The organism is Flavobacterium aestivum (genome assembly GCF_026870175.2).
Lineage (GTDB): Bacteria > Bacteroidota > Bacteroidia > Flavobacteriales > Flavobacteriaceae > Flavobacterium > Flavobacterium aestivum.
Genome location: NZ_CP113977.2, coordinates 2,075,681 through 2,998,426, shown reverse-complemented (window position 1 = coordinate 2,998,426; position 922,746 = coordinate 2,075,681). Strand labels below are relative to the sequence as shown.

Below are 922,746 nucleotides of genomic sequence, written 5' to 3'. Positions count from 1 at the left end.
AATAAGCACCTTCGTAATTATCCATCACCACGCTGCTTACCAATTGATCAGGAAAGTATCTGTCTATCAACACTACCGGCACTTGCATTTTTAGAAGATTATCGATAGTCTTCTCTAATTTTTCGGTAGGAGCAATAATAAAACCGTCTACATTAGCTTGCAAAAGACTGCTTACCAGTTCGTCTGCACGCTGATCATCCCCTCCTGTACTACAATAAAAAACGCGGTAATTTAAATTTCTGGCTTCATCTTCTACAACTTTTGCCAAATCAGAAAAGAATTGGTTGGATATATCCTCTATGATTAAACCAATAGATCTGGTTTCTCCAGTTCTAAGGCTACTGGCAATCATATTAGGTCTATAATTTAGCTCTTGAGCCACTGCCAAAACTTTATTTATGACTGTGGCGCTAATTCCCATTTTCTCACCAATATTATTCAACACAAATGAAACAGTTGAAACCGAGACTTCGGCTTTCGACGCAATATCTTTCATTGTGATCTTTTTCATGTGTTGATTTTTTATTGTTTCAGAATAAACTTAGCTTGTATGATATTATTGGCTTTTACCAATTTCATCTGCAGTCATCAAATAATTTAGCTTAGCTTTATGATTATTTAACTATTTCTTAGCAAAGCAAATATATAAAAAAGTTTTACTAAATCGATTTAGGAGTCTGTTATTTTAATCATTTTAAAACTTTTTCGACGAAATACCAATTTTATCGATTAAATACATAATTCAGCTTATTTTTTCTTTAAAAAGAAGAATTCTGAAGCCTATATTAAATTTTAACTTTAAGATTAATAGGAAATTACTTTTTTAAAAAAGTATTCAATAATATGGGACTAAATTAAAAATATCCAGCATAAACATTTTTTGATATATTTGCTAAATCGATTTAGTAAAAATATATCTCTTCTCAATCAAAAGGGGTTTTAGCTCTAAAAACTATCTCATTATGATGGCTTCTTAACAGAATTGTATAATTCTAATAAATACAAACAGTCATCAAATACTCGCTTCATACAACCAACCAAAACTATTATCAATTAGAAACTATACACATGATGAAAAACAATTTCTTAATCTATTTCTATTTTTTTGCTTTTATATCAATAGTAGATGCACAAGAATTAAAATCACCTAATGGCAACTTAAATCTAAAATTCAATTTAAATACTAATGGAACTCCCTCCTACTCCTTAAGTTATAAGCAAAAGGAAGTTATTAAGGAAAGTAAAATGGGATTTGTCATAAAGCCCAATATTTCATTCAATGAAAACTTTAAAATTACAGAGACGACCTTTCATACAGAAAACAATACCTGGGAACCTGTTTTAGGTGAACAAAAAACCATAAACAATCATTATAATGAAATGATTGTGCATCTCACTCAAAACAAAAGTCAATGGAAAATGACATTGTACTTCCGCTTATTTGATGATGGACTAGGATTTCGCTACGAATTTCCCGTACAGGACAATCTGCGTCATTTCATTATTCAAGAAGAAACCAGTGAATTTAATTTGGCTGGCGATCATAAAACTTTCTGGATACCTGGGGATTATGACACCAACGAATACAAATACACCACATCTAAAATATCCGAAATATCCAAACTCATAAAAGAAGCCTCAAAGGAATCCTTAGCTGCGCAATCACCTATAAAAAACTTAGCGGTACAAACTCCCCTAATGATGAAAACCGAGGATGGGCTATACATCAACATTCACGAAGCTTCACTGAGTAATTATCCTGCTATGTTTCTGAACATTGACGACAAAACATTTACCGCCAGCTCTCACCTCACACCAGATGCTGTGGGCAACAAAGGGTATATTCAAACTGGTAGTCATACTCCTTGGAGAACTATAGTTGTTAGTGATGATGCCAGAGATATCCTTGCTTCTAAACTTATATTAAATCTAAACGAACCCTGTGCTTTTGAGGATACCTCTTGGATAAAACCCGTAAAATACGTTGGGGTTTGGTGGGAATATTTTATAGGAAAAGGATCTACATGGGCTTATTCTAACAATCAGGATATTGTGATTGGTAAAACCGATTTTACTAAACTAAAACCAAATGGTACTCATGGCGCAAATACAAAACATGTCAAGGAATATATAGATTTTGCAGCTGCCAATGGTTTTGATGCCGTATTGGTTGAAGGTTGGAATGAAGGTTGGGAAGACAATACCGCTTTCAAAAAAGAGCGTATTTACAGTTTCACAAAATCATATCCTGATTTTGATGTCAAAGAGTTGAGTCAATATGCAGCTCAAAATGGTGTTAAGATAATTATGCATCACGAAACCACATCATCTACTGCCGAATACGAAAGACAATTAAACGACGCTTTTCGTTTTATGGATGACAACAACTATAATGCTGTGAAAACGGGTTATGTAGGTCCAATTATTCCACGAGGAGAGCATCATGACGGTCAGACGATGGTAAACCATTATACTTATGTAGCACAAGAAGCCGCAAAACACCATATCATGGTTGATTCCCATGAAGCTGTTAGACCAACGGGATTAAGCCGAACGTATCCGAATTGGTTTGCTCAGGAATCCGCACGCGGAACAGAATTTGAATCTTTTGGAGGTAATAATCCAGATCATACTACAATTCTACCCTTTACCCGATTAATGGGTGGTCCCATGGATTATACTCCGGGAATTTTTCAAGGAGATTTGTCGGTTTATGGAACAATGAAAAATAAATTGAGTTCAACTCTTACAAAACAATTGGCCTTGTATGTAACAATGTACAGTCCTTTGCAAATGGCTGCCGACTTGCCCGAAAATTATATGCGCTTTAAAGATGCTTTTCAATTCATCAAGGATGTAGCATTAGATTGGGACAACTCTTATATACTAGAAGCTGAACCGGGAGATTATATTACCATTGCCCGAAAAGCAAAAGGCAAACAAGAATGGTTTGTTGGTGGTATCACTGATGAAAATCCGAGAACGGCTATGATTGATTTTAGTTTTTTACCCAAAGGGAAATCATATAATGCTATTATTTATGAAGACGACAAAGAAGCCCATTATCTTAACAAACCACAATCCTATACTATCCGCAAAATAATCATTAATAATAAAACAAAACTAAAACAACCACTTGCTGCTAGTGGTGGTGTAGCTATTTCCATAAAAGAAAAAAAGTGAAATGTGAAATGTGAAAAGTGAAAGGTGAAAGGTAAAAAAGTGAAATGTGGAAAGTGAAATGTGATAAGGTGAAATGTGATAAGGTGAAATGTGATAAGGTGAAATGTGATAAGGTGAGATGTGAAAAGTGAAAAGTGAAAAGTGGAAAGTGGAAAGGAAAGAGTGAAAGGAAATAGAAAACCTTAATTTATTCTTGAATTATTGATGTAAAAATCTGAATATCAATCATTTTATTTTCTTATATTTACATATAAACATTTCCTTACGATACTATATTTCATCAAAACAAATACTATCTAATTATGAAAAAAATTAGCTTCTGTTTATTTATGGTAATAGGATTAGTATTTTCAGCTCAAGCTCAAGAAAATATTTCGGAAAATACTATTGGAGTGCGATTTGGAAACCATTATGGTTTAGAAGTAGAAATAACCTACCAACGAATGTTATCTCCCAAAAATCGGTTAGAGCTTAACACTGGTTGGAGTAGCAGTAATCACACCGAAGCCTTTAAGTTGTTTGGAATTTATCAGTGGTATTGGAATATAGAAAAGGGATTATATTGGTATACTGGCGGCGGCGGCGGATTCGGTACCTGGAATACAGATAATGATTATGACAATCCCTACGCAAATGACAATGGTTTTTTTATGGTTGCCACTGGAGATATCGGAGTCGAATATCACATCAAGGGCGTCCCAATTCAGCTCTCTCTAGACGGAAGACCCGAATACGTTTTTAATAGTTTCGAGAAAGATAATTTCGGTTTTAATGCAGGTGTGGCAATACGATATAAATTCTAAAAAAAATCCATCTTTAATTAATTCTAAAGATGGATTTTTTTTTTAACCTATTTGTATTTATTTATGGCTTTATTATACAAATCTTCATATATCGGCAGAATGTTTTTTATATCAAATTTCTCGGCTACATGTAAGGCATTCTTTTTAAATTCGTTCAAAACACTATCTTCTTTTAGTATTTTAAGCGCATTTTGGGACATTTCATCAATATCCCCTACATTACTTAAATACCCAGAGACTCCTTCAAAATTTACTTCAGGTAAACCACCCGAATTACTTGATATAACAGGAACTCCACAAGCCATTGCTTCGAGTGCCGCTAATCCAAAACTTTCCGTTTCTGATGGTAGAATAAATAAATCGGTAAGACCTAAAATTCTGTCTATTTCGCTACTGTTTCCGAAAAAGATCACTTTATCCTGTATCCCTAACTTTCTACACATTTTTTCGGCCTTTTCTTTTTCGGGGCCATCTCCTACCATCATTAATTTGGCAGGAATTTCTTTTTGAACTTTGTAAAATATTTTAATGATATCCGGAATTCGTTTTACTTTTCTAAAATTACTAATATGCGTAATTACCCTTTCCTCTGGATTTGCGATAACTGAACGTCTACAAGGAACCGTAGGATCGTATTTATTTTTGTCCAATTCGATGAAATTAGGAATCACCAGAATCTCATTTTTTATATTGAATAACTTCAGTGTATCATCTTTCAAACTTTGAGAAACCGAAGTCACAAAATCCGATTTATTGATACTAAAAGTCACTGCTGGTTTGTAAAACGGATGGTTACCAACAAGTGTAATATCGGTTCCGTGAAGGGTTGTTACCATTGGGATATCAATTCCTTCATCTTTCAGCATTTGTTTGGCCATATAACCCGCATAAGCATGTGGAATAGCATAATGAACATGCAGTAGTTCTATTTTATGCAATTTCACCATATCTACCAGTTTACTGGATAAAGCCAATTCATACGGCTGAAAATGAAAAAGTGGATATTCTGGAACAATAACTTCGTGATAATGTACATTCGGGTTTAATAATGCTAAACGTACGGGCTGACTGTAGGTAATGAAGTGTATTTCGTGACCACGTCTAGCCAATTCTAAACCTAATTCTGTAGCAACTACGCCACTTCCTCCAAATGTTGGATAACAAACAATTGCTATTTTCATGTATGATTTTTAAGTGCAACGAAAATAAGAAGATTCGATGTAGATTATTATAAAAAAAAAGTTAATTTTTATCTATTCAAACTTCATTCTCTGAATCCGAACCGCATTCAAAATTGCTAACAACGCAACTCCAACATCGGCAAAAACAGCTTCCCACATTGTAGCCAAACCTCCTGCCCCAAGAATTAAAACAACTGCTTTCACAACGAATGCCATAGTGATATTTTGCCACACGATTTTTTTGGTTTGTTTCCCTATGTTTATTGCCGTGTAAATCTTTCTGGGTTGGTCATTCTGAATGACAATATCTGCAGTTTCAATAGTTGCATCACTTCCTAATCCGCCCATGGCAATACCTGCATCAGCAAGAGCTATGACCGGAGCATCATTTACTCCATCACCTACAAAAGCTACTTTCTGATTTTGTGATTTTAATGCTTCTACCTTTTCTGCTTTGTTTTCCGGCAATAAATCACCGTAAGCCAAATCGATATTCAACTCTTTTGCAACCGCTTTTACAACTGCCTGTTTATCGCCCGATAGCATGACAGTTTTGACATTTATTTTATGCAAACTCTGAATTGCATCTTTCGCATCTTCTTTGATTTCATCAGCTATTAAAAAATAGCCTGAATACACCTTATCAATAGCAACAATTATAATGGTAAATGGCGAATCATCAATTTCTAAATCATAATTGATATTGAACTGCTGCATCAACTTTGCATTCCCCACAATTACTTCTTTGCCGTTAATTTTCCCTTTAAGTCCATGACCTGCAATTTCTTCTACATCAGTAACTTTTAGATTTTCATTCAATGATTTAGAATATTCAACAATCGCAGTTCCTACCGGATGGGTCGATTTTGATTCTAAAGCTGCTGTATATTGTACCAGATCTTCTTCTGGAATTCCTACCGGCACTACTTTTTGAACTTTGAAAACACCTTTGGTCAACGTTCCGGTTTTGTCCATAACCACTACTTGTATAGCTGTCATTATATCCAGAAAATTAGAACCTTTGAATAATATTCCATTTTTACTCGCAGCTCCAATTCCTCCAAAATACCCCAACGGGATAGAAATCACCAATGCACATGGACAGGAAACCACCAAGAATACCAATGCTCGATACAACCAATGACTAAACACATAATTAGAAACGAAAAACATAGGCAGCAAACAAATTGCCATTGCTAGATACACTACGATTGGCGTATATATTTTAGCAAACTTTCGGATAAACAATTCGGTTGGTGCTTTTTTGGCTGTTGCTTCCTGCACCATTTTTAGGATTTTAGAAAGTTTACTATCGGTATAAGCTGTAGTAACTTCGACATCAGCAACAGTATTTAGATTAATCATTCCTGCCAAAACAGTTTCATTCTTTTTTTTTGTATCTGGCTTACTTTCACCAGTTAGAGCCGCAGTATTAAAAGTAGCACTTTCAGATAGTAATTTTCCATCCAGGGCTAATTTCTCGCCTGGTTTTAATTGAATGATTGTTCCAATAGCAATTTCGGATGCCTTTTTCAGAACGGTTTTATTTCCCTCCAAAACGGTAGCCGAATCCGGTCTTTGATCCAATAATAATTTAATGTTCGACTTGGCTCTTTGAACGGCCAGACCTTGAAATATCTCTCCAATACTATAAAACAACATGACCGCTACACCTTCGGGAAACTGCCCAATACCAAATGCACCGATAGTCGCGATTGACATCAAAAAAAACTCCGAAAATAAGCTTCCTTTTCTAAAACTTTCAAACGCTTCTTTCAGAACAGGAAAACCAACAGGAATGTAAGCAATACTATACCACGCAATTCGAACCCAACCCGTAAACCATGTTTGAGGAAAATAATGATCAAAAGCAATACCGATCAGCAGCAAACAAAAGGAAACTACCGCTGGAAAAAACATTTGAAATTTACTGCCAGTACCATGTTCATGTGAATGATCATGGTCATGGCTATGTCCATCATCATCGGAATGTAAATCCTCACTGTGACTGGAACAACAACCATTTGGCTTATTCAATTTACTATTTTTAGTATTTTTAAAAGTAGTATCCATTATATTAATTTATATCAAAATTAAGCATATATCCAATAGTAACCACTGTAAATCAAGTTGTTTTACTCTTCTCCACTTCCTTTTGTTAATTCAGACAATAAATAATAAGCCCCTTTGATTACCACTTTGGCATCGGCTGGAACTTTATCAATTGTCTTAACTTCTGTAAAGCCCAAATCTGTGGTACCAGTATTCACTTTTATTTCTTTAAACGTATTTTTCCCTGTTGAAATAAAAATAAAATGATCGTTACCATTATTCACTATAGCTTCTGTTGGCAAGGCTGTTGTGTTATTATTATCAATTTTTACTCGCGCCTCTACATACATTCCCGGCAAGAGAGTCTCGGTAGTTTCGTTTATTTTGGCATGTACCAATACCGCTTGCTCGTTAGGTTCGAATGCTTTGTTGATAGCATAGATTTTGGCAGGATGTGTATGAGAAACGTCATTTGCGTCACTAAATGTAATTGACTGCCCTATTTTTATTTTGTGGATATCTTTCTCAAATACTTTCAAATCCAAATGTAAAAATCGGTTATCAATAATTTCAAACAGTACCGCATTAGCATCAGCATATTTTCCCATACTTAAATTAATATGCTGAACATATCCGCTTATTGGTGCCGAAATTGCAATACTTGAAGCAATATTTTTTGATGTTAGCTTACTTGCGTTGATGCCCAATTGAGTCAATTTAGAGCGCAATGTTTCTTTTTTGGCCTGTGCAATTTGCAGCTCCCTTTGTGCTTGCTGATAGGTTTTACCTGCATTGATATTATCATCTCTTAACTCTTTTTGGCGTTGGTATTCTTTTTCCAAATAATTAAGATTGGCATTATTTTCTAAATAATCCTGTTGTAGTTGTATCACTTCAGTATTTACAATAGTTGCCAAGGTTTTTCCAGCCGATACAAACTCCCCTTCCTGAACCAAAATATTTTTTACAACTCCACCCGTCAAGATGCTTACTTGTGCTTGATACTGTGGCGGCAGCGATAATTTACCGTTAATTTTTAGTGTTGTAGTCAGGTTTTTGTTTTCAAAATTACCCAACTGTAAATCGATGGCTTTTATTTGTTCATCTGTAAAAGTTACCACAGATTTTTCTACTGCCTCCTTTGAATCGTTTGTAGAAGCCTCTTCACTTGAATTATTTTTGCAAGAGGTTAAACCAAGAAATAAAAAGAGTATGATTGTTATATAATTTTTCATCGATGTATTTTATTTATTTAATAAATATTGAATATTGATTATCGTTTGATTGTAATTGTTCATTACCGTCAAATAATCATTTTTAATTTTGTTAGCATCTTTCAGGTTTTGGGTATATTCAATATAACCAATATCTCCTGATTTGTATAGCCGCTGTGCCGAATTGACAATGGTTTCCGCCATAGGAATTCCCTCTGTTTTATAATAATTGAGTTGTTCCAAATATTGTTTTTGAAGCTGATATTGCTGCAAATAAATAGTTGCCAATTCCTGTTGCGATTTCTCCAATTCTTTTTTAGCAATTTCGGTTTCTAATTTAGCCACTTGTGTTTTTGCCTGAATTCCATTTCTGAATAATGGAATATTAACACCTACGCTCCCAAAATAAAACGGATTTTCCTTGTCTAAACTTTGCGCATTAACTCCCAAATTGAATGATGGATTTGCCTTAGCTTTTTCTGATTTTATAGCTAACTCTTTTGCAATAATTTGCTGTTGCAAAAGCTGTAAAATCGGATGGTTTTTAACCAATGTACTATCGCTTAAATTAATTTCCGGCAATGCTTCATATTTTGTTGGAGCTTGATAATTGGTGCTGTTTCTTGTCCATTTTTGCAATTCTGTCAAATAAAATGACACTTGAGTGTTGGCCTCTGCCAATTGCATTTTTAAATCTTTACGCTGTAAGGCAGAGCTGATTTTTTCGAGTTTATTGCTCTCTCCCACTTGAAATTTCTTGTCAGCATACTTTTCATATTCAGCAAAAATTGTATCTATTTCAAGTAACAAATTATACTGCTGCACATTATAAATCCAAAAGAAATAAGCACTTGAAACGTTCTTAATCAATTCGCTTTTGGTAACCGCTTCAAAGGATTTTGCTACGTTTACATTTTGGTTCAAAAGATTTCTATCCGCTTTATTCGATAATTTAAACCCTTGGGCCACTCCCACATTATAATCAAACAATTTACTGTTTATTTGCCCCAAATTACTATTGATATTAAATGGATCCAGAATAGTAGCTGTTTTTGTTAATGCCTGTTGTTGCTCCGTTTGCAAAGTTGCCTGTTGCATCGTTGGGTAGTTTTTGGTAGCCAAATCCAATGCGTTTTGCAAAGTAAAAGTCTGCGCATTTATCGAAGGACAAAAGGCAAAGAGCAAAAGGCAAAAGGCAATTGAATTCAAACGGCAAAGGGCAAAAAATAAAATCTGCTCTCTACAATTTTCCTTTATGTTTTTATTATTTAAGTTTTTCATCATTTAATATTTGTACTGTTGATTCTTTGAAATTTAAAACACTTATTTACAATATTTTAAATTATTTCGTCATTAATTATCTGTCATTTGAATATTGACTTTTGTTTTTTTTACATTTCGGGTTTCGCCAACTGCCTACTGCTTACTGCCTACAGCCCTTTTCACCCTCATAACTAAATAATATAGAACAGGTAAAACAAATAGAGTCAACAATGTTGAAGTCAATAATCCTCCAATTACTACAGTTGCTAAGGGTTTTTGAACTTCAGAACCTGCACTTGTGCTCAAAGCCATAGGCAAGAAACCTAATGAAGCTACTGTGGCTGTCGCCAAAATAGGTCTTAATCTGGCGCTGCTTCCTTTATAAATGCGTTGCAGTAAATCCTCTTCTCCTTCGTCTCTTAATTGATTGTAATAGCTGATTAACACAATACCGTTAAGAACAGCTACACCAAAAAGGGCTATAAAACCAACTCCTGCCGAAATACTGAAGTTCATTCCCCTAACCCATAAAGCAATAACACCACCAATTGAGGCCAAAGGAATTGCCGAGAAAATTATTGTTGCTTCCTTGAGTGAACGGAACGACAAAAAGAGTAAAAAGAAAATGAGCAAAAGCGCTACAGGAACTGCTAATAACAATCTTCCTTTAGCTTCTTGAAGATTTTGAAATTGCCCACCATATTTTATAAAATAACCTTCGGGTAGTTTTAGTTTTGCATCCAATTTCTTTTGAATTTCCAAAACTACACTTTCTACATCTCGCCCACGTACATTGGCTTCAATCACAATTCTTCGTTGTGCTTCTTCACGACTTATTTGTGATGGTGCGGTTTTAAAAGCGATTTCCGCTACTTCATTCAACGGAATTTGATTTCCTCGTGGTGTTGGAATCAATAATGATTTTAAAGCATCAATATCCGTATCGCTATTTTTAGGAATACGAACTACCAAATCAAATTTGCGTTCCCCTTCATACACTACTCCTGTTGTTCCTCCAGCATAAGCGGTATTTAAAATCCGATTTACTTCGGCAATATTCAAACCATATTGTGCTATTTTGTTTCGGTTGTATTTTACGACCAATTGTGGCATTCCTGTCACTTGTTCAACCTTTATATCAGTCAAACCATCAATTCCACGGATAATGGGGACAGCTTTATTTGCTTCCGAAAATAATTTATCCAAATTATCACCAAATATTTTTATGGCAATATCCGATTTTACCCCCGCAATCAATTCATTAAATCGCATTTGTATAGGTTGTTCAAACGATAAATTACAACCTGGAATTTGACTTAATTTTTCGTTCATTTTCTCGGCCAACTCTTCTTTATTGTCGGCTGTTGTCCAATCCTTTTTATCTTTCAGAACCATGATTATATCAGCACTTTCTATCGGCATTGGGTCTGTTGGAATTTCGCTGGTACCTATTTTACTAACTACTTCTTTTACTTCTGGAAATTCAAGTGCCAATTTTTCTAATTGTGTACCAACCTGAATACTTTGTGGCAAACTACTTCCCTGTCTAATGGTGTAATTCATGGCAAAATCACCTTCGTCTAATTCAGGAATAAATTCGCCTCCCAATGAATTAAAAATGAATAATGAGAGTATGAATAAAGAAACTGCAATCCCGATAACCGCTTTTTTCTTTTCTAGCGCAATTACCAAAATTGGTTGATACCAATTGTTTAATTTATTGATAAATCTGTCCGTAAAATTAGGTCCTTCACTCACCTTTTTGCTTAAAAATATACTGCTGGCCCAAGGAACGTAAGTAAGCGAAAGCAGTAATGCACCAAGGATTGCAAAACTTACCGTTTGTGCCATTGGCATAAACATTTTGCCCTCTACACCACTTAACACAAACAAAGGAATATAAACAATCAAGATTATGATTTGTCCAAAAATGGCACTACTCATAATTTTTGATGAACTTTTTATTACTTCATGGTCCATTTTGTTTTGAGAAAGAACATTGTTCTTATAGTGTTTAGAAAAAATATGCAAAGTGGCTTCGACTACAATTACGGCTCCATCTACTATTAATCCAAAATCTAAAGCTCCCATACTCATCAAATTCGCACTCAACCCAAAGAGATTCATTATGATTATGGCGAAAAGCATAGCCAAAGGAATAACTGAAGCCACAATTAAACCTGCTCGCAAACTACCTAAAAACAATACTAAAACTAAAACTACAATCAATGCTCCTTCCATTAAATTGGTAGAAACGGTGCTAACTGTTTTCTCAATAAGTTTGGTTCTGTCTACAAAAACATCAATTTTTACACCTTTTGGCAATGCTTTTTCTATTGACTGTATTCTTTCTTTTACCCGTTCGATCACTCTAACGGCATTTTCCCCTTTTTGCATCAAAACAACACCACCAACCGTTTCGCCTTTTCCGTTTCTGGTCATTGCTCCATAACGAGGTGCAAATCCAAATTTAACTTCGGCAATGTCTTTTATCAAAATAGGAACTCCCGAACTGTTCTTTACTACAACATTGTTAATATCATCAATATTCTGAATCAGTCCTTCTCCGCGAATAAAATAGATATTGGGACCTTTATCGATGTAACTGCCTCCCGTGTTTTCGTTGTTGCTTTGTAAAGCATCAAATACATCTATAAGCGTAAGATTATTGGCAGCCAAACGTTCTGGCTTTACCGAAACCTCATATTGTTTTAGCTTTCCACCAAAACTACTTACATCGACAACTCCAACAGTTCCTAACAATTGGCGTCTAACAATCCAATCTTGTATTGTTCTTAGTTCAGTTAGATTGTATTTGTCTTCGTATCCTTTTTCAGGAACCAATACGTATTGAAAAATTTCTCCAAGTCCGGTTGTTGGAGGCAATAATTCGGGCATGCCATATTGTTTCGGAATATTATCCGCAGCCATTTGTATTTTTTCATCAACACGTTGGCGAGCAATATTTACGGGTACATTGTCTTTGAACACAATTGTAATTACTGACAAACCTGAACGACTTGTGCTTCGTAATTCAACCATATCCGACAATGATTTAAATTCCGTTTCTAATGGATAAGTTATAAATTGTTCTACTTCTTGAGTAGCAAGATTTGGCGCAGTCGTTATCACTTGCACCTGATTATTAGTCACATCCGGCAATGCATCTACACTTAATTGTGTGAATGAATAGACACCAAACATAATAAATATGGATAACAGAACTCCTGTAATCAGTTTGTTATTTACTGAAAAATTAATGATTTTATGTATCATTTTTTTAATATAATGAATGAGAAATCAGACCTAGAAGGGTCATTTTATTTTGTGGTGAAGCCACAACTCTCTATCCTGATCTCCAAAACTGTTGGAGTCAGGTTTTCATTATACTATCTGAGGGGGTTGCCAAATACTTCCGAAGAAATTCGAAATAAAAATCGATTTGTATTCAGGTATTTTGTTTTCTACCATCTTTTTGATAACAACAAAATTAAGAGTACAAACTGTGTTATCGAAGGCAAAAACTTGTGAACTGCAACAATTGCAAATACAAAACGGTGAACAAGTATCGCTATGCTGATTATGCTCTAAACTACTTTTTTCTACAAGTGTCTGTGATGAAGTATTCCCTTCCCTATCTGCACATGGCAAACAAGAAAGCAAGAGAAAAATAAAAGATAATATAATACTAGTATATTTCAAGAATACAGAAATAGGATTATGATAGTAGCAAATTTAAAGTATATTTTTTGAAAAAATAACGAAAAGCCTTTAAGTTTTAATAAAGAATTACTCCCAAAGCTTTTTTTGATGTGGAGATCTCTTTTTATTAATCCATTTATTCAATTTATAACACAAAAAAGCCGAACCACTACCCACAATTGCACCTGCCAGAACATCGGTAGGATAATGTACTCCCAAGTACATACGTGAATATCCTACAGCACCTGCCCACAAGAAAGATGGAGCAATTACATACCATTTTGGATAAGCCATACTTAATGATGTTGCTGTAGCAAAAGCTGATGAAGTATGAGCTGAAGGAAAAGAATAGCTTGATTCCTCTGTAACATTATCTATTTCTGGATAGGTTACATAGGGTCTTTCCCTTTTTGTAATTTTTTTTAAGGCAAAAGAAATAAATGCTGATGCTGCCAAAGATTCCCCTATAAAAATTGCTTTTTTCTTTGTGACACTATCTTTTTCTATTAATCCAACTGTATAAATAATTACAGGTGTACCAATACTCACCGGCAAAGCACTATTAGTAATCCCAATCATTGTTGATTCGAGATTAGTATTTCTGTTTAGATTTATTTTTTTTAAAAGATCTATATCAGAATTTTGAGCATTAGAAATTGAAAAACAAAAAAACAATGCAAAAAGGGAAATAATTTTAGACATATTGATTTTATAAATTAGTTTAAAAAAATCGACTATGCCAACTATCCATAGCGGGAACTTCCCAAGATTCTTTGAATTCTTCTATATTGTTAACCAAATTATTAAAGACTATTGTATTTTCGGTAACGGCTTTATCTTTTACCATTTTCTTGAAATCAATCAATGGTTTGTGTGCGATGTGTTCTCCTAGCTTGAAGGTCACATTCATTTTATCCAATAAATCTACATTGTATTTTTTCTCTAAGCTTTGGATAAACTCAACTGATGAATCAATAGAACAACCTGTTGCTGCTTGCACTTCCTGATTTACTGCGATTATAATAAATCGATTGTATTTCAACAAACAAGAAGATTCCAGGCTACTTCCATGAGCTGCCCATTCGTTAAGAAACGATTTCAAATCAGTTTCGATTTCAGAAAATTCATCATCCGAAAATTTTCTATTCGATTGATAAATCCAAATTCTGGATTCGTCCGGTAAATTTTCAAAAGGAACGTACATGATATTGTTATTTTAGATTTTTGAATTTAGATTTTTACTCCTTGTCTTTTGACTTTCGACTTTCGAATTTTCACTTAAAAAGAAGAAATATATCCAAACCCTACTTGCTTTCCGTCATAATAAGGAATAAACGCAGATTTCTTGTTTGGATTACTTTTTGATGTGAATAATTTATTTACTGTTGGAAACAACCAATACCCCGCTTTCGCACTCAGTATTCCGATTCCTGCACCTGCAACTACATCTGTGAGCCAATGCCGATTATTATACATTCTAAATGCTCCTGTAAAAGTGGCTATAGCATATCCTGAAACTCCATACCAAATAGAGACATCTTTATATTCCTGATATAGAAATTCGGCTCCCATAAAGGCCGTTGCCGTATGTCCTGATGGAAAAGAATTATTGCTTGTAAGATCTGGTCTTTCAACTTTAGTAACAACTTTTAATCCTGTAACAACTGTAGTCATTATCAAAAAGGAAGTACCAAGAATAATCGATTTATCTTTAAGATTATTTTTTCCTTCAACTCCAAAAGCGCCTAAAGCATAAACTGAAGCTGCTGGAGCGTATTGTAGAAAATCATCAATTGTTATTCGCTTATCGATGTGCTCTGTGACTTCTTCACTGATTTCAGAGTTCAGCTTTTTCAATTGGTCACTATTGATTCCAATTGCTCCAAACCCTATAAAAGTAACTGGAAGTATTAATTGCTTGACATTAAACTTTAATTGTTTAGCGGCACTCGAATCATGAACTATTGAATCTTGAAAATTTATTTTAGATGTTGTTTGTGCAAATAAGGAACCCCATACCGGCAATAACATTAGTAAAACAAATTTTCTTATCGCCATTTTTACAAATCCTGAGCGTTGGCAATCAATTCGGCTACATCCATTACTTTAACATCGCCTTCTCTTTCTTTATTTTTAACACCGTCTGTCATCATGGTGTTACAAAATGGGCAACCTGCTGCAATAATATCTGGTTTTGTTTCTAAAGCATCTTCTGTTCTTTCAACATTGATTTCTTTATTACCTGGTTCAGCATCTTTAAACATTTGTGCACCTCCAGCTCCACAACATAAACCGTTAGCTTTTGATCGTTTCATTTCGATCAATTCAGCATCCAGTTTCTGAATTAAATCTCTTGGGGCCTCATATACATTATTCGCTCTACCTAAATAACAAGGATCATGGAAAGTAATTCGTTTTCCTTTAAATTGTCCTCCCTCAATCGTTAAACGACCTGAGTCTAATAATGATTTAAGAAATTCTGTATGATGCACTACTTCATAATGTCCTCCCAATTCAGGGTATTCATTTTTCAAAGTATTAAAACAATGCGGACAAGCAGTAACAATTTTTTTGGCTTCATAAGCATTTAGCACTTCGATATTCATCATCGCTTGCATTTGAAACAAAAATTCATTTCCTGCTCTTTTTGCCGGATCTCCAGTACAACTTTCTTCTGTACCTAAAACAGCAAAAGAAACATTGGCACGATTTAGAATTCGCACAAATGCTTTTGTTATTTTCTTTGCTCTATCGTCAAAACTTCCTGCACAACCTACCCAAAATAAAACTTCTGGTTGTTTTCCTTGGGCTAGCATTTCGGCCATTGTTGGCACAACTAAATTTTCTGACATAACTTTTATATTTTTTTACAACAAAGGCAAGAGCCTCAATTTGCGTGTATTTTATATTTTTTTAATTAAAACAAATTTGAAAGAAACTAATTTTCGTCTTTCCAATTCAAACGATCTTGCTGACTGTATTGCCATGGTGCTCCATTATTCTCAATATTAGTCATCATCGCATTTAAAGGCATTGGTGCAGCACTTTGCTCCATAACCAGATAACGTCTCATATCCATGATGATAGAAAGTGGACTAATATTTACTGGGCATTCTTCTACACAAGCGTTGCAAGACGTACAAGCCCATAATTCTTCTGGAGTAATATAATCGTTTAATAATGATTTATTATCCGGTACAAAAACACCTTTATTGGCATCGATGTTTTTACCTACTTCTTCCAATCTATCTCTGGTATCCATCATAATTTTACGAGGAGACAATTTTTTACCTGTTTGATTGGCTGGACAAGAAGAAGTACAACGACCGCATTCTGTACAGGTATAAGCATTTAATAACTGAACCCAGTTTAAATCCTGAACATCGCTCGCACCAAATTTACTTGGGGCTTCATTTTCAGAAACTGGCGCTGCTGCAAAAGGATCAGCATTCGGATCCATCATTAATTTTACTTCAGCAGTTACAGAAGCTAAATTATCAAATTGTCCTTGAGGTTTTAAATTAGCAAAATACGTATTTGGGAAAGCCAATAAGATATGTAGGTGCTTAGAAAAATATAAATAATTCATAAAAACCAAAATCCCTACAATATGCAACCACCAAAAGCCTTCATTTAGCATCATGACTAACTCATTAGACATACCGTTGAAAACTGGTGCAATAAATTGGCTTACAGGAAATGAACCTGCTTTTATAAAATGAGAGAATCCTCCAGGAACATTTTGTAAATGCAAATCAGAAGCATTCATTAATAAAAACAAAGTCATCAAAGTGATTTCAAAATACAAAATGTAATTAGCATCACTCTTTGGCCAACCTTTCAAGTCTGAATGAATAAATCTTCTTAGTTTAACTATATTTCTTCTTATCAAAAATACACTAACCGCAAATAATACTAAAAAAGCCAGTATCTCAAAAGAACCTATTAAAACATCATATACAACTCCGATAGGAGCAAAAATTCTATGAGTTCCAAACAGACCATCAATGATGATCTCTAATAATTCAATATTGATAATAACAAATCCAATATAAACTATTATGTGAAGTATCCCTGCTACGGGTCTTTTTACCATTTTAGATTGCCCAAGAGCAATCATAGCCATATTTCTCCAACGTGCCTTTGCATTATCTTTACGATCTACATCAGTACCCAGATTTATATTCCTAATGATTTTTTTTACATTTGAATAAAAATACCCGAATCCAATAATCAATATTATGGCAAATAATATACTACTAAGATAACTCATATACTAGTTTTTTACTTTTGTTATAGAATCGTTTGGAGCAACATATGGTTTGTTTTTCTTTCCAAAAACAGAAACATTTACATATCGTGTTGGATTTAATCTAACATCCTGTAAAAGCAATTCCAACTCTTTGGAAGTTTTTTCCAGGTTTGCATATAAGGCGTCGTCCTTCATCATTTTACCCATAGTCCCTTTTCCAGATTCTATACCTTTCATTAAACCATCAACTTTGTTTAATGTTGTATTCAAATTTTTAACTGTTTGTCCTAAATCAGCTTTATTCAATGAATCTGAAATCTTAACGAAATTATTAGAAACTTTATTAAAATTAGAAACTACTCCTTTTAATTGTCCTTTGTTTTCATCCAAAATCACATTCGCACCCTCAGCTACTTTATGAAATTGCTCCATAGTTGCGCTAAGTTCTGCTAAGCTCTTTTTTAAATCAGCTTGACCTTTGGCATCAAGAACTGTATTAAAGCTTGTAATTAATTGATCTGCACTAGCCATCAATTTCTCTACTTTAGCAATAACTGGTGCTGCCTTGTCTCCCAATGAAGTCATCAAACCTGCTTCTATCTCACCAACCAGATAATCTCCATTTTCAGCAACAACTTTGTCTTTAAAATTAGGATGAATAGCTACCTGTTTCCCGCCTATAAGACTTCCGTCATATAGTGTGGCTGTACTTGATTTTGAAATAGGAAAATCGGTGCTTAATTGTAATTCTACCAATAGATTCCCTTTCTCACTAATTGTTATTGCTCTAACCTTACCAACAACTAATCCATTTATAGTTACTGGAGCTGAAGGTGCTAATCCTTCAACATTTGAATACTCAACAAAAAATGTTTTATAATTATTAAAAAGGTCTTTACCCTTTAGAAAACTGTAACCCCAAATGAATAATAAAATTGAAGTAAGTACTAAAATTGCAGTTTTAATTTCTCTTGTAATTTTCAAAATTTATGTCTTTATTTTTTTGCAAATCTAATATAAAATATTCGAAATTGTAATTATTATTTAATCGCTTCCTGTATGCTTATTTTTTTTCCATTTCTAAGTGCAACTAAAAAAGCTGAATCATAACCTTTCGATTTAGCCTCCATTAATTGATTTTTTGCTTCTGCATAATCTGTTGTTTCACCAAAAAAATATTTATAAATCTTATCTTCATAGACCATTGAAACATTTTTCAACCCCTTAAAGTTTTTAGGTAACAAAGCTATATTTTTTTTGCTGGCTGATAATTGAACTTTATAAACAGCCCCTAAAGTGTCTTTTTTTATAATTGGAGTATTAGTTTCTGAAGAATCGTTCGTTTTATTTTTACTTTCCATTAATTTTTGAGAAGGCTTTTCTTCTAAAGTCTCATTCCCCCCATCTCCAAAATATTCTAGTTTATAACTGATAATTGCATCTGCAATTGCTCTCGCGATTTCATCCTGACCAGATTCGGAATTTAATAATTCTCCCTCAACAGGATTAGACACAAATCCAGTTTCTATTAATACCCTAGGCATATAAGCTTTATGTAGTACCATAAAAGGAGCTTGCTTTACACCGCCATGTCTTAACTTTTTACCTAATTTTCCAAAAGCATCTTCTACTTTACTTGCCAATGAAATACTGTTTTCCAGATACTCTTCTTGCATTAAAGTCATACCAATCATTGTTTCTGGAGAATTAGGATCAAAACCTTCATATTTTTGTTTATAATCTTTCTCCATTGTGATTACAGAGTTCTCTTGTTTCGCAGCTTCAAGATTTGATGCAATCTTATTCATACCCATAACATAGGTTTCTGTTCCGTCTGCAGCAGTATTTTTGTTTGCATTACAATGTATTGACACAAAAATATTGGCATCTGCTCTATTGGCTATATTGGCTCTTTCTATCAAACCGATAAAAACATCTGTCTTTCGAGTATATATAACATCTATTTTAGGATATGCCTCTAAAATCTTACCTACTTTTAAAACTATTGCCAAAGCAATATTTTTTTCAACTCTTCCGCTATAAACAGCTCCAAAGTCATGATCCCCGTGTCCGGCATCCAAAGTCACTTTAAAATTACCGAACTGACTATAAGAATCAGTAGACATAATTACTATTAAAAATGTTAATGCAATTTTTATTTTATTTAATTTATACATCCAATAGTGTTATTTAATTATAAGACTTCCGTTATAAATTTACCAATTGATTATTTTTGACAAAAATTTATATGTAATTTTGACCCACGAATACGCAAGCCTACAATTTACAAAAATAGCATTTAAACCTTTGCATACAAACTTATTTAATATCGTTTTACTATCAATTTTCCTATCAATAGGATCTAGTAATTTATATTCTCAGGATATAAAAAAGAAACAAACGCCACTACCTTCTAAGAAACAAGAAGTTAAGTCTCCTAATACTAAAAACAGTATTGAAGAATCTGTTACTGATGTAAAAAAAGACACAGTAAGATTAGATACTGTCAAAGTAAAAAAAGGAGTTCTTGACGGTAAAGTTAGGTACAAAGCTGAAAACTATGTCAAAATAGATCAGAAGAAAAAACTCATCACCCTGTACGACAAATCCGAATTATACTACCAAGATGTAGAATTAAAATCGGGTATAATTGTTATGGATTATGATAAAAATGAAGTTTATGCTGGAAGAATAAAAGATTCTACGGGGAATTACACACAATTTCCAAATTTCAAGCAGGGTAATAATGTTATTGAGCCAGACTCTATTCGTTTTAATTTCAAAACCAAAAAAGCTCTTATTTGGAATTCAAGAACCAATCAAGGAGAATTTAATGTAAAAGCTGCTATCACCAAAAAAGAAAATGACTCTGTATATTTCTTAAAAGGCGCCCGATTTACAACCGCAAAGGATATCGATAATCCTGAATATTATTTTCAGACTAATAAGATTAAATTCACCCCTGGAAAAAAAATCGTAACTGGATTTACCAACATGGTAATTGCTGATGTTCCTACCCCATTATTTCTTCCGTTTGCTTATTTTCCTCTTTCAAAAGAGACAAGTACTTCGGGAATTATTCTCCCTTCATATAACAATTCTAACACTAAAGGATTTTCTCTTCAAAACGGAGGGTATTATTTTGCTCTAAGTGATTATTACAATTTGGCATTAACAGGAGATTATTACACCAATGGAAGTTATGGTTTAGCGGCTCAATCTTCTTATGCTAACAGATATCATTTTCAAGGAAACATAAACATTCGATTTGAGAATAACATTGTCAGCGAAAGAGGATATCCTGATTATTCGAAGACCAAAATATACAATATTCAATGGTCACATTCTCAAGATTCAAAAGCGAATCCAAATTCTACGTTTTCAGCATCCGTGAACCTTGGTAGTAGTGAATACTTCAAGAAAACCATAAATCAAATCAATGTTGGTTCTTCTTTGAACAACACTTTGAGTTCTTCTATCTCTTATAGCACCGTATTCCATTCAATCCCTGAAAGTAGAATATCGCTAACAGCAACGCACTCACAAAATACGCAAACCAAAGAAATCAACATGACACTGCCTACATTGCAGTTTAGTATTGATCGTATGTATCCGTTTGCATCGAATGATGGTGCCAAAAAAGGTATAATCAAAAACATTAACTTGCAATATAATTTGAACGGAAAAAACAGTTTTAAAACTACCGACTCATTGTTTTTTAAACCTGAAATGTTTAGAAATGCTGATATAGGTTTCCAACACTCTATTCCGTTAAGCACTAACTTTAAAGTGTTTAAATATTTTAGTGTAAGTTCTTCTTTAAACTATCAAGAAGTTTGGTACTTTAAAACCATCAATAAAAGATATGATGATCTGCTAAATACTGTTGTAACTACTGACGTAAAAGGTTTTGATGCATTTAGAACTTATTCATCATCTACAAGTTTAGGAACAACCATATACGGTACATTTAATTTTGGCAACGACAAAAAAATACAATCCATCCGACACGTAATGCGTCCGTCGATTTCACATAGTTACACTCCTAGTTTTGAAAAATACTATGACACCTATGCTACAGATGCAAGCGGAACCATGCAAAAAGATTATACTCGTTTTGAAGGAGGAATTTATGGTTCTCCGGGTATGAATAGTTCAAACTTTTTAGGAATAAATCTTAGTAACACATTTGAGGCAAAAGTCAAAGACAGAGACAGCACAAAAACGGAACCTAAAAAAATTATGCTGCTAAACAATTTAAACTTGTCTACCAGCTATAATTTTGACGCCAAAGAACTTGCCTGGTCTCCTGTAAGAGTTAGTGGTGGAACTCAATTTTTCGATAATAAATTGTCTGCCAATTTTGGCGCCACATTAGACCCATATGCTATTGACAACAATGGAAAAAGAATTAACATCTATAACATTGATAATGGCGGAAGCTTATTTAGAATGACCAGTGCGAATCTGACCATGAATTATTCTATTAATAATAAAGGAGAAAAAAAGGAAAAGAACTCTCAAAATCTTAGAAACGGAGGAAGAGGTGATGATTTATTTGGTTCTGATATTGACGTAGGAAATGTTAGAAAAAGTCAATTTGATGATGAGAATGGAGAAGATAAAATATCCGAGTTTTTTAGAGCAAAATTGCCATGGGATATGACTTTTGCCTATTCTCTTACTTATGGAAACAACAATAGAGAGAAAAAGATAATCGGAAATTCAATCATGATTTCTGCCAATGCCGACCTTACTCCTAAGTGGAAAGCTGGTATCTCAACAGGTTATGACTTTGTACAAAAAGGAGTAACATTTACACAACTTCGATTTGAAAGGGATTTAATGAGCTGGAGAATGGATTTTAACTGGACTCCTTTTGGTGACAATGCCAGTTGGAACTTTTTTATTGGAATCAAATCGGGTATTCTTAGTGATATCAAATGGGAAAAAAGAAACCTTACTAATAAATAAATCTAAAATTAACCAATCGTGAAAAAAATAATTTACACCGAAAAGGCTCCAGCACCAATTGGACCTTACAACCAAGCCGTTTTAAAAGGAGACACATTATATACTTCAGGGCAAATTGCATTGAATCCAGCTACTATGGAACTTGTGACAGATAACATTGAAGTAGAAACCAAACAAGTAATGGAAAACATGAAAGCCGTTCTTGAAGCAGCCGGAATGACATTTGAAAACGTGGTAAAAACAACCATTTTCATCATGAATATGAATGATTTTGGAAGCATCAACACCGTTTACGGATCTTATTTTAATGAAAAAACCGCTCCAGCTCGTGAAACGGTTCAAGTGGCATGTTTGCCAAAAAATGTAAATGTAGAAATATCTATGATTGCTGTGCTATAGCATCTATTAATAATTGTGCCGTTGCTTCATTAGTAGCCAGCGGCACATTATGCACATCGCAAACACGTATTAGCATATTTACATCTGCTTCATGAGGATGGCTGGACAATGGATCCTTAAAGAAAATTACCATTTGTGTTTTACCCTCAGCAACTCTCGCAGCTATTTGAGCATCCCCTCCTAAAGGTCCAGACAGCATTCTTCTCACTTTAAATCCAACATCTTCAGCTTTACCTCCTGTGGTTCCGGTAGCAATTAGATTTATTTTTTCTAATTGTAAAATGGCTTTATTTTTCAATAAAAACGCTACTAAATCTACCTTCTTACCATCATGGGCGATAATTGCTATTTCCATAATTATATATTTGATGCGTGATAAGCGATCAAACCATCTATGGGTCTTCTTAAAACATTACCCAACTGTAATTCGTATTTCTCAAAAACAACAGCTAATTCATCTTTTAAATAAAAAGCAATTGATCCTACAAAATGTACTGGAACTTCTTTACAATTGTCAAATTGCTTGATATAATTTTTTACAAAAGATTTCATTCCTTTAAAAATTATCTTTTTACAAAATTCATGCTCTTTATTTTGAATTAAGAATTTTGCAAATGTTGCCAAATATGCATTTGGATTTGACTCTTTGTATAATTTACTTTTAATAAAATCAGGATCTACGTTGTATTCTTTTTCAAAAACTTCCGCTAACTCTTTTGGCATTTTATTAAAATAGTATTTTCTAATTAATTCTTTTCCAAAAACATTACCACTACAATCATCCATTACGATATACCCCAAAGATTGTACTTTTTGATGAAGTATATGTCCATCAAAATAACTACAGTTAGAACCAGTTCCTAATATACTAACAATTGCTTTTTCTCCTTTTTGGCTTGTTGCATAAACAGCTGCATAAGTATCTTCTTCTACTACAATTATGGCGTTTGGAAAATACCCCTGAAAAAGTTGAGAAAGCATCAATTTCATTCTATCAGTTCCACAACCTGCTCCGTAGAAAAACAAATGAGTTGTTGTTTTTTTATTCTGTAAAATATCAAATCGATCATTTAACCTTTCTATGATTTCATCACCGTTAAGAATTTCTGGATTTAAACCTAATGTTTGTGTAGTAAACAAAACTTTACCCTCCTCATCTATAGCAATCCAATCTGCTTTAGTAGAACCACTGTCAACTATTAATTTCATATGTAGATAATATTTGTTTTTTATTTGAATATGGTATCGCCAGATCTTTATTCTTTTTTGCGACTACTGCAGTCATGGCGATTTCATATGTAAATAATATTTATTCTTTTATTGGTCTTATGTAATTGCTTCGCCTATTCGCTATCGCACGGATCACTCATTATCATTGGCATCTTGGAACCAACTTTAAGTAATGTTCATTCCATAATTACTGGTTAGTTTGCTATGAATTTTGTCGTTTTTTCTATAAAATTAAATACCAATTTGAATGCTATAGAACCGAACAAAAAATAAAATCCCATTAATTTTACCTAATGGGATTTTGTAAATTTAAAAAATTATTTTAAACCTGAAATGTGTACAGACAAATCAATCAATTTACTTGAATATCCATATTCATTATCGTACCAAGAAACTACTTTAAAGAAAGTTGAATTCAAACCAATACCGGCTAAATTATCAACTATAGATGTTCTTGGATCTGAAACGAAATCTTGAGAAACCACTAAATCCTCAGTATATCCTAATATACCTTTCATTGTTGTTTCTGAAGCTAATTTCATAGCTGCCATAATCTCTGCATAAGTAGTTTCTTTAGCAAGTTTTACGGTTAAATCTACAACAGAAACGTCTGCAGTTGGAACACGCATAGACATACCTGTTAATTTTCCGTCTAATTCAGGAATAACTTTCCCAACAGCTTTTGCAGCTCCGGTACTTGAAGGAATCATATTTACAAGTGCTGATCTACCACCACGGAAATCTTTTCTAGATGGACCATCATTTGTCATTTGAGTTGATGTTGTAGCATGTACAGTTGTCATCAAACCTTCAACGATTCCAAAATTATCATTCAATACTTTTGCGATAGGAGCTAAACAGTTTGTAGTACAAGAAGCGTTTGAAACTACTGTATCTGTAGCCAAAGCTCTAGTGTGATTTACACCCATTACAAACATTGGGGCGTCTGCAGATGGTGCTGAAATAATAACTTTTTTTGCTCCTCCGGTAATATGTGCTTTTGCTGTTTCAACAGTAGTAAAGAAACCAGTACATTCAGCAACTACGTCAACATCAACTTCATTCCATTTTAAATTTGCTGGTTCTCTTTCTGCAGTAACTCTAATATGTTTACCGTTTACATACAATTTTCCTTCTTTTACTTCAACTGTTCCGTCAAAACGTCCGTGTACAGAATCATATTTTAATAAGTAAGCTAAATGATCAACCTCTAATAAATCGTTTATTGCAACTACCTCTACATTATCCCTATTGAAAGATTCTCTAAAAACAATCCTTCCGATTCTTCCAAATCCGTTAATTCCTAATTTTACTTTTGACATTTTATTTAATTTTAATTATAGTTTACTTTTTTATATAATAAAAGAGAGGAATCAAGAGTGGCTATTTCTCTATTTTCATATTCTAAATAGACATTATATCAGAAACACGTAACAGTTCCCTATCTATTTCAGAATTCCCTTTTATTGCTTGTTCCAAAGGTGTTAATGTGATCTTGTCACTTAATAAACCAACCATAAAATTTGATTTTCCTTCCAGCAATGACTCAACAGCTTTCACTCCTAAACGACTTGCTAAAACTCTATCAAAGCATGATGGCGCACCACCTCGTTGCATATGTCCTAAAACAGATACACGAACATCATATTCTGGTAAATTTGATTCTACATAATCCTTAAGTTCAAAAACTGTTTTACCAATTTTATCCCCTTCTGCAATTACAACTATACTTGATGATTTCCCTGCTGCTTTACTTTTTCGTAAAGAGTCTAATAAACGATCTAATCCTAAATCTTCTTCTGGGATAAGAATTTCTTCAGCTCCTGCTCCAATTCCTGCATTCAAAGCTATATGCCCTGCATCACGCCCCATAACTTCTACCAGAAACAATCTGTTATGAGAGCTGGCAGTATCACGAATTTTATCTATTGCATCGACAACGGTATTCAAAGCTGTGTCATATCCTAAAGTATGACTTGTACCAAATATGTCATTATCAATAGTACCAGGTATTCCTATTACAGGAAAATTATATTCAGAGTTAAACAATAATGCTCCTGTAAATGAACCATCACCGCCTATTACCACTAAAGCATCTATACCGGCCTTAACAAGATTGGCATGGGCTTTTTCTCTTCCTTCTGGTGTTTTGAATTCTAAAGATCGAGCCGATTTTAAAACGGTCCCTCCTTTATTGACAATATTGTTTACACTTCGAGGTCCCATCTCTTTGAAGTCTCCTTCTATCATACCTTGATAACCTCTATATATACCAACACATCCTATATTATGAAAAGCACATGTTCTTGCTACTGATCTAATAGCGGCATTCATACCTGGAGAGTCTCCTCCTGATGTAAGAACACCTATTTTTTTTATTGTTTTTGACATTTTTTTAAGTATTAAAACGTAAAATTAGCAAACATCAAGGACATTAATAGTCAGCTTTCTAACATTTTAATAATTGGTCCGAAATTCAAACGTTTTCGTTGATAAGTTTTTTTTAAACAAAAAAACTTGAGCTTTTTTCTTTATTTTAAAGGGAAAATTCAGATTCAAAAAAGCGCTTAAATTTCAAAAAACAGCAATCTAACCCACTATTACACAGCAAGGTTAGATCATTTCAAAAAGCACACACAGTCTTTCAGTAAAATTTAGTAGTATAAATTTTACTGAAATAAAAAAAGCAATTATAAAGTAGAATTGTTTTAGTCCTCCTCTGGAAGTAACCCGTCCTGATTTACTTTTGGTTTTTCAGTTTTGGGTGGAGTGGGTTTAGAAAAATTAATGAAATCAGGATTCAAATTAGAATCTGGATTTTCTACATCTATTTTTTCTTTAGCGGGAATTGTTAATTTTTTATTTTTAAATAGTTTATCGACCAATTCTTTGAATGTATCAAAATCGACTTCATAAATAAGTCCACCTCCTTGGGTATAACCTATTTCTTGTCCAACATAGTTTATGTCGTTTTCTTTATTGAATACATGCAAATTAAAAGAACCATCATCATTCACTCTATATCTAATATCTATATCACCAACAACTGTTGATTCATTGACACCTCCAAATGGAACACCAATCTTACCATTAATCGTTATTCTCTCATTTACTTTAGAAGAAACAATAGCTTCAAACCTTCCGTCCGTTTGCTTACCAGGTCTTTTATCTGCCGTAACGACATTAAAATTCATTTCGAAAGTTTCATCATTCGATTGTACAATATTCCCTAACATCCCAGAAGCTGTTTCATAAATACTCGACGCTCCTACTTGACTAGTTCCATCTTTACTTAAGAAACTACCAGTAGACAACAAATACAAAGCTTGCGTTTGACGTACATCTTTATCGGCTAACTCAGTTTGTAGCTCGGATTTTAAGACATTACTTACCGTTGGGAACTCAATCATAAAGTCTGGTTCCGGTCTTGTTAAATCGCCACGAATACCAATAACAACATCAACGGGTACTTTCCTGTTTATACTGGAACTTTCTAAAAGTAATGCTGGATTTGCGGAAATTTTGTAAACCGCTTCTAAATTCAATTGTGCTTTCATTGGGTTTCCTTCCCAAATAATAGATCCTCCTTTTTTTACTTTGAATTTCTTGTCGATTATCCCTCCATATTTGAAATTGTAGGTTCCATCAAAAGGCAAGAAATCCCCCCACATATTAAATTTACCTAAAGTATTAATTTTAAATAGTAACGTTCCATTTCCTCTTCCTTTCATTCCATGTCCGGAATTTCTATCTAGTATTACTTCGACCTCCGCATTTGGGGTTATCTCAAAATCAAACTCTAATTCAAGTCCATTGTATTTTTTGGTATTCTCTACAATACCTTTTTGTAAATTGTATTTCTCTTTAGGTGTCACAAAATGAATAAAACTGTTTTCACTTACACTTTCCGCATTATTAATTGGTATTTTTACTGCTGTTCCTTTTTCTGACTTAGCATCTACTTTTATAAATAAAGCATCTGTAGGCCCTTTAATTGTTGCTCTACCATCAATGAATGCCGTTCCAAAGTAAGCTGCATCCTCACTATCCTTTGTATCCAGAGCAAGGAATCTTTTAGAATTTACAGTCAAATCCAGTTTCCAATCCGAAAAATTATTATGCTCCACTACCCCATTCAACGTTCCAATCGTTTTGTATTTTGTATCGGTAAGGGTATTGTTTCTGAATAAGAATTTTTCTCCTGTTAAATCTATGATTGATTTATCATTTAGTGCGTAGTCAACATTTAAATAAGGAATCGTTAATCCTCCCCCATTCACAAAAAGCCTTCCATTGATTTCTGGCTTTTTCAAGTTTCCTCCTATACTGGTATTTCCGGAAACATATCCTCTAATATTAGATACGACATCACCACCAAGTGAACTTAGTGTGCCTAGATTAAAACGATCAAATTTTAAATTTAAATCAAGTACGGTCTGCTCGTTCTCAATTTCAAAACTACCATCGGCAATAAAGGACTCAAAGTTTTCATTTTCAACAGTAGAATACAATGTGAATTTTTTCAAATTTTCGTCTCCTTGAATATCAAAATTCAAAGTTCCTAAATCATGGTCATTCACCTTCAAATTATCGACAGATATTGAAGCTGTAGGCTCATACACCAATTTGTTTTGTTTGTAATTGACCTCTCCATTTAGATTTCCGTGCACTGTAAAACTCTTTTGTGCCGATATCCAATCGTTTATATTAACGTTTTTAAAGTGCAGTTTTAAATCTTTATAATCTTTCCCTCTAACAACACCATCAAATGTGATTTCCTGATCTTTATTTGATAGAACAAAATCGTCTAGCTGAAATTCTTTCAGCTCTTTATCAAATATAACTCGATTATTAGATAAATTAAATTCATTCAAAAACCACAAGCTATTTTTTATTTTAATTTCAGATTTACTAAAACCAATAACGTTTTTATTCTCTTTATTAATGGTATGATACAAATCTAAATTAAAATTATCCTCTCCTTTTGTACCACCTTTAAACTCCGTACGGAAGAATAATGTATCTTTTGAAGTCACATTTATCAAACTAAAATCACGTATTTTATACATCTTAGTTTTAATACTGTCTAACTCAACATAAGCATTATAAAGCGGATTCTTATTATCAATAGAAACTCTAATATTATCAAAAGTATTATCAGCAGCTTTAATTACAGGAGAATTAAAATTGAATTTAAAATCATTATTATCCGAGTCTATACTCCCTTTTACAATTGTATTGGGACTAATTACTATTTCAGGAAAAAAGACTTCAACGATTTTACTGTTAATCGAGAAATTAAATTTTAAAAACTGCCCTTTGCTTACTTTTATAGGCCTATAATTGGTATAAAGACTTCCCAGAGAATTAGAAACTAATTTCTTTAAATCAGAAAATTTATATTTACCGACAACTTCCCCATCTGTAATATCCGGAGAATCTACTTTTATTGTACGAACCTTTCCTGCATCAAACTTTGAATTGACATTGAAATCATTAAACTGGTATGTATCTTTAGTATTGGTATAGGTAGCATTATTTACATAAATATTACCTTGCATATCATCAATTGAATTCCCTTGTGTATTAACAATTATGTTACCTTTAAAAAGAGAAACAGAATCATTTACAAATTTCAGTTTATGCAATTCCGCTCTTTCAATATTGATATTAAAATCATGTTTACTGTCTTTTTTACTAAAATCAAGTAATCCATCAAAATTCAACTTTAAATTAGGGTCGTTAATCTTAACGTTTCCTTTGTATAAAGGCAATTTAAAATTTCCGTTAAGAGCTATGTTGGTATAGCTATACTTGTTATAATCTAATCTGGAGACTGATCCTTTTAGGGCAGTATTTAAATATTTTTCGGAGAATCCTTTTCCATCTACATCTAAATTTAAACTTACTTTGGATAAATCCTTATTGTCAAGGAGATTCCCAATATTAAAATTATTCAAAACAACATAACCCACATAAGCAGCTTTATCGCTTTGATTCATGTCTTTCATCTTAAAATTAGATTTTACATGTCCTAAAGCGGTATTCATTGCAAGATTTGCTTTTATAGATGTAGTGGTAACCTGAGCATTCCCAATTATAGAAACATCTCCAAACTTTTTCAAAATAACGGGAAGCTTTTTTCCTAAAACATTAGGCAATATACTTACCAAATCATCATAATTTGAATTCAGTTTATCAAACTTACCATTCATATAAAATTCCTGGTTTTTGTCACCAAGAAGATTTTTGAAGTTAATAAACCCTTCTAATTCAGTACCACGATTGTCTTTTAGCTTTAAATCCAGTAATTTTAAATTATTAAGAGGACCTTTTATACGACCTTTAATTTTAAAATATTGATATTTCCCTAATTCATCATAAAAACAACGAACATCATTTGATGCCACAATTCCTGACTTAATTTTGAAATCAAAATCTACTTTATCAGTGAAGAAAGCAAAATCATCAATATTATAATTCAAGGCAGCATCACCTTTTATACTCGATTCTTTGGTTTTTAATTCCATATTCTCGAGTTTCATTTGTTGCTGAGTAAAGCTATAATTCCCTTTTAAATTCTCAACATACAAACCTCTATGATCCAAAAAGGACATTTTTTTTATGTTTGCATAAACCTCAGGTCCATAAATTTTTAAATTTGTAACTGAGAGATTAAGCCTTGTAAAATCAACATCTTTTGGGTTCTCTCTATTTTCATCACTAAGAATGAAGTGACCATTTGTCATATCAACTTTAGTGGCTTTTAGCAAGAAGTGTTTTTTAGAAGGAGGAGCACCGGTTTCAAATGAATCGACAAAATAATCTAGATTCGTCTTCTTTTCATTTTTATAGGTTTTTAGATTAAATAAAACACCGCTCATCGCTAAATCTCCAAATAGCAAATCTCCATCCAAAAGGTTTTTAGCTCCCAAAATAGAAGTATTTATCCTTTTAGTATAGATTAAAGTATCTTTATGATGATCTAATATTATAACTTCTTTAAACTTAACACCGCCAAACATGGTGAGTTGCACTTCCTCTATTCCAATATGAATCTTAAAATCTTCATTGATGCTTTTAATGAAATATTGAGCCACTGAAGTCTGAACTCTAGGCATTGTAAGTGCTATAAAAAGTACTAGCAAAAGTAATATTAGTCCAAGTAGCGTACGGAATATTATTTTCTTAATCTTTTTGATACGAATCGTTTTTTAATTTATTTCTCCAAAATAACATTTTGCCTATGGAAATGATAATACCTTAAATAAAAAATCTTTAATTTTGGCATCGCTGTAAAAATACTATTTTTATGGTAATTCATCAAATTTAGTCCGAAAATCGTCCTTTTATATATGCAAAATTCAGAGGTTTTTATTCTTGCCATAGAAAGTTCATGTGATGATACTGCTGCAGCCGTTTTACATAACGACAAAGTATTGTCTAATGTTGTAGCTAATCAGTTAATTCACAATCAATACGGAGGTGTTGTCCCTGAGCTTGCTTCTAGGGCACATCAGCAAAATATTGTGCCGGTAATTGATGCTGCACTTAAAAAAGCAGGTATTCAAAAGGAACAACTTTCAGCAATTGCTTTTACTCAAGGTCCTGGACTTATGGGTTCACTTTTGGTTGGAAGTTCCTTTGCCAAATCAATGGCACTTGCTTTGCAAATACCGCTAATTGCCGTAAACCATATGCATGCCCATATTCTAGCTCATTTTATAGATGAAGAAGGATATGACAAACCTACTTTTCCATTTTTGGCACTAACAATAAGCGGAGGACATACTCAAATTGTAAAAGTGAACAACTTTTTTGATTTAACAATTATCGGAGAAACCACAGATGATGCCGTTGGTGAAGCTTTTGATAAAAGTGCAAAAATCCTGGGGCTTCCCTACCCAGGCGGACCATTAATCGATAAATATGCACAACTGGGAAACCCAAAAGCATTCCCATTTACAAAGCCAAAAGTACCAGGTTTGGACTTTAGTTTCTCTGGATTAAAAACAGCTATTTTATATTTTATCCAAAAGAAAAAGATAGAAAACCCGAATTTTATCGAAGAAAACCTGAATGACATTTGTGCTTCTATACAAAATACTATTATCGAAATTTTGATGGATAAATTAAAAATGGCAGTCAACGAAACCGGCATCAAACAAATTGCCATTGGCGGAGGAGTTTCTGCCAATTCAGGAATTCGAAACACACTAAAAGAAACTGAAAATAAATACGGCTGGAAAACATTTATTCCTAAATTTGAATATACTACTGATAATGCTGCAATGATTGGAATTGTAGGCTATCAAAAGTTTTTATCCGAAACGTTTGAAACAAACGCAGTTGTTTCAAAAGCACGAATACAATTTTAAGTTATGCAATTATTTTATAATCCGACTATTACCGAATCAACCGAAAGCTTTTCTTTTGATAAAGAAGAAAGCAAACATATAATTAAAGTTTTACGTAAAAAAGATTCAGATATATTATTTGTTACCAATGGATTAGGCCTTTTATTTAAAACAGAAATAACTTTAGCATCCGATAATAAATGCACAGTGCAGGTATTATCTATTGAAAAAACAGAATTACCTAAATACAAATTACATTTAGTTGTAGCACCAACTAAAATGAATGATCGTTACGAATGGTTTCTTGAAAAAGCAACCGAAATTGGTATTCACGAAATCACACCAATTATTTGTGACCGATCTGAAAGAAAAGTAATAAATGCTGAGAGATACGATAAGATTATTTTGTCGGCAATGAAACAATGCAACCAATTGCATCTTCCAATATTAAACCCTGCAGTATCATTCAAAGAATTCATAAAAAATAAAAATGAGGGAATGCAACTAATTGCACATTGCGAAGAAACAGATAAAAAAACACTTAAATCAGTCTTAAAACCTAATGAAAATTATACTATTTTAATTGGTCCGGAGGGTGATTTTTCTGAAAAGGAAATCGCATTGGCACTAGAAAACAATTATATTCCAGTTTCATTAGGCAATACTCGATTACGTACAGAAACTGCAGCCGTTGTTGCCTGTCATAGCGTGGTATTTGTTAATGAAGAATAAAATCAAATTAGATATAAATTGCAACTATAGCTCATTAGCATTAAAATAATTAAATGAAAAAAATATATTTATTTTTCCTTTTTATTACTTTCAACTGTTTTTCACAAGAAATTGCTCTTGTAAAATACAGCGGAGGTGGCGATTGGTATGCCAATCCAACCTCTTTACCTAATCTAATAAAGTTTTGCAACGCAAATATCAATACAAAAATTAAATCCAAACCAAGAACTGTAGAACCTAGTAGTCCTGACTTACTATCTTATCCATTTGTTCATATGACCGGACATGGAAATGTAGTATTTAGTGATGCAGATGTCTTAAATTTAAGAAATTATCTATTAGCTGGTGGATTCCTTCATATTGATGACAATTATGGTATGGATCAATATATTCGAAAAGAAATAAAAAAAATATTCCCAAATAATAATTTAGTTGAGATACCTGCGACTCACATAATATTTCAAAAACCATTTTCTTTCCCTAATGGATTACCAAAAATCCATGAACATGACGGCAAAAGAGCCCAAGCATTTGGGATATTTGTTGGTACAAAATTAGTTTTGTTATATACCTACGAATGCGATCTTGGAGATGGCTGGGAAGATGCAGAAGTTAATAATGATCCATTTGAAGTTCGAGAAAAGGCATTAAAAATGGGTGCCAATATCATTAATTACATCTTTACCAATTAATTATTCCGATCACAAAATTTAAACATTTTTCATTAAAAATGTTTTTTTTAAAGTTTTAAAAACCAAAATCTGCGATAAAATTCTTATTTTTAAAAAATTAACACTAATTTTCTTTATTTTTAAAAATCTAAAAGTGTGATTAAAAATTAATTAACAAGAATAATAGTATTTAAAAAAATCAAGTCACTGTTCATCAGCCCAATAATTATGCGGATTCAAATATTTTACAAAAAAATAACGCTAAATATTATTGTGTAATTATTCTTTTTGTTATAAAATTGCGACATAATTAACTAACCAAACTTTTTTATAACAAAAAAACCAATTATTTATGAAAAAATTAATTTTATCAGCAGCAGTAATGCTAATGTTTTTTTCTTGCCAAAATGATCAAACTGATCTGGGAAACACTTCAACCAATGCAATTACAAAAAGAACTTGTGCTTCACAAGATGTACTTGAAGCACAAATGAAAGCAGATCCAACATTGGCTATCAGAATGAACCAAATCGAAGCCTTTACTCAAAAAGCAATGCTTACTAAACGTTTAGTGAACGGAAAAGTAGTAATACCTGTAGTTGTAAACGTTTTATACAGAACTACTGCAGAAAATATTTCGGATGCACAAATACAATCACAAATTGATGTATTAAACAAAGATTTTACTGCAACAAACCCTGACTTTACTAATACTCCAGCTGAATTTGCAGGTGTAGCTGCTAATGTTGGTATCACTTTTGAACTAAAACAAATCATCAGAAAATCAACTACAAAAACTTCATGGGGTACTACTGATGTAATGAAGAATCCTAAAAAAGGAGGTATCGCTCCTACATCACCAAGCAACACTCTTAATCTATGGGTTTGTACTATTGGAGGCGGAATCTTAGGTTATGCTCAATTCCCTGGAGGAGCTGCTGCTACTGATGGAGTTGCAATTGATTCTAAATATTTCGGTTTATCAGGTACTGCAAACTACCCTTACAATTTAGGAAGAACAGCTAGCCATGAAATTGGTCACTGGATGAACCTTAGACACATTTGGGGTGATGCATCATGTGGAGACGATTTAGTTGCTGATACTCCAGTTGCTAAAACTTCAAACTATGGAGTTCCAGCTTACCCACACGTAAGCACTTGTCTTCCTGCTCATAATGAAATGACAATGAACTACATGGATTACACTGACGATAGAGGTATGTTTATGTTTACTAATGGTCAAAAATCAAGAATGAGTGCTTTATTTGTTTCTGGTGGAGCAAGATCAGGCTTCGGCATATAATAATTTATCTTTTATTTTAGAATTTAAAACTCGCTACTTGTTAGCGAGTTTTTTTTATTCAAAATCTATCTTATCTGATATAGTCAAAGTCAAAAAACTGCGTTCATTTATCACTAAACATAATTATACAATTTATTTATAATTTAATAACAATAAATCGTAAATTAGCCTGTAAATAACTGATAATCAATTTTTTTTAAACATAAAATAACTATTATGAGAAAAATTATTTTATCCGCAGCAGCATTTACAATGCTTTTTTCATGTCAAAATGACGAAAATACACCCGTAGCGCCTTCAACAGAGGCAATTGCTCTTCGCAATTGTGCAACGCAAGAAGTTCTTGAAGCACAATTAAAAGCCGACCCCACTTTAGCATTGAGAATGAATCAAATTGAAGCCTTTACCCAAAAAGCAATGCTAACTAAACGTTTAGTAAACGGTAAAATAGTTATTCCTGTAGTTGTAAATGTTTTATATAGAACAGCTGAAGAAAATATCTCAGCAACTCAAATACAATCTCAAATTGACGTATTAAACAAAGACTTTACTGCAAAAAACTCTGATTTTTCAAGCATCCCAGCTGAATTTGCAGGTGTAGCTGCCAATATTGACATCACTTTTGAATTAGCAGGTATTGTACGAAAATCTACAACCAAAACATCATGGGGTACAAGAGACGCTATGAAAAGCTCTAAAAAAGGTGGTATAGATCCAACCACACCTACTAAAACATTAAATATTTGGGCCTGCAAAATTGGAGGAGGAATTTTAGGATATGCACAATTTCCTGGTGGCTCTTTAGCGACAGATGGAGTTGTAATTGATTCTAAATATTTTGGGCTTTCAGCCAGTAATAGCTACCCTTATAATTTAGGAAGAACTGCAACACACGAAGTTGGACACTGGATGAATTTGCGTCATATTTGGGGCGATTCCTCTTGTGGAAACGATTTAGTTTCTGACACCCCTGTAGCCAAAACTGCAAATTATGGTGTTCCAGCGTACCCTTATGTTAGCACTTGTTTACCAACTCATAATGAGATGACAATGAACTACATGGACTATACTGATGACAGAGGAATGTACATGTTTACCAATGGTCAAAAATCAAGAATTACTGCTTTATTCGTTTCTGGCGGAGCAAGATCAGGTTTCGGAATATAATTACATCTAGTAATTTTAGTTTTTAAAACTCGCTACTTCTTAGCGAGTTTTTTTATCTTTATAACCTAATTTAACGATATGATTACATCCAAAATTCTAGCAATTGGAATCTTAAGAGCAGTTGGTACTTTAATTTTAGCTTCATTATTACTTTATTTTCTGTATCAAATTCAATCTGTACTAATTTATCTTTTAGTTTCATTAATACTAACCTTAATTGGAAATCCAATTTTAGATTTTTTCAAAAAAAGACTAAAATTCAACCATACCTTTGCTACAATATCTGTTTTAACTATTTATATCCTGATCATTTTAGGTTTTATAATGATGTTCATTCCTTTAATTATATCTCAAGGGCAAAATTTATCTCTTCTAAATACTGCTGAAATTGAAAAAAGCAGCATAGAACTTATCAATCAAATAAATATTTTTTTAGAGCACCATCATATAGACTCTAAAGAAATTTTTGATGTGAAAAACTTTAAATCGGCCATTAATTTCAATTTAATCCCTAATTTTTTAAATTCAGTAGTAGGGACAATTAGTAATTTAGGTATGGGCTTGGGTTCTGTACTATTTATTACCTTTTTCTTTCTTAAAGACAAATCAATGTTCTTGAATGGAGCCAAACTACTTATCCCCGACTCTCACGAAGAGAAAATTTTAAACTCTATAGAAAAAATAAACCTATTACTTTCTAGATATTTTATAGGTTTACTAATTCAGCTGTTTATAGTTTTCATATTATATACTATTGTTTTATCTATTTTTGGAATACCCAATGTATTAGTAATTGCTTTTTTATGCGCAGTTTTAAACATCATTCCTTATCTAGGTCCACTAATAGCCTCAATTTTAGCAGCTATTTTAACCATGATAAGCCATTTGGGTTCTGATTTTCAAACTGAAATATTACCAACCACTATTTATGTATTAATAGGCTTTTGGCTTGTTCAAGTAATAGACAACAATCTTTCTCAGCCTATTATCTTTTCTAAAAGCGTAAGTTCACATCCCTTAGAAATTTTTCTAATTATATTAATCGCTGGATTTTCATTTGGAATTTTAGGAATGATTATAGCCGTTCCTTTATATACCATAATAAAAGTAATTAGTAAAGAATTCTTTCCGAACAATCAATTTATCCAACTAATAACTAAAAACATATAAATTGAATTTAGATATTTTAAATCCTAAAATACAGGATTTTATCAATTTAAATATTGGAGTGGCCATATCAAAATTGGCACTTCAAAAAAATCCATTTCCTACTGTAGAATGGGCTGCTATTTTAAATCAAATAGCAGCAAAAACAAAAGCAAAAGAAAAGCTTCCTACTTGGTTTTCGACCTCAAATATTATCTATCCAAGTAAAATTTCTGTAGAGCAAACTTCTTCAGAAAAAACTGCAGCTTATAAAGCCTCTATTGTATCGGGTGAAAATTTAATTGATTTAACTGGAGGTTTTGGCATAGATGATTACTATTTTTCTAAAAAAATAAAAAAAGTGGTCCACTGTGAAATTAACACAGAACTATCTGGTATTGTACAGCATAATTTCAAACAATTAAATATTGAAAACATCACTTGTCATGCAGGTGATAGTTTAGAGATTTTAAACTCTTTAAATTTAAAATGGGATTGGATATACATCGATCCTTCAAGAAGAAGTGACACAAAGGGAAAAGTTTTCATGCTAAAAGATTGTCTACCAAACGTACCTGAATACCTAGATTTATATTTTACCAAATCCGATGCTGTATTAATAAAAACTGCTCCAATACTTGATATTACAGCGGGATTATCTGAATTAAAATATGTAAAAGCAATTCACATTGTTGCAATAGACAATGAAGTAAAAGAATTACTTTGGGAATTAAACAAAGGTTATGTTGGAAATATCAAAATTAAAACTATTTCTATAGCAAAAGATAAAACGGAATCTTTTGATTTTGTTTTAAACGAAAAACAAGAAATTCCAACATACAGTTTACCTCTAAAATACTTATACGAACCCAATAGCTCAATAATGAAATCAGGAGGGTTTGATGAAGTCGGAGCCTTTTACAGGCTAAACAAACTTCATAAACACTCCCATTTATATACTTCAAATGATCTAGTTTCTTTTCCGGGAAGAATTTTTAAAATTGAAAATTCCTTTATCTATAGCAAAATAGAAATGAAACAGTTTTTAGAAAATAAGAAAGCAAACGTAACCACAAGAAATTTTCCGGAAACTGTTGAAAACATAAGAAAGAAATGGAAAATCAAAGAAGGTGGAAATGTATATTGTTTTTTTACAACAGATGAAAATAACAATAAAATTGTCTTAATTTGCAGCAAACTATAATAAAAATGAAATACATACTTACTCTAACTTTCAGCTTTTTAAGCTTTTCTTTATTTGCACAAAAACCATGTCAATACACTACAAACGTTACCGATTCTATTGGGACCTATAAATCAACCCCTGAATATTTAATAAGTGAAAAGATTTTTGCAGGAAATTCAAATTATATTTTCTACTCATTAGCATTAACTGATGGTTTGCCAACACTTAATGTTCAATTTATTCAAAAAAGTAAAGAATTTATGAAAGCAAATTGCTTTGATAAAGAATCAAGAATATATCTTCAGCTTCAAAATGGTAAAATAGTTACTCTAAAGCATATCGATCAGGATAATTGTGGCTCAATGCTTCGAGACGAAAAAGGATTTGACAATAGAGTAAAATCTGGAATTTTCATGTTTCTGAAGGACAATTATGAGGAACTAAAAGTTTCTCCTGTTTCATTCATGCGAATTAAATACTCAACTGAAGCAGAAGATTATGTTTTCAAAAAAGAATTTACGGCTGAACTAGATGGAAAAGTATATCGTCCCGAAACCTATTTCATTGACAATATTCGCTGCATAGAATAAAAATATCCTTACTTACAAAAAAACATTTTAAATTGGCATATTTAACCCCATTTTAAAATGTTTTTTTATTGATACTATCAGCTATCTTATTTACAATTCCATTTGACATTAGAGACTTTATCATTTAAAGCTGCTTTTAAATTGTAATGCCACCATTCTGAATCAAAAGAATTGAAACATTCTTTTTCCATACTTTTTTTCAAAAGCTTTCTATTTTTCTTTATTTCATTCGAAAAATTTGGATAACCATGACTTGCTTCTACCCCAAAATAATCGAATGTAGTTCCCATATCCAATTCTTTACCATTCAAATCTACGAGCGTTATATCTACAGCTCCTCCTCTATTATGAATAGATCCTTTGGCCGGATTAGCAACATACTTTGGATTAGGCACGATTTCCCACATTCTCTTTTGAATATCTAATGGCCTGTAACAATCAAAAATTTTAATTCTAAAACCTTTTTTCATCAATCGCTGATTAGCAAGAACTAAAGCCTTTACTGTTTTGTATCTTAAAAGGCATTCTGCACAATCATACACTTTAGCTTTCAGAAAATTATCCTCGGTCGCATATTTCATGTCATATACAAAATCAGAACTGAAGTCTTTTAGATTTACAAAAGTGGTATCATTAACCACTGCTAGCGGTTTTGAGGAACTTTCCACAATTTGTGAGCTACAGTTGACTATGTATAAAAGAAAAAAGAGAAACCTCAAAGGTCTTAATAAAGGAATCATACCAAATAAATTTTCATAAAAATAGGAAAATTAAAAAGGAACTGGAAAGTATTTAAAACAAAAAAACGACACTATTTCTAGTGTCGTTTTAAGTGAACGCAGAAGGATTCGAACCTTCGACCGCCTGCTTAGAAGGCAAATTTTATTTACACATAATTAATTAAAAATCAATAAATTACAAGCCTAGATACAGTTAAAATATGTGAAAAATTTGTGATTACAAAGACAAAAACCTCTTTAGCATATATACCAAGTTATCACATAGCCCGTGATTAGCTAGGCTCTAAACTCCAATATCATCAAAATAAAAAAGCAGCTCATCTCTGAACTGCCTCCCTAACTAAAACCAAAATAAATAAAAAAAACTATTCCTTTTTTTCAATCTTTAATATTCGACTTTCCCCACATTCATCAAACACTTTCGAAGTAAATTGTTTCTTTCCTAGAAATCTTGTTTTTATCCCTAAAAAATTCCATTGTCGTCTTTCCCAATAAGCTACAGCATTTGACTCGTTTTTAAACTCTCGATCATTTACAACAACCTTAAGTTTTTGGCCATCAAAAGAAACAATTCCTTTTATAGTTTGGCATTTTGTCGTATCGCTCCACGCCTGGCTTTTTGGAATACTCTTTTTTATCGATTCAACCAAACTAGAGATATCAGTTTCTCTTTTTGCAGTATCTCTATAATGATAGTTAGCCGAAACAATGCTTTCAATTCGATTAAGCTTAATTCCTGATTTTTCGAGCTTCTTTTTCAAATCCGAATTCTCATATTGAAAATACTCTTTTATCTCATTAGCACTTAAAATTTGATTAGTATATTTAATACTATCCGATATTGTCTTTTGGCGATTATTTTCTGTTTGAATTTCTACTTCAATAGTTTTGTATTTCCAATCTTTATAAAACCAAATAGCTGCTGAGATACCAGCAATTATAAAAACAGTCCTTATTGTTTGAATGTATGGAGTGATAAAATTCATTTTTTTTTAATAATTTAAATATCCCTTAATAACACTTCTTTTTCTAGTTTTACGACATACCTCAATACCCTCTCGACTTCCTGTATCATTTGTATTTCCTTCAATAGTGTAAATATTTGCAGCATCGAATTTCTCAACTATACCAGTATGCCCCAAGCCCTTCCCGAAATCCATTATAAAAACTGATCCTATAGAAGGCACTAAAGCTTTCATTTCCTTTGGCGCATCGTTCCACGCTTTTAACACACCACCCGTCTTAATTGCTGTGTTTTTTACCACTAAAGCTTCAGCCGCTTTTTTTGAGCACCAAAACACAAAAGCCATACACCAACTAGCCGGAAATCCAATTCCAACACTTTCTAAATAATTTTTAACTGGTTCTCCCCAATTTGACCCTAATGGATTTTCTTGTTTTCCAATTTGAGTAATTGCTATTTCTAGCATTTTTTCAGATAGTTTCATATTTATTCTTTTACTTCGTTCGCAATATCTTTCACTCCTACTATTAAATTTCTAATTCCTTTCGGTAAATTCAAACCACATTCCGGTAGGTTTTCCCAAAAAATGGAAAAAAATTCATTAGCACAGAAAACCAAAAGACAAATAGTTGTAACATCTATTTGCGAATCTGTCAAATACTTAACAGATATAGTTTTTAACATAAACACCTGTTGAAACTTTAAAATTATCAACGGAAATCCACCGTAAACAATCCCTTTTACAAAGCATTTTTTGAATTTATCACTAGAAAAACCACCTGACTGACCGAAGAAATATCTCCCTTCAGCCGCTGTTTTTTTCCATTTAAAATAAGAAGCTAATAAACCGCTGAATAAATCAATCAAAAAAAGCCACACTAAAATCCAAACTACCGATTCCAATCTTACAACTGGAGCAATTACTATTGATGGAGGAACAACTACTAATGAAACTGGCTTAATCATCGGGTGCGCAAAAACTTCATGTATATTCATTTTTTTTATTTTAAGGTTAATTATTAATTGATTTAAGGCTATTATTAAATTATTCAGCTATTGCATTTAAGCAATGTTTTTCACTCAGAATCGCAACAAGTATTTTCCCTGTTTTAGTTAGCGTTCCATCCCGTAGATTTTTACCAAGCGCACTAGATATCGTTTCATTTTCAGCACCAAACTTGTAACCGTTTGCTGTTATCAATGTTTTATTCCAAAGAGTCCTAAACTCTCGATTTGCATATTTATCCAAGGATAATGCTGATGAACGGAAATAACCTTTTTTATCTTCTACAAAAAATAAGTTCAGAATTGACAACGGCCAAAACAAACAGTAAGCAACGATGAAAAGAATAAAGCCTAGCATTACTCTACAAACTGAAATTGATTGCCAATATATTCACTTTTCATAACTACAGTATTTAATATCCATGCCCTTACAAAGTCATTCACCGGATGCAATTCAGGATTCTGAAAAGAGCCACCAAATAAATAAGTCAATGCGTCTTCATAACTAGCACACCCCCAATCTACCATTATATAATCAGTTGGATACTGCCCCCCATTTTGAGCAACATACTCGATTAATCCATGTACTTCTTCTGAATTATTAAACTTAAATGTAGCTTTTCTATTAGTAGAATTAGGATCATCATTCATACCCTGAAAAGCGATATAGCTTGAAGCTAAAACAATTGGACAACCATTTTTGATATAATACATATCGAAATCAATTCGTAAGCGCGAGTCTTTTCTCTTTAACTGAATCGAAGTTTCTTCAATAAAGACATTTTGAAAAGTACCTTCTGTGATTATTGGACTGACATAATTTTGGGCGATTAGTTTCATAATTAGTATGTGTTATTTGAAGGAATAGTTGTTTGAATATTTGCGTTTGAAGATATCGCTCCAAAATCGTGAAATATTGAAGCATTTTCTTTTACTATCAAATTAGCCGGTTGCGCTGAATTCGCGTCTGCCTGAATCATATACGTATTATTCATCAACCTAACAGAGTTTTTAAATATAATTTGATACAATCCTGCCGCTGTCACACCAGGTAAGTTTACTATTTTCATTAATACCACACCCGCCGTACTACTTGATATTACAAAATTATCCAACACTAATTGCACCCCATATTCTCCTGCTCTTAAATCAGATTGAATTATTCTAACAATTGAACTACCAGCCGCTATTGATATATTGCCATTTTGTAATAAAATTGTATTTGAAATATATGTCGCCACAAAAGGCCTGCTACGACCTTGATTAATCAGATCAGTTCCAATAGTATTATTAAATGTAATTGTAAATCCATTTCCTAACAACTTCGGGCTTACTGGTACAGCTGATGCACCAACTATTGTTGTATCATGACCATTTATTCTTGTATTATTATAAGTAACATTCTTATCAAGAATTAACTCATTAAATGCTAATATTGTATTTGCACTCGTAGATGTTATCCCTCCTACTCTACCACTATTCCTAATTGTAATTATTTGAGTTGATGCAGTATTGTTTATATAAGACTCTATTGACAAGAAACTTTTATGTATACTTTCCGCTTGATTTGTATTAAAAAAATCTACTCCATAAATATTTGTTGCATTATTTGTAACTACACCAAAATTCATTATCGCAGCATTTGAAAATATCTGATTACCAAAGCATGTTTTTGAATTGTTAGTTGTATTCTGCCAATTAAAAAATCCATCTTGACCAATGCATGATCTAAACCATCCTCTATCATTTGCTGGAGAAAATAAATTTTGAGCATCATTAAATGTCACATTATTTACAAAGTGATCTATATATGTTGTGGCAGTATCTTTATATGAATTACTTCTTAATACAGAACCAACAATTGTTTCAAAAACCAAGTTACCGTTAAACATGTCAAAAATCCATTGCTTTGTTATAGAAAAACTATTTTGAATCTTTATAGTACCTCCATTATTATTAATAATATTAAATCCTTGCAATGTAAAAGTGTTTGTTTGAACATAAGTCCCATTATCAAGGACCTCTATATACCAGTTTAAACCTGAATGAGATTGAGCCGCTAACCAAGTAGTACACGCATTTAATGTTAAAAATGGTTTAGACGAATCAGTAGGAAGCGCCGTTGAATCATTACCCGAAGCACTTAAATATAAAACATTAGGCTTTCTCGCACCTGGTATTACAGTACTCCCATCAACAGACCACGTATTGATAGCCACTTTTTTAATTTCAAACGATGTTCCAGTTATAAAAACTAAATTGTTTTGAATAAAAGTAATTCCTGCACCTCCAATTGTAACCGTTCCAGCACCCTGTACGGTATACCTAAAAGTCACCCCTATCGGAACAGCCTCCACAGCATTTGTTGGAACTGTAAATGCTATTGGATTTGCATTGCTAAAAACCCCAATAGTTTTATAATCATTTACTCCCAGAGCATAGGTTATTCCAGTTATTGAATTAATCCCTAAAATCCAATCCATTTTCAAAGCTATAGCAGCTACATTATCAGTAATTAACTTCCCAACATACTCAAATCGAATTGCTGTAGAGTCATTCGCATTAATATTAAACTCAATTACTTCACCACTTTTTACAATAAAATCCGATCCGTTCGGGAAAAAGTATTTAATATTACCCGTTCCCGCCAAATGCCAAAGTTTTACATCATGACCAGTTCTATTTTTAAAGAAATGCGGTTTACCTGGTCTAATAAATGACGCGGAAGCTTGCGCGGATTTTACGTCAGTAGCCGAACCAACCAATGAAATAGAGCTTCTATCATCTATCAAGTCCACATGATCTATGACCGTTGTCGTACCGTAGTTAGCAATAAAATCTTGCGATTCCATTTTTTTAACATAGGCATCACCAACAACAGGAGGCGTCACAACACCAACTTCAGAATCAGTAACCAAAACAAATCCCGCATGCACCATATTAACAGGAAGAGGCGGAGTCATAGGATCAGAAACACTTTCAGGACCCGCTATACGAATAGCAGTATTTGAAGTTGTCAAAGCAACCAAATCTAATCTCATCTTTCCAGTAGACGAATAGGGGAAATTTAAAGTAACCGCTGCTGGATTCGTATAATCAATAGCATCAATTATCCATTTCCAATAAACATTCATTATTTTATCCTGTCCCGACTCTACCCATCCAGTAGATTCAACAATACCATCCTTATGTGATATTTTTGCATCCAAATATTTAAAATTATCATTGATAATTTGTGCCGCTTGCCTTGCTGGTGTTCCTGTTTTATCGTTTGGTAACGCTCCTTTATATATTTCTTGCATAATCGTTATTTTTTAAACGTATCCGATAATTAATTTTATAGACCAATTTGCCGTAGCAGCTCCCGAAAAAATAACATTATTAGCTATTGCATTTGCCGCCGAATCGTAAGGAGTCATTATCGTTAATTGATCATTTACCATTACTCTTACAACATCAGGATTTACATTATTATACTGCACCCCAATTCCCTGAGCCGATGTTCTTCCCGAATCCTGTGGATAAGGCGTTGGAGCTGTTACTGTATCACCTTCAGCAAAACCATTATTTGCTGCTTTACAAACCAACATTGCCAAAACACCTGTAATTACTTTTGGAGAAGCTAAACCCGTGGTAACACTATAATTCCGATCAGTCAAGAAGGAATCTAGCATTACCACTTTTGATTTAGTAATACTGTTTTCTAAATTTTCGATATAATCCAAAATTGCATATTCTACATCACGATGTTCAGTTGCCTGTATATCGGATGCTGATCCTAAGTTTGTAGTTACTAATTCACGTATCGCAGTAATTGTCATATTTTCTATTTATAATCAGTTATTGAATAATCTTTTACCGAGTAATCCCGAATCACTATTGGTGTTATCGGAATAATATCAAAATCAAAAGTATCTACCATACTATCAAAACTTATCGTAGTACTATCGAATGTAAAATACCCCGGAACTGGATCGATAATACTTTCATCCACATCAGGAAATTTATTATTCCCTATCCCTATTCTTTGAATGTTATTTGCCATAATAATTAAGGAATATAAAAACCATGCACAGGCTGGCCAACTAATGGCAATCCCGAAATATCTCCAGCACCATTAACAAAATTTATTTCAGTTATTTTAAAATGTGAACTTCCGTAATGAATTTCCGGAAACTCTCCCCATTGTTCAATTTCAAATACAATTTCATCCGTTGAAATATACCCGACAGAAAAACTTACTTCTTCATAATTTGCCAAATTCAGCAAACTATATTCAAAAATCAACACATTGTTTTTTCTAATTCTAAACCAAACATTTCCATCCCTATATGAAAACAATCCAGCCTTACCCTTTAATACCAAATTAAAACTAGGGTCAATATTCGGAGCAATATTAAATTTGTATTTATAATGCAAAAGCACTGTACCAGGAGGAACAATAACAGTTTCTTGCAAAGAAACCACATAGCTCTTTTTACGAACCAATCTAACAGAATCTACAGCCGTTGCACCATCATTGTCAGTAACTTGAATTTGGTATTCGTATAAATCTTCGGTTAAATTTTGCAAATCGGTAGCTAATTGCAAAGGAGTCATAATCACATCACCAAAACCACCTATTATTTTAGTCCATTTTTGAGAAGCTATATAACCATCCGTATCATAAGCCGTTGCTAATAACGAAGCGGTTGTTTGCGAATTACTTAACTCTATATCTACCCCCGCATTTACTATCGGAGGGATATTTTCGGGGTTATCTCCTGTATCACCACTATCACGATATATAGCACGAGATAGCGTTAACGTTGTTTTATTTTCGTCAAGATTCCAAGAACAATTCGTAGGCACAAACTGTTTGTCATTAACATAATGAAATAAAACCAAATCATTGAATTTTACAGCATCTACCGCCACAGCGTCTAATTTCTCTGAAGGCACATTATACATTCTACGAACAACATTAGCCACCGTTTTAGCATATCTATTCGTTTCTATTTTATAAATAGAATCCGTCCATTGCAACCAAGCAACACGGCTATTTACATAATCATCATTTTTATATACTTTTACCAAAAAACTACCCGATGCGATTGCAAAATCAGTTTTTACAACCATTTGCTCACTTGAATTGTAGTTATAGATCACTTCTAAATTTTCTAACACAGCACCACCATATACCGTAGTATCAATGTTGTCTTTAATCAAATTAGCGCCATCCAAATTAACCACTGAATAATAGTTTCCGCTTTGTGAAAAATTATAGATTATTGGAATTTCGATTGTATTAAAAACCTCCGTAGCTTCTTTTAATTTCGCTAATCGAAAGCAATTACTAAACGCCGTATCATCATCAGCATAAGTCAACTCTACATCTTTATCAATGGTATATTCATCGTTAATCAAATCCGTAAATTCTAATTTTTCACCAAAACTTACCGGAGCGATTGCCAGTTCTCGAATTTCAAAACCTTTAACATTTGATGTATAAACATCTTGACCCGAACGATAAATTTTTATATCAATTAATCCCGCTTCAGGAATAATCACTTCAAAATCTAATTTCGCTTCATCGTCTTTAAAAATTAAATTTTCATTCTCCGGAATCGTTGTTTTATTATTCGAAAAAAGAATTGCATCATTTAATAAAATCTCATATAAAAATGGATTATTATTTGCCATTACATCAGTAGGCGTTAATCCAGTTAAATATTTTAATAACTTAAAAACAGCTTTGATTGTTAATTTTTGATATTTATAAACAAAAATTTTATTTTTTAAGTTTATAAAATCAGCCGCATTGAATGGAGTTGTTGTTGGTGGGACAAACTCAGGAGTATAATACTTCATTAAAGAAACATAATAATCTGGCGCAATCGCCTTAGCATAATACGCATTATTACCATTCCAATCTGTAGCGTATATTTCACCTTTTACACCACTTACTACAACCCAACCCTCATTTTTTTCTTTAGCAATAGTATTAGGAAAACTTTGAGGCACTCTAGGATGCATTACAGTAATCATGTTATAAGGTGGCACCATTGTAACATTTGGATTAGCCAAAGACGTAATTTTTTTAATCAATTTCAACCCTTCCAAAACCCCTTTTTCATTACCTTGAAAATCGTATAATTTAGCCTTATACGAACGAACAGAACGTTGATTAATCCCTTCAATATTCCAACGGCCGTCCGCTTGAAAACACACACAAAGCATGTCATTCATTAAAGTTTCAAGGATGTTATAAGAATCTTTCTTTTTATTATTATCAATAAAACTTCCTGTATCAATAAAAATGTTTTTATAGCTTTTTTCTAAACTGTTTTCTATAGCTGGATTAAAAAACAAATCCATTTCTAGCCCAGTAAGCGAAAGAATTTTACAAAGTATATCGATTATGCTTTTTTCATCACGATAGTAGCTCTCAGGCAAGTATTTACCTTTTAGACGCCCCAACCCGCAGGTACCCTTTATTTTTACAAAAGTTACCCCATTCGTATATGGCTCTGAGTATGTATCAGGAATTAAATGACCTCGCCATACAAGTCCATCATCTGCATATTTACGCAATTCAACCTTGAAACGAATTTCATTACCAGTAAAAAATTTAATAAACTTCGCATCGACTTTTTCTCTATGAGCAATATCAAATTCAAGGCTAGAGCCAACAATTTTAAGCTCGTCTTTCGCGTCTCCACCATTCCAAAAAAGAGTCACCCCCGACTTAGAAGCCACTTCGATAACAAAAAGACTTTCGTTAAGTACCTGGTCGATTATATCAATGTAATAACCTTTCATTATCCTATACGGTTTTTAAGTTCCTCGGTGCGCTTGAACGACAACCAAATATCATTTCCTTTTAATTTTACATCAGCAATGAATGCACCACCACCCGAGCCGCCGCCATCCGAAAGCATTCCATGTAAACGACGTTGTTGATCGCTATTAAAAATCATTTCACCACTATTTACTCGAGCCAAAATTTTATCACCATAAAAAGATGTCCCACCAACTATTCCTCCAGTTTCAAATTTTGGGATTGCAGCAAAAGCCGCCAAAACACCACCCACAGCTGTAGCAATAAACGCTGGCGTTGTAAAAACTGCCGCTGGACCCGTAGCCGTTCCCGTGGCCGTAGCACCCGCTATGGATTGCGAAATTGCCGAAGCTAACATCATCGCAATTAATTTTGTCACCGTTTGAAGCATTCCCGAAAGAAAACCACCAAAACCATTTTTAGCAAGCCCTAAAGATTCTACAAGCGAAGCAGACAAAGAAGAAAACGCATCCGAAACAGACTGACTCGTTAACTCACCTACTTCAATTAATCTTTTTTGACTTTCAGTAAGTTGATCAACTTTTGTTTTCGCTTCATCAACTCCCTCTATCGCCTGTATTTTCATTTGCGTATTATTAACCTGAGTGGTTAATTTTCCATACTCCTCAGCCGTGGTTGAATATTGCTCCCTTAGTTTTTCAAAATAAGATTGCTGGCTTTTTAATTGCTCCAATGAAAATTCAGGAATTTCAGTATTAGTCTGCGCATCATCAGCAAGAGGCGCTTTTGGTAATTTTATTTGCTTTTTTTTACTTATTTCTTCAATCTTTTTTTGATAATCATCAATTAAGGATTGTTTTTTTAGCCATTCTGCATTACTTAAGGCGTTGTTTTTTTGATCTTCTTGCTGTAGCTTAATTAAGCTTTCATAATACGCAATCGTACCAGGACGCAATGCCTCAATACTATCCTTAATAGCATCGGTACCTATTTTAATATCCTTTAGTTTTAAAGCTTCGTTTTCTTCAAGTTTCCCAGTTTTTTTAAGATATTCCTCTTTGGCTGAAAAAAGAACTTCATCAGCTTTTAAATTATCCTGTGTGAATTTTTTAAGATCTGCATTTTGGATTCTTAACAAGTCCGTTTGCGCTTTTATCAATTCCGATTTTGTAACGGTAACCGCTGCCGTTTTTTCGGAAGCACTCGCTTCCTGCAAAACAATAACATTAGCCCCTTTACGGATTCTTGCAATTTCATCCTCGGTAGCAGCTATTTTATTTCGCAACTCCATTTCTTGACCCACACGATCATTAGCACGCTTTTGCAACTCATTATCTACTGCCGTTGCACGGCTTTTATTAAAAATAGCTTCACGCAAATTTTTATAGGCAGTTTCGGCTTTTCCATTTAATATAATTTCATCTTTCAGATTTCCAAAATAAGCTGGATATAAAGCCTGTAAATCGTCAACTGCTTTTTTGCGTTCTATAGTCTCCGATTTTACATTGGTAGCAGAAGCGTATAATTTATCTAAAGTACCCACTTCAGCCGCTGCGTTTTCGTTTCCTTGCTTGACCGCTTCATTTAAAGCCATTTGCGAAGTAACCGCCTTTTCAGTATTGTTATTCAATAATATAATTGCTGTAGCCGTTGCGGCAGCTATCAAAGCCAAAGCCGTTAAAGGATTCGCCATCATCGAAGCAGAAAGCGCAGTAAAAGCGGTTCGCAATGCAGTAAACCCAACCACCAAAGGCGGTATTCCCGCAGCAATAGAACCAATAACCACAAGCAAAGGACCTGCCACAGCAACCAATCCAGCCACCACCAAAACAGTTGTTTTAGTTCCTTCGGAAAGCCCCATCAATCCTTTTACCATGCCGTTTACAGCGGTAACAAATTTTGTGTAGTACGGCAAAATAACTTGCCCAAATTGCTGACCTAGTTGCTTAAGAGACTCTGTAAAAATACGGGTTTGATTTGCCGAACCACCTCCAGTTCTTGCAAAATCACCCTGCGCATTTGTAGTCACACTCATTATATAGGCGTATCTAAGATTTACCTTAGATGCTTGATCCATATCTTTTATTGAAGTACGTATCCCCTTTGACAACGCAAATTGCTGTAAATTTTGCTCGGTCATTACGATTCCGAGCTTTTTAAGAGATTCCGTTTCTCCTGTAAAAATCCCTGTCAAAGCAGTATTTGCCTGATCTATACCAATGTTTTTAAACGATGCCATATCACCAGCCAATCCCACCAATCCAGTAGACATCTTAGCCGCTTGGTCAGTAGTCAAATCCATAGACGTACCCATATCACCATACGCCGCCGCCATATCCAAAGCGGTACCTTCGGCAATACCAAAAGTTTCTAGTGATGTTTTCCCGAATTTTTTAACCGATTCTGAAGAAGTATTAAAAGCCACATCGACTTTATTCACACTTTCAACATAATCTGAAGCCATTTTTGTTGAAGCACCACCAGCAGCTAAAATAGGAGCAGTAAGCCAAGTAGTCATTCCACGACCTACTTTTTGCATTTTTTGACCAAACTTATCAATTTCACGTAACGAGTTTTGCATCCCCGTAGAGAACTGCTTTAAATCGACTTGAAATTTTACGTTAATCGTTGCTAAACTTGCCATTCTTTTTTACTTAAGCTTGTAGTTCGTTTTCTTGTTTTTGAGCGTCGTAACGACCGAAAAAAGCTTTACTAATTCGTTCGACTTCCAGCATTTTTTGATACTCTTTTTCGGAAATTTTACTTAGAAGGTCTTTTTCCCATGGAAATTCCAAAATATCCAACTCTTTAAAGTTGTCTTTTGCATAAGGAGCCATCGAAGCATACATAATTTTTCGGGTGATAACCCATTGTTCTCTGCTTTTAGCATCTTCATATTTCCTGAAACCGTTTACAGTATTCTGAAATTGACGATACGTAAGACTGTAGAAGTAAGTAAGTGACAACATTAGCTGCCCTAAAGCCAATTCCTCCAACCTATCCCAAGTTTCAGGCTCCGAATCTATTTCCTCGGTTTCCTCGGAGCCTTCGTCTTTTTTTCAGATTGTTCTGTTTGCTTAAAAGCTTCAGTAATCCCTTTTGCCATTCCATCGGCAAGCACCATTAATTCTGACACAGATAAGTTTTCGATGTCCTCTTTTTTGATTTTTACCACATTTTCAGGATGGCAGTCTATCGATTGAAAAAGAAGCTCAAAAAGCACATCGTAGATATCCAGTCTTTGAGTACTTATTTGCTCAATCAAAGCAACTCTTTGCATAACTTCAGGTAAGGTTTCGAGGTTCCAAACCTGACCCAAAATGCGAAACACCTTTAAAGAGAAGCTCATTTTAAATGAGCTTCCGTTTATTTCTACTACAATATCTTTCATTACACTACAATTGCTTGATTTAAATTCCCGTTACCTTTGAATGAAATAGAAACTTTTGCAGACGAACCCACATCAGCCGTAATACTTGCGCTTTCGATATACGCTTTCCCAGAATATATAACATCGCCTGTTTTGTCCGTAGTGAACTCGATGTCAATTTGAGCACCTGATAGTTTTTTTGTCAAAATATCATTAAAGCTTACGTGAGTAGTATCACCAGTAGGCAAGTTTGCCAATAACGCTTCGGCGCTTCCGCTCCAAGTGTAATTTGATGGAATTGATACCGTACCATCTGTGTCTTTTGTAGCGATCTCTTCTAATTTGGTAGAAAAATCTAATTTACACGATGTTGCGTGCATTAGTTTTTTAGCATCAAATTTGAATCGCAATAGTTTTCCGTTGTAAATTTCGCTTGCCATTGTTTCTAAGTTTTTTTTATAATAAATTAAAATTCACGATTCCTGAGTATGTATAACTTTCCTCGTTGTATTCTATCTTTGAAGACAGAAAATTGTATTCTTCTTCTATCTTTTCAATCATCGTATCCGTAAAGCTGCAACAGGCATCATACGCATCTTGGTCAAACCAAAAAATTATACTGATATCAATTAGCGAACGATCCTTAGTTTCCGGTGTTCTTTCGTCTAAATAATAAGTTGCTAGAGGTAAAGTATTTCCCTCTAAAGCCACAATCGGGAAAAGAAAAACCTTCCCTTGATCTCGTTTCATCACCGCATTAAACTCCGGTAAAGACGAAAAAAAACTATATATTTCCTTTGAGATACTACTAAACATCAGTTACTTAATTTATTGATTCTACGTTGTATAAATACCTGCATTTTACGTTCTGCATCAGCTGTTACAGGACCATTTGTTGAGGCATAAGCTTTTGCCATAAAAGGATTTGCTTTTGTTTTTCCTACCGCTGCATGATCGTTGGCACCCGCTTTGCGTTTACGCTTAAATCCTTTTCGGTACACGTTTTTACCTTTTTCGACAAAATGCCCGTACCAACCATCAAAAGAGCCTTTCGCACGTGGACCAACATAAATTGTTGGATTTTCCTGTTTTCCGGTGATGTTACCTAACGATTTTTGCAGATTACGAGGGTCAATCCATTTTCCACGAGCCTTATGTCTTTTAGGAGCGATTGGCACTAATGTTCTTGCCGCTTGCAAAACAGGTTGAGCCACTTGCCTCAAAATGATTAAGACTTCTTTTCGTTTATCTTTATCATTAGCTAAAAGCCTTATTCTTGCTTCCAGTTCCTTAAAACCAGTTACTTCCATCAATCCACTACTCATACGCTTTTACCCTTATTTCCAAGTGTTCTCTACGCCCGATTTCAATTACATGAATTACTTCATACCTCATTGAATCATCCATTAAAACAAGACTGTTTGATTTTTCTTTTACAATAGCATTGAATCGTATCGTGTAGGTGCGGTTTACCAAATGTTTAATTTTTCCGTCAGTATCTTCAGAACCCGAAACCTCCTGCATATACGCCCACGCGCTCGTCACTAAAACTTCACTTCTCTTTTCAGCCCCCGAATCTGATCGAAGAGGATTTTTATCGAATAAAGATATTCTTCTATCCATTTGACCGATGTAAGGATTCTTTCTCATAATTTCAATACTTGCGGTACGCTCTAGCCAAATTATTAGAAGCAGGATTATTACCTTGCTCACGATCTTCGCGACGTTCAAAAAAATCAGATAACCTTAACATCATAGCCTGTATTAAAGGAGTAGGACAAGTAGAGGCTGTAAATCCTTGTTTTACAGTCACAATAACAGCATCGTCTCTTTTTTCCGTTTCAGGCATAGTTAAAAACTTTATATCGAAACATTCCACAACTGTAGACACTTGTAATTTGTACTGCTCAGAAGGCAAAAGTTTTAACTCAGTAGCACCAGGTGCGTAATACTCAACTTTAGCTATTTTGTCGTTTTCCCAATTGCGCTCAAAGGTTATCTTTGGCTCAAACTTAGCTAGTTCCATTACGAAATTAGACTCAGCAATCACACGATTAATAAAGTTCGAAACTGCGCCCTGTGCTGCATCAATGCTAGATAGTATCAAATCTTCTTCATCCGTAACAGTCTCTTCAACTTTTAATTGTTTTTTAGCTTTAGGCATTGTAATAATTGGTGCCGAAGCTGTTATTTCTCTATAAAAATTAGTTACCATCGTGAGTTTTGAGATTATTTTCTATTTAGAAACCTGCTTAGCTTTCGCATCTGCTTCCTGTTTAGCTTTCGCTTCTGCTTCTGCTTTAGCTTTATCTTCAGCTTCTGCTTTAGCTTTATCTTCAGCTTCCTGTTTAGCTTTAGCTTCGGCTTCGGCTTTAGCTTTATCTTCAGCTTCCTGTTTAGCTTTAGCTTCGGCTTCGGCTTTAGCTTTATCTTCAGCTTCCTGTTTAGCCTTATCTTCAGCTTCCTGTTTAGCTTTAGCTTCGGCTTCGGCTTTAGCTTTATCTTCAGCTTCCTGTTTAGCCTTATCTTCAGCTTCCTGCTTAGCTTTCGCATCTGCTTCCTGTTTAGCTTCCGCTTCTGCTTTAGCTTTATCTTCAGCTTCCTGTTTAACTTTAGCTTCGGCTTCGGCTTCGGCTTTAGCTTTATCTTCAGCTTCCTGTTTTGCTTTTGCTTCGGCTTCATCTTCCAACTTGACATCTTTAGCATAACCCAACTCAATAAGTTCCTCTGCCTGTTTTTCGTCAATTTCTAAAGTTTGCCCTTCACGATGAGGAAACCCAAAAGGTATCAGCGGAAGAACTGCTATTATTAATTTACTTGCCATTTTATCAGTGTTTTATGATTTATAAAAAACTGTAAGTGATACACTTACAGTTTTTCAACAACCGGATTAAGATAATTTAAAGAAACTGTTTACTGCGAATGCTTTTTTGTTTGCCACTTGTACATCAGCCTCCATATTAACCGTAACTTTCAAACTGTTTGCAGAAGCAGCAGTAAGAGGGTCAACAACAAACTGAATTCCGTCCCATTGACCAACAAATAACTGCGACCAATCACCAAAAATCATTGTATGCAATTCAGGAGTTCCAGCAATAGCTTTTACCAATGAAGTCGCTACCGATTTTTGACCACCTATTTTTCCGTTTTCAGCAATAAAACCGATACCATTAGCTTTCTGAATAGTCTCCAACAAAGCCATCAAAGCCGGATCACATAAATATCCTAAAGACTGTTCTGTAGAATCAGCTGATTGTATTTTACCCTTCAACTCATTAACCAACGCCCATGTAGGCAATGTAGCCGCAGCATAACTTCCAGCCCCTAATCCGGTCATATTCAACAAACCTCTAGGGTCTTTTACACCTAAACCATTGATCGCAGCATTATTCAAAGCACTAGCCGCAGCGCTTCCTAAGTTTTTCATTACCATTGCTTGTGCATCAATAGAAGCATTATTGATTAATCTATTAGAAATCAATACCACCGCAGCTGCTCTTTTAGGGTCTAATTCAGGACCATCTACTGTAGCTTTTTGAGAAGAAGCATCTTCTGTCTCATTTAACCATGAAAAAGCATAGTTAGCAGCAACAGGAAGAGGTAATTTACCGCCTGATAAACCAGTTAATACCGTAGCACCCAATTCCTCAATAAACAGCTTAGGAATAAACGAATCAACAATTCTAGGCGCTTGATTTTGCACCAATTTACCGCCGTAAAGACCTCCGTCCTCTGAAACTGTTTGAGCACTAGAACGCACCATAGAAGCAGGCATACTAAACGAATGACCACTCACTTCTTTACCAGCCGAACGCAATTCGTTTACCCCGATTTCGTTTACCTCTTTTTCAACACCATCCCATTTACCACTACCAGCCATACGAAGAGCAGAACCTATGTTGAAACGTTTTTTAATTTTTTCCATCTCTCTTTGCTCTCCATCTTTACCGTCACCACCTCCGAAAGAAAATCCAGCATCACCGGAACCTTCCAACGAGCGAAGATTTTCTTCATAAGCCACTTCATCTTTAATCTGACCCGTTAAACCGTCAATATCCTTTTGAAGTGCTCGAAACTCTGTAGTTTCCTCCTCAGTCATATCTCTTTTTTCAGTTACCACTTTTGAGCGTAACGTTTTTTGAGCTTCAATCTTTTGAGCTCGCTTTTGTTTTAATTCAGCAGATCTTTTCATTTGCTAGTCTAAATTTGAGTTAATAATAATTTGAGCGTCAAAAGCGTTGAGCTCTTTATTGTTGTCTGCACGAGTTTCCTCTTGTACAGGATTTGGTTTTACTTTTTCTTTAAAAGCATCTAAGCTTCTTTTTGCCACTTCGGTATCTGCATAAGCAGGATATGTTACTGGAGAAACATCGTACAGGCGTTTGAACTTTACAATTTCACGCACTGCCATTTCACCATCAACTTCCGTCCAAATTTCCTCTTCAATATCAAATGCAAATGAAGACTGAGAGATATCACCCAATTCGATTGCGTTTTGTAAATCACGTGCGTATTGACGATCAGGCGTTTCGTAAGAATACTTTAAACCAACCTTATCAACCGAAAGCGTCAAAGTTCCTTTTCCTTCAAAACAACGAGCTAATACATAGTTTGGATTGTGATTAAAAAGACAACGAACATCATCTTTCAAAACATCGTCGAACGCCCCTTTTCTAATTTTTTCACGGAATTGATAGTAATAACCTATTACCGTATCAGAATTAAACTTCGCAGCATAACCTTCAATAATAGCAGCCGAATTTTCATCCGTTCTTTCTTCTTTTTTTATGGTTCTAACCTCAGAAGAAAAAAAACGTCTCTCAGCAGTTTCGCTTATCTTTTGGATATAATCTTTACTTTCCATCATTTAAATTTTTGTCAATTTGTGATTCTGTGAATGTGTTTACTGGAGTTAAGAATTCATCTAACAAATCAGGACCTGCGTTTCTATCTTCCAACTCTCTACATTCTTGCCTGCTGTAAATACCACTCAACACCATACGAGAGTAGAACTCAGCACGAGACTTTATGTCCGCACGAAGCAATACACCTAGATTCCCACGCACGTAATAACCGTTTTGCAATTCAGTTGGCGTTATTAACTTTTTAGCATATTCCTGCTCCCAATTAGTAATATGTGGTTGGATTGTATCCGAAACATGATCCAGCGACTGCTGCTCGATATTGTTATTAGTTGATTGCTGCAAGGATTTTATTTTATGAGGCGCAATGTTTAACCAACGAGCTATATCCTCAATACCGAATCGGGATTGCTCAATTATTTGAGCTTCCTGTGGAGTAATATTTATTGGTTGGAATTTAAAACCATCATCTAAAACAACGATTCTATCAGGAGACTTTTCACCCATTGCCGACTTCCATCCTGCAATAATTTTATCCTTTCCTTTTTCAATAGTTTTCTCAGTTTGGATTACTCCTTGACGAACACCTTTGTTTTGAAAATTAGTTGCAGAATATTCCTGTACCTCAATTGCTAGACCTAATTGCTGCGCCGCGTAAGTTATCACCCCAACCCCAACGATTCCGTTATGAGAGAAGTTTTTGAAATGCAAAACTTCAGAAGATAATAACGGCTGATCATAACCTTTTACATCGTACAACAATTCGCCTTTTTTTAAGCGAATATCACGAACATCGTCCCAGTTGATAACATCAGTAGATACCGGATAACCAGTCGCATTGACATTGATTTTCGCCAACGCGTTGCCACGAATTAAATAAGATATTGCCATTGTTTTGCGAAAAACAAAGGTTGTCATTAAGTAATTTGGCTCGGTAGCGATTAGCTTGTTTGCCGGATGATCTGTACGTGAAATTCGGTTTTTACCGTCTTTTTGGTAGATCGCAAAAGGAATTTTGGCAATATCATTTGAGATTTGATCTACACCATTGTAAAATGCAGAAAGTTTTAAAGCTGTTTTAGTATTCATCCCGTATGGGTTGCTAGAACCCAACGAAAAGAAACCGCCATAATTCCCAAAGAAAGAACTGTCTGCGGATGCACTCCTTTTGGATGGAGCGAACATTTCACTAAAAGCACCGTTTAAACTCATTTTACCGTTTTATTTTGGGTAAAATTATTTTAACGGTGCTTTTTAAATGGTTAACATTGTTAACTTTCAATCTATACACGCGATTAGGGTGGGTATAAACAAATAAAAACTTTTTTTTATAATTTAATATACCACACCGTACGCACTTAAACTTTTATATATATATTTGTAAAAAATAAACCGCCTCAGTTTTTACACTTAAGCGGTTCTTTTTAACTATGCAACCTTATCGGTCCATAATTTCACAAAGTCGTATATCAGGCGTCCAACCATATAAATCTGACCGAGTGAGCTTCCAAAATTCGAGCCATTGACTTTCCGGGTCTTTAGGCTCTTTTTTTTCTTCTTCATTATCTTACAAAGGTTATGATTTTATGCGGTTTTTAAAAGTCAAACTTATTCACAATAGCTTTGAGTTTTTAACAAATTACCTAAAAAGGACGGCGAATCCTACAAGTTTCAAGTGCTTAACAATCAGCCTATTATGAAATATATAAATAAAAAAAAGCCCTTAAAACAAGGACTTTGAAAAAGATTAAATTTCGTTATTTACATCCACTTTTCCATATTACCAATACCATCAGCGTCGCAAATATCCTATTTGACGATGGTTTTTCCTATTGGAAACTTTTAAAATTTATAATACCAACTATCATTTTGTTTTTCGAAAGTATATTTTAATTTACCCACTGCCACAGTAACCGTTTCAGGATGGTAACTTTTAGCGTTTGGAAGTAATTTTATTGCTTTAGCTAGATTTTCGGCTTTTAAGTTTTCGTACATTAGATTTTAGATTACTGATTAACGATTTATGATTTCAGATTTACTTACATACCTCCAGGCTGTTTTATTTCGGATTTGATATAAAAAAAACCTACAGCCAGCTCAATAACTATCAACAAAACCAACAAGAAGTAACGAACAGGATTTTTACTAAAAAAATCAAGCTCAAAAAACGCACTAGTTACAAATGCGATTAAAAAAGTAGCAAGAATTATATATACAATTTTCATTTTATTTTTTTATTATTACGGTTAGTAATTACTTTGAATGTGTTAAAATCGGAATAACGGTATTTTCCGAATAATTCGAAATAGGTTTCGTTTACTTCATTAAAGGCTGATTTGTTGGATGGTGCGGTTTTTAATTTTTCGAAAAACTCGGAATAGAACCCTTCTATCGTTGAGAGTTTTTGCATTATTACTACTTTTTTTTCTAATTTTTCAATGTGAATTCTTAAGGCATTTTCTTCAGTAGGTGTTAGCATGTTGATTTATGATTTTATAGTTAACAATAGAATTCTACATCATCACGGTTGTAGTAACTTTCATTAGTTTCTTCGGGTTCCGACATTGACCCTCCAATTGCATTTATAGCTGCAATAATACCATCCACACGTCGACCATTTGCACCGGAATAACCTTTATGCACTTTCATGTTATCATTAGCATCGTAATAAATTACACATGAGGCCAGCATCCAAGCCAAAACAGGATTTCCGTCGTGTTTTAATTTTCCTGACAAAACCAATTTTTCAAACTCTTTGGTAGGAGCAGAAATCGTGCCAATTGCTTGCGAAAATTCGGAAACATTAAGACCTTCAGCTTTCAAATCTTGTGTTAGTTTTGTGGCGTTATACGGGTCAAATTCTAACCGTATAACCTTATGTTCGTGATACGTGGTTCTTATCACGTCTTGAATAACATTATAATCTATGACATTACCAGGCGTTGCAATTAACCAACCATTATCCGCCCAATATTGATACGGCACACGATCTTCTTTTGAACGTTTAATTATGGTGTCTTTAGGGCAAAAAAACCAACACCTCAAGTATCTTTCCTGTTTTTCGTCGGGCTCAGAAATCAAGACATAAGCACTTAAATCTATTGTTTTTGACAAATCCAAGCCACCAAACGAACCGTAGGTTTGAAACTTTTCCAACGGAATGGTATCGACTTTATTTTTCATCCAATCCTCATTGAATATCCAATCCAACAATTGATCGACCCACATATTCAAGTTTTTAGTCTTGAAATTTCGGATTTTGGAAGGCTGATTAATTGCTTTTACAAATTCCTTTCTGATAGCATCAATTGCCAAACCATACCCTAACAAAGGATTAGCTTTTGCCCATAATTCTTCATTTTCCCACGATTCTTCAGTTTTTAAATCTTCCTGATCGATATCATGGATCATAATCCAAAGGGAATTATCTACTTTTCGACCTTCTAAAACTTCAATTACTGAATCTTCATAGCGCTTACAGGCCGATTGCACGTTTGCACCCGCTGTTGTGATGTGATAAATTAAAGCTTGTGTACGCTGAACGGTTGATGATTCTAGGTTTTCTTTTACTGTATCATCTTTATGCGCGTGGTACTCGTCAATAATTCCGAAATGACAATTGATTCCGTCCTGAGTTTTTGAATCCCCACCCAAAGCCCGCATTTTTGCATTGGTTTTTTTAAATCCGATGATTCTTTGCATAGCATAAAACCCCATTCTACGCAATGCTGGATTTGACACCGGACTTTCGATATACATACGAGCCTGTTCCCAACACAAACGAGCCTGTTCTTCTTTGGTTGCTCCTACGTAAATTTCGGCTTCCATTTCAAGGTCAAAACTCATTCCGTATAGCGCCAATCCCGCCATTTCAGCAGTTTTACCGTTTTTTTTAGCCCGTTTATCGTAAACCGTATTGATACGGCGATATCCGTTTTTTTTATTAATCCATCCAAAAACATTATACAGCGTGAATTGCTGAAAAGGAGCCAAAACAAACGGCTGTCCCGCCATTTTTCCTTTGGTATGATTTAGAAATGTTGGAAAGAAATTAATTATTTGCATCCCTTTATTATGATCTAAATAATAACCATCAGCTTCAGCAGTTTCAATCCATTTATAAAACCTTTCTACAGCTTGTTTTATCCTTTTTCCGGTAACTATTTTTCCCATACGCACATCATTTGCGTATTGAAAAGGAACGGAATCTAATTGTTTTTGTGTTGGCTGCATTGGTTCATTTTTGGTATTACTTTCTTATTATTATTGTTTTCAAATATCACTAAAAATCATCAAAAAGCGCATATATGCGCTGGTTTGTTTTGAAAGATAAATGCAATTTTATTGCGTGATAAATAAAAACGAAATTCTGTTTATAAACTCCGTTGGTAAAAAACTAAGAGAGAAAAGATTAGCTAAAAATCTCTCTCAAGTCAATCTTGCCTCTGACGCGAATATTCCCGAAAGTCAAATCGGACGAATAGAAAGAGGCGAGATTAATACTACTATTGGCACTCTTTTTAAAATTTGTAATGCTTTGGGAATTGAATTTAAAGAACTGATTGAGTAGGTTGATTAGCATTTGTCTGTTGGGCGTAGTTATCAGTAATTGTCAGAAAACCTCGTGAAGAATAGGATTTCCTTTTTTATAGACACGTTTTATTTTTGTATCAGGCTCTAAATCTTTACATTCTGATACAGGGAAGCATCCATTTTCTGAATTATCCAAATCGATGTAATAATCTTCTTCTAATTGTTCAGCTTCTATTTCAGTAATTACATATTCGGCATCTTCTCTCCAAAGAATTACTTTTTTTTCTAATTCAGATTCAGGCAAACTATTGCAAAAATCTTTTAATTCTCTCCAATTCATAATTTTTAATTTAACTGTTAATATTTAGTGTAAACAACTACTGGTACCATGTGTTAGTAGCAATTATTTTGTGAATAAGGCGATTTAAGATACTCAAAGAAACTCATATCTGAATCCAATGATAAATAATGCTGGTAACGATTCTTAGACGCTAAATTTTTAGGTTTTGGGGGTTTATAATTAAACGTCTCTAAATATTCTACTTTCCAAGTTGGATGGCATGGTAATGCCATTAATTTTTTATCATCATAGAACACAACCCCAATATAATTACCTTGATCTTTGGTAATAACTCCTTTCTTACCATTTACCAAAACTTCTCTGAACATATCAGCGGGTACTTTGTAATAATTTTTAATATATTCAAATTCCATAATTTAATTATTTTTCATGAATTATAATACAGTTAATCAATTATGTCGAATTTATTACCAAAAGGAAATTTAATAATCGTTTCTTTTTCCGTTTGAATTATATGTAATTCAGTTTTAATATTGGTTTGCAGCAAAATAGCGTCTTTACATTCGGCCTTTGCTAAATCTTCAATTTGATGAAGTGATATTGTTTTTGGCATAATATATAATTTAATGATTAGTAACTAAGTGATTAATCGCATTGCTCCAGCAGATATAATCTTATCCGTGATTTGCTTTTAAAAACTGGTCAAACATATCGACTTGTGCTGGATCAGTCGCTTTAATCTCAACCAACTTACTACGGTCCTTAAAGCTAAATCCAAAGTGCTTAGATAGTTCGTCTATTTCCTTTATCATTTTTTCACGAATTGTCACATAGCCGGAAACATTGGTTGCACCTCCTTTAAAAGTTTGTATTAAACCACCATCAAAACCAAGATCAGAAATCTTTTCTTCCGCTTGTATGTAGTAATCTACAGACTTCGCCAAACGATGCAAATGAATCAAATCAGGCTTTGTTAATTTTTTAGTATCAACTAATTGTTGTCCAAAAAATTTATACCAAAACATCTGATCTTTTGATAAATTAAATTTTGAAATTGGCGCAGGAAGTTTATCTAAAATCACATAGAGATTTTTATTTACTTCGGCAACCTCGCCATCACCAGTTATTATTTTCATATTAGACATATACTTAATTATTAATACATTAGACCCCCCTACCTAAAACAACACTCCGAGTAAAATTCCAGCTAAACAGCGATGTACGCCATGCGCGCCCGCTAGAGAATTTACCCCATACCCCTCTTTGCACGATGTGACTCACTTCCCGATTTCCTGTTATGGCACTCATGACTCATACTCTGCAACTCTTTCCAATCATACGGATCAAGCCCGTTGCTCAACAGATAACCCAAGCCTTTTATGTGGTCACACACTTCAGCTTTTCTTACAACACCATCACGATTACAATCTTCGCACTCACAAATCGGATTTGCTTCACGATAGGCTTTAGATACATTGCGCCACTTACGAGCGTTATAAAAGCTTTGGTAGCTTATCTTACGATCGAATGCAACTTTAGTCCGAACCCAACTTCTCACTACTTTTTTAGGTTTATTTGCCATGATTAGAAATCTATCCCGTTATTACTCTTTTCAGGCTCACCAAAAGCATCAGCAGGACTAACACAAGGCAACGCTTTAACCTCATAAACATCTACATCTTCACGCATATCATCTTCACACTCCACATCAACAAACTTCGTCTTATCACCAATCCATTTCAATAACGTTGTATTCGTTGAACCACCTCTATATTTCGCGAAAATCACTTCACTATTAGCCCCAGCACTTATAAGTGGTTGCATAGACGTATCATAATCATCAACATCGATATCAATCTTATAATACTCAGGTCGGTAAAGAAATTGCACAATATCAGCATCCTGTTCAATCGCTCCACTCTCCCGCAAATCCGAAAGCATCGGCCTCTTACTCGACCCACGAGTTTCTACAGCTCTAGACAATTGAGACAATGCAATCACAGGAATATCCAACTCTTTCGCCAATGCCTTCAACCTTCTTGATATAGACGATATTTCAGCTTCACGGTTTCCTTTTACAGTTCTGTCAGTCATCAACTGCAAGTAATCAATGATCGCTATTTTAATATCATACTTTCGAACCAGTATTTTAATCTTAATCACAACATCAGATATATCCGTTTTCCCACTATCATCGATATACAAAGGATACTCTTTCATGCGTTCCTGATGATGCGTATAAGTAGAAAAGTATTCTTTATGTTCAAATCCAGTTTTAAGGAGTTGTTTCAAATGAAAATTAGTATCAATCGCCACCGCTCTAGCAGTTAACTGCTGCATACTCATTTCTAAAGAAATAAACCCAACACCAACACCAATCTTACAATTTTCAATAGCACACTTCAAAACATAAGCAGTTTTTCCCATTCCAGGACGTGCCGCAATTATTATTAATTCTTGATTCCTATAACCACCTGTGTACTTATTTAACCTTCTAAATCCTGTATGAACACCAACCAACTTAACCTCTTCTTTATTCGCCGTCAACAACTCAACTTCTTGTTTTAGATTCTGCAATGCAGCAGGAAAAGACATAGTATCACGACCCGTGCTTATATAATCAACAACATTATCAAACTCTTTTTGCCAACGCCCCATTAATTCAAAAATATCTGTTGTTTCATCATAAGCCAAAGCAATTATTTGACTTGAAAACAATATCGTTTGACGCGCCATATATTTCTGCAACACCAATCTACAGTGGTATTCGGTGTGAGCAGACGAAGCTATTTTACCCGATAATTCCATCAGATACCAATCCCCTCCAGTCGCTTCTGATAAACCTAATTTTCTCAACTCAGCCGATACAGTCATTAAATCAATTGGATTCCCAACTTTATGTAAACTTTGAATCGCCGTAAAAACATTTTTATTTGAATCCTTATAAAAAACTTCAGGCTTTGAAATAATCATCAATGCTTCGTCAACCGAATTTTGAAAACACAACATAGAACCAATCACAGCATCTTCAATTTCAACACATGCTGGTGGTAATTTTCCTTTATCTATAAATTGTTTATCCATAAACTAAAAACCTCCTATTTTTTCTTTTTTTTGATTTGGATTCAATTCAATCACAGGTTTATCAAACTTATTTTGATTCGACACCCAGTTAATCGCAAACTTTATAAAACGACCTTCTAAAACATCGCCATCATACTCTAATTTTTCCTGCAACACAGTTGCTTCAAAAAGTTGCGAGAATTTGACGAAGTCAGTAATTTGATTTTTAAATTGCATCATCAGTCTTTCAAATCTTGAAGGATAATTATTTTCCAAAAAAGCGAGCGAATCCCCTCTTTCTTCTTTTTTACTATTATCTTTCTTGCTTATATCTTTATTACTATTATTTACCGATTTCCCAATGATTGGATTTCCCAATATTGGATTTTTCAGTGATTGGATTTCCAACGATTGGAAATCGGCTATTGGCTTGTCAGAAATATTATCAAAATAAAGACGATAATCAACAACAAATCCATTACCAGTTTGTTGCTTTTTTCTTATCAAATACCCGAAATTTTCCAACTCTTTCAACCCTTCAGAAATGCTCGATTTAGCCTCTTTGCATTGAAAAGCAATTTTATCAACAGAGAAATTCCAGCCATCAGGTTTAGACTGCATAAAAGCAAACAAACCCTTTGCTTTTAACGAAATTTTATTATCGTTTAACAACGTATTTGGCACCATTCCGAAAGGAACAATTTGCTTGGTTAGTTTCGCCATTAATTAATTTTTTAAATTTTAATTAGAATGATTTATGCAGCTTCTATTTGAAGTTTATTCAGACTTAAGTCCAAACCCTTCAATTTCTTCTGTCTTTCAACCATACGAGATATTTTACCCATATTTCGCTTTACTATTTCAATGATCTCATTATGATATTGCGTTATACCATTATCTTTCCCCCTGCATTGTATAATTGAATAACTAGCTAAGGATATTTCAATCGTCTCAATCCTTTTACCATTTACTCGAGCAGACATTAATAATATACCAGGCTTTTTATGATAACCATTTGCATGAACACAATGTTTCAATATTTTACCCTCTTCCTTAACATCTTCATCTTCAATTAACGGAACTATTAAAACATCTCCTTTCTTTATAATAAAATCCTTAAAGACCTCTACTTTAATGCTTTTTAATGCTTCTTCTGCTTCAGCCTTCAGCCGTTCACTTTCCTGTCTCTTAATCTCTCTTTCCGCACGTGCTTTATCAATTTTTACTTGTTTTTTAGCAACATATTCATTGTGCGACTTCTTAAGATTTTTCGGTAAAATAAATTTTGGATTAGATACATCCTTTCCAAATTCCTTAAGCAACTGAAGATAATCATACCAAATACCAGCATCATTTAGTTTGTATTTATGACGAAGTAAAATTTTAATTTGAGACCAATACGAATGGTATCTTTCATCTTTATGAACAGCATAAAAAAGAAGTTCTTTTTGTTTTGCCTTCAAAAGAGTTTCTACTTTTGGACTCATTTCAAGCTTTTTTAATAACAATCTCCAATCGCAATTATGAAAATCATTACCTAAACCATACTTATTAAATCTCGGTAAAAATTCCGCTCCTGGACAATTGTAATCCGATACAAAGCGATCATATTCCGTTTGTCCATATTTGCGATTATTATACCTAACTTCATAACCTGAAGAACTAAAACCATCACCGGTCCAAGTTGTATTTAAACCAACAACCACTTCTTTGTTTTTGTCGTAATCTTTCCATTCTTCAAATAATTTTCTAAAATGGTAACTTGGTTTTTCGTTTTTATACATACTCTTCCAACAGGAAAAATATCTTATAACCTGAAATCTACCCACCACCTGGACAACAGAATATGTTATTATTTTAGTAAATTGACCATTGTTAATCGTTATTTTATTTAATTTCTTATTGCATGCCGGACATTCAACACCAATCGCTTCTTCTTTCCAAAGATCCATTTCAGGCTTCCATAAGTGATTACATTCCAAACAAACAAGGTTTTTATAATGAGTAGTATAATAGAAATGATGTCTTGAAATAACAAACGGTTCTTGCTCAACCGGTTTAGAAAGGTTTTTACTAAGATTCCAAACCTCTAACTGTAATCTAGTTTTCGGTATCATAAGCTGCTAAATAAATCTATTTCTTCATTCACAATCACACCTTCTTTTTTCTTTGTTTTTTTCAGGATCAGTTTCTCTTTTTGATCAGAAACAACTTTTTGAAAAGCAACCTGTTTCGCTTCTCGCCTCTCTTCTTCAGAAAGCTTTACTTTTCCTGCTAGATTTTTTTTAGCTTCACATTTCGCTTCTTCTATCGCTAGTTCCATACCTCGCTCAGTAGCCTTAACCTTATCTTCTGCCGAAAGTTCCACGGAATGATTCACAATCACTTTTCCACTTACGGATTTGATATTTTTTACATCATCTTCATCGTAGTAATGAACCGCCCAACCAAAAACTTCATTATCCGAATAACCAGCACAACCACCTTTTTTAGCGCACTCCATAATATAACTACAGCACTCATCAAGGCTTTTATTTTCCTTCTTATAAGTAACCGCAAACAATTCATCTTCTATAGCTCGTTTCTCAAGATAATTTTTAATTACTTCCTTAAATCCTTCTGATGTTTTCATTTTTCAGCTATTAATTGATAAACATTTTCAATTTTAATTTCAAACCCAGGAACCGTTTTTATCAAATATTCCATTTCAGTAATAACCGTTGGCACATACAAATAAGAAATCTGATAATTAGCCCCCAAAACACGCGCATCGTATTTTTTAGTTTTAGACAAAATAAAAACAACCACCTTCTTTACCAATGAATCACGAAGGCTTACAATCTCAGAAACCCTACATCCAAATTCAAGACTTATAGCTAACTCCAATTTCTCCGCGTGGACTGTATCAAAAGTGATTGTTTTCATATTTTAACCATTAACAAGTTTTACAAAAGCTTTACCAGTAAATTCCAAATCCTTTCCTTTAAAAAAAGGAACCGTATTTACACACCATTTCACAAGACAGGCATAATGAATTTTGCCTTTTACATTTCCTTTTCTATTTTCAATAATTTCAAGTACTTCATAAGAAGAAACACTTGTATCTCCCGGATTACTAATAATTATATCTCCAACTCTTATTTCAGCATCAGAATAAAAAGTCACTTTATTATTTAAGTTTCTTTTTTTTGGATTGGTTTCCCAAATCAGCAACCACACAAACAAATTATTTTGATAAATTTTCATAATTCAATTATTTTACATTTATATTAAATTATCACTCAAATTCCCTAATCTCTTTTTAGCTCTTTCAGCAAAAACCTTATTTCGTTGTCTCTGATATCCAACAAACCAAATACACCCGCGCAATACGATACACCCCAACACAACGTCAGCAATAAACAATACCCAAAAGGTAATTTCACTAGTCATTATTTCATCTATAGACATCGGCCACATAATTTACATTGTTCAATCATTTCAAAAAAAGCCTCAGGACAACACAACTTATCCTCTTGACATACTACAACACGAGGTTCCTTTACCTCGATTTCGTTTATTTCTCTTTGTTCATCTTGACTAATCACCATATCCAAGTCTTTTAATTGCAGATGTTAACACCATTATTCTTTTTTGACCCGTTTGTTCTTGAAAAATTTCATCAGACTTAATCTTACCCCTAGAAATCCAACTTTCAACCCCTTTTTTACTTTTAAGCGGAAGTAATTTGAAATCCACAATTTCCTTTAAGGAGAGCGCTTTTTTACGCATCATTCGTTTGCGATCCAAATCTTTTGAAGCCTCAAACTCACGAGCCGAAACAATAATCAAACCCATAGATTGCAAGGATTCAATAAAATCACTAGCGTTGATATAAGTATTTTGCTTCATAATTACGATGTTTTTAACCCTTCAAAAATTTTCACTAAATCCTTATTCAATTCAGCATCTTTCACACGTCCAGCCCAAAAATTGTTCAACTTTTGCATACCGGGCAGTGTATGATATGATTTATCAACATCCATAATCAGCTCCACAAAATATTCACGTTTAACAAAACCAATCTTCTTGAAGTTGTTTAAAATCAGTACCGCAGTAGCCAGCAATGCCATATCTTCATCCACAGGCTCTATTAATATTGTATTTTTCATATCTTTGTCTTGACTTGTCAAGTTTGGCACATAAATTGATGTACAATCTATCATTGTTTGACAAGACAAATCTATGTACAATATTTTACATTTTAAAATTAATTGTACAATAATTTACATTTTTAACACAGTTTTAAGTATTTTACCACAAAAAAAAGAACCTATGAAAGATTTGAATATTAAAGAATTAAGGAAGAAAAAAGGCTACTCACAGACAGAATTAGCTGGAAAAATAGGGGTTTCAAGACAAACCATTGTAAACTACGAAAAAGGCGAAGTAATACCTGAATCGAAAAAAGAATTATTGTACAATATTCTACAAAGCGAAAATGTAGATTTTGTAAATGAAGAAAGAGAACAATACAAACCCACAACCACCGGATATGGAAAAAAAATACTTGAAATAGAAGAAGAAATAAAAGTAAGAATGGACACTATCAAACTTTTGAAAGATCAAAAACAAGATTATAGCCACCAATTAAAAATAATAGAGCTACTAAAAACACAAATCAGCATCATAAAATCAGCCGAACATAATCACAAAAATAATTTATAGAAAAAAGCTTATATTTGAAGAAATAAAACTTTAGATATGAGAAATTTAATTCTAACACTATTTTTTGCAACATCATTTTGCAGCGCACAAAAAGCGATTTATAACAAAACCAAGGAAGAAGGGAAATTTACAGAATACCAAACCAAATCAGGTAATCTAATCAAAATTGGGGACACAATTAATATAGGCTACCCGATGGGACAGGAATTTACTTTTTTAACACAAGGAAACATACACGTTGCTTCTTTTTTATCAAACAACAAAGTTGTAGTTTCTAAAATAAAATCAGTCGGCAACCCAACCCGCGGCTATAAGATTTACACCTTATTCGGCGGTTATGGCACATCTGTTTATATCGACTATGAAGCAGCCTTAGAAACTGGAGAAATTAAAAACCCATTCATTACCCAATAATATCAAATAGAGCTTTGTCCCGAACAGCTTCGGGATACTTGTCTTTATAATAATTATCAACATCATCACGTTCGTGCCCCATTAACTCACGAATAACATCAGTATCAATATTCAGCGTTTTTGCCAAATTCGCGAAAGTATGGCGAGCCACTTTTATACCCAAATTTCCATCATCTGGTGACACTTCAATTTTTTCAGCTTTTTGCACTAAAACAATATCCCGCTGGTAGTTTCCACGAAAAGTAATATAAGATTCATTTTCTTTTTTCCAAGGAAACAACCAATCAGCCTCACCTGTATATTTATCCAAAATAGCCTGAGCTTTCGGATGCACTTTCAAATCAATTCGGGTACCAGTATTTGTTTTAGTGCGATCAAAAACAATGCGCCCTTTACGTATTTGTCTTTTTTTAAGATAATACAAATCTATCAAGTCGCAGCCACCAAAATAGAACTGCAACAAAAATAAATCTACATACTTTTGTTTTGCACTCTTTAAATCCAATTGCTCCAGTTTCCCCAAAGCATCACGATCCAAGTACTTTTTCTTAGAATCATACGAGCGAGTTTTTAAACCATCAAAAACCCCAGTAAATGGCTTTTCATCTGCAAATTTATGCTTCAGGATTCCCTTATTATATATAGCCCGCAAAGTTCGCAAATACAAATGAACCGTAGCCTTAGAATTCCCTATACCGGTATTATAATTCTTAAACGCCATTAAAATAGAATAATCCAAATTTTGCAAAGTCACGTTTTTGCCAAAATTCTCAAATTGCGCGATCACATTTTCATAACATCGCACATTTCCAAGCAGCTTATTTTTAGCCTTCAAATCATGTTTACCCACTTTTTCAGCCACATCTTTCATTTCAGCAATCAATCCTTCAGCAAAATCAATAAATCCAATTTGCGAAAAATCAACCGCAAATAATTCTTGATACACTTTTTCAACATCATTATACCCATTAAGAATCAATTTGCGTGCCCTAATTTTCAACTCCATTAATATAGGCGCCAAAACATCGTAATCAGGATGCTTTTCAGAAATAGTTTTCCCGTCCTGAATAAAATGTTTCTCTTTACAAAAAGCAATGTTTTTTGTTTTACGTTTGTTTTGATGCGCAATCTGCACCGCCAAAGGAAACCCTTCAGGAGTTTCTTTTTTAGCCGTCAATAATTTAATTTCAATTACCATGATATAAAATGTTGAGTTGTGAAAAAGTTGTGATTTTCTCTTAAAAAAGCTCGTTTTATCGTGGTAAAAGTAGGAAAATAAAAAACACAAAAAGTATAAAACGCAAAAAACCCACTGGATTCAGTGGGTTTTTAAGTGAACGCAGAAGGATTCGAACCTTCGACCGCCTGCTTAGAAGGCAGGTGCTCTATCCAGCTGAGCTATGCGTCCATTATTTCAATTTGTCGGGGTGGCAGGATTCGAACCTGCGGCCTCCTGCTCCCAAAGCAGGCGCGATAACCGGGCTACGCTACACCCCGAAAATTCAATATTATACATATCCTTTATGAAAATACCCTTGGTATTTGAATTTTGCTAAAATTCTTAACATTAAGAAAATATGCGGAGAGACAGGGACTCGAACCCTGGCGACGATTACTCGTCGACAGATTAGCAATCTGCTCCATTACCGCTCTGGCACCTCTCCAAAAACCTTCAAAACTCTTTAGGAAACGTGTCCTGTTTTGCGGTTGCAAATTTAAGACATCTTTAGACTTCTCACAAGTATTTCGACACTTTTTTTTAATATTTTTTAATATTTTTTTAAAAATACTTCACTATCAAACACATAGAATTAATAAAAAAACTCACATAAAAAGGCAACAATGCTTCAAATGTAATAAATTCGACTCATTTATGCTTAATCATAGCTAGCGAGAGATTAAAAAAACAATTAACCTTAACTTCACTTATTAAAGAAACTCCTACTCATTTTCAAACTTCATCTCGAAAGCATTTGAAACGATTATATATTAATATCAAAGTAAGAATGCAAAAGAACAGGCAAATTAACCATTTCTTAAAAATCAAAAACAAATACTAATTCCCAAATCATCTTTGGATTGTAACATTAACAAATAAACTCTTTTTAATGATTTAATTAAAAACAAAGAATAAAACACTAATTAATTAAATATATCTTAATTTAAATCCTTGAATAATTTTAATATACTAAAAAAAGTTTAAATTTGCTATATAAATCAACATATAATAAACATGAGCAAAAGAGTTGTTATCGTTTCTGCAGTTAGAACACCTATCGGCAGTTTTATGGGAGGATTGTCTACAGTTACTGCACCTAAATTAGGAGCTGCTGCAATTAAAGGAGCATTAGACAAAATACAATTAGACCCAAAATTAGTTGACGAAGTTTTTATGGGTAATGTAGTACAGGCCGGAACAGGACAAGCTCCAGCTCGTCAAGCTGCAATTTACGCAGGACTTCCTGTTGAAGTAGCTTGCACAACAGTTAATAAAGTTTGCGCTTCAGGAATGAAAGCTGTAATGCTAGGCGCTCAAGCCATTCAGTGCGGAGATGCCGAAATTGTAGTTGCAGGAGGAATGGAAAACATGAGTATGATTCCACACTATATGAATTTAAGAAATGGCACAAAGTTTGGTCCAAACACTATGGTTGACGGATTACAAAAAGACGGACTAACTGATGCATATGACAATAATGCAATGGGGGTTTCTGCCGACTTATGTGCTACAGAATACAATATTACTAGAGAAGAACAGGATAAATTTGCAATCCAATCGTATGAGCGTTCAGCTACAGCTTGGAGTCAAGGTAAATTTGACAACGAAATTGTTCCAGTAGCGGTTCCTCAAAGAAAAGGTGAACCAATTATTATTTCAAAAGACGAAGAATTTACTAATGTTTCATTAGAAAAAATCCCAAACTTAAGCGCAGTATTCACAAAAGAAGGAACAGTTACAGCTGCAAATGCTTCAACTATCAATGATGGTGCTGCAGCAGTTGTATTAATGAGCGAAGAAAAAGCCATTAGTTTAGGTTTAAAACCTCTAGCTTACATAAAAGGATATGCTGACGCTGCTCAAGAACCAAAATGGTTTACAACAAGCCCCGCAAAAGCAATACCAAGAGCATTAGCTAAGGCTAACTTAACTCTTGACGAAATCGATTATTTCGAATTTAACGAAGCTTTTTCTGTAGTTGGATTAGCCAATTCAAAAATACTTGGACTTGACAATAACAAGGTTAATGTTAACGGAGGAGCTGTTTCTTTAGGTCACCCTCTAGGATGCTCTGGAGTGCGCATAATAGTTACTTTATTGAACGTATTAGAGCAAAACAATGCTAAATATGGCGCTGCTGCAATTTGCAATGGCGGTGGAGGTGCATCTGCATTTGTTATCGAAAGAAACATCTAACACCCCTTCTTTCAAAGAAAATTGAAATTATTAAATAAATACGAATCGAAAATTACTATTTTTACAGTAATTTTTGATTCGTATTTTTAATTTCTAATTTATATAAATGTTCGGAATTTGTAATTTAGCCATAATACCCCTTCGAGCTGAAGCCAGTGATAAAAGCGAAATTGTTTCTCAAGTTTTATTTGGTGAACATTTTGAAGTTTTAGAACAATCTAAACAATGGTCTCGTATTAGAATACAATTTGACAATTATGAAGGCTGGATAGACACTAAACAATTTCAAGAAATTACTGAATCAAATTTTAAACAGTTATCAACGGATGCAATAATTCTAAATGCCGATTTAATAGAATATATTACAACTCCATCAAACTCATTAATTCCTATCCCTCTTGGGTCATCACTATCCTTTTTGAACTATAGTGAAATAAACACTTCTAATTTTGATTTTGAAGGCACAAAAACAAGCGGAATTAAACCTAAAAAATCCTTATTGAACTCAGCCTTTATGTATTTAAACGCCCCTTATCTTTGGGGAGGAAAAACACCATTTGGCATTGACTGCTCTGGTTTTACCCAGATGGTTTACAAACTCAATGGCTACAAACTATTACGCGATGCATCACAGCAAGCTACGCAAGGCGAAGCTTTAAGTTTTATTGAAGAAAGTGAACCAGGCGATTTAGCTTTTTTTGACAATGATGAAGGTAATATTACACATGTTGGTATAATTATGGAAAACAATTATATTATTCACGCTAGCGGCAAAGTAAGAATCGATCGTTTAGATCATTTAGGAATTTACAATACCGACACAAACAAACACACTCATAAACTTCGGGTAATTAAAAAAATAATTTAAAAAAAGGGGACAAAATTAAATTTTGTCCCCTTTTTCATTTTTATTTAAACCGAACTAAAATCTAGCTTTTAGCTCATTATATTCCGCCGTCATATCTAATGATCTGTAAACTCCCAAAAGAGATTTAGCCACATCTTGATTTTTAGGCTCAATCATTAGCGCTTTTTTAAGATAAGGAATCACACTTTTAACCAAATCATCTTTTTTGGTCTTCAGCTTATCATACTGCTGCATATCTGCAGGAGAATTTCCTAGATTATTCATCTGATCTGTCAATGTCTTTTTAGATTCTAATCTTAAATAAGCTATATTTATATATGCATCAATATAATTAGGCTCCGCTTCAAGAACTTTATTATAACACATTTCAGCTTTAACCGCATCGTTCTTTTCAAGATAAAGAAATGCTAAGTTTTTGTTTATCTCAGTTCTTTTAGAAGCTGACACAGCATTTCTTGGCTTTTCATAAGCTCCTGAATTAATCCCTTCATCCCTAACACTAGTTGACACAAAAGATTCTTCAGCTTTTGTTTTCTTATTTGTAGCATAAAGAACCATTCCTTTTCCAGAATAATTAATCTTCTTTAACTCTTCATAATATTTTAGAGCATTATCATAATTTTTTGCAGACATAGAAGATGAAGCTGCATTATACAAATTCAGAGTATCTTTTTTATCAAATAAATACACACTATAACTTTTGTCGGAACTTTCATTAAACTTACCAGCTTTAAAATCAGTAGCAGCCCCATTCATTAATATAGACTTTATTTCTCTAATTGCCACATTAGCCTGCATAGTATACTTAAATTTACCGGATTCAGATTCAGCTTTTATCAAATCTTGATATGCTTCACCGGCTAATGCCATATTCTTTACTGCATCAATATTTTTTCCAGCCATAGCCTTCAATACATTTCCCTTCAAAAAATAAAAATCAGATTTCTCTTCATCTGTAGAATTATAAACAAGGTATTCTGAGGATTTTAAGATACCAAACGCTTGTTGATACCTACCTCCATCATACTCTACCTGAGCTCCTTTAATTTGACTTTTTTGGGCATAGATTCCTGCATTTATCAATAACACTATTGATAGCATTACAAATTTTCTTTTCATTGGTTTTGGTTTAATTATTAAAACAAGATTCTGGGGGCGCTTTACTTTAAAATAAATCAATAGATTTTTTTCAATTAAGATTAAAAACTATAAAAAATATTTCAATAACTAATAAATAGAATTTAAAAAAGAGATTTTAAATATTTTAAGATATCGCTAAAACATTTTGGGATGAACTTCCTATTTTCATTTTACTTATTTAGTTCTTTAGGAGAATAAGTAATCGAAGTAACTTTAAAGTATTTTTATGTCATAAATTATTTTTTTGTAAGTTAAAAAATCACGGCTCAAAAATTTCATAATGTCTTTAAAAATAAAATATATATTTAACAATATTCAAACTACATCGTTTTTTTATCAATTAATATTTTATTAATAAAACATATTAAGCCTAAAAATAGAATTAAATTTTGATTACACAAATGAATTTTAAAGAAAAATTAATCTAAATATAACATACTATTTTTAATTAAGAAAAAACTGTATATTTTAACACACAAACCTCATAAACATTTCAAAAGATAAGATCGTCAAAAAAAGAAGTCCTGCTCAAAATTATTTGAGCAGGACTTCTTTTTTATCAAAATATGAAAACTACATTTTAGCCTTCAAAGCTTTATATTCTGCTGTCATTTCTAATGCACTATAAACATTTAATAATGTTTTAGCAACATCAACATTTTCAGGAGCTAACTCAACCGCTTTAGCTAAATAAGGAATAGTACTTCTAAACAAGTCTTCTCTTTTCTTCTTTAGCACATTATAACGCTTCATATCTTCAGCAGAAGTACCTAATTTATTCATATCATCAATGATTGGTTTTTCACCATCTAACTTCATTGCAGCCATATTAATATAAGCATTGATATATTTAGGATCTAACTCTATAACTCTGTTATAAAACTTTTCAGCTTCAGTAAAGTTCTTTGCTGATGCACTAACAACACCTAAATTGAATATTAAGTCTACATCATTTGGATTTTTCTGTAATGCTTCAGCAATTAATTTCTTGTAAGTATCCATATCTTTTGCCTCAAGATATAAATTAGCCTCTGTCAATATCAATGAAGTATCATCTGGATTTGCTTTTCTAGCATCAGAAACCGCTTTTTTAGCCGCATCCATTTTTCCTTGCTGTACATAAATTAAAGCAATATTTTTATATATCTCGCCTCTTTTTGAAGGCACAGCCTCATTTCTTGGTTTTTCATGAGTTCCCATTTTCACCAATCTATCTCTATCTGCTGCCGTATTGAAAAAATCTTCCTGACCATTTACCTTATTTACTGCATAAAAGTAATTAGCTTTTCCAGAATAATTCAATGACTTTAATTCTTCATACAACTTAAGAGCATTATCATAATCTTTTGCACTTACATAAGTAGATGCTGCGTAATAAAGATTAATAGTGTCTTTTTTCTCTAACAAATAGGCATCATATAATTTTTTGGCACCTTCTGCATTTTTATCAGCTTTTGTATCTGCAATCGCACCATTAATCAATTTCCCTTTTATATCAGTAATTGAAGCAGCTGCCTGAGTAGAATACTTAACTTTCCCTGAAGCTTTTTCAATCTCCAATAATTCTTTGTATGCTTTTGCAGCTTCACTTAAGTTCTTATCAGCCTCAACATTTTTATTTGCCAAATCAAAATACGCATTTCCTTTAACAAAATAATATTGCGCTTTATCAGCATCTGGAGCATTAACAACCTGATGCTCTACACCAGTTAAAATAGTGATTGCCTCATCTGACTTACCACCTTTCACTGCTTTTTCAGCAGCTTTTATTTCATTTTTTTGAGCAAAACTTGCTACTGATAAAAATAATGCTGACGCTATTATTACATATCGATTTTTCATATTAATCTATTTTATATTTATTTTTTTTATTGCTACTTAATTAAGCATCGTCATCTGAATCGTCTTCGTCAGATTCATCTTCTTCAACTTCCTCGTCTTCATCCTCATCTTCATCTTCTTCGGTTGCACCTTCGTCTTCAAGAACTTCCAAAACAGGTTTTACTCGCTCGATTTCAACCTCAATTTCATTCCCATCTTCGTCAAGTACTACCTCTTTTTCCTCTTCTTTCATTACTTTAGTTACAGCTGCAATAGAATCTTTCCCTTTGATGTTTATTAATTTAACACCTTGAGTAGCTCTTCCCATTACTCTTAAATCCTCAACCGCCATTCTAATAGTCAAACCAGATTTATTGATAATCATTAAATCATCTGCATCAGTAACGGCGTTTATTGAGATAAGTTTTCCTGTTTTCTCAGTAATATTAAGTGTTTTCACACCTTTACCTCCACGATTGGTTATTCTATATTCATCAAGACTTGAACGTTTACCATAACCATTTTCAGCAACTACAAGAATTTCACTGTTCATATCATTTACAGTTACCATTCCGATCACTTCATCAGTATCATCTTTAAGAGTGATTCCACGAACTCCTGATGCTGTTCTTCCCATCGGACGAGTTTTGGTTTCTTCAAAACGAACTAATTTACCTGATTTAACTGCCAAAATGATTTGACTTTCACCATTCGTCAATTTAGCCTCAAGTAATTCGTCACCTTCTTTAATTGTAATTGCAGCAACACCATTTACCCTAGGCTTAGAATACTTCTCTAAAGAAGTTTTCTTAACCTGACCTTGTTTGGTCACCATAACTAAATTATGACTATTGATATAATCTTTATCCTTTAAATCTTGAGTACAAATAAAAGCTTTCACTTTATCATCACTCTCAATATTCACTAAATTCTGAATCGCTCTACCCTTAGCCGTTTTACTTCCTTCCGGAATTTCATAAACACGCATCCAGAAACATTTTCCTTTTTGAGTAAAGAACATCATATATTGATGATTAGTTGCCACAAACATGTGCTCCAAGAAATCTTGATCTCTGGTTCCTGCACTTTTTTGACCAACTCCTCCTCTATTTTGTGTTTTATATTCAGAAAGATTAGTACGCTTAATATACCCTGCATGCGAAATAGTAATTACAACATTTTCATCTGCAATCAAATCTTCTATACTTACATCTCCTCCAGAATATTCAATTTTAGAACGACGTTCATCACCGTATTTATCACGGATTTCTGTTAACTCTTCTTTTATCAAAGCAATTCTTAAATTAACATCAGCTAATAAAGCTTTTAAATGCTCTATTAACTTCATAACCTCTTCGTACTCTGACCTTAACTTATCTTGTTCAAGACCTGTTAATTGACGCAAACGCATTTCTACGATAGCACGAGATTGAATATCCGATAAATTAAATCTTTCGATTAATTTATCTCTTGCTTCTTCTGTACTTTTCGAAGCTTTGATTAAAGCAATAACTTCGTCAATATTATCAGAAGCAATAATTAAACCTTCTAATATATGTGCTCTTGCTTCCGCTTTTTTCAACTCAAATTGAGTTCTGCGAATTACCACATCATGACGGTGTTCTATAAAATAATGAATCAGATCTTTCAGATTCAACATTTGAGGACGACCATTTACAATGGCAATATTGTTTACACTAAAAGAAGACTGTAATTGAGTAAACTTATAAAGTGTATTTAAAACCACATTTGGAGTAGCATCACGCTTCAAGATATAAACGATACGCATACCATTTCTATCTGACTCGTCACGAATATTCGCTATACCATCAATTTTCTTTTCATTTACTAAATCAGCAGTACGCTTAATCATATCTGCCTTATTAACTTGATAAGGAATCTCGGTAACAACAATACTCTCACGGCCATCTACCTCTTCAAAACCAACTTTGGCACGCATTACTACTCTACCTCTACCAGTCTTGAATGCTTCACGAACTCCTTCGTATCCATATATAATACCTCCGGTTGGAAAATCCGGAGCTTTAATATGCGTCATCAACTCATCAACTTCAATGTCATTATTATCCATAAATGCCAATGTACCGTTTATTACTTCGGTTAAGTTGTGAGGAGGCATATTAGTTGCCATACCTACTGCAATTCCTGTTGCTCCATTTATTAATAAGGTAGGAACACGAGTCGGCATAACTGTCGGCTCTTCTAATGTATCATCAAAATTTAATTTAAAATCTACAGTTTCTTTATCTATATCCGCCAAAATTTCTTCAGAAATCTTACGCATTCTAGCTTCAGTATAACGCATCGCTGCAGGACTATCTCCATCTACAGAACCAAAATTACCTTGACCATCGATCAATAAATAACGCATGCTCCATTCTTGCGCCATACGAACCATGGCATCATAAACAGAGGTATCTCCGTGAGGGTGATATTTACCAAGAACTTCCCCGACAATTCTTGCAGACTTTTTGTGGGCAGATCTTGAATTAACTCCCAAATCATGCATTCCATAAAGTACTCTTCGATGCACTGGTTTCAAGCCATCTCTAACATCAGGAAGCGCTCTTGATACAATAACCGACATTGAATAATCAATGTAAGCTGTTTTCATTTCATCTTCAATGTTAATAGGAATTAACTTTTCTCCTTCAGACATAATATATTCTTAGATTAAAATTATTTTGTTTTAAAAAATCCCGCTAATATAACCTTTCTCGATAAAATTACACCTATAATACATTGTAAATTTACTCGATTTATTAACAAACAAATGTTGACTTTTCGTTAATAATTTTAAGTCTTATTTAACTTTAATTTCATCATTTTTTTGTCAATTAGCATAAGCAGTTATTAGTAGGTATGGTTTTTGTTTTTCAAATACTAATTCACTAAATTTACAATAAACAATTATATAGAAATTATGGATGATAATTTTTCACCGAGAGTAAAAGACGTGATAACCTATAGCAAAGAAGAGGCTTTACGTTTAGGACACGACTTTATAGGTACTGAACATTTGATGCTTGGTATTTTAAGGGACGGGAATGGAAAAGCAATCCATATTCTGAATAACCTTTCTGTTGATTTAGACCATTTAAGACGAAAGGTTGAAATCCTTAGCCCAGCAAGTCCTAGCCATGAGGTAAGCATAGAGAAAAAAAATCTACATCTTACCCGTCAAGCGGAACGTGCCTTAAAAACTACTTTTCTAGAAGCTAAAGTTTTTCAAAGCTCTTCTATAAGTACAGCACATTTATTATTGTGCATCTTAAGAAATGAAAACGATCCTACAACCAAGCTACTGAATAAACTTAAAATAGATTATGATGTAGCTAAAGAACAGTATTTAAATATGACTCCAAACGAAGACGATTTTTTAGAAAACCTGCCAAGAAACGAATCATACAATGATGATTCAGGACAAGATGACAGTCTTAAAGAAGGTAATTTCAATAACCCTGCCAATAAATCAAATAAAAAATCCAAAACTCCTGTACTTGATAATTTTGGGAGAGATTTAACAGAAATGGCGGAAGAAGGCAAGCTAGATCCAGTTGTTGGGCGTGAAAAAGAGATTGAGCGTGTATCTCAAATTTTGAGTCGTCGCAAAAAAAACAACCCTTTATTAATTGGAGAACCTGGAGTTGGTAAATCTGCTATTGCCGAAGGTCTTGCTCTACGAATCATTCAGAAAAAAGTGTCTCGTATTTTATTTAACAAACGAGTAGTAACGCTTGATTTAGCAAGTCTGGTTGCTGGCACTAAATACCGTGGTCAGTTTGAAGAAAGAATGAAAGCAGTAATGAATGAACTTGAAAAAAATGACGATATCATTCTATTCATAGATGAAATTCATACTATAGTTGGTGCTGGTGGAGCTACTGGTTCACTTGATGCATCAAATATGTTCAAGCCTGCTTTATCAAGAGGTGAAATTCAATGTATCGGGGCCACAACGTTAGACGAGTACCGTCAATATATCGAAAAAGATGGAGCACTTGAAAGACGTTTCCAAAAAGTTATTGTAGAACCAACTTCTGTAGAGGAAACAATAACTATTTTAAACAATATTAAAGACAAATACGAAGATCATCATAACGTAACTTACACACCAGAAGCTGTTGAAGCTTGTGTTAAGTTAACTAATCGTTATATGTCTGAACGTTTTTTACCGGACAAAGCTATTGACGCATTAGACGAAGCCGGATCACGAGTACACATTACCAATATTGATGTTCCAAAACAAATTTTGGACTTGGAACGCCAATTAGAAGAAGTCCGTGAATTGAAAAATTTGGTTGTTAAAAAACAAAAATATGAAGAAGCAGCCAAACTTCGTGATGATGAGAAAAAAATAGAGAAAGACCTTGCCATAGCACAAGAACAATGGGAAGAAGACTCTAAAAACAATAGAATACTAGTAACCGAAAACAATGTTGCCGATGTTGTTTCTATGATGACTGGAATTCCAGTGAATCGTATTGCACAAACAGAAAGTAACAAGCTAGCAAAATTACCGGAACTAATTCAAAACAAAGTAATTGGGCAAGACGAAGCTGTTTTGAAAATAGCCCGTTCTATTCAAAGAAATCGTGCTGGGTTAAAAGATCCAAACCGTCCTATTGGTTCTTTTATTTTCCTTGGACAAACCGGTGTTGGTAAAACACAATTAGCCAAAGTTCTTGCTAAAGAATTATTTGATTCTGAAGATGCTCTAGTTCGAATTGACATGAGTGAATACATGGAGAAATTCGCTATTTCAAGATTAGTTGGTGCACCTCCGGGATATGTTGGATATGAAGAAGGCGGACAATTAACCGAAAAAGTTCGCAGAAAACCATATTGTGTGGTATTACTTGATGAAATCGAGAAAGCACACCCAGACGTATTCAATATGATGCTTCAGGTTCTAGATGATGGATATTTAACTGATAGTTTAGGTCGTAAAATAGATTTCAAGAATACAATTATCATTATGACCTCTAATGTTGGAGCACGTCAATTAAAAGATTTTGGACAAGGTGTTGGATTTGGCACAGCTGCTAAAATTGCCCAAGCTGATGACAATTCAAAAAGTATCATTGAAAATGCTTTGAAAAAAACTTTTGCTCCTGAGTTCTTGAATAGAATTGATGATGTAATTGTCTTTAACACTTTAGAGAAAGAGCACATCAATTTGATCATTGAAATTGAATTGAAAAAATTATATGATCGTATTAAAGAATTAGGTTACCAATTAACCTTATCAGAAAAAGCGAAAGCTTTTATCGCTGACAAAGGATTTGACAAACAATTTGGTGCAAGACCTCTAAAAAGAGCTATTCAAAAATACGTAGAAGACGCACTTGCTGAAGAAATTATCACTTCAAAAATTACTTCTGGTGACGAAATTTTCATGGATATTGAAGAAGGTTCACAAGAATTAACTGTTAGTATTCACAAAACAGGAGAGGCAACCAATCAATAAATTCAATAATCTATTTTAATAACAAACCCGTTACGTTTTAATAACATAACGGGTTTATAGTTTATAAAGAATTCTCATTTTTTTAAAAAACAAATATCTACTTTTGATAATTCAAAAATAGACCAAACTAAAATTAATTTATGCTTCAAAATAAAGTTATACTGGGTAGCGAAGAATGGTGCTCATTTCCAGAATTAGGAATACCAACTATCAAAGCTCGTGTTGATTCTGGTGCGAAAACATCAGCTTTGCATGCCATCAACATTGCGCCATTCATAAAAAACGATGCCAATTGGGTAAAATTTGACATCAATCCTATTCAGAATAATATAAAAACTGTTATCCATTGCGAAGCACCCTTGGTAGGCAAACGTATCGTAAAAAGCTCTAGTGGTTTTAGAGAACATCGCTATGTTATCTTAACTAATCTTGCTATAGGTGATTCCAAATGGCCAATCGAAATGACATTGACTAATAGAGATTCAATGGGATTTAGAATGCTTTTGGGACGTGAAGCCATGAGCGGAAGAATTCTTGTTGATCCAGAGCAAAAATACCTTTTAGGACAACCGACTTCAGAAAGTCTTGCTGCATTATATGTAAACTCAGAAAAAGCAAGTTCTGGTTTAAGAATTGGGCTTTTAGCCAGCAATCCTGAGCTTTACAGCAACAAAAGAATCATGGAAGCAGGAGAAATGCGAGGGCACGAAATGCACTTCCTCAACATCAAGGAATGCTACATGAAACTAGATGCAAAAACTCCCGAAATTCACTATCGTGGCGGGAAAATATTAAATCAATTTGATGCCATTATCCCTAGAATCAGACCTAGTATTACCTTTTATGGTTGTGCATTAACAAGGCAGTTTGAAGCGCTAAAAGTTTTCTGTTTAAACTCATCAACCGCCATTACACAATCCAGAGACAAATTATTCTCTTTACAATTATTACTGAATCATGGTGTTGATATTCCAACAACAGGTTTTGCTAATTCACCTTTAGATACTGACAACTTGATAAAAATGGTTGGTGGATCACCCCTAATTATAAAATTATTAGAAGGCACTCAAGGAAAAGGAGTAGTTCTAGCCGAAACAAAAAAAGCTGCAGAGAGTGTTATCAATGCTTTTAAAAGCCTTAATGCTAATATTCTAGTCCAGGAATTCATCAAAGAAGCCAATGGTAAAGATATTCGTTGTTTTGTAATTGATGGTAAAGTGGTTGCTGCAATTCAAAGAGAAGCGATGCCTGGCGAATTTAGAGCCAACATTCATCTAGGCGGAACGGCATCTATAATAAAAGTCACATCAGAAGAAAAAAAAATAGCTATAAAGGCCGCAAAAGCAATGGATTTAAAAGTAGCTGGTGTAGATATAATTCGTTCAGCAAAAGGACCTCTATTGCTCGAGGTTAACTCTTCTCCGGGGCTAGAAGGAATTGAAGGAGCTACCAATAAGGATATTGCTGGAGAAATGATCAAAGCTATCGAGAAGAACTTTAAGATAAAATAAAAGAGCAAAGAGCAAGGTCTAAAAATCTAAAATAAATGAATCCCTACTTAGACATCATCATCCGAAGCACAGCCGTATATTTATTTATGGTTATTGCTTTGCGTGTATTTGGCAAGAAAGAATTATCACAACTTAATACTGCTGATGTCATTTTAATTTTACTGATAAGCAATTCTGTTCAAAATGCCATGGTGGGGAGTAATACAACTCTTTGGGGAGGTTTAGCAGCTGCAACAGTACTTTTTATAATTAATTTTATATTGAAAAAAGTACTGTTCAAATATAAAAAACTCAATGATTTCATGTTCCAAAAGCCTCAAATACTAATTCATAACGGAAACTTAGATTTTAATATTTTAAGTGAATTAAGCATTACATCAGATGAATTAAAAGAAGCCATGCGTGAACACGGTGTTGAACATTTTTCTGATGTAAAACTTGCAATGCTTGAAGTTGATGGAAACATTAGTATCATCTCTGGAGAGAAGAATTTAAGACAAACGCATTACAAACGTAAACGAGCCCATAAAAATTTGAACAGAATAAACTAAATAAAACACCTTAATCCTATCCTCTAAATAGTTATCAAAAAATGGAGATAAAATCACTACAAGATACAGAAATAGACGAGTTAGTAACTGTATTTAATCAATCCTTTTCAGATTATATTGTTCCATTTAAAATCACAAAAGAACAATTAAAAGATAAGATTAAAAGTGATAATATCAAATTAGAATATTCTGTTGGAGCTTTTGAAGACAATCAATTAATAGGCTTCATTCTTAACGGTTTTGATTTTATTAATGGAAATAAAATTGCTTATAATGCTGGTATTGGAGTTATTCCTGAAAAAAGAGGTAATAAAGTAACAATTAAATTATTTGAACACATTATTCCAAAACTAAAAAAACAAAACGTTACCAAAATAAAACTTGAAGTTATTACTGAGAATGAAATTGCATTTAGAACCTATAAAAAAATAGGCTTTGAAATAATCAGAGAACTTAATTGTTATAAAGGTCATGTAAAATCTGAAATCAAATCAAAATTTAAAATTCTTCCTTTAAAAAATTTCGACTGGGAATTACAAAAGTCATTTTGGGATTGGAATCCAACTTGGCAAAATTCAATTAACGCTGCAGAAAACATAAGCCATTTAAACATTAGGATTGGCGCCTTTGATGCCAATTCGCTAATTGGTTATTTAATTTACAATCCAAACAGTAACAGAATTCAACAATTTGCAGTAAATAAAGACTACAGAAATCAGGGTGTGGGGAAACAGTTATTTCAATATATCACAGGAGAAAACGAAAAAGAATTTTCATTAATTAACATCCCCGTCAATTCATTAAACACAAATCATTTTTTATCAAATTTAGGACTTGAAGTCTATATCAAACAATATGAAATGGAATTAAGTTTGTAGTAAACTTGGCAAAAAAAAGAGATATAAAAGCATAAAAAAACCATTCGTTTCCGAATGGTTTTTTTATATAATTAAGTGTAATTTCTAGAAGAATAAACACAAGAAGTAGTAACATAAAGCTGCCAATAAAGCCGAAACAGGAATGGTCAATACCCACGCCCAAAGTAAACTTATAGTAACACCCCAGCGTACAGCAGAAACCCTTTTGGTTAATCCAACACCGATAATTGACCCCGTAATAGTGTGGGTTGTACTTACAGGAACTTTAAAATGCTCCGTAAAATAAAGTGTCAAAGCACCGGCTGTCTCAGCCGCAACACCTTCAAAAGATGTAACTTTGGTAATTTTAGACCCCATTGTTTTTACGATTTTCCAACCGCCACTCAATGTCCCTAAGGCAATTACCGTATAACATGCTAATGGAATCCATTCTGGCATTACCCCTTTTATTCCTTTGTCATCGTCTGGTAATACTACCTGAAGCCATTCCGGCAAACTAATAATATCAACACCTGTAGTCTTAATATAAACAGCCACAGCCGCAGCAATAATTCCCATTACTTTTTGTGAATCATTACCTCCGTGACCCAAACTAAAAGCTGCCGATGAAAGTAATTGCATTTTTCTCAAAACAGCGTCTGCTCTATTCAAATTTAAACTACTGAATATTAGCGTAAAAACTGAAATAGACAATATAATGAATGCCACCAAAAACCATTTTATATTATGGGATTCAAATATAATGCTCCAAAAATGAGATTCAAAACGTGGTTTTTCGATTTTATCAAACGGTACCATTTCACCATAAATAAACCAAATTGATGCTATCATCAATGCAATGGTAAACAACTTAGGATATATACTTTTCTTCGAAGAATATAACAACCAAATGGAAATGAAATACGAAATCAAAGCTCCCAACAAAGGGGCAAGCACAATAAATGCAATAATGATTATCACTCCGGAAGGCATTCCTCCATCTTTTCCGGCCTTATACCATGACACCACATCGTACCAATGTTTAGTAACCTGCGCTCCGTCCTGAACTACCGAATAATCCGAAAATCCATGCAAAGAAATGGCGTGAGCGATCGCTGCACCGGCAAAACCACCAATTAAAGTATGTGAGGAACTGGAAGGAATCCCCTGCCACCAAGTGAATAAATTCCAAATAATCGCCGCAACAACACCCGCAAGAATTACAACTAGTGTAATTTCGCTTGTATCGGCTGTTTTAGCAACGGTATTTGCAACACCCAAACCAAAAACCCAATACGCCAGGAAGTTGAAAAAAGCTGCCCAAACTACCGCCTGAAATGGCGATAAAACCTTCGTAGCAACAACTGTAGCAATAGCATTGGCCGCATCGTGAAAACCATTGATGTAGTCAAAAATTAATGCTAGAACTATAATAATTATGAGTAAAGTCATATCAATATCTTCAAATGAATAGTGCTTAGATTAAGAATGTTTTACTGTAATAGACTCTAAAACACTAGCTACACTCTTACATTTATCAGTCGCAGATTCTAAAACTGACAATACTTCTTTATATTTAATGATATTCTTAGCATCGGTTTCGTTTTCGAAAATTTCAAAAACGGCTTTATTATATACCATATCCGATTTATTTTCCAGCTTATTGATTTTAGCACAAGCATTGGTTATGGTTTTCATATTGCTCAAATTTTTCAATTCTTTTACTGCAATAGCAATATTTTGACAGGCTTCTAAATTGATTTCTGTCATTTTACGAATTGATTTTGTGATTTTGTCTACTTGATACAAACGCATTCTACTAGCCGCACCATGAAGATAATCAGCAACATAATCAATTGATGTAATTAATGAGTGAATATCTTCTCTGTCAAATGGAGTAATAAAGTTACGACTCAACTCCAAATTAGTTTGACGTGTAATATCTTCTCCTTTTTGTTCTAATTCATCAATTTTTAGAAAAAGAACTTCTCTTTCTTTCAAAGGAAGATTTACTGCTTCGTGTAAATGTGAAGCTAATTCGATTAAATTACTAGATGCTTCTTCGAAAAGAGGAAAGAACTTTTTGTCTTTTGGGACTAGAAATTGAAAAATACTATTTAATGACATTTGTTTTTTGTTTTTAGATGGTGCAAAATTAGTTCATTATTTAAAGCTAATGTTAAGCCAATGTTAACAAATCTTCTTCAATCTGAAAACTATTCAAGAAATCCACTGTTTTCTCGATATCATAATGAAGAATTCTGTCTTCTTTTACCAAAGAAACTTCTTCTCTGTAGGATTTTAAAAACATTTCGATAAAATCACTTGACTGTAAAGGTCTTCTATATTCAATCGCTTGCGATGCATTCATTAATTCGATGGCCAAAATACGTTCTAAATTGTTCAATACACGCAAACATTTGGTAGCTCCATTAGCTCCCATACTTACGTGATCTTCTTGTCCGTTACTTGAAACGATACTATCTATACTTGACGGAGTGGCCAATTGTTTATTTTGACTCGCAATACTAGCTGCTGTATATTGTGGAATCATAAATCCGGAATTTAAACCTGGATTATCAACCAAAAAAGCAGGAAGGTTACGCAAACCTGAAATCAACTGATAGGTTCTGCGCTCAGATATACTTCCTAATTCTGCTAAAGCAATAGCCATAAAATCTAGTGCCAAAGCCAAAGGTTGTCCATGAAAATTTCCACCAGATATAATCTCGTCACTTTCTATGAATATATTAGGATTATCGGTTACCGAATTAATTTCGGTTTTGAATACTTTTTTCACATAATCTAATGCATCTTTTGATGCTCCGTGCACTTGAGGAATACAACGGAAAGAATAAGGATCCTGAACATGAGTTTTAGGCTGTTCAATAATTTCACTTCCATCAAGGAATTCTTTTACTCTTTTGGCAGTCGCAATTTGACCGCTATGAGGACGAATATAATGAATCAACTCATTAAAAGGTTCAATTCTACCATCAAAACCTTCTAAAGAAATTGTTCCAATTAAATCGGCTAAATAAGAAACCTTATTCGCTTTCATCAAAATATGAGCTCCATATGCACTCATAAATTGAGTTCCGTTTAGCAATGCCAATCCTTCTTTTGATTTCAAAACAATCGGTTCCCAACCAAAATGTTTTAAAACCTCACTAGATTTTACTTTTTTTCCTTCAAACCAAACTTCTCCCTCTCCTAATAATGGTAATGACAAATGTGCCAAAGGAGCCAAATCTCCAGATGCTCCAAGAGATCCCTGAGTATAAATTACAGGTAATACATCATTATTATAAAAATCTACCAAGCGTTCAACGGTTTGTAATTGAACTCCAGAATGACCGTAACTTAAAGATTGAATTTTAAGCAACAACATTAATTTTACAATATCGTTTGGTACTTCCTCCCCTGTTCCGCAAGAATGTGATTTCACAAGGTTTTCTTGAAGTTTCGACAGATTTTCGTTTGAAATTTTTACATTACAAAGTGATCCAAAACCAGTGTTGATACCATAAATTGGTTCCGAATGTGAAGCCATTTTGGCATCTAAGTATTCTCTACATTTTTGAATATTTGTTTTTGCTTCCTCCGAAAGTCCAACTGATTTATTGAACGCTATAATTTCATGTAAAGCCTCAAAAGAAAGTAAATCAGTGCTTATATAATGTGTATTCTCCATTTGATTTGAATTTAAGTGTTCAAAATTCCACAAATCAACATTAAAAAGCAATGTTTTTTAACTTTATTTAAAAAATGAATAAAATAAAGAGAAGCATAAAACATAAAAGTAAGCACTAAAATAACAAAAGCAACCCGGTTTGGGTTGCTTTTGTATTAAAACTTAGATAAAATATTAGAGCCACTATGCACAACTCACAACTTTCCTATTTTTATTAGTAAGTATAAGTAATTGTGGTTGATAATTGTTCTGGCAAATTATCTTCTTTACTAAAAACTTTTTTTGTCAATATATTTCCATTTGCATTATAAGTAATCTCATTTCTCACAGAAGTAGTACTTGGAGACAACGTATAGACACTACTAATAACATTATTGAGATTTGCAACCTCTCCAAATAGATTAGAAAAACCTAACGTATATTTAGTCGGATTATTTTTTGTGTCAAAAACATAAACTTTGGTAGAAGTAGACGTATAATTAGTACTCGTATATGTACTTACATCTTTGACTAAATTTCCGTTTAGAAAAGTATAAACATTGGTATTCCCTGACGGTGTTACCATTCCAGACATAGATATACCATATAGAGTGCTAGTCACTGTACCATCTGCATTATAAACATAAACCCACTTATAAACATTCCCTTTACTAGTTGTATAGACACTAGAAGTCATTTTGTTTTTATCATTATATACATACACCCTTGAACTCTGTACAACATCTGCAACATCTACAGTCTCTTGTTTTGTTATCAAATTACCGCTATAAGTATAAACTTCTTTTCTTTTAGACACTACCATACTCCCAGAATCAGAACTTGTAGTAGAAACACTATTCAATTTAGCAATATTTGCTGAATCATATGTAAGAACATTTACATCCTTATGTATAGTTGTAGTTGTAACCCCATTACTTATACTGTAAGTATAGCTTTCAACAATTGTTGTTTTAGGAAGATCCAACACTACTTTTTCTGAAGCAATGCCTTTTGAACTCTCTAGCCCCGATAAATTTACTGTAATTGTATAAGTGTAAGTCCCTGTAGCAGTTAAAACATCTGTAAATTTTGCTTCCGTAAGTGGTACTGTATTTAGCTTTAGAGGGCTATCATTTCTGTAAACATTATAAGTAATTCCTGTACCTTCTACAGCTGGCCAAGTCACATCTATAGAACCTCCATTCAACTCCGCGTGAGCCGCAGTTGCCGATGGCACTACAATTGGTGCATCTTCATTGCTACTACAAGACACAAGTGTAAAAAAAGAAATACATAATAGGGTAATAATTTTTTTCATTAAATTTATATTTTTAAAATTTCGGCGAAAATACTTTAAAAAAATAAAAATTCAAGTAGATTTTATTTATTAAATTAAGCTTTCTTAATCATCAAATCGCATAGTAAATCTCACTTTCAATTGCTACTTAAACATATCAAAACAATATTTCCTATAACTCTTTGAAAAAGAGAACAAAAAGAATAATCTCAGTAATTGGCAATATAAATTATGTAATATAAAATTTAAACGGTTATTGAAATTTAAATATTTAACTATTCGTAAAAAGAACCTTTTACGCATTGTTTTTTTAATAAAAAACTGTATTTTTGAAAAATCAAAATGAAAAATTTTAACAGTACATATCACTCTTCGATAACAACTCAAATTTGGGTTGCTCTTGCTGTTACAACTACATCTATTACTTCTACAACAACTACAACTACCCCTTAGGGGTATACATTTTTACATATAAACCAGTTTTTTGTGCTTTTTTTCTTAAGAAAGAAAGACTTGAATGCATCAGCAATATTTGCATTTTTAAATCAAAAAAGTAGCAATTCTACTATTACATAATACAGTTCTTGTATGAAATGAGCATAATCCAAAAATGGGTCAAACACCTATAAAAATATGCGATTTACATATAACCTATAAAAACATCAACACATGAAAATATTAAAATTTGGTGGAACTTCTGTTGCCAATGCCGAAAACATAAAATTAGTATTAGATATAATAATCAATAAATCGCAAGACGAAAAGCTTGTTGTTGCGGTTTCTGCTTTTAGCAAAGTAACTGATCTATTGCAATTAGCAGCATCTAAAGCAGCATCTAATGACGAAAGTTTTAAAGATATTGTCGCCGAAATAGAGAAAAAACATCTGGAAGCCCTCAAACAACTGATTCCCGTAAGTGAACAAAGTGGCTTGTTAAGCCATATCAAAAGAATCATAAACCACTTAGAAACTTTACTGGACGGTTGCTTTCTTTTGGGAGAGTTATCCCCAAGAACATCCGATATTATTCTGAGCTTTGGAGAATTATTATCATCTTATATCATTGCCGAAGCCTTAAAACAAAAATTAAAAAACAGCATCTATAAAGACAGCCGTGAGTTGATCAAAACCAATAATCATTTTGGAAAAGCAGCTGTAAACTTTGAAATTACAAACCAACTCATAGCTGATTTTTTTGCTTCAAATACTGCACAGGTAGTTATAATCCCAGGATTTATTGCATCTACTCTTGACGGAATCAACACAACTTTAGGTCGTGGCGGGTCAGATTATACTGCCGCAATTATTGCTGGAGCCCTAAATGCTGAGCAATTAGAAATATGGACTGATGTAAACGGTATGTATACTGCCAATCCAAAAATCGTAAAACAAGCACAACCAATTGCTACAATTTCGTATCAAGAAGCAATGGAATTGTCACATTTTGGTGCCAAAGTACTGTACCCTCCAACAATCCAACCGGTTTTAAAGAAAAACATTCCAATATATATCAAAAATACTTTTGAGCCTACTGCTGAAGGAACTTTGATATCAAATAACATTACACCACATACAAGCCTAGTAAAAGGAATAAGTCATATTGACTGTATTACTTTAATAACATTAGAAGGTTCCGGAATGATTGGAGTTGCAGGTTCTTCTAAAAGGTTATTCGAAGTATTGTCGAACGAAAATATTAATGTAATCTTTATTACTCAAGCTTCATCTGAACATTCTATCTGCATAGGAATTTTAAATTCGGATGCCGAAACTGCTGAAACTGCTATCAATAGTGCTTTCCAATTAGAGATTTCACAAAACAAAATTGATCCCTGCATTGTTGAACAAAACCTATGCATTATCGCTTTAGTGGGTGAAAACATGAAAAATCACCAAGGATTAAGTGGTAGAATGTTTAGCACTTTAGGAAAAAACAATGTTAACATTCGTGCAATTGCCCAAGGTGCTTCAGAAAGAAACATCTCGGTAGTTATTAACGAAAGAGATGTCAAAAAAGCGCTGAATACTTTACACGAAAACTTCTTTGAAGAAAACACTAAGCAATTGAACTTATTTGTGATGGGAGTTGGAAATGTGGGTGAGAAATTCATTGAACAAATTCAGCAACAAAAGAAATTCTTAAGAGATAATTTAAAGATAAACTTAAGAGTTATTGCCCTTTCGAATTCTCGAAAAATGCATTTTGACGAAGATGGAATTTCATTAAAAGAATGGCAATCACTTTTAGCAAATGGTGAAGCAGCCGATAAAGAACAATTTATTGCCAATATCAAATCGCTTAATTTACGCAACAGTATCTTTGTGGATATCACTGCAAATGAAGAAGTGTCAAAAACTTACGAGCATTATTTAAAGCAAAATGTTGCTGTGGTAACTTGTAACAAGATTGCCTGCTCATCTGCCTATGATAATTACAAAAACCTAAAAAACTTATCACGTAAATACAATGCGCCTTTCCTTTTTGAAACTAATGTTGGAGCTGGACTACCAATCATAGATACTGTAAAAAATTTAATTGCATCTGGTGATAAAGTACATAAAATACAAGCCGTTTTGTCAGGAAGCTTGAATTTTATTTTCAATAATTTTAATGAAAATAATACTTTCCATAACGTTGTCAAAGAAGCTGGAATACAAGGGTTTACAGAACCAGATCCAAAGATAGATTTAAGCGGAATAGACGTAGCCAGAAAGATACTTATTTTGATTCGTGAGAGTGGTTATAAAATGGAAATTGATGCTATAGAAAATGAATCTTTCATACCAGCAGAATGTCTTGCTACTACAACAAACGAAGCATTCTTTGAATCATTGCAAAAAAATGCTGCCCATTTTGAGGACATCCATAAAGAAGCTTTGGCTAAAGATTCACGTTTAAAATATGTAGCTCAATTCGAAAATGGAAAAGCAAGTGTAGGTTTACAATTCATTCCAAAGGATCATCCGTTCTACAATTTAGAAGGAAAAGATAATATCGTTTTATTCTATACTGATCGTTACGTAGATCAACCCTTATTGATAAAAGGTGCAGGTGCCGGAGCTGCGGTTACAGCCTCAGGAATTTTTGCCGATGTGATTAGAATAGGAAATGTATAATTTAGTCAAAAGTCTAATGTCATAAAGTCGAAAAGGAAAAGACTTTGATTTTATGACATTATACTGACTTTAGACTTTAGACTTTATAACTTTATGACTGAAATAAAAATATTTTGCCCCGCTACTATCGCGAATCTTTCGTGTGGTTTTGATGTACTTGGACTTTGCCTAGCCACTGCTGGCGATGAAATGATAATTCGTAAATCAGATGTAAAAGGAGTTCGTATTACCAAAATTATTGGTGCCGATTTACCTTTGGAAACCGAAAAGAATGTTGCCGGTGTTGCTGCATTGGCAATGTTGGAAGAAGTAGAAACCGAATTTGGTTTCGAAATCGAAATTTACAAACATATCAAAGCTGGTAGCGGTATCGGAAGCAGCGCAGCCAGTTCTGCAGGTGCCGTTTTTGGTATCAACGAGTTACTGGGAAGACCTTTCACCAAAAAAGAATTAGTGAAATTTGCCATGCAAGGCGAAAAACTAGCCAGTGGCAATGCCCATGCCGACAACGTTGCCCCTGCCCTCTTGGGAGGTTTTACATTGGTAAGATCATCAAATCCTTTGGATATTATCAAAATTGATAGTCCATCAGAGTTATATGCAACAGTGGTACACCCGCAAATTGAGCTGAAAACATCGGATGCCCGTTCTGTATTAAAACAAAACGTTTCCTTAAAAAGTGCCATTACCCAATGGGGAAATGTAGGCGGATTAGTAGCAGGACTGTATACTCAGGATTACGAGTTAATCGGACGTTCTTTGCATGACGAAATTATTGAACCTATTCGTAGTATGCTAATTCCCGGATTTGATTTAATCAAGCAAACGGCTTATGAAAACGGAGCTTTGGGTTCTGGAATTTCGGGTTCTGGTCCTTCTATTTTTGCTTTAAGCAAAGGAAAAGAAAACGCCGACAAAATTGCCAAAGCCATGAGTGCCGTTTACGAAGAAATGGATTTACCTTACGAAATTCACGTTTCGAAAGTAAATGATGAAGGAATTAGTGTTCTTTAGAACGCTATAGGCCGTAAGCTTTAAGCTATAGGCTAAAATAAAAAGTAAAAAAGCTTAAAGCCTAAAGCAACTAAAAAAATAAATATTTTAAAATGCAGTAACAATGGTAAAAGCTTACGGCTTAAAGCCTAAAGCCTACTGCGCAAAGCAAAAAAATTGACAAAGGCAAAAAGCTTATAGCCTATTGCCTAAAGCCTAAAGCAATTAAAAAAAATGAAATATTACAGTTTAAACCATAATGCACCCAACGTTTCTTTTCAGGAAGCGGTAATACAAGGATTGGCGTCCGACAAAGGATTGTATTTCCCAGAAAGTATAACACCATTAGCATCAAGTTTTTTTGAGGCTATCGAAAGTTTACCACATGAGGAAATTGCTTTTGAAGCCATTAAACAATTTGTAGGAGATGAAATCCCAGCCGATACTTTAAAACAAATCATAGCCGAAACGTTATGCTTTGATTTCCCTTTGGTGGAAGTCGAAAACGGAATCTATTCCCTTGAATTATTTCACGGTCCAACCATGGCTTTCAAAGATGTTGGTGCTAGATTTATGTCTCGTTGCCTTGGTTATTTTAACAAAGACAAAAAGGACAACAAAAACACAGTGCTTGTAGCAACTTCCGGCGATACTGGAGGTGCCGTCGCCAGTGGTTTTCTTGGCGTAAATGGCGTTGATGTTGTTATTCTTTACCCTTCTGGAAAAGTGAGCGACATTCAAGAAAAACAATTAACGACTTTGGGACAAAACATACGAGCACTTGAAGTAGATGGTGTTTTTGACGATTGCCAAGACATGGTAAAAAAAGCGTTTCTTGACGAAAGCCTAAATCACATGCAACTAACTTCTGCGAATTCCATTAATATTGCGCGTTGGTTACCACAAATGTTTTACTTTTTCTTTGCTTACAAAGCATTAAAAGGCCAAAACAAACCATTGGTTTTCTCTTGTCCAAGTGGAAACTTCGGGAATATTTGCGCTGGTATCATTGCCAAGAAATTAGGTTTGCCTATCGAGCATTTTGTAGCTTCTACCAATGTAAATGACACGGTGCCAAGATTCCTAGAAAATGGAATTTACGATCCAAAACCGTCTATCGCAACAATTTCTAATGCTATGGATGTAGGAAATCCGAGTAACTTTGTTCGTATACAAGAGATGTACCAAAACGATTTGGAGCAATTCAAAAAGGATTTTAGTTCTTATACCTTTACTGATGCCGAAACTTTGGTAGCGATGAAAGCCATTCATAATGAAAGAGGATACATTGCTGAACCACACGGAGCTGTTGGTTATTTAGGATTGAAAAAAGAATTACAAAACATTTCTAACGCAATTGGCGTTTTCTTGGAAACCGCCCACCCTATCAAATTCTTAGATGTGGTAGAACCAGCTTTGGGAGTAACTTTAACCCTTCCTGAGCAAATCGAAAGTGTAATGAATAAAGAAAAAGTAAGCGTGAAAATTTCAACTTATGAGGAATTGAAAGCATTCTTGGAATAGCAAATTGATACCACAATACACAAAACGACTGAGAATTATTTCAGTCGTTTTTTTTTTTGAGTTAATTTACTTCGTCAGTTCGCTTCGCTCGTGTCTGCTGTCCGCTGTATCTGCGTTCCCGAACCCCGGGCACACAGGATGCCGCTTCCATTAGGGCTACGACAGTATTATTTGTTCTTTGTTAAAACTTAAAAGACTAGTATTCAATATAAAATTTTAAAAATTGGTAAGAAAAAAACATATATTTGAAAATAAAAATGAAATAACTTTTCACCAATCTATTCAATTAAGAATGTACATGCGAAAATTTATTTTGTATATATTGAAGTTGTATGTCATTTTTCAGAACAAATCATTAAAATCATAAAATATGCTTTCAAAAAAGTACTTAAATAGCGTGAAAAATCTTCCTGCTATTATGAAAAAAATTATTGAAGGAACTGCTCCCGAAAAATTTACAATTGAGCATCTAAAGAAATTGGGATTCAAAAGTAGTAACGACTACACTTCGATTGGAGTTCTTAAGGACCTTGGATTTTTATCTGAAAATGGTAATCCAACTCAAGTTTATCACGAGTATAGAAATTCTGCTCGTTCAAAACATGTATTAGGAAACGCATTAAAGGAAACATATTCAGATATTTTTCATTTAACAGAAAAACCAAGCGTTAATGATAAATCAGCAATTACAGGATTATTCAAAACAACTCACAATGTGAGTGATCAAGTTGCAGGATTTATGGCAAATACTTTTCTAACACTTTTGGAAATGGCCGATGTTAATCATACATCAAAACCAGTATCTATAACGAAAGAAAAGCAGATCAAAGAAGATCATTCACCAAAGGAAATACAACAATCGAAAGAGCAAAATTTTTCAATTCCAGTAGTACCAAATTTAAGATACAATATAGAAATACATTTACCCGCAACTAAAGATATTGAAGTTTATAACTCAATTTTTAAATCATTAAAAGAACACCTATTAAATGACTGAAAAACCTAACATACGAGAATGGTTGTTCAGAGCTTTGATGTTTGAAGCTGAGTCTGAAATTTTTAAATCTGCAGGTATCAGAGTTGGTGCAGATGCAGAAGCTGTAGAAAAATCTTTAATGGAAGAAACATTAAGACCTTTTTCAGTCCAAACAAGAAATGAAGCTCTAAAAATGGCTAGAATATATGCTTTGATTAATTGTTTTGAAAATTCAGTAAGAGATTTAATCAAAGAAAGATTAAAAGAACAATTTAATACTGATTGGTGGGAAAAAGGAATACCAAAATCTACAAGAGAATTTGCACAAAAAAGACAACAAGATGCACAAGATAATTCTTGGCTAGAAGGAGACAATTCAGAACTTATTGAATTTACACAATTTGGACATTTAGCAGATATCATAACACAAAACTGGAATGATTTTTCAGACTTAATTCCATCCCAACATTGGATTAAACAAAGGTTTGATGAATTAGAAAAAGCAAGAAATTACATAGCTCATAATCGACTCCTCTTACCATCAGAATTTAGAAGAATTGAACAATATGTAAATGATTGGGACAAACAAGTAGGATTTTAAAAATCGAAAACTCAGCAGCCGTTTGGTGCAATAGCTTATTTTATCTTTTATCAGAAAATACTCTGAGCTTCAGTTTTTTTTTATACCTTTTTTCATTAACTTACCACTGCTACGTCAAGCTACGGAACGTTAAGCACAATAATAAAAGACCACTAATATGAAACAAATTTCAATTTTGATATTAACTGCAAGCTTGTTATACAGTTGGACTGTAACAAGTGAAATTAAATGGATTAGAAATTTAGAAGAAGGCTTGAAAAATCAAAAAGAAAATGGAAAAGACATTATTATTTATTTTGGAGCAAGTTGGTGCGTGCCGTGCAGAATAACAGAAAAAAAGGTATTTTCTTCGGCTAAATTTATTGAATATTCTCAACGTTTTGAAATGATTAAAATTTACGATGACTATAAGAAAGAAGAAAAAGCTAAACAAATCTATTATGTTAGTACTATGAAAAAACTTAATGTTGAAGCAATACCAACATTTGTAGTGATTAAAAGCAATAGAAAACAGTTTACGATTTCAGGAGTTTATTATACCCCTGAAGAACTTATCCAACAAATTAATTCATGTAAGTAATGGAGCAAAAAGAAAAGATTGATTTGTTCTTAAAGTGTTTGGCAATACTCGGTGCTATATTTTCTTTTTTTTGGGGAATTCATAGCTATAATAAAGTTAATGATGATGATTCAGCAAAGGCATTTTGGAGTCAACAGTTCCCAATTTATAAAGACTTATGCGTATCTGCTGCCACAGTTGCAACAAGCAAAGACTCTTTAATAATTAATAAAGCCAAAGATGATTTTTGGAGAATGTACTATGGAGAAGCAAGAATGGTAGTCGATTGGCAAGTTCACAAGAAAATGAGTGCATATGCCGCAATTTTAAAAGATGTGGAACGTGGATTTAAGAATAGTGATGAATTGATATTTGCTTCTTATGAACTAGCGACGCAATGTAGAAAATCGCTTGCAGAGTCCTGGAATATTCCATTAAGTGAGCTTAAATCAGAATAGTTACTACGTCTAACAGACGTTTAGTGAAACTGCGAATGATGTGATAAATTCACATTTCCATTTCGCAAGAAATTTTAATTTAACAGAAAATAAACAACCCGATTGCGCGGATATATCTCACACGTACGATAGCGCGGATTTGCAATCCGTGCCCACAAAGACAAACCATAAAGCTAAATCTTCATTACAAAAAATGTGAGCTAATAAAAAAATAAACTATAAGGTAAAACCATAATTCATTTTCACTTTATCCATGACAACATGTGTGTAAAAATGTTTAAGATTTTTATTATCCATAAGATTGATTTTTTGAAATTTCTCAAAGTGGCTCATGTCTTTTACATGAATAATTAGCACAAAATCATAGGTTCCAGTTACATAATAGCATTGCGCCACTTCTTCGCATTTTTGCATAGCGATTTTGAACTCATCAATTGCTTTTGAATTACCTTCATTGAGAATAACATCAATAACACAAGTTATTCCAATTCCTACTGCTTCGGGAGAAACAATAGAGATATCGGCCTCAATAACATTATCATTTCGCATTTTAGTAATTCTCCTCTGAACAGCACTTTGGCTTAAGTTTACTTCATAACTGAGTTCTTCAGTTGTAATCTTATTATTCTTTTGGAGAAAGCTCAATATTTTTTTATCGTATTCATCAAGTAAGCGCATAATTTAGTCTTTTAAGAGGTAAATATATATTTTATAACCCATATCTGAATAAACATAGCATAAAATACTCATTTTTAAGCTTGTAATTTTGCGTTATCTAATTTTAATAATTAAAAAACACAAAAGATGGAAATAAAAAATAGCTCAATTAGTGATGTACAAAATATACTAACGCTTTATGATACTGCCATATCCTATCAAAATGAAAAAAAGGGCTTGCCATGGCCAACTTTAGAAAGAGAATTAATTGAAACCGAAGTCAAAGAAAACAGACAATGGCAGTTATTAATAGACAATGAGATTGCATGCATATGGGTAACAACTTTTGATGACCCAGAAATATGGGGCGATAAAAATGCTGACCCTAGTGTTTATTTGCATAGAATTGCAACAAACCCAAAATTTAGAGGACAAAACATAGTTTCTAAAGTAATTGATTGGGCTAAAGAATTCGCTGTTCAAAATAAAAAAGAATACTTACGATTAGATACTGCAAGCATAAATCCTGGATTAATAACCATGTACGTCAGAAATGGTTTCAAATTTATAAGTATAATTGAAATGAGGGAATCAAATAAATTACCTTCCCACTACCACAATGCGTCTGTTTGCCTTTTTGAAATAAAGCTAAATAAAAATTAAGAAAAGTTCTTTTATCAACGTGCAGCTTGCGTAAGGGATTACTTCACATTGTATTTATTTTTATTGGAGTTCAGTGAATTTTATTTGCGGCAATATCTCCCGATTTAGAAAAACAAGGATTTTTAGCTGTAGTTTTCTATATCGGGAATTGTATCAGAAAAAAGAATTCAATACTTTAGATAGTAAATAACGCTATAGTTCAGAGAGTAACATTAGCCATCATTGTAAAAGATTAACCGCAAACTAATAAAAAATGAAAAAAAGTATTACTTATATTGTATTGCTATTTACAATAAGCCAGTCAAGTATTGCTCAACATTCTTTAAATAGAATTTGGGTAACTGATAGCATTTTACCAATTCCAGAATCGGTTTTATACGATGATAAAGACCATATATTATATACCTCTTTAATGGATGGCTCACCAGCTGAACGTGACGGAAAAGGAAGCATTGGAAAATTAACTACTGATGGTAAAATCATCAATTTAAATTGGATATCTGGTTTAAATGCTCCAAAAGGAATGGCAAAACACAAGAATACATTATTTGTGGCCGACCTTACAGAAATTGTAATCATCGATTTAAAACAACAAAAAATACTAAAGAAAATAACTGTTGATGGTTCCAAAATATTGAATGATGTAACAGTAGATGAAAAAGGAGTCGTTTACGTATCTGACCCAAAAATTGGTAAAATATTCAAACTGGAAAATGATATTCCAACTATTTATTTAGAAAACTTAATCAAACCAAATGGATTAAAATTCATAGACGACTATCTGTATTATTTAGACAACGGCTCATTATATAAAATAGACAACAAAAAGAATAAGCAAACTTTAGCCGAAGGAATGGACGAAAACACAGATGGCATTGAGCAAGTAACAAAAGGTAAATACATAATCAGTTGTTGGACTGGAGTTATTTACTATGTAAATGAAGATGGCACAAAAGAAACACTTTCTGATACAAGAAAAGAAGAATATTATTCAGCAGATATTGGATTCGACAACAAGAAAAAGATAGTTTATGTCCCTTCTCTTTTCAAAAAAACCATAACAGCTTATTCACTTAAATAAAGCTTTCGATACCCAACTTCGTTATACATGCTGAGCATTCAATAGAAATCCACAATCAAAAGCCACAAGATAAGAACCTCTTCTCTTGTGGCTTTTTTAAAAATTTGGTCAGGAAATATTCCACTTACAAAGATATGTGTTTGGAATGCGGAGCGGGGAACTTTTTGAAATTATATACTTTCTTTAATAAATTGGGTAGTTACAATAGTCGCAAATTCTTCATTTAAGCTTGCAAGTGCTGTTTCATGAATAAGTTCCGCCGAAAAATTTTGTCCGTCTATCCCTTTTTTATTGAATGTTGCAGTTGCATCCGAGACCAGAAATGTTTCATAACCAAAATTTCCAGCCATTCTTGTCGTTGTCGAAACGCAATGATCAGTTGTCAAACCAACAATAACAAGTTTACTAATTTTAGCATTGTCTAATCGTTCTTTTAAGTTTGTCCCAATAAAAGCACTGTTTACATTCTTTTTTATTATGGGCTCTTCTCCAATAGGTTTAACGATATCTTTAAATTCGTTTCCTGCATTTGTCTCGTTAAGTATAGAAGATGGATTTGACGAACAATGTTTAATGTGAAAAATAGGAAGATTATTAGCTCTCCAAAGCTCTAAAAGTTCACTCGCATTTATCTCTGCATCCGGATTATTTCTTTGTCCACCCCAATATTCGATATTATCAAATCCTTTTTGAATGTCTATAAGAATTAATGCCGGATTATCTGATTTTGATATATTCATTTTACCTTGTTTGTTTAAATGTTTGATGATTTTAGTAATTTCTTAATTGCTCGTTTTTTGAATGATAATTGATGATTGTTTGTGAATTATTCTATTCTTGATAATTCCATTTTCCAATTCCACTCCCACGTTTTTCCATTATCAGTCGAAAACGCCTGTGACCATTTTGGATGTTCCAAATTTGTAGCATCCCATTGGTATAGCACAAGAATTTCTTTCTCATTAAAAATGTCATTTGCATAAAATTTTCCCAAGCCATTTTCAAATGAACCAGTTACGGGTTTTTCATCCATGGCGGTTCCGTTGCTATCAATCCAATATATTTTCCAAAGTTTTAATTCTTTATTAAATAGACGAATTGCCATCCCTTCATAAGGCTGACCATTATTCTTTGAATAAAAATTTTCTAGGTTCCCAAATCCGTTTAATGTTTTTTTCATGTGCAATTCAGCCTCAAATTCAGTCCATTCGTCACTATTGGTTAATCTTGAATTTAGCTTACGATTGTGAACTTTCCACTTGCCTTGTAAAAAGTCGAAGTCTTTTTCTGAAGATGTTGTTGATGGTTTAATGTCTAAAATTTTCGTTTTTGCGTTTTTTGTCTGTTCCATAGTTTTTGTTTTTAAGTTTTGAGCATTTACAGAAAGCATCATCATTGAAAAAATGATTAGCAGTACTAGTTTTTTGGGATTTTTCATGATTGTTCTTTTTTTTGATTAATTCTTCAGTTCATCTACAGTTCTTGTGATGATTATTTTAATTAATTAACCGACTTAACTGCCTTTCACTTTGCAAACCAACGTGTGAAGCGATCTCCAATCTGGTTAAGTCAGGGTTCTTTAAAAATTCTTTTATTTTTTCTTTTCGAATAATCGTGATATAATCATTTACAGTAATTGCAGTTTCTTTTTTAAATATCCGAGTGAAATTACGCTCACTCATACAAGCAATCTCTGCCAAATCACCCAGATTTGCTTTTTGATTGATGTTTTCTATAATCCAATCTTGGGCTTTATGAATTCCTGAATGTATATGATTTCTAAAGCCCATCAATTCACTTTCTTGCTTCTGATTTCCGTTTCTTCTATTATAAACAACTAATTCTCTAGCAACAAGATGGGCAAAATGACTTCCTTTTAGCTCTTCTATAATATGCAATGTTACATCGATACCCGAAGCAATTCCGGCACTTGTATAAATTCCGTCTTGTTGTGTGAAAAGAATATTGTCTACAACTTTTGCTTGTGGATATAACTCTTGCAATAGTTTAGTTTTTTTAAAATGTGTTGTACAAGGAATATTGTCTAACAAGCCACATTCAGCCAAAACAAATGCTCCAGCACAAATACTTACTATTTTGATACCCGAATTATAACTATTGAGTATCCAATTGAATAAATCTGTATGTTTTTTAAATTCATCAGAAATCAGATAATTTGGATTTGATCCCGGAATAATTAAAAAATCGCCTTTCTTAATTTGCACTTCCGAAAAGTGTTTCAAATTTGCAATTGGTAATCCAGCTGTGGTTACAACATTGTTTTCCAGATTGCAATATTCAATTTCAAAATCGGCACCAAAACCTATAGCTTCTAGAATGGCTTGATCTGGTCCAGCCAAATCCATAAGATGCATTTGTGGCAAAACTAAGAATATAAATTTTTGATTCATCACTAATTAATAATAAGTTACAGAGCAAATATAGTGACTAAATCTACTGTTGGCTAGTCAATAAAAAGACATTTTCGGCCAAACATGAATCTATCGTTATGAAAGACTCATATAAGCTTGATATCCTAATTATTAATCTTAGAAAACAAAAATGGTTTTCTTCTTTAGACAAAACAAGTTCTTACTATCAACATGGAGCTCGCGTAAGGGAATACTTCACATTGTAATTATTTTTATTGGAGTTCAGTGAATTTTATTTGCGGCGATATCCCACGCTTTTGGGCGCGAATAAAGCCAAAAGCCCGACCCCAAAGCCAGCAGAGAAACGAATCGAAAACAAAATTTTCTGCTTTGGAGTTACATCCATATTATGAAAATAATTGGAGTTACTATTTCTTAGTCCCCAAAAGATACAAAATCTTAGCAGGCCCGGATTTTACTTTTCCAACTTCCCAATTGTAGGCTTCTTTATTATTTAAGTTTGCAATTAAGGCATTCATTTCTTCAACAGAATAGGTTCTTAAAGAAGAAACTACTCCATCCCACAAAATCAAAATTGGTACAATCGGAATCAGATAAGTAAAGATGATTCTGTCAAACTTGAATGGCCTGATTAAAGGCGCTGTGAACAAAACACTAATAGGCGAAAATATCATAGCCACAATACTCGGGATACTTCTTTCCTGTGCTTCAAAAATGGCAATTGAACTGTTGGTATCAATCGCGTTCTGCAGAATCTGTTGTGCATCTTTGGGTTTGAAATGATGCAGGGATAAAAATTGAGTTCGAAGTCCTTTTAGATTTTCAGGAACATTTCTGGCATCGACAGATGTTTTTATAAAATCGAAATTTTCGGCTTGTTTTTGTGTGTATTCAAATGCGGGTATATTCGGGAAATAATCCGTTAGTAAAATCCTGAGATCGGGAATGCTTTTTCTTAATTCGCTGTTGAGCCAAATCAGCCCGCCTCCTCCACCCGAAGCCAAATCAATAATTTGATTCGTTTGGCTTTCTTTTAACCCTTTTTCAATTATTGGAACTATTCCTTTATACATGGCGGTTTTATTAGAAAGAAACTGTAAAAAATCAGTTATATAATTCCTAATGAACTCCGGAAGCCATTTTTGATCTTCAAATTCAAATAAGTGTATTCTGCTCATATTTTATTGATTTATGCACTATACAATTTTCAATATTTACATTTAGATTTACACCAAAGAGAGCTCTTATACCTCTTAAAGAACCAATTCTTCGAACAAGCATTGAATAGTTTTATCTAAATCATCACAGAAACCAGAATGTGGTCTGGAAGTTTGTATTGCAGAGCTACGTATAGCTGTCAACCAACGAAAACGGGACGGAATATCAAACTCGCCAATAGGTCCACCGGCTTTTCCTCCGTGTGCTATTTTCTGAAAAGATTCTAAATTTAATTCGAGCTGTTCTAAATCAAAATCTTCAGAAAACAACAGTAATTTAGTTTCATTAACAGAATAGAGCATTTTTATAAATTTTGCTTTTTTGCAAAACAGAATAATGCCTACATTCAGGAATTCTTCTCGTTCTACCCTTGGTACAACGCGAATAACAGCATATTCATATAAATTTTTCTCTTGCATTTTGGGCTTCATTTATAAAAATTTCTGAATGATTCAATCTCGTCCATAAAAACTGAAAGTAAACTGCTCTGATTTCATCTGGGCTTTGCTCAGTGTCTTCCCAATGGAGCCAATCTTCGGGAATATAATCTACAATCTCCTGCAAAATTTCTTTGGTAAGCAACTTTTTAAAAGCAATATCTACTTCTTTTAATTCAGATGCTTGTGGCAGTAACACATGATCTTTTATTAACGCAAAAGGACTTTTGGCATGCGTTTCCCATGTGTTCCAGGAATGATGAAAGTATAGAGACGCTCCATGATCGATGAGCCATAATTCTTTGTGCCAAATAAGCATATTGGTATTCCTGAATGTACGATCGACATTGGTAATAAAAGCATCTAGCCAAACGATTTGCGAAGCTAGCTCTGCTGGAAGTTTTGTCACCACGGGATCAAAAGTAATGGCTCCCGATAGAAAATGCAAAGCCAGATTCAGTCCTTGACTTCCTTGTAATAAATCTTGTATTTCCTCATCTCCTTCGGTACGACCAAAGGCTTCATCAAGATTGGCAAACACCAATTCGGGCATTTTTAAATTCAGAACCCTAGCGATTTCTCCACCTATAAGCTCGGCAATCAAAGCTTTTACACCATGTCCCGCCCCTCTAAATTTCAAAACATATTTAAAATCATCGTCCGCTTCGGCTAAAGCAGGTAATGATCCACCTTCCCGCAACGGCAAAATATAGCGTGTAACATTTACTGTTCTTAATTCAAGTAGTTTTTTCATAGTACAACTTTACGAGCTACAAACTTACAAATAACTTTTTTTAAGCTACTAAGAAACTGAGATTCTAAGATTGAAGGATTGAAAGATTGAAAGATTAAACACTTAACCTTTTGAACAATTTAAAACCATTAACCTTCCAAGCTCAAATATGCTTTTCCAATATTTGCAATAATATCCGAAGCGATAAAAGACTGATATCCTGTCTCAGGCAAAGCAACATCAGCAGTCAATCCGTGAAGGTACACGCCCAGTATAGCTGCATCAATAGGTTTGTACGATTGAGCTAGAAGACTCGTAATCATACCCGTCAAGACATCACCACTTCCGGCAGTGGCCAGAGCAGCATTTCCTGTAGTATTTACATAAATAGTTTCGCCATCAATAATATAAGTTGGCGCCCCTTTCATTACAATAACAATTTGATTCACTAGCGAAAAAACAATGGCTTTACTAAACATTTCTTCTTCCGAATGCCATTTCCCAATCAGCCGTTCCAACTCTTTAGGATGCGGCGTCAAAACTGTTTTGGGAGAAATCAACGCCACCCATGAAGGATTGTGTGCCAAAATATTAAGGGCATCTGCATCAATAACTAGTGGAAGACTGGTATTCGATAAAAAATCATGAAGCGCCTTTTGGCTCGCCATTTTCTGTCCCATTCCTGGACCAATCCCTATTGCATTGGGCTCCAAATGAAATGTAATTTCCGAAAGGTAGTTGTCATGATCATCCGTCATTACCATCACTTCCGGAATAGCAATTTGCACGATGTCATAGCCACATCGTGGTACAAAAGCAGTTACCAACCCACAACCTGTTTTTAGTGCAGCTTTAGATGCCAGACATACAGCACCTATTTTTCCATAGCTTCCGCCAATGAGCAATGCATGTCCCTGTATACCTTTGTGTGTATGTTTGACAATAGGCTTGTATCTCTTCAAGACATCATTTCGATCAATCGCTATAGGATTATTCATAAGTTTTAATTTTCTAATAAAAATACGAAATTCCAGTTAAATCTTTAATACATCACTAAATTTCAAATACTTACAACACAAAATAACATTCTAATAGCTTTTCATTTTACATCCAAAAAAAACTGAGACACCAAACTATTAGAAAAAAAAATAATTCATAAATTATCAGCAGAAGTATCACTGTATGGAGATAATACCGATACGAATTCATGGATTGGAAGGTATTGCTTTAAGAAGAAAATGCGCTTTATTGAACCTTGAGCTACCATTAAACAAAAACATTAAATAAAAACCCAAACAAACTACAATACACTATTTTAGTTTGTTTGATATTCCTTTTGATAATGCAAAAAAGACAATATGACCATTCAGTCAAGAATTAATCCTGTATCACTTTTTCAGGAGTAGACACTTTTTTAAGACTTGAGCTCAACCATTCAAAAACAGTTTCAAAAACTTTATCACGCACTGGTTTTTGGGAAAGTACCACATCATGCATAGCATTATGGATTTCAACAACATCTTTTTGAGGTGAACTAATCAATTCAGATTTCTCTCTTATATCATTTATGCTTAAAATAGCATCCCCTTCAAACATTTCTCTAGTCCAATGTTTAGGATTAATTGATTTATGCGAATGCAATACTAAAATTGGTTTGTTAATTATAACACCTTGAGCAATTCTTAAATGACCTTGATGTATTGCATTTACCCAACCTGCATTTATTGTAGGAGCTACATGAGGTTTCCAGTTCAAATTATAATCCCATTCTCCGTAATCTTTTTTATTTAGACTCTTGCCATAAAATTTAGAAAAGCCAATTGGCAAAGAAATATTAGGTTTTACTCTACCCAAAAATGATAGCATGGGAATAACTGTCTTCTTTTGAATCCAAGGCACGTTAAAATCATAAAACGGACTGTTACAAAGCAAAGCATCAAACTGTTCTGTTCCTTTCCGATCTGATGCATACAAAGTGATTATAAGTCCTCCGGTTGAATGTCCATAGAGAACTACTGTTCGATTTCCTTCTTCTTTTATAATATTTAATGCACTATCTATATCTTCATAGTACTCCGTCAAATCTCTTACGTTATTGGGTATATGGTTTGGTAATATTGATCTTCCGTATTTCCTTAAATCCAAGGCATAAAAATTATAACCTTGTTTCAGAAATTCTGTTGCTATAACTACTTGAAAAAAATAATCATTAAACCCATGTATACACAATATGGCTTTATCAGAAGGTTTAGAATTCATTTTCCGAACAAGTGTTGTAGTCACTTCACCCTCGAAATCATTAGGCTGTATAATAGTTGTTTGTTCAAAACCGTTCTTTAATACATCTTCAACATATTTCACATCCATAATAGCTAGGTTATTTTTTGATAAGGGATTCTTTCGGTTCTATTCGCAAAACTGATTTTCACGACTTACATTACTCTCAAATTTAACATTCTATTTTTTATTTCAAGACTACTTGACCTATTTTTTTTGGATTTAATTTTCATTCCATCTTCTTTAGATTGAGCGTACTTTCACACTATCAAAAGATTAACATAACTTTTGTATTTATAGGTAAATATCCACACCGTTTAATTACTATTTTTGGATCAATGCTATTCTAAAATTTTAATTTAAAAACCACTAATTCATTCTTTATGCGAAAGGTTTACTATAAGTCACTATTTATCTTTATCCTTGCTATTCAAATAGCGAATGCTCAAAAACCGCAAAAACCAAATTCAGCAGAAATATACAATCAAATTCAGAAACTAAATTTTCTAGGTACTGTACTCTATATTGCTGCACATCCTGATGATGAAAACACTCGTTTAATTTCTTACTTATCTAATGATGTACATGCCCGAACGGGTTATCTGTCATTGACAAGAGGTGATGGAGGTCAAAATTTAATTGGACCACAATTAAGAGAATTATTAGGAGTGATACGAACTCAAGAGCTACTGGAAGCTCGAAAAATTGATGGTGGCGAACAGTTTTTCTCTAGAGCTAATGATTTTGGGTATTCAAAAACAGCTGAGGAAACTTTGCAAATTTGGGATAAAGATAAAGTGTTGTCAGACCTTGTTTGGGCCATCAGAAAGTTTCAGCCCGACGTAATAATCAATCGATTCGATCACAGAACTTCCGGATCTACACACGGGCATCACACAACATCGGCTATGCTTAGCGTAGAAGGTTTTGATATGGCCAATAATCCAGCTTCGTATCCTGAACAATTAAAACTTGTACCGGTTTGGCAACCTAAAAGACTTTTTTTCAATACCTCTTGGTGGTTTTATGGAAGCAGAGAAAAATTTGAAGCTGCCAATAAATCAAATTTAATTTCTTTTCAAACCGGAATTTATTATCCTACAATAGGTAAATCCAATCAGGAAATTGCGGCTCTAAGTCGAAGCAGACATCAATCACAAGGCTTTGGTAATACCGGAACTCGAGGTGAAGACTCTGAATATTTAGAATTTTTAAAAGGGGAATCTCTAAAAGACAAAGCATCTTTATTTGAAGGTGTTGATACGAGTTGGAACCGTGTAAAAGGAGGAAAACCAATAGGCGAATTATTAACTCAAATTATCAATCAGTACGATTTTAAAAATCCATCGGCTAGCATTCCAGATTTGGTAAAAGCCTATACTATGATTCAAGCTTTGGAAGAAGAGCATTGGAAAAATGTAAAATCCGAAGAAATAAAAAATATCATTACTGCTTGCTCTGGCTTATATCTTGAAGCGGTAGCCAATACCCAAGAAGCCACACCGGGAAGCGCTATAAAGCTTAAACTGGAAGCCATAAACAGAAGTGCCATAAACATGCAGTTGGTTAGTGTTACGACCTTACCAGAGCAAAAAAACACACTTTTGAATACGGATTTAAAAAACAATATTCTTAATAATCCCACATTAGAAATACAATTACCATTATCCCTAAATTATACACAACCCTATTGGTTAAAAGAAAAAGGAACTGTGGGCATGTACGTAGTAGATGATCAAAAGAACATAGGAATTCCGGATATTATTAGAGAAACAAAAGTCATATTTTCGATCAAAATTAATGGCGTTGAAATTCCGTTTGAAAGAACCATTGTTTACAAATACACTGATGACGTAAAAGGAGAAATGTATAATTTCCTTGACATTGTTCCTCCTGTAACTACAGCTATTCAAGACAAAGTAATATTGTTTTCCGGTACCAAGAGTAAATACATTGGCGTTACCATAAAAGCTGGCAAAAATGACATTAAAGGAGATTTAAAACTAGACTTACCTAAAGATTGGACTGTATCCCCAAAATCAATTCCTTTTCAATTAGACAAAAAAGGAATGGAACAAACCGTTTATTTTGAAGTAACTCCATCTGATCAATCCTGCGAAGTTGTAGCCAAAAGCATCGCTACCATTGATGGGGTTCAATATGACAAAGAACAAATTACCATTAATTATGACCATATTACGAAGCAACAAGTTTTAAAAACGGCTGAAGTAAAATGCATTCGACTGGATTTGAAAATCAATGGGGAAAAAATAGCCTATATTATGGGAGCTGGTGATGAAATCCCAAAAAGTTTAGCCCAAATGGGATACAAAGTAACTATTCTAAAACCAGAGGAAATAACTCCCGAAAGAATGGAATCTTTTGATGTTGTAATGACTGGTGTAAGAGCCTATAATACTGTGCAAGCATTGGCTAACAAGCAAAATATTTTATTCGATTTTGTAAAAGGCGGCAAAACAATGATTGTACAATACAATACAACTGATGAATTAGTTACGCAAAATATTGCTCCTTATCCTCTGGAAATTTCGAGTGATAGAGTTACCGAAGAAAATGCCGAAGTTCGCTTTTTAGCCCCTAAGCATCCTGCACTGAATTACCCGAATACAATTACCCAAAGTGATTTTAAAGGTTGGAAACAAGAACAAGGATTGTATTATCCAAAGCAATTTGATAAAGCCTTCACTCCTATCCTTTCCTCAAACGACAAAGGAGAAAGTGCCAAAGATGGGGCACTATTAATCGCACCTTATGGAAAAGGGAATTATATTTACACCGGATTAAGTTTCTTCAGAGAATTGCCGGAAGGTGTACCGGGTGCTTATAAATTATTATCAAATATGATTTCTATTAAAAGTCCTGTAACCATTCCTAATCAAAAAATAAAACAGTAAAATGAAAAATATGGAATCCAAAAAAACTAAACTTTGGTCAAAAAACTATACTCTGGTTCTTTTAGCCAATGCCTTCTTTATTATCATTTTTTACTTAATAATGAAATTATACTCTTAACCTATGCAATTATTTGACTGGATTATATTAATAGTAACGCTATTATTTATAGTAATATATGGTTCCTGGAAAACTCGAGGCAGCAAGAATGTTGAGGATTATGTTTTAGCTAATAATGAAACACCTTGGTTTACTGTTGGACTCTCTGTTATGGCAACTCAGGCTAGTGCGATAACCTTTCTTTCTACTCCTGGACAAGCCTATCATGACGGTATGGGGTTTGTACAATTCTATTTTGGTTTACCCATTGCCATGATTGTAATTTGCCTCACTTTTATACCTATTTATCATAAATACAAGGTTTATACCGCTTACGAATATTTAGAAAAAAGATTTGATCTGGAAACCCGTTCTCTAGCCGCCATTTTATTTTTAGTTCAACGAGGGTTAGGAACCGGAATTACCATTTATGCACCATCAATCATTTTATCGGCATTGTTAGGTTGGAATATCACCTATATGAATATTATTATTGGTATTTTGGTAATTATTTATACCTTTTCCGGAGGTACAAAAGCTGTAAATGTTACTCAAAAACAGCAAATGTTTATCATACTCTTAGGTATGGTAACTACCTTTTTCCTTATTCTTCACTACTTACCTAACGAAATGACTTTTGATAATGCTTTGCATATTGCCGGAGCAAATGACAAAATGAAAATTGTAAATTTCTCTTTTGATTTAGATGAAAAATATACTTTTTGGAGCGGTATCACTGGTGGATTTTTCCTTGCTTTAGCTTATTTTGGTACAGACCAATCTCAAGTAGGTCGTTATTTATCGGGGAAGTCAGTTCGAGAAAGTCAAATGGGATTAATCATGAATGGACTCTTAAAGGTTCCTATGCAGTTTGGAATTTTGCTTACCGGAGTAATGGTTTTTGTATTTTTTCAGTTTAATGAAACGCCTTTAAACTTCAATCCGAACAATAAGCAGCTTGTTGAAAATTCCATTTACAAAAATGAATACCAAAATTTACAGAAAGATTTAGACAAATTATCCGAAGATGAAAAAGTAATCAATCTTTTATACATTGATCAACTCAATCAAGATTACGACAATCCTACACTACGTAAAGAACTTGTTGATCTGGCTCTCAAAGAAAAAGACTTACGAGCGCAGGCTCGAGAGATAATTTCTAAGGCGGATAAAAACAGTGAAACCAATGATAAAGATTATGTCTTTTTCTATTTCATTCTACATTATTTACCAAAAGGTCTTATTGGTTTATTGCTGGCAGTAATTATTTCTGCAGCAATGTCGTCAACCGCTTCGGGTCTCAATGCATTGGCTTCTACAACCGCAATTGATATATACAAACGTAATGTTAAGGAAGAAAAAACAGCCAAACACTACCTCAATGCCACCAAGTTTTTTACTCTAATGTGGGGACTTATTGCTATTGCATTTGCTTGTATTGCTACACTTTTTGAGAATTTAATACAATTAGTCAACATCATAGGATCAATATTCTATGGAACCGTTTTAGGTATCTTTTTGGTTGGTTTTTACTCCAAAAAGATAAAAGGAAAAGCCATTTTTTATAGTGCAATTATTAGTCAAACCACTATTCTTTTGATTTATTATTTTGCCATTTTAGTCTATCCAAGCGGTCAAGAAAAACTAGGTTATTTATGGCTTAATTTCATTGGAGCCATGCTAACTTTAATAATATCGTTCATACTCCAAAACACGCTATTTAGACACGACAAAGACAATTCTATAGTCGATAAAGTGGTTTCATAAAAATTTAGTTAACCATCAGTAGAGATACACTTTCATAAATCTTTACTGATGATAAATTTATATCCTCAGTAAGATTATTTCATTTTGCGCTTCAATCCTTTCTTTGTTTACTTACTGTGTAACATAATTAATTTGATTATAGTCAACTTTTTTCAGGACAAGACAACCTAATAAAAAAGCCCCATTTCAATGATGAAACGGGGCTTTTTACAATTATAAATTAGGTAATACAGGTACAATAGAAAATTATTTTTTGCTCCATTCAGCAATACTTTCTTTATTCATTTTTACGTAATCTTGATTTTTAGCAATCTCTGCTGCCGCAAGTGATAATTTTGCGGTTTCAATTGCTGCTTTTTTATCTCCACCTCTTGCTTCAATCAAAGATTTCAATCGAGTATACCAATATGGTTTTTCAGTACTCATTTCCATAGCTTTATTGATATAAACCAATGCTTTTGCATTATCTCCATTTGATTGATAAATGTATTGTGCTGCCGAAAAATAATCAGCAGATGTTGGTCCTGCCAAAACTTTCTCAATATTTGCCAATGTTGCTTTTTGGGTTGGCACTTCAAATTTCATTGAAACTGATGAATTCTCCCAAGCCATATCTAAATAAGCAAAATTTGCATCCAAATTACTGATTCCAATAGTAAAAGATTCAACTGGTTTCTGTAATGCTTCTTCTTTTACTGTAGTTCTTAACACTACATTGGCCTCATTCCAAACTTCTGGATTACCCCAATTGTTTGTAGTAGAATAAAAAATCACTTCCCAACTTTCGATTTTAGGAATAGTATATAATGAATATTTTCCTTTTGGTAAAACTTTACCATCAATGGTAACATCTTCACTAAAAGAAATGGTTGTATTTTCATTGGCTCCAGTTCTCCAGATTTTTCCAAAAGGAACTAAATTTCCAAATACAGCTCTACCTCTGGCAGCAGGTCTGCAATAAACGATTTCAACATCAGTTAACCCAACAGTTTGAAAAACAGTTGCCTTTGGACTAGCCTGTGGCGTTTTTAATTGTGCTTCTGTAATAAATGGAGCTATAATAAAAGCTACAGTAATAAGAATTTTTTTCATTTGTTTGTTTGTTTTTTTAGTTGGCCAAATTTACAAATTAAGGAAGTTCTAACTGTTAATTATTCCTTAATTCAAAATTAGTATTGCGATACTTTTTCAAAATTTAATTCATCAAAATGACCTACCACAACATCAGCCAAACTCAAATCCTGATCTTTTGAGTGAACGCTATTATATGCTACACAAAAAATACCTGCTGCTTTCGCAGCTTTGATTCCGTTAGTGCTATCTTCTATGACAATACAATTTTCTTTTGGTGCAATAGACAAAGAAGCAGCATGCTCGAAAATAGCCGGATCTGGTTTTGATTTTGGAAAATCTTCTCCGCTCACTATATGAGAAAAATATTGATGCAACTTAAAACGATTAAAAACCCTTTCAATGGTTACTTTTGAAGCTGATGAAGCAAGAATCAATTGCATACCGTTTTGGTGTAAATCTATAATAAGTTTCTCTACCCCTTCTAACAAATCTAAATCTTCCTTAGTATCAAAAGCATCATTAAAGATGGATCTTTTTCTTTGTATTAAATCTTCAACTTCTTGTTCCAACATAAAATGTCCTTTCAGTTTCTGAAAAACATTTCTGGTAGAAAATCCTGTAAAAGAAGTATACATTTCCTCTGGAACTGCTATATTAAGTTCTTCAAAATGTTGAAAATAAGCATAACGGTGTACAGGTTCAGTATCGACAATTACACCATCCATGTCAAAAATTACGGTCTTTATCATTCTTTCTTTTAGATTCTAAGGCTCTGAGCTCCTAAGATACTGAGATACCTTGTTTATATTTTTTTTAGATGCTTTATAGTTTAAGGTTGCTTAAAATGGGTTTAAAATATTTAAATTGGTTTAATCCGAATTCTAGATAAAATTTTTCAATTTTTCAATTTTTCAATTTTTCAATCCCTTAAACTTTCCCCTCTTCCTTAAGTAAATATCGAATCACCGTTTCTGCCGCATGAAGACCAAACAATCCAGGCATATAGCTATTGGTTCCGTAGAAAGATTTTTTAAAATTGGAACCATCTGTTCTTTTTACACTGCTTTCGTCTGGCTTTTCGATAGAAAATACGGCTTTCACTCCTCTACTAACACCCATTTTTTTAAGACGTTTGCGAATCACTTTTGCCAATGGGCACACATCAGTTTTACTAATGTCTTTTACAACTACTTTACTAGCAATCATTTTTCCACCAGCACCCATATTTGAAATAATCTTTACGCCTTTTTTCTTAGCACCAACAATCAAATTAAGTTTTGGCGTTACACTGTCAATACAGTCCAAAACATAATCATGATCATTCGCAACTATCTCATAAGCACGCTCTGGCGAAAGAAATTCTTTTACCCGAATCAAATTCAATTCAGGATTAACATTCATCAATCTATCACCTACAACATCTACTTTTGACTGCCCTACGGTAGAATGCAATGCAGGTAATTGTCTGTTAATATTTGTAATATCCACCACATCCCCATCTACAATAGTCATTGTTCCTACTCCTGCTCTTGCCAAAAATTCGGCTGCAAAGGATCCCACTCCGCCTAATCCTACAACCATTACATGTGCATCTTGCAATTTTTGTAAACCTTCTTTTTTAAATAATAGTTCGGCTCTTTCTGTCCACTCTGCCATATTCTTTTGTTTAATTGTTTTTGGTTTGTTCTTTTTGGTTTAAAAGTTTAAAATTGTTTAAGTGCTTAACTCCTTGTGTGCTAAAACCGATAATTGATAAACTAAAACTCATCTTTTAAAAACCGCTGCAAAATTACTCTTTATTTTTTGTTGTAGTTCATTCATACTCCAATTTTTATAATGAGCTGCCAAGGCGTATACTTCCTCAATTCCTTCTTCTATTGTATCCGTTTCCAGAAAAAAACGATCATTAGGAATAGCTTGGAAAACGACTTCTAATTCAGGATTTCGCAATAAATATTTCCCGAACGAAATATAAAAACCATTATCTATGAGTTCCTTAGCTACTTGTTTATTCTTCGAAAAACCGTGCATGATCATAGGAACTGTAATTTTTAATCGTTTCTTGATAGCAATTACCTCTTGAAAGGCAGCCACACAATGAATCACAACAGGTTTATTATGTTTTTGTGCCAAAAACAATTGCCTTTCAAAAACCGTTTGCTGTAATTCTAACGGGACTTCAATGCGTTTATCCAATCCACATTCGCCTAGAGCGAGACAATTGGATTCTTGCAATTTGCTTTCTATTATCTGTAAATCAGCTTCAAGATTTTGTTCATCTATATACCACGGGTGAATCCCTATAGAATAAAACGGAATCGCAATATCAAACTCTTGTGGATATTGATTAACGAGTTCCAAGACTGTATCCTGATTCGTGAATTTATGAGTATGTAAATTTAAAAAAAGCATTAGTCGTGAAATTTCTTAACACCTGCCTTGATTTCGATAGCCAAATCATTTTCTAGCGGAACTTTTGGACAAGAATATCTATGATTATAAGCACAATACGGATTATATGATTGGTTAAAATCTATAACAATAGTATTCCCTGTTGGAATTTTCAAATCAATATATTTCCCGCCAATGTAACTCTCTTTACCCGAACTCAAATCCGAAAACGGTAAAAACAAATGGTCTTTGTATTCTTCTTTTTTGGAGAGCTCAATATTGCGATAAATATTCAGTTTAAACTCTTTCCCTTCTAGCTGAAAACGAGCTTCACCGTACTTTACATACATGGGTCTTCTTGTACCAGAAGTTGGCATCTCAAACGGTTTCTCATCCTTGGTTCTGATGAATTGAGCAACCACAAAAGCCTTATTATTTATTGGGTAAAAGTCTAGTGACTTGAATTGAGCCAAGTCTTCGGTTGTCAACGGACTTGTTTTAGCATCTGCATATTCAGCATTAAGATCTTTTTGAAATTTCTCGACAACTGTTGAATCAAATTTTTCTTGACCAAAGCTCAAATTAATTTGTACTAAAAAAAGAAAGATAAGGAACTGCTTCATTATTATATTTTTATGCAAAAATAGGTTAAAGTAACAAAGCCACAAAGTTTATATTTTGCAGACAATCCTTTTTTATCCTAGCTTAAATAAAAACCTAAATCCTTTTATTTTTCTTTAAAAAAGAAAAAGATTGTAGTGAATAACAGGAATTAGCTTTCAAAAAAACTTTGTAGATTTGCCAAACAAGAATTTATTACATGCTCAAAACTGCTTTCGGTCGCTACATCAATAATTTTAAAGGATTCACACACGAAGTTTGGATACTTACTTTAATCACTTTTATCAATAGAGCCGGTACAATGGTACTGCCTTTTTTATCCAAATATTTAAAAGAAAATTTACATTTTTCTTATGGCGAAGTGGGATGGATTATGGTCGCCTTTGGATTAGGATCCATGCTAGGCTCTTGGCTTGGAGGAAAATTGACCGATAAAATCGGATTCTACAAAATCATGGTTTTCAGCTTATTCACGAGCGGAATCCTATTTATTCTTTTACAATACATCACGACTTTTTGGGGATTATGTTTTGGAATGTTCATAATTATGGCTATTTCGGATATGTTTCGCCCAGCAATGTACGTGTCACTAAGCGTGTATGCCAAACCCGAAAATAGAGTTCGAGCATTGTCTTTAGTGCGCTTGGCTATTAATCTGGGTTTTACGGCAGGACCTACACTGGGCGGGTTAATCATTTTAGGAATGGGATATCAAGGTTTATTCTGGGTTGACGGAAGCTCCTGTATCATTGCGATTTTGATTTTTGCTTTTTGTATTAAAGAAAAAAAGAAAACCCCTGTTGCCATCGATGGATCTGTATCTAAAACTGAGCCTACATCTATCTACAAAGACAAACCCTTTTGGATGTTACTATTTATTAGTTTTATCACGGCCATGGTCTTTTTTCAATTGTTTACTACAGTGCCTTTATACCATAACGAAAAGTATGGACTAACTGAGTTTCAAACCGGTGTTCTTCTTTCCATCAATGGACTATTAGTTTTCCTCTTAGAAATGCCTTTAGTGGGTTTCTTAGAACGAAAGAAAATAAATAAAATCAAAAATATCTTTTATGGTTCCTTATGCATTGCGGCTGGATATTACATTTTATTACTTGATTCCTGGGTTGGAATTTTAACTATTAATATCATATTACTCACCTTTGGAGAAATATTTTCCTTTCCCTTTACGAATGCCGTAGCTCTTAACCGTGCACCAAAAGGACAAGAAGGCCAATATATGGGATTATACACTATGAGTTTTAGTTTGGCACATATTGCCAGTTCCAAAACTGGTCTGGAAATTATAGAATATTATGGCTATGCTGCCAACTGGTTTGTAATGGGAAGTTTAGGATTACTGGCCATTCTTTGTTGCATTTGGCTCAACAAAATGATTCATACCGAACAAAAACAATAACTCGAACCTTTTTATTATGGTTTCGTGCTATCTGCATTACTTAGCGTAGCACTACCATTTCTACACATATCCTCACAGGTTTTAAAAATCTGTGAGGTATTTTGCATTCCTAAAATTAGTGCTCCAACAAAAATAAAAGCCTAATATAACCGGTTTTAAAAAGCTATTAGGAAAAATATACCTCCAAAAATTCCTCTTTAACCCTAACAAAATCAACACAAAACTAATTTTTTAGTTAAATAACTATATTTATAGTTTGTAAACTAAAAATATAGTTGTAAGTTTGTTTTGGAATTATGTCCAAGATTTTAAAATACAAACGAAATGCAAAAATTAACCAACAAAGAAGAAGAAATCATGCACATTTTATGGAAGCTTAAAAAAGCATTCGTAAAAGAAGTCATGGCAGAAATAACAGAAGACCAACCGCATTATAATACCCTCTCCACTATTATTCGCAATCTCGAAGAAAAAGGATATGTATCTTATAATGTTTTTGGAAATACTCATCAATATTATCCATTGGTTACCATTGAGGAATACCGCAAGCGTTTTATGAGTACTGCTATTGATAATTATTTCAACAGTTCCTATAAAAACATGGTTTCCTTTTTTGCCAAAGAGGAAAAAATAACAGCCGATGAGCTTAGAGAGATTCTAGCCATGATCGAACAAAAAAAATAACAAATATGGAAACACTATTCATATATATTGCAAAATCCAGCGGACTGATAGCAATGTTTTATATTGCCTATTATTTATTCTTACGAAAAGAAACCTTTTTTACCGCAAATCGTTGGTTTCTTTTGGCTGGTTTACTCACATCCGTAATTTTGCCATGGGTAGTTTTCACCACTATTGTTTGGGTAGAACCTACAACAACCCATTATGATTGGTCAAAAATGCCAATGACAACCCGTGTTCAAAAAGAAAGTTTTGAAATCAACTGGTATCTTGTTCTGGCAATTGCCTATATAATCGGAATAGCCTTGTTTCTAACCCAATTTGCTTTTGACTTTTATAGCTTAAATCGCGTTCTAAAAGGAAAAACCATTCATCAACAAGCTGATCATAAATTCATAGATCTAAAAGAGAATATAGCACCGTTTTCCTATTTCAACACCATTGTATACAACTCATCAATGTATAGCAAAGCTGAATTGGAAAGCATTTTAGAACATGAAAAAGTACACAGTGATCAATACCACACGGTAGATGTTTTGATTACCCGATTATTTTGTACTCTCTTTTGGTTTAATCCCTTTATTTGGCTGTACAAAAATGCCATTTTACAAAATCTGGAATTCATTGCTGATAGTGAAGCCACCAAAAATATATCCGACAAAAAAGCGTACCAACTCACGCTTTTAAAAATAACAACACACGAAAATTGTGTTGTCCTTACCAATCATTTTTATCAATCATTAATCAAAAAACGAATCGTTATGTTAAACAAAAACCAATCCAAAAAATGGAATTCCTGGAAGTATGCTTTGGTACTTCCTGTATTAGTTGCCTTTGTATTTTTATTTCAAATAAAAACCATTGCTCAGGAAAAAATTGCTATTCAAAAAGAAATCAACAAAAATCAGTCAGATCCTGAAGCAACAACTGTCTATAATATCAAAAAAAGCACTACCGATTTAGAACTACAAGAGACAGCGAAAATTTTGAGCGAAAAACATGCAATTAATGCCACTTTTTCAAAAGTAAAAAGAAACTCAGACAAAGAATTAATTGGTTTGAAAGTAAAATTGCAAAAAGGAAAAGAAATTGCAACCGTTATGGAGGTGAATAGTAGTGAACCCATAAAAGATTTTGGAATTGCTATTTCTAAAAATGAAAATGGAACTACAAATATTGGAATCGTTACCGATAAAAAAGGGATGAGAACCACAAACAGAAGAAGCTACGATAGCAACGAACCAATTCCTCCTGTAGATCCAATAGCAGCAATTGACCCCGTAGATCCGGTAGATCCAGCATTACCAGCACTTCCTGCTCCACCAGTATTTCCTGACGGACCGATGCCTAAATTCCCTGAAATTGACATGTCAAAAATGCCAAAACCACCAGTTCATCCAGCTGATGTAAATGACAAAAAAGCGATGAAGCAATTCAACAAAGAGATGAAAGAATTTGAAGCGAAAATGGAAGCTTTCGAACCGGATTCTCAAGCTTTTGAACAAGCAATCGAAGAAGAAATGGAAAGACGTCAAGCCATTTTTGAAAAACAAATGGAAAAATACGAAATCGCAATGGAAGCCAGAAGAGACGCTATGGAAGCTAGAAGAGAAGCGATGGAGGCCAAAAGAGAAGCAATGGAAGCCAGAAAAGAGGCCATGAGAGAACATGAAAAAGAATAAATTAAATAAAAACAATAAAAAAGACGGTTTCTCATCAAAACCGTCTTTTTTTATACCTTTGAAAAAAATATAACTATGTTTAAAATTCTAGCTCAAATCAACAAACTTATTTTACCAAGTTTCACCAAACAAAGATTAGATTTGGCCAAAGCCAAAAAATGGCAAATGGCTATTATTGGATACAGATATTATGTTACAACCAGAGCACTTGGATAAAGTTTAAGATCATTTAAAGAATGCCGCATAAACACAGCTTAAACTCTTAAACAATTTAACCCCATAAACTCTTAATACGTCATTGCAGCGAAAATCTCATTTCCTGCAATTTTTTCTCTTCCATTCAAAAAAGTAATTTCCATCAAGAAGTTACACTGTACAATCACCCCTCCTAATCGTTCCACCAATTCACAAACGGCTTTTGCTGTTCCACCAGTTGCCAATACATCATCGTGAATAAGCACTCTGTCTCCTTTTTGAATAGCATCGATATGTATTTCTAAGGTATCTGTACCGTACTCTAAATCGTAAGAAGCATTTATTGTATCAAAAGGTAATTTATTTGGTTTTCTCACAGGAATAAAACCCGCATTCAATTCATGGGCTAAAAGCATACCGAAGAAAAAACCACGACTTTCAACACCAATTACCTTGTCAATTTTCTTATCCTTTACGGCCGAAACCAGGATATTCAGACATTCTTTTGTTGCATTTGCATCAATTAGCATTGGAGTGATGTCTTTAAACACAATTCCTTCTTTTGGAAAACCCTGAATATCACGTATATACTTTTTTAAGCTCATTTTTTTTTATTTTATTACAAATTCATGCTTGCAAGATACATATTTATTCCTATATTTGCACCCGCAAACAGGTTAACACAAAGAACAAGTTTAGCAAAACAAAAGGCCTCGTGGCGCAACTGAATAGCGCATCTGATTACGGCTCAGAAGGTTACTGGTTTGAATCCAGTCGAGGTCACTTAAAGAGACAACTATTTGATAGTTGTCTCTTTTTTTATGCCCATAAAAACCTCTTTATCAATATTTTTATAGCCTGCTCTTTTATAGTTCGATTTTTTTTACGCGGAATCCTTACTCTGTTTGAAGTAGACAGTCAAAAAGCAGCTTTATTAGAGATTTAATCGGGGCTGAAAGATGGTTCGAAGTCCCTTTAAGGATATAGTTTTTTCTCTCTTGGTTTATCGTAATTTTTTGATACTAAATATATGTAACACTAGAGACATTCAGATAATTACATACTTTAAGCATTTCTCATAAAAGTTCAGATTACTATAACTTTCAAAATAGTGTATTTCTAAATGAATTTATATATCTTTCCTAAGAAAATAAAAGACAAATAAATTTAATCCTGAAGATGAAACCATTTTTAAAATTTTTACTAAGTCTCCTGTTTTTTTCAGCTCCAATCTATTCTCAAACGACTCAAAAATACAGCGGATTATATTCTTATAAACATAACAGCAACAATTATTTAAACCTGAAGGATTCCGTAAAAACGGTTTATTTTAAATTTAAAAAACCAAAGGCATGCCTGACTGAAGAAGAACTTGAAGCAGCATACACCAATAATTTAATTCGAAATGATTCTGTCATTAATTTTGATAAATTTCAAAGAATAACAGGACCTGCCTACAACAGAATGGATTATGATTTTTCTTCTTTTGAAATGGTTCTAACATTTCAAAAGGCAAATGATTATTCAAAAGCTAAGCATAAAAAGCCTAAAAAAATCTTGATGAATTATGAGCATCTCTATGATAATGATATCGAAGAGAAAAGCAGATACAAAACAGCATTAAAACAGTATTACCCTGTCTGGAATCATAACTTACTATTAAAATTAAATGAAATTCAAATTCCTGCTAAAAATGAATACACGCTTGAAATAGATAATAATAGATGGCAAAATTATAATGAGTATGTTTATAAATATGAATACGACAGTATTGGAAGAGTAAAAGAAGAGAAAAAATACAATGTCGTACGAACAGGTACTATAATCGATAAAACCTGTACTGAAGATGATTTATTTACACGTAAATTATTTTATTATAATGAAAAAGGGCAGGTCATAGTCCAAAGAATAATTGCAGGTGCTCAAGCAAAAGAATACAGAGATCAAGATAGCCCACATCGCAATGAATATCTCACAAGCAGTCCGGATTATTTTAGGATCGAAAAAAGTCCACGCCAATTTTATGCTGACATAGAAACAAAATGCCGCTATTATGACGATTTGCATTGGCGTTATACCTATGATACTTTGGGACGAATTACACAAGTAAAGCTTATTGACGATGCAAGCGTAGTTGCAATGCAAGACTATACTTATCACCCTACTAAAGATTATGTAGAAACAGTAAAAAGCTATGGTCACGATTTAGAATTGACATTTAAGAATTACAGCAGAAGTGTAAAAACATACAATGAACAGGGAGATTTAATTAGAATAGAAGCTATTCCAGATGCGCCCCAAAAATATGTAATACGAAACATGGTATATTATTACACATATGAATATGATAGACACAACAACTGGATAAAATGCAATATGTTTCTAGAAGGAACTGATTTAGATGAACCTACATTGGTAGCAGAAAGAAAAATTGAATATTACAAATAATTTTAAAATTGAATTATATTCTGTAAAACCGTAACTATATTATACGACTTCGTTATTTTGATTTAATAATATACAATTCATTTGGACCATAAGTTTTGTGCCTCACAAAAAAGCCTATACTTGACATCTTTTGAAATTTAATTGGTAACTGATAAAGACTTATATTTAATTCATAATCATTTCTTTCAGATTTATTCGAAAAAAAATTCTGAGCAAATACTTCGTCTATTTTAAGTTTTACTATTTCTTTTTTCAATTTTAAATCAATATCCGCAGTCCCTTCCCAAGTCATATTTCTGCCAGAGCCATTGGGACTGCCAAATCCTCTAAAAGGATTCCAGTTGTAACGATATCTCTCTTTTAAGAAATATTCAACATTGACCGATTTATTATTGTGGTTAAGAATGTCTTCTAATTTTACGCAGTGCTCAAATTGACTTTGTTGTTCACTTTCTTCTGCAGATTCTATTTTAGAAAGTAAAGCTCCTCTCTTATCAAATATGTAAGTGCAATTACTTATTATAGCTTCGTTCTTTTGTTCATCATAATATTGATGTTTTAGAGGAAGAATGAATTTATGATTTAAAGTATCAAAATTTATATTTTCAGATATTAAATCTTGTGGAATAACTTTCGAAACGGAAAGGAGAATATAATTTTCAGCATTAATGCCCTTTTGGTAATTTTTGTAAGTAGTATCATAGCACATTTTACTATACATTATTGATAGTTTGCTAGCTACAAAAAACATTATGAAAGGTAGAGAACTCAATAAGAGTATGATTGTAATTCTTTTTGCCATATTATTGGGTTGTTATGGTTATCGTATTTATAAACTCCAATAAGGTTGAAATCCTTCTTAGCGGTAGTTTTTCCTAATCTCGTCTATACTCCTATTGAATTTATCAAAAACAATCTGTTCGTCTACCCTATTGCTTGGCTTCCATTTTTCAATGTTTGTAATTTTATTTCCTCTTTTATAAGTTCGACTTGAAATCAATGTGTTTTTCATTGGGTCTTTAACATCAATATCCACTTTTACGTTTAAATATTTCTCTACAATTTTTGGCATTTCACAAAAGCATTTTGTTTCATTATTAATGTCAATTATTTTGTTTTGAGGATCTTTTGGGAATAATCTATTTAACCACCATTGCTTTTCGTATTTTGTATAAATAGGAACTGCATTCAAATAGAGTTTATAACCTACATACTGCTCCGTAAAGTCACTATTGACAATATAATTATAATAAATAATAGCTTCAAGAGATTGCCAACTTATAAAACAGTTCTTATCAAATAATGGCATTTCAATTGTTAATCCTTTATCGTTAGCAAACAATTTATTTTGTCTTTCCTCTATTTGTTTTTGTTGTTTTTCGGAAATTGAAAATCCGAATTTCAAACCATAAATTAAAAATAATGGAAAAAAAGCTAATAAAGAAACTGTTATCCAACCTAATAAACCAACATCCCATTTTAATTTAATAGCAAAAAACAACACTAAAAAACCTATTATTGAAAATATCGAAAGTGGTAAAATAAAAAAAACGAAACGTGAATGCTTCACCATCCATCTCCCCGGTTTTATCATTTTTTCGCCATCAAGCCATCTCGAAATGTTTTCTTTTAAAATAATTAATACTGAACCGATAATAAAAACAATAGGAATTATGTATAAACCGAATGATTTATATCCGCTTTTGATATAAAAAGAGATTATTGTTAAACCCAATATTAGTATAAAAACACCAACTAACTTGGTAATTGTTTTTTCATTTAAATTCATACTAATTTTTCATAATAAGTATTTTTCTTTGAAACTTTATTTGTCATTTCAATTTTGTTTTTTGTACCGAGTAAAGAATAAAGACTTCCATAATCCTCTAACCCACTCCATCGAACAAAAGCCTTGATCCCAATATCATTGTCAATGACGATTGTCACATTGAAGAAAAATCTCTTCATTTGATTTGTCAATAATTGAAATTACCGGACATCCAAAAGAAATATATTCAAAACCAAAAACAACAGTTGGCTTATTTTTGAAGAGTTTTCCTGTCCACTGATTAATTGTATTGTATCCCTCTTCATAATTCAAAGGAGCGGGAGAGGTATCTTCGCTTTGAGCGTAAAGTTTTTCAATTATGATGTCTTTAATTTTAGAATCGGTCACTAAAAGACGTCTGGCATAAATTGTTTTATCATCATCTAAATATTCTTGCAAAAAATAATGATGCATTTCTGTTTTAAACAAGTAAGTATTACCAGTTACCATGTTTTCTAACAAATCACGATCTTCATTTTTTATTGGTTTTGATGGATATTCTTTACTGGCAATTTTTTTCCAGACAATTGGCTTTAAACCGTCTGTCGAAAATGGATTTTCTTTACCGATATATACTAATGCATCTCTAAAATATTTACTGAATCCGTTTAAGTGTTTCTTGTTGATTTCAAAACCTATCATAAAATCCAAGGTGCGATAAGGCCAATCTTCCTCTGAAGAATATCCATTTAACATTGCAGCGGTTTTTAAGCTTTTCACAGCAAACGAAGCCAATTTGTTCTTAGCATAATCGAATACAAAAACAGAATCGGTTTCGGATATATTGGTTTTAGATAAAAACCTTTTTCTGTAGTTTTTATCAAAGGTAAAATACTGAGCATTGTATTTTCCTAGTTTTTCTATGTTAGGTAAAATAAGCGTGTCCTTTTCATCATTTACAGGATAAATATCCGAAAGGGAAACAAAAGCAACATCACTGCTATCTTTTGGAAATAAAGTAAACAAATTGATGCTTTCCTTTTTGGGAGGTACTTCTTCTTCTTTCTGTATTGAATCGGTTTCAACCTGAGTTTTTTCAACTAAACCCGATTGGACACTTTTAGGATTCTCTTTTTTACTGCAGGCAAAAAGTAAGAGCAGTACCCCAGCAGATAGAAGGCGAGTTAATTTCATTTCTAATTCTGTTTTTGTGTTTTTAAGATAGAATTTATACATGTGTGTGTTTTTGAGATCTGTTAACCAACCTACTTTTTTTGTTTCCTCACCTCCTATTCCGTCAATTTCGCCATAAGGTAAAAACTCATCCAGATTCGATTACTCTTGCGAAAAAAAGCTTTGAGTGAATTCTGCTAAAATGAAAGTTGCAAAGAAAAAACTAAATACTTAAATAAGTACGAAAACTAAACCATAGTTTAGCTGTTGCACTTATTTTATTTTGGCATAAATTTTCCCCTTCCAGAACATTACTTTTTCTGGATTTTCGGGATGATCAAACTTCATATCAAATTGGGCTTTTAAGATTCCTTTTTGCATTGCTTTTTTGTCCATCTTTATACTGCCATCATTACATACATAGGTTCGTTTTCCGTCAGCAATACTATTCAATTCAATTCTTGGATTGCTGATGACATTATTGATAATATAAAAGTGTAGCGTACAATGGGTAGCCTCATTGGCCAGTGTATAACATTCAATTGTATCTTTATTCGATCGTTTTGCTATTATTTCAGTAGCACCTGCGTACTCATAACACCAGGCTTCACATTTTAAACTCTGCTTTCGTGAAAAAGAAAAATCGCCATCGAGATTCTCGACCCATTGTATCTTCAAATCTTTGAAAGGAAACAGGCAAAAAATAAGACTGAATAAAAGGATTGAATATTTCATTATGAAATGTTGGGTTTAAAGTTTACGGGAACATTTTGGTATTTTGCGTTCAGGCAGGAAATCAAAGCACAAAAAATTGATGTTATTACTAAACTTAAAGTTCAATTGAAAGTTATTTTTGAATTCTGTACTTCAACTCTCTAACACAAAACCTTTATTAGCGGAAGTTTTTTATACTATCTAATTTTTGTATTAATTCATAACTGTTTCCACCACCACAAGAAGAATGAATTACTTTCCCACTTGAGTTAATAAGAATTTTAGCTGGACTACAATACATATTATAATTTAATATTTCAGGCTTGTCTTGCGATTTTGTATTGTCAATTTGTTCAAATAAAATTTTAGATTTTTTCAAATATTCATTCAGTTCGTTTTGGTTTTCAACATAACCTTCAATTATACCTACAAACTTGATTTTGTCTTTATATGTATTATAAATTTCATTTAATTCTTTAGTCATATCATATGTGTCACTCTTTTTTAAGTAGGACTTGTCATAGATAAATACCACCAAATTTTTGTTTTTAAAATCCTGAGAATTAAAGAGCTTACCATTTACGGTTTTCGCAGAAAAATATTTTGGTGTTGCATTCATAAAAAAATCAATTTGATTTTTCATCAATTCTTGAGCTTCCTTTTGAAGTTCTTTTAAATTATTTTCTTCTTGTTCCTTCTTGTTTTGACAAGAAATCATAAACGGTAAAATTGCAAGTAGTAATAAAATTTTATTCATCCTAAATTAGTAATTATGGTTGTTGGAGGAAGCTTTTATTTAAGATAATGTCAGGCTATTTTTCATTGTTTTTCTTATGGTTATTGACAGTAGTTTTTTAAAAAATTTCAGAAAGTAGGTTTATATAAAATTATTTCTTTTCTACAATAAAAATTGATTCTGCATATCCATTTTTTGTGCCGTCTGTGAGGTCCTTAGCCACTCCGTTTATCCATAATTTTGCAACATCTCGATCTAAATCATTTTTTTCATATCCTGCAATGTAAATCGTGTCGTTATGTACCAAAACAGCATTGGCACTAGCACTGTTTGTACCATCTGTAATGTTTTGTGCTTTGCCGTTTATCCATAATTTCAATATGCTTTTATTATTACTATTTTCATTTCCTACCACATACACATTATCTTTTTGAACAAATACAGAAGATGGATATGAAGTATTTATGCCGTCAGAAAGGTTTTGAGCTTTCCCGTTCTTCCATAATTTAACAATGTATTTATCATTTTCAATTTCATATCCTACAACATATACATTATCATTTTCTACATATATAGAAACTGCATAGGCATTATTAAGACCATTTGTAAGACTTTGGGGAACTCCGTTTTTCCAGACTTTTGCTACACTTTTATTTCCAATCTTTTCATATCCGCAGATGTAAACATTTCCTTTATCAACAAAAAATGATCTTCCATCTACCGAATTCTTTCCATCTGTAATATTTGTAGATATGCCATTCTTCCAAACTTTTATAATATAATTGGGACCAACAAATTGCTGCCCTAAAATATAAATAGTATTGTCTTCAATAAATAGTGATTCAATATAAGCCGTTTTTTTGCCATCGCTTAGTTTTTGTATTTTTCCGTTTTTCCAAATAGTTGCCACATATTCTTCACCGGGTTCAATAGAGCCTCCAACATAGACATCATTGTTATGCACAAGAACAGAACTTGCATCAGAATAATATTCTTTTCCTTCTAAATCGATGCTTTTACCGTTTTTCCATAATTTCACAACATGCTTCATACCTACTTCGTCGGCAATCTCCTCTATCGAACTCTCAAATTTGCTGTCATTGTATTCGTAGCCTGCCACATAAATATCGACTTCATTCGAAGTTTTGTTTTTTTCATTTGCAATCTTACTTGTTTTACAGCTTACTAAAAAGCTCGTAAAAAAAATAGCTATTACTATTCGCCTTATGTATTTTGCAGCATTTGAATTCATTTTATTTTTAAGATTTTATATTTTTTTATTTGAGTTAAAATATCTCCCAATTTTTACACTTTCGCCCCAACAAAAACCTTCTTATTGGATTTTTTTTATTCAAGAAATACAAAATCTCCCGAGCTTACTTTCCCGAAAATCTGGCTTTTATACTCTTTTTTGATAATAAAAATGTACCCTTTATAATGTGGATTTTTATCACCATTCATTATTTTTTTATTTTCTTCGTCAATTTCTATTTTTAAGGTATTTTCTTCCTTGTCAAGAACTGTAGTATATCTTATTATTCTGTCTTTTAATTGCCAGGTAAAAATATCATAATTTTTATCTGAAAATTCTCCTTTAGTTTTAGCTGATTTTCCATATTTTTTGTCGATTGTTTCAATGAAATCTTTAGTCTGTTTTAAATCTGTTTTGTCTATTAGAGCGTTTAAAACCATTATTTTTCCATCGATTGTTGTGGCAAGGTTTACAGCGTTAAATTCTTCATTTCCAAATTTTGCAAGTATATCTTGACTTGAAAAACTTTGTTGCCTATATTCAATCCTTACTGGTTTTTCGCTTCCAATAAACTCTCCGTCTGAAATTGTATCCACTTTTAATAGCTCAGATTTTAGTTCGTAATATCCACTATATACCTTACTCTTCGTTTTTTCTGGCAGGAGTGCAGAAAGTTTAGTGTTAAAGTCGAAATTTTCTAATTGTAAAGGTTCTTCGGCAATAGAAGTTACAATTCTTTTTTCCTGTCCGTTACAAGAAATCATAAATGGTAAAATTATAAGTGGTAATAGATTTTTTTTCATCTTAAATCAGTAATTATGGGCAGTCTTTTTCAAAATTATCATTGCAAACCGAAGTTTTTTATTTTACAAACATTCCCGAAAAAAGCAATTTTTCGTTAAAAACCAATGATACTTCGTATGGTCCGTTTTCGATAATGATATAATTTGCAAAACTCAATTCGCCTTCATTTTTTATGGTCTTTTTTATTATTTTTTTGTCGAATAATTTTAAAGCATCTTCAAATTTCATTCCCGGTTTCAGACCATTTTCAAATGAAATTTCGACTTTTTTCAAATCGTCTAATGAAAACCCTTTAATGATATTTGTTTTTTTATTTTCAGGGTTTTTCAGATTAGTAGTAAAGTAGAAATAGAAATCGTGGTATTCATTTTCATACATAATTTGATTTATATCTCCTGAACTTCCGTTAATTTCTTCTACTCGCTCAAAATCTTTGCTCGTTTGAGATTTTAAAAATTCCTCTTCGGTTGATTTTCCTGTAATTAGATTATTTACATTCCAGTTTTTATCGATTTTTATAATGGGTTTGTTTTTAACATCTTCTGGTTTGGTGCTATTTTGGGTTAGTTCTTTTATGTATTTTTCGTTATCGCAGCCTCCAAAATCTATTGATCCATTAAATATGTCCCAATAGCAAGTTTTAGATAAATTGGTGTTATTTAAAATAATAAGTCTGTCATAATCGGGCGCGAAGAAAATATATTTGTTTTCCTTTTTCACGTTCCAATACAAACCATTATCTGTATTTGGATTTTTTGTCCCCTTGCCATATTTTAACTCTATTTTCTTTAAAATCTCCGATTTTAAACTTGGGTTTTCTATTACTATTCTCAGTCCGTAAATTTTATTTTCGGCATTAAAATCTCTTAAAGTGTTCATTAATTCGTTTTCATTTTTGATTGGTTTTAAATCAATATGAGCACCACCAAATCTTGAAATACTATCTGTTTTAAGTTTCTCGGAATGTATCTGAAAAATGACTTTTTGATCTTTTAAATCAATTCCTTCAAAAGTATATTTTTCAGATTTTTCTGCTTCAATTAATAAACAAAACGGATATTCGACAGTTTCAACGCCAATAAGCAAACTGTCATTGATGTTTATTACATTCTTTATTGGTTCGTTTAGATTTAATTTTAGTAAATCCATTTTCTTTTGTCCGTTGCAAGAAATCATAAAAGGCAAAATTAAGAGCAGTAATAAAAGTTTTTTCATATATTAAGTATAAGTCAAATTTTAAAAGTCATTAAATCAAAATCAATAAATCGTATTCTTGTTCCATAAGTTTAATGCAAAATCTTTAAAAACTTTTGGGCTTTTCTCAAATGCTGCATCAAATTTATAGTTACCTCCTTCAAATAATTTTTCTCCGCTATCATCAATTCCTGTTTGAACTTTGTTTTCACCACGCATAGCAAATTTTTGTTTTCCTTCATACATTATAATTTTCATTTCGGAAGGGCTCACATCGCCATGACATATAATTTTGTACATCAACCAAATTTCAGCAATTCCGTTATTGTTCAAATCGGTAATTTCAAAGCTGTTTTTTACAAATGATGCCACAATGTCAACTGGACAATCATCGATGTAATCATATACTTTCCAGGTTTGAATTACTCTGCCATTTTTTACTAAAAAATGATACCCGAATAATTCAGCATCTCCGCTTTCGTCATATTCATGCTGGAATTTTTCACTTCTGTAGTTCCCTGTTTCTGTAGTTATTACAATATTATCACCTAATTTATCTTTCCAACGAACAGCATTTTTTATGAATCCCTCGTATTTCAATAATTTTGGAAATTGTGAAGAATCAATATCTTTTACTTGTAAAGTTTTAATTCTCGATTCAATTGATTTTTCATTTTGAGAATCTATTTTAAGTTGCTTTGTCTCTTGTTTGCAGCTGACAAGGAAAGCATTTAAAAACAGTAAAATTAGAATTAGTCTTTTCATTTACTTATAGCTTTAAATCTCGTTTCGGGAAAATTTTGTTATTTTAAGTTTCGAGATTCTAATTCTTTTTGCATTTCCTGATACAATATTTCATTATTCCTAGAATTTCTAATTATTATATATCCAAGTATTAAAGGAAAGAAGGTAAAAAATCCAAAGCCTTTATTTACAATGCTATAAATCACAATCCCAATTGTAACTCCAATAATGGTCGCGTCAACTATTTTGTTGGTTTTTATTTTTTTCATTTTCTGTAAAAGCTCTTGATCACTTAATTCTATAAAGTATTCAGGTTTCATAACTCTTCTATTACTGATTGTAATTTTCAAATTTCTATAAACTTATTTTCAACTGATAAAAACAATATGTCAGAATACAAATTTTAAAAAAAAGATAATGTGAATGTAAACCAATATAAATTCGTCTTAAATAATTGGATATTCGCAACTATTTTTTACAAATCCGTATTAATAGATTTACCTATTATGTACAACTAGTTTTTGATAATAATTTTTCGCCAGTTTCATACAATTTCTTTAAATCTTGCATAAAATGGTTTATAAATTATCCCGCTAGGGTCACAAAATTTTAAAGCCCATTTCTTTGAAATGGGCTTTTTTTATGCCTTTTTTACCTATTGTGAATTCTTTTTAAATAAACTTAGTGAAGTGGAAGATGTTGGTCATAAAAAAGTATAATTGTCATGGATGTTGTTAAACAGAATGCATTAAATCTATAGTAGTAAACCATTTCTTTAACAAATCAATAGCAACCGATATTCTCCTTCATTTTCTATTGGTGCTCTATGAATACAAGGTAGTACTTGTTGTTTTGGATGATCCACAGCCAGACGCCAAAGATGCATTAAACCTAAATTAATAGGTTCCGCATCCTCATGTACCTGATAATGTAAATCAAAGTAATTCTCCTTCAAAAAGTTTTCGAATTCTTCTGATGGTCCATTATACAGTTCTTTTAGCTTTGCTCTGATTTCTGGAATTAGAACTTTTTGCTCTGCATGCGAATTAGATATAATATCGCTCGCCGCTCCGTGATAGGTACATAAAAAAGTATCTGTTGCAATGGGCGAACGATCAACATGAAACGAATATACATCAGTCGATATAAAATCAAATTCCTCATCACGTTCATAACACTTTATTAAATTAAGAGAGGGTGAAGCTCCAAAATCAGTTAGTAATTGTAAATCATTTAAGATTATTTCCCGGGCAATATTCCCCTTTTCTGATAGTTGGAGCGCGATTAGATCTTCAGGATAAACTTCCGTTATATTTTCTTTTATACATAACTGGTTTACAATATCTTTAAAATCGCCCTCCAAATTTCTGTACCAGCATAGCGCATTTATTTCTCCCTTGAAATCGGTATGCACAAGCTCAGAGAAAGTAGATACCATACCAATTTGATTACTGGCAGAAAATGTATTGCACATAATTAGGATATTAAGAGATTAGTTACTTTATGCGTTACAAAAATATGTAATAGTAGTCACTTCAGGCATTTTTATAGCTTTAAACTTTTAAACCAACAGAACCTTTATTTCATTCTTAATGCACCATATTTTAGAATACAATAAATAGCATAGCATCCATCTTTCCAGTTAATTTTTTTCCCCTCATCATACGTCCTGCCATAATATGAGATACCAACTTCATATATCCTTATTTTTCTAATACGGGCTATTTTAGCAGTTACTTCGGGTTCAAAGCCAAAGCGCTTTTCCTTAAGAACTAACGACTGCAATATTTTTGCATCAAACAATTTATAGCAAGTTTCCATATCTGTCAAATTAAGATTGGTAAACATATTTGAGAGAAAAGTGAGTAACTTGTTCCCTATGGTGTGCCAAAAAAACAATACTCTATGAGCATTTCCACCCATAAAGCGGGATCCATACACAACATCAGCGTGGCCATCCAGTATAGGTTGCAAAAGAATATTATACTCCTTAGGATCATATTCTAAATCAGCATCCTGAATGATAATGTAATCCCCTGTGGCATGTTTAATTCCAGTATGTAATGCCGCACCTTTACCTTTATTTTTTTCATGCCTGAAAAATAAAATTGGAAATTCCGGATTTTGGGAAATATAATTTTCGATTGCATCGATCGTCGAATCAGTTGAAAAATCGTCAACTACTACAACCTCTTTAGCTATAGAGCCTACTAAAACAGCTTCTTTTATTTTATCCAAGATCAAATAAACTGTTTTAGCCTCATTAAAAACAGGGACAATTATAGAAAGTTTTTTCATTTACGAATTGTAAAGCTTCTCAAAGTTAAAAATCATATTTTTATAAAATTCAATAATGAAATCAAACACGAATATAAACCCAATAATCTTAAAAATAAGTTTTAAACATCAAATTCTTAATAATGTTTCCTCTATTATAAGAAACTATTGTGCTTTATAATGTGTATAAGTTCAATTCTCTAGATTGTGAGAAATTATACAGGACTTCCTTTCTGCACATTTTTTAGCAATAGACAGGGTGAATTTCCTCCTTAAATACTAATTGACAGATTATTTTTATCTATTTTTGTTACTCAACTCTTTTTATGACAAAACAGTTTCTTCCGCTTATCCTGATACAATTTTTCATATCTAATCAGCAATTGAGATTTACAAAATCAATTGAACATTTTTTAAAAACCACCCACATTTTAAAATATTCTGGCAAAACTACAATCGTTTAAATTTTTAAAACCTTTAAGTAAACATAGATGCAAAAAAAACATAAAAGCAAAAACGCAATACAGGAAGTTCCCTACGCAATTTATCTTCCATACTTACTTATAGTATGCTGTCTTTTAGTTTACTGCAACACCCTACATTATGGTTTCGTTTTGGATGATGAAGCCGTGATCACAAAAAATTTATTTGTAAAAAAGGGTTTTGCTGGGTTTAGCGATATTTTCACAACATTTTATTGGAAAGGATATTGGGATGCCAATAGTGGCTTATATCGCCCTTTGTCATTGATTGTATTTGCTATAGAATGGGCATTTTTTCCTGAAAAATCTAGCTTTTTTCATTTTGTACAGGTAGCATTATATACTATTACTGTAGTTGCCTTGTATAATATGTTATGTCGTTTATTTAAAGAAACCAATAAGTGGCTATCATTTGGAATTGCCTTATTATTTGCATTGCATCCTTTGCATACAGAGGTGGTTGCCAACATTAAAAGTCTGGATGAAGTGCTTTCCTTACTCTTTTTTATATTGTCTACTAACTGGCTCATAAAAAAAGATGGTTATAGTTGGCAAAGCTGTTTATTCTTTTTTCTTGCACTGCTTTCTAAAGAAGGTGCAATTACATTTATCCCAGTTTGGTTTTTATTATTCATACAAATTAAGGGACAAAGTGTAATTCGTGCATTTAAAAACGTCTTGCCTTTACTAATTACAGGTGCAATTTGGCTTTTGATAAGAACCTTGGTGATTAACAGCGGTTCTCCTGTCGTTCCTTACACTTATGCCGACAATTCTATTTTAGCTTGCGATGATTTGCTAACCCAAAGACTAACAGCTATTACCATTTTAGGAAAAAATCTGCTTCACTTCATTTATCCTGTGGGCATGTCTTATGATTACTCATATCCTCAAATCCCATGCGCTACATTTACAAGTGTAGAACTTTGGTTAGCTCTTATTTTTCTACTTGCATTATTAGCTACTGCAATCTATTATTTTAAGCGAAAGCCAATAATAAGTTTTGGTATTTTTTTCTTTTATCTAACGGCAATTCTCACCAGTAATATCTTATTCACTATTGGAGCTACCATGGCCGACAGGTTTATGTTTATTCCCCTACTTGGTTTATTGATAGCAATCTGTTATATAGGTTTTGAAGCAAGTGATAACTTAAAAAACCGTAAGGCAGGCTTAATTTCTGTTTCAATTTTAGGGGTTGCTATAATTTTAGGAATGTTAACCCATAACAATAATAAGGCTTGGGAAAGTAACGATATATTATTTTCTACCCATGCAAAGAACGTACCTAATAGTGCCAGAGCTCAATATAATTATGGAACTGTATTACTTAACCATTCTATAAATAACAATAACGATGGTATAAATAATGCTTTTGAAACATTGAGTATCGCTAATAAACTGGATCCCAAAAATCCAGACGCAAAAGTTAACCTTGGTATTACAAATTATCGCCTTCAAAATTTTAGTACTGCAGCAAATTTATTAAAAGAGGCATTGCATATTAAAAAAGATGATATGACACGATTAAGCCTTGCTGACACCTATCTTAAACTAAAACAACAGGATAGTGCTATTGCTTTATACAAACAAGCCCTCAAAAATAATGTGTACAATGAAAACACACATGTGAGAATTGGAGCTAGTTTTTTTGCGGCAAAACAATTTAAGCAGGCAGCCGAAATGTTTAGACAGGGAACAATAGCATATCCTTCAAACTCTGAGTTATGGATGAATTATGGAAACTCACTGGCTGCAGACTCAGATTTCAAAGGAGCAATACCTGCGTTTGAACATGCTTATCAAATTAATCCTTCACAAAAAACAGCGCTTTATTATTTAGCACTTACCTATCACAATTTAGGTGATGACAATAAGGCTAATACTTTTATGCAACGCTACCAGACCGAAAAGTAAATAAAATTAGTTCTGCAAACCGTCTCATAACCTGCACTGCCCCCAAATAGTGTCTAACTTTTTGGGGGCAGTCTAAACTGAGACGGCTTTATTGTTCTATCTGTCGCTTTCATAAACAATTTCAGTAATATGTGCAGTACAGACAAGGATTCCTCATATTGTTCTAATCCTGTTCTTCTCATTAAAATAACACTACTAAAAAAGCCAATTCTATTGCTAAAATTGGCTTTGGTCATAAATAAACTTTGTATTCGTTTTCGCTGGGTTTTCCAATACTTAAAAATCAGCGACAACCTGAAAAGGTTTTACAATCGCAACCTTCAACATTTTTAATCTGGCAAAGCGTTCTTCCTTATTATTGCTCAATAGCCATTCGTGATGGGTTTCGGCAATCATTTTTTCGTTTTGCAGATTGATACCTTTCCAATCAAAATCTACGGAAACTGAAAATGTATTGTCCTTGTTATCGACTACTTTAAAGTTTTTATATGAATGTGTACTCGTCAAGATTCTAGTAGAAATTGATTGTATCCATTCATCAAATCCTTTTAATGTACTAATGTTTTCCCCAGTACCTAATTGTAGCAAAAAATCATTTGCCAATAACTCCTTGGATTTATCACTATTCTGGTTCTCTATAAGATACAACCAATAGTGCATAAATGATTTGGTTCTGTTTTCCGGATAGGCATCTTCAAAATTAAATTCCTTTACTTCTCCAGTGGGTTTTAAACTCAGTTTTGTAAAAAGAGGCAAGTCATTTTCTCTTGGTTGCAATTCTGTTGAATAATGTAAAGTATAACTGTGCTTGCTGTTATCCGGGCGGATATTTTGATAAAGAATATCTGCTTCGAGCGACAATTGTCCATTAGGCAATATTTTCACTTCAGTATGTTTAACGTGGTGGGCGTTTTGCCATCCTGTATAAACTTTTAGGCGGTCTTCTAAACCTTCTTTACCTTTGGTAGTGCCCCATTCTGAACTAATCTCTACGTCATCGCTCAAAATGTCTTTTTGATTTTCAATCCGTTCTTTTGTGAATGGCACTTCATAGACTTGATACCAACGGTGGTATTGTGCCAATGCTAAATGAGCTTGCTGTTCTAATTCGAAAATGTTTTTCATTGTGTTTTTATATTGTGTTGTCGTATTTGAAATTGCAATAAAAGCAACTCTTAAAATGCTATATTTGTTTTAAGAGTGACAAAATTCTAATAAAATTAAGACTTATTTTTTGTCATTTGACAAAAAATCTTTTTTGGCAAGTTGTTTTCTAATCCTGCTCAGCGAGGATTGAGTAATGCCCAAAAATGAAGCAATATGCCCTAAAGGCACCCGCTGAATAATGGTTGGATATTTTGATACAAAATGAAGATAAGTTGTTGCTGCATCCTGATTGATAAGTGATCTTTGAAAATTGATTTTGTCTATCAAAAATTTATCGCTTATTAGTCTCAAAGCCTTTTCCCAATTGGGGATTTCTTGACAAAACTGTTCCCAAGCTTTTCGGTCAATCAGTATAATTTCGGCATCGGTTTCTGCCTGAATGGAACCTGAGCAAGGTAAGTATTCAAAAAAACTGGTCAGATTGGTTACAAATTCACTTTCCTTTAGAAATACACTGGTTATTTCATTGGCATTTTTGTCGTAAAAAAAGAAACGAAATACACCCGAAACCACAAATCCAATTTGATTCGCAATAGCTCCGGCTTCTAAGAAATAATCGCCGGCTCGAAAGGCTTTTACATAAGTACTTTTATTAATCAACATGATATCTTCTTCTGAAAAGGAATACTGTTCCTCTAGCTGATGGATTAATGCATTCATCATAAATGGCTCTAATTATCTTGTTGAATTGTGTTTAAAAACATTAGCTTCATCCTAACTTTTTCTAATTTTAAATTTATTTCCCTGAGCATAAGGACAAATTTACCTCATCAGAAAATAATGCAAAGTAATAGTATATTCCGCTTTCACTATAATTCTTTTAAAATTTTTACTACCTCAACGATTCCGCTATGCAAACTATTTACTTTATCGGCCGTTTCGGTATTAAATTCTCCAAGCAAAGCTTCTTTCTCAATAATAGACAAACAATTACTAAGATCCTCCAGCATAAAAATATCTAAACTGGATTTCATATTGTGCGCCAGTTTTCTAACCGAATCATTGTCGTCTCTATTGAACGCATCTTCCAGTTGAACTATCTGATTTGAAATTTTTTCTATAAAAATGTTTATCATCTCTTTTCTAAAATTTTGATCACCACAGGCCATCTCATCTAAAAAAGATAAATCTAACTTTCTCTTTTGCTCTAGCACAATATCCATGCTCATTGCTGTTTGTATTACTTTTAAAAGTACAGCCTCTTTAAAAGGTTTAGACATATAAGCATTCATTCCAACCTTATAACAACGTTCCTGTTCATCTATGAGAGAGTGTGCTGTCATTGCTATAATTGGAATAGTTAGCTTCATTTTATTCCTAATGAATTCTGTTGTCTGGTAACCATCTTTAACTGGCATCTGGAGATCCATTAGCACCAGATCATATTCATTTTTAGATAAAAAATCTATGCCCTCTTCCCCATTATTGGCAATATCTAATTCAAAACCAAAATTATGGATAACGTTCTTTGCAAGTTTTTGGTTTAAAACATTGTCCTCACAAAGAAGCAATTTAAGTTTCCCCAGATTGTTTTCTAATAATGGTTTAACTGCTGTTTCGATACCAGTAGCTTTTTTATAAGTAAGAACAAAGAAAAATTCTGAACCTCGCTCCTGCTCACTTTTTACATGAATCTCAGCATTATGCAATTCGATTAGCTGTTTTACAATATTGAGTCCAAGTCCTGTACCGCCAAATCTCCTCGTAGTACTTTCTTCTGCTTGTGTAAATCGTTCAAAAATTGTTTTAAGCTTATCCTCATGTATACCTATGCCGGTATCTTTTACTGAAAATCTAAGTGAGTAATGACTATCTGTTTCATCAATCTTTTTTACAGAAATTGTTACTTCACCTTCTTCAGTAAACTTAAGAGCATTACCTGTAAGATTTACTAATATCTGGTTTAGTCTTCCCTGATCTCCAATTACAATTTCGGGCATATCAGCATCTAAAAAGAGATTAAATTCTACTTCTTTTGGAACCTTTACTTTTAATAAATCATAAACATGTCTAAGTGTCTTTTTCAGATTAAATGGCTCTGCATCAATGACTAAATTTCCGGATTCAATTTTAGAGAGATCAAGAATATCATTAACGATCAAAAGCAAGTTTTCTCCAGCTATTTGTACACTGTCTATATAATCACGCTGACCATCATCCAACTTTGTTTGGGTCAAAAGGTCTGCAAAACCTATTATTGCATTTAGAGGCGTCCTGATCTCATGACTCATATTTGCCAAAAAACTATCTTTGGCCAACACTGCTCGTTCAGCAATTTTTTTCTGAGCGTCTAACTCAATATTTTTTGTTCGTAATTCTAATTGATTTATTACATGCCTTGCAATAATTGAAAGTGCATTTCGCTGGTCTTCATTAAGCTTTTTGGCAACATGGTCTATAGCACATATAGTTCCTATATTATATCCGTCTGGGGTTGTAAGCGGAACACCTGCGTAGAACCTAACTTTAAACCCGCCAGTTACATTGGGATCATCCTTAAATCGCTCGTTCAAAAAGGTATCGTTTATTTCAACTATTTCCGATTCCATAATGGTGTACTGACAGAAACTAATTTCACGAGGCACTTCTGACACACCTATTCCTATTTCAGATTTAAACCATTGTCTACTCTCATCTATGAATGAAATATGGGCAATTGGCACTCCACATATATATGAAACAAGCCTTGTTGCATCATCAAAAGCATGATCGGGCAACGTGTCAAGTATATTATAACGCTTTAATGCCGCAAGACGTTCTAATTCGTTGTCTGAAATGGGAAGTGCTTTATTCTTCATCTTATAAAAAAGTAGGATGCATAAATATATAAATTATTTCAGACAAAAGCCCAGTATAAATTAAATTATATCTTCGATAATTGTTTCTATATCTTAATGTTAGTAAACTTAAAAGATCAAAAATCAATTATACTCAATTAAAATTAAGACTTAGTTCCCAATCGCTTTTCGATTTTTTTGATCATTTCTTTAGCATTACTATTCTCCGGATTTAGTTGTAATGATTCTTTATAGTTCTTCTTTGCAAGTTCTAACTCTCCAATTATCTCGTAGATTTCACCTAAGCTATCGAAAGTATTTGCTGATTTTGGATATTTGATACAATTAAGATTAAAAATTTTAACGGAAAGATCTATTTGCTTTTTACTATAAAAACTATATCCCAAATTATTCAATACGCTTTCAAAACTAAAAGCGGGGTACTCTAAACACAGTTTTTCAAATTTATTGATTGCTTCTTCGTATTTATTTTCAGTAAAAATTTGGATTGCTTTGGTTTCTGGTGTTCTAATTTCATTTAATTGGATTTGTATTTTTTTCAAATCAGATGAATCTCTGAAAATAGTTATTCCTTCTAAAATGTTATTATGATTCAAATTGAACTGTATAAAGTTTGGATAATTATCGATCTTAAAAGTATTATTTCCCATATAATACATTCTGCTTTTGTCTATACCCATATTCTCCTTAAAAAAAGGGGAACCAAGATATAACTTCTCATCCTCTTTAAAGATTTTAGTTACCCCAAATCTATTATATCCAAATAGAATTTCTGTATAATACCCTATAATGGCTTTTGATAATTGCTCGGGAATATTCTTAGCAGATTTTTCATCAAAGGAAACATTCCAATTTAGTTCGGCCATAATAGTATTTTCTACATAGCTCATTAATGGAATACGATTAGGCTTGTCCCCATTAGCCAAAATAGCAATCCCGTTACCCTTTTTCATAGTTGCCAATAATTCACCACCAACTCCGGTGTTAGAGCCATCATGAGAAAACCAATCTTGGTTTCCCCATCCTAAATTGCGTTGCCAGCCATAACTCCAGCCTCTTGACCCCATAAGAGTTACTATATCCGTAACTTTTTTGGCTACGGCTGTAGAAATTACTTTGTTTCCTTTGCCTAATAATGCTTTTTGAACTTCGATTGCTATTATGGCTAGATCTGTAGGTGTAGACCACAAACCCGAAGGTGCGACTTGTGGCGTTATTGGTATTCCAGTTCTAATAATTTCACCTTTACTATTGTGTACTTTGGTTATATTCGTCAAGAATCCTTTCTCGTTTGGCTGAATCATAGTGGAATTTTTCAATTTTAAAGGGTCAAGAAGATTTTCCTTTACAATTTGAGCCAATGGTTTTCCTAGGTGATCTTCTAACGCACATTGTATGATTACATATCCGCCACCACTATATTCCCAATTTGTCCCTGGCTTGAAAAGAAATTTAATTTCTTCTTTTGATCTAGGCAATAACTTTCCCTGCAAACTTTGTACAATGGTAGGCATAGAATCTCCTTGATAATAATCCTCGAAACCACCTTGACTTGTTCCGGCCGTATGAGACAAAAGATGCTTCCAGGTTACCTCAGTATCTTTCGTAAAATTACTTTGAGGCAATTGCCATCTTTTAAGGTATTTTGAGATGGGTTCATCTAGATTAATTAATCCTTTTTCCTCTAAAATAGCACAAACCAATGCGACAATTGGTTTTGAAATCGATGCTGTTGAATAGGCAGTATTTCTATCAATCCTTTCTTTAGAATCTGCCGCTTTTACCCCCCATTCGTTTGTCCAGATTATTTTGTAATTTTCAAAAACGGCAACACTCAATCCTTTAAGATTATATTCATGCATCATTTTTTCTACATTGACTTTTAAACCATCTAAGTTAATCGTTTTGGCAGTACTTGATTTTTGCTGACTGAAGCATGAAAATCCATAACTGAGTAAAAAAACTAAAATTATTTTTTTCATAATAAAGTGATTTATTTTCTAATGATTGTGATTTTTAATTAACCTTCAACGAAATTAGAGACTTATCACTCTATGATAGAAAGTTTACTTGTGAACGACTCTCTAGACTTGTGAACTGCTATTATATTACAATTGATATGGCTATCTTTGGCTTATGACTGGAATTATAAAATCACTCCTTTTTTGTTGTTTATTAGCACTATTGCTTATCTCTTGTGGTAAAAAAGCGGATGGAATCGAATTAAAAGATGGCATGCGTTCCCAAGGAGATTCGATTCAATGGGCTCAGAAAAAATATGAGGACAAGCATTGGTCAAAAGAAATTGAGCCCAAAGAAAATGAGTTATTTTGGGTCAGAATGAAAACTCAGGTCAATAAAGAATTGACACAGAAACGCAATCAAGGTGTGATGATCGTTGCATTGGCTAATTTTGAAGCCTATTGGGACGGAGTTTATTTAGGCAAAAATGGTTTAGTTCAAACTAACAATAAACCAAACACTGGTACTTATTTAAGTTATTATCCCATCCCAAATGACTTGCTTACCGAAGGCGAACATGTATTGGCTTTGCGGATGATAAAGACCAAGATGAATGTCCCATTTTATACCTATGCAATTCTGGATGATTATTTTCAATTGGTTACGGGACCATTACAGTTTAGCAAATATTTCTTTCTAACAGGAGGTGTTTTTTTAATCATCGCAATCTATTTCTTTTTCATTTTTATCAACCAGCCAAAAGATATCTCCAGTTTATTATTCTCTATTATTTGCCTGATATTCCTTTGTTTACTACTTGCTGAATATTCTAAACTGTTCTATCCATATCCATATCCTTTTCAAATCACTCGTATGGAAATTATTGGCTATTGCCACCTATTCCTAACTTGTTTGATTCCGCTTTTTTACGCAATTCATTTTTCTTTTGAATGGAAAAAATTCCTTTTGGGAACACTACTTATTCTTGTCCTATTTATAGAGTTTAATTATCATCGCAATTATGACTATATAGCAATCCTACATAATACACTATTGTTTATTTTTTCATTTATTATAGCGGCACATTCGACCTATAAACATAAAAAGGGAGCTGTAATTGTTACTATAGGCTTACTGGCCTGTATTGGGATTTTATATTTTATGACCTATTTTGAGTTTGATTATGTCACTTCTTTTGATATTAGTATTTACATTAGTTTTGTAATAATCGTAATCACCATGCTTTATATCATGGCCGTAAAACGCAAAGATGATCGATTAGCTTACGAATCCTCATTACTGCAATCCGAAAGGTTAAAAAATGAATTGCTTAAAAAAAACATTAAGCCTCATTTTATCATGAATACCTTGACTTCTCTTATGGATTGGGTTGAGGAATCTCCTAAAGAAGGGGTTAAATTCATAAGTGCTCTGGCAGAAGAATTTGATGTACTTAATGAAATCGCCGATTATAAATTGATTCCAATTTCACAGGAAATCAAACTTTGTCAAAACCATCTCAAAATAATGCGATATCGAAAAGAAATCAATTATTTATGGCAAGAGGAAGGCGTTGATCCAAATGAGTTTATTCCGCCTGCCATTATTCATACTCTGGTAGAAAATGGGGTAACACATAGTTTACCGGATGCTCATGGAAATATTAGTTTTCATTTTAGCTTTAGCAAAGAAAAAGACAGCAAACAATACATCTTACGTACTCTCGCTAAACAAAGACCGGAATATGCAAAAAAAGATATACAACAAGATGGAACTGGATTAAAATATATTAAATCAAGACTTCAGGAAAGTTATCCTAACCATTGGAAATTGTTGTCAAACCCACTAGAGAATGGATGGGAAACTATACTAATAATTGAAGAATCATGAATATCCTAATCATAGAAGATGAAGCTAGAATTGCCAAACGTCTGGAACGGATGATTCGGGATATTTTTGGTAATGAAATCACATCGCTTCGTTGCATAGAATCTTTAACCGAAGGCATAAAGCATATTGAGGATAACTTGATAGATCTTTTATTTCTGGATCTTAATTTAAATGGAGAAGACGGATTTAATGTGCTGGAGTCAGTAGTCTCGGAACGTTTTCATACCATTATCGTATCTGCCTATAAAGAAAAAGCCATTAAGGCATTTGAATATGGAGTGCTTGATTTTGTAGCCAAACCTTTTGATGAAGAACGTCTCGCTAAAGCTTGCCAAAGAATAAAATCAAAATCTTTTTCAGAAAATAAATTGAAATACCTATCCGTGAAAAAGAAAGGAAGACAATCATTAATCAATATCAATGATCTCAAATACATAAAAGGTTCAGGCATATATACTGAACTTCACCTTACCGATGGCAAAATAGAAATCTATAATAAAACCTTAGAAAATCTAAGTCTCTTACTTCCAGAATCATTTCTGCGCATTCACAAATCCTATATCGTGAAAATATCTGAGGCAATAGAAATCATTGTCCAACCTGGTACACAATATGGGCTTAGACTAAGAAATGAAGAAGTTTTACCTATTGGCCGAACCAGATATAAAATGGTAAAAGATTTTTTGGTTGAATAATTTAAAAAAATTGACTGTAAAGATTTTGTTAAATCTGATTGCTTTGCTTTTAGATTAAGTTCCTCAATAACTGCATAGTTCAACTGCAAAATTTATTCTTTACGTCCAAATTTTGATTAAAAGAACACCAAAAATTAAAAATCAAGGTTGATTTAGATGCGACAGAACCTTGTTTCATCATTAAAATATGTCTTCAAGATTTTAGAATGAATCTCAAATACCTTCTAATAATCAAATGATTACACAAAAAGACATTAATCATTTATATATCTTGAAATAATCACAAAAATAACTTGCTTTCCTTTAAAATTTAATAAAAGTTACAATTCATAAAAGCTGTAATTATATTTTTGTTAATTTTATTTCATACAAAATATATTACATTAACAATCATCCCTTTTACATATTAAGTAATATATTTTGATACAGATATATCATTTTGTTTATCATAAACTTGATTTTTTTAAAAGTCGACTCAATAACAACTTAATAATCGTTATATGTCCAATCATACATTTGATATTATTCCTTTTAAAGCCCTTGATGGTTTTGAATGCAATCTGTGGAGATTAAAGCACACAGGTTCTAAACATCGCGGACCGGTAATACTGGTACATGGCGCTGGTGTTCGTGCAAATATTTTTAATCCTCCCAATAAAATAAACTTATTGGATATGCTTGCCGATGCAGGCTATGATGTATTTCTTGAAAATTGGCGTGCAAGTACAGAGTTACCTGCCAATAAATGGGATTTGGATGTAGTAGCTAAAAACGACCATCCTGCAGCCATTCAAAAAGTATGCGAAGTAAGTAACACCAAAAATTGTAAAGCAATTATACATTGTCAAGGCTCAACAAGTTTTATGATTTCTGCAGTTCTTGGCTTGATTCCTCAGGTTACGACCATAGTCACGAATGCGGTTTCGCTTCATCCCGTTGTGCCAAGTTGGTCACGAGTAAAACTAGATGTGATTCTTGAAATGGCCAGTGTCATAACAACTTATCTCAATCCGCGTTGGGGTGATCTAGCTCCAGATTTTCGTTCTAAATTTTTTAAAGCATTAGTGCTTAGCACCCATTTTGAAAAAGATACTACAGTTGGAAAATTTGTAAGCTTTATTTACGGCTCGGGATTTCCAGCATTGTGGGAGTTAGAAAATCTCAACAATGAGACAAAAGAGTGGATAAGAAATGAATTTGGTCCTGTCCCTATCCATTTTTTCAGACATATAAGAAAAGGGGTGCATTATGGCTCATTGGTTTCTGTTGATGGCACAAAACGTTATGCTGATGCAAAGCCAGCAACCGATGCCCGCTTCGTGTTTTTTGCAGGAAAACGCAACAAATGCTTCAAAAGTAAAAGCCAAGAGAATTCTTTTAATTATTTCAACAAAGCAAAACCCGATTATCATAAACTATATGTGTATGACACCTATAGTCACTTAGATATTTTTCTGGGTAAAAATGCACATAAGGAAATTTTCCCAGTCATGATTGAAGAATTGAATGCTTGAATTAGCTAATAAAATAACCATTCCTATTAAAACCCTATATTATGCCAGTACCAAAACGAATTAAAAATTATGAAGGCCGTTATGCCATGGTCGATGGAATACCATTTAAGTTGCCTGTAAAAGCACAAGAATCACCAGCACTTATGGCAGGTTTTTTATGTGACTACGAAAAAGCAAAAACATTATTACCTGGCAATGAACTGCATCCAGTAAAGGCATTCGGTGGTAAAGCCGTTTTTATGGTAACTGTTATTGATTATCGCCACACTACCATAGGCAAATATATTGAATACAGTTTAGCGCTTGCAGTAACCAAGGGCAGTAAACCTGCACCAGCATTACTTCCGGCATTAATGATGAAAACATTTAAGACAGGGCAGTTTATCTTAGATCTACCCGTGAGTTCAGAAATATCAGTTAAAGGAGGAAAAGGAATTTGGGGAATGCCTAAGCATAAAGCCAATCTTGATTTTAAAATAACTAATAATCAAGTAAGTGCCCAATATGAGAAAGACAATCAGTTTGCCTTTAGAATTGAAATAGATAAACCACAAAAAATAAATTTCCCAATAAACGTCGGCGCCACCAACTACAGTCATTTTCGCAATATGTTGATGGCATCCTACATTCATTTTAAGACAAAAGCCGGAATTAAGTTTGGCAAAAATGCAACCGGTCGATTGTATATTGGTGATCATCCGCGTACCAAATTTTTAAAGGAATTAAAGATCCAGAGCAAACCCTTTTTTACAATGTACATGCCCGAAGCTAATGGCGTACTTGATGATCACTTTGAAAGCTGGTTTATGACTTATGATAAACAACCTGAGAAAGTTACTCCCGAAGGCTTTGAAAGTGTATTTGATCTAAAATTGAATGAGGACTGGTTCCCAGCACCATCATTCACCGATTATGAAAAATTTAAAATTTAAATTCTAAATACCATATATCTCAAATTACAGATATGAGTTCACAAAAAAAATACATTCAACCCAAGATGGTTAACTGGTATCAACCTTCTATTCTCGCGTCAACAGCTTTGAGAGCCTTAATTTCAGGAACTTTCGCAAATTATGCTGATAAACGGGAATTAGAAGCTGCTCTTGATCCAAATAATACTTTTTACGATCATTCGGTAAAAAAAAAGCCAGATGGAAAACAAACAAAAAATAAAGAAATATGGATCGATTATATTTCTGATACCGGTGACGGGTTCAATTCTACTTACACTGTAGCTTCTCTTGCCGCAAAAAATTTATCATTGAAACTTCAGCCTGATTATGAGTTAAAATTTGACAAAAAAAACAAACAGAAACAAAAGGAAGTTGACACTCTCAAACAAGAAGGAACCTCTGAATTACAATCTGGAAATCTTTTGATATTAGGCGGAGATCAGGTATACCCAACCCCTAACGGAGATGAATATAAAAACCGATTTAAGATCCCATTTAGTGCCGCACATAATGTTCCGGCAACAACAGAAAATGAAAGACCTATAATGTTTGCCATTCCGGGCAATCACGACTGGTATGATGGGTTGACCAATTTTATGAAACTTTTTAGTCAAAAGCGTTGGATTGGCAACTGGATCACAGAACAAAAAAGAAGCTATTTTGCAATTAAGCTACCACACGATTACTGGTTATGGGGAATTGATATACAACTTAACGCTGACATTGATCAGCAGCAAAAACATTATTTTGAAACAATCGCAAAAGAAAATATGCCGGCTGGCAGCAAAGTCATTTTATGCACTGCAGAGCCAAGTTGGGTTTATAAACAGGTAAAGGATAATGATGAAACCTATAAGCGCTTAAAGTATTTCGAGCAAATATATATTACAGGTGATGCTTATAAAAAAATAGGCAAGAAATTTAAAATTGCCGCAACACTTACAGGCGACCTACATCATTATTCAAGATACTCCGAAGAGCGGTTAGCTCATAATAACGGAGATGAAACGGAATTCAATCACTTAATTACAGCTGGCGGTGGTGGTGCCTTTATGCATAGCACTCACATGCTTCCAAAATCGCTTGACAAAATAACTGAAGATTATGAGTTCATGCGATCCAAACTTCAATCGTTTCCTAAGCTAGAAATGGCTTTTCCTAAAAAAGAAACTTCTCGGAAGCTTATGTTTTTGAATTTAATTTTCCCTTGGTTCAATAAATTTTTCTGCTTTCTTATGGGATCTCTTGCATTGCTTTTTGTATGGAATATAACCGTATCAAATCATATTGACACTAGTGCATTCGTACCTTCATTCTTTTCAGGGTTTTGTTCCCATTCTTTTAATCTGTTCTCTAGTCTGTTGTCATTTAAATACATAATATATCATCCAATGCTGCTTTTTATGTCGGCATTGGTATTAGCAGGCTTCATACTTTTTACAGATATAGATCGTACAAAATGGTTTTACCTATGGGGTTTTATTCACGGGATGCTACATCTATGGGCAATCTTTTTTTCAGTATACCTTGCTCAATATTTATATTATTGTTGCGGTACTAATATTGACCCTACCTGCAAATTTTTGATTTCCATAACGGGTTCCTTCTTTGCAAGTGCACTTCTAAATGGGTTTTTAATGGGGATCTATTTATTCATAAGTGGATATTTTTTTAGTATACATATTAACGAAGCCTCATCATCATTTTCATATCAACACTACAAAAATTTCCTGCGTATGCACATCGACAACAATGGCGATCTTACAATTTATCCCGTTGGAATAAAGAGAGTTGTTACCAAATGGACTCAAAATGAAACAGAGAGAAACATTACATTCACTTCAGATAATGATCCCGAATATTTTTTAATAGAACCACCTATCATCATTAAAAACAGCTAAAAAATGAAACGTCTATCAAAACCAATTACCACAATTAAATCACATTATCCCTTTATTATTATCGGCTCCGGTTATGGCGGAAGTATTGCTGCATCTCGCCTATCGCGTGCCGGTATTCAAGTTTGTCTTTTAGAAAAAGGAAAAGAATTCCAACCGGGTGAATATCCCGAGGATTTAGATGATGCCACAAAAGAAATGCAAATGAATACAAATAATAAGCATATTGGTAGTAAAACCGGCTTGTATGAATTTTACATGGGTAAGGAAATGACTGTATTCAAAGGTTGTGCATTGGGCGGAACCTCTAATGTAAATGCCAATGTTTCCATAGAACCGGAACCTCGTGTTTTTGAAGATGTAAAATGGCCTGAAGCTATTAGAAATAACATGCAATCTCTCAAAGAAGGATATAAGAAAGCAAAAGAAATGCTCAAACCATCTCCTTATCCTGAAAACACACCCGGTTATCCTGAACTTGCTAAAACTAGTGGAATGAAGGTTTCTGCCGCTGCTATGAACGAAGAATTCAGATATCTTGATATCAATGTAAACTTCGAGTATGATGAGCAATTGAATCATGTAGGTGTAGAACAAAAAAAATGCAATAACTGCGGCGATTGCGTTACAGGTTGCAATCATTATGCAAAGAATACGCTTATCATGAATTACCTACCAGATGCAGTAAATCATGGAGCAGAGATATTTTGTGAAGCAGGTGTTCAATATATAGAGCGTAAAGACAATAAATGGCTGGTTTACTTTGATCCTTATCATCTTGGTCGTGAAAAATTTGATGCACCCCCACTATGCATAACTGCAGATAATGTAATTATATCAGCAGGCGCATTGGGAAGTACAGAAATTTTATTGCGCTCCCGCGAAAAAGGTTTAAATGTATCATCAGCACTTGGAAAACATTTTACAGGCAATGGTGATGTTCTTGGCTTTGGTTATAACAATAATGTCAAGATGAATGGTATAGGTTTAGGAAAGCATTATGATGATGAAGATAAAGAACCAGTAGGACCGTGTATTACCTCAATAATAGACATGCGTAAAAGAGAGAATCTTGATGAAGGTATGACACTTGAAGAAGGAAGTATTCCTGGTCCTATTTCACCAATACTTACCACAGCTTTTACCACACTTTCTAAATTTATTGGAAAAGATACTGATGAAGGCTGGCTGGATTGGTTAGATGAAAGGAAGAGAGAAGCTACAAGCATTTTCAAAGGCCCTTATCATGGTTCCTTAAATAATACTCAAGTATACTTAGTCATGACACATGACGATGGCAATGGTTCTATGCAATTGGAAAATGACAGACTCGAAATAAATTGGCCAGACGTAGGCAAACAAAAAATTTTTCAGAAAGTAAATGGGAAATTACAGGAAGCTACAAAAGCATTAGGCGGAACTTATATACCCAACCCTCAATGGAATAAAATGACTAATTACGATATGGTAACAGTACATCCTTTGGGCGGTTGTGTAATGGGCGATAATGTGGCAACAAGTGTCACCAATCACGTTGGTCAAGTTTACAGCAATACAACGGACAATGGTTTACATGAAGGATTATATGTAATGGATGGATCGATTATTCCTCGTCCGTTGGGAACCAATCCCCTATTGACAATTTCTGCTTTAGCTGAACGGAATTGCAAAATCATCATTGAAGGACATCAGAAAACTTTGAATTATGATTTAAATCCGATTGCGCAATCACCACTAAAAGAATACGAAGTTGGAGTATCATTTACGGAGACTATGCGCGGTTTTATTTCGTTCAACGAAAAAACAGATTTTAAAAAAGGATATGATGAAGGAGAAAAAAACAATTCCCCTTTTGATTTTACATTGACCATTCAATCTCAGGATATTGAAGCCTTTACAACAGACAGTAGTCACAGGGCAGATATGATAGGAACGGTTAATTGCCCCAAGCTTTCCAAATATCCCATCACCGTTACCAGTGGAGTTTTTAATTTATTCATAAAAGATGAAAACGAAGTAAAAACAAAACTAATGAAGTATGCCATGCAGCTAAGAACTTATGAGGGAGCTTCTTATTTCTTTTACGGATATAAAGAAATAAAAGATGATAAAGGTTTTGATATGTGGAGTGATACCACTACGCTTTTTATAACTGTCTATGAGGGTAATGATGATAAAAGTAGTGTAATAGGAAAAGGCATTTTGAAAATTGAAGTAGCTGATTTTGTGAAGCAACTGCAAACTATGAAAGCCATTCATCCGGATAACAACAAAGAATCAATAAGTGCAGTTACCAAATTTGGAAAACTCTTCGCAGGAGAAGTTTGGGAGACTTATTTTTAATTTAATCTGTGACTAATATTTTTTATCACATCTAAATACACTTTTTCTATAACCAAAATAATTGAATAAAAAACAGGTGTTTTCACCTGTTTTTTTTAGGAATGAATAGCGCTAAATTTGATTCTATAACTATCAAAAAATACTAAAAATGAAAGAATTAAACTTTGAAGATCGATTTGAAGAAGTATGGAAACATTGTCAAAGAGGATTGGTTTATCCCTCCCCTTTTGCCATTTTCGCCACTTTTTGGATGAACAAAACCGTAACCCGTTCCCAATTGGCCAACTTGATGGCTTCGTTACGTTTACAGATTAATAACGACGACGAGCTAAGCCATAAAAACACTACTGTTGTTTTGGGAGTTTCTTTTAGTAACTGGAAAACCATCTGCGAAGAGGAAGGAAAATCTGTTCCGAAAGGAATGACATTGAAATATCCAACAATTACCGATCCGAATCTTTCTCAAGTTTTTGAAGAATCTAATGGTATTTTTCAAGATTCAATTGGCGACATTTGGTTTCATATCAAAAGTGATAATGAAAACGCTTGCAAAAAAGTATTAGATCTTATTGTTACTTCATTAAAATCAGATACTGAGTCTTATTTTGCACAAGAAGCCGCATCAAAATCGACTAAGGAAGACGGTCATAACGGAAAAGTGTTAGGCTGCCGTTTCTCCGAAAATTTAAATAACCCTTCAGATCCTATTACCATAGCCAAGCACACCATTATTGGCTGTGATGACATCGATCATTTTGGAGGTTCTTTTGTATTGGCCCAACGATTTTTAATCAATTGGAACCAAATCAATATGATGTCCGAAGATCAGATAGAAGATTTAATAGGAAGAAAAACAAACGATACCATTATCCCGGATCGTGATTCTCGTTCCCATATCAAATCAGCAAGGGTACAGGACGAAAATGGAAATACAACTCCAGTACTTCGTTTAGGATTGCCTTTTGGAAAAGCGAAACAATCCAACTCAGGTTTCAGAGCACCAAAATCAGTAACGGTTTCTGATGAGGAAGGAATCTATTTTGCAGGTTTCTGCAAAGAGATTGGTATCCTTGAAGACATTATGAAAAACCAAATTGGTCCTGATAGTGGCTTCATGAACGACCGTCTATTCAATCACTTGAAATCGGATTTAGGAGGTTTTTTCTATATTCCAAGCATCGACGATTTAGAATTGGACACTATGAAAGACTATTCTAATGATTTTTCTTCGATGGAAGAAGGCAATTGGTCTAGATTTCCGGGAGTAGATTGGTCTCGCTTGGATCGTCACTATCAAAATGCATCCGAAAACGGTCTGATGTATTACAATCATCAAAATTATCTTTTCACGATGTCAACCGGCATACATAAAGTTTATCCATTTTTTTTTGCCCGTCCATCTAATCGTATCCTGAGCTTACTTGAAAACATATTCTCTTTATGGCAGGACAACTGGTATTACAATAGAAAGCAAGAAGAAATAAAAGAAGACATTGCTTATTACATTAATCAATATAGCGGACAAGACAAACCTTCTGACATCATGAAAGAATCTATCATGGTTCGAAAAGGTTGGGCTATCCGTTTAAGTTTACAGCTTTTCAGCTCGCCTGATTATGGTTTTAGAGGAAGAAAAATAAAACTAAAAAACGGTTCACTAGTTCCATATTCCTCTTATTTGGAGAACGAGGGAGAAGTAATTTACGGTTCAGATACCTTTAGAATTTCACCAGAAGAAATCATTGTAGGTGCTATGCCAAACTTAACTTTGGGAGAAGGGCGTTATGTAATGAAATACCTTTCGGAAGCAGAGCGTTTGGATGGATTCCTTAACAATCTTAGTGAAGCTTCGGGAGTTGGGCACGTAATTCCAAATTACGAAAAAGCCTTAAATAGAGGTTTAAAAGCTCTAAAAGAGGAAGTCTTGGATTATGAGAAAAAAGCAACAACACAAGAGAAGAAAGACTTGTACCGTTCTGCTTATCTATCTCTGGAAGGAATCTCAGAATACTTTCTAAACTACGCCGAATTGGCTCGAAAAACAGCCGCCAAAATGGATAAAGGGCAGGATTGGGAAAAACAAAATCTGGAATCCATTGCCTATAGAATGACAAAATTGGCTACCGAAAAACCAGAAACTTTAATCGAAGCTGTACAATTAATTTTCACCCTACACAGTTGCCTGCATTTAAATGGAGAACCTACTGCAATGGGAAGATTAGATCAATTGCTACAACCTTTCTATGAAAAAGACGATATCACCGAAGAAACTGCACAGGAAATTATAGATGCTTTCTACATTAAGTTGGATGAGAAAGTACAGCAAAACCGTATCTTCATGGAAGATCACCAGCCTTTTGGTAATTTAGCCATGGGAGGAAGTTCAGGACCTTATCCGCAAGGTGCATCTTTGGGACAATGGATCCAGCAAATTACTGTGGGAGGAACAATTGCCGATGGTACAACAGACTTTGAAGATACCAAACCTGCCTATAACGACATGACAAAACTGTTCATTCGTTCATCAGGTCGTTTACCATTAAACGCACCATGTCTATCCCTTAGAACCCGAAAAGACATTCCGGATGAATTACTGGAAGAAGCCGCACATGCTGTACTTTCCGGAGGAGCCCACCCTATTTTATTGAACGATGAAAAAATCATCAACGGATTATATCACAGTGGTGATAACATAGGTGGAAAACTAAATCAGGAAACCAAAAGCTGGAATCCATCGGTTTCCATGAAATCTGCCCAAAACTATGCCTGCGACGGTTGCTACGAACCACAGTTCCCAGGTGAGAACTGGTTCTCATTGGGTGGATTTTCTACTTTACAGCCTTTAGAATGTGCCTTAAACCAAGGACGCACCTATTCATCTGCTGGACAAAGTTATTTGTTCGGACAAACGGTTTCCTTAAATTCGAAACCAGCAGACCAGATCAAAAGCTTTGACGAATTGATAAAAATCTATTTCCAACACTTCGAATTGCTCAACCGTAAAGCATTCAACGGTCAATTAATGGGTTATGGAGCCAATACCAAATTTTGCCCATCTCCTATCCTGAATGTTCTCATGGACGATTGTCTTGCAAAAGGACAGGACTTTTACAGCGGTGGTACAAAATACAACATCTACGGTCCGTGCTACATCTCGTTAAGCTCAACAATCAATTCCTTGTATGCCATAAAAAAAATGGTGTTTGATGATAAAAATGCAGTAACTACATTACCAGAACTCTTAGAATGCCTTTGCTGTGATTGGGGACATAAAATGACTGAACCATTTATCAGCAACTTGGCCGGAGAATCCAGAATTGCGTCCCGCTCTGAACGTTTCAAGCAATTAAGAGAGGTTGCCCTAGCTTTACCTCGTTACGGAAGAGGTAATCAGGAAATTGACTCTTTCGGAAATACGATAGTAGAAAACGTTGCTAAAATTGCTATGCAAACTTTTACGGAACCTTGGACACAATTGTATGAAACTCTAAAAAACATGACGACTCGTTTTGGTTCCGAAGAGTTTCCTTTTGGAATTCAACTACAACCTGGTGTTGGAACTTTTGAGAACCATGTCGAAATGGGTTCATGGAACGGAGCCAGTGCAGACGGTAGAAGATTGGGTACTACTGTTGCATCCGACTTAAGTTCGACACCAAGTCCTGCAGATTTACCTATTGAACACCAAGAAGCAAGTTTCAAACAATCTCTTGCTGGCTTTGAAGGAACTGGTACAGATATGATGACCGATGGTGCTCCTACAGATTATAACATTGACGAAAACTTCCCTGTCGAAAAATTAGTTGAGGTAATGAAACAATTTGCCCAAGGTAAGTCTTCCAATATTCTTACTGTGACGGTAGCTGATCCTGACACTTTCACAAAAGCGGTAGATTCTCCTGAGCAGTATGACTTATTGCGCGTACGAACAGGTGGTTGGACAAACTTCTTTACATCGGTATTCCCTACAATTCAGGATCAACACCGCAGAAGACCTGTCTCTACACCGGCTGAAGTAAATAAGGACAAAAACAAAACAAAAGGATGTCCTTTCCATCACAAAGTAGAACAAGAAGTGATAGATGAAGAATAAAAAAGTATAATCACCATACGTTGATTCTAGTGTGTTTTTATCAAGAATCCGTATGAAATTATATATTGAAGCCGGCTCAGTTTTGAGTCGGCTTCTAATTTTTACAAAAACTAAGAAAGTTTCAATTCCATTCTTTATTAATCTCAAATAGAAAACAATACATTTGTGCGAAACAAATTATTTTTTGTTCATTTAAACTTGATTATTAGAATCCACAAGGCATTTCCTTTCATGAAAAAAATATTCTTTCTTTCGTTTTACTGTTTACTATTCCTCCAATGTACATCCGTAAAGAAACATAATGAACACCTAAATGACTTAATCCCTGAAAAAGATTTAAGAGCCGATGTGGATTTCACTTATAAAAAATTGCAACGATTACAGCCCAAATTGTATTGGTATATTTCAAAAAACGAATTAGATTATAAATTCGATAGCTTAAAAAATACCATTACAAAACCTATGACCAGTTTTGACTTCTATAAAAAGCTAAGTCCAGTGGTAGCCTCAATACATCAAGGTCATTTGATAGTTACACCATCATTAAAGATCTTGAGTAAAGCCGAAAAGAAAGCTCTCAAGGATAAAGGAATTAGTCCGTTTTTACAGTTTGATTTTGATATCATAAACGACAAAATGTATGTTATAAAAAACAAATCTGAAAATAAAGCCATAAAAACAGGAGCAGAAGTTATCGCCATTAATAATAAAAAAATAAGCGAATTAATTCCTGAATACAATACCTTATTCACCTCAGACGGTTACAATAAAACATTCAAAAGAAAAAGAATGTCCTATATGCTTCCTGCTTTTTACAACAATGAAAATGGCATTCAGGATAGTATACAATATAGTTTCAAGCAAAATGATTCTATTCATGAAATTAGCATTAAGAGAAAAAAAACTGAGCGGCCAAAAGCAAATAAGATAAAAGCAAATGTGGCAGCAACCACAGTTACTCCTACATCTGAACAAAAGAAAAAAATAAAAAAGGATAAAAGTATTTACGGTTATAATGAAATTACAAAAACAAACAATCGGGATTTAAAATTCATAGAGAAAGACAGCAGTGTTGCTCTACTTAAAATTAAACACTTCGACTTAGGCAATCCGAACCGCTTTTATGAAGAAAGTTTTAGCAAAATGCAATTGAATAAAACTAAGACTTTGATTATCGATTTACGGAATAATCCTGGAGGTGCTGTAAACGAAATTGCAAATTTATATAGTTATTTATCGGATTCTACTTTTGTGTTCATAGATCCCTATGAGGTTGTTTCCAAAACTAGTTTGATTGAAAAAACACCATTTAGCAAGTATCCATTACTGGCCAAAATTTTGATAACACCGTTTTATGCGCCAGTTGCTTATTTTAAAGTTCATAAAGCCGATAATGGCAAATATTATTCTTCAAATTCACAGTCAAAACCTAAGCCAATAAACAAAAATGCATTCAAAGGCAAGATATATGTAATGATTAACGGAGGTACTTTTTCGGCTGCAAGTATTATTTCATCCAATTTAAAAGGTTCCAAAAGAGCCACATTTGTAGGCGAAGAAACAGGAGGTGCTTATAATGGCAGTGTAGCTGGAATAATGCCAACAATTAAACTGCCTCATTCTGAAATAAAAATAATGATGGGTTTAATGGTAGTTGCTCCATTTTACAAGACAAATCCAGAAGGACGCGGTGTTTTCCCTGACAAGGAAATTATACCAACAATATCTGATTACATCAATGGAAAAGATCCGGAACTAAATTGGATATTAGAAGATATCAGAAAGAATCCGATAATTCCTAAAGAAAATCTAAAGAACGAAAACGTTACTCTAAAATAAATGAATTGACAAAAAAACACCTCTCCAAATTACACATATATCATTAATATTTAATAACTTAGTATTATAATTTATAACCTATAGTACTATGAATAATGTAAAAAGCTTAAATAAATGGGCCAATAGGCACACTTATTTACCAGTAGATTTACTCCGAATGGCATTGGGAGTATTTTTATTTATGAAAGGAGTGCATTTCATTACAAACATTCAATATTTAGTTGATTTAATGTCTCCCATTGATAAATTTGAAGGAGGTATGTGGGGAATGTTTATAGTTCATTACATAGCACCGGCTCATATGATTGGAGGTATTTTAATTTTCTGTGGGTTGCTAACTCGTTGGGCAATAATAGGTCAACTACCTATTCTAATAGGTGCTATAGTGATCAATTTCATGGGAGAAATGCACCACCAAAATTTATTTGTAGCCTTAATTATCCTTGCAGCCTGCATATTTTTCTTATTTTACGGTAGCGGAAAAAACTCTGCTGATTATTTCTTCAAAATGAGACAATAATTTTTAGACAAAAAAAGAGAGGACAATAATCCTCTCTTTTTTTGTCTAAAATATAAACAGCTATTTTTCTATTATCAGTTTTTTACTTTCATCTCTCATTATTTTCCCTGTAGGGGTTTCTTTAAACTTAGGGATAAAAATAATTTCTTTCGGTTTTTCATATTTGTCTAATACATTGAAAACAGATTTATCTAATTTGATTTCTTCCCCTTCTATATAAAGAACCACTTTTTCGCCCAATGTATCATCAGGCTCACCATCTACAAAATAACGTCTAGGTATTACCGCAGACAATTTATCTTCTATTTGTTCCGGCATCAATTTTATACCGCCACTATTGATAACATTATCAAATCTTCCCAACCAAACAAATTGACTGTCCGAAACCAAGTTTACAATATCATTCGTAACAATTTTTTCGTTATTGATTTTTTTCGCTTCAACAACTAAACACTGGTTTTCATTGACAGAAACGGTAACATTAGGTAAGGTAGAAAAAGCCTCTTCACCAATTTTTTTCGCGGCAATATGAGTGATGGTCTCCGTCATCCCATATGTTTCGTAAATTTGAACGGGTAATTTAATCAATTCTTGTTCCAAGGATTTCTGAATCTTCATCCCCCCAATGATTATTTTTTTGATGTTCGCCAATTTATCTATAGAATTCTTGGCTTGCAAAGGTACCATCGCTGCAAAATCATATTCTTCGTCATTATGATATAACGGATTAGAACTTGGAGCTACAAAATCCATGTCTAATCCTAAAATAAAAGATCGAACAAACATCATTTTACCAGCAACAAAATTGGTAGGCAAACAATGTAAAACTCTATTACCGGGTTGTAGTCCAAAAAAGTCACCTGTTGCAATTGCAGATTGAACCATAGCTTCTTTTCTTATTTCTATTTTTTTTGGCGTTCCGGTAGTTCCAGATGTATACATTTCGATATACTCTTTATCATCAAACCAATCTAATAAGAATTCCCCAACAGATTGCTCGTAATCCTCCCCTTCTTTTATAAAACTATAAGCTACTCTACATAAGTCTTCTTTAGTCAAGTGATATCCATTTAATTTAAAAAAATTATGGACATTTTTATAGGTTACTGTATTAATCATAGCAGTTATTTATTTTAAATTTTATTGTGAATTAAGTTGCTAAGTGTCTAAGATTCTAAGTTAGAAAAATGGTTTAATGCTCTTTCTAAACACTAATATAGTAATGCTTTGGTTTCGAGACAACTATACTCTTCTCTTTAAAATTACCAAACTAAATCTTAGTAACTTAAAATCTTAATTACTTAGACATTTAGAATCTCAAACAATCTTTCCAGTTAGCTTTTCTTTCCAATTAGTCCAATTGTATTTCTTACCAAATATAAATAAAAGCAAAGGATAAACCACCACTACTGGCATAATAATATCAATCCCAACCTCGGTTTCCGACACATCTTTAAAAATAGAATTGGTTTGAAGCGCAGACCAATCTGATGTTACCAATAAGGCTCCAATTAAGTTATTAGCTGCATGAAAACCCAAGGTAAGTTCCATCCCTTCATCCATCAATGCTATTATTCCCAAAAGAAATCCTGTCCCTATATAATAAATCATAATTACATTACCCAACTTAGAAACTTCAGGATTACCAAGATGCATCAATCCAAAGATAACCGAGGTCATAACCAAAGGAAACCATCTGTTTCTGGATAAATTAGCAAATCCTTGCATCAAATAACCTCGAAATACTAATTCTTCTACTGAGGTCTGAATTGGTATAAATAAAGCCCCAATTAGTACTAAAACCAAAAATGGAACGAGCTTAAAATTTAATACAAAATCGCTTGGACTAAAAAACCATAACAATAACGTAGAACCAATTGTAAAAATAGACCAGATACCAAAGGAAAACCAAACTCTCTCCCAATCCAATGCTGATCTTGATGTAATAATGGACAGTAGTGTTTGCTGATGCAAAAAGCGAACTACAAAATAAATTGCGAATAGCGCAAAAACAAAAGAAAGGAGAACTAAAAACAAAGCCAAATTGGGTTCAAAAAAATGCATCAGTTCCTCATCGCTGGAAGGATATATTTTTCCATGAAAAACAGTTTCATATACAATAGCCAACAACATGGGTAATTGCCCCATAAAAGAAGCAGCTATTATGAATACAGTCCCCATTAAATACTTCCAAAATTTATTTTCTTCTTTTATTCCTTGCTCTAAAAACATTTGTTATTTTCTATAAATTATACTCCGATTTCTTTTTCAAATCTTATTTTTGCTCTACCTAAAAATAGTTTTTATTTTAACACAAACTAATTCTTACCTATTAAAATGATACAAATATACCATAATCAGCGTTGCGGAAAATCAAGAAACTGTCTACTAATGTTGGAAGAATCCAACAACGAATTTGAAATCATTAATTACCTAGTAACTCCACCAACCGCCGCTGAGTTGACTACATTACTTCAGAAGTTAGGCCTTACCCCAATTGAACTGGTGCGCCAGAAAGAAAAGATTTGGATAGAAAATTTTAAAGGCAAAACATTGACTCCAGACGAAATCATTCAAGCCATGGTAGAAAACCCTATTCTAATAGAAAGACCTATTCTTGTAAAAGATGACAAAGCCATTATCGGAAGAGATCCGGATAAAGTTACTCCCTTCTTGTAGACATTAACATAAAATTAGGAAACTAACTTTAAACCTTTTTTGCTTTTCTCAATCCAATTGGGAAATCTTATTTATTACAAATGAAAAATTTCAAACTTACTGTAATTCTCCTATTTTTATTTTTTGGTCTTACCAATTTTGCGCAACAAGGCCCTCCAACCAGAGCCAAAATAAAAGTTACAGGTAAAATAGTAGATAAAGCTAGCAATCATCCTCTTGAATATGCTACTATCACATTAAAAAACACTAAAATTCCTAAAGCTGTAACCGGAGGTATAACAAACAATAAAGGAGAATTTGAAGCTGAGGTTTTTCCTGGGGTATACGATATTGTAATAGAATTCATATCGTTTAAATCAATTGAAATCAAACAAAAAGAAATACTCGAAAAAACTTCATTGGGTACAATTGGTCTGGAAGAAGATGCTTCACAATTGAACGAAGTTGTGGTACGTTCTGAAAAAACATCGGTAGAAATAAAACTGGACAAAAAAGTATACAACGTTGGTCAGGATATGATGGTAAAAGGCGGAACTGTAAGTGATGTTTTAGACAATGTTCCATCAGTTTCTGTTGATACCGACGGAAATGTGAGCTTAAGAGGAAGTGATAATATCCGAATTTTAATTGATGGAAGACCATCTTATGCCGTAAATATCGCCGAAGCGTTAAGACAACTTCCTGCTGATGCCATTGATAAAGTTGAAGTTATCACGAATCCATCTGCACGATATGATGCAGAAGGTGGTTCTGGGATAATCAATATCATTCTTAAAAAAGGTAAAAATCAGGGGTTCAACGGAACTCTTATAGCTTCAACGGGAATCCCGGAGACCTATGGTTTAAGTGCCAATGTAAATTATAAAACAGAAAAATTAAACTACTTCACTACTGCGGGTTACAATCACAGAACAAACAAAGGTGGCGGTAAAACGAATTCAGAATATTTCAATGAAGACGGTTCTATCAAAAACTTTTTGGATGAAGATCGTGACACAAAGAGAACCAGAGATGGTTTTAATGGAAGAGCCGGTATTGAATGGACAGTGGCCCCAAATACATATTGGACAAATGCTATCAATTTCGAAAAGAATACTGGTGAAGACAATGATTTAATTAACTACAGCAACTATGATGCATCACATATTTTTACGGGTACATCTTACCGTTTGAACAATGGAGATACAGGTAGCGAAAACATTTCATATACATCAAACTTAATTAAAAACTTCAACGACAAAGGACACAAACTTACTGTTGATGGTTCTATTTCAAGAAATACTGATGATAGCCAAAGCATTATTACAGGCTCAAACAATTATAACAACACCTTAAATGATCAGGTACAAAAACAAGCACAATTGCAGGCTGATTATGTACTCCCACTAGGAGAAGGAAGTCAGTTTGAAGCTGGATACAAAGGAAATTTTGGTGATTTAAACAATAAATATTATGTTCTTGACGATCAAGGCGTAAGAATCGATAATTTATCTAATACCTTAGAATACAAAGAAACCATCAATGCACTTTATACACAATATGGTTTCAAGAAAAATAAATTCTCTTATTTATTTGGATTGCGTTGGGAAGACACCAGTATTCATGTAAACTTATTAGATACCAACGATTTCAATGCTAAAAAATACAACAACTTGTTTCCGAGTGCTTTTATCAGTTATGAAATTTCAGATCAAAGTAACTTCACTACAAGCTACAGCAAACGTTTAACCAGACCAAGAGGACGTTTCATGAATCCAGCTGTAAACTATTCTAGTAACGTTAATATTTTTCAGGGAAATCCTGATTTGGATCCGTCCCTAACAGACAAATTTGATGTTGGATATATCAAACGTTGGGAAAAAGTAACATTTAATACATCTGCTTATTTTGAAAACACAAAAGATGTTTTCAGCTTTGTGAGGTCTCCTACCGGCGATGATGTAAATGGAATTCCAGTTATTTTGAGCCGACCTATTAACTTAGGAAAAGAGCAAAAATTTGGTTTTGAATTTACTTTAAACTATAATCCATTCAAAATATGGAGAATAAACAGTAATTTCAATTTATATAATGTAAAAACAACCGGAGAAAACAGCTATACGGACACAAACGGCAATCTTGTTGTACAAAATCTTGACAACCAAGCCAATACTTGGTTTGCAAGAGTTAGTTCTAAACTAACATTACCGTACAAAATAGACTGGCAATTGAATGCTACCTACAATGGTGCTCAAAAAACAGCACAAGGAAAAAATCTAGATCAGTTTAGTATGAACACCGCTTTCAGCAAAGATTTACTAAAAGACAAAGCAACAATAGCGTTCAATATCAGTGATATTTTCAACACGAGAATTATGAGATCTTATACGTATCTTGAAAACCAAACATCGTATGGTGAAATGCAATTCCGTAAACGTCAATTCAACTTATCGTTCACTTATCGTTTCAACAAAGGAAAAAATGACAAGGAAAAACAACAACCTAAAAAAAATCAAGAAGAAAATAATGGTGATTTCCCTGGATAAATTAAAAATTAAGAAATAAAAAAAGGACTCGTAAAAACGGGTCCTTTTTTTGTAAAGTAAAATCAGATGATACTGACTATTCTTCTTTTTGCTTTGCTTTCTTTTCTTTGTAAGCTTCCCAAGTTGCTCCACCTACCCAATAGGATACGAAACCAACTAGGAAAAACATTAACCAAAACCCCATAGTAAGGATGGTCAAGAAAAGTAAAAAGCCTAAATACTGCTGAAATTCAAACATGTTTTCCGGAATTTTTGAATGAAGCCACAAATATAGGCTTATTATCTTTTTATATGAAGATAATATTTGTTTTTTTTTAACAATAACAAATAGACCAATTTATAAATACAATTCATAATGGCAAATTTCCATCATACATAAAGACTATTCGATACTGATGAAAAATACCAATCATTATTAATTCTAATACAATATTATCCGGTAAGTTCACAGTTAGATATCTACAAATAAAACACTAAAACGTTATTTTACTTCTTCCTTACTTTCAACCTAAATAGGACATACATCACTGAAAGTCAAATATTCGCAATAAAACCAATCCTTTATTGAAAATCCCCTACTGTGGTAGTACAATTTTGAAATTCTAAACTAGATTCAAAATATATTAAAAAAGCAGCAATTATAATAATGCAATATTATCAAGTTAACACTTTTTAGAATAATTTTCACTTTTTATACATTTATTATTAGCTATATTTGTTTTTCAAAATTCACAGATTTATGGAAGAATGTATCTCAGTTTTTGATATGTTAAAAATTGGTGTAGGACCTTCAAGTTCACACACATTAGGCCCTTGGAGAGCAGCAGAACGTTTCTTAGCCGAATTAAGAAATGAATATAATATAAATGATGTTACTAGAGTAAAAGTAGATTTATACGGTTCCCTTTCTTTGACAGGTAAAGGGCACGCCACAGACTTGGCTGTTATGTTGGGATTAAGCGGCCAAGACCCCGAATATATACCTATTCAAGATATTGATGGAATCATCAAATCAATTGAAACAAAAAATGAAATCAATTTAGGAAATGAAATCAATATCCCTTTTTACTTCCTTCAAGATATTGTTTTCAATAAAAACTTCCTTCCTTTCCATGCTAATGGATTGACTTTTACCGCTTTTTTCAAAGACGAGACAGAATATGTTTCAACTTTTTACTCTATAGGAGGCGGATTTGTTGTAAAAGAAGAGCGTGATAATGCCAAGAAAAAGCAAGTTATAAAATGTGCTTTCCCCTTCCCTATTCAAAATGCGGAAGAACTTTTGAACTATACCGTTAAAGAAAATATGACTATTTCTCAAATCGTTTATGAAAATGAGAAATCGATGCGTCCAGAAGCTGAAATTCACCATGAATTAATGCGAATTTGGAACACCATGCTCGAATGCATGTACATCGGTTGTCATTCCGAAGGTATACTCCCTGGAGGACTACATGTTCGAAGACGCGCTTTTGATATGCACCAAAATTTAATAGGTTTATCAAATTATACCAATCCTCAGGAATGGCTGGAAGAAATTAGAAAAACCGAAGTAAAATTTCGCCAAATCCTAAAATGGGTAAGCTGTTTTGCACTAGCTGTAAATGAAGTAAATGCTGCTCTTGGTCGAGTAGTTACTGCTCCAACCAACGGAAGTGCTGGAGTTATCCCAGCTGTTTTGATGTACTATTTAGTGATTGAAAACCATCAGGCTGGCGAAAAAGAAATCAAGCAATTCCTTATGGTTGCCGGAGAAATAGGCAGTATATTCAAAAAAGGAGCTACTATTTCAGCGGCAATGGGAGGTTGTCAAGCCGAAATTGGAGTTTCATCTGCAATGGCCGCTGGAGCCTTATGTGAATTGATGGGTGGTTCACCTGCACAAGTACTTATGGCTGCCGAAATTGCCATGGAGCACCACTTAGGACTAACTTGTGACCCAATTGGTGGTTTGGTTCAGATTCCATGTATCGAAAGAAATACAATGGGTGCCATAAAAGCAATTAATGCTGCAGAACTTGCCTTAGAAACCGACGCTAAAAACGCAAAAGTTCCTTTGGATAAAGTTATTGATACTATGTGGCAAACTGCCAAAGATATGAACTCAAAATACAAAGAAACCTCAGAAGGTGGACTGGCAATTGCCGTAAATATGGCGGATTGCTAAGCATATTTTAATTTAATATTCTACAAAATTATCAATCTGATTTAAAATAAAGTTTGAACAAATTAAAACTTTTAACAAAGAAAAGCCTGGCATACACCAGGCTTTTCTTTGTTATTAATGATAAGTTAATCCATCTTATTACTTTTCAAGAAAATTCTGTCTCATTTTAGCGGTATCTACTTTAATGATTTTAGTAAGGAAGTTATCTACACTTCCATATTTAGTTTCAATTTCATTTAAAAAAGTAGTTATGTAAACTTCTTTAACCCCTAATAATGGTATTAATTTTTCGCCCATACCTGCAACTCCATATTGAGCATTAATATAAGCAATTGTCTGATTATTACTTGTAGCAAGATAATCATTGGACTTCATAAAATCTTCGATGATAACTTTTTTGTCAACACCCAACGAATAAAGTACTAAAGCACTAGTCATTCCTGCTCTGTCTTTACCAGCAGTACAATGCCAAAGTGTCGTTTGCCCAGATTCCAATAAGTCAAATATTTTTGTCCATTGTGCAATTTTAATATCATCTACTGCGTAAGCTGGAATCATTATCTCTTCCGCTTTCACTTTTCCGGAAAGAATTAACCCCATTACACTATTTGAGCTCGTAGCACCACCACTCGTCAATGAATTACTCTCATCCAATAAAGAAAGTTCATAATGAACAGTCCCTTTTATTGTAACATCTGGTTTCTCTGTACGTTCCGTAGTAGTCCTTAAATCGATAATTTGATATATCTCTTTAGAAGTCAAATGTTCTAAATCGGCAGCTGTTAATGTAGAAAGCTCTCCTGAGCGAAATAATTTGTGGTATAAAATTCGCTTACTATCAGCCCCAACATAGCCTCCAAGATCACGCATATTGTCTTCTCCTTTTAAAGCAACAAGGTTTTCATCAGTGGCATAAGGTACGGTTACTGTTTCTTCGTCATTATTACTGCATGAGGAATTAGAAAAGGTTGCAAACCCAAGCAAAGCAACATAAAAAAGTTTTTGTAGATTTTTTTTCATTTTAAATTTAGGTTTTTAAATATGTTGGCAAATATAATTGCAACAAAGCTTTAGAGATTTTAAGCTTAAATTGTTAAATCATTAAGAATCCCTAATGAATATTAACTCAATGTAAGTTCTAAATAGACTTTGTAAAATCCCTACCTAAATCATGCACAGTATGAATCAGAAAAAAAATTACACCTCAATTAATTTAAAATAAAAAGTACTCCCCAAGCCCAATTTGCTTTCAACGCCAATTGTTCCTCCTTGAGCTTCTATAAATTCTTTGGATATCGCTAATCCTAGCCCAGTACCAGTTTTGTTGCTTCCCGGAATTTGAAAATATTTATCAAAAACTTTGGTTATATAGCGATTATCGATTCCTTTTCCGGTATCAATCACAACAAATGAAACCTGATGATTGTCGCTTTTCAATTTTACTGTTATAGTGCTTTTTTCAGATGAATACCGAATGGCATTGGTCAGAAAATTGATCAGTACCCAAACTGTTTTTTCGCTATCAGCTTTTATATTCGGAAGATTTTCATCTGCATCAACAAACAACTCAATGTGTTTTTGTTCAGCTTGCATTTTTACGGCTTCCGTGGCATAATGCACAATCTCATAAGGATTGCTTTTCTCAATATTCAATTGTATGTTTCCTGTTTCTACTTGCGATAGTTCTAGCAATTCGCCAGTAATTTTCAATAAACGCTCACTATCATCCTTAATACTGTCAATCAAATGATTTTGTTCTTCATTTAAGATTCCGGTTTGCTCTTTTTCTAATAATTGCAAACTGAATTTCATAGACGCTATAGGTGTTTTTAATTCATGTGAAATTGTGGCAATAAAATTTGTTTTGGCAAAATCCAATTCCTTGAAAGGTGTAATATTTCTTAAAATAATTACATCTCCTATATCAATCGTTTGATCTTCACCTGTAGGCTGAATAGTTATATTTACATTTTCCTTCTCAAAATAACTTTCTTTTTCATCAGCAAAAATTTTCATCGGAAGTGTTTTTCGTATCGCAATTTTGGACTCATTTTCAAGGCTTTTTACAATTAATGATTTCATCAAATCATTTGTCAATGCTATCGTTGAGGCCATTTTTCCAATCACATCCTCGGATTTCATTCCAATAATTTTCAATGCTTCATCATTGACAAACAAAATCATTCCTTGATTATCCAGCCCAATAATGGGATCATGCATATTGTTTATTAAAGTTTCTAATCTTTTCTTTTCAAACAATAATTTATAGAGATTGCTATCATGATACTCTTCTAATTTTTGCGCCATTGTATTGAATGATTTTGCCAAATCTCCAAATTCGTTATGGCTCATAAAATGTACGCGTTCAGAATAATTTTTATTGGCAATTTCCTTGATACTCTCTGTTAGTTCCTTGATTGGATTAGCAATGTTATTGGGTAAATTAACCAATAAATTAAAAGCTATCAAAAAGCAAAGTGCTCCCGTAATGGCAATCCATAAATTGGCAGTTTCGGCAGTATGTTTAGCAACATCACTTTTTTGTTTGATGGCCATCATATTCAACTTCATAATTTCAAAAATATCTTGTCGAATTTGACTTTTTAATGCTTCATCTGTGCTTTTTGTTTTCAGAGCATTAAAACTTTTCTGCAGATTTAGGGTTGCATTATCTTCCCCAACTTCGGTTACATTCTTATTTTGTTTATTCAGATTGGTTTCAAAAACAGCTATTGCGTTTCTTTCATCGTTATTTATTTTGTCTAATGAAAGTAACATGTTTCGAGAATATTCCAATGTATTATAATTGGCTTTCAGTATGTTTTCAGTGTCTTTTTTTATCATAAAAACATAAAAAGCACTCACCAACGTGAGGATTATTATCAGTAAAAATAACAATCCGACACTCAGGTTTAATTTAGTCTTGATTTTCATATGAAGATGCTTTTTGTAATCATGGCAATTTTATTTTATGATAAAATTACAAGGTCAATATTAGATAATGAAAGATTCTTTAATAATTTATTAAATATAGTAGTAGACAAAATTACTTTAAACAAATTAAAATGTGGCTTCCCTATACAAACCGTTGTAATTTGTTTCTGCCCTACAGTTTTGAGTATACCATCCGTAATATTTTTATCTTCGATTTTAATCACTTCGGCTCCTAATTGGGTTGCCAATTTAAAATTATTAATCAAATAACGTTGTTTGTCAAGTGGTATTTTATCTGGACTTTCTTTCGGAGTTTCTACATACAAAACATACCAATCACTATTATAATAGCTGGCTAATCGTGCTGTTTTTCGAATCACAATTTTGGCAGTTCTGTCATTACTGCTTATGCAGGCCAGTAATTTTTCATGTCGCAAAGCATGATTCTTAGGAATTTCACTCTCTACTTTTCGAACAACCTGGCTGGCTACTTCTCTCAAGGCCAATTCCCGTAATTGCAAAATTTGGTCAGACTTAAAAAAATTCCCCAAGGCAGTCTGAATTTTATCGGCTGTGTAAATCTTCCCTTCTTTCAATCTTGTGATGAGTTCATCGGCGGTTAAATCAATATTGACAACCTCATCAGCCAACCGCAAGACATTATCAGGAACTCTTTCCTTGACATCAACATTGGAGATTTGTTTTACACTTTCATTTAAACTCTCAATATGCTGAATATTAACTGCCGAAATCACGTTGATTCCAGCTTCTAAAATTTCCAAAACATCTTGCCAACGCTTTTCATTTTTACTACCCTCAATATTGGTATGAGCCAGCTCATCTACAATAACAACTTCGGGGCGCAAATTAATGATAGCTTGCAAATCCATTTCCTCCAGTTGCTTTCCTTTGTAAAAAAGTGTTCTCCTAGGAATAATAGGCAAGCCTTCTATCAAATCCTGTGTTTCCTTACGATTATGGGTCTCAATGTAACCAATTTTTACATCGATTCCATTACGCAATAATGTATGAGCTTCCTGTAGCATACGAAAAGTTTTGCCCACACCGGCACTCATTCCAATGTAGACTTTAAACTTCCCCCTACGTGATTTTTGAATTAAATCAAGAAAGTGTTTGACATTATTTTCTTTTCCGTTGTCCATATTTTAATTGTGTAAAAAATGTGAGATGCAAAAGTAAAGTGTTTATATATCAACGACATTTTACATTTCACATCTTACATCTTACATTCTACATTTTACATCTCCCTTTTTTTAAATTGATATAGCCAGAGATGTAGTGATAAATACTTCGCTATCTGTTGGATTATTGTCTTTCAGAAAAATATCATCCTTGCTATTCAAAGTTCTAGCTTCTATCCTAAACATTACATTATTTACTGGTAAGTAATCAAAATTTGCTGAAAAACCATATGTCTTAAAACCGTTGGGTGTTCCAGTTGCAATAATCACTCCTTTTTCATCTTGATAATATTCACCTCTAGCCGCCAATTGAATTTTTGTTGTTGGTCTATATTGCACAATTGCCGCTGGAGTATACCAAACATCATACTTGCTACTCCCCTTAGCGGATTGTTGCGCTCCAATATCAAAACCTGCAATTATACTTGTCTTATTAGTCAATTTAAATTGCCCATGAAAATCATTAAAATAACGCCATTTTTTGTCTATATCTGGTTGCTCGTTCCCAACATAAGTGCTCCAATTCAAAGCAACAGCTCCCGTTGGTTTATAAATAACTTGAGTCCCAAAAGCCGGAGTTTGATTGCCATCTACCCTTTGTATACGTTGCCAACCGTTCAGATACATAGCAGCCAGATACCATTTTTCAGACGTAGAGGTATATCCAACTTTTACACCTGTTTCATAATAAGGCGAATTTTCAGCTCCAATACTTCTTGTCAAAGTCATACAATCCTTGCCTATCGCACTCTCAAAACCAATACGCGAAGGCATAACTCCCGCATCAACCCAAAGATTATACTCTTTAGAAATTTTAACACCTACATTGGCTTCATAAATATACCTCAACAAATCTTGCTCCGCAGCCATGTTGTATTGAGCGTATGTCCCTGTCATTAAAGCCAAATTTCCACGAACATTCTCCTTGGTATAATTCACTTTGGCCATCCCCAAATTCAAATTCACTTCATTAGAGCGGTTGTAATTATAAATAAAACCGGGCTTGGTATGATTATCAGGTTTTCCAAAATCATAACTGTAATAAGGCTCTATATAACCCGAAAACGTAACGGGACTTTTGGACTCTTCCTGCGCATTAATTGTTGTAAATCCGAAAGCTATTAAAGCTGTAACTAATATTTTTTTCATTTTATTTGTCATTACGAGGGCGAAGCAATCTCATCCTCATTATTTATATTTGAAGCTAATCCAGCTATTCGTTGCAATCTTTTGTGTCCGCAGAAAAAGCGAACACAAAAGGATTTCCACTACTATCTGGGCTAGGGCATCTCGATTCTATAGTTCTTATTATTAAAAATTACATTTTATTTCAATTCATCCAAAGCAACATTCAACTCTAAAACATTTACGGTTGAAGTCCCCATCAAAACGGGTTTATTAATTTTGGTTTCTACCAATTCTTTTACTTTATCTTCGGACAGGTTTCTAATTTTCGCTACTCTTTTCACCTGAATCAAAGCAGCTTGTGGTGAAATATTCGGATCTAAACCACTCGCTGAGGCAGTTACAATATCAGCAGGAATATCCGATTTTTTCAAATACGGATGTACAATCAAAAACGTATCTATTCTTTTTTGAACCAAAGCCAAATAATCTGGATTACTCGCACCTTTATTACTACCTCCACTTCCTGCTGCATTATAATCCACAGCCGATGGTCGTCCCCAAAAATAATTTGCCTTATCAAATTTTTGACCAATCTTTTGGTATCCTACTACTTTGCCGTTTACAGAAATAATTTCTCCTTTTCCATTATTTGGAGCAAACTGTGCAATTCCATATATCGCTAAAGGATAAATGATTGCGAATAAAATTACTACTAAAAAAGTAAATTTTAATATTGAAAATATATTTTTCATTTTTTGTTTATTTTTTTATTTAGGTTCTAAGTCACTAAGATTCTAAGACTTTTAAAAAGCAAAACTCTAGGAACTTAGATTCTTAGCATCTCAGAACCTTTTTTTACTACATAAATAACGCCACCGCCAAATCAATTAATTTAATTCCGATAAAAGGAACTAACAAACCGCCAAGTCCATAGATCAAAAGATTTCTTTTTAAAATGGCACTGGCTCCAATTGGCTTATAATCCACTCCTTTCAATGCCAGTGGAATCAATATTGGGATGATAATCGCGTTGAAAATCACAGCTGATAAAATAGCGCTTTCCGGACTATGCAAATGCATAATATTCAATCCTTCAAGAGCAGGAATTGCAGTTATGAAAAGCGCAGGAACAATGGCAAAGTATTTGGCAACATCATTCGCAATTGAAAACGTGGTAAGCGTTCCTCTTGTCATCAACAGTTGTTTTCCTATTTCTATAATTTCAATAAGTTTAGTTGGGTCATTGTCAAGATCGACCATGTTTCCTGCTTCTTTTGCAGCTTGGGTTCCGCTGTTCATCGCAACACCTACATCAGCTTGTGCAAGTGCAGGAGCATCATTGGTACCGTCACCCATCATTGCTACGAGTTTACCGTTTTGTTGCTCATTTTTGATGTAATTCATCTTATCTTCAGGTTTTGCTTCGGCAATAAAATCATCAACACCAGCTTTTTCGGCAATAAATTTGGCTGTCAAAGGATTATCACCAGTAACCATCACGGTTTTCACGCCCATTTTTCTCAAACGCTCAAAACGTTCTTTCATGCCCGTTTTTATAATATCCTGTAATTCGATAACGCCTTGTACTTCGCAATTTTTAACAACTACTAATGGCGTTCCCCCTTTTGAAGAAATTGCAATAACTCTCTCGTCTATATCTTCCGGAAAAATATTTCCCGCTTGAAGCACAATCTTTTTTGCAGCATCTTGGGCACCTTTTCTAATGTTTGTACCATCTTTTAGAACAACCCCGCTGGTTCTGGTTTCGGCAGTAAACTTAATGGTGTGTGAAATGTTATCTGTAAAATGTGAAATATCAAACCCTATTTTACCATCACCATCTAACACTTTACTGAGCTCTACTATACTTTTTCCCTCTGGGGTATCATCTGCAAGTGAACTTAATACCGCAGATGCTATAAAATCTTCTGGCAAAATTCCTTTTGCTGGATAAAAATTAGTTGCTTTTCTGTTTCCAATAGTAATTGTTCCTGTTTTATCCAAAAGCAATACATCAATATCTCCCGCAGTTTCTACTGCTTTCCCTGATTTAGTAATTACATTAGCACGCAATGCTCTATCCATTCCCGCAATTCCGATAGCGGATAATAGCCCACCAATAGTGGTTGGAATTAAACATACAAAAAGAGAAATGAAAGCTGCGATTGTAATTGGTGCATTTGCAAAATCCGCAAACGGTTTTAGTGTGACGCAAACAATCACGAATATCAAAGTAAACGCTGCCAAAAGAATCGTCAAAGCAATTTCGTTTGGTGTTTTCTGACGGCTTGCCCCTTCAACCAAAGCAATCATTTTATCCAGAAAACTTTCTCCAGGTTCTGAGGTTACAATTACCTTAATTTTATCCGATAATACTTTTGTCCCTCCAGTAACCGATGATTTATCACCACCCGCTTCTCGAATTACAGGAGCACTTTCGCCAGTAATTGCACTCTCGTCTATTGTAGCCAGACCTTCAATGATTTCACCGTCGGTGGCAATTAAATCTCCTGCTTCACAAATAAAAACATCCCCTTTCTTTAGTTCAGAGGAACTGGTGTTTCTAATTTCACCATTGGCTAAAACTTGTCGTGCAGGAGTTTCTTCACGTGTTTTTCTCAAACTGTCTGCTTGTGCTTTACCTCTGGCTTCTGCAATAGCTTCTGCAAAATTGGCAAACAAAAGCGTTGCTAATAAAATTAAGAAGATAATGAAGTTGTAAACAAAACTACCTTGATGCTGTGAGCCAAATAAAATGGATACACATACGGCAAACATAATAGCTGTCCCTATCTCTACGGTAAACATTACCGGATTTTTGAACATTGTTTTTGGGTTAAGCTTTACAAAAGACTGCACTAATGCTGCTTTTACCTGCTTCCCTTCAAACAATGAATTAGATTTCTTTTTAGTCATTTTTTATATTGGTTAAATGTCAAATGTTATGTGTGAAATGTCGTACGATTGAATATATTTGATATTCATTTAAAGCATAAATATGAAGCCTCATAAAAATTTGAATTCTTGGATTAAAAGTTTTGAATTTGTTAAAGAAATTTATTCAGTTACAAATCAGTTTCCCTCAGATGAAAAATTTGGACTAACATCACAAATCAGAAGAGCTTCTGTTTCAATTCCAGTGAATATTGCTGAAGGTGCAGCCAGAAAAGGAACAAAAGAATTTATCCATTTTTTGCATATTTCTTTAGGTTCTCTATCTGAACTTGACACTTTGCTTTTATTGAGCAAAGAATTAAACTTTATCAACGAAAAAGAATCTGAACAACTGATTGGAAAATTAGACATCATAGGAAAACTCATTTATGGTTTAATTAAAAATCTTGAGAGTAGATTGTGAATTGTGTGATGTAAGATGTGAATTGTGAATTGTGAATTGTGAAAAGTGATAAGTAAATTGTCAGAAGTAAATTGTTCGTAACCAAACAATTACATTCTACTTTTCACTTTTACATTTTACATTTTTCATTTTACATTTTTCATTTTACATTTTACATCTCACTTTTCACTTTTCACTTTTTTACATTGAGAAATATTCTGCCAATGGGCCTAGTGCCAATGCTGGGAAGAATGATAGAGCTGAAATGATTAAGATTACAGCAAAAACCATTACACCAAAGATGGGAGTATCCGTTTTTAAAGTTCCTGCACTTTCTGGAATATATTTTTTATTAGCCAACAATCCCGCAATAGCTAATGGTCCAATTATGGGAATGAAACGTCCCAGTAATAAAACAATCCCTGTTGTAATATTCCAAAATGGATTATTGTCTCCTAAACCTTCAAAACCTGAGCCGTTATTGGCTGCACTCGAAGTGTATTCATATAACATTTCAGAGAATCCATGATTACCCGGATTATTTAACCAACCTGTAGCGTTTCCGCTAAACCAATATCCCATTGCAGTATCATTGGCAGCAAAATAAGATGCTAAAGCTGTTCCTGCCAATATTAGTAGTGGATGAAGAATAGCGATAATCGCAGCTATTTTTACTTCTCTGGCTTCTATTTTCTTTCCTAAAAATTCTGGGGTTCTACCTACCATCAAACCTGATATAAAAACCGCCAAAATGATAAAAACATAAAAATTCAGCCAGCCAACACCACAACCTCCGTAAAAAGCATTGACCATCATTGCCATCAACTCCGTAGCTCCAGAAAGTGGCATTGAACTATCATGCATGCTATTTACAGAACCAGTAGAAATTACAGTTGTTGCAATTTGCCAAAAACTAGTAATAGCGGTTCCAAAACGCACTTCCTTACCTTCCATGGCGCCTGTTACTTGGGTAATTCCCATTTTCTGAATGGCAGGATTTCCATTAATTTCGGTAATCATTGTTGGTATCACCAGTAATAAGAACCCGATGGTCATTACTCCGAAAACGACATAAGAGAATTTTCTTTTGTTAAGAAAGAAACCTAACGCAAAAATCATTGCAAACGGGATAATTAATTGCGCCCACAATTCAACTGCATTAGTGAGATAAGTAGGGTTTTCTAATGGATGAGCTGAATTGGCTCCGAAAAAACCTCCTCCATTGGTTCCAATATGCTTTATACCAATAAATGCAGCAGCCGGACCACGAGAAACTTCGACTGTATCACCTTGTAAAGTCACAATTTTATCTTTTCCCTCAAATGTCATTGGAGTTCCGCTAAATACTAAAACGACTGCAACAATAGCCGAAAGCGGCAATAAAATACGAGTACAACTTTTGATGAAAAAATTATAAAAATTCCCTAGTTTATCTGTAGTTCTCTCTCTCATGGCAACAAAAACCATGGCCGCAGCTGCCATCCCTGTCCCTGCTGAAACAAATTGCAGAAACATTAAAAACATTTGTCCTAAATAAGAAAGACCTGATTCACCGGAATAATGCTGCAAATTACAATTCACTATAAATGAAATTGCGGTATTAAATGCCAAATCAGGTGACATAGATGGATTACCATCTGGATTTAGCGGTAAGCTTCCTTGGAAAATTAAAATGAAAAAACAAAGAAAGAACCAAACCATGTTTATGGCTAATAATGCTTTCAAATGCTGTTTCCAGTTCATTTCTTCTGTGGAATTAATACCACTGATTCTGAAAATAAATTTTTCTATTGGATTGAAGATTGAATCAAGTATGGTTTTATCACCCAAATACACCTTGGCAATATATCTTCCTACAGGAATTGCCAAAACTATTGTGATGATAAAAATACTGATGACTCCAAAAAGTTCTGTGTTCATATTTTGTTTTTTTCTTAGGTGAAGTGTGAATTGTAAAATGTGAATCGTGAAATGTTAGTAGAGAGAAGTATAATGCAAAAAAATCTTCTAGACTGCGTATTTCGCATTTCACCTCTCATTTTTCGCTTTTTACATTTTTCACTTTTTACATTTTACTTTTTACATTTTACTTTTTTACATTTTACTTTTTTACATTTTACTTCTAACATTATTCACTTCTTACATTATTAAAATTTTTCAGGTTTAATTAATACATAAACCAAATAACCGAATACGGCAAGTGCGACAATAAATAGTGCTGTCATGATTTAGATTTTTTCAAAAAATTCGACGGACTTGAAACAAATCGCAAAAAGCAAAACTGCTAATGCGAGTAAAAGAATTGTGATCATAGATTATTAGATAGTTGGATTATTCGATTGTCAGATTAGTAAGATCTTTAAATCTTTAAATTTTTAAATCTTTAAATCTTTAAATCTTTAAATTTTCAAACACCAGAAGCATTTATTTGCTTGATGTATTCTGCCTTCAACGATTTAGGAAACAGATTAGAAATGTTGCAACGACGCAGTTCCATGAATGAGGAAACCGAAAAAACATATACATTCGAAATAGCATTCTTTGTTTCGCTGCTTCCCGTTTCAAATAATCGCTCAGCTAATGCTAAGCATTTTTTTGCTCGATTAATATTCCCTGTAATAATTGCAACTTTTGTGATTTCGGCAAAGCGCTCTGCTTGTTCGTAAATCGTGGCTATTTTATTTTTCATTACTAATAATGGTTTATTTGTTCTTGATCCCTTATGCCAAAAGCATTCCAAAAAAATGAAAAATCCATAAAGCACTATTATATAAAGTGTTGATGTTGTCGTGCCAAAAAAAGACATAAAAAAAGCCTATCAAAATGATAAGCTTTTCTCAAAACGATAATTTTTCATCACGACTTATTCATCATATAAATAGGTTTAGATTACCCCGATTGGTAACGATTTAAAAGTTAATAGTCATAAATTAGGATTTAAAAATTAAGAGTTGTAAATTAGAACCTATAAAAACACCTAGAAACCAATATCTTACATTCATAATCAATAATACTATTAGTCCAAACATCACATAATATTTTTGAAAATGAAAATCAAATTAAACTCAAAAATTGGATTGCTTTTTCTAATGATAATTTCACTTTCATTAGTGAGTGCGTACTATAATTTTTCTATTGAAAATGATACTGAAAACATTTTGAAAGCCAATTATAATACACTCGAGTACTCTAGAAATATGCTTCTCTCGTTAGACGAAATTAATTCTGATAAAGAAAAAGCAATAGCTCTGTTTGAAACCAATCTGACCAAACAAATGGGAAATATTACTGAAGCTGGCGAAGATAAAGTAACTTATGAGCTGCAGAATAATTTTGATGCTTTGAAAAAGAACTGGAATGATGAAGCTTTAAAAAATCAAATTCGTCAAAACATATTTCATATTTTGAAATTAAATACGCTTGCTATCAAAAAGAAAAGTGATATTGTAAAACAAACTGCGGAAAAAGCCAATTTTTGCATCGCCATTCTAGGTACTTTTTCTTTTTTAATTGCTTTTAATCTTCTGATTAATTCGCCCAATAATACCTCAGATTAAAAAATCTTACCGAAAGGATTAAAGAAGTTGCATGCCATAGATATTTTACAACATAAAAAAAAGCTCCACAAATATGCAGAGCTTTTCTCAAAATGATAATTTTATTATTGCATATTATACTCATCTAATTTTCGGTAAAGCGTTGCAATACCTATTTCTAGTAAGCGTGCAGCTTCGGCCTTATTGCCTTTAGTATAATTTAGAACTTTCTGAATATGTAATTTTTCGACACTTTGCATAGAAAACGCGGATAATGTTTTGTTCGCATGACCAATTTGGTGCTGAATTTCATAAGGCAAAACATCTTGTATCAAGATATCATCACTCGCTAGAATTACTGAACGCTCAATTACATTTCTCAATTCACGAACATTTCCCGGCCAATGATAGGTTTCTAATTTATGCATGAAATTAGAATCAATCGTCAATCCTTTCTTATTTCCTTTCAATGAGAATTCTTTCACGAAATAATCGGTTAAGGGCGCTATATCCTTTATTCTTTCTCGCAAAGGCGGAATTTTAATCTCAAAAATATTCAATCTAAAATACAAGTCGGAGCGAAAACGATGTTCATCACTTTCGGCTTTTAAATCGCGGTTCGTTGCGGCAATCAAACGAAAATTAGATTTTTTAGGTGTTGTGTCTCCTATTTGTATGTACTCACTGGTTTCAAGAACCCGTAATAATTTGGCTTGGAGTTCTAGTGGCATTTCGCCTATTTCATCCAAAAACAAAGTCCCACCGTTGGCTTCTTCAATAAAACCTTTTTTATCTTTTATGGCTCCAGTAAATGCTCCTTGTTTGTGCCCAAATAATTCACTTTCCAGAATTTCTTTACTGAAAGTACTACAGTTTAAAGCAACGAATGATTTTCCTGCTCGATTACTGTTTTCATGAATGGCTTGTGCAAAAACCTCTTTTCCTGTTCCGGTTTCTCCAATCAAAAGTACAGTAGAATCGGTTTTGGCAACTTTTTTGGCCAAATCAATAACTTGCTCCAACCCTTTCGATTTTCCAATAATGCTATCAAAAGAATACTTATCGGATATTCGTTTTTCAAGTTGTTTGACTTTCTTTTTGAGTTGAACTTTTTCTAAAGCTTTATATAACAATGGGATAATTTTATCATTATCATCGCCTTTTACGATATAGTCAAAAGCACCATTTTTCATAGCTTGAACGCCATCAGAAATTTTACCGAAAGCGGTCAGGAGAATAACTTCCGTTATAGGAAAAACAGTCTTTATTTTTTGAAGAAAATCAACACCATTACCATCCGGAAGCTTGACATCACATAAAACAACATCAATATCATTGGTTTCTAATTTTTTAAAACCTGACTTCAAATCAGGAGCTTCAAAAACATCAAAACCTTCTGATTTTATGATTCGAGCCAGTAGATGACGTAATTTTTCTTCGTCATCAATGATGAGTATGTTTTTCAAAATTGAATTTTGTGAGTTTATTTATCAAAATTAGTCATTTTAGTTATTTGTTATGGGAAATCTTTAAAATACTTTGGTTTAATACAAATACTGTAAATTCCCTAGTCTTCTTTTTCATATTCCTTGCAAAAATTCAATTTTAAAAAATTCAATTTATTACTTTTACACTCTCATACTAAAAATCAACACCAATCCCGAAGCATCGGGATGGTTTAAAAATCATATAAAATTATGTCTGTAGCTAAAAAAGACTATAAAAGAATAACCACAAGATCCTTAATAGAGATGAAATCCAATGGCGAAAAAATCTCTATGCTTACGGCTTATGATTATACCATGGCCAAAATTGTAGATACAGCTGGAATTGATGTAATTCTAGTTGGTGATTCAGCTTCAAATGTTATGGCGGGTCATGAAACTACTTTACCAATCACATTAGACCAAATGATTTATCATGCTTCATCTGTAGTTAGAGCTGTAGAAAGAGCTTTGATTGTTGTTGATTTACCTTTTGGAAGTTACCAATCAGATTCTAAAGAAGCTTTGCGTTCTGCTATCAGAATTATGAAAGAAAGTGGTGGTCACGCTGTAAAATTAGAAGGTGGTAAAGAAATAAAAGATTCAATTAAAAAAATCTTGAATGCAGGCATCCCGGTTATGGGGCATTTAGGATTAACACCTCAATCTATTTATAAATTTGGTACTTATACCGTTCGTGCCAAAGAAGAACAAGAAGCCGAAAAATTAATTGAAGATGCTAAATTATTAGAACAATTAGGTTGTTTCGCTTTAGTGCTTGAAAAAATACCTGCCCATTTGGCATCAAAAGTGGCTCAAAGTATTTCTATTCCTGTAATTGGGATTGGTGCTGGTGGTGGTGTTGATGGACAAGTATTGGTAATACACGATATGTTGGGTATGAACAATGAATTTAGCCCTCGCTTCTTAAGACGCTACATGAATTTATACGAAGGTATGACTTCTGCAATTAGTCAATATGTTGAGGATGTAAAATCACAGGATTTTCCAAACGAGAAAGAACAGTATTAATTTAGATTATTCGATTATTCGATTATTCGATTATTGGATAATTAGATAACTAGATTAAAATTAAATATAAAAAGCAGTATTAATTTAGACTTTTAGATTATTGGATTTCTCGATAATTCGATTAAAATAGAACATGCATAGATTTAAAGATTTAGAAATATGGAAATTAAGCAGAAAGTTTTGTTCTGAAATTTATATTATTACTGCAAATTTTCCTGAATCAGAAAAGTTTGGATTGACAAATCAACTTCGTCGTGCTTCAGTATCTGTTCCATCAAATATGGCAGAAGGTTGCTCTAGAAGCAGTAATAAGGATTTTTCTAGATTTCTTGAAATTGCTATTGGTTCTATTTATGAAATTGAAACACAATTATTAATAGCTTTCGATTTAGGCTATATTGACCAAATAAAGCTAGATGAATTATGCCTCACTATTGACAGAATCACTAAAATGACATCTAAATTTCGTTCTACGTTAAAATAGATTTCTATTTTTCTAACAATCGAATTATCTAATAATCTAACAATCCTTTCTTTTGAAAATAATTTCAAATAAAAATAATCTCCAAATCCTACACGAAGACAATCACCTTATAGTGGTAAATAAACGTGTAGGTGATATTGTGCAAGGTGACAAAACCGGTGACAAACCTCTTAGTGATGTTGTCAAAGAGTACATCAAAGATAAATACAATAAACCAGGCGAAGTATTTCTTGGAGTGGTTCACAGATTAGACAGACCTACTACCGGAATTGTAGTGTTTGCCCGTACCAGCAAGGCCTTGAGTCGTATGAATGAGTTATTCAGTAATAGAGAAACTCAAAAAACATATTGGGCAGTTGTCAAAAACAAACCTGCCAAAAATGAAGATACCCTTGTTCATTACATCAAAAGAAACGAAAAGAACAATACTTCAAAAGCGCATCTCAAAGAAGTTCCAGATAGTAAATTGGCTAGTTTAGAATACAAAATCATCAAAGAACTCGATAATTATGTTGGACTGGAAATTCAATTACATACAGGCAGACACCATCAAATACGAGCACAGCTTTCAGCAATTGGCTCCCCAATTAAAGGAGATTTAAAATATGGCTCTGACAGGAGTAATCCTGATGGAGGAATTCATCTACATGCCCGAAAATTGGTATTCACTCACCCTGTTTCAAAAGAAAAGATAACTATTATTGCTCCAGTTCCGGAAGATGTAATTTGGAAAGCGATTTAACAAACTATACGCAAACAATTTTATTTTTCATTGCATAAAGCACTAGTCCTATTCTTGTTTTTATTTCTAATTTTTGAAATAAATTTTCTCTATAACCATCAACCGTTTTGGGACTTAAGTGCATTTCTACAGCAATTTCATTGTATGTTTTTTCAGTGCAGGCCAATTTTATAAACTCTACTTCTCTCTCTTTTAGGAATACTCTATTATGGCCATTCCTCAGCTCATTTATCAGACAACTTGAAATTCTTTCTGAATAATAGAATCCTTTATTATAAACTTCAAGTAATGCTTCTCTGAATTGATTGGGAGAAGTATCCTTCAACAAATAACCTTTAACCCCATCCGCCATCATTTTCATTATTGTATTCTCATCATCATTTACGGATAAAACTATAACTTTTAAATTTGGATGATTTTCTTTAATCCATTTCATTGTTTCTACCCCATTCATTATAGGCATATTTATATCTAACAATATAACATTTGGCATCAAAGTTTCTTCAGAAAGTGCACTTATAAACTCTCTCCCATTGCCATAATTTCCAATCACTTCAAATTCTTTAAAACTTCCGACCAAATAGGATAATGATTCAGAGAACAATACATGATCATCCACTATTATAATCTTAATTTTATCCATAGTTTTATTTTTTAAGATTGCACTTTAATTGGATAATCTATTGTTAGCTTAGCCCCTTTACCAAATTCTGAATATATCGATAAAGTAGCCCCAATTAATTTGGCTCTATTATTCATGTTAAAAATTCCAGATCCATTTGTGGAATTATGAAAATTGAAACCTCTACCAGAATCTATTATATTGACCTTGCAATTAATATCAGTGAATAAAATGTCTACCAAAATTGTTTTGCTATATGAATGCTTCAAAATATTTGAGATGGCCTCTTGCAAGATTCTATAAATAATAGTTTCGTGCTCTTTATTTATCTTCTGAACCTTACCTTCTATATTGAATTTACATTGCATCTTTTTTAACCTTCCTATCCTATCTAAATCTTCAGAAATTGTATCAATAAAATTGGACTGAATAGCTATATCTCCATTCATTAACTTAGTCAAAACTCTAATTTCATTAAGAGATTTAGTGATCAAATCTTTTATTTCAACTAAATCATTTTTAGAATAATTTTCTTCATTCTCAATAAGAACATTCATCTCCATTAAAGCCACGGAGAGTATCTGCCCTATATTATCATGCAGTTCTCTACTGATATTAGTCAAGGTCTGCTCTTTAATCTCTATTTTAGAATTCATTAATTCAGATTGAAACAACAATTCAGTTTCAATTTTATCAATCAAAAACTTGGATTTTTTTTTCTGAAAATAAAAAAACAAGAAAAATAATGTTGCCAAAAATGCCAACAACACAATACTAAATAGGACCATCAATAATTGTATTTCATCTTGTTCTATTCTCTCCATATAAATTCAATTACAAGGCTACATATTATTAGTAAATATAAGAAAAATAACATTATATCAACAAATCAAAACCTTGTAATGCACTATAAGTCAGAATAATAAATATAATCTAGTATAAAACAAGGGGAATGCAAAAAAATTAGCGCATCAAGAATAAATCAAAATCAAGAAAAACTAGCCTCACTTTATTCTTTTAAAAAGTATTTTACCTCATTATTAGCTTAAAAAAGCCCGTCAAGGGGAAAAACCCCCTTTTTCAAACCGTAAAAACACCTTCATCAAAAACACGATAATCTACTCTATTTCAAAACATTAAATATTACAAACTTTACATCTGCCTAATTTTTAAAAAAATTAGAATTAAGAATAAAAGCAATTGAGTGTATACCTCATAATCTAAAAAAGCATAGCAATTAAATCTTTAAAACTATAAAATATGGCAAAAAAAGCAGTAGTAGTAGGCATTAATGATTATGCCCCTACAGGAATGGGTGGACCTGACCTAAATGGTTGTGTTAATGATGCAAGAGACATGGCAAATACATTAGTAATTTGCGGATTTACACCTTCAAACATTAGAATCTTAACCAATCAAAATGCTACGAAAGCAAACATTGTTAGCTATTTAAATTGGCTTTTAACTAGTTCTACAACAGGTGACTCTCTTGTATTCTATTATTCAGGTCACGGAACCAGAGTTGCAAATATTGGTTCAGATTTAGAAATAGATGGTCTTGATGAGGCTATTTGCCCTCACAATTATACTACGGCTGGGGTACTAAGAGATGATGATTTCAAAACAATATTTGACACTAAATTAAAAGCTGGTGTAAACCTTGAAGTAATTTTTGATTGCTGCCATTCAGGATCAGGAACCAGAAAAATTGAAATAGATGAGTTTGGAGAACCTTCAAATGAATCAGCTCGTTATATTTCTCCAATGCTTGAGGATGAATTTTACTTTAGTTATTCGAAAGATATAAAACTAAAAAAACCGAAAAAAAATGGCGAAAAAATCATATCAACAAAAGCCTTAGTTCCGGTTGCTGGTATGAATCATACTCTTTGGGCTGCATGTAAGGACAACCAAGTTTCTATGGAAGGGAATATTGGAGGACAAACCAGAGGATATTTTACTTATCACTTCTGCAAAATATTAAGAGCAACAAGTGGTAGTATATCAAGAAAACTACTTGATTCACAAACTGCAAATGCATTGTCTGCTATGGGAGCTGCTCAAGTAAATCAAACAGAAAGTACCTCAGTTGAATTTAGTCAAAAAATATTTACATAAAATAAATAATAAATAATTAATTAATTTAAAAACTATAAAAATGAGCACAAGAATCAGCAACCCAATGTCAATGGACGAAGTTAGAAAACTTAAACCCATTAAAGCAAAAGCGTCTGAAAACACTTCAGATACAGAAAAGTTAATTAATATAAAACCTGAAACAGTAACCGTTAATGGTTTGCGCTTTCCTAAAGGTACAAAAACGGTTGGAGTTCCTTTAGCAGGTGTAAAAGACACCGCTGAAATAACAGAAACAGATCATTTCTATCCAACACATGCCGATTTTGAATTTCTAGCAAAATTAGAGCCTAAAAAAGACCGTAAGCCTAAATATATTGAAAGAGATGAATTCTTTTCTAGCAATGGCGAAAAAACTATTTTTGGACCAGACCAAAGAAAAGTGTACTATTCTACTGCTTATCCTTGGAGATGTGTTGGTAAAGTAGAAAGCCCACTAGGTTCAGGAAGTGGTGTAATGATAGGACCAAGACATCTTCTTACTTGTTCACATATCGTTGACTGGCAAGCTAATAATACTACTGGATGGTTAAAATTCACACCTATGTATTATAACGGTAGTGCGCCTTATGGAAGTGCTTGGGGAACACTAACTTATTACAAATATAAAGTTGCTGGACCAACTATTGATGGTACAGAAGTACAATATGATTATGTTGTTATTGTATTAGATAGAGCTATAGGAAACAGTACTGGATGGTTAGGTTCAAAATCTTATTCTGATTCTTGGGATGGTGGTGCTTATTGGACACACGCTGGTTATCCTGCAGATTTGACAGGAACACAAAGACCTACATACCAAACTGATATTTCATTAGATGGTGATTTTTGGAGTGCTGATGATAATGAAAGTATGACACATCATGGAGATGTATGGCCAGGACAAAGTGGAGGCCCATTCTGGGGATACTGGGATGGTAGTCCATATGCTGTTGCCACACAAAGTGCGCATAACTCAAGTAACAACCTAGCTAGTGGTGGTTCTGACTTGGTTGATCTTGTGAAAAGAGCAAGAAATGAACACCCATAAAAATCAATAGCCAATATAAAAGCCAATTTTAAAATTTAAAATTGGCTTTTTTTATTATCTAAAAAATGCATCACAAAAAATTTTTAGATAATAATAGTATCACAGAAAACCTTTACATAGAAAAAGAAATTGATTCTAATTAGAAATAAAACAAAAGTTAGGCAAAATATAACACCTTGTTGCAGAGTCGTTTTGATATTTTATAGAAAAAAAATATTATATATTAATTATAAAATTTAACTTGCATTATACTAAACAATGTGTTTCTATGATGAGTTACAAATTAAATGTTGGTTCAAGGAAAGAGGCTTTGATTAAGCTGTTGGATGTAATTATCAAACATGAAAATAAAATCATTCAAGCCTTACATGAAGATTTCAAAAAATCTCCTTTTGAATCAGTTCTTACAGAAACCAGTTATGTAATTTCTGAACTAAAAGATACTATAAAGAACATTAAAAGTTGGGCAAAACCCAAAAGAGTTCTTCCATCACTACTAAACTTTCCTTCTACAGATTATATTTTTAAGGAGCCTTATGGTAAAGTTCTAATTATTGCTCCTTGGAATTATCCTTTTCAACTAGCTCTTTGTCCATTAATTGCTGCAGTTGCCGCAGGCAATCAAGTGGTTTTGAAACCTTCTGAATTGACTCCAAAAACATCCGAAATCATCGCAGAAATCATTGAAAAAGCATTCCAGCACAATCATGTAAAAGTGATAGAAGGTGGTGTTGATGTCTCTCAAAAATTATTGGCACAAAGATGGGATTATATCTTTTTTACAGGTAGTGTTCCTGTTGGTAAAATCGTAGCCAAAGCAGCTGCCGAAAATCTTACGCCTGTAACACTGGAACTTGGAGGTAAAAACCCATGCATTATAGACGAAACTGCCAATTTAAAACTAGCCGCCAAAAGAATTGTTTGGGGTAAATTTTTGAACGCTGGTCAAACCTGTATTGCCCCGGATTATATCTTGATACAGGAAGACATGAAAAGTCATTTTGTAGATTATCTTAAAAAAGAAATTACAGCAGCATACGGAAAGGACCCAAAATTATCCCCTGATTTTCCAAGAATTGTCAATGAAAAAAACTGGCATCGATTAGTGAGTAAAATCGAACCCCAAAAAGTAATTTTTGGAGGCGTAACCGATGTTGAGGATTGCTACATCAGCCCAACACTTATTGACGAAAACTCTTTTGACAGTTTATTGATGGAAGATGAAATTTTTGGTCCAATATTACCCATACTGACTTATAAAGAAGAAGATGAAATAAGTGCCATACTTTCTAAATACGAAAAGCCATTGGCCTTATACGTATTCACTGATGATAGAAAATTTGCAAAAAAAATAATTACAACCCATTCCTTTGGAGGAGGTTGTGTAAATGAAACAGTAATGCATTTTTCTAATAACAGACTCCCGTTTGGAGGTGTAGGTCATAGTGGTATTGGCGCTTATCATGGTAAGCTAAGTTTTGATATTTTCTCCCATCATAAAGGAGTCACAAAAAAAGCAACTTGGCTAGACTTACCTATGCGATATGCTCCATATAAAAACAAATTAGCATCAATCAAGAAATTATTAAAATGGTTGTAAAAACCTGAGCAAACCATATCCCTTTTCGTGACATACAACTGTACCTTAGAAGGTTTTGATTGTTAAAAAATAAAAAAACACTAAATTTGACTCTTTTTTTAGAAATAAAAACAATACTGGGATGTTGAATACGAGAAGAAGCCAATGATTAAGAGCATCTTTCCAAAACATACTCTAAAGTATAACCAAACCAAAAAAACTTATAAACCAAGATAATAAAAAATGAATCCATTAAAAGAAAGATTACAAGATATTGAAAAAAACGGGTACCAATTAGATTTTGGAGATGTATTCAATCATGCCTTCGAAAATTATAAAAAAATTGCTTTGTATGCTGGATTAGTACTATTTGTATTTTCTATTTTATTTGGGATTTTTGCAATAGGAGCGCTAATCACTTTTTGGGGCGCTGACTTAATTACGCAAAAATTAAATCCTGAAAATTTAAAATCAGAAAACTTATCTGGTTCATCATTGTATATCTATAGCGGTGCTATTCTAATAGTGGCTAGTTTATTAGCTCCATTTCAAGCTGGATTTCTTAAAATGGCAGATTGCGGAGAAAAAGACGAAGAATTTCATATCAGCACACTTTTTAGCTATTATCAGCTCCCATACGTTATGGAAATCATTATATCTACTATTATAATTTCCTCAATTAGTTTTTTACAAGCAATAGTATTTACTCAACTAAAATTAGAAATACTTGGTAATCTTATTTCCTATTTTATATCATTCCTTACTATCCTAACCATTCCGCTTGTTATTTTTGGTAATTTAAAAGCCGTTGAAGCTATAAAATACAGTATTCTAATTGTACTAAAAAAACCCTTAATCTTATTAGGCTTAATAATTGTGGCACTTATTGGCTCAATGGTAGGTTTTATTGGATGTTGTATTGGAGTATTTTTTACACTCCCATTTATGTATTCAATGAATTATGCTATATACAATGCTATTGTAGGTGTTGATTTTCAAGATAAATTTGAAGAAACTAATTTTGTTTTATAAATTTATGTAATATACTTTTCAAAATATTTATAAAAAAAACTTAAATGAAAATTATGTTATCATGCTATAACATATTATCGTATTACTTCAACTTTTCTATTTCTAGTTTAGTTTCTGTTCCTATGGACACAAAGGTAGAAGTGACGCATTTAAACAACTTTATATTTAGCAATAAGGTATTGTTTCCTATGCTTTTTGTTTTTTTTATTGGATTAACAGTCAGTTTATTAAAAATTAATTCAATTATAAAAAACCCTGAAAACCATCCAAATTTAAATTCAGACAAAAGAGAATATCAACTCTATTTATTATTTATTGGATTTATAGTCCCTCTCATAGAAATCATTTTCGAAATTTACCACATAAGACATAAAAGCCTATTAATCAATAATTTCATGATAGGAATAAGCTTTTTAGTCCTGTTTGTAATTAGCAAAAAATCGAACTATGTCTATAACAAAATTCGGGAAATCTATATTACAATATTCTTTTTATATTATTTATTAATCTGTTATAACATTATTTTTTTACCAGAGGATACGATACCCAATTATGCTTTTATTGTCGCATATTTCTTCTCATATATTGTTCTTAAGCCAGTAAAAATATATTGGGCATTTTCGGGATTTATTTTAACATTCTTAATTACAATCTACTTATTTGACTTGGTTCCCATTAAGAGAAGCATAATACTTTTTAATTATGCAGTAATTGTTTTTATAATAAATCACATCAGACATACAGCAACAACAAAAATTAGAAATAAATTCCTCTTTGCCAATGAAATAGTCAATAAAGGTAATTCTCTAACAATAGCTACTAATAAAAATGGTGAATTGACCTTTTGTAGCGATAGCATAACTCCTATATTGGGCTACTCCCCTACAGAAGTTATGGGGCTCGGATTTTGGCAACTTACAGAAGATCCTGAATATATTGGCAAAGATTATTATAAAAACTATGTTGACAGCCGAATGTATATCAGAAAACTAAAGTGTAAAAATGGAGAATACAAATTTATCCAATGGTTAGACAAACAGTTTTCTGAAGAATTAATTATTGGAATCGGGCAAGATGTTACCAACGAAACCATATTAAGAAACCAGTATGAAGTCTTAATACAAACTGCTGTTGATTTCATTTTTGAAGCAGATGAAAATGGCTATTTGACTTTCATAAATGATTATGCAATTAAAGTTTTAGGCTATACCAAAGATGAGATACTACATCAGCATTTTTCAACTCTAATTAGAAAAGATTACATCACCAATACGATGAGTTTTTATCAAAACATCTTAGATATTGAAGAAAACTTTACAACCTTAGAATTCCCTATTATTAAAAAAGACGGCAGTGAAATATGGATTTCCCAAAATGTCTTTATAAGACGAAATAGTTTTGGTGCAATCAATGGCTATTCAGGTATTGCAAGAGATATCACTCTATTTAAAAATATTGAAGAAGAAAAAACAAGAAGACAGGATAAAATAAAAAAATACAGTAAAGCATTAAAAGATATTGCCTTATTGAATCACACCAATACTGGTACTTTCGATAGTTTTATAAAAAGTATTTTAAAAATTATAAATAGAACCGTAGAGATAAATCGCTCTAGTTACTGGGAATATTTTTCAGATAGAATTGTTTGTAAAAACCTCTATAATTCCGATAAAAAGGTTTATCAAAGAGGAGCCATTTACTATAAAATTGACAACCCTAGTTATTTCGAAAAAATAGAACATGAACTACAGGACGTAGACTCAAACATTCGTTCCAATATACTCAACAATCAGATAAATGTAAAGTACATTAACAAATACAACATATTTTCTGTATTAGACACCCCTATCTTTATAGACGGTGAATTAAAAGGCATTATTTCGTTTGAAACGACTAAAAAAACAAAAAATTGGGATAATGAAGACATAAACTTTGCCAAATCAATTTCTGATTTAATTATAATTGCACTAGCTTCAGAAATGCGATTAGAAATAGAAAGAAAACTGGCTTATAAAAGTGAATTGCTATTAGTAATCAATAAGAACACCAATACCTTTTTATTAAAAAAGAATTCAAGCGATATTTTCAAAGGAATCATTAACGAAATCGGAAAAGTAACCAAAGCTGAGCGTATTTCTTATTTCAAAAAAAGCCCCAAAACCAATTTATTCAATCAAAGATACAGATGGACATACGAACTTCAAAATTTTGACGCAGTAAACAAAGACTTACAAAATATGTCTTTTTCTGATTTTGATGATATAAAAATGTACATGACTCCGGACATGTACATTCATACTACGGTTAGCAAGACGACAGATGAAAGGATAAAACAATTTATAAACCAATTAAGTATAAAATCTATTTTGCTAATACCTCTGTATTTAAAAAATGATTTACATGGTTTTTTTGTTTTTGATGATACCACTACTGAACGAGATTGGAGCAGTGATGAAATTTCAATTTTGCAATTATTGGTAAAAAACATTTCATCCTCACTAGAAAGAAATATCAACGAATCAATCATCGAAGAAAGCGAAGAACGATTTAGATTGCTGGCCAATAACATTCCTGGCACTGTATACTTATCCAATTACGATGAGAAATATACCAAAATGTATATTAATGATGAGATAGAAAAACTTACAGGCTATCCTAAATCAGATTTCTTAGAAAATAAGATATTTTTTGTCGATTTAATAGTGCCGGAAGATATCGATGAAGTTCATCGTGAGAATTTTATTGCTTTGGAAGAAGGAAGACCTTTTCATGCCATTTACAGAATAAAGCACAGAAACAACTCTATAGTTTGGGTCGAAGAATTTGGAGATCGCATTATCAAAGATGGAGAAATATCATTCATGGAAGGTATCTTTATTGATATAACAGAGAAGAAAAGCAATGAAACAATACTAAAGGAAAAAGAAGTAGCAGAAGCTGCCAATAAAGCAAAATCTGAATTTCTTGCCAATATGAGTCATGAAATCAGAACTCCGCTTAATGGAATAATTGGCTATACGGATTTGTTGATGAACTCAAAATTAGAAACTTTCCAAAAACAATACATGAAAACCATCAATCAATCTGCCAATATATTGATGGAAGTCGTAAATGACATCTTGGATTTTTCTAAAATTGAATCTGGAAAACTAGAACTAAATGTAGAGAGACACAGCATTGACAATCTGGTTAATCAAATAAAAGAATTAATAAACTATCAGGCAAATTCTAAAAATCTAGAAATAAACTATATCATCAATGAGGATGTACCGAAATATATTTGGGTAGACTACATTCGTTTAAAACAAGTTCTGATCAATCTATTAACCAATGCAGTCAAGTTTACCAGTGATGGAAAAATAGAACTCACCATTTCTGCTTTAAAAGCAGAAAAATCCCAAACATTGCTACGCTTTTCAGTAAAAGATACCGGAATTGGAATTCGGGAAAGTAATCAAAAGAAAATATTCTACGCATTTTCACAAGAAGACAGTTCTACAACTAAAAAATTTGGCGGTACAGGATTAGGATTGGCTATTTCTAACCAATTACTGGCTTTAATGAATAGCACATTACAAATTGACAGTCAATACAATATAGGAAGTACCTTTTACTTTGATGTGCTATTAAAAAGTTCTAATAAAGATAAAAAGACTATTCTATCAGAAGAAAACAATCTCTCAACTCAGGAAGAAAGCAAAATAATTTTAAAAAACGAACAGCCCAAAATATTGATTGCAGAAGATAACAAAATCAATATGTTGTTAACTAAAACGTTATTAAAACAAATTATTCCAAAATGCGTTATTTATGAATCCGAAGATGGTGAAAAAGCAATTGCCAAAGCAATCGAAATAAATCCAGATGTTATCTTAATGGATATACAAATGCCATTGATAAATGGATACGAAGCCACTAAAGAGATTAGAAAATTGAGCCAGTCAAAAGACACACTTATCATTGCTCTAACTGCAGGTACAGTAGTAGGTGAAAAAGAAAAATGCATAGAGGCAGGAATGAATGATTATTTATCAAAACCCATGGTAAAGAAATCTCTTAAGGATATATTAGAAAAATGGTTACATATTTAAACTAAATCAACATGAAATGGATTGGCAGAAGACAAAGTGATAATGTAGAAGACCGAAGAGGAATGTCCTCTGGTGGCAAAACTATTATAGGTGGTGGAATTATAGGAATTATCATTTTACTCCTTAATGTCTTTGGTGGAGAAAAAGCACAAATGATAACCCCTATATTAGAACAATTCAACCAACAACAAACTACTCAAACAGAAGCTAGAGCTCTAACTCCCGAAGAAGAAAAACTGGGAGAATTTCCTAAAGTTGTTTTTGCAGATACAGAGGACGTTTGGACCAAAATATTCGAAGAAAACAATATGGAGTATATAAAACCAAAAATGGTTTTATTTACCGGATCGGTAGAAACTGCTTGCGGTGGAGCTTCCTCCGCTTCGGGACCATTTTATTGTCCTGGAGATCAAAAAGTCTATATGGATTTGGCTTTTTTTGATGAATTGCAAACCAAATTTGGAGCTTCGGGTGGTGATTTTGCAACGGCTTATGTCATTGCACATGAAGTAGGGCATCATATACAAACATTACTAGGAACGTCAGCAAAAGTGCGTCAAGCCCAAGAAGGAAAAAGTGAAGCAGAAGCTAATAAATTATCTGTTGCCTTAGAATTACAAGCCGATTTTTATGCAGGTGTTTGGGCAAAACACAATCAGGAAAACCTTGATATTGGCGATATCGATGAAGCCTTAAGTGCGGCACAAGCCGTTGGAGACGATGCCATCCAAAAAAGAATGCAAGGTCATGTTGTACCAGAATCTTTTACGCACGGAACATCAGAACAACGCAAATATTGGTTTATGAAAGGATATAAAACAGGAGATATTAGTCAAGGAGACACTTTCTCCGAGTTAAAATAGTGATTACACAATCATAATTCAAAAACAGAAACTAAAAGACAGAATTTTAGTTTCTGTTTTTTTTTAGAACCTAAAAGCCACTACCCCAGCCAACCGTCACGATCCAAACTTCTATATTGAATCGCTTCGGCAATATGACCTGAAACTACATGGGGAGCAGCATCCAAATCGGCTATCGTTCTGGCCACCTTCAAAATTCTATCGTAGGCCCTAGCCGAAAGATTCAGCCGTTCCATAGCATTTTTTAGTAATTCCTTTGATACATCATCCAATGCACAATGTTCCCGAATGTGCTTGGTGTTCATTTGAGCATTGTAATGTATATTATCCATTGTTTCAAATCGTACAGCCTGAATTTCACGTGCCAATGTTACTCTTTTACGAATATCCACACTGCTTTCAGCTTTTCGATCATCGGATAATTTATCAAAAGGAACAGGAGTAACCTCAATATGAATATCGATTCTATCCAATAAAGGTCCAGATATTTTACTCATATACCTTTGCATTTCATGAGGTGAAGAAGTTTGTGGCGCATCTGGATCATTAAAAAAACCACTCGGACTTGGATTCATACTAGCCACTAACATAAATGAAGACGGATAGGTCACGGTAAACTTGGCTCGTGAAATTGTTACTTCCCGATCCTCCAGCGGTTGACGCATTACTTCGAGTACGTCACGTTTAAATTCCGGTAATTCATCCAAGAATAAAACACCATTATGCGCCATTGATATTTCGCCGGGTTGCGGATAGCCCCCACCTCCTACTAATGCCACATTCGAAATAGTGTGATGCGGGCTGCGAAAAGGCCTTTGATTCATCAAACCTACTTCTTTTAACTTTCCGGCTACGCTATGAATTTTAGTTGTTTCTAATGCTTCTCTTAAAGTCATAGGTGGTAAAATACTAGGCAATCTTTTGGCAAGCATTGTTTTTCCAGCACCAGGAGGTCCAATCAAAATAATATTATGACCTCCGGCTGCGGCAATCTCCATGCAGCGTTTGATGCTTTCTTGTCCCTTGACATCTGAAAAATCGAATTCAGGGAAATCCAGTGTTTTATAAAACTCCGCTCTGGTATCTATAGTCGTGGGTTCCAGTGTTCCTTTTCCTTCCAAAAAATCGATCACTTCCTGTACATTAGAAACTCCATAGACATCCAATCCTGCCACAATTGCGGCTTCTTTAACATTTTGTATCGGAAGAAAGAAGCCTTTGAATCCTTCTTCTTTAGCTTTTATGGCAATGGGCAAAGCGCCACGAATAGGCTGTAAACTTCCATCAAGGGATAATTCTCCCATAATGATGTATTTCTCAACCTCTGTAGTTTTTATTTGTTCTGAAGCAACTAAAACGCCTATAGCTAAAGTCAAATCATAAGCTGAACCTTCTTTACGCAAATCGGCTGGCGCCATATTGATTGTGATTTTCTTGCCAGGCATGGCATAGCCATTATTCTTAAGTGCTGCTGCTATCCGATAACTGCTTTCTTTGATGGCATTATCCGGTAAACCAACCAAATGATAGCCAATCCCTTTATCCATATTGACTTCAACGGTAATAGTAGTAGCTTCAACTCCAAAAACAGCACTTCCGTAAACTTTGATTAACATATGTCTTTTTTATTTAAATGTAATCCTTTTTTTATTATCAATAAAAAACAAATAACTAAAATTCCTACTATTTATTGTTTTACAAATAAGATAAAAGCCAAAACTTTAATTTGTAGAAATTCAAAAATTTTCTCACAATACAATTTATTTAAAACTTTGTTTATCTTTATGCTTCATTTGTTCACTCCATAAAATATGAAATCAACTACAAATAATTTATTTATCTCCTTTCTGGTAATTTGCATTTTCATTTCTTGTAATAAAAAAAAGCAACAAGAAATAGATAAATCAAATACAAATCAAACTTCAACTTATACTATAGATAAAACATTAAAAGAATCTGAATATCATATAGATTTATTAAATCTAAAAACTAAAAACAAACTTGGATCAGATACCTTAGTGACTGTCACAAACGATCCTGTTTATCACAAAACAAAAAGATACCAAGCCGTTAATGCTTTGACACTTATTACAAGCGAAATAGATTTAAGTAAAGTTGATACTAAAGACACAAAAATAGTTTTCGAATGTATTGATGGCTATAAACCAGAAATGCCTTTGGCATTATTTTTAGCATCCAAACCATACTTGGCTTATAAAGACCTAGATACTAAAGGAACCGACTGGGAACCAATATCAAAAAACGGAAATAAAATGGATGCTGCTCCCTTTTATCTCGTTTATACAGATGCTCCAGCTGATGATGATCATTATAAATGGCCATACAATTTAATTAAAATACATTTGGAACCAATTGATAAGTCAAAAGCAGATTTATATCCTAAAGAAATATCTAAGGTTACAGGCTATAATTTATTTCAAAACCAATGTATTACATGTCATGCAATAAATGGAATTGGTGGCGAAATGGGTCCAGAACTCAATTACCCGAAAAGCGTAACAGAATACTGGATTGAAAACGAATTAGTAGATTACATCGTAAATCCGGCATCCTTTAGAAACAAAGTCAAAATGCCAACATTAGGAATCACAAAGCAACAATCCCAAGAAATTGTTGAGTACTTGAAATACATGGCTAAAAATAAAAAACAAAATTAACAAACTCAATACTCACAAATAATCAAGACAGCAATGACCCGAACAGAAAGAATAAATCAAGCCATAACCCATTTTGTAAAAGGTGGTGACACTAGTGACGTACAATTATTGGATAAAGTACTTCATAATGATTTTAGAGTTACTAATAATGGTTTTATGGGAATTCCAGGAATAACAATTATTGATAAACAAAAGTATCTATCAAATATAAAAGAAGGTATTTTTGGCGGATTACCAAGAAAAATGATTGTTGAAAGTATTGATGAAAGCGACTCTATCGCGATGGTAAAACTTCGTTTAGAAAGTGCCGAAAATTATTTTATTTCCTATAATTCTCTCATATTAGACACCGATAATGAATGGAAACTCATCAATAATCTTGCTGTTGTTGAAGCAAAAAAATAAACTTCAAAATATTTTTCAAGAACAACCTCGTTTAAAAGGATTTAAACGAGGTTTTATTTTTAAGTAAAAAGAGTACTTGTGGAGATTCTATTTTAATTTGTATTTTCGTTTAGCGCGAGATAGGCTACAATAAATTCACAATCTCGCCAAGCACTACCGGAATATTGGTTATAACTTTAGATTGGCACTATAAAATAAAATCAACAAACAGGCTATAAAACATTTATGAAAAAGATTGGATTAGTGGGTGGAATAAGTTGGGTATCAACAATGGATTATTATAAGTTTATAAATGAAGGTGTAAATTCAAAATTAGGTGGTTTAAATTTTGCGGAATGTGTCATTTATTCTTTAAACTTTGGAGACATTCAAGCCAAAAGCTGGGACAATTCTTTTGAACTATTATTGAATGCTTGTGATAGCTTGAAAAAAAGCGGAGTAGACAGCATCGTTTTGTGTGCAAATACTGCACATCTCTTTGCAGACAAACTTCAAGAAAAAATCAAATTGCCAATTATTCATATTGGAACAGAAACTGCAAAAGCCATAAATAAACAAGGGCTTAAAAAAGTAGGTCTTTTGGGGACAAAGTTCACAATGGAAATGGACTTTTATAGAAACAAACTTGAAGAGTATAGTCTCGAAGTTATAATACCAGAAAAACAAGAAACCAGAGATTACATTCAACACACACTAAAAGAAGAATTAGGAATTGGTCTTATCAACCCTAAAACCAAATCAAATTACATCGCTATTGCAAAAGAGCTGATTAACTCTGGAGCTGAATGCATTATTTTAGGCTGCACAGAAATACCAATGCTAATAAACCAAGATGACTTTGCAGTACCCATTTTTGACACAACAAAAATACATTCCCAAGCAATTGTGGAATATATAGTTTCCTAAAATTGGGACATTAAAAGCTGTTAAAAAATCCGTAATTTCTTCAAAATATAAATCATCCTTCAAAGCCCAAAGACTTTGAAGAGTAAAACTACATTATTCTTTGGGAAAAATCATTGATCGTAAGAGAACTGGAAAATCCCAACCCTTTAATACGATTTAAATATTCTTCTTTGATTTCTTTACAATATTTTTCAATATTTTCTATATCACCAAAAGCAAAACTTAGAGGTTCTAAATTAAGTCCTCCGCCTTCATGATTATAAACAATTTTAATGTTTTTGGGATTTTTTATATTATAGTCTATTACATCATTAAAACCAATATCTACAATACATTCTTTTTCAATTCCAATAAAACTATCTTCCTCAATAACAGAAAACTTATTATTACGTAAATCGATATATTCTAGATTTTTTAAATTTTTAATCCCTTCTATCTTTGATATATTATTTGTGGCAAGATTCAACATTGTGAGATTACTTAATCCTTCCAACCCTTCTATTTTTGAAATCTCTGTTTCACTTAAATCTAATACTTCTAATTTTTTTAAATCATCTAAGTATTCTATTTTTTTTATTTCACTTGCGCTATTTAACAAAAGCTGTTTCAAATTAGTCATTTTTTTTAGTCCTTCAAATGACTCTACTATACAACAACTTAAATTTAATTTTTCCAAATTTTTCATTCTTTCCAATCCTAATCTATTGAAATCCAAATCAAAGCAAGAAGTAAGATCTATATGATTAATATTATCTAATTCTTCAATATCTTCAAAACTTATGATTTTTGTTTTTCTTAAATTTAATTTTTTCAGTTTTTTTAGATGTTCTAAACCCTGAATGGATTTTATTTCAGTATAATCTAAACTTAAAGAACATAAATTTTGAAGATATTGAATATTTGCAAATTTAGAATCAGAATCCACATCAGTAGCTGATAAATCTAATTCCTGTAAATTCACTAAGTTTTCAATACCTTCTAGATTTGATAATGGATTAATACTTAAATCTAATTTTTTAAGTTGTTTAAAAACGCTTATACTTTTAATAGTATTGATTTCACAATCTTGTAAAAATAAATCTTCTAAATTATCAGATATAGGTAATAAAAAATCAAGAGTATTCATTGGAATTCCTTGCAAACGTAAAGTTGTTATGTTACCATCTTCATCTGTTGTGTAAGTATTTTTGAAATCAATTGGTTCTTCAGATTTGATCATTTCAATATCAAATTGATTCTCAATTCTTTTTATAAAATTTTTCATTATTTACATCCTTCTAAATTACTAAACCTTTCAAAATTAGTTTTCCCTTCTATTGATATACTAGGATTTACTTTCCTAATGATAGATTCAATATATCTAAAACAATCATATTGATTAAGTTTATATTCTTTACCATTAAATTCTTTAGTTGCTCTTGATATTGCGTTATCTAATGATTTACGACTTACACCTTTTATTGTTCTTTTGTCTGCTGTATCGATATCATCAAGAGATATTCTAGTATTTGGTCCACTTTTGATTACAATTCTTTCATTACGACCTACCGTTTCTATTGTTAAATGTGTCATTTGTTGCCTTCCTTTAGGATCATTATAAATTAATCTATAATGATTTCGAGTGCCAAAATCTGTATCTTGTCTAATAATAGTGATGTCGATTTCGTCTAGTCCTAAAACATCAAATCTTGTATTACTATCTTTTACATAAGCGTAAAAATTTGGGTTATTTCCAGCCAATCCGATAGGGTCTTGAGAAATATACAATCCTGAACTAGCATCATAATACCTAAAACGGTTATAATACAACTTAGTTTCTATATCTTCATATTGCCCCAATTGTCTAAAAGGTATAAAACTTCTATCACCTTTTAAGTTTCGTAAGCCACCGTAAATGTCATAATCAGTTTCCCAAACTAACTCACCAGTTTCATTATATGCCTGTACAGGACGACCAATGTAATCATTTATAATACTGTACTTATTATCTCCAACAATCTTAGCACTCGGTACAAAACTTCCTCCTTCGTACACCCAAGTGATTAATTTTTCAACTGGTTCAGATTTGTCATAGACCAGATCATCACCATCAACGATGAGTTTTGGTCTATCCTTTAAGTCATACTTCCATTCGTGAATAAGAACGTTGCCATCCCAAACATAACGATTTATTTCTTTGCTTGCAATTTTTGCGGTGCGTCTTCCTAAAGCATCGTATTCAAAACTCACGACTTTGCCATCAGGGTTTGTTACGCTTTCGAGCATTCCGTTGGCAAGCCAAGTATAAGTGGTATCGCCGCTTTGCCACTGTTCGTGCTCTTGTTGTAATCTTGTTTCTTCTTCTTTATTACCAATAAGTTTATCAAACATATTGGTTGGTTTCTCAAAAACTAGTGGTTTACTAATATCGCGTGGACTTTTGTGTATCAGGCTGCCTAGTTCGTCGTATTTGTAATAGTATTTTTCGTCTTTCAGCAGTTTGCCCCCTTTGCCATACGTACGGTCGCTGCGGTCATGGGTTTTGTAGAGATTCCCCACTACATCAGGGGTTTTATATAATTCCCCTTTACCATCGTAATCAGCTCTGGCAAGATTACCAAACGCATCATAATCAAAATAGGTCATACTTTTGGTAAGCTGGTTTACTGCACTGCGCAGCTGCTGGTTGGTGTCCCAGTTGTAATAACGGGAGCCCGTACGTTTGCCGTTAGCAAAGACTTCCTGTTCTTTTTGCTTACCACTGCTATTATAGCTGGTTTTTATGTGTAGCCCTCCTGTGGCGTAACGCTCTATCTCACGCCCCAATTCGTCTCGTTTTAGAGAGGTCTCCCAAGTCTTATGCTGCTCTTTGAGTTCATTGCTTTGGGCTTCTATACGCTCGAGTTGTCCTTTTTTGTCATAATGGGTGTTTATGTTAGCGCCCAATGTAGTGCTAATATTGATTCGCTGCCCTAAGTCGTTGTAAGTTGAGGTAAGGATTATGGCATTCTCATCTTTATCTAAAGCTTGCTTTTGGGTTTCCTGTACAACGCGTCCGTTGGCATCTCGCTCTAAGCGTATGCTCACGTTTTGGTTAGTGGCTTCTATTAAGAGTCCGTTTTTGTTATAGGTGTAAGTTTCCCAACTACCATCATGATAATCGGCTCTGGTGATGCGTCCCAAAGCATCCTGTTCGTACTCGGTATACTTCCCGCTTCCGTGGTCTATTCGGGTTATTTCACCTACCAAGTTACAGTTGATTTTTTTTACGATGCCGTCAAAAGCGGTTTCTTTTATGATATGTCCAGCCTTGTTTCGGTCAAAAAAATAGGCTTCGTTGTCTTCATTTTTTATGCTTGTTAGCTGTTCCATCTTGTCGTAGTCAAAACGTACTTTCACGCCGTTTTGTTCTCTGCTGGCAAGACTTCCCATTGGAGTATAACTAAACTTGATACTGTTCTTGCTGTCCTTTAGAGCTATTACTTCATCATAATTGTTGTAACTAAACTCTATGATGTTACTGTCTCTCTCCACAATTTGTTGCACTCTGTCCAGAGCATCATAGGTAAAGTAATCCGCCATTTGCATCGGAGTATAGACCGCTCGTACACGCCCTCTATGGTTGTACTCCCAAGATTTTAATTTTTGGTCGTTTTCTCTCCATTCTACTAGGTTGTACTGCTGGTCGTAAACTAATTCGAGTTGGTTGTTGTTTTTGGCTACAGTTGCCAATAGCCCGTTTTTATTATAGGTAAAATGGGTACTGGTCTTGTCTGGCGCTATTATGGTTTTGAGCTGGTGTGCTTTTTCATCATTATACAAATAGATTGTTTTTTGTCCTTCCGGGTCTATGGCTATCGATGGACGATTCTCGTCATCATACAACATCATTTCTTCGGTACCATCTGGATAGGTAGTGCCTGTTTTATTCCCCATATCGTCGTAACTGAATCCAGTGATGCGACCTTCCTGATCGATCTCGCGATACAGTTCCATAAACTCAGTATAATCATAAAAAATGCTGTTGCCCATTGGGTCTTTTATCTGGGTTATAAGCTGGCTTGGTTCGTAATAATAGGTGGTTACCGCTCCGTTGGCATCAGTATTCCGGTTATAACCTTCTTCAGTATGGTATTCGATCCAGCCTTCCTGCCAGCCGCCATCTCCCCAAGTATGAATACACCTGTTTTGTGCATCATACTCCCAGTAAAAGGTTTGTCCGTTGCGGTCGGTTTTCTTAACCATCAAATGGTTTTCAAATTCAATGACTGTTGGATTTTTTAAAGCATCAAGAATCGCTACCATATTGTAGTCCTCATCGTACTCATAAGCCACTAATAGTTCATCCTGTTCTGGGGCTATGAGTTCCAGTTTTTGGATGAATCCATACTTGGTGCTTACTTTTATTTCTCTACCCGAGACATCAATAATTTTACTTAAACTATATCCTGTGAATTCAAAAACGATAGCTAAACCATCATGATTGGCTATTTGTGTGAGTTGGTATTTTTTGCCATCAAACAGGGTAAAATCATAAAAAAGTCTGCTGTCATGATCGTAGGCCTGGTAACCGTTTGGAGTTCTTTTTAGAGTTGTTTTTTCCTCACGCAGGTAAAATTCTTCTTCCTGTATCAAGGCAGGAAATGCTACGAGTCTACCGTCCTCCATACGAAGTCCCAAAGCATCCTCTTCGGGATATAATTCTACCGCACGATCATAATTACAGTGTACGCCATGGCCGAGCCAGCCTACATAATCAGAATCGGAATACCAGCTGCGTTTCCAGTTAAGGGAGATGGGGCTTGTAATATCAAAATCACTGCCTTCATAAATCACTGCCCCATTTATAAGGTTTACAGGGTCATGGGCACATTTTCGGAGTGGCTCTTTAAGTCCTTTGGGACTTTTTGATCCTTTCAATTTAAACTTTTTAGCAAGGCCTCTTAACTTTTTTAATAGCGTACTAAACCCTATACTGGCCAGTAAGCCCGTAAGCATTCCTCCCCAATCCGGTGGATAAGGCCCACCTATCTTTACGGGTTTTCCGGTAGGAATTGGCAATGAAAATGAGGTTGGGGCAAATAATGTTGGCGCAAAGGGCAACATTTTCTTGCCTACTTTGACTTTTCCTACTGATAGCGATAACGGAAGTCCTATATCATTACAGGTCATCAGCATATGTCCTTTAGGACTCATTCGGGTACCATCTGAGTAAACGGTTTTCGAAGCAAAAAAGTTCATACTCTCGTGCCCGATAATCGGTGTCATAAGCCATGGCGGTGTAAACAATGGAATATGCACTAATGGAATTATAATCCCGCTGGTGTCAGAATTCCCGCGTTTAAAACCATTTACATGTACATTAGTACCTAAAAACGGAATATAATCAAAAGGGTCAATGACTATACCTATGTAGGGATGAAATGGATTAAAAGGGGGCAAAGTCGTAAAATGGATATCTATACCCACCACAATGGTCAAATGATTATCGGTTAGTAACATAATTAATAGGGGCTTAATAATTATTTTTCTAGTTTTTATTTTGGATTGTGCTTCTAATTTTCTTCAGAACTAATCACTATCTTACCGTATTAGCAATAATTTAGCAAATAATATGTTTTTATCTAAGAGAAATACGGAATTGCAAATTGCAGCAAATATATTACAAAATGACTCATGTGTAAACATATTTGTAAGTTTTTAACTAAAATTTAAAGAATGAAAATATTTACATAACAAAACAGGTAGACATAACAATAAGATCATTTAATATCTATTTTATAATAATGTAAATCATATATCAAAATATTAAGGATCGTCAATTCAATGATTAGACCAAATCATAAGTAAAAACATAATTTCAAAAAAAATCGTATTTTCGTTTAGCGGAGGTCGTCTACAATACATTCACCAATCTCAACAAACAACTGAACACTAACAATCAACAATTACAAGGATTTACAACAGTTCTGATCTAAATAAAACAAGGATGACAAAAACAAAACAACCCATAGACCATGAGTTTTTGAACCAACTGACTTTTGAACCATTATCAAAAAACAACTGGGCTAAATTTGTTCAGCTTTTTGGCAACAAAGGCGCTTGTGGCAACTGTTGGTGCATGTCATTTAGACTCAAAAAACAAGATTTTGACGAAGGCAAATCAAATAATGGCAACAAAACTGCTATGAAAGAACTTGTTTGGAGCGATAAACCAACTGGGATTCTTGGTTTTTATGAAGGACAACCCATCGCTTGGTGTGCATTTGCTCCACGCGAAGATTTCTTAAAGCTTGAAAACTCCAGAGTTCACAAACGAATTGATAACAAAGCGGTTTGGTCAATCCCCTGCTTTTTTATTGACAAAAATTTTAGAAGATTAGGTGTTTCTGTCGAACTCTTAAAAGCTGTTGCCAAATATGCACAACATGAAAAAATAAAAATCATAGAAGCATACCCAACCATCCCAACACAAGAAAAACTTCCTGACGCATTTGCCTGGATTGGACTGTATAAATCTTTTGACCGTGCCGGTTTTACAATTGTAGACAGAACCTCAAAAAACAGACCTATGGTTCGCTTTTATACAGATAAATAAACTATCAATTCTACAATCTCAATAGAAATCTAAAATTACAAAAAAGACAAAACCTCGTTTCCCCCTATGTCTCTTGTACATGCTCGCGTAAGGGATAAAAGCAAGCTACCAAAGTAGCGCGGATAGCCCGACCGCCGCTAGAGAAAAGGGCAATGCCGACAAAGTAACTAGCCCTTTTTTCTAGCGGGGGTTACGCCCAAATGAAATTTATATTTTTTATTCTTCAGTTCTATTTTGGCTTTAAAATTTAATCAAAAGAGCTACTCTTTTTTGATGGAATACCAATTTTGTTAGGAATTATAGTTTTAAAACAAGTAAATTAATTTAAATTTGATACTCATAACTTAAAGAAAATACAATGGGACTATTTAATGCCATTATGGGCAATGCATCGGAAGTAAATATCGAAAATCTTTCGAAAGAATTTGAACCTTTAATGATAGATGGCGAAAGAATTGAAAAAGGATACAAAGTAATCAAGGATATGTTTGTTTTCACAAATAAAAGACTGATTTTGGTCGAAAAACAATTGGTAGGAAGTAAAGTTGATTATCTTTCGATTCCATACTCATCTATAAAAAAATTCTCTAAAGAAAGCGCCGGAATCCTGGACATGGATGCCGAGTTGAAGATTTGGTTAGCTGGTGAAGACACTCCTATTGCGAAACAATTTGGTAAAGGAGGCAACAATATCAATGAAGTATACCAAATATTGAGTCAACATATATTGAAATAATTTTAGATTGCAGATTTTAGAGTGTAGATTTTGGAATATGGGATTTTAAATCTAAAATCTACACTCTAAAACCTACATTCATTTAACACCCTACTCCTATGAAAATCATTATTCGCACATTTAAATTACAGTTAAAACACACTTTTACGATTTCGAGAGAGTCTCATGATGTCCAACCAACACTGATTGTTGAATTACAAAGCGAAGGTTTTTCAGGACTTGGCGAAGCAACTTCGAATCCGTATTATAATATTACTGTAGATACGATGAGAGCGAATCTGGAAGCTATAATCCCTTTTATAGAATCACATACTGATGAAACTCCAGAGGATTTTTGGAATGGGGCTTTTGCTTTGTTAAAACATGATATGTTTGCATTATGCGCCTTGGACATGGCTTACAACGATTTGTATGCCAAGAAAAAAGGCAAAAAATTATACGAGTTATGGGGAAATTCTCCTTTGCACAATCCAAAAACTGATTACACCATTGGGATTGACAAAATAGAGAAAATGGTCATGAAGCTCAAAGAAATGCCTTGGCCTATTTATAAAATTAAATTGGGAACCAAAGACGACATTGCTATTGTTACCGAATTACGCAAACATACCAATGCCCGTTTTCGGATTGACGCTAATTGTGGTTGGACGGTTACCGAAACCATAAGTAATGCAATTGCATTAAAAAAACTGGGGGTCGAATTCCTCGAACAACCTATAAAAGCTGATCAATGGGCGGCTCACAAAGAAGTTTACAAACATTCTGTCTTACCAATTATTGCTGATGAAAGTTGTATTGTAGAAGAAGATGTTGCCAAATGTCATAATCATTTTCATGGAGTAAACATCAAACTAGTAAAATGTGGTGGACTTACCCCAGCTCGAAGAATGATTGCCGAGGCCAAACATTTAGGCATGAAAACAATGGTGGGTTGCATGACAGAATCCTCAGTTGGAATTTCGGCCATTGCACATTTATTGCCCGAATTAGATTATGTAGATATGGATGGCGCATTATTATTAGCCGAAGATATTGCCACTGGTGTTACCATAAAAGACGGAATCATACGCTACGCTGATTCCAACGGAATTGGTGCTGTATTAAAAATGTAACAACATGAAAGTAACTGAGATTCCTAATCGAATAATTTCCCTTGAAGGTGAAGAACACCTTTACTTTGGTGGAACCAATTATTTGGGAGTCACTACCCTGCCCGAGTTTCAAACCATTTTATTGGCAAGTTTGCAAAAATGGGGAACTGGTTACGGAAGTTCCCGTTCAGCTAACATCCAGTTGGAGGTTTACAAAAAGGCCGAGGATCTGTTGGCAAAACAAATAGGAACTGAAGCTACAGTTACCATTTCCTCTGGTATGCTAGCCGGTAAACTAGCATTAGAATTATTGCAGCAAACAACAGATTTAGTTTTTCATTTCCCCAACACTCATCCCGCTTTACTGCACCCCTTTTCTTTGCCTCTACTTCAAAACGAAAAATTAAATCCTTTTCTTTTTGACCCTACAGTTTCTAAAATTGGAATTGTAGCAGATGCCATCCCATCTCTAGAAGTTACCCCAATTGATTTAAGTATTTTACTTGAAATTCCAAAGGATAAAGAAATCACCTTGATTCTGGATGAATCCCATAGTATCGGAATATTGGGTGAGCAAGGTCATGGGGTACTTAATCAATACCAACTCCCAAATGTGTATCGAAAAATAAGCATTGCTTCACTAGGAAAAGCTTTCGGACTTACGGGTGGTATTATTGCCAGTGATTCGGATTTTATAACCGAATTAAAGCAACAACAAAATTTTATAGGAGCCTCAGGAATGAACCCTGCTTTTTTAGAAACCTATATAAACGCACAAGAACTTTACGAATCACAAAGACAAAAACTACAACTCAATTTATCCTACGTAGAAAATCATTTAATTCCTAATACTGAATTTACATTTGTTAAAGAATATCCAGCTATTTATTTTGACAACAATGACCTCCTGTATTTATTACTGGAAAACAAAATCATTCCAACCTCATTCCCTTACCCAACAGCTTCAGGAAAACTAAGCCGAATTGTAATTAGCGCACACCATACAAAAGAAGATTTGGATGCACTTGTAAAACAATTGAATATTTTTACGAATCAATCAACTAATTTTGATGGAGATATTAGATTTGTTCTATAAAAACCAGTATCATTAAGTTCTGGATTGCATCTCAAAACTCAACTCTATCTATCTCTTATAAAACAACATAGATACATAAAATTCTACTTTCTATCTTTATTACTTTATAAAATCCAGCAATAATGTCTTTTTGACTAATCAATTTTATAATGATTTACTTTCATAAATAAACCATATCTCTTTAAATCAAAAAAAATATTCCTTTTTTTTATTCCAAACAGAAAGACTCAAATTAAGCTATCGCCATTTTACAATACATTTTAATTGCTTGTTATTAATTTTATAGGGGTCAAAATGAAAAAATAATAAAAATAAAAAATCAACCCCTCTTTTAATACGGGGGTAGTTATTCATTTTGTATTTTCACATTGAATTCTAAAACAACAAAACAATGCGTAAAATAGTTTTAAGTGTGATTCTTATCACGATTTTGGTTCTATCCTATTGTTCTAATTTATTTTTAATCAACAACCCAACAAACCCTACTGAAGTTTCAAATTTCAATACTGGCGACATAGCCTGGATGCTGGTTGCTTCGGCATTAGTATTGTTGATGACTCCCGGATTAGGTTTTTTTTACGGAGGCATGGTCGGCAAAAAAAATGTCATCAGTACCATGCTACAAAGTTTCATGGCCATGATAATAGTAACCGTAATATGGGTTGTCATTGGCTTCGGGTTATCATTTGGTCCTTCTATAGGAGGCTTTATAGGAAATCCGCTCCCGAATTTATTTTTTCAAGGTGTAGGAACGGGAACTTCATGGGGATTGGCACCTACAATTCCATTTTTACTATTCGCATTGTTTCAAGCTAAATTTGCCATTATAACACCCGCTATTGTTACAGGTGCTTTTGCAGAACGAATCCGTTTTTGGGCTTATATGCTATTTATGGTATTGTTTATATTATTTGTATACACACCTTTAGCCCACATGACCTGGCATCCAAAAGGAATATTATTCAATTTAGGTGTCTTGGATTTTGCCGGTGGAACCGTAGTCCATATGAGTGCCGGTTGGGCAGCTCTTGCAGGAGCTATGTTTCTTGGAAAACGTAAAGTTCCTAAAGCAAACCCAGCGCGTATTACTTATGTATTATTGGGAACCGGATTATTATGGTTTGGCTGGTTTGGTTTTAATGCAGGATCCGCAATGGGTGCCAACGGTCTTGCCGCACAAGCATTAGGAACCACCACCGTAGCTGCCGCTGCTGCCTCTATGGCTTGGGTGTTTCTTGATAAAATTATGGGACATAAACTTTCAGCAATGGGAGCTTGTATTGGAGCCGTTGTAGGACTGGTAGCCATCACACCAGCAGCCGGATATGTTAGCATTCCACACGCCATAACCATAGGAATACTAAGCAGCATTGTAAGCAACATAATAGTGAGTAAATTCCCTAAAGGAAAAATAGACGATGCATTAGACGTATTTGCCTGTCATGGTGTTGGCGGAATGGTAGGAATGCTTTTAACCGGAGTATTTGCATCTGGTGCCGTTTATCCCGGTTTAGTTGCCAAAGGAGGTGCTGGACAAGGTCTTATTTTTGGAGAAACCAACCTTTTTATTCATCAATTAACCGCCTTGATAATCGTTTCCGTATTTGCTTTTAGCATGTCGTATATTTTATTCTATGTTGTAAACAAAATTACGCCATTAAGGGTAACCGAAGAAAAAGAAGAACTAGGATTAGACATTTCTCAGCACGGAGAATTTTTATAAAAATCAATTTACAAATATCTAAAAAAATACTCTTATTTTATAAAATTGTAAAGCCCTCCCAAATAAAATTAGGGGGGGCTTTATTTTAAAAATGTTTTAAAAATGTTTTTATTTTTTTATCAAGTTGAGTGATTTTGCATTAGCTCCTTGTCTAACCAAGACTAAATACTCACCAGAAGTGAATTCCTCTCCAAAAACAATCGGTAAACCACTATTTTTTTCGATACGTTTTACTCTACGGGCAAGCATGTCATACACCAAAACTTCGACTTTTTCATTACTTCCACCTTCCAATACTAAAGTAAACTGATTATCGCTCGGATTAGGAAAAGCTCTTACTGTAAATTCGGTAGACTCTGCAATTTCTTCATTACTGCCGATTGAATTAGACAAAGCATTTACGGTCAATTCAGTAGATTCTACAACTGTTTTATCTGATTGAATTAATTTTGCATTTGATACCGGAACTTTACAGTTGCTGGTACATTTACCCAAAAAGTCACCATGATTAAGATGCTCTTGCACCGCTGACTGATCTACGCAAATAGCCGTACACGGATTCTTAGCATTTCCCGTTTGATGACAAAGCGTAACTTTTGCAACACCACTATTTCCAGCAAAGCAACGTGCATCTTCAGCATCAACCCCAACTGACTGATTGTATGGTATAGTATAAGAACATCCATTGGCATCAACTACCGTAGCAATAAATCGTGCATCTGTAAGCAAAGTAACATTTACGGAATAACTTCCATTTAAAAGAATATTATTAAAACTTGTACTTACCGGATTACTTGAAATAGATTTTGACTGTGCCGTACTCGAATTAATAGTTTGGTATGTTGCATCTACATTTACCCAAGATTCATTACCAGTGTTATTAATATAGCCACTGATAAGTTTGCCTCCCACACGTTCAATTGGACGAGATGGTGAAACAGGTAAAGGATCTACCATCATTATTTCTACTCGGTAAGGCGCTTGTCCACCTTTTGGTTTTACTGTGATAGTTGCTGTCTGATCACCTGAATAACCAAAATAAAGATTAGGGTTATTGGTTGTAATAGTTGCAGACAAAGCTGTTGGTTCTGTAACAGTATAGGAACTCGTTTTTATACAATGATTAGCATCCGTTACTGTAACATTATAAGTGCCCGCTACTAAACCGGTTATACTTTGTGTTAAAGCACTATTACTCCACAAATAAGTATATGGACTTTTACCAAGAGCAGGTATAACTGTTGCTGTACCTGAATTACCAGCATTACAAACGTTGTTAGTACCTGTAGCAGTTGCAGTCATTATTGATTTAATAGTAATACTTGCAGTTGATGAAGAGCTATTATAATTGGAATTACCATCAAATGTTGCTGTTGCTGTATATGTCCCAGGTGCAGAGGGTGCAGAAGCAGAATTATAAGCGCCAGCACAATTTGTTCCAACATAACTAAAAGTAAACGGAGTCGTAATAGTAACTCCTCCAACACCAGTCGTATAAGCTGTCACTGCATGGGCATTATCATCAAAATTAAATATTCCTCCTGTTGCACTTACGCTAGTATTGGCTTTGCCAATCACTATTGCAACTGTTCCTGATTCATCAAGATAATTTGTACCTCCTACAAAATTCCAATTTGCAGTACCTCCTGGAGCATTCGTAAAGCTAGAACCTAAAATTAATGTGCTACCAGCCGCTGTAGGATCAAGAGCAACTCCCGTAACAGAGCCTGTTGCTCCATGTGGCAATGCATTATATACACCTGTATAACCCGTTACGGTTACATCAGCATCGGCTTTACCTATGAAATTATTTAGCGTTCCATTTAGATTATTATAGTTTCCAGTAACATCTGTAAACGTCCATATATCAGCTATATAAGTTCCTGCATTAGTATGTGTTGTACCGCTTACCACCAATCCTACTAAAGCTTCGGATAAAACCCCTTTTGCAGTTCCAAGGGAGGTATGTGCAAGTCCGTTATAGGTAACATTATAAGGCGTAACCACAATCGTTGGATCGATTTTACCAATAACATCCTCAATGGTTGCTCCTGCCGGATTGTAGTTTGTGTTTCCGGCAAATGACCAGGAATCTGACGAATATGTTCCGGCATCGGTGTGTTTGGTGTTGGTCAAAACAATATCAGCCGTAAAGTTCTCGCCGTTCACTCCCGTTGCGGTGGTTACCGTTGCGGTATGTTCCGTGGCATCATAAGCCACGTTGTAAGGCGCAACTACTATTGTTGGGTCGATTTTACCAATAATGTCCTCGATGGTTGCCCCTGCCGGATTGTAGTTTGTGTTTCCGGCAAATGACCAGGAATCTGACGAATATGTTCCGGCATCGGTGTGTTTGGTGTTGGTCAAAACAATATCAGCCGTAAAGTTCTCGCCGTTCACTCCAGTTGCGGTGGTTACCGTTGCGGTATGTTCAGCGGCATCATAAGCCACATTGTAAGGTGCAACCACAATCGTTGGATCGATTTTACCAATAACATCCTCGATGGTTGCTCCTGCCGGATTGTAGTTTGTGTTTCCGGCAAATGACCAGGAATCTGACGAATATGTTCCGGCATCGGTGTGTTTGGTGTTGGTCAAAACAATGTCTGCCGTAAAATTCTCGCCGTTCACTCCCGTTGCGGTGGTTACCGTTGCGGTATGTTCCGTGGCATCGTAAGCCACGTTGTAAGGTGCAACTACTATTGTTGGGTCGATTTTACCAATAACATCCTCGATGGTTGCTCCTGCCGGATTGTAGTTTGTGTTTCCGGCAAATGACCAGGAATCTGACGAATATGTTCCGGCATCGGTGTGTTTGGTGTTGGTCAAAACAATATCAGCCGTAAAATTCTCGCCGTTCACTCCCGTTGCGGTGTTTACCGTTGCGGTATGTTCCGTGGCATCGTAAGCCACGTTGTAAGGTGCAACTACTATTGTTGGGTCGATTTTACCAATAACATCCTCGATGGTTGCCCCAGCCGGATTGTAGTTTGTGTTTCCGGCAAATGACCAGGAATCTGACGAATATGTTCCGGCATCGGTGTGTTTGGTGTTCGTCAAGACAATGTCTGCCATAAAGTTCTCTCCGTTCACTCCCGTTGCGGTGGTTACCGTTGCGGTATGTTCGGTGGCATTGTAAGCCACGTTATAAGGTGCAACTACTATTGTAGGATCGATTTTACCAATAACATCCTCGATGGTTGCTCCTGCCGGATTGTAGTTTGTGTTTCCGGCAAATGACCAGGAATCTGACGAATATGTTCCGGCATCAGTGTGTTTGGTGTTCGTCAAGACAATATCAGCCGTAAAATCCTCACCGTTCACTCCAGTTGCGGTGGTTACCGTTGCGGTATGTTCGGTGGCATTGTAAGCCACGTTGTAAGGTGCAACTACTATTGTAGGATCGATTTTACCAATAACATCCTCGATGGTTGCTCCTGCCGGATTGTAGTTTGTGTTTCCGGCAAATGACCAGGAATCTGACGAATACGTTCCGGCATCGGTGTGTTTGGTGTTGGTCAAAACAATGTCTGCCGTAAAATCCTCACCGTTCACTCCTGTTGCGGTGGCTACCGTTGCGGTGTGTTCGGTGGCATTGTAAGCCACGTTGTAAGGTGCAACTACTATTGTTGGGTCGATTTTACCAATAACATCCTCGATGGTTGCCCCTGCCGGATTGTAGTTTGTGTTTCCGGCAAATGACCAGAAATCTGACGAATATGTTCCGGCATCGGTGTGTTTGGTGTTCGTCAAAACAATGTCTGCCGTAAAGTTCTCTCCGTTCACTCCCGTTGCGGTGGTTACCGTTGCGGTATGTTCGGTAGCATTGTAAGCCACGTTGTAAGGTGCAACTACTATTATTGGGGCGATTTTACCAATAACATCCTCGATGGTTGCTCCTGCCGGATTGTAGTTTGTGTTTCCGGCAAATGACCAGGAATCTGACGAATATGTTCCGGCATCGGTGTGTTTGGTGTTCGTCAAAACAATGTCAGCCGTAAAATTCTCGCCGTTCACTCCCGTTGCGGTGGTTACCGTTGCGGTATGTTCGGTGGCATCATAGGCCACGTTGTAAGGTGCAACTACTATTGTTGGGTCGATTTTACCAATAACATCCTCGATGGTTGCCCCTGCCGGATTGTAGTTTGTGTTTCCGGCAAATGACCAGGAATCTGACGAATATGTTCCGGCATCGGTGTGTTTGGTGTTGTTCAAAACAATGTCGGCCGTAAAATTCTCGCCGTTCACTCCCGTTGCGGTGGTTACCGTTGCGGTATGTTCAGCGGCATCATAAGCCACATTGTAAGGTGCAACCACAATCGTTGGATCGATTTTACCAATAACATCCTCGATGGTTGCTCCTGCCGGATTGTAGTTTGTGTTTCCGGCAAATGACCAGGAATCTGACGAATATGTTCCGGCATCGGTGTGTTTGGTGTTCGTCAAAACAATGTCTGCCGTAAAATCCTCTCCGTTCACTCCCGTTGCGGTGGTTACCGTTGCGGTATGTTCGGTGGCATCATAAGCCACGTTGTAAGGTGCAACTACTATTGTAGGATCGATTTTACCAATAACATCCTCGATGGTTGCCCCTGCCGGATTGTAGTTTGTGTTTCCGGCAAATGACCAGGAATCTGACGAATACGTTCCGGCATCGGTGTGTTTGGTGTTGGTCAAAACAATGTCTGCCGTAAAGTTCTCGCCGTTCACTCCCGTTGCGGTGGCTACCGTTGCGGTATGTTCGGTAGCATTGTAAGCCACGTTGTAAGGCGTAACCTCAATTGTTGGGTCGATTTTACCAATAACATCCTCGATGGTTGCTCCTGCCGGATTGTAGTTTGTGTTTCCGGCAAATGACCAGGAATCTGACGAATATGCTCCGGCATCAGTGTGTTTGGTGTTGTTCAAAACAATGTCTGCCGCAAAATTCTCGCCGTTCACTCCCGTTGCGGTGGTTACTGTTGCGGTGTGTTCGGTGGCATCATAAGCCACGTTGTAAGGCGTAACCTCAATTGTTGGGTCGATTTTACCAATAACATCCTCGATGGTTGCTCCTGCCGGATTGTAGTTTGTGTTTCCGGCAAATGACCAGGAATCTGACGAATATGCTCCGGCATCGGTGTGTTTGGTGTTGGTCAAAACAATGTCTGCCGTAAAATCCTCACCGTTCACTCCTGTTGCGGTGGCTACCGTTGCGGTATGTTCGGTGGCATTGTAAGCCACGTTGTAAGGTGCAACTACTATTGTTGCATTTGCTTTATTGATTACTCCAATTGTATTATTTACAAACAAATAAGCATAATTATTACCATTATTGCCGTCCGTTACAGAACCGGATGGTATTAGTATTTTATTCGTACCAGCACTTGCATTACTGTATACTTCTATGAAATTGGTCACATCACCACTTTGTACCGCTCCGGATGTAACTGTTGGTGTTGCTGCTGCACTTGTATTCCCATCATATATTTTCGTATTTGTAGCTGCAGTAACTGTTATAGCTAGAGCAGTAATTTGGCGATTAGAACCAGTAGTAAGATTATTAAAAGTGTAAGTATAATTATTCCCTCCGTTTCCATCAGTTACAGAACCGGATGGAATTAAAGTCTTAGCTGTTCCCACATTTTTATTATTATATACTTGAGTAAAGTTAGCTACGTCTCCCGTCTGAATAGCACCTATAGTAACTATTGGCAGGGATGGCGAGCTTGTTGTTGCATCATAAACTTTTGAGCTTTGTGCTCCCGTAATTGTCAATGCACGACTAGTAATTGTTCCATTATTGCTTGCAAAATATATGTATGTATAATTATTACCACTGTTGCCATCCGTTACGACTCCTGATGGCATTAAAGTCTTAGCGCTACCAACATTCCTGTTATCATATGTTTGGGTAAATGCAGCAATATCCCCTGATTGAACAACACCCGATGTGATTGCTGGCGGAGTTGACGAACCAGTTCCGCCATCATAGATTTTACTGGTTACTGCACCATTAATCGTTAATGCTCTAGCATTAATAACACCAGTTACATCATTCACAAATGTATAAGCATAATTATTGCCACTATTTCCGTCATTAACAATCCCCGCTGGAATTAATATCTTACTTGAACCTACATTTTTGTTGGCATAAACTTCTGTAAAAGCTGCAACATCACCTGTTTGCACGACACCTGAAGTAACTATAGGCACAGATGCAGCACTAGTTGTTCCGTCATACGTTTTTGTATTTGTTACTGCTGTAATCGTTATTGGCAACATATTGATCGTTCCAGTAGCACTTGTAGCCAATGTCACAATATAGTTTCCTGCCATATTTGCATTACTTCCATCAACAATAGAAACTAATACTGGCGTCATAGTTTTGCCTACACCTTGATTCTTTGTAGTATAAGTTTCATTAAATATCCCCACATCTCCACTTGCTAATGTTCCGTTTGTAATTGTAGGTACTGCAGCGGCAATTGTAGTTCCATCATACATTTTTGTATTAGCTGTTGCTGTAACTGTTATTGGTCTTTTATTGATTACACTGTTGGCACTTGTGGCAAGTGTAACAGAGTAATTTCCTGCCATATCCGTACTGCTACCATCAACAATAGAAACTAATACAGGTGTCATAGTTTTGCCGCTACCCTGATTTTTAGTATCATAAGTTTCGCTAAATGTCCCTATATCTCCACTTACCAACGACCCAGTTGTAATAGTTGGTATTGCAGCTGCTGTTGTAGTTCCGTCATACGCTTTTGTATTGGCAGCAGCGGTTACCGTCAATGTCCGTGCATTAATTACTCCAGCTGAACTATTTACAAAAGTATAAGCATAGTTGTTACCACTATTGCCATCATTTACAATTCCAGACGGAGTTAATGTTTTGCCTACACCTTTATTTTTCGTATCGTAAGTCTCTGTGAAACCCGATGTATCTCCAGTTTGTATACTACCTGATGTAATTGAAGGAGTTGATGCCGAACTTACAGTTCCATCATAGTTTTTTGTATTCGGAGCTGCTGTTATGGTTAATGTGCGAACAGTAATATTTGCTGTTGTTGAGGCAGCAGTATTTACTGTATAGTTACCTGCATCTACACCCGATAAACTAAGTCCAGTTGCATTCACAATTTTTTCTGTTCCTACATTTTCATTAGGAGTAAATGCAGCTGTACCACCGGTGTATGAAACTACATCTGCTCCAACAAGGCCTGCCAAACTTCGCGTGGCAATAGTGGCAATAGTCGTGTTATCATATATCTTGTTACTTACTGTAATTGATCCTGTAAGTGCCCGTTTGTTAATAGTAAATATTTGTGTACCTGATTTGCTTCCAGAACCTCCACCTCCAGTAGCCGTTACGGTAAAAGTAGGAGGAGATACCGGAACTTTAGTCGTATTTAGAGTAGTCACCGTAAGTGTCAAATTCTGAGTTCCATTTGGAGCAAGGGTAAAAGTGGGATTGCTGAAAACGGCACTACTTATATCAGTTGGTAAACCTGTTACACTCATCGTTACGGAAAAATTACCACTAGTATTAGATGCAGTAACTACAATGGGATATGTAACGGAACTACTGGTACCATATACAAGACTAGTGCTTTGAGCACCAACTGTTACTGTACTTAAATTTCCATCCGTAAACACTACCTCCGCATGTAAACCACTTGTTAGTCCATCAGCAGTAGCTCTCAAAGTAGAACCCAAGCAATCATCCTCGCAAACATGCCAAGTCGTGACAAAATTACCATTCTCATCTGCGATAACTACCCAAGAATCATGGTCTTCGCCACTATCCGGTGTTTCATCCGCATGTCTAACTACCATTGAAACCGTTTCTCCTGGCAAGAAACCAGTACCGGTTAATGTACAAGTTGATCCCGGTGCATAATCCTCTTGATCTGAAATAAGAATTTGCCCATAAGAGGCAGTTGCAAAAAATAAATTTGCAATTAAAAAAACAATCGTTAAAAATCCAGCTTTAGGTAGAAATGTTTTCATATTTAATAATTTTAAAATAATAAATAACGAATACAACACATGAAACAATTGAAATCTAAAAACAACGGAATTGGGAATTCCAATTTTTATTAAAACAATGAAATTAAATTCCTTAAAAAAGTGATTAAGGCATTTATTGCGTCAAAAAGAGGCAACTTTATCACACAATTTTCAAAAAATTCTACACTAAGCTACATTATTCTAAAATCAAGACATTGCTTTTTTTAATATTTTCGATGAAAGCATTTAAAAAAACTTCAAACTACATTATTTAAAATAAAAATGGTTTTAAAAAACTTTAACAACTCATTTAGAATCATTTAGCTACAACATAATTCTTGTAAGGATACTCATTTGTATCATAATTAAGCTTAATTTATTTTCAAAATAGTTACAATTAATGCCCTTAATAATACCCCATCTTATTTTTAGAAGAAATTATTTATTTGTTTATATGTGACTTTTAGGTCAATTTTTCCATTAAAAAAAAGTAAAGCAATAACAATCAAATCATTACATGGTTTTTATGATTTATTTATTTTGTATCTTTACTACTGATTTTAATCAAATCAACTACTTCTCTAATGCCATATAATGCTAATTTTCCAAATCACTGATTGATATATTGTAAATGATCTAAAAAATTCAATATTAAAAAACAACCATCATGACTCCCATCCAGATTATCGCAATAATAGCAATACTGTTCATAATAGTTGGAATTCGCATTGCCCAAGAATACCAACGTGGAGTGGTCTTTAGACTTGGTCGCTTCAAAAACATAAAAGGTCCGGGAATTTATTGGATTATTCCTTTTATAGAGAGACAACAACGAGTAGACATTAGAACGAATACTGTAGATCTCGAACAACAAGAAACTATCACAAAAGACAGTGTAACGATCAAAGTAAATGCAGTACTATGGTTTAAAATAACAAATCCAGAGAATGCAATTATTAAAGTAGCAGATTACAACAAAGCAGTTTATCAATTCTCAGTCACCGCTTTAAGAAACATTATCGGACAACATTCTCTAGACGAAGTATTAAGAGAAAGAGAACAGATCAATGGAACTCTTCAAAAAATTGTGGATTCAGCAACTGAACCTTGGGGAATTAAAATTGAAATGGTAGAAATGAAAGATGTCGAAATCCCAGAAGCAATGCAAAGAGCCATGGCTCGTGAAGCTGAAGCCATCAGAGAAAAAAGAGCCCGAATCGTAAAAGCTGAAGCCGAATTAGAAGCCTCCATTAAACTAACTCAAGGGGCAAAAAAAATGGAAGAAAGCCCAATTGCACTCGAATTAAGACGTATGCAAATGTTAGCAGAGATAGGTATTGACAACAACACCACTACGGTGATACTCATACCATCAGACTTCACAAGTGCAGCAAAAAGTTTTGCAAAACTAGTCGATGAAAAATTAGATTAATAACAAACTCCATGGACAACACTCACATTGTAAAAATATTGAAAGCATTTTATATCACCCATGATGTAAAATGTTTTATTGTTGAAAAACCTTCTGGATACGATTTCATTCCAGGACAAGCTACCGATGTCTCCATAAATCTACCTGAATGGCAAGATAAATTACGTCCTTTTACCTTTACCAATTTAAGAGAACAAAATTATCTTGAATTCATGATTAAGATATACAACGACCATGAAGGTGTGACCAATAAACTAGGCAGCACCAATGCTGGAGCTGAATTGATTCTGCATGATGTTTTCGGAGCTATTCAATACAAAGGGCCAGGTACTTTCATTGCCGGTGGTGCTGGTATTACACCATTTATTTCTATCTTCAGAGATTTATACAAGAAGCAACTCATCGCCTACAACAGACTTATTTACAGTAACAAAACCACCGAAGATGTGATTATGGCCGAGGAATTACAAAAAATGCTAAAGAAAAATTTTTTGAAATTATACACCCGCGAAAACGTTATGGGATATATCGAAAAAAGAATTGATCGCAATTTCCTAATCGAAAACATAGCCGATTTTAGCCAAAACTTTTATGTCTGCGGTCCCGCAGATTTTGTAAAAAGCATCTCTAAAAACTTATTGGATCTAGGCGCGACTGCAAATACGGTAATTTTCGAAAAATAAAAATCACACCATATTTGTTAGTTCACAATTTCTTCCGTTATTGTTTTTCCAGTTTTAGCATCTATTCTGAAAAATTTATGTTTAGCGTTGGATATTTTATATAAGCAATGAGATTAAAAATAATTTTTTATTTAGTACGATATAAGTCTTTGCTTAAATTTTGATATTGTAAAATAGAACAATATATTGTTCCAATTATTTAAATATTTTATTCTTCATATGTAAATAATTCTTTAAAAACGTTGTTTCGTTTATTGTTAAATATTGTTTCTAAACTTATTTTTTTTTTCTTTTTTGACTTTACATTTTGACTATAACCAAACCAATTATCCTTATCATCTTTGTATACTACATCATATTGGTATTTTTGGAGATAATAATAATTACCAACTGAACTTTTTGAAATATATAGTATTACATTTTTATATTTTTCAAAGTTTGGAGTTCCATAATGATCATAAACAATAAATTCTATAGTATCCGTTTTTAAGTCATTAAAGATATTTTTTAAGATTTTATATTTTACACGAAATGCTCTGTCCATAACATGTTTTATTTTCAAAATAGAATCTTTTTCGACAGGATCATACACTTTTACAGCATTGTTTTTATTGGGGTCGAATTCTTCTATTGATACTTTTTCTCCTATAAACGCAAAAAGATTTATTTTTTCGTTTTTATCATAAAAATCTGTTTTATTTTGGCTGTTTCCCGCAAAGCAAAAACTAAGAAATAAAATTAATGTTGTTATATTTTTCATTTTCGACCAACTTTTAGATTTAAACATTCTAAACCAACATTAACTATTTTTTTACCCTGACCTTTCCCTATACTTTTTCCAATACCTTTTGTTTCTTTGCCTGTTGGATCAACTCTATTTATAATAACTTCAGCTGTTTTGCTATAAAAATTCCAACTATCTAAAGAGTAAATTTCTATACCTAATGACATTGCAGTTGCTTGATCTATAGAAGATGTACCGAAGCCATTTTCTTTTGTATCTGTAGACCCGAATACTTGATTTGGATTTGTAGGTTCGGATTTCATTAAATTATGCGTATGAACTTGACCCAAAAGTGGATATCTTTTTCCATCTGCCTTAATTGTTGGTGATTTACTATAAATTGTTTTTCCATTATCGTCTTTACCAATACCTTTATATTCTGCATCAATTTCTGTTAGACCATCAACCCCTTCTGGTCCAAATACAGCTTCAACATTTGCAGTATCTCTATTTAGAACAATAAATATTTGTTCTTCAACTTTATTCGTTAAAGCGTGAATTTCTTGAATTTTTTCTTGAATTTGTATGTCATTTACAAGTACAACTCTGCTATCACTTTTTAGTTTATTTACTTTTTCAGTGTCATCTCCAATCGCATTCGCATCCTCCCAGTCGTATCTATCTATTATCCTAATATCTCCAGTTACTTTTCCATAATTATATAATACGGTTGCGTCAGATTTATCTAAATAGATATCATCTATTTCAACTTTTTCTTTCTCCTCTTCTTTTTGAGGTTGGTATGGTGCTGGTTCACTTGGTGGGATCCAGGATTTATTCCAATGTTTAACTAGTTTTGCTCCATAGTCCTGAATGGCTGGAGAAATGGTAAGATGAGTTTGCATATTACCGGTATGATAGGTAGAGAATATTTCCGAAAACCCGACTATATAAGTGTCCTTAAATTTGTATTTTCTGGTTACAGCTTCATTAATACCTTTATCCCAAAAATGTATTTCTCCATCTTCCATTCTGTCTGTTTCCAGCTCCACTTCTTTGGTCATATTATGCATAAAAACATCATCATTTTCTTGTGTAGTAAATACCAATGTTATCATGCCGCCTTCCATGTCTGATCTTGGTGAGCCTTTCCCGCAAGTAAATTTATCATAACTCATACTTGTCCAGAGCAACTCTCGTTCTTCTCCTAAAAAATATAATTTTGCGTTTGTCATTTGTTTATGTACAATTTCGTCTAAAGTTTTTTTTCAAATATATAAATTAATGCCGAAAATACTGATAAAATAATCTTTAGCTTTGCGTCTTTTCTTAAAAACAACTTCCTTTGATTCAGAGATTTTATAGCAAGCCGTATTAAGTAACAAATGATTACAGTTGGGTGTAATTCAATTTAAATAATAATAAACCACATAGAGACATAGATTTATGACTAATCATTAAAGATTTGATAGAAAATAGCTCTATTTTTTACATAGACTGACTATATGAGAAGTAAAACATCTAATAAACTCTTCTTAAATCACATAAAAACAACCCGCTAACCATGATTATTTGCAGTAAAAAACAAACATGATTAACGGGTTAATTAAATTGATTTTCATAAAAAATCAACACACAAATACAAGCAACATTTTTTTTATTCTGGTAATTTAAAAAACAATTTTCTCTGTAATCCATTTGCCATTATTCAAACGGATTTTCACTATCAAAACTTGATCAGTCAAACTAAATTCAGGAACACTAAATTCATTGCTATTGATATTATCTTCTTCAAAAAGCTCTCTTCTCATCAAATCGTGAATAATCACTTTATCAATGATTTGACCAAAAGAATAGATTTTCACAATATGATTTTTAACTGTGATCAGTACATCTTTATTTATTTCACCAAAATTATCAGAGTTAAAATTATTTCCCTTAATAGACTTATCAAAGTATCGCAATACAAAACGATCATCGAATGTCCCTACAGTTGTAGAAAAGCTATATGCTCCATTTTTAAGATTAACAATAGCACCCGTCAATTTATCCTCTAAAAATATTGGTATATCAGCTAAAAATCCATCAGCTTGGTCAATATCAATCGAAAAAGTTCCTTCAATAGTCGTTCTATATCCCAAAGGCACTTGGTCGTCCATATCAAATGGTAAAGCACGTCCTTGAATAGAAAGTTTCTTATTATCATTAATACTATAAAAATCTACAAAGGTATTTGCATCCAGGCTTCCTCCATCAAAACGTCTATCAATTCCATTAGTTGCGCTGGTAACATACCCAACTAACAATTGCTTGAAGGCACCTTCTGTATCTGATAAATTTAACCAAACCCGGTGTTTTTCTAATGCATTACTTGCCGTTTTAGTTTTCGTTCCTTTAAAGAATTGAGAATTATTAAGTATTGCTCCGCCAGCACCTACTCTCATCGTATTATCAAAAGTAACAGTACCCCCAGCATTTGTTGTCGCAAAAAACGATTGTCCTGAGGCTACTTTTCCTGTTGGAGCAGAATTGCTAACTCCAGTATTTATTGCAGCTGTTCCGGTACCTCCCACTGCATTGTAAGAAGCATAATCACCATGATTATAGAGAAGATTTGTTACTGGTGTATTATGTGTCCAAAAATAAATAGTTCCGTCTAAAGCTGGATTTGCCCCCAAAAATGCATCGGCATCTAAAGCAGACGGATATGGATTTCCAATAAGATAATTCAATCCAGAACCAGCTATAGAATAAGAGATATTTCCGTTATTAGGTACACCAATAAAGTTTGCCGTATAAACTGCTGGAGTCAAATTTCCTTGTGGACCACGAATAATATAACCAACCCCTTTGGCCATTACGGTTCCTGTAGCTTCAATTTTCCATGTTCCGGCAACAGCATCCCAAGATAAATACTTATCAGATAATGTTGTAGGCGAAACATTCAATAAAGTTTGAGGGGAAACCGGAGAAGACCAATAAGTATAATCAAATTTACCAACTGGTGTGGTATTTCTTTTATAAGTTATATTTCCTGTATTAACCACATTATTGGTTTGTATCAAACTTGAATTGTTTTCAAAAGTTATTATTCCGGTTCCTACTACATCTAGTCCGTTTTCTAACACTAAAGAGAATCCTGAATTAACAGTTACGCTAACTCCTGTATTCACTTGACAAGAACAGGCTTGTAGATTTCCCGCAAATGTATAATTACTTGCAAAAACTGCTCTTTTAAGTATATCGGGAACTCCATTAGACCATGTTCCGGTATAAGTTGTAGTAACCGAAGCATTTATGACAACTGTTTTGGCTAAAGTTTCACATCCATTTACATTTTTTACTTTCACTTTATAAGTTCCAGCAGCCAATAACGCTTTTACATTCGAAGATTGATATGTCGCTCCATCATCAAAACTATATTGATCAGATGGATCAACAACAGACTCATTAACAGTTATTTTTCCTGTAGCAACTATACAATTGGGTTGTTCTTCAGTAGTTGTAAAACTAGTTGCACTAGATCCGGTAGTTATTGTAAGAGTAGTCGAATTAGCACTCGCTCCGCAACTATTTTCTGCACGTACTCTTACATAAAATGTCATGCCCGATGCCAATCCGTTTACATTCGTTGAAACTACTGCATTGCCGAATGGCAAATTGTTATAAGATGGCAAAATACTTGTAAAAGCCGCATCTGTTGCCACATCTATACGATAACCTGTTACATTAGCTGATGGTGTCCAATCTACTGTTGCATCATTACAGTTAATAGTACCAGCAGTAAGCGTTGGAACCGCAGGGGTAGCCAATTGGGCCGCATTACTGAACGAAGCCGAAGCTGTTGAGGTACAGCCTCCGCTACTGGCCGTAACGGTGTAAGAAGTACCAAGAGTCATACCGCTAATCAATCCGCCTGCGCCCACTGTTGGACCTGCCGGAGTGAATGTATAGGTGTTACCGGCTAGATAATTGCTGATCGTACTCGTACCGTCGGCAGCACAAGTCGCCGCGGTACTGCTGATTGTTGGAACCGCTGGGGTTACCAATTGCGCTGCATTACTGAATGAAGCCGAAGCTGTAGAGGTACAACCTCCGCTACTGGCCGTAACGGTGTAAGATGTACCGAGAGTCATGCCGCTGATTAATCCGCTCGCACCCACTGTTGGACCCGCTGGGGTAAATGTATAAGTGTTACCCGCTAGATAATTGCTGATCGTACTCGTACCATCGGCAGCACAAGTCGCCGCAGTGCTACTGATTGTCGGAACCGCTGGAGTAACTAATTGAGCTGCATTACTGAATGAAGCCGAAGCTGTAGAGGTACAGCCTCCGCTACTGGCTGTAACGGTGTAGGATGCACCGAGAGTCATGCCGCTAATCAATCCGCCTGCACCCACTGTTGGACCCGCTGGAGTGAATGTATAAGTGTTACCCGCTAGATAATTGCTGATAGTGCTCGTGCCGTCGGCAGCACAAGTAGCTGCGGTGCTATTGATTGTTGGAACCGCTGGAGTCACCAACTGAGCCGCATTGCTGAATGAAGCTGAAGCTGTTGAGGTACAGCCTCCGCTACTCGCTGTAATAGTATAAGAAGTACCTAAAATCATACCGCTAATTAGTCCGCCCGCGCCCACTGTTGGACCAGTCGGAGTAAAAGTATAGGTATTACCTGCTAGATAATTGCTGATTGTGCTCGAACCGTCGGCAGCACAAGTAGCTGCGGTGCTGCTGATTGTCGGAACCGCCGGGGTTATCAATTGCGCTGCATTGCTGAACGAAGCCGAAGCTGTTGAGGTACAACCTCCGCTACTTGCCGTAACGGTATACGAAGTTCCTAAGGTCATGCCGCTGATCAGTCCACCCGCTCCCACTGTTGGACCTGCAGGGGTAAATGTATAGGTGTTACCCGCTAGATAATTACTGATCGTGCTCGTACCATCGGCAGCACAAGTTGCAGCAGTACTGCTGATTGTTGGAACCGCAGGAGTAATCAACTGAGCCGCATTACTGAATGAAACCGAAGCTGTAGAAGTACAACCTCCGCTGCTTGCTGTAACAGTATACGAAGTACCAAGAGTCATGCCGCTAATCAGTCCACCCGCACCCACTGTTGGACCTGCCGGAGTGAATGTATAAGTGTTACCCGCTAGATAATTGCTGATTGTACTCGTACCGGCAGCAGCACAAGTCGCCGCGGTACTGCTGATTGTTGGAACCGCAGGAGTTGTCAACTGAGCCGCATTGCTGAATGAGGTCGAAGCTGTAGAGGTACAACCTCCGCTACTGGCTGTAACGGTGTAGGATGTACCGAGAGTCATGCCGCTGATCAATCCGCCCGCACCCACCGTTGGACCTGCCGGAGTGAATGTATAAGTGTTACCAGCTAGATAATTGCTGATCGTACTCGTACCATCGGCAGCACAAGTCGCCACGGTACTGCTGATTGTTGGAACCGCTGGAGTAACTAATTGAGCCGCATTGCTGAATGAAGCCGAAGCTGTAGAAGTACAGCCTCCGCTACTTGCTGTAACGGTGTAGGATGTACCTAAGATCATGCCGCTGATTAATCCGCCCGCGCCCACTGTTGGGCCTACTGGGGTAAATGTATAGGTGTTACCCGCTAGATAATTGCTGATCGTGCTCGAACCGTCGGCTGCACAGGTAGCCACAGTACTGCTGATTGTCGGAACCGCTGGAGTCACCAATTGCGCCGCATTGCTGAACGAAGCCGAAGCTGTAGAAGTACAGCCTCCGCTGCTGGCTGTAACGGTATAGGATGTACCGAGAGTCATACCGCTAATCAGTCCGCCCGCTCCCACCGTTGGACCCGCAGGGGTAAATGTATAGGTGTTACCCGCTAGATAATTGCTGATTGTACTCGTACCGTCGGCAGCACAAGTAGCAGCGGTACTGCTGATTGTCGGAACCGCTGGAGTTGTCAACTGAGCCGCATTACTGAACGAAGCCGAAGCTGTTGAGCTACAACCTCCGCTACTCGCTGTAACGGTATAGGATGTACCGAGAGTCATGCCGCCAATCAGTCCGCCTGCTCCAACCGTTGGACCTGCCGGAGTGAATGTATAGGTGTTGCCCGCTAGATAATTACTGATCGTACTTGTACCATCGGCAGCACAAGTCGCCGCGGTACTACTGATTGTTGGAACCGCTGGGGTTACCAATTGCGCCGCATTACTGAATGAAGCTGAAGCTGTTGAGGTACAGCCTCCGCTACTCGCCGTAACGGTATACGAAGTACCGAGAGTCATGCCGCTGATCAGTCCGCCCGCGCCCACCGTTGGACCCGCTGGGGTAAATGTATAGGTGTTGCCCGCTAGATAATTACTGATTGTACTCGTACCGTCGGCAGCACAAGTAGCTGCGGTACTACTGATTGTTGGAACCGCTGGAGTCACCAACTGAGCCGCATTGCTGAACGAAGCCGAAGCCGCAGAAGTACAGCCTCCGCTACTTGCTGTAACGGTATAGGAAGTACCTAGGGTCATACCGCTGATCAGTCCGCCCGCGCCCACTGTTGGACCCGCTGGGGTAAATGTATAGGTGTTACCCGCTAAATAATTGCTGATCGTGCTCGAACCGTCGGCTGCACAGGTAGCTGCGGTGCTACTGATTGTTGGAACCGCTGGAGTAACTAATTGAGCTGCATTACTGAACGAAGCCGAAGCTGTAGAGGTACAGCCTCCGCTACTTGCTGTAACGGTATAGGAAGTACCTAGGGTCATACCGCTGATCAGTCCGCCCGCGCCCACTGTTGGACCCGCTGGGGTAAATGTATAAGTGTTACCGGCTAGATAATTACTAATCGTGCTCGTACCGGCAGCAGCACAGGTAGCAGCAGTGCTACTGATAGTTGGAACCGCTGGAGTTGTCAACTGAGCCGCATTGCTGAATGAAGCCGAAGCTGTAGAAGTACAGCCTCCGCTACTTGCTGTAACGGTGTAGGATGTACCTAAGATCATGCCGCTGATTAATCCGCCCGCGCCCACTGTTGAACCCGCTGGGGTAAATGTATAAGTGTTACCGGCTAGATAATTACTAATCGTGCTCGAACCATCTGCAGCACAGGTAGCTGCGGTGCTACTGATTGTTGGAACTGCAGGAGTTGTCAACTGAGCCGCATTGCTGAATGAGGTCGAAGCTGTAGAGGTACAGCCTCCGCTACTCGCCGTAACGGTGTAGGATGTGCCTAGGGTCATACCACTTATCAGTCCGCCTGCACCCACTGTTGGACCTGCCGGAGTGAATGTATAAGTGTTACCCGCAAGATAATTGCTGATCGTACTCGTACCATCGGCAGCACAAGTTGCAGCAGTACTGCTGATTGTTGGAACTGCTGGTGTCGGTGGCTGTGCATTTACCGTTAGGCTTGTTGCACTTGATGTACAGCCCGTAGTCGTATTAGTAGTAGTTACCGAATAAATTCCTGGATCTAGGTTTGCAAATGTAGCCGACGCTTGTGTTACCGCTGCCACAACTGGAGCAGTTCCGGTTACTGTATATATAACATTAGCCGCTGGCGCAGGAACAGTAATTACTATTGTTCCTGTTGGTGTAGTACAGTTAGGCTGTATTGTTACACTGGCTGTTGGTGCTGCTGGATTCGCTGGAACAGCATTTACCGTTAGACTTGTTGCACTTGATGTACAGCCAGTAGTTGTATTGGTAGTGGTTACCGAATAAACTCCCGGACTTAGATTTGCAAATGTAGCTGACGCTTGGGTTACCGCTGCCACAACCGGAGATGTTCCGCTTACCGTATAAGTAACATTAGCCGCCGGCGCTGGAACTGTAACTACTATCGTTCCCGTTGGTGTAGTACACGTAGGTTGGACAGTTACACTTGCCGTTGGCGCTGCTGGATTCGCTGGAACCGCATTTACCGTTAGGCTTATTGCACTTGATGTACATCCCGTGGTAGTATTGGTGGTAGTTACCGAATAAATTCCCGGACTTAAATTTGCAAATGTAGCTGACGCTTGTGTTACCGCCGCCACAACCGGAGATGTTCCAGTTACCGTATAAGTAACATTAGCCGCTGGCGCTGGAACTGTAACTACTATCGTTCCCGTTGGTGTAGTACACGTAGGTTGGACAGTTACACTTGCCGTTGGCGCTGCTGGATTCGCTGGAACCGCATTTACCGTTAGGCTTATTGCACTTGATGTACATCCCGTGGTAGTATTGGTGGTAGTTACCGAATAAATTCCCGGACTTAAATTTGCAAATGTAGCTGACGCTTGTGTTACCGCCGCCACAACCGGCGATGTTCCGGTTACCGTATAAGTAACATTAGCCGCTGGCGCCGGAACTGTAACTACTATCGTTCCTGTTGGTGTCGTACAGGTAGGTTGGACAGTTACACTTGCCGTTGGCGCTGCTGGATTCGCTGGAACTGCGTTTACTGTTAGACTTGTTGCACTTGATGTACAGCCCGTAGTCGTATTGGTAGTAGTTACCGAATAAATTCCCGGACTTAAGTTTGCAAATGTAGCTGACGCTTGGGTTACCGCTGCCACAACCGGAGATGTTCCGGTTACTGTATAAGTAACATTAGCCGCTGGCGCTGGAACTGTAACTACTATCGTTCCTGTTGGTGTGGTACAGGTAGGTTGGACAGTTACACTGGCTGTTGGCGCTGCTGGATTCGCTGGAACTGCATTTACCGTTAGACTCGTTGCACTTGATGTACAGCCCGTAGTAGTATTGGTAGTAGTTACCGAATAAATTCCCGGACTTAAATTTGCAAATGTAGCTGATGCTTGGGTTACCGCTGCCACAACCGGAGATGTTCCGGTTACAGTATAGACCACATTTCCTGCCGGTGCTGGTACTGTGATTACTATTGTTCCTTTTGGAGTAGTACAGGTAGGCTGTACCGTTACACTGGCCGTTGGCGCTGCAGGGTTTGCCGGAACTGCATTTACAGTAAGACTTGTTCCACTAGATGTACATCCAGATGTAGTATTGGTAGTGGTTACTGAATAAACTCCCGGACTTAGATTTGCAAATGTAGCAGACGCTTGAGTTACCGCAGCCACAACCGGAGATGTTCCGGTTACCGTATAAGTAACATTAGCCGCTGGCGCAGGAACAGTAACTACTATAGTTCCTTTTGGTGTGGAACAGGTAGGCTGTGTGGTTACACTTGCTGTTGGTGCTGATGGAGTAACTGGTTGTGCATTTATAACCACATTGGCAGATGCTGGCGAAGTACACGATGATTGCGTTACCGTAAAATTATAGGTACCAGCAGCAAGTCCAGAGATGGTAGTAGTCACAGTACTACCCGCAATGCTTCCAGGGTTTATCGTCCAGCTTCCTCCCGGTAAACCACTTAATGCCACACTACCTGTAGCTAAAGCACAAGTAGGCTGTGTAATAGTTCCGACAACAGGAGCTGGCAGAGTTCCTACCGAAACTGTAATTGTATTACTAACAGCACTACATCCTCCCCCATTGGTTCCTGATACTACGTAACGACGATAGTATGTTGTTTGGCTAATTGCCGGAGCATTATAAGTATCTGCCGTAGCACCCGAAATAGTAGTGAAGTTCGTATTGTCTGTTGAAGATTGCCATATATAACTATAAGTACCAGCTCCAGCTCCACCACTTGGTGCAGTTGGCGCGGTAAATGCTACAGGATCAAAAGGTGCTGTACAGGAACTTTGATTTCCAGCAATGGAACCTGGCGTTAAAGTAACGCTTCCTGTTACAGTTAATACAATACTGTTACTGGTACCTGAGCAACCATTATTGGTAATTATTAATCGGAAATAATAAGTACCGGGAATATTCTCATAATTGGTATAAACAGGATCAAATATGTATTGTGGTGTCGTACTTGAAGGCCCAGGAGCATTTGCCCAGGTCGCTCCATTATCATAGCTTACTTGCCATTGTCCGGTTGCAGGGCTAAACGTGTTCTGATTACCACTTGGATTACCCGAATTAACGTCAAGATCATTCTCCGATGGCGCGATATGACCGCAAGTAGTTATCGTATAAGTGTGATCATTCTGTCCTTCAGTAAACTCAATAACGGGATTAGGTGTTGTACTTACCGTTATTGTGGCAGTTGCGGTTCGGGTAGCACTATTACAACCAGAAGCATTACGAGCTTCAGCATAATAAGTAGTAGTACTTGCAGGTGTTACTGAAAAATTGGCCCCACTTGCAGATGATCCAATACTGGTACCTCCTGTGGATACTGTGTACCAATATATTGTATTGCCAGCAGAAGTACCATTCAGATTTATTGTTCCTGAGCCGCTACAAAATGAAACTGCACTACTAGGTGTAACCGAAGTAGGTGCTGAAGGTGCTGCATTGACCGTTAAAGTAACCGAATTGGAAGCAACCGGACAAGTAGCACTATTGAGTAGTACATCAAAAGAAGCACCATTATCACCGATCGGTGGATTGGTTATCGTCAGAGTTGCTGTAGTAACTCCACTATAAGGAGCCACATTAGTTAAATTCACACCATTCCTTCTCCATTGATAAGTGCTAACACCACTTGCAGTTACACTAATCGTTACTGTTCCCGATCCGGCACAAACAGCGGCAGGGGTTGCGGGTTGTGTAGATATGACTGGTAAAACATTTGATGTTACCGAGGCAGTCGCAGTTCGGCTGGAACTGACGCAGCCAGTCGCTGCATTACGGGATTCGGCATAATACACTGTTGCTGTTGGGGCAGATACCGTAAAATTGGCTCCACTGGCCGAAGAACCAATAGTCGATCCCCCAATTGCAACGGTATACCAATCAATCGTATTACCAGCAGAAGTAGCATTTAGAGGCGTGGTTCCTGCTGTATTACAAGCCACTACTGCACTACTTGGAGTCACGGGTGAAGGTGCCGTAGGAAGACTATTCACCGTCAGCGTTGCCGTATTGGAAGTTAGTGAACAACCTGAACCATTGAGTACCACTGTAAAAGTACCGGCATCTGTAGCAGCCGGATTGGTTATCGTTAGTGTTGCCGTAGTAACCCCGTTATAAGGAGCGACATTAGTTAAGTCTACTCCATTTCTTCTCCATTGGTAAGTGGTAACACCTGTTGCCGTTATACTAATAGTTCTTGTTCCTGATCCGGCACAAACAGCTGCTGGGCTAGCGGGTTGTGTAGTAATAACAGGAAGCGCACTTGTCGTTACTGTACTGGTTGCTGTACGGGTAGAACTGGCACAGCCTGCGGGAGTACGTGATTCGGCATAATACGTTGTAGTTGTATTGTTTGCAGGCACTACCGGGAAATTGGTTCCGCTAGCTGCAGACCCAAGACTTGATCCTAAAGTTGCAGTTGTAAACCAATAAATGGTATTACCGGCTGATGTACCATTCAAATTGACACTTGCCCCGTTACAAACACTCACGGGACTAGAGGGTGTGACAGGTGTTGGAGCTGAAGGCAAAGCATTTACCGTCAAAACCACGGCATTGGAAGTTGCTGAACATCCTTCGGCATTAGTCACAATCACATCAAAAGAAGCTCCATTTTCTGAAACAGCTGGAGCAGTTATTGACATCGTTTTAGTGGTAACATTACTATAAGGAGCAGTATTGGTCAAAGGCGTCCCATTTTTTCTCCATTGATAGGTTATGGGGAGAGTCGTTGCCGTTACTGTAATAGTTCTTGGACCTGCTCCGGCACAAACTGCTGGAGGTGTAGTAGGTTGTACAGTAATAATAGGAAGTGCATTTACCGTTATTAAACCAGTTGCGGTTCGAGTAGAACTTACACAACCTAAAGGTGATTCTGCCTCTGCATAATAAGTTGTATTACTTGCTGGTGTTACCGAAAAATCAGCTCCGCTTGCTGATGAACCAATAGAAGTTCCTCCTGTAGCTACCGTGTACCAATTAATTGTATTTCCGGCTGAAGTCGCATTCAAGTTAGTGCTCGATCCGGTACAAACCCCTGTTCCGCTACTGGGTGTAACTGATGTTGGAGCTGAAGGCGAAGGATTTACCGTCAAAACCACAGCATTAGAAGTAGCTGAACATCCTTCGGCATTAGTCACAATCACATCAAAAGAAGCTCCATTTTCAGAAAAAGCTGGGGCAGTTATTGACATCGTTTTAGTAGTAACATTGCTATAGGGAGCTGTATTGGTCAAAGGCGTCCCATTTTTTCTCCATTGATACGTTATAGGAAGAGTGGTTGCTGTTACCGTTATTGTTCTTGGTCCAGCTCCGGCACAAACTGCTGCAGGCGTGGTAGGCTGTACAGTAATAATCGGAAGTTCATTTACCGTTATTAAACCAGTTGCGGTTCGACTGGAACTTATACAGCCTAAAGATGATTCTGCCTCGGCATAATAAGTTGTATTAGCTGCTGGCGATACCGAAAAATCGGCTCCGCTTGCTGATGATCCAATAGATGTTCCTCCAGTAGGTACTGTATACCAATTAATTGTATTTCCGGCTGAAGTGGCATTCAAGTCGATGCTTGATCCGGTACAAACCCCTGTTCCGCTACTGGGTGTAACTGAGGTTGGTGCTCCGATTGTTGCTGGAGTAGTATAGGTTATTACAATTTGACCATCGGCTCCATTACCTCCGTTAGAGGTACCGGCTGCCAATTGGAAACCTCCACCTCCACCTCCACCAGGTCCAGTCCCATCATTCCCATTTGAGGTTACTATTACAGCGGCGGCTCCTCCTGCGCCTCCATTAGCGCCATCGCCTCCTGCTCCACCAGTGGTAACTGATCCTTGTGAACCATCAGAACCTGTAGTATTCGTAGTTCCGCCAGAAGCTGTTCCTCCAAGACCAAATGTACCATTATCTTGAAGTCCTCCAGTACCGCCATGGGCTGTTAATGCCAAAATAGTGGTTGATCCACCATCTCCGCCATCTCCAGTGCCCCCTAAGCCTTTTGAACCAACAGTATAATTTATAACCTGACCAGAACTAACCGAAGCAATATAAGTACTATATCCGCCACCACCACCGCCAGAACCACCACTAGGGTTTATCGTGGCCGCACCACCGGCACCACCGGCACCCCATGCTTTGACTGTGATGGAAGTTACTCCGCAAGGAACTGTCCAGCTATCGGAACCGGTTGTTGTAATAGTTACTGTAGTTGTTTGGGCAAAAGCAGAATCCCCAAACACAAAAACAATAAGAAAAGTCCAGAATAAAATAATTGTTTTTAAAATATACTGTTGCAAATTGAGATAGAATTTTTTCATGCCACACCTTTTTAATATTCTTTGAGTAGAATTAAAAAATGGGATTTATTTATCCTTTTTTAATTGGTAGTGATAGGTTCAAAAAAGAATATAGGGCAAGGATCAATTATGCAATAACCAATACTTATTTTGTAGTGAAAAGCTGGCTTTTTATCGCATTAAAACAACATCTAAAGATACAAATACAGTTAAGGAAAATTAAAATAAGTCGTTGAAATTCAGTTTTATCCGTTGTTATGATTCTTTTTTTTAATGCTGCATTTTTATAGATGTTTTTTTGGGTTAAATCTTTGTTATTTATTGTTAAATCACATTTTAATTTTAAGATATTAACACAAATTTTTCTTTTATTTCTAAAAAAATAATCTGATAAAGCTGCCCAAAATTGACATAAAGCAATGATAACCTGAATATTATTCAACCTCTAATACTATTTTATTTCTCATCCTGCAATTTGCTTTTGAAAGAAATAAATTAATTTAAAAAATCTATTGAAGAATATATTTTACAGATAAAACCAATTTCCCGTAGATTCAAAGCTCACAAATCAAATTATAAGTTTATGTAAAATCTATTTCATCGATAATCCTTTTAAATCATCTTTTATGTTTTGATAGCATATTTATAAAAAATTATATCGGAAATTGAATGATATCTAAAGGTTATTCACACTTCTAAAGAATCTTTTATTCAAAACAGTTATTTAACTCGGATTGTCATTTTTTTATGTACTAATAGCAAGCTTCTTAAAAAATTAGGTAACAAAAAGTATTTTAAAACCCTAAAAATTATTAAGCCATTTTATAATGAGAGCAAAATCCTAAAAAAAATAAAAATTTAAAAACATCAGATCAAGCTCATTTTCAAGACTATGCAGTTAATAGTCTTTTTTAACACTTATATCGAAAATAGTGTTAAAATTACATTTGCACTTTAAGAATATCATAACTTAGCGCATCAATTTAACAATTGTATTGTCGTTTTTTAAGATTAAAAAAACAACTTTTTTCTACTTTTTAAAAGAACAATTGTAATAATCTGACAAAATAGAAACCCCAATTCTATTTATTTTTTTGGTAAGATAGATGCCCCATTCTATCGATTTTATTAGACAAATAGTTATCCCATTCTACGATTTTACATAAAATCGTTAAGCATACCGTATTCGTTTATTTATAATTTTTAATTCCATAAAATATGAGACCATTTCTACCTAAATTCGGAATTCTCGCTATTATTTTTTTTATTGCGAATTTATTTTTTGTGAATGTAACCGTTGGGCAAGTTACACAACCAACGGCATGGACAAAAGCATATGATCAGGTATCAGGAACAGGCACAACAAGTAGTTTTGCTATTGCGAATGGATCTAACCGTATTTTGATTGTTGCCATTAGTTGCACCACCAGTAGTTCTGCTAACGGGACGGAACCCTCGCCTATTTCCTATGGTGGTATCACACTAACCAGAGCAACAAGTAATGTAGGTACTAGCGGACGTATGCATACCTATTTGTATTATCTAAAAGATAATGCTGTTATGGATAATACTTCCCGAGCACTTAATGTGACACTTTCCGGAACATTGCTAAATATGACCGTATGGTATGCTGTATATGCGAATGTTAACCAGGCAGCTACCTATGCTACAGGAAATAACTTAAACAATAATAGTGGTAGTGGACCTGCTCAATTAAGCGCGGCAATGGCAGTAAATGCTAATGATCAGGCAATTTATATAACAAGTGTTTATAACGATACGAATACTACTCTTCCTGGTTATACAATAAATGGAAACTGGACGAGCGGAGGAAGTAATACGGGAACTGGAGGAGGTTTTGCTTGGAAGGTTGAAGTTGCAAAACGTACAATTCCCGTTTCGAATACAACAGATGCTGCAGCAACATCAGCAATAACACCTAGTGGTTCCATACGCTATGCAGAATCTGCTATGAGTTTACCAATTACACCCCCTACAATTGCCACAAGTGCAATAAGTGGCTCTCCATTTTGTGTAGGTGCCACTGTTACTGTCCCCTATACCATTACTGGAACTTATATTGCAGGAAATGTTTTTACAGCACAACTTTCAAATTCTTCTGGTTCATTTGCTTCTCCAACAACTATTGGAACCAATACTTCTACATCAGCAGGAAGCATTTCGGCAACCATTCCGATTGGTCAGGCATCTGGAACTGCTTATAGAATTAGAGTTATCGCAAGTACTCCGTCGACTACAGGAACTGATAATGGTTCTGATTTAGTAATTACTAAACCAACTGCAAGTGCCGGAGCTGCACTTAGTTCAATTTGTCAGGGTGGTACCTCAGCAGCTTTAGGAGGAACGGTTGGCGGTTCGGCCACTGGCGGGACATGGTCTGATGGAGGCGTTGGCGGAACATTTAATGCTGGTGATACCAATTTGAATACAACATGGACCCCTCCTCCCGGATATACTGGTACCGCGACATTAACATTAACTACAAGCGGCGGAGCATGCGGAACTACAACAGCCTCAAAGACTCAAGTAGTAATTGCCCCATCTACAGCATCTGCTGGAGGAAGCCAAACAATTTGTACCACAGGAACCGCTACAGTTAGTGGTGCTTCGGCATCAAACGGAACTATATTATGGACACATAACGGTACAGGTACATTAAGTAACGCAACTACACTGACTCCTACCTATACACCTACAACATCAGATCCTGGAAATAATAGTGGTCTTGTCACATTAACAATGACCGTTTCTAATGGTGTTTGTCCTCCCGTTACTGCAACATATCAAGTAACAGTACAAATTGGTCCTATAGTAGACGCAGGAGTTGATCGAATAGTTTGTTCCACTAATCCCAATGTATCTTTGGCAGGCTCTGTTTCAGGCTCTGTAGACAGTGGTACTTGGTCGTCTAGCGGTTCCGGAACATTCTCACCTGATAATGTTACATTAAGCGCAACTTACATACCATCACCAGCAGACATAACTGCGGGTACAGTTACCTTGACTCTAACTTCATACGACCCATACCAAGACCCAATCAATTTCCCTTGCTATGTGCCTGTAACCGATCAGATGCTCATAACTATTAAACCCGCACCAACAGCAACGGCAGGAGGCAATCAGTCAATATGCCCGAACGGTACTGCCACTGTAAGTGGGGCAACGTCCAGTAATGGAACCATATTATGGACACACGATGGAGGTGGTTCACTAACCAATGCAACCACATTAACCCCAACCTATACTCCATCTGCTGCTGACGCTATTACTGATTATGGTAATGGTGTTGGTGTCGTTACTTTAACGATGATCGTTTCTAACAGCCCTTGTAGTCCGGTTGTTGCGACGTATACCGTAAAAGTAAATCCATTCCCACTAAACAAAAGCCTATCAGGAACTACTGCAATTTGTTCCGGTAATTCAACAAATATTCAGGTTTTAAGTTCTGAAACAGGAATTAATTACCAATTAAGAAATAATACGGGTAATGTGAATGTAGGCAGCCCTGTAGCGGGTACGGGAGGTACAATAGATTTACCTACCGGAAGCTTGACAAATGCTACTACATATAATGTTTTGGCAACTAATGCAACAACAAGTTGTTCGGCACAAATGTCGGGTACCATAACAATTAGCATCAATCCATTACCACCGAATAGAACTGTTGCGGCGACAGCAGCCACTTTATGTACAGGAACCGGAACAACTATTACTGTGGCATTATCTACAGCTACAACTACAACTTATCAACTAAGAAATAATTCGGATAACAGTCTTATAGGTAGTCCGGTTACAGGTAATGGAGCTACCATTAATTTACCTACAGGTAATTTAATCAATAATACCGCTTCTCCTGTTGTTATGACATTCAATGTCTTGGCTACCATCACTGCAACTGGTTGTACAGCTCAAATGTCTGTTACACCAACAGTAACAGTAAGTCCATTAATCGCCGGAAATACCATTAGTGCAGATCAAACTATTTGTAGCGGTGCTACACCAGTAGCGCTGTCTGGATCTTTACCTACTGGCGGTAATGGAACTTATGCTTATGGATGGTTCCAGAGTACGGATAATTTTGTAGCTAATAATGTTAATGCCAGTACTACTAATGGCTCAAGAACCCTTCAAAATTATTCTCCCCCATCATTAACACAGACCACGTGGTTTAGAAGAACAGTAACATCAGATGGATGTACTGATACTTCATTAGCTGTTCAAATAACAATCAATCCCTTACCAACCGCTTTTTCTGTTAGCGGCGGCGGGGCATATTGTGCCGGTTCATCGGGAGTTCCTGTAGGACTAGGTAATTCTCAAACTGGTATCAATTATCAATTATTTTTAGGGGCATCTCCAGACGGATCTCCTGTTGCAGGAACTGGATCTGCAATCAGTTTTGGAATCAAGACCGCTGCTGGTACTTATACTGTAGTCGCGACTAATGCCACTACAAATTGTACTTCGAATATGACTGGATCTGCTACCATCACAATAAACCCTGTGCCTACCACTGTTGGAGCTTCAGTTTGTTTAGGCGGAAGCGGTACATTGTCATCTCCTACGGTATGTCCTGCTGGAACTCCAACCTCTAGCGGACCCAATAATGCTGGTGCTGGTGCAGATAATGCTGCTGTGGGTACAGGAATATGGACAACTCCCGGAAATATTACCACTGCCGGTACTCCCTATGCGACTCAAAATCTTGCATCTAACGCAACTACCCATTATCTTCAAGGATCAAACTATGGCTTTGCAATTCCTGCCGGTGCTGTCATTAACGGAATAACAGTTACTATTAATCGTCAGGTAGCCACCACAACCAATATGACTGATACTACTGTTCGTTTAGTTAAAGGTGGTACCGTTGTTGGTAGTAATCTCGCCAGCGGAACTTCTTGGCCAAATGCTTTTGGAACGGCCACTTATGGAGGTACCAGCAACTTGTGGGGTACTACATGGACAGCTGCAGATATTAATGCTACTACTTTTGGAGTAGTTCTTTCCGGAACCAGTACTTCGGGTAGTACCAGACAAGTAGATGTGGATTATATGCGTATCACTGTAACTTACACAGCGAATGGCGTTATTAATTGGTATACCGCTTCTTCCGGTGGTTCATCCATTGGCACTGGCTCTCCATTTAACCCAGTTGGTGTTTTAAATTCAGGTTTGCCAAATACAAATACTGCCGGCACAACTCCTTTCTATGCAGAATGTTCTTCAGTTCCTGGTTGTCGTACTGTAGCTGATTTTGTCGTGGTACCTTTGCCAACAGTTAGTGCATCCAAAACGAATGTATCCTGTCATGGATTAGCTGATGGAACTATCTCTGTTAGTGGCGTAAGTGCTGGAGCAAGTACCATAATCCAATTAAATGGTGCAGGTCCTGACTTAAGTGCCCAGACTACATTTGCTCCTGGAACATACGTAGTAACGGCATCGAAACCTAACGGAAGCGGATTCTGTACATCTACTGCCTCAGTAACCATTACTGAACCTATAGCTGTAACTGTAAACGCCTCTAAAACCAATGTATCCTGTCACGGATTAGCCGATGGAACTATTTCAATCAGTGGTTTGAGTGCAGGCGCTAGCACCACAATTCAATTAGATGGAGCTGGCCCAGATTTAAGCGCTCAGACTACATTTGCACCTGGTACCTATTTAATAACTGCAACTGCAGCAAACGGAAATGCCGACGGATTCTGTACCGCAACAACTTCGGTTACCATTACGGAACCTATAGAGGTAACTGTAAGCGCCTCTAAAACCAATGTATCCTGTCATGGATTAGCTGATGGAACTATCTCTGTCAGCGGCGTGAGTGCTGGAGCAAGCACCACTATCCAATTAGATGGTGCAGGTCCTGATTTAAGCGCTCAAACTTCCTTTGCTGCCGGAACTTATTTAATCACTGCAACTGCTCCAAACGGTAATGCCGATGGATTCTGTACTGCAACCGCTTCGGTTACCATTACGGAACCTATAGAAGTAACGGTAAGTGCTTCCAAAACTAATGTATCCTGTAATGGGGCTGCTGATGGAACTATTTCCATTAGTGGTCTGAGTGCAGGTGCTAGCACCACTATACAATTAGATGGTGCAGGCCCTGATTTAAGTGAACAGACTACCTTTGCGCCAGGAACCTATTTAATAACTGCTTCGGCTCCAAACGGAAATACTGATGGGTTCTGTACCGCTACTACTTCGGTTACCATTACGGAACCTATAGAAGTAACAGTAAGCGCTTCCAAAACCAATGTATCCTGTAATGGATTAGTTGATGGAACTATCTCTATCAGTGGCGTGAGTGCTGGTGCTAGCACCACCATTCAATTAGATGGCACAGGTCCTGACTTGAGCGCCCAGACTACATTTGCACCTGGAACCTATTTAATAACAGCAACAGCTGCAAACGGAAATGCCGACGGATTCTGTACTGCAACCGCTTCAGTTACCATTACAGAACCTATAGAAGTAACAGTAAGCGCTTCCAAAACCAATGCATCCTGTTATGGGGCTTCTGATGGAACCATTTCCATTAGTGGTTTGAGTGAAGGTGCAAGCACCACTATACAATTAGATGGTGTAGGTTCTGATTTAAGCGCTCAAACTTCTTTTGCTGCCGGAACTTATTTAATCACTGCTTCGGCACCAAACGGAAATGCCGATGGATTCTGTACTGCTACCACTTCGGTTACCATTTCGCAACCTATAGAAGTAACAGTAAGTGCGTCCAAAACCAATGTATCCTGTAATGGGGCTGCTGACGGAACTATTTCCATTAGTGGCGTGAGCGCTGGTGCTAACACCACTATACAATTAGATGGTGCTGGACCTGACTTGAGTGCTCAGACTACCTTTGCGCCTGGCACATATGTAATAACTGCTTCTGCACCAAACGATAATGAAGATGGATTCTGTACGGCTACTACTTCGGTTACCATTACAGAACCTATAGAGGTAACGGTAAGTGCCTCCAAAACCAATGTCTCTTGTAATGGATTGGCTGATGGTACTATTTCAATCAGTGGTTTGAGCGCAAGTGCAAGCACCATAATTCAATTAGATGGCACAGGTCCTGATTTAAGTGCTCAGACAACATTTGCACCTGGAACCTATTTAATAACTGCAACAGCTCCAAACGGTAATGCCGATGGGTTCTGTACCGCAACAACTTCGGTTACCATTACGGAACCTATAGAAGTAACGGTAAGCGCTTCCAAAACCAATGTATCCTGTAATGGATTAACAGATGGAACTATCTCCATCAGTGGTTTGAGTGCAGGTGCTAGCACCACTATACAATTGGATGGCACTGGTCCTGATTTAAGCGCTCAAACTTCCTTTGCTGCTGGTACTTATTTAATCACAGCTTCAGCTCCAAACGGAAATACTGATGGGTTCTGTACCGCTACTACTTCGGTAACCATTACGCAACCTATAGAAGTAACGGTAAGCGCTTCCAAAACCAATGTATCCTGTAATGGATTGGCAGATGGAACTATTTCTATCAGTGGCGTGAGCGCTGGTGCTAGTACCACTATACAATTAGATGGCACTGGCCCTGATTTAAGCGCCCAGACTACATTTGCTCCTGGAACCTATTTAATTACAGCAACAGCTCCAAACGGAAATGCCGATGGATTCTGTACCGCAACCGCTTCGGTTACCATTACGGAACCAATACAAGTAACGGTAAGCGCCTCCAACACCAATGTATCCTGTAAAGGAGTAGCCGATGGAACTATTTCAATCAGCGGTTTGAGTGCAGGTGCTAGCACCACTATACAATTAGATGGCGCTGGTCCTGATTTAAGCGCCCAAACTTCCTTTGCTGCCGGAACTTATTTAATCACTGCTTCGGCATCAAACGGAAATGCTGATGGATTCTGTACCGCTACTACTTCGGTAACCATTACAGAACCTGATGAATTAACAGCATCCATAACAGCGCAAACTGATGTAGATTGTTTTGGTAACAGCAATGGTTCTGCTACAGTAACCCCAACTGGTGGTACCCCAGATTATACTTATCTATGGGATGATCCATCAGCTCAGACTACTGCCACTGCAACGAATCTTTCTACAGGTACCTATCATGTGACAGTAACCGATGACCACGGTTGCACAACTAATGCTACAGCAACAATAATTGTTAGCGATAGTGAATTACCAGTTGTGATTACCCAAAACATAGACGCTGAGTTGAATGCATCCGGTAACGCAAGCATTACTGCAGCACAAATTAACAATGGTTCGCATGATAACTGCGCTATTCAATCAATATCAGTATCACCGAATACTTTTACCTGTGCAAATGTAGGTCCGAATACTGTGACCTTAACAGTAACGGATACCAATGGTAATATAAACACAGGAACTGCGACAGTAACTGTAAAAGATCTTATAGCACCTGTTATAAGTGGTATGCCAGCAAACAAAATTGTTACTTTGGCTGCTAATAGTTGTACCAAAGCCGTTGGATGGACACCTCCAACCGCAACTGATAGCTGTGGAATGGCAAGTTTGCTAAGCAGCGATGATGATTATAATACATTTGGTTCAACATCCCTAAGTGCAGGTGTTCACACGATTACTTATACTGCTACTGATATCAATGGCAATAGTAGTACCGCTAGTTTCACCGTTACGGTACTTGATAATATATCACCAACGATAACTGGCTGTCCAAATAATATTACTATAAATACAGACAATAATATTTGCGGTGCAAGAGCTTTCTATTTATTGCCAACCGCCAGTGATAATTGTACTGGAGTATCAATGAATATAAATAACAGCAATTATCTCTCAGGTAACATCTTCCCTCTGGGAACCACAACTGTAATCTGGACTGCAACTGATGCATCAAGTAATACAGCTGTATGTAGCTTTACTGTAACTGTAGAAGATCATCAGGCACCAGTTCCAAGCCTTGCGGCTTTACCAACTGTAACTGGCGAATGCACAGCAACCGCGCCAACACCAACAGCATCGGATAATTGTGACTTAACTATTAACGGAGTTCCTAATGCTCCAACAACTTACAATACTCCTGGTACCTATACCATAACATGGACTTACACAGACACTCATGGAAACAGTTCATCTCAAAACCAAACCGTGAATGTTACCGGTACGCCTCCTGCTATCAATACTCAACCAGTTAGTTTATCTAAGTGTGAAGGACAATCCGCAACATTTAGCGTTAATGCTACTGCAACAGGATATCTATGGCAAGTAAACACTGGTAGTGGATGGAGTGACATTGCAACTGAAACTAGCAGCAGTTTGAACTTTCCAACTGTTACAAGCGCCATGAATGGAAATATGTATAGAGTAAAAATCAGTAATTTATGTAGTAGTATAACATCAGCTGAGGTACAACTTACCGTTAATAGCACACTAACAGTAAGCGATCAGCCTAATCAAAACTTGTGTAACACTTCAAGCTTTACAATGACACAAAGTCCACCATCAATTGGAACCGGTGCTTGGACTTTAATAAGCGGAAGTGCAGCCATCACCACAGCCAATTCGCCAACCTCAACCATAACTGGAGTGGCAGCCGGAACAAGTGCTACCGTAAGATGGACGGTAACCAGTGGTGCATGCAGTGCCTATGATGAAGTAACGGTAACCAATACCATGTTGCCATCTGTGAGCGATCAGCCTAACCAAAACTTGTGCAGTACCTCAAGTTTCACAATGACACAAAGTACGCCATTGGCTGGAACCGGTATCTGGACTTTAATAAACGGAAGTGCAGCTATCACCACAGACAATTCACCAACCACAACCATAACCGGAGTGGCAGCTGGAACAAGTGCGACTGTAAGATGGACAGTTACTAATGGACCTTGCAGCGCTTATGATGATGTTACGGTAACCAATACCACATTACCAAGTGTAAGTGATCAGGCAAACCAAACTTCATGTAATACCTCAAGCTTTACAATGACCCAAAGTACACCATCTATTGGATCGGGAGTTTGGACTTTAATAAGCGGAACCGCAACCATCACAACAGCCAGTTCACCAACCACAACCATAACTGGAGTAGCTGTAGGAACTAGCGCAACCGTAAGATGGACCGTGACCAATGGCTCTTGTAATGCTTTTGATGAAGTTAAAGTAACCAATACGATATTACCGTCTGTGAGCGATCAGCCTAATCAAGCCTCATGTAACACTCCTAACTTTACGATGACACAAAGTGCACCATCGGCTGGAACTGGAACTTGGACTTTAATAAACGGAAGCGCAGCCATCACTACTGCCAGCTCGCCAACCACAACTATAACTGGAGTGCCGGCTGGAACAAGCGCAACTGTAAGATGGACGGTAACCAATATAGATTGCAGTTCTTATGACGATGTAACGGTAACCAATTCCTCATTATCAGTTGTAAGCGATCAGCCTAACCAAAGCTTGTGTAATACTTCTAGTTTTACAATGACACAAAGTGCTCCATCGGCCGGAAGTGGTATTTGGACTTTAATAAACGGAAGTGCAGCCATTACCACCGCCAGCTCACCAACCACAAGCATAACCGGAGTTACGGCTGGAACAAGTGCAACCCTAAGATGGACAGTAACCAATGGCTCTTGCTCAGGATTCGATGATGTAACGGTAACCAATACCACATTACCTACTGTAAGTGATCAGCCAAACCAAACCTTGTGCAATACGTCAAGCTTTACAATGACACAAACTGGTTCTGGTACATGGACATTGATAGGCGGCAGCGCAACCATTACGACAGCTAGTTCGCCAACCACTACTATAACCGGAGTGGCAGTTGGAACAAGCGCAACCGTAAGATGGACAACCGGCAGTGGTATCTGTACAGCGTATGATGATGTAATGGTAACCAACAATGCAGTTACACCATTTACCGCATCGATAACCGCCAGCAGTCCGGATGCATTCTGTAGCGGTTTGACATTGACAGCGAACCCATCAATAGCGGGAAGTTATTCTTATTCATGGAGCCCTGGAGGAGCTACTACACAAAGTATCACCTTGTATAATTCAGCCTCTGTTGGTATGTACACCGTAACAGTTACCCAAATTGGTGGACTATGCGGAAGCTCAGCACAGGCTACTTATAACTTTCAGCCACAAAATAATATCAATGCCTATGGCATCCTAGGTCTTACTGAAGTGAATTTAAGTGATAACAATTTTGTTCAAATCTCTAGCGTAGGGGTTACGGGAGCCACCGGTGTTGTAAAAATTGGACAAAGCAGTTCAGTCGCCGGAACAGGTGCGTTTGTAAAAGCGAAAAACATCACTGTTCAGCCATTCTCCAGTGTTCCTGTTAGAATCTTTAGCCCAGCTACGGTAACATTACCAGCCATGCAACTGAACAGCAGTAGTACAACTGGATTATCAGACTTGGTTATTGCAAATAATACCACAGTTACAAAAACAGGAAACTTCAAAAATGTGACAATTGGTAGCAATTGTAATGTGACCTTCTCCACAGGAACTATTTTCGGTATAGTAACTATTGGAAAAAGTAGTCAGGTAAAATTTAATGCCAACGGAACAGGGACTTTAAATATAACCAGACTGGTTATGAGTGATGGTACAAATTCCGCATCAACAAAACTATTGTTCGGTTCTGATATGTCGATAAGAATAAAAGAATATGCTGATGTTGGTAAATCAACCTTGATAAACACTACTGGAGGTTATAAAGCAGTATTCTATATTGGTGGTACTGAATTCCATGTGGCATCTGGTGGTAATACAACCGTAAACGCTAGCATATATGCTCCTAACGGAACTATCAGAATTGAAGGTGATCCTGCTAAAAATACCACTATGAATGGATTCTATATAGCGAGCAAAGTTCTATCAATAAATAAAAACATTTATTGGAATCCGTTCGATTGTGCAAATCCTACTGCTAAAATTAATAATACAGAAAGTATTGCAACCCGAGAAGCTAGTCCAGAGATAGTTCCTTTTGATGTGAAAGCATATCCTAACCCAAGTAATTATCAATTTACAATTGAGGTTATCGGAGGTAGCACAGAAAAAATTGAGGCTGATGTATTTGATATGCAAGCCAGAATTATCAAACATATAGAAAGCTTCAATAGTCAATCAATACTCTTTGGAGAAGACCTACCTGCAGGCACTTATATTACAATTGTGACTCAAGGTGCCAACAGAAAAACGGTCAAACTTATTAAAAAATAAAGTAATTTTTAACACTAATAATTAAAACAAAGCCACCTCATACTATTGAGGTGGCTTTGTCTTTTTAAATTATAATTTTATCTCAGAATCCTACAATCTATATTATTTCAATACCTCAAGCATTGCTTTGGCTTTAAGCAAACATTCTTCATATTCTTTTTCAGGAATAGACAATGAAGTTATCGCACTCCCTACAGAAAAAGAGACATATTGATTTTCTTGATTATACAAAATACTACGAATCACTACATTAAAATCAAAATCTCCATAAGGCGAAAAGTAGCCCACTGCCCCACTGTATAAACCTCTTTTAGATTCCTCAAGTTCTTCGATGATTTCCATGGCAGATAATTTTGGTGCTCCCGTCATACTTCCCATAGGAAAAGTTGTTCTAAGAGCATCAACCGCCGAATATCGAGAGTCAATTTTTGACGCTATCGTAGAAATCATTTGGTGCACTTGCAAGAAAGAATAGATTCCGCAAAGCTCTTTTACAACAACTGTAGCTTTTTGGGCAGTTCGAGACAAATCATTTCGAACCAAATCTGTTATCATAATATTTTCGGCTCGTTCTTTGGGATCTTGAGCTAAATTAGTTTTAGATTTCTCATCTTCTACAGGATCCAAAAATCGTTTGGCAGTTCCTTTTATGGGTTGGGAAATTAAATCTTCACCTTCTTTCTTTAAATACCGCTCCGGCGAAGCAGAAAGCAAAAATTGTTTATTATTCTTGAGAAACACAGTAAATGGAGCTTGGGAAATTTCATTGAGTTTCAAGAATTTTTCCAAAGGATTTATTATAGCTTTTTCAGCATAAAACTCCATGCAAAAATTAGCTTCATAAATATCTCCCTTATGAATATGCTCTAATAACTTTGAAACTTTATCAAGATAATTTTGCTTGATAATTCGTTGTTTCACCGCAATTGAATTCGTTGTAACGTCAATACTCAGGACATAATTCCTGATCTCCTCAAAATCATCATCAACCTCATCATCACACATGTTTAGGTATTGAATTTCGAGCTGGTTTCCTTTCAGAAAAAACAACTTTTTGGGTTGAAAAAAGTATACATCAGGGAAATTTAATCCATCATGATTATTCGATTGTAAATGCTCTACATCATTTTTCAAATCATAAGACAGATAACCAAACAACCAATCCTTGGTTGTTTGCTGGTATTGCTTTAAGTCCTCAAAAGCATTATGGTAATCGGTTTTTATGGATGTAAAAGCATCTACAGCCAATACACAATCGAAATTCGAAAATGCGTCAGAAAATGAATTACTATCCAGAAAAGTTATTTCGCGAAATTGTTGTCCCCAAGCGACTAGCTGTTGCTTGAACCGCAAAGGCTCTTCTATGTTTTTGTAAATGGAAGTTCTCAAAAATTAAACTTTTTTATGAGCTTCAAAATTACAATAAAAAAATTCGCTTCTCAAGAAGATACAGTACAAAACTGGGGCTTAGTTAAATTAATATTAAAAGAAATATTTCCTACTAAAATCTTATATTTTTGCTTTCAAATTCAAGCTTGAAATCCAAAAAAAGAAAATCAATCATCAACTCTTAAAACCAAATTTATGATCAAAATTGCAAAACGATGTTTAACCTTATTAACAGTTATTACTGTACTAATTAGCTGCAAAAAAAGCGAAGCCGGCGAAGAAATAGCCGATGCTGCCATTGCAACAGCAAGCGATACTATTTCTTCCTCCGCTGCAGTTGAAAAAGAAGGCAGTACCCGAAAATTTATTCGTACAGCCGACTTAAAATTCAAAGTTAAAAATGTAACCCAATCTACCTATGCAATTGAAAACATTACCAACAAGTTTGATGGTTTTGTTACTTATACCAATTTACAAAGCAATATTATTGATAAATTTGAAACCAAAGTCAGTCTAGACAGTACTCTTGAAACTACCCGATACAGTGTAGAAAACAATATTACCATTCGGGTTCCCAATAAACGTCTTGATACTGTTATTAAATCCATCGCTAAACAAATTGATTTTTTAGATTTTCGTATTATAAAGGCTGATGATGTTTCTTTGAAAATACTTTCAAATCAACTTTCTCAAAAAAGAAGCAGCAACAATGAGAAAAGAATAGAAAAAGCAATTGATACGAAAGGAAAAAAAATTAACGACATTATAGATGCCGAAACTAAATTAGCTACCCAAAAAGAGCAAAATGACAATTCTAAACTAGAAAATCTGTCTATTCAGGATCAAGTAAATTTTAGTACCCTAACCATTCAGATTTACCAACGCGAGTCAGTCAAACAAGAAATGGTTGCCAATACACAAGATTATAATTATTACAAGCCCAATATTGGAATACGTATACTTGATTCTTTAAAAACCGGTTGGTATGTATTACAAGATATAATTGTTTTTCTATTTGAAATTTGGTGGTTACTATTTATTACTATTGGCGGATTCTTCCTTTATAAAAAGTATTTCAAAAAATAAAGCCACGTTTGCTTTACAAAAGGGACAAACCACAACTAATTACCTATAAATCATACAACTATTGCAATAAAAGGCTAAAATAAAAACCAATAAACGACTAAACTTCGAACAATTTTAACTATATTTGTTAGTGTAATGAACATAGTTTTCCTACTTAGAAAACTATCAATGTTAAATGGAAAAAAGATAATTATTCACAAAAAACCTTAAATAGTTAACTGAATATTTAACCTCTAAAAACCTTTTAATCATGAACGTTGCAACAATCCTTGTAAGAACTTTAATTGGTCTTGTACTAATTTTTGTGTCGATAGCTTATTTTTTTAACTTATTGCCCGACTATGCTAGCGCTGGAGATTTTAAGGCTATACAGATTGGTTTAATCTCTTCTGTTTATTTAATGCCCATGGTAAAAACGGTCGAGTTCCTATGCGGTCTCTCCTATATTAGTGGTCGATATGTTACATTATCCAATATTGTGGTTTTACCTGTTAGTACTAACATTTTGTTTTTTAATTTTTTTGTAAATACAAATGGATTACCTCTTGCAATATTTGTTTTTCTTGGTAACTTATTTTTGATTTACAAATACTGGAAAAATTACAAAGGTCTATTTATTGCCTAATTTATAATACCAAATCCAAACATAAAAACCCGTCTCTTTGCTAAAAAGGGATGGGTTTTATATTATAACAGATATCACTACTCATTAAGTTCTTTTTACTAATACATTTCACTTACACAAGCAAGCCCTATAACTTGTTACTCTTACCCCTACTATATCTATTCCATAAAAGCTGAACATTTTTGCAATATTCTAAAATACTGCATATCAACTTCTTTTATTATAAATTGTAAAAAAATAATTATTTTTGAAGTAAACCAATTTACTATTAAACAAAACCTTAAAAAATTAAAACTATGAAAATTGCCACTATCATTATCCGCTCATTAATTGGGCTTTTGCTGCTTTTTGCTTCAATAAGCTATTTTCTAAATTTATTCCCAGAACCTGTTTTGACTGGAAATATGAAACTATTCAATGATGGAATAAAAGCTTCCGGTTATTTAATGCCTTTAGTCAAAACAATTGAATTCACTTGTGGATTGTCATTCATTACCGGGAAATTCAACAGACTAACCTATATTCTATTAATGCCTATTACGGTCAATATCATTTTTACACACATTTTTCTAGCTCCGGAAGGCATTCCTCTTGCTTCATTCATGATATTAGGAAATCTGTTTTTGATTTATAGTAAATGGGATAGTTATAAAGGATTATTTGTTGCATAATGACTTTTCTGTTCAAACAAAAACCCCGCCTCATTTTTATAACGAGACGGGGTTTATATTTTAAAAAACTTAAAACTATACGTGTAAAGCTCTATTATCTGTAGCTGCCAATGCTGCTTCTTTTATTGCTTCCGCAAAAGTTGGGTGTGCATGTGACATTCTAGAAATATCTTCTGCAGATGCTTTAAATTCCATTGCAGTAACTGCTTCAGCAATCAAATCAGCCGTTCTGGCACCAATCATGTGTACTCCAAGAACTTCATCAGTTTTTGCATCAGCAAGAATTTTTACAAATCCGTCAAGATCTCCACTCGCACGAGCACGTCCTAAGGCTTTGAAAGGGAAACTTCCCACTTTATACTCAACACCAGACGCTTTTAATTGCTCCTCTGTTTGCCCAACAGCAGCAACCTCAGGCCAAGTATAAACTACACCTGGGATTAAGTTATAATCAATATGTGGTTTTTGACCCGCTAAGATTTCAGCAACCATTGTTCCTTCTTCTTCAGCTTTGTGTGCCAACATAGCTCCACGAACCACATCTCCAATTGCATAAATATTAGAAGCCGAAGTTTGTAAATGATCATTTACTTCTACTTGTCCTCTATCAGAAATTTTAACTCCTGCTTTATCAGCATTCAATCCATCTGTATACGGACGACGACCTACAGAAACCAATGAATAATCTCCTTCTAAAGTAATTGTTTCACCTTTGGCATTTTCAGCCTGAACAGTTACTGCATCTCCGTTTCTTTCTACAGATTTCACTTTATGCGAAACGTAGAATTTCATTCCTTGTTTTTTCAATACTTTAGTCAACTCTTTAGACAGTGCTCCATCCATTCCCGGAACAATTCTATCCATGAATTCTACAACCGAAACTTGCGCTCCTAATCGTAAATATACTTGACCTAACTCGATACCGATAACACCACCACCAATAATGATTAAGTGTTTTGGAACTTCTTTAAGAGCTAATGCTTCAGTTGAAGTAATGATTCTTTCTTTGTCTATTTTGATAAAAGGCAAAGAAGATGGTTTTGAACCCGTTGCAATAATGATGTTTTTACCTTCAATAGTTTCTGATGTTCCGTCAGCTTTAGCAATAGCAACATGTGTTGCATCAACAAAAGATCCTAAACCATTGTAAACTGTAATTTTATTTTTATCCATCAAGAAATTAATCCCTCCAGAAGTTTGATCTACCACACTTTTTTTGCGGGCAATCATTTTCTCTAAATTTACTTTTACATCTCCTGAAAGCTCAATTCCATGATCTGCAAAATGCTTAATTTCTGCATAATGATGTGAAGAAGACAATAATGCTTTTGATGGAATACATCCAACATTTAAGCAAGTTCCTCCTAAAGTGGAATATTTTTCTATAATGGCTGTTTTGAAACCTAATTGCGCGCAACGAATAGCCGAAACATATCCGCCAGGCCCAGAACCTATAATAACTACGTCAAATGAACTCATAGTAATGTGTGTTTTTATTTTTAGTGCTGCAAAATTAAGGAATAAAGTTTTGTTTAAAGTTTAAATTCCGAGGTTTTTTGTTCGATTTATAACGATTTCGTCAAATATTAGAGGCAAACCTTTTTAATTACTCAACTAAATAACAAATTACCTCCTTCATGCTAAATTCTTATTCAAACCTTTTTCATGCCATCATCACAATTACATAAACCACTTTAGCATAAATTCAAGAATATAATATTAGCATTTTTGAACGACAATCTTCCAACCCACATTTCTATCTACACTTCAAAAAAAAACAGGGTTTTTCTTAAAAAACATACAGAACTGCGTTAATCTTACCTAACTTTTTTTGAACTTTTTAAATTCAAATCAATAACCTAGCAGCTTCAATAAAAAACATAAAACACTAAAAAACAACAATTTAAAACACAAAAACAGGTATTTTTACGTAATTTTTCCACATACTGATTTTATAAATTTGAGATGTTAATTTATAACAAGCGGTATCCGAAAAGCTTACAGAGTAGGTAAATACTAAACAAAAAAAAATATGAACAACGTAACCCCAAAAAATGATGTTTTAGAATTAGAAGCAATTTCTACATCCGATTTAGCAAGTTTGGTCTTTGATCAGATTCAAATTGGAGCTGCACCAGTAGCAACTGCATTAAACATGCCAAATCTAATCCCAGTTAACGAAGCTTCTATTGGAGACTTTCCTTGGTTTTGGCAATCAGGTACAAACTTTGTAGAAGCAACCTACATCTGGTTAAACAATATATTCGCTTATCAAAGAGATTATGTAGGCACTAATGGTAGTGCTTTGACCACTTCTTACTACAATGTTTTGCTATCTACAGCATACGTATTGGGTACTCAAGATGCTGCTAAATTAAATGCTGCAAACTTAGCAAATGCAGCTACTGTAAATACTACAATAACAGATTGGATTGCTGCTTTTGGGCAATTCCCATCTACAGTTGGTAGTACACAAACAGCACAATTAAATTATATAATGACTCAGGTAATTGGCTGGGGAAATCCAGGACTTACTCTTTCTCAATTTAGAAATAGTACCAATCCTCTTGCTTTATTACCAAATATTCCAATTGGGGGTGATACGGTAGTAAATGATTTGATGACTTATTTAGGAAATTCAAGTTCAGTAGCAAATATTCAAAATGCTGTTGTGAGTTTTAATAATCAATTAAATCAAACGAGAAACAATGTAAATCCAGCAATAAAACCTACTAGCGTACAACCTGGATTTATGCAAACTATTAGCAATCTTGGTGCAACTCAAATTGTACCTAGAATTGATATAGCTGAATCTACTGCTGTGATCCAAAATAATCTTTTGCCTGCTTCAGGTACAGGAAGAAGTTTTTCTGTTAGTTTAGATGTATTAAACTATTCATCAACTGAAGTACAAGTTTCTGCATCAGGAAGAGCTTCTATTGGCAGCTCAAACTTTTTCTTAGGCTTTCACGCAAGTGGTGGGGTAAGTTACAACATGTATGATTTTGCATCAAGCTTGACAACTTGCACTGTAAGTATGATTTTTAATGGAGTTACAACCGTTACTCCTAAACCAAGTTCTTATGATATCTCAACAGGTGCCGGATGGTGGAATCCAGATCCAATTCAAGATGCTGCTAATCCAACTCCAGATCAAAGTGGTTATCAATTCTCTCCTACACCAAGTTATAACTTCGGCGTAAATGGAAATTTTGGAACTTTATCAAGATTAATGATCAGTCAACAACCTATAATTAGTTTGACATACAGTACTGCTGATTATTCTGCATTCCAATCTGTATTTAAAGAAAACTCAAGCTGGGGAGTATCATTCTTAGGAATTCCTCTAGGTGGAGGATCTCAATCTTACTACAAATGTGTAACATCACAAGATAGCCAAAAACAAACTGTGACTATAACTATGACACCTGTTGGAAATACAACTCCAATATCTGCAACAGCACAATTGGCATACGTAGTAGGGGCTCAAGTTTTATGGCCAGGAGCAAGCACTGCACAAAATACAGCTGCTATATAAATAATCAGCCAGTTTTTAGACAAAACTGATTATCAATTTTTAATAATGCAAAGTAGTCTTTTCTACTTTGCATTATTTTTTTTATAATAAAGTGTGATATCAAATAAAAGACTAATCTTGATTGTTATCTAAGTTCTCTAAATTAAGCTTACTGTTTTTTCTACTGAAACTAAAGTAAATAATCAATCCAATAATCAACCAGACACTAAAATAAATCCAATTCCAAACACTTAACTCTGCCATCATATACAAACAACAGATTAAGCCCAAAAGCGGAATTAAAGACAAGTTTTCTTTATGTGACCAAAACACCAATCCAACGATAACAATCAAGAAAATCCACATTGGTATTTTATGTTTAAACAAATCAAATCCGCTTTCATATTTTATAGAATCTGAGATAGGTAATCCGGCAACCACCTTTTCATATTTAGCATCATCCTCTTGGTATTGGCTCAATAAATGCTCAACATCAAGTTTCTCGGTTGTGCTTGTTTTTCCTTCGATGCTTAGTAAATAATTATATACTTTTTGTGTTTCCTCTTTATTCAGCGAAGTAATAATAAATTGTGAATCATTGATTTTAGTCTCATTAGTAATGAATCCCATTGTTGCTTTTTTATTATATCCAAAAGAAATAACCAAAGCAACTACAATTAATAAAGGAAAGATGTATCTTGAGTTGATATAAGGCGTTTTGAATTTTCCTCTTGGAATATCTGTTTTATTTTGCAAAGCCAAAACTCCAGCACAAACCAAAACAAATGCGAACAAAGTACCAATACTACATAAATCTGTAACCATTGTTAAATTCATAAATAAAGCTGGCACCGCTACCACAAAACCTACTACAATTGTAGCAAAAGAAGGTGTTTTGAATTTAGGATGTACCGTAGAGAATTTTTTTGGCAATAAACCATCCCGACTCATACTCATCCAGATACGAGGTTGTCCCATTTGAAAAACTAATAAAACACTCGCCATAGCAACTACTGCACTCACTGCAATAATTCCTGACATCCATTTTAAGTGCAATTGATCAAACACAAAAGCCAATGGATCACCAACATCCAAAGTATTATATCTAACCATTCCTGTAAGAACCAATGCAATAGCTATATATAAAAGAGTACAAATAACAATCGCCCACATCATCCCTCTTGGCAAATCACGTTGTGGATCTTTACACTCTTCTGCAGTTGTTGAAATAGCATCAAAACCTATATAAGCAAAGAACACCGCCGAAACTCCTTTTAAAACTCCCGAAACTCCATTCGGTGCAAAAGGATGCCAGTTATCAATATCTACATAAAATATACCAACAGCAATTACTAAAAGAACAATACAAAGTTTGACCACAACCATGATGTTACTTGCATTACGAGATTCTTTCATCCCTCTATAAATCAATGCCGTAATCAAAACAATAATTAAAAGTGCTGGCAAATCAGCTACAAAATGAAAAGAACCAATCATAGGTGATGTTGTCCAAGCCGTGTAGGCATCTTGCATCCCAGCACTTAAGTTTTCAAAAGTTTTCCCTCCTTCCATTAAGGCAGTAGCATCTTTAAACCCATTAGAAGCTGTTAAATAATCCATTTGTACCCACTGCGGTAAATCGATCCCTCCGCTGGAGAGTAAGCCTGTAAAATAATCACTCCACGATATCGCAACTGTTATATTACCAACCGAATATTCCATAATTAAAGCCCAACCTATAATCCAGGCTATTAATTCTCCAAAAGCTACATAAGAATACGTATAAGCACTCCCTGAAACCGGAACCATCGAAGCAAACTCTGCATAAGCAAAAGCCGCAAAACTACAGGCAACAGCCGTAAACAAAAACAAGAATATTACTGCTGGGCCTCCATCAAAACTAGCTTTTCCTATGGTGCTGAAAATACCTGCACCAACAATGGCTGCAATTCCAAAAGCTGTTAAATCTTTAGCTGTCAAATGTTTTCCTAAAGCATCATGTCCTTCTAAATTGTTCTTTTCGACCTGTTTTAAAATATCCTGAACTGTTTTTTTTCTAAAAAGCCCCTTTAATGCCATGTTGTAAATTTTATCGGTAAAAACTAATATATTGTATTTTTTGCAATTATATTTTAATAATGAAATAAATCTATCAAAGCTCAAATATATAAAACAAATTCAATCTTCAAAGTCTATATTCTGATTTTTTATAATATTATGATATAAAAACTATATTTCTCTTTTTAAACTTAAAAAAAGTCAAATATATAACCCCAAAACACATTTAAGTAAAATATACTTCAATAAATATTTTAAAAAATAAGGTTCAGAAATCTATAAATTGAACCTTAATAAATATAATAAGGAGCAGCTTTTCCCCAAAAATAATCCTTTAAAATATTAAACAAAATCGAATTATTTTATTTATAATACATTTTTTTCTGAAGTGATCTAAGCTTTTTTGTTAGGTAAATCTAAGGGCTGGTATATTCATTTTACAGAACCAATACTCCAACTCAAAATTCACAATCTACTAGGCAAAAATAATTTTGCGTCCTAATATTCCTTCAAACAACAGATAACTTAAAAAAAATTGCTCAGTTTGACTCTTCGAATTCCTATCAAAATAACTCAATAACAAAGCATTAAGAAAATCTATATTGATAAAAAGTTTAAATGAGATTTTCCTTGAATTTCATCCAACAAAGGGCTATTATTTCTTGTTAAAAAAAAATTAAACAACTAGTTTTGCCGCTCCATAAACATATCTAACAAAATATACGTTTTATGTTTTTTTTCTTATAATCAACATCTGCAATAAATTGAATAAAAATACCCCTAACCTATATTTCACAATACTTTTATTGTTATTTATAAATTTAAATTGTTTCTCGAACACATTAACAGATACAATAAACCACCCAAAAAATAGTAAATCAAAAATAGTTTTAAATACAAACTCAAAAATTACTATTCCAAAAACTGCATCCACTTTTCTTAAAAGCGAATTTACAGAAAGCTTCATCAAGAAAAATTACCCAATTGCCTCTGGAACAAATGAAGATTTAAAAACCGCCATGGCAGTTTTTAAAAAAATTGACAGTACCAACAACAATATCGATTTATTAGCACAAAAAAATCTTTCGATGTTGCCAATCGGTATCAAAAAAACGGTTAATAAAACCCAATACATGCTGGGGATTAGCAATGCAAAGTTCACACCAGAATATACCGAATTAACAGCCTTTGTCCGAATCATAGTTCCACAAACTGATTCACTTGGTAAACAAAAAGAACTTTTTTTTGGAGCCAACAACATCAAACTTTCTCATAAAGGAGGTTTAATCGGAGATACAAAATTAGTCTTACTTGGAGATTTTCCTTTAAAGATTTGCGGCGACAAAGCCTTATTGATTCTGAAGGGTGGAATGAATATGAACACAGGTGCAGTTGAGAACAAAACCTATGTAACTATTGACTGTAATGGCTTTAAAGAATTAGGCATCACCGCAGATGTAGAATTTTCAAGATCAATCATAGAACCCGTTGACGAATCAAATAATGTAATAGGCAAAACTCAACGAGTAACAGGTTCCTTTAAAACAACTGTATCCAATTGGAATGACATATTAATGGACATTTCGTTGCCTAAATTTCAATTAACCTCATTCAAAGGAACTTATTTTGAACTCAACAAAGCGGTAATAGATTTAAGTGATTTAAGAAATTCAGAAAATGTTGTCTGGCCCGATAATTATGCCAAAGACTATTTAGTTCCCGGGAGCGAAAACCTATGGAGAGGACTTTATGTAAAATCCCTGTTGATTACACTTCCCGAAGAATTTAAATTTAGTTCCAGCAAAGGAAGAGTAAGCTTTCAAGCTACCGATTTGCTAATAGACAGAATGGGGGTTTCAGGAAATTTCACAGGAAACAATATATTAAACATCGATCAAGGATCAGCAGGTGGATGGGCATTTTCTGTAAACAATATTAATCTAAAATTTAGAGCCAATGCCTTAGTTTCTGGAGGATTTGGTGGGGCAATCGTTCTACCTGTTTCAGATAAATCCAAGAAATGTGCCTTTGATTCGCAAGGAGAAATTGGATACACAGCCATAATAAATCCTATAGACAAAGAATACCTATTAAAAGCAGAAGTCAATAACAATCTTTGCTTTCAAGTCTTTAAAGCTACAGCAAAAATCGATAGAGGCTCCTATGTGGAATTAAAAGTTAAAGACGGTAAATTTTTACCCAAAGCACTTTTGAATGGTAGTATTGCCATAAAAGGAAATAACACCCCAACTCCAGATGCTACAAGCACTACAGAAACTAAAGAAGAAGTTGAAAAGAAAGAGATTGCAGCATTTGAAGGAATAAAATTTGAAAAGCTACAATTACAAACGGTTACTCCTGTTTTTAAAGCTGACTATTTTGGTTATAAAAATGAAGCCGAAAATGACCCAAAATCTTCCAAAGTTGCTAATTTCCCAATTACGATTCATGAAATAGCAATTGTTGCTGATGATATTTCGGCTACTCTAAAAATAGATTTATCAGTTAATTTGATGAAAGACCAATTCAACGGTCGAACTAAGTTTAATATCGTTGGAAAATTTGCCGAAAATGAAGGAATTCAAAAATGGAAATTCGATCATTTAAATTTTGAGGCAATAAAGATAGATGCCAATCTAGGTGGTGCCAAATTTAAAGGAAATATTACCATAATGGATAACGATCCTGTATATGGAAAAGGCTTTAAAGGAAATCTTGCTGCTGAATTTTCAGGAGGAATCGCAGTAGAAGCTAACGCCATTTTTGGAAAAAAAGATGATTTCAGATATTGGTATGTAGATGCTATGGTTGATGGATTGAACATTCCAGCTGGAGCAATTACTTTCAAAGGATTTGCAGGAGGTGCTTATTACAGAATGAGAAAAGAGGGATTTAGTTCCAAATTTGTTGCTTCTGGATCCAACTATGTTCCAGATTCAGATTCTGGTCTTGCGGTAAAAGCAATGATCAAATTTGCAGGAACCGCCACAGCAGATGCTTTTTGGGGTGGAGCAGGATTTGAAATTGCATTTAACAAATCTAATGGTATCAATAGAATTAGTATTTATGGAGAAGGCCATGTCATGCAGCCCTTTGAAATACCAGGTGCAGACGAATTGAAAGGTGCTCTAAAAGCAGTTACAGAAAACGAATCATTATTAGCAAAAGCAGCATTAGAGGCCTTAAAAACTTCTGATTTATCAAAAGCAGCAGAGCAGCTGTATCCTAATACTGTAAAGCAATCTATGGGTATCAATGCTTTTGCTGCTATTGAATATGATTTTAGATCAAGCACACTACATGGGTCATTTGACTTATATATAGACACTCCGGGTGGTTTCATTAAAGGAAGAGCTTCAGAAAATAGAGCAGGCTGGGCAGTACTCCATTTTGCCCCAAATAAATGGTATATCCGAATGGGTACTCCTACCGATAGGCTAGGATTAAAAATGGGAATTGGCTCAATAGCCGTTGAAGCGGGTGGTTACTTCATGATGGGAGACGATATTCCTGCCAGTCCTCCACCACCAGCAATTGTTGCTGAAATACTAAAACTAAATGTAGGTTCATTAGATTATATGCGATCTGAAAATGCCAGTACGTTAGGTTCTGGTAAAGGCTTTGCTTTTGGTTCCGACTTTAGTTTAAAAACTGGAAACTTGAACTTTTTAGCCTTCTATGCTAATTTTCAAGCAGGTCTAGGATTTGATGTAATGGTCAAAAATTATGGTGAAGCACAATGTAAAGGTACTGGCCAAATAGGTATAAATGGTTGGTATGCCACTGGACAATCATACGCTTATTTGCAAGGTGAACTGGGAATCGATGTGAAACTCTTTATGATACATAAAAAAATAGTAATCATAAAAGGAGGAGGTGCTGTCATTCTTCAAGCTAAACTCCCTAACCCAGCATGGATTAGAGGATATCTAGGCGGGTATTACGATTTACTAGGAGGAGCTGTAAAAGGTAGTTTCCGATTTAAATTGGAGTTTGGTTCTCAATGCGAATTTGTAGCCAACTCTCCACTAGGAGGACTAAAGGCTATTGCCGATATTACCCCAGCCGAAGGCAGTGACGATATCAATGTATTTACCATACCTCAGGTTGGTTTTAATATGCCTATAGAGAAAAATTTCAGTATTGAAGGTGATGAGGGCATCAAAACCTATAGATTAAAACTCGAAGAATTTACTATCAAAAAAGATGGCGTGGCCCTACCTGGAGCCCAGAGCTGGAATAACACCAAAGATTTAGTAAGTTTTAATGCAAATGATATACTTCCAGAAAGCTCAAAACTAACCTTAACCGTAAAAGTGAGTTTTCAAGAAAATGTAAACAATACTTGGGTTACGATATATGACAAAGGCCAAATTGCTACCGAAACTGAAGTCAAAAACTTTACTACAGGAAAAGCACCTAATTATATCCCTGAAAATAATATTGCTTATTGCTACCCTGTTTTTGATCAAAAATACGTCTATCTAAACGAAAGTAAGCAAGCTTATGTGGTTTTAAAACAAGGACAACCTAATTTATTTGAGTTGAAACCTGGACAATCACAAAAAGCATTTTATAAAACCGAAAACCAAACAATAACCAGTTCAATAAGTTATGACAATAGTACCAAAAGAGTAGCTGTAGAACTACCCGTTTTAAAAACTGCAAAACCTTATTCATTATCCTTAATAACACTCGAAACAAAAAAGGATGCTAACAACAACTTGACACAAAACTATGATAAACAAGAGCTAGCCGCAGATGTGAATGTAGAAATAAAAAACAATAAACTGAATGAAACTGTTATAGGTGGTGAAGGAACTGAAATGTTGAAATATAATTTTAGCACCAGTCAATATACAAGCTTTAAAGAAAAAATGGAAGCCAAGAAACCGAAGAATACTTATATCGAAATTATATATTCTGATGTTCATGCGCTACATGCTGAAAACGCTTCAACAGAACCTTTTGATGAAATTGAGATAATTGGAAATTCAAAAACATTAGATAAACCATTAATAAGTGCGGAAGCTATTTTAGATGATAGTTATTACACTAATAGTATTTATCCACTAATATATAAAGGATATCCTTTAGAATCAGATTTTAAATTGAAAAGAAACACCACAATTTTAGGCATCCCACCTACAAAAGGAATTGAATTATTAACTTGGTATCAAGACAATTTAATAAATAATCCTTCCAGTTCTTATCTAAAAGACAGATTGCCGTATCGATACAATCAACCTTATTATTATAAAATTGATTTTGTTGATATCCAATACAAAGTAGTTAACAAATATTTGAACTCAGGAAACAAAGATATGATAGATAAGTACAATTATATCATAAATGGAAAATTTCCAATGATAAATAACGGCTCTTACAATATAAGATTAAACTATACTCTTCCTGGCGGACAAGCAGGTGCGAGTTCAGGTTCAATTTTCACTTTCAACAAATCAAATTAGCATGAAATTTCATTATATAATAGTATTCCTTTTTTTAGGATACTGCACAACTTATGCACAAAAAAACAACTCGATAGAAAAAGTAACTCCTGAAAAAGAATCCCAAATTCAAGTCATTGTAAGAGTACAAAAAGACAAAATTTTATTGCGCTGGGCTCCTAGTGATGCCCTTGCTTGGAGAAAACTAAACAAATATGGATACCAACTCGAACGTTTTACCGTAACCCGAGACAATAAAACATTGGTTAATCCAGAAAAAGTAGTTTTAGCCAAAGTATTCAAACCAGAACCACTTGAGAATTGGGAGAAAACTATAGAAGGGAATGACAATGCAGCCATTATAGCACAAGCACTTTATGGCGAAAATTTTGGCGTAACCGGAGTAAACCAATTAGAATCAATTGTTAATATATCAGAGGAAAATGAGCAACGTTTTACATTTGCATTATTTGCTGCCGACAAGGATTTTGAAATGGCAAAAAAAGCCGGTTTGGGTTTTGAAGATAAAACGGTACTAAAAAACGAAAAATACACCTACAGAGTATTTTCTAATGTACCTCCAGAAGAACTAAACATACAATACGGTGGAGTTTTTGTAGGGCTAAAAGATTATGAAGACCTACCCAAACCCATGGACTTCACAGCTCATTTCACAGACAAAAGTGCTATGCTGAGTTGGAACTTCAAGATATTAGCAAATACCTATGGAAGCTATTATGTAGAACGTGCAATCGATAAAATTCACTTCGAACGCATTACAAATAAACCCTATACCAGTATGAATCAAGAAAACGAGAATAACAATCGTATTTTTTATGTAGATTCTATTGCCAATAACCAACAATACAGTTATAGAATTCAAGGAATTTCCGCTTTTGGAGAATTAGGTCCCTATTCAGAAGTAGTTTCAGGAAAAGGAAAATCAATCTTACAATTCGTACCGCATCTTACCGTAAAGGATTTTAAAGATGATAAAACCGTAACATTAACATGGGAATTTGATGAAGCTGGGGATTCTGAAATCACTGGTTTCGAACTCAATCGTTCCGATGCAGATGATGGTAAATACACTACAGTACTAAAAAATATTGCTCCTAAAAACAGAACGGTAACTTACAACAAACTAGCTTCTACCAATTATTTTACCATAACTGCCATAGGCAAACAAGGAAGTAACAGAACATCCTTCCCAATGCTGGTACAACCTGTAGATTCTATTCCACCAGCAAAACCCTTAAATTTGAAAGGAGTGATTGATAGTTTGGGGATAGTAAAAATAACATGGGATGCCAATAAAGAAAAAGATTTAATGGGTTATCGAATATACAAGGCGAATAATCCAAACGAAGAATATAGCCAATTAACGGTTAGTCCAAATGAATTTAACAAATACCAAGATAGTGTCATAGTCAAAAGTTTGAATAGCAAAGTTTATTACAAAATCATAGCAGTAGATACCCATTATAACATGTCACCTTTTTCGGAAGTATTGATTCTTAAAAAACCAGATGTAATCCCTCCCACTCCTCCTGTATTTACCAATTACGAAATAAAAGATGGCATAGTTACTTTAGAATGGATCAATAGCCAAAGTGAAGATGTAGCAACACACTACCTCTACCGAAGAGAGGACAACAACAGCGATCATTTAATTGCCGTATTTGAAAAGAAAGACAATATAGAACATTATGAGGATATAAATAGTACTGAGGGATCAACCTATCATTATTCAATTTTTGCCAAGGATGAAAGTAATTTAACCTCTGATCCCTCTCCAGAAATAGCCGTTTTTGTTCCTAAATCTTCAGTAATGCCAGCTGTAAAAGGATTTTATGCCCAGCCCAATCCAACAACAAATAGTATTGATTTATCATGGGAATACACCACAACTGGAGTTGAAAACTTTGAAATCTATAAAGCCAATGCAGATGAGCCCATGCAGCTCATGCAAATGGTTACAGCGCAAACCAAAAAATTATCCGACTCCAGTATTACGATAAACACAATCTATAAATATGCCATAAGAGCACTCTTTACAGATGGACGAATTTCTAAAATGGCATTTTTTACATTAAAATTTTAAGATTTTATGAGAAATATTTTTTTGTTAATTATATTCCTGTTTGGAATTGAAGGATTTGGACAGGTAACCTTAACAGGTAATGCAGAATATAAATTGCATATAGCGGGCTACATAGCTACTTGTAGTAACTGCTGTGGTGATGTTTATGGATTAAAAAATGTATCTACAAAATATGCAAACGGAAGCGAAATTTCTCTTTTCACAGGTAGAAAAGTGAATGAATCTATTCATTTTGAAACAACTTATACCAAAAACAACCCCATCACACAGGTAAACTATGGAATAGTAATAAGGTGGGAAACTTTTGCTGGCTGTAATGGTGGTCCAGCTAATAGAGATAAAACTTATTCTTTAAATTCCTGCTCTTATATACAGAATTCCACCCCGGGTGATGGATTGAGTGGAGTGAAAATTGCATCGAGACCTTCTGTAACTATTATTCCCTCAACTGAACCTTTGTATTTAAGTGATAATAAAGATTTAACTATTACCCTTCCTGACAATATTGATAATAGCTATTATCGATGGAAATACAAAGTAGCTGATGGAGCTGTTAAAGACTTCCCTTCTCCTTATAATTTAAAATCTACTCTAAAAATCTCAGGAAAAGACTTTCTAAGCGATTCTGATGACAACAAAACTGTTTATGTTTGGGTGGAAATGAATTGCGATGCAGGCGAAAAATTGGGAGAAGCTCTTACTCCAGGGCCTGATTACAGCGGGTGTGCACAAGCCGTATGGGTACCAGTTTTAGACCCTTGGGGTGATGATCGTGGAGACGGATACTGGGACGGTGAAGATGACATTGTATGTATGAATGCTGCCAATGAAATTAATAATCGACAAAAAGAAGAAATTATTAGACAATACCAATCAAGAACATCTAATATTATAAATTTCACATATAAGTTATCTTGCCCAACAATGACTCCTATAAATGTGACAGATATAAAATGTAATGGAGAGACTGGATCAGTTGAATTAGCTTTTGACGGCGAACTTTTGGATGGGAAAGAACTTTCTTTTACAGTACATGATTCTGCTACAAATCTACCATTAGCGAATAAGATAGTATCTAAATCCGACATTAAAAATCTTAAATATTTACTTACGGGTCTTAATTCAGGGGCATATTATATCATATATCAAGCTCAAAGTATTGGTCCTTATCCAAAAAATGGCTCGATACCACTTAAGACTCCTATTTTTACGGTAAAAAGTCAACCTCAATTAACTTTCACGGCAGCAGCAACTCAACCAAAATGTAATACAGAAAGTGGATCAATCCTAATTACTGCTCAAGGTGGTACATCACCCTATAAATATTCCCGTGTATTAAATAACAATATAATAGAAAGTAATGTAGTTTTTAATTCTTCAGTCATAACTAATGCCTTAGTCACTGGAAGCCATACAATATATGTTTCTGACGCATATAACTGTGTAATAGCACCACAATCTATAGAAATAAATCAAGCTCCTCCTGCAATTAGAATATCAGGAACTGTAATAAACAAAACTGCCTTAGGTCCAGATAATGGACAAATAGTCCTTGATGCCCCATTAGCAGGCACGCCTGGATATAGTACTGTTTGCAAAAAAGGTACCGAAACAATAAATAATCTTGGTACCCTATCTGTTGGAACCTATGTAATAACAAGTAATCATTTAAGTTGCCCCAATGACTCAAAAACTTTCCAAGTAAGAGAAGAAATTTCTTGCAATGTCACTAAAACGGATGAAAAATGTAAAGGAGCAAACGATGGTGCAATAACATTAAACATACAAGGAGGTTCGGGAAATTATGCAATAGAATGGAAAGATAGTTCAAATAATATATATAGTGTATCAGCACCAATTACAAGTACTAGTAATGGTATTTATAAATATATAGCGACCAATTTACCTCCGGGTCAGTACACATATACTATAACTGATACAGAGACACTTCCAGTAACAATTATTTCTACGCCTTTAAAAGCATACACAAATAGTGAAACAATTACTACCCCATCAAGCTTATTATCCGTTCAATTTTATTCAAAATCTCAACCAACACCAAGTAATCCAAATGGTGGTGCTATATCGATAGCTGTAACCAATGGTTATGGAAATTACAAATATTTCTGGACAAAAGATGCTAATCCCATGGCCCCAAATCCCAATAGTAGTGATATTAATAAACTAGGAGATGGAACTTATGTTTTAACCGTAATTGACAATAACGGATTAGGGTGTACAAAATCTAGTGTTCCAGTCGTTCTAAAAACATTATCAATAAAAGACATCTCAGAAAAAAATATAAATTGTTATGGTGATGCAACCGGTAGCATAGAAGTAAAAGCTGAAGGTGGAACATTGGATTCCAATGCGGCTATCAAAAAATATCAATACCAATGGTATGAATCAGATAATGCTCAACCAACAGAAACTTTTATAGAGCTTCCAAACGAAACAAATCCAATATTAGCTGGGCTTAAAACGGGAAAATATCAAGTAGAAATTAGAGATAGTTATGATTCTGTTTTATCCCATGTTTACTCCCTAACCCAACCCAATAAATCATTAACAGTAATCAGTGATAAAACAACACAGCAACATCATGCTTCCTGTTTTGAAAAAGCTGATGGTGCCATAGAAATTACTGTTGATGGAGGAACTCCAAATTATACATATGCATGGAGTAACGACAAAACCTCTCAAAACATTTCTGGAATTATTCCCGGAACTTATTCCGTTTTAGTAACCGATGCGAAAAATTGTAAAGCTGAAATAAATAATATTACAATCAATTCACCCTCAGAAATAAATATTCCTGAACGTATAGTAAAAAAAGTTTCCATTTTCGGTAAGAACTTAACCGATGGAGCTATTACAATTGCACCTATAACAGGTGGTCTTGTAGAGAATGAGACAAGCACAACTTATGACTATTCCTGGACAAAAGACAATGATGCAACTGTAATAAGTACTGACCTAAGCATTAATAATTTAGGCAAAGGAACTTATCATTTAACCGTAAAGGCTAATAATACTAATTGTACCAAAACCATTGATTGCATTGTTTCAGAAAATGATGAACTGACTGTAGACATTCAAGAAACACAATCTATATATTGCTTCGGAACTCCAACAGGAAAACTTCATGCCGATATTAAAGGAGGTTTTGGACTTTATAAAATTGCTTGGTACAAAAAGAATGAGCAAACCTCATCTCAAGATTTCATTTCAAATCTTCAAGATATTGATCAGCTAACTGCTGGAGAATATTCTGTAAAAGTAACAGACTCTGCCAATCCGGAGCCTAATGGCCCTTTTGCAGAAGCTGAACAATTAGACTACAAACTTATTAATCAAAAAGCACTTTTAACGGTTAATGCAACAGCCCAAACCAATATTTTATGCCATGGAGCACAAACTGGGGCAATTAGCATACAAATAGAGGGAGGAACCGCACCTTATACAGCAGTTTGGTCAAACGAAAATACTCCATTACCTGCAAGAACAAATCTAGGAAAATCAGACACTATTCCTGGTTTATTTTCGGGTACCTATAGCGTTGTCATAACTGATCCCCATGGATGTACAGCGTCATTGTTAAACCCTATTGTCATTAGCCAACCTACAGATCCTTTGTTAATAACAGACCTGGAAGTAAAGAACCTAACCGGTTTTGAAACCCAAAACGGAAGTGTCAAAGTAGAAATAACTGGAGGAACCAGTCCGTACAAATACAGCTTTGGGAATCAATCAAACGTTTCAATGATTGGAAATACATTATTGTTAGACAAACTCTCAATAGGAAATTATACACTAACAATTACAGATGCAAATGGTTGTACAACTTCTAATCCCTACAACTTAATACAACCGGACAAATTATTAATTACGGCTATTTCTCAAAATCCAACCTCAATCATCAAGTGTCATGGAGATAAATTTGGAATATTAGAAGCAACTGTAACTGGTGGAGCTCCAATTGGTGTGCTAGATGCCAATAAAAATTACACCTATAAATGGTATAATGTACTAACGCCAAACGTTACTGCCTCTACTACCAACCCTTCCGAAACCTTGGTGGCTGGAACGTATGCCCTTACAGTAACCGATGTCGAAAACAATACATTTACAATGCAAAGTGCACCAATAATTGAGCCTCCTCTATTAAAAATCACTTATACCCAGACCAATGTTTCATGTTATGATGGCAATAATGGTAGCATTGCCCTTACTGTTACAGGCGGAACAGGGAATCATACCATTAACTGGAGCAACGGGAAAAACACTACCTCTATAAATAATCTTCGTGCAGGAGTTTATACTGTTACTGTAACTGATGATAATCAATGCCAAACCATAGAAACCATAACTATTACAGAACCTGGATTATTATACGTAAGTAAAGTGACTAAAACTCCACCATCTGCTTTAGGCGGACAGGATGGTAGTATCAAAATTCAGATAACAGGCGGAACTCCAAACTATAATTATTTATGGTATAACAGCAATAAAGATTTAATTTATTCGGATCTAAATCAGCCTTCCAATACCAGCATCAACAATATATTTGCCGGACAATATTTTATTACTGTAACAGATGCCAAAGGTTGTTCTATTATTGAAAAAGATTTGGATAAAATAGATCCGTTGATGCTTTCGATAAACCAAATCAACGTTGTAAAATGTAATGGCGATGCTACTGCCAGTATCAAAGCGGCAGCTTCGGGAGGAACACCAATCTATTATTACAAATGGTATAAAACAACCGACCCGCAAAATGTTATAGGACAGGCTGCCACTTTAGAAAATATTAGCGCTGGAACTTACTTCGTAGTCCTTTCAGATTCATTTGGATTAACAAAACAAAGTGATAACATCACCATTACCCAACCTGATATTTTAAACAATACTTTAGCATCCGAATATACCCGTTGTGGTGATGCCAATGATTGGAGCATCACAACCGCGCCAACAGGAGGAACGACACCATACACCTATTTATGGAATACTGGTACAAGAACAGCAAGTTTGCAAGATGTTCCGCCGGCTGACTATTCAGTTTTGGTAACTGATAGTCATGGTTGTACCAATACCCAAAAGATAACAATCACAGCCCCTATTCATTTGGCAACAGCCGAAACCATTACAAAACCAACTTGTTTTGAAGGATCTGATGCTACTATAGTTTTAACTTCATCTGGAGGACAAGGCCCTTATACGTATTCATGGAACACGGGAGAACAATCGAATGTTTTGAGTAATGCTTCCGCAAAAGTATATTCGGTGGCAGTAACGGATTTCAAAGGCTGCGTGATTAACAAAACCTACACTATCGAGAATCCACCAAAAGACGTCATCAATCTGGGCGAAGATGTAACACTTTGTTTCGATCAATCGCTTACCATCAACGCAACTATTGCTGATGATAAAGCCAAATATTCTTGGACATCGACCAAAGGTTTTACAAGTAACAAACCAATTATTACCGTTTCAGAACCTGCAGAATACACGTTGATAGTAACAAACCATTTGGGCTGTAACGCAACCGATACGCTAAAAATATCTAAGCAAGACACTGCGATTAGTGCCGAGTTTGCTGTCTCATCTCAAGTTTTTGTGAACGAAAAATTCATTATTGTGGACATCAGTAATCCAATTGCTGACAGTATCGAATGGATTCTACCTGCTGAGGCTACCTTGGTTTCAAAAAACAAAGATTTTGCCGAATTAAGTTTTAGTAAAGCGGGTGAATACGAACTCACATTAAACACCAAAAAAGGAGACTGTACCGCTACACAATCCAAAAAAATGGTAGTAGTTGAAGGTGAATACACTGATCCAGACAGTACCGATTTGAAGAAGAAATTTGATCTTAAGATTTATCCAAATCCATCCAATGGTGTTTTCGCGGTAGATGTAACGCTAGATAAAGTAATGCCAACACATGTTAAGGTGTACAACTTAACCAACAATATGATTATCGATTCTAAATATCAAGAAGGAAAAGACCAATACACGTTCAACTTTAGCCTAAACGGACTAACAGCTGGTGTGTATTTCGTTCTGGTCGAATCGCAACAAGGAAGTCAATTGAGAAAAATAATAATCAATTAGATTGTTGGACATCTTAGATTATTAGACCATTTAGATTATTGGATTTTTAGATTTTTACAAATAAACAAATAAGCCGTAAAAAGGGATCAAGAAAATACTGTTTTCACTCCCTTTTTATAGCAACATCAAAATGATTTTAAACAAAATACAAATTTTTATTTTACTGTTTTTTGCAACTACCCTTGGCTATTCACAAAGCTTCAATGTAGAGCAATTAACAAAGGCCAAACTGATTAACGTTTCGGGTGGTGCATCAGCAAATGCAATTATGTATTCTGGAAATGCAGTAAGGGAACCTTTTTCGTATTTTTTTAATGGTAACATCAATATTAACATAGCAGGATTGTACAACTTACCGTTTACCTTCTCCTACTCTACCCAAAAGTTTGGGTACACCAAGCCTGTTGCCATAAAAACGTTAAGCATTCATCCCTCCTATAAATGGATAACAACCCATATAGGTGACGTAAACATGACTTTTTCTCCCTATACTTTAAACGGGCATTTGTTTACAGGTTTTGGTGTAGATCTTACCCCACAGGGAAAATTCAAAGTCAGTGCCATGTATGGTCGTCTCTTAAAAAGTAATGAATATAATGCTGCCATCCCAGCTGTAATTCCTACTTACAAGCGCTATGGCTATGGTTTTAAAACTTCATATGCTTTCGATAAAATAAATCTGGGTCTCATCTTTTTTAAAGCCTCGGATGTAATGAATTCACTGTCTAATCCAGTGCCGTTTGAGTTAGGGCTTACGCCAAAAGAAAACGTAGCAATAAGTTTTGAAACTGGTTTTAAGTTATTCCAAAAACTGCAAGTCATGACCGAATATGCCAACAGTAGCATAACCGAAGATATTAGTTTAAATGGCACAGCCAAAGGAAAAGGAATTGGCTCATTATTTTTAAAATCAAACGAAACAACCACTTCACAAAATGCAATAAAAGCGCAATTGGTATATCCTGCAGGAAAAGGAACTCTGGGATTAGGCTACGAACGCATCGATCCCAACTACAGAACTTTGGGGAGTTACTATTTTAATAATGATTTAGAGAATATTACTGTAAATGCAACCCAACAAATTTTTAAAGACAAAGTATCGCTGGCTTTAAGTTTAGGGATGCAAAAAGACAATTTAGAGAAACAAAAAATGAGTCAGTCCAAAAGATTGGTTTCCTCTCTTACGGCTGATTATAGAGCCAATCAAAAATTAAATCTGAATTTCAATTATTCCAATTTTCAATCCTTTACCAACAGTCGCAATCAGTTTGATTACATCAATCAAGATCCAAGTTTAGTGTATGTTGATACATTAAACTTTAGACAAGTCAATCAAAACTTGGGATTAACGGCAAACTATCTCATCAAAAACGACAAACAGCTGAAGAAATCCATTAATGCTAATTTCTCAATGCAGGAATCAGCCAATCAGCAACAAGGACAAACAGTAGCTGGAGGGGCAACCACTTTCTACAACTCTGCCATTTCCTATATTCAGGGCTATCCCACAAAAGATTTAAACTTTATGGGATCGATCAATACTACCTACAGTCAAATGGAAACGGCAAACAGCATGATCCTTGGTCCCACACTGGGCGTGACCAAATTACTAATGGATAGAAAATTAAACACTTCCTTTTCTACCAGCTACAACAGCAGTTTTAGCAACGGTACTAAACAAAACGATATTTTCAATTTGCGCCTTACGGGTTCTTACTTGTATTTAGAAAAACACAATTTTAACATGAGTGTTATTTCGCTATTTGGCAAAACCACAACTACCAAAAACAATGACATCACTGCTACTCTAACATATGCTTATTCATTTGATAAAATAAAACTAAGAGTAACTCCTAAAGAAACTAAAAAAGAAGAAAAACAACAAGAAGGCAACATTCTCAAAATAAATTTCAAAGATTATAAACTAGAGGGAACAAGAGAGCAAATTACTCAACAATTACAGGATTTGCAATTGCGCCCTTTGCCTCTTGCCGAGACCACCCAACTGGAACACTTACAAACACTAGCTACCTTGACCCCAGATGAAGCCAGTTTCAAGGACAAAGTGATTGATTATTTAGAAGAACACCAAACAGCTGCCGAAGTGGTAAAAAAATACAATGAGCTAGTTGTTCAAGCTATTCAAAAAATAGCGCAAGAAATCAGCAGTAAAGACGAAAGTTTTGAAAAAGCATATACCACAGCCATTAGCCGTGTGAATTCTCATAAACTACACGGTAAAAACGCTAGCGAGGTAACCGATAAAATTAGTTATAATTCCTATCTAAAATTGGTTGAAAGAAGCGAGAAAGCCAAACAGAAACTACAGGCGCACCGCTTTATGCAAACCGAATTTTCTAAACTCTCAAAAGCAGATGCCAAAGGATTAGAACAAAATGAAAATCTGCTTCATTACAACCAAAAAGAAATCGAAGAAGTCTATAAAATGATAACCGATAAAAAACCAGATGCTGATATCATCTCACAACTGGAACAAAATATAATACCATTTTATCACGAACTAGCCGTTGCAAATGGTATCAATGAAGAAGTGGAGTTGAAATACATTCAGAAGTAAGAAGTATAAAGTATGAAGTCGAAAGCTCTAAGCCTATTGCCTATTACCCATTGCCTATTACCAATAATAATCTAAGAAGTCAAAATACAATTACCTAATGTTAAAAAAAATTACTCATCAGTCCTCTTTTGCCTTTTGGTTCATGGCTCTTGCCTTTTGCCTTTTGCCTTATTTGGCTCAAGCCCAAACCTATCCTGTAACCATAAGCACACAACTCACACAACCCTCACCTATTTATCTGAGTAATTATGCCAATACAGCGAGCATCAATAGCCCCATAAAAGTGCAATTGATCCTCAATGACTTGACCATAATGAACAGGCAAGTACGATTGAAGTGCTATTTTCAGGGAGCAGTGTCTTTTGTAACCAATGATTTTGTAGTGGGTGAAGCACCTATCTATCTTGAAGGAGGAATCCCTACGCAGTTAACCAATGCAGAACTAGGACCGTATTTTGAATACCAAAACATAAAAGGGATTAATCCCAACCAATATGGACAACCTTTACCCGAGGGAATTTACACTATATCATTTGAAGTGTATGATTTTGCCACCAACAAAAAACTGTCCAAGAAATCAAGTGTTACCACAGTTATTTTCCAGAACGAACCACCGTTCCTAAACCTTCCTGTAAACCAAGCAGGGATTGTGGAGCAAAACATCCAGAACATCGTCTTTAGCTGGACACCGCGAAGCATTAATGTGAGCAATGTAGAATACGAATTCTCACTAGTCGAAATTTGGAACAGTAATATACCTATTCAAAATGCCTTTACCTACTCACCTCCACTATATACCACCACAACCCGAAATACAACAGTACAATACAGTATTGCCGAGCCCCAACTAATCCCAGGCAAAACATATGCATGGCGCGTAAAAGCCAAAGCCTTATTGGGAGCCGAAGAAATTGGTGTTTTTAAAAACAATGGTTACAGCGAAACCTACTCTTTTAAATACCTCTCTTTCTGTAAACCACCCATGGCCATTACCGCCACCGATGTAAGTCAAGAACAAGCCAAAGTGACTTGGAGTGGTGCTGTAGACAATTATGACTACCAAGTAAATTATAGAGAAAAAAATGCTGATTCTAAGTGGTACAAACTCGTAACACCTAGAGAATATGTACTCATAAGCAACCTAAAACCCAAAACTACCTACGAATATACCGTAGGAGCTGCCTGCGATCCGGGCGAATACACCCACGGCAATATTCAGGAATTTACCACTCTGGCACAAGACGAAATTGCCTTTACGGGTTGTGGCATCAAGCCAGATCCAGCTGCACTGTCCAATCAAACACCACTACCCGCTTTATTCCCTAATGATGTGGTTACGGCAGGCGATTTCCCTATTGTAGTACTGAAATCTACAGGAAGCAACGGGACTTTCTCAGGCGAAGGTTATGTGACCTTACCATTTTTGGAAAAGTTTAGAACGCTAATTGACGCCGCTGCTGCTTTAGCAGGCAGTAATGAAAATGGAGACTCTAATGTTAATATTGGCAAATACACCCGCATCCGGATTACCTTCAATAACATAGGGGTAAATACTGATTTCAAATTGATTTCGGGGGAGATTGTGGCTAGTTATGACCCAAAATGGGGAAGTATGGTTGATGTGGATAAAGCTGTCAACGATCTATTGGGAGATACTGGTACAGTTATTCCTATTCAAGTACAATTTGAAATCAAAAGTGTTGTAAAAAATACTGACGGCACCCTTACCATAACAGGTACAAATGGCGTTATCGTTACCCAACCAAAAACCGATAATGACGTAATAATCACTGATAGAAATGGCAAGCAATATGCAGTTTCTCCCAATGCACCAGTTGGTAATATAGAATCAACAGGAAAAGCAGCTCCTGGCAGTGTACCTACTCCACAAAACACCAACGGTATGGGATCTGGTGGTACTATTAAGCAAATTTCATCTCCAGATGTTAGCATAACCTTTGCTGCTGGAACAGGTTTCTATAGCTTGGATGAAAATCCAAACCAAGATCCTAAACTAAAGGCTAACTCCAAACTTAACAGTACATACGATGTTATTCCTAAAAAAGATGGGAATAACTATTATGTACATTACAAAGCCATATCCGATGCACCAAAGGCTGAAGATTATGTCACAGCAAAAGCGACATTCAGCAACGGAAAAACAGCTGCCGATATCGTATTTAAAACCGAAAACGGAACCGAAATCCCATCTACTTGGTCTGGCAATGTGGCCACGCTTGCGCTAAAGCGTACCTTAGATTTTGCCAAAGAATCGATACTTGCAACCGTAAAACCTCCTGTACAAAAAGACAGTATAAAACTAACTGCTAAATATGATATAGCTGGAAAGCTGAATTTATGGCATCTAACCAACAAAAAAATAAACATAACCTTGGTCGGACTGAATGGAGGTCAAACACCAACACAAAGCCAGGCACAAGAATATCTTAATAGTGTATATGGCAAAGCAGGAATACAATTTGAGGTTACTACCACAACAGTTGATATAGCAGACAGTTGGGGCGCTAGCATAGAAACAGGTGACAGCGATTTGCTTAACACTTATACTGATGGACAACAAACCATAACTAACGAATTCCAAGCTCAATTAGGAGCCAATTACAAAGCCGACACTTATTATGTCTTTTTTACTAAAGTTCCATCTAGCAAAGCAGATATATTAGGCTTCATGCCTCTCAAACGTCAGTTTGGTTTTGTTTTTTCTCAGTCAGAGGATAAAAAACTTCGCACACTAGCCCACGAGCTTGGACATGGTATTTTTGGATTACAACATCCATTCACAAATTACAACTCTACAGTAGCCACTGATTTATTAATGGATTATGGAACAGGAACTGTATTAAGCCACAATGATTGGGAAATAATGCATGCTCCAGGTTTGCAGTTGTATCAATTTACGCAAGGAAGCAGCGCAGGGGAATTAGCTGGTGGATACGGTTTAACTCCTGATTTCAAATTTATTACCGCAGGAAAAAGCAATATAGTTTCTACAAAAGTAGGATTGGTTTCTGAGGGACATTTATCAGGATTCTTAGATTCAAACAAGGTAAAATATATTTGGAATAAAGATAAAAATGCATACACCGTTAATGGAGATTTCTCAGGTGAAATTTACACAATAAAAACAGTAAGTAAACTAAATGGAGACGATACCGTTTGGCTTATCTATAATTATTCTGAAAATTGTAAAGAGGTCAAATATATACACACTAAATATACAGAAATATCAAAAATTCTTATTTTCAGTGATCAAGTAAAAAATCAGGAAGCACTCGAAAAATATATAAAATCAATCGATTTAATAAATCAAGAAAAAAACCAAAAAATTTATTCAGCTCATTTAGGTTGTGGAGAATCTGGAAACGGAACGGGAAATACTAAAGGATTATACGTTAAAAATTTAATTAAAGGAGAAGTCAAAAAAGAAGTCTTGGATAAGTTGGAAGCTTTAATGTCTGGCAATTCTAAAAATTGGATAACTGGAGAAGCTCATCAAATAAAAGGTCGCATACTTTTAACTTCGGAGTCAGAAAAACCAGACAGAGTCATTTATAAGGATAATAGTTTCTATGTCGATAATGTAAAAGAGGAAATTAAAGCTGATGAAATTGTATTCTGGATGGAATACAATTCAGAGGGCAAAATCAAAGTAAAACAGATTATTTCAGGAAGTAGCTTCGATGAATCAATGTCAGTTGCCTTAAAATCATGGGGATCTCAATTAGACTGGAAACAAAAAACATTATTTGAAAAAATAACAGCTGTTGGGTATGAGTCTGTAGATGGCTACTTTACAGCTTACTATGATCTTTTTGATTTCTTAAGTAAGAATATAGACAAGGCAAAAATACCTGTCGAAGTATACGATTGTACATCAGAAAAGTATAAACCAGTCTATGCCGAGGTATTTAGTTATATTAATTTATTGTCAGCTATTCAGAATCAATTACTTGTAAAAGTATCCGCGTCTTATCCTCAATTCAAAGAATTAAAAGGGACACCTAGTCAAATTCAATTTGCATTATTTTGCGGAATATATAATGGCCTAGTTGATGTTGTTAAATCGGTTCCCGATCTAGCAAAACTTTTGGTTTCTTCTTTTAGTGGAAAAGGAAGAAATAATAATAGTGAATTTATTGCATCTATTTCGGATAAGAAAATATTTAGCGAGCAAGCAGACGGCTCTAAAAAACTTTTATTTGATGTCGGTTTAACATTCCCTAAAATATGGTACTTATTATCAGAGACTATAGGTGATCAATTTTCAACTTCTGAGCCTTGTAAAACAGCTGAATTTGTAGGTTCAGTTATTGGTCCAGTTATAGTAATGTGTTTTGGAGACGAAGTTGCGGGTGAAGGAATTGCTAGCAAAATTTTTAGTTCAACATTAAAAGCAATTAACCTTTGCGGGAAAATAACAGATCCTTTCCATTACTTAGGTTTATCATACAATTTCATAAAACCGTTAACAGGTAAGCTTGCCGTTATTGGAGAAAATGCGGCTGGTGATGTTATAAGGCAAATAAAAGACAACCTCTTCAGAGTAAAATTAATTTCTGAAGGAAAAGAAATGATAACGGATATGACTGGCGAAGAATTACAAACTTTGGCAGCAAAATCTGCAAAAGGAGAAATCACCGATTTAGTAATAGATGGTTCTAAAAAAGCTGTTCGTATTCTTTCTAATACAACACCTGTTATGAAAGACTTTGTCTATCAAACTAAAAAACTAGCTGCCAGTGCAACTTTGCTTTTAAGTATGGCTAGTACCGATGTAGCGGCGGCTACCTTAAAGCAAGGCACAAACACAATAGAGTATGTTATTAATGCAACTAGTGAGATTGTACTTACTGATGCAGTAAAAACTATTATACCAAAAATAGAAAACGCTGCAAAAGTTGAATTGGAAAATGCAATAACATCTAGTATAAAAACAACAGCCAATGCAGCGGCTAAAGATGGTAAAATTGTATTTTTAGCCGGAATTGATAAGGGTTACGATGCACTTGCATTTAAAATTGGTGATGTTTTAAAATTCCAAATAATAAAACAACCAATTAATGCTACTGATAGGGCCATTGTTTACGATTACGACACTGCAAAACATGAAAATGAGGATAAGTGTCCGTTCTGTCCAGATACCTATAAGTTAAATTCTGACCTGTGTAATAAATTAACACTATTAGGAAAAAACACAAGTAATAAGAAAGCTGTTGAAAAATTATGTCAAAGAGGAATATCATTAGCGGTTTTAAATAAAGTATTAGGTTATAAGACTGCTGAACAAACAACATTTGTTGATGATTTTTCTGAAATTTCTACTATAGGCATGGAAATAATGAATAAAGATCTTAACTTAGTTACTTATTGGAAAGAGAATGGAGATCATTACAAGACAAGAAAATATCATGATGGCAAGCATACAAATTGGGCTGATAATGTAGCCGCTCTAAGAGCTTCTGACAAACGCCTTGTAGATGTTGTTGATCATAAAATTGACTCTCTCATTCAAGATAGAAATACAGTTAATACAAAACTGAAAGCCAGCCTAAAGGTTATTCCTGGAACTTTTGATGCTGCAATTATGGGAGCTGGTTATTCTAACGGCGGAGAAGTTTATGTTACATATAATAGAGAAAAATATATTGGAGATCAAGATTTTAAATTTGATGATGTATCTTATAATAGCTTTATCGCCAAAGAAGATCCTTATTTCCAAAACAAAATAAAGTATCTAGATTTTATTCGTTTAGATTTATACAGTGGCAAAGGCAGTATTTATAAAAAACTTTATGGTGGATCTGTTGAAGAAACGAAGCTAAACGCCGCAAACAGACCTGGTATTCACTCTGAAGTTCTAATTTTAAATGAAATAATTAAAGGCAAGAATATAAAATCTGTAGATGATATTAAAAATTTAAATATAAAAATAATTGTAAAACAGAGATTGAAAGCTAAACCATTAAGTGAAGATACAAATTATAATCATATGTGTACGTGTCCAAATTGTTTCTACTTAACTGAAGGTGTCGACTTTATTCTAAATAAATAATTAAAGAATAAATAAAATATTTCAAAAGTAAAGTAGTTTTATAGATAATCAGATTATAATATGTCCAATAACAAACCTTTTACCGAAATTAAAGAAAATATTACTGATAAAGAATATACCAGAGAAGTTATAATAAATCGTAGATTGCATAGTCTAGTATTTAATAAAAGTGAAGATTCTTTCTCAATTATTGTTTACCTTTTTGGCGAGAGCAGGTATGGTTTTCAAATATATAAGGATAGTTTGAATAGCTCACAATTTGAAATTTATAATGCTTACGACCTAGATACATTAGATTTAATCATGGATTATAAAATTATACATGAAACAGGAAAAAGGCGGCATTATCAAGGATATGATTTTACTCGTGAAGATTTAGATTATGATAAAAAAATAAAAGACAGCTTTGAGGTTCTAAAGATTTATGAAGATAACAGAGAAACCTTTTATGATTCAGGTTTATTTGTACACTCTTATTCGTATTCGAATAATCCTTTTAATCTAACTCGGGAATTAAACGAAGCACGAATAGGAAAAGCTCTTTATGGTTATCTAGTTCAGGAAAGCATGAAAGAAACATTAGGTCATACTGTTCCTGACGATTTTATGGAAAAGTATGTTCTTCAAAATGAGCTCGCTGAAAAGATTATTGACGAGGATCAGATTCAGTATCCAATAAAATATATTGCCGGCGTTAGTGTGGCATACAACGATATAGATCAAAAAATAGCTTCAGCTATAGTAGTAATGGATATTGAAACACAAGAAATTGTTGATCAGGCATTTTCTGAGTCGGAAGATATTACATTACATGTTCCTGATTTATTTGCTTATAATGAAATCACTTCAGTTATAAAAGCCTTCGAAAAACTAAACGTAAAACCCCAATTAGTTTTTTGTGATGGACATGGTATCGAACATCCTAAAAATGTTGGACTAGCAACACATTTAGGAATTGAATTAAATATTCCGACAATTGGGTGTCCACGAAAAAGATTAGTCGGTTATTATGACAAAGAAACTTTCGGAAATTCTAGAGCGGATGTACAAGATTTAGTATATGATGACAAAATAGTTGGTAAAGCGTTGCGAACTCAAGAAAATAGTAATCCTGTTTTTGTCTCTATTGGGCATAAAATATCTTTAAAAACAGCTATTGAATGGGTTTTACAAACTACTGCAAGCACACGTATTCCTGTTGTTGTTTTAGAAGCTATAAAAATAACCGAAAAATTAATGCCAGAACGAATAAGATATGATTTCCTCGATGATGAGGTAAATAAATATGGAATTATAATATAAAAAATGACAAACGAAATATTTAACGAAGAACAAGAATTTGAGCAATTCTACGACTTGCAAAAAAACCTGAGCAAGAAAGTAATAAAAGAAGATCAATTAACCGTACCTGTAAAACATATCGCCGGAGTAGATGTTGCATACAATGACGCTTCAGATAAAATGATCGGAGCGATAGTTGTTTTGGATGCAATTACTTTTGAAGTTGTAGAAGAGGCCTATCATGAAATGGAAATTACTTTCCCTTATGTACCCGGATTATTCTCTTTCAGGGAAATTCCTCCATTAATTGAAGCTTATAAAAAACTCACAATAAAACCAGATCTGATAGTTTGTGATGCACAAGGAATTGCTCATCCTAAAGGAATTGGTATGGCCACTCACTTAGGGATAGAATTAGATATTCCAACAATAGGTTGCGCAAAAAAAAGATTAATTGGTAGTTACGATAAAAGTCTTTTAGGTTTAGAAAGAGGAGATACACAAGAATTAATCTATAATGATCTTTTGGTTGGTAAAGCATTAAGAACTCAAAATAATACAAATCCAATGTTTATATCAATTGGTCATAAAATTTCTCTTGAAACTGCTATTCAGTGGGTCCTTAAATTAACTCCTGATTACAGACTTCCCGAAACTACGAGACAAGCCGATCACTTGGTAAATTTGCTTTTAAAAAAATAACACTCAGTTCTGCGAAGTGTTTATCTCTACAAGCTACCCCGCTCCCCGAAGTGTTCCTTATAAAAAGCTGCGCAAATGTCTCTGACTTTGCACCTCAGCTCATCGAAGGATACAATAGTTCTTGATTAAGCTACAAAGTGTAGTTGCTCCGCAAAGTCGGTAGACTTTGCGGAGCAGAAGTAGCTGGAATAATAAAAATTTCATACTTTTATCTTTATAAGACAGAGAAAAAGACACATTTAATACATTACAAAACAATCACATAACATTTATATATCTCAATTTTGAGTTTCTAACTTTTGGTAGATTTACAATATATAAATGGATCAGTTTTTCTTTTTCATGGTCAAAGACAAACGTAGCAAGTAAAAACTATTTTTCAGAAAGTAACCAAATCATGAAATTACAATACTAATTTTCAACACCTAACCTAAACAATAATCAATATGAAATCAAAAATCAAAACTATTTTTTTGGCGGGTCTTGTTGCTGGTTTACTAGACGGCACAGCAGCAGTTGTCTTTCTTGGAAAAATGAATTATTCAGCAGTGTTCAAATTTGTTGCCAGTGGCTTATTTGGTAAAAGTGCATTTGCTGGTGGCAATGAAATGATAATATATGGAATTATCATTCATTTACTAATTGCCATGACTTTTGCTTTTTTGTATTATTTCAGTTTTTCTAAAATTAGTTTTTTTTCAAAAAATAAGATTATTGGCGGCTTACTTTTTGGTTTATTAGTTTGGATGATTATGAATCTATTAGTTTTACCATTTACAAACATTTCGCATTCACCAATCATTCTAATTAGTGCCATAAAAAATATATTAATTTTAATGATTTGTGTAGGGTTACCTATTTCATTAATTATGCAAAAACAGTATGCAATAAATGAATAATCAAAATAAAAAAATTAACAATATTTAATTTCGTACCCTCGCAGCATAAAGCGTAACTACTCCGCAAAGTCTCTCGACTTTGCGTTTTTTTTTTAAGTTTTCAGAAACTGTAAATAAGATAAAAGTCCCCAACTTTTCCATGAATGCCATCAGATAGAAAAAGTAGACAATTCTATTGTTGACATTTTGAATCCCAATTCTTTTACCTAATACAATTTGTATTCATTATGTCGCTTTTTTATAGTTCAGCTCCTTGTAAATCATTCATAAGAGTTTTTTTACTTATCTAGCAATCTAGGATATTACTGTTGAACTTCCATCAAAGCTAACATTTTCTATCATACTAAATTTTTACTGTTTAATCTGAAAAAAATCGGATATATCTTCACAAAAACATATTTTAAATAAAATATACTTCAATCCTATATTTTAAAAATTAAAATCTAAAACCTAAAAACTGGATATTTATAAAAAGTTCAAAATCAACAAACAAAGGTAATATCCTACTAAACAATGTAAATATAATCTCAAAAAATAACTATTTATATACATATTTTTGAGAAAAATAATTCATCATTGTTATAGTCCAAAAACTAGAATCTAATACTACAAAATTAATATTTGATAATTGTAGTGTACAAATTATTTTATAAAAGCAAAATATTACTCTAGTTCTAAATTATAGTATTTGTATCTTTTAAAATAGAATTCGAAGCTTGTCAATTACTAATTTTAACAAACTACATTTCAATTAAAAAGCATTTTTTTTAATTAATTATTTTGTTAAGATTCATAAAATATTCTTGCAAGGATAGTCATAAACCTCAAATGACTTTAAATAATTGAGGTACTAACCACTTAAAAACAAAAAAATGTTAAAAAGAATTTTAAATTTAGAAGGTACTCAAAAATTGAGTAAAAAAGAACAAAAAAACATTACTGGAGCAGGTGCGCCTGGTGCACCAACTTGTGATCCTCCTGGAAGCCCTATTGTACGTATACCAATAAAATGTCCTGCAAATAACATATATGGATTCGTATGGACTTGCGAGGCTTTTTGCCAATAAAATAGTAGCTAAAAATATTGTTATTTACATTTTGCAACTTGTTATTTAAGGATTCAAATTACTTAAACATGTAAAAACATTATATAACTAGCTCCATTAGAGATCAATATTTAACAGCTTATAAATCTTTGCATTATAAACAAGAAATTTTCTTTAAATATGATAAATTCAACAATCTTAAGAAGCCTCAATTATTGTTAAATTTTCTGTTTATTTTCAAAAAAGTAAAATTAAATATTGATCTCTATTTCCATTGAATATACAAATAAACTACACTATTAGTAAGCTTAGAATACAGCTCTATTGATTACTGTATTCTTAGATAGTAGCATACTACAACGCTGAATATTTCTTTTTCCTAATGCCTTAATTAATTTTTAACGATATAAATAAGCTTCCTTCCATACTGAATATCTCAGTCGGAATAAAAATCAAATCTCATTTCATATTTTGAATTTGAACCATAAAATGCAGTTTTTGATTTTTTACAATTATTATTGTAGATTTGAAAATGACGAAGCAAATAACACTAGTAATGCTTTCAATTGTAATTCATGGAGTTGCGCAAGGTGTCAGTAGCAATTCAGAATTGAATTCAAGAGCCATTTTATCTAAAAAAGAACAACTAAAATCCGGAAGAGAAATGAAGACAGTTACTGTACAAAAAATAGAAAAAAACAACGTTTCTGCCAATCAAATTGCTACATTATTTGACACTAATAAAATTCCTTTTCAAACTATAGCTTCTCTTAACTGGGATGAATATCCGTATCAACCAGAAGTAACTTTTAGAATTGCGCATGATGCCACTTCTATTTTCTTAAATTATCATGTAAAAGAAAAAAGCATTCGAGCTCGTTACTCCAAAGACAATAGCATGGTTTGGGCTGATTCTTGCGTAGAATTTTTTATTCTTCCTCCGGGACAAAATGAATATTACAATATAGAATCGAATTGTATTGGCACTTTATTTTTCGGAATTGGAGAGGATGGCAGCTATAGAGAGCCTGCCCCAGCCGAATTTTCAAATCAAATTCAGCGTTGGTCCAGTCTAGGCAATCAGTCTTTTGAAGAACGCATTGGTGATGTCGAATGGGAACTTTCCCTTATTATTCCCATGAATGCATTTTTTAAAGGAGATATCGAAAAACTATCAGGACAGGTCATGAAAGGTAACTTCTACAAATGTGGTGATGAACTTATCAGTCCACATTTTTTATCTTGGAATCCAATAAATACTGAAAAACCTAACTTCCATTTACCTGAGTTCTTTGGTTCCTTAGTATTTGAATAAAATCAATTATTCATTTTTCAATATATAAACTTTACGTATAACGTCTAATTTAGGGAACACTTTTAAAAATTGCTTTCTATTGGAAGCTAGCGAATCATACTTATCCATAGTTTCATTACCGTAACCTGAATAAAAACTCTCAACAACTTCCATCCCTTTAGTAACTGTTCCAAAAGCTGGAAAACCAGTTACTTTTTCATAATTGATGGTATCTAATCGTGTATTATTTTCCAGATTAATAAAAAGATCAAAATTACGACTGTCTTTTACACTTCTGGCAAAACTTAAATTACCTTTTAGATTACTCTTAAGAACCTTTTCGTCAGGCACTTTATATTCTTTCCAAGGGTTTGTTTTTAGGGTATCAGTAATTCCAAATTGAGCTACAAATTTTGGTACCATTCTATAAACCAGAACTGAATCTAAAAGATGATGATTAACTAACTGATAATAACGATCAACTGCATAAGGTGAGGCTTTCCTTTCTATTACAATTTCAAAATCCCCTTTGGAAGTTTCAAAACGGGTAACAAAATTTTCTGGCGCTTTTTCAAGAGTCCATTTCGATTTAAAAACTGCTTTAGTACATGAAGTAGCTATAAATACAAACAAAACAATGGATATATTTCTCATTTTATTGGTGTTATGCAAAAATATTGATTCCTTCAAAGATAGTATTAGCAACTTAAATTAACCAAATAATACAATCAAAATAGCTTAAAACCATTGCAAATCTTCACAATCAATTCAACTCATATGCTGCTGAATTATGGCAAATAAAAATTATTTTTGATTTACTTTTTTTCAATCACTATTGATTAACAGTTTTAGACCGAATTTTATTAGCAATAAATTTAATAAACTTCACTAAAAAAACTACTTTTGGTTTCTTTATAAAATGATTGAAAATGAATTCAAAGAAGTCCTTTGCACTCCACATTATAGCACTCCACATTATAGCACTCTTATTATCAACTATCATTGGCTATGCCCAAAAAAGAGAGATGCATCCCAAGAACGAATTTAGAGCAGTTTGGATTGCAACTGTGGTTAATATAGACTGGCCAAAAAACAGTTTGGATTCTGTTGAAAAACAAAAATCTGACTTTATCCAAACTTTAGATACTTACAAAAATTTAAATTACAATGCAGTAATTGTTCAGATACGTTCAGTTGGTGATGCTTTTTATCCATCAACATTAGCACCTTGGTCCCGTTATTTAACAGGAGTAGAAGGACAAGCTCCTAGACCTTATTACGACACATTACAATGGATGATTGCCGAAGCTCATGCCCGTGGTTTTGAATTTCATGCTTGGCTTAACCCCTATCGTGCTACTTTCGACTTAAAAACGGAGCTTTTGAGTCGCAGTCATGATTTTTACAAACATCCCGAATGGATGATTGAGTATGGTGGAAAATATTATTACAATCCCGCTTTACCTGAGGTACAACAACACTTAACTGCAGTGATCGAAGAAGTAGTCAAAAACTACGATATTGATGCCATCCACTTTGATGATTATTTTTATCCCTACAAAATAAAAGGCATAGAATTTAACGATAGCGTTTCCTATAAAAAACTGGGTAACGGATTGAGCTTAGCCGATTGGAGACGCCTAAATGTGGCTAATTTTGTAAAAAGTATTTCATTTACCATCAAAAATCTAAAGCCTTGGGTACAATTTGGTATAAGCCCATTTGGGGTTTGGCGCAACAAATCAGTAGATCCAAAAGGGTCAGACACGCAATCTGGACAAACCAATTATGATGATTTATTTGCCGATCCTATGGACTGGATGAACAACAACTGGATTGATTATATTGTACCACAATTGTATTGGAGTATCGATCACAAAACCGCTTCTTATGCTAAATTAATGAAATGGTGGTCTGAGAATATCCCAAACAATACCGCTCTTTACATAGGAAACAGCACATACAAAATCAAAGCCGATTCTGATAAAAAATGGAATAATATTTATGAAATTCCCAACCAAATTGACCTAACTCGCAGTTACGAAAATGTACAGGGAAATGGCTTTTTTAGTGCCAAGTGTTTTATAAATAAAAACCTTGATGTTGTAAAAGTGCTAAAAGAAAATGAGTATAAATATCCAGCACTTCCCTTACCAGTTCCTCACTTCAAAAAGGAAATTACAGACAGCCTTGCAATTAGTAGTATCACGAAAGACTCAGTAAACTATTACATTTCATTCCAGAAACCAATTACAAAAGTGCGTTATATAGTAGTATACGGAGCAAAAGATGTCTCTAAAATAGACATCAACGACGCCAGTCAAATTTTAGAAAAAATTGCAGTTCTGGATGAAAACAAGGATTTTAACATTCAAGTACCCTGCTATAAGTTAATAGGAAACACTGCTTTTGCCTTTACTTTTGTTGATTATTATGCCAATGAAAGTCCAGAAACAATAATCGATTTAAAGGTAGAAACACAAACCAATTAAAAAATCTCAATTCAACAACTAGAAAACATTTTATCCAATCAATAAAAAAGCCCCATATAATGAAAGATAACAAACCTTGGTATTGGATTCCTTTTTTAAATTTTGCTTCGGGTTTTCCGTATGCCATAATTATTTCAGTTTCGGTGATTATGTATAAAAATCTGGGTATTGCCAATGAAGACATTGGAGTATATACCAGTTTATTGTATTTGCCATGGGTAATCAAACCGCTTTGGAGTCCATTTATAGATTTGTATGCAACCAAAAGAAAATGGTTTCTCGCCATGCAATTAGTGATTGCGATTGCCTTTTTGGTTGTAGGATTGACCCTCTCCATGAATCATTTTTTTATGTTGAGTTTAGCACTGTTTTGGGTAGCAGCATTTGCCTCGGCCTCCAATGATGTGGCAAGTGATGGTTTTTATATGTTGGCTCTAGCCAAAGAACAACAGTCTTTTTTCTTAGGTATTCGAAGTACTTTCTATCGACTTTCAATGCTTACCGCAAATGGATTAATAGTAATTCTAGGAGGATTTCTCGAACAAAAATTTGGAGATAAAACCAAAGCCTGGTCGTACACTATGATTTTCGTGGCTTTGATTATGATTTTCCTAACGATTTACAACTTTTTCACTACTCCAAAAGTAGAAGAAATCAATGAGACAAAAACAGAATCAAAAACTAGTTTTGGTGAAGTGTTTGCCACTTTTTTTCAGAAAAAACAAATCGGAATCATACTCGCTTTTATTTTACTTTTCAGATTAGGTGAATCACAATTATTAAAAATGCTTACTCCTTTTCTAATCGACCCAAAAGGATACGAAATGGTAGAAACCCCTAATAATGAACTACAATTAAGTGCATTAAATATCTTTAACTCAAAAGTTAAAAAAGGAATCAAACTAACTGATTCCGAAATGGATTCATTGTATTCTTATTTACCCATTACCGCTGTAATGCAAAATAAAAATACTCCTTTAGAAACAAAACCAACGAAGACAGATGATATTGATAAATTTAATACCGATATCATGCCCAATAGAATAACACTAATTGATAAACTAATAAAATCAAATGGTAATTTCAGTGTAATAAAGAAAGATGGTATGGGATTAACTACTGAAGATGTAGGAATCATTTATGGAACATTTGGAGTTACAGCATTAGTTATTGGTGGAATTCTGGGCGGTATAGCCATCTCAAGAAGAGGCTTGCGTAAATGGATGTTACCTATGTTTTTGGCTATGCACCTACCTATTTTAGGGTTTGTAATGTTAGCACATTTTCATCCAACATCAATCTATTATGTTTACGCAACAGTTATTGCCGAACAATTTGGATATGGATTCGGTTTTGCAGCTTTTATGATGTATCTGATTTATGTTGCCGAAGGCGAATCAAAAACTGCCCACTACTCGCTTGCTACCGGTTTTATGGCGCTTGGTATGATGCTTCCTGGTATGGCCAGCGGTTTTATACAAGAATATTTAGGATATGGCAATTTCTTTATATGGGTGTTTTGCGCCACAATTCCAGGATTGATTTTGTCACAATTATTAAAATATCCAGCTGATTTTGGTAAGAAAACAGAAGAAAACATACCTACAACTAAATAATATAAAATAAAGATTGAACGAATTTTATTAATCATTTTTAAATAAAATTCTATTCGTAAAATTCGTGTTCAAAAATATTTTCAAAATGACACTAGAACAAAAAATAGGGCAATTCTTTTTTCCGGCCGTTTTCATTAACGACACAGAAGAAAACATCCAAAAAACGGAACAATTAATCAGAGAACACAACATAGGTGGATTAACTTTTTTTCATAGTAGAGCCAGTGCGGCGACCAACTATGAGTCTAAGAAAAAAGTTGAAGTAATCGAAGACAGCTATCAACGTTTAAAAGAACTTATTGTTCGCTACCAAAAATGTAGCACCACTCCTCTTTTGATGAGTATAGATGCAGAATGGGGTTTGGCCATGCGTGTCGAGAAAACACCGCAATATCCATATGCAATTACTCTTGGCGCTTTGCCAGACAGCGAAATTGACTTGGTTTATGAAGTGGGAAAACAAATTGCATTAGACTTAAAATCGGCAGGAATTCATTATAATTTGGCTCCTTTGGCCGATATAAACATCAATCCTAATAATCCCGTAATAGGATATCGATCTTTTGGTTCAAATAAAGAAAAAGTAGCACATTTTGCATTAGAGTACCTCCGAGGAATGTCTGAAGTTGGAATTTTAGGCTGCCTGAAACACTTCCCTGGACACGGAAACACCAATGTCGATTCACATTTAGGATTACCAATTTTAACCGAGAATTTAGAACAATTATTAGAAAATGAATTGGTTCCGTTTATCAAAGGAATCGAAAATCAAGTCGATTCAATTATGATTGGGCATTTAGCCGTTCCTGCTTTAAATAACGGAAAAAATACCTCGGCAACTTTATCAAAAAATATAATCGAATCCCTTCTGCGTGAGCAATTGGGTTATGATGGTTTAGTGATATCTGATGCTTTAAATATGCATAGCGTCTCAAAATTATATGATACCAAAGGTCAACTAGAATGGGAAGCCTTTAATGCTGGAAACGATGTTCTTTGTTTTTCCGAAAACGTAGCTGAAGGGATTCAGGAGATCTTAAAAAATGCCAGTCCGGAACGTATCGATACAAGTTACAATCGCATTATGAAATGCAAACAAAAAGTAGGCCTTTTTGATGCAACCCCAGCTTCTAAAACTGCTTTTGACTTTAAAATCACTTCTGACTTAAATCGAAAAATAGCCAAAAATTGCATAACCGAAATAAAAAACAAACAGAATTCATTAACTCTTTTTGATGCCAAGAACAGGGAACGCATGGCAAAATTGAGTATTTACAAAACGATTGACAATCCGTTTTTTAATGCCTTGAGCTCACATCTGCCATCACCTGAATATGCAATTGAAGATGCCAGTGATTTAATAAATACAACTATCAAGGAAGACCTTCTTTCATTTGATACCTTACTTATATCTTTATATGTTCCAAAAGCAAAACCGCTAAATAAATTTGATTTAGAAGATACCGTTTTAGAATATTTAGGCCATTTATTTCAAACCAAAAAATGTGTGATCTATGTTTTTGGAAATCCATATGCTTTACAAGTAATTCCGAATTTAGAAGAAACAGTAGGAATTATTGAAATGTATCAAGATTTTACTGAATTTCAAGAAGTTGCAGCAGAACAATTAGTAGAAAACAAAAAACCAAAAGGAACATTACCAATCACATTATCACTATCATAAACAAAAAAAATAATTATATATGATAGTTCAATAAATATTAATAATCAAAATTTATTTAAAGCATCTTTTTATATCCCTTATATTTGCACCATTAAAAAAATTAAATAACTAAAATTAATAAATATGTCATTAGTAGGTAAAAAATTCCCAAGTATTGCAGTAGACGCTATCTCAGAAATGGGAGACAATTTGAAAATCAATATTTTTGAGGAAGCTACAAAAAACAACAAAAAAGTACTTTTGTTTTGGTACCCAAAAGATTTCACTTTTGTATGTCCAACTGAATTACACGCTTTCCAAGCTGCTTTGCCAGAATTCGAAAAAAGAAATACAATCGTAATTGGAGCATCTTGTGATACTAACGAAGTACACTTTGCTTGGTTAAACACTCCAAAAAACAATGGTGGAATAGAAGGTGTAACTTACCCAATTCTTGCAGATACCAACAGAAACTTAGCAAACATTTTAGGAATTCTTGATATCGATTCAACTGAGTATTGCGAAGAAACAGATTCAGTAATCATCGAAGGATCAAACGTACCTTACAGAGCTACTTACTTAATCGACGAGACTGGAAAAATCTTCCACGAAAGCGTAAACGATATGCCATTAGGACGTAACGTAAGTGAGTATTTACGTATGGTTGATGCTTATACACACATCCAAGTAAAAGGTGAAGTTTGTCCTGCAAACTGGGAAGCTGGAAAAGAAGCAATGACAGCTGACAGAAAAAGTACTGCAGAATACTTAAGCCTTAACTAATTTAAAAAAGACGCTAAGCTACTAAGTCGCTAAGATTCTGAGTTTTTAAACTTAGTAACTTAGAGACTTAGAATCTTAGTAACTTAAAATAAAAATCTATGTTAATCGAATTAAACGAAGATACGTTAGGTGCTTTAATAGCACAAAACGAAAAAGTAGTAGTTCAATTTTCAGCCTCTTGGTGTGGAAATTGCAGAATTATGAAACCAAAATTCAAAAAATTGGCTTCAGAAAACGACGGAATTTCTTTTGTTTTAGTTGACGCTGAGAATTCTCCGGAATCGAGAAAATTAGCCAATGTAAGCAACCTGCCTACATTTGCCACTTTCGTAAACGGAAAATTGGTTAACGAAACCCAAACCAACAAACAAGAAGTTTTAATCGAATTGGTAAACGAAATTGTTTAAAAAATTATTTGGACTTTTAGATTGCTAGATCTCTTAAATCTGTTATCTAAAATTCCAAAAAATCAAAACTCTAAAAAATGAAGTTACCCGTAATAAAACACTTGACTCAGTTCATCGAAGAAAACGATCAGGACTACATCATAGAAACTATTGAAGTTCTGGAAGCCATGACCGAAATAGCCTCGCTGAAAGATGAAGAATTAGATGTCATTGGTGAATTAATTTCAAATATGTACGGCGCACTCGAAGTACATAAACTGATAAAAGAAGGAACCGACAAAAAAGAAGCCTTAAACACTTTTATGAAAAGAGTTTTAGGATCTATCGATAAATAAAACCCCAACTCCTAAACATACCAAAAAATGCATTCTGAAATAGAGTGCATTTTTTTTATCCCAAAGAGACAATTGGGGCGAGCCACCATCCCGATAAAAAGGGTAACTCTCTTTGTAGTGACACCCCTTTTTATCGGGATGCTGTCGGGCTATACGCGCTACAAGGTAGCTAGCTCCTATCCCTCTCGCGGAAAACAAAAAGTAAAATGTGAAATGTGAAATGTGAAGAGTGAAAAGTGAAAAGAAAAACTCAGAAACTTTAAACTTCAATCTTTTAATCTTTTAATCTTAGAAACTTAGAACCTTAGTAACTCAAAAAAACAATTTTTTTTAGTTTCAAATATTAATCCTTACTTTTGAGCCTCAATAAAAAAACAAAAAATATGGCTGTAGTAACATTAGGTGGCAATCCAATAAACACATCAGGTGAATTACCAAAAGTAGGTTCAAAACTAGTTGATTTTAAATTAGTTCAAAACGATTTATCAGTAGCATCTTTAAGCAACTTTACAGGTAAAAAATTAGTTTTAAATATTTTCCCAAGTATAGATACAGGAACTTGTGCAAAATCAGTTAGAACATTCAATGAAACCGCAAGCAATTTGGCAAACACAACTGTATTGTGTATTTCTAGGGATTTACCTTTCGCTCAAAAACGCTTTTGTGGTGCTGAGGGAATAGAAAACGTTATAAACTTATCTGATTTTCAAGATGGTAATTTTGGAAAAAACAATGGTTTAGATATCGTTGATGGTCCATTAGCAGGATTACATTCAAGAGTTATCATTGTAGCAGATGAAAACGGAACAATTACTCACACGGAACAAGTAGGCGAAATTGCAGACGAACCTAATTACGAAGCAGCTTTAGCCGCACTTTAATAATCTATATGGAATTTCAAAAAGATAATACCCTATTAACAGGCAGACTGAAAAGCGTAAAATTTGCTTTTCAGGGTGCTGTTAAATTAGTTACAACAGAACATAGCATAATGGTACAATTCTCCATTGGAGTCATAATGACCATTGCTGGTTTTTATTTTCACATTACCACCACCGAATGGCTTTTTCAAACCATGGCCATCGGATTAATCATGAGTATAGAAGGATTGAATACCGCTGTAGAAAAAATAGCCGATTTTATTCACCCCAATTACCATGAAAGAATTGGTTTCATCAAAGATATCGCCGCAGGGGCCGTATTTTTTGCAGCCTTGACAGCAATAGCTATCGGCCTTATTATTTATATCCCAAAATTTTTATAAGTCCAATTAAATTCAAGAATGGCAAAAACAACAAAAAAAGAACCTTCAGATAAAAAAAACGCATCAGAACCTAAAGAAAAAAAATCTTGGGGACTATCAAAACAACACAAGATTGTTTTAGGATTCCTTTTGGTCTTATTTTCTGTTGCCTTATTGGTAGCATTTGTTTCCTTTTTTATCTACGGACAAGTCGACCAAAGTGCTGTTTCCGAATTAACTGACCGTAATGAAGTAGTTCAAAACTGGTTAGGAAAATTTGGTGCGTACCTAGCCGATTTAATGATATACAAAGGTTTTGGAATTGCCTCATTTATATTCGTACGTTTATTTTTCCTTACCGGAATGTATTTAGTATTGAGTCTTTCGATCAAAAAACTAAAAGCAATTTGGTTCTGGGACTTATTCGTAATCATAATTCTATCTGTATTATTTGGTTTTTTTGCCACTTCATTACCAGAATTAGGCGGAACAATAGGATATGAACTGAATATATTTTCTCAAGATTACATTGGAAAAACCGGAACTTTCTTAGTATTAGTTTTTGGTTTAATTATTTACATCATTTTTAAGCTTCAAGTATCTCCAGAAAAAATACAATCATTTTTCGAGAATACTAAAAAAGAAATCAAAGAAGACATGGCTCCAAGCCCTGTACTTTCCACAAATGACAGTGCCTATAATTTAGAGGAATTTGCAGTAGAAGAACCTGAAGATGAATTAGATGATATTCATATAAAATCTACCGGTTCACAATTCGAAATAAATAAAGAAGCATTAAAACCAACCATTTCAAACGCTTCTGAAATTAATTTAGAACCTACAATCAAACCAGTAACCATGGAAGTTCTTCCACCTGAGGCACCTATAAAAACTGAAGCGCCTGTCAAAGAAGAGGCCTTCGTTATAGAAAAGGCGGTAGAAGAAGATATTATCGAAGACAACTTGGCTTCCCGATTAGTATCAAATTTTGGATTATTCGACCCAACTTTGGATTTATCCAATTACAAATACCCAACCATCGATTTATTAAAAGAATATTCGACTGGCGGTATTACCATCAATCAGGAAGAATTAGAAGAGAACAAAAATAGAATTGTAGATACACTTCGTAATTACAAAATAGAAATTGCACAGATTAAAGCAACTGTTGGACCATCTGTAACTTTATATGAGATTGTCCCAGAAGCAGGAATCCGTATTTCTAAGATTAAAAGTTTGGAAGACGATATTGCCTTGTCACTTTCGGCTCTAGGTATTCGTATCATTGCTCCTATCCCAGGAAAAGGGACAATTGGTATTGAGGTACCTAACAAGAATCCTACTATGGTTTCTATGAAAAGTGTAATTGGTTCAGCCAAGTTTCAAGAAGCCGAAATGGAATTACCTATTGCTCTTGGAAAAACAATTTCGAATGAAACCTTCGTAGTTGATTTGGCTAAAATGCCTCACCTATTGATGGCGGGTGCTACAGGACAAGGAAAATCTGTTGGTTTGAATGCCGTTTTAACTTCGCTTTTGTACAAAAAACATCCAGCAGAAGTAAAGTTTGTATTGGTCGACCCTAAAAAAGTAGAGCTAACCCTTTTTAATAAAATAGAAAGACATTATCTCGCCAAATTACCGGATACCGAAGATGCTATTATTACTGATAATGCTAAGGTTGTTGCTACTTTAAACTCTCTTTGTACAGAAATGGACAATCGTTATTCTTTATTAAAAGATGCGATGGTACGTAACATCAAAGAATACAATGAGAAATTTAAAGCCCGAAGATTAAACCCAGAAAACGGTCACCGTTTTTTACCATATATCGTATTGGTTGTCGATGAGTTTGCCGATTTGATTATGACAGCTGGTAAAGAAGTCGAAGTACCTATTGCCCGTTTGGCGCAATTGGCCCGTGCCATTGGTATTCACTTGATTATTGCAACACAGAGACCATCCGTAAACGTAATTACTGGTTTAATCAAAGCCAACTTCCCTGCAAGAATCGCGTTTAGAGTTACCTCAAAAATAGATTCGAGAACTATTTTGGATACTCAAGGAGCAGATCAGTTAATAGGGCGAGGAGATTTACTATACACCAATGGTAATGATATTGTTCGTGTACAATGTGCTTTTGTAGACACCCCAGAAGTAGAGAAAATCACAGAGTTTATAGGTGCACAAAAAGCATACGCAACTGCCTATTTACTTCCGGAATTTATTGGTGAGGATGGCGGAATCAATCTAGAAATGGATATTTCCGAAAGAGACACCTTATTTAGAGAAGCTGCAGAAGTAATAGTGAATGCCCAACAAGGATCGGCTTCATTATTACAAAGAAAATTAAAACTGGGCTACAACAGAGCCGGTCGATTAATAGACCAACTGGAAGCTGCGGGAATTGTGGGACCATTTGAAGGAAGTAAAGCCAGAACTGTAAACATTCAGGATATGACGGGTCTGGATCAATTTTTTAATAATGAAAATTAGATTCTAAACTACAGCGAATAGTTGGCAAATTTAATTTCTTCTTTAGATTCTTCTAACTTTTTAGCTTTTTTTAAGATTCTTTTGATTTATTGATCTTTACATTTGCAACAAATATCTCACTTATACGAGACAGCGTGAGGGATAGAAGCTAGCTACCTTGTAGCGCGTATAGCCCGGCTGTATTTGGGAAAGGGGCGAATAAGCGGCCTGTATGTAAGCCTCTTTCCCAAATAGAGACACGCCCACACGAACATTAGCGAATTGACGAAGTAAATGAATAGGGTTTACAATAACATGTAGCAAAACAATAATTTAGAATACAACAAAACAAAGATCGAATGACACTACAACACAAAATAGTAATGAAACCATTATTTGGCATTTTACTTGCCTTTTTTATTGGTTTTTCGGCTCAAGGTCAAGACAAAAAAGCAAAAGAATTACTGGATCAAGTAACCGCCAAAGTAAAAAGCTACGATAATATTACAATTGATTTTAAATATTCTTTGAACAACAGCAAAGAAAACATCAATCAAGACAGTAAAGGAACTGTTATCATGAAAGGAAATCAATATACGTTGAATTTCATGGGAATTACGAAGATTTTTGATGGTAAAAAGACCTATACTATTGTTCCGGAAGATGAAGAAATCACGATTTCTACTGTAAATGAAAAAGATGATTCAGCAATTACACCTTCAAAAATGTTGACTTTTTTTAATAAAGGTTATAAATTTTCAATGGATATTATTCAGAATGTAAATGGTAAAAAAATTCAATACGTTAAACTCATTCCAACAAACCCAAAAGATCAAAGAAAAGAAATATTGGTTGGGATAGATTCTAAAACGAAAAACATCAACAATGTGATTGAAATTGATAAAAAGGGGACTAAAACGACATTGACCGTGAATTCTTTTAAAACAAATCTGCCTTTACCAAAAAATCAATTTACCTTTGTTCAAAGTAAATACCCAAAGTACTACATCAATAAATTAGACTAATTATTAGTGAAAATTCTAGATAAATACTTATTAAAAACATTCTTAGGTACATTTGCCACGGTATTTGTAATTCTTTTTTTTGTATTCATACTGCAAACCGTTTGGCTATTTATTGCCGAATTGGCAGGGAAAGATTTAGACTTTGTAATGGTTATTAAATTTTTGGCTTTTTCGATGCCAAGAATTATACCGTTGGTTCTTCCCCTCTCTATCTTATTAGCCTCGATAATGTCTTTTGGAAACTTATCCGAACATTATGAATTCGCCGCCATGAAATCTTCTGGTATTTCGTTGCAAAGAGCGATGAGGAGTTTAACCATTTCTATCGCAATTTTAAGTATTATTGCCTTCTTATTTGCCAATAATGTTATCCCTTATGCTGAATTTAGATTTATCAATTTCAGGAAAAACATTGCTCAGGCCAAACCAGCACTTGCTATTACCGAAGGGCAATTTAGCGATGTGGGGCTTTATAACATCAAGGTAAATAAAAAGACAGGAGAAAACGGCAATCACCTTACTGGAATTACTATACATGAAAAATCCAAAAATGGTGACGGTAGCAAAACGGTTATTAGAGCCAAAGACGGAGAACTGATTAGTAGTAACAAAAGAAGCATTCTTCAATTGGTTTTGAATGATGGTTATTATTATCAAGATATTGTTCCTAAAAAGTATGAGGATCGCGACAAACTACCTTTTGCCAAAAGTTCCTTTAAAAAATACTGTATCAATATCGATTTATCCGATTTGAATAAAGTAGATACCAAAGACGAAAGTGTATCAAACACCAATAACATGTTAAATGTTAGTGATTTAAGATACACCTTAGATTCACTAACCAAAAACAGAAATACGGATATTGTTTCTTTTACAGAAAATAGTGCAACAAGACTTGGTAACTTGACTGATAATAAGGCTAAAGCACCTCAAAAAAATAAACCTTTGGTAAAAGACCTGTTGTCTTTATTTAACAATAAGCAAAAAGCCGAAATATTAAGCACTGCTTCTAGTAATGCAGAGAGTAACTTATACTCTATTGATGCTACTAAAACAGAGCTTGACGCCAAAAAGAAAAATATAAACATACATCTTTCGTCATTGTACGATAAGTTTGTTATTGTTTACGCTTGCTTCCTAATGTTTTTTATTGGAGCGCCACTGGGTGCCATTATTCGAAAAGGTGGATTAGGACTTCCTATAGTTTTTGCGGTTTTAATCTTTATATCTTTTCACTTTATAAATACATTTGGAAAAAGAATTGCGCAAGAAGATGGAATGACTCCATTTTTTGGATCCTGGATGTCTTCTATGATCCTTACACCATTAGCAGTTTTATTGACCTATCGTGCAACAAATGATATTGGTTTAATCAATATAGATGTCATTCTGACTCCTATTCAAAAAGTATTTCAAAATTTTTTTCAAAAAATAATTCCATCTCAAAATAAATAATCAGATGCCAACCTCAAAAATACAACTCAACACTATAGAAGAAGCCATAGAAGACATTCGTCAAGGCAAAGTAATTATTGTAGTTGATGATGAAGATCGTGAAAACGAAGGTGATTTTCTAGCTGCTGCCGAGAAAGTAACTCCCGAAATGATCAACTTTATGGCCACTCACGGTCGTGGATTAATTTGCGCTCCCTTAACAGAAAGTCGTTGTAAAGAACTCGGATTACATGTTATGGTAAGCAACAATACCGATCCTATGGAGACTGCTTTTACCGTTTCAGTAGATTTAAGAGGCAATGGTGTAACTACAGGAATATCGGCCGCAGACAGAGCCAAAACGATACTTTCCTTGGTAGATTCTAACACTAAACCACATGATTTGGCACGTCCTGGACACATATTCCCATTAATTGCTAAACAAGGGGGTGTTTTGAGAAGAACAGGACATACTGAAGCTGCTATTGATTTTGCAAGATTGGCAGGATTCAAACCAGCTGGTGTGATTGTTGAAATCATGAATGAAGATGGTAGCATGGCTCGTTTACCACAATTGGTAAAAGTGGCTAAAAAATTCGATTTGAAATTGGTTTCCATCGAAGCACTGGTTGCTTATAGAATGCAACACGACAGTCTGATTGTTAAGAAAGAAGATTTTGATATCGAAACTCGTTTTGGAACCTTTAGACTAAGAGCGTATTTGCAAACCACAAATAAGCAAGTCCATATCGCTTTAACAAAAGGAACCTGGAATTTAGGTGAAGCAGTATTAACCCGAATCAATTCAACATCAGTTAATAATGACATTTTAGGAACATTAACCAACGATGCTCATAAAAAACTGGATGATATGTTTAAAATGATTAACGATGAAGGCAAAGGCGCCGTATTGTTTATCAATCAAGAATTACAATCTGTAGATTTACTAAACCGTATTGTAGAATTAAAAGAATTACAGACCAAAGGCGAATTCAAAGCCCCACAAATCAAGATGGATAATAAAGATTTTGGTATTGGAGCCCAAATTTTGCACGATCTTGACATCTCAAAAATTCGTTTATTGTCTAATACTGAACAAACCAAACGTGTTGGAATGATTGGATACGGCTTGGAAATAAAAGAATTTGTGAAATATTAAATTAGTAGAAATTACTAGTTAGTATAGAAATCCTTATGAATTATATTCTTAAGGATTTTTTTATTTCTGCTAAGACGTAAACACCAAACCAATGCTAATTCCTAATCACTTTTTGCCAATTACCACATAACAATCTCAATTCACATCGTTACCAAAAACTTTTTTTACAACTATTTCAAACCTAAAACCAAGTAAATGAAATCATTAAAAATTCATATCAAAAAAAGATGATTTTTTTCCTAAAATAGTTTTTTTTAAACCAAAAAAGCTCACTATATTTGCACCCGCAATCAGCTAATGAAAGCGACATACTGGAGAAATGGCAGAGCGGTCGAATGCGGCAGTCTTGAAAACTGTTGACTGTAACAGGTCCGGGGGTTCGAATCCCTCTTTCTCCGCAAGTATTTAAAACCCGAAAAGAAATTTTCGGGTTTTTTGTTTTTTGATAATATTCTAAATTATTCGTCAAATCTTATTGGATCAACACAAAAACACATAGCTATAAAAGATTATTTTGACTTTTTAAAGAATTATAAATATTCTTCAAAGTGACTAAAATCATTATTACCAATCAGCTTAATTACTTATACATCAAATCCTAAAAAACAATTTGTATTTTAAAGAAATTACACTATTTTTTAGATTACTAAAGTTTGATTATATTGCAAGCATAAAAACATTTATAAAATACAAATAAACAGGCGAGATAAAATATAATAATAACTTTAAAAAAAAGTTAATGACTGATGTACATTCCAAATATACAAGGAGTTATAACATGAGCAAGATCAGGAATAAAAATACAAAACCTGAGATACTTGTACGGAAATTTATTTTTTCAAAAGGACTTAGATTTAGACTGCATGACAAAAAACTCCCTGGCACTCCCGACATAGTACTTCCAAAATATAAAACTGTCATATTTGTAAATGGATGTTTCTGGCATGGACATAAAGACTGTAAATATTTTGTGATACCAAAAACAAGAACTGACTGGTGGCTAGAGAAAATCAATCGAAATATTGAAAAAGATATAGAAAATAAAAAAAAATTAATGAATATTGACTGGAATGTTATAACAATTTGGGAATGTGAACTAAAACCTTTAATAAAAGAGATCACCTTATACAACATTATTGAAAAATTAAAAATAAAATGCTAGAATTTTACTACAAATATCACAAAAAGACATTTAAAAAAAAATCACAGAATTTAATGAATGAAATTCTGAAAATTCTTGCAGAAGAAAATATTGTTGTAGAAGAAACTGAGCGGTTGGAAATTCCTAAAGAATATGAAAACTTTCTTGAAAAAGAATTATTTAAAAATTTAAATGGATTATATTATACGTTACGTAAAAACAATGCAAAAAAGCATTCAGTATTGAAAAAATATCTTCCTGAACTCAAACAGGAGCCTACTTCAGATTTTTTATTTGCAGATTTTTTCAGTGGTGCGGGAGGGTTAAGTCAAGGACTTACAAATGCTGGTTTTGTTCCTGCTTTTGTTAATGACATTTATTTAGATGCACTTGAAACTTATTATTTCAATCATGATCTAATATTAGACAGATTTTTCAATGGAGATATCAAAGAACTCGTTGATAACATAGATCAGTATTTACATCTATTTAAAGGTGTAAAATTAATAGCTGGCGGCCCACCATGCCAGGGTTTTTCAACTGCAAATAGACAAAATTTTGAAATAGATGAAACAAGTCTTCAAAAAAGTTTCATTGAAGACAAGAGAAATATTCTTTATAAACAATTTGTAAAATTACTCGGAATCATAAAACCTGATTTTTTTATAATGGAAAATGTGAGGGGAATGAAAAAAGTCGAAAATCAAATTGAAGAAGATATTAGAACAGCCACGAAAGAAGAATACTCTTACAACCCTTTAATACTTGATGCACAAAATTTTGGAATTCCCCAGAGCCGCATAAGATATATACTTATAGGTGGCAAAAATTTTCTTAGCATTGAACAAATTAGGGCTGGCTTGTTAGCAAAACAAAAAACAGAAAATTTTTACAAACTCCAAGATGCCTTATTTGGATTACCGGAAATAGGGACAAATCCATTAAAACTTAATGCCGAATATGAAAGTGAAAAAAATGGATACAATCTACGCAAAATAGTTCTTGAGCAGAATGATTTCTTAAAAGAACTAAATAAAAATCGAGAAATAAACTATTTATGGAATCATAGATCTCGTTACAATAATGAAAACGATCTTGAGATTTTTCGACGTCTTCCTGAAGGTGAAAATTCTTTACACGAAAGTATTCAAGACATCCTAGTATACAAAAATAGGAAACATATTTTTAAGGATAAATATTACAAACTAAAAAGAAACGAGGTATCAAAAACTATAACTTCTCATATGAAATATGATTGTCACATGTATATTCATCCTGAGCAATCCCGTGGGCTAAGTCCAAGAGAGGCTGCAAGAATACAAACATTCCCTGATGATTATATTTTCAGAGGAGGACTTAATAGTTGGTACAAACAAATTGGTAATGCGGTTCCAGTAAAACTTGCTGAAGTTATTGCCAAAGAAATAAAACATTTTATACAATGAGATATATAGAACTCTTCTCAGGAATTGGAGGTTTTAGAAAAGCTGCTGAACTACTATCATATGATTCAAATATTGATATGCATTGTACAGCTTTTTCTGAAATAGACCCATTTGCTTTAAAAACATATGGAAATAACTACAATTTAAATGGAGAAGCCAGAATGGGTAATATTGTTGAATTTACTTCCGAGAGAGAAAAAATACAACAAATGTCTAATTTCGATTTATTATTGGGAGGATTTCCTTGTCAAGCATTTAGTCTTTTAGGTAAGCAACTGGGATTAGAAGATGAAAGGGGAAAAATATTATTCAGTATTCATGAATTATTAGCTCAAAAAAATCCAGAGTTTGTTGTTTTAGAAAATGTTCGAAATATTCTTAAACACAATAAAGGTGAAACTTTAAATAAAATACTTAATTTTTTCAAAGAGCATGAATATAAATATGTTAATTACGTAGTTCTAGATTCTCAAAATTTCGGTTTACCTCAAAAAAGAGCACGAGTTTTTTTTGTTTGTAGTAAAAAAGAGCTTTCAATTAATCTTACTGAAAATAATATTATCGATAATTTCATGAATATAAATGGTCATTCATTGAATATGTATGAAAATGTATTAGAAATATTAGACAAAAAAGTTGATGATAAGTATTATCTTTCTGAAAAAATTAAGCATACTATTTTAGCAGATGGATCAAAAAATTTTAAAAGTAAATCACAGATAGATTTAGATGTTGCAAGAACACTCACAGCAACGATGGTAAAAATGCATAGAGCATGTCAAGATAATTACTACTCTGATGATTTTATTTTAAACAATCATTCTCATAAAGATACCCCAAAAGAAATTTTGTTCAAAAAACCTGTAAGAAAGCTAACTCCTTGGGAAGCATTAAAATTACAGGGATTCAATAAAGAGTTTTATGATAATGCTGTTGAAGCTGGAGTAAGCGGGCATCAATTATATAGACAAGCGGGCAATGCCCTCAGTGTGAATACAGGATATGCATTACTGCACTATCTTTTTGTGAAATGTAGAATTCAAGATAAATAAATGAGAAACCCTCCTTGGAATAGAGAAGAACTCATACTTGCACTTGATCTATATTTTAAAATAGATTATGGACTAATGCATGGAACTCATCCGAAAATCAAAGCATTGAGTAATCTGTTAAGCTTGAAAAATGAAGGAAATGGATTTTCTCGAAGTGCTAGTAGTGTTTCTTTGAAATTTGCCAACTTTAAAAGAATCGATCCTAATTTTGAAGGAAAAGGAATGATTGGAGGAAGCCAACTTGAAGAAAGTATATGGCAAGAATTTTATCAGAATAAAAAAGAATTACAAATAATAGCCAGTAATTTAAAAAGCAGCATAATCAATCAAAGAAAAGCTTTATTTACAAATTGGCTTGAAAAAAATGGAAAGCCAAATGGCATACCATATCAAAAAGGAACAATTTCGATTTATGCCAATCAGATTGATCATATTATTTTAAAAGAATTTTCTATTAATATAGAAGGCTTAAGTTTATATGAATTAATTGATTTAAATGAATTAAAAAAAATTGAAAATAGCCTTTATGACGGAATAGATAGCAAGAAAAGGCGTGACTTAAGAAGTGCTTTTCAAAGCTATGTAAGATTTGTACAGTATAGTAATGTAAATATCGAGGGTACAATACTCGGAGAAGAAGAAGATGAAGAAGAAAGTTATACTGAAGGAAAAAAAAAGGTCTATATTTCAAAAAAAGCAGAAAGAAACATAAAACTAAGAGAAAAAGCCATTAATATACATGGCACTACATGCAAAGTATGTACATTTAATTTTGGCAAAACTTATGGTAGTTGGGGAGAAGGTTTTATTGAAGTACATCATTTAATTCCACTGGGAGGTGAAGATGATAAAATCAGAATTACTGATCCTAAAAAAAATTTAATTGTTTTATGTGCTAATTGCCATAGAATGGTACATAGAAAAAAGGGAATTACTCTCACTGTTGAAGAACTAAAACAAAAACTAACGACACAATCATAATATGTCTCAACATAAATATGAAAATATAAAAAAGCATGAAGCGGTTCCCCCAGCAGGCTCAATGATTGAAAGTTTGCGGGATCTTGGATATTCTCCAGAAACAGCGGCAGCAGACATCATTGACAATGCTATTTTTGCCCGGGCTAAAAACATTTGGATTGACTTTAAATGGAATGGTAAACTTTCAAAAGTTAGCTTTCGAGATGATGGTAAAGGTATGAATGAAGACGAATTGATTCAAGCAATGCGACCTGGAAGCCAAAGTCCTTCAATAAAAAGAGAAGTCAATGATTTAGGACGTTTCGGATTAGGTCTTAAAACTGCTTCATTTTCACAGTGTCGTCTTTTTACAGTACTTTCGAGAAAAAAAAATACTCCCATTACTTATTGGCGGTGGGATCTTGATTATACCACTGATCCTAATACCGCAGGTTGGACAATTCTTAATATGGCAGACGAAGAAGATATTGAACTTACCAATAATATGGAAGAAGGTTCAATTGTAGTATGGCAAAATTTAGATCGAATCATTGAAACTAATAAAAAAGAGATTTCTGAAGATGAATTTTATAATGTCGCTGAAAAAGTGAAAAGACATATAGAAATGATCTTTCATCGATATTTAGAAACCGGAAAAATAAAAATAATATTCAATGAAATACAAGTCAATGGATGGGATCCTTTTTTGAAAGGTGAAGCTGCAACCCAACCTTTCCCTGAAGAATTATTAGAAAACGGTTCTGTAAAAGTTAAAGCATATGTATTACCTCATAGATCAAAACTTGAAGAAGATGTTTGGATTGAAAATGAAGAAAGAGGTGGTTGGGATACTTTACAAGGTTTTTACATTTACAGAAATGAAAGATTACTTCTTGCTGCTGACTGGCTTGGCATAACCCGTAAAAAATCACACTATAAATTGGCCAGGATAATGATTGATTTACCAAATCATCTTGATCAAGACTGGCAAATTGATATAAAAAAATCCAGAGCCCGTCCTCCACTATCATCAAGGCAGCGTCTTAAAGCAATTGCTATGGCTACAATGACTCAAGCTGAGCAAGTATTTAGACATCGTGGCAAACAAATTCAACGTTCCCTATCAACAGATTTTTCATTTGTATGGAATGAGGTGGTAAAAAACGAACGTTATTTTTTCAGAATCAACCAGGATCATCCTGTTATTGCTGCACAAATAGCAAAATTTCCGGAAAAGAAAAAAGAGATTCAAAAACTAATCAGAATTATTGAAGAAACAGTTCCTGGACCTATTATTATAGCAAAGGAAAATGAGTATCCTGATAGTATGGTACGCCCTTTTGAAAAAACACCATCTGAAGAAATTGTTTCCTTGATGAAAGAATTATTTATTGGATGGATAAAACAAGGTTTTAATAGTGATATTGCAAAAAGAAAATTATTGACTACAGAGCCTTTTAGCGATTATCCACAACTAATAGAAACATTAACAGATGAGTGATAAATCTATCCTTGAGCAAGCACAGAAAATATGCCGAAATCTCCTAGATATGGATCCACCGGAAACAGTCGAAAAAATAAAGGAGGCTATTAAGAAAGTAAGTCAGATACTTCCTCTGGAGAATGCTGATCAAGAAGAACTACTTGTCAGATTGATCGAAGTAACTGGAATAACTCAAGAAATACCACGCATACTTGATAATGAAAAGGTTGAACCATGGATAATTGATAAATGGTCTCGAACTGCAGACAATAGAAGGTTTTGGCGACGATACCAATCTTATCTTGCAGATGACAAAAAAATAGCACCAAAAGTCATATCACGTCTTGATGATTTGACAGACAATATTCTTGATAGATTGGCTGATCCTGATGCTCACGATGAGTTTGATAAAAGAGGACTTGTAGTAGGACATGTTCAATCAGGAAAGACTTCTAATTACGTTGGACTAATTACAAAAGCAGCTGATGCAGGTTACAAATTGATTATTGTACTTGCCGGTATTCATAGTTCACTTCGTAGTCAAACACAATTACGTATTGATGAAGGGTTTTTAGGTTATGATACTGAAACAAGTCGTAGTTTTAGCCAAACGACAAATCGCATAGGTGTAGGACGACTCAATCCCAATGTTCCAGCCCATTCACTAACAAGCAGTGCACTTAATGGTGATTTTCATAGAAATGTAGCTGAAACAATTAATTTATATCTCAAAGGAAGTGATCCAGTTATTGTTGTAATCAAGAAAAATAATGCAGTATTAAAAAATCTAATAGAATGGTTATCCGCTAAGGTTGGAGAAGATGTTTCTGGAACAGATCACAAAATAATCAATGATCTTCCGATGCTACTGATCGATGATGAAGCAGATAATGCCTCTATAAATATAAGTAAAAGTAATGTTTCTTCAATTAACGGTTCCATTCGAGCATTATTATGTTTATTCAGAAAAAGTGCTTATGTAGGATATACTGCAACTCCTTATGCAAATGTATTTATTCCAATTCCCAAAGATGACAAAGAACCTGGAAAAGGATTGAAAATTGTGCTCAAAAATAAAGATTATCCAGTCGGAGAAGATTTATTTCCAAGGGATTTCATTGTTAATATTCCTCCGCCTTCAAACTATATAGGTCCGGAGAAATTTTTCGGAATTATTAGTGAAGATCAACAATATGACAATGCATCTGATGAAGAAGACGGGACTGTACAAGACCCATTACCAATTCATTTATATGAACCGATTAATGATTATCAGCCAAAGGATTATTACGATAGTGAATTAAGCAGAGAAAATATTAGAGGAACCAATTTTAATTACATTCCGGATGGACATAAAAAAGATGATGCAAAACCTCAAGAATTACCTAATACTTTAAAAAAAGCTATTAAATATTTTATCCTGTCCTGTGCAGCACGAAGAGTAAGGGGGCAGATCAATGTACATAATTCCATGCTGGTACATGTTACTCGTTTTGTCGATTGGCAAAATCATATTGCTTTAAAAGTTGAAGAGGAACTTTTACGTTTTAAAAACAGGATTGAATTTAGAGATCCTGACTTTTTGGCCCAGTTGAAAGAATTATGGGAACATGATTTTATTCCTAAAACACAGGAAATATTAACACTTCCAGAATTGAGTGATTCAGGAATAACACCGATCCACTGGAATGAATTAGAAAAAGAATTACTTCCTGCTGTGACAAAGATCAGAGTACGAGCTGTACACGGGTCTAAATTACTTGGAGGATTGGAACAAGATAATATACAACCTCTTGATTATTATGAAAATAATAAAAAAGGACTTTCAGTAATTGCTGTTGGTGGAAATAAACTATCTCGTGGCCTCACATTAGAGGGATTAACAATAAGCTACTACCTAAGGGCTTCCAAAATGTATGATACTCTTATGCAAATGGGACGTTGGTTTGGATATCGCCCAGGTTATCTGGATTTATGTCGCTTATTTACAACAGGAGATTTGGTAAGTCATTACAAGCACATTACAGCAGCAACCGAAGAAATGAGGGCAGAATTTGATCGTATGTGGCTACTAAAAAGAAAACCACGTAATTATGGTTTGAAAGTTAGAGCACACACTGGAGTCCTAACGATTACTGCGTCCAATAGATTCCAATATAGAAAAATGATGGAATTTGGTTTTTCAGGTAATCTAGAAGAAACCTGGCAATTTGACAAAACCCGAAAGGATCTTTTCGAAAAAAATCACTCAATCACTCAACGATTAATTGAGAAACTTGGCCCTCCAAATGGGGTTGCTAATGAAAGTAAACATCTTAAGAAACAATCTTTTGTTTGGCAAGGTCGAAATAATTTCAAAGAGATTATTGAATACCTTATAGATTATCAATCGTCACAGCCATCTTTCCACACAGGATTGCTTAAGGATTATATAGAAAAGCAAGCTAAAAATAATAAACTTGTCAATTGGACAATTGCTTTAATAACAAATAACAGTGCTAATGAAGATAATCAAGTCTATTATGGGGAGCAGAAAGTAGGACTTTCTTTTCGTAAAGATGATGCAGAAGAAACATCTTCTTACTATGAATTGACTAAAGCTCACATTATAGGTAACTTTCACGAATACATTGATTTAAATAATGATCAACTAGAAAAAGCATTTGATGAAACCATTAAAGATAAGATTGAAAATGGCAAGGAGGCACAAACTGAACATCCTAGTCCTTTACGTATTCGAAAAAATCGAGAGGAAACTAACGCATTATTACTTATTTACCCCTTGACCTCAAAACTTCGTGAGGAAGAACCTCCATATAGCGATGTTCCGATTATAGGTCTGGCAATCAGCTTCCCATATATTGAAGATGAAGAAAAGGTTCTTTATGCAGTAAATGAGGTCTTTCAAGAACAATTGTACGATTATCCTGAAGAGTTGGATATTGATGATATAGATCCTGATGAAGACGACTCGGAGAAAAATAATTCAAACTGGAGAAATTCTCTATTAAGTGAAAAAACATTCAAAAACCTAATTGAAAATAGTTATCAGAATGTTTTAAAGGAAACTGATTTTCAAAGCGGCTTGGTACCATATTATCCTGGAAATGATGAATTAAATGAGGTTCTTAAGTCACGTACAAATGTGATATTACCTACTGACAAAGCATTAGGGATAACCTCTATACCATTTTATGCAGAGAAAGAAATACAGCAATTTTACTTAAATGATTCTACTTCGGTTGTCACTAAAACAGATCAAGAAATCACAGAAAATGGTCCATTTATAGTCGGCTTAAAGCGTTCAAAATATGTTACATTTTGTTATCATGATCAACCTGCTACCTTTTCAGATAGTTGCTGGGTGATACGTCCTGAACCGGCAAAGGCGAGATATCTGTCTGCATTATTCAATTCAACTCTTTTCGGGGCTTGGGTAAGAATCAATGGGGAACAGAAAAAGGATATTTATTTCATTAAGAATGAAGTTCTTTACAGATTTCCGCTTGTTTATCCTGAAGAACATCAATTGTGGGTGTATGATAACTTGTATGAATTACTGGTTTCAGCAGGACGTAATGAGCAAACTCTTGGCACAGGTACTATTAGGTCTTATTTTGCTGCCATGCTTGATGCTTTGATTTTCTGCACATATTTTCTGGAATCTATGCAGCAAGAAAAGAAAGTGTTATATGATTCACTGGAATCTATTATTCCAAAAGAATTGCCAATAAAAGAAAAAAGAGCCGCTTTAGCAGAAGAATTATTTAAAGTACTTTATGATAGAGATCATCCTGTACGTAAAACTGTTTACTATCTCGATACTCACGAAAAAGTAAAAAAGATAAAAGCCGTATTTATCCAATAATACTATTATGAAAATTAGCAAAATCACTATCAATAATTACAGAGCTTTCTACAATGAAATAAAAGAATCAAATTCTAAGTACTTCATCAATCTTACAGGAGGAAAAAATCTGCTAATTTATGGTGAAAACGGGAGTGGAAAAAGTTCATTTTATAAAGCATTAAATGATCTCTTCAGGTCATCAGTCGAACCTGGTTATCACTTTACTGAGAATGTTTTTTCCAGAGAACTTGAATTAGAAGAACAGCCATTTATAGAGGTTGATTTTAAAAGAGGAAAAGAAGAAAAAACTTTTACTTTTTCTAAAGATTTACATCGAATAAATGTAAATGATGAACTCCTTCGCTCAGTAGCTAGAGGTAGAAGCTTTATGACTTATCGGGAATTATTGCGTGTTCACTTTATTCAAGACTATCAGGTTAATCTATTTGATTTTTTATTTGGTCAAGATGGTATTTTAGCAGATCTTACCACCCCCGTTTATTCAAGGCCTGAAACGCATTTGAAAATGAATGCATTACTTGAAATCGTTCGAACAAAACCAGATGAAATAAACCTTAGAGATTTCACCCAAAGTACCAATCAAATACTGACAGATCTTAATGAAACATTGAATTATCTACTTAGATATTTTGATCGTTCAATGAAAGTCTCCTTTTCTCAACTTACTGAAGAATCTTTAAGTGGAGGACATCCAGAGATAAAAGTCAACGTATCGTATTTTGGCATAGATTTGAATCTACAAAGAGAGCAATATCATCACTTTCTAAATGAAGCTCGTCTATCCGCTTTGGCAGTGTGCATATTTTTAGCAGCACATCTATCTGTTCCTTCACCCGATTACAAGGTACTTTTTTTAGATGATATCTTTACAGGATTAGACAACTCTAACCGAATTCCTCTGTTAGATATACTGACTGATCCAATTATTCAAGGAACTATGACAAAAACCTTCACCGATCATCAGATTTTTTTAACTACTTATGATCGGCAATGGTATGAATTAGCTAAAAACCATTTAGAAAACAATAAATGGTCTTTTCAGGAAATGTATATTGATAGACATTCAAAAGGATTTGACCATCCGGCATGGTTACCGGGGGATAATGACATTGAGAAAGCTTTGCATTATTTTCGAATTAAACAATATGCCTCATGTGCTAATTATCAACGTAAAATTTGTGAAAGATTAATCAAGAAATTTCTTCCGGATAGTAAAAAATATGACCCAATGCCTTCAGGAGAAATAAAACCAATAGATCAATTGGGTACTCTTATAGATCGGTTTGAAAATCATCTTACAGAAAATAAACTTGATTTTTCTCCTTATTCCAAAATTAGACTCTGCCTTCGTGCATTTATGAATCCACTTTCTCATGATGATAATGACAGCCCTTTTTATCGCAGAGAGCTGGAACTTGGATTTGAATTAATTAAAAAACTTCAAGTTCTCAAAAATGAAATCTGTTTCAAAAAAGGGCAAGTTATTAGAACTATTCAAAAAAATGGTGAATCAGGAGATGAATTCCAATACGACTTCGAAATACAAAATACCGTATGGTTAATTTCAACAGAAAATGAAAAAGCTATAAGTCAAATAGTTGCGTCACCAATTAAAAGAATATCATTACAAGACAATAAAGATGAGCGTTTGGGTTATCCTCCTGAAACATTGGAAAAGAACCTAAAAAAGATTCGCCATTATCTAAAAAATAGTGAAACAGTGGAACCAAATGACTCATTTGAATGGGAAAAAGATGGCCAATGGAAATTTTTAAATTCATTACTAAACACAAAAACTGAATAAAATGTCTGTTTCTAACATCGAAATGAATCGATTTCGAACTGTAGTTCTACAAGATATAGCTGATCTTATAGAATCTGACAAAACAGGAGGAATTCGGGAAGAAAAATTTACTGAAAAGGTATTAGAATATCTTGAGGAAGCAAGTGAAACAGAAGGTGCTGTTCTCTGTAGAGAAATAAGGGAAAACAGTATTGGTAATCGTATTCATAAAATAAATGGATATGCATTAAGTGAAGGCTATGAAACAATTGATCTTTTTGTAACTGTATTTAATGGAGCCGATGAATTAGGTAGACTTTATTCTGATGAAATCAAAACAGCTGTAAATCTTTCTACTCGATTCCTAAGTAATTTAGTAACTGGAAAAATGGAGGGTATAGAAGAAACAGCTCCAGTATTCGATTTTGCTAAAAAGATTAATACAATCATTAATGAGATTGTTCGAGTTAACATCTATATTCTTTCAGATATGTTGATCCCGGTCAATCCACCGGAACAATCAGAAATTGGAGACATAAAGATCCATTACCATATAAGAGATATTGAATATATATATCGTATACATAATTCTGGTTCAGGAAAACAAGCAATTCTCATAGATTTTGTTCAAAAATTTAATGTTCCAATCTCATGTCTCCCAATGCCCGAAAAAAATGATGATTATCAATCTTATCTTGCCATAATTCCAGCAAGTATACTTGCTAATATCTATCATGACTACGGGGCTCGTTTACTAGAACAAAATGTTAGGACTTTTCTTCAGTTTCGAGGGAATATTAATAAGGGAATAAGAGATACTATTATTAAGGAACCACATATGTTTATGGCCTATAATAATGGGATTTCAGCAACAGCTGAATCAATTAAACTTACAGATGATCGAAAATCTATCGTTTCAATTAAGGATTTTCAAATAGTAAATGGAGGACAAACTACTGCTTCAATATTTCAAACACAAAGAAAATATAAAAACGCAGATATTAATGCTGTATGTGTACAAGTAAAGCTCACTGTAATCAATGATCCGCTAAAAAAAACTGAAATAATCTCCAGGATTTCAAGATTTGCTAATACACAAAATAAAGTTTCTGAAGCTGATCTTTCATCTAATCATCCATTTCACATTGAATTAGAACATTTATCTAGAAAAATATGGGCTCCTGCTAATTTAGTTAAAAGTCAGACAAGATGGTTTTATGAAAGAGCAAGAGGGCAATTTACTGATGAATTATCACAGATAGACAAATCAAGTCAGCAAAAAAAATGGCTTAGGCGAAATCCTAAGGACCAAAAATTTGCAAAAGAAGATCTTAGTAGGTTTTATGCCAGTTGGGAAATGACACCTTGGTGGGTAGTAAGAGGAAGACAGAAAAATTTTGTTGAATTCATGAAAATTGCAGATGATATTCACACTAATCAAGTGTTTTTTGAAGATCTGATAGCTAAATCTATTATTTTTAAAAGCGCGGAACGCTTATATGGTGCTGGATCAAAAGCAATTGGTGACTTGAGATACATGGTCGTACCATATTCAATATCATATCTTAGATTTATCACTAGTAACAAAATAAACCTCTTTAAGATTTGGAAAAATCAACAAATATCGATTGAACTTGAAAATCTAATTTACACATTACTCTTGAAAATTGACCAGTTTATGCGTGATACCAGTCAATTAGGTTTAATTGGAGAATGGGCAAAAAAAGAAGAGTGCTGGAAAAAACTTAAAGAATATAAAATTGAAATAGACATTACTAAAATAAATAATGATCTACAAAGCGATTTAGAAATCAACAACAGATATAATGATTCTTTATTAGATCCAACACAAAAGAATGAAATTGAAAAAAAAATCAATAATATTAATTCTAATAAATGGATTGAAATTTATCAATGGGGAAAAACTACCAAAAAATTTGATATTATCGAGTTAAATACAATTTGGAAAATTATACAGAAAATTGAAAATAATAAAAGGTTAACAGATAAAGATTATTTCACAGCCAATAGTATCTTTAAAATTTTTGAAAGCAAATGATTGATTTTCTTTTTATATATTTACTACTTAAACCTGTTCAAACTATTAAACTTCTAATTTTCAATCATTTTTTGATTGTAATTTTTAATTCATTATATCTCCTTTAGAAAATTACTAAATTCAACAGCTCAAAATTGAGAGGGCAAAAGCGAGACCCTAAAATAGGAAAAAACATAAACTCTTCAATACATTATAAAACAAATACAATTCCCTCTTTCTCTACTAGTATGAATTTCAAAAGAAACTTTAAAACTCAAAAGCCTTTTAACATTAATACTTAAAGGCTCTTGACTTTTTGACACTCTTTCAAAAACCACCTCCTTCTAAACAACAATCCTCTTCCATTTTCCTTGTCTGTAAACAATCAAACTCAAGATAGTTATAAGCGCTTCTGCCACTGGAATTGCGATAAAAACACCTATTGGTCCTAATTTATAGTGATGTACCAAAAGATAAGCAAACGGAATCTGGAACAACCAGAAACCAAAAATATTAATCCAAGTGGGTGTCCAGGTATCCCCTGCACCATTAAAAGTGTTATTTAAAACCATTCCCAAACCATAAAAAATAAAGCCGACACTCATAATCTGTAGAGCGTTTACAGCAATTTTTACAATTGCTGCATCATTGGTAAAAAAGGAAATAAGATAATGAGCGCTAAAAAAACAGATTAGCATTATAAACCCCATAAAAAGCATATTGTATTTGGCTGTTTTATAAACCGCTTTTTCGGCTCTCTCGATTTTTTTTGCCCCCAGATTTTGTCCCACCAAAGTGGCGGCTGCATTACTAAGTCCCCAAGCTGGCAGAATAAAAAACATCATGATCCTAATTGCTGTCTGATACCCAGACGAAGCATAATCCCCTCCAGTGGTTGCAACAAGATTCGCTAGAAAAATCCAACTGCATGAAGCAATTACGTATTGTAAAACACCTGGAGTGGCCAGCTTTATAATCGCCTTAATTAAGTTTATATTCGGAATAAAATAATTCCATTTTATTTTTAAAATTCCTTTTCCGTTAAAAAGAAAAAAACATTGATACAATACACCAATCGCTCTTCCTGCTGTGGTTGCAATTGCTGCTCCCATAATTCCCATGGGTGGAATAAACCAAAATCCGTTTATTAGAATAGGACAAAGAATTATATTAGAAATATTGGCAATCCATAAGCTTTTCATGGCAATAATCGCATTTCCAGCTCCTCTAAAAATTCCGTTAATCAAAAACAGTAGCATCACCACTACACTTCCAGCAATCATTATCTGAGTATATACTGCTCCATAAACTATAGAAGATGGGGACGCTCCCATTAATCTCAGAATGTCTTTAGCAAATATAAAACCAGGTATACTAATCAACACATTAATAATTACAGCAATAACTATTGCCTGAACGCCAGATTTTGCGGCTTCTTTCGCTTCTTTCTCTCCTATTCGTCTTGCTACAATTGCTGTTGTAGCAATACTTATTCCTATGGCGATAGAATAGATAATCGCAAAAACTGATTCGGTCAAACCAACTATCTGAATGGCGTGATTACTTTCTTTTAAATGACCAACAAAATACAAATCGACTAAAGCAAATACCGATTCCATTACCATTTCTAGAACCATCGGAATAGACAGAATTATGATGGCTTTCCGGATGCTCCCTGATGTAAAATCGAATGATTCTGCCTTTTTCAAAATTTCAAAAAACCGATCAAATACACCGCGAATTGACTTTACTGACCTTGCAAGATATAACATAACTATTTTTTAAATTCAAAAATTCAGTTTCCTTTCCAAATATATAAATCTAGAAAGAAAACTGATTATAATAAACTATTTCTTCTGCAATTAAAGCACAGCTGAAAATTTAGTTTTAAGTGTGAATGTAGAAATTGGATTTTTTAGTTTCCCTACAAATTGAAGACTCTCTATTGGTGAAGCTAAATCAAGCATTTGCTTGTTATTTCGCAATTGCAGACGATTCAAGCAGCAGGAATCAAATTCTGAAGCGAATAAATTATGCTTCTTAAATTGTTCTTCTAAATGTTGATGGGTTTCCTGATATTCATAGACACAATTAGCGACTTCCTCCCAAAAATCACTTTCTGATAATGTTTCTGATTCTGATAAAATCGCTGAAAGAAATCGGAAATAGAACTGAAAAACATCATTGAATAAACACAAAACCTTCAACGGTTCATTCATCTCAATCTGTATACGTTTTGCTTTTTCCGGCAGTTCCATATTGGTATTAAAAACCATTACTTCTTCTGTAATATCTTTCATAATTGCTTTTACTGGAATATGATTCTCAAATACTAAAATCAAGTTTTCTCCATGGGGCATAAAAACCATTTCATGTTCATAAAAGCAGTGTAGCAAAGGCGATAGATACGCATTTAGATAACTCTTTATCCATAATTTTGAACTTATTCCAGATCGTTTAATTAATTCCGAAACAAAAGATTTTCCAGATTGGTCAACATGCAATAATGCTGCCATTGTCATGATGCTTTGTCCTTTGGATAATTTTGGAATTGGACTTTCTCGCCATAAAGCGGCCAGCATTTTGTTATGGGGAAGACTTCGACCCAGTGGTTCGTATAAAAAATTACGATATCCTATTGTTGCAACTTCTCCTAACAATGTAAATCCCTTTTGTTGTAGGTAAGCATCGTTTTCTACCACATCGGCAACCCATTCAGTAATTGTTGGCGTGCTTTCCATATAATAGGGAGACAAACCGCGCATAAATCCCATATTGATTACCGATAGTGCCGTTTTTACATAAAATTTCTCTGGTGAACTGGTATTAAAAAAGGTCCGAATGGATTGCTGTGCAGAATAATTATCGTCACCATAACCAAGACAAACTAAATGACCTTCGGCTATATCCGGTGCAAAAATAAGAGCTAATTTATTGAACCATTGCCATGGATGTACTGGAAAAAAGTAATAATCATTGCTGTTAAAACCCCTTGAATGCATTAAATCTTCAAAAGAAGCAATCGTTTCTAAAGACAATTCCTGAAAAAGAACTTTTTTATATTCTAAGCCTTCAATTCCTGAAAATGTCGCTCTGCTCCTATGCCCTGCTAACCATAATAATTGCATAGGCGCATTTGCTTCTGGAGAAAACTGAGCAAAATCGTCGATATTAAAACCATTTTTTCCGCTATTCGCCACAAAACAGGGATGCCCTTCTGTCATTGCGTGCTCAATTACCTGATAATCCTGATCTACTAATTCTTTAGATGAATATTTTTCGTTTGCAATCTTATAAGCCGTACTGTATAATGTACTTGTAATTTCTTCCAGATAAGTCGGCAGAAGCTTTTCATCAATTCCTAAAACATCTTTAAACTCAATTAAAAATTCTAATAATCGCAACGGTACTTCTTCTCCACTTACTGTTTTCTTTTTAATAGACTGAAGCGAAATTGACCAATGATTTAAGACCAAAATTGATGCATCAAAAGTATATTCGAAGATTCTGTCTGGTGAATATACACTGTATGAATTGCCGCTTTTTAATACTGGAACAATAAGCAATTCGTGGGCAAACTCGCTTAATGTTTTCTTTAGCAAAATTGCATTGGCTTTATCCCAATTGCTTTTGGTTATATGCGCAATACTTGTAGTTGGTATTTCCATTTTTTTTAATTTAAATAGACTGCAAAGCCTTGTAGTAATCTTTACGGGTACAAAATTCGAGATGGGCTTTCTTATGTGGTAGTTCGACTATCTTCTGAAAAACAAATCCTGCTTTCTTATTCAGCAAATGAATTTTATGATTGCGAGCATCTGGCTCAACAATTACTCGCTGATTATTGGCATCACAAAAAATAAAATCCAGAATCACGGTAAAAATTGACCATGTAAAATTACTTATCGATTTCTCAAAAGGTGCCACAAGAATATGCATGCCCTTATCCCCTTTTTTGACCTGATAATATTCTCCAATAGTATCTTCTTCTGGATTATAACATTCTAACAAAAAGGAAACCTCATCATTAAAAATCCCCATATAAACATCAGTCTTTTCGAGAATTTTGCTATACGAATCGTATACTTCCTGCAAAGAGAATCCATTCATTCCCCAATAAACGGCATAATCACGATTTACCCAATTATGAAGCAGCGGAATATCTGTATCTAAATCTATGGGACGAAGCTCAAAAACACCTAAACCCGGAATTGTTTTCACAAAAACAATATCTGTAACGGCTTTATTTTCAGGATGAGTTATTATAGTATTAATCATCTGTTGCGGGTTTAAGCTATTATTTTTTTATACGGCGCGATCGGGTTTTGCAATTTTCCCAGAAATTGCAATAAAGCTACCGGATCATCAAGGTCTATCATTGTTTTATTATTATTCAATTGCAAACGGTTTAAACATGACAATTGAAATTCATTGGCAAACAAATCATATTGCTCAAATTTTAATGCTAAATGCGGGTTTGCTTCTTGATAATCAGAAATACAATCTGCCACTAATTCCCAATAACGATTTTCGTTGTAGCCATCGCTTGCGACCAAAATTGCCGACATGAAACGGAAAAAACCATCAAAAACATCTATAAAAATAGAAAGCAATTTTACGTCTTCCGGAACCTCAGCATACATTCTGTCTATATTTTTTGGTATAACAACATCTGGATTTAGGATAACAGCTTCTTCGGTAATGTCTTTCATAAATGAACGAACGGGAACATGATTTTCTAATCCTAAAATTAGATTTTCACCATGTGGCATAAAAACCAAATCATATTCATAAAAACAATGCAGTAATGGGCTTAGATATACTTTAAAATACTCCGTTAACCAATTATCGATAGACAAATTAGAAGCTTTTATAATTTCTGAAACCAATGCTTTTCCGTCTTTATCGATATGTAAAAGCGCCGCCATTGTCATTAATTGTTCGTCGTTTTCTAATTTAGCAACCGGACTTTCTCTCCATAAAGAAGCAATCATTTTATTGTACGGATTGTGTTTTCCAAATTCTTCAAAATACGGATTGATGTAACTCACAGAGGCAACTTCGCCAAGCATTCCGAAACCTACTTTTTTCAAGTATTCATCTTTGCTTAATAACTGATCCAACCATTCGGCCATTTCTGGAGCTGTACCCAAATAAAACACTGGTAAACCACGCATAAAGCCCATATTTAGTATAGAAAGTGAGGTTTTAGTATAAAACTTTTTAGGGTTGCTTAAATTAAAAAGTGTCCTGATAGATTGCTGTGCCTGATACAAATCAGGTCCGTAACCTACACAAATCAGTTTTCCTTTGGCAATTTCCGGCGAAAACAAATTGGCCAGTTTATTGAACCATTGCCACGGATGAACTGGTATAAAGTAATAATCTTTTGGATTGGCTCCTTTTTTCTCGATAATACTATTAAAATGTACCAGCGTTTCTGTTCCTAATTCCTGCTGAATCAAAGTATCATAATCCAGCTTTTTTGTCCCTGCATAAACAGTTCTATCGCGGTGACCTGCGAGCCAGATAATTTTAAACGGATTTCCTGTTTCCGGAGCATACGCTTTATAATCCATACTGTTGTAACCAATACGACCATTATTGGCAACAAAGCCTGGATGTCCTTCCATCATTGCCTGCTCGATAGTCTGAAAATCTGAATTGGCTAGTGACTTGGAGGTCGAATTTTCCTTTAATAATTTATAGGCACTTCCGTATAATGTACTTATGATTTCTTCGATGTAAGAAGGTAGTAATTCATCTGAAATCCCCAAGCTTGTTTTAAACTCCCGAATAAATTCTACTGCATCTAAAACTGCTTTTTCACCTTTATAGATTTTAGAAATAGAGTTTAACTCAATATTTAAATGATTCAATGCAAGTTGTTGGGCATTAAAACCATATATTATAGTATTATCATCTGAAAGCAAAGAATACTGATTACCATTTTTGTCACTTTTTTCTAAAACCGGTTTGATTAAAAGCTCATGCGAAAACTCACAAATTGCTTTTTTTACCAATAGCCGATTTGCTTTTTCCCATACTTCTGGCTGTATATGTGCTATGGCATTTTGCGGAAATTCTATTTGATTTTCGTTATTCATTTCAATATAATTGAGGTTAAATAAATTTGTTTTTTTGATAAATTGGTCACGATTACAGAATGCCAACAAAGCGGTTTTATGTGGCAAGCAAACTACTTCTGAATCTACAAAACCTACCCGATGACAGATTTTAAACATTTTTTCATTTCGAATATCTGGTTCTACCAAGATGCGCTGCACTTTTAAATCACTAAAAATAAATTTCATGATTCCAGAAAAAATATACCATGTAAATTGCTGAATATATTTCGTGCAGGGTGCAACTATTACGTGCATACCACAATCGTAATCTTGAACAGGATAATAATTTCCTATGATGTCCAGTTTTGGATTATAACGTTCTAATAAAAAAGAAACTTCTCCATTTACGAGTCCTATAAAAATATCCGATTCACTACTTAATTTTTCATATTCAGCTCGGACTTCTTCTAGCGATTTACCTTGCATTCCCCAATATTGTGCATAATCACGATTAACCCAGTCATGTATAATTTCTGTATCGACTTCCAGTTGTAAAGGCCTAAAATCAATTGTACCAAATTCTGGAATTGTAATTGTATAAATGGGGTTTAGCGATCCTTTTATAACAGGTTTTCCATTATATAAATTCATTTTTATACTGTTTTAATTAATTGATTTATTGGCTCTTTAATCCATTTTTCTCGCAATAGATTACGAACTGAATTGTATAAAATCTGAATAGAGACGCTCAAACCTATAACAACCGGAAATAAACATAAAACCGTGATTTGGTCATGCTCCCAAAAACCAATTACATACATTCCCCAATTGATCAAAACCCATTGGATCACATATAAACTCGTTACATTTTTGCTACAGAAAATAAGCCCCTTAAAAACAGGATTATCTTCTTTAAACAGATTAACAATACAATTTACCACCCAGTAAAAAATCATATTGACTCCTAAAATTAAAATACTACCACCTGGACCTAAGTGATAATAATCTCCAAAATGATATTCAGAATTAGTAAAATTTAGAATCCCGCCAATTGCAATAAAAACAAAACCAAGCAATAACATTTTTCTAAAAAATACCGTTTGATTCTCCTCTAATTCTTTATACCATCTTCCTAAGAACATTCCCAGTAAAATAAAGGCACTCCAAGGAAAAACCGGGAAATACACATTAAACCTATCACTGAAAAATAAATCGCAGATATAATCTAATCCCACAATCCCGATTCTATAGCCGCTTATTTCTTTAGAAATTGCAATTATTGCCAAAGCAACTATTAATGGAACGTATTTGCTTTTGCTAAAATGGTTGATAGTTCCCATTATAAACAGTGTTACGCCAGCCAATTGTAAAATATCTCCCAAAAGCAAAAAGAATATTCCTGTTTCTAATGTCCCCGATTTTAATTCGTACGCGCTCACAAAAGCTTCTGGTAGTCCGCCAAATATGAATTCTGGAACCAGAAACTTCAAGAAATTCATTCCGTAACCAATCGCTAAAATATATAGACCTCTTCTGCATACTTTTAGAAAACTCTGTCTTCTTGATAACACAAACGAAATTCCCATACTTACCAAAAACATAGTTGTTCCTCGGCCCAACCATAAAGTGATTTCTCCTAAAATTGAATTGGTTTGTGTTGGAATATCTCCGTAAATGAGCATGGTATGAATCAGCATCATAAAAATCACACTCATTCCCCGAGCTATATCTATTGCTAAAATCCTCTTATTCTGTTGTATTTCCATCGCTTTGTAATTATGAGATTTCTTCAAACACATTCGACTCAACAACTTCAGACACAGCAACTCCAAACTCCTGAAAAGCAATTTTAGATTCAATCTTATAATGCTCTACTCCTGTCATTTCTTTAATAATGTATGAATTGCGATAGCATACCATTCCTAAGTCTGGCGTAACAAAACCGTGTGTGTGCAATTCTGCATTCTGAACAAAAATTTCACCTCCGTTTGTATCTATGCTGTAATTTCTATTGGCAGCAAAACGTCCTTTTTCATCCCACTGAATTCTCGATGAAATTCCTTCTATAAAACGAGGCAGCTCATAACCGTAACCTGTTGCCAAAACCAATGCTTCTGTAACATGACGGTATTTTTTATCCTGTTCAACCTGATGCAATTCTAATTCAAAAGACTGTGTATCTTCATCATAATCTGCTTTTATGCAAGCTGCATTGGTTCTTAAATTCACATCAATTTCTGCTACAACTTTTTTAGCGTAAATGGTATCGAAAATCGCCCCTATCAAATCCTTGTTGATTCCTTTGTAAAGCAGTTTTTGCTCTTTTAACAGATAATCCCTTTTTTCTGCCGGAAGGCTATAGAAATAATCTACATATTCTGGAGAAGTCATTTCTAATGTGAGCTTGCTATAATCCATTGGGAAGAAACGTGATGAACGCGTAATCCAGTTAAGCTGATATCCATAAACGTCAATTTCCTGTAATAAATCATTAAATACTTCGGCAGCACTTTGTCCGCTTCCTAATACCGTGATGGATTTTTGCTTTTGAAGCGCCGCTTTATTCTGAATGTACCCTGATGAATGAATTGCTTTTCCTTTTAGAGATTTACAGGATTTAGGAATATGTGGTGCAGTTCCTGTTCCTAACACAAGCTTTTTGGTTTTGTAAAAAGTAACTTTATCAGTCTTGGTACAAGTGGTTTGTACAATATAAATTGCCAGATTTTCATCGTACTCTATAGTTGAAACTTCAGTATTAAAGAACACATTTGGCAATTTTTTAATCGCCCATTGGCAATACTGATTGTATTCATTTCTTAACAATAAAAAGTTTTCACGAATGTAAAACGAGTACATTTTGCCTTGTTCTTTTATATAATTCAGAAAACTAAACTCACTTGTTGGGTCAGCCAGAGTAACTAAATCTGCCAAAAAAGGAATCTGCAACGTTGTATCCTGCAAGAGCATACCTGGATGCCAGTTGAAAGATTCACTTTTGTCAAAGAATAAACCGTCAAGGTTTTCAATTGGCGCGGTAAGACAAGCAAGGCTTAGATTAAAAGGTCCTACACCAACTGCTATAAAATCGTATATTTTATTTTCCATAATGAGTAATTAATTTATTAGTAAATATTCTTGACCGTGAGATACGATTAAATCAATGATTTCTTCGATATCGGTGGGAGTTGTAAGCGGATTTAGTAAGGTGAATTTCAAGTATACTTCGTTATACACTTTGGTGCTGGTAATAATCGCTTTTCCTTCATTGAAAATCGCTTTACGGATATAGCTGTTTAAACCGCAAAATGGTCTTTCATCTGCTTTCCAAGGTGTGTAACGAAATACGATTGTGCTGATTTCCGGGTGGTGAATCAATTCAAAATCGTTTCTGTTTCTCAATAAATTTGCTGTAAAAAGTGCGTTATCGATTGCTTTTTCCATATAGGTACTTAATCCATCAGTACCAATTATTCTTAAGGTAAACCATAGCTTTAAAGCATCAAATCTGCGAGTGGTTTGTATTGATTTTTTAACCATGTTCGGAATCCCCTCGTCTTCCTGTTCTTTAGAGTTCAAATAATCTGCATGGTATTTTATGTAGTCAACATAGGACTTGTCTCTCATAAAAAAACCACTTGAACTTACGGGTTGGTAAAACGTTTTGTGATAATCTATCGTAACAGAATCTGAGAGTTCTATTCCGTCTAATTTATTCTTATGCTCTTCGCTTATTAATAAGCCACCTCCATAGGCCGCATCAACATGAAACCACAATTTATTTTCTTTTGATATGGCTGCGATTTCAATTAAAGGGTCAATTGAGCCAAAGTCTGTAGTTCCTGCAGTACCAACAATTGCTATTGGGATATTCCCTAAATCTTTTTGTTGCTGAATTACTTTTTTTAGAGCCTGAATGTTCATTTTAAAATCCTTATCAACAGATACAGGAACTACTGCATTCTGACCTAATCCCAATAAACTTAGGTTCTTTTTTAAGCTAAAATGACTTACTTCTGAACATAAAACTCTAAACTTAGAAGCATCTGCTGGAAGTCCGTCCATTTTAGGATCTATATTGTAATGCTTTTTTATATAATGATCTCTTGCTAAGAGCAATCCCATCATATTAGACTGTGTTCCTCCACTGGTAAAAATCCCATCAGCTTTTTTAGGATAGCCTAACTTCTTTATTGTCCATTCAATCAGTTTCAATTCTATAAAAGTTGCTCCGGTACTTTGATCCCATGTATCCATTGATGAATTCAAGGACGAAATAAACGCTTCTGCTACTAGCGTAGGTGTTAAAATTGGGCAATTAAGATGCGCTATATATTTTGGATCGTGAAAATGAATGCAATCGTTAAGATAAATATCTTTTAATTCGTCTAGAACATAGTCAAAACTTTTGCCTTCATAATTATCTTCAAGAACTATTGAATCTATTTTTTCCTTAATTGAAGTAATACTTGCACCTGTAAATGGCGTATCTCTATTCTCCAAATGATCAGAAATTACTTTTATTGCCTTTTTCATACTCTTTTTATAAAGGGAAATGGCTTTTTTATTATTAGAAAAGATATGCTTATGATGATCTTTTTCTAATACATTCTCCAGCTGAATTGTCTTTATTTTTTGTCTTGCTTCCATTGTTTGTTTTTTTTATTTAGAATCATTCTAAAGATTTTCAAGCAAAAGTAGATTCGATAAAAAGTAAAGTCAATACTACATTAATAGTAAATAAAGTTGCACAAATGAGGTACTGTTTCTACCTCATTTGTAGTATAAAACAACCGATAAACTGAGTTTGATTATTATTTCAGGAACTATATAATTTGAATGCAAAAAAAGAATAGATATAACACTAAACAACTAATAAACAGTATTTTATACAATAAATTATTTTATAATTGATTTGTACAAAATGCTGATATATGTTGTTGCATTGATGAATTTTGCAATAATTTTGATTATTGCATCAAAACCTTCATAGTTAGAAAGTCATTAAGACTTCCATCAGCAATATCTAAAAGAAAAGATTTGCTGAATTGATACAAAGCAATATTCAAACAGAATAAAGTTTTTAAAGATATTACTCAAATTGACAAATCGACAATGGGATAATTGTATCGATTCAAATTACATATCGTCATTAATACTAAAGGCGAAATCTTAAGTTTTACAATAAGTCAAGCTAATGTATACGATAGAGAACTTTTCGAGGATGGGAATTTCTTGATAGCAATTTTGGAAAGCTATTTTCAAGCAACCTATTTAATAATAAATAAATTGAATGCAATTATATGATTTTTTTCTCAATAGCATACAGTATAAGCTCTGGAGTGGTATGCCTTCCTGTTTTTTTCATAATATTTTTGCGATGAGTTCTAAAAGTATGGATACTGATAAAAAGCTCCGAAGCAATACTTTTTCCGTTATTTCCCTGAGCAATTTGTTTTAAAATCTCACATTCTCTAAAAGTAAGCTTTTCGTTAGTGTCTGATGTTGGCAAAACCAATACATCTATAAGTCCATTTAACGTTTTCGGACATAGATAACGCTCACCATTTTCAATCTTGTATAGAGCATCAAAAATGGTCTGCTCCTGACAATCTTTAGAAATAAAACCATTAATGTTATCACAAAGGAAACTATTTACCGTTTGCTTGTTTTTGAAATGTGATAAGATGATGATTTTACAACTTGGATAAGTCATTCTAAGATGCTTAAAATCGTCTTCGTAGAATAAAAAAATATTATTAGGATCGATAATTAAATACTCCACTTTATACTTTCCTAAGTGATTAAGCAACTCATCTTTTGAGCTTACTACCGTTAAGTTTGCTGCTTTTACAAACTTCTTGAGTGTATATCTCAATCCGATTATGTGTAGGTTTTCAGAATCAGCAATAAGAAAGTTTTTCATTGTTATTTATATTTAGTCTAAACAAAAATAAAAAATAAAATGAATATTACTCAATTAAATTATATTATTGAAAAATAAAATAAGAAAATAAATACATAAACATAAAATAAAGAGCAAATTAAGCTACATTTTTATAATTAGTTAATTTATTAATTCTTCAATAGCTTTATATCTCAAAACAAAACCAAAAAATTTCTTTTCGGGTTTTTTCTTTAAAATCAGTGTATAAAAAACAAGCCTATCTAAAAACCAATTTTAAAATACTGAATTTTAATCGCATAAAATTTTAAATATGATATCGATAAAATTTAATTTTGCTTTCCACCACCTATAAAAAAGAGGTATTTGTATTTTTTTAAGTAAATTTTCAAAAAACACATTGTAAATTAAAAAAACTTATTATATTTGCACCCGCAATCAGATAATGAAAGCGACATACTGGAGAAATGGCAGAGCGGTCGAATGCGGCAGTCTTGAAAACTGTTGACTGTAACAGGTCCGGGGGTTCGAATCCCTCTTTCTCCGCAAGAATTTAAACCCGAAATGAAAATTTCGGGTTTTTTTATTTTGGTAATACTCTAAATTCTTCATTGAATTTCAAGGCTTTCGATGCCTTCTTTTTTCCAATAAAAAAAGTCTCCGATTATAAAACCTAAATCCTGACTTTTCTACTTGCATCCTTCATATGACAATGTTTTTTGTAGAACAAATTCTACAGCATACTAGTTTTTTATCTACACACTTTATTAGTTAAACTTATTAGTAAAGCACTAATTTTAAACATTATTATTAATATATGTCACATATAATTTGTTTCAACAAAGCAAGAAGATTAAACCACTGACATTTAATACTTTATACAATATTTTGACTCACTGAGTGAAAATTGATTTATTAGTGTACAGTTTTTTATTAAGGTGTTTTGATTTTAATATTAAATCAAATCTTGTAAAAAAATGCCACATAACATCTATTAGCAAAATTTATATAATACTTATGAAATAGTTGTTTACGACTAGATTTAAAAAAAGATGTTACAGATATGGCAACTAAAAATATAAAATGAATTTTGTCAGTCTTAATATTTTTTTATAAGTTGTAATCTAAATTTTATTTTTGCCACAAATTTTTGCATACAAATCCTAACTAAAATCTATTTACGATGAAAAAAAAGTACATTCACTTTTTGTTGTTACTCTTTTTATTTTTATTCCCGAGATTTTCAGCTAATGCGCAAGTACCATCAACCCCTGTTGATTTTGAATTCTGGTTTGGTGTGCCAGGCTGGGCACCTGGATATAACTCCCCTCAAAAAATTCACTTTACCGGAGTGGGTACAGGAACCAATACTTATGCAATTGATATGCCTGCAAATGCTGCATTTAATGGCGGTACTCCCCTTACCGGGACAGTGGCTGCTGGTGGTTCCGCAATTGTGGATATGTCATCCTTCATTGCAGCCATTACTGTTTCACCAGCCAATAGCATTGTAGACAGAGGGCTTCGTATCCGTATTTGGGGACAAATGGGAGCTTATTATGCTAATGAAACAGGTAATAATTATGGTACTATTCCGTTGCGTGGGCCAAATGCTTTAGGTACTTCTTTTATAGTACCAGGTCAAAATTTATATGCGATTGGAGGTGCGTATGCAGGAGCAAATGCTGAAACAGTCATTACAGCTACTGAAGACAATACGATTGTTACCGTTACACCTTCTGAGGCAATTATTGGTCATGGTGCCAATGTGCCTTTTAACATCACACTTAATAAAGGTCAAAGTTATCGAGCCGAAAGTACGACAAAGAGTGGAAAACATTTGGCAGGGACGACAGTTACTTCTACTAAACTTGTCGTAGTAACCTATAGTGATGATTTAATACAGGCTGGTGGCGCTGCTGACAATGGTGGAGATCAGCTGGTACCAGTCAGCAAACTCGGAAATGCTTATGTACATATACGTACCAATCTTTCAATAGCTGAAAGTATTTTCCTGACAGGGAGCCAAAATGGTACCACAATAACAATTTTTGATGGTACCACTACTACTACCAGAGTTGTTGATCAAGGCCAAATGGTGCGTTATGACCTGCCGGCAGGAAAAAATGCTGCTTATATATCTTCGGACAAACCCATTTCTGCCTACCAGTTAGGAGGTGCCGGTGCCGAATTAGGGTCTGGGATTTTGACCCCCGTTGCCAGTTGTAAGGGTATTAGCTCTTTGGCTTTTCAATATCCTACTTCGGCTAGTTCTTCCTTTTTTAACATAGTGGTTCCCAGTGGATCCGAGGATGAATTTACCGTAACAAGTAATGGTGTTGCTGTGCCAACCGCTATAATGGCTTCAGATTTTGTTGATGTTCCCGGCTTACCTGGCTGGAAATATATGCACAAACAAATGAATACCATTCCAAATATTTCTCCGGGTAGAACTTTGATCATAAAAAATACAAACCCGACATCGGGTAAATTCTTATTTTATCAAAACATGTACTCAACTGCCGGTGGTGGTGGTGGCGATTTCAGTAATTTCTCTGATTTTGGTAATGTAGTTTTGTTTCCTACTGCAAATCATGTTTGCGGTTCTAACACCCTAGAGTTAAAAAGTGGTTCCATTCAATATAATACAACGATCTCCAGTTACAGTTGGACAGGGCCAAATGGTTTTACCAGCAACATATCAGATCCGGTTCTTAGTAGTTATACGGCTGCTGATATGGGAACCTACGTGTTAACTGTAACCGATTCTAATGGTTGTACTTATACAGAAAATTTGACAGTAAATCTTCCTATGACCGATATTACTGTATCTCCAAATAACCCAACAGCGTGTACCGGTGCAGCTGTCCATTTTACCTCAGTACCTGTTCCTGCAGAAGCAGTTCCAACGAGTATAAGTTGGACGGGACCAAATGGTTTTACCAGTACCGAGGCTAATTTTGACATTAATACTCTTAATGCTTCGCATGAAGGTACTTATACTTGCACTTATATTGATAAATACGGTTGTTTAATATCAAAAAGCACTACACTAACAGTAGATCCTAGTGTAGTAACACCTTTTACAGTCACTATATTAGGTTCAGATAAATTAAATTGTGGTACACCTTCTGTCTCACTTTCTGCTGCTGGCTATACTGCAGGGTTAAATTATGAAACCTATAGTCCTTATGATGCCACTTCGCTTTTTACCAGTTCAGATTTTACGACAATAGTACGAGGCTTTTACAATCAAAACCCTACTAACATAGGTGTGGCATCTCAAATGAACCTTACTGGTCTTACCGGTATTACCCCGGCATCCTCAACGGCTTATGGAGTGAAGTACAAAGGATTTATTAATATTACCAATGCAGGAACGTATACTTTTTATACCAATAGTAAAGACGGAAGCAATTTATATATAGATGGATCTTTACGAGTAAGTAATGATGGGGGGCATACCATAACAGAAGTTGCCTCAACAGCATTTTCACTTACTGCTGGCTATCATACTATTGAAATGAATTATTTTGATAGTTCATCAGGTGCGGGCGCTTTATCGGTTTCTTATCAAGGACCTAGTATTGCAAAAACCGCAATACCAGCGTCCGTTTTGTTTCATTCAGGAGGTTCTGCATCGGGAAGTCTCACCTATAGTTGGACGAATAGTAACAATGCCACTGTTGTTAATGGAAATTCGCTTTCAGTAACAGTACCGGGTACTTATACGCTAACTGGTACCAGTGCCGGTGGAGGTTGTAGTTCTTCTTACAACTACGAAGTAAAAAAAATTGATGATTATGATTATAATGACTTAACATCAACATGGCCGGTAGCACAAGCAAAAATATTGAGTTGTATTACTGCGGGTGTGCCTTCAGGAAATAACGGTGCTGTATGGGCAGGTAGCGGAGTAAGCATTGAAACAAGTCCATTACGAAATGTAACGGCAACGGCTGATACTTTTGATGATGGATTGAGCATACCTTCTACTTCGGGAACAACAATTACCACCAATATCAGTTTAAATAGTAATACCCCAGGTACAACAGTAAATTATGGATTATGGTTTGACTGGAATAATGATGGGGATTTTTCTAATGATGTTGATGGTAATGGCAATAGTGCTTTTTACAATGGCAGTGGTACTGCGGGAAGTACAATTACTGCAACAGTTGTTGCACCTGCGGGGGCTTCATCAACATATAAAACCAGACTTATAGTAGCCAGCATACCAATAGATTTTACAGGATATGATGATATTTACACAAATGGAGAAGTTGAGGATTATGCTAATTTACAACTAAGTGGTACTGTTTTTAATGATGCTAATGGTCTAAATGGCAGTCCAGCCAATACGGTAAACGGAACAGGTACTAATGCCGGTGGTTTGACCGCAGTATTAGTTAACAGCTCAGGAAACGTAGTGGCTAATGCTATTGTAGCCGCAAATGGAACTTATAATTTTTCATTAGTAAGTCCTATCGCTGGCACCTATAGCATTGTTTTGAGTACAACAGCAGGTACTGTTGGTTCTCCGGCTCCGAGTGCCAGTTTGCCTTCAGGCTGGGTTAACACAGGAGAAAATCTTGGGACAGCAGCAGGTAATGACGGTTCTGTAAATGGTATTTTGACCAATGTCACTATAGGTATAACCGCTGTGGCAAATGCAAATTTTGGAATTGATAATCGACCAGTTGCTAATTCTGCATCCTCATGTCAAGTTGATCCTGGTGGAAATACCAAGGTAAGCGTGCCGGTTTTAACAGGTACCGATATTGAAGATGGTACTTATAATGGTACCAGTAGTACTAACACTATAAAAATTGTAACCCTACCAACCAATGGGGTTTTATATTATAATAATGTTGCAGTAACAGCAGGACAGATAATTTCAAATTACAATCCTAATTTATTAACTGTAGATCCTAACGCCGGTTTTGACACGATATCATTTACTTTCAGCGAAATAGATGCCGCAGGAGTAGAAAGTTTACCAGCCTCAGTGACTGTTTCTACAGCTTATGCTGGTCCTGACCAGTCAACATTTGTAGGGCTTTCTGCAACTATGGCAGCAGTTGGAACAGGTACATGGACGGCACTGGGAAGCAATCCTGATCCGGTAACAATCAATGATCCAACTAGTCCAACAACCACTATTACAGGTTTTGATACTCCATCAGGGGTTTATAATTTTATATGGACCAACACTAATGGATGTACAGATACTGCTATAGTTGGTACACCATTATCTGTAATTATTGCCAATGATGATGTTGGAACTCCAGTAAACGGACTCACCGGAGGAACCTCATTAACGAATGTATTGTCAAACGACACCTTAAATGGAAATCAAGCAACAACACTAAATGTAAATATCTTTTTCGGAAGTTCGACCAATGCAGGAATCAGTTTATCAGGAACAGATGTTGTAGTTGCTCCAGGAACACCTGCAGGAAATTATACGCTAACCTATAGAATTTGTGAGAAAACAAATCCTACGAATTGTGAAGATGCAATTGTTACCGTTCCTGTAATAGGCTCAGATCTAGCAGTTGTCAAAACGATTAATAACCCAACGCCAACCATAGGAACAAATGCAACTTTTACGATAACAGCTACCAATAATGGACCGGTTAACGCAACCGGAGTGAATATTGTAGATACGTTACCATCTGGTTATTCCTTTGTAAGTGCTACCCCAAGTACAGGAACATGGACAGCGCCAAACTGGAGTATAGGTAATTTAGCCAATGGAGCAAGTGCCTCTTTAGTGGTAGTTGCCAAAGTTAATGCTAGCGGATCCTATGCCAACACAGCGATCATCTCAGGAAATGAGTCAGATACTGTACCGGCAAATAATACAAGTACCGTTACACCAGCACCGGTTTCAAGTTGCGATTTATCGGTTGTTAAAACAGTTAGTACTAGCACTCCAACAGTAGGGGCAAATGTAACTTTTACGATAACCGCTACTAACAATGGTCCAAGTGATGCCACAGGAGTAAACGTTGCCGAAACGCTGCCTACGGGTTATACATTGGCAAATTCAACTCCATCAGTGGGAACCTATAATGGAACAACTTGGGCGATAGGAAATTTGGCCAGTGGTACAAGCGCTACTTTAACAGTAGTTGCTATTGTTAACGCTAGTGGGTCTTATGCTAACACGGCAATAATTTCAGGAAATGAACCGGATCCTACACTGCCAAATAATACCAGTACAAGTACGCCAACGCCAGTGGCAAGTTCCGATTTATCAGTTGTTAAAACGGTTAGCAACGGATCACCTGTAGTAGGTACAAATGTTACCTTTACAATAACGGCTACTAACAATGGACCAAGTAATGCTACAGGAGTAAACGTTGCAGAAACACTACCAGCCGGTTATACCTTTGTAAGTGCCACCCCATCTGTGGGAACCTATAATGGAACAACATGGGCAATAGGTAATTTGGCTAATGGAGTAAACGAAACCCTAACAATAGTTGCCAGAGTTAATGCCAGCGGACCCTATGCCAACACGGTATCTATTTCAGGAAATGAACCGGATCCTGCACTGCCAAATAATACAAGTACAGTTACACCATTACCGGTATTTAGTACTGATTTATCTGTTGTTAAAACGGTTAATACCAATTCTCCAATAGTTGGTACAAATGTTACTTTTACGATAACTGCCACCAACAACGGTCCAAGTGATGCTACAAATGTGAATGTTGCAGAAACACTGCCATCAGGTTATACCTTTGTAAATGCAACAGCATCAGCGGGAACCTATAATGGCACAACTAATTGGGCAATAGGTAATTTAGCTAATGGGGCAAGTGCTACTTTAACGATAGTTGCCACAGTCAATGCTACAGGATCCTATACTAACTCGGTAATCATTTCAGGAGCTGAGCCGGATCCTACAACTCCAAATAATACAAGTACAGTTACACCAATACCTGTGGCAAGTAGCGATTTGTCAGTTGTTAAAACTACTAATCTTGGAAATCCAATAGTAGGAACTAATATAACTTTTACAATAAGAGCCACCAACAATGGACCAAGTGATGCCACAGGAGTAAACGTTGCCGAAACACTACCAACGGGTTATACCTTTGTAAGTGCCACCCCATCTGTAGGAACCTACAATGGAACAACCTGGGCAATAGGTAATTTGGCTAATGGAGCAAACGAAACTTTAACAATTGTTGCTACAGTTATTGTAAGTGCTACGAACGACTATGCAAACACGGCATCTATTTCAGGAAATGAAACAGATCCAGTAACTTCAAATAATACAAGTACAGTTACACCTACAGCAACACCAAACGCAGATATATCAGTTGTTAAAACGGTTAGTACCAATTCTCCAAGAGTAGGAACGAATGTAACTTTTACAATTGCAGTCACCAACAACGGGCCAAGTGATGCCACAGGCGTGACTGTCGCAGAAACGCTACCATCAGGTTATACATTGGTAAGTGCTAGCCCATCAGTGGGGTCATATGATGGCACAACTACATGGACTATAGGTAATATGCTCAATGGTGCAAGCGCCACCTTAACGATTGTTGCCAAGGTTAACGTAAGTGTTACGAACGACTATGCCAACACGGCATCTATTTCGGGAAGTGATCCAGTTGATCTTGATCCAACAAATAATACAAGTACAAGTACACCAACACCGGTGGCAAGTAGTGATTTATCAGTAGTTAAAACAGTTAGCACACGTACCCCAATAGTTGGAACAGATGTAAGTTTTACGATAACGGCTACTAACAACGGTCCAAGTGATGCCACAAATGTGAATGTACAAGATGTATTACCATCAGGCTATACTTTTGTAAGTGCAACCCCAAGTACTGGGACCTGGACAGCGCCAAACTGGACTATAGGCAATTTGGCCAATGGAGCCAGCGCTACCATAACAATTGTTGCCACAGTTAAGGCAAGTGGCCCATACGACAACACGGCAACCATTTCAGGAACTGAAACAGATCCTGAAATGTCAAATAACACAAGTACAGCTGAACCAATAGTACCTATATTTAGAGCCGATTTATCTATTGTTAAAACGATTAATACCAATTCTCCAATAGTCGGTACGAATGTGTCTTTTACGATAACGGCTACTAACAACGGTCCTAGTGACGCCACAAATGTAAATGTTGCAGAAACACTTCCAACTGGTTATACCTTTATAAGTGCTAGCCAATCGGCAGGATCATATGATGGTACAAGTACATGGGCTATAGGCAATTTGGCCAATGGAGCCAGCGCCACTTTAACGATAGTTGCCAGAGTCAATAACAGTGGTCCATATACCAACACGGTAACCATTTCAGGAAATGAACCGGATCCTACCCTACCAAATAATACAAGTACAGTTACACCGGTACCAGTATTTAGCTCCGATTTATCTGTTGTTAAAACGGTAAGTACCAATTCTCCAATAGTTGGAACAAATGTTACTTTTACGATAACGGCTACCAACAATGGGCCAAGTGATGCCACAAATGTAAATGTTGCAGAAACACTACCATCAGGTTATACTTTTGTAAATGCAACCCCATCTATGGGAACTTATGATGGGACAACTTGGGCAATAGGCAATTTGGCTAATGGAACAAGTGCTACTTTAACGATAGTTGCTACAGTCAATGCTACTGGATCCTATGCTAACTCGGTAACTATTTCAGGAGCTGAGCCGGATCCTACAAGTCCAAATAATACAAGTACAGTTACACCACTACCTGTACCAAGTAGCAATTTGGCAGTTAATAAAGTGGTAAGTACAAGTTCTCCAATAGTTGGTACCAATGTGACTTTTACTATTACAGCCACCAACAATGGTCCTAGTGATGCTACTGGGGTAAAAGTTGACGAAACGCTGCCAACTGGGTATACCTTTGTAAGCGCTACCCCATCTGTGGGAACCTATAATGGGACAATCTGGACAATAGGCAATTTGGCTAATGGAGCAAACGAAACTTTAACTATAATAGCTACGGTTAATGCCAGTGGATCCTATACCAACTCAGTATCCATTTCAGGAAATGAACTGGACCCTGCACTACCAAATAATACAAGTACAGTTACACCAGCACCGGTATTTAGTAGCGATTTAGCAGTTGATAAACAAGTAAGTAATGGATCTCCTGTAGTAGGTACGAATGTGACTTTTACAATAACAGCCACTAACAATGGGCCTAGTGATGCCACAGGGGTAAAAGTTACCGAAACCCTGCCAACGGGTTATACCTTTGTAAGCGCTAACCCATCTGTAGGAACCTATAATGGGACAACATGGACAATAGGTAATTTGGCTAATGGAGCAACCGAAACTCTATCAATAGTTGCTACAGTTATTGTAAGTGCTACGAACGACTATACCAACACGGCATCCATTTCAGGAAATGAATCGGATCCTGTATTTGGGAATAATTCAAGTATAGTTACACCAATACCGGTATCTAGTAGCGATTTGGCAGTTGTAAAAACGGTAAGTACAGGTTCTCCAACAGTTGGTTCGAATGTAACTTTTACAATAACAGCCACCAACAATGGGCCTAGTAATGCCACAGGAGTAAACGTTGCCGAAACGCTACCAACAGGTTATACCTTTGTAAGCGCTAACCCATCCGTAGGGACCTATAATGGGACTACATGGACAATAGGTAATTTGGCCAATGGAGCAACCGAAACTCTATCAATAGTTGCTACAGTTATTGTAAGTGCTACGAACGACTATACCAACACGGCATCCATTTCAGGAAATGAATCGGATCCTGTATCTGGGAATAATTCAAGTATAGTTACACCAATACCGGTATCTAGTAGCGATTTGGCAGTTGTAAAAACGGTAAGTACAGGTTCTCCAACAGTTGGTTCGAATGTAACTTTTACAATAACAGCCACCAACAATGGGCCTAGTAATGCCACAGGAGTAAACGTTGCCGAAACGCTACCAACAGGTTATATCTTTGTAAGCGCTAACCCATCCGTAGGGACCTATAATGGGACTACATGGACAATAGGTAATTTGGCCAATGGAGCAAACGCAACTTTAACCATAGTTGCTAAAGTTATTGCAAGTGCAACGAACGACTATACTAACTCGGTATCCATTTCTGGAAATGAATCTGATCCTACAATGGGGAATAATACAAGTGCGAGTACTCCAACACCGGTATCAAGTAGCGATTTGGCAGTTACTAAAACTGTAGACAATCCTACTCCAAATGTTGGCGACAATGTCACTTTTACCCTTACGGCTACCAATTCAGGACCTAGTGATGCCACCGGGGTTCAAGTTACAGAGTTATTGCAATCGGGTTATACTTTTGTAAGTGCAACAGCTGCGGTAGGCACTACATATAATAACACTACAGGTCTTTGGACTATCGGAAACCTTTTAAATGGTGGCAGTGTAGTATTGACCGTTACGGCCAAAGTAAATGAAAGCGGTGTTTATACCAATACTGCTACAATTTCCGGAAACCAACCGGATCCTGTTAGCAATAACAACAATCCAAGCGTAACACCTGCTCCGGCACATAAAATTGCTGCGGTTAGGGATGATTATACAGCAAATCCAGTTAGCACGTCAGGAGGTGTTTTATCAAATGTAACCAGCAATGATAAGCTTAATGGTCAACCTGTAAATCCTGCAAATGTCGACATTAAATTGGTAAATCCGCCTTCATCCGGTTTCTCAGTTGATGCTAATGGCAATATCACCATTCCGCCTGGGTTAGATGTTGGAACTCATACCCTTGAATATCAAATTTGTGATAAATTAAATCCTAATAATTGCAGTATTACTATTGTAGAATTCATCGTTGTCGACGCATGTGATTTAGACGATTCTCCTGCAAGTTGCGACATTGTTGTTCACAATGCATTTACTCCTAACGAAGACGGAACTAACGACCATTTCCATATAGATAATATAGAAAGGTATAAAACCAACAGAGTACAGATTTATAATATATGGGGTGTTTTAGTTTATGAACGAAATGGATATGATAACACTACAGTTGCCTTTAAGGGATACTCGGAAGGAAGGACTACGATCAATAAATCAGATGGTTTGCCTGATGGTACCTATTATTATGTAATAGAATATACCAAGGCAAACAATGTGGTCAAAAACTCCGCAGGTTATTTGTATTTAACTAGATAAGAATCCTTTATATCATAAAAAAATAAAATTCTATGATCATGAAAAATAAAAAATATATGAAAATAAGGGTAATATCATACATCTTGATAATGATGAGTTTTAGTGGTTTTGCCCAACAAATTCCCCAGTATACTCAATATATGTATAATACTGTCAACATCAATCCCGCTTATGCAGGTACCAGAGAGGCCATTAGTATTTTTGCCTTGCACCGTACCCAATGGGTGGGATTGGATGGAGCACCGGTCGACAATTCTTTTTCGGTAAACACTCCTATTAATGAAAGTCATCTAGGATTAGGATTTTCTTTTGAAAATCATAGAGTTGGTCCAACTACCCAAAATGATTTCTCAGCGGATATAGCTTATGCCATTCCAACTTCAGAAAACTATAAACTTTCTTTTGGTATTAAAGCTTCGGCCAATTTGTTCAATTTAGATGCTTCTAAGTTAAATCCTGAGCAAAGCAATGATAATAAGTTGCAGAACTATAATAAGTTTTCTCCCAATATAGGAGCTGGTGTTTACTGGTATTCTGACAAGGCTTACATCGGTTTGTCTGTCCCTTATTTTATAGAAACCCAACGTTATAAAGACGAAGTGGTTATCAATAAAGAGAAAATGCATTATTATTTAATAGGAGGTTATGTGTTTGATCTTTCCGATTCGGTAAAATTCAAGCCAGCCACTCTGATTAAAACCGTTCAAGGTGCTCCTTTGCAGGTAGATGTTTCGGCCAATTTCCTTTTTAATGAAAAATTTGTTTTGGGTGCAGCTTATCGCTGGAGTGCAGCTGTAAGCGCAATGGCCGGATTTCAAATTAACGATAATATGTATATTGGATATGCTTATGATCGCGAGACAACTAATTTGGCAAACTATAATTCGGGGTCGCATGAAATATTCCTGCGCTATGAAATATTCCCAAGTATAGCCAAAATCATAACTCCAAGATTCTTTTAATACTTAAATATTTAAAGATTATGAAATTCAAAAAATTCATTTATATCGTCACAGCCTTTATATTGATTAATCCAGTTTTATTGGCTCAAAAAACAACCATTGCAAAGGCAGATAAAACATATGATCGATTAGGATACATGGATGCCATCAAGGTATATGAACGTGTAGCTGATAAAGGCTATGAATCCAAAGAGGTCTTTGAAAAACTGGCCAATTCTTATTACTTTAATGGAGAACTTCCAACAGCAGCAAAATGGTATGAAAAACTTTTTGCAACAGAAACTCCTGATCAACCCGAATATTATTATCGTTATGCTCAAAGTCTTAAAGCGGCTGGCCAACCTGAAAAGGCAGATAAAATAATGGGACAATTCAGTAATTTGGTCCCAAATGATTCCAGAGCATTGGAATTTAAAGGTAAAAAAGATTATTTAGCTGAAATTAAAGCCAATTCCGGAAAATATGAGGTTAATAATGCTGGGATTAACACACAATATTCAGATTATGGGGCAACTTATTTTGATAAAAAAATAATTTTTACTTCGACTCGAGACAATAATTTGGTTAGAAACAAAAAACAAAACTGGACCGGACAGTATTTTTCTAATTTGTATTCTTCCGCTATAGACAATGATGGGAATTTTTCTAACCCCGAATTATTTTCGAAAGAAATCAGTAGCAAATACAATGAATCGACACCTGTTTTTACCAAAGACGGACAAACTGTTTATTTTACCCGAAACAATTATAATGATGGAAAAAGAGGAAAAGACGATTCGAAAACAACTTTGCTTAAAATTTACAGAAGCAAAATAATAAATGGAAAATGGGATGAAATTACCCAATTACCTTTTTGTTCAGAGAATTACAGTGTAGCACATCCCACTTTGAGCCCTGATGAAAAAACGCTGTATTTTGCTTCTGATATGCCGGGAACTTTGGGACAGTCTGACCTTTTTAAGGTAGCAATCAATCCGGACGGAACTTTTGGAAATCCGGAAAATTTAGGAAAAGCAATTAACACCGAAGGTCGCGAAACTTTTCCTTTCGTAACTTCAGACAATCAATTGTACTTCGCTTCAGATGGTCATTTGGGACTGGGTGGCTTAGATATTTTTACAGCCAATTTAGATCAAAGCAATCCTAGCATTACGAACATCGGCACACCTATCAATACGCAAATGGATGATTTCGCATTTGTCCTTAACGAAAATAAAACTGATGGGGTCCTAAGTTCTAATCGTGAAGGAGGTAATGGATCTGACGATATTTATAAGTTCAAAAAATGTTTGGTAAATGTAAAGGGAACAATCTTGGACAATGACAAAAATATAGCGATTCCAAATGCTACTGTTTACATTTTGGATAAGATGCAAAAGCAAATTTATAAAACAACAGCCGATGAGTTGGGAAGATTTGAATTCAAAGCCGATTGTAATGAAGAGTATTTTGTAAGAGGCGAAAAAGAAAATTATGGAACTAGTGAAACCTCTTTTAAAACGGATCAGTCACCAGAAAAACAAGTTACTGTTGGATTGAAACAGACCGTTATTCCTCTTGTTGAGGGAACTGATTTAGCCAAAGTTTTGAATATCCCGATTATTTATTTTGACCTTGATAAATCCAACATACGTGAAGATTCTAAAATTGAATTAGAAAAAATCTTGACCGTAATGGAAGAAAATCCAACTTTAAAAATTGGAATTCGTTCTCATACCGACAGTAGAGCTTCTAAAGATTATAACATTAAATTATCAGAGCGAAGAGCACAATCGACCCGTAATTTTTTAATAGAACATGGTATTGCTGCCAATCGTTTGACTGCTAAAGGTTATGGTGAATCACAATTAGTAAACAAATGTTCTGATGGGGTAAAATGTACTGAGGAAGAGCATCAAAAAAACAGACGATCAGAATTTATAATTATTAAGTAAAAAATTTAAAAATATCAGATACTCTCTAACCAAAAACCTCCAAAGTCATTTGATTTTGGAGGTTTTTAAATAATGAAATTTCAATTAATCCTAGTCTCTCTTTAGCAAAATAATCAAATCACTTGATTTAGAATTACTTTTCTTCCCTTTTAGTTTTATTACAAAACAATTGGTGCAGCAAGGCAACTTTCAGGGATATCGAATGCTTTTACCAAAGAAACAGCATCTTGCCTGATTTCCCAGCAAAGCTGATTCACCATCTTACGAATGGCTTTTGTTTTAACAGCTTCCATATAGCCCTCTTCAAGATACCAGCCCTTATTTCTTTCAATTTGCGAAAGGGCATATAATTGGCTCAATTTCAACACTACTTCCTTGCACTTTTTATCCTTGACGGATTGTACAGCAATTTGAAACTGTTCGAGGATTATTCGTTCTAAATAAGCTTGGGAAACATCAATCATTTGATGCTGTACTACATTGTATGCATCATAAGGCTCAAGTCCGCTATCAATCAGTTTTTTTATTCGTTTTGCCAATGAAGTCACTGTTGCTTTTTCCCTGTACTCAAAAGCATTCAAATGAAACTCATTATCGAGTAAATGCTCATCATCCGTTTTTCGAGTTACAATCGGATTTTTTTCTGAAATTCTAGTCTTGGTACTCTCATAAACGTAATTAATAACTTCTATAGTGCTCATTTCACCAAATGATTTCCGAAACTCAGCTAGACGGTTCTTAGCTACCAATTGCATCAATACGGTATTATCCCCTTCAAAGGTGGTATAAATTTCAGTATCATTCTTTAAAGCATCAATACGATTTTCCGACAAATATCCTTTTCCGCCACAGGCTTCGCGGCATTCCTGTAGAATATCTCTCGTACTCCAAGTAACATAGGCCTTCATTCCTGCAACAAGAGCTTCTATTTCCTGGACTTCAGACTCCTTTTTATCAATGAAGCGATTAGTTACATATTGGAGCGCAAAATGCATCGCATATGTTTTTGCAAGTAACGGAATTAGTCGGCGTTGGTGCATACGGTAATTTAAGATTGGAACTTCTGAACCTCCTTCAGGTCCAAACTGTCTGCGTTTATCACTGTATATAATTGCTATTGCTAATCCTGATTTGGCTGCAGCCAATGCTGATCTCGGTATTCCAATCCTTCCTCCTACCAATGTACCAAGCATGGTAAAAAATCGTCGGTTATCACTTGGGATAGGACTTTCAAATTTCCCTTTTTCATTTACCGAAGCAAACCGGTCAAGCATATTTTCTTTTGAAATGACAACATTTTCAAAGCGGATGGTCCCATTATCAACGCCATTAAGTCCCATTTTTAGTCCACAATCACCAATAGTAATACCTTTCAGTGTTTTACCGTTCATATCACGCAACGGAACGATGAAAGCATTAATACCATAGTCATTGCCGTCAATGATTAATTTTGCAAATACTGTGGCAATTTGACCATGCTTTGCAGCATTCCCTATGTATTCTTTCTGAGCATTCGCATTCGGTGTATGAATCGTAAATGTTTGGTCAACGTGATTATAGGTCGCTGTTGTTTCAAGTCCTTTGACATTTGAACCATGATTAGTTTCCGTCATTGCAAAACAACCGGGCAATTTCAGCGAACCAATATCCTTTAAGTATTTATTATAATGTTTTTCTGTACCAAGCGATTGTATACTCATTCCCCAAAGCCCAAATTGTACACCAAACTTGATGACCAAACTCAAATCGTAATAACTCAGGGTCTCCATGACAGTAAAATAATCCACAAGATTTTCTCTACCTCCGTATTTCTTTGGAAAAGCCATATTCCCAAAATTTTCTTTGGCAAGGATTTTACACCAATGGTATACTTTTTCACGATAAACATCAGTATCGGTTGAAGTTTCGTATGCAAATTCCGGTCGGCTAATAACTGATTTTACTTTCTTGATAATTGCACTTTGTTTTCCATCCAAAACTTGTGTTAGCTTTTTCGTATTGAACCTATTAACAGCTTGGTGATTTAAAGTAAAAGTATTTTTACTTTCCCTAAAATTCCCAATAGCTTCTTCGCCTAAAATTCCAAGATCATTTTCAAGTTTTATGAAAGCTGATCTTAGATCTTTTATGATTTTGTCATTTTTTGAAAGCACAATGGAAATGCCAAGAATAGATCTGATTGAAGGTTTTAAGTGAATTACTTTCTCCATTTCAGATTTCCAACCAGTAAGTTCTTCTCGTGATGGTGGAGCTAAAATATTTATTTTTGAAAAGAGTATGTCTTTTTCTTTTTGGGAAATCCAGTCCTGAGAATTGATAAACTCTTGTAAAGTAAAAAATTCTTTTTGAGTTAAAATATCATCTGACCAAACGAGATAAAAAAAAGGAATAAATGCCTTAAGTTTTGGATTTTCCATAATTAACTCTAAATAAAAACTTTAACTTTCGATAAGTTGGTGAAATTTAATAACTAAAGTCATGAAATAGTATAATTGAATTATCTCTTGATAAAGAAGATTACTCATTAATAAACTCTAAAACTTCTACAAATATTACAAGTCTTAGAGTTTACAAAAGCATTTTACAAAGGTCTTTTTCCTTGAATAATCCTTAAGATAACTGCAATTAAAGCAATTACCAATAAAATATGAATTAACCCACCTGGCACAAATCCGCCAAAATAACTGATTGCCCATATTATAATTAATATTACTGCAATCGTATAGAGTAAATTTCCCATTTTAGTTTATTTTTTAAGGTTCACTTTTTTAAGTTAATAATAACACCATATGATATCAAAATGTTCCTCGATATATAATTGATTGGTTTTCGATACCAACAGTTTACCCACCTACCCTAATTGTTACATTGCCATTGTCTATTTTTGACGTTCTCTCTAGGGTTTTACTTCGATTTGTGCCATATAATTATGACAGTACTATTAAAAATGGTAACACTAAAAATGACTTTAAATTTTAATTATTTTATCATTATTTAGCTTTTAATCTAATTGTTAAATTTCGATCACACAAAGTTACTTAATTATTCATTATCAATAAGTTAAACATTTATTTATAAATAATATATGATAAAATTATAGACTCGTATATACTACCATTCACTAAACAGAAAATTTCAAATATTTTATCCTGCAAGCTTAGTCCGCTTAGTGAGGCACGTTGAACTATTTAATTTTTATAGATAAGCCATACTACTGAATCATCATTATTCTAAGAAATCTTTAAATTACCATAACGTTTTATAATTAATTTAACCCCATAATACAATATTTATCATTACTTTTATCAACACACAATACACACATTCAAACACTTACACTTTAAAAAAAAAGTAAAAATTGATAAAAAACTACAAGTGTAATAAATTTTCATCCAGGAGCTTTTCTCGCAGTTTTGCATTGCCCAATAATACTGATGAAAATAATATCAATGCAAAAATACGACAACGGTATACTGTAGATAGCTATTCCAAAAAAATGGAAGTGACGGTTACAAAACCGAAAAAAATCATTTCAATGATGTGACGTATACTGAAAACATCATTCCTTATACTTATGGAAACTGTTCTTAATAAACCACTGATAGTCGAAAGTCCTGCTTTCGCAAACAATGAATTGATTCCCGCCAAATACACCTGTGTTGGGTCCGATATCAATCCGGCTCTTGTCATAAAAGATATTCCTTATGGCACAAAGTCTCTAGTACTTATCATTGATGATCCTGATGCGCCCAATGGCATATTCACACATTGGATTATGTGGAATATTCCTGTAATGACCACAATCGATGAAAATAGTGCTTCTGGAATTCAAGGTAAAAATGGAAAAAATCAAAACAAATATATGGGGCCTTGCCCGCCACCGCCAGATGTACACCATTATAATTTTAAGATATATGCACTCGATACCAAATTAAACTTATCTGTAGCATCTGATGAAAATGCACTTATCAAAGCAATGGATAAGCACATTCTTGCCTCTGGTGGACTCATTGGTCTCTTTAAAAAATAATTTAAATTAAATATTATGCCGTGGACAAAAACAGATTATCCCAACTCCATGAAGAATCTTCCTGCTGCAGTACGAAATAAAGCCATTGAAATAGCGAATGCTTTACTTGAAGAAAGACATATGGATGATGGGATTGCAATAGCCACCGCTATTAGTAGAGCTAAAGACTGGGCTGCCGAACATGGCCTTAAGACGGATAATCCTGAAAAATCAAGGATTACCGATGTTAAAATTCATGGTCAGGATCGTTACGTAATCCCTTATGAAAACGAATGGGCTATCAAGGTAGAAGGAAAAGAAAAAGTAGAAAGGGTATTTCACACCAAGCAAGAAGCGATAAATCAGGCACGTCAGGAAGCTAAAAAAATTAACGGTTCCCTAACGATCCAATTAAAAACGGGAAGAATAGAAAAAAGAATTTCCTATAACCCTAATAATAAGGGCTAAAACAGAAGAGAGTAAAATAATAAATCCAATTAGCTTAGTGATAAAAGAATGGGAGCAAAAATTGGATATAACAGATTTTCAGCGATAACTGTCTTCGAATTTCAACTCTGGAGCATCATAAAAGAATAAGCAATAAATATATTTCTATGTTACATCAATCTATTCTCAGACAAAACTTTTAAAAATGAAAAGATGAAAAAGATGAAAACATTAAAATTAATCACAGTTGGAGTATTATTTATAATAACTACCACAATTCACGCACAAGTTTCAGTAAACGTAAACATTGGATTACCTCCCCCTTGGGGTCCCGTAGGATATTCTGAAGTAGAGTATTATTATTTGCCAGACCTTCAGGTTTATTATGATATACGGGCCACACAATTTATTTACTTAAATAATGGTGTTTGGATACGAACCCACAATTTGCCCTATAAGTATAGAAATTATGACTTATATAATGGCTATAAAGTGGTATTAACAGATTACCATGGAACAAAACCTTATACCTATTATCATGATCATAAAGTGAAATATCACAAAGGGTACAATAAAGGTCATCAAAAAACAATTAAAATGAAATCTGATCATCATAATGACCACCATAATAACCATCATAATAATGGAAATCATTAAAATAAAAACAATTATGAAAACAAATAAAATAATATTAAGTGCTATAGGCGGCGCTGCCACTGGAGCATTACTAGGAGTTTTGTTCGCACCTAAAAAAGGTTCGGAAACAAGAAAAACAATTCTAAACAAAAGCCATGATTATGTAGATGGCGCAAAAAATAAATTCAAAACTCTACTTAGAAAGGATATCAAACCGGTATCATAACATTTTACATGAAGGGAAACACTTAATGCCCGAAGGAAAATCAAAAGTGGATCATACTTCAAAAAATGAAGTTTAAAAACGAAAACCTCAATACGTATTGAGGGTTTCGTTGTTTTAAGTCAAAACTATTTTCCTAAAACTTTTAGAAATCTTAAAATTGAAACGTAAATAATTACATCCTTCCAATTTGGGTTTCCAATCCCTAATAAAGATCTATTGTAATTTTTGAATCATTTTTTAAAACATGAATAGAGCAATCTCGAAACGTAGGTGCACCACCATCTGGCTTAAAATTAGTGCTGTTTCCTACGGGCTCTTTAGGTACTCCCAACCAACTGCTTTTTAGATCACCGTTATTATCCAAATCTTGAAAAACAGTAATAGCATAAGTCCCTCTTGGCAAATCAACTTGAAATTTCAAGGTTCCTTGATCTGCTTTTTGAACCATCGTGAAATAGGCAGTTTTAAGAAAGTTCTCTTTTTTGTCATAGACATTCAGTACGACTGTCCCCTTCCCTTTTTGAACATTGGTCACATCAACATTCATTTTTAGTTGTTGCGCATTAACAAAATGTGATACCCCAAATACTAGAACAATTAGAATTAATTTTTTCATTTTTCTCATTTTATTTATTGTTGTTGAATTTATTTCTTTGATAGTATTCTTGATTCTGTTATTATTTTCCAAAACGGTAGGTTAGCATCATTTTTACATAAGGCATTTCTTTTGCGTTATAGTTACTAAGGGTGTCATTCTTAGAATTAAACAGCGTGTATTTATTTGCAAAGCCGACACCTCCCTGCAACTGAAGCCAAACCCCATCAAAAAGACGTTGGCTAATTTGCAAACCGCCATGAATAGCCGAGAACTGAGCATAATCAATCTCTTCACCTTCGCTATTCTTGTAGTTTTGCAAATTATGAAGTGTCCAGTCTATAGATCCCGCCACACCAACCTGTGTACTATTGCCCAGATTACGAAAAACATTCACTCTTGGCCAATATAGCTGAGCAAACCATTTTCCGTCATTGCTCTTATAATCTACAGATATAGCTGGCGTTATCAAAAACTTACCAAAAGCATACATAACATGTGGTCCAATCCCAATTTCAAGATTTGATTTTTCTCCAAACTTTTTTGAAACTCCAAAAATGCCATCGAATACCATATCATCCAACGAAAACGAGTTTTTAAAATCTGATGCTACGGTAGGTATGAAAATTCCAAAAGCGGCCCATCTTTTTCCAAAAGGACGGCGTACAACAATGGTAGGCTTGATTTCTTTTATTTTTGTGATGCAATTCGGACTAGTTGTGATCTCTCTATCGAATGTAAAGTCTAATACTCGATAGTTGACTATACCAAGAATACGAGTTTTTCCAATTTTAAAAGAGGGTATTGGCAACCAATAATCGTAGGTGGTATATTTGAATTCATTTCCAAAATACGGATCTTCAGAAGTCAAATTCCTAAAGCTGCTTTTTCCGTTTACAGTAACGCCAACCCCAGCGCCATCTGTTATTAATTGAGCATAAAATTTATTTGGAAGACCAATAAACAAGGTCAACAAAACCAATAACAGTACTTTTTTCAAAATAACATTTATTAAATTTAAACACACGAGCTATATCTGCCCTCTACCATTTTCTGAAGACAAAAGTGCGGTTAAATCAATAATTGTTGTTAGGATTTAGTTTGCCGTTACTCGGACAAATCGTGCGTAAGTGAACTTCGGTACTGTGAAGGAGTGGTACCTGTTATTTTTTTGAAAAGTCGTCCAAAATAAGAAGGGTCTTCGTAATTCAATTCAAAAGCAATTTCGGAGATATCTTTAGTTAGATCTTGCAAGAGAATCTGACTTTGTAGGATGCTAACGTTATTAATCCATTCTTTTGGAGCTATTCCGGTGGTTTGCTTAATACACCTATTCAGATAATTTACAGAAATTTTTAATTTGTCGGCATAAAAGGACACCGATTTATTTTGGCTGTGGTATTTATAAACCAATTCTTTAAAGGAAAAAGTGATTTCATTACCACGGTTTACCGCTTTATTAAACTCCTTATTTGAAGAAATGATTTTTTGAAAAGCTCCTTGCATCAGCGAATAACAAATTTCAATATTGGAATTTCCATCCCGAAACTCTTGACCTAATAAACAAAACAAAGAATTAAGCCATATACTCGTTTCTTTTGGCAATTTAATAACTGAATTAGTGGCAAAAATCTGTATCAACTCCTGTTTAGTCAGAATATGATTTAAGACGCTTTCCTCAAATAAAATAAAATGGCCCGTTATCTCCTGATCAATTTCTTTCATTGCGGTAATATGTCCTTGTTTTACAAACAAAACATCATTCTCTGTTATAGATATTACCTCATTATCTACTTGTTGTTTTGCACTACCATTAGTAACATGAACGATAAAATTATAATCAGGTCTAAAGAGTGGAGTTGGAATCTGAATATACTCTGTTGTTGTATTCAAATCGTATATCTGTAAAGGAGTTTTTAAAAAATCAAAATCTAAAGAAGCATCAGACATAAATTGTCTTGGAAATTCCTCCGATGATATAATTTTAATAGTAGTACTCATGTTACAAACTTAAGCATTTAATTACAAAAGTTTAGGACCTCTTTCAACACTGAATAAAAAACCCTCAACATTTATTGAGGGCTTTATCATTTTAAACCAGAAGTTTTTTCTCTACAACCTTTAGGATTGCTTTCTTTTACATCAAAAATTCCTCACCATCATTAGGTACAAATACACGTCCTAAGATGTTGTTCGTTGATAAGAAATCCGTAATGTCTTTTCTATTCTCTACTACAGGACTTACAGTTTCGAGGTGAACAACGACAATCTTACCTCCTGAATAATAATCCGATAGTTTTTTTATATCAGATGTATTCATCGTAACATGTTCCCCTATACTAAATCTTGCTCCTCCTCCATTAACAATTATTGATGTGGGTTTAAACTCATCTATTGCATTAACAACATCGTCACACCAAATAGTATCTCCTGCGATATAAAGAGTTTCTTCCTCATGGCGTAAAACAAAACCACTAACTTTTCCCATCAAATCTCCAATCTCTCCTAATCCATGTTTCCCATTTGTACGAAGCATTTCGATTTCATCAAAAAAGGCGTTTTCATTAACCGGAATACTATTTTTAAAACCCAATCGCTCAATCTCATGAACATCATCCGGCTGACAGTAAATAGGCATATCTTTTGGAATAATTGCGTGAGCTTTAGGATCCCAATGATCAGGATGCAAATGGGTCAGAAGTACAGCATCTGTTTGTTCGATTAAATCATGCAGTTCAAATTCTGTAATCGGAAGGTCAACCAACGGATTTTCGCGCATATCATCAATCCATGGAAATTTACCCAAAGAGCCTTTTGTTCCTAACATTGGGTCTACCAATATTTTTTTCCCGTTAATGCTTATCAACAATGTAGCGTTTCTTATTAATCTTACTTTCATGTTATAATTATTTTTAAATTTGTTCACTGCAAACCTAGTCAGTCTATATCTTGACCACAAGAAATGAACCTATAGGTGAACTGTTCACAAATTTGTAACCTATGAATTATAATGAGTTTGAAAGCTGTCCGTTAAACACTTTTTTTAAGCTTTTTTCAGGAAAATGGAAATCGTTGATTCTATATCATTGCTTCAAAAAAGGAGATATCCGTTTTACAGAACTATGGAGAAGCATACCTAAAGTTTCGAAAAAAGTTTTGCTAGAACAGTTAAAAGAATTAGAAACCTCAGGTATTATTCAACGAACACAAATCAATACATTTCCGCCAGAAGTTTTTTATGGACTTTCTGAGAAAGGTAAGTCTATACTACCAGTTATCTCACATATAGAAGATTGGACAAATACTACTATTCTTACTCAAGAATAGTAGTGTTTTGAAATCGCTCACTTTTATAAATTGGAGCCTATTTCTCCGCAAAAACGACAAAACCCTCAATATCTATTGAGGGTTTTGTCGTTTTAAACTAAAGGTTTTAATCACAGGAAGACATATACTAGCCAAGAATTATTTAATAACTCAATTTTTTCCATATCATTCCCCATTGTTTTTCCTTTATTCTTTTCTCATAAATTTTAAGGTCAAAATTTGGTGTTGGTTTTACGATAAGATTAAACAAATCATCTAAACCATGTGGAGCTATAACTCCTATTTCATTATTACTCCCAATCCTAATTGCTACTGAAGTTGCCGTTTCTGGCCAAAATGAAATTGCATTTTCACAATCTATATAGGCAGATTGATTATTGCGTAAATGCATTCTGGCTTGGTTTTTTACTGACCAAATAACAAATGGTTTTATCCTTTTTAGCTTTTCTTCTATCTCTTTATCTTCGCTTTCGGATAGATTTAATGAGTTATAATAAATAACATCAACATCATTCAGTTCAGTTCTTGCAATCCCGTGTTTTACATCCCAAACTTTATTTCTTACCAATCCTGCACCAATCCAACAATCATTTAATTCTAAATCTTTTACTGTCTGTAAAATATCTAAAATAAAATTGTCTTTTTTAATAATTTCAATGAGTTCTTCTTTATAATTCATTCACTAAAAGGATATAGAAAATTTAGATTACAAAATTTCTTATTCAAAATAACTACTGCTATTTTAAAACTTTGTGTTCTGGATGAAATGCAAAATCGATTCTGACATTTACATTTTAGCGACCTCAACACCAAAGCCTTTGTTAGCAACAGTTGTTATTTCTTTTCGTACTTTTTTACTTTTTGATTGATTTTACCAAATAAAGATTCTCCTGCTGCATTTTTCATTTCAATCTCTATTGTGTCTCCAAACTTCATATACGAAGTAGATGGCTTTCCGTCTTTTATTGTTTCCAAACATCTTACTTCTGCAATACAACTAGAACCTGTTGGACTTCCCTGGTTTGCAACAGTTCCAGAACCAATAACAGTTCCTGCCATTAAGGAGCGTGTTTTTGCAGCGTGAGAAATTAATTGTCCAAAATTGAAAGTCATGTCTATACCAGCGTTTGGTGTTCCAAAAACTTTACCATTCAATATAGAAATTAGCGGTAAATGTAATTTTCCATCTACAAACTCATTTTTAAGCTCATCTACAGAAACTACCACTGGTGCAAAAGATGTCCAAGGTTTCGATTGATAAAATCCAAATTGTTTTGAAAGCTCATTTGGAATTAGATTTCTTAAAGAAACATCATTGATTATTGTTACAAACTTTATATGTTTAATGGCCTCTTCTGGGCTAATTCCAGCAGGTACATCATCTGTTATTACTGCTACTTCTGATTCAAAATCAATCCCCCACTCTTCGTCCTCAATCTCAATATCATCATTTGCTCCAATAAAAGCATCTGAAGCCCCCATATACATAAGAGGATCTGTCCAAAACGACTCAGGAAGTTCAGCATTTCTAGCCTTTCTTACTAACTCAACATGAGTTACATAAGCACTTCCGTCTGCCCAATGATAAGCTCTTGGAATTGGAGCCATTTTTTTTACTTCATTAAAATCTATTATATTTGAGACACTTCCATTGTTTAGATCTTCATAAACTTGCTTTAGTTTTTCTTCGACATTAATCCAATTGTCAAGAGCAAATTGCATTGTCGGTGCTATCTGAGAAACGTCTACAGCTTTTGTTAAATCTCTGCTTACAACAACTAATTTTCCGTCACGTGTTTTGTTTTCTATTGAAGCTAATTTCATTATTGCTTTTATTTTTTTATTAAAATTATCACTAATACACTACTTCCTAAAAATGGAATTAGTTCATCAAAACTATCCATTTAAAAGTAATTATGCAAAAACAAAGCAAATATTAATCAAAGTAATGAAAAATCATTAATTAAACATTGACTCCCATCTTCAATTGCACATTTTCAATTTGCTTAATATGCCTTAAGTTGTGGTTTATGATAAAACGAAAAGTATCTCCTAATTTTAATTTTATCCATTTAGATATAGAAACTGTAATTTTAACCCCATTTAGATTTACACTTTTTGATTTATTAAGCAATTCTATTAAACTTTGTTGTTGGCTAATAAATCGATCTATAGTCTCCCTGTCCAATTTACTGTTTAAAGGATTTTTATCCTTAAATGTTTTCATCTTGTTCAGTTTTTCTTTTGGCAGCATACTGTTAGCAAAATAATTCCCTAGAAATCCGCTTTCAAAGTATTCTACATTATTGCTGTTTGTGTTTTCAATGGCTTTTTTTATTTCTGGCAAATAATAATCACCATATAAATTTAGGTGTTCCAGGCATTCTAATACACTCCAACTTTCTTTATTCTCTTTCCAGTTAAGCTGTTCATTGTTCATTGCTTTTAGCAATTCAGCAAAATTCAGGTTTTGTCTTGTTACTTCAATTAATTCTAAAATTAGATTTTCTGATTTTGTTTTCATAGATTCTTTTTTTACAAAATTCTGCTAATTCCTTTTGAAAAATATTGATTGATATCAAGACTTTTTTAATCTTGAAAGTGTTTCAGGACTCATCCTTAAATAATTTGCAATATGCTTATTAGGTATTTCCTGAAAAAGTTTTGGACTCCTTTTTAAAACCCTGTTAAACCTTTCTTTTGGTGAAGTGGTTAATATGTCTTTTTCTCTTTCTATTTGCTGTAAAACTAAATCTTCAAGTATATTTATCCAAAGACTTTTGTTTTCATCGGATTTGTTTATAAAATCGACAAACAAGTTTTTCGGAATAATTTTTAAAGTTATTTTTTTAATGGCTTGTATATAAAAATCTGAAGGCCTTCCTGTTAAAAAAGAATCCAAAGCAACAATCAAATCATCTTTATAACCAAATCGTATAATTTGCTCTTCAAAATCATCTAAAACAAAAATTTTCAAACTCCCACTTTCAATAAAGTAAATGTTGGTATCGATACTCCCTTTTACTTTTAAGAATTCATTTCTTTGAAGGGTAATTGTTTCATTAGAAAGTTCAATTATTTCAGTCACGATTTATGAATTTAAAATATGAAAAGGATTGTTTTTTTATTGCAATACGTACAGTAAACTAATTGCTTACTGTACGCAAATTTAAAATTAAATTTGTCTTTATCTCCCCATCAACAGTAATTTCGTTAACAATCACATAAGATAAATCGTAACCAAACTAAGAACTGTAAATTGGTCTTGTAGATTTTTTTTGAGCACGTACAGCTTTATGCCCTATTTAAGCTTTGAACATCGTTTTTCAATGTTACTCAACCACTTTTTACGTTTTGTTTCGGATGCTATTTTTACCATGCTCAGATTTATCCATTTCCTATTTTTATAGCCCAATTTCCAAAATGTCCCTGTCAGAATTGCTTTTTTTATAGCATTCCCAAACACAAAGCGATATAAAATACTGGGAGTATTCATCGTTGTAATAACAGTTACACTTTTTAATTTTTTAAAAAGAGGAATCATTCTGTAATCACTTTTAGTAGCATAATCGTAAGCTACTCCTGGGAAAATTACTTTATCAATAAATCCCTTTGTCATTGCTGGCATGAGTTCCCACCAAATAGGAAAAATAAAAACTAAATGATCAGCTTGTTCAAGTCGTAGCTTATACTCTATTACTTTTGGATCAATGGGTTTTCTGTCAATAAATGCTTTAAGATCTTGATTTGACATTACCGGATTAAACCTTTCTTCATCAAGATGAATAATATCTACTTCGTGATTGGCATTTTGAAATCCTATGGTTGCTGAATTTAATATTGCATTACAAAAACTGCCATCATAAGGATGATTGAAAACGATTACTACTTTCATTTTTTTATGTTGTTAAGATTTACAACACAAAACTCGAAAGTTAGAAATCCTTAGACGATAACAATTGTTAAGAAATACTTACCTCCTATTTCGGATACGGCTTAACGAAACTGAAGTAATACCTAAAAAGGAGGCTATGTAATGTTGTGGAACCCGTTGCAATATTTCGGGATTATTTTCTAATAATTCTTTATATCTCTTTTCAGGACTATCCTTGATCCGAGAAAGAAACAGTCTTTGATAAAAAACCAATCGCTGAAAAGTATGCTCTTCTATTTCTTGTTTAATTACCAAAGATGTGTCAAGAATTGTTTGGAAATCTTTTTTAGAAATAGAATGTATAATGCAAGGTTCTATGCATTCTATTGTGAACATACTTGGTTGATTTGTTCTGAAACTCTCTATTGATGAAACGCCTTCTCCTTCAAAGAAAAACTGAAATGTTATGTCTTTTCCATTATTATTAAACCATATTCTTATACAGCCTTTTTCAATGTAAAATGCCTTTTTTGAAACTTCTCCTTCCTTTAAAAGAATTGTCTTTGCAGAAACCTCTTGTCGGTTAAAAAGATGCTTAAACTTATCCCACTCGCTATTATCAGTCTTGAAATCTTCTATCATTCGGTCAATCCGTTAATGTTTACTGATTCATTAATAGAGTACTTAATAAAAATGGTTTGTTCTATTTAGGCATAAAAAAAAATCTATTTATGAGGATAGTGTTTGTAGATCAAATACAACTTCAATCTTTGTGCCTTCTCCAATTTTTGATTCAATATTAAATTGTCCTTTCAACGAGCTGGCTCTTTCTCTCATGTTACTCAATCCAATACCGCCTTTTTTACTTGCCATATCAAATCCTTGTCCATCATCAGTAATACTCATTTTTAAAATATTATTGTCGATTCTCTGAATTTTAACCTCACATTTGCTAGCATTTGCATATTTATTAATATTCAAAATAGCCTCTTGGATGATACGGTATAAATTGATTTTATATATATTTTCAACACTTTCCCATTCAAACATTCCATCATTGATATATTGAAATTGGGTTTTGGTAAACTCTTTTTGATTTTCGACTAAACCTATCAAAAGCACATTAAAGTCATTACCATCAAAGAAAGAGCTTCGGCTTAAATCATGTGATATTGTCCTAAGTTCATTTTCTATACTCTGCAATTCAGTAATATAAATTTTTCGTTTCTCGATTGTTTCCTCATCTACAGAAGAATTAAAAACCCCTAAATTCATCCGGACTCCATAGATTTTATTCATTACACCGTCGTGCAATTCTTTTGCCATTCTGGCCTTCTCATTATCTTTTGCAGTATCAATCTTTTTTTGTTGCTCAGTCAACAGCATATAAATTTCTTCATTAGCTATTTGCTGTTTCTTGATAAACTGTAACTCTTTATTTCTATATTTTAAATAACGGAAACCAATAAGTAATACCAGTATTATGATTAACCCGAATGAAGTAATTAAAATATAAAAGTTTTCTTTTGTCAGGATTTTATTTTCATCCTCAATTCTTGACGTTTCATATTCGATTCTGGCATATTTATTATGGGCATTCTTTTGTACTAAATTGATACTGTCACTTACTTTAATGTACTCATTTGCATAAAATAACCTATCTGTTTTATCTAATTCAGACAGCAATTTTAATGAGGCTAAAATTTCATTACTATTCTTAATTTTAACTGCTAATCTATTGGCTTCTTTTAAAATTTCAATTGATCTTACAGTATCCTTTTGGGTCAAAAAATATTCTCCTATATGTATTTTTTTATATAAAACATCAGAATCATCACCTAGGCTGTCAACAATTTTTAAAGAATTAAAAAACATGGAATCAACATCTTTATAATCCCCGCTTTTCATCTTAGAATAAGCCAAATTACCTAAAGCTTTAGCATATAAAATTGGTGACCTTCTTTTTAATTCTTCTGTCAACAATTTTTTCAATTGCTCTATAGACTTCGAATATTCCTCTTTTAAATCATATAAATTACATATATTAATAACTGTGCATGCTGCATAATTGCTTATCTCATCCTTTTCTTTATCATTGCTCTTTATTTTTTCTAAATCAAGCAATGCTAATTTATGATATCGTAATGCTTCATCATAATTAACCAATTTTTCCAAGCAATTACCCATTAAAGTATTACAAGAATACATCAACAGATAATTCTTCGATATTTTCAAGTACTTCAGTGCTTTAGAAATTTCGACCTCACATTCTACATAGTTTCCGTCATAAAATAAAACATAGGCTTTGTTAAACAACATTCTGCCCATATTATCATAGTCATGAATCTTGAAATATAATTTTTCTGCTTGTAAATAATAAAAGTAGGCGCTATCCCTTTTTGAGTTTTGGTAACAATCACCTACATAAAATAATGCCTTTGAAATTCTGAGACTATCATTGGCTTCCTTTGAGAGTTGCAAAGCTTTTAAACTGGAAGATAAAGATTTTTCTAAATTATTGATATAATAATATTCAGTTGCAACCTTTAAATATAAATTTCTGGTAACGGAATCATTTTCCTTGGTTTTTAGTAAATCCCCTACAGAATCTAGATACTTCTCTTTTTTATTTTTTTCTAAACTTTCTAAATACGTTTTGTTAAATAAAACTGTATTGTCATTTATATGTGCGTCCGAATTATTCTTCTGACATGAAAAAAAAAGGAGTAATAGAAGTAAAGAATTTATTTTAGAAAGAGTATTCAAACCGCAATTATTGTTTTATAATTCCAAATATAATATTAAAAAACAGAAATACCATATGATTCACAAATAAATCATATGGTATTTCTGTTTAAACGATTATAACTGAATACTATCTTGGTGGTCTTGGGTTAATTGGGTCACCATCTGGACTTGTATTACCTTCAGCTCCATTAGGAGTATTAATTGCTGTAGTATCAATTGCTTTAGCATTTAGCCCTCCTTTCAAAACTGATTGAGGAGCGATTCTTGAATCTTTAGATTTGGCGCCTTGTACTTCATAACTATCCTCATCATTAGAACAAGAATAAGTTAATAAAGAAATGGAAATAATTCCGGCTATGTATAATTTTTTCATAATATTATTTAGTTTAAGTTAAACATCAATGAATATAACAAATGAACATCTTTCCCTGAATTAAATATTACGGTAATACCGTAATATTTGACTAAATTTGGGGTAAAGTAGGACAAAATGAATATACCTCTAAATATTTTGATCGTTGATGATCACCCTATGACAGTTGACAGTTATAGCAATCTTTTATCTGTCAGTGACTTTAAACACCCCCCCCCTAATTTTATAAAAAGTTATAATTGTCAAGATGCATACAACAAAATATTTTCTTATCTCAACCTAGGTACAAATATTGATTTGGCTTTATTAGATATTAGCCTTCCTCCTTATATGGAACATAATATTGAAAATGGTATTGACCTTGCCTTATTAATTAGATTAAAATTCACAAATTGCAAAATCATCCTCCTTACAATGCATAGCGAGCCTCTTACTGTAGATAAAATCATTAAAGAAATACATCCAGAAGGCTTCGTTTCTAAAAGCGATATTAATTTTGAATTATTCCCTGTTATTTGCAAAAAAATTATGGTTGGAGAAATTTACCGGAGCCCGACTATAATTAAATCGCAGAAAGAATTGCTTAACAGTAATATCAATTGGGACAAACATGACAATCAAATTTTACTTTTAATTTCAGAGGGAGTCAGAACGGTTAACCTTCCTGAATATATCCCTCTCTCTATGAGCGCTATAGAGAAAAGAAAAGCAAATATAAAAGAGCAACTACTAATGGGGAAAGGCAGTGATAGGGATCTAATAATTAAAGCTAAAAAATTAGGGCTGTTGTAAAAACCCGTAAATACTCAACACCTAGAGTTTTAAAAATCAATACACTACAGTAATCTCTAAAAAATTACTAGAATTTTAACAATATATTATCCTTATCTAATAATCGAACTTCTATTTTTGCGTCCTAATTAAAAACGCATTATCATGAAAGATTTATTCGAAAAAATCACAGCCGAATTCGAAACATTCAAAACTGAGGCCGATCTACAAATTGAAAAAGGAAACAAATCGGCAGGAACAAGAGCTCGTAAATCTAGTTTAGATTTAGAAAAATTGTTAAAAGAGTTTAGAAAAGTATCTGTAGAAGAATCAAAAAAATAAGATTATTTTCAACGACTAGCCCTTTAGATTTTCTAAAGGGCTTTTTTTTATCATTTCTACTACTATTAAAAAAAACTCAACTCCCAATCTTTCCTTTTAAATTGGGACATAAAATGTGTGATAGTACTTCTTCAATCCTCTTTAATGTTTCTGAAACAAATCCATGACAAAATCTTATATTGCATGGTATAAAATCCATCATGATGAAAGATCTAAAAAAATACAGTAATAAGACAAAAGCAGCTTTTGTTTTACTTATCGTTATGCTCATTATATTATTAAGTAATTTCAAAACGTTACAGAATTCTAAAAAAGCAAATGAGGATATCAATGCAATCTACAATGACCGATTAGTAGTAGCCCGCTATATCTTTCAGTATGCCAATGAACTTCAATCCATAAAAGCAAAAGCCATACAAATAAAACTCAGTAACATTCAGAGAAAGGATATTATTACTACTGCATTAAAGGACATTCAAAATATCAATAAATTATATTTAGAAACGGTTTTAACCCCAAAAGAAAGAACATCCTTTGTGTCATTTCAAACTTCATGTTCCGCGATTAATGAACAGTCTAAAAAAAGTAACTGGTCACAAGTAGAATACTTCAGTGATCAGGCTTTACAAGCATTGGAGCTGCTATCACAAATTCAAATAGAAGAAGGGAAATCAAAATTATCAAACTCAAATGCCTTGCATAAAGGTAATACCACTTTTGGAGAACTTCAGATTGCTTTACTGGTCATTTTAGGTGGTTGTGCATTATATTTATTGATGTCCAAGAAAAACAAGATAACTGTCAAAATACCTGAACCACCAAGTATGAATTAATTCTATATGGCATCAATTGGCATTCACATAAACTAAATTATATGGATCATGACAACTTTATTTTCTGCCTCGAAGTCGTTCCCGATGTAGAAACTCACACCACTACTGAGGTGGTCAAAACCTTAGAACAACTAGCAATCAAAGAAGGTATCGCTAGCATTTATAAAATGTGTGATTCAATTGAAGGGTTCGAAGAAAGCTTAAATACCTTGCTTTATGACGACCATAATTTTAAAAATTATGAAATCATCTATTTAGTCGTTCCAAGTGAAGGAAACAACATTTGTATCAATGAGTATTGCTATAGTCTGGAAGAAATAGCTGAACTCTTTGAAGGAAAAATGAAAGGGAAAATTTTGCATTTTTCTAATGCCAAAATGTTAGACTTAAGCGAAGAAGAATCGCAATATTTCTTAGATATTACTGGAGTACGAGCAGTTTCCGGTTATGGAACCGCATTAAAGATTTTATCCAGTAGTGCTATTGATAAAGCTTTCTTCAGTATATGTCAAGAACATGATAATGTCGTTGAAATTGTAGAAGAACTATACCAAAAACATTATGCTCTCTGTAAACTACTCGATTTTAGATTGTATTATTAATTTACAACAGTTAATAATTTTATACAAAAAGTAACTTCCCTAACTACTTTTATTCTTGTGATTATCTAAATTTAGGTTGTGGTAGCGGCACAAACTCTGTTTCATTAGGTACTTTCGGAAACTTTTGATCGATCCAGTCTTGTTTTGCTTTTTCAATTACAGCTTTATCTGAATGAACGAAATTCCAATAAATGAAATGTTCTTCTAAAAATGCTTCACCTCCAAAAATATAAACCGTACAATTTTCACTCATTTCAAATTGACAAAGACTACTTTCCTTAGCAACCAATATCTGTTTTGAAGCATAGCTGTTTCCATCGTTCTTAATTTCGCCTTCTAAAATATACATGGCGCTTTCTCCAAAAAGATCTTTCCCAATATTCAGAATAGCTTTGGATGTGCTTTTAATTTCAATCAAGTACAAAGGACTATAAACCGGCACAGGTGATTTTTTTCCAAAAGCTTCTCCAGCAATAAGTTTCACAGTAACATTATCTTGTTGCCATTCCGGAATATCTTTGGCTTCTATATGTGCAAAAGACGGTTCTATATCTTCTTTACCTTTAGGCAAGGCTACCCAAATTTGCAAACCATGAAGGCTTTTATCAGTAGTTCTCAAATACTCTGGTGTTCTTTCTGAATGAACCACTCCTTTTCCGGCTGTCATCCAATTGACAGCTCCAGGTGTAATTTCCATCTCTGTACCAATACTGTCTCGATGCAATATGGCTCCCTCAAACAAATAGGTAAGTGTAGAAAGTCCTATATGCGGATGCGGTCCAACATCTAAGTTTTGGTAGTCCTTTAGCTGAGTTGGTCCCATATGATCCAGAAACACAAAAGGGCCTACTGCACGTTTTTCCCTAAAAGGTAACAATCGTCCTACGAGAAAATTTCCGATATCAGCAGCTCTTTCTTCAATGATTAATCCAATGTTTGACATAGTTGTACAGTTTTATGTTACGCTAAATTTATCTTTCAACAGCAATAGAAATACAATGATTCCATCAAAAGATAAATAACAAACGAAATTAATGAAAAAACACAATAAGAATCAACTTAACGACTCATATCATTTTTTTTATTCAATTTAATTGAGAAATAATAACCCACTTTCATTAAATATAAATCAGCAAAGACCATCAATACCCCATAGCCCATTATTAAAAACAACATCTCCATCTATTACGCATTGGATATTTACAAAGTTTATGTTAAAATGTATTCTTTTTCGTAACAAAAAACAAAAACCCCATACTAAGTCCTTTAAAATTAATCATCAAAATCAATAAAAATGAAACGAACAATTATTGCATTAAATTTTATTCTATTTCTGTTATCCACCTCGAAAAGTTCAGCCAAACCCATTAATTTCACTACAAGTGATGGTGTTCAACTCTATGTAAATGTTGTTGGTTCTGGACCTCCCTGTGTATTTGTTCATGGTGGTCCTGGCTCTAACAGTTATTATCTTGAAGGCATAAAAAGCGCCTCATTATTAGAGCAAAAAAATAAAATGATTTACTATGACCAAAGAGGATGCGGTCGCTCTAAAAGCCCTGCAAATGGTGATTATTCATTGGCCAGAATGGAAAAAGATTTGGAAGAAATACGAATCTTTTTAGGGTTTAAAAAATGGAATGTAATGGGACATTCTTTTGGAGGCATTATATCTACACAATATGCCAATGATTATCCCAATAGCATTAGTTCTTTACTCCTTATTCATTGCACTTTGAATATTAATCAATCCTTGATGAGCCATATAGAATTTGGCATTAAAGAATTAAAACTAAAAGACACTCTAGCCTATTACAATGCCGCTACCCCAACAATAGAGAGATTAGGCATGATTCACAAACAACTTGGTGACAAAAAAGTTATGTACAAACTAATGTTCCGTAACCAATATGAAAAAGACTTGAATGACACTATAGACAATCCGATTGGAAAGAAAAACCGAGATTTTGCCAATAGCGTTTGGGAAATACAAGAGTATTTTAAAGATTATAACAAAGTAACTAAAAACATCAAGTGTCCTGTTCTTATAATGACCGGAGATAATGATTTTGCAATTGGTCCAAATCATTATAAACAATTTGAATTCCCTAATAAGACCATAATACATTATAATGGCGGTCACGCTCCTTTTCAGGAAGAGCCACAATGGTTTTCAGAAAAAATAACTCTCTTTTTAGAAACTAAAAAATAAACAAAAATTAATTATAGCCTTTTAAAAAATAATTTAAAACATTAAAATAACAATGAAAAAATCATATCTAATCCTACTATTTCTTCTCCATTTTTTTACAGGTTTTTCTCAAAAAGGAGATACAATTTTTATAAACAATAAAAATTTAGAATTGCAACACTTACACACTGGTAGTAGTTCATATATTATTTTTACGAAAAAAAACACATCAGGTCCAGCTGAACGAATCATACTCGTAAAAATTAAAACTGAACCTACAACCTATCAGAATAAAAAGGCATTTGAAATTAAACAGCAATGGGATGTAGATGGTATGGCACATACTGCTACTACAGTATTAGATAACACAGATGCCTCAACACTATATCATGAAACATGGTGGAAAAGACTAGGATACACTATGAAATTTGACTTTATGTCAAAAAAAGTTTCTTTTGATGGCACTGTAAATGATACTATAAAATCTAAAATAACTAACGAGTTTGAAACTTCTTCAAAACAATTTAACCTTAATTGGCATTCTGATTTAGTTCTTTTCCCAACACTGCCTTTTAAATTAAATCGAACTTTAGCAGTTCCTTTTTACGATCCTGGTTTTGGTAATGCTGTAACTGCTTATTATAAAATTATAGATACTGAAACTCTATTTGATAATAACGGTAAAAAAATAGCTTGTTGGATAATGGAACATCGAGAGGAAGATCCAAAAAATGGTGTTTCTATTCAACGATTTTGGATTTCTAAAAAAACCAAAGAAATTTTAAAAGAAGAAGATCAATTTCCAAACGGATTAAGGTTCAAATATAAAATAGGAATCGCTGTCCCAATATAAAAGGACTGTCCTCAAAAGATAAATATCTATAAAAGCACAATGAGAATCATTATGATCATTCTCATTGTGCTTTTTTTAATCAGACTCAGAAATATTAATCTCTTTAATTAAAACATATATACTTAGAGCTCCCTAGTCTTTTATAACATATGATTACTGAAGCACTTACAGGAATATTTTTACTAATTTTTCGAACCTTTCGCAGATTAGAAAATATATTTTTACTAATTTTAGACTTTAGCCAAAAAAAATCATAAGTATTAGAAATGCATTTGAGACATTTTAGCTGTACATAATTATCCTATTTTAAGTTGTTGTTGTTTTTACTATTACTTATGTATAAACATATCGATTTCAAGAGCCTATTTTTCTTGAATTCTTTAGAAAGAATAAGTCTATAAATGACCCAAACAATGAAAAACAAACCAGAAGGAGAATATCATATACCGCCTTTTTTAAATTCAGAACCAATTGCTATTCTAACAATTGCTCTGTTCTATGTTTTAATTGCCCGCGTGAGTTTATTGTTTTCGATTTCTCCTGGTAACGTTTCACCAATATATCCGTCGATTGGCTTGGCGATTGCTTCAGTTCTTATTTTGGGACGCAGAATGCTTTTTGCCATTTGGCTGGGATCTTTTGCAACAAATATGATTCTCTTCAATCAGGCTTCTCAGACAAATGAAGATTCTTTTCTAAAAATATTTTTGCTTACCTCTTTAATCGCTTTAGGAACTACATTTGCTACAGCCATAGGCATTTCATTAATAGAAAAATATACTAAAGGAGAATACCCATTAAAAAACGGAAAAAACATTTTGTTATTCCTTATTATTGGGTTATTTGTAGCTTGCTCTATAAATTCCATAATAGGAGTATCTTTCTTATTTATGGCTGGACACGTACAGGAGCTGGAAATTGTATATACTTTTACAACCTGGTTTTTAGGAGATGCCATAGGATTTATTATTCTTGCCCCTTTTATCCTTGCTTGGTTCTATAAAAATTCAATCAAATTAGATCTGAATTATCTACTGAAATTGATTGGAATGATAACATTAATCATTGCCTTGAGTTTAGTAATTTTTCACTATACAAAAGAAAGTAAATACCTTATTTTAACCGTTTTATTGATAACTGCTTATCATTTTGATTTACGGTTTACTACTGTTATTATTCTAATTTTTGCTATCTTTTCAGTAATTGTAACCTGTTTAGGAATTGGGCCATTTGTAATGATGAACAGTAATGATTCCATACTATATTTGGATTTTTTCCTAAGCATTTCGACTGTCACAACTTTGCTTTTTGCTGGGGTTATTTCTGAACGAAAACTTGCTGATGAAAATCTTAAAAAGCAGGCACACTCGCTAAATGAGCGTGTTAAGGAACTCAAATGTCTTCATACAATCTCCGAGATTACTCAAAAAAAGGATATTTCACTGGAAAAAATCATCAAAAAAAGCCTTCCGGTTATCGTCAATGGATACCAGTTTCCCGAAATAACAACTTGTAGTATCTCCTTAATGGGATCAGTGTATACTATGCCCAACTTCAGGAAAACAAAATGGTCTCAGGAATGTGACATTTTTGTAGAGGGAAAAAACCTTGGAAAAATTGGAGTGTATTATCTAGAGGAAAAACCAGTAGAATACGAAGGTCCATTCTTATTAGAAGAAGGAAATCTATTAAAATCTGTTTCCGATATTTTGGGAAAAACTATTGAAAGCATGCAAATGATGGATGAACTTCAAAAAAAACAAGGCATCTTGCAATCTACCATCGAAAGTCCGAAAGACATTAGTATTTATTCTATTAATCGAGACTACGAATATCTAAGTTTTAATCATTTACACCAATCACTGATAATACAGAAATATAATATTATCATTGAAAAAGGAATGAGTCTTCTAGATTGCATTGAAAATCCAGAAGACAAAAAAAGATACCAAAATGAATTCGATAAAGTTTTTGAAGGTAAAAACTTTAGTATCATTGATGAAAACAAAAAAGATTCAACCTATTGGGAAATAAAATGCAGTCCAATTATAAATCAGAAAGATGAAATCATAGGAGCCACCGTTTTTTCCCTAAACATTACTGATAAAATAAAAGCCGCCGAAGCTTTAAGAAAGAGTGAAGAAAAATACCGTTCCGTTTTTGAAAACGTACAGGATGTCTTTTATATTACCAAAATGGACGGAACTTTTATTGAAATCAGTCCATCTGTTAAAGCTGTTACCGGTTATGATCCAATAGAATTAATCGGCTCTAATGCAGAATCTATTTATATTTCGGGCAATCGAAATTTATTTCTAGATGCTCTAAAGAAAAACAGTAAGATAAAAGGTTTTGAAACACAGACCTCCCATAAAAGCGGAAAAATAATAGATGTTACAATTGATGCTACACTACTATTTGACTCAGAGGGCAACCCTACCCATATAGAATCCGTACTGAGAGATGTTACTGAACGCAAAAAAACAGAAGAAGCTCTCAGAAAGAGTGAAGAAAAATACCGTACTATTTTTGAGAATATCCAAGATGTATTCTTTCAGAGTAACTTTGATGGTGTAGTCTTAGACATAAGTCCCTCTATACTGCAGCATACCGGATATACCAGAGAAGAACTTATAGGAACTTCTATTGTCTCCTATTATGTAAACCCAAAAGAAAGAGAAAATTTTCTAGAAACTCTATTAACCTACAATGAGGTTACCGATTTTGTAATCCAGATGAAAACCAAATTTGATGAGATATTATACATTTCGGTAAATGCCCGATCAATTTTAGGCAGTGATGGTAAAAGATATATAGAAGGAGCTTTGAGAAATGTTAACGATCGTAAAAAATCGGAAGAAGCCCTAAAAAAGAGTGAGGAAAAATACCGTTCAATTTTTGAAAATGTACAGGATGTTTTCTTTCAGACTTCATTGAATAATGATCTGGTTATGGAGATAAGCCCTTCCTGCGAAACACTATCTGGTTACACTAGAGAAGAAATTATAGGTGTTAATGCCATTACATTTTTTTATAAACCCGAACAGAGGATTCCATATCTTAAAACATTATATAAAAAAGGAGAAGTTCTAGACTATGAATTAGAGTTAAAAACGAAGAAAGGAGAAGTACGCAATGTTTCTGTCAGTTCAAAGCTAATTTATGATGCAAAAGGCAATCAAAGCCATATTGATGGAGTAATTAGAGATATAACCCAAAGAAAAATTAATGAAATTGAAATTGCGAATCAAAATACCAGATTACAAGTTCAAAATAAAGAATTGGAGCAATTTGCCTATGTGACTTCACATGATTTACAGGAACCCCTGATTACCCTAAAATGCTTTTCAGACCTTATTACTGATGAATACCGAGATATACTTGACGATCAAGGAAAACAATATCTCAATTTTATCTTTGAGTCCTCTACTCGAATGCAGGAATTGGTTAGGGGCTTATTGGAATATTCCAGAATTGGCAGAGAAAGCAATTTATCCGGAATTGATTGCAATCAAATATTAAACGATATTCTTGCTGATTTAAAAGTATCTATCGATAAAAACAATGTTCAGATTACAATAGATAACTTACCTCATATAAATGGATATCCACTCGGAATCAGATTGCTTTTTCAGAACCTAATTGCTAATGCTATTAAATTCCGAAAAAAAGATGTGACTCCTCAGATTACAATTACCGCCAAAGAACAAAAAAATGATTGGCTTTTTTCAGTAAAAGACAACGGAATTGGGATTGATGAAAAACATTACGATAAAGTTTTCATTATCTTTAAAAGGGTACATAATCGGGAAGATTATGAAGGAACAGGAATTGGTTTAGCACAATGCAAAAAAATAATAGCATTACATGGAGGATCAATCTGGATAGAATCAATACTGGGAGAAGGATCAGATTTTAAATTTACAATTCCAAAAATTTCAATAGCTTAGAAAAACTAATCGAAAAAAAACATAGGTTTCACCATTAAAATAAGAACGATATATGAAAAAAAAACTAGACTGTGTATTATTAATCGACGATGATAGCGCTACCAATTTCATAAACAATATGTTGATTAAAAAATCTGGGATAACAGATAGAATTGAAATAGTCCTTAATGGTGAAGAAGCCTTAGCTTTTCTAACTAAAAACGGAGAACATGAAAGTATTGAGTCTGAAAAATTCACACAACCCCAATTAATTTTTCTTGATATCAATATGCCTGTGATGGACGGTTGGGAATTTATAGAAGCATATGAAGCATTAGACAACTACAAAAAAGATGACACAGTGATTGTTATGCTTACCAGCTCCTTCAACTCAGATGACAGGACTAGAGCCCAAACTTATGATGCTATTTCTAATTTCAAAAACAAGATACTAACATTAAACATGATACAAGATATTATGAATGAACATTTTAGTGAGTATATTTAGTTTTTTATCTATCCATAAAAAGATTCAAGAAATAATCATCTTTGCTCAAACTCATTAATTAATTGAATTAACTCATCAGGAACCAGCATTTTTCTTTGTTTTTGGTAGTCAAAAAGTACTACGTCATGTGTCTTTATAGCCACCAATTTTTGTTGTTTTTCACTGTAATAAAAAGATTTTAGCACGATTCTATCTTCTTTTATTTCATCAGTTTTGGTGCCTATAAAAATAGTATCCGGATACACCAATGGGCTAATGTATTTTACCGATTGAAAAGCCAATATAGGGCTCAAATCAATTTTTCCAGAAGCTAAAGAGAATTCTTCTAAGGCGTGTAAATAATCAATTCGTGCATTTTCTCCCCATCTTACGTAGACTACATTATTCACATGTTGGTAAGCATCCATATCGCCCCATTGCACTTTCATGACTGATATTACTTTGTACTCTTTTAATTCCTCTTCCATTATTTCAATTCATCTTTAAACAATCCACGTGCTATAAGTATTTTCATGATTTCATTCGTTCCGGCATAAATGCGAGCTACACGATTATCTGCATACATATGAGCAATTGGGTAATCCCACATATAGCCATAGCCTCCAAATAATTGCAAACATTCATCAACAACTTGACCACACATATCTGTTGCCGAATATTTAATCATAGAAGCACTTTCGGTTGTTAATTTATGATCTATCAATAATTCAATACATCGATCCATAAAAGCTTGATGCATTTGCATTTGAGTGGCACATTCTGCCAACTTGAATTGAGTATTTTGAAATCCTGCTATAGGTTTTTCAAAAGCGGTACGTTCCGTTGTATAGGCAATTGTGTTTTCAATAGCTCCTTCGGCTGTGGCTACAGCCATAATTCCAACTGTTAATCGCTCCCGAGCCAATTCCTGCATCATGATTTTAAATCCTGCATTTTCATCTCCTAATCGGTTCTCCTTGGGTACTTTTACATTATCAAAAAACAGTTCAGCTGTATCTTGAGATTTCATTCCTATTTTTTTGAGGGGAACTCCTTTACTGAATCCTTCCATTGTTGATTCTACAATAAGTAAAGTAATCCCTTCCTTATCCGTATTATGATTTGTTTTTACAGCCACAATAGCCATATCACACATAAAACCATTCGTGATAAAAGTTTTTTGACCATTCACCAGATAATAATCTCCTTTGTCTTCGGCTGTTGTACGAAGGGCCTTTAAGTCACTTCCGCAATTAGGCTCTGTCATTCCTATTGCTGTAATAATTTCCCCCGTTGCCATTAGTGGCAAATACTTTTGTTTTTGTGCTTCTGTGCCATATTTTAATAAATAGGGAGCCACTATGTCCGAATGCAGTGAAAAACCCGGACCGGTTATTCCCTTTTTGGCAAACTCTTCGATAAGTAGGGAATTAAATGTAAAATTCAATCCACCTCCTCCATATATTTCCGGCATATCCAGACATAATAGTCCCAACTCCCCTGCCTTCTTCCATATTTCACGGGATACCATACCGTTTTTCTCCCACACCTCTAATTGATCTATAATATCATTTGCAATAAAATCCTGAATCATTGCTTTCATCATTTTATGCTCTTCCGAAGCATAAATTTTACGTTCTAATAGTATATTTTGCAGCATAATTTCAAAATTTAAAATTGGAGAATCCTTTTATGAATATGAATAACAAAATAAATAAGGCAATACCAGCAACTATTATCCTCTAAATCAGTTTATAGTAATGATAGCCCTATAAAATTAATCAAAAAAAGGTATTAATTTATGTGTAGTTTTAAATTTTAGCTGAATCCATTATCCAACTGTCAACTCAAAAATCTTGTAGTCTCAATAATGATACTTTATAAAATAGGGATGAAAAATCTATTTTTCTAATACTTTTATAAGATCAAATAATTCTTAATTCTCAACTAAATGAAAATAAAAAACTCCCCAATTTCATTATAGAAATTGAGGAGTCGGCAAACGTAAAACTATATTATCGGTCAGGCAGTTGCAACCAGTACCACCTAGAACAACACTCTACTTACTTATTATCATACATTAAAGTAAATAGATACTACCTGAACTAATAATACAAACAAATTAAATAATAAAATTAAATATAGAGAGAGCGTTTGTTTTACATTGCACTAATAATAAATTCACTTCGTCTGTTTGCTTGATGTTCTTCTTCAGTACATTTTACATTATCTGCACAATGATTTACTAATTGAGATTCACCATATCCTTTACCTGTTAATCGTTCGGCAGCTATTCCGTTTTTAACTAACCATGCAACTGTTGCTTTAGCTCTTCTATCCGAAAGCTTTTCATTATAAGCATTAGTTTGTCGGCTATCAGTATGCGAACGAATGTCTATTTTCATTTGTGGATATTGCTTCATAACATCTAGAATTTTCTCTAACTCAAGAGCAGCTTCTTTACGAACAAATGATTTATCTAAATCAAAGTAGATCATTTTTATACCAAAACATTTAGCCAAGTCATCACCAACAGTTACTTTACATATAGATTTCTCTAATTCAATTGGCAGATTGGTTTTTCCAGATTCTTTTCCAATAGTTGCTTTTTGTTCTTTGGTCTCGTAATCTGTTCTAATTGCTCGTACATAATATACCTCTCCACAATTAACCGCAAATGTATAATGTGCGTTACTATCTGAAGTAGTTTGTTGTAATTCTTTGAACTTACTATCCAATAAAATTAGCTGTGTATTTGGTAGCAATTTCCCATCGGCCTTATCTGTTATAATTCCTTCTAATTCCTGTTCGCAGATAAGCTTCTTGGTCTCTGTGAATTTGTAAATATCATCATATCCTTTTCCTCCTTCTCTGTTTGATGTAAAATATCCTTTTCTGCTTTTGCTGTCAATAAAAAAGGCGAAATCATCTGTTTTTCCATTTACTGGTTCTCCCACGTTTTGAGGGTTAGAGATTGTTCCATCGCTAGCAATAGTAGCAACAAATATATCCAAACCTCCTAATCCTGGATGTCCATCAGTTGCATAATACAACTCATTATCAGCACTTATAAAAGGAAAAGTTTCTCTTCCTTCAGTATTTACTTTGTTTCCAAGATTTTCTGGTTTCCCAAAGCTACCGTCACTATTGATTGCCACTTTGAACAAATCAGACTGTCCTAATGTTCCAGGCATATCTGAAGCAAAATATAACGTTTTATCATCTGCACTAAGTGCTGGATGTGCTAAACTATACTCATTACTATTAAATGGTAACTCAACAACATCACCCCACACTCCTTCATTATTTAAACTTGCTTTATACAATTTAAGCAAAGTGTTTTTATTGATATCTTTTCCTCTCTTACCTCCCAAAAAGTTATTTCTGGTGAAATACATTGTTTTACCGTCTTTGGTAAAAACGGGTGTCGATTCATGAAACTTAGATCTAATGTTCTTATCAAATCGTACTGGTTTACTTAAATTCCCATCTAAATCAACATCAGCAGTATAGAGATTCGTAAACGATTGGTTGTTCCATTTAAATACTTTTTTAGTTATACCACCTGTATCTCTTGCTGATGCAAATACCAGCTTATTATCTAAAAATGAACTTCCGTAATCCGAAAATTTAGAGTTAATCCCTGCATCTTCTATAAAAAAGCGTCCAGAGTTGGCTTTGATTTCCTGAAGGTAGTTTTTATTGTTTAAAAAAAGCTTCCCTCTTAAATCATTCCCCGACTTTTGATTAAATTGTTCCAAGAACTTATCAGCTTTTGCATAATCTCCCATTGCTTTCAAACATTGGGAATATCTATAATAATATTCGGGTTCTTGTTCCTCGTTCATTCCAAATAGCTGCTCATACCATTTTCCCGCTTCCTCTAATTTGGCATTAAAATAATAGGCGTTCCCTAATTTTCGAAACATATCACTGTCTTTATATCCTTTATTGGCTATTCGCTCATAGGTGGCAATAGCATCAACATAGGCATAACGATCGTATTTTTTATCGGCCGAAGCCACACCAGCCTTTTGTGAATACCCTTGCATCACAAGAGCACTACTAAAAAGGATACTATAAAGTAATTTTTTAATTTCCATAGTAGCTAATATTAAAAGAATCTTGGAGATATTATTCTATCGAACTTATTAAGGAATTCGTATCTTAAGAAGATTTCATGTGAACCTGAATTGTAATGTGACAATTGGGTAGTTTCATAATCATATGCATATCCTATGAACCAAGAATCCGACACTTGGAAACCTGCTAAAGCACTTACTGCAGCACTCCATCTATAGGCTACTCCTAACACCAACTTTTCGTGTATCAAAAAGTTTCCGGACAAATCAACTTGCAAAGGAGCTCCGGATACATACTTTGTAAGTACTGCCGGTTTGAACTTTACTTCTGTACTCAAATCAAATACATGTCCAGCAATTAAATAACCTGTGATATTCTCTTTGGCTATATGACTAGTTGCTCCTGAACTGGCATTTTTATCAAAATGTTTTGTCTCCAATAAATTTGGGGCTGATAAACCTACATAGGTTTTGTCTGAATGCAAATAAAACCCTACTCCGATATTAGGAGAAAATTTATTATCTATGTTCGTTTCAAAATCATAATCATTCTTATCATATTGATTCAGTTTTGTAAAATCAACATTTAACAAGTTTGCTGATGCTTTTAACCCGAAAGACAATTTGTAGCTTTCTGACACTGGAATAGTGTAAGATAAATCTAAAGCAAGATTGTTCTCGTCTGCAGGTCCTATCCTGTCATTTATAAATGATACTCCTATCCCCAAATTACTATTACTTATAGGAGTGTTTATCGAGGCTGAATTGGTTACTGGAGCCCCATCTAAACCTACCCATTGAGTACGGTGCAAAGCAAACACACTCATTACTCCTCTCGATCCTGCATAAGCAGGGTTGATGTTGATAGTATTATACATATATTGTGTAAACTGAGTATCCTGTTGGGCATGAATTAAGCTTGAGAAAAGTATCAAAACCAATCCGATTATTTCTTTTTTCATCTGTTTATGTTTTTATAATTCCTGAGAGTATATGACTCTCAGGAATTAGATTTATCTATTTTCTATTAATATATAAGTAACCTGCTTTTTTGTATGTTGAAGAATTACTATCTCTATATTTAATAACATAATAGTAAGTTCCTACAGGCAATTCCTCAGATTGATTAACCGTTACACGTCCTTCTGAAATACCTTTAAAAGGTCCATCAGTATTGTTGTAATGGTCACGCTCATATACTAAAACTCCCCAACGATTATAAACTTCCAGAGTGTTATCAGGATAACATTCTATTCCACGAATATAAAGAGCATCATTTTCTCCATCTCCATTTGGTGATAAAGCATTAAACACTTCAATCACACATCCTGTAATTGGCAATACAGTTGGATTATCACCTATAGCATTACTATCATTTGAAAGATCACTTACAATAGTTCCTTTTGGATCTGTACCTGTTACCTTCGCTTGATTAGATACAGTTCCTAAATTAATATCTGCTTGTGTTAAAGCATAGACTCCTACAAAACTTGAACTATCAGATTGTCCTACTGACAAACTTATTGGTCCACCCTTAAGGGTAATTCCAGGTAGTGGGTCTGTTATATTAATTTTGTCCAACGCAGTATCACCTGTATTGGTTACTGTAAAATTATAGGTAATAGTTTCTCCCACTTGCGCGTAACCATCGTTATTCTCATCATTAAACACTGCTGTTTTTACAAGGGTTATAGATGGATTAGTAGCTAATGGTGTTGCAGTAGATGTTGATGTATTATTAGCTAGTGTAGGATCATTTTCATTTCCTGTTATTGTTGCCGTGTTGGCATAAGGCCCTGTAGCATTTACAGTTGCCGTTATTGTTAAAATAGCATTCGCTCCATTCGCTAAATTTCCTATTGTCCAATTCGGTGCTGTCCATGTTGTTCCTGCTACTGGTGTTGCACTCACAAAAATGTATCCTGCCGGAAGTACATCTGCTACAGTTACTCCTGTTGCAGCACTAGGGCCATTATTGGTTGCCGATATTGTGAAAACAACATTCGTACCTACTGTAGGGTTAGCATTATCAACCGTTTTTATCACTGCTAAATCAGTACTTGCAACTGGTGTAGGCGTAGATGTTGATGTATTATTCCCTAGAGTAGGATCATTTTCATTTCCAGTAATTGTTGCTGTATTAGCGTATGGTCCTGTTGCGTTTACTGTTGCCGTTATTATTAAAGTGGCATTCGCTCCATTCGCTAAGTTTCCTATCGCCCAGTTCGGTGCTGTCCATGTTGTTCCTGCTGATGGTGTTGCACTTACAAAAGTATAACCTGCCGGAAGTACATCTGCTACAGTTACTCCTGTTGCGGCACTTGGTCCATTATTGGTTGCCGATATTGTGAAAACAACATTCGTACCTACTGTAGGGTTAGCAATATTAGACACTTTTGATACGGCTAGATCTGTACTTGCTACTGGTGTAGGTGTAGATGTTGCTGTATTATTTGCTGGTGTAGGATCATTTTCATTTCCTGTAATTGTTGCCGTGTTGGCATAAGGTCCTACAGCGTTTACTGTTGCCGTTATTGTTAAAGTGGCATTTGCTCCATTCGCTAAGTTTCCTATAGCCCAATTTGGTGCTGTCCATGTTGTTCCTGCTGATGGTGATGCACTCACAAAAGTGTAACCAGCTGGAAGTGTATCTGCTACAGATACCCCTGTTGCAGCACTAGGACCATTATTCGTTGCTGTTATTGTGAAAACAACATTTGCACCAACTGTAGGATTAGCAATATTAGACACTTTTGTCACCGCTAGATCCGTACTCGCAACTGGTGTAGGTGTAGACGTTGATGTGTTATTGGCCGGTGTAGGATCGTTTTCAGTTCCTGTAATTGTTGCCGTATTGGCATAAGGTCCTGTAGCATTTACTGTTGCAGTTATCGTTAAAGTGGCATTCGCACCATTCGCTAAATTTCCTATTGTCCAGTTTGGTGCTGTCCATGATGTTCCTGCTGATGGTGTTGCACTTACAAATGTGTAACCTGCCGGAAGTGTATCTGCCACAGATACCCCTGTTGCAGCACTTGGTCCGTTATTGGTTGCCGTTATTGTGAAAACAACATTTGTTCCAACTGTAGGGTTAGCAATATCAACCACTTTTGTCACCACTAGATCCGTACTCGCAACTGGTGTTGGTGTAGACGTTGATGTATTATTTGCCGGTGTAGGATCGTTTTCAGTTCCTGTAATTGTTGCCGTGTTGCCATAAGGTCCTGTAGCGTTTACTGTTGCTGTTATCGCTAAAGTGGCATTCGCTCCATTCGCTAAATTTCCTATCGCCCAGTTTGGGGCTGTCCATGTTGTTCCTGCTGATGGTGTTGCACTTACAAAAGTGTAACCTGCCGGAAGTGTATCTGCCACAGATACTCCTGTTGCAGCACTAGGACCATTATTAGTTGCCGTTATTGTGAAAATAACATTCGTACCTACTGTAGGGTTAGCAATATTAGACACTTTTGATACGACTAGATCTGTACTTGCTACTGGTGTAGGTGTAGATGTTGCTGTATTATTTGCTGGTGTAGGATCGTTTTCAGTTCCTGTTATTGTTGCCGTATTAGCATATGGTCCTGTAGCGTTTACTGTAGCTGTTATCGTTAAAACAGCATTTGCTCCACTTGCTAAATTTCCTATTGTCCAGTTTGGTGCTGTCCATGTTGTTCCCGCTGATGGTGATGCACTCACAAAAGTGTAACCAGCTGGAAGTGTATCTGCTACAGATACCCCTGTTGCAGCACTTGGGCCATTATTGGTTGCCGTTATTGTGAAAATAACATTTGTTCCTACTGTTGGTGTCGGATTATTTACTGTTTTTGTCACTGCTAAATCTGCACTTGCTACTGGTGTAGGTGTAGATGTTGCTGTATTATTGGCTGGTGTAGGATCAGTTTCAGTTCCTGTTATTGTTGCTGTATTAGCATAAGGTCCTGTAGCATTTACTGTTGCTGTTATCGTTAAAATAGCATTTGCTCCATTCGCTAAATTTCCTATCGTCCAGTTTGGTGCTGTCCAAGTTGTTCCTGCTGCCGGTGCTGCACTTACAAAAGTGTATCCTGCCGGAAGTGTATCTGCTACAGATACTCCTGTTGCAGCACTAGGACCATTATTGGTTGCCGTTATTGTGAAAACAACATTTGTACCTACTGTTGGTGTCGGATTATTTACTGTTTTTGTCACTGCAAGATCTGCACTTCCCATTGGTGCAGGCGTAGATGTTGCTGTATTATTGGCTGGTGTAGGATCGTTTTCAGTTCCTGTAATTGTTGCTGTATTAGCATAAGGTCCTGTTGCGTTTACTGTGGCTGTAATCGTTAAAACAGCATTCGCTCCATTCGCTAAATTTCCTATTGTCCAGTTTGGTGCTGTCCAAGTTGTTCCCGCTGACGGTGATGCACTTACAAAAGTGTATCCTGCCGGAAGTGTATCTGCTACAGATACTCCTGTTGCAGCACTAGGGCCATTATTGGTTGCCGTTATTGTGAAAATAACATTTGTACCAACTGTAGGATTAGCAATATTAGACACTTTTGTCACCGCTAGATCCGTACTCGGAACTGGTGTTGGCGTAGATGTTGATGTATTATTAGCCGGTGTAGGATCGTTTTCAGTTCCTGTAATTGTTGCCGTATTGGCATAAGGTCCTGTAGCATTTACTGTTGCCGTTATCGTTAAAGTGGCATTTGCCCCATTCGCTAAGTTTCCTATTGTCCAGTTTGGTGCTGTCCATGTTGTTCCCGCTGATGGTGATGCACTCACAAACGTGTAACCTGCCGGAAGTGTATCTGCCACAGATACTCCTGTTGCAGCACTAGGTCCATTATTGGTTGCTGTTATTGTGAAAACAACATTTGTTCCTACTGCAGGTGTAGGATTATTAGACACTTTTGTCACCGCCAGATCAGTACTTGCAACTGGAACTGGCGTTGATGTTGCTGTATTATTTGCTGGTGTAGGATCGTTTTCAGTTCCTGTAATTGTTGCCGTGTTGGCATAAGGTCCTGTAGCATTTACTGTTGCCGTTATCGTTAAAACAGCATTTGCTCCATTTGCTAAATTTCCTATCGTCCAGTTTGGTGCTGTCCATGTTGTTCCTGCTGACGGTGATGCACTTACAAATGTGTAACCTGCCGGAAGTGTATCTGCTACAGATACTCCTGTTGCAGCACTTGGTCCATTATTGGTTGCCGTTATTGTGAAAACTACATTTGTACCTACTGTTGGATTAGTGATATCAACCACTTTTGTCACCGCTAGATCAGTACTCGCAACTGGTACTGGCGTAGATGTTGATGTATTATTTGCTGAATTTATATCAGTTTCATTTCCAGTAATTGTAGCCGTATTGCCATAAGGGCCTGTAGCGTTTACTGTTGCCGTTATCGCTAAAGTGGCATTCGCTCCATTTGCTAAATTCCCTATCGTCCAGTTTGGTGCTGTCCATGATGTTCCTGCTGATGGTGATGCACTTACAAATGTGTAACCAGCCGGAAGTGTATCTGCTACAGATACTCCTGTTGCAGCATTAGGTCCGTTATTGGTTGCCGTTATTGTGAAAACTACATTCGTACCTACTGTAGGAGTAGCATTATCAACCACTTTTGATACAGCTAAATCAGTACAATTAGTTGGTAGAGCTAATATCTCTTCTTTTGGCAAAGAATTACATCCAATAGAAAAAGACTTAACAACAACTTGATAAGTACCCACAGCAAGAGATGGGAATATATTACTAACTTGGAATGTTCCTCCATTATCAATACTATATTCTATATCTGCACTTGGTGCAGGATTAGTAACCGTAATAGATCCTGTTGCCGTACTACAAGTTGGTTGAACAACAGTAGTTGTTGGTGTATCAGGAGCCAATTTCTGAACATCATGCGATACATCACTAGAACTAGTACAAACTCCATGGGCACTGGTTATAGTCCATCTAAAGGTATAGATCCCAATAGTATTAATACCAGTAACAACAGCAATGTTATTGGTTGGATTAAGTATAGTAGGTGTTGCTGCTCCAGCAGGAACACTAACTACTGTCCAGAGACCTGTTGAGCCAGTTGATCCTACACTATTCCCTTGCAATGCAAGACCAGAAGAACAACTAACCGTTTGATTAGCACCAGCGTTAGCATTTATTGTCTCGTCAACATGAATTGTAAAATCCGTTTGTAGTGGTCCAGCAATTCCTGAACAAGCATACTCTTGTTCTATAAATGGTCCTACTCCATTCCCATTAAAAGGTGTCAATCTAATCACATAATCACCCGGCATAGTCAAATTAGAAATTACGGTAGAAGTGCTTGTCAAACTTCTTTGTGCTTGACCTTCAAAAGTCACAGTACCTGAACCAGCAGGTTGAGATAATACTGTAAAATTATAACTACCTCCAAAATCTTGAAAATAACTAGGATCTACCACACCTTTATATACTGCCGGTAAAGTAATTGTTGCTGATGAAGCACCAGAACCTGGATAGCAGATAGAAACATTTGGAACACTTAAAGCTGGTCTATTACCATCTGCAATGTGTATATAATAGGTTTGACTAATGCCACAAGTTCCCATAGTAGCACTCACATTAAAACTATAAGTACCTACTTTCCAACCACTTGCTCCTGGATCTACAGATACTGATCTACTCATTGTACCAGCACCATTAAGCGTGATAATAGGTGTGCTTGCACCTGTAGGAAGTATTCCTGCACTGGTAATTGTAGTGACAACTGTTGGAGAATCTGAAGGGTCTAAATCAAAATAGAATAATTCTGGGGTACTTGTACCTGCAACACCGCAGTGAACTTCTCCAGCTGAACCTCCGAACGAATACAGTGCTAATTGTTCAGGGGCACCATGTCCGGTTGGTTGAAAATTAACAGCTTTTGGAGGTGCTCCATTATTTGTGTATGTAATTGGACCTACTGTATTAGTACCACAGCAAGTTGTTATATCAATCGTAAAAACATAAACTCCACTGATATTAGCACCACTAAAATACATTCGGGAACCATCAATTTCTGCTAAATCAATATTAGCCCCCGCAGGCTGGCTTGTTGCAGTAAGAGTATACGTTGCTGCTACTTTTCCAGCAGAATTAGGTGTATTAGAATTAAAAAAAGGAGCAGCTGTCAAATCTATAAATGCCTGAGAACCTGCAGATACACAACTAGACGCAGTGGCAGGAACATTTATTAGTGGATTAGGACAAAATACAACCTTGGCTTCATCTGTATAACTACATACACCATCAGATGATGTGATTGTCAATATAGTGTAATAAGCAGGATCTACTTCATGGTTTGCTTTATTAATCAACGAAAAAGTTGGTGTTGCCGAAGTTGTACTGCTAAAAGATGAATTTGTAGATTGGGTAATCGTATATTTTTCATAAGCAGTTATCTGTCTTGCCTGCCAAGAACCAGTAAAACCAGAAGGTATTACACCTGCCAAAGGCGTTGTTCCTGTTGTAGAGCATATACCTGTTACATCAGCTCCTGCTGTAAAAGAAGCAGGTCTCGGATGTGCTGTAATTGTAACTTGGGATTCTGAAATTCCTGTACCACAAGGGTAAGAAAGTTTGAAAACATAACTCCCATCTGCCGTCATTCCTGTGACATTTGTAATCAAGGAATTTGGTGAAACAATTGTTGGTGTAGTAGGGCCTGACACTAATGTCCAGGTAGCAGTACCTGCCCCAAGAACACCTGAAACTGTACCTGTTAATGTTGCTGCATCACCACAAATAGTTGTATTACCTCCTGCATTTGCCGTACAGTTCTGAGCACTTACTTTTTCTTGGACTCCAAGAAGAAATAATAAAAGAACCAACCCCATTTGAAATGCGGTCTTGCTTTGATTAATAAACTTGAGTAAACATTTTAACATATAAATAAATTTAAAATTTAATATTATCGTTTATATCCCATAACAGGGTCATTATTAAGATGTTATTATCCATACTTATTTAAGTTATAAGTATTTCTAAAATTTCTAATTATCTAAAAAACCTTTAAAAACTTCTGTCACAATTGACAAAAACATCATTAAAGCCTAATATCACCATTTGGAATTGGTTTATTATTACCATTAATTCCCTACACTATTTATGCTAGAATAAAAATTGGATTCAAGCCATTTCCAATTATTCTAAAGAAAATTTTCAATAACAAAATTTGTCCCGATCAATAAAAAGGTTAGGTCTTCTTATTAATTGTTTTTATAAAAAAAAACAGATTGGGAATGCAAAATTTTATATAAAATAATGTGAATAATCTTTGAATTATGAATTCACAATTTATCTTAAACAAAACTTCAATTATCTAATTTGGGGCAACAAATGTAAATAATTTATTCTATAAAAAGCATTTCCAAGAACAATAATTCACTTTAAATCAGATAGATATAGAAAAATACTACAATATATTTTAATAAAAATCTGCTTAAAAAAAATAACAAAATACACTTAAAATGTTGTAAAAATTTAATACTCACATCAATAAAACATTTTAAATCTTCTAAACTTCATTACGTCAAATGACTTATTATATATGATCAAAATACATTACAAATGTAATTTCTGTTGCAATAATAAATTGTAGAACAATCATGATTTGCCTGTAGAATTAATTCTACAGGCGAGTCCTATAAATACACATTTTTTGATTAATAACTTCTGAATAGGCGCTTTATGATACCTATGATTTTAGAAATGACTTTCTTCTTTCATGATTTTGATGCTACTGCATCAACAACTTCACTATTTCTTGATTTTCCTGAATAATTGCATAATCTAATGCTGTTTTATTGTAATTATCCCGTATTTTTAAATTAGCCCCTTTATCGATCAAAATCTTAATTATAGTATCTGCTCCAAAAGTTGCAGCAAAAATCAATGCATTTGCCCCATTAAAATTTTGCTGATCTATGTCTGTTTTGTATTCCAATAATAACTGAACCATTTTATCGAGTCGCTTAAAACAAACTCCCATTAGCGCAGTATTCCCCATTTTATCTTGACAATTAGGGTTTGCCCCTTTTTCTAGTAGCAATTTTGCAACTTCATAATTGTCATTGTAACACGCTATTATCAAAGCTGTACTTCCTCTTTCGTCTATACTATTTATATCTGCATTATTTAGCAACAGCTCATTCATCAATAGGGTATTATTGTTGCGAGCTGCTGCAAAAATGGCTTCTTGAGCTGAAACAAAAGAGGTAAACAATAGAATTAAAACTGTTGCTATATAGACACACCTTTTCTTCATTGCTTGTTTCTTATTTTGAGAACATCTTCTCTACTTCTTCACGAGTCAAATTCAATTCCTTTGCCAGACGTTTTCCGTAGTCGCTATCTGCCATATAGAAGTATCCAACCATTTTACGTACTACATCTTTGTTGGTCACACTAATTAAATCACCCGAAAGATTCTTAATTAGATTTTGCTTGTCTTTTTCTGATAACGAACGATAAAACTCCCCTGCTTGTTTAAAATCATTTGGCTTAGTGATCTTCTGTTGTACAGTTGCAACATTTGCAAATGATGATTTAGAATATTCAAATTTCTCATTATCTACAAAACCATTTTGTGACGCACTTGGTTCATAGTTAATATCTCCATTTGTTTTTCTTGTGGCAAAAGCTCCGTCTTGATTATTGGTCACTACAGCTACTTTTGGTGAGTTTACAGGTATTTGCTGAAAATTAGCTCCTAATCTATAACGCTGTGTATCAAAATATGAGAACAAACGTCCCTGCAATAGTTTATCTTCAGACGGCTCTATTCCTGGAACTAATGTGCCTGGTGAAAAAGCAGATTGTTCTACTTCTTGGAAAAAGTTCGCTGGAATCTTATTCAATGTCATTTTTCCAACTAACTGTAAAGGAGCTATACTCTCTGGCCAAACTTTAGTTGGATCTAATGGATTTATATCCAATTTTTCAAATTCAGAAGGCTTCAGAAATTGCACATACAATTCCCACGATGGAAAATTCCCTTTTTTGATATTATCATACAAGTCTACTGTTGCATGCTGAAAATCTTTAGCTTGAATGACACTTGCCTCTTCGGCTGTTAGGTTTCTTTCTCCTTGCATAGATTTCCAAGTATACTTCACATAAGTTACCTCTCCATTATTGTTTACCCATTTAAAGGCATGTACACCTGAACCATTCATTTCTCTATAATTTGCCGGTGTTCCATAATCAGAATATACTCTGGTTAGCATATGGGTACCTTCGGGTACATTGCTAAAGAAATCAAAAACTCTATTTGCATCTTGCTTGTTATATACTGGAGATGGCTTAAATGCATGAACCATATCTGGAAATTTCATAGCATCACGAATAAAAAATACTGGCAGATTATTTCCTACCAAATCATAATTTCCTTCTTCTGTATAAAACTTGGTAGCAAATCCTCTCGGATCTCTTAATGTTTCTGGTGATCCTACACCATGAACCACTGTAGAAAATCGAACAAATACTGGTGTGGTTTTTCCTTTTTGAAATAAGGCCGCCTTTGTATATTTAGAAAAATCTCCAGACGCCACAAATTCACCATAAGCTCCTGTACCACGTGCGTGCACAACACGTTCCGGGATACGCTCTCTATCAAATGCTGATAGTTTTTCTATTAAATGGATATCCTCTAATAAGACTTGTCCGTTTTGACCAATAGTCTTAGAATTCTGATTATCACCAACTGGTGCCCCAGTATTGGTAGTAATTTGTTTCTGTTGTGCAAATAAAACTCCTGCCGAAAGTAGTATGCCACATAAAATTAAATTTTTCTTCATAATGACTTTGTATTTAGTGCAGCAAATGTATATTTGTAATTCAATAGATTCAAACTGATATTTTGTATATAAACATAGACAAAAACTAACACATGAATATTCAACAACTTGAGTACATTTTAGCAGTAGATAAGCACAGACATTTTTTAAAAGCATCTGAATCATGTTATATCACACAAGCAACTTTGAGTGCCATGATAAAAAAATTAGAAGAAGAACTTAATGTAATTCTATTTGACAGAAGCAAACAGCCTGTTCAACCTACTGACATTGGAAAAAAAATAATAGAACAAGCCAAAGTTGCTTTAAGGGAAATTTATAGAATTCAAGATATCATTCATGAAGATAGTGGCGAAATTAAAGGTGAACTTCGAGTTGGTATCATCCCCTCTCTTGCTCCTTATTTATTGCCTTTATTTCTAAAAAGCTTTTTAGATACTTATCCTAATGTTTCTCTTACCATAAATGAATACACCACTAATGAAATACAAGAAAAATTAAAAGAGGGGCATATAGATGTTGGTCTTTTGGCTGTACCTTTATTAGACAAAGATCTATTAGAAGAAACTTTATTCTATGAAGAGTTCCTTTATTATAGTGACTGCGACACCCTTTATAAATCTAAAAAATACATTCTCCCAAAAGATGTAAATCCAAACAAATTACTGCTACTGGAGGAAGGTCATTGCTTGCGGAATCAAATCATTAATTTATGTGAATTACGAATAAAAGACACTAGCAGCTTAAACCTTAATTATCAATCCGGAAGTATTGAAACATTAAAAAGGATGGTTGATTTACGTATGGGATGTACCATATTACCCGAATTGACCATTACTACCCTGAATGAGGAACAAAAACGCAAACTCAATAGATTTGAAAAACCAAGACCTGTTAGGGAAATAGGGCTTGTGACTTATCGCCATTTTGTAAAAACAAAAATTATACAAGCTCTTAAAAAAAGCATTCTTCAATCTGTTCCGGATACTATGCTAGATAAAGATTTCAAAGAAATTATTAACTTAAAATAAAGCAAAAACAGCCAAAACAACTCGTTAATATATGTTGTTTTGGCTGTTTTAAATAATATTACTCTATGTAAATTTTACTTTAAAGTATTGCTTAAGGATATATTAAGCCAAATTCTTATCTTCGAAGTATAACTGAAAAAGTTCAATTAAAGCTGCTACATTATCAATTTCCAGTTTTTCGAAAATTCTTTTTTTAAATGTACTTACTGTAGTGTTTTTAATTTGTAACAAGTTTGTTATTTCTAAATTCCCGTACCCTTTTATTAATAATTTTGCTACTTCGACTTCTCTTGCAGATAATTGATCTAAAGGATTGATTGGCTTATTTGAGATAAAATGATCTGAAATTTTGCTTTTTAAATTTGATGTTAAATATTTTCCGAAAATCATCATTCTACTTAATGCTTCTTTCATTTCATCCTCACAGCTTGCTTTACTCAAATATCCAGAAGCTCCTCCATTCAGATACCTCATACCGTAAATATCTTCATCATTCATCGTGAAAATCAAAATTTTTAAATCTTTTTGAATACTTTTTAGTTCCTCCAAACTATTTATACTATTGCCATCAGGAAAATTTATGTCTAGAATTAATAGATCAACTCTTGTTTCTTTTAAAACTTCCAAAGTATCTTTTAAAGTTCCTGCATGATAAATTTTAGCATTAGCATACAACTCTTTAATCAGCAAACATAAACCTTGCCTAACAACGCTATGATCATCAGCGATTAAAAAACAATAATTATCAGATGTACTCATTTATAAACTTATGATTAAACTATTTTGCTATTTCTCCTTTACCTATCGAACATTTTATAATCAACAAAACATATCCAATATTCTTTTTATTCGTTTTATGCCTGACTTAACATCAAATTAAAAGCGACTTTTGTTCCTTTGTTTTCTTCGCTTTCAACATTAATCTCTCCATCAAATAATTCTATTATTTCTTTGCAAAGATTTAGCCCCAGACCAACTCCTAAATCTTTAACATTATTTGATACAGCCCCTTGGTAATACGATTCAAAAATATACTTTAAATCATTTTCCGGAATACCGCTACCTGTATCAATAACTTCTACTTTCAGATTCATTTCATAATCAGAAATAGTTTCCAGATCAATCGCAATTGATATTAATCCATTCTCAGTAAACTTATTGGCATTACCTATAATATTGTAGAATAATTGATGGATTTTTGTAGCATCTGAATATACCTCGTAATCTGAATCTAAATTAGAATTGACTTTTACTCTATTTCCTTTACTTTCTACTAACGAAGTTACCGCAGAGATAATTTGATTTATTTCTGTTTTTAAATTAATATTCTTGCTTTTTAATTCAAGTCTGGAATCTTCATTTTTAGAATACTCCAAGATTTGATTTGTCAAAAGAAGTAATGAACTTGTTGTAAATTCAATAGATTTAAAAGCGTCTTTTATACCTGTATCTTGAATTGAGGAACTAACTTTTTTACTAAAAATAGATATTATACTCAGTGGCGAACGAACTTCATGACTGATCATACCCATAATTCTATTCTTAAAATTTAAGCTCTGACGTATTTGATTTTGAGCATCACTTAATCTTTTTTCATACTCAAAAGCCAATCGTGTAAAGCTGAAAAGTATAATTGAAATTATCAACATTAAAACTGTTACTATTATTATCGAATAATTTCTAACTGTTTTATTTGACTCATATTGATCCTGCAAATTTTTCTGGCTACTTGCCTGAAGTGCCTTAGCAGAATTTTCATAATCAGATAATATCTTTTGGCTTAAATTTAATAACTCATTGTTAAGCTTTATTAATCCTAAATCTTTATTTTTTAAACTAATAAAAGTTTTTTTCAAGTTCCTGAATTCATTCTCATAATACTTATTAGTAGTCATGAACGCATCTGAGATTTGTTTCTCAATACTACCAGATGTCACTTTATCTTTGTATTTCATGGTGACAATAATATTCGACCACTCTTTTTGAACATCCTGTTTTCCTATCAATGCATTACCCAGTCTTGAGAATAGTCCTTTTTTTTGAACACTATCTATCTTTTTATCGGAACTAATTTTGATATCATCTAAAATCGTCTTGAATTCAAATTTTTTAAATTTAAAAAGATCACTAACATCTACTAAATTTGGACTAACTCGTTTTTCTATAATGGAATTAATAGTTGTTTTTAAAGCTTGAATTTCATCTTCGGCTTTAGTCTTTTTGTTCAAAATATTTTTAAACTCTATATTGTCTTTTGTCATTAGATTCAGAGTATCTAACAACAAATTCATTTCAGACAATGAGGCTGAATACTTACTTAAAGATGAAGCATCTTTATAATTGATATAATTATTAAAATTTTCTTGAGAATTAACCAGCGGGTTTCTGACTTTATTTACCAACTGTGATACTTTATTCGAAGAAGATATAGCATCAAAAGCCTTTGTCATTTTTGTTTCATTGGTGCTTTCATTATACCAAATTACAATTACCATGATTTGCAAAAGAACAACACACGCTAACAAAGTATAATGTATCACTTTCCTATGTTCAAATTTTAGCTCCTTCATAAAATGCTATTTATTGTAAAATATTCTATAATTAAATTTTATTTGTTTTTACAAGTAATCTTTCGATTACTTGTAAAAACATTTAGAAAAAGATAAGTAACCATTTTAATTTCACTATTTTGAAAAAATTGATTTACAAAATAATTTCATCATCAAGTTTTACCTAATCTCTCAGACCAATATTTCCCGATTAAATTTTGACATTATTACCACACAACAATGTGTACAACAACAATGTGTGCAAATATAACAACATCTAATTTATAAATTCATCAATCCCGCATGCCGAATATCCCGCAAAATTGTAGAATTAATTCTACTATTTTGTGAAATAGTGCCTCAATTTTGAAAATCTGGTTATGAATGCTCCAAAAAGCAGCATGAGTCGTCATATAGACCACATATATTATAAGAATTATCCTTTAAAAATAAGTTGCAATTAAATGTTTTGAGTAACAAACAGCCTAATTTACTATGGTGGGAATTATATATAAATACTTCTTCACCCAACAAATTACAGTAAGAAAATTGCAAACGCTCTATCAAAATCAAGAAACGTCTTTGTAACAGAAAAGAACTGATAGCAATATACAAAATTTAAAAAAGAAATCCTATCTGGAACTAAACACTCTTTCTATTATCAAAAAAATGAATTGGTTTTCTACTCATCGGATTAAAGATTAAAGGCTTTAAAGCTTCATTTGTAGTAAACTCAATTTTTGGAGTTACACGCAATTTAGCTCTAAAATGATCTTTTAATTCCTGTAAGAAAGTTGTTGTTGGATCTTTAACGGCTATTTTTATCAAAATCTCATCTGTTCCTAACTCATTGGTCGAGATCTCTATGATATGACTTTCAATGGCATCAAAATCATTCAAAACATCATTCATCGCAGGAGGATATAAAGTGGTTCCTTTGTATTTTATCATTTGCTGTTTCCTTCCAATTACTGGTCCAACCCGTAACGTATTGCGACCGCACAAACACGGATCGGTATGCAATTGTACAATATCGCCCGTTTTAAAACGTATCAAAGGCATTGCCTCTATCCCTAAAGTGGTAAATGTTAACTCGCCAGATTCTCCATTTTTTACCGGCTGATTATTTTCATCCAAAACTTCAACAATAATCAACTCGGGATGATGATGCCCTCCTATCCCATGCTCACATTCTGTAAAAGCCGTGCTCATTTCGGTAGAAGCATAGGTAGAGAATAATTTAATATTCCATTTGTCTGTTATTTTTTTAGACAATGCATTCATCGTAAAATCCTGATTCCTCAATGGTTCTCCTATACAAATGGCTCCTTTTACACCTGAATTATTTAAATCAATATTGTTTTTTTCAGCATATTCAATCATTTTTAACAAAAATGAAGGAACTGTAATCAAATAGGTTGGATTGTATTTTAAGATAGAATCCCATTGCAATTCCGGAATCCCGGCTCCAACACGAATAACCCCCACCTTCATTTTTCGAAGACCTAAAAAATAAGCCAGTCCTGCCATAAAGCGGCGGTCAATTGTGGTCATTAATTGTACAACATCGCCTTCTTTTATTCCTGCACAATCAAACGAAATAGCTTCATTATAAGCCAATCGATCCAAATCTTTATCGGTTAACCCGAAAGTTACCGGATCGCCCAAAGTCCCGGATGTAGTAGCATAGTCAATGATTTTATGTATTGGAACACATAGAAAATCATCGTTGTATTTTTGTAAATCTTCTTTTGTAGTGACAGGCAATAAGGATAAATCCTCAAGTGTTTTTATTTGGGTAATATCAATGTTGTTTTTAGCAAAAACCGAACTATAAAAAGGGGAATTAATATTCACATAGCTTAAAAGTTCTTCCAATCTTTGCTCCTGAAACGATTTTATTTCGGCAGTTGTAGCTATTTCTATCTTTGGAATCATTACAGTTTTCTTTTAATTTTCTTTAAATAGCGGCTAACTTCTTCTCTTTCAGGAAGCCTGGTAATCTCTTTGGTCAATGCTTTTTCAAATTGTTCCTGAGCCAAAGCAAATTTTTTATTTTGATAAAAGTACAATCCTGCTTTATAATAAACAACCCAATAATCAGGATTCAACGATTGATAATAATTGATAAAATCTGAGGATAAATTCTCTTTTTTACCTAAAGAATGATCCATTTTTTTATCTTCGATTCGAAACTGCTCATAATTCCTATATGCAACTGTTTCTAAAAATGGAGATGGAGCAATATTCCTTTTTTCGTCTCCCAATGTAACGATAGTATCGTTAGCTTTTCTGTTTTTAAAAATAGTATTCAAATCATAACAGACAAATTCCCCCAATTGATACGGACTTGCCGAAACCCAAACCAAACGCTCCATTGGCTTGAAAACAATTCCGTGATGTGCTAACAATTGATTTATTGCTTTTTCGTTTCCATACCCCAAAGGTAAATTATTTAGTCCTTCCCTATTTCTAAGAATATCGACTGCAATTTGGGGTGTTATTTTTTCATTTTCATTTAAGAGCTGTTCCATTCTATCATAACGATATTGCGAATGGCTATTCTTTATTTGGTATTTATTTCTTTTGTTATCCTTTAAAGCCTCACTCTGAAAATGATTAGTACAAACCAATTGATTGTCATTCGGAACTTCAAAAACATCTAAATTATCTGGTGCTATTTCTATTATTACCGCTTTATTATCTTTGGCACTTCCCACCATAATCGATTCAGATACGAATACTTGTTTCTTCTTGGCAATAGCAAGAGCTTCCTCGACTGTTGTGGCATATTGCAATATTTCCCTAGTCAAAATAGAGATTGGCGTTTTCGCCGCTAAAGGTATTTTAGATTTACCCGCATTGATAGTTACTGTCAATCCCTCGGCATTCATTCCTGAACAAACGCCTATCATCCCTGGCCAGGTAACCATCATAAATGGGTAACCTTCCTTTGGATTGATAAAAGCAACTATTTTATCTTTTGCAAAAGCATCACCTGCATAAAAATCGAAATTCCGTCCCAAAAGTAAATTTCCGTCCTCGGTTTTATCTCCCCAAACCGCAAAAGAAGTACAACCTACCAAAGCCAAATCCTGAACGGCATGCCCAATATCATGTGCTCCATGCAAATATAAATCTCTTAAAAAATTAGGTGCTATATAGTTTAAATCCTTTGGAGCATATTGCGATACTCCATAAATTTCTGTTTGGAACTCATTGCTAACATTAAGATATAATTTACGATTGTACCATTTTAAAAAGTTCCGTAATACTTTCCTCTTAAAATTAGACGGAATTAAATCATTTAGCTTATCAAAAAAAACATGCTCTTGCTTTTTTAGTAATGAATCTGTCAGGCTTCCCATTACCAAACCTCTCTCCAGTGGGTCTCCTTCTGCATAGAGTTCCCAAAAATTTTGCTTGTTTTTAATCAAAAAATTATTTCCGGAATAAAAAGCAGTATTGGATCGTTTTAGTACAACAGGTACTGTATTATTAAAACTCGTCATTTCTGGTTTATGACGCATTGATTTTGAGGTACCACAGGATGCGACTAGAGCAGCCATAACAACTAAAATGATACCCAAAATTTGTTTTTTCATACTCCCCTATGTTCTCAATTGGTATTCTGATTGATTTTATTTACCAAATACTCTTTGCCTAAAATTTCGGAACAAGTAACTATTGCTCCAATTGTTACTCCTAAAACACCGTGCATATTGACACTTTGCCCCGTTAGAAAAAGATTATCCAACTTTGTTTTAGAAGCTATAAATGTTTTCATCGGATTATTGGAATCCTTTTCATAACCATACATATTCCCCTTGTAACCGCCTATGTAATCTCTGTAGGATAAGGGTGTAGATGTATGAACTGACTTGATACATTCTTTGATCCCCGGAAATTTAAGCTCTATTTCTTCTAGGAAACGAGCCGTTTTTCGGGCTTTAAAAGCTTCATAACTTTCGCCTCTATCACTTTCATTTGCTACTGTGTTATGGGTTTTCTCCCAAGGCTCTAAATCGGCAAATTTCATGTATGTAATAAAAGTCATGCCCTCTGCCCAAATATCTCCTTTTTTAGAAGCATTCATAGAAGCCATAAATGCTTTTGGCCATGTTTCTTCGGTATAATCATTTGCAGTCCATACATCACTACGATTTCCGAAATGGTAGTAATTCCGGTTTAAGTATTTAAAAGTTTTGGGTTTGAAAACTATATATAAACTGAATGCTGAAACTCCTCCCTCTAAACTTGAAATTCTGTTTACAAAGGCCTTTCTAAAATTGTTCTCCCCTGCCATTTGCAAAGTGGCTTTTGGATCTACATTAGACACAAAATACTTAGCCGAAACACTTGTACCATCTTTCATCTTTGCAGAGGTAACAACATTATTTTCTACGACTAACTGATGCACTTCTTTGTATTTATAAACAACACCTCCGTGCAATTTGAGCTGTTTCAATAACAATTTGGTTATTTGGCTTCCGCCATTAATGCATCGCCAAGCACTTTGTATATAAGTATTCACAGATAATGCATGCACATAGAAAGGTGATTTATCCCCAATTCCGGCATACAAGAAATTGGTTCCCGCAAGTACGGATTGCAACATTTTATCCTCAGTCAATCCATCGATAAACTCTTTGGCATTTATTGATAAAATGGCGTTGTCATATTGCCCTTCTGATCGCAAATTATAAAGCGGAAAAGAATCGCAAGTATCTATTATTGCTTGGCAATAATTTTGAATTGCCTCTCTTTCCTCTGGGAAATATTTTGTCAGTTGATTTGTAAAATTCTCATACCCCTGCGCATAAGGAAATTCATTGTTTTCGTCTCCAAAAGAGACCATATCAAATCCATCTTCATCTAATTTTTTCAGGTTTAGGCCATCCATAATTCCGATGTATTTGAAATACTTATAAAGATTCTGACCTTCGCTCAACCCACCAATATAATGGATTCCGGTATCGAAAATGGTTTTGTCACGCACAAAAGTTTGCAAATTCCCACCATATTGATTGTTCTTTTCCAAAACACAAACGCTATAGCCTTCTTTTGCCAAAATAATGGCTGAGACAAGTCCGCCTAGTCCGCTTCCTACTATTACGACATCATAGCTCTTTTTCATTGTGTCTTCTTCTTTACTACGATCAAACTTTCTATAGCAGTCCCTACATCAAATCCATAACTCAATACGGTTTCTTTTAAATTTTCAGTATTCAATAAAATAACCGTTTCTGCCAAATTGCAAATCGCTTCCAAATCATTTGATCCGTTTTTGTTCGTAATCAAAACTACATCGTATTTCTTCGGAATAATTGCATCTGTTGGATCCAAATAATGAATCTTTCTTTTATTTACTATATAATTGGTTTTGGCAACAGCACGATTTTCCTCAAGAACAATTAGTGAATCAATCTTTCTTTGCGGCTCCTGCAAAGCAAGCAATACATCCAACTGACCATAATCATTGGCTAGATGCAATATTTTGGCTTTAGGATCAATCTGTTTATTCAAACTATAGTATACTTCTAGATGTTGTTTTATGTCTTTTTTTACTGCCTGCAAGACTTGCGTTTCTTTGAACGCAAAACTGTTTATGAGTTTTGCCTTGAAATAATCTGGACCTTCTAAATCCAAGCGCATCTTTTTGTACTGCAATTTAAAGAAAGTACTTATCTTTTTGGTACGTTCTCCTAAATCAATTCCAAAATCGGCATTATCATTCATAATCCTATCCAAAATAGTTACTGTAGTGGTTCCCCCATTAATGATGAAATCACCTTTAGGTAAAACCTCTGAATATCCATGAATAATTATTGGAACGATATCCAAATCCAATTCCTTTGCCAGAAAAAATGCTCCTTTATGAAAACGCTTTATAGAATTATCCTGAGATCGTGTGCCTTCCGGAAAAACCATAATAGAATATCCTTCCTCTACTTTAGTTCGTAAATGTTCCACTCCATTATCCATTCCGCTGGAAACCGGATAAAACCCTGCCAAACGAACTGCTTTTCCAAAAACTGGCGAATTATATACCCAATCACTAACCAAGAAAATGATTTTTGGACTCAACATCCCAATGGCTAAAATATCCAGAAAGGAGCTATGATTAGCAATAATTACTGCTGGTTTATCAAAGGTTTCGTTAGAAGTATTTATTATTTTTCGTTTTAAGGAAGGATAAGGCACTAAGACCGAATGCATAAACTTTGATAAGACAAAATGAAAAACTTTAAATTTTATCTTTTTAGAAATAGGCATAATTTTCATCAAAACCACACTCAGAATTGACAGTAAAAAACCGCCCAACCCAAAGTAGGTAAAACAAAGAACAGAATGCAAGAGTCGTCTGATTTCAAATGGTGCTTTCCCTTTTTTTACCCTATTAATAACGAAAAAGTTAAATACTAAGGGTTGTAAAATAAAGGTAAGCATCAATGTCGAAAATATCCCGATAATAGCTATTAAAGATATGGATTTTAGGGCTGGATGCTTCGCGAAAATAAGCACTCCAATTCCTAGAATTGTAGTTGCCACCGACAGTAAAATAGAGGTTCTATAGCTTGGCAATTCGTTTTTCCCAAAAGTATATTTCTTTTGCAATGCCGAAGTCATAAAGATACTGTAGTCTACTCCTATCCCAAAAATCAAAGTACAAACAATGATGTTGACCACATTAAATTGTAAACCAAACATTCCCATAAGTCCGGTGGTAAAAATCCAACTTATTAGTACCGGGATAATACTTATGATTGCCAAGTCTATTTTTCTAAAAGCAAATAACAGCACAAAAAATACTGCTATAAAAGAATAGTCTACTAAATCTTCAAAATTTGTTTTTAGCGTTTTCAAAAAAGTTTCATTGGTTTGCTGTCTATCAATAACCACCAAATTAGTTTGCTTTTTTATCTGATTTACAAAAACATCTCTTTTTTCTTTACTCACCTTTACCAAGGTAGAAATCGTGTAAAATCCGTTTTTTTGAGCTAAAAATTCATCTATGAAAAAAGATTTTACTTTTAGGTAATCATCAATCGCTATTGGATTAAACTTTTTATCCAGCAATTCATAAAAACCGGAGAAAGTAGAGGCTTTGAACCCATATTGATTTCCTTCGCTTATTAACGTTTGAGTCAGATTTGTTTTTCTTTGGGAATTCCAAAAAGTATTCCATTCCTGAATTTTTTGTTTTTGAACTTCTGCAGAAAAAACAATTCCCCCTATAGAACTAAAATTCAAAATTCCTTTTGTTTTTTTATCCTTTTCCAATGTCTCAAAAAGAGCATTATTATTTGCTATGACTTCGTCATAACTTTTTCCATAAGTGGCTAAATAAATAGATTTAGACGAATCATTGTTGGCTATATGATCTAATTGCTTCTCAGCCATTTTTAATTTGGGCGTCATATAATTTAAAGCCGAAAGATCATTATTAAAAGTAACCTTAGAATATGTAAAAAGCGATACCAATAACAATAACAACATTGAACCTACCAAAAATTTATTTTTATGATAGGAATACCCTCCTAGTTCATCAATAATATTCGTCTTTGGAACAAATATCTTAGCATTTGCTTTATATAAAACCGGTATTAAAACCAATGAGAAAACAGATGTTGACACCACACTCAATGCTGCAAAAATCCCTAAATCCTGTAAAGCTTCTGACTTAATTAAAAACAAGCATAAAAAAGTAATAGATGTAGTAATACCACAAAGCAACAAAGGTTTTGTGATGTCTTTGTACAGTAATTTTACATTTCTATTACTCCTCAAATGTGTTAGAACATAAATAGAATAGTCAGTTGTTTCTCCCAATAAAATAGAACTAATTCCCAATGAAATAGCTGATATACTACCTTTGCAGAAATACAAAACGGCCAAAGCAAAAAGTGCTCCAAGCAGAGATGGTATAAAAATAATTATTGGCGTTAGCATACTTCTGTAGAAAAAAGCAAGAATCAAAATCAGTATAACTCCTGCAAAAATAGAGGTGTTTTGTACATCGGCTTTGATTTGAGTGGCATTAGCAACTGCTACAGGTGTAGCACCAAAATAATCCATACTCACTTTTCCTCTGAATTGCTGATTCAGATTTGTTTTGATTTTATCCAGATTACTGATAAACAATGTATTCTTATCCGTTTCATTCGTAGCCAATTTGGGCGTTACAAAAAGTAATAGATTCTTCTTGTCCTTGGTTAATATGAATCCGTTTTCTATCGCAAAATCATCACCAACGCTAAGCTGTTGCATTTTCTTTAAGGCAATAAACGAAATCCCAAGCGGATCCTGAAGAATAAAATCTTTAGAAACCAGCCCCGTAGGAGAAATCAAAGATTTATAATCAGCTGCAACACTACTGGCAATACTGTCCTTTTGCAGTTTACTTTCTATTAATGCATAATCCTTTTGATCTAAAAAAAGAGGCAAATTGGCATACACAAAATCAAAAGTTTCCTGAATATTTTCTTCTTCAATCTTTCCTTGTACTTTAGCTACATAAGGTTTGCAATTGGCATCTAAGCTATCGATAAAAGCATTGGCATATTCTGTCAAATCCTCTGGCGAACCAATCTCTTTAGTAGAAAGTATAATAGTAATTTTATCTGCAAAATTAACCTGATCCAATACTTTCGAAGTTACTCCAGATTGATCATTGGAAGGGATTAACTGGTTTATATTCTCCTGAAATGAAATTCTAAAAGCAAAGAATCCTAAAAATAGAACCATAGCAATCGCTACTCCTATCGAAAGGAATTTATTTTTAGTCATGAATGAATATAAAGCGAATATTTTTTTGTGCATCCCGCTATTTTTTATGTTTTAAATTACTTGCCAAAGTAAGTAACAAATAAGCTGTAAGACCAAATAGAATAGCCATAAATGCCGCTAAAATAAAACTTCCGACTAGATATTGCATCATGTTTTTTTGAATATCCGCCAGAGTCATATCCATACTCAAAATCAACGGTTTATCACTAGTGATAAAATAGCTTCCTATTTTTAGTGACCCATAAATGATAAAAGGGATAAAGGGCGGAAAACTTACATTAGAAAAGGCAAAAGCAATAGCTTTATTCAGCTTTAATAAAACGGCTAAAAATAAAACAAGAATGGTTTGAAAACCCCAAAAAGGGCAAATCCCTATAAAAACTCCTAATGCAATCGAAAATGACTTTCGCGCATTCGAATCATTACTTTCTAATACATTCTCGAGGAAAAATTTCTTAAGTCCTTTTTTTTTTAGTTTTAGAATAAACTTTCTCGGTTTTATATAAAACAAGGCAATAGTTACCAAAACGGTATTTAGAATACTAATTCTCGTAAAATCCTTGAAAGGTCTAAAATGGGAAACTCGCTCTTCCGGATCATACAAAACCTGAACGGGAATGTTCTTTACCGGAATATCCTTCCAGGCAGATCGTACAATAACTTCTATTTCAAACTCAAATTTTTTGGTAAAATAACTTGCTGGTATTTTTTGCAAAGGATACAATCTAAACCCTGATTGGGTGTCTTCGAGCTTGTTTCCGGTTTCAAACCAAAACCAAAAATTAGAAAATTTATTCCCAAAACTACTTTTTTTGGGAACATTTTCCTGAGTCATATTTCGGCTTCCGATTAAGAGTACGTCTGCATCCGTTTCTAAAGCTGCAATAAAAGTGGGGATATCTGAGGCAAAATGTTGCCCATCAGAATCTATTGTAATGGCATATTCATAATTTAAATCTAATGCCTTTTTGAATCCATTACGTATCGCCATTCCTTTTCCGGCATTCTTGGAATGATGAATTTGAACTAAATGTGAATACGCTTCCAGAATTTGAGCAGTGCTATCTGTAGAACCATCATTTACCACAATAACATTTGGAGTATAGTGCAAAACCGAATCTAAAACGCGCTTTAAAGTCTTGTGATTATTGTACGTAGGCACAATAACACAAATTTTAAATTGATCCATACGCGCTGTTTCCAGAAAGCTTGTACTCATTTGTTCTTATAATTATTTGACCAACTGCTTTTCGGTCGCTGTAAAACTTTTTGACTGTACTATAAAATTACCAATATACGTTTTTAAAGCACCTGTTTGTTCCTTATAATGATCTAATAAAAACTTAGCATCTTCTTTTTTGTTCGCTCTATAGTTAACAATTTTTGGGACATTTTCCTGAACACTCAATCGAATCATCCTTATTTCGATAGCATTAGGCTCATTGGCTACAGCATACTCAATTAGGCTTGATCCTTCCTTGAATTTCTTAGACTTATCTGCCCCCTTTTTTTCTAACCTTGAAACTATTGTCATAGAAGCTCCCTTGTAAGCCACTAATGTTTTATTATCCTCTTTGGTAACCTCGCTTAATTTTGAAGCAAATTCTTTGGCGTTACTTTCAGAACCGCTGGCAGATGCATATAATTTCCTAACTTCAGTAATAGAAGGATCACTCAAAAGAAATAATAAAAGAGCTAAAAAAGTAGTTTTCATTGGGACTAAATTAAAATCATTTTACCATTAAGGAATTAAGATTATTAAGTCTGTTTTTTTTTATTCACCTAATAAACAAGCTGACTTTAAGGTCTCATTAAGTGTTATGGTTTAATAAACTTAATTTCTTAATGGTTAGTTTATATTTTTTTATTTTGATGTTTAAGAATTGTACCTATCCAATTTTTGGTAGAATCTTAAAAATTTACTACATTCTTGGACTAAACTTTTCTATAAACACTACTTAATTTCAAAGCAACAGTTTCATCAAAATAGCTAACATTTTTAACTTTAACCAAGTTATCCTCTGTTGTAGAAATCTCTAATTCTAATCGCAATTCCGGTGTTTGAAACGGATTAATCAATGCCATGAATTTTACATTCGACAAAGACTGCAAAAACAATGTGCTCTCTGTAATTTGCTCAGTCAGTTCTTTTATAATTTGCATCATGCAAACTCCCGGCATTATTGGGTTTCCAGGAAAATGTCCCTTAAAAACCTCATGCTCTTCATTAATCAAAATCATTGCCTTATACTTAGACTCGGCTGTATTTTCTAATGAACTTATTGTATAAAAATCTTTTAATAACATAGCTTTATTTTACGTCAAAAGTATAAGTTGCTCCAAGAGAAAATACCACATTGGTATGATTATCATTAAAATCAAGTACTGGAATAATTCCTTTTTTAACTCTTCCCTCTATTCCAAAATTACGTGTTATGTTAATTCCAGCTCCCAAAACAAAAGCCATATCGACATTTGCATCTGTATTGAAATTTTTATTTACTACAAAATCAAGAGTTGGACCAAAATGCAGATTAAACTGATTACCAAAGGTAAATTTATTCAAAACCTCAAAAGACAAATAATCTACGTCAAACTTAGCACTATTGGTTGATGATCTATATTCTGAACCTTGAGATGAATAGTCAATCTCCGGTTGCAAAGTATAATATTTAGACAGTTTCAAGGCGCCATAAAAACCAATGTAAAAATCTGTTTTGGTATCATAATGAACATTAGGACCACTCTGAATTGAACCATTAGGATTATAATAATAGTAATCACCTCCTTTTGTAAAATGACTAAAATTGGCACCCGCTCTCAATCCTGGTCTAAAACTTACCTGAGCCTGTGCTTGTAGTATTCCAAAAAATGATAAAAGTAAAATCAGTATTCCTTTGCTTATTTGCTTATTAAATTTCATATAGTAGGTATTTATTATTTTTTATTGGTTATTATGTAATTAACATGTTTTCATTGGTGCATACAACCAATTTTAGAATCATGCTCATTCCATAATGGTTAATTAGCTTGTTCGTTAAAATAATTTAATTCAATTTTTAGCTTTATATTCTGATGCTGAATCACAATATTTTCAGCAAAAATATTATTTTTAGCAGTAAAAAAGAGCTTTATTTTTTCTTTTCTTTTAGAAGAATGTACAATTTGACTTAATTTATTGGATGGTTTTGAAATGAAAAGATAATTTATTTTACTCTTATCTAATGCCTCATAAACTGTATTCTCATTATTCTCATATTGGTTAATAATGTCATAATGACTTCGCAAAAGCAATCTAAAATCAGTTACTAAAGTGTTTATCAGCATTTTTCTATCCAACTCTTCTAAAATAAAATTGACTTTGAAATCAGTTTCAGAAATTTCAAAATCCAAGAGTTTATTTCCAAATTCCGTGGTAAATACAACTCTATGTGTCGTGTCATTTATTTTCTTAGCAATAAAAATACCTGTTAACTCATTGCCATAAACCGAGATATTGGCTTTATAAACATAATCAATTGTTGGATCAGAGAAATAAGCCACCTCCAAGGTCTTTTTTTCTAAAGGAACTGTTTTATAATCCTTTACTATATTATTCGTGGCACATGACGCAAAAACAAGAATTAGAACGCTACTAATTCGTAAAAGAAGCTTCATCGACTTTGGCATTGATTACTTTGTTTTTTAATACAATTCGGGTAAAATCTGCAGATGATTCCAATAATTTAACCTGAACAACGGTAGCATCTGTTTTATCAAAAGTCAATTCGATTTGCTTGATGTACTTTTTAAGAGCTGCATCTTTCGGAATAAATTTGGTGATATTTTGGTCTTTGTTTTTAAAGTATGAAATAGAAAATTCCTTATCATCAAATAAATCTCCGCTTACACTCCCCACAATCAACTTATTTATTTTTCCAAACAATTTACTATTTCCAATATCTACAGAGCTTTTCTTTCCTTCGTCATTAATCAGTATTTTTCCGTTTTTGAAAACTATGGAATAACTGTATGGCTTTTTGTATTGCCAAAGCAATAAATTGGGTTCTTTGAAAACCATTTTTCCGGAGGTTTCAATATCTTTTGATAAAAAATCAAGATGCTTGTATTGAACAAAATCAGTGCTCAATGTCTTGATTTTCTTAGACACCTGTGCAACCGATTGTTTGAATGCAGTAATCTCATTTTCGCTCATTTTTTGTTCTTGAGCCAAAGATTTAAAAAGGGAAACGTTCAAAAAAATCAGTAATAGAAAATATTTAATCCTCATAAGCTTTTATATTCAGAAGTTCTTCTAAAGGAACAACTCTATAATTATTTTTGTGTAAAAATGACAACAACTGTTCTAATACATTTACCGTCTGGATGGATGTATCGTGCAAAAGTACGATTCCTCCGGGTTTAATTCTTTTTATAATTCTACCAAAAATAAATTTCTCATTTTTGGTTCCTCCATCTAATGATCTAATATTCCAACCAATCGTTTTGTGTTTGGTAACCGCTAATGCTCTTCGGATGGAAGGATTTGTTACCCCATAAGGCGGTCTGAATAATATTGGTTTCTTTCCTGAAACTGATTCAATTAAAGCATCTGTTTGTTCAATTTCGGTAATGACTTGCTTTTTTCTATAAAAATCAAAAAAAGGAGAATGACTATAGGAATGATTCCCTACGGTATGCCCCTCTTCTGTTATTTTTTTTAAAATATCAGGATGCGATTCAATATTTTTCCCAATGCAAAAAAAAGTAGCTTTCGCATTATACTGCCGTAAGATCTCCAAAACCGGAGTTGTCATTTCATGCGGTCCATCATCAAATGTAAGGGCAATTTTTTTTTCTTTTTCTAATGGATTGTTACAGTAGGCTGTTACATGATAATTGGATGCTATATAAGCTGATCCCCAAAAAACAACTAAAAACCATAAAATAGCAATCAGCACAAAATACTTGATTTCTACAACTACAAAAAAACTTACTAGAGTGAGTAGCGTTAGAACCGAAATAAAAAAAAATGTTGCTATTTTATGCTTCAACAGCTTGAAATTAAAGTGAAACTATGATCAACTCCGTTGCGTTGATTGTATAGAAGAACAGTTTTATAAGATTGACTTTCTAATGCATTTATCTTTACAATATCGGGAATATTTTGAGTCTGGATAATTTTGGCACCCAGCCATAATCCAAATGCCGAAGCAGTATCATACTCTCCACTCAAATGTTTGTAGTATACTTGTGGTGTGTTTAGAAAAGTATTATTTGATAGGTTTTTATAGTACAAATCAGAATCAACATCCCCGTTATACCCCAACAAAACAGCATCGATATCTGTAACTTTCAAATCATTTGAAGCTAGAAAATTTGTAATTCTATTTTCTACTTCATCCGTTTCCAGTTTATTAAAGATTTCTATATCCAAAATTTCAGCAAACGTATTCTCTTTTATTTCATTTTCTAAAACAAAAAAAGTAGCTCCCTCTCCAAAAACAACTCCATTGGTTGTTGACTCTAGAATAGAATATGGACTTTGATTTTCTTTTTTTATAAACCCAGCCAATTTGAATAGTGCTATGGTATAATCTGCAGTTTCATCAATTCCTCCAACCAATATTCTAGAAGCATCTCCTTCTTCAATCATCATTTTGGCATCAAAAAGAGCCGACTCAAAAGAAACTGATCCGTTTACATAGGTCAAATTATAGGCTTTGCATTGTAAGCCCAAAGCGATTTGTCCTCCTACAGTATTGTGTGTTGACTGGATGAATGAAGTTGGCGTCAGGAATTGTTCCCCATTATCTAATATGGCTTTCAAAAACTTCTCAGAATCTTCTATACATCCCATTCCTGTTCCTGTAATAATGGCGTCTACGGTTTCAAGTTGCGCTTCTCTCAAAGCAAGAGTCGAAGCAACAATTCCGTTTTTGACACCTTTTGCCATTCTCCTAATAGCTGCAGGTGGAATAAAGTCTTTATAAACAGGCTTCTCTAATGCAAGAATAGTATCATTCACGTTCAATTCTGCTTCTTCCAAAAAAATAGAATCAAACGTTTTTTGAGCCGAAATGCAACCTAATCCATTTATATATGTCTTTTTCATATAAGGTACTATTCGCTTTTAGAAAATATAAGTGTCGAACAATTCCCTCCAAATCCAAAAGAATTAGAAAGTACGTGTTCTATATTTTTATGTTTTAAAGTCGTTTGTGGCACCAAATTAAATTCTTCCATTGGTGTTTTAAAATTCAAATTTGGGAAAACCACATTATTCTGAATGGCTAATACGCTGTAAACTGCTTCAATAGCAGCCGCAGCAGCCAAAGTATGCCCTGTAAAAGGTTTAGTCGAACTGAAATCCGGGGCTTTACTTTCGCCAAACAATCGGGCTATCGCTCTACCTTCAGACAAATCGTTATTGGGAGTTGCAGTACCGTGAACATTGATATAATCAATTTGTTCTGGTTGCAATTGCGCTATTTTAAAAGCTTTTTCCATTGCCAGGAAAGCACCGTCGCCATTTTCTGAAGAAGCCGTTTGATGAAAAGCATCATTCGCATTTCCGTAACCGGAAACTCGTGCCAACACTTTTTTATTTTCTTTTTTGACTAATTCATCTGATTCCAAAACCAAATAAGCGGCAGCTTCACCAAGATTCAAACCGGTTCTATCATTGTCAAATGGTTTATTATAATCATCGGACAAAATCATAAGCGTTTTAAAACCATTTATAGTAAACTTAGACAAAGCATCCGTTCCTCCTACAATAACACGATCCAGTTTGCCAGATTTTATCAATCGGGCACCCAGCATAATTGCGTTTGCAGCAGATGAACAAGCTGTACTAATGGTAGTTACCATTCCCTTTAACCCCAATTCATGCGCCATTTTATCGGTAATATCACTGGCATTATGACTGCTAATGTATTTTACGACTTCGGGATTATCAAAATATTCGTAATAGTAGCGCTCAGTCATATCCATTCCGCCCACACTGGTAGCCGAAATCAATCCTGTCCTGTATTCATTAATCGAAGTTATTCCTGCATTCTTCACAGCTTGTTTGGCAGCAATTGTGCCCAACAAAGCCGTTCTTGAAAAATTATTGTCTTTTTCTAATTGCAATTCATCAATTAACTCTTGATTGGTTTTCTTAATTTCTCCAACCTTAATCACATCTACATGTACCGTCGCTATATTTTCGATAGTTGTAATTCCTACCTGATTATTCAGTAATGCGTTGCAATTCTCCTCAACCGAATTCCCGATTGAAGAAATAATACCCATTCCTGTTATGGCAACTCCTTTTTTCATTTTAACTTTTTGGATTGATAGATTTTTAGATGACTGGATTACATATTCTTCTTTTTTAGAAAATGTTTAAACTCTAGAAATCTAAAAAATCTAAAATCTACACTCTAAAATCTAAAATTACTTAGTTCTATTTTCATTGATATAGGCAGCCATAGTATCTATTGACCTAAAAATAGTTTTTCCTTCTTTTGGATCAACTAATTTAATTCCGTAATCTTTATCCAGCATTACAATAAGCTCTAATGCATCAATAGAATCAAGTCCTAATCCGTCACCAAATAAGGCATCGTCATTATTTATATCAGCTATTGCTATATCTTCTAAGTTTAAAACTTCAATGATTTTACTTTTTAATTCTTCTTTTAATCCTTCCATAATTATTGATTGTATAGTTTTTTTAATAATTCTTGATCGTGTTCTAATTCTCCTTGCTTATCTATCAGATACAGAAAGGCTTTATAGTCTTCATTGCAATATTCAACCCAACCGCATAAGACTTTATCTGCCTTTTGGGTTTGCAAAAGAATATTGGAGTATTTCTCCATAAATTCAGGGTTGTAGTCGGCAAATATAAAAAAAGAATTTTCGCTTTTTAGTTGATGCTTAATACTAATTTCCCCTAAACAAATATTAGGCAGCGTATAGACAAAAACCGCTGGACTTGGGTAATAATTCCCTGAATCCGAAATTGAATTTTGATATTTTACATCCGTATCCAAACTTGACGATTTGTTGGCAAATACTAGTGCTGTATTATTTTCTTTTGTGGTATCACCTTCTGTTTGCAAAAGTAGTTCTGCCCCCAAGAAAGCCAATTTACTTAAATTATCCATTTTAAAAAACTTGGGATAATTCATTTCCAAATGCTGGTATGTTTTCTTTGAAAAATCAGAAAACACAGTTGGTTCAGTGCTAAAAACAACTTCTCCATTCAGTGAAACTTTGTTGTTCTGAATGCTGCAAAAGGATTTTATATAGGTTTTGTTTGCTTCCATTAGTTTACTTTTTCGAATAAAACCGCGGTATTACAACCTCCAAAACCCGATGCTGTTTTTAGAAAAAACTGAATATTTTTATCCTCATTTTTTTCTATAACACGAATAGGCTGACTTACTCCAATGGTATCAAAACCTAATGAAACAAACAATTTACTCTCTTCTACCGATTGAATCCCAATAACGGTCTCCAACAATCCAGAAGCACCCAATGTATGTCCATAAAATCCTTTCAGACTGTTTAATGGTACATTTTCAAGCCCTAACCTGTTTAGAGCTATGGCTTCCATTTCGTCATTAAAAGGAGTTGCAGTACCATGTGCCGAAATATAATCAACTTGATTACTGTTCATTTGGGCTTCCGCCAAAGCATTCTGAATACTTCTAAAAAGTCCTTCTCCTGTTCTGGATGGTCCGGAAATATGATTCGCATCATTAATGGAACCATCTCCTATAACTTTTACTTTGGCATTATCTTTATTCGAAGAAACCAAAACCGCAGCTGCAGCTTCTCCTAAGGTTACTCCTGTTCTATTTATTGAATACGGTTTACATGGCAAATCACTCATTGCCTGAAAAGAATTGAATCCCGATAAAACAAACTTCGAAACTTCATCTCCAGCCACTAAAAATGCATTATCATATGCATCTGCCTGAATTAATCTTTTAGCCACCGAAACCGCTAATACCCCAGATACACATGCATTAGAAACCACTATAGGTTCTGTCTTAAATGCAAAAAAATCAGCTATCGTTTTAGCCAATTGATGTAAATAGGCTGAATCTATATTTTCGTTTTCTAAAGCCGTAACATTTCCTTTTGTGGTAGAAAGAATGAAAGCCGTTCGTTCATTCAAAACAACTTTGGACTTTTTAATGATTGGTTCTAAAGCCAAAATCATCATTTTTTCTAATCTGGAATAACTCTTTGCCGAAGTCACTTTGGCGAAAGCCAAATCTAAATCTTCATCATTAATAATAGAAGCATAAAATGGTGCATCTAACAACTTAGGCTCATTGTGCAATTGAATACCGGAAACGGCATTACCAATGTTTGTCACATTAGTAGTCACATCAAACCCAATAGGTGTAATACAATTTGTTTCGGTTATATATACTTCTTTTATCATTCTATTTTATCAAACCCACTTTTCGTTTCCACTCTTCAAAAAACGGAGGATTGGTTAGCATTAATTCTCCATCTTTGTCCAGAAACACCTGAACGGTTTCTCCGGTACAGGCAATTTCGTTTTTGGCATCGAATATGGTATATCTAAAAATCATTTTTGCCGCTGGCGTATCAACAATAGTTGTTTCTATACGAAACACATCACCATAACGCAAAGATAATTTATGCTCACAGGTAGATTTTACGATTGGAGTTGTATAACCACTACGAGCAATATCCAAATAGGAAATCCCATGATGACGACCAAAGGCTTCTCTCCCGTCTTCAAAATAAGTAATATAATACCCGTGCCACACTATTCCTAGCGGATCAGTTTCATTAAACCGCACTCGGATCTCTTGTGACACAGTCAAATCAGTTGCCTCTTTATACAGCTCTTTTCTTCTTATCATACAGCAATGCTAAGGTTGTGGTAACTATGAAAAATAAAAATAATAAAAATAATTCCGGAATTAAGTCCCAAAATGTTCCGTTGCGCAAAAGTACATCATAAAAAGCTTCTAACCCCCAGTTCATTGGCGAAGATTGTGCAATGACTTGCATAATTTTTGGCATGGCAAATACTGGAACCCAAACTCCTCCAATCGCAGCCAAAATTATTACAGAGGTAGCACCAAAAGGAGCCGACTGTTCTTGCGTTTTGGCAATAGTCCCCAATAATGTTCCAAAACCTATAGCGGCTAATCCCGAAAATAAAGCGACTATGCTCATCAAAATCAAATTACCTTCAACATTCAGTGCCGGTAATCCTAAATAAGGAAATAAAAATACTGCCAATGCAATCATCATGTAAAACTGAATTAAGCAAATGATGGAATACATTACTGTTTTACCAGCCAAAACGATTGTATTAGAAACAGGATTGGTTCGCAACCTTATAAAAGTTCCTTGTGTTTTCTCTTTTACTATATTAATTGACAATGGAACTACTATAAAAAATATAGCAAAAAGTGTCCAAGCCGGTACATTATGCTGTACTGAATTTGGAATACTCTCTTTGTTGTTAATTCTGGGAACGATCTCTTTGAATTTAATAAAACTTTTTTGTTCGAAACTGGTATCTCCCTCGCCTAATTGATCTTGGAAAGTAGTATAGATAGATTTGGTTTCTATTTGGGAAATCATTTTATCAATCCCATTCATTACACCACTCTTGAAACTTAACTGAACTGCCGGATCAAAATAGAGTTTAACTTCTTTTTGATCAACCAATTTAGCCTTTGGTTTTGTAGCCAAAGAATCAGCAAAACCTAAGCTACTGACAATTTTTTGAACGTTCTGATCAATCTTTGCCTGTAAATCCGTGCTTAAATGTGACGGAATAACTATTGCCATTTGGTATTTTCCCTTAAAAACAGCTTCTTTGGCAACTGTTTCTGTAATTGGTTGGTTATCTATTGCTGTAACAACACTAAAAACGTCACTTTTTTGTAAGTTATCAAAAATCGTTTTAGAAACATTCCCTTTGTCATAATCGACTAAAAGAACAGGTATTTTAGAATCATTTATTGTTTTAAATGTACTGTCTTGAATGAGCGTAACCACTATTATTAATACCAACGGCATCAAAAAAAGTGTCACTACACCTCCTATATCTCGTTTTAACAACAAGAACTCTTTATAAACTGACATCCAAAGCTTATATAGCATCTCTCAACTCTTTTCCGGTTAATGAAATAAAGACATCTTCCAGATTTCTGGCATTTGCAGTAGCTGTTATCAAATCCTTAGGAGTTCCTTCGGCATAAACAATCCCTCTATCTACAATAGCTATATGGGTACAAAAATCCTGTGCTTCTGACAAATGATGGGAGGTGTAAATAATGGTTGTCCCGGTTTTATTGAGTTCTTTAAGGTAGTCAATAATAACATTTTTAGAATGTACATCTACTCCAACTGTTGGTTCGTCAAGAAAAAGTACTTTAGGGTCATGGAGTATTCCCGCAATCAAATTAACACGACGTTTCATCCCTCCGGAAAAAGTTTCGATACGCTTGTCTGCAAATTTCAACAATCCAAGAAACTCAAGACTGTCTATTACTTTTTCTTTAAGATTATCCCCTTTTAAACCATACATGCTCCCGAAATACAGTAAATTTTCCCTTGCGGTTAAGGTTGGGTATAATGCATATTCTTGTGGTACTACACCTATGATTTTTTTGATTTCATTTGCATTCTTGCCATATGTCAAATTATCTATGGCAAAAGTTCCTGAAGTTGGTTTTATCAATCCACAAAGTATAGAAATCAAAGTGGTTTTTCCCGCTCCATTGGGACCAAGTAATCCAAAAATTTCTCCTTCTTTTACATCCAAAGAAAAATTATCCAAAGAATACATTTCGGCATCTTTGAACATTTTAGATAAATTTGATATTTGGATAATGGATTTCAAAAGGATAACTTTTTTTTAGCTTATGGCTTTCTTTAGTTTCTTAAAGAAAACTTCTTCTTTATCAGCTATAGCCAAAAGCTCATCCGAAAGTGCATTGTAAACATCAGCTTTCGTACTTCTTTTTTTGTAAACTCTAGAAGCTTCTACTGCAAAATCTCTCCATAAATCGCCTATAGCCGTCATTTCTAATGATAAGGTTTGCAGTTCAGCATTTCCTAACACTACCGCAGCTTCTTGCAAGAAAGCGGCATATATAAATCTGAAACCACCACCACCTGTACCAATTTCTTCCTGCATGCGTACTATTTGAGCCAAATAATGATTGGCTTTTTTATTTCCTTCTTTTACAGGCCATTTTTTAATCAGCTTGGCTACATATCGAATACCACGCACTCCAACGATTGGCATTGGCGCCAACATATCTCGACAAGTGTTTTTTATTCCTTTGATGATTGCTCCTTTCAAATCTACATTCGCAGGAACCTGAATTGGATAATACATTTGTCCTCTTGGAGCAAAAGCCCCTTTGGCAAAACGAACTTTATTCAATTCGGCATGAGTTAGTGTCGTTACGTTTTCCATAACAGGATCACTAATTAAGTAATCTGTTTCTGTTTTCCCATAAACCACTAAGTTATGGGCGTTAAAATGAAAACGGTATTCATCTGGAAAATAGGTCAAGTTATATACTCCTACTTGTAATCCAGATGGTATATTATTTTTTAAATTTTCGTCTAATGCTTTAATGGCATTGGCTTCACTAGAAAATTTTTGTCTCTTGATTTTAAGGCCTAAACGTTTGGCCAGTTTATTAAAAATTAAACCCGGCATCGGTCTGTAACTGATCGCAGGGGCATAATTTACTTTAAGAAAAGGGATATAAACAAAGAAAAGCCCAGAGCCAATCCCGAAAACCATAGGTTCGCTAATATTTAATCCATTATGCTTTAACAAATTGGACGCAACTCCATTCTCACAATGAGCTGATTGATGATGTGTGAAATTTGTTTCCATTAATTCGCTTTAAAATTTTTCAATTCTTCAATAGTGATATTGAATGATTCTGCATATTTTTTTAAAATAGTATCACTTAATTTGTCAAAAACTTTGGGTTTGAAGTGTCTTTTTACACGCCATTGCCACATTCCCACATAACTGGAAAGAACTCCAATATCCATTCTGCAAAACTCCATATAATAATAAATTGGACTCACTTCATTGTTTGCCACTTTGGACTTTGCAATTTCAATTCGCTCGCTTATCTCATCAATAGAATTAGAAAGTGCAATGGTTTTGGGTTCCCAACCGGTACTCAAAGCAGTAGTATAATTACCATTTTCATCCGTGGCATAAACTAGCTCTTTCATGTTTTTATTAGAAAGATTGCCTTTGTCTTGGGGAACTTCGTCTTTTTTCATTTTAGCTATTATTTATTTTCCTGAATAAACAGTGTGATTTCACCTTCTAAAAGCACTTCATCTTCTCTAAATGTTTGACACTTCATGGTACACAAACTATAGGAATCAGTGATAAACTTTGATAATAATACCGCTTTTGTATAAATAACAGTGCCTACCTGCGGCAAAGAGTGAACTTTTAGCGTTTTTATACCACTTATAAAACCAACTACATTTACACCCGTTTTATCATTCTTATCCTCGTCAATAAAATAATCTTTGGCTACTACCGAGGAACACGTTTGTGCCATATTTTCTATCAGTCCGGATTCGATAAAAAATCCATTCTCTATAAAAATATTATCCGGTTTAATTTCAAAAATGGTTTCGACTTTTTCATCATCCATTTCTAAAATCATATCCACCATAAGCATTGGCGCTCTGTGAGGCAAATACTTTTTGATATCAACTAGACTTGAAGTTTCTTTTTTTTCCACGGCTTTCAAACTTATTTAGCCAAAACGGTCTTCATTTGACCTTTTGCTATTTCGACATTGTTTAATTTGGTTACAACATCAACCAAAGTTACCCCTGCAAATTCCTGTAAAATAGAAACTGTAGTTTGTATTTCGTCATGAAGTTTAGGCAGTTCATTTATTACAATATCTTTTATTGAACCAATGTATCCTGTTGGTGCTTGTTCTTGTCTTAAATAAAATTGATAACCTGTGTGCAAAGCTACAGATTGAGCCATATGCTCTATAATTCCAGATTCTTTAAAATTCCCATTTTGAAAAAAAAGAGCATTTTCATCAATTGTAAATCCTGATACTAATGATGTTTCTGTATAAGTGTATAGCTTATCTACCATCACAAAAGGAAACTTTTGCGGTATTAAACTTCCAACAAATTCCTTATCTAAACCTTTATCAATTGTAGATTCTATCATTAGCAAACCGTTAAGTAAGCATACGCATAAGAAAAACGACCACTTTCCGGAACTGATAAAAGTATTTTATTTCCTTTTTTTAGTTTTCCTGAACCTATTAATTCTTCTAAAGCTAAATAAATAGATGCCGCTCCTACATTACCAACATGTGCCAAATTCATAAACCATTTTTCCATTGGTATAACCATACCTTTATCTGCCAATGATTTACTCAATCCTTCAACAAAATAATGAGAAGAAACGTGTGGCAGGAAGAAATCGATTTCCTCTGCTGAAACATTATTTTTAGACAAAGCATCACTCATACTTAGTGCACCTTTTACCAAAATAAACTCATCCAATAATTTTACATCCTGTTTGAAAGCAAATAATGATTCCGTCAACCATTCCTTTGGATGGTAATCATTCCAAGGCTTGATTTCACCATTTTCTAATTTATCACCACCTGCATACATACAGGTTTCAAGCTCGTATGCATACGAAAAAGCTTCCATCCATTCAATCTTTAAAGAGATTGAACCGTTTGGTTTATTTTCTAATAAAAAAGCTCCAGCTCCATCAGACAACATCCAACGCAAGAAATCTTTTTTGAAAGCTAAAATAGGTTGCTCTTCAAGATTTTTTAAATTAACCACTTCGTTCTCGAATTTTTCAGACAACATCCAAGTAGATAATTTTTCGGATCCTGTACAAACAGCATTTTGTGTATTACCTGATTTAATAGATAGGTAGCCAAATTTTAAAGCATTCATACCAGCACAACAAACTCCTGAAGAAGAGTTTAATTCTACTGATTTGTTTTTCAACAATCCATGCACCATTGATGAATGTGAAGGCACGAGTACATCTGGTGTAGTTGTACCACAAGACAATAACTCTATATCTTGTGCTGTAAAACGGTCATCAAATAATCCTTGAATCGCATTATTAGTCAATTCGGCATTATTATGTGTGCTTTTCCCTTTTTTATCTATAGCATAATAACGGGTTACAATTTTATTATTTCTTAATATTAATCTTCTTGCTTTGGATGCGGTTTCATTGATTAGCCCTAAATAATCTTCCATTTCATCATTTGAAACGGCTTCATTTGGCAAACATTTAGCCGCTTTTGTAATATATACATCAAACATAATAATCTTAATTTACTCCTTTATAATATGCTAATTCTTTCCTTATTTTTTGAACCTTTAACGGATAGGTAAGAAGGTGCAATATATAAACTATTGGTGAGATTAACCAAATAGCCAACAACAAATACACTTTAAAAACCTTTGTCCAAGTTTTTCTGGATTCCCCTTTGTTGATAATCAGATTAGACCATTTTGCAAAAATTTTATTGGCTGTTCTATCAACAGTAACTAAGTAAGAACTTACTTTAACCGCATCAATATCAACTAATTTTTGCTGCAAATGATCTAGGTCATTTTCCTGCAAACTTGACAGAATCACTTCTCCAAATTTTGTTGATTCATTAATATCTTTATCTGAAACTCCCGGCAGAGGAAAAATTCCTAAATATTTCTTTTTCACTCCAGAGAACATCCATTCTACTATTGTAATAACGCTTATCAGATTCCCTACTCTATCCACCAAGGCTATATTTCCTTTTAAGGATGCATTGTTCTGTTTCAATAGCGCCTTGACTTTTTCCTGTGCCATAACCCACATATTTCTGGAACCATTTATGGTTACAACTGGGGTGTTATTCAATAGTTGTTTTGCCTCAGGGCTTTTCAAAAATGAATTGGTCGGAATAGAAGGCGTTAGATACCAAACCTGATAATTTAACAGAATCAAATCGAATTTGGTATTCATTATTTCTTCAGAAACAGGCTTCAATGCTGTTGGTATTTGCAAAAATGATTCTGGGAATGCTCCAAAAAAAGCGTCATTGTTCCAAGGAAACGGAAAAGGCTTTTCGAGTTGAATTTCATGAAATAATACATTTATTTCATCCGAATTTAAAAGTGGTTTTGCAATATTTCTGGCAATAGATTCTAATTGTCCTGATTGGGAATAATAGACTACAAGGACGTTTTTCATTTTATTGGTTTTAAAAAAAGCGAATTTAACTTAAAAATATAATTAATACTAATAGTCGTTTAATTCTTTGAAATTTCTTAATTTATAATCTCTTTTTTACAAATCTACTCCGAATTAATACTCCGTAAAAGTAGTCTAAAAAACAAAAAAACAGTCTATAGTAACAATTATTGATTTTTAATTTGATTCCAAAAATCAAAATAATTAAACCATTGCAAAGGATATTTCTTTAGCATTGCTTCTAAATTTAGAACATAGTCTTTGAGCAATCCTTTTTCATCCCTATGGCTTACATTTGCTCTTCGCGTATACAAATGGTAATGCAAATTAGGTTCTTTCATTACATAAACAAAAACAACTGGTACTTTTAATCGTGAAGCTATCAAAAAGGGACCAGCAGGAAAACGAGCTTCTTTACCTAATAATTCTTCTTCCAGAGATTTCACTCCTTCAAAATATCTATCACCGGTAAAACAAACCAATTCGTTTCTTGCCAAAGCTGCATTTATCTCGAAAATATGCGACAAATCTTCTTTTATGATAATAAACTGAACCGTGGGCTTTTTTGAAATGCTCTCCAGGTAATTTTTTATAGCGGAATGCTCAAGATCTGTAGTAACTAAATTGATCTGAAATTCAACATCTATTTCCCCAAAAAAATATTCGGCAATTTCAAAATTCCCAATATGGGCACTAATAAGAACTCCCCCTTTTTTATCTGATAAAAGTCCTTTCAAGATCTCTACTCCATCAAACTCATACGTAAATCGATCACGCATTCCCGCAGAAATAGCTATTTTATCTATTATCGTTTGACCAAAGGTAAAGTAACTTTTAAATACGTGAAGTTTTGATTTAAAATACGAATAACCCAACCTTTTATTGAAATAATAAAAAATCGATTGATTACTTTTCTTTAGAAAAAGGAAATAATAGGATGCTACAAAATAAAGTAATCCGTAAGCCGTTTTGATTCCTGCTTTCTTTATTAAAAAAACAAAAATTCTATACCCTAAAACAGTTCCTTTAGACTTACCATCCCATTGACTCATTTTAGATTGGAGATTTTAGTCCCGACACCAAAGGTTCGGGACGTGTGTAGATTTTAGATTGCAACATCTAAAAAATATAAATTATACTTTAAGTTTTAGTTTATTATCTATTAAATCATAGAAAGTTTGAAAAGTCGAAATCCCGGCAAAATCAGCCTCAACCAATTTCACACCAAAATTAGATTCAATAGAAACCACTAAATCAACATAATCTAAACTATCTAATTGTAAAGTATCTTTCAAGATCGCATCAGGCTGAATATCATCACCATCCACTTCAAATTCTTCAATTAAGAATCCTATAACTTTCTCTATAATCACTTCTTTATTCATTCCCTTTATTATACTTTTTTACAATTAACGCTGAATTTGTCCCTCCGAAACCGAAAGAATTGGACAAAAATATATCAATTTTTTTATTTAACGTAGTTTTAACCAAATTTAATTTTGCGGCATCTTCTGCCGGTGTTTCTAAATTGATGTTCGGTGCAATAAAATCGTTTTGCATCATCAAAATAGAATAAATCACCTCGCTCGCCCCTGCCATCCAGCATTCATGCCCTGTCATAGACTTTGTAGAACTCACATAAGGATTGCTTTCTCCGAAAACCTGAAAAATAGCTTTTGCTTCATTCTCGTCCCCAACTGGTGTAGATGTTGCATGAGCATTAATATAATCTACGTCACTGGCTTTTATTCCTGCTTCGTCTAATGCTCTTTGCATCGCTATAGAAGGACCTTCAACATTTGGAGTTGAAATATGTCCTCCATTGGATGAAAATCCATATCCTACAACTTCTGCCAAAATAGTTGCTCCTCTTTTTATCGCCGATTCATATGATTCCAATATCAAAGTTGCTCCACCTCCGCTAGGAATTAGCCCATCGCGATTAGCATCAAAAGGTCTTGAGGCCTTGGTTGGTTCATCCTCTCTAGGAGAAAAAACACCCAAACCATCAAAACTGCTCATAGCATATTTATTGATTTCTTGTGCTCCTCCGCAAATGATCATTTCCTGAAAACCGCTTTTGATCAAGAAATAAGCCAGTCCAATAGAATGTGATCCGCTGGCACAAGCTGCACTAACTGTTAAATTAATTCCTCTTAACTTAAAAATAGTCGAAAGATTCATTGTAACTGTTGAATTCATGGATTTAAAAATAGCCCCTGATCCAATTAATGCCGTATCTTTCTTTTCCCTAATAATGTCTGTTGCTTCAATAATTGCTTTAGAAACACTATCATTCCCATACATGATTCCAACCTCATTGGTCTCGAAAAATGCATCATCAATATTAGCATTTTTTAATGCCTCGATAGTTGCCATATAAGCATACTCGGTTTCTTCCCCGAGACTAATTCTTTGCCTTCTGGTCAGTAAATTTTTTAAATCCGGCTTAGGAACCATCCCTGTTAATGCAGAACGGAAACCAAAATCTTTGCGTTCCTGATCGAACTTAATCCCCGATTTTCCTTGGTATAAAGAATCCTTTACCTCATCTAGTGATGTTCCTATACAAGAATAAATCCCCATTCCTGTTATGACAACTCTCTTACTCATCTTCTTTATTCTACTGTTTATGAATAAATTCCACCATTTATATTAATTACCTCACCGGTAATATAACTCGATTTCTTTGACACTAAGAAACTAACTAAATCCGCTACTTCTTCAGCCTCGCCAAAACGATTTACAGGAACCATTTTTATTAGTTCTTTTTCATCAAGCTGGCTAGTCATATCCGTTCTTATAAATCCTGGTGCTACTGCATTTACCGTAATATTTCTTTTGGCAACCTCTTGTGCCAAAGCTTTGGTTGCTGCCACTACAGCTCCTTTGGCTGCTGAATAATTGGTTTGTCCTGCAGTTCCTTTTACACCGGAAAGAGAAACCATATTTACAATTCGCCCGTATTTATTGCGCAACATTTTTTGCATAAAAAAGTTGGTCACATTAAAGAAACCACTCAAACTGGTATTCACGACACTCGACCAATCTTCATGGCTCATCCACATGAATAATCCGTCTTTTGTGATTCCTGCATTATTTACGATAGCTTCAACAATAGCTTCAGGATTCGCCTCTTGCCATTGTGTCAAAACTGTTTTTACTTCTTCAAAATTAGCAACATCAAACTGTATTATTTCGCCAGTTGCTCCTCTTTTTATTACTTCTTCTAATGTTTTCTCTGCAGCTTCTTTATTAGAATGATAATTAATCATTATATGATAGCTGCTGTCTTCAGCTAATTTTTCGCAAATAGCACTACCAATACCTCTCGAACCTCCTGTTACCAATGCACACTTCATACTTTATATTTTAGATTGAAGAATTTAGATTTTAGAATTTAAATTAAAACTTTTTGCCTTTTGCCTTTTGCCTTCTAACAATTAATCAAATAATCTTTCACTTTTTGCACAAAAGGATACATTACCTGATCTTTTTCGAATCTTGGAATAATCATACGAATATCATCGTATATTTTTCTGGTTACTGACGAAATTTGGTCTTTTTGCTCTAAACAATCAATTGCCTGAACAATAGTGATCAATTCTATAGCCAAAACCTCGAATGAATTCTCAATAACTTTTGAGGTAACTACTGCTGCATTGGTTCCCATACTCACTATATCCTGATTGTCATTATTGTTTGGAATACTATGAACATACATAGGATTAGACAACATTTGATTTTCTGCTGTAGTCGAAGTAGCGGTAAACTGTACTCCTTGCATTCCAAAATTGAATCCCAAGGTTCCTAAATTCACAAATGGAGGCAGAATTTCGTTAATTTTTGAATTCAATAAATAATTCAGCTGACGTTCTGCAAGCATCGTTAGTTTTGTAATTACAATTTTCAACTTATCCATTTCCAAAGAAATATAATCCCCGTGGAAATTACCTCCGTGATATACATGTTGATTTTTTACATCTATAATCGGATTATCATTTGCCGAGTTAAATTCTTCTTCCAGAATAGATGCCACATTGTTTATCGTTTCCAGTACTGGACCCAATATTTGCGGAACGCATCTTAGTGAGTAATATTCTTGAACTTTTTCTTTAAAAACCTCTTCGGTGTTTTCTCCAGAATAAAGATGATCTTCTCTTTTTCTGATCAAAGTACTGTCCGCTAGGTTTTGTCTCATTCTTTGGGCTACTTCACGTTGCCCTTTATGTAATTTTGTATTGTTTAATTCTTCAGAAAAATGGTCATCATAGGCTTGAACAACCTCATTAATCGCACAAGAAAATTTAAGCGACCAATCTAGTAATTTCTGTGCATTATGCACATTGACAACCCCAATTCCTGTCATTACAGAAGTTCCGTTCATTAAAGCCAAACCTTCTCTAATTTCAACTTTAATTGGCTCTAATTTTTCTATTTCAAAAACCTCTTGGGTAGGTCTTCTTTCTCCTTTATAAAAAACTTCTCCTTCACCAATAAGAACCAAAGCCAAATGAGCCAATTGCACTAAATCTCCACTTGCACCCACTCCACCGTGTTCAAAAATCAAAGGAGTAATATCTCTGTTTATTAATTCCTTCATTAACTCAATTAAAGAAGGATGAACACCTGAGTTCCCTAAAGATAAAGTATTCAATCTTGCCAAAATAGCAGCTTTTACACAAATAGCATTCAATGGTTTTCCGGTACCGGAAGCATGACTACGGATCAGATTGTATTGCAATTGCAAACGATCTTCATCCTTAATACGGTATTGAGCCATTGGTCCAAAACCAGTATTAACACCATATATAATTTTATTTTCAGAAAATTCTTTTAGGAAAGCAAAACTTTCGTTAACCCTATCTAAGACAAGAGGGCTAATCTCTAATTTAGTATTACCAAAAATTACGGTTTCAAATTCTTCTAAACTTAAATACTTGTTTATTGTACTCATTATGGTTGTTCTATTATTTTAACTAAAAAAAATATCAAATAATTTTTAATTAGAATTTATTGTGGTTAATTTGATGTGTGCAAATGTAGTGTAATCTCAACGATAAAAGAAAACTCAAAATGTTTTTTAAAAGCATTAGTTTTTAAAATATAACTACATAAAAAGCAAATACTTACAAACAAACCTCTGTAAAATGCGTTTGTTTAATTAACTTTACAAAAATTAACATTGAAGCAAAACTACTTTAAAAATAGCTTTTTTTTAAAACCACATATAAAGAATATCTCTTTTATGCTGAATTAAAAATTAGTGTTGAAGTTTAAATTTAAATACAAAGACACAAAATGTTGCAAGAATTCGTAGATGTTTTAATCATAGGAGCTGGTCCATCCGGATGTGTATCTGCTTCCTATCTTTATAAAAAAGGAGTCAAGATTAAGGTTGTAGAAAAAACAAAATTTCCTCGAATAGTGGTTGGCGAAAGCCTTATTCCAAGAGTCATGGATCATTTTGCAGAAGCAGAATTATTTGACTGTTTGGATGCCATGAATTTTGAAAAAAAATTAGGAGCCCGATTTATAAGAGGAGAAGAAATTTGTGTTTTTAATTTTAACAATAAATTTTCCGAAGGTTGGGATTGGACTTGGCAAGTGCCTAGAGCCGATTTTGACAACACCATGGCTCAAGAAGTGATCCGAAAAGGAATTGATTTAGAATTTGAATCCGAAGTGATTTCTGTTACTTTCGAAGGAAAAAATTCGAGAACTGTTGTAAAAGACAAAAATGGAAATCTAAAAGAAATTCACGCCAAGTTCATCATTGATTCTAGTGGCTACGGAAGGGTTTTACCTCGACTTTTAGATTTAGATACCCCTTCTAAACTTGATCCTCATTCGTCTATTTTTACCCATGTTGTAGATATTAACCGTCCTCAAGGCGAGGAAGGAACTATGATTTCGTTTGACATTCTTGAAACCGAAGTTTGGTTATGGGTTATCCCTTTTTCTAACGGAAACACAAGTCTTGGCGTTGTAGGGCCTACGGATTTTATCAATTCCCTTTCTACCAATAAAGACAACGCCGAAGCATTGAAAAATGCCATTCAGCTTTCTGAATACTATATCAAACGATTTGCCGGAGTCGATTTTATATTCGAACCTATCAAATTAGAAAACTATTCTCGATCTGTCAAAAAAATGTACGGAGACGGCTTTGCTCTTACCGGAAACAGTTCTGAGTTTTTGGATCCTGTATTTTCATCTGGAGTTGCATTTGCTACCGAATCCGGTATTCTTGCTGCCAAATTGTACCTAAAAGAATCCCAAGGCATACCTGTAGACTGGGAAACTGAATTTACTGCCTATATGAAAAAGGGAATTGCGGTTTTTACCACTTACGTAAAAGAATGGTATACAGGAAACCTACAAACCTTGTTTTTTCACCAACCTGAAAATCCAGATGTAAAAAGAAAAATATGCGCGGTACTCGCTGGTTATGTTTGGGATGACGAAAATCCATTTGTGAAAAAGCACGACAATCTTATCAAAAATATGGCTCGCTTACTAGAAATGGAAAGTGAGCAAACAAAAAAATCCTAGTTAAACTAGGATTTTTTTTGTTTTAAAATTATTTAGTAAGCCTTTTTCAAGAGCATTTTTGCCAAAGATTTTGCAGTCTTTGCAAAGCCCTCACCTATTCTGGATTCATTGCTAAAATTACTTCCCCACTGATCTCCTGGTGCATTTTCGCTCGAAATTTCCAACAGAACATTTGCTTTATTTTTAGTTTCAACAAATTTTAATTGCGTCGTTACTTTCGCAGCCTGCTTCATTATTCCAGCATCCCATCCCGGATAAACCCATATTGCATCTACAATTAAAGTGTATTTTGCAGCAGCCAATCCTTCTTGAAAATTTACATCTTTATTATCTTTAGAATAAACAACATTCATTAATTCTAAAAATTTTGGATTCCAAATTTGCTCCTTACTTGTATCCCATTTCTTTTTCCATACATCACCTGATGATTTCATCTTTTCATTTAACTCTTTGGTTCTGTTAGCAACGTATTCTTTTTCAGGATATTTCTCTTTCAAAAGAGTCATTTTCGAATAATCGAATACAATATTAACTTCTTTCTGATCCTTTAAGAATCCAAAATCTCCTTTTACAACTTTCATATCTTGTGCAGCCATAACTGAGGTTACGAACAATACTGCAAAAACAATTTTTTTCATTTATTAGCTTTTTAATTATTATCTAAAAATTACAGGTTTCAAATATAGAAAATATTACTTGTTAATTATGCTATTAAACACAAAATACTTACAACTTTTTTAACCCCTAATGCGTTGCTGTTCAGTTTAATTCAAAGTCAAATTCAGCATCTTACTATTTTCTTGCAATCTCTTTCTTTAATAATAATTACAATAAAACTCAAAACAAGCCCGTACTCCACTCTATACCAATCACATAATCATCATAAAAAAAATAAAATCGCGAAAAACTTACATTTTTTCGTATATTTAACTTTCTATAAAACAACACATTAAAACAAACAACTATGAAAAAAAATCTATTTATCACAGCAGTTCTCTTGGGAACCATTTCATTTGCCAATGCTCAAAGCATGGGAGATATTACAAAAGCAACTAACGCTGTAAACAAAACAGCAGCTGCTGCCTCAGCAACTTCATTTGATGTAGCGAGTATTTCAAACCAAATAATGGGACTATTATCTCCTAAATTAAAATTAACCGAAGCTCAAAAACCAGCTGTTAATTCATTAGTAAATGAAACATTAAATAAAAAGAAAAACCTTTTGCCAACTATGGCAACAGATAAAGCAGCTTATAATTCAAAAATGGCTACAAACAGAGAATCCTTTACTACCAAAATGAAAAAAATAATTAGCCCAACCCAATTTACAGCTCTTACTTCTTTATTGCCAAAATCGGCTTCTGCAGTAACACCATTGGTGCAAATGTTATACTAATGAGTTATAAATCCCTTAAAAAAAGCAAAATCTAATCGATTTTGCTTTTTTTATTAATGCAATTGTCCTTGCTAGATTTAAACCCTCAACACTCCACGAAATCCTCTAACGGCATAATAAGATGAGGCACCATTGTGATACACAAAAACATTGTTGTATCGAAAATCAACAAAGATAGCTCCTCCAAGTTTTCTAATCTCCGAAGGGGTTTTCACCCAGTTCGATGTTTTCATGTCGAAATTACCTAGTTGTTGTAACTCCCGATATTGTTCTTCGGTTAAAAGTTCAATACCCATGCTTGCAGCCATATCTATAGCACTATTTTCGGGTTTATGCTCTTTTCTTGAATCTAATGCTTCACGGTCATAGCAAAGACTTCTACGTCCTTTAGGGCTTTCGGCTGAGCAATCATAAAAAAGATATTCATCTGTCTTTTCATCATAGCCAACAACATCAGGTTCTCCCCCAGTTTTTTCCATTTCATTGAGCGACCACAATTTTTCATTATTACCTGAATTAACTTCTAATTTTGCTTGCACATTATCCCATTCAAGGTCTTTGTGACGGTTCTTATTTTTCTCAAAACGATTTTTTAATGTTTTAAGTAGTACTGAACTTTGTTCTGATGATAACTCCTTTTTATTTTCTATTGCCATAATCAATCATTTTTTAATTCTTCAAAAAGTAAATATAATGGATTTAAACTACATTAAATTGTCATTCTATTATAAGAAATCGGATCATATTTAACTCATTTACCTGAAACCAAACTGAATATCGCAAGAGCATAACAATCCGAAAAAAGCACTCTAAACACTCTTCCTAAATTGTGAATATCTATTTTATGAATGGTACATTTCTTTTTCCTTTAAAATCTATCTTTGGCATCCTTAAAAAAAAAAATAGATGAGCACAATTTGGTACGAATGCAAAGTAAAATATAGAAAGACAGACGAAACTGGTGGACAAAAGGTTACAACAGAACCTTATTTGGTAGATGCTTTATCTTATACCGAAGCCGAAAGTAGAATTAATGAAGAAATGTCTGCCTATATCAGTGAAGAGTTTAAAATCACAAATATAAAAGTGGCTAATTACGCAGAAATACATCCTTTCGAAAATGCTGACCGTTGGTTTAAATCTAAAGTTTCTTTATTGGCTTATGACGAAGAAAGTGGTAAAGAGCGTAAGTCCAATATGTACATGTTAGTACAAGCCAATGATGTAAGAGAAGCTTATGACAACACAATTATAGTAATGAAAAACACTATGGGTGAATATACCATACCTGCAATTTCAGAATCTCCGATTATGGATGTTTTTCCTTATTTTAGTGGTGAAGAAGGTGAAACTGAACAATTAGAAAAATTCAATGCCCTAAAAGCTTCTAAACCTGCTACTGACCAGGCAACAGAAACATATGACCATATGGAATTTGATCCAGAAATTGTAGCCGAAACTGTTTAATTGTAAAAAATTATACAGCATATCATAGTAATAATAGCAAAAAGAGAGGATAAAAAAACCTCTCTTTTTGTTTTAAATTATTTTCTTATATCATTATTGTCTATTGAACGAGGTTTCTACTTGAACTCCTTTTACCAATGTTTGGTAAACCACACAATATCTTTCGGTTAGTTTGGCAAGTGTTTGTATTTGCTCATCAGTTGCATCGCAATCTAAAATAAACGAAAGACGAATAGCTTTAAATCCCACAACTGCCTCTTTTGAAACTCCTAAAGTTCCTCGGAAATCTAAATCACCTTCTGCTTTTACAATAGCATCTTTAATTTCAATGCCAATCGCTGTAGATACTGCACTAAGTGTTACCCCTGCACAAGCAACCAATGCCTCAAGAAGCATATCCCCAGAACAAAGAAGTGTACCGTTTCCTCCTGTTGCCGGATGAAGTCCTGCCTCTGTAATTGCCCTACCTGTCTCGACCTTACAGGAAATTCCTTCTCCAACTTTACCCTGTGCCTTAAGTGTTATTATTGCTGCTTCAGGTTGTTCCCGATATTTTTCTTTAATCGGGTTTTGTATGCTTTTCAGTTCTTCTGCATTCATTTGTCAAAGGTTTTGGTTAATGTTTATTTCATTTCTATGAATTAAAATCTGAGTTTCAACTACAACAAATATTCATAAACTACTCTTTTACAAGTTATTTAAAGAACTAAGTTAAGATTTATCTTTTGGATTATGACTATTAAACCAAGCTTAATACCAAGTATGAATTTAAAGGCTATTGTCTAAATTTGTCTAAGTATGCATTATATTGTGGACAATAATTCCATTGTCTTTTTTTCTTTTTCAGATATTATTTTTAAAGTATCCGATGCTTGCTGAATGTATTTAATGTCTTTGGTTTGGCTTACTTTATCAAATAGTCCTGAAACCGAAGTCCAAAGCGCTGCAATTTCTACAAATGCTTCATGTGCTGTTTTAAGCTTTTCGAGTTTTAATAATTCGTAGCTTTCTTTTAGAAAATCTCTGTACAAGTTTCTAAATAATGCTCCACCTGTTCCTGCCTTTTCCATAAGCATTGCACTAGTTCCGAACTCATGCTCAATGTTTTTACTTGTTTTAAACCATTTGATTATTTCTGTGCTTGTTTTTAGAATTCCTTTGTAGCCAATATTAGTAATTGGCGGATTTATGTATTCTGTTGCATTATTCCTAATTGCTGTTACAATTGCCGTTTTTAAGTCAAAACTTTTATTAGTTGTATGCAATGTGTAATACAGATTTTTAGATGACATTGGCCCTTTTTCGGCTCTTGCCAATGCTAAACTCTTCAAAGATGTTTGCACTTGTCCGCCTTGTTGCTTTGTATCAACCAAAAAAGCATTTTCGTTGTCATAACCATAAAGCGCAGCATAATGCCCTGCAAAATGAAATGGTTTTGAAAAATATTCTAAATAAAAACAATCTAGTTTTAATCCGACTACTTGTCCTTTATCTATGAGTTCTTTTACATTGTCCCACGCTTTTGGGGTTGAGGCTGTTTCCTTTACTGTCAATTCAAGATTTAAATTTTTAGCAATGTTTTCAGTTAAAAGATCAGGCTTAACCCGTCCGCCAATAAAAGGAAAATCCATTGTTTTCATATTCCAAAAGATAAATCCAAGTCCTTCTCCCAAACCAAAAAGCATGGGTTCTGAAAGATCGATATCAAGTTGCCTCAACAACGTTCCTGTCGCTGTCGTTTCGCAATGTTCTCCGCTATATGGTTTTAAATTCTCAATTTTCATTATCCAAGATATTGGTGGTTTTACTATTTTTCGATCAGGTTTCTTGCAATTCTAAATCCAAGGTCATCAATTTTGAATTTTAATGGATGACTTCTTCTTCGGTTAGTTGCCATTACGCCCCGCTCTTCGTCAAACCAACCGCCACCTCGAAAAATTCTATAGGAGCCATAAACCGCTTCATCATATATATCCGAACACCATTCCCATACGTTACCTAGCATATCATAAAGTCCCCAAGCATTTGGCTCTTTTTGTCCAACCGCATGTGTTCTCTTTTCCGAGTTCTCTTTGTACCAACTGATTTTATTCAATTCTCCATATCTAATTTCCTTTGTTCCTGCTTTACAAGCATATTCCCACTCTGCTTCTGTGGGCAAACGGAATCCGTTCGATTTTATATCAAATGTAATTTCTTCGTTTTCTTCGTGTATAAAATAACAAGGATTTAGCCCAGACTGAATAGATAAAGCATTACAAAAACTAACAGCCTCTTTCCATGTAATGGTTTCAACTGGAAGTGTATTACCTTTAAAGGTACTAGGTTCTTCTTTTGTAACGTCAAAATACAATTCTTGTGTAACTGGAAATTTAGCAAGCAAAAATGCTTCTATTTCAACAGTCCATTTCTGTTTTATTCTATCATCTCTCATTTCAATTTTACCGCTTGGTATTTCTACCATTTGGTCTTTAAAATTTAAGATGTTTACTAAATCAATTTCGTTTTGGATCACTTGTTTTAAACTATTTATTAATTATTAGCATTGTTTTTTTTCTTCCTAAATATTACCTAACAATGACTCTCAATCTCCTGCTGTGGGACAATTTATAGAACAAAAAACCTACTCTTTTTTTGATGAGGAAAGATATAAAAAAATGCTGACAGTAGAAACGTACTACAAAAATGGCCTTGAGCTTTAGTGTCTCTTAGCTATAGTTTATTTATTTTTGCATGTAACTTTTATTTCATTTTGAATGCTAAAAAATATTTCAAAAGATACTATCGAAAGATGGCTTAAAGGTTGGTCATTATCCCGTGAATTGCCTTTACCCACGAAGTTTAAATCAGGTTTTAAAGTTGATGTTGGCTATGAAAAACAAAAGATTCGTTATGTTTTTCCAAATCCTAGTGATGATTTTATAGAACTAGCAAATTCAATTACTGAACCTTGGGTATTTCTAAAAGTTTGTGCCACTCCAGATACACTCAAAAATTTATTACCACAAAGATGGGTGATTCAACCTCAAGGTTATATGATGACTAATTCCCAACGGATGATAGGGGAAAAAGTGAATCTAAATGATCAATATAAAATAGAATTTGAACAATACGATTCAACTTACGTCATAAAAATAATTGCAAATAATGGTGATATGGCTGCCATTGGGAGAGTCGTTCTAGTAGATGATTTAGCCATTTATGATAGAATTTCTACGGATGTTAATCATAAAAGAAAAGGTCTTGCTACAGTTTTAATGAAAGAACTTGAAAAAATAGCTTTAGCAAAAGGGATTCATCAAAATTTTCTAGTTGCAACAGAAGAAGGTAAATTGCTTTATGAATCATTGGGTTGGAAACTTTCATGTTTCTATACTTCTATTGTAATTCCTGACAATTAATGTTTTTGTCAAATAGTTAAAGTTACAGCTAGAATCAGCTTGTTTTAGTACTAAGCCAAATACATAAAAGGACTTTAGTTTTTTTCTAAAGTCCTTTTATGAGTTGTTGTTTTGCCTTAATCTTTCGTTTATTCCGTTTTGCCTTTGAGTGCTGCATAAATCGCCATTGCGTGTCCGTGTCCTAAATCAAATTCTTCTTTGAGCCAATTGGTTACCTGTGTTGCTTTTACAGTTTCAATAATTTGTCCGTCTTTCAGAAATCCTTTCTTTTCTGCCAGTATTTTAAAGTCTTCAGGTGTATTTCCTGTCTTTGCTTTAATATTGTTTATATATGCTTGAAATGACATAATGTTATGAGTTTAGTTTGTGATACAATTTATAGGAAACCGTTAATATTCCGAAGAAAATCAATGGTAATATCCCTTGAAATCCGAATCCGTCTACTGAAAAATGACTGATACTGGCAAATATAAATACAAAGCCAAAACCGGTGTATGCCCATTCTTTTGCAAATTTTGGTGCTTGCGGAATGATTACTGTTAGCGCACCAATCACTTTAAATACTACTAATGCGTTACCAAAGTAAACTGGATATTGCATGTGGCTAATGCCTTGTTTGGCAAGTTCTGTTTGTGAGGTCAAGGCAGGAATAATTCCTTCCATAATAAAAATGATGATTGTTGTGGTCCAGAATATTATTTTATCTTTTTTCATGATAGTTATTTTAATAGGTTAGTTATTTTTTAAGGAGTAATAGAACATCCATTGATGGCCAAACTTATCCGTAAGATTTCCAAATAAAGCTCCAAAAAAGGTCACTTCTAAAGGATGCGTAGCATTGCCATCTACGGATAAGTCTGTATATGCTTTTCTTATTTCTTCTTCACTGTTAAAAGTCAGCATCATAGAAACGGTATTGCCATTTATTAGGTTTTCCGGTGCCATATCCGATCCCATAATTACAATACTGTCACTTTTAAGCGTAGCATGTAAAATGCATTTTTTCATTTTCTGTGGCAGGTCTTTAGCCAGTGGCGAATCGGCTATAGTTTGCAATTCGAGTTCGCCACCCAGACATGCTTTGTAAAATGTCATAGCTTCCCGACAGTTACCGTTGAATGTTAAATAAGAATTGAGCTGTGCCATCGTTATGGTGTTATTTTTGTGGAAATTTAGCCATGTCCATGTATAGAACTTCCCAAAGATGTCCGTCTAAATCTTCAAAGCTTCTTTGTTGCATGAAGCCGTAATCTTTTGCTTCTGCTGATTCTTTCGCTCCAGCATTTAGAGCTTTATCGACCATTGTATTCATTTCTTGAATACTGTCTACCGATAAACAGTTGATTACTGAAGCAGTTTCGAAAGTATTACCGATTTCTCTTTGGGTAAACCCTTTAAACTTGGAATGCTCTAATAGCATCACAAAGATTTCTTCGGTCAGAACCATACAGGCTGCTGTTTCGTCTGTAAATTGTGGATTGTTTGTAAATCCAATTGCTGTGTAAAAAGACTTTGCTTTTTCTAAATCTGCTACCGGCAGATTGATAAAAATTTTTGTTGCCATTTGTTTAAATTTTTAATTGTTATTTGATATTACAAAGATGGAGCAGAAATTGGTAAGAAAGAATGTATAAAAACGACAACAAAAGAGTGATTTACGACAAACTCTATTTATCTTTGAATTTGTATAGAAATTCAAGCCATTATGAAAAAAGTAAGCATCCTCGTTCCTGAAAGTTCGGTTTTACAAGCCATTGCTGATCCGCAGTATTTATTCTCGGCAGTAAACCAGTTTATGGCTGTATCTGGCAAAAAACCATTGTTTGATGTGCAGTTAGTAGGCTTAAAGAAAGAAGTGAAACTAAATGACGGTTTATATTCAGTTAATACATCCCAACTTTTAAAAGATATTACATCAACCGATTTAATTGTAATACCTGCTTTGTTTGGTGATATGAAGAATGCAATAGACCAAAATCAAAAACTGTTACCTTGGATAAACGAACAGTACAACAAAGGTGCCGAAGTAGCTTCATTATGTGTTGGTGCATTTCTCCTGGCTTCTACTGGTTTATTGAATGGCAAAAAATGTTCTACGCATTGGGGTTTTCAAAATGAGTTTCGTGAAATGTTTCCCGATGTAGAAGTCATAGACGGAAGTATAATTACTGAGGAGCATCGTATTTATTCCAGCGGAGGAGCAAATTCATACTGGAATTTGTTATTGCATCTAGTAGAGAAATATACAGATAGGCAAACTGCCATATTAGCTTCTAAATATTTCGCCATTGATATTGATAGAGAAAGCCAAGCTACATTTGCAATGTTTCAGGGGCAAAAAAACCATAACGATGCCGCTGTCAAACAAGCTCAGGAATTTATTGAAGATAATATTCAGGAGAAAATTACAATTGATGAATTGGCTGAACTAGTGTTATTAGGCAGAAGGAGTTTTGAAAGACGATTTAAAATAGCCACCAACAATTCTGTTTTGGAATACATTAATAGAGTAAAAATTGAATTCGCCAAAAAGAGTTTTGAAACCAGCCGTAAAAACATTAACGAGGTGATGTATGATGTAGGTTATACTGATACCAAAGCGTTTCGTACCATCTTCAAAAAGATTACAGGACTAAACCCAATAGAATACCGCAATAAGTATAATAAAATGGCTCTGAACTAATACAATATTAGTCTTGCTAAGGAATCATTTCTTCGTAAAAACCTTCTTTGCCAGATTACAGGTATTTATTTTTTCTCAGAAATTCAACCCAAGTCTTGTATCCAAGCTCGTTTAGATGAAGCCCATCTGGAGTAGCATATTTTAAATCTAACTTACCATATTTATCACTAAATATCTTATTGATGTCTACATAGGTAACATTATATTTTGCTGACAGTTTTTGGATCTGACTATTAACCGAGCTTACTATATTGTTTTTATTGTAAGCAGCAGGGTATTCATTTTTCACATTGTCATTTGTGGGTAAAATACTGTGGACGTAAATTTTTGTCGAAGGTGATTTTACCTTCACCTTTTGTATAATGGCCGTAATATTTTTGACTATAATATCAGTAGGAATGTTTTGGGAAATATCATTTATTCCAATTTTAATAAAAAGCTTCTCTGGTTCCCTATTTATAACATCGTCTAAACGGGCTAAAACACCAAAAGTATTGTCGCCTGCAATACCCCTATTTATTACCGTTGCATCATTTAGAAGCTTTTGCCAATCAGCAAATTCCGTATTGCTATCTCCTAAAAAAATAGTTTTCCCTTTAACGATAGGCTCGCTTTTAAAAAGGGTCAATCGTTTTTGATGGTATTTTTTTGCATATTGAATAGTATCATAAACGACACTTTGCCCGATTGTAATAGTTGTTGTCAGACAAAAGATTAATAAGAATAAAAGCTTTTTCATTTTTTTAAACTATTTTTTTCAAATATAGACTCGTAATTATCCTAAAACTAATTCAGTTATTATTTTATACACTTTTAATTTCCGTTTTTATTTACTCAATTGTATATTCTAATAGCTTTGTTTTTAGAATAGTATCAGCATCAGTAAACTTAAGATTTTCTTGATTCAAGTATTGTAGGTTAGAGTTACCGATAACAATAGCTTTATCTTCTGCTAAACAAAACGTTAATGGAACATTCAGCCTTGGAGTATGACTATCTATAACTTTAACATCTATAATCTGATCTTGTGCATGATTAAGTATCAACTTTCTGAAATTATCAGTATTAGCCCCTACCCCATTTTGGATTGCATATAAATGATTTTTATAAAACTCTAATCCATCTATTCCTTGAGACATTTCTAATAATTTATCCTTTTGATTTAAGATTTTTTTAGTCGAAATATTTAATATTCTGACACCTTTTGTACCAGACGCAATATATAACTTAGTATTATCATCGGATATCGCGATTCCGTTTGGAGATTCAATTTCTGGTGACTTGTAAAATAATTCCAAAAAATTATTACCATGTTTTAGTACAAATAGGGCTGATCCTTTTGTGTCTGTTAGATAAATATTTCCTTTCTTATCTTTTACCATATCATTCAGAAAATGCTCTCCTGCTAAATCGTATCTTTTTAATAGTTTTTTAGTATTGAGATCAAAAGTAAATAAAGAAGTAAGAGAATCTTTTAACATATAGTAACCTCCAATTGCGTGAAGAAGATTCCGTTCGTCATCCACATAAACACCAACTCCTGGGCTATATCCAAATTCATGTTCTTTAATAAAGTCTATTTGCTTTCCAGTTTTTCTATCTATTTCAACTATTTTGGATTTAGCTATACTAGTCAGATAAAAGACATCTTTAGTTTTAGAATAGGCAATTCCTTCTGGCACTAAATCTTTTTCATCAAGAATATATTCTCTATGTGTTTTTGTGTTACACCCAAATAGAATCAATAGGATTAGAAAAGTTATAAAGTTCTTCATATATTTTACTTTAATGATATATAACGTTCCACCTGCTTCGCACTGCAGAATGCTATTTTTTATTCTCTATCTGAATAATTTCTTTTTTTATAGAATCGTTCTGCTTTTCTCCATTTTCTATATTGTTATTAATTTCATTTTCACTTATAGTATCATTGCTCGTTACTGCCGGTTCGCCTTCTAATTCTGGTTTTCCCATACAACTCATTAAAGTAAAAACTAAACTCAATGCGAACAGTGCAATTGCTCTAATTGGTTTTATTTTGATTTGGCTAAATCGGTTTCTCAAATTATCATATCTAATACTCTCTTCAGTTTCTATCTGATTAAATTTAAAATGTCCACAAATCCTTTCTTTACTTGAATTTTCAACGAAATATTTCTGAATTTCTGGATTATTCATTTTTGTAAAATCAATTATCGTTTTATTGCAAGAATCGCAAAATCTACCATCTTTATTTGGCGCCATTGAATTCCAATTTTTATCACAAGGTTTTGGTATACTTATTTTATTTTCCATGTTTTGGACTAATAATTTATTTTTTGCTTTGGTAGTTTCTTTTCAATTAGTGTTAGCCCTTTCAGGCATTGCATTTGTGTGGGGTTCAGAGCTGATACAAAACCCTTGTTGCGTGTAGCCTTATTATCAGCAACCTTTATAATTCCAAAGATTAGGTTCTCCATCATCATCAATAACTTTTAACCAGCCCTCTGTTTTGTATTCTACATTTTCTTCCTCATCTAATTCTGTGTTACAAGGATGTTCTCTATATTTTATGATTTTTGCTTTACACCATTGTCCTATAACCTTATTTATAAGTTTTATTTCGAATAAATCACCTCGAACTGATCCAATTATTTCACTATTTGAGTTCGGCTCTTTTCGTAATCTTAATCCTGGATCATTAGCATAATAACCTAATACATTTTCGCTTTGCATGACCAGGTGGTCAAGCCAACAAACTGTCTTAAAACCTTGCTTATTAATTTCTGAAACACTAAGCCAATAGCTTTTAGATGTATCAAGTATTTTTACAAATCCTTGAATTGAGTCACTATAATTTATTGCAAATAATTCATAACCAATTTCTCGATAGTTATGAACTTTTATTTTTTTATCTCCCGTTACAAGATATATTTTATATGGAACTTGGTCATCTTTTTTTATGTTGCCAATTCTTTTAAGTGTTCCTATAACTTTTCCATTTGGTTTATCAAAAACTGAAAAACCTTGTTCTGGCGAAAGCACGCAACAATATTTTTCAGAATTTTTTAAACTGTCAATAGTTGGAACAATAATTCCACGTTTAAATGTTTGCCCAAAAACTAATATAGGGATGAAAAGAATAAGTGTCGAAATTTTTTTTGTCATAGTTTAATATTTCACAAAGATTGCATACAGCTTATATAACAGCCATAAACATTCTATTATTTCCCTAAATTGGAAGGATTTAGTCCTATAGGTTGACTTTATAGCATTCCACAAAAATATATTTATTTTATTACAAAATATTAAATAGGATCTTTATTTATAGTAACTCATTGGGTACAATTATTTTTTACCACACATACATAGAGTTTTCAACTGTTTCAAAAGAGTTTGATAGATGTTTTACTTTTCACATAAGCAGTCTGTGTAAAAAATGAGGTCATTTCTATTCGTTCTTTATTGAATAGTCATTGTACAGATTACTTTTTCAGTTCGCTTTGTCCAAGCAAAAATCCTCTCTATCTTTGCTAATACAAAACGAACATAAATTAAAACCCTATGGCTACATTTAGCAAACAACTGTCCTTTCGTTGGTCTGATTTAGACCCCAATTTTCACTTGCGTCACAGTGCCTATTATGATTTTGGTGCACAACATCGTGTTGAAATTCTAAATCAACTGGGACTAACATTAAGAGTCATGCAAACAGAACACTTTGGTCCTGTATTATTTAGGGAAGAATGTGTTTTTAGAAAAGAAATCAATCTCTCTGACGTTATTATCATGCAAACCAAAATGGCAAAAATGAAAGACGATGCTTCACGCTGGTCTATTGTTCATGAGTTTTACAGAGAAGATGTATTATGTGCCGTTATTACTGTAGAGGGTGCCTGGATGGATACCAAACTCCGCAAACTAGCCTCTCCTACCCCTCAAATTATTATTGATGCGCTAAGTGCTTTTCCTAAAACTGAAGATTTTATCACACTATAAATTAATCAAAATCATACCCAATTATGTTCACAATTGCTCAAATAAAAGAAGCGCATTCGAAAGTTAAATCCGGTGCCGACTTCCCTGCATACATTCAAGATTTAATTGCATTAGGCGTAAAAGGCTACGACACTTTTGTTAATGATGGTCATGTAGAATATTTTGGCGCTGATGATTTTAGAGCGGCAGCTACTGAATCTTACAAAAGCATAACAATTGCTCCATCGGCTAACAAAGAACGATTCATCGAATATTTGGTTATGCACCAAGATGGTCAAACAGATTACCTCACTTTTTGCAATCATGCTGCACAATGTGGTATTGCAAAATGGAGTGTCAATATTATAGAAATGACCTGTACATATTTTGACCAAACTGAAGCGGCTATTTTAATCGAAAAAATTCCAAGTTAGGCTTAAATAAAAAAAGGTGGTCCGTTTCAAGACCACCTTTTTAATATTATACAATACAGACTCTAATTAGGCTAGATCAAAACGATCCAGGTTCATTACCTTAGTCCAAGCTGCGACAAAATCATTTACGAACTTTTCTTGTGAATCCCCACATCCGTAAACCTCAGCAATTGCTCTAAGCTCTGAGTTTGAACCAAAGATAAGATCAACACGGGTTCCTGTCCATTTAAGCAATCCAGTCTTACGATCACGTCCCTCAAACACCTCTTGAGAATCTGCAGATGTTTTCCAAGTAGTATTAAAATCCAGTAAATTCACGAAGAAATCATTAGTCAATGTCTCTGGTTTGTTGGTAAATACTCCATACTTAGACTGATTGAAGTTAGCATTAAGAACACGCATACCTCCAACAAGTGCAGTCATTTCTGGTACAGTTAGTGTTAACAGTTGAGCCTTGTCAACCAACATTTCCTCTGCTGAAATAGTATATTGGGTTTTCATATAATTACGGAATCCATCAGCTTCTGGTTCTAGTACCGCAAAAGATGCAACATCTGTTTGTGCGTCTGATGCATCGCCTCTTCCCGGACTAAAAGGAACTGTTACAGAATGACCTGCATTCTGCGCTGCTTTTTCAACTCCTACACCTCCAGCCAGTACAATTAAGTCAGCTAGTGATACTTGTTTTCCGTTAGATTGGGCACTATTAAACTCTTTCTGTATTCCTTCAAGAGTCGCTAGAACAGTAGACAATTGAGCTGGATTGTTAACTTTCCAATCTTTTTGTGGAGCTAGGCGGATGCGTGCACCATTGGCACCACCGCGTTTATCAGAACCACGGAACGTAGATGCTGAAGCCCAAGCTGTAGACACCAATTGAGAAACTGATAGTCCTGAAGCTAATATTTTAGATTTTAATGCAGCAATATCATTCGCATCAATTTGTTTATGTGTTATAGCTGGAATAGGATCTTGCCAGATTAGCGCTTCCTTAGGCACCTCTGGCCCTAGATAACGTGCAATTGGTCCCATATCACGGTGTGTTAACTTGAACCATGCGCGAGCAAATGCATCTGCTAACTCTTCCGGATGCTCATAGAAACGTCTTGAAATAGGCTCATAAATAGGATCCATTCGCAAAGAAAGGTCAGTAGTCAGCATAAATGGAGCATGACTTTTTGAAGGATTATGTGCGTCTGGCATCATACCTTCTCCAGCACCATTTTTTGGTCTCCACTGATGTGCACCGGCTGGCCCTTTGTATAACTCCCATTCAAACCCAAACAGGTTTTCGAAGAAATTGTTACTCCATTTAGTTGGAGTCTTGGTCCAAGCTCCTTCGAGACCACTACTGATTGTGTGTTCTCCATTTCCTGTACCAAATGTATTTTTCCAACCAAGACCTTGTTCCTCAATTCCTGCTGCAGCTGGTTCTACACCAACATATTCGTTGGGATCGGCAGCACCATGGGTTTTACCGAATGTGTGTCCACCAGCAATAAGTGCTACAGTTTCCTCATCATTCATAGCCATACGGGCAAAAGTCTCACGAATATCAATAGCTGCAGCAATCGGATCAGGGTTACCATTTGGTCCTTCAGGATTTACATAAATCAATCCCATCTGAACTGCTGCCAGAGGATTTTCTAATTCACGGTCACCTGTATAACGTTTATCATCCAACCATTTACCTTCAGATCCCCAATAGATATCTTCATTTGGTTCCCAAACATCTTCACGTCCTCCTGCAAAACCAAAAGTTTTAAAGCCCATTGATTCCAGAGCACAGTTACCGGCAAGAATCATCAAGTCTGCCCATGAAATTTTCTTTCCATATTTTTGTTTGATTGGCCATAATAACAAACGTGCCTTGTCAAGATTCACATTATCAGGCCAACTGTTTAGTGGTGCAAATCGTTGTGTACCCGCGCCTGCTCCACCACGACCATCAGCAATACGGTACGTACCTGCACTGTGCCACGCCATTCGGATAAATAATGGTCCATAATGACCGTAGTCCGCTGGCCACCAATCTTGAGAAGTGATCATTAAATCAAAAATGTCTTTCTTCAAGGCATCCAGATCAAGGCTCTTAAAAGCCTCTGCATAGTTGAACTCCTCTCCCATTGGATCAGACAATGATGAGTGCTGACGGAGTACATTTAATTTTAATTGATTAGGCCACCAATCAATATTTCTTGTGCCTGATCCTACACTTTGTTTTGGACTACCTCCTGAAAATGGGCATTTGCTTTCACCGTTACCTGCCGATGTGTTCTGATTTTTGTTATTTTCCATAATGTAATGATTTTTAAAAACTTAGTTACGAATTTATTCAATTCAACTCTATCGAAATTATTTTTTCAATAGATAAAAACTATATCACCTTTTCAGTTTTAATATATATCAACATTCAAATAATAGCTAATATACGAATTATCAACTAATTACACAGCATGAATATTACTGTCATAAAAAAGAAAAAATTACTTATAAATTTGTAAATTCAATTGCAACAATCCTGATACAGGGTTCAAAAACTGTTATCCAACTAAGTTAAAAATCGATTTTTTGCAATACATTTTTTTACAGAAAACCTATTCTAATAGATACAGAACGAAATAAAGTAGCCGTTGGTTTTTAGAATAATGTATGTATCTTTGAAATAAGCATACCCATACAATCAAACGAACATATAAAGGTTATGTGATTACCGCTGCAGATGTTTACAACAAGCGAAACTTATAAAAAATACTAGTTACTACAGACAAATCTATACTCTCACAAATGAAAACAATACCATTTCTAAATGCCAGTGCCTGGATTGATGCCGAAAACGAAGCCGATCCAAACAGCGAAATATACCAAGAAGTAACCTATCCTAAAGAACTATTATATTCTGACAGAATGTATGAAAGACTTATGGATTACAACCCAAATGCTTCTGAAGCCGTTCAGATAGCTGCCAAAGCGCAACACATTTGCCGATGGAAAATTGCAAGAGAATCCTACCCAATGGATCGTGTAGGCTATCTAAAATGGAGAGAAGATTTAAAAAAGTTTCATGCCAAAAAAACTGCCGAAATATTAGAGAAAGCTGGATACGAGGAAACATTTATTGCTAGGGTTTCATTTTTGATTGAAAAAAAATTACTCAAAAAAGACGAAGAAACCCAACTCTTGGAAGATGTTATCTGTTTGGTTTTCCTAGAATATTATCTAGATCCTTTTGTTCATAAACATGATCGTGAAAAAATGAAAAACATCATCCAGAAAACGTGGACTAAAATGTCTGACAAAGGGCATCAAGAAGCATTAAAAATCAATTTCAGCGATGAGAATCTTCAATTGATAAAAGAATCTATTGGGTTGTAAAACTTATTAAAAATAGCATTCTTAAACCTATGAAATCTGCGTGTCAAGTATTGATTTTGGACGCAGATTTTAAATTTTAAATAATATTGGAACATGACACAAAATGAAATCATTATACTAAACTTTGAAGAAATCAGAAGGAGAAGTATCAAACTTTGGAACGGTATTACTCCCGAAAATTATTTTTGGAAACCTGATAATACTGCTATGAATTGTCTTGAAATGGTTAGACACGTTTTAGAAGGCGAACATTTATTTCATATGATTGTAAACAAAAGAGGGAATTTAGGCGACTATGTTTCGCCTTGGGAAAATAGACCTTATACTGACTTGCAAGCCGAACTTGATTTTGCTGAACCGTTTAGAGTTGAATTTTTAGACACTATAAAAAAATTTGATGATAACGACTTCTCTACAATAGAAATCATCCGTTCCGAAAAAGGACAGCGTAGAAAACTGGGTGATTATTTGCAACGAATTGCCTATCACGAAGCAGTTCATACAGGGCAAATGCTTTCCTATCTAAGAACTATCGGAATTGAAAGACCTCAAATTTGGGACTAGCAAGTCAAAAAAGAACCTCCGTTTAAGTATTTTTAAACGGAGGTTCTTTTTTTACCCCTACACTTTACCTCCACTCATAATTCCATAAAACACTACAGTACAATATTTTAAATGCAAAAAATCACACAATTTACTGTCTAAATCTTTAGATAAGGAATGTTTTATTCCTAACTTTGTATCCAGCATTTCTATTTGTTATCCCAATACAATTTCCAAAAACAACATCTCAAAATACAATTTTTAATTTATTGTCTAATAAAAAATTTATAAAGCTATGTTTATTGTACGAGAAATTTTCTGTTTGCAATTTGGCCGCTATAAAGAAGCCAAAGCACTAACTGACGAAGCAATCGCCAATGGAATTTTAACATTACCTGCGGGCGGTAGAATCCTTACTGACTTTACAGGTGAAAGCTATCGCCTCATAATTGAGTCTCCATATCCAACTCTGGCCGCTTTTGAAGCGGATCTCTCAAAAGAAATGAATGCTGCAATTTGGAAAGACTGGTATGAAAAATTCAAACCTTTGATTAAATCTTCTCAAAGGGAAATTCTGAAACAGATTATTCCAGCCTCCTAAACTTTACAACATACAATCTTAAGTCGGGACTTTTGGTTTAGTAGCTTTTAATCTATTAAATTAAAAAGTCCCGACTTCGTTTTTTAGGCTTATAAGAAGCCGCCAAATACCTAGCAAAACTGGCATTTATGGTATAATTTAAATTCGGGTTTTGCATTTGTAAACTTAATCTTAAATTTATATTTTTGAGAAATCTATCTTTCAAAAACAGCTGAGATTTTGCCCGCTATTTCAATTTATACGATAAAAAATGTATCATTTAGAAAAAGAAATTTATTTAGGAAATTCTAAAAACACATATACTAATTCTCAAGGTATTTCTATTATAGAAACCGAATACCAACATAAAGTCTATGAAGGCTGGCACTCTCATGAAAATGCACATATAACCTTATTCCTAAAGGGCGGAACAATAGAAAAAAGAAAAAAAGAAAATTTTGCAGTTTCGCCAGGTACAGTATTATTTTATCATAGTGATGAGCTTCACTTAAATCAAAATACGCTATTCCCGTCAAAAAATATTAATCTGGAAATAGACGAAAATCATTTCAAAGAATTTCAAATTACCGAAGAGTTATTACGAAACGGAACTGCCAATAGTGTGCAAACAAAATTAATGATTCTAAAAATCTATAACGAATGCTTAATTGGGGATACTTTTTCTAAAGATTCCGTAAATATGTTACTCTCAAATTTTGCTTCAAATCAAAATTACCTAGACCAATTTTCTAAATGTCCTACATGGGTGAATTCCTTATATGAATTATTAAATGATTGTTGGAATGAGAATCCAAGTTTAAATGATTTATCCAAAATTTTAAATATAAATCCGATATCCATTTCAAAGCATTTTCCAAAATATTTTGGATGCACTTTAGGTGAATACATTAGACGATTAAAAATAGATCGATCTCTTACTTTAATACAACAAGATTCTGTTTCTCTAACTGATGTAAGTTTTGAATGTGGATTTGCAGACCAGAGCCATTTCATCAGAACTTTTAAACAGCAAACAGGGTTTTTGCCAAAAAAATTCCAACACCTATAATTCAAAAGGCAAATTTCATTCTATTTTTTGCACTTTCTCTCTACTACTTTTGTAATAAATCTAACCAATTAATTGCAAAATTTATGGAACCAATCACTACTAAACAGAGAATCTTAAATTCTCCATTAACTAGAATCATACTGGGGATTTTAGTATGTTTTATTACTTTTATAATTGCCCAACAACTTACAGGAAAGACACTTGAACTTACTTCATTAAATAAAAATTACAGAAATCTAATAAAAGGTATAATTTCATCTGCAACAGTAATTTGTACTTATATCTATTTTTTTAAAAAATACGAAAAAAGAGAGGTAAAGGAATTTTCAAGTAAAGGAATAGCTAAATACATTATAGTAGGAACACTAATCGGTGCAATATTACAGTCTCTTACCATATTGGTAATTTTCTTTAAGGGTGGTTTCGAAATCGTTTCCAGCAATCCAATTTCTAATATAATCATCCCTCTAACAATTGCTTTTACAATTGCCATTTTTGAAGAAATTTTAATTCGAGGCATTATTTTTAGAATAGTTGAAGAAAAATTAGGCAGTTATATCTCTTTATTAATCACGGCAATTATTTTTGGAGCATTGCATTTAGCAAATCCTAACAGTACATTACTATCTGGATTGTGTGTTGGCATTGAGGCCGGATTACTAATGGGTTCTGCTTACATTTGCGCTAGAAATTTATGGTTCCCAATTGCCATACACTTTGCCTGGAATTTTATGCAATCAGGAATTTTTGGAGCAGTTACTTCTGGTAATGAAAAAACAAATAGTTTATTGACAACAAAAATAACAGGAAACCAATTGATTACTGGTGGAGAATTTGGACCAGAAGCAACCATACAGGCTATTATCTTTTGTGTATTTGCTTCAATTATTTTAATGAAATTAAGTAAAAATAAATTAGTAAATCCATACTGGAAAAGAGAAACAGCTAGCAACAACAATGAAGTTACTCAACCACTTCAAGAAGTACAAAAAGTATAAATCATCAATCAATATACAATCTGAGTCGGGCTTTTAGTTTAGTAGATCGAAATCTATTAAACTAAGAGCCCGATTTCATTTTTTGGGTTTATAAAAAGAACAGTAAACCTTTTTTAAAACTCAGCCTCTACATTGTATTTCTCTTTATAGGCTACTGGTGATAAGCCTGTAATTTTTCTGAACACTTCCCGAAATGCCTTTACATCAGAATATCCAACTTCGTACATTACTTCATTAATTGTTTTACGACTGGTTTCAAATGCTTTTTTAGCCGATTCAATTTTTACTCTCTGAGAATATTCGGTTGGGGTATTTCCGGTAGCTTTGATAAACCTTCTGTCAAAATTTCGTCTGCTTACGGAGAATTTAGAAGACAAATCCTCTACAGAAATTTTTTCGTGAAAATTATTTTCAATGTAGGCCTGCACTTGCTGAACCATTTCGTCTCCGTGTCGTTTCTGTCCAGTAAATATGGCAAATGCAGATTGACTATTCCTGTCCATTTCTATCTGAAATACTTTAGAACAATAAATGGCTGTTGACCTATCATAATATTTCTCTACAAGATAGATCATAAGGTTCAGAAAAGAATAAGCACCTCCATTGGTATAAATTCCATTTTCATCAGTAATCAGTTTATCCGTTTGCAGATCGACCTTGGGAAACATCATTCTGAAATTTTCGGCAGCAGCCCAATGTGTAGAACAACTTTTGCCGTCTAACAAACCTGTTGACGCGAGCATAAAAGCACCAGTACAAATAGTAGCTATTTCAGCTCCATCAAAATATTGTTTAGCAATCCAATCAATCAACAACTTGTTTTTTTTCACAGCATCGTGATAATTATGATTCAATGATGGAATGATAATAAGGTCCGTTTTTGTTATATCAGAAATGTTGGTGTGTGGTTTTACAGTAAACAAACCTTCGTAGAATTCTACTTCTTTAGAAATTCCAGCTAACTGAATGTTATACAACTCTTTTTTGCTCTTTTCTTTCCAATGCGCATTCGCTCTTGTCAATATTTTATAAGCGCCAACAATGCTACTTAGATTATTCTCTCCGTCTGGAACTATGATAGTAATATGTTTCATCTCCGTACTTTTTTAGTAAAGATAAAAATTTAACCTGTCCAAATCAACCCATCAAAAAGTCTATTTCACACCGTAACTAATTGATAATTAAGAAATATATTTGTTATTCTAAAAATATTAACCTAAAAAACAAAAGAAAATGACTACAACAGATTTTAACACAACCCTACTAGTAGATCAAACTCCAGCTGCAGCATTTAATGCTATAAATAATGTTCGCGGATGGTGGTCAGAAGAAATTGAAGGCAACACAGAAAATGTAAATGATATTTTTAATTACCATTTTGAAGACATTCATCGTTGTCAAATAAAATTAATAGAAGTTATCCCCAACCAAAAAGTGGTTTGGTATGTAATGGATAACTATTTTAAGTTTACCAAAGACGATACCGAGTGGAAAGACACCAAAATTATTTTTGAAATTTCCGAAAAGGATAACCAAACTCAAATTCATGTTACCCATCTGGGATTAGTTCCTGAATATGAGTGTTTTGATATCTGCCAAAATGCATGGACCAATTATATACAAAATAGCTTGCGAAGCTTGATCACCACAGGCAAAGGTCAACCCAATAGTACCGGAAAACCAAGAACTGAAGACGAAAAAAAACTTAGATCATAGTACATTAGTAAACGGTAAAAAAATAAACTTGCTTATTATATGTGTACTTATTATATTTGTACTGACAATATAATTTAATCATATAAAAAAATAAGCTCATGTGGACAAAATCGCATTCTATCGTAACAAATAAAGTAACTAAACAGCAAATGTGGAATCTCTTTGCTGATGTAAATAATTGGCATACTTGGGATACTGGAATTGAATTTGCAAAACTGGAAGGCAAGTTTGAAAAAGGAAATCATTTCATGTTTCAGCCTAAAGGTGGTCCTAAATTAAAAATTGGAATAGTTGAAGCCGTAGAAAATAAAAAATTCACCGACTTTACTAAATTCCCATTAGCAAAAATGTATGGCGAACATACATTTGAAGACACATCCAATGGACTAAAGATCACTACAACCATGAAAGTTGAAGGACTTTTAAGCTTTCTATGGGTGAAAATCGTTGCTCAGAAAATTGCTGACGCTTTACCAGCCGATATGCAAGAACAAATAAAAGCGGCCTCAAAGCTATGAATAACATAAGATATTGGATAGCAGCTGTTTCAAAAGAGCATACGATGAGAGGTGTTGCCGGTAGTTTCATGCAAGTTTGCCATGGCAAACAAGCCCCCTTAAAAAGGATGAAAAAAGGGGATTATCTACTGGTTTACTCCTCAAAAATTACAATGGAAAGAAATGAAAAGTGTCAAGCCTTTACGGCTATTGGAAAAGTAATGGATGATGACGTTTATCAATTTCAAATGACTGAAAATTTTAAACCATTCAGACGAAATATTGATTTTTTACAGTGTCAGGAAAGCCCCATTATTCCATTAATCAATGATCTTGAGTTCATTGTAAATAAAAAATCATGGGGTTATCCATTTCGTTTTGGTTTCTTGGAAATTAAAGAAAAAGATTTTAATTTGATCGCTTCAAAAATGTTTCAAAATGAAGCATTGTTCGCTAATTCCATTAAACTCATAAACGCAAATGAGCAAATCAACCGATAACACATTTAGTGTCGAAAAACCAGAAGAAAGCTCCGGTTTTTTACTATGGCAAGTAACCAATCTTTGGCAAAGAGAAATAAAAAAAGCACTAGAACAGTACGGACTGACACACTCTCAATTTGTATTATTAGCCAGTATGCATTGGCTAACTCTTCATGAACAAGAAGTAACACAAGTAATTCTGTCAAACCATACCAAAATAGATCCAATGACGACCTCAACTGTTTTGAGAACCTTACAGCAAAAAGGCTTTATCCAACGACAGGAACATTCTACAGACACAAGAGCCAAAACTGTTGCACTTACAGAAGAAGGAAAAAAAATAATTAAAAAAGCTGTAGTTACTGTTGAGAAATTCGACTCTGAATTTTTCTCGGTACTTGGCAATAAAACATCCGAGTTAAACCAAAATTTAATATCATTACTCGGACAGAAATAATAAACCAACTAAATTCCGTTAGGGACTAAACATTTTTCCATAATTTGAATATGAGAAGAATTGTTTAGTCCCTATCGTGCTAAAAATGCAGATGAAATTCTTCTTCTAATATTTATATCTAACTGCAAATTTGAATTAATAACCTGCAAATAAACCACTTATATAATATTAAAAAAATGTATCTTTAACTTACTGTTACTATTTTATGCATTTTAAAATCAAAAGAAATGAGTCTCTCAATCCAAATAGATAAAGATCTTACTAATAAACAAATCAAAATCGTTAGCAAATTCAAAGCAGCCAAAGAAGAAATTTGGAATGCCTTTACCAATCCTGAAATTACGGATAAATGGTGGGCCCCCAAGCCCTATCAAGCCTTCACGGAAAAAGTTAATTTTGAAAATGGTGGACAATGGTTGTATTATATGCTATCCCCAGAGGGTGAAAAGCAATGGTGTCTTGCCGACTTCAGCAATATTAAGCCAATGGAATCCTACGAAGTAGCTGACGCATTTTGTGATGAGAACGGAAAGATAAATACTGACTTTCCGAGAATGAATTGGAAAAATACTTTTCACGAAGAAAACGGAACTACCAAAGTAACCAATGTGATTACATTCTCCCAAGAAGAAGATATGAAGCTAATTCTTGAAATGGGTTTTGAAGAAGGGTATTCCATGGGACTGAATCAATTGAATGATTTACTAAATCAATAACAATGATAAAACTAACCTATACAATAAGCATCAATGCTACGCCTGAAAAAGTTTGGAAATCTTTATGGCAACCAGATAATTACAAAATTTGGACAAATCCCTTTTGCGAAGGCAGCTATTACAAAACTGACAGCTTTACCCAAGGCAATAAAATTCATTTGCTTACACCTAGTGGTGAAGGAATGTACAGTATTCTGGACCGTATTGATGAGAATCATTTTTTGGCTTTCAAACATTTGGGTGATATCAAAAATTTTGAGGAAATGCCCCTTAGCAACGAAGCTGGAAACTGGTCTGGAGCCATGGAAACTTACACTCTCAACAAAACCAACAGCGGAACTGAACTAATTGTAAATGTTGATACTTTGGAAAAATATATTGATTTTATGAACACTACTTTTCCCGTGGCTTTAAACGAATTGAAACGAATTTCAGAAAACTAATAGCATGACTATTAGCAATATTAACTCGTGTGAATTTGTGAAATTCGTGTTTTGATTTCTTTTGAACTGTATAACTCCTTAACCTTTAAATTTCTTTAAAATGACAACAGTAAACGTTTATCTAACCTATGAAGGTAATTGCGAAGAAGCCTTCAACTTTTACAAATCTATTTTTGGTGGAGAATTTTCATACTTAGGACGCTTCAAGGAAATGCCTCCACAAGAAGGAACATCCCCTATTACTGCGGAAGAAGGCGAAAAAATCATGCACATTTCCTTACCAATAAGTAAAGAAACAATCCTTATGGCCAGCGACACAGGCGGGGAATGGTGTGCAAAAGTTACGCAAGGCAACAATTTTTCTGTTTCTATCAACACCGATAGTCAAAAGGAAGCCGATAGGTTATTTAACGGGCTTTCGGCTGGAGGGCAAATTACCATGCCAATGGAAAAAACCTTTTGGGGTTCATACTTCGGCATGTTTACGGACAAATTTGGCATTAACTGGATGGTTAGTTTTGACGAACAGTCGAAACCTTGATAATCAGCCTGAATAAAAAACCAACAAAAAAGCCCCGAATCTTATTATTCGGGGCTTTTTGTTAGCTTCAAATTAATTTCAAGATTATCTCAACTGAGCAGTATCTACTCTTGTTGGTGTATCTTTTCCGCTTATAATGCTAGATGAACTTAATGCAATAGCCTTAATTACTGCGGTCATATTATTCATATCAAGCGTTTCTATTTGGTCACTTGCCTTATGGTAATTCGGTTCACTGTCCATTTTTGAAGTCGAAATAGTATGTGCAGGAACTCCAAGTTTAGCTAGAGTAGCATTGTCTGATCTATAAAACAATTGCTCTTGTGGATATGGATCCGGATAAAACTTAAAAGCGGTTCCTTCTAAGTTTTTCTGCAATATCTCACCCATATTCGTTTTTTCATATCCGGTAATATAAGCCGAGTTTTTACCCCATTTAGATTCGGTTCCAATCATTTCCAGATTGAACATAGCTATCACTTTATCAGGATTCATTTGTTTAGAGAAATATTTGGCTCCAAAACCTCCTAATTCTTCGGCTACAAATGTGGTAAAAATGATTGTACGCTCATTATTGTTTAGCTTTTTAAAATAATTAGCCAACATAATCACTGCTGTAGTTCCTGCCGCATCATCATTGGCACCATTATAAATAGAATCCGTTGCATTATGTGGCATTCCTTCTTCTGGAGAACCCACCCCTAGATGATCATAATGCCCCGAAAAAATCACATATTCACTAGGCTTGCTTTTTCCAGGCAAAACCCCAACCACATTATTCAATGCTTTTTTTGCAATTGTATTTTTAAGATCTATAGAAAAAGTTGTTGCCTCAGATACGCCAAATACAAATACAACTGTATTTTCCTTTGCTTCTGATGCCATTCTCTCAATATGCTTAATATTGGCCAATAAGCCATTAAAAGAATCGTCAACTAGTACCAATACGCTTTTTTTGCCATTGTAATACTCATTAAATTTTTGACCTACATTATCTCCTTTTTTTATTCTAACTACCGAAATGTCATTTTTCTCTGTTAAGGAAACTTGTGGCTGATATGAAAATGCAACTATTTTAGCTTTGTCTATTTCTTTGCCATCAATAGTAACTTTTGAAGAGACTTCTTTTGATTCGGTCATAAAAAACTCCTGTCTGTAATTAGGAGCTCCATTAAAAGTTTGTAATCCTATTTTCTTAAATTCTGATTCAATAAAGGCCGAAGCTTTATCTATCCCCGGAGTAAATGTTCTTCTGCCTTGCATATCATCTGCAGAAAGTACTTTTTCTATTCGAGTCACTTCTTTCAATTCAATGACCTTATCGATCGATTGCCCTGCGACCGCATAACTAAAACCTAAACTTAAGGCAATAAGACCTAAAACTTTTTTTTCCATATTTATATCTATTAAAACTTTATCATTTGTTTGACAAAAATCATAACACTTTGTTACACTTTGAACTCAAATTTTATTTTTTATGTCGAAATCCTAAACTATTTAAATTTTGTAAAATAAATTCATCTTCTAAAAATGATTCTTTTGTCAATTCTTCATTTATAAAAGAAGTCAATTTCGATGTATTTTGAACCACTTCTCCAATTATAATAATTGCCGGAGAAGCCATTTCATTTTCTTTTACCAACTCAGCAATAGAACTTATCGTACCAATTACTTTTTTCTCATTGCTTTTGGTTCCGTTTTGAATAATGGCTATAGGCAAATCATCGGTTCTATTATTTTGGTACAAAGCAATTATCTCATCTAATTTATGCATACCCATCAAAATAACTACTGTTGCCGAAGATTTTGAAGCCAAAACAACATCGTTGGACAATTTATGCTCAGAAGTTGTTCCGGTTATTACCCAAAAACTTTCGGAAACCTTTCTTTGAGTCAGACTGATTCCATTGGCAGTAGGCACTCCCAATGCCGATGATATACCGGGAACTATAGCGGTTTCAATACCAAATTGCTCTGCAAAATCAATTTCTTCACTTCCTCTCCCAAAAACAAATGGATCACCACCTTTTAACCGAACTACATGACCCCATTGTTTGACCATAGCAACAATAAGATCATTGATTTGATCCTGACTGTAAGCATGGCATCCTGAGCGTTTCCCGACAAATATAATCTCAGCCTGTTTGGCATACTGCAACAAATCTTCATTTACCAATGCATCATATAAGACAACATCAGCACTTTCTAGCGCTTTTATGGCTTTAAGGGTGATTAATTCTGCATCACCTGGCCCAGCTCCCACTACTGTTAGCTTTGGTTTATTAATTGGTTTCATTTCTTTAGACTTGTATTAAAATCAGTAAGCAAATAGAGTGTTTTTCATTAGTTTCTAATAAAAATTCTAACAAACTAAGCAAAACATCTTACACAAATGTAAATATTCAAAACAGAAAACAAGCCATAAATAATTCAGAATTTCTTTTATTTTGCTCTTATAAAAAAGACTCCACTTTTTGACTATCAGACAAAAAAAAGCCCAAAATCAATTGATTTCGGGCTTTTTTTATCATTGTGTTTGTCTTTGCGAGGAACGAAGCAATCTCATTAGCATTAGCAAACTAAGGAATCTTCGTGATGGATATACTAAATGAGATTGCTTCGTTCCTCGCAAGGACTTAGAGCGTATTTTTTCTTTAAGTATGAATTACTAATAGTCATACTTATTAAAAAAACTATTCTATTGGCAAAATAAGTGTAGAAGTAATAGCTTCTAAAACTTCAAAAGCAGTCTCAGCCATTTTATTTCCTTTTGTGTCTAAAAGTGGATTTACCTCAACGAATTCAACACAAACTACTTTTTTAGACTTTATAATTTGGTTGATAATATCTATAATTTCATATTGATCGAACCCTCTTGGAACCGGTGTACCTGTACCGTAAGATATCAAATCACAATCCATCGAATCTACATCAAAAGAGATATATAACATATCACAATGTGCTAAATTTACTAAAGCTTCAGAAACACAGGTTTCTAAACCTCTATAACGCACTTCATCTACTTTATAATTCTTAACATGTAATTTTTCTATTTGCTTATCCTCGGCTTTTTCAGTGTCACGAACGCCAAAATATACTAAATCTTCGCCTGAAATTTTTGCTCCTGGACATCCTATATTTTTCATTGCCTCCCAATGCTCTTGTGTTTCTGTAAACACTTCATTGATTTGACAATCTAAATTATCATCTCCCAAAGCTGCTGCCAATGGCATACCGTGAATATTCCCTGAAGGTGATGTATATGGTGAATGCAAATCGGCATGGGCATCGATCCAAATAACCCCTAAAGTCTGATCAGGATAAGCCGCTTTTATTCCGCTTATAGTTCCTAGAGCCGAAGAATGATCTCCTGACAAAACAATAGGAAAAAAACCAGCTCCGAGGTTTTTCTTTACAGAATACGAAACTCTAGTACATTGTTCTACAACATGTTCTATTCTTTTGGCAAACGAATTACGGTCTTTATCGTATATAGATTCGTTATGCGTTTTAACATCTTCAAATTCGTATTCATTAAAGTAGTCACTGTTCTGATTAATAGCAGCAATTTCTATTGCATCAATTCCCATATCGGAACCCCGTGTACCGGCACCAATATCAGATCTGTTCTTTATTAATTTTATCGAGCGTTCCATCATAATCTTATCTAAAATCATTTAGTGCTTTTTCTATAATAGTAAGACATTCTTGGATTTGAGCTTCAGTAATTACTAATGGCGGTGCCAAACGTATTTTGTTACCATGGGTTGGTTTTGCCAATAATCCATAGTCTCTGAAACGCAAGCAAATATCCCAAGCCAAATCTGAATCTTCTCCACTATTTATAACAATAGCATTCAACAAACCTTTTCCGCGTACCAAAGTGATCAATGGATTACGTTCGGCTATTTCATTAAGTCCTTTTCTCAAAAGGATTCCTAGCTTCTCGGCATTATCCGATAAATTTTCGTCTTTCACTACTTCAAGAGCTGCAATCGCCACTGCTGCTGCAACTGGATTACCCCCAAAAGTAGACCCATGCTGACCTGGTTTTATAACGTTCATAATAGCATCATTCGCTAAAACTGCCGATACTGGATATACACCTCCTGAGATTGCTTTTCCTAAAACAAGAATATCTGGTTGTACATTTTCATGATGAACTGCCAATAATTTACCAGTTCTTGCAATTCCTGTCTGAACTTCATCAGCAATGAATAAAGCATTATGTTGCTCACAAAGTGCTTTGGCTTTTGCCAAATAACCTTCGGTAGGAACGTAAACTCCGGCTTCACCTTGGATAGGCTCTACCAAAAATCCAGCAATATTTTTATTCGATTTTAATGCATTTTCTAAAGCTTCGATATCATCATAAGGGATTCTTATAAACCCTTCTGTAAAAGGACCAAAACTTTTACGTGCCGTTTCATCATTAGAGAATGATATAATAGTGGTTGTTCTTCCATGAAAATTATTCTCACAAACAATTATCTGTGCTTGGTTTTCTGGAGTTCCTTTTACTTCATAAGCCCATTTTCTACATAATTTCAAAGCAGTTTCTACCGCTTCGGCACCTGTATTCATAGGCAACACTTTATCAAAACCAAAATATTTGGTTACGTATTCCTCATAAACTCCTAACTGGCTGTTATGAAACGCTCGTGAAGTCAATGTCATTGTTTGTGCTTGTTTTACCATAGCACCAATAATTTTCGGGTGGCAATGCCCTTGATTTACGGCTGAATACGCAGATAGGAAATCAAAATATTTTTTTCCATCTACATCCCAAACATATACTCCTTCTCCTCTATCTAATACAACAGGTAGCGGATGGTAATTATGGGCTCCGTATTTGTTTTCTTTTTCAATTAAAGCTTCCGATTTAGAAGAAAGTTTTTCTGTTGTATGTGTCATAATGAGATACTTTTAAATATTTACTTAACAAAAGTAATGAAAATTTCTATTTAAATGCATAAATACACATTTTTTGACTTAATATTAACCACTTTTTAATAATAATTAATTTATTACAACTAAAAAAAGTCATTATTTAAATTTTATCACTAGATATAATTTATACATTTAAACATAAATAAAAAAGAATTACTTTTATAACTTCAAAAAAAAGTGATTTTAACTTAAATAGACCTAAAAATGGAAATATTAGATGAATTCGATATTAATATAATTAAGGAATTAGAGAAAGACGGTAGAATGGCTTTTTCTGCAATTGCGACTAATCTTAAAATATCCAATACAATGGTGCACCAACGCATCAATCGCTTAATTGAACAAGGAATTATAACTGGAATTAAACCTACTCTAAACGAAAAAAAGATTGGGTATGACTGGGCTGCTTTTACTGGAATTACACTAAAAAAAGACCATGATTCCGAAAGAGTTATTGAAGCTTTGAAGAATATCCCTGAAATTACTGAATGCTATTTTATTACGGGTCAATACACTCTTTATATCAAAATGATTGCTAAAGATCATGCGCACATGCGAAAACTTCTTTATGAACAAATTGACAATATACCCGGCATAGCAAAAACCGATTCTTTAATAGAACTGGGTTGTGCTTTTAAACGGAATGTTACTCTTTAATTCAAAAATTGTATTCAGGCAATAGCCATTAGGCAAAGGGCAAAAGTGAAAAGTAAAAAGGCATTAGCCAAAAGTCAAAAGACTTAAAGGGAAAAAGTATTGAAAGTTGGTTTCTTTCCCAAAAAAAATCAAATAAAAACACCTTTTTCATCTGAACCAAGAACACTATTCTTTACTGTGCATATATGTTTTTCACTTTTCACTTTTTACTTTTTACTTTTTACTTTTTACTTTTTACTTTTTACTTTTTACTTTTTACTTTTTACTTTTTACTTTTAACTAATTACCAATGGCTGAATAGTTACCAATGGCTGAATAGTTACCAAAAAACTTAATATCTCAAAATATGCACAATCACAAAAGCTATTTACAATTAGGAATTCTTTTTATCTGTATTAGTTTTAATGTGTTTGCTCAAAATACAGATTCTAAAGAAATTAACCGACTTAAAAAGTTGGCACAAGAGGTTACAATTATCCGAGACAATTGGGGAATTGCTCACGTTTACGGCAAAACTGATGCTGATGCTGTTTTCGGAATGTTGTACGCTCAATGCGAAGATGATTTCAATCGTATTGAGATGAATTATATTGAAAAACTAGGTCGTCTTTCGGAAGTTAAGGGGCAATCTTTTCTCTATAATGATCTTGAAATACGTCTTTTGATTGATGCTAATGAAGCAAAAGCGGATTACAAAAAAGCTGATCCTTGGCTGAAAAAATTACTGAATAGTTATGCCGATGCGATCAACTTCTATTTATACAATCATCCCGAAATAAAACCGGCCTTGTTAACCCGTTTCGAACCTTGGTTTCCCTTACTTTGGACTGATGGAAGCATTGGTGCCATCAGTACGGCCGATCTCACGAATGCCGAACTGAAAGCCTTTTATGGAAATAATGATAAATATACTTATGTAGAAAGAAAAAAAGATGTTCAAACCGGTTCTAATGGGTTTGCGTTAGCTCCTTCTAAAACGGCCTCTGGTAATGCCATCCTTTATATCAACCCGCACACATCATTTTATTTCAGACCCGAAATCCAAGTAACTAGCCAAGAAGGTTTGAATGTCTATGGAGCCGTAACTTGGGGACAGTTTTTTATTTATCAAGGCTTTAATGCTAATTGTGGCTGGATGCATACTTCATCACAAGTTGATGTTGCTGATACCTATGCCGAGAAAATAATCACCCAGAACAAAAAACTGTTTTACGAGTATGATAAAAAATTACTACCCGTAATCGAAAAAGCAATTACCATCAATTATCTGGAAAACGGAAAATTAATCCCTAAAACATTCAAAACTTATTTTACCAATCACGGTCCTATCATGGCCAAAAGAGACGAAAAATGGATCAGCCTAAAATCTAATAACCGCTCGATGAATAGTTTGGTGCAAAGCTGGATCAGAACCAAGTCTAAAGGGTTTGAGGATTATAAAAAAGCAATGGATTTGAAGGCCAACACTTCAAACAATACCGTCTTTGCGGATAACAAAGGTAACATTGCCTATTGGCACGGAAATTTTATTCCTATTCGAGATAAAAGCCTCAATAGTGCAAAGACAATGGACGGAACAACATCTACCACACAGTGGAGAGGATTACACGATGTTTCCGAAACCGTACATGTATACAACCCAACCAACGGATGGTTACAAAACTGCAATTCTTCACCCTATAGTGTCGCTGGAGCCAATAGTCCCAAAAAAGAAAATTACCCGTCCTACATGGCACCCGATGATGAAAATTTCAGGGCTATAAATGCCGTTCGACTTTTAAGCAAAGGAGATAAACATACTTTAGACAAAATAATTTCAGACGGATACGACACAAAACTATCTTTTTTTGAAGTCTTAATCCCTACTCTCGTGGCTCGTTTTGAAGAAAATATAAAACCCGAAAACCCATTATACAATGACTTAGCAGAGCCTATAGCAGTATTAAAAAAATGGGATTATTATTCTAATGAAAATTCAGTAGCCACAACATTGGCAATTGAATGGGGAGTTAAATTATATCCAGACATTCAGAAAGCGGCTATCATCAATGAAGATATAGATCAGGTAGAAAATATAAAAAACTTCGCTAAAAATGCCAATGCCGATCAATTACTACCAAAATTGCAATTGGTAGTTAATGAATTGAAAACCAAATTTGGTACTTGGCAGATTCCATGGGGAGAAATTAATCGTTACCAAAGATCTTCTGGCGACATAAATCTTGTTTACAACGATGCCTTAGAAAGTTTACCAATTGGGTACGCATCATCACTATGGGGTTGCCTACCTGCCTATTCAAGCAATTATCAAAAAAACACAAAAAAAAGATATGGGTATAGTGGTAATAGCTTTGTATGTGCGGTGGAATTTGGTGATAAAATAAAAGCCAAATCATTACTTGCCGGTGGGAATAGCGGTGATCCGAAATCAAAACATTTTATGGATCAAGCTGAGATGTACGAAAAGGGACAATTCAAGGATGTACTTTTTTACAAAGATGATGTTCAAAAAAATGCAGAACGCACTTATCATCCTGGGGAATAATACCAAGATTAGTTTCTGACTTCAAAACAAAGCCAATAGACTCAAAAAGAAGTTATTAACAAATTAATTCATACCATTATTATTCAGATATTTGTATAAAAAAGAAATACTATGAAAAATCTAAACTGCATATTTTTAGGATTAATAATGTATTCCGGATATTCATTTGCCCAATTACAACCTGTGCAATACAAAGATGGAGCGCAAATTTTGAATGGTTTTAAAATAGCTCCTGCAAATAAAAGTGTCGAGAAACCGGGAATCTTGATTCTTCCCGCTTGGAGAGGTATTGACAAACTTTCTAAAGACACCGCTGATAAACTTTCAAAATTGGGCTATTATGCCTTTATAGCCGATATTTATGGCGAAGGAAATTACCCAAAAGACAATAATGAAGCAGGCAATAAAGCTGGTTTTTACAAAAAAAACTTCGAAGCCTATCAAAAACGAATTAACTTGGCCTTGCAGCAATTAATTGCAGCTGGTGCCAATCCAAATAATATTGTAGTTATTGGTTATTGTTTTGGAGGCACAGGAGCACTAGAAGCTGCTCGTGGACATTTAAAAGTAAAAGGAGCTGTTTCATTTCACGGAGGTTTAGCCAAAGACCATTCGCGACCAACAGAGCCTATTACTGCCAAAGTTTTAGTATGTCACGGAGCGGATGATCCGTATGAATCTACAGAAGAGGTTTTGGCTTTTCAAAAAGAAATGCGTGATACAAAAGCCGATTGGCAAATGATTTATTATGCCAATGCGGTTCATTCCTTTACCAATCCAGAATCTGGAGATGACAATTCAAAAGGAGCTGCTTATAATGAAAAAGCGGCAAAACGTTCCTTTGAGCACTTGAAACTATTCTTGAATGAAGTTTTGAAAAAATAATGACTAAAACTTAGTCCCTTTTTATTGTTAAAAATAATTTTTGTAAAAGTGTAACTTCTAGTTAGTTTTACAACTAATATCCAAAAGAATTAAAGCAACATCTTTTTGTTGTTTTAATTCTCTTTCATTTTAAAAAGCCTTTATGTCAAAACATTCTATTCGAGAAGATAAAACCTGTTTAAATTGCCATTATGTAGTTTCACAACGATTTTGCCCCAATTGCGGTCAGGAAAATATTGAAACCCGTCAATCGTTCAAGCATTTGTTTACCCACTTTTTTGAAGATTTTACACATTATGACAATGCTTTCTGGAAAACCATAAAGTATTTACTCTTTAAACCTTCAAAACTTACTACCGAATATTTATCTGGAAAAAGACTCAATTTTGTTCCACCAGTTAGACTGTATCTTTTTATAAGTTTTATTACCTTTTTAATTCCAAGTCTTCTCCCTGAAACCGATAAAGAAATCAGTGATGAGAAAAAATTTGAGATTAAAGACGAAAAAAATGAAGCATTAAAAGACAGCAATAATGTCAAAACATTTTCCGTTTTGGGAACCCAAAACTATAGCTCTATTCATGAAATGGATTCTATTCAGAATGCATTACCCAAGGAGCAACGCATGGGAGCCATTCAACATTGGCTTGTCAAAAATGCAATAACATTAAACCAAAAGAAAACCAAAGAAGAAATAAAAGAAAAATTTGGTGAATCATTACTTCATAATTTACCAAAAGCAATATTCCTTTATTTACCAATTTTTGGGTTTTGGTTATGGATTTTTCAAGACAAAAAAAGATGGCTTTTTTTCGACCACAGTATATTTACCTTGCATTATATCGGTTTTTTACTTCTCACATTTACCATATACTCTATAATAGACTATGGTATTTCGCTCATTCCAAACACCAATATATCCGAGAGTATTTCTATACTCTTTTCATTTGCAACAAGTATTTGGGCATTTCTGTATTTTTACAAAGCACATCAAAAAATGTATGGAGAAACCCGTTTAGTATCTATCACAAAAAGTACACTTTTGTTTGTAATTAACTGTGTTTTTATCGCATTAATCTTGTGTTTATTGGCTTTGTATACATTATTTCATCTATCATAATAAAAAATCACTAATTTTACCTTCTAACATCTTTAAACAAATTAATAATCCATGAAAAAATTCATAATTCTTTTGGCGCTAACCGGTAGCTTTTCATGTTTTGCCCAAATGGAAAGTGTTAATAACACTGACCCCACAAAATTCATGAGTACCATTACGGCAGATCAGCTAAAAACCAAACTCTATATTGTTGCCTCAGATAAAATGGAAGGTCGCGATACTGGATCAAAAGGTCAAAAAAAAGCAGGTAAATATCTTATCAGTCAATATAAAAAAAGCGGTATTTCTTTTCCTAAAGGAGCTAAAGATTATTACCAACCAATTCCAGCAGCTTATTTAAATGCCAGACGTAACGAAAACTTACCTGATTCTGAAAATATTTGGGCCTATATTGAAGGTTCTGAAAAACCAAATGAGGTTCTTGTTATTTCTGCACATTACGATCATGTTGGGGTCAAAAATGGTGAAATATATAATGGTGCCGATGATGATGGATCTGGTACTGTAGCGGTACTACAAATTGCTCAAGCTTTTCAGAAAGCAAAAAAAGAAGGTCACGGACCTAAACGCTCTATATTGTTTCTTCATGTAACAGGCGAAGAGCATGGTTTGCACGGTTCTAGATTCTACTCAGAAAACCCATTATTCCCGATCGCTAACACCATTGCTGATATTAATATTGATATGATTGGTCGTCGTGATGTAGAACATTCTAATACCAATAATTATGTTTATGTGATAGGTGCTGATAGACTTTCAACCGATTTACACAACATAACTGTTACAGAAAACAATAAATACACTCATTTAGATTTGGACTTCAAATTCAACGACCCGAAAGATCCAAACCATTTTTATGAGCGTTCTGATCACTATAATTTTGCTAAGAACGGTATTCCAGCAGTATTCCTCTTTAATGGTGTTCATGAAGATTATCATCAAAAATCGGATGAGCCAAACAAAATCGAATATGATGCTTTGGCAAAAAGAGCCCAACTAGCCTTTGTCATTGCTTGGGATTTAGCCAACAGAACTGAAAGACCAGTAGTTGACAAACCAATAAAATAAACATCTAATAAAAAAAGGAGCTTCGAAGAAATTTGATGTTCCTTTTTTTTTTTTGATCTATATCCGTTTTCGAAACTTGACAATGCTTTGAATTGAATATAAACAAATAACTGGAGAAAGATTACTCGATACGCTTTTTCTGTTATTTACAACATAGAAACAATAACGACTCTATTACACGATAATGACAAAAAATCATAATTCAAATCCAAGTCCAGATAACGCTTATATATTCGAGCATTTTTTCGAGCTATCAGCTGATTTGTTATGCATAGCAGGTTTTGATGGTTTTTTCAAAAAAATAAACCCGGCTGTTTCTAAACTATTGGGATATACCAATGAAGAATTGTTTTCAAAACCCATTAATGATTTTATTTATATAGATGACCGCGATTTTACTTCAAAAGTTCGAGGTGAATTGACCAAAAATAAACCATTACTAAATTTCGAAAATCGATATGTAACAAAGAGCGGAGAGATTGTATGGCTCTCCTGGACTTCTATGCCAATTGTTAGCGAAAAACTAATTTATGCCATTGCCAAAAACATCACGCATACCAAGAAACTAGAAGAAGAGCGAAATTTGCTTCTTACTAAATTCACAAAAATCAATAAAGACCTCAAGAAATTAAGTTATACCAGTTCCCATGATTTGAGATCTCCGGTAAACAATTTACTTTCTATTTTCAGTCTTTTGGATTTTTCAAAAATCGATGATGATGAAACATTAGAGTTTATTAAAATGCTCAAATCAACCAGCGAAAGTTTAAAACAGACTTTAAATGATTATATAGACATTTTGACTCTTAAGAATAACGCAATTATCGAAGTTGAAGAATTAGACTTGAATGAATCCTTAAAAGCTGTAACGCGTTCCATAGGTTCTTTGATTCAAAATTCTAAAGTCAACATTCATGTTAACTTTTCCCAATTAGAAAAAATTAATTTCAATAAAGCGTACTTAGAAAGTATATTCCTGAATTTAATGACCAATTCAATTAAGTATGCCAAGCCTGATTGTTCTCCTATTATTTCTATTTCTTCCAGAAATAACAACGGAATAGACCAATTGATTTTTTCGGACAACGGCATCGGATTCGATATGAATCTTGTAAAGGACAAAGTTTTTGGTTTGCACCAAAAGTTCCATAACCATATTGACAGCAAAGGAATCGGGCTTTATTTAGTAAACAATCATATTACCAGTTTAGGCGGTAAAATTGAAGTAGAAAGCAAAATTAACGAAGGAACTACATTTATCATATCCTTTAAAAAAAATTAAACAAAACAAAGGATCAACCATAAAAAAACAAACCCCGAAACTTTCGCTTCGGGGTTTTGCCGTTCTAGTCTATATTCCAAAACTGAATACTTCCTTTTAGATCTACCGATACAAGCTGGTTTTCATCTTTAGATACTTTTAATCTATTTACAGTTGCCTTATGGTCGTCTGTTAATGATTTTAAAAGTTCGCCGGTTTCTTTATTCCAAACTCTGATGGAACGATCAATACTTGCTGTGTAAATTTTATTTTTCGCAAATCTAGCCGTCGTAAGTTGCATACTATATGGTTCTTCATAAACTTTATTGTAATCTTCCGAATTATGAGTAATCCAGTTAGGATGTTTGACTTGAAATTCCGTTTTACCACTTGTACTATTGTATTTAGTGCATTCATTATAATTTACAAAAAGAAAATTCCCTTCTCTGTCTATATCGGTCAATTTCTTTAATTCAACTGGAATCTCCTTTTGTATAGTACTATTGTTCATATCCCAATAAATTACTTTTTTGGGACTGACAATTGTGGCTACGTTTTGCCCATCGACTTTTACAATAGTTCCTTTTGGGAAATTAGTTGGAAATATAAATTCCTGATAACCTTTAGCCACATCCCATATATATTGATTTCCTTTCTGATCCTGAGTAACTAGATAATTGAAATTATCAGAAAAGAAAACCGAAATGGACCAAGTGGTTTTTAGAGACAAGCTTTTTATGACTTTTCCATTTTTCTCATTGATCAAAAGGATTCCGCTTTCTAAGGTTGCAGCCGCAATTTCTTTTCTTTTGGGATGATAGGCCAATGAATAAACCTCATCATCAATTTTTGCAATTGCAATTTCCTTTGGGTTACCATTTATTCTTTTTGAAATTCTCCCGCTAAATGTAGAAACAAGCACTGTATCTTTAACCCCCATATAAGTCACATCTGTATACGATACTGGATTTATATTGGTTAGTTTCGGGATAAAAATATTTTGACTTTTACTACTCAGGATACCCAAAAACAAAAAGAATACTAAAAGAGTTTTACTATTTCTCATCTCCATTTAATTTTATTTTTTTATCATTTTTCTTCAGGGTTACACTTGCATCTTCATCGTTGGCAGATAATGTTATCCCATTTTTTCGATTGTTGTTATTTACCATTATTGTTGCTGCACCTTGTGGTTCCGATAGAAATAATAATTGCATATTGCTTTTAGAATCTAAAGTCAAAAAAGCATTTCCTAAATTATCATCTGTAACATAACCTCCTCTTTCCTGTCCTTCAGCATCATACAGCATAACTCCAGAAACACCACTTTTCCCTCTGGAATTTGCTCTGCTGCCATAACCACTCAAATTAGGTTCAGGCAAATGCGAACCAACTATAACTCTCTCAATACCAAGAGAATCAACCACAACAATCCCTCTCACTTTTATGATTTTGTCCTGAAAATCAATCGTTGTTGAAGAATCTTTGCTAGTAAAAGAAAAAAGATAAAAGCTAAATGCTAATAAATTACAAATGCTCAAGGCATAGAAAATTTTTGATTTCATTTAATTAGATGTTTTTAAGTTTATATTAAGACGATTTACCGTAATAAATGTTACAAATTAACAATTTAATATTTACGCTCTTTTTACATCCTTTTATATCTAGTTAATTTTCAAAAAATTGACTTATATTAATCAAAATTTAAACGTTGTTTTAAAAGATATATATTTAACATTTTTACCACTTACTGTTGTTATCGGATAGTTACCTGCATTAAAATATGAAGCATCAAATGAAAGCCATAAATTTTTTGTTTGCTGATAGTTGGTTTCAACAACATATAATTCACCCAATTCTTTTTCGGTTGAACTAAAAAGCAAATTCGGCTTTGGTCTATTCTGAATCATACCCGGCGAATAGGTTCCGTCTTGATTACTATTTCTTGCCAGAAAGAACACTTGTCCCAAAACATTAAGCCTTTGTATAGGGTTTATTTTAATATACGGATTTAAACTTACCATATTTGTAGCTCCAATAGGAACTGCCAAGCCATAAGCCGGTTTGGCATACAGCAGATTATAGGTATTCAATTTACTGTCCCCATTATTATTATCTCCTGATGCTACGCTAGCCATAAAACCAATTATCCCTTTATTGGCAGGTAATACAGTTACATTTACATCGCCTAAAACTGTATAGGCACTAATCGATACATCATTAAACTTACCCGACTGATACGCTCCTTCTACCTCAAAATTCACTCTCTTATAATTTGAAAACAAGCGGATCCCATAAGTCTGTCTGTTTTCAGATCCAGTTTGGTAATTGTATTTTCTTAATTTGGATTGAAAATCAAGAGCAAAATAATCCAATCCTATTTTGCGGTTATTAAAATATTGGGTTCCATAAATACCTATCAATCCTTCTTTGAAACTTTCGTCATCAAAAACATATTGTTTGGATATTACTTTTGAAACTGCTAAGAAATCAACTCCTCCGTTTTTAAAAGCTTTTTTTATCACTATTCCATCAAAAGTTAATCTTGTGTTTGGACCTTCTCTTACCGTTATTAACCGATTATTACCGTATAACAATTCTTGTCTTCCTACTCTGAATTTCAAATAGTCTAATTTTACTTCAGCAAAAGCCTGATGAAGACTTAATTGATTTTCATCTATTTCTGGAGCAATCGGGTTGTCATTCAAAAAACGAAGTGTATTGTTGAATTGAATAAAAAAACGAAAATGATTGCCCACCTCAACATTAGAATGTACCATTAATCTATGCCAAAGTTGATTGGTTGAAATGTCTTGATACGTTGGCGGAACATCTCCAAAATTTATATTTTTATAAACCTGAAATTGTTCACGCAATTCTCCACCAAAAGAAATATAATTGTTTGCTCTTAAAGGAACATATTTCAGTTGGTCGAGCCCTTTTTTGAGACTGTCATTTTTCAAACTCGTAAAGTCATCATCATAGCGCAAAAGACTAATCTTATTTTGTGCTATAACGGGGTTTATTACCAATGCAAAAAGAAAAGCTATTTTGTAAATTAAAAGATTATTTTTTCCCATAAGAATTCTGATTGGTTGGGTTTTCTAGCTACCAATAATGTATTTAATTAAATTTTGAGATTGCAGTTTGAGATTGATTGAAATCCGTAAGTCATTACCATTGCGAATAATGACTTACGATTACTATCGCCTTAGCGAAAATTTAATATGGTTTTATGACTTGCCCCGTGTTAGCACCAAATACGCTTTTGCGAAAGCCATATTCCAGTTGCTGCATTGTTACAGGGACTTCACCAGGGAAATAAGGAAAATATTGAGGAGAATCTTCTATAACCGTTGGGCTTACTGCGTTTATACGAATATTATTTTCCAATTCAATCGCCGCAGCCCGAACAAAAGCTTCGACTGCGCCATTTGCTGCAGCTGCATTGGCAAAATTCAATTGTGGTTCATAGGTTAGACCACCTGTGATTAATGTAAATGACCCTTTGGGATTGATATAATGTTGACCAATGAGAACCAAATTGATTTGCCCCATCATTTTCCCATCAATTCCTTTTCTGAATTCCTTGTCGGTCATTTTCTTCCAAGGACCTACATGCGTTGGTCCTGCTGTAGATATAAGAGCATCAAACTGCCCTACTTGTTCAAATAGATTTTCTATTGATTCAGTCGATGTGATGTCTACCTGAAAGTCTCCACTATTAGACCCCACTCTTATAATTTCATGTTCTTTTTCGAATGCACTCGATAAGTGCTTACCCATGGTGCCCGTTGCACCTACGATGATAATTTTCATTTGCTTAACTTTTTATATTAATTAGTTTAGCAAAAGTATATCTTGACACAACCGACAGGATAGGACAAAAATAAAGTTGAATAGGACTTATTTGAAATACTCAATTCGCTTTTAAAATTTCGTTGCTGAGCGGTTAATTCGATTTAGAACTCAATTGTTCTAAAAGTTAAGTTTACTCTTGGTTTGGTTACTAGTTTAGTAGGCGGAAGTCTGTGTAACCAATGGGTTTGCGTTGTACCTTTCATCACCAATAAACTGCCATGCTCTAAAATTAATGAAACTGTTTCTTTGGTTTCTTTATGTTTGAATGCAAATTTGCGTTGTGCCCCAAAACTTAATGAACCAATTGCTCCATTCTTTTTTAAGTCTTTTTCAGCATCGCTATGCCAGGCCATTCCTTCATCGCCATTGTGATATAGATTGAGCAAACAGGAATTAAATGTTTCACCTGTTCTTTCTTCTACAATAGATTTTAATTCGAGTAATTCTTTTGTCCAAGGCAAAGCTCGCTTGGTATTGTTAGAATAAGTGTATTCAAACTCGGAGTCACCGTACCAAGCCACTTTTCGTTTTGTAATTATTAGTTTTCCGTAAATAATAGCTTGGTCATTTTTCCATTCTATTGTATTCAGCAAGCTATCCAAATAATGATTGGCTTCCTGATTGGTAAATAGCATTCCATAATAATTTACAATACCGTCTTTCGGCAATAAATTTTTAGATTCCCCTATTTCGTTGTCGAATAAATCCATTTTTTATATGCTGTTTTCATACAATGCCCACAAGGTCGAAATCCCTTTTTAACAGCCTCTTCCTCTGATGCAAAGAAAACTCTGTTCTCCCGTTTCATTCGTTTACCTGATTTGCATTGCAGTGTTCCGTATATGTTTAGTTTTCTATTTCCGCCAAAACTAATTTCTTTCTTTCTGATTTTTTGCCTCAAATCATTATCACTTATGTCAAGATGCTTTATCATTTTCTAACTCAAAGCATCGTGAAAAATAATTCCCAAAGTATGTCGCTCACCGCTATGTACTTCGCTTACTCCATGTTTCATGTTTACACGATAATATCCTTTGCTTCCTTTAATTGGTCGAAAGTTAGTTGTAAAAATTAACATATCCCCTTTTTTAGGTCTTAATACTATCGCTTTTGATTGTGCCCTTGGTGTTTGTTGGGTCAGCACAAATTCGCCACCAATAAAATCTTCATCAGGTTCATTAAGAAATAAAACTGTTTGAATCGGAAAATATACCTCTCCATACAAATCCTGATGCAAAGTGTTGTATCCGCCTTTGCCATATTTAAGAATCAAAACGGTTGCTTTTAGCTGATTATTTTCATGGCATTGTTCTAAAAGTTCTTGGTGTGCATTTGGGAAAGTCACAGGGATATTCAGCACTTTCATCCAAGCATTTGCAATTGGTGCCAGTTTTGGATATACACTTTCTCTAATACTCTGAATGAGATTAGGCAACGGATAATTGAAATATTTGTATTCGCCCAAACCAAAACGGTAGCGCTCCATCACTACCGTTTTTCTGTAAGCGTTTGTGTTAGTATAACCATTTATCAATTCGGCGCATTGATCGCTTGTCAAGAATTTTGGAATTATAGCAAATCCTTTTTCATGCATTTCTTCGACTATGTTTTGCCAATTGATTGACGCTACTTTTTGTTTTACCTCCATATCAATCCTAATTTTAATTTGCTATTATTTCGAAAAATATGTCGCATAATTCTTGTGGTTTACTAAAAAATGGTGAATGGCTTGTCTGCATTTGATAGACTTTTTCGCAAACTGTCTCAGTGTACATTTTTTGTTGAATAAAAGGCGTTACAGCTTTGTCTTCTGTACATTCTATATAATATCTGGGCACACTCCCGAAGTTTTCGTTGGTCAACTGCATTGGTGTATTAGCCGTTATTGCGCTTTCGTGGCTAAGTATCATTTTTGCCATTTGAAATATACTGTCATCACAATCGTGATACAATCCTTCTTTATAAATTTCGGGTTGCAAAGTATGAGAGTTCGTTTCTGGAAATCTTGTTACATAAGGTTTAAGAACTCCATTAACATCTTGCAAAGAATAATCTGCTTGGGTTTTGCCATTAGGAATTAAGTAGGCAGCCAAGTAAATTAATTTTTCGATTTTTTCCGGGCGATATTCTGCCGCTTGCGAAATCATTATACCGTTTTTACTATGGCCTACAAGTACAACTTTGCCATCAATGCTATCGATAAGAGTACAAATTTGCTCAACTGTTGTTTTTAATGTTACTTCTTCTATTGGAGTTTTATCTCGCCCCATACCCGGCAAATCGATTGCAAATACCTTATGACCTTGTTTTTCTAAAATGGGAACAACTCTGTGCCAATTCCATGAACTATGCCATGAACCGTGGATTAAAATAAATGTTGTCATTTTTTAATGATTTTAAATTATAGTACAAAGTTGGGTTTCATCAGAAAATAATAAAACCCGAAACTTGCTAACTTAAAATTCTAAATGCTTTTTTGTTCCTTCCCACCCTATTATAGCCGTTTTTCTGGTAGTTCCCCACATATAACCGCCAAACATTCCTGTGGATTGAATCACTCGATGACAAGGGATTAAAAATGCTACGGGATTACTCCCAATGGCTGTACCTACTGCTCTCGATGCATTTGGGTTCTCAATCTTATTGGCAATCGCTCCATAGGTTGTAAGTTGCCCCATCGGAATTTTTAAAAGTGTTTCCCATACTTTGAGTTGAAAATCTGTCCCTTTCAAATGCAGTTTTATTTGGTCTAATTTTGTCCAATCATGGGTAAAAATATAGAGCGCATTTTGCTGAATCGAATCAAGTAGTTGCCTGAAAGTGGCATTTGGAAAATGATTTTGCATTGTTGAAAATGCAGTAGATTCATCATCGACAAATGCCATATAACAAATCCCTTTTGCAGTAGATGCTACTATAATATTCCCAAATGGACTTTCGGCATAACTGTAATTTATAGTCAAATATTGCCCTCCATTTTTGTATTCAGCAGGAGTCATACCTTCAATATTGACAAACAGATCATGTAATCTCCCTGTACCTGAAAGTCCAGCTTCATGTGCCGTTTCAAAAAGTGTCACTTGATTTTCTTTCAATAATGTTTTTGCATATTCTACAGTAGTGTATTGCAAAAATTTCTTTGGACTTGTTCCTGCCCATTCACTAAAAAGTCGTTGAAAATGAAATGAACTTAAATGAACTTTCTTTGCAACTTCGTCAAGATTGGGTTGCTCTTTGAAGTTGGTTTTAATATATTCGATTGCTTCTGCAATGCGTTTATAATTGATATTTTGTTGCTCAGTCATCACGTTTAGATTTTATAATGTAAAGATCGAAAGAAATTTGCAGTCCTAAAATCCGAAACTTGCTAATGTTTAGTGTTCTGATTAATAATCAAATTATTGCTAAGAGCAATCCTCTAGCCTATGATGTACTTTGACAACTTATTTTTTTATTCCAACAAATCGGATCACTGAACCTTTACCAATATGATACTTGCCTTCATCCAAAATGATTTCTTTCTCCTCCAGTACCGCTATATCATAATTTTCGAAATCAGCTTTTATTTCTGCTATAGAAAACAACATATTAATATCTTTTGGACCACCCACTTTAGAGTTGAGTTCATTTAGCTCTTTATGCTTTTTACTGAAAGCCTCAAAAATAACCATTCCTCCCGGTTTAAGATATTCATTTAATTTCTTGTGCAAAATTGATTTTTTTGAGGCAGAGAAATGAGCATAAATCAAACCTATGGCATCAAATGACTCATTTTCAAACTCAAGTTGTTCCAAGTCACCAACAATATAATCCAAGCTAACATTCATTTCTTTTGCAAATTCCATTGTCTTTGACTTTCCTTCTTCACTCAAATCAAATGATGTTACTTCCCAACCCAATTGTGCTGCAAACACTCCGTTGCGACCTTCGCCATCTGCTGGCATCAATATAGATTTTGGTTCAATTTTTTGAATCCATTCTTTAAAAAAAACATTAGGTTCTTTACCGTAAGCAAACTCGACTTCTTTGTATCGCTCCTCCCACATGTTTTTATATTCTTTATCCCAGGCTTTATTCATAATCGTTACTTTTAAAATTGTTCTAAAATCATTTTTTTACTCGCAGTCATTCCTGCTGATGTTCCCATGGCTACAGCATTGGCAACTGTCCGAATGCGTGTTACATTATCACCACAGGCAAAAACTCCTTGAACAGTGGTTTCCTGAAAAGGATCTACTTTAATATAACCTTCATCAGTCAATTGGCAACCTAAGGTTTCCGGAATAAAGCAATGTTGTTTGAATGAATTGCGTGAATACATCACTTTTAAGGAAGACTTTGTGCCGTCTTTGAAAACGATATTTTGAAGATATCCATTGCTGTGTTCCAATCTTCCCACTTCCTTCTCTTCTATTTTTATGTGATGCTTTTTGAGTTTTTCGGTTTGTTCAACTGTCAAAGCTGACTTTCCGTTGGTAAATAACACTAAATCATTTGTCCAGTTAGAAATTAGTATCGATAGTTCATAACCATGATCTCCATTACCTAAAATGCCGGTTTTTTCATTTCTTACTTCATATCCATGACAATAAGGACAATGCAATACCGAAATACCCCAACAGTCCTTAAATCCTTCAATGGCTGGCATAGCATCTTTGATTCCAGTTGCAAAAATCAATTTCTCTGCACTAAATATTTCGCCTGAATCTATTTGAATTTCAAAACCATTTTCAGTTTTCTTACCATTTATTGCCAATCCATTAAAAAACGCTACGGTACTATACATTTGAACTTGTTGTTTCCCTAAACTTGCTATTTCGGTCGGGGTTTTCCCGTCTTGAGTAAGGAAGTTATGCGACTGAGGTGTTTGTGCATTACATGGTTTTCCGCTATCAATAATTAAAACATTTTTCAGCGCCCTGCCCAAAGCCATACCGGCTGCAAGTCCTGAGTAGCTACCTCCTACTATTATTACATCAAATTGTTTATTAACTTTCATCTTATTATACTTTATGTTTTTTGCTAAAGGAAAAGCTATTGCTATTAAAGCAAATCCACTTTGCTTTATAAATTCACGTCTTGAGGAAAAAGATAAAGACTCTTTAACAGATTTCACTCTCGACTATTTTTTATCGATTTTAGTTGATAACAGACGGATTATAAAATCTACAAAAGGAACACCGATAAAAACGACCCAAGGAACCAATGTGAGTGTAAGCAATAAAGTTTTTTGATACAAAGGCAGTACCAATGATGATTTTCCCAATAGATATAAAAAAAGCGTGATAGACGGATAAATTACAATCCATATCTTTAAGGAGGCTATTAATTTCATTTTTGTTTTCATATTTAGCTATTTATTGTTTTTTATAGACCATATGTAATTTGCATAGCATCATTGGTATATTTTACCCAATAATGATTATGCACGTTTCATACAGATTACTTTTTTGAATATTTATTCAACAAAAGTACTTCCTGATGAAACCTGTAGGATAGGACAAAAATGAAATTGAATAGGACTTATTTAAAATTACGTCGGAATGCTTCCGGTGAATGTCCGGTATGTTTTTTAAAAAATCGTATAAAATAGGAAACATCGTCATAGCCGAGGTGATAAGCTATTTGGTTAACCTGATTAGAAGTTGCGAGAAGTGATCTTTTAGATTCTAATATAATATGCTCGTTTATAAGCTCTGAGCATGTTTTACCTAGAACCTCTTTAGTAATTGCATTCAGTTGATAGGTCGAGAGATTTAATATATCCGCATATTGAGACACTTGCTTATATTGGGTAATATTTGCCTCCAAAAGTTCTAAGAATTTTTCCAACTGTTCCTGTGCATACGGATTGTTATCCGTAGCGGAAGCTTTCTTGTTTTGGCGATGTCTTATTAGTTCTATAAAGAAAATATTGAGATTGGATTGAATCACTTCTTCATATCCTTCCAGTTTGTTGCAATACTCTTTAAAAACGGAAGCCAAAATAGTATACAAGTTTTTAAATCCACTATCATCAAGATTGCAAAAGTTGATGTGACTTACCTTGCGCAAAAGTTGTTGCGATAACTTGCTTTGGGAATAAAAGAATTCTGTTTTAAAATGAATTAAATATCCTGTACTTCCAGCCTTCAAAGTAAGCTGATGCACCTGTCCTGGACGCATTAAGAATACAGAATGATTACAAATCTCATATTCTGTAAAGTCTATCTCGTGATAACCCGAACCTTTTTCCAAAACTAGCATATAGAAAAAATCGTGCCTGTGAAGTTCCTGAACCATGTCTTTGCCTTCTAGCAACACTTGAATATCCCTTATGCTAAATCTTCCAGACAAGTTGGGTTCTTTCTGGATTTCATGAATATGCCTTATTGGAATGTTTTCCATTTTTGCTTAATTCTTAACTTTTGTTGTGAGATCTTTTTACTTTGAATATCTAAAATCCTTTTGGCATTGTATTAGACGGATAGAAAGCTAATAACAAAGAAAAACAAACCCCTTTTAATTACCAAGAACTCATTATAGATTTAAAAAACAGAAGGAAACTTTATTCCACAAAAAAAGCCTTGAATTTCTTCAAGGCTTTTGACTTTTGGGTGGATGACCGGGTTCGAACCGGCGACCCTCGGCACCACAAACCGATGCTCTAACCAGCTGAGCTACAACCACCATTTTTGCTCTTAGCGGTTGCAAAGATAGAACAAATGTTTACTTATCCAAACAAAAAAATCAAAAAATTTAAAAAAAATTACATCAAATTTCCTAAACTATTGACAGCCAAACATCTCTCTACTGTAAAACCTTCAGCATATTCTACTCCAGTTAGCCTACCTAGATCTCTAGAACGATAACTTAGGCTTTCCATGAAGTTTTTACTCGATATTGGAGACTCTGGTTCTTTTGAATTTGGATCATAAAACTGCGAACGATATGCCAGTATCGATTCTATCTTAGTTTCCGTAAATCCAGTTATGTCTACTACAAAATCTGGCTCTATGTTTTTCCATTGTATATAATGATACACCACTTTGGGTCTCCAAGCTTTTTGAATGACACCATCCAAAGTCGTTTCGATTTTTTGCAAGCCAGATAAAAAACAAGCATCCGATACCAATTTGCTGCCTTTGCCATGATCGATATGTCTATCATCTATAGCATTGCACAATACGATCTCTGGTTGGTATTTTCGAATCATTTGAATGACTTGCAACTGATGTTTTTCGTCATTTACAAAAAAACCATCTCGCATACTCAAATTTTCCCTAACAGAAACCCCTAATATTTTTGCAGCAGCATTTGCTTCCTGATCGCGAATCTCGGCTGAACCTCGAGTACCAAGTTCTCCACGGGTCAAATCAACAATCCCTACTGTTTTACCTAAAGAAATCTCTTTTAAGATTGTTCCGGCACATCCCAATTCTACATCATCCGGATGTGCGCCAAAAGCTAGTATATCTAATTTCATTTATTTTTTTATTTAATTATTTTCAATACAAAATCTACTGTCTAAAAAACTCTCTTCATCGTCATTGACTTATTTACACTTTCCATCCATTCATTTTCAGGAATACTGTCTTTGGTTATTCCACATCCCATATACAGGTGTGCTTTCGAGTCACTAATTTGCATACATCGCAAATTCACAAAAAGATCTGAACTAACTGAATCAACTGCAAAACTTGAATTCAATTCGCCCAAAAATCCAGTATAGAAAGCTCGGTCATAATTTTCATTTTCCAAAATAAAATTTTTTGAAATTTCTTTTGGCAATCCACAAACTGCTGGGGTTGGATGCAATAAATGAACAACTTGTTTCAAACTGAAACCTGCATTCAAAACACCCCAAATATCCGTTTTCAAGTGCCAAACGCTCCCTGCTTTTACACTATAAGGTTCAGTAACCGAAACCTCCAAAGCTACCTCTTGTAGCTGATCTACAATATAATCGGTAACATATTGTTGTTCTTCTCTTTCTTTCTTTTCCCATGTAATTTTATCAGAGCCATAATCTTTTTGTGTCCCTGCCAAAGCCATTGTTTCAAAAACATTCACATTAGCTTTTACCAATTGCTCCGGAGTTGCACCAAGCCATACTCCAACTTTAGGGTGATAAAAGCAATACACAAAAGTATTGGTATACAATCGGACCAACTTTTCGAAAGTAGCAACCAAATCAAAACTTTCCAGTGGTACTATTTCTTTTCGAGAAAGAACTACTTTCTTAAAATCTTGGTTTTCTATGGCTTGAATCCCTTTAGAAACTAACTTTTCAAAATCATTTTTTTCTGAAACACTCGGAAGTTCGCTCTTTTGCCCTGAAATTTCAACCCCTCCTTTTTCCCATGCAACTCCAATTATTTCCGATTCATTTTCGGGAATCAAATGCGTTTTATTTCCATCGAAAGAAGCAAATACAAATCCTTTCTCAGTAAAATCAACTACATTAAACAATGTGTCGTTATGCTGAAACATTCCGATTATCGTATCTGAATTGGGTTTGCAATACAATACGAAAGGAAGTTTTTGCTCCTGTTGCTCTCTAACTTTTTCAAAAAAATCACTCATACTACTTTTTCTCTTTCGTCAAAACCATATTGGTTAATTTGCAAAGCGAAATTAAATTCCCTGCCTCATCCGTTATTTTTATTTCCCAAAGATGTAAACTTCTCCCCTTGTGGATAATACGGGCTGTTCCAAAAACAACACCTTCACGAATACTTCTTAAATGATTAGCCGAAATCTCAATTCCGCGTACTTCCTGTTCTTTATCATTAATAAAAAAATGCGAAGCTGCACTTCCCACACTTTCTGCCAAAGCCACCGAAGCACCTCCGTGTAACAATCCCATGGGTTGGTGTACCAAAGAATTAACCGGCATTTTGGCAACTAGAAATCCATCACCTGCATCTACAAACTCTATTTTCAACGTTTCCATCAATGTGTTTTTAGAAAACTGATTGCAATATTCTAGTATTTTATCTTTGTCTATTGTCATTACTTTTAATTTTTAAAGAATGTAAAAATACATTAATACCATTTATCTATTCAATATAGATCAATAAAAATTGAACATTTTTTATACTATATTAGCACTATTCTCGTACTTTTTTAATCTATTTATACTCATGAATGACACAAATAATCAATCCAAAATAGAAATAAAAAATCTAAAGCGTCAAACAATCTTACAAATCTAATTTATTCCTATTTTTACAAAAAATAACAAAACCAAATGCGCCACATCACCTTATTATTTTTAATTGGAATAGCACTTTCATTTTGCTCTTGTCGTAGTGATTTTGAGACCGTAGCCAGTACTGGTGATTTGACTTTCTCAAAAGACACTGTCTATCTGGATACCGTTTTTACCAATTTAAGTTCTAGCACCTATACCCTAAAAGTCTATAACCATTCTAAAAATGATATTTCAATTCCAACAATAAAATTCAACAAAGGATTAAGCTCAAAATACCGAATGAGCGTTGATGGTGCACAAGGCAATCAAGGTAAGATGTTCGAAAATGTAACACTATTGGCAAAAGACAGTTTGTATATTTTTATAGAAACAACTGTAGAAAGCAACGTTACTAACCCAACAGAATTTTTATATACCGATCAAATTGAGTTTGACGCTGGAGCTAATCTTCAAAAAGTGGAATTAGTAACTTTAGTACAAGACGCTATTTTATTATATCCTAACCGCAATGCTGACGGAACCACAGAAACACTCCCAATTGGTAATGAAAAAATAAATGGTTTTTATTTGGATAAAAACGATCCAATTCATGGTAATGAACTCCTTTTCACCAACAAAAAGCCTTACGTTATTTATGGATATGCTGCCGTCCCTGAAGGAGAAACCGTAACTTTTGATCCCGGAGCCAGAGTTTATTTTCATTCGGACTCAGGGCTTATCGTACCAAAAAACGCTTCAATACACATAAACGGAACTACTTCTACCACAGATAAACTAGAAAATGAAGTCCTTTTTGGCAGTGATCGTTTACAGCCCGATTTTGCTTATGTACCAGGGCAATGGGGAACTGTTTGGCTACAAAACGGAAGTACTAATAATAAAATCCAAAACCTTACACTCAAAAACGCTACGGTTGGATTACTAATCGATAATAATGACGGAACAACCGTTTCTATAAAAAACACACAGATTTACAACTGTACCCATTACGGAATTCAAGCCAAAAATGCGTTGATAGAAGGAGAGAATGTAGCCATTAATTATGCAGGACAAGCCAGTTTAGCCTGTACATACGGAGGAAATTACAAGTTCACACATTGCACCTTCAACAACAATTGGTCAAGTCCAGAACAAGTGGCGTTATTCATCAGTAATAATAGCGCAGGTGCCACTCCCGAAACCAAAGATCTCACAGCCGCTACATTCAACAATTGCATTATTTATGGTTCTTATTCAAACGAAATGCTTTTAAGTAAAAAAACAGGAGCTGCCTTCGAATACCAATTCAATAATTGCCTAATTAAGTCCAACAACACCAAGGATCCTAATTATCAGTTTGACACTGATCCCGTACATTACAATGCAATTATTACCAATAAAGACCCAAAATTCTTAAATGCCAATTTGAATAATTTTAATATAGACAATACATCATCCGCTTTCGCAAAAGGAAATCCGGCATATTTAATTCCGCTTGATATACTGGGGATTACCAGAACGTTGCCACCTGATTTAGGAGCTTACCAAAACAAACCATTTCCTAAAACGAAATAATCCCAAAATAGTCAATATTTAGCCATTTTTATTTTTAATGTACGAAAAAACATAATTTAATTACCTTCTCTTAACCTTTCATAATATAAAAAAAGTTAAATTTGTCTTAAGACACTTCTTACTAATATTGCTTGTAGTAATTAATTTCTTATAATTTAAATTTTATATTATGAAAAAAATCTACTCTTTATTATTTTTATTATCCATAACAATTGGGATAGCACAAATCCCAAATGGTTATTACACGACAGCAACAGGTTCAGGATATACCCTGAAAACGCAACTCTACAATATCATAAAAAACCATACGGACAATGGTTATGCTGGTTTATATACCACTTACCAAACTTCTGATATTGATAATTTTTATGAAAATGACGGAACTATATTAGACATGTATTCCGAAAAACCAACAGGTGCAGATCCGTACAATTATACTTCTGGATCAACACAAAGATGTGGCACTTATTCTAAAGAAGGAGATTGCTACAACAGAGAACATATAATACCACAATCGGTATTTAATTCGGCCGCTCCAATGGTTTCAGATGCCCATTTTATTACACCAACAGACGGAAAAGTAAACGGGCAACGATCAAATTATCCTCACGGAACCGTTTCAACAGCTAGCTGGGTCTCTCTAAATGGCGGAAAACTGGGTTCAAGTTCTGTGGCTGGATATACAGGAACCGTTTTCGAACCTATAAATGAATTCAAAGGAGACATTGCCAGAATGTATTTCTATTTCGCAACCCGATATGAGAATACCGTTGCTACTTATCCTTATCCTATGTTTGATGGATCAAGCAATAAAGTTTTTACTACTGCATTCTTAAACACGCTATTAGCCTGGAACGCGCAAGATCCTGTAAGCGCAAGAGAAATTGCCAGAAATAATGCGATTTATGCCCGACAAAACAATCGTAACCCTTATATAGATCACCCGGAATATGTTCAGGCTATTTGGGGTTCAACACCTATCTCGGATACACAAAGTCCAACTGCACCCGCAAGCTTAGTTGTCACATCAAAAACTGCGACATCAGTTACATTAAGTTGGTCAGCATCAACAGATAATATTGGAGTAAGCGGATACAATATTTATATGAACAATGTCTTAAAAACCAACGTAACAGGGCTAACAGCTACCATCACTGGACTAACAGCTTCAACAAACTATTCATTTTATATAAATGCAAATGATGCCGCAGGAAATACATCAGCACCAAGCAATACAGTAACAGCAACAACAAACGGTAACGAGACTACTGCTACAGATTTACTTTTTTCTGAATACATTGAAGGTTCTTCCTTTAATAAAGCTCTTGAAATTGCAAATTCAACTGCAGCTCCAGTTAATTTATCCATTTATTCCATCAAAAAACAAACCAACGGTAGTGGTCCATGGAGTACAGGACTAAATTTATCAGGCACTCTAAATAGTGGCAGTAAGTTCATTATAGTAAACAGTTCTATCTCATCAACTTGTTATCCTCCAAGTTTTGCGAATTTTTCAACATCAGCAACCGAGTTGAATTTTAACGGAAACGATGCCATTGGTTTATTTAAAAATGGAGTACTAATTGATATTATTGGAACTTTCAATGGAGGAACCGCAAACTTTGCTGCCGATGTAACTTTAAGAAGAAAATCTACTGTCACTTCGCCAAGCACAACATTTAATTTATCTGCTCAATGGGATTCTTTCACTACAGATACTTGTACTGATCTTGGAAGCCGAATGAATGTTAAAGAAGTAAAAAATGAAACAGTTTCAGATTCTAGTGATTTTACAATTTACCCAAATCCTTCAAATGGAAATTGCACCGTTTATTACAACAATTCAAACAAGGAATACTCTATTGAAATCTTATCATTATTGGGGCAAAATATTTATAAAAAAGAAAACCTTACCCAATCTTCGGTATCAATAACAAACATTCCAAAAGGAATTTATTTGATTAAAATAACCAACGATTCAAAATCTATCAATAAAAAAATAATAATCAACTAATTAAAAGTTCTACTACCAATAAAAAAAGCGGCAAAATTGTCGCTTTTTTTTTATTCATATTTTAATCTTAATTGACTAAATTTGCACCGTTAAATACAACAAACTACACAACAATGATCCATTTCTTTGAAAACCAAAGCAAAACTGTTTTTGCAGTACAAACGCAAAACGAAATTTCGGCTCAAGACATTTCAAAACTCAACTGGCTATTTGCCGATTCCAATAAAATAGAAAAATCCGTCTTGTCGGATTTTTTTGTTGGACCTCGTGCCACTATGATCACCCCTTGGAGTACCAATGCGGTGGAAATCACTCAGAACATGGGGATTTCTGGAATCATTCGTATCGAAGAATTCCATAGAGCAACGGCTGATTTTAATGATTTTGACCCTATGCTTTCGCAAAAATATACTGAGTTGAATCAGGATATTTTTACCATCAACGTTCAACCAGAAGCTATTCTGAACATTGATGATATCGCTGCATACAACCAATCTGAAGGTCTTGCTTTGAGCATTGAAGAAGTAGAATACCTAGATAATTTATCTACTAAATTAGGCAGAAAACTAACTGATTCTGAAATTTTTGCTTTCTCACAAGCTAATTCAGAACACTGCCGCCACAAAATCTTCAACGGTACATTTGTTATTGATGGAGTAGAAAAAGAAACTTCTCTTTTTAAATTAATCAAAAAAACGTCTCAGGAAAATCCTAACGATATTGTTTCTGCTTACAAAGACAATGTAGCATTTCTAAAAGGGCCTAGAGTACAACAATTTGCTCCTAAAACAGCTGACAAACCTGATTTTTACGAAGTAAAAGAATTTGATTCAGTTATCTCTTTAAAAGCTGAAACCCACAATTTCCCAACAACTGTAGAGCCTTTCAACGGGGCTGCAACAGGATCAGGAGGAGAAATTCGTGACCGTTTAGCCGGAGGACAAGGTTCGTTACCAATGGCTGGAACTGCCGTTTACATGACTTCATATTCCAGATTAGAAGAAAACAGATCATGGGAAGATGCTGTAGCCGAAAGAAAATGGTTGTACCAAACTCCAATGGATATCTTAATAAAAGCTTCGAATGGAGCATCAGATTTTGGAAATAAATTTGGACAACCGCTTATTACAGGTTCTGTTCTTACTTTCGAACATGAAGAAAACAACCGTAAAATTGGTTATGATAAAGTAATCATGCAAGCTGGTGGAATTGGATACGGAAAATTAAACCAAGCCATCAAACACAAACCACAAGAAGGAGACAAAATTGTTATTCTTGGTGGAGAAAATTATAGAATTGGAATGGGTGGTGCTGCGGTATCATCTGCAGACACTGGAGCTTTTGGTTCTGGAATAGAACTAAACGCTATTCAACGTTCTAACCCTGAAATGCAAAAACGTGCTGCCAATGCAATTCGTGGTTTAGTAGAAAGCGACAGCAATCCTATCGTTTCTATTCACGATCACGGTGCGGGAGGACACTTAAACTGTCTTTCTGAATTGGTGGAAGAAACTGGAGGATTAATCGATTTAGACAAATTGCCGGTTGGTGACCCTACTCTTTCTGCAAAGGAAATCATTGGTAACGAATCCCAAGAAAGAATGGGATTAGTTATTGGTAAAAAAGATATCGACACTTTACAAAAAATTGCAGACAGAGAGCGTTCTCCTATGTATCAGGTAGGTGACGTAACTGGTGATCACCGTTTTACATTCGAATCTAAAACTACTGGTATAAAGCCAATGGATTATGCTTTAGAAGATTTCTTTGGTAGTTCTCCAAAAACGGTAATGACTGACAAAACAGTTGATTACAATTATGCCGGATTAGAATACAACATAAAAAACATTTCAACTTACTTAGAGCAAGTTTTACAACTTGAAGCTGTAGCTTGTAAAGACTGGTTGACCAATAAAGTAGACCGTTGTGTTGGTGGAAAAGTAGCTAAACAACAATGTGCCGGACCATTACAATTACCATTGAACAATTGTGGTGTTATGGCTTTAGACTACCAAGGAAAAGAAGGAATTGCAACTTCTATTGGACATTCCCCTATTGCATCCTTAATTGATCCTGTTGCAGGAACAAGAACTGCAATTGCAGAATCTTTATCGAATATCGTTTGGGCACCAATCAAAGACGGATTGAAAGGAGTTTCTCTTTCTGCCAACTGGATGTGGGCTTGTAAAAACGAAGGTGAAGATGCTCGTTTATATGCTGCTGTAGAAGGTTGTTCTGAATTTGCAATCGAATTGGGAATCAATATTCCAACAGGAAAAGATTCACTTTCGATGAAACAAAAATATCCAAACGATGAAGTAATCGCACCGGGAACGGTAATTATTTCTGCGGCTGGAAACTGTACTGATATTAGAAAAGTAGTAGAGCCTGTTTTACAAAAAGACGGAGGTTCTATTTATTATATTAATTTATCTCAAGACGATTTCAAACTAGGAGGTTCTTCTTTTGCTCAAACACTAAATGCTATCGGAAACGAAGCACCGACAATCAAAGACGCTGCTTTCTTCAAAAATGCATTCAACACCCTTCAGGAATTGATTTTAGACAATCAAATCTTAGCAGGACATGATATCGGAAGTGGTGGTTTAATCACTACTTTACTGGAAATGTGTTTTGCTGATGTTAATTTGGGAGCCAAAATCGATTTCTCTGTTTTTGAAGAAAAAGACATTATCAAATATCTTTTTGCCGAAAACATCGCAGTTGTTTTCCAAGCCAATTCAGACGAAGCGGTTGAAGCTAAATTAAAAGCAAACAATGTTGCTTTCTACAAATTAGGAACTGCAACAACCGAAGCTACATTAGATTTTGGACCTTGTAAATTAGACATCGCCAAATACAGAGATGTTTGGTTTAAAACTTCTTTCTTATTAGACCAAAAACAATCTAAAAACGGAACTGCACAAGCACGTTTTGACAATTACAAAAATCAAGCTTTAAACTATACTTTCCCATCTCATTTTACGGGTAAAGCACCAGTTATAGATTCGTCTAAACCACGTCCGAAAGCAGCAATCATTCGTGAAAAAGGAAGTAATTCTGAGCGTGAAATGGCCAATGCTATGTACTTAGCCGGATTTGATGTAAAAGACGTTCACATGACCGATTTGATTTCTGGACGTGAAACTCTGGAAGACATTCAGTTTATTGGTGCTGTGGGTGGATTCTCTAATTCAGATGTTTTGGGTTCTGCCAAAGGTTGGGCTGGAGCCTTTTTATACAATGAAAAAGCAAAAACAGCATTGACCAATTTCTTCAAAAGAGAAGATACACTTTCTGTTGGAATTTGTAACGGTTGTCAATTGTTCATCGAATTAGGATTGATCAACCCAGAACACAAACACAAACCAAAAATGCTCCATAACGAAAGCCAAAAGCACGAGAGCATCTTTACATCTGTAACAATACAGGAAAACAACTCAGTGATGCTATCAACACTTGCTGGTGCAACACTTGGAGTTTGGGTTTCACACGGTGAAGGAAAATTCAGCAAACCAATGGATGAAGAGCACTACAACATCGTAGCTAAATACGGTTATGAGGGCTACCCAGCTAACCCTAACGGTTCTGATTATAACACAGCCATGATGTGTGACACAACCGGACGTCACTTGGTTATGATGCCACACATTGAGCGTTCTACTTTCCAATGGAACTGGGCACATTACCCAAAAGATAGAAATGACGAAGTTACACCTTGGCATGAAGCCTTTGTGAATGCCAGAAAATGGATTGATAAAGTTTAATCTTTTTTATAAATCTAAAAAAACTCATTCTATAACCGAATGAGTTTTTTTTTCCCAAATCATATAAATCTAAACAAAAAACATTCCAGAAAGTTGTACCCGCAGCTTTCAGGAACTCATTAATCTTTTATAATTAACCTACACACATGAAAATCATTTCTTTACTATTTTCTGTATTTTTATTAAATACAGCGCATTCTTATGCACAACTTAAAATCACAAAAATCAACGACAAAAACAATGACCATTATATCGTCACAGTTATTGGTTACCCTATAGCAGGTCTTTATGTTTTTAAAAATCAAACAGAACCTATAACGCTATTAAACGAAAACGGAACTGGAATTATGCAAGATGAAGAACTTAAAAAAGAACCAATTATTTGGGGAATTGAATGTTCTGAGTCAGGAATTCCACTTTTCAAAGAAGGATTTGATAGTGCAAAATATACTCTTTGGTATAAAATAGATTCAAACAAAGCGGATGAAAATGAGTGGATTTCCACCCAATTTTCAATTCATCACAACAATAACAGAATGTTTATTTCCGGACAAAGAATGAAAGAATTTACCGAGTAATCAACACTGTTTTAAGCAGTTGAATAAGTAGTAATTCCTATTAATTCCAGCATACTTTATTTAAACAAGAAATCGATTTCGTTGGATATCAATTATGTAATTATATTTTTCATATTTATTATATAAAAAATAAAAATTATTATTAAATTTTATTTAATTTGCAATAAAATTAATAATTTTTCAATGACAAATATTACTCGCATTTTTGATTTCCCTTACTATCAGCAAGAAAAATTTAACAAATCTGATGCTTTAGTAACCAAGCAAAATGGGGTTTGGATAAAAACCTCATCTCAAGAATACATTGATAAATCTAATGCTATTTCTAGGGCATTGCTACGAATGGGTATTCAAAAAGACGATAAGGTCGCTATTATTTCAACCAATAATAGAACTGAATGGCATATCATGGATATTGGCGTTTTGCAAACAGGAGCACAAACCGTTCCTATTTATCCAACAATCGCTGAAGAAGATTACGAATATATTCTAAATCATTCTGGAGCCATGTATGTTTTTGTTTCAGATATTGAAGTCTTAACCAAAGTAAACAGCATTAAAGGAAATGTTCCTTCATTCAAAGAAGTATTCTCTTTTAACGAAATTGAAGGTTGCAAAAACTGGAAAGAATTGCTTCAGCTAGGGGAAGACCAAAGCAATCAGGACGCTGTAGAGGAACGTAAAAACAACGTAAAACCAGCAGATTTAGCTACAATCATTTATACATCAGGAACAACAGGAAGACCAAAAGGTGTAATGCTTTCTCATGTAAATATTGTTTCAGACGTTCTTAATAGTGCAACAAGAATCCCTTTCGAACCTGGTACTACCAGAGCCTTAAGCTTTCTTCCTATTTGTCATATATTCGAAAGAATGATTTTGTATTTATACCAATATTATGGCGTGTCTGTATATTTTGGAGAATCAATAGACAAAGTAAGTGATAATCTAAAAGAAGTAAGACCAAACGTTATTACGGCAGTACCAAGACTATTGGAGAAAGTATACGATAAAATCTATGCCAAAGGAACTGAGTTAACTGGGTTTAAAAAGACACTTTTCTTTTGGGCAATCGACTTAGGATTGCGTTATGCACCTTATGGAGACAATGGATTTTGGTATGAATTTCAATTAAAAATAGCTCGAAAATTAATTTTCAGTAAATGGCAAGAAGCTTTAGGAGGTAATCTAGACCTAATGGTTTCCGGAAGTGCTGCTTTACAACCAAGACTGGCCCGAGTTTTTGCAGCAGCAGGAATTCCAGTTATGGAAGGATATGGTTTGACTGAGACCTCTCCTGTTATTACTGTAAATGACATGAGAAATAGAGGTTACAAAATTGGAACAGTAGGTAAAGTCATTGAAAATGTTGAGATCAAAATTGCCGAAGACGGAGAAATCCTTTGCAAAGGTCCAAACGTAATGATGGGTTACTTTAAAGATCCGGAAAAAACTGCCGAAGCGATTCAAAACAATTATTTCCATACAGGAGATATTGGGGAAATTGACAGCGAAGGTTTCTTGAAAATTACTGACCGTAAGAAAGAAATGTTCAAGACCTCAGGAGGAAAATATATTGCCCCACAAATTATTGAAAACACCATGAAACAATCTCGTTTTATCGAGCAGATTATGGTAATTGGAGATGGTGAAAAAATGCCGGGAGCGTTCATACAACCTAATTTTGATTTTATCAAAGAATGGGCAAAATTACATAACGTTGAGCTTGGTAACACTAATGCGGAAATCGTTGCTAACCCAAAAGTAATTGCTCGTGTTCAGGAAGAAGTAGACAACATCAATAAAAAATTCGGAAATTGGGAACAAATCAAACGCTTTGAATTGACTCCAGAAGTTTGGTCTATAGATGGCGGACACCTAACTCCTACCCTTAAACTAAAACGAAAAATCATATTAGAAATCTATAAAGACCTATATGCTAAAATATATGGTCACAACTAAAATCAAAATAATATAACCAAAGGAAAAGGCTGTCTTCATCAAGACAGCCTTTTTTATTGCATCTTATCAAAGCGCTAAAGAAGATTTAAAATTAACCTTTTTTTACACAAAACTTTTCTGTAAGAATGTGGTAATTCTCTTTATTAATTCTATTTTTGAGAGAAAATCAACACATTCACTTATAACCCCCATCTATACTCTATAATGAAAAAAAGTCTTAAATACATTGACGGGAACTCAGATAAATTCTGGGAAATTGAAGTTGCAGGACTAGACTATACTGTTACTTACGGAAAAAATGGAACGTCAGGTACCTCTCAAACAAAAAGCTTTACTACTAACGAAGAATGTTTGAAAATGGCTGAAAAAATGCTAACCGAAAAAATAAAAAAAGGATACTCAGAAAACGGTGAAGTCGATGCGATTTCTAAACCAAAATCAGCTAAAAACAAAAGCTCTGATGAAGTCTTAGAAGAGTATGATGCTATCATAAAATCTAAAAATATTAATCTGTTACTTCCTTTCCTGAAAGAAAAGGCAAAAGGAAATATTGAAGCTTTAAAAAAGCACATCAAAAAAAGCAAACGCTACTGGATGACCTATACTGATTTAAGTAAAGATCCAGATTACGTAAAAAAGGACAGATACGATTACGGCTGGGGAACTCGAGGTGACAACAAACAAAGAGAAATTATTACACTAAGCGCAATTGCATTATTTGACAAAACTGATATTACTCCTTGGGATGAAGCACTTTCCATACTTGAGGAACTGGATTCCAAACCGTATCTATTAGAGGTACTCTTATGGGCAAAACCAAATTGGCTGGACACCTTTATCTTAGATAAAACAAAAAGACAAGATTGGGTCAATTTTAATTATTACGCGCTTCGTAAACTTGAAGATCATGGTTTATTAAAATATAATCCTGAGTTGTATGCTTTAACCTTAGCGGCTACTTATGAGTGGCGAACCAAAATGAAAACCAGAGTTTTTATTCGCAAAGTGCTAGAAGATAAAACAACTTATCAAAGAGATGTTCCTGAGTTATTTAATTATGAATCTGTAGTTCATAATCATTTATTCAGAGATAATTCATCCCAAAAACATGGTGAATTTAATGCCTGGAGCATTATTTACAAATCTTTATTAGATGAGAAAAAAATGGATCGCGCTTTCTTTATTGAAAATGCAATCCAAATTCAAACGAAAGAATGGAACAATAACTTAAAATCATTTTTCAGAAAAAGAATAGAAGAATTTAATGCTACTGAGGACGAACTTATAGTATATCAGGAAAATATATTCTCTTTACTGCATAATGCCCACCCACCAATTACAAGTTACGGAGTTGAGCTTGTTAAAAAAATATACACACATCCAAAATTCAAAACCAAATCATTTCTGGAGTGGCTCGAACCTCTAATGATGCGAAATGATTGCAAAGCAGCCATAAAAAACGTTTTACCTATTTTGGAGAAGATAACGAAATCAAACCCAAAACTAAGCAACACTATTACCTCTCTGATTGCGGATATTTACGTAATAGCTGATTTGACTTTGCAGGAACGTGCCACAAAAATTATTTTAAAGATAGCTTCTGCAAAAGATAAAGCGCTCAAAGAAAAACTCTCCTCCTATGTTTCTTTAATGCAAGGAAACATAAAATCGGGATTAAGTCAGTTTATAGATGAAGATTCATTAGCGATCGATGATTCCGGTTTTGAAGAATATCAATTTGAAGCAAAAAAAGAAACGTTACTTAACGAAGAAGTACAATTACCACAAGATTGGAATGATATTCTTTTTCAATTCGGGAATTTTATTGGTTCCGAAGAAGTTTTAGATACCGAAATCCTGATGAATGTTTATATCCAGCAAAGAGATTTATTCCCAGCAGATTATAATTCACAATTGCTGCCGTATGAAAAACAGTTGCAAAAAAAACATTTCGAAAGTATTCACAAGAATTACATGGAGTCCTTTTTGACTCAAAAAATAGCCAATATCAATGGTAAATTCCATAACGATTTTAGACCTTTTTCAAAAATAAATACACTGGCTTTAATCAAGCCATTATTAGACAAAGTACAGCAAAAGATCGAATCAAATTCTGTGTTGCCTATGCTTTCATTCCCAAGCCACAAGCCGTATTGGGTTGCCCCAAAGGTTTTGTTGGAAAGAGTAATTGCGTACCAAAAAACAAACGAAGAAATTAATTCTACCGATTTAGCAATTGCAATTGCCCGTATGCCGAGAGAAAATGTAGAAGAAGCCATTCCGTTATTGAATCAGGTCGAAGGAGAATTAAAGCAGCTATTATCGTTCTGCTTAGGTGTAAACGAAAAACTAACAATAGATTCGGATTCCTTATTTTCAAAACTTTTGGCCACAATGGGCAAAGCCACAAAAGAAACCGGATACTTATCCTTATGGGCCGTTGCAGCAAGAACCTTTTACCCTGATGAGACATTCCCTGAATTCGAAAATACGTATCTAAAAGAAGTACCGTTTGTTATGACTCCGTTTGAACCGCAAATTACATTTAAGGAAGAATGGAACGAATGGACGGATTATCGAACCAAGAAAAAAGAACGATCAGCCTCATGGTTTGAACTACGTTTTGATATGCCTGACTATAAAAAAACGCCAAACTATCTTCTTTACAGCCAGGATATTTACGCTAGATCAAACAGTTGGGATTATAATTTGAATTATGCCGGAAACACCCATTACTGGCATAGTTTAACGCCTCAAAATTCTGATGCATTAGCCTTGACTTTATTGAATAACTGCCGAACTACTTATGGTGCTAAACCAGAATTAAAAGGCTTTCTGGAAGTAATGAGCAGTCCTGAATTTAGATTCTCTGAAAATACCCTGTTTTTATTTGCTGCATGTTTCTTTCAGGAAAAGAAAGATCTACGATTAATAGCTTCCGAAACTTTAATAAATCTGGTAGAAAAACAAGTTATTGATATTGAGAAATTTGCTCAAAAATCGGCCTTTTTAGCTTCCGAAAAGTATGGTGCATTTACAAGACTAACAGATGCAATAATAGCTTTAAAAGATATTTCGCCTTTGCATAATAGTGCTTTGTTTCAATATTTAAATGTGTTTTTCGAAAATCTGAATGCAACCGATAAACTACCAACAGGTTTTAAAAAAGTGGTAGAAAGCTATGTCGATATTCTAATCAAGACCAACCAAAAACCATCTCCTAAAGCCATTTTATTCTTTGAGCAATGGAAAGATAACTCTTCGCTTAAATCATTAATTAAGCAAATTTTAAAATAAAGAAAATGACCGATTTAGAATATAATTACAAAGGGATCTCGACTTACAGCAAAACCAAAGGAATCAACAATCTGGTTCTTGCCCATCAAACAGAAATCGAAGAAGTAAATAACATTCCCTGTTTTTTCTGGGGAAGTCTGACTGATCCTTATGTCACGGCAAAATGCTGGAGCACGATTGCAAAAGTAGTTCGTTCGAGTTTTGGACCAATTCCGCCAAGCCTTCGTGATCCAATAGTTTCTGCCGGATCAGAGAGATTGCGTTTTGAAGGATTCTCTTCCTGTAATGGTGTTTATGTGAGACTGGATATGAAACCGGAAGCCGTAGACGGAGAATTTATAGCCAACGGAACCACAAATGTCGATTTTAATGACCCAATGCTGAATGCCTTAAACGCTATCCAGAAAAATGAAAAAGTAACACTAGCCGTTGGTCAGCAGGATGTTCAGGTTATTACAAGCAAAGCAAAAGTGGTTGAGAAAAAAGTAACACTGCCCATGCGATGGATAAAAGGCTTAACAAGCGTACAGCTTTATTTAGCCGACATGGATCTGAAATTCGAATTGAATAAAATCCAGACCATTCAGCTATTTCAAAGTCTACCGAAAGGAAATATAAAAGGTGATTTTTACATTACCAAAAGAGCCGGAAAATTTATGTTCTCTACCTTGGCAACAAATGACAGTGTGAGAATTGGCGGGGTACAAAGACTAAGACTGCTGGAAGGCATTCTGGCAATTGTAGACAAAATTTACATTCACGAATCCTCAGACAAGCAAACCTGTGCAATAGTTGCCGAATTTGGAAAAATGCAATTACTCATGGCATTTTCTCCAGATTCCTACCGAGGTTTTTCCGGCGAAGGAAATGTGTTAGAAACCATGACCGAAGACTTACCAATAGAATGGGTTTACGGATTAAACAGCTTGCTGAAATCTAATGAAATGTTTGACCCAACAATGCTCTCGATAGAAAATGATATCGATTTTGGAACAATGGACAATCTGACTTCTAATTTATCGTCAATGGGATTATTAGGTTATGATTTAAGCGAAAAAGCGCATTTTTACAGACGACTCCCTTTTAAAACCGAACGCATTCTATCTCTAAATCCGAGGCTTAAAAATGCTAAGAAACTAATTGATAATGAAGATATAGAAATCCTTGACCGAAAAGCCAATTATATCGAAGCCAGAGTAAAAGGTTCCGGCGTACAGCACAAAGTTATTATTGACAACAATTCCCAAAGATGCACCTGTGACTGGTTTACCGCCTATCAAGGCAAACGAGGGATTTGCAAGCATATACTAGCGGTTAAGATGACAATTTCTTAAACCCAAATTGTTATACAAAAACAAAAGCTTGGTGTTACGGTTGAAGCTCTTGAAAATTTTACGGAAGAATCTGTTTTTAATTTCTTTAATACCTTTTATGACAATAGTGCTAATACTGGTGCTCAAGGAAACACCACAAATAATCATTGTACATTCAATCCTCTTGATAAAGTGGTTGAGCTTTACGAACATTTAGTTCAAGCTGAAAAAGATAAAGTTGAGTACTTAGAAAAATTGCTGAAAGGGAAGTAGTATTTCTTTTCTTTATATAATTGAATAGCGCAAATTTTTAAGGTTTGCGCTTTTTTTGGTTTATTAGAATTATAGCTTCAATCTTTTAAATTCTAAGAATAGGTATTTTATTTTTAACTACCGATTATTTATTCTTTTCATAACCTGCTCTAAAAGAAAATCTGGTGGTAATGGCTTAAACTCTTTACTTTCGTTTATTGAGGATTTTATTCTTTGAAAATCTCTTAGCTTTTTAATATCAATTTCACCTACTAAAATTACATCATTTATACCTCCTTTTAATCTCAATATATCTTTAATAGCAGTTTCTTTAGGCTGAGTAAGTCTTGTATCACCGAAATTACTTGTATTAACTTGAGCAACATAACAATGTAAATCTCTAGACGATGATTCAACGATATTTGAAAAATAAGGAACATCCTTGTTCCATTCAATTGCTATCAATAGATCAATTTTACTTTTCAATTGCTCTCTATGGGTAATATTGGCCATTTCAAAACAATAACAAACTGAAAAATATATATTTCTCCAATTAGTAATTTGAATTTCTTGTTTGCTTTTTGGTACAAGCAAATGATTTTTATTAATCAAAAATTCTTCTCCTGGTGAATAATTTTTCTTTAATCTCAACACTACAATTGCATCTTTTATTCCATTTACTTCAACTGGAATTATGGAAACAACAAAATTAAATGATGTTTTATTTATTGTGAGATGTTCTAAACCAGAAACCAGCAACGATTGATTATCTGACGAATATCTAGCTAAAGTTGATAATAAATTAAATGGAACAAAACATTCCGGAAACAATAAAATATCAGTATTCTCTTCCCTAGCTTTTTTTAATATTAAAGCTAATTTATTATATCTTTCAGAAGTTAAATTAGGACTCCTCAAAATACTTTTCAAAATATTTTCTTCTAATATTTCAGTATTTGCAAAGGATATTTTCGGTTTTCTTATTGTATTTTCTTTATCTACTTCAAATTTATTATCAAAAAAATTATAAAACTTCTTTTTCAATTCTTCATAATCGTCATAATCATTTGAGTGATTTTGATTTCCTTCTATATAAAACTCAAAAGCAATATCTAAATAATTTTGTTTGATTTTTGTATAACCTAATTCGTTTTCAAGAGTTTCATCATTAAAAACAAATTCTTCCTCTATTTTCTCTATGTCAAATAATATCTCTGTTTCTATATATCCTTCATTGTTAGCACATAAATTTTTTATTTGGCTAAATTTATAAAATTGCTGAAATGAAGAAGCAATGCAACATTCCCAAAACCTAATTGGTCTTGGAGAATTTTTCAACAATTTTTTATCTATTTTATAAGATTCAATATGAAGTTTTTTATCAACTAAATTAATATGGCTTTTCTTGCTTTGTATTGTATAATTTAACAGTGGAATTACAACATAATGATGTCTAATCATATTTGCTTTTCTATATCTCTTTGCTATTAATGAATTTGGCTTAATAAAATCCAAATTAGAGAAAAACATTGTGTGAATATTATTTTTAAAGTGATTCGATTTAAACACATACTCTCTAGAAATTCCAATATTACTATTTAAAAAATTCAAATTAAGAGATAGGGAAACTTCATGAGCACAAAAAAGATAATTAATCATTGTTTCTTTTAAATTTGAAACAATGATATCTGAATATTTACGATTTGATTCTATCTTATCTATTTGCTCTATACAATGAAATAGAAAGTTCATATAATATTTAGGCTGATTATTAATTAATAAAAGTGTCAATATTTTTTCCCACAATTTATATAATGCTAAACAGTTTTCTCCTCTAAAAAATTTTATTATTTTATCTTGTTCTTCTTCAGAAATCATTTTTTGATTTCGTAAAGCAAAATTTATTTTATGAGATAAATAAACCGACAATCCAAATCTATCTTCTTTATAATCTTTTAAAGTTTTTATTTTCCCGTCTGTACCATCATATTGTAGATAATAGGCACTTTCTTCAAAATTATTAGAATCATCTTGTTCATTTGGCATATCTCTAAACTCACTTGATTTTTCTTTCAGTTCCTTTTTAAGCTTATCTATAACTATACTTGATTCATCTTTATCAAAATAATGTAATAGAGTTTTACTACTTTGAAAAAATAATGATGGATAACCATTCACTTTAAATATTCTTTCAATTGTATCATCACAAATACATTCCTCGTTATTTTTTTTGTCGTAAAAAGGATTATCAACGAGGCTTACAATTTTATTAAAGTTATTTAAGATATATAATTCAATTTGTGATAGTTTTGATTCATCAAAATTTACATCATAAAATTTATTTTTATTTTCATTGATTTTCTTTTTGTAATCACTAAATGAAAAATTAAAATCTGAAAAGAAATTTTTCTGGCTAAAGCTTAAAGGATTTGGTTCGGACAAAACAAGTAATATATCATCAACATATCTTCCATAATATGCAGGTTTAAATTTTTCGATTATTACTTTATCAAATTCTTTTAAATAATCATTTGCTAAAACGTATGATGAAAGCAAACCAATTGGCAAAATAACTTTATTAAAATTTCCTTTTGCATCTACTACCTCATCAATAAAATCATATGGAAGTTTAAATTTATCCGTTATAATTAATGTGTAATCTTTATGAACTTTTAATAATATCTTATTTAAATTATATTGTCTACTTGTAACACCTAGTCTCCTATTTCCTATTGGAAATTTATCAATGTCAACTCTAACAGAATAAAAATAATCTTTAATATCTAAGTTTAGAAAAAGCGCATTTTTATTTTGTGACAATAAGTCTTTAGCTATTTCAACGGCGCCATCACGCCATTTTTGATATTGCTTAAAATATGGTTTAAATAATGAACTTCCTTTTATAACACTGTCCTTATTTTTATTTAACAATAGTCTATTACCAATGCATTCAGGTAGTAAATCAGAGTCAATTTTAACACCTTGATTAAGAATCCATAAAACAGACAGTATATGAATTTCTATTGAAGTGTCAATAAAAGCAGTTGCTTTTTCTAAAGAATATTTTTCCTTAACCCTTTGATTTGATACTATTTTATTTGAAAAATTATCTGTGACAAATACTTTAGGAAAAATTTTCACATCAACTTCATTAATGAACTTATCAAAAAAATCAGGTTCACGATGATAATTATTTAATCTATCAGTTATCACTTGAAGTTTCATTTCTAAGGTAATTTTTCCCTTATAATTAGGAATAAAATTCCCATCTTCATCTTTAATATATTTGAAATAATCTTTATTCTTATAAACCTTAAACAAATTATCAGGTGCATTCGATAATCCTGTTTCAAAAACAACTATCTTTTCTCGTAATAATAATTCTCCAGAATCATAATAAATATAAGCTCTTAATTTATTATATGCTTCTGTTACTCGTTCTATTGAATATTCCATGCATTTTATAATTTTACCTTTAAAAAACAAATCCAACTCCTCATCATCTTTTTCCAGCTTACCAATTTATTGACATTTAGCTAATTAAATTTTACGGTTTCCAGTAACAAAGTATCCTCATCTCTCAAATTAACAAAAAATAAACCACAAAGTCAATATGTAATTTGACAATTTATGGTTCAAAAAATAAATCGAATTTTAACCTAAATCCCAAAAAAGCTTTTTGCATTTTGGGTCGTTTCCTCTGCCACTTTATCTAAAGTAATACCTTTAAACTGTGCAATCGTTCCGGCTACATACGGCAGAAAAGCAGGTTCGCAACGTCGTTCGTGGTATTTTTTCAAAAGATTGTTTGGGACATTTTTAGGAAGCATAAAGGGCGCATCGGTTTCAATCATCATTCGTTCGAGCGGTACGTACTGGATGACTTCTTTTAAATAACTAAAACGTCTCGTGTCAGAAATCGCTCCTGTAAAACCCAAATAAAATCCGTTATCAAGATAGGTTTTGGCTTCCTGCAAAGTTCCAGTAAAACAATGCACTACGGCTTTTGGCAATTTCGGCAGATAGTCGTTTGTAATACTCATAAATCTGCTGAAAGCGGCTCTTTCGTGCAAAAACAAAGGCTTCTGGACTTCTATTGCCAATTCTAACTGGGCTTTATAACATTCCTCCTGCTTATCTCGAGGCGAAAAATCACGATCAAAATCGAGTCCGCATTCGCCAACAGCAACTACATGTTTGTGCTGTAATAAATTCTTTAATTTCGAAATACTCTGCGCATCGTAGCTCTTCGCATCATGCGGGTGAATCCCTGCTGTCGCATACAATACACCCGGGTATTGCCTCGCAATTTTAGCAGATTCTTCACTATTTCGTACACTTGTGCCGGTTAGTATCATTTGCGATACATCGGCATCTACAGCGTCTTGTACAACATCGTCTATGTCGTTTTGGAATTGTCTATTGGTTAAATTAATTCCTATGTCTATGTATTTTTTCATTGTTTTTTAATTTGTTAAATGTGAAAATGTTAGATGTAAAATGTTAGATGTAAAATGTTAGATGTAAAATGTTAGATGTAAAATGTGAAAATGTAAAATGTGAAAATGTGAAATGTGAAATGTGAGATGAAAGATGTGAAATTTTCACTTTTAATCTCGCAGAGTCGCAAAGTTTTTATTTTTAGCCACAGATTATAAGAATTAAAATCATTTAAAAAAATCTGCTTAATCTGTAAAATCTGCGTGAAACAAATCTTTGCGAATTATGCGTAAACCTTTGTAATCTTTGCGGCTAAAACAAAATCTCCAAAGTCTTGCTTCTCACATCTTTCATCTCACATTTCACATCTTGCTTCTTACTTCTCACATCTCTCTTTTCTATCTAATCTTCTCTACTCCCATCATCAGCCATTCTCACTAATTTCGGCGTAAACTTGGCTACAACGTCTACCAAATCCTGTTGTGCTTCCATCACCAGATTGATATCCTTATAAGCCATTGGCGCTTCGTCAAGTCCGGCACCAATCAGCGTAACGCCATGATCTTTCAGTATGGTTTTCATCTCAGTTTGCGTAATGTTTTTTATAGCCTGAGTTCTGCTCATTTGTCTTCCTGCTCCATGTGATGCCGAATTTATGGCGTTCTCCTCACCTTTTCCTCTCACCAAGAATCCCGGTGCGGTCATACTTCCCGGAATGATTCCCATCACGCCTTTTCCGGCTGGGGTTGCTCCTTTTCTATGCACGATTACTTCTTCGCCGTTCCAGATTTCTTTCCAAGCAAAATTATGGTGGTTTTCAACTCTAGCTAAAATTGTAGCTCCCAAAGCTTTTTCCATTTTTTTATGGATAATCTCGTGACAAGCCGAAGCGTAATCACCCGCAAGATTCATCGCCAGCCAATATTCCTGACCCAATTGTGAGTTCATATCCAGATAAGCTAAATTCTTAGCCACATCCGGAAGTTTACAAACATCTTTGGCAATTTTGGTATACTGTCCCGCAATGGTTGCCCCCATTCCGCGTGAACCGGAATGCGTTAATAAAGCAACATATTTTCCTTTTGGGATATTCAAAACAGCATCATCTTTTGCAAATTCCATTATTCCGAACTCCACAAAATGGTTTCCTCCTCCAGATGAACCTAATTGCGACCAGGCTTTATCTTTTAAATTCTTCACAAACGGATTCATATTAAAAGTCTCATTCTCCAAAACCGCATGATCTGATTTGTACTGACCGTGAAAACCGTGACCTGCTCCAAAAATAGAATTCGCGATTAATTCTTTCTTGAATTTGGCTTCATTTTCAAAGTAAAAATCTTCCGGAATATCATAAACCGACAATGCCATTCTACAACCAATATCGACTCCAACTCCGTAGGGAATAATAGCATTTTTAGTGGCTAAAACTCCACCAATCGGTAATCCATAACCTTGATGTGCATCCGGCATTAAAGCTCCGGCAACGGTAACAGGCAATTTCATGGCAACTTCCATTTGCTTTCTGGCACCGTCTTCAATATGTTCTAAACCGTAAGCTGAATAAGCATTCGGGCTTTGGTTTAAAGCAATAAAATCTTCTGGTTTTTCATTCGCTTTTTCGATTAAGAAAACCGCTAGTTTATTGAAAATAGCATCGTCTATATAATTTTCTGGAGCTTCCAGTACGTTTTTAAAATTGGTAATCATTTCGTCACGTTTAAATCCGTGTCTTTTACTGTTTATTTTTAAGGCAATTCCGATTGCTTTTCCTTCTGGAAATCCTAATTCTAATAATTCAAATCCGTTGATTTGTGTATTCATGTTTTCTATTTTTAAATAGTATTTGTTTTATTTTTAATTAAAGAGGTAATGTTTAGGAATGGTTTAAATTTCTTTGGAACGAAGGAACCATTTCCTGACGACACTCTTTTTTAAGAGCAATATTTTATAAGTGATAATTTAGGACTCGAACCTAATAAATCAACCAACGAAGTAGCACTTTATAAACGGCATCTTATAAATTTGAAAAAGTGATAATTGGCAAGAGTAATTTGAATCCTTACGAAGTAGCTCTTTGCTCACGACATTTTTCAGTTTTAAAAAGAAGTAAAAAGCAATAAGAGAAACGGGGCTTGTCTTGCCAGAGTCGAACTGGATAGCCTTGCTGATTTTACAACTTCGCTATTCCTCCCCTAAATGGTGACGAAGTAACTCTTATTTACGACATTCTTTTTTTATTTTTAAAATAAGGCAATAGTCAAAAAGTGACATATCCTGCTCTAACCACTGAGCTACATTTTTATCATTACGTAAAAATGGAGAGATTCGAACTCCCGACCCGGAGCGACGAAAGCGAAGTAACACTTAATTACGGCACTTATTTTTAATTTCAATGAACTTTTGTTTTACAAAGATTTAAATACTACTGCACGATTATTTTGCGCAGTAGATATAAATTTACAATTCTATTCGGTTAATGTAATTCAAAACACTGCTTTTATCTACTAAGGCATGCAATACATCAAACACTTTATCGGACCAACCGGCTATTAAATAAACATCATTTTTCTGAATGTTTATTGGCTGTTGACCGTAACCTGCCAAATCAAACAAATACAATTTAGCATTTGGAGCCATCTTTTTATATTTTTCCCAAGAATTACTAAAGGTATGATTGGTTTGGTTGCTGTTCCACATCTGAACGTCAGTAAACAACATTACTTTATCTACAACCTGTTTTCGGTTTATCAAATCTTCTAAAACCAAATAACCATTGGTAGCATAACCTACCTCGCCTTCGCGTTTGTAGTATTCGTTTACATTAGACAATACGTTTCGTTTTGACATATTGATGATTTTCCAAGTGTCGCCAAACATACCACTTACCACATTCTGGCAACGGCTTTTCATTAACATACCCAACATTAAACCAATATCATAAAGCAAAACTTTACTTTTTGGTGAAATTGGCTGCTGCATAGAACCCGAAACGTCACAGGCAACCACAACAGCAGTATTTATATCAAAACCTTTTATATTCTTAGCGCTTATCATTACTGCATCTTCCAAAGCATCTAAAACCATGGCTGTGTACTTCGATTTCAATTCTTTCAATTCACGGTAAGCGGCTAAAAATCGGAAAGGCAATTGTTTTGAATTCAAAACTGCTTTTTCATTCGAAAGATAGTCACATACTTTTAATACATGAAAACCTGAAACATTGGCTTCTAATATATTTCGCAAATTTCGCATCAAAGCCATATAACCTATTTTGTTGCTATCGATCAATTCCTCCCATTTTTGAGTGAATGCCTTTTGCTTTTCGGCTTCATTCGAGTATTTGAACTGACCTAATTGTGACAACTCAGTTTCCCAAGTATAAGGTGTTTCTAAAGTATCGCTTACTATTTTGTTAAACAATTCTTGTTGCGCTTCGTCTTTTGCTTTTGGGTGTACCAAAAACAAGGCGTCTTTTAATTTAACCACACCGTCGCGATTGTATTTTGCAAACTGGTACTCATCAAATTTATTGAAAGAAACAGCCAGACCTTTTTGTATTTGTTTAGACAAACGGTTTAATTTTTTAACACCATTTCGATCATTTGCCATTTGGTAGTAAGCCAAAAGCTCTGTTATTTCATCAGCACGCTGAATTACGTGTGTTATCATTTTACTGATTAATGAATCACCTGAATATATTTTAGCCAACTCAACAACCAAAACCAATGGCACTGAACGCATATGCATTTCGTTACGAGCATAAACAGCAAGCTTTGCCACAAATACCGGATTACATTTTTGGATTAAACTTTTTATTCGTTCCAATCGTGTTGTATCTTTTTCATAAAATGAGTCGCTCAAACTTGTTGTTACAACTGCCGCATACAATTCATATTCTGCTGTTAATGGAAAAGCTTTTGCATTTTCGTGATTAACTATAGTAGTTTTTTGTTTTGACAAAAAATTGAATTTCATAATTTCTGATTTTTAAAATTAGACAATTGGTTATTGTTTTATTTCTTGAGCAAAGATTTCGGAACCAATACGCAGTTATTTTGCGTAGTAAAAAAAGAATTTTAAATTTGAACAAAAAAGAACATGGATTTGAATACAATTTATACCAATTTACTTCTGAATATAGGCTTTAATGCAAAAGATATTCAGCAAAAATGGGCAGATTTAGAAAAGGTATATTCCAAGAAATCAAGACATTATCATAATCTCACACATCTAAAAGAAATGATTGAGAGTTTTGAAATCTATTCTAATCAGCTACAAAATCCGAATGAAATATTATTTTCTATTTTTTATCATGATTTTGTGTATTCAGCTTCAAAAAAAGATAATGAACTAAAAAGTGCTGAATTGGCTTTGTCTATTTTACCAGAAAAACACACCCTCAATAGTCAATTGATTTTTGATGCCATCTGTGCAACACAGCTTCACGCACACAATTCTATTGAAGATACAAATTGGTTAATCGATTTTGATTTGAAAATTCTGGCGAAAGATTGGGACGATTATAAAATCTATTTTGAGCAGATAAGAAAAGAATACCGCATTTATCCTAATCTTCTCTACAAACCCGGACGCGCAAAAGCCCTGAAGCATTTTCTGGAAAATGAATTTATTTTTCAAACCAAAGAGTTCAGAGATTTATATGAAGAAAAAGCCAGATCCAATATTGAAAAAGAAATTTCATTGTTAACGTAAAAATATCTGTAGAGACGCACTGTAGAGATGCACTGCAGTGCATCTCTACGCAACGAATATCCACAATACGTTAGACGTATCACAGTACGTCTACGGAAAAAATTGGAAAATAAAAACACACCAAATGTCACAAAATAAAAATGCCCTAATCCGGTACAAAACCATAGATAAATGCCTGCAGAATAAATACCGACAATGGTCTTTGGATGATTTAATAGAAAGCTGTTCTGAGGCTTTATTTGAATATGAAGGCCGTGAGAACCCAATTAGCAAACGAACAATCCAAATGGATATTCAGCTGATGCGGAGTGAAAAACTGGGTTACAATGCGCCAATTGTTGTGTATGATAAAAAATATTATAAATATGAAGACGAAGAGTTTTCGATAACGGATATTCCGCTAACGGAAACCGATATGAATGTTTTAACCGAAACGGTTTCGATGCTGAAACAATTTAAAGATTTCTCGCTCTTTAATGATGTATCAGATATTTTACAGCGATTGGAGGATAAAATCTATGCCGAGAAATCACATACCAAACCGGTTATTTATCTGGATAAGAACGAAAAACTTAAGGGTTTACACTTTTTAGAAGAAGTCTATCAGGCGATTATAAAAAAAATGGTACTGGTGATTACTTATAAATCGTTTAAATCAACAGAAGAAAATAAGTTCCATTTTCATCCCTTTATATTGAAAGAATTCAATAATCGCTGGTTTCTAATCGGGAAGAAAAAAGGATCTCAGCCAATTACCAATTTGGCATTGGACAGAATTATTGCCATTGATTATGATTTTAATCTTCCTTATCTAGATGAAAATTTTGAGGCTGATTCCTATTATAAAAATATAATTGGTGTAACGGTCAATTCAGGTTTAAAACCCAGACGCATTGAACTCTGGATTGATGCCATAAATGCTCCTTATGTGATCACAAAACCTTTGCATTCGTCTCAGCGATTGATTACTGAAAATGAAGACGGAAGTATTATCATTAATTTATTTTTGATTCCTAACTATGAAATGGAAAGGCTCTTATTGGGTTTTGGCGCTGGACTTGAAGTCTTAAAACCGGAGCATCTTAGAAACCGAATGCAAAAAATCATTAAAAATGCTTTGGACAAATACAATACAGTAAATGATACTGAAATATAAAAACAAATAGTCCCAACCTAATGTGTCGGGACTATTTGTTTTTTAAATACTATTAAGCATTATAATAGCTTTAAAGACGCATTAAAATTCAATTAATACCACGTTCCAAATCCTATTCCACTACTGTCAACCGGTGAAAAAGCCCCACATTTAAAAGCCCCTAAATTATTAGAATCACGATCAAAAAATACAAGGCATAAATAAATAGCTGTATTCTTAAACTCAAAGCTTACTGTATCATTATATAAACGATTGATGTCCTCAGTATAAATATCACCCGAAAAAATACCACCATCTGAAACAAGATTACCTAAATCTGTAACGTAAAATGATTTTCCGTTATCAATATTTATCTCAAAATTAAAATCAAAACTCACCTCAGCAGAATATGACGTTGTCCTCCCCATTATAATATTTTTAGCCAACTGAATTAATTCTTGATCCATTTTACCATTCATATCATAATAAAAATCACTAGAAATAATTTCCTTACATTCCTCCTCTTGAACAAAATCATCAGTAATACGTAAACTTCTTATCATAAATTAATTATTTATCCCACCTACTCTATCATTGGTTTTTCGGTTGCCACCATTTTCTAAAAAAAAACTATATTTTACTTAAGATTTATTCATGAACTACCTCATATCAGTCACCTTAATAAAAAAACAATTTATAATTTTAAGAAAACAAAAGGACAAGTATTAATACTCGTTTTCAATTATAAGTACTAATATCCTATTAAAAAAAATCTTAAAATACAGGTTTCCAAAACATTACCATATATTTTTTTGAGCCTCAACACAAAATATTTAACAAAAGAAGATTTGTCTTACTAAATAAACAAGCTGATAATTAAAAATTGAAAGAAAATACCGTAAGTTAATTTTCTTAACAAAAAATCATCAGTTAGGTAAATACGATTTATAAATAAAAATCATGAATAAATGCCACACATCAAAAAGTTAAATACTTTATAGTTAACTTTATTCAAGAACTTAAACCAATGTATAAACAACCATAAAAATTAGTCTAATGAAATTAAAAATCAACGCTATCCTTTTTGCCTGTCTATTTTTATTCATAGGATGCAAAGAAAAAACCGAAGACACTGTCAAGTCTAATTATTTGGATTTCTCAAAAAGAGACGATCAATTAACAGGCGGTATCAAAATGATTCCCATTACTACTCCCAAAGGCACTTATAAGGTTTGGACCAAAACTGTAGGTAACAATCCAACTATCAAAGTGTTATTACTTCACGGAGGTCCTGGTCTCACCCATGAGTTGTATGAATCATTTGATGGCTATTTCCCAAACGAAAGTATAGAATACATCTACTATGATCAATTGGGTTCCTATTACAGTGATCAGCCAGATGACAATAGTTTATGGACAAACGAACGATTTGTGGAAGAAGTTGAACAGGTCCGAAAAGCATTAGGCTGCGACAATTCTAATTTTTATATTCTAGGGCAATCCTGGGGCGGAATTCTTGCTATGGAATATGCCTTGAAATACCAAAAAAACCTTAAAGGACTGATTATTTCGAACATGATGGCAAGTGCACCTGCATACAACAAATATGCTGATGAAGTTCTTGGTCCTAAACTTCCAAAAGCAGTTTTTGATCAAATAAAAGCATTTGAAAAAAACAAAGATTATACCAATCCAAAATACACTGAGCTACTTTTTAAATACTATTATACAGAACATATTTTAAGAATGCCCATTGATAAATGGCCGGAATCAATCAATAGATGTTTCAAGCACATCAATCCAAAAGTGTATGTATACATGCAAGGGCCAAGTGAATTTGGAATTACCGGAAATGCCACTCTAAAAGACTGGGATGTCACTGCCAGACTTAAAACGATTACCGTTCCTACTCTAGTAATTGGTGCCAAATACGACACTATGGATCCCGAACACATGAAATGGATGTCTAAAGAAGTACAAAACGGTCGTTTCTTATTCTGTCCCAACGGAAGCCATCTTTCGCAATATGACGATCAGAAAAACTATTTCAAAGGAGTAATTCAATTTTTGAGAGATGTAGATAGTGGTAATTTTAAGAAAGGCTAAGCAAATCTAAAACACCATAAACCCAAAACCACGAATAGCTGTCTATTCGTGGTTTTTTCATTTAACAAACATTTGGTTTATCACACTGACAATGTTTCTATTTCCTAAAATGGTGAGCTCCTCAATTTTATTAAGTATTCTTCTCTACTCATCCCATTTCATTCAATTTCAATACAACTTCACTACATTCACTTTACCTAAAAATAATATAGATTATTAACATTCAAGTACTTATACTCTGTTTGATTTTATAAACATTGGCGAGATTTGTCAAATTCAAAAGACATATAATCAAATTAGAAAGAGAAATAAATTCAATTTTAAAAAGCAATCTCATTAAATAACTACATATAAGTCTATCTACGAACATCCCACTTAGTATTAAAAAATAAAATTAAAATCATGGAAATGACATCAAACTTATTTTATGAAATCACAGGGGAAATCAATAACAGAAGCCCCCCTTATTGTAATAGTAATATCGCAAAACCTAAAAAAACCTATTAAACTCAAAAAAGAAACCATATGAAAACTTTATACAAAATTATATTCCTTTGTGTCTGCGGAATGGCTTATTCCCAAACACAAAATGATATTGAAAAGATAAGGTCTAATACCAATGTATCAGAACTGGAATCGCTAAGCCAAAAACATAAAACAGAAGCCGAAAAAAATAAACAAAAGGCTTTCAAGTTAGCAAAAACCAAAGGTTGGAAAACATCATTCACCAACAAAGACGGCTCGGTAAGTGAATTAATGAGTGTCACTGAAGACGGAAAAAGTCCAATCTATTTTGCAACAGAAAATGTAAATGCAGCAAAATCTACCCGAACTAACTATTTGAACACTGGTGGAGGTTTAGGACTAAACCTTAATGGCCAAACAATGACAGCTTATGTTTGGGATGGAGGAGCAACACTTCCTACTCACAATGAGTTTGGAGGAAGAGTCTCTATTACAGATGGAGTCACTACAATTGTAACAACCAGCAACAATAGCCAACATGCCAATCATGTTACTGGTACTATTGTAGCAGCGGGTACAGTAGCAGCATCAAAAGGGATGGCCTATCAGGCAAATGCAAGAACAAACGAATGGAATAATGACTTATCCGAAGCTACAACTGCTGCCACAAATGGAATGCTGCTTTCTAATCATTCTTATGGGTGGGCTACAAGAAATGCATCAGGAGCTGTTCTAATTGCACCATGGCGATTTGGAGCCTACGAAACCGTAGCAAGAGATTGGGATAATCTAATGTACAATGCTCCTTATTACTTAATGGTAAAAGCAGCCGGAAATGATGGTAATGACAACACTGCAAATACAAGTCCATTAGGAGGAAATCCAGCCTATGATAAGCTCACTGGATATGCAACTTGCAAAAACAATTTAGTAATTGCCAATGCCAATGATGCAGTTATAAATGCATCTGGAGGATTAACAAGTGTAACGATTAACACATCTAGTAGCCAAGGTCCAACAGATGATTTAAGAATAAAACCAGACATTACAGGAAATGGAACATCTGTATATTCTACAGCAACACTTACATCACCAATAACTCCATTAACAAACAGCAGTTATGGTAATGCCACCGGAACCTCTATGGCATCACCAAACGTTACTGGTACATTACTTTTGTTGCAACAGCATTACAAAAATAAGACTGGTAATTTTATGCGTGCAGCAACCTTAAAAGGATTGGCTTTGCATACTGCAGATGATGCAGGAGCAGTTGGTCCAGATGCCATTTTTGGTTGGGGTTTACTTAACGCAAAATTTGCCGCTGAAACTATTACTAAAAGCGGAACCAATGCCATTGTTCAGGAACATACTTTAGCCAACGGAAGCAGCTATAGTTTTACGGTAGTGTCTGATGGTATAAATCCGTTAATTGCCTCTATATCTTGGACAGACCCAGCCGGTGTAGCCTATGGTGGCAGCACTCCAAATATTGGTACAGCTAAATTAATTAATGACTTAGACATACGTGTCACAAACGGATCAGGTACATATTTCCCTTATAGACTAACCTCGGCAACAACAAACGGATTAGGTGATAATACGAAAGATCCTTACGAGCGAATCAATATCAATGGAGCCTCAGGTGTTTATACCGTTACTGTTACCCATAAAGGAACATTGGCAAATGCTAATCAAAGATATTCCTTGATAGTTACGGGAATAACAATGCCTTCTACAGATTTATACATCAAAGACAGACCATTCGACACTGGTTTACAGCCAAATCCAGATTCAGGTCCTATGTGGATAAGCGATGACATTTGGGTAAGACAAAATATTGATGGAGGTCTTACACATCAAAACCCTGAGTATAAATTGTACTCTCCAAATGGTGTATACATGAGAGTGTATAACAGAGGAGCAAATGCCAGTTCATCTGCCAAGGTGAGACTGTATTTTGCCAAAGCATCTTCGGGATTGACATGGCCTACCAATTTTGTGAATTATAGCATTAGTGGTGTTATGCATGGTGATGAAATTGGAGAAGTAAGTATTCCATCTATACCTCCTGGTGGTAATACTGTAGTGGTTATTCCTTGGTATCCGCCAAATCCGGCAGATTATACTTATGATCAACATCATTTTTGTTTAGCCGCAAGAATAGAATCACCAAATGATCCTATGTTTAGTGAACTAAATGGTGTTGGAATAAATATTAACACCAAAAACAACAATAACATTGCTTGGAAAAATGTGAGTGTTTACAATCTAATAACCACAGATTTTGTTCCTCCTACTGCCTTATTTATAAGAGGTGTAAGTTCTAAATACATAAACATTCGCTTCTTGGACAAAGGCTTTAATGAACAATTCAAAAATAATTTCTTTGATTTAGGCGGAACAATAGAAGCTACACTAGACGAAAAATTATTTGAAAGAGCACAGGCAAACGGATCCTTAAAACAGTTTGAGATTATAGATAAAAATAAAATCTTGATAAAATCCAGAGACGCATCAATTACCAATTTACCTATTGATATTGGTGAAACTTTTGGAATAACATTTGACTTTAGAGTTGCCAAAGACTTCCCTATTGAAGAGCAAATTACCCTAGATCTTATTCAGGAAGATGCCCTAAAAGGTCAAATAGAAGGTGGTGAACGCTTTGTTCTTACAAAATCCGATAAACCAAACGGTAAGACAAGCAAAACATTACGTAGTGAAGCTACAAACTCTAAAGCCGTTACCGTTTATCCTAATCCAACCAATGGAATATTTAAAATAAACATAAACAATGAAGAGCAAGGAACTCTAAAAGTTATGGACATTAATAACAAGGTAATCTTTGAAGAAAGAACTTCTAAGAAACGAGAATTTAATGTGAATATAGCAAACCAAATTCCAGGAATCTATATTGTTCAATTTATTTCTAATAACGGAACTTTAATTACCCAAAAATTAATTAAGAATTAGTTTTTTTAATATCAATTTGTTTTTTTTATGGGAGCCAAAGTTGAATTTTAACTTTGGCTCTTTTTTTTATGTTTTCTAATTTCCTGAACAACTACTCCAAACATACTAAACAATGATTTTGTGTCGCAACTATATTATTTGGGTGCGCTTTATTTAGTACTGGAAATGACTCTGTTTTTTCACTAAATATCTTTTCTACTTCTGGATTTTTTAATTATCAAAAAAGTAAGTAAATGATACACTATAAAAATTTTGCTTTGCCTTTGTTTCAAATGCAGCATTATAAAATGGTGCCTGTCTGAACGGGTCACTTAGTCCCATATTATATCTTAAATTACATGCAATATTTTTAAATTCTGCACCTACACCTAAAGGAATATAAGTGTTAAAAGATAAGCTCTCATTTTCTTGGTCAAAATTCAAGTATTTCACATCCAAATTGACTGGCTCAAGAATATAATCTTCTTTACTATCATCCGCACATGTATATGACTGCATTAAACTAATCGTAAAGCCAGCATTCACTCCTATTTTCCACTCATCATTATCAAAAAAATTATAATTTAAAATAAGTGGTATATCAAAGTTTTCGAGTCTAAAATTTAAATCCTCAGGCTCTGCCTCGAGATCAGATTTGCCTACGAATTTCATTCTGTGATGCATATAATTTAAACCAACTTGTAACTCTAGATAATCCGTAAATTCAACAGTAGAAACTACCCCTAGTAAATAACCTGGTTGAGATTTTGTAAAAAGGACATTCGACTCTAAAACATAATTGGTATACCCAGCAGTAATACCGAATCTACCTTCAAAAAGTCCCCTTCCGTTACTACGAAATTGTGCCTGTATCTGTGAATTTGAAAAACTTATTAAAAGAATAAAAAAAAATATTTTGAATGACTTCATAAATGGGGGACTAAAAAATTATATTTTAAAAATTTAATGCAAATATATTGTTAAAATATTTACATTTGGCAGAAAATTATTTTAGATGAAAAAGTTATCTTTCCTATTGTTAGTTGTATTGATAAGTGGTTGTGAAATAGACAAGATAGATTATATTGTTCCGATTGTAACAACTTACGAACCGCAAAATATTCAGGCAAATTCTGCTTCTTTAGGTGGCATAATACGTAGTGAAGGAGGTAAAAAAATCACCGAATATGGCATTGCTTGGGGAGAAAATTCAAATCCTACGGTAAATGACAACAAAATACCCAAAGGATCCCGATTTGGTGAGACATTCGAAACCTATTCATTATTTAAAGAAAACACAACCTATTATTGCAGATTTTATGCTATAAATGAAACAGGTGTTGGTTACGGCGATGAATACTCTTTTAAAACATCTATTACGGCACCCTGCAATCCTGTGGTCAATAACAGCGTTAATCTAGGTAATACAAAAATCAGTATTTACAAAGTAGATAAATCCTATCCTAGTTGGGGATCTAATGAAGGGAATATCGAATTTTCAACTTCTTCCAGTAATGCTACCGCACGTATTTATGTACAATTTAATGAAAACAACAAGAACCCTCCATTAACAGGTGAATATACCGTTGGAGAATATGAATTTGGAAATAACATCAATTTATCAACCGGAAAAGCGAAGTTATTTATTGAGGATTACGGAGGATGGTATGGGCCTAATGGAGATAATGCGTCAGAAGGAACGAAATTCTACGTAAAAAATGACGGCAAAATTCTCACTATTATTTTTTGTAATACTGCCGTTGGCAAAAATTACATTCTTAATGGTAAATTTTCGTACGTTCTTGATTAAAAATCATTGCATTTTGTTCTGTAAAAAAAATACAATAGCATTTATTTGAAATAGCAAATCAATTTAAATAACATCAAAAAGCGTCCTCCTATGGGACGCTTTTTACATATTTCTATTTCTATTCTCAAGATTTACCATACCTCAGACGCTTTGGCTTTAGTATGACCACCATCGTAAACAAAATGAACACCAGAACTCTTTAAAGCTATAAATGCATTTTGGGCACTAATATTAGACAATAAAGCGTGATTTAGAAAATTTGTCTCTGGATTGGGCTTAATCACAGCTTTAAATTTAGTTAAATCTTCTTTTTTTATCAATGTGATTTCACCTTTCCCTATACCCATTAGGGCTTTATGAATTTCTGCACTTTTATAATCCAAATTTTTTGCCGTAAAGTAAGCAATACTCGCATTATCAAGAATGTCTTGCGTTGTTATTTCTCCGCGTCCTTGCAACCGTTCGATAAAACTATCAAGGGTCGTAATCAGTCCTCTGTAAGCTACTACTTCCATGTTTTTTTATTTTTAGGTTAATTTTTAAGTTGATTTTAAAGGCTTTTTTATAATCAAAAAATAGTGACATCAAATTTACCTCATAAAAGCAATATCAAAAAGAGTATAAATACTTGTTTTTCAATATATTAAATACACAAAACATCACTTTTTAGCTACATAGAATTAGGCTAATAAGTAAATTGTGACAAAATGAAAACATTGACTTTTTTAGATAGGGAAAAAACAATTTAGTAAGCTAGACGAAATATCTAATCTTTACAATTCCAACAAACGAGTAATCTCAATAAAAAACGGCACTTTATTTAAGTGCCGTTTTTTTTTTAAATAATAGTTCTTAGCTAATGGCTTAGTTCACCTTTGCCATACTTATTTTTTCAAGTGTTACTTTAGCATCACCAATTCCTTTCTTTTCAATAATAATATCGAAGTTGCCATCCGAAGCCAATAAATCATCTGAAACATAGTATGAGAAATTAAGTTTAACCCCATTCTCTCCAATCGTATGATTTTCTCCGGTTCCATGATCATGAGCAACTCCAAAGAAAGTCATCACCCCAACATATTGGTCTTCTTTCCCAGGATAACGAAGATAAACTGTATAATAATCCGTTGGTTCTTTGTAAACCACTACATCCAAATTCAGTACGATGTTGGAATTAGCTTCGCTTTTAAAAGATTTATTAGTTTCTTTCGCCAATTTGCTAGTTACTTTTTGAACAAAGGCTTTCTCATCGATTATTTTTCCAATTTTTTGTTCCCATATAATTTTTTCTTTTGAATCTTGAAAAGAAATTTTACTCTTTGCTGATGATTCATTAGGAGTTAAAATCACTTGATCACTAGAAGCAATAGCTTCAGGCGTGGATTCATAAAGTAAATCGTCATATTTGTAATCTAAATTAAAGACTACTTTATACATTTCATCCATAGTATAAGTAACATGGTCTCCATTAGGAGCTATAAACTCATAAGGCCAAGGATGAGCTTTTAATTCTTCTAAAGTTGGGCGCTGTCCATAAGATGAAACATCCCAAGATTCCCAAATACGATCAACCATACTATGATGCAACCAAAAAATAGGATCAAATCCTGCTGAGTCTACATTTGCCATTAATCCAGACATATTTTTCTGGTATATTTGGTTATAATACGTTTCTGGAGGGTTAGCATAATATCCCCCAATAAGATCGTGCATAAAACCATGAGGTGAACCTTCTAGTTTTTTACTAAATCCAGCATTTCCAGCAAATGAAGGATTCGTTCTTAATTCATTAAGTGCTAACTGAATTTGTGTAACCTCATCTGCTGGAATTGGTTTTCCTGCGTTAAGAACACTATATCTGGCAGCTTCATACAAAGAACCCGATTTATTCCTTGTTTGCGCAGCCATAATATTATCATTAACTTCAGTACTTCCATAATTCCAGTATGGTAGAGCAAAATCTTTTTTTCCTGATAATTCTCTAATAATTTTTTCTAAATACCAAGTATACATTCTATGCCATAAAAGAAAATTCAAAGACGCATTTTGAGTAGAAGTATGTGTACAATCCCCCCAAGCCCATAATTTATCTGTACCATTTTGATATTTTGAACAAAGAGCATTTTTTCCATTAATTACATTTGGAATATTGTGAATTGCTCCTTGGTAGTACCAAGCCAGACCATTTTCGCATCCCATTTCACGCATTTTTTTGAAGGCAACATTCATTGCTTCAAGATCAGCCTGAGCTTCTGGTGAATTAGCGTTTTTTCGAACATAGATTGTGTTGCTTTTATCTTGACTATGGCATAAACCAGTAATCAAAATGGCTGATAATAAAAGAATAGTTTTTTTCATATAGTTTGTTTTTAATTGGTTATTATTTTTTGGTATTTATATTAAAGTACTTCTACTTCAAAGGTTAGAATCTTAACATAATCCGGATTTGCTTTATCATAAATTTTAAATTTCACGATTCCATTACCAACTCTGTTATCAGGAATCACATGAATAGCAATAAATCCTTGCTGATCTGCATTTAGCTTATTAAAAGCAGAACCTTTAGGAATTCCTATTTGGCACGCTCCATGCTGGCACATCGAACAATCCCATTCTTTCGGAAATGTATTCGATACTGTTTCCCAAACAAGATATATAGGCTTATTAGAAATATTTTCTACTTTAATTTTAGAAACATCCAGACGTTTATTTCTTAGCAGACTTTCCTTATTGGTTGCATTACCTACTACAGAAAAAGTAGGTTTGTTTTGCCCAAATGAGTTGAAAAAAAACAAAAGGAAAATAATAGTACAGAATATTGGTTTCATAAATATTGGTTTGAGTTTTAATAAAAAACAGGAATGTTTTTTTTGTTGCTTATTCTATTTAAAATTGGATCTATAAAATGGTAGATAATCTGTTCCTTTTCAGGTACATTTTCTAAAGAAACAAGTAGTTCAAGGCATTCTCTTGGGTGAAGATTTACTTTATTCCCTTTCGGTAATGCTATCATAGCGGTATCTTTTCCAGAAACTAACTGAAGTTTTGCACTCGATGGAAATAGGATTTCATGAAGATATAAACCTGAATTAACCAAACGCAGCAATACTGTTTCCTTTTTATTCTTTAAAGATTGTAACCCTCCTATTTCAGTAGTTATTTTACCATTAATCAAAAAATAATTGGGCTTATAGTCAGGAAGAGCAATTGGTTTGTTGATATCGTCGTACTCCACATCCATAATTGCATCGGTATGCCACTTTGTATCGATTTCATAACTACACCATAATGTTTCAGTACAAGGCATAACAAACGAAGAATCCTTCTCTTTTGGTCGTATAATAATTATTCCAAACATACCAGCCTGGAGATTAAAAGGATAATTTTCAGGACTATAATAAAGATAAGTACCGGCCTTTGTTGCCAAAAAAGAATAAAACCCATGTCCCATATGGTCTATGGCTTCTTTTTTCTTCATTATTTCTTTGGCTTCATTGTGCTGTACAAACTCAATTTCATTACAAAACATAGAAATTGGATTTCCTTGAGAAATATTCCATAAATCAATACTTACATTATCGCCTTCCTTAACATCTATACATGAACCAGGCAGCGTTACTTGTCCGGAAAGAGTGTTGCTGAAACCAAAAGTTCGTACCTCCAAATTTTTCTTAATACTTAGCTTGCCAGTTGTTCTCCCTATAATTAGCTTTTCATTTTGAGAAAACAAAAAACCATTGGCAAACAAAAAAGAAAATAACAGTGCAATTTTATTCCATCCTTTCATTTATAAACTCAAATTAATAATCTATAGACCAACTGTTTGGTCATAACAATTCAAATTTAGAACCATTAAAAACCATAAAAAAGAGTATAAACACCTATATTTCAGTTGAAAAAAAACAAACAGTTTTCCCAACTTAAGCTACCAAATCTTACTGTCGTTTGGGAAGAATTTGAACTTCTATCTCTTGGAAACTTTGCTAAAAATGGAAAAATACAGCGCATGCATAATATTCACTAAACTCCTTATTTTAAAGGAGTTTTTTATTTATATTTATAAAAAATTAAAAAAAAACAAAATTTATTATGCATGCATAGTATTTTTTTTATTACATTTGAAATCGATATAGTAAAACATGAAAAACAAAACAATAGATTATATCCTAAGAGCAACTTGGCAGGCAGTATCCAGAATGTACAATGAAGAAGCCAATAAGTATGATGCAACAATGGCAACCGGATTTGCCCTATTAAGTATTGACAGAGAGGAAGGAACACCTTCTACAGCTTTAGGACCAAGAATGGGAATGGAAGCGACAAGCTTAACCAGAACCCTAAAATCGATGGAGGAAAAAGGGCTAATAGTTAGGAAGAAAAACCCAGAAGACGGTAGAGGCGTTTTGATTTATCTAACCGAATTTGGAAAAGAAAAAAGAGAGCTTTCAAGAAATACAGTTTTAAGCTTTAATGAAACGATTAGAAAACATGTTTCTGAGGAAAAACTAAACAATTTTATAGAAGTAGCTGAAACGATCAACGAACTAATTCAGAATAAAAATATATTTAATCAACAAGAAAACAATAATGATGAAACGCACCATTAAAAAAGTAGCAGTAATTGGATCCGGAATTATGGGTTCAGGAATTGCTTGTCATTTTGCCAACATTGGAGTCGAAGTCTTACTTTTGGACATTGTTCCAAGAGAATTGACAGATGCTGAAGCCAAAAAAGGGCTTACACTTGAAAGTAAAATTGTTCGTAACCGTGTGGTAAACGAGCATTTAGCCAACTCATTAAAATCTAAGCCCTCTCCTATTTACAGCCAAAAATTCGCTAACCGAATCACAACTGGAAATACTACAGACGATATGGCAAAAATTGCCAATGTAGATTGGATCATAGAAGTGGTTGTGGAGCGTTTGGATATCAAAAAAATGGTTTTTGAACAAATTGAAAAATTCAGAAAACCGGGAACATTGGTTACATCAAACACATCAGGTATTCCAATTCACTTCATGAGCGAAGGACGCAGCGAAGATTTCCAAAAACATTTCTGCGGTACTCACTTTTTTAACCCTGCGCGTTACTTAAAATTATTCGAAATTATTCCTGGTCCACAAACTTCTTCAGAAGTATTGGATTTCTTAACAGTATACGGAGAGAAATTCTTGGGTAAAACATCTGTTGTTGCCAAAGATACTCCGGCTTTCATCGGAAACCGTATTGGTATTTACGGAATCCAAAGTTTATTCCACTTGGTAAAAGAATTGGGATTAACAATTGAAGAAGTTGATAAATTAACAGGACCGGTTATTGGTCGTCCAAAATCAGCTACTTTCAGAACTGTAGATGTTGTTGGACTAGATACTTTGGTACATGTTGCCAACGGAATCTACGAAAACTGTCCAACAGACGAACAACACGAATTGTTCAAACTTCCGGATTTTGTAAACAAAATGATGGAAAACAAATGGTACGGAAGTAAAACTGGTCAAGGTTTCTACAAAAAAGTTGACAAAGACATTCTTTCTTTAGACTTAGAAACTCTTGAATACCGTCCTGCTAAAAAAGCTTCTTTTGCTACTTTAGAATTAACAAAAACAATAGACAAACCAATCAACCGATTTAAGGTTTTGGTTAAAGGAAAAGACAAAGCAGGTGAATTCTACAGAAAAAGTTTCTCTGGAATGTTTGCTTATGTTTCTAACCGTATTCCTGAAATCTCTGATGAGTTATACAAAATAGACGATGCCATGAAAGCTGGTTTTGGATGGGAAAATGGTCCATTCGAAATTTGGGATGCTATTGGTGTTGAAAAAGGAATCGAAATCATGAAAGCCGAAGGTCTTGAGCCTGCAGCTTGGGTTACCGAAATGATTGCTTCTGGAAGCACAAGTTTCTATACTGTAAAAGATGGAGCTACATATTTCTATAATATTCCAACAAAATCACAAACTAAAGTTCCTGGTCAAGATGCATTCATCATCCTAAACAACATTCGCGAAAGCAAAAAAGTATGGAGCAATAGTGGTGCAATCATCCAAGATTTAGGAGACGGAATCTTGAACTTAGAATTCCAATCAAAAATGAATACTATTGGTGGAGATGTACTTCAAGCCATCAATAAAGCCATTGATTTATCTGAAAAAGAATACCAAGGTTTGGTTATTGGAAACCAAGCAGCGAATTTCTCTGTTGGTGCCAATATCGGAATGATATTCATGATGGCTGTAGAGCAAGAATACGATGAGCTTAATATGGCTATCAAAATGTTCCAAGACACTATGATGCGTGTGCGTTATTCTGGAATCCCAGTAGTAGTTGCTCCTCACGGAATGACTTTTGGTGGTGGTTGCGAAATGAGCTTACACGCTGATAAAGTGGTTGCTGCAGCAGAAACCTATATGGGATTAGTTGAATTTGGTGTTGGGGTAATTCCTGGCGGTGGTGGTTCTAAAGAAATGGCCATGCGTGCATCCGATTTATTCCGCAAAAATGATGTTGAGTTGAATGTTCTTCAAGAATATTTCTTAACTATCGCTATGGCAAAAGTTTCAACTTCTGGTTACGAAGCTTTTGATACCGGACTTTTACAACACGGTAAAGACATCATTGTAGTAAACAAAGATCGTCAGATTGCCGAAGCTAAAAAACATGCTTTATTAATGGCCGAAGCGGGTTATACACAACCAATTCGCAGAACAGATGTAAAAGTTTTAGGTAAACAAGCATTAGGAATGTTCTTGGTTGGAACCAACCAAATGGTTGCTGGTAAATACATCTCTGAGCACGATTTAAAAATTGCAAACAAACTGGCTTATGTTATGGCTGGTGGTGATTTATCTGAGCAAACTTTGGTATCTGAGCAATATTTATTAGACCTTGAACGCGAAGCTTTCTTGTCACTTTGTACCGAAAGAAAAACATTGGAAAGAATTCAATTTATGTTAACCAAAGGGAAACCGCTTCGTAATTAGAAAATAGAACAAAGAATATAGAAAATAGATTTAAGACAACGTTTAAAGTCTATTTTCTATACTCTATATTCTCTAATCTTAAAAAACAAAAACAAATGAAAACAGCATATATAGTTAAAGCTTATCGTACTGCGGTAGGTAAAGCGCCAAAAGGAGTTTTTAGATTTAAAAGACCTGATGAATTGGCGGCAGAAACCATTCAATACATGATGAATGAGTTACCTGATTTTGACAAAACACGTATTGACGACGTTATGGTAGGAAATGCCATGCCGGAAGCAGAACAAGGTTTGAACGTGGGTCGTTTAATCTCTTTGATGGGATTAAAAGTAGATGATGTACCTGGAGTTACTGTAAACAGATACTGCGCTTCTGGATTGGAAACAATCGGAATGGCAACTGCTAAAATCCAATCAGGAATGGCACATTGTATCATTGCCGGTGGAGCTGAGAGTATGAGTTATATCCCGATGGGAGGTTACAAACCTACTCCGGATTACGCTGTTGCAAAAGCAGGACATGAGGATTACTACTGGGGAATGGGATTAACATCGGAAGCGGTGGCTAAACAATTCAACATTTCTCGTGCAGATCAAGATGAATTTGCTTTTCAATCGCATAACAAAGCTTTGAAAGCGCAAGCTGAAGGTAAATTTGACAAACAAATTGTGCCTATCACTGTAGAGCAAACTTTTATCAATGAAAATGGTAAAAAAGAAACCAAATCATATGTGGTAAACAAAGACGAAGGGCCAAGAGCCGGAACTTCTCTAGAAGCATTGGCTGGTCTTAGAGCGGTTTTTGCTGCTGACGGAAGTGTAACTGCAGGTAACTCTTCACAAATGAGTGATGGTGCTGCTTTTGTACTGGTTATGAGCGAAGAAATGGTAAAAGAATTAAACCTTGAGCCTATCGCTAGATTGGTAAACTTCGCCTCAGCAGGTGTTGAACCAAGAATTATGGGAATTGGTCCTGTAAAAGCCATTCCAAAAGCATTAAAACAAGCTGGATTGACTCTAAATGATATCGATTTAATTGAATTGAACGAAGCATTTGCTTCACAAGCATTGGCAGTTACCCGCGAACTAAACTTGAATCCTGATATCATCAATGTTAATGGTGGAGCTATTGCCTTGGGTCACCCTCTAGGTTGTACTGGAGCCAAATTATCAGTTCAATTGTTTGATGAAATGAAACGCAGAGGAAGCAAATACGGAATTGTGAGTATGTGTGTTGGAACTGGTCAGGGATCTGCGGGAATTTTTGAAGTACTCTAAAAAAGAATATAGAACATAGAGAATAGAATATAGATATATGCCTTTAAGATAAACGAATGAGACATAATTATAAGAACTTGAAGATTTGGCAACTTGGAATAACAATCGCAAATGAGATTTCAGATTTACTATTAGAATTTCCAAAACATGAACGATATGACTTAAGTTCCCAAATTAGCAGATGTTCAGTTTCAATTCCCAGTAATATTGCTGAAGGCTCTTCAAGAACTGATAAATCTTTCAGTCACTTTTTAGATATTTCTCTTGGATCTTCATTCGAACTTATTACGCAATTATTGATTGCGAAACACAGAAAATATATTAGCGAAATACAATTTAACCAATTAGAAATTAAAATAGAAGAATTCCAAAGGATGACGATGGGATTTCAAAATGGACTAAAGTAAAGTCTATTTTCTATATTCTATTTTCTTTCATCTTAACAAAAAAATAAAGAAATGAGCGACAAAACAAGAGGTGGTCAATTCATCGTAAAAGAAACAAAATGTGAAGATATCTTCACACCAGAAGACTTCAATGAAGAGCAATTAATGATGCGTGACTCTGTAAAAGAGTTCGTTGACAAAGAATTGTGGGCACACAAAGATCGTTTTGAGAAAAAAGATTACGCTTATACACAAGAGTGTATGAAAAAAGCGGGAGATCTTGGTTTCTTAAGCGTAGCAGTACCTGAGTCTTATGGAGGAATGGGAATGGGATTTGTAAATACTGTTTTGGTATGTGATTATATTTCGGGAGCAACGGGTTCATTCTCTACAGCTTTTGGAGCTCACACTGGAATTGGAACAATGCCAATCACATTATACGGAACAGAAGAACAAAAACAAAAATACGTACCAAAATTAGCTTCTGGAGAATGGTTTGGAGCGTATTGCTTGACTGAACCAGGTGCTGGATCTGATGCTAATTCTGGAAAAACAAAAGCTGTTTTATCAGAAGACGGAAAAACCTATTCGATCACTGGACAAAAAATGTGGATTTCGAATGCAGGATTCTGTTCAGTATTCATCGTATTCGCAAGAATTGGTGACGACAAAAACATCACTGGATTTATCGTAGAAAACACTCCAGATAATGGAATCTCTATGAATGAAGAAGAGCATAAATTAGGTATTCGTTCTTCATCTACACGTCAGGTTTTCTTTAATGAAACAAAAGTTCCTGTTGAAAACATGTTGTCTGAAAGAGGAAACGGTTTCAAAATCGCAATGAATGCTTTGAACGTAGGTCGTATCAAATTAGCAGCTGCTTGTTTAGATGCACAACGTAGAGTAATCTCTGGAGCGGTGAACTATTCTAATGAAAGAATCCAATTTAATACTTCTATCTCTCAATTTGGAGCTATTCGTTCTAAATTAGCTGAGATGGCAACTTCTTGCTACGCAGGAGAAAGTGCTTCTTACCGTGCTGCAAAAGACATTGAAGACAGAATCACTGCTCGCGAAGCAGAAGGTGTTTCACACCAAGAATCAGAATTGAAAGGTGTTGAAGAATACGCTATCGAGTGTTCTATCTTGAAAGTAGCTGTTTCTGAAGACGTACAAAATTGTGCTGATGAAGGAATTCAAATCTTTGGTGGAATGGGATTCTCAGAAGACACTCCTATGGAAAGTGCTTGGAGAGATGCTCGTATTGCTCGTATCTACGAAGGAACAAACGAAATCAACAGAATGCTTTCTGTTGGTATGTTAATCAAAAAAGCCATGAAAGGTCACGTTGATTTACTAGGACCAGCTTCTAAAGTGCAAGAAGAATTAATGGGAATTCCATCTTTTGATACTCCTGATTATTCTGAATTATTTGCTGAGGAAAAAGAAATGATTGGTAAATTGAAAAAAGCGTTCCTAATGGTTGCTGGTGGAGCCGTTCAAAAATACGGTCCAGACTTAGAAGGACACCAACAGTTACTAATGGCAGCTTCAGATATCTTAATTGAAATCTACATGGCTGAAAGTACTATCTTGAGAACTGAAAAATTAGCCAAAGCTAACGGTGCTGATAAAGTAAAAGAACAAATCGCAATGGCACAATTATACTTGTACCAAGCAGTAGATATTATTACTCAAAAAGGAAAAGAAAGCATTATTTCTTTTGCTGAAGGTGATGAACAACGTATGATGTTAATGGGATTACGTCGTTATACTAAATACACTAACATGCCAAATGTTGTTGGTTTAAGAGAAACGATCACCACTAAATTAGTTGCAGAAAACGCATACTGCTTCTAATAAAATCTTTTTTTTAGTTTTTTTTTGTTTAAAAAGCCGCATTTGTCCCCTGAATGACAAAGCGGCTTTTTTATGTTATCCAATTTCGGATTTGCAACAGATGCAATTCCGCTCAAAATAGGCTTCATTGTTGAAGATGACTTTTTACTTTAGGTAATGCCCAACTTCAATAAATAAGTTGTCAAAATAAAAGTAAAAAGCATAACTGTCCCTTATTTTTTTAGGTGACTGATCTACTTCAATTTTATTATCAACTAGTTTTTTATGAAGACTATCTACTTCTTCTGTACTGTCTAACATAAAACCTATGTGAAAGGCTTTGGGATAAGTAGTGTCTCCATTTTTGTTGCCCATAATAACAAGAGTGAAATTTTCTTTGTTTTTCAAAACGGCGATTACACTATCGCCTTTTACAAATTCGCAGTTAAAATCGAAATGTGTTTCAAAAAAATTTACTGCATTGGTTACGTCTGTAACTACTAGATTTAAGTGATTAATTGTCATTGTTTTTATTTTTATTGGTTAATTAATAATCGAACGTTCGTTTATTTTTAAGTTAAAAAAATTATGCTTTCAATGCTTTTAAAACAAGATCAAAAGCTTGTCTTAGATTTTGATCTGTCAAAGTGAATGGTTTACCTGCCATTGTTGATTTATTCAAATTAAACTTTATAAGTGTATAAAATGGTCCATAAGCCAAAGCCCAAAATATCTCCGATGGCAAGTCAATAATTTCCTTATTACGCACTGCATTGTCAACAAACTCATTCATTTTTTTTCTAAAAACAGTTGGCTGAATATCTTTATGATTGATTAGCGGCGAGCTTCTAAATTGTTCATAAAACTGATACTCCAACGGATTTTGGATAATATTTTTAAGTCGGTTTTTCCATTGAAGCCACAAGCCATCTTCAAAATTCAAGTCAGCACTAAAATTATCCAATGCGTCTTTTTCAAATTTGTCCTGCACCTCTAGGTATAGCTTGTTTACTAAATCTTCTCGACTATTAAAATATACATAGATTGTAGAAGGCGAAATATTAGCCTTCTTAGCTAATTTTTGCATACTAAGACCATCAAAACCTTCATTAACTATCATTTCGATAGCTTTCTGCCGTATTATGAACTCTTTATTTTCGTCTTTCAATCTCATGATGCAAATATAATCGAATAATCATTCGATTATACATTTTTTTAATTTTTTTTTAATTTTTTTTGAGGTCTTTGCAAAAATTAAGGCTAACCATCCCGTCAGCCTAATAAAGACGGGAATAAGTTAGCCTAATACAAACGCTTAAAGAAAAAATTCACAAGACAAAACCAACAATGCTTTAAAGCTAAAAACTCAGTTTTATAGAACTACAGTTAGTCTTTTGCCTTTTATTCATATTTCTGTGGGCAATTTTTTTTCCACATTTCGATAGCAAATGCTTTAATTTCTTTTGGAGCGTTACTCATCTTTTCATCAAGTTTATACTCCCCTCCTATTTTACCATCTCCAGGATTTACAGAACTAGTACCTCTTAATGCAAACTTTTGTTTTCCTTGGTACATTATTATTTTCTTATCTATTGGGCTCACGTCTGATACACATCCCATTTGATACATAGTCCAAATTTCTGCAATGCCATTTTTGTTCAAATCCGTTATTTTAAAGGTGTCTTTTAAAAATCCCACTATCAAATCGAATTCACAATTAGAAACAAAATCTTGTATTTTCCAGTTTAGTTTATACTTGTTGTCATTTTTATCGAGTAAATAATCATAAGCATAAATTCTAAAATCCCTTTCCTCTTCTTCATCATCATTTATTTTTTGAGGACTCGGAACTTCTCCTGTTTCTGTCAAAAGAATTATATGTTCTCCTTTTAAATCTTTCAGTTTAGTTATTTCTTTTGGTTCTCCATCAAAAAGTATTTCTTTTGGTAAGTCTCCCTCGGAAAGCTTTTCTGTGATAATCTCTAAACTTGGTTTTTCTTCTTTATCGATTTTAATATTTTCATTTTCTCCTTTTTTGTTACAACCAATAAAAATAAGTGCTGAGAAAATAGTTACTGTTTTAATTATATTCATTTTGTGTTTATTCTTTTATATAACGGCTAACATTCCGCGCAATGGTAATGAACGTTTTTTAGCTCTAAAATTTAATCTGAGGGCAGACTTTGAGTTTTGCACTGCTCTCCTATTCTAATATTTTGTTTATTAATTCGTTTCGGCAATTTGTTTCAACGTTTTTAAGAAAGGATTTTCCTCTCCTTGTTCGTCTTCTTGAACAGCATTGGGTCTGTTGTCCTCTTGTATAATTTCAAGTTTAGTTTGTCCATTGTCATGAGTCAATGAATAAATCATTTCAAAGTAATTTTCTGGTTTGTCTTCAAGCTCAGGTCTTGGCGCAAATAAAGAATATCGAAGCTTTGTCGTTGGTGTAAACTCCAAAACAGTTCCCCATTGTTCAAATATTTTGTTTTCCCATTTTGTCTCGAATTTAATTGCATGACCAACTTCCCAATTGGTCTGTAAGTCACTACCGTATTGCCACAGCTTTACGAACTCTGGTTTAGTCAAAACGTCCCACACTCTATCAAGTGTTGCGTTAATCTTTAATTTTGAAATATTTGTTGCCATATATCTTGTTTTTATCTCTTAAGTTATTGCTACATTTTGTCTTACAGTTGCTTAAAATTTTAGTGTCGCTATTCAATAACACATAGCGCATCTAGCCACGCAAAGTTTAGGAAAGCGTTTGCTCAAATGTAATCAATTTAAGATAAAGTTTACAAGCAATAAGCCCTTCGATAATTATTCATTCTTTTTGTTAAGGAATTTTTCTATCAAAGGCACAGAAAGTTCGCTTTCTTTAAAATCGGGTTTTATTGTAGTTATTTCCCCAATGTATTCACCATGTCCACCCGGAATTATGGCTAGCTCAGAATTAGCAATTAATCTGTGCAATTCAATAGCATGTTCAGGTGTAATAACATCTTTGTCGCCTATGATGATTAAAGTCGGTACTTTGACAGATTTAATTTGTTCGTCTGGAATGTCTTTGAAGTTTACCATTCGCTTTGCATCCCTATCGTGCATTATTTGCAAACCGTTCGGATCTGCAGCAACTTGTTTATAGGCTGTTTTTAGTTGTTCGGGCATATTCTCCAACTTGGCTTGTTTCATAAAGCCCCAAAACCAATCGGGAACTCCATTGCGTTTGGCTAGTGCAGAACCTAAAATAATTTTATCCACTATTTCGGGGTGGCGAATAGCAATTTGTAAAGTTGTTGTCCCGCCATTGCTAAAACCTAAAAAGTCGGCTTTATCAATGTTTAAGTTTTTAAGAAGTGTAGTAACGTCATCTGCATCTTGTTCAAATGTAGAGTCTGCATTTCTGTCACTTGTTCGTCCGTGTGCTTGTAACTCAACTGCAATTACTTTTCTGTTTTTTGCGAACAACGGAATAACTTTTTCAAAGTTAGACTGAATCGTAGAACCGCCACCATGAATTAAAACAAACGGTTTGCCTTGTCCGTAAATTTCATAATACATTTTCAGTCCATTCACTTCGGAATAACCATTGCTGAAAATCGGCTTGTCTGTCGTTGCTGTTTCCATTTTTTTATTTACAGTTTTGTTTACGTTACACGATGTCAAAGCAAAAAATGTCAAACCTAAAATTACAATTATTCGTTTCATTTTTGTTATCCGTTTGTTGCTTGTTGTATCGTCCGTTACAATGACCAATAACGTCACAGGTCTTTGCGAAGTTTTTGAAACGGTTTGTCCAAAAGTATAAATTTAAGAGAAAGTTTACAAGAGCAGAACAGATAATGTTTTGAGTCTTAAGGACTAAATTTAATGAGACCGCAGTTGTGCATAGTTCTTTACTATTAGATACTTAATTGATTTTCGATATCCATTTTTTCATGCAAAACTCTTATGACTTCTATGTCATTAGAGTTTATTTTCTTGAAAAATATTAAATGAGATTTTACTTTCGAGCATCTATAGTTTTTTCTAATGTTCCCAAAGTCACGGGCCATTTCTAAATTATCAACTATATACTCAATTTCGTCAAAAATCAAATTATAGTAACGGTCAGCTTGTTCAATAGACCAATTTTCTGCGGTATAAATCCAAATTTTATTAATGTCTTCAAGAGCTTTTTGGTTAATAATATATCCTTACATTATTTTCCAAAGTTTGCTTTAAGTTCTTCAAGATTTTTTTTGCGGTCAAAATTTTTAATCTTAGCACTTTTTTCACCTACTTTAAGTTCACTGATTAAAGATTTTGTTTTATTTTCTTCTTGCTCAAAAACTATTAAAGAAGTACTAACGACCTCGCTTACAGAACTATATTTCCCTGTACTAATTTGCTCATTTATAAAATTTTCAAAATAGTCACCTAATAATATTGAAGTATTTCGTGCCATAATCTTTTTTTATCAAAGATGCCAAGTCTTGGTATTTTGCACAATACTTTTTTGCGTTTTTTTGAGATAAAGTTACTCACAACATTTAGTAGCTTAACGACTTTTTCGGAAATTATACCTGACTTTAATCGGTGTGATAAAGAAGTTAAGAAAGCAAAACTCAATTTCTTAGCTAAAAACCGTTGCTATCTACAGTCTAACTGACTCTATTTATGAATTTAGCTGTTCGTTCTAAAATTAATTCGGAAACTTCTTTATGTGGTGTATGACCAACATTTGGAATTATAAAATCGAAAGATTCACCACTGACTTGATCTATTATTCTGTGAACTTGTTTTAAAGTTCCATACTCATCAGCTTCACCTTGTATAATTAGTACTGGACATTTGATTGAAGGCAGAAAATTTTCAATATTCCAAGTTTTGAAATCATTTGTCACCCAAGTTTTTGCCCACGCCCAAAACATGTCGTCTGTCTTATCGCCATGGTATTTTTCTAACTTAGCCTTCAAATTCGTTGTGCTATAAAGTTCTGTTGCTTCCGTGATACCTTTCACAGTTATATCTTCAACAAAAATATGAGCTCCCTCAGTAATTACGCCTACTATATTTTTCGGATATTTTGCTGCGGTAATAAGTGCAATCGAACCGCCATCGCTGTGACCGAAAAGAATTGCTTTGTCAACATTCCACTTTTGTAACAATTCATTTAAAATATCGGCTTCTAATTCCATGTAATAATTGTCGCGTTCCGTATAAGAGAACGGAGCTGACTTACCATAACCTTGACGATCATAAACAATCACATTACATTTTGTTAGTTCGCTAAGCTTTTCTGGAAAATCACGCCACAACTCGATGCAACCTAATGAATCGTGCAAAAAAATGATTGTTGGTAGATCTGAATAATTGCCTATTCTTTTAATTGCAATTTCATTAAGATTTGGATGTTCTTGGGTCATGCTAAATGTTCTATTTAGCACAAATGTACAATAGAATCCGTTGTTAGTACAATTTTATTTGACCTCTGTGGCAATCAAAAAATATTGATAAACCAAGTAACGGTGTGTCCATCTTTGGTTTGCAAATTTATTAAATGACAAAATGGAGATAACAATTAACGAAGAAATAATTATCCAATTTAAGCTTGAAAAAAAACACAAATAAAGACTCAATAAAGACAAAGATCTAAAGAGTTTAGAATTTGCTTCATGCTTTTCTAATTCTGCAATCAAATTTGGATGATTTATTCTAAGATACGCTTCTGAGGCTTTCAGTAAGTCAATCTGTACGGGAAGTTTTTTTAAAATGACTTCTTCACTTTCATTTATGAAGCTTGCATGCTTTTTCATCTTGCGTTTTAAGTAAACGATTTCATAAATCGGATTTAAAGCCATTGCGCAAATATGGTGTATAAAATGTCCTAGTATATAGGAAATAAGGATGAAGGATAACAAAGTAAATGCTGTTGCTTCATTTTCAGCTATATTCAACGAATCAAACACACAATATTTTTTTATTATTGGCAAAGTTATACATAGTATGAAACCTGGAACTATATATGCTAAGAACTCCATTAATCCGAAAAAAAAATCTCCTGGTTTTAAATTATTCATATAGTTGAGTTTATTGATGTTTACAAAATTGCTCTTAACATACCGCCATCTTTATGAAGTCTGGGAAACGGTTTACCCAAATATATAAATTTTAAGATAAAGTTTACAAATGAAAAACCAACATAATTTAAGCCCAAAAACTCCAATTTCATTAAACTGCAGTTAATTACTTTAAACAATTTATCTTTTGAATCTCTTTACAAACTTCCATAAAAGCTCATTAGAATTAAAAAGCTTATTAGAACTATTTTGCTTTTCAATATCTTCTAAATCAGTAATACTAAAATCACCATTATCCAAAAAATTTATCTCATACAAGCTTATTCCATCATCAATTTTTATTGGTTTACAACCAAAAGAATCAACAAATATTACTAATCCTGTTATTCCTCCGTATGGATAACTATAGGGTTGATATTCTAACCGTCCTTTACGAAATTCTATTTCTTCACAACTTACATATTCTATTTCATAATCTCTTTCGAGTAATTCTATTAGTCCAAAGAAGTACCAAGTAAATTCCTCTAATTCCGCTGTTTTGAAATCTGGTTTTAAATCAGTATCAGAAAAGTAAAATTTTTCTATTACATATTTTGGAAAATTATCTAACCAAAATTTTTCGCCTTTTTGTTCTTGATTATTTTTTGCAATTTTCAATAATTCAAAATTCTTTTTCAAATGATTGAACTTTTCATAATCATCAATTTCAAATTCTATATAACAGTTTTGATTTTTCATTTAGTTTTGAAATTATAGCAATTAACTTTCTCGCTCTAGTCGATTGTGAATTATCAAAATGATAGCCCGTATTTACAATCCGTGCCCACAAAGATTATTTTTTCTATTTATAAATGCAAAAAGCTACAAAAAATTTTTCTTGTAGCTTTTTGCCTCGTCTAATAGTTTATTGTTGCCTGCACGGATTGCAAATCAGAGCGATCAGTTTACTGTAACTATTTTACGTTTTATTCATAGTTTTTTATTGTTCTCAATAATTCGGCTTTATAATTATAAATTTCGTCTAAAGAAGATATTAATTTTTTTTCTCCATTATCTTTTCCATTATTGAAAAGTTCAATGTATTTATTTGAGGAATTAAAATGCAAACGACAAATAGGTTTTCGATTATTGTCATCTAATAAAATACCAAAATATGATTGCGTATCTCTAAAAGCAATTCTTGAAGCTGGCAAAATTTCTCTTAAAATTGCTTTAATTATTTGTGAACCTTCCATTTCTTCTTCTGTTGTTATGAATTTTGGAGTTTCAACATTTTCATCAATTGCTGTAATTGATTCAGTAGTTTTAGAAGGAACAGTTTCATTTATATTTAAAGCATTTTTTAATCTGAAGTTTATTGATTCATTTATTGAGTTGGAAAAAGCTTTTTTAGTATATTCTTTGAACGTAACTAATCTTGGAGCTGTCAATGGTTTATTAAAAAATCTGCTTACTAAAAGTCGAACTATTTCGTCTGATGGTTCTTGTATTTCTTTTTCAAATTCGTTTCTTATTGCTTTTATATATTTTAAGCCTTCTGCAGAATCTAAAATTTCTTCAAGATTATATCCGTTTCTAGAAAAATTTTCTAAAATTTTTAAACTTGCATCTTTTAAGTTTGATATATCTAAAGTAAAAAATGGCTTTTCATCCATTATATTTGGCTTCTCTAAATCTGCATAAAAATTATAGATATGTCCGTTTGTTAAAACCCCAAAACGGGATTTTGAAACGTGATAATATCTATGAAGTTGAGAATTATGCGCATCAACATTTTCTTTCCAATTTTTACATTCAATTATTAAAATTGGTTCGCCATCTCTTTTAATTACATAGTCAATTTTCTCTCCTTTTTTAGTTCCAATATCACAAACAAATTCAGGAATTACTTCTGTTGGATTGAAAATATCATAACCAAGAATTTGAATAAAAGGCATTACAAAAGCATTTTTTGTAGCTTCCTCGGTATTTATTTGGTCTTTTAAAGAGTGAACTCTTTGGTGCAATTGTTGCAATTTTAATTTTAGATCTTCCATTTATATCAATATTTATGTTGTGAATTTATCTTTTTCGGTGATTCTTGGGACGGTTACAGCTAACGTCCCGTTACTATAGCGGGTTTGGGATTAAATTAAGTTCATTCTTCTGATTTATATTTCAGCTGTAGTACTTTCAGGCTTATCATCCATCCAAGCGGCAAATAATTTATAACCTATAGAAAAGATGATTGGTCCAACGAATAGACCCACAAAACCCGACATCATAAATCCTCCGATTACGCCAAGGAAAATAACCAACATTGGCACAAGAGCCCCTTTCCCTAACAACAATGGTTTTAGAACATTGTCTGACAGTCCGCTGAAGATAAAAAAGACAGTCCAACCAAGAGCAGCCGTGGTGTTATCTAATGAAAACAGATAAGCGATTACCCCAAGATTGACAATAATGGGACCTACTTGAATGATAGACAACATCAAACACAATAGTGTTAGTACTCCTGCAAAAGGAACTCCACAACCAAATAATCCAACTGCTTGGATCAAGGTTTGGATGATAGCAACGCCCAATATTCCTTTGACTACTTGAAACACTGTAGAAACAGATATGTTTAAAAATTCGTCTCCCGAATCGCCTGCTATTCTCTTGATGAAATTAGTAGCCAAATTTTGGGCACTTGTAGAAACCATTAATACTCCTGCAATAATCACCGAAAGTATCACCTGCAATAGCGCTACTGTAGAACTGAGAACGCTTCCCAACAGCTTTTTGGACAATTCGATTATTTGTTCTTTGTATTCGAGTACGCCCGCTTTTAAATCTGTAGATAAAGTATAAAGAAAGTCATAGGCTTTATCCCCAATAATAGGCCAATCCTTGATGTTTTGTCCCGGTGTTGCCACTTTCAGAGTGCCATTCTCTACCCCTGCTTTTAATTCGGTAATACTGGCTGTAATCGAATTTACAAATATGACCGTTGGTGCAATAATGATTATCAATATGATGGCTATAATTATGAATGAAGCTAGGCTTTTGCGTCCTTTCAGTTTCTTTTGCAGAAAATCAAATCCCGGATATAGTATAATTGCCAATATAATGGCCCAAAGAATTGGCATCATAAAAGGCAATAAAAGTTTGATGCAAAATCCTAAAATAAGAAAAACTAGTCCTAGCTGTAAAATGACTTCAAAAAGCTGTTTGCTTTTGTATGGGTTTGAATTTTCCATAAGTGTTGGTTTAAAGATTAGTTAAGATTAAAATATCATTGTTGCTTTTGTTTCTTTTTGACATTGTTTTCATTGGCATCCGAAACCAGACGACCAATAAGAATCACGGGATACAAAACCCCTATTATGGCTTCTATTTGCACCATTGATCTGGCAATGGGATGCAAAGGCACAATCTCACCAAAACCTGTCGTTGTGATTGTTATGTAACTAAAATACAAAAAATTAGCTTGTAATGTATTGCTTTCAAAAGCCGGTAAGGTGATTTGGAATGCCCCCGGAATGTGTTCGTAGATAAACAAATAAATCGCTGACCATAAATTGGCAAAAATCATATACACCACTATGGAACCTATTACTCTGTATCCTGTGATGGGTCCCGGCTCAAAAACTTTTTTCAATACCAAAACTATCAACAATCCAAAAGTGGCAATGGTGAAAAAAATATCAGCAAATAAAACAAATGGCGTCTGCTCAAAAACCGTAATCCATCCGAAAAGGATAAACATAAACGGGATAATTATGAACGAAGCTTTTTGCTTTTTAGATTTGAACAAAGTAATAATACCCGCTATCAGGAACATCATCCAAAATACATTGATGATAATCATAAAATATGGGTAACTCCCAAATATTGGAATCAATACAAAATGCATGATGAAAAGTAAGACCAGCATTCCGCTTAGTCCACTTTCCTTATTCCATAACTGATTCAAAAACCGGTATTTATTTTCATTCATAGTTTTTCTTTTTTAAGTCTCTAAGATTTTAAGTTTTTTCCTTTTAAGTTACTAAGGATCTGAGATTCTAAGTTTCTAAGTTTTTTTTCATACTTAATTCTTTCTTTTCTTTGCGTCTTTGCGTGAAATTAACCTCGCTAAGGCGCTAAGGCGCAAAGCATATTTTAAATAAGTCAAACTCATAGTATAAGCTTAAATATAATCTTTTTTTAATACATTCCTACAATCCTTAGTTGCTAAGAATCTGAGATTCTAAGTTTTTACACTTAATCCTCTCTTTCCTTTGCGTCTTTGCGCCTTTGCGTGAAATTGGGCTCGTAAAGACGCAGAGACGCAAAGCATATTTTAAATATATTAAACTCATGGCATTAGTTTAAGTATAATCTTTTTTTAATACATTTCCATAATCCTTAGTTGCTAAGAATCTGAGATTCTAAGTTTTTACACTTAATCCTCTCTTTTTTTCGCGTCTTTGCGCCTTTGCGTGAAATTAGGCTCACAAAGGCGCTGAGACGCAAAGCATATTTTTAAATATTTCAAACTCATAACATGAGTCTAAGTATAATCTTTTTTTAATACACACATTCAACCCTTAATCACTTAGAAACTCCGAATCTCAAAAACTTAGCCTCTTAGTAACTCTGCAACTTAGAAACTTACTAAAACGGTATCGGCTCCACCTCAACACTTCCTATTGGTCTTCTTCCTATCCGGAACAGCAAGAGAACCAATATTGGGAAAAAGCACAAAGCTGCCATTACCAAATAAATATCCTTATAAGCCAACATTAATGCTGATTGTGACGTTTGGTTGGAAAGGCTTTTCTCGGCTTTTTTCTGTGCCTCCCAAGCCGATAATCCGTTAAGCATAAAATATCTTTTATTTTTATCCAGCTGTTCTTTTGCCGCTGGGTTTAACTCCGATAATTGTTGGCTAAGACCTGTTTTATGCTGTACATTCATATTAGAAATAAATGTTCCTAAAATTGCCCCTCCCAATAAGGAGGCAAAAACGGCACGTGAAATCACGCCGCTCATCATTCGGGAATCACCCAAAGGTTTTGGCACTTTTTCTGAGATATAAAGTGAAGCCGCCGGATACAAAAAACCAATGGCTAGTCCTTTGAAAATAAAGGGGCCGAAAAAATCGCTTGTATCAATTTCAGGATAAAATCTAAAGTATAGAATGGTATGATACAGACCATAACAAGCAAATCCTACAACCCAAAGAGTAGCCAGATAAATTCGTTTGAACAAAAGATAGGTCGATAACGGAATGGCTATAAATAACCCTATCAGGATAGCCAAATGGGTTCGGGCAACATAAATACTGTCGAAACCCAAAATATTGGTCATAAAGCCGGTTACTACACTTCCGGTGCCATTCATCATTCCGGTATAAAAAAAGAGTAGCGAACCCAATACTACATTTGGAAACTTATAGACATCGGGATTGATTAATGGCTCTTTGGTATATCGAACGTGGATTAGATAAATTCCGATTATAAGCAACAAAAATGCAAATGCCATGGCAACCTTATGATCACTTAACCAGTTGCGGGTTTGCCCTTCAGCGCAAAGAAAAAGAATGACTACCAGAAACAACAGTAAAATAACCCAGCCTCTCCAATCAAATTGAAAAACTGATTTCATAGGTGCCACATCTTTTTGGTAAAAAATCCAAGCCAAAACTATTGCCAGCAAAAAATTGACATTCAGAAAATAAACCCCAAAAGTCCAATTATGTACACTGGTCATTTGTGTTCCAAAATATTGGTACAGTTGCTTGCTCCCCTGTAGAATAAACTGAACGATACCATACAAAATGGCCATATTAAAAGTCGGATTGTATTTTAGTAGTATAGGAATTATCGAAGCAAAAATCCCTATGATCGATAAGATGGCCAATAAAGCACGCCATACCGTAAACCATTCGATAGTGGTTGCAAAAAGTGATGCTGTATTGCAAATGATGGACAGAAAACTAACCGACAAAATCATCGTTCGCATTGGAATTTGTTTTCCTATTTTCAAACCTAAAGGCAAAAAACCAAGCATTGCAAAAAAAGGAATATAGGTCGAATAGGTAAACGCTGTTGTTGAAGCTCCAAAATGCCCTAGTATCTGTGAATTGTCATAAGAGGTGACATTCAATGCATTGAAAAAAGGAATCGTAAGGAGATAAAGTCCTACTAGGGTAAACACACTTCCTTTTTTGATTAAAGCCATTTTTTTTTATTTAAAAACCTTCATGTTTTCCTTCTATCAAACCTAACAGTTTTTAGAAACCTGTTAGGTTTCTTTAGAAAATCATTCCTAATTATTTTTTAATTTCTACAGTGACATTCATTCCAGGTTTTACATCCGCCAGTTCTTTTGCGGAAGCTTCAAAATCAATTTTCACGGGAATACGTTGTGTGATTTTTACAAAATTTCCTGTGGAATTATCGGGTTCTACCATCGAGAATTTGGCTCCAGTAGCTGGGGAAAATCCAACCACTTTTCCTTTAAACTCTTTGTCATCAAGTGCATCAATGGTTATAGTTACTTCTTGTCCCTGCTTAATTTTTTCAATTTGGGTTTCTTTAAAATTAGCATTTACCCATAGTTTTTGGTTCAAAACCAGCGTTGCCACCACCTGATTAGCATTGATCAATTCTCCTACTGATATGGTTCTCTCTCCCACATAGCCATCGGCCAAAGCAATGATACGGGTGTAAGACAGCTGCAATAAAGCATTGTCTAAATCTGCTTTTTTTCGGGCTACAGTCGCACTCGCAGCTTCGAGATTGGTATGACTTTGTGCTGTAATCGATTTGCTTGCCAATAATTCTTTTTCACCGGCATTCAGATAGGCTTTTGTAGATTGCAGCTTAGAAACCACCTGATCGTATTGATTGCGTGTCACGGCAGAATCGGCATACATATTCTTAAATCGCTCGTAATCTTTTTGTGCTTTTTCTAGATCAGCCATATCACCTGCTAATTTATCCTTGGAGGCTGCTTGGTTAGAAGCTGCTGTAACGATGGATTGTTCCAGCGAATGAAGATTTCCTTCGGCTACAGCCAAATCAGCTTCGGCTTGTTTTACTTTTATTCGGTATTCCTCATCATCAAGTACCACCAAAGTGTCCCCTTTATGAACAAACTGATGGGAATCAAAATGAATGACCGCTACATGTCCAGTTGCTCTAGCTGTAACACTGTTGATATAGGATTCTACTTGTGCATTATTGGTCGTTTCATACCTGTGAAAGTCAAAAAACAAACTTAATATCCAAATACCTCCTCCTATGATAAAAACAAAAGAAAGAATAGTCAATATCGTATTTCTCCTTTTTTCGCTTTTTGCGGCAGCTTCGTTCGTTGTATTTTCTTCGCTCATAAAAAAAGTTTAAAGTTTACCCATAGCATACTGTAGGGAATAATATTGAATAATGGCATCTATATTGGCGTTATTCAGAGAAATTTTCGCTTCGTTTAACTGCAACTCTGCATCAACGATATCACTAATTAGAGCAAAATCATTATCGTAACGGCTCTTTACAATCTTATAGTTACTCAGTGCCAAATCAACGTCTTTTTTGAAAGTGGTGATGTTCCTCACGCTTTCCATAAATCGGACATATGCTGCCTTTACATCTTGATTAATCACATCTTTGGTCGCTTCAAGCGCTATATTGCTTTTGTCTATTTGCAACTGGTCAGCATTGACTTTGTGCTTTAAATTATAAAAACTGGAAACATCCCAACTTAGTGATATTCCTGCCGCCCAATAATTCAGAATATTATCGGAATAATTAGGCCATTGTGCCGGATACTGTGTATTAAAAAGCAAATTTGCATTTACAAAGGGTTTAAAGCCGCTATTTGTTATGTCCAAGGAAGACTCTGCTATCTTAACATTGATTTCCGATCTTTTGATTTCATAACGGTTTTGGTAAGCGTCGTTCAAACTTTCCTCCAAATTCACTTCAGCTTTAGGAATTAAAATTCCATCCAATACCGGTTTTAATTTGGTATTGGTGGGCAATCCGGTCAGTATATCCAAATAATTACTGATTAACTCAATGGAATTGGAACTTCGAAAAACGGCCACTTCAAAATTCGACTTTTGCAATTCGGTTCTTAACAGATCACTTTTAAGGTTTTGACCATTCGCTACTCTAGAATTCAATTGCTTGATACGTAAATCGGTATTGACAATATTTTGCTTGGTAATCTCAATTTGCTTATATAATTTTTCGAGAGCAAAAAATTGTGTGGTAATGGCTTGCTTAATTTCGGTTTCGGTCATCTTTGCAACCGATTCCTGCATACTGACAATTAGTTGTTGTTTATCTATTTGACTATTGATTCCCCCGCCATAGTACAAAGGCATGGATGTAAAAACACTTGCAGATCCTTGATGATTAAAATAATCTACAGTTGTGCTTTTTTCATAAAAGCCTTCGAAAATTTTGGGATTTCCTATGTAATTATATCCCATATTCAACCCTATAATCGGGGCTTTAGCTATATGGGATTGATTCAAATTTTCATTGGCAGTTGCCACATCAGTATTGGCTATTTTAAGCTGATTATTATTCTGAATCCCCAGTTGTATGACTTCGTCCAGTTTTATGATTCTGGCTCCATCATCATTTTGGGAAAATCCAACTTCACAAAAAAAACATGCTATTACAAGAATAACAAATTCCCTTTTAAAATATTTAAAAAAAAGAATATCCATTAGCCAATTCCAATTTAAAAAGATTTAATCCTTAAAGAAACACACATTGATAACCAATACTAACGGAATCATAATTCAATCCGATACTCTTAAAGGTTCCTGTATTAAACTGAAACTTTAAAGACTGAAATTTTGAGAGTGGCATCGAGAACGTTGCCCCTATTCTAGAGGCATTAATAATACTTCCGGCAGGCGCTTCATCGACAAAGGTTTTCCCACCGCTAAACCAGTTAATATTAATTCCTGCCCACATATGATTTTTAAAAATATAACTGGTATGGGCTTGAAAAGAAACAACAGGATCTTGTTTCAATTCGTTATCCCCAAGAAACTCATCATTCTTAGTATAAAACCACACCCCTGAATATAACTCTGCATAAAAGTGCTTAAAACGTTTGGAAATCCCTACTTCTGGCTTGAAGCCCCAACGATTTGTTCCTATATTAACCCTTTTATCCGAATAATATAGTCCAGTAGGAACTGAGACAACTAAACTTGCTCCAAATATTGTTTTTTGCTGGAATTGACTAAACTCTTTGATGTTCAGTGCAGGTGATCCGAGTAGGTTTACTCCAAATCGTAAGCGCATATCTCCAAAACCTGCCCTATTTCCTGTAATTTTAGCGCCACTTACGGTTGCTTCCCCATCCATAAAAACATACGGAATGGCAACCTGAATTCTGGCCAGCTTACCTGCAAGACCAAAGGAACGCATATAACCAGCCGCAATATTGTTGCTTTTGATAATAAAATCTTCTATTGGCAAAGAAGGTTCCGTAACAACATCTCCTTTCATATAACCATAGCTTCCCACTATAATATTAACCCCTCTGGGCATGTTGGCGTAAGCCCTTGGCTCAAGATCTTGTGCAATTATAGAATTGCTAACCAATAAAAAAATCACAAATAAAAAACTAATCTTCCTTACACGAGTTAAGTTTTGTATAATCATAAATTGAATTTTACCAAGAAATTAAAAACATTTTTTAAAACTGTATTTATTATTTTGAACACATCAAAAAATCAAAATACTTACCGAAAAAGAATTAAAAAAAACCTCAAAAAAATTGAGGTTCTATTATTCCTTTATCCGTTTTTAAAATCTGTATCCAATGCTGATATTATACCTAAATCCTACTGCAGTTATCGATTGTACGCCTTTTTTTTCTACATCATTATCATTTGAAAGATTGCCTAGCTCAGGAAATTTCTCTTTCATTGCTTCAACAATTTTTTGGAATGTTTCATTTTCATCAAGTCCAGGAATTTGTCCATCCAGCTTTAAATTGTATTTATATCGTGTTAAAGAAGGTCCAAATAAAACACAATCGATAACGAACCTATCCCATAACACAAATTGATACCCTAATTCACCCCCAAAATTGGTTAAATTTAATTTTGAATTCAGGTTTGTACTACTTACTACCTGTGTATTTGGATTGGTATATTTTAAATCCCTATCTGTTTCAAATTGAAAGAAACTTATAAATGGCGCTAGATAAACCCCTCTTGGCCCCTTATATTTATTGATGCTTCCTAAATAAAATCTATAGTCAGCACCGAGCGAATATCCCTTTCTGCTGCTTTTTTTATCAAAATCGACATTATCGATATCAACTTTAATCAATGGAAATTCCTGATATCCGGCAAAAACATTCAAACTTTGGTTTTCTTTAATAATTCTTTCATACGAAAACTGGTAAGAATTATCATAAAGCAATGTATTCGACACATTAAATTTCACAGAATTCTTAAAATCTCTTGGAGCTGCTTGTGAAAAGACACTGGTTGAAGAAATTAATAGTACTAATACAAAAATGAAGACAATTCTAAGCGGAGTAGTTAAAATTTTCATGATTTATCTTTTAAATTATTTAAAACTAGGAAAGTACACTAACAAATTTAACATTTTTTTTTGAAACAGAGAAGCAAAAATTAACACTATTTTTTAACTAAAGAATTAATAATCGAAGAGTTAATTTCAGTTATCACACTGACATCCAAAAACATACTTAAAAATACAAAAAAAAGAGTGCAACACTATGATCACACTCTTTTTTTTGAGTTAAAAAAGTAAAAAAATACTTATTTAACTTTTGTCATATCTATTTCTCCAATAAAAGGAATTGCGTTTTGAAGACTGCTTCTAATCTCGGTTTGCAAATAAACCTCAAGCTGAATAAATTTTGCAGCATTTAAGGCTCCAACTGCTTTTTTTACTTTTTCGTAATAAGATGAATATAATTTATCATAAGCCAAATTGTTTTTCAAAACCCCTTTAGAGATTCCATCAGCATTGGCATCAGTTAGTGTTCCGTAGTCAGCGGCATATTGATTAATCAACTGAATTTTTTCCTGCCCCAATTTTTTGCGTTCAACTTCATAAGCTTCATATACTTTTGCAAAATCAGTTGCCTGAGTACCTGTTAACGCCATATACTGATTTACTAATTCTGCTTTTGATTTTCCATAAACAGATTGTACAATATCTACATCATCTTTCATAGTAGATTGAGCGAATGAAGTAGATGAAACTGCAAGAACAATTAATAAAAATACTTTTTTCATGTTTTTATATTTAAATGTTGAATAAGCTAATTTAACAAATTCACATTAATTAACAGTATAATTCACTGTAATATTTCAATTAAAGTTTTTACAATCAACCCATTATATAAACCGATATAACAAAACAAAGAGTTAACATTTAAAATGCTTCGCCAAAACTGATATAGGTTCCTTTTAGAGATCCTCCTTCACCAAATCCAAAATCCACCCTTAAATTAGTTTTATGTTTACTATCTACCATAACTCTCAAACCACCTCCGTATGAAAACCTCCATTTTTCGAATGATAAATCTCGATAACCACTAAAAACACGCCCGGTTCCAAAGAATCCAACAACGCCAAAAATATTCCAAATAGGCGCACGGTATTCTATCTGGGAATCTATCAGAGCCTTATCTCTATATCCTCCCTGATAATACCCTCGCATTCGATCTGAACCTCCCATCATGGAAAGATCGTAAAACGGAGTATCTCCAAAAGCATTACTCGTATAAGCTTGTAGCGCAATTATGTGCTTTAACCAAGGATTATAATACTTACGCATGTCTAAAATGAAATTGGTGAATTGATACGTACTCCCTAAAAAATGAGGATGAAAAACCAAACTGGAAAGACAATAAACTCCTTGCTGCGGATTGTACGGATTTAATCTTGTATCATATAAACCCGATAAGCCAGTACCTACATCATAACCTCCTTCTATACCTGATATATTTTGTTCGTATAAAAAACTATCACTTGGTATTTCTATGTTCCAATAATTGGCAAATTCTATTGGGATTCCTACATACAAATTCTTTTTAATTTGCATCAAATTATTAGAATAAAACTTAATCCTATCAAAATTAATTTGCTCTATGCCATCTATCGTTACATCATTCCCAATACCAAAAATATATTGTGGTTGCTTTTGATAAAACAAATAAGTTAAAAATTGATATTTATTCTCCTTTATAAAAAATTGCGAAGAGGCCACAACATTTACTCTTCCTTCTGTTGAGCTTGACACTAATCCATCAATTTTTGAAGGCTTTGAAATCGTATCTTTTTTAGACAGATTGAACACATTACTCTTAGCCAATCCAAAGATGCTTCCTGCCTCTGTAGTATACCCATAAATTGGTACTGGAATTACTTTGAAAAGTGCTTCTGCTTTTGCATTAAAATCATTAAATTTTTCGAGCTTACTTTTCTTCACTACAACAGTGTCTTCTTGCTTTTGAGCAACAGATTTTATAGAAACTGTAATTACTAAAAGCAATAGCAAAACAAAATGATTACATTTTTGAATCATAATTAATAAAAGATAGATTGGTCAAAATTACCTTTTAAAGATAGGAAGTTTATTGATAACAAATGGGGAATGTTTCTTGCAAATAAAAAATAGTTTAAAAAATCTAGAAAGTTTCTCCTGCATTAAGATAAAATCCTTGAGAGCGATTTCCAACTCCATAATCCAAAACAAGATTGGTCCGAGTCGCTTTATCAATTAAAATTCGTAAACCAGCTCCAACGGAAGGCTGAACATATTGAAAGAGTGAAATGTCATCAAACTTATCACTAGCTGTGGTAAAATTTGCAAAAACAGTACCACTGAGAAGTTGATTACAGCTTATCGGGAATCGCAATTCTGTTTGTAGATATGCTAAATTATTCCCCCTAAATAATCCTTGTGTATAACCTTCTCCACTACGACTACGCTGATCCCAACCAATTGCTGGTAAATTTAAATAAGGCACAGCTCCATTGGTTACAAACTGCCCAAAAGCCCAAAAGCCTAATATAAATTGCTTTCTCTTTGGACTAAGCGGAACAAAATATCTAAACTCTGTATAGAGTACATTACTTGACTTTTGATCATTAAATAAATCAGCATTAAATCTATAGTTCAGATTAGCAAACCAACCTTCTCTTGTATTGATTTGGTTGTCTCTGGAATCATAAATTAAATTAAAGCTAAAACCGTTTACAAAATATTCTTTGTCATTAAAACCGTACTGTTTGCTATAATTATAATGATTGGTAAATTTTCCGTTGTCGACATCCAGATTTTTGTCAATGATACTGGAATACCAATCGATTCCTATTCCTGCCCCTACATAAAAATGTTTTTTTACTTCCCAAGAAACGGTTTGATGAAACTTAAAATAGTTATAATCCATTGGCTCTTTAATGGAGTCAATATCAAAATCTGGGTCTTCTCTGTGTCTTGGTATAATAGCTGTACCTAAACCATAATTAGGTTGGGTAAAAACATACAATCTATAATCCCCACTTAGGTATATTTTATTCCCCTTTAATAAAATATTGTTTTTAGCATTAATCAACAACTGATCTTTTGTAGTCAGAGTCACACCGAGATTTGCCGAAGAATATTTATCTAAAAGACCACTCCCCTTAAAAGTATACTGTGCTGTAGCTCCATAACTAAATCCGGTTGCCGGTTGCACCCCAATTATGGGAATAACCAATAAAAAACTATTTTTTATGGGCTTTACCACCATAAGCGAGTCCTTTTTTTTAAACAACTCAAAAACAGTTTTGGGAGGACATACATCATCTGATTTTGAGGATACTTGTGCCATCATACCCACTGGGATACATACAAAAAACAATAACCATAAATAGCTATTCAAAAAATACTTTCTTTTAAAAAAATAGATCATTTTTTTAGTTCTTATATTTTTCGCAAAGAAAGAATGTCCCAGGACATCATTTTTCTTTTAGTTTTTCTATCCTACCGCTATATGAAATTTGGCTCCTGTTAAAAGTATTTATGGCTAATGAAGCGTTGCCTTCAAAAAAAACAGTTAATTGCAATTCATAAGAATCTGTTTTATCCGTAATTTTAGCTTTAATCGTATACTTTTTTTTATCTTTTGTCAAGGAGTAATTTTCAATTTTTCCTTTAAAATGCATGCCTCCATTTCCGCCGCCATAGGCAACACCTCCATAAGCTCTCCCAAAATAAGGCATCTCACTATCTACGCTATCCTTTTCGAACTTAAGAAAATTTGAATTTGTGGTCAGATCAATACTTCTGCCCCCTTGCGGGTAAGCAGTTCTACCCACAAATTTAAACTCCTTAGAATCAACAAGAGCAGCAATTTCTTTTTGTTTCTCAAGCTTTTGTTCCTCTTTTAATTGTTGTTTTGTTTTCTCTTGTGCAAAACCAATGAACATTGAAAGAGAAAGAATAAAAGATAAAATTGATGTTTTCATGTTTTTTTAAATTAAAAAATAACCATTCAATCCATACAACAAGAACAAAAAATCCAATTACATTTCGTGAGTAAAACGCATCATTTCTACATCACCCATCATAAAACTTAGGGTTTTTCCATTCTCTTTAATAACGTAAGAATCTATTTTGTCAAGCATAGACATATAGGCTGTATCACCATTTCCTTGACAAGCCATCATAGTCGTCACCATTTTGGCATCTTTAAAATTTATTTTTTTTCCATCAACCAGTAAAGCCCCAGAATATTGATTACAACTATTATTTCCTCCAACTTTATTCGTTGCAAGATCAAAAATTATTGTTGGTTTCTTTCCGGGATACAATCCGTCAAATGCTATTTTAGACCCTGTGATATAATTTAATACCCAAGTTCCCTCAAGTGAAGTTGTTTTTGACGCCGTCTTTGTTGTGTTACATGAAACCAATACCATGCAAATAAATACTACTAATAATGATAGTTTTTTCATACTTTTCTTTTTTAATATCAGAAATTGTCTCTTGTAAAAATAGCAAATATTTAAAAGCAAAATGATTTTTAATGTGCTTCTTTGCTTATTAAAAAAGTATGATTATTTTCGTTTAAAAAGACAACAATTATGACATTATTAGGAATAGGTTCCCGAATTGAGCATCCAGAATTTGGAAAAGGCGTTATCACAAATGTTACCTCAAAAGAATATTGGGTTACTTTTATAGAAAACGGATTAGAGACCATCGCATTAAACGATGAGTTCAAAGTTATAGAAGCCTCTGTTGACGAAGTAGATACTGTAAGTTTTTCGGAAGTAGAAAAAAGCTTAAGAGATCTTTTGAAAAAATGGTCCGATGTTTCTGAAATCGTGCCTATTGGAGACAAATGGAAAGGCGGCAAAATGATTTTAGAACCCGGACAAGCTGGTTTAGCCTCTAAAGAAATTCCTATTGACACCTTTTTTCATAAAATTATAATGGTTCGTGATCGTTTACGAGTAATGGAGCAAAAAATTAATTCCAGTAAAATTGAAGAAATAGAAAAGATAGAATTGCAACAATACATCACTCGTATATACGGTAGTCTGACCTCGTTTAACATTCTATTCAAATCACCTACTAACCATTTTGTGGGAGAAAAGTCAAAATAGAGTGAATATAAATCAATTTTAATACTCTTTTTATGTGTATTTTTATAATCCAAAAATTAAATTATCAAAAACATGAAAAAAATAATTCTTTCTACTGCAGTTATTATTGCAGTAATCATTGGATGTAAAACCAATAGCAAATCCAGTGACTCTAAAAAACTAAACTTGACCTTTGAATCAAAAAGCAACAGTAACGTTACAGGTACAGCTACTTTTACAGAAAAAAATGGTAAGGTGACTTTTGTAGCTAAAATTGCAGGACTACAACCTGGAATTCACGCCATACATATCCATGAAAAATCAGACTGTTCTGCTGCTGATGGAAGTTCTGCCGGAGGACACTGGAATCCAACCTTCAAGAAACACGGAAAATGGGGAGAAGGAGAATACCACAGAGGAGATATTGGTAATTTTACCGCTGATGAAAAAGGAAATGGCACAATCACTATGACTACAGACGAATGGTGTATTGGCTGTGGAGATGCCACAAAAGACATTTTAGGCAAAGGATTGATTGTACATCAGGGTGCTGATGATTTTGTTTCTCAACCTGCTGGAAATGCCGGTGCAAGAGTAGCCTGTTCTGCAATAATCAAATAAATTAAAAAAGCAGTAAAAATTCTCTTGAAAGAAAAAGAACAGCTTTATTTTAAAAACGCAACAGCTTGGCGAGAATGGTTACACAACAACCATAATTCGTCAGCTGGTGTGTATTTAATTTTCTATAAAGTAAACAGCCCTTACGAAAGTATGAGATGGGAAGAAGCTGTTCAAGTCGCAATTTGTTATGGTTGGATAGATTCAACTGTCAAAAACATTGACGAACACAGCCGAAAACAATTATTCTCTCCCAGAAAAAACAAAAGTGTTTGGAGCAAACTTAACAAATCATATATCAAAAAACTCATTGATAACAACCTAATGCATGAAAGTGGATTGGCAAAAATTGAAATCGCTAAACAAAATGGTTCATGGAATTCATTAGACGCCGTTGAAGATTTAGTAATCCCCGAAGATTTAACAAAGGCTTTTGAACAAAATCAAGAAGCTTTTGAAAACTATAAAAACTTCAAACCCACTTATAGAAAAAGCTATCTTTATTGGCTCAATCAGGCCAAAAGAGAAGAAACCAGAAACAATAGAATTACCACAATAATTGACCTTTGCAAGCAAAATAAAAAATCAAGAGATTAGTTTTTTGAACAATTTAAGTACCCCAAACTTAGCTATTCAGATTAAAATCGCGGTTTCACAAAATTCCTTATGAGAGCCCATTTTATAAATATTCAAAATAGAAATTGATCCATAAAAATACATAGCTTTGCATATTCAAAATTAAGCAATGATTAACCCATCAGTATCCGGTTGGATAGATAAATTTTTCACAAAACAAAAGTTATCAGAACGAACAGTCTCTGAAACTGAAGAATCTTATTATCAAAAATTAAGAGATACAGGATTTATCTACGGACATATCATTTCATTTGATACTTCTTTCACCATTGAATCTAAGGGCTGGTTTAAGGAAGAAATATCCAAAATAGCCTTATTAAATGCATTGTACAGCATTTTTTGCCTGACCAATAAAGAAAATGATTCCGCTAAATTTATAGAGCAAGCCAATGTATTTTACAATCAAATGCATCCTCAAGGCTTTAGCCTGTTAAAAAAAATATTACCCAAAGACAGAGCGGCATTAACCTTAGAAAAAATAATTGACGAGCGCGTTCAAACCAACGAAAACATCATCAATAAGAACTTTTCACATTTGGTTACCAATGCCTTGTTATTTATTGATGTTTTAGCTTTTCGTCAATATTTGATTCATGGTCAAATCCCTGAAAAATATTTAAAGAAAATCGAGGAAACCATAGTCAATATTGTAACTCTGGCTTTAAAAATCAAAACTAATAAAACTCAATATGACGATTTATTAATCAAGCTTTTTGAGGCCTCAATTCGTTACAGTAAATTTTCTAAAGATACCGATCTCAGTATAGAAACATTGCAGCTTGATTATTTTACTAATGAATTAGAAAAAAAATATTTAGTCGATATTGCTGGAATGGCATTATGGAGTGATGGTATTATCGAAAATAACGAAGCCTATTTTCTGTATACACTAGCCAGAACCTTTTCTATTTCGGATGAGTTTGTAGAGCAAAGTATTATCAGCACGGATGGTTTTATAGCTAAACATAAAAAAGATATACCCTATTTTAATTACTCCAATCCGGTTAAACATTTTTACGATCAAACCACACAGAGTGTTATTACCTTAATTTCACGCAACAAAACCAGATTGATCAAAGAAATTATTCAGAGCAAGGAGCTAATGCTTCTCTTAGCTTATTCTACCCGTAGAGATTTAGACGAAAAAGAAAAGAAAAAAGTAAAGAAACAATTGCTAGACATTTGCAAAACAATACCTTCTTTAACCATTTTCTTGTTTCCTGGTGGTAGCTTGTTATTACCAATTTTGATTAAGTTCATCCCTACTCTTTTGCCATCAGCATTCAATGAGAATTTAGATAGTGACGATTAGTTTTTTAATTAGAACCCTCCCTATAATAAAATTGCCCCCAATTCTCATTGAGGGCAATTACTAAAGTTTTATTTAAGTCCTAAAATATTAAAACTTAAAATAACTAAGTCAATTACTTTGTGAGTTTACAAAGCAAAATGACTTAGCATTGTTATTATTCAAAATTTAGCTGGTAAACTTCATCCAAATCATTGTCTGAACTAAAATTCACCCCTAAATCCGTTACAAAACCAGAGTTCAATCCATAAACCCAACCGTGAATCGTAAGGTCTTGACCGTTTTTCCAAGCTGCTTGCACAATAGATGTTTTAGCCAAATCAAAAACTTGTTCTTTTACATTTATTTCTACAAAAGCATTAAAACGTTCAGTTTCATCACAAATAGAATCTAAATATTTGTCATGCAAACGGTAAACATCTTTTATATGTCTAATCCAGTTATCAATTATCCCAATAGAGTCATTTCCCATTGCAGCTTTTACACCACCACAACCATAATGACCACAAACAATAACATGTTTTACTTTTAGCACATTTACTGAATAATCCAAAACACTCAACATATTCATATCCGAGTGAACAACCATGTTAGCAATGTTTCTGTGTACAAATACCTCTCCTGGTTTTGCTCCAATGATTTCGTTTGCAGGAACACGGCTGTCTGAACATCCAATCCATAATAATGGTGGAGTTTGTCCTTTAGCTAAGTCATTAAAATAGTCCTTATCAATTGCTAATTGATTTTCAACCCATTGCTTATTATTGTCTAATATTTTTTTATAAAAATCACTCATTTCGTTATTTTTTTATTTGGTTTATTTTCTTATTTGATATATTCTTATTTGATATATTCTTATTTGATATATTCTTATTTTGTATAAATGTAATTAAATAAATACTACCTAAGCTTTTACTTAATAAATTATCCAGGAAATACTTCTTTTTTAACCTCTTTTTCAACCATTACTCTTTTTACAAAATCGTAATGATGCTCGATGGTTACATGATTCTGAATCTCGTCGCTGTTTTCTAAAGCATACTCTTTTTTAAATCCTTTAAGCTTTACTTTGATATTTTCATCTACAGCTCTTGTTGTTTTAAATTCATGTATCAAATCTAAAATATCATGAGCAATATAAACTGTATCATCAGCATTGATAATCACTTTACTATTCTCTGGAATGTTTGCCAATGTCAATTTTATGGCAGCTTTATTCAAGAAAGAAACTTCTTGAGCAAGATCTATATGAATAATATCACCATCTCCGTATTCCTCTTTTCTAAAACTATAAGCTCTTTTAAGATTCCCTCTTAATATGAAAACAATACAAATTACAATCCCTAAGGTAACACCTTTTAACAAATCTGTAAATACAACCCCTAAAAAAGTAGCGATAAAAGGCAAAAACTGGTATTTACCGTAGTGCCAAAAATGCTTAAATGTTGCTGGTTTTGCCAATTTATAACCAACTAAAATTAATACTGCTGCTAATGTTGCCAAAGGAATTTTATTCAGAATAAAAGGAATTGTAAGTACACAAACCAATAATAACACCCCATGAATTATTGCTGATAATTTTGATTTGGCACCCGCTGCATTATTTGCAGAAGTACGAACTACAACAGATGTCATAGGCAATCCACCCAAAAGTGAACTCACTATGTTTCCTATTCCTTGCGCTCTTAATTCAACATTAGTATTAGTAAAACGTTTGTGAACATCCATTCTATCTGCAGCTTCAATACACAATAAAGTTTCTATAGAAGCTACAATTGCGATAGTCAAACCAACAACCCAAACTTTTGGATTCGTTATTCCAGCAAAATTGGGTGTAATTATAATTGCTTTAAATTCCTCAACTGTAGTAGGAATAGGCAATGAAACCAAGTGTTCTTTTTCAATTGCCAAAGAACTTCCGGAAGCAGTAAAAAACTCATTCAATACAACTCCAACAATTACAGCAACTAATGCACCAGGAACCAATTTTAATTTCTTCAAAGCTGGAACTTTGTCCCACATAATTAAAATTGCTATTGAAATCGAAGTAATCAATATTGCTCCAAATTGCAGGTGATTTAAAACATCAAATAAGGCTGAAAAAGTATTATTATCAGTCGTTTGCAAGAAAGCTTCATCCCCTTCAAAATCGGCATCATAACCAAAAGCATGCGGTAATTGTTTCATAATAATAATAACTCCAATACCTGCAAGCATCCCCTCGATTACATTAGTTGGAAAGTAATTAGAAATACTCCCAGCTTTTAGGAAACCTAATGTCAATTGAATTAATCCAGCAATAAAAACTGCTGTTAAAAAGACATCAAAAGCGCCTAAATCAGTAATTGCAGTTAATATAATTGCGGTTAAACCTGCAGCAGGTCCAGATACACTTATTTGTGATTGACTCAAATACCCAACTACTATCCCACCTACTATTCCTGTAATAATTCCCGAAAACAAAGGTGCTCCCGACGCCATTGCGATTCCCAAACATAGTGGCAATGCCACCAAAAAGACAACTAAACCAGAAGCAAAATCTGATTTAAAATGTGTAAAAAGATTAGTTTTTTTTGACATAATATAAATCTATTATAAAAGTTTAAATTCATTTTTGTCGCAATATAATACTGCAACAAGATGATGGCAGTGCACAAGTTTGACACTAGAAATTATAAGGACAGCGCCAGCATTATAACAGAATTTACTTTTGTCAAAATTCAATTAATGAGAATTGAATAAACAAAAGTCCAATTCAATTCAACAAAACTACAGAGTGAATAAGCACAAACACTTACGCCCCATTTTGAATAAAAATTAGAGTAATTCCATGACCATGCCAACTAATTCAACAAATTAAAAATTTGCCCTATTAATTGCTAATAACCATCAACCGATAAAGATAATTGATAAAAAAACTAAGCCCAGTTGGGAGGAGGGATAAATATAGAAGCACAGATTAGATCATGCTTGGATAAATTTTCGAAAATTATAAGTCCAGAAGCCTTTTTTGGATCAAAAAAAGTTATTTCTAAAAAAGGATTGAAAGTATAAAATTTCATATCGTGCTTTAATTCTTCAGCAGATGAAGTTGCACTAGAGCAAAGCATAGTATTTTCTTTGTCTTCTTCCAGCAAAACCACAATTGTGGGCGCCGCCAAAAACAAAACGAAAAACAATAATATTATACTTGCAAATACTCTCATGTCGGCAAAAGTAACAGATACTAATTGAATTAAAAAATTAGTAGTCTAAAATTAATCTATTTTTAACAAGATTTAAAAAATCAAAATGGCAAAAAAATCAAATAAACTACACAATTACAACTCTTTGGCTGTAATTATTTTTTTCTGTATAAAAAGCATAGAGATTATAGTCTTAGAAAAGAGTTTAATTGTTGGTTCATTTTTTATCATGACTAAACTATCTGATAAACAACTCAATTTCCCAGCGTTTTATTCTCTATGCCTTTGGAAAAAAATGGGGAACTATTATAAATTATTACAAACTTTCTTCAAGCCAAGCTTTCATCATCCAGATCGTTTTTTCTTGCTCTACTATAAAATCACTCATCATTGAAGTTGTTCCTTCATCATTTATTTGAGAAGCTTTATTTAGAATTTCTCTCTCAATTTTAAGTAGCTGAGACAATGAAGCAACAATTAACTGAATTCCTGACTCATCATTAGAGATATTCTTTCCAACTGTAATCTGATTAAATTTTATATAATCTTCAAAAGTATGCAAAGGCCTTCCACCTAATGTTAATACTCTTTCGGCTATTAAGTCGATTTTTAATTGAGAATCATTGTATAATTCCTCAAATTTAAGATGCAAATCAAAAAAACGTTTTCCTCTAATATTCCAATGCAAGCCTCTTAAGCTTTGATAGTAAATTTGAAAATTAGACAAAAGTACATTCAGTTCAACTATAATAATTTCTGATTCTTCTACGGGTAATCCTATTGTATTAAGTTTCATATCTTGTTTATTTTTTAACAAAACTAGTAAATAAATACACCAAAAAAATCATAAGTCAAATTGATTGTTTTTATATTTGCATAACAACACACTATACCATGACAATTACACAACTAAAATACGTATTGGCTGTAGCCGAACATAAAAATTTTACTCTTGCTGCCGAAAAATGCTTTGTTACCCAGCCTACATTGAGTATGCAAATTCAGAAAATAGAAGAAGAACTTAGCATTCAAATATTTGACAGAACAAAAAAACCAATTCAATTAACTGATATTGGTCAAAAAATTGTTAGTCAGGCCAAAAACATTGTCAATGAAGCTGATCGTATTCAAGACATTGTAGAACAGCAAAAAGGTTTTATAGGAGGTGAATTTCGTTTAGGGATAATCCCAACAATTATGCCTACATTATTACCAATGTTTTTGAATAATTTCATCAAGAAATATCCAAAAGTAAAACTAATAATTGAAGAGCTTAATACCGAAGAAATTATTACAAAACTAAAAAACGGTAATCTGGATGCTGCAATTGCCGCAACTCCGTTAGAAGACGAAAAAATCAAAGAAATTGTTTTATACTTTGAACCTTTTGTTGCTTATATACCAGAGAATAACGCTAATTTTCAAAAAGAGCAAATTGAAATAGACGACCTCAACATCAATGACATCTTGTTACTTCAAGACGGGCATTGCTTTAGGGATGGTATTTTAAATTTATGCAAAAACAGAAACGAAGCTGGGCTAAAACCTTTTCAAATCGAAAGTGGTAGCTTTGAAACATTAATCAAGCTTGCAGATGAAGGATTAGGTACAACTCTACTTCCGTATTTGCACACCTTGGATTTAAAAGAGTCCGATAAATTAAAGCTTAGACATTTTAAAGAACCTAAACCTGCTCGAGAAGTGAGTTTAATTTATCCAAAAAGTGAATTGAAAATTCAAATCATAGATGCCTTAAGAAACAGTATTTCAGGAGTTGTAAAAGGCGCAATTGTCTTTCAAAATGTCCAAATTATCAGTCCACTACTAAAAAAATAATTCACAAAAAGGGAACCAAATTGGTTCCCTTTTTTATTTCTTACATTACCATATATGCATCAAACATTTTTTCAATTCCGGTTTTTCATTCGTGTAGAACAACAACCATTTTCTTAAATGTTCTATCTCATAAGGCAGTAAACATCTTAAAGCTTTTTTTAATTCTTTTTCAAAAAGCACTGGATCAAAGCTCACTCTCTCGAGTATCATTTTTGTATAATCATAAATCATTCTAGACATAACAAAAAAAGATTTAAAATTTAATTGATTAAAAAACTCCATAGAATTATAAAACAATCTCATTCAAACCAACAAAAACATCAAAAAATGTTTTGCTTTTACCCTTCAAAAAATACTTTGGTGTTTATTTTATATGCATAGTTTACAATAGAATATATTTACTTTTTTTTATTTAAATACTGGACATAAAAAAAGGAACCGATAATGGTTCCTCTCTTTATTATGGGTTTACAATTAACAAGCACTGTTTCAATTCTGGCTTTTCATTTGTGAAATAAAACAACCATTCTCTTAATTCCTCCATTTCAAATGGTAAAAGTGTTCTAATTGCTTTTTCAAGTTCTTTACAAAAAAGTATTGGGTCAAAACTCACTCTTTCAAGTACAGATTTTGTGTAATCAAACATTATTTTCGACATAATAAATTAAGATTTTGGGGTTAGATCTTGATTTTAACGTTGTGTAAATATACTTCATTTTTTGAATACAAAATAAAATTTTAACATCGAATTTTTACATTTCTTAACATTGTTAAGAAAATCCTAATAAAATACAACATAAGGAATTTTACTTTCTAGCCCGAAACATTTCTCTTTTTCCTGGTGGTCCAGCAAGCTTTTCAACTGTAAAACCAACCTCTATCATACTTCTTTTTACAACACCACGAGCAGCGTAAGTAACTAAAACTCCGTTAGTTTTTAAAGCCTTGTACATTCTATCAAAAATTGTTGTGCTCCACAATTCCGGCTGCACTCGATAACCAAATGCATCAAAATAAATTAAATCGAACTTTTCTAAATCATCAATTTCTTCAAAAAATTGTTTTCTTTTCGTTAATTTAAAATCATCAGAAAAAACTGTTTTTTCTTCCCAATCACATTTATGCATTTTTTCAAAAACCGATTCAGATTCGACAGCATTCAGTTCTTTAATATAATTCATGGACAAAACTTCATCTGCAGAAACCGGATATGCTTCTACTCCAACGTAATCTATTGTTTGCCCCAATTCTTTAGACTCCAAATAAGTTATAAAAGCATTTAGCCCTGTACCAAAACCAATTTCCAGAATAGAAATACTTTGATTTGGGAATAATGCCAATCCATTTTTAATAAAAACATGTTTAGCTTCTTGTATAGCGCCATGCTTAGAATGGTAACACTCATTCCATTCTTTGAGATGTATTGTTGTCGATCCGTCGAGTGTTTGTATAATTTCTCTTTCCAAAATATTATTTTGTGATATTTAGCAATATTAAAATTCTAATTCCACTTCAAAATTAATTAAAACAATATCTTATAGCTACCTAAAATTCATCTTTTTTTATATAATTCACAGAATTCTACTCTATTTTTCAAATAATTTTAAAATATAAATAAATCACAGTTAAACAGTATTATTAATGTTATTTTAGCAAGGATTAATCTGATTTTTATTTAATTTTGCAATCAATATTACAACAAATAAGAAATTGATTTCTTTTTACCAGTATATTAACACTAAAAAAATATTTAAACCATACCCTATTATGAGTACAACTCAAACTAACAAAATAGAAGTAATAAAAGCTGCTACTTCTAAAATAAATGAAGTTGATTTTGATAATTTAAGCTTTGGAGCCATTTTTACAGATCATTTATTTGAATGTGATTTTAAAAATGGTGAATGGCAAAAACCAGTTATTAAGCCTTACGCTCCATTTTTATTGGATCCTTCTGCAAAAGTTTTTCATTACGGACAAGCAATCTTTGAAGGTATGAAAGCTTACAAAGATGATAATAATGATTTATGGCTTTTTAGACCTGATGAAAACTACAAACGTTTCAACTCGTCTGCAGTGAGAATGGCAATGCCGGAAGTCCCTGAAAATATTTTTATGGATGGTTTGAATCAATTACTACAATTGGATGAAGCATGGGTAAAAAAAGGAAAAGGAAACTCTATGTACATCAGACCTTTTATGATTGCTACTGGAGAAGGTGTTATTGCAAATCCATCTGATGAATATAAATTTATGATCTTATTATCTCCTGCTAAATCATACTATGCAGGTGAAGTAAAAGTTTTAATTGCTGAACATTACAGTAGAGCTGCCAATGGAGGAATTGGTGCTGCAAAAGCTGCTGGTAATTATGCAGCTCAGTTTTACCCAACTACTTTGGCTAACAAAGAAGGATTCCAACAAGTAATCTGGACTGATGATGCTACACATACCAAACTAGAGGAAGCAGGTACAATGAATGTGTTTTTTAGAATAAACGACACTTTATTGACAGCTCCTACTAGTGAGCGTATTTTGGATGGTATTACCAGAAAAAGTCTTCTTGATATGGCAATAAAAGAAGGAATCAACGTAGAGGTTCGTCCTGTATTGGCTTCTGAGTTAGTAGAAGCATCTAAAAACGGATCTTTGAAAGAAATCTTCGGAGCTGGTACTGCTGCAGTGGTTAATCCAATTATTGGTTACTCATACAAAGATGTATATTATGAATTGCCTAAACTTGAGAACTCATACGCATCTTTACTTAAAGAAAAATTAACTAATATTCAACACAAACTAGCTGAAGACACATTTGGCTGGACTGTTAAGATATAAATTTTAGATTTCTGATTTTAGATTTTAGAATCTATACGAATAAAAAAAGCGAATTTCAATATTGAAATTCGCTTTTTTCTTTTGGTTTTGTACCTAAATAAGTTTTGAAAAATCGGGCTTAAAATAATTAGGACCTTTCATTACCTTACCATCTTCGCGATAAATAGGATTTCCATCTTCTCCTAATTTACTCATATTGCTACGTTGTATTTCATCAAAAACTTCTTCGATTTTATGTTGCAATCCGTGTTCTATAATTGTCCCACAAAGAATATACATCATATCACCAAGAGCATCAGCAATTTCTATTAAATCATTATTTTGAACAGCTTCAAGATACTCTTCATTCTCTTCCTTCATCAAATTATAACGAAGCATATTTTTACTTTCACCCAAGTCGGCAATTGGAGTTTCACTATGCCCTATCCTAAATGCTGTATGAAATTCCTTAACAGCGTTGATTTGTTTTTGCATACTTTCTAATTATTGATTTGAAATGGAAAATTAACAACTATTTCTAAACTATTGACTAAATTTGCCAAAAATTATTTAAACATGTTTAGTCAGGGTCAATTAATATTCGCGGTTTGTTTTTTTATAGCCTTCGTTATTACAATGGTAATTGCTTATCGAAAAGATGCCAATCTGCATAAAATTTTCTATAAAGGAAATTATAAAATTCTAATAGGGTTTCTTGTTTTTATTGGACTCTTATTTGTGATAAAAATTTATTTCAAACATTAATATTCAAAAAATAAAAAAACGCCCACTGTGAAGTGGGCGTTTTTTTATTTTATAACATTTCAACTTTTAGTTTTCTGAAGGTAAAAAACCAAAGTTTTTAGAATAATTCAACATTTGTTCAGCAAATGTTTTAGGTTGTTCTACCGCTATTGAGATAATTTCTCCTTTAGCATTTAATTTAGGAACCAAAACCGGATTTACAAAACCACTATAAGGCGCATCAGGAAATTGCTTATTGCGCTCCAAAACTTCAGCGTGTAGTTTTTGATCTACTTTTACACCGTAATTTTCAACTAGTGCTTTTCCAGCTTCATAATCGCCTTCTGATTTTATACGTTGTACTTCTCTCAACAATTGACCAAATAACTCATGTAGTTTATCATAATCGGTAATATTGAAATACGTTTTTCCATTACGAGTAATCTTTTCGATCACATTGTCTTTCTTTCCTTTTTCATATGCCCAAGCACTCACCCACTGACGGTTTCTCATATGAGCTTCTTCAATATTAGCGCCTAATTCTAAACGAACCAACTGCATCATTAACCCATTTCTGATATAACCATCATAACATTGCATTCCTAAATCTTTCCAATTATCTACTAATCCGAGCTCTTGAATTTTTGGATTGTATAAATAGTACAATCCTACTAAATCAGCTCTTCCTTCTTCTAGTGTCGAAGCATAATTTTTCAATGTTTCTTTTGGTGTACCTACACCCGGATTTATTTGACCCGAAGCGTGACCTACAACTTCATGCAAAGAAGTATGTAACTTACCCCCTAGCTCAGCATATTTTTCTGCTAATTTTATTTCTTCTTCATCATTTGCGAATTCTTTCAACCTTCCTTTTCCTCCAGATTTAGAATATGCATCAATAATATTACCTAAAGAAACTGATTTAGATCCATGGTCTGCACGAATCCAATCGGCATTTGGAAGATTAACCCCAATTGGTGTACTCGGAGATGCATCTCCAGATTCACCAGCAACTATAACCGTTTTATAGGATACTCCAACTACATTTTTCTTTTTATGTTCCGGCAATAACGGAGAATTGTCTTCAAACCATTGTGCGTTTTTAGACACTACTTCCATTTTTTTAGACATATCAAAGTCTTTTATCTGAACAATCCCTTCATAAGATCCTCTGTATCCTAATGGGTCATTGTACACTTCAATAAATCCGTTGATGTAATCAATATTTCCTTCTGTTGCATGCAACCAAGCAATATTGTAATCATCCCAAGTTTTAAGATCCCCCGTTTTATAAAAACTAATTAATAATGCAATAGCATCGGCTTGCTTCTTGTTCTCAGCAACTGTTTGTGCTTTCTCTAACCAATAAATCATTTTATCGATTGCTGCACCATACATCCCTTTACTTTTCCATACTTTCTCTTCTAATTCTCCATTTGAATTACGAACTAATTTCGAATTCAAACCAAAAGAATATGGCTTCTTTGGATCTGGACTTGTCTTTTTAGCATAAAATGCTTCAACATCCTTTTGGGTAATCCCATTTTCATAAAAGTTAATGGCTGAACCTTCCAATAATCCTTTTGAGGAATCAAGATTTACTTTTTTCGAATCTACATCATTAAACAGAATTTCTGCAATTTTAGGAGACAATGTCGTTTTCGAGTCTATCAATAAAGTATTAAAATAAGCTAATGAAAAACCCGGCTTAATTTTATCATTTGAATAATGATGATGAATCCCGTTTGAAAACCAAACTCTTTTCAAATACACTTCAAAATCCTTCCAGTCAGCAGTATTTCTGGCTCCTTTATAATTTTGATAAATATTCTCTAACGCTTTTCTGATTTTTAGATTGTATTTATAATTTTGATCCCACATAATATCACGACCAGATGTACCTGCTTGCGTAAGATAGTATACTAATTTCTGTTCTTTTAAGGTAAGATTTTCCCAACCCGAAATTTGGTAACGTAAAACCTTTATATCCGAGAATTGTTCTACCACATAATCAAATGGAGCATTCTGTGTGGGCTTTACTGTTGCGGTTTTCACATTTTGAGCATTACAAACAACAGAAACCGTAATCGCTATAAAAAGACCCGTATTTTTAAGTAGTTTCATTATTCATATTTTTTAGATGTTAAACAAATAGATTTTTAATAGATCCTTAGCAAATATAAGCATTCTTAAAATATCATATAAATATTTGAACCAGATAAACAATAAAAACACAATTTAGAAAATGTAAAATACCAATAAATGAATTCAAAAATCATCTTCCTTATAATTTTGGTTTCTAAAAACACTTTTCAGCCCTTAGAAAATGATATTTTAAGTACAGTTACTTTAGAATATTAATAAAATTTCTAACTTTACAACAGAAACAATCTTACCTATTATGAGAATCATTAAATACCTTTTTCTTTTGTTGTTATTAAGCTTAGTGGCACTAACCATATTTATCGCAACACAAAAAGGAATTTTTACGGTAGTGAGCAGCAAAGTAATAAAATCGCCAAAAGCCACCGTTTTTAATTATGTTAATGATTATAAAAACTGGGAACAATTTAGTTCTTGGATTACAGCCGATAAAAACATAAAATTATCTTATTCTCCGACTACAGCAGGTAAAGGAAGTACATTATCTTGGGACGGAATAAATAATTCCGGTAACATCCAGACATTATACACAAAAGGTAATGATAGTATTGTTCAAAAAATGGATTTTAATGGAACTTCCTCAGATGTAACTTGGCACTTTAAAGACACTTTAGGAGGCACAAAGATAACCTGGAAGTCAAAAGGAAAAATGGATTTTCTATTAAAAGTGAATTCATTTTTAAATGGAGGAACCCAAAATTCATTGACCAAAGTTTATGATAAATGCTTAGCCAATTTAGATAAAGCACTTAATTTTGAAAACAATACTTTTGATGTAAAAGTCGATGGAGTAGTAAAAAAATTAGGAACTTTTTATTTAAGACAATCTTTCACCAGTAAAATATCCGACATTACCCGAAATGCAAATGTCATTTTTCCAAAAATATTAGCATTTTGCGAGCAAAATAATATTGTTCTGAACGGAAAACCATTCATCATATATCACACATATGATTTAGATCATGACCTTACCAAAGTTTCTTTTTGTATTCCTATAAAAGATGAAATCTTTACTAGCGAAGGAAGTGATATTATATCTGCGAAATTGATTCCATTTGAAGCTGTTAAAACAACTCTAACCGGTAATTATACCTATAAAGAAAAAGCTTCGGACAAATCTCTGGAATATTTTACCACAAATAAGATCATTGCAGATTCAACTTTTTCACATTTGGAAATATTTGCTATTGGAAAAAAAGAAACCAAAAGTCCATCAAAATGGAGAACAGAAATCTATTATCCGATCAAACCAAAGGTTGTTCCAACAGCTTATAAAAGAGTCGTAAAAGACAGCCTCACACCTGCTCCTGCTCCAACTACAATTAAAAATGAAGAACACTCTGAATTTTAATTTTTAAGACATTTTTTTTACATATAAGCAATAGCTTATTTAAGACAGGCTATTTTGAATTCTCAAAATAGTACCTCACCATAAATAAAAAAGGACTTGTATTTCCTCACTTTGCTTATATGGCTTGAACTGATTCTTTACTGATAGTATTAAGAATACAACTATTTTATTACTTTAGATTAAACCTTTTTGATTCATTCGTATCTAACTATAAATTTAAAGAATAAAAATTGCAGGAAGAAGAGGAATTAATTAAAAGCTTATTGAACCCGCAAACGCAAAATCAAGCGTTTCAAAAACTCCTGCAAGAATATCAAAAACCGCTATACAACCATATTCGAAATATAGTTTTAAGTCATGATGATGCAGATGATGTTTTGCAAAATACTTTTGTAAAAGTATTTCAGCATCTAAAAAACTTTAAAGGAGAAAGCAAACTATTTTCTTGGATGTATCGTATAGCAACCAATGAAGCCCTCACTTTTTTGAATCAAAAAGCAAAAAAAAGCGGTATTTCATCAGTTGAATTACAAAATAAAACCATTGATAATCTTAAAGCCGACATTTATTTTGATGGAAATGAAATACAAATCAAATTACAAAAAGCAATAGCAACTTTACCAGAAAAACAACAATTAGTTTTTAAAATGAAATATTTTGAAGATTTAAAATATGAAGAAATCTCCGAAATACTAGGCACTTCGGTTGGAGCATTAAAAGCATCTTATCATCATGCTGTCAAAAAAGTTGAAACTTTTGTAACCAGTAATTAAACCATTTAGTCAAGATTAAGTCAAACACCTATTATGAAAGCATTTAAACTAGAAAACGAACCTAAAATAAAACCCGGATTTAAAACTCCAGAGAGTTATCATGATTCATTTTCTTTAAACTTTTTGCAAAATTTACCAAAAGAAGAAATAACAAACGAAGCAAAAGTAATATCAATCTTTAGAAAAAGAAAAAATGTTATACTATCAATTGCTGCTGTATTAGTACTTGGCATAATGGTTCCAATTCTTTACACTATAGAAACAAAAAACAACGAACTCGATTCAGCAACCATCGAAAATTATTTAGCTGAAGATTCTAATATAAGCCAATACGATTTAATTAGTGAAATTGAATCAGAAAACAATAATACTGTAAATACAAAAAAACTGGAAGATCAAGCATTAGAAGACATTTTGGTTGCAAATCCGAACATCGAAAATTTAGTTATCGAAAATCAAAACCCAAATATCAAATAAAGACAAGGGAACTCAAAATCAAGAAAAATGAACATTAGAAAATTATATCCGCTATTATTTTTATTTATTTCCTTTACTTTTTACGCTCAAGGCGAAAGAATGAAGGAAAAAAGAGAGCAAATTAAAGCCATGAAAGTAGCTTTTCTGACCTCAGAATTAAATCTCACGCCAAATGAAGCCGAAAAATTCTGGCCCATTTACAACATTTATGACGACAAGCAGTTCGAATTGAGGCACAACAGAATGAAAGGTTCTTTCAGAAAAATAAATGATGATGAGTTAGACAAGTTATCCGAGAAAGAAGCAACAGCACTTTTAAATCAAATTGAAAGTAATGAAGAAGAGTTATTTCAATTAAGAAAAAAATTCATCAGTAATTTAAAAGATGTTCTTCCCTCAGTAAAAATCATCAAATTAAAAAGAGCAGAAGAAAATTTCAGCAGAAAATTACTGCAGCAATATAGAGACAAAGGTTCGAAAAAATAATTTTTAATTCACTAAACTCCCGTTTGATAGTTACTATTAAACAGGAGTTTTTTTTTATTTAAAACGAATTCGAATCATTTTATTGCGACCAGCGGCAATCGCGGTATTTTTATCTAAAAAACGAATTGTAAACAACGTTTTGTCTTGTAGCAATTGTATCCAGGTTTTCCCTCCATCTGATGAATAAGTCAACCCAGATGCACCAACAACTACCAATCCTTTTCCGTTACTGTTAGGAACATACTGCACACAGGAAGCGAAACCAAATCCTTGTTTTTCGGCAATAAGTTGCCAAGTTTTTCCACCATCATTGGTAACAGCCTTGTTCTCAAAATCCTGACTTGGCACTTCATAATTCCCACCTGCAATAAAACCTTTTTTCTTATCATAGAAATCTGCAGTAAAAATTCCCGTCATTTGCTTTCCTTGCACTATTGGTGTTTCAACGGCTTCCCAAGAATTCCCTTTATCAGATGAATAAAAAACTCTAGATTTTTTTCCACCAGAAACAATCCAGGTATCATTCCCCTTTATAATAATATTTGTATTACTTGCGGCAAAATGAGCTTCACCCTCAAACAATTTTGGCAATTGATTGTTAGGAATCTTACTCCATGTATTTCCACCATCATGGGTTACAATAACCGAAAGACAGTCCTCTACAGGATCACTAACTGCTATTCCATCATTATCATTCCAAAACTGCATACTATCATAAAAAACTTTTTTGTCATTTTCCTGATATACTAACTGCGCCTCTTTCCCGTCTTTAGTAATTCGATACAACAATGCAGGGTTGGCAACATTAAGTGCATATATAAATTTAGATGTTTTTGCTATACTTCTAAACTCAATATTTAGGGTGTCTTTTTTTATAACCTTTTCAAATTTTTTATTTGATTTTAAATCATAAAAACCAAATCTACCTTGGTCTGCAGCATACCATATTTTACTATTATCCAATACTATTGCCCTAATACTTATTTTATCTTGAAACAAAATATCTATTTTCACTGTGCTAAAAACAGCTTGTGTGCTTTTATTTTTAGCAGGGTTTTGAGCTTCAACAAAAAATAAAGTATTCAAAAACAGAATAGTTATAAAAAATTTTCTCATTGTATTACGTTTTTTCAAACAAATATATAATAATATCAAACAAAAAATAGCAGTATCATTTATTTATGGCACAATTGTTGTTTATATCTCAATACAAACAATAACCCAAATAGCCATGAAAGCAAAATTACAGTTAGTAGCACTTATAACTACATTTTTTGCATTGCAAATAAATGCACAGGACAGGACAACGGTAAACGCAATGAACTCTGAAATTAGCGATAATTTAGATTTAAGAGCCGTGTCTTCAATCTTTGGCGAATCACAAAACTTAAAAGATTTCGAAAGAAGATTAAACGACCCTAGAACTAAAATATCGAACTTAGATTTAAATGACGACAATCAAGTTGACTACTTGAGAGTAATTGAATCTATAGAAAAAAGTACACACATAATCATTATACAGTCTGTTATTGGTCGTGACCTCTATCAAGACGTTGCTACAATAGAAGTAGAAAAAGACAGAAGTAACAACGTTTCTATACAAATAGTTGGAAACACTTATATGTATGGTCAAAATTACATTTATGAACCAGAATACTCATATACGCCTCAAATCTATGCTTCATTATGGATCAATAGTTACCAACCTTACTATTCTTCTTGGACATGGAATTATTACCCAAGCTATTACTATTCTTGGACTCCATATCCTTTATACAGATATAGAAGCAATATATATGGCTGCGTAAACTATTACAACAAATACAATTATGTGAATTATAGAAGATGTTACAGAGCTCCGGTAATTTATAATTCTTATAGCTGTAATTGGTATGAAAAACGATATCCAAACTACTCGTTTTCTAGAAGAAACTATCAAGTAGCTAACCGATATGAGTTAGATCAAAGAAGATACAATAACAATAATAGATCTAGAAATGAGATTGCTTACTCTAGAAACAATTCTGATTATTCAAGAAACAACAGCAATTACAACAGTAATTCACAAAGAGAATACAGTCAAAATAGAACGAGTGCACCAAGAGAATATGCTACACAAAGAGTAGAATCTCAAAGAGATTATTCACAAAACAGAGTATATACTCAAAGAACAGAACCTCAAAAAGACTACTCTCAAAGAGATTATTCTCAAAATAGAACAAATACTCAAAGAGAAAATAACAATCAGAGTGTAGAGCGTCAAAGAGACTATTCTGAAAACAGAGGAAACTATCAGAGAGAAAACAACTCACAAAGATCTGAATCACAAAGAAATACAGATTATAGTTCAAGAAGCTCAAACAGAAGAATCTAGAACTATTTTAAATTCAAAAAAAAGGCTTGGAATTTACACACCAAGCCTTTTTTATATTTTAAGAAATAAGTCATTCTATTTTGTTTAAAAATAGTAAATTTGACGAGTTTTTATAAAGAATATAGATGAGCGCAACGCACAAAGACCTCCACAGTAAATTAACTTTAGGCGGTTTATTAATTTCTCTAGGAATAATTTATGGAGATATCGGAACATCTCCATTATACGTAATGAAAGCCATACTTGGCGAATATATCATAAACGCAGACATTGTTTTAGGTGGTATATCTTGTGTTTTTTGGACACTTACTTTACAAACTACGATTAAATACGTATTAATCACATTAAGTGCAGACAATCATGGTGAAGGTGGAATTTTTGCCTTGTATGCCTTAGTCAAGAAAACTAAAATTAAATGGTTGATTGTCCCAGCCATTATTGGAGGTAGTGCCTTACTTGCAGACGGAATCATTACACCTCCTATCTCTGTATCTTCAGCCGTTGAAGGAATGAGAAGTTACTTCCCTCACATAAACACAGTCCCGATTGTAATTGGAATTCTTTTAGTATTATTTACAATTCAGCAATTTGGAACTAAATTGGTTGGTAAGTTTTTTGCTCCAATGATGCTTATTTGGTTTGGAATGTTGGCAACATTAGGTGTTTATCAAATATCTATGCACCCAGAGGTTTTCAAAGCAATAAATCCTTATTATGCTTATAACTTATTATCTATTCATCCGGAAGGCTTTTTTGTATTAGGTTTTGTTTTCCTTTGTACCACTGGAGCCGAAGCCTTATATTCAGACATGGGGCATTGCGGAAGAAAAAACATCAGAATCAGTTGGATTTTTGTAAAAGCTGCATTGGTTCTTAATTATTTCGGACAAGCTGCATACTTAATACATCATGAAGGTGTAACATTACAAAGCTTAGGCGGGAAATTTGCAAACCCTTTTTATTTAATGATGCCAGAATGGTTTAAACCTTTTGGAATTGTTATTGCAACCCTTGCAACCGTGATTGCTTCGCAAGCACTTATTTCTGGATCCTTTACTTTGATAAACGAAGCCATGAAACTAAGCTTTTGGCCAAAAGTTAAAATCAAATATCCTACTGAATTACAAGGGCAACTATATATCCCATCTATAAACTGGTTGCTGTTTTTTGGCTGTGTCGGTATCGTTTTGCACTTTGAAGAATCAAGCAATATGGAACATGCCTACGGATTGGCCATCATTCTATGTATGATAATGACAACCGTTTTACTAAATTATTATTTGATAATGAAAAGAGTAAAATGGTACTTTTTCGTTCCATTAATCACTAGTTATTTAGCGATAGAACTCAGCTTCTTGGCTGCCAACATTACAAAATTTGCAGAAGGTGGTTATGTAACACTTTTTATTGCCATGATTTTGATTGCTGTTATGACCATTTGGTATAGAGCAAAACAAATTAGTAAAAGCTACACTAAAGTTGTAAAAATAGACGATTACAAAAAAGTACTGGAAGAATTAAGTGCTGACTTATCTATTCCTAAATACGCAACGCATTTAGTATATATGACTAATGCCAATCGTGGTGATGAAATAGAAGAAAAAGTAATGTATTCAATATTACAAAAAAGACCAAAAAGAGCTGATATTTACTGGTTTGTACACGTAAATATTTTATCTGAACCATATAAAACAGAATACAAAGTAAAAGAAATTCTAAAAGACGATTTATACCGCGTTGATTTCAATTTAGGTTTTAGAGAGCCTACAAAAATCAACTTGATGTTTAAAGAAGTTATCAAAGACATGGTGAAAAATGGCGAAGTAGATATTACCAGTAGATACGAGTCTTTGAACAAAAACAACATTATTGGAGATTTTAAATTCGTATTATCTGAAAAATTCTTATCCAATGATAGCGACATGCTTTGGCATGAAAAATTGATTATGAATTCATATTTCTTTATTAAAAAACTAAGTCTTTCCGAAGAAAGTGCTTTTGGATTAGACAGTAGCTCTGTAAAAATAGAGAAATTCCCAATGGTACTTCATCCACCAGAAAACATTGGACTAACAAGAGTATACGTTAAAAACTAAAAATACCTAAAAAACACTGTCACAAAACAGTGTTTTTTTTTGATTAAAATATAAATCTTAGTTTTAATCAATAAATAGTACCTTTGCACTTCAATTATTCAAAATGAGATTACACAGAAATTTAGTTTACACTACCATCGATGCTCTCAACGCTATTTTTAACGAAGGAGAATATGCGGATAAAGTAGTCGCGAGATCCCTAAAAAAAGACAAACGTTGGGGAAGTTCAGATAGAAAATTTGTTGCTGAAACCATCTACGAAATCGTACGTTGGAAAAGATTATATGCCGAAATTGCCGAAGTAAAAGAACCATACGACAGAGATAATCTTTGGAGAATGTTTGCTGTATGGGCAGTTTTAAGAGGATATCCAATTCCAGATTGGAGACAATTAGAAGGAACTCCGGAACGAAAAATCAAAGGTCGTTTTGATGAGCTTTCAAAAGTAAGAGCTTTAAAAGAATCTATTCCGGACTGGATGGATGAATTGGGAGTAAAAGAACTAGGTGAAAAAGTTTGGGCTACAGAAATTGCAGCTCAAAATCAGCCTGCAAAAGTAATTTTAAGAGTCAACACCCTCAAAACTACAAAAGAAAACTTAAGAGCTATTTTGATGGATTTAAACATCGAAACAGAGTTCTTAAAAAATCAACCTGACGCTTTAGTTTTAAAAGAAAGAGCCAATGTATTCTTGACAGATGCCTTTAAACAAGGGCTTTTTGAAGTTCAGGATGCCAATTCGCAATTAGTTGCTCACTTCCTAGATGTAAAACCAGGAATGCGTGTAGTAGATACTTGTGCTGGTGCCGGAGGAAAAACATTGCACATCGCTTCTTTGATGGAAAACAAAGGACAATTAATCGCAATGGATTTATACGAAAGCAAATTAAAACAACTAAAGCTTAGAGCTAAAAGAGACGGCGCTTTCAATATCGAATACCGTATTATTGACTCTACAAAAGTCATCAAAAAGCTTCACGAAAGAGCTGATAGAGTTTTGATTGATGCTCCATGTAGTGGTTTAGGGGTACTTAAAAGAAATCCAGACTCTAAATGGAAACTAAAACCTGAATTCATTGATAACATTCGTAAAGTACAGTCAGAAGTTTTAGAAAGTTACTCAAAAATTGTGAAGCCAGGCGGTAAATTAGTTTATGCGACCTGCTCTATTTTACCATCTGAAAATCAAGAACAAATTGCTCGTTTCTTAAAAACTGATATTGGCAAACAATTCAATTTCATAAAAGATCATAAATTATTAGCATCTGAGTCTGGCTTTGACGGCTTTTATATGGCTTTATTAGAAAGAAAGGAAAGCTAATTCACATTATAAAGTCTATACAAAAAAAGTCCTCGATTATCTCGAGGACTTTTTTTATATGACTTAGAATCTTTGAACTTAGAAGCTTAGAAACTCTTCATTAATCATTCATAGAGATTAAAAACTCATCATTATTTTTAGTTTTCTTAAAGCGGTCATTAATAAAATCCATAGCTTCTATTGGATTCATATCCGAAAGATATTTACGCATAATCCACATTCTTTGTAATGTTTTTTGATCTAACAACAAATCATCACGTCTGGTACTTGACGATGTTAAATCAATAGCCGGGAAGATACGTTTATTAGCAATTTTTCTATCCAATTGCAATTCCATATTACCAGTCCCTTTAAATTCTTCAAAGATAACCTCGTCCATTTTAGAACCTGTTTCCGTCAATGCTGTTGCAATAATACTTAATGAACCACCATTCTCAACATTACGAGCTGCTCCAAAGAAACGTTTAGGTTTTTGTAATGCATTAGCATCTACCCCTCCGCTCAATACTTTACCAGAAGCTGGTTGAACAGTATTATAAGCTCTTGCCAAACGAGTTATAGAATCTAGAAGAATTACAACATCGTGACCACATTCTACCAAACGTTTCGATTTTTCTAAAACTATATTAGCAATTTTTACGTGTTCTTGAGGCTCTCTATCGAATGTAGAAGCAATAACTTCTCCACGCACACTACGTTGCATATCCGTAACCTCTTCAGGACGTTCATCTATCAATAAAACAATCAAATAAATTTCAGGATGATTAGCAGCAATTGCATTAGCAATTTCTTTCAAAAGCATGGTTTTACCCGTTTTAGGCTGTGCTACGATCATTCCACGTTGCCCTTTACCTATAGGAGAAAACAAATCAATAATTCGGGTAGAAATTGTACTTTGTTTTTCCGCCAATCTAAATTTTTCAGTTGGAAAAACTGGAGTTAAATGTTCGAATGAAACTCTATCTCGGACAACTTGTGGATCGTGTCCATTTATTTTTAAAACGCGTACTAAAGGAAAAAACTTTTCTCCTTCTTTTGGAGGTCGAACCACTCCTTTTACCGTATCACCCGTTTTTAAACCAAATAATCTCACTTGTGAAGTAGACAAATAAATATCATCTGGAGAAGCTAAGTAATTATAATCCGAAGAACGTAAGAAACCATATCCATCAGGCATCATTTCAAGAACACCTTCGCTTTCTATAATTCCATCAAATTCAAAATCAGAATCTTTGAAATTACTTTTTTTGTTTTTAAAATTAGGATTTTGGTTTGGATTTTGATTTTGATTCGGGTTCTGATTTTGGTTTGGATTGTTATTCCCGTTTTGATTCTGAACCTTCTTATTTAATTGATTGGGGTTTATTTTTTTTTCAATAGCAGGTTTTTCAGTCTGTACGGTTGGTTCTACTGCTACTTCAGAATTAGTATCTGAAGGAGTTGCTTCAACAGCTGCAGCTTCTTTTAAAGCTTCTCTTTCTTTTTGCAAAGCCAGCTTTTTCTCGTAAGCAGATTTACTAAACTTTACTACTTTACCTTCCTTTTTTTGAGGCAATTCATCCTTCTTTTCATCATCTTTAACATCATCTTTGACTGGCAAAATAGTTTTTTCCTTTTTTTCTGGAACAACAACTACTTCTTGGGTTTCTTCTTTACTTTCTTCATTTACATTATCTTCTTCATTTACAAACAAAGAGGGTGCAGCTTTTTTGGAAGAAGTAGCATTTTTTTGAGGAGCAGCTTTTTTCGCGGGAGCGATCCGAGCTCTTTTAGGCTTATCTTCTGTAACACTCTCTTCCGGTTTTTTTTCTACAGTTGATGCAACAGCTGCAGCTTGATGTTCCAAAATTTGACTAATTAAAGCTTCTTTTTTTACACCGTTATATTTTATGGTTTTAGCTGTTTTAGCTATTTCTTGAAGCTCAGAAAGCTTCAATTCTTTTAATGCAGAAATATCAAACATGAATGTTCTATTTGTTTAATTAATTTGGAAATAATGTAAAGATTTTTTGGTAGTATCTTAGTTAAATAGACCGCAGTATGAAGTGCTTACGGTAATGTTATGCAATAATACAAATAAAATTTATCATACAATAGTATTTAATAAAAAGAAAATATATTTTTGTAGAACATTTTTAAGAACATGATACAAAGAATTCAGACTATATATTTATTCCTTACTTTTATTGTAGTAGGGATTTTGCCATATATTTTTCCTTTATGGAAAATGGATAACGGAAAAGATTATTTTTTTATGCAAAATCAAATCTTTGTTATTCTGTTAGGATTAAGTACTGCAATAACTGTTTATAGCATTATAACATTTAAAAAAAGACAAACTCAATTTGTTGTTAACAGATTGAATATCGTATTAAATTTGATTTTATTAGGATTGTTTGTATATCATTCACTAAATCTATCTGGAGGAACACCTGCTGTTTCAGAGAAAGGTATTGGGATGTTTCTACCTATCTTGGCCATTGTACTATTAGTCTTGGCAAACAAAGCCATCAAGAAGGATGAAGATCTTGTAAAATCTGTGGATCGATTGAGGTAAACCTATAAAATTAATTTATTAATGTGCGAAGAGAACCCGAATGTAATAATTCGGGTTTTTTTATTACAGAAAAGAACTATTATTTTCTAAAAAAACACAGAAATACAATCTTCAAAAATCATTTTTTTTTCATAAATTTGATAACCAGTTCAAGAAAACATGACAGCAAATACAAGAATTCATCTAGCAGACGATCATAAAATAATTATCCACGGAATTCAAACATTACTAAACACCATACCTAATTTTGAAGTCGTAGGTTTTTCATTAAACGGAACTACTATTTATGACGATGTCATAAATAACAATGCCGATATTTTGGTATTGGATATTAGTATGCCCGAAAAAGACGGCATTGAAGTGGTTAAGGAATTTGCAAAAAAAGGATTCCCTTGCAAAGTTATCATTCTTTCCAGCTATGATGATCTAAAACTAATAAAAGAAATTATGGATTTAGGTGTTAGTGGTTATTTAACGAAGCAATGTGCCGGCGAAAATATTATTGAGGCGGTACAGGCTGTAGCAAATGGTGAAGAATATTTTTGCGAATCTATACGTGAAAAAATATTCAACAAAGCTATTAAAAATAACCCTAAGCTAAATATCTACAAGCCCAAAGTAAACCCTTTGCTGACAGAGCGTGAAATAGAAATCATCATCTTGATTGCATTAGAATATAGTGGAAAAGAAATAAGTGAACAACTGTTTATTAGTACAAACACTGTTGAAACACACAGGAAAAATATCTTAAAAAAATTAAAAGCAAAAAACACCATAAGCATAGTCAAATATGCCATGAACAACCATTTAATTATTTCTTAAGATTTAATAAACTTATTCTAATTCAACAATCCTTCTTATACTGATTGAGTTCATTTATGTTTCAAAATCGATTTCTTTTTCTATTAACATTTGCACTAGTGCTCTTTTTTAGTAAAATTTCTTTTGCTCAAAAAAAAACACTTACAGATAAAGAAATCACTCTATTAATAAATGCCGCCAGTACTGAAAGAAACAATAGTGAGTATGAAAAATCATTACTAAAATCAAGAGTTGCCTTAGAGAATGCCATCAATAATAAAAATTACGATTTAATTGCCCATTCTTATTTAGTAATTGCCGCAAACTTCGATGAGTTAACCGAACCGACCAAGGCTTTATTCTACTATAATCTAGGGCTTTCTTATGCCAAGAAAACCAATAACAACATATTAAAAAACCAGTTTTACAACAACTTGGGAAACATATATTGTTTTGACAAAAAACAATATGACAAAGGCATTTATTATTACAAAAAGTCATTAAGCATCAGTAAAAAAATCAATGACACTGAACAAATATTACTTACTAATCTAAATATTACTTGGGCCTATTTCGATATTAATAAATTCCAAGAAGGTTTTCCTTATCTAAAATACATCAACCAATACCAACCCATTCACGGAAATGAAACAACAATTGTTGCTGTATACATGTTGAACGGAATGTATTATAACTACAAAAACGATAATGAAAAAGCCTCAAAATATTTCAATCTAGCTATTAAATATGGTAACTCCGGAAACGAAAAATCTGATTTATCATACTCTTACTTAGAGTACTCAAATTTCTTAAATAAAAATGGTCGCTATAAAGAGGCTTATCAAAATCTTCATCTATACAACAAAATTACCGATGAACTCAACATCGAAGAAAAGCTCAAAAAAGCCAATATAATTGGGATGAATATTGAATTAGATCAATACAAAAGAGAAATTGACAAAATTGAAACCAAGTATAAAATCAAACAAAACAAACTGATTGAAGAACAATCCAGAAACAAAAAAATTGTAATTTTCATTTTTTTACTTTTCATATCTGCCGTAGTTTTTTTCTATTATTTCGTTCAGAATCTTCGCTTAAAAGAAAAAAACAAACTCAATGATTTACAAAGCAAAATACAGGAAAACATCATTAATGCTTCTATAGATGGACAAGAATTAGAGCGAAAAAAAATAGCCTCTTTTTTGCATGATAATATTAGCTCTTTACTTTCCTCTGCGGGCATACACCTCAAGGTTTTTACTTCTACAAATATTGCACAACCAGAAGAAATATTAAAAACTAAAATAATACTTGAAGAAGCCCATAATCAAATCAGAAGTTTATCCCACGAACTTATGCCTTCACTTCTAGTTCGATTTGGATTGCTATATGGTCTAGATGATTTATGTGAAAAAAATTCTAATTCAAATATCAAAATAGAATTCAACAGTTTAGTCCCAATAAAAAGACGCTACAACGAAGAATTTGAGATGAAACTTTATTTTATAATTACTGAATTACTAAACAATATTATTAAACATAGCCAAGCCACTAATGCAAAAATCGCTTTAGAAGAAATGAATGACAACCTTCTTATTGTGGTTACTGATAACGGAAATGGTTTTATAGACAATGAATTTGAACTAAAAGATGGCTTTGGTATTAACCAAATTAGAGCCCGAATGAATAATATGAAAGGTGAATTCGTTATCAATTCTATTCTTAATACCGGAACTACAATTACCTTAAAAACACCTATTCTAAATCCATAAAACTAAATTTGTTGCAAACAATTTTAGTGATTAGCCATCCTAAAAAACAAAAAATCTTTACTAAAATATATAGCTGCATTTACAACCGATCATCAAATAGTTATGTCTTCTTCCCTATTTCTATAATTTCCAAATCCTTTATTTTGTCCCCATCAATTACAAAACGAAGCATCGTTCTTACTTGATGAAAACCGCTTATTCCCGCAGCACCAGGATTCATATGCAACAGATTATTCTTTTTATCAAAAATTACTTTAAGAATATGTGAATGTCCACAAATAAACAACTTTGGTGGATTTGATGCCATTTCATCTTTCAGAGCTGGGTTATATTTGCCAGGATAACCACCTATGTGCGTAATCCAGACATCAACACCTTCACAGAAAAAGCGGTTGTGCAACGGAAATTCTAATCGTGCCTTTGTATCATCAATATTTCCATAAACACAGCGCAGGGGCTTTAATTTCTTTATTGTATCTGTAACTACCAAATCTCCAATATCTCCAGCATGCCAAACTTCGTCAACCTGATTAACATATTTTAAAATAGTATCATCAATATGACTGTGAGTATCGGAAAGTAAAAGGATTTTTGTCATTTTTTAGTAGTTTATTCCTGCTTTCAGCTTCAAATGTAATTCACTGAACTTTTACTTTAATAAAAGCTCAATAAAAAACAATCTTTTTATTTTTAAAGAAAAACAAAAAAGGATTTCAACTTCAATCAGGTCTAGGACATTTCGACAAAATTAAACATTCTAGTTTTAAATAAAAAACAACCAACCGAAACACATTCTTTGTAAATTTGCATCTAAAAAATTCTGTCAGAACTGTCTGATTATAAAATATCACAATCGAACACTGACACTAAATGCTTAATACTTATTTTGAGATATTTTATAAAATTAGCTTACAACGGAACCCAATATCATGGTTGGCAATACCAACCCAATGCTTCATCTGTTCAAGAGACAATGAACAAAGCATTTTCGGTTATACTTAATTCCGAAATTAATCTCATGGGAGCCGGAAGAACAGATACTGGAGTTCATGCCAAAGAAATGTATGCCCATTTTGATTTTGACACTCCATTTGACATTCCAAATTTAGTACATAAGCTTAATTCTTATTTACCAAAAGACATTGTTATATATGATATTATCCCTGTTTCTGATGAGGCTCACACCCGTTTTGATGCTACAAAAAGAACTTATGAATATCACATAAACACTTTTAAAGATGCATTTCTACAAGAGCAAAGTTGGTACTTTCATCAAAAACTGGATTTAGACTTGATGAATGAAGCTGCAAAATTGCTATTAAAACATACCGATTTTCAATGTTTTTCAAAGGTAAACACCGATGTAAATACATTTGACTGCGATATTTTTGAGGCCTATTGGACTCGAAGCGGAGCCGAACAGAGCGGGGCTAAACAAGAAAACAGCAAGTTAATTTTTACTATATCAGCCAATCGCTTTTTGAGAAATATGGTTCGTTCTATAGTAGGAACCTTAATCAACATCGGGTTGCACAAAATCACTTTAGATGATTTTGAATCGATTATAAAAAGTAAAAGCAGAGACAAAGCAGGATTTTCGGTTCCGGCACATGGGTTATATTTAACCAAAATAGAATACGATTTTGAGAAAATTAGATAATTAGATAATTAACCATCAACAACTAACAATTAACGCAGAACTTCAATTTTGAAAGCAAAAGCATTTGATACCCGATTATTCAAAAGAATATTAAAATATACTAAACCCTATCAATGGCGATTTAATGGTGTAATTATTTTTGCCATCTCACTCTCTGTTTTTGCGGCATTACGTCCTTATTTATTAAAACAAACTGTAGATAGTTATATCCAACCCAAAGATCAAACCGGTTTATTGATCTACATCACCTTAATGGGTGTTGTGCTTATACTTGAGGTTTTGGCACAATTTTTCTTTGTGTATTGGGCCAACTGGCTTGGTCAGGATATTGTAAAAGATATTCGGATAAAACTATTCAAGCACATTTTGAGTTTTAGGATGAAATATTTTGACCTTGTACCTGTAGGTCAGCTCGTAACTCGATCCGTATCTGACATTGAGGCAATTGCCCGTATTTTTAGTCAAGGGCTATTCATGATTATAAGTGACTTGATGAAAATGCTGGTTGTACTGGTTTTTATGTTTTACATGAACTGGAAACTAACCTGGATTGTGATTGTTGCCATGCCAATTCTGATTTTTATTACTCGAATTTTTCAAAAAAAGATGCAAATTGCCTTTGAAGAAGTACGAACTCAAATTGCCAATATGAACTCCTTTGTTCAAGAAAGAGTTACTGGTATGAAAATTGTTCAGCTCTTTCATCGTGAAGACATTGAAGCCGAAAAGTTTAGAGTTATCAATGACAAACACAATAGAGCTTGGATAAAAACCATTTTATACAACTCCATTTTCTTTCCTATTGCCGATATTATTTCTTCATTAACACTTGGTTTTATTGTTTTATACGGAGGATTTCATATTTTAGAAGGTGATACTTCGACCACTTTTGGGGATTTATTTTCGTACACTATGTTCATCGGGATGTTGTTTAACCCGTTACGTCAAATTGCTGATAAATTCAACGAGATGCAATTGGGAATGATTGCTGCCAATCGTGTTTTCGACATTCTGGATACTCAGGATCAAATACAAGATACTGGGAAGATAGAAGCTCCATTATTTCAGGGAGAGATACGTTTTGAGGAAGTTCGTTTTGGTTATATTCCAGATGAGGAAGTCATCAAAGGAATTGATCTTGAAGTTACTGCCGGACAAACCATAGCTATAGTAGGATCTACAGGAGCAGGAAAATCAACAATAATTAATCTACTAAATCGCTTTTATGAAATTAATAGCGGTTCGATATATATTGACAATCACAATATTGAGAACTACACTTTAAGTTCTTTGCGTAAACAGATTGCGGTGGTTTTGCAGGATGTTTTTCTTTTTGCAGATACAATTTTCAACAATATCACTCTTAACAATCAAGAAATTTCGCGTGACCAAGTTTTTGCTGCTGCAAAAAAAATAGGCGTGCATGAGTTCATAATGAGTTTGCCTGACAATTACGATTTTGATGTAAAAGAACGCGGCGTAATGCTATCCTCCGGTCAGCGACAACTCATTGCTTTTTTAAGAGCTTATGTTAGTAACCCTAGCATCCTTATTCTGGATGAAGCGACTTCCTCTATCGACACACATTCTGAAGAACTTATTCAGCGTGCTACAGAAACCATTACCAAAGGAAGAACATCTATCGTTATTGCACATCGATTGGCAACCATTGTCAACGCTGATAAAATTGTAGTAATGGACAAAGGACGTATCGTAGAACAAGGAACACACCTAGAACTAATAAACCAAGAAAAAGGATATTATAAAAACTTATATGAATCTCAGTTTTCTGTAGCTGAATAACAAATCAAAAAACAATGAGAATAATAGACTTATCAAAAACCATTTCTAACAACCCTAATGATCCTTTTTTCATGAAGGTTAAAATTAAGCACAAACCACACAGGAAAGCCAAATGGATTATTAGAATTTTCGGTCTGCCTTTTAAATTATTCCCGAAAAATTTTGTGGGATGGGCAGATGATAGTATTCAAAAAATGGGAGTTCACTCCACAACCCATCTCGATGCACCTTACCATTATGCACCACTATGCGAAGGTAAGGCTTCTAAAACCATTGATGAGATTCCTTTAGATTGGTGTTACGGACCCGGAATTGTAATTGACATGAAACACAAAGCCGATTTTGATCCCATTACAGTAGAAGATTTAGTTGGTTTTTTAGACAAAGAAAAATTAGAAATTACCTCTGGAATGATTGTCTTGATAAAAACAGGAAGAGACAAAAACATTTACCAAAAAGACTATTATAAAAACGGGACTGGAATGAGCGCCAGAGCTACCGAATGGCTCATTGATAAAGGCATAAAAGTAATGGGAATAGACCAATGGGGTTGGGATTTACCTCTACCCTACTTAGTCGAAAAAGCTAAAAAAGAAAACAATCCAGAGTTATTTTGGGAAGCCCATTTAGTGGGTCGTGAGAAAGAATATTGCCATATGGAACAACTAGTGAATCTTGACGCATTACCTTATACGGGATTCAAAGTTGCAGCTTTTCCACTAAAGATAAAAGGAGCTTCAGCAGGACCAAGCAGAGTTGTAGCTATCCTTGAAGAATAATTCTATAGTGTTCTTTTCAAATGCATAATTTTAAAAATAAATCATTAAATTCGCAATCTCAATTTAGCATTACAATAACCAATAAAATGAAATATGTTCTTTCATGTTCCATTTTTACTAATTAATAACAAATACATATAAAATGACACGAGCGTTAGCGACTGCATTTCACCATTAAAAAACAAATAAAAAAACTTTGAAATGAAATACGATATTATAGTTTTAGGAAGTGGTCCTGGAGGATATGTTACAGCAATTAGAGCCTCACAATTAGGATTTAAAGTAGCTGTGGTAGAAAAAGAAAACCTAGGTGGTGTGTGTTTAAACTGGGGATGTATTCCAACTAAGGCATTATTAAAATCGGCTCAGGTTTTTGATTACTTAAAACACGCTTCAGATTACGGACTAACTGTAAAAGAATTCGACAAAGACTTCCCTGCTGTTGTAAACAGAAGTAGAGGTGTTGCTGAAGGAATGAGCAAAGGTGTTCAATTCTTGATGAAAAAAAATAAAATTGACGTTATTGATGGTTTTGGAAAGCTAAAAGCCGGAAAAAAACTAGACGTTACTGATAAAGACGGAAAAGTTACTGAATACAGTGCTGACCATATCATCATTGCTACTGGAGCTCGTTCACGTGAATTACCAAACTTACCACAAGATGGAGTTAAAGTAATTGGATACCGTCAAGCAATGACATTACCAACTCAACCAAAATCCATGATTATTGTTGGTTCTGGAGCTATTGGAGTAGAGTTTGCACATTTCTACAACTCAATGGGAACAGATGTTACTATCGTAGAATTCATGCCAAACGTAGTTCCTGTAGAAGACGAAGATATCTCAAAACAATTTGAGCGTTCTTTGAAAAAAGCCGGAATCAAAATTATGACTAACTCTTCAGTAGAGCGTATTGACACTACTGGTGCTGGAGTAAAAGCATTTGTTAAAACAGCAAAAGGAGAAGAAGTTCTTGAAGCTGACATTTTATTATCTGCTGTTGGAATCAAAACTAACATCGAAAACATCGGATTAGAAGAAGTAGGTATTGCTACTGATAAAGATAAAATCTTGGTAAACGCTTATAACCAAACTAATATCCCAGGATATTATGCTATTGGTGATGTAACTCCAGGACAAGCATTGGCTCACGTAGCTTCTGCAGAAGGAATTAACTGTGTTGAAAAAATTGCAGGATTGCACGTAGAACCAATCGATTACGGAAACGTTCCTGGTTGTACTTATGCTACTCCAGAAATTGCATCTGTAGGATTAACTGAAAAACAAGCTAAAGAAAAAGGATACGAATTAAAAATTGGTAAATTCCCATTCTCTGCTTCAGGAAAAGCTAAAGCTGCTGGAACTCCAGACGGTTTTGTAAAAGTAATTTTTGATGCCAAATATGGCGAGTGGTTAGGATGTCACATGATTGGAGCTGGTGTTACTGATATGATTGCAGAAGCAGTTGTTGCACGTAAACTGGAAACTACAGGTCACGAAATCCTAAAAGCGATCCACCCTCACCCAACAATGAGTGAAGCGGTTATGGAAGCGGTAGCTGATGCTTACGGAGAAGTAATCCATTTGTAATAAATACGATTTATAAATTTAAAACCCGATTTGAAATACTTCAAATCGGGTTTTTGTTTTTAGCCAAAAATTCAAATTTTCAATAGAACAATAAATATATTCTATTTTGATAATCCCTATAGGTTAAGTATATTTACTACAAACTAAAAAAACATGCTACATAACAACATTTTAGAAACAATTGGTAATACACCACATGTAAAAATTAATAAATTATTTGGTCCTGACACAAATGTTTGGGTAAAACTTGAAAAAACAAACCCAGGCTCAAGTATCAAAGACAGAATCGCTTTATCGATGATAGAAGATGCAGAGCAAAAAGGATTATTGCAAAATGGCAGTACCATAATAGAAGCCACTTCTGGAAATACCGGTATTGGATTAGCGATGGTTGCTGCTGTAAAAGGCTACCGATTAATCTTGGTTATGCCAGAATCAATGTCTATAGAAAGACGCAGATTAATGAGCATCTATGGAGCCGAATTTGTACTTACTCCTCGCGAAAAAGGGATGAAAGGAGCCTTGGAAAAAGCGGAAGAATTAATTGCTGAAATTCCGAATTCATGGTCACCACTACAGTTTGACAATCCAGCTAATGTCGAAATCCATAAAACGACTACAGCAAAGGAAATCATAAAAGCTTTTCCAAACGGATTGGATTATCTAATTACAGGAGTTGGAACAGGCGGACACATCACAGGTTGTGCCGAAGTGCTAAAACAACATTTTCCTAACCTAACCGTTTTTGCTGTAGAACCAGAAGCCTCACCAGTAATTAGCGGCGGAGCACCTTCGCCCCACCCTATTCAAGGAATTGGAGCTGGATTCATACCAAACAATTTAAATACAACAATTCTTGACGGAGTTATAAAAGTAAGCAAAGAAGAAGCATTTGAATATACCCAAAGAGCAGCCAAAGAAGAAGGAATTCTTCTGGGAATTTCTTCGGGCGCATCCTTAGCAGCTGTATCAAAAAAGATAAAAGAAATCCCGTCAGATGCTAAAGTACTGACTTTTTGCTACGACACTGGAGAGCGCTATTTAAGCATCGAAGGCTTATTTGAATAAAAACACAGATTCCCAATACTAACCAATAACCAACCGATTTGCGAAAGCAAGTCGGTTTTTTTATTACGTAATCCTGCATTCAACAAAAAAAACCACAACAAACTAAACAACAATAGATTATAAATTATAAAGAAAATAATTATACAATATGATAAGATATTTTTTGTAAATTAGTAGGCTCAAATAAAAATTAAATTGTGTCTCAAGAATACAATTTAATGAATTGTCAGGTAAAAGTATCTGTGTTTTTAAACAAAGCATAGACCTCCCTAAAAATCCAGATACAAAAACGATCCTCAAGAACTAACCCTAACCAAACTAGGTTGTTCTAATCAATCTCTACAGACAAAAAATAAAAAACATCTACAACTCAAAAAAAAGAGTAACAAATTAGATTCAAAAAAAATTGAACTTAAATTTAAACGAGATGAAAACAATTAAAACATTTTTAATAAACGCCCTTTTCTTCGGACTATTACTAATTCAAGGCACCAGCTTGTACGCTCAAGATCCTATGAAAGCTGCTCCAAATGTGTATAAAAAAGTGTTACTTGACAATGACAAAGTAAGAGTCATGGAGGTCGTATTCGCTCCTGGAACAACAGCCGCTTGGCACAGCCACCCCAATCATACAGCCTATGCCTTGACAAGTGGTAAAATTCAGATTACCGACAAAGGTAAACCTGCAACTACTATAGATATAAAAATGGGAACAGCCTTGTATCTTCCTGCCGTAACACATATGGCAAAAAATATTGGCTCCACAACTGTGAAGTTAATCATAACGGAAATAAAACCTGCTAAAAAATAAAGACAACTGTTTTCAAACAAGACAATTCATTTCTTTCCTTTTGAGCAGCAATTTAAATACCAAAAAAATCTGATTCATTTTTTCCGAGTCAGATTTTTTTATTGGAGTTTGCCCTTACATTAGCTATGCAATCAGCAATTTTTACAAATTATAAGCAAAATCGTTTTTTATTTCCTCCATCACAAAAGAACTTTGTACATTAGAAATCCCTTTTATAACTGATAATTTATCGATAACAAACTTTTGATATTCATTCATATCATTTACAGCAATTTTCAATAAAAAATCATAATTTCCAGAAACGTGATAGCATCCCATAATTTCTGGCAAAGCAAGAATGTGCTGTTTAAAATCGTCTATCAATTCTCGAGAATGTATCGCCAATGTTACCTGACAATACACACTTATTGATTTACCAACTTTGGTCGGATCAAGCAAAGCAACATATTTCTTGATGTAGAGTTTTTGCTCTAATTTCTTTATCCTCTCAAACGTGGGAGAAACAGACAACCCCACTTTTTCGGCTATTTCTTTCGTGTTTAACTTAGCATCTTGTTGCAAAAGCATCAAAATTTTTTTGTCTATGGCATCCATTTTTCAGAATAATTATATGGTTTTAAAAACAGCAATCGACTATTTCAATATCAAAAAACTGAAATTTAAATCAAAAATAGAATTATATTTTGAATATAACTTCATATGCAGCATATTAAATTATAAAAATTACTTTTACCAAAAATTAATACCATGATATCCATTTCAGAATCATTATCAGAACAAGACAATCAACGTTTATTCGATTTGAATCAATACATAGAAAACGCAAGAGACAATTTCTTGGGTTATCCAGTTTCAAAAGATTTTGACTATTCAGAAATCAATCATTTTTTAAAATACCCTATCAACAATTTAGGGGATCCATTTGAGGACTGCACTTACAAAGTACAAACCCATGAACTCGAAAGAGAAGTCGTTGGATTTTTCGCCAAATTATTTCGTGCCAATCCAAAAGATTATTGGGGTTATGTAACCAATGGTGGATCCGAAAGTAATTTATACGGATTGTATCTAGCTCGTGAATTATATCCAAAAGCGATGGTATACTACTCGGAATCGACTCATTATAGTGTCCGCAAAAACATTCACTTGCTTAACATTCCAAGTATTGTTATTCGTTCTCAAGAAAATGGTGAGATTGATTATGTCGATTTTGAAAATACTTTAAAATTAAATCGTCATAAACCAGCCATTGTACTTACCACATTTGGTACAACAATGAAAGAGGCTAAAGATGATGTATCAAAAATTAGAGATATCCTAAAAGGATTAGCTATACAAGACAGCTACATTCATTGTGACGCAGCCTTATCAGGTAGTTATGGTGCTTTTATGGAACCTAGATTGCCTTTTGATTTCATAGATGGAGCCGATAGTATTTCTATCAGCGGTCATAAGTTTATAGGTTCACCAATTCCTAGCGGAGTTATTATCACGAAACGTTCCAATAGAGATAGAATCTCAAAAGGGATTTCCTATATTGGTTCACTAGACACTACAATTACAGGATCTAGAAACGGTCATTCTCCGTTGTTTTTATGGTATGCAATCAAAAAACTTGGAGTTGACGGTTTAAGAAAACGCTATTTACACAGTTTGGAAGTAGCCGAATATTGCGAACAAAAACTAAAAAATATAGGTATTGCAGCCTGGAGAAATCCAAACTCTATTACGGTTGTTTTTCCTAAAACGCCTGAAGAAGTAAAATCAAAATGGCAATTAGCCACCGAAGGCGATATTTCGCATATCATTTGTATGCCCAATGTTACCAAAGAACAAATTGATTTATTCATAAACGACATAGAAAACTGTGTTGAAATTCAAGAAGAAACAGTAGAATTTAGTTTCTAAACCACTTCTTTTTGACGATATAAAAAACAGTTAAAACACTGATTTTAACTGTTTTTACTTTTCACTTCTAAAAATACTGCCACAGATCGATTTCATTGAGTTTCATTTCTCTGATTTTTTTTTTTTATCCTTGAATCTCTGTGGCTTTTTTTTAAAATCTACAAACTGGAAATAAAGTAACAATCCAGTACTCTAAGACATCACTATCAAAATTGACGCGGCAAATCTGTACCCCATTGCGGTATGAATCAGTTCGCCAATAAATGAAGTTTCAACATACTTCAGAGACAAACCAAAAAGTAAAACACCTCCTCATAAAGACTTAATTTTCAATGCAAAAGCACTAATTCACATATTTTAAAATCATTGTCTTTGTTCCAAAAAAGAAAAGCTTTTTGGAAAAATCCGAAATGCAGAAATAAATTGTATTTTAGTTTTTTTATAATTTCCTATAACTAAACCTAAAAATGAAAACCAAGCTATCTCTGTTTTTTATTGCAATAATCAGTTATTCGTGTAGTGTTAACCAAAATAAAACCAAACAAAGTGATTTACCAATTATTGGAACTTGGGAACTCATTTCGGCCACAACAAAAGAGAAAGATTCTACTTTTTCTACTTTTAATCCGAAACTGAAAATGATAAAGATTATCAATCCAACCCACTTTTCTTTTTTTCAACACGACTTAACAATGGGCAAAGGTCCCAACCCAACATTTGCAGCAGGAGCAGGAAAATATACTTTGGTCAATGACACCTATACTGAATATTTGGAATACTTCATTCACAGAGAATGGGAAAACAATAAATTTGAATTTAAAATTTCGATACAAAACGATACCCTAACACAACAAGGCGTTGAAAAAGTAGAAAAACTGGGTGTTGACCGAATAATCACCGAAAGATATAAACGTGTAAAAAATTAAGCATATTCAATTTTACGAAGCTGTATTTTGCAACTAATAATCTAGGAAAATTAAATTCAAAATACCCAAATACTACTATTAACAATCATTATGGCGGCAAAAGCAAAAGACTGGGCAAATTTAAACAAATACAAAAATAAAAATACGCTCCTTGCTCCTCCTGCTACTGGAGAAAAAAGAATCGTCTTCTTTGGCGATTCCATTACGGAAAACTGGAGCTCCGCTTCCCCTGATTTTTTTATTGGGAAAACGTATATTAATAGAGGAATAAGTGGTCAAACTACCCCGCAAATGCTACTGCGTTTTAGACCAGATGTTATTGAGTTGAAACCCGAAATTGTAGTTATCTTAGCCGGAACTAATGATATTGCCGAAAACACAGGTCCTACAACACTCGAAATAATTTTAGGCAATCTTATTTCTATGTGTGAGTTAGCCAAAGCCAATGGAATAAAAGTCATTCTCAGTTCCGTTCTTCCTGCTTATGATTATCCTTGGAAATCTGGTCTTGAGCCAGCTGATAAAATCGAAACGCTTAATAATATGATTGTAAAATACACCAAAACCAATAACATTCCGTATGTTGATTATTATTCGGCTATGGTAGATCAGCGAAAAGGTTTAAACTCTATTTACTCCAAAGATGGTGTTCACCCCAATAAAGAAGGCTATCGTGTTATGGGACCTATCGTAGAAGCTACTATCGCTAATCTATAAAATTAATTATTGGGCAATACCAATTAAACTAAACTATTTAAAAATGAACAGAAAAGTATTTTTATATATAGCCACAAGTTTAGACGGTTATATAGCTAAACCAAATGATGATCTAAGTTTTCTTTCTATTGTTGAACAAGAAGGAGAAGATTATGGATATGCAGAATTTATAAAATCAGTTGACACTGTTATAGTTGGGCGCAAAACATACGATAAAGTAATTTCGATGGGGTTTGGTTTTCCGCACGCTAATAAAGATACCTATATCATAACTCGAAGTCCAAGACCCGATATTGGTTCTGTAAAATTCTATTCTGGAAATCTTAAAGAACTTATAAACCAACTTAAAGCAGAAAAAGGTAAAAATATATTTTGTGATGGTGGGGCAGAAATCGTAAATGAACTACTCGAAGACGATCTTATTGATGAATTCATCATTTCAATTATTCCAATTTTTGTTGGCAACGGAATAAAACTTTTTAAGGACGGGAGACCGGAACAAAAATTAGAGCTTATTTCAACAAAACAATTTGACAAAGGATTGGTTCAACTTCATTACAAGCGAGCCGATAAAAAATAAAAATTTGACGCATATAATAGTTCTAAAAATCGGTTACAGCATCAAGTCAAAAAAACAAAATGTGATATAATTTCCAAAAAGTAACAATTATGTTATATCATTCTCGAACCCTTTTATTTAGGAAAGAATTAACCTAATTCTTTAACTAATCGTTGCTGTTATCTCTAAAAAACGTCTTACTTTTATCCCATAAAAAAACAATTCAATTTAATAATCATGACCAAGGATCTGATTGTCCAAAATATTAGCGCTTTAAAAAGTCATTTATCTATAAATTATAGCATCAAGACCAAAACTGAAGCCTTTACAGAGAAATTATTTTACACTTTATTTGATTCTAATGCGCCGCTGGACAGCAGTATTGATGAATTAGAAAAACAATTCAAAGAAATAGCCTCGATTGCCTGCAAAAAACCACAAGACTTATGTGAATTTGCTTGGGATAAATTTTTAGAAAAATTACCAACCGTACTCGAAAATCTGAATAAAGATGCTAATTATACTTTAGAAAACGATCCTGCATCAAACGATATTGAGGAAATTTACCTAGCGTATCCCGGATTTTATGCCATTGCAATCTATAGATTAAGTCATGAATTGTATCAGCTCGATTTATTACTTTTTTCAAGGTTAATGAGCGAATACGCCCATCGTATTACCGGTACAGATATTCACGCAGGAGCAACCATTGCTTCACCTTTCTTTATAGACCACGCTACAGGAATCGTAATTGGTGAAACTACCGTTATCGAAAAGAATGTAAAAATATACCAAGGGGTTACTTTGGGAGCTCTAAGTGTGAGTAAAGACTTGAAGAACTCAAAAAGACATCCTACGGTAGAGAAAAACGTTTGCATTTATGCCAATGCAACCATTTTGGGTGGTTCAACCGTAATTGGAAAGAACAGCATTGTAGGTGGAAATTCATGGGTAACCAAATCAATTCCAGCAGATTCAGTGGTAATGAATACCACCACAACCGAAGTCAAAATAAAAGAGAAAAAATAAAATGAAGACCTATAAATTAGTAGAATTAATCGGGAATACACCATTGGTAGAAACAACCCGTTTAGTAGAAAATAAAAATGTAAAACTTTTATTGAAACTCGAAGGTGACAATCCTGGAGGCAGTGTAAAAGACCGTGCTGCTTATAATATGATTGCATCCGCTGTTGAAAGAGGTGATATTAAAAAAGGAGACAAATTAATTGAAGCTACAAGTGGCAATACCGGAATTGCTTTGGCCATGATAGCGCAATTATTCAATATAGAAATAGAATTAGTATTACCGGAGGATTCTACCATTGAGCGTACACAAACCATGCAAGCCTATGGTGCCACAGTAATTCAGACACCTGCCAGTTTAGGAATAATAGGTTCTCGAGATTATGCCGACCAAAAAGTTGCCGAAGGTGGTTATGTTATGCTAAATCAGTTTGCCAATGACGATAACTGGAAAGCACACTACAAAACTACTGGTCCAGAAATCTGGAATGATACAGATGGAACTGTAACCCATTTTGTATCGGCTATGGGAACAACAGGAACTATTATAGGTACCTCAACATACTTGAAAGAGAAAAACCCAAATATTCAAATCATAGGGGCACAACCTAGTGAAGGTTCACAAATTCCGGGTATTAGAAAATGGCCACAGGAATATTTACCTAAAATTTTTGATGCCTCAAAAGTAGACACTACTATAGATATTAGCGAAAAAGAGGCTCGTGAAATGACCAAAAGATTAGCTAAAGAAGAAGGTATTTTTGCAGGTATGAGCAGCGGAGGATCTGTAGCTGTAGCCGTAAAAATTGCCAATCAACTTGAATCAGGTGTTGTGGTAGCCGTTATTTGTGACCGCGGAGATCGTTATCTATCTTCGGATTTGTTTGACTAATGAGATGAAAGATTTTATTAAGAAAAATATAAGCGGCAAAAAAGTTTTATTACTGTTTATACTTTCTAATATAGTGTACGCCATTATGCTTGTTGTTACTATTGCTGAAGTAATGCATCATTCTGGCGGCATGAAAATCTTAGATATGATGCCTACGGGTTACGATATACATTATGTCAACACACTTTTTAGTGCATTAGGAACACAAGGTAGAGATGCCTATTTATATCATCAACTTCCATTAGACCTAATATATCCAGTTCTTTTTGGAATTAGCTCCTGCTTGGTACTTGCTTATTTCCTAAACAAATTAGAAAAACTAGACAGTCCATTATTCTATTTGTGTTTGATTCCGCTATTTTCGGGACTATTTGATTATGGTGAAAATATTGGGATTATAAAAATGCTGAAAGATTACCCAAACATTAGTGATTTACAAGTTCAGATCACAAATGTTTTTTCAGTTTTAAAAAGCATACTCACTACCATTTATTTCATTATTCTTATCATAACTTTATTGGCTGTTGCCAAAAATAAATATTCTTCTGCAAAAGGTTAAAAATAGATTCAACAAAAAGAAATTCCATTGCTGAATCTATATCCAAAATCAATATAAAATTACTCTTGATTTCTAGAGTGAAATGTTTTACTATCTGTAGGAGCTTCATTTCTATCAAACATTCCATAATCCCGTTTTACGTCAGCTATTCGAAGATGATAGTCTTTAAATATCCCATCTCTGCCTTTGGATTGTGCCCAACGGTGCATCTCAAGGCTCCTCCATTGTTGGATACTTTCTTCATCTTTCCAAAATGATAAAGACAATACTTTTTCCGGATCATTCAAACTCTGAAATCTTTCAATAGAAATAAACCCATCAATTTTATCCAATTCAGGTCTTAATTGAGAAGCGATTTCTAAATATTCTGTTTTTTTTCCCTCACTGGGAATTACTTCAAAAATTACTGCAATCATGGTTCTTTTTTATTAAATTGAAACTAAAATATTCTTAGGAAGTCTAGCATTCGATAAGGGTTCGTATTCAATATTTTCATCGAGAAGCGAGACATTTTTATATTGTTCAAATAAATACAATAAAGCATCGGTACCTAATCGTATCGAAAAATGTTTAGCCAAACATCCATGTCCTCCAATACCAAAGGTTAAATGGTCACCATTATTTACACGTGTTGAATCAAAATCTTCAGGATTTAAAAATTGTTTTGAATCTCGATTGGCAGAGGCAAGTACTAAAATCATTTTATCTCCTTTTTTGATTACCTTATCATTCAGAACAATATCACCAACTGCAACCCTACGAGTAGTATGAATAGGTGGGTCAAATCTCAATGATTCGATTATCATACTTTGCATCCAATCTCTATTAATAGCTAACTTCAAAAGGGAATGTTCCTTATTTAGTATTTGGAGTAAAGCATTACTCAAAAGCCCTCGTCCTGCATCATAACTTTGAATAAACAACCCAATTATGTTACTCACACACAATGACAAAATTTCTTTTGCACTTATTTTATACTTTTCAAAAAGTGTTTTCTCTAAAGTAGCATAAAAAGCTGAAGTAACTATATTTTTTTCGGCAATTGCATAAATCTCCTTTGCAATTGTATTAATAGAATCCACCTGTGTTTGAGTTTTGTTTGGCAACATTATTTGTATAAGTTGCCCTATATTTTCTAAAATGAAAAGGGAATCTTTACCATTAAAATCAAAACTTTTCAAAACCACCAACACCGGCAATTTTTTACAAACAGAATTTACCCAATTCAATTCAGATTTGTTTTCTCTACTTTCTATCAACTCTTCTAGAATTTTGTAAGTATCCACGACATTCATCTTAGAAAACAAAAACATAGCCACTTCCCTTGATATATCATGCTGAGCTCCATTACTCAGGCGTGCTAACTGATTCGATATTTCTAAAGCGCTGTCGTTTAAACCCTGTTCGTTATTTGGATTAATCTCTGGAATATGAGCCAAATTATTATTGAGAATTGATACACAGGCATCATACGAATAGAGTGCCCAAATTTGGTTTTCCTCATCCCAATAAACAGGGTCCTGAGTTATCATCTTTTTATAAAGACTATAAGGATCTTGAATTTCCGACTGTAAGAATAAAGTTGTTGTCATGGTTTCTAAATTATTTTACAAAGATAATTACCTTTACCTGCTAACACTTCATTTTGCACTTAACTGTCGATGTCTATAAAATGGAAAATCAATTTAAACAAATCGCTACTCTTATAGGTGACCCAACCAGGGCAACCATAATGTGGTCTCTACTAGAAGGAAAAGCTTTTACAGCAACTGAATTAGCCATTGCCGTTAATACTTCCCCACAGAATATTAGTATGCATTTAACTAAATTAGTGCAGGCAGACTTATTGGTTGTAGAAAGTCAAGGGAGGCATAAATACTACCGTTTTGCCAGAAAAGAGATTGCATATGCCATTGAAGCTATGATAAGTTTGGTACCACCATCAATAAGTACTCAAAACACCAAAACCGAAAAAGTCTCTGGCATAAAACATTGTAGAACTTGTTATGATCATTTGGCAGGAAAAGTAGGTGTAGCTCTAACTGATAGTCTATTGCAACAACAATTACTGATTGACACCTCTGGAAGATTTGAGATAAGTTCCGAAGGTGAAAAATGGTTTACTGAATTTGGAATTCCATTAACCACTTTAAAACAACAAAAGCGTTCTTTTCTTCGACCTTGTTTAGATTGGAGTGAAAGAAGACCACATATAGCTGGTTCACTTGCCACAGCATTACTAGATAAAATGTTACTCGAAGATTGGCTTCGTAAAACCAAAGACTCAAGAGCACTCATTGTAACTGCAAAGGGTAAAAAAGAATTCCAATCTCGTCTAGGAATTGCTATTTAAATTATAAAAAATATGTTCAATAAATCTAATTTCAAAGAGTGGTTTGATCGCTATAAATATTCTGAGCTTGCAGCCACTAGCGCCGCATTGATTGCGTCACAATTCAGCAGGATTTTTAGTGCGTTAACGACAGCTTATATCATAACATTTGCTGAATATTTTGCTTTTTATGGCATCATGGTTTACAGATCCTATAAAACACAAGTATCCAAAAATAAGCTAGACAACAAAACTGTTACTCTAAAAGAAATCGCTCATCTAATCCGAAATTTATTTCTCGAGTTTGGTTATCCTGCAGCTTTAGACCTCTTTTTTATTCGGCCCTTTTGTATGTACTGGATGCCAATACTAACCGGAAATTATTTCCTTGGAATTATTTTAGGAAAGATATCAGCTGATTCCTTTTTTTATGTTTTATCAATTGTAAACTACGAATTGATTAAAAGGAAAGCATAGCATATTCTAATTGCATAAATTTAAGAATACATCAAAAACCAAAGGTTCCGTTTATTGCTAAACGGAACCTTATATTTTATTCTTCTTGCTAAACCAAAGTTGCTGTTGTGCTAATTTCGGTATTCAATAATTTTGAAATTGGGCAATTTTTTTCTGCTTTTGTAACTAATTCTTGAAAAGTTTCATTCGAAATCTCTTTTACTTTAGCATTGACCGTTAAGTGTGAACTGATAATTGTTCCTTCAACTAAATTAATATCGCATCTAGTTTCTATACTTTCGATTTCTGCACCTGTTTCACCGATGAAAGCAGAAAGTTGCATTGTAAAACATCCCGCATGTGCTGCGGCAACAAGCTCTTCAGGATTGGTCCCTATTCCTTCTTCAAATCGGGATTTGAACGAGTATTGTGTATTTTGCAAAGTTGTACTTTGTGTTGTTAATTTTCCGGCTCCTTCTTTTAATGAACCATTCCAGACTGCGGTTGCGTTTCTTTTCATATGTTTTTTATTTATTAGTTTTTAATGGTCATTTATCTTATTACTATCATCGAACTTCATTTAGCATATCAAATCTATATCATGTTCATTTCATAATAATAGTCTTTAACTTACTCAAATTTAGCTTTTTTAATATAAAAAACGAACTTAAAAACAGATTCTTTTATTGAAAACCCAATAATGAGTAAAACATAGAATGCCGTTTCCATAATATTTTGTACCTTGTAATTCAACATCTTACACTCAAGAAGCCATTGAATGTAACTGAATAATACCTTAACCGTTAAAATGCAAACGCATATGGTACCAATTCCCAAAAAGCCTATTCAGTCTGATATTTCAAAAAGTATTTCAGCTTTAGAAATTCTTCAATACATCGTTCTTATCTTAGTGCTGCTATACTTTGGAAAAACGTTATTCATCCCGCTCAGTTTTGCAATGCTTGTCAGTTTTATACTTTATCCTCTTTGCAAATGGATGGAAAAAAATGGAATACATCCGAATCTAGCAATTGGTCTTTCCTTGGTTACAGTTGTTATCTTTTTTGGTACTATTTTATATTTACTCTTCTCTCAAATTCTTCAATTTTCGAATGAATGGCAAACATTAGAGCTAAAGCTAGAAGAAACGCTAAATCAGCTAAGTGTATTTCTGACGGAACAATTTGGCGTAAACGAAGAGAAACAACAGAATTATATTAAAAATGCAATAAACAATTCAAGTACTCAAATATTTACATTCCTTAAAAATACCGTTTACTCCTTTTCGGAGTCATTATATTATCTTTTAATAATTCCCATCTTTTCGGCACTGATACTTTTTTATCGTCAATTATTGATTCAGACACTATATCAAATTTTCCCTTCGGACAAAAAGGAAATGATACACGAAATCATTATTGAAACCATACATGAGTATTATAAATTCATAAAAGGAATATTACTGGTTTATCTGATAGTTGGAATTTTGAATAGCATTGGACTCGCCATTATTGGCATTCCTTATCCTTTCCTTTTTGGTTTTACCGCTTCAATCCTTACGTTTATACCCTACGTTGGTATTATAGTATCTTCTCTTCTACCAATTACAGTGGCTTGGATAACGTTTAATTCTATTTGGTATCCTTTGGGCGTTATCGCAATATTTTCAGTAGTTCAGGTACTCGAAGCTTATGTTATTTTTCCTTATGCAATAGGAAGTCGCTTAAAGATAAACACACTCGCTATTTTGATTATGATTATTGTTGGCGGAATTATTTGGGGAGTATCAGGAATGATTTTATTTATCCCATTCATTAGCATCATAAAACTTATCGCTGATCGAACCGAAAGCCTTAAGACTTTATCTATTCTATTAAGCGATGCTAAACCAAAACAATAATAACAACAAACTCAAAAAACCACCTTACAATCTGTAATCCAGATATCTAAATTAGATTATATCAATATGAAGTCAGTATTAATTTATTTTTATATTATTAATTAACTTACCATCATTACTATCATTTTCTTTAAATTTATGCGTTAAAAAAAAAATACAACCTATCAATGAAGCACCAAAAAATAAAAATATTCAAAAGGTTATGGATTACATTTGGTATTTGCTTCATTCTTTGGATAGTAATTTCATTCCAAACAAAAGGAGTTGATGAAGCAATCCTTCAAAGCAATTCATCTATTCAGGTAATCAACACAGAAAACATCATTTCTTTTACACCGAAAAAAAGCTATCAAAAAGTTTTTATTTTTTATCCGGGTGCTATGGTTGCTGCTGATGCCTATGCTCCTCTTTGCAGGAAAATTGCCGAAAACGGATATAAAAGCATAATTATTAAAATGCCTTGGAGACAACCCTCCTACGGTTATAATATACCCAAAGAAATTGATCTCTTTAAAGACAGTACCAAACAATATATTTTGGCAGGACATTCCAAAGGCGGAATGATGGCAGCTCAATTTGTTTATGAAAACCCCACATTAATAGACAAATTGATTCTATTGGGCACATCACATCCTAGAGATTTTGACCTTTCACAATCATCGATTCCTATAATGAAAATATCTGGTTCTAATGATGGACTTGCCGATACAAAATCAGTTAACCGAAACAAACCAAAATTACCGATAACCACCAAATATGTTCTAATTAAAGGTGGAAACCATTCTCAATTTGGATACTATGGTTCACAATTGGGAGACGACAAAGCGAGCATAAACAGAGAAGAACAGCAAAAAATAATTTTGAATTCCATTTTATCGTTCATTAAAATGTAATAGAATCAAATTGAATTAACCTTATCCTGTTAACTACAAAATCCTATTCATCCCTCCTATTACTTCATTACGTCTCCTTTTATTTATTGTAATAATTTGAAAATCAACAAAGTAAAACCAATTCACACTTTATTTTCTTATCTTTATGTATTACAGTAAGATACACTATCGATTTTAAAAAAATTATAAGCCTCGAATACAATTTGACAATCATCATATATACTGTCGATAAAATCAATAAAATTTACATATTATGAAAAAAGTAATCATACTATGCTGTATAATTTCGTTGTTGGGCTGTAAATCCAAAAATATAAATGCGAAATCTACCGAAGGAAGAAGTGTTCTTCCTAAGGAAATGAGTGCAGAAGAAGAAGTGCAAAAAAATAAGGCTTATGACTTAGGTAAAAGAATCTTAACGGCCTGCAACACCTCTAAATTCAAACCATTTACACCTAATGAAGCTACAGAAAAAGTCATAGCGAACTCAACCCCAAAAAACGTAAAACAGATTTGCGTAAAATACAACTTGAAGTATGGTCAATTTAAGGATCTTGAATTTATAGAAATGATGCCTAACAAAACCGACAATACCAATGTGTTTCGGTTCAAGGCACTTTTTGAATACGCTAAAGCAAATAAGGAACTTCGTGTAACGATGAATGCAGAAAATAAGGCATCAGCAATTGCTACCAAAGACTGGAAAGATAATTTTGAGTAAACACTCTCTTCACTTGATTTTTATAAAAAAAAATTAGAATTAAAAACCATAAATAAATCCAAAGCCTTATTTTTGCGCTATGGCAAAGAAAAATACAGACAAAGTTGTCTTTCATCAAATAAAAGTCCTTGATGCTGGTGCAAAAGGCGTTTCGGTGGCAAAAGCTCCCGACGGAAAAGTAATTTTTATCCCAAATGTGGTTCCTGGGGATGTGGTAGATGTGCAAACTTTCAAGAAGCGTAAAGCTTATTATGAAGGAAAAGCGGTTCATTTTCATGAATTATCAGAGCATCGCGTGGACCCAATTTGCGAACACTTTGGTGTTTGTGGTGGTTGTAAATGGCAAAACATGAATTACGACCAACAGTTGTTCTTCAAACAAAATGAGGTACAAAACCATTTGCAACGCATTGGCAAAATAGAACTTCCTGAATTTGAACCAATTTTAGGTTCAGAAAAAAAGTTTTTTTATAGAAATAAAATGGAATTTTCGTTTTCGAACAGCCGTTGGTTGACCGAAGCCGAAATAGGAAGCGATGAAGATTTAGGAAACAGGAATGCCCTTGGTTTCCATATTCCAAAAATGTGGGACAAAATCCTTGACATCAACAAATGTCATTTACAAGAAGACCCATCAAATGCAATTCGTAATGAAGTTCGTGCTTTTGCTAATGAGCATGGCTTGACTTTCTTTAATCCTAGAGCCCATGAAGGTTTGTTAAGAACCTTGATGTTAAGAACGGCATCTACAGGAGAAATCATGGTTTTGATTCAGTTTTTTGAAGATGATAAAGCCAACAGAGAATTGATTCTGGATCACCTATACGCGAAATTCCCTCAAATTACATCATTACAATATGTGGTTAACAATAAAGCAAACGACACTTTATACGACACCGACATAAAATTGTACAAAGGAAGAGATTACATCTTGGAAGAAATGGAAGGATTAAAATTTAGTATCAATGCTAAATCTTTTTACCAAACCAACTCGGATCAAGCCTATGAATTGTACAAAATAACCAGAGATTTTGCTGGACTCACCGGAAACGAAATCGTATATGATTTATATACCGGAACTGGAACAATAGCTCAATTCGTGTCTAAAAAAGCGAAAAAAGTTATTGGAGTAGAAAGTGTACCTGAAGCAATTAAAGATGCTAAATTGAATGCGGAGCGCAATGAAATAACGAATTGTGAGTTCTTTGTAGGAGACATGAAAGTGGTTTTCAACGATAGTTTCATCGCACAACACGGTCATCCAGACGTAATTATCACAGACCCTCCTAGAGATGGTATGCACAAAGACGTAATTGAACAAATTATAAAAATTGCTCCTGAAAGAGTGGTTTATGTAAGTTGTAACTCAGCTACACAAGCAAGAGATTTAGCATTAATGGATGAAAAATACAAGGTAACACGAGTGAGACCAGTAGATATGTTCCCACAAACACATCATGTTGAAAATGTAGTCCTTTTGGAAAAAAGATAAGCCAACTTATAGATGAAAAAAATAATTGCTTTTTTATTGATTCTCGGCTTCGCGTCATCCAGTTGTGAACCGGATGATATTTGTGATCCAGCTACACCTACCACACCTAGGATGCTTATTAAGTTTTACGACATCACCACTCCATCACAACAAAGAAACGTAAAGAATTTAAAAGTCATTGGAGAAGGAATGAGTCAAGGAGTAATTTTGAATCCTACAGGAATTGATGACGCTAAATATTTGGCTAATGGTAACAGTATATTACTTCCATTGAAGACAGATGCTGATGTTGTCAAGTATAAGTTTATTTTGAATTATGGCGATAAAAATCCTTTGATTGTAAACGAAGATAATTTGGAATTTAAATATACTCGAGAAAATATTTATGTTTCCAGAGCTTGTGGTTTCAAAACCATTTTTAAATTAGATCAAAGTAATCCTTACATACTAACAGATTCAACTCCTGCAGACGAAAAGTGGATTCGATATCTGATAGTGGCACAAACTAACATAACATACGAAAATGAAACAATCGTTAAAATATACTTTTAGTTTTTTCTTTCTGTTTTCATTGTTTTTTGTGCAAGCTCAAGAATTGAACACTAGCGTTGGTATTCCACAAGAGCCTAAAAAAGCAGAAACAGCAACAACTACACAGAAAAAAACTGAAAAAAAATTAGAAGCAGTAAAAAAAGACAGTATTCCTCCCAAAACAGATCGTTATGGACTGATTGTAGGGGTCGATTTATACAAAGTTGCTCGTTCTCTTTACGATTCTGACTACAAAGGAATTGCTTTTGTTGGTGATTATAGATTAACAAAGAAGTATTATTTGTTTGGAGAGATTGGTAATGAAAAAATCACAGTAGACGATCCCCAATTGAACACTACAACTAAAGGATCTTATGCAAAAGTAGGTTTTGATTACAATGTTTACACGAATTGGTTGGATATGGAAAATCTAATCACTCTTGGAGTACGCTATGGCTTCAGTACATTTAGCGAGCAATTAAACAATTACGACATCTATAATCCCAATCCATATTTTGGGAAAGCGCCAAGTATAATTTCAGGAGAAATTCACAACGGATTAACCGCTAGTTGGGCTGAAGTTGCAGCAGGTGTAAATGTAAAAGTATTTAATAATGTATATGTTGGTTTTAGTTTACAATTAAAAGTACTGGTTACAAATGTAGAGCCTGGTAATTTTGAGAATCTGTATATTCCTGGATTTAACAGAACCTATGATGGAAGTTTTGGAGCAGGTTTTAATTATACTGTTTCCTATTTTGTCCCTCTCTACAAAAAGAAAGTTACGCCAAAAACAACAACAGCACCTAAAAAATAAATAAAAGTTTATTTCTAAAAAAAGGAGTAAAATTGAATTTACAGATTCAATTTTACTCCTTTTTTTATATAATCTATGTCGATTAACCTATTTCCTTAATCCCTTTTATAAACAACCAAGACATGAATAATTTTTCACCGTCTTTGGTCTTTGCTGCTTGAAATTTTGGAGACAAAAGAGTTCCAGCCACAAAAGCCGTCATAGGAATCCAAAAACCTGATAAATTGGTATACTGCTCCACCAAATAGCGGAATGAGATAAACAATATTGCAAAGCAACCTAGATTATATAGAAATGCTCTTACTTGTAATTTTGTCATTTTATTGTATTTAATTATGATTTTCAAAATTAATTGAAAATCAATAGAATTCTCAGAAAAAACTATAATTTATTTCCAGGCTTTAATTAATATCTAAAAAAACTTTCAATTAACTAAATTTTAACAATAATTAACTTCTCTATATTTTATATCAAATTATATTTTAACTTTATTAATTCCAAAAACAAATCCCATATTCAACTGATTATCATTTGAATCCATTTGCAATTAGAAAACCCATCCACCACATTCTAATTCACGAATAAACTAAAACTGGCTAAGAAATATGCATAATCAAAAAACATATTCTTATGCTCATAAATTATTCTATTACTAACACTATGAAATTTAAAATATAAAAGAACAAACCTAATAATTATGATAAATTCCCCTGTATTAGACACAACAATTGGATTAGTTTTTATTTTTCTACTCTATAGTTTATTAGCCACATCAATTAATGAAGCCATAGCAACATTATTTAGTTTAAGAGCAAGAATGCTAAAAAAAGGCATTGTTGATGGGATGTTATCTAATTCAAAACAGAAAGAATGGCTTTGGAAAAGTATTTTAAAGACGATAGGAAATATCTTTAAGGAATTCGGTTCCTTAATAATTGGTTACAGACCAAAACAAAAAGGAAAATTAGGAAATACATTTTACAACCATCCTATTATAAAAAATTATGGTTCCAGTGATCGATTTTCAATACCATCCTATATCCCAAAAGAAAATTTCTCAACCATACTAATCGATGTTTTAGAGAAATACTGGGAAAGCCACAAGGAAAATATTTTAAAATATGTAAAAGAAAACGACACTACAAATACTATTGATTTAGAAAATGCGCCAACTATAATCAAAATACAATATTTGGTAAAATATCTTCAAAGTATAGACATCACAAAGTTTAAAGAAGAATTCAAGGCTAATGAAATGTATATTGATCCAGAGATCTTACAGATTTTTGCATTATATCTTGATAAAAGCTATCAAAATATTGAAACATTTGCAACACAATTAGAAACATGGTATGATGACAGCATGAACAGAATTAGTGGCTGGTATAAAAGACAGACACAATTTGCTTTGTTCTTTATTGGATTAATTATAGCAATAACCTTTAATGTTAGCATTATTGATATAGCAGGAAAACTTAGTACTGACAAAGACGCTAGAGAAAAGCTAATCGAGATGTCTATAAAAAGTGTTGAAGAATTAAAGAATGACAGAAGAGTACAAAAAATCAATGATAATGGCTCTTCAAATCAAATTTTAAATCCCAACAGCGAAACAAAAAACGATAGCTTATCATATGCAGATTATAAAAATGAAGTCGAAAAAATAAAAGCACAATTAAACGGCAGAGTCAAAGAAGCCAATAATTTATTAGCTCTAGGCTGGGGTGACTATGGCTTAAAACAGGATAGTGTTACCACCGTAAAAAAATACATTTGTGAGTTAGAAAAACTACACGATACAGTAAAAAAACATATAGTAATACCTCCCAAAAAAATTAAAGATTCAGCAGCAATTTATAATCATGCAGCAATGTTAGCATTATATGACAACCATTGGTATAAGCTAAAAGTAGGTTATGTTGCTTCAAATTTCTACAAAGGAAGAAAACCCCTAGGATTTCTATTACTTGCCTTTGGGATTTGTCTAGGTGCTCCATTTTGGTTCGATTTATTACAAAGACTGATTAAACTTAGAGCTTCCGGCAAAAAAGAAGATCCAGGTGTAGAAAATAACACAACTCCTAATCCAACCACACCACCAGTTCAGGTAACCGTAAATAATACATCTAACCCAGAAGCAATAGGATAATTATGGAACAATATAAAGTGATAGTACCAAAACTTAATGTGCGCAAAGCACCGGTAGCAGATATAAAAGATAAAAGCAACATCATAACTACCGTTAATGAAGGATTAATATTAGAATTGGAAGAAACTCTAAATACTCCTAATCCCAGTATAGGAAAATGGTATAGAGACAAACAAAACCAATATTATTGGGCTGGTGGATTAATGAAACTAACCACTTCGACAACCTCGCCATTGGTTCGTTTACCAATCAACCTTCCTGAAAATTACAAATTGGGAGTAGATGTATCACACCACAACGGGAAAATTGATTGGGATTCCTTAAAAAATGGAGGTGCAAGTTTTGTATATATTAAAATATCAGAAGGTGTTGGTACCCCAGATGCTAAAGCCAAAGAGAACGCCTTGAATGCTTTTTCCAAAGATTTCAAAATTGGGTACTATCATTTCTGTCGTCCAGACAGCCGAAACGGAGGAACGGTCGAAAGCGATGCAAAAGCTGAAGCAAATGAAGCGCTGACAATTATATCAAAGTTACCCAATCCGCATTTGCCTCTTGTACTTGACCTGGAAGACCAACAAAATTGGGATACTCCATTACAGCCAAAAGCATATTTACAATGGATTACCACATTTGTTGATTTAATTACAGAAAGAACAGGAATAACACCAATAATCTATAGTCGAAAAGAATATCTAGACAGGAAACTACCTAAAAATCATAATTTACAAAACATCAAATTATGGATGTCCTATTACCCTTCAAATCCTGATTGTACAAAAGTAGGAATCCCAAATGGATGGAAGGATTGGGCAATATGGCAATACACAGAAAATGGCATACTTGGTACCAATGCAAAAATTGATATTAATATTATGAAAAATGATATTTTAGTTTGATTAAAATAAACCGAAAATGAGAAAGCCTTCCCAACTTTTAATCATCAGGTAAAGATTATCCAGTTTACAATACAATACCTCGTAAGCCGAAAAGAGGATATAGAGTAGGCCCAAAAACAACATAGTATGGATTTAACAAGTAGCTTAAAAAAAGTAGGATATGATCTTATAGACAGTCCGGTAAGAAACCATAAATTAACTCAATTGTGGTTAAAAAAGGATTTTGATAAAATTCAAATGTATTATGACCAGTTAAATTATGCTTTTGTCAGTGACGTTAATCTACCAGTATTCACCAATGATGCTTTAAAAGTAACATCAACAACAAAAAATGAATTCAATTTTAATTTAGGAATCACAGTACTAGATGATATATTGAAATCTATTGGATTATCAAATATTGATTTATCTGCAGAAATCAAAAGTGGCAAAAGTGTAACCATAAGCTATGACAATTCTGTTTCAAAAGAAATTGAAATTGGCGCACTAGAAAGTTACTTATCAAATTCAGATTTTTTACACCCAAATAATTTATTACTTAACAATCTAAATAAGAATGATGTAATAATCGTTACCGGAGTCTTATTTGCTAAAAATCTAATTGTAGAAATAGAAACGGATACTACTATATCAGCCGAATTAAAAGCAAAATTAACTGAAATTGTTGATGGTAAAATTGACTTTAGTTACAGTTCAGAAAAAAAAATAAAAATGACGGCAGAAACTGGCGACTACTATCCTATTGCCGTAAAAGCCAACAGATTAGATTTTGATTCTGGAAAATTTAAAAACCATATTTTAGTAACTGACAATAGAAACTTTTTCTAATAAAAAAACAGTAAAAAAATCCCGATAATAACTATCAATACAATAGCAATTATCGGGATTATAATTTTAGTATTTAAAACTAACTATTCAGAAACATTTTGGAACTTCGTTCTCTTGCTTCCTTCATACATTTCGTATTTTACCAAACGGGCTTCAAGGCTAGCATTAAAAAGTTTTATTTTTCTCGAAGGTTTCAATCCCACAAACTTTAATGCTTCAATATTTGCGGTTATAAACCAAGCATTTGTTCCTGGATAATTCTTCTTCAAGGTATCACCAATATTTTTGTAGAACTCTTCCATATGAATATCCAAACGCTCATCATACGGCGGATTGAAAACCATATGCAATTTTCCTTGAGAGGTTTTCTCTGTGTCAAAAAAGTTCCTATCTTCAATCTTAACATATTCATCCAGATTGGCATTTCTTATATTATCTTTGGCTTTTTGAACCGCAGATGGTGCTTTATCATACCCTTTTATAGTGTAATGAAATTCACGAACACGCTTCAATAAACTATCTGTAATATTGTTAAACAAATCGTTATCCCAATCATTCCATTTTTCGAAAGCAAATTCTTTACGATTAATGTTTGCGGGAATATTACAAGCAATCATCGCAGCTTCTGCCAAAAAAGTTCCAGAACCACACATAGGATCCAAGAAATCACCTTGACCGTCCCAACCCGAAAGCAACAAAATCCCCGCTGCCAAAACCTCATTGATAGGTGCAATATTAGTAGCGGTTCTATAACCACGTTGGTGCAATGAATTTCCAGAAGTGTCTAAAGCTACTGATACTTGATCTTTATCAATATGAATATTGATCCTCAAATCAGGAAAAGCTTTATCAATACTCGGGCGTTGTCCTGTTCTTTCACGAAACTGATCTACAATTGCATCTTTACATTTTTGAGAAACAAATTCTGAGTGATTAAAATACGGTGAATGTACCGTTGTATCAATCACAAAAGTCTGATTTGCATTAATATATTTAGACCAATTTGTTCCTCTAATTCCCTTATATAAAGCTTGTTCATCTCTTGCTTTAAAAGAATAAATTGGTTTTAAAATCTTCAAAGCTGTACGCAAAGACAAATTCGCTTTGTACATAAATCCTTTATCTCCCTTAAAACTCACCATTCTCACCCCCTGCTCCACATCCTGTGCGCCTAGCGTTTGCAATTCCTTTGCCAGTATTTCTTCAAAACCAAAAAAGGTTTTGGCAATCATCTTAAAATTCTCCATCTCTTTATAAAATCCGATATTTAAATTCCATATCTCAAACACCCTAAACGATTTGAAATAGTATATTTTCTGCAAAAATACACTAAATTTGCATGACTTAAATTAATTGAAAAAGAATAAATGTCTAAAGAAGATAAACGACCTGCAAATAACGAAACACCAAAAACTGAAAATTGGTTTGCTTCATGGTTTGACAGCCCCTATTATCATATTCTTTACAAAGAAAGAAACTATAGGGAAGCTCAATTATTCATGGATAATCTAACGCATTACCTCAATCTTCCAGAAAAAGCCAAAGTACTTGACTTGGCTTGTGGAAAAGGTCGTCACTCTATCTACCTAAATCAATTAGGGTTTAATGTGATTGGTGCTGATTTATCCGAAAACAGTATTGCAGAAGCTAACAAAAACAGTAATGATAATTTGCATTTTATAGTTCACGATATGCGTGAACCCTTTGAAAATAAATTTGATGCAATTTTTAATTTGTTTACCAGTTTTGGCTATTTCGAAAATGATGAGGACAATCTAAGAACCTTAAAGGCTATCAAAGAAAGTTTAGCCGAGTATGGTTTTGCCGTAATCGATTTTATGAATGTCACAAACGTCTTGAATACTTTAGTCCCAGAGGAAGTAAAAACCGTTGATGGAATCAATTTTCATATCAAGCGTTATCTACAAGGCTGTCACATTTACAAAGAAATTGATTTTGAAGATCAAGGTCAAAAATTTCATTTCACCGAAAAAGTAAAAGCACTAACCCTTAAAGATTTCGAAGAAATGATGGAAGAAGCTGGCATTTTCCTATTGGATATTTTTGGCGATTATAAATTAAAAAAATTCCACAAAACCGAAAGCGAACGATTAATCATGATTTTCAAATAATGAATTATCTTTTACCCCTACTTTCCGTACTAATAGGCTATATATTAGCTCTATTTTTAAAACCTAAAAACAAAACCAACCTAAAATTACTATTGGCATTTAGTGGTTCCTTCTTACTGTCGCTTACAGTAATGCACTTATTACCTGAAGTGTATGAAAGCAAAAACAGTAACATTGGAATTTTTATAATGCTTGGAATTTTATTCCAAATCATATTAGAATTTTTCTCCAAAGGTGCCGAGCACGGACACGTTCATGGCCATGCCAAAATGTACCAAATCCCGTGGTTACTGTTCATCAGTCTTTGCATACATGCCTTTCTTGAAGGGTTTCCTGTAGGTCATCATCATGATTTAGCCGTAGGAATTGCAATTCATCATTTTCCTATTGCCATCATTTTGACCACATTTTTTATCAATGCCAGTCTTAATAAAAATGCAATTTTTGCATTTATGATCACATTTGCAGTTATGACACCACTGGGAACTGTTGCCTCTAATTTTATTCCACAATTAAATGACTATTATACCCAAATTACAGCTGTAGTTATTGGTATCTTATTCCATATCTCATCTACTATCATTTTTGAAAGTAGCGAAGGACATAAATTTAATATTGCCAAAGTATCTATGATCGTTATCGGAATAGCCTTGGCGTATTTCATATAGGGAAACACAATCCCGAAAAAGCTTTTTTAAATAATCTTTTCATTAATTCGATTTTGATTTAATGCAAAGCCATATTGAAGCCATTATCTTACACGCAACCAATACCTTATATCCGATCATCTAGTTTTTTCAGCATACAATCTAAATAATTTGCATTATTAAAAATATTAGCATTATTTTGTGTGTATATATTATTTAAGAAGTTTCTGTGTTTATAATACTGCCCCTAAATTATAAAAAATGCACAGAAAAATAAGAGGAGAAAAAACTACTTAAAACATTAATATACAACTTTTCCCATGTTTAATATTTTTAGAAAAAAACCTAAGGTTTATTCCAATATAGAAAATCATATTTTTGGAATAATTACAGAGTTGCTGAAAATTAGCGCGACAGACATCAATTGTGATGAATTGGGTGGAAAATACTATTTAAGTAACGAAGAGCAGCATTTTAAAGTCACAATATTGAGCAATGATTCTGTGATACGATTAACTAATACACGTGATTCTGTTGCCGAGAAATACGATAAAATTTTCGTTGAAGATGTTTTAAAGGCGGTTAAAGAAGAAAAACATCGTAGAATGGAATTAGTTTACGAATCCATTACAAATAGTATCGAGAAAATGGCAGAACGTTTACATAATGTACTTATAGAGTCAAACGGAGAAGAAGTCAAAACCATTAATCTTATTCAGAAAGAAGACTAAAGCTTTTCAAAATTTTCTTCCCCCCTTCCTTCAACCAATTCTTGGGACAATAACAAAAGAAATTAGTAATGCTGTATTCCTCTAAATTCTAGAAATTGTTTGATAATTTACAAGAACACTTTTTTCTTATTACACAATTAATTTCTTCATTAATACAACTTAAACAAATACAGCCCTTCAACATTTTTATTCCTTTTTTTTTAAAATTAATTTCTAAACCCATTATTTACTCGCTCTTCTTTTCTCTTCTTCATTTCCAGAATTTCTTTGTTTCTCGCTGATCTTGTTATTCCCAAAAGTATAGGTTAACGAAACTCGGAGAAATCTACTGCTTTCATTTTGGCTATACACTTGTTTTACGCCATTAACAACAGAGACAAAGTCTTTCAAAGAAGCGGTATTAAAAATGTCATTCACTAAAAAGGTTACCTGCATACTTTTTTTGAGGAAATCTTGTCTTAAAGCGATATTTAAACCTGACATGTAACCCACTGCATACAAACCACTTTTATACGGAGAACTGTATGTGTAATCTACTTGTAGCTTTGTTGTTTCGCTCAGTAAAAAAGTATTGTTTGTTGAAAAATCAAACTCTGGACTGTTTGCTGGAGTAGCATTGATATCCGTTATGAAATTTGTTTTCGACCCTAAAAGATATATTGAGCTTTCATTTTCCCACCAACTTGTGATACTTGCCGAATAACTCTCTCCTATACCATATGAATAGCCTTTGTAATAGTTCTCCCGAGTTACAATTTGCGTATTTGTAGTTGGGTTTGATGTGAATATAACACCGTAACCGTCAGTAATGAAATTGAAGAAAATATTGGTTCTTAATTTCTCTTTGTAAGAATGTGTAAACTCAAAATTATCACTAAAAGAGGGTTTCAAAAATGGATTCCCTTCAGAATAACTGTTGCTGTTGATATACGTACGAAAAGGGTTTAATAAGTCAAAACGAGGTCTGTTTATTCTTTTTCCGTAATTGAAGTTAAAATCATGGTTCTCATTCTTTTTATAGGCGATATAAACTGTTGGGAATAATTTTAAATAGTCATTTTCAGTTTGCTGATTTAAGGTTTCAGAATATCCGTTTGTTTGCGTATTTTCAAGTCTCAATCCTAATTGAATTTTGAATTTATCATTTAGTTTTTTATCTCCATTGATATAAATGGCCTGATTGTTTTCCTTGTATTCAAAGACATTAGATTGATTCGGGTCTAATTCTGGAGTTCCAGTAATAGTGTTGAAATAGAGTACATCACTTTTACTGTTTGTAAAACTTGCTTTAAAACCATAAGCCAAATTTGCAAATTGAAGCGGATGTTCCATATCTGCCTTGACACTCATGTTATCAATATTCTGATGTGAAATATTTCTTCCTGACTGATTTATGTCCAAGAATGACATGTCTGGCGAATATGTTTTTGCTATGAAATCTCGATCAAATTTTGAATCGTAATTGAAATAATCAAGGTCAATTGTAAATTTTCTATTTAAAGAATCTAATTTTGTCAGTAAATGGGCATTATAGGTTTTATTACCAGATTGCTTGTTGTTAAAACCATTGTTCAATATTATGTTGTCTACCGTATTTGAAGTATTATAATTTTTAATGACAATATCAGATTTGAAATCTGGATTCTTATTATCATTTAAATACTGAAAACCAATAGTTGTTTTGTCTGAAAGATCATAATCCAATGCCAATTTTCCCGAAAGATTATCTTCTTTTATTTTCGACTCGCTACTCATATGTGACAGACCATTTGGAAAATAGAGATACAAATCTTCAACTGCATTGCTGTATCCTGATTTTCCATTACCACTTACAGAAAATCGAAACTTCTTTTTGTTGTAAAAAAAGTTATTTCTTAAAGTATAAATACCATATTTATTCTGATCATAAGATAACATCGTGGTGTTTTTCCAAGAATCTGGTGCGCCTTTTTTTAAGATAATATTAATGAGTCCGCCAGTGCCACTTGCGTCGTATTTTGCAGCTGGATTGCTAATGATTTCAATATTCTTAATGTCGCTTGCCGATACTGATTTTAAAAAACTATTGAGTTCTTCTCCAGATAATTCAATCATACGTCCATCAATCATAACTCGTGATGCACCTTTTCCCAATATGTTTATAGAATTACTTTGCACCACAACTCCTGGAGCTGTATTCAAAGCACTTAGCGCATCGCCACCAACAGTCGAAATATTGTTTCCAACATTATAAACCAAACGATCTATTTTCTGTTCGATTGTGTTTCTTTGGGTTTTAATAACGACTTCAACAAGTTTTGTAGCACTGTCTTTCAGTGTAATTGTACCCAAATCGATGTCTTTATCAATCAGGATGTCTTTTTCCCATACGGAGAATCCAAGAGGACTAATCTTTATTTTATAGGAACCATTTTTAAGGTCTATCTCAAAAGTACCATCTCGTTTAGTTGTGGCTCCATTAATGATTTTTCCCTCGGGATTTGACACTATTACATTTGCCCATGCTAATGGTGTTGTTGCATCGGATACTTTTCCTTTTAATTTTAATGATGATTGTGCTAGACAGAACAAAGGCAACAATAAAAAAATAATCAGGTTTGCTTTTTTCATAATTTCTAAATTTATATTTGCTTTACTAATTTGAAGCAAAGTTGCTTTAGAAACTTTCGAAATGCGACCGACAAAAAAAAGTCGAACCAATTTCTACAGATGAAATTGGTTCGACTTTTTTATTATAAAGTTCGACTTTTTACAAATCACTTATAATCAGCTGTTTCTATAAGCTGTAGGCGTTAGCTCGGTGTATTTCTTAAATGAAGTATTGAAAGAAGATTTTGAATTGAAACCTACTTCGTATAAGATTTCTAAAATGGTCAGATGGTTTTTTGATTCATTTTTTAAAATATTCATTGCTTTTTGGATGCGGTATTCATTCACAAAATCAAAAAAATGTTGATTCATATGATGATTAATCAAAACCGACAAATCACGAACGGGTATATTGATTTGATTGGCGAGTTCCTGTATCGTAAGAGATGGGGCAAGATAAGGCTCTTGGTCTATCATATATTTTTTTAGCAATTCAATTTGATCAGTAATAATGATGTCCTGATCATTTTTTGATTCGGTTACATTTGTATCGATTTCTGGTTTGTTAATGATATCTTTTGTCAATACTATTTTGGAGTCAATTCCTCTAAAAAGTTCAGGATAGTTCAGGGCTTTTAACACAAACCAGCAGGTTACGGAAAAAGCGACCATTCCTACGATTACATTTGCCCAAAGAAATACCTCATTGTAATTTGTATATCTCAATAAATTCTTGAAAACTACGAAGGTATGCGCAGTAAAAAAAACAACTGTCATTTGAAACAACCATTTGTACGTGGAAGTACTAGGATTCGTGTAATTTTCAAGGTAAATTTCTTTATACTTTTTCAAAATGATAAATACACTGATAATGTAATACAAGTATTGAACTTCAATTAAAACCTGAAAAAAGTACATTTCAAACATTTGATTATGATGTTCAAAGAAGTATTCTTTTTCTGCTCCATTTGATAAGTAAAGTCTAGGAACTAAAACTAAATTTATGATTAGAAACGGAATTGTGTGTAATAAATGTTTCAGCTTCAATCGGAAATCAGTATAACAAACGGCTAATACATACAGATAGAATAATGGCATAATCAATAAACAAGCAGTCCATCTGAAAATTTCAAAATTTAGGTAATTATAAATATAGTCGTAAATAAAGAACCCACTGAGGTCAAAAGCAGTTAAAATAAGAAAACAAGCAAATAGCTGGTTTGCTAATTTGTTTTTCGTTTTTACGGTAAGTAAAAAGAAAGCAAGAAGTAGCGAAACAAAAACAGCCATCATTGCTATGCCGTTCAAAAAACTTAATTTATCCATTTATCTTTTAATTATTAAACAAATATAATATTTTAGTTCATTCAAAATAGTTCAAAAAAACATTCGTTGAATGAGAATTACTGTAGAAACAATTCTATAATATATATCCGTTGGAGATACAGGCGAAGAAATATTGGTCGCCTACCATTTTAAAAGAAGTTATCTTAACTTGTATTGCTTATATTATAAAAAAGATTTTTAAATCTTTGCGACTTTGCTTCCTAAATTTCGGGATTGCGATAAAAAAGATTAATTTTGGGGTAGTTCAATTACAAGAAAAATGACTTTTACAAAAACCACCGAACAATCCTCTAAATACGAACATTTAGAAAAAATGTCCGTTCCCGAATTACTTTCTAACATTAATCAAGAAGACCGAACGGTCCCTCTTGCTGTAGAAAAAGCCTTGCCCCAAATAGAAACATTAGTAACCGAAATCGTTGCCAAAATGAAATTGGGTGGACGATTATTCTATATAGGAGCAGGAACATCTGGTCGTTTAGGAATCTTGGATGCTTCAGAGTGCCCACCTACTTTTGGAGTACCTTTTGATTTAGTCGTTGGAATCATCGCCGGTGGAGACACAGCCATTCGCAAAGCCGTAGAAAATGCCGAAGACAATGCTACTCAAGCTTGGGAAGATTTAAAAGCTTTTAATGTAAACGAGAATGATGTTGTTGTGGGTATTGCAGCCTCTGGAACTACACCCTATGTTATTGGAGGTTTACAAGCTTGTAATGAAAAAAATATTAGTACCGGGAGTATTTCTTGCAATGCTGGAAGTCCGCTTTCGCAAACGGCTAAATTCCCAATTGAAGTCATTGTGGGACCTGAATTTGTAACAGGTAGCTCGAGAATGAAAGCTGGAACTGCTCAAAAAATGGTTCTGAATATGATTACTACTGCAACCATGATACAACTGGGAAAAGTAAAAGGAAACAAAATGGTAGACATGCAATTGAGCAATAGCAAATTGGTAGACCGTGGTATAAAAATGATTATGGGAGAAATTCCAGTAAGCTATGAAGAAGGAGCCGAATTATTAAAAACACACGGAAGCGTTAGGAAAGCGGTTGATTTTTATAATAAACAATAAACAGATTTCAGATTTCAGATTACAAATCACAGATCACAGATCACAGATTACTCGCATTAGGATTAAACAATCAAACAAATGGCAAACAAAGAGCTCTTAACAAAAGGAATCAAATATTTATCGGGTGCATTACCACTTATGTTTATAGGTCCATCCGCGATTTATAATGCATTTATGAACCAGCATACCAATTGGCATTATTTGGTTTTAGCCATTGGAATCATTGCTTGTCTGTCATCTATGTATTTAATATTTGTAGGTTTAAAAATAATAATGAAAGGCATATTTAACGACTAATGGAAAACCTGATTCACGTTCAAAAAACATTCGATAAAGTCATCTACATTGATAAAAAGATTAACAATCGAGAGTTTGAAGATTGTACTTTTAAAAACTGTGATTTCACTAATAGTGATTTCTCCAATAGTACATTTATGGATTGCGAATTCATTGATTGCAATTTATCAATGACCCATTTAGCGGGAACAAGCTTAAAAACCGTTAATTTCAAAAACTGCAAACTTCTGGGAATTCAATTTCAGGCTTGTGCAGATTTTTTGTTCAACGTTCAATTCCAAGATAGTGTTTTGGATTATAGCTCATTCGCTAATAAAAAAATGCCCAAAACCAAATTCAATTCCTGTTCGATGAAAGAAGTAACTTTTATCGGGACAAATTTGACCAATTCTGTTTTTGAAAACTGTAATTTAGACAATGCTATTTTTAATGATACAATTTTGGCTGGAGCCGATTTTACCTCAGCCTACAATTATAAGATAGACCCAGAATTCAATCCGATGAAAAAAGCAAAATTTTCAACGCAGGGAATCGTAGGTCTTTTAGATAAATACGATATAAAAATTGAATAATTATGGATGCAACTACCTCTTATCTTGAAAGCGTAAAAAAGCAATTTCTCTACTATAAAATGCTAGGAGAAAAAGCCATGGAACAACTAAATCCAGAACAACTTTTTGTGGCCACAAATGAGGACACCAATAGTATTGCCGTAATTGTAAAACATCTTTCGGGCAATATGTTGTCACGCTGGACTGATTTTCTAACTACCGATGGAGAAAAAGAAACCAGAAATCGCGATGCTGAGTTTGAAAATGATTTACATACTAAAGAAGAAGTATTAACCGCTTGGAATACTGGATGGGATTGTTTGTTCGCAGCTTTAGACAGCTTACAACCTGGGCAACTTTCTGAAATTATTTATATCAGAAACGAAGGTCATACGGTTATAGAAGCTATAAACAGACAATTGGCTCATTATCCGTATCATATTGGACAAATTATTTTTTATGCCAAACAACTAAAAAATAGCGAATGGAATAGTTTGTCTATCCCTAAAAACAAATCGAATAGCTATAATGCGGATAAATTTAAACAGGAGAAAACGATTAAAAATTTTACGGAAGAAGAATTTAGAAGAATGAAATAATAAAGAGAGCCGTAAGCAATAGGCTATAAGCAGTAGGCAAAAATCATAGCAATGATACTTTTTAAAGCTTACTGCCTATAGCCTATTGCTTAAAGCTCAAAACATATAAAAAGACTGCCCCAAATAATACTAATAAATTATATATGAAAAAAATAGCGTTGTTTTTCCCTGTACTACTACTAATGTCCTGCTATAATGCAGAACGCAACTGTACCGACTTCAAAACAGGGAAATTTAAGTTTGAATACGAAATAGATGGTGTTAAAAAAACAACTTTATTTGAACGCAATGACAGTATTCAAATTGAAACTTTTGAAGGCAAAACTGACACAGCCACAATTCGTTGGGTAAATGATTGCGAGTATGTTTTACAAAAGAAACACCCAAAAAACAAAGCTGAAGAGAAGGCAATTGATATGAAAATTTTGACAACAACGAAAAATTCCTATACCTTTGAATTCGGAATGATCGGTGTAGATTCTAAGCAAAAAGGGACGGTTACAAAGATTTCAGACTAAAAATAACTGATCTCAAAATTTAGATTTCAAAAACACTTAACTCATAACTTTTTAAACCCTCAAATAAATAAAATGGAAGTATTTTTTAACCCAGATGCGTGGATTGCCTTATTAACATTGACATTTCTTGAAATTGTTTTAGGTATTGATAACATCATTTTTATCTCAATCGCAACTGGAAAATTACCCGTAGAGCTACGCAAGAAAGCAACCAAAATAGGAATGTTTCTAGCTATGTTTATGCGAATTGGATTGCTGTTTGGAATTAATTTTTTAATTCAAATGAAAAAACCTTGGTTTACTATTGATTTTAGCTGGCTACAAGCTGGAGTTACTGGCCAAAGTATTATTTTATTGTTAGGAGGTTTATTCTTGATTTATAAAAGCACGAATGAAATCAGAGAGAAAGTAGATGAAAGAGGTCATGAGGAAAAAGAAATTAGTAAAGCGGCAACAAAATCCTTTCAGAGTGTGCTTTTGCAAATTATAATGATTGATTTGGTTTTTTCTTTTGACAGTATTTTAACTGCTGTTGGGATGACTAATGGTGTTGAAGGTGCCTTGGTTATTATGATTTCGGCAGTAGTAATCTCTGTTTTAATTATGATGCAATTTGCAGTTCCTGTCGGGAATTTTGTAAACAGACATCCATCTATCCAAATTTTGGGATTATCCTTTTTGATCTTAATCGGATTCATGTTACTTACAGAAAGTGCTCATTTATCAAACGCACTTATTTTTGGTAGTCATGTAACTCCTGTCCCAAAAGGTTATTTGTACTTTGCTATTTCGTTCTCTTTATTTGTAGAAATAATAAATATGAAAATCAAAAAGAAATAATTGACAGGTTCAATCAAAAAAAAAAAATACAGTTACTTCCGGTAACTGTATTTTTTTTATGCTAAAACAAAACAACCTGTCCGTCATCATCTAGATGAATGTCTGCACCATCTTCATTGGTCTCACCTTGCACTTCTAATTCTTCTGGAATTATTTCCTCCGGAATTTCATATGGCAAAGGCTCCAATAGATTTACTTGTTTCAACTTGTCTGTTGTCAATTGATTTCCGAGAGCTTTAAATCCTTTTACCGCAATAAAAGACTCAATATCTACGGTCAAATTTTCTTTTTGAACACCTTTTACTTTATTGAAAACCAATTCGGCTACAGGACGATAATCCGTTGCTACAATCTCTAATCTAGAATTAGGATGCTCAGAAATAAAGCTTTCTTCTTTGTTTTCGGTTTCTATCAAGAAACGCTTAATATAATAACGCTCTTTTTCACCATCATAATAGATTGCTGAAATTGGTTTTTTAGGAATCCATTTTTCCAAGACAATCATATCTTCATCAAAATGTGTCGATAATTCTGGTGTGATGACTTTTGATTTTCCAGCTTGCGAAATCACCAAGATTTTATCGCTAGGTCTGAACTCTCCTAAAAGTTCTCCTCTAGCATCTACATTCAATCGTTGTACAGTATCATCAAACCAAACCTTTCTCGGCAATAGTGTTGAAATACCTTTCTCTTTCAATTCTATTTTCTTGATTGGGTATTTGGTAACCAAATTCCCTTTAGAGGCACGCCCTTTAATGGCTAAAGCAGCAAAATCAATATCGAATTTCAATTTTTTGACACTTCCTACTTGACGCAATAAAATAGTTATTACCTCAGCTTCTCCATTCGGGTTACAAGAAAAATATAAGGTTTGTGATCCCGCTGTTTCATTAGTCAAATCATACGATTTATCACGGGTCACACCTGAAACATTGAATCTCTTTATATAAGACGGACCTGATTTTCCGTCACGATATATCATATTATAAATAGTACGCTTATCACTTTTGTCAAAAATAGCGACATGTATAATATCTTTCCCAACAAAAGTTTTCGCATCGACTTTGGTAACTATCATTTTACCATCTCGAAGAAACACAATTACATCATCAATATCAGAACAATCAGTAACGTATTCATCTTTCTTAAGACTCGTTCCTACGAAACCTTCTTCCCTGTTTACATACAACTTGGTGTTTCTTAAAACTACTTTTGTTGCTTCGATATTATCAAAACTACGCAACTCGGTTTGGCGTTCTTTTCCTTTTCCGTATTTTTCCTTTAGTTTGGTAAAATACGCAATAGCGAAATCGGTAAGATGTTCCAGATTGTATTCTACCTCTTTCATCTCGTCTTCTAACCTTGCGATTAACTCATCGGCTTTATCAGAGTCAAAACGAGTGATACGAATCATCGGAATCTGAGTCAATCTATGTAAATCATCATCATTAATTTCTCTGGTAAATGATTTTTTGAAAGGCTCAAATCGGTCATACAAATATTTGTAAAGCGATTCTCTGTCACCATACAATTTGAAGTCAATGTACATTTCCTCACGAATGAAGATTTTCTCCAAAGTAGAAAAATGCCATTTATTTCGTAACTCTTCTAAATGAATTTCGAGCTCTTGTCGGAGTAAATCGACCGTTCTGTTTGTTGAAATTTTCAACATTTCAGAAACTCCAATAAACAACGGTTTGTTATCTTCAATAACGCATCCCAGTGGCGCAACCGAAGTTTCACAAGCAGTAAATGCAAACAAGGCATCAATAGTTTTATCTGGAGAAACCCCTGGGAAAAGATGAATTAAAATCTCAACCTCAGCAGCGGTATTATCTTCAATTTTCTTGATTTTGATTTTACCTTTTTCGTTGGCTTTCAAAATACTGTCAATCAAACTCGTGGTATTGGTCGAAAACGGAATCTGGGTAATCACCAACGTATTTTTGTCGAGTTGACCAATTCTTGCACGAACACGAACACGCCCTCCACGTAATCCGTCATTATAATTGGACACATCGGCAATACCTTGTGTCAAGAAATCTGGATATAACGTAAATGGTTTTCCTTTCAGAATTTTGATAGAGGCATCTATCAGTTCATTAAAATTATGAGGTAAAACTTTTGTTGAAAGACCAACCGCAATACCTTCAGCTCCCTGTGCTAAAAGCAACGGAAATTTTACAGGTAAATTATTCGGTTCAGCACGACGTCCATCATAGGAAACGCCCCAGTCTGTAATTTTTGGAGAATATAAAACCTCCAATGCAAATTTTGACAAACGTGCTTCGATATAACGGGAAGCAGCAGCTCCATCTCCCGTCAAAATATTTCCCCAGTTTCCTTGGCAGTCAATCAATAATTCTTTCTGACCAATTTGTACCATCGCATCACCAATACTCGCATCTCCGTGTGGGTGATACTGCATGGTGTGCCCAACTACATTGGCAACTTTATTGTAACGGCCATCATCCAGTTCCTTCAAAGAATGCATAATACGACGCTGAACTGGCTTAAAACCATCTTCAATAGCAGGAACGGCACGCTCCAGAATTACGTACGAAGCATAATCCAAGAACCAGTCTTTGTACATTCCGGTTACTTTTGTAATAACGTCTTCTCCTTCTTCCTCCTGATTTTCGTAAAAATGCTGTCCTTCAAAATGTTTAGCATCTACGTTGATAATTTCATCGTCTCCTCCTTCTTGATTATCATCAAGCGGATTCTCATCAAAATTATCCTCGCCGTCGTTTGGAATTATGTTATCGTCTTCTTCGTCTTTCATTTATTTATTATAAAAATATAGGAATCACTATTTCCTTTTTCAACTTATTTCACTTCTTCAAACTCATCAATTTCTACTTTCAAATTCTTGATGATAAATTCTTGTCTGTCTGGTGTGTTTTTCCCCATATAGAAAGACAACAACTGTTCTATCGAAGTATGTTTATCCATCATAACCGGATCAAGACGGATTGTATCTCCAATGAAATTCTTAAACTCATCTGGCGAAATCTCTCCTAATCCCTTAAATCGAGTGATTTCTGGCTTTGGTTTTAGTTTTTCTATTGCTGCTACTCGTTCTTCTTCTGAATAGCAATAAATGGTTTCTTTTTTGTTTCGAACTCTAAAAAGTGGTGTTTGCAAAATGTACAAATGCCCTTCTTTGATTAATTCCGGAAAAAACTGCAAGAAAAACGTAATCAATAGTAAGCGAATGTGCATTCCATCGACATCGGCATCGGTAGCAATTACAATGTTGTTATAACGCAATTTTTCTAATCCATCCTCAATATCCAGAGCGGCTTGCAATAAATTGAATTCTTCATTTTCATACACAATTTTTTTACTCATTCCGTATGAATTCAAAGGCTTACCACGCAAACTAAAAACCGCTTGGGTATTAACATCACGCGATTTGGTAATCGAACCAGAAGCCGAATCTCCCTCGGTAATGAAAAGTGTACTTTCTAAATTTCTTGGATTTTTAGTATCAGGAAGATGCGCTCGACAATCTCTTAATTTTTTATTGTGCAGATTGGCTTTTTTGGCACGATCTGTGGCTAATTTTCTAATTCCTGATAATTCTTTTCTTTCACGCTCTGCCTGCAGAATTTTACGCAATAAAGCTTCTGCTGTTGGAGTATTTTTATGTAGATAGTTATCTAATTTCGTTTTGATAAAATCATTTACAAAAGTACGAACTGAAACGGGCACCGTTCCATCATCAGACCCCATATCTGTAGAACCTAATTTAGTTTTGGTTTGAGATTCAAAAACCGGTTCCATTACCTTGATACTGATTGCACTTACAATCGATTTTCTAATATCCGAAGCTTCGAAATTTTTGTTGTAAAACTCTCTAATGGTTTTTACAATTGCTTCTCTGTAAGCTGCTAAGTGTGTTCCTCCCTGCGTTGTATTCTGACCGTTTACAAAAGAGTGATACTCTTCGCTATATTGTGTTTTACTGTGGGTTAAAGCAATCTCTATATCATTATCTTTCAAATGAATAATTGGATATTCAAGATCTTCTTCACTAATTGTTTCTTCTAATAAATCACGAAGTCCATTTTCTGAATAATATTTTTCCCCATTAAAAATAATCGTCAAACCATTGTTTAAGTAACAATAGTTTTTGACCATTTTTATTACATATTCTAAACGGAATTTATAATTTTTGAAAATCGTTTCGTCTGGTGTAAAAGTGACTTTTGTCCCTTTTCGTTTTGTCGTTTCAATTATATCTTCTTCTGTGACTAGATTTCCAGCAGAAAATTCAGCAGCCTTCTGTTTGTCTTCACGAACAGATTCTACTCTAAAATAATTTGAAAGTGCATTTACGGCCTTTGTTCCTACACCATTTAAACCTACAGATTTTTGGAAAGCTTTTGTATCATACTTCCCTCCTGTATTCATTTTTGAGACTACATCTACCACTTTTCCTAACGGTATTCCACGTCCGTAATCACGAACTGAAACCGTTTTTTCTTTAATGGTTACCTCAATAGTTTTTCCTGAGCCCATTACGAACTCATCTATACAGTTATCTAAAACCTCTTTTAAAAGAATGTAAATACCATCATCTGGCGAAGACCCATCACCGAGTTTTCCAATGTACATTCCTGGACGCATACGGATATGCTCTTTCCAGTCGAGTGAACGAATATTATCTTCGGTATATTGATTTTGATTGGACATTTTAAATTTTGTGGATTTTGTGCTAATGTAGTTGAAATCGGCAGAAAATAAAAATGTAAAATAGAGAAATTATTAATAATATTATTTCTTTAAACAATTTATTAATTGACAATAAGGAATTCAAATTTTTACTTTTTTTTCAAAAAAATCAACTACAAATTTCACATCTATAAATACTAATCATATGCTTAAAAAACACTTTTTTTATTGCATTTTTTCAAAACTCTAAAAACCTACTAACATTTCCATTTTCAATGGCTTAGTAAAATACTTTTTAACTATTGAATACTGAAATGCACGGTCAATATCGTTTTGATCATTGGATGATGATAGCATTAAAACTTCACATTGTTTATTTGCAACTATAGGAAATTTAATTAACTCATCAAGAAACTCAAAACCATCCATCATGGGCATTCTGATATCAAGAAAAATTATCTCTGGAAATTCTTCTATATTTTCCTTAATGGTTTCTAAGTATTCTAATGCTTCAATTGCAGATTTTTTTATCGTAATCTTTTCTGCTATCTGACTTCTCGTAATGATATGTTTTGTTATATAATTATCTATATCGTTGTCATCTATCAATAATACATGCTTCTTTTTATATGTCTCCATCTGTTTTTTTATTGGCTTATAGAGTATGAATATCTACTTGTTTTTTTATTCTTATTTCATAAAATTAATCTATAGTGACAACTTGATTCGGAACTTCAACACTAAATCTTGTTCCTTTTTTAAGCTCAGATTCCATGAAAATTTTTCCTCCCAGTTTTTCAAGTGTTTCTTTTACAATATACAACCCAAGACCTGAACCTGTAGAAAGCGTTGTTGCTCTATAAAACATCTCAAATATTTTCTCTTTGTCCTTGTCTGCTATTCCAACTCCATTATCTTCTATTGTAAAGTTTGCTCTATTTTTATTGCAGTTAATCAACACATTAACATATGGAAATTCCTTTGATACATCTCTGTATTTTATTGCATTCGAACATATATTACTCAAAACACCCCTCAATCTTCTATAATCAGAGACTAATTTTACATTCGATTTAATCTCTATATGTAATTTCACATCCTCAATTCCATCCATAAATTTGTGACTTTCCTTTATGTCCTGAATTAACTTTTCGAAGTCAATTATTTCACTTTCTACATCCATTCGTGCATTTCTTGAATATTGCAGTATTTCTTCAATAAAACTATCTAGTTTTTCAATACTTCCATTTAGCATAGACAGTCTATCATGCAACACTGTATTTTCTGGTTCTACATCATCCTTAGTGATATGAATGAGCCCCAACATTGATTTGAGAGGTGCACGTAAATCGTGGGATGCGCTATAAACAAAACGATCTAATTCTAAATTGGCTTTTTTTAATTCTGTATTATATCGAATAAGATCATTTTCAAAACTTTTGCGATCACTAATATCCCGCATGATTTTGGATGCGCCAATCACATTCCCTAATGTATCTCGGATAGGAGAAACAGTAAGAGACACATCTATAATTTGTCCATTTTTTTTCATTCTTTGGGTTTCATAATGATCTACTGACTTGCCTTTACGAATTTCTGCCAGTATATTTCGCTCTTCTCCACGAGACTCAAGCGGAACGAGCATAGAAATATGTTTCCCAATAGTTTCTTCTGAAGAATATCCAAGAACTTTCTCTGCACCTACATTCCATGAAGTTATTGTTCCATCAATACTCTTACTAATAATTGCATCATCTGAAGAATTTACAATAGAAGCGGTTAAAGCAAGTTGTTCATCAAACTTTTTCCTGTTAGTTATATCTCTATAGTTTAATATAAAAGCTCCAATATTTTCATTCTGCAACAAATTTGTTACGGTCCCCTCAGTCCAAATAACATGTCCATCTTTATGAATAATCCGGAACTGATTTTGCATAGGAACTCCAGGAGAATTATATGCCTCATTAAAAAAAGCTTGCTCTTTTGCAAACTCATCGGGATGCATAAAATTGAATACCGATTTAAATTTTACTTCATTAAAACTATAACCCGAAATATTCTCTGCAGACGGGCTTTGATATTCTATTTCGAATTTTTCATTAACCAACACAATAGCATCACTTATATTATCTGTTAAAGCCCTATACTTTTCTTCACTTTGCAATAGCTTTTGCTCCGCTCTTTTGCGTTCTGTCACATCGGTAGAAAAAATCATGACATGAGTAACCTCTCCATTATTGACTACTGGTACAGCTCTAGAACGTGTCCATCTATTATCTGTTAATGCATTTTCAATTTCCAGGCTTTCTCCGGTTTCAAAGCATTTTTCAAGCGCTTCTCTTGCAATTTGTTGACTTTCTGGCGGTAAAACCGAAATACAATCCATACCTATAAGATCCTCTTTTGAGATCATAGGAGAGTCTCTGTTTATGGCTTCAATTTTATAGTATTTATTTACATACAGAATGATATCGGGAGAGTTTTCAAATTGCTTTTTAAACATTTCTGCAGCTTGTTTACTTTCCGTTAAAATTTCGGCAAATATTATTATTCCTCCTATCTCATCCGTAGCTTTGTACCATGGATGAACTTCCCATCTTATCCATTCTATACTACCATCAGCTCTTATAAATGAATCCTCATTTCTCCGCTCAATAGCACCTTTAAGACAACGCTGATGAACATCTTTCCAATCTTGTGGCAATCCCGGAAAAATTTCATAATGTGATTTACCTATAATTTCTTGCCCAACAATATTATAATCACTCATCCATCTTCGGCTTGCTGTGATGTATTTCATATCAATATCCAACATGGCCAAAGCAACTGGACTATGCTCTATAAACAAGTCTATTTGAGCTCTACGCTCACGCAATTCATTTGCAAATTTCGTTTGTTCTGTAACATCACGCCCAAGAGACAAAATAGCTTGACGATTATTGTAAACTATTTTATGAGAGGCTATTTCCATCAGCATTTCCTCTCCATTTTTCTTCAAATGACGCAAATTATTTTTGCTTATTACTTTGGTTTCATTGCTATTCAAAACGCGATTAGCAAAATCTCTTATTTTTTGATGATCTTCAAGAGGTCGACAATCCAAAATACTCATCGTGTTCCATTCCTCTCTACTATATCCATATTTTTCAAATACAGCTTCATTTACCTCCACTACTTCTAGGGTCTCTAAATCCCATATAATAATGCAAGCTGGATTATTGTCAAACAAATAATGGTATTTCTGTTCTGACTGCTTAATAAGTTCCTCTGTTCTATTGCGATCGGTAATATCTCTAATAATAGCAAAGACACCATTTCCTTCCATCAAACGATTATTAATTTCTACATCTATTTCCCTCCCGTCTTTTCTAATGATTTTATTAAAAGTTATTCCGCATTCATTCTTTTTACGACTCTTAATACTACATTCCTCCTTTTCTAATTCTTGTGGGACGATTAAATCCGAAATTCTTATTTTTAGAAATTCTTCACGTGTATATCCAAACAGTTTACTGGCATAATCATTTACATCAATAATTCGTTTATTTTCATCTAAAATAAAAATGGCTTCTCCGGCATATTCAATTAGGTTTCTGTAATTCTGATTGCTTATAACTAATTTTTCGTTATTCAGATTTGAAACATTAATTATGGCCTCAATTTTCTTTATCATGTAGTATGAAAAAGAAATAACAAAAATGAATATTATCAGGAGAATAAGTAAAAACTCATTGATGTAATCACGATAAGCTAACAAGGTATCTCTATCTATATTTTGACCAATTTGCAATTGTAATTTAAGCAAATTGCTTATCTCTATCAAAACTGGATTTATGGCAGGAAATAGCTCTTTATTAATAAAAGAATTTAAAGCGACTGCATCTTCTTTCTCTAATATTAGTATCAGTTTTTCAACTGTTGCATTAGATTTCTTTAGTAATTCTGAAGTTTTTACAGCAATTTGTTTTTCATTTTGTGTAAGGTAGGTAAGAGAATACGATTTCCAGTTGAAAATGATAGTGTCTTGAGCTTCTCTAATTTTTTTTCTTGCTCCTTCAAAAGTAATTTGCTTTCCATTGGCTTGCTGTGCTATAGAAAGTATACTTGCTGAATAATAACGAATTGCTCCCAACTGTCCCATTGGAAGCATTCTATCGGTGTAAAGCTCATGCGAGCTACTGTTTGTGTTTTTTATTTGATAAACGCTGTAAACCCCTATTCCTACAATAAATAAGAGCATGATAAATATCAACAAAGACAATTCTACAGATGCTTTTATCTTATTTATCATAACTTATCATTTAAAAATAAATTAAAATACTGATTTTCAAATACTTAAAAACGCAAATATAAAAACAGCAAACTAGTCCAAAATTATAATTCCAATAAAGGAATTATAATTTTTAAGAGATATATTACTAATATAGTGCATTTTAGCAAAACTTGAAAGAAAATCAAATCAAAGTTATGAAGAATGATATTAACAATAAAAAAGAGGCAAAGAATACAAACTGAAAAAATTAAAAATTCTTAACAATCACTCTCAATTGATTATCTAATTCTGGGTTAGAAATTTTACCGTTTGCTACATCAAAATTATCGTTAAAACTAGGTAATGAGAAAACAGCTTTGATTTCGGATGCAAAACGCGGAAAATTATTTTTCGCAATCTCTAATACACTTGCTCCACCTCTCGCACCTGGGGAAGTTGCCATCAATAAAGTTGGTTTTTCCTGAAATATTTTTCCGTTTATTCTTGAACACCAATCCACAACATTTTTAAAAGCGGCTGAGTAATTTCCGTTGTTTTCTGCAAGTGAAATTACCAAAGTATCTGCCGTTGCAATTTTTTCAAGGAAGGCTTTAGCTAAAGGATGTTGCCCTATTTCAGCTTCTATGTCTACGCTAAATAATGGCATTTGAAAATCATTCAAGTCAAGTACCTCAACACTTGCGTTTTCAAATAAGCTAGAGGCATAAGTTGCTAATTTTTTATTAATGGAGTTTTTACTGGGACTCCCCCCAAATGCGATAATCTTCATGATATTTTATTTTATTTTTAAAAGTAATAAAAAAATAGAAGACCGCTTACAATAATAAAAACCTTAATAAATAAAAATTAGTCCTTAATAATACTTTCGCAATTTCTGATACAATTCATCCGGGTTAAATGGCTTTATAACATATTCATTCATACCAATATCGACAATTTTCTCAAGATCATCATACGAAGAAGAAGCTGTTAGTGCAATTATTGGTATTCTTGTTCCTGTGCTTCTTATAATTTTTGTTGCCTCATATCCGTCCATCACAGGCATTGACAAATCCATTAAAATAATATCATACTTATTCTGTTTGAATTTCTCGATAGCAATAAGACCATTTTCGGCAACATCAATTTCTACATTCCATTGTCTCAATATTTTATCCGCAATTTTGACATTAATAAGGTTATCTTCAACCAAAAGAATGTATAATCCATCTAGGTTTTTTACCTCATCATTATTCAAAATACTATTATTGGGCTGATTTTTTTCCGGAACTATTGGCAATTCCAGAACGAAACTAAAATTAGATCCAACTCCTATTTCACTTTCTAATTCAATATCCGAGTTTAATAGATTAAGTAGTTTTTTTGTTATTGCCAAGCCTAATCCAGTTCCTCCAAATTGTCTGGTTGTCCTTGTTTCTGCTTGGGCAAACTTTTGAAAAATAGAATCAAACTCTTTCAAATCTATTCCTATTCCACTGTCAATCACTTGTACTTTAAAAACCGATTTACTGTTACTTTTTCTGATTTGATCAATTTTTATTTGTATCAAACCATTCTTAGTGAATTTTATAGCATTTGAGACTAAATTGGTAATAACCTGACCAATTCTCAAAGGATCTGAAATTACATTTGGGATAAAGTTATCATCAATAATTACTTCGATTTTATTTAGGTTTTCTAAAGCTCTGGTTTCTTGGGATTTCCCTATTTGTATTACTAAATCTTTAAAATTGAATGGAATTTTTTCTATATCAATCTTTCCTGCCTCAATTTTATTAAAGTCAAGAATGTCATTTATAAGTAGAAATAAATTTTGTGAAGAATGCTTTAAAACCTCTAGATTTTCCTGAAAACTTTCCAGAGTATTTTCTTTTTCCATTATATAAATCAAACCAATAATTGCATTTAGAGGTGTACGAATTTCATGGCTCATAATAGAAAGAAAATCAGACTTTGCCTCGTTTGCCTTTTCAGCATTTGACTTTGCTTCAAATAACCGATTTTCAAATTCTTTCTTAAACTCGATTTCTTTATTTAAAATATTCAACAAATCAATCAGGTTATCATCCTTTTCAACCTTTATTTCACTATTGTTTAATTGCTTTATGGATTGAATTAGTTTGGTTTGTATATTTTCTTTTTTTTCTAATTCCCCTTTTAATTTTTTATTAATCTTATGAAATTCAATATCGTTCAAACGAGAAGATTGCTCGAATAATTCGACATCCTTTTCAAAATTAAAATACGATTGATTGACAACTTCAACAAAACGTTTAACGTTTTCATTTTCCGCAATGAAATCGTCCGATAAATACTTGTTGAGCTGTCTACTAAGTTGTCTATGTAAATTCGCTTTATCCATAGTAATTACACTTCACAAATAGTTGTAACGGTCATTGTCTGATTGTGTAATTCGCAAGCTACTTTATTAAAATTTGGGGAGATCTCTCCATAAGAATAAAAGCCACAGATTACAATATTTTTACCAAATACTTCTTTTACCACTTCAAGCTCCTCTTCTATCCTGGTACCCAGAACAATCTTTCGTCCCACACAACTGACCACTAATGCCAATTCCGGCTCGGTTGATTGACTTGTGGCTATTTGCGATGCCGCATTATACGAAGCATCAATAAGTTTGTCGAGATTGCCTTTCATTAATCGAACAAAGGAACCTTGAGGAATGTTTCCGGCAAAAGTCATTGATTTCTTTTCTTCGTCAATCGACAAAATGGTTCTTACTACCGGAAGCGCATCTTTATTTTCTTTCATGGATAGCGGAAAATACAATGAGGATCCTGGTAATTCCATGGCATATTTACCAAGATATTCTTTGTATAAATCTAATGCAAACCTATCGCCTATTTTATACAATATGTTCTTCTCTGAAAGTGTCACCTCTCTTTCCGGTCCAAAATCACTCCATCCTCCATCAGACCCAAACCCGAAATGAATTGCATCTCCATAAAACCCTATTGCAACTATCTTTCCTTGGGTTGCATCATTATTTAGACCAATGGTTGTTTTCTCGAATTTATATCCGTCACCTGCCAGCCCTCCAAAAATAGGGATAACCCCTTTGGTTTGTTTTATCAATTCATTTATAAGTTCTGTCCCATTGATAAAACTTCCTTCAGACAGGATAAGTATCGATTTTAAATCATCATTAAAAAGGGAATCCTTAAGAACATCTCCTAAATCTTGAATATTAGAGTTTTTCAGGATGTCAATTTCAGAAACTCTTATCGTTGTCCTTTCAAATTCTAATGCGGTAGCAACTATATTGTTCTCTACCAAATTTGCATCAGAAATCTGACCAGATGAAGAACAAATAATAATTTGTGCTTCTGGATACAAACTTCTTATTTTTTTATAAGGTAGTACTTGATCTAAAAAAACTCTTTCACCAAAAGCAAGTACAAGATTAGCTTTTTTGAAATTAAAACCATTGGAAGAAAAAAGAATCCTATCCTCTTCCTTTTCATTAATAATGACTTGTTGAAGTTTCATAATAAATAGGTTTTTATAAGATTGAGACTCATAAAGAAACAAAAATAATTTTATAAAAACAAAAAAAACCTACAATTTCGCATTTTCAAACTTTCATAAACACATAATAATGAGCCAATTATTCAATACCAGCAACATCATCTAGGTTTTTTATCAAGAAAGCAACCCTTTCTTTTTATTAGTCACAATGGCTCCTGCCACACTCCTTTTTTATTTCAGATTTTTGGTGTGAAAACAAAAAAAACCTGCAAAATAGCTTTTGCAGGTTTCTATCAATTTTGATGAGTTACTTTATTTACACATTAAATCTAAAGTGCATTACGTCTCCATCTTTTACTACATATTCTTTTCCTTCTACTTTAAATTTTCCGGCTTCTTTACATTTAGCTTCTGATCCGTATTGAACGAAATCTTCATATGAAATTACTTCTGCGCGGATAAATCCTTTTTCGAAATCTGTATGAATTACTCCAGCTGCTTGTGGTGCAGTTGCTCCAATGTTGATAGTCCAAGCACGTACTTCTTTAACACCTGCTGTGAAATAAGTTTGTTGCTTCAATAATTTATAAGCTGCACGAATCAAGACAGATGATCCCGGCTCTTTCAAACCCATATCTTCAAGAAAAACCTGACGCTCTTCATAGCTTTCCAATTCAGTAATATCTGCTTCGGCCCCTACAGAAAGAATAATTACTTCTGCATCTTCATCTTTTACCAACTCACGAACCTGATCTACGTATTTATTTCCGTTTACAGCAGAATTCTCATCTACATTACAAACATATAAAACTGGCTTTGCAGTAATCAATTGAAAGCTTTCTAATAATACTTCCTCCTCATTACTTTGTGCCGCAACAGTTCTAGCTGATTTTGCCTGTAAAAGGGTGTCTTTAATTCTATCTAAAAGTGCTTTTTCTGTTTGCGCTTCTTTATTTCCGGTTTTGGCTGCACGATTTACCTTTTCTAAACGTTTCTCTATAGTTTCAAGGTCTTTCAATTGCAACTCAATATCAATCGTTTCTTTATCACGGATAGGATTTACATTCCCATCTACGTGTACAATATTATCATTGTCAAAACAACGCAATACGTGAATAATAGCATTACACTCTCTGATGTTACCCAAAAATTGATTCCCTAATCCTTCACCTTTACTCGCTCCTTTTACCAATCCTGCAATGTCAACAATATCTACTGTTGCCATTTGTACACGCTCTGGTTTTACAAGCTCCTCTAATTTTTCAATTCTTGGATCCGGTACATTTACAACCCCAATATTAGGTTCAATGGTACAAAAAGGAAAGTTTGCACTTTGCGCTTTCGCATTCGATAAACAATTGAATAATGTTGATTTTCCAACATTTGGTAATCCTACAATTCCTGCTTTCATAATATGTTAGTTTACAAATAACAATTCCCAGTTATCTGTTTTTTAGTAATTCCTTTTTTTAAAGTTTGCAAATATAAGATATAATGCCATAACCCCACAAACTTTGAGTCTCCCTTTTTAGTCGCAAAATTTAAATAATAATCTCTTTTCAATCATCTAATTTCCCGACAACAATTATTATCCTAAATTGAATAAAAATAGTGTGAAGTCATTAAAAAAGGACATAATCCAAGAAAAAATATTTATCACAAAATTTTAGATATTTTTTAACACTGTTCTTTTTTTTTGTTAAAATTGTGTTACTTTTAGCCAATACTAAACAAATAACCAACCATCACAAAACCATGAAAAAATTAACTTTATTCTTATTTTTATTAAACGCCACGTTTCTTTTTGCTCAAAAAGAAATCACCGGTGTCGTAAAAGACCATACCGGCGGAACTCTCCCTGGTGTTAATGTTACCGAAAAAGGAACCTCTAATGGAGTCGCTACAGAATTAGACGGAACTTATAAAATTACCGTAAAAGAAGGAGCAACACTTGTTTTTAGCTATGTTGGTTACAATAGTGTCGAAAAAGCAGCCAATCAATCTGTAATAGAAGTTACTTTATCACAAGAAGGAGGGCAAAATCTTCAGGAGGTTGTAGTTGTAGGATCTAGAAACGCCAAAAGAACTGTAGTCAATTCTGCAGTGCCTATTGATGTCATCAGCATGAAAGATGTTACTACTCAAAGCGGAAAAATTGAAGTTAATCAATTATTGCAATATGTTGCACCCTCTTTTAATGCTAACAAACAATCAGGTTCTGATGGAGCCGATCACGTTGACCCAGCGTCTTTAAGAGGAATGGGACCTGACCAAACTTTAGTTTTAATCAACGGAAAAAGAAGACATCAATCCTCACTTGTTACCCTTTACGGGACGCGTGGTAGAGGAAATACTGGAACAGACTTGAATGCCATTCCTGCCTCAGCTATCAAAAGAATTGAAATTTTGAGAGATGGCGCCGCCGCACAATACGGTTCTGATGCTATTGCCGGTGTAATCAATATTGTTCTAAATGATAATGTTGAACAACTAAATGGTTCTATCACTTATGGTGCATTCAACACCAATGCAAAAGGTGATTTTTTACCGGGAACTCCCAATACCAAAGATTTCAGATTAGACGAGAATGGAAATGGTAATACGTATGGCAAAAACAAAACCTTTGATGGTAATGCTGTAAAACTTGGAGCTAACTACGGAGTTGCAATTGGCAAGAATGGTGGTTTTGCTAATTTCACAACAGAATATTTCAGCAAAGACAAAGTACTGCGCCCTGGATATGATTTCCGAAAAGGATTTGGAGAGGCATCAATGGATAGCTATAATTTTTCTGCCAATTTCTCTCTTCCTGTTTCTGACAAAACTGATTTTTATGCTTTTGCAGGAAGAAATTACAGAGACACAGACGCTTATGCTTTTACAAGAAATAGTGGTGCTGCCAATGTGGTAGAATCGGTTTATCCTGGAGGATATACTCCAAGAATTACCTCTATCATTCTGGATAATTCTGTTACTGCTGGAGTTAGAACCGTAACTAATAACGGCTGGAAAGTTGACATTAGTAATACATACGGAATAAACAAGTTTCACTACACTATCAAAGGAACTATGAACCCTTCATTATTAGAAGCTTCACCTTTAGAATTTGATGCAGGTGGACATAGTTTAGCTCAAAACACTACCAATTTTGATTTCTCAAAAAATTATGATAGCATTCTAAAAGGAATGAACTTAGCTTTTGGAGCTGAATACAGAACCGAGAACTTTATCATTTTTGCAGGTCAGGAAGCCTCATACTCAACTTATGACACTGACAAACAAGTTATCACTAATCCTGCAACTCAATCACCTCCAATTGATCCTGTTTCTGGCGAACCAAGACCTGGAAGTTCTCAAGGTTTCCCAGGATATAGCCCTTACAATGCAGTTGATAAAAACCGTAGCAACCTTTCCTTATATGCTGACTCCGAATTGGACATTACAAATAGTTTCATGTTAAGCGGTGCTGTGCGTTATGAGAACTATAGTGACTTTGGTAGCACTATCAACGGAAAATTAGCTTCAAGGCTTAAAATTACAGATAAAATCAACCTAAGAGGATCTATCAGTACTGGGTTCCGTGCTCCTTCATTGGCTCAAGCCTACTATGGTTTGCATTTTACCAATATAGATTCAAATGGCGCAACAGAAATTTTGCTTTCTCCTAACAACAGCCCAATTACTAAATCTTTTGGAATTCAAAAACTAAAAGAAGAAACAGCCTTAAACGGCTCTCTTGGTGCAACAGCTTCTTTTGGTGATTTCACAGCTACAGTAGATGGTTACTATATTAAAATTAAAGACAGAATTGTATTGACAAGCTATTTTGACGCATCTGGTTTAGGATTAGGCGTAGATCAAACACAATTTTTTGCTAATGCTGCAGACACAAAGACTCTTGGTTTAGATGTTGTTCTTGCTTGGAAGAAAAGATTTGGCGACTCAAATCTTAGTGCTACACTTGTTGGAAACATAAACCACATGGAAATTACTAAGGTAAATAATGGCAATCTAGACGCAGAAACTTTCTTTGGTAAACGTGAACAAGCCTTCTTATTAGCATCGGCTCCAGATAGTAAATTTGGTTTAAACCTTAATTATTCTAGAAAGAAATTCGATGCAGGATTAGCCTTTACCCATTTCAGTGAAGTGGTTTTAATTGATTATTCTGGATCAGAAGATGTTTATAGCCCAAAAACTATAACCGATTTAACTGTTGGATACCAAATCACAAAGGAATTAAAACTAACTGTTGGTAGCAATAACTTATTCAATGTTTATCCAGACAAACAAGACGAAACTGGAAACACAGAAGCCGGAGGATATTGGGATGCTGTACAAATGGGTTTCAACGGAGCCTACTACTACGCAAGATTAGGATTTACTTTCTAAAAAACATATCTGTATATCAAAAAAGGATTGTCGCATGACAATCCTTTTTTTGTTGCTATTAATTCATCTAAAACAAATCATTGAATTCACAAAACAGCCTATATTCTGAAGAATTTGTGCTAAAATTTACAGCCTATCTTTTATTTTATTTATTATTTCCTGTTCTTTAGCAGTTGGAGTTAATCCTGAAAAATTCCAATAATCAGTCAGTATCGAATTTTTTATATTAAAAAGAGTTTTATCTTTAAAAACATCACTCTCCTTATACGTATAACTCTGATTACTAAAGTTGGTTGTCACTAGGTTATTTAGCACTTCAATGTTTTTTATTTCATTCCCTAAATCAACTTCATAATTAATCTCTTCTTTTGAACTGACTAAATAATAGTTATTTAAATCAACCCTGTAATTATTTTTGAACACTGATCGTATCATTCTTTTTGATCCTTTCCCAGTTTCTTCTTTAAATGCGGCCAATGAAGAAGCAGAAACTTCGGCAGTGATATCAATTATCAATTTCCTTTTAACATCATAGACAATTTTAAAATCATCCAATAACTCATCTGGACTTTCTATAGGAGTTGCTATTATTTCATTATAGGCTTCATTCAAGGGTGACACCTTAACAACGAAAGTATATTTCTTTTTAGATTTTACATCTAATAATGGTCTCAATACTGTAAAAACATAGTACTTCTCCATCATTATATTTAGATTATACCCCAAAAGATCAGAGCTGATATCATCTTCTATCAAACCAAAAGATCTATTCTGCTCTACCAACAAAGTCGATTTTACTTTTTTTTGGTCTTTATCTCTGTATAACTGAAAGTTTATGAGTCCATCATTAAAGTAGACATAATCCCCATTCAATTTAAAAAACTCTCTCGAGTAGACTTTCAATCTAGAAGGCACATTCAATCTCTTGATAGAATTGTCAACTAAATCTTTGACTATTTCCTGAGGATGTTGTTTGGTTACAACAATATCATCAAGGCTAACTAATTTACTTTTTAAATAGATTATATTTTCTGGTTGATTTAGCGAAGACCACTTTACAACAACTGGCAAATAGGATGAATGCGATACTTTTAAATTCGAACCTCCTTTTAACTCAAAAACAACTGTCCCGTCTTTATTAGACATTAAAACTTGTTTTGTTTTCAAAACCAATACAACTGCATCTTCTATTGGCAAATTAGAATCAACATCCATGACAATCAATGTCCTTTCATTAGTTTGCGAAAAAACAGCAAAACATAAAAAAAACAGAAGTAAAACAAGATTTTTTTTCATAAAAAGACACTATTTGTTTTTTATTTTAGAATATAGAATTAATACCTACTTGAGTTTTTAATAATGCTTATCTCAAGACCATTTTTTATATTCTATGACTTTTAATTATGACCCATTTCGGTCAAGCCTATTTCATACTTATTTAAATATAAACAATAAAATCCTAAAATAATTGTTTAAAAATATAAAAAAACAATCAAATACCATCTTTTCATGAGAATATAAAAAAAATCCTGAGCTTAGGCTCAGGATTTTTCTCATATATTTGTTTTTACTAACTATTCGCCATGTAAAAAAGCTTGTCTATTTAATAGTGTTTCTTCAGACTCAACATGATTATCATCTGGTATACAACAATCTACAGGACACACAGCAGCACATTGTGGCTCATCGTGAAATCCTTTACACTCAGTACATTTTCCTGGAACAATGTAATATATTTCGTCAGAAATAGGTGTTTGTGCATCTTCAGCATCAACTTCCGTACCATCAGGTAAAATTACTTTTCCTGTTAGTTTTGTTCCATCTTTATATCTCCAATCGTCAGCTCCTTCATAAATAGCTGTATTTGGGCACTCTGGTTCACAAGCCCCACAATTGATACATTCGTCGGTTATTATAATTGCCATTCTTAGTTTTTTTTAGTTTTAAGTTTAAAAATACAAAAGTTTAAAATTCTATAACTGAATACGATTACTGAACACAACTTTTGCCTAGAGCTTATAAAAAGCTTATTTTTGTGCAAAATTACAATCAAAACATTTCATAAACAAACATTATGACATTAGAAACAAAAAAAAATGCATTTATTGAATTAGGAAAATTCTTAAGCCAATTTAACGAAGGGAATTGTACAAAGAAAGATGCTGTATTTGGTAATGATTTGTTTTTTGAAAAATTTACCGACTTAATTCAACTTTCACAATCTTATAATGGCTGGTTTACACCAGAACAAGTCTTTTTTTCAGTTCAATCCTGGGCCAAAGCCCTGACGAAAGAAAACCTGGACCAATGGCTTTCTAAATATGATTTTAGCGAAGTAAAACCTAAAAAGGTTGCATTGATCCTTGCCGGTAATATTCCTCTGGTTGGTTTTCACGATTTTTTATCGGTATTAATAACCGGACATACAGTTTTGGTAAAAACCTCATCAAACGACCAGCATCTTTTGCCTTTTATAGCCAATTACCTTATAGCATTTGAGCCACAATTTGCTGACAAAATCGAATTTGTAGAAGGGAAATTAGAAAATTTTGATGCCGTAATTGCAACGGGTAGTAACAATACCGCTCGATATTTTGAATACTATTTCAAAGACAAACCTTCTATCATAAGAAAAAACAGAAACTCCGTTGCTGTTTTAAACGGATCTGAAACCCAAGAGCAATTAACCGCTTTAGGCGAAGATATTTTTAGGTATTTTGGTTTAGGCTGTAGAAATGTATCTAAACTTTTTGTACCAAAAGACTACTCCTTTGCTCCTTTTTTTGAAGCCATTTTTAAATACCAAGATGTCATTCATTATGAAAAATATGCTAATAATTACGATTACAACAAAGCGGTTTTCTTAATGAGTAATTTCAAATTACTGGATAATGGATTTTTGACCCTAAAAGAAGACTCAAGTTATGCCTCACCGATTTCGAGTATTTTTTATGAATATTATGATGATCTAAATGATTTGAAAAAGCGTCTGGAAAGTGAAAAAGACCAAATACAATGCACAATAAGTATCAGTTTAGAAGAAAATAGTATCGATTTTGGTCAATCTCAGTTGCCAAATCTGTGGGATTATGCTGACAATATCGACACTATAACGTTTTTGTTAATAAGATTAGACTAAAAACAATACATTATCCCAAATAATTTAACGTTTTTTCAACTCTTATTTCCGAAATTAGCATTTTTTAAAAAATCGGACACCAACTACACCATGAAAAAACACAATTACAGCGCAGGACCTTGTATTTTACCACAAGAAGTATTTGAAAAATCAGCACAGGCTATTTTAGATTTTAATAATTCAGGCTTATCAATTTTAGAAATTTCGCACCGAAGTAAAGATTTTGTTGCCGTTATGAATGAAGCCAGAGCGCTTGTACTTGAACTTTTAGGATTAGAAGGCAAAGGCTATCAAGCCCTCTTTTTAACAGGAGGTGCAAGTATGGAATTTCTAATGGTTCCTTACAATTTATTAAGAGAAGACGGAAAAGCAGCCTATTTAGACTCAGGCACTTGGGCTTCGGGTGCTATAAAAGAAGCGCAATCGTTTGGAAACACAACCATAGTAGCTTCTTCAAAAGAAGAAAATTACAATCATATTCCTAAAGGGTATACCGTACCTGCAGATGCTGATTACTTTCACTGTACAAGTAACAATACTATTTTTGGAACACAAATGACTGAATTTCCATCATTAGACATGCCAATTGTTTGTGATATGAGTTCTGATATTTTTTCAAGACAATTAGATTTTTCTAAATTTGATCTTATATATGCTGGAGCTCAAAAAAACTTGGGACCAGCTGGAACAACCTTGGTGGTTATCAAAGAAGAAATTCTAGGCAAAAACGGTCGTAAAATACCAAGCATGTTAGATTACGCCAAACATATCAAAGCAGAGAGCATGTACAACACTCCTCCTGTTTTCCCAATATATGCGTCGTTATTGACTTTACAATGGTTAAAAAATAAAGGTGGTATAGCTGCAATAGAAAAAATAAACAATGCCAAAGCTGCCTTGCTTTATGCAGAAATCGACAGAAACCCATTGTTTAAAGGAACAGCAGTTGTTGAAGACCGTTCGAAAATGAATGCAACTTTCCTATTGAATGATCCGGAACATACAGAAACTTTTGATGCTATGTGGAAAGCTGCCGGAATATCAGGATTGTCAGGACACCGTTCTGTTGGCGGTTATAGAGCTTCTATGTACAATGCTCTACCAATAGAAAGCGTACAGGTTTTAGTCGATGTCATGAAGGAGCTTGAAAAAACGGTTCAGATACCGTCATTCAATAATTAATTCCAAAAACTATCGAAATAGTTTCTGATAATAAAATAATAAATTAACTACGAGGGGTAATAGCTTCATTCCTCACAACGAAATATAATAATGAAAGTATTAGCAAACGACGGAATTTCTAAAAGTGGAATTCTAGCTTTAGAAAAAGGTGGATTTGAAGTTATCACTACAAAAGTGGCACAAGAACAAGTAGCCAATTTTGTAAACGAAAATAACATAAGTGTAGTTCTCGTTCGTAGTGCTACAAAAGTTCGCAAGGATATTATAGACACTTGCCCTGGATTAAAAATAATTGGTCGTGGTGGCGTAGGTATGGATAATATTGATGTAGATTATGCAAAAAGCAAAGGCATCAATGTAATCAATACTCCAGCATCATCATCGGAATCTGTTGCAGAATTGGTTTTTGCCCACTTATTTACCGGAGTTCGTTTCTTGCATGATTCAAACCGAAACATGCCTCTGGAAGGAGACACTAACTTTGACGGATTGAAAAAGGCCTATGCAAATGGACTTGAGTTAAGAGGCAAAACCTTAGGTATTGTGGGAATTGGTCGTATTGGTCAAGCTACTGCAAAAATGGCGTTAGGATTAGGTATGAAAGTTATCGCTGCAGATATGTTTATCCCTCAGGTAGATATTAAAGTAGATTTTTTTGATGGGCAATCTATAACAACAACTATTGTTTCCCAATCATTAGAATCTTTATTAAAGGAAGCTGATTTCATTACTATGCACGTTCCTGCACAAGAAACATACATTATTGGAGAAAAAGAATTCGCAATTATGAAAGATGGCGTAGGTATTGTAAACTGTGCCCGAGGCGGTGTAATTGATGAAGTTTCTCTTATAAGAGCATTAGATAGCGAAAAAGTATTATTTGCAGGATTGGATGTTTTTGAAAGTGAACCAAAACCAGAAATAGCAATATTAATGCATCCAAAAATTTCATTGACTCCACATATTGGTGCAGCTACAGAAGAAGCACAAGATAGAATTGGCACAGAATTAGCACAACAAATCATTGATTTACTAAAGTAATTTATTGATTTTAAATATTCTAAGTGGTGATTTATTAACACAGTTTAATAAATCACCACTTTTTTTTGATTAAATTTGATATCTAATCCTTAATCAAGAATACTATGTTTGAGCAACTTACACAATTAGTACAACAATTTGGTCAAGAAGCTGTTGTAAAAAATGATGCAATTCCAAATGAACAAAATGAGGCAGTAATGGAAGAAGCCGGCAACTCTATATTCTCCAGTTTACAAAAAATGGCTTCCGAAGGTGGTTCCGAAAAACTAGCAGGATTACTACAAGGCAATAACGCTCAAGACAGCTCAAATCCAGCCGTTCAGCAAATCACACAACAGCTCACAGGAAGCTTAGGGGAAAAATTTGGTTTAAATAGCGACACAGCCTCTGGTGTAGCAGGAAGTCTGATTCCACAAATTTTGGGAGGACTTGTAAACAAAGCAAATGATCCTAATGACAGTTTTCAAATTAGTGATTTAGTTGGTGCTATTACCGGTGGTGGCACACAAACAACAGGCATTATGGATACCATTTCAAAATACGGCACACAATTTGGGCTTGATCAAAATGCAGATGGAAAACTCGATATGCAGGATGCTATAACGGCAACCAAAAGCAAAGGAGGAATTGGCGGATTTCTCAGCAAATTATTCGGTAAATAATAGCATCACCAAATCGTTAACTTCAATTCATTTACAAAGTAAATTCAAGATTTTAACCTGACTTTAAGTAAAAAACTAAGGCAAATTACCCTAAAAATCCTTAAATTTGAGTCTAATTTAGTTGATGCATTCATCAACTGTTTATTTTTTTCTCTTTGAATAGTTCTTTTTTTTCACGTTCTACATTAACATTCATTAAAATGAAAAATTTAATTTATATATCGATTATTCTTTTGGCAATTATAGGGTGCAGTAGTTCACAATCCACTGTCCCAACAAAGGATACCTCAAAAGCGGAAAGCAAAGACACCATAAAAATTGCTAATAAAGACTTAAATTATGAAGTTATTATCATTGAATCTGGATTTGATACTTGGTTAAATTCAACTGCTCATCCTAGAGGGTTTTATTCACAAAAATATTTAGAAGATAAAAATTACCGATATATTATGGAATGGAACAACCGTGTTTCACAACCTCTAAGATACAGTCCTAATTTATACGAAATGAGAATCGATTACGATCCAAATATTGATTATGGTTATGAAGTAAACTATCTTATTTATAATTACATGATCTACTTTCAAAACAAATACAAACAAAAACTATATGGCTATGTCCCTCCAAGATAAATTTGATGGGTGCCATTATACAGCAAACCCTGCATAGGTTAGATCAAATAAAAATTAGAAACATATTTAATCACAAAAAGCAAAGCCACTCAACTAAGTGGCTTTGTTCATAATTAATAGTAAATCAAATGATTTTATTAAGTCTGAAAAAAAGAGTTTTTAATGTTGCATTTAATAACTGTAATACAGAATTATCAATAGAAAAAAATTATTCGAAATGAGTGATCCTATTTTTCAAAAAAATTAAGCCGCGAAACAACCGTTTTATAATTAAAATATTACATAATCTATACGAATAGAAAGATAATCACAAATTAAAACTTGTATATTTGTATTCATGATAAATAAATAATGGGAGGATTAAAACAACGTTGGGGATTAACATCCAATTTTCAACTTACAATAATTATTATCGTTTTTGCAATAACAGGATCTGCATCGGCTTGGCTCTCAAAACCGGTTTGTTTGTGGTTGGGAATAACTAAAGAAGATTTAGGTCTTTGGTTTACCCCTGTCCGATTAATTCTTATTTTCCCAATCTATCAAGTTTTATTAGTAGCCATAGGGTTTCTCTTTGGTCAGTTTAAATTCTTTTGGGCCTTTGAGAAAAAAATGCTTAAAGGTATGGGCTTAGGCTTTTTGATTAAAGAGTAAAAACTAAATCTATTACCTATATCTATTTTTCTATTTTCACATTGTCTTTGAGACCGCTTTTATAATTTCTTTTTACCCAATAGGTATACATCCAAGTTATGGTAAAAGAAGGAACTACATCTGTAAAAGGCAAAATTTCCTCAACAAAAGTTAAAAGACCTGCTACCTTACCAACTCTACCCTCATACATTTTGGTCATTAAAAAACCCGCCAGTGGTGCCCAAACGACATCTTGAAATTCACCTAAAAGCGGAATGGTAAAGGACAACATTCCGATTGCATCAAATAAAATTCCAAGAATGAGTTTTTTAGTTTTCAAATTATCACTATTTGAAACATAAGTATTTTCAATATCTCCATTCATACTATTACTATTCTTTTATAAAGGCTCACAAGACCATAATTAATCTAGTCTAAATTACTCAAAATTTAAATATCCAGACAAAATAAACTCAAATACTATTTAGAAATAAAAAGTTAGTTTCGCTCAAAAAAATAAAAGTGATACCTTGATTTTATCAATAGAAACTTTGTTTCTTTGTAAAAACAGTTTGAAATGATACACGCAAAAAATATACATAAATTTTACGATCAGCTTGAAGTACTAAAAGGAGTTGATTTACACATAAAAAAAGGCGAAATTGTTTCTATTGTTGGTGCTTCGGGTGCAGGAAAAACAACACTTTTGCAAATTCTAGGGACTTTAGACAAGCCTAGTTCTGTTAAAACAGATGGAGAAAACCAAACTTCACTACACATAAATAAAGAAGATATTTTGAAAATGAATGACAAATCATTATCAAAATTCAGAAACTTAAACTTGGGATTTATTTTCCAATTTCATCAATTGCTTCCTGAATTTACAGCATTAGAAAATGTTTGTATTCCAGCATATATTGCCAATAAATCAAAAGCCGAAACTGAAAAAGAAGCCAAAAAACTATTAGATTATTTGGGATTGTCCCATAGAATAGATCACAAACCCAATGAACTTTCCGGAGGGGAACAACAACGTGTTGCTGTTGCCAGAGCGCTGATCAACAAACCTGATGTTATTTTTGCCGATGAACCTTCTGGGAATTTAGACACTCATTCTGCCGAAAATCTTCATCAGTTATTTTTTCAACTTCGAGATAAATTTGGGCAAACTTTTGTGATAGTAACCCACAATGAAGAACTTGCCAATATGGCTGACAGAAAACTAATAATGATTGATGGACAAATCAGTAACCCATCATAAGCAATTAGTATTTTTATAATTTCAAATTTTATAATACTTAAGTTCCTTAGCAAAATTACCTTTCCATCAAATGACTTTTCAAGAACTCAAATCTTTCCTGGACGAAAAAGTAGTGCTATACAACAACACGGATTTTATCGAGAGTGATCCCGTTCAAATTCCGCATTTGTTTTCTCAAAAAGAAGATATAGAAATTGCTGGGTTCCTGAGTGCCACCATTGCTTGGGGTAATAGAAAAATGATTATCAAAAATTCGCATCAAATGATGGAATTGATGGGAAATTCACCCTACGATTTTGTAATGACACATAAGGAAACCGACTTAGAGCGCTTAGAAACCTTTGTTCATCGTACTTTTAACGGGCAAGATTTCATAGGGTTTATAAAAGGTTTACAACATATTTATAAAAATCATGGTGGATTAGAAACTGTCTTCAGCACTAACTTAGGCGAAGATAATTTACAAAAAAACATTCACGAATTCAAAAAATTGTTTTTTGAAATTCCACATCTCGACCGAACCCAAAAACACATTTCTGACCCTTTAAGAGGATCGGCAGCCAAGAGAATCAACATGTACCTAAGATGGATGGTTCGTCAGGACAATAAAGGTGTTGACTTAGGTATCTGGAAATCTATTTCGCCTGCACTCCTATCCTGCCCTCTGGATGTTCATTCCGGAAATGTAGCACGAAAACTAGGCTTGCTTACACGAAAACAAAACGATGGAAAAGCATTAGCCGAATTGGATTTAAAACTTAGGGAGTTAGACCCAACTGACCCCGTAAAATATGATTTTGCATTATTTGGACTAGGTGTTTTTGAAGGTTTTTAGAAAATCTATAAACACCATTATTTATACTATTCAATCTTTTTAATCCCTCAAAAAAAGAGCAATTTCTAAGACATTGTTATCAATTACAATGCAAATTGTATTTGATATTATCTTCCCAACTTATAAGATAACCTCCTTAATTTCAACCTATCATGTTTTATTTTAAATTACAATTCTTGCAAAACATTTAAAATAATCATTATCTTTATGTAAGTTTTTTTTCAATAAAAAAATAAATACAATACAACATTGGCTTGTTTTTAATAATGGTAATTAAACAAAACTCTTTTGTATGGATAGATATATTCATTATTTTGTCCTCATAGGTTTACCAATACTAATAGGTAGCTTTACGCTATTAGTATTATTTCTAATCTTGAATAGATTTAGATATGACTTGTTTAGACCTAAATATGAATCTGCAAAAAGTAAAATTGATAGTTTTCTAACATCAATAATTTTTTCTCCATTCGACGAAAATAATTTCAAAATAGAAATAGAACAATTCAAAAAAGAAATTCCTTTTAAAAAAAAATGGTGCAAAAAATTATTACTGAATGAAATTATTTTTTTGAAGCTAAACCTAAAAGGAGATATTACCAATACTTTTCATTTTCTATATGAAAGCTTTGATTTATTTGAATACACAAAAAAGCTCTTAAAAAGCAAGCGATTTTATATAAAGTGCATTGGGATGTACCATTTGGAATCTTTAGAATATGAAAAAGGGAAAATGTACATTATCCCTTTTTTAAACCACAAAAACAAAAATGTTCAATCCAGTGCCTTTTTGAGTTTAATTTCATTAGATCCCGATAAATTAGAAACATTATTAGATTTTTCACATCAAATTACAATTGCTGAGGAAATCAAAATAATGGATATTCTTCATCAGAAAAAAACAAAAATCCCCACTAATTTAAGTCAGTGGATACATTCTGACAATGCATCAATCATAAAACTCGGATTGAAATTAATGATGTTTTACAACTTTACCAATGATAATGAAGCTATTGTAGAGCTATTAAGACATGAAGATGAATTGGTTCGATTAGAAGCAATTTCTGCAATAAACTTTTTATACATACATGAAGCAGAACCCATATTGATTGAGCAATTTCATCAGGAAGACACACAAAACAAATTAGAGATTTTTAATACTTTGGCCGTTATCGGGACTACTGACTCTGAAAATTTCATAGCTGGATTATTAAAAGACAAAACCATCGAAAACAATAAACTCGATGCTGTTTATTGCTTACACAAAATAAATTCTGAGTATTTTAATGTTCATTTCCAAGATGATTATGATGTACAAAAAATGGTCAAACACGTAAAAACCCCATATCTATGATGTTAGATAACCTTTCATACTATTACGAATTATTTGTGGGATTATTTTCAGCATCTTACATACTTTCATATTGCTTATTGGCTTTATTTTCATACTATGCCATAAAAAAATATCTCAATAACAAAAACTTTATACCTAATAATGTTATTATAAAATCCAATCATATTCCTGGTGTATCGGTTATTGCACCTGCCTTTAATGAAGGAGCAACCGTAGTTTATAATGTAAAATCATTGCTGTCATTGACATACCCAAAATTCGAAATTGTATTGGTAAATGATGGTAGTACTGATGATACTTTGCAAAAATTAATCAAAGAGTTTGATTTGATTAAAGTTGACTTTTATTACCAAGAAAAAATACCAACAAATCCTGTAAGGGGTCACTACAAATCTACTAATCCATTATATTCAAAACTACTCGTTGTAGATAAGGAGAATAGAAAAAGTAAAGCAGATGCGGCTAATGTTGGGATAAACTCTACCAAGTATCCGTTATTTATGTGTACAGATGTAGACTGTATTTTAAAAAATGACACTATTATAAAATTAGCCAAACCCTTTATAGAAAATAAAAAAAGAGTAATTGCTACTGGAGCAGGAATCAGAATCTCAAATTCATGCGAAGTAAAAGATGGTTTTTTGGTCAAAATACATTTTCCAAAAGGATGGTACCCAAGATTTCAGGAGCTAGAATATGTTCGTGCATTTCTTTTTGGTAGAATGGCTTGGAGCCAAATAAACGGTTTATTATTGGTTTCCGGAGGACTTGGCATGTTCGACAAAGAAATTGCTATAGCAGCAGGAGGATATTGGCATAAATCATTGGGAGAAGATATGGAACTCATAACCCGAATGAGAAAATACATGTATGACCATAAACTCCCTTTTCTAATTCAATATATTCCAGAATCATTATGCTGGACAGAAGTTCCCGCTACAAAAGAAGTTTTAATCAGACAACGGGTTCGTTGGTCAAGAGGACTGATTCAAACCTTAAACTTACACAAAAATATTTTTTTTAACCCAAAATACGAAAGAATGGGGTTTCTCATATTCCCTTATTTTTTTATGTTCGAATTTTTAATCCCAATTTTAGAATTAATCGGAATAGTGATATTAATTATTAGCTTAATTGTCTTGGACATAGACTATATCTATTTAATCTACCTTACTCTTACGGTTTATCTTTTTTACCTCATAATAACGTTTATATCCATACTCTTAGATGATATTATCTATAAAAATTATGCCAATACAAAAGAAATCATAATACTCGTTCTAATGGCTATAATTGAACCATTTTGCTACCATCCTGTAAATGTATATGCTTCATTAAAAGGGTATTCCCATTTTTTTAGACAAAAAGAACAAAACTGGGGAAACATGCAACGGCAAGGATTTAATACCGCCCCAAAACAAAATCAGGTTACTTAATCTAAAATTCTAGAAAGGCATGAAATCGCTATTAACAAAAAGTTTGCGCAAGCAAACACCTATATAAAAAAAGCAATAACATATATGACCAATAACAATTAACTTTTACATATATGAAACATATAAACCACATCAAAATCATCTTTATCCTTTTTCTTGTATTCGGAATGGCGAATAATAATTCCGTTTGGGCCCAAAAAATAGATATCGACAGTCTTTTGAATGTTGCCATAAAAGAAGTAAACAAAGATAAAAACTATGAATCGGCATTGAAGAAAACCCAATTGGGAATGAAATTAGCTCCTGAATATCTCGATTTTCATTTACTAACCGGTAGAATTTATCAGTTAACCAATGTAAAAGACAGTGCTCGATACTATTATAATTATGTCATTAGTAAAAATCCTGTTTATGAAGAAGCTTATACTTACCTCATCAATATGGATCTTGAAGAAAAAAATTATACCGATGCTGAGATAGTAGTCAATAAAGCTATTGAAGCACATCCTGGAAAAAAAGATTTTCGATATAAAAAGCTCACCATTTATGAATTGCAAGGAGAAAAGAAAAAAAGTGAAGACTATCTAAAAGAAATGCAAGCTATGTATCCTAAAGATTCTGATTTCAAACTGCATTATTTTATTGAAAACAGCAGACTCAAATCAGATCGTATTGGGGTGAATTACAATTTTACAACCTTTGACAGATCTGGATATGGGCCTTGGCATTATGGAAGTTTACAATACATTTGTCAACGAAATTGGGGATCAGCCATTGCCAGAGTCAATTATTCTAACAGATATGCTAATGGAGAAAGCGTAATCAATGGTATTCAATATGAAGCTGAGAGTTATCTTTTTACAGGTAAAAACAGTTATTCCTACATTGGAGCTGGATATAGCGACGATCCAGTATTTCCTAAATTAAGGCTTGGATATTCCTTTTTTCAAAATTTCAATAAAGGCTGGGAAGGAGATCTAGGCATACGCTACATTGATACCGATGACACCAACTTTGCTACTGCCGTTCTTGGAATTGGAAAATATCTAGGTTCCTATTGGCTCAATCTAAGATCGTATTTTCAATTTGACAACGATACAGTTTATCCGGCTTTTACACTAACAAGTCGTTATTATTTCAACACCCGTTTTGATTACTTAACATTAATAGCAGGTTACGGAACTTCGCCAGATGAGCGTACAACCCTTGGACAAATTGAACAACGTTTATCACTTAATTCCTTTAGAATTGGAGGTGGTTATTATAGATTGTTTGGAGAGCATTATGTAACAGGCATACAATTATCTATAAACGATCAAGAATATTCCCCAGGCTTGAAGCAAATTGAAACCGAAATTGCTTTGATGTTTCAATATCAGTTCTAAAAACATATTGTAAAAGACATTTTTATACCAAAGCTAAAAAAATCATACTCCCTAAAAATCAAAATTCACAACACTATTGTCCTTCCCATAGAACCTATTACTTTTAATTCTCTCTAGGCTAATCTTTTGATCTCTAACTAATTATTACTGTTTTTGATGAAAAAATAATATAAATAAATTTGTACAAAAAGATAAAAAAACGTACTTTTAACGATAATTAATGTCATACATAGACAAAAGGTAAAATCACAGCTAACAGATTGCAAAATTATAGCTTTCTTTTTTACTAATATTTAGCCTCTAATGAGCAACTTCCTTAGGAGTCAAATCTTAGAAAGAAAAAAAATAAGCCTCCCCCTTTGCAAATGTTCTGTAGATTATTGATAAGAGCAAGTTCATACATAGAGATTATTATAATTTGATAAAACTCAGAAAAGCAATAACACAGAAAGGAAATCCCAAAAGGACAACTTCAGAATTGATTACTATATATTGATTATTTCATATAAAAGTATAGTTGGTGTAATTACCTATTCCTTACTCTCAAAAATTACACAAAATTTAATATCACCCAATCCCACAAACTTAACCTCACGTTCTTAACCTAATTCAGAGACACAAAAACATTAATAATCAAAAAATGTTCTCAAAGAAGTTTGGCATAATTGTTGTTTCATAACAGCAAATGCATTACAACTGATTTTTTATTCATTTCATCGGTTTTTTATATCAATCCTGTTGGATGGTTAATCATTAAAATAAAAAAATTATGGATAATACAGATTTAAAAATATTAATTGTAGAGGATGATGTATTAATGATAAAAATCCTTGAGTTTATTCTAAAAAAAGAAGGATATCAAGTAACAACATGTAAAGATGGCTTGATTGCTATTGAAAAAATTCCAGTGTTAATCCCTGATTTAATTATTACCGATATTATGCTTCCTTTTCGCTCTGGATTAGAAATCATTGGTTATACTAAAGAAAACTATGAAACTATTCCTGTGATAGTGGTTTCATCATTAGGAGAAGAGGAAGGAACGGTTGTAGAAGCTTTTAATCTTGGTGCCGATGATTTTGTTTCAAAACCATTCAATCCAAACGAATTATTATTGAGAGTGAAACGCTTATTCACAAAAAGAAATCTCAGCATAAAACCAAAAGAGGAAAATATAAATATTAGTGCTTAAAAAAGTCATCAAATAATCCAAGAACAAAGAATAACACTCTTTTAAATTCACAGCAAACCCTAATAACTATTACCACAAATAGTATATGGGGTTTGCTTGTTTTTTTATCAATCAATGATAAATTAATACTTATTCAAACGATTTTACCAACACAAACTTCAAGAGTATTATAGATCAATATGTTATCAAATAATGCCAAAGTTAGTACAAGCTTTCGATCCTTAGTTTCAAAAAACCTATCTTTGCACAAAATTAAAATACAAATGAGTACTTTCGAACAATTCAATCTTCCTAAATCTGTACAAAAAGCAATAACCGATTTAGGTTTTACATCTCCAACTCCTATTCAGGAAAAAACTTTTTCTGTGATAATGTCTGGCCGTGATATGATGGGAATTGCACAAACCGGTACTGGTAAAACATTTGCCTATTTACTTCCTTTATTAAAATTATACAAATTTACACCAGGTCATACTCCAAAAATAGTAATCCTTGTTCCAACTCGCGAACTTGTAGTTCAAGTGGTGGAAGAAGTTGAAAAACTAACCAAATACATGTCTGTTCGCACCATTGGAATTTTTGGAGGGGTAAATATCAACACCCAAAAAACAACAGTGTATCAAGGATGTGATATTCTTGTGGGAACTCCAGGAAGAGTTATGGATTTAACATTAGACAATGTAATCCGTTTTGAAGAAATGCAAAAACTGGTTATAGACGAGTTTGACGAAATGCTAAATTTAGGTTTCCGTACCCAATTGACCGCTATTTTGGCAATGATGCCTAAAAAGCGTCAAAACATACTATTCTCAGCAACTATGACTGACGAGGTAGATGCCGTTTTGAATGATTACTTTGATTATCCTAAAGAAGTTACACTTTCACCATCAGGAACCCCATTAGAAAATATTACACAAATCACATATCAAGTTCCTAATTTCAATACCAAAATCAATCTTTTAAAACACTTATTACAAACCAACGAAGACATGAGTCGCGTATTGGTTTTTGTGAATAACAAGAAGATCTCGGATATGGTTCACGAACGCATAGAGGAAGATTTTGAAGGTCAGTTTGGTGTTATTCACTCCAACAAATCTCAAAATTACCGTTTGAACACTATGGCTGAATTCCAGGAAGGAAATCTACGTGGACTAATCACTACTGATATTATGGCAAGAGGTTTAGATATTTCGAATATTACACACGTAATTAACTTCGAGATGCCTGAATTACCTGAATTATACATGCACAGAATTGGTAGAACGGGACGTGCTGATGCTACTGGAACAGCAATAAGTCTTGTAGCTCCACGCGAAGAAGAATCAAAAATTGCTATTGAAATTTTAATGGATACTGAGCTAGACATTGAAACTTTTCCAGAAGAAGTTGAAGTATCTGATAAATTGATTGGACCAGAAAAAGACAGGCAGCCTATTAAGATTTTGATAAAAAAACAAAAACTAGTAGGTGAAGGTGCTTTTCATGAAAAAAGCAAAAAGAATAAGAAAGTCAATTTAGGAGGACCAGGAGTAACCAAGAAAAAAACACACGGTTCAGTAAATAGAAACATGCTGAAAACAAGAGACAAAAAGAGAAAAAACAAGAAATAGTAAACAGAATTAAGTCGTCAATATTTATATCTTTTACTATTTGACAGTCTTAATTTCCAATAAAAAAATAGCCCATGATCGATCTCATGGGCTATTTTTATCTCTAAACTTTATCAATTATAACAAAACACAATTTCCGGCAATTACTTTCCAAGAATCGTCAAATAATTTCCAAACTCTTAAATATCGGTATTTACCATCCAAAGATTGCTCATCATATTTACCATTCAACACCAAAGTTACCGCTACAATCACAGTATCATCGATGACATTTATAATTTGATCACTAGGCAATATTGAATTAATAATTATACTTCCCGATCTATAATTATCTAAATCCATATTCTTAGTTATTGTCATCCCATTTGGAATATTAAAAAGCAAATCATCATGCAATAATTCGTCTAAAACAGTGATATCGGATTCCTGTATAGCCTTTAAAAGTCTATTTTCGTTTTCTACAATTTGATCTTTGCTATTCATATACAACTAATTATTAAAAATTAAACAAACAGGAGAACATAGGTCAATTTTTTTCCCTGTATCAGTTAGAGTTCCTTTTCGTTTATGAATCTTAAAAATCATAATATCATTGGTATACTGATGTGCTACCAAAAGAAACTTCCCAGTTGGATCAATCACAAAACTTCTCGGTCCTTTCCCCAAAGTACTTACTTCCCCTATTGGCTCTAATTTCCCTTTCTTTAAAATTTTAAAAATCGAAATAGTATTGGCCTCTCCTCTATTCGAAGCGTATAAAAATTTCCCGTTAGGCGAAATATGAATATCGGCTGAGCTAGGAGCTCCTTTAAAATCTTTTGCTAAAATACTGGTTTCATTAATTGGGGTTAACTTCCCTTCTGCATAGCTGAAAGTAGTCAATGAACCATCTAATTCCTGTAACAGATACATGTATTTTCCTTTCTTTCCAAACGTTAAATGTCTAGGTCCACTACCCGCTTTTACAGAAACACTATCTTTTAATGTTAAAACATCAGTAGTTGCAGTTGGGTTATAATTATACACATACACTTTATCGTTTCCTAAATCATTGCTTAAAACATATTTCTTATCTGGCGAAAAATAAACCATGTGAACATGTGATTTTTCTTGTCTATCTGCATTTGTACCATTACCATAATGCTGTATAACCTGCTTTGCTTCGGTTAAACCACCATCCTGCTTTTTACCAAAAACCGAAATACTCCCACCAGAATAATTGGCAACAATTACATTTTGATCATCATTAATGATATAACAAGGGTCAGCGCCTTTAGAACTTTCTTTATTGATAAAACTTGGCTTACCACTTACGGAGTCAAACCCAAAAGAGCTTATAGTGCTTTCCTCACCGTTTTCATTTACTGCATAAACAAATTTATTATCCTTAGAAAATGATAAATAACTTGGATTGACAATACTGTCCGAAGATTTTTTCAGTCTCATTTGAGCATTATTGGTATCAAATTCATAAGTATAAATGCCTTTGCTATAACATGTATTGGTATAAGTACCAACAAGAAGATTCAATAAGTTTTTTTGGGCCTGCATTGAAGCTACGGTAGAAATTAATAGAAGAAATAGATAAACTTTTTTCATATTTTATAATTTTCAAAGAATAGCGAAAATACTTATTATCTTTTTAAATCACAGTATTTGTTTGCAGTTTTGAAAAATAATGGCAACATCATAAAAAACTGTTTACAAATTTGTATTTTTGACACACAAAATTCAATGAATATCATTGTAATAAAATCCTGTGAAGCAAACAAAACTTTAGAATGCACTTTAAACAGCCCGAAATTCTATACTTTCTATTCTTATTGATTGTTCCAATTTTGGTGCATTTGTTTCAATTAAGACGATTTAAAAAAGAATATTTCACCAATGTTCGTTTCCTAAAAGCACTTGCAATTCAAACCAGAAAGAGTTCCAATATCAAAAAATGGTTGCTTTTGGCGTGCAGAATACTTTTACTAACTTGTATTATTCTTGCCTTTGCACAACCCTTTTTCGAGTCTAAAGACAGTAAAAATGCCAGCAATGAAATGTATATTATTCTGGACAACTCCTTTAGTATGCAAGCCAAAGGAAAAAAAGGGGAATTACTAAAACGTGCCGTTCAGGAACTACTCGAAGAAACTCCGGAAAACACCAACTTTTCATTACTTACCAATACCAATAATTATTGGAATACGGATATCAAAACCATTCGAAATGAATTGCAAAACCTAAAGTATAGTGCAATTCCTTTTCAACTGGACAATATAATCGCTAAAGTAAAAGCACACAAATCAGCTTTCAAAAAAGATATTATAATCATTACCGATGCCGTGGGTTTATCCCAAAATCAATTAAAAAATATCGGCAACGATAACATTCCTTATTTTATAATTCCAAAGGCAGAACAAAAAAACAATGTAGCTATCGATAGTGTTTTTATTCACCAAACACTAGATGATTTTTATGAATTAGGGATTGTTACCACCAACTACAGTACAGATTTCAAACCTGTTCCGATGGCTTTATACAATCAGAATAAACTGATTGCTAAAACTATAATTAATTTTAAGAACAAAAAAGAAACCATCAATTTTACAATTCCAAAACAAGCTTTTCATGGCTACGTTTCTATAGAAGACAATGATTTGGCCTATGACAATAAATTATTTTTTAGTATTTCAAAAATCAAAAAAACCAATATTATTAGCATTGGCGCTCCAGAAAAAAACAATTTCTTGAGTCGAATCTATACGAATGATGAGTTCAATTATAGTTCTTTCACCTTAAGCACTCTTGATTACAACAGCATTGACAAACAAGATGCAATTGTATTGAATGAACTTGATGAAATTCCACAATCCTTACAAACCACTTTAAAATCCTTTGTGAGCAAAGGCGGAAATCTTATTGTAATTCCATCCGAAACCGCCTCAATAACCAATTTGAATGCGTTACTAAATCAGTTTGGCTCCACTCAATACAAATCATTAGAATCGAATGAAAAACTGATTACCAAAATCAACTTTAATCATCCATTATTTGCAGGTGTATTTGAAAACAAAACAAATAATTTTCAATATCCAAAAACTAAAAAAGAATTCACGATTTCGACTACAAGTTCAGCCATTCTAAACTTTGAGGATCAATCACCATTTTTAATAGCGCTTAGAAATACTATTTCATCTGTTTATGTGTTTTCGGCTCCGTTGAATCTATCAAATTCTAATTTTCAACTGTCCCCATTGATTGTTCCAGTTTTCTATAAAATGGCATTAAACAAGCAAAATAATGGAATTAATGCAAACACCATAGGAAATAACAGCTCTTATCTTGTTTCTACTTTATTATCTAAAGATGAAATTCTAAGTGTAAAAAACTCAGAAGAACAATTCATCCCAGTACAACAACTGTTAAATAATAAAGTACAATTGTTTTTTAATGATTATCCAGAGAAAGCGGGCAATTTCACTATTTATGATTCCAAAACGCCAATAGAAAACATCAGTTTTAATTATGCTAGAACCGAAAGTAATTTGGATCAAATTGATGAAAGTTTGTTATCCAATTATAAAACGAGTGATTCCATTACAACCATTTTTGACACGTTACAAACCAACCGAAGTGACAATCAAATTTGGAAATGGTTTATTATCTTTGCACTGTTATTTTTAGCGTTAGAAATGGCAATTATAAAATTTATAAAATAACAATTCGATTACTAAAAATTACAAAGTACACATGAAGTCGCGAAGAATGAGAATAAAGAATTGCGACAATATGTTCCCATAAAAAGCAAATAATAACTACACATGAAAATAATCATCCGAGAAGCAAAAATTATCGATTCGAAAAGTCCTTTTCACAACCAGACTGTAGATCTTTTAATTGTAGATGGTTTTATAAAAAAAATTGGAAAGGCACTTCCAAATACTGATGATGCCGAAGAACTAAAACTAGAAAACCTTCACCTTTCACAAGGATGGTTTGACAGTAGTGTTTCCTTGGGAGAGCCAGGATTTGAAGACCGGGAAACTATTGCAAACGGGCTAGATGTTGCTGCCAAAAGCGGTTTTACAGCCATTGCTTTGCAACCCAATTCATTCCCTATTATAGACAATCAAGCTCAGGTTAATTTTGTAAAAAGTAAAGCCAATGGTTTTGCCACACAATTGTTTCCGATAGGTGCTCTAACCAAGGAAAGTGAAGGTAAAGACATGGCCGAGTTGTATGACATGAAAAACTCTGGCGCAGTAGCTTTTGGCGATTATACCAAAAGTTTAGACAATGCCAATCTCCTAAAAATAGCCTTGCAATACGTACAGGATTTTGATGGACTAGTCATTGCTTTTGCACAAGACGACAAAATAAAAGGAAATGGCGTCATGAACGAAGGTATTGTTTCTACACGATTGGGACTGAAAGGCATTCCGAATCTAGCAGAAGAATTACTGATTGCCAGAAACTTATTCCTTCTAGAATATACTGGCGGTAAAATGCATATCCCAACCATTTCTTCAGCAAAATCGGTACAATTAATCAAAGAAGCCAAAGCAAAAGGACTTAACGTTACTTGTAGTGCAACCGTACATCATTTAGTATTAACGGATGAGAAACTAGAAGAATTTGACACACGATATAAAGTGACTCCACCATTGAAAGCTGAGAATGACAGACAAGCATTACTCAACGGAATTCTAGATGGAACTATCGATATGATTACTACAGATCATAACCCTATCGATATCGAACACAAAAAAATGGAGTTTGATATGGCCAAAAATGGAACCATAGGACTAGAAAGTGCATTTGGCGCCTTAATGACTGTACTCCCATTAGAAACTATAATCGAAAAATTTACCTCAGGAAAAACCATTTTCAGTATTCCAAACAATAGTATTAACGAAGGCGAAATAGCCGATATTACTTTGTTTAATCCGGAAGGTAATAGTGTTTTCACAAAAGAAAACATACTTTCAAAATCAAAAAATTCAGCATTCCTAGGAACCAATCTAAAAGGAAAAGCGTATGGAATTTTTAACCAAGGGAAATTAATTTTAGGATAAACAAATAGCATGAACAATACTACTATCGAAGCTGGAAAAACAGCCGCAATCACCAGTTATATTTTAGGTATTGGTGTATTTATAGCCATGTCTATGAATGCCGAAGACAAGAATGAATTCGCTTCCTTTCATATCCGCCAAGGATTGGGGTTAACAATCACCTTTATTTCATTAGGACTAATCATTAGTAACTTTGACAGCCTGATGATTTCTGCACCAATGTGGGTTTTCATTTCAGTTTTATGGACTTATGGCATATTTGGCGCAATAAAAGGTGAGACAAAACCTCTTCCATTATTGGGAACTTATTTTCAAAAATGGCTTAAAAGCATTTCTTAAAATAAATTCAACTTTATTTAGAATAAATCATAAAATCTGATTCCGTCCCGAAACTTCGGGATAGGAACTAAAATATAAAAAATGAATCTATCCTTAGAATATAAAATAAGAGAACCCAAAGTAATTTTAGATAAAAACCCAGTCATACTAATGCTTCATGGTTACGGAAGCAATGAGGCTGATTTGTTTTCTTTTGCTACAGAATTACCGGATGAATATTATGTAATTTCGGCGCGTGCTCCTTATGATTTACAATACGGAAGTTACGCTTGGTATGCAATAAATTTTGATGCTGATCAAAACAAATTTTCAGATAATGATCAAGCCCGAATTTCCAGAGATACAATTGCTCGCTTTATTGATGAGTTAGCAAGTAACTATGCTATTGACTCTAATAATGTGACTCTTTTTGGCTTTAGCCAAGGATCAATTTTGAGTTATGCTGTAGCACTTTCGTATCCAGAAAAAATCAATAAAGTAGTAGCTATGAGCGGTTACCTCAATTTAGAAATCGTAGCCGAAGATTATTTAAAAAACAATCTAAACCAACTTAAAATATTTGCTTCACACGGAACTGTAGATCAAGTAATCCCTGTAGATTGGGCTAGAAAAACCCCTGGGATTCTAGAAAAATTAGGAGTTGCTATTGTTTATAAAGAATACCCTGTAGGCCATGGGGTAGCACCACAAAATTTTTATGATTTAAAAAACTGGTTAGCTCAAAATTAATATTCAGTGTTTAGTTTGTTAGTATCAATTAAGTGCTAACAAACTAAACACTTTTTTTTTACTTCTGATATAGAAGAGACTGATTAACTTCGAAAGAAACGCTTTCATCGTCATTGATAAAGTATTTCAACAACACCTCTCCCCAATATTCTCCATCGCTATAATCAGCAATTATCCAACGGTGATTTAATACTTTTACTTTGTTAATCACAAATTTATTGGCTCCCAATTGTTCTTGTCCAATATAAGGATTCCCTTTTGGATTTGCATTTAAATCCAATAATTGTGCAGTAATATAAGGAATTAAGGTAGCATAGTTCCTTATTTTATCAGACTTTACCGTTTCAAAATAATTTTGGGCATTTTCATTTTTCTCCAATGAAAAATAATTAGCATCAGACAATTTATTGGTAACAGATTGCAAACTGTCTTTTAATTTAGCTGTCGTTTTTTTATATTTTTCTTGCTCAAAAGTTACCTCTTTACTTAAAAACATATAGGTATAAACATTAAAAACTAAAGACAAAATTAAAGCGTAAAGGAGGAATGATTTTTTCATGTATATTAAATTGTAATTTCTAAATTATCATAAGCTAAGAAAACATTATCAGGAAGCTCTTTTTGTACTTCTTCATGAAAACCCAGAATATGACTTATGTGTGTAATATAGGCCTTTTGTGGCTTGACCAAAGTTATAAAATCTAATGCTTCCTGCAAATTGAAATGACTATCGTGCAGTTCTTCCCGTAAAGCATTAACCACCAATACTTTTAAGTTTTTTAATTTATCAACTTCACTATCTTCAATGGTTTTAACATCGGTTAAATAAGCAAAATCATCAATTCTGTATCCAAAAACCTGAAGACTTCCATGCATAACATTAACAGGAATCACCATTTTATCACCAATAGAAAATGGCTTATTATTTTCTACTTCAAAAGTTTTTACAGAAGGAGCTCCCGGATATCTATTTTGGGTTTCAAAAATATAATCAAACCGTTTTTGGAGATTTTCAATAACTCGCTTATGAGCATAAATTGGCATCTCACCTTGTCTGAAATTAAAGGGACGTATGTCATCCAGACCTGCAGTATGGTCAGAATGTTCGTGCGTAAAAAGAATTCCTTCAACTTTTTTGCAATTGCTAGTTAACATTTGTTGTCTAAAATCCGGACCGCAATCAATAACATAAGAATGATCATCCCAAGTAATCCAAACCGAAACTCTAAGTCTTTTATCCTTACTATCAGTACTTTTACACACCTCATGATCACTCCCTATAATAGGAATTCCTTGTGACGTACCTGTTCCTAAAAAATATACCTTCAACTCTGTTAGTTTTTTTTACAAAAATAGAATTAATTCTCTTTCATAAGCAGCCTATTTCATTAACTTTGTAACATAATTGCCGAATTTAAACAAAAAAAATGGAAGCCAAAATAAAACTAAAAGGAGACAAAGTCATTGAGCAAATTCCTTCTTTAAAGGACAAAGCACTTCGTATCAATTTAAATGAAAACATTTACGGGACTTTTGCTGAAATTGGGGCTGGTCAAGAAACAGTAAGACATTTTTTTAGATCAGGTGGATCATCTGGAACAATCGCAAAAGCAATGTCTGCATATGATAAAGACTTTAGTGATGCGGTTTATGGAGTTGAAGATGACGGCCGTTATGTAACAGAAAGCCGACTTAAAAAGATGCTTACCTTTGAAGGTGAACTGATCGAAGAACGATTAAGCCGAACAAAACATCCTAACAAATTGTTTTTCAGTTATGCCAATACAGTTGCTACAATAGATTTTGCTAAACAATTCAAAGGTCACGGATGGGTAGGAATTAGATACCAACTTGATCCAAATGAAGCCTACAATGAGATTATTATTCACATTCGTTTCAAAGAAACAGATTCTAGGTTGCAACAAGAAACACTTGGTGTACTTGGTGTGAACTTAATATATGGTGCCTTTTACAAATACAATGATCCTAAAAAACTATTACGTTATTTATACGATCACTTAGACAAAGATCAATTAGAGATTGACACTATCAATTTCTCTGGTCCACGTTTTGCAGATGTAGACAATCGATTGATGAGTTTACAATTGGTAAAAAATGGCATGACAGATGCGGTAATGTTCAATCCAGAAGGAAAAAATATCCTTCCAGCTGCAATTTTATACAAGAAAAACATCCTTGCCTTTAGAGGCAGTTTCCGTCCTGTTACTAAGGTAAACATGGACATGTACAAAGAATCATTAAAAATGTTTCTGGAAGAAAACAAAGTAGAGAAAGAAAATACTTTAGTAATTTTTGAGATTACATTGTCTAATCTTCGTTCTGATGGAGAAATTGACGAAAGAGATTTTATGGATAGAGCGGAATTACTTTGTTCATTAGGGCAAACAGTAATGATTTCTAATTTCCAAGAATATTATAAAGTAGTTGAATATTTCTCTAACTACACTAAGGCCAGAATGGGTCTTGCCATGGGAGTAAACAACTTGATTGATATCTTTGACGAAAAATACTATCGTCACTTGAGCGGTGGAATCCTTGAAGCTTTCGGGAAATTATTCTATCGCGACATGAAAGTATTCTTATACCCTATGCTAGGTGAAGATGGAGAAATAATAACTTCTGCAAATTTAAAAGTACATCCTAGAATGAAAGAATTGTATAAATTCTTTAAATTCAACGGAAAAGTAGTAGATATTGATGACTATAATCCTGAAATTTTAAAAGTATTCTCTCGTGAAGTATTAAAAATGATCAGTGAAGGAAAACCAGGTTGGGAATCTATGCTACCTCCAGGAGTTCCTGAATTAATCAAAGAAAAACATCTTTTTGGATATCACCCAAATTCACTTTTGGAAACGAGCAATTAAGATTTCATCATCCATAAAGAGATATAACTTTATTAAAAAATCCAAGAAAACAAATTGTCATTCTTGGATTTTTTTTATTTTAAAAAGTGAGTTTTAAATATCCGTCATCAATATTACAAAACTATTTTATGCCATTCCACCGATTCTGAAAAGGCGATATTGCATAAATAATTTTTAATTAAATACTCCCTATCCCAATATCTGATTAGCGTGAGCCTTTGTTTTTACTTCTGAAATTACTTCATCAATAATTCCGTTTTCATCAATTATAAAGGTAGTTCTATGAATTCCATCATATTCTCTTCCCATAAACTTTTTTGGGCCCCAAACTCCAAAAGCTGAGATTACAGATTTATCTACATCTGCTAGCAACGGGAACGGAAATTCGTATTTATCTTTGAACTTGGCTTGTGCTTTTGCACTATCCGCACTCACTCCTAAAAGAGCATAATTATTGGCTTGAAAACGCTCAAAATTATCTCTCAAATCACATGCTTCTGCTGTACAACCTGGTGTAGATGCTTTTGGATAAAAGAAAACCACTAACTTTTTACCAGCATAATCAGCTAGTTGATGCAGTTTACCATCTTGATCTAAGCATGAAAAATTAGGTGCTTGATCTCCTTTTTTTAATATAGTCATTTTTTTTTCGAGTTGCTGAGTTAGTTATTAAGTTGCTAAGATACTAAGTTTCCGAGATTGTTTGTTAATGTGTAATTGTGCTTTTTAGTTTAATTTTTAAAATCTTAGTACCTTAGCAACTTAGAATCTTAGTAACTTAGAAAAAAATGACCAAACAGGAACGCATAACATTTGTCATAAATACATTAAACGAATTATACCCTACGATTCCTATTCCGCTGGATCATAAAGATCCATACACATTATTGATTGCCGTTTTACTTTCGGCTCAATGCACAGATGTTAGAGTAAATCAGATTACACCTTTACTTTTTGCAAAAGCAGACAATCCGTACGACATGGTTAAACTTTCTGTAGAAGAGATTAAGGAAATCATTCGACCTTGCGGATTATCGCCTATGAAATCGAAAGGTATTTATGGTTTGTCACAAATTTTGATAGAGAAACATAACGGAATTGTGCCTCAAAGTTTTGAATATCTGGAAGAATTACCAGCAGTAGGACATAAAACAGCAAGTGTAGTCATGTCACAAGCTTTTGGAGTACCTGCGTTTCCAGTTGATACACACATTCATAGATTAATGTATCGTTGGAATCTGACCAATGGAAAAAGTGTGGTTCAAACCGAAAAAGATGCCAAACGCATATTTCCTGAAGAATTATGGAATGATTTACACTTACAAATTATTTGGTACGGACGTGAGTATTCACCTGCGCGAGGTTGGAATTTAGAAAAAGATATCATAACCAGAACAATCGGGCGAAAATCAGTTTTGAGTGAATTTAACAAAAAATGAATCGGCTATAAATAACAAATTTCACTAATCTTTTAAGAAAATTAGTGAAATTGATTACTCAAGCTTAGCTTTTAAAGCTTGAAATTCTTTATTTAGAATTTAAAAAGAGTATTAATTGACAATAATCTCAAAAACCTCTCCCTCTATTTTGACAACTTTTAATGCCTTCGAGTAATTTAATAAAAAAGAGACTATCTCTTTATCTGGTTTCATTTTTTTGGTGATTTTTGACTTTTTAGAGTAATTCTTTTCCATAAGTATATAAAGTTTGATTTTATATTAAAACGGAAGAATACTTTATTTATTGTCAATTCGTCAAAATGATTTGATTTTTTTCTATTATTTTTCTCAAATTCATTAAGGCATAGCGCATTCTGCCCAAAGCAGTATTAATACTCACCCCTGTTAGTTCAGAAATTTCTTTGAAACTTATATCATGATACATTCTCATGATTAGTACTTCTTTTTGATCCGCAGGAAGACCTTCTATTAATTTTCTAAGATCTACCTCTACTTGATCTGCTATAATTTGATTTTCAACAGTTAGAGATTCATCTGGCATAATTGAAAAAATAGAAAACTCCTCTGTTTCTCTAAACAATGGCATTTTTTTCACTTTACGAAAATGGTCAATAATTAAGTTATGAGCAATTCGCATTACCCAAGGCAAGAATTTACCTTCTTCGTTATAGGAACTGGTTTTTAAAGTTTTTATCACTTTGATAAATGTATCCTGAAAGATATCATTAGAAATGTCTCTATCTGAAATTTTAGAGTAAATAAACCCATAAATTTTAGATTCGTGTCTTCTGATTAATGTAGCCAATGCACTTTCGTCACCGTCAACATATTCTTTTACCAATAAAGCGTCAGATATTTGTATACTATTAGCCATAACAATTCCTTTTAGATTAATAAAGTTTGGGGGAGTTCTCTTCTAAAAAGTAATTTTGTTATATAGGCTTATTATAGTTTTAGCAGTTAGTTATGAATGACAAATTTAACACAATTTTATCTTAATACACAATAAAAAATAGCATAAATATCATTTTGTTTACAAATAAAGCCAATTCTTCACGATTATTCTCACCAGTAAAACCACCAATCATACACCTCAAACACCTGTAAACCAGTTAAAAACAAAACAAAAAGTTATTTAAATATAGTAAATAAAGAAATTTTAAAATTATTCGCTTATTAAATTTCTATTAACATTTGTATAACGATTTAAAAAAAAATAATTAAAACCTAAAAGTAACTTTTAAGGAAAGATATGTCAAAATAAATCATGAATCTATTAAACTTCTTATTAATACCCCTTTTTCAAAAACTACATTATTATTAAAAATACAACTGATAAAACAAGAATGGAGTAAAAAAACCAAATTTTGAATACAATCCTATAGACATTCACATATTAAAATTAAGTACTTTTGTGAAAATTCATTTTAGTATGCCAATTGATATTTCCAAACTCGATCCAAAGAAAAACATCATTATAAAAGGAGCGCAAGTACATAATTTAAAAAATGTAGATGTTGCAATTCCAAGAAATAAACTTGTGGTTATAACTGGGCTTTCGGGCTCTGGAAAATCAAGTTTAGCTTTTGATACTTTGTATGCTGAAGGGCAACGCCGTTATGTAGAAAGTTTATCATCCTATGCAAGACAATTCTTAGGACGATTAGACAAACCAAAAGTAGAGTACATTAAAGGAATTGCTCCTGCTATTGCTATAGAACAAAAGGTAAACACCACTAATGCACGTTCTACAGTAGGAACATCTACAGAGATTTACGATTATATCAAACTTTTATTTGCTAGAATTGGTAGAACGTATTCACCAATTTCTGGTCAAGAAGTCAAAAAAAACACAGTTACTGATGTAGTGACTGAAGTCAAAAAATTTGACCCAGACAGCAAATGGCTGCTCCTTGCCCCTATTCATCTAGAGGAAGGGAGACAACTGGAAGAAAAACTAAAAGTCTTACTACAACAAGGATTTGCAAGGATCTTGGTCAACAATGAAATGGTTCGTTTAGATGATTTCACCCTAGAAGAACAACACTCTTTAGACCATAAAGATATTTTACTCATAATTGACCGAATCGTAGTCAAAGATGAAGAAGAGTTTTACAATCGGTTATCAGACGCTGTGCAAACCGCTTTTTTTGAAGGAAAAGGGATTTGCTATTTGCAGGAATTAAATTCAGACAAAAAGCTTTCGTTTTCCAATAATTTTGAACTGGATGGTATTACTTTCTTAGAACCTAATGTACATTTATTTAGTTTCAATAATCCTTATGGTGCTTGCCCAGCTTGTGAAGGCTACGGAAATATTATAGGAATCGATGCCGAATTGGTCGTTCCAAACACTTCACTTTCAATTTTTGAAAATGCCATATTTCCCTGGCGTGGTGAAAGCATGGGTTGGTATAGAGACGAATTGGTCAATAATGCCTATAAATTTGATTTCCCAATACACAAGCCTTATTTTCAACTGACAGAAGAGCAAAAAGACCTGATTTGGACTGGAAATAAGTATTTCCAGGGACTAAATGACTTTTTTAAAGAACTTGAAGAGAAAAATTATAAAATCCAAAACAGAGTAATGCTTTCTCGTTACAGAGGAAAAACCAAATGTCATGTCTGCAAAGGAAAAAGATTAAGAGTTGAAGCTTCTTATGTAAAAATCAATGGTAAAACCGTATCTGATTTAGTAGATTTACCTATTAAACACTTGGTAGAATTTTTCAAAAAAATTGATTTAGAGGAATATGAAAAACAAATCGCTAAACGATTATTAATCGAAATCAATAATAGGTTGTCATTTTTAACCGAAGTTGGTTTGAATTATTTGACTTTAAACCGAAATTCATCTACTCTGTCAGGAGGAGAATCACAACGTATCAATTTAGCGACTTCATTAGGTAGTAGTCTTGTGGGATCTATGTATATTCTGGATGAACCAAGTATTGGTTTACACCCAAAAGACACGGAACGCTTAATTAAAGTTTTATTGTCATTACGTGACCTTGGTAATACCGTAATAGTGGTTGAACATGATGAAGATATTATGAAAGCCGCCGACATGATTATCGATATAGGTCCTGAAGCTGGAACCTTGGGGGGAAATCTAGTCGCGCAAGGCACTTATGACGAAATTCTTAAATCAAGCTCTTTAACCGCTAAATATTTAAACGGAGATCTAGAAATTACTGTTCCTAAAAAGAGAAGAGCTTTTAAAAATTTTATCGAAATAAAAGGCGCAAGAGAAAACAATTTACAGAATATAGATGTTACTTTTCCTCTTGATGTTTTAACTGTCATAACAGGAGTTTCTGGAAGTGGAAAAAGTACACTTGTCAAAAAAATTCTTTTCCCAGCCATGCAAAAAAAGCTGGATAATGCAGGAGAAAAAGCAGGACAGTTTAGTGAGCTTTCGGGTTCATTTTCACAAATTAAGCACATAGAGTATGTAGATCAAAATCCTATAGGTAGGAGTTCCCGATCTAATCCGGTAACCTACATCAAGGCCTATGATGATATTAGGGATTTGTATGCCAAAGAAAAACTTTCTAAAGTAAGAGGATATCAAGCCAAACATTTCTCTTTTAACGTTGATGGAGGAAGATGTGAAACTTGCAAAGGCGAAGGATCTATAAATGTAGAAATGGTATTCATGGCCGATGTGCAATTGCCTTGTGAAACTTGTAACGGAAAGAGATTCAAAAAAGAAGTTTTAGAAGTAACCTTTGATGGAAAGAATATTAATGACATCCTAACGATGACCATTGATGACTCCATTATTTTCTTTGAAAAGAATAAACAAACAAAAATCACCCAAAAACTGCAACCCCTACAAGATGTAGGTTTAGGATATGTACAATTAGGACAATCCTCATCAACCCTTTCAGGTGGTGAAGCTCAACGTATAAAACTCGCTTCCTTTTTGGTAAAAGGAACCATCAAGGAAAAAGCTCTTTTTGTTTTTGATGAGCCTACAACAGGATTGCACTTTCATGACATCAAAAAACTAATGGCTTCCTTTGATGCTTTAATCGAAAAAGGACATTCTATATTGGTAATAGAACACAATCTCGACTTAATAAAATGCGCAGATTGGGTTATAGATCTTGGTCCTGAAGGAGGTGAAAACGGTGGTTTACTACTTGCTGTAGGTACTCCTGAGGAAGTCGTAAAAAACAAAAAATCAATTACAGCAAAGTATTTGAAGGAGAAGTTATAACTCATTTCTTTTTAGAACAAAAAGCCACGTCTCAACATCAATTGGGGCGTGGCTTTTTAATATGTTTTTATAGGCAAGTAAAATAGTGTAGCTTATATAATTTACAATTCTTTTCTGAAACAAAAATCATGGGGATTATATTCGATCTTATGCAATGTGATCTTAAGCTTATCTTCAGATAAAATTCCAATCCTCTTAATCAAACATTTTTTTATTTTTAATACAATTTTTAATACTTTTAACCTGCAACCAATTAAAAAATGAAAAATGAAAAAAACAATTAATTCCATTATTTTAGTTTTTTCACTAATTCTTCTTCTCTCCCCTTCAACTTCATGGAGTCAAACTAAAGAGGATACCGTTATCATGAAAAATGGCGAAAAGAAAACCGGTAAAGTCATTTCTGTAAATTCGACCACAATGAAGTTTTCTTATAGCCAAGAAACAGCAGAATACGAAATAAACAAATCTGAAGTAAGTAAGATTGTATTTGCCAGCGGCCGTACTGAAACATTCGATAACCAGCAACAACCAATAACCACACCTGCAAACACAGAAACAAATGATAAGAATGGCACAACACTCTCAACAGAACAACGAAAAAACAAAATTGCCATACTTCCTTTTGAGATAGAGACAAATGACCAAGGACTTTCGACAGCATCAATGAGCAAACAGATTCAAGAAACATGTATAACTGCTCTGAGATCGCAATCTCCTTTTCAAACCATACAAGATCCTATGCTAACCAATACTATATTGGCTAAAAAAAATTTAACTGCAAACGATCTTTCAATGTACACACCTAAGGAATGGGCAGAATTATTGGGCACGGAATATGTAATCATTGGTTCATATTCCATTCAGAACAAAGGAACATCAACATTTGGCAGCAATACCGCATCTTACAATAGTAAAACAAATGACAATAAAACGAAAGGCACTGCTTACGGAGCCACAAATTCCTATACCACTATAAATTATGATACACATGTAAATATCAGTATATATAATGATAATGGTGAGCAAATATTTTCTGATTCAAGATCTCCTGCTTTGGGAGGAATTGACTCTTATAAAAGTGCCTTAAAAACTATAATGAAGCGATCTCCTTTTGGGAAAAAATAATATACAAGCACTTCAAAGGAATTTATAAATTAAGATTATAAAAATTATTTAAATCAAATACTAACCCCTAAAATTAAAGAATATGAAATTATTTACTCTTACCTTTTTATGTTTCATCGGGCTGACTTGTAATGCTCAGACACAAAAAGAACTCATCGGAAAATGGAAACTTGTCCAACAGACAAAAGATGGAGTTGTCACAACACCCAAAGACACTTATCAAATGTTTATGGAGAATGGTAAATTCCAAGGAATTAATGGAGATAAATCAAGAGAAGGAAAATGGAAATTATCTGATGACAATACTAAGCTTACAATTATGATCAGCATTATATCCGTGAATTTTGATATTGTTTATTTTGACGCAAATAAACGTACAATAAACAGCCCACAAACCGGAAAACTAGAATATGAAAAGGTTCTGGAATGATTAGTTTGTGCCATTAATAAAGTTTAGACACAGCTAGATTAACTTCATTTATTGTCATACAGCCTAATAAACATAAGTGTTATCACTACCCCCTCTTTTATTCCAGAGGGGGAAATCTTCAATAATAGAGATAACAACCAGTACAAAATAAAAAACTACACCCCGATATAATCGAAATGTAGTTTGATTAATAATTTAACACTTTTTCATAGGGTCAAAATAGATTATCCCATATAACAATCCTCTTCAAAAACATTACCATCTTCATCAAGTGCGACCAATATTTTTTTAGTCTTACATGAAACCTGGCTTAAATACAACCATGGCAATGTCCACACTCCAAAAGTGACACAACAAACAAAAAAATTGAAACTGTGATTTATTTTTTTACCCTCTTTTACTAAAACTGCAAATGGCATTTTATCATTTTTTTCTACGATTACAAAACCATTTTTTATTTTATTGGCAATTGTGTTAGTAAAATCATTTAATTTTTCCTGAGTAATAAATTGATTTTTTATCATTTAGGTGCTTTTTCAATTATACATAACTGAAACTATTAGAATAATATTGTAAAATTACCTCCAATAAATAAAAGACACAATACCTGTTTTTAGTGATTTTTCAAAAAACATGAACTCAAATAATTAAAAATTAATAAGTTACAAATCCTACAAAAACTTTAAAATAAAAATAGTTAATGCAAGAAAATTGAATACCGCATTTTTAAAACATGCCCTACCAAAAGTTAAAAACAGAAAGTACTTGTCTATTTATCTAATTACTTTTTTTATCAATTTATCAAGAACTTGATTGATTTCATTAGAAACCACAAATCTGTAATTAACGTAGATATACACTATTGTCACTAAAATTGATTTTAATACAATTCCAACAATGGGATGAATAGGAAATTGCCAAAAGTAAAACATCAAAAACACTACTAACGTAATACCAAGAGAATGTAACGTTTGTTTGGTAAATGGATACAAATGCAATTTTTTAACAACAAATAATAATTTAGCTAAACTGTATAAAGTGATAGACAATAAAGTGGCAAATGCTGAACCTATAATCCCGAAAACCGGTATGAAAATCATATTCAAAACGACTGTCAAAATAACCAATGCGACTCCTAAAAACAAAACTGTTCTATAATATTTTGTATTAAAAATAATGGCATTATTGTTCCCTAGTATCAGATCAAAATATTTAGACAAACCAATCATAAATACAACCATAATACCTCCACCGTATTCTTTTGGTACCATTTCATACAACTGATTGATGTTTACAAAAATACAAAGCATCACGAAGCCACCTACTACTTGAAGATTAATAGATGTTTTTTTATACAAACTATTCAACTCATCATGACTGTTTTCATGCATCAATTTTGCCGTAATTGGATACACAATTTGATGCATTGCACGACTTGGCACCGATATTACTAAAGCTATATAAGTTGCCACCGAATAGAATGCAATATTTTCAATCTTCATGTATTGATTCAAAATCATTTTATCTCCATCCAAAAGCAAGTTGGCAACACTACCCGATAGGATAATATAAAATGTATAAATCAATATCTCCTTAGTGTTTTCGGGTATTGCGAACTGAAAAACAGGTTTCTTAATATTGAATGCATAAAACATTGTAACCAAAAAGGCTACTATATATAATACTGTCGTTGCATACACAAACCCTTCTACAGAAAGCCAATTGTAATATACAGCAATCAACAAAAACAAAGAGAACAACCGTAAACCTACTTCCTTAATAAAATTCCCAAATACAGAATGCATGTGCACTCTGGCCCAAGCATAAAATATTTCGAAATAAGCCATGCTCAATCCAATTATTGGTATTAACCAAATATAATCTTTAACTACTGCATTTTGTTTAGATAAAAAGAATATTATTTCATCGTAAAAAAAGAGCCCCAACAATAAAAAGGGAATGATTGATATTAAGGGGAATAATACTGTGAAAGACAAAAATCGAGATCTTTCTTCGTCTGTTTTATATTGTGAATAGTACTTTACCAAAGTGTTCTGCATACCAATGGCAAACAATGGCATTATGACATTAGCACATGAAGTCACATAATTAGTTAAACCATAAAAAGTAGCTCCCAAAAAAACAGGATATAAATAAATGGTATTTATACCGCCAATTGCAAAACCGATATAGGTGATTATTGTGTTTTTTAAAGATTGATTTAAGACTATGCCCATTAATTATGAGTTTAAGGTTTTAAAGTTTAAAGTTGGCAAAACTTAAATTTTTGAATGAATCAACTGTGCCAGTTCTTTAGTTAAATTCTTTCTGGAATATTTTTGCAAACCTACACCATACGATTGTAAATTCCCTTCTAAATATTGATTATAATATTTTAAAATCAAATTTTTCAATTTTAATTTCTCGGTATAATCAAAAAACACTCCTGTATTGGTCTCAGTAATAATTTCTGCAAAATCTGAATCGACTGGACCAATAGCAATAATTGGTCTATTAGAAACCATATATTCAAATAATTTTCCAGGAATTATACTTTTAGTTTCCTCTGAATTAATTTCGATAAGCAACAAAACCTGTGACCTTCTTTGGTGAGCTACTGCTTCAGAATGTGGCACATATCCTAATTTATTCAAATAAGGATTCAATTCAAACTTTGAGATGGTTGCTAATACTTCTTCGCTGACTTCCCCAATCAATTTTATCTCCAAGTGAGATTTAAACTCTGGAACTTCATTTAACAATTCGGTTAAACTTTCCCATAAAATGGTTGGGTTTCTTTCAGAAAGAAAGGAGCCAATGTGTGCCAAACTAAATTTGGTATCAAGTCGTAACACATCAATTTTCTCTGTATCATACCCATTGGTAATAACCGTTATAGGCTTATTGGTGATATCTTCAAATTCGGCTTTGGTCGTTTTACTGGTCACTATAATCGTATCCGCAGTATTCAAAACCTGATATTCTAATGCTTTGTGCTTTCTACCAGCACTTTTGGATAGTTTTAATGATTTATGATATCCAATGGTAGTCCAAGGATCACGAAAATCAGCAAACCAAGTAAGTTTTAATTTTTGCTTTAAACTTAAACCAATCAAATGCAAACTGTGCGGAGGTCCTGAGGTGATAATAGTATCTATATTATTTTCTACTATATATTTCTCTAAATAGGAAACAGATGGTTTTACCCAAAAAACCCGTGCATCTGGAATAAATAAGTTGCCTCGAACCCACAGCATCGTTTTTTCAAAAAAAGATTGCTTTTTTTGATTAGGAATAATGCCCGAGCTAATTTTTTTGGTTTTATTTTTAGAAAAAAATGAAGCCAGCTGATAAGGCTCGAAAATTTTATGTTTTAAAATAATCGCTTTCTCTGAAACTTCTTTCTCTAATTTGACATCAACAATCGGGTATGTTGGATTTTCCGGAATATAAACAATTGGCTGAATATCAAAATCAGGTAAATATTTCACAAACTTAAGCCAACGCTGAACGCCAGGCCCTCCTGCTGGTGGCCAATAATAGGTTATGATAAGGATTTTTTTTGATTCTGATTTCAATTTTTTATTTTATTGTTTATTATAGAGATGCACCGCAGTGCATCTCTGCAATATGCATCTCTTCAATAAATCTTTACTATATGTTTCTATTTTTTCTTTCTCTCAAAATAAATCCCACCAACTAAAAGGAACAACATCCCAACTGAACTGATAAGTGTAATCATTCCACCTGTTTTTACAACCTGAGGATCAAACTTGAACTCGATACTGTGTTTGCCAGCAGGAACCACAATTGCTCTTAAAGCATAGTCGGCTCTCATAATCGGTGTTTCTTTTCCATCAACAAGTGCTTTCCAACCTTTCTCATAATACATTTCAGAGAAAACCGCCAGACCTTCTTTTGAATTCGTTGACGTGTATTTTAAGTTATTCGGTTTGTATGAGTCTAAAGTTATGGTTGCCGAACTATCTTTAGCGAAAGCTTTACCCTTAATCGTTGCAAATTCATCATCATTAATAATAGCCACATCTTTAGAATTAAATTTATCTAAAGCTTTCATCTCAGCATCCGAATTTTTAACAAAATCCACTTTACCAACAAACCAAGCATTACCATTAGCATCTGTATTGATAATTGGATATTCTTTACCCTCTTTATCTGTTTGAATAACATACTTAACATTTAGCATATTAAGAATTTCAGTATTGTTTTTAGCAATTTGATAATCAAACAATTGTTGCATCCTTTGTGGTTTTACAGCACTATATCCTCCTATTGCTTTATGAAAATAAGATGTTCTTGCCTGCATCAACCCTTGAATATCAAAAACACGGTAATTAGTTGGATCTTTTAGAATCTCTGCATCTGTTGGTGTTTCCTGAAAAGGCACTTCAACTTCTCTGGCATTTATAAAATCTTTGTTAGAAACATAGTTTTTATCTACAAAAAACAAGTCCGAAACCATGAATAATCCAACCAAAATAATAGCTGTATTTTGGGCAATTTTATTTTTAATGAACAACCACAACACACCCGCTGTGATCAGAATAAAAAATCCGGAACGCAACAAGTCGGCACTATACAATGTTCTTCTGTCTGCTTTTATGGCATCTACAAAACTTGGTCCATAACTTTGCATTAAACTACTGTCACTTCCTCCCGCAAAACTGAACATACCTTTGCATAAAAACAAAAGGATAATCAACCCTAAACCTACGGCTCCCGATTGCAACAGTGGTTTTAATTGTTTTTCTTTTTCTAATTTAAAGAAAGACTGCAAGCCCATAATGGCTAGAACTGGTAAACACAATTCTAAAATAACCTGAATAGATGATACTGCTCTAAACTTATTATACATTGGAATATAATCGATACAGAAATCCGTCAATGCAGGGAAATTTTTTCCCCAAGAGAGAATTAAAGTCAATAATGCACCACCAAGGAATGCGTATTTAATTTTTCGTTCGTCAACAAACAAGGCCAAAATCCCCAAAAAGAAAACCACTGCACCGATATATGCCGGAGCCGACACTATAGGTTGGTCACCCCAATACGTTGGCATTCCTCCCTTGGCATATTCGACAGCTTGCTCTTTTGTAATATATTGCCCTTCCCCTACTTGCTGTTGTTGCAAAAATTCAACAATTTTAGAATCTTCACTCAAACTCTCATTATTGGAACCTCCAAAAAGTCTAGGAGCAATAAGGTTAAAACTTTCGGCAATACCATAACTATATTCTGTGATATAATCGCGACTCATCGCCACATCTGTAGTTCTTTTGGATCCATCAGGATTGAAACTCAAATTGCTTTTGCCTCGTGTACTAAAATTAGCATACTCAGCTGTTGCCAATATATTAGTAGCATTAGCACCTATAGCAATAATACCGGCACAAATAAGCGTACCTAATGAATACAACAAAGATTTATATTCTTTTGATTTGATTCCTTCATAAATAAAATAACCTGAAAGAATCAATAATAGAATCAATAAATAAAAGGTCATTTGAAAGTGATTGGCATTTACCTCTAATGCCAAGGCAAACATGGCGAGCAATCCTCCCCAAATGTATTTTCTTTGAAAAACCATAATAAAACCAGCAACCACGAGTGGCATATAAGCAATGGCATGAGCTTTGGCATTATGGCCAACCCCAAGAATAATAATCAGATAGGTTGAAAAACCAAAAGCGACAGCACCAAAAAAAGCTTTTAGCGGATCGGCCTTCAAGACCAACAACAAAACATAAAAACTTAGAAAATATAAAAACAAATAATCCGCTGGGCGAGGCAAGAAACGCAATACATCATCTATAGCACCAACATAATCATGCGGGTATTTGGCTCCCAATTGATAGGTTGGCATTCCTCCAAAAGCCGAGTTTGTCCAATAAGGCTCCTCATGATTGGTAGCTCTAAAATCATTTTGCTCTTTGGCCATACCCGTATATTGGGCAATATCAGATTGAAAAATTTGTTTTCCTTGTAAAACAGGAAAGAAATAAAGTGTAGAAACGAATACAAAACCAACGATGGCCAGTATGTGCGGAAAGAACTTTTGAAGTTGCTTCATTATTTGAGTTTATGGTTTAGGGTATAGATTTATGAGTCTAATATTACGACAAAAAAATCTAAATACTCGATATGGTTTTGGATTTGGAGTCAGATACCTCTTTTGGAGGTTAAGGGATTAATCTATTTCTTCGTAATCAACATAGTCTCCCACTTTTTTGGTTTCACGTGGGTTTCTATCATTAGCGGTGTTGATTATGATTTCATCATTATTTGGTGTTCTACGCCAAGTTGTATTTTGAGCTTGCTGTTGCTGTTGTTGGAAATTTTGACCCGCTTTTTCCACTACCTTTTTAACTAATAAAGGCATAAATAATCGAGCCAAAAATTTAAAAATATAATAGAACGCAATGATAAAAAATAGCGTTTCTATAAAACCCGAAAAAGAGGCTGTTTGCATAATCGAATAATTTTTAAGCAAAATTAATAAATCCAAGTCGAAACTTTGGAACAAAATAAAAATATCATTCTTAAATAAATGATAAAATATAGTACATTTGAAATGCGTTATCCCTATTCAACTCAAATATTTTAGTATGTTTAATATCAAATTTTTATTTATTGCCGCAGTTTTTTTGATTCCAACAATTCATTACGGACAACACACCGATGAGATTAATTCTAATAGACCGGGAGAATCCATGTCGGCTTTTGCTGTCGGAAAAACCGTAATTCAAGTCGAAACTGGTGTTTTTGGCATACAAGAAAGCCACAGTCTATCAAACTATGATGCCAACGGTTTTGGTATTGACATGGAATTGCGATATGGGGCATTCCTAGAAAATTTAGAATTTATAGCAGATATTCAATATGTAAATGAAAAATTTACATATCCCATGAGGGTTGATGATAAAGCTGATTTCAAACAATCCGTTTTGGGAGCCAAATATCTAATTTACGATCCTAATAAAGGATATAAAAGAGAAGTAAATCTATACAGCTGGAAAGCCAATCATAAATTCAATTGGCACCAAGTTATTCCGGCAGTAGCAGTATTTGCAGGAGCCAATTTTACAGGCTCCGACAATCCATTTTATTTTTCACCAGATGCAAGTATCTCACCAAAAGCCGCTTTGATTTTGCAAAACCATTTAGGAGACGGAAGCTGGGTATTTGTAACCAATATTATTTATAATTACATAGCAACCGACTATCCTAGTTTGAGCTATATCCTTACTTTGACCAAAGGAATTAATACTAAGTGGTCTGCCTTTGTAGAAAATCAAGGAATAAAAAGTGATTTCTATAGTGATGCAATAGTTCGTGGAGGTGCAGCCTATTTGATTAATAAAAACTTACAAGTAGACGCTTCTATCAGTACCAATTTTAAAGACACTCCATCAATAGTTTACGGAGGAGTTGGTGTTTCATGGCGATATGATGGTCGTTACAAAGAAGTTCATCTCTTAAGCAAAGAAGAAGAAGCTGCCGAAAAAATGGCTAAAAAGACCAACACAAGAAAACAAAGCAAAAGTTCTAAGAAAAAATAAAAATACACTTTCCGGAAATAATGATTACCATACAAGAAGCTAAAACTAAAAAGGAATTAACTGAATTCATAAAATTCCCTTTTTCTTTATATAAAAACAATCCTTATTGGGTTCCGCCAATTATTGCAGATGAATTGGAGACGTTTGACAAAACTAAAAATCCCGCTTTCCTCAGTGCCGAAGCCACCTTTTATGTAGCCTATAAAAATGATACGATTGTAGGTAGAATTGCAGCTATAATCAACTGGGACGAAGTTAATCACCAACAAAAAAAGAAAGTCCGTTTTGGCTGGTTCGATGTTATTGATGATCTAGAAGTAACCAAAGCATTGCTTGAAAAAGTATACGAATTAGGAAATAAAAACAATCTTGAATATGTTGAAGGTCCGATGGGATTCTCCAATTTAGACAAAGTAGGAGTTCTAACTGAAGGGTTTGAGGAATTAGGAACTATGATTACATGGTACAATCATCCTTATTATGCAACCCATTTTGAAAAATTAGGATATATAACTGAGAAAGAATACTTAGAAAACAAATTCCCATTTTCTAATGCCAATCCGGAGTCTTTTCAAAAAATAAATGAGTTAATCAAAAAAAGATACCAACTCACACCTCTCAATTTTAAGTCGACTAAGGAAGTGATGCCTTATGTCGATAAGATGTTTGATTTATTTAATGAAACCTATGCGAGTTTGTCCTCATTTGTAGCGATTTCAGACATTCAAAAAGAATATTTCAAGAAAAAATACATCAACTTCATCAATCCGGAATACATAAAATATGTAGAGGACAAGGATGGGAATTTAGTGGCTTTTGCAATTGTAATGCCTAGTTTCTCAAAAGCATTGCAAAAAGCCAATGGCAAATTATTCCCTTTTGGATTTTTGCATTTACTAAATGCGAGACGCAACAGTAAAGATGTTGTTTTTTATCTCATAGGTGTACATCCTGAATATCAAAACAAAGGAGTAACAGCTGTAATTTTCAACGAATATTACAAAGTTTTTAAAAAGAAAGGAATTGAAAATTGTTTCAGAACTCCTGAATTATCAGACAATATAGCAATTCAATTGATTTGGAAAAATTTCGACCCTGTAGTACACTGCCGCAGAAAAACGTTCAGAAAAGAACTCCAATAATATAGATTCCATAAAAAAAATCCATTCGCAAAATACGAATGGATTTTTTTTATGAATAAGATCAGTAAAAACCGATCAATACTTTTATTTATGCATCTAAATCAACAGTGGTTTTACTTGCAATTTCTTTATAAGTACCGTTTGTTAATTTTTCACGTATAGCTTCAAATGCAGCCAATGTTTCATCAATATCTTCCAAAGTATGAGAAGCAGTTGGAATCATACGCAATAAAATAATTCCTTTTGGAATTACAGGATACACTACAATAGACAAGAAAATACCATAGTTTTCTCTTAAATCATTTACCATAATCATCGCTTCCGGAATACTTCCTTCTAAGTAAACAGGAGTGATACAAGTATTGGTGTCCCCAATATTAAATCCTCTTTCTTTCAAACCATTTTGTAATGCATTCACATTAACCCACAATTTGTCTTTTATTTCAGATGATTCACGCAATAATTCCAAACGTTTCAACGAACCAACAGTTTGAATCATTGGCAACGCTTTAGCAAACATTTGTGAACGCAAATTGTATTTCAAATAATCAATAACATCTTTATCAGCAGCTACAAAAGCACCAATGTTAGCCATTGATTTTGCAAATGTCGAGAAGTAAACATCAATTCCGTCCTGACAACCTTGCTCCTCACCTGCTCCAGCACCAGTTTTACCAAGAGTACCAAAACCATGTGCATCATCAACAAGCAAACGGAAATTGTATTTCTTTTTCATCTCTACAATCTCTTTCAACTTACCTTGTTGTCCACGCATTCCAAAAACACCTTCAGTAATAAATAAAATACCACCACCAGTAGTTTCGGCTAATTTAGAAGCACGTTCTAAATTTTTCTCCATGCTCGCAATGTCATTGTGACGATAAGTAAAACGTTTCCCCATGTGCAAACGAACACCGTCAATAATACAAGCATGTGCATCTACATCGTAAACAATCACATCATTTTTAGTAACCAAAGCGTCAATGATAGACACCATTCCTTGGTAACCAAAATTCAATAAATAAGCTGATTCTTTCATTACAAAAGCAGCCAATTCTTCCTCAAGTTGTTCGTGGTATTTAGTATGACCACTCATCATTCTTGCCCCCATTGGGTAAGCCGCACCATAAGCAATTGCTGCCTCAGTATCCGCTTTACGTACTTCTGGATGATTCGCTAGACCTAAATAATCATTCAAACTCCAGTTTAAAATATTTTTACCTTGAAATTGCATTCTTGGTCCTAATTCACCTTCTAATTTTGGAAATACAAAATAACCTTCTGCTTGTGAAGCCCATTTTCCTAGTGGACCTTTATTACTTTGAATTCTTTCGAATAAATCTTTAACCATAATATATTGTATCTACTAATATTAATTTTTAAGAAGCTGCAAAATTAATTATTTAAAATTTATTAGCGTATTGAAAGCAAAATTATTTTTACTTCCCAAAAAATACCTAAAAATCAATTATTTTACCCAAAGAAAAATAAAATAAGAAGCAATTCCTGCTGTTCACTTCAAGCTCTCCGTCACAAACCTTTTTTTCTAATGCGCTGGCAGGAGCTTCCTTTGGTCGCTCTGCCGGCACAGGAAAAAATAGATTTCTTCCATAGAGGCTTTCCATTACCATCAGGGCTAATTGTAGGAATCAACAATAATCTTCAATAAAAACGTGTATATTTGAATCAGTTTCGATTATAATTTTAATACGAAAAATCCAAAAATTGATAATCAGAACAATACAAAATCTAAAACAATTCAGTATGTCCCAAAATACAAAAGAACTAAAACTCGCCGTACTCATTGATGCCGACAATGTTCCTTACAGTAATGTAAAAGGAATGATGGAAGAAATCGCTAAATATGGCACACCCACCACTAAACGCATTTATGGTGATTGGACCAAACCCAATGCCAGTGGTTGGAAATCAGTTTTACTCGAACACGCCATTACACCAATCCAACAATATAGTTATACAATCGGAAAAAATTCCTCCGATTCAGCCTTGATAATCGATGCAATGGATTTATTGTATTCAGACAAAGTCGATGGTTTTTGTATCGTTTCCAGCGATAGTGATTTTACCAGACTAGCCATACGATTACGAGAATCGGGTATGAAAGTAATTGGGATTGGCGAGAAAAAAACTCCAAATCCTTTTATTGTAGCTTGCGACCGTTTTATTTATATAGAAGTTTTAGAAGGTGCCATCAAAAAGAAAAAAACGAAACAAACCGTTTCTGCTCCTACAGCAGATCCTAAAGAAACCAAAAAAGCTGCTTCAAAAGAGACGACTATAAAAGTAGACAATAAAACCATCGAATTAATAGAAGACACCATTGACGCCATTGGAGATGATGACGGATGGGCTTTCTTAGGCGATGTTGGAAACTTAATCGTAAAGAAAAAACCCGAATTCGACCCAAGAAGCTTCGGGTTCAACAAACTTACTCCAATGCTCAAATCTCTAACAGATATCCTAGAAATAGACGAAAGAGACTCCGATAAAAAAGGAATCAAACATGTATATGTACGATTGCGCTATACCTAGTCTTTGTTTAGAAATAAAAGTAGCCATATCGAATATTAACTTTTAAACTCTTTCAATAATGAAAAAACAATTGTTTACAATCGATATAGTGCTATTAATATTTCCCTGATAATTTAACCAATCTAACAAGACATTAGCATATACCATAAAAAAGAGAGCGGTACTACCGCTCTCTAATTTGTCGTTCTGATTTATCATTATCTAACTTATACCCTAAACCTGTGTATAGCTGACTATTGAGATACTTTTTCTAATATTGAAATATTTGTGATATTATATACTCAAGTAATTAATCAAAACCACAATCAAATTTACAACATATTCACATCTAAACACATATAAAACAACACTTTAACCTCATTTTAACGCATCAGATTTTGCAGATAAATTACTTTATTCAATTATTAAAATCGGGATTATAACTATATGTAAAAAAAAAGCAGTAGTAAACAACTGCTTACTACTGCCTAATTTTTATTATTCTTTAATTTCTTTATACTGATATCAGCCTTCCAAAATTAAATAATAAAATTTATGCTTTAACCAATGTTACGATAACTGTTAATGCAACTCCTCCCTCACTATAAGAAACTTTTAATTTCAAAGTTGAATCCGTAACACTTACTACTTCGAAAGATGTAGATTCACCATCACTCACAACAGTAAGTTTATTTCCGTCTTTTTTCCAAGTTCCTGTATCAACAGTAAGTTTACAATCTGAACTGTATTCACCAGAATTAGCTACTCCAGCAGTTTTAAGTTCTAAATAATCTTTAGCACAATTAGCTTGATTATCAATATAATCATTGAATGGCACTTCAATACCATTTGTAGTTATAGCTGCAGTTGAATAATTCCACTTCCCTTCAATAGAAGCTTCTTTATCATCATCTTTACTACAAGATACAAATGACATTCCTAATGCCAACACAGAAACAAATAAAACACTTAATTTTTTCATTTTTTTTATTTTTTATTAATTAAAGCACAATATTACATATAAAAAAGCTTAATAAAAAAACAAATCATCAAGATATTTACCTACAGATAATTTTTACTAAATAAGGTATTGACGTAACTACTTACGATGATTTAAATTAAGTCTAGTAAAGCAAAATGCCTCAAATGAAAAAATATTCAGGACAAAAAACTAGTCTATTTTAAAACAATGTATTTTTGCATCAATAAAAAAATAAGTAATGAAAATCGTATTCGCCACCAACAACCCTAATAAAATAAAAGAAATACAAAGCATGCTCCCTGATAGCATAGAAATCATTAGTCTCGAAAGCATTGGCTGTCACGAAGAAATTCCCGAAACCGCTGATACTATTGAAGAAAACGCTATAATGAAGGCCGATTATGTAACCCAAAAATATGGCTACGATTGTTTTGCTGACGATACAGGACTTGAAGTTGATGCACTCAATGGTGAACCTGGTGTGTACTCTGCTCGCTATGCAGGAGAGCAACGTTCTGCTGAAGACAACATGACAAAATTACTTTTGAATTTAAAAGACAAAAGCAATAGAAAAGCACAATTTAAAACAGTAATCACATTAAACCTAAAAGGGAAACAATATCTTTTTACAGGTATTGCACGAGGTGAAATCACTTTAGAAAAATCAGGGAATCAAGGTTTTGGATACGATCCTATTTTTAGACCTGAAAATTACCAAGAAACTTTTGCTCAATTACCATTAGAAACAAAAAACAAAATCAGCCACCGAGGGATAGCCACTCAAGAACTAATCCGTTTTTTGAAAGAAAACAAATAATTGTTCAAAATGCAACATATTTTACATTAAAATTTAAATATATGAGACGTAATTTCAGACTAAAATTTAAAATTTAAAGTCCAAAATAGAAAATTCAAATCACAATACACTGATTATCAAATACTAATAAATCATTAAATCTTAAAATAGCATTAGTTTATATGAATTATAAACAGTAATTTTGCACCCTATTTTAAAAATACATATGAATAAATTTGAACAATTAGGATTGAGTGAATCGTTACTGAAGGCGATTTTAGATCTAGGATTTGAAAATCCGAGCGAAGTACAGGAGAAAGCGATTCCCCTATTATTGGAAAAAGATACAGATTTAGTTGCGTTAGCTCAAACAGGGACAGGGAAAACGGCAGCGTTTGGTTTTCCAGTTATTCAGAAAATTGATGCCAACAACAGAAATACACAAGCATTAATTTTATCTCCAACACGTGAATTGTGTTTGCAGATTGCCAACGAACTTAAAAACTACTCAAAATACGAAAAAGGTATAAATGTAGTAGCAGTTTACGGTGGGGCTAGCATTACAGAACAAGCGAGAGACATTAAAAGAGGGGCACAAATTATTGTAGCAACTCCAGGAAGAATGCAAGATATGATTAACAGAGGCTTGGTAAACATTTCTCAAATTAACTATTGCATCCTTGACGAAGCAGACGAAATGTTGAACATGGGTTTCTACGAAGATATCGTAAACATCCTTTCTACTACACCTGACGAAAAAAACACATGGTTGTTTTCTGCAACTATGCCTGCTGAAGTGGCACGAATTGGAAAACAATTTATGTCTAACCCACAAGAAATTACTGTAGGAACCAAAAACTCTGGTTCAGCTACTGTATCACACGAATTTTACCTTGTAAATGCACGTGATCGTTACGAAGCTTTGAAACGTTTGGCAGATGCCAATCCAGACATTTTCTCTGTAGTTTTTTGTAGAACAAAACGTGACACTCAAGCGGTTGCCGAAAAATTAATCGAAGACGGATACAGCGCTGCTGCATTACACGGAGATTTATCTCAAGCGCAACGTGATGGGGTTATGAAATCTTTTAGAGGAAGACAAATCCAAATGCTTGTTGCAACTGATGTTGCTGCTCGTGGAATTGACGTTGATAATGTAACTCACGTAGTAAACTACCAATTGCCGGACGAAGTAGAAACTTACAATCACCGTTCAGGACGTACTGGTCGTGCAGGTAAATTAGGTACATCTATCGTAATTGTAACTAAAAGTGAATTACGTAAGATTTCTGCAATCGAAAGAATCATTAAACAAAAATTCGAAGAAAAAACAATCCCTTCTGGAATTGAAATCTGCGAAATCCAATTATTACACTTAGCTAATAAAATTAAAGATACTGAAGTTGATCACGAAATTGACAACTACTTACCTGCTATCAATGATGTATTAGAAGGTTTATCTAAAGAAGAATTAATCAAGAAAATGGTTTCAGTAGAATTTAACCGTTTTATTGCTTACTACAAGAAAAACAGAGACATCACTAGTCAATCTTCAGATAGACGCGATCGTGGTGACGATAGAGAGCCAAGAGCAAACAACAATGGTGGTGCTACAAGATACTTTGTAAATATTGGTTCTAGAGACAATTTCGATTGGATGTCATTAAAAGACTACTTGAAAGAAACATTAGACTTAGGTCGTGATGACGTATTCAAAGTAGATGTAAAAGAAGGTTTCTCTTTCTTTAACACTGATCCAGAACACACTGATAAAGTAATGGACATATTGAACAACGTACAATTAGAAGGTCGTCGTATCAATGTTGAAATTTCTAAAAATGATGGTGGCGGAAGACGTGACCATAACGGAAGAAATTCTGGTGGATTTGGAGGAAGAAGCTCTTCAAGAAGAGAAGGTAGCTTTGCACCAAGAAGAGAAGGTGGTTTTAGAGGTGACAGAGGTTCATCTTCTAGAGAAGGTGGTTTTAGATCAGAAAGAAACTCAGGTTCAAGAAGAGATGGTGGTTTTTCATCAGACAGATCTTCAAGAGAAGGTTCATCAGAAAGAGCACCTAGACGTTCTGAAGGCTTTGGTGATTCATCAAGATCAAGAAGACCAAGAAGAGACTAACAATTCCGATTGTTAATTTTCTTATAATTATACTGGAACTACAAAATATTTAATCCTGTTTTACTACTTTTAAAGCTTTAAAACAGTTTATGAAATATTTTGTAGTTTTTTTATTTGTAATTGCTTCCATAAGTGCAGTAGCTCAAACTACTGATACTCCACAAAAAGTCTCTGGTACAATTATTAGCGACAATACCGGCACCCCTTTAGCCAGCGTAAACATCATCAATATCAATCAAGTTACCGGTACCACTACGGATGACAAAGGTAATTTTGAGATTGCTGTAACCCAAAGTGACACCTTACACATCACACTTCTTGGCTTTGAGTCTTTACGAGTTAGAGTGACCAATGACTGGATAAAAAACAAAAAAACAACTATTCAATTGACCCAAAAGGCAATCGCTTTAAAAGAAGTGGTCATAAGCCCTTATTACCTTACTGGATATCTGGAAATCGACTCAAAATTAATCCCCATAAAAGAAGATTACCGTTATAGTATTTCGGGTTTAAATCAAGGTTATGAAGGAGGTCAATATGCACCTGAAGCTTTTGGAAAAGTACTCGGCTCCATATTTAATCCTGCTGATATGCTCTACAATGTCTTTGGGAAGAGACCCCAACAGCTCAAAAAGCTTAGGGAAATGCGAAAAGATGACACCGTAAGAAACCTATTAGAAACCAAATATGACAGGGAAACCATTTCATTATTACTAGGAGTCTCCCAAGACGAAATTGCAGAAATATTAACTCGATGCAGCTATTCCGAAGCTTTTATAAAAACTGCTAATGACCTTCAAATCATGGATGCCATAAGTGGTTGCTATGAACAATATAAGATCTTGAAAAAGAACTAAGAGTTACTTTTTTCCTAATTTTTTTAATACCAAAATTTAAATGCTAAATTAAAATCATCCAAATGATTTTAGCACTCCCCCTATGGAAAACACTCTAATACTCATTTTCATTTTTAGCTTTTTAGCCTTTTCTATCAGTGCTATCTGCGGAGGTGGCGCAGGATTAATGCTCATTCCTTTATTAGGACGACTTTTGCCTATTTCCCAAGTTCCCGCCGCATTATCGATTGGAACATTTACAAGCTCAGCTTCCAGAATAATAGTTTTTAAGAAAAACATTTGCTGGCCTATTGTAAAATATTTTGTACCCGCAGCACTTCCAGCAGTTTGGCTCGGGGCATGGCTACTCAAATATGTAAACCCAATATATTTAGAAATTGTCATGGGACTCTTTTTGGTTAGCAACTTACCTTTTGTTTTTAAAAAGCCAAAAGAATTAGATAATACCGAAAAACCTAAAAATTACGTCTTGTCCCTCATTGGGTTTTCTGCAGGATTTCTATCAGGACTAACTGGTGCAGTTGGTCTTTTATTTAATAAATTTTATTTGCGCTACGGTCTTTCTAAAGAAGAAATTGTAGCCACAAGAGCTGCTAACGAAATCATACTCCATTTGGTAAAAATAGTACTCTACACCTTATTTGGTTTGATCACTTATGAAGTTATTTCCGTTGGTATAGTAGTTGCAATTGCAGCAATACTTTCTACTTGGTCAATGAAATGGATTTTACCTTTTTTGAGTGAATTTATATTTAAAAAAATAGGCTATTTCGCCATGGTAATTTCTGGATTTTTAATGCTAACCCAATCTAGCACCAATCTATTTAATGCCAATCAAGCAGTTATTAGCACCAATGCAAAGTCAAAAGGAATAGAAACCATTTTAAAATGGCAAAACAGCAATTTTGCTCTTGAGTTCGCCTATGATGAAGGTTTTGAATTTGAGCAATCAATTAGTTTGACCGACTTAACTAAATCCCAACAAAAATTAGTTTTAGAAAAGAACAAAACTGCTGACAAAATAATAATTGAGGCCGTTTATGAAATAGGATCCAAATCGTTTGAAGCTTATTATTTAAAAAAAGGAGAACTCATCGACAAAATAGATTTTAAATAAATTTGACGTCAAAAAATGTTTACCTAAAGCTTAAAAACAACAAACAGAATATCGCTTACTGATAATACCTCGCCTCGATTCGCTTAATATCCCTGATGGATTTTCGGGTCCAATCCAGTCTTTTCTCCAGAATTTCTTCCTCTGTCAACTGCCAGTTGACATCAGAATTACGCAATCTATTGGTCAGGTTCTGAATAACAATCGCAGCCGAAACCGAGATATTCAAACTCTCCGTAAAACCTACCATCGGAATTTTAAGAAAACCATCAGCTTTCTGGATAATCTCTTCAGACAATCCTTCTTTTTCAGTACCAAAAAACAAAGCACTTGGTTTAGAAATATCAAAATCCTCCAGCAAACAATCATTTGCATGAGGTGTTGTCGCTATAATTTGGTATCCCCTGCTCTTTAATGTATCAATACAATTGGCTGCACTGTCGTAAGCTGAAATATCAACCCATTTTTGGGCACCCATCGCGATTTGCTTATCAATTCTTTTACCAAAACGCTCCTCTATAACATGCAGTTCCTGAACACCAAAAACCTCACAACTACGCATTACCGCACTAGCATTATGCATCTGAAAAACATCTTCAACAGCAACCGTAAAATGTTTAGTTCTGTTTTGTAATACTTTCAAAAAATTTTCTTTTCTGTTTTCTGTTATTATATTTTCAAGATAATTGAGGTAATCTAAATCAATCATTGCGTATTATTTTTTTGGCAAAAATACTAAAAAAGACAATAGTGAATAGTCTTTAGGCATTAGCCTTTTTCTAACTGTTTTTAATTATTTTTGACAATAAAAACAAATTAGAGATTAAGTCAGAAGTTCTCCGCAAATTGTTACCCACTATTGCCTATTCTCTAATGCCTATTGACTAAATAAAATGAAAAAGAAATTAGTAGTTCTTACCGGTGCCGGAATTAGCGCCGAAAGCGGTATCAAAACATTTCGCGATGGCGACGGATTATGGGAAGGTCATAATGTAATGGATGTTGCCACTCCGGAAGGCTGGTTCAAAAACCCATCCTTAGTACTTGATTTTTATAACCAAAGACGCCAACAGCTAAAAGAAGTACAGCCCAATTTAGGACATCAGATTTTAGCTGAATTAGAAAATGATCTTGACGTTTATATCATTACCCAAAATGTAGATGATTTACACGAACGAGCCGGAAGTACCAATATCACCCATTTGCACGGACAATTATTAAAAGTACGAAGCTCCAAAAATGAAAACTATATCCTGGACTGGCAAGACGACTTAAATCTTGGAGATGTTGACCATCAAGGTAATCAACTTCGTCCGCATATTGTTTGGTTTGGTGAGCAGGTTCCCGCTCTTGAGGAAGCCATCACAATAACTGAACAAGCCGATTATTTTGCGGTTATTGGCACTTCACTACAAGTTTATCCGGCTGCCGGTTTAATTGATTTTACAAAAAAAGGAACACCTATTTATTATATCGATCCTAAACCCATAAAAATCCCTAATCTTAGAAACCCACTAGAAGTAATTCCAAATGTAGCTTCAGAAGGGGTGCGAATTTTAAAAGAAAAACTGCAAACTAATCTATAGCCACTCTATCAAAGGTGTTTAACAAACCTAAGTCCAGAACCGTGCTTTCATTATTTTCGCTTCTAGAATACATAGGCTTGAATTTGGCTCCATAAACAACTTCTTTAAAAGTATAAGAAGTTCGCGTTGCAACCGTGGTGCTAAACATATCATCAAATGTTTTGATAACCACAATAATTTCACCCAATATCGAATCATAGTCTGAGGCTACCAATCCGTACAAAGGACTTTCGCTTGTTATTGGGTGAACCAATGTCCAGCTTAGTGCCAACGAGTTTATTTTTTGATATTCTAAATCCAGTGTAAAAAACTTATTCGTCATAACCCCATTTTCCTCAATTTGCATCCCAACTGTTACATTGACCTCAGCATCAATATAATTGGTGTTTTTGTAGGGAGATAATCTAAACATCAATGCTTTGCCATTATTAAAAGGTGCGATAATAACATTGTCGGAGAATTTCAAAAAAATAGAAGGCTTACTGAATCTCCCAAAAAACAAACCGGTAGCAATGGCAAAACTCAACAATCCTATCAAAGCTTCGGCAGAAGACAAAGCACTCGTATAAAACCCAGTAGGGCTGATATGGCCATAACCCACTGTGGTAAAAGTTTGCGCACTAAAAAAATAAGCCTGTCCAAATTGTACCCAGATATCATCAGTTGTTTCAATCCCATTGAGATGCTCTATCCCAATCCCAAAATACAATAACGCAAACACAAGATTAATGACAATATAAAACAAGAAAAGAATCGAAAGGAATTTCCAGGTAGGCATGTCCAGCATGGTATGATACCAACTGATTTTGCCAAAAATACCAACTCCTTTTTTGGTTGCGTTTACCGAGCCATCCTTATTGATAAAACGTCCTCCATAACTGGACGCACTAGTTCCAAATCCTGTATTGATCAGTGATTTCCCCTTAAAATTCAATCGATTAAATAATGCCATAAACTAATTCCTATTAAGCTGCAAAATAGACAATAAAATCTATACTGCAATACCGTGAATTTTAATTTGATTTTAGCTAAAAACAAAGGATCGATTTCAACATTTAACATCAAAAAAAGTTAAAAAATAATTCCAAACAGAAATCAAATTACAAGAAAAAAATAAATTATGTTTGTAGTCTAAACCCTCACAACTATGCAATTTTTACTTACTAACTGGTGGATATTCTTAATTATCCTATCCCTACTTTTTTACAAATTTGTTTTGCGCGTGTTCTTCGGAATGGTTATCGTTCCAGAAGACAAAATTGGATTGGTAACCAAAAAATTCGTCCTCTTTGGAGCGGCAAAATCATTGCCCGATGGCCGAATTATCGCTACCAAAGGCGAAGCCGGTTTTCAGGCCAAAACTCTTGCTCCGGGGCTCTACTGGGGAATGTGGCCTTGGCAATATTCAGTAAACATGACACCATTTACCATTATTCCCGAAGGAAATATTGGTTTGGTATTGAGTAAAGATGGTGCCGAAATCCCAACGGGACGCATCCTTGCCCAAAAAGTAAACTCAGACAATTTTCAGGATGCCACAATGTTTTTGGACAATGGCGGACAAAAAGGACGTCAATCAGCATTCATAACAACAGGTTCATACCGTATCAATACGTATTTATTTGAAGTGGTGGTTTCTCCTCAAATTGTAATTTCTGAAAATATGGTCGGAATTGTAACCGCTATGGATGGTGAACCCATTCCTATCGGACAAATTGCCGGTAAATTTGTAGAAGGACACAATAACTTTCAGGATTTTGACCTATTCCTCAAAAATGGAGGAAATCGTGGATTACAACCTCAAGTAATGCTTGCCGGTTCTTATTACATCAATACATGGGCCATTCAAATAGAGCAAACTCCTATGACCGATGTGCCTATTGGATACGTTGGAGTTGTAATTTCATATATTGGCGAAGACGGACAAGATGTAACAGGAGATAATTTCAAACACGGAAATATCGTTTCAAAAGGACAGCGCGGTGTTTGGATGGAGCCTTTTGGTCCAGGAAAATATGCTCTTAATAAATACACCACAAAATTAGAACCGGTTCCTACAACCAACTTGGTACTGAACTGGGCTGATGCCAGAAGTGAATCTCATAATCTAGACCAAAACCTATCAACGATTACCGTTCGATCAAAAGATGGTTTCCCATTTAATCTAGATGTATCACAAATCATTCATGTTCCTGCCAATGAAGCTCCAAAAGTAATTGCCCGTTTTGGTAGCATGAACAATCTTGTTTCTCAGGTTCTGGAACCAACTATTGGAAATTATTTCAGAAACTCAGCTCAGGAAAGCGATGTAATCTCGTTTCTTTCAACCAGAAAAGAGCGTCAGGAATCAGCCAAAAATCACATCAAAGTTGTTTTGGATGAATACAATGTAAATGCAGTAGATACTCTAATTGGAGATATCGTTCCTCCAGAATCATTGATGAAAACATTGACAGATAGAAAAATTGCCGAAGAAGAGCAAAAAACCTATCAAACCCAAAAAATGGCACAGGAACAACGCCAAGGAATGGAAAAAGAAACTGCAATTGCCGATATGCAAAAGGAAATCGTTCGAGCTTCCCAAAGTGTTGAGATTGCACAGCGTACTGCCGATGCTACCGTTAAAAAAGCCGAAGGAGACGCTACAAGTTTAAAACTGAATGTAAATGCCGAAGCCGAAGCTACTAAAATGCGTGCCAATGCCGAAGCCGAAGCTACCAAAGCCAGAGCGGGTGCACAAGCCGAAGCTACTAAACTTACTGCAAGTGCCGAGGCCGAAAGAATCTCTAAAACGGGTCTTGCCGAAGCAGAGAAAATCATGGCAATTGGTAAATCTACAGCCGAATCGTATCAGCTTCAAGTTTCTGCAATGGGTGGTGATAACTTTACAAAATACAAAATCACCGAAGAAATAGGAAAAGGAAATATCAAAGTTATTCCTGATGTTCTTATTTCTGGCAACAATGGTACAGACGGATCTATGAGCGGACTTCTAGGTCTTAAACTTATGGAAATGATGGATACTGAAAAAAACTAATTAACCTCCAAAAAGGTAAATAAGTTTCTATTTCAATACGTTTTAAAAATCCGCTTTACGGCGGATTTTTTATTTCAATCAATACCCATCAAGAGTAAGTGTATCCCGTATAAATGTTTTTTAAAATTGTCTATCTTTACCCTCAAAAAAACAAAAAAAGATGCAACATATTATTGATCGTTTTATCAGTTACGTTACTGTAGATACCGAATCGGATCCAAACTCAAATACAACTCCCAGTACCGCAAAACAATGGGATTTGGCTAATAAATTAGTAGAAGAACTAAAAGCCATCGGATTACAAGACGTAACCATAGATGACAAAGCTTATATAATGGCTACCCTACCAAGTAATGTAGACCATGAAGTACCTACAATTGGTTTCGTTTCTCACTTTGATACCACTCCAGATTTTACAGGAGCCAATGTAAAACCACAAATTGTTCCTAATTATGACGGGAAAGACATTGTGCTGAATGCTGAACAAAACATTATCCTCTCCCCTTCTTACTTCAAAGACTTATTGCAATACAAAGGACAAACCCTAATTACCACAGACGGAACAACACTACTAGGTGCCGATGATAAGGCTGGAATTACGGAAATTGTTACTGCAATGGAATTCTTGATTAACAATCCGGAAATCAAACACGGAAAAATTAGAGTTGGTTTTACTCCAGATGAAGAAATTGGTCGTGGCGCTCATCATTTTGATGTTGAGAAATTTGGAGCTGATTGGGCTTACACCATGGACGGAAGCCAAATAGGCGAATTAGAATACGAGAATTTTAATGCGGCTGGAGCCAAAATTACCTTCAAGGGGAAAAGTGTTCATCCTGGTTATGCCAAAGGTAAAATGATCAACTCCATGCTTATTGCCAATGACTTCATCAATGAATTACCAAAAGAGGAAACTCCACAGGACACAAAAGGATACCAAGGTTTTTTCCATATTCACCACCTAACGGGAAGTATAGAAGAAACTGTATTGGAATTAATCATTCGCGATCACAGCAAGAAAAAGTTTGAAAAACGCAAAGATTTAATTGCCAAAATCACTAAAAAATTCAACAAGAAGTTTGCTAAAAAATTCGGTGAGGATATCGTAATTGCCGAAATAAAAGACCAGTATTACAATATGAAAGAAAAGGTACTACCTGTAAAATATATTGTAGATATTGCCGAAAGTGCCATGAAAGAAGTTGGAATCAAACCACTTATCAAACCTATTCGCGGAGGAACAGATGGTTGCCAATTATCATACAAAGGTTTACCTTGTCCTAATATTTTTGCCGGTGGACATAATTTTCACGGAAAGTATGAATATGTACCTGTAGAGAGTATGCAGAAAGCAACCGAAGTAATTGTAAAAATTGCCGAATTAACTGCCAAAGGCGACTATCTAAACAAAGAGGTTAAGACCAAAAAAAGAAGATAATTCTAAATAGCCGTATATGACCAACAACGATCAATGGGAAATTGAATTAGAGATTCTGAAATCTATTATCGCAAAAACCGAATTGGTTGAAACCAATAAATGGGGCGGTTGCGTATACGTGGTCAATAACAAAAATGTGATAGGAGTTGGAGGATTCAAGAACTTCTTTACCCTTTGGTTCTTTAATGGTGTGTTTCTAAAAGATGAAAAGAAACATTTGGTCAATGCCAATGAAGGCGTTACCAAATCATTGCGCCAGTGGCGTTTTACATCCAAAGAAGAAATCAATGAAGCCGAAGTGCTAGCCTACATTCAGGAAGCTATAGAGAATGAAAAACAGGAAAAAATAATTAAACCCGAAAAGACAAAAACGGAAGTTATAATTCCTGACATTTTCCAGAAAGAATTAGATGCCAATGCTAGCTTGAAGGAAGCATTCCTAAAATTTAGTCCCTACAAACAAAAGGAATTTTTAGAATACATAGAAACGGCAAAACGTGAAGAAACTAAACTTTCCAGAATAGAAAAGATAAAACCTATGATCTTGGACAACATAGGTCTGAATGATAAATACAGGTAAAAAACAAATCCCAAATTTCGATAACAATGAAATTTGGGATTTTTTATTAATTGTATTGCATAAACTCATCTCTGGAAATTTTTATTTTAGAAACATCATTACCGCTTTCCTTAGCAAATAATTCCCGTGATCTATCTAGAAATGCAGCTTCATCACTGGGCAGTAACTCAATGGCTATTTTTAGTATTTGCCCAATATTGATTTTTAAATACGACCCAAACCCAGATTCATCCTCAATGGCAGATACGCAAAGCTTCATGAGGTCTGTGATTATAAACATTAAGTGACTGTAATCACAAACGGTAAAGGATGCGGTATACAAATCCTTTTCGAGCTTGTTTGGGGCCAGTGTTGTAAAAAGCGCAGTGGCTAGATCTTCTAACCCTTGTGTGGTTTTAATAGAATTGTTTTCCATAGTTATACATTTAGATGAGATTAGTATTTACTGTTTTTACAAGATGTACTAATTCCTTGCACCCAAGATCACTTGCCCAGACTTGGAAATTCCTGTGTTGTTTTGATACTGTAAGCCAATTCATAATTTTTACTTTTAGATGTTAAACATTGTTTTTAAATTGTATTTTTGTTTAATACACTGCAAGTAAAGAAGAAGACATTTCGTACAGAATCATTTTTGAATGTATCGTACAGAATGAAAATATGTTTTTTACATATTGTTTATTTTTTTATTTCTAATTATTATCTTTGATTCTATGAGCACATTAACAAAACCAAATCACATAGGCCGAAAAATCAGCCGTATTCGTGAACTCCGAGACATGAAACAAGAAGCTTTAGCACAAGCTTTAGGAACAAACCAGCAGGCAATATCTGCTATGGAGAATAGCGAAACTATAGACGAAGAAAAACTTGCGGAAGTTGCAAAGGTGCTGGGCGTTACAGTTGAAGCAATAAAAAACTTTTCAGAAGAAGCCGTTATAAATTATTTTAATACTTTTAATGATACTGATTTCAGCAATAGCCAAGGCGCATTTGGTCAAAATCATCAATGCACATTCAATCCTCTTGATAAAGTTGTAGAACTTTACGAACGTTTAGTTCAAGCTGAGAAAGACAAAGTCGAATATTTAGAAAAGTTATTAAAAGGGAATAACCTTTTATAAAAGATATATTAAAAACAGGAAAGAGACCTTAAATAAGGTCTCTTTTTTTTGATTTTATTGTATATTAACGACTCTCAGCTTAGAGCTAGTTACGTTCAAAGTTAGCAGATTATTTTCTACTAAACATAGAGTTTTTTCGTGAAGATAAAACGTCAAATTGACTCAGCAATAGCTATTGCGCCAAACCGCTATTAGCCTCCGTTTATTATTTCTTCAATTAGCAGTTCAGAGTCTTTCGGTATAAAAGGATAGCATTTCCCGACTATGGTCGTAATTTCTTGTTGTAATTTACCTTCTCCAGTAAATTTATCTAATGCGTTAAATACCTGTTTTAGCCTGGTTTCATAATCATGACCTTGAAACTGTAAAAACCAAATAGGCATCTTAATTTTCTTGCCGTTTAAATATTCGACTTCTACAAGATCCGAAATTAATCCTTCATTTATTTTATGCACTTCGTAATATTTGCTGAAGAACCAATCTGATATCTTTTGCAGAAATTCATCAGACTCATTTCCGATTAAATATTGGTTAATGGTTTCTTCAATACCAAGCTCTTTATAAATCCCGTGAGCTTTCAAATTCATAAAAAGAATCGACAGATATATGGGATCGTATAGGTAATTTTCCACATTATATCTTTTATTTTCTCCATGAACTTTTACAAAGGTATTTGAAGAATTTTTAAGATCCCAGTCTATTATTCCAAAAACAGTTGTATTTCCAGATTCTCTAATGTCGTCCACAATTTTTATAACTTGTTCACAACTCCCTTTTCCATATGAATTTGAGATAAAATACAATCTAAATGGATAGTTTCTTTCTTGGTTTAGTTTATTAAATATAGTTTGATAATATCTTATATCTGTTGGGCTTTCAACGAATACTTGCTTATGATTTTTATAATCAATAGACAAAGTAGGTATAAAATCTGTAAGAAGTTTTAATGCTTCATTTTTTTCAATTTTATGTAAGGTTGTTACCGGTTCATTTTCTAACTGATAAATTGAGTTGTCAGGACAAAGCGCAACAGTCGAGGGAGAATGAGTAACAACGATTACTTTTATTCCCAATTTTTGTACGAAAGTGCCAAGCAATACATCAATAAGTAACTTGGACATTTCGGGATGTAGATGAGCGTCAGGCTCATCTAGAACAATTAATTCAGGGAACTCTAACTTTTCACTATAATAATAACTAGTAAATAACTTTATGATTAGACCAATAATAACCTTTTCGCCTGATGATAAATGTTGAAACTCTATATCCTTACCAACAGTCGTTTTTATTAATTGAAATGAGATATTTGCATCACTAGAAAAATCTTTCCTATCTATTCCTTTGAATTGAAACTTTAAATTATGTTGACTTAATATCACATTTATCGATGTCCAAGGTGGTATAAATGTCTTGATAAATTCTTCGTCTGAAATCGAATTATTTTCTTCATCGTAAGTTGATTTTTCAAAAAAAAGTCTTTGGTTTTGATCCCTCCTTTTGGCATAATTATAAAATACAAATTCTAATTGAGAGCCAAATAATTTGGGGTCATCTAAGAAATAATCTGGAACAGGTGTAAGGTAGAAATCACCTCCAACTAGATCTGAAATTGGCTTATTTCTATATCTCGCTACAAATATTGACACTAACACTGTTTTTCTTATAATTTCGGTGAAAAAATTATGTTGTCGTAATCTGTAGGCAATCTCACTATATGCTCTTTGTTGCGTAAACCATTTTGGCTCAATTTCTTTTAATGAATTTGTAACCAATTCCTCTACTTGAGAAGTTGGAATTGTTGTAATTGATTTAAAAAATGGCTCATTGACTTCAGAAGTCATCCAGATGCTATCATTTACCATCAACTCAACCAGCAATTTTGTGTTTTCCCCTAATGAATTAAATTGATTAATATATAGATCTATTTTACTTTTCCAATTTGAATTGTTTAAAGCGGATAGATCGCTATTTTCAATTCCTTCTAATTGTATCTTGGAAATTTTAGGCTCAAAATCGAAACTCAAAAGAGGACTTAACTCACTGTTTGCTTTTAATCCTATAAGTTCTATTAATTGACTTTTGCCACACCCATTTTTTCCTGTAATTACTGAAAAGTCGTCAAGATTTTGACTCTCGAATGTTTTTAAAGATTTATGTTCTCCTTGAAATTTTATAATCATATTGTGTTTTTTTTAATGATGGCTAACTTTTCAAGCGGTTTACAACTTTGTAGTAGAGCATTTTCTGCTTAATATAAACGTTCTTGATTGTGTAATTCCTCTAAAACCTCAATCTTTCCAAACGGCTGTTAGCCGCCGTAATTATTTTGTATATTCCAATCAAGTTGTAAGTCAGTTATTAGTTTTTCTTCGTAGTATTGTCTTAATTCATCTGGATAAATACTTAATAATTTAATCCCTATTTCTTTTCCAATAACTAATTCTGATTTTATTTTGTTTAGTTGAGCACCAGTTTTTATATGCTTCTTTTTTAAATGTTGGCAAAGTCTTTGTTTAATATCTTTTGATTTACGCTGCCCAATATACCTTAATTTCCAATTTTCTTCATTTACATCTCTTGTAAGTAAACCATAAACATTTGGTTTAAATTCCAAATCATTAATGTAATTATTGACAATTGAAAAATTAATAACATTTTCACCGTTAATATTTTCGGAAATCTTTAAGACATTTTGTTTGTCTGTAAAATAATTTAATGCTTTGGAATAATATAGAACTTCTTGATTTTCAATTATAATATTCTCAATTACCATATTGTTTGAAATTTATTCTTTGCTTTCTGCAAATCCACCAGTTGATGAATAATATGTTCCATAAACAACTGAATAAACAGTGTCTTGCTTTACGGGTAATTGCCTCAAATGATTTTCTGCATCAATTTTTGTTTTAAAAGAAATTGACAAATAGACTGGCAATTTTAAATTATGTTTTTCTTTAATTCTATATTCCATATTAGTTCGTTTTTTAGGATTATTGTGCATAACTTGCATATACTCGCTACAAAGTAGCGACAATCACTCCTTTTTAAGAGGTTTAGTCGCTACTTTGTATTGGTTATTAAACAAATATAAATATTATTTTTATTACAAATAATCAAAAGAGCTATTTTAAGTTTGCTTCAACTAAAAAACAAACCTCTTTTAAATCGCTTTAAAAGAGGTTTGTTTTGTGTTTTATGAGAGAATTGCGCAACAGATACAGCTACTATGCTTTCTGCATTTTTTTTATTTCATTCGTATAATACCTCTGTTCTTATCATCATTTGACCACTGAACTTGCCATGTATCTCCGTCAATTTGGTCAAGCAAAATAAAAGTCCACATATTTTCAGTGGGATACAACGTAAATCTACCGTTTATTTCCATTTCACTTAATACAAGAGGAATTGAATTTAATTCTGTTACAATTCTGTTATCTTTCATACTGAATTGTACTTGCCACATTTTTCCATTTCTTGTATTTAACTTAATAAATGTCCATATATTCTGCGTTGGAAATAATTGATAAACGTCTGTTGCATTGTCTACTTTATTTTGACTACTCTCGTTTAAAGTTCCCTTTTTTAGCTGACTTTGCGCAGATAATATTGTTGTGAATAGAGCAAAAAATAGTAAGATTATAATTTTCTTCATAATAGTATGCTTTATAATTTAGTATTTTCAAAAGAATGGTTTGCTACTTATGTATATAGTTCTCACGCTTTAAGCGGGGTTTGTACTAAGTTAAGCCCTATTTTCGGATTTGCCAAAACATATCAAACTCAAAGCCAACTTTCTATTAAATCAATTATCCAAAACCGTTGTAGAAGTTGTTAACAGTAGTATTTTTAAACAGATGGAAAATGTTCATCCCTTAACTGTTCTTTTGGTTTTTTAAACTTTAGAATTTTATTAATTTCATCGTCAGATTTAGTTTTTTTATAAGCGCCAAAACTTAAACTATTATTGTTCATATATGAATAATATTTTTTCTGATGAATGTCACTATATAATATTAGATATGCACTTTTATCAAATGTGTTTAATTCAATTTCTGTTGAATCTCCAAACAAACTATATGCAATTTCGTTTTTTCTCCAAGTTTTATTTTCAAAATCAGGTTGGCTTAATATTCTAATATTCAGAGCTGGCCCGCTCCCTACATTTTTGATGTAATAGTTACTGTTATAATTTTGTTCAATGGAAATTAGAGGAACTTGACGTAAAAAATCAATACGATCTTTGGATTTATTATAGTTATGAACAAGTATAGTAAAGTAAATGAAAACACATAAGTTTACAAAGGTGAAAACTAAGTTTAAGTGGTCAATAGTTGTTGTTGTCATAAGCTATTATTTCTGAAAGATTACTGCTAACGTCCCACTTACAGCGGGTTTGGGACTAAATTAAACCAATTGCCCAAATCTGTTGTAGTAGCTGTTGTGTGTAGTGCTTTGTGCAATCAATTTGTTTTCACATAAATATCAACACTTATTGATTTTTCATTTTTTACTTCAAAATCTTTTATTGTTCCTTCGTTTATGAAATCAAGTTTAGCCATTGCTTTTTTACAATTCAAATTTTCGGTTTCAACAAATCCTTCAATTCGATGTAGTTTAAGGTTTTTAAATCCGTAATTATAGATTAAAGGTAAAACTTCTTTCATAATTCCCTTACCCCAAAAATCCGGAAGAAGCCAAAGTCCGATTTCTGCTTTGTTCTCTTTAATATTAATATCATTTAGCCCACCTGCTCCGTAAAAAGTTTTATTATCAAGAGAGCAGATTGCCCACCACATTTGTTTCTTGTCCGAAAACCAAATCATTTGTTCTTTTGTTTTCTCCAAACTATCGAAATTAATTCCATAATACCGAATAACATCAGGATTTGAAAGTCCTTTGAAGATATTTTCGAGGTCTAAACCCGTAATTTCTCGCAATAAGATTCGGTCAGTCTTTATAATTGGAAATTCGTTTTTCATTACCTAAATATGATTTAATTCTTTTGTTTTTTCGCATTACACACAACGTTCTGGGACTACAGCGGTTTTGGGACTAAATTAAGCCAATTCTTCGGATTTGCCACCCGAGCGATAGCGAACAGGCGAAGAAAATCTTCCAGATACAAAACCATCTTTCGATTAAGCCAATTGCTCAAATCCGTTGTAGTAGCTGTTGTGCGTTCGGTGTTTTAACAAGGAAACCACCAATGCATAAAGTATAATTTATCATTTTTAATAAATATATTTATATGTCCGTCAGAAATATTATTTTCATCCTCTCTTAACTGAATCACTTGCAGTTTACCTTCTCCATAAACATCCATCTCCCCAATATCTTTAGTTGCATTTGGAAAGAGTTTTTGGAGGTCACTTATTGATGTAGTTGATTTTAATTTTATTCCTTTAAATAAAATAAAATTATTTTTTGTAAATCTAAATTCATCCACGGCTACTTTGTCTTTTGAGTTTTCAAATCGAGAGCCATCTTTATAAAGATACTTGTCTTCTGGATCAACACTTCCATCTTTATTTTCAAAAATTGAATAGCAAGGTTCCTCCTCTATGACTAGTTTAATGCTGTCATTTTCTCCAAAAACTTTTTCGAAGTCACTTAGAGTGAAATATCTTTTTAGTTTTCCATTAAAAAGAATATCTTTTTCATTCATTACTTCATTTTGGTAATCTTTAATATCAGTAGTGTCAGATTTATTTTTATTTTCAGAAATTGTCTTTTCTATCTCATTTGAATTATCTGTTTTTTCAACTGATTTTATTTCCTTGTTTTTGCAAGAAATACTGAGTAATAAAATTGATATAATCACTAATGTTTTCATCTCTTTCTTTCTTTTTACACTGACACACAACGTTCTGGTACTACAGCGGGTTTGGGACTAAATTAAGTCAATTGTTCAAATTCGTTGTAGTTGTTATGCGTTCGTTGTTATTTTTTTAACGTTTAATTTTTCTTCTAATGCTATTATCAATTTTTCAATATCTGCTTTATAAAATCCAGCACTATTAACGCAATTGATTTCTACAATTTTCCATCCTTCGCTAGTTAAGCAAATATCCATAACAAATGCATCTGCAACTTCATATATTTTTGTCATTTTTTCGGCAAAGTTTATGCCTTCAATATCAACATTTTCTTCAAATTCTATATTTCCGTGAAAAAGATAATATGAACTTGTTGCAACCTTTCCTCCCACAATCCAAACACGAGCCTCTTTATAAATCTTTTTCGGTTTAGTAATTTGAATTTTAGTGTCTCTATTTAAAAGGGTATTTTCTTTACTATTTAGGGCTTGTTCAACAAAATCATTCCATTTTATTTCAGTGAATTTTTTACCCGTAAAAACTTTTGCATCTCTGCTTGGTCTTATAAATTTTTCTTCACCAACTTCCCATTTCAAGTTATGTCCAAATTCAGCAATTTCACTATCATAGTTTAGTAAATTATTACCATAATATTTTGAATATACTTCAAACGAATGGTTTCCACCATAATAAGAGCCTGGTTTGAAATTATATTGTTGAGCAATTTTTGCTAATTTAACTGAACCATAAACAAAAACATTTTCTAATTCTGTCTTGACTTCAAAATTTTCTGCGAAAGGTTCAATTTTGACAATTTCAAAAGGTAGATTTAGTTTTTCTAATACAATAAAAATGTTATCGTAATTTGGTTCTCTAAATACATTTTCCTGGATTATATAATACATTTTTTCTTGCTTATTTGCTATTTCTTTACGGTTCTCCACATGACGCACAATGTCCAGCTAATATAGCGAGTTTGGACTAAATTAAGTCAATTGCTCAAATCCGTTGTAGGCAGTACATTTATATTACTCTTCCAAAACACCTACAACTAAATTTGTTATTCCGTTTTTTCGATTATATGATATTCCTTTAGGTTCTGGATCTGCAGCCATCATTCCAACATTAATATTAGCATATCCTTCATTTCTCAGAAAAGTTTGAATTTTATTGGCAAAGTCCATTCTATTTGATGAACCCATTAAATAGGATAAATAAATTTTTTCGCCTTTATCAGGAAACGCTTCAAGCAAAGATTTTTTTAAATTTTCATTTAATTCAGGAACTACTTTTCCAATATTTACATTTTGTGCTGTAATACCTCCTGATTGACCTGTACTTGTAATATTTATAGAGGGTTTTTCAATAGTTTTGGTTTCTTTTGACACATCTCTAAATCGGTCTCTATATTCAATGATTTTCGTCGGAACCACAATTGTTTCTTTTTTCGTTTCTGTGATAGCTCTTTCTTGTTTCTTTATAGTTAAAGAATCTTGACTTTTTTTCTGTTTTGTTATTCCAGAAGTTGTAACATCGTAGCCTTTTGTAACAAGAAAAAGAATAGACATAATAATCATCAAAAAAATGCCAAGAATTGAAAATAATATTATCTTGACCGTCTTTTTATTTTCATGAACCAAATCTGCCCAAGATTTATTACTGTTTATCATAGATTTCTAATTTAATTAATTCATCATTTCTACGTTAGTATTACCCACAACGCCCCACTACTACAGCGGTTTTGGGACTAAATCAAACTCTATTTGAGGGTTTACCACCCGAGCGATAGCGAACAGGCGAAGCAAATCATTCCAAATACAAAGCCAACTTTCCGTTATTATTGTTATATGAAGTTTCTATATTTTGCTTTTCAAATCCATCATCCCGTGTAAAACTCTTAGAATCTCTATTTCATTTTTTGAAATCTCTCTATAGAAAATAATATGTTCTCCACATTTATAACCAAGTACATTTGATGAAATTATTTCATAAGATTTTCCAAATTGTGGATTATTAGCCAAATCCATACAAGAAGCCATAATTAGATTGTAATATTTCTCAGCCTGATTTTGTGACCATTCTTCAACGGTGTAATCCCAAATATCCGTTAAGTCGTCAAGCGCTTTATTAGTAAAATGATATTTAGCCATTTATTTTTTCCTTGCTTTTAATGATTCCAAAAACTTATTAGGTTCGAAATCTTCTGCAATTCCGCTATCAATCCCTTCTTGTATGGCTTTTTTTAAAGCAACAATTTTATTTTCTTCATCTTCAAGAAGGCGTAAACCTGCACGTACAACTTCGCTCGCATTGTTGAATCTGCCTGTACTGATACTGCTTTCGATGAAACTTTCAAAATGGTTTCCTAATGATATTGATGTGTTTTTTCCCATTGCTTTAAAATCTTCAAGCAAGTTACCAAAAAATGGTAACAAGTACAATTTTAGCGTAAAATTTTCCGGAATCTTACGTAACGCTCTGATGCTTTGAGATGGTAGGGAGTTACTCTGATATTATTTTTGAAGATTTAAAAATTTTCACCAATTTTTCTTGAGATTCTGGTGTTATCTCATTTTGGTAAGTTCCCCAGAAACTAGCATATAATTCATTTTTTCCTTTAATAACATACCAAAGTTGAGATTCCTTTGCGTATTCGATTTTGCAAATGAACCAAGGATATTCTGCTTTTTCATCCTTTTCAATTATTGTTTTTATTGCTATAGGTGCATTTTTAAGGGGGTGCAATAATTCTTTAAGTTTGGTTTCTATTGGCACATTCATAGAACCACGACCAATATATGTTGTTACAATTTCGCTATGATTTTCAATAGTTTCTTTGCCTTTTAACGATACTATCATCGTTACTGAGCCCTCGGCATTATTTTGTTGGTTAACTATATGCCAACCTTCTTCTTTCGGCCAGTTTATTGCAAATGTTTTTGAATTTGATTGAGCATTACTATTGCTAAATATTAGAAATGCAAATAGAACGATAATTTTAAATTGTCTTTTCATTAATTTTAGATTTATATTTTTTTGTTGTGAGGAAAGATATCTGCCAACTTACTCACGATTCAAGTGGTTTTCGGTCTTAATAGTAGAGTATTTTAGCTTAACGAAAATGCGAAATAAAACAGAAAATTTCAATAAACTCGAAACTCCGCAATTACAAATATCCGTTGTTACCGGATAGCTTTCTTACATTTTATACTTTCAGTTATTTTATAAATTTCTTCAGACAGATCATTACTTGAATAATACGTTTTCCGTACTTCGCACTCACAACTGTCTTTTTTCAATATCAAAACTACCATTCTTGGACCTAATGGATGATTTCCGCGTCCCCAATCTTTAACCTCAAAACCTTTCTTTTTTAGAATTTGAACTAAAATTAGTTTTTCATCTTCATCATTAGCAACATTTTTTTTAGACTTCGAATCATATAAATCAGAAAGTTCAATAAGTTGATTATTGGAATTTTCGATAGCTAGATCTACAACTTTTTCGTTGAAATTTATAGGTTCATTTTTCGGCTTTTCAGTACACGAAAACAGAAAAATTGAAAACAGTATTATATATTTCATTTTTTGGTACAAAATTGATTTAAGCTTGTCTGTAAGGTCTCCTTGCTACAATAGCATAGGGGCTAAATTAGTTTTATTTTTTGGCTAAGCCAAATTCTCACAAATACAAAACCATCTTTTCTTTAAGCCAATTGCACAAATTCGTTGTAGCAAGTATTGGCAAAACTACGTGAAGTATATTTCTTAAAGGAGTTTTTTTGTGCATTGATTACCCTCACTCCTTTTAGGATATACAGATTAAATAAAAAGTTATTAAAACTTACAGTAAATCGATAAAAAATTAACATTTCTTGCATATTATTTTTCATTATATTTGTTAATGAAAGCCTACCAATTCTTTAGTATTGAAAGACTTACATGAATAGCTCCCCTATTTTTCGACATCGTTTATACAATAAATCACATATTAATATATACTGTTATGATAGAAAAAAAAGAAGAAAAAGTAATTCCAGAAATAGCTATTAGTCCAGATACTACAAAGAATAAAAAAACTGCCACTACCAAACCAACAGTATCTAAATCAGCTATTACTAAACCTACAACCGCAAGAACAAGAACAACTACCGCAAAACCTGCTGTAGTGAAACCCGCAGTAACTAAACCTGCTATTGTAAAACCTACTGCCGCAAGAACAAAAACTACTGTTGCAAAAACCGCAGTAGAGGAACCCGTAGCAGCAAAAGCAACTGTTGTAAAGCCTGTTTCAAGGTCTAACAAAGCAAAAATAAGTACTCCTACAGTAATTATTGAAAAGATCGAAGTTGTAAAAGACAAAATTACCGAGGAAATCAAGACTGAACAAGAGCCTATTATTCCTGAAGAAAAAAAGGAGAAAAAGAAAAAGAAAAAAAATAAAGCTAAAATGAAAGAGAAAGAAAAAGAAAAAGAAAAAGAGAAAAAAGCTAAAGCCAAGGAAAAAGCAAAAGCGAAAGCTAAAAAAGCGAAGAAAGCTAAAAAAGATAAAGCCAAAAAAGCAAAGGCGAAAGCAAAAGCCAAAGAGAAAAAAGCGAAAGCAAAAAGCAAAAAATCTAAAAAAGGTAAAAAGAAATAATCTATTTATTTTAGAGCTAAAAAAAAATCCCAAATTCCAATTCTAACAATTGAAATTTGGGATTTTGAATATTATATTTTCTAATTATTGTTTGCTATTCAAAGCAGCGCTCATTTCCATAGAGATAGCTGAACGCTCCATTTTTAATTTTCCAGCCATAGTTTCTATAATTACAGTAGAATCTGCAAGCTCAGCAATTTTCCCGTGAATACCACTTTTTGTAACGATTTTATCACCAACTTTTAATCCGCTTTCAAATTCTTTTTCATTTTTAGCTCTTTTTTGTTGTGGTCTGATCATAAAGAAATAGATCACTACAAACATTAATAGAAACGGTGCAAACTGAGTTAATTGTCCCATAATTTAAATATTTAAGTTTTTGTTAATTAATTTTATCTTTTAGTAGGATTGGGTATTACTGTTTTTCAGCAAAATGCTTTTACATCAAACCTCTTCCCATCTTAACTATTCTTTTACTTTTTTCCAGTTCTTTTACCAGATTATCTAATATCCCGTTGATAAAAATACTACTTTTTGGGGTAGAATATTCTTTGGCCAATTCTAAATACTCATTAAGAGTTACTTTTACAGGAATAGAAGGAAATTTCAAAAATTCACAAATCGCCATTTTTAGAATAATCGTATCGATCTCTGCAATCCTATCACTATCCCAGTTTGGCGTTTTGTCTACATATTCTTTTGTTAACTCTGATTCATTCAAAACCGTTTTTCTGAACAAGTCTTTTGCATAAGCTTTATCTTCATTGTCTTTGTACAATTTTGGAACTTTAAAATTGTCATCCTCACCTTGCTTTATCCCTTTCAATTGCTTGATAATATGAGTGTTTACCAAAGGAACATCATCTATCCAAGTTAGTTTATCATCCTCAATATATTCGTATAATTTTTCGTTAGGAACGATAACATCCGTGAATATATTAACAATGAAATCTTTGTCTTCCTCAAAAGTGTTTACATTATTGCTCATGTATTTAGCATACAAACTACTTTCTTTTATAGCATTAAGAAGTAGAATAATGTAATCATCGTTTAAGGTCCAATTGTTTATCGAACGATTTTCCAGAGCAATACTTAGGGAATTGTTTTCTGCAAGAATTTGAAAAATGCTGTTTTTAATGAATTTTTCATTAGGATTGCGTTCTTCTTTTGTAGCCAAGTGTTTTTTGCTTGATAGATGCAAAAATATAGTTTCTTTTTTGCAGATTTCTATCAGTGAAGAAAGCATGATAAGGTATAAATCTTGGATGGCATCAATACTATGAAAAAGAAATTTCTCTTCTTTCTCTAAATTATCAGAACCATTTTGATGCATTGCATAAATGGATTGCATGACTTTAACGCGAATGTGTCTTCTGTTTACCACCTTGTAAGAACTTTTAAAATTAGTCTGCAAAACTAAGAATTTCATCTCTTAAATGAAAATTTATAGCTGCTTTATTTAATATAGTTTTTAGTCTCAATCTCAATAATCAGTCAACGCAAAAATTAAAGTCTCAGCTTTCGTCCTCAAATTGAGAGCAAAAACTGAGACTTTTTTTAGCAGTGTAAGCTGAAAACTATTTTTTACTGTTTTCTATCTTTCTTAAATCAATACGATTTTGAGCAATATTCAAAGCCGCTTGATGTGTAGTTATTCCGTTTGCTATAGCATAATCAAAAATTTCTAATGTAGTATTAAAAATATTTTCGGTTTTACGCATAATTTCAGCTTTGTCATAATGAGCTAACTCAGCATAAACATTGATAATTCCACCAGCGTTAATCAAGAAATCCGGAGCATAAAGTATTCCTCTTTCTTGCAAAATTAATCCGTGAGTGTTTTCGTTTGCCAATTGGTTGTTAGCTGCACCAGCAATCACTTTTGCTTTTATTTTATTTACAGTAACATCATTTATTGTTGCCCCCATAGCACAAGGCGCATAGATATCTACATCGGCGCTGTATAAATCATCTCCTGTAAATATTTGAGCATTATATTTTGATGCAACTTCATTCAATTTTTCTTCATTGATATCAGCAATAATAACTTGAGCTCCTTCTTTTGTCAAATAATCAACCAAAGTTTCTCCTACGTGCCCAATACCTTGAACCAATATTTTTTTGCCTTCTAATTTCTCTGAACCAAATTGTTGTTTAGCAGCTGCTTTCATCCCCATATATACCCCAAAAGCGGTAACTGGCGATGGATTCCCTGATCCTCCTCTTTCTTCAGAAATTCCAGTAACATATGGTGTTACGTCTCTCACTAAATCCATATCCGATGTTTCCATCCCTACGTCTTCAGCTGTAATATATCTTCCGCTTAATGAATGTACAAATTCTCCAAACTTGCGCATTAATTCAGGCGTTTTATGAGTTTTGGCATCGCCCATAATAACGGCTTTACCTCCACCAATATTCAATCCAGTAATCGCAGCTTTATAAGTCATTCCTCTAGAAAGACGTAAAACGTCATTTAGAGCGTCCCATTCATTGGCATAATTAAACATACGGGTTCCTCCTAATGCAGGTCCCATAACCGAATTATGAATACCAATAATTGCCTTTAAACCTGTATCTTTGTCATTACAAAATACGATTTGCTCATGATCATTAAAAGACAATTGTCCAAAAACAGGATCCATTTTTTGAAGTTCTTTTCCAGTTGCAACAGTAGCATCCATAGTACTATATTTTAGTTATAAATTACGAATTCGTCAAAAAGACATATCAAACATACACAAAAAATATACATACAACATTTTTTTAATAAAATTTTAAATATTTAACAACAAAATACAGATGCTTATTTTTTTAAGACAATTATTAAAAATAAAGCATTCAATAAAAAACAAAAACAATTCAACACCGAATCTCTTAAAATATGAAAGAATTACGTTATTTAAATAAATATTTCGTTAAATATAAATACAGCTTTTTACTTGGAATTATTATCACCATAATCGCACAAATATTTTCTTTGTTTACTCCTAAACTTATTAGTAAGTCCTTTAATCAAATCGAGGCATTTTCAAAAAGTAAAGCAGTAGACAGCTCCATTATAAGTCAACAATTAATATCGAACATTCTATTAATTATTGCAACCACCATTGTAGCCGGTTTCCTTACCTTCCTGATGAGACAAACCCTAATTGTAATGTCCCGTCATATTGAGTTTGATTTAAAAAATGAAGTATTTCGTCAATACGAGAACCTATCTCAAAATTTCTATAAACAAAACCGAACCGGTGATTTAATGAATCGCATTAGTGAAGATGTTTCTAAGGTAAGAATGTACGTTGGACCAGCTGTTATGTACACCATAAACACTGTTATTAGATTTGCCATTGTAATTGGTTATATGTACAATGTATCTCCTCGCCTTACTTTATATACAATTTTACCTTTACCAATATTATCCTATTGCATCTTCAAATTAAGTTCTGAGATTAATAAAAGATCAACCACATTTCAGCAATACCTATCTAAAGTTTCAAGCTATACACAAGAAGTTTTCTCTGGAATTAGAGTTATAAAAGCCTACTCTCTGGAAAATCAGCATCAAGCTAATATTACAGATTTAGCCACCGAAAGTAAAAGCAAAAGTTTAAGCTTAGCCAAAGTGCAATCTCTTTTTGGTCCTTTGATGCTCGCTCTGATAGGAGTAAGTAACTTAGTTGTAATTTATTTTGGAGGTATGATGTACATTCATGGTACCATAAAAAGCATTGGAACCATTGCTGAGTTTATTTTATACATAAACATGCTCACTTGGCCTGTTGCCTCTTTAGGATGGGTTTCCTCAATGGTTCAGGAAGCTGAAGCTTCTCAAAAGAGGTTGAATGAATTTTTAAAAATCGTTCCTGAAATAAAAAACACAAATCCTAGTAGATCTAAAATTGATGGGGATATTACTTTTGACAATGTAAGCTACACCTACGAAGACACTCATATAAAAGCACTTCAAAACATAACATTCAATGTACATAAAGGAGAAACTCTGGCAATACTAGGGAAAACAGGTTCAGGGAAATCTACTATTTTGGCCTTGTTATCAAGAATGTATGATGTTACGAGCGGACAAATTTTAATTGACAATAAAGAGATCAGTCAAGTCAATTTATTCGATTTGCGCAATAGCATAGGAGTTGTACCGCAGGATGCCTTTCTATTTTCGGACAGTATTAAAAACAATATCAAATTTGGAAAAGAAGAAGCCACTGATCAAGAAGTAGAAGAGGCTGCAAAAAGTGCCGTAGTTCATGACAATATTATAGGTTTTAATAAAGGATATGACACCATATTAGGAGAAAGAGGTATTACACTTTCCGGAGGTCAGAAACAACGAGTTTCTATTGCAAGGGCTATAATAAAAAATCCAGCCATTTTACTTTTTGATGATTGCCTATCTGCTGTCGATACCGAAACCGAAGAAGCTATTTTGAACAATCTTTACGAAATATGTAAGAATAAAACTACCATAATTGTAAGTCATAGGGTTTCATCGGCAAAAAATGCAGATAAAATCATCATTCTTGAAGACGGAAAAATTATACAACAAGGGTCTCATAATCAATTGATAAATGAAGACGGGCCTTATTCAGCGCTCTATTTAAAACAACTTTCGGAAAAAGAATTGCTTTAATTGTTGGATAATAGATATATTTTTATGATTTTTGAGTGCTATTAAATAAAAAAATGACGAAAAGATTATGAGAGAAAATGATATGTTAGAAAAGGAAGAAATATTCTCAAAAGTTTTAAGAGCTGGAAGAAGAACCTATTTCTTCGATGTAAGGGCTACAAAAGCAGATGATTATTATATTACGATTACCGAAAGTAAAAAATTCACTGAGGAAGACGGATCATTCCATTTCAAGAAACATAAAATCTATCTATACAAAGAAGATTTTACTGCTTTCTCTGAAATTCTAGAAGACATGACTTCTTATGTTTTAAACCACAAAGGAGAAGAAGTAATCTCTGAAAGACACCAAAAAGATTTCAAAAAAGAATATCCTTCAGATAAAACAAATGAAGATATTGTACCAAATACATCTAGTTTTACTGATATCGAATTTGACGATATTTAACTGATGCTTACTTAACAAAAAGCCCAAAAGTCTATTGACATTTGGGCTTTTTGTTATTATAGCCTTATCTAAAAGTAAAACCTCTCAACAACTTTTCATTTAATGTAATCAATTCTTTACTGTTTGTAAAAAAACTATACTTTTATAGTATCAAAATAATCAAAAAATGAAACCGCACTTATTAATCATTCCGGGACTTGGCGATTCTGGAGAAAATCATTGGCAAAGCTTTTGGCTAAAAAAATTCATAAACTCTACCAAAGTTATACAAGATAACTGGGACGAACCTCAGCTCGAACAATGGCTGTATAATCTAAACAAAGCCATTCAAAAAATAGAAGAACCAACAATTTTAGTAGCACATAGTCTAGCCGTTTCGCTAGTAATGCACTGGGTTTCCCAAAACAATAATCCAAATATTATTGGCGCTATGCTTGTGGCACCCGCCGATGTAGATTCACCCGAACACACATCGGATTTCCTAAGAAACTTTGCTCCCATTCCTACCTCAAAACTCCCCTTCCCATCTGTAGTTATTGGAACCGAAAATGACTCTTATATGTCAATAGAAAGAGGAATAGAATTAGCCAACAATTGGGGAAGTGATTTTGTAAACGTAGGTCAAAAAGGACATATCAACTCTGATTCAAACCTTCAATATTGGGAAGAAGGACAAGTAATTTTAGAACAACTAATAGCCAAAATAACCCCCTAAATTATGACAAATCCAATAGTTTCAGCAGCATGGCTTATGAATCATATAAACGATTCAGAAGTAATAATACTCGATGCAAGATTAGATCAAAATCAATCTAATTTGGAAAATATTCATCCAAATCTACAAATCAAAGGTGCTCGTTTATTTGATATAAAAAACAATTTTAGCGACAGTAACAATCCGTTACCCAATACTTTTCCGTCACAAGAAAAGTTTACTGCTGAATGTCAAAAATTAGGCATCAACAAAAACAGTATCATTATAGTTTATGATACCTTAGGAATTTATTCAAGCCCTAGAGCTTGGTGGATGTTTAAAACCATGGGACATTCTAATGTTTTTGTATTAGATGGCGGTCTCCCGGAATGGATCAAAGAAGGATATCCCATAGAAATTCGACATGAAACAACCAACTTCCTTCTTGGTAATTTTGAAGCTAAACTACAACCTGAATTCATAAAAAACAAAGAACAGATTCTTGAAAATATAGCAACCAAAGAAGCAACACTGATAGATGCAAGATCGCAAGACCGTTTTAATGCAACTCTCGAGGAACCTAGAGCTGGATTAAGAAGCGGACATATTCCCGGCTCCATAAACGTTCCTTATACAGAACTTTTGAAAGACGGAAAATACAAATCAAAAGAGATGCTGTCAGAAATTTTAAACCTGGACGACCAACCGTTGTTATTTACCTGTGGTTCCGGAATTACTGCTTGCATTGTATTATTAGCTTGTGAGCTGATTTCAGATAATCCTAAAGCCGTTTACGATGGCTCCTGGACAGAATGGGGATCAACTAATTTCCCTATTGAAAAATAAGATTCCTTAACTCATAAAAAAAGCAGTGCGTTTATAAAATACACTGCTTTTTTATTTGAATTTTTATCAATCTACTGCCACTTTATATGTTGGATCTTCTAGAATATTCACATCAATAATAGCATCGGCATTTTGCAATAATTGCCTGCAGTTATCGCTTAAATGACGCAAACGAATCGTTTTATTGACTTTAGCATAACGCTCCGTAATTTTATTTAGGGCATCAATTGCACTCATATCCATAATTTTGCTTTCTTTAAAATCGATAACTACCTCATCAGGATCATTAACAAGATCAAACTTCTCTAAAAATGCTGTGGTCGAACCAAAGAATAGTGGTCCATATATTTCATAATACTTAACCCCATTTTCATCAATATATTTTCTGGCTCGAATTCGTTTGGCACTTTCCCATGCAAAGACTAAAGCTGATATAATAACTCCAATTAAAACCGCCAAAGCCAAATTATGCAATACAACCGTTATCAGAGCGACCGTAATTAAAACAAAAATATCATGCTTGGGCATTCTATTAATAATACGGAAACTCGCCCATTCAAAAGTTCCAATAGCCACCATCATCATTACCCCAACCAGAGCCGCAATAGGCAATTGCCCAATAATAGGCGCTCCAAACAATATAATTAATAAAATAGTTATCGCAGCAATAATCCCTGACAACCTTGCTCTGGATCCTGCAGAAAGATTAACAAGCGTTTGAGCGATCATAGGACACCCACCCATCCCGAAGAAAAATCCATTCAAAATATTTGCACTCCCTTGGGCAATACACTCCCTATTACTATTTCCTTTTGTTTCCGTTATTTCATCTACCAAGTTCAATGTCAACAAACCTTCAGTCAATCCTACTCCAGCCATAATTAAAGCGTAAGGAAAAATGATTTGAAATGCTTCAAAACTCAAAGGAATATTCGGAATATGAAATGGAGGGAAACTACCTTTAATAGAAGCAATATCATTTACCGTTTTGGTCTCTATATTAAAAACCAAAACAGTTATAAAAACAACTATAATAGCCACTAAAGAAGCAGGAATGGCTTTGGTTATTTTAGAAAAACCTATAACTACAGAAATGGTTAAAACCACCAAGCCTAACATCACATACAATGAGTCACCTGAAAGCCAAACACTCTCACCATTAAGAACCGTTTTGAATTGCTCAATTTGTGCCATAAAAATAATAATGGCCAAACCATTTACAAAACCATACATTACCGACTGTGGCACTAAACGAATGAATTTACCCAGTTTAAATAACCCAACGAGTATTTGAAAAACCCCAGCCAAAGCTACAGCCGCAAAAACATAATCCAACCCATTAGATTTCATCAAAGCTATCAAAACCACTACTGTAGCACCAGCACCTCCAGATACTAATCCAGGTCGGCCTCCAAAAATAGATGTAACTAAACCCATTATAAAAGCAGCGTACAAACCAACCAAAGGAGGAAAACCTGCCAAAATTGCAAAAGAAAGCGACTCGGGAATCATAGTCATGGCAACGGTAAGTCCTGCCAATATCTCAATCTTATAATCTACTTTTTGTTTGAAATTGAATAAATTAAAAAACTGCTTCATAAATCGTTTTTATCTTTTTTGAGTATATGGGTAGTTGCAATTTGATATACAATAACTCAAGAAAACCACCCTTATTTAATTCTTTGAAGTAAGACACAAAAGTACAGTATTAAACCTAGGATTCATTAAAAACACAAATCATACTTTCATTCCTAATTTTCTTGATTCTGTTTTAGCACAAAAACACACTAAATAACTAAAAAACAATTATTTACAATTTTAATTTAACAAAAGAAGAGTTAAAATCTGTACCTTTGTATCTCATTTTATATTGTTTTAATTGTCTAATTAATTAAAAAAATGGATCATGAAAAAAAACTTATCCCTTATTACTGGAGGCGCATTTATACTCTTCCTATTTACATTCAACGCTACGGCTCAAGAATGGAAAAATGTAAACCCAAAGATGAACCATGTTTTAGCAGACACGACTTTCTTGCGAGCGACAGAGATTACACTTGAGCCTGGAGAAAAAAGTGATATGCATACCCACCCAGCTCATTTCTTTTACGCACTTACCAGTGGAAAATTAATGATTCATTATCAAGACGGTAAAGAAGAATCATTTGTTCTTGAACCAGGAATGGCCGGTGTCAGTGCTCCTGAACGTCCCCACATTACAGAGAACGCTGGTCCTGTAGCAGTAAAATTTTTACTGGTAGAATTAAAGGAACATCCTTATGTAGCTGCTAAAAACAAGAAAAAATAAGATTACTAACTTTTTCTTTATTCCCAATTGTTTTGCTTACGGGCAACAACACAGGCTAAATAATGATATAACATTTGATGCAAATGGAGTTCATCAAAACAGGGTTTCCATTTGCGTCAATTTGTAAATACAACATGGCATTAAATCAGAATAATAGAACTGTAAACCAATCCTAATTTCCAATCTATAATACACCCAAAATACCACTAACAAAAGAAATTCCAACCCCCTAAAAAAATGAGCTATGGAAAATACAAAATGGGAAATAGACCCAATACATTCAGCAGTACACTTCAAAATTAAACATCTCGAAATTGTAACTTTAACCGGAACCTTCAACGAGATTCAAGGAACCGTTGAAGCGGAAGAAAATTTTGAAAATGCGGAGTTTTCTTTTTCTGCAAATGTTGATTCCATCGATACTAATGACCAAAAAAGAGATGCTCATTTAAAAAGTGCCGATTTCTTTGATGCCGAGAAATTTCCAAAAATTACTTTCAACTCAACCAAATTTAAAAGAACTGGTGATGCTATTTTTGAATTAGTAGGTAAGTTTACCATTAAAGGAGTCACAAAACCAACCATTTTAAAAATAAAATATTTAGGCACCAACACAGATCCCTGGGGGAATACTAAGGCAGGTTTGCAACTGAAAGGAAAAATAAACAGAAAAGATTTTGGTCTGGTATGGAATGCTGCAATTGAAACCGGTGGTTTTTTAGTAGGCGAAGAAGTAAAAATAAAAGCCAATATTGAGCTATTCAAGAAATAACACTAAACACTACCCTATTCGCAAACCATTCTCAATCTTAAAATCGGGAGCAAGCAAAATTACGTCTCCCTCCTCGCCTACAGCACCAAGAACCAAACATTCGCTCATAAACTTCCCTATTTGTTTTTTAGGGAAATTAACAACAGCAACTATTTGCCTATTTAGCAATGTTTCTTTTTGGTATCGTTTTGTGATCTGAGCTGATGTTTTTCTGATTCCGATTGTAGTTCCAAAATCAATTGTGAGTTGAAAAGCAGGCTTGCGGGCTTCGGGAAAATCATTAACTTCTACTATTGTTCCCACACGCATTTCTACTCTTTCAAATTCTGACCAAGTTAAATTCATATTTTTTTTAAGTTACTAAGATACTAAGCAGCTAAGATTCTAAGTTTTTTCTTTTTCTAACTTAGAAACTCAACAATTATTTCGGCGATTAAATTTAAACTTTTTCATTTAGAAACAATCCTTTTTATTAATTTTAAAAATTAAAACCTCTTCACTTTTTTTATAGAAAGGAAGTAAAATTATTAAAATGGCAAGAACCGAATCAAATATGACTCCACTTGGAACTTTGGCTCCAAAATTCAAGTTAAAAGATACTAATTCAAATTTTGAATATTCCTATGATGATTTAAAAGGTCAAAAAGGGACTTTGGTCATCTTTATGTGCAATCATTGCCCTTTTGTTCATCATGTTATTGAAGAAGTCGTAAAAATTGCTAATGATTACCGAGTACAGGGCGTTAGAACAATTGCTATTTCAAGCAACGATATTTCAAAATACCCACAAGATGCACCTGAATTAATGACTGAGTTTGCTTTCCGTAACAAAATAGAATTTCCTTATTTATATGATGAAAGCCAAGAAGTCGCCAAGGCATATGATGCCGCTTGCACACCAGACTTTTTCCTTTTTGACACAGAGGATAAATTATTTTACAGAGGTCAACTAGACGATTCCAGACGCGGAAACGGAATCCCATTAAGCGGTAGTGATTTAAGAGGTGCCATAGATGCCTTAATTTACAACAGAAGCTTAAAAGAACCTCAAAAACCGAGTATAGGCTGTAACATTAAATGGAAGTGATTACAGATTAAAAACATAAAAAGAGACCATATAGGTCTCTTTTCTGTTTTAATATAATTCTATAAAAGGTTATTTTCCTTTTAATAATTTTTCTAAATATTCTACTTTATCTTTTTCTGCTTGAACTAAACGCTCGTAAAGTTTTATTTGTTCTTCATGAGCTTGAATTAATTTATCTAATGGATTAAAAGTACAACCGTAATTTACTGCAGAAGAATTATCAACATGATATGTATTTCCGATGATATTCAAAATTGCTTCTTCTGAAAAGTTTTTAATAGCTTCAACAGTAACACCTAATACTTCAGCAATTGCATGTAGTTTTTCTTCGTCTACAGTTTCGCTAGCTTCAATATTAGAAACAGATTGTTGACTTACCCCAATGGCGAAAGCCAATGCTTCTTGTTTCATTCCTCTAAGCTCTCTGATTCGGCTAATATTTCGGCCTATATGTTTTGGTTTTGCTGTTGTACTCATAGCTCAAAGGTATTTAAAAATTCTTTAAAATAATATGGTTTGGTATAAAACAAGTTTGCCTTAGTAAGATACAATTCTTATTGGTATTGTAAGAAATATTATCTCCTTTACTTGCGTGCAATAAACAAAAATACAATTTTTCGGATAAGTATCAACCAAAAAATCAAATTATGAAAACAACAAACAATACGGCATTATTGTCCAAAAAAGCTTTAGTACAAGCAGTAAACTGTTTTTGGAGTAAGAATGTAAGCAATACTAAACCCATTTCAAAAACCAGCTTCTGTGCAAGAAGTGATACCATTGTTTATCTAATGGTTTTACAAGTATAAGATTTTCAGGTTTTTATTTTTTTTTTTAAAAATTAAGATTAAAGATTGTCTTTGAGCAAAAAATACGTATTTTCGTTCTTTTTTAATAAAAAAAGTAGCTTAATACTGTTTATATTACTAAGGACAATCATAAGAAATAATAAAGAGATTTAATGAATGATTGAATCATTTATAAACTTAAGAAACATGGGACTAACAAAAAACCAATTCTGCCCAGCAAAATGCGAAATGAAAAGGTGAAATAAGTATAAGAATGAGAATTAAAAATGCAATTAAGGCTATTTTTGTTTTTAGTATTGCTATACTGATGGTAAATTGCGAAGCCGAAAAGTTAGAAATGGATGAGCAAGGATATCAGGAAAAAACAATTTCATCAGCCAAAAGATGGTTTAAGGAATATGAATCTAATGGTAGCAATTATGATTTATTTCAAGATATAGAATACGACTGGAGTGAAGCGAGTATTACAAAATCAGTAGACGGAACACAGACGATTATTGTACCAGTTATTGAATCAAAGAAAAATGCAGATGAAATCTGGTCGCAGGAATTGTATATTTACAAATTAGGAGAACGTAATTATAAAGCTCTTTTGTTTGAAATATATCCGGACAAGGATGCTTCATCCAATAGCCAATCTATCGATGGAGGAAATTTTAACGGATATATGAGTACTTGGGATTTAAAGACGGGATTTGTAAAAGCTGCTAAATTTGTGGATAATCAGGTAGTAGAAAATGGAATTGCACAAACCAAAGTTACTGGTAAAGCACCACCTATTCTTCCTTGTCAAGATGGGGATTGCAATACTGATGGCGGTGGCGGAAATCCTATACCGCTAAGACCAGTTGTTATCACCACTCCCGGTACTGGAACGCCAGTGGTCTATATGCCTCGTAATCCGGTAACCGGAGGAACAACTCCAGGAGGATATACTTCACCTGTTGGTGGCAATGGTGGCGGTGGTTCAGCTCCCACTCCAAAACCAGTAGATCCTTGTAATAAAATGAAAGGCTTAACAGATGCTACAAAAGCTGGTAATATGAAACCAAGTATAGATTGGTTAAAAGCAAAAGTAATGGCTGCTGTGAATGATAAGGAATATGGAGTAGAAGTAAAAAAAACTATGAATCCCGATGAGACTTTTAAATATGAATACATACAGATAGTATCGCCTAACCAATTTGCAGTTCCAATATCAATTGGTTCTACTTATATTGGCGGTGCACATTCTCATCCATCAGATGGTTACGCCATGTTTTCTTTTGGAGATGTAAAACTTCTAAAAGATGCTTATAATGAGGCAAGCCCTAGTAGAAAAGAGGATGTTTTTGTAATGCTGATTGCTAAAAATAATGCAGGGCAAGTAAATAGTTATGCTATTAGGGTGGATGACATTGCTGCATTAAGCAGCAAAGTAAATGCAGTTTGGGATAATCCTAAATATAATAGTTCGACAGACGATGAAAAAATTAAAAAGATTCATGATCAGCAAGCAGTTCAATATGACGAAAGTAACGGAGCGCTAGAAGAGAGTTTTCTACAGCAATTTGGCTCTTTCGGGATAACCATTTACAAAGCAGATGACGCCCTTACCAAATGGGATAAACTAGAGATTAATAAAGCAACAAATAAAGCAACCCCTGTACCATGTACATAAACAACAAATAATTATGAAAAACTATATTAATTTTGCAGTATTTTTTATTCTTTTAAACAGCTGTATGGCACAAAGTCCAGTGCTTGATATAACAACGCCGAAAAAAGACTTTATTGGTGTAAAAGGTGCTTATTACAAAGACACCAAGAATGTGTTAAACGGTTATGATGGTACTTATTTATACACCAATGGCACTACATCATTTAAAATAAAATTACAAAAAAACATCATGACTTCCTTGAATGGTTTTTATTATGAAGACTTGATTGCTGGAGAATACCAATTGATCGAAAACGGAGTTGAAAAGGTGAATACATTAAGTCAATTAACTCCAACAAGTAACAATAACAATATAAGTGGAGAAAGAGTTTTAACCGGAACCACATTGGGTTGTAAAGACTGTAGAGCTGATGAAAAAAGATTAAGGCTTAGTTTTTCAGATATCACACCCCAGAACGTTGGAGAAATCGATATTAGAAAAACAATCGTAGATGGTAGAGACGCAATCATAGTAAAAATTTGGTATACAGGGCCTATCGCTGTTAAAGAAGGCTCTCCAAAGCCCAAAGAAGGAATTATTAGAGCTGGCACATATACTATGATAAAACTAAAAAAATAAATCAAGCAACAAAAATCCCCAAGTTATAATGATTTGGGGATTTTTTATAAAAAAGCGAGCTTATAAAACCATGAAAGAAATAATATTTTTAGGATGTGTAGTACTATTTGCAATGTCTTGTAAAAGTAAAACGATTATGTCCTTGAAGAGAAAAATTGAATACTATATTAATTTTGCAGTATTTTTTATTCTTATAAACAGCTGTATGGCACAAAGTCCAGTGCTTGATATAACAACGCCGAAAAAAGACTTTATTGGTGTAAAAGGTGCTTATTACAAAGACACCAAGAATGTGTTAAACGGTTATGATGGTACTTATTTATATACCAATGGCACTACCTCATTTAAAATAAAATTACAAAAAAACATTATGACTTCCAGAAATGGTCAATTCTACGAAGATTTGATTGCTGGAGAATACCAATTGATCGAAAACGGAGTTGAAAAGGTGAATACATTAAGTCAATTAACTCCAACTAGCAATTCAAACCATATAAGAGGAGAAAGAGTTTTAACCGGAACCACATTGGGTTGTGACGACTGTAGAGCTGATGAAAAGCGATTAAGGCTTGGTTTTAGAGATACCACACCCCACAACATAGGAGAAATCGATATTAGAAAAACAACTGTAGATGGTAGAGACGCAATCATAGCAAAAATTTGGTATACAGGACCTGTTGCTGTTAAAGAAGGCACACCAATGCCCAAAGATGGAATTATTAGGGCTGGCACATATACTATGATAAAACTAAAAAAATAAATTATAACAAAAATCCCAAACTCTAGAGTTTGGGATTTTTATTTATATAATCAATGAAGACTTAATTACTTTACGTCCATTAATTCTACGTCAAAAATCAAAATAGCGTTTGGAGGAATAACTCCACCTGCTCCAGCTGGTCCGTAACCTAAATCTGATGGTATAACGAAACGAGCTTTATCTCCAACTTGTAATAAAGCAATACCTTCGTCCCAACCTTCAATTACCTGACCTTGTCCTAATCTAAATTCAATTGGTTTTTTTCTTGGGTAAGAAGAATCAAAAACTTTTCCATTCTCTAATGAACCTTCATAGTGAACAGCAACCGTTTTTCCGTTTTCAGCTTTTTTACCTTCACCTCTTTGAATGAATTGGTAACGTAAACCACTTTCTGTTTTTTCAAAACCAGCAGCTAATTTTTCCATTTTTGCTTCTGATTCTGCTTTCAAAGCAGCAGCGCGTTTTAGACGAGCTCCTTTTAATCCAACGAAAGCTTCAATTGCATTCCATTTTTGAGCCTCTTCACCTACTCTGATAATTTCTACAGATTCTAAAGCATCACCTTGAGCTACAGCATCTACAACATCTTGACCTTCTACTACGTTTCCAAAAACAGTATGCTTGTCATCAAGCCATGGTGTTGCAACGTGAGTGATAAAAAATTGAGAACCATTACTACCTGGACCTGCATTTGCCATAGACAAAACTCCTGGACCATCATGTCTCAAAGCTGGATGAAACTCATCATCAAATTTGTAACCTGGGTCACCAGTACCTGTACCAAGAGGACAACCTCCTTGAATCATGAAATCTGGAATTACTCTATGAAAAGTTAATCCGTCATAGAATTTAACTCCTTGAGGCTTAATTTTATTTTCCATATTACCTTCTGCAAGAGCTACAAAGTTCCCTACAGTTCCAGGTGTTAAATCATGTGTTAGTTTTACTAAAATCGCTCCTTTAGCGGTGTTAAATTTAGCGTATATTCCGTTTTCCATTACGTTTATTTTTTTATTGAAGAGCAAATTTACAAAATAAATTAGAAAATTTAGCAATTCTATTATGTTTCAGATTTTTAATGAATATAAAATTAAACTTACAACTTTTTTATAAAATTACAAACCTAAATTACTCAATATAGACTTTAGTTATTTCAGAACCAAAAAACACATTAACCAGTAATTATCAAGTAGTTACATATAATAATAACACGTATATTTTGTACCTTTAACTTTATTATTAACCTTAAATTTTATTGCAATGAAAATGTTATTTAATGTTATCCTGCCTATTGAGCCTTTCAACTCAATGGTTAGAAATGGTACTGCCGGTGATATCCTTGGTAGAGTAATTGATGATATAAAACCTGAAAGTATTTATTTTTCTGAACAAGATGGAAATCGAGGTGCTGTTATGGTTGTTGAAATTCCTGATGCTTCAGCTATACCTGCCATTTGTGAACCTTGGTTTTTAAATTTTGAAGCCCATTGCGAAATCCGAATTGCAATGACACCTGATGATTTAATGCGAGCCAACCTCAACAAACTAGCTGAAAAATGGAGTGACATCCCTGTCGAATAAAAGCACGCACAAATTAGTATGGCTCAATTAAGCAGAGCCTTTATTAACCGTAATTCCCTAAACACAAAAAACGATAATAAAGGAAAATAGTCTAATAAGAACAATTCTTGCAAATGCCTTTACTTAATAGCTTGATTAGTTCATTCATCAAGATAATCTGCAATTAAGTCTAAAGCATAAAAAAAGACAACCGTTTCCAGTTGTCTTTTGTTATATATAAAGCGATTTGTTTAAGAAATTTTTGCTGAGATATTAATCTTAGACAAAATAGCATTAAAAGCTTCACTTGGTCGCATTGCCGTATTGGTTAATGCTGGATTAGGTTGGTAGTACCCCCCAATCGTTTGTGGTTTTCCTTGAGCACCTATTAACTCAGCGTTAATTTTAGCTTCATTCGCAATAAACTCAGTTGAGATAGGCGTAAAAATAGCTTTTAAATCTGCATCTTTATTTTGAGCTGCCAATGCTTCTGCCCAATACATTGCTAGATAAAAATGAGATCCACGGTTGTCAATTTCACCCACTTTACGAGATGGAGATTTATCATTTGCCAAGAATTTCTCTGTAGCTACATCTAATGTCTCTGCCAAAACAATTGCTTTTGAATTGTTTAATGTTTGACCTAAATGCTCTAATGAAGCACCTAAAGCTAAAAACTCTCCAAGAGAATCCCAACGTAAATATCCTTCTTCTATAAATTGCTCAACGTGTTTTGGAGCTGATCCTCCTGCACCAGTTTCAAACAAACCTCCACCATTCATTAACGGAACAATAGATAACATTTTTGCTGATGTTCCCACTTCTAAAATTGGGAATAAATCCGTTAAATAATCACGCAATACATTTCCTGTTACCGAAATAGTATCTAATCCTTTGATGATTCTTTCTAATGTAAAGTTTGTTGCTTCAATAGGATTCAAGATTTGAATATCTAAACCGGTAGTATCGTAATCTTTTAAATATTTTTTTACTTTAACGATCAATTCTCTATCGTGTGCTCTGTTTTCGTCTAACCAGAAAACAGCTGGTGTATTAGACAAACGTGCTCTGTTTACAGCTAGTTTTACCCAGTCTTGAATTGGAGCATCTTTTGCTTGACACATTCTGAAAATATCATTTTTCTCAACAGACTGTTCCATCAAAACAGTTCCGTTTGCATCAACAACACGTACTACTCCATCTCCTTGCATTTGGAAAGTCTTGTCATGTGATCCATATTCCTCTGCTTTTTGCGCCATCAAACCTACGTTTGGAACGCTTCCCATTGTAGTAGGAACAAAAGCACCGTGTTTTTTACAAAAATCAATCGTAGCTGTATAAACTCCAGCATAACATCTGTCTGGAATGATAGCTACAGTATCTTGTTGTTTTCCGTCTTTGTTGTACATCTGTCCAGAAGTACGAATCATTGCAGGCATAGACGCATCTACAATCACATCCGAAGGAACATGAAGATTTGTTATTCCTTTATCAGAATTTACCATGGCCAAAGCCGGTCCATTCTCTATAGCTTGATTTATGGCAGCCTCAACTTCGGCTTGCATAGGATGTCCTGCAATTTTTGCATAAACATCACCTAAACCATTGCGAGTATCAATATTTAACTCAGCAAATAACGCAGCGTATTTTTCGAATACTGCAGCAAAATATACTTCTACAATAGCACCAAAAATAATAGGGTCAGAAACCTTCATCATGGTTGCTTTCAAGTGAACAGAAAGCAAAATATTTTGTTCTTTGGCCTCTTTGATTGTTTTGGCAACGAAAGATTTTAAAGCGTTTACATTCAGAACTGAACTATCAATGATTTCACCCGCTTTTAATGGCGTACTTGCTTTTAATACTGTACTTACTCCATCTTTTCCAACGAATTCAATTTTTACATCGGTAGCATCTGAAACTGTGGTTGATTTTTCACTTCCGTAAAAGTCACCGCTTTCCATAGAAGCTACGTAAGTTTTTGAATCTGATGACCAGGCTCCCATAGAGTGTGGATTAGCCTTAGCATAATTCTTAACGGCTTTTGGTGCTCTACGATCTGAGTTTCCTTCACGTAAAACAGGGTTAACTGCAGATCCTAAAACTTTAGAATATTTAGCTTTTATATTTTTCTCTTCATCATTTTGCGGATCTTCCGGAAAGTTTGGTAAAGCATAACCATGTGCTTGCAATTCAGCAATAGCTGCTTTCAATTGTGGCACAGAAGCAGAAATATTTGGTAATTTTATAATGTTAGCTTCTGGGGTAGTCGCTAATTTCCCTAATTCTGATAAAGCATCTCCTGTTTTTTGATCATCTTTCAAAAATTCAGGAAAATTAGATAATATTCGTCCTGCAAGCGATATATCTCTTGTTTCAATTTCAATATCCGAAGTAGAAGTAAATGCTTGAACAATAGGTAAAAAAGAATAAGTAGCCAATAAAGGTGCCTCATCTGTAAGTGTGTAAAAAATTTTTGCTTTTTGTGTCATTTTTTTATTTTTAATCTAAATCACTATTTATTAGGACCTTAAATATAATTTTATCGATTGAAATAAGGCTCACAAATATATAAAAATCAGCCGTAATTGGTGTTGGTTTTTAGGCATAAAATAACATCTTTAGAGGTTTCTGATCTCTTATTTTGAATTTGATATTTTTAGCGCCACTTATTTTTCAAATTAGAGATTTTAGGGGTAAAAAAGTATCAAAAAAAAAGTCCCAACAATGTTGGGACTTTTATCTTCAAGAAATAGTAAACTATCTTCTTTTATCTTTAATCTTAGCTTTTTTACCAGTAAGTTCTCTGAAGTAGAAAATTCTAGCTCTACGAACTGCACCTTTTTTGTTGATTTCAATTTTTTGCAAAGCTGGCAAGTTTACTGGGAAGATACGCTCTACTCCAATAGCTCCTGACATTTTACGGATTGTAAAAGTTTCTGTGTTAGCAGAACCTCTTCTTTGAATTACAACACCTTTAAAAAACTGTGTTCTTGTTTTTTCACCCTCTTTAATTTCGTAGTAAACTGTGATTGTGTCTCCAGCTCCAAATTCAGGGAAATCTTTTCTTGTTACGAATTCGTCTTGAACGAATTTCAATAAATCTGCCATGATGTTTTTTTATTATGGTTTTTATCAAATCAACATTCGCGTACTTCGCCAGAGGTTAATCTAAATTCGGCTGCAAATGTAAAAAATAATTGTAAATTATGAATTATAAATTATAAATTATTTTAAGCTACTGATAAAATGATGGTTAGGTTGTTTTTTTTTTGTTTCAGGTTTCAAGTTTCAGGTTATACCCAAAAAGCAGAACAACTTGAAACTTGAAACCTGAAACAAAAAACTCTATTTTGGCTGCTGTTGAGTTACACAATGAATCATACCTCCATTGGCATATAAATTACGAACATCAATACCTATCACTTTTCTAGTAGGATACAAACTTTGTATCAATTGATTAGCAACAGCATCATTAGGATCATTATAATTAGGAACTAAAACAACTGTGTTTCCGATATAATAGTTTACATAAGAACCTTTGTATCCTAATTTTTTACCATAAGTTGTTACAACATCATTCTTAGATAATGGCAGTTTTAGGAAAGTATAACTTTTGCCGTTTTTGTCTTTTGAATTATATAAAGTATTAATGTCATTTTGTGGTACTTCCCAATACAACAAATCGTCTTCATTCATTGTTACAATTGTATTTGTATTGCCAAAACGTGCAAAACCATCAATATGCATGTCTGTAATTTCTCTTCCTGCTTTACCTTCCAACCAAATAAAATGCGTTGTCCCTAAATACTTTTTGAAATTTGCTTCGGCTTGCAATTGGGTCATTCCAGGATTACGATTCGAATTTAGAATAGCACTCTTGGTGGCCAATAAGGTTCCGTTTCCATCTATTTCTACAGCTCCTCCTTCATTAATCATTACAGAATTTAAATCGACAACTGTTGTTTTTTGATCCGTTGCAATTTGCGTAGGTATGGTATTGCAATTCCCGAAAGCGGCTTTTTTGCCCCAACCATTAAAACCCCAATCTTGTATTACCAATTGATTGTTTTTATCTCTTACATAAATAGGACCATTATCTCTTACCCAAACATCATCTGTTTTATAAATTTTAAAATCAATATTAGACAAAGAAACTCCAGCGGTTTCTAATAAGGCAGTGATTCTGCTTTTTTCAGTAGCATCGTAGGCAATAATATGTACTTTTTCGCTTCCTGTTAATGATTTGGTCATAGCAACCCAAGTATCATCCAAATCACTTCTATACTCAATACCGTATTGATATTGATGAGGCCATTGCAACCATGTTCCTTCGTGCGGAGCTGATTCTTCGGGCATAGTGTACATAATTTCGGTTTTTATTGATTCATCTGGTACTGATGGCGTTGCTGTTACAGCATCTTCCTGACAAGAAGTGAATAAAGGAAATAATAATGGGATTATAAATAATTTGTTCATCTTATGTTTTTGAGTTTGTTTGTAAATTAAAACGTTTAGTGTCATTTAGTACTAGTAGCTTGACGGGGCAAATGTATTTCTAAATAGTAATCAAGCTGTTGTCCAAAATGGACAAATTAAATAAGCGGAATAAAAATAGCCGTAAGATAATCGGATTCCTTGTCACAATTTGCATCGTTTTTTAGATACTGTTCAATTACAGGTGAATGTGAGAACTGAAAATCATTATCCAAAAACCACCCTCCGTAAATTTGTTGATAGGTTTCTTCTAAAGTGTCATAGGCTCCTTGATGAAAAAACCGAGCATACTTACCTCCAAAAATCTTTTTCGTTGGGAGATTTTTAATGATGGTATCAGTCGCAATACAAGCGTCGTATGTGCATTTGGATTTTTCAGTAATCAAAATATCATCGGCTATAACGCCAAAGAATTCTGCGTTGGTCTCTGAGAATTCATTCTTTAATATAGTATCCCAAAGGCTTTCTATTTCTAAATTGACATAAGAAGTTTTGCAACTCGAATAATAAACTGTTATTTCTGGAATAAAAACTATTTCGGGTTTTAAAACACAAGCAATGACTTGCTGAGGATGAACATCATTCAATAAAAGCTCTTTTTGATTTCGAGCCAATGAGGGGGAGCAATTGAAATGTTTTTTGAAAGTTTTCGAGAAAGATTGCACATCGGCAAATCCCACTTCAAGGGCAATATCTGAAACTTGTTTATTGGAATACAAAAGCTTTTTATATCCATTCTCTATTTTCAATCGCGTTTGATAAGCGCCAATTGTTTCATTAAATAAAGAATAAAAAATACGCTGCAAATTTCTGTACGAGTAACAGGAAATAGTTTCGAGAGAATCTATTGAGATGATTTCGTTATAATGCATCTCAATATAATTCCTAATATTATAAATACGCTTTAGATTAAAATCATTCATTTTTAGTTTTCAGAAAGCTGTAAACTTTTATGACTCTTCCAACAAATCTGGTCTTCTGTTCTTTGTATGTTCGTAAGCTGTATCTTCTCTCCATTTGTCTATTTTGGCAAAATGGCCGCTCAATAAAACATCAGGAACTTTCCATCCCTTATAATCTGCAGGACGTGTATAGATAGGTCCTGACAACAATCCGTCTTGAAAACTATCCGTCAAGGCCGACGTTTCATCGCTCAAAACACCAGGAATCAATCGAATTAATGCATCTGATAATACCAGCGCTCCTAATTCACCACCAGATAAAACATAATCTCCAATAGAGATTTCTTTAGTAATAAAATGATCGCGAACACGTTGATCTACTCCTTTATAATGACCACAAAGTATGATGATGTTTTCATACATAGACATAGTGTTGGCCATTTTTTGATTTAGAGTTTCCCCGTCCGGTGACATATATATGATTTCGTCGTAGCTTCTCTCACTTTTCAAATGAGTGATACAAGCATCAATTGGCTGTACCGTCATTACCATTCCGGCACCTCCACCAAAAGGATAATCATCTACACTCTTTTGTTTGTTTGTTGTATAATCTCTTAAATTATGAAAATGAACTTCTACAAGTCCTTTGTCTATGGCGCGTTTCATGATCGAAGCTTCAAAGGGACTTTTTAGTAAATCTGGCAATACGGTAATAATATCAATTCTCATTTTGTTTTTTTAAGAACGACAAAGGTACAAATTAAACACAGAATCTATAGTAGATTTCTAAATAGGGATAAGTTAGTAAAAACTCCATTCTTTGTAATTCAACTCTTTTTCTATTTTTTCGTCTATTTTTTCAGACAACTTCTGATTGAAATCAATTTGGGTAATTCGTTCTATTTCATCGATGGTGGTTGCAAAAGTATAAAGAGGCAAATCGGATTTTTTATTGGGTACCAAAAAAGGAATCATAACCAAACCGTTGTTTTGTACCCGAACCACAATTTTAAAAAAATAATCAGGAACCGACACTTCTTCCTCGCCAATAGTAACCAGATTATCATGTAAAATACTCCCGGTAACTATAAAAAGAGCTGTGTATTTATCAGCCCAATAGCGAATTTTCTGTTCCAATCTATTCCAAACACCAGCATTAAAAGCTCTATTCTGTGGGGCTACATTCGAGGTATAAAAAGTTTCATTATAAGCCTCCTCAGAAAATTTCATATCGGCAGCAGGAACCAAATGGCCTTTGTCAAATCCCGAGTCTTTGTAGTTTTTCCAATGTGCAGAATCAGTATCTACCAAAGGATCTTGCGAAAAATATGGTCTTGATAAACTATGTTGTTGCTTGCTGCCTCCAGTCAAATAATATGCAGCCCATTCCGCTTGCTCATGCTCTTCGGAATAGGACAGAAAAAAATACTTATGTCTTATGATTGCCATTGGCCAACATTATTTAAACTCCAAATTGCGTCAAGTGATGATTAATGTGTTTCCACATCAGTTTGTCCCAATCTTCGTAAGTCATTTTTCCCCAAAACGGATGATCCATTACTTTTATCACTTGGTGCCCTTGAGCAAACTGACTAAAATTATCTATCAATTCCTGTTTGGCACTTTCAAGATTATAATGGTCCTTGAATACAAACTCTTTAGCTGTTGGACTATTTTTCTTTAAGTCTCCCCCATTAAAAACTTTATCTTTTAACAATTTTCCCAAAAACCGCATCAGGAAATTTGATTTCACTTCTTGTTTATCAAATGCCACAAGAATAGTACTTGTACAATGTTTACACATTTGGTCAACTGCCATTTTTCCCCATAGCGCCTTGCTTTCAGGTGTAAGAGCATTGATTCGGTTTAATATTGCATCGTTATCGGCTTTGTTGTATATAGAACTCATAAATAGCTATTTATTTAAATGGTAAACAAATATAAAATATATTTTAAAAGAATTATTATGTTTTTAAACCTGATACGAAATACTTCCAAAAAGAACAATAATCTAGGATTTAATTGATATTTCGTTACACCATCTCTTTTTTTGACTATTTTTAGCCCCAAAAATTAAACATTAATTAATTATGCAAGTTTTCTCAAAAATATTCATTGCAGGTTCATTGATTTTAGTTGCTGCTTTGCAACCAGAAACAATACATGCACAAAACAGTTCTGTAAAAATGACAAATCCGTTATTGCAAAAAAGTACTTTACAGTATCAAGTACCAAATTTTAGTTTAATAAAAGACGAAAACTTTAAACCGGCTTTTGAGTATGGTTTAAAAATTCAAAATCAGGAAATTGATGCAATTGCCAATAATCCTGCAAAACCTACCTTTCAGAATACTGTTTTGGCATTAGAAATTTCCGGAGAAGATTTAAAAAGAGCGACTGGTATTTTTTATAACCTAACAGGTTCAAACACTAATCCAACCCTACAAGCTATAGAAGCAGAATATGCTCCGATATTTTCTGGACACAATGACAAAATTTATTTAAACAGCAAGCTGTACAATCGATTCAAAGCAATCGATTTGAATAAATTAAAAGGAGAAGACAAAAAGCTGACACAATTCTATTTGCAACAATTTGAATTAGCAGGTGCTAATTTATCGGAAGCAGATAAAGTTAAAATGAAGCAAATCAATGAAGAGTTAGCCAGTCTAAATACTCTTTTTAACAATAAACTATTATTAGCCAGAAAAAATGGTGCGGTTTTATTTGATAATGCTGCCGACTTAGACGGTTTGAGCGCTGCCGAAATTGAAGCTGCAAAACTAAAAGCTAAAGAAGCGGGTTACGAAAATAAATACCTAATAGGATTGTTGAATACTACCCAACAACCTTTGTTACCAAGCTTAAAAAACAGAGCTACAAGAGAAAAAATCTATAAATCTTCTTGGTTTAGAGCTGAAAAAAATGACGAAGGTGATACCCGAGAAATTTTAGAAAAAACAGCAAAATTGCGTTTGCAAAAAGCTAATTTGATGGGCAAGAAAAGTTTTGCAGAGTGGAAATTGCAAGATCAAATGGCACAAACACCAGCAGCTGCCATGGAATTGTTAGCCAAAATTGCCGCTCCAGCTGTAGCCAAAGCTAAAGTAGAAGCCAAAGAAATTCAAGATTTAATTGATGCTCAAAATGGTGGATTTAAACTTGAACCTTGGGATTGGAATTTTTATGCTGAGCAAGTACGTAAAGCAAAATACGACTTAGATGAAAGTCAAACTAAACCGTATTTTGAATTAAATAGCGTGTTAGAAAAAGGAGTGTTCTATGCGGCCAAACAAATGTATGGTATCAGCTTCAAAGAGCGAAAAGATTTGCCTGTATATAACTCTGACGTAAAAGTTTATGAAGTTTTTGACGACAAAGGCACTTCAATCGCTATCTACTATTTAGATTTTTACACTCGTGATAATAAAAACGGAGGAGCTTGGATGAATAATTTGGTAAGCCAATCGCATTACCTAAAACAAAAACCAGTAATCGTAAACGTTTACAATTTTTCTAAACCAGTAGCTGGAAACCCTTCTTTAATCAGTTTTGATGATGTAATTACCATGTTTCATGAATTTGGTCATACATTACACGGATTGTTCGCTAACCAGGAATATGTGTCGTTATCAGGAACCTCAGTACCGAGAGATTATGTAGAGTTCCCATCTCAAATCAATGAGCATGCGGCATTAGATCCAGTAATCTTAAAGAATTATGCTATTCATTACCAAACCAAACAACCAATACCACAAGAGTTAATCGAAAAAATCAAGAAAGCCGAAACCTTCAATAAAGGATATGATGTAACCGAAATTCTAGCTGCTGCAACACTAGATATGGCTTGGCACAGTGTTGAAAAAGAATCTGATTTTAAACCAACCTTGGTATTCGAAAAAGAAGCTTTAGAGAAATACGGATTATTGGTAAATGAAGTTCCTACTCGTTACCACTCACCATATTTTGCCCACATTTGGGGAGGTGATTACTGTGCTGGATATTATGCTTACACTTGGTCAAAAACATTAGACTACAATGCATTCGATTGGATGGAAGCTAATGGTGGTATGACTAGAGCAAACTGCGAGCGTTTCAAAAAATACATTTTATCTGTAGGGAACAGTGTAGATTTAAATAATGCTTTCAAAGAATTCATCGGTCATGACATGCGCACAGAGCCGTACCTAAAAAATGCAGGGCTATCTGCCCAATAATTTTTTAGAAAAATCTATATATCAAAATGACATCCGAAAGGGTGTCATTTTTTTTTGGAGCATTTTCCCGCTCTACGTTACAAGCTTACTCGCAGCTTTGTTTTTTTCTAAAACAAAAAAGGAGCTTGCGCTGGTCGCTCTTTTTTGCCCAGAAAAAATACAAATCTCCTTCGGAAGGCTTTCTACTGCGATCAGGGCTAGACTTTAGCAGAATCAATCCAAAATGCGCATGTCATTGCGAGGGAAGCAATCTCATATCGCATACCCATCATGATGATTCCTTAGCTTACTCAGTCTAGTGTGATTGCTTCGTTCCTCACAAAGACTTTTAATGTGTTCTATCTCACAATAGATTGACTCAGAACACTATAAAGATATTGTAAGGATTTTTTTGGTATATTAGCTAAATATAAAATGGAACACCAGATATGAGATACAAAGAAAATAAGGAAACTTATTCAAGATCATATTCTAATTATGAAGAGCAAACACGTAATCATAAAAACCATAAAATGAATGAAGTATCAATATTCCGCTTATATCTGCTGCGAGCAACTTATCTTCTTATATCAGTAGGACTTGGATTCACCATATGGCCGCAAATAATTCAGCACCCAACTCCTTGGCCACTCTGGCACGGAGTAGGCTGCAGCTTACTGGGTGCAGTCTCGATTTTGGCATTTTTAGGGATCCATAATCCGCTAAAAATGTTGCCTATACTTTTCTTTGAACTAATTTGGAAATCAATATGGCTAATTACTATTGCACTCCCATTGTGGTTAACTGGTCAAATGGACTCAGAAAATTTGGAAACAGCACAAAACTGTTTAATGGGAATTATTGTACCTCTTGTAATCCCTTGGCCGTATGTTTGGAAACACTATGTGGAGACAAGTCGCGACCGATGGAAATGAAACAACAATAAATATATCATTAATAACCCGATTATAACAGTTTTTGCAAACTATAATTCAATCACCCAAAAAACAACCACATGGAAGATCACAATGACAAAACTGATAGCACAACTCCAAAAGTGACAGGAATTGGCGGTATTTTCTTTTTCTCAGACAATCTGCAGGATACGAAAGATTGGTATACTAAAAATTTAGGAATTGAAATCAACGAATGGGGTTCATCGAGTTTTGAATCCAGAAACATTAACAAACCTGATGAAATAAACTCTCTTCAATGGTGTCCTTTCAAAAAAGGAGATGAATATTTTTCTCCATCCAAAAAAGAATTTATGATTAATTACCGAGTTCAAAACCTTGAAGAACTTGTAAAACAACTCAAAGAAAATGGAGTGACCATACTTGACAGTATTGCAACTTATGACTATGGAAAATTTATACATATTATGGATACCGATGGCAATAAGATAGAATTATGGGAACCTGTTGACAACTAAGACAACCACTAACATTTGAATTACCTATTTATAACATTTTGACAATTTTAGCGAACAAAATGATTAACAAAAAGCTCGATTCTCTAGCAGGAATTTTACTATATTTGAGCTTTAGTAAAATTACTTTTTAATCATAGTTTCGTTCAGTCAAAGTATTCTGCAATTGATTCCCTAGGCTACAAAACATTGACCCCTAATTATCCAAAAAATGGAATTATATTCAGAATATTATGTGAGCAAAAAATGTGAACGATTTGTAAATAAAATATGGTGCTTAGATAATAGTACTGGAGAGACGCCAATTGAAAACAAATTAATAGTCCCAAATGGTAGTTTCAACCTGGCAATTATAAGTGGTAAATCGGCAGAAGTACATACAAGTAAAAAAAAGTATGTATTAAATCAGGGAATTTATTTTTCCTCCCAAATGACCAATACCGTATTAATTAATATTGAACCGAAAACTAAAATTACAATAGTGCAATTTCATGCTTGGACCATATCGATGTTTCCAAAGTACGATTTAAGTAATTTTAGCAATGCTATAATTAAAATAAACCAAAGAGACCTCCCCTTCAAAGATATAATTGAGCCCAGTTTAGAGAATACTATTTCGCAATTGCTAGATTGTATAAACAATTATTTTGAAGAGTTATTTTCTTTAAACCCCAATAAAAATATAATCGAAAAAATATGTGAACTGATCCAGCTCCATAATGAAGAAATTAATGTTTCAGAAATTGGAGAAAAGTTGAATTCCTCCCAAAGAATATTGCAAATTAAATTTAAAAGTGCCACGGGACTTACCATCAAAAAATACATCAAAATTCTAAAGTTCAGAAAATCGGTAGACCAAATGACCCACTCTGCTCCAGAGGGATATAACCTAACCAATATAGCACTCAATAATAAATATTTTGATCAATCTCATTTTATAAAAGATTTTAAAGACCTCGCGAAAATAACTCCGAAAATGTTCAATCCTGATTCGTATTTTCTTTCAAAAAAAAGATAGATTTTCGCTTTTTTACAATTCTTTAAATAATGTTTGATCTAATATTGCAGAATCAATCAATCAAAAATGAATCAATCAAATCACTGCATTTTCCAACTAAAAGCAATTTTAATTGGGGTCTTACTTTTCTACATGCAAGCGGGACATTCTCAAGTAGAAAAGAATTCGGAATTATTCAAAACAATAATTTCAAAAGACAGTCTGCTTTTTAATGTAGGATTCAATACTTGTGATATCAGTCAATTTGAAAACTTATTGAGCGACAACTTTGAATTTTATCATGATAAGGACAGCATTTCAAACAAAAAACAGTTTCTTCACAATCTCCGAAATGGGTTATGCATTTCCCCTACGACTTATCAATCCAGAAGAGAATTGCTTCCAGAAAGCACAGAAATTTATCCACTCTATAAAAAAGACAAACTTTATGGAGCAATCCAAATTGGAGTTCACCAATTTTATGAAACGGTAAACAAACAAAAAGAAGTATTTGGCAGTTCTGCAAAATTCACTCATCTATGGCTTTTAGAAAATGGTGTTTGGAAACTAACAAAATCATTAAGTTACGACCATCAGGTTCAATTACTCGACACAACAAAATCATCGCTTTTTGATAATGATACCGAAATCGAAAAATGGCTTACCAAAAACAACATCCCTACTTTAGGAATTGGAGTCATTAACGATAACAAATTGCAACAGGTAAAAGTGTTTGGTGAATTAAAAAAAGGAGTCAGTGCACCTTACAACACGATATTCAATGTGGCTTCATTAACAAAACCAGTAACTGCTATAGTCACCTTAAAACTAGTAAGTTTAGGAAAATGGGATTTAGATGAACCTATTTATCATTATTGGATTGATCCAGATATTAGCAAAGATCCTAATCACAAAAAATTGACCACAAGACTTATTTTAAGTCATCAAACAGGCTTCTCGAATTGGAGAGGAAGTAGTAAAGACGGAAAACTGCATTTCCAATTTGAACCGGGAACTAAATATCAATACTCAGGTGAAGGATTAGAGTATTTACGAAAGGCATTAGAACATAAATTCCATAAAACACTTGATCAATTAGCTAATGAATTAATATTTATGCCTTTGCACATGCATGATACCGAATTCTTTTGGAGTAAAAAAACCGATGAAAGCAGATTTGCAATTGGTTATAATAACAAAGGAGTTGCTTATGACACATACAAAAATACCACAGCAAATGCAGCAGACGATCTACTAACAACTATTGAGGATTACGGTACATTTTTAGTAAGTGTTATGAATAGTGATGGGTTGTCTAAAAAGGTTTTTGATGACATGATGACCAATCAAGTAGAGACTAAAAACGGAAAACACTTTGGGTTGGGTTTTGAAATCTATGATTTAGGAAACGGAGAAATCGCTCTTTCACACAGCGGTGCAGACAATGGCGTTCAAACTATTTTTTTCCTTTTCCCAAAATCTAAAAAAGGGATTGTAATATTCACAAATGTAGACGATGGCTACAAAGTATATGAGAAATTGTTGACTCATTATTTTGGACAAAAGGGAAAAAAAATAATTGAAATAGAAACTAAAAATTAAAAAAATATTGCAAAATAACATAATTATATTTCCGTCTCCCGATATATTTGTCCCGATGTATTAAGCGATTTTTGGTATATTTAATTCCAGAAAAACAAAAATTAGTTTGGTTAGAGTTTTAGACGAACTGAAGTTAAGGGCAAGCTGAAGGACAGTACTACAAACAACTAACAGACTATAACCTCGCAAACAATGCAAAATACATACAGCACCCCCAGACTTTTACTAAATAAAATAGATTTAAATGACGCTGAATTTATTTCGGAACTAGTAAACACCAATGAATGGATAAAGTATATCGGGGATAGAAATATTAAAAGCATAACTGAAGCAAAGGAATATATCCAAAAAATAATTAGCGACCCAAATACTAATTATTGGATTGTAAGAATTCAAGGCCAACAAACACCAATTGGTATTATCACTTTTATGAAACGTGATTATTTAGACCATTATGATATAGGTTTTGCTTTTCTTTCAAATTACACCAAAAAAGGATATGCTCAAGAAGCTTCAATTGCAATATTAAATGATGCTATAAAGAATTCCAGCCACAAATATATTCTTGCAACAACGATAAAAGAGAATACAAATTCTATCCAACTTCTGGAGAAATTAGGTCTGCGATTTTACAAAGAAATCCAAAATAAAAACCGGTTACTACAAGTCTATTCTGTCTCTGTAGACAAATTACTTATTGACCAGTTAACCGAATCTTTTTTTAATATTTTCACGAATAGCGACCAACAGAAACCAAACTGGAATACTATTCATACCATTTGCCTACCTGAAACTATAATAATAAAGAAGAATGCCAACAATGAAGAGGTTTACAATCTAAACACCTTTATTGAGCCAAGAAAAAAAATACTCTCAGATGGAACACTTACTGAGTTTATGGAATATGAAACCTCCGAAGAAACCAAGATAGTTGGCAATATTGCTCAGCGATTTTCCAGATTTGAAAAGAAAGGACAACTTAACGGAACTTCATTTATAGGTAATGGTAATAAATTATTTCAGTTTGTCAAGACAAGCACTGGGTGGAAAATAAGTTCCGTTATTTGGGAAGACGATAGCCTAGAATAATAAAATGAATATCTAAAACTATCAAAAAACAAAAGTTATAAAGTCGTTAGCAACCACTATAAAAGAGCGCATTGTAAAGAATAAATAAACGAATTGAACCAAAAAAGATGAATGATAAAATAACAAATAACCTATTCGAATTCTGGAGTTACATCGGGCAACAAAACAATATTTATACGCATTCTCCCAATTACAAAGCGGTTTCTGTCTCTGGTTCTGATTGGCCAAAAAGAATTTATTCTATCGAGGATAAAATAGAAAGCTATAATGAAGTAATACGCCTAAGTAACCTGGACTTGTTACCCAGTATTATCACTCTTGATAAAAATAAAGCACAAGCCATACATGACAAAACCCAATTGCTTTTCACACAGACAAACATGTCATTGGACTTAAAAAATTACACGAATGTAAATGCAAAAAATCCAAATATCCATCAAATAGAAACCAAAGCTGAAGCCTTAGAATTTGCAACAATTGCTTCACAATCATTTGGCTACAAAGTTGATGGTGAAATCATTTATAACATTTGCAAAGACAGCTCTCGTGTTAAAAATTTTATCTACAAAGAAAAAGGAAAAGCCTATGGCTGCGGAATTGTATATTTTGACACGGATAACAATGCCGGTTTTCATATGATTGGCACTATTCCTGACGGACGAGGCAAAGGAATAGGAAAAAGCATAACAGAAAGATTAATCGATGAAGCAATCATTAACAATAGTAATCATTGTGTTCTCAATGCTTCTAAAATGGGAGAACCCATATACGAAAGACTTGGATTTGTAAGTTCAGGGACATTAGAAAATCGCATAATACTAAAAATAGAATAACGATTGCATAAAACCGACCAATCATTTCTAGATTAGAAAAAAATCATTTCGCACACAATAGAAATTTATTGATAACCATATAACAACTATAAAAACAAACAATTGCAATATGAAAAAAGCAGTAATTGTAGCATTCGACGAATTCACAGATATAGACATCTATTTAGCATGGGACTTGCTTAATCGGGTTAAATTTCGTGACAAACAATTTCAAGTAAAAATCGTTGGAACAGAAGCATCACATAAATCTATATGTGGTCTTGACTTAACGACTCATGGACTTATTGAAGAATGCAATGATGCAGACTTTGTATTTTTTGGAAGTGGACCCGGAACAAGAAAAATAATTAAGGACAACACTTATCTTGACCGTTTTAAACTAAATCCGGACAAACAAATAATTTGCTCAATGTGTTCCGGAGCCTTAATTATTGCCGCTTTAGGACACTTAAAAGGTCTTTCTGCAACAACTTATCCAACTGCATTCGAAGCTTTAAAAAATTATGGTGTCACCGTAATTGAAGACAGTCATTTAGTTACTCACGGTAACATTGGTACTGCAGCAGGTTGTTTGGCAGCAGTTGACTTAATTGGCTGGGCAATTGAAAAACTGTATGACAGCAAAGTTAGTCAAGATGTTATAGCCTCTGTATTACCAATTGGGCAAGGGCAAAATTGTATTTATTAATCAATACATTAAAGCCTACAGATAGTAATCTGCTATATAAAAAACTAAGAAGAAGCAGTGCATAAAAGTGATGACTCCAAGATAAACATAAGCTAGTTTTAATTGAAAAACATCCGCCATAAATGGATGTTTTTTTTTACAAAACATATAATATTATCGGTATTTATAAGTTATATCTTCTCAATTTTATTATGAAAACTCTTTATTTTTTTTCTCAGTATATGAATCATTTTATAGAAATATTAATCACAGGCTCAACACTTTTATTGACCTTTTTAATTTTTGGGAATCCAAATAACGTAAATATAAAAGCCAATAGATGGTTTGGTTTTTTTATTTTAAGCATTTTTTTAATCACACTGGACTTCACGTTAAAAATTGTAGACTTAGAAATCAAAAACACATTTGCATCACAAATCCTAAATTTCCCGAGCTTCGTCTTGGCTCCTATCTTTTATCTAAGTGTATGTCATTTCATAAATCCGGACAGAAAGTGGAGAAAAAGAGATTTTTTACATTTTAGCTTCGGAATCGTCTCATTAATTATTTTGATTACCGTGGTTTGTAATGTAGTTTATTTTCCTGATTATAAATTCATTTATTTCTCTCCTTTTTTAGCAACACTTTTTGTTGTATTGTTTGCCATTCAATTAATTGCTTACGGTATACTTTCATACAGAATACTGAATAAGCATCAAAAAAACATTAGGTTATTTAGTTCTAATATAGAGAACATCGACCTAAAATGGTTGGAACATATTGTAATAGGAATTGTTTTCTTACTTCTATTTTGGGCTTTAGATATCCTATTGGGTTTATCAACAAAAAGTTTTTCATACATAAACGTTTTGCTTTTTTTCGGAATCCACTTTATTGCTTATCATTCGTTAAGCCAAAAAGAAGTATTTCCTTTTACCCCTATTCAAAAACACGAAATCATTGAACTAATCGAAGAAACAAAATCAGAAAGCAACACTAAGAAAAAATTAATAACGGATGAGAAACTAGAAGAACTAAAAATCGATTTACTTATACTAATGCAGGTTGAAAAGCCATTTTTAGATTGTGAACTAAGTTTAATAAAATTGGCTTCACAACTAAACACTTCACCACACATACTTTCCTATACCATCAATACTGGTTTTAATGAAAATTTTTATCAGTTCATTAATCGGTATCGAATTGAAGAAGCAAAAAAACTTTTGGTTGATTCCAATATGAATCATTTCAATTTAGTGGGAATTGGTTTTGAAGTTGGGTTTAATTCCAAAACAGTTTTCAATACCACTTTCAAGAAAATAACCAATATAACCCCATCCGAATTCAAAAAACAGCAACTAACTATCAATCAAAACACTAAAATGCATTCGGATTCATAAACTCGAACTTATCACATTAAAATAAGTATAAAATTTGCAAACTAAAATTAAAAAAAACATTCTATGATACCAAAAACAATCCCCTAAGACAATCGAATTGGTTAACTACAAAAGACCAAATTGTAGTACGTAATTCAATACTTCATCATCAAAAATCATCATCAAAAAACGATCAAGTAATAACATAAGTTTAACACTCATCATCATTCATTCTAAAAACAAATCAATTTATTTTGCATGAAAATTCAAACAATGACTTCAAGAAAAATAATACTTTTATTTGTACTCTTGCTCTCAACAGTACATTCGTTCTCCCAAGAAAAATTTACGCTCAGCGGAACCATTTCAGATGCTAACAATAATGAAACCTTAATTGGTGTAAATGTTTTAATCCCCCAATTAAAAACAAGCGCCATCACAAATGAATATGGGTTTTATTCTATCACACTTCCAAAAGGAAGTTACACAATTCAAATTACGTCTGTTGGATTTCAAACTATTGAAGAAACAATAGATTTAAATCAAAATACCAAAAAGAATTTTAAACTTTCCAGTGCCGAAAATGTCTTGCAGGAAATTGTTATAAAAGGCAATGACAGTAAAAACGAAAACAGAAAACCAGAAATGAGTGTCAACAAACTATCTGTTGCCACCATAAAAAAGATGCCGGTTGTACTGGGTGAAGTAGATATTATCAAATCAATACTATTACTTCCCGGAGTTACCAATGCTGGTGAAGCAGCCTCAGGATTTAATGTTCGTGGAGGTGCTGCCGATCAGAATTTAATCTTAATGGATGAAGCATCAATTTTTAGTTCATCACACGTTTTTGGGTTCTTTTCGATATTCAACCCAGATGCCGTAAAAGATTTAAAACTTTACAAAGGAGGAATACCTGCCAGATATGGAGGAAGAGCTTCATCTGTTTTAGATATTTATCAAAAAGACGGAAACAGCAATAAATTTCATATGAGCGGAGGAATTGGTTTAATCACCAGCCGTCTTCTTGCCGAAGGTCCAATCGTAAAAGACAAAGGATCCTTCCTTATTGCCGGTCGTGCATCTTATGCCCATTTATTCATGAAATTATCCGAAGAACAAAAAGACAACTCTGCTTATTTTTATGACCTTAATACAAAATTAAGCTATAAACTGAATGCCAGTAATAGTCTATACATGTCTGGTTATTTTGGTAGAGACGTTTTTGAGTTAAATAAAAGTTTTACCAATATTTACGGAAACACCACTTTTAATACCCGATGGAATCATTTATTCTCAGACAAATTATTCTCAAACTTATCATTGATCTATAGTGATTACTATTACGGTTTAGATCTTGATTTTGTTGGATTTGAATGGAAATCAGGTATCAAAAACTTCAATATCAAATACGATTTAAGAAGTTATATCTCAGATAAATTAAAGCTGAATTATGGTATAAATGGTTTATATTATGATTTTAATCCCGGAACCATCAAGCCTTCTTCTGAAAGCTCAGGTATAAATTACGAACAACTAGAGAAAAAATATGCTTTCGAGCCTGCTATTTACATCAATGCTGAGCAAAAGGTTTCTGAAAAGATTAATGTCAATTACGGATTACGTTATAGCTTATTTTACAATATTGGTGAATCAACAGTAAATTTGTATGAGGATAACAATCCCGTACTGTTCAATTCCCAATTTCAAATCTATGAAAAAGCGACTCCAATTGGTACAAAATATTACGGTAAGAATGACGTCATTAAGAGCTTTAATTACTTAGAACCTCGTTTAAGTGTAGATTACCAACTCAACGATGATAATTCATTTCAAGTGAGTTACAACAGAATGGTACAATATTTACAATTGCTATCTAATACTTCCTCTCCTACTCCACTGGATATTTGGACCCCAAGCGGAACTTATATAAAACCACAAATTGCTGACCAAGTTGCAGTAGGCTATTTTAGAAAAATCAAAGAAGGAGCTTATTCTGCAGAGGTTAGTACTTTTTACAAAGAAGTTCAAAACCGATTGGATTATATAGATGGAGCCAACCTAGTTGCCAACAAAGCCATTGAACAAGTAATCTTAAACGGGCAAATGCGATCGTATGGTTTAGAATTTATGTTCAAAAAGAATGAAGGAAACCTAACAGGATGGATTTCCTATACCCTATCAAAATCAGAACAACAAACACCGGGAAGAACACCTCAGGAAACAGGGATAAACAACGGACAATGGTACAGTACAGTTTATGATAAAACAAACAACTTGGCAGTAACTGGATCGTATTATTTAAACCCAAAATGGACTTTTGGCGCCAACTTTATTTACCAAACCGGACAACCTACAACATATCCGAATGGTCAATACCGCTACCTTGATCTGACCATTCCTATTTACGGATTGAGAAACGAAAACAGACTACCATCGTTCAACCATTTGGATATTGCAGCAACATTAACGCCAAAACACAATAGCAACAAAAGCTGGAGAAGCGAATGGGTATTTAGTATTTATAATTTGTACAACCGAAAAAATGCGGCCTCTGTAAGCTTTAGAGAGAATACCGATACTGGTGCAAACGAAGCCGTAAAAACATCAATTTTTGGAATTGTACCAGCTGTAAGTTATAATTTTAAATTTTAAAAAAACACTCATTTATAAAACATAGAAAAAATGAAAAAACTAATTATATTAATCTTAATTGTTAGCTCTTTTGTATTTACAAGTTGCGAAGAAGTGATTAAGGTAGATACTGATACCGCTCCTCCTCGATTAGCAGTTGAAGCAGCAATAAACTGGCAAAAAGGAAGTCAAGGAAATATACAAACCATAAAATTAACCTCAACGGTGAATTTTTTTGATCCTAAAATACCAGCAGTTTCAGGAGCTGTTGTTTATATCAAAAATAGTTCTAATACTGTTTTTAATTTTATAGAAACACCAAATACAGGAATCTACACCTGTTCAAACTTTGTACCGGTTATAAACGAAACTTATACCTTGACCATTATCTCAAATGGACAAACCTACACCGCTACCGAAACTATGCGCTCTGTGGCACCAATTACAAAATTAGTTCAAAATGACAACGGCGGATTTACAGGTAAGGACATCGATGTAAAAGCATATTATAATGATCCTGCCGATGAGGAAAACTTTTACTTATATCGTTATGACTATAAGAACTTAAAAAAAGTTGATTATTATGCTGATGAAGACACTTATTTTAATGGAAATGAATTTTTTAGTCTCACACAAAATGACTCATTAGTAGTGGGAGATAAAATTGACATTACCCATATAGGAATTTCAAAAAGTTATTATAATTATATGAATATTATTATCGGTTTGGCTAGACAAAGTGGTGGACCGTTTCAAACCACTCCTTCAACAGCCAAAGGGAACATAATCAACCAAACCAAGCCTGAAAATTATCCTTTGGGTTATTTCTCTGTCAGCGAAATAGACGCTAAACAATATACTATTCAATAAAAATCTAATCCTACTTCCTATTACATGCCCTCATTCTAAAAGTGTTTTTTTTAGAGTGAGGGTTCTTTTATTGCAATCAAGGGTATTGGCAGAAGATTAACAAATTTAGATTTTAGATTTTTCATACATTTACAGCAAATATAGCAACCTTGCTATAAGGCTAATTAAGAAAACTAACAGATTTTTTTCAATTCAAAAAATCAAAAACTTAAAATAAACATGTCCTCACACCATATTGTTCGCGACGATCAAGAGCCAGCTTTAATAATTGCAAACGGGGCAGCTTGTCATCCTGAATTACTGGGACAGTTACTAGAATGGTCACCACTGGTAATTGTGCTAGACTCGGCAATAGAACGTGTTATGGAACTAGGCATAAAAGTAGATGTTTTATTAGGTGATTTTGACCGTGGTTTTGATCCCGAATATTACAAAGAAAAACAGTTTCCGCTGGAAATTGTACACACTCCCGATCAAGTCAAAACCGATTTGGAAAAAGCTTTTGATTATTTAATAGAAAGAAAAATACCTGCTGTAAACGTAGTTTGGGCCACAGGTAAAAGAGCTGATCATACCATTACCAACCTTACGAATATTGTGCGCTATCGAAATTTGATAAAGATTGTTATACTCGATGACCACTCTAAAATATTTTTGCTTCCCAACACATTCGAAAAATGGTATACCGCAGGCACTCCTATTTCGTTAATCCCAATTGGGGTTGTAAATGGTATTTATTCTAAAAACCTGGTCTATCCTTTAGAAAATGACACCCTTACTATGGGCTACAGAACCGGAAGCAGCAATGCAGTTGCCCATGACGGAATCGTTACCATCAACCATACCGATGGCGATTTGCTGTTAATGGAATGCTTTGATTAAAATAATTTTAGATTGCAAATTTTATATTTTTGACTCAAACACAAAACAACAAAAATCAATTTCCCAATAAGTTCAAAAGCTAAAAAAGTTCTTTTCATAATCAGTAAAAAAAAGCTATATATTTGAATACAAATAAAGTATGATACTTATTATCACTTTATAAAAGTTAGCAGTAATTAAATAGAAACTCAACACTTTTAATAAAATGAATATTAAAAATAAACTTCTATTTTGTCTTTTATTTGCAGGGCAAGCCATATTTGGACAAATATACCCAGGCAATGACTTAAAACAATTAAGCAAACAGCATCAGTTTGCTAAAATGGACAGCCTAAACAATACTGTAAAAAGTAAAGACTATTACTTTTATAAAGGATTATATGCCAATGTTTGCAATAATCCTAAGTTATCAAACCAATATTTAGACAGCTTAAAAAACAATCCAATTGTCAATACTTATGAATTTACAAAGTTGAAGAATGACAACTATATTAAGCTATTTAATTATGAATTGGCATACACCACATCAAAAACTTTAACCACCAAATTTCAAAAATATTTTACAAAAGAGGAATTGACTGATGAGATAAATGCCCAACGCATTTGGCAAACTCTGAGAGGCAAACCGGCACAGTCCATCGAAAAATTTTCAACAATTACACTTCCTACAATAAAAGATAAAGCTGATTTAATCACTACGAGTGTTAGCACAACTGAAACTGAAACAAATTTTGTTTTTGACACCGGTGCAGGTATAAGTTGCATAACAGAAAGTATGGCTAAAAAAATGGGAGTTATTATTCTGCCAGACAACAATATTTTAGTTGAGAGTTTTACAGGACAAAAAAATAAAGTACTTATAGGTATAGCACCCGAAATTAATTTAGGAGAATTAAAAATTCATAATGCAATATTTTTAGTATATCCAGATTCAGCATTTACATTTGCTAATGGAGCATATGTTATCAATGGAATTATAGGATTTCCAATAGCAAAAGAATTAGGGACAATCACAATTGAAAAAGATAAATTTACATTTTCGAAAAGTTTAGAAATAGACAAAAACGAAAAAAACTTGTTTGTAGACCAGCTTAGAGCCATAGTAATGCTAACGTACAAAGGCAAAACTTTGCCATTCAATTTTGATAGCGGAGCAAAAATAAGTCTATTTAATAAGGCATTTTACGACACATTCAAATCTGATCTTGACCTTATTGGAAATCTGGAAACAAATAAATCTTCGGGTGCTGGTGGCGAAATAGTTTCTACAGAAGTATTAGCCCTTAAAGAACAAGAAATATTTCTTGGAAAAAATGCAATACCAATGCCAAAAATGGAGATTGACAAAAATGACTATGGCGTATACGGCAAAGTAAATTTTGGGAATATAGGACAAGATGTAATAGGTCAATTTAAAAAAGTAGTAATCAGTTTTGAACATAGCTATTTGAAATTAGAAAATTGATTACCGCTAACAGGAATAACGGTTGCGTTACTCCTCAAAAAAGTAAACTGAAAAAAAAAATTGCAAAATACAACCTCATTTTTCCTGATAAAAAAGGGATTAAATGAGGTTTATTATTTCTATAATCAACTGTTATACTGAAACTTAATCAACTATCTTTACATAACTTTCACCAAAGACAGGCACAATTATTTAGAAAGTAGCGGAACACAATCGCTAAACTACGCTGGTAACGATTTATTATACTAACCAAATAATAACAAGACAATGAGAAAAATAATTGTTTTATCATTTATCACACTAGACGGGGTAATGCAAGCACCCGGCGGGCCTGAGGAGGACACATCTGGTGGGTTTAAATATGGCGGTTGGACAGCACCTTATGATGATGAAGTATCCGCCAAGATCATACAAAAAGAGATGGAACCTGCAGATCTTCTTCTCGGCAGAAAAACATTTGATATCTGGGCTGCCTACTGGCCTAAACATGCTGAGCATTGGCCTGGTATCAATGATGTCACGAAATACGTCATGTCTAATACCATTACAACCTCAGATTGGAAAAATTCAGTTATTATCAATAACTTGGGAGATATCAAAAAACTCAAAGATTCAAAAGGTTCAGATATTAAAGTTTGGGGCAGCAGCGAGCTCGTTCATTTACTGCTGAAAAATGATTTAGTAGACGAACTCTGGCTCAAAACTTTTCCGGTAATTCTTGGTAAAGGCAAAAAATTATTTAATGATGATGCCATTCCAACAGCATTTACTTTAACTGAGAGTACAGTTACGCCAAGCGGAGTCTTTATGTCTAAATATAAAAAAAGTGGAGAAATCAAGACCGGTACAGTTGCGCCTTAGTAACAATTAATTACCTTAAATTTAACACCGTTTTTTACTACAAAAAAAATACAATTGTAGCTAAAATCTAATATATTTACGTCCGAATTAGTTTAAGAAACAATTCACGAATTTTTAAACAAACTGACTTCGTAAAATTTTAAAAACAACATTATGGAAACACATTCAATTAAAGATGAAATAGTTGAAGTAGTCAACAAACTATTTGTATTTGCAGACAATCGAGAATGGGCAAAACTACAGAATGAAGTATTTACCCAAGATGTAGAATTTGACATGAGTTCACTTGGAGGTGAAAAGAAAGAATTGACTTCAAAAGCAATCTGTGAACTTTGGGAAAATGGCTTTAAAGATGTTGACTCAGTAAATCATTTAGCCGGAAATTATATTGTTAATGTTCATGATACAACAGCCACCGTCTTTGCATATGCTACGGCAACTCATTATAAAAAATCAGCAACCAACGGTAATACCAGAGAATTTGTAGGTACCTACGACATTGGTTTATTAAAACAAAATGCTGGTTGGCGACTTAATAAATTTAAATATAACTTGAAATATACAACAGGAAACCTAGACTTGAGCTAAAAAAACAAAGAAGATTATAGCTTCTTTTTGAATTTGACTTCTCGTTCCTAAAAAGGGAGACACTGTCTAACATAACTGTTACACAATCCGCCAAAAATTAAATTCGAAAACAACCTCGCTTAATAATTTTTAAGCGAGGTTTATTTTTTATATCCCTTCCCTATTCTTTTCTGCAAGAGAATTTTAATTGTAGCTAAAATCCAATATATTTACGTTTAAATTAACCCAAAAAAGCTGTTCAAAGCTTTTTAGAAAAACTGACACTAGCCAAAATAGTATGAAACATCAATCAACCTTATTTGCTATTATAATTTGTTGCATATCTACAACAATTAATGCACAACAAAACAACACCAAACTCCACCAGCTTTTTGACCAATATTTTAAAGAAGCGAATGCGGTTAATCCTATTTCTGCAACTTTCAACGGTGTCGCTGATTACAATGACCAACTTCCTCCAGATGATGAAACCTTCCTGAAAAAGAAATACGATTTCTATAAAAACTACCTTAATCTCCTGAAATCTTATAAAAAAGAAAATCTTAGCAAAGAGGATCAAATTTCGACAGCCATTATGGAAAACGAAATCCAATCAGTTTTGATTTTCGAAAAATATCATCCAGAATATATGCCAATCAACCAGATGGATGGTGTTCCGATGTATATGACAATGCTAGGTTCGGGATCATCAGCGCAACCTTTCAATACTGTGAAGGATTACAACAACTGGCTGAAACGCTGTCAAGCTTTCCCGGAATGGACAGACGTTGCCATCGAAAATATGCGAAAAGGTATAAAAACCGGAATAGTTTTACCAAAATCTTTGGTAGTAAAAATAATTCCGCAGTTTCAGGATTTAGTAAAAAACAATGATAAGTCATCTTTCTATGGGCCAATAAAAAACTTCCCGAAAGACTTTTCTAAAGAGGAACAAAACCGCTTGACCAAAGAGTATAAAGAAGTTATTTCCAAAAATATTTTTCCTTCTATGCAAAAACTGTTGGTTTTTTTCCAAAACGAATATCTCCCAAAAGCCCGCCAAACATCAGGAATCGATGCCTTGTCAAACGGAAAGGAAATGTATAAGGATTGTATTTTTGCTTCGGTAACTGTAAACAAAGATCCGGAAGATGTTTATCAATTAGGTTTATCCGAAGTGAATAGAATTACTGCCGAAATGGAGAAAATAAAAACATCTATTGACTTCAAAGGAACATTACCTGAATTGTTTGATTTTATGAAAACCGATAAACAATTTATGCCTTTCAAAACCGATAAAGAAGTTTTAGACGCTTTCCAAACGATTTATGCAACGATACAACCAAATCTTCCAAAATATTTCGGGATTACCCCAAAAACACCATTTGAAATCAGAAAAACAGAAGAGTACAGAGCAGCATCTGCTCCACCACAATATTTCCTAGGAGATTTACCAACGAACCGTCCCGGAATTTTTTACATTCCGATTCTCGATCCAACAAAAATCAACATTACCAATATGGATATGGAAAGTGTGTTTTTGCACGAAGCGATTCCAGGTCATCATTATCAAGGCAGTCTTCAAAATGAGAACACTTCTGTTCCTAAATTTCGTCAAAAATATGCGAATAGTGCATATAATGAGGGTTGGGCCTTATATACCGAATCTTTGGGAAAAGACTTGGGCCTTTACACCAATCCTTACCACCAACTCGGCTCTTTATGTACAGAAATACACAGGGCAATCCGACTAGTAGTTGATTCCGGTTTGCATACCGGAAAAATGACAAGAGAAGAAGCCATCAAGTACATGCTCGACCACGAAGCACTTTCAGAACAATTTGCAACTGCAGAAATAGAACGCTATATGGCCACTCCAGGACAAGCACTTTCATACAAAATCGGAGAACTGAAAATAAAAGAATTACGCGATAAATACAAAGCACAATTGGGCGATAAATTCAGTATTCTAGATTTTCACGATACCATTCTAAAAGGAGGTGCAATGCCACTAACCGTTTTTGAAAACTACATGAATGATTGGGCAAATGGCATAAAATAAAAAAACTGAATTCAGTTTAAACAAAAATGAACCACATAGACACAAGAATCTTTAATCATTAAGATTCGATAGAAAATAACTCTATTTTTTACACAGGTTGACTATGTGGGGAGTATTTGTATATATGCCAATTAAATCACAATTATAAATTCTTCTCTTAATAACTGTTTCATGAAGCTGGAGATTTAAGGGTAACAAATTCTCTCCCGTAGAGAAAACTCAATCCGCTCAACTAAAAACTATTAGCAAAATAATTTCACAAAAATTTGCGTAACTCAAAAGTTACATATAACTTTACGTAACTTAAAAGTTACACAATATGAAATCAGAAATCAAACATGAATGGATTTATGAGCAAGCTCCCAACGAAGTTTGGGAATATCTCACACAAGCAGAACTAATCGCATTATGGCTTATGCCTAACGATTTTAAACTTACTATCGGACACGAATTTCAGTTTCGGACTAATCCAATGCCAGCTCTTGATTTAGATGGGATTTTACATTGCAAGGTTCTAGAAATTGTACCTAATCAAAAACTTTCATATAGTTGGAAAGGTGGTCCAGGTAATGGGATTTTTATACTTGACACAATTGTTGAGTGGAAGTTAGAACCTTATGAACAAGGAACAAAATTGTCCTTAAAACATTCAGGTTTCAAAGAAGTAAACTTTGCAATCTTTACAGGTATGACAGACGGTTGGTTAAAGAAAATCCAACAAATGCTTACCCACTTAAATACAAACAAAAATGGCAATACCTAATCTTGACGTTTTCCAAGTAATTGCAGATCCAAGTAGACGAGAGATATTGCAATTGCTTACAAAAGACAGTTACAACATAAACAGCATTTCAGAAAATTTTGAAATGAGCCGACCTGCTGTTTCAAAACACATTAAAATATTACAAACAGCAGGTTTTGTTACTATTAACAAAGTAGGTAGGGAACATTACTGTATGCTAAATCAGGAAGGTTTTGACGCAATTAGAAATTGGATAACCCACTTTGATAAATTCTGGAACAACAAACTCAAAAATTTGGAAACTCTATTAAACAGCCAAAAGACAAATAACTAAAAAAATCAAAAAAATGGAAAAAGAAATAATGCTTCAGCAATTAGAACAAAGCAAAATATATTGCTCTAGAATTTTTAAAGACATCAATGACGTAAATACATTTTTCCGTCTATCCGAAAATACCGCATCTGTTGGTTTTATCTTTAGGCATATTGGTGAAACAATACATTTATTAGCGCAACTCTTCGGATATAAAACAGACGTTGAGAGCGAAACATTGGGGCAATCGGATACAGGAAAAGAATATGATTTAAAAACAAGTCATACCATAGTAGATCAAGGATACAAAACACTTGAAAAACTTGTGAATGAAACAAACGAAAAAGATTGGTTAGAAGAAATTGAAACCAGTTTGTTTGGAAAAATTTCAAGAATAAAACTTTATTCTTTAATTCTATTTCATAATGCTCACCATTCTGGTCAAATAGCATCGGCTATTGTGAAAGGAAAAAAATTAACATTTGAAAACCAAACAAACAACAACTAGAGTTTCCGTTTATGAGCTGCGTGAACAGCGAAATACAAAAATCATATTGCTTAAAATAGATTTTCGTTGTACCAATTATTTCTAAATTAAACACTGCAAATAAGCATAATAGCAATTACAAAAAGGAATAACTATCTTTGCGGCGAAATTTAGAAAATGAAACCTACAAAGTACCCCGAAAAAACAAATTTACATCTAAGAAATCTTCATCGATTTGGATATAACTTTGAGAAATTAACGCAAAATTGTCCCGAATTGGGCGAGTTTGTTTTTGTTAACACGCACAAAATCAAAACAATTGATTTTAGCGACCCCGCAGCTATAAAAACACTTAATAAGGCCTTACTAATATCTGATTACGATATTCATAACTGGGACATTCCGGAGAATTTTTTATGTCCTCCTATTCCGGGTAGAGCTGATTATATTCATTACTTAGCCGATTTATTGGCTACAACAAACAATGGTGTAATTCCGCAAGGAGAAACCGTTATGGGGCTTGACATCGGTATCGGTGCCAATTGTATTTATCCTATACTTGGAAATTCAATTTACGGTTGGTCATTTGTAGGCACGGATATTAATGAAAATGCGATTCAAAATTGCAAAAAGATCATAGAACAAAATCCTAAATTAATAGAAGCAATCAGTCTGCAACAACAGGTAAACCCACGTTTCATTTTTAAAAATATAATTGAGCCAGAAGATAAATTTACGTTTACCATCTGCAACCCTCCTTTTCATTCTTCTCAGGAAGAAGCTACAAAAAGCACAGCACGAAAAGTTAACAATTTGACTCCAAATGCTCCCAAAACCACAACGCCTGTACTCAATTTTGGCGGACATAATGCTGAATTGTGGTGCGAAGGTGGAGAGCTTGGATTCATCAAACAAATGATTTACGAAAGTGCCAAATACCCAATGCAATGCCTTTGGTTTACCACATTAGTATCTAAACAGTCTAACTTGTCAACTATTTACAAAACATTAAATAATGTGGCAGCTATTCATAAAACTATAGACATGGCACAAGGTCAAAAAAATAGCCGTATTGTTGCTTGGACATTTATGACTGAAACACAACAAAAAGCATGGAAATTTTAATATTCGCAATGCTCTTTTGTTTAAATTTGTATAAAGTCTTTACTTATGAGTACAATCGAATTAAAAAATTTATTGATTTCTAAAATAGTCGAAATTGATGATGAAGCTTTTTTGTCGGCAATAAATACAATTTTGGATAGTAAATCGACAAGTATTGAAAGTTGCGACCAAAATTCGCAAAAAATAATAATTCTTACTGAACAACAAAAAAAGGAGATCCTAAATTCACAAAAAGAATATTTGGAAGGGAATTTTATTGAAAACGATGTCTTAAATGAAGAAATGGAAAAATGGTTGCAAGAAGAATAGTTTGGACATCATCAGCTAAGCTTCAATTAAAAGCCAATTTTGAATATTTTAATTTTAGAAATAAAAGCAAATCATATTCTTTAAAATTAAATACGCTAATTCAAATAGAGTTAAAAATTCTGCTCCAACAACCAACTATTGGCAAAAAAACCAATTCAATAAATGTTCGTGGTTTATTAATTGAAAATTATTATATTTTCTATGAAATAAATGAAACTCACATCATAATTCTGTCCGTTTGGGATACAAGACAGAATCCTAAACGATTGAAATACTAAACAATGAATTTCCAAGTCATATCCGAATACCAACCAAAAGGGGATCAGCCTCAAGCCATTGAAAAGTTATCACAAGGTATATTTGCTGGCGAACAATTTCAAACTCTACTCGGGGTTACCGGCTCCGGAAAAACGTTTACGATAGCCAATGTCGTTCAAGAGGTACAACGACCAACATTGGTCTTGGCACACAACAAAACCCTGGCTGCACAATTGTATTCGGAGTTCAAACAGTTTTTCCCTAATAATGCCGTAGAGTATTTCGTTTCCTATTACGATTATTACCAACCCGAGGCTTTTATGCCTGTTACAGGTGTTTTTATTGAGAAAGATTTATCTATCAATGAGGAACTGGAAAAAATGCGTTTAAGCACCACCTCTGCCCTACTTTCAGGAAGAAGAGATATTCTGGTTGTAGCATCTGTTTCCTGTATTTACGGTATCGGAAACCCTGTAGAATTTCAAAAGAACGTAATTGCCATAGAGACCAACCAAATGATTTCCAGAACCAAATTATTGAAAAGTTTGGTTCAAAGTTTATACTCCAGAACCGAAGCCGATTTTACTCCCGGAAATTTTAGAATAAAAGGTGATACGGTTGAAGTATATCCGAGTTATGCTGATGATGCCTTTAGGATTCACTTTTTTGGAGATGAAATAGAAGAAATAGAAAGCTTTGATGTAAAAACATCTAAAGTTATTGAGCGATACGAAAAACTTACCATATATCCAGCCAATATGTTTGTAACCTCACCTGAGGTATTACAAAATGCAATTTGGGAAATCCAACAGGATTTAGTCAAACAAGTGGATTATTTTAAAGAAATTGGCAAACATCTTGAAGCCAAACGCCTAGAAGAACGCACCAATTTTGATTTAGAAATGATTCGGGAATTGGGCTATTGCTCAGGAATCGAAAATTATTCCCGTTATCTGGACGGAAGAGAAGCCGGATCGAGACCTTTCTGTCTATTAGATTATTTTCCAAAAGATTATTTAATGGTTGTAGACGAAAGTCACGTAACCGTATCGCAAGTACAAGCTATGTATGGTGGTGACAGAAGTCGTAAGGAAAATTTGGTAGAATATGGTTTTCGCCTGCCAGCCGCAATAGATAACCGCCCATTGAAATTTGACGAGTTCGAAGCCATGCAAAACCAAGTTATTTATGTTTCTGCAACTCCTGCTGACTATGAACTGCAAAAATGTGATGGTGTTTATGTCGAACAAATAATTCGACCAACAGGTTTATTAGATCCAATAATTGAAATTCGTCCTAGCCTAAATCAAATAGATGATTTGATTGAAGAAATTCAACAGCGATGTGAACTGGACGAAAGAGTTTTAGTTACAACTTTGACCAAAAGAATGGCCGAAGAACTGGCAAAATACCTGACTAAAGTATCCATTCGTTGCCGATACATCCACTCCGATGTTGACACACTGGAGCGTATCGAAATCATGCAGGATTTACGAAGAGGATTATTTGATGTTTTGATTGGAGTAAACTTATTAAGAGAAGGATTAGATTTACCTGAAGTTTCATTGGTAGCCATACTTGATGCCGACAAAGAAGGATTCTTAAGAAACCATCGTTCGCTAACCCAAACCATTGGTCGTGCAGCAAGAAACCTAAACGGAAAAGCCATAATGTATGCCGATAAAATCACCAATAGTATGCAAAAAACTATTGATGAAACCAATTACAGAAGGACCAAACAAATCAATTTCAACACTCAAAACAACATAGTCCCTCAGGCTTTAAACAAAAAAATTGAAAGCGCCTTTACCAATAACAAATTGGTTGAGTATGAATTGGGACACACTATGAATATAGCTGCCGAACCAGAAACGACCTATATGTCTAAACCCGATTTGGAAAAACTCATTCGCGAAAAAAGGAAAGCAATGGAAAAAGCGGCAAAAGACCTAGACTTTATACATGCAGCAAAACTAAGGGATGAAATCAAAAAATTACAAGAACAGGTACATTAATTATGTTGTTCTTGAAAATACCCTAATAATGTCTCTGCCGAAATCATAGCATTGGGAGAAGCTTTCATTAACTTAAGAACACGATTAGTTGCACTTGGATTCAATCCGGTATTGATAGCGATTTGTCGGATAGCTTCTTCCTCTTTTTGATGCAAGACACCATCACAATGCATTAATAATGCTAAACGATAAAACTGCTGAATTCTTTCAAACTCAGTTTTAGCAACTTTGGTGGGTAATTCTTGATGAAACAAATCGTTGAATTCGTCTTTGTCGATGCCTAATTCTTGCGCAACAATCCAGACAAATTGATATTCTCTTTCATGCAATCGACCATCAATGACTGAGAATTCAATCATTTCAGACAGTAAATTGATTTTCTCTTCGTGTGTGTTCATCTAATTAGTATTTTTAGCTAAAATATTCTTTTTTTCTAAATCTAAATATTAAATCATATTGAAATTAATTTACATAGTTCCACTTCTCCTGTTTCTTGGCAAAGTATCTGCTCAAGAAAGTACAGCTTCCAGGCAAGTTTCTACTTTTACCATAGATGCTCCCCAATTGAAAACGAGCAGAAAAATTTGGCTCTATTTGCCTAAAAACTATGAAACCTCTACCAAAAAATATCCTGTCATATACATGCATGACGCTCAGAATTTATTTGATGCTAAAACTTCCTTTGCTGGCGAATGGAATGTCGATGAAAAATTAGACAGCTTGAATGCCCAAGTAATTGTTGTTGGGATTGAAAATGGAGGCGAAAAACGTTTAGAGGAATTAACACCCTATAAGAATGAAAATTATGGTGGCGGGAACGCTGACAAATACCTCGATTTTATAGTAAACACCCTAAAGCCAGAAATAGATAAAAAATACAGAACAAAACCTAATCCTAAAAATACGACCATTATGGGTAGCTCTTTGGGAGGTTTAACTTCCTACTACGCAGTTATAAAATACCCAGATGTCTTTAGGAAAGCTGGTGTTTTCTCGCCCGCTTTTTGGATAAATCGAAAAGAAATAAATGATTTTACAACAAGCAGTAAAAAACTTAAGGCAAAAATCTACTTTCTCTGCGGAGATTCGGAAGAAAATGATGGTACTATGATAAAAGACCTCAATCACATAGAGTATCTATTGAATGTAAATCGGTGTTATTGTTTGCATTTAAATAAAAAGACAATCATAAAAGGAGGTCATCACAATGAAAAATTATGGAGAGATGGTTTTGTAAAAGCTATTCAATGGTTGGGATACTAACAGCTTTTAATAAAAACCTAATACTCTCTACTTTAAGCAAATAATTTAATATTTTTTAAAACCGCAAATTCACAAATTTTAAACTAATAGATAAAAAATTTGTGAATTTGCGGTTTAAAATGCACTTATTTTAGTCTGACATTTATCAACTTTGTCATCCTCAATAATATGTAACAAAAGTATTTTATTTTTTGGAATATTCTTTTTCCATTTGGGTAATGATACTTCTTATAGCATCGGAACCAATTCCTTTAGCTTTGATGACTTTATCTTTATCTAAAATATACATTACAGGAGTAGTCACCACATCGTATTTTTCTTTGAGATTATTGATATGGACTCCATCATAAACATTCATCCAATCTATTTTATTGTCAGCGATATATTTCTTGTATTTATCAAATTCACTTTGGGTATAAACCCCAAAAACTTTGACGTCTTTCTTCTCTTTTAATAACTCATGATATAATTCTAGAATTTTAGGCACTTCTTTTTGGCAATGACCGCAGTCTACATCCCAAAAAAGAAGTATCAGATAATCCGCTTTTACGCTAGACAAAGTCACATAGGATTTTTCTATTTCTGCTTTATTGTCATAATAAATTTTAGTTATTTCTTCACTGGTCTTAGCAGTATCAAAGCCCAAATGTGCAATTTTATCATGACCTGGGATATCTATCATATAGAGTTCCGGAGCTGTTTTCCCGAGTTGCAGTGGTGCCAAAACATCGCCTCTCTTGATTATGATATCTATCACACTATCGTCATAAATACCCTTGGCTTTTCCTGTTTTAAAATAATTATTAACCATATAGACAAATACTTTGTCCATTCCCATGATTTTTGGGATCTCGTAAGTTTGGGTAAAATAGGCCAATAAAAGCATATTCATTTTGGTGCCTTGTTTCGTTTTTAGCATCATACGATCAATCTCCACACAAATTGAATCCGGGTGTTGCATCACAACCGAATTAAAATATTGATTTATTTTATTGGTAAAAAATGGGTTGCGTAACATAGCATCATCCTGAAAATTGACTCCATCCCAAAAATGGTTTTTATAATAATTATACGCAAAGATACTATCGGGTCTGCCATTTGACGCTTTTGGAACATCCTTGGCCTCTCTATCGGTTTTCAAATTCAGAATTTCAGCAAGATAAGTTCCTTTGTTTTGGGCAATAGTATTTAAATCATTTTTCAGAATAGCTTCATTCAAAACTTTGTATTCTTTAGATAGAAGTGCTGTAGAATCTGCTTTTTTCTGTTCTTTAATGCCTTTTCTAAAACCATCAAATTCTTTGTTTTTAGCAGTCACAAAACGAATGTAATTAAAGAAACTTTCATTTTGCTTGGAGTTAACCGCTTTCAAATTCTCCAATAAACTAGATTTATCCGAATTAATTTCTTGCTTTTGAGATTGCTCATCTATGATAAAATCAAAATAGTTGCCTTTTGCCTGACTGAGCAAAAAATAAACTCCTTTGTCTAAATTTTTCTTTCCTTTAAAAACAATGTTTCCGTTAACCACTTTTTTACAAGTATCAGAAATATACAATTTATCAAATTGATAAAATGCCAAATAGGCTACGGTATCTTTACAGTTTTTTAAATTAATCTTGATTTCATGACCCGTCTGAGCCTGTACGTACATTAAACCAAAAAAAAGAACGAAACTTAATGTGATTTTCTTCATAATCAGTAATAATCTTTGGGGTATTTTTTAGTGTGAAACTTTTTTAACGAATAGAACTTCTTTTCATTATCCAAAAATAATTGAATTTAAATCTAATTTCAAATAATTACCCGTTATATTAAAAATGTACTGATGGATTAGCTCAACTTTTAAAAATGAATCCCCTAAAACAATAACCATAAATTCATTTTCTAAATATGTATCTTTGCACTCTAAAATAGTTAAGAAATGACAAATAACGATATATTCAAAAAACTTCGAGTAGCCTTAATGCTACGTGATGACCAAATAGTAGAGATTCTGGAATTGGTAGATTTTAGAATTTCTAAATCAGAATTAGGAGCTTTTTTCCGTGATGAAAAACATGAAAACTTCATGTCTTGTGGAGATCAGGTTTTACGTAACTTCCTAAACGGATTGGTAATTCACTTAAGAGGAACCAAAGAAAACCCAAAAAACCCGAATGAAGTTCTTGCCAAACACAAAGCTCAAATTCCGTCAAAAGATGGAAATTCTAAAAGAACCGAATTCAAACCAAAACCAAAGGACGCAGAAAAATCTAGAGCCGATCAAGCACCAACTAAATCTGGTACAACTGCTAAAAAGAAATTTCCAAAAGGCAATGGAAAAACACCTGTTGTTGAGAAAGTAAAATATAATTTTGGCAAAAACAAAAAATCATAAAACTTAGGTTTTATAATTTCTAAATACTGTCCAAGTCAAGAAATAAAAAACAAAGATTAAAAAGCCTGAATGAAAGTTCAGGCTTTTTTTATGCCCCAAATTAACATCATTTCACGGCATTTAATAACAAACTCTTTTTCAAACACATATATCAGAAACTAATATTTTTTGTTAAATTTGACATAGACCCATCTATTAACCTCTTAATAAAATAGTATGAAAGTTACCTTGATCGAATAAAACTTATTTTTTTTCAGGTTCCATAAAAGAAGAATAAACGCTATATACCCGATTTCTTAATTCTGACAATTCGTTTATCCAAAAGCTAACAGAAAAAATAACATATAAAATATACTCGCCTCATGTTAAATTTTACGTTTCAGCATACAAACACCTCCAAAAAAAATAAAAGCAATAGTTGTAAATCAATTTTTGTTTTTTGGGCTTTACTCACCTTTCTTACAGTTGCTTCCCAAAATCAAAAAAACGAATTGGATTCTATTGCTAAACAGTTAGGAATTAAAGATAAAGTCACACATGTTTTACTTGAAAGCAAAGCAGAAAATGACAAGAAGGCGAGACAGGAAAAATATATTAACTACCAAAAAGTCCAAAAACAAAATAAGATTTTCAATTTAATTGAATTTGAAATCCAAAACGCGAAGTTTCTTTTGAATAAAGGGTTCGATTACAAGGACATTACAGAAGAAATCTATCAACTGAAAGATTGGGAAGAATTTGCCGTTAAGGGAATTGCCAAAAAGAATTTTAGGGCTTTGACTGATCGAAATCTTAGCTCAACATCTATATTACTAGACGAATTATTAAAACGCTCCAACAATCGCTTAAAAAAAATCAGTATTGAAAATCAGCAACTCAGTCGTACACAAGAAAAGATTGATTCATTGGTTGCTGAAAAAAATCTATATTATGTTCCAACTGATTCCGTAGCCCGGGAAATTTACCGCATTCAATCAGAAAAGATGAATACAAACATTAATCTGATTTCCGAAAGGTTAAAAAATGCTGTAGACAGTATTGAAACATTGGAAATTATGGGAGATCAATTAAAATATAAAATTGAATCGGATATAATTGAAAACGACAGACTCAGAAGATTAGAACTAGACCAAGTGCTTATAAAAAAAGTACCTGTTTTTGATTATCCTGATATCAAAAAAATAATGATTGGAGACTCTTTAAGCTTTTCTATAAAAACAAATTATCTAGTCCTATATTTTTATTTGATAAACAATAGAAATTCTATTATTATAATGCTGATTTTAATAATTGGCACGGCGGTATATTTTAAATTACAAAAGAGAAAATTCCTTGATTTTGGCTATAAAAAAGATATGATAATTGATCTCAATATACTAAACAGCCCAATAGCGGCTGCACTTTTGGTTATATTGAATCTATATCAATTTGTACTCCCAATGCCTCCGCTTATTTTTTCTATTATAATCTGGACTATATCTACTATCTCATTGACCATAATGATGTGGCATTCGATTAGGACATTTGTCTGGAGAATCTGGATTGCAATTTTTCTGCTGAATTTAATAGCTTTTTTTGATATCATAATCCTGATTCACTTTGCCGGAGAGTCCTTTTTAATTTTGGCAATAAATAGTTTAGGTATTGCAATAGGTGTTTATTCATTTATAAACAGAGCCCAATTTCAAAGAAAGATTTATTTATGGTATATTATTGCTGGTGCTATTCTTCAAATTTTTTCATTCTACTATTTGGTAAACGGCCATTATAATTTAGGCAAATTCTTAATGACTAAAGCTGTTTATATTATCATCGTGGTTTTCTCTCTCTATTACACGATAATTGTTATTAAGGAAATTAATTTAGTCTCCAAAATTTTGGAAACCATTGATGAAGATAAACCAAAGAAACCCATAAATGGCATTCCCCATCAGTTTAGTAATGGTCTTTATCTCATTCTTTTTGTTTCTTGTTTTTTGCTAATGACGAGAAACACCTTTACTTTTCAAAATATTATTGATCCTTTCAGAAACTCCATATCAGAGCCTCGAAGTATAGGGAACATCACATTCACATTTGAAAATATTGTTACATTCATCCTTGTAATTTTATTGTCCAGCTTCATCTCAAAAGTAGTTTCATTTTTAGCTTCTGATAATCAAATTATAAAAAGCAAAAACAAAAACAAAAGTTTTGGAAGTTGGCTGTTTTTATCTCGAATCACCATTGTAACTCTGGGAGTTCTGGTTGCTTTTGCATCGGCAGGAATCCCTTTGGATAAAATAACCCTAATCATTAGTGCATTGGGAGTTGGTATTGGTTTTGGTATGCAAAGCCTCGTAAATAATCTAATAAGCGGATTAATCATAGCCTTCGAAAAACCAGTGAATTTGGACGATATCATCGAGGTAGGCACGCAATCCGGAAAAATGAAATCAATCGGTATAAGAAGCAGTGTCGTTACCACGTACGACGGTGCAGACGTAGTGATTCCCAACGGTGATTTATTAAATCAAAATTTAACCAATTGGACTCTGGGAAGCAGCCACCGCAGATCAGAAATCAGATTTGGGGTAGCCTATGGAACCGACTTGGAATTGACCAAAAAATTGCTTTTTGAAATCCTTGAAAAAAATAAAAATGTGCTAATGAAACCAATGCCAGTAATTTGGTTTACCAAATTTGGAGACAGTTCGATTGACTTAGTCATGAAATATTGGATTAAGCATTTTGACTATGATTTTGATGTAAAAAGCGAATTGATAATGGCTATTGACAAAACATTAAAACAAAACAATATTGTCATTCCGTTTTCTCAACATGATATTCACTTAATAAAAGACGATTTAGAATTTAAATCAAACATTAAGCCCAAAAAAGAAACCTAAATTCTATCACATCATTGAAGTTATAAAGCTCTATGTTATCTCAAAATCGATTTTTTAAAGAGAATCCCAACCTTTTATAAACAACAAAGGAAACCCTCTTGGCTTCCTTTGATTGATATTCTATAAATACCAAATACATCCCTAATCGTTAAGCTAACATGCGCGCAAATCTGTTTTCGTATTGCGATAATTAGTTTTTGAATCTTACTTCAAAAACATAATCCTTCCCAATCGTTAATTCATTAGAAGACAGTTTTTTGTAATTAAGTGCATCCTTAACATACGATTGAACCTCAGAACTATTTGAATTCACCTGCAATACTACAAGTTGTTGCAATTCATTAACTGTAAAAGTTACTTTAACTAATTCCTCTTTTTCTAAAATATCTTCTGAGTAAGACTTATTTAGTAAGTGAGATAATTCTTTTGTAGTTTTAGATAAAACCAATGTAGGCTCTTCGTTAATAGTTGTAGCGAATACTGAGCTTGCAAATAAAGTAACAATAGCAGATAAAAATAATTTTTTCATGATTTTTTTGTTTTAAGATTACATGTCAAAATTACTCACAACAAGCGTATAAAAAACATTAAATCAATCACTTAATGAATTCTTAAAACACAAAAAACATTAGGTTTTTCACCTCATTATATTCGCATTAACACAAATAAATTAAAAATAAATACTTTTAAATTTTAGCTTCAAAACATTAAGAAAATAGCAACAAAAAAGCTTTTTTGATTATTTAAATACAATTCCTTTTTTTGATAACATTGGCTTAAAAATGACCTCTAAGAGCTACAACTTAACATAGAACAACCTACTTTATCCCTAGCCCAATCCGGTCTTTTGGCAAACCATTTTTGGCTATCTGGCTGTTCTTCATAGGGTTTCTTCAATAATTCATACAATTCGTTTATCAAAGAATAGTCACCTTTGTCAGCAGCATCAATACTTAATTGCGCCATATAATTTCGTAATACATATTTCGGATTTACTTTATTCATTTCTTCTTTCCTTTCGGCATCCGAAAAAGATTCTTCATTTATTCGATTTCTATAACTCTCCAACCATGTGTTCCATTTATCCAAAATAGTTTCATCAAGATCTTTCTCGTTATAGAATGCATCTTTAATTTTATCCAAAGCAATTACTGGAGTATCAGCTTTTTGAACATTGCCTAAATTTCTAAAGAAAATAGTCATATCGGTTTCTACCAATGGTAACAGCTCTAGTAAACTTTCGATCAAGACTGCATCAGTATCAACTTTTGTCATGAATCCGAGTTTATTTTGCATCATATTCAAGTACTCCTTTTCATAACCAACACTAAACGCATCTAGAATTGTTTCTAATGGTTTGGCTTCATTTATCAGAGGATACAACGCATTGGCCAATTGGTATAAATTCCACAAAGCGATCTGTGGTTGATTACCAAATCGATATCTTTTATACTGCATATCGGTTGTATTGGGAGTCCAGTTCGAATCATAATCTTCTAACCATCCGTAAGGTCCATAGTCAATCGTAATACCATGAATAGACATATTATCAGTATTCATAACTCCATGTACAAAGCCAACCCGTTGCCAATGAATAATCATATCAAGAGTAGTTTGGACTACAGTTTGAAAAAAGGCCAGATATTTTTCTACTCCCTCAGCTTTTATCTCAGGAAAATGATGTTTAATGGTATAATCAGCTAATAGTTGTAGTGTTGTGTGATCTTTTCTTGAAGCAAACAATTCAAAATTACCAAAACGAATAAACGAAGGTGCCACTCTACAAACAATCGCCCCTTTCTCATAAGCGGGATTTCCATTATATAACATATCCCTTAAAACCTGATCTCCGGAAAGCATTAGCGAAAGCGAACGGGTTGTTGGAACGCCCAAATAGTACATCGCCTCTGCGCACAAGTATTCTCTTATTGAAGAACGCAATACGGCAAAACCATCGGCTGTACGCGAATACGGTGTAGGCCCAGCTCCTTTTAATTGTAGTGTATATAATATATTGTCATGAACAACTTCGGTTAGATTAATGGCACGACCATCTCCTAATTGCCCAGCCCAATTCCCAAATTGATGTCCTGCATAACTTAGGGCATATGGTTTTGTCTCTGGATAAATAGTATTTCCTGAAAAAACATTCAAAAAATCTACAGAAAGAATATCCTCTTGAGACAATCCTAAAGAATTAGCCACTTCCTCCGAAGCATGTATCAAAGAAGGATTTGATGGCTTTTTTGGTTCTACATACGAAAAACAGGCTTGCTGTACTTGTCTCGGGATATTAGTCTCGTTTGGGTCAGCAGGCAGTTCTGTTATAAAATTATTCTGTATATGAAGTTTCATAGTATATTTCATTGACTAGAGACGCACTGAAGAGTGTTTCTACTAATTTCACATTATTTCTAACTGTAAAGGTAATAGATGCATGCCAGTATTGTCAAGTCTTTCATTTAATTTTATGATTTACTGGACAGCAATCTAGATCAAATACAAGATTTTAATATACAAAAAAAAACCTGAGCTTTCACTCAGGTTTTTCTAATATATAAACTTCTATCTAATTAAGAAAGAGCCGCTTTTACTTGATCAGCTGCTTCTTGGAATTCAACAGCAGATAAAATTGGCATTCCTGAATTATCAATTAATTCTTTAGCGATTGCTGCATTAGTACCTTGTAAACGAACAATGATTGGCACTTGTATAGCATCACCCATGTTTTTGTAAGCATCAACAACTCCTTGTGCCACACGGTCACAACGAACGATACCACCAAAAATATTAATTAAAATAGCTTTTACGTTTGGATCTTTTAAGATAATACGGAAAGCAGTTTCAACACGTTTTGCATCAGCAGTTCCTCCTACGTCAAGGAAGTTTGCAGGCTCAAAACCAGCATACTTGATTAAATCCATAGTAGCCATTGCAAGACCAGCTCCGTTTACCATACATCCTACAGTACCGTCAAGATCTACATAGTTTAATCCTACTTCTTTAGCTTCAACTTCGATTGGGTTTTCCTCACGAATATCACGCATATCTGCATATTTCTTTTGTCTGTATAAAGCGTTATCGTCGATATTTACTTTAGCATCTACAGCCAAAATTTTATCATCAGATGTTTTCAAAACTGGGTTGATTTCAAACATAGAAGCATCAGAACCAATGTAAGCATTGTATAATGAATCGATGAATTTAACCATTTCTTTGAAAGCATTTCCTGAAAGACCTAAGTTAAAAGCAATTCTTCTTGCTTGAAAACCTTGTAATCCAACAGCTGGATCAATCTCTTCAGTAAAAATTAAATGTGGAGTGTGTTCAGCCACTTCTTCGATATCCATTCCACCTTCAGTAGAATACATAATCATATTACGTCCAGTTCCTCTATTCAATAATACAGAAACATAAAACTCAGATGTTTCACTTTCACCTGGATAATAAACATCCTCAGCGATTAAAACTTTGTGTACTTTTTTACCTTCAGCAGAAGTTTGTGGTGTTACCAATTGCATTCCGATTATTTCGCTTGCAACTCCTTCTACTTTGTCAATTCCTTTGGCAAGCTTAACTCCACCACCTTTTCCGCGTCCACCAGCGTGAATTTGTGCTTTCACCACATACCAACTGGTACCAGTTTCTTCAGTTAATTGTTTTGCAGCAGTAACTGCTTCTACAGGGCTATTAGCAACGATTCCGCGTTGAATGCGAACTCCGTAGCTAGCTAAAATCTCTTTTCCTTGATATTCGTGTATGTTCATAATATAGAATTTGTCTGGTTTCTGAATCTATTTCAGAATAAAAGTGGCACAAAAGTAGCAAAATTAAGTTTAACTGAAATTTATTTTTTAAATATTCAGGGCATTACTTTAAAATAATTTTACAACACGTTTAGAAAAATGCACCTGATTCTAAGATTTAAAAAAAATAAAAGCCCAAAATCAATTACTTATAATCATAAACCTCAGATAATCAGTATCAATCATAAAAACCAAGACTTCTAAACACCAATATAGAAAGGAAACCGATAGTTTTTTACATAGAAGGTGAAAATCTAGCAAAATAGTAATCTTTATACTACACTATTTAAAAAAGCTCTATTGGAAAAATTAAACGAACACAAAAATTTAAAAATTGAAGACAATTTTGTTATAATACTTCAAAATAATAAGCAGAACCCAATTTTTGTTGCAAAAAACACATCATTTTAAGTTTTTTCAAAAAAAATTTTAAAGATATAATAATTCCAAAGTATCAAAAATTAATTATTATCAATTATACAATCGTTTTTTCATTTTATAGCAAAAATAAGGGCAAAACTGCCCTTACAACCAGTATATATCAATAAACCTTTAATTTTGTAAAAAAAAATATCAAGCATGAGAATGAAAGAACAAGGCCTTTATTTACCAGAATTTGAACACGACAACTGTGGCGCAGGATTTATATGCAATTTGAATGGGATTAAGTCTAATGATATTATTCATAAGGCTTTAGACATTTTAATAAAGTTAGAACATCGTGGAGCGGTAAGCTCAGATGGAAGAACAGGAGATGGTGCTGGAATCCTTTTTGATATTCCGCATACTTTTTTCAAAAAGGTTTGTGAATTTGAAATTCCAGAAGTTAGAGAATATGCTGTTGGTATGGTTTTTATGCCAAAAAGCCCAAACCAGGTTAACTTTTGCAAAACCACTTTTGAAGACGCTATAAAAGACCAAAACCTATCTATCTTAGGATGGAGAGATGTGCCTGTTGACGTTTCTAATCTTGGTCAAATTGCCGCAGAGAAAGAACCAACTGTTAAACAGATTTTTGTTGGTAAAAACGGATTAGACATTACTGAGCAACAATTCAACGCCAAACTCTTTATGGCTAGAAAAATTGCAGAACACACGATTCATAATTCTAGAACTTCGGAAAGTCATATGTTTTACTTTTCTAGTTGTTCTACTACCACTATTATATACAAAGGTCTTTTGATGCCAGAAGACATTAGTAGATATTATACAGATTTATTAGATACTGACTTAGTGACTCGTTTAGCACTTGTTCACCAACGTTTCTCTACAAACACTTTCCCATCATGGGATTTGGCTCAACCATTCAAATACATGTGTCACAATGGGGAAATCAATACATTGAGAGGAAACGTGAGCAGAATGCGTGCTCGTGAGGAATTGATGCAAAGTGATATTTTTGGAGAAGACCTGAAAAAGCTATTCCCAATTATATTAGAAGGAAAATCAGATTCGGCTTCTATGGACATGGTTATTGAATTATTATTAATGACTGGACGTACATTGCCAGAAGTAATGATGATGGTGGTTCCTGAAGCTTGGGAAAAACACCAAACCATGTCGGATGAAAAGAAAGCTTTCTACGAATACAATGCTTGTATCATGGAACCTTGGGATGGTCCTGCATCTATTCCGTTTACAGACGGAGATGTAATTGGAGCATTATTGGACAGAAACGGATTGCGTCCTTCTCGCTATACATTAACAAAAAGCGGTTTTGTGATCATGTCATCCGAAATTGGAGTACTTGACATTAAACCAGAAGATGTAATACAGCACGGAAGATTGGAGCCAGGAAAAATGTTCCTTGTTGATATGAATGAAGGTCGTATTATAGAAGATGAGGAAATAAAACATTCTGTAGTAACCAAGCGTCCTTATAGAGAATGGCTAGACAAAAACTTATTACAGTTAGCTCAAATTCCTTATACGAACAACCCAATCCCAACAGAAAAAATTGATTTTGAAACCAGACAACGTTTGTTTGGCTATACCATTGAGGATTTAAAAACAATCATTAACCCAATGGGTGCAGAAGGAAATGAAGCCTTGAGTTCTATGGGTAATGATACTCCTTTGGCAATATTATCAGACCAACCTCAATTATTGTATAATTATTTCAAACAATTATTTGCACAGGTAACCAATCCGCCTTTGGATGGTATTCGTGAAGAAATAATTACCGATACAAGTTTGGCTATTGGCGGAGATTACAACATCTTTGACATTACTGATGTTCATTGCAAAAAAATTAAAATCAAAAATCCGGTTATATCAAATGAGGATTTAGATAAAATAAAAAACATTTCACACGATGATTTCAAATCGGTTACCATTTCTACTTTATACAAAATAGAAGAAGGAGTAAACGGTTTAGAGCGCGCTTTAGAAAAATGCGTACAAGCTACTTTCAAAGCAGTTTCTGAAGATCACAATATAGTTATCCTTTCAGACAGAGGCGTAAGTGAGGAATTGGCACCAATACCAATGTTATTGGCATGTTCATATATTCATCACTCATTGAATATCCTAAAAGTTCGTTCGAAATTTGGAATCATAATCGAATCGGCAGAACCACGTGAGCCACATCATTTTGCTTTATTGTTCGGATACGGAGCTAGTGCTATCAACCCTTATATGGTAAATGAAATCATTCATGACCAAGTAGACCAAGGCTTTATTACAAATGTAAAAGCAGATTATGCTGTTAAAAATTACAATAAAGCTATTGCAAAAGGGATTCTGAAAATCATGAACAAAATTGGTATCTCTACATTGCATTCGTATAGAGCCGCACAAATTTTTGAAATTTTAGGTTTAAACAAAAAATTCAGTTCTAAATATTTCCCATACACTCCTTCCAGAATTGAAGGTATTGGATTGATGGAAATTGAAAAAGAAGTTAGAAAAAGATACCAAAATGCATTCCCAAAATCAGAGATTGCAAACCTATTACCTTTAGAAATTGGAGGAATTTACAGATGGAGAAGAAACGGTGAGAAACACATGTTCAATCCAACTACCATTTCAAAATTACAGCAAGCCGTTCGATTGAACAGTCCTGAAAGCTATAAAGAATACTCTAAAATGGTTAATGAGCAAAGTGAAAACTTAATGACCATTAGAGGATTATTTGAATTCAACAATTTAGATCCAATTTCTATTGACGAAGTAGAGCCTTGGACAGAGATTGTAAAAAAATTCAAAACTGGAGCCATGTCATATGGTTCTATCAGTCAGGAAGCTCATGAAAATCTTGCCATTGCCATGAACAGAATTGGAGGAAAAAGTAATTCTGGTGAAGGAGGAGAAAACCCACAACGTTTTCAAAAAGACATGAATGGTGACTCTAGAAATAGTGCCATCAAGCAAGTAGCCTCTGGAAGATTTGGAGTATCAATCAATTATTTGACGAATGCCAAAGAAATTCAGATAAAAATGGCTCAGGGAGCAAAACCTGGAGAAGGTGGGCAATTGCCAGGTGAAAAAGTGGTGCCTTGGATTGCAGAAACAAGAAATTCTACACCTTACGTAGGTTTGATTTCACCTCCCCCACACCACGACATTTACTCTATTGAGGATTTATCTCAATTGATATTTGATTTAAAAAATGCCAATCGTGAAGCCAGAATCAATGTGAAATTGGTTGCTGAAGTTGGGGTTGGAACAATTGCTGCCGGTGTTGCCAAAGCAAAAGCCGATGTTATCCTGATTTCAGGATATGACGGAGGAACCGGTGCAGCGCCATTGACTTCATTAACACACACAGGTATTCCATGGGAACTTGGTCTTGCCGAAGCACAACAAACCTTAATCTTAAATGATTTAAGAAGCCGTGTAGTTTTAGAATGTGATGGTCAATTAAAAACAGGTCGTGATGTAGCTATCGCTGCCTTACTTGGAGCCGAAGAATTTGGATTTGCAACTGCTCCTCTTGTAGCTTCTGGTTGTATCATGATGAGAGCTTGTCACTTGAATACTTGCCCTGTAGGTATTGCAACACAAGATCCGGAATTGAGAAAAAATTTCAAAGGAACACCAGAACACATTATTAACTTCATGTATTTTATTGCCGAAGAGTTAAGAGAAATCATGGCTCAACTTGGCTTTAGAACATTGAAAGAAATGGTGGGACAATCTCAAAAACTGAATGTTAATAAAGCGATTCAGCATTATAAAGCAAATGGATTGGATTTATCTACTATTCTTTATAAACCGGAAAAAGCAAAAACAGTTCCAAACCACAATACAACAACCCAAGATCACGCATTAGAAAATGTTTTAGATTTTGATATTATAAAAGCTGCCATTCCTTCTATTTACAGAAAAGAAAGAACAAGAGTAACCTTTGGAATCAAAAACACAGACCGTTCCGTTGGAGCTATATTGAGTAACGAAATTTCAAAAATTTATGGATCTCAGGGATTGCCAGATGATACTATTCTTGTTGACTTTACGGGTTCTGCAGGACAAAGTTTTGGGGCATTTGCCACTAGTGGTTTATCATTCAAAATACACGGAAACTGTAATGATTATTTAGGAAAAGGACTTTCTGGAGCCAAATTAATCATCAAAGTTCCTCCTACGGCAGCTTTCAAACCAGAAGACAATATTATTGTTGGAAACGTAGCGCTTTATGGTGCAATTACCGGGGAAGCCTATATTAACGGTATGGCTGGAGAACGATTTGCCGTTAGAAACTCGGGAGCAACCGCAGTTGTTGAAGGAATTGGAGATCACGGTTGTGAGTACATGACTGGCGGAACTGTAGTTGTCCTTGGAAAAACAGGAAGAAACTTCGCAGCAGGTATGAGCGGTGGTATTGCCTATGTGTATGATGCCCAAAAGAAATTTGAAAACGGATTGTGCAATATGGAAATGGTTGCCTTAGAAACATTAGAAGATGATGATTTGATCCGATTAAAACAATTAGTCAAAAATCATTCTTTGTACACTAATAGTCCTTTAGCAAAAAGACTTTTAGCAGATTGGGAAAACGAAAGCAGACATTTCATCAAAGTAATGCCTACAGATTACAAAAAAGCATTACAAAGATTGGCAGAAGAAAAGCAAATTGAAGAATTAATAGCATAATAGTCATGGGTAAGATAGGTGGATTTAAAGAATATAACAGAACCGACGAAAGTAACGTTGCTGTTCGAGAAAGAATAACAAATTATAATGAATTTACAATTCCGTTAAAAAAAGACAAAATCAAAGAACAAGGTTCAAGATGCATGGATTGCGGAATTCCATTTTGTCATAGCTCATGTCCATTAGGGAATTTAATTCCTGATTTTAACGACATGGTTCATCAGGAAGAATGGGAAAGTGCTTTGAAGATTTTACAGTCAACAAACAATTTCCCTGAGTTTACAGGTCGCTTATGCCCTGCTCCTTGCGAGAAATCATGCGTATTAGGAATTATTAGTGAGCCAGTTGCTATCGAAAATATTGAAAAAAATATTATCGAAAGAGGTTTTGCAGAAGGTTGGATCAAACCACAAGCTCCAGAGGTAAGAACAGGAAAAACCGTTGCCGTAATCGGATCGGGTCCTGCCGGATTGGCCGCTGCACAACAGCTAAATCGTGCCGGACATACTGTTACCGTTTTTGAAAGAGACAATGCAATAGGTGGATTATTACGCTATGGAATTCCTAATTTTAAATTAGAAAAAGGAATTATTGACAGACGTGTAAAAGTGTTAGAAGCAGAAGGAATTGTTTTTAAAACTAATGTTAACGTTGGAGTTAATTATAGCGTAGAAGAATTAAATGCTTTTGATTCAATTGTATTATGTGGTGGCGCAACCGAAAGAAGAAACTTACCTACTAAAGGAGCAGATAGCAAAGGAGTTGTTCAAGCAATGGACTTCTTGACTCAACAAACCAAAGTATTGTACGGAGAAACAATAGAAAACCAAGTATTGGCGACCGGAAAAGATGTAATTGTTATTGGTGGTGGAGATACAGGATCAGATTGTGTGGGAACTTCAAACAGACACGGAGCAAAATCGGTAACTAATTTTGAAATTATGCCTAAACCTCCTGTAGGAAGAAGCGAAACTACCCCATGGCCATTTTGGCCGTTGCAATTGAAAACATCTTCATCACACGAAGAAGGTTGCGACAGAAACTGGTTGATTAATACCAAAGAATTCCTGGCGAATGAAAAAGGAGAACTGGTTGGATTAAAAACCGTTGAAGTTTCTTGGAAAATGGTACCGGGACAAAGACCTGAACTAATCGAAAAAGAAGGTTCTGAAAAAATATGGCCTTGTGATTTAGCACTATTAGCCCTTGGATTTACAGGACCAGAAAAGACTTTAGCCGAGCAATTAGGCCTACAAATTGATATGCAAAGCAATTATAAAGCTACCAACTATCAGACAAATGTCCCTCACATTTTCACTGCCGGTGATATGAGAAGAGGGCAATCCTTAATTGTATGGGCTATTTCTGAAGGTCGTGAAGCAGCAAGAGAAGTAGATTTATACTTAATGGGCGCAACCAATCTACCAACAAAAGGTAAAGGTGACTTGCCTTCTCTATAAAGAAATGTTTATTTTTTTTTCAAAAATCCCTTAGCACTATTTTTTCGCTAGGGGATTTTTTTTGAAAATTGTTAAATAATAGTTCCAAAACAAACCTATTGTTTTATTTTAAACAATTTGTTACATTTTGTTAAATACATTCCATTTGTTTGGTCACAATAGTAAACTATAATAAATTTGTAAAAAAAAATAAAAAAAGATGCAAGCAAACGATTTACTACACTTAGCTGAACAATTTGGAAGTCCACTTTATGTTTATGATGCCGAAAAAATACAATCTCAGTATAATAGGTTAACAAAGGCTTTTTCTAAAGTAGCCAATTTACGCATCAACTATGCAATGAAAGCATTGTCAAATGTTGCCATACTCCAGTTATTGAGAGATATGGGATCTGGACTAGACACTGTTTCTATTCAAGAAGTATTATTAGGATTACATGCTGGATATGCCCCAGAAAAAATATTTTATACCCCAAATGGAGTTTCTCTTGAGGAAATTGAAGAAGTACATTCATTAGGAGTACAAATCAACATAGACAATTTGTCTATATTAGAGCAATTTGGTGCAAAACATCCTCATGTTCCTGTTTGTATTCGTATCAACCCACACGTAATGGCTGGTGGAAATGCAAATATTTCGGTAGGACATATCGATAGTAAATTTGGTATTTCAGTACATCAATTACCACATTTGGTTCGTATTGTAGAAAACACCAATATGAACATCGTAGGTATTCACATGCATACCGGTTCAGACATTTTGGACATTGAAGTATTTTTATATGCTGCCGAAATTTTGTTTGACGCTGCTAAAAACTTCAAAAATCTTGAATTTTTAGATTTTGGTAGTGGCTTTAAAGTACCTTACAAAAAAGACGATATCGAAACGGATATTGAAGAATTAGGTAGAAAACTATCAAAAAGATTCAATGCATTCTGTCATGAATATGGTAAAGATTTAACCTTGATATTCGAACCAGGTAAATTCTTAGTAAGTGAAGCAGGTTTCTTTTTGGCCAAAGTAAATGTAGTAAAACAAACTACATCAACCGTTTTTGCTGGAATAGACACTGGATTCAATCACTTAATTCGTCCAATGCTTTATGGCTCACAACATCATATTGAAAACATTTCTCATCCAAAAGGTAAAGAACGTTTTTACTCTGTTGTTGGATACATATGCGAGACAGACACATTTGCTACCAACCGAAGAATAACCGAAATAAAAGAAGGAGACATTTTATGTTTCCGTAATGCAGGAGCTTATTGTTTCTCAATGTCATCAAACTATAATTCACGATACAAACCAGCTGAGGTTTTATGGATGAATGGAAAAGGTCATTTAATCAGAGCGCATGAAACGTTCGAAGATTTATTAAGAAACCAAATTCCGTTACCTGTAGAAGCAGCGATAAACTTAAACTAACAACCAATTTCTATAAACCGAACCAAAGTAAAAAGCCCATCTCATTTTAAAACGAGATGGGCTTTTTTGTACCTATAAAAGGATTATTTCTTAACAAATAAATCTTCTAGAACTTGAGATTCAGATCCATTTGGGGTAGTAATTTTTAGCATTTTAGAAAGCGTAGGTGCTATCTCTGTTATGTACTCTTTTTTCACTGATTCTCCTTTTGGAATATTCCATCCGTAAAAAAGCAAAGGCACATTTGTATCATAACTATTAGGTGTTCCGTGTGTAGTTCCTGTTTCAATACTTTCCAAATATCCTGCACCTTCAAGAATTACCAGATCTCCACTTTGTTTAGGATCATATCCTTTAAAAATAAAATTCAAATAATAATCTTGACCCGTTGCGCCCAAAATATCTTCTTGCGAATACACTCTTTTTACATAAGCTTGAGTCATCAAATAGTCTTTAAAACTTTGCTTCACTTTAGCCAATTCCAAACCTTTCTCTTTTATGAGATCTCTATTTAAATAAACATTAAAGTTAGAATAACTCAGTACTAAATTAGCACCAAAGGTATCCGTAGAGAATTTATTCAACGAAGCAAAAATCTCTTTCGATGAAATATTAGTTACATTGTATTTATGATCTTTCAAATAAATCGGATTCTCAGCAACAGCATGGTCTGCAGTCAAGAAAATTAAATAATTATCCTTTCCAACTGTTTTATCCAAATAATCTAAAAATGTTGCAATAGTAAGATCCAAACGCAAATAAGTATCTTGAATCTCCATAGATCTTGGACCAAAAGTATGTCCAACATAATCAGTTGAAGAGAAACTTACTGTCAAAAAATCAGTAACATTATCTTTACCCAATTCTTCTTTTTCAATCGCTCTCATGGCTAATTCAGCCAAGAAATCATTTCCAAATGGAGTCGTTTTTAAAACTTCCATTCCAGATTCTTTATAAATTTTACTCAAATTATAAGGAAATACAGGTGGTAAAGTTTTATCTAATCTTCCTTCATATGGGTTATTATCCGGTAAGCTTTCGTTATAAGTTTCAATTGGTTTCAACAAACTCCAGCCTTTATCGATATATTTCATATAATTCTTTTCGCTGTTGAATTGAGTTACCCAATCCGGCATTTTATCTCCATAAAAACTACTTGAAATAAATGCTCCCGATTTAGTACACCAAAATGCCCAGTTTGCGAAATGACCCGCAGGCAAAATAGCTCCACGATCTTTAATACTCAAACCGATTACTTTACCAGTAAAATTTGTTGCCATTCTAAATTCATCAGTAATTGTAGTACTCTGAAGATTTTTTGGAGACATCGCCCCTTCTTTTTCTGTACCTTCTACTAATGTTTTTACACTTGCATCATCTGTACAATACATATTTTTTCCAGTAGAACGAATATACCAATCATTCCCAATGATTCCGTGCACTGCAGGCGTTGTACCTGTGTAGATAGAAGCATGCCCAGGAGCAGTAAATGTTGGCACATAATTATAGTTCATGTTATAAAAAGTAAACCCATTATCCATCAGTCTTTTAAAACCTTTAGTTGAAAAATCATCTGAAAATCGATACAAATACTCCATTTTCATTTGATCTACTACAACTCCAACAACCAATTTAGGGCGTTGTTGTGCTTGACTACTAATAGAAAAAACACATACTAAAAACAAAACAATTTTTCTCATAATACAATTTAAATAGTCCACAAAAATACACTTTATCCTTTAAAAAAAACCGGAAACAAAAAAACCAAAATAAATAAATTAATACATTCTTAACCCAAAAACATTAATGATTAAAAAATCATGGCTTGACTTCATAAAAAAAGAGGCCTTTCATAGTTTACAACTAATCAGCCTCTTTTTAAACTAAGACGTAAATATCTTAAAAAAAATCTATGATTATATCAAATAACACCTTCAAAGTAGGCATTAGTCCCAAATAATTATTGATACTTTATTAACATGTGTGATTTTTGAAGTCCAAATAATCATCAACGTTTTTTTACTGATAATTGACAACATTATATACCAGTACTCTATCATCATATTTGATATACAGCTGCTTTCTGTTATCTTGATTTTTCCTTGTAATAAAAGATATTGTACAATCTTCTCCATTGTTATCCTTACAAACAAACGGATAAACAATATCGGTATCATTTTCTTCTGCAGGAAGGTAATCAACGATTTCAAAAACCTGTATGGCTTCAGAATAAATTACGAATCTATTTTTGTTGGTGTCTAAACTGATCAATATATTCACCAATTTTAATTCGCTCCATTCTCCAAATTTACCTTTATCCCCTTTTACAGCAACACTTAAACCAGTGGTTTTGAATTTATACGTTTGACTAAATCCTTGATTAAAAGCAAGGAAAAGAAATACCAAAAGAAAACCTATTTTAACCTTATTCATATATGTGAAAGTTTATTTGTCTGCGGTCATATATGTTATCGCCTTTTATTTATCGGTGTTTACTTGCGCAAACTTATCATTAATGGCGATTTCATCTTAAAAAAATTTGCAGAATAACAAATATAGTATTTTAAAAATCAAATGAAACTACTTCTTTCTTTGCTTGCTCAAAATCGGTTATCATTTCAATCATAATCTCTTTTGCCGGAACCACTTTTTTTATTAGACCTGCAATTTGCCCAATTTCTAATTCACCTTCGATTAAATCACCTTCAAACATACCGCGTTTTGCTCTAGCTCTTCCTAATAAAGCGGCTAACTCTTCTTTGGTCGGACATTTTTCATATAACTCTTGTACGTCTTGATAAAATTTGTTTTTAATCAAACGAACAGGTGCTAATTCCTTTAGCGTTAATTGTGTATCCCCTTCTTTTACATCAACAATAGTTTGCTTAAAATTCTCATGAGATGATGATTCCAACGAAGCTGCAAATCTACTTCCAACCTGTACACCATCTGCTCCTAGAGCCATTGCGGCAAGCATACCACGTCCCGTTGCAATACCTCCTGCTGCAATAAGCGGAATCGAAATTTTATCTTTTACCATCGGGATTAAAGTAAAAGTTGTAGTTTCCTCTCTCCCGTTGTGACCTCCGGCTTCAAAACCTTCTGCAACTACAGCATCTACTCCAGCCTCTTGTGCTTTTAATGCAAAAACTGAGCTACTCACTACATGTACAACCGTTATGCCATTTTCCTTCAAAAATGAAGTCCATGTTTTAGGATTACCTGCCGATGTAAAAACAATTTTCACACCTTCATCTACGATAATTTTCATTATTTCTTCAATGTTGGGATACAACATCGGGACATTTACACCAAATGGTTTATCTGTAGCTTTTTTACATTTCTGTATATGTTCTCTCAATACTTCCGGATACATTGATCCGGCTCCTATCAAACCTAATCCTCCTGCATTACTCACAGCACTAGCTAATTTATAGCCACTATTCCAGATCATTCCTGCTTGGATAATAGGATATTTAATATTGAAAAGACTTGTTATTTTATTCATGCAATTGTATTTATTGTTTAATCAATTTTCCTGTTTTGGTTTTTCCATTATAATCCATTTTGTAAACATATACTCCAGATTGCAATGCTTTTAATGAAATAGTTGGCGAATCATTCGTGATTGTTTGCTCCATTATTTTTTGACCCAGCATAGTATAAATCTGAAATACTCCTCCATCAAGATTTTCTGAAAAAGAAACTGTACTAAAATCATTTACTGGATTCGGATATAAAAAAACATCTGTTTTTGAAAAATCATGCACTCCCAAACCATTGGATAAAGCCAAACTAAAATTTGGAATTCCATACCCATATTGTGTTGTTGGAACCAAATAACGATCGGCTGATTTTACAATTAAATCCCGAATCTGTTTATTGGTTTTATTGGGATATGCTTGCCATAAACACGCCACCATTCCCGCCATTATTGGACTAGAGAAAGAAGTTCCATTAGCCGTTGTTATATTTCCGGACGGATCTGACACAACATCAGCTTGACCTTGAGCCATAACATCTGGTTTTACTCTTCCATCAAATGACGGACCGATAGAACTAAAACCCGCTACTGTTTTTGTAGAAGTTACTGCTCCAACTGTAAGTACCGAAATCCCATCTGCTGGCACTCCAATATGTGGTTCTACTGTATTCCCTTCATTTCCTGCAGAAGACACCACTATCATCCCCCGGCTAAAAGCTATTTCTGCACCACGAGTCATAAAAGCTGTTTTGCCATCCATGTCAGCATAAGAATGACTATAAGAGGTATTGTCGTAATCGAAATACCCCAATGAGGAGTTAATAACATCTACTCCTAGGCTATCTGCTTTCTCAGCTGCTTCTACCCATAAAGACTCTTCAACAGGATTTTCCGAAGCATCATTTTCAGTTATAAATAAATAATAAGAAGCATCAGGAGCTGTTCCCACTAACTCCCCATCTTTATAACCTCCCATGCAAGAAAGTACCATAGTCCCGTGTGAAGCCCCAGTATAAAAATTGGCATTTCTATTCACAAAATTAAAACCTCCCAATATCTGATTCTTAGTTCTTAATCGTTGGAAAGGTTGTGCCGTATCAACTCCTGGAAAACCAGCATCCATAACGGCTATTATTTTTCCGGAGCCTGTATAATCTTGTTGGTGTAAAAGATCACCATTTAGCATTTTTATTTGGTTAGCCGAACTACCGTAAGCAAAATTTACTTGCGTTTCTAAAACCTTATTGACGGCTTTCATCTTGGCAGTTGAAGCTTTTTTTCCAGACTGATTGAGTGATTTATTGGCAAAATCAACTTTATCCACAAAAGAGAATAATTTTAGGGAATTGATATTTGCTTGAGTTCCTCGGATATGCAAGGCATTCAACCATTTGGATTTTGCCATAATTGTAATTCCTGGAGCTGCTTTTACTTGGCTAATATAACTAGGATCAATCGGAATATCTTTTGAATCTAAAGCTATATTTTGCTTTGTTCTCCTATCCAATGCTCTTTGAGTAAGCATTTGCAAAGGACTATCAAAATAGGATTGCGAATTATTTTTAACTTTAAAATATACCCAGGCATCTTCTTGAGAAAAAGCAGATATTGAAACCAATAACAGAACTAAAAGGTATTTTTTTTTCATAATAAATAGTTTAGCTTTTTAAAATCTAATAAAATATTATTCCTTGCAATACTGCTCCTTATGTATTTTAAACATTAAGAGATAACCCCAGAACCTATCAACTCCTCACCAAGATACCAAGCGGCAAATTGCCCTTCGGTAATGGCAGATTGTGGTTCTTCAAACGAAATGTACATTCCGCTTTCATATTGGTGCAAAGTCGCTTTTTGCAAAGGTTGTCTGTATCGAATACGAGCCATAACCTCCATGCTTTCACCATTGGCTATAGCCAAATCTTTGCGGATCCAATGCACTTCTGATTTTTCTATAAATAATGCTTTTTTGAATAATCCGGGATGCATACTGGATAAACCTGTATAGATGGTATTGGTTTCTACATCTGTACCAATAACAAATAATGGATCTGTTGTTCCTCCTACATTCAATCCCTTTCTTTGTCCAACTGTAAAATAATGTGCTCCTTGGTGTTTCCCCATTACCTTACCCATTTTTGGAGTATAAGGCACTTTTCTGGAAGTAAAAAGCAATTGCTCTTCAAGTGATAATTCGGCCTGCACTTCAGAACAATATACAGGGTCATTTTTATCAATTTGAATAATTACACCTTCCTTCGGTTGCAGTTTTTGTTGCAAAAATTCGGGTAAACGCACTTTCCCAATAAAACACAATCCTTGGGAATCTTTCTTTTCGGCTGTAACCAATTCCATTTCTGCAGCTATTTCACGTACTTCAGGTTTTGTTAATTCACCTATCGGAAATAATGCTTTCGACAATTGTTCTTGAGACAATTGGCATAAAAAATAGGACTGATCTTTATTATTATCTACACCAGCAAGAAGTTGGTATACTTTTTCACCATTAACTTCTGTTTCACTTTTACGGCAATAATGCCCTGTAGCCACATAATCAGCTCCAAGACTTAATGCTATTTTCATGAAAACGTCAAACTTTATTTCGCGATTACATAGAACATCTGGGTTTGGAGTTCTTCCCTTTTCATATTCATTAAACATGTAATCAACTATTTTCTCTTTGTATTCTTCGCTTAAATCAACTGTTTGAAAAGGAATACCTAATTTTTCCGCAACTAATAAAGCATCATTACTGTCTTCCAGCCAAGGGCAATCATTTGAAATCGTCACTGAATCATCGTGCCAATTCTTCATAAAAAGTCCTATCACTTCATAACCCTGTTGTTGCAACAAATAAGCAGCAACACTCGAATCCACACCACCGGAAAGACCTACAACTACACGTTTCATATGTTTGTTAAATTGAATATTTATAATTTAATCTTTTACAAAAGTACAAATAATATACCTAGTTATGATTACTCGAAGATTGGCGAAAGCAATACTGCAATAAATACTGTTAATACTTATGAATACCTAACTTTATTAGAAAAAAACTAATATGAGGAATCTGCTATCAATTCCGTAAAAACTAATCCTTTTTTACTTTATCTCTTTTTAGCATTGGCTTTTTAGGTTTGTTCATATCTTCCTCACTTGATAATTTACCATTTATAAAAAACTGCCATTTTCCAACTTTCTTACCGTCTTTAAACTTTCCTTTGGCAATAACCAAATCATTAGGATCTTTATAGACAGCATCACCATCATATTCTCCATTTTTAAAGAATGTGTTTTCTAAAACGATTCCGTTTTCTGAATACTTTTTATAAACGCCTTCTTTCAAGCCATTCTTATAATTTACCTCGTCAACCACTTTCCCACTTGGGTAATAAACGGTACGCATGCCTTCTAAATTCCCTTTTTTATAGTTTTCCAATGTCATAATAACTTTTGAGCTTTTATGGTAATACTTCCATTGGCCTTCACGCAATCTATTAATCTCTTTACCTTCGCTAACCACATTTTTCTTTTGGTCATAAAAAATAGTATAGCATGAATTTTCTTTAGGATTAAATTCTCTGGTTGCTATAATAGATTTTGCTTTGGTATCATCAAAAAAATTAAAAACACCAACCTCTACATCGTGTTCAAAAGTTCCTTCATATCTAGGTCTTCCCGATTCCTCATAAACTCCTTTCCAAACACCGTGCTTTCTTCCCTTATCATCTAAAGCATTAAAATCGGTTTGGGCAAACATTGTTTGACAGCAAAGAAAAACAACAAATATTCTAAAAATAAAAGACATATTAATTTTATTTAAGTGATTCAAAAACAAATAAGTTTCTAATGTACTAAGATACTAAGTAACTGAGTCTCCCAAAAACTAGGGAACTAAAAAATTAGCCACGATTCGAAATTTATCGAGACGTGGCTAAAATCAATCTATTCAATGCGTGGTAAAAATCTTTATCTATTTCTTTTTGTCTCTAGCTTTTTGAGCTTCGGCTTGTTCCATAGCTTCTTGTAATCTCTGTTGGAATTTACCTGGCTTTTTAGGCTCTTTCAACTTGTTCTCTTGAATTTGAGCATGAATTTTATCAGAATCTACTATGTAATTTTTGATTACAAACATAATTCCAATAGTAATCAAGTTAGATATAAAGTTATACAAACTCAATCCTGCACCATAACTATTGAAGAAAATCAACATCATGATTGGTGAAATATAAATCATATACTTCATCATTTTGGCCATATCTGGCATTCCCTCTTGTTGAGGAGCCGCCATTTGTTGATCTCCAGAAGTCATTTTCATATAAAAGAAAATCGCTATGGCTGCCAAAATTGGGAACAAACTGATATGATCACCATATAATGGAATATGGAAAGGCAATTTATAAACAGAGTCAAATGAAGACAAGTCATCTGCCCATAAGAAACTTTTTTGTCTCAACTCAAAAGCTGATGGGAAAAACTGGAATGAAGCATACATAAATGGAATCTGAATCAAGGCTGGAATACATCCTGCCATAGGATTCACTCCTGCTTTAGAATACAGCTTCATCGTTTCTTGCTGCTTTTTCATTGGGTCTTTTTTGTATTTCTCACCCAATTCAGTAATATCTGGTCGCAATACTTTCATCTTGGCCTGAGACAAGAATGACTTATAAGTAATAGGCGACATCGCCAATTTAATGATAATAGTAAAAATGATAATCGCTATTCCGTAAGAAATATTACCACTTAAAAATCCGAATAACGGGATGAAAATAAATTTATTAATCCATCCAAAAAGTCCCCATCCTAATGGAACTATTTTTTCTATATCCTTATCATAAGCTTTTAAAGTAGTATAATCTGTTGGTCCAAAATACCAATTCATTTTATAATCTACTTCACCATTCTGGAAAGCTAGTGGAGCTGTCGCTTTAAGGTCTTTTATGAAAATAGTGTCTTTTGTTTCATCCAAAGCCAATTTATTTGACTTCAAGGATGTCTTTTCAAAAGGGGTATTCGTTAATAAAATAGATGCAAAAAAGTGTTGTTTGAAAGCAATATAATCTACTTTTTCAGGTGATTCTTCTTTGTCTTTTCCGTCAGACACATAATTATGCTTACCCTCTTCGTATTGATAACGAATTTCTGTAAAACGGTTTTCGTAGGCAATACTTTTTTCGCTTCTAAACGTTTTCATATTCCATTGCAAATCCAATGGCTTAGCTGTATTCAGAACTTTATTTAATCCTTGAGAACGAACATCAAAACCAACCATATAATCATTTGGCTTCAAGATGTACTTGTATTCCAGAAACTCATTGGCTCCAGCTTTCAATTTCATCGAAAGAATTTGATCTGCACCCACTTTAGACAATGAAGGTTCAAAATACAAGTCTTTTGTATTTAAAACTCTATTGTCATTTGTTTGCAATTGAATATTCAAATTAGCATTGTTATCTTTAATTAAAGAAACCAATTGCCCTGAATTTTTCTCAAATTTCTCAAATTTTTTCAAAGTCGCTTCAACGATATATCCACCTTTGTTCGCGATTTTTAGTAATACAAAATCATTTTCGATTGTTGTAACATCATTTTTCGCAGACGGTAAAGTCGCTGAATAAGCAAAACCTCCCAAAGTCTTTTGCAATTGAGCTAATTGTGTAGAATCTCCAGCTACAACTGCTGTAGGAGCGGCAAGTGCTTGTGCTGCTTTGGCTTTAGCTTCTTTTGCCAGCAATTCTTTTTTAGCCTTATCCGCAGCAATAGTTGCTTCTGAAGGTTTGTTTTGGTACATAATCCAAAGCAAAATACCAAAAATCAACACAAAACCTATAATCGAATTAAGGTCTAATTTTTTTTCTTCCATGTTTATTAATTGTTGTTTTTTTTCTTTCTAATTCAACCTCTTAATTAAGATGAATTAAATTCCATTTTTGTTAGTCATTAGAACATCTATATTGTTACATTCTGACTATTATAACCATCTAAAAAAAACTAATTATAATTTTTTATTTCTTTTTTGCCTTAACAGCTGCAGCTACAAAACTCACAAAAATTGGCTGTGGATTGGCCACTGTACTTTTGTATTCTGGATGATATTGTACACCAATAAAGAAAGGATGATCCGCTAATTCGACAATTTCTACCAAACCTGTATCTGGATTTACTCCAGAAGATATCAATCCTGCCTTTTCTAACTGATCAACATATTGATTATTGTATTCGTAACGGTGACGGTGACGCTCAGATATGGATGCTTTTCCATAAATTTTATAAGCCAATGTATCTGGCTTAATATCACATTTCCAAGCACCAAGACGCATTGTTCCTCCTTTATCAGTAACGTTCTTTTGGTCTTCCATTAAATTCACTACCGGATGTTTGGTATTCTCATTCATCTCAGTAGAGTTGGCGTCTGTATACCCTAATATATTTCTTGAATATTCGATAATTGCCATTTGCATACCCAAACAAATTCCAAAAAATGGAATTTTATTTTCACGGGCATAACGAATCGTTTCTATTTTACCTTCAATTCCTCTTTCTCCAAAACCTGGAGCAACTAGAATAGCATCTAAATCAGCTAACTTCTCTTTGATATTTTCTGAGTCTATAAATTCTGAATGTATAGAAATTACATTTACTTTGGTTTCATTAGCAGCACCTGCATGAATGAAAGCCTCAAGAATTGATTTGTAACAATCTTGCATTTCTACATATTTCCCAACCAAACCAATATTTACAGTATGTTTTGGTAACTTCAATCTGCGCAAGAACGTATTCCAGTTTTTTAAATCCGGAGCTGCTTTTTTAGGTAAATCCAATTTTTTCAATACTGCTATATCAAGTCCTTCTTCTAACATTAAATTAGGCACTTCATAAATAGTCGAAGCATCGATTGATTGAATAACAGCTTCTCTTTTTACATTACAAAACAAAGCCAATTTATTACGGATATCATCTGAAATTTCATGCTCTGTTCTACAAACTAAAATATCAGCTTTAATTCCGCTTTCCATCAAAGCTTTTACAGAATGCTGAGTTGGTTTAGTTTTTAATTCACCTGCGGCAGCCAAATAAGGCACTAAAGTTAAATGAATCACAGCAGCATTATTTTCGCCTAAATCCCAAACCAATTGACGAACTGATTCTATATATGGTAACGATTCTATATCTCCTACTGTACCACCAATCTCAGTGATGACAATATCATAATCACCTGATTGACCAAGCAATTGCATTCTCTCTTTAATTTCGTTGGTGATATGAGGTACAACCTGAACCGTTTTACCAAGAAATTCTCCTCTTCTTTCTTTTTCTATTACCGAAAGATAAATTCTACCTGTGGTAACATTATTGGCCTGTGATGTAGGAACATTCAAAAAACGCTCGTAATGCCCTAAATCCAAGTCTGTTTCTGCACCATCATCGGTTACATAACACTCTCCATGTTCATAAGGATTCAAAGTTCCCGGATCTACGTTAAGATACGGGTCAAATTTTTGAATAGTAGTTCTATAACCTCTTGCTTGTAACAATTTTGCCAAAGATGCCGCAATAATTCCTTTTCCTAAAGAAGAAGTCACACCGCCAGTAACAAAAATATATTTCGTTTGATTCATTATGTTGTTGTTTGTATATGTAGTTATGTAAAAAACGTGGCAAAAGTACAAATTTAATTGGAATACTAAACTCCCTAGACTATTAGATTTTTGGATTCTTCGATTTTTAAAATTCTTAGAATATTAGTCTTCTTAGAATCTTTGGATTTCTTTTAATATCCCTTAAAGAAAAATCAAAAAAAACCTAAACTTACTAAAACTTACTGCAATGCATAGAGAAATCTAAAAATCGAAGAATCCAAAAATCTAATGTTCCAAACTGCCTAAACTACGGTTTCGGGTATTTCTTTTTTATGTTCCGAATTAATTCTTCGAGTCCGTTGAGTTTTAACTCGTAAATTAGTTTCAATTGTTCGCCCAATTCTCCTTTAGGAAAACCTTTATTGCTGTACCAAACAATATAATATTCCGGAATATCAATCAGGAACCAACCTTCGTATTTACCAAAGGGCATTTTAGTATGCGCTAATTTTATGAGCTGTTTTTGGTTTTGATCCAAAGTAATAATGTTGTGAATTTTCTATTGTTTGTTTCCTGCTATAAATAATGAGAAGACATTGTAAAAACAGAAAACCTATAACCGAATTATTTCCAATTAAAAGTAATTCGTTTTTCTATATCCTCACTCAAACTCAAGAAAACCGGGCATGTCATTGCTGTTCTTTCCAGAATGGTTTTATCTTTAGGCTCCGAAACTCCTTGTATTTCAAGAACAACTTCTATCGCTCCTATGCATCTAGGCTCAGCCTTCATAATCTTGGTAACTTCAGCGGTTGATCCTTTTATGTCAACATTCATATCCCTTGCTTTTATTCCCATTACAGTCATCATACAACTAGCCAAAGCATTGGCTACTGTATCCGTTGGAGAAAAAGCCTCTCCTTTTCCGTTATTATCAACAGGAGCGTCTGATATAATTTCGCTTCCTGATTGTATGTGTATGGATGAAGTTCTTAAATCTCCTAAATAAGTTACTTTTGATGTCATTTTTTTTGAATTAATAAATTAATAGACTAAAGCTTAGAAAGATGTATCATTTTCTGAATACTACTCTTACTTCGCTTCTTTTATAGTTAAATCAGTATCATAATACAAAATGTAAGATCCTTTATTGGCATAACCTCCCTCATCTTTTTTATTGTATTCAAACTTATTTTCTACTTGCTCAGTAATCATCGTTTCGGCAGTTTCCTGATATGTTTTATCTTGTGACAAACGCATCATAGTATCAAAAACAATATCAAAACCACGAATAGCAAAAGCGCTAGGATTTACTCTATTCTTCGCTTTATAGCTCTTCATGAAAATTTGTGCCTCTGGTGATATATTCTCCTTGGTTGCTGATGGATACATTAAATGCAGCTTCATTAAACTATCAAAACTGATTTCATCTGTATCCAGAGTTTCATTAGGCTCCAAAATTACCAATTGTAATTGATAATTAGCCATAGCGGCTAACATTGTAGTTATCGTATATTTTATCATGCCTGTATTTGACGTTTCTAAAATAACGTAGTTCATTTTGCCTTTTACCAATAATTTCTTGAATCCTTCAATATTCAGACCACCCGTTTCTGTCAATGGAGCGATTTTTATTTCTTTTTGATTTTCTGAAATGTATTTTCTGATTGTTTCTTTTTTCTTGTCAATTACTGCAATTATATTTCCTTGTTTCGCATTTAAAAAGTCGAACATGGCTGTTTTTAAAACTGACGTAGGAACAATCGATTGGTATAAGTTGTCAAAAGGATTTCCTGCATCTTTTGACAATGGCGAAATTACAGGAACATTATTCTGAGCAAACAAGCCAGCCGTTTTCTCTACATTACTTTGATAAAACGGACCAATAACAGCATCTGCATTTTCTAAATGATTTTCTTTAAAAATAGTGGCAACATTAGAAGTTGTTTTGGTTTCATTAGAATCAAAAACTTTCACGTCTACAGAAAGTCCAATTTGTTTAGCAGAATCAATAGCAACCAAAGCACCCGAATAAAAATCTAATGTCATATTAAGGAACTTATCATTCTTTAATCGATTTGCGGTAGAATTTATCGTGTCTGATTCATTTTTAGCTATGTTAAAAGGCAATAGCAATACCAAGCTTTTTTTGTCTCCACTATTTTTTTGAGACAATACCACTTTTTGCTTAACCGAATTTGCTGCAATCTGATTTGATTTTGATGGCACTTTCAACACCATCCCTTCTTCAACCCCTCCAGACAAAGCAGGATTAAGTTCTATTAATTGCTGTTGTGTCAATCCAAACATTTTAGACAAACTATAAAATGTTTCTTTAGCTTTTACCGTATAGTCAACATAGGTTATTTCTTTTACAGCTTTTGATGCAATTGGCTTACTGTTTTCCACTTTTTCATCTGGAGTAACAACTTTAGCAACAGGTTTAGGTCCATTTCCTTTTATCAGTAATTGATATCCAACCGGCAAATTCTCAACTATTTCAGGGTTTCTTTTTTCAAGTTCTTCAATAGTTATATCATATTGTTTGGCTATTGAGTATTTTGTTTCCTTTGCGAGTACTGTATGATAAACGGTAACATTCTTGCTAACAGTAGTTGTTTTCAAACCATTTTTTGAAGGTATATTCAAAATTTGTCCAACTTGTAATCCGTTTTTTTCTAGATCTGGATTGGCTTTTTTCAAAGCTTCATCTGTAACATCATATTTTTTTTCGATACCAAATAAAGTTTCCTTAGCCTGAACTTGATGTGTTTTAGGAAGTTCCTTTGCAACTTTAGGCGAATTTGCATTACTTTTTCCAGTACTTTTAGGAATTAACAATACACTATTCGGCTTCAATCCATTTTGAGCATCCGGATTGAGTTTATAAATATCTAATGGAGTGACTTTAAATTTTTGTGCAATTTGGTTTATCGTTTCTCCTTTGCCTACCACATATTTATCAATCTTATTCTGGGCAAAACCAGATATAGAAACTAAAAAAATAGAGCAAAATAATACTGAAAAATATTTCATACGTAAATAATATTGTTTTTTTTTAAACACTCCCAATAAAATCAGGACGAGTCATATCGTTATTCTTTTTAGAACAATAACGATTTTACACTAGGTTAATTATATTTATATTTTTGGAATTTTAGCAAAAATACTACTGTTGTTTACAATAGTATCTCCTTAGCCTGTTAATTATTACTTAATATCATTTCCGTTTAGCACGTTTACAACTGTCATTTTTCCAAAAAGTGGTTTTCCTTGTTTTTGAATGCATTCATAAACTGCTTCCTCTTTTGATGAAAAATAATTAGAATACACATCATAGGATAAGACATTGAGATTATAAAAGAAATTGGCGTTCAAAGATCCTGAATCTGTCAATTTCATAATAAGAGCATCCCTTTCTTTTGCATCCTGATACACTCCCAAAACGACATAATACCCAGCTTTGACTTCTTTGAGATTATCCAACGTTTCTATTTTAATCCCTTTTACTTTAGCAGGCTGTTTCGCTAATTCTTTTTTGATTTGATCTAAGGTTAGAGATTTGGCAGCTACACCACTTTTAGCCTTTGTCTGAGTTTCATAGGCTTTGTTTTGATAGTTTTGTATTTTTACTTTTGCCAGATTATCATCAATATTTCTAGCTTGTTTGCTATAAAAAGTTGCCTTACTTATATGCAATCTCAACTCTGATTTACTTTCATTGTTTAATGAATCCAGTTTTGTGATTAGCCTCATGTTCTTTAAATCTCGAACACGTTGCTCCATTTCCATATTTTTCAAATCCACAGGAGTCAATTTTACTGCTTTTGCTTCTGTTGGCTTTGCTTTACTGTTATCACGAATGCTTTTCTTATATTCTTGATTTTCTTCTACTACAATTCGCTCTGCTTTATCCATTAAACCAGAATAGGCTTTCCTGTTATCAGCTAATTGTTTTTTTAACTGATGTGAAAGTTCGTTGGTTTTATTAATATTTTCATTCGATATTTTTTGCAAGCGAATGGATTCGTCTAAATCAACTAATTCAGTTTTTTTCAATTGCATTAAATCTTCATTCATTGTACTTACCAATGAATCCAGTTTAACCAAAAGAATTTCTTGAATATTTTTATTGGCTTCTATAACTAATTTTAGTTTTTCTGCAGAGCCTTCTTTTGTGTTTTCAATTTCCTTTAAGTCGACCAAAAGACCATTCACTTTGATAACCTTTTGATTGATCTGGTCTTGTAAAGCTAATTTCTCTTTCAGGGTTTTGATTTCTTGTGTATTGGCTTTCGTTTTCTCAACAACAACTTGTTTTTCAGCCAAAGCCAGCATCAACTCTTCGTTTTCATTCGTTGGCTTTACTTCCTTAACATTTATTGCCAATTTATTTCCTTCTATCAATCCGTTTACGATTTCAGGATTTTGTGATTCTAATTGCTCTATGGTTATACCAAACTTTTTTGCGATAGAATACTTAGTTTCTTTAGATTGCACGGTATAGAAAACAGTTTCGGCATTTATAACCCTCACTCTACCGTCTAGTGTTTTCTTTTTATTTGGAATATTTATTTCCTGACCTACTTGCAAACCATTTTTAATGATTTCTGTATTTGCTTTATCTAAGTCTTCTACAGAAACATTATAAAGCCTTGCAATACTAAACAAGGATTCCTTTGCAATAACTGTATGTTTTGTTTTTGCTACTGAAGTTTCAGTTTTTTGATCTGATTCTTGTGGGATTACCAATTCTTGTCCTACTTGCAAACCATTTACAAGTGCAGATGCATTGGCATTTTGAATCGTTTCTACTTTTACATTGTATTTAGTCGCTAAACCAAATAGAGTTTCTTTTGGTGCTACAATATGAGTGATTGAGTTTTTAGGTTTCTGAATTAACTCCGGAACTAAGATAACTTGATTTTCAGCAATTCCATTTTGAGTTTCCGGATTCAATCTATAAATTTCAGATGGAGAGGTTTTGTATTTTTGGGCAATTTGGGTTATTGTTTCTCCTTTTAAAACAGTATGTTTTGTTGCGGATTCTTGACCAAAAGTAACATTAGAAATAAAACCAATAAAAAATAAAACTCTTAAAAAATCTCTCATAAATACAGTTTAAAAAATTAAGTCGTTACAAATGTAACGACTTAAAATTAAAAATAATATTATTCCCACTCAATTGTTGCAGGTGGTTTTGAACTAATATCGTAAACTACTCTATTAACTCCTTTTACTTTATTGATGATATCATTAGACACTTTCATTAAGAAATCATAAGGAAGGTGTACCCAGTCTGCAGTCATTCCATCTGTAGATTCTACAGCACGAAGTGCAACCACTTTCTCGTATGTACGCTCATCACCCATAACTCCAACGCTATTTACAGGAAGCAAAATTGCTCCTGCCTGCCAAACTTTATCATACAATCCCCAAGATTTTAATCCGTCGATAAAAACTTTATCTACATCTTGTAAAATTTGCACTTTCTCTGGCGTAATGTCTCCTAAAATTCTAATAGATAACCCAGGTCCCGGGAAAGGGTGTCTACCTAATAATTCCGGATCTATTCCTAATGTTGCCCCTACTCTACGTACTTCATCTTTGAAAAGCATACGCAATGGTTCAACAATTTTTAATTTCATATAATCTGGCAAACCACCCACATTATGGTGTGATTTAATTGTTGCCGATGGACCTTTTACCGAAACTGATTCAATTACATCAGGGTAAATAGTTCCTTGTGCCAACCATTTTACATCCTCGAGCAAATGTGATTCATCATCAAATACTTCGATAAAGACACGGCCAATGATTTTTCGTTTGGTTTCTGGATCACTAACTCCTGCTAATTCAGATAAAAAGCGATCTCCTGCATCTACTCCTTTTACGTTTAGCCCCATTCCTTTGTATTGATTCAATACATTCTCGAATTCGCCTTTACGAAGCAATCCGTTATTAACAAAAATACAATATAGGTTTTTACCAATAGCTTGATTCAATAAAACAGCAGCTACTGTTGAGTCTACTCCTCCTGAAAGTCCCAAAACAACTTTATCGTCTTGGATTTTCTCTTTCAATTCAGCCACCATTTCTTCAACAAAAGCATTTGGTGTGAAATTTTGAGGAACGTCTGCAATTTTTACTAAAAAGTTCTCCAACATTTGTTTTCCATCTGTTGAGTGAAAAACTTCTGGGTGATATTGAATAGCATATGTAGTTTCTCCTTCTATTTTATAAGCAGCAAATTCTACATCGTGAGTACTGGCTAATTTTACACCATTGGTTGGCAAAGCCTTAATACTATCGCTATGACTCATCCAAACTTGACTGTTTTCTGAAACACCATCAAAGAAAACTTCGTTCTCCTTAATATAAGACAAATTGGCTCTACCATATTCTCTAGTATTCGAAGCTGCTACTTCCCCACCACTAAAATGAGATAAGTATTGTGCTCCGTAACAAACTGCTAACATAGGCAGCTTTCCTCTAATTTGAGATAAATCAGGGTGTGGTGCATCCTCTGAACGAACAGAAAATGGACTTCCTCCAAGAATTACGGCTTTATAACTTGATAAATCACTCGGAAAATGATTGTAAGGAAAAATTTCGCAGAATATATTTAATTCGCGAACTCTACGCGCAATAAGCTGAGTATATTGCGATCCGAAATCTAAAATAAGTACGTTGTGTTGCATGCGCAAAAATACTTTTTATATTTTGATTTCAAAAATTGAATTTCGAAAAATTTTAATTTCTTTTTAAAGAAGTAAGTCATTCTGTTTTCTCTTATTGACATTCGAAATATTTTAGTACATTTTTTTAGTTAAAATTAAAATGCTTTTGCTTTTAACAATCTGATAAAAGCCTTTATTCCTCAGTCTTACTTAGTTAATTCCTTAAAATTAGAATAGATAAATTTGCTTAAAATCACTTTTATGCTACTTTTGCAACAAGTATAACACCCAAAACAAAGCTATTTTTTTAAACTTAAATATAGCTTATTTTAAAAAAACCTACAGTTTATGAAAACAAAAGCAGTTATCGTTTTAGCATTTTTAGCCTTATTCATAGTATCATGCAATGAAGTGGATAAACTATTAACATTCTCCATTTCTAATCAGACTACATTTAAAATAAATAGTGGGCTACCTTTTAATTCTCCTTTTGAAGTACCAACACCAGATGTTACAACCAATTCTACATCCGAATTCAAGAATAACAATACTAATGTCAATTTAGTTAAAGATGTAAAACTTCAAGAATTAAAACTAAGTATAACAAATCCAGCTGATAAAACTTTTAGCTTCCTAAAATCAGTTCATATGTACATTTCTACCAATGCAGATGATGAAATTGAATTAGCATTTTTGGATGACATTAACTCAACCTCAAACACTATCAATCTAACTTGTACATCACAAAAATTAGACAAATACATCAAAGCTTCTAGCTACAAAATTAGAACCAAGGTAGTAACAAAAGAAACTCTTACTCAAGAAACAACAGTAAAAGCTGATATGAAATTCAAAGTCACAGCTGACCCTTTTTAATATTTCATTAAAAAAACCTTTGGGTGCAATTTATATAAAATAAATTGCACCCAACGGCTTTAAAATAGTTACAACTATTCTTTTACAAGGATAATAGATGCTTTAAAACCGGTTGCCAGGTTCCATTCGCTAGCCGAAACTAATTTTTCCTGATCATCATAAACCCTAAATTCTGCAGTGTTAGGTCCGGATTCCCCTTGATTTAAAGCTTCAAAATCAATTTTATTAAAGCCTTTTTCCAAAGTAATTTCAAATCCTTTAAAGTTACTGTCTAAATATACTTGTGTTTGAATTATCTTCCCGTTCAAATAAACACGTATTAAATCCCCATCTACAGATTGGGCATCTCTATACATCACTTTTGCCGAAAGGGATTGGGTCTTATAGGTTCCTAAACTTTGATTCCTACGGTATTCTATTCCTTCTTGCCTATCTGTTTTTCTATTCAATTTATCTCTTATTTCGTCACCCGGATTGATAAACTGATTTTGAGGAATCATAGAAATCTCGCTTGGTTTCCTTACCGGATAAGAAGACACAGGATCTGGCGCTGGTTTTATTATATCGGGGCTTTTATAAACATTAGGGGGTATAATTACCGGAAATTCATCTGTTGGCGGAGGCGTTGTTTTCTTTTCTGGTTTAGGAGTCGTATTAGATGGCGGAATAGCCTTAAATTTTTTACCCGACTCAAATTGAGCATAACTATTTGTCATGAAACCAATCAGAAAAATAAAAAAATAAAAATGCCTCATAGTATTCAAAAAATTGTTTCTCTATTTTTAAATATTTCCAAAAATAAAAAAACACATATTATAAAATCATAAAACTAACATAATTTATTTTCGATTGCTTGTTAACATATTCTAAATTTTTAGCTACAAAAAAATCCAATCAAAAAACTAAGCTTTTGGATCTACACAAATCCTTAACAATTTAATGCTTTTTTTTTCACACCCTTAATTTCGCTTGTCCTAATTTAAAATATAGATTTGAAAAAAAATAAATTGAATTAAAAATTAAAAATGAAGACTTTTATATTTAGCATTTATACTGTACTCTTTTTCCTGAATGTAAGCGGACAAACCAAAAATGATGTGCTTTTTCAAGCCAAAATAGAAAACCGAAATTGGGATCATCTCTATATAAAAGATACTGACTATAATACTGTACAAATAATCGACATCAATAACGAAGGCTATTTCAAAGATACTTTATCTGTACAAGACGGTTTGTATTTGCTTTTTGACGGAACGGAGTATTTTAAAATTTATCTTAAAAAAGGATATGATTTACAAATCACTATGGATGCCAATAATTTCAGGGAAACGATTCAATTTACAGGAATAGGATCCGATGTAAATAATTTTCTGGCCAAAGAATCGGCTATTGAAGTTGATTATGATTACGGTAAACTTTCAAATGAATTCAAAAGCAAAAAAATCAACAAAATAATAGCTGAAAAAGAAAATGCTGCCATCAAGAGATTAAAAGCCAACATCTCTTTTGACCCCGATTTTGTTGCATTAGAACTCAGCTCTTACAAATCCCATACGGACGAACTAAAAAAATATTATGGTGAACTCCGAGAAATGAATTAATACAGGAAATTAAAATATCATCTCCATTTTGTTATATAAAGATGAAATACCCCCCCCTGAAGACCTCTCCTATAAAAGAGGTCTTTTTTTTAATTCTAATTTTTATAAATTGCGAACTTTAACAGGAATTTTTATTAAATCGCTATTAACAAATTAAAAAACAAATTCAATGAAACGAGAAAACATCTTAAGCGGCTCTCCTTGGGAAGATAAAATGGGATATTGTCGTGCGGTTCGCATAGGAAACATCATCGAAGTATCTGGTACTGTTGCCATAATCGATGGTGAAAAAGTAAAAGCAGATGATGCCTACGCACAAACATTAAACATTTTAGAAAGAGTCGAAAAAGTTCTGGAAGATCTTAATGTAAGCATGCAAGACGTAATTCGTACTCGAATTTTCACTACAGATGTTTCTACTTTTGAGGACGTAGCAAGAGCTCATTCTTCTTTTTTTAAAGACATCAAACCAACAACAGGATTTTACGGCATCAGTCAATTGGTTGCTCCTGAATATTTGGTAGAAATCGAATTCACTGCTATTGCTTCTAAATAATTTTAAATTCAAACAGATTGTAATACTTTAGCAAAAAAAACTTCTCGCTTAATTATTGAATCTGATGAACTTTGGAAAAATAAAAAATTTAATGCCTATCACGCTCAAATGGTTTTTCATTTGTAGTTTGATAGGCATTTTTTCTGGGTCCGCATCAGCCATTTTTTTATTATCATTAGAATTTGTAACCCAATTCAGAAATCAAAATAATTGGATTATTTGGTTCTTACCCCTTGGAGGTCTACTTATTGGGTATCTCTATTTTTTTTATGATTCCAAAATAGCAAAAGGGAATAATCTATTACTGGAAGAATACAATAAACCCGACAAGAGAGTTCCATTTATGATGGCCCCATTGGTTCTTTTGGGCACATTAATCACACATCTTTTTGGAGGATCAGCAGGTAGAGAAGGTACGGCTGTACAAATGGGAGGTGCCATTGCTGATTTATGTACCGATATTTTCAAATTGGATAAATCCGAAAGAAGAACTTTGATTATACTGGGGATAAGTGCTGGTTTTGCTTCGGTTTTTGGAACACCATTGGCAGGAGCTATATTCGCTTTAGAAATTGTTCTTTTTAGCAAAATCAGTTTCAGAAGTAGTATTCTTTCTTTCTTTGTTGCCTATATTGCCTATTTTACTGTTGAATTTTGGGAAATAAAACACACCCATTACAGCATTCCTTCGGTACCCGAAATGACTTTTACCAATCTGTTTTGGATTCTAATTGCCAGTATTTTATTTGGATTTGCTGCCTTACTTTTTTCCAGAAGCACTCATTTTTGGGGAAAATCATTTTCTAACACTATAAAATATCCACCATTAAGACCTTTCATTGGCGGAATTATACTAGCGATCACAATATATTTTATTGGTACTACAAAATATATTGGTTTAGGAGTACCCATGATTGTTGATGCCTTTTCTATTCCTAATACTCCTTATGATTTTCTTTTAAAAATACTGTTTACCGGTTTTACACTTGGAGCAGGATTTAAAGGCGGCGAAGTTACTCCACTATTTTTTGTGGGAGCAACTTTAGGGAGTGCTTTGGCAGTTGTCATTCCTTTACCAGTTGCATTATTAGCCGGTATGGGATTTGTGGCCGTTTTTTCGGGAGCAACCCACACTCCTATTGCATGTACTGTAATGGGGCTGGAACTTTTTGGTATAAACAGCGGGATTTACATTGGTATTGCCTGCACAATAGCTTACTTTTTTTCAGGCTCTATCGGGATTTACAAATCACAAATTGTAAAAGGCCCTAAATCTGTTTTGTATCAAAGTATTAGAAGAAAAGGGCTGAAATACCTTTAATCTATATTTCTTTATAATTTCTTAAATATTTACAAGTTTTAGCTAAAAAACAGTAATTTCGCAACATATGAATACACTAGACATACAAGCGATACAGTTGTTATTAGCAACTCCTAAAAAAATTGCCATAATTCCGCATAGAGGCCCAGACGGAGACGCCATGGGTTCTACCTTAGCATTATATCATTTTTTACTAAAAAACAATCAACATCCGGTTGTGGTTTCCCCTAACGAGTTTCCAGATTTTCTAGCTTGGATGCCAGGCTCTGAAACCGTAAAAATATACGAAAAGGACAAAGAAAACTGCACAAAGATTCTTGAAGAGGCTGAACTGATTTTTACTTTAGATTTTAATGCTCTTCACCGAGTAGGCGAAATGGAACAAGTTCTGGAAAAATTAACCGTTCCGTTTATTATGATCGATCACCATCAATTACCTGATGGTTATGCTACTTACACTTATTCTGATGTAGCATTTGGTTCTACCTGTGAAATGGTTTATAACTTTATTTCTTTTTTAGATAAAAAGCAAGACATAGACAAAACTATAGCCACTTGTATCTATACTGGAATATTGACCGATTCTGGTTCATTTCGATTTCCAAAAACAACAGGAACAACTCATAGAATCATTGCAGAATTGATTGATCTTGGAGTAGAAAACACTCTAATTCCTACTTTACTTTTTGACAATAGTTCGTACAACCGTTTGCAATTATTGGGAAGAGCTCTTCAAAACATGAAAGTAATGATGGATCATAAAACATCTTATACTTCATTGACGCAAGAAGAATTAAATTCTTTTGATTACATAAAAGGTGACACCGAAGGGATTGTCAATTATGGATTAAGTATAAAAGGAATTGTTTTTACCGCAATTTTTATCGAAAATAAAGAAGAGGGAATCATTAAAATCTCTTTCAGATCCCAAGGTAATTTTGATGTAAATCAGTTTGCCAGAGACCACTTTCAAGGTGGTGGACATAGCAATGCAGCCGGAGGAAAATCAGTGGTTTCTATGGAGGAGACATTACTTAAATTTGAAAGTTTAGTACAAAATTTAAACATATAATAACCTATGAATTATTCAAAAATTATACTGATTGTACTCATTGCAACCGTTTCATTTACGAGTTGTAAGCAGCATCAAGAAGCGAGAAGGCCCGTTTCGCAATCTTCCGGAAGCTTTATGAAACAATCTATAGCCCGAAATAAAAAACTAATTGCCGGAGAAGAAGATCAAATTATTTCTCTCATAAAAAGCAATCCTGCCAAAAAATATATCGCTTCAAAAAAAGGATACTGGTATTATTATGAATCCAGAAATCTTACTGATAGCCTTACTCCAAAAAAAGGAGATATTGCTTTATTTGATTATGAGATAAAAGATTTAAAAGGCAATGTTATTTACTCTGAAGCAGAATTACAGCCTCAAGTATACAAAGTAGATAAACAAGAAATCATGATGGGATTACGTGATGGAATAAAACTGATGCGTAAAACCGAGAAAATAAACTTTCTTTTCACCTCTCACATGGGGTATGGTTTTCATGGTGACAATAACAAAATAGGAACCAATCAGCCTTTATCTTGCACAGTAACACTACGTGATTTCATGCCAGAAGCTGAGTATAACAAACAAAATCAAACGAATACAGCAATGAAAGAGCCTACAACATCAAAAGACTCTTTAACTAACTAAAAAGCAGAAATGAAAAAGAATATTTTATTTGTACTATTACTAACCGCTTCATTATTTTCCTGTAATAAAGAACATAGTAATTTACCCGACGGTCTATATGCTGAAATTGAAACCAACAAAGGAAACATATTACTAGAACTGGATTATAAAAAAGCTCCTGTTACTGTTGCAAACTTCATTACTTTGGCAGAAGGAGAAAATGATTTTATTACCAATGATACCCTTAAAGGAAAACCTTTCTATAACGGATTGAAATTTCACAGAGTTATAAAAGATTTTATGATTCAAGGAGGAGATCCTCTGGGAACGGGTTCTGGTGATACTGGTTATAAATTCAAAGATGAAATTACCGACTTAAGATTTGATAAAGGAGGAATTTTGGCTATGGCCAATAATGGACCTGGAACTAATAGCAGTCAATTTTTTATTACACATCTGGAAACGCCTTGGTTAGATGGTAAACACACTATTTTTGGTCATGTAGTAGATTATAATCTTGAAGTAGTTAACAAAATAGAACAAGACGATTTTATAAAAAGCGTAACCATTATTAGAAATGGTGAAGCAGCTAAGAAATTTGATGCCAAAAAAACTTTCTATGACTATTTTAGAATAGAATCTGAAAATCAAAAAAAGAAAGTAGCCGCAGAAGCCTTAGCAAAAAAAGAATATGAAGCTAAATACAAAGCCGTTTGCGATCAAAAAGTAGCTTATTTTGCAGGGTTGAAAAATAAATCAACCAAAACAGCAACTGGTCTTGAATACGTGATTACAAAAAAATCAGGTGGAAAAAAACCAGCCATGGGATCAATCGTTTACATTCATTACGCTGGATTTTTAGAAAACGGAACTTTGTTTGATTCAAGTCTTGAGGACGTGTCTAAAACCTTTGGAAAATTTGATCCGGCAAGAGCCGCAGCCAATGCCTATACACCAATTCCTTTTCAAGCAGGAAAAAAAGACGGTATGATTCCTGGTTTTATAGAAGGAATAGAAAAATTATCAATCGGAGATAAAGCAGTACTTTTTATCCCATCACATCTTGCTTATGGAGAAGCTGGGGCTGGTGATGTTATTCCGCCAAATACCAATATCATTTTTGAGATTCAATTAATGGATAAAATGCCAACTAAATAAAAACTAATAGAAACCTAAATTATATACAATGAAATCTAAAATCGTATTATTACTCTTTTTAGGGTTATTCAATTTACACGCACAAAACACGAAGAAGCCTGTTGCTGTAAAAAAAACAGGAACAGCTGTAAAAGCTCCTGTTGCCCAAGAAGGCATTTACGCCACTATTGCAACCAATAAAGGAAATATTACTCTTCAATTGTTTTATCAAAAAGCACCTGTTACAGTAGCCAATTTTATTTCGCTTGCTGAGGGGAAAAACCCATTTGTAACAAATGAAAAACTAAAAGGAAAACCATTTTTTGATGGATTGAAATTTCACAGAGTTATCAAAGATTTTATGATACAAGGAGGAGATCCTTTAGGTAACGGAACAGGTGGTCCTGGATATGATTTCAAAGATGAGTTTAACGATTCTAAATTTGACAAAGCTGGTATCCTTGCAATGGCAAATTCTGGTCCTGCGACTAACGGAAGTCAATTTTTCATAACGCATAAAGACACCCCTTGGTTGAACGGAAAACACACTATTTACGGTCAAGTAACACAAGGTATGGATGTTGTTAATGCAATAGTACAAGATGATGTAATCACAAAAATTACTATCACCAGAAAAGGAGATTCTGCTAAAAATTTTGATGCCGTAAAAGTATTCTCAGATTATTTTAACAACAAAGCCGAAGATCAAAAAAAGCAAGCAATTATTGATGCGGAAAATAAAAAGAAACAAGCCGCTATAGATGCTGAAGCAAAAAAAGTATACCTAGCAACTTACGCACCAGTTATTAAAGCAAAATCAGCTTATATTGCAGCCGAAAAAGCAAAAGCAACTACTTCATCAACTGGATTAGCCTATAGCGTAATCACTAAAGGAACTGGAGTAAAACCGGCAGATGGATCGACTTTCTATTTTAAATACTCAGGTTACTTTGAAGACGGGACATTATTTGATAGTGCCTATGAGGAAGTTGCCAAAGCCTATGGAAAATTTGACGCCAATAGAGCTACTCAAAACGGATACTCTCGTTTCCCTTTTCAAGCTGGTAGAAAAGATGGTATGATTCCAGGATTTATAGAAGGTCTTAGTAATATGTCTTATGGAGAGAAAGCAATCATTTTCATCCCATCTAATTTGGCTTATGGCGAAAGAGGTGCAGGTGGTGTAATACCTCCAAATACCAATTTAATTTTTGAATTGGAAATGTTTGAAAAACAACAATAAGAAGCATTCAGCTTATTAGTCTGAAACTAAAAATTACCCATAAAAAAACCCGGCTAGTTTATTACTTGCCGGGTTTTCTTTTTTAAAGGACTATTTTATTTCTTAAACTTCCACTCAAATTCGTCTTTATCATTGATTATTGCTCCAATTTCGAATTTTACCACTTCTTCAAATTCTGTTTGAAGAATTATCCAATTCTCTTCATTAAAGTAGTTCTCAAAAGTATCAAACTCTTCTTGTGTAAATTTAGTTATACCTTTCTTGCTCAAATCATTTTTGACAACAGCAATTTTTTTGTTGATTATTTTATTACCAAACAACTCTAAATCTGGACTTGAAGCCACTAAATATCCTAATTTCAGTTCTTCATCTTTATAAAATGTCAAACGTATTTTAAGCGTATTATAGGCAAAAATTACATTATCGTCTTCGTCTTTGTAATTTCTATCAGGCTTACCATAAATAGCAATAACATCATTTTGCTTCATTCCAAAAATGAGCTTATCAATTCCGATTTTAGGGTTTATTTTCATCTAAGTTGTTTTTTATTCTAATTGTACAGCTACAAAGGTATCCTTTTTAAGTTAGAAGGATAATTTAAAATATAAAAACATAAAAAGATTCTTAATTCTAATAAACGGTATTACCCTATCGCTATATAGCTAGACGAAATAGCGGAAATAGAATTACAAATGTTCCATTTTGCACAAAAGAACTTCCGTTGAATTTAGCTCTAAATCCGCCATTTTGCCAAACAACTGTTAGCCGTTTGTTGTTATTCTTCTTGTAGCTGGTCTTAAATACCAAGAACAAACTGCTAAACTTGCGATTATTAATGGTACAATAATATGAAATGTACTGTCATTTACTGCAATGTGCGAAATAGAAGCTCCTGTCATTGCAAAGAAAACACCTGCATAAGCCCATTCTTTTAGTAATGGAAATTTAGGAATTACGATTGCAATAATTGCCATTATTTTCCAAAACCCAATTACTGAAATAAAGTAAGTTGGGTAACCTAATTTTACAAAACCATCAACTACTTCTTTCACTTGAAACAATTGTCCAATTCCGCCAAGCATACAAAAGCAAAGTAAGATTGTAGTAGTCCAATAACCGATTTTTTTATTCTTTTCCATTTTTATATTTATTTATTGATTTTTAATGTTTCTTCAAGTCTGTCGTGTGCCATATTTAGTCCGTTTGCAAATGGCATTTTCAATTGTTCGGCTCTGTGTTGTTCAGATTTGTAAACAATGTGCATAGTCAGTTTGCTTTTTTCGTCTGTTAGTTTTTCAAAATCTAAAAATTCGAGTTGCACACCAATTGGCATATTTTCCATTTCAAAAGTTCTAACAATTCTTTCGTTTGGTAAAACCGAATGAATAGTTCCGTTGGCTCTAAAAACCACATTACCGTTGTAAGAGGTTTCAAATTGATAACTTCCGTGATCTTTGTTTTCCAATTTCAGCACTTTAGTTCCCATCCATTGTTCTACCAATTCAGCTTCTGAATATGCTTTGAAAAGTAAATCCAACGGCAAGTCGAACTCTCTTGTTATCACTAAATCCTGTCTGCCTTCTTCTGCTTTAATTTTTGTTTTTTGTTCCATTATTTATTAATTTTTGATTGATAATTCTTCATTACGTCTTCTAGTTTGTTAAACCTGCTCTCCCACATTAGTCGGAAAGGTTCTAAAAAATCGGCGATTTCTTTCATTTTGTTTACATTTATTTGATAGTGGATTTCTCTGCCGTTTTGTTCTTGTTTCAGCAGTTCGCATTCTGTAAGTATCTGCAAGTGTTTGGAAACAGTTGGTCTTGCAGTATCAAAGTTGGAAGCAATTGCACCAGCTGTCATTGTCTGGGTTGTCAATAATAGCAGTATTGCCCTTCTTGTCGGATCTGAAATAGCTTGAAATACGTCTCGTCTTAAATTCATTGTGTAGTTATTTGACTGCAAATATATGTGTAGTTATTTGACTACGCAAATTTTTTTACGTTTTTTTTTACATTTTTTTATCAAGTGGTCAAAAATAGGAATGATTTTCGGTTGTCTTGGCGGTTATACAATGACCTCTAACACCTTAATTTCTAAATCATAAGATAAATTTACAGAAAAAAATGCTCTTACGTTAAAGCTAAAAGCGAATTATCAAAAGTAATCCCCTTACAAGATGCATATTATGGTGTTTTTAATCGGCAAAAACATATCTTTTAACTTTATTTTAAATTCGACCAAAGCTTTTTAGATTTATCTTTGCGAAAATTCAAAAAAACAGAACCTATTATATTCTAGCATTTTAAATCAATGATTAGACATTATAGGCTAACTAACATAACATTATTTAAAATCTTAAAATAGAAAATGACTAACGAAAAACACGTCTATAAACTTTGATTACATCAGCGATTACAAAACTCACCTAGTTTTTCAAGTTGTATCTATCTAAAAAAGACAATCCAATTGCTTATAATAAGAATGAAATTATTTCACGAATTAACTCCCCAAAAAAGATATATTATTCTCTGCTTATAATTCATGAAATTCCATTAATGGATTTCTTGGGTTAGCCCAACTATTGGCAATGACGTAAAAAAATATATCTGGTGAGAAGATTTAATTTCAATATGGGTAGCTAGCTAAGACAAAAAAGGAACAACTTTTGATATGAGTTTGTCAATAGAGCTAACAATTACCTTATATAAAACAAATAGTAATGAAAAAATATATTTTATTTTTCTTAATTCTTACAATCAATTTTTCTTTTTCTCAGAAGAGCAAAGAGCAAAAAATTGATTCTCTAAAAATAGAATTAAGTCATTCTAAAGAAGATACTCTAAAAGCAAAAACACTTAACGATTTATCATCCTCTTACTATTATATAAATTCAGGTTTAAGCTTTAAGTACGCTAAATCAGCTCTAGCTCTTTCACAGAAAACCCGTTATAAAAAAGGGACCGGAAATGCTTATTACAATATAGGAATATATTATTGGCTAAAATCCGATTACCCAAAAGCTTTAAATTATATATATAAAGCCCTAAAAATCCATGAAGACATAAATAATAAAAAAGGGATATCCAATTGTAACAATGGCCTTGGAACAATTTATGTAGAATTCAAAAATTACAAACTGGCACTTGCCTATTACAACAAAGCATTAAAAGTAAGTCAGGAAATAAATGACCAAAAAACAGTTGGCATCTATTTAAACAACATAGGAGATGTTTATTTAAGAATGAAAGACTATCAAAAAGCATTGCGCTATTTTGATAAAGCATCCAAACTAAACATATTAAACAACAACAGTTTTGAAACTGGGTTAAACTACACCAATATTGGTATTACCTACAACTTCTTAAAACAATATAAAAAATCTATAGAAGCAATCAATAAATCCATTATAATCAATAAAAATGACACTAGTTTATACAATGGATTTAACAAAATAGAATTAGGGAAGTCTTATTATTTTTTGGCCTTAGAAGAGCCTAATAAAGCAAATAAGGAAAAACTATTGCAAGAATCACTGGATTACGTAAATGAATCAATGACGTTTTTTAGAAAACACGAATCCTTAATCGATATCAGAGACGCTTATCTGTATCTATCCAAAATAAAAAAGGCTCAAAACAAACACCAAGAAGCCTTATATTTTTACGAAAAGAATACCAATCTTAATGACTCTATTTTCTCTAATAAAAACAAAACCCAAATATCACTTCTAAAATCACAAAGAGAAATAGAATTAAGAGACAAAAAAATTGAAATTCAGGAGCTCAAAATAAAGAATGCTTCCCGAAAAGTATATCTATTGATTACCATCACCGTTGCAGTAATTATTTTGTCAGGATTGTTTTTATACCTATACCTTTCTAAAAGAAAATCAAACCGATTGCTTAATGACAAAAACAAAATAATTTCTACAATCAATAATCAAAAAGACAAATTCTTTTCTATTATCGCTCACGACTTAAGAGGACCATTTAATGGATTTCTTGGATTATCCGAATTATTGGCTGAAGATCTTGACAATATGACTAAAGAAGAAATCCAGTTTGCTGCAGCAAGTATGAAGAATTCTGCGGCCAATTTGTTTCAACTTTTAGAAAACTTACTGGAATGGTCCAGAATGGAGCAAGGCTTGATACCATTTGTACCTAAGGAAAAATTACTGTTACCAATAGTAACAGAATGCATGGCTACAATACAAGATGCTGCCAACAATAAAGAAATTGAAATCAATATTAATATTCCAGAAGACACAACCATTTTTGCTGATATTAATAGTATACATTCCGTGATTAGAAACCTATTATCTAACGCTGTAAAATTTACTCCCAAAAAAGGAAGCATACTCATACAGGCCAACGAAGAAGGAGAAAACACCACTATTTCCATTGCCGATACAGGAATAGGTATGAATGAAAAAATGATTGGGAATTTATTTAGGCTAGATGTTCAAACCAATAGAATTGGTACCAATAATGAACCGAGTACCGGTTTAGGATTAATCCTTTGTAAAGAATTTGTAGAAAAAGACGGAGGTCAAATTTGGGTAGAGAGCGAAGAAGGAAAAGGAACTACATTTTATATTAGCATTCCTAACGAAAAACAAGCTCAACAATAAACCAAAAGTGAATTGTAACCATAGAAAATTGAAAAACAAAATATAGTATAGACAATTTATTAAGTCTGTTACAAAAAAAACATATAAGATCATTTAAGCCAGGTTCCAGTTAACCTATATCTTCACATGATACTTATATGTTTTTTTTATTTTTTGAGAGTCTACTTTATCTAATAGTGATTGTGAAAAGCAATTATAATTTTGCTTTCAAATTTGCTTTTACCTCATTAAACCATTCCTCTTTTAGGATACTCAAAATGATGCTGTCTCGACGCGCATCACTCCCTAAAGTAGGCATATGGCTTCTCAAAACGCCTTCGACTTTACAACCAATACTTTTCATGGCAGCTATGCTCCTAAGATTATTATTATCTGCTCGGAATTCTACTCTTTCAACCCCAAGTGTTTCAAAAGCATATTGCAATAAAAGATATTTACAATGTTTATTGAGTCCTGTACCCCTGAATGCTTTTCCATACCAAGTGTACCCTAACTGCAACGTTTTGAAATTAAGGTTTATATCATAAAACCTGGTGCTTCCTGCATACTTCCCTGATTTTTTATCTAAAACAATAAAGGGAAATTCAGTTTTATTTTCTCTGGCTTTTAGTGCTATTTGAATATAATTTTCCAGATTTTCCTTTCCGTTTGCACGGACTAAAGAATACTCCCAGGTTTCGGGTTCATTAAGGGAAATATCTAATAGATTATCAACATCGGTTTCTTGCAAAGAACGAAGTAAAACAACCTCGTCCTCGAGTACAACTTCTTGAGGGAATTGAAAAGTAGGGTTCATTATTTTTTTTAGCTAAAATATAAAAAAAAGACTAATAACAACTATTCAGCAAATAATCACTGGCATCTTAACTCAGATTACTGCTACCCGCTTAAAATGAAAAACCCACAACATAAAAAACTGATTTTTCATGTTGTGGGCTTGTAACGAATAACTGGATTAGCTCCTAAAAATACTACTCACTCATTTCATCATAACGCTCCGGAACCTGTGGGTCATAAAGCGGGCATTTGAATTCGGCCATGGTATCTACAAATAAATTCATGGTTTTTCCTTCCGTGCCATAACAATCTATTTTGATGCTTTGTGGCGTTGTTTTTATTTGAAAAGCTCCTTTACCGTTGGTATTTTTCCAACTATTTTCATCTACTTTTTCCCATTTTGAAAACACGGTATTAAACCTATTTAAAATTACCTCAATTGGGAGTATTTCCAGACCTTCGACTTCTTGTTGATCGTCTATGGCTTCGTAAACCTCATGATGGTTTAAATAAATTCCGTCTAGGTATTTCCAAAATAATAACTCGTACATTTTTTTGCTGGTATTAGTTTATTTGTAACATCAATACTCTTTTTTAGATGCTAAGTTTCTAAGTTACTGAGACTCTAAGTTAAAAACTTAATATCCTTTCTAAACTCCTATATGTCAACCCTCTACTTCTTAGATGATTATTTCACCTTTGAGATTATCTACTTAAATCTTAGCAACTTAGAGGCTTAGAATCTTAGTATCTATTGAATAAAATTAATACTCGAAAGTACCGTATTCGCTGGTAATAGTAAGTTTCTTTGCATCAGAAGCCTCTACTCTACCGATGATTTGTGCATCGACATTGAATGATTTCGAGATGACAATGATGTCCTGAGCTACCTCTTCTGATACATACATTTCCATACGATGTCCGCAATTAAATACTTGATACATTTCTTTCCAATCTGTTTTTGATTGTTCTTGTATCAATTTAAATAATGGTGGAACCGGAAATAAATTATCCTTTATAATATGAAGATTTTGTACAAAGTGTAAAATTTTGGTTTGTGCACCACCACTACAATGTACCATTCCATGAATGTCCTTAGAAGTATATTTATCTAAAATTTTCTTGATAATTGGCGCATACGTTCTTGTTGGTGACAACACCAATTGTCCCGCATCTATTGGTGAATTGTCCACAGAATCTGTTAGTTTTACCTGTCCGGAATATATTAATTCCTGTGGCACTGCGGCATCAAAACTTTCTGGGTATTTAGTTGCCAAATATTTCTCGAAAACATCGTGACGAGCAGAGGTAAGACCATTACTTCCCATTCCGCCGTTGTAACTCTTCTCATAAGTAGCCTGACCAAAAGAAGCCATACCTACTATAACATCACCCGCTTTTATATTGGCATTATCAATAACTTTAGAACGTTTCATTCTGGCAGTTACGGTAGAATCTACGATTATGGTTCTTACCACATCCCCAACATCTGCAGTTTCTCCGCCTGTAGAATGTATGGTTACTCCAAATGAATCTAACTCTTTTATGAGTTCTTCAGTTCCATTAATAATAGCAGACAAAACTTCGCCCGGAATCAAATTTTTATTTCTACCAATTGTAGAAGAAAGCAAGATATTATCTGTAGCTCCTACGCATAATAAGTCGTCAATATTCATGATTAATGCATCTTGAGCGATACCTTTCCAAACCGAAATATCTCCAGTTTCTTTCCAATACATATAAGCCAATGATGATTTTGTTCCTGCTCCATCTGCATGCATAATGAGGCAATACTCTTCGTCTTGTGTTAAATAATCTGGGACAATTTTACAAAATGCTTGTGGGAACAATCCTTTGTCTATATTTTTAATGGCATTATGCACATCTTCTTTGGATGCTGACACGCCGCGTTGTGCATATCTTTTTGAAGTATCTGAACTCATTCGTATTGTTATGTAGTTGATTTGCAAAGATAGGTTTAATGTTGCAATTTATCAATTAGGGTTCTTAGATTTTTAGCTTGGCTGAATTTTAAAAAAATAGGTATCTAAAACCCTAGTTAATTAATAATTTCAATCTCTACCCTACGGTTTGCCTCCCGTTCTTCTTCAGATTTTTCAGGTATGGGATACAAAGGTCTATCACTACCGTATCCTATATAAGTCATTCTGCTTTTATCAATTTCATTATACTCCAAAAACTTATAGATAGCTTTGGCTCTTTGCGTTGCTAAATCCCTAACATCTTTAGTTACGCAACAAATATGTCCTTGTATTTGTATTTTCATATCTGGGTAGCTTTTTAGAACTGTCAGCAACTCATACATTTTGGCACGAGATTGAGGTATAATAGCAAACGTATTAATATAAAAATTCATGTTTTCGAGTTTAAGCTTCTCTCCTACTTTGGCTAAACTCATTTTCCTCATGAAAATGGTGTCCATTTTAAACTCAGAAATAGTGCCATCCGGATTTTCAAAAGATAGTTTATCCGGAAACTTTATAAGTTCTCTTTTCTTTTCGACCACAGTTTCTTTTTTCACCTTTATAATTTCATCCTCGCGGGCAAAATCTTTAGGCAGAATATAATATAAGGTTACCTTTCTGTTTTCAGCTTTTATTTTAGATAAAACATGTAGCTCTCCAAAACTTCTAGTTTTAAAATCATCCCTGATTTTTACTTTATCTTTTATGATATTAAACACATAGTCAATACGTTTTTTTGCCAAAGTATCATTATAACCTACTGAACCTTCTTCATCACAAAAACCATAAACGCCAAGAATTTTAGCTTCCTTATATTGAACCAACCATTGATTCAATTTTAATAATTCCTCTTTTTTTAAACTAAACTTATTACTATCAAAATAAAAGGAAACTTGTTCTTGTGAAAAAACACAAGAGACCGTAAAACAAAAAAGTAGTGAGGCTAAAAATTTCATATTCGTGCTTTATTTCACCAAATCTACAATAAAACTAAAGGGATTGCAAGTAAACCTTTTTTACAGCTATTTCATCAATTGGGATGTTTGCAAAAATCGCCTCCTTTTCACTTGATAAAATATTGAAAAACAGACAAATAACTGACTAGGTAATTCTTGTTATTTACCTGATTACCAACAGGTAATTTTAAGTAGTTCATTTCTCATAATATAATGATTATCAGTATTTTAACAAAATTACAACATATATAAACACCTGTAAATCAATAAGTTACAAACACAGCTTATCCACCGTTTATTTGCCCTGTTTTTTTTATGATCTTTTAACTTAATTTTGTTAATTAAATTAATTTATAAGGCCATGAAAAGCATTATTATTTCTAATTTTCATCCTGTTTTTGTTGGTAAATTATTGGAGCAAAAAAAGCTTAATCAATATACCAAGTTTTTATATTATCATTTCCAAAATCTTCCAGAATCGAATGGTGAAAATGGGGGAAAAATTGATGAAGAATTAGTAAATTTTAAGTTTATATCAGACCAAGTAGATAAATATTCTGTTTCTCATCATAGCATTAATAGCAGACAAAGTATAATTTTTGAAGAGGTCGAGGATTTTATCGAAAATATAATGGAAATCACTTCACCTTCAGAATACCATTTCCCTAGTGGTTTTGAAGTTAAGCATGGAAATTCTTTCGGACCTAAAATAGAGGTTCGAATGGATTGGTTTAAAAGAAAAATGGGGCATGTATTTGATGAATTTTATGCAAACACACCTACTAAACCGGAAAACTTAGTTCATGTTACTTGTTCCGGTTATTCTTCCCCAAGTGTTGCTCAGGAAGCGGTTATAGAAAGAAAATGGGAAACTGTTCAAGTAACCCATTCATATCATATGGGATGTTATGGTGCTTTTCCAGCCATTCGAACAGCCAGTAGCTTAATATCAGCCAGCAAAATTAACGGAAGAGCCGATGTGGTTCATACCGAGTTATTGTCTGCACACTTAAATCTAACAGAGTTCTCACCTGCAAATACAATGATTTGTTCCCTTTTTGCCGATGGATTTATAGGGTATTCCTTGTATGAGGAAGAAACATTTATGAACGATGATACAATCCCCGAAAAAAAAGGCTTGCGAATTTTAGCTTCACATGAAGTTATTATTCCTGATTCATTAGAGGATATGTCATGGGATTTAGGAGAATATAATTTTTTGATGACACTTTCTAAACGTGTTCCGGTTTTTATTCGTAAAAACATAAAATCCTTTTTGACAACACTTTGCAAAAAAGGCGGAGTAGATCTTGAAGAACAAAAATCTAAAATGCATTTTGCAATTCATCCGGGAGGTCCTAAAATTATTGATTATGTAGTAAACGAAATAGGACTGCAAAAAGAACAAGCTCATTGGTCATATGAAGTCTTGCGCATTCACGGTAACATGTCATCTGCAACAGTACCTCATATTTTTAATAAAATTATAAATGATCCAGCCATCAAATCTGGGACTAAAGTTGTAGCTATGGCATTTGGCCCTGGTCTTACAGCTACAGGACTTTTGCTCGAAAAATTATAATTACTTTTTTTTCCATAATACATTCATTTACGAACTACTGCCTCACGTGTTTGCTCCCAGCTCTAATTTTATCCAAACAATAAATTATAGAAATTAATTTAGACAGAATGATGAGTTTCAACTTGTCATTGTTATCTCTTTATGTTCTAAAGGATTGACTATTGTACTATGTTTTTCTCCTCTAAATTTGATTTTATACGCAACTTAATTTTCATATTTAAAAATTAACATAATAATGCTAAAAAATGTTAACAATACAATACTTAATAACTTAATTACCAATAATTTAACACGTAAAATTATATTTTAGAATTATTAATTTTGTGTAATATTATTCTTGAATAGTAGGTATTTAGTCGATAAAATTTGATTATTGTCGTTTTTTATTGTTAATTTTTATCCATCTCTTTGTTAATAAATTACTTTTAATGGTGATTAATTTTTAAGCTGTTTTTAAGTTATTTACAAAACAACAATTCCTTAAAAAAGAGTTTTATTGTTATGTTTTTCTTAACAAAATAGCCTTTGATGATGGAGTACTTCATAAAATTATTTTTTAAGAAGTCATATCATTTTTATAAGTTTTCCCTCCAAATCTGAAAACTTTTATACTATCCTACATTTTTATAATTATCTATACTAATTGTTTCAATTAGTGTTTTAAATTTATTTTTTGGGTAACTATTTGGTTTAATAAAAGAATCTAGTTATTGTTCCCCGCAATAAAATATTCTTTTGATGATGGAGTACTTCATATTCGTTTTTGAAGGGGTCTCATTTTAACAAAAGTTTTTTCTCCAGGTCTGAAAACTTTTGCATTGTCCTACTTTTATTAAATTCAATATTAATTATTTTAATTTGGGATTTTAAGTTTACACTTTATAACTATCTGGTTAATAAAAGAATTCAAATATTGTTTCCCACAATAATATAATCTTTCAATGATGAAGTGCTTCATAGCTATGCTTATGGAGGGTCATTTGCGTACCCCAGATTGTAATCCCTCTATACTTTTTTTGTTATTAAACCTTTAAACCTTTATATATGAAACAACACTCTCAGGTTTTTCGAAAACCCACTTTCTACTGATGCTTCCTTATTGATATTATGGTCTTAAAAAAACCATATTATTATGAAAAAAATTATTTTTTATACGACAAAGAGTATGCAAGACTATTGCTACACTTTTCCCTGTTGTTGGTGTCAGAGATTTGCGATATCACTTGTATTAGTGATATTACTTATGACCACGAATGTTGCTAATGCTCAAAACATTCTTGGAACAGCACCAGTAATAGCTCCTAAGGGAGGGTTTGCTATTGATGGAAATGCATTTGTTAAGTCTCCTGGAGATAATCCAACAGCGGGAGACTTTTTATTTGAAAATCAATCAGCACCTGTTACAGCCAATCCCGGAGGAATATTTGTACCGGTACCGCCCCCTTACGATTATCCGGACGGGCCATTACCATCTCAATTCTATGTTTATCCAAACACCACCTTTTTCAGAGATAATGTAACAAATGCTGATCCAACTATTTTCACAAGTAGTAATAAGATCAATGATAATGTTTCTGATTATACCTGGGGTGTGGGTTCCTCTCCAAACAAAAACGAAATTCAAAATGCCATTGCTCATTTTACTTATGGGGATCCCGCTTTGGGGGGAAATCCAAACGATTTATGGCTGATTTTTGCTGCAGACCGTCAAGTAACCGAAGGGAGCAGTTATATCGATTTTGAAATTCTCCAAAAACGGTTAACCATGACTGTGGAAGGAACTGACGCAAAAGGGTTTCAATTTGGATCTTTCGCCTCTGAGGCGGGAACTCCTAGCGGTCGTACTGTCAATGATCTTTTAATAACTATTGAGTTTACCCAAGGTGGAACTTTCGCAAATGTGGTTATTAGACGATGGAACGGAACTGCTTATAGTGATCCAATTACCCCTCCTGCGGGAACTGTTTATGGAACTAATAACAATGCACAAACCATAGTGCCATATCCTATTTACAATCAAGATCCTATTTCTACCAATCCAGATTTATGGGCATATTCTCCAAATCAATGGGCAGAAGGAGCTGTTAATATATCTCAAGTGTTTGGCGGAGGAAATGATCCTTGTTTAATAATTAGCACCTTATTTGTAAGAACAAGAACATCTGGTTCTTCAGCTCAATCAGAATTGAAGGATTTTCCTGGAGCACCATTTCAATTGTCTATAGACTTGAGTAATTTAAAATTCACTTGCTCTGCTCCTGTTACTTTACCTGAATGTAGTACAGCTGATGAAATAACAACAGCTTACAATGCATGGAAAGCCGGTTTCGGTTTTACAGGAGGGATTAATACAACTGACAACCTAGCTAATTTTCCAGCCTTGCCAGCCGATCCGACCTGCAACGGAATAGATTTGAGTTTTACTTATACTGTAGACGATGATTGTCATAATCCTCAAAGTTGTCAAGTCAGTACTTTTAAAATGCCGGCGGACAAGACTGCGCCAGTGTTTGCTACAGCACCAGCCAATGCCTCCTTCCAATGTAAAGACGATGTTCCTGCACCAGGTACTTTAGCGTATACAGACAATTGCGACGATCCGGGCTCTGTTTTGGGTGTTGATGTTTCTGACGGCAAAACCTGTCCTGAAACTATCACCAGAACATGGAGCTTCACCGACAAATGTGGTAACCCTTCAAGCGTAAGTCAAACTATCACCATCGATGATACCATTGCGCCTGTATTTGCTACAGCACCTGCCAATGCAACCTTCCAATGTAAAGATGATGTTACTGCACCGGGAAGTTTAGCATATACTGACAATTGTGACGATGCCGGATCAGTTTTGGGTGTTGATGTTTCTGACGGCAAAACCTGTCCTGAAACTATCACCAGAACCTGGAGCTTCACCGACAAATGTGGTAACCCTTCAAGCGTAAGCCAAACTATCACCATCGATGATACTATTGCGCCTGTATTTGCTACAGCACCTGCCAATGCAACCTTCCAATGTAAAGACGATGTTCCTGCACCGGGAAGTTTAGCATATACAGACAATTGTGACGATGCCGGATCTGTTGTAGGTACTGATGTTTCTGACGGTAAAACCTGTCCTGAAACCGTTACCAGAACCTGGAGTTTCACCGACAAATGTGGTAATCCTTCAAGTGTAAGTCAAACTATCACCATCGATGATACCATTGCGCCTGTATTTGCTACAGCACCAGCCAGTGCCACCTTCCAATGTAAAGACGACGTTCCTGCACCGGGAAGTTTAGCATATACAGACAATTGTGACGATGCCGGATCTGTTGTAGGTGTTGATGTTTCAGATGGCTTGACCTGTCCTGAAACTATCACCAGAACCTGGAGCTTCACCGACAAATGCGGTAACCCTTCAAGCGTAAGCCAAACTATCACCATCGATGATACTATTGCGCCTGTATTTGCTACAGCACCTGCCAATGCAACCTTCCAATGTAAAGACGACGTTCCTGCACCGGGAAGTTTAGCATATACAGACAATTGTGACGATGCCGGATCTGTTGTGGGTACCGATGTTTCTGACGGTAAAACCTGTCCTGAAACCGTTACCAGAACCTGGAGCTTCACCGACAAATGCGGTAACCCTTCAAGCGTGAGTCAAACTATCACCATCGATGATACTATTGCGCCTGTATTTGCTACAGCACCTGCCAATGCAACCTTCCAATGTAAAGACGACGTTCCTGCACCGGGAAGTTTAGCATATACAGACAATTGTGACGATGCCGGATCTGTTGTGGGTACCGATGTTTCTGACGGTAAAACCTGTCCTGAAACCGTTACCAGAACCTGGAGCTTCACCGACAAATGCGGTAACCCTTCAAGCGTAAGCCAAACTATCACCATCGATGATACTATTGCGCCTGTATTTGCTACAGCACCTGCCAGTGCCACCTTCCAATGTAAAGACGACGTTCCTGCACCGGGAAGTTTAGCATATACAGACAATTGTGACGATGCCGGATCTGTTGTAGGTACTGATGTTTCTGACGGTAAAACCTGTCCTGAAACCGTTACCAGAACCTGGAGCTTCACCGACAAATGTGGTAATCCTGCAAGCGTGAGTCAAACTATCACCATCGATGATACTATTGCGCCTGTATTTGCTACAGCACCTGCCAATGCCACTTTCCAATGTAAAGACGACGTTCCTGCACCGGGCTCTTTAGCCTTTACCGACAATTGTGACGATGCCGGATCTGTTGTAGGTACTGATGTTTCTGACGGCAAAACCTGTCCTGAAACTATCACCAGAACATGGAGTGTAACCGACAAATGTGGTAACCCTTCAAGCGTGAGTCAAACCATCATCATAGATGATACCATTGCGCCTGTATTTGCTACAAAACCTGCCGATGCAACCTTCCAATGTAAAGACGATGTTCCTGCACCGGGCTCTTTAGCCTTTACCGACAATTGTGACGATGCCGGATCTGTTGTAGGTACTGATGTTTCTGACGGTAAAACCTGTCCTGAAACCATCACCAGAACATGGAGTGTAACCGACAAATGTGGTAATCCTTCAAGCGTAAGCCAAACTATCACCATCGATGATACCATTGCGCCTGTATTTGCTACAGAACCTGCCGATGCCACTTTCCAATGTAAAGACGATGTTCCTGCACCGGGCTCTTTAGCCTTTACCGATAATTGTGACGATGCCGGATCTGTTGTAGGTACTGATGTTTCTGACGGTAAAACCTGTCCTGAAACCATCACCAGAACATGGAGTGTAACCGACAAATGTGGTAATCCTGCAAGCGTGAGTCAAACTATCATCATAGATGATACCATTGCGCCTGTATTTGCTACAGCACCTGCCAATGCCACTTTCCAATGTAAAGACGACGTTCCTGCACCGGGCTCTTTAGCCTTTACCGACAATTGTGACGATGCCGGATCTGTTGTAGGTACTGATGTTTCTGACGGTAAAACCTGTCCTGAAACTATCACCAGAACATGGAGTGTAACCGACAAATGTGGTAACCCTTCAAGCGTGAGTCAAACTATCATTATCGATGATACCATCGCGCCTGTATTTGCTACAGCACCTGCCAATGCAACTTTCCAATGTAAAGACGATGTTCCTGCACCGGGAAGTTTAGCATATACAGACAATTGTGACGATGCCGGATCTGTTGTAGGTACTGATGTTTCTGACGGTAAAACCTGTCCTGAAACCGTTACCAGAACATGGAGCTTCACCGACAAATGTGGTAACCCTTCAAGCGTGAGTCAAACTATCATCATCGATGATACTATTGCGCCTGTATTTGCTACAAAACCTGCCGATGCTACCTTCCAATGTAAAGATGATGTTCCTGCACCGGGCTCTTTAGCCTTTACCGATAATTGTGACGATGCCGGATCTGTTGTAGGTACTGATGTTTCTGACGGTAAAACCTGTCCTGAAACCATCACCAGAACATGGAGTGTAACCGACAAGTGTGGTAACCCTTCAAGCGTAAGTCAAACCATCATCATAGATGATACTATTGCGCCTGTATTTGCTACAAAACCTGCCGATGCTACCTTCCAATGTAAAGATGATGTTCCTGCACCGGGCTCTTTAGCCTTTACCGATAATTGTGACGATGCCGGATCTGTTGTAGGTACTGATGTTTCTGACGGTAAAACCTGTCCTGAAACCATCACCAGAACATGGAGTGTAACCGACAAGTGTGGTAACCCTTCAAGCGTAAGTCAAACCATCATCATAGATGATACTATTGCGCCTGTATTTGCTACAAAACCTGCCGATGCAACTTTCCAATGTAAAGACGATGTTCCTGCACCGGGAAGTTTAGGCTTTACCGACAATTGTGACGATGCCGGATCTGTTGTAGGTACTGATGTTTCTGACGGTAAAACCTGTCCTGAAACCATCACCAGAACATGGAGTGTAACCGACAAATGTGGCAACCCTTCAAGCGTGAGTCAAACTATCATCATCGATGATACCATTGCGCCTGTATTTGCTACAAAACCTGCCGATGCCACTTTCCAATGTAAAGACGATGTTCCTGCACCGGGAAGTTTAGCCTTTACCGACAATTGTGACGATGCCGGATCTGTTGTAGGTACCGATGTTTCCGACGGTAAAACCTGTCCTGAAACCATCACCAGAACATGGAGTGTAACCGACAAATGTGGCAACCCTTCAAGTGTGAGTCAAACTATCATTATCGATGATACTATTGCGCCTGTCTTTGCTACAGAACCTGCCGATGCCACTTTCCAATGTAAAGACGATGTTCCTGCACCGGGCTCTTTAGCCTTTACAGACAATTGTGACGATGCCGGATCTGTTGTAGGTACCGATGTTTCCGACGGTAAAACCTGTCCTGAAACCATCACCAGAACATGGAGTGTAACCGACAAATGTGGTAATCCTGCAAGCGTGAGTCAAACTATCATCATAGATGATACCATTGCGCCTGTATTTGCTACAAAACCTGCCGATGCCACTTTCCAATGTAAAGACGATGTTCCTGCACCGGGCTCTTTAGCCTTTACCGATAATTGTGACGATGCCGGATCTGTTGTAGGTACCGATGTTTCCGACGGTAAAACCTGTCCTGAAACCATCACCAGAACATGGAGTGTAACCGACAAGTGTGGTAACCCTTCAAGCGTAAGTCAAACTATCATCATCGATGATACTATTGCGCCTGTATTTGCTACAGCACCAGCCAATGCCACTTTCCAATGTAAAGACGATGTTCCTGCACCGGGAAGTTTAGGCTTTACCGATAATTGTGACGATGCCGGATCTGTTGTAGGTACTGATGTTTCTGACGGTAAAACCTGTCCTGAAACCATCACCAGAACATGGAGTGTAACCGACAAATGTGGTAACCCTTCAAGCGTGAGTCAAACTATCATCATCGATGATATCATTGCGCCTGTCTTCGCCACAAAACCTGCCGATGCCACTTTCCAATGTAAAGATGATGTTCCTGCTCCAGGAAGTTTAGGCTTTACCGATAATTGTGACGATGCCGGATCTGTTTTAGGTGTTGATGTTTCCGACGGTAAAACCTGTCCTGAAACCATCACCAGAACATGGAGTGTAACCGACAAATGTGGTAACCCTTCAAGCGTGAGTCAAACTATCATCATCGATGATACCATTGCGCCTGTCTTTGCTACAAAACCTGCCGATGCCACCTTCCAATGTAAAGATGATGTTCCTGCACCGGGAAGTTTAGCCTTTACCGATAATTGTGACGATGCCGGATCTGTTGTGGGTACCGATGTTTCTGACGGTAAAACCTGTCCTGAAACTATCACCAGAACATGGAGCTTCACCGACAAATGCGGTAATCCTGCAAGCGTAAGTCAAACTATCACCATCGATGATACCATTGCGCCTGTATTTGCTACAGCACCTGCCAATACTACTTTCCAATGTAAAGATGATGTTCCTGCTCCAGGAAGTTTAGGCTTTACCGATAATTGTGACGATGCCGGATCTGTTGTAGGTACTGATGTTTCTGACGGCAAAACCTGTCCTGAAACCATCACCAGAACATGGAGTGTAACCGACAAATGTGGTAACCCTTCAAGCGTGAGTCAAACTATCATCATCGATGATACCATTGCGCCTGTATTTGCTACAGAACCTGCCGATGCCACCTTCCAATGTAAAGACGATGTTCCTGCACCGGGAAGTTTAGCCTTTACCGACAATTGTGACGATGCTGGATCTGTTGTAGGTACTGATGTTTCCGACGGTAAAACCTGTCCTGAAACCATTACCAGAACATGGAGTGTAACCGATAAATGTGGTAACCCTTCAAGCGTGAGTCAAACCATCATCATAGATGATACCATTGCGCCTGTATTTGCTACAGCACCTGCCAATGCTACTTTCCAATGTAAAGATGATGTTCCTGCACCAGGAAGTTTAGGCTTTACCGATAATTGTGACGATGCCGGATCTGTTGTAGGTACTGATGTTTCTGACGGTAAAACCTGTCCTGAAACCATCACCAGAACATGGAGTGTAACCGACAAGTGTGGTAACCCTTCAAGCGTGAGTCAAACTATCATCATAGATGATACCATTGCGCCTGTATTTGCTACAGCACCTGCCGATGCAACCTTCCAATGTAAAGACGATGTTCCTGCACCGGGAAGTTTAGCCTTTACCGATAATTGTGACGATGCCGGATCTGTTGTAGGTACTGATGTTTCTGACGGTAAAACCTGTCCTGAAACTATCACCAGAACATGGAGTGTAACCGACAAATGTGGTAACCCTTCAAGCGTGAGTCAAACTATCATTATCGATGATACCATTGCGCCTGTCTTTGCTACAGAACCTGCCGATGCAACTTTCCAATGTAAAGATGATGTTCCTGCACCAGGAAGTTTAGCCTTTACCGACAATTGTGACGATGCCGGATCTGTTGTAGGTACTGATGTTTCTGACGGTAAAACCTGTCCTGAAACCATCACCAGAACATGGAGTGTAACCGACAAATGTGGTAACCCTTCAAGCGTAAGTCAAACTATCATCATCGATGATACCATTGCGCCTGTATTTGCTACAAAACCTGCCGATGCCGCTTTCCAATGTAAAGACGATGTTCCTGCACCGGGAAGTTTAGGCTTTACCGATAATTGTGACGATGCCGGATCTGTTTTAGGTGTTGATGTTTCCGACGGTAAAACCTGTCCTGAAACCATTACCAGAACATGGAGTGTAACCGACAAATGTGGTAACCCTTCAAGCGTAAGTCAAACTATCATCATCGATGATACCATTGCGCCTGTCCTTAGTTGTGTAGCTAATCAAACGGTTGAATGTGGTACAATACCAGTCTTTGGTACTCCAACTGCAAGCGACAACTGTACTGCAACGGGAGATATTATAATCATACCTGGTGATGTAGTTGTTGTAAATAATGCGGATGGTTCAGTAACCCACACAAAAACCTGGACCGCCACAGATGCTTGTGGTAATGCATCAGCTTCATGCAGCCAAATTATCACAGTTCTTGCATGTAATGAAGGATGTACTTTAGGATACTGGAAAAACCATACTGATAGATGGTGTTCTTCTTATAGTCCTTCAATGGTGTTTGGCACTGTGTTTGTAAATGCGCCATCAAATCTTGCTAATTTAACTTTAATAGAAGCTCTAAATTTAGGAGGAGGCGGTATTTATAATTTAGCTCGTCAAGGTGTTGCTGCCTTATTGAATGCATGTAGCGATGAAGTTGATTTTGGAGCGCCATATTTAGACAGTCCTCAATCAGTGATTAATGCAGTTAATGCAGCTTATGCAGCTGGAGGAAGTAATCCTGGAACATTGGCAACCCAATTGGATAAACTGAATAGTGCAGGATGTCCTTTAGGCGGAACCAGTGCAGATCCAAAAACTCAACGTACAGCTTCATCTTCATCTTCATTTACTGCCTATCCAGTACCTTTCAAAGACCAATTGACCATCAGATATAATTTCGATTATGTTACTGATGTGAAAATTGAGGTGTTCAACACAAGTGGTAATGTGGTAGCTTCTAAACATGATAGTCAAGGTCACTTGAACAAAGAAGTTCTGCTAAACATTCCAGCTACTGGACAAGCAGAAGTTTATCTTGTGAAAGTAACTACCAATAGAGGCAATAGCGTACAAAAAGTAATTTCTTCTAGATAATTTTAAACATAACTTTAATTGAAAAGCATCCGATAAAACGGATGCTTTTTTTTTGATAACTAATCTCTTTTGATCCTAAAAGAAACGATAACATTTATTTAGTCTTTTATAAAAATTATGGAGATAAAATACAAAAGATCCTCTTGAACTAAAAGCCAAATATTTTTTGATAAAACGGCTTTACTTTGAATAAATTTCTGCTTCCTATTTTAGAAAAAAATGGAGTGAAAAAACAAATGTGAAGTACTTAAAATTAGAATAAAATCATTTTAAAAAAATAGAACTATATTTTATAAAATTTTAATCTCTTTTTATTAACAATACATTACCTAATAACTTAATAATCAGTAAATTAACGAGTAAAATTGTGTTTTTTGAGCTATTAATTTTGTGTAATACTATTCTTGAATCGTAAGTAAATGGTCGATAAAAATTGGATATTGTCGTTTTTTATTGTTAATTTCTATCCGCCTGTTTATTAATAAATTACCTTTAATAGTGATTAATTTTTAAGCTGTTTATAGGCTATTTACAAAACAAAAATTAGTTAAAAAAGGAATTTGTTATTGTGTTTTTCTTAACAAAATAGCCTTTGGTGATGGAGTACTTCATAAAATTAATTTTTTAAGAAGTCGTATCATTTTTATAAGTTTTCCCTCCAAATCTGAAAACTTTTATACTATCCTACATTTTTATAATTACCTATACTAATTGTTTTAATTAGAGTTTTGGCTTTGCTTTTTGGGCAACTATTTGGTTTAATAAAAAGAATCTAGCTATTGTTCCCCGCAATACAATATTCTTTTGATGATGGAGTACTTCATATTCGTTTTTGAAGGGTCTCGTTTTAACAAAAGTTTTTTCTCCAGATCTGAAAACTTTTGCATTGTCCTACTTTTATTAAATTCAATATTAATTATTTTAATTTGGGATTTTAAGTTTACTCTTTAGTAACTATCTGGTTAATAAAAGAATCCAAGTATTCTTCCCCACAATAATATAACCTTTCAATGATGGAGTGCTTCATAGCTATGCTTATGGAAAGTCTTTTGCATACCCCACATTGTAATCCCCTATGTTTTTTTGTTATTAAACCTTTAAACTTTTATATATGAAACAACACCTTTTAGTCTTTCGGAACCTCAACCTCTACTGATCTTTTCTTATTGATATTATGGCCTTAAAATCATAATATTATGAAAAAAATTATTTTTAGTATGATAAAAAGTGTGCAAGAGAATTGTTTCACTTTTTCCTGCCGACTCTCTGCAGGTTTATCGAGTTTTTTTGGGACGAACCCATTTACTAAAAAACTCATTTTTTACGGTACATTGTTGCTTTTTGGATTAGGGTTTATGCCTAATTCTTATAGCCAGCTTGTTGGAGGAGCCACAGTAAAAGCCAATTTTGGTGTAGAAGCCGATGCCCATGCCAACCTGTTGCAATTTGGGAATCTTGGTGGTCCCCCAAATACAGATGACTGGTTTAATCATGTATATCCGGGAACCGGACGAGGAGTGATAGATGAAACTAATGCAGCTGCACGAAGAACCTCAATCTTAGCCAACAACAATTTTTCCTTTTCAGAAAGACAGATTGCATTTCCTCTTGATCCTATCAATTATCCTAATGTACCATTTCCTGTTGTAGATGGCTATTTATGGATAGATGCTGTTTACGGCAGAGATACCAACTCAGCTCAATCAAATAGTGATACCAGCATTTTTACTTCTACTTCAGACAAAAATCCGGATAATCCAATTACTTGGAATCTTGGTTCAGGAAGTGTACCTCAAAAAGACGATATCATTGATGCGATGGCGCATTTAAGAGGTATAGGTCCACATGACCCGACTACCAATCCAGGTTTTCCTGCAGACGACAGACCTTTTAATGAGCTTTGGGCTTTTGCATCAGCTACATTAAGAGCTACTTCAGGTAGTAAACATATAGATTTTGAATTTTATCGTACTTTAGTTACCTACAATCCTGGAGACGTGCACTTTGGAAATACTGGCCCCGATGGAGGACGTACTGCATGGACTTTTGATGCAGATGGAGACATTGTGGTTCCGGGAGGTATCATTGTTTCTATTGATTATGAAAATGGTGGTGTCAATCCAGATGTAAGAATCAGAGTATGGATGGACGAAGCCGTTTTTAATGGATTGAATGCGAAAGCTAACAGACCTTTTGATGTTATACCCGGAACTTTTGAAAAAGGGGAACAATCAGGAAATTTTGGTTATGGACGTATTAATCTAAAAGCGGGTGATACCAGTACCAATATTTTTGGAAGGGTTAATGAAGAAACTACCACTTTGGGACCACCTTGGGGAACGCTGGAAGGTTCTACAGCAACATTTTTTGATAATTATCAGGCTTTCCAAAATGTTGAAATTGGTATTAACCTTACCGCTTTTGGTCTTGACAGACGTGGGACTTCTGACCCATGCTCCAATATATTAGGTAGTATATTAGTAAAAACCCGTAGTTGTGCCGGAGGAAGTAATGACCCTTTTACCTGCGAGCAAAAAGATTTTGCGGGTCCATTCCCATTTGGTCTTACCATCCATCCTGATGTAGATCTTGCTGTTGATCGTGTTATTACTTGTACAAATCCAAGCGCGACAATAACAGCATCTAATATAGTTCCTCTAGGATCAGCTGTTTTATTTTATGGTCCGGATCCTACACCTCTTGATAAAACAGATGGCATCGGACCATTAATTCCAGCAGATAACCCACAACCACCACAAGATGTGAATCGTACGGTAACCGTTGGCGGTGTATATGCAGTGATTGTTGCGCCAGCTGGCTTTACGGGCTGTACCGATACAGCATATGTAACTGTTTTAGAGGACAAAGCGCCACCAGAAGCTAGTGCTGTTGCAACAGATCCGCTTTGTTTTGGTGGTAATGGTTCGGTAGATCTAACCGTTAGCGGAGGTACACCACCATACACATTCCTATGGAGTAACAATGCTACTACCGAAGATTTGGCCTCAGTGCCAGCAGGTTCTTATAGTGTTGTGGTAACCGGAGCCAACGGATGTACTGCAAATGCAAATGCTACTGTAGGACAGCCAACTGTTCTTGCAGCCAGTGATGGTCATGCTGATGTGTCATGTAACGGAGGATCTGACGGTTCAGTTACCATTACTTTCAGCGGCGGTACAGGCCCTTATACAGTGAACTTTAATGGTGGTGGTTTTGTAACACAAACTTCTCCTAAAACCTATTCTGGTCTTACAGCGGGAACTTATTCATGGACAGTGAAAGATGATCACGGATGTGAACAATCTGGTTCAGAAACAGTTAGCGAACCTACAGCTCTTGTAGCCAGTGATGGTCATGCTGATGTAACCTGTAACGGCGGTTCAGACGGTTCAGTTACCGTTACTTTCAGCGGTGGTACAGGCCCTTATATGGTGAACTTTAATGGCGGTGGTTTTGCAACACAAACTTCTCCTAAAACCTATTCTGGTCTTACTGCAGGAACTTATTCATGGACTGTAAAAGACGATCATGGATGTGAGCAATCAGGTTCTGAAACAATTAGTGAGCCAACTGCCCTAGTAGCCAGTGATGGTCATACAGACGCATCTTGTAATGGTGCTTTAGACGGTTCTGTTACACTTACTTTCAGCGGCGGTACAGGTCCTTATATGGTGAATTTCAATGGAGGCGGATTTGCAACACAAACTTCTCCTAAAACCTATTCAGGTCTTGCAGCGGGTAGCTATTCATGGACTGTAAAAGATGATCATGGATGTGAACAATCAGGTTCAGAAACAGTTGGTACACCATCTGCTGTTGAGGCTAGTGACGGTCATACAAATGTGTCATGTAACGGAGGCTCTGACGGTTCAGTTACCCTTACTTTCAGTGGTGGTACAGGCCCTTATATGGTGAACTTTAATGGTGGTGGTTTTGCAACACAAACTTCTCCTAAAACCTATTCTGGTCTTGCAGCAGGTAGCTATTCATGGACAGTGAAAGATGATCACGGATGTGAAACCTCAGGTTCAGAAACAGTTGGTCAACCTACAGCTCTTGTAGCCAGTGATGGTCATGCTGATGTAACCTGTAATGGCGGTTCAGACGGTTCAGTTACCGTTACTTTCAGCGGTGGTACAGGCCCTTATATGGTAAACTTTAATGGTGGTGGTTTTGCAACACAAACTTCTCCTAAAACCTATTCTGGTCTTACAGCGGGAACTTATTCATGGACTGTAAAAGATGATCATGGATGTGAGCAATCAGGTTCAGAAACAATTAGTGAGCCAACTGCTCTTGTAGCCAGTGATGGTCATGCTGATGTAACTTGTAATGGCGCTTTAGACGGTTCTGTTACACTTACTTTCAGCGGTGGTACAGCTCCTTATATGGTAAACTTTAATGGAGGTGGATTTGCAACACAAACTTCTCCTAAAACCTATTCTGGTCTTGCAGCGGGTAGCTATTCATGGACTGTAAAAGATGATCATGGATGCGAACAATCAGGTTCAGAAACAGTTGGTACACCAACAGCTGTCGTTGTAGGTGCTGAACACACCGCAATTACGTGTGTTGGAGGATCTTCAACTCTAACTGCTAGTGCAACTGGAGGAACAGGTTCCTATACTTTCTCTATTGACGGAACAAATTACCAAGCTAGTCCAACCTTCACAGTAGGGGCAGGAACATATACTGTTTATGCAAAAGATGCTAACGGATGTATCGATACCGATACTGAAGTTGTACCAGAAGGCCCTTCTTGCGGTAGCGGTTGTACTCCTGGATTCTGGCAAGGAGGAAATGGTAAACAATTATGGGATTCACCAGATGATCCAATTGCAATAGCTGCTGGATTTACTACAGAAACTCAAATCTCTGTGGTTTTACCTGGTGTAGCTGGTCTTTGTGACATACCATCTTCTCTAAAAATGATTGACGCTATTACTTTAGGAGGTGGTAACTGTAGAAAATTGATGAGACATGGTGTAGCAGCAATATTAAACGCCACTACTCTTAATGAATATCCATTGCCTCCTGGCATAAATGACGTAGCAGGATTGAAAGCAGCCATAATAGCAGCTGTGACTAATAATTGCGGATGTGAAGCATTGGCTACTCAACTTGCAGCCAATAATGACTTGAACCATGATCTTTGCGGAACAATAACAAGAGATTTGACCAATAGATTAATATCTAATGCAACATCACAATACTCTCTTACTCAACGGGCTACTGAAACCAATACTTTCACAGCACATCCGGTTCCTTTTAGAGACCAATTAACCATTAGTTATGATTTCCAATATGTTACTGATGTGAGAATTCAAGTGTTCAACACAAGTGGTACTGAGGTAGCTTCTAAATATGATAGCCAAGGTTATTTGAACAAAGAAGTTCTCTTAAACATTCCAGCTACTGGACAAGAAGAAGTTTATCTTGTAAAAGTAACTACCAATAGAGGAAGTAGCGTACAAAAAGTGATTTCTTCTAGATAACATTAAACTAATTTAAATTAAAAAGCACCTGCCACAAACGGGTGCTTTTTGTGTTTATTAATGGGTTCTGATATTTATGCAATCTAAATAACCTAACTTAAATGAATTGTATTCTTTATAGGTTTGAAAAAAATGGAATATTTAGACCATAAAAAAGGCTTTCTGATGAAAGCCTTTTTTATTAATATCAACAAATATTACTTAGTCAAAAGTAATTCTCTGTATTTGGTTAAAGTCCACAATTCATTATCAACCAGTAATTCCAGTTTGTCACAGTGGTTTCTAATGATTTCAAAATAAGGTTTAACTTTATTACAATACGCTTCTGCCATTTCTTGACCATCTGTCAAACCATTAGCGATCTTTCTTTCGTTTGTCATCTCTTCTACTTTAGAATTGATTCCTTCGATATGCTTAGAAATTTCTTTAATCAGGATAATTTGTTCTTTGGCAATTGTTTCAAAATCTGATCCAAAAATATCTTTCAAACCTCTTACATTCGCAATCAAAGTATTTTGATAACGAATTGCAGTAGGAATTACGTGATTTTTAGAAATATCACCTAGTACTCTACCTTCTATTTGAATTTTCTTAGTGTATTCTTCCAATTCAATTTCGTAACGTGCTTCAACCTCTACATGGTTCATGACACCTAACTCAGAAAACAAATCCAATGATTGTTTAGAAATTCTCGCTTTTAATGCTTCCGGAGTAGTTTTAAAGTTACTCAAACCTCTTTTAGCCGCTTCGATTTCCCATTCTTCGCTATATCCATCACCTTCAAAAAGGATTCTTTTAGAATCTTTGATATATTCTCTAAGTACATTGAAGATTGCATCATCCTTCTTCATGTCATTCGATTCGATTAAAGCATCAACTTCAATTTTGAAATCTCTTAATTGTTTCGCAACAATAGCATTCAAAGTAGTCATTGCATTAGAACAGTTTGCCGTAGAACCCACTGCTCTAAACTCGAATTTATTTCCGGTAAAAGCAAATGGAGAGGTTCTGTTTCTATCTGTATTATCCAAAAGTACATCTGGAATTTTCCCAACTACATTCAGTTTTAAATCTGTTTTTTCTTCAGGAGATAATTTTCCGGAAGTTACACCTTCTAATTCAGCTAAAACTTTTGTCAATTGCTCACCTATAAAAACAGAAATAATTGCCGGTGGTGCTTCATTGGCTCCCAATCTATGATCATTACTGGCAGATGCGATTGCTGCTCTCAATAATGATTCATTATCATTTACTGCTTTTATGGTATTGATAAAGAAAGTCAAAAACTGTAAATTACTCATAGGTGTTTTACTTGGACTCAATAAGTTTACCCCAGTATCTGTAGCCAACGACCAGTTATTATGCTTTCCGGATCCATTTACTCCTTTGAATGGTTTTTCATGGAATAATACTTTAAAATTATGACGTTCAGCTACTTTTTCCATCACATCCATCAACAAGCAGTTGTGATCTACAGCAAGGTTCGTTTCTTCAAAAATTGGAGCCAACTCAAACTGGTTAGGCGCTACTTCATTATGGCGCGTTTTTACAGGAATACCCAATAACATACATTCTTGCTCTAAATCTCTCATGTAAGTTAAAGCACGAGTTGGTATAGCTCCAAAATAATGATCATCCAATTGTTGTCCTTTGGCAGAAGTATGTCCTAATAAAGTTCTTCCTGTCATCATAAGGTCTGGACGGGAATTAGCCAAAGCTCTATCGACTAAGAAATATTCCTGTTCCCATCCTAAAGTTGCAGTAACCTTTTTTACGTTTTTGTCAAAATATTTACATACTTCGGTGGCAGCCTCGTCCATAACAGTCAAAGCTCTCAATAAAGGTGTTTTATAATCTAAGGCTTCACCAGTATAGGAAATAAAAACTGTTGGAATACATAAAGTGGTTCCAAAAATAAAAGCGGGTGAGGTTGGATCCCAAGCGGTGTATCCCCTGGCTTCGAATGTGTTTCTAATTCCTCCATGCGGAAAACTGGAAGCATCCGGCTCTTGTTGTACTAATTGTGCTCCACCAAATTTTTCTACAGGATCACTTCCGTCATAAGAAGTTTCAAAGAAAGCATCATGTTTTTCGGCAGTAGTTCCTGTTAATGGTTGAAACCAGTGTGTATAATGTGTAACTCCTTTAGACAAGGCCCATTCTTTCATTCCCATAGCAATATAATCAGCTAGCTTTCGGTCTATTTTAGTTCCATGCTGAACGGCTCCTTGTACTCCTTTAAAAGCATCTGAAGTCAAATATTGTTTCATGGCTTTGTCATTGAAGACATTTGAACCAAAAAGGATTGATTTTTTTCCTGACTCCTGGAAATCGACTAATTTTCTATTGGTAGCTTCTCTTAAAGCTTGAAAACGAATTGATGACATAATTATAGATTTTAAAGTTTTAATTTTCAATTAATAAAGTAATAACAAATATAATTATTCTTAGGAACAATTAATTTCTATGTCTGCATATATCTGCTTTTTAACAGAAAAAGAGGTCAAAATATAAAATAGTGTGTCGATCTAAACTTTGATAGACTAAAAATCTTAATTTTATTCTATCAGATTAAAACAAATAATTGCCAAATTAATTTTTATCCCCTGCTAAAATTGCATTTTTTTAATTTTACCCCCTCAAAAATATGGTTGTGCAAAAAATTAAACTTGTTTAAATAAAAAACACCCCCTAATTTTTTATACAAAGTTAAAATATTTTATATTTGCACCGTAAAACTGTCAAAAAATAAAATTTATATAACTATGGCTAAAATTAAATTAGAGTACATTTGGTTAGATGGATACGAACCAACTCAAAATCTTAGAAGTAAAACTAAAGTTGAAGAGCACGAAAACTTTCAAGGAACATTAGAAGAAATAGGGAACTGGTCATTTGATGGTTCATCTACAAAACAAGCAGAAGGTGGTTCATCTGACTGTTTACTTGTACCTGTAGCTATCTACCCAGATCCAACTAGAATCAATGGGTATTTAGTAATGTCTGAAGTTATGTTTGCTGACGGTACTCCACACCCATCAAACGGAAGAGCTACAATTGACGATGATAATGATGATTTCTGGTTTGGATTCGAACAAGAGTATTTCATCATGGATACTAAAACATTATTGCCATTAGGATTCCCTGTAGGTGGTTACCCAGCTCCACAAGGAATGTACTACTGTTCTGTAGGTGGTAAAAACACACACGGAAGAAAATTAGTTGAAGAGCATGCTGACTTATGTATTGCTGCCGGAATCAACTTTGAAGGAATCAATCAAGAAGTAGCTTGTGGACAATGGGAATTCCAATTGTTTGCTAAAGGAGCTAAAAAAGCAGGTGATGAAATCTGGATTGCAAGATATTTACTAGACCGTCTTACTGAAAAATACGGTTACTACATAGAGTACCACCCAAAACCACTAGGAGACACAGACTGGAATGGTTCTGGAATGCATGCTAACTTCTCTAACGAAGTTTTAAGAACATGTGGTTCTCAAGAAACTTACGAAAAAATATGTGAGGCTTTCCGTCCTGTAACTGCTGAGCATATTGCAGTTTATGGAGCTTACAATGACCAACGTTTGACTGGTAAACACGAAACTGCTTCTATTCACGATTTCTCTTACGGAGTATCAGATAGAGGATGTTCAATCCGTATTCCATTAATGACCGTTCAAAAAGGATGGAAAGGATGGTTGGAAGACAGAAGACCAGCATCTAACGGTGATCCATACAAAATTGCTGCAAGAATCATCAAAACTGTTAAATCAGCTTTGGTTCCTGAACTAGCATAACCACCCCCAATTTGTCATTTTTTTTAAAATAGTGCCTTCTTAATTGAGGGCACTATTTTTTTTTATAAAATAAACTACACCAACTTTATCTTGATATAGTATAAATTTAAAAATCAAGAAGTACATTTGTAAGAACCTAAAAAACAGAAAACGCATGGTGGTTTGGATCGCATTTCTCGTATTAATAACTCTAATTTTGGCTTTAGATTTAGGTGTTTTCAATAAAACACCCCATGTTATCAGCACTAAAGAAGCTAGTAAATGGACTGCAATCTGGGTAACTATATCCATGTTATTCTCCGGAGTGGTCTATTGGCTATACACTACCGATTATGTATTAAATCCAAATCAATTGAAACCTTCTGTTGCGGCAATGAAATTCATAACAGGTTATCTAATTGAATTATCATTGAGTATCGACAATATTTTTGTAATCGCCTTAATTTTTGCATCATTCAAAATACCTAAAAAATACCAACACCGTGTTTTGTTTTGGGGAATATTAGGTGCGATAATCTTTCGTGGATTGATGATATATTTTGGGGTCTTATTAATCAACAAGTTTACATGGACCTCATACATCTTTGGAGCATTTTTATTATTCACAGCAATCAAAATGTTGTTTACCACCGAAGATGAAGAAGAATTTAATCCTAAAAATTCTTTGATTTATAAAATTTTAGGAAAGCTAATTCCGATCTCAACACATACTGAAAAAGAACATTTTTTCATTAAAACCGAAAAAGGAAATGCTGCGACACCGTTATTTGTTGCTTTAATTGTTATTGAAGTAATGGATGTAGTTTTTGCGATAGATAGCGTTCCAGCCATTTTAGCCATTACCTCAGATCCGTTTTTAGTATTTAGCTCTAATATTTTTGCCATCTTAGGATTAAGATCAATGTATTTCTTTCTAGCCAATATGCTGGAGAAATTTAGCCATTTGGAGTACAGCTTAATTGCTATTCTAAGTTTTGTGGGTATAAAAATGCTGTTACACGATTATATAGAAATCCCGGAATGGGCTTCACTAGCTTTTATTGCTTTGGCACTTATTATTGGTGTGATTGTTTCTTTACAAATTAGTAAAAAAGAAAAGGCTTCAGAAAAGGATGAGGTTTAGTTTTTTCTCTAAAATCAATAAGATAAACAGCGAATTTCTTTCTTAAGATAGAAAACTACTATAGTATTATCTAATTTATTTATAATACTTTTCTGTAAAATAACATCTTAATTGTAATGTTTTTCATTAATTTTGAGTGACTTAATTATAAATCACAAAAAAGCAACTATGAAAAAAATCACAATTATTCTCTTATTTATTCTGTTTTGTATCCCAAAATCATTTGGACAAACAGTATCCATTAATTCTTTGGTGGTAAACAATGTTTCTGCAAACAGTACTCAACCCATTAACATCCATCCCTCAGCAATTACAACTATTTCCTTAAGTACTCAAGTACTTTTTTCTGTTCCTCAAGGAAATAACGGAACTATTGATATTTATTACAGGAAAAATAATAATTCTCCAGTTATTACAGCAAACGGCGGTTCTGGAGGATATCTACTTTTTAATGGGGCAAATTCTGCAACAAGAAGTTTTGTTATAACATTAGATCCAGCACAATTTGATCCTAATGGAGGCTATATATATTCCGAATACAAAACTAGCACAGGCACAACTTATAAAAGTGCAAATATTCCAATTGTGAAAATAATCCCTGATACAAATATTCCACCAACTATTGACCCAAATTATGCAACACAAAGAGTTCCATATGGAGGCATACCTTTGCTTCCAAAATTTGTGGATTATTACGATATACAATCGCAAGAATGGGTTGATAGCGCTAATAACGTAGTTTTATCTGATAGAAATGGATGGATTCTATATCAAAGTGTTGTGATAAGACAAAGAACAACTTTTAAAAACGGAACCACAAAACTGGAACCACAACAAATGAATATTATAGTTTCAAAATTTTTACCAAATTACTCTAACCTATACGTAAACAACCAAATTAGCGGCGATCAGTATATTGCAACTGGACAAAATCCGGGAACAATAATTGGCAATCAAGCCACTGAAAGTCATTCAACTACACCCCGAGGAACGGTAAATAATTTAAATTATTACCAATGGCAAAGAAGAGAAGTATACCCTCTATTTTGGAACATTATTAATTACGGACTTGCAGTAAATGGCTGGCATGATATCCCAGGAGCAACACAAGCTAACTACACACCTCCTTCACCGTCTACAGGAATCGAATATAGACGATTAGTGTTAGAAGATCCATCTAATTCTTCTGAAAGCAGGAATTGCACTGCAAGTAATGTTGTCAGTGTCTTTCCAATAAGTAATTTGAATATTACAAATACGATTTGCTGTAATCAAACAGTATCAACAAATCCAGCTCCAATTCAAGGAGACAGAACTTCTGCTAGTTCAATTTATTATCAATGGCAAAGCTCAAATGACAATATTAACTGGTTCAATATTCTTTCTAATGCTGACAAAAAAGATTATGCCCCTCTTTATCCAAGTAATTTACGAATGAGCCCTCAAAATGTATATTACAGGAGAATTGTACAAGAATTTATAGCTAGTGCAAAATGCATATATTACATTAGTAATGTGGTAACAATAACTTATATAACTAGAACTAGAACTAGTAAAATAAGTAATACAAAAAGTGAAAAGACAGAACTAGCAAATAATAGTATGACAATCTATCCTAATCCGAGTTCCTCAATTATAACCATCGATGGTATAAATAATATATCTTCATTTAAAGTAAAAGTTATCGACTTGGCAGGAAAGACAGTTATATCTAAAGAGCCTAATCAATCCAATAATGAATTGTTACAATTGGATATTTCAATGCTACCAAATGGTATCTACACAGTAGAACTTGAAAACGAATTTGACAAATTCACAAAAAAAATAATTAAGAATTAGCTTTTTAAAATATTGAATAAAAAAAGGAAATCTCTCGATTTCCTTTTTTTTATGCTTATTAAGTAATTTATTAAAAATCGATTTTTTGAACTTGATTTTCATCAATATTTAAAGCTTTTACAACAGCTTGATAATTATTCTTATCGATTGCTTTAGAGAAATATCCCGGGATAATTACAATTCTAAAAGTTTGATTATTTATCAAATCAGGGGTCAATCCTAAATTATAAGTTCCTCCCGCGTATATAGTAAAATCCTCTTTACTAAAATCAAAATCATAATCTAACTCTCCTTGTGGTAAAAAAAGCGTTCTTGGAATTGATTGCCACACTGGTGTATTTGAATCAATTAAATCCGATAAACGGTAAATTAAAATTTGATCTGCGTCTAATATTTTAGGGACTAATTTTTGATAAATAAAATAACCTTTATCAGGAACATCCATAGGATCATTTACAAAACTAATATTTTTCAGTTCAAAAACTTCAGCAATCAACCCATCTTTACCATCATAACCCGGAGGTCCTGGAGGTCCTTCTGGCCCTGTGCATCCCTGAAAAGCGAACATTCCGATAACCGCCAAAAGTGTAATTATTTTTTTCATAATAAATTTAATTTTTAAGTTCTACAAAGGTATTCCAAAAATCAAGCCAAATCTCTAGAATCATTCAAAAAATTATGTATTTAATTTAAATTTTATGATAAAAACCATAAAATCAGTAACTAATTTTTAATACTCACATAGAAGAAACACCAACAACAATCTGTAAATCAAATACATAAAAACAATCCAAGACCAATATCTTTTTTTAATTTATTTCGATACTATGAATAACTTTTTCAAGTTCCTTGCAGTAAGCCAATTTATCATTTTGAAAATTTCTTTTACTTTCTTGAGCTGCTCCATAAACCGAAGCATTAATCATAGAATACAATCTATCAACCATACTTTTAATTGCAACATCATTACTTTTCATCTTCTTCTCTTTCAACCTTTTTAATTCTGTTTTCCAAAATTTAAAGTCGTTCTCACTTTTCGCCACTTTCAATTCATTATCCAATTGATCTAAAAATAGACTAGTAGTTTTATTTTCCAGAGCTATTATTTCACCTCTTACTCTTATTTGACTCTTATATTCTTTGCCGTTTTTTATTGCTTCAATAATCGATTTTATCTCGCTATCCTTTTTATTACCATAAATTTCATTGCATCTTTCATATTCATCAACGGCCGAAATCAATTCATTTTTCCCTTTTAAGCTATCGGCAATTTTTAAATTCTCATCATAGATTCTCTTAATGGTACTTTCGTTAGACTTTCGGATATTCTTTTTAAAAGCCTGTATTTCTAACCAATCAAAAGCCCGAAGCATTTGTTTCTGTGAAGGCCAAGCATGCTCTTGATGATCAACAAATAGAGTATTTTTTACCATCATTACATCTAACCATTCTTTATTTCCAATCATCTCCTGATAATTCATATCCCTGTCTCCCACTATCCCCACATAGGAAAAAGTACCTTCCTGCAAAGCAAACTTATCTAACTCATTAAAAGAAGCTCCACATGCAATTACTCCTTCAAAAGCTGTTGAAGACACAGCAATACCACTCACTAATCTTGCTCCACCAGAAAAACCTGAAATATAAAGTTGCGAAGGATTCAAATTGAACTCCGTTGACACACTATCAAACAATCTACCTGCTATCTCCAGATTGACATCAACTGGTCCATTTTTTGAATTATTAGAACATACCAAAATATAATTGTAGGTTTCCGCAGCCAAAACAAAAGGTTCTATTCCTATTTTTCCTCTTGCATCAGGATCGAAAATAAAAACTATTGCCGAAGGCACTTCTTTGACATATTGCTTTGGCAAATAAACCGCATAGGATTCGTTCAGTGTATTGGCAATCTTGACTGAGTCAATGATTACCCCTTTTGGAAACGATTGTTTTTCTTGGGAATAACCCCAAATGCTATTTAAAAATATAAAAAGGCATAAAAAGGTATTTTTCATCTGTTGATGTTTGTTATTTTAATTAATCATGTGAATTGCTTCGCCAGAAAGAAGTTCGCTAAGTTATAGAAAATAGTCTAAATCCGAAAAATGCTAAAAAACACAATCGTTTCAAATAAAGATTCTACCAAATATTTACAAGACCATTTATCTATAAACCAAAAACACATTGAGTTAACAATTAAGCCTACTCAATGTGTTTTTTATATTTGAGAAAAAATCAAAATATTCTACTAACAAATAGAATATTACATATTTCTTCTGTACTGCCCTCCTACTTCAAACAAAGCTTCGGTGATTTGACCCAAAGAGCAAACTTTTGTAGCTTCCATCAAGTGTTCGAATAAGTTTTCACCTTTGATAGCAGCTTCCTGAAGCGTATTCAAATGATCTTTTACCAAAACTGCATGACATTGATGCAAATTATCTAACATAGTAATTTGATATTGTTTTTCTTCTTCGGTAGCACGAATTACCTCTGCTGGTATCACCGTTGGTGAACCTTTAGAACTCAAGAATGTATTTACTCCTACAATTGGGAACTCTCCTGTGTGTTTCAAGGTTTCATAATACAAACTTTCTTCCTGAATTTTAGAACGTTGGTACATGGTTTCCATTGCCCCAAGCACACCGCCACGCTCTGTTATTCTGTCAAATTCCTGTAGTACGGCTTCTTCTACCAAGTCTGTCAATTCTTCAATTATAAATGATCCCTGGATAGGATTTTCATTTTTAGCCAAACCTAGTTCTTTATTGATAATCATCTGGATTGCCATTGCTCTACGAACTGACTCTTCTGTTGGTGTGGTAATAGCTTCATCGTAAGCATTGGTATGCAATGAATTACAGTTATCATAAATAGCATACAAGGCTTGTAACGTTGTACGAATATCATTGAAATCAATTTCCTGAGCGTGTAACGAACGTCCAGAAGTTTGAATATGGTATTTCAGCATTTGGGCTCTCTCATTGGCACCATATTTATTTTTCATGGCTTTTGCCCAAATTTTACGTGCCACACGACCAATTACGGCATATTCCGGATCGACACCATTCGAGAAGAAGAATGATAAATTTGGTCCAAAGTCATTGATGTCCATACCTCGGCTCAAATAATATTCTACGTATGTAAAACCATTTGAAAGCGTAAAAGCCAATTGTGTAATTGGATTAGCTCCTGCCTCTGCAATATGGTAACCTGATATAGATACCGAATAAAAGTTTCTTACGTTTTTGGCAATAAAATATTCCTGAACGTCTCCCATTAATCGCAAAGCGAATTCTGTTGAGAAAATACAGGTGTTTTGAGCCTGATCTTCTTTTAAGATATCGGCTTGAACTGTCCCACGAACTTGTGAAAGTGTTTTTTCTTTAATTTCATTATACACTTCCAAAGGCAATACCTGATCTCCGGTTACTCCTAAAAGGAATAATCCCAAACCATTATTCCCTTCTGGTAAATCACCTTGATAATGCGGGCGCTCTACTCCTTTTTGCTTGTAGATTTTGTTTATTTTATCAGTAACCTCATCTTCAAGGTTATTTTCTTTTATATAATATTCGCATTGCTGATCGATAGCTGCATTCATAAAGAACCCAAGCAACATAGGTGCTGGTCCGTTAATCGTCATACTTACCGATGTCATGGCATGTACTAAATCGAAACCAGAATACAGTTTTTTAGCATCATCCAAACAGCAAATAGATACTCCAGCGTTTCCGATTTTTCCGTAAATATCAGGACGAATATGCGGATCGTTTCCGTATAAAGTCACACTATCAAAAGCGGTAGAAAGCCTTTTTGCCGGCAATCCCGCACTCACATAATGAAAACGTTTATTGGTTCTTTCCGGTCCACCTTCTCCGGCAAACATTCGAGACGGATCTTCTCCTTCACGCTTAAATGGATATAATCCTGAAGCAAAAGGAAATTCTCCCGGAACATTTTCCTGCAAACTCCAACGCAAAATATCACCCCAAGCCTTATACTTTGGCATTGCCACTTTTGGAATTTGTGTATGCGAAAGTGACTCCGTATGCGTAGCCATTTTTATTTCTTTGTGACGTACTTTAAAAGTGTACACAGGATCTTTATACTTATTGACTTTCTCGTCCCAATGCAAAATCATTTTCCAATTGTGAGGATCTAAGTCCATTTTTACTTTATCAAATTGATTCAGTAAAAGATTCAAAAAGATTTTATTCTCTGCTCCTCCTGGTTTTTCAACCTCTAGAGCAGTTGGCAATACTGAATCTTCATCAATTCCTGCTTTATTGATTACTGGAATTTTCCCGGAAACACTTTCTATAGTTTTGTATACTCCATACAATTTTTGAGCTACTAGTTCTTGGCTCAAAGCTGTGGCATCGTATTTTCTGTTGTTTTCAGCAATCTCAGATAAGTAACGTGTTCTATGTGGCGGAATAACAAAAACCTTCTCGCTCATTTCACGTGTGATTTGGAAAGTCGATTTTAGATCAGATTCTGTTTTTTCAACAATTTTATCCATTATGGATTTGTACAGGGTATTCATCCCAGGATCGTTGAATTGTGACGCTATCGTTCCAAAAACCGGCATCTCATCCGGATTTACATCCCAAAGATTATGATTGCGTTGGTATTGTTTTTTTACATCACGAATAGCATCTAGAGCTCCACGTTTGTCAAATTTATTTAAGGCTACCAAATCAGCAAAATCAAGCATGTCGATTTTTTCTAATTGAGTTGCAGCTCCAAATTCTGGTGTCATTACATATAAAGAAACATCAGAATGATCCATAATCTCAGTATCTGACTGCCCTATCCCTGATGTTTCAAGGATTATGATGTCATATTTTGCCGCTTTTAAAACTTGAATTGCATCGGCTACATATTTTGACAATGCCAAATTAGACTGACGTGTTGCCAACGAACGCATATACACTCTAGGATTGTTTATAGCATTCATACGAATTCTATCTCCTAATAATGCTCCTCCTGTTTTACGTTTGGATGGATCAACAGAAATTAATCCGATTGTTTTTTCTGGGAAATCAATTAAAAAACGACGTACTAATTCGTCTACCAATGATGATTTTCCTGCTCCACCTGTTCCTGTAATTCCAAGTACTGGAATTTTTGAGGTTTCATTCTTGGCTATGATTTTATCAAAAAATGGTTTTGCTATTTCCGGAAAATTCTCGGCTGCCGAAATTAATCGTGCTATAGCCGTTGGTGTTTTATCTTCTATTAAATCTAGTTCATTCGTTAGTTTGTCTCCAATAGGAAAATCTGAACGTTGCACCAAATCATTGATCATTCCTTGAAGTCCCATTGCGCGTCCATCATCTGGCGCATAAATTCTTGTTATACCGTAAGCTTGCAATTCGGCTATTTCCGAAGGCAAGATTACACCTCCACCTCCACCAAAAATCTTGATATGGCCTGCTCCTTTTTCCTGAAGCAAATCATACATATATTTAAAGTATTCGTTGTGACCACCTTGATATGAAGTCATTGCAATTGCGTTTGCATCTTCTTGAATAGCGGTATTTACCACTTCTTCTACACTTCTATCATGTCCCAAATGGATTACCTCAACCCCTGTGGACTGAATAATTCTTCTCATTATATTGATTGCGGCATCGTGTCCATCAAAAAGTGATGCGGCAGTTACAATTCGGACTTTATTTACTGGTACGTACGGTTTAACTAATTCCATTTTGTGAATATGATAATTTAAGGGTGCAATTTACATAAATTTTAAAATAAAAATCATTAAAAATAACATAAAACACAAAATATGACAACATCGATTTTTATTAGGAAAACAAGCTTAGTTTTCAGAAAAAATCAGCTTTTACGAGTTCTAGCCCCGATAGTAACGAAAAGCCCGGAGCTTATAAAAGTATTTTTTCTTGCCCCTAAAAAGCGACTGAAAGAAGCTCTTTTTGGGGTTTAGAAAAAAACTTTTATCAGTGAGGACTTGTAGTGTATAGCGGGAACAGCTCCTAATACAATTTTGAACCAATGCAAAAAAACAAAACGGTTGTGTTCTCTTAGGCAACTCAACCGTTTTTATTTACAGAGACTTCAGTTCTAGTTACTCAGCTTTTGGGATATACAAATCCGGTTTCGGTTTCTTTGGTCTTTATGGGTCTTACTTCGATGCTTGCTGATGAGACATACTCAAATTCTGGATTATCTTTTGCTATTCGGATAGCTTCATCGATGTCACTTGCCAGAATATGATAATAGCCTACTTGCACTTCTGTATCTTTTTCGATGTTCTTTTCTTCCCACTCTTCATTCGTTTTTGAGATTACTACTCCTTCCCGAATTAGCGGCTGTGCTGCTATTAGCCTATTTTTGTTTTTTAAAATCCCAATATAGTCCTCACACTTTTTTATAAATGCAAGATGTTGCTCTGCAGTCAAAGAATTTTTGGCTTCTTTTTCGTTTCGGATGTAAAACATAAATTCTTTCATAAGACTAATCATTAGTTGTTAATCTAAATCATTTGTATGCAATTGCTGCACTTGCTGCACCTGTCAAAGGAACAATTGATGTCGATTTGAACCCCACACTTTTGGTCCATTTATTAAAGCTCGAAAAAGTATAATCAAAGCCTGTTCCGGTTTCTATCAGCATATTTAGACTCATCATCATTCCGAAAACATTTTTCTCTCTTTCATCATCTATTACATTCTCTATAGCCACAAATGCTCCGCCTTCCGGAAGGGCATCGTAGGCTTTTTGAAGGAGTAACATTTTCTTTGATTCGTCCCAATCGTGAAGAATATTTCCCATAACTACAACATCGGCTTTTGGGAACGGGTCAGCAAAGAAATCGCCACTTGCAATTACAATTCTATCTGAATATGGAGTTTTTGCTATTTTATCTTTTGCTATAGGCTCTACTGCCGGTAGATCAAAACTAATACATTTCATATGCGGCTGATACTTTGCTACCATCGTTGACAACACTGCTCCGCAACCACCAACATCTGTCAAGGTTTTGTATTTTGAAAAATCAAACTGTTGGGCAAATGCATTAAAATTTCCGTTTTGAATACTTCCCATCGCATTAATAAACTCCAATAACCGCTCAGGAGATTTATATAATTCGTCGAATAAATTATCATCACCTGCTTTGATTTCGTTTTGTGGCAAACCTGTAAGCAAACCGTCCTCGAGATTACCCCAAAATTGATACAAACGATTGTTCAGCATATCAAGCATTCCTCCTATATAAGCAGGTTTGTTTATATCCAGAAAAGTATCTGTATGAATACTATTAGAATACACCGCTGATTCTAAAAGTCCTTCCCGATCAAGAAATCCCAATCCTGTTAAAGCATCTAAAAAATCATACAAATGAATATCGGTACATTTCAGATTCAGCATGGTCTTTATTTGCTGAGCCGTCATTGACTTCTTTTCGGCTAGTTTAGTAAATAGTTTAAATCTTACTGCTGCCAGCAATAATTTCGAGGTCCAAAATCCAGAGCCAATTTGCATAATAGTAGCCGGTGATGGCTGATTGTCATGATTCTTCATTTTTAAACATTTTAAACTTTAAGCCTACTCTAGCTGGTTTTCGGCTACCCCCTATTGATTACTAGTATTCCTGTTTGAGATACTAAAAAAAAACGCTCAATTAGATAAAATTGAGCGTTATAAGTTATACTGTTATTCTGGAATTTCTAATACTTGTGTTTCTCCATCATTGCTAAATACTATTTTTGTCCAAAATGATTTTGATTTTTTATCGGTTGGATACCAATCCCGGTTTTCTTCTACAAGAATAAAAAGTCCTGTTACGGTACCCAAGACAATGAATTTATTTAGTTTAGGCTGTTTGGAATAAGACGTAAGTCCATATTTGTCGAATAGTTCATCGCATTGGGTAACTACATTTTTAGAAACCAGCCCTATCTCACTTACTGATTGAATTGATGAACCATCAAACGTTTTTTGGGTGGCGTTATCCAGATCATTTCGAGCTATGAATTCCAAAATATTTCCATTATTGTCATAGAAATAAAAAGACTTGGCATTCCAATTGTAGAAATCGGCAATCTTTTCGGGCGGAATTACATACATGATTTCAGTTTTCTTTTCGATCCAATCAAAGGCTTCATAGAGTTTGTTATTGGGCACATCAAACGCAAAATGATATACTGGTTTTACATTTATTGATGGTCGGAAAGTCAATTTTGTCGAACCTGCATTGAATGAAATTCCGGAATCCTCCTTACTTATTGTTTTCAATCCCAAAACTTCGTTATAGAAAACTTCTGTTTTATGAATATTATCCGACAACAACTCTAATTCAAGTATATCCATCTTCTTAAAATTACAATTATTTCACCTTCTACAAATCATTTTTTCCTCTTGATTTTTTTTCAAATCCCATCAATAAAAACACACAAATAACTACATTTCAATACATTACAAATATAACAAATAAACAAAAGTGATTATAACAAACGAAGCCTATCATTTTTTAGCATTTCATTGGGAAATTGCTCTTCATCAGTAAACATTGTTTACCTACTTTTGAAAAAAATTAAAATAAAATGAAAAAAGCTTTATTCTTACTCCTTATTGTACCGGCAATCAGTAATGCACAATTCAAAGATATATTGACCAAAGCAACCGAGAAAATCAATGCCGCCACAAAATCGAATAGCGGATTAGACATTGCTTCCGGACTAAAAGAAGCCCTAAACAAAGGTGTTACTGAACAAGTATCTAAACTAACTGCTACTGATGGTTTTTATAAAAATGCTGCCGTAAAAATCCTAATGCCGGAAGAACTAAGCAAAGTAGACAAAACTTTAAGAAAAATGGGATTGTCAAAATTAGCCGACGAAGGTGTTCTTGCTTTAAACCGTGCTGCCGAAGATGCTGTAAAAGAAGCCACACCTATATTTGTATCATCTATAAAAAATCTTACGATTACTGATGCAAAAAACATTTTGCTCGGAAATGAAAACGCAGCAACACTTTATCTACAATCTAGCACATCTGCCGCTTTGTATGCTAAGTTTAGTCCTGTTGTACAAAAATCTATTGGAAAAGTAGGAGCCGATGTTGTTTGGAACACTATAATTAAACAATACAACACTATCCCGTTTATATCTAAAGTAAATCCTGATCTGGTTGATTATACCACTAACAAAGCCTTAGATGGTGTTTTTAAAATGATTACGGTTGAAGAAAAAAACATCAGAACCAACTTAAATTCGAGAACTTCTGATCTATTGAGAAAAGTCTTTGCTCTACAGGATAAAAAATAAGATTACTATCAATTTATATTCAGCCAATATTACTCAGTAAAAAAGGAAAAATAAGGTCTTTGTAGAAAACCTTATTTTTCCTTTTTTTAATTGGACAAAGTAGTCAATTAAACACACGGATAAGAAAAATAATACAGGTAAATTATTACTATCTCCAAAATCCTAAATTTTTCTATATTTTTTTTAAGAATAAAAGACAAAATTATTTTACCTAAACGACTGTGACAAACAGTTAGTTATTGTCTTTTTGAAACAAAAAACTGACAATATGTTAAAAAACCAACACCAACCTTAACTTTTAAAAATTAAGTAATAACAATTCCTTAACAGCAAAACAGCGGTATTATGCTGATCTTTGCAGAGTAATAAACTGGTTATTTATTACTTTGGTTTTGGTTAGTTAATAAGAATGCCTGCATCTAAAAAGAGCAGGCATTTTTTTATTTGGTAGTATGTATAAAAGATAAGACAGCGGTATTAAAAGCATTGGGTTGCTCAACATTTACCACATGTCCGCAATTTTGAATCACAAATAGTTGTGATGATCTATAATGGCTTTCTACAACTTTACGAACAGAAGGCAAAAACATATAATCCTCTTCGCCCATAATATAAAGTGTTGGAATATCTAATTCGACTTGGCGAAACCATTTCAGCACCGGATTTATTTCGGCAGTTAGTTTAAACCACTTTATAAATTCCTTTTGATATAGTTTCTTGGCTTCATTTATAAAAAGTATACGGGATTGTTTGTGACTTTTTTTAGGCATTATCACAAATGCGAAAAACTTATACAAAACCAAATAAGGCAAAACATACTTAAAAGTGTTTCCCAAACGCATTAATATCTGGGAGCGGAAATTCATTTTTAAGATAGCTCCTCCAAGAATCATGCTTTGTACTCTATCTGGATACATTTCTGCCAATTGCCTGATGAGGATGGTCCCCAATGAAATCCCTACAAAATGTGATTTTTCGATTTTTAGATGATCCAAAACCTCCAGAATATCGTGGGCCAAAGCCGTAAAAGTATATTTTTGTTTGAAGGCCGTTTTCAAAGTCGTTTTGGATTCTCCATGACCTCTCAAATCCAACAACAAAATATTGTATTTACTTTTGAAATCCCTGATTTGTTTGAACCAAATAGATGAACTACCTCCAGCGCCATGCACAAATGTGACCCACTGATCGCTGTTCTCGTTCTTATATACTGTATAGTTAATCACTTATAGTTTTTTTTTGGAGGCAAATATAGTTCTTTTTCAGACTTATTATATCTGACAAATTACATTTTCTGACTTCATAGAGCACTGGACTTTCAAGATATTTTAGAGACTTACAATTCTCCTCAAATTCTACTATGCAAAAATTTAAAATAATCGAAAGCCTTAAGTAATCGACTTCCGTGCCAAGAGAACATTTCGCCATCTACCAAAATAGCTTGTGCGTTATTGGCAGATTTTACTATTTCATAACCGTCTTCGGCTTTAAACGGATACGGTTCTGAAGAAAGCAAAACCAAGTCTAAATCGCCTTTCTCATCTATTTTTTCGAGTTCAATTTCTGGATATCTTTCTTGGGAAGCAAAGTGGTTTTGAAAATGGTTCAGCTTTAGTAATTCATCTATAAAAGTTCCCGATCCAGCCACCATATAAGGCTTTTTCCATATAAAATAGGCGACTTTTTTTACTGGAGTATCCTTTATGAAATTTTTGAAATCGCTCAAGGCAAAAGCCAATTTGTCGTTCCATTTTCGGGCTTCAGTTCTTTGGTCAAAAATTTGTCCAAAGTCGGTTATCATCTGAAAGTTATCTTCAATCGTAGCAATATTAGTTACCCAAACGGTACAAATTTTACGCAGCTCTTCGACTATTTCCTGGGTATTCTCCTCTTTATTGCAAATGATAATGTCTGGTTCCAACAAACGAATTCTGTCGTAATGTACATTCTTTGTGCCGCCAACTATTTTTTTGGTTGATTTAAAATGATACGGATGCACACAAAACTTGGTTATCCCTACTATCCTATCTTCAAGTCCCAAATCATATAATAATTCGGTTTGGGAAGGTACAAGAGAAATGATTCGTTTAGGCGACGATTCAAAAGTATGAGAAGTGCCGATTTGGTCAATTAGAGTTTTCATAGTTTTATTTCGCAAAGAGCAAGAAGAAGACACAAAGCTTCACAAAGTTATTTTAACACAGATTACACAGATTTTCTCAAATTAATCTATGTAATCTGTGTAATCTGTGTTAAAATAAATTCGTGTTAATTCGTGCAATTCGTGTTTATAATGTTCTCCATCTCCTGTTGCATTTTCAAGGCTTCGGCTCTAGCTACATCGGCAAAATCGGTTCCGTTTGAAGCATAAATTATTCCACGAGATGAGTTAATCAGCAATCCAATATTATCATTCATTCCGTATTTACATACTTCCGAAAGGCTACCACCTTGCGCTCCTACACCAGGAACAAGCAAGAAGCTATCTGGTACAATTTTACGAATTTCGGTAAAATATTCCGCTTTAGTAGCACCAACCACATACATTAGATTCTCACTATTTTTCCACGTTTTAGAAGTTTCCAATACTTGTTTATAGAGTTCTGTTCCGTCAACATTTAGAGTCTGAAAATCAAAAGCACCTTCGTTAGAAGTCAAGGCAAGCATGATTGTATGTTTGTTTTCGAAAGCCAAAAACGGCTCAACAGAATCTTTTCCCATATAAGGAGCAACGGTTACACTATCAAAATTTAAATCTTCAAAAAAAGCTTTGGCATACATGGATGAAGTATTCCCGATATCGCCACGTTTAGCATCAGCAATGGTAAAAATTTCCGGATACTTATCGTTGATATAGTTTATGGTTTTTTGCAGTGAAATCCATCCTTTTATTCCATACGCTTCATAAAAAGCGGTATTCGGTTTATAGGAAACCGTAAGGTCATGAGTGGCATCAATAATAGCTTTATTGAATTCAAAAATAGGATCTTCAGTATCTAATAAATGCTTTGGAATCTTATTTAAATCTACATCTAAACCTACGCATAGAAATGATTTTTTAATTTTAATTTGTTCGATTAATTGTTGTGTTGTCATTTCTGTTGTTTTTTTTAAGCTCTTAAATTTAGGAGCATTAGTATTCTTTTTTAGAAGAAATGCAAAAATAAAAAAAGCCGTTCAATTAAGAACGGCTTTTTTTAGAATTAAAAAACAAAATTATAGTTTTCCTTCATGTACAGTACCAACGTGTATAACTTCGGTTCTTCTGTTTGCGGCTCTACCTTTTGCTGTTTTATTGCTAGCAACTGGTTTAGATGATCCAAACCCTTTGTATGATAAGTTAGCTGGATTAACACCTTTTGCAATTAAAGCATCCATAACCACTTTTGCTCTAGCTTCAGAAAGTTTTTGGTTTGCTTTAGCATTACCTAAACTATCTGTGTGCCCTTCGATAGAGAATTTAGCATTTGGATAGTTTTTAAGAATTTCTTTAATAGCATCCAATCTTCCGTCAGTTTGTCCTTTATCTGCAGATTGTAAAACTGCTTTTCCAGTTACAAAGAATACCGATCTTGCTTGAACTTTAAGTTCTTTCAATACTTCTTTTGTTACTTCTGGACAACCTTTATTACTTGCTAATCCAAAAACAGTAGGACAAGCATCTTCTTTGTCAGACACACCATCTTTATCAGCATCATTTTCTGGACAACCTCCGTCTGAAGCTAATCCTTTTTCGTTAGGACATTTATCATCTTTATCCAATACACCGTCTCCATCTGTATCTGGCCATGGACAACCTTTATTTTCAACTGGTCCGGCAATTTTTGGACACTCATCTTCATTGTCTAAAACGGTATCTTTATCAGCATCTCCCCAAGGACATCCTTTATTTTCTACAGGTCCAGCAACTTTTTTACATTTATCATCTTTATCAAATACACCATCTTTATCTGTATCTGGCCAAGGACAACCTTTATTTTCAGCAGGTCCTGCAATCGTTGGACACTCATCTTCTTTATCTATAACTCCATCCCCGTCTTTATCTTTAAATTTCTTTTCATATACTGGAACTTTGAAACCAAAATATACGTCTGCCGCTTTTGATTCTTTAGAAAGCCAGTTTGTAATTAATGAGCTAGACCCAACAAACATTGGTCCAAAGCGCAATCCTGTACCTACTTGCATTCCGCTATATTCCATATAATTTATAGGAAGAGAGAAAGTAAACCATCTTGTTTCATAACGTGGTGTCAAAATCACAGTATTTTGTGAACTTGTTTTACCTAAAGCAGATTTATCTACTAAACTAAGATTTCCATTTAAGTTCAAATAGAATTTCTTGTACATGTTCCAATCTGCATCCAAATGCAATACAGTAGGCAAACTAGCTTTTACTGTTTTGTAAACTGTAACTGGAGTTCCGTAATGTTGAGTCAAAAAGTCTCCTAAGTTATCTGCATCATCAATATCTTTTTGAGAAACTATCCCATTGATATTGTAAGTGTCGATTTTTGAATTCTTATAATTAATAGATCCTAAATCTGTAACAGACAAACCAAAACGCAATTTGTATTTATTCAAGTCTCTAAAATTATTATCTACTGCTTTCGCTTTAGACAAATCATAAGACTCATAGTCTGGTCTCCATTCGTATATTAAACCAAGATCAGCTCCGTATCCTTTAGAATTTCGATCGAATTTCACATCCTCATCACCAGTAATAAAATCCTGGCTGCTTCCTACAGTAAGTGTTCCTGTAGTGGTCAATGTGCTTGACAAAGGATTATTGGTTTGATTAAATGCTGATGTTACATTATCTCCTTTAGCATAAGAGTTTATTCCTCCAACTAAATATTTGGCTGTCAAACCTCCTTTAAGGAAATGTTGTTTGCTTTGCCATAAAACAGCTGCATAAGAAGCTCCAACTTCTGCCCAAGTATGTCCTGCTGCATTTGGACTTCCAACATTGATGTTAAAATCGTTAGCATCATCTAAACCATCTTTTATTTGATTGTATAAATCTCCGTTTATATTAGTAGCATTCACAACTGCTCTTGCGCGAGTATAAAGAGCAACCGAATGTTTTGGCGCTATATTAAACATGAAAGATGGCCCCATCACGTCAGAATACACAATTGCACCATTATTTTTAGAAGGTGTTCTTACACCATCTTTATTAGCATCATAAGAGCTTTTTGATAAGTCAAACAAACTTATACCGTAAAAATCATTGTTTAAGGAACTACTGGTAGAGAATATATTGACATCTGTTTTAAAACGAGAATCAACAATAGACGCTGGGTTAAAAAGTACTCCTTGCACACCTGCATAATTATCAGGAATATACCCCATATACGACTGGGCATTTGCTTTTACGACTGAAAACAGAACGAATAAAAAAAGTAATGACTTTTTCATTAAATTGATTTTAGATTAATATTAAAATTGGGGTTGTATTTATTTTTAGTAGGATTTTGATTTATTTAATGTGAAAAAAGCACAAAAAAACACTTATTTAGTTTTTCACAACTAAATAAGTGTTACTATTTAATTATTTTTTATCAGAAAACCTCGCTAGCTTCTTTTAGTTTTTCCATGTTGTTAACCAACTGTAATTCGTCTACAATTTTTTGAATATCACCATTCATGATATTACCCAAATCATATAATGTTAACCCAACACGGTGATCAGTCACACGTCCTTGAGCATAATTATAGGTACGAATCTTAGCAGAACGGTCTCCAGAACTTACTTGAGAAGTACGTTTTGATGCATCTTCAGCTTGTTTTTTAGCTAATTCCATTTCATACAAACGAGAACGCAAAACTCCTAAAGCTTTGTCTTTATTCTTGTGTTGTGATTTTTGATCTTGACATTGCGCCACCAATCCAGTTGGAATGTGGGTCAAACGCACTGCCGATTTCGTAGTATTTACCGATTGCCCTCCAGGTCCTGATGAACAGAAAAAATCTACACGAACATCGTTCATATCAATTTGTACATCAAATTCCTCAGCTTCCGGAAGTACCATAACTGTCGCTGCCGATGTATGTACACGTCCTTGAGTTTCTGTTTGTGGTACACGTTGCACACGGTGAACACCCGCTTCAAACTTCAAAGTTCCGTAAACATCCTCTCCAGTAACTTCAAAAATGATCTCTTTGAAACCTCCCGAAGTTCCTTCGCTCATATCTACTACAGAAGTTCTCCAACCTTGTCCTTCGCAATATTTAGTATACATTCTGAATAAATCTCCTGCAAAAATACTCGCTTCATCTCCACCCGTTCCAGCACGAATCTCTACCATCACGTTTTTCGCATCTTCAGGATCTTTAGGAATCAGCATAAATTTGATTTCCTCCTCCAATTGCGGCAAACGTTCTTTTGCTTCTTCCAGCTGCATTTTGGCCATTTCTACCATTTCGGCATCACTACCATCAGTTATGATTTCGTTCGCTTCATCAATATTTGCCAAAACTATAACGTATTCTTCTCTCTTTTCAACCAAGGCTTTAATACTTTTGTATTCTTGGTTAAGCAGCACATAGCGTTTTTGATCAGCAATAACATCCGGCTGAATAATCAAATCCGAAATCTCATCAAAACGCTGCTTTACATATTGAAGTCTATCTAACATTTTCTATTTCCTTTTTAATGGACTGCAAAATTACAAAATTTTTATGGAAAATTCTACCATTAAAATTTTGAGTTTTTCAACCTAAAATTTCCAATATTTTTTAATGGATTTATGATGCTTTTTAGGAGCTGGTTCCTGCTGTTCGCTGTATCTTTTTCAGGCTAAAGGAGCCAGAAAAAGGATGCCGCTTCCATCAGGGCTAGCGCATTGGTTTTCATAACAACAAAATCGCTTACAGTTCAATGTCTACTGCTTAGTATCATCACAAATCTATCCGAAAGCTGAACCGATTTGCAATCTTTTCATAAAAAACATATGCATAATAGCAATAAAACAATCTTATTTACACTCACGTGAACGACAAAAACATTCGAAAAATAATCAGTCCTCTAGATAATCTATAATACAATTTTTCCTATTTTTGAAATTCAGATAAAAATACACTATCAACAACATAAAAAAACGCAATGCGCATTTTTATATTGTCGGATTTAAACAATTAAAAACCAATAATTTAAAAATATTCCAACTTTAGTAGTTGCGTATATTTATGAGTTGGCAGTCAGCTTGTCAAAAAAAACAGAAATCCGAAAAATATAATTTATGTCATATATTAAAGAATTAACTGAAGCCCACGATACTATAAAAGGATTAGCTTTAATTTTATTCTTAGTTCCATTTTGGTATATAGCAATATTTCTATTTAATAATGAGTTTTATCAAAAATCTGAATTAATATTAATTATTTCGTTCTGTTTAGTTTTTAGCTTTTTATCATCTATTTTATTTGCATTACTTTTAATGTTAACGAATGATGACACTTCTAAGCCATCAATATTTTTACAAGATATGGTTGGGGCAATATGCATATTAATAATATGGATATCTTCTTTGATATTTATTATATATTCTTTGGGATTTTTATTTAAAATGTATATTTATTTTTATTGGTTTGTTGTTATTTACTTCTTCCCAATTTTTATTGGTTATATTTTAATGTTTTTATTCCAAAAAAAGTAATTAGTATAAACAAGAATAACAAATAGAATAATTGTCAATATGTAATTTTTCACAAAAATATATTTGTTTTTTCATATTTCAGAATTAAACACTTACAACTTAAAGCAGTGCGGAAACGTAATCAAAATTGGAATAAATAAAAAGCCGAACTGCCAACAGCTACTACAACGGATTTGGGCAATTGGCTTAATGAAATGATGGTTTTGTATTTGAATGATTTGCTTCGCCTGTTCGCTATCGCTCGGGTGGCAAATCCGAAGAATGGGCTTAATTTAGTCCCAAACCCGCTGTAGTACCAGAACGTTAGGCACAATTATAAAACAACACTTATGAGTTCAGAAAAAATAATTGAAATAGTAATAGAAGTAATTTTATTCCTGATTGCGTCATATTTTATTTTTTATAAATCTTGGTTGACTTCTTTAGGAAAAGAAGTTGCTAAACTTACAACGATAGAAGAACTTACAAGATTGACTGAAGCTGTCAAAAAGGATTTTACTGAAAAAATTGAAAGCTATAAAAGTAAATTAAATGAGGAATTATCTTTGAAAATTGAACCTTTAAAATCAGAATTAGCAAAAAACAATATAACCCATCAAATACAATTTAGCTTCTTGCATCAAGAAAGAGCTAAAGTCATCTTGGAGTTATATAAAAAACTAATTGAACTACATTCTGCAATGGTTGATTGGACAAATTTTATGCATCCTATTATTGAAGACGCAGACAAGGAAAGTCAAGAGCGTTCTAAACGAGCAAATGTTGCTACTAACGACTTCAAAAATTTTTATTTGGTCAATAAACTTTTCTTTTCAAAACCTTTTTGTGATTATATTGATGGAATTTTTAATGAATATTGGGATAAAGGTTGGGAATTTGGATATAGTCAAGAAAGAGTTAGAAGCGGACAACTAACTGCTGAATATTTCAAACACTATTCCGACGAAATGTCAAAAATATCCAAAGAGTTAAAGGAAAATTTACCAACTAAAATAGCTGAAATAGAGGATAAATTCAGAAAAATGCTTAACGTAGAAGAAGAATAACTGTGCCTAACAGCCACTACAACGGATTTGGGCATTTGGCTTAATGAAAAAATGGTCTTGTATTTGGATGATTTGCTTCGCCTATTCGCTATCGCTCGGGTGGCAAATCCGAAGAATGGGCTTAATTTAGTCCCAAACCCGCTGTAGTACCAGAACGTTGGCAGTAATTTAACCGATGAAGTTCTATAAATAGAATATTTTTATATTAAAACACTTGAATGAAAATGCAAAAAAGTTAATTAAAATCTAATACAAAATGGGACACTTTACAAGATGTCAATTAATTACAAAAGATAAACTGAATCAAATACCGGTTGAAATAATACATTTTTTTAATAACGATTATATACATTTTCCCATTGAAATATATTACGGAATGGATGATGTGCGAAATGAATTTGGTCAATATGAAACAACAGACGATTTAATTCAAAATAAATCAAATCTTTCAATACAGACTTTTGAAATTATAGAACTTATTGAAATGCTAGGGATAAATACTTTTGTAATGGAATTTATGGAAGATGTTGGTGATTGGTATCCACCTCTTGAATTCATCCAGTTTGTAGTGATAGATAGGAAAATACTAAAGGAAAGCATCATAAGTAACGTAGATGAAAACGGTGACGCATATTGTGAGTCAATTTTAGGATATGATGATAACTATAATAATGTACCTTTTACATCTTATGATAATGCCAAAAGAGAATATTTAAAAAATATAGGATAATGAGTTATATAATGGTTGACATAGAATCAGACGGACATATACCAGGAGATTTTTCAATGATTTCCTTTGGCGCAGTAATAGTAAAGGAGAATTTAGATACAACTTTTTATGGTAAATTAAAACCAATTTCTGAAAATTGGATTCCAGAAGCATTAGCTGTTTCAGGACATACTAGAGAAGAGACTTTAGAGTTTGACGATCCTAAAGAAGTTATGGAAAATTTTGCTAAATGGATAGCGGAACATACTAAAGGTCAACCCGTTTTTATTAGTGACAATAATGGCTTTGATTGGATGTTCATTTGTTGGTATTTCCATCATTTTATCGGTAGAAATCCTTTTGGACATAGTTCTCAAAATCTAGGAAGTTTATACAAAGGACTTACTAAAGACACATTCGTTAATTTTAAACATTTGCGCAAAACAAAACATACGCACCACCCAGTTGATGATGTAAAAGGAAATGCAGAGGCACTATTAACTATGAAAAATGAAATGGATTTGAAGATAAGCCTAAAATAAACTACTGCCAACAGCTACTACAACGGATTTGGGTAATTGGCTTAATGGAAATATGATTTTGTATTTGGGATGATTTGCTTCGCCTGTTCGCTATCGCTCGGGTGGCAAATCCGAAGAATGGGCTTAATTTAGTCCCAAACCCGCTGTAGTACCAGAACGTTAGTAGCAAGCGTAGACCAAAATTACTTTCAAAATTAAATATATGGAAACTGAACAGATTAAAGAAAAATTTCAAACCGAACTAAAATGGTCAGGCTATTATTTTATTAGTTCCTTCATTATATCTTTTACATACACTTTTTTCAATAACCTCATTTTTAATCAAACAAGACAGCCTTCAGTTATTTTACTGTTTTTAAACATCATTGTTTTTTTATATTGTTCTTCTAAATGTGTTATGGAAATAAGACGTGAAAAAGTTGTTAGTTTCATTTTAAGACTATTCATAACATTAAATATCCTTCTAATCTATTACTTCCTTTACTCATTACTTACTATAAAAAATATGAGCACATCGGTAAGCGATACTACGTTTATAATCCCGAAAAGAGAAATAGAAATTAAAATGGCTACAGGAGATATCTCCGACAGCAATAGTAATTTATTAAAAGATTTTATCACATTTATGAAAATAAAAAACAAACAATAAACCAATAACGCCAGCTACTAACAGCTACTACAACGGATTTGGGTAATTGGCTTAATGGAAATATGATTTTGTATTTGAATGATTTGCTTCGCCTGTTCGCTATCGCTCGGGTGGCAAATCCGAAGAATGGGCTTAATTTAGTCCCAAACCCGCTGTAGTACCAGAACGTTGGCGGTAATTTTGCAGAACCGACGACAATGAATAAAACATCAACAAAAGCAAAGATAATATGATACATAAATATTGGGGGAATGTAGAAGAAGATTGGGCAGGATTTTCGTCCGACACAACTTTCTCAAATCCATTTTTTGACAAGCAAAACGTTGAAATTTTTTTAGGAGAAGAATATGACGAAGATGGAGAAGAAATTGAAGAACTTCCGACCGAAAATCAATTGACAGAATTTGCAGAAACTTATCAAATGTTTATAGAGAATATCGAAATGAATATCAGAAATATTCAAGACAAAGCATATGAAAGATATTTAAAATTATATGCACATTTCTATGAAAATCCTGAAAAATCAGGCGAACCAGCATTAAACATTGACAATACTGACAAACACAACGACAATATTAAAGAGATTATATATTTGAGGGTTTTGGACGACAAAACAATCAAATTATCTATTCGCTATAAGTTGGACACAGAACACGGACTTGAATTTAAATTTGTAGGTGGACAAATAGCTAATGTTGGAGGAATTGCAGAAACATAGATAAAAACTACCGCCAACAGCTACTACAACGGATTTGGGCATTTGGCTTAATGGAATGATAGTTTTGTACTTGGAATGATTTGCTTCGCCTATTCGCTATCGCTCGGGTGGCAAATCCGAAGAATGGGCTTAATTTAGTCCCAACCCGCTGTAGTACCAGAACGTTAGCGGTCATTGTACAACTAACTCCCCAAAAACAAACATAATGATAAGAAGCGAACCAATAATAGCCGTAAAAAACATTCCTGAAAGTTCTGAATTTTATCAAAACTTATTAGGTTGCGACAGTGGACATGGAGGAGAAACTTTCGAAATTCTAACAAATGAAAACGTCGTTATTTTGTGTCTTCATAAATGGGGAGAACACGAACATCCCACTATGTCAAACCCTGAAAAAGAAATTGGAAACGGATTGATTTTATTCTTTCGAGTTGATAATCTAGACCAAGTATTTAAAAATGCTAAAAAACTAAACGCAAACATTGAAAGAGAAATCCATTACAATGAAAACTCACTTAAAAATCAATTTATTTTAAGAGATTTAGACAATTATTACTTAATGATATCTGAATAAAATAACGAACCGCTAACAGGGGTTTTGCAATTGTGGGGCGAAACTGCAAAGTTCAAGAGTTGTTCTTCGGTTCAACTTTTGTGCAAAATTAAAGTTTTGTGCTTCGATTGTCCCACCATCGCAAAGCCCCGAACCGTTGCGCGACATATTAAAAAAACTAAACGGAAATAATGAAAATCTAGATTTTAAATGAAGAAAATATTATACTTAACATTAGGCCTGTTATTGGGAATAAACTTTAACTCAAAAGCTCAAAATGTATCACAAACCAAAACCGAATTGACCAAAATTTTATGTAAAACTTGGAAAGCAGATTACGCAATAATGAATGGAATGAGAATAAATCAATTACCAAATAATATTGCCTTTGAATTCGAGTTTAATTCTGATAACTCCTATGTCGTTATCAAAGAAAAAACTAAACAAAAAGGAAAATGGACTTTTAATGAAAAGAAAAAATATATTGACCTTTCAAACAATAACAAAACAAATTCGCGCATAACTAAAATTAATGAAAATGAACTTATCTTAGTTTTAGTTTCTGAAGGAAAAAGCAATCCTCCTAGTTTGCCAAATATGGAAGTATATTGCAAAACTAAATAGAAAATACGTCGCACAACAGCTACTACAACGGATTTGGGCAATTGGCTTAATGGAAAAATGGTTTTATATCTGAATGATTTGCTTCGCCTGTTCGCTATCGCTCGGGTGGCAAATCCGAAGAATGGGCTTAATTTAGTACCAAACCCGCTGTAGTACCAAAACGTTAACTGTAATTTAGATCAACATTTGTCTTGCCCATGATGACATTCAAGGAAATCGATCAAAAAATTCTTCATTACGAAGAAGAACTTGAATTTGCCGTGAACTTATTAAAAAGTATTCCTCAACTAAATACTAAGTCTACCATTATCTCTGAAAATAAAAGAATGAAAATTGAATTCTTTTGTTTTGCAACTACTAGTTATATTGATTTACTCTGCACATATCGAAATCTAAAACGATCTAAGTCAGACTGGGAAAAATTCTACAATATTAAAATCGCTTATCTATTAATATATGAAACAATAAACACTTATCATAAGTATAAAAGTGACGTTTATAAAACTGTCACTAAAGAAGAACAAGAATTTTACCGTGGCTTTTTTGACATGCTGAACAGAGAACTTGCAGAATTCAAAGAAAATTATAGTTACGATGATGTAATGGCCAAAATCAGAAACAAATCTACAGCACATTATGATAAAGATTTCTTAGTCTTTTTTTCTAGCTATGAAAGATTAGCCGAACCGAAAACTAAAGAAATTATAAGAGATTTTTTTCACTTTCTTAATCCTTTACATTATTTCACTTTTGGTTTGCTTCAAGGAAAAATCGATCAATTTTTATTTATAAATAGTTGGTTATCATAAACTACAGCTAACAGCGGTTTTTCGCAATAGCTACTATCCATTCCGCCGGAAACCGTTAGGTTTCCGAAAATCTTTCATTACGCAGAATATTTTTCTTAAATTTACTGCTACTGCGCCTAGCCGCGGAACGTTGGTGATAATTTTAGAATACCAAAGAGAATTCATTAATTTAATTTAATAAATGATAGAAGACGATAAAAAGATTTTGGAAAATTCAGAAGAAATTTTCAATTGGACTTATCCAGGTGCAACTTTGTACTATAAAGATTGTGATTTAAAAAGTAATGTACTTAACCAATTTAAACAAGGCCAAATTTTAAGAAATGGATACTTCCTTGATGTAAGTTGGAAAGGCGGAGGAATAGTTAAAAACACACGATTTATTATTGCATCCTCAAAAGCTGCAAAGTTATACGAAATCAATCCAGATGTTGAAAAATATGGGCACTGTTGTATTAATGCCAATAGTTATTTTAAAGTTCTGAATATATACAAATTAAAGGATAAAACACAAATTTTTCTTTTACATATTCCTGCTAACGGTCTAGATTATTTTTCTAAAGTTTCTTCCAATTTTGATCAACAATTTATTGATAAAGCTAAAAAAAGTTTTGACGATAAAATTGAAATGAATCCTATTCCCGAGTTATTGGAAAAAAGATGGATTGAAAGAACAGATTTTCCAGTAGGAATGGATGGCTATAATAACTTCTATCCTCTTGAAACTATTACACCTATTCCAAAACAAGGAGAGCTATTGTATAGTGGAATCAGAAACTTAACAAATGATAATTCTGAGATAAATAATTCCAAAATTAAAATTGAAGATAAGCCAAAAGGTTTTTGGAATTCACTATTTGGAAAATAAAAACTACAGATAACAGTTACTACAACGGATTTGGGCAATAGGCTTAATGGAAAGTTGTTTTTGTACTTGAATGATTTGCTTCGCCTATTCGCTATCGCTCGGGTGGCAAATCCGAAGAATGGGCTTAATTTAGTCCCTAACCCGCTGTAGTACCTGAACGTTGGTGGCAAGATTAAACCAAAATTCCTAAAGAACATTTATCTAAAAAAATATGATAAAAATAATTGACAACATACTTCCTTTTTTATTCATAATTGCAGTTGTATCTTTTATTGTGTTTATTATACTTGGAATTGGAAACAAAGTATACGAGTCAGGAGAATCAAACGTGATTTTTTTTTCTAAAGGAAATAAATATTATAGAGTTTCAGCAATTTTGACAATTTCATCGTTTATTTCTATTTTTAGTTTAAGCTCTTTTCAAAGTAAATTGAGTCGAACAGAAATAAAAGAAAAAATTGAAAAAATTGCTGACAAAAATTATGAATTAATAATAAATGATACAATCAGAAAAAATGATAATTTGTTGATTGATATAAAAAATATTAAAAAAGAAACAGGTCAAAGAAATACCGGCTCATTGGAAATCAATGTGAAAATAAAAAACAGAAATGAAACAATTAACTTAATGTTACTTCGAGATTTCGATATAAAAACAACATATTGGGTTTTTTATAAAAATTATGCTTCAACAACAAAGAATTGTATTGGAGAAATAAATACTGAAACCTTGAATGAATACCAATAGAACATAATAAATCCATCCACCAACAGCTACTACAACGGATTTGGCAAATCCGAAGAATGGGCTTAATTTAGTCCCAAACCCGCTGTAGTACCAGAACGTTAGCTGTCATTTTTGCCAGCTGGAACGAAATTCTAAATATTGTCAGAGAAACAAAACTATAAACCATTGACATATTATGACTATAACTTTCATACGCTTTATCAATCTTATTTTAGCTGCCCTACTTGCTGGGACAAGCTTTGGTATTTTAATAGGACTAAACCCTAACAACTATACACCTGCCACCTATTTGGAACAGCAACAACAGCTAGTTTTATCATTAAACATTCCGATGGTTTCACTTGTTATAGCCGCAACAATCGTAACAATTATTTCAGCATTTCTTCAGCGTAACAACAGAAGCGTTTATATTATTTTACTAATTGCTGCCATATTTTTTGCATCATGTATTTTCATTTCAACATTTGGAAATCTTCCTATCCAAACTGAAATGCTGAATTGGAAAACTGATTCGCTTCCTAGCAACTGGACTTCACTTCGTGACAAATGGTGGACACTTCACACTGTTCGCACAATAGCGGAATTAGTTGCCCTTACACTTATAGCTTGGACAACTAGTATGTCAGCAGTAAACTCTTCACAAGAAAAGAAAAACGGCAGCTAACAGTGGTTTTGTGAAATTGGGGTTTTAGTGTTTAATGGAACCTTCTTTTTGTATATTTGGCTTCAGTCTTTTCGGAATGGTTCGGGAACAAAAATCCCCAAATTCATAAAGCCGGCGGGAAGTTACCTGCCATTTTACAAACACAACGCTTAAAGACGAACGAATATGCTTGAAATAAATAAAAAAGAAGATATTATCATTCCATTTGACAAAATTGGAGATGCCAATTGGGAAATTAAGACAGAATTAATAATCCATTCTATAGCCGAAAATTGGAATGACGAATTAAAAGAACCAATTTCAATTGATGAAATACAAAAACTTGAAAATCGATTGAAAACAACTTTACCAGATAGTTTAAAAACTTTCTACCAAAAGTTTGGGCTTGCAAATATTGGAGAACAATTACAAGACTTAAATGAAATTGGTTGGATAAAAAACATTTGGGCAAAAAACCCTGAATACGGACCTGACTTTACCGAAGTTGATAACATGCACCTACCTTTTTTGGTTTCATTCAGTGACTATTTAGGAAACGGAAATATGTTTTGTTTTCACAGTGACACAAAGGAAATTTTCTATTATGACCACGACAACAAACCATACTTAACTAAAATGGTTGACACTTTTGACGACTATTTAAAGGGATGTTTAATATTTGCTCAATCTGACCTTTTTGGAGAAGCTGAACAAGAAGATGTCGAAGAATGGACAGAAGAAATTGTGTCTGAAATCATTGGCGAAGAAACTGTAAAAAAATGGCGTTATTAACCGACCGAAAAAAACGACAGATAACAAGGGTTTTGCTTCAGGCGGGCTGAAGTGAAAAGTTCAATAGCAGTTTTTCAATTAAACATTAGTAATAAAACCAGCTTTTGTACTTCGATTTCCCGCCCGAACGCAAAGCCCCGAAACGTTAGCGGTCATTATAAGCGACACCCTATAAACTTTAAAAATGACTGATTTTAAATATAATATTCAAAGCTGTAACAATAATGACACACCGAAGAAAAGAGCTCATTTCATATTTAGATAATTGTCCAGAAATCATTGAAACATTAAACAAATGTAATGACTATGGCTTAACAGACTATTATTTAGCTGGCGGAGCAATAACTCAATTGATATGGAATAACATACTTGGCAGACCTAACCTTGAAAATGTGAAAGATTTTGATATTGTTTATTACTCTGACACCGAAGATCGATTATTAGAAAAATCACATCAGACGAATATTGAAAAAATAGTAACACATAAGTTCCAACTCGACATTACAAATCAAGCATATGTTTACGAATGGTATCCTAAAAAATTTGGAAATGTTATTGACAAATTTAACAGAACAGAAGACGGTATCGAAACTTGGTTGTCTGCATTTGCAATTGGAGTAAGGTGGTCAGACAAATTTGAAATTTTTGCACCTTATGGACTTGAAGATGCTTTTGATATGGTTGTTAGGCCAAACAAATTAACAATGACAAAAGAGAATTATTTAACAATGACAGAAAGTTTTAAAAGAAGGTGGGACAATATAAATGTCCTGCCATGGGAGTAATTGAACAAAACAATAACGAATGACAGGAAGAACAACGAACCGCTAACCGCCGTTTGGCAATATGGTGGGTTTAGACTTAATGGGAAGTTGGTTTTGTACTTGTAAAATAGTCATTATTCGAAGATTTAGGCTTCCTTAATCCGCCACATCACCAAGCTGCAAAAAATTAGCTCTCAGGCTGAAAATCCATCTAAAATAAAATGAAGAAAGGTTCTCAAAATTTCCCAACATTAATGACTGAAAGATTAACGCTTCGGCAACTTTCAATTAATGATTCTGTAGAAATTTTACTGTTACGATCAGACGAAGAAATAAATAAATTTCTTGATAGAAAACCTAGTAAAACATTAATAGATGCTTTAAACTTCATCAAAATTATACTTGAAAATGACGAGACTCTTTATTGGGCGATTACAAAAACTGGCGACGAAAAACTAATTGGAACAATCTGTTTGTTTGACTTCGTAAATGATGTAAAGAAATGCGAAATTGGATACGAACTAAGAACAGAATATCAAGGACAGGGAATAATGATTGAAGCCACAAGGAAAGTTATTCAGTATGCAATCGATACACTTGGAATAAAAAGTATAGATGCATCAACACACAAAGACAATCAAAGTTCGACCAACCTTCTTCAAAAATTAAATTTTAAAAATTTGGAAAGCATTGAAGCCGAAAATCCAAATCTGATTTTATTTAGATTAACACAGAAAATTTAATCAAGATCCGAATAGCTAACAACTTATTTAAGAAGCATCGCCTTCAAAAATCATAAGCGCGCCTATCAAAAGCAAAGGCGATACCTTCATAATTGAGAGGCGTGCCCTAATAATAGTATGGCGCAGCATTCATTAAAAAACTCAAGTTATTTTTTAGGATAAATACATGATTTTTTTAACTACTACCCACAAAAAAAGAGAGACTTGCTGTCTCTCTTTTTTTATACTAAAGATATATTGCTATTTTTTCAATAGTTTCTCTAAATAACCAGCTCCGCAATTGGCTCGACAATCCTAGTAAAATATCTTTATACACTAGCTTCCCCATTATAACCTCTCTCCCACAACCCCAAAAAAGCAATCTCTCACTCTCAAAAGACTTTTTACTACTACTACTTGCTCTAGGATTTTTTCGCTAAAGAACAACGTTTGTGATTTCCCATAAAACACTGGATAAAAAGAAGTTATTTTAAAAAAAGGATATAAAAACAGAATGTTTTAATCAGCATTTTCGTCATTAAGTTATATATTTGAAAAGCTAACAAATGGGAAGCAAAGTTTTGTGTTTATACAAGTTAGCGGCAATAAATAACAGGGCACAACTTTTGTTTTTAACACCTTTATAAGCTATTATTAACTAACAATCTATTTATGCACAAAAACATACTTAATAAAAAAACCACTTTAATAGTTTTGTTGATATTGTTTACAACACTAACAGCCACTGCACAAAAGAGAATAGCGGATCATTTTCTTCAAATGTTGCGTCATCAGAAAACAGACAGCTTGCAAACCGAAGCGTTGCTTATCTGGACAGATACCGAGAATGCAGGGTTAGATGACTCTACTTATTATCCCAATCAAATCATAGCAATAGGTCAAAAAGAACAAAACCCAGATGTCGAAGCCATTGGACAGGCCTTTTTGGGGTATTATTTTGGTAAAAATGACAACCAACCTAAAGCACTGGAGCATTTCCTAAAAGCAATACAGCTGGGTGAGAAGCGAAATAATCCAAGGATCATGCTTCGATTGTACAATTTTATGTCCTATTATAGTGATGCAAATAAAAGTATCGAATATTCACAAAAAGTCATTGCACTTGCCAAACAAACTAAAGAGCTCAATTGGCAAATAGAAGCTACTTATCAAATAGGAGGAGTTTACTTCGTATTGAAACAGTATGATTTGGCTTTACAGTATTTCCAGCAGGCTTATAACATGAACCTACTGCTAAAAAGGAAGGGGAAACAAACCTCTGATAGGGATGTTATTATTCTGTCAGGTCTCGGTCAAACGTTTAATAAATTGCATAATTCTACTTTGGCACTAGCTTATTTCCGACTTGGATTACGAGCCTCCAAAACAAATGATGATTACATAAAGGCTTTCTACGGACTAGCAACCTACTTTAAAGAAGCCCATAACGTGGACTCTACTTTTTATTATTCTTCCAAGATGTATAAGTTAGCAGAAAGCAGTTCCTTAGATCGTTATAAAGTGCTGGCTTCAAAAATGCTCTACGAAAATTACAAAGAAAAAGGGGATTTAGCCAGTGCATTGAAATACCACGAAATTTATAAGGTTTCAACCGACAGTATGAATAGCATTACCAAAACAAAGAAACTGGAAAGTATGCTTATGCAGGAAAAAGAGCGACAAAAAGAACTCGCTGAAAAAAGAGAACAGGAAAACGAGACACACAAAAACAATCTGGAGTATGCGGCCATTGCTTTAGGACTGGTTAGTTTTGTTATTTTGTTTTTGCTACTCAGTCATACTATTATAGCGAATCAAAAACTAATTAACTTTTTAGGAGTTGTTGCCCTTCTTATTGCCTTTGAATTATTGAATCTGTTCTTGCATCCTTATCTGGGTCAGCTTACGCATCATTCTCCAATATTCATGCTCCTTACAATGGTTTGTATTGCTGCCATACTCGTTCCTTTACATCACAAAATTGAACACTGGACGGTACATAAACTAGTAGAAAAAAATAAAAAAATTCGATTGGCCGCTGCTAAGAAAACAATTAAACAACTGGAAACTGAATCACATAATTAACCAAAGTGGTTTAATGAGAATGTTTAAAACCTACAAAAAAAGAGAGACAACAAGTCTCTCTTTTTTTATACTAATATATCTCGTTATTTTTTTAACAGCTTTTCTAAGTATTCTACTTTTTCTTTTTCGGCTTGAACTAAACGTTCGGAAAGTTCCACTATTTTATCAAGTGGATTGAAACTTGGTTGATAATTCATTGAACTTGCTATGTTTGCTGGCTTACACCTAAAGCTACTGCCAATGCTTCCTGTTTCATTTCGCGCAATTCTCTAATTCGGCTAATGTTACGCCCTATATGTTTTGGTTTTGTAGTAGTACTCATAATTCAAAGGTGTTAAAAACGGTGCAAAATTTTTTATTGGTAAAACAGCAATGAGGCATTGTGTGATACAATCTCAATTGGTTGCTATGACTGAGACTGTTGGGTATCTGCCATGACTTAAACAAAAATACACATTTGTTAGAGAAATTTCAGCTAAAAATTTAAAATTATGCACCACAGCATTTCTATTCAGCAAAACATTCCCGATCACGCTGATATGTCTTTTCTGTTCGACAGTTGTCGATTTGGGGTACCTATTTACACTTTTCCGTAAACAGGTAGGATATAATTTCCGTTTAAAAAAAGCATTGGATCTATTTGGCTTTGGAGGACAACCCCACTATGGGGAGTTTCGAGCAGGAGTTGCGCTGCTTGTACTAAAGGTGCAGCCGTAGTGGTTTGAATGGCTCTCAATTGATGCTTTCCTACTTTTTGAGAAAAAATACGCTTTGCAATCTCCCTTCTGCGCAAAATTCCTGTCGCATCTTTACCCTCAACTGCCGCATACAAGACAATTTGGTCATCCTCATTGTGAGGTATTACAGCCTCCATTTTTTCTTGTAGGCTTTTAATTGTGTCAGGAGTATTCCCTAAAGTAGTAAGTTGCTCTTGAACCCAAGCATAATGCCCCGGATGACGCAAGGTTTTGTAATCTAGCGTACTTACTTTTCCTGATAAGGCATCGGGCAAATCAGCGGCTCCACCAGAGGTAAGATCCTCTTCATAAGCAATGCCATCAATAATAATAGTAGCTCTTTCCGATAGTGAAGGCAGAGCAGTTTTTTTTGAATCCCGCAGCACGATGGCGTCTTTTAGGTATTCGGTTGCTACACCGACAGGGCTCCAGGTAAATCCATAATAATGTGGTGCAACGGCATGAATGGTTAAGGCACCAACTTTAAGTTCTAACTTGTCTACTTGATCGACTCCAAAATCATTGCAAAACTGCTGAAAAAGCCCATTGGCAAGCAAGTCTATATAACCAGGTGCCAGACCGGTCTGGAGCAGAAAACCAGTTTGAGCATCTTTGGCTAATGCCATTATTTCATCGGTTTCAGCAACATATTCGGTGAGGTTAGCGTAATGCATCTGATAATCTTTAGCGAACTGAGCCATTCTTGGAGCTTGACTACCGGGAAGGCAATCGAGAAGAATATCTGCTTTCTGGAATATTGCTTTCATTTCTGGAGTAATACCTTCCTCGGCGAGATGAAAATCTTGAATGTTGCAGGGTTTCGTTGTACCTGCAGTAATCCATTCAGCTACTTTTTTGGCTTTATCTTGCGTTCTATTTCCAATAAAAAGGCTAGGAATCACGTCGCTCCATTCAGTCAATAACAAACCAACCGCTTCGGCAATTCCGCCGGCCCCGGCAATAATAATATTGTGATGTTTTTTCATAAATTAAAGTTACTGTTTTTTCTTGATTTGGCTTTTGAAATTTTAAACCAATTTACTGTTTTACAATTAATTAACCCGTTGGGTATAATTAGTTTTTGGTACTAAATTTTCGTCAGTTCGAGTGATTTTTGAAAAAAAATCGTATCGAGAACTAGAAAATTTAGTACCAAAAACTGGTTCTCGATACATTTTTTGTTTCATTTCATTGCACAAAAAACACTCGAACTGACGTTTTTGCCAATTTCACCCAACGGGTTTAATTATAAATTAAAGTAACATTTTTAGTCTCTCGAAAAGACGCGAAGGCGCAAAGTTTAGAACTGTTTTCTTTGCGCCTTCGCGTCTTTGCGGGTTTTGATTAAATGTAAAGTTTGTTTTGTATTTTTGATAAAAATGAACAATGGAACAAATCCGAAAATATTTTGAACAGACATTTAAACTGACTGAGCAGGACTGGCAGATTTTCTCCTCAAAACTTACAAAACAGGAATTTCCTAAAAATCACTTTCTACTAAAAGCCGGACAAGTAGAAAATCACCTTTCATTTGTTGAAACTGGCATTATACGTATCTATATTCCAAAGGAAGAAAACGACCTAACATTTGCTTTTGCGTTTGACAATGGTTTCGTAAGCGGCTATGATTCATTTTTGACTCAAATACCATCTACTTATCACATAGAAACTTTGACAACTACGACACTTTGGCAACTAACATATAAAGATCTTCAAGCAATTTACCATGAAACAGAAATTGGAAATGCAATAGGACGACAAGCAAGTGAAGATTTGTTTCTGAAAAAATCAAAAAGAGAACTTTCGTTACTAAACGAAACTGCCGAACAACGTTACCTTAATTTATTTACCGAACAACCTAAACTCATAAAACAAATTGCATTAAAACATATTGCCTCTTATATTGGTATTACTCCACAGGCATTGAGCAGGATACGAAAACGCATTTCTTAACTTGGGTTCATTGTTTTGCTTAAAGCAACACACGACCTTTACAGAAAAAAAAGATGAAACCATTAATCATTTTACTCAGCGTATTTGCTATTTCGTTATTAGTTACTAAAATATTTCTTGACAATTATGAATTTGCTTTGTCAGGTAGAATAGCAATGTCGGTAATGCTCGTGTTTACAGCAATTGCACACTTCGCATTTACCAAAGGTATGACAATGATGATACCCGATTTTATTCCATACAAAACCGAAACCGTTTACTTAACGGGCATTATTGAAATTGCCGCAGCTATCGGACTTTTTATATCTAGTTTCAGAGTAATTACAGCTTGGTTACTAATCGTATTTTTCATACTCCTACTTCCCGCAAACATCTACGCAGCCATAAAACATATTGACTACCAAAAAGGGACTTTTAACGGTAATGGTTTAGCGTATTTGTGGTTTAGAATACCATTACAAATCCTATTCATTTTTTGGACGTATCTTTCGACAATCAAAGGCTAACGAGAAGCCCAAACCTCTAATGAGGTAATACCAAAAGCGAGATCGAATTGCAAAACTGAACTTGTGCACTTCTATTGGCTTTTGTACTTTAGCTATACTGAAGTACTTCAATTTATATGTCTTCGGTAATACTCAAACCGTTGTATACCATTTTAGTGAAACCCTACAATGAAATATAAAGAACATAAACCGAATGGATATATCGATAATTTTGTGCAATGTTTTTGGGAATACGAAAACGCTGATACAGAAATACTACATACAATTTTACCCGACGGTTACTTTGACCTAATTGCGGAATTTGACAACGACATACTTACAACTGTAAAACTTACAGGCGTTTGGACTAAACCAAAAGACATAACTATTCCTAAAAAAACTAAAATTTTTGCCATTCGTTTCAAACTCTTGGCGACAGAATATTTATTTCAAAAAGAAATAAAATCAATTTTGGACACAGTTCAAAATTTACCTTTTAACTTTTGGAACATAGACACTTATCAAAGCTATGAGTTTGAAAGATTCGTTGCTGACATAACAAACAGAATTGACAACTCAATTAAGCATTTGAAAGAGATTGACAACAGGAAACTGAAACTTTTTGAGTTCATATACCAAGGCCAAGCAGAAACAGTTAGTGAACTTTCTGAAAAGGTATTTTGGAGCAGCAGACAAATTAATCGCTATTTTAATCAACAATTTGGGTTTTCATTAAAAGAGTTCCTAAAAATAGTCCGCTGTAATGCTACATACAAAGACATTTCTAATGGCAACTTATCGCCACAAACCAACTTCTTTGACCAAGCTCATTTTATTAAGGAAGTAAAAAAATACACAGGTGCAACACCCAAAGAGCTACACAAGAACAAAAACGACCGATTTTTACAATTATCAGTTGCAGAGCCAAAGTAATTTTGTAACTCAATTTTAAATATTTACAAAATGAAAGTAACAAAACTAGCACCAAACTTTGAAGTAAATAACATAAAACAAACTGTTGCATTTTATACAGAAAATTTTGGCTTCAAATTAGTGATGGCAGTTCCTGAAAGCCAAGACGGGATTGAGCAAACTTTTGATGACAGCAAAGAATATGTTTATGCAATGATGCAGAAAGACAGTCTTGAATTTATGTTTCAACGATCTGACACATTCAAAAACGATGTGATCTTTTCAAAGAACCTACCAATAGGAGCAACGGTATCTTTTTATATGGACATTGAAGGAATAAAGGAATTTCACGAAAACTTAAAAAATAAAAACCTTGAATTAACCGACCTAAAAACAACTTGGTATGGAATGAAGGAGTTTTATGTAAAAGACCTTAATGGCTATATACTCGGTTTTGCAGAAAAAGCAGAATAACAAAGACATACAACATCGGTTTAGGAAAAAGCAGGGCTGAAGTGCAAACTTCAGCTTTTGTGCTTTTATTAAACTTTGTATATTAGCCAAGCAATAGTGCCTCGAACGCCCTGCCTTCACCAAACCGAAAACCGCTAGTCAATACAAACCAATATTAATCCATGACAAAAAACAAACAGACTTTAGTTCATTTTTTTGCTAGATTTTTAATTTTATCCATTCCACTTGTAGGGTTATATTTTTTTGCACAAATGTCTTTTAAAGCAAATCGTGAAAGAGAACATCCAGTTGATGCAGGTTTAGGAATTGCATTTTTGTTGTTTTTTATTCTCTGTGCGATGTTCATCGGATTAACCATTGATTCTGCATATAGAATCCGAAAAAAACAGTTTAATATTGCTTTGACTAATTTACCTTTTTTCCTTTTATTCACTTTACCAATATTGTATCTATATTGTCAAATAGGGTATTGTGAAGACTGTTTTTGTGGATGGTTTTTAGAATCCCTGCAATAGCTCACCCTTATTTTCTTAACCATAAATTACTAAGCTGAAATTTTGTTTACCTTTAGAGCTAAATATTAAAAACCCCGCTAATGACGCTAAACCGTCAAAAGTCATGAGCCATTTAATCCCAACATTTGAAAATCAACATTAAACAACAAAAAGTTTCGTTTGGAAGTCAATACAAGATTTGCGTAGAAAAAAACGAAAAATATTATGCAGAAACGGATTTCTTTACGAGAAACATTCTTCATTTATATCTCAAAAAAAATTTAATTAAACGTATCAATATTTTCAAATCATTTTATTTTTTCATTCCTGACTATGAAATTGAATTACCTGACGCTCGCCGGATAAAATTTAAAACTATGTCTGCTTGGAGAACTCATTTCCAATGCATTTTGGGAAATGACATTTACGAAATTTATTCACATAAAAAGAGAAAAATGTCAATATACAAAAATGATGTACAAATTGGATTATGCATAAAAGATGCTGTCACAATTCTTGTTGGTGACAACTATAATCTAACTCTTGATTGTGATGCCAATATTGAACTTCTTATTTCGTTTATATTAATTTTAGACAATATGAATTCAAGAAATAGAGGCAACATTTTTACTATTGACAGCGGAATAATATTTAAAGAATTCAGAAAGTTTAATTCTGATTGGAAACCCAAATAAAAGACTCACAACAGTAGTTAGACTAAATAGCTCACTCCTATTTTCTTAACCATAAATTACTAAGCTGAAATTTTGTTTACCTTTAAAACTAAATATTTAAAAACTTGCTACTGACGCAAAACTGCTAAACTTTAGGCATAATACTCTCCTTCGTTTAACACAAAATTCCAACCTTTGACCAATGAACAACAATGACACAAAACGACTTTCACGACTAACTGCAATCCTGACCCAATTGCAAACGAAACGACTTTTGACAGCTTCGGAATTGGCAAACAAATTTTCAGTAAGTAACAGGACAATTTATCGGGACATAAAAGCATTGGAACAAGCTGGTGTTCCTATTTTGACAGAAGATGGCAAAGGCTATACTTTAATGGATGGTTACAGAATTCCGCCAATAATGTTTACAGAAAGCGAAGCCAACGCATTAATTACTGCCGAACAACTCATACTAAAAAACAAAGACGCATCATTTGTAAAAGAATATTCTGAAGCCATCAGTAAAATAAAATCTGTTTTAAGAAGCAACACCAAAGACAAAGTGAACTTGCTTTCTAGTCGCATAGTTTTTAGGTATAACGCAGACAACGACAGAACCAGTAATTATTTATCGGTTTTGCAATTGGCTTTGACAAATCTTAATCTCATAAAAGTAAAATATCACTCAACGGATACTGACCAAACAACAGAAAGAACCATTGAACCTTTTGCCCTTTACAGCACACAAGAAAATTGGTTGCTTATTGCTTTTTGTCATTTGCGAAAGGACTTTAGATCATTTCGTTTAGACAGAATTCAAAACTTAAATGTTCTCAACGAAAAATTCGAACCCCATAAACTTACGCTCCCGGAATATTTTGAAATCTGTAGAGCAAAATATTTTTCAGCACCCATGACATAGGGTTGTCGCAAGCCCATTTTAGCTTTGCGGCTTAACAATAAAAAATCATAAAAATGGGCATCCAAAAAATAAAATCATTTTGCGTTATCGGTATTTCAGTACGCACAACAAACGAAAACGGACAAGCTGGACAAGACATTCCTGCGCTTTGGAATAAATTTATGGCCGAAGGAATCACAGAAAAAATCCCCAACAAATTTGACGATACTCTTTTCTGTGTTTATACTGACTACGAAAAGGACCATACAAAGCCTTACACTACTATTTTAGGTTGCAAAGTTGAAAACCTCAGCAATATTCCGAACGGAATGGTGGGTAAAACTTTTGAAGAAGCTGAGTATGAAAAATTTGTAGCCAAAGGAGATATTTTTCAAGGAATGGTTTTTGACGAATGGACAAAAATTTGGAATTCAGATTTAGACAGAACCTATACAGCCGACTTTGAAGTGTATGGTGAAAAAGCTCAAAACCCGAAAAACGCAGAAGTTGATATATTTATAGCTGTAAAATAAAGATGAAAGAAATAGATAATTTTTACCAACAACAAAACGAGCCTATAAAAAGTTGCTTGCTTCCATTGAGAGAAATTATCCTTTCACAAGACGCTGACATTACAAACGTTTTGAAATACGGAATGCCGTTTTTCTGCTACAAAGGAAAAATGTTTTGCTATTTGTGGATTCATAAAAAACACAAATTATCTTACATTGGAATTGTAGAGGGAAAACGGTTTGACGACCCATTTTTAATTCAGGAAAACCGAAGCAGAATGAAAATTATGCTACTTGACCCAAATGAAGATTTACCCCTACAGACAATAAAGAATATTCTACAAAAAACAATAAATTTGTACAAGACTGGCGAAATAAAAATTAATGGCTAAACGAAAAGAAGAAAAGCACAACGCCACATATGAGTTTCCAAAATGAGGATAAAGTACCTTGATTTCCTCCAGTTCAAAAAAACTAATTTGTTATCTTCCCATTAATACCCAAAAAGTGCATAAAACTAAATGATCGAAATTATAACAATTAAAAACAAACCGAATTGGATTATAGCCATAATATTTCCTTTTGGACTTTTAATTTTGATTTTTATAATGTTTGTTCTTCTTCCCTTTGCCTCAGTGCAAAATACTTATATATTTTCTGCATTAAATTATATTTTTTCATTAATTCCATTTCTAGGATTTTTTATTTTCATCCTTTACATTTGGTTATGGAATACTTTTGGTAAAGTGATTTTAGAAATTTCACCCGAAAAAATAAAAGTCACTAATAAAAACAAACTTTTTAATAAACCTAAAGAATATCTAAAATCTGAAATTGAAAAAATCAGTATTTTAGATTTAGGAATTGAGAAAACTAAATATTACATCCGCATAAATTATTTATTTTCAAATTCAAACTATTCGATTATTATTCAAAAAGGTTTCAAAAATATAAGAATTATTGATTGGCTTAATAATGAATCTGCAAATAACATTCTTGAAAAAATAAACAAAATAATGATCCAAAAATAAAGCAGATAAATGCGGTTTGCAACAATGATATAATTCTTTGATTCTTTAAGAAAATACTCTCTAATAACTGAAAGTTTGGTTTATATTTGTCATAGTTTAACGATATTCACATCATTAGATGCAAGCCGCCTATCGTTGGCGCTCATTGCTTCGACCCATAACAAACAGGAAACTAACCGAAAATGAGAAATGCATTTCTAATATTTATATTGGCTTTTTCGACAACTTTAACTTTCGGACAGAAAATTAAAGCGACACAAACAGAAACTACAAAACCTTTTGTACTTGGAATAATTGACGAAATTCAATCCAAAGAACTTTCAGAAAAGAGAGTTTTGAATATTTATCTTCCAGAAGGTTACAACCCAAACGACACAATAAAATATCCTGTAATTTATTTACTTGACGGTTCTGCAGATGAAGATTTTGTACATATTGTTGGGCTTGTTCAGTTCAATAGTTTTGAATGGATAAACCAGGTCCCAAAGTCTATTGTAGTGGGTATTGCTACCGTAGACAGAAGAAGAGATTATACTTTTCCAACAACAATCCAAGAAGACAAAAAGACTTATCCAACGACTGGACATTCCGACAAATTCATTTCATTTATCGAAAAAGAGTTACAACCATACATCGAAACAAAATATAAAACGAATAAAGACAAAACCATAATCGGGCAATCTTTAGGAGGATTATTTGCAACAGAAGTTCTATTAAAGAAACCAACACTTTTCAACAAGTACATAATCATTAGTCCTAGTTTGTGGTGGGACAATGGTTCGCTATTAAATCTAAACTCAAATTTATTGTCAGAGAATTTTAATCAACAAACAGACATTTATATTGGGGTTGGAAAAGAAGGGCTTACACCAACTGTAATTCCAAGAGTTATGGAAGTTGATGCAAACGTATTAACAGAAAAAATAAAAGACGCAAAAAACAAAAATGTAAAAGTCTTTTTCGACTATTTACCACAAGAAAATCACGCCACAATTATGCACCAAGCAGTTTCAAATTCATTTAGACATCTATATCCAATAACTACCCCAAAATAAAACGAAAGCTAGAAAGAAAAACAACCACAACATAGGTTTAGTAAAAGTAGAGCATTTGTATTTTGATTTCCCCTCCTTAGACAAGCCCTTTGGCTAAACTAAAAAAAATAGAAACATATGATCGGTGTAGCAATTCTTTTTATAATACTTGGAATATTAATTAAATACGGAAAAATGTATTTTTTAATTGCTGGATACAATACAATGTCAAAAGAAGAAAAAGATAAATTTGATATTGAAGGAATCGCAACCCTGTTCAGAAATGTAATGTTTGGAATGGCTTTAGTTATGATTGCGGGATATTTTATTGCTAATAAACTCAAAGATCCAAATATTGAAAACATTGCTTTTTTTGTTGCACTTTTGATTGGCATACCCTATTTAGTGATTAAATCAAATTCAAAAAAGTACAAATTATAGTGATAAAAAAACAAACGCACAACAGCTGTTTTGCAGTCATTACAGAGGACGATACTACTGACAGAAAATGAAAAGCAAAATTCAACATTATGATATTGGGCGATTATTTGGAACGGCTAACAAGAAGTTTGAATTTGCTTTGTTGAATTTTGATGAACTGCAATCCTTATTCAGTCAAATTGATACAAATGACATTGAATATTATCATAAACATTCATTTTACATTATCGGTTGGGTCGACAGCGGTTTTTGCACACAAACGTTAGACAAACAAACCTATAACCTGAAAAAAAACAGCTTATTTTTTGTTTGTCCGGGGCAAGTTCACGAAAACGAATTTAAAACTTCAGAAGACTTTTCAGGCGGTGCAATATTGCTTTCTTCCGATTTTTTCTCTTTGCTTCAGGACAACCAAAACACATTACTAGAACTTACTTTTATAGACAATGCTTTTGGAAATCCACAACTCGAACTAAATGCAGAAACATTTAAGATTATTCGTCAAACGATAGATTTAATTGCTAGCGAATACAACCAAAACACAGCACAACACGACCTTATTTTTCAATCTTTGCTACTAACGTTATTTTTACAATTACAAAGACAAGTTGATAAAGATTTACTTAAAACCGTTCCAAAACATTCACTAACAGTTTACAAACAGTTCAAACGGTTGGTAGAACTACATTACAAGGAAGAAAAAAGTATAGACGACTATGCTAATATTTTGAACATAACACCACGACATCTAAACAGAATAATAAAAGAAAGTTCTGGAAAAACACCAAACGAAATACTTAGAAGCCGAATAATTTTAGAAGCCAAAAGATTGCTCACAGTAACTGACAAAAGCGTTTCAGAAATTGGATACGAAGTCGGTTTTACGGATAATTCATATTTCAACAAAGTGTTTAAGAAAGAAGTTGGTGTTACACCTTTGGTCTTCAAAACGTCTAGTGTCTGAAATTTACCATAGAATGACTTTTTGTTTCTATTCCATCGTAAAAAAGCATTGCAATTTTGCATCATCAAATTTGCAAATATGGCAACAAAAAACATTTCTTATTTCAATCGCTTTTTTCTAAATCCCTTTTTGGGTTTTAAAGCAATTAAAATTTTACCTAAGAGCTATTACTTTTTTAGTTTGGTAAAAGTAATTTACGATTCATTCCAATTTGGGAAAAAATATAGTTCTGAATTGAAAGTAAAAGTTGGCGACACCGCACCAACTTTTGAAATTCCAAATGCTATTGGTAACAGCGTAAAATTGGATGACATTTTACAAAATCAAAAAGTAGTTCTGATTTTTTACAGAGGCGGTTGGTGTCCGTTTTGCAACTTGTGGTTACGTGAATTTCAAAATCTTTTACCCGACTTTGAAAAAACTGGTGCGACATTAGTTGCTGTTTCGCCGCAAATTCCAGATAAATCATTAAGCACAGAAGAAAAATTAAACTTGAAATTTCAGGTGCTTAGTGATATTGGAAACAAAGTTGCAAGACAATATACAGGCATTTTGAAATATGAAGGCAGTTCAGACAAAGCATTAAAAAATATAGGCGTTGATTTGAATGAATACAACAATGAAGAAACAGGCGAAGTACCAATTCCTGCAGTTTTTGTAATTGGACAAAACAAAGAAATTCTTTTTGCCGACAGCGAAGGTGGTGACTACAAAAAACGAGTAGAACCAAAGAATGTTTTACTAGCCTTGCAACAAAAAGACTGACCAAAAACAACAAACCAACAACAAAGGTTTGGCATCAAGCTGGATTTTGTTCTTTGTATAAAAGGTTTTTCTAGCTTTGAAATATAGGCTTCTTATTTTATATTTGTGGTAAAAATCCTGCCTGAATACCAAGCATTAAACCGTTAGCAGTCATTGTAACTAGACGTACTAATTATGGACAATTTTATTAAGTTTTTTAAAAATCACTTTGACATTAGTGATGATGAATTAAAGTACGTTTCATCACTAGCAACATTTAAAGAATTTAAAAAAAATAGCATAATACTACACCAAGGGGAGGTTGAAAAATACTTAAGCTTTATAGAAATGGGATCTGCTCGCTATTATTACTTAGATTCCAATGGCAAGGAAATCTGTTTATTATTTACTTTTGAAAATTGGTTTTTGGGTGAAGTCTCCTCTTTTCTGACCAAAACCCCTTCGTTTTGTTTCATTGAATCACTTACTGACATCAAGTTGTGGCAAATAAGCTATGAAAACCTACAAAACATACTTAATAACACAAAAAGAGGCGACCGTATTGGTAGGCTATTAATGGAGCAACTGTACTTAAGAAAGGCAAAAAGAGAAAGAAGTTTTTTAACTCAAACTGCCGAACAACGTTACTTATCCTTAATAAAAGAAAATCCTAGTCTTTTACAACAAATACAGTTAAAACACATTGCTTCATACTTGGGTATTACACCACAAGCTTTAAGTCGTATTCGCAAACGAATTAATTAACCCAAGTTCAGTGTAAATAATTCGCTGTAAGGTAATTTTACTTTAAAACATATCAAAAAGATGAAGCAAATTACACAAATCAAAACTGTTGGTGAAGCCATCCAAGAATTTTACAGCGAAAATAATTTTGGAGATGATGGTGGAGCGAATAAACGAATTACTTGGATGAAGTTCGGTTTTTTAAGTCTTCCAATGATAAATTTAGACAGCAGAAATAAAAATGTCTATCTACACGATATAAATCATGTACTAACAGATAACGATACAACATGGAAGGGCGAAAGTGCCGTTTCTGCATGGGAAATTGCATCGGGCGGATGGGGCAATATATACATGATTTGGTTTCTTGCATTGTGGGCAATGGGTTTGGGTGTATTAATTTACCCAAAAACAGTATTAAAATCTTTTCGACAAGGGCAAACCATGAAAAATGCCTTTACTAGTGGTTTATCAAAAATGGAATTACTAAACTTATCAGTATGTGACCTAAAATCATATGTAAGTAACAAACCCCAAAATGATAACACGCTATACTTTTGGATACCCATCAGTCTAATTATTTTTCTATTACCTTTTGTTCCTCTTGCTCTTATTCTGATTTTATTCATCATTAAATAACTGGAATAGATTTTAAAAAGTAACATTATGACAGCAAAAATTTTATGGGAAATTGGTTCGACAATACCCCTATTCATTGGAATTGCTCATTTCAGAGGAGCATTATATTCAAGTTTACTACACCCAACAAATAAGCAGCTATTAGAAGAAATGAAAGTTTCAACTATTGAGGTTGATCCAAAAGCAATACTTTGGAAAGCCTGGATAGGATTTAATGTAACCTTTAGTATTTGTTTGATCTTTTTGGGATTCATTAATTTTTATTTAGCATACTACCATTTTGACCTGATACAAGGCTTTTCTATTATTGCAATTGCAACTATATTAAGCACAGCTTTACTAAGCTTGATTTCACGAAAATATCTAATCAAAAAAGTAGAACGTATATTCATATATACAACAATCGTATTTATTATTTCATCGTTTTTGAGTTTATAAAGGATTACTATTTTTAAAAAACAACGAAACCCGATTGCGCGGAAATGAAACCATGACAATTTTGCATTTGTAAACTTTCTCTTTAATTTATACATTTGGGTAAAACGTTGCCAAAACTTAGCGAAGCCTACGAGACTTTGTGTGCTATATTAGCTGAACGATTGTAGTTTTATAAAATGTATAATGTATGAACCATCTCAAAATTGAATTAGAAAATTACAAAAAATGGGCTTTGACTCAGAATTGGAATCAATCTGAAGATAGTAATGAAATTGTTGTTATCAGAGAAGCTCCAACTAATAAAGAAATTCATTTATTATTGGACAAATTTGAATATCTACCAATTTCATATTTAGAAACTTTGAAATTATTCGGGTTATCAGAGTTCACATATGATTGCTATAAAACTAGAATGCTCTCTCCTACTGAAATTATTGAACAGTATGAATTAGTACAAGAAGAAATGGACTTCACTAAGGGCTTAAGAAAGGAAATATTAGAAGAAGATGGACTAGATTTTTCAAAATTTATTCCAGTAATGGCAGGCGATGGACAAGATGGTTGCTGGGCATTACTGAACATTGATAAAGATAGTAAAGGAGAAATTTTATATTGGGATACAGATCAAGCAGGATATGTTGGTGATATTTTTCAAAATATCGAAACTTTTATACTGGAATCCTTATCAAGAGCAAAACAAAATGATCCATTAAGACTAACCTAAAAATACAACACAGAGCAAGGATTTTGCGTTAGACGGGGTTTTGTTTTTCGCACTTTATATTTCTAATAAAAGCCTCCCTTTGCGTCAGACCAAGAACCGTTACAATCCATTTTAGCACACCAAAATAATGATAGAATATTTTATTTTACAATTTAAAATGCTAAACAGACAATTAACCAAATGGGGAATTGAACCTATAATTGGATACCTTTTTGGTCTTTTTGCTTTCATTGGCATTTCAATTAAATTATTTGAAAAAACTCAATTTGCTGAATACATCTATATTGTATTAGCTTTAAGCTTAATACTAAAATTGAATGAAGCCAATAGAAACGATTTTTTGAAGCTATGCTACTCAAAAATTGAATATTATAAATTAAGAGTAATCGAAAACCTAATTGTTTCAATAGCGTTTATAATCTTTTTAATATTTCAAGAAAAATATTTAAGTTCAATTTTACTCACAATTTCGGTTTGTCTCTTTTCTCTAATATATTTAAAAAACAATTCAAGTTTTACATTACCAACTCCTTTTTATAAGTATCCTTTTGAGTTTATAGTAGGTTTTAGGACAAATTATTTTATCTACTTATTTACTTACTTTTTGACATTCATATCGATTAGTGTTGATAATTTTAATCTGGGAATTTTTTCATTAATTCTGACTTTACTTTCATGTCTTAATTATTATACAAATTCAGAAGATGAATTTTATGTTTGGATATTTTCATTGAGTCCAAAAGAATTCATAAGATATAAATTAAAAAACATTATACAATATTCAACAATTTTGTGCTTACCGATAATTATAAGTTTGTCTTTATTTTTCTACACAAAAATTGATATACTATTAGGTTTTCAATGTTTAGGATATTTGTTTATTTTCACAACAATGTTAGCTAAATATTCAATATTTCCTGAAAAATTAAATATTAGATTTGGAATTATACTTACTCTAACATTATGGCTTCCGCCATTATTATTGCTAATTATACCTTATTTATACATCCAATCAACGAAAAAATTAAAAGAAATATTACAATGATTAGCATTGAAAACTTGTCTAAATCATATGGTACTAAAATAGTATTAGAGAAAATAAACTTAAAACTTGAAAAAGGTAAAGTTTATGGAATTGTTGGCGAAAATGGAGCGGGAAAAACTACTTTGTTCAAATGTATTGCCGGATTAGAAAAACATGAAGGAACAATAAATTGTGAATATGGAAAAACTAAAGATTTTCTAGGCTATCTACAAACAGAACCTTATTTTTTTTCAAAAATAACTGGTAATGAATACATAAAATTATTATGCAATGCTAGAAATGTAAGCTATACCGATTTAACAGAAAAAAATATTTTTAATTTACCCTTGAATGAATATGCGATAAAATACTCAACAGGAATGAGAAAAAAACTCGCATTTACTGCAATATTATTACAAGAAAATAAATTATTCATTTTAGACGAGCCCTTTAATGGTGTTGATATTCATAGTAATATAATAATTACCGAAATAATTCAAAAATTGAAAGAGATGGAAAAATTAATTATAATTTCTTCTCATATTTTTTCGACATTAAATGACACTTGCGATGAAATATTTTTATTGAAAAATGGACAAATTACTAAAAGAGTTCTTAAAGAAGAATTTAACACTTTAGAAAGCGAAATGAAAGAGTTTACAATCGGAAATAAAATAGAAAGATTAAACCTTAAATAAAAAAACGGCTGAAACTGCAGTTTGGCAATATGACGAGATTCAGACTTAATTAAAGGTTGGTTTTATACTTACAAAGCAGTGCTTAACCGAAATTTTAGCTTCCTTAATCCGTCACATCACCAAGTAATAAAAACGTTAGGTGACCGTTTTTTTTTTGAAGTATCGTTTTCAAGAGAAATTTAGTTTTGATATTATAGTTTCATTTTCAAAATGAGTTTTGAAAATGAAAAAATTATACAACCATTCATTATATATTTTATGAACGTAGAAGAACAAATCAAAGAGTATATCACTAGCCAACCTGAACCAAAGCGTAGTGATATGCAAGATTTACACAGGCTCATACTTCAAGTGTTGCCAGAAGGTAAATTATGGTTTTTGGATGGCAAAAACAGTGAAAATAAAATTGTTTCGAATCCCAATATAGGCTATGGACTTCGCACCATAAAATATGCAGATGGAAAAACCAGAGAGTTTTATCAAATTGGTATCAGCGCAAACCAAACCGGAATCTCAGTCTATATCCTCGGTATTGAAAACAAGAAATACTTATCCGAAACTTATGGAGAAAAACTTGGCAAAGCGAGTGTAAGCGGATATTGCATTAAGTTCAAAACATTGAAAGAGATAAATATTGATATACTCGAAGAGGCAATACGATATGGGGTTGAGATGACTTAAAGATATTGCTCAGAAATCAATCCGAAAGGGCAAAAATGGTTTGATGCATGGCCAGTTTAGTTTTTTCAAGCCTAAACTGAACTTTTTGCTATATTTATTCTAAATCAATAAAAAAGCCACTACGGGAATAAACCGGCGGGACATTAATAGTAATTATTGAGAAAAACATGAAAATATTCAACATCCTTTTAGCAACATTACTATTTCATTCATCTTTTGCACAAAGAACCAGGGAATTTACAAAAGTAGATTCCATACTTCAGAATTTTGATAAGCCAAATGCACCCGGCTTTAGTATTGGAATTGTAGAAAATGGGAAGCTGATCTATTCAAAAGGTATCGGATTTGCCAATATTGATAACCAAATAAAAAACTCCAACAGTAGTATTTTTGGAATTGCTTCAATTGCAAAACAATTCACTGCTGCTTGTATCTGGAGTTTGATTAAAGAAGGTAAAATTGATTTGGACGATGACATTAGAAAGTATATTCCTGAATTTCCTTCATATGGAAAAACCATCAGAATAAGACACATGTTGAATCATACAAGTGGTATAAGGAATTATCAAGCGATAATGGAGTTGGCTGGTTTTGATTATGATAGTGAGTTTCATGATAATAATACAATACTCAAATTAGCTTGTCAACAAAAAGAATTGAATAATATCCCTAGCGAAAAAGTCATATACGGAAATACTGCCTACACACTCTTAGCAATTGTAATTGAACGTATAACCGGCAAAAACCTGAACCAGTATGCAAAGGAAAAAATTTTCACACCATTGGGTATGAATCATACCTTTTACCGGGTAGACACAACTACTCTTATCCCCAACAAAGCTTTAGGATATGTTCAGAATAAGGATAAAAATTATGTACACTTATCAAGTAATCAAATAACTTATGGCGCAGGAAGTGTAGGCTCTTCAATTGAAGATTTAGCTAAATGGAGTGATGTCTTAAACGGATTAAATTCATCTTATATTGATTTAACAAACTTTCTTATCACCGTTGAAACCTTGCCCTCTGGAGAAATTCCCAAATATGCACGTGGCGTTATGGTTGATGAATACAAGAATATAAAAACCATACATCACAGTGGCTATGGTCTTGGTGGTCAATCTCAAATCATAGCGATTCCAAATCTTAAATTAGCAATTATCATACTGACCAATCTAGAGGCTATTGATCCTACTCCTATTTCATACAAAATTTTAGATTTATTTCTACCAGATCAAAATAGAGACACCTCTAAATCATCTATTGCGTATCATCACAAAATAAATGATTTACAAAAATTTGTTGGTCAATATAAAGAACAAAATAGTGACATGAAAATGGAGATTTTATTGAAAAATGACACACTACAATCGCTTAGTAGCCAAGGGAAAAAACCAATTTTTTTACTCGCAACAAACAAAGGGAAATTTATTCGGATGAATAACCCTAATGTATCCTATGATTTTATGCCAACTAATAATACCAAGACTGATTTAATTGTCTATTTCGGAGGCACTCCTTTTTATTTCTCCCGAGCTACATTTATTGATCCACAAACTGTCAATTTAACTGATTACATTGGTCGTTATTATTCTTCTGAACTTTCAGTTGAATATGAAATCTATATTCAAGACGGTAGTTTGTTTGTAAATTATCCAAAACATGATAAGATAAAACTAGCGTTAGGTCAAAAAGATGAATTTGGAAATGGACAAAGAGTTCTTTATCACTTTGGAAGAAACAAAGAAAATAATGTGATAAAATTTGATTTATCAGCTGAAGGTACCGTCAAAAACATTGAGTTCAACAAAAAATAACTACTATCTAGTCGGTTTTCCAAAATTTGGACTTTAAGTCTTAAAATTATGATGATTTCCTGTTTGTAAACTTTCTCTTTAATTTATACTTTTGGGCGAAACGTTCCTAGCTTCACAAAGCTGATGAAACGTTAGCGGTCATCATAAAGAGACGCATAAACAAACGAATAAAATTTAGAAATGAAACACATTAAACTGACAGCATTAATTCTTGGACTTTTACTCATCGGCTGTAATCAAACTGACAAAAAAACAACTTCATCTACTAACCAATCTCCAACTGATAAACCTTCTACTGATAAGCCTTCAGAAATAGTAACGAATGACAAGGAAAATCTTCAACAACTTGTAAGAAATCTTTATAAGTGGCACGAAAACAAAAGTTCGCAAAACGACTTTGACCCAACAGCAGACAGTCAAGACAGTATATATGTTGGACTTGACCTAAATAAACACAAACAAAGACTGGCAGAACTTAAAAAGACCAACTTTTTCAGCGACCAATTTCTTGACAACTACAATAAAATTGCATTGACAATAGACGAAGATCTAAAAAGTAAAAAACTTGAATGGTTTGTTGGTGAAATTCCTCCATTTGGCGATGACTCAAATCCTTGGTGTAATTGTCAAGACAACCCAGAGAATTATTGGCAGTCTATGACAATAGATAAAGTTACAATAGACAATAAAACGGCAACCTTTATCTGGACTTGGGGCAACAATTTTAAATATAAAGTAAAAGCAATTAAGGAAAATGACAACTGGAAAATTTCTTATTTGCAAGGATTTGACTTTAACGATTTTATTCCAACCAAATAACCGTCATAAGAAAGAAGAACAATGAATCGCAAAAGCAGTTTTACTATATAACTGCTTTTGCTTTTCTATAAAGTATTTAGTCTATAAACTACCCAATTGAAAATTAAATTATTTATAGTTGTATTATTTTTTCCATTATTGATTTTTGGAAATATGGCGCAACCTTGGGTTGAAGGTTCTAAACATTCGACATTATATGGTGCAAAAAATTGTCAGGTTATCAATGAAAATATTTTTATTAAATTAACTAAGTCAGAAGACGATATATATTTTGCAAACTATAAAATAAAATACACCATATATTCAGAAGTAAATCAGACAAATCCGTTACTATTTATTGGTATAGGATTAAGCAATAAAAAAACAGTTCGCGTAAATAATAACGAATCAAAAATCAATGGTTACGGCAAAAGCGATGCCTTAAATATTTATTATTCTAAAAATGATAGTCTGTCTGTAAATAAAGATGATTTAATTTATTTTGAAGCGAAATTAAATAAAGGAAAAAATACTGTCTATGTAGAATATGATGCCGATTTAGAGTATAATACTCGAGGTTTTATCAGAACTTATCGTCTAGAATATTCATTATATCCTTCAAAATTTTGGAAATCATTTGGTATAATCAATATTGAAATGTTATTGGGTGACAATTTAGAAGTTGCATCATCAAATATTGGCCAGCCAGAGATTAAAAATGATACTGCACATTGGGTAATAAAAAACATCAAGAAAGATACTATTGAGTTAGAGATTACCAAGAAAACAACTATTCTTTCAGACCTATTACTAATACTTCAACCTTTTGGAATATCAATCCTATTCTTGGTAGTAATGTTTGTCTATCATCGAAAATTATTAATAGAAAAACACAAACAAAAGAATTTAAAATACAAGTCAATTTTATCTTTAGGTGTATTAATAATTCCAATATTGTACTATGTTATATATTTCATCTCCTATTCATTGATTGATTTTACTTTGGGGCAAGCAAATTCAAAACACGGATATGTATTTCTTTTTGTATTTACATTACCAATCTTAATGCTTGTATATGGAATACTAATGTGGATAATTGACCGTAAATTAAAATCAAAATACTCAAAATAAAACAACTACAAATACTAGATCTTACACTATTGTAGCTTTTGGGTTTAATTTAAAGTTTATCTTTAATCGTTAGTTTTGGCAAACTTATCCCAAACTTAATAAAGTCAGCTGGACGTAAACGTTAGACTTTCAAAAATTGTAAAAAAGAACTCAAATTGCTCTTAAAAAAATAGTAAAAACTAAAAATGAAAGGATCATTCAAATACGGAAAAATATTATTGTCAATTGGCTTTTTTATTTTAATCAATCCATGGTTTTTTCTTTTAAGCTTTATTTTGATACTTCCAGGATTATACCATATTTGGTTTTCAGATGCACTTAAAAAATCAAAAATAAAATGGAGTTTAATTCCATTTGTTTGCTGGATTCCATTGATGATAATATTTTATCAGATATTCATGAAAAATAAAATATAAAAGAAGACATTAAGTTAAACGAAACTGTAAATAGCAGTTGTGAACAAATGAGACTTTAATGTATATCGGGAAGAGTCGGTGTTTACACTTCTCCCCTATTTTTCAACTTTTTCTTTAAATCATTTCGGTATATTTGTAAACATCTACAACAGAAATCTCCCATCTTCATAAAGCCTAGAACGCTTAAAACAACTGTCTAACAGCACTCTACAAATACAAACTTTTACATTATTTTCTTTTTGACTAAAAAAATTGGCAAAAATAATTGCGCAACCAAATAATTGCATGTATATTTGCAACCATATAGTAGCGCATAATTAAAATGGAAATAAGACGAGACATTTTTCAAGCAATTGCAGACCCCACAAGAAGAGCAATTATTACACTTATTGCTATGCAAGCAATGACACCCAATGCTATAGCAGAACACTTTGACACAAGCCGACAAGCTGTTTCTAAACATTTAAAAATACTCACAGAATGTGATTTAATAAAACAAGAACAACGAGGCAGAGAGATATATTACAAGCTTGAGGTAGACAAAATGAAAGATATAGACAATTGGCTTGAACAGTTTAGAAAAATATGGGAAATTCAATTTAATCAACTTGACAACTTATTATCAACAATTAAAAAATAGAAAAAATGAAAAACGATTTGCTATTTGATTTTACCGTTGACAAAGCAACAAAAACGGTATTCATAAACAGAGAATTTGCTGCCGAACTTTCGCTTGTATGGGATGCTTTTACCAAAGCAGAAATGCTGGACCAATGGGTTGCACCAAAACCTTGGACATCCAAAACAAAACATATGAATTTCGAAGTTGGCGGACGAAGATTTTATGCTATGGTAAGCCCGGAAGGTCTAGAGCGTTGGGCAATTCAAGAGTATACTTCTATTACTCCAAAAACCAATTTTAAAATGCATAATGCATTTGCAGACAAAGATGAAAATCCTGAATTACCAGGGTCTGATTGGAATTATAATTTCACCGAAGAAAACGGAAAGACAAAAGTCAGCATTACCATTTATAATGAATCACTTGCTCGCTTGGAGAAAATGATTGAAATGGGCTTCAAAGAAGGTTTCACAATGAGTATTGATAACTTAGAACAATTATTGGAAACTTTATTGCAACGACAATAAAAGAAAAACAACTATAGCTAACATTAACTTGTCATGATAGATGTTGCTTAGACCATTTGACATTTTCTTTACGAAAAATTGTATCTTTATTAGAAATAAATCGTTCCGCTAGCCTTAACTTCCCGAAGCCAGCGGAACGCTATGCATAATCCTTTGTTGACAGTACAAACTTCAACAGACAGACAGCAATTTCCTAATTGATTTAAACAAAATAGTATGAGAAAACTAATTGCAGCAATCAATATGACCCTTGACGGGTTTTGTGATCATACAGCCGTGATTGCTGATGAAGAAATACATCAACATTATACTGACTTGTTAAGTAGCGCTGACACCATTCTGTATGGGAGGAAAACTTATCAACTCATGGAATATTGGCAAAGTGTTGTAAAAAATCTAACAGGCAACAAAGCATCTGACGAATTTGCCATTGTAATAGATAAAATTCCCAAAATTGTTTTTTCCCACACACTGAAAAATATAGAATGGGAAAGTGCAAAGTTGGCAAATCGAGATATTGAAGAAGTCGTCTTAGAACTCAAACAACAACCAGGTAAAGATATTTTAGTAGGCAGTCGGAGTTTAATTATAAGCTTAATGAAACTTCACTTAATTGATGAATGCCAAATTTGTGTCCATCCTGTAATAGCAGGAAGCGGTTTACCATTATTTGAAGACCTAAACGACAGAACCATTCTTAAACTCCTAAAGACAAAAACCTTTGGTCGTGGTGCAGTAACACTTTACTATGAGCCCACAAACAATAACAATTAAATAATCACAAAACTAAAAAACAAAACGCTTTGCGTCTTTGCGAGAACAAATAAAACACCATACAGCTACAAGAAAATATTGAGGCTTAAAGCTTGAAATAATATTCTATTTGTGTTTGTAAACTTTATCTTAAATATATACATTTGGGTAAACAGTTCCAACCCTTCTCATAGTTGTTGGGACTTTAGATAGAAATTAAAGACGCATTACACAATGGACATTCAACATCTTCCGAATGATTTAAATATTGACACAGAAAGCGAGGTTCAAATTTTTGATTATCATATAACCAGTCCTTCTGTCAAGAATAAAGTTATGTTGAAAAAGAATGCATTTAGTTTTTTACTGGAAGGCACAAAAGAACTTATCACTCAAGACAAAACTACTGCTATTAACAATGATGCATTCTTGTTAATCAAATCAGGAAATTGTTTAATGACTGAAAATCTTTCAGAAACCAATACTTATCAAAGCATACTATTGTTTTTTGATGATGAGATATTGCTTAAATTTTCGCAAAAAAACAAGCTCACAACAACGGTTAATTCAAATTCTAAACCCTACGAGATATTTCAGTATGATGATTACATTCTTCATTTTGTCAAGAGTTTGATTAAAATAAAAGAATATAATAATTCACTTCAAAGAAGCTTATTGCAAACTAAATTTGAAGAAATATTGACCTATCTAATACACAAAAACGGCACCGAGTTTTTAAACAATATACTCACCTACCAAGACAGTCAGAAAAGACATTTTACAGAAGTAATTGAGAGCAATAAACTCAACAATTTAACTATACAGGAGCTTTCCTTTTTATGCAATATGAGCATTTCTACATTCAAGAGGAATTTTGAACAACACTACCAAACAAGCCCCATTAAATGGTTTCAGGAAAAGAGATTAGAATATTCCGCTTACTTGTTGAGTAATAAAAAGAAACGTCCTGTTGATATTTATTATGAAGTTGGATTTGAAAGTTTATCAAGTTTTACCCAAGCCTTCAAAATAAAATACAATACCACTCCAAAACAATTTCAATTATCAAAATGAACTTTTAGAAACACTTTTAGAGCTTTTTAAAATAACCTAAAGGCTTTCTGGTCAATTACCTTTGCAGTCTAATTCTTAAACAAATAAAAAAATGAAAAAGATTAATTTAGCACTACTACTTAGTTTGTTATTTACAACAAGTGCCATTTTTGCCCAAAAGACATTTACCTTAAGCAGCAAGGATTTGGGCGGACAAGCAACGAAAACAGAGGAATTTGGAGGCTTTGGTTGCACAGGCAAAAACCAATCTCCACAATTATCTTGGGCTAATGCACCCGAAGGCACAAAAAGTTTTGCAGTCACTATGTATGATCCAGACGCTCCAACTGGCAGTGGATGGTGGCATTGGTTGGTATTTGATATTCCAAATAACACTAATGAATTAGTTGCCAATGCAGGAAATATAAAATTAAATCTAGCACCAAAAGGAGCCATTCAAAGTATTACAAATTATGGCGCTGCAGGATATGGCGGACCATGCCCTCCAGAAAACCACGGAATACATCAGTACATAATTACGGTATACGCATTAAAAACAGACAAATTAGGCCTAGATGCTAACACAGATCCTGCAACAGTTGGGTACTATTTATGGTCGAATACCATTGCTAAAGCAAGTATTGTGACGTATTACCAAAGAGAGAAAAAATAATATAAGATTTAAAACTAAATCCTTAAAACAAAGCCCTTCTATCTTCCGACAGAAAGGCTTTGTTGATTTTGTATAATAAACGTCAAGTATTGTAACATGTTACTGGCTTCTCTGATTACTCGGGTATCACTCGTCTTTTCTTTCCTTACTTGATTTTAAAAAACTAAATTAGCATTATGCTGACATTCAACAGAAACTACTTTGCCTTAACAATTTTGATTTTTATAATAGAGATCATGATTGCTCTTTTTGTACATGATCGTTTTATCAGACCCTATATGGGAGATGTCTTGGTTGTGATTTTAATTTATTGCTTTGTTAGATCATTTCTCAAATTACCAATTATAACTGTTGCGATATCAGTATTGGTTTTCTCTTTTGCAACAGAATTTCTTCAATATCTGAATATAGTCGAAAAACTTGGTCTTGAAAATTCAAAAATTGCCAGAACGGTTATAGGAACTTCATCCTCATGGCTTGATTTACTAACGTATATTGCGGGAATTACAATCGTAATCATTGTCGAAAAATATTGGTTTAAAAAGATATTAAGATAACATCCCAATCAATTAAAATTCAGGATTGGTTTATTTTGTTTGTTGAATGTTTTTGCCAATTCTATGCTTTTCAAAGCCCTAAAAAATTGTAGACAAAAAAAGATTGTAACAATTCAGCTAGCTAATCGTCCTATTCTTAACTAACTAACCAAAATGCAAAAACAATCTTATTTTAAATCAACATTTAAGCAAGACCTATTAACGGAGCTTTGCTATCAGAAACGAGTGATACTTTTTAACCAAAAAGAACTCTGATCTTCAATTAACCAAATTAGGTTGGTATCATGCTTTTAGATTTCCTTATCAGCATACACCACTCTTTTATAACCACTTACCACTATCCTATACTAACCAAAATCATGAAAAAAACACTAATTACACTGTTTGCTATTATTGCATCATTACACAGCAATGCACAAGAATTTGATAAAAAAATAGAATCCCTTATTGATAAAGCAACAAACCTATATCGATTTAATGGAACTGTACTGGTAAGTAAAAAAGGAAAGATACTATTAGAAAAAGGGTATGGATTTCAAGATATAAAAAACAATGTCAGTAACACACCAAATACAATCTATCAAGTAGGATCAACAACAAAACAATTTACCTCAGCAGTTATATTAAAATTAGCGGAACAAAATAAATTAACTCTGGATGATAAAATAAGCAAATATTTCCCAGAATTTAAGTTCAACCCAAACATAACGATCAAACATTTACTGACACACACTTCTGGTCTTCCTGAAATCTTTAGAGATCCTTTATTTCTCAAAGAAAACAAGCAATTACATATGAGTAAAGAGAAAATGCTGTCTTTCTATGTCGATAAACCACTTTACTTTGAGCCTGGGACACAATATTCATACTGCAATTCTGGCTATCAACTTTTAGGACTGATTAGCGAAAAAATTACAGGAAAGCCATACGAACTTAATGTTAGGGAACTAATTCTTAAACCCCTAAAAATGAATCATAGCGGTTTTGATTTTTCGGGATTAAATAGTACCCAAAAAGCAACTGGTTATTCTAAATACTCCAAAAACAAATATGAGCAATCCATACCTTGGGATTCAACCGTCACTTATTCGGCAGGAGCATTATATACTACGGCACACGATTTATATTTATGGCATGAAGGATTGCTAAATAACAAAGTATTAAAAAAATCAACTTTAAAAGAAGCCTATACCCCTTTTTTGGAGGGATATGGATTGGGGTGTTTTATAGATACTTTATATGAAAAAAAGGTGATCTCACATGGTGGAAACATAGAGGGTTTTACCAGTTATTTTGGAAGAATTGAAGAAGATGATGTGTGCGTAATTTTGTTAAATAATATATATAACACAGAAATTGAATCAATCGGAACTTCCATTTTAGCAATTCTTTACGATAAGCCATACCGCTTTTTTGAGGAAACAAAAATTAGTGATGATGTATTAGAAAAATATGTGGGCGACTATGAGATAAATACAGATTATCATATAAAAATAGCACGTATTGATAATCAATTATTTGCACAAATAAAAAATGAACCTAAGATCCAAATATTTGCAGACAAAGAGAACTCTTTCTTTGTAAAAGAAGAAGACATTAGAGTAAAGTTTAAAGTTGAGAATGGAAAAGTCATAGGAATAACAGTCTACCAAGGTCTTAGCACCAAAAAAGGAGACAAAATAATATAGATTTAAAATTAAATCAGCAAAACAAAGCCCTTCCGTCGAAAGATAGAAGGGCTTTGTTCATTATTCGCCATTACTAACTATTGTTTTGAACTAATGGCTTTTAAGGTAGCCTGATAGTTGTCGGAGAAAACTTCTTTTTTGTATATTTGGTTTGGTGATAAAACAACCCAAGGAACAAAAATTCCCATCAGCTTAAGACTGGCTGGGGTATTAGCAGTCATTGTAAAATAGCATAGTTACTAAACAAATAAACAGTTGAGCAATATAAAATATCTAAAAATATAAATCACAAAAAGTTGAACGAGACGGCTGAATTTCACATCTTCTATAAACATATTACAAACTTCTCTCCTATCACAGAAAAAGAGTTTGAAAACATTTTACCTTATTTTTCAAAAATCACCCTCAAGAAAGGCGATAGCCTAATAAAACAGGGGGAAAAAGTAAACTACACCTACTGGGTTGTAAAAGGCTTACTTATATCCAACTTTACGGATAATGAGGGGAAAGAACATATAATACAATTTGCCAATGAAGGATGCTGGATTACAGACCAACAAGCATTTTATAACCAGACAACAGCCATTTTTGAGATTAATTCCCTTGAACAAACAGAATTGATTTCAATTTCATTTGATGATCGGGAAAAATTATGCTCAGCCATTCCCAAGATGGAGCATTTTTTCCGTAAAAAAGCCAACGACAGTTTTATAAAACAACAAAAAAGACTGCTTACCTATATGGCCAATGATGCTACCGAAAGATTTAATCTCTTGCTTAAAGAGTACCCTGACCTGATACAAAGGGTTTCAAAAAGGAAATTAGCGTCATACTTGGGTGTAACAAGAGAAACATTGAGCCGTTTGAAAAAATAATCAGCTTCCTCAAAATAGTGATATACGTCACTTCTTTTTTATTAGCATAAGCTGAATTTTGCATGGTAACAAAACAATAAATCTATTATGCTAAACAAATTATTTATCTCAGCAATTGTCCTTACAAGCCTTTTAGCCTGTAAGGATCCTAAAAAAGAAATTCAAAATACCGCTCTGGAAGAAGCCAAAAAAGCAATAGCGGAAAGCAATGCAATATATTTTGAATCATTCGTAAAAAACGATTCATCCATTTTCATCAATCGTTATGCTAAGGATGCAGTTATTATGGCACCCAATTCTGTACCAATGTATGGTCATGATGCCGCATCAAAATTCTTTAGAAAAGCTTATGATAGCTACGGAATGAGAAATGGCAAATTTATCACAACAGCCGTATATGGTGATGGCCTTGAGTTTGTAACAGAAGAGGGTTTATGGCAGTCTTTTAATGACAAAGGAGAATTATTTGATGATGGTAAATTCCTTGTACTCTGGAAAAAAACTCCTCAGGGCTGGAAAATGTTCAGAGATTCTTTTAGCAGTAACCGTAAGTTATAAAAACTAAAGCATTCAGTAATTTAGGATATTAAAAAAACTAACATTAATTAAATACAAAAAATAGAATTGCTCTCTAATTTTAAATTAAACAATATGACAAATCATTTTCAAAAATTTAAAGAATTACACTATCAGCAGGAACCATTGTTGATTGGCAATGTTTGGAATGTACAAAGTGCCAAAAAAATGGAAGATCTGGATTTTAAAGCCATCGCCACATCAAGCTACGCAGTTGCAGAAACGCTAGGGTACGATGACGGTGAACAAATGAGCTTTGATGAATATTTATTCATAATAAAGCGTATTGCAGCGTCAGTGACTATACCGCTTTCAGTAGATTTAGAAGCTGGTTATGGAGAAACGCCTGCCGAGATAGTAAAGAGAATAAAGGAATTGAATACAATTGGTGTTTGCGGAATAAACATTGAAGACTCTATAGTCGAACATGGAGTAAGAACAATTATAGATGCTGAAGCATTTTCTAAAAAAATTAAGTCGGTTATTGAAGAACTTTCAAAAGAGGGTATTGAGATGTTTATCAATATTCGTTCTGACGCATTCTTGCTGAATTTGCCTAATAGCTTAGTTGAAGCCCAGAAAAGAATCCAAATTTATCAAACCACTGGTGCCCATGGATTGTTTTTCCCTTGTGTTACAAAAATCGAAGATATATCGGCTTTAACAGAGGCATCTCTCCTACCAATAAATGTGCTCTGTATGCCTGCTCTACCAGATTTTGATGCTCTCCAAAATGCAGGAGTAAAACGAATTAGTATGGGAAATTCTTTGAACAGTAAAATATATCAATATCTAGGAACAGAGGTTGAGACAGTTCTTAAAAACCAAAATTTTCATAGCGTATTTTAAAAACAAGAGAGAAGCTATGCAACTTCATTAGTTAAAAAATGATGATTAACTAAAGACTATTATTTAGAAAAAACAAGGAACAGGAAATTTTATAGAAACCTTTCATTATGAAGATCTTCAAATTATTTATTTTACTTATTCTGAATTTATTTTCAATTGCAAAAACAAATGCGCAAGCCATTCAAAATGACAGTATAAAACTGGATTACACCAAAATTTATGCCTTGGCATTAGATGGGAATCCTAAATCGGCTTTGCCATTACTGGATATAGATCCAACAAAAAAAATAGCTCAAAAGGACCTACAATTCAAATCGAATTTTGAAAACCGATTCAAGTTTGAAGAAGATAAAAGTGATTTCCTGGAAACCCGAAAATCAAAAATGGATGAGCTTTTAAAAATTTACAGAGATTATTGGCGGTTATCATTCTTAAACAAAGAAAATAAAAACGATACCCTCATGATGAAAAATGTTTCTGATTTTCTTAAAGCCAATTTTTCAGCTGCAAAAAATTTAACCATCAATGAGGACAGTATCGATGTATATCAAAAAAAATACATCTCTAGTTTAGGGTATCATACAACAGGGTTTGGAAAAACAGGAAATTTGTATGATTTGTTAGTTTGGAAAACAGAAAAAGATACTATCTATAAGCTCAATTATGACGGAAAGGAAACTTTAGTCAAAATCTACTTTATGGATGATTTTATTACTTTGGGTTGGAGCGAATATGCCACTTTGGGCAGGTACTATCCAGCTGGCTGGGCAACCAACGAAGCCTTGTTTTGTGTAAAAAAAGCGTATGATTTAAAATCAGAAGCTTTTAAAGTTAGTTATCTTGGTCATGAAGGCAGACATTTTGCGGACTATAAATTATTCCCACAATTAAAAGGCATAGGTTCTGCAGATTTAGAATATAGAGCAAAATTGACCGAATTGGCATTATATAAAACAGAAAATGAAATACTGAAAAGAGTTGGCTTTTTTATAAATAATGCCAATTATGATAGCCAAAACGGGCATTCGATTGCAGCATTTTGCGTGATCAGAGATTTATCCAAAGAGTTATTTAATACCGATTTTGAAAAGGATTTAGAAAAATGGAAAACAATTCCTCTTCAAAAAATAAACAAAACCGCCTCAAAAATTCTTGATGAAAACACAAAATCATTAAAGAAAATCCCAAATGTCGAAAAATTTATCAAACAATAATTGCTTAAATCAGCTTTCGTCAACGTAGCAGCTTGACTTGTGTTTGGAAATTCTTTGATTTTTATAAGGCAGCTTTTGTTTTGTAATCTTTTTATTAAATTTACGCGTGTATAAAAAACCAACCGCTAGTTTTGATTGTACCGAGTAAACCTTCAAAATGAACACAATAAATCATCAAATATGAAATTACTTTTATTGACTTTATTATTAATTACAACATCTGTAAAATGTCAAAATACAACTGTTGTAGCCACCGATAAAAAACCAAATCCTATTTATGAATTGCGTGTTTATGAAATATTTGAAAATAACAAGAAAGATTTTCATGATCGATTTCGAGATCATGCTATGCGCATAATGAAGAAATACAACTTTAAAATTTCTTCTATTTGGGAATCAAAATCAGAAAACAAAGTTGAATTTATTTATCTTTTAGAATGGCCCAATGAAATAACCATGAAGCAAGCCTGGGAACAATTTAGAGCCGATAAAGAATGGATAGAAATCAAAAAACAGACAAGTGCGAAATTTGGAGATTTGGTAGGAAACATTGAAGACCGCATTTTGACTAAAACAAGCTATTCTCCAAATTAAATAGATCAAGCAAACATAAAAACTCCGATAGATACAGTAGCGACTTGTTGTTGAAGATTTAAATACCGAAGTTGTTAAACTTAAAAGCAGACATACCTCAACAAAAAAATTAAAAAACTTTGTCCCCCTTTGGCAATATCAATCGTCATTAAGACAAACAATAAAATTGTAAACAAATGAAAGAATTCTTATTAGTATTTAGAGGAGACTACAAGTCAATGCCTGAATTATCACCAGAAGAAATGCAGGCAACTACACAAAAATGGATCAATTGGGTCGCAAGCTTTGCAGCACAGAACAAATTATCCGACAGAGGAAACCGCCTAGTAAGTACTGGCAAAGTAATGACAGATAATGACATAATCTCGGATGGGCCTTATACTGAAATTAAGGAATCAATTATGGGTTATACCATCATAAAATCCGAATCAATTGAGGAAGCCTCCGTTTTAGTGCAGGATTGTCCGGTTTTTTCCGCAGGCGGTAGTCTTGAGATTAGGGAAATTAGCGTATTGTAACTTTTTACAAAGGTCTTTGTAGCGATGCAAAGACCTTTTTTTACTATGGAATTAAACGAAATCACTCCGCATTTGTTCAGGACGGAGTATAGCAAGATTGTAGCTGTACTTTGTAAAACGTTTCAATTAAAAAATATTGAAATTGCCGAAGACATTGCAAGCGAAACATTTTTGAAAGCATCAGAATATTGGGCAATTAAAGGACTACCCGAAAATCCAACAGCTTGGTTATATACCGTTGCCAAAAATAAAGCAAAAGACTATTTCAAACACCTTACAGTTTTTGAAACTCAAATCAGAGATACTATTAAACTGAATGAAAATGAAGCAGAACAGGATTTTGAATTTAGCAGTCAGACAATTTCTGACAGCCAATTAGCCATGATTTTTGCGGTTTGCAATTCAACTAATTCAACCGAAAGTCAAATCTGCTTGGCACTTCAAATTCTTTGTGGGTTTTCTATAGAAGAAATTGCAAACGCGTTTCTGACCAAAACTGAAACCATTAAAAAACGACTACAAAGAGCAAGAACTAATCTTCGTAGCGACAACTTTCAAATCAAATCATTAAGCGAAACTGAAATCAAATCGCGATTAGATACTGTTTTAAAAACCTTATACTTACTTTTTAACGAAGGTTATTTTTCTAAAACCAATAACCAACTTATCCGAAAAGAACTCTGTTCGGAATCAATCAGACTTACACTCCTGTTAACAGAAAATTCATTTACCAATACACCACAAACAAACGCTTTATTAGCCTTACTATGTTTCCAGAGTTCACGGCTTGAAGCAAGAGTAAACATAAATGGTGATGCCATCCTCTTTGATGAACAAGACAAAAACTTATGGGATAAATCGTTGATCGAAAGAGGAAACTATTATTTAGTAAAAGCCTGTAACGGGAACGAAATCTCGAAATACCATTTAGAAGCAGGTATCGCCTATTGGCACTCAACATCTACAGACAAAAATAAATGGGATCACGTTTTACAATTATATAACCAACTCATACTTATTGAGTATTCGCCCATAACAGCATTAAACAGAACATTTGCCTTTGCCAAAGTTTACGGACACGAAAAAGCCATACCAGAAGCTCATAAACTTAACTTGACTGATAATAACTATTATCACGGATTGTTAGGTTACTTGTATGCAGACACCGATAGTAACAAAGCTATTAATCATTACGAGCAAGCCATTAAGCTGACAAAATCAAGGACCGAGAAACAAACACTAACAAAGGAAATTAAACGACTGAAAGACCAAAATATCTGAAAGAATTCAAAAATGTCTTTATTTAATTCACAATCAAAATCATTACGAAGAACGATGCAATCGCATTTAGCATATCCGCCTCCAATGATTTTTTTGGATTGGTTTCTGATAGTGCAATTGCATCGTTCCTCGCAATGACTCACTCACTCCGTTCATAACTCCATAAAGTTTCTCTTTAATACCAATTTCTAAATTCCTAATTTGCGCCTTCAAATTAGAAGGAGAAAATGAAGGTCTGTATTGCTGAGAAACCAAGTGTCGCACGAGAAATCGCATCCGTTCTGGGAGCCAATACCAAACACGATGGGTATTACGAAGGAAATGGTTATGCTGTAACTTACACTTTTGGTCATTTATGCACCCTAAAAGAACCTAATGATTACAGACCCAATTGGAAAAGTTGGGATTTGAACAACCTACCTATGCTTCCCGAAAAATTTGAAACCAAAGTGGTTCAAAATTCAGGGATTCAAAAGCAATTTAAAATTGTAAAAAGCCTATTTGACAAAGCCGAGTTGGTTATAAACTGCGGGGATGCTGGGCAAGAAGGAGAACTCATTCAGCGTTGGGTAATGAATGAAGCCCATTATAAAGGCGAAGTAAAACGCCTATGGATTTCATCCCTTACTACCGAAGCCATAAAAGAAGGTTTTGAAAACCTGAAACCATCCACCAACTACGATAATCTATACTACGCAGGATTTTCCAGAGCCATTGGCGACTGGTTACTCGGCATGAACGCCACGCGTTTGTACACCGTAAAGCATGGCGGATACAAACAAGTATTGTCAATTGGGCGGGTGCAAACCCCAACATTGGCCATGGTAGTAGACCGATTCAAAGAAATCGAGAATTTCAAACCACAACCCTATTGGGAGTTACAAACTTTATACAGAGAAACACTTTTCAGTTATGAAGAAGGTCGTTTTCTAAAAAAAGAAGACGGTGAAATTTTGGCCGAAAAAGTCAAAGAAAGTGATTTTGAAATTGTTTCCATCGAAAAAAAGAATGGTAATGAATATGCGCCAAAGCTTTTTGACTTAACCGGTTTACAGGTGTATTGCAATACTAAGTTTGGTTTTTCGGCAGATGAAACACTAAAAATTGTACAAACTTTATACGAACAAAAGGTAGTTACTTACCCGAGAGTTGATACCACATTTTTACCAAGCGACATCTACCCGAAAGTACCTGGTATTCTTGGGAAATTAACCAATTACTCAGAGTTAACACAGCCGCTTTTAGAGAAAAAAATCAAAAAATCGCCTAAGGTTTTCAACGACAAAAAAGTAACAGATCACCATGCGATTATTCCAACGGGAATACAAAACAATCTGCCGTACAATCAGCAACAAGTATATGACATTATTGTAAAACGTTTTATTGCTGTTTTTTACGACGATTGTTTGGTAGCCAACACCGCAGTAATAGGAAAAGCTGCCGATGTAACTTTTAAAACCACCGGAAAAGAAATCTTAAAAAAAGGATGGCGAATAGTATTTGAAGATCCAAACGCAAAAGAAAAAGAAGCCGACCTATTACCGAGTTTTGTTTTGGGAGAAAAAGGCCCACATGAACCTTCATTTTTGCAAAAAGAAACCAAACCGCCCAATCAGTTTACAGAAGCAACCTTATTACGTGCTATGGAAACCGCAGGTAAGCAAGTAGATGATGAAGATTTGCGCGAACTGATGAAAGAAAACGGTATCGGGCGTCCATCAACCCGAGCCAATATTATCGAAACACTTTTCAAGCGCCAATACATAGTTCGAAACAAAAAACAAGTTTTACCAACACCAACGGGGATTCAACTTATTGATACTATTCAAAATGAATTAATAAAATCGGCTGAGCTTACCGGTACTTGGGAAAAACAGTTAAAGGATATTGAAAAAGGAGAATATACCGCTGGTGCATTTATCAGTAATATGAAACGCATGGTCGATGCTTTGGTGTATGAAGTACGAAGCGAAACCAGACGTGCCAATATTTCGCATGCAGGAACGATTCAGAAACAAGAAGCTATCGTTGAGAAAAAGAAAGCGGCAGGAATTTTGGCCGAAGTCTGTCCAAAATGCAAAAAAACAACACTGGTAAAAGGGAAATCAGCATATGGATGTGGTGATTATAAAGCAGGTTGTAATTTCGTATTGCCATTTACTTTCGGAGAGAAAAAAATATCAGAGAACCAATACTTGCGATTACTCCAAAAAGGATCAACAGTAAATTTAAAAGACATCAAAACTAATGCTGGTACAGTAGAAGGTTTGCTTCGTTTTGATGAAAATTTCAAACTCAAATTAGAACCTAAAAAGACAGCCGCAAAAACAACACCAGATGCAATAGCCTGTCCTAAATGTAAAAAAGGAATAGTTATGAAAGGAAAAACCGCTTATGGATGTGGTGATTATAAATTAGGATGCGACTATAAAGTAACTTTTGAAGAGGTCAGAGAAAAACTAAAAGATCAAAAACCAACCAAAGAATTGGTTTATGCTATACTTTCTAAGTTATAAGTTAGATTTTAGAGATTACTAAGATTTAAAATTCATAATTCATAATTCATAATTCATAATTCATAATTCATAATTCATAATTCATAATCCTATTTTTTATACTTTAGCGTTTAGAAATAACACCAAATATCTATACCAATGTTTCAAAAAACAACACTTATATTACTTTTGATAGCATTTGTTTCTTGTAAAAATTCAGAATCAAACGAGAAGGAAATAATTAAAAAAAGCAATTGGCTACTTGGGGAATGGGAAAATAAAGTAGATGAAGGCGTACTTTCTGAAAACTGGAAACGTCTTAATGACAGTACTTTTCAAGCCGAATCATTTTTTATCAAAGAGAATGACACTTTGCATTCTGAAACCATAACATTACAACAAAAAGGAGAAGAATTATTTTATATAGCCACTGTAAAAGGTCAAAATAATGACAAACCTGTTACTTTTAACATGACTTCATCAACAGATAAAAAATTGGTTTTCGAAAATCCTAAACACGATTATCCACAAAAAATCACTTATACTCAAATTAGCAAAGATAGTTTGGTTGCCGAAATCTCAGGAATCCAACTCGGAAAACCAAGCTCTGAGAAATTTGGAATGAAAAAACAGAACAAAAAAACAGAGTAAAAACTTACTTTTTTATACATAAGAAAAGCCTTGCCATACGAAGCAAGGCTTTTTTTATGCATTAAAATACTCAAAAACAGGTATTTGTAATTTAATTTATAATAAATCTAAATAAAAACTGTTAAATAAAGTTAAATTTTTACATTTGCATTATTCTTATTTATTCTAAATAGCAATAATTATTTTAAACTTTTCACTTTCAAACATGAAATACATGAATCAACAATTCCCCCAACTTAAATTACTTACATGCCTATTTCTCCTTTTTTCGGCAACAATTTTTGCCCAAGTAACCGGGAGCATAAAAGGAACCGTTAAAACCAGTGATAACAAACCAGCCGAAGGTGTTTCTATCACTATCAAAGAGCTAAACAGAACAACCATTGCCGATAATAACGGTATTTTTGCCATCACAAAAGTTCCAGATGGTAACTACAAACTAATTGTATCCTTGGTTGGTTATAATGATGTAGAACAAAACGTAAGCGTTGTATCTGGCGAAACTGCAACTGTAAACATTGACCTCGCATTATCTAATACAGAGTTGAATCAAGTAGTGGTTTTAAGTAACAAAAGTGCTTTCAAAACCAACCGTATATCTTCTTCCCTTAGGTTACAATCTCCTATCATAGAAATTCCGCAAAACATTCAGGTTATCACTGGAAAATTAATTCAGGATCAACAAATTTTCGATATGCTCGAAGGTGTAACCCGCAACGTAAGTGGTGCCACTAGAGTAGAACATTGGGATAATTATGCCAATATATTTATGAGAGGAAGTCAAGTATCGGCTTTTAGAAATGGTATGAACGTGAGTACAACTTGGGGTCCATTGACAGAGGACATGAGTATGGTAGAACGTATAGAATTTGTAAAAGGTCCAGCTGGATTTATGCTTGCCAACGGAAACCCTAGCGGATTTTACAACGTTGTTACAAAAAAGCCAAGTGGCCGCACAAAAGGTGAAGCTAATATTTCGTTAGGAAGTTTTGATATGTACAGAGCATCTTTGGACTTTGACGGAAAACTTTCTAAAGACGGAAAACTATTGTACCGCATTAATGTTATGGGACAAGCCAAAGGAAGTCACCGTGATTTTGACTACAACAACCGTTACTCGATTGCACCAGTTTTAAAATACTTAGTCGATGATAACACTTCGATTACGCTAGAATACACCAAACAATTTTCTCAAGTAAACATTATAGGATCAAACTATGTCTTCTCAAACAGAGGATATGCTGATTTACCAAAAAGTTTTACCACTGGTGAGCCAAACTTTAAGCCTACCAACATGGATGACCAAAGCATTTTGGCAATCATAGACCATAAAATAAATGACAAATGGAAATTTACAGGACAAGCTTCTTACTTTAATTACAAACAAGAAGGAATGTCTATGTGGCCACAATGGCCTGGTTTTACTCCAGGAAATGATGAAATCTTAAATCGTGGAATTTCTATTTGGGATATTTTAGGATTAACCAAAACTGGACAATTCTTTGTAAACGGAGAAGAAAAAACAGGATCTATCACACACAAAATCCTAGGAGGAATTGATATGAGTGATAAAATGTACTACCATGACTGGAGTCAATCAGCTGCGCTTAATGGGTATGATGCCAGCGGAAACATAGTTCCGTTTAATATTTACAATCCTATTCACGGAAATGTTCCTGCATCTGCAATGCCAAATTTTGACAGAAGCAGAAATATAAAAGAAAGAGGCGTTCAGTACCACAATGGTTACAATGCTTTTTATATGCAAGATGAACTTGGCTTATTCGAAGATAAACTTCGCTTGACACTTGCTGGTAGATACACCACTCTAAAAACATCAAACCCTTATTCTGGTTCTTTCAAAGACAGCAAATTTACACCTCGTGTTGGAGTAAGTTATTCTTTAAACAAAAACACGGCTGCTTATTTTGTGAGCGATCAATCGTTTAATGAAAATTACGGAACAGATTGGCAAGGCAAAAGTTTTGATCCCCAAACAGGAAATAATCTTGAGTTGGGTTTCAAAAGAGATTGGATGAACGGAAAATGGAACTCTGTTGTTGCAGTTTACCAAATTACAAACAAAAACATCTTGACTGCAGATCCTGAACATTCTACAGGAGCAATTCAGTACAGCAGACAAAGCGGAGAACAAAAAGTAAAAGGTGTTGAAGTAGATGTTAGAGGAGAAATTTTTAAAAACCTAGACCTTGTTATGAACTATGCTTTTACAGAAGCTAAAGTAACTAAAGACACAGATCCAGCATTAGTAGGAACTCAAGTTGCTGGAACCTCAAGACATATTCAAAATACTTGGTTGAATTATAAAATGGATCAAGGTGCCCTAAACGGACTAGGTCTTTCATTAGGATACCAATATCAAGTAGATAGATCTCCATGGTTTGTCTCTAATGATCAATCTACAAATTTGCCTGATTATTTCCGTTTAGACGGAGGAGTTACCTACCAAAAAGGAAAAATGACCTATAATGTAATTGTCAACAACATATTAAACCAATATTTATACTCAGGTGGTAAATACTCAGGTTCATATTTCTATTGGCAAGCAGAACCGGGAACAAACGTTCGTTTATCTGTTAGTTATAAATTTTAAGCATTACTAAAACCGCAAATAAACTCCACTTGAAAATAGTGGAGTTTATTTAATTTTATTTTTATAAAGATGAGTCTAAAAAAAAGGATAGGAAAAATACATTTATGGCTGGGGTTATCTTCAGGCATAATTGTTTTTATACTTGCCATTACAGGTTGTTTGTATGCTTTTCAGGAGGAAATTCAAAATAGTACAGAAGAATATCGTTTTGTCGAAAAACAAAACCAGCCCTTCCTCCTTCCTTCTCAGTTGGAACAGATTGCCAGAAAAGAACTTCCCGGTAAATCCCTTCATGCGATTAAATATAATGGTGCCGAAAAATCTGCAGAAGCCATATTCTTTCATTACGAACCAACTTATTATTACATAGTATACCTAAATCCCTATTCTGGTAAAGTACTGGAAACCGCGAATATGGACGAAGGATTTTTCAGATTCATCCTCGACGGACATTTCTACCTTTGGCTACCTCCAGAAATAGGGCAAATTGTGGTTGCCACTGCAACATTAGTATTCCTAGTTCTATTACTTTCGGGGCTTTACCTTTGGTATCCCCGAAATAAAAATGCGACCAAGCAACGCTTTAGATTCAGATGGAAAAAAGAAACAAAATGGAAACGCAAAAACTATGACTTACATAATATCACTGGTTTTTATGTGCTTCTAATAGCTCTTATTTTTGCCATTACGGGTTTAGTTTGGGGATTTCAATGGTTTGCGTACTCTTATTATACTGTTATTGGTGGCGAAAAATCATTGGTTTATCAAGACCCGGTTTCTACCAAGAAAACAGTTCCTCCAAGTAAACCATTGGATAAAGTTTGGGCTCAAATGCAAAAAGAGTATCCACATGCAAAATCTATCGAGGTACATCCGCCAGAAAATGACAGTACGGCAATTGCAGCCAATGCCAATCCAGACGAAGGGACCCACTGGAAAACTGATTACCGTTATTTTGACCAATATACATTAGAAGAAAAAGAGGTCGAACACATTTACGGAAAATATAAAAATGCTGCCACTGCCGATAAACTAATGCGTATGAATTACGACATTCACACAGGAGCAGTATTAGGACTTCCCGGAAAAATATTTGCTTTTTTAATCAGCTTGCTTATTGCAACTCTACCTATTACCGGATTCTATGTTTGGTGGGGACGAAAGAAAAAAAAGAAAAATACAACAATCGCTTAGGCGCATCATTTAATATAAAAAAAACAGAAAGGTTTGGAGTAACTACTTTAAACCTTTCTGTTTTTTTATTGTCCAAATGGCGGATTTCAAAAAATCGTTATACTTCTTTGAATTAGAAATAGTACAGAAAGTCCTGAAATAAAAAAATCCACAAAAAAATTAAAAAACATTAAATAATCACCTCTTTAAAGGGCAATAATAATGCGTCATTGTAATATTAATTTCTATATTTGCACTATTTTTATTCAATCTAAATAATCCTTCAAAATAACTAATCAATAGTGCCGGGACTGATTTAGAAATTGATTAATCGAATAAATATATTACCCGTTAGACTACTAATAAATTTTACATATATGAAAAAGAATTTCTTTATTTCATTTTCCCTATTAGCCACTTTATTCGTTAGTGCGCAACAAAAAAATACGCTTTTGGAGCAATCATTCTGGAAAACAACTCCAGATGTAACCGCCGTACAAGCAGAAATAGCAAAAGGAAACAATCCATCTGAGTCTAATGACAGAGCATTTGACCCAGTTGTTCTCGCTATAAATAATGATGCCCCAAACGCCACCATAAAATTTTTATTGGAACAAGCCGGAAATGGAGTTAATAAATCAACTCACGATAATCGTATTTATCTTCACTGGGCTGCCGCAAAAGGTAATCTGGAAATCGTTGAATACCTTATTGCAAAAGGATCAAATATTAATTTAGAAGATAGTCACAGTAGTTACCCAATCACAGCAGCTGCCAGTAGCGGACAAAAAAACACTGCAGTTTATGACGCACTTTTTAAAGCCGGAATAGACCCAAAGAAAAAATATCAGGATGGTGCAAACCTACTGCTTATGGCTATACCGTATGACAAAGACCTTACGCTTACCAACTATTTTATTTCTAAAGGAATGTCTCTTAAAGACATAGATAATAATGGCAATACCGCTTTTAACTATGCCGCAAGAACTGGTAATATTGCTTTGCTAAAAACGTTATTGGACAAAGGAATAAAATACACAGATAACGCACTAATTATAGCAGCACAAGGTAACCGCAGAGAAACAAATACTCTTGAAACCTATAAATACTTAGTTGAAGATTTGAAAATAAAACCAACTGCAACCAGCAAAACTGGAGAAACAGTACTTCATTTTCTGGCAAACAAACCAAACCAAACCGAGATTATTAACTACTTTTTGGCTAAAGGAGTAGATGCAAATAAAGCGGATAACGAAGGAAACACTCCATTAATGGTTGCCGCTTCCGCAAAAGAGACTACAGCATTAGAACAATTATTACCAATTGTAAAAAATTACAACACTCAAAACGAAAAAGGAGAATCAGCACTAACAATTGCAGTTAAATCCGGAACTCCAAGTGCAGTAGAACTACTTTTGAATAAAGGTGCTGATGTTATGGTTACTGACAAAGAAGGAAATAATCTAGGAGCTTATCTGATACAATCTTACAGACCACAAATGAATCGTGGTCCTGAAGGTCAAAAACAAGATCCTTTTAGTACTAAAATACAATTACTTCAAGGTAAAGGATTAGATCTGGCCGCTCCTCAAAAGGACGGTAACACACTATTACATTTGGCTATAACCAAAAATGATTTAGCTTTGCTAAAGAAAATTGCCGACTTGAAAATCGATATAAACCTTAAAAACAAAGATGGTTTAACCGCTTTACACAAAGCAGCAATGATTTCTAAAGACGACGCTATCTTAAAATACTTATTATCTATTGGTGCCAAAAAAGACATAAACACAGAATTTGACGAAAGTGTTTATACCTTGGCAAAAGAAAATGAGTCTTTATCAAAAAATAACGTATCTATAGAATTTTTAAAATAATAGCTGAATAGCTGTAAGCTTTAAGCCGTAAGCCGTAAGCTAAAAACTCAAAACTTATAACTCATAATTCATAACTCATAATTAAATATGAAGTCAATACATAAAATAGCCTTAACAGCTGCATTAATCTTCTTTTTATCTTTCCAAGCCACAGCACAAACCAGTAAATACAAATGCATGCTCCAAATGTCAAACTATATGGGAGAAGGAGCTTACATCGTAGTATCGATTGTAAATGCCAAAGGCGATTATGACAAAACCCTATACGTAATGGGAGATGATAAAAAATGGTACAAAACCCTTAAAGAATGGCATAAATTCTATTCAAAAAAACCTACCGATATCAGTGCCAAAACAGGCGCTTCTGTAACAGGTGGTGACCGTAGCACAACTACATTAGAAATAGAAGATTCTAAAATAAACAAAGGATATAAATTGCGTTTTGAAACTGCTGTTGAAGACAATAAATACTACACAGCCGATTTAGAAATCCCCCTCACGACAGAAGCAATGGCAGAAAAAACAGAAGGTAAAGGGTACATCCGATACGTAAGATTGAATAAAATCTAAAAACAGATAGCTTTTGTTTTTAACCATATAAGGCAAATAAAGTCATTTAAGGGTTTGTAAAAACTAACTTATATGCTCTTATTTGCCTTATGTGGTAAACATTTTAACAGCAATCGTTTTTATTATTCACAACCATTAAGTCATGTACGTTTTATAAAAAAGCAACAAAACTTATATGCCTTATATGGTAAAATATTAAAAAAAATCATCATCAATGACTCTTTCTTTCTGGCGATACACACACTTAGCTCTGGCAGTGTTTTCATCCTTGTTTTTAATATTGGCATCCGTAACCGGTACTATACTTGCGGTAGATGCAATTCAGGAGAAAACGCCACCATACAAAGTCGAAAATTTCGAAAAAATAACGTTGGGAGAAACCTTGCCTGTCCTAAAAAAAATCTATCCTGAAATAACCGAATTAAGCATTGATCACAATCAGTTTGTAACATTACAGGCTATTGATAAAGATGACAATGATATCAATTCCTATATTGACCCAAGAACAGGAAAAACACTAGGCACACCCATAAAAAAAAGTGAATTCATTCAGTGGGTCACCTCGCTTCATCGTTCATTATTTCTAAAGGAAGCTGGGCGATTTTTTACCGGATTTATTTCGTTTATATTGGTTTTAATATCTATTTCTGGTTTTGCTCTCGTTATTAACAGACAAAGAGGTTTACGCAATTTCTTTTCTAAAGTCATCAAAGATTATTTTGCTCAATACTACCATGTTCTATTGGGTAGATTAGCATTGATTCCCATCCTAATAATTTCACTTACCGGAACGTATTTGACATTGGAAAAATTTAATTTTTTCATACCAAAAACAGATTCAGATCAAAAAACTGAAATGGTAAAGACCGCTCCTATTTCAAAAAAAGAGGCTGAAACATCGGTTTTTAATAGCATCCTTCTAGCTGATGTTGACAAAATTGAATTTCCATTCTCTGACGATCCAGAGGAATATTATATCATTAAACTAAAAGACCGAGAAATTGAAGTCGATCAAATTTCGGGAACTGTTGTAAGTGAAAAACTTTTTCCGATGACAGCACTACTATCGGATTTGAGTCTTGACTTGCATACCGGTAGAGCAAGTATTGTTTGGGCTATAATACTAGGAATAGCATGTTTAAACATTCTGTTTTTTATCTACTCCGGTTTTGCAATGACGCTAAAGAGAAGATCGAGTCGTATTAAAAACAAATACAAGGCCGATGAAAGTAAATTCATTTTGCTGGTAGGATCAGAGAATGGTAGTTCGCTACGATTTGCCAATGCTATTCACAAGCAATTGATTGCCCACGGAGAAAAAGTTTTCATCACTGAATTGAATAATTATTCAGCTTATCCAAAAGCGGAACACCTCATCCTATTTACTTCAACACACGGATTGGGAGATGCCCCATCTAATGGAAATAAATTTATATCATTGGTCAACAAAACCGAGCAACAGCAAAAAATCAATGTTTCCGTAGTAGGTTTTGGTTCGAAGGCGTATCCAGATTTCTGTGGTTTTGCGCGTGAAGCTGATGCTCTATTAGCAAAACAGAATTGGGCAGAACCTATCTTAGAATTACAAACCGTAAATGACAAATCTGCCGAAGAATTTGTTAATTGGGTAAAATTATGGAGCCAGAAAACAGGTCTTGCACTCTCTACCACTCCATCTCTATACAATCATGTTCCAAAAGGTTTACAGAAACTTATGATACTTGACAAAACTGCCATTTCTGAGACTGAACATACATTTTTACTCACGTTACGCGCCAGTATGAGAACCAAATTTAGTTCAGGTGATCTCTTGGCCATTTATCCGGCAAATGACACCAGAGAACGCCTCTACTCTATTGGCAATCACAATGGCAACATACAATTAGTGGTAAAACTGCATCCTTCAGGCTTAGGCTCAGGTTATTTATATAGTGTTGAACCTGGCACTGTTATAAAAGCACGAATCATCAGGAATGCCACTTTCCACTTTCCGGAAAAGGCTCCTAAAGTAGCTCTTATTTCAAACGGAACGGGTATCGCTCCTTTCCTTGGAATGATTGAGCAAAATAAGAAAAAGACAGAAGTTCATTTGTATTCAGGTTTTAGAAAAGAAACCGAAACCGTTTTGGGATATAAAAAATTTACCGCCGAAAGTATTCAAAAACAGCAACTCAAAAGTTTCCATCTGGCTTTATCACGCGAAGCAGAACATTATCATGTGATGGATCTTATAAAACGAGATGCCACTTTTTTTACAGATTTACTCATGCACGGAGGAGTTATAATGATTTGCGGATCACTTGCTATGCAAAAGGATGTTGAATCTGTCCTTAATGAATTATGTTTGGCAAAAACATCTATGTCTATTTCAGATTATAAAGCAAACGGACAAATACTAACCGATTGTTATTAAGTTTTTTTGAAGCAGAAAGATTTGATATTTTTAGGATAGATTACAAAGGACAACAGAGCTAAAGGAAAACATTTTTTATTTTTTCCCGACATCCAAAAAAGTAAAAAAAACATCCCAACAGTCGAAACAGAATCTGCGGAAATCTTTGAAAATCTGCGTAAAAAAATTAGCACGCAGATTTTCACAGATAATACAAAATCAAAGCAGAAAATATGGTTCTACCATGAATTGTGTGAGTAAGAAAGAAAAAAAATCACCATTAAGAGATTAAGAAAGATTAAGTTTTCTAGGGCTTAATGAATCTTAATAACTTAATGGTGCAAAGAAAAATTAAATTTTTAATTTTTAAAACCCACACGATTGAGTGTAGAACCGAAAAAACATTAAGCATAACACAACCTATATATTATGAAGTTGAGATACATTTTTAACCTAAAACAATTTCTATTTTTCAGCTTACTAATATGTAGTATTTCCAGCAACAGTCAAGTTTTACGAAAAAGAACAACCCTGCTTATGGGAAGTAGATTTGACATTACTATTGTAGCAAAAGATTCGCTTGAAGCAGAACAAAATATAGATGGCGTTATTGCCGAAATCACCCGAATCGAATATTTAATATCCGATTGGAAACCCAACACACAAATATCCGAAGTAAACCAAAATGCCGGTATTCGTCCAGTGAAAGTCGACAAAGAAGTTTTTGAACTCACCAAAAGAGCCATTCATTTTTCTGAAATTACCAATGGAAGTTTTGATATCAGTTTTGCGGCAATGGACAGAATCTGGAAATTTGACGGATCAATGACAAGCATGCCTTCTGCGGAGGCCATTAAAAAATCAGTAGAAAAAGTAGGCTACAAAAACATAGTTTTAGATAGCGTTCAGTCTACCATTTTCCTAAAACTGAAAGGAATGAAAATTGGGTTTGGTGCCCTTGGTGAAGGATATGCCACCGACAAATGTCGGGACATGATGCTCGCAAAAGGAATCAACGCCGGAATTGTAAACGGATCCGGAGATATGAGCACTTGGGGAAAACAACCTAATGGAAAGAATTGGAATATCGGTATTACAAATCCCTTTCATCCAGACACCCTTTTAGCGATTGTTCCGTTAGGGCAAGAGGCTGTAACCACATCAGGAAGCTATGAAAAGTTTGTTGTTTTTGATGGTAAACGCTATTCACACATTATCAATCCTGCAACGGGATATCCTGCAACAGGACTTTGTAGTGTCACCGTTTTTGGTCCCAACGCAGAAACAGCAAACGGTTTAAGTACCTCCTTAATGGTGTTAGGAAAAACAGCTGGCTTAAACTTACTCAACCAATTCCCCGGATATAGCTGCCTGATGATTACTGATGATGGAAAAGTAGTAAAATCTAAAAATTTAAAAAACAAAAAAATAAAATGGAACAGGTTGAAATCCGTTCCCACAAAATAAGCCCAACCTATTGTCCAGACAAAACCTTTTTTGAAAGCTACCATAAAAAGGGAGGCACTGAAAAACGCTTTTAGCATGATTTTCATAATCTGTTATAAGCGTTTTTTTTAATATGTCAGTTTTATGCAATACGTCAGTGATCTTTTTAGCATAAAATGACATAAAAAACAGCCTCATCTTCTTTCTGAAGACGATGTTTTGATTTTTACAGAAATAAAAACAGAGATTTATCTTACTCAATAACTAAGAAAGGGTACTTATTTCATTAAAAAACAATCCATAATACACTAAAAAACAACCTATTAAAACAACGTTAAAATATTATTGATATTTAATCTAAATAAGCTTTGTCAATCGATAATTGAAAACTATATTTGCATAGTTATTTTTAATTATTCCAAATAAAGAAAATGAAATATATTTTACTCCCCCTAACTTTCTTATTATTCTGTTTCAATAGTCAAGCCCAAGAAACAGCAAGTAATACGAACAACACAAATAATAATGACATCTATTATTTCTCTTCAGACACTATAAAATCAGCTAATGATACCATAAAAAAAAGAAGAGGAGAATACTTAAAAGAAGTTATTGTAACCGCCAATAAGCAACAAAAACCGGTTACAGCCTTACGTTCAGGTTTAAAACCAATGGATACACCACAAAGTGTACAAGTAATTGGATCTGAAATCATAGAACAACAACAATCAATCCGTCTTAGTGAAGTTCTTAAAAATGCTAATGGGGTTTATGTAAGTTCAGCCCGTGGTGGAGCTCAAGAATCTTTCTTCTCAAGAGGATACGATATGTCTGCCAACAACATGTTCAAAAATGGTTTCCGTTATAACTCAGGTTCTATTCCTGATGTAGCATCTTTAGAGAAAGTTGAGTTCCTTAAAGGAGGTTCAGCTTTATTATATGGTAACGTAGCTCCTGGAGGAATCTTGAATTTAGTTACTAAAACACCATCTTTCAAGAGCGGTGGAGAAATTTCTATGCAAATGGGAAGTTATTCTTTCTACAAACCATCTGTTGATTTTTACGGACCTTTAAATAAACATATAGCTTATCGATTTGCAGGTTCTTACGAAAACTCAGAAAGTTTTAGAGATGTTGTAAAAAACGAACGTATTTATGTTAATCCATCTTTGCTTTTCTTGGTAACTGATAAAACTCAAATTACGGTTCAAGGAGATTATTTAGATGCTGATTGGACTCCTGATTTTGGAACAGGAATTATCGGAAAAGAGATTGTAGATGTACCACGTAACAATTTTTACGGTGCGCTTTGGTCTACTGGTAACACGACATCAGCAAGTGCTTCGGTATTGGTAAACCACGACTTTAACAAAAACTGGAAATTGAATTTCAATAGCTCTTTCCAAACTTACAACAGAACCCAATTATCTACTGCTCAATTATCTAATTTAGACGACACTAAATTATATCCAGTTCCTGGTACCTGGAACAGAGGATTAACACAAAACAAAAACTTGGAGCAAATTCTTGGAGATCAGTTAAGCTTACAAGGAACATTCAATACAGGTAGTGTTAAACACCAAATATTTACTGGAGCAGATTGGGAAAATTCATTTGCAACAGCTTATACTTTTGCCTTCAATGAGAAACAGATAAAAATTAATGGAAAATATGATCCTACTCTTTATGACACTATAAATCTTTATAATTTCGATCCTTCAACACAAAGAAATGATATACCGAACTCAAGAATAACACAAATTGCTAAAACAGAAACGAATCGTTTTGGAGCCTATTTTCAAGATTTAATTTCGGTTACTGAGCAAATTAAAGTATTAGCAGGTATCCGTTGGTCATGGCAAGAAGCTGAAGTTACAACATATAAAGAAACAGCAACGGGTGCTGGAAATCCGGAAAAAGCTACACCAACAGTTACACCAAAACGTTTAGACAATGCATTTTCTCCTAAAGTTGGTTTAATTTACCAACCTACAAAAGATATGTCTTTGTTTGCTAGTTATTCAAGCTCATTTACACCAAACACAGGAACTACTGTAGATTTGAAACCAATTGAAGCTTCTATCATAGACCAATATGAAGCAGGTATCAAAAAAGATTTCTGGAGAGGAGTTTTAAGTACAAACGTAACTGTTTACCAAATTGCCAACAATAATTTAGCTCAAACCGCTTTACAGGCAGACGGAACACCATATGCTGACACAAGTATTAAAATGCTAACAGGAAAAACAAAAAGTAAAGGTATTGAAGTTGATATTACAGCAAGACCTTTCCAAGGCTTAAACATCATTGCAGGTTATAGTTATAATGATATGCGTTATACTGAAACTTCTGGAAAAAACGGAAGTTTCATCGAAGGGGATAGAGTAGCAAGAACACCTCAAAACACAGCCAATTTAAGCTTTTTCTATACATTACAAACAGGAATCTTAAAAGGAATGTCACTTGGAGCAATAGGAAACTATATTGGCGACCGTATCGGAGGTTGGAATAACCAATACGACTCTACTAAACCTGATGGAATTTGGTACAGAGAAATTCCATTAGAAGGATACACTACTCTTGATTTATCAGCAGGTTATACTTGGAAAAAATTCTCTATCCTTTGTAAATTATCAAATGTTACAAATGAGTTGAACTATACTGTACACGAAAACTACAGTGTAAACCCAATCGCTCCACGTCAAGTATTGACAAGCTTAAGATATAAATTCTAAAAAATACCGTTAGTTTATATATTGCAATAAAAACCGCTTTTTCTGAAGCGGTTTTTTTGTTTTATAAAAGTACACCTATCACAACAATTCGTTTATACTTTTTACTCAAAAATCATTTACAATACTATTTGTTCGCTCAGCAAACTGACTTTTTTAACTAAGATTTAAAAAAGTAAAACTTAGAATGCGGTAATAAATTAGCAGTAGAATCGCGGCTAAAAACTCAAAAAGCTTTAATGATAATTTATCGACAAACTACATTTTTATTCTTTAAACTACTTTATATTAGAATATTAACAATAAAAACATTACCTTAGATGAACCAAATCTAAAGTTATGTGGAAATCATTATCAGTTAAATCGCAGTTGATTTTAATTCTGTTAATACCAATTTCAGGATTAATTTATATGACCATATCCAATATTAGATCATCTCTGGATAATTATAAAATTATCGGCTCTAGTATAGAAAACATAAAGAATATTGCTTTACTCTCAAATGGAATATCCATAATTAGTAACGAGAGAGATTTAAATTATTATTCTTATTATGACTCCTCAAAAAGATATCTACTTCCGGAAGCAGAACGAAAAACAAATGAATGGTTTTCAAAATCCAATAGTAAAGACACCGTAATTTCTAAAAATTTTAAATCTTTACAAGCCTCCATATTAAATCTTCAGATCAATATTGAAGATAAAATAGAAACACCAACAACCGCTTATATTAAATACGTACATTTTAATGAAGTATTAAGCAATCTGATTGAACGGGAAATAGTCAATTGCAAGTCTCCGGAATTGACTAAACTGGGCAATAACTACTATAACTATGTAATATTAAAAAATGTAGCATTGCTAAAAAGAGCAGCAGCTTTGCAAACTCTAATAAACAATAAAAACAATGAAGCATTATCTAACTCACTATTAGAACATTATTTTAATGCAAAGGAGTATGAAGCCGTTGTCAATTTTAAATTAGTAAATTTCAGACTTGATGATTTAAATAAAGAATTACTCAAATTTAAAAACTCGAGTAAAGTAGCCTCTTTCAATGTTGATTCTGAACTTATTATTGAAAGAAAATCAGAGCTAGCTCCTGATTTATGGTGGAAAAAAACATCCGGAATTATAACCAAATATGCGAAATTAGAAGATGATAATTTAAGATTCATTTTAGATTTTGCAAATAAAGAAAAGCAATCAGCATTAGAGTCAATTATAGTTTTAGTTTCTATTTTATCGTTGTTTTTGTTAGTTACATTTTTCCTTATCTATAAACTAATAACTAATTTATCGACCTCTCTCCATTCAATAACATCATCGATAAAAAAATTATCACTTGGCGAAATTATTGAAAAACCAGCCTTTTCAGGCAATGCAGAGTTTGTTGCAATAAGTAATTCTTTTAATCAATTATTAGCGGCAATAAATGAGCAAATTGATCTATCATTAAAAATAAGCACTGGGAATTTTGGCTCTAAAATCAGCTTAAGAAGTGATAACGATACATTGAACAATTCGCTGAATACAATGTCACTAGAATTAAGCAGGCTACAAGAAGAGTCCGAAGAAGTTAGTCTCATGGAGAAAAATATAATTGAAGTAAATAAATCAATTGTAGAATCAAAAGACTTGTCTGAATTTGGAGCGAATATTTGTCAAACCATCGTAAAACAAACCCAAGGTTGTCAAGCTAATTTTTATATAATAAGCGCAAGCGATGATACCAATCAATTACACAAAATTGGAGGATATGCAGATGATGCATCTACACCTACTGTAATTACGTTTGGCGAAGGTTTAGTTGGCGAGGTTGCTAAAAGGAACCAACAAAGTTGCCTGAATAATTTGCCTAATAGTTATTCTTATATTTCATCTTCACTTGGTAAGTCACCTTATTACAATGTGTTAATCACTCCTATTTCCTATAAAAATGTGGTAATTGGAGTAATTGAAATTGGCTCACTGGAAAATTTTAATGATAGCCATAAAAAGTTATTACTAACTATATCTGAGTCGGTAGGAAGTGCAATCGAGGTTTTCATTCGTAATGAAGAATTAATACTATCATCCGATGAGATAAATCGTAAAAACAATATCCTTCAAGTTCAAGAAGAAGAGCTTAGACAAAGCAATGAGGAGCTAAACAAACAAACTTTATTGCTACAACAATCTGAAGAAGAACTCCGAAATCAAGCAGCCGAATTAGAACAAACTAATGCCTACTTAGAAGAAAAAGGAAGAGAACTTGAAAATAAGAACTATGAAGTTGGCCTGAAAAATGACGAACTGGTCATAGCACAAGAAGAATTAAATATTAAAGCGGAAGAAATTGCACAAGCCAGTAAATATAAATCCGAGTTTTTGGCGAATATGTCACATGAATTAAGAACACCGCTAAACAGTATTTTAATTCTTTCTGATCTTTTAAAAGAAAATATAGCTGGTAATTTATCCAGCTCACAAATTGATAATCTTTCAGTTATTAATTCCTCTGGAAAAGATTTATTAAATTTAATTACAGACATTCTGGATATTTCTAAAATTGAAGCTGGAAAAGTTGAAGTTTATCCGGAAGAATCTATAGTCGAAAGAGTCTATTCAGATATGGATGGATTGTTTAGAGTTCAGATGTTAAAAAAGAACATTGAGTTCACAACCGCTATTTCGGATGATTGCCCAAAAGAACTTTTTACAGATATCGGAAAACTGGAACAAATTCTTAAGAATTTCTTGTCTAATGCACTCAAGTTTACCCCAGAAAAAGGAAAAGTTTCATTATTATTTTCTTCATGCACAGATAAAAATGAATTTACATCAGCCTCACTATCTAAATTAAGCCCAAACAAAATTCTTTCAATACATATAGAAGATAATGGAATTGGTATATCCGAAGAAAATAAAACGAAATTATTCCAAACATTCCAACAAGCAGACAGTTCAACAAGTAGAAAATATGGCGGAACAGGATTAGGATTATTTATTTCAAAAGAATTGGCCATACTTCTAGGTGGAGAGGTAGATTTTAAAAGTGAATTGAATAAAGGAAGCAGATTTAGTGTCTATATCCCAGCAAATTTTCAAACAACTAGTGTCCCTAAAAAAAATGTGACAGTAATAGGCTCTGTTGAAAAAAATCACCCTAAGTCAGAAGAAGCACCAAAACCATCAGATGCCACTTTGGATTTAACAGAGAATTTGAATGATGACAGAAAAGAAGTAACTATAGATGATAAAACAATATTAATCATAGAAGACGACGCATCATTTGCAGAAGTACTATTACAAGTAGCTCATGATAACGGCTTTAAAGCGATTGTTGCTTATCAAGGAGAAACGGGTTATCAATATGCAAAAAAATACAAACCAAAAGCAATTATTTTGGATATGAAATTACCCGGAATAGATGGTTGGACAGTTCTAAAATGGCTAAAAGAAGATAAGGAATTACAGCATATTCCGGTACACGTAATGTCCGGTATGAATAGAGAGAAGCTTGCCAAAGAAATGGGAGCCTTTGATTTCCTCATTAAACCAATAACCACAGAAAAGCTAAAAAGCGCTTTTGCCTCGATTGATATCCAGATAAATTCCATTTTCAAAAAGGTATTGATTGTAGAAGATGATGTAAGTCTTAATTATTCAATCAAAGAATTAGTTCATAATTGTGATAGAAATGTCATTTGTATACAAGCCCATACATTCACAGAAGCTGAGAATATTCTAAAAAATGACGATATCGATTGTGCCATTATGGATATAGGATTACCCGATTCTAAAAACATTGATAATATATCAGCACTTAGAAAAGTATCCAAAAACAAAAACATTAATATAATCGTAAATACAGGAAAATCGTTAACCGAAGAGGACGAATTAGAACTCCAAAATAGTGCTGACAGAGTTGTTATAAAAACCAACAATGTTACAGAAAGATTAAAAGATGAGTTAATACTCTTTTTAGACATGGTTGAAACCTCCGATAAAAAAGAACACAAAGCTGGACCAAGTTTATTGGCTGGAGAAGTTCTTAAAGACAAGAATATATTGATTGTAGATGATGACATAAGAAATATATATGCCTTATCGAGTGCTTTGGCAACAAAAGGAGCATCAATTTTAACAGCTTTTAACGGAATCGAAGCTCTTGAAATGCTTAATAATAATGCTAACATAGATATTGTGTTAATGGATATTATGATGCCAGAGATGGACGGGTATGAAGCAACCCGAAAAATAAGAGAAAATTCTAAATGGAAAAACCTACCTATCATTGCGTTGACTGCCAAGGCAATGAAAAGCGATAGAGAAGAGATATTAAACGCGGGAGCTTCGGATTATCAGTCAAAACCAATTGATATCCAACAGCTTATTTCATTAATCAGTATATGGATTTATAAATAAATGATAGAATTTAACGACCTTGAAGAAATTGTTTTTCTAATACAAAAACAACACGGATACGACTTCGCTGACTACTCCAGAGCTTCGATGCTTAGACGTGTCAATCGATTTATGGAAATTTCCAATATGGGATCTATTGTCGATTTAAAATATGAACTAATAAATAATCCTGGCAACTTCAACAAATTTGTGAATGAAATAGTTGTCAATGTCAGTGAATTTTTTAGAGACCCTAGCTTTTTTAAATCTTTGATTGCTAACGTTTTTCCATACCTGGATAGTTATCCCAAAATAAGTATTTGGTGTGCTGGTTGTTCTTTTGGAGAAGAAACCTATTCCCTTGCCATTCTCTTAAAAGAACTGGGATTACAACATAAATCAAGAATATATGCAACAGACATAAGCTCAAACGCTATAGAAAAAGCAAAAAAAGGAATTTACTCCAATAAAAATTTCAAAGAGTATTCCAATAATTATTTTTCATGTGGTGGTAAAGAATCGCTAAATCAATATTTTATTTCTGATGGAAAAAAATCAATTATAAATTCAGATTTAAAAAAAGAGATCTTATTTACGCGCCATAACTTAGTTACTGATGGAGTTTTTAAAGAGTGTCAACTTATTTCATGCAGAAATGTGTTGATTTATTTTAATGAAGAATTGCAAGACAAAGTTCTGAATCTGTTCTATAATAGTTTGCCAATACATGGTTTTTTAGCATTAGGAAGCAAGGAATCTTTACGTTTTAGCAGCGTTTACGATAAATTCAAGGAAATCGATAGAGTTGAAAAAATTTACCAAAAAATCAAATAATTATGGAGATGATTGTCATTGGTGGGTCTGCAGGTTCTTTTAATATTATTTTATCAATTCTTAAAGGGTTAGATAAAAATATACAAGTACCCATTGTGCTTATTTTGCATAGACTAAAAAACTCAGACTCATCACTGGAAAAACATTTGCAATTAAACTCACATTATCAGGTAAAAGAAGCAGAAGACAAAGAATTTGCTAAAAAAGGATTTTTATATACAGCACCATCGGATTATCACTTATTATTAGAAGAAAACTGGAGTTTTTCATTAGACTCATCAGAATTAGTAAATTATAGCAGACCATCGATTGATGTTACTTTTGAATCATTCTCACATGTTTTAAAAAAGAAATGTTGCGGAATACTATTATCAGGATCCAATCATGACGGAGCAAAAGGCCTGAAATTAATCGCAGAAAACGGGGGAACAAGTATAGTACAAGATTGCATGGAAGCTGAGTTTAATGTAATGCCCAAATCAGCAATCAAAATTTATGAAAATCACGATGTGCTAACAGTAAACAATGTTATTAAAAAACTTAACCATGAAGCAAAATAGAAAACATACCATATTATTAGTTGATGATATGCCTCAAAATTTAATTGCTTTAAAAAGTGTTCTTGAACACCCGGAAAGAAAAATAATTACCTGTTTATCCGGAAATGAAGCTCTGCAAGTACTATTAAAAGAAAAAGTTTCCTTGATTCTTGTAGATGTACAAATGCCCGAAATGGATGGGTATGAATTTGTGGAAATAGTAAAAAATCATCCCGATACAGCCTATATTCCTACCATTTTTGTAACAGCAATAAGCGATGAACCAAAATTCATGAATAAAGCCTATGATTTAGGGGCAATTGATTTTTTATTCAAACCATTAATTACTGAAGTAACCCGCAAAAAAGTGGATTCCTTTTTACGAATTTGGGATTACGACCAAGAACTGAAATTATTGAATAGTAAGCTTCATGAAAAGAACGTAGAATTAGAACAGTTTGGTAATATTTTAGCACATGATTTAAAAACTCCGTTAGGAAATATTAAAGGCTTGTTGGAAATAATCGAAGAAGATCATTTTTTGAATCTAAAAGGAGAATCTGCCGAAATGTTTGAGATGGTAAAAACTTCTACAGCCATTATGTCTAATCTAATAGAGGATTTACTTCATTACACCAAATGTGTTCAGAATAATGAAGGAAAGGAAAATGTAAATTTATTAGCGGTTGCAGATAAGGTAATCAAACTCATAAACCCAATGGGTAATGTTCATATTGAAAAAGTAAATCTGGATAACAACATTATATTTCAACCACCAGCTATTCATCAAATACTATCTAACTTATTATCGAATGCAATAAAGTTTAATGACAAAGAAATCACCGAAATTAAAATAGAATTTAATACCAAAGAACGTACTCTATCCGTAATGGATAATGGTCCGGGTATTGAAGAAAAACACCATCAAAAAGTATTCGAAATGTTTCAGACATTAGGCAATAAACCCAGAGGCGAAAGCAGTACTGGAATTGGTCTGGGATTAGTAAAAAAATTGGTTGAGCGTAATGGCGTGAATATCAAAATAAATAATGCTCCAAGCTCTGGCAGTGAATTTTTAATATACGATTTGGTTGTAGAAAACGTTAATCAAAATTACAGTGAGATTCAAAAAACATAACGTATTTGATTCTAAAAATAAAAAATCCCAATCCTGAAAAATTTCAGAATTGGGATTTTAAATTATATAAAAGCTTTATGCTATTTTAGTCCAGCCAAACTTTGCTCCAATGTTGCAATTTTAGAAAGTGCATCAGCTTCTTTTTGTCTTTCATTTGCTAATACTTTCTCCGGTGCTCCATTTACAAATTTCTCATTAGAAAGTTTTGCTTGTACAGATTTCAAGAAACCTTGTGTATACACCAACTCAGCAGTTAATTTTGTAATTTCTTCCTCAACGTTTATATTTCCTGTAATTGGAATAAAATACTCATTCGATTTTACACGGAAAGACAAAGCACCATCTACTTTATCCGAAACGTATTCTAATGAAGTAATATTACCCAATTTGGTTATTACCGAATCAAAATAGGTTGAAAGCTTATCATTGTTAACCACTTTCAATTCAATAGTATCCTTAAACGGAATGTTTTTGTCCTTACGAATAGTTCTGATTCCTGAAATCACATCAATTGTGTTTTCAAAATCAGCAATTAATTGAGCGTTGAAAGGTTTCATTTCCGGCCAAGTCGAAACAATTAATGCCTCCTCAGTTGTTCTTTCTGCCAAGAATTGCCAAATTTCCTCTGTTAGGAAAGGCATAAACGGATGCAATAATTTCAAGTTATTTTCCAACATTTCTATCGCTTTCGCAAAAGTTACGCTGTCAATAGGCTGTTGGTAAGCTGGTTTTATCATTTCTAAAAACCAAGAACAGAAATCATCCCAAACTAATTTGTAGATTGCCATCAAAGAATCAGAAATTCTATATTTTTCAAAATTGTCTTCAATTTCCAAAAGGGTTTGTTGCAACTTAGCTTCATACCATTCGATAGCTACTTTCGAAGATTCTGGTTGTGAAATAGAATCCGATACTTCCCATCCTTTGATCAATTTGAAGGCATTCCAAATTTTGTTAGAAAACGCTTTTCCTTGATTGCATAATTCTTCGTCGAACATAATATCGTTTCCTGCAGAAGCACTCAAAAGCAATCCTACACGAACTCCATCGGCACCAAACTTTTCGATTAATTCTAATGGCTCTGGTGAGTTTCCTAAAGATTTAGACATTTTACGACGTTGTTTATCACGAACCAATCCCGTTAAATACACATTCGTAAAAGGTTTCTTTCCAGTATATTCATAACCAGCAATAATCATTCTCGCAACCCAGAAAAACAAAATATCCGGTCCGGTAACTAAATCATTAGTTGGATAATAATATTTAAAATCCGCACTCTCAGGATCCATAATTCCTCCAAAAACAGACATTGGCCATAACCAAGAAGAGAACCAAGTATCAAGGGCATCGACATCTTGCTTAAGATCGCTTATGGTTAATTGTGGATTGTTTGTTACTTCTTGGGCTAATTTCAAAGCTTCTTCAATAGTTTCGGCAACTACGAAATCTTCTTTGCCATCACCATAATAATAGGCTGGAATCTGTTGTCCCCACCATAATTGACGTGAGATATTCCAATCGCGAATATTGTTTAACCAATGTGCGTAAGTGTTATCAAAACGTTTTGGGTGCAATTTAATATCTCCATCTTCTAAAACCGCTTTGATAGCCGGTTTTACCAAATCTTCCATTTTCAAGAACCATTGATCAGACAAGCGAGGTTCAATCACTGCTTTGGTTCTTTCAGAAGTTCCCACTTTGTTAAGATGCGTTTCCGTTTTTGCCAAAGCACCACTATTCTCTAATTCTTGAGCAATTTCAGTACGAACCACAAAACGATCTTTTCCTTTGTAATGCAATCCAAAGCTATTCAAAGTTGCATCTTCATTGAAGATATCTACAATTTCAAGATTGTGCTTCTCCCCTAGAGTTTTGTCATTCATATCGTGAGCTGGAGTCACTTTAAGACAACCTGTTCCAAACTCAACATCTACATATTCATCTTCTATAATTGGGATCACTCTTCCACAAATAGGAACAATAGCTTTTTTCCCTTTCAAGTGAGCAAAACGCTCATCATTAGGATTGATACAAATAGCAGTATCCCCAAAAATAGTTTCTGGACGTGTTGTTGCTACTGTTAAGAAATCTTCTGTTCCTTCAATTTTATATTTAAGGAAATATAATTTTCCTTGTTGCTCTTCATAGATAACTTCTTCGTCAGACAAAGTCGTTTTGGCTTCAGGATCCCAGTTTACCATACGGTAACCACGATAAATCAAACCTTTGTTATATAAATCAACAAAAGATCTAATTACAGAAGCTGACATATCAGGATCCATAGTAAACTTAGTGCGTTCCCAATCACAAGAACAACCCAATTGTTTCAATTGTTCCAAGATAGTCCCACCATATTTATCAGTCCATTCCCAAGCGTGTTTTAAAAACTCTTCGCGTGTTAAGTCATTTTTATTAATTCCTTCTTTTTTCAATTTGGCAACTACTTTAGCCTCAGTAGCGATCGAAGCGTGATCAGTACCAGGGACCCAGCAAGCATTGAAACCTTTCAAACGTGCTCTACGAATCAAAACATCTTGAATTGTATTGTTAAGCATGTGCCCCATGTGCAAAACTCCGGTTACATTGGGTGGAGGAATTACAATGGAGTAAGGCGTTCTATGATCTGGTTCCGAATGAAAATAATTATTTTTCATCCAATAGTCATACCATTTATTCTCAATGGTTTTAGCGTCAAATTGTGCGGGAATTGTCATAAAAAAGTAACTGTTAAAACCAAAATCATACTTTGGTTTGATTTTTGCTATTCATATATAAAGGACAAAAGTAAATAATTAAGCACAGTATAAAAAGAGAAATAAAAAATTGTGTATTAATTAAAAGTAAGTACATTTACTTTTCTTTCAAATAAAATATGAAAATGAAAAAAATTGCAACTCTTATCGTAATGCTTTTAATCAGTAGCATTGGCTTTGCACAAAGCGGTTCAAAAATTGAATTTCATCAGGCAGACAACACTGTAGATTACGGAAAAATATACAAGCAAAGTGATAATGGAATACGTGAATTTACATTTACAAATACAGGAAATGCTCCGTTGACCATTATAGCCATTCAATCTACAGCTAGTTGTACAGTAACTTATAAACCAAGCCAACCTATTTTGCCTGGAAAATCAGATAGAATCGAAATCAAATACAATATGGTTCCTGGACCTATACGAAAAACAATAACTGTTGAAACAAATGCAGTAAACTATGAAGAAGGTAGAGTACCACTAAAAATTAAAGGGGAAGTCATACCTAATTAAAAAATTAAACTCAAAATAAAAACCGCTAATTGACAAAATTCAATTAGCGGTTTTTTTATTTATAAAATGTCCAATAGTTGAAACCTAAATCCCATTACTTGGCCATTTCTTTCTATTTCTAAATTAATCCATTTCTCTTCCTCAGACTTAAACATCTCATTTATTTTTTCTAAAGAATAATTATAAACGGGTGTTTTGTTAATGGATACAACAACATCCCCCACTTCTAAACCACAAAGATCAGCCGGTGAATTTTTTCTAATATTAGAAATCTCATAAATAGGTTTTAAACTAAATTTATATTTAAAGTTGTCTTTTGCTTTTTCACCAGCAGAATTATAAGTTGTCCCTACAGAAATAGGAACTGTCTCAAGCTTTACCGTTTCAGGAACCCATTGCAAACCATGATGCTGAATCTCCAAACCGCTTTTATTATAAGTAAAAGGCTCGCCGAAATCGGAGTTTTTCTTTAAATACAATTTCTCATTTTTATAATCAAAAACAACTGAGAATCGTTTTAAAATTCCACCGCCAATGGACCCCATTCTATTTTGAACCATACGAACACTTCTTACTGAAGCAGAGTCAGGAAAAGCAACTATAGGATTATCAAACGAATATTTATCAAATGCAAACTTAGAAACTCTTGCTCTTTTTCCTTCTATATCTCCGCTAAAACCCTTACCCAGAAAATCATCGAAATTTTTTGAAGGAACCTTTACATCTTCGGATAAATTTTGAAAAAGCCAAAAAGAATCACTATTTCCATTATCAATTAATAGCTTCACTGACACCTCTTTATCCATAAAAACATTTGCTAACAAATACGGTTTATGCTTTTCAACAGTAATTGGAATTTCATTATACTTTTTACGTATTTTATTGATATTTGCCTCATTGTTTTTAGAAACTACAAGCTTCTTTTTCGCATAGTTTATACTCACTAGATTGTCCTTAAAAAACTGGTAACCAATAATCCCATTAACAGGAATTCCTATTTGAGAGGATAAATTAAAACTCTCATCAAGAATAACATAAACAAGCTGATTCATTGCTTTCAAACCCTGAATACTCAAGATGTTATTGGTTGTTTTTAATCCTTCTACAGATTCTTTACTTCCTAAACCACGCAAATTTATTTTTTCAGAATTATAAAATTTGACGTTTGGATTATCTTCTAAACTAAAAAGAACAATTTCCTCAACACCAGTATCAAGCAAAAAATTCAACTCTACCCCATTGACCTCAATAGGCATAAAAATCAAATTATTAATCACTTTAATCGGTACATTTATTTTATCTACTCCCTTATCAAATACAAAATCATCCTGTGCGAAAACAGAGTTCATTTTTATTATGAACAATAATATTAAGCCTATTCTTATCATTTAAATTTGTTTCTATAAATATAATCAATTATACAATAATAATGTATGAAAAACAACAAAATAGAGGCAGTGATTGCGGTTAGTTTAGAAAATAAATTGCAAATTTGTAACTCAATCTAAAAACATGCCAAAAATATCATCTAAAGGGAAGTTAATGCCAGAATCCCCGATTCGCAAACTTACCCCTTATTCCGAATCGGCTAAGAAAAAAGGCCTAAAAGTATACCATTTAAACATTGGTCAACCTGATATAAAAACTCCAAAAGTCGCCATAAATGCCGTAAAGAACATTACGCTTGACATTTTGGAATACAGCCATTCAGCCGGTTTTGAAAGCTACAGAACGAAGCTTTCACAATATTATAAGCATCAAAATGTAAATGTAGATTTTGAAGATATCATCATTACATCTGGTGGATCCGAAGCACTTTTATTTGCATTAGGAACCACTATGGATCAAGGTGATGAACTTATTGTTCACGAACCTTTTTATGCCAATTACAATGCCTTTTCAGTTGCTTCTGGTGTTACCGTAATCCCTGTAACTTCTACAATAGAAACCGGTTTTGCATTACCTAGCGTTGATGCTTTTGAAAAAATGATTACCCCAAAAACAAAAGCAATTCTTATTTGTAATCCAGGAAATCCAACGGGATATATGTATTCTGAAGAAGAGATGATGCGATTGGCCGCATTGGTCAAAAAACATGATTTATTTTTGATTTCAGACGAAGTATATCGTGAATTCACTTATGATGGCGATGTACATTACTCAATAATGAACATCAAAGGAATAGAAGATCATGCTATCATGATTGATTCCGTTTCTAAACGTTTTAGCATGTGTGGTGCAAGAATTGGATGTATGGTTTCTAAAAATAAAGAAATCATGTCAACTGCAATGAAATTTGCACAAGCTCGATTAAGCCCTCCTACAATTGAACAAATTGCGAGCGAAGCAGCTCTTGACACTCCAAAGAGTTATTTTGACGAAGTCATTACAGAGTATAAAGACAGAAGAGACACTTTGATTAGTGAATTAAATAAAATTGAAGGTGTAATTGTAACTAAACCTAAAGGCGCTTTCTATTGCATTGCACAACTTCCTATTGACAATGCAGATGATTTTGCCCAATGGTTATTAGAAAAATATCAATTGAATGGTGAAACCGTTATGATAGCACCAGCAGCTGGTTTTTACTCAACACCAGGCATAGGTCTAAACCAAGTTCGTATTGCTTATGTATTAAAAAAAGAAGACTTGATTAGCGCAGTTCAAATTTTAAAAGAAGGATTAAGCATTTATAATTCTAAACAAAAAAGCGCTTTACTTCATATTTAAAAAATCGCTACATCCCTATAGATTAAAAAGGCAATAACACTAAAAATGGTATTGCCTTTTCATTTTCCTCATCAGTGCAAACAATCCTAAGATAAATTTTAGATATAATTAAAAGCAAAAACGATAGAAAATGTTTCCATTTTATTAATTATCTTTACAACTTTAAAAATAAACACCCATAAAAACAGTACCTCTTAATGATAAATAACGAAGAATTTCAAAACGAAATAGGAGACAATCATATCAGTACAAATGCTAATAATCCTGTAAGAAAGGATGCTTTTAACATTACAGATGAAGAGAAAATTGAAAGAATAAAAAAAGATGTCGAAAATATTCTACTAACACTTGGAATGGATTTGACAGACGATAGCATGAAAGGCACACCAAATCGTGTAGCCAAAATGTTTGTAAAAGAAATTTTTGGCGGACTAAATCCAGTAAAAAAACCAAAAGCCTCAACTTTTGAGAACAATTACAAATATGGAGAAATGTTAGTTGAAAAAAACATTACCCTCTACTCTACCTGCGAACATCATTTATTGCCTATAATTGGAAGAGCACACGTTGCTTACATCTCGAACGGAAGAGTTATTGGTCTTTCAAAAATGAATCGTATTGTAGAACATTTTGCAAAAAGACCACAAGTACAAGAACGTTTAACAATGCAAATTGTTCAAGAACTACAACAAGCACTTGGAACTGAAGATGTCGCTTGTGTGATTGACGCTAAACACCTTTGTGTTAATTCAAGAGGAATCAAAGACATTGAAAGCAGTACAGTTACTTCTGAATTTGGTGGAAAATTTAAAGATGCTCAAATAAAAAGAGAATTTTTAGACTACATCAAATTAGAAACTCCATTTTAGTATTTTTTCAAAAAAACATCATTGTTATCTCAAAATAACACAAAATTACTTCACAATACTTTAACTTTTTATTTGAGTTAAGTGAATTACATTTGTAGCCAAAATCCTTTTTTCTACTCTCAGTATTATAAAGAGATTAGAAAAAAGGATTAAAACTAAAACAGGAAAAAGTTCCAAAAAAATAAATTTTATGTCCTTATATAAAAGTCAGACCTTAAAAATATACAATTCTCTTTCAGGAGAAAAAGAAACATTTGTACCTATCAACGAAGGAAATGTTGGAATGTACGTATGCGGACCTACTGTTTACAGTAATGTCCATTTAGGAAACGTAAGAACTTTTATGTCATTTGATGTTATTTTCAGGTACTTATTACATTTAGATTATAAAGTACGTTATGTTCGTAATATTACTGATGTTGGACATATTGTTGACGATGTAGATGAAGGAGAAGATAAAATTGCAAAAAAAGCCCGTTTAGAACAATTGGAACCTATGGAAGTAGTACAACGCTACACCGTAGATTTCCATGATATCCTGAATGCTTTTAACTTTTTACCTCCTAGTATTGAACCTACTGCAACTGGACATATTATAGAGCAAATCGAAGTTATAAAAGCCATTATAGACAAAGGAATTGGTTATGAAGCCAATGGCTCTGTTTATTTTGACGTAGTCAAATTTAATGAGAATCACCATTACGGAGTATTAAGCGGTCGCAATATCGAAGATATGCTTGCCAATACACGCGATCTTGACGGACAATCTGACAAAAGAAACCCACAAGATTTTGCACTTTGGAAAAGAGCCGAACCACAACACATTATGCGTTGGCCTTCACCTTGGAGCGATGGTTTCCCAGGATGGCATTTAGAATGTACAGCTATGAGCACTAAATATTTGGGCACTCATTTTGACATTCACGGCGGTGGAATGGACTTAAAATTCCCACACCATGAATGTGAAATTGCACAAAATGAAGCTTGCACCGGACATACACCTGTTAATTACTGGATGCATGCCAATATGCTAACTCTGAATGGCAAAAAAATGGCCAAATCTACTGGAAACAATATTTTACCAGGAGAGATTTTAACTGGGGATAACGCTTTTTTAAGCAAAGCATTTTCAGCATCAGTAGCACGTTTTTTTATGCTACAGGCTCATTATAGAAGTATTCTTGACTTCTCAGACGAAGCAATTATCGCTGCCGAAAAAGGATATAAAAGATTAATGGAAGCAATGGAATCCCTAAAAGAGATTACTGCTAACGCAACAAGTTCTATAGACATTGCCACTTGGAAACAATTGTGTTATGATTCTATGAATGATGATTTCAATACACCAATTCTTATTGCACAATTATTTGAAGGTGTTCGTTTTATCAATTTATTAAAAGATGAAAAAGAAACTTTAAATGCGGCCGATTTGAAATCATTCACAACAACAATGCAAGCTTTTGTATTTGATGTTTTAGGATTGGAAGAAGAAAAAACCAACGGCAACACAGAAAAACTGGAAGGCGTAGTTAATATGCTTATCGACATGCGAAAACAAGCCCGAGATGACAAAAATTTTGCGTTGTCCGATCAAATCCGTGATCAATTAATAGCCTTAGGCATTCAATTAAAAGACGGGAAAGAAGGAACAAGTTTTAGCATTCAGTAATTAGGCAATAGTGATTAGCCATCAGGCATTAGTTAAATGAATACTAAACGCTCCATTTATGCTAAAAAAAATTCTCATCTACCCATTCGTATTGCTGGTACGGTTTTATCAGGGCGCTATCTCCCCTTTTACTCCTGCGGCCTGTCGGTTTGAGCCCACTTGTTCGAGCTATATGATTCAGGCATTACAAACTCATGGATTATTTTATGGAGGCTATTTAGGAATAAAAAGAATTTTGAGTTGTCATCCATGGGGTAGAAAAGGATATGATCCTGTTCCAGAAAAAAAATGCAATCACAATCACTGAAAAAGAAAACTTCTTACTTTTAGTTAACACAATTCCTCGAATGAAAATACTATTTTCACAAAAAATAAAAATATAGATGACACACGCATTAAACATTGTTTGGAACCCCTCTGAAGGTATAGATTTAGGCTTTTTTGTTATTCGCTTTTACAGCTTAATGTTCGTAATAGCTTTTGGATTGGGTTGGTATATTATGAAACATATTTTTGAAAGAGAAAGTGTTTCCATTGACAAATTAGATTCTTTGTTTGTCTGGACAGTACTAGCAACCTTAGTTGGTGCACGTTTAGGACATGTTTTCTTTTACGATTGGGAATATTATCGTAACAATCTGTCCGAAATCATTTTACCTTTCAGATTCAGTCCAAAATTCCAATTCACAGGATATCAAGGATTGGCAAGTCACGGAGCCGCAATTTCTATTATCATTGCAATGTATTTTTTCAGCAAAAAAGTACTTTACAAACCTATTTTGTGGATATTAGACAGAGTAGTCATTCCTGTAGCTAGCGGTGCCATTTTTGTGAGATTGGGGAATTTTTTCAACTCAGAAATAGTGGGTAAAGAAACTTCTTCTTCTTTTGGGATTCGTTTTGTAAGAGATCAATTTAGCCCAAGGGAAGCTGTTAATGCAACTCAACTCCCTACACCAAAAGAAGCTTACAACGCTATTGCAACCAACCCCCAATATGCCAATTTATTGCAACAGGTTCCTGCCAAACATCCAGCACAGTTATATGAAGCTTTTTGCTACATTTTTGTATTTGCAGTTTTGTTTTTCCTCTATTGGAAAACTGATGCCAGAAAAAAATCAGGATTTTTATTCGGTCTATTCCTTGTACTTCTATTCACGGTACGTATCGTAGTCGAATCAGTAAAAGAGAGCCAAGGAGGCTTTGAAAATGAATTAGGAAACATATTATCAACTGGACAATGGTTGAGTATTCCATTTATAGTTGTAGGACTATATTTTGCTATCATGGCAAAAAAAACTAATGAGATATAAACTGAATTTATTTTAATTTATAAAAAATAGCCATTGAAAATTCAGTGGCTATTTTATTTAATTCAAAAACAATTTAGTCAAATGCTTTTCATAAGATTCTAAATCGCTTAACACATTGGCATTTTTCTCTATATCATGAAAATGTATTCCTTCCAATGGAGTCATTCCCGTAAAAGCGTTCATTCTATGAAATCCAAACAACGGTCCATTATCTACACTGGTTTCGCCAAAAAACTCTCCAGGCAATGTAAAGGCTTCTTTTGGAGCATTCCATGAGCTAGTTACCATGTATTTTTTTCCATGTAACATTCCTCCAGTTCCATAATTTATTGCCGGATTTGCAGAAGAACGCCCATCACTTTTATAGATTCCTTTATCATGTCCTTCCGAAAACACAACGTCTATGTATTTCTTAAATCCATAAGGCAATTGAAACCACCAAATTGGAGTATGATAAATAACCACATCGGCCCAAACAAACTTTTCAACTTCTTTAACAGGATCATAATCTTCATTGATGTCTGTACTTTTTACTTCAAAATCTTTATGGTTTAGAAAAAATTCAGCAGAGGCATTTGCTATTGTATGATTGAATTTTCCGCCTGAATGTCCGAACTTTTGTCCCCCATTTATTATAAATATCTTTTTCATATTGTTTTGTATTAATTTGACAGTACAAAATTAAATCCTTAACATCTATTATTAAAATAACACAACTCATACCTTTGTATCATAATTATAATACTTCTAAAATGGTAAATCTAGAATGGTATCGAACTTTCAAATACGTTTACAAAACAGGAACCTTAACTGGTGCTGCTGAAGCATTGTTTATTTCACAACCCGGAGTCAGCTTGCATTTAAGCTCATTGGAAAGCTATGTAGGATATAAATTATTCGACAGAACCAGCAGAAAAATGATCCCTACAGAGAAAGGAAAAGTACTCTATAATTTCATAACAGATGCATTGTCTAAATTGGAAGAAGCAGAGAAAAACTTTCAGCGAAGCACAGAGAAAAACACGCCAACCATTAGCATCGGAATGTGTTTTGAGACCTTTCAAATTACCTTAGAGCCCTATTTGGCAAGCTTTCCGTTTAACGTTATTATTCAATTTGGCGAATATCCCGAAATGATTGAAAATCTGGATAAAGGTATTTTGGATTTGATTATCACTCCACAAATGATAGCCAAAAATACTATCGACTATCAAGCCTTCTCTTCGGAAACCATTGTTCTTATTTGTGGTAACGAAACAGATTCAGATACCTTTGACACTTTAAAAAAAGAAAATAATCTAGAAGTTATAGAACTCTGGCTAAAACAACAAAGATGGTATGGAACCACGGGAGACATGGAGCATTTAAGACGTTTTTGGCAGCTTAATTTCAACAAACATGCCGATTTTAGACCTAATTATATTGTACCTAATTTAAACTCCATAGTGCGCTGTTTAAGCAACAGTAGCGGACTGGCGGTAATTCCTGATTTCTTATGCAAAACAGAATTAGAAAGCGGAAAAATAAAACTTTTATGGGAAGGAAAAATGCCCTTAAAAAACACACTGTACTTTGCCCACAAAAAGAAAACTATTTACACAAATGAAATACAATTAATAAAAGACACTTTCATGAAGATAATGTAACCACTTTTCAGAAAGGTTTTCATCTAACTTAGAAACAAAAAAAGGATTCAACTTTCGTTGAATCCTTTTTTATATAATAGTATGTTTATTTACTAAGCTTGAGCTTCTTGGTGCTTAACTTCAACGTTATGCTTCTCTTCGCTTGAAATCGTATCAACCAATACAGGAGTAGCGATAAACAATGAAGAATAAGTTCCGATAATAATACCGATAAGCATTGCAAAGATAAATCCTCTGATTGACTCACCTCCAAAGATGAACATGATTAACAATACAAAAATCATAGTCAATGAAGTATTGATTGTTCTTGACATTGTAGAGTTAATAGATTTATTAACAATTTCACCAAAAGTTCCTTTTGTTTTACCATCCAAGAACTCACGTACTCTGTCATATACAATTACGGTATCATTCATAGAGTAACCAATAACTGTCAAGATAGCCGCAATGAAATGTTGGTCAATCTCCATACCGAAAGGCATATATTTCCAAAGCAATGAATATACTCCCAATACAAAAATAACGTCATGCGCCACAGCAGCAATAGCTCCTAAACTGTATTGCCATTTTCTGAAACTGATTACTAAATACAAACCTACAATAAGCATTGCTCCTAAAACAGCCCAATAAGCATTTGTTTTGATATCCTCAGCAACTGTTGGTCCAACTTTAGAAGCTTGTACAATACCTAATTTTTTACCTTCGTAAGTATTTACAAATTTTTCATAAGTCATGTCGGCACCATAGTGTTTTTTCAAAGTTTGGTACAACATTTTGTTTACCTCTTCGTCAACAGAACCACTAGTCTCTTGAATTTTATATTTAGTTGTTATTTTCAACTGATCATCTTTACCAAAGATTTTAGCTTCAGCGCTACCAAATACAGCAGTCAATTCGTCTTTAATTTCTTCTGGTTTCATTGATTTGTCGAAACGAACTTGGAACGTTCTTCCTCCAACAAAATCAACACCTTGGTCAAAACCATGTGTTGCAATTGATGCAATACTCACAATTGTTACAACAATAGAGAAAAGGTACGTCCATTTTTTAATTCCCAAGAAATCAAAATGGAAATTAGTAAAGAAGTTTTTAGAGAATTTAGTCACGAAAGACAAATCATTTTTACCTGCAATATTTTTATCGATAAAGATTCTTGCAATAAAAATAGAAGTAAATAAAGAGGTAACAATACCGATTAACAAAGTAGTAGCAAAACCTTTGATTGGTCCAGAACCAAAGATAAACAATACAGCACCAGTCAAAATGTGTGTTACGTTAGCATCCACAATAGAACGCATTGCTCCAGTCCAGCTATAAGAAGCTTTTACTGCTTCATCTAATGTTTTACCCGCTCGTAATTCTTCTTTAGCTCTTTCATATATAATGATGTTCGCATCTACTGCAGTACCCATTGTCAAAACGATACCCGCAATACCTGGCAATGTAAGTACAGCACCTAAACTTGCCAAAATACCAAACATAAACAATAAGTTGACAGCCAATGCAATATTTGCGTACCAACCTGATTTACCATAATAAACTATCATCCAAAGTGATACTAATAACAATCCGATTACAGCAGAATTTGTACCGTTGTCAATAGCTTCCTGACCCAATGATGGACCAACAACTTCAGAAGAAATAATTTCAGCAGCAGCAGGTAATTTACCAGCTCTCAATACGTTCGCTAAATCTTTAGTTTCAGTTACATCAAAGTTTCCTGAAATTTCAGATCTACCTCCAGCGATAGGTCCGCTAGATACACCTGGAGCAGAATATACAATATCATCTAGAACGATAGCAATATAACCTTTCTGAGTATAAGCTCTTCCTGTTAGTTCTTCCCATTCTTTTGCACCAATATTGTTCATTTGCATAGAAACAGCTGGTTTACCCATTTGATCAAATGTATCGCTAGCGTCTGTTACAACACCACCTCCCATTGAAGCAACATTATCTCTATTTCCTTTTAATGCATACAATTCAACAACTTCAACCTCTTTTTCTTTAGCATCCTTAATTGTTGTAGGTTTTCCCCAAACAAATTTTGCATAACGTTGCTCTCCTGCCAATAAAATTCTGACATCAGGTCTTTTGAAATAAGAATTGATTACTGCAGTATCTTTTGGTGCAAAAAGACCTAAAACCGGTCCTCCTCCTTGAGCAACAATTTTATCAATAATAGGATTGTTTCCTTTTTTAGTAGCAGTAGAATCTTTTCCGTCAGTCAACAAAGCACTCAATGAATCCTTTGCTACAGCTTTAGTTTCAACTTTAGCAACTTCAGTTTTTTTCAAAGCCTCATTAGCAGCCATGATAAAACCACCAATTTCTTCTACTTTATAAGTTTCCCAGAACTCTAATTGAGCTGTACTTTGCAATAATTTTTTAATTCTATCAACATCTTTAGCTCCTGGAAGCTCAACAAGAATTTGACCAGACTGTCCTAATTTTTGAATATTAGGTTGAGTTACACCAAATTTATCAATACGTTTTCTTAATACTCCAAAAGCACTTTCTACTGATTCATCAACTTTCTTTTTGATTACTTTTTGAACTTGAGCATCTGTCATTTGAAAAGTAACACCACCCTCACCTTGCAAACTTCTGTTAGCAAAAATTTCAGGAGAAGCTAATTTTTCTTTACCTTGAGAATTGGCCTCGAAAGCTTCAAAAAATGCGTCAAGGTACGTTTGATTTCCTCTTTGATTTTTAGTAGCATCTACTAAAGATTTATTAAAAACAGGATTTTTCGAATTATTTGATAACCCTTTCAAAATGTCTTTAACAGAAATTTGAAGAGTCACGTTGATTCCCCCTTCTAAGTCAAGCCCTTTGTTGATTTGCTTGTCTTTTACTTCATTGAAAGTAAAATCAGTAAACCCTAAGCTAAACACTTTTTCTTTACCAATAGAATCTAAATATTTTACTTCTTTCTCTGGGTTACCACCAGCAAAAGTTTTTGCATCACTTTTTACTTTGTTCGAGACAAAAGTGAAAGAAAGTTGGTAAATACTTACCAATGCAAATAGAATTGCGAAAAATTTAATAAGTCCTTTATTCTGCATTACTACTAAAAATTAATTATTTTTTTTATTGTTTTTGTTTTAAACCCTATAAAACAAGACGTTAGGCCATTTTTGAAAAACAAAAAAGAACCACACTATTTGTATCATTTTTTTTAAACCGAGCAAATATATAATTAACGGAAAGATTAACCAATTTATTTATTAATTAATATCAAAAAAAAGACTGCAACAGTGCAGTCTTTCTTTATTATACGTTAAAAATTATGCTAATATTGACTTCAAATCAGCATTCATACCTCTAACAGCCTCTGCACTTTTTGCAAAAGCAGCTTTTTCAGCATCATTTAATTTAATATCAACGATTTCTTCAACTCCGTTTCTACCTATAATACAAGGTACCCCGATACAAATATCATTTTGCCCGTACTCTCCTTCTACAAAAACAGAACAAGCAATCATTTTCTTTTGGTCATTCAAAATACTATCTACCAAATAAGCTACAGAAGCTCCTGGAGCATACCAAGCTGAAGTTCCTAAAAGTCCTGTAAGTGTAGCTCCTCCAACCATTGTTGCTGCTGCTACTTTTTCTAATTCTTCTTGAGACAAGAACTGAGAAACCGGTATACCATTATAAGAAGCCAAACGTGTTAACGGAATCATTGTAGTATCACCATGACCACCAATAACCATTGCAGAAATATCATTAGATGGTTTATCTAAAGCTTTAGATAAATAATATCTAAAACGAGAACTATCCAAAGCTCCACCCATTCCTATAATTCTGTTTTTTGGCAAACCTGTTGATTTTAAAGCCAAATAAGTCATCGTATCCATTGGATTAGAAACAACTACAACAATACAATTTGGTGAATGCTCTAATACATTCTCCGCTACTGTTTTCACAATCCCTGCATTGATTCCGATTAATTCCTCTCTTGTCATACCCGGTTTTCTTGGAATTCCAGAGGTAATCACAACAACATCACTATTTGCTGTTTTTGAGTAATCATTCGTAACACCAGTAAGATTAGTATTAAAACCTGTATTGGTTGCACATTGCATAATATCCATGGCTTTCCCTTCGGCAAAACCCTCTTTAATATCCAATAATACTACTTCACTGGCAATTCCTCTATAAGAAATTGAATCTGCACAGGATGCTCCCACATTACCTGCCCCTACAATGGTAACTTTCATTTTTTTATATTTTTTTGTTATTTTATAATTTAAAAAAATTCAGCATTATAGAATATTACGCGTCGATATTTGCATAAACTGCATTCTTCTCGATAAATTCTCTTCTTGGCGGCACCTCATCTCCCATTAACATAGAGAACACTCTATCTGCTTCTGCTAAACTATCAATAGTAACTTGTCTTAAGGTTCTAAAATCCGGATCCATTGTTGTTTCCCACAATTGCTCCGCGTTCATCTCTCCAAGACCTTTATAACGCTGGATTGATGCACTACCTCCCATTCTTTCATTCGCTTGATCGCGTTGAACATCAGTCCAAGCGTATTCTTTCTTATTTCCTTTTTTAACCAAATATAAAGGTGGAGCTGCAATATATACGTGTCCTTCTTCGATTAGTTCTTTCATAAAACGGAAAAAGAAAGTTAAGATTAAAGTTGCAATGTGACTACCATCGACATCGGCATCACACATAATAATCACTTTATGGTATCTTAATTTTGAAATATTCAGTGCTTTACTATCTTCTTCAGTTCCAACCGTTACACCAAGCGCAGTAAATATATTTCTAATTTCTTCGTTTTCAAAAACTTTATGATGCATCGCTTTTTCTACATTCAGGATTTTACCTCTTAAAGGCAAAATAGCTTGAAAATTACGGTCACGACCTTGTTTTGCCGTTCCACCCGCCGAGTCTCCCTCGACAAGATATACTTCACATTTTGCTGGGTCTTGTTCTGAACAATCCGATAATTTCCCAGGCAATCCTCCGCCACCCATTACGGTTTTACGCTGAACCATCTCACGTGCTTTCTTAGCCGCATGACGGGCTTGTGCAGCAAGAATTACTTTTTGAACTATTGTTCGGGCATCATTTGGATTTTCTTCCAAATAATTCTCAATCATTTCACTTACGGCTTGACTTACCGGTGAAACAACTTCTCTATTCCCTAATTTAGTTTTGGTTTGTCCCTCAAATTGTGGTTCGGCAACTTTTACCGAAATAATTGCTGTAAGACCTTCACGGAAATCATCTCCAGAAATATCAAACTTCAATTTATCTAACATTCCAGAAGCATCTGCATATTTCTTTAACGATCTGGTAAGACCTGTTCTAAAACCTTGCAAGTGAGTTCCTCCTTCGTGCGTATTGATATTATTTACATAAGAAAAAATATTCTCAGAGTAGCTTGTATTATAAATCAATGCCACCTCAACTGGAATTTCTCCTTTTTCATGATCCATAGAAATTACGTGTGCAATAATTGGCTCACGATTTCCATCTAAATATCTGATGTATTCTTTTAAACCTTCTGTAGAGTGAAATGTCTCTGAAATAAAATTCCCGTCTTTATCTTTCTCTCTTTTATCTGTAAACGCTATCGTAATTCCTTTATTCAAGAAAGCCAATTCGCGCATACGAGCTGAAAGCGTGTCATATGAATATTCAATAGTCTGTGTAAAAATAGTTGGATCAGGATAGAAAGTAACAATCGTCCCTCTTTTATCAGTATCCCCTATTTGCTTAACAGGATACAACGCCTTTCCTCTTTCATATTCTTGTTGGTAAATTTTACCATCTCCACTATGTACTGTAGCAGTCAAATGTGATGACAAGGCATTCACACACGAAACCCCTACACCGTGAAGACCTCCAGAAACTTTATATGAGTCTTTATCGAATTTACCTCCTGCACCAATTTTAGTCATTACAACTTCTAATGCCGAAACTCCTTCTTTTTTATGAATTCCTACCGGAATACCACGACCATTATCTTCTACAGTAATTGAGCCATCTTCATTTATTGCAACACTAATGCTATCACAGTGGCCTCCCATTGCCTCATCAATAGAGTTATCTACAACTTCGTAAACTAAATGATGCAATCCTCTTACACCTACATCTCCAATATACATCGATGGACGCATTCTTACGTGCTCCATCCCTTCTAATGCCTGAATACTGTCTGCTGAATAATTATCCTTCTTGATTTCTTCGCTCATATATTTTAATCTAAAAAAAAAATGTGATTTTCGTCTAACACGCAAATATATAAAAACACTATCTATTTCACCTATTTATTCCTGTTTTAAGCGTTTAAGTTATTAACATTTATGACAAATATCCACAAAAAAAAATGCCTTCAAAATAGAAGGCATTTTTTAAACCAAATTCAATATTTCATTTATGCTTTTACATAAGCATCATCATGCACGCTGGCAACTGCTCTACCTGATGGATCATTCATGTTTTTGAATGCTGCATCCCACTCCAAAGCTATTTTTGTGCTACAAGCTACACTTGCTTCCTGTGGCACACATAATGCTGCTGTATCACTTGGGAAATGTTCGCTAAAAATAGAACGATAGTAATACTCCTCTTTTGATGTTGGTGTTTGCAACGGAAAACGGAATTTAGCATTTGCCAATTGCTCATCCGATACCTCTCTTGCAACCACTTCTTTTAAGGTATCAATCCAACTGTAACCTACTCCATCACTAAATTGTTCTTTCTGTCTCCAAGCTACACTTTCTGGCAACATGTCTTCAAAAGCTTTACGAACCACCCATTTCTCCATTGGATGTTCTTTATTGATCATTTTATCTTTTGGGTTGATTCTCATAGCAACATCCATAAATTCTTTATCCAAGAATGGAACACGCCCTTCAATTCCCCAAGCTGCTAAACTTTTATTGGCACGTAAACAGTCATACATATGTAGTTTACTTAATTTACGAACGGTTTCTTCGTGAAACTCTTGTGCGTTTGGCGCTTTATGAAAGTATAAATATCCTCCAAATAATTCATCTGCCCCTTCACCAGACAATACCATTTTTATACCCATCGATTTAATCACTCTTGCCATTAACCACATTGGTGTAGATGCCCTAACTGTAGTAACATCATAAGTTTCTAAACTATAAATCACATCGCGCACTGCATCCAATCCTTCCTGAATGGTGAATTTTATTTCGTGATGAATTGTCCCAATATGATCCGCTACAATTTGTGCAGCTGCTAAATCCGGTGATCCTTCTAATCCTACAGAAAAAGAGTGTAATTGCGGATACCAAGCATCGGCAACATCATCTGATTCTATACGTTTTTGTGCATACTTTTTGGCTATAGCTGAAGTTATTGAGGAATCTAAACCTCCAGAAAGTAATACACCATAAGGAACATCACTCATTAATTGTCTATGAACTGCTGCTTCAAGTGCCTCTCTGATTGCTGGTATACTTGTTTCGTTGTCTTTTACAGCTTCATAATCTACCCATTCTCTTTTATGCCACTGTACAAATTCTCCATCTTTACTTGACATATAGTGCCCCGGAGGAAATAATTGAATTTTTGCACAATATCCTTCTAATGCTTTCAACTCTGAAGCCACATAAAAAGTTCCATGCTGATCCCAACCAATGTATAGTGGAATAATCCCCATATGGTCACGAGCTACAAAATACTCATCTTTTTCTATATCATAAATTGCAAAACCAAAAATACCGTTCATTTCATCTAAAAAACGAGGGCCTTTTTCTTTATACAAAGCTAAAATAACTTCACAGTCACTTTCTGTTTTAAAATGATACCTTCCTTCAAATTGTTTACGCAATTCTCTGTGGTTGTATATTTCACCATTGGCAGCCAAAACTAAATTTCCGTCTTCACTAAATAAAGGTTGTTTCCCTGATGCTGGATCTACAATCGCTAAACGCTCATGAGATAAAATCGCTTTATCATTACTGAATACCCCGCTCCAGTCCGGTCCGCGGTGACGAATGATTTTAGACATTTCCAACACTTGAGGTCTTAAAACTTCTGATTTTTGTTTTAGATCAAAGGCGCATACTATTCCACACATAATTTTATATTTTAACTGTTAGTTTATTTTGATAGGGCAAAGATGCACTAAAGGTTACAAACAGAAAACATAAATAGGAGTTTAGATTTCAAAAAACAACTTAAAATTAAATTTTATATTAAATATGTAATTTAAAAAGAAGCAAATCTAGCCTTTGCATTATAAATTGTAAATTTTCACTTTTCGCTAATAAGCTTATTTCACTTTGACTCCTTTCAAAAATACTCGACTTGGCTTCAATTTTACCATTTGATTTTCATCTACTTTCATTAAATCCTGATCAAACAGTACAAAATCAGCCCATTTACCTACTTCAAGGCTTCCTCTTTCTTTTTCTTCAAAATTAGAATAGGCCGCCCAAATAGTCATTCCTCTTACCGTTTCCTCTCTACTCAAGGCATTTTCCATTTGAAAACCTGTCTTTGGATAGTCTTTACTATCTTTTCTAGCTACAGCAGCATGAAAAGTAAGCATTGGGTTTACTTCTTCTACAGGAAAGTCAGTACCCAAAGCAATGATTCCGGCATTTTGGAGTAATTTTTTATAGGCATACGCATTTTTCAATCTTTCTTTACCTAATCTTTCTTCTGCCCAATACATATCGGATGTGGCGTGAGTAGGTTGGACCGAAGGAATAATCCCTGTTTTAAAATAATCAAAATCGGCTTCTTGTATTACTTGTGCATGTTCGATTTTCCATCTTCTATCTTTTTTACCGGTCAAAGCTTCTTTGTATATTTTTAAAATAACGGTATTGGCGGAATCTCCGATAGCATGTGAATTCAATTGAAAAGGAGAGTTGGCAATTTGTCTAGCCACATTTTTTAATTCGGCCACAGAAGAAACCAGAGTTCCATATTTCTTTGGGCTATCTGAATACGGCTTATGCAAACAGGCACCACGAGAACCCAAAGCCCCATCTCCATACATTTTAAAAGAACAAACATTCAAATTATCAGTTTTGTAAATTCCTTTTTTAAGGTATAAATCGATATTTTTTTGATTTGCAGTAATCATGGCATAGACATTAATTCTCATAGCTTTTGCTTTTTGCAAACTATCCATCAAATTAATAACATCCGGATCTAAGCCTGCATCATTGACAGTTGTCAACCCATATTGAAACATGACTTTTTCAGCATCCAATAAGGCTGCGATTTGTTTTTTACGATTAGGACTAGGTATTATTTTAAGAACCAACTCCATTGGGTTATCAATTAAAACTCCGGTAGGTTCTCCATTTTCTAAAACAATCTCCCCTCCTGCAACTTTTGTTGATTTTGTAATTCCTGCCAGCTTCAAAGTCATACTGTTTACTAGAATTGCATGACCATCTATACGATTTAAAACTACTGGAATATTTGGAAAAACAACATCTAAATCTTCTTTAGTTGGAAATTTAGCTACTTGCCAATCGTTTTGATCCCATCCGTTGCCTACAATAAAATCAGGATTTTTTTCTTTTTGAAATTTCTTTATTCGATCAATTATTTCAGATATACTTTTAGTTCCTCGCAAATCAACTTCTTGCAAACTCAGTCCAAAACCATAAAAATGACAATGTGCATCGTACAAACCCGGATATATAAATTTCCCGTTCGCATCAATGGTATTTTTGGAATCGTACGTATTTGCTATTTCATCATTAGAACCAATAGCGACAATTTTACCAGATTGAATAGCCATAGCCGAGGCTTTTCCAAAATCTTTATTTACAGTATAAATATTAGCATTCGTAATAATAGTATCTACAGTAATTTTGTTTTTTTGATTGAAAGAAATTAAAAAAAACAACGATAGCAAAAAAGAAATTATCCTCATAATAAACGATTTGATTAATTTGAGCTAATATAAAAAAAGAGCTACAATAAATCGTAGATTACAAAATGAATTGTTATAAAATTTCTTCTATTAAATATTTCGTGGTATTAATCTCAAAAGTGAATCCTACTTTATTCCCCATCAATTTATTTCCAAGAGGCGATTGTGGAGACAAGGCTATAATATTTATACCATCTACATTGATTTTAGGAAGCGCAAGACTCAGGTACAAATAAATTCCATTGGCTTTTACCAAACTTCCTAAAATAATAGTTTCTGCCACAACAGAAGGATCTAATTTATCTAAAACTACTTTTTGGGTCAATACTTCTTTGAGTTTCGTATTGAGTTTTTCTTGTTCGATATGCATCATTGACAAAGCTGTTTCGTGCTTATCTCCTGCTGATCCTTTTGCATCGTTTTTTGAATCCTCTGTAAGTGCAGCAATCATATCTCTGAATACATCAATCCTGTCTTGGACTAATTGCAAATACTGTTGGTATATTTTTTGTTTAAAAGTCATTTATTATACTACTTAGATTTTAGACTTTTTACTAAAAATCAAATTTATAATTTGCTCCCAACATCAATTGAAATCCTTGTACTGGATAATTCAACCATTTTTGATATCCGTTGTTTGTTATATTATTAGCTTTTACGAAAGCTGTAAATCTTTCGTTGTATTTGAATCTCACATTGGCATTCAAATCCAAATAACCGTCGAGTGTTATAGGTCCTGGAGCTACTACATAAACAATATCTGTATTTATTTGCTGGTCTTTTCTTTCTCCTACATAAAACAAATTAACTCCAGCAAACCATTTCTCAGTAATTGCAAAATCTAAAGTCGAATTCAATTGAATAGCTGGTAAATTCCAAGCTTCTTTTTCAAATTTATTAGAATAACTACTTAATGTTCCATCAACTCCAACCGTTACTCCTTTGGCTAAATCTGCTTTTATCTCTCCATAAAAACGAATCGTTTTCATATCATCATATACAACATGCAAGGAATTTCCAAAAGCATAATTGGCATTAGTACTTTTTTCGGTATAATCATTACTTAGAAATAATGCTTTATTCTCATCATAGGTATATGAGGCTTTTATATCATAACTAACCGTACTTGCCAGTTTTCCTTTTAGTCCTGCATGAATATCATACAACTCATTGGTTGGTTTAATTTCTAATGTTGGCGAAACAAACGGATTAGTATCCACTAAATCCTTATAGGTATTTTGTTGTAAATCACCGATGGCTCCTGCGTAAAAAATCATCAAATCTCCTACTACTTTATAAGAAGCCGTTACCGAAGGATAGACATAAAACTTGTTTGTTTTATTTTCTGTCCCCTTACTATACATTAAGCCGGCACCTAGATTTAATGTCCAATCATCTTTTATCATTTCAAAACTTGGAACAATTCCAAAATTGGTATAACCATACTTTAACGCCTCAGTATTGGTTCCTAAATAATTACTCTTAAAGCTTCCTCCAACATAATCAATAATAAATTTAGTCTTTATTGCTTCATCCATAACATCAAACTTAAAAGTTGGTGTTAGCAAAAACCTATTCTCTGATGAATTATATGCATCCGAAAAATGATTAAATTCTAAATTGGCATTGCTAAAAATCCCTTCTTCTAAAGCAATTGTCCCTCCTAATTTGATTGTATTATAAGATTGTTGTGAGTCAATACTATTTACAAGCGCCATCTTTTCTTGAAGTGTCAAAGTATTTCCAAAATTAGCTGGCAGACCATACCAATTGTAAATTTGATTTTGATAGCCTGCATTGACATTCCAAGCCATTCCTTCTTCGTTTGTTCCATAAACCAAATCAATCGCAGTGTCATAAAAACCATTATCTAAAACAACATCTTTCAATCCGCCTCGTGAAGATTGGTGACGAAACATCCCACTAACATAATCATTGTTATTAAGATCATCAGTCACATACAATTCAGCGTTTAAGGCACCATAATTACCAATACCCAAAGTCGTATAATTTTTGAACAAACGCACTTGCTTTGCTTTTTCAACACCTTGAGCATTTCCTTTAGAAGGCAAAAAAGTAGATGCCACCGGGAAAGGCAAAATAGAATATTTTACATTTTCTTTTTTGGCATTTTCATCATTTGTAATCACCGGCACTTCCTTTACTTTGAAAGCATCTGAAATTGTTGGCGCATACGGCTTCACCACATTTACTACTTCTGTTCCTATATTTCCTTGCTTGTTTTGAGCAAATGTATATTGGGAAAGTAAGAGAAGGAAAATCCCCATCCCAATCCTCTCCAAAGGAGAGTGAGCCGAGAACATCGTACGTTTATTTATGAATGCTTTTATGTTTTTGATCATCATCTTTCTGCTTTCTATCTATTTTCTGAATTCTGCTTTATTCAATCTATCTTTTACATTTTTGCCTTTTGCTTTTTGCCTTACACTTCCCATTCTCCCTTTGCAATAAATTGCGTTTTACCGCCAATTTTTATATCAAAATGATTTTCAGATAATTTTCCATCAAAATAAATCTGAGAAGATCTGTTTATAAAATCACCTTGATGATTGATTGTTTTAATTTCTGGAGAATGGTATTTTAATAGAAAAGCCTGCAAACATGTACTGGCACTTCCTGTTGCTGCATCCTCCATAATCTGATTATTTTCTATATACAGCATTCTGCTTATCAGTTTGCCATTATCGAAACAATAAAAATATAAAGCTCTATGATTGGTTTTGCAATTAGCCAATAGCCATTCTTTCGTCTTAATCAATTCAAGGTTTAAATCCTTCAGTGCTTTTATATTTTTGAGCGGAACAATCACAAACGCACTACCTGTTGTTACTTCTTGAATAGGAAGCTTATCATCAAAATCGTCATTGCTCAAATTATTAAAAGACAAGAACTCTTCCTTTGAGAAAACATCCAAAAATTCAGGTTGAGCCGCTTGTAACCAAACCAAATCCTCTGTTTGCTGAATTGGAATTTCACCTATTGGTACCGATAAATTAAAATTTCGCGGTTGGCTTTCGACTATTTTATTCATTAAAACCCAAGATGTTCCTATAATAGGATGTCCTGCAAATTTCATTTCATATTCTACCGTAAAAATTCTAATTGCCGCACTATTTTTTTCGGGTTGAATCTTTGTGATAAAAGTACTTTCGGCAAAATTAATTTCGCGTGCAATTTTCTGCATCTCTTCTGTACTTAAAGCTTCGGCATCTAAGAAAACGGCCAATTGATTTCCGGTATATTTTTTCTCAGCAAAAACATCTACTATATAAAAAGGTAACTTCATTCTGTTTGATTTTTTAATTTTAAATAATTTCAAAAATTGAATCTAATTCTTCTCTTCTCGCAATCCTCTTTATTTTGTAATTGATGAATTGGTCTTAGCTTCCTCAGTTTTTATTCGACTCAATTCCGTTTTTGCTTCTTCAATTACATCTGAATAATCCGTGAAATTTTCGATTACATTCTCTAAAACATAAGTGGCTTGATAACTATCTTTTAATCCATAATAATTCTTTGCCATTAGAATCAAACCTTTGGCTCCAAAATAACGGTAACTAGAATAATTCTTAGCTAATTTTTGAATTGCTGTATTTGAAAGCTCAAACTTCCCGTCCTTGTTTTTAAAATAGGCATCATAATACAAGGCTTCCGCAGCCAATTCTCCTTTACTTACACTTAATAATTTTGCATAAGCTGCTTTGCCTTTGACCTCATCTCCTGATTGCATCGCAGAACGTGCAACGATGATTTGGGCATCACTTTTTACGTTTTCTTCGGTTTTTTGGTTAGCCAAAACTTTATCTGCATATACAACTGAATTTGGATAATCTTTTAGATCATAATAGCATTTCATCAAATTAGCTTGGGCAAATGTCTTGTTCTGCGGAAAATCGGCTTCTTTTTCTAAACGTACTAATACTGGGATTGCTTTATCACAGTTTTTATCTTTCAAAGATATTTGTGCCAATCTAACCAAAGCTTGCTCTGTGTATTCGCAACGGGGTTGATTTATCACAAACTCATAATTAGAAACCGATTTACTTTCTGAGCCTTCAGAGTAATACAATTGTGCTAATACAAAATTTGCTTTTAGAGTATGAATTCCGTTTGGAAACTTATTTATATAATTACTAAATCCTGTGATGGCTTGTTTAGTATTATTTAGTTCGTATTGTTTTTCAGCAGCTTCAAATGTATCGTTATCTAAATCTACATCTGTAACCGCCACGAAATCTAATGTGCGTACCCAAGTTGCATACTCATCTACTTTCCCATTATCTACATAAATTAATCGAGCGGTTGCAACAGCTTCATAAGCTTCTGGAGTTTTAGGAAAATCTGAAGCTACTTTTTTAAATTTGGCTAGAGCCAAATCATCTTTATCTGAATTGTAATAAATTAATCCTTGACGCAAAATAGATCGCGATGTATAGGAACTATTAGCATAAGCAGTATTTAATTTTTCATATGCTTTTATTGCCAAATCCTGTTTGTTCTCGGCTACATAGGTATTTCCTAATTCAAACAAAACATCATCTTGATAGTCTGATTTTGGATATAATGTCAAAAATGCATTGAGCTCCTCTATTTTTTTATTGTTTTTGGAAAGAAATCCATAGCATAGTGCTTTTTGAAAGTAAGCATAATCACCATCTACACTTTTAGATTCAATTACCTTATTATAAGCATCTAGAGCCGGTTGGTATTTTGTAGTTACAAATCGACAATCCGCCAAGCGCAAATAAGAATCATTCAAACGATTTTTATCTCCCTTTGCATTGTCTATCTGACTTTGAAAAAAGTTCCCAGCTGTTTCATATTCTTTCAATTTAAAATTGGCATAAGCCATATTATAATTGATGTTTTTGAATTCTGCAGTTTCATTGGCTTTTTCAAGATCCGAAAACTGTTTGTAGCTTAGTAAGGCTTCTTTGTAACCCTCTAAATTATATTCAGATTCCGCTTTCCAAAAAGTGGCACGAGCTGTGATGATAGGATCTTTTTGCTCTTTTATGGCTTTTTCGAACATTGTCAATGATTGGGAATAATTGCTTTCTGTAAATAATTCTATCCCTCTATAGAAAACTACTTTTTGATAAGCAATTCTATTTTTTGGAGTTTTATTTTTTTCTAATAATACCAAAGCTTCTTTATAATTTTTGGATGAAATATAAGAGTCGATTAATAATTCTTCTATGACTGAATTACTGGGATTATTAGGATACTTATTCATAAAATCCAACAAAACTTCTGGAACACTTTGATAAGAATTTCCAATTTCATAACTCAACTTTGCATAATTTAAGCTCGCATCTTCTTGCAGTTTTAAATTAAAATTCATCTCGGAAGCATTCTTAAATGCGTTTAATGCCTGTTGCTTTTTACCCGATTCCAAATAACTTTCTCCTAAATGATAATACGCATTTTGGGCAATAAAATCCTTACCGTCTATAATTTTATTAAATTGTGAAATGGCATTATCATAATCCTTTTGCATATAATACGCATAACCCAATTGATAAAAATCGGTGTTATTCCATTTCCCGTCCTTACCTTTATAGCCTACTAGATAAGGAATTGCTTCATTGTATTGTTTTAGATTAAAATAACTTTCACCAATGATTTTATTTAATTCTGATTTTTCTGCGGCTGTAGATTTTGGCATAGCTTTGATCCCTAAATCGATCGCTTTTTTAAAATCCCCTGATTTAAAACTCATATCCGATTTGTAATACGATAATTTTTCGGCATATTTTTCATCTCCTGAAACCTGATCGAATTGCTTGTTTGCCTCAGCATAATCATCAGATTCATACGCCATAAAACCCAGATAATATTTGCTTTGTTTAGCATACTCGTCTGAATTGACTACTTTATTAAAATAGTTCTTGGCTTCTTTCATTTTTTTGTCCACAAAAAAAGAATAGCCTTTCTCGAAATTAAACTTGTTTCGTTCACTATTTTTCAGAACACTTTCGTCTACTTTCACAAACCACTGTAAAGCTTCTTTATAATCTCTATGATCAAAATAATAGTAAGCTACATCAATAAAAGCCTGATTTTGCTTTCGGCTTGCAGGATAATCTTCAACAAATTTATTAATGAGTTCTTCGGCATTGTCCTGATCGGTACGAATGGCACAATTAGCAATATAATAAGCACAATCCGATTGGGTTCCCTCATTTTTAGAAGCTTTCTTTATGTTTTCAAAAAGGATTTTTGCCGACGCATATTGCTGGTCTTCGTATAAAGAAAGTGCTTTATCGAAATCCTTTAATGAGTATGTATAAATTGCTGATTCTTGTGAATAAAGAGAAGTTATTTGAACAATAAAAAATATAAAAAAGAGCTTCGGAAGTTTCTGCATTGTGTTTTTATTTAATGATCAAATGTATTTATTTATGTACCTATAACGACACGCTGTTTGTTTTTATTATCAACTATTTTTAAACAGACTTTCTCCAGACCCTCAAAAGCAGCGTGACTTTTCTGGATTTAAAATTTAATTTTCGCATTTTACTTTTTGTAATTTGTTATTTGGATTTTATCTTTTTACTTTTACCCAATAAACAATTTCTATTATGTCTCAATCTGTACTGTCTTTAAAAAACGTAAACATATACCAAGAAGGAAAAACTATTTTATCTGATGTTAATTTAGAAGTGAATCATGGTGAATTCATCTACATCATCGGAAAAACCGGTTCTGGGAAGAGTAGTTTATTAAAAACATTATATGCAGATTTACCATTAACAGAAGGTGAAGGTAAAATTGTCGAATTTGATTTGGCTACTTTAAAAGAAGATGATATTCCATTTTTGAGAAGAAAGATTGGAATCGTTTTTCAAGATTTTAAATTATTACCAGATCGTACTGTAAAAGACAATATGCTTTTTGTTCTAAAAGCAACTGGATGGGTTGATAAAGAGGGAATGGACGCTAAAATTGATGAAGTTCTTGACAAAGTAAATATGAAAGACTTTGCCAACAAAATGCCACACCAGCTTTCCGGAGGAGAACAACAACGTATTGCAATTGCAAGAGCTTTATTGAACGACCCTGAATTTATCCTTGCCGATGAGCCTACCGGAAATCTAGATCCACAAACGAGTGCCGAAGTGCTTGAGGTTTTGAAAAAAATCAATACCATCGGAAAAACAGTCATTATGGCTACACACGATTATGCCTTATTGATGAAATTCCCAAACAAAACATTGAAATGCGAAGATGCCAAAATCTTTGAAGTAGTTCAAAGAACGGTGTAATGCTGTCAATCCTTATTCCTACTTACAATTATAATATACATTCACTTGTTTTAGAATTGCACAAACAATGCACAAATTGTAAAATTGAATTTGAGATAATTTCACTTGATGATCACTCTAAAGAGTCTCAAGTCGAAAATCAAAAAATTAATAGCATTACAAATTGTTCCTTTGAAATTTTAGACAAAAATATAGGAAGAAGTGCTATTCGAAATTTATTAGCCCGAAAAGCAATATATACTAATTTGTTATTTCTAGATGCTGACACATTTCCTGTAAATAATAGCTTTATATCAGACTATCTGAAACATATAAATACAGAAGAAAAAATTGTTTATGGGGGTATTTTATACAAAAAAGAAAAACCCGCAAAAAACCAACTTCTAAGATGGTTTTATGGCAAATCTAGGGAAGCTCTTAGCGTAGAAGATAGAAATACAAATCCTTATTTATCTTTTCTAACATTGAATTTTTTGATCAAAAAATCAATCATAGAAAAAGTTTCCTTTAATGAGAGCTTACCGAATTTAAGGCATGAAGACACTTTGTTTTCGTATAATTTAAAACAAAAAGAAATAAAAATTTCACATATTCAAAACCCTGTTTATCATTTAGGGCTAGATGAATTTGAAGTTGCAATTCAAAAAGAAAGTGATTCTATAATAGCCTTAAAGTATCTAATTGACAATAAATTATTACCTCCAGATTATGTTCGGCTTTCAAGAATATTTACAAAATTAAAAAGATTAAATATTGTTTTTGTCTTTTCATATTTCTATAAAATAACACGGTTACTTTTTCTGAAGAACTTGTCAAGTAAAAATCCATCTTTATTTATTTTTGACTTATACCGATTAGGTTATTTGTGCATGCTTGAAAACAAATAACTATCTATCTACGCTCAAGAATATCATCATTCAAATTATTCCAATAAAAATAATTTTGAAAAAAAAGAAACTCTAAGAAGCTTATATTTCTTTTTTTTATACCAGAAACACATATAAAAATCCTTTATAGATAAAGGATCTCTTAAAATTTAATGTTTTACAAGGCTAATATCTTGAAATAAATCATCCCATTGATTCATAACCTTATCTATTTGATATTTCTCAATGGATAGCTTCGCTTTTTTTCCCATTCTTATTCTTAACTCTTTGTCTTCAATTAAAAGAGCAACTTTTTTTTCAAAATCAGTACTATTTCCATCTTCAATCAAAAAACCATTTTCATTATCCTCAATGATATTTCTAGGACCGGAAGGACAATCATAAGAAACGCAAGGTAGGCCACAATTCATAGCTTCAATTAAAACCAAAGGAAGAGCTTCAGACCTAGAAGCCATAAGATAAATGGATGATTCTAAATATTTATCTTTTATATCTAATGTGGGTGGAAAAAAATTTACACTATTAGAAATTCCCAAATCAATCGCTAATAGTTGATATTTATTATTCCCATTCCATTCTCCATAAATATCCAAACACCAATCAGGATGTTCCTTTATTATATTTTTCCAAATCATTAATAATCTATCAATTCCTTTTTCATAGCTATGTCTAGCTATTGCTATTGCTCTATTATTATTTAAACTAGATTCTTTTTCTACAAAAAAAGTCACTGGATTAGGAATCACTACATTATTTTTTAACTCCCATTCATCACTACAATCTTGAGATAAAAAAATGACCTTATCAAATTTTTTAAATGTTTTTCTTTTAACAGGATTAATTAAAGGAGAAATAAATCTTCTAAATAAGCTTTCATTATCCGATTTCTCTAAAAATTTAGAAACATGGGTTTCAAATATTATCGGTATTTCAAACTTTATAAACCAAGGAAATAAATACCAAAAATTAGCATCACAAACAACAATAATATCCGGTTCTACTTTTGAAATAACTTCTTTAATAAATAAAAAATAAGATTTTAGAAAAAATATTGAGTTTTTAGAATGGTTAATAGTGTGCCAGTTAATTTTTTTATTGAAGCCATAAAAACAATTCTTTTTTGTACTATTAAGAGATATAATATCTATTTTACAATCAGTTCTAGTTAATAAATAGTCTAATTTCAAAGAAATGACACGAGCAATACCTCCTGCTCCTGTTACATCTGGTACAATATATAATAATCTCATTTTTAAATGTTACTTTTTAAGAGCTATATTACTTTCTAATATTTTATATTGCTTTTCTATACACACCGAAAATTGCATTATTATCATTTGTTTTTTCGATATATTCCTTTTCATTTTTCAAAACAAAATCTAAAAGCTCTTTAGTTTCCCTATCATCATTTAAAAAATTATGGGCTATACTTTTTAAAAGCAGATGTGAAATAGTCCATCCTAATTGCTTTTCTTCTATAATTTTAAAGTTATTTTGCAAAGCTTTGACTAAATTTTCAGAATCAGGAGCTTCTGAAGGATCCACAATAAGCATTCTTAATAATCCAGGCTTATAATTTTTTCTCTTAATAGTTTTACCATCTATCAAAAATTTAAATTTTTGGGGCAATAGATTTAAAAGCCTATTAGTTTCTTGTAATTGAGCTTTATTCCAAGCCAATCTATTTGGACCACAATATTCAAAAACGACAACTATGCCATCATCACAAAGAATAGGACTTATATATTTTTTTAAAAATAAATCAATATTATCGAAATGATGTAGACTTGAATCAAACAATATTACTTTAAACTTTGTGTCCCATTTCATTTTTAAAAAATCCTGACAATGATACTCAATATTCATTCTATTTTCATCTGCCTTTTGTTTTGCTTTATTTATACTTACAGATGACAAATCAACTCCTGTTATTTTATCAAAATTTGCGAAAGTAGAAAAATTTCGTTCATGAATGCCCTCTCCACAACCAATAGAAAGCATATTCAATCCTACTTTGTCCTTTAAATACTTCGAACAAACATATTCTTCATATAAAACAAAAGGGCTTCCAGATACTTTTAAATTCCAATCCTCTTTTATCTGTGGTATTACCCAAAAATCAGATGGCGAACTACTCCAGTCCCATTTTGAAGAAACTCTATTTTGATAAGACAGTTTTGATAATTTTAAAATAATAAATTTTATTCCTTTAAATTTTACTTTATAATATAGGTCTAAAAAATCACCTTTTGATATAAGATCATATTTCTTTTTAATTGCCATTTGACTTAGATTTTAAAAATTCATCAAAATCTCTTATATAATCTTCTTCATTATAAATCGTAGATGCCAAAACTAAGCAAACAGCTCCAGATGAAAAATTCTCCAATTCCCTCCAAATATTATTTCTTATTAACAATCCTTTATCTGGTTTATTTAAGGTAATTGTCTTTTCAGAAATTCCATCTTTAAGAATCACATCAAAACTTCCAGAAATAGCTATTAGGACTTGTTGCAGTTTAATATGTGAATGCCCTCCTCGATTTGCAGAACTTGGAATATCATATAAATAGTAAACTCTCTTTACTTCAAAAGGCAAAACATCATTTTCGATTACAGCAATATTTCCTAAAATATTCTCGATTTTGGGAATGTCAATTAATTTTATATTCATAATTTGATCTATTCGACTTTAATTTTCATTAACTCCAACCATCGTTTCCCTATCAATTCCAAATCAAAATGGGCTACACTTTGCAACGCATTTCTTTTACAATAATTGTACAATGTTTTATCATTAGCAAATAAATCAATAGCTTCTATTAATTTATCTTCATTTTGATCTTCAACTAACAATCCATTTTTTTTGTCCTTAATGATTTCTTTTGGCCCAGACAAACAATCAAATGATATGACTGGTGTCGAACAAGCTAATGATTCTATTAATGCATATGGAAAACCTTCATTCTTACTAGATAAAACAGTAAAAAGAGCATTCTTATAATATGGGAATGGGTTGCTAATTTTGCCTTTAAATATAACAAAACTTTCCAAATTCATTTCTTCAACCTTTTGTTCTAGTGTGCTTCTTAAAATTCCTTCCCCAAGAATAATTAATTTAATATTTTTATTAACCAAATCCGATTTAGAATAACAATCTATTAACTTATCAAACTGCTTCACCATACTTTCCATATTACCAACAGCCAAAATATATTCATATGGAGTTGACAATATACTTTCTAATAATTGCTTATTAATATACTCAAAATCTACCGGATTATAAATTGTTTCAACGTTAGAGTATTTATAATCTATCGCTGTTTTATTTTTTATTCCCTCAGATACAGTTATTATTTTATAGCAATGAGAATAAATATTTTTTGCCAGAAATACATTTTTGGGAAAATATAAATTAAGCATATAACTATGAATAATCTGTATTAAAGGTGAAGTAAATATACACTTAGAAATAAAGAACTCTCGCAAACTATGATTTTTTGCTCGGGTATCAATTATAAAATCAAACTTATTATGGCTGAAAAATTTTTTCAGCACATAAAATCTTTTAAGCTTATTTAAAAAGTCATTCCTTTTATTCTTCAATTTCCCTAAATTGAGAATTTCCCCTGCAAATTTGTATTCTATTTTATCTAATACAATTACATGATGAACTTTAAAATTATTTCTTTCAAAAAAAACAGAAAGCAAACTCGAGCAGCGTTCAGCACCTCCACCTGCAAGTTGATCAGAAACAATACAAATGCGCCGATTCTGTTTATTAAATTCATTCATTTTTGACTATTTTAGCATCAAATATAATAATAATGAGAATTTTACTTGTTGGTGAATATAGTTTATTGCATGATTCCCTAAAAAAAGGATTAATTGAGCTAGGACATGAAGTTATTATAATTGGCAACAGCAATGGACATAGATCTTACCCTGTTGACTACAAACATGATGCAAGATTTTTATCAAAAAAAATTTTCATACTTCCAAGAAAAATATCGCTTCGTTTATTTAAGTTCGATTTTATAGGCATAGAATATGGAATACGTTTTTATTTACACCTATCTAAATTGAAAAATTTTGACATTGTTCAGTTTGTCAATGAAGCACCAATAAAAACTTATAAACCTTTAGAATTTTTTTTCATCAAAAAAATATTTAATTCAAACAAAAAATGCTTTATACTCTCTGCTGGTATTGATTATTTAACTCTTAAGTTTTATATTGAAAATAAGAATTATAAATCACTTATGACTCCTTTTTTTATAAATCCAAAACTAAAAGAATACATTCAATTTTTTGACTATTTTAGTAAAGGACATATTAAAATCCATAAATTTATGACCAATAATTTTAATGGATTAGTACCAACTGATTTTGATTATGTTGAAGCAACAAAAAACAGTCCTATTTACAAAGGTTTAATACCTTATCCAGTATACTTGGATAAACTAAAATTTGAAAAGTTACGAATTGAAGACAAAACAGTCATTTTTTTAGGAATAAATAAATTTAGTTATCATCAAAAGGGAATTACTTATTTTGAGAGATCATTAGAATTAATTAAAAAAAAGTATAGTGACAAGGTAGAAATAATAATAGCAAATACAATTCCATATCCAGAATACATAAATCTTTACAACAAATCTCATATTCTTTTAGATCAATGTACCTCTCGTGATCAAGGATATAATGCACTTGAAGCTATGGCTAAAGGAAAAGTGGTTTTTACAGGAGCCGAAAAAGAATTTACAGAATACTATAACATTACAGAAAGGGTTTGTGTAAATGCTATTCCCGATGTAGATTATTTAGTAAAAGAATTATCTTATTTAATAGAAAATCCAAATGAAATAATAGCAATGGGAAAACGTGCTAGAGCTTTTATCGAAAAGGAGCACCACTATGTGAAAATTGCAGAGAAATATTTGGAGACTTGGAAAAACAATTAATTACTTTTTGCAAATGATATTTCTTGAATACAAAAAATATTGTTAGCTTTCCAAAACTCAATTCTTCACTATACTGTCTTTTTTAAAAACTTTAAAAGTAATTCCTTAACCTCTGTTAACTCTTCTAATTTGAATAGCCAACAGATAGATAGATAAATTAACAATCCAAATACAATGCCAGAAAATAATTGCAAAACTAAATTATCTATAAAATAAGAGATCATAATTACCAAAATTGACATTCCTATTGTAGCAACAAAAAAAGGCAACATCTCTTTCAATTGATTAATCGGACCATAGCCGAAGAATTTCCCCGGAAGGTATGCGTTAATAATGAAAGATAAGGCTGATGTGACAACATGTCCAATTATCATAGCTTTTAACCCTATAGGAATTGTAATTACCATTGCCAATACTGTCATAGGCAGTTTATACAAATCAACTTTTAAGAATAAATCTGAACGCCCCATGGCATTTAATAAATTCATATTAATAGTACTCATTGGAAGAAAAATACGTGCAAAAACCATCCATTGCAAAAGAGGAATTAGAGAAATCCATTTCTCTGTAAGTAATAGTATAACTATTGGCTTTGCCAACAAAGCAATAAGTGTCATAATCGGGATAATAAAGAAAGCTGACATGCGAACCATTCTGCTAAAAATAGATACTAATTTCTCTTTATCATACTGAACTGATGTGAGGATTGGAAATGTAGCTTGTTGTATAGTACTAACAATAGTACCAGCTGATATGTCCGCAAAACTCTTTGCTCTTGTATAATAACCCAATGATGCAGTTGGATAAAATTTCCCCAAGCAAATATTATACACATTATTTAGGGTTTGAGCATACAGACCTGTTATTAGTAATTTTGAACCATAACGAAATAAAGATCTAAAAGATTTTTTTGAAAAAACAATAGAGGGACTCCAATCACTTAAAAACCACAATGACATAGATGAAGCCAAAGACCCAATGAGCATTTGAACAACTAAAGACCAGACTCCATACCCATTTATAGCAGCTATTACCCCACATAATCCACCAGTAATCATTCCAATTACATTACTTTTTGCAATGGATTTGAAATCAATCGCAATTGTTAGTTTCGTTCGTTGAACAATTGCAAAAGCATTTAGAAACAAGCTTAAACTCAATATTCTTGTTAAATCAGTCAATTGAGGTTTCTCAAAAAAAGAAGAAATAAAGGGCGCTGAAAAAAAAAGCACTAAATAAAAAAAGCTGCTTGTGGCTAAATTGAACA

Annotated in this window: 767 protein-coding genes, 7 tRNA genes and 4 pseudogenes (2 of these 778 only partly in view); 389 read left to right on the top strand and 389 right to left on the bottom strand. The window is 33.7% G+C overall.

Annotated elements, in window-relative coordinates:
* On the bottom strand, nucleotides 1-511 hold the 5' portion of the coding sequence (locus OZP08_RS12850; protein WP_268846492.1) for a LacI family DNA-binding transcriptional regulator. Its footprint begins 500 nt before the window's first position; 511 of the gene's 1,011 nt are visible here — the first part of the coding sequence; it begins with the start codon at nucleotides 509-511; the stop codon falls past the left edge of the window.
* A gap of 560 nt (nucleotides 512-1,071) precedes the next feature.
* Between OZP08_RS12850 and OZP08_RS12845 the strand changes: the two genes are divergently transcribed.
* Nucleotides 1,072-3,183 carry a glycoside hydrolase family 97 protein gene (locus tag OZP08_RS12845; protein ID WP_281323609.1) on the top strand — a complete coding sequence of 704 codons (2,112 nt, stop codon included), beginning with the start codon at nucleotides 1,072-1,074 and terminating at the stop codon, nucleotides 3,181-3,183.
* A 302-nt stretch (nucleotides 3,184-3,485) separates the two neighbouring features.
* Nucleotides 3,486-3,986, top strand: coding sequence for a hypothetical protein (locus OZP08_RS12840; protein WP_268846491.1), 501 nt, complete (start codon nucleotides 3,486-3,488; stop codon nucleotides 3,984-3,986).
* A gap of 47 nt (nucleotides 3,987-4,033) precedes the next feature.
* Here the strand turns inward: OZP08_RS12840 and bshA are convergent, their stop codons facing one another.
* The 13 genes from bshA to OZP08_RS12780 form a co-directional block, all read right to left on the bottom strand.
* Nucleotides 4,034-5,167 carry an N-acetyl-alpha-D-glucosaminyl L-malate synthase BshA gene (gene bshA / locus OZP08_RS12835; RefSeq protein WP_268846490.1) on the bottom strand — a complete coding sequence of 378 codons (1,134 nt, stop codon included), beginning with the start codon at nucleotides 5,165-5,167 and terminating at the stop codon, nucleotides 4,034-4,036.
* 72 nt (nucleotides 5,168-5,239) lie between these two features.
* Nucleotides 5,240-7,240, bottom strand: coding sequence for a heavy metal translocating P-type ATPase (locus tag OZP08_RS12830; RefSeq protein WP_281322021.1), 2,001 nt, complete (start codon nucleotides 7,238-7,240; stop codon nucleotides 5,240-5,242).
* 62 nt (nucleotides 7,241-7,302) lie between these two features.
* A complete protein-coding gene (locus OZP08_RS12825; RefSeq protein WP_281322020.1) occupies nucleotides 7,303-8,454 on the bottom strand; it encodes an efflux RND transporter periplasmic adaptor subunit in 1,152 nt (383 codons plus the stop codon).
* Between the two features lie 9 nt (nucleotides 8,455-8,463).
* Nucleotides 8,464-9,717, bottom strand: coding sequence for a TolC family protein (locus tag OZP08_RS12820; RefSeq protein ID WP_281322019.1), 1,254 nt, complete (start codon nucleotides 9,715-9,717; stop codon nucleotides 8,464-8,466).
* 132 nt (nucleotides 9,718-9,849) lie between these two features.
* Complete coding sequence (locus OZP08_RS12815) at nucleotides 9,850-12,972, bottom strand: efflux RND transporter permease subunit (RefSeq protein WP_281322018.1); 3,123 nt, start codon at nucleotides 12,970-12,972, stop codon at nucleotides 9,850-9,852.
* 108 nt (nucleotides 12,973-13,080) lie between these two features.
* Nucleotides 13,081-13,347 (bottom strand): hypothetical protein, encoded by a 267-nt coding sequence (locus tag OZP08_RS19740; protein WP_432419639.1) that lies wholly within the window; start codon nucleotides 13,345-13,347, stop codon nucleotides 13,081-13,083.
* Between the two features lie 138 nt (nucleotides 13,348-13,485).
* Nucleotides 13,486-14,100 (bottom strand): phosphatase PAP2 family protein, encoded by a 615-nt coding sequence (locus tag OZP08_RS12810; RefSeq protein WP_281322017.1) that lies wholly within the window; start codon nucleotides 14,098-14,100, stop codon nucleotides 13,486-13,488.
* A gap of 19 nt (nucleotides 14,101-14,119) precedes the next feature.
* On the bottom strand, nucleotides 14,120-14,602 hold the full coding sequence (locus OZP08_RS12805) for an ABC transporter ATPase (RefSeq protein ID WP_268846483.1): 483 nt from the start codon (nucleotides 14,600-14,602) through the stop codon (nucleotides 14,120-14,122).
* A 74-nt stretch (nucleotides 14,603-14,676) separates the two neighbouring features.
* Complete coding sequence (locus OZP08_RS12800; RefSeq protein WP_268846482.1) at nucleotides 14,677-15,456, bottom strand: phosphatase PAP2 family protein; 780 nt, start codon at nucleotides 15,454-15,456, stop codon at nucleotides 14,677-14,679.
* Between the two features lie 2 nt (nucleotides 15,457-15,458).
* Nucleotides 15,459-16,250: a (Fe-S)-binding protein gene (locus OZP08_RS12795; protein WP_281322016.1), complete on the bottom strand. Its 792-nt coding sequence runs from the start codon at nucleotides 16,248-16,250 to the stop codon at nucleotides 15,459-15,461.
* Between the two features lie 86 nt (nucleotides 16,251-16,336).
* Complete coding sequence (locus OZP08_RS12790; protein ID WP_281322015.1) at nucleotides 16,337-17,671, bottom strand: 4Fe-4S dicluster domain-containing protein; 1,335 nt, start codon at nucleotides 17,669-17,671, stop codon at nucleotides 16,337-16,339.
* A gap of 3 nt (nucleotides 17,672-17,674) precedes the next feature.
* Nucleotides 17,675-18,634: an MlaD family protein gene (locus OZP08_RS12785; RefSeq protein WP_268846480.1), complete on the bottom strand. Its 960-nt coding sequence runs from the start codon at nucleotides 18,632-18,634 to the stop codon at nucleotides 17,675-17,677.
* A gap of 56 nt (nucleotides 18,635-18,690) precedes the next feature.
* Nucleotides 18,691-19,827: an N-acetylmuramoyl-L-alanine amidase family protein gene (locus OZP08_RS12780; protein WP_281322014.1), complete on the bottom strand. Its 1,137-nt coding sequence runs from the start codon at nucleotides 19,825-19,827 to the stop codon at nucleotides 18,691-18,693.
* Between the two features lie 79 nt (nucleotides 19,828-19,906).
* On the opposite strand from OZP08_RS12780, the gene OZP08_RS12775 reads away from it, so the two are divergent.
* Together OZP08_RS12775 and OZP08_RS12770 are read left to right on the top strand one after the other, a co-directional pair.
* Nucleotides 19,907-22,624 carry a putative LPS assembly protein LptD gene (locus OZP08_RS12775; protein WP_281322013.1) on the top strand — a complete coding sequence of 906 codons (2,718 nt, stop codon included), beginning with the start codon at nucleotides 19,907-19,909 and terminating at the stop codon, nucleotides 22,622-22,624.
* Between the two features lie 18 nt (nucleotides 22,625-22,642).
* Nucleotides 22,643-23,023: a RidA family protein gene (locus tag OZP08_RS12770; RefSeq protein WP_281322012.1), complete on the top strand. Its 381-nt coding sequence runs from the start codon at nucleotides 22,643-22,645 to the stop codon at nucleotides 23,021-23,023.
* Here the strand turns inward: OZP08_RS12770 and OZP08_RS12765 are convergent.
* From OZP08_RS12765 to OZP08_RS12745, 5 genes are all read right to left on the bottom strand, one after another.
* Nucleotides 23,004-23,378 carry a methylglyoxal synthase gene (locus tag OZP08_RS12765; RefSeq protein WP_268846479.1) on the bottom strand — a complete coding sequence of 125 codons (375 nt, stop codon included), beginning with the start codon at nucleotides 23,376-23,378 and terminating at the stop codon, nucleotides 23,004-23,006. The two genes, OZP08_RS12770 and OZP08_RS12765, sit on opposite strands and share 20 nt — an antisense overlap.
* Before the next feature lie 2 nt (nucleotides 23,379-23,380).
* The gene (locus OZP08_RS12760; RefSeq protein ID WP_268846478.1) at nucleotides 23,381-24,232 is read right to left on the bottom strand and encodes an N-acetylglucosamine kinase; all 852 of its coding nucleotides are present in this window, start codon (nucleotides 24,230-24,232) and stop codon (nucleotides 23,381-23,383) included.
* A gap of 338 nt (nucleotides 24,233-24,570) precedes the next feature.
* Complete coding sequence (gap, locus tag OZP08_RS12755) at nucleotides 24,571-25,575, bottom strand: type I glyceraldehyde-3-phosphate dehydrogenase (RefSeq protein ID WP_268846477.1); 1,005 nt, start codon at nucleotides 25,573-25,575, stop codon at nucleotides 24,571-24,573.
* Between the two features lie 82 nt (nucleotides 25,576-25,657).
* Nucleotides 25,658-26,644: a 6-phosphofructokinase gene (gene pfkA / locus OZP08_RS12750; RefSeq protein WP_268846476.1), complete on the bottom strand. Its 987-nt coding sequence runs from the start codon at nucleotides 26,642-26,644 to the stop codon at nucleotides 25,658-25,660.
* 317 nt (nucleotides 26,645-26,961) lie between these two features.
* Nucleotides 26,962-31,374 (bottom strand): translocation/assembly module TamB domain-containing protein, encoded by a 4,413-nt coding sequence (locus tag OZP08_RS12745; protein ID WP_281322011.1) that lies wholly within the window; start codon nucleotides 31,372-31,374, stop codon nucleotides 26,962-26,964.
* 234 nt (nucleotides 31,375-31,608) lie between these two features.
* On the opposite strand from OZP08_RS12745, the gene tsaD reads away from it, so the two are divergent.
* The 8 genes from tsaD (at nucleotide 31,609) to OZP08_RS12705 (ending at nucleotide 39,405) form a co-directional block, all read left to right on the top strand.
* Nucleotides 31,609-32,631, top strand: a complete 1,023-nt coding sequence (tsaD, locus tag OZP08_RS12740; protein ID WP_268846475.1) for a tRNA (adenosine(37)-N6)-threonylcarbamoyltransferase complex transferase subunit TsaD — start codon at nucleotides 31,609-31,611, stop codon at nucleotides 32,629-32,631.
* Between the two features lie 3 nt (nucleotides 32,632-32,634).
* Nucleotides 32,635-33,342: a 16S rRNA (uracil(1498)-N(3))-methyltransferase gene (locus OZP08_RS12735; RefSeq protein WP_268846474.1), complete on the top strand. Its 708-nt coding sequence runs from the start codon at nucleotides 32,635-32,637 to the stop codon at nucleotides 33,340-33,342.
* A gap of 53 nt (nucleotides 33,343-33,395) precedes the next feature.
* Nucleotides 33,396-34,034, top strand: coding sequence for a DUF4159 domain-containing protein (locus OZP08_RS12730; protein ID WP_281322010.1), 639 nt, complete (start codon nucleotides 33,396-33,398; stop codon nucleotides 34,032-34,034).
* Between the two features lie 331 nt (nucleotides 34,035-34,365).
* Nucleotides 34,366-35,316: a zinc metalloprotease gene (locus tag OZP08_RS12725; protein WP_268846473.1), complete on the top strand. Its 951-nt coding sequence runs from the start codon at nucleotides 34,366-34,368 to the stop codon at nucleotides 35,314-35,316.
* 216 nt (nucleotides 35,317-35,532) lie between these two features.
* Nucleotides 35,533-36,483, top strand: a complete 951-nt coding sequence (locus tag OZP08_RS12720; RefSeq protein ID WP_281322009.1) for a zinc metalloprotease — start codon at nucleotides 35,533-35,535, stop codon at nucleotides 36,481-36,483.
* A 78-nt stretch (nucleotides 36,484-36,561) separates the two neighbouring features.
* A complete protein-coding gene (locus OZP08_RS12715; RefSeq protein WP_268846471.1) occupies nucleotides 36,562-37,653 on the top strand; it encodes an AI-2E family transporter in 1,092 nt (363 codons plus the stop codon).
* Nucleotide 37,654: 1 nt separating this feature from the next.
* On the top strand, nucleotides 37,655-38,833 hold the full coding sequence (locus OZP08_RS12710; protein WP_281322008.1) for a THUMP-like domain-containing protein: 1,179 nt from the start codon (nucleotides 37,655-37,657) through the stop codon (nucleotides 38,831-38,833).
* A gap of 5 nt (nucleotides 38,834-38,838) precedes the next feature.
* Entirely contained in the window at nucleotides 38,839-39,405 is a 567-nt protein-coding gene (locus tag OZP08_RS12705; protein ID WP_268846470.1) for a hypothetical protein, read from the top strand.
* Between the two features lie 86 nt (nucleotides 39,406-39,491).
* Here the strand turns inward: OZP08_RS12705 and OZP08_RS12700 are convergent, their stop codons facing one another.
* The 26 genes from OZP08_RS12700 to OZP08_RS12575 all read right to left on the bottom strand — a co-directional run bounded on the left by OZP08_RS12700 (nucleotide 39,492) and on the right by OZP08_RS12575 (nucleotide 61,360).
* Entirely contained in the window at nucleotides 39,492-40,145 is a 654-nt protein-coding gene (locus tag OZP08_RS12700) for a M15 family metallopeptidase (protein WP_281322007.1), read from the bottom strand.
* Between the two features lie 365 nt (nucleotides 40,146-40,510).
* Nucleotides 40,511-41,131, bottom strand: a complete 621-nt coding sequence (locus tag OZP08_RS12695) for a hypothetical protein (RefSeq protein WP_268846469.1) — start codon at nucleotides 41,129-41,131, stop codon at nucleotides 40,511-40,513.
* Between the two features lie 6 nt (nucleotides 41,132-41,137).
* Complete coding sequence (locus tag OZP08_RS12690; RefSeq protein WP_281322006.1) at nucleotides 41,138-41,593, bottom strand: CHAP domain-containing protein; 456 nt, start codon at nucleotides 41,591-41,593, stop codon at nucleotides 41,138-41,140.
* Between the two features lie 2 nt (nucleotides 41,594-41,595).
* Complete coding sequence (locus tag OZP08_RS12685) at nucleotides 41,596-42,105, bottom strand: phage holin family protein (RefSeq protein WP_281322005.1); 510 nt, start codon at nucleotides 42,103-42,105, stop codon at nucleotides 41,596-41,598.
* A 49-nt stretch (nucleotides 42,106-42,154) separates the two neighbouring features.
* Nucleotides 42,155-42,472, bottom strand: coding sequence for a hypothetical protein (locus OZP08_RS12680; protein WP_281322004.1), 318 nt, complete (start codon nucleotides 42,470-42,472; stop codon nucleotides 42,155-42,157).
* Nucleotides 42,472-42,954, bottom strand: coding sequence for a hypothetical protein (locus OZP08_RS12675; protein ID WP_268846465.1), 483 nt, complete (start codon nucleotides 42,952-42,954; stop codon nucleotides 42,472-42,474). Before OZP08_RS12675 ends, OZP08_RS12680 begins: the two co-directional genes overlap by 1 nt.
* A gap of 2 nt (nucleotides 42,955-42,956) precedes the next feature.
* Complete coding sequence (locus OZP08_RS12670) at nucleotides 42,957-45,416, bottom strand: hypothetical protein (RefSeq protein WP_281322003.1); 2,460 nt, start codon at nucleotides 45,414-45,416, stop codon at nucleotides 42,957-42,959.
* A 12-nt stretch (nucleotides 45,417-45,428) separates the two neighbouring features.
* Complete coding sequence (locus OZP08_RS12665) at nucleotides 45,429-45,935, bottom strand: hypothetical protein (RefSeq protein ID WP_281322002.1); 507 nt, start codon at nucleotides 45,933-45,935, stop codon at nucleotides 45,429-45,431.
* A gap of 5 nt (nucleotides 45,936-45,940) precedes the next feature.
* Nucleotides 45,941-46,159, bottom strand: a complete 219-nt coding sequence (locus tag OZP08_RS12660) for a hypothetical protein (protein WP_268846461.1) — start codon at nucleotides 46,157-46,159, stop codon at nucleotides 45,941-45,943.
* A gap of 5 nt (nucleotides 46,160-46,164) precedes the next feature.
* Nucleotides 46,165-48,915 (bottom strand): PKD domain-containing protein, encoded by a 2,751-nt coding sequence (locus OZP08_RS12655; protein WP_281322001.1) that lies wholly within the window; start codon nucleotides 48,913-48,915, stop codon nucleotides 46,165-46,167.
* Entirely contained in the window at nucleotides 48,915-51,539 is a 2,625-nt protein-coding gene (locus tag OZP08_RS12650) for a phage tail tape measure protein (RefSeq protein ID WP_281322000.1), read from the bottom strand. Before OZP08_RS12650 ends, OZP08_RS12655 begins: the two co-directional genes overlap by 1 nt.
* A gap of 10 nt (nucleotides 51,540-51,549) precedes the next feature.
* Nucleotides 51,550-51,864, bottom strand: coding sequence for a hypothetical protein (locus OZP08_RS12645; protein WP_281321999.1), 315 nt, complete (start codon nucleotides 51,862-51,864; stop codon nucleotides 51,550-51,552).
* Nucleotides 51,865-51,917: 53 nt separating this feature from the next.
* Complete coding sequence (locus OZP08_RS12640) at nucleotides 51,918-52,286, bottom strand: hypothetical protein (RefSeq protein ID WP_281321998.1); 369 nt, start codon at nucleotides 52,284-52,286, stop codon at nucleotides 51,918-51,920.
* A complete protein-coding gene (locus tag OZP08_RS12635) occupies nucleotides 52,286-52,705 on the bottom strand; it encodes a phage tail tube protein (RefSeq protein ID WP_268846457.1) in 420 nt (139 codons plus the stop codon). Before OZP08_RS12635 ends, OZP08_RS12640 begins: the two co-directional genes overlap by 1 nt.
* A 16-nt stretch (nucleotides 52,706-52,721) precedes the next feature.
* The gene (locus OZP08_RS12630; protein WP_268846456.1) at nucleotides 52,722-53,015 is read right to left on the bottom strand and encodes a hypothetical protein; all 294 of its coding nucleotides are present in this window, start codon (nucleotides 53,013-53,015) and stop codon (nucleotides 52,722-52,724) included.
* A 65-nt stretch (nucleotides 53,016-53,080) separates the two neighbouring features.
* Entirely contained in the window at nucleotides 53,081-53,590 is a 510-nt protein-coding gene (locus OZP08_RS12625) for a hypothetical protein (protein ID WP_268846455.1), read from the bottom strand.
* The gene (locus OZP08_RS12620; RefSeq protein WP_268846454.1) at nucleotides 53,583-53,915 is read right to left on the bottom strand and encodes a phage head completion protein; all 333 of its coding nucleotides are present in this window, start codon (nucleotides 53,913-53,915) and stop codon (nucleotides 53,583-53,585) included. The genes OZP08_RS12625 and OZP08_RS12620 overlap by 8 nt, the downstream gene beginning before the upstream one ends.
* A gap of 4 nt (nucleotides 53,916-53,919) precedes the next feature.
* Nucleotides 53,920-54,480, bottom strand: coding sequence for a head-tail connector protein (locus tag OZP08_RS12615; RefSeq protein WP_268846453.1), 561 nt, complete (start codon nucleotides 54,478-54,480; stop codon nucleotides 53,920-53,922).
* 21 nt (nucleotides 54,481-54,501) lie between these two features.
* Nucleotides 54,502-55,089 carry a hypothetical protein gene (locus OZP08_RS12610; RefSeq protein WP_268846452.1) on the bottom strand — a complete coding sequence of 196 codons (588 nt, stop codon included), beginning with the start codon at nucleotides 55,087-55,089 and terminating at the stop codon, nucleotides 54,502-54,504.
* Nucleotides 55,090-55,155: 66 nt separating this feature from the next.
* Nucleotides 55,156-56,457 carry a phage major capsid protein gene (locus tag OZP08_RS12605; RefSeq protein WP_268846451.1) on the bottom strand — a complete coding sequence of 434 codons (1,302 nt, stop codon included), beginning with the start codon at nucleotides 56,455-56,457 and terminating at the stop codon, nucleotides 55,156-55,158.
* A 3-nt stretch (nucleotides 56,458-56,460) separates the two neighbouring features.
* Nucleotides 56,461-57,132 carry an HK97 family phage prohead protease gene (locus OZP08_RS12600; RefSeq protein WP_281321997.1) on the bottom strand — a complete coding sequence of 224 codons (672 nt, stop codon included), beginning with the start codon at nucleotides 57,130-57,132 and terminating at the stop codon, nucleotides 56,461-56,463.
* Nucleotides 57,119-58,339 carry a phage portal protein gene (locus tag OZP08_RS12595; RefSeq protein WP_268846450.1) on the bottom strand — a complete coding sequence of 407 codons (1,221 nt, stop codon included), beginning with the start codon at nucleotides 58,337-58,339 and terminating at the stop codon, nucleotides 57,119-57,121. The genes OZP08_RS12600 and OZP08_RS12595 overlap by 14 nt, the downstream gene beginning before the upstream one ends.
* 630 nt (nucleotides 58,340-58,969) lie before the next feature.
* The gene (locus tag OZP08_RS12590; RefSeq protein WP_268846449.1) at nucleotides 58,970-59,122 is read right to left on the bottom strand and encodes a hypothetical protein; all 153 of its coding nucleotides are present in this window, start codon (nucleotides 59,120-59,122) and stop codon (nucleotides 58,970-58,972) included.
* A 44-nt stretch (nucleotides 59,123-59,166) separates the two neighbouring features.
* Nucleotides 59,167-59,352, bottom strand: a complete 186-nt coding sequence (locus OZP08_RS12585; RefSeq protein WP_268846448.1) for a hypothetical protein — start codon at nucleotides 59,350-59,352, stop codon at nucleotides 59,167-59,169.
* Nucleotides 59,349-59,606, bottom strand: coding sequence for a hypothetical protein (locus OZP08_RS12580; protein WP_281321996.1), 258 nt, complete (start codon nucleotides 59,604-59,606; stop codon nucleotides 59,349-59,351). Before OZP08_RS12580 ends, OZP08_RS12585 begins: the two co-directional genes overlap by 4 nt.
* A gap of 20 nt (nucleotides 59,607-59,626) precedes the next feature.
* On the bottom strand, nucleotides 59,627-61,360 hold the full coding sequence (locus tag OZP08_RS12575) for a terminase large subunit (protein ID WP_281321995.1): 1,734 nt from the start codon (nucleotides 61,358-61,360) through the stop codon (nucleotides 59,627-59,629).
* 100 nt (nucleotides 61,361-61,460) lie between these two features.
* Between OZP08_RS12575 and OZP08_RS12570 the strand changes: the two genes are divergently transcribed.
* Nucleotides 61,461-61,697: a helix-turn-helix domain-containing protein gene (locus OZP08_RS12570; protein WP_281321994.1), complete on the top strand. Its 237-nt coding sequence runs from the start codon at nucleotides 61,461-61,463 to the stop codon at nucleotides 61,695-61,697.
* A 42-nt stretch (nucleotides 61,698-61,739) separates the two neighbouring features.
* Here OZP08_RS12570 and OZP08_RS12565 read toward each other — a convergent pair whose 3' ends face one another.
* From OZP08_RS12565 to OZP08_RS12510, 12 genes are all read right to left on the bottom strand, one after another.
* The gene (locus tag OZP08_RS12565; protein ID WP_281321993.1) at nucleotides 61,740-62,000 is read right to left on the bottom strand and encodes a hypothetical protein; all 261 of its coding nucleotides are present in this window, start codon (nucleotides 61,998-62,000) and stop codon (nucleotides 61,740-61,742) included.
* 53 nt (nucleotides 62,001-62,053) lie between these two features.
* A complete protein-coding gene (locus OZP08_RS12560; protein WP_268846443.1) occupies nucleotides 62,054-62,374 on the bottom strand; it encodes a hypothetical protein in 321 nt (106 codons plus the stop codon).
* A 32-nt stretch (nucleotides 62,375-62,406) separates the two neighbouring features.
* Entirely contained in the window at nucleotides 62,407-62,574 is a 168-nt protein-coding gene (locus OZP08_RS12555) for a hypothetical protein (protein ID WP_268846442.1), read from the bottom strand.
* 61 nt (nucleotides 62,575-62,635) lie between these two features.
* Nucleotides 62,636-63,097: a P27 family phage terminase small subunit gene (locus OZP08_RS12550; protein ID WP_281321992.1), complete on the bottom strand. Its 462-nt coding sequence runs from the start codon at nucleotides 63,095-63,097 to the stop codon at nucleotides 62,636-62,638.
* Nucleotides 63,098-63,545: 448 nt separating this feature from the next.
* Nucleotides 63,546-65,045, bottom strand: coding sequence for a replicative DNA helicase (gene dnaB, locus OZP08_RS12545; RefSeq protein ID WP_281321991.1), 1,500 nt, complete (start codon nucleotides 65,043-65,045; stop codon nucleotides 63,546-63,548).
* A 3-nt stretch (nucleotides 65,046-65,048) separates the two neighbouring features.
* Nucleotides 65,049-65,747: a helix-turn-helix domain-containing protein gene (locus OZP08_RS12540; RefSeq protein WP_281321990.1), complete on the bottom strand. Its 699-nt coding sequence runs from the start codon at nucleotides 65,745-65,747 to the stop codon at nucleotides 65,049-65,051.
* A 32-nt stretch (nucleotides 65,748-65,779) separates the two neighbouring features.
* Entirely contained in the window at nucleotides 65,780-67,141 is a 1,362-nt protein-coding gene (locus OZP08_RS12535; RefSeq protein ID WP_281321989.1) for a PcfJ domain-containing protein, read from the bottom strand.
* Nucleotides 67,138-67,656, bottom strand: a complete 519-nt coding sequence (locus OZP08_RS12530) for a PcfK-like family protein (protein ID WP_268846435.1) — start codon at nucleotides 67,654-67,656, stop codon at nucleotides 67,138-67,140. The genes OZP08_RS12535 and OZP08_RS12530 overlap by 4 nt, the downstream gene beginning before the upstream one ends.
* Complete coding sequence (locus OZP08_RS12525) at nucleotides 67,653-67,949, bottom strand: hypothetical protein (protein WP_268846434.1); 297 nt, start codon at nucleotides 67,947-67,949, stop codon at nucleotides 67,653-67,655. The genes OZP08_RS12530 and OZP08_RS12525 overlap by 4 nt, the downstream gene beginning before the upstream one ends.
* 3 nt (nucleotides 67,950-67,952) lie before the next feature.
* Nucleotides 67,953-68,270, bottom strand: a complete 318-nt coding sequence (locus tag OZP08_RS12520; RefSeq protein WP_281321988.1) for a hypothetical protein — start codon at nucleotides 68,268-68,270, stop codon at nucleotides 67,953-67,955.
* Nucleotides 68,271-68,603: 333 nt separating this feature from the next.
* A complete protein-coding gene (locus OZP08_RS12515; protein WP_281321987.1) occupies nucleotides 68,604-68,915 on the bottom strand; it encodes a hypothetical protein in 312 nt (103 codons plus the stop codon).
* Nucleotides 68,916-68,917: 2 nt separating this feature from the next.
* Complete coding sequence (locus OZP08_RS12510; RefSeq protein WP_268846431.1) at nucleotides 68,918-69,175, bottom strand: hypothetical protein; 258 nt, start codon at nucleotides 69,173-69,175, stop codon at nucleotides 68,918-68,920.
* A 163-nt stretch (nucleotides 69,176-69,338) separates the two neighbouring features.
* On the opposite strand from OZP08_RS12510, the gene OZP08_RS12505 reads away from it, so the two are divergent.
* Both OZP08_RS12505 and OZP08_RS12500 read left to right on the top strand, forming a co-directional pair.
* Nucleotides 69,339-69,731: a helix-turn-helix transcriptional regulator gene (locus tag OZP08_RS12505; RefSeq protein WP_281321986.1), complete on the top strand. Its 393-nt coding sequence runs from the start codon at nucleotides 69,339-69,341 to the stop codon at nucleotides 69,729-69,731.
* Between the two features lie 36 nt (nucleotides 69,732-69,767).
* Nucleotides 69,768-70,145: a hypothetical protein gene (locus OZP08_RS12500; protein ID WP_268846429.1), complete on the top strand. Its 378-nt coding sequence runs from the start codon at nucleotides 69,768-69,770 to the stop codon at nucleotides 70,143-70,145.
* Here OZP08_RS12500 and OZP08_RS12495 read toward each other — a convergent pair.
* The 4 genes from OZP08_RS12495 to OZP08_RS12480 all read right to left on the bottom strand — a co-directional run bounded on the left by OZP08_RS12495 (nucleotide 70,135) and on the right by OZP08_RS12480 (nucleotide 71,809).
* Nucleotides 70,135-71,343, bottom strand: a complete 1,209-nt coding sequence (locus OZP08_RS12495; protein WP_281321985.1) for a tyrosine-type recombinase/integrase — start codon at nucleotides 71,341-71,343, stop codon at nucleotides 70,135-70,137. The two genes, OZP08_RS12500 and OZP08_RS12495, sit on opposite strands and share 11 nt — an antisense overlap.
* A 136-nt stretch (nucleotides 71,344-71,479) precedes the next feature.
* Nucleotides 71,480-71,553: transfer RNA gene (locus tag OZP08_RS12490), tRNA-Arg, on the bottom strand.
* Between the two features lie 14 nt (nucleotides 71,554-71,567).
* Nucleotides 71,568-71,642 (bottom strand) — tRNA-Pro (locus tag OZP08_RS12485).
* An 83-nt stretch (nucleotides 71,643-71,725) separates the two neighbouring features.
* A tRNA-Ser gene (locus OZP08_RS12480) sits at nucleotides 71,726-71,809 on the bottom strand.
* Between the two features lie 569 nt (nucleotides 71,810-72,378).
* Between OZP08_RS12480 and OZP08_RS12475 the strand changes: the two genes are divergently transcribed.
* Nucleotides 72,379-73,560, top strand: a complete 1,182-nt coding sequence (locus OZP08_RS12475; protein ID WP_268846427.1) for an acetyl-CoA C-acyltransferase — start codon at nucleotides 72,379-72,381, stop codon at nucleotides 73,558-73,560.
* A gap of 106 nt (nucleotides 73,561-73,666) precedes the next feature.
* Nucleotides 73,667-74,428 (top strand): C40 family peptidase, encoded by a 762-nt coding sequence (locus tag OZP08_RS12470; protein WP_281321984.1) that lies wholly within the window; start codon nucleotides 73,667-73,669, stop codon nucleotides 74,426-74,428.
* Nucleotides 74,429-74,482: 54 nt separating this feature from the next.
* Here the strand turns inward: OZP08_RS12470 and OZP08_RS12465 are convergent, their stop codons facing one another.
* The 3 genes from OZP08_RS12465 to gyrA all read right to left on the bottom strand — a co-directional run bounded on the left by OZP08_RS12465 (nucleotide 74,483) and on the right by gyrA (nucleotide 80,069).
* A complete protein-coding gene (locus OZP08_RS12465) occupies nucleotides 74,483-75,547 on the bottom strand; it encodes a tetratricopeptide repeat protein (protein ID WP_281321983.1) in 1,065 nt (354 codons plus the stop codon).
* 594 nt (nucleotides 75,548-76,141) lie between these two features.
* A complete protein-coding gene (locus OZP08_RS12460; protein ID WP_281321982.1) occupies nucleotides 76,142-77,410 on the bottom strand; it encodes a tetratricopeptide repeat protein in 1,269 nt (422 codons plus the stop codon).
* A 40-nt stretch (nucleotides 77,411-77,450) separates the two neighbouring features.
* The gene (gene gyrA / locus OZP08_RS12455) at nucleotides 77,451-80,069 is read right to left on the bottom strand and encodes a DNA gyrase subunit A (protein ID WP_281321981.1); all 2,619 of its coding nucleotides are present in this window, start codon (nucleotides 80,067-80,069) and stop codon (nucleotides 77,451-77,453) included.
* A 264-nt stretch (nucleotides 80,070-80,333) separates the two neighbouring features.
* Here gyrA and OZP08_RS12450 point away from each other — a divergent pair, with 264 nt between their 5' ends.
* The 4 genes from OZP08_RS12450 to OZP08_RS12435 all read left to right on the top strand — a co-directional run bounded on the left by OZP08_RS12450 (nucleotide 80,334) and on the right by OZP08_RS12435 (nucleotide 85,820).
* Nucleotides 80,334-82,880 carry an ATP-dependent Clp protease ATP-binding subunit gene (locus tag OZP08_RS12450; RefSeq protein WP_281321980.1) on the top strand — a complete coding sequence of 849 codons (2,547 nt, stop codon included), beginning with the start codon at nucleotides 80,334-80,336 and terminating at the stop codon, nucleotides 82,878-82,880.
* Nucleotides 82,881-83,020: 140 nt separating this feature from the next.
* Nucleotides 83,021-84,391 carry a 30S ribosomal protein S6--L-glutamate ligase gene (gene rimK / locus OZP08_RS12445; protein ID WP_281321979.1) on the top strand — a complete coding sequence of 457 codons (1,371 nt, stop codon included), beginning with the start codon at nucleotides 83,021-83,023 and terminating at the stop codon, nucleotides 84,389-84,391.
* Between the two features lie 35 nt (nucleotides 84,392-84,426).
* Nucleotides 84,427-84,942, top strand: a complete 516-nt coding sequence (locus OZP08_RS12440) for a DUF421 domain-containing protein (RefSeq protein ID WP_268846424.1) — start codon at nucleotides 84,427-84,429, stop codon at nucleotides 84,940-84,942.
* Between the two features lie 41 nt (nucleotides 84,943-84,983).
* Nucleotides 84,984-85,820 carry a GNAT family N-acetyltransferase gene (locus OZP08_RS12435; RefSeq protein ID WP_268846423.1) on the top strand — a complete coding sequence of 279 codons (837 nt, stop codon included), beginning with the start codon at nucleotides 84,984-84,986 and terminating at the stop codon, nucleotides 85,818-85,820.
* An 84-nt stretch (nucleotides 85,821-85,904) separates the two neighbouring features.
* Here OZP08_RS12435 and OZP08_RS12430 read toward each other — a convergent pair whose 3' ends face one another.
* From OZP08_RS12430 to OZP08_RS12415, 4 genes are all read right to left on the bottom strand, one after another.
* On the bottom strand, nucleotides 85,905-87,251 hold the full coding sequence (locus OZP08_RS12430; protein ID WP_281321978.1) for an inorganic phosphate transporter: 1,347 nt from the start codon (nucleotides 87,249-87,251) through the stop codon (nucleotides 85,905-85,907).
* Nucleotides 87,252-87,281: 30 nt separating this feature from the next.
* Nucleotides 87,282-87,926 (bottom strand): DUF47 domain-containing protein, encoded by a 645-nt coding sequence (locus OZP08_RS12425; protein ID WP_268846422.1) that lies wholly within the window; start codon nucleotides 87,924-87,926, stop codon nucleotides 87,282-87,284.
* Between the two features lie 52 nt (nucleotides 87,927-87,978).
* Nucleotides 87,979-89,493 (bottom strand): histidine ammonia-lyase, encoded by a 1,515-nt coding sequence (gene hutH / locus OZP08_RS12420; RefSeq protein WP_281321977.1) that lies wholly within the window; start codon nucleotides 89,491-89,493, stop codon nucleotides 87,979-87,981.
* 214 nt (nucleotides 89,494-89,707) lie between these two features.
* Nucleotides 89,708-90,790 (bottom strand): hypothetical protein, encoded by a 1,083-nt coding sequence (locus OZP08_RS12415; protein WP_281321976.1) that lies wholly within the window; start codon nucleotides 90,788-90,790, stop codon nucleotides 89,708-89,710.
* A 648-nt stretch (nucleotides 90,791-91,438) separates the two neighbouring features.
* Here OZP08_RS12415 and thrA point away from each other — a divergent pair.
* The 7 genes from thrA to OZP08_RS12380 all read left to right on the top strand — a co-directional run bounded on the left by thrA (nucleotide 91,439) and on the right by OZP08_RS12380 (nucleotide 98,997).
* Nucleotides 91,439-93,886 (top strand): bifunctional aspartate kinase/homoserine dehydrogenase I, encoded by a 2,448-nt coding sequence (thrA, locus tag OZP08_RS12410; RefSeq protein WP_268846419.1) that lies wholly within the window; start codon nucleotides 91,439-91,441, stop codon nucleotides 93,884-93,886.
* A 93-nt stretch (nucleotides 93,887-93,979) separates the two neighbouring features.
* A complete protein-coding gene (locus OZP08_RS12405) occupies nucleotides 93,980-94,900 on the top strand; it encodes a homoserine kinase (protein ID WP_281321975.1) in 921 nt (306 codons plus the stop codon).
* 213 nt (nucleotides 94,901-95,113) lie between these two features.
* Entirely contained in the window at nucleotides 95,114-96,403 is a 1,290-nt protein-coding gene (gene thrC / locus OZP08_RS12400) for a threonine synthase (RefSeq protein WP_281321974.1), read from the top strand.
* A gap of 418 nt (nucleotides 96,404-96,821) precedes the next feature.
* Nucleotides 96,822-97,400: a DUF5343 domain-containing protein gene (locus OZP08_RS12395; RefSeq protein ID WP_281321973.1), complete on the top strand. Its 579-nt coding sequence runs from the start codon at nucleotides 96,822-96,824 to the stop codon at nucleotides 97,398-97,400.
* Entirely contained in the window at nucleotides 97,393-97,980 is a 588-nt protein-coding gene (locus OZP08_RS12390) for a Swt1 family HEPN domain-containing protein (protein WP_281321972.1), read from the top strand. The genes OZP08_RS12395 and OZP08_RS12390 overlap by 8 nt, the downstream gene beginning before the upstream one ends.
* Before the next feature lie 157 nt (nucleotides 97,981-98,137).
* Nucleotides 98,138-98,560, top strand: coding sequence for a thioredoxin family protein (locus OZP08_RS12385; RefSeq protein ID WP_281321971.1), 423 nt, complete (start codon nucleotides 98,138-98,140; stop codon nucleotides 98,558-98,560).
* Nucleotides 98,560-98,997, top strand: a complete 438-nt coding sequence (locus OZP08_RS12380; protein WP_281321970.1) for a hypothetical protein — start codon at nucleotides 98,560-98,562, stop codon at nucleotides 98,995-98,997. Before OZP08_RS12385 ends, OZP08_RS12380 begins: the two co-directional genes overlap by 1 nt.
* A gap of 216 nt (nucleotides 98,998-99,213) precedes the next feature.
* Here the strand turns inward: OZP08_RS12380 and OZP08_RS12375 are convergent, their stop codons facing one another.
* Nucleotides 99,214-99,675 carry an Lrp/AsnC family transcriptional regulator gene (locus OZP08_RS12375; protein ID WP_268846411.1) on the bottom strand — a complete coding sequence of 154 codons (462 nt, stop codon included), beginning with the start codon at nucleotides 99,673-99,675 and terminating at the stop codon, nucleotides 99,214-99,216.
* Between the two features lie 126 nt (nucleotides 99,676-99,801).
* On the opposite strand from OZP08_RS12375, the gene OZP08_RS12370 reads away from it, so the two are divergent.
* Both OZP08_RS12370 and OZP08_RS12365 read left to right on the top strand, forming a co-directional pair.
* Nucleotides 99,802-100,317, top strand: a complete 516-nt coding sequence (locus OZP08_RS12370; RefSeq protein ID WP_281321969.1) for a GNAT family N-acetyltransferase — start codon at nucleotides 99,802-99,804, stop codon at nucleotides 100,315-100,317.
* Between the two features lie 253 nt (nucleotides 100,318-100,570).
* Complete coding sequence (locus OZP08_RS12365; protein WP_268846409.1) at nucleotides 100,571-101,398, top strand: SMP-30/gluconolactonase/LRE family protein; 828 nt, start codon at nucleotides 100,571-100,573, stop codon at nucleotides 101,396-101,398.
* Between the two features lie 170 nt (nucleotides 101,399-101,568).
* On the opposite strand, the gene OZP08_RS12360 is transcribed toward OZP08_RS12365, so the two are convergent.
* The 8 genes from OZP08_RS12360 to OZP08_RS12325 all read right to left on the bottom strand — a co-directional run bounded on the left by OZP08_RS12360 (nucleotide 101,569) and on the right by OZP08_RS12325 (nucleotide 108,546).
* Entirely contained in the window at nucleotides 101,569-102,138 is a 570-nt protein-coding gene (locus OZP08_RS12360) for a cysteine hydrolase family protein (RefSeq protein WP_268846408.1), read from the bottom strand.
* An 86-nt stretch (nucleotides 102,139-102,224) separates the two neighbouring features.
* Nucleotides 102,225-102,836, bottom strand: coding sequence for a hypothetical protein (locus tag OZP08_RS12355; RefSeq protein ID WP_268846407.1), 612 nt, complete (start codon nucleotides 102,834-102,836; stop codon nucleotides 102,225-102,227).
* A gap of 58 nt (nucleotides 102,837-102,894) precedes the next feature.
* Nucleotides 102,895-103,809, bottom strand: coding sequence for a GlxA family transcriptional regulator (locus OZP08_RS12350; protein WP_268846406.1), 915 nt, complete (start codon nucleotides 103,807-103,809; stop codon nucleotides 102,895-102,897).
* A gap of 389 nt (nucleotides 103,810-104,198) precedes the next feature.
* Nucleotides 104,199-104,969: a hypothetical protein gene (locus OZP08_RS12345; RefSeq protein ID WP_281321968.1), complete on the bottom strand. Its 771-nt coding sequence runs from the start codon at nucleotides 104,967-104,969 to the stop codon at nucleotides 104,199-104,201.
* A gap of 75 nt (nucleotides 104,970-105,044) precedes the next feature.
* Complete coding sequence (locus OZP08_RS12340) at nucleotides 105,045-105,428, bottom strand: DUF3037 domain-containing protein (RefSeq protein WP_268846403.1); 384 nt, start codon at nucleotides 105,426-105,428, stop codon at nucleotides 105,045-105,047.
* Complete coding sequence (locus OZP08_RS12335) at nucleotides 105,406-106,200, bottom strand: HipA family kinase (protein WP_268846402.1); 795 nt, start codon at nucleotides 106,198-106,200, stop codon at nucleotides 105,406-105,408. The genes OZP08_RS12340 and OZP08_RS12335 overlap by 23 nt, the downstream gene beginning before the upstream one ends.
* 128 nt (nucleotides 106,201-106,328) lie before the next feature.
* A complete protein-coding gene (locus tag OZP08_RS12330) occupies nucleotides 106,329-107,177 on the bottom strand; it encodes an NAD(P)H-hydrate dehydratase (protein ID WP_281321967.1) in 849 nt (282 codons plus the stop codon).
* A gap of 379 nt (nucleotides 107,178-107,556) precedes the next feature.
* Nucleotides 107,557-108,546, bottom strand: coding sequence for an alpha/beta hydrolase (locus OZP08_RS12325; RefSeq protein ID WP_268846400.1), 990 nt, complete (start codon nucleotides 108,544-108,546; stop codon nucleotides 107,557-107,559).
* A gap of 293 nt (nucleotides 108,547-108,839) precedes the next feature.
* On the opposite strand from OZP08_RS12325, the gene OZP08_RS12320 reads away from it, so the two are divergent.
* Together OZP08_RS12320 and OZP08_RS12315 are read left to right on the top strand one after the other, a co-directional pair.
* Nucleotides 108,840-111,371: a PIG-L family deacetylase gene (locus OZP08_RS12320; RefSeq protein WP_281321966.1), complete on the top strand. Its 2,532-nt coding sequence runs from the start codon at nucleotides 108,840-108,842 to the stop codon at nucleotides 111,369-111,371.
* Between the two features lie 121 nt (nucleotides 111,372-111,492).
* On the top strand, nucleotides 111,493-113,235 hold the full coding sequence (locus OZP08_RS12315; RefSeq protein WP_268846399.1) for a sodium:solute symporter family protein: 1,743 nt from the start codon (nucleotides 111,493-111,495) through the stop codon (nucleotides 113,233-113,235).
* 246 nt (nucleotides 113,236-113,481) lie between these two features.
* On the opposite strand, the gene OZP08_RS12310 is transcribed toward OZP08_RS12315, so the two are convergent.
* The 5 genes from OZP08_RS12310 to OZP08_RS12290 all read right to left on the bottom strand — a co-directional run bounded on the left by OZP08_RS12310 (nucleotide 113,482) and on the right by OZP08_RS12290 (nucleotide 117,323).
* Nucleotides 113,482-114,327 carry a DUF2911 domain-containing protein gene (locus OZP08_RS12310; protein ID WP_268846398.1) on the bottom strand — a complete coding sequence of 282 codons (846 nt, stop codon included), beginning with the start codon at nucleotides 114,325-114,327 and terminating at the stop codon, nucleotides 113,482-113,484.
* A 77-nt stretch (nucleotides 114,328-114,404) separates the two neighbouring features.
* Complete coding sequence (locus OZP08_RS12305) at nucleotides 114,405-115,058, bottom strand: HAD family hydrolase (RefSeq protein ID WP_268846397.1); 654 nt, start codon at nucleotides 115,056-115,058, stop codon at nucleotides 114,405-114,407.
* Between the two features lie 178 nt (nucleotides 115,059-115,236).
* Entirely contained in the window at nucleotides 115,237-115,965 is a 729-nt protein-coding gene (locus OZP08_RS12300; RefSeq protein WP_268846396.1) for a tRNA threonylcarbamoyladenosine dehydratase, read from the bottom strand.
* A gap of 108 nt (nucleotides 115,966-116,073) precedes the next feature.
* Nucleotides 116,074-116,721: a TatD family hydrolase gene (locus tag OZP08_RS12295; RefSeq protein ID WP_268846395.1), complete on the bottom strand. Its 648-nt coding sequence runs from the start codon at nucleotides 116,719-116,721 to the stop codon at nucleotides 116,074-116,076.
* Nucleotides 116,721-117,323: a DUF1684 domain-containing protein gene (locus OZP08_RS12290; RefSeq protein ID WP_281321965.1), complete on the bottom strand. Its 603-nt coding sequence runs from the start codon at nucleotides 117,321-117,323 to the stop codon at nucleotides 116,721-116,723. Before OZP08_RS12290 ends, OZP08_RS12295 begins: the two co-directional genes overlap by 1 nt.
* A gap of 197 nt (nucleotides 117,324-117,520) precedes the next feature.
* On the opposite strand from OZP08_RS12290, the gene OZP08_RS12285 reads away from it, so the two are divergent.
* The 4 genes from OZP08_RS12285 to OZP08_RS12270 all read left to right on the top strand — a co-directional run bounded on the left by OZP08_RS12285 (nucleotide 117,521) and on the right by OZP08_RS12270 (nucleotide 121,323).
* Nucleotides 117,521-118,741, top strand: a complete 1,221-nt coding sequence (locus tag OZP08_RS12285) for an MDR family MFS transporter (protein WP_268846394.1) — start codon at nucleotides 117,521-117,523, stop codon at nucleotides 118,739-118,741.
* 324 nt (nucleotides 118,742-119,065) lie between these two features.
* Entirely contained in the window at nucleotides 119,066-119,425 is a 360-nt protein-coding gene (locus OZP08_RS12280; RefSeq protein ID WP_268846393.1) for a BlaI/MecI/CopY family transcriptional regulator, read from the top strand.
* 5 nt (nucleotides 119,426-119,430) lie between these two features.
* Nucleotides 119,431-121,107 (top strand): M56 family metallopeptidase, encoded by a 1,677-nt coding sequence (locus OZP08_RS12275; RefSeq protein ID WP_281321964.1) that lies wholly within the window; start codon nucleotides 119,431-119,433, stop codon nucleotides 121,105-121,107.
* Nucleotides 121,108-121,182: 75 nt separating this feature from the next.
* A complete protein-coding gene (locus tag OZP08_RS12270; protein WP_268846390.1) occupies nucleotides 121,183-121,323 on the top strand; it encodes an SsrA-binding protein in 141 nt (46 codons plus the stop codon).
* A gap of 71 nt (nucleotides 121,324-121,394) precedes the next feature.
* Here the strand turns inward: OZP08_RS12270 and OZP08_RS12265 are convergent, their stop codons facing one another.
* Nucleotides 121,395-121,907 (bottom strand): adenine phosphoribosyltransferase, encoded by a 513-nt coding sequence (locus OZP08_RS12265; protein WP_268846389.1) that lies wholly within the window; start codon nucleotides 121,905-121,907, stop codon nucleotides 121,395-121,397.
* 104 nt (nucleotides 121,908-122,011) lie between these two features.
* Here OZP08_RS12265 and OZP08_RS12260 point away from each other — a divergent pair.
* A tRNA-Arg gene (locus OZP08_RS12260) sits at nucleotides 122,012-122,085 on the top strand.
* A gap of 396 nt (nucleotides 122,086-122,481) precedes the next feature.
* Nucleotides 122,482-123,750, top strand: a complete 1,269-nt coding sequence (locus OZP08_RS12255) for a hypothetical protein (RefSeq protein WP_281321963.1) — start codon at nucleotides 122,482-122,484, stop codon at nucleotides 123,748-123,750.
* 52 nt (nucleotides 123,751-123,802) lie between these two features.
* Here OZP08_RS12255 and OZP08_RS12250 read toward each other — a convergent pair whose 3' ends face one another.
* The 12 genes from OZP08_RS12250 to OZP08_RS12195 form a co-directional block, all read right to left on the bottom strand.
* Nucleotides 123,803-124,552, bottom strand: coding sequence for a hypothetical protein (locus OZP08_RS12250; RefSeq protein ID WP_268846386.1), 750 nt, complete (start codon nucleotides 124,550-124,552; stop codon nucleotides 123,803-123,805).
* A 57-nt stretch (nucleotides 124,553-124,609) separates the two neighbouring features.
* Nucleotides 124,610-125,539 carry a hypothetical protein gene (locus tag OZP08_RS12245; protein ID WP_281321962.1) on the bottom strand — a complete coding sequence of 310 codons (930 nt, stop codon included), beginning with the start codon at nucleotides 125,537-125,539 and terminating at the stop codon, nucleotides 124,610-124,612.
* A 141-nt stretch (nucleotides 125,540-125,680) separates the two neighbouring features.
* Nucleotides 125,681-126,754, bottom strand: a complete 1,074-nt coding sequence (locus tag OZP08_RS12240; protein WP_268846383.1) for an oxidoreductase — start codon at nucleotides 126,752-126,754, stop codon at nucleotides 125,681-125,683.
* 210 nt (nucleotides 126,755-126,964) lie between these two features.
* Nucleotides 126,965-127,426: a hypothetical protein gene (locus OZP08_RS12235; RefSeq protein WP_281321961.1), complete on the bottom strand. Its 462-nt coding sequence runs from the start codon at nucleotides 127,424-127,426 to the stop codon at nucleotides 126,965-126,967.
* A gap of 157 nt (nucleotides 127,427-127,583) precedes the next feature.
* Nucleotides 127,584-128,162 (bottom strand): peroxiredoxin family protein, encoded by a 579-nt coding sequence (locus tag OZP08_RS12230; protein ID WP_268846381.1) that lies wholly within the window; start codon nucleotides 128,160-128,162, stop codon nucleotides 127,584-127,586.
* A 130-nt stretch (nucleotides 128,163-128,292) separates the two neighbouring features.
* Nucleotides 128,293-129,393, bottom strand: a complete 1,101-nt coding sequence (locus tag OZP08_RS12225; protein WP_268846380.1) for a hypothetical protein — start codon at nucleotides 129,391-129,393, stop codon at nucleotides 128,293-128,295.
* A 95-nt stretch (nucleotides 129,394-129,488) separates the two neighbouring features.
* Entirely contained in the window at nucleotides 129,489-130,196 is a 708-nt protein-coding gene (locus OZP08_RS12220; protein WP_281321960.1) for a hypothetical protein, read from the bottom strand.
* 58 nt (nucleotides 130,197-130,254) lie between these two features.
* Nucleotides 130,255-131,412, bottom strand: coding sequence for a hypothetical protein (locus OZP08_RS12215; RefSeq protein WP_268846378.1), 1,158 nt, complete (start codon nucleotides 131,410-131,412; stop codon nucleotides 130,255-130,257).
* Between the two features lie 42 nt (nucleotides 131,413-131,454).
* Nucleotides 131,455-132,156, bottom strand: coding sequence for a M949_RS01915 family surface polysaccharide biosynthesis protein (locus OZP08_RS12210; RefSeq protein ID WP_268846377.1), 702 nt, complete (start codon nucleotides 132,154-132,156; stop codon nucleotides 131,455-131,457).
* 38 nt (nucleotides 132,157-132,194) lie between these two features.
* On the bottom strand, nucleotides 132,195-132,455 hold the full coding sequence (locus OZP08_RS12205) for an FUSC family protein (protein ID WP_281321959.1): 261 nt from the start codon (nucleotides 132,453-132,455) through the stop codon (nucleotides 132,195-132,197).
* A gap of 455 nt (nucleotides 132,456-132,910) precedes the next feature.
* Nucleotides 132,911-133,609, bottom strand: a complete 699-nt coding sequence (locus tag OZP08_RS12200; RefSeq protein WP_281321958.1) for a DUF1826 domain-containing protein — start codon at nucleotides 133,607-133,609, stop codon at nucleotides 132,911-132,913.
* A 104-nt stretch (nucleotides 133,610-133,713) separates the two neighbouring features.
* Nucleotides 133,714-134,433, bottom strand: a complete 720-nt coding sequence (locus OZP08_RS12195; protein WP_268846375.1) for a glycosyltransferase family 2 protein — start codon at nucleotides 134,431-134,433, stop codon at nucleotides 133,714-133,716.
* Between the two features lie 593 nt (nucleotides 134,434-135,026).
* Here OZP08_RS12195 and OZP08_RS12190 point away from each other — a divergent pair.
* On the top strand, nucleotides 135,027-136,811 hold the full coding sequence (locus tag OZP08_RS12190; protein WP_281321957.1) for a tetratricopeptide repeat protein: 1,785 nt from the start codon (nucleotides 135,027-135,029) through the stop codon (nucleotides 136,809-136,811).
* A 276-nt stretch (nucleotides 136,812-137,087) separates the two neighbouring features.
* On the opposite strand, the gene OZP08_RS12185 is transcribed toward OZP08_RS12190, so the two are convergent.
* The 4 genes from OZP08_RS12185 to OZP08_RS12170 all read right to left on the bottom strand — a co-directional run bounded on the left by OZP08_RS12185 (nucleotide 137,088) and on the right by OZP08_RS12170 (nucleotide 142,758).
* The gene (locus tag OZP08_RS12185) at nucleotides 137,088-137,936 is read right to left on the bottom strand and encodes a hypothetical protein (RefSeq protein ID WP_268846372.1); all 849 of its coding nucleotides are present in this window, start codon (nucleotides 137,934-137,936) and stop codon (nucleotides 137,088-137,090) included.
* A gap of 102 nt (nucleotides 137,937-138,038) precedes the next feature.
* The gene (locus OZP08_RS12180) at nucleotides 138,039-138,638 is read right to left on the bottom strand and encodes a Crp/Fnr family transcriptional regulator (RefSeq protein WP_281321956.1); all 600 of its coding nucleotides are present in this window, start codon (nucleotides 138,636-138,638) and stop codon (nucleotides 138,039-138,041) included.
* 149 nt (nucleotides 138,639-138,787) lie between these two features.
* Nucleotides 138,788-140,776, bottom strand: a complete 1,989-nt coding sequence (locus OZP08_RS12175; RefSeq protein WP_268846369.1) for a GAF domain-containing hybrid sensor histidine kinase/response regulator — start codon at nucleotides 140,774-140,776, stop codon at nucleotides 138,788-138,790.
* A gap of 143 nt (nucleotides 140,777-140,919) precedes the next feature.
* Nucleotides 140,920-142,758 carry a serine hydrolase domain-containing protein gene (locus OZP08_RS12170; RefSeq protein WP_281321955.1) on the bottom strand — a complete coding sequence of 613 codons (1,839 nt, stop codon included), beginning with the start codon at nucleotides 142,756-142,758 and terminating at the stop codon, nucleotides 140,920-140,922.
* Nucleotides 142,759-142,912: 154 nt separating this feature from the next.
* Between OZP08_RS12170 and OZP08_RS12165 the strand changes: the two genes are divergently transcribed.
* The 9 genes from OZP08_RS12165 to OZP08_RS12125 all read left to right on the top strand — a co-directional run bounded on the left by OZP08_RS12165 (nucleotide 142,913) and on the right by OZP08_RS12125 (nucleotide 158,483).
* Complete coding sequence (locus tag OZP08_RS12165; protein WP_268846367.1) at nucleotides 142,913-144,628, top strand: histidine kinase; 1,716 nt, start codon at nucleotides 142,913-142,915, stop codon at nucleotides 144,626-144,628.
* Nucleotides 144,625-145,323 (top strand): LytR/AlgR family response regulator transcription factor, encoded by a 699-nt coding sequence (locus tag OZP08_RS12160; protein WP_281321954.1) that lies wholly within the window; start codon nucleotides 144,625-144,627, stop codon nucleotides 145,321-145,323. Before OZP08_RS12165 ends, OZP08_RS12160 begins: the two co-directional genes overlap by 4 nt.
* 500 nt (nucleotides 145,324-145,823) lie before the next feature.
* Nucleotides 145,824-146,837 (top strand): alpha/beta hydrolase family protein, encoded by a 1,014-nt coding sequence (locus tag OZP08_RS12155; protein WP_281321953.1) that lies wholly within the window; start codon nucleotides 145,824-145,826, stop codon nucleotides 146,835-146,837.
* 41 nt (nucleotides 146,838-146,878) lie between these two features.
* Nucleotides 146,879-147,769, top strand: coding sequence for an acetoacetate decarboxylase family protein (locus tag OZP08_RS12150; RefSeq protein ID WP_268846363.1), 891 nt, complete (start codon nucleotides 146,879-146,881; stop codon nucleotides 147,767-147,769).
* Between the two features lie 32 nt (nucleotides 147,770-147,801).
* Nucleotides 147,802-149,691, top strand: a complete 1,890-nt coding sequence (locus tag OZP08_RS12145; RefSeq protein WP_281321952.1) for a metallophosphoesterase — start codon at nucleotides 147,802-147,804, stop codon at nucleotides 149,689-149,691.
* 3 nt (nucleotides 149,692-149,694) lie between these two features.
* The gene (locus OZP08_RS12140) at nucleotides 149,695-152,031 is read left to right on the top strand and encodes a GMC family oxidoreductase N-terminal domain-containing protein (protein ID WP_281321951.1); all 2,337 of its coding nucleotides are present in this window, start codon (nucleotides 149,695-149,697) and stop codon (nucleotides 152,029-152,031) included.
* Nucleotides 152,032-152,179: 148 nt separating this feature from the next.
* Nucleotides 152,180-156,124: a Dyp-type peroxidase gene (locus OZP08_RS12135; RefSeq protein ID WP_281321950.1), complete on the top strand. Its 3,945-nt coding sequence runs from the start codon at nucleotides 152,180-152,182 to the stop codon at nucleotides 156,122-156,124.
* 231 nt (nucleotides 156,125-156,355) lie between these two features.
* Nucleotides 156,356-157,963 (top strand): S41 family peptidase, encoded by a 1,608-nt coding sequence (locus tag OZP08_RS12130; RefSeq protein ID WP_281321949.1) that lies wholly within the window; start codon nucleotides 156,356-156,358, stop codon nucleotides 157,961-157,963.
* 88 nt (nucleotides 157,964-158,051) lie between these two features.
* Nucleotides 158,052-158,483, top strand: coding sequence for a DoxX family protein (locus tag OZP08_RS12125; RefSeq protein ID WP_268846352.1), 432 nt, complete (start codon nucleotides 158,052-158,054; stop codon nucleotides 158,481-158,483).
* 60 nt (nucleotides 158,484-158,543) lie between these two features.
* Here the strand turns inward: OZP08_RS12125 and OZP08_RS12120 are convergent, their stop codons facing one another.
* Entirely contained in the window at nucleotides 158,544-159,602 is a 1,059-nt protein-coding gene (locus tag OZP08_RS12120) for an AMP-binding protein (RefSeq protein WP_268846351.1), read from the bottom strand.
* Between the two features lie 198 nt (nucleotides 159,603-159,800).
* Entirely contained in the window at nucleotides 159,801-160,715 is a 915-nt protein-coding gene (locus OZP08_RS12115) for a CPBP family intramembrane glutamic endopeptidase (RefSeq protein ID WP_268846350.1), read from the bottom strand.
* Nucleotides 160,716-160,820: 105 nt separating this feature from the next.
* Between OZP08_RS12115 and arsC the strand changes: the two genes are divergently transcribed.
* Both arsC and OZP08_RS12105 read left to right on the top strand, forming a co-directional pair.
* Nucleotides 160,821-161,162 carry an arsenate reductase (glutaredoxin) gene (arsC, locus tag OZP08_RS12110; protein WP_268846349.1) on the top strand — a complete coding sequence of 114 codons (342 nt, stop codon included), beginning with the start codon at nucleotides 160,821-160,823 and terminating at the stop codon, nucleotides 161,160-161,162.
* Between the two features lie 80 nt (nucleotides 161,163-161,242).
* Complete coding sequence (locus OZP08_RS12105) at nucleotides 161,243-163,687, top strand: TonB-dependent receptor (protein ID WP_281321948.1); 2,445 nt, start codon at nucleotides 161,243-161,245, stop codon at nucleotides 163,685-163,687.
* 76 nt (nucleotides 163,688-163,763) lie between these two features.
* Here the strand turns inward: OZP08_RS12105 and OZP08_RS12100 are convergent, their stop codons facing one another.
* Nucleotides 163,764-163,925: a hypothetical protein gene (locus tag OZP08_RS12100; RefSeq protein WP_268846348.1), complete on the bottom strand. Its 162-nt coding sequence runs from the start codon at nucleotides 163,923-163,925 to the stop codon at nucleotides 163,764-163,766.
* A gap of 501 nt (nucleotides 163,926-164,426) precedes the next feature.
* Here OZP08_RS12100 and OZP08_RS12095 point away from each other — a divergent pair.
* Nucleotides 164,427-165,854: an L-serine ammonia-lyase gene (locus OZP08_RS12095; protein WP_281321947.1), complete on the top strand. Its 1,428-nt coding sequence runs from the start codon at nucleotides 164,427-164,429 to the stop codon at nucleotides 165,852-165,854.
* A 138-nt stretch (nucleotides 165,855-165,992) separates the two neighbouring features.
* Here the strand turns inward: OZP08_RS12095 and OZP08_RS12090 are convergent, their stop codons facing one another.
* The 6 genes from OZP08_RS12090 to kdpB all read right to left on the bottom strand — a co-directional run bounded on the left by OZP08_RS12090 (nucleotide 165,993) and on the right by kdpB (nucleotide 174,034).
* Nucleotides 165,993-166,874, bottom strand: a complete 882-nt coding sequence (locus tag OZP08_RS12090; RefSeq protein ID WP_281321946.1) for a tyrosine-protein phosphatase — start codon at nucleotides 166,872-166,874, stop codon at nucleotides 165,993-165,995.
* Between the two features lie 177 nt (nucleotides 166,875-167,051).
* Nucleotides 167,052-168,788, bottom strand: a complete 1,737-nt coding sequence (locus OZP08_RS12085; protein WP_281321945.1) for an ATP-binding protein — start codon at nucleotides 168,786-168,788, stop codon at nucleotides 167,052-167,054.
* A 35-nt stretch (nucleotides 168,789-168,823) separates the two neighbouring features.
* Nucleotides 168,824-169,951, bottom strand: a complete 1,128-nt coding sequence (locus OZP08_RS12080) for a sensor protein KdpD (RefSeq protein WP_268846346.1) — start codon at nucleotides 169,949-169,951, stop codon at nucleotides 168,824-168,826.
* Between the two features lie 111 nt (nucleotides 169,952-170,062).
* Entirely contained in the window at nucleotides 170,063-171,139 is a 1,077-nt protein-coding gene (locus tag OZP08_RS12075; protein WP_268846345.1) for a porin, read from the bottom strand.
* Between the two features lie 176 nt (nucleotides 171,140-171,315).
* Nucleotides 171,316-171,870, bottom strand: a complete 555-nt coding sequence (locus OZP08_RS12070) for a K(+)-transporting ATPase subunit C (RefSeq protein ID WP_268846344.1) — start codon at nucleotides 171,868-171,870, stop codon at nucleotides 171,316-171,318.
* Nucleotides 171,871-171,976: 106 nt separating this feature from the next.
* On the bottom strand, nucleotides 171,977-174,034 hold the full coding sequence (kdpB, locus tag OZP08_RS12065; protein WP_281321944.1) for a potassium-transporting ATPase subunit KdpB: 2,058 nt from the start codon (nucleotides 174,032-174,034) through the stop codon (nucleotides 171,977-171,979).
* A gap of 82 nt (nucleotides 174,035-174,116) precedes the next feature.
* Here kdpB and OZP08_RS12060 point away from each other — a divergent pair, with 82 nt between their 5' ends.
* Nucleotides 174,117-174,476 (top strand): four helix bundle protein, encoded by a 360-nt coding sequence (locus tag OZP08_RS12060; RefSeq protein WP_268846343.1) that lies wholly within the window; start codon nucleotides 174,117-174,119, stop codon nucleotides 174,474-174,476.
* Nucleotides 174,477-174,656: 180 nt separating this feature from the next.
* Here OZP08_RS12060 and kdpA read toward each other — a convergent pair whose 3' ends face one another.
* From kdpA to OZP08_RS12045, 3 genes are all read right to left on the bottom strand, one after another.
* Nucleotides 174,657-176,375, bottom strand: coding sequence for a potassium-transporting ATPase subunit KdpA (gene kdpA / locus OZP08_RS12055; protein ID WP_268846342.1), 1,719 nt, complete (start codon nucleotides 176,373-176,375; stop codon nucleotides 174,657-174,659).
* A 227-nt stretch (nucleotides 176,376-176,602) separates the two neighbouring features.
* Nucleotides 176,603-176,680 (bottom strand): K(+)-transporting ATPase subunit F, encoded by a 78-nt coding sequence (gene kdpF / locus OZP08_RS12050; RefSeq protein WP_111410498.1) that lies wholly within the window; start codon nucleotides 176,678-176,680, stop codon nucleotides 176,603-176,605.
* Between the two features lie 182 nt (nucleotides 176,681-176,862).
* Nucleotides 176,863-177,144: a DUF7674 family protein gene (locus OZP08_RS12045; RefSeq protein WP_268846341.1), complete on the bottom strand. Its 282-nt coding sequence runs from the start codon at nucleotides 177,142-177,144 to the stop codon at nucleotides 176,863-176,865.
* Between the two features lie 358 nt (nucleotides 177,145-177,502).
* On the opposite strand from OZP08_RS12045, the gene OZP08_RS12040 reads away from it, so the two are divergent.
* Nucleotides 177,503-178,012, top strand: coding sequence for a hypothetical protein (locus tag OZP08_RS12040; protein ID WP_268846340.1), 510 nt, complete (start codon nucleotides 177,503-177,505; stop codon nucleotides 178,010-178,012).
* 104 nt (nucleotides 178,013-178,116) lie between these two features.
* Here the strand turns inward: OZP08_RS12040 and OZP08_RS12035 are convergent, their stop codons facing one another.
* Nucleotides 178,117-179,460 carry a sigma-54-dependent transcriptional regulator gene (locus OZP08_RS12035; RefSeq protein WP_268849504.1) on the bottom strand — a complete coding sequence of 448 codons (1,344 nt, stop codon included), beginning with the start codon at nucleotides 179,458-179,460 and terminating at the stop codon, nucleotides 178,117-178,119.
* A 228-nt stretch (nucleotides 179,461-179,688) separates the two neighbouring features.
* Between OZP08_RS12035 and panB the strand changes: the two genes are divergently transcribed.
* From panB to OZP08_RS12020, 3 genes are all read left to right on the top strand, one after another.
* Nucleotides 179,689-180,507 carry a 3-methyl-2-oxobutanoate hydroxymethyltransferase gene (gene panB / locus OZP08_RS12030; RefSeq protein WP_268846339.1) on the top strand — a complete coding sequence of 273 codons (819 nt, stop codon included), beginning with the start codon at nucleotides 179,689-179,691 and terminating at the stop codon, nucleotides 180,505-180,507.
* A 133-nt stretch (nucleotides 180,508-180,640) separates the two neighbouring features.
* Nucleotides 180,641-180,991: a four helix bundle protein gene (locus OZP08_RS12025; protein ID WP_268846338.1), complete on the top strand. Its 351-nt coding sequence runs from the start codon at nucleotides 180,641-180,643 to the stop codon at nucleotides 180,989-180,991.
* 52 nt (nucleotides 180,992-181,043) lie between these two features.
* A complete protein-coding gene (locus OZP08_RS12020; protein WP_281321943.1) occupies nucleotides 181,044-181,733 on the top strand; it encodes an RluA family pseudouridine synthase in 690 nt (229 codons plus the stop codon).
* Between the two features lie 4 nt (nucleotides 181,734-181,737).
* Here OZP08_RS12020 and OZP08_RS12015 read toward each other — a convergent pair whose 3' ends face one another.
* Both OZP08_RS12015 and OZP08_RS12010 read right to left on the bottom strand, forming a co-directional pair.
* Nucleotides 181,738-182,376 (bottom strand): response regulator transcription factor, encoded by a 639-nt coding sequence (locus OZP08_RS12015; RefSeq protein WP_268846337.1) that lies wholly within the window; start codon nucleotides 182,374-182,376, stop codon nucleotides 181,738-181,740.
* Between the two features lie 11 nt (nucleotides 182,377-182,387).
* A complete protein-coding gene (locus tag OZP08_RS12010; protein ID WP_281321942.1) occupies nucleotides 182,388-183,179 on the bottom strand; it encodes a sensor histidine kinase in 792 nt (263 codons plus the stop codon).
* A gap of 436 nt (nucleotides 183,180-183,615) precedes the next feature.
* On the opposite strand from OZP08_RS12010, the gene OZP08_RS12005 reads away from it, so the two are divergent.
* From OZP08_RS12005 to ypfJ, 6 genes are all read left to right on the top strand, one after another.
* Nucleotides 183,616-184,473 carry a caspase family protein gene (locus OZP08_RS12005; protein WP_281321941.1) on the top strand — a complete coding sequence of 286 codons (858 nt, stop codon included), beginning with the start codon at nucleotides 183,616-183,618 and terminating at the stop codon, nucleotides 184,471-184,473.
* A gap of 40 nt (nucleotides 184,474-184,513) precedes the next feature.
* Nucleotides 184,514-185,521 carry a trypsin-like serine peptidase gene (locus OZP08_RS12000; RefSeq protein ID WP_268846334.1) on the top strand — a complete coding sequence of 336 codons (1,008 nt, stop codon included), beginning with the start codon at nucleotides 184,514-184,516 and terminating at the stop codon, nucleotides 185,519-185,521.
* Nucleotides 185,522-185,792: 271 nt separating this feature from the next.
* Nucleotides 185,793-187,121, top strand: coding sequence for an aldehyde dehydrogenase (locus OZP08_RS11995; RefSeq protein WP_268849503.1), 1,329 nt, complete (start codon nucleotides 185,793-185,795; stop codon nucleotides 187,119-187,121).
* Nucleotides 187,122-187,343: 222 nt separating this feature from the next.
* The gene (locus tag OZP08_RS11990; RefSeq protein WP_268846333.1) at nucleotides 187,344-188,132 is read left to right on the top strand and encodes a hypothetical protein; all 789 of its coding nucleotides are present in this window, start codon (nucleotides 187,344-187,346) and stop codon (nucleotides 188,130-188,132) included.
* A 395-nt stretch (nucleotides 188,133-188,527) separates the two neighbouring features.
* Entirely contained in the window at nucleotides 188,528-192,223 is a 3,696-nt protein-coding gene (locus tag OZP08_RS11985) for a PAS domain S-box protein (RefSeq protein WP_281321940.1), read from the top strand.
* Nucleotides 192,224-192,234: 11 nt separating this feature from the next.
* A complete protein-coding gene (gene ypfJ / locus OZP08_RS11980) occupies nucleotides 192,235-193,086 on the top strand; it encodes a KPN_02809 family neutral zinc metallopeptidase (protein WP_281321939.1) in 852 nt (283 codons plus the stop codon).
* An 80-nt stretch (nucleotides 193,087-193,166) separates the two neighbouring features.
* On the opposite strand, the gene OZP08_RS11975 is transcribed toward ypfJ, so the two are convergent.
* The gene (locus tag OZP08_RS11975) at nucleotides 193,167-194,702 is read right to left on the bottom strand and encodes a YifB family Mg chelatase-like AAA ATPase (RefSeq protein ID WP_281321938.1); all 1,536 of its coding nucleotides are present in this window, start codon (nucleotides 194,700-194,702) and stop codon (nucleotides 193,167-193,169) included.
* 195 nt (nucleotides 194,703-194,897) lie between these two features.
* On the opposite strand from OZP08_RS11975, the gene OZP08_RS11970 reads away from it, so the two are divergent.
* The 3 genes from OZP08_RS11970 (at nucleotide 194,898) to OZP08_RS11960 (ending at nucleotide 197,075) form a co-directional block, all read left to right on the top strand.
* Nucleotides 194,898-195,764, top strand: coding sequence for a c-type cytochrome (locus OZP08_RS11970; RefSeq protein ID WP_268846329.1), 867 nt, complete (start codon nucleotides 194,898-194,900; stop codon nucleotides 195,762-195,764).
* A gap of 33 nt (nucleotides 195,765-195,797) precedes the next feature.
* Nucleotides 195,798-196,169 (top strand): nuclear transport factor 2 family protein, encoded by a 372-nt coding sequence (locus OZP08_RS11965; protein WP_268846328.1) that lies wholly within the window; start codon nucleotides 195,798-195,800, stop codon nucleotides 196,167-196,169.
* 225 nt (nucleotides 196,170-196,394) lie between these two features.
* Entirely contained in the window at nucleotides 196,395-197,075 is a 681-nt protein-coding gene (locus OZP08_RS11960) for an aspartate/glutamate racemase family protein (protein WP_268846327.1), read from the top strand.
* An 88-nt stretch (nucleotides 197,076-197,163) separates the two neighbouring features.
* On the opposite strand, the gene OZP08_RS11955 is transcribed toward OZP08_RS11960, so the two are convergent.
* Nucleotides 197,164-198,339, bottom strand: coding sequence for a leucine-rich repeat domain-containing protein (locus OZP08_RS11955; protein WP_281321937.1), 1,176 nt, complete (start codon nucleotides 198,337-198,339; stop codon nucleotides 197,164-197,166).
* On the bottom strand, nucleotides 198,339-202,556 hold the full coding sequence (locus tag OZP08_RS11950) for a DUF6531 domain-containing protein (protein WP_281321936.1): 4,218 nt from the start codon (nucleotides 202,554-202,556) through the stop codon (nucleotides 198,339-198,341). Before OZP08_RS11950 ends, OZP08_RS11955 begins: the two co-directional genes overlap by 1 nt.
* A gap of 487 nt (nucleotides 202,557-203,043) precedes the next feature.
* Here OZP08_RS11950 and OZP08_RS11945 point away from each other — a divergent pair, with 487 nt between their 5' ends.
* The 5 genes from OZP08_RS11945 to OZP08_RS11925 all read left to right on the top strand — a co-directional run bounded on the left by OZP08_RS11945 (nucleotide 203,044) and on the right by OZP08_RS11925 (nucleotide 208,298).
* Entirely contained in the window at nucleotides 203,044-203,652 is a 609-nt protein-coding gene (locus OZP08_RS11945; RefSeq protein ID WP_281321935.1) for a GNAT family N-acetyltransferase, read from the top strand.
* 358 nt (nucleotides 203,653-204,010) lie between these two features.
* On the top strand, nucleotides 204,011-204,388 hold the full coding sequence (locus OZP08_RS11940) for a PH domain-containing protein (protein WP_268846323.1): 378 nt from the start codon (nucleotides 204,011-204,013) through the stop codon (nucleotides 204,386-204,388).
* A gap of 98 nt (nucleotides 204,389-204,486) precedes the next feature.
* On the top strand, nucleotides 204,487-205,500 hold the full coding sequence (locus OZP08_RS11935; RefSeq protein ID WP_268846322.1) for a dipeptide epimerase: 1,014 nt from the start codon (nucleotides 204,487-204,489) through the stop codon (nucleotides 205,498-205,500).
* A gap of 4 nt (nucleotides 205,501-205,504) precedes the next feature.
* Nucleotides 205,505-206,575 (top strand): aminotransferase class I/II-fold pyridoxal phosphate-dependent enzyme, encoded by a 1,071-nt coding sequence (locus OZP08_RS11930; RefSeq protein ID WP_268846321.1) that lies wholly within the window; start codon nucleotides 205,505-205,507, stop codon nucleotides 206,573-206,575.
* A 391-nt stretch (nucleotides 206,576-206,966) separates the two neighbouring features.
* Nucleotides 206,967-208,298, top strand: coding sequence for an ammonium transporter (locus OZP08_RS11925; RefSeq protein WP_281321934.1), 1,332 nt, complete (start codon nucleotides 206,967-206,969; stop codon nucleotides 208,296-208,298).
* Nucleotides 208,299-208,406: 108 nt separating this feature from the next.
* Here the strand turns inward: OZP08_RS11925 and OZP08_RS11920 are convergent, their stop codons facing one another.
* On the bottom strand, nucleotides 208,407-216,293 hold the full coding sequence (locus OZP08_RS11920; RefSeq protein WP_281321933.1) for a YDG domain-containing protein: 7,887 nt from the start codon (nucleotides 216,291-216,293) through the stop codon (nucleotides 208,407-208,409).
* Nucleotides 216,294-216,960: 667 nt separating this feature from the next.
* On the opposite strand from OZP08_RS11920, the gene OZP08_RS11915 reads away from it, so the two are divergent.
* Together OZP08_RS11915 and OZP08_RS11910 are read left to right on the top strand one after the other, a co-directional pair.
* On the top strand, nucleotides 216,961-217,725 hold the full coding sequence (locus OZP08_RS11915) for a slipin family protein (protein ID WP_281321932.1): 765 nt from the start codon (nucleotides 216,961-216,963) through the stop codon (nucleotides 217,723-217,725).
* A gap of 11 nt (nucleotides 217,726-217,736) precedes the next feature.
* Complete coding sequence (locus tag OZP08_RS11910; protein ID WP_281321931.1) at nucleotides 217,737-218,408, top strand: ferredoxin reductase domain-containing protein; 672 nt, start codon at nucleotides 217,737-217,739, stop codon at nucleotides 218,406-218,408.
* A 208-nt stretch (nucleotides 218,409-218,616) separates the two neighbouring features.
* Here OZP08_RS11910 and OZP08_RS11905 read toward each other — a convergent pair whose 3' ends face one another.
* From OZP08_RS11905 to OZP08_RS11895, 3 genes are all read right to left on the bottom strand, one after another.
* Nucleotides 218,617-219,168, bottom strand: coding sequence for a hypothetical protein (locus OZP08_RS11905; protein ID WP_281321930.1), 552 nt, complete (start codon nucleotides 219,166-219,168; stop codon nucleotides 218,617-218,619).
* On the bottom strand, nucleotides 219,165-220,367 hold the full coding sequence (gene tssD, locus OZP08_RS11900; protein ID WP_268846314.1) for a type VI secretion system tube protein TssD: 1,203 nt from the start codon (nucleotides 220,365-220,367) through the stop codon (nucleotides 219,165-219,167). Before tssD ends, OZP08_RS11905 begins: the two co-directional genes overlap by 4 nt.
* Nucleotides 220,368-220,802: 435 nt before the next feature.
* On the bottom strand, nucleotides 220,803-232,358 hold the full coding sequence (locus OZP08_RS11895; protein ID WP_281321929.1) for a DUF8693 domain-containing protein: 11,556 nt from the start codon (nucleotides 232,356-232,358) through the stop codon (nucleotides 220,803-220,805).
* A 1,197-nt stretch (nucleotides 232,359-233,555) separates the two neighbouring features.
* Here OZP08_RS11895 and OZP08_RS11890 point away from each other — a divergent pair.
* Nucleotides 233,556-244,577: an HYR domain-containing protein gene (locus OZP08_RS11890; RefSeq protein WP_281321928.1), complete on the top strand. Its 11,022-nt coding sequence runs from the start codon at nucleotides 233,556-233,558 to the stop codon at nucleotides 244,575-244,577.
* A gap of 102 nt (nucleotides 244,578-244,679) precedes the next feature.
* Here the strand turns inward: OZP08_RS11890 and OZP08_RS11885 are convergent, their stop codons facing one another.
* Nucleotides 244,680-245,966 carry an anthranilate synthase component I family protein gene (locus OZP08_RS11885; protein ID WP_281321927.1) on the bottom strand — a complete coding sequence of 429 codons (1,287 nt, stop codon included), beginning with the start codon at nucleotides 245,964-245,966 and terminating at the stop codon, nucleotides 244,680-244,682.
* 195 nt (nucleotides 245,967-246,161) lie between these two features.
* Between OZP08_RS11885 and OZP08_RS11880 the strand changes: the two genes are divergently transcribed.
* Entirely contained in the window at nucleotides 246,162-247,052 is an 891-nt protein-coding gene (locus OZP08_RS11880) for a DUF4349 domain-containing protein (RefSeq protein WP_281321926.1), read from the top strand.
* 921 nt (nucleotides 247,053-247,973) lie between these two features.
* Nucleotides 247,974-248,348 carry a DoxX family membrane protein gene (locus OZP08_RS11875; RefSeq protein WP_268846306.1) on the top strand — a complete coding sequence of 125 codons (375 nt, stop codon included), beginning with the start codon at nucleotides 247,974-247,976 and terminating at the stop codon, nucleotides 248,346-248,348.
* Between the two features lie 75 nt (nucleotides 248,349-248,423).
* Here the strand turns inward: OZP08_RS11875 and lpdA (OZP08_RS11870) are convergent, their stop codons facing one another.
* Complete coding sequence (gene lpdA / locus OZP08_RS11870; RefSeq protein WP_281321925.1) at nucleotides 248,424-249,827, bottom strand: dihydrolipoyl dehydrogenase; 1,404 nt, start codon at nucleotides 249,825-249,827, stop codon at nucleotides 248,424-248,426.
* Nucleotides 249,828-250,380: 553 nt separating this feature from the next.
* On the opposite strand from lpdA (OZP08_RS11870), the gene OZP08_RS11865 reads away from it, so the two are divergent.
* Nucleotides 250,381-251,886 (top strand): hypothetical protein, encoded by a 1,506-nt coding sequence (locus OZP08_RS11865; RefSeq protein ID WP_281321924.1) that lies wholly within the window; start codon nucleotides 250,381-250,383, stop codon nucleotides 251,884-251,886.
* A 111-nt stretch (nucleotides 251,887-251,997) separates the two neighbouring features.
* On the opposite strand, the gene OZP08_RS11860 is transcribed toward OZP08_RS11865, so the two are convergent.
* Nucleotides 251,998-253,944, bottom strand: a complete 1,947-nt coding sequence (locus OZP08_RS11860; protein WP_281321923.1) for an amino acid permease — start codon at nucleotides 253,942-253,944, stop codon at nucleotides 251,998-252,000.
* Nucleotides 253,945-254,687: 743 nt separating this feature from the next.
* Between OZP08_RS11860 and OZP08_RS11855 the strand changes: the two genes are divergently transcribed.
* The 10 genes from OZP08_RS11855 (at nucleotide 254,688) to OZP08_RS11810 (ending at nucleotide 281,485) form a co-directional block, all read left to right on the top strand.
* Nucleotides 254,688-259,394: a hypothetical protein gene (locus tag OZP08_RS11855; protein WP_281321922.1), complete on the top strand. Its 4,707-nt coding sequence runs from the start codon at nucleotides 254,688-254,690 to the stop codon at nucleotides 259,392-259,394.
* A 1-nt stretch (nucleotide 259,395) separates the two neighbouring features.
* Entirely contained in the window at nucleotides 259,396-261,477 is a 2,082-nt protein-coding gene (locus OZP08_RS11850) for a fibronectin type III domain-containing protein (RefSeq protein ID WP_281321921.1), read from the top strand.
* Between the two features lie 6 nt (nucleotides 261,478-261,483).
* Complete coding sequence (locus OZP08_RS11845) at nucleotides 261,484-267,591, top strand: T9SS type A sorting domain-containing protein (protein ID WP_281321920.1); 6,108 nt, start codon at nucleotides 261,484-261,486, stop codon at nucleotides 267,589-267,591.
* Between the two features lie 130 nt (nucleotides 267,592-267,721).
* Nucleotides 267,722-270,169, top strand: coding sequence for a hypothetical protein (locus OZP08_RS11840; RefSeq protein ID WP_281321919.1), 2,448 nt, complete (start codon nucleotides 267,722-267,724; stop codon nucleotides 270,167-270,169).
* A gap of 97 nt (nucleotides 270,170-270,266) precedes the next feature.
* A complete protein-coding gene (locus tag OZP08_RS11835; RefSeq protein WP_281321918.1) occupies nucleotides 270,267-276,242 on the top strand; it encodes a fibronectin type III domain-containing protein in 5,976 nt (1,991 codons plus the stop codon).
* Between the two features lie 60 nt (nucleotides 276,243-276,302).
* Nucleotides 276,303-277,544 carry an endonuclease V gene (locus tag OZP08_RS11830; RefSeq protein WP_281321917.1) on the top strand — a complete coding sequence of 414 codons (1,242 nt, stop codon included), beginning with the start codon at nucleotides 276,303-276,305 and terminating at the stop codon, nucleotides 277,542-277,544.
* Between the two features lie 3 nt (nucleotides 277,545-277,547).
* Entirely contained in the window at nucleotides 277,548-278,225 is a 678-nt protein-coding gene (gene nfi / locus OZP08_RS11825; RefSeq protein ID WP_281321916.1) for a deoxyribonuclease V, read from the top strand.
* A gap of 446 nt (nucleotides 278,226-278,671) precedes the next feature.
* A complete protein-coding gene (locus tag OZP08_RS11820) occupies nucleotides 278,672-279,124 on the top strand; it encodes a DUF1440 domain-containing protein (RefSeq protein ID WP_281321915.1) in 453 nt (150 codons plus the stop codon).
* Nucleotides 279,125-279,996: 872 nt separating this feature from the next.
* Nucleotides 279,997-280,191: a hypothetical protein gene (locus tag OZP08_RS11815; RefSeq protein WP_268846290.1), complete on the top strand. Its 195-nt coding sequence runs from the start codon at nucleotides 279,997-279,999 to the stop codon at nucleotides 280,189-280,191.
* A gap of 511 nt (nucleotides 280,192-280,702) precedes the next feature.
* Nucleotides 280,703-281,485 carry a carbohydrate-binding family 9-like protein gene (locus OZP08_RS11810; RefSeq protein WP_268846289.1) on the top strand — a complete coding sequence of 261 codons (783 nt, stop codon included), beginning with the start codon at nucleotides 280,703-280,705 and terminating at the stop codon, nucleotides 281,483-281,485.
* A gap of 6 nt (nucleotides 281,486-281,491) precedes the next feature.
* Here the strand turns inward: OZP08_RS11810 and OZP08_RS11805 are convergent, their stop codons facing one another.
* Nucleotides 281,492-282,118: a peptidylprolyl isomerase gene (locus OZP08_RS11805; RefSeq protein WP_281321914.1), complete on the bottom strand. Its 627-nt coding sequence runs from the start codon at nucleotides 282,116-282,118 to the stop codon at nucleotides 281,492-281,494.
* 275 nt (nucleotides 282,119-282,393) lie between these two features.
* Here OZP08_RS11805 and OZP08_RS11800 point away from each other — a divergent pair, with 275 nt between their 5' ends.
* The 21 genes and pseudogenes from OZP08_RS11800 (at nucleotide 282,394) to OZP08_RS11700 (ending at nucleotide 309,890) form a co-directional block, all read left to right on the top strand.
* Complete coding sequence (locus OZP08_RS11800; protein ID WP_281321913.1) at nucleotides 282,394-283,956, top strand: glycoside hydrolase family 10-like protein; 1,563 nt, start codon at nucleotides 282,394-282,396, stop codon at nucleotides 283,954-283,956.
* 56 nt (nucleotides 283,957-284,012) lie between these two features.
* Entirely contained in the window at nucleotides 284,013-285,572 is a 1,560-nt protein-coding gene (locus OZP08_RS11795) for an MFS transporter (RefSeq protein ID WP_432419638.1), read from the top strand.
* 85 nt (nucleotides 285,573-285,657) lie between these two features.
* A pseudogene (locus OZP08_RS19735) lies at nucleotides 285,658-286,602 on the top strand (glycoside hydrolase family 3 protein); the annotation flags it as partial.
* 777 nt (nucleotides 286,603-287,379) lie between these two features.
* Nucleotides 287,380-288,018: a peroxiredoxin gene (locus OZP08_RS11785; protein WP_268846284.1), complete on the top strand. Its 639-nt coding sequence runs from the start codon at nucleotides 287,380-287,382 to the stop codon at nucleotides 288,016-288,018.
* A gap of 98 nt (nucleotides 288,019-288,116) precedes the next feature.
* On the top strand, nucleotides 288,117-288,425 hold the full coding sequence (locus tag OZP08_RS11780; protein ID WP_116760931.1) for a thioredoxin family protein: 309 nt from the start codon (nucleotides 288,117-288,119) through the stop codon (nucleotides 288,423-288,425).
* 77 nt (nucleotides 288,426-288,502) lie between these two features.
* Nucleotides 288,503-288,760 carry a DUF6952 family protein gene (locus tag OZP08_RS11775; protein ID WP_116760933.1) on the top strand — a complete coding sequence of 86 codons (258 nt, stop codon included), beginning with the start codon at nucleotides 288,503-288,505 and terminating at the stop codon, nucleotides 288,758-288,760.
* Between the two features lie 383 nt (nucleotides 288,761-289,143).
* Nucleotides 289,144-289,641 carry a thiol peroxidase gene (gene tpx / locus OZP08_RS11770; RefSeq protein WP_268846283.1) on the top strand — a complete coding sequence of 166 codons (498 nt, stop codon included), beginning with the start codon at nucleotides 289,144-289,146 and terminating at the stop codon, nucleotides 289,639-289,641.
* 8 nt (nucleotides 289,642-289,649) lie between these two features.
* On the top strand, nucleotides 289,650-290,024 hold the full coding sequence (locus OZP08_RS11765; RefSeq protein ID WP_281321911.1) for a diacylglycerol kinase family protein: 375 nt from the start codon (nucleotides 289,650-289,652) through the stop codon (nucleotides 290,022-290,024).
* 18 nt (nucleotides 290,025-290,042) lie between these two features.
* Nucleotides 290,043-292,499: a DNA translocase FtsK gene (locus OZP08_RS11760; protein ID WP_281321910.1), complete on the top strand. Its 2,457-nt coding sequence runs from the start codon at nucleotides 290,043-290,045 to the stop codon at nucleotides 292,497-292,499.
* Nucleotides 292,500-292,861: 362 nt separating this feature from the next.
* A complete protein-coding gene (lolA1, locus tag OZP08_RS11755) occupies nucleotides 292,862-293,503 on the top strand; it encodes an outer membrane lipoprotein periplasmic chaperone LolA1 (protein WP_268849497.1) in 642 nt (213 codons plus the stop codon).
* Nucleotides 293,504-293,509: 6 nt separating this feature from the next.
* Nucleotides 293,510-294,958, top strand: coding sequence for an LptF/LptG family permease (locus OZP08_RS11750; RefSeq protein ID WP_281321909.1), 1,449 nt, complete (start codon nucleotides 293,510-293,512; stop codon nucleotides 294,956-294,958).
* Nucleotides 294,959-294,962: 4 nt separating this feature from the next.
* The gene (gene ribB / locus OZP08_RS11745) at nucleotides 294,963-296,096 is read left to right on the top strand and encodes a 3,4-dihydroxy-2-butanone-4-phosphate synthase (protein ID WP_268846281.1); all 1,134 of its coding nucleotides are present in this window, start codon (nucleotides 294,963-294,965) and stop codon (nucleotides 296,094-296,096) included.
* 313 nt (nucleotides 296,097-296,409) lie between these two features.
* Nucleotides 296,410-296,494: transfer RNA gene (locus OZP08_RS11740), tRNA-Ser, on the top strand.
* Between the two features lie 341 nt (nucleotides 296,495-296,835).
* Nucleotides 296,836-297,258 (top strand): very short patch repair endonuclease, encoded by a 423-nt coding sequence (locus tag OZP08_RS11735; RefSeq protein WP_281321908.1) that lies wholly within the window; start codon nucleotides 296,836-296,838, stop codon nucleotides 297,256-297,258.
* A 53-nt stretch (nucleotides 297,259-297,311) separates the two neighbouring features.
* Nucleotides 297,312-298,682 (top strand): DNA cytosine methyltransferase, encoded by a 1,371-nt coding sequence (locus tag OZP08_RS11730; RefSeq protein ID WP_281321907.1) that lies wholly within the window; start codon nucleotides 297,312-297,314, stop codon nucleotides 298,680-298,682.
* Complete coding sequence (locus tag OZP08_RS11725; protein ID WP_281321906.1) at nucleotides 298,679-299,734, top strand: DNA cytosine methyltransferase; 1,056 nt, start codon at nucleotides 298,679-298,681, stop codon at nucleotides 299,732-299,734. Before OZP08_RS11730 ends, OZP08_RS11725 begins: the two co-directional genes overlap by 4 nt.
* A complete protein-coding gene (locus tag OZP08_RS11720; RefSeq protein ID WP_281321905.1) occupies nucleotides 299,735-300,715 on the top strand; it encodes an HNH endonuclease in 981 nt (326 codons plus the stop codon). It abuts the gene before it with no gap.
* Between the two features lies 1 nt (nucleotide 300,716).
* Entirely contained in the window at nucleotides 300,717-302,195 is a 1,479-nt protein-coding gene (locus OZP08_RS11715) for an ATP-binding protein (protein ID WP_281321904.1), read from the top strand.
* The gene (locus OZP08_RS11710; RefSeq protein ID WP_281321903.1) at nucleotides 302,188-306,045 is read left to right on the top strand and encodes a Z1 domain-containing protein; all 3,858 of its coding nucleotides are present in this window, start codon (nucleotides 302,188-302,190) and stop codon (nucleotides 306,043-306,045) included. The genes OZP08_RS11715 and OZP08_RS11710 overlap by 8 nt, the downstream gene beginning before the upstream one ends.
* A 7-nt stretch (nucleotides 306,046-306,052) precedes the next feature.
* Nucleotides 306,053-307,852, top strand: coding sequence for an AAA family ATPase (locus OZP08_RS11705; protein ID WP_281321902.1), 1,800 nt, complete (start codon nucleotides 306,053-306,055; stop codon nucleotides 307,850-307,852).
* A 1-nt stretch (nucleotide 307,853) separates the two neighbouring features.
* Nucleotides 307,854-309,890, top strand: a complete 2,037-nt coding sequence (locus tag OZP08_RS11700) for an AIPR family protein (RefSeq protein ID WP_281321901.1) — start codon at nucleotides 307,854-307,856, stop codon at nucleotides 309,888-309,890.
* 323 nt (nucleotides 309,891-310,213) lie between these two features.
* Here OZP08_RS11700 and OZP08_RS11695 read toward each other — a convergent pair whose 3' ends face one another.
* The 7 genes from OZP08_RS11695 to OZP08_RS11665 form a co-directional block, all read right to left on the bottom strand.
* Complete coding sequence (locus OZP08_RS11695; protein WP_281321900.1) at nucleotides 310,214-311,641, bottom strand: MATE family efflux transporter; 1,428 nt, start codon at nucleotides 311,639-311,641, stop codon at nucleotides 310,214-310,216.
* Nucleotides 311,642-311,731: 90 nt separating this feature from the next.
* A complete protein-coding gene (locus tag OZP08_RS11690; RefSeq protein WP_281321899.1) occupies nucleotides 311,732-313,537 on the bottom strand; it encodes an IucA/IucC family protein in 1,806 nt (601 codons plus the stop codon).
* A gap of 10 nt (nucleotides 313,538-313,547) precedes the next feature.
* Nucleotides 313,548-314,147, bottom strand: coding sequence for a GNAT family N-acetyltransferase (locus tag OZP08_RS11685; RefSeq protein ID WP_268846267.1), 600 nt, complete (start codon nucleotides 314,145-314,147; stop codon nucleotides 313,548-313,550).
* Nucleotides 314,148-314,158: 11 nt separating this feature from the next.
* On the bottom strand, nucleotides 314,159-316,588 hold the full coding sequence (locus tag OZP08_RS11680) for a GNAT family N-acetyltransferase (RefSeq protein ID WP_281321898.1): 2,430 nt from the start codon (nucleotides 316,586-316,588) through the stop codon (nucleotides 314,159-314,161).
* Between the two features lie 2 nt (nucleotides 316,589-316,590).
* Nucleotides 316,591-317,703 (bottom strand): heparan-alpha-glucosaminide N-acetyltransferase domain-containing protein, encoded by a 1,113-nt coding sequence (locus tag OZP08_RS11675; protein WP_268846265.1) that lies wholly within the window; start codon nucleotides 317,701-317,703, stop codon nucleotides 316,591-316,593.
* Nucleotides 317,704-317,713: 10 nt separating this feature from the next.
* A complete protein-coding gene (locus tag OZP08_RS11670) occupies nucleotides 317,714-319,045 on the bottom strand; it encodes a lysine N(6)-hydroxylase/L-ornithine N(5)-oxygenase family protein (protein ID WP_281321897.1) in 1,332 nt (443 codons plus the stop codon).
* 9 nt (nucleotides 319,046-319,054) lie between these two features.
* A complete protein-coding gene (locus OZP08_RS11665; RefSeq protein ID WP_281321896.1) occupies nucleotides 319,055-320,587 on the bottom strand; it encodes a pyridoxal phosphate-dependent decarboxylase family protein in 1,533 nt (510 codons plus the stop codon).
* Between the two features lie 417 nt (nucleotides 320,588-321,004).
* Here OZP08_RS11665 and OZP08_RS19730 point away from each other — a divergent pair.
* A pseudogene (locus OZP08_RS19730) lies at nucleotides 321,005-321,155 on the top strand (transposase); the annotation flags it as partial.
* 81 nt (nucleotides 321,156-321,236) lie between these two features.
* Here the strand turns inward: OZP08_RS19730 and OZP08_RS11655 are convergent.
* A complete protein-coding gene (locus tag OZP08_RS11655) occupies nucleotides 321,237-321,863 on the bottom strand; it encodes a response regulator transcription factor (RefSeq protein WP_281321894.1) in 627 nt (208 codons plus the stop codon).
* A 440-nt stretch (nucleotides 321,864-322,303) separates the two neighbouring features.
* Here OZP08_RS11655 and OZP08_RS11650 point away from each other — a divergent pair.
* From OZP08_RS11650 to OZP08_RS11635, 4 genes are all read left to right on the top strand, one after another.
* Nucleotides 322,304-322,388 (top strand) — tRNA-Ser (locus tag OZP08_RS11650).
* A gap of 637 nt (nucleotides 322,389-323,025) precedes the next feature.
* A complete protein-coding gene (locus tag OZP08_RS11645; protein WP_281321893.1) occupies nucleotides 323,026-333,021 on the top strand; it encodes a T9SS type B sorting domain-containing protein in 9,996 nt (3,331 codons plus the stop codon).
* A gap of 56 nt (nucleotides 333,022-333,077) precedes the next feature.
* Complete coding sequence (locus OZP08_RS11640) at nucleotides 333,078-333,983, top strand: PorP/SprF family type IX secretion system membrane protein (protein ID WP_268849491.1); 906 nt, start codon at nucleotides 333,078-333,080, stop codon at nucleotides 333,981-333,983.
* Nucleotides 333,984-334,003: 20 nt separating this feature from the next.
* Nucleotides 334,004-335,917 carry an OmpA family protein gene (locus OZP08_RS11635; protein ID WP_268846255.1) on the top strand — a complete coding sequence of 638 codons (1,914 nt, stop codon included), beginning with the start codon at nucleotides 334,004-334,006 and terminating at the stop codon, nucleotides 335,915-335,917.
* Nucleotides 335,918-336,075: 158 nt separating this feature from the next.
* On the opposite strand, the gene OZP08_RS11630 is transcribed toward OZP08_RS11635, so the two are convergent.
* Both OZP08_RS11630 and OZP08_RS11625 read right to left on the bottom strand, forming a co-directional pair.
* The gene (locus OZP08_RS11630; protein ID WP_281321892.1) at nucleotides 336,076-338,334 is read right to left on the bottom strand and encodes an acyl-CoA dehydrogenase family protein; all 2,259 of its coding nucleotides are present in this window, start codon (nucleotides 338,332-338,334) and stop codon (nucleotides 336,076-336,078) included.
* A gap of 164 nt (nucleotides 338,335-338,498) precedes the next feature.
* Complete coding sequence (locus tag OZP08_RS11625) at nucleotides 338,499-338,657, bottom strand: lmo0937 family membrane protein (protein WP_268846253.1); 159 nt, start codon at nucleotides 338,655-338,657, stop codon at nucleotides 338,499-338,501.
* A 618-nt stretch (nucleotides 338,658-339,275) separates the two neighbouring features.
* Here OZP08_RS11625 and OZP08_RS19725 point away from each other — a divergent pair.
* The 5 genes from OZP08_RS19725 (at nucleotide 339,276) to OZP08_RS11605 (ending at nucleotide 341,235) form a co-directional block, all read left to right on the top strand.
* The gene (locus OZP08_RS19725; protein WP_432419623.1) at nucleotides 339,276-339,461 is read left to right on the top strand and encodes an Hsp20 family protein; all 186 of its coding nucleotides are present in this window, start codon (nucleotides 339,276-339,278) and stop codon (nucleotides 339,459-339,461) included.
* A 30-nt stretch (nucleotides 339,462-339,491) separates the two neighbouring features.
* Entirely contained in the window at nucleotides 339,492-339,947 is a 456-nt protein-coding gene (locus OZP08_RS11620) for a YbhB/YbcL family Raf kinase inhibitor-like protein (RefSeq protein ID WP_268846252.1), read from the top strand.
* Between the two features lie 15 nt (nucleotides 339,948-339,962).
* A complete protein-coding gene (locus tag OZP08_RS11615) occupies nucleotides 339,963-340,394 on the top strand; it encodes a DUF2188 domain-containing protein (RefSeq protein ID WP_281321891.1) in 432 nt (143 codons plus the stop codon).
* Nucleotides 340,395-340,595: 201 nt separating this feature from the next.
* Entirely contained in the window at nucleotides 340,596-341,030 is a 435-nt protein-coding gene (locus OZP08_RS11610) for a hypothetical protein (RefSeq protein WP_281321890.1), read from the top strand.
* A gap of 13 nt (nucleotides 341,031-341,043) precedes the next feature.
* Nucleotides 341,044-341,235 carry a YtxH domain-containing protein gene (locus tag OZP08_RS11605; RefSeq protein WP_281321889.1) on the top strand — a complete coding sequence of 64 codons (192 nt, stop codon included), beginning with the start codon at nucleotides 341,044-341,046 and terminating at the stop codon, nucleotides 341,233-341,235.
* A gap of 202 nt (nucleotides 341,236-341,437) precedes the next feature.
* Here the strand turns inward: OZP08_RS11605 and OZP08_RS11600 are convergent, their stop codons facing one another.
* From OZP08_RS11600 to OZP08_RS11585, 4 genes are all read right to left on the bottom strand, one after another.
* On the bottom strand, nucleotides 341,438-341,851 hold the full coding sequence (locus OZP08_RS11600; protein WP_268846249.1) for a DUF2141 domain-containing protein: 414 nt from the start codon (nucleotides 341,849-341,851) through the stop codon (nucleotides 341,438-341,440).
* Between the two features lie 61 nt (nucleotides 341,852-341,912).
* The gene (locus tag OZP08_RS11595) at nucleotides 341,913-342,830 is read right to left on the bottom strand and encodes a DUF6268 family outer membrane beta-barrel protein (RefSeq protein ID WP_268846248.1); all 918 of its coding nucleotides are present in this window, start codon (nucleotides 342,828-342,830) and stop codon (nucleotides 341,913-341,915) included.
* A gap of 107 nt (nucleotides 342,831-342,937) precedes the next feature.
* Nucleotides 342,938-343,831 (bottom strand): helix-turn-helix domain-containing protein, encoded by an 894-nt coding sequence (locus OZP08_RS11590; protein WP_268846247.1) that lies wholly within the window; start codon nucleotides 343,829-343,831, stop codon nucleotides 342,938-342,940.
* A gap of 136 nt (nucleotides 343,832-343,967) precedes the next feature.
* The gene (locus OZP08_RS11585; RefSeq protein ID WP_268846246.1) at nucleotides 343,968-344,729 is read right to left on the bottom strand and encodes an MBL fold metallo-hydrolase; all 762 of its coding nucleotides are present in this window, start codon (nucleotides 344,727-344,729) and stop codon (nucleotides 343,968-343,970) included.
* 101 nt (nucleotides 344,730-344,830) lie between these two features.
* On the opposite strand from OZP08_RS11585, the gene OZP08_RS11580 reads away from it, so the two are divergent.
* Nucleotides 344,831-345,157 (top strand): winged helix-turn-helix transcriptional regulator, encoded by a 327-nt coding sequence (locus tag OZP08_RS11580; RefSeq protein WP_268846245.1) that lies wholly within the window; start codon nucleotides 344,831-344,833, stop codon nucleotides 345,155-345,157.
* A 142-nt stretch (nucleotides 345,158-345,299) separates the two neighbouring features.
* Here the strand turns inward: OZP08_RS11580 and OZP08_RS11575 are convergent, their stop codons facing one another.
* The 8 genes from OZP08_RS11575 to OZP08_RS11540 form a co-directional block, all read right to left on the bottom strand.
* Entirely contained in the window at nucleotides 345,300-345,836 is a 537-nt protein-coding gene (locus tag OZP08_RS11575; RefSeq protein ID WP_268846244.1) for a nucleotidyltransferase family protein, read from the bottom strand.
* Between the two features lie 155 nt (nucleotides 345,837-345,991).
* Nucleotides 345,992-346,981 (bottom strand): fumarylacetoacetate hydrolase family protein, encoded by a 990-nt coding sequence (locus OZP08_RS11570; protein WP_281321888.1) that lies wholly within the window; start codon nucleotides 346,979-346,981, stop codon nucleotides 345,992-345,994.
* 139 nt (nucleotides 346,982-347,120) lie between these two features.
* Nucleotides 347,121-347,681, bottom strand: coding sequence for a DinB family protein (locus OZP08_RS11565; RefSeq protein WP_268846241.1), 561 nt, complete (start codon nucleotides 347,679-347,681; stop codon nucleotides 347,121-347,123).
* Between the two features lie 54 nt (nucleotides 347,682-347,735).
* Nucleotides 347,736-348,245, bottom strand: a complete 510-nt coding sequence (locus OZP08_RS11560) for a Crp/Fnr family transcriptional regulator (RefSeq protein ID WP_268846240.1) — start codon at nucleotides 348,243-348,245, stop codon at nucleotides 347,736-347,738.
* A 213-nt stretch (nucleotides 348,246-348,458) separates the two neighbouring features.
* Complete coding sequence (locus OZP08_RS11555) at nucleotides 348,459-349,052, bottom strand: NAD(P)H-dependent oxidoreductase (RefSeq protein ID WP_268846239.1); 594 nt, start codon at nucleotides 349,050-349,052, stop codon at nucleotides 348,459-348,461.
* Nucleotides 349,053-349,130: 78 nt separating this feature from the next.
* Entirely contained in the window at nucleotides 349,131-349,673 is a 543-nt protein-coding gene (locus OZP08_RS11550) for a Crp/Fnr family transcriptional regulator (RefSeq protein ID WP_268846238.1), read from the bottom strand.
* Nucleotides 349,674-349,760: 87 nt separating this feature from the next.
* Nucleotides 349,761-351,797 (bottom strand): tetratricopeptide repeat-containing sensor histidine kinase, encoded by a 2,037-nt coding sequence (locus tag OZP08_RS11545; protein ID WP_281321887.1) that lies wholly within the window; start codon nucleotides 351,795-351,797, stop codon nucleotides 349,761-349,763.
* A gap of 109 nt (nucleotides 351,798-351,906) precedes the next feature.
* The gene (locus OZP08_RS11540) at nucleotides 351,907-352,152 is read right to left on the bottom strand and encodes a hypothetical protein (RefSeq protein WP_268846236.1); all 246 of its coding nucleotides are present in this window, start codon (nucleotides 352,150-352,152) and stop codon (nucleotides 351,907-351,909) included.
* A 117-nt stretch (nucleotides 352,153-352,269) separates the two neighbouring features.
* Between OZP08_RS11540 and OZP08_RS11535 the strand changes: the two genes are divergently transcribed.
* The 4 genes from OZP08_RS11535 (at nucleotide 352,270) to OZP08_RS11520 (ending at nucleotide 354,700) form a co-directional block, all read left to right on the top strand.
* The gene (locus OZP08_RS11535) at nucleotides 352,270-352,944 is read left to right on the top strand and encodes a response regulator (RefSeq protein WP_281321886.1); all 675 of its coding nucleotides are present in this window, start codon (nucleotides 352,270-352,272) and stop codon (nucleotides 352,942-352,944) included.
* Between the two features lie 144 nt (nucleotides 352,945-353,088).
* Nucleotides 353,089-353,265: a histone H1 gene (locus OZP08_RS11530; RefSeq protein WP_268846234.1), complete on the top strand. Its 177-nt coding sequence runs from the start codon at nucleotides 353,089-353,091 to the stop codon at nucleotides 353,263-353,265.
* 200 nt (nucleotides 353,266-353,465) lie between these two features.
* On the top strand, nucleotides 353,466-354,098 hold the full coding sequence (locus tag OZP08_RS11525) for an MCP four helix bundle domain-containing protein (RefSeq protein ID WP_281321885.1): 633 nt from the start codon (nucleotides 353,466-353,468) through the stop codon (nucleotides 354,096-354,098).
* A gap of 41 nt (nucleotides 354,099-354,139) precedes the next feature.
* Nucleotides 354,140-354,700 (top strand): DUF6642 family protein, encoded by a 561-nt coding sequence (locus tag OZP08_RS11520; protein WP_268846232.1) that lies wholly within the window; start codon nucleotides 354,140-354,142, stop codon nucleotides 354,698-354,700.
* Between the two features lie 61 nt (nucleotides 354,701-354,761).
* Here OZP08_RS11520 and OZP08_RS11515 read toward each other — a convergent pair whose 3' ends face one another.
* A complete protein-coding gene (locus OZP08_RS11515; RefSeq protein WP_281321884.1) occupies nucleotides 354,762-355,643 on the bottom strand; it encodes a pirin family protein in 882 nt (293 codons plus the stop codon).
* 351 nt (nucleotides 355,644-355,994) lie between these two features.
* On the opposite strand from OZP08_RS11515, the gene OZP08_RS11510 reads away from it, so the two are divergent.
* The 4 genes from OZP08_RS11510 to OZP08_RS11495 all read left to right on the top strand — a co-directional run bounded on the left by OZP08_RS11510 (nucleotide 355,995) and on the right by OZP08_RS11495 (nucleotide 362,181).
* Nucleotides 355,995-356,912, top strand: coding sequence for an alpha/beta fold hydrolase (locus OZP08_RS11510; RefSeq protein WP_268846230.1), 918 nt, complete (start codon nucleotides 355,995-355,997; stop codon nucleotides 356,910-356,912).
* Nucleotides 356,913-356,964: 52 nt separating this feature from the next.
* Complete coding sequence (locus tag OZP08_RS11505; RefSeq protein WP_281321883.1) at nucleotides 356,965-357,744, top strand: DUF3108 domain-containing protein; 780 nt, start codon at nucleotides 356,965-356,967, stop codon at nucleotides 357,742-357,744.
* A 413-nt stretch (nucleotides 357,745-358,157) separates the two neighbouring features.
* The gene (locus tag OZP08_RS11500) at nucleotides 358,158-361,694 is read left to right on the top strand and encodes a PAS domain S-box protein (RefSeq protein WP_281321882.1); all 3,537 of its coding nucleotides are present in this window, start codon (nucleotides 358,158-358,160) and stop codon (nucleotides 361,692-361,694) included.
* Nucleotides 361,695-361,746: 52 nt separating this feature from the next.
* Complete coding sequence (locus OZP08_RS11495) at nucleotides 361,747-362,181, top strand: response regulator (protein WP_268846225.1); 435 nt, start codon at nucleotides 361,747-361,749, stop codon at nucleotides 362,179-362,181.
* Nucleotides 362,182-362,216: 35 nt separating this feature from the next.
* Here OZP08_RS11495 and OZP08_RS11490 read toward each other — a convergent pair whose 3' ends face one another.
* From OZP08_RS11490 to OZP08_RS11460, 7 genes are all read right to left on the bottom strand, one after another.
* The gene (locus OZP08_RS11490; RefSeq protein ID WP_268846224.1) at nucleotides 362,217-362,648 is read right to left on the bottom strand and encodes an acyl-CoA thioesterase; all 432 of its coding nucleotides are present in this window, start codon (nucleotides 362,646-362,648) and stop codon (nucleotides 362,217-362,219) included.
* Nucleotides 362,648-363,820: an acyl-CoA dehydrogenase family protein gene (locus OZP08_RS11485; RefSeq protein ID WP_281321881.1), complete on the bottom strand. Its 1,173-nt coding sequence runs from the start codon at nucleotides 363,818-363,820 to the stop codon at nucleotides 362,648-362,650. The genes OZP08_RS11490 and OZP08_RS11485 overlap by 1 nt, the downstream gene beginning before the upstream one ends.
* 499 nt (nucleotides 363,821-364,319) lie before the next feature.
* On the bottom strand, nucleotides 364,320-366,263 hold the full coding sequence (locus tag OZP08_RS11480) for an OmpA family protein (RefSeq protein WP_281321880.1): 1,944 nt from the start codon (nucleotides 366,261-366,263) through the stop codon (nucleotides 364,320-364,322).
* A gap of 11 nt (nucleotides 366,264-366,274) precedes the next feature.
* Nucleotides 366,275-367,204 (bottom strand): PorP/SprF family type IX secretion system membrane protein, encoded by a 930-nt coding sequence (locus OZP08_RS11475; RefSeq protein ID WP_268846221.1) that lies wholly within the window; start codon nucleotides 367,202-367,204, stop codon nucleotides 366,275-366,277.
* Between the two features lie 55 nt (nucleotides 367,205-367,259).
* Nucleotides 367,260-374,138, bottom strand: coding sequence for a DUF7507 domain-containing protein (locus tag OZP08_RS11470; RefSeq protein ID WP_281321879.1), 6,879 nt, complete (start codon nucleotides 374,136-374,138; stop codon nucleotides 367,260-367,262).
* A gap of 851 nt (nucleotides 374,139-374,989) precedes the next feature.
* Nucleotides 374,990-375,517 (bottom strand): ankyrin repeat domain-containing protein, encoded by a 528-nt coding sequence (locus tag OZP08_RS11465; RefSeq protein WP_268846219.1) that lies wholly within the window; start codon nucleotides 375,515-375,517, stop codon nucleotides 374,990-374,992.
* Between the two features lie 10 nt (nucleotides 375,518-375,527).
* Nucleotides 375,528-377,048 carry a catalase gene (locus OZP08_RS11460; RefSeq protein WP_281321878.1) on the bottom strand — a complete coding sequence of 507 codons (1,521 nt, stop codon included), beginning with the start codon at nucleotides 377,046-377,048 and terminating at the stop codon, nucleotides 375,528-375,530.
* A 92-nt stretch (nucleotides 377,049-377,140) separates the two neighbouring features.
* Here OZP08_RS11460 and OZP08_RS11455 point away from each other — a divergent pair, with 92 nt between their 5' ends.
* Nucleotides 377,141-378,079, top strand: a complete 939-nt coding sequence (locus OZP08_RS11455) for a hydrogen peroxide-inducible genes activator (protein WP_268846218.1) — start codon at nucleotides 377,141-377,143, stop codon at nucleotides 378,077-378,079.
* Nucleotides 378,080-378,181: 102 nt separating this feature from the next.
* On the opposite strand, the gene OZP08_RS11450 is transcribed toward OZP08_RS11455, so the two are convergent.
* From OZP08_RS11450 to flxA, 32 genes are all read right to left on the bottom strand, one after another.
* On the bottom strand, nucleotides 378,182-378,838 hold the full coding sequence (locus OZP08_RS11450; protein ID WP_281321877.1) for a response regulator transcription factor: 657 nt from the start codon (nucleotides 378,836-378,838) through the stop codon (nucleotides 378,182-378,184).
* Between the two features lie 95 nt (nucleotides 378,839-378,933).
* The gene (locus OZP08_RS11445) at nucleotides 378,934-380,529 is read right to left on the bottom strand and encodes a sensor histidine kinase (RefSeq protein WP_281321876.1); all 1,596 of its coding nucleotides are present in this window, start codon (nucleotides 380,527-380,529) and stop codon (nucleotides 378,934-378,936) included.
* A gap of 741 nt (nucleotides 380,530-381,270) precedes the next feature.
* On the bottom strand, nucleotides 381,271-382,566 hold the full coding sequence (gene flxY, locus OZP08_RS11440) for a flexirubin biosynthesis putative acyl-CoA ligase FlxY (protein ID WP_268846213.1): 1,296 nt from the start codon (nucleotides 382,564-382,566) through the stop codon (nucleotides 381,271-381,273).
* Nucleotides 382,566-384,233 (bottom strand): C45 family peptidase, encoded by a 1,668-nt coding sequence (locus tag OZP08_RS11435; protein WP_281321875.1) that lies wholly within the window; start codon nucleotides 384,231-384,233, stop codon nucleotides 382,566-382,568. The genes flxY and OZP08_RS11435 overlap by 1 nt, the downstream gene beginning before the upstream one ends.
* A gap of 14 nt (nucleotides 384,234-384,247) precedes the next feature.
* Nucleotides 384,248-385,765: a phytoene desaturase family protein gene (locus OZP08_RS11430; RefSeq protein ID WP_268846212.1), complete on the bottom strand. Its 1,518-nt coding sequence runs from the start codon at nucleotides 385,763-385,765 to the stop codon at nucleotides 384,248-384,250.
* Nucleotides 385,762-389,451, bottom strand: coding sequence for an MMPL family transporter (locus OZP08_RS11425; RefSeq protein WP_268846211.1), 3,690 nt, complete (start codon nucleotides 389,449-389,451; stop codon nucleotides 385,762-385,764). Before OZP08_RS11425 ends, OZP08_RS11430 begins: the two co-directional genes overlap by 4 nt.
* Before the next feature lie 4 nt (nucleotides 389,452-389,455).
* Nucleotides 389,456-390,637, bottom strand: coding sequence for a DUF2062 domain-containing protein (locus OZP08_RS11420; RefSeq protein ID WP_281321874.1), 1,182 nt, complete (start codon nucleotides 390,635-390,637; stop codon nucleotides 389,456-389,458).
* 12 nt (nucleotides 390,638-390,649) lie between these two features.
* The gene (locus tag OZP08_RS11415) at nucleotides 390,650-391,132 is read right to left on the bottom strand and encodes a hypothetical protein (protein ID WP_281321873.1); all 483 of its coding nucleotides are present in this window, start codon (nucleotides 391,130-391,132) and stop codon (nucleotides 390,650-390,652) included.
* Nucleotides 391,133-391,353: 221 nt separating this feature from the next.
* Entirely contained in the window at nucleotides 391,354-391,725 is a 372-nt protein-coding gene (locus OZP08_RS11410) for an ApeI family dehydratase (protein ID WP_268846207.1), read from the bottom strand.
* 4 nt (nucleotides 391,726-391,729) lie between these two features.
* Nucleotides 391,730-392,341: an outer membrane beta-barrel protein gene (locus OZP08_RS11405; protein WP_281321872.1), complete on the bottom strand. Its 612-nt coding sequence runs from the start codon at nucleotides 392,339-392,341 to the stop codon at nucleotides 391,730-391,732.
* A 98-nt stretch (nucleotides 392,342-392,439) separates the two neighbouring features.
* On the bottom strand, nucleotides 392,440-393,075 hold the full coding sequence (lolB2, locus tag OZP08_RS11400; protein ID WP_268846205.1) for a flexirubin biosynthesis protein LolB2: 636 nt from the start codon (nucleotides 393,073-393,075) through the stop codon (nucleotides 392,440-392,442).
* Complete coding sequence (gene lolA2 / locus OZP08_RS11395; RefSeq protein ID WP_281321871.1) at nucleotides 393,053-393,688, bottom strand: flexirubin biosynthesis/transport protein LolA2; 636 nt, start codon at nucleotides 393,686-393,688, stop codon at nucleotides 393,053-393,055. Before lolA2 ends, lolB2 begins: the two co-directional genes overlap by 23 nt.
* Nucleotides 393,678-394,451 (bottom strand): polysaccharide deacetylase family protein, encoded by a 774-nt coding sequence (locus OZP08_RS11390; protein WP_281321870.1) that lies wholly within the window; start codon nucleotides 394,449-394,451, stop codon nucleotides 393,678-393,680. The genes lolA2 and OZP08_RS11390 overlap by 11 nt, the downstream gene beginning before the upstream one ends.
* Nucleotides 394,448-395,512: a beta-ketoacyl synthase N-terminal-like domain-containing protein gene (locus tag OZP08_RS11385; protein WP_281321869.1), complete on the bottom strand. Its 1,065-nt coding sequence runs from the start codon at nucleotides 395,510-395,512 to the stop codon at nucleotides 394,448-394,450. The genes OZP08_RS11390 and OZP08_RS11385 overlap by 4 nt, the downstream gene beginning before the upstream one ends.
* An 8-nt stretch (nucleotides 395,513-395,520) precedes the next feature.
* Nucleotides 395,521-396,723 (bottom strand): beta-ketoacyl-[acyl-carrier-protein] synthase family protein, encoded by a 1,203-nt coding sequence (locus OZP08_RS11380; protein ID WP_281321868.1) that lies wholly within the window; start codon nucleotides 396,721-396,723, stop codon nucleotides 395,521-395,523.
* Between the two features lie 117 nt (nucleotides 396,724-396,840).
* Nucleotides 396,841-397,098: a phosphopantetheine-binding protein gene (locus tag OZP08_RS11375; protein WP_268846204.1), complete on the bottom strand. Its 258-nt coding sequence runs from the start codon at nucleotides 397,096-397,098 to the stop codon at nucleotides 396,841-396,843.
* Nucleotides 397,099-397,100: 2 nt separating this feature from the next.
* Nucleotides 397,101-397,718, bottom strand: a complete 618-nt coding sequence (locus OZP08_RS11370; protein ID WP_281321867.1) for a 3-oxoacyl-ACP synthase — start codon at nucleotides 397,716-397,718, stop codon at nucleotides 397,101-397,103.
* Entirely contained in the window at nucleotides 397,718-398,848 is a 1,131-nt protein-coding gene (locus OZP08_RS11365; RefSeq protein ID WP_281321866.1) for a beta-ketoacyl-[acyl-carrier-protein] synthase family protein, read from the bottom strand. The genes OZP08_RS11370 and OZP08_RS11365 overlap by 1 nt, the downstream gene beginning before the upstream one ends.
* 1 nt (nucleotide 398,849) lies before the next feature.
* Complete coding sequence (locus OZP08_RS11360) at nucleotides 398,850-399,299, bottom strand: acyl-CoA thioesterase (protein ID WP_281321865.1); 450 nt, start codon at nucleotides 399,297-399,299, stop codon at nucleotides 398,850-398,852.
* Complete coding sequence (locus tag OZP08_RS11355) at nucleotides 399,274-400,539, bottom strand: ABC transporter permease (RefSeq protein ID WP_281321864.1); 1,266 nt, start codon at nucleotides 400,537-400,539, stop codon at nucleotides 399,274-399,276. Before OZP08_RS11355 ends, OZP08_RS11360 begins: the two co-directional genes overlap by 26 nt.
* Before the next feature lie 7 nt (nucleotides 400,540-400,546).
* The gene (locus OZP08_RS11350) at nucleotides 400,547-401,245 is read right to left on the bottom strand and encodes an ABC transporter ATP-binding protein (RefSeq protein WP_268849489.1); all 699 of its coding nucleotides are present in this window, start codon (nucleotides 401,243-401,245) and stop codon (nucleotides 400,547-400,549) included.
* 69 nt (nucleotides 401,246-401,314) lie between these two features.
* Nucleotides 401,315-402,313, bottom strand: coding sequence for a BtrH-related acyltransferase DarH (gene darH / locus OZP08_RS11345; RefSeq protein ID WP_281321863.1), 999 nt, complete (start codon nucleotides 402,311-402,313; stop codon nucleotides 401,315-401,317).
* A complete protein-coding gene (gene DarG, locus OZP08_RS11340) occupies nucleotides 402,313-402,717 on the bottom strand; it encodes a flexirubin biosynthesis protein DarG (protein WP_268846201.1) in 405 nt (134 codons plus the stop codon). The genes darH and DarG overlap by 1 nt, the downstream gene beginning before the upstream one ends.
* Before the next feature lie 8 nt (nucleotides 402,718-402,725).
* Nucleotides 402,726-403,193: a hotdog family protein gene (locus tag OZP08_RS11335; protein WP_281321862.1), complete on the bottom strand. Its 468-nt coding sequence runs from the start codon at nucleotides 403,191-403,193 to the stop codon at nucleotides 402,726-402,728.
* A gap of 11 nt (nucleotides 403,194-403,204) precedes the next feature.
* On the bottom strand, nucleotides 403,205-403,645 hold the full coding sequence (locus OZP08_RS11330; RefSeq protein WP_281321861.1) for a hotdog family protein: 441 nt from the start codon (nucleotides 403,643-403,645) through the stop codon (nucleotides 403,205-403,207).
* Nucleotides 403,645-404,778 carry a dialkylresorcinol biosynthesis protein DarB gene (gene darB, locus OZP08_RS11325; RefSeq protein ID WP_268846200.1) on the bottom strand — a complete coding sequence of 378 codons (1,134 nt, stop codon included), beginning with the start codon at nucleotides 404,776-404,778 and terminating at the stop codon, nucleotides 403,645-403,647. Before darB ends, OZP08_RS11330 begins: the two co-directional genes overlap by 1 nt.
* Nucleotides 404,779-404,785: 7 nt before the next feature.
* Nucleotides 404,786-405,691 (bottom strand): NADPH-dependent FMN reductase family protein, encoded by a 906-nt coding sequence (locus tag OZP08_RS11320; protein ID WP_268846199.1) that lies wholly within the window; start codon nucleotides 405,689-405,691, stop codon nucleotides 404,786-404,788.
* Nucleotides 405,692-405,858: 167 nt separating this feature from the next.
* Nucleotides 405,859-406,743, bottom strand: coding sequence for a lysophospholipid acyltransferase family protein (locus OZP08_RS11315; protein ID WP_281321860.1), 885 nt, complete (start codon nucleotides 406,741-406,743; stop codon nucleotides 405,859-405,861).
* Between the two features lie 81 nt (nucleotides 406,744-406,824).
* Nucleotides 406,825-407,076 carry an acyl carrier protein gene (locus OZP08_RS11310; protein ID WP_268846198.1) on the bottom strand — a complete coding sequence of 84 codons (252 nt, stop codon included), beginning with the start codon at nucleotides 407,074-407,076 and terminating at the stop codon, nucleotides 406,825-406,827.
* Entirely contained in the window at nucleotides 407,069-408,304 is a 1,236-nt protein-coding gene (locus tag OZP08_RS11305) for a beta-ketoacyl-[acyl-carrier-protein] synthase family protein (protein WP_281321859.1), read from the bottom strand. Before OZP08_RS11305 ends, OZP08_RS11310 begins: the two co-directional genes overlap by 8 nt.
* Before the next feature lie 17 nt (nucleotides 408,305-408,321).
* Complete coding sequence (flxB, locus tag OZP08_RS11300; RefSeq protein ID WP_268846197.1) at nucleotides 408,322-409,053, bottom strand: flexirubin biosynthesis SDR family reductase FlxB; 732 nt, start codon at nucleotides 409,051-409,053, stop codon at nucleotides 408,322-408,324.
* Between the two features lie 74 nt (nucleotides 409,054-409,127).
* The gene (gene flxA, locus OZP08_RS11295) at nucleotides 409,128-410,648 is read right to left on the bottom strand and encodes a flexirubin biosynthesis tyrosine ammonia-lyase FlxA (protein WP_281321858.1); all 1,521 of its coding nucleotides are present in this window, start codon (nucleotides 410,646-410,648) and stop codon (nucleotides 409,128-409,130) included.
* 344 nt (nucleotides 410,649-410,992) lie between these two features.
* Between flxA and OZP08_RS11290 the strand changes: the two genes are divergently transcribed.
* Complete coding sequence (locus OZP08_RS11290) at nucleotides 410,993-412,246, top strand: NAD(P)/FAD-dependent oxidoreductase (protein WP_281321857.1); 1,254 nt, start codon at nucleotides 410,993-410,995, stop codon at nucleotides 412,244-412,246.
* Between the two features lie 32 nt (nucleotides 412,247-412,278).
* Here OZP08_RS11290 and OZP08_RS11285 read toward each other — a convergent pair whose 3' ends face one another.
* Nucleotides 412,279-412,884 (bottom strand): hypothetical protein, encoded by a 606-nt coding sequence (locus tag OZP08_RS11285; protein WP_281321856.1) that lies wholly within the window; start codon nucleotides 412,882-412,884, stop codon nucleotides 412,279-412,281.
* 326 nt (nucleotides 412,885-413,210) lie between these two features.
* Here OZP08_RS11285 and OZP08_RS11280 point away from each other — a divergent pair, with 326 nt between their 5' ends.
* On the top strand, nucleotides 413,211-413,642 hold the full coding sequence (locus OZP08_RS11280; protein ID WP_281321855.1) for a hypothetical protein: 432 nt from the start codon (nucleotides 413,211-413,213) through the stop codon (nucleotides 413,640-413,642).
* A 77-nt stretch (nucleotides 413,643-413,719) separates the two neighbouring features.
* On the opposite strand, the gene OZP08_RS11275 is transcribed toward OZP08_RS11280, so the two are convergent.
* Nucleotides 413,720-414,298 (bottom strand): DUF4256 domain-containing protein, encoded by a 579-nt coding sequence (locus OZP08_RS11275; protein WP_268846194.1) that lies wholly within the window; start codon nucleotides 414,296-414,298, stop codon nucleotides 413,720-413,722.
* A 250-nt stretch (nucleotides 414,299-414,548) separates the two neighbouring features.
* On the opposite strand from OZP08_RS11275, the gene OZP08_RS11270 reads away from it, so the two are divergent.
* On the top strand, nucleotides 414,549-415,109 hold the full coding sequence (locus OZP08_RS11270) for a DUF4494 domain-containing protein (protein WP_268846193.1): 561 nt from the start codon (nucleotides 414,549-414,551) through the stop codon (nucleotides 415,107-415,109).
* A gap of 93 nt (nucleotides 415,110-415,202) precedes the next feature.
* Here OZP08_RS11270 and OZP08_RS11265 read toward each other — a convergent pair whose 3' ends face one another.
* The 3 genes from OZP08_RS11265 to OZP08_RS11255 form a co-directional block, all read right to left on the bottom strand.
* Complete coding sequence (locus OZP08_RS11265) at nucleotides 415,203-415,709, bottom strand: OsmC family protein (RefSeq protein ID WP_268846192.1); 507 nt, start codon at nucleotides 415,707-415,709, stop codon at nucleotides 415,203-415,205.
* Nucleotides 415,710-415,912: 203 nt separating this feature from the next.
* A complete protein-coding gene (locus OZP08_RS11260; RefSeq protein ID WP_268846191.1) occupies nucleotides 415,913-416,893 on the bottom strand; it encodes a BtrH N-terminal domain-containing protein in 981 nt (326 codons plus the stop codon).
* Nucleotides 416,894-416,916: 23 nt separating this feature from the next.
* Complete coding sequence (locus tag OZP08_RS11255) at nucleotides 416,917-417,573, bottom strand: formylglycine-generating enzyme family protein (RefSeq protein ID WP_281321854.1); 657 nt, start codon at nucleotides 417,571-417,573, stop codon at nucleotides 416,917-416,919.
* Nucleotides 417,574-417,865: 292 nt separating this feature from the next.
* Between OZP08_RS11255 and OZP08_RS11250 the strand changes: the two genes are divergently transcribed.
* Nucleotides 417,866-418,510: a GNAT family N-acetyltransferase gene (locus OZP08_RS11250; RefSeq protein WP_268846189.1), complete on the top strand. Its 645-nt coding sequence runs from the start codon at nucleotides 417,866-417,868 to the stop codon at nucleotides 418,508-418,510.
* 128 nt (nucleotides 418,511-418,638) lie between these two features.
* Here the strand turns inward: OZP08_RS11250 and OZP08_RS11245 are convergent, their stop codons facing one another.
* From OZP08_RS11245 to OZP08_RS11230, 4 genes are read right to left on the bottom strand one after another with little or no spacing between them, the layout of a single operon-like run.
* A complete protein-coding gene (locus tag OZP08_RS11245) occupies nucleotides 418,639-418,857 on the bottom strand; it encodes a DUF4287 domain-containing protein (RefSeq protein WP_281321853.1) in 219 nt (72 codons plus the stop codon).
* A gap of 4 nt (nucleotides 418,858-418,861) precedes the next feature.
* A complete protein-coding gene (locus tag OZP08_RS11240) occupies nucleotides 418,862-419,224 on the bottom strand; it encodes a DoxX family protein (RefSeq protein ID WP_268846187.1) in 363 nt (120 codons plus the stop codon).
* 18 nt (nucleotides 419,225-419,242) lie between these two features.
* Nucleotides 419,243-419,656: a VOC family protein gene (locus tag OZP08_RS11235; RefSeq protein WP_268846186.1), complete on the bottom strand. Its 414-nt coding sequence runs from the start codon at nucleotides 419,654-419,656 to the stop codon at nucleotides 419,243-419,245.
* A 10-nt stretch (nucleotides 419,657-419,666) separates the two neighbouring features.
* The gene (locus OZP08_RS11230) at nucleotides 419,667-420,074 is read right to left on the bottom strand and encodes a VOC family protein (RefSeq protein WP_268846185.1); all 408 of its coding nucleotides are present in this window, start codon (nucleotides 420,072-420,074) and stop codon (nucleotides 419,667-419,669) included.
* A 141-nt stretch (nucleotides 420,075-420,215) separates the two neighbouring features.
* Here OZP08_RS11230 and OZP08_RS11225 point away from each other — a divergent pair, with 141 nt between their 5' ends.
* A complete protein-coding gene (locus tag OZP08_RS11225) occupies nucleotides 420,216-421,193 on the top strand; it encodes a GlxA family transcriptional regulator (RefSeq protein ID WP_281321852.1) in 978 nt (325 codons plus the stop codon).
* Between the two features lie 55 nt (nucleotides 421,194-421,248).
* Here the strand turns inward: OZP08_RS11225 and OZP08_RS11220 are convergent, their stop codons facing one another.
* From OZP08_RS11220 to OZP08_RS11205, 4 genes are all read right to left on the bottom strand, one after another.
* Nucleotides 421,249-421,932 carry a GDSL-type esterase/lipase family protein gene (locus OZP08_RS11220; protein ID WP_268846183.1) on the bottom strand — a complete coding sequence of 228 codons (684 nt, stop codon included), beginning with the start codon at nucleotides 421,930-421,932 and terminating at the stop codon, nucleotides 421,249-421,251.
* 91 nt (nucleotides 421,933-422,023) lie between these two features.
* On the bottom strand, nucleotides 422,024-422,968 hold the full coding sequence (locus OZP08_RS11215; RefSeq protein WP_268846182.1) for an SMP-30/gluconolactonase/LRE family protein: 945 nt from the start codon (nucleotides 422,966-422,968) through the stop codon (nucleotides 422,024-422,026).
* A gap of 52 nt (nucleotides 422,969-423,020) precedes the next feature.
* Nucleotides 423,021-423,488 carry a hypothetical protein gene (locus tag OZP08_RS11210; RefSeq protein ID WP_268846181.1) on the bottom strand — a complete coding sequence of 156 codons (468 nt, stop codon included), beginning with the start codon at nucleotides 423,486-423,488 and terminating at the stop codon, nucleotides 423,021-423,023.
* A gap of 126 nt (nucleotides 423,489-423,614) precedes the next feature.
* On the bottom strand, nucleotides 423,615-424,340 hold the full coding sequence (locus OZP08_RS11205; RefSeq protein WP_281321851.1) for an SH3 domain-containing protein: 726 nt from the start codon (nucleotides 424,338-424,340) through the stop codon (nucleotides 423,615-423,617).
* Between the two features lie 396 nt (nucleotides 424,341-424,736).
* Between OZP08_RS11205 and OZP08_RS11200 the strand changes: the two genes are divergently transcribed.
* Both OZP08_RS11200 and OZP08_RS11195 read left to right on the top strand, forming a co-directional pair.
* Complete coding sequence (locus OZP08_RS11200) at nucleotides 424,737-425,171, top strand: acyl-CoA thioesterase (RefSeq protein ID WP_268846179.1); 435 nt, start codon at nucleotides 424,737-424,739, stop codon at nucleotides 425,169-425,171.
* A 23-nt stretch (nucleotides 425,172-425,194) separates the two neighbouring features.
* A complete protein-coding gene (locus OZP08_RS11195; protein WP_268846178.1) occupies nucleotides 425,195-425,584 on the top strand; it encodes a DUF1398 domain-containing protein in 390 nt (129 codons plus the stop codon).
* 66 nt (nucleotides 425,585-425,650) lie between these two features.
* Here OZP08_RS11195 and katG read toward each other — a convergent pair whose 3' ends face one another.
* A complete protein-coding gene (katG, locus tag OZP08_RS11190) occupies nucleotides 425,651-427,882 on the bottom strand; it encodes a catalase/peroxidase HPI (RefSeq protein ID WP_281321850.1) in 2,232 nt (743 codons plus the stop codon).
* A 489-nt stretch (nucleotides 427,883-428,371) separates the two neighbouring features.
* Here katG and OZP08_RS11185 point away from each other — a divergent pair, with 489 nt between their 5' ends.
* From OZP08_RS11185 to OZP08_RS11165, 5 genes are all read left to right on the top strand, one after another.
* Nucleotides 428,372-428,959, top strand: coding sequence for a DUF4202 domain-containing protein (locus tag OZP08_RS11185; RefSeq protein ID WP_268846177.1), 588 nt, complete (start codon nucleotides 428,372-428,374; stop codon nucleotides 428,957-428,959).
* A gap of 93 nt (nucleotides 428,960-429,052) precedes the next feature.
* On the top strand, nucleotides 429,053-429,523 hold the full coding sequence (locus OZP08_RS11180) for a DinB family protein (RefSeq protein ID WP_268846176.1): 471 nt from the start codon (nucleotides 429,053-429,055) through the stop codon (nucleotides 429,521-429,523).
* Nucleotides 429,524-429,797: 274 nt separating this feature from the next.
* Complete coding sequence (locus tag OZP08_RS11175; protein ID WP_268846174.1) at nucleotides 429,798-430,103, top strand: hypothetical protein; 306 nt, start codon at nucleotides 429,798-429,800, stop codon at nucleotides 430,101-430,103.
* Nucleotides 430,104-430,353: 250 nt separating this feature from the next.
* The gene (locus tag OZP08_RS11170; protein WP_268846173.1) at nucleotides 430,354-431,151 is read left to right on the top strand and encodes an AraC family transcriptional regulator; all 798 of its coding nucleotides are present in this window, start codon (nucleotides 430,354-430,356) and stop codon (nucleotides 431,149-431,151) included.
* Between the two features lie 83 nt (nucleotides 431,152-431,234).
* Entirely contained in the window at nucleotides 431,235-432,149 is a 915-nt protein-coding gene (locus OZP08_RS11165) for a CPBP family intramembrane glutamic endopeptidase (RefSeq protein WP_268846172.1), read from the top strand.
* A gap of 113 nt (nucleotides 432,150-432,262) precedes the next feature.
* On the opposite strand, the gene OZP08_RS11160 is transcribed toward OZP08_RS11165, so the two are convergent.
* Nucleotides 432,263-433,243, bottom strand: coding sequence for a GlxA family transcriptional regulator (locus OZP08_RS11160; RefSeq protein ID WP_268846171.1), 981 nt, complete (start codon nucleotides 433,241-433,243; stop codon nucleotides 432,263-432,265).
* 139 nt (nucleotides 433,244-433,382) lie between these two features.
* Here OZP08_RS11160 and OZP08_RS11155 point away from each other — a divergent pair, with 139 nt between their 5' ends.
* The 7 genes from OZP08_RS11155 (at nucleotide 433,383) to OZP08_RS11125 (ending at nucleotide 437,001) form a co-directional block, all read left to right on the top strand.
* The gene (locus OZP08_RS11155; protein WP_281321849.1) at nucleotides 433,383-433,865 is read left to right on the top strand and encodes an SRPBCC family protein; all 483 of its coding nucleotides are present in this window, start codon (nucleotides 433,383-433,385) and stop codon (nucleotides 433,863-433,865) included.
* 98 nt (nucleotides 433,866-433,963) lie between these two features.
* Nucleotides 433,964-434,383, top strand: coding sequence for an SRPBCC family protein (locus tag OZP08_RS11150; RefSeq protein WP_268846169.1), 420 nt, complete (start codon nucleotides 433,964-433,966; stop codon nucleotides 434,381-434,383).
* Nucleotides 434,380-434,862 (top strand): EVE domain-containing protein, encoded by a 483-nt coding sequence (locus OZP08_RS11145; protein ID WP_268846168.1) that lies wholly within the window; start codon nucleotides 434,380-434,382, stop codon nucleotides 434,860-434,862. Before OZP08_RS11150 ends, OZP08_RS11145 begins: the two co-directional genes overlap by 4 nt.
* Complete coding sequence (locus OZP08_RS11140) at nucleotides 434,843-435,301, top strand: MarR family winged helix-turn-helix transcriptional regulator (protein ID WP_281321848.1); 459 nt, start codon at nucleotides 434,843-434,845, stop codon at nucleotides 435,299-435,301. Before OZP08_RS11145 ends, OZP08_RS11140 begins: the two co-directional genes overlap by 20 nt.
* 227 nt (nucleotides 435,302-435,528) lie before the next feature.
* Complete coding sequence (locus OZP08_RS11135) at nucleotides 435,529-436,017, top strand: SRPBCC family protein (protein WP_268846166.1); 489 nt, start codon at nucleotides 435,529-435,531, stop codon at nucleotides 436,015-436,017.
* A 2-nt stretch (nucleotides 436,018-436,019) separates the two neighbouring features.
* Complete coding sequence (locus tag OZP08_RS11130) at nucleotides 436,020-436,460, top strand: SRPBCC family protein (protein WP_268846165.1); 441 nt, start codon at nucleotides 436,020-436,022, stop codon at nucleotides 436,458-436,460.
* Nucleotides 436,461-436,560: 100 nt separating this feature from the next.
* Nucleotides 436,561-437,001: a VOC family protein gene (locus OZP08_RS11125; RefSeq protein WP_268846164.1), complete on the top strand. Its 441-nt coding sequence runs from the start codon at nucleotides 436,561-436,563 to the stop codon at nucleotides 436,999-437,001.
* Nucleotides 437,002-437,085: 84 nt separating this feature from the next.
* Here the strand turns inward: OZP08_RS11125 and OZP08_RS11120 are convergent, their stop codons facing one another.
* From OZP08_RS11120 to rocD, 4 genes are all read right to left on the bottom strand, one after another.
* On the bottom strand, nucleotides 437,086-438,396 hold the full coding sequence (locus OZP08_RS11120; RefSeq protein WP_281321847.1) for a M20/M25/M40 family metallo-hydrolase: 1,311 nt from the start codon (nucleotides 438,394-438,396) through the stop codon (nucleotides 437,086-437,088).
* A gap of 73 nt (nucleotides 438,397-438,469) precedes the next feature.
* On the bottom strand, nucleotides 438,470-439,297 hold the full coding sequence (cobA, locus tag OZP08_RS11115; protein ID WP_268846162.1) for a uroporphyrinogen-III C-methyltransferase: 828 nt from the start codon (nucleotides 439,295-439,297) through the stop codon (nucleotides 438,470-438,472).
* A 397-nt stretch (nucleotides 439,298-439,694) separates the two neighbouring features.
* Nucleotides 439,695-440,678 carry an arginase gene (locus OZP08_RS11110; protein ID WP_281321846.1) on the bottom strand — a complete coding sequence of 328 codons (984 nt, stop codon included), beginning with the start codon at nucleotides 440,676-440,678 and terminating at the stop codon, nucleotides 439,695-439,697.
* On the bottom strand, nucleotides 440,665-441,915 hold the full coding sequence (gene rocD / locus OZP08_RS11105; protein WP_268846159.1) for an ornithine--oxo-acid transaminase: 1,251 nt from the start codon (nucleotides 441,913-441,915) through the stop codon (nucleotides 440,665-440,667). Before rocD ends, OZP08_RS11110 begins: the two co-directional genes overlap by 14 nt.
* 240 nt (nucleotides 441,916-442,155) lie before the next feature.
* On the opposite strand from rocD, the gene OZP08_RS11100 reads away from it, so the two are divergent.
* The 6 genes from OZP08_RS11100 to OZP08_RS11075 all read left to right on the top strand — a co-directional run bounded on the left by OZP08_RS11100 (nucleotide 442,156) and on the right by OZP08_RS11075 (nucleotide 449,508).
* On the top strand, nucleotides 442,156-442,608 hold the full coding sequence (locus tag OZP08_RS11100; protein WP_268846158.1) for an Lrp/AsnC family transcriptional regulator: 453 nt from the start codon (nucleotides 442,156-442,158) through the stop codon (nucleotides 442,606-442,608).
* Between the two features lie 346 nt (nucleotides 442,609-442,954).
* Nucleotides 442,955-445,153, top strand: coding sequence for a penicillin acylase family protein (locus OZP08_RS11095; RefSeq protein WP_281321845.1), 2,199 nt, complete (start codon nucleotides 442,955-442,957; stop codon nucleotides 445,151-445,153).
* A 111-nt stretch (nucleotides 445,154-445,264) separates the two neighbouring features.
* Nucleotides 445,265-446,038, top strand: coding sequence for a dienelactone hydrolase family protein (locus OZP08_RS11090; RefSeq protein WP_268846155.1), 774 nt, complete (start codon nucleotides 445,265-445,267; stop codon nucleotides 446,036-446,038).
* Between the two features lie 142 nt (nucleotides 446,039-446,180).
* Nucleotides 446,181-447,158, top strand: a complete 978-nt coding sequence (locus OZP08_RS11085; protein WP_268846154.1) for a DUF3667 domain-containing protein — start codon at nucleotides 446,181-446,183, stop codon at nucleotides 447,156-447,158.
* A gap of 51 nt (nucleotides 447,159-447,209) precedes the next feature.
* Complete coding sequence (locus OZP08_RS11080) at nucleotides 447,210-448,226, top strand: M28 family metallopeptidase (RefSeq protein ID WP_281321844.1); 1,017 nt, start codon at nucleotides 447,210-447,212, stop codon at nucleotides 448,224-448,226.
* Between the two features lie 184 nt (nucleotides 448,227-448,410).
* Nucleotides 448,411-449,508 (top strand): PAS domain-containing sensor histidine kinase, encoded by a 1,098-nt coding sequence (locus OZP08_RS11075; protein ID WP_281321843.1) that lies wholly within the window; start codon nucleotides 448,411-448,413, stop codon nucleotides 449,506-449,508.
* Between the two features lie 64 nt (nucleotides 449,509-449,572).
* Here OZP08_RS11075 and OZP08_RS11070 read toward each other — a convergent pair whose 3' ends face one another.
* From OZP08_RS11070 to OZP08_RS10990, 17 genes are all read right to left on the bottom strand, one after another.
* Nucleotides 449,573-450,553, bottom strand: coding sequence for a WD40 repeat domain-containing protein (locus OZP08_RS11070; RefSeq protein WP_281321842.1), 981 nt, complete (start codon nucleotides 450,551-450,553; stop codon nucleotides 449,573-449,575).
* Nucleotides 450,543-451,052 (bottom strand): hypothetical protein, encoded by a 510-nt coding sequence (locus OZP08_RS11065; protein ID WP_281321841.1) that lies wholly within the window; start codon nucleotides 451,050-451,052, stop codon nucleotides 450,543-450,545. The genes OZP08_RS11070 and OZP08_RS11065 overlap by 11 nt, the downstream gene beginning before the upstream one ends.
* A 132-nt stretch (nucleotides 451,053-451,184) precedes the next feature.
* The gene (locus OZP08_RS11060; protein ID WP_268846148.1) at nucleotides 451,185-452,567 is read right to left on the bottom strand and encodes an alginate export family protein; all 1,383 of its coding nucleotides are present in this window, start codon (nucleotides 452,565-452,567) and stop codon (nucleotides 451,185-451,187) included.
* A 142-nt stretch (nucleotides 452,568-452,709) separates the two neighbouring features.
* A complete protein-coding gene (locus tag OZP08_RS11055; protein ID WP_268846147.1) occupies nucleotides 452,710-453,306 on the bottom strand; it encodes a short chain dehydrogenase in 597 nt (198 codons plus the stop codon).
* A gap of 143 nt (nucleotides 453,307-453,449) precedes the next feature.
* Nucleotides 453,450-454,058 carry an alpha-ketoglutarate-dependent dioxygenase AlkB family protein gene (locus OZP08_RS11050; protein ID WP_268846146.1) on the bottom strand — a complete coding sequence of 203 codons (609 nt, stop codon included), beginning with the start codon at nucleotides 454,056-454,058 and terminating at the stop codon, nucleotides 453,450-453,452.
* Entirely contained in the window at nucleotides 454,034-454,282 is a 249-nt protein-coding gene (locus OZP08_RS11045) for an Ada metal-binding domain-containing protein (RefSeq protein ID WP_268846145.1), read from the bottom strand. Before OZP08_RS11045 ends, OZP08_RS11050 begins: the two co-directional genes overlap by 25 nt.
* A 3-nt stretch (nucleotides 454,283-454,285) precedes the next feature.
* Entirely contained in the window at nucleotides 454,286-454,996 is a 711-nt protein-coding gene (locus OZP08_RS11040) for a 2OG-Fe(II) oxygenase (protein WP_281321840.1), read from the bottom strand.
* Nucleotides 454,997-455,009: 13 nt separating this feature from the next.
* Nucleotides 455,010-455,732 (bottom strand): alpha/beta fold hydrolase, encoded by a 723-nt coding sequence (locus OZP08_RS11035; protein WP_268846144.1) that lies wholly within the window; start codon nucleotides 455,730-455,732, stop codon nucleotides 455,010-455,012.
* 72 nt (nucleotides 455,733-455,804) lie between these two features.
* A complete protein-coding gene (locus OZP08_RS11030) occupies nucleotides 455,805-456,653 on the bottom strand; it encodes a bifunctional helix-turn-helix domain-containing protein/methylated-DNA--[protein]-cysteine S-methyltransferase (protein ID WP_268846143.1) in 849 nt (282 codons plus the stop codon).
* Between the two features lie 138 nt (nucleotides 456,654-456,791).
* Entirely contained in the window at nucleotides 456,792-457,427 is a 636-nt protein-coding gene (locus OZP08_RS11025) for a class I SAM-dependent methyltransferase (RefSeq protein WP_281321839.1), read from the bottom strand.
* Nucleotides 457,428-457,438: 11 nt separating this feature from the next.
* A complete protein-coding gene (locus tag OZP08_RS11020) occupies nucleotides 457,439-458,347 on the bottom strand; it encodes an NAD(P)/FAD-dependent oxidoreductase (RefSeq protein WP_268846142.1) in 909 nt (302 codons plus the stop codon).
* A gap of 123 nt (nucleotides 458,348-458,470) precedes the next feature.
* Entirely contained in the window at nucleotides 458,471-458,683 is a 213-nt protein-coding gene (locus tag OZP08_RS11015) for a hypothetical protein (protein ID WP_268846141.1), read from the bottom strand.
* A 188-nt stretch (nucleotides 458,684-458,871) separates the two neighbouring features.
* Nucleotides 458,872-459,735, bottom strand: coding sequence for a helix-turn-helix domain-containing protein (locus OZP08_RS11010; protein WP_281321838.1), 864 nt, complete (start codon nucleotides 459,733-459,735; stop codon nucleotides 458,872-458,874).
* Nucleotides 459,736-459,943: 208 nt separating this feature from the next.
* A tRNA-His gene (locus tag OZP08_RS11005) sits at nucleotides 459,944-460,017 on the bottom strand.
* Nucleotides 460,018-460,096: 79 nt separating this feature from the next.
* Nucleotides 460,097-460,813, bottom strand: a complete 717-nt coding sequence (gene bshB1, locus OZP08_RS11000) for a bacillithiol biosynthesis deacetylase BshB1 (protein WP_268846139.1) — start codon at nucleotides 460,811-460,813, stop codon at nucleotides 460,097-460,099.
* 41 nt (nucleotides 460,814-460,854) lie between these two features.
* Nucleotides 460,855-461,913, bottom strand: a complete 1,059-nt coding sequence (locus tag OZP08_RS10995) for a chorismate-binding protein (RefSeq protein WP_268846138.1) — start codon at nucleotides 461,911-461,913, stop codon at nucleotides 460,855-460,857.
* Between the two features lies 1 nt (nucleotide 461,914).
* Entirely contained in the window at nucleotides 461,915-462,343 is a 429-nt protein-coding gene (locus OZP08_RS10990) for a PaaI family thioesterase (RefSeq protein ID WP_268846137.1), read from the bottom strand.
* A gap of 237 nt (nucleotides 462,344-462,580) precedes the next feature.
* On the opposite strand from OZP08_RS10990, the gene OZP08_RS10985 reads away from it, so the two are divergent.
* The 8 genes and pseudogenes from OZP08_RS10985 to OZP08_RS10950 all read left to right on the top strand — a co-directional run.
* Nucleotides 462,581-464,098: a right-handed parallel beta-helix repeat-containing protein gene (locus OZP08_RS10985; RefSeq protein ID WP_281321837.1), complete on the top strand. Its 1,518-nt coding sequence runs from the start codon at nucleotides 462,581-462,583 to the stop codon at nucleotides 464,096-464,098.
* 169 nt (nucleotides 464,099-464,267) lie between these two features.
* The gene (locus tag OZP08_RS10980) at nucleotides 464,268-466,112 is read left to right on the top strand and encodes an endonuclease (protein WP_281321836.1); all 1,845 of its coding nucleotides are present in this window, start codon (nucleotides 464,268-464,270) and stop codon (nucleotides 466,110-466,112) included.
* A 113-nt stretch (nucleotides 466,113-466,225) separates the two neighbouring features.
* Nucleotides 466,226-469,879, top strand: a complete 3,654-nt coding sequence (purL, locus tag OZP08_RS10975) for a phosphoribosylformylglycinamidine synthase (protein ID WP_281321835.1) — start codon at nucleotides 466,226-466,228, stop codon at nucleotides 469,877-469,879.
* Nucleotides 469,880-470,025: 146 nt separating this feature from the next.
* Entirely contained in the window at nucleotides 470,026-470,457 is a 432-nt protein-coding gene (locus tag OZP08_RS10970; RefSeq protein ID WP_268846133.1) for a hypothetical protein, read from the top strand.
* Nucleotides 470,458-470,640: 183 nt separating this feature from the next.
* Nucleotides 470,641-472,419 carry an AMP-dependent synthetase/ligase gene (locus OZP08_RS10965; RefSeq protein WP_281321834.1) on the top strand — a complete coding sequence of 593 codons (1,779 nt, stop codon included), beginning with the start codon at nucleotides 470,641-470,643 and terminating at the stop codon, nucleotides 472,417-472,419.
* 204 nt (nucleotides 472,420-472,623) lie between these two features.
* Nucleotides 472,624-475,716, top strand: coding sequence for a DUF6493 family protein (locus tag OZP08_RS10960; protein ID WP_281321833.1), 3,093 nt, complete (start codon nucleotides 472,624-472,626; stop codon nucleotides 475,714-475,716).
* A 5-nt stretch (nucleotides 475,717-475,721) separates the two neighbouring features.
* Nucleotides 475,722-477,050 carry an SWIM zinc finger family protein gene (locus OZP08_RS10955; RefSeq protein WP_268846130.1) on the top strand — a complete coding sequence of 443 codons (1,329 nt, stop codon included), beginning with the start codon at nucleotides 475,722-475,724 and terminating at the stop codon, nucleotides 477,048-477,050.
* A 27-nt stretch (nucleotides 477,051-477,077) separates the two neighbouring features.
* Nucleotides 477,078-477,302: pseudogene (locus OZP08_RS10950) on the top strand (transcriptional regulator); the annotation flags it as partial.
* 117 nt (nucleotides 477,303-477,419) lie between these two features.
* Here OZP08_RS10950 and OZP08_RS10945 read toward each other — a convergent pair.
* The 4 genes from OZP08_RS10945 to OZP08_RS10930 all read right to left on the bottom strand — a co-directional run bounded on the left by OZP08_RS10945 (nucleotide 477,420) and on the right by OZP08_RS10930 (nucleotide 485,699).
* Nucleotides 477,420-480,737, bottom strand: coding sequence for a reverse transcriptase domain-containing protein (locus tag OZP08_RS10945; RefSeq protein WP_281321832.1), 3,318 nt, complete (start codon nucleotides 480,735-480,737; stop codon nucleotides 477,420-477,422).
* Between the two features lie 203 nt (nucleotides 480,738-480,940).
* Nucleotides 480,941-481,741, bottom strand: a complete 801-nt coding sequence (locus OZP08_RS10940; RefSeq protein ID WP_268846126.1) for a TatD family hydrolase — start codon at nucleotides 481,739-481,741, stop codon at nucleotides 480,941-480,943.
* Nucleotides 481,742-482,123: 382 nt separating this feature from the next.
* Nucleotides 482,124-483,545, bottom strand: a complete 1,422-nt coding sequence (locus OZP08_RS10935) for an RtcB family protein (protein ID WP_281321831.1) — start codon at nucleotides 483,543-483,545, stop codon at nucleotides 482,124-482,126.
* A 636-nt stretch (nucleotides 483,546-484,181) separates the two neighbouring features.
* Nucleotides 484,182-485,699, bottom strand: coding sequence for a TROVE domain-containing protein (locus OZP08_RS10930; RefSeq protein ID WP_268846125.1), 1,518 nt, complete (start codon nucleotides 485,697-485,699; stop codon nucleotides 484,182-484,184).
* A 123-nt stretch (nucleotides 485,700-485,822) separates the two neighbouring features.
* On the opposite strand from OZP08_RS10930, the gene OZP08_RS10925 reads away from it, so the two are divergent.
* Both OZP08_RS10925 and OZP08_RS10920 read left to right on the top strand, forming a co-directional pair.
* The gene (locus OZP08_RS10925) at nucleotides 485,823-486,437 is read left to right on the top strand and encodes an HD domain-containing protein (RefSeq protein ID WP_281321830.1); all 615 of its coding nucleotides are present in this window, start codon (nucleotides 485,823-485,825) and stop codon (nucleotides 486,435-486,437) included.
* Between the two features lie 124 nt (nucleotides 486,438-486,561).
* Nucleotides 486,562-487,593, top strand: coding sequence for a helix-turn-helix transcriptional regulator (locus OZP08_RS10920; RefSeq protein WP_281321829.1), 1,032 nt, complete (start codon nucleotides 486,562-486,564; stop codon nucleotides 487,591-487,593).
* Nucleotides 487,594-487,685: 92 nt separating this feature from the next.
* Here the strand turns inward: OZP08_RS10920 and OZP08_RS10915 are convergent, their stop codons facing one another.
* Nucleotides 487,686-488,135 carry a VapA/VapB family virulence-associated protein gene (locus OZP08_RS10915; protein ID WP_268846123.1) on the bottom strand — a complete coding sequence of 150 codons (450 nt, stop codon included), beginning with the start codon at nucleotides 488,133-488,135 and terminating at the stop codon, nucleotides 487,686-487,688.
* Nucleotides 488,136-488,628: 493 nt separating this feature from the next.
* Between OZP08_RS10915 and OZP08_RS10910 the strand changes: the two genes are divergently transcribed.
* A complete protein-coding gene (locus OZP08_RS10910) occupies nucleotides 488,629-489,678 on the top strand; it encodes a proline iminopeptidase-family hydrolase (RefSeq protein WP_268846122.1) in 1,050 nt (349 codons plus the stop codon).
* 525 nt (nucleotides 489,679-490,203) lie between these two features.
* The gene (locus tag OZP08_RS10905; RefSeq protein ID WP_281321828.1) at nucleotides 490,204-493,119 is read left to right on the top strand and encodes a S8 family serine peptidase; all 2,916 of its coding nucleotides are present in this window, start codon (nucleotides 490,204-490,206) and stop codon (nucleotides 493,117-493,119) included.
* 210 nt (nucleotides 493,120-493,329) lie between these two features.
* On the opposite strand, the gene OZP08_RS10900 is transcribed toward OZP08_RS10905, so the two are convergent.
* On the bottom strand, nucleotides 493,330-494,028 hold the full coding sequence (locus OZP08_RS10900) for a porin family protein (protein WP_281321827.1): 699 nt from the start codon (nucleotides 494,026-494,028) through the stop codon (nucleotides 493,330-493,332).
* Between the two features lie 85 nt (nucleotides 494,029-494,113).
* Between OZP08_RS10900 and OZP08_RS10895 the strand changes: the two genes are divergently transcribed.
* Entirely contained in the window at nucleotides 494,114-494,908 is a 795-nt protein-coding gene (locus tag OZP08_RS10895; RefSeq protein ID WP_268846119.1) for a hypothetical protein, read from the top strand.
* 131 nt (nucleotides 494,909-495,039) lie between these two features.
* Here the strand turns inward: OZP08_RS10895 and OZP08_RS10890 are convergent, their stop codons facing one another.
* The 4 genes from OZP08_RS10890 to OZP08_RS10875 all read right to left on the bottom strand — a co-directional run bounded on the left by OZP08_RS10890 (nucleotide 495,040) and on the right by OZP08_RS10875 (nucleotide 498,695).
* A complete protein-coding gene (locus OZP08_RS10890; protein WP_268846118.1) occupies nucleotides 495,040-495,423 on the bottom strand; it encodes a hypothetical protein in 384 nt (127 codons plus the stop codon).
* Between the two features lie 349 nt (nucleotides 495,424-495,772).
* Nucleotides 495,773-497,266 carry a tyrosinase family protein gene (locus tag OZP08_RS10885; protein ID WP_268846117.1) on the bottom strand — a complete coding sequence of 498 codons (1,494 nt, stop codon included), beginning with the start codon at nucleotides 497,264-497,266 and terminating at the stop codon, nucleotides 495,773-495,775.
* A 41-nt stretch (nucleotides 497,267-497,307) separates the two neighbouring features.
* Nucleotides 497,308-497,736 (bottom strand): hypothetical protein, encoded by a 429-nt coding sequence (locus OZP08_RS10880; protein ID WP_268846116.1) that lies wholly within the window; start codon nucleotides 497,734-497,736, stop codon nucleotides 497,308-497,310.
* Between the two features lie 17 nt (nucleotides 497,737-497,753).
* Entirely contained in the window at nucleotides 497,754-498,695 is a 942-nt protein-coding gene (locus OZP08_RS10875) for a multicopper oxidase domain-containing protein (RefSeq protein WP_268846115.1), read from the bottom strand.
* A 352-nt stretch (nucleotides 498,696-499,047) separates the two neighbouring features.
* Between OZP08_RS10875 and OZP08_RS10870 the strand changes: the two genes are divergently transcribed.
* The 5 genes from OZP08_RS10870 (at nucleotide 499,048) to OZP08_RS10850 (ending at nucleotide 505,415) form a co-directional block, all read left to right on the top strand.
* Complete coding sequence (locus OZP08_RS10870; protein ID WP_268846114.1) at nucleotides 499,048-499,515, top strand: MarR family winged helix-turn-helix transcriptional regulator; 468 nt, start codon at nucleotides 499,048-499,050, stop codon at nucleotides 499,513-499,515.
* Nucleotides 499,499-501,889, top strand: a complete 2,391-nt coding sequence (locus tag OZP08_RS10865; protein WP_281323608.1) for a 3-hydroxyacyl-CoA dehydrogenase/enoyl-CoA hydratase family protein — start codon at nucleotides 499,499-499,501, stop codon at nucleotides 501,887-501,889. Before OZP08_RS10870 ends, OZP08_RS10865 begins: the two co-directional genes overlap by 17 nt.
* A gap of 95 nt (nucleotides 501,890-501,984) precedes the next feature.
* Nucleotides 501,985-503,166: an acetyl-CoA C-acyltransferase gene (locus OZP08_RS10860; RefSeq protein WP_281321826.1), complete on the top strand. Its 1,182-nt coding sequence runs from the start codon at nucleotides 501,985-501,987 to the stop codon at nucleotides 503,164-503,166.
* Nucleotides 503,167-503,222: 56 nt separating this feature from the next.
* A complete protein-coding gene (locus OZP08_RS10855; RefSeq protein ID WP_268846113.1) occupies nucleotides 503,223-503,573 on the top strand; it encodes a four helix bundle protein in 351 nt (116 codons plus the stop codon).
* Between the two features lie 51 nt (nucleotides 503,574-503,624).
* A complete protein-coding gene (locus OZP08_RS10850) occupies nucleotides 503,625-505,415 on the top strand; it encodes an acyl-CoA dehydrogenase FadE (RefSeq protein WP_268846112.1) in 1,791 nt (596 codons plus the stop codon).
* Nucleotides 505,416-505,559: 144 nt separating this feature from the next.
* Here OZP08_RS10850 and OZP08_RS10845 read toward each other — a convergent pair whose 3' ends face one another.
* From OZP08_RS10845 to OZP08_RS10735, 23 genes are all read right to left on the bottom strand, one after another.
* On the bottom strand, nucleotides 505,560-505,919 hold the full coding sequence (locus OZP08_RS10845; protein WP_281321825.1) for a VOC family protein: 360 nt from the start codon (nucleotides 505,917-505,919) through the stop codon (nucleotides 505,560-505,562).
* A gap of 61 nt (nucleotides 505,920-505,980) precedes the next feature.
* Entirely contained in the window at nucleotides 505,981-506,568 is a 588-nt protein-coding gene (locus OZP08_RS10840) for a TetR/AcrR family transcriptional regulator (protein ID WP_281321824.1), read from the bottom strand.
* A 227-nt stretch (nucleotides 506,569-506,795) separates the two neighbouring features.
* Nucleotides 506,796-507,488 (bottom strand): M949_RS01915 family surface polysaccharide biosynthesis protein, encoded by a 693-nt coding sequence (locus tag OZP08_RS10835; RefSeq protein WP_281321823.1) that lies wholly within the window; start codon nucleotides 507,486-507,488, stop codon nucleotides 506,796-506,798.
* 129 nt (nucleotides 507,489-507,617) lie between these two features.
* A complete protein-coding gene (locus OZP08_RS10830) occupies nucleotides 507,618-508,040 on the bottom strand; it encodes an SRPBCC family protein (RefSeq protein WP_281321822.1) in 423 nt (140 codons plus the stop codon).
* 174 nt (nucleotides 508,041-508,214) lie between these two features.
* A complete protein-coding gene (locus tag OZP08_RS10825; protein WP_281321821.1) occupies nucleotides 508,215-509,102 on the bottom strand; it encodes an alpha/beta fold hydrolase in 888 nt (295 codons plus the stop codon).
* Nucleotides 509,103-509,296: 194 nt separating this feature from the next.
* On the bottom strand, nucleotides 509,297-509,542 hold the full coding sequence (locus OZP08_RS10820) for a type II toxin-antitoxin system RelE/ParE family toxin (RefSeq protein WP_281323607.1): 246 nt from the start codon (nucleotides 509,540-509,542) through the stop codon (nucleotides 509,297-509,299).
* 53 nt (nucleotides 509,543-509,595) lie between these two features.
* Complete coding sequence (locus OZP08_RS10815) at nucleotides 509,596-509,841, bottom strand: type II toxin-antitoxin system ParD family antitoxin (RefSeq protein ID WP_268846103.1); 246 nt, start codon at nucleotides 509,839-509,841, stop codon at nucleotides 509,596-509,598.
* Nucleotides 509,842-510,037: 196 nt separating this feature from the next.
* Nucleotides 510,038-510,802: an alpha/beta fold hydrolase gene (locus OZP08_RS10810; RefSeq protein WP_281321820.1), complete on the bottom strand. Its 765-nt coding sequence runs from the start codon at nucleotides 510,800-510,802 to the stop codon at nucleotides 510,038-510,040.
* Nucleotides 510,803-510,856: 54 nt separating this feature from the next.
* A complete protein-coding gene (locus tag OZP08_RS10805; protein ID WP_281321819.1) occupies nucleotides 510,857-511,456 on the bottom strand; it encodes a hypothetical protein in 600 nt (199 codons plus the stop codon).
* A gap of 180 nt (nucleotides 511,457-511,636) precedes the next feature.
* Nucleotides 511,637-512,194 carry a hypothetical protein gene (locus OZP08_RS10800; RefSeq protein WP_268846100.1) on the bottom strand — a complete coding sequence of 186 codons (558 nt, stop codon included), beginning with the start codon at nucleotides 512,192-512,194 and terminating at the stop codon, nucleotides 511,637-511,639.
* A 227-nt stretch (nucleotides 512,195-512,421) separates the two neighbouring features.
* Nucleotides 512,422-513,492, bottom strand: coding sequence for a type I restriction endonuclease (locus tag OZP08_RS10795; RefSeq protein ID WP_281321818.1), 1,071 nt, complete (start codon nucleotides 513,490-513,492; stop codon nucleotides 512,422-512,424).
* A gap of 114 nt (nucleotides 513,493-513,606) precedes the next feature.
* Nucleotides 513,607-514,680 (bottom strand): AI-2E family transporter, encoded by a 1,074-nt coding sequence (locus OZP08_RS10790; RefSeq protein WP_268846099.1) that lies wholly within the window; start codon nucleotides 514,678-514,680, stop codon nucleotides 513,607-513,609.
* 35 nt (nucleotides 514,681-514,715) lie between these two features.
* Nucleotides 514,716-515,420: a potassium channel family protein gene (locus OZP08_RS10785; protein ID WP_268846098.1), complete on the bottom strand. Its 705-nt coding sequence runs from the start codon at nucleotides 515,418-515,420 to the stop codon at nucleotides 514,716-514,718.
* 659 nt (nucleotides 515,421-516,079) lie between these two features.
* On the bottom strand, nucleotides 516,080-517,648 hold the full coding sequence (locus OZP08_RS10780; protein ID WP_268846097.1) for an MFS transporter: 1,569 nt from the start codon (nucleotides 517,646-517,648) through the stop codon (nucleotides 516,080-516,082).
* A gap of 91 nt (nucleotides 517,649-517,739) precedes the next feature.
* Nucleotides 517,740-518,804, bottom strand: coding sequence for an HlyD family secretion protein (locus OZP08_RS10775; RefSeq protein ID WP_281321817.1), 1,065 nt, complete (start codon nucleotides 518,802-518,804; stop codon nucleotides 517,740-517,742).
* Nucleotides 518,805-518,813: 9 nt separating this feature from the next.
* Nucleotides 518,814-520,151 carry a TolC family protein gene (locus OZP08_RS10770; protein ID WP_281321816.1) on the bottom strand — a complete coding sequence of 446 codons (1,338 nt, stop codon included), beginning with the start codon at nucleotides 520,149-520,151 and terminating at the stop codon, nucleotides 518,814-518,816.
* A 31-nt stretch (nucleotides 520,152-520,182) separates the two neighbouring features.
* Nucleotides 520,183-521,103, bottom strand: coding sequence for a transporter (locus tag OZP08_RS10765; protein WP_268846093.1), 921 nt, complete (start codon nucleotides 521,101-521,103; stop codon nucleotides 520,183-520,185).
* Between the two features lie 144 nt (nucleotides 521,104-521,247).
* Nucleotides 521,248-522,006: a hypothetical protein gene (locus OZP08_RS10760; protein ID WP_281321815.1), complete on the bottom strand. Its 759-nt coding sequence runs from the start codon at nucleotides 522,004-522,006 to the stop codon at nucleotides 521,248-521,250.
* Between the two features lie 230 nt (nucleotides 522,007-522,236).
* On the bottom strand, nucleotides 522,237-522,719 hold the full coding sequence (locus OZP08_RS10755; RefSeq protein WP_281321814.1) for a hypothetical protein: 483 nt from the start codon (nucleotides 522,717-522,719) through the stop codon (nucleotides 522,237-522,239).
* 139 nt (nucleotides 522,720-522,858) lie between these two features.
* Nucleotides 522,859-524,013 carry a BamA/TamA family outer membrane protein gene (locus OZP08_RS10750; protein WP_268846090.1) on the bottom strand — a complete coding sequence of 385 codons (1,155 nt, stop codon included), beginning with the start codon at nucleotides 524,011-524,013 and terminating at the stop codon, nucleotides 522,859-522,861.
* Between the two features lie 103 nt (nucleotides 524,014-524,116).
* Nucleotides 524,117-525,355: a BamA/TamA family outer membrane protein gene (locus OZP08_RS10745; protein WP_281321813.1), complete on the bottom strand. Its 1,239-nt coding sequence runs from the start codon at nucleotides 525,353-525,355 to the stop codon at nucleotides 524,117-524,119.
* Between the two features lie 76 nt (nucleotides 525,356-525,431).
* Entirely contained in the window at nucleotides 525,432-525,941 is a 510-nt protein-coding gene (locus tag OZP08_RS10740; RefSeq protein WP_281321812.1) for a DUF4251 domain-containing protein, read from the bottom strand.
* A 57-nt stretch (nucleotides 525,942-525,998) separates the two neighbouring features.
* Nucleotides 525,999-526,430: an META domain-containing protein gene (locus OZP08_RS10735; protein WP_281321811.1), complete on the bottom strand. Its 432-nt coding sequence runs from the start codon at nucleotides 526,428-526,430 to the stop codon at nucleotides 525,999-526,001.
* A 129-nt stretch (nucleotides 526,431-526,559) separates the two neighbouring features.
* Between OZP08_RS10735 and OZP08_RS10730 the strand changes: the two genes are divergently transcribed.
* From OZP08_RS10730 to OZP08_RS10715, 4 genes are all read left to right on the top strand, one after another.
* Nucleotides 526,560-527,084, top strand: coding sequence for a DUF8685 domain-containing protein (locus tag OZP08_RS10730; RefSeq protein WP_268846086.1), 525 nt, complete (start codon nucleotides 526,560-526,562; stop codon nucleotides 527,082-527,084).
* A gap of 72 nt (nucleotides 527,085-527,156) precedes the next feature.
* A complete protein-coding gene (locus OZP08_RS10725) occupies nucleotides 527,157-527,684 on the top strand; it encodes a superoxide dismutase family protein (protein ID WP_281321810.1) in 528 nt (175 codons plus the stop codon).
* A 24-nt stretch (nucleotides 527,685-527,708) separates the two neighbouring features.
* The gene (locus OZP08_RS10720; RefSeq protein WP_268846084.1) at nucleotides 527,709-528,278 is read left to right on the top strand and encodes a YdeI/OmpD-associated family protein; all 570 of its coding nucleotides are present in this window, start codon (nucleotides 527,709-527,711) and stop codon (nucleotides 528,276-528,278) included.
* Nucleotides 528,279-528,426: 148 nt separating this feature from the next.
* On the top strand, nucleotides 528,427-529,629 hold the full coding sequence (locus tag OZP08_RS10715; RefSeq protein WP_281321809.1) for an LETM1-related biofilm-associated protein: 1,203 nt from the start codon (nucleotides 528,427-528,429) through the stop codon (nucleotides 529,627-529,629).
* Nucleotides 529,630-529,783: 154 nt separating this feature from the next.
* Here OZP08_RS10715 and can read toward each other — a convergent pair whose 3' ends face one another.
* The 4 genes from can to OZP08_RS10695 form a co-directional block, all read right to left on the bottom strand.
* On the bottom strand, nucleotides 529,784-530,422 hold the full coding sequence (gene can / locus OZP08_RS10710; protein ID WP_268846083.1) for a carbonate dehydratase: 639 nt from the start codon (nucleotides 530,420-530,422) through the stop codon (nucleotides 529,784-529,786).
* 128 nt (nucleotides 530,423-530,550) lie between these two features.
* Nucleotides 530,551-532,206, bottom strand: coding sequence for a SulP family inorganic anion transporter (locus OZP08_RS10705; RefSeq protein WP_268846082.1), 1,656 nt, complete (start codon nucleotides 532,204-532,206; stop codon nucleotides 530,551-530,553).
* Nucleotides 532,207-532,544: 338 nt separating this feature from the next.
* Nucleotides 532,545-532,832 carry a hypothetical protein gene (locus OZP08_RS10700; RefSeq protein ID WP_281321808.1) on the bottom strand — a complete coding sequence of 96 codons (288 nt, stop codon included), beginning with the start codon at nucleotides 532,830-532,832 and terminating at the stop codon, nucleotides 532,545-532,547.
* Between the two features lie 295 nt (nucleotides 532,833-533,127).
* The gene (locus OZP08_RS10695) at nucleotides 533,128-533,607 is read right to left on the bottom strand and encodes a Dps family protein (RefSeq protein ID WP_268846080.1); all 480 of its coding nucleotides are present in this window, start codon (nucleotides 533,605-533,607) and stop codon (nucleotides 533,128-533,130) included.
* Nucleotides 533,608-533,705: 98 nt separating this feature from the next.
* Here OZP08_RS10695 and OZP08_RS10690 point away from each other — a divergent pair, with 98 nt between their 5' ends.
* Entirely contained in the window at nucleotides 533,706-534,647 is a 942-nt protein-coding gene (locus OZP08_RS10690; protein WP_268846079.1) for a LysR substrate-binding domain-containing protein, read from the top strand.
* 45 nt (nucleotides 534,648-534,692) lie between these two features.
* Here OZP08_RS10690 and OZP08_RS10685 read toward each other — a convergent pair whose 3' ends face one another.
* The 3 genes from OZP08_RS10685 to mnmC2 all read right to left on the bottom strand — a co-directional run bounded on the left by OZP08_RS10685 (nucleotide 534,693) and on the right by mnmC2 (nucleotide 536,113).
* A complete protein-coding gene (locus OZP08_RS10685; RefSeq protein WP_268846078.1) occupies nucleotides 534,693-534,887 on the bottom strand; it encodes a hypothetical protein in 195 nt (64 codons plus the stop codon).
* 220 nt (nucleotides 534,888-535,107) lie between these two features.
* Nucleotides 535,108-535,305, bottom strand: a complete 198-nt coding sequence (locus OZP08_RS10680; protein WP_268846077.1) for a hypothetical protein — start codon at nucleotides 535,303-535,305, stop codon at nucleotides 535,108-535,110.
* A 148-nt stretch (nucleotides 535,306-535,453) separates the two neighbouring features.
* A complete protein-coding gene (gene mnmC2, locus OZP08_RS10675) occupies nucleotides 535,454-536,113 on the bottom strand; it encodes a tRNA (5-methylaminomethyl-2-thiouridine)(34)-methyltransferase MnmC2 (RefSeq protein ID WP_281321807.1) in 660 nt (219 codons plus the stop codon).
* A gap of 301 nt (nucleotides 536,114-536,414) precedes the next feature.
* Here mnmC2 and OZP08_RS10670 point away from each other — a divergent pair, with 301 nt between their 5' ends.
* Nucleotides 536,415-537,482, top strand: a complete 1,068-nt coding sequence (locus OZP08_RS10670) for a branched-chain amino acid aminotransferase (RefSeq protein ID WP_281321806.1) — start codon at nucleotides 536,415-536,417, stop codon at nucleotides 537,480-537,482.
* Nucleotides 537,483-537,575: 93 nt separating this feature from the next.
* On the opposite strand, the gene OZP08_RS10665 is transcribed toward OZP08_RS10670, so the two are convergent.
* Nucleotides 537,576-537,956 carry a nucleoside triphosphate pyrophosphohydrolase family protein gene (locus OZP08_RS10665; protein WP_268846076.1) on the bottom strand — a complete coding sequence of 127 codons (381 nt, stop codon included), beginning with the start codon at nucleotides 537,954-537,956 and terminating at the stop codon, nucleotides 537,576-537,578.
* A gap of 81 nt (nucleotides 537,957-538,037) precedes the next feature.
* On the opposite strand from OZP08_RS10665, the gene OZP08_RS10660 reads away from it, so the two are divergent.
* Entirely contained in the window at nucleotides 538,038-538,226 is a 189-nt protein-coding gene (locus tag OZP08_RS10660; RefSeq protein ID WP_281321805.1) for a hypothetical protein, read from the top strand.
* Between the two features lie 66 nt (nucleotides 538,227-538,292).
* Here the strand turns inward: OZP08_RS10660 and OZP08_RS10655 are convergent, their stop codons facing one another.
* Entirely contained in the window at nucleotides 538,293-540,329 is a 2,037-nt protein-coding gene (locus OZP08_RS10655; RefSeq protein WP_281321804.1) for a dipeptidyl-peptidase 3 family protein, read from the bottom strand.
* A 277-nt stretch (nucleotides 540,330-540,606) separates the two neighbouring features.
* On the opposite strand from OZP08_RS10655, the gene OZP08_RS10650 reads away from it, so the two are divergent.
* From OZP08_RS10650 to OZP08_RS10635, 4 genes are all read left to right on the top strand, one after another.
* Nucleotides 540,607-541,719, top strand: a complete 1,113-nt coding sequence (locus OZP08_RS10650; protein ID WP_281321803.1) for an SRPBCC family protein — start codon at nucleotides 540,607-540,609, stop codon at nucleotides 541,717-541,719.
* A gap of 230 nt (nucleotides 541,720-541,949) precedes the next feature.
* Nucleotides 541,950-542,492 carry an RNA polymerase sigma factor gene (locus OZP08_RS10645; protein WP_268846074.1) on the top strand — a complete coding sequence of 181 codons (543 nt, stop codon included), beginning with the start codon at nucleotides 541,950-541,952 and terminating at the stop codon, nucleotides 542,490-542,492.
* Between the two features lie 33 nt (nucleotides 542,493-542,525).
* Complete coding sequence (locus tag OZP08_RS10640) at nucleotides 542,526-542,969, top strand: hypothetical protein (RefSeq protein WP_268846073.1); 444 nt, start codon at nucleotides 542,526-542,528, stop codon at nucleotides 542,967-542,969.
* A gap of 27 nt (nucleotides 542,970-542,996) precedes the next feature.
* The gene (locus OZP08_RS10635; RefSeq protein ID WP_281321802.1) at nucleotides 542,997-543,455 is read left to right on the top strand and encodes a sensor of ECF-type sigma factor; all 459 of its coding nucleotides are present in this window, start codon (nucleotides 542,997-542,999) and stop codon (nucleotides 543,453-543,455) included.
* Between the two features lie 54 nt (nucleotides 543,456-543,509).
* Here OZP08_RS10635 and OZP08_RS10630 read toward each other — a convergent pair whose 3' ends face one another.
* A complete protein-coding gene (locus tag OZP08_RS10630) occupies nucleotides 543,510-544,571 on the bottom strand; it encodes a WD40/YVTN/BNR-like repeat-containing protein (protein WP_281321801.1) in 1,062 nt (353 codons plus the stop codon).
* Between the two features lie 115 nt (nucleotides 544,572-544,686).
* Here OZP08_RS10630 and OZP08_RS10625 point away from each other — a divergent pair, with 115 nt between their 5' ends.
* The 3 genes from OZP08_RS10625 (at nucleotide 544,687) to OZP08_RS10615 (ending at nucleotide 549,246) form a co-directional block, all read left to right on the top strand.
* Entirely contained in the window at nucleotides 544,687-545,829 is a 1,143-nt protein-coding gene (locus tag OZP08_RS10625; protein ID WP_268846072.1) for a hypothetical protein, read from the top strand.
* Between the two features lie 125 nt (nucleotides 545,830-545,954).
* Nucleotides 545,955-547,925: a KUP/HAK/KT family potassium transporter gene (locus OZP08_RS10620; RefSeq protein WP_281321800.1), complete on the top strand. Its 1,971-nt coding sequence runs from the start codon at nucleotides 545,955-545,957 to the stop codon at nucleotides 547,923-547,925.
* A gap of 103 nt (nucleotides 547,926-548,028) precedes the next feature.
* A complete protein-coding gene (locus OZP08_RS10615) occupies nucleotides 548,029-549,246 on the top strand; it encodes an RsmB/NOP family class I SAM-dependent RNA methyltransferase (RefSeq protein WP_268846071.1) in 1,218 nt (405 codons plus the stop codon).
* Nucleotides 549,247-549,346: 100 nt separating this feature from the next.
* On the opposite strand, the gene rho is transcribed toward OZP08_RS10615, so the two are convergent.
* A complete protein-coding gene (rho, locus tag OZP08_RS10610; protein ID WP_281321799.1) occupies nucleotides 549,347-551,209 on the bottom strand; it encodes a transcription termination factor Rho in 1,863 nt (620 codons plus the stop codon).
* 180 nt (nucleotides 551,210-551,389) lie between these two features.
* Between rho and OZP08_RS10605 the strand changes: the two genes are divergently transcribed.
* The 3 genes from OZP08_RS10605 (at nucleotide 551,390) to OZP08_RS10595 (ending at nucleotide 554,379) form a co-directional block, all read left to right on the top strand.
* Complete coding sequence (locus OZP08_RS10605; protein WP_268846068.1) at nucleotides 551,390-551,803, top strand: DUF4293 domain-containing protein; 414 nt, start codon at nucleotides 551,390-551,392, stop codon at nucleotides 551,801-551,803.
* 159 nt (nucleotides 551,804-551,962) lie between these two features.
* On the top strand, nucleotides 551,963-552,625 hold the full coding sequence (locus tag OZP08_RS10600) for a response regulator transcription factor (protein ID WP_268846067.1): 663 nt from the start codon (nucleotides 551,963-551,965) through the stop codon (nucleotides 552,623-552,625).
* A gap of 98 nt (nucleotides 552,626-552,723) precedes the next feature.
* Nucleotides 552,724-554,379, top strand: coding sequence for a tetratricopeptide repeat-containing sensor histidine kinase (locus OZP08_RS10595; protein ID WP_281321798.1), 1,656 nt, complete (start codon nucleotides 552,724-552,726; stop codon nucleotides 554,377-554,379).
* Nucleotides 554,380-554,479: 100 nt separating this feature from the next.
* Here the strand turns inward: OZP08_RS10595 and OZP08_RS10590 are convergent, their stop codons facing one another.
* On the bottom strand, nucleotides 554,480-554,977 hold the full coding sequence (locus OZP08_RS10590; RefSeq protein ID WP_268846064.1) for a metallophosphoesterase family protein: 498 nt from the start codon (nucleotides 554,975-554,977) through the stop codon (nucleotides 554,480-554,482).
* Between the two features lie 288 nt (nucleotides 554,978-555,265).
* Between OZP08_RS10590 and truA the strand changes: the two genes are divergently transcribed.
* From truA to OZP08_RS10560, 6 genes are all read left to right on the top strand, one after another.
* Nucleotides 555,266-556,039 carry a tRNA pseudouridine(38-40) synthase TruA gene (gene truA, locus OZP08_RS10585; protein ID WP_281321797.1) on the top strand — a complete coding sequence of 258 codons (774 nt, stop codon included), beginning with the start codon at nucleotides 555,266-555,268 and terminating at the stop codon, nucleotides 556,037-556,039.
* A 48-nt stretch (nucleotides 556,040-556,087) separates the two neighbouring features.
* Nucleotides 556,088-557,842: an ABC transporter ATP-binding protein gene (locus OZP08_RS10580; protein ID WP_281321796.1), complete on the top strand. Its 1,755-nt coding sequence runs from the start codon at nucleotides 556,088-556,090 to the stop codon at nucleotides 557,840-557,842.
* Nucleotides 557,843-557,856: 14 nt separating this feature from the next.
* On the top strand, nucleotides 557,857-558,621 hold the full coding sequence (locus OZP08_RS10575) for a cyclase family protein (RefSeq protein ID WP_268846063.1): 765 nt from the start codon (nucleotides 557,857-557,859) through the stop codon (nucleotides 558,619-558,621).
* 201 nt (nucleotides 558,622-558,822) lie between these two features.
* On the top strand, nucleotides 558,823-560,211 hold the full coding sequence (gene lpdA, locus OZP08_RS10570; protein ID WP_281321795.1) for a dihydrolipoyl dehydrogenase: 1,389 nt from the start codon (nucleotides 558,823-558,825) through the stop codon (nucleotides 560,209-560,211).
* A gap of 153 nt (nucleotides 560,212-560,364) precedes the next feature.
* Complete coding sequence (cysK, locus tag OZP08_RS10565) at nucleotides 560,365-561,279, top strand: cysteine synthase A (RefSeq protein ID WP_268846061.1); 915 nt, start codon at nucleotides 560,365-560,367, stop codon at nucleotides 561,277-561,279.
* Nucleotides 561,280-561,685: 406 nt separating this feature from the next.
* Entirely contained in the window at nucleotides 561,686-562,090 is a 405-nt protein-coding gene (locus OZP08_RS10560) for a cupin domain-containing protein (RefSeq protein ID WP_268846060.1), read from the top strand.
* Between the two features lie 141 nt (nucleotides 562,091-562,231).
* Here the strand turns inward: OZP08_RS10560 and OZP08_RS10555 are convergent, their stop codons facing one another.
* Nucleotides 562,232-562,684: an Lrp/AsnC family transcriptional regulator gene (locus tag OZP08_RS10555; RefSeq protein ID WP_268846059.1), complete on the bottom strand. Its 453-nt coding sequence runs from the start codon at nucleotides 562,682-562,684 to the stop codon at nucleotides 562,232-562,234.
* Between the two features lie 153 nt (nucleotides 562,685-562,837).
* Here OZP08_RS10555 and OZP08_RS10550 point away from each other — a divergent pair, with 153 nt between their 5' ends.
* From OZP08_RS10550 to OZP08_RS10520, 7 genes are all read left to right on the top strand, one after another.
* The gene (locus tag OZP08_RS10550) at nucleotides 562,838-563,998 is read left to right on the top strand and encodes a histidine decarboxylase (RefSeq protein WP_281321794.1); all 1,161 of its coding nucleotides are present in this window, start codon (nucleotides 562,838-562,840) and stop codon (nucleotides 563,996-563,998) included.
* A gap of 467 nt (nucleotides 563,999-564,465) precedes the next feature.
* Nucleotides 564,466-564,924, top strand: coding sequence for a hypothetical protein (locus tag OZP08_RS10545; protein WP_281321793.1), 459 nt, complete (start codon nucleotides 564,466-564,468; stop codon nucleotides 564,922-564,924).
* Between the two features lie 90 nt (nucleotides 564,925-565,014).
* A complete protein-coding gene (locus tag OZP08_RS10540) occupies nucleotides 565,015-565,641 on the top strand; it encodes an SGNH/GDSL hydrolase family protein (RefSeq protein WP_268846054.1) in 627 nt (208 codons plus the stop codon).
* 43 nt (nucleotides 565,642-565,684) lie between these two features.
* Nucleotides 565,685-566,221: a dihydrofolate reductase family protein gene (locus OZP08_RS10535; RefSeq protein WP_268846053.1), complete on the top strand. Its 537-nt coding sequence runs from the start codon at nucleotides 565,685-565,687 to the stop codon at nucleotides 566,219-566,221.
* A 216-nt stretch (nucleotides 566,222-566,437) separates the two neighbouring features.
* A complete protein-coding gene (gene epsC, locus OZP08_RS10530; RefSeq protein WP_268846052.1) occupies nucleotides 566,438-567,229 on the top strand; it encodes a serine O-acetyltransferase EpsC in 792 nt (263 codons plus the stop codon).
* Between the two features lies 1 nt (nucleotide 567,230).
* A complete protein-coding gene (gene cysM / locus OZP08_RS10525; protein WP_268846051.1) occupies nucleotides 567,231-568,118 on the top strand; it encodes a cysteine synthase CysM in 888 nt (295 codons plus the stop codon).
* Between the two features lie 4 nt (nucleotides 568,119-568,122).
* On the top strand, nucleotides 568,123-568,677 hold the full coding sequence (locus tag OZP08_RS10520) for a hypothetical protein (RefSeq protein ID WP_268846050.1): 555 nt from the start codon (nucleotides 568,123-568,125) through the stop codon (nucleotides 568,675-568,677).
* Nucleotides 568,678-568,736: 59 nt separating this feature from the next.
* Here OZP08_RS10520 and OZP08_RS10515 read toward each other — a convergent pair whose 3' ends face one another.
* The gene (locus OZP08_RS10515) at nucleotides 568,737-569,093 is read right to left on the bottom strand and encodes an antibiotic biosynthesis monooxygenase family protein (protein WP_281321792.1); all 357 of its coding nucleotides are present in this window, start codon (nucleotides 569,091-569,093) and stop codon (nucleotides 568,737-568,739) included.
* A 12-nt stretch (nucleotides 569,094-569,105) separates the two neighbouring features.
* On the bottom strand, nucleotides 569,106-570,269 hold the full coding sequence (locus OZP08_RS10510; protein ID WP_281321791.1) for a cytochrome P450: 1,164 nt from the start codon (nucleotides 570,267-570,269) through the stop codon (nucleotides 569,106-569,108).
* Nucleotides 570,270-570,349: 80 nt separating this feature from the next.
* On the opposite strand from OZP08_RS10510, the gene OZP08_RS10505 reads away from it, so the two are divergent.
* Nucleotides 570,350-571,030, top strand: a complete 681-nt coding sequence (locus OZP08_RS10505; RefSeq protein WP_281321790.1) for an ArsR/SmtB family transcription factor — start codon at nucleotides 570,350-570,352, stop codon at nucleotides 571,028-571,030.
* Nucleotides 571,031-571,042: 12 nt separating this feature from the next.
* Nucleotides 571,043-571,486 (top strand): hypothetical protein, encoded by a 444-nt coding sequence (locus OZP08_RS10500; RefSeq protein WP_268846046.1) that lies wholly within the window; start codon nucleotides 571,043-571,045, stop codon nucleotides 571,484-571,486.
* Between the two features lie 88 nt (nucleotides 571,487-571,574).
* On the opposite strand, the gene OZP08_RS10495 is transcribed toward OZP08_RS10500, so the two are convergent.
* On the bottom strand, nucleotides 571,575-571,985 hold the full coding sequence (locus OZP08_RS10495; RefSeq protein WP_281321789.1) for an OsmC family peroxiredoxin: 411 nt from the start codon (nucleotides 571,983-571,985) through the stop codon (nucleotides 571,575-571,577).
* 300 nt (nucleotides 571,986-572,285) lie between these two features.
* Between OZP08_RS10495 and OZP08_RS10490 the strand changes: the two genes are divergently transcribed.
* The 6 genes from OZP08_RS10490 to OZP08_RS10465 all read left to right on the top strand — a co-directional run bounded on the left by OZP08_RS10490 (nucleotide 572,286) and on the right by OZP08_RS10465 (nucleotide 577,819).
* Nucleotides 572,286-573,365: an AI-2E family transporter gene (locus OZP08_RS10490; protein WP_268846045.1), complete on the top strand. Its 1,080-nt coding sequence runs from the start codon at nucleotides 572,286-572,288 to the stop codon at nucleotides 573,363-573,365.
* Between the two features lie 167 nt (nucleotides 573,366-573,532).
* A complete protein-coding gene (locus tag OZP08_RS10485; RefSeq protein WP_281321788.1) occupies nucleotides 573,533-574,258 on the top strand; it encodes an alpha/beta hydrolase in 726 nt (241 codons plus the stop codon).
* A gap of 253 nt (nucleotides 574,259-574,511) precedes the next feature.
* Nucleotides 574,512-574,979, top strand: a complete 468-nt coding sequence (locus OZP08_RS10480; protein WP_268846043.1) for a hypothetical protein — start codon at nucleotides 574,512-574,514, stop codon at nucleotides 574,977-574,979.
* A gap of 79 nt (nucleotides 574,980-575,058) precedes the next feature.
* Nucleotides 575,059-576,471: a 23S rRNA (uracil(1939)-C(5))-methyltransferase RlmD gene (gene rlmD, locus OZP08_RS10475; protein ID WP_281321787.1), complete on the top strand. Its 1,413-nt coding sequence runs from the start codon at nucleotides 575,059-575,061 to the stop codon at nucleotides 576,469-576,471.
* 12 nt (nucleotides 576,472-576,483) lie between these two features.
* Nucleotides 576,484-577,023, top strand: a complete 540-nt coding sequence (locus tag OZP08_RS10470) for a DUF6452 family protein (RefSeq protein ID WP_268846042.1) — start codon at nucleotides 576,484-576,486, stop codon at nucleotides 577,021-577,023.
* Nucleotides 576,995-577,819 (top strand): DUF6048 family protein, encoded by an 825-nt coding sequence (locus tag OZP08_RS10465; protein ID WP_268846041.1) that lies wholly within the window; start codon nucleotides 576,995-576,997, stop codon nucleotides 577,817-577,819. Before OZP08_RS10470 ends, OZP08_RS10465 begins: the two co-directional genes overlap by 29 nt.
* Before the next feature lie 82 nt (nucleotides 577,820-577,901).
* On the opposite strand, the gene OZP08_RS10460 is transcribed toward OZP08_RS10465, so the two are convergent.
* Nucleotides 577,902-578,138 (bottom strand): hypothetical protein, encoded by a 237-nt coding sequence (locus OZP08_RS10460; RefSeq protein WP_268846040.1) that lies wholly within the window; start codon nucleotides 578,136-578,138, stop codon nucleotides 577,902-577,904.
* Nucleotides 578,139-578,516: 378 nt separating this feature from the next.
* Here OZP08_RS10460 and OZP08_RS10455 point away from each other — a divergent pair, with 378 nt between their 5' ends.
* From OZP08_RS10455 to OZP08_RS10445, 3 genes are all read left to right on the top strand, one after another.
* A complete protein-coding gene (locus OZP08_RS10455) occupies nucleotides 578,517-579,968 on the top strand; it encodes a hypothetical protein (RefSeq protein ID WP_281321786.1) in 1,452 nt (483 codons plus the stop codon).
* A gap of 2 nt (nucleotides 579,969-579,970) precedes the next feature.
* Entirely contained in the window at nucleotides 579,971-580,867 is an 897-nt protein-coding gene (locus OZP08_RS10450; RefSeq protein WP_268846038.1) for a glycoside hydrolase family 25 protein, read from the top strand.
* Between the two features lie 126 nt (nucleotides 580,868-580,993).
* Nucleotides 580,994-581,695, top strand: coding sequence for a gasdermin (locus tag OZP08_RS10445; RefSeq protein ID WP_281321785.1), 702 nt, complete (start codon nucleotides 580,994-580,996; stop codon nucleotides 581,693-581,695).
* An 83-nt stretch (nucleotides 581,696-581,778) separates the two neighbouring features.
* Here OZP08_RS10445 and OZP08_RS10440 read toward each other — a convergent pair whose 3' ends face one another.
* A complete protein-coding gene (locus OZP08_RS10440; protein WP_268846036.1) occupies nucleotides 581,779-582,942 on the bottom strand; it encodes a THUMP domain-containing class I SAM-dependent RNA methyltransferase in 1,164 nt (387 codons plus the stop codon).
* A 120-nt stretch (nucleotides 582,943-583,062) separates the two neighbouring features.
* Here OZP08_RS10440 and OZP08_RS10435 point away from each other — a divergent pair, with 120 nt between their 5' ends.
* The 3 genes from OZP08_RS10435 (at nucleotide 583,063) to OZP08_RS10425 (ending at nucleotide 585,205) form a co-directional block, all read left to right on the top strand.
* Nucleotides 583,063-583,827 carry a class I SAM-dependent methyltransferase gene (locus OZP08_RS10435; protein WP_268846035.1) on the top strand — a complete coding sequence of 255 codons (765 nt, stop codon included), beginning with the start codon at nucleotides 583,063-583,065 and terminating at the stop codon, nucleotides 583,825-583,827.
* The gene (locus OZP08_RS10430; protein WP_268846034.1) at nucleotides 583,827-584,495 is read left to right on the top strand and encodes a ZIP family metal transporter; all 669 of its coding nucleotides are present in this window, start codon (nucleotides 583,827-583,829) and stop codon (nucleotides 584,493-584,495) included. Before OZP08_RS10435 ends, OZP08_RS10430 begins: the two co-directional genes overlap by 1 nt.
* Nucleotides 584,496-584,869: 374 nt before the next feature.
* Nucleotides 584,870-585,205, top strand: a complete 336-nt coding sequence (locus tag OZP08_RS10425; protein ID WP_268846033.1) for a hypothetical protein — start codon at nucleotides 584,870-584,872, stop codon at nucleotides 585,203-585,205.
* A 222-nt stretch (nucleotides 585,206-585,427) separates the two neighbouring features.
* On the opposite strand, the gene OZP08_RS10420 is transcribed toward OZP08_RS10425, so the two are convergent.
* The gene (locus OZP08_RS10420; RefSeq protein WP_281321784.1) at nucleotides 585,428-587,815 is read right to left on the bottom strand and encodes a TonB-dependent receptor; all 2,388 of its coding nucleotides are present in this window, start codon (nucleotides 587,813-587,815) and stop codon (nucleotides 585,428-585,430) included.
* A 156-nt stretch (nucleotides 587,816-587,971) separates the two neighbouring features.
* Nucleotides 587,972-589,120, bottom strand: coding sequence for a helix-turn-helix domain-containing protein (locus tag OZP08_RS10415; RefSeq protein WP_281321783.1), 1,149 nt, complete (start codon nucleotides 589,118-589,120; stop codon nucleotides 587,972-587,974).
* 280 nt (nucleotides 589,121-589,400) lie between these two features.
* On the opposite strand from OZP08_RS10415, the gene murQ reads away from it, so the two are divergent.
* From murQ to OZP08_RS10385, 6 genes are all read left to right on the top strand, one after another.
* Nucleotides 589,401-590,216, top strand: coding sequence for an N-acetylmuramic acid 6-phosphate etherase (gene murQ / locus OZP08_RS10410; RefSeq protein WP_268846028.1), 816 nt, complete (start codon nucleotides 589,401-589,403; stop codon nucleotides 590,214-590,216).
* A 78-nt stretch (nucleotides 590,217-590,294) separates the two neighbouring features.
* Nucleotides 590,295-590,513, top strand: a complete 219-nt coding sequence (locus OZP08_RS10405) for a DUF6095 family protein (RefSeq protein ID WP_268846027.1) — start codon at nucleotides 590,295-590,297, stop codon at nucleotides 590,511-590,513.
* Entirely contained in the window at nucleotides 590,513-591,085 is a 573-nt protein-coding gene (locus tag OZP08_RS10400; protein ID WP_268846026.1) for a pentapeptide repeat-containing protein, read from the top strand. The genes OZP08_RS10405 and OZP08_RS10400 overlap by 1 nt, the downstream gene beginning before the upstream one ends.
* 2 nt (nucleotides 591,086-591,087) lie before the next feature.
* The gene (locus OZP08_RS10395) at nucleotides 591,088-591,663 is read left to right on the top strand and encodes a DUF1572 domain-containing protein (RefSeq protein ID WP_268846025.1); all 576 of its coding nucleotides are present in this window, start codon (nucleotides 591,088-591,090) and stop codon (nucleotides 591,661-591,663) included.
* A gap of 143 nt (nucleotides 591,664-591,806) precedes the next feature.
* The gene (locus tag OZP08_RS10390; protein ID WP_268846024.1) at nucleotides 591,807-592,181 is read left to right on the top strand and encodes a DNA topoisomerase IV; all 375 of its coding nucleotides are present in this window, start codon (nucleotides 591,807-591,809) and stop codon (nucleotides 592,179-592,181) included.
* Between the two features lie 72 nt (nucleotides 592,182-592,253).
* On the top strand, nucleotides 592,254-593,021 hold the full coding sequence (locus OZP08_RS10385) for a TerC family protein (RefSeq protein WP_268846023.1): 768 nt from the start codon (nucleotides 592,254-592,256) through the stop codon (nucleotides 593,019-593,021).
* A 61-nt stretch (nucleotides 593,022-593,082) separates the two neighbouring features.
* On the opposite strand, the gene OZP08_RS10380 is transcribed toward OZP08_RS10385, so the two are convergent.
* The 8 genes from OZP08_RS10380 to ychF all read right to left on the bottom strand — a co-directional run bounded on the left by OZP08_RS10380 (nucleotide 593,083) and on the right by ychF (nucleotide 606,874).
* A complete protein-coding gene (locus OZP08_RS10380; protein WP_268846022.1) occupies nucleotides 593,083-595,806 on the bottom strand; it encodes a DNA gyrase/topoisomerase IV subunit A in 2,724 nt (907 codons plus the stop codon).
* 44 nt (nucleotides 595,807-595,850) lie between these two features.
* Nucleotides 595,851-597,722 carry a DNA topoisomerase IV subunit B gene (locus tag OZP08_RS10375; protein WP_268846021.1) on the bottom strand — a complete coding sequence of 624 codons (1,872 nt, stop codon included), beginning with the start codon at nucleotides 597,720-597,722 and terminating at the stop codon, nucleotides 595,851-595,853.
* A gap of 225 nt (nucleotides 597,723-597,947) precedes the next feature.
* Nucleotides 597,948-598,340, bottom strand: coding sequence for a response regulator (locus OZP08_RS10370; protein ID WP_268846020.1), 393 nt, complete (start codon nucleotides 598,338-598,340; stop codon nucleotides 597,948-597,950).
* A 64-nt stretch (nucleotides 598,341-598,404) separates the two neighbouring features.
* Nucleotides 598,405-601,992: a PAS domain S-box protein gene (locus tag OZP08_RS10365; RefSeq protein WP_281321782.1), complete on the bottom strand. Its 3,588-nt coding sequence runs from the start codon at nucleotides 601,990-601,992 to the stop codon at nucleotides 598,405-598,407.
* A 229-nt stretch (nucleotides 601,993-602,221) separates the two neighbouring features.
* Nucleotides 602,222-602,743 carry an NADPH-dependent FMN reductase gene (locus OZP08_RS10360; RefSeq protein ID WP_281321781.1) on the bottom strand — a complete coding sequence of 174 codons (522 nt, stop codon included), beginning with the start codon at nucleotides 602,741-602,743 and terminating at the stop codon, nucleotides 602,222-602,224.
* A gap of 84 nt (nucleotides 602,744-602,827) precedes the next feature.
* Nucleotides 602,828-604,336 carry a response regulator gene (locus OZP08_RS10355; protein WP_281321780.1) on the bottom strand — a complete coding sequence of 503 codons (1,509 nt, stop codon included), beginning with the start codon at nucleotides 604,334-604,336 and terminating at the stop codon, nucleotides 602,828-602,830.
* Between the two features lie 5 nt (nucleotides 604,337-604,341).
* Nucleotides 604,342-605,484: an FIST signal transduction protein gene (locus tag OZP08_RS10350; protein ID WP_281321779.1), complete on the bottom strand. Its 1,143-nt coding sequence runs from the start codon at nucleotides 605,482-605,484 to the stop codon at nucleotides 604,342-604,344.
* Nucleotides 605,485-605,779: 295 nt separating this feature from the next.
* The gene (gene ychF, locus OZP08_RS10345; RefSeq protein WP_268846014.1) at nucleotides 605,780-606,874 is read right to left on the bottom strand and encodes a redox-regulated ATPase YchF; all 1,095 of its coding nucleotides are present in this window, start codon (nucleotides 606,872-606,874) and stop codon (nucleotides 605,780-605,782) included.
* Nucleotides 606,875-607,218: 344 nt separating this feature from the next.
* Here ychF and OZP08_RS10340 point away from each other — a divergent pair, with 344 nt between their 5' ends.
* A complete protein-coding gene (locus OZP08_RS10340) occupies nucleotides 607,219-609,855 on the top strand; it encodes a TonB-dependent receptor (RefSeq protein ID WP_268846013.1) in 2,637 nt (878 codons plus the stop codon).
* A gap of 126 nt (nucleotides 609,856-609,981) precedes the next feature.
* Here OZP08_RS10340 and OZP08_RS10335 read toward each other — a convergent pair whose 3' ends face one another.
* Together OZP08_RS10335 and OZP08_RS10330 are read right to left on the bottom strand one after the other, a co-directional pair.
* A complete protein-coding gene (locus OZP08_RS10335; protein ID WP_281321778.1) occupies nucleotides 609,982-611,151 on the bottom strand; it encodes a hypothetical protein in 1,170 nt (389 codons plus the stop codon).
* A gap of 278 nt (nucleotides 611,152-611,429) precedes the next feature.
* Nucleotides 611,430-611,780, bottom strand: a complete 351-nt coding sequence (locus OZP08_RS10330) for a 4Fe-4S dicluster domain-containing protein (protein WP_268846010.1) — start codon at nucleotides 611,778-611,780, stop codon at nucleotides 611,430-611,432.
* Between the two features lie 149 nt (nucleotides 611,781-611,929).
* On the opposite strand from OZP08_RS10330, the gene OZP08_RS10325 reads away from it, so the two are divergent.
* The 6 genes from OZP08_RS10325 (at nucleotide 611,930) to OZP08_RS10300 (ending at nucleotide 617,165) form a co-directional block, all read left to right on the top strand.
* Nucleotides 611,930-612,994, top strand: coding sequence for an acyl-CoA reductase (locus OZP08_RS10325; protein WP_281321777.1), 1,065 nt, complete (start codon nucleotides 611,930-611,932; stop codon nucleotides 612,992-612,994).
* A 90-nt stretch (nucleotides 612,995-613,084) separates the two neighbouring features.
* Entirely contained in the window at nucleotides 613,085-614,176 is a 1,092-nt protein-coding gene (gene serC / locus OZP08_RS10320) for a 3-phosphoserine/phosphohydroxythreonine transaminase (protein ID WP_268846008.1), read from the top strand.
* 90 nt (nucleotides 614,177-614,266) lie between these two features.
* The gene (locus OZP08_RS10315; protein WP_268846007.1) at nucleotides 614,267-615,217 is read left to right on the top strand and encodes a D-2-hydroxyacid dehydrogenase; all 951 of its coding nucleotides are present in this window, start codon (nucleotides 614,267-614,269) and stop codon (nucleotides 615,215-615,217) included.
* 104 nt (nucleotides 615,218-615,321) lie between these two features.
* Nucleotides 615,322-615,879: a DUF937 domain-containing protein gene (locus tag OZP08_RS10310; RefSeq protein WP_268846006.1), complete on the top strand. Its 558-nt coding sequence runs from the start codon at nucleotides 615,322-615,324 to the stop codon at nucleotides 615,877-615,879.
* A gap of 200 nt (nucleotides 615,880-616,079) precedes the next feature.
* Entirely contained in the window at nucleotides 616,080-616,511 is a 432-nt protein-coding gene (locus tag OZP08_RS10305; protein WP_268846005.1) for a DUF6146 family protein, read from the top strand.
* 351 nt (nucleotides 616,512-616,862) lie between these two features.
* Complete coding sequence (locus OZP08_RS10300) at nucleotides 616,863-617,165, top strand: DUF6787 family protein (RefSeq protein ID WP_268846004.1); 303 nt, start codon at nucleotides 616,863-616,865, stop codon at nucleotides 617,163-617,165.
* Between the two features lie 22 nt (nucleotides 617,166-617,187).
* On the opposite strand, the gene OZP08_RS10295 is transcribed toward OZP08_RS10300, so the two are convergent.
* Nucleotides 617,188-617,529 (bottom strand): hypothetical protein, encoded by a 342-nt coding sequence (locus OZP08_RS10295; protein WP_268846003.1) that lies wholly within the window; start codon nucleotides 617,527-617,529, stop codon nucleotides 617,188-617,190.
* Between the two features lie 192 nt (nucleotides 617,530-617,721).
* Between OZP08_RS10295 and OZP08_RS10290 the strand changes: the two genes are divergently transcribed.
* The 7 genes from OZP08_RS10290 to OZP08_RS10260 all read left to right on the top strand — a co-directional run bounded on the left by OZP08_RS10290 (nucleotide 617,722) and on the right by OZP08_RS10260 (nucleotide 626,220).
* Nucleotides 617,722-618,405 (top strand): ABC transporter ATP-binding protein, encoded by a 684-nt coding sequence (locus OZP08_RS10290; RefSeq protein ID WP_268846002.1) that lies wholly within the window; start codon nucleotides 617,722-617,724, stop codon nucleotides 618,403-618,405.
* 70 nt (nucleotides 618,406-618,475) lie between these two features.
* On the top strand, nucleotides 618,476-619,240 hold the full coding sequence (locus OZP08_RS10285) for a TIGR02757 family protein (RefSeq protein ID WP_281321776.1): 765 nt from the start codon (nucleotides 618,476-618,478) through the stop codon (nucleotides 619,238-619,240).
* A 292-nt stretch (nucleotides 619,241-619,532) separates the two neighbouring features.
* Entirely contained in the window at nucleotides 619,533-620,594 is a 1,062-nt protein-coding gene (locus OZP08_RS10280) for a HEAT repeat domain-containing protein (RefSeq protein WP_281321775.1), read from the top strand.
* Nucleotides 620,591-622,030, top strand: coding sequence for a glycosyltransferase family 2 protein (locus OZP08_RS10275; protein WP_281321774.1), 1,440 nt, complete (start codon nucleotides 620,591-620,593; stop codon nucleotides 622,028-622,030). The genes OZP08_RS10280 and OZP08_RS10275 overlap by 4 nt, the downstream gene beginning before the upstream one ends.
* A gap of 113 nt (nucleotides 622,031-622,143) precedes the next feature.
* The gene (locus OZP08_RS10270; RefSeq protein WP_281321773.1) at nucleotides 622,144-623,415 is read left to right on the top strand and encodes a YaiO family outer membrane beta-barrel protein; all 1,272 of its coding nucleotides are present in this window, start codon (nucleotides 622,144-622,146) and stop codon (nucleotides 623,413-623,415) included.
* 769 nt (nucleotides 623,416-624,184) lie between these two features.
* A complete protein-coding gene (locus OZP08_RS10265; protein ID WP_268845996.1) occupies nucleotides 624,185-624,607 on the top strand; it encodes a response regulator transcription factor in 423 nt (140 codons plus the stop codon).
* Nucleotides 624,608-624,870: 263 nt separating this feature from the next.
* Entirely contained in the window at nucleotides 624,871-626,220 is a 1,350-nt protein-coding gene (locus OZP08_RS10260) for a DEAD/DEAH box helicase (RefSeq protein WP_268845995.1), read from the top strand.
* 117 nt (nucleotides 626,221-626,337) lie between these two features.
* Here OZP08_RS10260 and OZP08_RS10255 read toward each other — a convergent pair whose 3' ends face one another.
* Both OZP08_RS10255 and OZP08_RS10250 read right to left on the bottom strand, forming a co-directional pair.
* Nucleotides 626,338-626,703 carry a nuclear transport factor 2 family protein gene (locus OZP08_RS10255; protein WP_268845994.1) on the bottom strand — a complete coding sequence of 122 codons (366 nt, stop codon included), beginning with the start codon at nucleotides 626,701-626,703 and terminating at the stop codon, nucleotides 626,338-626,340.
* A 6-nt stretch (nucleotides 626,704-626,709) separates the two neighbouring features.
* Nucleotides 626,710-627,819 carry a lactonase family protein gene (locus OZP08_RS10250; protein ID WP_268845993.1) on the bottom strand — a complete coding sequence of 370 codons (1,110 nt, stop codon included), beginning with the start codon at nucleotides 627,817-627,819 and terminating at the stop codon, nucleotides 626,710-626,712.
* Between the two features lie 182 nt (nucleotides 627,820-628,001).
* Between OZP08_RS10250 and OZP08_RS10245 the strand changes: the two genes are divergently transcribed.
* From OZP08_RS10245 to OZP08_RS10230, 4 genes are all read left to right on the top strand, one after another.
* Nucleotides 628,002-629,930 (top strand): BatA domain-containing protein, encoded by a 1,929-nt coding sequence (locus OZP08_RS10245; RefSeq protein ID WP_281321772.1) that lies wholly within the window; start codon nucleotides 628,002-628,004, stop codon nucleotides 629,928-629,930.
* Between the two features lie 102 nt (nucleotides 629,931-630,032).
* Nucleotides 630,033-631,286 carry a dihydroorotase gene (locus OZP08_RS10240; protein ID WP_281321771.1) on the top strand — a complete coding sequence of 418 codons (1,254 nt, stop codon included), beginning with the start codon at nucleotides 630,033-630,035 and terminating at the stop codon, nucleotides 631,284-631,286.
* A 9-nt stretch (nucleotides 631,287-631,295) separates the two neighbouring features.
* The gene (locus OZP08_RS10235; protein WP_268845991.1) at nucleotides 631,296-631,625 is read left to right on the top strand and encodes a hypothetical protein; all 330 of its coding nucleotides are present in this window, start codon (nucleotides 631,296-631,298) and stop codon (nucleotides 631,623-631,625) included.
* A gap of 81 nt (nucleotides 631,626-631,706) precedes the next feature.
* Nucleotides 631,707-632,354: an alpha/beta hydrolase gene (locus OZP08_RS10230; RefSeq protein WP_268845990.1), complete on the top strand. Its 648-nt coding sequence runs from the start codon at nucleotides 631,707-631,709 to the stop codon at nucleotides 632,352-632,354.
* Nucleotides 632,355-632,412: 58 nt separating this feature from the next.
* On the opposite strand, the gene OZP08_RS10225 is transcribed toward OZP08_RS10230, so the two are convergent.
* Together OZP08_RS10225 and OZP08_RS10220 are read right to left on the bottom strand one after the other, a co-directional pair.
* Entirely contained in the window at nucleotides 632,413-632,913 is a 501-nt protein-coding gene (locus OZP08_RS10225) for a hypothetical protein (RefSeq protein WP_268845989.1), read from the bottom strand.
* Between the two features lie 5 nt (nucleotides 632,914-632,918).
* Nucleotides 632,919-633,683 carry an MBL fold metallo-hydrolase gene (locus OZP08_RS10220; protein WP_281321770.1) on the bottom strand — a complete coding sequence of 255 codons (765 nt, stop codon included), beginning with the start codon at nucleotides 633,681-633,683 and terminating at the stop codon, nucleotides 632,919-632,921.
* Nucleotides 633,684-633,781: 98 nt separating this feature from the next.
* Here OZP08_RS10220 and OZP08_RS10215 point away from each other — a divergent pair, with 98 nt between their 5' ends.
* Nucleotides 633,782-635,242, top strand: coding sequence for a TonB-dependent receptor (locus OZP08_RS10215; protein WP_281321769.1), 1,461 nt, complete (start codon nucleotides 633,782-633,784; stop codon nucleotides 635,240-635,242).
* A gap of 189 nt (nucleotides 635,243-635,431) precedes the next feature.
* On the opposite strand, the gene bcp is transcribed toward OZP08_RS10215, so the two are convergent.
* Nucleotides 635,432-635,884 (bottom strand): thioredoxin-dependent thiol peroxidase, encoded by a 453-nt coding sequence (gene bcp / locus OZP08_RS10210; protein WP_268845988.1) that lies wholly within the window; start codon nucleotides 635,882-635,884, stop codon nucleotides 635,432-635,434.
* Between the two features lie 146 nt (nucleotides 635,885-636,030).
* Between bcp and OZP08_RS10205 the strand changes: the two genes are divergently transcribed.
* Nucleotides 636,031-636,681, top strand: coding sequence for an endonuclease III domain-containing protein (locus OZP08_RS10205; protein WP_268845987.1), 651 nt, complete (start codon nucleotides 636,031-636,033; stop codon nucleotides 636,679-636,681).
* Nucleotides 636,682-636,988: 307 nt separating this feature from the next.
* Here OZP08_RS10205 and OZP08_RS10200 read toward each other — a convergent pair whose 3' ends face one another.
* Nucleotides 636,989-637,576, bottom strand: a complete 588-nt coding sequence (locus OZP08_RS10200; RefSeq protein ID WP_268845986.1) for an RNA polymerase sigma factor — start codon at nucleotides 637,574-637,576, stop codon at nucleotides 636,989-636,991.
* Between the two features lie 558 nt (nucleotides 637,577-638,134).
* On the opposite strand from OZP08_RS10200, the gene uvrA reads away from it, so the two are divergent.
* From uvrA to OZP08_RS10185, 3 genes are all read left to right on the top strand, one after another.
* Nucleotides 638,135-640,930: an excinuclease ABC subunit UvrA gene (uvrA, locus tag OZP08_RS10195; RefSeq protein WP_281323606.1), complete on the top strand. Its 2,796-nt coding sequence runs from the start codon at nucleotides 638,135-638,137 to the stop codon at nucleotides 640,928-640,930.
* Nucleotides 640,931-641,197: 267 nt separating this feature from the next.
* Nucleotides 641,198-642,058 (top strand): hypothetical protein, encoded by an 861-nt coding sequence (locus OZP08_RS10190; protein WP_281321768.1) that lies wholly within the window; start codon nucleotides 641,198-641,200, stop codon nucleotides 642,056-642,058.
* Between the two features lie 82 nt (nucleotides 642,059-642,140).
* Nucleotides 642,141-642,488: a lipocalin-like domain-containing protein gene (locus tag OZP08_RS10185; RefSeq protein ID WP_268845983.1), complete on the top strand. Its 348-nt coding sequence runs from the start codon at nucleotides 642,141-642,143 to the stop codon at nucleotides 642,486-642,488.
* A 224-nt stretch (nucleotides 642,489-642,712) separates the two neighbouring features.
* Here OZP08_RS10185 and OZP08_RS10180 read toward each other — a convergent pair whose 3' ends face one another.
* The 5 genes from OZP08_RS10180 to OZP08_RS10160 all read right to left on the bottom strand — a co-directional run bounded on the left by OZP08_RS10180 (nucleotide 642,713) and on the right by OZP08_RS10160 (nucleotide 648,978).
* On the bottom strand, nucleotides 642,713-643,012 hold the full coding sequence (locus OZP08_RS10180; protein ID WP_268845982.1) for a hypothetical protein: 300 nt from the start codon (nucleotides 643,010-643,012) through the stop codon (nucleotides 642,713-642,715).
* Between the two features lie 249 nt (nucleotides 643,013-643,261).
* A complete protein-coding gene (locus OZP08_RS10175) occupies nucleotides 643,262-644,725 on the bottom strand; it encodes a lipopolysaccharide biosynthesis protein (protein ID WP_281321767.1) in 1,464 nt (487 codons plus the stop codon).
* 42 nt (nucleotides 644,726-644,767) lie between these two features.
* Nucleotides 644,768-646,066 carry a glycosyltransferase family 4 protein gene (locus OZP08_RS10170; protein ID WP_281321766.1) on the bottom strand — a complete coding sequence of 433 codons (1,299 nt, stop codon included), beginning with the start codon at nucleotides 646,064-646,066 and terminating at the stop codon, nucleotides 644,768-644,770.
* An 86-nt stretch (nucleotides 646,067-646,152) separates the two neighbouring features.
* Nucleotides 646,153-648,579, bottom strand: coding sequence for a YfhO family protein (locus OZP08_RS10165; protein WP_281321765.1), 2,427 nt, complete (start codon nucleotides 648,577-648,579; stop codon nucleotides 646,153-646,155).
* Between the two features lie 117 nt (nucleotides 648,580-648,696).
* Nucleotides 648,697-648,978, bottom strand: coding sequence for a DUF4834 family protein (locus OZP08_RS10160; protein ID WP_268845981.1), 282 nt, complete (start codon nucleotides 648,976-648,978; stop codon nucleotides 648,697-648,699).
* Between the two features lie 136 nt (nucleotides 648,979-649,114).
* Between OZP08_RS10160 and OZP08_RS10155 the strand changes: the two genes are divergently transcribed.
* On the top strand, nucleotides 649,115-650,068 hold the full coding sequence (locus OZP08_RS10155; protein ID WP_268845980.1) for a transporter: 954 nt from the start codon (nucleotides 649,115-649,117) through the stop codon (nucleotides 650,066-650,068).
* A 20-nt stretch (nucleotides 650,069-650,088) separates the two neighbouring features.
* Nucleotides 650,089-651,210, top strand: coding sequence for a GTP cyclohydrolase (locus OZP08_RS10150; RefSeq protein ID WP_281321764.1), 1,122 nt, complete (start codon nucleotides 650,089-650,091; stop codon nucleotides 651,208-651,210).
* An 88-nt stretch (nucleotides 651,211-651,298) separates the two neighbouring features.
* Here the strand turns inward: OZP08_RS10150 and capB are convergent, their stop codons facing one another.
* Nucleotides 651,299-652,561, bottom strand: a complete 1,263-nt coding sequence (gene capB / locus OZP08_RS10145; RefSeq protein ID WP_268845979.1) for a cysteate-C-fatty acyltransferase — start codon at nucleotides 652,559-652,561, stop codon at nucleotides 651,299-651,301.
* A gap of 413 nt (nucleotides 652,562-652,974) precedes the next feature.
* Here capB and OZP08_RS10140 point away from each other — a divergent pair, with 413 nt between their 5' ends.
* The gene (locus OZP08_RS10140; protein ID WP_281321763.1) at nucleotides 652,975-653,763 is read left to right on the top strand and encodes an NYN domain-containing protein; all 789 of its coding nucleotides are present in this window, start codon (nucleotides 652,975-652,977) and stop codon (nucleotides 653,761-653,763) included.
* Between the two features lie 532 nt (nucleotides 653,764-654,295).
* Here the strand turns inward: OZP08_RS10140 and OZP08_RS10135 are convergent.
* Complete coding sequence (locus OZP08_RS10135; RefSeq protein ID WP_268845978.1) at nucleotides 654,296-654,724, bottom strand: lipocalin-like domain-containing protein; 429 nt, start codon at nucleotides 654,722-654,724, stop codon at nucleotides 654,296-654,298.
* A gap of 238 nt (nucleotides 654,725-654,962) precedes the next feature.
* Here OZP08_RS10135 and OZP08_RS10130 point away from each other — a divergent pair, with 238 nt between their 5' ends.
* The 4 genes from OZP08_RS10130 (at nucleotide 654,963) to OZP08_RS10115 (ending at nucleotide 659,625) form a co-directional block, all read left to right on the top strand.
* Nucleotides 654,963-655,541: a non-canonical purine NTP diphosphatase gene (locus OZP08_RS10130; protein ID WP_281321762.1), complete on the top strand. Its 579-nt coding sequence runs from the start codon at nucleotides 654,963-654,965 to the stop codon at nucleotides 655,539-655,541.
* A gap of 205 nt (nucleotides 655,542-655,746) precedes the next feature.
* Nucleotides 655,747-657,651: a DEAD/DEAH box helicase gene (locus tag OZP08_RS10125; protein WP_281321761.1), complete on the top strand. Its 1,905-nt coding sequence runs from the start codon at nucleotides 655,747-655,749 to the stop codon at nucleotides 657,649-657,651.
* 89 nt (nucleotides 657,652-657,740) lie between these two features.
* Complete coding sequence (locus OZP08_RS10120; protein ID WP_281321760.1) at nucleotides 657,741-658,508, top strand: carboxypeptidase-like regulatory domain-containing protein; 768 nt, start codon at nucleotides 657,741-657,743, stop codon at nucleotides 658,506-658,508.
* Between the two features lie 82 nt (nucleotides 658,509-658,590).
* Nucleotides 658,591-659,625, top strand: a complete 1,035-nt coding sequence (locus OZP08_RS10115; RefSeq protein WP_268845976.1) for a sulfite exporter TauE/SafE family protein — start codon at nucleotides 658,591-658,593, stop codon at nucleotides 659,623-659,625.
* A 55-nt stretch (nucleotides 659,626-659,680) separates the two neighbouring features.
* On the opposite strand, the gene OZP08_RS10110 is transcribed toward OZP08_RS10115, so the two are convergent.
* On the bottom strand, nucleotides 659,681-660,331 hold the full coding sequence (locus tag OZP08_RS10110) for a TrmH family RNA methyltransferase (RefSeq protein WP_268845975.1): 651 nt from the start codon (nucleotides 660,329-660,331) through the stop codon (nucleotides 659,681-659,683).
* A 184-nt stretch (nucleotides 660,332-660,515) separates the two neighbouring features.
* On the opposite strand from OZP08_RS10110, the gene OZP08_RS10105 reads away from it, so the two are divergent.
* Complete coding sequence (locus tag OZP08_RS10105; protein WP_268845974.1) at nucleotides 660,516-661,208, top strand: SIR2 family NAD-dependent protein deacylase; 693 nt, start codon at nucleotides 660,516-660,518, stop codon at nucleotides 661,206-661,208.
* On the opposite strand, the gene OZP08_RS10100 is transcribed toward OZP08_RS10105, so the two are convergent.
* Nucleotides 661,198-662,160 carry an ion channel gene (locus OZP08_RS10100; RefSeq protein ID WP_281321759.1) on the bottom strand — a complete coding sequence of 321 codons (963 nt, stop codon included), beginning with the start codon at nucleotides 662,158-662,160 and terminating at the stop codon, nucleotides 661,198-661,200. The two genes, OZP08_RS10105 and OZP08_RS10100, sit on opposite strands and share 11 nt — an antisense overlap.
* A 195-nt stretch (nucleotides 662,161-662,355) precedes the next feature.
* Here OZP08_RS10100 and OZP08_RS10095 point away from each other — a divergent pair, with 195 nt between their 5' ends.
* The 3 genes from OZP08_RS10095 (at nucleotide 662,356) to OZP08_RS10085 (ending at nucleotide 666,263) form a co-directional block, all read left to right on the top strand.
* Nucleotides 662,356-664,245, top strand: coding sequence for an SPFH domain-containing protein (locus tag OZP08_RS10095; RefSeq protein WP_281321758.1), 1,890 nt, complete (start codon nucleotides 662,356-662,358; stop codon nucleotides 664,243-664,245).
* Between the two features lie 160 nt (nucleotides 664,246-664,405).
* Complete coding sequence (gene pepT, locus OZP08_RS10090; RefSeq protein WP_281321757.1) at nucleotides 664,406-665,683, top strand: peptidase T; 1,278 nt, start codon at nucleotides 664,406-664,408, stop codon at nucleotides 665,681-665,683.
* A 16-nt stretch (nucleotides 665,684-665,699) separates the two neighbouring features.
* Nucleotides 665,700-666,263 (top strand): YdeI/OmpD-associated family protein, encoded by a 564-nt coding sequence (locus OZP08_RS10085; RefSeq protein ID WP_268845971.1) that lies wholly within the window; start codon nucleotides 665,700-665,702, stop codon nucleotides 666,261-666,263.
* Nucleotides 666,264-666,309: 46 nt separating this feature from the next.
* On the opposite strand, the gene OZP08_RS10080 is transcribed toward OZP08_RS10085, so the two are convergent.
* Entirely contained in the window at nucleotides 666,310-666,678 is a 369-nt protein-coding gene (locus OZP08_RS10080) for a hypothetical protein (protein WP_268845970.1), read from the bottom strand.
* Nucleotides 666,679-666,976: 298 nt separating this feature from the next.
* On the opposite strand from OZP08_RS10080, the gene OZP08_RS10075 reads away from it, so the two are divergent.
* Complete coding sequence (locus OZP08_RS10075; RefSeq protein WP_268845969.1) at nucleotides 666,977-667,387, top strand: helix-turn-helix domain-containing protein; 411 nt, start codon at nucleotides 666,977-666,979, stop codon at nucleotides 667,385-667,387.
* Nucleotides 667,388-667,578: 191 nt separating this feature from the next.
* Here the strand turns inward: OZP08_RS10075 and OZP08_RS10070 are convergent, their stop codons facing one another.
* From OZP08_RS10070 to OZP08_RS10010, 13 genes are all read right to left on the bottom strand, one after another.
* The gene (locus tag OZP08_RS10070; RefSeq protein WP_281321756.1) at nucleotides 667,579-669,567 is read right to left on the bottom strand and encodes an AAA family ATPase; all 1,989 of its coding nucleotides are present in this window, start codon (nucleotides 669,565-669,567) and stop codon (nucleotides 667,579-667,581) included.
* 128 nt (nucleotides 669,568-669,695) lie between these two features.
* A complete protein-coding gene (locus OZP08_RS10065) occupies nucleotides 669,696-670,160 on the bottom strand; it encodes a hypothetical protein (RefSeq protein WP_268845966.1) in 465 nt (154 codons plus the stop codon).
* 12 nt (nucleotides 670,161-670,172) lie between these two features.
* Nucleotides 670,173-670,358: a hypothetical protein gene (locus OZP08_RS10060; RefSeq protein ID WP_268845965.1), complete on the bottom strand. Its 186-nt coding sequence runs from the start codon at nucleotides 670,356-670,358 to the stop codon at nucleotides 670,173-670,175.
* Between the two features lie 273 nt (nucleotides 670,359-670,631).
* The gene (locus OZP08_RS10055; RefSeq protein ID WP_268845964.1) at nucleotides 670,632-671,039 is read right to left on the bottom strand and encodes a hypothetical protein; all 408 of its coding nucleotides are present in this window, start codon (nucleotides 671,037-671,039) and stop codon (nucleotides 670,632-670,634) included.
* Between the two features lie 194 nt (nucleotides 671,040-671,233).
* Entirely contained in the window at nucleotides 671,234-671,731 is a 498-nt protein-coding gene (locus OZP08_RS10050; protein ID WP_281321755.1) for a hypothetical protein, read from the bottom strand.
* A gap of 116 nt (nucleotides 671,732-671,847) precedes the next feature.
* The gene (locus OZP08_RS10045; protein WP_268845962.1) at nucleotides 671,848-672,366 is read right to left on the bottom strand and encodes a GNAT family N-acetyltransferase; all 519 of its coding nucleotides are present in this window, start codon (nucleotides 672,364-672,366) and stop codon (nucleotides 671,848-671,850) included.
* Between the two features lie 209 nt (nucleotides 672,367-672,575).
* Nucleotides 672,576-673,220: a hypothetical protein gene (locus OZP08_RS10040; RefSeq protein ID WP_268845961.1), complete on the bottom strand. Its 645-nt coding sequence runs from the start codon at nucleotides 673,218-673,220 to the stop codon at nucleotides 672,576-672,578.
* A gap of 93 nt (nucleotides 673,221-673,313) precedes the next feature.
* A complete protein-coding gene (locus OZP08_RS10035; protein ID WP_268845960.1) occupies nucleotides 673,314-674,108 on the bottom strand; it encodes an ATP-grasp domain-containing protein in 795 nt (264 codons plus the stop codon).
* Between the two features lie 123 nt (nucleotides 674,109-674,231).
* Nucleotides 674,232-674,873, bottom strand: coding sequence for a hypothetical protein (locus OZP08_RS10030; RefSeq protein WP_281321754.1), 642 nt, complete (start codon nucleotides 674,871-674,873; stop codon nucleotides 674,232-674,234).
* A gap of 186 nt (nucleotides 674,874-675,059) precedes the next feature.
* Nucleotides 675,060-675,353, bottom strand: coding sequence for a type II toxin-antitoxin system RelE/ParE family toxin (locus tag OZP08_RS10025; RefSeq protein WP_268845958.1), 294 nt, complete (start codon nucleotides 675,351-675,353; stop codon nucleotides 675,060-675,062).
* A complete protein-coding gene (locus OZP08_RS10020; protein ID WP_268845957.1) occupies nucleotides 675,354-675,596 on the bottom strand; it encodes a type II toxin-antitoxin system ParD family antitoxin in 243 nt (80 codons plus the stop codon). It abuts the gene before it with no gap.
* Nucleotides 675,597-675,705: 109 nt separating this feature from the next.
* On the bottom strand, nucleotides 675,706-676,218 hold the full coding sequence (locus OZP08_RS10015; protein ID WP_281321753.1) for a hypothetical protein: 513 nt from the start codon (nucleotides 676,216-676,218) through the stop codon (nucleotides 675,706-675,708).
* A 167-nt stretch (nucleotides 676,219-676,385) separates the two neighbouring features.
* On the bottom strand, nucleotides 676,386-676,787 hold the full coding sequence (locus OZP08_RS10010; RefSeq protein WP_268845955.1) for a hypothetical protein: 402 nt from the start codon (nucleotides 676,785-676,787) through the stop codon (nucleotides 676,386-676,388).
* A 421-nt stretch (nucleotides 676,788-677,208) separates the two neighbouring features.
* Between OZP08_RS10010 and OZP08_RS10005 the strand changes: the two genes are divergently transcribed.
* The gene (locus tag OZP08_RS10005) at nucleotides 677,209-677,841 is read left to right on the top strand and encodes a hypothetical protein (protein WP_281321752.1); all 633 of its coding nucleotides are present in this window, start codon (nucleotides 677,209-677,211) and stop codon (nucleotides 677,839-677,841) included.
* An 84-nt stretch (nucleotides 677,842-677,925) separates the two neighbouring features.
* On the opposite strand, the gene yajC is transcribed toward OZP08_RS10005, so the two are convergent.
* The 3 genes from yajC to OZP08_RS09990 form a co-directional block, all read right to left on the bottom strand.
* Nucleotides 677,926-678,201 (bottom strand): preprotein translocase subunit YajC, encoded by a 276-nt coding sequence (gene yajC / locus OZP08_RS10000; protein WP_268845952.1) that lies wholly within the window; start codon nucleotides 678,199-678,201, stop codon nucleotides 677,926-677,928.
* Between the two features lie 79 nt (nucleotides 678,202-678,280).
* Complete coding sequence (nusB, locus tag OZP08_RS09995; protein ID WP_268849481.1) at nucleotides 678,281-679,192, bottom strand: transcription antitermination factor NusB; 912 nt, start codon at nucleotides 679,190-679,192, stop codon at nucleotides 678,281-678,283.
* 226 nt (nucleotides 679,193-679,418) lie between these two features.
* Nucleotides 679,419-680,525 carry a Glu/Leu/Phe/Val family dehydrogenase gene (locus tag OZP08_RS09990; RefSeq protein ID WP_281321751.1) on the bottom strand — a complete coding sequence of 369 codons (1,107 nt, stop codon included), beginning with the start codon at nucleotides 680,523-680,525 and terminating at the stop codon, nucleotides 679,419-679,421.
* A gap of 200 nt (nucleotides 680,526-680,725) precedes the next feature.
* On the opposite strand from OZP08_RS09990, the gene OZP08_RS09985 reads away from it, so the two are divergent.
* The 4 genes from OZP08_RS09985 (at nucleotide 680,726) to OZP08_RS09970 (ending at nucleotide 684,474) form a co-directional block, all read left to right on the top strand.
* Nucleotides 680,726-682,486 carry an ABC transporter ATP-binding protein gene (locus OZP08_RS09985; protein ID WP_281321750.1) on the top strand — a complete coding sequence of 587 codons (1,761 nt, stop codon included), beginning with the start codon at nucleotides 680,726-680,728 and terminating at the stop codon, nucleotides 682,484-682,486.
* A 67-nt stretch (nucleotides 682,487-682,553) separates the two neighbouring features.
* Complete coding sequence (locus OZP08_RS09980) at nucleotides 682,554-682,934, top strand: PUR family DNA/RNA-binding protein (protein ID WP_268845951.1); 381 nt, start codon at nucleotides 682,554-682,556, stop codon at nucleotides 682,932-682,934.
* 166 nt (nucleotides 682,935-683,100) lie between these two features.
* Nucleotides 683,101-683,649: an RBBP9/YdeN family alpha/beta hydrolase gene (locus OZP08_RS09975; protein ID WP_268845950.1), complete on the top strand. Its 549-nt coding sequence runs from the start codon at nucleotides 683,101-683,103 to the stop codon at nucleotides 683,647-683,649.
* A gap of 3 nt (nucleotides 683,650-683,652) precedes the next feature.
* Nucleotides 683,653-684,474, top strand: a complete 822-nt coding sequence (locus tag OZP08_RS09970; protein ID WP_268845949.1) for a sulfurtransferase — start codon at nucleotides 683,653-683,655, stop codon at nucleotides 684,472-684,474.
* A gap of 66 nt (nucleotides 684,475-684,540) precedes the next feature.
* On the opposite strand, the gene OZP08_RS09965 is transcribed toward OZP08_RS09970, so the two are convergent.
* Nucleotides 684,541-686,073, bottom strand: a complete 1,533-nt coding sequence (locus OZP08_RS09965) for a SulP family inorganic anion transporter (protein ID WP_268845948.1) — start codon at nucleotides 686,071-686,073, stop codon at nucleotides 684,541-684,543.
* A gap of 307 nt (nucleotides 686,074-686,380) precedes the next feature.
* On the opposite strand from OZP08_RS09965, the gene OZP08_RS09960 reads away from it, so the two are divergent.
* A complete protein-coding gene (locus tag OZP08_RS09960) occupies nucleotides 686,381-686,782 on the top strand; it encodes a cupin domain-containing protein (protein WP_281321749.1) in 402 nt (133 codons plus the stop codon).
* Nucleotides 686,783-687,026: 244 nt separating this feature from the next.
* Entirely contained in the window at nucleotides 687,027-687,554 is a 528-nt protein-coding gene (locus OZP08_RS09955; protein ID WP_268845946.1) for a YceI family protein, read from the top strand.
* A 9-nt stretch (nucleotides 687,555-687,563) separates the two neighbouring features.
* Here OZP08_RS09955 and OZP08_RS09950 read toward each other — a convergent pair whose 3' ends face one another.
* Nucleotides 687,564-687,899: a tRNA-binding protein gene (locus OZP08_RS09950; RefSeq protein ID WP_268845945.1), complete on the bottom strand. Its 336-nt coding sequence runs from the start codon at nucleotides 687,897-687,899 to the stop codon at nucleotides 687,564-687,566.
* A gap of 187 nt (nucleotides 687,900-688,086) precedes the next feature.
* On the opposite strand from OZP08_RS09950, the gene OZP08_RS09945 reads away from it, so the two are divergent.
* Nucleotides 688,087-688,641 carry a thioredoxin family protein gene (locus OZP08_RS09945; RefSeq protein ID WP_268845944.1) on the top strand — a complete coding sequence of 185 codons (555 nt, stop codon included), beginning with the start codon at nucleotides 688,087-688,089 and terminating at the stop codon, nucleotides 688,639-688,641.
* A gap of 69 nt (nucleotides 688,642-688,710) precedes the next feature.
* Here OZP08_RS09945 and OZP08_RS09940 read toward each other — a convergent pair whose 3' ends face one another.
* On the bottom strand, nucleotides 688,711-689,118 hold the full coding sequence (locus tag OZP08_RS09940; protein WP_268845943.1) for a helix-turn-helix domain-containing protein: 408 nt from the start codon (nucleotides 689,116-689,118) through the stop codon (nucleotides 688,711-688,713).
* 170 nt (nucleotides 689,119-689,288) lie between these two features.
* On the opposite strand from OZP08_RS09940, the gene OZP08_RS09935 reads away from it, so the two are divergent.
* The 4 genes from OZP08_RS09935 to OZP08_RS09920 all read left to right on the top strand — a co-directional run bounded on the left by OZP08_RS09935 (nucleotide 689,289) and on the right by OZP08_RS09920 (nucleotide 692,489).
* Nucleotides 689,289-689,450: a hypothetical protein gene (locus tag OZP08_RS09935; protein WP_268845942.1), complete on the top strand. Its 162-nt coding sequence runs from the start codon at nucleotides 689,289-689,291 to the stop codon at nucleotides 689,448-689,450.
* A gap of 253 nt (nucleotides 689,451-689,703) precedes the next feature.
* On the top strand, nucleotides 689,704-691,110 hold the full coding sequence (locus tag OZP08_RS09930) for a hypothetical protein (RefSeq protein WP_268845941.1): 1,407 nt from the start codon (nucleotides 689,704-689,706) through the stop codon (nucleotides 691,108-691,110).
* A gap of 13 nt (nucleotides 691,111-691,123) precedes the next feature.
* Complete coding sequence (locus tag OZP08_RS09925; protein ID WP_268845940.1) at nucleotides 691,124-691,729, top strand: DUF6705 family protein; 606 nt, start codon at nucleotides 691,124-691,126, stop codon at nucleotides 691,727-691,729.
* 70 nt (nucleotides 691,730-691,799) lie between these two features.
* On the top strand, nucleotides 691,800-692,489 hold the full coding sequence (locus OZP08_RS09920) for a DUF6705 family protein (RefSeq protein WP_268845939.1): 690 nt from the start codon (nucleotides 691,800-691,802) through the stop codon (nucleotides 692,487-692,489).
* Between the two features lie 65 nt (nucleotides 692,490-692,554).
* Here the strand turns inward: OZP08_RS09920 and OZP08_RS09915 are convergent, their stop codons facing one another.
* On the bottom strand, nucleotides 692,555-693,487 hold the full coding sequence (locus OZP08_RS09915; protein ID WP_268845938.1) for a peptidylprolyl isomerase: 933 nt from the start codon (nucleotides 693,485-693,487) through the stop codon (nucleotides 692,555-692,557).
* A gap of 262 nt (nucleotides 693,488-693,749) precedes the next feature.
* On the opposite strand from OZP08_RS09915, the gene OZP08_RS09910 reads away from it, so the two are divergent.
* A complete protein-coding gene (locus OZP08_RS09910; RefSeq protein ID WP_281321748.1) occupies nucleotides 693,750-694,070 on the top strand; it encodes a panthothenate synthetase in 321 nt (106 codons plus the stop codon).
* 230 nt (nucleotides 694,071-694,300) lie between these two features.
* Here OZP08_RS09910 and OZP08_RS09905 read toward each other — a convergent pair whose 3' ends face one another.
* The 7 genes from OZP08_RS09905 to OZP08_RS09875 all read right to left on the bottom strand — a co-directional run bounded on the left by OZP08_RS09905 (nucleotide 694,301) and on the right by OZP08_RS09875 (nucleotide 701,357).
* Entirely contained in the window at nucleotides 694,301-696,541 is a 2,241-nt protein-coding gene (locus tag OZP08_RS09905) for an NADP-dependent isocitrate dehydrogenase (protein ID WP_268845936.1), read from the bottom strand.
* Nucleotides 696,542-696,809: 268 nt separating this feature from the next.
* On the bottom strand, nucleotides 696,810-697,160 hold the full coding sequence (rplS, locus tag OZP08_RS09900) for a 50S ribosomal protein L19 (RefSeq protein ID WP_268845935.1): 351 nt from the start codon (nucleotides 697,158-697,160) through the stop codon (nucleotides 696,810-696,812).
* 237 nt (nucleotides 697,161-697,397) lie between these two features.
* On the bottom strand, nucleotides 697,398-698,528 hold the full coding sequence (locus OZP08_RS09895; RefSeq protein ID WP_268845934.1) for an agmatine deiminase family protein: 1,131 nt from the start codon (nucleotides 698,526-698,528) through the stop codon (nucleotides 697,398-697,400).
* 116 nt (nucleotides 698,529-698,644) lie between these two features.
* Nucleotides 698,645-699,469, bottom strand: coding sequence for an AraC family transcriptional regulator (locus tag OZP08_RS09890; RefSeq protein WP_268845933.1), 825 nt, complete (start codon nucleotides 699,467-699,469; stop codon nucleotides 698,645-698,647).
* Between the two features lie 27 nt (nucleotides 699,470-699,496).
* Nucleotides 699,497-700,177, bottom strand: a complete 681-nt coding sequence (gene trmD, locus OZP08_RS09885; protein ID WP_281321747.1) for a tRNA (guanosine(37)-N1)-methyltransferase TrmD — start codon at nucleotides 700,175-700,177, stop codon at nucleotides 699,497-699,499.
* 72 nt (nucleotides 700,178-700,249) lie between these two features.
* Entirely contained in the window at nucleotides 700,250-700,897 is a 648-nt protein-coding gene (locus OZP08_RS09880; protein ID WP_268845932.1) for a DNA/RNA non-specific endonuclease, read from the bottom strand.
* Between the two features lie 13 nt (nucleotides 700,898-700,910).
* A complete protein-coding gene (locus OZP08_RS09875) occupies nucleotides 700,911-701,357 on the bottom strand; it encodes a DUF1569 domain-containing protein (protein WP_281321746.1) in 447 nt (148 codons plus the stop codon).
* Nucleotides 701,358-701,538: 181 nt separating this feature from the next.
* On the opposite strand from OZP08_RS09875, the gene OZP08_RS09870 reads away from it, so the two are divergent.
* From OZP08_RS09870 to uvrB, 23 genes are all read left to right on the top strand, one after another.
* Nucleotides 701,539-703,665: a M3 family metallopeptidase gene (locus OZP08_RS09870; protein ID WP_281321745.1), complete on the top strand. Its 2,127-nt coding sequence runs from the start codon at nucleotides 701,539-701,541 to the stop codon at nucleotides 703,663-703,665.
* Between the two features lie 428 nt (nucleotides 703,666-704,093).
* Nucleotides 704,094-704,579: a hypothetical protein gene (locus OZP08_RS09865; protein ID WP_268845927.1), complete on the top strand. Its 486-nt coding sequence runs from the start codon at nucleotides 704,094-704,096 to the stop codon at nucleotides 704,577-704,579.
* A gap of 80 nt (nucleotides 704,580-704,659) precedes the next feature.
* Nucleotides 704,660-705,076, top strand: coding sequence for a VOC family protein (locus tag OZP08_RS09860; protein ID WP_268845926.1), 417 nt, complete (start codon nucleotides 704,660-704,662; stop codon nucleotides 705,074-705,076).
* A 208-nt stretch (nucleotides 705,077-705,284) separates the two neighbouring features.
* Nucleotides 705,285-706,091, top strand: coding sequence for a helix-turn-helix domain-containing protein (locus tag OZP08_RS09855; RefSeq protein ID WP_281321744.1), 807 nt, complete (start codon nucleotides 705,285-705,287; stop codon nucleotides 706,089-706,091).
* 66 nt (nucleotides 706,092-706,157) lie between these two features.
* Nucleotides 706,158-707,672 carry a serine hydrolase domain-containing protein gene (locus OZP08_RS09850; protein ID WP_281321743.1) on the top strand — a complete coding sequence of 505 codons (1,515 nt, stop codon included), beginning with the start codon at nucleotides 706,158-706,160 and terminating at the stop codon, nucleotides 707,670-707,672.
* A gap of 192 nt (nucleotides 707,673-707,864) precedes the next feature.
* On the top strand, nucleotides 707,865-708,761 hold the full coding sequence (locus OZP08_RS09845; protein WP_281323593.1) for a GNAT family N-acetyltransferase: 897 nt from the start codon (nucleotides 707,865-707,867) through the stop codon (nucleotides 708,759-708,761).
* A gap of 107 nt (nucleotides 708,762-708,868) precedes the next feature.
* The gene (locus tag OZP08_RS09840; RefSeq protein ID WP_281323592.1) at nucleotides 708,869-709,594 is read left to right on the top strand and encodes a GNAT family N-acetyltransferase; all 726 of its coding nucleotides are present in this window, start codon (nucleotides 708,869-708,871) and stop codon (nucleotides 709,592-709,594) included.
* A gap of 109 nt (nucleotides 709,595-709,703) precedes the next feature.
* Entirely contained in the window at nucleotides 709,704-710,282 is a 579-nt protein-coding gene (locus OZP08_RS09835; protein WP_268845919.1) for a DJ-1/PfpI family protein, read from the top strand.
* Nucleotides 710,283-710,503: 221 nt separating this feature from the next.
* On the top strand, nucleotides 710,504-711,661 hold the full coding sequence (locus OZP08_RS09830) for an AraC family transcriptional regulator (protein WP_268845918.1): 1,158 nt from the start codon (nucleotides 710,504-710,506) through the stop codon (nucleotides 711,659-711,661).
* A gap of 252 nt (nucleotides 711,662-711,913) precedes the next feature.
* The gene (locus OZP08_RS09825; protein ID WP_281323605.1) at nucleotides 711,914-714,295 is read left to right on the top strand and encodes a TonB-dependent receptor; all 2,382 of its coding nucleotides are present in this window, start codon (nucleotides 711,914-711,916) and stop codon (nucleotides 714,293-714,295) included.
* A gap of 30 nt (nucleotides 714,296-714,325) precedes the next feature.
* Nucleotides 714,326-715,144 carry a DUF4249 family protein gene (locus OZP08_RS09820; protein WP_281323591.1) on the top strand — a complete coding sequence of 273 codons (819 nt, stop codon included), beginning with the start codon at nucleotides 714,326-714,328 and terminating at the stop codon, nucleotides 715,142-715,144.
* Between the two features lie 219 nt (nucleotides 715,145-715,363).
* Nucleotides 715,364-716,026 carry a thiamine diphosphokinase gene (locus OZP08_RS09815; protein WP_268845916.1) on the top strand — a complete coding sequence of 221 codons (663 nt, stop codon included), beginning with the start codon at nucleotides 715,364-715,366 and terminating at the stop codon, nucleotides 716,024-716,026.
* A gap of 205 nt (nucleotides 716,027-716,231) precedes the next feature.
* Nucleotides 716,232-717,491 carry a retropepsin-like aspartic protease gene (locus tag OZP08_RS09810; RefSeq protein WP_268845915.1) on the top strand — a complete coding sequence of 420 codons (1,260 nt, stop codon included), beginning with the start codon at nucleotides 716,232-716,234 and terminating at the stop codon, nucleotides 717,489-717,491.
* Nucleotides 717,492-717,758: 267 nt separating this feature from the next.
* Complete coding sequence (locus OZP08_RS09805; protein WP_268845914.1) at nucleotides 717,759-718,352, top strand: dihydrofolate reductase family protein; 594 nt, start codon at nucleotides 717,759-717,761, stop codon at nucleotides 718,350-718,352.
* A 153-nt stretch (nucleotides 718,353-718,505) separates the two neighbouring features.
* Nucleotides 718,506-718,940, top strand: coding sequence for a nuclear transport factor 2 family protein (locus OZP08_RS09800; protein WP_268845913.1), 435 nt, complete (start codon nucleotides 718,506-718,508; stop codon nucleotides 718,938-718,940).
* A gap of 277 nt (nucleotides 718,941-719,217) precedes the next feature.
* The gene (locus tag OZP08_RS09795; RefSeq protein ID WP_268845912.1) at nucleotides 719,218-720,981 is read left to right on the top strand and encodes a DUF885 domain-containing protein; all 1,764 of its coding nucleotides are present in this window, start codon (nucleotides 719,218-719,220) and stop codon (nucleotides 720,979-720,981) included.
* A 319-nt stretch (nucleotides 720,982-721,300) separates the two neighbouring features.
* Nucleotides 721,301-721,744, top strand: coding sequence for an SRPBCC family protein (locus OZP08_RS09790; RefSeq protein ID WP_281323590.1), 444 nt, complete (start codon nucleotides 721,301-721,303; stop codon nucleotides 721,742-721,744).
* Nucleotides 721,731-722,057, top strand: coding sequence for an ArsR/SmtB family transcription factor (locus OZP08_RS09785; protein WP_281323589.1), 327 nt, complete (start codon nucleotides 721,731-721,733; stop codon nucleotides 722,055-722,057). Before OZP08_RS09790 ends, OZP08_RS09785 begins: the two co-directional genes overlap by 14 nt.
* A 13-nt stretch (nucleotides 722,058-722,070) precedes the next feature.
* Nucleotides 722,071-722,544 (top strand): hypothetical protein, encoded by a 474-nt coding sequence (locus OZP08_RS09780; RefSeq protein ID WP_268845909.1) that lies wholly within the window; start codon nucleotides 722,071-722,073, stop codon nucleotides 722,542-722,544.
* Between the two features lie 156 nt (nucleotides 722,545-722,700).
* A complete protein-coding gene (gene rlmF / locus OZP08_RS09775; RefSeq protein ID WP_281323588.1) occupies nucleotides 722,701-723,648 on the top strand; it encodes a 23S rRNA (adenine(1618)-N(6))-methyltransferase RlmF in 948 nt (315 codons plus the stop codon).
* Between the two features lie 45 nt (nucleotides 723,649-723,693).
* On the top strand, nucleotides 723,694-723,957 hold the full coding sequence (locus OZP08_RS09770; protein WP_268845907.1) for a hypothetical protein: 264 nt from the start codon (nucleotides 723,694-723,696) through the stop codon (nucleotides 723,955-723,957).
* Complete coding sequence (locus OZP08_RS09765) at nucleotides 723,939-724,235, top strand: type II toxin-antitoxin system RelE/ParE family toxin (RefSeq protein ID WP_268845906.1); 297 nt, start codon at nucleotides 723,939-723,941, stop codon at nucleotides 724,233-724,235. The genes OZP08_RS09770 and OZP08_RS09765 overlap by 19 nt, the downstream gene beginning before the upstream one ends.
* Nucleotides 724,236-724,238: 3 nt before the next feature.
* Nucleotides 724,239-726,230 carry an excinuclease ABC subunit UvrB gene (uvrB, locus tag OZP08_RS09760; protein ID WP_268845905.1) on the top strand — a complete coding sequence of 664 codons (1,992 nt, stop codon included), beginning with the start codon at nucleotides 724,239-724,241 and terminating at the stop codon, nucleotides 726,228-726,230.
* On the opposite strand, the gene OZP08_RS09755 is transcribed toward uvrB, so the two are convergent.
* Nucleotides 726,227-726,628, bottom strand: coding sequence for a TerB family tellurite resistance protein (locus OZP08_RS09755; protein WP_268845904.1), 402 nt, complete (start codon nucleotides 726,626-726,628; stop codon nucleotides 726,227-726,229). The genes uvrB and OZP08_RS09755 overlap by 4 nt on opposite strands.
* Nucleotides 726,629-726,686: 58 nt before the next feature.
* On the opposite strand from OZP08_RS09755, the gene OZP08_RS09750 reads away from it, so the two are divergent.
* Complete coding sequence (locus OZP08_RS09750) at nucleotides 726,687-727,493, top strand: alpha/beta hydrolase (RefSeq protein WP_268845903.1); 807 nt, start codon at nucleotides 726,687-726,689, stop codon at nucleotides 727,491-727,493.
* A gap of 184 nt (nucleotides 727,494-727,677) precedes the next feature.
* Here OZP08_RS09750 and OZP08_RS09745 read toward each other — a convergent pair whose 3' ends face one another.
* Nucleotides 727,678-729,189 (bottom strand): TlpA family protein disulfide reductase, encoded by a 1,512-nt coding sequence (locus OZP08_RS09745; RefSeq protein ID WP_281323587.1) that lies wholly within the window; start codon nucleotides 729,187-729,189, stop codon nucleotides 727,678-727,680.
* Nucleotides 729,190-729,417: 228 nt separating this feature from the next.
* On the opposite strand from OZP08_RS09745, the gene OZP08_RS09740 reads away from it, so the two are divergent.
* The gene (locus tag OZP08_RS09740) at nucleotides 729,418-729,873 is read left to right on the top strand and encodes a DUF1456 family protein (RefSeq protein ID WP_281323586.1); all 456 of its coding nucleotides are present in this window, start codon (nucleotides 729,418-729,420) and stop codon (nucleotides 729,871-729,873) included.
* Between the two features lie 362 nt (nucleotides 729,874-730,235).
* Nucleotides 730,236-732,761, top strand: coding sequence for a mechanosensitive ion channel family protein (locus OZP08_RS09735; RefSeq protein ID WP_281323585.1), 2,526 nt, complete (start codon nucleotides 730,236-730,238; stop codon nucleotides 732,759-732,761).
* 190 nt (nucleotides 732,762-732,951) lie between these two features.
* Here the strand turns inward: OZP08_RS09735 and OZP08_RS09730 are convergent, their stop codons facing one another.
* From OZP08_RS09730 to sucC, 3 genes are all read right to left on the bottom strand, one after another.
* The gene (locus OZP08_RS09730) at nucleotides 732,952-733,290 is read right to left on the bottom strand and encodes a hypothetical protein (protein WP_268845899.1); all 339 of its coding nucleotides are present in this window, start codon (nucleotides 733,288-733,290) and stop codon (nucleotides 732,952-732,954) included.
* 260 nt (nucleotides 733,291-733,550) lie between these two features.
* Nucleotides 733,551-735,116 (bottom strand): protein adenylyltransferase SelO, encoded by a 1,566-nt coding sequence (locus OZP08_RS09725; protein WP_268845898.1) that lies wholly within the window; start codon nucleotides 735,114-735,116, stop codon nucleotides 733,551-733,553.
* A 218-nt stretch (nucleotides 735,117-735,334) separates the two neighbouring features.
* Complete coding sequence (sucC, locus tag OZP08_RS09720) at nucleotides 735,335-736,528, bottom strand: ADP-forming succinate--CoA ligase subunit beta (RefSeq protein WP_268845897.1); 1,194 nt, start codon at nucleotides 736,526-736,528, stop codon at nucleotides 735,335-735,337.
* 618 nt (nucleotides 736,529-737,146) lie between these two features.
* Between sucC and gltB the strand changes: the two genes are divergently transcribed.
* From gltB to lysA, 3 genes are all read left to right on the top strand, one after another.
* Nucleotides 737,147-741,661, top strand: a complete 4,515-nt coding sequence (gene gltB, locus OZP08_RS09715; protein ID WP_281323584.1) for a glutamate synthase large subunit — start codon at nucleotides 737,147-737,149, stop codon at nucleotides 741,659-741,661.
* Nucleotides 741,662-741,666: 5 nt separating this feature from the next.
* Nucleotides 741,667-743,121 (top strand): glutamate synthase subunit beta, encoded by a 1,455-nt coding sequence (locus tag OZP08_RS09710; RefSeq protein ID WP_281323583.1) that lies wholly within the window; start codon nucleotides 741,667-741,669, stop codon nucleotides 743,119-743,121.
* A 199-nt stretch (nucleotides 743,122-743,320) separates the two neighbouring features.
* Nucleotides 743,321-744,547, top strand: coding sequence for a diaminopimelate decarboxylase (gene lysA, locus OZP08_RS09705; RefSeq protein WP_268845895.1), 1,227 nt, complete (start codon nucleotides 743,321-743,323; stop codon nucleotides 744,545-744,547).
* An 83-nt stretch (nucleotides 744,548-744,630) separates the two neighbouring features.
* Here the strand turns inward: lysA and pafA are convergent, their stop codons facing one another.
* The 13 genes from pafA to guaA form a co-directional block, all read right to left on the bottom strand.
* The gene (pafA, locus tag OZP08_RS09700) at nucleotides 744,631-746,247 is read right to left on the bottom strand and encodes an alkaline phosphatase PafA (RefSeq protein WP_268845894.1); all 1,617 of its coding nucleotides are present in this window, start codon (nucleotides 746,245-746,247) and stop codon (nucleotides 744,631-744,633) included.
* A gap of 319 nt (nucleotides 746,248-746,566) precedes the next feature.
* Complete coding sequence (locus OZP08_RS09695) at nucleotides 746,567-746,980, bottom strand: hypothetical protein (protein ID WP_268845893.1); 414 nt, start codon at nucleotides 746,978-746,980, stop codon at nucleotides 746,567-746,569.
* Nucleotides 746,981-747,110: 130 nt separating this feature from the next.
* Nucleotides 747,111-748,055 carry an NAD(P)H-dependent flavin oxidoreductase gene (locus OZP08_RS09690; RefSeq protein ID WP_268845892.1) on the bottom strand — a complete coding sequence of 315 codons (945 nt, stop codon included), beginning with the start codon at nucleotides 748,053-748,055 and terminating at the stop codon, nucleotides 747,111-747,113.
* Between the two features lie 10 nt (nucleotides 748,056-748,065).
* Nucleotides 748,066-749,679 carry a S8 family serine peptidase gene (locus tag OZP08_RS09685; RefSeq protein ID WP_281323582.1) on the bottom strand — a complete coding sequence of 538 codons (1,614 nt, stop codon included), beginning with the start codon at nucleotides 749,677-749,679 and terminating at the stop codon, nucleotides 748,066-748,068.
* Between the two features lie 74 nt (nucleotides 749,680-749,753).
* Nucleotides 749,754-750,941, bottom strand: a complete 1,188-nt coding sequence (gene mnmA / locus OZP08_RS09680) for a tRNA 2-thiouridine(34) synthase MnmA (protein ID WP_268845891.1) — start codon at nucleotides 750,939-750,941, stop codon at nucleotides 749,754-749,756.
* 181 nt (nucleotides 750,942-751,122) lie between these two features.
* Nucleotides 751,123-751,839, bottom strand: coding sequence for a toxin-antitoxin system YwqK family antitoxin (locus OZP08_RS09675; RefSeq protein ID WP_281323581.1), 717 nt, complete (start codon nucleotides 751,837-751,839; stop codon nucleotides 751,123-751,125).
* 165 nt (nucleotides 751,840-752,004) lie between these two features.
* On the bottom strand, nucleotides 752,005-753,897 hold the full coding sequence (gene yidC / locus OZP08_RS09670) for a membrane protein insertase YidC (protein WP_281323580.1): 1,893 nt from the start codon (nucleotides 753,895-753,897) through the stop codon (nucleotides 752,005-752,007).
* A 142-nt stretch (nucleotides 753,898-754,039) separates the two neighbouring features.
* Complete coding sequence (gene pyrG / locus OZP08_RS09665) at nucleotides 754,040-755,653, bottom strand: CTP synthase (protein ID WP_281323579.1); 1,614 nt, start codon at nucleotides 755,651-755,653, stop codon at nucleotides 754,040-754,042.
* 268 nt (nucleotides 755,654-755,921) lie between these two features.
* Nucleotides 755,922-756,152, bottom strand: coding sequence for a DUF3820 family protein (locus tag OZP08_RS09660; protein ID WP_077377026.1), 231 nt, complete (start codon nucleotides 756,150-756,152; stop codon nucleotides 755,922-755,924).
* An 86-nt stretch (nucleotides 756,153-756,238) separates the two neighbouring features.
* Nucleotides 756,239-756,640 (bottom strand): OsmC family protein, encoded by a 402-nt coding sequence (locus OZP08_RS09655; protein WP_268845888.1) that lies wholly within the window; start codon nucleotides 756,638-756,640, stop codon nucleotides 756,239-756,241.
* A 66-nt stretch (nucleotides 756,641-756,706) separates the two neighbouring features.
* The gene (locus OZP08_RS09650) at nucleotides 756,707-758,650 is read right to left on the bottom strand and encodes a PBP1 and LysM peptidoglycan-binding domain-containing protein (protein WP_281323578.1); all 1,944 of its coding nucleotides are present in this window, start codon (nucleotides 758,648-758,650) and stop codon (nucleotides 756,707-756,709) included.
* A 174-nt stretch (nucleotides 758,651-758,824) separates the two neighbouring features.
* A complete protein-coding gene (locus OZP08_RS09645) occupies nucleotides 758,825-760,726 on the bottom strand; it encodes a lytic transglycosylase (protein WP_281323577.1) in 1,902 nt (633 codons plus the stop codon).
* 59 nt (nucleotides 760,727-760,785) lie between these two features.
* Nucleotides 760,786-762,315 carry a glutamine-hydrolyzing GMP synthase gene (gene guaA, locus OZP08_RS09640; protein ID WP_268845885.1) on the bottom strand — a complete coding sequence of 510 codons (1,530 nt, stop codon included), beginning with the start codon at nucleotides 762,313-762,315 and terminating at the stop codon, nucleotides 760,786-760,788.
* A gap of 327 nt (nucleotides 762,316-762,642) precedes the next feature.
* Here guaA and OZP08_RS09635 point away from each other — a divergent pair, with 327 nt between their 5' ends.
* On the top strand, nucleotides 762,643-763,170 hold the full coding sequence (locus OZP08_RS09635) for a hypothetical protein (protein ID WP_268845884.1): 528 nt from the start codon (nucleotides 762,643-762,645) through the stop codon (nucleotides 763,168-763,170).
* Nucleotides 763,171-763,244: 74 nt separating this feature from the next.
* On the opposite strand, the gene OZP08_RS09630 is transcribed toward OZP08_RS09635, so the two are convergent.
* Nucleotides 763,245-763,886, bottom strand: a complete 642-nt coding sequence (locus OZP08_RS09630; protein WP_268845883.1) for a hypothetical protein — start codon at nucleotides 763,884-763,886, stop codon at nucleotides 763,245-763,247.
* Between the two features lie 309 nt (nucleotides 763,887-764,195).
* Here OZP08_RS09630 and OZP08_RS09625 point away from each other — a divergent pair, with 309 nt between their 5' ends.
* The 7 genes from OZP08_RS09625 to OZP08_RS09595 all read left to right on the top strand — a co-directional run bounded on the left by OZP08_RS09625 (nucleotide 764,196) and on the right by OZP08_RS09595 (nucleotide 770,709).
* Nucleotides 764,196-764,771: a hypothetical protein gene (locus OZP08_RS09625; protein ID WP_268845882.1), complete on the top strand. Its 576-nt coding sequence runs from the start codon at nucleotides 764,196-764,198 to the stop codon at nucleotides 764,769-764,771.
* 169 nt (nucleotides 764,772-764,940) lie between these two features.
* Entirely contained in the window at nucleotides 764,941-765,327 is a 387-nt protein-coding gene (locus OZP08_RS09620; RefSeq protein WP_281323576.1) for a RidA family protein, read from the top strand.
* 64 nt (nucleotides 765,328-765,391) lie between these two features.
* Complete coding sequence (locus OZP08_RS09615; RefSeq protein WP_281323575.1) at nucleotides 765,392-766,648, top strand: voltage-gated chloride channel family protein; 1,257 nt, start codon at nucleotides 765,392-765,394, stop codon at nucleotides 766,646-766,648.
* Between the two features lie 67 nt (nucleotides 766,649-766,715).
* A complete protein-coding gene (locus OZP08_RS09610; protein WP_281323574.1) occupies nucleotides 766,716-767,720 on the top strand; it encodes a DHH family phosphoesterase in 1,005 nt (334 codons plus the stop codon).
* 6 nt (nucleotides 767,721-767,726) lie between these two features.
* Entirely contained in the window at nucleotides 767,727-768,350 is a 624-nt protein-coding gene (gene gldI, locus OZP08_RS09605) for a gliding motility-associated peptidyl-prolyl isomerase GldI (RefSeq protein ID WP_268845881.1), read from the top strand.
* Nucleotides 768,351-768,359: 9 nt separating this feature from the next.
* Nucleotides 768,360-769,487 carry a peptidylprolyl isomerase gene (locus tag OZP08_RS09600; protein ID WP_281323573.1) on the top strand — a complete coding sequence of 376 codons (1,128 nt, stop codon included), beginning with the start codon at nucleotides 768,360-768,362 and terminating at the stop codon, nucleotides 769,485-769,487.
* A 28-nt stretch (nucleotides 769,488-769,515) separates the two neighbouring features.
* Nucleotides 769,516-770,709, top strand: coding sequence for a peptidylprolyl isomerase (locus OZP08_RS09595; RefSeq protein ID WP_268845880.1), 1,194 nt, complete (start codon nucleotides 769,516-769,518; stop codon nucleotides 770,707-770,709).
* A gap of 95 nt (nucleotides 770,710-770,804) precedes the next feature.
* Here OZP08_RS09595 and OZP08_RS09590 read toward each other — a convergent pair whose 3' ends face one another.
* From OZP08_RS09590 to OZP08_RS09575, 4 genes are all read right to left on the bottom strand, one after another.
* Nucleotides 770,805-771,242 carry a hypothetical protein gene (locus OZP08_RS09590; protein WP_268845879.1) on the bottom strand — a complete coding sequence of 146 codons (438 nt, stop codon included), beginning with the start codon at nucleotides 771,240-771,242 and terminating at the stop codon, nucleotides 770,805-770,807.
* 228 nt (nucleotides 771,243-771,470) lie between these two features.
* Nucleotides 771,471-771,848, bottom strand: a complete 378-nt coding sequence (locus tag OZP08_RS09585; RefSeq protein WP_268845878.1) for a DoxX family protein — start codon at nucleotides 771,846-771,848, stop codon at nucleotides 771,471-771,473.
* An 8-nt stretch (nucleotides 771,849-771,856) separates the two neighbouring features.
* Nucleotides 771,857-772,321 (bottom strand): SRPBCC family protein, encoded by a 465-nt coding sequence (locus tag OZP08_RS09580; protein WP_268845877.1) that lies wholly within the window; start codon nucleotides 772,319-772,321, stop codon nucleotides 771,857-771,859.
* A complete protein-coding gene (locus tag OZP08_RS09575) occupies nucleotides 772,321-772,650 on the bottom strand; it encodes an ArsR/SmtB family transcription factor (protein ID WP_268845876.1) in 330 nt (109 codons plus the stop codon). The genes OZP08_RS09580 and OZP08_RS09575 overlap by 1 nt, the downstream gene beginning before the upstream one ends.
* A 778-nt stretch (nucleotides 772,651-773,428) precedes the next feature.
* Here OZP08_RS09575 and OZP08_RS09570 point away from each other — a divergent pair.
* On the top strand, nucleotides 773,429-775,342 hold the full coding sequence (locus tag OZP08_RS09570; RefSeq protein WP_268845875.1) for a tetratricopeptide repeat-containing sensor histidine kinase: 1,914 nt from the start codon (nucleotides 773,429-773,431) through the stop codon (nucleotides 775,340-775,342).
* 193 nt (nucleotides 775,343-775,535) lie between these two features.
* On the opposite strand, the gene OZP08_RS09565 is transcribed toward OZP08_RS09570, so the two are convergent.
* The 4 genes from OZP08_RS09565 to OZP08_RS09550 all read right to left on the bottom strand — a co-directional run bounded on the left by OZP08_RS09565 (nucleotide 775,536) and on the right by OZP08_RS09550 (nucleotide 779,060).
* Nucleotides 775,536-776,138 (bottom strand): GNAT family N-acetyltransferase, encoded by a 603-nt coding sequence (locus OZP08_RS09565; protein WP_268845874.1) that lies wholly within the window; start codon nucleotides 776,136-776,138, stop codon nucleotides 775,536-775,538.
* 175 nt (nucleotides 776,139-776,313) lie between these two features.
* Entirely contained in the window at nucleotides 776,314-776,670 is a 357-nt protein-coding gene (locus OZP08_RS09560; protein ID WP_268845873.1) for a hypothetical protein, read from the bottom strand.
* Between the two features lie 213 nt (nucleotides 776,671-776,883).
* Nucleotides 776,884-778,062, bottom strand: coding sequence for an AIR synthase related protein (locus OZP08_RS09555; protein ID WP_281323572.1), 1,179 nt, complete (start codon nucleotides 778,060-778,062; stop codon nucleotides 776,884-776,886).
* 116 nt (nucleotides 778,063-778,178) lie between these two features.
* Nucleotides 778,179-779,060 carry an OmpA family protein gene (locus OZP08_RS09550; RefSeq protein ID WP_268845872.1) on the bottom strand — a complete coding sequence of 294 codons (882 nt, stop codon included), beginning with the start codon at nucleotides 779,058-779,060 and terminating at the stop codon, nucleotides 778,179-778,181.
* Nucleotides 779,061-779,421: 361 nt separating this feature from the next.
* Between OZP08_RS09550 and OZP08_RS09545 the strand changes: the two genes are divergently transcribed.
* The 3 genes from OZP08_RS09545 (at nucleotide 779,422) to OZP08_RS09535 (ending at nucleotide 795,849) form a co-directional block, all read left to right on the top strand.
* Nucleotides 779,422-780,642, top strand: coding sequence for a 3-oxoacyl-[acyl-carrier-protein] synthase III C-terminal domain-containing protein (locus OZP08_RS09545; protein ID WP_281323571.1), 1,221 nt, complete (start codon nucleotides 779,422-779,424; stop codon nucleotides 780,640-780,642).
* Between the two features lie 1,243 nt (nucleotides 780,643-781,885).
* A complete protein-coding gene (locus OZP08_RS09540) occupies nucleotides 781,886-790,354 on the top strand; it encodes a T9SS type A sorting domain-containing protein (protein WP_281323570.1) in 8,469 nt (2,822 codons plus the stop codon).
* 1,196 nt (nucleotides 790,355-791,550) lie between these two features.
* Nucleotides 791,551-795,849 carry a T9SS type A sorting domain-containing protein gene (locus tag OZP08_RS09535; protein WP_281323569.1) on the top strand — a complete coding sequence of 1,433 codons (4,299 nt, stop codon included), beginning with the start codon at nucleotides 791,551-791,553 and terminating at the stop codon, nucleotides 795,847-795,849.
* A 197-nt stretch (nucleotides 795,850-796,046) separates the two neighbouring features.
* On the opposite strand, the gene OZP08_RS09530 is transcribed toward OZP08_RS09535, so the two are convergent.
* On the bottom strand, nucleotides 796,047-798,236 hold the full coding sequence (locus OZP08_RS09530) for a glutamine synthetase III family protein (protein WP_281323568.1): 2,190 nt from the start codon (nucleotides 798,234-798,236) through the stop codon (nucleotides 796,047-796,049).
* Between the two features lie 378 nt (nucleotides 798,237-798,614).
* On the opposite strand from OZP08_RS09530, the gene OZP08_RS09525 reads away from it, so the two are divergent.
* The 3 genes from OZP08_RS09525 (at nucleotide 798,615) to OZP08_RS09515 (ending at nucleotide 802,608) form a co-directional block, all read left to right on the top strand.
* Complete coding sequence (locus OZP08_RS09525; RefSeq protein WP_281323567.1) at nucleotides 798,615-799,646, top strand: glutamine synthetase beta-grasp domain-containing protein; 1,032 nt, start codon at nucleotides 798,615-798,617, stop codon at nucleotides 799,644-799,646.
* A gap of 154 nt (nucleotides 799,647-799,800) precedes the next feature.
* Nucleotides 799,801-800,769 carry a TerC family protein gene (locus OZP08_RS09520; protein WP_268845862.1) on the top strand — a complete coding sequence of 323 codons (969 nt, stop codon included), beginning with the start codon at nucleotides 799,801-799,803 and terminating at the stop codon, nucleotides 800,767-800,769.
* A gap of 168 nt (nucleotides 800,770-800,937) precedes the next feature.
* Nucleotides 800,938-802,608, top strand: a complete 1,671-nt coding sequence (locus tag OZP08_RS09515) for a T9SS type A sorting domain-containing protein (RefSeq protein WP_281323566.1) — start codon at nucleotides 800,938-800,940, stop codon at nucleotides 802,606-802,608.
* 70 nt (nucleotides 802,609-802,678) lie between these two features.
* Here OZP08_RS09515 and OZP08_RS09510 read toward each other — a convergent pair whose 3' ends face one another.
* From OZP08_RS09510 to OZP08_RS09485, 6 genes are all read right to left on the bottom strand, one after another.
* On the bottom strand, nucleotides 802,679-803,212 hold the full coding sequence (locus OZP08_RS09510; RefSeq protein WP_281323565.1) for a hypothetical protein: 534 nt from the start codon (nucleotides 803,210-803,212) through the stop codon (nucleotides 802,679-802,681).
* Between the two features lie 205 nt (nucleotides 803,213-803,417).
* Entirely contained in the window at nucleotides 803,418-804,626 is a 1,209-nt protein-coding gene (locus OZP08_RS09505) for an alpha/beta hydrolase family protein (RefSeq protein WP_281323564.1), read from the bottom strand.
* A 248-nt stretch (nucleotides 804,627-804,874) separates the two neighbouring features.
* The gene (locus tag OZP08_RS09500) at nucleotides 804,875-808,327 is read right to left on the bottom strand and encodes a methylmalonyl-CoA mutase family protein (RefSeq protein ID WP_281323563.1); all 3,453 of its coding nucleotides are present in this window, start codon (nucleotides 808,325-808,327) and stop codon (nucleotides 804,875-804,877) included.
* A gap of 385 nt (nucleotides 808,328-808,712) precedes the next feature.
* Nucleotides 808,713-809,093 (bottom strand): YciI family protein, encoded by a 381-nt coding sequence (locus OZP08_RS09495; RefSeq protein ID WP_268849396.1) that lies wholly within the window; start codon nucleotides 809,091-809,093, stop codon nucleotides 808,713-808,715.
* Nucleotides 809,094-809,121: 28 nt separating this feature from the next.
* Nucleotides 809,122-810,165: a methyltransferase gene (locus OZP08_RS09490; RefSeq protein WP_281323562.1), complete on the bottom strand. Its 1,044-nt coding sequence runs from the start codon at nucleotides 810,163-810,165 to the stop codon at nucleotides 809,122-809,124.
* A 132-nt stretch (nucleotides 810,166-810,297) separates the two neighbouring features.
* Nucleotides 810,298-810,954 carry a VOC family protein gene (locus OZP08_RS09485; protein ID WP_268849393.1) on the bottom strand — a complete coding sequence of 219 codons (657 nt, stop codon included), beginning with the start codon at nucleotides 810,952-810,954 and terminating at the stop codon, nucleotides 810,298-810,300.
* A 233-nt stretch (nucleotides 810,955-811,187) separates the two neighbouring features.
* On the opposite strand from OZP08_RS09485, the gene OZP08_RS09480 reads away from it, so the two are divergent.
* Complete coding sequence (locus OZP08_RS09480) at nucleotides 811,188-811,910, top strand: DUF4197 domain-containing protein (protein WP_268849392.1); 723 nt, start codon at nucleotides 811,188-811,190, stop codon at nucleotides 811,908-811,910.
* A 440-nt stretch (nucleotides 811,911-812,350) separates the two neighbouring features.
* Here the strand turns inward: OZP08_RS09480 and OZP08_RS09475 are convergent, their stop codons facing one another.
* The 5 genes from OZP08_RS09475 to prfA form a co-directional block, all read right to left on the bottom strand.
* Nucleotides 812,351-813,136 (bottom strand): alpha/beta fold hydrolase, encoded by a 786-nt coding sequence (locus OZP08_RS09475; RefSeq protein WP_281323561.1) that lies wholly within the window; start codon nucleotides 813,134-813,136, stop codon nucleotides 812,351-812,353.
* A 122-nt stretch (nucleotides 813,137-813,258) separates the two neighbouring features.
* Entirely contained in the window at nucleotides 813,259-814,053 is a 795-nt protein-coding gene (locus OZP08_RS09470) for an ABC transporter substrate-binding protein (RefSeq protein WP_268849390.1), read from the bottom strand.
* 125 nt (nucleotides 814,054-814,178) lie between these two features.
* On the bottom strand, nucleotides 814,179-815,006 hold the full coding sequence (pyrF, locus tag OZP08_RS09465) for an orotidine-5'-phosphate decarboxylase (RefSeq protein ID WP_268849389.1): 828 nt from the start codon (nucleotides 815,004-815,006) through the stop codon (nucleotides 814,179-814,181).
* Nucleotides 815,007-815,126: 120 nt separating this feature from the next.
* Nucleotides 815,127-817,328: a DUF5723 family protein gene (locus OZP08_RS09460; RefSeq protein WP_268849388.1), complete on the bottom strand. Its 2,202-nt coding sequence runs from the start codon at nucleotides 817,326-817,328 to the stop codon at nucleotides 815,127-815,129.
* A gap of 143 nt (nucleotides 817,329-817,471) precedes the next feature.
* Complete coding sequence (prfA, locus tag OZP08_RS09455; RefSeq protein WP_281323560.1) at nucleotides 817,472-818,548, bottom strand: peptide chain release factor 1; 1,077 nt, start codon at nucleotides 818,546-818,548, stop codon at nucleotides 817,472-817,474.
* A gap of 603 nt (nucleotides 818,549-819,151) precedes the next feature.
* Here prfA and OZP08_RS09450 point away from each other — a divergent pair.
* The 16 genes from OZP08_RS09450 to OZP08_RS09375 all read left to right on the top strand — a co-directional run bounded on the left by OZP08_RS09450 (nucleotide 819,152) and on the right by OZP08_RS09375 (nucleotide 831,840).
* Nucleotides 819,152-819,568: a hypothetical protein gene (locus tag OZP08_RS09450; RefSeq protein WP_268849387.1), complete on the top strand. Its 417-nt coding sequence runs from the start codon at nucleotides 819,152-819,154 to the stop codon at nucleotides 819,566-819,568.
* Nucleotides 819,569-819,897: 329 nt separating this feature from the next.
* Entirely contained in the window at nucleotides 819,898-820,614 is a 717-nt protein-coding gene (locus tag OZP08_RS09445) for a hypothetical protein (RefSeq protein WP_281323559.1), read from the top strand.
* A 256-nt stretch (nucleotides 820,615-820,870) separates the two neighbouring features.
* Nucleotides 820,871-821,344, top strand: a complete 474-nt coding sequence (locus OZP08_RS09440) for a hypothetical protein (protein ID WP_268849384.1) — start codon at nucleotides 820,871-820,873, stop codon at nucleotides 821,342-821,344.
* Nucleotides 821,344-821,865: an exonuclease domain-containing protein gene (locus tag OZP08_RS09435; protein WP_268849383.1), complete on the top strand. Its 522-nt coding sequence runs from the start codon at nucleotides 821,344-821,346 to the stop codon at nucleotides 821,863-821,865. The genes OZP08_RS09440 and OZP08_RS09435 overlap by 1 nt, the downstream gene beginning before the upstream one ends.
* 505 nt (nucleotides 821,866-822,370) lie before the next feature.
* On the top strand, nucleotides 822,371-822,514 hold the full coding sequence (locus OZP08_RS09430; RefSeq protein ID WP_268849382.1) for a hypothetical protein: 144 nt from the start codon (nucleotides 822,371-822,373) through the stop codon (nucleotides 822,512-822,514).
* Nucleotides 822,515-822,743: 229 nt separating this feature from the next.
* The gene (locus OZP08_RS09425) at nucleotides 822,744-823,232 is read left to right on the top strand and encodes a DUF6985 domain-containing protein (protein WP_268849381.1); all 489 of its coding nucleotides are present in this window, start codon (nucleotides 822,744-822,746) and stop codon (nucleotides 823,230-823,232) included.
* Between the two features lie 205 nt (nucleotides 823,233-823,437).
* Nucleotides 823,438-823,806 carry a VOC family protein gene (locus OZP08_RS09420; protein ID WP_268849380.1) on the top strand — a complete coding sequence of 123 codons (369 nt, stop codon included), beginning with the start codon at nucleotides 823,438-823,440 and terminating at the stop codon, nucleotides 823,804-823,806.
* A gap of 189 nt (nucleotides 823,807-823,995) precedes the next feature.
* The gene (locus tag OZP08_RS09415) at nucleotides 823,996-824,409 is read left to right on the top strand and encodes a hypothetical protein (protein WP_268849379.1); all 414 of its coding nucleotides are present in this window, start codon (nucleotides 823,996-823,998) and stop codon (nucleotides 824,407-824,409) included.
* Nucleotides 824,410-824,606: 197 nt separating this feature from the next.
* Entirely contained in the window at nucleotides 824,607-825,218 is a 612-nt protein-coding gene (locus OZP08_RS09410) for a hypothetical protein (RefSeq protein WP_281323558.1), read from the top strand.
* Between the two features lie 181 nt (nucleotides 825,219-825,399).
* Nucleotides 825,400-826,086 carry a hypothetical protein gene (locus tag OZP08_RS09405; RefSeq protein ID WP_268849377.1) on the top strand — a complete coding sequence of 229 codons (687 nt, stop codon included), beginning with the start codon at nucleotides 825,400-825,402 and terminating at the stop codon, nucleotides 826,084-826,086.
* A 211-nt stretch (nucleotides 826,087-826,297) separates the two neighbouring features.
* The gene (locus tag OZP08_RS09400) at nucleotides 826,298-826,834 is read left to right on the top strand and encodes a hypothetical protein (protein ID WP_268849376.1); all 537 of its coding nucleotides are present in this window, start codon (nucleotides 826,298-826,300) and stop codon (nucleotides 826,832-826,834) included.
* 175 nt (nucleotides 826,835-827,009) lie between these two features.
* A complete protein-coding gene (locus OZP08_RS09395; protein ID WP_268849375.1) occupies nucleotides 827,010-827,498 on the top strand; it encodes an anthrone oxygenase family protein in 489 nt (162 codons plus the stop codon).
* A 165-nt stretch (nucleotides 827,499-827,663) separates the two neighbouring features.
* The gene (locus tag OZP08_RS09390) at nucleotides 827,664-828,269 is read left to right on the top strand and encodes an SMI1/KNR4 family protein (RefSeq protein ID WP_281323557.1); all 606 of its coding nucleotides are present in this window, start codon (nucleotides 827,664-827,666) and stop codon (nucleotides 828,267-828,269) included.
* A 224-nt stretch (nucleotides 828,270-828,493) separates the two neighbouring features.
* Nucleotides 828,494-829,054, top strand: a complete 561-nt coding sequence (locus OZP08_RS09385; protein WP_268849372.1) for a nucleotidyltransferase family protein — start codon at nucleotides 828,494-828,496, stop codon at nucleotides 829,052-829,054.
* Nucleotides 829,055-829,254: 200 nt separating this feature from the next.
* The gene (locus tag OZP08_RS09380; RefSeq protein ID WP_268849371.1) at nucleotides 829,255-829,776 is read left to right on the top strand and encodes a GNAT family N-acetyltransferase; all 522 of its coding nucleotides are present in this window, start codon (nucleotides 829,255-829,257) and stop codon (nucleotides 829,774-829,776) included.
* Between the two features lie 651 nt (nucleotides 829,777-830,427).
* Nucleotides 830,428-831,840: a tetratricopeptide repeat protein gene (locus OZP08_RS09375; RefSeq protein ID WP_281323556.1), complete on the top strand. Its 1,413-nt coding sequence runs from the start codon at nucleotides 830,428-830,430 to the stop codon at nucleotides 831,838-831,840.
* Nucleotides 831,841-831,923: 83 nt separating this feature from the next.
* Here OZP08_RS09375 and OZP08_RS09370 read toward each other — a convergent pair.
* Both OZP08_RS09370 and OZP08_RS09365 read right to left on the bottom strand, forming a co-directional pair.
* A pseudogene (locus OZP08_RS09370) lies at nucleotides 831,924-832,162 on the bottom strand (hypothetical protein).
* A 258-nt stretch (nucleotides 832,163-832,420) separates the two neighbouring features.
* Nucleotides 832,421-833,563 (bottom strand): saccharopine dehydrogenase family protein, encoded by a 1,143-nt coding sequence (locus tag OZP08_RS09365; protein ID WP_268849368.1) that lies wholly within the window; start codon nucleotides 833,561-833,563, stop codon nucleotides 832,421-832,423.
* Nucleotides 833,564-833,963: 400 nt separating this feature from the next.
* Here OZP08_RS09365 and OZP08_RS09360 point away from each other — a divergent pair, with 400 nt between their 5' ends.
* From OZP08_RS09360 to OZP08_RS09215, 30 genes are all read left to right on the top strand, one after another.
* The gene (locus OZP08_RS09360) at nucleotides 833,964-834,530 is read left to right on the top strand and encodes a Crp/Fnr family transcriptional regulator (RefSeq protein WP_268849367.1); all 567 of its coding nucleotides are present in this window, start codon (nucleotides 833,964-833,966) and stop codon (nucleotides 834,528-834,530) included.
* A gap of 53 nt (nucleotides 834,531-834,583) precedes the next feature.
* Nucleotides 834,584-835,036, top strand: a complete 453-nt coding sequence (locus OZP08_RS09355; RefSeq protein WP_268849366.1) for a DoxX family protein — start codon at nucleotides 834,584-834,586, stop codon at nucleotides 835,034-835,036.
* A 168-nt stretch (nucleotides 835,037-835,204) separates the two neighbouring features.
* On the top strand, nucleotides 835,205-835,948 hold the full coding sequence (locus tag OZP08_RS09350; RefSeq protein WP_268849365.1) for a helix-turn-helix domain-containing protein: 744 nt from the start codon (nucleotides 835,205-835,207) through the stop codon (nucleotides 835,946-835,948).
* A 30-nt stretch (nucleotides 835,949-835,978) separates the two neighbouring features.
* Nucleotides 835,979-836,401, top strand: a complete 423-nt coding sequence (locus OZP08_RS09345) for a VOC family protein (RefSeq protein WP_268849364.1) — start codon at nucleotides 835,979-835,981, stop codon at nucleotides 836,399-836,401.
* A gap of 161 nt (nucleotides 836,402-836,562) precedes the next feature.
* Nucleotides 836,563-836,916, top strand: a complete 354-nt coding sequence (locus tag OZP08_RS09340; protein WP_268849363.1) for a hypothetical protein — start codon at nucleotides 836,563-836,565, stop codon at nucleotides 836,914-836,916.
* Nucleotides 836,917-837,350: 434 nt separating this feature from the next.
* The gene (locus OZP08_RS09335) at nucleotides 837,351-837,590 is read left to right on the top strand and encodes a hypothetical protein (protein ID WP_268849362.1); all 240 of its coding nucleotides are present in this window, start codon (nucleotides 837,351-837,353) and stop codon (nucleotides 837,588-837,590) included.
* A 181-nt stretch (nucleotides 837,591-837,771) separates the two neighbouring features.
* Nucleotides 837,772-838,494, top strand: coding sequence for a helix-turn-helix transcriptional regulator (locus OZP08_RS09330; protein WP_268849361.1), 723 nt, complete (start codon nucleotides 837,772-837,774; stop codon nucleotides 838,492-838,494).
* A gap of 53 nt (nucleotides 838,495-838,547) precedes the next feature.
* The gene (locus OZP08_RS09325) at nucleotides 838,548-839,006 is read left to right on the top strand and encodes a GyrI-like domain-containing protein (RefSeq protein WP_268849360.1); all 459 of its coding nucleotides are present in this window, start codon (nucleotides 838,548-838,550) and stop codon (nucleotides 839,004-839,006) included.
* Between the two features lie 2 nt (nucleotides 839,007-839,008).
* On the top strand, nucleotides 839,009-839,377 hold the full coding sequence (locus OZP08_RS09320; protein ID WP_268849359.1) for a DUF1801 domain-containing protein: 369 nt from the start codon (nucleotides 839,009-839,011) through the stop codon (nucleotides 839,375-839,377).
* Nucleotides 839,378-839,506: 129 nt separating this feature from the next.
* Nucleotides 839,507-840,016, top strand: a complete 510-nt coding sequence (locus OZP08_RS09315) for a hypothetical protein (protein WP_268849358.1) — start codon at nucleotides 839,507-839,509, stop codon at nucleotides 840,014-840,016.
* Between the two features lie 182 nt (nucleotides 840,017-840,198).
* On the top strand, nucleotides 840,199-841,071 hold the full coding sequence (locus tag OZP08_RS09310) for an alpha/beta hydrolase (protein ID WP_268849357.1): 873 nt from the start codon (nucleotides 840,199-840,201) through the stop codon (nucleotides 841,069-841,071).
* A 174-nt stretch (nucleotides 841,072-841,245) separates the two neighbouring features.
* The gene (locus tag OZP08_RS09305; RefSeq protein WP_281323555.1) at nucleotides 841,246-841,491 is read left to right on the top strand and encodes a DUF3784 domain-containing protein; all 246 of its coding nucleotides are present in this window, start codon (nucleotides 841,246-841,248) and stop codon (nucleotides 841,489-841,491) included.
* 67 nt (nucleotides 841,492-841,558) lie between these two features.
* A complete protein-coding gene (locus tag OZP08_RS09300) occupies nucleotides 841,559-842,455 on the top strand; it encodes an AraC family transcriptional regulator (RefSeq protein ID WP_281323554.1) in 897 nt (298 codons plus the stop codon).
* Between the two features lie 78 nt (nucleotides 842,456-842,533).
* A complete protein-coding gene (locus tag OZP08_RS09295; RefSeq protein ID WP_268849352.1) occupies nucleotides 842,534-843,220 on the top strand; it encodes a peroxiredoxin-like family protein in 687 nt (228 codons plus the stop codon).
* A gap of 174 nt (nucleotides 843,221-843,394) precedes the next feature.
* Nucleotides 843,395-843,964: a Crp/Fnr family transcriptional regulator gene (locus tag OZP08_RS09290; RefSeq protein WP_268849351.1), complete on the top strand. Its 570-nt coding sequence runs from the start codon at nucleotides 843,395-843,397 to the stop codon at nucleotides 843,962-843,964.
* A 60-nt stretch (nucleotides 843,965-844,024) separates the two neighbouring features.
* Nucleotides 844,025-844,582, top strand: a complete 558-nt coding sequence (locus tag OZP08_RS09285) for a hypothetical protein (protein ID WP_268849350.1) — start codon at nucleotides 844,025-844,027, stop codon at nucleotides 844,580-844,582.
* 27 nt (nucleotides 844,583-844,609) lie between these two features.
* Nucleotides 844,610-845,020, top strand: a complete 411-nt coding sequence (locus OZP08_RS09280) for an LIC_13387 family protein (RefSeq protein ID WP_281323553.1) — start codon at nucleotides 844,610-844,612, stop codon at nucleotides 845,018-845,020.
* Between the two features lie 187 nt (nucleotides 845,021-845,207).
* A complete protein-coding gene (locus tag OZP08_RS09275; protein WP_268849348.1) occupies nucleotides 845,208-845,744 on the top strand; it encodes a hypothetical protein in 537 nt (178 codons plus the stop codon).
* A 963-nt stretch (nucleotides 845,745-846,707) separates the two neighbouring features.
* Nucleotides 846,708-847,466 carry an ABC transporter ATP-binding protein gene (locus OZP08_RS09270; RefSeq protein WP_281323552.1) on the top strand — a complete coding sequence of 253 codons (759 nt, stop codon included), beginning with the start codon at nucleotides 846,708-846,710 and terminating at the stop codon, nucleotides 847,464-847,466.
* 210 nt (nucleotides 847,467-847,676) lie between these two features.
* Nucleotides 847,677-848,147 carry a DUF1801 domain-containing protein gene (locus OZP08_RS09265; RefSeq protein WP_281323551.1) on the top strand — a complete coding sequence of 157 codons (471 nt, stop codon included), beginning with the start codon at nucleotides 847,677-847,679 and terminating at the stop codon, nucleotides 848,145-848,147.
* Between the two features lie 167 nt (nucleotides 848,148-848,314).
* A complete protein-coding gene (locus OZP08_RS09260) occupies nucleotides 848,315-849,964 on the top strand; it encodes a serine hydrolase domain-containing protein (RefSeq protein ID WP_268849344.1) in 1,650 nt (549 codons plus the stop codon).
* A 180-nt stretch (nucleotides 849,965-850,144) separates the two neighbouring features.
* Nucleotides 850,145-850,783, top strand: coding sequence for a hypothetical protein (locus OZP08_RS09255; protein ID WP_268849343.1), 639 nt, complete (start codon nucleotides 850,145-850,147; stop codon nucleotides 850,781-850,783).
* 96 nt (nucleotides 850,784-850,879) lie between these two features.
* Nucleotides 850,880-851,893, top strand: a complete 1,014-nt coding sequence (locus tag OZP08_RS09250) for a hypothetical protein (RefSeq protein WP_268849342.1) — start codon at nucleotides 850,880-850,882, stop codon at nucleotides 851,891-851,893.
* Between the two features lie 744 nt (nucleotides 851,894-852,637).
* The gene (locus OZP08_RS09245; protein ID WP_268849477.1) at nucleotides 852,638-852,949 is read left to right on the top strand and encodes an ArsR/SmtB family transcription factor; all 312 of its coding nucleotides are present in this window, start codon (nucleotides 852,638-852,640) and stop codon (nucleotides 852,947-852,949) included.
* A gap of 5 nt (nucleotides 852,950-852,954) precedes the next feature.
* Complete coding sequence (locus OZP08_RS09240) at nucleotides 852,955-853,458, top strand: SRPBCC family protein (protein ID WP_268849341.1); 504 nt, start codon at nucleotides 852,955-852,957, stop codon at nucleotides 853,456-853,458.
* 216 nt (nucleotides 853,459-853,674) lie between these two features.
* Nucleotides 853,675-854,232, top strand: coding sequence for a dihydrofolate reductase family protein (locus tag OZP08_RS09235; protein WP_268849340.1), 558 nt, complete (start codon nucleotides 853,675-853,677; stop codon nucleotides 854,230-854,232).
* 213 nt (nucleotides 854,233-854,445) lie between these two features.
* Nucleotides 854,446-855,285 (top strand): helix-turn-helix domain-containing protein, encoded by an 840-nt coding sequence (locus tag OZP08_RS09230; RefSeq protein WP_268849339.1) that lies wholly within the window; start codon nucleotides 854,446-854,448, stop codon nucleotides 855,283-855,285.
* A 91-nt stretch (nucleotides 855,286-855,376) separates the two neighbouring features.
* Nucleotides 855,377-855,937: a YbhB/YbcL family Raf kinase inhibitor-like protein gene (locus OZP08_RS09225; RefSeq protein ID WP_268849338.1), complete on the top strand. Its 561-nt coding sequence runs from the start codon at nucleotides 855,377-855,379 to the stop codon at nucleotides 855,935-855,937.
* Nucleotides 855,938-856,113: 176 nt separating this feature from the next.
* On the top strand, nucleotides 856,114-856,494 hold the full coding sequence (locus tag OZP08_RS09220) for a ribosomal maturation YjgA family protein (RefSeq protein WP_281323550.1): 381 nt from the start codon (nucleotides 856,114-856,116) through the stop codon (nucleotides 856,492-856,494).
* Between the two features lie 359 nt (nucleotides 856,495-856,853).
* The gene (locus OZP08_RS09215) at nucleotides 856,854-858,182 is read left to right on the top strand and encodes a serine hydrolase (protein ID WP_268849337.1); all 1,329 of its coding nucleotides are present in this window, start codon (nucleotides 856,854-856,856) and stop codon (nucleotides 858,180-858,182) included.
* Nucleotides 858,183-858,259: 77 nt separating this feature from the next.
* Here OZP08_RS09215 and OZP08_RS09210 read toward each other — a convergent pair whose 3' ends face one another.
* Nucleotides 858,260-858,403, bottom strand: a complete 144-nt coding sequence (locus tag OZP08_RS09210) for a hypothetical protein (protein ID WP_268849336.1) — start codon at nucleotides 858,401-858,403, stop codon at nucleotides 858,260-858,262.
* Nucleotides 858,404-858,478: 75 nt separating this feature from the next.
* Between OZP08_RS09210 and OZP08_RS09205 the strand changes: the two genes are divergently transcribed.
* The 20 genes from OZP08_RS09205 to OZP08_RS09110 all read left to right on the top strand — a co-directional run bounded on the left by OZP08_RS09205 (nucleotide 858,479) and on the right by OZP08_RS09110 (nucleotide 886,939).
* On the top strand, nucleotides 858,479-859,057 hold the full coding sequence (locus tag OZP08_RS09205; protein WP_281323549.1) for a Crp/Fnr family transcriptional regulator: 579 nt from the start codon (nucleotides 858,479-858,481) through the stop codon (nucleotides 859,055-859,057).
* A gap of 87 nt (nucleotides 859,058-859,144) precedes the next feature.
* Entirely contained in the window at nucleotides 859,145-859,615 is a 471-nt protein-coding gene (locus tag OZP08_RS09200; RefSeq protein ID WP_268849334.1) for a YybH family protein, read from the top strand.
* A 93-nt stretch (nucleotides 859,616-859,708) separates the two neighbouring features.
* Nucleotides 859,709-860,482, top strand: coding sequence for an isocitrate lyase/PEP mutase family protein (locus tag OZP08_RS09195; RefSeq protein ID WP_268849333.1), 774 nt, complete (start codon nucleotides 859,709-859,711; stop codon nucleotides 860,480-860,482).
* A gap of 107 nt (nucleotides 860,483-860,589) precedes the next feature.
* A complete protein-coding gene (locus OZP08_RS09190; protein ID WP_281323548.1) occupies nucleotides 860,590-861,696 on the top strand; it encodes a hypothetical protein in 1,107 nt (368 codons plus the stop codon).
* A 180-nt stretch (nucleotides 861,697-861,876) separates the two neighbouring features.
* The gene (locus OZP08_RS09185) at nucleotides 861,877-862,290 is read left to right on the top strand and encodes an NIPSNAP family protein (protein ID WP_268849329.1); all 414 of its coding nucleotides are present in this window, start codon (nucleotides 861,877-861,879) and stop codon (nucleotides 862,288-862,290) included.
* 176 nt (nucleotides 862,291-862,466) lie between these two features.
* A complete protein-coding gene (locus OZP08_RS09180; protein WP_281323547.1) occupies nucleotides 862,467-862,808 on the top strand; it encodes a YciI family protein in 342 nt (113 codons plus the stop codon).
* A gap of 45 nt (nucleotides 862,809-862,853) precedes the next feature.
* Nucleotides 862,854-864,089 carry an RNA polymerase sigma factor gene (locus OZP08_RS09175; protein WP_268849327.1) on the top strand — a complete coding sequence of 412 codons (1,236 nt, stop codon included), beginning with the start codon at nucleotides 862,854-862,856 and terminating at the stop codon, nucleotides 864,087-864,089.
* A 227-nt stretch (nucleotides 864,090-864,316) separates the two neighbouring features.
* Nucleotides 864,317-866,605 carry a DNA topoisomerase 3 gene (locus tag OZP08_RS09170; RefSeq protein ID WP_281323546.1) on the top strand — a complete coding sequence of 763 codons (2,289 nt, stop codon included), beginning with the start codon at nucleotides 864,317-864,319 and terminating at the stop codon, nucleotides 866,603-866,605.
* A gap of 138 nt (nucleotides 866,606-866,743) precedes the next feature.
* Nucleotides 866,744-867,235 carry a DUF6265 family protein gene (locus tag OZP08_RS09165; RefSeq protein ID WP_281323545.1) on the top strand — a complete coding sequence of 164 codons (492 nt, stop codon included), beginning with the start codon at nucleotides 866,744-866,746 and terminating at the stop codon, nucleotides 867,233-867,235.
* A gap of 214 nt (nucleotides 867,236-867,449) precedes the next feature.
* Nucleotides 867,450-869,849: a TonB-dependent receptor gene (locus tag OZP08_RS09160; protein WP_281323544.1), complete on the top strand. Its 2,400-nt coding sequence runs from the start codon at nucleotides 867,450-867,452 to the stop codon at nucleotides 869,847-869,849.
* A 69-nt stretch (nucleotides 869,850-869,918) separates the two neighbouring features.
* A complete protein-coding gene (locus OZP08_RS09155; protein ID WP_281323543.1) occupies nucleotides 869,919-871,043 on the top strand; it encodes a PepSY-associated TM helix domain-containing protein in 1,125 nt (374 codons plus the stop codon).
* A gap of 356 nt (nucleotides 871,044-871,399) precedes the next feature.
* Nucleotides 871,400-872,899 carry an ankyrin repeat domain-containing protein gene (locus tag OZP08_RS09150; protein ID WP_268849323.1) on the top strand — a complete coding sequence of 500 codons (1,500 nt, stop codon included), beginning with the start codon at nucleotides 871,400-871,402 and terminating at the stop codon, nucleotides 872,897-872,899.
* Between the two features lie 87 nt (nucleotides 872,900-872,986).
* Nucleotides 872,987-873,469: a DUF2271 domain-containing protein gene (locus tag OZP08_RS09145; protein ID WP_268849322.1), complete on the top strand. Its 483-nt coding sequence runs from the start codon at nucleotides 872,987-872,989 to the stop codon at nucleotides 873,467-873,469.
* 214 nt (nucleotides 873,470-873,683) lie between these two features.
* Nucleotides 873,684-875,882 carry a PepSY domain-containing protein gene (locus OZP08_RS09140; RefSeq protein WP_281323542.1) on the top strand — a complete coding sequence of 733 codons (2,199 nt, stop codon included), beginning with the start codon at nucleotides 873,684-873,686 and terminating at the stop codon, nucleotides 875,880-875,882.
* A gap of 516 nt (nucleotides 875,883-876,398) precedes the next feature.
* Nucleotides 876,399-877,328 carry an FAD:protein FMN transferase gene (locus tag OZP08_RS09135; RefSeq protein WP_349293472.1) on the top strand — a complete coding sequence of 310 codons (930 nt, stop codon included), beginning with the start codon at nucleotides 876,399-876,401 and terminating at the stop codon, nucleotides 877,326-877,328.
* A gap of 410 nt (nucleotides 877,329-877,738) precedes the next feature.
* On the top strand, nucleotides 877,739-880,042 hold the full coding sequence (locus tag OZP08_RS09130; protein WP_281323540.1) for a TonB-dependent siderophore receptor: 2,304 nt from the start codon (nucleotides 877,739-877,741) through the stop codon (nucleotides 880,040-880,042).
* Between the two features lie 336 nt (nucleotides 880,043-880,378).
* Nucleotides 880,379-884,449, top strand: coding sequence for a response regulator (locus OZP08_RS09125; RefSeq protein ID WP_281323539.1), 4,071 nt, complete (start codon nucleotides 880,379-880,381; stop codon nucleotides 884,447-884,449).
* Entirely contained in the window at nucleotides 884,450-885,262 is an 813-nt protein-coding gene (locus tag OZP08_RS09120; RefSeq protein WP_281323538.1) for a CheR family methyltransferase, read from the top strand. It abuts the gene before it with no gap.
* Nucleotides 885,263-885,264: 2 nt separating this feature from the next.
* Complete coding sequence (locus OZP08_RS09115) at nucleotides 885,265-885,822, top strand: chemotaxis protein CheB (protein ID WP_281323537.1); 558 nt, start codon at nucleotides 885,265-885,267, stop codon at nucleotides 885,820-885,822.
* A complete protein-coding gene (locus OZP08_RS09110; RefSeq protein WP_268849312.1) occupies nucleotides 885,809-886,939 on the top strand; it encodes a hybrid sensor histidine kinase/response regulator in 1,131 nt (376 codons plus the stop codon). Before OZP08_RS09115 ends, OZP08_RS09110 begins: the two co-directional genes overlap by 14 nt.
* Before the next feature lie 80 nt (nucleotides 886,940-887,019).
* Here the strand turns inward: OZP08_RS09110 and OZP08_RS09105 are convergent, their stop codons facing one another.
* Nucleotides 887,020-889,653 (bottom strand): valine--tRNA ligase, encoded by a 2,634-nt coding sequence (locus OZP08_RS09105; RefSeq protein WP_268849311.1) that lies wholly within the window; start codon nucleotides 889,651-889,653, stop codon nucleotides 887,020-887,022.
* A gap of 164 nt (nucleotides 889,654-889,817) precedes the next feature.
* Between OZP08_RS09105 and OZP08_RS09100 the strand changes: the two genes are divergently transcribed.
* Nucleotides 889,818-890,207, top strand: coding sequence for a DUF1573 domain-containing protein (locus OZP08_RS09100; RefSeq protein ID WP_268849310.1), 390 nt, complete (start codon nucleotides 889,818-889,820; stop codon nucleotides 890,205-890,207).
* A 59-nt stretch (nucleotides 890,208-890,266) separates the two neighbouring features.
* Here OZP08_RS09100 and OZP08_RS09095 read toward each other — a convergent pair whose 3' ends face one another.
* Complete coding sequence (locus OZP08_RS09095) at nucleotides 890,267-891,556, bottom strand: PDZ domain-containing protein (protein ID WP_281323536.1); 1,290 nt, start codon at nucleotides 891,554-891,556, stop codon at nucleotides 890,267-890,269.
* A gap of 163 nt (nucleotides 891,557-891,719) precedes the next feature.
* On the opposite strand from OZP08_RS09095, the gene OZP08_RS09090 reads away from it, so the two are divergent.
* The 5 genes from OZP08_RS09090 (at nucleotide 891,720) to lgt (ending at nucleotide 896,788) form a co-directional block, all read left to right on the top strand.
* Nucleotides 891,720-892,937, top strand: a complete 1,218-nt coding sequence (locus OZP08_RS09090; RefSeq protein ID WP_268849308.1) for a pyridoxal phosphate-dependent aminotransferase — start codon at nucleotides 891,720-891,722, stop codon at nucleotides 892,935-892,937.
* Between the two features lie 197 nt (nucleotides 892,938-893,134).
* Nucleotides 893,135-893,806 carry a GTP cyclohydrolase I FolE gene (gene folE / locus OZP08_RS09085; RefSeq protein ID WP_268849307.1) on the top strand — a complete coding sequence of 224 codons (672 nt, stop codon included), beginning with the start codon at nucleotides 893,135-893,137 and terminating at the stop codon, nucleotides 893,804-893,806.
* A 190-nt stretch (nucleotides 893,807-893,996) separates the two neighbouring features.
* Complete coding sequence (gene cysS, locus OZP08_RS09080; protein WP_281323535.1) at nucleotides 893,997-895,475, top strand: cysteine--tRNA ligase; 1,479 nt, start codon at nucleotides 893,997-893,999, stop codon at nucleotides 895,473-895,475.
* A gap of 58 nt (nucleotides 895,476-895,533) precedes the next feature.
* Nucleotides 895,534-895,782 (top strand): membrane protein insertion efficiency factor YidD, encoded by a 249-nt coding sequence (yidD, locus tag OZP08_RS09075; protein ID WP_281323534.1) that lies wholly within the window; start codon nucleotides 895,534-895,536, stop codon nucleotides 895,780-895,782.
* Nucleotides 895,783-895,858: 76 nt separating this feature from the next.
* On the top strand, nucleotides 895,859-896,788 hold the full coding sequence (gene lgt, locus OZP08_RS09070) for a prolipoprotein diacylglyceryl transferase (RefSeq protein WP_281323533.1): 930 nt from the start codon (nucleotides 895,859-895,861) through the stop codon (nucleotides 896,786-896,788).
* Between the two features lie 57 nt (nucleotides 896,789-896,845).
* Here lgt and OZP08_RS09065 read toward each other — a convergent pair whose 3' ends face one another.
* Nucleotides 896,846-897,439, bottom strand: a complete 594-nt coding sequence (locus OZP08_RS09065; protein WP_281323532.1) for an NAD(P)H-dependent oxidoreductase — start codon at nucleotides 897,437-897,439, stop codon at nucleotides 896,846-896,848.
* A gap of 101 nt (nucleotides 897,440-897,540) precedes the next feature.
* On the opposite strand from OZP08_RS09065, the gene OZP08_RS09060 reads away from it, so the two are divergent.
* On the top strand, nucleotides 897,541-898,434 hold the full coding sequence (locus OZP08_RS09060; protein ID WP_268849305.1) for a LysR family transcriptional regulator: 894 nt from the start codon (nucleotides 897,541-897,543) through the stop codon (nucleotides 898,432-898,434).
* Nucleotides 898,435-898,526: 92 nt separating this feature from the next.
* Here OZP08_RS09060 and secDF read toward each other — a convergent pair whose 3' ends face one another.
* The 9 genes from secDF to OZP08_RS09015 form a co-directional block, all read right to left on the bottom strand.
* Complete coding sequence (secDF, locus tag OZP08_RS09055; RefSeq protein WP_268849304.1) at nucleotides 898,527-901,502, bottom strand: protein translocase subunit SecDF; 2,976 nt, start codon at nucleotides 901,500-901,502, stop codon at nucleotides 898,527-898,529.
* A 222-nt stretch (nucleotides 901,503-901,724) separates the two neighbouring features.
* Complete coding sequence (locus tag OZP08_RS09050; RefSeq protein ID WP_268849303.1) at nucleotides 901,725-902,660, bottom strand: malate dehydrogenase; 936 nt, start codon at nucleotides 902,658-902,660, stop codon at nucleotides 901,725-901,727.
* A gap of 55 nt (nucleotides 902,661-902,715) precedes the next feature.
* Nucleotides 902,716-904,659 carry a DNA topoisomerase (ATP-hydrolyzing) subunit B gene (gyrB, locus tag OZP08_RS09045; protein ID WP_281323531.1) on the bottom strand — a complete coding sequence of 648 codons (1,944 nt, stop codon included), beginning with the start codon at nucleotides 904,657-904,659 and terminating at the stop codon, nucleotides 902,716-902,718.
* 182 nt (nucleotides 904,660-904,841) lie between these two features.
* Nucleotides 904,842-906,518, bottom strand: coding sequence for an asparagine synthase B (gene asnB / locus OZP08_RS09040; RefSeq protein WP_281323530.1), 1,677 nt, complete (start codon nucleotides 906,516-906,518; stop codon nucleotides 904,842-904,844).
* Nucleotides 906,519-906,713: 195 nt separating this feature from the next.
* Nucleotides 906,714-908,339: an amidohydrolase gene (locus tag OZP08_RS09035; RefSeq protein WP_281323529.1), complete on the bottom strand. Its 1,626-nt coding sequence runs from the start codon at nucleotides 908,337-908,339 to the stop codon at nucleotides 906,714-906,716.
* Between the two features lie 73 nt (nucleotides 908,340-908,412).
* A complete protein-coding gene (locus OZP08_RS09030; RefSeq protein ID WP_281323528.1) occupies nucleotides 908,413-908,862 on the bottom strand; it encodes a hypothetical protein in 450 nt (149 codons plus the stop codon).
* Between the two features lie 31 nt (nucleotides 908,863-908,893).
* Nucleotides 908,894-910,705 carry a porin family protein gene (locus OZP08_RS09025; RefSeq protein ID WP_349293471.1) on the bottom strand — a complete coding sequence of 604 codons (1,812 nt, stop codon included), beginning with the start codon at nucleotides 910,703-910,705 and terminating at the stop codon, nucleotides 908,894-908,896.
* 77 nt (nucleotides 910,706-910,782) lie between these two features.
* Entirely contained in the window at nucleotides 910,783-911,646 is an 864-nt protein-coding gene (locus tag OZP08_RS09020) for a PhzF family phenazine biosynthesis protein (RefSeq protein WP_268849300.1), read from the bottom strand.
* Between the two features lie 69 nt (nucleotides 911,647-911,715).
* Entirely contained in the window at nucleotides 911,716-914,730 is a 3,015-nt protein-coding gene (locus OZP08_RS09015; protein ID WP_281323527.1) for a tetratricopeptide repeat protein, read from the bottom strand.
* A 214-nt stretch (nucleotides 914,731-914,944) separates the two neighbouring features.
* Here OZP08_RS09015 and OZP08_RS09010 point away from each other — a divergent pair, with 214 nt between their 5' ends.
* On the top strand, nucleotides 914,945-915,628 hold the full coding sequence (locus OZP08_RS09010) for a cell division ATP-binding protein FtsE (protein WP_268849299.1): 684 nt from the start codon (nucleotides 914,945-914,947) through the stop codon (nucleotides 915,626-915,628).
* The gene (locus tag OZP08_RS09005; RefSeq protein WP_281323526.1) at nucleotides 915,628-916,515 is read left to right on the top strand and encodes a glycosyltransferase; all 888 of its coding nucleotides are present in this window, start codon (nucleotides 915,628-915,630) and stop codon (nucleotides 916,513-916,515) included. Before OZP08_RS09010 ends, OZP08_RS09005 begins: the two co-directional genes overlap by 1 nt.
* Before the next feature lie 149 nt (nucleotides 916,516-916,664).
* Here the strand turns inward: OZP08_RS09005 and OZP08_RS09000 are convergent, their stop codons facing one another.
* Genes OZP08_RS09000 through OZP08_RS08985 form a run of 4 tightly spaced genes read right to left on the bottom strand, consistent with a single transcriptional unit; the run spans nucleotide 916,665 to nucleotide 920,310 of the window.
* The gene (locus OZP08_RS09000) at nucleotides 916,665-917,765 is read right to left on the bottom strand and encodes a glycosyltransferase family 4 protein (RefSeq protein WP_281323525.1); all 1,101 of its coding nucleotides are present in this window, start codon (nucleotides 917,763-917,765) and stop codon (nucleotides 916,665-916,667) included.
* 43 nt (nucleotides 917,766-917,808) lie between these two features.
* Nucleotides 917,809-918,798: a class I SAM-dependent methyltransferase gene (locus OZP08_RS08995; RefSeq protein WP_281323524.1), complete on the bottom strand. Its 990-nt coding sequence runs from the start codon at nucleotides 918,796-918,798 to the stop codon at nucleotides 917,809-917,811.
* Nucleotides 918,788-919,189, bottom strand: a complete 402-nt coding sequence (locus OZP08_RS08990) for a sugar 3,4-ketoisomerase (protein ID WP_268849294.1) — start codon at nucleotides 919,187-919,189, stop codon at nucleotides 918,788-918,790. Before OZP08_RS08990 ends, OZP08_RS08995 begins: the two co-directional genes overlap by 11 nt.
* 8 nt (nucleotides 919,190-919,197) lie before the next feature.
* Nucleotides 919,198-920,310 carry a glycosyltransferase gene (locus OZP08_RS08985; RefSeq protein WP_281323523.1) on the bottom strand — a complete coding sequence of 371 codons (1,113 nt, stop codon included), beginning with the start codon at nucleotides 920,308-920,310 and terminating at the stop codon, nucleotides 919,198-919,200.
* 2 nt (nucleotides 920,311-920,312) lie between these two features.
* Between OZP08_RS08985 and OZP08_RS08980 the strand changes: the two genes are divergently transcribed.
* Nucleotides 920,313-921,479, top strand: coding sequence for a glycosyltransferase family protein (locus OZP08_RS08980; protein WP_281323522.1), 1,167 nt, complete (start codon nucleotides 920,313-920,315; stop codon nucleotides 921,477-921,479).
* Nucleotides 921,480-921,547: 68 nt separating this feature from the next.
* Here OZP08_RS08980 and OZP08_RS08975 read toward each other — a convergent pair whose 3' ends face one another.
* On the bottom strand, nucleotides 921,548-922,746 hold the 3' portion of the coding sequence (locus tag OZP08_RS08975; protein ID WP_281323521.1) for a lipopolysaccharide biosynthesis protein. Its footprint extends 253 nt past the window's final position; only the last 1,199 of its 1,452 coding nucleotides appear in the window; its start codon lies off the right edge, out of view; the stop codon is at nucleotides 921,548-921,550.

Excerpts from the sequence above, each read along its gene's own strand:
- OZP08_RS12845 (WP_281323609.1), top strand. The coding sequence starts at position 1,072 with ATGAAAAACAATTTCTTAATCTATTTCTATTTTTTTGCTTTTATATCA.
- OZP08_RS12840 (WP_268846491.1), top strand. The coding sequence starts at position 3,486 with ATGAAAAAAATTAGCTTCTGTTTATTTATGGTAATAGGATTAGTATTT.
- bshA (WP_268846490.1), bottom strand. The coding sequence starts at position 5,167 with ATGAAAATAGCAATTGTTTGTTATCCAACATTTGGAGGAAGTGGCGTA.
- OZP08_RS12830 (WP_281322021.1), bottom strand. The coding sequence starts at position 7,240 with ATGGATACTACTTTTAAAAATACTAAAAATAGTAAATTGAATAAGCCA.
- OZP08_RS12825 (WP_281322020.1), bottom strand. The coding sequence starts at position 8,454 with ATGAAAAATTATATAACAATCATACTCTTTTTATTTCTTGGTTTAACC.
- OZP08_RS12820 (WP_281322019.1), bottom strand. The coding sequence starts at position 9,717 with ATGATGAAAAACTTAAATAATAAAAACATAAAGGAAAATTGTAGAGAG.
- OZP08_RS12815 (WP_281322018.1), bottom strand. The coding sequence starts at position 12,972 with ATGATACATAAAATCATTAATTTTTCAGTAAATAACAAACTGATTACA.
- OZP08_RS12810 (WP_281322017.1), bottom strand. The coding sequence starts at position 14,100 with ATGTCTAAAATTATTTCCCTTTTTGCATTGTTTTTTTGTTTTTCAATT.
- OZP08_RS12805 (WP_268846483.1), bottom strand. The coding sequence starts at position 14,602 with ATGTACGTTCCTTTTGAAAATTTACCGGACGAATCCAGAATTTGGATT.
- OZP08_RS12800 (WP_268846482.1), bottom strand. The coding sequence starts at position 15,456 with ATGGCGATAAGAAAATTTGTTTTACTAATGTTATTGCCGGTATGGGGT.
- OZP08_RS12795 (WP_281322016.1), bottom strand. The coding sequence starts at position 16,250 with ATGTCAGAAAATTTAGTTGTGCCAACAATGGCCGAAATGCTAGCCCAA.
- OZP08_RS12790 (WP_281322015.1), bottom strand. The coding sequence starts at position 17,671 with ATGAGTTATCTTAGTAGTATATTATTTGCCATAATATTGATTATTGGA.
- OZP08_RS12780 (WP_281322014.1), bottom strand. The coding sequence starts at position 19,827 with ATGTATAAATTAAATAAAATAAAAATTGCATTAACATTTTTAATAGTA.
- OZP08_RS12765 (WP_268846479.1), bottom strand. The coding sequence starts at position 23,378 with ATGGAAATAGCAATTATCGCCCATGATGGTAAGAAGGTAGATTTAGTA.
- OZP08_RS12760 (WP_268846478.1), bottom strand. The coding sequence starts at position 24,232 with ATGAAATTAATAGTTGACAGTGGTTCTACTAAAGCAGATTGGATTGCT.
- gap (WP_268846477.1), bottom strand. The coding sequence starts at position 25,575 with ATGTCAAAAGTAAAATTAGGAATTAACGGATTTGGAAGAATCGGAAGG.
- pfkA (WP_268846476.1), bottom strand. The coding sequence starts at position 26,644 with ATGTCAAAAACAATAAAAAAAATAGGTGTTCTTACATCAGGAGGAGAC.
- OZP08_RS12745 (WP_281322011.1), bottom strand. The coding sequence starts at position 31,374 with ATGCCTAGAGTTCAGACTTCAGTGGCTCAATATTTCATTAAAAGCATC.
- tsaD (WP_268846475.1), top strand. The coding sequence starts at position 31,609 with ATGCAAAATTCAGAGGTTTTTATTCTTGCCATAGAAAGTTCATGTGAT.
- OZP08_RS12735 (WP_268846474.1), top strand. The coding sequence starts at position 32,635 with ATGCAATTATTTTATAATCCGACTATTACCGAATCAACCGAAAGCTTT.
- OZP08_RS12730 (WP_281322010.1), top strand. The coding sequence starts at position 33,396 with ATGAAAAAAATATATTTATTTTTCCTTTTTATTACTTTCAACTGTTTT.
- OZP08_RS12725 (WP_268846473.1), top strand. The coding sequence starts at position 34,366 with ATGAAAAAATTAATTTTATCAGCAGCAGTAATGCTAATGTTTTTTTCT.
- OZP08_RS12720 (WP_281322009.1), top strand. The coding sequence starts at position 35,533 with ATGAGAAAAATTATTTTATCCGCAGCAGCATTTACAATGCTTTTTTCA.
- OZP08_RS12715 (WP_268846471.1), top strand. The coding sequence starts at position 36,562 with ATGATTACATCCAAAATTCTAGCAATTGGAATCTTAAGAGCAGTTGGT.
- OZP08_RS12705 (WP_268846470.1), top strand. The coding sequence starts at position 38,839 with ATGAAATACATACTTACTCTAACTTTCAGCTTTTTAAGCTTTTCTTTA.
- OZP08_RS12700 (WP_281322007.1), bottom strand. The coding sequence starts at position 40,145 with ATGATTCCTTTATTAAGACCTTTGAGGTTTCTCTTTTTTCTTTTATAC.
- OZP08_RS12695 (WP_268846469.1), bottom strand. The coding sequence starts at position 41,131 with ATGAATTTTATCACTCCATACATTCAAACAATAAGGACTGTTTTTATA.
- OZP08_RS12690 (WP_281322006.1), bottom strand. The coding sequence starts at position 41,593 with ATGAAACTATCTGAAAAAATGCTAGAAATAGCAATTACTCAAATTGGA.
- OZP08_RS12685 (WP_281322005.1), bottom strand. The coding sequence starts at position 42,105 with ATGAATATACATGAAGTTTTTGCGCACCCGATGATTAAGCCAGTTTCA.
- OZP08_RS12680 (WP_281322004.1), bottom strand. The coding sequence starts at position 42,472 with ATGCTAGGCTTTATTCTTTTCATCGTTGCTTACTGTTTGTTTTGGCCG.
- OZP08_RS12675 (WP_268846465.1), bottom strand. The coding sequence starts at position 42,954 with ATGAAACTAATCGCCCAAAATTATGTCAGTCCAATAATCACAGAAGGT.
- OZP08_RS12670 (WP_281322003.1), bottom strand. The coding sequence starts at position 45,416 with ATGCAAGAAATATATAAAGGAGCGTTACCAAACGATAAAACAGGAACA.
- OZP08_RS12665 (WP_281322002.1), bottom strand. The coding sequence starts at position 45,935 with ATGACAATTACTGCGATACGTGAATTAGTAACTACAAACTTAGGATCA.
- OZP08_RS12660 (WP_268846461.1), bottom strand. The coding sequence starts at position 46,159 with ATGGCAAATAACATTCAAAGAATAGGGATAGGGAATAATAAATTTCCT.
- OZP08_RS12655 (WP_281322001.1), bottom strand. The coding sequence starts at position 48,915 with ATGAAAGGTTATTACATTGATATAATCGACCAGGTACTTAACGAAAGT.
- OZP08_RS12650 (WP_281322000.1), bottom strand. The coding sequence starts at position 51,539 with ATGGCAAGTTTAGCAACGATTAACGTAAAATTTCAAGTCGATTTAAAG.
- OZP08_RS12645 (WP_281321999.1), bottom strand. The coding sequence starts at position 51,864 with ATGTTGTCACTTACTTACTTCTACAGTCTTACGTATCGTCAATTTCAG.
- OZP08_RS12640 (WP_281321998.1), bottom strand. The coding sequence starts at position 52,286 with ATGAAAGATATTGTAGTAGAAATAAACGGAAGCTCATTTAAAATGAGC.
- OZP08_RS12635 (WP_268846457.1), bottom strand. The coding sequence starts at position 52,705 with ATGGCAAGCGAAATTTACAACGGAAAACTATTGCGATTCAAATTTGAT.
- OZP08_RS12630 (WP_268846456.1), bottom strand. The coding sequence starts at position 53,015 with ATGAAACGAGATCAAGGGAAGGTTTTTCTTTTCCCGATTGTGGCTTTA.
- OZP08_RS12625 (WP_268846455.1), bottom strand. The coding sequence starts at position 53,590 with ATGAGTAGTGGATTGATGGAAGTAACTGGTTTTAAGGAACTGGAAGCA.
- OZP08_RS12620 (WP_268846454.1), bottom strand. The coding sequence starts at position 53,915 with ATGAGAAAGAATCCTTACATCGGTCAAATGGATAGAAGAATATCTTTA.
- OZP08_RS12615 (WP_268846453.1), bottom strand. The coding sequence starts at position 54,480 with ATGGTAACTAATTTTTATAGAGAAATAACAGCTTCGGCACCAATTATT.
- OZP08_RS12610 (WP_268846452.1), bottom strand. The coding sequence starts at position 55,089 with ATGGCAAGTAAATTAATAATAGCAGTTCTTCCGCTGATACCTTTTGGG.
- OZP08_RS12605 (WP_268846451.1), bottom strand. The coding sequence starts at position 56,457 with ATGAAAAGATCTGCTGAATTAAAACAAAAGCGAGCTCAAAAGATTGAA.
- OZP08_RS12600 (WP_281321997.1), bottom strand. The coding sequence starts at position 57,132 with ATGATGGAAAGTAAAGATTATATCCAAAAGATAAGCGAAACTGCTGAG.
- OZP08_RS12595 (WP_268846450.1), bottom strand. The coding sequence starts at position 58,339 with ATGAGTTTAAACGGTGCTTTTAGTGAAATGTTCGCTCCATCCAAAAGG.
- OZP08_RS12590 (WP_268846449.1), bottom strand. The coding sequence starts at position 59,122 with ATGTACGAAAACTTAAAAGCCGAAAATCTAGCTAAAGCAATAAAATTA.
- OZP08_RS12585 (WP_268846448.1), bottom strand. The coding sequence starts at position 59,352 with ATGAAAATTGTATATATAATTCTTGCTACTTTTTTAATCGCATTTGTA.
- OZP08_RS12580 (WP_281321996.1), bottom strand. The coding sequence starts at position 59,606 with ATGCTAACACCTACTGAAGAAAATGCCTTAAGAATTCACATTGAAAAA.
- OZP08_RS12575 (WP_281321995.1), bottom strand. The coding sequence starts at position 61,360 with ATGCAGCCAACACAAAAACAATTAGATTCCGTTCCTTTTCAATACGCA.
- OZP08_RS12570 (WP_281321994.1), top strand. The coding sequence starts at position 61,461 with ATGCAATTTTATTGCGTGATAAATAAAAACGAAATTCTGTTTATAAAC.
- OZP08_RS12565 (WP_281321993.1), bottom strand. The coding sequence starts at position 62,000 with ATGAATTGGAGAGAATTAAAAGATTTTTGCAATAGTTTGCCTGAATCT.
- OZP08_RS12560 (WP_268846443.1), bottom strand. The coding sequence starts at position 62,374 with ATGGAATTTGAATATATTAAAAATTATTACAAAGTACCCGCTGATATG.
- OZP08_RS12555 (WP_268846442.1), bottom strand. The coding sequence starts at position 62,574 with ATGCCAAAAACAATATCACTTCATCAAATTGAAGATTTAGCAAAGGCC.
- OZP08_RS12550 (WP_281321992.1), bottom strand. The coding sequence starts at position 63,097 with ATGAAAATAATAACTGGTGATGGCGAGGTTGCCGAAGTAAATAAAAAT.
- dnaB (WP_281321991.1), bottom strand. The coding sequence starts at position 65,045 with ATGGATAAACAATTTATAGATAAAGGAAAATTACCACCAGCATGTGTT.
- OZP08_RS12540 (WP_281321990.1), bottom strand. The coding sequence starts at position 65,747 with ATGGCGAAACTAACCAAGCAAATTGTTCCTTTCGGAATGGTGCCAAAT.
- OZP08_RS12535 (WP_281321989.1), bottom strand. The coding sequence starts at position 67,141 with ATGATACCGAAAACTAGATTACAGTTAGAGGTTTGGAATCTTAGTAAA.
- OZP08_RS12530 (WP_268846435.1), bottom strand. The coding sequence starts at position 67,656 with ATGAAAACATCAGAAGGATTTAAGGAAGTAATTAAAAATTATCTTGAG.
- OZP08_RS12525 (WP_268846434.1), bottom strand. The coding sequence starts at position 67,949 with ATGAAAACAATCACTTTTGATACAGTCCACGCGGAGAAATTGGAGTTA.
- OZP08_RS12520 (WP_281321988.1), bottom strand. The coding sequence starts at position 68,270 with ATGAAAATTTATCAAAATAATTTGTTTGTGTGGTTGCTGATTTGGGAA.
- OZP08_RS12515 (WP_281321987.1), bottom strand. The coding sequence starts at position 68,915 with ATGAAGCAAAATACTTATATCAACGCTAGTGATTTTATTGAATCCTTG.
- OZP08_RS12510 (WP_268846431.1), bottom strand. The coding sequence starts at position 69,175 with ATGAAAAATACAATATTAATAGAGCCTGTGGATGAAGATATGGCATTG.
- OZP08_RS12505 (WP_281321986.1), top strand. The coding sequence starts at position 69,339 with ATGAAAGATTTGAATATTAAAGAATTAAGGAAGAAAAAAGGCTACTCA.
- OZP08_RS12500 (WP_268846429.1), top strand. The coding sequence starts at position 69,768 with ATGAGAAATTTAATTCTAACACTATTTTTTGCAACATCATTTTGCAGC.
- OZP08_RS12495 (WP_281321985.1), bottom strand. The coding sequence starts at position 71,343 with ATGGTAATTGAAATTAAATTATTGACGGCTAAAAAAGAAACTCCTGAA.
- OZP08_RS12475 (WP_268846427.1), top strand. The coding sequence starts at position 72,379 with ATGAGCAAAAGAGTTGTTATCGTTTCTGCAGTTAGAACACCTATCGGC.
- OZP08_RS12470 (WP_281321984.1), top strand. The coding sequence starts at position 73,667 with ATGTTCGGAATTTGTAATTTAGCCATAATACCCCTTCGAGCTGAAGCC.
- OZP08_RS12465 (WP_281321983.1), bottom strand. The coding sequence starts at position 75,547 with ATGAAAAGAAAATTTGTAATGCTATCAATAGTGTTATTGATAAATGCA.
- OZP08_RS12460 (WP_281321982.1), bottom strand. The coding sequence starts at position 77,410 with ATGAAAAATCGATATGTAATAATAGCGTCAGCATTATTTTTATCAGTA.
- gyrA (WP_281321981.1), bottom strand. The coding sequence starts at position 80,069 with ATGTCTGAAGGAGAAAAGTTAATTCCTATTAACATTGAAGATGAAATG.
- OZP08_RS12450 (WP_281321980.1), top strand. The coding sequence starts at position 80,334 with ATGGATGATAATTTTTCACCGAGAGTAAAAGACGTGATAACCTATAGC.
- rimK (WP_281321979.1), top strand. The coding sequence starts at position 83,021 with ATGCTTCAAAATAAAGTTATACTGGGTAGCGAAGAATGGTGCTCATTT.
- OZP08_RS12440 (WP_268846424.1), top strand. The coding sequence starts at position 84,427 with ATGAATCCCTACTTAGACATCATCATCCGAAGCACAGCCGTATATTTA.
- OZP08_RS12435 (WP_268846423.1), top strand. The coding sequence starts at position 84,984 with ATGGAGATAAAATCACTACAAGATACAGAAATAGACGAGTTAGTAACT.
- OZP08_RS12430 (WP_281321978.1), bottom strand. The coding sequence starts at position 87,251 with ATGACTTTACTCATAATTATTATAGTTCTAGCATTAATTTTTGACTAC.
- OZP08_RS12425 (WP_268846422.1), bottom strand. The coding sequence starts at position 87,926 with ATGTCATTAAATAGTATTTTTCAATTTCTAGTCCCAAAAGACAAAAAG.
- hutH (WP_281321977.1), bottom strand. The coding sequence starts at position 89,493 with ATGGAGAATACACATTATATAAGCACTGATTTACTTTCTTTTGAGGCT.
- OZP08_RS12415 (WP_281321976.1), bottom strand. The coding sequence starts at position 90,790 with ATGAAAAAAATTATTACCCTATTATGTATTTCTTTTTTTACACTTGTG.
- thrA (WP_268846419.1), top strand. The coding sequence starts at position 91,439 with ATGAAAATATTAAAATTTGGTGGAACTTCTGTTGCCAATGCCGAAAAC.
- OZP08_RS12405 (WP_281321975.1), top strand. The coding sequence starts at position 93,980 with ATGACTGAAATAAAAATATTTTGCCCCGCTACTATCGCGAATCTTTCG.
- thrC (WP_281321974.1), top strand. The coding sequence starts at position 95,114 with ATGAAATATTACAGTTTAAACCATAATGCACCCAACGTTTCTTTTCAG.
- OZP08_RS12395 (WP_281321973.1), top strand. The coding sequence starts at position 96,822 with ATGAAAAAAATTATTGAAGGAACTGCTCCCGAAAAATTTACAATTGAG.
- OZP08_RS12390 (WP_281321972.1), top strand. The coding sequence starts at position 97,393 with ATGACTGAAAAACCTAACATACGAGAATGGTTGTTCAGAGCTTTGATG.
- OZP08_RS12385 (WP_281321971.1), top strand. The coding sequence starts at position 98,138 with ATGAAACAAATTTCAATTTTGATATTAACTGCAAGCTTGTTATACAGT.
- OZP08_RS12380 (WP_281321970.1), top strand. The coding sequence starts at position 98,560 with ATGGAGCAAAAAGAAAAGATTGATTTGTTCTTAAAGTGTTTGGCAATA.
- OZP08_RS12375 (WP_268846411.1), bottom strand. The coding sequence starts at position 99,675 with ATGCGCTTACTTGATGAATACGATAAAAAAATATTGAGCTTTCTCCAA.
- OZP08_RS12370 (WP_281321969.1), top strand. The coding sequence starts at position 99,802 with ATGGAAATAAAAAATAGCTCAATTAGTGATGTACAAAATATACTAACG.
- OZP08_RS12365 (WP_268846409.1), top strand. The coding sequence starts at position 100,571 with ATGAAAAAAAGTATTACTTATATTGTATTGCTATTTACAATAAGCCAG.
- OZP08_RS12360 (WP_268846408.1), bottom strand. The coding sequence starts at position 102,138 with ATGAATATATCAAAATCAGATAATCCGGCATTAATTCTTATAGACATT.
- OZP08_RS12355 (WP_268846407.1), bottom strand. The coding sequence starts at position 102,836 with ATGAAAAATCCCAAAAAACTAGTACTGCTAATCATTTTTTCAATGATG.
- OZP08_RS12350 (WP_268846406.1), bottom strand. The coding sequence starts at position 103,809 with ATGAATCAAAAATTTATATTCTTAGTTTTGCCACAAATGCATCTTATG.
- OZP08_RS12345 (WP_281321968.1), bottom strand. The coding sequence starts at position 104,969 with ATGAGCAGAATACACTTATTTGAATTTGAAGATCAAAAATGGCTTCCG.
- OZP08_RS12340 (WP_268846403.1), bottom strand. The coding sequence starts at position 105,428 with ATGCAAGAGAAAAATTTATATGAATATGCTGTTATTCGCGTTGTACCA.
- OZP08_RS12335 (WP_268846402.1), bottom strand. The coding sequence starts at position 106,200 with ATGAAAAAACTACTTGAATTAAGAACAGTAAATGTTACACGCTATATT.
- OZP08_RS12330 (WP_281321967.1), bottom strand. The coding sequence starts at position 107,177 with ATGAATAATCCTATAGCGATTGATCGAAATGATGTCTTGAAGAGATAC.
- OZP08_RS12325 (WP_268846400.1), bottom strand. The coding sequence starts at position 108,546 with ATGGATGTGAAATATGTTGAAGATGTATTAAAGAACGGTTTTGAACAA.
- OZP08_RS12320 (WP_281321966.1), top strand. The coding sequence starts at position 108,840 with ATGCGAAAGGTTTACTATAAGTCACTATTTATCTTTATCCTTGCTATT.
- OZP08_RS12315 (WP_268846399.1), top strand. The coding sequence starts at position 111,493 with ATGCAATTATTTGACTGGATTATATTAATAGTAACGCTATTATTTATA.
- OZP08_RS12310 (WP_268846398.1), bottom strand. The coding sequence starts at position 114,327 with ATGAAAAAAATTCTTATTACTGTAGCTTTTATTATAGCTCCATTTATT.
- OZP08_RS12305 (WP_268846397.1), bottom strand. The coding sequence starts at position 115,058 with ATGATAAAGACCGTAATTTTTGACATGGATGGTGTAATTGTCGATACT.
- OZP08_RS12300 (WP_268846396.1), bottom strand. The coding sequence starts at position 115,965 with ATGGCAGAGTGGACAGAAAGAGCCGAACTATTATTTAAAAAAGAAGGT.
- OZP08_RS12295 (WP_268846395.1), bottom strand. The coding sequence starts at position 116,721 with ATGCTTTTTTTAAATTTACATACTCATAAATTCACGAATCAGGATACA.
- OZP08_RS12290 (WP_281321965.1), bottom strand. The coding sequence starts at position 117,323 with ATGAAGCAGTTCCTTATCTTTCTTTTTTTAGTACAAATTAATTTGAGC.
- OZP08_RS12285 (WP_268846394.1), top strand. The coding sequence starts at position 117,521 with ATGCTCAAAACTGCTTTCGGTCGCTACATCAATAATTTTAAAGGATTC.
- OZP08_RS12280 (WP_268846393.1), top strand. The coding sequence starts at position 119,066 with ATGCAAAAATTAACCAACAAAGAAGAAGAAATCATGCACATTTTATGG.
- OZP08_RS12275 (WP_281321964.1), top strand. The coding sequence starts at position 119,431 with ATGGAAACACTATTCATATATATTGCAAAATCCAGCGGACTGATAGCA.
- OZP08_RS12270 (WP_268846390.1), top strand. The coding sequence starts at position 121,183 with ATGTTTAAAATTCTAGCTCAAATCAACAAACTTATTTTACCAAGTTTC.
- OZP08_RS12265 (WP_268846389.1), bottom strand. The coding sequence starts at position 121,907 with ATGAGCTTAAAAAAGTATATACGTGATATTCAGGGTTTTCCAAAAGAA.
- OZP08_RS12255 (WP_281321963.1), top strand. The coding sequence starts at position 122,482 with ATGAAACCATTTTTAAAATTTTTACTAAGTCTCCTGTTTTTTTCAGCT.
- OZP08_RS12250 (WP_268846386.1), bottom strand. The coding sequence starts at position 124,552 with ATGGCAAAAAGAATTACAATCATACTCTTATTGAGTTCTCTACCTTTC.
- OZP08_RS12245 (WP_281321962.1), bottom strand. The coding sequence starts at position 125,539 with ATGAATTTAAATGAAAAAACAATTACCAAGTTAGTTGGTGTTTTTATA.
- OZP08_RS12240 (WP_268846383.1), bottom strand. The coding sequence starts at position 126,754 with ATGTATAAATTCTATCTTAAAAACACAAAAACAGAATTAGAAATGAAA.
- OZP08_RS12235 (WP_281321961.1), bottom strand. The coding sequence starts at position 127,426 with ATGAAATATTCAATCCTTTTATTCAGTCTTATTTTTTGCCTGTTTCCT.
- OZP08_RS12230 (WP_268846381.1), bottom strand. The coding sequence starts at position 128,162 with ATGAATAAAATTTTATTACTACTTGCAATTTTACCGTTTATGATTTCT.
- OZP08_RS12225 (WP_268846380.1), bottom strand. The coding sequence starts at position 129,393 with ATGAATTCAAATGCTGCAAAATACATAAGGCGAATAGTAATAGCTATT.
- OZP08_RS12220 (WP_281321960.1), bottom strand. The coding sequence starts at position 130,196 with ATGAAAAAAAATCTATTACCACTTATAATTTTACCATTTATGATTTCT.
- OZP08_RS12215 (WP_268846378.1), bottom strand. The coding sequence starts at position 131,412 with ATGAAAAAACTTTTATTACTGCTCTTAATTTTGCCTTTTATGATTTCT.
- OZP08_RS12210 (WP_268846377.1), bottom strand. The coding sequence starts at position 132,156 with ATGAAAAGACTAATTCTAATTTTACTGTTTTTAAATGCTTTCCTTGTC.
- OZP08_RS12205 (WP_281321959.1), bottom strand. The coding sequence starts at position 132,455 with ATGAAACCTGAATACTTTATAGAATTAAGTGATCAAGAGCTTTTACAG.
- OZP08_RS12200 (WP_281321958.1), bottom strand. The coding sequence starts at position 133,609 with ATGTGCAATACATTTTCTGCCAGTAATCAAATTGGTATGGTATCTACT.
- OZP08_RS12195 (WP_268846375.1), bottom strand. The coding sequence starts at position 134,433 with ATGAAAAAACTTTCTATAATTGTCCCTGTTTTTAATGAGGCTAAAACA.
- OZP08_RS12185 (WP_268846372.1), bottom strand. The coding sequence starts at position 137,936 with ATGAAAAACATTTTCGAATTAGAACAGCAAGCTCATTTAGCATTGGCA.
- OZP08_RS12180 (WP_281321956.1), bottom strand. The coding sequence starts at position 138,638 with ATGAATGCATTAATCCATCAGCTAGAGGAACAGTATTCCTTTTCAGAA.
- OZP08_RS12175 (WP_268846369.1), bottom strand. The coding sequence starts at position 140,776 with ATGAAGAATAAAGCACTTCCCATTTCAGACAACGAATTAGAACGTCTT.
- OZP08_RS12170 (WP_281321955.1), bottom strand. The coding sequence starts at position 142,758 with ATGAAAAAAATAATTTTAGTTTTTTTACTCAGTTATGGATTTTCATGC.
- OZP08_RS12165 (WP_268846367.1), top strand. The coding sequence starts at position 142,913 with ATGACTGGAATTATAAAATCACTCCTTTTTTGTTGTTTATTAGCACTA.
- OZP08_RS12160 (WP_281321954.1), top strand. The coding sequence starts at position 144,625 with ATGAATATCCTAATCATAGAAGATGAAGCTAGAATTGCCAAACGTCTG.
- OZP08_RS12155 (WP_281321953.1), top strand. The coding sequence starts at position 145,824 with ATGTCCAATCATACATTTGATATTATTCCTTTTAAAGCCCTTGATGGT.
- OZP08_RS12150 (WP_268846363.1), top strand. The coding sequence starts at position 146,879 with ATGCCAGTACCAAAACGAATTAAAAATTATGAAGGCCGTTATGCCATG.
- OZP08_RS12145 (WP_281321952.1), top strand. The coding sequence starts at position 147,802 with ATGAGTTCACAAAAAAAATACATTCAACCCAAGATGGTTAACTGGTAT.
- OZP08_RS12140 (WP_281321951.1), top strand. The coding sequence starts at position 149,695 with ATGAAACGTCTATCAAAACCAATTACCACAATTAAATCACATTATCCC.
- OZP08_RS12135 (WP_281321950.1), top strand. The coding sequence starts at position 152,180 with ATGAAAGAATTAAACTTTGAAGATCGATTTGAAGAAGTATGGAAACAT.
- OZP08_RS12130 (WP_281321949.1), top strand. The coding sequence starts at position 156,356 with ATGAAAAAAATATTCTTTCTTTCGTTTTACTGTTTACTATTCCTCCAA.
- OZP08_RS12125 (WP_268846352.1), top strand. The coding sequence starts at position 158,052 with ATGAATAATGTAAAAAGCTTAAATAAATGGGCCAATAGGCACACTTAT.
- OZP08_RS12120 (WP_268846351.1), bottom strand. The coding sequence starts at position 159,602 with ATGATTAATACAGTAACCTATAAAAATGTCCATAATTTTTTTAAATTA.
- OZP08_RS12115 (WP_268846350.1), bottom strand. The coding sequence starts at position 160,715 with ATGTTTTTAGAGCAAGGAATAAAAGAAGAAAATAAATTTTGGAAGTAT.
- arsC (WP_268846349.1), top strand. The coding sequence starts at position 160,821 with ATGATACAAATATACCATAATCAGCGTTGCGGAAAATCAAGAAACTGT.
- OZP08_RS12105 (WP_281321948.1), top strand. The coding sequence starts at position 161,243 with ATGAAAAATTTCAAACTTACTGTAATTCTCCTATTTTTATTTTTTGGT.
- OZP08_RS12100 (WP_268846348.1), bottom strand. The coding sequence starts at position 163,925 with ATGTTTGAATTTCAGCAGTATTTAGGCTTTTTACTTTTCTTGACCATC.
- OZP08_RS12095 (WP_281321947.1), top strand. The coding sequence starts at position 164,427 with ATGGAAGAATGTATCTCAGTTTTTGATATGTTAAAAATTGGTGTAGGA.
- OZP08_RS12090 (WP_281321946.1), bottom strand. The coding sequence starts at position 166,874 with ATGAAAAAAAATCTACAAAAACTTTTTTATGTTGCTTTGCTTGGGTTT.
- OZP08_RS12085 (WP_281321945.1), bottom strand. The coding sequence starts at position 168,788 with ATGAAAATCAAGACTAAATTAAACCTGAGTGTCGGATTGTTATTTTTA.
- OZP08_RS12080 (WP_268846346.1), bottom strand. The coding sequence starts at position 169,951 with ATGGACAACGGAAAAGAAAATAATGTCAAACACTTTCTTGATTTAATT.
- OZP08_RS12075 (WP_268846345.1), bottom strand. The coding sequence starts at position 171,139 with ATGAAAAAAATATTAGTTACAGCTTTAATAGCTTTCGGATTTACAACA.
- OZP08_RS12070 (WP_268846344.1), bottom strand. The coding sequence starts at position 171,870 with ATGAAAAATATATTTTCAATATTAAAATTTACTTTTTTAGTAGTAATT.
- kdpB (WP_281321944.1), bottom strand. The coding sequence starts at position 174,034 with ATGACTAAAAAGAAATCTAATTCATTGTTTGAAGGGAAGCAGGTAAAA.
- OZP08_RS12060 (WP_268846343.1), top strand. The coding sequence starts at position 174,117 with ATGAAGCCTCATAAAAATTTGAATTCTTGGATTAAAAGTTTTGAATTT.
- kdpA (WP_268846342.1), bottom strand. The coding sequence starts at position 176,375 with ATGAACACAGAACTTTTTGGAGTCATCAGTATTTTTATCATCACAATA.
- kdpF (WP_111410498.1), bottom strand. The coding sequence starts at position 176,680 with ATGACAGCACTATTTATTGTCGCACTTGCCGTATTCGGTTATTTGGTT.
- OZP08_RS12045 (WP_268846341.1), bottom strand. The coding sequence starts at position 177,144 with ATGAAAAATAAAATAGCCACGATTTACGAACAAGCAGAGCGCTTTGCC.
- OZP08_RS12040 (WP_268846340.1), top strand. The coding sequence starts at position 177,503 with ATGAAAATCAAATTAAACTCAAAAATTGGATTGCTTTTTCTAATGATA.
- panB (WP_268846339.1), top strand. The coding sequence starts at position 179,689 with ATGTCTGTAGCTAAAAAAGACTATAAAAGAATAACCACAAGATCCTTA.
- OZP08_RS12025 (WP_268846338.1), top strand. The coding sequence starts at position 180,641 with ATGCATAGATTTAAAGATTTAGAAATATGGAAATTAAGCAGAAAGTTT.
- OZP08_RS12015 (WP_268846337.1), bottom strand. The coding sequence starts at position 182,376 with ATGGATAAAATTAAGATTATAATAGTGGATGATCATGTATTGTTCTCT.
- OZP08_RS12010 (WP_281321942.1), bottom strand. The coding sequence starts at position 183,179 with ATGGAGAGAATAGAACAAGATGAAATACAATTATTGATGGTCCTATTT.
- OZP08_RS12005 (WP_281321941.1), top strand. The coding sequence starts at position 183,616 with ATGGCAAAAAAAGCAGTAGTAGTAGGCATTAATGATTATGCCCCTACA.
- OZP08_RS12000 (WP_268846334.1), top strand. The coding sequence starts at position 184,514 with ATGAGCACAAGAATCAGCAACCCAATGTCAATGGACGAAGTTAGAAAA.
- OZP08_RS11995 (WP_268849503.1), top strand. The coding sequence starts at position 185,793 with ATGAGTTACAAATTAAATGTTGGTTCAAGGAAAGAGGCTTTGATTAAG.
- OZP08_RS11990 (WP_268846333.1), top strand. The coding sequence starts at position 187,344 with ATGAATCCATTAAAAGAAAGATTACAAGATATTGAAAAAAACGGGTAC.
- OZP08_RS11985 (WP_281321940.1), top strand. The coding sequence starts at position 188,528 with ATGATAGGAATAAGCTTTTTAGTCCTGTTTGTAATTAGCAAAAAATCG.
- ypfJ (WP_281321939.1), top strand. The coding sequence starts at position 192,235 with ATGAAATGGATTGGCAGAAGACAAAGTGATAATGTAGAAGACCGAAGA.
- OZP08_RS11975 (WP_281321938.1), bottom strand. The coding sequence starts at position 194,702 with ATGTTAATCAAAGTTTACGGAAGTGCTGTTTTTGGAGTTGAAGCTACT.
- OZP08_RS11970 (WP_268846329.1), top strand. The coding sequence starts at position 194,898 with ATGAAATCAACTACAAATAATTTATTTATCTCCTTTCTGGTAATTTGC.
- OZP08_RS11965 (WP_268846328.1), top strand. The coding sequence starts at position 195,798 with ATGACCCGAACAGAAAGAATAAATCAAGCCATAACCCATTTTGTAAAA.
- OZP08_RS11960 (WP_268846327.1), top strand. The coding sequence starts at position 196,395 with ATGAAAAAGATTGGATTAGTGGGTGGAATAAGTTGGGTATCAACAATG.
- OZP08_RS11955 (WP_281321937.1), bottom strand. The coding sequence starts at position 198,339 with ATGAAAAATTTTATAAAAAGAATTGAGAATCAATTTGATATTGAAATG.
- OZP08_RS11950 (WP_281321936.1), bottom strand. The coding sequence starts at position 202,556 with ATGTTACTAACCGATAATCATTTGACCATTGTGGTGGGTATAGATATC.
- OZP08_RS11945 (WP_281321935.1), top strand. The coding sequence starts at position 203,044 with ATGACAAAAACAAAACAACCCATAGACCATGAGTTTTTGAACCAACTG.
- OZP08_RS11940 (WP_268846323.1), top strand. The coding sequence starts at position 204,011 with ATGGGACTATTTAATGCCATTATGGGCAATGCATCGGAAGTAAATATC.
- OZP08_RS11935 (WP_268846322.1), top strand. The coding sequence starts at position 204,487 with ATGAAAATCATTATTCGCACATTTAAATTACAGTTAAAACACACTTTT.
- OZP08_RS11930 (WP_268846321.1), top strand. The coding sequence starts at position 205,505 with ATGAAAGTAACTGAGATTCCTAATCGAATAATTTCCCTTGAAGGTGAA.
- OZP08_RS11925 (WP_281321934.1), top strand. The coding sequence starts at position 206,967 with ATGCGTAAAATAGTTTTAAGTGTGATTCTTATCACGATTTTGGTTCTA.
- OZP08_RS11920 (WP_281321933.1), bottom strand. The coding sequence starts at position 216,293 with ATGAAAACATTTCTACCTAAAGCTGGATTTTTAACGATTGTTTTTTTA.
- OZP08_RS11915 (WP_281321932.1), top strand. The coding sequence starts at position 216,961 with ATGACTCCCATCCAGATTATCGCAATAATAGCAATACTGTTCATAATA.
- OZP08_RS11910 (WP_281321931.1), top strand. The coding sequence starts at position 217,737 with ATGGACAACACTCACATTGTAAAAATATTGAAAGCATTTTATATCACC.
- OZP08_RS11905 (WP_281321930.1), bottom strand. The coding sequence starts at position 219,168 with ATGAAAAATATAACAACATTAATTTTATTTCTTAGTTTTTGCTTTGCG.
- tssD (WP_268846314.1), bottom strand. The coding sequence starts at position 220,367 with ATGACAAACGCAAAATTATATTTTTTAGGAGAAGAACGAGAGTTGCTC.
- OZP08_RS11895 (WP_281321929.1), bottom strand. The coding sequence starts at position 232,358 with ATGAAAAAATTCTATCTCAATTTGCAACAGTATATTTTAAAAACAATT.
- OZP08_RS11890 (WP_281321928.1), top strand. The coding sequence starts at position 233,556 with ATGAGACCATTTCTACCTAAATTCGGAATTCTCGCTATTATTTTTTTT.
- OZP08_RS11880 (WP_281321926.1), top strand. The coding sequence starts at position 246,162 with ATGATCAAAATTGCAAAACGATGTTTAACCTTATTAACAGTTATTACT.
- OZP08_RS11875 (WP_268846306.1), top strand. The coding sequence starts at position 247,974 with ATGAAAATTGCCACTATCATTATCCGCTCATTAATTGGGCTTTTGCTG.
- lpdA (WP_281321925.1), bottom strand. The coding sequence starts at position 249,827 with ATGAGTTCATTTGACGTAGTTATTATAGGTTCTGGGCCTGGCGGATAT.
- OZP08_RS11865 (WP_281321924.1), top strand. The coding sequence starts at position 250,381 with ATGAACAACGTAACCCCAAAAAATGATGTTTTAGAATTAGAAGCAATT.
- OZP08_RS11860 (WP_281321923.1), bottom strand. The coding sequence starts at position 253,944 with ATGGCATTAAAGGGGCTTTTTAGAAAAAAAACAGTTCAGGATATTTTA.
- OZP08_RS11850 (WP_281321921.1), top strand. The coding sequence starts at position 259,396 with ATGAAATTTCATTATATAATAGTATTCCTTTTTTTAGGATACTGCACA.
- OZP08_RS11845 (WP_281321920.1), top strand. The coding sequence starts at position 261,484 with ATGAGAAATATTTTTTTGTTAATTATATTCCTGTTTGGAATTGAAGGA.
- OZP08_RS11840 (WP_281321919.1), top strand. The coding sequence starts at position 267,722 with ATGATTTTAAACAAAATACAAATTTTTATTTTACTGTTTTTTGCAACT.
- OZP08_RS11835 (WP_281321918.1), top strand. The coding sequence starts at position 270,267 with ATGTTAAAAAAAATTACTCATCAGTCCTCTTTTGCCTTTTGGTTCATG.
- OZP08_RS11830 (WP_281321917.1), top strand. The coding sequence starts at position 276,303 with ATGTCCAATAACAAACCTTTTACCGAAATTAAAGAAAATATTACTGAT.
- nfi (WP_281321916.1), top strand. The coding sequence starts at position 277,548 with ATGACAAACGAAATATTTAACGAAGAACAAGAATTTGAGCAATTCTAC.
- OZP08_RS11820 (WP_281321915.1), top strand. The coding sequence starts at position 278,672 with ATGAAATCAAAAATCAAAACTATTTTTTTGGCGGGTCTTGTTGCTGGT.
- OZP08_RS11815 (WP_268846290.1), top strand. The coding sequence starts at position 279,997 with ATGTTAAAAAGAATTTTAAATTTAGAAGGTACTCAAAAATTGAGTAAA.
- OZP08_RS11810 (WP_268846289.1), top strand. The coding sequence starts at position 280,703 with ATGACGAAGCAAATAACACTAGTAATGCTTTCAATTGTAATTCATGGA.
- OZP08_RS11805 (WP_281321914.1), bottom strand. The coding sequence starts at position 282,118 with ATGAGAAATATATCCATTGTTTTGTTTGTATTTATAGCTACTTCATGT.
- OZP08_RS11800 (WP_281321913.1), top strand. The coding sequence starts at position 282,394 with ATGAATTCAAAGAAGTCCTTTGCACTCCACATTATAGCACTCCACATT.
- OZP08_RS11785 (WP_268846284.1), top strand. The coding sequence starts at position 287,380 with ATGTCATTAGTAGGTAAAAAATTCCCAAGTATTGCAGTAGACGCTATC.
- OZP08_RS11780 (WP_116760931.1), top strand. The coding sequence starts at position 288,117 with ATGTTAATCGAATTAAACGAAGATACGTTAGGTGCTTTAATAGCACAA.
- OZP08_RS11775 (WP_116760933.1), top strand. The coding sequence starts at position 288,503 with ATGAAGTTACCCGTAATAAAACACTTGACTCAGTTCATCGAAGAAAAC.
- tpx (WP_268846283.1), top strand. The coding sequence starts at position 289,144 with ATGGCTGTAGTAACATTAGGTGGCAATCCAATAAACACATCAGGTGAA.
- OZP08_RS11765 (WP_281321911.1), top strand. The coding sequence starts at position 289,650 with ATGGAATTTCAAAAAGATAATACCCTATTAACAGGCAGACTGAAAAGC.
- OZP08_RS11760 (WP_281321910.1), top strand. The coding sequence starts at position 290,043 with ATGGCAAAAACAACAAAAAAAGAACCTTCAGATAAAAAAAACGCATCA.
- lolA1 (WP_268849497.1), top strand. The coding sequence starts at position 292,862 with ATGAAACCATTATTTGGCATTTTACTTGCCTTTTTTATTGGTTTTTCG.
- ribB (WP_268846281.1), top strand. The coding sequence starts at position 294,963 with ATGCCAACCTCAAAAATACAACTCAACACTATAGAAGAAGCCATAGAA.
- OZP08_RS11735 (WP_281321908.1), top strand. The coding sequence starts at position 296,836 with ATGACTGATGTACATTCCAAATATACAAGGAGTTATAACATGAGCAAG.
- OZP08_RS11730 (WP_281321907.1), top strand. The coding sequence starts at position 297,312 with ATGAATGAAATTCTGAAAATTCTTGCAGAAGAAAATATTGTTGTAGAA.
- OZP08_RS11725 (WP_281321906.1), top strand. The coding sequence starts at position 298,679 with ATGAGATATATAGAACTCTTCTCAGGAATTGGAGGTTTTAGAAAAGCT.
- OZP08_RS11720 (WP_281321905.1), top strand. The coding sequence starts at position 299,735 with ATGAGAAACCCTCCTTGGAATAGAGAAGAACTCATACTTGCACTTGAT.
- OZP08_RS11715 (WP_281321904.1), top strand. The coding sequence starts at position 300,717 with ATGTCTCAACATAAATATGAAAATATAAAAAAGCATGAAGCGGTTCCC.
- OZP08_RS11710 (WP_281321903.1), top strand. The coding sequence starts at position 302,188 with ATGAGTGATAAATCTATCCTTGAGCAAGCACAGAAAATATGCCGAAAT.
- OZP08_RS11705 (WP_281321902.1), top strand. The coding sequence starts at position 306,053 with ATGAAAATTAGCAAAATCACTATCAATAATTACAGAGCTTTCTACAAT.
- OZP08_RS11700 (WP_281321901.1), top strand. The coding sequence starts at position 307,854 with ATGTCTGTTTCTAACATCGAAATGAATCGATTTCGAACTGTAGTTCTA.
- OZP08_RS11695 (WP_281321900.1), bottom strand. The coding sequence starts at position 311,641 with ATGTTATATCTTGCAAGGTCAGTAAAGTCAATTCGCGGTGTATTTGAT.
- OZP08_RS11690 (WP_281321899.1), bottom strand. The coding sequence starts at position 313,537 with ATGGAAATACCAACTACAAGTATTGCGCATATAACCAAAAGCAATTGG.
- OZP08_RS11685 (WP_268846267.1), bottom strand. The coding sequence starts at position 314,147 with ATGATTAATACTATAATAACTCATCCTGAAAATAAAGCCGTTACAGAT.
- OZP08_RS11680 (WP_281321898.1), bottom strand. The coding sequence starts at position 316,588 with ATGAATTTATATAATGGAAAACCTGTTATAAAAGGATCGCTAAACCCC.
- OZP08_RS11675 (WP_268846265.1), bottom strand. The coding sequence starts at position 317,703 with ATGGAAATACAACAGAATAAGAGGATTTTAGCAATAGATATAGCTCGG.
- OZP08_RS11670 (WP_281321897.1), bottom strand. The coding sequence starts at position 319,045 with ATGGAAAATAAAATATACGATTTTATAGCAGTTGGTGTAGGACCTTTT.
- OZP08_RS11665 (WP_281321896.1), bottom strand. The coding sequence starts at position 320,587 with ATGGAAGCAAGACAAAAAATAAAGACAATTCAGCTGGAGAATGTATTA.
- OZP08_RS11655 (WP_281321894.1), bottom strand. The coding sequence starts at position 321,863 with ATGAAAAACTTTCTTATTGCTGATTCTGAAAACCTACACATAATCGGA.
- OZP08_RS11645 (WP_281321893.1), top strand. The coding sequence starts at position 323,026 with ATGAAAAAAAAGTACATTCACTTTTTGTTGTTACTCTTTTTATTTTTA.
- OZP08_RS11640 (WP_268849491.1), top strand. The coding sequence starts at position 333,078 with ATGAAAATAAGGGTAATATCATACATCTTGATAATGATGAGTTTTAGT.
- OZP08_RS11635 (WP_268846255.1), top strand. The coding sequence starts at position 334,004 with ATGAAATTCAAAAAATTCATTTATATCGTCACAGCCTTTATATTGATT.
- OZP08_RS11630 (WP_281321892.1), bottom strand. The coding sequence starts at position 338,334 with ATGGAAAATCCAAAACTTAAGGCATTTATTCCTTTTTTTTATCTCGTT.
- OZP08_RS11625 (WP_268846253.1), bottom strand. The coding sequence starts at position 338,657 with ATGGGAAATTTACTCTATACGATTGCAGTAATATTAATTATAATATGG.
- OZP08_RS11620 (WP_268846252.1), top strand. The coding sequence starts at position 339,492 with ATGGAAACTGTTCTTAATAAACCACTGATAGTCGAAAGTCCTGCTTTC.
- OZP08_RS11615 (WP_281321891.1), top strand. The coding sequence starts at position 339,963 with ATGCCGTGGACAAAAACAGATTATCCCAACTCCATGAAGAATCTTCCT.
- OZP08_RS11610 (WP_281321890.1), top strand. The coding sequence starts at position 340,596 with ATGAAAACATTAAAATTAATCACAGTTGGAGTATTATTTATAATAACT.
- OZP08_RS11605 (WP_281321889.1), top strand. The coding sequence starts at position 341,044 with ATGAAAACAAATAAAATAATATTAAGTGCTATAGGCGGCGCTGCCACT.
- OZP08_RS11600 (WP_268846249.1), bottom strand. The coding sequence starts at position 341,851 with ATGAAAAAATTAATTCTAATTGTTCTAGTATTTGGGGTATCACATTTT.
- OZP08_RS11590 (WP_268846247.1), bottom strand. The coding sequence starts at position 343,831 with ATGAGTACTACTATTAAAATTATATCATCGGAGGAATTTCCAAGACAA.
- OZP08_RS11585 (WP_268846246.1), bottom strand. The coding sequence starts at position 344,729 with ATGAAAGTAAGATTAATAAGAAACGCTACATTGTTGATAAGCATTAAC.
- OZP08_RS11580 (WP_268846245.1), top strand. The coding sequence starts at position 344,831 with ATGAATTATAATGAGTTTGAAAGCTGTCCGTTAAACACTTTTTTTAAG.
- OZP08_RS11575 (WP_268846244.1), bottom strand. The coding sequence starts at position 345,836 with ATGAATTATAAAGAAGAACTCATTGAAATTATTAAAAAAGACAATTTT.
- OZP08_RS11570 (WP_281321888.1), bottom strand. The coding sequence starts at position 346,981 with ATGAAATTAGCTTCAATAGAAAACAAAACACGTGACGGAAAATTAGTT.
- OZP08_RS11565 (WP_268846241.1), bottom strand. The coding sequence starts at position 347,681 with ATGAAAACAAAATCAGAAAATCTAATTTTAGAATTAATTGAAGTAACA.
- OZP08_RS11555 (WP_268846239.1), bottom strand. The coding sequence starts at position 349,052 with ATGAAAGTAGTAATCGTTTTCAATCATCCTTATGATGGCAGTTTTTGT.
- OZP08_RS11550 (WP_268846238.1), bottom strand. The coding sequence starts at position 349,673 with ATGATAGAAGATTTCAAGACTGATAATAGCGAGTGGGATAAGTTTAAG.
- OZP08_RS11540 (WP_268846236.1), bottom strand. The coding sequence starts at position 352,152 with ATGAAAAAATTATACATAGCCGGAATTATTTCCATTTCTTTATTAACT.
- OZP08_RS11535 (WP_281321886.1), top strand. The coding sequence starts at position 352,270 with ATGAATATACCTCTAAATATTTTGATCGTTGATGATCACCCTATGACA.
- OZP08_RS11530 (WP_268846234.1), top strand. The coding sequence starts at position 353,089 with ATGAAAGATTTATTCGAAAAAATCACAGCCGAATTCGAAACATTCAAA.
- OZP08_RS11525 (WP_281321885.1), top strand. The coding sequence starts at position 353,466 with ATGATGAAAGATCTAAAAAAATACAGTAATAAGACAAAAGCAGCTTTT.
- OZP08_RS11520 (WP_268846232.1), top strand. The coding sequence starts at position 354,140 with ATGGATCATGACAACTTTATTTTCTGCCTCGAAGTCGTTCCCGATGTA.
- OZP08_RS11515 (WP_281321884.1), bottom strand. The coding sequence starts at position 355,643 with ATGTCAAACATTGGATTAATCATTGAAGAAAGAGCTGCTGATATCGGA.
- OZP08_RS11510 (WP_268846230.1), top strand. The coding sequence starts at position 355,995 with ATGAAACGAACAATTATTGCATTAAATTTTATTCTATTTCTGTTATCC.
- OZP08_RS11505 (WP_281321883.1), top strand. The coding sequence starts at position 356,965 with ATGAAAAAATCATATCTAATCCTACTATTTCTTCTCCATTTTTTTACA.
- OZP08_RS11500 (WP_281321882.1), top strand. The coding sequence starts at position 358,158 with ATGAAAAACAAACCAGAAGGAGAATATCATATACCGCCTTTTTTAAAT.
- OZP08_RS11495 (WP_268846225.1), top strand. The coding sequence starts at position 361,747 with ATGAAAAAAAAACTAGACTGTGTATTATTAATCGACGATGATAGCGCT.
- OZP08_RS11490 (WP_268846224.1), bottom strand. The coding sequence starts at position 362,648 with ATGGAAGAGGAATTAAAAGAGTACAAAGTAATATCAGTCATGAAAGTG.
- OZP08_RS11485 (WP_281321881.1), bottom strand. The coding sequence starts at position 363,820 with ATGCTGCAAAATATACTATTAGAACGTAAAATTTATGCTTCGGAAGAG.
- OZP08_RS11480 (WP_281321880.1), bottom strand. The coding sequence starts at position 366,263 with ATGGAAATTAAAAAATTACTTTATAGTATCCTTTTTAGTAGTGCTCTT.
- OZP08_RS11475 (WP_268846221.1), bottom strand. The coding sequence starts at position 367,204 with ATGAAAAAAGAAATAATCGGATTGGTTTTGATACTTTTCTCAAGCTTA.
- OZP08_RS11470 (WP_281321879.1), bottom strand. The coding sequence starts at position 374,138 with ATGTTAAAATGTTTACTCAAGTTTATTAATCAAAGCAAGACCGCATTT.
- OZP08_RS11465 (WP_268846219.1), bottom strand. The coding sequence starts at position 375,517 with ATGAAGAAAAGGTGTGTCTATATAGCAACAGTTTTAATTCTATTGTTT.
- OZP08_RS11460 (WP_281321878.1), bottom strand. The coding sequence starts at position 377,048 with ATGAAGAAAAATTTAATTTTATGTGGCATACTACTTTCGGCAGGAGTT.
- OZP08_RS11455 (WP_268846218.1), top strand. The coding sequence starts at position 377,141 with ATGAATATTCAACAACTTGAGTACATTTTAGCAGTAGATAAGCACAGA.
- OZP08_RS11450 (WP_281321877.1), bottom strand. The coding sequence starts at position 378,838 with ATGAGTACATCTGATAATTATTGTTTTTTAATCGCTGATGATCATAGC.
- OZP08_RS11445 (WP_281321876.1), bottom strand. The coding sequence starts at position 380,529 with ATGACAAAGGCTTTTGATGCTATATCTTCTTCGAATAAAGTATCACAG.
- flxY (WP_268846213.1), bottom strand. The coding sequence starts at position 382,566 with ATGATTCCAAAGATAGAAATAGCTACAACTGCCGAAATAAAATCGTTT.
- OZP08_RS11435 (WP_281321875.1), bottom strand. The coding sequence starts at position 384,233 with ATGAAAAAACAAATTTTGGGTATCATTTTAGTTGTTATGGCTGCTCTA.
- OZP08_RS11430 (WP_268846212.1), bottom strand. The coding sequence starts at position 385,765 with ATGAAAAAGAGCTATGATGTCGTAATAGTAGGAAGCGGACTAGGCGGA.
- OZP08_RS11425 (WP_268846211.1), bottom strand. The coding sequence starts at position 389,451 with ATGCACAAAAAAATATTCGCTTTATATTCATTCATGACTAAAAATAAA.
- OZP08_RS11420 (WP_281321874.1), bottom strand. The coding sequence starts at position 390,637 with ATGAGTACAAGCTTTCTGGAAACAGCGCGTATGGATCAATTTAAAATT.
- OZP08_RS11415 (WP_281321873.1), bottom strand. The coding sequence starts at position 391,132 with ATGAAAACTACTTTTTTAGCTCTTTTATTATTTCTTTTGAGTGATCCT.
- OZP08_RS11410 (WP_268846207.1), bottom strand. The coding sequence starts at position 391,725 with ATGTTATTAAAAGATTTTTATACAATAAGTTCATTAGAAAATACAGCC.
- OZP08_RS11405 (WP_281321872.1), bottom strand. The coding sequence starts at position 392,341 with ATGAAATTTAATAAGCAAATAAGCAAAGGAATACTGATTTTACTTTTA.
- lolB2 (WP_268846205.1), bottom strand. The coding sequence starts at position 393,075 with ATGAAGCTTCTTTTACGAATTAGTAGCGTTCTAATTCTTGTTTTTGCG.
- lolA2 (WP_281321871.1), bottom strand. The coding sequence starts at position 393,688 with ATGAGGATTAAATATTTTCTATTACTGATTTTTTTGAACGTTTCCCTT.
- OZP08_RS11385 (WP_281321869.1), bottom strand. The coding sequence starts at position 395,512 with ATGAAAAAGACATATATAAATGGATTAGGTTGCATTTCGGCTCAAAAA.
- OZP08_RS11380 (WP_281321868.1), bottom strand. The coding sequence starts at position 396,723 with ATGAAAAAAGGAGTTGCCATAACAGGAATGGGTATTATTTCTTCAATC.
- OZP08_RS11375 (WP_268846204.1), bottom strand. The coding sequence starts at position 397,098 with ATGGAAGGATTAAAAGAAGAATTAAAAAGTAAAATCATTGAAGTTTTA.
- OZP08_RS11370 (WP_281321867.1), bottom strand. The coding sequence starts at position 397,718 with ATGGAAGCAAACAAAACCTATATAAAATCCTTTTGCAGCATTCAGAAC.
- OZP08_RS11365 (WP_281321866.1), bottom strand. The coding sequence starts at position 398,848 with ATGATAAAAGAAGTATATATAACCGAAACAAATTGTATTACACCTATT.
- OZP08_RS11360 (WP_281321865.1), bottom strand. The coding sequence starts at position 399,299 with ATGATAAGAAGAAAAGAGCTGTATAAAGAGGCAACTGATTTGACTGTG.
- OZP08_RS11355 (WP_281321864.1), bottom strand. The coding sequence starts at position 400,539 with ATGTCAGTTTATAAAGAGTTCTTGTTGTTAAAACGAGATATAGGAGGT.
- OZP08_RS11350 (WP_268849489.1), bottom strand. The coding sequence starts at position 401,245 with ATGTATTCTTTGGATAATTTTTCTTTGGATGTAAAAGAAGGAGAAATT.
- darH (WP_281321863.1), bottom strand. The coding sequence starts at position 402,313 with ATGGAAACAAATTTCACACATCATCAATCAGCTCATTGTGAGAATGGA.
- DarG (WP_268846201.1), bottom strand. The coding sequence starts at position 402,717 with ATGAAAAAAGACGAAGTTCCCCAAGACAAAGGCAATCTTTCTAATAAA.
- OZP08_RS11330 (WP_281321861.1), bottom strand. The coding sequence starts at position 403,645 with ATGATAGAATCTACAATTGATAAAGGTTTAGATAAGGAATTTGTTGGA.
- darB (WP_268846200.1), bottom strand. The coding sequence starts at position 404,778 with ATGTTTGATGTATATATTACAAAAGCGGCTAAATGTTTGCCAAATGAA.
- OZP08_RS11320 (WP_268846199.1), bottom strand. The coding sequence starts at position 405,691 with ATGAAAAACGTCCTTGTAGTCTATTATTCCCAATCAGGACAATTAGAA.
- OZP08_RS11315 (WP_281321860.1), bottom strand. The coding sequence starts at position 406,743 with ATGAGTCAATGGGATGGTAAGTCTAAAGGAACTGTTTTAGGGTATAGA.
- OZP08_RS11310 (WP_268846198.1), bottom strand. The coding sequence starts at position 407,076 with ATGAATAAAGAAGTGATTATAGAGAAAGTTATAGGATTCTTAATTGAA.
- OZP08_RS11305 (WP_281321859.1), bottom strand. The coding sequence starts at position 408,304 with ATGAGTAAGAGAGTTGTCATAACAGGAATGGGGATTTATTCTTGTATA.
- flxB (WP_268846197.1), bottom strand. The coding sequence starts at position 409,053 with ATGAAGTGTGCATTGGTAACAGGAGGTTCGAGAGGTATTGGTAGTGCT.
- flxA (WP_281321858.1), bottom strand. The coding sequence starts at position 410,648 with ATGAGTACAATAAACAAGTATTTAAGTTTAGAAGAATTTGAAACCGTA.
- OZP08_RS11290 (WP_281321857.1), top strand. The coding sequence starts at position 410,993 with ATGTTGCAAGAATTCGTAGATGTTTTAATCATAGGAGCTGGTCCATCC.
- OZP08_RS11285 (WP_281321856.1), bottom strand. The coding sequence starts at position 412,884 with ATGAAAAAAATTGTTTTTGCAGTATTGTTCGTAACCTCAGTTATGGCT.
- OZP08_RS11280 (WP_281321855.1), top strand. The coding sequence starts at position 413,211 with ATGAAAAAAAATCTATTTATCACAGCAGTTCTCTTGGGAACCATTTCA.
- OZP08_RS11275 (WP_268846194.1), bottom strand. The coding sequence starts at position 414,298 with ATGGCAATAGAAAATAAAAAGGAGTTATCATCAGAACAAAGTTCAGTA.
- OZP08_RS11270 (WP_268846193.1), top strand. The coding sequence starts at position 414,549 with ATGAGCACAATTTGGTACGAATGCAAAGTAAAATATAGAAAGACAGAC.
- OZP08_RS11265 (WP_268846192.1), bottom strand. The coding sequence starts at position 415,709 with ATGAATGCAGAAGAACTGAAAAGCATACAAAACCCGATTAAAGAAAAA.
- OZP08_RS11260 (WP_268846191.1), bottom strand. The coding sequence starts at position 416,893 with ATGAAAATTGAGAATTTAAAACCATATAGCGGAGAACATTGCGAAACG.
- OZP08_RS11255 (WP_281321854.1), bottom strand. The coding sequence starts at position 417,573 with ATGGTAGAAATACCAAGCGGTAAAATTGAAATGAGAGATGATAGAATA.
- OZP08_RS11250 (WP_268846189.1), top strand. The coding sequence starts at position 417,866 with ATGCTAAAAAATATTTCAAAAGATACTATCGAAAGATGGCTTAAAGGT.
- OZP08_RS11245 (WP_281321853.1), bottom strand. The coding sequence starts at position 418,857 with ATGTCATTTCAAGCATATATAAACAATATTAAAGCAAAGACAGGAAAT.
- OZP08_RS11240 (WP_268846187.1), bottom strand. The coding sequence starts at position 419,224 with ATGAAAAAAGATAAAATAATATTCTGGACCACAACAATCATCATTTTT.
- OZP08_RS11235 (WP_268846186.1), bottom strand. The coding sequence starts at position 419,656 with ATGGCACAGCTCAATTCTTATTTAACATTCAACGGTAACTGTCGGGAA.
- OZP08_RS11230 (WP_268846185.1), bottom strand. The coding sequence starts at position 420,074 with ATGGCAACAAAAATTTTTATCAATCTGCCGGTAGCAGATTTAGAAAAA.
- OZP08_RS11225 (WP_281321852.1), top strand. The coding sequence starts at position 420,216 with ATGAAAAAAGTAAGCATCCTCGTTCCTGAAAGTTCGGTTTTACAAGCC.
- OZP08_RS11220 (WP_268846183.1), bottom strand. The coding sequence starts at position 421,932 with ATGAAAAAGCTTTTATTCTTATTAATCTTTTGTCTGACAACAACTATT.
- OZP08_RS11215 (WP_268846182.1), bottom strand. The coding sequence starts at position 422,968 with ATGAAGAACTTTATAACTTTTCTAATCCTATTGATTCTATTTGGGTGT.
- OZP08_RS11210 (WP_268846181.1), bottom strand. The coding sequence starts at position 423,488 with ATGGAAAATAAAATAAGTATACCAAAACCTTGTGATAAAAATTGGAAT.
- OZP08_RS11205 (WP_281321851.1), bottom strand. The coding sequence starts at position 424,340 with ATGACAAAAAAAATTTCGACACTTATTCTTTTCATCCCTATATTAGTT.
- OZP08_RS11200 (WP_268846179.1), top strand. The coding sequence starts at position 424,737 with ATGGCTACATTTAGCAAACAACTGTCCTTTCGTTGGTCTGATTTAGAC.
- OZP08_RS11195 (WP_268846178.1), top strand. The coding sequence starts at position 425,195 with ATGTTCACAATTGCTCAAATAAAAGAAGCGCATTCGAAAGTTAAATCC.
- katG (WP_281321850.1), bottom strand. The coding sequence starts at position 427,882 with ATGGAAAATAACAAAAATCAGAACACATCGGCAGGTAACGGTGAAAGC.
- OZP08_RS11185 (WP_268846177.1), top strand. The coding sequence starts at position 428,372 with ATGAAAACAATACCATTTCTAAATGCCAGTGCCTGGATTGATGCCGAA.
- OZP08_RS11180 (WP_268846176.1), top strand. The coding sequence starts at position 429,053 with ATGACACAAAATGAAATCATTATACTAAACTTTGAAGAAATCAGAAGG.
- OZP08_RS11175 (WP_268846174.1), top strand. The coding sequence starts at position 429,798 with ATGTTTATTGTACGAGAAATTTTCTGTTTGCAATTTGGCCGCTATAAA.
- OZP08_RS11170 (WP_268846173.1), top strand. The coding sequence starts at position 430,354 with ATGTATCATTTAGAAAAAGAAATTTATTTAGGAAATTCTAAAAACACA.
- OZP08_RS11165 (WP_268846172.1), top strand. The coding sequence starts at position 431,235 with ATGGAACCAATCACTACTAAACAGAGAATCTTAAATTCTCCATTAACT.
- OZP08_RS11160 (WP_268846171.1), bottom strand. The coding sequence starts at position 433,243 with ATGAAACATATTACTATCATAGTTCCAGACGGAGAGAATAATCTAAGT.
- OZP08_RS11155 (WP_281321849.1), top strand. The coding sequence starts at position 433,383 with ATGACTACAACAGATTTTAACACAACCCTACTAGTAGATCAAACTCCA.
- OZP08_RS11150 (WP_268846169.1), top strand. The coding sequence starts at position 433,964 with ATGTGGACAAAATCGCATTCTATCGTAACAAATAAAGTAACTAAACAG.
- OZP08_RS11145 (WP_268846168.1), top strand. The coding sequence starts at position 434,380 with ATGAATAACATAAGATATTGGATAGCAGCTGTTTCAAAAGAGCATACG.
- OZP08_RS11140 (WP_281321848.1), top strand. The coding sequence starts at position 434,843 with ATGAGCAAATCAACCGATAACACATTTAGTGTCGAAAAACCAGAAGAA.
- OZP08_RS11135 (WP_268846166.1), top strand. The coding sequence starts at position 435,529 with ATGAGTCTCTCAATCCAAATAGATAAAGATCTTACTAATAAACAAATC.
- OZP08_RS11130 (WP_268846165.1), top strand. The coding sequence starts at position 436,020 with ATGATAAAACTAACCTATACAATAAGCATCAATGCTACGCCTGAAAAA.
- OZP08_RS11125 (WP_268846164.1), top strand. The coding sequence starts at position 436,561 with ATGACAACAGTAAACGTTTATCTAACCTATGAAGGTAATTGCGAAGAA.
- OZP08_RS11120 (WP_281321847.1), bottom strand. The coding sequence starts at position 438,396 with ATGGAAAAAAAAGTTTTAGGTCTTATTGCCTTAAGTTTAGGTTTTAGT.
- cobA (WP_268846162.1), bottom strand. The coding sequence starts at position 439,297 with ATGAAACCAATTAATAAACCAAAGCTAACAGTAGTGGGAGCTGGGCCA.
- OZP08_RS11110 (WP_281321846.1), bottom strand. The coding sequence starts at position 440,678 with ATGATTTTAGATAAGATTATGATGGAACGCTCGATAAAATTAATAAAG.
- rocD (WP_268846159.1), bottom strand. The coding sequence starts at position 441,915 with ATGACACATACAACAGAAAAACTTTCTTCTAAATCGGAAGCTTTAATT.
- OZP08_RS11100 (WP_268846158.1), top strand. The coding sequence starts at position 442,156 with ATGGAAATATTAGATGAATTCGATATTAATATAATTAAGGAATTAGAG.
- OZP08_RS11095 (WP_281321845.1), top strand. The coding sequence starts at position 442,955 with ATGCACAATCACAAAAGCTATTTACAATTAGGAATTCTTTTTATCTGT.
- OZP08_RS11090 (WP_268846155.1), top strand. The coding sequence starts at position 445,265 with ATGAAAAATCTAAACTGCATATTTTTAGGATTAATAATGTATTCCGGA.
- OZP08_RS11085 (WP_268846154.1), top strand. The coding sequence starts at position 446,181 with ATGTCAAAACATTCTATTCGAGAAGATAAAACCTGTTTAAATTGCCAT.
- OZP08_RS11080 (WP_281321844.1), top strand. The coding sequence starts at position 447,210 with ATGAAAAAATTCATAATTCTTTTGGCGCTAACCGGTAGCTTTTCATGT.
- OZP08_RS11075 (WP_281321843.1), top strand. The coding sequence starts at position 448,411 with ATGACAAAAAATCATAATTCAAATCCAAGTCCAGATAACGCTTATATA.
- OZP08_RS11070 (WP_281321842.1), bottom strand. The coding sequence starts at position 450,553 with ATGAGAAATAGTAAAACTCTTTTAGTATTCTTTTTGTTTTTGGGTATC.
- OZP08_RS11065 (WP_281321841.1), bottom strand. The coding sequence starts at position 451,052 with ATGAAATCAAAAATTTTCTATGCCTTGAGCATTTGTAATTTATTAGCA.
- OZP08_RS11060 (WP_268846148.1), bottom strand. The coding sequence starts at position 452,567 with ATGGGAAAAAATAATCTTTTAATTTACAAAATAGCTTTTCTTTTTGCA.
- OZP08_RS11055 (WP_268846147.1), bottom strand. The coding sequence starts at position 453,306 with ATGAAAATTATCATCGTAGGTGCAACGGGCACCATGGGTAAGCACTTA.
- OZP08_RS11050 (WP_268846146.1), bottom strand. The coding sequence starts at position 454,058 with ATGGATTTATTCGACAACGAAATAGGGGAATCTAAAAATTTATTGCCG.
- OZP08_RS11045 (WP_268846145.1), bottom strand. The coding sequence starts at position 454,282 with ATGATAAAGCATCTTGACATAAGTGATAATGATTTGAGGCAAAAAATC.
- OZP08_RS11040 (WP_281321840.1), bottom strand. The coding sequence starts at position 454,996 with ATGGAGGTAAAACAAAAAGTAGCGTCAATCAATTGGCAAAACATAGTC.
- OZP08_RS11035 (WP_268846144.1), bottom strand. The coding sequence starts at position 455,732 with ATGACAACATTTATTTTAATCCACGGTTCATGGCATAGTTCATGGAAT.
- OZP08_RS11030 (WP_268846143.1), bottom strand. The coding sequence starts at position 456,653 with ATGACTGAGCAACAAAATATCAATTATAAACGCATTGCAGAAGCAATC.
- OZP08_RS11025 (WP_281321839.1), bottom strand. The coding sequence starts at position 457,427 with ATGAATAAAGCCTGGGATAAAGAATATAAAAACATGTGGGAGGAGCGA.
- OZP08_RS11020 (WP_268846142.1), bottom strand. The coding sequence starts at position 458,347 with ATGAAAGTTAATAAACAATTTGATGTAATAATAGTAGGAGGTAGCTAC.
- OZP08_RS11015 (WP_268846141.1), bottom strand. The coding sequence starts at position 458,683 with ATGAAATTAATAGCCTCCTTAAAGATATGGATTGTAATTTATCCGTCT.
- OZP08_RS11010 (WP_281321838.1), bottom strand. The coding sequence starts at position 459,735 with ATGGAAAACATTCCAATAAGGCATATTCATGAAATCCAGAAAGAACCC.
- bshB1 (WP_268846139.1), bottom strand. The coding sequence starts at position 460,813 with ATGAAATTAGATATACTAGCTTTTGGCGCACATCCGGATGATGTAGAA.
- OZP08_RS10995 (WP_268846138.1), bottom strand. The coding sequence starts at position 461,913 with ATGAGTGATTTTTTTGAAAAAGTTAGAGAGCAACAGGAGCAAAAACTT.
- OZP08_RS10990 (WP_268846137.1), bottom strand. The coding sequence starts at position 462,343 with ATGACAATAGACAAAGATAAAATACTAGAATATTGCAATCAGTTTTCT.
- OZP08_RS10985 (WP_281321837.1), top strand. The coding sequence starts at position 462,581 with ATGCGCCACATCACCTTATTATTTTTAATTGGAATAGCACTTTCATTT.
- OZP08_RS10980 (WP_281321836.1), top strand. The coding sequence starts at position 464,268 with ATGAAAAAAATCTACTCTTTATTATTTTTATTATCCATAACAATTGGG.
- purL (WP_281321835.1), top strand. The coding sequence starts at position 466,226 with ATGATCCATTTCTTTGAAAACCAAAGCAAAACTGTTTTTGCAGTACAA.
- OZP08_RS10970 (WP_268846133.1), top strand. The coding sequence starts at position 470,026 with ATGAAAATCATTTCTTTACTATTTTCTGTATTTTTATTAAATACAGCG.
- OZP08_RS10965 (WP_281321834.1), top strand. The coding sequence starts at position 470,641 with ATGACAAATATTACTCGCATTTTTGATTTCCCTTACTATCAGCAAGAA.
- OZP08_RS10960 (WP_281321833.1), top strand. The coding sequence starts at position 472,624 with ATGAAAAAAAGTCTTAAATACATTGACGGGAACTCAGATAAATTCTGG.
- OZP08_RS10955 (WP_268846130.1), top strand. The coding sequence starts at position 475,722 with ATGACCGATTTAGAATATAATTACAAAGGGATCTCGACTTACAGCAAA.
- OZP08_RS10945 (WP_281321832.1), bottom strand. The coding sequence starts at position 480,737 with ATGGAATATTCAATAGAACGAGTAACAGAAGCATATAATAAATTAAGA.
- OZP08_RS10940 (WP_268846126.1), bottom strand. The coding sequence starts at position 481,741 with ATGAAAAAATACATAGACATAGGAATTAATTTAACCAATAGACAATTC.
- OZP08_RS10935 (WP_281321831.1), bottom strand. The coding sequence starts at position 483,545 with ATGAATACACAAATCAACGGATTTGAATTATTAGAATTAGGATTTCCA.
- OZP08_RS10930 (WP_268846125.1), bottom strand. The coding sequence starts at position 485,699 with ATGAAATTCAATTTTTTGTCAAAACAAAAAACTACTATAGTTAATCAC.
- OZP08_RS10925 (WP_281321830.1), top strand. The coding sequence starts at position 485,823 with ATGGATTTGAATACAATTTATACCAATTTACTTCTGAATATAGGCTTT.
- OZP08_RS10920 (WP_281321829.1), top strand. The coding sequence starts at position 486,562 with ATGTCACAAAATAAAAATGCCCTAATCCGGTACAAAACCATAGATAAA.
- OZP08_RS10915 (WP_268846123.1), bottom strand. The coding sequence starts at position 488,135 with ATGATAAGAAGTTTACGTATTACTGATGATTTTGTTCAAGAGGAGGAA.
- OZP08_RS10910 (WP_268846122.1), top strand. The coding sequence starts at position 488,629 with ATGAAATTAAAAATCAACGCTATCCTTTTTGCCTGTCTATTTTTATTC.
- OZP08_RS10905 (WP_281321828.1), top strand. The coding sequence starts at position 490,204 with ATGAAAACTTTATACAAAATTATATTCCTTTGTGTCTGCGGAATGGCT.
- OZP08_RS10900 (WP_281321827.1), bottom strand. The coding sequence starts at position 494,028 with ATGAAGTCATTCAAAATATTTTTTTTTATTCTTTTAATAAGTTTTTCA.
- OZP08_RS10895 (WP_268846119.1), top strand. The coding sequence starts at position 494,114 with ATGAAAAAGTTATCTTTCCTATTGTTAGTTGTATTGATAAGTGGTTGT.
- OZP08_RS10890 (WP_268846118.1), bottom strand. The coding sequence starts at position 495,423 with ATGGAAGTAGTAGCTTACAGAGGACTGATTACGACCCTTGATAGTTTT.
- OZP08_RS10885 (WP_268846117.1), bottom strand. The coding sequence starts at position 497,266 with ATGAAAAAAACTATTCTTTTATTATCAGCCATTTTGATTACTGGTTTA.
- OZP08_RS10880 (WP_268846116.1), bottom strand. The coding sequence starts at position 497,736 with ATGAAACCAATATTCTGTACTATTATTTTCCTTTTGTTTTTTTTCAAC.
- OZP08_RS10875 (WP_268846115.1), bottom strand. The coding sequence starts at position 498,695 with ATGAAAGGATGGAATAAAATTGCACTGTTATTTTCTTTTTTGTTTGCC.
- OZP08_RS10870 (WP_268846114.1), top strand. The coding sequence starts at position 499,048 with ATGAAAAACAAAACAATAGATTATATCCTAAGAGCAACTTGGCAGGCA.
- OZP08_RS10865 (WP_281323608.1), top strand. The coding sequence starts at position 499,499 with ATGAAACGCACCATTAAAAAAGTAGCAGTAATTGGATCCGGAATTATG.
- OZP08_RS10860 (WP_281321826.1), top strand. The coding sequence starts at position 501,985 with ATGAAAACAGCATATATAGTTAAAGCTTATCGTACTGCGGTAGGTAAA.
- OZP08_RS10855 (WP_268846113.1), top strand. The coding sequence starts at position 503,223 with ATGAGACATAATTATAAGAACTTGAAGATTTGGCAACTTGGAATAACA.
- OZP08_RS10850 (WP_268846112.1), top strand. The coding sequence starts at position 503,625 with ATGAGCGACAAAACAAGAGGTGGTCAATTCATCGTAAAAGAAACAAAA.
- OZP08_RS10845 (WP_281321825.1), bottom strand. The coding sequence starts at position 505,919 with ATGACAATTAATCACTTAAATCTAGTAGTTACAGACGTAACCAATGCA.
- OZP08_RS10840 (WP_281321824.1), bottom strand. The coding sequence starts at position 506,568 with ATGAGATTGAAAGACGAAAATAAAGAGTTCATAATACGGCAGAAAGCT.
- OZP08_RS10835 (WP_281321823.1), bottom strand. The coding sequence starts at position 507,488 with ATGAATATAATTAAAACAGTAACTATTTTCTCAGCACTTATTTTTATT.
- OZP08_RS10830 (WP_281321822.1), bottom strand. The coding sequence starts at position 508,040 with ATGGCAACAAATATTTCAAAATTAAAGATTAACGCAACACTTGATAGA.
- OZP08_RS10825 (WP_281321821.1), bottom strand. The coding sequence starts at position 509,102 with ATGAAACGAATAATTGTAATTTTAGGTTTGACATTTTTTGCTTTGACA.
- OZP08_RS10815 (WP_268846103.1), bottom strand. The coding sequence starts at position 509,841 with ATGGCACGAAATACTTCAATATTATTAGGTGACTATTTTGAAAATTTT.
- OZP08_RS10810 (WP_281321820.1), bottom strand. The coding sequence starts at position 510,802 with ATGACCCAAGAACATCCAAATCTTAATGAAATTGCAATTAAAAGAATA.
- OZP08_RS10805 (WP_281321819.1), bottom strand. The coding sequence starts at position 511,456 with ATGAATAATTTAAAACCAGGAGATTTTTTTTTCGGATTAATGGAGTTC.
- OZP08_RS10800 (WP_268846100.1), bottom strand. The coding sequence starts at position 512,194 with ATGAAAAATCAAAACTGTTATATAGAATTTGAAATTGATGATTATGAA.
- OZP08_RS10795 (WP_281321818.1), bottom strand. The coding sequence starts at position 513,492 with ATGGAAGATCTAAAATTAAAATTGCAACAATTGCACCAAAGAGTTCAC.
- OZP08_RS10790 (WP_268846099.1), bottom strand. The coding sequence starts at position 514,680 with ATGGAAAATTCAAACCCATACAAAAGCAAACAGCTTTTTGAAGTCATT.
- OZP08_RS10785 (WP_268846098.1), bottom strand. The coding sequence starts at position 515,420 with ATGAATGAAAATAAATACCGGTTTTTGAATCAGTTATGGAATAAGGAA.
- OZP08_RS10780 (WP_268846097.1), bottom strand. The coding sequence starts at position 517,648 with ATGGCTTTAATCAAAAAAGGAAGTGTGTTTACCCTAGTAGGACTTTAT.
- OZP08_RS10775 (WP_281321817.1), bottom strand. The coding sequence starts at position 518,804 with ATGAGCGAAGAAAATACAACGAACGAAGCTGCCGCAAAAAGCGAAAAA.
- OZP08_RS10770 (WP_281321816.1), bottom strand. The coding sequence starts at position 520,151 with ATGGATATTCTTTTTTTTAAATATTTTAAAAGGGAATTTGTTATTCTT.
- OZP08_RS10765 (WP_268846093.1), bottom strand. The coding sequence starts at position 521,103 with ATGATTATACAAAACTTAACTCGTGTAAGGAAGATTAGTTTTTTATTT.
- OZP08_RS10760 (WP_281321815.1), bottom strand. The coding sequence starts at position 522,006 with ATGAAAATTTTAACTACTCCGCTTAGAATTGTCTTCATTTTTGTATTA.
- OZP08_RS10755 (WP_281321814.1), bottom strand. The coding sequence starts at position 522,719 with ATGAAAAAAGTATTTTTATTAATTGTTCTTGCAGTTTCATCTACTTCA.
- OZP08_RS10750 (WP_268846090.1), bottom strand. The coding sequence starts at position 524,013 with ATGATTCAAAAATGTAATCATTTTGTTTTGCTATTGCTTTTAGTAATT.
- OZP08_RS10740 (WP_281321812.1), bottom strand. The coding sequence starts at position 525,941 with ATGAAAACATCAATTTTATCTTTTATTCTTTCTCTTTCAATGTTCATT.
- OZP08_RS10735 (WP_281321811.1), bottom strand. The coding sequence starts at position 526,430 with ATGAAAAAACTATCATTATTAGTAGTATTTATTTGCATGGTATTGGTT.
- OZP08_RS10730 (WP_268846086.1), top strand. The coding sequence starts at position 526,560 with ATGACATTATTAGGAATAGGTTCCCGAATTGAGCATCCAGAATTTGGA.
- OZP08_RS10725 (WP_281321810.1), top strand. The coding sequence starts at position 527,157 with ATGAAAAAAATAATTCTTTCTACTGCAGTTATTATTGCAGTAATCATT.
- OZP08_RS10715 (WP_281321809.1), top strand. The coding sequence starts at position 528,427 with ATGATTAACCCATCAGTATCCGGTTGGATAGATAAATTTTTCACAAAA.
- can (WP_268846083.1), bottom strand. The coding sequence starts at position 530,422 with ATGAGTGATTTTTATAAAAAAATATTAGACAATAATAAGCAATGGGTT.
- OZP08_RS10705 (WP_268846082.1), bottom strand. The coding sequence starts at position 532,206 with ATGTCAAAAAAAACTAATCTTTTTACACATTTTAAATCAGATTTTGCT.
- OZP08_RS10700 (WP_281321808.1), bottom strand. The coding sequence starts at position 532,832 with ATGAGAGTATTTGCAAGTATAATATTATTGTTTTTCGTTTTGTTTTTG.
- OZP08_RS10695 (WP_268846080.1), bottom strand. The coding sequence starts at position 533,607 with ATGAAACTTAATACAATAGGATTACCCGTAGAAGAATCAGAAATTATT.
- OZP08_RS10690 (WP_268846079.1), top strand. The coding sequence starts at position 533,706 with ATGACAATTACACAACTAAAATACGTATTGGCTGTAGCCGAACATAAA.
- OZP08_RS10685 (WP_268846078.1), bottom strand. The coding sequence starts at position 534,887 with ATGTCTAGAATGATTTATGATTATACAAAAATGATACTCGAGAGAGTG.
- OZP08_RS10680 (WP_268846077.1), bottom strand. The coding sequence starts at position 535,305 with ATGTCGAAAATAATGTTTGATTACACAAAATCTGTACTTGAAAGAGTG.
- OZP08_RS10670 (WP_281321806.1), top strand. The coding sequence starts at position 536,415 with ATGAGTACAACTCAAACTAACAAAATAGAAGTAATAAAAGCTGCTACT.
- OZP08_RS10665 (WP_268846076.1), bottom strand. The coding sequence starts at position 537,956 with ATGCAAAAACAAATCAACGCTGTTAAGGAATTTCATACAGCATTTAGG.
- OZP08_RS10660 (WP_281321805.1), top strand. The coding sequence starts at position 538,038 with ATGTTTAGTCAGGGTCAATTAATATTCGCGGTTTGTTTTTTTATAGCC.
- OZP08_RS10655 (WP_281321804.1), bottom strand. The coding sequence starts at position 540,329 with ATGAAACTACTTAAAAATACGGGTCTTTTTATAGCGATTACGGTTTCT.
- OZP08_RS10650 (WP_281321803.1), top strand. The coding sequence starts at position 540,607 with ATGAGAATCATTAAATACCTTTTTCTTTTGTTGTTATTAAGCTTAGTG.
- OZP08_RS10640 (WP_268846073.1), top strand. The coding sequence starts at position 542,526 with ATGAAAGCATTTAAACTAGAAAACGAACCTAAAATAAAACCCGGATTT.
- OZP08_RS10635 (WP_281321802.1), top strand. The coding sequence starts at position 542,997 with ATGAACATTAGAAAATTATATCCGCTATTATTTTTATTTATTTCCTTT.
- OZP08_RS10630 (WP_281321801.1), bottom strand. The coding sequence starts at position 544,571 with ATGAGAAAATTTTTTATAACTATTCTGTTTTTGAATACTTTATTTTTT.
- OZP08_RS10625 (WP_268846072.1), top strand. The coding sequence starts at position 544,687 with ATGAAAGCAAAATTACAGTTAGTAGCACTTATAACTACATTTTTTGCA.
- OZP08_RS10620 (WP_281321800.1), top strand. The coding sequence starts at position 545,955 with ATGAGCGCAACGCACAAAGACCTCCACAGTAAATTAACTTTAGGCGGT.
- OZP08_RS10615 (WP_268846071.1), top strand. The coding sequence starts at position 548,029 with ATGAGATTACACAGAAATTTAGTTTACACTACCATCGATGCTCTCAAC.
- rho (WP_281321799.1), bottom strand. The coding sequence starts at position 551,209 with ATGTTTGATATTTCTGCATTAAAAGAATTGAAGCTTTCTGAGCTTCAA.
- OZP08_RS10605 (WP_268846068.1), top strand. The coding sequence starts at position 551,390 with ATGATACAAAGAATTCAGACTATATATTTATTCCTTACTTTTATTGTA.
- OZP08_RS10600 (WP_268846067.1), top strand. The coding sequence starts at position 551,963 with ATGACAGCAAATACAAGAATTCATCTAGCAGACGATCATAAAATAATT.
- OZP08_RS10590 (WP_268846064.1), bottom strand. The coding sequence starts at position 554,977 with ATGACAAAAATCCTTTTACTTTCCGATACTCACAGTCATATTGATGAT.
- OZP08_RS10575 (WP_268846063.1), top strand. The coding sequence starts at position 557,857 with ATGAGAATAATAGACTTATCAAAAACCATTTCTAACAACCCTAATGAT.
- lpdA (WP_281321795.1), top strand. The coding sequence starts at position 558,823 with ATGAAATACGATATTATAGTTTTAGGAAGTGGTCCTGGAGGATATGTT.
- cysK (WP_268846061.1), top strand. The coding sequence starts at position 560,365 with ATGCTACATAACAACATTTTAGAAACAATTGGTAATACACCACATGTA.
- OZP08_RS10555 (WP_268846059.1), bottom strand. The coding sequence starts at position 562,684 with ATGGATGCCATAGACAAAAAAATTTTGATGCTTTTGCAACAAGATGCT.
- OZP08_RS10550 (WP_281321794.1), top strand. The coding sequence starts at position 562,838 with ATGATATCCATTTCAGAATCATTATCAGAACAAGACAATCAACGTTTA.
- OZP08_RS10545 (WP_281321793.1), top strand. The coding sequence starts at position 564,466 with ATGAAAACCAAGCTATCTCTGTTTTTTATTGCAATAATCAGTTATTCG.
- OZP08_RS10540 (WP_268846054.1), top strand. The coding sequence starts at position 565,015 with ATGGCGGCAAAAGCAAAAGACTGGGCAAATTTAAACAAATACAAAAAT.
- OZP08_RS10535 (WP_268846053.1), top strand. The coding sequence starts at position 565,685 with ATGAACAGAAAAGTATTTTTATATATAGCCACAAGTTTAGACGGTTAT.
- epsC (WP_268846052.1), top strand. The coding sequence starts at position 566,438 with ATGACCAAGGATCTGATTGTCCAAAATATTAGCGCTTTAAAAAGTCAT.
- cysM (WP_268846051.1), top strand. The coding sequence starts at position 567,231 with ATGAAGACCTATAAATTAGTAGAATTAATCGGGAATACACCATTGGTA.
- OZP08_RS10520 (WP_268846050.1), top strand. The coding sequence starts at position 568,123 with ATGAAAGATTTTATTAAGAAAAATATAAGCGGCAAAAAAGTTTTATTA.
- OZP08_RS10515 (WP_281321792.1), bottom strand. The coding sequence starts at position 569,093 with ATGATTGCAGTAATTTTTGAAGTAATTCCCAGTGAGGGAAAAAAAACA.
- OZP08_RS10510 (WP_281321791.1), bottom strand. The coding sequence starts at position 570,269 with ATGACAACAACTTTATTCTTACAGTCGGAAATTCAAGATCCTTATAGT.
- OZP08_RS10505 (WP_281321790.1), top strand. The coding sequence starts at position 570,350 with ATGGAAAATCAATTTAAACAAATCGCTACTCTTATAGGTGACCCAACC.
- OZP08_RS10500 (WP_268846046.1), top strand. The coding sequence starts at position 571,043 with ATGTTCAATAAATCTAATTTCAAAGAGTGGTTTGATCGCTATAAATAT.
- OZP08_RS10495 (WP_281321789.1), bottom strand. The coding sequence starts at position 571,985 with ATGAAAAGAAACGCAACCGCAGTCTGGAATGGTTCATTAAAAGAAGGA.
- OZP08_RS10490 (WP_268846045.1), top strand. The coding sequence starts at position 572,286 with ATGGTACCAATTCCCAAAAAGCCTATTCAGTCTGATATTTCAAAAAGT.
- OZP08_RS10485 (WP_281321788.1), top strand. The coding sequence starts at position 573,533 with ATGAAGCACCAAAAAATAAAAATATTCAAAAGGTTATGGATTACATTT.
- OZP08_RS10480 (WP_268846043.1), top strand. The coding sequence starts at position 574,512 with ATGAAAAAAGTAATCATACTATGCTGTATAATTTCGTTGTTGGGCTGT.
- rlmD (WP_281321787.1), top strand. The coding sequence starts at position 575,059 with ATGGCAAAGAAAAATACAGACAAAGTTGTCTTTCATCAAATAAAAGTC.
- OZP08_RS10470 (WP_268846042.1), top strand. The coding sequence starts at position 576,484 with ATGAAAAAAATAATTGCTTTTTTATTGATTCTCGGCTTCGCGTCATCC.
- OZP08_RS10465 (WP_268846041.1), top strand. The coding sequence starts at position 576,995 with ATGAAACAATCGTTAAAATATACTTTTAGTTTTTTCTTTCTGTTTTCA.
- OZP08_RS10460 (WP_268846040.1), bottom strand. The coding sequence starts at position 578,138 with ATGACAAAATTACAAGTAAGAGCATTTCTATATAATCTAGGTTGCTTT.
- OZP08_RS10455 (WP_281321786.1), top strand. The coding sequence starts at position 578,517 with ATGATAAATTCCCCTGTATTAGACACAACAATTGGATTAGTTTTTATT.
- OZP08_RS10450 (WP_268846038.1), top strand. The coding sequence starts at position 579,971 with ATGGAACAATATAAAGTGATAGTACCAAAACTTAATGTGCGCAAAGCA.
- OZP08_RS10445 (WP_281321785.1), top strand. The coding sequence starts at position 580,994 with ATGGATTTAACAAGTAGCTTAAAAAAAGTAGGATATGATCTTATAGAC.
- OZP08_RS10440 (WP_268846036.1), bottom strand. The coding sequence starts at position 582,942 with ATGGAGAATTTTAAGATGATTGCCAAAACCTTTTTTGGTTTTGAAGAA.
- OZP08_RS10435 (WP_268846035.1), top strand. The coding sequence starts at position 583,063 with ATGTCTAAAGAAGATAAACGACCTGCAAATAACGAAACACCAAAAACT.
- OZP08_RS10430 (WP_268846034.1), top strand. The coding sequence starts at position 583,827 with ATGAATTATCTTTTACCCCTACTTTCCGTACTAATAGGCTATATATTA.
- OZP08_RS10420 (WP_281321784.1), bottom strand. The coding sequence starts at position 587,815 with ATGAAAAAAGCAAACCTGATTATTTTTTTATTGTTGCCTTTGTTCTGT.
- OZP08_RS10415 (WP_281321783.1), bottom strand. The coding sequence starts at position 589,120 with ATGGATAAATTAAGTTTTTTGAACGGCATAGCAATGATGGCTGTTTTT.
- murQ (WP_268846028.1), top strand. The coding sequence starts at position 589,401 with ATGACTTTTACAAAAACCACCGAACAATCCTCTAAATACGAACATTTA.
- OZP08_RS10405 (WP_268846027.1), top strand. The coding sequence starts at position 590,295 with ATGGCAAACAAAGAGCTCTTAACAAAAGGAATCAAATATTTATCGGGT.
- OZP08_RS10400 (WP_268846026.1), top strand. The coding sequence starts at position 590,513 with ATGGAAAACCTGATTCACGTTCAAAAAACATTCGATAAAGTCATCTAC.
- OZP08_RS10395 (WP_268846025.1), top strand. The coding sequence starts at position 591,088 with ATGGATGCAACTACCTCTTATCTTGAAAGCGTAAAAAAGCAATTTCTC.
- OZP08_RS10390 (WP_268846024.1), top strand. The coding sequence starts at position 591,807 with ATGAAAAAAATAGCGTTGTTTTTCCCTGTACTACTACTAATGTCCTGC.
- OZP08_RS10385 (WP_268846023.1), top strand. The coding sequence starts at position 592,254 with ATGGAAGTATTTTTTAACCCAGATGCGTGGATTGCCTTATTAACATTG.
- OZP08_RS10380 (WP_268846022.1), bottom strand. The coding sequence starts at position 595,806 with ATGAAAGACGAAGAAGACGATAACATAATTCCAAACGACGGCGAGGAT.
- OZP08_RS10375 (WP_268846021.1), bottom strand. The coding sequence starts at position 597,722 with ATGTCCAATCAAAATCAATATACCGAAGATAATATTCGTTCACTCGAC.
- OZP08_RS10370 (WP_268846020.1), bottom strand. The coding sequence starts at position 598,340 with ATGGAGACATATAAAAAGAAGCATGTATTATTGATAGATGACAACGAT.
- OZP08_RS10365 (WP_281321782.1), bottom strand. The coding sequence starts at position 601,992 with ATGATAAATAAGATAAAAGCATCTGTAGAATTGTCTTTGTTGATATTT.
- OZP08_RS10360 (WP_281321781.1), bottom strand. The coding sequence starts at position 602,743 with ATGAAGATTATCGCATTTGGGGGGAGTCCCAGTAAAAACTCCATTAAT.
- OZP08_RS10355 (WP_281321780.1), bottom strand. The coding sequence starts at position 604,336 with ATGGATAAAGCGAATTTACATAGACAACTTAGTAGACAGCTCAACAAG.
- OZP08_RS10350 (WP_281321779.1), bottom strand. The coding sequence starts at position 605,484 with ATGAAACTTCAACAAGTCATTATTAATGAAAAGGAAGAGGATAGGATT.
- ychF (WP_268846014.1), bottom strand. The coding sequence starts at position 606,874 with ATGAAAGCAGGAATTGTAGGATTACCAAATGTTGGAAAATCAACATTA.
- OZP08_RS10340 (WP_268846013.1), top strand. The coding sequence starts at position 607,219 with ATGAAAAAATTAACTTTATTCTTATTTTTATTAAACGCCACGTTTCTT.
- OZP08_RS10335 (WP_281321778.1), bottom strand. The coding sequence starts at position 611,151 with ATGAAAAAAAATCTTGTTTTACTTCTGTTTTTTTTATGTTTTGCTGTT.
- OZP08_RS10330 (WP_268846010.1), bottom strand. The coding sequence starts at position 611,780 with ATGGCAATTATAATAACCGACGAATGTATCAATTGTGGGGCTTGTGAA.
- OZP08_RS10325 (WP_281321777.1), top strand. The coding sequence starts at position 611,930 with ATGACATTAGAAACAAAAAAAAATGCATTTATTGAATTAGGAAAATTC.
- serC (WP_268846008.1), top strand. The coding sequence starts at position 613,085 with ATGAAAAAACACAATTACAGCGCAGGACCTTGTATTTTACCACAAGAA.
- OZP08_RS10315 (WP_268846007.1), top strand. The coding sequence starts at position 614,267 with ATGAAAGTATTAGCAAACGACGGAATTTCTAAAAGTGGAATTCTAGCT.
- OZP08_RS10310 (WP_268846006.1), top strand. The coding sequence starts at position 615,322 with ATGTTTGAGCAACTTACACAATTAGTACAACAATTTGGTCAAGAAGCT.
- OZP08_RS10305 (WP_268846005.1), top strand. The coding sequence starts at position 616,080 with ATGAAAAATTTAATTTATATATCGATTATTCTTTTGGCAATTATAGGG.
- OZP08_RS10300 (WP_268846004.1), top strand. The coding sequence starts at position 616,863 with ATGGGAGGATTAAAACAACGTTGGGGATTAACATCCAATTTTCAACTT.
- OZP08_RS10295 (WP_268846003.1), bottom strand. The coding sequence starts at position 617,529 with ATGAATGGAGATATTGAAAATACTTATGTTTCAAATAGTGATAATTTG.
- OZP08_RS10290 (WP_268846002.1), top strand. The coding sequence starts at position 617,722 with ATGATACACGCAAAAAATATACATAAATTTTACGATCAGCTTGAAGTA.
- OZP08_RS10285 (WP_281321776.1), top strand. The coding sequence starts at position 618,476 with ATGACTTTTCAAGAACTCAAATCTTTCCTGGACGAAAAAGTAGTGCTA.
- OZP08_RS10280 (WP_281321775.1), top strand. The coding sequence starts at position 619,533 with ATGGATAGATATATTCATTATTTTGTCCTCATAGGTTTACCAATACTA.
- OZP08_RS10275 (WP_281321774.1), top strand. The coding sequence starts at position 620,591 with ATGATGTTAGATAACCTTTCATACTATTACGAATTATTTGTGGGATTA.
- OZP08_RS10270 (WP_281321773.1), top strand. The coding sequence starts at position 622,144 with ATGAAACATATAAACCACATCAAAATCATCTTTATCCTTTTTCTTGTA.
- OZP08_RS10265 (WP_268845996.1), top strand. The coding sequence starts at position 624,185 with ATGGATAATACAGATTTAAAAATATTAATTGTAGAGGATGATGTATTA.
- OZP08_RS10260 (WP_268845995.1), top strand. The coding sequence starts at position 624,871 with ATGAGTACTTTCGAACAATTCAATCTTCCTAAATCTGTACAAAAAGCA.
- OZP08_RS10255 (WP_268845994.1), bottom strand. The coding sequence starts at position 626,703 with ATGAATAGCAAAGATCAAATTGTAGAAAACGAAAATAGACTTTTAAAG.
- OZP08_RS10250 (WP_268845993.1), bottom strand. The coding sequence starts at position 627,819 with ATGAAAAAAGTTTATCTATTTCTTCTATTAATTTCTACCGTAGCTTCA.
- OZP08_RS10245 (WP_281321772.1), top strand. The coding sequence starts at position 628,002 with ATGCACTTTAAACAGCCCGAAATTCTATACTTTCTATTCTTATTGATT.
- OZP08_RS10240 (WP_281321771.1), top strand. The coding sequence starts at position 630,033 with ATGAAAATAATCATCCGAGAAGCAAAAATTATCGATTCGAAAAGTCCT.
- OZP08_RS10235 (WP_268845991.1), top strand. The coding sequence starts at position 631,296 with ATGAACAATACTACTATCGAAGCTGGAAAAACAGCCGCAATCACCAGT.
- OZP08_RS10230 (WP_268845990.1), top strand. The coding sequence starts at position 631,707 with ATGAATCTATCCTTAGAATATAAAATAAGAGAACCCAAAGTAATTTTA.
- OZP08_RS10225 (WP_268845989.1), bottom strand. The coding sequence starts at position 632,913 with ATGAAAAAATCATTCCTCCTTTACGCTTTAATTTTGTCTTTAGTTTTT.
- OZP08_RS10215 (WP_281321769.1), top strand. The coding sequence starts at position 633,782 with ATGGAAGCCAAAATAAAACTAAAAGGAGACAAAGTCATTGAGCAAATT.
- bcp (WP_268845988.1), bottom strand. The coding sequence starts at position 635,884 with ATGACTATATTAAAAAAAGGAGATCAAGCACCTAATTTTTCATGCTTA.
- OZP08_RS10205 (WP_268845987.1), top strand. The coding sequence starts at position 636,031 with ATGACCAAACAGGAACGCATAACATTTGTCATAAATACATTAAACGAA.
- OZP08_RS10200 (WP_268845986.1), bottom strand. The coding sequence starts at position 637,576 with ATGGCTAATAGTATACAAATATCTGACGCTTTATTGGTAAAAGAATAT.
- uvrA (WP_281323606.1), top strand. The coding sequence starts at position 638,135 with ATGCCAATTGATATTTCCAAACTCGATCCAAAGAAAAACATCATTATA.
- OZP08_RS10190 (WP_281321768.1), top strand. The coding sequence starts at position 641,198 with ATGAAAAAAACAATTAATTCCATTATTTTAGTTTTTTCACTAATTCTT.
- OZP08_RS10185 (WP_268845983.1), top strand. The coding sequence starts at position 642,141 with ATGAAATTATTTACTCTTACCTTTTTATGTTTCATCGGGCTGACTTGT.
- OZP08_RS10180 (WP_268845982.1), bottom strand. The coding sequence starts at position 643,012 with ATGATAAAAAATCAATTTATTACTCAGGAAAAATTAAATGATTTTACT.
- OZP08_RS10175 (WP_281321767.1), bottom strand. The coding sequence starts at position 644,725 with ATGGGCATAGTCTTAAATCAATCTTTAAAAAACACAATAATCACCTAT.
- OZP08_RS10165 (WP_281321765.1), bottom strand. The coding sequence starts at position 648,579 with ATGAAGCAACTTCAAAAGTTCTTTCCGCACATACTGGCCATCGTTGGT.
- OZP08_RS10160 (WP_268845981.1), bottom strand. The coding sequence starts at position 648,978 with ATGCAAACAGCCTCTTTTTCGGGTTTTATAGAAACGCTATTTTTTATC.
- OZP08_RS10155 (WP_268845980.1), top strand. The coding sequence starts at position 649,115 with ATGTTTAATATCAAATTTTTATTTATTGCCGCAGTTTTTTTGATTCCA.
- OZP08_RS10150 (WP_281321764.1), top strand. The coding sequence starts at position 650,089 with ATGATTACCATACAAGAAGCTAAAACTAAAAAGGAATTAACTGAATTC.
- capB (WP_268845979.1), bottom strand. The coding sequence starts at position 652,561 with ATGGTTAAAGATTTATTCGAAAGAATTCAAAGTAATAAAGGTCCACTA.
- OZP08_RS10140 (WP_281321763.1), top strand. The coding sequence starts at position 652,975 with ATGTCCCAAAATACAAAAGAACTAAAACTCGCCGTACTCATTGATGCC.
- OZP08_RS10135 (WP_268845978.1), bottom strand. The coding sequence starts at position 654,724 with ATGAAAAAATTAAGTGTTTTATTTGTTTCTGTGTTGGCATTAGGAATG.
- OZP08_RS10130 (WP_281321762.1), top strand. The coding sequence starts at position 654,963 with ATGAAAATCGTATTCGCCACCAACAACCCTAATAAAATAAAAGAAATA.
- OZP08_RS10125 (WP_281321761.1), top strand. The coding sequence starts at position 655,747 with ATGAATAAATTTGAACAATTAGGATTGAGTGAATCGTTACTGAAGGCG.
- OZP08_RS10120 (WP_281321760.1), top strand. The coding sequence starts at position 657,741 with ATGAAATATTTTGTAGTTTTTTTATTTGTAATTGCTTCCATAAGTGCA.
- OZP08_RS10115 (WP_268845976.1), top strand. The coding sequence starts at position 658,591 with ATGGAAAACACTCTAATACTCATTTTCATTTTTAGCTTTTTAGCCTTT.
- OZP08_RS10110 (WP_268845975.1), bottom strand. The coding sequence starts at position 660,331 with ATGATTGATTTAGATTACCTCAATTATCTTGAAAATATAATAACAGAA.
- OZP08_RS10105 (WP_268845974.1), top strand. The coding sequence starts at position 660,516 with ATGAAAAAGAAATTAGTAGTTCTTACCGGTGCCGGAATTAGCGCCGAA.
- OZP08_RS10100 (WP_281321759.1), bottom strand. The coding sequence starts at position 662,160 with ATGGCATTATTTAATCGATTGAATTTTAAGGGGAAATCACTGATCAAT.
- OZP08_RS10095 (WP_281321758.1), top strand. The coding sequence starts at position 662,356 with ATGCAATTTTTACTTACTAACTGGTGGATATTCTTAATTATCCTATCC.
- pepT (WP_281321757.1), top strand. The coding sequence starts at position 664,406 with ATGCAACATATTATTGATCGTTTTATCAGTTACGTTACTGTAGATACC.
- OZP08_RS10085 (WP_268845971.1), top strand. The coding sequence starts at position 665,700 with ATGACCAACAACGATCAATGGGAAATTGAATTAGAGATTCTGAAATCT.
- OZP08_RS10080 (WP_268845970.1), bottom strand. The coding sequence starts at position 666,678 with ATGGAAAACAATTCTATTAAAACCACACAAGGGTTAGAAGATCTAGCC.
- OZP08_RS10075 (WP_268845969.1), top strand. The coding sequence starts at position 666,977 with ATGAGCACATTAACAAAACCAAATCACATAGGCCGAAAAATCAGCCGT.
- OZP08_RS10070 (WP_281321756.1), bottom strand. The coding sequence starts at position 669,567 with ATGATTATAAAATTTCAAGGAGAACATAAATCTTTAAAAACATTCGAG.
- OZP08_RS10065 (WP_268845966.1), bottom strand. The coding sequence starts at position 670,160 with ATGGTAATTGAGAATATTATAATTGAAAATCAAGAAGTTCTATATTAT.
- OZP08_RS10060 (WP_268845965.1), bottom strand. The coding sequence starts at position 670,358 with ATGGAATATAGAATTAAAGAAAAACATAATTTAAAATTGCCAGTCTAT.
- OZP08_RS10055 (WP_268845964.1), bottom strand. The coding sequence starts at position 671,039 with ATGAAGAAAATTATAATCTTACTATTTTTTGCTCTATTCACAACAATA.
- OZP08_RS10050 (WP_281321755.1), bottom strand. The coding sequence starts at position 671,731 with ATGACAACAACAACTATTGACCACTTAAACTTAGTTTTCACCTTTGTA.
- OZP08_RS10045 (WP_268845962.1), bottom strand. The coding sequence starts at position 672,366 with ATGAAAAACGAATTTCCAATTATAAAGACTGACCGAATCTTATTGCGA.
- OZP08_RS10040 (WP_268845961.1), bottom strand. The coding sequence starts at position 673,220 with ATGAAAACATTAGTGATTATATCAATTTTATTACTCAGTATTTCTTGC.
- OZP08_RS10035 (WP_268845960.1), bottom strand. The coding sequence starts at position 674,108 with ATGTATTATATAATCCAGGAAAATGTATTTAGAGAACCAAATTACGAT.
- OZP08_RS10030 (WP_281321754.1), bottom strand. The coding sequence starts at position 674,873 with ATGATAAACAGTAATAAATCTTGGGCAGATTTGGTTCATGAAAATAAA.
- OZP08_RS10025 (WP_268845958.1), bottom strand. The coding sequence starts at position 675,353 with ATGGCTAAATATCATTTTACTAATAAAGCGCTTGACGACTTAACGGAT.
- OZP08_RS10020 (WP_268845957.1), bottom strand. The coding sequence starts at position 675,596 with ATGGGAAAAAACACATCAATATCATTAGGAAACCATTTTGAAAGTTTC.
- OZP08_RS10015 (WP_281321753.1), bottom strand. The coding sequence starts at position 676,218 with ATGAAAAGACAATTTAAAATTATCGTTCTATTTGCATTTCTAATATTT.
- OZP08_RS10010 (WP_268845955.1), bottom strand. The coding sequence starts at position 676,787 with ATGAAATATATAATACTGTTTTCAATTTTTCTGTTTTCGTGTACTGAA.
- OZP08_RS10005 (WP_281321752.1), top strand. The coding sequence starts at position 677,209 with ATGATAGAAAAAAAAGAAGAAAAAGTAATTCCAGAAATAGCTATTAGT.
- yajC (WP_268845952.1), bottom strand. The coding sequence starts at position 678,201 with ATGGGACAATTAACTCAGTTTGCACCGTTTCTATTAATGTTTGTAGTG.
- nusB (WP_268849481.1), bottom strand. The coding sequence starts at position 679,192 with ATGCAATCCATTTATGCAATGCATCAAAATGGTTCTGATAATTTAGAG.
- OZP08_RS09990 (WP_281321751.1), bottom strand. The coding sequence starts at position 680,525 with ATGGATGCTACTGTTGCAACTGGAAAAGAACTTCAAAAAATGGATCCT.
- OZP08_RS09985 (WP_281321750.1), top strand. The coding sequence starts at position 680,726 with ATGAAAGAATTACGTTATTTAAATAAATATTTCGTTAAATATAAATAC.
- OZP08_RS09980 (WP_268845951.1), top strand. The coding sequence starts at position 682,554 with ATGAGAGAAAATGATATGTTAGAAAAGGAAGAAATATTCTCAAAAGTT.
- OZP08_RS09975 (WP_268845950.1), top strand. The coding sequence starts at position 683,101 with ATGAAACCGCACTTATTAATCATTCCGGGACTTGGCGATTCTGGAGAA.
- OZP08_RS09970 (WP_268845949.1), top strand. The coding sequence starts at position 683,653 with ATGACAAATCCAATAGTTTCAGCAGCATGGCTTATGAATCATATAAAC.
- OZP08_RS09965 (WP_268845948.1), bottom strand. The coding sequence starts at position 686,073 with ATGAAGCAGTTTTTTAATTTATTCAATTTCAAACAAAAAGTAGATTAT.
- OZP08_RS09960 (WP_281321749.1), top strand. The coding sequence starts at position 686,381 with ATGAAAAAAAACTTATCCCTTATTACTGGAGGCGCATTTATACTCTTC.
- OZP08_RS09955 (WP_268845946.1), top strand. The coding sequence starts at position 687,027 with ATGGAAAATACAAAATGGGAAATAGACCCAATACATTCAGCAGTACAC.
- OZP08_RS09950 (WP_268845945.1), bottom strand. The coding sequence starts at position 687,899 with ATGAATTTAACTTGGTCAGAATTTGAAAGAGTAGAAATGCGTGTGGGA.
- OZP08_RS09945 (WP_268845944.1), top strand. The coding sequence starts at position 688,087 with ATGGCAAGAACCGAATCAAATATGACTCCACTTGGAACTTTGGCTCCA.
- OZP08_RS09940 (WP_268845943.1), bottom strand. The coding sequence starts at position 689,118 with ATGAGTACAACAGCAAAACCAAAACATATAGGCCGAAATATTAGCCGA.
- OZP08_RS09935 (WP_268845942.1), top strand. The coding sequence starts at position 689,289 with ATGAAAACAACAAACAATACGGCATTATTGTCCAAAAAAGCTTTAGTA.
- OZP08_RS09930 (WP_268845941.1), top strand. The coding sequence starts at position 689,704 with ATGAGAATTAAAAATGCAATTAAGGCTATTTTTGTTTTTAGTATTGCT.
- OZP08_RS09925 (WP_268845940.1), top strand. The coding sequence starts at position 691,124 with ATGAAAAACTATATTAATTTTGCAGTATTTTTTATTCTTTTAAACAGC.
- OZP08_RS09920 (WP_268845939.1), top strand. The coding sequence starts at position 691,800 with ATGAAAGAAATAATATTTTTAGGATGTGTAGTACTATTTGCAATGTCT.
- OZP08_RS09915 (WP_268845938.1), bottom strand. The coding sequence starts at position 693,487 with ATGGAAAACGGAATATACGCTAAATTTAACACCGCTAAAGGAGCGATT.
- OZP08_RS09910 (WP_281321748.1), top strand. The coding sequence starts at position 693,750 with ATGAAAATGTTATTTAATGTTATCCTGCCTATTGAGCCTTTCAACTCA.
- OZP08_RS09905 (WP_268845936.1), bottom strand. The coding sequence starts at position 696,541 with ATGACACAAAAAGCAAAAATTTTTTACACACTTACAGATGAGGCACCT.
- rplS (WP_268845935.1), bottom strand. The coding sequence starts at position 697,160 with ATGGCAGATTTATTGAAATTCGTTCAAGACGAATTCGTAACAAGAAAA.
- OZP08_RS09895 (WP_268845934.1), bottom strand. The coding sequence starts at position 698,528 with ATGAACAAATTATTTATAATCCCATTATTATTTCCTTTATTCACTTCT.
- OZP08_RS09890 (WP_268845933.1), bottom strand. The coding sequence starts at position 699,469 with ATGAATGATTTTAATCTAAAGCGTATTTATAATATTAGGAATTATATT.
- trmD (WP_281321747.1), bottom strand. The coding sequence starts at position 700,177 with ATGAGAATTGATATTATTACCGTATTGCCAGATTTACTAAAAAGTCCC.
- OZP08_RS09880 (WP_268845932.1), bottom strand. The coding sequence starts at position 700,897 with ATGGCAATCATAAGACATAAGTATTTTTTTCTGTCCTATTCCGAAGAG.
- OZP08_RS09875 (WP_281321746.1), bottom strand. The coding sequence starts at position 701,357 with ATGAGTTCTATATACAACAAAGCCGATAACGATGCAATATTAAACCGA.
- OZP08_RS09870 (WP_281321745.1), top strand. The coding sequence starts at position 701,539 with ATGCAAGTTTTCTCAAAAATATTCATTGCAGGTTCATTGATTTTAGTT.
- OZP08_RS09865 (WP_268845927.1), top strand. The coding sequence starts at position 704,094 with ATGAGATACAAAGAAAATAAGGAAACTTATTCAAGATCATATTCTAAT.
- OZP08_RS09860 (WP_268845926.1), top strand. The coding sequence starts at position 704,660 with ATGGAAGATCACAATGACAAAACTGATAGCACAACTCCAAAAGTGACA.
- OZP08_RS09855 (WP_281321744.1), top strand. The coding sequence starts at position 705,285 with ATGGAATTATATTCAGAATATTATGTGAGCAAAAAATGTGAACGATTT.
- OZP08_RS09850 (WP_281321743.1), top strand. The coding sequence starts at position 706,158 with ATGAATCAATCAAATCACTGCATTTTCCAACTAAAAGCAATTTTAATT.
- OZP08_RS09845 (WP_281323593.1), top strand. The coding sequence starts at position 707,865 with ATGCAAAATACATACAGCACCCCCAGACTTTTACTAAATAAAATAGAT.
- OZP08_RS09840 (WP_281323592.1), top strand. The coding sequence starts at position 708,869 with ATGAATGATAAAATAACAAATAACCTATTCGAATTCTGGAGTTACATC.
- OZP08_RS09835 (WP_268845919.1), top strand. The coding sequence starts at position 709,704 with ATGAAAAAAGCAGTAATTGTAGCATTCGACGAATTCACAGATATAGAC.
- OZP08_RS09830 (WP_268845918.1), top strand. The coding sequence starts at position 710,504 with ATGAATCATTTTATAGAAATATTAATCACAGGCTCAACACTTTTATTG.
- OZP08_RS09825 (WP_281323605.1), top strand. The coding sequence starts at position 711,914 with ATGACTTCAAGAAAAATAATACTTTTATTTGTACTCTTGCTCTCAACA.
- OZP08_RS09820 (WP_281323591.1), top strand. The coding sequence starts at position 714,326 with ATGAAAAAACTAATTATATTAATCTTAATTGTTAGCTCTTTTGTATTT.
- OZP08_RS09815 (WP_268845916.1), top strand. The coding sequence starts at position 715,364 with ATGTCCTCACACCATATTGTTCGCGACGATCAAGAGCCAGCTTTAATA.
- OZP08_RS09810 (WP_268845915.1), top strand. The coding sequence starts at position 716,232 with ATGAATATTAAAAATAAACTTCTATTTTGTCTTTTATTTGCAGGGCAA.
- OZP08_RS09805 (WP_268845914.1), top strand. The coding sequence starts at position 717,759 with ATGAGAAAAATAATTGTTTTATCATTTATCACACTAGACGGGGTAATG.
- OZP08_RS09800 (WP_268845913.1), top strand. The coding sequence starts at position 718,506 with ATGGAAACACATTCAATTAAAGATGAAATAGTTGAAGTAGTCAACAAA.
- OZP08_RS09795 (WP_268845912.1), top strand. The coding sequence starts at position 719,218 with ATGAAACATCAATCAACCTTATTTGCTATTATAATTTGTTGCATATCT.
- OZP08_RS09790 (WP_281323590.1), top strand. The coding sequence starts at position 721,301 with ATGAAATCAGAAATCAAACATGAATGGATTTATGAGCAAGCTCCCAAC.
- OZP08_RS09785 (WP_281323589.1), top strand. The coding sequence starts at position 721,731 with ATGGCAATACCTAATCTTGACGTTTTCCAAGTAATTGCAGATCCAAGT.
- OZP08_RS09780 (WP_268845909.1), top strand. The coding sequence starts at position 722,071 with ATGGAAAAAGAAATAATGCTTCAGCAATTAGAACAAAGCAAAATATAT.
- rlmF (WP_281323588.1), top strand. The coding sequence starts at position 722,701 with ATGAAACCTACAAAGTACCCCGAAAAAACAAATTTACATCTAAGAAAT.
- OZP08_RS09770 (WP_268845907.1), top strand. The coding sequence starts at position 723,694 with ATGAGTACAATCGAATTAAAAAATTTATTGATTTCTAAAATAGTCGAA.
- OZP08_RS09765 (WP_268845906.1), top strand. The coding sequence starts at position 723,939 with ATGGTTGCAAGAAGAATAGTTTGGACATCATCAGCTAAGCTTCAATTA.
- uvrB (WP_268845905.1), top strand. The coding sequence starts at position 724,239 with ATGAATTTCCAAGTCATATCCGAATACCAACCAAAAGGGGATCAGCCT.
- OZP08_RS09755 (WP_268845904.1), bottom strand. The coding sequence starts at position 726,628 with ATGAACACACACGAAGAGAAAATCAATTTACTGTCTGAAATGATTGAA.
- OZP08_RS09745 (WP_281323587.1), bottom strand. The coding sequence starts at position 729,189 with ATGAAGAAAATCACATTAAGTTTCGTTCTTTTTTTTGGTTTAATGTAC.
- OZP08_RS09740 (WP_281323586.1), top strand. The coding sequence starts at position 729,418 with ATGACAAATAACGATATATTCAAAAAACTTCGAGTAGCCTTAATGCTA.
- OZP08_RS09735 (WP_281323585.1), top strand. The coding sequence starts at position 730,236 with ATGTTAAATTTTACGTTTCAGCATACAAACACCTCCAAAAAAAATAAA.
- OZP08_RS09730 (WP_268845899.1), bottom strand. The coding sequence starts at position 733,290 with ATGAAAAAATTATTTTTATCTGCTATTGTTACTTTATTTGCAAGCTCA.
- OZP08_RS09725 (WP_268845898.1), bottom strand. The coding sequence starts at position 735,116 with ATGAAACTTCATATACAGAATAATTTTATAACAGAACTGCCTGCTGAC.
- sucC (WP_268845897.1), bottom strand. The coding sequence starts at position 736,528 with ATGAACATACACGAATATCAAGGAAAAGAGATTTTAGCTAGCTACGGA.
- gltB (WP_281323584.1), top strand. The coding sequence starts at position 737,147 with ATGAGAATGAAAGAACAAGGCCTTTATTTACCAGAATTTGAACACGAC.
- OZP08_RS09710 (WP_281323583.1), top strand. The coding sequence starts at position 741,667 with ATGGGTAAGATAGGTGGATTTAAAGAATATAACAGAACCGACGAAAGT.
- lysA (WP_268845895.1), top strand. The coding sequence starts at position 743,321 with ATGCAAGCAAACGATTTACTACACTTAGCTGAACAATTTGGAAGTCCA.
- pafA (WP_268845894.1), bottom strand. The coding sequence starts at position 746,247 with ATGAGAAAAATTGTTTTGTTTTTAGTATGTGTTTTTTCTATTAGTAGT.
- OZP08_RS09695 (WP_268845893.1), bottom strand. The coding sequence starts at position 746,980 with ATGAATAAGGTTAAAATAGGTTTTCTTTTGGTATTTCTTTTCCTTGCT.
- OZP08_RS09690 (WP_268845892.1), bottom strand. The coding sequence starts at position 748,055 with ATGAATAAAATAACAAGTCTTTTCAATATTAAATATCCTATTATCCAA.
- OZP08_RS09685 (WP_281323582.1), bottom strand. The coding sequence starts at position 749,679 with ATGAAAAAAAAATACCTTTTAGTTCTGTTATTGGTTTCAATATCTGCT.
- mnmA (WP_268845891.1), bottom strand. The coding sequence starts at position 750,941 with ATGAAACGTGTAGTTGTAGGTCTTTCCGGTGGTGTGGATTCGAGTGTT.
- OZP08_RS09675 (WP_281323581.1), bottom strand. The coding sequence starts at position 751,839 with ATGTCTTTTATTTTTAGAATATTTGTTGTTTTTCTTTGCTGTCAAACA.
- yidC (WP_281323580.1), bottom strand. The coding sequence starts at position 753,897 with ATGGAAGAAAAAAAATTAGACCTTAATTCGATTATAGGTTTTGTGTTG.
- pyrG (WP_281323579.1), bottom strand. The coding sequence starts at position 755,653 with ATGAATCAAACGAAATATATTTTTGTTACTGGCGGTGTGACTTCTTCT.
- OZP08_RS09655 (WP_268845888.1), bottom strand. The coding sequence starts at position 756,640 with ATGACATCAAAAGTAACTTATTTAGGAGATTTAAGAACTTCATCCATA.
- OZP08_RS09650 (WP_281323578.1), bottom strand. The coding sequence starts at position 758,650 with ATGAAATATTTTTCAGTATTATTTTGCTCTATTTTTTTAGTTTCTATA.
- OZP08_RS09645 (WP_281323577.1), bottom strand. The coding sequence starts at position 760,726 with ATGAGAGATTTTTTAAGAGTTTTATTTTTTATTGGTTTTATTTCTAAT.
- guaA (WP_268845885.1), bottom strand. The coding sequence starts at position 762,315 with ATGCAACACAACGTACTTATTTTAGATTTCGGATCGCAATATACTCAG.
- OZP08_RS09635 (WP_268845884.1), top strand. The coding sequence starts at position 762,643 with ATGAAAACAAAAGCAGTTATCGTTTTAGCATTTTTAGCCTTATTCATA.
- OZP08_RS09630 (WP_268845883.1), bottom strand. The coding sequence starts at position 763,886 with ATGACAAATAGTTATGCTCAATTTGAGTCGGGTAAAAAATTTAAGGCT.
- OZP08_RS09625 (WP_268845882.1), top strand. The coding sequence starts at position 764,196 with ATGAAGACTTTTATATTTAGCATTTATACTGTACTCTTTTTCCTGAAT.
- OZP08_RS09620 (WP_281323576.1), top strand. The coding sequence starts at position 764,941 with ATGAAACGAGAAAACATCTTAAGCGGCTCTCCTTGGGAAGATAAAATG.
- OZP08_RS09615 (WP_281323575.1), top strand. The coding sequence starts at position 765,392 with ATGAACTTTGGAAAAATAAAAAATTTAATGCCTATCACGCTCAAATGG.
- OZP08_RS09610 (WP_281323574.1), top strand. The coding sequence starts at position 766,716 with ATGAATACACTAGACATACAAGCGATACAGTTGTTATTAGCAACTCCT.
- gldI (WP_268845881.1), top strand. The coding sequence starts at position 767,727 with ATGAATTATTCAAAAATTATACTGATTGTACTCATTGCAACCGTTTCA.
- OZP08_RS09600 (WP_281323573.1), top strand. The coding sequence starts at position 768,360 with ATGAAAAAGAATATTTTATTTGTACTATTACTAACCGCTTCATTATTT.
- OZP08_RS09595 (WP_268845880.1), top strand. The coding sequence starts at position 769,516 with ATGAAATCTAAAATCGTATTATTACTCTTTTTAGGGTTATTCAATTTA.
- OZP08_RS09590 (WP_268845879.1), bottom strand. The coding sequence starts at position 771,242 with ATGAAAATAAACCCTAAAATCGGAATTGATAAGCTCATTTTTGGAATG.
- OZP08_RS09585 (WP_268845878.1), bottom strand. The coding sequence starts at position 771,848 with ATGGAAAAGAATAAAAAAATCGGTTATTGGACTACTACAATCTTACTT.
- OZP08_RS09580 (WP_268845877.1), bottom strand. The coding sequence starts at position 772,321 with ATGGAACAAAAAACAAAAATTAAAGCAGAAGAAGGCAGACAGGATTTA.
- OZP08_RS09575 (WP_268845876.1), bottom strand. The coding sequence starts at position 772,650 with ATGAATTTAAGACGAGACGTATTTCAAGCTATTTCAGATCCGACAAGA.
- OZP08_RS09570 (WP_268845875.1), top strand. The coding sequence starts at position 773,429 with ATGAAAAAATATATTTTATTTTTCTTAATTCTTACAATCAATTTTTCT.
- OZP08_RS09565 (WP_268845874.1), bottom strand. The coding sequence starts at position 776,138 with ATGAACCCTACTTTTCAATTCCCTCAAGAAGTTGTACTCGAGGACGAG.
- OZP08_RS09560 (WP_268845873.1), bottom strand. The coding sequence starts at position 776,670 with ATGTACGAGTTATTATTTTGGAAATACCTAGACGGAATTTATTTAAAC.
- OZP08_RS09555 (WP_281323572.1), bottom strand. The coding sequence starts at position 778,062 with ATGAGTTCAGATACTTCAAAAAGATATGCACAACGCGGCGTGTCAGCA.
- OZP08_RS09550 (WP_268845872.1), bottom strand. The coding sequence starts at position 779,060 with ATGAAATTTTTAGCCTCACTACTTTTTTGTTTTACGGTCTCTTGTGTT.
- OZP08_RS09545 (WP_281323571.1), top strand. The coding sequence starts at position 779,422 with ATGAAAAGCATTATTATTTCTAATTTTCATCCTGTTTTTGTTGGTAAA.
- OZP08_RS09540 (WP_281323570.1), top strand. The coding sequence starts at position 781,886 with ATGACCACGAATGTTGCTAATGCTCAAAACATTCTTGGAACAGCACCA.
- OZP08_RS09535 (WP_281323569.1), top strand. The coding sequence starts at position 791,551 with ATGAAAAAAATTATTTTTAGTATGATAAAAAGTGTGCAAGAGAATTGT.
- OZP08_RS09530 (WP_281323568.1), bottom strand. The coding sequence starts at position 798,236 with ATGTCATCAATTCGTTTTCAAGCTTTAAGAGAAGCTACCAATAGAAAA.
- OZP08_RS09525 (WP_281323567.1), top strand. The coding sequence starts at position 798,615 with ATGGCTAAAATTAAATTAGAGTACATTTGGTTAGATGGATACGAACCA.
- OZP08_RS09520 (WP_268845862.1), top strand. The coding sequence starts at position 799,801 with ATGGTGGTTTGGATCGCATTTCTCGTATTAATAACTCTAATTTTGGCT.
- OZP08_RS09515 (WP_281323566.1), top strand. The coding sequence starts at position 800,938 with ATGAAAAAAATCACAATTATTCTCTTATTTATTCTGTTTTGTATCCCA.
- OZP08_RS09510 (WP_281323565.1), bottom strand. The coding sequence starts at position 803,212 with ATGAAAAAAATAATTACACTTTTGGCGGTTATCGGAATGTTCGCTTTT.
- OZP08_RS09505 (WP_281323564.1), bottom strand. The coding sequence starts at position 804,626 with ATGAAAAATACCTTTTTATGCCTTTTTATATTTTTAAATAGCATTTGG.
- OZP08_RS09500 (WP_281323563.1), bottom strand. The coding sequence starts at position 808,327 with ATGGAATTAGTTAAACCGTACGTACCAGTAAATAAAGTCCGAATTGTA.
- OZP08_RS09495 (WP_268849396.1), bottom strand. The coding sequence starts at position 809,093 with ATGAAAGAATTTATGTTTTACATCCGAAACGAAAAAGAAGCCAAAAAT.
- OZP08_RS09490 (WP_281323562.1), bottom strand. The coding sequence starts at position 810,165 with ATGAAGAATCATGACAATCAGCCATCACCGGCTACTATTATGCAAATT.
- OZP08_RS09485 (WP_268849393.1), bottom strand. The coding sequence starts at position 810,954 with ATGGATATACTTGAATTAGAGTTGTTGTCGGATAATATTCATAAAACA.
- OZP08_RS09480 (WP_268849392.1), top strand. The coding sequence starts at position 811,188 with ATGAAAAAAGCTTTATTCTTACTCCTTATTGTACCGGCAATCAGTAAT.
- OZP08_RS09470 (WP_268849390.1), bottom strand. The coding sequence starts at position 814,053 with ATGAAAACTCTAATTGACCAAATCGGCACTTCTCATACTTTTGAATCG.
- pyrF (WP_268849389.1), bottom strand. The coding sequence starts at position 815,006 with ATGACAACACAACAATTAATCGAACAAATTAAAATTAAAAAATCATTT.
- OZP08_RS09460 (WP_268849388.1), bottom strand. The coding sequence starts at position 817,328 with ATGAAAAAGTCATTACTTTTTTTATTCGTTCTGTTTTCAGTCGTAAAA.
- prfA (WP_281323560.1), bottom strand. The coding sequence starts at position 818,548 with ATGTTAGATAGACTTCAATATGTAAAGCAGCGTTTTGATGAGATTTCG.
- OZP08_RS09450 (WP_268849387.1), top strand. The coding sequence starts at position 819,152 with ATGTCATATATTAAAGAATTAACTGAAGCCCACGATACTATAAAAGGA.
- OZP08_RS09445 (WP_281323559.1), top strand. The coding sequence starts at position 819,898 with ATGAGTTCAGAAAAAATAATTGAAATAGTAATAGAAGTAATTTTATTC.
- OZP08_RS09440 (WP_268849384.1), top strand. The coding sequence starts at position 820,871 with ATGGGACACTTTACAAGATGTCAATTAATTACAAAAGATAAACTGAAT.
- OZP08_RS09435 (WP_268849383.1), top strand. The coding sequence starts at position 821,344 with ATGAGTTATATAATGGTTGACATAGAATCAGACGGACATATACCAGGA.
- OZP08_RS09430 (WP_268849382.1), top strand. The coding sequence starts at position 822,371 with ATGAGCACATCGGTAAGCGATACTACGTTTATAATCCCGAAAAGAGAA.
- OZP08_RS09425 (WP_268849381.1), top strand. The coding sequence starts at position 822,744 with ATGATACATAAATATTGGGGGAATGTAGAAGAAGATTGGGCAGGATTT.
- OZP08_RS09420 (WP_268849380.1), top strand. The coding sequence starts at position 823,438 with ATGATAAGAAGCGAACCAATAATAGCCGTAAAAAACATTCCTGAAAGT.
- OZP08_RS09415 (WP_268849379.1), top strand. The coding sequence starts at position 823,996 with ATGAAGAAAATATTATACTTAACATTAGGCCTGTTATTGGGAATAAAC.
- OZP08_RS09410 (WP_281323558.1), top strand. The coding sequence starts at position 824,607 with ATGATGACATTCAAGGAAATCGATCAAAAAATTCTTCATTACGAAGAA.
- OZP08_RS09405 (WP_268849377.1), top strand. The coding sequence starts at position 825,400 with ATGATAGAAGACGATAAAAAGATTTTGGAAAATTCAGAAGAAATTTTC.
- OZP08_RS09400 (WP_268849376.1), top strand. The coding sequence starts at position 826,298 with ATGATAAAAATAATTGACAACATACTTCCTTTTTTATTCATAATTGCA.
- OZP08_RS09395 (WP_268849375.1), top strand. The coding sequence starts at position 827,010 with ATGACTATAACTTTCATACGCTTTATCAATCTTATTTTAGCTGCCCTA.
- OZP08_RS09390 (WP_281323557.1), top strand. The coding sequence starts at position 827,664 with ATGCTTGAAATAAATAAAAAAGAAGATATTATCATTCCATTTGACAAA.
- OZP08_RS09385 (WP_268849372.1), top strand. The coding sequence starts at position 828,494 with ATGACACACCGAAGAAAAGAGCTCATTTCATATTTAGATAATTGTCCA.
- OZP08_RS09380 (WP_268849371.1), top strand. The coding sequence starts at position 829,255 with ATGAAGAAAGGTTCTCAAAATTTCCCAACATTAATGACTGAAAGATTA.
- OZP08_RS09375 (WP_281323556.1), top strand. The coding sequence starts at position 830,428 with ATGCACAAAAACATACTTAATAAAAAAACCACTTTAATAGTTTTGTTG.
- OZP08_RS09365 (WP_268849368.1), bottom strand. The coding sequence starts at position 833,563 with ATGAAAAAACATCACAATATTATTATTGCCGGGGCCGGCGGAATTGCC.
- OZP08_RS09360 (WP_268849367.1), top strand. The coding sequence starts at position 833,964 with ATGGAACAAATCCGAAAATATTTTGAACAGACATTTAAACTGACTGAG.
- OZP08_RS09355 (WP_268849366.1), top strand. The coding sequence starts at position 834,584 with ATGAAACCATTAATCATTTTACTCAGCGTATTTGCTATTTCGTTATTA.
- OZP08_RS09350 (WP_268849365.1), top strand. The coding sequence starts at position 835,205 with ATGAAATATAAAGAACATAAACCGAATGGATATATCGATAATTTTGTG.
- OZP08_RS09345 (WP_268849364.1), top strand. The coding sequence starts at position 835,979 with ATGAAAGTAACAAAACTAGCACCAAACTTTGAAGTAAATAACATAAAA.
- OZP08_RS09340 (WP_268849363.1), top strand. The coding sequence starts at position 836,563 with ATGACAAAAAACAAACAGACTTTAGTTCATTTTTTTGCTAGATTTTTA.
- OZP08_RS09335 (WP_268849362.1), top strand. The coding sequence starts at position 837,351 with ATGTCAATATACAAAAATGATGTACAAATTGGATTATGCATAAAAGAT.
- OZP08_RS09330 (WP_268849361.1), top strand. The coding sequence starts at position 837,772 with ATGAACAACAATGACACAAAACGACTTTCACGACTAACTGCAATCCTG.
- OZP08_RS09325 (WP_268849360.1), top strand. The coding sequence starts at position 838,548 with ATGGGCATCCAAAAAATAAAATCATTTTGCGTTATCGGTATTTCAGTA.
- OZP08_RS09320 (WP_268849359.1), top strand. The coding sequence starts at position 839,009 with ATGAAAGAAATAGATAATTTTTACCAACAACAAAACGAGCCTATAAAA.
- OZP08_RS09315 (WP_268849358.1), top strand. The coding sequence starts at position 839,507 with ATGATCGAAATTATAACAATTAAAAACAAACCGAATTGGATTATAGCC.
- OZP08_RS09310 (WP_268849357.1), top strand. The coding sequence starts at position 840,199 with ATGAGAAATGCATTTCTAATATTTATATTGGCTTTTTCGACAACTTTA.
- OZP08_RS09305 (WP_281323555.1), top strand. The coding sequence starts at position 841,246 with ATGTATTTTTTAATTGCTGGATACAATACAATGTCAAAAGAAGAAAAA.
- OZP08_RS09300 (WP_281323554.1), top strand. The coding sequence starts at position 841,559 with ATGAAAAGCAAAATTCAACATTATGATATTGGGCGATTATTTGGAACG.
- OZP08_RS09295 (WP_268849352.1), top strand. The coding sequence starts at position 842,534 with ATGGCAACAAAAAACATTTCTTATTTCAATCGCTTTTTTCTAAATCCC.
- OZP08_RS09290 (WP_268849351.1), top strand. The coding sequence starts at position 843,395 with ATGGACAATTTTATTAAGTTTTTTAAAAATCACTTTGACATTAGTGAT.
- OZP08_RS09285 (WP_268849350.1), top strand. The coding sequence starts at position 844,025 with ATGAAGCAAATTACACAAATCAAAACTGTTGGTGAAGCCATCCAAGAA.
- OZP08_RS09280 (WP_281323553.1), top strand. The coding sequence starts at position 844,610 with ATGACAGCAAAAATTTTATGGGAAATTGGTTCGACAATACCCCTATTC.
- OZP08_RS09275 (WP_268849348.1), top strand. The coding sequence starts at position 845,208 with ATGAACCATCTCAAAATTGAATTAGAAAATTACAAAAAATGGGCTTTG.
- OZP08_RS09270 (WP_281323552.1), top strand. The coding sequence starts at position 846,708 with ATGGCTTCCGCCATTATTATTGCTAATTATACCTTATTTATACATCCA.
- OZP08_RS09265 (WP_281323551.1), top strand. The coding sequence starts at position 847,677 with ATGAGTTTTGAAAATGAAAAAATTATACAACCATTCATTATATATTTT.
- OZP08_RS09260 (WP_268849344.1), top strand. The coding sequence starts at position 848,315 with ATGAAAATATTCAACATCCTTTTAGCAACATTACTATTTCATTCATCT.
- OZP08_RS09255 (WP_268849343.1), top strand. The coding sequence starts at position 850,145 with ATGAAACACATTAAACTGACAGCATTAATTCTTGGACTTTTACTCATC.
- OZP08_RS09240 (WP_268849341.1), top strand. The coding sequence starts at position 852,955 with ATGAAAAACGATTTGCTATTTGATTTTACCGTTGACAAAGCAACAAAA.
- OZP08_RS09235 (WP_268849340.1), top strand. The coding sequence starts at position 853,675 with ATGAGAAAACTAATTGCAGCAATCAATATGACCCTTGACGGGTTTTGT.
- OZP08_RS09230 (WP_268849339.1), top strand. The coding sequence starts at position 854,446 with ATGGACATTCAACATCTTCCGAATGATTTAAATATTGACACAGAAAGC.
- OZP08_RS09225 (WP_268849338.1), top strand. The coding sequence starts at position 855,377 with ATGAAAAAGATTAATTTAGCACTACTACTTAGTTTGTTATTTACAACA.
- OZP08_RS09220 (WP_281323550.1), top strand. The coding sequence starts at position 856,114 with ATGCTGACATTCAACAGAAACTACTTTGCCTTAACAATTTTGATTTTT.
- OZP08_RS09215 (WP_268849337.1), top strand. The coding sequence starts at position 856,854 with ATGAAAAAAACACTAATTACACTGTTTGCTATTATTGCATCATTACAC.
- OZP08_RS09210 (WP_268849336.1), bottom strand. The coding sequence starts at position 858,403 with ATGACTGCTAATACCCCAGCCAGTCTTAAGCTGATGGGAATTTTTGTT.
- OZP08_RS09200 (WP_268849334.1), top strand. The coding sequence starts at position 859,145 with ATGCTAAACAAATTATTTATCTCAGCAATTGTCCTTACAAGCCTTTTA.
- OZP08_RS09195 (WP_268849333.1), top strand. The coding sequence starts at position 859,709 with ATGACAAATCATTTTCAAAAATTTAAAGAATTACACTATCAGCAGGAA.
- OZP08_RS09190 (WP_281323548.1), top strand. The coding sequence starts at position 860,590 with ATGAAGATCTTCAAATTATTTATTTTACTTATTCTGAATTTATTTTCA.
- OZP08_RS09185 (WP_268849329.1), top strand. The coding sequence starts at position 861,877 with ATGAAATTACTTTTATTGACTTTATTATTAATTACAACATCTGTAAAA.
- OZP08_RS09180 (WP_281323547.1), top strand. The coding sequence starts at position 862,467 with ATGAAAGAATTCTTATTAGTATTTAGAGGAGACTACAAGTCAATGCCT.
- OZP08_RS09175 (WP_268849327.1), top strand. The coding sequence starts at position 862,854 with ATGGAATTAAACGAAATCACTCCGCATTTGTTCAGGACGGAGTATAGC.
- OZP08_RS09170 (WP_281323546.1), top strand. The coding sequence starts at position 864,317 with ATGAAGGTCTGTATTGCTGAGAAACCAAGTGTCGCACGAGAAATCGCA.
- OZP08_RS09165 (WP_281323545.1), top strand. The coding sequence starts at position 866,744 with ATGTTTCAAAAAACAACACTTATATTACTTTTGATAGCATTTGTTTCT.
- OZP08_RS09160 (WP_281323544.1), top strand. The coding sequence starts at position 867,450 with ATGAATCAACAATTCCCCCAACTTAAATTACTTACATGCCTATTTCTC.
- OZP08_RS09155 (WP_281323543.1), top strand. The coding sequence starts at position 869,919 with ATGAGTCTAAAAAAAAGGATAGGAAAAATACATTTATGGCTGGGGTTA.
- OZP08_RS09150 (WP_268849323.1), top strand. The coding sequence starts at position 871,400 with ATGAAAAAGAATTTCTTTATTTCATTTTCCCTATTAGCCACTTTATTC.
- OZP08_RS09145 (WP_268849322.1), top strand. The coding sequence starts at position 872,987 with ATGAAGTCAATACATAAAATAGCCTTAACAGCTGCATTAATCTTCTTT.
- OZP08_RS09140 (WP_281323542.1), top strand. The coding sequence starts at position 873,684 with ATGACTCTTTCTTTCTGGCGATACACACACTTAGCTCTGGCAGTGTTT.
- OZP08_RS09135 (WP_349293472.1), top strand. The coding sequence starts at position 876,399 with ATGGGAAGTAGATTTGACATTACTATTGTAGCAAAAGATTCGCTTGAA.
- OZP08_RS09130 (WP_281323540.1), top strand. The coding sequence starts at position 877,739 with ATGAAATATATTTTACTCCCCCTAACTTTCTTATTATTCTGTTTCAAT.
- OZP08_RS09125 (WP_281323539.1), top strand. The coding sequence starts at position 880,379 with ATGTGGAAATCATTATCAGTTAAATCGCAGTTGATTTTAATTCTGTTA.
- OZP08_RS09120 (WP_281323538.1), top strand. The coding sequence starts at position 884,450 with ATGATAGAATTTAACGACCTTGAAGAAATTGTTTTTCTAATACAAAAA.
- OZP08_RS09115 (WP_281323537.1), top strand. The coding sequence starts at position 885,265 with ATGGAGATGATTGTCATTGGTGGGTCTGCAGGTTCTTTTAATATTATT.
- OZP08_RS09110 (WP_268849312.1), top strand. The coding sequence starts at position 885,809 with ATGAAGCAAAATAGAAAACATACCATATTATTAGTTGATGATATGCCT.
- OZP08_RS09105 (WP_268849311.1), bottom strand. The coding sequence starts at position 889,653 with ATGACAATTCCCGCACAATTTGACGCTAAAACCATTGAGAATAAATGG.
- OZP08_RS09100 (WP_268849310.1), top strand. The coding sequence starts at position 889,818 with ATGAAAAAAATTGCAACTCTTATCGTAATGCTTTTAATCAGTAGCATT.
- OZP08_RS09095 (WP_281323536.1), bottom strand. The coding sequence starts at position 891,556 with ATGAACTCTGTTTTCGCACAGGATGATTTTGTATTTGATAAGGGAGTA.
- OZP08_RS09090 (WP_268849308.1), top strand. The coding sequence starts at position 891,720 with ATGCCAAAAATATCATCTAAAGGGAAGTTAATGCCAGAATCCCCGATT.
- folE (WP_268849307.1), top strand. The coding sequence starts at position 893,135 with ATGATAAATAACGAAGAATTTCAAAACGAAATAGGAGACAATCATATC.
- cysS (WP_281323535.1), top strand. The coding sequence starts at position 893,997 with ATGTCCTTATATAAAAGTCAGACCTTAAAAATATACAATTCTCTTTCA.
- yidD (WP_281323534.1), top strand. The coding sequence starts at position 895,534 with ATGCTAAAAAAAATTCTCATCTACCCATTCGTATTGCTGGTACGGTTT.
- lgt (WP_281323533.1), top strand. The coding sequence starts at position 895,859 with ATGACACACGCATTAAACATTGTTTGGAACCCCTCTGAAGGTATAGAT.
- OZP08_RS09065 (WP_281323532.1), bottom strand. The coding sequence starts at position 897,439 with ATGAAAAAGATATTTATAATAAATGGGGGACAAAAGTTCGGACATTCA.
- OZP08_RS09060 (WP_268849305.1), top strand. The coding sequence starts at position 897,541 with ATGGTAAATCTAGAATGGTATCGAACTTTCAAATACGTTTACAAAACA.
- secDF (WP_268849304.1), bottom strand. The coding sequence starts at position 901,502 with ATGCAGAATAAAGGACTTATTAAATTTTTCGCAATTCTATTTGCATTG.
- OZP08_RS09050 (WP_268849303.1), bottom strand. The coding sequence starts at position 902,660 with ATGAAAGTTACCATTGTAGGGGCAGGTAATGTGGGAGCATCCTGTGCA.
- gyrB (WP_281323531.1), bottom strand. The coding sequence starts at position 904,659 with ATGAGCGAAGAAATCAAGAAGGATAATTATTCAGCAGACAGTATTCAG.
- asnB (WP_281323530.1), bottom strand. The coding sequence starts at position 906,518 with ATGTGTGGAATAGTATGCGCCTTTGATCTAAAACAAAAATCAGAAGTT.
- OZP08_RS09035 (WP_281323529.1), bottom strand. The coding sequence starts at position 908,339 with ATGAGGATAATTTCTTTTTTGCTATCGTTGTTTTTTTTAATTTCTTTC.
- OZP08_RS09030 (WP_281323528.1), bottom strand. The coding sequence starts at position 908,862 with ATGACTTTTAAACAAAAAATATACCAACAGTATTTGCAATTAGTCCAA.
- OZP08_RS09025 (WP_349293471.1), bottom strand. The coding sequence starts at position 910,705 with ATGATGATCAAAAACATAAAAGCATTCATAAATAAACGTACGATGTTC.
- OZP08_RS09020 (WP_268849300.1), bottom strand. The coding sequence starts at position 911,646 with ATGAAGTTACCTTTTTATATAGTAGATGTTTTTGCTGAGAAAAAATAT.
- OZP08_RS09015 (WP_281323527.1), bottom strand. The coding sequence starts at position 914,730 with ATGCAGAAACTTCCGAAGCTCTTTTTTATATTTTTTATTGTTCAAATA.
- OZP08_RS09010 (WP_268849299.1), top strand. The coding sequence starts at position 914,945 with ATGTCTCAATCTGTACTGTCTTTAAAAAACGTAAACATATACCAAGAA.
- OZP08_RS09005 (WP_281323526.1), top strand. The coding sequence starts at position 915,628 with ATGCTGTCAATCCTTATTCCTACTTACAATTATAATATACATTCACTT.
- OZP08_RS09000 (WP_281323525.1), bottom strand. The coding sequence starts at position 917,765 with ATGAGATTATTATATATTGTACCAGATGTAACAGGAGCAGGAGGTATT.
- OZP08_RS08995 (WP_281323524.1), bottom strand. The coding sequence starts at position 918,798 with ATGGCAATTAAAAAGAAATATGATCTTATATCAAAAGGTGATTTTTTA.
- OZP08_RS08990 (WP_268849294.1), bottom strand. The coding sequence starts at position 919,189 with ATGAATATAAAATTAATTGACATTCCCAAAATCGAGAATATTTTAGGA.
- OZP08_RS08985 (WP_281323523.1), bottom strand. The coding sequence starts at position 920,310 with ATGAATGAATTTAATAAACAGAATCGGCGCATTTGTATTGTTTCTGAT.